The following is a 922,746-nucleotide window of genomic DNA, read 5'->3' on the forward strand; positions in this document are numbered from 1 at the left end:
TCGTCAGCCGATAAGGTACTTTGTAGTGCAAAGTACCTTCGCCGTCATAGGGTGTTATTATGCCTAGCAGTACTACTGTCTTCATAATAACGGTTCTATTGACCTAATAACGGCTCTATATAACAACGAACCTATTTAGCGACGGCTCTATAAAAACGACGAGGAGAGCAAAGACATATGTATGAATCCTTGAATTTATCGAAGGAACAGTCTTTGTCTCAACAGCACTCCCAGCCAGCGCCTTCACTGCCCCGCTCGAACGTGATGCCAACGGCATCCGTAAGCCATTCGGCGTCACCCGCTGAATCGGTATTTAGTTACGCCAACGAAGCGATCATTATTACTGATGCGGAAAATCGGGTGGTGGAGGTGAACCCCGCTTTTTGTGAATTAACGGGGATTACGCAGGGCGATGTACAGGGCAAAACACCAGAAGCGTTCAGCATTTTACCGCTGGACGATAGCCGCACCACGCGGTTGATGCGGGAAGAGCTGCAGTTGCGTGACCGTAGCAAAAGCCAGGTGAGCTACCGTAGTCACGATGGGCAGTTTTATCCCGGCATGATGTCGATCAATCGTGTGCGCAATGAGCACGGCGAGATCGATCACCATGTGATTGTGCTCGCAGATCTTTCGGCCATTCCGGCCCATGCCCGCCACCTTAATCGAGAAGTCTACTTTGATGCCCTCACGGGGCTACCCAACCTGCAACTGCTGACGCAGTTGATTCAAGAGTCCATGCAGCATGCAGAAGCCAAGCAGCTCCCCTTGGCGGTGTGTTCGCTGGATATCGACTTCTTCAAAAATATTAATGACCGGCTGGGTCCCTCCGTAGGCGATGCGCTGCTGTCTTTTTTTCACAGCGCATCAGCCATCTGCTGTTTGGCGATGACGTGCTGGCGCGGGTGGGTGGCGATGAGTTCGTGCTGTTACTGCACCACGGTGTCGACGATGACTTTTTCGAGAAGTTGCTGGGCTCCATTCGACAACCGATGATGATTGAGGGCCAGAGTGTTCATCTGACGGCGAGCCTGGGGGTTACGCTCTACCCTAATGACCACGTTCAGGGCGATGTGCTGCTGCGGCATGCCAATCAGGCCATGTATCGTGCCAAACAGCGTGGCCGCGACACGTTCCACCTGTTTGACCCTAACCATGACCGCTTGCTGCAGGTGCGCCATGAGCAGCGCCAGCGTTTTATTGATGCCCTCACTCACAATGAGCTGTGCCTTTACTATCAGCCCCAGGTCGATATGCGCAGTGGCAAAGTGGTCGGTCTAGAGGCGCTGATTCGTTGGCAGCACCCTGAAGATGGGCTGCTGGCACCTGGGCAGTTTTTACCCATCATCGATACCACGCCGTTGGAGGTGGATCTTGGCGAGTGGGTCATTGAACGAGCGCTGCGTCAGTTGAGTGAGTGGCAAGTTCAGGGCATCGCGCTGCCGATCAATGTGAATATAAGCCCTACGCATCTGTTAGTGAGTGATTTTAGCCAGCGGCTTGGCGAGTTATTGGCACGCTACCCTGATGTACCGCCCGTAATGCTCAAGCTCGAAGTGCTGGAGAGCGCCGCAATGCACGATATCCAGGCTGCGCTGCAAAATATGGCGCGCTGCCAGTCGCTGGGGGTGAGTTTTGCTATTGATGATTTTGGCACCGGGTTTTCGTCGTTAACCCATCTGCGGCAGTTGCCGGTCAGCCTGATCAAAATTGATCAGAGCTTTGTCCGCGATATGCTCACCGATCAGGATGATATGGCGATTGTGGAAAGCGTCATTTACATGGCTAATCGCTTTAAGCGGCCCATGCTGGCAGAGGGGGTAGAAACCTTAGACCATGCCAAAGCCTTGATGGCGCTAGGCTGCGATTTAGCCCAAGGCTATGGTATTGCGCGGCCTATGCCCGCCGAGGCATTACCTACCTGGTTGGCAAATTGGCCTAGCCGTGAAGAGTGGAGCTCTCTTGCGCTAGCGGACAATTAAGCGGCTTGTTCCTCTGAAGGTTGCTCGTTAGCGGCTGATTCATCAGCAGAAGAAGTTGCCTCGGCGCCGTTGCTGCGGGCTTGCTCCATTTCACTGCGCTGCATGGACGCTTCGAGCTTGGCTTCCAACAAGTACTGACGCGCTTGGGCAGCCACTTGATGATCTTTGGGAGAGGGATCTGCAGGCGCCATGGCTGCGGCGATCACGGTTTGCATTTTTTCGATAGTGGCTTGGGGGTCATTGGGTACCGGGCCATAATCGATCGGTACTTCTCCCGCGACCGCGTAGCGCTTGCCATCGGGGCCAACTTCATACTCGTAGCTGGCGCCGCCTGCATAGGCACCGCCCACGGTTTGGTGCGCCATCTCGTGCTGGCGAACTTCGCGGTCGTTCTGTTTAAGCTGGTCTAGTAGCCGAATCTCATCCGGCGCCATGGGCGTACCGTCAGCCCGTTTGGGGCCAGCCTCGGCACTGCTGCTCTCTTCACTAGCACTAGTCGTTTTTGGGTCGTCGGTAGACGCCGTATCTTCTGCTAGAGCACTGCCTTTAGCGGCTTGCTCAACGCGCGGGGACATTGTATTCGCTGAAGGGTACGTCCCGGCAGCGTGAGAAACAGTGCTAATGGAAGAAACGGCCATAGGTCATTACCGACTAAGTACGAGTTGGGATACCATGAAGTATTAGCGAGCAACGCCGACAGTGCAAGTTTGCGCTGTGCGATGCCAACACTTTTCTGACACGATGCCAGCCTATGCCAAGTCTATCCCTGCCCTATGCAAACCATTGATGTGGTCATTAATCTTAATTATGATGAATGTCTAGCCCATTACGAAGGGCGTATCGCCAACGTGCGAACCCGCAGCGTAGATGGCCGTTGGGTGATATTTCCCGCCGAAGCAATTCGGCGGGTGGTGGGCCGGGACGGTGTGCGCGGTATTTATCGATTAAGTTTTTCTGAGCAGGGCCGATTTATTAGCATTGACCCCTTAACCGGACGTTGAACCGCCTATGCACCGCCATGGAACACCGATCACTTTAAATGACCTCATTTATTCCATTATCCCTAATTTAAACAGTGCTGAAAAGTTAGTTTTCGCTACGTTAGAAAGCTTGATCGAAGCCGCTTCAAATCCTTTGGACATCCTTAAACGCACCGATCAACGCCAAGCGTTTGGTCTGGAAGTTCATCGTATACGCATCAACCTGGAGCACCTGCTCGACCGTTACCGCACCGAGTTAGAGGCTGTGCTGCGTAGCGAAGGTGAGTATACCGGCCCGGTAGTAGAGCCCGACGCCCAAGAGGCCGATGCCATTCGCAGCGCTGTGGATATCTATGTTCATGTATGCGCCTTTCAACGCGGCGAGCGCCCCCACCCTGTGCCTGGGCGCGAATCCATGTCGCGCCAACGGGTATAGCGCATCATTCATCACATGGCATCAACATTGCTTGTATAATGTGCCAATTGGACTTTCAGGGTTATCCCCTTGAAAGCAAACAGCCTGCCTACCCGGCGCTGGCTGTAGACACATTAGGAGATATACCATGTCTGCCTCACCCGTCACGTTGATGGTGGCTCGTCGCGTTGAGCACGGCCGCTACGCCGATTTTAATCGTTGGCTTAATGAAGGGCGCGAACTGGCGGCCGACTTCGCTGGCTACCTCGGTTCTGGCGTACTGTCGCCACCGGCTGATGACGATGAATACCAGATTATATTCCGCTTTAGCAGCAGCGAGACCTTAGCCGCTTGGGAGCACTCCGCTTCACGGCATGCGTGGTTGGCGCGTGGTAAAGGCTTATATGAGGCGCCCCATGAGCACCGGGCCACCGGGTTGGATGCGTGGTTTCAAACCGGCAGCAGTGCACCGCCGCGCTGGAAGCAGGCCGTGGCTGTCTGGCTGGCTTTCTTTCCTATCTCGCTGATCTTTCAGTTTGTGTTCGGCGGCGTATTGGCCGATTGGGCGTTGCTGCCGCGGGTGGTGGTGAGTACCCTAATGCTGACGCCAGTGATGGTATTTGTGTTTATTCCGCTCTCTATGCGTTTACTAGCGCCCTGGCTGCAAGGTAAGTGGTCACCGCTGGATCTGCTGGCGCGTTGGCGCCATGCGCACCGTTTATAACGCACCTAATTAATAAGCATTAATTTTGACGTTGCGTTGATACTAATGCTCCTATGATGATGGGCTTTATGGTACTAAGCTAAATGTGCCATTAGAAAAGGAATACGTGTCGCCAGTGCAATGCTGGCGCGCGACTCAGCCCCACGGAGTGTTTATGATCCACGTTCACCATCTGGAAAAGTCTCGTTCGCATCGCATCCTGTGGCTACTTGAAGCCCTTGAACTGGACTACGAGTTGGTGGTTTACCAACGCGATGGCAAAACCCAGCAAGCGCCAGATTCGCTGAAAAAAATTCACCCGCTGGGTAAATCTCCGGTGATTACCGACGGCGATTTTACCGTGGCCGAATCAGGCGCCATCATAGATTACCTTGTTCAACGCTATGGGCAGGGGCGCTGTCAGCCTCCCATCGGTGATATGAGTGCGTGGGTGGACTACCGCTACTGGTTGCACTATGCCGAAGGGTCATTAATGCCGCTGCTGGTGATGCAGCTTGTGTTTAGTCAAATTCCCAAACAGTCGCCCTGGCTGATTAAGCCACTGGCTAAGGGAATTAGCGATACGGTAAGCAAGCGCTTCTTAGCACCGCAGCTTAAACAGCACCTGAACTTCATAAACCAGCACTTGTTGGCGCAGGGTAATTTTGCCGGGCCGTGGCCCAGTGGTGCTGATATTCAAATGAGTTTCCCGTTACAGGCCATGGCCGCCGTGCAGTCGTTGGAAAAGTATCCTGCCATCGCTGCGTTTGTGTCACGTATTGAAAAAGACGCTGCCTGGCAGCGAGTGGTCGAGCGGGCGGGCCCGCTGACCATGCCTGGCCAGTGAACAGCCACTATGTACTATTTTGCCTCGTCTGCAGCTCTTCCGGCGGAGCTTCTGCGCAGCATTGACAGCTACTTGGGGCGATGGGGCATCGCCTTGCTGCTTGTGTTCCTTCTTTTGGCGCTGCTGGGCAACCTGTTGCTCAAGCGGCGCATGCAGCATAACCGGGCGTTACTGCAATCCAATAAAGAGATGCTGGCGACTATTCTGGATAGCGTCGATGCCTTTATCTATATCAAATCCCCAAGCTTGGAGTATCAATACGTTAATCGTCGCATGAGCGATCTATTTGGCCTGCCTGCCGACAAAATTATCGGTAAGCGCGATGCGGCGTTTTTTGATGCCGGGAGCGCTGCGGAAATCAACCAGGTTGATCGCAACGTATTAGATTCGGGGAAAAAAGTAACGGTAGAAGAGAGCAACGTTTTGCGGGGTGAAAGCCAGGTAAGAACGTTCTTATCGATTAAAATGCCGCTTTCCATGTCCCCAGGCGCACCTCCCTCCCTGTGCGGTATTTCGACCGAGCTGACTGACTACCTCGAAATGCAGTCACGCACCCACTACCTAGCCTTCTATGACTCGCTAACCGGGCTGCCCAATCGGCGGCTACTGATGGACTCCTTAACGGCTACCATTGATCATGATGAGTGGACTATATTTTTCAGTGCGGTACTGGTGATTGACCTGGATAATTTTCGCTTAGTGAATGATATTCAGGGCCATGAGAGTGGTGACCAGCTTTTGGTCAGCGTGGCTGAACAGCTACGCCAGCGGCTTGATGAAGAGGTAACGCTAGCCCGCTTCAGTAGCGATGAGTTTGTGGTGCTGATCAAGCACCTGGGCGAGGAACAAAAAGACGCCGCACTAAAAGCCGAGCGTGTGGGGCGGCAACTGCTGGAAGTCATTGCGCAATTAAGAAGCAGTCACTCGTTACCAATCAGTGCCAGCATTGGCATTTCGCTGTTTACGGGAGCTGGCGAGTACAGTATGGATAGCGTGCTGCAACAGGCAGATATGGCGTTGCAGCAGGCGAAAAGCGCGGGCGGCAATACGCTGCGCTTTTTTAACAGCGAAATGCAGACCAGCGTATTGGAACGGGCCAGTTTAGAAGCCGATTTGCATCAGGCGCTCAAGCGCAACGAGCTGGCGCTGCATTACCAAGTGCAGGTCGACCATCAGGGCGTGACTACCGGCGTTGAAGCGCTGCTGCGGTGGTATCATCCTCAGCGTGGCTGGGTATCCCCCGCAACGTTTATCCCGCTTGCGGAAGAGAATCGGTTGATTGTGCCGATCGGTTACTGGGTGCTGCGGTCAGCTTGCGAGCAGCTAGCGAAATGGTCTCATCAACCGGCCTATGCGCCGTTAAGTATTTCCGTCAACGTGAGTTCAGTGCAGTTTCAGCAGCCGGAGTTTGTACGTGATGTTGAAGAGCTATTAGCAGAAACCCTGGCGCCGCCGAACCGCTTGGTGCTTGAAGTCACCGAGAGCCTGTTGATGCACGAGCCGGTGAGGGTGCGTAGCACGATGTTGAAACTGCGTGCTAGGGGGATTCGCTTTGCGTTGGATGACTTTGGTACCGGTTACTCATCGCTGAGTTACCTGAAGCGCTTACCGCTGGATGAATTGAAAATTGACCAATCGTTTATTCGCGAGCTGCTGACCGATAAGACAGACGCAGCGATTGTCGATACCACGATTCTACTTGCGGTAAGTTTAGGCTTAACCGTGGTCGCGGAAGGAGTGGAGAAAAAAGAGCAGTTCGATTGGCTAAGAGGCCACGGCTGTTACCGCTATCAGGGCTATCTATTTGGCCGCCCGACACCCATTGAGTATCTTTTCGAAAGCTATTAAACGGCTATACCAAAACCCCTTTCCAGCACGCTGAAAAGGGGTAAAGAGATACAAGGAAAAGAAATAGTGCCATCTATTTCTCTTTTGATCGGGCTTAGCTGAAGAGCGTAAAGCTCTCAGCGTTGAGCCACATATGCACCAGAATACTGGCGATGTAGCCGAGCAGAATAACCGGCGACCAGCGCAAGTGGCCCATAAAAGTATAGGAACCCCTTGCCTGACCCATAACCGCCACACCGGCCGCGGAGCCTATCGATAGTAGGCTGCCCCCGACGCCAGCGGTTAAGGTAATCAGTAGCCACTGGCCATGGGACATATCAGGCTCCATGGTCAGCACCGCAAACATCACGGGGATGTTGTCCACCACAGCAGAAACAACGCCTAATACAATGTTGGCCGCGGTGGCGTTCCAGCCGGTATACAGCGCTTCTGAAAGCAAGCCGAGATAGCCCATAAAACCCAGCCCGCCAACGCACATAACGACGCCGTAGAAGAACAGCAATGTATCCCACTCGGCCCGCGCTACGCGGTTGAAGACGTCAAACGGCACCACGCTACCCAACTGCTCCAGCTTGCGGTTGTCCCCTTGCCGGCTATAACGCTCGCGCTTGCGCTCCAGCGAACGCGGCAGGCTGCGGCGCAGGTAGTAACCAAAGAACTGCAAGTAGCCCAGGCCGGTCATCATGCCCAACACCGGCGGTAGGTGGAGCACAACGTGACACAGTACGGCGGTCACGATCGTCAATAAAAACAGTAGCACAATGCGCCGGGCGCCACGCTTCATCCACACATCTTCATAAACACTTGCGGGCTTTTCATCCTTGATAAACAGGCTCATGATAGAGGCAGGAATCAGGAAGTTGACCAGGGCGGGGAAGAACAGAATAAAGAACTCCTGGAACTCCACCATGCCCGCTTGCCATACCATTAGAGTGGTGATATCGCCAAAGGGACTAAACGCACCCCCCGCGTTGGCGGCCACCACGATATTGATACAGGCCAGGTTGATATAGCGCTGGTTGCCTTCGGCCACCTTGGTCACCACCGCGCACATCAAGAGTGCGGTGGTAAGGTTGTCGGCAATGGGGGATAACACAAAGGCGAGACCGCCGGTCAGCCAAAAAAGGGTTCGGTAGTTAAAGCCTTTACGCAGCATCCAGGAACGCAATGCATCGAAGACCCGACGCTCTTCCATGGCATTGATATAGGTCATGGCCACCAGCAAGAACAGCATCAGCTCGGTGAACTCCAACAGCGTGACGCGGAAAGCGTACTCAGACGCGTCCGACATGCCGTTTTGGACATACACCCAGCCGATGAGGCTCCAGATGATACCGGCTGCCACCAACACCGGTTTAGACTTGCGCATATGGATCTTTTCTTCCGCCATGACTAATGCATACGCCAGGACGAAAATCGCAACAGCAAAAAAGCCAACGGTAGAGGTGGTTAGATCTAGTTCACCGGTCACTGCAAATGCACTGGGACTTACGCCTAATAGTAAGGCCGCTAACAAAAAAGCCAGCGACGATATAATCGAGGCTGGCAAGAGGGTTGGCACAACGTAGGCATGTGACGTTCTTCCTCATGGTTAAGTTGTCAGGAGTGGTATAAAAGCGGCCTCATTTTATCAGTCTATATTGCGCCGCAATACCTTATTAAAACGAACGGAAGTAGTTCTTCTTAAGGTAATAGCATCTTTTTTTAGGAAATTAATCTTTTAGGTAATGGTAAATCGTGCAGTAATAGTTTTATAAAAAAGTTAATAGCGGTTTAAGAATTATACTATTGACGCATAGCATTGTTGAAAAAGATTCAGAATTTATATCTTTTTAAGCTAATATTAGATGTCAATAAAACACCCTGGAGGGCATGGGGAGGGCGACCGCGGAGAGTGCCTGTCCGAGGGCAGTCGTGCTATTTTAATGCGCACCACGCTCTCAGCTTGGTCATATAACAACTGGGTAAGATAAAACGAGGCCGATTAGAAGTGGCCGCTGGATACGTTGAGGAATATAACGATGCGCAATCCCTTTCGCTCCCTACACCGCACGCTTTTCGTCTCGGCTACTACGTTAGTGCTGACAAGTGCCGCCTTCTCCGCCCACGCAGAAACGCGTGTGACCTATAAATCGGCTTCAGCGGGTACCGCTTATTATCAAATGGGCGTAGAACTCTCAGAAGCGATTCGCCAGGGAACCGATGACGCTATCATCCTTACCCTGGAAGAAAGCCAGGGTTCGGTACAGAACGTGATGGAAGTCATGGCTCGCCAGGGCAACTATGTATTTACCACGCCGCCCGCGTTAGTCGATCAGGCCATGGGTGGGGAGGGAGCCTTTGCCGAGCGTCAGAATCCGCGTTTTCAAGAGATCCGGGGGTTGTTCCCGATCCCCTCTATCACCATGCACTTTGTATTAGCGGGTGATGACGGTGTGACCGATATTTCCACGCTGGAAGGCAAGCACTTATTGATTGGTCGAGGCACCTTTGGCGCCCGTGAAGCGGCTCGTTACCTGGAACTGTTTGGCCTGGAAGAGAGCGTGAAAATTGCCGATGCAGCGATGGGCAGCGGCCCCGATGCACTTAAAAACGGCCAGATTGATGGCTTTGTGACCGCCAGTTCCTTTCCCTCACCCAATGTGATTGAGACAGCTGCCAGCATGCCGGTGACCTTGGTTAGCCTGACAGACCAACAAATCGAGCAAACGGGAGCGCCACGCCAAACGATCCCCGGCGGCACTTATCCCGGCGTGGATAAAGACGTTGAAACCACATCGCTACCGGTGATCGCCTACACCACAACGTATATGGACGATGACACCGCCTACACGCTGACCAAAACGTTTTGGGAGCGCCGCGACGCCATGGCCGAAGAGGCGGCGTGGTGGAGCAGTATTAGCCCTGATATGTTGGAAAACATGACTGGCACGCTTCACCCAGGCGCGCTGCGTTACTACGAGGAAGCGGGTATCGAGGTACCTGACGCGCTGCGCTAGTCGTTTTCTTCCATTATCCATCTTCTTGCTGCCACGGTGCTTGCGCTGTGGCAGTCCTGTATTGATGCAGTATTGATAGGCAGTGTGGCATGCGTATTTTTACCTCTTCACAGGCGTCGAGCCCTGAGGATGATCGCTCAGTAGCGCCTGGCTGGATGGCGTTAGGCGCGGTCAGTGTAATATTCCATCTTGGCTTGATTTTTTATGGCTTAACGCCTGCACTGGTCAGCCGGCCGCTGCATATGGCGCTGCTGTTGCCATGGGTACTGATTTATATGGCCAATACACCAGCGCAGCGAGTCAGCGGCTGGCTGCTGACGGTATTGGGTGTTGCTGCCTGTGGCTATATTGCGTTTAACGAAGCTGCGCTAGCCAACCAGTACGGCTTTATTGATACCCACCTACAGATGGGGATTGGCCTGTTTTTGATTGCTCTAGCGCTTGAAGCGGCGCGCCGAGCCATCGGTTGGCCTCTGCCGCTGGTTGCCTTGTTGGCGTTGATGTATGGCGCCTTCGGTCAATATATTCCAGGCGCTTTTGGTCACCCTGGGCTGCCGCTGGCCAGTATGGTGGGTACGCTCACGATTGCCGAAGGCGGATTATGGGGTTCGCTGACGGGGGTAAGCGTCAGTGTGGTGGCGATTTTTGTGATTTTCGGCGCGGTGCTCAATGCGGGAGAGGCGGGCCAGGGCTTTATGAACCTAGCCAGTGCGGTGGCGGGGCGGCTCACCGGTGGGGCCGCTAAAGTGGCGGTGATTTCGTCGGCGCTGATGGGCTCTATCTCCGGCTCGGCGTCTGCCAACGTCGCTTCCACTGGGGCAATTACCATTCCCTCCATGGTGCGCCTGCGTTACCCGCGTTCGCTGGCGGGTGCGGTGGAAGCCGTTGCCTCCTCCGGCGGGCAAATTATGCCGCCGCTGATGGGCGCCGGGGCATTCGTGATGGTGGAACTGACGGGCACGCCCTATACCCAGATCATGGCCGCGGCGATGCTTCCAGCGGTGCTGTACTTTTTGACGGTCTGGGTGGGTATTAATGCCTATGCGACCCGGCATGATCTAAAGCCCGTGGCCGAAAGCGAGCGACCCAACGCGAAAGAGGTGCTGATTACCTCGCTGTTTTTTGCCATCCCCTTCGTGCTGCTGTTAGAGCGCATCTTTAATGGCGGTTTTACCCCTCAGTACGCCGCCAGTGTTGCGATTTTCGCGGGCATTGCGCTGCTCTTCTTTAACGTGACGCTGCGCTTTTCGCTCCCCGGCTTTGCCACCCGTTTATCCGACGCAGTGGTCACCGCTGGGCGTCAGATTGCCGTCATTGGTTCCATTATTCTATGTGCCTCGCTGGTGGTCGGCGTGCTGTCGTTGACAGGGTTGGGCGTCAAGATCACCTCGGGCATTCTATCGCTCTCCAACGACATGCTCTGGCCAGCCTTGCTACTAACGGCGCTCGCCTGCTTGATTTTAGGCATGGAGGTGCCCACCACCGCCGCCTATGTGATTTGTGTCTCTGTCGCCGGGCCTGCCCTGACCTCGCTAGGTTTGGAACCGCTTCTGGCGCACCTTTTTGTCTTTTGGTACGCGCTGCTCTCGACGATCACGCCGCCGGTGTGTGGCGGCGTGTTCATTGCTGCGGGCATGGTGGGGGAGAACTGGCTAAAAGTCGCATTCAAAGCCATGGCGTTAGGAATAGGGCTGTATATTATTCCTCTAGCCATGGTGGCCAACCCAGAGATGATCCAACTGGCCTTCAATCCTTCCGGCGCCTTGTTGTATGCGCTAAAAGTGGCGATTGGTTTAGGGGCGATCTCTTACGGGGTGATTGCACGAAAAGCACTTTGGCAGCGGAGCGCGTTGGCCGTGGGAGGGATTATCCTGATCTTTGTGGTTTAGCCCGGTTGTTTAAACGTCAGCGTCTAACCGTAGCGGCGAAGAGGCTGCTAGTGGAGTGGTGGCAAACATTACCCAGGTATCCAGCGCAGGCCCCAGTGATTGCACCAAACGCAGTTGATCGGGGGCTTGGCCTAGCACCTCTTCAGCGCAAATGCCCGCCTCAAAACGTCCCGCAAGAAGCCCTTCTGCCACTGCCACTGTGGTGGGGGCATCTATGATCTCTGTATAGGCCGTTAAGTCGGTGTAGTAGCGGGTCGCTGATTGTAGCGCTACTTGGGTGGGGCGAACAGAGTCGCGCTGGGCAATCAGCGCCAGCGGCTTGCTGCCCGCTATAAAGGTGTCTACGGGATAGGCTCGATGCATATAGCGGCCCACGCAGTCGCTATGCGTTGCATGGGCGGTGCACTGTAGAACGTGGCTCACATGACCCGCGAGGAGCGCCTGAAAGGCCGCTTCAAACTGGCTAAACAGAGTCACGCTGCCTTCGCCTGAGCAACGCATTCTGAGATAGCGCTTGGCAATCAGTTCATGGTTATTGCCACTAGGCCCCAAGGTTGCAATGTGCACGGTGACGTTTCTCCACGATAAACAATCAAGTCATTGAGCCAAAAACGATGGGTTTTTGGCTCGGCGCAATCAACGACTAGGCCATCTCAAAAGATCGTAAAGCTTAACGCTATATAAGCGGCATAGCCTGCAAGCAGTGCGGCTCCCTCCCAGCGCGACAGGCGCATACCGGTATACAAAAACAGCACCAGTATGCCAGCGGCTCCCAGCATTACCCATTGGTCAAACAGGGCCACGCGTGGCGCAAGGGGTAGCGGCTGTAAAAACGCGGAGATACCCAGGATGCCTAACAGGTTGAAAATATTGCTACCCAGAATATTCCCGATGGCAACATCCGCATGACGTCGTAACGCAGCAACCACCGACACGGCCATCTCCGGCAGTGAGGTACCAACGGCGACGATGGTTAAACCGATGACTGCTTCGGAAATGCCCATGGCCTGGGCCAACCCAATGGCGCCATATAAGAGTAGCTGTGACCCGCCAATCAGCATGCCCAAGCCAATCACTAACGCTACGACGATCATCCAGCCTGTAGTGGGTAGTTTGGTCATCTCCTCCGCTTCTGAAGCGTGCATTTCCGCCGCGGGAATGTGCTGACGGCTTTCACTTAAGTAGGCCCAAACAAGATAGCCGACCAGGCCCGCTATAAAAATTGCTGCATCGATGCGACCCAGTGCGCCGCCGAAGGAGAGCCCAATAAACAGCAGGCTGGCCAACACCACGACCAGCCCATCCCGGCGCAGTGCTAAAGGCTGAACCACCATTGGGCAAATAACCGCGCATAGGCCTAGAATCAATAAGATATTGCCGATATTGCTGCCCACGATGTTGCCAACCGCAATGTCAGGCTGCTGGTTAATCGCGGCATCAATCGAGACGACAAGTTCAGGGGCCGAGGTGCCAAAACCAACCACCACCAACCCTGTTAACAGTGGCGAGACGCCGACTCTTCGCGCACCCGCCACCGCGCCGCGGATAAGCGACTCCCCTCCTAGTGTCAAAAGGGCGATACCCGCCAATAAACTAAGTCCGTATAGCATGTTGAAACCTCTTCCAGAATGCTCACCAGGCCGCGAATGAAGCGGGTTTTAGCGAGCAAGCAAAGCGCGCCAGGCGGTCGGATTAGTAGTGCCTGGCTCATTGGCAAGATTAAGGCTATTTTTGCGAATTTGCGCGGTTTTTAAACGGCTATAAGAGGCAGAACAACAAATTAAAAAGCACAAAGGCTTTGACCTGCGACTGCCCACGTGGCAGGATGTCGGCAGTTAGTAAGTTAGCAAGCAAGCATGGTTCCAGAAACATTCGAATTCTTTCGGTAGTCTGTAATTGTATTCCTTGTTCTACTCACTATTTATCTGGGTAATACCAGGATTTCTACAATTCGCGACTTGCGAAAAGGATTTAATATCATGGCAACTGGCACAGTTAAGTGGTTCAACGATTCTAAAGGTTTCGGTTTCATTGCTCCTTCTGACGGCAGCGATGACGTTTTTGCTCATTTTTCTGAAATTCAGTCTGATGGCTTCAAAACTCTGCCTGAAGGCGCTAACGTCTCTTTTGACGTTACCCAAGGTCAGAAAGGCCTTCAAGCTTCAAACATTAAGCTGCTTTCTTAATCCTAGCGATTATTTAAGTTCTCGAATCGTTTAGATTCGATGATCGGGCCCCGCTTAGGCGGGGCCCGATGCGTTTGTGCCTGCCAAAAAATATTTTCCATTAAGCACAGCTGCGCCTGTTATTAGATCAGCAAAAGCTCTGCGATCAATCCCTTAGCTTTATAGGTGTTTATTCACGTAATGTAAAAAACGAGCTTGATTGATTGGTATGTTATATTGTATCTTTTTTGGCGACTTGTTTCACGAGCAGCCAAAGGAAAACCGAATATGACACCATTGCCACTTAAGGCCGCCAGCGCGCTTGTATTGAGTGCACTGATACTAACGGGCGTTCAAGGCGTTAGCGCCAGCGATCATGACCATGAGCATGATCACGACCATACTCATAACGACCACGACCACGACCACGACCACGACCACGACCACGACCACGACCACGATAGCGATATCTATTCAGGCTATTTTGATGATGAGCAGGTAGAGGATCGTGCGCTATCTGACTGGGAGGGTGATTGGCAGTCCGTTTATCCCTACCTACAAGATGGCACCCTTGACGAAGTGTTTGCGCATAAAGCAGAAAATGGCGACAAGACGGCCGAAGAGTACAAAGCGTATTACGATACCGGTTACCAAACGGATGTAGAGCGTATCGTTATTGATGGAAGCGACGTCACTTTCTTTGAAAATGGCCAAGAGCGCACGGGTGAATACCAATACGACGGCTATGAAATTTTAACTTACCAAGCCGGTAACCGGGGTGTGCGGTTCATCTACGCGCTTGAAGAAGCATCCGATGATCTACCCCAATACATCCAATTTAGTGACCACAGTATTTACCCCACCGATGCACATCACTTCCATCTCTATTGGGGCGATGACCGTGAGGCGCTGTTAGAAGAAGTTACCAACTGGCCGACTTATTACCCATACGAGTTGAGCGGTGAAGAGATTGTCGAAGAAATGATTGCGCACTAGCGGTTACCGCCTAAGCGAAAAACATCTTTTGATGTGTACCTAGAAAGCGCTGGCCGAGATGCCAGCGCTTTGCTTTATTAGTACAGGGTAAATACAGCTTCGTGGACATGTTCTAACTTTTTCCGGTTCGGATTTAACCAGCATCAAGAGGTGTCACTATGCGCTTATCGTCTCTCTTTCTGAGTGTCGGGTTTTTGCTATCAAATAGCTTTGCTACCGCGGATGATTCGTGTGCTAGCGCCAATACGCAAACCGAGCTAAACCAGTGCACGGCGCAGGCCTATCAAGCGGCGGATGACGAGCTCAACGCGGTTTACCAAACCGTCGTTAGCCGTCTGGAGGACAATTCAGCGTCACTCGAAAAGCTCAGAGCGGCGCAGCGGGCGTGGATCGGCTTTCGTGATGCTGAGTGCGCGTTTGAAAGTAGTGCTGTGGAAGGCGGTAGCGCCCAACCCATGGTGCGTAACGGCTGTCTGGAAACGCTGACAGCGGAACGTACCGAGCAACTGCGTGAGCATGCTAGTTGTGAAGAGGGCGATCTCAGCTGCTCTCGGTAAACGGCGGTCAAGCGCTAGAATGCAAACCGTTGCCCCGAGGTAAAGGTGTCATCCGTGCTCGGTCAGCCGAGCGAACAGCGGCATAAGCAGCGCGAACAGCTCCGCCTGGGAGGAGATGCAGCACTTGGCGTAGAGTTGGCGGCGGAAGACCTTAACTGTCTGAAGGCTGACGCCCAGGTGTAGGCTGATCGATAGGGATGAGTGGCCTCTTAGAATAAACAGCGCCACCTCTGCCTGGCGCGGGCTTAGCCGGATGCTGTGTTGCTGATTCAGCGTCTCTCTCAGGCGTTCCTCTAAAGGGGCTGGTGCCGCTTTCATCACATCGTCAGAGCGGTAATCTTGCCAGTGTTTTTTCAGCAACGAGCTGAGGGTTAACTCGTACTGTTGCAGAACCTCAAGCTCACGCCTGTTAAAGGGCTTACCACTGGAACGATCCCTACCGAAACAAGCGGTTATCGTATCACTCTCAGTGATATTAGCGAAAACCGCTACTTCATCCAGTAGTGTGGTCTGCTGGTAGTAATTCTTATAGTAATGCGTGCGTCGAAAGTGATCGGGCGCTATATCCCTCAATCGGCGTATACCCTGAACACCGCCTCTGAGGTGCTCGCGGTAAAACGGATCCAGCAGGTAATCTCCCCCTAGATATTGGCTATCCATCGGTAGATAAACGACAGGGTCGGTGTATTCCCGATAGAGCACCGCTGGCCGGTGTTCGCCGTGATAAGCGATGATGATCAAGTTATCGAATGCCGCTAGACGTTTCACCAATGTGGAGAAGTGTTGAGGCAACGCAGGGGTCGCCAACGCCATGAGGGTATTGGCCAGTACTTCGTCAATTTCGCTATGAGTCACCAATTCCACATCCGCAGGCCCATACCACGCTGGGGTTATATACGATCCGATGAGCTGCCAATACCGTTCTAGATAGGTTGGCTACTAAGCATCTCAGTCTAGCTGGACAGCTGCAACGCCAGCAACTGAGGGTTATTAGCCGATCATTAACGGTAGCAAGCTGGTCTAGCCTCGGCGGCTGGCTTGATAAACCACCTCTTCGTTTTGTGCCGACTCAGCGATTGCCCGCTGTCGGTTCCAACGTTTCCTGGAGATGGATCATGACGGATAACAATATAAAACTGGAAAGAACCCTATCCCTAAAAGCCGTGGTGTTGTTTGGCCTTGCCTACATGACGCCATTGATCGTGCTGGGCACTTTCGGTGTGATTGCCAGCACTAGCAATGGCGCAGTACCCACTGCTTACCTCATCACTACCGTTGCCATGCTATTCACGGCATACAGCTACGGCATTATGGCGCGTACTTATCCGGTAGCCGGGTCTGCCTATACTTACGCACGCAGAGCCATCGACTCGCGTGTTGGCTTTATGGTGGGGTGGAGCGTGCTGCTGGACTATTTCTTCCTGCCGATGGTGATTTGGTTGATCGGCGCTGCTTATTTGAACGCGCGTTTTCCTGAAGTGCCGAGCTGGATATTCCTGCTCGGCTTCATCGGTATCACCACCTTCTTGAATATCTACGGCATCAAGCTTGCTTCCAAAGTGAATTCGTTGCTGATGGTCTTCCAAATACTGGTGATCGCGTTCTTCGTACTGCTTTCAATTCGTCACGTATTTGCGACCGGTGGCACTGATTCGCTTTTTAGCCTGGGGCCGTTCTTGGGTGAAGAGGCTGGTTTTACCGCGATTGCTGCGGGCGCCGCGGTGGCCGCTTACTCTTTTCTTGGCTTCGATGCCGTCACCACGCTGACCGAGGAGACCATCGAGCCAAAGCGTAATATTCCCAGAGCCATCATGCTGACTGCACTGATCGGGGGCGGTATCTACGTGCTGGTAGGTTACACAACTCAACTGGTTCACCCAGGTGGCAGTTTCGTAAACGCTGACTCCGCTGCCTTCGAGATTGCTACAACCATCGGTGCGGATCTCTTCGGAGCTATCTTTCTGGCCGGTATGGTGCTTGCCCAATTCACGTCTGGCCTGGCCGCCCAAGCGAGTGCCTCTCGGCTGCTGTTTGCCATGGGGCGGGACGCGGTACTGCCGCCGAAGCTGTTCGGTGCGCTGCACTCGCGTTTCCATACGCCAGTGTTCAACATCGTCCTCACGGGTGCTATCGGCATCATTGCCTTGTTCCTTGATGTGTTATCTGCCGCCTCGTTTATCAACTTCGGTGCCTTTATCGCCTTCACGATGGTGAACCTGTCAGTGATATTTCTGGTCAGCAAAGACGCCGATGCAAAGCGCCAGTATGGTGTGATTAGAGGGATGCTGGTGCCGCTCATCGGTGCCCTGGTTAACCTTTGGCTGATGAGTAAACTGGATATCAACGCCTTTATTCTTGGCCTGATCTGGCTTTCCATCGGTCTCGCCCAGCTGGCCTACCTGACCCGATTCTTCCGTCGCGAACCGCCGGAAGTGGCCTTTGATGAATCCGAGCCCGAGACAGCGCCCACCTCAGTAAAAGCGACCCTTTAAACGGAGATCCACTATGTCCAGAAATTTGCCTGTCCTTGTTGTGCAGGAAGCCTCGCGGCAGCACGGCATTGACTCCGAACTGCTGGACTTCGAGGCCGAGCTGGCGGTACATCTGAGCGATTTCGGTGCTGATTTTGAACAGCCAAGGATGGTGGTTTATCCAGAGCTCCATTTATGCGGTGCCACGGGTACGCCTCAGCAGCGCAGGGAGCAACTGGAAGCCGCGGCTGAACCGATCGATGGCCCTCGCCATCAGCACTTATCACGTATCGCCCGGAACCTGGGGGTATGGCTGCTGCCTGGCACAGTATGCGAGCGGGGAGAGGACGGGCACCTGTACAACACCGCGCCGGTGTATTCGCCCGAAGGTGAGCGAGTGGTCGCCTACCGTAAGTGTTTCCCCTGGCGGCCTTACGAGCCCTATCAGCCGGGAGATCGCTTTGAGGTGTTCGAAGTGCCGGGCATAGGCCGGGTCGGCCTGGCCATCTGCTACGACATCTGGTTTCCTGAGATGGTGCGTCAGCTAGCGTGGCTGGGGGCGGAGGTGATCATCAACCAAGTGGCCACCACCACCTGCGACCGCGCTCAGGAGCAAATCCTTGTGCAGGCCAATGCTATTTTCAACCAGGTGTATATGGTGAGCGCCAATTCAGCAGCGCCTGCGGGGGAAGGTCAGAGTTTGATTGTCGATCCCGAAGGCCGCATCCGCGCGAGGATGTCCGGCGCTACCCCGGGCATTCTTACCGATGTACTCAACCTGGAGGAGGTTGAGCGGGTGCGTACCTTCGGCACTGCAGGCTTGAACCGCATGTGGTCTCAGTTCCGAGACGATGACCCAGTGCTGGAATTACCCATGTATGAAGGCCGCATTGATCCACGTAAGTGGAGGGGAAAGCGGTAAGCAGCCGACCACCAATCTCTCCAACCCCGCGTTATCCCCATCCCGTGCAACTATGCCATCACCCAGGTGATGGCTATTGCCTGCAATCAGTTAATTGCTGAGATAGCTGAGCAGCTAACCCGCCCAGCGTTAACGTTACTTCTTCCCGCATCTGCGTCTGAATATCCCAACCCGTTTGCGTCCTCGCAAGGGCAACGAATGGGCGCGGATATCGCGTTTACTGAGAGCTTTTTTTATCCCTAGCAGCTCCTGCTTACCTGACAGCGTCGGCGTTGAAAGCCGAAACTTAAGATCATCAGCTGTCCTAAGCACACTGTGCTAATCTGGATTGGGTAGGTGGATCAGTTAAAGCAGTAAGACAGGTAACCGCCCAAGGCGGAGGTGCGGAGGTGCCTGGCAATGCAGCAGGCGTGCGAATTTTGGATATTCGGCCTAATGAAAATTAGCAATCATGTCTATCAATGACTTAGAGTGGATTTTGTAGGCTGCATTTGTCGGATAAACGTGCCGGCACGTTTATCCAATCATAGGGTGGGCAGTCTAATATCTGTTAGAGCGAGTTGAGTTCAACCTTTTGGAGCCAGAATGATAGTAAAACGCATAGTCTCCAATATCGCGGCAGCTAGCCCATCAGAAGCAGAGAGGTTCTATGCGGACATCTTTGGGCTCAAGGTTGTGATGGATCATGGGTGGATAAGGACCTATAGCTCGGGCGAGGAAATGACCACTCAGGTAAGCGTGGCGTCGGAAGGTGGCTCTGGCACGCCAGTCCCTGATCTCTCTATAGAAGTCGATAACTTGGAGGTTGCTTTGGAGAGAGTGACAGGCGGAAATATTGCAATAGAGTACGGACCAGTAAGTGAGCCATGGGGTGTCCGCCGGTTTTATGTACGAGATCCATTCGGGAAGCTCATTAATGTCTTACAGCACGAGTAATCCTCAAGGATTCTCTAACAATGCACATCACTTGGATGCCCTTGTCTCCGCTTCGCTGCGCCAAGGCCACCGGTGCGCTCTGCGTTATGTGATTCAAGAGTATCATGCTTGAGCTGATAGCTTATAACATACGGATTCATAGGCTTCTTAAACGCTTAGCAAAGCAACGCGTAGGAATGGTTTTGCAGCCTGGTAATGTGTGGGTTATAGAGTGTGCAGTTGAAGACAATGAAGAGACGGACGCGCTTCTTAAAACTTGCTACATGCGCGGCTGGGTTGAGCCTCTTCAGAATTCCGTGCCAAAGGGAAAGTTGGGGAATGATGGCTCATTACCGGATGGCCCTATGTTTAGTTCCTCTGGGCCAATTTGGAAGCTAACCGATTCCGGTTGGGGGGCAATCCAGCGCCGCCATCAACTTAGTATTTTGGCGCTGCTCGCAACTATTCTTGGGGGCTTCATTGCAGTCATCACATAACAATGCCAAGCACGGCGACGGCTTTTTCATCCCGGCTTCGCCTCCATTACAAAGCCGCGAGTGTTGGCGGCATTATGTGTAAGGGAAACCAAAATTAAAGGGGTCAGATCGATTTTATTTTGATCCATGTAAATGGGGCAGGTTGATTTGTTTTTAACCAAGCTGACTGATTTAAAATCTATCTGACCCCTTTTGGTTCATTGCCTCCCGTTCTTCGCCTAGCCCCTAAACCTGCGCGTAGCCCCCGTCAACGAACACCTCGCTCCCCGTCATAAAGCTGCTATCGTCGGACGCCAGGAACGCGACCGCGCCTGCGGTTTCTTTGGGATCGCCCAGACGCTCAAGCGGTACGGTCCGTTTCATCTCGCTCAGGGCTTCGGATGGGAGCAGTTCCGTCAGCTTGTCTGTTTTGGTCGGGCCAGGAGACATGACGTTCACGCGAATGCCGGTGCCCCTGAGATCATGGGCCCAACTGCGCACCAGGTTTCGGACGGCCGCCTTGGAGGCGCTGTAGATGCTCATCGCGGGGGTGCCCATGCTGCCGACCGTGGAACCGGTGAGGATGATGGAGCCGCCGTTCGTCATCAGGGGAAGGGCCTTCTGGACGGTGAAGAGGGTGCCTTTGACGTTGATGTCGAAGATGTAGTCGTAGTGCTCCTCGGTGATCTGTCCCAGGCTGGCGAATTCGCCGACGCCCGCGTTGGCTACCAGTACGTCCAGGTGTCCTTTTTCTTTCTGGATCGTTTCGAAGACGCGGTCGAGATCCTCTGGCTTTGTCACATCCGCCTGGACGCCCTGGGCGCTGGATCCCAGTGCCTCAGCCGCGTTGTCGAGGACGTCCTGGCGCCGTCCGGCGATAAAGACGAAGGCGCCTTCGTCGATGAGGCGTTGGGCCGAGGCCAGGCCGATGCCGCTGGCTCCGCCTGTGATCAGTGCGATTTTACCGTTTAGCCGGCTCATGGTTGGGTCTCCGTGTGTATTGACTCGGTTCGCTTTTACGGTATATACCCACTTACAAATGTTCAAGTATGCACCTTTTGGTAAGTATCCGTTATGGCGAAAGAAAACTCAGAAAACCCACGTTTCATTTGCGGCCTGCATGCGACGCTGCACGTGATCTCCGGGAAGTGGAAGCCTTTGATTCTGTTCTTTTTAAACAAGGGCCCGACGCGTTACGGCGAGCTCAAGCGAAGCGTCCGAGGCGTGAGCGACAAAATGTTGATCCAGCAGTTGAAGGAGCTGGAGTCCGACGGCATCGTCCAGCGAACCGACTATGGGGAGATCCCGCTGCGCGTCGACTACTCGCTGACGCCCTTCGGGGCAAGTCTGGTGCGGGCCATGGAGCCGCTTTGCGGCTGGGGCGAGGAGAACGAAGAGAGCATCGCCGCAGCGATGGAGCGCCGGAAAACTAGCCGGTAGGAAGCGAAGCCGGTTGGTGGACAGGCACCCAATCATGCCATCCGGCGAGTCCTCCGGGTAAACCTGCACATTCAGTGTTCTGGTTCGTAGCGCCATGGGTTCTGTTGGTGCAAAGTATCAAGGAGTCGGCATCCGGTATCGGGTGCCAAAACAATGGGTGAACGGGCCCATAACCAGGCGGTCAACCGGACACCATATCCCTTGCGGGCCCGGTTGACCACCGCGCGCGAGGCGTTGATGCTTGCTTCCTTCGACCTGGTCTTGCTAGACCGCACCCTGCCGGACGGGGCTGTCCCTCGTTCCTGCGATACGTGCGAGCAGTCCTGGTCTTCCATCTGGCTACGCTGATGGTCTCGTTCGCCATCCTTCTTGCTGTGACAATCCGCATCCACAGTGGTGGCCCGTACGTCGATGAGCAGATCACTCCGGTCATTGCCCGCGCCATAATACGCCAAGACGATGGCCAACTTGCCGTCCGCATGACGCCGGAGCTGGCAGAATTGCGCGAGACGACAGACGACTTATAGTTCGTTTTCGAGGATGACGCTGGTAGAAGTGTCACATTTGGGCAGGGCGAGTGGCCGCCTACCGAAAGTGCTTCCCCTGGCGGCATTACGAGCCTTATCAACCAAGAGATCGCTTTGAAGTATTCTAGGTGCCGGGGTGGATGTGATGATTATTAAGTCGTAGAAAGGCCAACGTGCGGGAGATAAGGCGGAATGAAAACGAGGCTCACGAATAAAGGGTGAAGGTTCTTGAGTCAGACCAGATTTTTTCTGTTTTCACACGGCCAGGACCCAAAGCGGCCATTCGTTACTTTAACTCTGTAAAGAAAAGTTAATTAAGGCTCAAAATTATTATGTCAGCTGCTTGATAGGCCTTAAAATTTTTACCGTGCAGTTCGTCAGTTTGGGTTGTCCATGATGTCATGACAAACAACCCATTTGAGGAAAATGTTGAGATCAAAATGTTCGGGTTAGTGCACTGTGGATAATATCCACAGTGCACGCCTGCGCGATTTATCTCCGATTTAGTCACTTAGATATTTTACTTAATAACTATCATCCTAAGTCGCAAAGCATTGCCGATAACGCTTACTGAAGAGAGTGACATCGCTGCTGCAGCAATTATTGGCGATAACAGAATGCCGGTGAAGGGGTACAAGATTCCAGCAGCAATGGGAATACCCGCCGCATTGTAGGCAAAAGCAAAAAACAGATTTTGGCGGATATTGCGCATGGTGGCTTTTGAAAGCTGGTTTGCCGTGGCAATACCGGTAAGATCCCCACGCAGTAGGGTAATTCCAGCACTTTCTATCGCCACATCGGTGCCGGTTCCCATAGCAATGCCGACATCTGCTGTTGCCAGCGCGGGGGCATCATTCACGCCGTCGCCGGCCATGACAACAATGCGCCCTTCATCGCGGAGACGCTGAATCACCCGGCCCTTGTCTTCTGGAAGTACTTCAGCTTCGACCTCATCAATGCCTAGCCGACGCGCCACAGCTTCTGCGGAGGTACGATTATCGCCTGTCAGCATCACCACTCGAATACCGTCAGCCTGTAGTGAGCGGATGGCTTCTTCGGTGGTTTCCTTGACCGGATCGGCAATGGCGAGAAGACCAGCCAAATTCCCGTCGATGCTCGCAAAGATGACTGTAGCACCGTCACTGCGCAATTGATCGGCATGTGTGTCTTGAGACTGGGTGTTAACGCCTTCGCTTTCCATCAAGAGCCGATTGCCCAGGGCAATACGCTTGCCATCTATCTGGCCTATAACGCCCATGCCGTTGGGAGCCTCGAAGTCTAATGCTTCTGTTAATTTTACCTCTGCCTCTTTAGCCTTTTCGACTATCGCATGGGCCAAGGGATGCTCGCTGCCTCGCTCAAGACTAGCTGCCAAGCGCAAAAGCTCCGATTCAGCAATGCCCTCAGTGAGAATCAACTCGGTCACTCGAGGTTTGCCTTCGGTAAGCGTGCCGGTTTTGTCGACGACGACGGTGTCGACCTTCTCTAGACGTTCAAGAGCTTCGGCGTCGCGGATCAACACACCTAACTGGGCACCGCGCCCTACACCCACCATAATCGACATGGGGGTAGCGAGGCCTAGCGCGCACGGGCAGGCAATGATCAGAACACTAACCGCCGCAATCAGGCCAAACGCCATCGGCGGGGTAGGGCCCCACAATGACCAGGCGATGAAAGCCACAACGGCAATGAGAATAACGACGGGTACAAAGATGCTGGCGACTTTGTCGGCAAGCCCTTGAATGGGTGCGCGGCTGCGCTGGGCGCTGGCGACCATTTGCACAATCTGCGACAGCATGGTGTCCTGGCCCACCTTGTCAGCGCGCATGACAAAGGATCCTTGACCATTGATACTGCCGCCAATGACGCCATCGCCGACTTCCTTTTTCACCGCTAGTGGTTCGCCGGTAACCATGGATTCGTCAACGTTGGAGCGACCTTCCATCACTTCGCCATCTAATGGCACCTTATCGCCGGGGCGCACCCGGAGACGGTCCCCTACCTGAACCTGGTCAAGGGAGATATCTTCCTCATTGCCCTGATCATCAAGGCGTCGAGCGGTAGCGGGCGCTAGGTCGAGCAGAGCGCGAATAGCGCCAGAGGTTTTTTCACGAGCGCGTAGCTCTAATACTTGTCCTAGTAAAACTAAAACGACAATCACTGCTGCCGCTTCAAAATAAACGGCCACTGAGCCATCGGCTTGACGAAAGGCATCGGGAAAGATGCCCGGTGTGAGGGTGGCCAGCAAACTGTAGATCAACGCGGTGCCGGTACCGATCGCGATTAGCGTGAACATATTAAGGCTGCGATGCACTAACGAACGCCATCCGCGTATAAAGAATGGCCAACCTGCCCAGACGACTACCGGCGTTGCCAGCAGCAGTTGAACCCAGTTAGAGGTTTGCTGGGAAATAAAATGCATAAGGCCAAACACGTGGCCACCCATTTCTAGGGCAAACACGGGCAGGGTCAGTACGAGGCCGATCCAGAAACGCCGGGTCATGTCCTTGAGTTCGTCCGAAGGGCCGGTGTCGGCAGACACAGTCTCAGGTTCCAACGCCATGCCGCAGATTGGGCAGTCGCCTGGGCCTTCTCGTCGAACTTCTGGGTGCATCGGGCAAGTATAAATAGATCCCGAGGGTGCTGACGCTTGTGACTGTTTGCTTGGCTCAAGATACGCATCAGGCTTGGCAACAAACTTTTCCTGACACTTTTCTGAGCAGAAGTACCAGGTCTTACCCGCGTGATTGGCACGGTGGTGAGTAGCATGGGGATCAACGTCCATGCCACAAACAGGGTCTTTCACCTTCGTTTCGGCATGGTCTTCAGACATCGTTCATTCTCCCCGTTTGGCGAACAAGGCGCATGGCTTCGTGCTCCTCAAGTTCCAAAAGGGAATCTAAGAGCTCTTTAGCCTCAGGAATTTCCGCTTTGCCAACGAGGGTTCGATAAAGGTTTATCGTTTGTTCATGGAAATCAAAAACCTCTCGGCAAATGTCGTCAACACTTAGCGTAGAGTAGGGAGCATCGCAAGTACGATGCGTACGGATAGGTTTATGCTCCAAATAGTCATAAGCGTAGGTTTTTAATGCTTTTGCGTCAGCAGTCTGTTCAAAGCGCGCTACAACGCGCTGCATTTCCGCTTCCTGTGCAGCTAAGTAATTGAGCAAAATGCGAGCGCGTTCTTCTTGGTGTTGATCGGCGCAATGAGCAAGACAAGCTGCAAGATGTTCATGCAGTTGACGCGTCCAATCAATCAATTCGCCAAACGTTCTAACTTCCATGGGGTAGCTCCTATAGCACGTTTAATATTAATGAGAGTGGTGCGAAGGTTCGTTTTTATCTGAGGTGTCGCGTTTGGATAGGAAAAGCCACTCTCCGAGTAAAAGACTAGCCATTACTACGCTGGCAACGATGAGCACTAACGGATCAGAGGTGGCTTTTACCCAAACAAAGCCGATTAACACGACGGCATCCAGCAGTATGGCAATACTAGGAACAACAGGATTTGCCCCACACTATCCTTGAGGTGGCGAAGCACGCCCCAGTGAATGGCCATATCCATGATCAGGTAGAAAATGATGCCTAATGCTGCGATGCGGCTCAGGTCAAAAAAGCGGTGAGCACTAAGCCAAACACGATTGTGTACACTAGTGTGTGCTTTTGCACACTGCCCGGCATATGAAAATGGCGGTGGGGAACCAACTTCATTTCTGTCAGCATGGCGAGCATGCGTGAAACGGCAAAAACACTGGCGATGATACCGCCCGCCGTTGCCAACATGGCGAGAATGACGGTAAACGCAACTGCCGCTTCACCCAGTGCGGGCCGGGCAGCGGCTGCTAGGGAATAATCCTGTGTTTCGATAATTTCAGCCAATGACAGGTTACTGGCAACGGCAAAACCGACAAGGGCATAGATCACCACGCATAGCGCAATCGAGATTGTGATAGCTTTGCCAAGATTCCTCTTAGGGTCTTTAAGCTCCGAACCACTATTGGTAATCGTCGTGAAGCCTTTAAATGCCAGTATGCCGAGCGCCGTAGCACCTAAAAAACCCGTTATCGTAGGCGTTGGTGCATCATTGCCAGAGCCCATTTCGATGGAGTCGGCGATAAACACGCCGACAATGCCAAATACGATAATGCCGCCTATTTTGATAAATCCGAGCACCGAGGCGACACCTTCGATCAAGCGGTTGGCGGATAAATTAATCAAAAAGGCTGTAAGCAGTAAGCCAACCCCGAGTAGGGGCACAAATAGCGAACGATCCCCCAGGTCAAACAGCTCAAGCGTATAAGAGCCAAACGTTCTCGCTAGAAAACTCTGTGCGATTACCATGGAAAAATACATCAGGAGTGCGTGAAAAGCGGTGGGAAGCGTCGGGCCGTACGCTTTCTGTAAATACATGCCAATCCCACCTGCCGAAGGGAAGGTATTGGACATTTTAACGTAAGAGTAAGCGCTGAAAGAGACAATGACGGCAGCGGCCAGAAAGGCCAGAGGGAATAGCCGGCCAGTCATTTCGGCCATTTGGCCGGTTAGCGCAAAGATACCGGCCCCAATCATCACGCCAGTGCCTAATGCAACGGCACCGATCAACGAAAGACTGTTTTCTTTGTATTGTGGCGTTCTATCCTGATCAGCCATGAAAACGATTCCTTATATTAATGGCAACGACAGCAGCCTTGGCTGCCAAAGACTCCTGCGCAATATTTTTTGATGTTATAGATATTAAAGATAGAACCTATGTGCAGCCACATGGCAAATGGCTCACGGAAGGGCTGATTTTGCGGGGCCACAGGCAAGTAGCTTTTACTTTAAACCAGCCAGTCTTGTTGCTGTAAAAACGCCACCTTCCGGTGGCGCGAGTTATAAAGTGCTTAACGATTTAAAACATTAACCTGACACCCGCAACCACACCGGTGTCTTCGCTACTATCTCCACTAGCACGAGAAAGGTCGGCGGTATCGCCATACTCTTTTACCCAGTAAGCGCCCACGTACGGAGCGAAGCGGCGGGTGACCTCGTAGCCGAGACGCATCCCCACACGCACTGAGTTGAGCCCCTCGCCCACACCAAACTCCTCGACTTCACTGGCAGCAACGGCAATTTCAGTACGTGGTTGAAGATAAAGGCGTTGCGTCAGGCGCAAGTCGTATTCGCCCTCAAAGCTGGCGGCTAGATCGCCGTCATCGCTCAGCTGTAGGGCGACATCGGTTTCGATGCCGTAGGGCATCACCCCTTGCAGGCCCACCACGCCATAGGTGCGCTCGGCGTGGTCATCGGAAAAGACGCCACCCTGATAACCCACGCCGCCCTGTAACTCCCAAAAGTCGGCAACCAGGGGCTGTAGAGCAGTTCAAGGGATTCGAACTCGGCATCCTCGCCGTCGCCCTGGACGTTCTCGCCTTCCGACTTAAGGTATACACGATTAATATCACCGCCGTACCAGCCTTGAAAGTCCCACACAACGGCCTCTTCGCCGTTGTCGGGTACGCTATATTCAAGGCGATCAAAGAGCGCCATCCCCATATTGTGTTCCATCATCGGGGCTGGCCAATCATTCGGCGCGTCGTAACCATCTTCCGCCTGGGCAGCGGTGGTCATGGCAAACGCTAAGCTAATGCCAGTGAAGTAGAACTTGGCTTTCATACTGCCTCCTTAAGAAACCTGAACAACGCGGAACATGCCAGCATCCATGTGATAAAGCAGATGGCAATGGAAGGCCCAACTGCCTTCGGCATCTGCCGTGATCAGCGCCGAAACCCGCTCGCCGGGCTTAACATTCAGGGTGTTTACGCGGAATCAGCTCACCCTGACCGTTTTCCAGCTCCATCCACATGCCGTGTAGGTGAATGGGGTGTTCCATCATGGTGTCGTTGATCAGTATTAAGCGCAGCCGCTCGTCTTTCTCGAAGTGAATTGGCCCAGTTACTTCGCTAAACTTCTTGCCGTCGAACGACCACATGTAGCGTTCCATGTTGCCGGTGAGGTGCAGTTCAAGCTCGCGTCTGGGCTCGCGGCGGTCGGGCCATGGCGTGAAGGCCTTCAAGTCTCGGTAAACCAGAACACGACGCTCATCGGGGTCAATGCCTATGCCCACTTGACCATAGCGTGAGCCCGGCTGGGCGTCGCCAGCTGCCAACATACCGCTTGCGAGCATGTTGCGCTGCTCTCCGGCCATGCCATTGGAGTGATCCATGTTGTTCATACCCGACATATCCGAATGGTCTATTCCTTCCATGTTGGAATGATCCATACCCTCCATATTTGACATAGCCGAGTGATCCATTTCTTCCATGCTGGCGTGGTCCATCCCCTGCATGTTCGACATGCCCGAATGGTCCATTCCTTCCATAGTGGAATGATCCATGCTGGTCATGCCGTGGGCACCCATGGCTTCCATACCGCGGTCAGCAATTTGGCGACGGTCCGGAATCTCCGCCTGCATGCCTTCGCGCGGGGCTAAAGTGGCGCGAGCGTAGCCGCTGCGATCCATGGATTCGGCGAAGATGGTGTAGGCCTGATCGTCTTCGGGTGACACCAAAACGTCGTAGGTTTCGGCAACGCCGATTCGGAACTCATCGACAGGTACGGGCTGAACCGGTTGGCCGTCGGCGGCCACTACGGTCATTTTGAGGCCGGGTATACGTACATCAAAGTAGGACATTGCCGAGCCGTTGATCACTCGCAGTCGTACACGTTCGCCCGGCTTGAACAGCGCGCTCCAGTTTTCCTCAGGGGAATGGCCGTTGAGTAGGTAGGTGTAGGTGCTGCCAGTGACATCCGCGATGTCCCGCGAACTCATACGCATTTTGGCCCACATGCCGCGCATCTCGGCGGTGGGGGCCAAGCCGTTTTGCCGTACATCGGCGAAGAAATCGGCAACCGTGCGTTCCTGGAAGTTGTAGTAGCCCTCCATGGTTTTCAGGTTGCGAAACACCGACATGGGGTCTTCAAAGGTCCAGTCGGTGAGCAGTATCACGTGCTCGCGGTCATAGCGGAAGGTTTCGCGCTCGGCGGCGTCGATAATCAGCGGCCCCACGTGGCCTAGCTGCTCCTGCATGCCGGAGTGGCTGTGATACCAGTAGGTGCCATTCTGGCGCACAGGGAAACGGTAGGTGAAGGTTTCACCGGGCGCAATGCCAGCAAAGCTTACCCTTGGTACCCCATCCATTTCCGGGGGCAGAATTAAGCCGTGCCAGTGAATGGAGGTGGACTCATCGAGCAGATTGGTGACGCGCAGCACTGCGTCCTGGCCTTCCTTCAGGCGAATCAACGGGCCGGGGCTGGTGCCGTTGATACTAAAAGTGCTCGCTTCCTGGCCATCAATCGGAATGGATTCACGCCGGATGGCCAGCGATACCACCGGGCCTTCTTCCACGCCTTTGGAATAGACGTTTGTACGCCCCCAGGGGTTGGCCCAGACGGGGCTTAAGCCCATTGCTGCGGCGGAACCTAACCCTAGCGCCGCGCCGCCTTTCAACACCTGGCGACGTGAGAGTGGGTGGGTGATGATGTTCGAACGCGTCATATAAAGCTCCCATCGCTGATGAATATCATCATCTTGGGGGAGCAAGCTGAATCAACGCTGAAAAACAGTTAAGCGGATGTCACTGCCGTTAATGGGAGCGTGGTGATAACCCGCAGACCACCCAGTGGGCTGCGCTCAAACTGGCAGTGACCGTGATAGCGTTCTACCAGCTGCGTCAAAATAGCAAGCCCCAGGCCGTAACCGGGATGGCGTTCATCCAGCCGAGTGCCACGCTCACCTAAACGAGGTATGTCGCTTTCCGCGACGCCGGGACCGTCATCATCAACAGTTAGCATGAGCGTTTGTGGCGTAACGTTGATATGGCAACAAATCTCTTGTTTGGCCCATTTGCCAGCGTTATCCAGCACAATGCCCAATATTTCGGAGTAATCGTGGGCATCAATAGGGACCTGGTCACGCTGATTAATTGCCTGCGTTAGTTCGAACGCCTGCTGAGGGTAGAGACTACGGAACATGCTCATTAGGCGTTGACTGTCGCGGATGAGGTGGGTCAAACGCCCCGCATGAGGGCCTGCGATACGCGCACGGCGAAGCTCGGCATCCAATTGTACGTTGATATCTTCTAGCCGCATCAGAAGCTTATGGCGGCGGCTGTCGTCAATTGGCCGGCTGCCCCTGAGCACTTGGGTGATCGCCGCCAACGGTGTTTTAAGCGCATGAGAAAGGTTGGCAACTGACTCCCGTGAGCGTTGCAAACGTAGGTCGATGTCATCCATAAAGCGATTGAGCTGCGCGACCAAGCCATCTAGCTCGGCGGGCGCGTTCAGAGAGAGTCGCTGACGCTCGCCTGCTTGCAGGGCTTCAAGCTGATCACGCAACTGCCACAGGGGCTGCAAACCACGGTTAACGGCCAACATGTTGAGCGCGACCAGAACCGAAAGTAAGCCTGCAGCAATACCGCCTACCCACCAGTGCAACGTGGCTAGCCCATTTTCTACCTGAGAAAAATCCTCACCAATCAGCAATACGCCGGTGCTGTCCTGCCACTCGAAATGCTGGCGATACACCAGCAAATGGCGCTTGCCACGCTTGACCTCGATGAGCGCATTACCTTCTTCGTTCAGTAACATTGCGAGCTGTCTCTGCCACTCTGGGTCTGAGGCGCTGGTCTCACCATTGAGACGTAGTACGTAAAGGTGATGAAATACTTGGTAAGTTTTGCTAGTCGAGACGAGCGATATGGGCATTGCCAACCGGTCATTTTCTAACTGTGATACAGCATGTACGGCTTCACGCTTGAGGCGTTCACCAAGAAAATCCTTAGCAAGCTTTTGCAGAAACACGCCGTGCAGCAACCATGTCAAGCCAACAACCAGCAACGCGACGCCGCCCAGCCAAGCTAGTAGACGAAACCGTAAGCTGCGTTTATCAACGTGAAACAAAAATATACCCCTGGCCGCGGCGCGTCTGGATGATCGACTTGCCAAGGTAACGGCGCAGACGCGCCACGTATACCTCAACAAGGTTAGGTGCGGCGGCGTCTTGCTCCAACGCGTAAAGCTGTTCTAGCAGTCGCTCCTTGGAGTGAATGCGATCGGGGTGAAGCATCAGGTAACGCAGTAGCCGAAACTCGGTGGCAGTAAGCGAACGCCATGCTGATTCTTCGCTGCAAACACGTTGGCTCGCTTCATCCAAGGAGACACCGTTGAGAGTGATGACTTGGGATAGCTGGCCAGACCGCCTGCGCAGTAGTGCCTTTAGGCGTGCCATCAGTTCGGCTTCGTGAAAGGGTTTAGTGAGGTAGTCGTCGGCCCCGGTTTCCAAGCCAACTACCTTGTCTTCCCACGTATCGCGCGCGGTGAGTATCAAAACAGGAGTAGTACGTTTTTGTTTACGCCACTGGGTGATAGTTCAAGCCCCGAGCCATCGGGTAACCCAATATCTAGGATGACAAGCTCGTACTCTTCGGTTGCCATAAACGACGCAGCCGCCTTGACAGAGGCGGCTACATCGACGAGGTAACCGTTGTCTTTCAGACTTTCAGCTAGGCTCTCGGCTAACAGGTCATCATCTTCCAGAAGCAACAGTTTCATAAGCTGATATCGCGTTAAAAGTTAATATCACCATACATTCCTGATTCATAATGACCAGGGATATTGCAGGCGTACTCCAGACTGTCAACATCTGAGGAAGCCGTCCATACCAGCGTTTTGGTTTCACCTCCCCCGATGGTGATAGACGGCATTTGCCCGCCATGCGCACCTTCCGCCATGTCGTGTCCGCCATGACCTTCACCATGACCACCACTCATTTCTTGCATCATCTTACGGTGCTCTTCCTGGGCGGCTTTATCACCTATCACGAACTCATGCTCAAGATTACCGGTGTTGGAAATTTCAAATTTAATGGTCTCACCGGCGGTAACTTGGATGTCTTCAGGATCAAACCACATATCGCCTGCTTCAAAGCTAATAGTGCGATCAACATCGGCAGAGCTCGCGTCATTGAGAGAACCATCATGTTCGCCCGCTGCCCAAGAGGTGGACCCCATAACACAGAGTGATATTGTCAGTAGACTGTAGGTCAGGTAGGTCTTGCGCATCATGTTTACCTCTTAGTGGTGTACCTAAGCGTTATAGCGTACCAACCTGAAATGAGCCTGAACCTCATGTCATTGAGTGTTAGTTGCCTTAGGACACCTTCACTACAGCGGTGAGCTCGCTGCGGATTAGTGTCACGTCCATCGCCTCAATGACCTGTCGTGCATCGCTTGCAGCGCGCGGATGGTATCGGCCTTGCCTTCCGGAGAGCGTTGCTTATAGCTATTAAGCTGGACGCTTAACTAACCAGGGGGATGTCCTTTCCTTAACCATTCGGTGATGTGACCCTTGTCAGCACCGCAGTGATCAGCAGTATAACTGCGACCAGTACCATCTCCAGAGCAATACTGCGCTGTAAACGTCGTGGGGCTGTAGCGTCGCCGCTCTCAAAGGCCGGTACAAGTCGGCACTTGTTCGCGGCAGCAAATAACAGTAGCACCGCGACAATCAATACCTTGCCGATCAAGAGCTGTCCATATGCCGTGGTGAGCAGCGGCGTGAGACCGCCCGTAAGCAGCGTGGCCAAAGTGACGCCCGTCAGCACCAACAAGCCAACCCCGCCCATGGCGATTTGCCCGAAACGAGTCAGAATGCGGGCGCTATTGCCCTGGTTGTGACGTCGCCCCACTAAGTGGAACAGCGGCCACAGTGAGGCCACCCAGAATGCCGCTGCCATCAAGTGAAAGATCAGCAAACCAGACAGGACGAGGCGTGGGGTGTTCACTGTATGTCCCACCTGCACGAACGCTAACATCACCAGTAACACGCCTACTAGGCTCAAGCTATTGGCTGTTTTCGAGAGTAGTAAGTTATTGAGCTGAATCGCCTGGACCAGCAGCAAGCCAGTAACGGCCAGTATCAGCCGCGTCCCGGGCGCACCCTCGAACACGATCCCGAGCAGCATCGGGTTGGTTGCAGCAGCCACATTGCCGCCCCCAAGGTATCCGGCTTGCAAAGGCCACTGGAACAGAACCAGGGTAACCCCCGACCAAGCAGCGAAGACACCCATGCGGACAACGCGCCTCCGGTCGTGATCAGGGAGTTGCGGAAACGCTAGGCGAAACAGCACGGCTCCCGTTGCGACTAGGGCGCTAAGATAAACCCCGGCCGCCACGAGGGTCATCGTGACGATCCAGACGTCGAGGCTATTTACGGAGAGCCACCAGGCCACGGGTCAGGGCTCGATCGAGAAGTTAAAACCGTCGGACATCATGTGCCCGTCATCCGATAGGCCTCGCCAACGCACCTGATAGTTCCCAGCCGAAAGAACTTCACCGGGCTTTACGAAGTAGCGTTCGACCTGTTCACTACCTGGCTGACCATCAAGGGGAACTGAGCCATTCGGGCCTGTCACCTCAAACTGGGTGATGCGCATCACGTCACCAAACTCAATGCCAATTTTCGCAGGGGAGTCCTGAACGGTGTCACCATCCTTAGGCGAAGTGCTTGTGCGGCCTTCATGGGCGAGTGCCGGGATTGCTAGCGAAATCAACAGTGTTGCTAAGGTAGCGTGAACGATCGGGAGAGATCTCGTCTTCTTTTGCATGCCGATTCCTTATATGTTTTTTCAGGGTTGAATGGATGCCGTTTCTTCATCGCGGAGGCGCTAAAACTGATTCGGTTGAGCCTTCAGAGGCCGTTCATTCGTCCTGTTTGGCGAACAAGGCACATAGCTTCGTGCCCTTTGGGAGCTAAGAGAGCGTCCAGGAACACTTTGGCTTCAGGGGTTTCCGCCTCTTGGGCGGTGAGGTATTTGAGCAGGCATTTGGACGCGCTCTTCTTCATGGAAGTGGCTCAGTTTTATAACGTGCCAACCTGAAACAGGGCTGAAAACGGCGGGAAAAATGACTTGTGACAACATTTAGGTATTGGGATTGGTTTCCCCTTTACCTTTGGGCTACCTATAGGTTGTAGGCTTATAACGTAAGCTAACTCCGCCTTCTTCTGTAGGAAAAGGCGATGTCTCGACCAGCAACATGAGAGGAAATATCATGGTTAAGCACAAGGTGATTTTTGCCCTTGGTCTGGCTGCAAGCCTCAGTGTCACAAGCAGCGTCATCTTCGCTCAAGGTATGAACCAAGGCGCCCAAGGTCAAGGCAATATGATGGGCGGCCAAGGCGGTATGGGTTCGGGCATGATGATGGGCAGTCAAGAAGGCATGTACCCAGGAATGATGATGGGAGGGCAAAGTGGGATGATGCCTTGTCCAATGATGGGAGGCATGGGGACTATGTCCGGCATGGTCGGTATGCTCGACGAGCAGCAGATGAGTACCATGCGTGAGATGCGTCAGGAACACCGCGCGGCCCAGTTTGAGCGGATGGGCGAAATGATGAACCTTCGCGACGACATGGTGCAAATCATGCAGGCTGAGCGACCAGAGCCAGAGGAAGTAAAGGCGCTGCATGCCCAAATGGCCAACCTTCATGGCGATATGATGGCTGATAATGTGCGCATGCATAATCAGATGCAGGACTTACTAACCGATGAGCAGCGTGAACAGATGAGGGGAAGCATGCGCAGCTACCATGGCCCGCAATAAGCCTTGGTGATGAAGTGAACTTCACCTCACGCCGGGTGAGGGCACCGAGTACAAACTGACAATGGAAGAAGGCGCTGTCGCGACATTCGCTTGGGCCTCCGTTGGTGGGCCACTTAATTTCGACACCCACTGTGACGGAAATGGCAACTCGATCAGCGATGAGAAAGGGCGTGGTTTGCCCAAAGACGAAGGCGCACGTGAAGCTGACTTCACCGGTAACCAAGGTTGGTTCTTTCATAATCGCAATGATAACGACGTGACCGTGGTGTTGCGTGTTAGAGGGGACTATGGGGAGCTGAATAAGGTTTTCTAAAGCAGTGGCCTCTAGCGCTCTCCTGAGGGCTAGAGGTTTTCCTCCCATCAGCGTTGTTAAAATGATGGGTAAGCGTTTACAAAATTAGGTGAGACAGTAATTAATGGGTTATCTGATTTAATAATATTTAGGCTTATATGCGAAAAAACTGAAAGTCTTCTTTTGGCCGAAGCGGGTGCAGCCAGGGCTTAAGCGAATTGGCTTTGGCAGTCTTCCTTCCGAGGACCAACGCCAAACAGTGGGTCGTGACACCCCGTAACGCTACGCATCCGTATTTTTCGTACTGAGATAATAGGAATCCAGCAGGAAGGCACCGGTTTTACTTTGGATGGTATTTGGGATGGGAAAACAAAAAAAGCACCCGTAGGTGCTTGATTTGTATAGTAAGGTGGTGGAGGCGGCGGGAATTGAACCCGCGTCCGCCAGCACGCGCCTATTGGCTCTACATGCTTAGATTTCGTCATTTGATTTAACGCAACTGACTCCGACGATCAGGATTCAGCCACGCGAGTCTTCTAAAGTTTAGCGCTTGGCGAGAAGACACCACCAAACGCGATCCTATCAGCTTTAGCTCGTATCCCCTCAGCGATGAATAGGCACATCACCTTGGGGCCAGACAAGAAGCTAACAGTGTTTAAGCTGCTAGCGCGCCTTGAGCGTAGTTTTCGTCATTTGCGACTATTTTTCGTGATGTGGGATTTACGAGATACATCACGCTCTCGGCATGCACCGCAAGGGTTGTCACCGGCGTCGAAACCATGTCGCCCCCTTATTTCAGTTGAGCATTCTAACGTGCTCACACCTGATTGACCAGTTATGCCTTGTTATGTTCCCGCATAATTCGACCTTTTTGGCGGCTCCAGTCGCGATCTTTTTCTGTTGCGCGTTTGTCATGCAGCTGTTTACCGGTCACTAGCGCCAGCTCGCACTTCACTTTATTGCGTTTCCAGTAAAGCTTGAGGGGCACACAGGTGTGGCCTTTGTCCTGGGTGATCGAAAAGATTTTGGCGATCTCTTTGCGATGCAGCAGCAGTTTGCGGGTGCGCGTCGGGTCAGCAATCTCGTGTGTGCTCGCAGTATTCAGCGGCATGATATGACTACCCAGCAGAAACGCTTCGCCGTTACGAACCAAAATATAGGTATCGGTGAGCTGAGCCTTACCGGCGCGCAAGCTCTTCACTTCCCAGCCAGCGAGCGATAGCCCCGCCTCGAAGGTCTCATCGATATGGTACTCAAACCGTGCCTTCTTGTTTTGGGCAATAACGCTGCTACCGGGGCCCTTACTGTTACCTTTCTTAGTGGCCATGGAACCTCATAATTAATCTGTCAGTGGCTTCCCCTTCGTTATTTGGGGAGGCGTGATACCATTTAGGGTCTGAAAAATGTTTCCCATGATACGCTTTGGGCACTGTGAAGTCAGCGGAGAGGTCAATGCCAACCGTCAATCGTTCCGCCTTAGTGCGGCACACCCCCCAGAAAATGTTCGATCTGGTTAACGACTTCGAACGCTACCCGGAGTTTTTGCCAGGCTGCCGCCAGGCGCGTTTGCTCGAACATGATGATGTGCATCTGATCGGCGAAATGACCCTGGGTCGTGCCGGTGTTGAGCAAACCATCACCACGCGCAACGAACTTTTTGCGCCCGAGCGTATTGAGCTGTCGCTGGTAAAAGGGCCGTTCAAGCGGCTTAAAGGTCGCTGGCTGTTTATCCCCATGGGGGAGGATGCCTGCAAGGTGAGCCTTGAGATGGAGTTTGAGTTCGCCAACCGGCTGCTCAGTATGGCGTTCGGCAAACTCTTTCAGCAAATCGCTGGCCAGCTAGTCGATGCCTTTACCAAGCGCGCAAACGAGCTGTATGGGCGCTGAAGCGCTTGCGGTTGAGGTAGCCTTCGCGTTGCCTTCCAAACAGCGCATAGTGGCTCTGCGCGTGCCTGAGGGCACTACGGCACGTCAGGCCGTTGCCTTGGCCGATTTGCCCACGCTCTTTCCTGATGTGCCCGGCGAAACCTTTGCTCAGGCGCCGCTGGGCATTTTCGGTAAAGCGCTACGCGAACCCGATACCCATCTATTACGCGACGGGGATCGGGTCGAAGTTTACCGGCCGTTGGCGATCGACCCCAAGGCCGCTCGCCTAGAGCGCGCCAAGCGTCAAGCGAGCGACCCGAAGCGTTAACCGCTTTTAAGGCTGTTGAACAGGCTGTGTGCCCTCAGGTGGCCGCGTCTGGGTGCTCTCTGTAGGGAGGGCATCCATTGGATCAACGCCTTCCGTTGCAGGCCTCATGCTGCTATCGCCTTCAAGCGGTAGCTCTTTGGATAGATCCCCTTCTTGCTCAATGTTCACCAGGCGGCCCTGGGGATCGAAGGTGAGCGTTACGCGACGCTGCTCTACATCGCCATACGCTTTATCTAAACGAAACACATAATCCCACTGGCTGGCGTCAAAGGGCGCTTCCAGCAATGGCCTGCCCATTACGTAAGTCACCTGCTCTTGGGTCATGCCTGGCTGAAGCTGGCTGACCATTTCCTGAGTGACCAGGTTGCCTTGGGGAATATCGCGCTTGTACACGCCTACGTAGCTGCAGCCGCTAATGACAGTAAGGGCAACGGAGAGCGTGATGATTTGAGTCAATTTTTGCATTTGGGCCTATTCTTCACTATCGTGGTTTCGGTTGATCATACCCGACCTAACCAGTTACTGCGAAGAGCGACCATGGCCGATCAGAACCATGAATTGCGCAAAGCCGGTCTAAAAGTGACCCTGCCGCGCGTCAAGATACTTCAAATTCTCGAAAATGTTTCGGGTCAGCACCACCTTAGCGCGGAAGAAGTGTACAAAACACTGATTGATGCGGGCGAAGATGTTGGCTTGGCAACCGTATACCGCGTATTGACTCAGTTCGAGTCAGCGGGCTTGGTAATTCGTCATAATTTCGACGGAGGCCATGCGGTATTCGAGATGACCCAAGAGGATCACCATGACCACATGGTGTGCCTTGAAAGCGGCGAAATCATTGAGTTCGTTGATGAAATCATTGAACGCCGTCAGCAAGAAATCGCTGAAGAGCACGGCTACGAACTAGTGGATCATGCTCTGGTGCTCTATGTACGTCCGCGCGGTTCCGACGTGACGCGCCAGGACAGCGGGCCGACGAACAAGAAATAGTGTTCGTAGGTCGCTGTTAGTCGCAGACCGTTAATCGCGGTTCGAAATATAAGCGCCCCTGAGCCATTTGGCCGAATTCCTGGTTAACTGAATTCGCCAAGTGGATCAGGGGCGTTTGTTTTGCTGTGTGCAGATGTGCTGTATAGCTGTGCGCTATAGAAATGCACAGAAACGGCGCAGGGCGCCCGCTCAATCAGTGCGGCGGGCGTTGGCTGGCGTGCAGCATCTCCCGAGCGTGGGCCAGGGTTTGGTCAGAAAGCGTGACACCGCCCAGCATGCGCGCCAGTTCGCTGATGCGGCCCTGTTCGTCGAGTAGCGCCATCTGGGTCAGCGTTGTATCGCGCTTCGCCTGTTTCTCGATATGCAGGTGCTGGTGCGCCTGTGCTGCCACCTGGGGTAGGTGGGTCACGGTCATGACCTGGCCGTTTTCGCCCAGTTTGCGCAGTAGTTGGCCAACGATCTCTGCGGTGGCCCCCGAGATACCCACATCCACTTCGTCAAACACCAGGCTGGGAACCGTTGAGTGCGTCGCCGCGACCACTTGAATCGCCAAGCTAATCCGCGATAACTCACCGCCGGAGGCGACTTTGGTCAATGGGCGAGCGGGCTGGCCGGGGTTGGCGCTAATCAAAAACTGTACACGATCAAGGCCTTCAGGGGAGGGCGCGTCTTTAGCGGTGACCTCCACTTCAAAACGAGCTTTGCCCATGGCCAAAAAGCCCAGCTGCTGCTGCACCTCTATACTCAAGCGAAGCGCGGCTTTTTGACGGCTCTCGCTGAGTTTTTTTGCCGCTTGGCGGTAGCTCTCGCGTAGCTCGACAACCCGTGCACTGAGTGCCTCCAGGTCATTGCCACCCTCTTCTAGCTGAGAGACTTCCCGCTGTAGCTCAGCATGCAGGGCGCATAGCTCTTCAGGAGCAACGTGGTGCTTGCGGGCAATTCGATGGACGTCGGTCATTCGTTCTTCAACCCAGGCGAGCCGCTCAGGGTCTAATTCGGTGGTGCTGGCGAGGCGGTTAAGCTCGCTGGAGGCCTCTTCCACTTGAATGCGCGCATCGCTCAGCATGGCAAGCGTGTTCGCCAGGGTGCCTTTGTCGCTACCTGGCAGTGCGCTTAAGTGGGTAAACGCTTGGTTGAGTAAGGAGAGCGCGCCGCCCTCGTCACTGGCGCAGCAGTCGGCGGCAAACTGGGTTTCGCGCAGGGTCTCTTCCGCGTGAGCCAGGGTGTGCTGCTCTTCCTCTAACGTGGCTAATTCACCTTCCGCTAAACCGAGCTGATCCAGCTCTTCTACTTGGTAACGCAGCAACTGCCGTTTGGCCTCAACTTCACTGCCTTCTTCGCTTAGCTTCTTCAGCTGCCGACGCGCACTGCGCCACTCGCGGAACGTTTCAGCTAATTGAGTGGTGGCATCGTTTAGGCCTGCGTAATCGTCCAGCAGGGCAAGGTGGGTCTCTTCGCGCATCAGCGCATGGTGAGCATGCTGTCCATGAATTTGAATCAGCTGCTCGCCGAGGGATTTTAGATCCGAGATAGTCGCGGGTTGGCCGTTAATCCAGGCTTTGGAACGGCCGTTGGCGGTGACCACACGGCGCAGCAAGCATTCCTCAGCGGGGAGCTCCCGCGCCGTTAGCCACTCGATGGCGGCGGGCAGGTGTTGAATGTCGAAGCGTGCGGAGAGGTCCGTACGCTCGCGGCCGTGACGCACGCTTCCGGCGTCGGCACGCTCGCCCAGGCAGAGCCCAAGGGCGCCTAACAGGATCGATTTGCCCGCGCCGGTTTCCCCGGTAATCGCGGTCATACCGCCGGTCAAGTCGAGTTCTAAGTGATCGACAATGGCGAAATCTTGAATAGCTAGCTGAGTAAGCATGGCGCCTCCTGAGGCGGTACAGCATAGAAGCTGGATACTTATCCAATAGTTGTTGATTTATACAGTAGTTAATAACTCACTTCAATGCACCTCTTGAGATGGAATTTATGGCCCCCATATAGCGTGCATGATCAGTCAAAGCTAGTGACTTAAAGCTTACTTCTTTGCGCGCCGCCCGCGTGGCCGCGCTCTACTTTTTAGGAGCACAACATGGCGAAAGAACCGCAAACACCAATGGACGATGAGCTGGCCCGCCACGAGCAAGACGCCGATGGCGCCGAGCAAGCAGCTGAGAAGGTTGCTGAAGAGCGCTTGATGGAGGGCGAACTGGAAGGATTGATCAATGACGAAGAGGCGCTAGAAGACAGCGTCGACAACCCGGAAGCGGAAATGCTGGCAGCCCAAGTAGGTGAGTTAGAGCAGAGCTTGGCCGAAGCCAAGGATCAAGCCCTTCGCGCCGCCGCTGAAGCGCAAAACGTGCGCCGTCGTGCGGAGCAGGAAGCGGAAAAAGCCCGCAAGTTTGCCCTGGAGAAGTTCGTTAAAGAGCTGCTGCCAGTGGTAGATAGCCTGGAAAAAGCGCTTGAGACCATGGAAGAGGGTGCATCGGAAGTTCATCGTGAAGGTGTTTCCATGACCTTGAAAATGCAGCTGGATGTGCTCAACAAGTTCGGCGTTGAAAGCATTGAACCCCATGGTGAACCCTTCGACCCGCAAGTGCACGAAGCCATGACCATGGTGCCTAACCCGGATCTCGAACCGAACACCGTGATGGACGTTATGCAGAAAGGCTATTTACTCAATGGACGCTTGGTGCGCCCAGCGATGGTTGTAGTGAGTAAAAAAGCCGATTAAGCCACTGGCGGCACAGAGTTTGAAAAAAGTGTGTGAAAAAAAGCCCTTGAAATGTCAGCGGCGGCCCCCAAATAAAGGGCAACCCCGCGGGGAAACCCGCAGACAAGCTTTAAAAACTAAATTTTCAGTTTTGTAACAACCGAATTCGAGGTATTGCTATGGGACGTATAATTGGTATCGACCTGGGCACCACTAACTCTTGTGTGGCCGTGCTCGATGGTGACAGCGCTAAAGTTATCGAAAACGCCGAAGGCGGTCGTACGACGCCTTCTATCATCGCCTACACCGATGATGGTGAAACGCTGGTAGGTCAGGCGGCTAAACGTCAGGCCGTTACTAACCCAGAAAACACCCTGTACGCCATCAAGCGTCTCATTGGCCGTCGCTTTAAAGACGACGTCGTCCAGAAAGACATTAAGATGGTGCCGTACAAAATCAGCGAAGCTGATAACGGTGACGCTTGGGTTGAAGTAAAAGGCAAAAAAATGGCACCGCCGCAGGTAAGCGCGGAAGTGCTGAAGAAAATGAAGAAGACTGCCGAAGACTACCTGGGCGAAGCAGTCACCGAAGCGGTCATTACCGTACCGGCCTACTTCAACGACAGCCAGCGTCAGGCGACCAAAGACGCCGGCCGCATTGCCGGTCTGGACGTTAAGCGCATTATTAACGAGCCGACCGCTGCCGCACTGGCCTACGGTATGGACAAATCCCGCGGCGACAAAACCATCGCGGTCTACGACCTGGGTGGTGGCACCTTCGATATCTCGATCATCGAAATTGCCGATGTCGACGGCGAAACCCAATTTGAAGTGTTGGCCACCAACGGTGACACCTTCCTGGGCGGCGAAGACTTTGACTTGGCGCTGATCAACTACCTGGTAGACCAGTTCAAGTCTGACAGCGGCATTGATCTGTCTGGCGATAACCTGGCCATGCAGCGTCTGAAAGAAGCTGCCGAAAAAGCCAAAATTGAGCTGTCTAGCGCTCAGCAGACCGATGTGAACCTGCCTTACATCACCGCCGACAACACTGGCCCGAAACACCTTAACGTTAAGGTGACTCGTGCCAAGCTGGAGTCACTGGTCGAAGAGCTGGTTCAGCGCTCGCTCGAGCCGTGCAAAATGGCCCTGAAAGATGCAGGCCTGTCTGCCTCTGAAATCGACGAAGTGATCCTGGTCGGTGGCCAGACACGTATGCCGATGGTGCAGAAGAAAGCCGCTGACTTCTTCGGCAAAGAAGCACGTAAAGACGTTAACCCGGACGAAGCGGTTGCCGTTGGTGCAGCGATTCAGGGCGGCGTACTCGGTGGCGACGTTAAAGACGTTTGCTGCTCGACGTTACCCCGCTTACCCTGGGTATCGAAACCCTGGGTGGCGTAATGACGCCGCTGATCGAAAAGAACACCACCATCCCGACCAAGAAGACACAAACCTTCTCAACGGCGGATGACAACCAAACGGCGGTGACCATTCACGCCGTGCAGGGTGAGCGCAAGCAAGTGTCGCAGAATAAGTCGCTGGGTCGTTTTGATCTTGCTGACATTCCGCCTGCACCGCGCGGTGTGCCGCAGATCGAAGTCGCCTTTGACTTGGATGCCAACGGTATTCTGAACGTATCGGCAAAAGACAAGGCCACTGGCAAAGAGCAGTCGATTGTCATCAAGGCGTCTAGCGGTCTGTCCGAGGAAGAAGTCGAGCAAATGGTACGTGATGCCGAAGCTCACGCCGAAGAGGACAAAAAGTTCGAAGAGCTGGTGCAGCTGCGTAACCAAGCTGACGGTATGATTCACGCTACGCGCAAAACGTTGGAAGAAGCTGGCGACAAAGCGACTGACGACGAGAAGCAGGCGATTGAAACGGCCATCAGCGAGCTGGAAGAAGCGGTTAAAGGTGACGACGTCGATAACATTCAGAAGAAACTGGATGCACTGACCGAAGCCTCTGGCCAGCTCGCCCAGAAGATGTACGCCGAGCAGGCAGAAGCAGCGCAGCAAGAGGGCGGCGAAGGTGCTGAAAGCACTTCCAAGCCGGAAGAAGACGTGGTTGACGCCGAGTACGAAGAAGTCAACGACGATCAGAAAAAGCAGTAACATCCTCTTTCTGCCAAGGAAAGCGGTGACGCGGGAGCTTACTCCCGCGTTGCTGTTTCCGAGACCAAGACGCACGTAGTTAGATATATAGCTAGGTATGTAGCTAAATGTGTATCGCCTAAATGTGCAGTTGAGTGCGTAGCTAACCAGGAGGCGTAGGGCCTATGTCCAAACGCGATTATTACGAAGTCCTGGGTGTCGAAAAAGGGGCCGATCAGAAAGAGATCAAGAAGGCCTATCGCCGTCTGGCGCAAAAATTCCACCCTGATCGAAACCCGGACGATAAAACCTCAGCGGAAAAATTCCGTGAAGTGTCCGAAGCGTATGAAGTGCTCAGCGACGGCGAAAAGCGCGCTGCCTATGACCAGTTCGGCCATGCGGGCGTTGATGGCCAAGGTGGCGGCGGTGGTTTCGGCGGCGCAGGTGCCGGCGATTTCAGCGACATTTTCGGCGATGTGTTTGGCGATATTTTTGGCGGAGGCGGTGGTCGTCGCCGTGGGCCCAATGCCCCGGCACGCGGCTCCGACCTGCGCTATAACCTAGAGCTGGATCTAGAGAACGCCGTTGCAGGAACCACAGTCGATATCCGTGTGCCGCGGCATATCGAGTGTGATCGCTGCGATGGCGGTGGCGCCGAGCCAGGCTCCTCGAAAGAGACCTGCCCGACCTGTCACGGTCACGGTCAAGTGCGTATGCAGCAGGGCTTTTTCGCCGTGCAGCAAACGTGCCCAACCTGTCATGGCTCTGGCCAGCACATTAAAGTGCCGTGCCATAAGTGTAATGGCGAAGGGCGCGTACGCGAGACGCGCACGCTGTCCGTCAAGATTCCGCCCGGCGTGGATACCGGCGATCGCATTCGCTTGAATGGTGAAGGCGAAAGCGGTGTGAACGGTGGCCCGCCTGGGGATCTGTACGTTCAGGTGGCGATCAAGCCGCACCATATCTTCCAGCGTGACGGTAAGCACCTGCAGTGCGATGTGCCGATCAACTTCGTCGATGCAGCGCTAGGTGGCGAGCTTGAAGTGCCCACGCTAGATGGCCGCGTGAAGCTGAAGATTCCGCCGGAAACCCAAACCGGCAAGCTGTTCCGCCTGCGCGGTAAAGGCGTCAAGCCCGTGCGCGGTGGCATGCCCGGCGACCTGCTGTGCAAGGTAGTGGTGGAAACCCCCGTCAAGCTCAACGACGAGCAGCGCGACCTACTGCGCCAGCTGCAACAGAGCTTCGACGACAGCAACAGCCACAACCACTCGCCGAAGAAAACCGGCTTCTTCGACAGCGTGAAGAGCTTCTTTGAAGATATGAAGCCGTAAACCTGTAATAATAGTAAGCAGTTAGTTGTTTGGTTCAAAAACCCTCGGTTCGCCGGGGGTTTTTGCTGTTTGGGGATGCTGCGCGCAATGGATAACCTTCAGGAAAGGCCCACAAAGGGCATCTTGCTCAGGGTGCTCTCAGGCGCTCTGTTCACTGGCATGCTGGTGTGCATTAAAGCCGTGAGCGACGCAGTGCCGGTGGGGCAGTCGGTGTTTTTTCGCTCATTGTTTGCGCTGCTGCCTATCGTGATTTTTCTGTTGCTGCGGCGGGAGTTTCCCCAGGGGTTGGCTACGCGGCGCCCCTTGGGGCATGCGTTGCGTTCGGGGATGGGGGCGGCGGCGATGTTTGCCTCCTTTGCGGCGGTGGCGCTGCTACCCATTGCCGAGGCGACACTATTAGCCCAGCTAACACCGGTGTTTATGGCGATAGGTGGCATATTGCTGTTGGGGGAGCGTTTCTCGCTCTACCGCGCTGGCGGCATAATATTGGCGATTGCTGGAGTGGCAGTGCTGATCTTGCCTGGGCTCAATGCCAGTTCCAGCAATGGGCAAATAACCGGGTACGCGTTAGGAGCGCTGGGTGCGCTGTTAACCGCGGGGGCGCTACTGACCGTGAGACGTATTTCGCGCACCGAGAGTGCTGCCTCCATCGCCTTCTACTTTATTGTGGTGGCAGCACTGGCTGGGCTTGCCACGCTCCCACTGGGTTGGGCCGCGCTCACACAGGCGGAGTTTGCCCTGTTGGTGCTCTCGGGCCTGTTTGGCGGCGCCGCCCACATCGCGATGACATTAGCGCTGCGCTACGCCGAGGCGTCGCGGTTGGCGCCTTTTGAATATATTGCCCTGGTGTGGCCTGTGCTCGCCGACTGGGTGTTGTTTGGCATACCGGTCTCCAGTGGTTTCCTGCTAGCGCTACCGCTGATGTTAAGCGGGGTAGCGCTAGCGGCGATGGAAGGGCGACGGCTTAGGTTAACGGCTAAATGGCTGCTTCGACGATAAGCTGCGGCTGGCCTTTCGAGCACGGCTCAATTCGGGCCGTGACTTTATATACTTGCTGCAACAGTGCTGGCGTAATCACTTCAGCGGTGGGGCCGCAGGCAATCAGGCGGCCATTTTCCAGCAGCATGGCGGCGTCGGCGAAGCGTAGCGCATGCCCCAAGTCGTGGAGTGCCACCAGAATCAGCATCTGGCGCTGGTCGGCTAACCGGCGCAGCACCGTCAACAGACTAATTTGCCGGTTAAGGTCGAGCGCCGAAGTGGGCTCATCCAGCATCAGAATCTCCGGCTCTTGCACCAGGGCCTGGGCAGCGCTTACCAACTGGCGCTGGCCGCCGCTAAGGTCACCAATATCGCGCTCGCCAAGGGCCGTGATCGCCAGCTCGTCCAACGCCCGATCCACTTGGGCTAAATCCTCAGGCTGCACTTTTAATCCACGCCCCTGCATGCGCGCCAAAAGCACCGATTCATACACCGTGAGCACCGCTTTGGCGCCGGTGTCCTGGGGCATATAGCCCACTGGGCGCTCGGCGCTGGTGCCGCTGATGATCACCTCGCCTTCGCCTTTCAATAGTCCTAACACGCGCCTAAAAAGCGTCGACTTACCCGCCGCATTAGGGCCCAGCAGCGCGACGACTTGCCCGCCTTGAAAGCAGGGCGTGGTGATCTCATGCAGAATAGGGCGCCGCCCATAGCGGGCGGATACGCGGTTCAGTTGTAGCGTTACCATGAGGCCTTCTTGTGGTTAAGCACTAGAAATAGAAAGAAGGGAATGCCCACCAGCGAAGTGATGATGCCAATGGGGATGATAGTGCCGGGGATAATGATCTTGGAGATAACTGAGCCAACGGAGAGGATGAGCGCGCCGCACAGCGCCGAACCGGGCAGGAAGAAGCGCTGATCTTCACCCAGCAAAATGCGCGCAATATGCGGCCCCACCAAGCCAATAAACCCAATGGTGCCTACAAACGCTACCGCGATAGCAGCGAGTAGCGACACCAGTACCAGCACTTCCAAGCGCAGCGCGCGGGGATTGACGCCCATGCTCTCGGCTTTGGCATCGCCCAGGCGCATAGCAGTCAGCGCCCAGCCGTGCCGGGCAAGCAGCGGCATGGACAAAGCGAGAATGCTGAGGGCGATCCAGAACTTGGGCCAGGTCGCTTTGGTCAAGCTGCCCATGGTCCAGAAGACTACCGCGGATACCGCCTCTTGGCTGGCAAAGAACTGAATCAGCGCCATTAGCGAGTTGAAGATAAACACCATGGCGATGCCGAGCAGCACAATGGTCTCTACCGTGACGCCGCGCTTTAGGCTTAAGGCATGAATTAAAAACGCGGTGAACATGGCCATTACAAAGGCGTTGATGGGTACCACAAACTCAATGGCGGCAGGCACCAGCGCCACCCCGAAGGCGAGACCCAAAGCGGCGCCAAAACTGGCCCCGGCGGAAATCCCCAAGGTAAACGGGCTGGCTAGCGGGTTGCTCAGAATGGTCTGCATCTGTGCCCCGGCCACCGACAGGCTGGCGCCCACTACGAGCGCCATCAGCGCCACCGGCATGCGGATTTCCCAGACAATCACCCGCGCCTGCTGGCTAACACTGCCTGGCGTGAATAGCGCCGCGATGACTTCGCCCAGGCTGTAGCGGGCGGGGCCGAGGGCCAGATCAACGCAGAGGCTAAAAAACAGCGCTAACACCAGTGCCGCCAATATCAGTTGGCGGCGGAACACCTGGCTATGGTAGAAGGCGCGACCCTGTGAAAGGCGCTCTGTGACCTCCGTTTCCGTTATCCTCGTATCAGTCGTCATGGAGCGATATCCAGTAGCCGGGCTCATAGTCGATGGGCAGGAAGCGTTCGTGCAGTTCTTCCATGGTGGCTTCCGGGTCTAGGTCGGCAAAGAGCTCAGGGTGTAGCCACTTGGCTAACTGCTGCACGGCCACGAAGTAGTAGGGGCTGTTGTAAAACTGGTGCCAAATGGCGTGGAAATTGCCAGATTCAACGGCCTTAATGCCGGTCATCGCGGTGCGCTCGGTCAGCGCTTCCAGCTTGGCGTGAGCGCTTTGCATATCTGAACCAGGCCCTACGCCCACCCAGTCGCCGCCAGGTACGTAGGCATCCCAGTTGCCGCCGGTAACAACCACATGGTCGGGGTTGGCGGCAATAATCTGCTCAGGGTTCAGGTTGCCGAAGCTGTTAGGAATAATCCCCTCAGCAATATTGTGGCCGCCGGCCAGGGTGACATAATCGCCAAAGTTGGCAGGGCCAAAGCTCATGCAGCACTCGTCGGAGTAGCCGCCTGCCCGTCAATAAACACGCTGGGGCGCTCTGGATTGGCCTCGGCGATGACGTCGGTTACCCGTGCCAGCTGTGCCTCGGCAAACTCGATAAACGCTTCGGCCGCGGCTTCATCGTCCATGATCTGGCCGATGATGCGCATGGAGGGAATGGTGTGTTCAAGCGGATCTTCACGAAAATCCACATAGATGATCGGAATGCCGAGCTGCGCCAACTTGTCGTCGTAGGCGGCGTCTTCTGTGGCGGCTTTAGCTTCGATGTTCATCAGCACCACATCAGGGTTAAGCGCGGCGGCCTGCTCTACATCGAAGGTGCCGTCTTTAAAGCCGCCAAAGGTGGGGATCGCTTCAATCTCTGGGAAGCGCTCTAGATAGCGGGCATAGTTATCAGGGTCCGCTTGAGAAAAGTCTTCGCGCCAACCGACCACATGGGCAAAAGGGTCTTCCGGTTCGAGTAGCCCAAGCAGATAAATTTGCCGCCCTTCACCTAAAATAACCCGCTCGGCAGGGGCGTCCAGAGAGATTTCGCGGCCAGCGACATCGGTAATAGTGATAGCGTCAGCCATAGCAGTGGCGCCGCAAGCAAAGCTGATAAGCGTACCAAACAGGATTTTTAAGCGCGGAGAACTGAGCATTTTTTAAACTCGTTGGTCAATATTGATTAACAGGTCTGGCATCACTGATGCGCAGTAACGCTTTGATAGCACAGAGATGCAATTGCTATTGTAACTGATTAGCGTTTAGGCGGCATCACTGGGGTGCCGCGCTGAATGGTTCACATGCTACGCTTTGTTTTTGCCATTTATTCTTCGGCGACGGCTTCGCGTATTGGGCTCTAAACGGCAATTGTGTTGTTGTAGCTTTTTTTAGTTAGCAAGTACTTACATTTATGGAGAGGCCGCTATGCCTTTATCTCGTGTTGAAATCGCCACGCCTTCCGCCGAGCGTTTAATCAATCGACTGTGCAAACACTGGGCGCATAAGTTGGAGGTCGAGCAGAGTGATCAGCAAGCTACCATTACCTTTGCCACCGGCACCTGCTTAATGGTCGCTGAATCGGATAAATTGGTAGTAGCCCTGGAAACCCTCGAAGAGGAGCATCTGGATGAATTGGAGGGGGTGGTCGAGCGCCACCTAATGCGTATGGCCGGTGATGAAGAGCTGGCGATTGTTTGGGAAAACTAGACCACGACGGGTCTGCTATAATCGCGCTGATTTTGAAAACATAAATCTTATGCACCGAAACGCAGAGCGCAGGAGTTCGCATGACCCGAATTGCCATTGTAGGCGTGGCTGGCCGCATGGGCCGGACGTTGGTAAATGCTGTAGAGCAAGAGGCTGAGGCGACGCTAGCCGGTGGAATTGTGGAGCCAGGCAGCTCCTTATCGGCGCTGACATTGGCGAACTTGCCGGGGTGGGTAAGCGCGGCGTTGTCGCAGTAGATTCCCTGGCGTCGATTGTCGATGACTTTGATGTGTTGATCGACTTTACGGCTCCCCAGGTAACGCTGGGTAATCTGGCGTTCTGCGCCGAGCACGGTAAGCGTATTGTGATTGGCACCACCGGTATGAGCGATGATGAGCTGGCCCAGCTTGATAGCTACCGCGATAAGGTGGCCATGGTGTTCGCGCCCAATATGAGCGTCGGGGTTAATTTAACCCTGAAGCTGCTTGAAACCGCTGCCAAAGCGCTGGGCGATGAAGGCTACGATATTGAAGTGATCGAGTCTCACCACCGCCATAAGGTTGATGCGCCTTCCGGCACCGCGATCAAAATGGGCGAAGTAATTGCCGACAGCCTGGGGCGTAACCTTAAAGAGCACGGCGTGTTTGAGCGAGTCGGGCAGTGCGGCCCACGCACCGACAAAGAGATCGGCTTTGCCACCGTGCGCGCGGGCGATATCGTGGGTGAGCACACGGTAATGTTTGCCACCGAAGGTGAGCGCATTGAAATCACTCACAAGGCCTCCAGCCGGATGACATTTGCCAAAGGTGCGGTTCGCGCGGCGCGCTGGGTCGCTGGCAAAGAGAGCGGCCGTTACGACATGCAGGATGTATTGGGGCTAGAGTAAGGGATTGCCTGTCACTGCTTGAGCAGGGCGCTAGAACAGTCCTGCCATCAAGGGGTAGTCTTCGATCAAGAATTCCTGTAACATTTCAAAAATTTTGGCCGGGTGGCCTGGAAATCTTAAACGGCGCGCTTGTTGCGTTGGTCAACCCAAAGCCTGCCTCCTCAGGGTTTGCTGCTATAAAGCGGTGCTGCTGTTAAGCGTAACGCTAGAGGCTAAGCGAATCAGAAAGGCATCGAACAACAAGCGGGATGAAACCGATTCTTTTTATCGGCTTCGTCCCGCTTTTTTACGACCCCAGTTTTACTAGTGATAGTTTTTATTAGCGATAGTGTTACGTCGCGGATAATCAAGAAATTGCTGAGCCTGCGCCCCACAGGCTCCCACCAGCATGGGAGGATCTTGTTTTGAATAACCCCGCATTGAGCAAACCCGCAATATTGGCCCTGGAAGATGGCAGCGTGTTCCACGGCATTGCCATTGGCGCGGACGGATTAACAAGCGGTGAGGTGGTGTTCAATACGGCCATGACCGGCTATCAAGAAATCCTCACCGACCCTTCCTACACCCGCCAAATCGTTACCCTCACCTATCCCCATATCGGCAATACAGGCATTAACGCTGAAGACATTGAGTCAGCTTCTATTGCCGCAGCAGGTTTGGTGATTCGCGATTTACCGCTAATGGCCAGCAGCTTCCGCTCTGAGCAGTCGCTGTCGGACTACCTGAAAAGCCAGAACGTGCTGGGTATTGCCGATATCGATACCCGCCGTCTAACGCGCATTTTGCGAGATAAAGGTGCGCAGAACGGGGCGATTTTGGCAGGCGTTGATGCGGAAGGCGACGGGGCGGTCACACGGGCGCTGGAAGCCGCCAAGGCTTTCCCAGGCCTGAAGGGGATGGATCTGGCCAAAGAGGTGTCGTGTAAACAAGCCTACGAGTGGTCGGAAGGTGAGTGGACGCTGGGTGAAGGCTACGCTGATGCTTCCAAAAGCGAGCGCCCCTACCATGTGGTGGCGTACGACTACGGTGTGAAATTCAACATCCTGCGCATGCTGGCCGCTCGCGGCTGCCGCCTGACAGTCGTGCCCGCGCAAACGCCTGCTGCTGAGGTGCTGGCGATGAATCCGGATGGCGTGTTTTTAGCCAACGGCCCTGGTGACCCGGAGCCCTGCGATTACGCCATCAAGGCAATTCAGGACGTGCTGGAAACCAATATTCCGGTGTTTGGTATCTGCCTGGGCCACCAACTGCTGGCGCTCGCCGCCGGGGCGAAGACGGTCAAAATGAGCCACGGCCACCACGGTGCCAACCACCCGGTGCAGGATCTGGATAGTGGTACGGTAATGATCACCAGCCAGAATCACGGCTTTGCGGCGGATGAAGCGACCCTGCCCGCTAACGTGCGCGCCACGCACCGTTCGCTGTTCGACGGCACCTTGCAGGGAATCGAGCTTACCGACCGACCGGCGTTCAGCTTTCAAGGCCACCCGGAAGCGAGTCCCGGCCCGCGTGATGTGGCGCCGCTGTTTGATCGCTTCGTGGCTATGATGCAGGCACGCCGTTAACGCGTCCCTAGCATCACCGTATCGCCGTCTTTTGTCGCTCATCGTCACCATTTTTTGCGGGAACCGTTATGCCTAAGCGTACCGACATCAACAGTATCTTGATCATTGGCGCTGGCCCGATTGTGATCGGCCAGGCCTGCGAATTCGACTACTCCGGCGCCCAGGCGTGTAAAGCGCTGCGCGAGGAAGGTTACCGGGTTATTTTGGTTAACTCCAACCCCGCCACCATCATGACTGACCCGGCCATGGCCGATGCCACCTACATCGAGCCGATTACCTGGCAGGCGGTGGAGAAGATCATCGAAGCCGAGCGCCCTGATGCCATTCTGCCGACCATGGGTGGTCAGACGGCGCTGAACTGCGCCCTCGAGCTTGAAAAGCATGGCGTGCTGGAGAAGTTCGGCGTCGAGATGATCGGTGCCAACGCCGATGCGATTAACATGGCCGAAGACCGTGATCTGTTCGATCAGGCCATGAAGCGCATTGGCTTGGAGTGCCCGAAAGCGAAAGTCGCCCACACCATGGATGAAGCCTGGGAGATTCAGGCTGAACTGGGTTTCCCGACCATTATTCGCCCTTCCTACACCATGGGCGGCTCCGGCGGCGGCGTGGCGTACAACAAGGAAGAGTTCGAAGAAATCTGTACCCGTGGTTTTGAGCTTTCCAATAACCACGAGCTGCTCATCGATGAGTCGCTGCTGGGGTGGAAAGAGTACGAGATGGAAGTTGTGCGTGATAAAAACGACAACTGCATCATCGTCTGCGCGATTGAGAACTTCGACCCCATGGGCGTGCACACCGGCGACTCCATCACCGTGGCGCCGGCGCAAACGCTGACCGATAAAGAGTATCAGATCATGCGTGACGCCAGCCTCGCGGTACTGCGCGAGATTGGCGTAGAGACCGGTGGCTCTAACGTCCAGTTCGGTATGGATCCCAAAACCGGCCGTTTGGTAGTTATCGAGATGAACCCGCGGGTGTCACGCTCTTCAGCGCTGGCCTCAAAGGCGACCGGTTTCCCGATTGCTAAAATCGCCGCGAAATTGGCGATTGGCTATACCCTGGACGAGCTGCAGAACGATATTACCGGTGGTCAAACGCCGGCATCGTTCGAGCCGTCTATCGATTACGTGGTCACCAAAATTCCGCGCTTCACCTTCGAGAAATTCCCCCAGGCCAACGATCGCCTAACGACGCAGATGAAGTCGGTGGGTGAGGTGATGGCGATTGGCCGCACCTTCCAAGAGTCGCTGCAGAAAGCCCTGCGTGGCCTGGAAACCGGTAACGATGGTCTTGATCCGATCATTACCGATTTCACGCCGGACAACATGGCGATTATCCAGGGCGAACTGCAGGCCGCCGGTGCCGAGCGTATTTTCTACGTGGCGGACGCCATGCGTTCCGGCATGAGCGTCGATGACGTCTTTGCCCTGACCAATATCGACCCTTGGTTCCTGGTGCAGCTGGAAGATTTGGTGCTGACTGAAAACGCCGTTGCCAAGCGCTCGCTGGCTGACTTCTCGGCTCGTGAGCTCTATCAGCTCAAGCGCAAAGGCTTCGGCGATGCGCGCCTGGCCAAGCTACTGAATGTCAGCGAAAAAGAGTTCCGTCAAACCCGCCAGGCCGCCGGCATTCGCCCGGTTTATAAGCGTGTCGATACCTGTGCCGCGGAGTTTGCCTCTGATACCGCCTATATGTACTCCACTTACGAAGAGGAGTGCGAGGCGGATGTTTCTGACCGTCAGAAGATCATGGTATTGGGCGGTGGCCCTAACCGGATCGGCCAGGGCATCGAGTTTGACTACTGCTGCGTTCACGCCGCCTTCGCCATGCGCGATGATGGTTATGAAACCATCATGGTCAACTGCAACCCAGAAACCGTCTCGACCGATTACGATACCTCTGATCGTCTCTACTTCGAGCCGGTAACGCTGGAAGACGTGCTGGAGATCGCCGACAAAGAGAAGCCGGTGGGTGTGATCGTTCAGTTCGGTGGTCAAACGCCGCTGAAACTGGCCCGTGAGCTAGAAGCTGCCGGTGTGCCGATCATTGGTACCACGCCGGATGCTATCGACCGCGCAGAAGACCGTGAACGCTTCCAGGTGATGATCGATAAGCTGGGCCTGAAGCAGCCGCCCAATGCCACGGCTCGCAGCTTTGCGGAAGCCTTCGATAAAGCCGAAGCGATTGGCTACCCGCTGGTAGTGCGCCCCAGCTACGTGCTGGGTGGTCGGGCCATGGAGATCGTCTACGACGCCTCCGAACTTGAAAATTACATGACCCATGCGGTGAAAGTCTCCAACGACTCACCGGTGCTGCTGGATCACTTTTTGAGTGCCGCGATCGAGATCGATATCGATGCGGTGTCGGATGGTCAACAGGTGGTGATCGGCGGCATCATGCAGCACGTAGAGCAAGCGGGCGTTCACTCCGGTGACTCCGCCTGCGCGCTGCCGCCTTACTCGCTGCCTGCGGATGTGCAGGACGAGATGCGCCATCAGGTGAAGCAGATGGCGGTTGAGCTGGGCGTTAAAGGCTTAATGAACGTGCAGCTGGCCTGGCAGGATGGTGAGATCTATGTGATCGAGGTGAATCCCCGCGCTTCGCGTACGGTGCCCTTTGTGTCCAAGTGCATTGGCACCTCGCTGGCGCAGATCGCAGCGCGCTGCATGGCCGGTAAAACCCTGGCTGAGCAGGGCTTTGAGCAGGAAATCGTACCGCACTTCTATAGTGTTAAAGAGGCGGTCTTCCCGTTCAATAAATTCCCCGGTGTCGACCCGATTCTGTCGCCGGAAATGAAGTCCACCGGCGAAGTGATGGGCTCTGGCGACACCTTTGCAGAAGCCTTCTTCAAGGCGCAACTGGGGGCAGGTGAGGCCATTCCTGGGCTTGCCGGTGAGCGCAAGGCATTCCTTTCCGTGCGCGAACCGGACAAGGCGGGGATTATCGAAGTGGGGCGTTCTCTGTTAGCATTAGGCTTTACGCTATGTGCTACACGGGGAACAGCGGCTGCTTTGGAAGCTGCCGGGCTTGCCGTGGAACACGTCAATAAAGTCTACGAAGGCCGTCCCCATATCGTCGATCTGCTTAAGAACGACGAAATCGCCTACATTGTGAACACTACTGAAGGTCGTCAGGCTATTAACGACTCTTCGGTCATTCGCCGTACTGCTCTCTCGCGCAAGGTGCCCTATGCGACCACCTTGGCGGGCGCTAATGCTGTTTGCATGGCGCTTGAGTACGGTAGGGAGATTACGGTGCGGCGCCTTCAGGATCTGCATGCAGGAGCAAGTCAATGAACAAGGTCCCGATGACAGTTGCGGGAGAAAGAAGCCTTCGTGAAGAGCTCGACCACCTTAAAAGCGAAGCTCGTCCGCAGGTGATCGCGGCCATCGCCGAAGCGCGTGAACACGGTGATCTTAAAGAGAACGCCGAGTATCACGCCGCTCGCGAGCAGCAGGGGTTTATCGAAGGGCGAATTCAGGAGATCGAAAGTAAGCTCTCTGTCGCTCAAGTGATTGACGTCACCAAGCTGCCGAAAACTGGCAAAGTGATTTTCGGCGTAACCGTATCGCTAATGAATCTGGATACTGATGCGGAAGTCACTTACCGTATCGTCGGCGAAGATGAGGCGGATATTAAGTCTGGCCGTATCTCGGTTACCTCACCGATTGCCCGTGCCCTGATCGGCAAAGAAGAGGGTGATGTCGTGGTGGTCAAAACACCCGGCGGTGACGTGGAGTACGAAGTAGGTAGCGTCGAACACGTATGACAAAAAACGCCCCTTCGATTGACTCTGGAGTCAGTTGAAGGGGCGCTTTCGTACGGCGACTCTCTATTGCACGCGTTGAATTTAACGCTTAATGGCGGCCGTGGTGGTTCTCAAAGCGGGTAACGTTAGAAAGCTTCGGGTTCACCTGCGGATTTCTACGATAGAGCAGCGCCATTTTGCCAATGGTTTGCACCAAGTCGGCACGGCTGTTGGCGATCAGTTCGGCTATCATGGCAGCACGATCATCCCGCTCAGGAAGGGCAAGTTTCACTTTGATCAGTTCGTGATCAGTGAGTGCGCGGTTGAGTTCTGCGAGCAAATTTTCGGAGACGCCGTTCTCAGAAACGGTGACCACTGGGTTAAGATGGTGGCCAATGCTACGAAATGCTTTCTTTTGTGCCTGTGACAAGCTCATGGTATCTTGCGGTATCCCGGTTAGCGCTTAACGCTCCATCTTACGGTGAAACGTCACCGAGTGAAAGCGATCGCGTGAATGCGCCCATCTCTTATTCCAGTGTTAGACTCCCACATGCAGCAAAAGCCCCCGAACCGAAAACATTCCGTTAGCAAGACCAGCAATAACTGGAAGAAGGAGCATTTTGACGACCAGTACGTGAAGCAGAGCTGGCAAGATGGCTACCGTTCCCGTGCCAGCTATAAGCTGATTGAGTTGGATGAAAAAGATAAACTGCTGCGTCCCGGTATGACGGTGATTGATCTGGGCGCCGCCCCGGCGGGTGGAGTCAAATTGCAGCGGAAAGGGTAGGGCCTGAAGGTGTGGTGATTGCCTCTGATATTCTGGAGATGGATGCACTGGCCGGGGTGGATTTTATCCAAGGTGATTTCACTGAAGAGGCGGTGCTGGAGGCGATACTAAAATGCCTGGATAATCGCCGTGTAGACCTTGTGATGTCGGATATGGCCCCCAATATGAGTGGTATGGCGGCGATTGATCAGCCCCAGGCGATGTATTTAGTGGAGCTAGCGTTAGAACTTGCCCGCGAAACGTTGTCACCTGGTGGCCGGTTTTTAGCTAAAGTATTCCAGGGGGAAGGGTTTGACGCCTATTTGAAAGAATTGCGCGGCAGCTTTAACAAGGTAGTAACCCGTAAGCCAGACGCCTCCCGGGCGCGTTCCCGTGAAGTCTATTTTCTGGCCGAAGGGTTTCGCGGGTGACTCTCCTTAACATGAGAGGCTGCCCGTGTGGTTCATAGCCAAGATTTATCAGCGCGATTGCCAGACAGGCAAGCGCAACGTGTGTCACATTAGTCGCCATAAGTGCGCGTGACACAGATGGCCCGAGGCATAAGACGCTTTGGCAATGGTTGAACGCTTGATGCTGATGTAATGTCGTATTACTAAGCTTATTGGTAAAAGACTTTATGAGGCACCAGGGTTTAACTGACGGATTCTTGTAATGAGGGTAGCCCCTTGAATGATATGGCGAAGAACCTGATTCTGTGGTTGGTCATCGCGGCCGTCCTACTGACAGTGTTCAACAATTTCAGTACGGAAAGCGCACCGCAAAACACAAACTATTCCCAGTTTGTGCAGCAGGTGCAAAATCAGCAGGTACGTAGCGTAACGATTGATGGTTACACCATCAGCGGTGAGCGCACGGACGGCACTCAGTTCCAGACCATCCGCCCAGCGGCGGAAGATCCGAAGCTGATGGACGACCTGTTGAGCAACAATGTGACGGTGGTGGGCAAAGAGCCAGAGCAGCAAAGTATCTGGACGCGGCTACTGATCGCCAGCTTCCCGATTCTGTTGATTTTGGGCATCTTTATGTTCTTCATGCGCCAAATGCAGGGCGGAGCCGGTGGTGGTAAAGGCGGCCCGATGAGCTTTGGTAAATCGAAGGCCAAGCTGCTCTCACAAGATCAGATCAAGACAACCTTTGCCGACGTGGCGGGTTGTGATGAAGCCAAGGAAGAAGTAGAAGAGCTGGTCGATTTCCTGCGTGACCCAACCAAATTCCAGCGCCTGGGCGGCACGATTCCCCGCGGCGTATTGATGGTAGGCCCTCCGGTACCGGTAAAACGCTGCTGGCAAAGTCCATTGCGGGCGAAGCCAAAGTGCCGTTCTTCTCTATTTCGGGTTCTGACTTCGTTGAAATGTTTGTTGGTGTCGGTGCATCCCGTGTGCGTGACATGTTCGAGCAGGCCAAGAAGCAAGCGCCGTGCATTATCTTTATCGACGAAATCGATGCGGTAGGCCGTTCACGTGGCACCGGTATGGGTGGCGGTAACGACGAGCGCGAGCAGACGTTGAACCAACTGCTAGTTGAAATGGATGGCTTTGAAGCCAACGAAGGCGTCATTGTTATCGCCGCGACCAACCGTCCTGACGTACTTGACCCTGCGTTAATGCGCCCAGGCCGCTTTGACCGTCAGGTAACGGTCGGCTTGCCGGATATCCGTGGCCGTGAGCACATTCTGGGTGTTCATCTACGTAAAGTGCCGCTGGGTGATGACGTAAAACCGCAGCTGATCGCACGTGGTACGCCTGGTTTCTCTGGTGCGGATTTGGCCAACCTGGTCAACGAAGCCGCTCTGTTTGCCGCGCGCCGCAATAAGCGCCTGGTCAGCATGGAAGAGCTTGAGCTCGCGAAGGATAAGATCATGATGGGCGCTGAGCGCAAATCGATGGTCATGACCGACAAAGAGAAGCTCAATACCGCTTACCATGAGTCGGGTCACGCCATTATCGGTCTGGTCGTGCCTTCCCATGATCCGGTCTATAAGGTAACGATTATTCCCCGTGGCCGTGCGCTGGGTGTCACCATGTTCCTGCCGGAAGAGGATCGCTACAGCCTCTCCCGTCAGCAAATTCTGGGGCAGATCTGCTCGCTGTTTGGTGGCCGTATTGCCGAAGAGATGACGTTAGGCCCGAATGGTGTAACGACCGGCGCCTCAAACGACATCAAGCGTGCTACTGAGCTGGCCCATAACATGGTTGCCAAGTGGGGCTTGTCGGACGAAATGGGCCCGATCATGTACGACGAGGATGAGTCGCATCAGTTCCTCGGTGGCCCGGGTCAGGGTGGTGGCAAGATGAAGTCTGGTGACACCACCACGCGCCTTGATAAGGAAGTCCGCAAAATCATCGACGGTTGCTACGAGCAGGCACGCCAAATCCTGACCGATAATCGCGATAAGCTGGACGCCATGGCCGAGGCCTTGATGAAGTACGAGACCATTGATGCCACGCAGTTGAAGGACATCATGGAAGGTCGTGAGCCGCGCCCGCCGGAAGGTTGGGATGACGGTGACTCATCCGGTGGCGGTACGCCTGTCAACGATGACAAGCCGCAAGCGAAGGCTGAAGACGATGCTTCTTCAAACGCTTCTGGAGGCGATGCGTCCGGTGGTGACAGCGAAGAAGATGACGACGGGCCGCGTCGCCGTCCCTCAGACCCGCTAGGTGGCCCTGCAGGCTCATAAGCCAGCACTGCCGTATGAGCCAAAGGCGCCCCGTCATGGGGCGCCTTTTTTGATATGCTGTATACATAACAGCAATGTTTCATTTCTTGATCAGGCTGCAGCATGAAATCAATTCTGGACACGTCCTCTTCACGAAACGCAGAAAATGCTCTCCAACTGCGTTGCGGGCGCCATCTGTTGGATCTCTCCTTTCCCAGGGTAATGGGTATTCTTAATGTGACCCCGGACTCTTTTTCTGACGGTGGCCAGCACGTGGCATTGGATGACGCTTTGCGCCACGCTGAGCGGATGCTGGCCGAAGGGGCGGCGATGATAGATGTGGGCGGCGAATCGACCCGCCCTGGGGCTATCCCTGTCAGCCCCCAGGAAGAGCTAGACCGGGTGGCGCCGGTGGTGGAGGTCCTGGTGCGCGAGCTGGATGCGTTGGTGTCGGTGGATACCAGTTGCCCGACGGTTATACGCGAGGCGAGCGAGCTGGGCGCTGGTATGATTAATGATGTGCGCGCCTTAGAGCGAGAAGGCGCCCTGCTGGCTGCGGTGGGTAGCGGGTTGCCCGTCTGCCTGATGCATCGCCAGGGCGAGCCGCAGGATATGCAGCAGTCGCCCGCGTATCAGCGCCCGGTCGAGGAAGAGGTGGCGGATTATTTGGCCCGTCGGATTGCTGAATGCGAGGCTGCAGGGCTACGCCGCAACCGTCTACTGATCGACCCTGGTTTTGGCTTCGGCAAAACCGTCGAACACAATCTACGCTTACTCAAATACATGGAGTCTCTGCAATCGCTGGAGCTTCCAGTGCTGGTGGGTATGTCGCGCAAGAGCATGATTGGTAAAGTGTTGGGTCGACCAGTGGAGGAGCGTCTCTCCGGTGGTTTGGCGCTCGCTGCCATGGCGGTTGAGCGTGGGGCAAATATTTTGCGCGTGCATGACGTGGCTGCAACGGTCGATGCAGTCAATATGGCGTGGGCGGTACTACAAGAAGGCTGCGAGCCGCCGCTAAATAAGGAGTTTGACGCATGACAAGGCGCTATTTTGGGACGGATGGTATTCGCGGCACGGTGGGTAAATCACCGATTACCGCTGATTTTATGCTTAAGTTGGGCTGGGCGGCGGGTCAGGTGCTGCGCCGTGATAAAGGTCGAACGCGGGTACTGATCGGCAAAGATACCCGGATCTCTGGCTATATGTTCGAATCCGCCCTAGAGGCGGGGCTCTCGGCAGCGGGTGTGGATGTCTCGCTGCTGGGGCCAATGCCCACGCCGGGTATTGCCTATTTAACGCGCACATTTCGTGCCGATGCAGGCATCGTCATTTCGGCATCGCATAATCCTTTTGATGATAACGGCATCAAGTTCTTCTCCGCTGAGGGTAAGAAACTTCCCGATGACACGGAAGATCGTATCGAAGCGATGCTGGAAGCGCCGCTGACCACGGCCGAGGCCGCGCAGTTGGGTAAGGCAACACGCATCGACGACGCTGCAGGCCGTTATATCGAGTTTTGTAAATCGACCTTGCCTGACCGGCTTAGCCTGCACGGCCTTAAAATCGTCTTGGATTGTGCTCACGGTGCCACATACCATATCGCGCCCAATGTGTTCCGCGAGCTGGGGGCTGATGTCACCACCATTGGCTCTGCGCCTGACGGGTTAAACATTAATCAGCAGTGGGCTCAACGCATCCCGCGGCTCTGCGTGCTTCCGTGATTCAGCAAAATGCTGATTTGGGGATCGCCTTTGATGGCGATGGCGACCGCGTGCTGCTGGTAGATGGCGACGGGCGGGAAGTCGACGGCGACGATATTCTCTATCTGATTGCCCGAGATCGCCACGAGCGTGGCTTGCTTCAAGGCGGCGTGGTGGGCACCCTGATGTCAAACTTTGGCCTGTCGATGGCGCTGGATAAGCTGGGAATCCCCTTTGAGCGCGCAAAGGTGGGTGACCGCTTTGTGATGGAGCGTATGGCCGCCAATGGTTGGGAGCTGGGCGGTGAGTCGTCGGGGCATATTGTGTGCGCCCACGTGCAGACCACCGGCGACGGCATTGTCTCCGCGTTGCAGGTATTGGCGCTGATGATGCGCGAGCAAAAAAGCCTCCCGACACTGTTAAAAGAGTTGGAGAAAGTGCCCCAGGCGCTGGTTAATGTACGTTTGCCCGCTCATGCCAGCGCCAAAGAGGTGATGGCATCTGCGCCGCTTCAGCAGGCAGTGGCTGCGTTAGAGCATGAGTTAGGTGATGAAGGGCGAGTGTTGCTACGTCCCTCAGGTACTGAGCCGCTTATTCGAGTAATGGTGGAAGGACGCGCCCATTTAGACGTCGATCAATTGGCGCATAGCTTGGCCGATCAGGTTCAGGCGCTACTTAATTAAATGTGTTCAGCTAACCGGTTCAGTAAACTGGTTTGGTAAACCCAGCTTGTGGCTATAACAGCGGTTGTCTTGACAAGGCCGCTCCTATACCATTTCGCTCCACCTTGAGTGAGGAGAGTCGATGCGTACGCCTTTAATCGCCGGTAACTGGAAAATGAACGGTTCCGTGGCGTTGATCAATGAATTCGGCCAGGCCTTCTCCGCCGCCGTATCGCCAACGAGCGTGGATGTCGTTATCATTCCGCCGTTCCCCTATTTGGATGCGGCGCGCCACGCGTTTGAAGGTACGGTGCTTTCATTGGGCGCGCAAACGTTGAACCCTATTCACTCTGGGGCGCATACCGGCGAAGTAAGTGGCCGCATGCTAAAAGAGTTTGCGGTCTCTTACGTATTGGTGGGGCACTCTGAACGACGTCAGCTCTACAAAGAGAGCGATGAACAGATCTTTGCACGCCTGCTAGCAGCATTGAGCGTGGATATCACGCCGATCCTCTGTGTGGGTGAGTCCCTGGAGGAGCGCGACGCAGGGCGCACGATGGATGTGGTGCTTCGTCAAGTGGGCTATGTAATGTCCCGCTTAGAGCCCGACCAGCGTAAGCAGGTCGTGATTGCCTATGAGCCTGTTTGGGCCATTGGCACTGGGCGCACGGCAACGCCTGAGCAAGCCCAGGACGTTATGGCAGGCATCCGTGCCTACCAGGCGGGTTTCGATAAGGGCCTCGCCGAGCAACTGCGTTTGCTTTACGGCGGCAGTATGAACGCAAGCAATGCGGCTGAGCTGCTTGCTCAGCCAGATATCGACGGCGGTCTAGTGGGCGGAGCCTCACTCAAGATCGATGATTTTTATGCCATTTGTCAGTCAGCAGGATAACGCCATGCAAGTTGCAATTCTTATGATTCATGTGGTGATTGCGGTCGCCCTGGTGGTACTCATTCTGCTTCAGCAGGGTAAAGGTGCCGAAGCCGGGGCAGCTTTCGGGGGCGGTGCATCACAAACGGTATTCGGTTCGCGGGGTAGTGGTAACTTCCTGTCGCGCACAACGGCTATTTTGGCGGCGGGTTTCTTCGTCACCTCAATGGCGCTAGCTTACTTTGCCACCCAGGCGGGCCAGGCACCGGAAGCAGGTATTCCCGATTCGCGCTTGATCGAGCAGCAGCAAAGCGTCCCGACGCTTGACGACAGGCCTGCGGACGTGGATAATACCGCGCCAGTGCTAGAGGAAAGCAGCGAGTAAGCAGCTGCTGTTTTTTAGCCTCCCCTGATGCCGAAGTGGTGGAATTGGTAGACACGCTATCTTGAGGGGGTAGTGACCGTATGGTCGTGCGGGTTCAAGTCCCGCCTTCGGCACCATCTGTTTTGCTGGCACGCCAGCTTCCCAGAACGTTTCTTTTGTTACCAGAATGCCCATTGGCACCTGAGGCGAAAAAGACAGCTTTAAGTAAGTGGTTCTTGAAGCAAGTAGTTCTTGACGTAAGTGGCTTTAGTGTCTATTATCGTCGACCTAGATTGATGCGGGGTGGAGCAGTCTGGTAGCTCGTCGGGCTCATAACCCGAAGGTCATCGGTTCAAATCCGGTCCCCGCTACCATTTTCTAGTAGCATGTTCTAGATTGTTATTTTTAAGACGTATTGGAAATAACGGTCATTTCAGGTACAGCCTGTTACATGTTGCTAAGACGGTACTGGAAGTAGTACTTAAGAAATGGTACACAAGGTTTCTTTCAAAAAGCCCCTTCCAGTGAAGGGGCTTTTTGTTAGCAGCTTTTGGCTAGCAAGCGCGCCTGGTCGCTGTTTTATTGGCGCCCCCCGCTTTGTTAGCCAGAATATCGTTAGCACGAATATCTTAATAGCGGATGTCGTCCGGAAAACCGGAGACACATTCCCGAGTAACGCCAATCAGCCACCTAGCTTTTCTAATAACTCCTGGCCAGGTGCCTGATGCAACGGCTATAGGAGCTTTGTCTGTGGCCACTAAACACGCTGCGCTTCATGCGCTGATCGAACCTGTTGTTGCTGCCATGGGCTTTGAGCTATGGGGCATCGACCATCTTTCCCAGGGCAAAAATTCGCGGCTGGTGATCTATATCGAGCGCGAGAGTGGTGTCAGCGTGGAAGACTGCGCAGATATTAGCCGCCAAGTCAGTGCCGTTATGGATGTAGAAGACCCCATTCCCGGTGAGTACCGGTTGGAAGTCTCCTCGCCAGGCATGGCACGTCCCTTGTATTCCCTGGATCAGTTTACCCGCTTTCAAGGTCATCACGTCGCGCTGAAATTGCGCACTGCCTTTGACGGGCGGCGCAAGTATCAAGGGCTTTTGGTCGGTGTTGAGGGGGATGAAGTACTGCTACAACTGGATGGCGAAGAGTACTGCTTTCCAATTGAGAGTATTGATTCTGCTCACATTGTACCGCAGTTCGACGATTGACCGGGTGGCGGCGCTGCCGGCAGGCTGCCGGGGTGATGCACATAAGGATAGGTTTTCTGGCGAGGCATACGCATGAGTAAAGAAATTTTAATGGTCGTTGACGCGATCTCCAATGAGAAGGGCGTCCCACGTGATGTCATCTTCGAGGCGGTAGAAGCCGCTCTTGCGAGTGCGTCACGCAAGCGTTTTGAAAGAGAAGAAGCCAATGTGCGCGTGCATATTGACCGCCGCACTGGTGAATACGAAACCTTCCGCACCTGGACCGTTGTGGAAGATGACGAATTCGAAACGCCAGATTATGAAATTAAAGAGAGCATCGCCGAGCAGCGCGATCCGCCGCTGAAATTAGGCGATGTGGTCGAAAAAAGCATCGAAAATGCGTCGTTTGGCCGTATTGCTGCACAAACCGCCAAACAGGTGATCGTACAGAAAGTACGCGAAGCCGAGCGGGCTGAAGTCGTGCGCCAATATGCCGATCGCGAAGGTGAACTGGTTGCGGGCATCGTTAAAAAGACCACACGTGATGGCCTGATCATTGATTTGGGCGAAAACGCTGAGGCGTTTTTGCCGCGCAATGAAATGATTCACGGCGAGCGTTACCGCATGAACGAGCGGGTGCGCGCCCTGTTGGTCAAAGTGGATCCCGATGCACGCGGTGCCCAGCTTCAGCTATCGCGGACGTGTCCCGAGCTGATCATCGAGCTGTTCAAAATTGAAGTGCCAGAGATCGCAGAGCAGTTGATTGAGATCAAAGGTGCTGCGCGTGACCCCGGTTCACGGGCCAAAATTGCGGTAAAAACCAATGATCGCCGCATCGACCCGGTCGGTGCCTGTGTGGGTATGCGCGGTTCGCGCGTTCAGGCGGTCTCTTCGGAGCTGCAAAACGAACGCGTTGATATCGTGCTGTGGGATGACAATCCCGCCCAATTGGTGATTAACGCCATGGCACCTGCCGATGTTGGGTCTATCCTTGTGGACGAGGACGCCCACGCAATGGACGTGGCCGTGGCGCAGGATAACCTTGCTCAGGCGATTGGCCGGAGCGGTCAGAACGTGCGTTTGGCTTCTGAACTTACCGGCTGGCGCATTAATGTCATGACCGAAGAGGAAGCGGAGTCTAAGCGCGATCAAGAGATTGATAGCCTGGTGGACTCTTTTATCCAGCACCTCGATGTGGATGAAGATGTCGCTCGCCTGTTGGTGGATGAGGGGTTCACTACCCTGGAAGAAGTCGCCTACGTGCCGATGGAAGAGATGCTCGAAATCGAAGAGTTCGATGAAGATTTAGTCGAAGCGCTTCGTGCACGTGCGAAAGACGAGCTGCTGACGATGGCAATTGCCACGGAAGAAGCGCTAGACGGTGCCCAGCCTGCAGCAGATCTGCTGGAGATGGATGGCATGGAGCGCCACCTGGCCTTCATTCTGGCCAGTCGCGGCATCGTTACCATGGAAGATCTCGCCGAGCAGTCTGTCGACGATCTGGTCGATATCGAGGAGTTGGACGAAGCGCGCGCAGCGGCACTGATCATGACTGCCCGTGCGCCCTGGTTTGAAGTCGATGACGCATCGGATTCGAACACACAGTAAACAGGTCACGGGCTGAGGAGGGTCAATATGTCAGATATGACAGTTAAAGATTTCGCAGGAAAGGTGGGCCGTGATGTGCCTCGCCTACTAGAGCAAATGAAAGAAGCGGGTTTAAAGCACGCTTCTGAAAGCGATGCTGTGTCTGAAGAAGACAAGCAGAAGCTACTGAGTTTCTTGAAGAAGAGCCACGGCGGTAGCGACACCCCTGAAGCGGGCAAAAACCGCATCACGCTGACACGCAAAACCCGTAGCCGTATCAATACCGGCGAGCGCGGCAAAACCATTGAAGTGCAGGTACGTAAGAAAAAGACCTACGTCAAAAGCGCTGAAGATGAGAAGCCGAAAGCGCCGGAGCCTAGCTATACCGGCCCGCGCCAGCTAGTGGGCGATATGGCGGAAGCCGAAGCTGAGCGCAAAGTGTCTGATGCGCGTGAAGCCGAAGAAAAAGCCGCTGCTAAGAAAGCCCGCGCTGCACAGGTAGCGGAAGCCACCGCGCGTAGCAATAAAGAGGCTGAAGCGACGGCGCAAAGTAACACGGCGCGTAGCAATAAAGAGACTGAAGCCAAGCCGAAAGCGTCTGCAGCAGCCAAAGCACCGGCTACGCCAGACATTCCTGTGCCGAATCTTGAAATCGACGATACGCCGTCCGGTGAGGATATGCCGCCAGCGCCACCAAAAGAGGGCCGCACTGACCGTCGTACCGCTCCGCCCAAGAAGACGGCGGCGAAGAACAAAGGTCGCCGTGACGATGAAGATCGTGGTGATCGCGAAGAGCGCAAGCGCGGTGGCGGCGGTAAGAAGGTAAAACGTGCCGAACAGCGTCGTGGTGGTCGCCGTGGTGGCAACCAGACCGGCAATGGCAAGCACGCTTTCCAGAAGCCGACTCAGCCGATCGTGCGTGAAGTATCGATCCCTGAATCGATCAGCGTGGCGGAATTGGCCGACAAGATGTCGATCAAGGCCAATGAAGTGATCAAGGCCATGTTTAACATGGGCGCGGCGGTTACCATCAACCAAACCATCGATCAGGATACGGCTGCGATCGTGGTGGAAGAGATGGGCCATACACCGAAGCTGGTTAAAGATGACGCGCTGGAAACGGAAATGCTAGAAGGCATCTCCTATGAAGGCGAAGAGATCACGCGTTCACCCGTTGTTACGGTGATGGGCCACGTTGACCACGGTAAAACCTCGCTGCTGGATTACATCCGTAAAGCGAAAGTGGCGACCGGTGAAGCCGGTGGTATTACCCAGCATATCGGTGCCTACCACGTGGAAGATAACCACGGTGGCGTGACCTTCCTGGATACCCCAGGCCACGCGGCGTTTACCGCCATGCGTGCCCGTGGTGCCAAGGCGACAGATGTGGTTATTCTGGTTGTGGCTGCCGACGATGGCGTGATGCCTCAGACGATTGAGGCGATTGAACATTCCAAAGCCGCTGAAGTGCCCATGGTGGTAGCGGTCAACAAGATCGATAAAGATGGTATCGATCTTGATCGCATCAAGAATGAGCTTTCGCAGCACGGCGTGATCTCCGAAGAATGGGGCGGTGATACTCAGTTTGTTCACGTTTCCGCCAAGACCGGTGAAGGTATTGAAGAACTGTTGGAAGCAATCCAACTGGTCTCTGAAGTGCTTGAGCTTAAAGCCGTTCCTTCTGCGCCGGGTAAAGGCGTGGTGGTTGAATCGCGCCTTGATAAAGGTCGTGGTCCAGTCGCTACCGTACTGGTTCAGAACGGTACGCTGAAAAAGGGCGATATCGTCCTGGCTGGTCTGCACTACGGTCGTGTACGTGCGCTGACCAACGAACTTGCCCAGCAAGTCGATGCGGTTGGCCCGGCCATGCCGGTAGAGATTCAAGGCTTGGGCGGCACGCCGGATGCCGGTGATGACTTTATGGTCGTTGCAGACGAGAAGAAAGCCCGCGAAGTGGCTAACTTCCGTCAAGGCAAATACCGCGAAGTGCGCCTGGCGCGTCAGCAGAAGGCCAAGCTGGAGAACATGTTCAGCCAGATGGGCCAAGACGAAGTGGCCAAGGTCAACATCGTCCTCAAAGCCGACGTTCAAGGTTCTCTGGAAGCGATCAAAGGCGCCCTGGAAGAGCTCTCCACCGGTGAAGTTGAAGTCGCCGTGGTCTCTTCGGGTGTCGGTGGTATCACCGGTACCGATGCCAACCTGGCGCTTGCGTCGGAAGCCATCGTAGTCGGCTTTAACGTCCGTGCTGACGCCGCTGCCCGCGAGATCGTTGAGCGCGAAGGCCTGGATCTGCGTTACTACAGCGTTATTTACCAGCTGATCGACGAGGTCAAACAGGCGATGAGCGGTATGCTCGCACCTGAGTGGAAAGAAGAAATCGTCGGTATTGCCGAAGTGCGCGATGTCTTCCGTGCGCCGAAGATTGGTGCCATCGCCGGCTGTATGGTGGTTGAAGGCAGCGTGCATCGTAATAAGAAGATCCGCGTGTTGCGTGATGACGTGGTGATCTACGAAGGTGAGCTCGAATCGCTGCGCCGCTTCAAAGACGATGTGCAGGAAGTGCGCAACGGCATGGAGTGTGGCATCGGCGTGAAGAACTACAACGATGTCCAAGTCGGCGATAAGATCGAAGTCTTCGACCAAGTGAAGGTCGAGCGTAGCCTGTAAGGCTGCGAGGAGCTAAACATGCGCGAATTTAAGCGTACCGACCGGGTAGCCGACCAGCTCCAAAAGGAGCTGGCGGTGCTGATCCAACGAGAAGTGAAAGACCCGCGTTTGGGCATGGTCACGGTTAGCGGTGTCACCGTTAGCCGTGACCTTGGCTACTCCGACGTCTACGTCACTCTGTTGGGTGAGCAAGAGCCCGAGCGTATTAAAGAGAATCTGCAGGTGCTTAAGCGTGCTGCTGGTTTTCTAAGAAGCCAGATTGCCAAGCGCATCAAGCTACGTCACGTACCGGAGCTGCGTTTTCATTTCGATGAGAGCGTGGTGCGCGGTCAGCAGCTTTCTTCATTGATTGATGAAGCGGTGACGACGGATCGTGCACGCTATCAAAACGATGATGACGATTATCAAGACGCTGGCCAAGACAGTGACCCAGACGGCGACGCCCAGCAAAGTGAGGAAACTCGCTAGTGGCGCGTCAACGTCGCGGTTTACCGGTTAATGGCGTACTGCTGCTGGATAAGCCCAAGGGCGTTTCCAGCAACCATGCGCTGCAGCGTGTACGTCGGCTGTTCCAGGCTCAAAAAGCCGGGCACACCGGCACGCTAGACCCGATGGCAACCGGCTTATTGCCGATTTGCCTAGGCGAAGCGACCAAGTTTTCATCGCACTTGCTGGAAGCCGACAAGGTGTATCGCACCCGGGTAGAGCTAGGGGTGATCACCGATACCGGCGATGCGGAAGGTACGATTATTGAGCAGCATGAGGTTCCCAGCCTAAGCGTCGATGACGTGGAAGCTGTGCTCACCCGTTTTCGCGGTGAGATCGACCAAGTGCCGCCGATGTATTCGGCCCTCAAGCATCAGGGCAAAAAACTTTACGAGTTGGCCCGTGAAGGTAAGCAGGTAGAGCGTGCAGCCCGGCGCGTAAGCGTGTATGATGCGCGCCTGCTATCGTTTGAAGGCACTGCTTTCGAGCTGGAAGTAAGCTGCAGTAAAGGCACTTACATCCGCACGTTAGCCGAAGATATTGGCCAAGCGCTTGGCTGTGGTGCACACATCAGTCAACTAAGAAGACTCAAAACGGGGCCTTTTTTAGCCGACGCGATGTGGACGCTAGAGGCCTTGGAAGCATTGGCCGACCAAGCGGCACTGGAAGCTGAGCTGATGCCCGTGGATGTGTTGGTGGATCATTTACCGTTACTGACGGTAGACGACACCGCCCATTCTCGTTTGGCCCATGGCCAGCCCGCTGCTCTCGAAACCGGCGCATTAGCCCCGGACGAAGTAGCCCGACTTTATTACGCCGAGACGTTTATCGGCCTTGGCGTAGTGAAAGGTGCTCAGGAAGTGGCGCCTAAGCGACTGTTAAGTACTGTCGCTATTTCGTGAGATACGTTGCAAGGAAGCGACCATCTACGTGAAAATAGTAGCTTGAGACTGCAAATATGCGTGGTCTCACCCATTCATTTTTAGGCATATTGCTTACTGGAGAGACAGATGGCTTTAACCGCTGAGAAGAAGGCCGAGATCGTCACTGAATACGGCCGCGGCGACAACGATACCGGTTCCCCTGAAGTGCAGGTTGCACTGCTGAGCGCCAACATCAATGGCCTGCAGGATCACTTCAAGACCAACAAACAGGATCACCACTCTCGTCGTGGTCTGATCCGCATGGTTAACCAGCGTCGTAAGCTGCTGGACTACCTAAAGCGTAAAGATTTCGAACGCTATCAGTCCCTGATTCAGCGTCTGGGTCTGCGTCGTTAAGCGTTAACGGCAACGATTAGAAACGGGCAGCTCCTTGTGAGCTGCCCGTTTTTTTATGTTTCGTGTTTACGGCAAGTAGGGAACTGGTAGCCCTATCGCGCTCCAGCGCCTAGAATGGTAACGAGTCAAAACGACCTAAACGAATAGACAAGTAGATATTGATAATGCTGAAGGAAGTCGCTGTGAATCCGGTAAAGAAAACGTTCCAGTACGGTCGTAGCACCGTCACGCTCGAAACCGGGCGTATTGCTCGCCAAGCTACCGGCGCTGTCATGGTTACCATGGATGACACCGTCGTGCTGTGTACCGTTGTCGCTCGTAAAGAGGCAAACCCGAGCCAACCCTTTTTCCCTCTCTCGGTACACTACCAAGAGAAGACCTACGCAGTGGGCAAGATTCCTGGCGGCTTCTTCAAGCGCGAAGGGCGTCCCACTGAAAAAGAGACGCTGACCTCGCGTCTGATTGATCGCCCAATCCGTCCGCTGTTCCCTAAAGGCTTTATGAACGAAGTGCAGGTCGTCTGTACCGTTCTCTCCACCGACCGTAACCACGATCCGGATATCGCCGCACTGCTTGGCACCTCCGCGGCGCTGAGTATCTCTGGCGTGCCGTTTAGTGGCCCGATTGGCGCAGCCCGGGTTGGTTTTAACGAAGAGAAAGGCTACTTCCTCAACCCAACGGTTGAAGAACTGGCCACCTCTGAGCTCGACATGGTCGTCGCCGGTACTGAAAAAGCCGTGCTGATGGTTGAGTCTGAAGCCAAAGAGCTGCTCGAAGACGAAATGCTGGGAGCCGTTCTGTTCGGTCACCAGGAAATGCAGGTCGCGATCAGTGCCATTAACGAACTGGTTGCTGAAGCGGGCAAGCCGCGCTGGGAGTGGCAGGCCGCCGAAGAGAACCAGGCGCTCAAAGCCGCCATGGCCGATGCGTTTGAAGCTAAAGTGGGCGATGCTTACCGCATCACCGACAAAATGCAGCGCCAGGATGCACTGGCTGAGTTGAAAGACCAGGCGATTGAACAACTGGCAGCCGATGAAGGCGAACCGGTTAACGACAAGTTCAGTAAAGATGACGTCAAAGGTGCCTTTGCTAGCCTGGAAAAACGCGTTGTGCGTTCACGGGTGGTAAAAGGTGAGCCGCGTATTGACGGTCGTGACAATCAAACCGTTCGTCCGCTGGCTATCGAAGTCGGTGTGCTGCCGAAGGCTCACGGTTCTGCCATCTTTACGCGTGGTGAGACCCAGGCGATTGCCGTAGCAACGCTGGGCACGCTGCGTGATTCACAGCTAATCGAATCACTGGAAGGTGAGCGTAAAGACCGCTTTATGCTGCACTACAACTTCCCTCCCTACTCAGTGGGTGAAGCGGGCTTTATGGGTGGCCCGAAGCGTCGCGAAATCGGCCATGGCCGCTTAGCGCGTCGTGGTGTGCAGGCAATGCTGCCGTCAGAAGACGTCTTCCCCTACACCATTCGTGTGGTGTCTGAAATTACCGAGTCTAACGGTTCCAGTTCCATGGCCTCTGTGTGTGGCTCTTCGCTGGCCCTGATGGACGCAGGCGTGCCGTTGAAAGCACCGGTCGCCGGTATTGCCATGGGCTTGGTAAAAGACCCGGACGGTTTTGCGGTATTGACCGATATCCTGGGTGACGAAGATCACCTCGGCGATATGGACTTTAAAGTTGCCGGTTCCGAAGAGGGCGTCACCGCCCTGCAGATGGACATCAAGATCGAAGGAATCAACGAAGAGATTATGGAGCTCGCGCTGCAGCAAGCACTGACCGCGCGACTGAGTATTCTCGAGCAAATGAATGTCGTGATCAGCCAGAGCCGTAGCGATGTCTCCGACAACGCGCCGTCCATGGCAACGATCAAAATCGATCCGGACAAGATCCGTGACGTTATCGGTAAAGGTGGCGCAACCATTCGCAAAATCTGCGAAGACACCGGCGCCTCTATTGATCTCGACGACGATGGCACCGTGCGTATTTACGCGGAAGATAAAGCCGCCGCCAAGCGCGCCATCGACACCGTACTGGCGATTACCGCTGAAGCGGAAATCGGCAAGCTGTATCACGGCAAGGTCGTGCGTATTGCTGACTTCGGTGCGTTCGTTAACATCATGCCCGGTACCGATGGCCTGGTTCACATCTCGCAAATCGTTGCCGAGCGGGTTAACAACGTGCGCGACTTCTTGAACGAAGGCGATGACGTGGTCGTTAAGGTGCTGGATATCGACAACCGCAACCGCGTGAAGCTGTCGATGAAAGAGATCACCGAAGAAGAGAAAGCCGCTTTTACCGCGGAAGCAGCGGAAACTGAAGCGGCGATTTAAATCGCTAGCTAGGTTTCTGAGACCGCCCTCGTAGCCTCTGGCTACGGGGGCGTTGTTTTTGCTAGGTACTGTTTTTGCTAGGTACTGTTTTTGCTAAGTACTTTTTGGCTAGATAGGGTTTTGTGGTTAGGTATCGCTTTGTTCGCCGGGATTTAGACAGTCAGGGAGCAGCAGATGGAGCAGCAACAAACGCCGCGCTGGTGGGCGGTGGTGGCCGTGATGATCGGCATTTTTTTACTGGTGACCGCAGAGCAGCTGCCGATTGGGTTGCTTTCCCAGGTGGCATCTAGCATGGGCGTTACCCCCGGCATGGCGGGCTTAATGGTCACCGTGCCCGGCGTGGTCGCTGCCTTTTCAGCCCCGCTGCTGCCGGTAGCGGTGGGGCGCTTGGACAGGCGCATTATGCTCACGGCATTGATGGCCGTAATGGTGGCCGGGAGTGTGCTATCGGCATTGGCCAGCAGCTTTATCCTGTTGCTTGCCGCCCGCGTGCTTGTGGGGCTTAGTATTGGTGGCTTTTGGGCGGTGGCGGGCAGCATTGCCCCACGCCTAGTGCCAGAGGCTCAGGTGCCAAAAGCGATGACGATGATTTTTGGTGGTGTCGCGGCGGCCTCGGTGCTGGGTGTGCCACTGGGCACGCTGCTGGGGATCTCAGCAACTGGCGGGTCGCCTTTGGGGCGCTGGGAGGGCTAAGCCTGTTAACGGCAGCTGCGCTGTGGTTTTGGCTACCGCCGCTACCACCGCGAGAACCTGTGCGTTTGCGGGTATTGGCGCAGCAGTTTAGCAATCGCGGTGTGCGAGTCGCGGTGTTAACCACCGCCTTTGTAGTGGTTGGCCACTTTGCCGCCTACACCTTTATTAGCCCCATCCTGCAAGAGATCAGCGGTATTTCCCAGCGCCATGTGAGCAGTCTGCTGCTGCTTTACGGGGCGGCAGGCATTGTGGGCAATATTGCGGCAGGCATGTTTGCCGGGCGCCACCCCTACCGCGCTGTGCTGGCGATTCCCAGCCTGTTGCTTATCGTCGTCGCCGTGTTCCCGCTGCTGGGTGTTCAGCCGAGCAGCGGTGTCATGTTGCTCATGATGTGGGGCGCGGTGTTTGGCAGCGTATCAGTCAGCATTCAAACCTGGATTATACGCACAGCACCCAACACCGAAGCCGCCACAGCGTTGATGGCGTTTACCTTCAATATGTCGATTGGTTTGGGTGCCATGTTGGGTGGGCGTATCGTCGATGGCACTAGCCTTCCCATTGCCATGTGGGCCGCATCCGGATTATTCCTGTTGGGGGCGCTGTTGGTCTGGCGAACACCGTCACGCATCGTGGGGGAGAAGCGTCGTTAAGTAAGCGATAAATAATGCGCAAGTATCTGGCTATGTTGGCTGCTCGCGCAGCCAACTACGCAAATTATCCAAACGGCGATCCTCGCGCAGTGCATCTGGGTAGACTAACCAGAAACCAACGTCTGCGTTGACTGGATGTTCGAATACCGACGTTAGCCGCCCCAATCGCACGGCGCTATCGGCCAGCTCGCAGACCACTATCGATACACCCACCCCATCGGCGGCGGCCTGCAGGGTTAATCCTCCGGAATCCACCTGCGTGACCACAGCGGGTTTGAAGGGGCCGTCGGGAAGGCTCTCCATCCAGCGTTGCCATGTCAGGCAGTGGCGGGAGACAAACAGATTGGCCTGGCTGACACGGTCAAGGCGATCGCGATGGGAGCCGGTAGCAAAGCCTGGACGGGCATAAAGGTCGATGGTTGCTTCAAAGAGGAGGCCCTGTAATTCCGGCCAATTCCCGTTGCCGTACCAGATGCCCACATCGGCCACCCCCGCGGCAAGGTCTACCTCATCCTGCGTAGTGGATATCTCAAGCGAGAATCCACGCCGCTCGAAGGGATACAGGCTTAACCGTGGCGACAGCCAGTTGGTTGCAAAAGTAGGCAACATGTTGAGACGTAGCGGCCCGTCACGGCGTTTTTGGCGAAGTGAGTCAACCCCCTTGGCAATCTGCGTAAAGCCTTGTTGCAGGTAAGGTGTTAGCTTGTGTCCCGCGTCGGTAAGCTCAAGACGCGTTCCTGTTCGGCGCAGAAGCACGACGCCAAACAACTCCTCCAGTATGCAGCGCAGTTGGTGACTGACGGCCGAAGGAGTGACCGAAAGCTCCATGGCCGCTTCCTTGATTGAAAGATGCCGCGCCGTCGCCTCAAAAGCGCGTAGAGCATTTAATGGCACAGGAATCCGCATAATCGCTACCCCCACCCTCGAAGGTTGATAAACAGATCATACAAGAAGCCGCGCTGACCACGCTGTAAAAATCGCTGAGCAAAACTCAGCCCAGTTTGAGATTTACTCACTCGTTTTTAAAACATACAGAGGACAGACTGACGATATCGATAATCTGCTACTGGGTGGGTGCCATGCTAAACGCTCTTGATGACCGAGATGGGTTGATCTGGCTCGATGGTGAGCTGCTTCCTTGGCGTGAGGCGCGCCTGCACGTGCTTAGTCATGCGTTACACATGGGGGGAGCGGTATTCGAAGGCATGCGTGCCTACGGGCGGCGTGTTTTTCTGGGTGACGCGCATTTGGAGCGTTTAGAGCGTTCCGCCGCACTACTGGACTATCGGCTGCCCTGGTCGCACCGCGAGCTCAGCCAAGCGATTGACGCGGTGCTATGGGCCAATCAGCTAACCGATGCGTATATCCGCCCTATCGCCTGGCGTGGCGCGGATAGTGTGTCTATCGCGGCGCCTCAAGCACGTGTCCATGTGGCGATTGCCGCTTGGGATTGGCCTACGGCGGCGTCCCAGGGGCGGGCAGAGGTAGGTATTCGGCTGCAGTTGGCCAACTGGCGACGCCCGCCCCCTAATACGGCGCCTACTGCCTCTAAGTGTTCTGGACTGTATATGATCGGCACGCTAGCCCGCCATGCGGCCTTGGCAGTAGGCTGTGATGATGCGTTACTGCTCGATAGCGACGGCTTAGTCGCTGAAACGACAGCCACTAATCTGCTTTTGGTCAGTGATGGCGTACTGGTAACCCCACTGCCGACCTGTTTTCTTGATGGCATCACCAAGCGCCATGTGTTGGGTTTGGCACGTCAGAGAGGCCTGCCGGTAGAGGAGCGAGCGGTTACACTCGAGGAACTGCGTGCTGCAACCGAAGTGTTGACTGCCGGCACCTCGGTCGAGCTTCAGCCGGTTGTGGCATTGGTGGAAGATAAGGCGAAGACCGAATGGCCCGTGGGCCCTGTCACCCAGCAACTGATTGCGGACTTTCATGCTACGGTCACTGGGGCTAAGAACGGTATAGCTGCAAGGCGACAGAACATTGATGCCTGAGCCCGTCTATATCAGCGCGGCGGATAGTTATGCGCTGCGCGGGTGGGTATGGCGCCGACCTTGTGTTTCGTCGTCTCACCCTGGCCCCGTGGTGATCATTAACACCGCCACCTCGGTGCGCTGCCGCTATTACATGCCCTTTGCTGATTATTTGTATCAGCAAGGGTGGGACGTAGTGACCTACGACTACCGGGGAATCGGCGATTCGCGCCACCATTCGCTGCGCAAACTCAAGGCCGACTGGATCGACTGGGGGCAGCATGATTTTGAAGGCGTTCTACGCTACGTCGCCAGACGTTTTCCTGGTCAGCCTGTCGATGTGGTGGGTCACTCTGCGGGCGGTTTCGTGATTGGCTTTGCCCAGTCCGCCCATCGCGTGCGTCGCATCTTCACCATGGGCGCACAGTATGCCTACTGGCGGGACTACGCACCCGAGGCTCGGCGATCTATGTTCTTGCGTTGGCATCTAGCGATGCCACTGTTGGCACTTTTGGTCGGCTACGTACCCGCCAAGCGTCTGGGGTGGATGGAAGATACACCCAAAGGCGTAGCACTGGATTGGGCGCGAATGGGGCCGCGCTTTGAGCACAACGTGCGGCGTAAACGTGAAACACCTGAGGGTGAGCCCGAAGCTGAGATGCTGGTGCGGGGCTTCACGCGTGTGCAGGCACCGATTTTGGCGCTGGGCATCGATGATGACCCTTTCGGCACTCGTCCCGCGCTTGATCGCCTTCTAGAGTATTACAGTAGTAGCGAACGCTATCACCTGCGGCTAGCGCCAACTGCGGTGGGCCAGCCAAGCATCGGTCATTTCGCTTTTTTCCATAAGCGCTTTCGCGACGTGCTCTGGCCACTTGCCATGGAGTGGCTGCGCACCGGTAATCCGCCCACGACTTTTTCTGGCGAGCTGCGCTATCGACCGCGTAAGGAGACCTGCAATGACAACTAACAAGCCAGCGACCCAGCTGCTATTTCTGCCCGGTCTCGGCAATTCTGATGCCGACCACTGGCAGTCACTATGGGGGCTAAAGCGGCCTAATAGCCTCCGTTTTCAGCCTGGCTCCTGGGATGAGCCGAATCTCAACGATTGGCTGCAGGCATTGGATACCGCCATTGATGAAGCTGAGGCACCGGTGTTGCTCGTTGCTCACAGTCTTGCGTGCCTGCTGGTGGCGCACTGGGTACAGGAGGCCAATAGCAGCGATGAAAGAGCTCATCGATTGGCGCAGGTAAGCGGCGCGTTGCTGGTGGCAGTACCTGACCCTGGCGCAAAGGCTTTCCCACCCGAAGCGAGCGATTTCCGCAACGCTCCTGCTCGGCCTCTGCCATTTCCAGCGCTGGTTGTAGCCAGCAGTGACGACCCCTATGCGACGACGGACTATGCCCGGCAGCAGGCTGCGACATGGCAAGCCGACTTTGTTGACGTGGGCGCCTGCGGGCATATCAACGCCGCAAGTCAGTTGGGGGAGTGGCCTCAGGGGTGGGCGTTGTTGGAGGCATTAGCATGAGTTTTCATACGATGACAGCACGCGATGCACTGACTGCGCTCTGGTCACTGGGTGGTTTGCCGGCGGAGGCTTTGGACAAGATCACGTTGACCGGCCATGATCCCGTTTTCCCATCCTCGTTTGCCGTTGGCGCCGCCGCGCAAACGACGATCGCTGCCGCGGCGCTTGCCGCCTGCGAGTTGGGGCATTCACGCGGGGCTTCCCGCCAGCCAGTCGCGGTGGAGATGGCGCACGCTGCCGCTGAGTGCTTGGGGTGGTTCAGCCTGGATGGCCAGGAACCCAACCTCTGGGATCCGTTCTCCGGCTTATATCGCTGCGCCGACGGGCACGTTCGTGTACACACCAACTTTCGTCACCATCGCGATGGCGCGCTCCGATTACTGGGCTTGGATAAGAGATCAGCGACACGCGAAGATGCCGCGCAAGCACTGTTGCGCTGGCAGGCGCTGGCGTTCGAGCAGGCGAGCGCTGAGCGTGGCCTAGTGGCCACGGCGCTGCGTCGCTTCGATGAGTGGGATGTAACGCCCCAGGGCCAGGCCATCGCATCGCAGCCCCTGATGACGATCACCCGCATCGGCGATGCGCCGCCTCGCGCGCTGCCAACTCTGGCAAATAACGCCCGTCCGCTCACAGGAGTGCGGGTGCTCGACCTCACTCGCATCCTGGCTGGGCCGGTGGGAGGGCGGGCGTTAGCTTCATTGGGTGCGGATGTGATGCTGGTGAACTCACCTAACCTTCCCAATATCGCTGCCATCGCCGAGACCAGCCGGGGCAAACGCTCGGCGCATATCGATTTACGCACCGCTGCCGGGCGAAAGTTACTATGGCGGCTCATTGAGGATGCCCAGGTATTCTCTCAGGGCTATCGCCCTGGCGGGCTGGCCGCACTCGGTTTTTCTCCTGAGGCCCTGGCTGCTCGTAGGCCCGGCATTGTCAGCGTGTCGCTCACCGCCTACGGTACTCAGGGCCCCTGGGCCAACCGCCGCGGTTTTGACTCGCTGGTGCAGACGGCGATGGGATTCAATCATGCTGAGGGTGAAGCGGCCGATGACGGCAAGCCACGCGCGTTGCCGATGCAGATTCTCGACCAGGCCAGTGGCTTCCTGATGGCCTTCGGGGTAGCTGCCGCCCTGTGGCATCAGCAGCACGAAGGGGGGAGCTGGCATGTGCAGGTTTCGTTGGCGCAGACTGGTCACTGGCTGCGCGGGTTGGGGCGCGTCGAGGGAGGTCTTGACTCTGCTAGGCCCGACTTTGCGCCCTGGCTGACAAGTGATATTTCTGGCTTCGGCCTGTTACGCGCGGTGCGTCCCAGCGCGCAACTGCTGCGCACGCCAGCAGGCTACGCACGGCCCTCGATGCCACCTGGCACGGATGCGCCGAACTGGACGATGCAGTCATGACCCGAGTGGCACCGCAAGCGGCCTTGATCGTTCCTGTTCGCGAAGCCGAACCCGTGGTTGGCGAGCTTCGTCAGCGCTATGATGCCACAGCGGCTATAGGCGTGCCCGCGCACATAACGCTACTTTATCCCTTTGTATCACCTAACGAGATTGTCGAGAAAGATCTTCGCAAGCTTAAAGCGATTGCTAAACAAACCACGGCTTTTGAGTTTTGGCTATCGGGTGTGGGACGATTCACGGACACGGTGTATCTTCAGCCATGCCCTAGCGCTCCTTTTATCTCGCTGATTAAAGCATTCGTCGATGCCTTCCCAGACTACCCACCCTACGGTGGTCTCCATACGGGCAGCATACCTCACCTCACCGTCGCCAGAGAGAGTGGGCCAGAGGCACTCGAACGAATAGAAGATGAGGTGCGTTTGTTGATGGCGAAACAGAGGGCGATTCAGTGTTACTGCAAAAATTTTGCGTTGATCGTGAATACTGAGGGGAGATGGGTGACTCAACAACGATTTTCTCTTGTCGCGTCAGAGGCCAATGGCGACTAGTGCCATTTAGCTCGGTAATGATGATGTTAGTAGAACAAGATAAAGAGGTTTGTGCATCCCGAACGGAAAAAGCCCTCATCAATTGACAAGGGCTTATATTAGTTCTTAGCTAAGCGAGCGAAGGGTAGGTTTTTAAGGCCGCTCGATAGCCAAGGCTACGCCCTGACCGCCGCCGATACACAGCGTCGCGAGGCCTTTCTTGGCGTCGCGGGCGATCATTTCGTGAAGCAGCGTGACCAGTACGCGGCAGCCGGAGGCACCGATGGGGTGGCCTAGGGCAATCGCACCACCGTTGACGTTCACTTTAGACGTATCCCAGCCGAGCTCTTTGTTGACGGATAGCGCCTGGGCGGCAAACGCTTCGTTGGCTTCGACCAAGTCCAGGTCGTCCAGGCTCCAGCCGGCTTTTTCCAAGCAGCGGCGAGTGGCCGGTGCGGGGCCGATACCCATAATGGCAGGGTCAACGCCTGCGTTGGAGTAAGCCGCTATGCGTGCCAGTGGCTCTAGCCCCAACTGCTTAGCTTTTTCGGCGGAGCAGAGCATAACCACCGCCGCGCCGTCGTTAAGCGCCGAGGCGTTACCGGCGGTAACGGTGCCGTCTTTCTTAAACGCAGGGCGCATGCCGCCAAGCTTCTCCGCGGTCACTTCCCGTGGATTCTCGTCGGTATCAAACACCACCGGGTCGCCTTTGCGCTGGGGAATTTCCACCGGCACGATTTGGCCTTTGAACTTACCTTCTTTGATGGCGGCAGCTGCTTTCTGCTGCGAGGCTGCGGCGAACTCATCCATCGCTTCGCGAGTGATGCCGTACTTCTCGGCTAAATTCTCGGCGGTAATGCCCATATGGTAGTTGTTGAACGCATCCCACAGGCCGTCGTGCACCATGGAATCAATTGCCTTCCAATCGCCCATGCGCTGGCCGTTGCGAGAATTGGGCAGTACATGGGGGGAAGCGGACATATTCTCCTGGCCGCCGGCCAGAATCAGCTCGGCATCGCCGCAGCGAATGGCCTGCGTAGCGAGATGCAGTGCCTTAAGGCCTGAGCCACACACTTTGTTGATGGTCATGGCCGGTACCGAGTCCGGTAGGCCGCCTTTGATAGCCGCTTGGCGCGCCGGGTTTTGACCAACGCCCGCGGTGAGCACCTGGCCCAGCAGTACTTCGTCAACCTGATCGGGAAACGCCGGTTGAGGCAAGGATATCCTTGATCACCAAAGCGCCTAGGTCGCTCGCTGGAATACCTGCGAGGGAGCCGCCGAAAGCGCCCACAGCGGTGCGGCGTGCCGCAACAATGACTACTTCTTGCATAAGATGACTCCTGGAGTAATTAACAGACAGTCTGATACCAGATGCCCGATAGGCGTGCTCTGTCAGCCGTACTCTTTTATTCGTACTCTGTCAGCCGTCTCTTCAGCATAGGGGAAGGTGGTGCGTTGCGGCAATAAACCTTTATGGGCAAATAAAAACGGGCCAACATGTGGCCCGTCAGAAGAAAGCATTAGAGGCGCTAAGATTAGGCCAGTTGTGATCAGGCCAACTGTACCGGGATAATATTGCTGGTGTGGCTGACGTGGTTGCCTTCCTGGAGATACACCAGAGCAGGCTGGTGGTTTTCCAGTTCGGCTTCGGAGTAGTGGGCATAGCTGCAGATAATGATCCGGTGGCCAGGGGCGGCGAGGTGGGCCGCAGCGCCGTTGATCGAAATGAGCTTGGAGCCTTCCTCACCGCGAATGGCGTAAGTGGTAAAGCGTTCGCCATTCTCGACGTTGTAAATCTGGATCTGCTCATTTTCACGAATACCCGCCATATCCAGCAGGTCGCCGTCGATGGCGCAGGAGCCTTCGTAGTTAAGCACCGCGTGAGTGACGCGAGCCATGTGCAGCTTGGCTTTGAGCATAATAGTATGCATGTGAGTTCCTATTTTTACCCGTTGTTTGTTTATTCTCTGCCAGTAGTGGCAGCGCTGGCCGGGAGTTGAACAGTGAGGTTGTCGATTAATCGCGCCGGGCCCAGCTTGGCGGCGGCCAGCAGTACCGCATGGCGGGTCGCTAGGTTAATGGGGCCTAGCGTGACATCGCGCAGTTCCAAATAGTCCAGCGTAAAGCCCGCATCATACAGCGCGGTGTTGCCCTGGTGTAGTACCTTTTCGATAGGTTCTCCGCGCTCTAGCGCATCGCGAAGCGTACACAGCGTGCGGTAAAGCGCAGGGGCGATTGCACGCTCCTCGCTACTTAAATAGCCATTGCGTGATGACAGTGCCAGGCCATCTTCTGCGCGCACGATGGGCACGCCGATAATCTCGATCGGCATGTGCAGATCGCACACCAGCTTACGAATCACCGCAAGCTGTTGGTAATCCTTCTCCCCAAAGCAGGCGACGTCGGGCTGCACCAAATTAAACAGCATGCTAACCACGGTGGAGACACCGTCAAAATGGCCGGGGCGTGAGCCACCACACAGACCCTCACCCACCACGGGCACATGCACGCGGGTCTGGGCGTCCAAGCCGTTGGGGTAGAGCGAGCTCACCGCCGGGGCGAACAGCACGTCGCAGCCAGCCTCGATAAGCTGCGCTTGGTCGGCATCAAAGGTACGCGGGTAACCGTCTAAATCTTCGCCTGGGCCAAACTGCATCGGATTGACAAACAGGCTTGCGACCACGATATCGGCGTGCTGGCGCGCGCAGGCGACCAGCGCTAGGTGCCCGGCATGTAGGTTGCCCATGGTGGGTACCAGGGCAATACGCTGGCCGCGTTGGCGGTAATCTCGCAGCGTGCTGCGTAGCTGATCAATGTCTCGCAAAGTGCGCATAGTCGTTTCGTATTAGTGACAAAAGGTGGTCGATAGACTAGATGTCTTAACCGTCATCTTTAAAAGCAGTGCTCTTGGGCTGGGAAAGTGCGTGTTTTGACCGCTTCATGGTAGCGCTGAAACGCAGTTTGAATACTGTCCGCCTCAACCATAAAGTTTTTCACAAAGCGCGGTGTGCATCCGTGGGTGACGCCCAGCACATCGTGCATCACCAGAATCTGGCCATCGGTATCCGCCCCTGCGCCAATGCCAATCACCGGTACATCCAGCGCTTCGGTGACCGCTTTGCCCAGGCTGGCAGGGACGCACTCAAGCAGAATCACCGAGGCGCCCGCCTCGACAAGCACTTTTGCGTCATTAATGATGCGCTCAGCGTGAGCGGCGTCGCGCCCTTGAACTTTATAGCCACCTAGCTGATGCACGGTTTGTGGGGTTAAGCCCAGGTGGGCACATACCGGTACGCCGCGGCGGGTGAGTTCACGAATGCCATCGGCCATCCACGCTTCGCCTTCCAGCTTGACCAGTTCCGCTCCCGCGCGCATCACGGCACCGGCATCTTCCAACAGGCGCTCGGTGGTGGCGTTGCTCATAAAGGGTAGATCCACCATCAGCAGGCTATGGCCTTTACCACGTGCCGCGCAGCGGGTGTGGTAAACGATGTCTTCAATAGTGACGGGCAGAGTGCTGTTATGGCCCTGTAGCACCATGCCCAGCGAATCACCGACGAGCAGGACATCAATGCCTGCCTGGCTTGCCGCATGGGCAAAGGAGGCGTCGTAAGCGGTTAGGCAACTGAATGTCTCGCCAGCCTGCTTATAGGCCTGCAGCGTGCTTAGGGTGACGGTTTTCATGGCGTGCTCTCATGTTTTACGTGAGGCCGCTGCGACATAGGCAGCCGACCATTATTGATGCTGCATCCCTGCATACGCGAAGTGGCGTAACCGGCAATTGTTACCTGAATGGGGTGTCGGTGTCGAGATTTGTGTCAAATGGTAGCGTTAGCCGCACACTCGGTGTCTGGGGAGGGTATTTTAGTCTGTCGTCAAATGACAGCGAATGCTGGCCACGAGCTAGAGAGTGTAAACTCTGCCAGCGATGCCAGCATAGTAGAGGTGATGCACGGTTATCTGTGGGTGAAGATTTTTATCTCTCAACGGTAGCTGTTAAGAATGCGAGCTAGTGAATCCGAAAAGCTATAAGAGTTTGGCTGCGTAGTGTCAGAACTTGCCTTTGTGGCGTAATTTATCTCACCACCTAGCTTTTTTGCTATTTCCTCGGCACGTTCCTGAGCAAATGACAAACCCCCGCCATCCATATTTAGCTGTAGGTCTCTGGGCGTTTGCGCCAATCCGGTATCCCATACTTTGGCTACCACCTTGCCGTGAACCGTTATTTCAGCAAATAAATTCTCTGGCGAATTGTCGGGACGCCCAGCTTGTTGAGCAGCGTGTTCATGTATAGAAGGAAGATTCTTCATCTCCGCCATCTCAGATTCCGTCATTTTTCTTGCGTGGGGTGTCATCTCCTTGAATGAATTAACGTTTCCAGTTACCGCGTATGACAGTTGGCTGTTAATGCCTGATACACTCATTTCTTGATGCCTCATGAATTGATTTGTTCTGGAAAATCAAGTAGCTAATGAGTTAGTGAGCATGAGGTGTTTAAGCAAGCTCTAGAGCCCGCTAAATTAATCACAGCTACTTTAAGTAAGCTTAGCCTGCGATGAACCTAAGGGCAAAGGTTCTATAAGCCTAAACATAGAGCTGAAAACGTGCCTTTTCGCACTTTAGTTGCACTTCTACAGTCATGAGTTTGAAACGCTGGCTAGGTATTGAAAGCAGTAACCTCAAGCCCAAGTTCTAAGTGTCAGATGGGATAAGCGCACTAAACCCTGAGCAAGTCTTGTGACTCAACACGTTCAAGCCATGCAGATAGCGGCTGTTGGAGAAGGTCTAGAGAGGGGGCGATCTCTGCGAGGGGGAGCAGTACAAAGGCCCGGGCAGTTATTTGCGGGTGCGGCACGCGTAGGCGTGGCGTATCGATAGTGTCATTAGCGTAGAGCAGCAGGTCAAGATCGAGCGTTCGGGGCCCCCAGCGGCGCTGGCGGCGGCGGCGATGCTGCTGCTCTAACGCCTGAAGCTGGTCGAGTAGCGCCAGCGGCGAGAGCCGTGTCTCCAGCGCGGCCACCGCGTTGATAAAGTCCGGCTGATCCTGCGGCCCCACCGGGCGGCTGGCGTAAAGCGATGATGCTGCCACCAATCGGCTTAGCGGTAGCATTGCCAGCTCGTTGAGGGCCTCGCGAACCTGCTCGATAGGCGACTCTAGATTACTACCCAAGCCAATATAGGCGAGCTGGGGAGGAGTACCCACTACTCTGGCGCGCTCGGCTTTCGGCGCCGTTTACGACGACGGTCGCCCTGGCTGGCGGGGTCGCCGCCAACTTTTTGCAGTAAGCGGCGCTGTTCGTGCTCATCGCCGCGCTGAAACGCCGTCCACCATTCGCCTAAACCACTCGGTATCTCGCCCGCCTGTTCGCGCAGCAGCAGCAGGTCATAGCCCGCTCTGAAACGCGAATGTTCGCGGGTTTGAAAGGCTTTTCTACCGCGCCGCTGGGGTAGGCGCTGCTGTAATTCCCAAATTTCCCGCATCGGGATGCCAAAGCGCTTGGGAATCGATGTGAACTCTAACTGACGGGAGACCACCTGTTGGGCGGCTGCTTGAAGCGCGGGAATAGGCGGCATGCCTTCTTGCTCCAGAGCTTCCTGACGATGTTTGACTGGTGCCCATAAAAACGCTGCCAGCAGAAAGGCCGGGGTGACGGGGCGCTCTTCGGCGATACGTTTATCGGTATTGGTCAGCGCCTGCTCAATCAGCTCTTCGGCCCAGGCGGCATCGGCCATGGCTTCTTCGGCCTCGGGGAACAGCATACCGAACAGGCCGTAGTGGCTGAGCAGCCGGAAGGTAACCAAGCCGTGGCCCGACATAAACAGCTTGAGCACTTCATCGAATAGCCGCGCTGGGGGAATCTGCAGCAGCAGCGGCGCCTGATCGTACATCGGCGCTTCAGTGGCGGGGTCTAGCGTGAAATCCAGCTTAGCCGCAAAACGCACCGCCCGCAGCATACGTACCGGGTCTTCGCGGTAGCGTGTCGCCGGGTCGCCAATCAGGCGCAGGGTGCGGGTCTTAATGTCCTCGGCACCATTGGCAAAATCGGTGATGCTGAAGTCGGCGATATTGTAGTAGAGCGCATTAACGGTAAAGTCGCGGCGCAGCGCGTCTTCTTCGATATTGCCCCATACATTGTCGCGTAGCAGTAACCCTTCATCGGACTGATGGGCAATGTGGTCGCCATGCTCGTCTTGGGGTTTGCCACGGAAGGTGGTGACCTCAATGACCTCGCGGCCAAAGCGAACATGGACAATCCGAAAACGGCGGCCGATCAGGCGCGAGTTACGAAATAGATCGCGAACCTGCTCTGGCGTGGCGTTGGTGGCGACATCAAAATCTTTGGGCATCTTGCCCAGCAGCGCATCACGAATGCAGCCGCCCACCAAATAGGCGTCGAAACCCGCGCCGCTAAGGCGATAAAGCACTTTTAACGCGGCATCGCTAATATGCTGGCGAGAAACAGGGTGCTCTGACCGAGGGATGTTGCGCGGAGTGAGGGCGCTGGTGGTGCTCTCTTGGGGATCAAGCAAGGTTTTCAATTGCTCCCCCGGGCTGTGTAGGAAACGGGTAAATCCTTTAAACATGCGACGATTTCAACTCGCAGGTACGAAAAAATGGTCGTAAAAATAGTCGTTAGAAAACACGTCAAACGAGTACTGAACATAAACCACGAGTGGCTGAGTGTAGCCGACCCTTCATGGCTTGCAAAGAGCGGCTTGCAAAGTAGCGGCTTGCAAAGCACTTGACGCTGGCGGGGGCTAACACAGGTTTTAAACCCAGGCTCCAAACACGGAAAGGGGAGGCTAAAAGAGCCTCCCCTATCAAGCAATTAATCAGCGTCCGTGCTGCTATTTTTCTTCATGATGGCACATCGCCCTGAATACGCACCGCAGTCGGTAGGCGTAAGGATCACGATGGTTCCGACCGCCTCGTATTCAAAACAATAATCCAACCGCGAACTTTTCTCCCCCAGGGTATTATTATTGGCGCCGGGTGTACACACTGACAGCTATTGTTGTTGTTAGGATGCCAAGTCACATTGTACGTCGCGTCCTTTCGGGCCACTTGCTAACTTTTGTTGTTGTTCGCTGCGCCTGTGTTGCCTGCGCAAGCAAGTAATGAGATTCAAGCCTGTTGTTCTTGTTAGTACCGTTATCTCTACCTGGCCCTGTTGTTTTTGTTGTGGCTCAGGTTGTGGCGAGGTCATGTTGTTTTTGTTGGTGACCTGGCGCTATGCCCAGTTTGTTTTTCTTACCCAGTAATACTGCAGGCCCTGTGCCACCTATTTAATAAATTATAAATTTCAGAAGGTTGGAGTTTTTTAAGTCGCTGAGGAACTTTACGGCGCGAGAAGTGTTACCCCTTTCGCGGCCGTTTGTGCGCGGCGTTGTGTGGGAAGGTAACAGTACCTGGGTAGCGAAAGGCAGAATATTTCTTATTTAAATCAGTATATTAGACGATGGTCGTAGGGGTGGTGTGGAGGCGCGAGTGGATAGCAATGCCCAGGTGCTTAACCTGGGCGCCGGGCGGTTTTTTTGCGCGGTATGCCAAGCCGCTGGCGTCGTTCCCAAAGGTTTTTACGGCTAATGCCCAGTTTTTGTGCCAATTCGGTTTCACTCATTTGGTCTTGGTGTTCGAGGACAAAGTGCTGAAAATAATCTTCTAAAGAGAGATCATCTTCATTCTCTTCAGCACTTTTATCACCGCCACCACTGGCAGCAGGTGTGCTGGACGAGCCAGAGGACGGATGGGGGCGTGGGGTGGTCGGCGCTAGACCCAGGTCATCCGGATGGATCAGATGCCCCTCGGCAAGAATCACTCCGCGCTCAAGGGCATTCTCCAGCTCGCGAACGTTACCCGGCCAAGGGTAGTCGCGCAGATCCTGGCGGGCTGCGCGGGACAAACGCAGGCCCGTGCGTTCGTGGCGCTTACACGCCTTGTCGAGCAGAATGTCGGCGATCTCAAGCACGTCATCCTCGCGCTCGCGCAGCGGCGGCAGCTCGATCTGCATCACGTTCAGTCGGTAGTAAAGATCAAGGCGGAACTCGCCGGTTTTTGACAGTGCTCGCAGGTCACGATGGGTGGCTGCAATCAGGCGGACATTGACGTGGCGGGTTTCCACCGAGCCAATTTTACGGATTTCACCCTCTTGAAGAACGCGCAGCAGACGCGCCTGGGCATCCAGCGGTAGTTCACCAATCTCATCCAAAAATAGCGTACCGCCATCAGCGGCTTCGACTAACCCGGTGCGCGCAGCGCTGGCGCCGGTAAAAGCGCCTTTCTCATGGCCAAACAGCTCTGATTCGATCAGCGTTTCAGGAATCGCCGCGCAGTTGACGCAGATCAATGGTGCCTTGGCGCGCTTGCTCTGCTGGTGAATGGCGCGTGCCACCAGCTCCTTGCCGGTACCTGACTCGCCAAGAATCAATACGGTGACATCGGCCGGGGCGGTTTTACTAATGCGGGTGTAGACCTGCTGCATGGCAACGCAGTTGCCGATCATGGTTTGCCGGCTGCCGCCTGCATCGGTGATATCCGGGGGCGGACTCTGCTGCATCGACTGCTTGTGCAGGATCCGCTCAACGGTCTCCAATAGCTCCGCGTGGTCAAAGGGCTTGGCAACGTAGTCCACGGCCCCCTGTTTGAGCGCTTCCACCGCAGAGCGCATGCTGGCGTAGCTGGTCATGATCAATACCGGCACGGGGGCTGCGGCGGTGATCAGCGAGGTGCCCGGTTCGCCCGGCAGACGCAGGTCGCTGATGATGAGGTCGAACCCTGCGAGCTCAAGCTGGCTGGCCTCCTCAGCGCTGCCTGCTTCGCTGACCGTATAGTCGTGGCGTTCCAGAAGGCGCTTTAGCGCGCTGCGAATAATCGCTTCATCTTCAACAATCAGAATCCTGGGCATGGGTTGGCTGATCATCCTGTTGGTAAAGCGGCAGCCATAACGTAATGGCCGTGCCGCGAGGCTGTCCGGGGGGTGGCGAAGCCACGTCTATTTTACCCTGGTGCTCATTGATAATCTGGTAGGCCAATGAAAGGCCCAGACCGGTGCCCTCGCCGGCGGGTTTGGTGGTGGTAAAGGGCTCGAATAGGTGCTCGCGCACTCGTGGGTCGATGCCCTGACCGTTATCGGTTATCCGCCACCATGCAAGCTGCTCGTGGCGCCCTGCGGTCATGTGAACTTCTCCCCTTGGCCGCAGGCATCCCGGGCATTGCTCAGCAGGTTGACCATCACTTGCGTTAATCGCTGGGCATCGCCGCGCACCACCACGTCGTCAGGCGTTTCATTGGTTAAGGTAACATCCTCTCCCGAGCGGGCGAGGTGGATCAAGTGCAGTGCATCTTCGCTAATGGATGCAAGTGCCACAGGTGAGGCAGGGAGCGGTACCGATTGGCGTCCCCCATGGGCAAAACCAACCAGTGAGTTAACGATTTTGGTGACCCGCTGGGTTAGCTGCTGGATTTGGTCGGCGGTCTCCAGCAGGGCGGGATCGTTGGTGTCGTAGCGGAGGTTTTGCGCCAGCGACGAGATGCCGGTAATCGGGTTGCCAATTTCGTGGGCGACCCCAGCGGCTAACTGGCCGATGGAGGCAAGGCGTGCTGCATGCACCAACTCATCTTCTAACCACTTCATTTCGGTATGGTCTTCAATCAGAATAACGCTGCCGCCACGGCTGTCACTACCGCTGAGAATCGCTTTGTGCAGGGTCAAAAAATAGTCTTTACCGTGCAGCGTGACCGCCTGTTTGTAGAGCGGTGTTGACGTGGTTTCCAGCACGCCACCGAGTAGGCCGGGCCAGGGGGCAGGTAGGCTGTCGCGGCGTGAACCGATCACGCTTTCACCGCTAATACCCGAGAGTTGAGAGAGCGCCTGATTCCACATTAGCAGCTCATCATCATCGCCCAGAACACACAGCCCCACCGGTAAATACGCCAGGGTTTGGCGATGATGGCGGCGCAAGCCGTCGAGTTCACGGGCTAACCCTGTCAGGCGTGACCGGTAGGCTTCCAAGCGGCTTTCGACAAAGTGAATATCGTCGGTTTCAGGGGTGTCGTCGTGGCGGTAGGGTAGATAGCGATCAACAATATCCCGTGCCACCGATGGGCCCATTAGGCCCGAGAGATTGGCCTGAATACGGTCACGCAAGCGACGCAGCGCGTAGGGACGGCGCTCCTGGGGCGTTAAGTTGAGTGCTTGCAATGCCCGATTCACTTCACGGCTAGCCGCCTCATCGCCGAGGGCGTGGGCTAAGTGAGTCGAAAAATCGCTCGCTGTGGCGGCTTCCAGTGGAAAGCGCTTGGAGCGGATAACGGCATCGACGGAGCACGCTTCCGCGGCGGACTGCTCACCTTCAGAAATACGCGTAAACAGCGATATCACAATCAACAGCAGGATATTGACCGCTAACGAGAGCAGCGTGACGTTGTACCAAACCGGCGCACCAGTGTCGGTAAGCGGGGTAAAGGGCAGCGTCGGTACGGGTAGCGAGAACATGAGCGGCAGCCATAGCCCCCATAGCCATACGCCGACGCCTGCGATGAGGCCAATAATCATGCCTTTACGGTTAGCGCCCGGCCAGTAGAGCAGCGCCAGCATGCCAGGCAGGCACTGGGCCATGCCGACAAACGCGGCTAATCCCAAACCGATAAGCCCATGATGGCGACCTACCCACTGGTAAAACACCCAGCCGCTGATAATCACAGCGACCACTAGCCCACGGCGCAGCCACAGCAGCCAGCCGTAGAGATCACTGCGCGCTTCCGGGGGCCTCGCTACCAGTACAATATGATTAAGCACCATGCCGGAAAGCGCCAGCGCAATCATAATCATGGTGCCGCTGGCGGCGGCTAGCCCGCCGATAAACGCCAGCGCCCCTACCCACCAGTGTTCGGTCATTAGGTAGGCGGCATAGGCGGCGATGGGTATGTCGGGATTGACCGATTGCGCGGCCCACCAAATCAACGGTACGGGTAGCGCCATTAATAGCAGGAAAAGCGGCAGCGCCCAGCTCGCTTGTAGCAGGGTATGCCGGGATAGACTTTCTGAAAAACTGATATGAAACAGATGCGGCATCATAAACGCCGCCGCAAAAAACAGCAGCAGGAGAGTTCGCCACTGGGCCGGGTCAAGTTTGGGTGTCTGTTGTTGGAGGAGAGCGCCAGGGCCCTCCAGCCACAGCTGCAGGTCGCCTGGGCCGTCAAACACCATCCATAGCGCCACCACGCCGAGCCCCAGCATGGCCAGCAGTTTAACAATGGATTCAAACGCAATGGCGCTAAGCAGAGTGTCGTGGCGGCCGTGAGACTGGCTGTGGCGGGCACCGAAAATAACCGCAAAGGCGGCAATTACGGCGCAAAAAAGTAGCGCAACGCTACCTCCCGCTTGGCTGGCGGTGATGATATTGATGGCTTCGCCCAGGGTTTGGACTTGAATGCCGAGCAGTGGCAGCACCGCCAGTAGACTGACGATGGTGACCAGCGTACCCGCCCAACGAGAGCGAAAGCGAAAGGCAAACAGATCCGCCAATGACGTTAGTTGATAGGTGCGGGTGATGCGCTGGATGGGCACCAGTAGCACAGGGGCGAGCAAGAAGGCGCCCGCTGCGCCCAGGTAGTAGGCGAGGAAGCCAAACCCCGCGTGGGCAGCCATTTCCACGCTGCCGTAAATCGCCCAGGCGCTGGCATAAACACCCAGGGCAAGGGTGTAAACAATCGGGTGGCGGGTAATACGCACCGGCACCCAGCCGCGCTCTACCGCAAAACCGCAGCCAAACAGCAGTGCCAGGTAACCCAGCCCAAGCAGTAGGACGCCGACTATCTCAACGTGCATCTCAACGTTCATCAAGCTTTCTCTTCTGCTCCAGCCAGAGGGTTAACGCAATCAACCCACCCCAAATCGCAAACGGCCGGTACCAGGCGGCCTCAGGGTCGCTCCAGCCATTCATCAGCAGCGGAGAGAGCAGGTAGCCGCCAAACACCAAAAACAGCATGATGCGATAGACATACATATCAATCTCCTACTGGAGGTGAAGAGGGATTTAAACGGTGTGCCGTTGGGTTTAAACGTGCCAACGACCAGTTCGCTACCGCCCAGTGTAGCTGAGTCGCGGGGGGCTCTGAGGCCAGTTCTTGTGGCGGCGCTTGATCAAGCGCTTCCAGCGCCTGAAAGAGCTGCTGGCGCACTTTCTGCTCGTCTTCTGCCAGGGCAGGGGCCAGGTTTTGCTTGGAGAGCTTTTGCCCTTCAGCGGTCACAATGAGTGGCAGATGCAGGTAACGCGGCTGCGGTAGCTGAAGTGCGCTCTGCAATTGGCGCTGCCAAGGGGTGTTATCGAGCAAATCGAGCCCGCGTACCACATCGGTAATCTGCTGCTCGGCGTCATCCACTACCACGGCGAGCTGATACGCCCATAGGTCATCTTTGCGCTTTAATACCACATCGCCTAGTTCAGCCGGGTCAAACTGCTGCTCGCCGAACAGCCGGTCTTGCCAGCGGATAGGGCGCTCGCCACGGTCGCTGCGCAGCCGCCAGGCCACCGGTTTACTCGCATCGCAAACGCCATCGCGGCACCAGCCGGGGTAGATATCAAACGCCTGCCACTGCTTGCGCGAACAGCTGCAGGGATAGGCCAGGCCGAGTTGGACAAGCTGGTCAAGCGCCTGTTGGTAAGCATCGCCGCGAGTGTGCTGCCACATTACCGCTTCGTCCCACTCCAGCCCGAAGGTTTCCAGCTGGCGAAGGATAGTGCTCGCCGCACCTTCAGGGCAGCGCGGTGGGTCGATATCTTCAATGCGCACCAGCCACTGCCCATCGGCCGCGCGGGCATCTAAATAGCTGCCTAAGGCGGCGACCAAAGAGCCAAAGTGCAGCGGGCCTGAGGGCGTAGGAGCAAAGCGACCACGGTAGCGAGCAAAATCATTCATAGTAGCGTCGTTGTTGAAAGGGGCTGATTGTTCACAAAAAGCCATTCACAAAAACGGGCACCCTAAGGTGCCCGCGTTCGAGTAGCACGGTCTTTTAGTGCTCAGCCGCCTAGCTGTTTCTCTTTGAGTTCCGCCAGGGTTTTGCAATCCACACAAAGGGTGGCGGTGGGGCGAGCTTCTAAACGACGAATGCCGATTTCAACGCCGCAGGCTTCGCAGAAGCCATAATCATCATCATCGATGTTATCTAGCGTCTCGTTAATTTTCTTGAGCAGCTTACGCTCGCGATCCCGGGTACGCAGTTCCAGGCTAAAGCCCTCTTCCTGGGTAGCACGGTCGGCGGGGTCGGCGTAGTTGTTCGCATCTTCCTGCAGGTGGCGTACGGTACGATCCACCTCTTCCATGAGATCCTGTTTCCAATCCAGCAGCAGCTGACGGAAGTGCGCTAGCTGCTGCTCGTTCATATACTCTTCACCCGGCGCTGGCTCATACGGAGTGAAGGACTTGGACGCTTCCGGTTTCTTTTCTGCTACTGGCATGGGACTGCCCCTTACATATGTGACTACTGATCGACCATGAGCGATTGTCACGATCTCACGCCAAAGGGATGCTTGTTTAGCTGAAAAATGACTGGGTTGCAAGCATAATGGTGAGCTTTCGATGAATGTTTGGCCTTGAATATGACTAGCGCCATGTTTTAGTTAGTTTTTCAATATTTGTCCAGTTTCAAAAATGATTAGATGAAGGAGCCGTTATGGCCTGGAATTCGCGTGTCGATCACGTTGCCCCTTTTCGGGTCATGCATTTGCTGGAAATGGCCCAGGCGCGGGAAGCCGCCGGCCACGATGTGATTCACCTGGAAGTAGGCGAGCCGGATTTTGCTACCCCCGAGCCAATTATCGCTGCCGGGCAGCAGGCGTTGGCCAGTGGCCATACCCGCTACACCCCAGCGGCTGGGCTGCCCGCACTGCGCGAGGCGATCGCCGGACATTACGCCGAGCACTTTAACGCTACGGTGGATCCTGCGCGTATTTTGGTAACGCCCGGGGCGTCGGGGGCGCTGCTGCTGGCCAGCCAGTTATTAGTCGAAACCGGCTCGCGGGTGCTGATGGCTGACCCTAACTACCCCTGCAATCGTCACTTTATGGCGCTAGCTGGCGCTGAGATTGATGCGGTATCCGTGGGGCGAGATAGCGGCTGGCAGATGGACGCTGCCCTGGTCGCCCAGCATTGGCGTGAGGACACAAGCCTAGCGATGTTGGCGTCGCCCTCTAACCCTACCGGCCACACGTTGAGCGCGCAACAGCTCTCTGCAGTGCTGGCAGCGGTCGCTGAGCGCGAAGGCGAGGTCATCGTCGATGAGATCTACCAGGGCCTCAACTACGACGATGCACCGCTCTCAGCGACCTCGCTCTCCGCCAACGCCTTTGTGGTCAACAGCTTCTCCAAATATTTTGGTATGACCGGCTGGCGCCTGGGCTGGCTGGTGGCGCAGAGCATGCAGTGGAGCCATTAACGCGGCTGGCGCAGAACATGTTTCTGGCCGCGCCGACGCCTTCGCAGCATGCCGCCCTGGCGGCGTTTACGCCCGAGTGTCGTGGTGTTCTTGAACAGCGCCGTGAAACCCTGAAAGAGCGCCGCCAAGTGCTGCTGGAGGGCCTTGCAGGCTTGGGGTTGGCACCGGATCTCCCGCCCCAGGGGGCGTTTTATTTGTGGCTGGATATCTCCCGCTACAGCCGCGATAGCCAGGCCTTCTGCGAGCGCTTATTGCAGGAGGAGAGCGTGGCGATTACCCCGGGTATTGATTTTGCCGTACGTGGCGGCGAACACCATGTGCGCATTGCGTTCACCAATGATGTGGCTCGGCTGGAAGAGGCGGTGGCGCGGATTACACGCTTTGTGGGCAGGCTGTGATGCTGACTTATCCGGCGCTGGTGCCGGGCACGCTGATCAAGCGTTATAAGCGCTTTCTCGCCGATGTGCGTTTGGATGATGGTCGCGAAGTCGTCGCCCACTGCCCCAATACCGGCTCGATGAAGGCGGTGAACGTGCCAGGGTGCCGAGTGTGGTTGTCACCCAGCGATAACCCCAAGCGCAAGCTTGCCTGGACGTGGGAGTTTATCGAGCTGCCCCAAGCGGATGGGCAGGTGGCGCTCGCCTCGGTGCATACCGGCCGCGCTAACCGCATCGTGGAAGCGGCGCTGGAGGCGGGGGCTTTGGCACCGTTGGCAGGCTACGCCACTCTGCGCCGGGAGGTGAAAGTGGCCGACGCCCGCCTCGATTTTAGGCTGGATGACCCAGAGCGGGGGCGGGCGTATATCGAGGTGAAGCAGGTCACCCTCAAAGAGCAGGACGGCCACGGCTACTTTCCGGACTCGGTGAGCGTGCGCGGTACCAAGCATCTGCATTCGCTGCGAGTGTTGACAGAGCAGGGCGAACGGGCGGTGCTGCTGTTTTGTGTCGCCCATGAAGGCATAGCTGACGTGGCCGCCGCAGCCCATATTGACGCGACTTACGCGGCAGCCCTAGCGGAGGCCTCGGCCAGCGGGGTGGAAGTGCTGGCCTATGGTATTGAGGTGGTGCGGGAGCAAGAGCGCCCCATTGGAGTGCGGTTAACCCGCAGCCTGCCTGTACGGTTTAACGATCAATATAAAAACGCTGAATAAAGTTAACCGGCTCGGGGGCGGCGTTGCGGTCGTAGCGCACGCTTAGCTCAAAGCGCATGTTCTCATCGTCGAGTAGGGTAAAAGGCGCCAGGTGGTAGGTCGCATCGCCGTCATGCACGGTGCGAAAGCTGAGTGACTCCTGAGCGCCCGTCAAGCCGCTAACGTGGCCCTGCACGCTGGCGTTAACGGGGCGGGTACTGCCATCCTCCTGGCGCTCGCGAACGCTTACATTAACCAGACCGCGGTTGGCGCTGCGCTGGAGGTTGTTCGCTTGGGCCACTTCCGGAGTCAAAAAGCTGCTGTTCACCGCGCTGTAGTGAATCTCGTAATCGCCCACGCTGACGAACTGCTCAGCGTGGGCCCCAGCGGCGGCGAAGAGCATGCCGATAAGGGCGGCACTCATCATTAATCTGCGTAACATGGCGTGGCTCCTTGGGTTACGTTTAAGCGCGATGAATATCTAGCGGCGACGAACGCGGAAAATGGCAATTTCACCAAATAGATTGGGCCATAGCCGCGATTTCCAGTGACCTTGATGATCCCCCACGCCCACCGCGCGATCAACAATCATCAAGCCTTTCTCGCGGCACAGGTGCTCAAAGTCGTTGAACGTTGAGAGATGGATGTTGGGCGTGTCGTACCAGGCGTGGGGCAGCGATTTGGATACCGGCATATAGCCGCGCAGACCCAAATGAACACGGTGACGCCAGTAGGCGAAGTTGGGGAAAGTGATGATGCCCTCTTCGGCGACACGCAGCATTTCATCGAGCATCTTGTCCGGACGGCGCAGCGCCTGAAGCGCCTGGGTCATGATTACCTGGTCATAACTGTTATCGCAGAAGCTGCTTAAACCGTCATCCAGGTTGTGCTCAATCACGCTGACGCCCCGGGCGACGCAGGCATTAATGCCGTCATGGTCGATCTCTAAGCCATAGCCAGTCACGCCTTTATTGTTCGCCAGGGTCTCAAGCAGCTCGCCGTCGCCACAGGCGAGGTCGAGCACGTGCGCCCCTTCGGGCACCCAGTCATAAATCAGTTCAAGATCGGCGCGCATCATGGCGTCTCCTCTGAGCTCGTTGCATCTTCGCTTGCTTCATCTTTACCCACTTCGGCGAGGTTAAGCTCGCCGGCAGCGCGGTTCATAAAAGCGCTGAAGATGGCGTCGTAGCGCGGCTCTGAGAGTAAGAAAGCATCGTGCCCATGGGGCGAGTCGATGTTGGCGTAGCTAACCGCTTTGCCCGCACGAATGAGTGCATCGACCAGCTCGCGGGAGCGCGAGGGCGGAAAGCGCCAGTCGGTGGTAAAGCTAACAATCAAAAACGGGCACTGCGCTGGGGCCAGGGCTTTGGCTAAGTCGCCCCCTTGGGTCGCGGACGGGTCAAAGTAGTCCAGCGCTTTGGTCATCAGCAGGTAAGTATTGGCATCAAAGGCGGTGGAGAAAGTGTCGCCCTGATAGCGCAAGTAGGACTCCACCTGAAACTCAACGTCAAAGCCGAAGTTAAGGTCGTCGCTACGCAAATCGCGGCCAAACTTGCTGCCCATGGCGTCTTCTGACAGGTAGGTGATATGGCCTACCATACGGGCCAGCTTTAGCCCGCGTTTGGGCACGGTGTCGTGCTCGGCATACCAACCGTCAAAAAACTCCGGATCAGAGCGAATTGCCTGACGGGCTACTTCGTTAAAAGCGATATTTTGCGCCGAGAGTCGAGGCGTGGCGGCAATCACCACCGCGTTAGCCACCCGTTCCGGGTAGGTCATTGTCCACTGCATCACCTGCATACCGCCCAAGCTGCCGCCCACCGCGGCGGCCCAGCGCTCAATCCCCAGGTGGTCGGCAAGCCGCGCCTGGCTGGCCACCCAATCGCTCACCGTGACCATGGGGAACTCAGGCCCCCATTGGCGGCCGGTGTCGGGGTTATGACTGACCGGCCCGGTGCTGCCATGGCAGCCCCCCAGGTTATTAAGCGACACAACAAAAAAGCGGTTGGTGTCGATCGCTTTACCGGGGCCAATATGTGCATCCCACCAGCCGGGCTTGCGGTCTTCTTCGCTGTGGTAGCCCGCGGCGTGGTGGTGACCCGAGAGCGCGTGGCAAATCAGCACCGCGTTACTGCGATCGGCATTCAATGTGCCGTAGGTTTCGTAAATCAGCTCGTAGGCAGGCAGCACTTTGCCGCAGGCGAGAGCTAGCGGCGTGTCGAAGCGTGCCACGTGCGGGGTGACCACGCCGACGGAGCCCGCCGGTCGGTCTGCAAATGCAAGCGTGTCTGAGTCAGGCATTGAAGGCGCTAGTCCTGCTGAAAGAGGGCGACTGAAGTAGATCCTGTAAACCTCTGCTTAACTATTGCGCTTGCCCATGCGGCGTTAAAAATCGCCTCAAAATGCTCATTTACAACCCGTAAATTCCGCTTTTTCGTTGATTTTTGCCTTGTCTGGCCTGCGCTCATTACGTTAATCAGAGGCTTCCTTGCTAAGAATACGGAGATGGCAGTTGCCATCATAGCCCGACCAGCGCGCCGGAAATGCCCGCCGCACGAATCAGGGCGCCGACCACCAAACCATCGATCAGGTTAATGGCGATAAACACCACGATAGGCGATAGGTCAATCATGCCCAGCGGAGGAATCACTTTGCGTACCGGGGCCATAATCGGCTCTACCAACTGCATAACCAGCAGCGCACCTGGATGGCTGGCGTTGGGCGCTACCCAGCTCAAAATAATCATCACAATCAGGGCGAAGAAGTAGATTTTTAAAATTGCATTCGCCAAGGCGGCCGCACCGGCAATCAGCAGTCCAGCAATGGGCGGCATGCCAACGCCAATCACCATAAAAATGGCGATGATGCTAGCCACTTTCAATACAAAGCCTGCTGCTAAGGTGGCGAGGTCGAAGCGGCCAGCCACAGGGCCTAAAAAGCCTTGAAATAGCCCCACTACCGGCTGGGTGATTTTGACCACCGATTGGCTCAACGGGTTGTAGTAATCCGCCCGCGACGCCTGCAGCAGGAAGCGCAGCATGAGTAAAAAGAGGTAAATATTGATGAGGGTATTTACCAGCATTAACCCTGCACTGCCCAATTCATTGCCCATTATTATGTCTCCTTGATGATCCGGTAGCTTAGGCTGTGTTAGCCGAATGGCTGCATTAGCTGCCGCTTAGTTCCTTGGCCATTGCCTGGGCGCGGTCGGCGCAGGCCTGCATGGCGTCGGCAATCGTGGTGCGCAATTGTGCCTCTTCCATATGTTGAATGGCACGTTCGGTGGTGCCGCCCGGCGACATGACGTTCTGTTTCAGCGTGGCGGGGTCTTTATCGCTCTGCTGTGCCATGGTGGCGGCACCCAGCGCGGTTTGAATAGCCAGGCGGCGCGCGGTGGCGGCAGGTAGACCGAGTTTAACTGCGGCTTCTTCCATGGCTTCGAACATCAGAAAGAAGTAGGCCGGGGCACTGCCCGAAACAGCGGTGACTGCGTCTAACAGGGCTTCTTCTTCCACCCACTCCACAATGCCGACCGCTTCCATTAACTGGGTGGCCACGTCACGCTGGGCATCGCTGACGTTGGCATTGGCGTAGAGGCCGCTGGCGCCATAACCGACCAGCGAGGGCGTATTGGGCATGCAGCGTACCATGGCATTCTGGCCGCCTAGCCACTGGTCGATCGTGCCGGCATCCAGGCCGGCAGCAATCGAGATAACCAACGGCTGCTGGCGCTGAACGCTGTCGCGCAACACTTCGCATACGTTGCGCATGATTTGCGGCTTCACCGCGAGTACCACCACATCGGCCTCAGCCACCGCCGCATTGTTGTCGGTGTCTGTATTGATGCCTAAGCGTTGTTTAATCGATGTCAGTTCGCTGTCATTCGGCGCGGTGGCGGTAATCGTGGAAGGCGCAACGCCGCTGTCGATTAGGCCGCCGATAATGGCGCTGGCCATATTGCCGGCCCCAATGAAGGTAATCTTATTCGCCATGGTAGGTGTCCCTTAAGTAAAAGTGTTCTACGTAAAAAAGTGGGCTACTTTTCGTCTAAGCCGATGGGCGAGCGCCGAAAATTGCAGTGCCCAAACGCACCAGCGTGGCGCCTTCCAGCACCGCCGCTTCTAAATCGTCGCTCATGCCCATCGAGAGCGTATCAAGGGGCGCGTCTGGCAAGCTGCTTTGTAAGGCGGTAAAAGCTTCGCGTAGTGCTGCCAAAGGCTGGCGCTGAGCACTTATATCCTCTGTTGGAGCGGGGATCGCCATTAAACCGCGCAGGCGCAGATTAGGCAGTGTGGCGACTTCCCTAGCCAATTCCTCTAACTCCTCGGGCAGCACACCAGCTTTGCTCTCTTCTCGGCTGATATTAATCTGCAGGCAGATATTGAGCGGCGCAAGGTGCGTTGGGCGCTGCTCGTTAAGGCGTTTGGCAATTTTTAGCCGATCGACGCTGTGTACCCAGTCAAAGTGCTCGGCCACAGAGCGGGTTTTGTTGGACTGCAGGGGGCCAATGAAATGCCATACAATGCCGTCAAGATCAGTAAGTTCGGCCTGCTTTTCCAGCGCTTCTTGCAAATAGTTTTCACCAAATTCACGCTGACCCAACTGCCAAACCTGACGAATCATCGCCGCAGGCTTGGTTTTGCTGACGGCCAGTAGCTTGGCTGCACCCTGGGCGCGCCCCGCGTTTTCTAGTGCATTATGCAGGCGTTCAAGCGCCTGAGCGTATGAATGGCCGAGTGACTCGTTAAGCGCGATGTCTGTCATACTCAAGCACCTTACCGCAGCTGGGAAGAGAGATGGATATTACCGAACTGCTAGCATTCTCGGCAAAGCAGAATGCCTCTGACTTGCACCTTTCGGCCGGTTTACCGCCCATGATACGTGTTGATGGCGATATTCGTCGGCTCAATGTGCCCGCTATCGATAATAACGATGTGCGCAGATTGATCTACGCCATCATGAATGATCGTCAGCGGCGCGACTACGAAGAGCACCTGGAAATTGATTTTTCCTTTGAAGTGCTGGGGATCGCCCGCTTTCGTGTTAACGCCTTTACTCAAGCTCGCGGGGCGGGGGCGGTGTTTCGCACCATTCCCAATCAAGTACTTTCCATACAAACCCTTGGGCTCGGTGAGGTGTTCGAGCGCCTGGCGATGTTACCGCGGGGCCTGGTGCTGGTGACTGGGCCAACGGGGTCGGGCAAAAGCACCACGCTGGCCGCCATGATCGATTACATTAACGATCATCGTTACGAGCACATTCTCACCATTGAAGACCCCGTCGAGTTTGTCCACGTTAGCAAGCGCTGTTTGATTAACCAACGCGAAGTGCATCGCGACACCCATAGCTTTGCCGATGCGTTGCGTAGCGCGCTGCGTGAAGACCCGGATGTGATTCTGGTCGGCGAGCTGCGTGATCTGGAGACTATCCGCTTAGCACTGACCGCTGCTGAAACCGGTCATCTGGTGCTGGGAACGCTGCATACCACCTCTGCCGTCAAGACAATCGACCGGATCATCGATGTTTTTCCCAGCGAAGAGAAAGCCATGGTGCGCTCCATGCTTTCGGAATCGCTCCAGGCAGTGGTGTCGCAATCGCTGCTTAAACGTCAGGGCGGCGGGCGCGTAGCGGCCCACGAAATCCTCATGGCCACTTCTGCAGTGCGCAACTTGATCCGCGAAGACAAAGTGGCACAGATGTACTCAGCCATTCAAACCGGTGGTAGCCTGGGTATGCAAACGCTGGATGCCGCGCTGTCTCGGTTAGTCAATGAGGGCGTTGTAAGCATAGAGGAAGCCCAGGCTCAGGCTAAAGGCACTCTCGCCGCAAAAGATGAATAATTTAGGCTTTGTACGAAAACTGCCTGCGCTCGGCCATGCTGTGTTAAATAACGGCTCGTGCGCGAGTCCGATCAAAATGCTCATTTACACTCCGTAAACTCCGCTTTTTCGCCGTTTTTTTGCCTTGCCTGACCTTCGCTCGCCGACTTTTCGTATAAAAGCCTAAGCCTTGTGACGTACCCACTGCTTTTCTTTGAGGTCTAGGGGCGTATTCAAACAATGAGTATTAGGGGGCATAGATTCCGCCCAATACCCGGGGGCCCTGCGCGCCGGTGACTGAGGGCAAGTTGCCTGGCAGGTGGTGCAGACGCTGGTGCGCCAACCAGGCAAAGGCGCCCGCTTCAATCCAGTCTTCAGGCCAGCCGTACGCCGCTGGCGAAGTGAGCGTGGCGCGAGGGAGATGATAGGCAAGGCGCTGCATCAAATAGGCGTTGTGGGCGCCGCCGCCAGCGGTGATCAGCGTCAGCGGGCCACTACCGATCCGCAGTTGTTCAATGCCGTGAGCGACACTGACGGCGGTGAGTTCAGCCAGCGTCGCCTGAACATCGGCGGCGGCTTCCTGGCCGCTAAGATGTTTTCGTAGCCAATCCAGATGAAACAGCTCACGCCCTGTGCTTCTCGGCGGTGGTTGCTGGAAAAACGGTTCTGATAACAACCGAGCTAACAGCGCTTCATCTATCTTTCCACTAGCGGCCCAGTCGCCGTCCTGGTCAAAGCGGCCGCCCTGGTGCAAGGCAAACCAGCCATCCAGTAAAACATTCGCGGGGCCGGTATCAAATCCGATCACTGGATCGGTCGGCTGGCTAGAAAGCCAGGTGAGGTTGGCAAAGCCGCCTAAATTAAGTACCAGCTGATGCGCGTCTGCTCGCCCAAATAGTGCCTGATGAAAGGCCGGTGCCAGCGGTGCCGCTTGACCGCCTGCGGCTAAGTCTCTGCGACGAAAATCGGCGACCACCGTGCAGCCGGTGAGTTCTGCCAGCAAGCTTGGATTATCCAACTGCAGTGTATACGCCGGGCCGTCGCTGTGGCCTGCGGGGGCATGCTCAATGGTTTGGCCGTGACTGCCGATAGCACTGATCTGTTCTATACCCACTGAAAGGGGTGCTAATAAGTGCTGCACGGCTTGGGCCTGGCATTGGCAGAACGCGTGTTCCGCTGCTGCGAGCTGCGCAAAACTGACCTGCTCTGCATGGCACAGCTTAAACAGTAGGCGATGAAGCTCGTCCGGCATCGGTTCGGCATGGGTTGCCAACAGGTGCGGCGGCGAATCACCTTCGATGGCGATAAGTGCTGCATCGATACCGTCCAGACTAGTGCCGGACATCAGGCCAATATAGTAAAGCGGCGTAGCGGTAGGCGTTTTCATAAGCGAACTCGTACAAAGCTGGGCTGAGACTAAACCAGGGTGAGAGCGAAACCAAGGCTCAACCAAGGCGAGCGAGCATGGTAACATCGTCGGCTATTTATCACCTGAGCCCGGTAAGGGCGGTTCTTTATAGTGGAGAGAGGCAATGAGTGAGGTGGATCAGGCTTTAGCGCTGCTGTCGCGGGGTACGCATGAAATCCTGGTAGAGGATGAGCTAAAACAGAAGCTGGCTTCAGGCCGCAAACTGCGTATCAAAGCGGGTTTTGATCCCACGGCCCCTGACTTACACCTGGGGCACAGCGTATTGCTGACCAAAATGCGCCAGTTTCAGGATTTGGGGCACACGGTTATCTTTTTGATCGGTGACTTTACCGGGCGTATTGGTGACCCTACCGGTAAGAACGTGACGCGCAAACCGCTCACTGAAGAGGATGTGAAAGCCAACGCCGAAACCTATAAAGAGCAAGTGTTTAAAATCCTCGACCCTGAAAAGACCGAGGTACGTTTTAACGCCGAATGGTTTGGCGAGCTCTCCGCTGCCAAAATGATTGAGCTGGCTGCCCAAAGCACCGTCGCCCGTATGCTGGAACGGGATGACTTTGAAAAGCGCTATAAAGCCAATCAGTCCATTGCCATTCACGAATTTCTCTACCCGCTGGTACAGGGCTACGACTCGGTAGCGCTTGAGGCGGACGTGGAGCTGGGCGGCACTGACCAGAAGTTCAACCTGCTGATGGGGCGCGAAATTCAAAAACACTTCGGCCAGGAGCCCCAGGTGGTCATTACCATGCCGCTGTTGGAAGGGTTAGACGGCGTGCAGAAGATGTCGAAGTCCCTGGGCAACTACATTGGTGTCGATGAAGCGCCGGGCTCCATGTTCAATAAACTGGTCTCCATGCCGGATAGCTTGATGTGGCGCTATTTTGAGCTGCTCTCTTTGAAATCGAACGAAGAGATTGACGCGCTCAAGCAGAGCGTTGAGCAGGGCGCGAACCCGCGGGATATCAAAATGGAGCTGGCCCGTGAGCTAATTGCCCGCTACCACGGCGATGAAGCAGCCGCCAGTGCGCACAAGTCAGCGGGTAATCAACTGGCTGATGGCGAGCTGCCAGAAGATCTGCCGGAAGTCACGGTCGATTTTGAGGGCAGTGAGCAAGCACCTATTGCAGCAGTGCTTAATAGAGCTGAGCTTGCGAATAACAGTGCCCAAGCCAAAGACATGCTGGGTAATGGCCGAGTTAAAGTCGACGGCGACGTCGTTGCCAAAGACACTATGCTGGCGACAGGTAAGAGCTATGTTATTCAAGCTGGTAAGAAACGTTACGCTCGTGTGACGCTTATTTGAACTTTCTGTCAAAAAGCCCTTGCCAACCCGTCAGCGAATCCGTAAAGTACGCATCCGCTGCCGGGGACGCCAAGCGTTACCAGCGGTGAATAAGTGTAAAAGCTTGGTTTGTCAGGAGGTTAGAGCAGGTTGTGTGGTCAGTCATCGAAAAACGCCTTGACAACACCAGGAAATGCGTAGAATACGCCTTCCTCGCTGAGGCAAGCCAGTTCAACGGCAAGCCGTGTGGCCCAGTTGGTTTATTAGCTAGCCACCGCAGCGAAACAGCTCTTTAACAATTTGATCAGGTAATTCATGTGGGCGCTTGCTGATGTTGGTGACAAATCACCAATATCAAGGCAAGCGGTCAAGAATAAGTTTTAAAGGATTGTTTTGATCTAATGAATTCGTTTGAACCTTGAGCCAAGTTTGGTTCGCTTTGTCACTTTCGGGTGGCGTAAGAACATAGATCTTAAACTGAAGAGTTTGATCATGGCTCAGATTGAACGCTGGCGGCAGGCCTAACACATGCAAGTCGAGCGGTAACAGGGTAGCTTGCTACCCGCTGACGAGCGGCGGACGGGTGAGTAATGCATAGGAATCTGCCCGATAGTGGGGGATAACCTGGGGAAACCCAGGCTAATACCGCATACGTCCTACGGGAGAAAGGGGGCTTCGGCTCCCGCTATTGGATGAGCCTATGTCGGATTAGCTAGTTGGTAAGGTAATGGCTTACCAAGGCAACGATCCGTAGCTGGTCTGAGAGGATGATCAGCCACATCGGGACTGAGACACGGCCCGAACTCCTACGGGAGGCAGCAGTGGGGAATATTGGACAATGGGGGCAACCCTGATCCAGCCATGCCGCGTGTGTGAAGAAGGCCCTCGGGTTGTAAAGCACTTTCAGCGAGGAAGAACGCCTATCGGTTAATACCCGGTAGGAAAGACATCACTCGCAGAAGAAGCACCGGCTAACTCCGTGCCAGCAGCCGCGGTAATACGGAGGGTGCAAGCGTTAATCGGAATTACTGGGCGTAAAGCGCGCGTAGGTGGCTTGATAAGCCGGTTGTGAAAGCCCCGGGCTCAACCTGGGAACGGCATCCGGAACTGTCAGGCTAGAGTGCAGGAGAGGAAGGTAGAATTCCCGGTGTAGCGGTGAAATGCGTAGAGATCGGGAGGAATACCAGTGGCGAAGGCGGCCTTCTGGACTGACACTGACACTGAGGTGCGAAAGCGTGGGTAGCAAACAGGATTAGATACCCTGGTAGTCCACGCCGTAAACGATGTCGACCAGCCGTTGGGTGCCTAGAGCACTTTGTGGCGAAGTTAACGCGATAAGTCGACCGCCTGGGGAGTACGGCCGCAAGGTTAAAACTCAAATGAATTGACGGGGGCCCGCACAAGCGGTGGAGCATGTGGTTTAATTCGATGCAACGCGAAGAACCTTACCTACCCTTGACATCTACAGAAGCCGGAAGAGATTCTGGTGTGCCTTCGGGAACTGTAAGACAGGTGCTGCATGGCTGTCGTCAGCTCGTGTTGTGAAATGTTGGGTTAAGTCCCGTAACGAGCGCAACCCTTGTCCTTATTTGCCAGCGAGTAATGTCGGGAACTCTAAGGAGACTGCCGGTGACAAACCGGAGGAAGGTGGGGACGACGTCAAGTCATCATGGCCCTTACGGGTAGGGCTACACACGTGCTACAATGGCCGGTACAAAGGGCTGCGAGCTCGCGAGAGTCAGCGAATCCCTTAAAGCCGGTCTCAGTCCGGATCGGAGTCTGCAACTCGACTCCGTGAAGTCGGAATCGCTAGTAATCGTGAATCAGAATGTCACGGTGAATACGTTCCCGGGCCTTGTACACACCGCCCGTCACACCATGGGAGTGGACTGCACCAGAAGTGGTTAGCCTAACGCAAGAGGGCGATCACCACGGTGTGGTTCATGACTGGGGTGAAGTCGTAACAAGGTAGCCGTAGGGGAACCTGCGGCTGGATCACCTCCTTAAACGATGCGTCACAGTCAGTAAGCGTCCACAATGAATTACCTGATCAGAATACTGTTGATACGCAGTGATAAGTGGCTCTGTTTTTTTCACGTTAAAAAGAAAAAATAGCTTTTAAGGTCTTAAAGGTCTTTTTCTTTTTAATATGAAAGAACGCTTATCACTGCTTATAGCAGTCGCTCTTTAACAATGTATATCATGCTGACAAGAACACTTCGCAAGAAGGGTCTTAAATTGTGATACGTCTCAAGCGTATCCGGCAAAATGAAACGTGATCATTGCGACATCCAGACTCCTTCGGGTTATAGGGTCAAGCAATGAAGCGCACACGGTGGATGCCTAGGCAGCCAGAGGCGATGAAAGACGTGGTAGCCTGCGATAAGGTTCGGTGAGGTGGCAACAACCTGTGACCCGGACATCTCTGAATGGGGAAACCCACTCATCATAAGATGAGTATCGTGCACTGAATACATAGGTGTACGAGGCGAACCAGGGGAACTGAAACATCTAAGTACCCTGAGGAAAAGAAATCAACCGAGATTCCCCTAGTAGCGGCGAGCGAACGGGGACCAGCCCTTAAGCATGAGACTGATTAGGCGAACACGCTGGGAAGCGTGGCCGTAGCGGGTGATAGCCCCGTAGTCGAAAATCTGATCATGTGAAATCGAGTAGGTCGGGGCACGAGAAACCTTGACTGAAGACGGGGGGACCATCCTCCAAGGCTAAATACTCCTGGCTGACCGATAGTGAACCAGTACCGTGAGGGAAAGGCGAAAAGAACCCCGGAGAGGGGAGTGAAATAGATCCTGAAACCGTGTGCGTACAAGCAGTAGGAGCAGACTTGTTCTGTGACTGCGTACCTTTTGTATAATGGGTCAGCGACTTATATTCAGTGGCGAGGTTAACCGTATAGGGGAGCCGTAGGGAAACCGAGTCTTAACTGGGCGACACAGTCGCTGGATATAGACCCGAAACCGAGCGATCTATCCATGAGCAGGGTGAAGATTGAGTAACATCAATTGGAGGCCCGAACCAGGATCTGTTGAAAAAGATTTGGATGACTTGTGGATCGGAGTGAAAGGCTAATCAAGCTCGGAGATAGCTGGTTCTCCTCGAAAGCTATTTAGGTAGCGCCTCACGTAGTACCGCCGGGGGTAGAGCACTGTTTCGGCTAGGGGGTCATCCCGACTTACCAACCCGAGGCAAACTCCGAATACCGGTGAGTAGAGCGTGGGAGACACACGGCGGGTGCTAACGTCCGTCGTGAAAAGGGAAACAACCCAGACCGTCAGCTAAGGTCCCGAAATCCTGGTTAAGTGGGAAACGATGTGGGAAGGCTCAGACAGCTAGGAGGTTGGCTTAGAAGCAGCCATCCTTTAAAGAAAGCGTAATAGCTCACTAGTCGAGTCGGCCTGCGCGGAAGATGTAACGGGGCTAAACCAGGTACCGAAGCTACGGGTTCATTCTTAGGAATGAGCGGTAGAGGAGCGTCGTGTAAGCCAATGAAGGTGAATTGAGAAGTTCGCTGGAGGTATCACGAGTGCGAATGCTGACATGAGTAACGATAAAGGGAGTGAAAAACTCCCTCGCCGGAAGACCAAGGGTTTCTGTTCGACGCTAATCGGAGCAGAGTGAGTCGGCCCCTAAGGCGAGGCCGAAAGGCGTAGTCGATGGGAAACGGGTCAATATTCCCGTACCGGACATGGTTGCGATGGGGGGACGAAGAAGGCTAGGTGAGCCAGGCGTTGGTAGTCCTGGTGAAAGTGAGTAGGCCGAGACCTTAGGTAAATCCGGGGTCTTAAAGCCGAGACACGAGACGAACTGACCACGGTCAGGAAGTCACTGATGCCACGCTTCCAGGAAAAGCCTCTAAGCTTCAGATCATGTGCGACCGTACCCCAAACCGACACAGGTGGTCAGGGTGAGAATCCCAAGGCGCTTGAGAGAACTCGGGTGAAGGAACTAGGCAAAATGGTGCCGTAACTTCGGGAGAAGGCACGCCGGCATAGGGTGAAGAGACTTGCTCTCCTAGCCCGAACCGGTCGAAGATACCAGGTGGCTGCAACTGTTTATTAAAAACACAGCACTCTGCTAACGCGCAAGCGGACGTATAGGGTGTGACGCCTGCCCGGTGCCGGAAGGTTAAATGATGGTGTTAGCCGCAAGGCGAAGCTCTTGATTGAAGCCCCGGTAAACGGCGGCCGTAACTATAACGGTCCTAAGGTAGCGAAATTCCTTGTCGGGTAAGTTCCGACCTGCACGAATGGCGTAATGATGGCCACGCTGTCTCCACCCGAGACTCAGTGAAATTGAAATCGCCGTGAAGATGCGGTGTACCCGCGGCTAGACGGAAAGACCCCGTGAACCTTTACTATAGCTTCACACTGGACGCTGATGTTGCCTGTGTAGGATAGCTGGGAGGCTTTGAACTCTGGACGCCAGTTCGGAGGGAGCCAACCTTGAAATACCAGCCTGGCATCATTGGCGTTCTCACTCAGGTCCGTTATCCGGATCGAGGACAGTGTGTGGTGGGTAGTTTGACTGGGGCGGTCTCCTCCTAAAGAGTAACGGAGGAGCACGAAGGTACCCTCAGCACGGTCGGACATCGTGCATTGAGTGCAAGAGCATAAGGGTGCTTGACTGCGAGACAGACACGTCGAGCAGGTGCGAAAGCAGGTTCTAGTGATCCGGTGGTTCTGTATGGAAGGGCCATCGCTCAACGGATAAAAGGTACTCCGGGGATAACAGGCTGATACCGCCCAAGAGTTCACATCGACGGCGGTGTTTGGCACCTCGATGTCGGCTCATCACATCCTGGGGCTGAAGTCGGTCCCAAGGGTATGGCTGTTCGCCATTTAAAGTGGTACGCGAGCTGGGTTTAGAACGTCGTGAGACAGTTCGGTCCCTATCTGCCGTGGGCGTTGGATGTTTGAGAAGGGCTGCTCCTAGTACGAGAGGACCGGAGTGGACGACCCTCTGGTGTTCCGGTTGTCACGCCAGTGGCATTGCCGGGTAGCTATGGTCGGACGGGATAACCGCTGAAAGCATCTAAGCGGGAAGCCCCCTTCAAGATGAGACATCCCTGAGGCCTAGAGCCTCCTGAAGGGCCCAGCGAGACCAGCTGGTTGATAGGCACGGTGTGGAAGCGCTGCAAGGCGTTGAGCTAACGTGTACTAATGGCCCGTGAGGCTTGACCCTATAACACCCAAGGGGTCTGGTCGATGATGACGACATTAAACCGGATACGCAGCGTGTGGCCCAAGCGACATAACGCCAGGGCGACAGGCGATGAGACGCACACAATTGAGCAAGCAACGCTAAAAGCCTGCTCGTCAGCATGATGTACATTACTGTTACGCCTGACGACCATAGCACGCGTGAACCACCTGATCCCTTGCCGAACTCAGAAGTGAAACCGCTTAGCGCCGATGGTAGTGTGGGGTCTCCCCATGCGAGAGTAGGTCATCGTCAGGCACTTATTTGAAAAATCCCCCAGGGCTGATGCCTTGGGGGATTTTTTTTTGTGGCAGGGTGAAGGGTAAGTTGTGAATAGTGAATAGAAACCTCACACTGACCAACCACTCACCACTCACCACTCACCACTCACCACTCACCACTCACCACTCACCACTCACACTCACCACTCACCACTCACCACTCACCACTCACCACTCACCACTCACCACTCACCACTCACCACTCACCACTCACCACTCACCACTCACCACTCACCACTCACCACTCACTCACCACTCACCATAACGTGCGGTTTTCTGGCGTTTTATGTCATATATAACAATAGCTTGTGCATTTAACATGGTATTGTTGCCACGCAGCATCTAGTATTATGTTGCACGTACCCAGAAGTAAAATCTCAGGAGGAGAAACGGTATGACGACGCAAGTAGCCAAGAAGTTAGCAATTGCTCTATTTATGGCTTTGATGGCAGGCGGACTGATCGCTTGTGATGATCAAGGGCCTGCTGAAGAAGCGGGTGAAAGCATTGATGACGCCGCAGAAGATGCCGGGGAGAGCATGGAAGAGCTCGGCGAAGATATGGAAGAAGCGGCCGAGAACTAGGCCGAGCATTTGTTTGATGAGTTAACCGAAGCAGTCGCTGAAAAGCGGCTGCTTTATTGTTTGTATCGCGTCTATTATGGTTAGCCTGAATAACGATAAAAATGAGGTGGCAACGTGCTACTACAACGCGATAAAAGCCTGTTGTTAATGGTCGATTTCCAGGCGGGTCTGCTGCCTGTAATCGATGGTGGTCAAGAAGCCATGAATGAAGCGGCTTGGCTAGGCGAAATGGCGTGCTTGCTTGAGGTGCCTGTATGGTTAACCGAGCAGTCTCCAGAAAAACTGGGAGGATCCACGGCATCACTGCTCGCCTGCCTGAATGACTATCGGCTCTGGCAGAAACAGCATTTTGGGGCCATGGCGGAAACTGAATTTCGTGAAGCGCTAAACGCAACGGGTAAAACACAGATTGTACTGTGTGGAACAGAAGCGCACATCTGCGTGCTGCAAACGGGTTTAGGGCTATTAGAGGCAGGCTACGAGTTGTACTGGCTGAGTGACGCCTCTGCCAGTCGACGCCCGCAAGAGGCTGCGTTTGCCCGTGAGCGCGCCTGCGCGAGCGGTGCTGTGGCGGTGACGGCAGATATGGTGGCTTATGAGTGGCTTCACCGCTGCGATACAGCGCTGTTCAAAGAGGCGCACCAGCGCTTTTTAAAGCCGCGCGCGTCACGCCCCGTACGTTTCTATTAGGCCATTCGCTTTAGCGATCGGCTTCTTTACGAGTGAAAACGAAGGTATCCCCTTGGGATGCCGATGCATCGAAACGATAACCTGCCACATTGAACGCCTTGAGTTCATCTGGATCGTTGACCTGTTCCTGGATAAGCCAAGCGCTCATCAGTCCACGCGCTTTTTGGCGTAGAAGCTGATGATTTTAAAGGTGCCGTTTTTCTCATCTTTAAACACCGGCGTAATGATCCGGGCATTAAGCTGCTTGGTATCTACCGCTTTGAAGTACTCATTCGAGGCGAGATTAACCAGCACGTTGGAGCCGCTTTCTGCAATGGCTTCATTAAGTGCAGGTGCCAGGATGGGCTTCCAATAGGCATACAGATCCTTACCGGCACTGTTAGGCAGCTTGGTGCCCATTTCCAGGCGGTAGGCCTGAATCAAATCCAGCGGCCGCAGCAGGCCATATAGGCCAGAAAGTATGCGCAGATGCGACTGTGCGTAACGGTTCTCCGCTTCGCTGAAGTTTTCTGCTTGCAGGCCGGTATAAACGTCGCCCTGAAAAGCCTGTGCAGCAGGTTTGGCATTGCTCAGAGTGAAAGGAGGGTGCCACTCCTCAAAACGCGCCGCATTCAGGCCCGCCAATTTATCGCTGATACCCATGAGTTCGCTGATTTGCTGCGGCGAGTAATCACGCAAAATAGTGATAAGCGCTTGGCTGTGTTTCAGAAAGTCGGGTTGTGACACTTGCTCTGTGGTCGGTGGGGTTTCAAAGTCCAGCGTTTTGGCGGGAGAGATAACGCTCAGCATCGCATGCTCCTGGTCGTGCCCTGATAAATAAAAGCCTGATATAAGTGGGCTCAGTATACCAAGCCTCGGCAAAGGCCGAGGCTATAGCGGTGATAGCCTTATGAGAGTCGGCTGTTTTTAAGGACTGTTTGTTTTAAGGACAGGGATTGGGCATACGGCGGTGAATATCTTCGATTGCCTCTAGCACTTCGTTGTCCAGCTTGAGGCTCTCGCTGGCAAGATTGCTTTCCAACTGCTCCATGGTGGTCGCACCAATGATATTGCTGGTCAAGAAGCTGCGAGAGTTAACAAACGCCAGCGCCATTTGCGCAGGGTCTAGCTCGTGCTTTTCAGCAAGCGCAACGTAAGCCTGGGTGGCCGCCTCGGCTTCGGGCGAGGTGTAACGCTTGAAGCGCTCATACAGCGTCAAACGACCTTTGGGTGGTTGCGCGCCATTCAGGTATTTACCTGAGAGTACCCCAAACCTAGCGGTGAATAAGCAAGTAGACCGACATCTTCACGGTGGGCAATTTCAGCCAAACCAACTTCAAAAGAGCGATTTAGAAGGTTGTAGGGGTTTTGAATAGACGCCACACGCGGTAAATCTAGCTTATCGGCAAGCTGCAGTGAGCGCATCACACCCCAGGGCGTGTCATTAGAGAGCCCAATAGCCCGTACTTTGCCTGCATCAACCAGCTCTTTCAGCGCATCAAGCGTCTCTTCTAGCGGCGTCACATCTTCGTCTTCGCTATGAACGTAGCCTAGCTTGCCAAAGAAATTGGTTTGACGGTCGGGCCAGTGCAGTTGGTAAAGGTCAACGTAATCGGTGTTCAAGCGCTCCAGGCTTGTATCGATGGCCTGATGAATATGCTCACGGGTTAAACGCGGGCCACCCCGTATATGGTCAAGCCCTGGGCCTGCGGCCTTGGTGGCTATGATCAGATCGTCCCTGGCGCCACGCTGCTTAAGCCAACTGCCAATATAGCGCTCAGTTAAGCCCTGGGTCTGGGCCATGGGCGGAACGGGGTACATTTCTGCGGTATCAATAAAATTGATGCCAAACGCCACGGCTCTATCAAGCTGTTCGTGGGCTTCAGCTTCGCTGTTTTGCTCGCCAAACGTCATCGTGCCTAAACAGAGTCGACTTACCTCCATGCCGGTTCTGCCAAGTGGGCGCGTTTGCATTTTTATCTCCTTACTAAGGCGGAATTGCCACAAGATAAGCCGCCATTACCAGGCTGGTAAACGGCGTATGAATGGCATGTTAGCGAGGCTCATTGCAAGCAGCAAATTAATGGGGTTGAGTCGTCGCAAAGGCAGGCGTATGCTTGCCAGCCCATCGACCGGCTAAAGGCCGGTTTCTCGTGTGGTTGGCAGCTATTTTTGTGACTGCTAGCCCAAGGTTCCAACAGACGACAGGCAGGGTGGTTTGCCATGCTGCAGGCATCAACGTTGTTTACTCGGCTAGAATTTCGCCTAGCTGAACGGCTGTTTCATAATCACTGGCTGTTGCCGCGTTCACCGCGGACCCAGCGTTTAACGATGCGCTTGTTTAAGCGCTGTGCGGAAGCGGGTCACCCAGACGCGCTCTCCGTATACGGCCATATGCTGTTTCATCGCAGTCAGACGCCCCAGGACAAAGCGCGCGGAGCGCGGTACGTTCTGGAAGCTGCGCATGCCGGGGATGTAAAGTCACAGTACCAGGTGGCACAAATCCACGAACATGGCTGTGCCCAGTACCCGCGCCGTGAAGATTACGCGGTGACCTGGTACGCACGCGCCGCCAGTCTGGCACTATCTCGCCGCAGAGCGGCTTGCTCGCGCTTATCGCCTGGGTGAATTAGGCTTGGCGGTAGATGGTGAGCGTGCGGCTTACTGGCAGCGACAGGCGGATCAGCTGGCACTAAATAGCGTGGCCGCCGCATGAAGCGTTACCGCGTTTTGATTGAGTGAGGAAGGTTGTGTCCGAGACGCTACCCACAGTGCTAGATATTGAAGCGTCCGGATTTGGGCGCGGCAGCTACCCCATTGAAGTAGGCATCGCCCGTGCCGATGGAAGCTGCTGTGCTTTTCTCATTCAACCGCTGGAAGAGTGGACGCACTGGGATCCCAAGGCTGAACTGCTGCATGGCATCTCCCGTGATCGCCTTATTCAGGAGGGCTACCCGGTACGCCAGGTCGCCCACTGGCTGAACGATGAACTACGCGAGCGGGTAAGGCGTACAGCGATAGTTGGGGGTACGACAATACCTGGCTGTCGCTGCTCTTCCATCATGCGGGTATGCTGCCGCGTTTTCGCCTTGAGGCGCTAAGAATTCTGCTTAGCGAAGAGCAGCAGAGTGTGGAGCGACACCAAAGAAGCGCTGATCGCCGAACAGGGTATTCACCGCCACCGGGCAGGTGAAGATGCCCGTTTACTGCAGCTTACCTATCAGCATACCCGCAAGCTCACCGAGCACCCGGACGTTAGTAACTCTTCCCTCACCAGTTTTATAGCTGGGCCTCCAGCGCCTCAAGCAACTCATTGGGGGACGGTGCATCGAGCAGCATTTCGCGGGTGGGAGACGCCAAAAAGCCATGACTAACCGTGCTGTCTAAAAAGGTCAGTAGCGGCGAATAGAACTCGTCGATGTTCAGCAACCCCATCGGTTTTTCATGCAGGCCTAGATAGCCCACGTCCATATTTCAAACAGCTCTTCCAAGGTGCCAATCCCGCCGGGTAAGGCAATAAAAGCATCGGCGTTGGCCGCCATGGTGGCTTTGCGTTCGTGCATGTTGCGCACCCGAATCAGCTCGCTCAAGCCAAAGTGGGCCTGTTCGCGCTCTACCAGGTGGTCGGGCATCACACCAACAAAAACTTCACCACCGGCCTCAAGTGCTGCGTTAGCCAGCTCGCCCATCAGGCCAACGCGTGCCCCACCATAAACCAACGTGTGGCCGCGTTCAGCGAGGGTGCGCCCCAGTTGATTGGTGGCCTGGCGGAAGGCAGGGCTGTTACCTTCACGGGAGCCAAGATAAACGCAAATTCGAGCCATTCGTTTATTTCCTGTCGTTAAAAAATGAACGTGACTAAAACCGTAGCCAAAAAGAAAACGAGATTACTACGAGGCTTAGGTTAAAAGGGGCTTAGGGTAAACAGCGGTCTACCTGATGATGCTCATCCATCCACTGCCCAATCACATTATCACCGCACAGGTGGTGGGCGTACTGGGTGTGCAGGCAGCGTATCTGATGCCAGTTGCTAATGCCGCCAATGCCGCGTTCGGTCATCACGTTGGTGTAACCCAGCTTAGCGACTTCTTCACGCTGAGCATTACTCATATAGTCCCAGCGAGCGGTCACATAGTCGCGATGGCTCTGTTGGTAAGCCTCAAGAAATTCAGGCTCTTCCTGTAGGCGTTGTTCGAGCGCTTTGATAACCCCAACGGCTTCGATGCGGGAAATCTCAACTTTCAGAACATCGGAACAGAGCCAATACAGGGTGGGGAAGGGTTTACCATCGACAATCGGCGCCATACGCAGTACTAGCGGTGTACCTTCACCGTCGGTGGCGGCTACCGCTTCGATACCACGCGGTGCGCGGCCAAGCTGCTGGGCAATAATGGCGAGCTGACGTTCGTCAGGCGCTTGGTTGGTGCGTATCACCATTGGGTTGGTCTCTCACGAACGGTCGTCTTGAACAAATTTAGTCGAGCGGCCAACGGCACGGAAAAAGCAGCGATTGAGCTGTTCAGGCGACGCGACATAGCACCACGTCCGCTCACAGTATTCAGCGGCTCGTGCCATTAGCACGTCATAAAGGCGATTGAAGGGGGCATCATAATCGTAGGGATCGGCACCAAACAAGCGGATATGCGGATAGTCGGCAAAGCGCTCAATAAAATAGCGCTCAAGGTCTGTCTCCACGGCGCGATGCTGGGCGACGTTGTCAGGGTCTATCCAGAGGTTGTAGCGGATTGCCATTATAAGGCTCCTGTTGCCCCGGTAGTGCAGGGCAGCGTCGATCAGGCGGGCTCAGGCGCGTCTTGAAGGTGCGACATTAGCGCCTCGCGCAGGTCACCCTCAATAGGCATGGCGCACTTGGCCTGGTGGTCATACTGCACCATAACCGTATGGCCCAGGTTAGTGAGCTTGCCGTGCTGCCGCGCCTCTTGGGTGACTGTAAACGAGCTATTGCCTAATCGCGTTAAGTAAGTACGTATTTCGATATCGTGACCGTAAAACAGTTCAGCCCGGTAGTCGACTTCCATGCGCGCCATAATCAAGCGCCACTGCTTGGGTTTAAATCAGGGGTAAAGAGTTTGAACAAGTCATTTCGGGCAAGCTCAAACCACGCTGGCAGGCGGGTGTTGTTAATGTGCCCTAAGGCGTCAGTATCGTAAAAGGCGGGCTCAATGGTACGGGTAAACATGGCTTGTCCTTGTTATTAAAAAAACAGGTTATTAGTAGGGGTAATCGCAACGGCAACGTTTAGGATTAACCCAAGCAAGCGCTTGGTCAAGCGGTGCGGCGTTGATACCACGCAATGAGTTGCATCCACCCCAACAGCCATAGCGTGGCAGCAGCGAAGCCGACCAATGTGCCCCATAGCAACCCTAGTGTGCTGTAAGTATAGGAAACACATAGCGTGTAACTCAGTAGCGAGCCAAGTCCCATCGGGTAGTGCTTGATCACCGTCGCCACCGGCGCTGCCCCATGGTTCAGGTGTAGGATCAGCAAAAAAGGCAGCATCGTGACGGGAAAGGCGGCCAATGTTCCCGCCCAGGCGGGCGGCAGCCAGTGGGCCAGGCTGGTAATGGTAAATATGATCACCGTGGCAAGTGCCGCGCGGGCGGCAAGCGCCGGTAACGAAAACGTTCTGCTGGCGGGTATCCTGACATCAGTAATGCTGCGAAATAAGCCGCTGAACAGAGCAATGGCGCATAGCGTCACCAGCGTGCCGCTCAAACGCGTGAAGTTAAACTGAGCGAGCAGCGTGCTAACGGCGAGCCAGGCAACCAAGCCGCCCGCCACGCCGCCAATGACACCTTTAACGCCGGCTGTCGTCCTGCCATCCAATAACCGGCCCCTAGCGCCATTGTGGCCGTACAGCCCGCCAGGGTATGCACCGCACTTTGGGTCGCAAACTGAGGGGAAATTTCCAAGCCGATAAAAAATAGCGCCAAGGCCGTGCCTAACGGATAGCCCGCCAGCAGGCCCGCCATGCGCGGGCTAGCACGCACAGCAATCGCGCCTAGCCCCAGCACCATGCTGATCGAGAGCCCTAATTTCGCTAGCTGCCAAGTGAGAGGGACTTCAATCATGCGGCGTCATCCTTGCTGTTTTTGTTTGGGTGCTGTCAGCGCGCGCTTTTAATTAAACCAAGCGCAGGCCTTGCTGGTCGCGCCATGCGGCCTCAAGGGCATCTTTTAGGGGCGCTTTCAAGTGCGCGGGGAGCGCCTCCTGCGCCGCTTGGAGTGAATCAAACGAACGGTTGCGCAGCCAGCAGTAAGCCCAGGCGCAGGCTTCGGCGTCGCTATCGGGGGTCGGGCGAGCGGGCATTTGATTGAGCAGAAAGACCGCAGTGCGCGGCGCCCATAGCGGCATTTCACCTAGCTCATCCTGGCTCCACTGCTCCAGGGTGGCGCCGCTGGGCGTGGCGTCGGGTGTACCTAATTTAGCTACCCGTGCTGTTTCAGCCAAAATGAGCGCTAGCTGATCCGTATTCGCTTGCCCAAGCGAGCGCCATTGCCGCAACAGCGCCGATAGCCCCGCCCGCATCTTGGTATAAAAGTCATCTTGCGGCATGCTTGGCACAACCCCTATTGAATGAGTGAGATTTTTCATGGCCTACGATTTTGCCACGCCTGTGGAGCGACGCCACCCTGAAGGTGGCTGGGCATCGCAAAAATGGCACCGCTACGGCGACGACGTACTGCCCCTTTGGGTCGCCGATATGGATTTTCGCTCCCGCCTGAGGTGATTGATGCACTGCAGGCGCGCGTGGCCCACGGTGTATATGGCTATGGCGAAGTGCCTGCTACGTTAACAGAAACCCTGTGCCAGTGGAGCGCCCACCACTACGACTGGCCCATTCAGCTGGAGTGGCAGCAGTGGCTGCCGGGCGTCGTGCCAGCTTTGCACCTGGCCGCGTTAACGCTGACCGAGCCAGGCGACGGTGTATTGACGGTAGCGCCGATCTACCCGCCATTTTTAGAGGTTGCAAAGCGCACCGGGCGACTACCCCAGCAGGCGATGCTGGCAGCGCCGCCTTGGCAGCTCGATATTGATGCCTTGGAGGCCGCTATTACGCCACGTACGCGCTTGCTGCTGTGGTGCCAGCCCCACAACCCTACGGGGCGAGTGTGGCGCCATGAGGAGCTTGCAGCGCTGGCTGAGCTAGTGGAGCGCCACGACCTTTGGGTGGTCTCCGATGAGCTGCACTGCGACCTGTTATTGGACGAAGGCGCCCAGCACCGCCCGTTAGCCGCGGCATTTCCTGAATTAGCGAAGCGCACCATTACGCTATGGGCACCGTCGAAAACCTTTAACCTAGCGGGCTTAACCAGCGCCTGCGCGGTGATTCCCGACCCCGCACTGCGTGAGCGCTTTGCGGCGGCTACCAAGGGGTTACTTCCCGATGGCAACGTGCTCGGCTTGGTCGCGGCGGAAGCAGCGTATCGACATGGCGAGCCGTGGCGCCAGGAGCTGTTAAGCGTGTTACGTGAGCATCGTGGGACGCTGCAGGCACGCGTAGCGGCTTGGCCGGGCGTGCGCTGGAGTGCGCCGGAGTCGACCTATCTGGCTTGGCTGGATATGCGCGAGGCAGGGTTAGGTGAGGCGCCCTACAAGACGTTGCTGAAAGAGGCGGGAGTAGCGCTTTCGGACGGGGCGGCCTTTGGCTGCCCCGGCTTTGTGCGGCTTAACTTTGGTACCACCGCTTCCCAGCTGGAAGCGGCGCTGTCTCGTATGGATTCCCTGCTGAAGCAGGATTGAGAGCCTTCAGAAGACCTTAGTACAGCATCGCAAAGAGCTTACGGCGGTAAGCAACGGTCAGCGGGTGGTCGGCGCCCAGGGCGTCGAATACCTGCAGCAGCGTTTTACGCGCGGCGTCATCATTATAGGCGCGATCCTGCTTCATCAGTGCCAGCAGCGCCTCCAGCCCTTCATCATAATGACCGTCGGCCACTTGGCGCAGGGCGCGCTGGTACTGCGCTTCGCTATCGGTACGATCGCCCAGGGCCGCAATCTCTTCGGCTGAGAGTGCCTGCTCGCTAAACTCGATGCTGGCGCGTACGCCACGCGCAGGTGCCGCGTCGCGCTCTTCCGGGGGCAGGTTATCGAGTACTTCACGGGCCTCACTGCCGCGCCCTTCGGCCACCAATACCCGTGCGAAGGCTACCTGGTAGGCATAGTGCTCTGGGTACTGGCCCATTAGGGTTTGATAAATCTCGCGGGCAGCGGCGGTGTCACCGGCTTTAAGCGCTTCTTCCGCCTGCTCTTCAGGGGTAGGCGGCGCTTCGCCGGGGGCTGGGAAGTAGCGATTGAGCCACTCGCGCACTTCTTTCTCCGGCAGAGCGCCCTGGAAACCATCCACCAAGCCGCCCTGGCTAATCAGCTTCACATCGGGCACAGAACGCACGCCCAGTTGGCCGCCGATTTCGGGGTTTGCTTCAATATCGAGCTTGCCGAGCAGGAAAGCGCCCGCGTACTCAACCACCAGCTTCTCCAGCACCGCGAGCAGGGTGCTGCTGCTTGCGTTGGACGGCGAGTAGCAGCCCATTAGCACCGGCACCTGCATGGACGCTTCAAGCACCTGCTGAATATTGCCAGCATTGAGCTCGATAATGACATCTTCAGGGCGCACCGCCGCTTGTTCAGCGTTAGGCGCGGTAGCGTCAGCACTTCCGGTATCCGCCGTAAGCGGCTTACCTGAGCGGGGATCGATAATTTGCATGGGTAGACTCGGCATCAAAAATGAACAATAGTTCCCCATGATATGCAGGCATTTGCCGGTGGATTCAAGGAAGAGGAGGGAAATAAAACTCACTGCTAGTGGGTATCAAGCTACGTGAACCTGATAAAGCAGAAACAGGGCGCGGTTAGGCGCCCTGGATGAGCTACTATTTTTGGCATTGTTTCTGAAATTGTTTCTGAAATTGCTTCTGAAATTACTTAAGGAATGATGCGCTCCGCGCGTAGGCGAGCGAACAGATCGAAAAACGCCGCGCGTGTTTCACGGAAGTGATCAAAGCCGAAATCTCGCGACTTGGTGACATCGTTGACGCACTCAAGCTCGCGCCCCAGGTCGGCATCGGTGTGCCACCAGGAGGCTAACTTGCTGACATCGGCTTCGACTAGCTCGTTCTTTTCGACAATCTCGGCCCAGGTAGGCGCAATGTCGGCCATCTGGGTTTTGAGCGGTTGTGGCGTTTCCGGGCAGTCGGCTACTTCAAGCTCGAAGAATTCGCCAATTTCATGCCACAGTCGACGCCAGCGGAACACATCGCCATTGACCGTATTAAAGGCCTCATTGTGGGCACCGGGCGTGGTCGCCGCCCACTCCATCTGCCGCGCCAACACCAGCGAATCGGTTAGATCGGTCAAGGCGTTCCACTGCACCTGCGAGCCAGGGAATGTGAACGGCTTGCCCGTTGCTTTGCAGATAGAGGCGTAAACCGCCAGCGTCACGCCCATGTTCATGGCGTTACCGCGGGCATAGCCGATGACCGTGTGCGGACGGTGCACGTTCCAGCTAAAGCCGTCCCGACCCGCCTTCGCGAACATGATGTCTTCGAGGGTGTAGTAAAAGTTCTCGCCAGGTACGCGGGGCGCTGATTCACGAAACGGCGTCTCGGTTTTACCGCTACCGTAGTTCTCGAAGGCACCCAGGTACTGCTTGGTGCCGGTCACCAGCGAGACATGCGCTAAGCTTGCGCCCTGCAGAGCGTCGAGCAAGTTGTGCATCATTGCGCCGTTGGCCTCGACGTTAGCCTTTTCATTTTCGCGCCGCACCCAAGTGCAATAAAACACGTGGGTGATGGGTAGCCCCGCCAGTGCTTCCGCCGTAGCCTCGCGATCTAACAGATCGGCAGCGACGGGAATTACCCCTGCTTGATCAGAGGGGCGACGAGATAATCCATAGACACTCCACCCGCTAGCGGTGAGGTAGCTGGCTAAGTTGCCACCAGTGATGCCGGTCGCGCCGACGACTAATGCGGTGCCTTTGCGCATCGTTAACTCCTTTTGTAGACAAAATTTTCGGAACGGGCAGTGGAAATGTGCTTTGTGTCCGATGAAAAGCAGTCTGGTCGCCAAGAATCATTGCTACAATTGGAAAAATCGCAAATCTTTATTGCGCTAGGAGCAACTCGATGGATCTCAATGCGCTACGCATCTTGAGCGCGTCGCCGCGACAGGAAGTTTTACCGCCACCGCACGCCACTTTCATCGCGCCGTGTCGTCGGTTTCGCGTCAGATTGCCTCTTTAGAGGAGGCGCTTGGTCAGCAACTGTTCTATCGCCACACCCGCGCCGTGACGCTGACCGAGGCAGGTTTGCGCTACTATCAGGAAGTTCGCGAGATACTTGAACGACTCGACCTGGCGACGGAAGCGCTAACGGCCCCCAATACAGCGCCTAGCGGCGTGCTGCGCCTCAATGCTCCCGTGGCTTTCGGCCAGCGCCAAATCGTGCCGATTCTGCATCACTTTCAACGCCGCTACCCGGCGATCAAAGCCGAACTGATGTTAACCGATCAACTGACCGACCCGGTGCGCGAGGGCATCGATATCACCTTTCGTGTTGGTGAGCTGGCCGATTCAACGCTGGTCGCGCGCCGCCTAGCGTCAATGAACTATGTTGTGGCTGCCGCCCCTACCTATTTGCAGCGTTGCGGTAGGCCCAATACCCCAAATGACCTTGAACACCACGACTGCCTGCTCTACCAAGGTGAAATGGGTCGTCAGCGCTGGTACTTCCATCATGCCGAGCAGCCGCAAGCCTTTGCTTACAAAGTCGACGGCAGCCTGTATAGCAACGATGCCGAGAGCCTGGTGCGTGCCGCGCTAATGGGGCAGGGACTGGTGATGTTTCCCACCTGGCTGATCGCTGATGAGCTGGCCTCGGGCAAACTGCTGCCTCTGCTCGAAGCGTGGCGATGTGAAGTCGTGCCAGGCAGGCGCGATATCCACGTGCTCTACGCCCAGCGTCGGCTGCACACCCGCAAGGTAAGCGCTTTTTTGGATCATCTGTTTGAGATGGTTGGATCTACACCAGAATGGGATCGCTGGCGTGAGCAGCTGGCGGTGTAAGGGTTCAGACACAAAAAAGCCGCTGTCTTTCGATAACGGCTTTCTCTGTTGTATTGGATAGCGAGATTCGCTGGCTTTGGCTTTAAAATAAAAGCGAACCGATGGCCTTCAGGGGGGATGAGACGCTGAACCCGAGAGCTTTTCTGACTACTCTCACCGAACTCTAGGCAATAAAAAAAGGCAGACCAGTAAGTAACTGATCTGCCTTTAAAAATATTGGTAGCGGGGACCGGATTTGAACCGATGACCTTCGGGTTATGAGCCCGACGAGCTACCAGACTGCTCCACCCCGCATCAACGTGTGGCGTATTCTACAGAAGTTTTAGGTGAAGTCAATAGGGTGATTAACACGTTTGGCTTATAGCCGTTGATTATGACCTGCGGCAACATGGGGTAAGTGCAGCTATGCTTTATATAGCCATAACAAAAAGCTTACGTTGGTGCATTGTTCAAGAAAATTATGCACTAGGGTAATACAGGCGCAGTCGCGCTTATTCACAATGGCTTGCGGCGCGATGTGCGTGCTTTGAGATCCAAGCCATTTGTCATTTCAGGGAGGTAGTCAATGGCCAATCAAGCCCCCGTCGCCTGGGTAACTGGTGGAACTGGTGGTATCGGTACGGCAATTTGTCGTTCGTTGGCAGATGCGGGATATCTGGTCGTGGCGGGTTATCGCAACCCCGACAAGGCTAAGACCTGGCTAGAAACGCAGCACGCCGACGGCTATCGCAATATCGAATTGTCGGGTATCGACCTTTCTGACCACAACGCCTGCCTGGAAGGAGCCCGCCAAATCCACGACAAGTATGGCCCTATTAGTGTGTTGGTGAACTGTGCGGGGATCACCCGTGATGGCACCATGAAAAAAATGTCTTACGAGCAGTGGTACGAAGTGCTCGATACCAATCTCAACAGCGTTTTTAACACCTGCCGAAGTGTCATTGAGATGATGCTTGAGAATGGCTATGGTCGAATTATTAATATTTCATCCATCAACGGTCGTAAAGGTCAGTTTGGCCAGGTGAACTACGCGGCGGCGAAAGCTGGCATGCATGGCTTGACCATGTCGCTGGCACAGGAAACAGCGACCAAAGGGATTACCGTCAATACCGTATCGCCTGGCTATATCGCCACCGATATGATCATGAATATTCCAGAAAAAGTGCGCGAAGCAATCGGGAAACAATCCCGGTGAAGCGCTACGGCACGCCAGAGGAGATTGGTCGACTGGTTACCTTCTTAGCCGATAAGGAGTCAGGATTTATCACCGGTGCGAACATCGATATCAACGGTGGTCAGTTTATGGGCTAGTGATTAGCCCAAGAGGAGAGCGCAAACGGGAGGCTATAAGCCTCCCGTTTTCTTGGGTTATGGTTAGGCGGGGTCATGGTTAGAGCAGTATGCCAAGCTAACGCTAAGGTAGCGGGACTCGCGCTAGTCGGCTAAGCAGGTTATCCAGCTCTTCTACTTCAGTGTCCCATAGCGTGGCTGGCATTGGCCCTAGCGCCAATAGCGCGACCAAGATGTTGATCACTTCTTGATCACGGCTGCGCTCTTGATTGAAGCCTTCATTCAAACGCTCTACCTGAATCGCCAAGCGCAGCGGCTCATCGCTCTGCCGCACGCTACCCACGGCCAGCATCGAGAGGTGCACTCTCAGTCTGGCGAGGGAGTCGGCGATGCGAGTGTGATCAGCGTCTGATAGCGGTACCGCTACGCTATGGCGCTGTTGATTGCGTGCGTTATGCGCCTCATTAAAGGCGGTAGGCAGTGAAGTGCCGAGAGCCGCTTGTGCGTCCACGTTGCTTGGGATCCCTTCGTCGAGGTAGCGCTGGTCGGCAGTCAAGTGAGCGCTCACTAATGGCATGATCGCATGCCACTGTTGAACTGTATCGGCAACCGCCAGACGGTTTAAGCGTTCTCGGCGCGCACGCACGATGCCACTCATCCGCCGCTGCATGCCTTCGCTGCGCCGATTGCGTGGCAACGGCTCAAGTTGATTGGCTTGTTCGATAAAGCGCTCCAACGTGGCCGACTCACTCGCCTCAATCGGCTGCCAGCTATCCATTTCGTCGATGAGGGCTTGCATCTCATCAAGCTGCTGTTGCTGGCGCGCTGCCTGCTCAGTTTTATGCGCATCGCGCTGGGCAAAGAGTTGATCACATTCGTGGCGGAAGGTTTTCCACAGCGTTTGCTCTTCGCCTTTGGGTGCCCGGCCCAGGGCCCGCCACTGCTGCTGCAGCTGTTTGGTCAAGTGAATGCGCTGTGCAAGAGGTTGGCTTTCGTCGCTGCGCAGCGCGCTCACCTGGCTGATCAGATCCCGTTTTTGCGCGGCGATAGTTTCAGCGCGCTGATCGATCAACGCCTGTAGCTGATGGCGAATGACACCAAAGCGCCGCCCAACGGACTCGGAGCGTTCACGGGGAACGGGGCTGTAGTGTCGCCACTGGTGGCGCGCTTTGTCGCGGATTTGCCGTAGCACATCGGGGTCGGCGTCTTCGGCGGGCTGAGCCAGCAGGTTTTCCAGCTGATCGCACAGCGCTTCGCGGGCTTGAAGGTTTGCCTCACGCTCTTCGCTGAGCTGGTCTCGCCAAGGGGCGAGACGTTCGTGGATGCGATCCGAGGCGCTGCGAAAACGAGCAGACTGTTCGCGGTTAGCCGCCGCATCTCCCAGTGATTTCCACTCTTTGACCAGTTGGCGATGGTGGCGGTCAAGTGCTTCTTCTGCCATATGGCGGTCATTCGCGAGGGTTTCGATGCTGTCACATAGCTGCTCGCGCTTTGGCCCGGCGACAAACCCCCGCCAATCGCGTAATTCCGCGAGCCGGGCGGCTAAGTGCTTTAAGCGCGTTTTGAGCGGTTGAGCGGCTGGGCTTTCCAGCGCTTCAATGCGCGGCTTTAGCCGCTGATGCAGACGGCTGGCACTTTTAAAGGCGCCGCGCTCTAACAAGTGCTCAAAGGTGTCGAGTTCTGCGCCATGTGCTTTTAGGGAGGCGTTGTCTTCTGTCGGCTGCGAGGGCGTAGTGTTTTCAGCGTTGAGGGCCGCTTGGGCACGGCCGAGCAGCGCGGGCGGCGTTAAGGCATCCGGCCATTGGCATTCGCTCATCAGCGTGGCGAGGGTAGCGTGGTCGCCGTTGGCCAATGCGGTTTCGATGGGGGCGCTTGCCGCGCACCAGCGCTGCCATGCCTCTAAGCACTGGTCGTAGTGATGAATCGCCAACGTGTAGCGCTGGCGCATGGTCTCACTGGGCGGATGGATATCAGAAAGCGCCTGCCAGCGTTGGCCTAATAGTTGGCGCTGGGCGCGCAGGCTGTCGATATCCTGCACGGTCATGGCTGAGGCGTGGCGCAGGCCATCAAGGGTTTCTTCGATGCCTTCAAGCAGCTGTTCGCGGGTGTTTTCGGCTTCTTCACGGCGCTCGTCGCTCTGCTGGCGCGCTGCCTGGGTTTCGTGGTCGTGAAGCGTCTTGCGGCAATTGAGCACCGCTTGATGAAAGCGCTGCTCTTGCTCCACGCTTGGCGGCTGGTTCAACTGTTCCCACTGCCGTTCAAGGTGGCGAAAGCGGCCGCCATAGAGGGGTTCCCAAGGCGCACGGGCGTGCTGCTCTAATTGATTCAGGAGCGTTTCGCGTTGCTGCGCTTCTGCTTCTAGCCACTGGGCGTCGCTACGCAAGCGGTTGAGGCGTTCCCGTGCCAGACGCACCACTTGGCGGTCGCGGCGGGCCTCTTTTAACAACCGTTTTAGCCCCTCTTCGCCCTCAATGCGTTCGGCAGCCTGATGGCGAACGGCGGCCACGCCGTTGTGGCAAGCTTGATGAATCAGATCATTTTCATCGCCCAGCTTGCTCAGTGCGGTCAAGCGTAGATTCAGGTTGTCACCCTGCAGGGCCACCGCGCTCAGTACCCGCGGCTCTTCGATCTGTTCCACCAAGGATTGGCGTTGGTGCAAGTCGGTATGGCCTTCACGCCCGCTGAGCCGTTGGCAAATAGCATTGAACCAGGCCTCATCCTGCTGGTGGTGCGAGTAAGCGTCGACCAGGCCTGCGCAGTCATCCAGGGCTAGCAGCGCGGCTAGGCGAATCTGGCTGTCGCTATCTTGAGTGAGCGACTGCAGCGCTTGGCGCTGCTCTGCTTGCTCAGGGTTCAATCGCTGGAGGGCCTGACGGCGCACCTCGGGGTCAGGGTGCTGCCACCGAGGTGCGAACAGTCGTCTTAACAGTCCGTGCATGAATCATCCTGCTAGTATGAAATGCGTAGCATGAAAAAAGCGGCTCAGTGGTTGCAGTCACCGGCGCTGTCGCTTAGCTTGGCCTTACTATGGTGTGATAAACGTCTATTTTCTAGGCCACACTGCTTCTAGACCACACTGTTTTTAGACTACAGTGTTTCTAGACGACGAAATGCGTGATAGTACGCTACCTTTATCTTATCTGAACATGACGGGGAGTTCGGCCATGAGCCTTAACGTGGATAGTGCCGTAGTGGCCTTTACCTTCAAAGGGGGCATGTTGCCGATGACCGTCATGGAGCTAAGTAGTGCTGATCCGGAGCAAATCCGGCAGCAGTTGGCTGGCAAATTCTCCCAGTCTCCTGCTTTCTTTCAGCATACACCGGTTGTGCTCAGCGTGGAAAAACTCGATGAACCCCACTTAGCCCTTGAACGCATTTGTGCTGTGTGCCGTGACCACAAGCTGTTGCCGGTGGCCGTACGCGGTGGCACCGAGCCGGTGCGCCAATCGTCCTGGGCGCTGGGGTTGGGGTGGTTTCCACCAGTGGCAGAGGGCCGTGCCCGGGGGCTTGAAAGTGTCAGTAATTCGCCAGTGCAAGAAGTCTCCCGTGAGGAGGCAGTAAGTGAGGCGGAAGCGCCAACGCTCGCTACGCGGCTTTATCGCGGTACCGTGCGGTCGGGGCAGCAAGTAAGCGCCTCTGATGGAGATTTAGTGGTGATTGGGGCGGTGAATGCCGGTGCAGAAGTGCTGGCCGCTGGCAGTATTCATGTTTATGGCGCGCTGCGTGGCCGTGCGTTGGCGGTATTCATGGCAATATCCAAGCGGGTATTTACTGCCGCGAATTGGAGGCTGAACTGCTTTCAGTGGCAGGTAATTACAAACGCTCTGAAGATATTGATGCGCAGCTTCTGGGGCGGCCCGCAGAAGTTCACTTTACAAAAGAACAGCTTGAAATTAAGCCACTGGGCTAAGGTATTTGTATGAGGCTGCGTTGGTGCTTCATGCCTAGCGACGCCGAAGACGCTATCCGTTACAGTATGGCATGTTGATGACATTGACGTTCCCGTTATGCGCAGAGCGCCAGCTGTCTCGCGCTCGCGACGAACGACTTCAAGAAGGAAGTGACTCTTGGCCAAGATAATTGTAGTGACCTCTGGTAAAGGAGGGGTCGGTAAAACCACTAGCGCGGCAGCCATCTCTACGGGGCTTGCGCTGCGCGGTAAAAAAACAGTCGTAATTGATTTTGATGTGGGCCTGCGGAATCTCGACCTGATCATGGGCTGCGAACGACGCGTGGTGTATGATTTAGTCAACGTGATTCAAGGCGAAGCGGGCTTAACCAGGCGCTGATTCGTGATAAGCGCGTCGAGAATCTGTTTATTTTGCCAGCTTCTCAAACCCGTGATAAAGACGCCTTGACCCAAGAGGGGGTCGCGGAGATTCTGGAGAAATTGAAAGAAGATTTCGATTTCATTCTTTGCGATTCACCTGCCGGTATTGAGCGTGGTGCACAGTTGGCCATGTACTTTGCCGACGAGGCGATTGTGGTCACCAACCGGAAGTGTCGTCAGTGCGCGACTCTGACCGTATTTTGGGGCTGCTGGCCTCTAAAACCCGACGTGCCGAACAGGGCGAAGACCCTATCAAAGAGCACCTGTTGGTGACTCGCTATAATCCCGAGCGTGTGACCTCAGGCGATATGCTGACGCTCGATGATATCCGCGAAATTTTGGCGATTAACCTGCTGGGCTTGATTCCTGAGTCTGAGGCCGTGCTGCGTGCCTCTAATCAGGGCGTGCCCGTTACCCACGATATCTCCAGCGATGCGGGCCAAGCGTACAGCGATACGGTATCGCGCCTGCTCGGCGAAGACATGCCGCTGCGTTTCCATGAAATGCAACGCAAAGGCCTGCTGAGCCGTATGTTCGGGGGAGGTCGTCGATGAAACTGCTTGAGTTCTTGAAGCGTGAGCGCAGAAAATCCGCCTCGGTAGCCAAAGAACGTTTGCAAATTATTGTGGCGCATCAGCGTAGCCAGCGCGGGCAGCCCGACTATATGCCGATGCTTGAGCGCGAGCTACTTGAGGTGATCCGTCGCTATGTCCATGTGGATGACGACGCCATTCAAATCTCCTTGGACAGCGAAGACAACTGCTCAGTGCTTGAACTGAACGTTACTCTCCCCAAAAGCTAACCCTAAGCGCTGAAGACGCGGCGAAAGGGGCGGCGGGTGTGCTAGGCTTGGGCTTTTAACTGCCCAGCGGAGTGATTGTTCATGGCGCCACCCAATGCTGCCCCTGCCAGTTTTCTATGGCATGACTATGAAACCTTCGGGGCGGATCCGCGTCGCGATCGGCCCGCACAGTTCGCAGCCCTGCGCACTGATGCTGACCTGAACGAGATCGGCGAGCCGATCGAGCTCTACTGCAAGCCCGCCGATGATTACCTGCCTCATCCTGCCGCCTGTTTGATTACCGGTATTACGCCTCAAAAAGCCCAACGCCATGGTTTGCCCGAAGCAGAATTCGCGGGCGAGATTCAGCGCCATATGAGTGAGCCGGGCACCTGCGTGGTGGGTTACAACAGCCTGCGTTTTGATGACGAAGTCTCCCGCCATCTGTTTTACCGCAATTTGCTCGACCCTTATTCCCGTGAGTGGCAAAACGGCAATTCCCGTTGGGATTTAATCGATGTTGTGCGCGCCTTTTATGCGCTGCGTCCTGATGGCATTGAGTGGCCGCTGCGCGAAGACGGCGCACCCAGCTTCAAGCTTGAGCACTTAACTGCAGCTAACGGCATTGCCCATGAGGGTGCCCACGATGCGGTAGCTGATGTACGGGCCACGATCGCGTTGGCCCGCTTGCTCAAGGCGCGCAATGCGAAGCTGTTCGACTATTTGCTCGGTCTGCGTGGTAAGCGCGCGGTGGCTAAGCAGTTGGACCTGCCCAACGCCAAACCGCTGCTGCATATCTCCCGTCGTTATCCCGCCAGCCGGGGCTGTAGTGCGTTAGTCATGCCGCTGGCCGAACACCCGACAAATCCTAATGGGGTGATCGTTTACGATTTGAGCGTTGATCCCAGCGATATGCTGAGTATGTCGGCGGAGCAGATTCGTGAGCGCGTGTTTGTCAGTCAGCAGGATTTATCCGAAGGCGAGGCGCGTATTCCGCTGAAGGTGATTCATATCAACCGTTGCCCGGTGGTGTTTCCCGCCAGTGCTTTGAAAGATGTTGAGGGGCCTCAGCAGGGTGAATATGGCACCATCGTTGCGCGCTTAGGCTTGGATGTGGCGGCTTGTCGGCAGCACTGGAAAGCCCTGCGTGATGCCAGCGGTGTTGCCGCTAAGATCGCAGAGGTGTTTAGTGCAGGCTACGACGATGCGCCACAAGACCCTGATCTAATGCTCTACTCAGGCAGTTTCTTCTCGGCTGCTGACCGTCAGCAGATGGAGCGGGTGCGAGAGATGGAGCCGTGGGATTTGGTAGGGCAGCGCTTTGCGTTTCAGGATCCGCGCTTGGAAGAGATGTTGTTTCGCTTTCGTGCACGCAGTTACCCCGACACGTTGGAAGGCGAAGAGCGCGAGCAGTGGGAAGCGTTTCGTTGGATGCGGATCAATGATCCGGCCCTGGCGGGCTTTACCCTCAAGGCGTTTGCGCGGGAAATCGCTCAGTACAATCAGCAAACCCTTACTGATCGCGAGCGGCAGATTTTGGAAGAGCTGGTGATGTTCGTGGAAGCCATGATGCCGGCTCAAGCATTTGACGCCTGAGCCGGTACCCGTTTAGGTCACTCCTGTAGGGAGTTCTCTTTACGCATTGTCATCACGCACTTTGGGCAGGGGTGAGCGCTCTTCACGATAATCGCTGACATCGCTGGGTTCGTCGCCCGGATTAAAGCGAATATCCAGGGTGTGCTCGCGCAACGATGGCCATAGGGCCTTAATATCCTCAAGGCTAACGTTCAGCACTAGTTCGGCCAGTTGGTCGCGGCGATCAAAGCGCACATCTTCCAACGCGGTGGCTTGCCAATAGCGGTTGGCCATGCCCGCAAGGCTGGTATCGCGTTGGCGTAACTGGTCGTGAACAGCCTGGCGATAAGGCGCTAAGTCAGCGTCGCTGAGTTGTTCAAGGCGCTGGTTAGCCTCATCAAGAAACACATCCATGCGTTCGGCGATGGTGCCGCTGTCTACGTCGGGTGATTGCACCATAAGGGCAACCCCTGGCGCTTCGAGCAGCGGCGAATAGCCGGCATTCACGATGTAGCCGAGCTGCTGCTCGGTGCGCAGTTGCTGGTAGAACGGTGTTTCCAGCCACTGGGCGATCACCGCGGTGGTGGCTTGTTCCTCTGGCGTCTGATCGCGGCCTTGCAGATAGCGCAGAACCAAGGACTCATCCCGAGAGCTGTGAGGGTGCAGCACGCTGTGCTCATCACTTGCTGCAAGTGGGGTGAGGTTAGCAATATCGTCGCGGTTTAACCGCGGTTTTAGCCTGGCACGCATCAGCTGTGTTTGTTCACGCGCCAGGTCAGCGTCCAGGTTGCCCACCGCCATGGCATCGACGTACAGGTTATCTAGAAAGCGCTGGCGAAAATCTTCCAGGTGACCACTGTCAAAGCGCTCGCTGGCGGCGAGAAGTTCAGCGGTAGACCATTGTGGTGTGAGTAGGGCTTCGCCCAGCGTGCGGCTAGCTTGACCGTAGAGCGATGCTTGGGGCGCATTGCGCCACTCGCGCTGCAGCTGATAACGCACCCGCTCGAAAGCGCTGTCGGTAATTTCTGCGTGCGCTAATTGCTCAAGCGCTTGTTCAATCAGCGGGGTTTGGCCATCACGCCAGCCTGAGAACGATAGTGTCATGCCCCTGGCGTGGGGATAAGCGCTAAACGACTGCCCTGCCAACCACGCTGGGTAGAGGGATTCATTCAAACTGTCGTTAAGCCAGCTGGCGAGTAGCCGAGTGAGCACTGCTTCATGGGCGGAGTAGCTGGCGGTGGGGCTTTGCAGACTGACCCGCCACTCAACTGTGGGAGTATTAAAGCGCTCATCCTGCATGTGCCAAGCGGTAAACGATGGTGTTTCGACCAGCAGGCTGGGGCGCTCATCCTGGCCTTCCAACAGCGTCAGGTCACTGGCGATAAATGGGTTGGGCCCCGGGAGTGCCAAACCGCTCAGGGGTTGGCCCGGCTGTTCGGGTACTTGCTCGTCCCATTGGGTATTGAACCAAGGGGAGACAGTGTCGCTTTCGATATCCGGTGCTGAGTAGAAGCGCAGCATGTTATCCGGCGTTAGCGCGTCAAGATAAACCTGCTGGCGCTCTGCGTCGGGGCCATCCATACGGTAGGCCGCGTACTGCACGTCCTCTACCGGGTAGCGAGATAGGCTCATTGAAAGGCGAGTGGCTTCCTGCTGTGGGGCGCCATACTGCTGAAAGCGGAAGGCCTGCTCATTGAGTTTTGCCTGCTCTTCGTAGCGCCATTCGGCGAGGGCATCATTACGCAGTTGATCAATGGCGGCAAACAGGGTGGCTTCAATATCGTCCAAGCGTTCGGCGCCTGCGGGCGTCAGACTGATGGAAATAGTGAATAGTGCTTCGTTGCCATCGCCGCGCCCCACACCGGCGGAAAGCCCATCGGCCAGTCCTGCATCGCGCAGTACCGCTAACAGGCTACCTTCACCTTCATCGCCAAGCAGGTGGGCGATTACCTGGGTCGGCTTTGTACGGTAGTCCTCAGTGGGGTCGGGTACTGGGAAGTAGAAGCGTAATTGACGACGATCCTGCAGCGACTGGCGCTCGATATAGCGGGGTAGCGTGTCTGAATCAACCAGCGGCGCGTCAATCGTCGGCACGCTTAAGTCGTTGTCGGGAATATCGGCAAAGCGCTCGGCTACCCACTCCTCCAACTGATCCAACGGCTGTGGTGCCACAATCGCTAGGTTCATTACATTGGCGTCGTAATGCTGGTGATAGAAATCGATCACCCGCTCGCGTAGCGTTGCCTCGCCTTCAGGCGGGCTGGCTAAGGTTTCCCGGCTACCCACGGCAAATCCGGTGGTGGGGTTGTCAGGGTTGAGCAGTTGGTTGAGCACATCGTTTTCGCGACGGGACTCATCACGAATACGCGCCATGTACTCCGAGTGAACGATATTGCGTTCGCTCTCCAGGTGGTCGGCGTTAAACAGCGGCGAGAGGAAAAATTCGCTGAAACGGTCAAGCGCGCCCGGCAGCGCCGATGGCTCAATATCAAAGAAGTAATTGGTATCCTGCTGCGCGGTGAAGGCGTTGTGAGAGCCCGCGTTATTGGAAATATAGCGCTGGTAGGCATCAGATTCCGGGTAGGGCTCGGTGCCTAAAAACAGCATATGCTCTAGAAAGTGTGCTAACCCCTTAAGGTCATCAGGATCTTGGGCGCTGCCTACTCGCACATTCATCGACGCTGCCGCCTTGTCTGCCTCCGGGTCGCTGACCAGCAGCACATTGAGGCCGTTCTCGAGCGTCAAAACCCGGTAGTCGCGGCTGTCATAGGGGCTAATGATCGGGGTGACTGTGTCAGCAATGGCGTCGGCAACGGCGTCATCGGTGGCCGCGAAGGCCAGTGGTGTTAACGCGATGCTGGCGATAACGCCAATCACTGCGCACTGTGGGAAAACACGCCAGCGGGTTATGCAAGTGGATCGCAACATTACAGCTCCTGTGACACAGCCCAACGCAGCATCGACCCGGTAGGATGGGCACAGGCCGGTGACTGGTAGGCGGGATTATTGACATGTTTAGATACCGGAAAAGCGCCCAACAGTTCCAATGGTGCGGGTGCTAGCAGTGAATTAAGCGTTTCGGTATCGGTGTCTGGGTTGAGCCAGGCGGATAACGCATGGCTGGGTATAGTGACCGGCAGGCGGTCGGTTAACGGCGATAACAGCAGGTTGGCGGGTACGGTGATCAGTGCGGCAGAGTCGGTAAACGCCGTTAACGTGGTGTGGTAGCGGCACCATAGTGCGCCCAATAGCAACGGCGCCCGGGATACCTGGGTCACTAAATAGGGTTGCTTGCTGCGGGGCTGGGTTTTCCATACATAGAAACCGCTCACCGGGATAACGCAGCGGCGCGCGCTAAAGGCATCGCGAAACATCGCCCGTGATTCAAGGGTTTCTGCCCGTGCGCAGTGGGGGGCGTGATCCAGCACCTCCAGCCAGGGCGGCGTCAGGCCCCAGAAAAGCGACGAGAGCCGGTACTGCCCCTGCTCTATGCGAATAGCGGAAATTGGCCTACGAGGCGCTAGGTTAGGCGACTCAATCAACGGTTCAGGAGTGGCTAGCGTTGGCAATAAGCGGGTCAGCGGTAAATTTTGCACATGCAATCGCCCCGTCATTAGCTATCTCCTTAAGCAGAATCGTCGTGGAAGTGTACCTGGATGGCGGGGGACTGCGCGCAATAAAGCACGAAATGTAGCGTTTTAGTGTCGAAAACAGTGTTCGATGTAAGGTATCCTATCTTATCCCTTGCTCCCGCTAAAGCGCAGTGAGGCTTCCTTCTTGTTTGCCGTTGACCTTAAGAGATTGCCATGGCCCGTCCTAGACAGCATGCGCCCGATGCCCTCCATGCGCAGGTCATGCACGCTTGTGATGAGTGGTTGGCTGAGCAGCCAGTCCATGGTCTCTCACTGCGTGCCCTGGCCAGAGAGGTCGGCTGTGCCCCCAGCACCCTATTGAAGCTATATGGCAGCTTCAATAATTTATTGCAGCACGTCAATGTGGAAACGTTGGCGCGTTTACAGCACACCATTACCAGCCTGATCGACGATGACCCTGAGCCATGGCTACGTTCGCTGGCGCGTGCCTACTGGCGGTTCGCCGAGCAGGATTGTTACCGCTGGCAACTGCTGTTTGATTACCCGCTGGCCCAAGAAGGCGAGCTTGATCAGCGTCAGAGCGATTTGATCGAAGCGCTGTTTACCCAAGTAGAAGCGTCGCTTAAATCCTACCAGCCAGCGCTGGATGATCTCGAAGCCCGCCGTTTGGGGCGCACGCTGTGGGGCAGCGTGCATGGTTTAGTTCAGCTAGGGCTTAATGAGCGATTGGGCTATTGGCAGGGTCAGCAATTAAAAGTAGATGAGCTGCTGGATCAACTGATGAGCACCATTCTGGCGGGCCTACGCCATCGTGAGGCGGCGACGTGAGTGGGTGGGTCAATGCGGCTCGTCAGGCGCTGCGCTGGCTGATCTTTGTCTCAATGCGCCTCTGCTACCGGCTGCAGGTGCATGGGCGTGAGCATATCCCTAAGCAGGGGGCCGCGCTGGTGGTGTGTAACCACGTCAGTTTTATGGATGCCTTGGTGTTAGGTGGTGCTAGCCCCCGACCGCTGCGCTTTGTGATGGATCAACCGATTTTTGACTCGCCTTGGCTTAAATGGTGGTTTCAGCTGGTTGGCGCAATCCCTATTGAGTCTGAACGACGCAGCCCCGGCGCCCTGAGGCGCGCTCTGGATGACGTGAGCTCAGCGCTGCGCCAGGGGCAGGTTGTGATGGTCTTTCCTGAAGGGCGATTGACCCCTGATGGCGAAATTCACGCCTTTCGGCGTGGCCTAGAGGCTATTCTCGCCAGGGACGATGTGCCGGTGGTTCCGGCAGGGTTAGCAGGCTTGTGGGGGTCGTGGACATCTCACCATGATGGCAAGGCGCTAAAGAAGTGCCCTAAGCGTTTTCGGGCGCCGGTGAGCCTGCACTTTGGGCCCCCGCTCAACCGTCTGGACGCCGATGACATAGCGCTGCGGCGGTTTCTCGAAGCGCGGGTTAGAGCACTAAAGGCAGCGGCTGACCAGGATCTGGCCAACCGCCATTAACTCGCTTATCATTGATTAGCGGCGTGGCGCCCGCAGCTTTTGCCAGCAGCGTGCTGAGGTAATGAGATTATCGCGGATCTCCAGAATCTCCATGCGCATATTGCCGATCTGTAGGCATGCTGGGCCTTCTGGGAAAGCTTCAAGGTGCTCAAGAATTAACCCGTTGAGCGTTTTGGGGCCATCGGTCGGTAGGCAGCTGCCAGCCGAGCATCTTGTTAATCTCACGAATATTGGCGGTGCCTTCAATCACATGGCTGCCGTCGTCCTGCTGGTGAATCTCTTCATCTTCAGAGACATCGGTGGTGAACTCGCCCACGATCTCTTCCAGAATATCTTCCAGGGTGACCAAGCCCTCTACGTCGCCGTACTCATCCACCACAATGCCGATGCGCCGTTTCTGCTTTTGAAAGTTGAGCAGTTGGGTATGGAGCGGTGTGGACTCGGGAATAAAGTAGGGCTCCCGTGCCTCTTGAACAATCGATGCCTTGGTAACTTCGTCCCGGGAGAGAAAGCGTGCCGCGTTGCGCAGATGCAGCATGCCGATAATATTATTGATATCACCTTTATAAACCGGTAGCCGGGTATGCTGGCTGGTGCGAATCTGGGTCAAAATATCTTCGAGCGAATCATCCAGGTCGATACCCAGCACTTCGTGGCGTGGCACCATGATGTCGTTCACGGTGACGTTCTCAAGATCGAGAATAGATAGCAGCATTGCCCGGTGGCGGTAGGGGATCAGCGTGCCCGCTTCGTGAACCACCGTGCGCAGCTCATCACGGGTCAGGCTATCGCCCCCGTTATCAACGCTTTTAACGCCCACCAACCGGAGCAGGCCGTTAGACATCACGTTAACCAGCCATACGAGCGGGTAAAGCAGCTTTAGCAGCGGCTCAAGGGCGTAGGAGGTCGGGTAGGCGATCCGCTCGGGTTTAATCGCGGCGTAGGTCTTCGGCGTTACTTCGGCAAAAATAAGAATCGTGATGGTCAACAGAGTAGTAGAGATTGCAGGCCCAGATACGTCGCCGAAGAAGTGAATGGCGATAATGGTCGCAATTGAGGCCGCTAGGTTGTTGACGAAGTTGTTGCCGATCAGGATAACGCCAATCAGGCGGTCTGGGCGGGTGAGCAGGCGCATGACCCGTTTGGCTCTGCGGTCACCGCTGTTGGCTTGATGGCTCAAGCGGTAGCGGTTAATCGACATCATGCCGGTTTCAGAGCTGGAGAAAAACGCAGAAAGCAGTATCAGTAAGGCTAGCAGGCCGAACAGTAACCCCAGGGGGAAGTCGTCGCTCAAGTCGAAAAGTCCTTTGTGGCGGATTAGGCTCGATTTGTAGAAGGTAGCGAGTAGTGTGTCAAGACAACCAAAGGCGTGGTAACGCTCGCGGTAGCGGTTGAGCCGCTATCGATTGAGTACAACCTCAAGTACGAACTTACTGCCAAAGTAGGCCAGCACCAGCAGGCCGCAACCGCCCAGTGTCCAGCGCACGGCACGCATGCCGCGCCAACCAAAGCGATAACGACCAACCAACAGGGTCGTGAAGATTATCCAGGCCAGTAGCGAGAGTACGGTTTTGTGTGCCAAGTGCTGGGCAAAGAAATTGTCCAGGAAAATAAGCCCGCTAGCGATGGAGAGCGTCAGTAGGATAATGCCCGCCCACACCAGCTCGAACAGCACCCGTTCCATCGTGGTCAGCGGTGGCAGCGACTGCACAATGCCGCGAATATGATGGTGGCGCAGCGCCTGGTTCTGTAGGCCGACCAGCACCGCTTGGACGGCGGCAATCGCCAGCACGGCAAACGCCAGCGCTGAACTTATCGCATGCAATAAAATGCCCGGTGTAAGCCCGGTATGGCCGCCCTGATTCGGCAGCCACGTGGCGGCGAGTAGTGCAATACCCGCCAGCGGGAAGAGTGCAATCCCGGCGTTAAGCACCGGTTTAAACAGGCTGGCAACTAGCACGACGTTGACCGCAACCGCCATCAGCAATGTGGCGCTGGTGGTAAAGCCGGGCAGTAGGCCAGGGGATTGGCCGACTAATTTGACCACCACAGGAATGTGCAGCAGTAAGCCCAGCACAGCGAGCAGGCGCACCATGCCCTGGCGAGGCGGCACACGCCGGAACAGCGTCATGCCTTGCCAAATGGCAGCGGCAACATAAAGAACAAAAGCAATCGTGGCGAAAGGTAGCGCCTGCATGATGCTATCCGTGCGCCTTGCAGCGCGTTGCGGTGAATAAATAAACGAATTAAGTGTGATTACGACGAGAATCTATCCAACTACTATAACTAATCCAAGCGGCGTCGCCCAGCGGGGTAAACGCATGAAAATAGTTAAAGACTCGGAGTAAGTATGCAGGAATGCCAGGGAAAGCTGTAAGCAAGGGTCTTTCGCCATGGATGGCGAAAGTAGCGCCCATGGATGGGTTAACAGCGCCCTTGCGTCAGCTTGCCCAGGCAGGATCGCTGGCACTCGCCCATGGAGACTCAAAGCATGAGCGCGTATAATCTTTTTACTAATGAGTCCAGGGCGTGCGCGCCGACGGCAGTGACGGAGGCAGAGAGGCCCCATGTTCCAGAATCTAAGTGAGCGTCTTTCCCAGACGTTAAAGTCGATCAAGGGTCAGGCTCGCCTGACCGACGACAATATTAAAGATACCCTGCGCGAAGTACGCCGCGCACTGCTTGAGGCCGACGTAGCACTGCCGGTCATCAAGGAGTTTATTGAGCGCGTGCGCGAGCGGGCGGTCGGGCAGGAAGTATCCAAAAGCCTGTCGCCAGGCCAGCAGTTCGTCAAAATCGTCCAGCAAGAGCTGGAAGCGATTATGGGCGAAGCCAACGACGGCTTTGTGCTTAAGGGTTCCCCCGCCGTTGTATTGATGGCCGGCCTACAGGGTGCGGGTAAAACCACCTCGGTGGCCAAACTGGCCCGCTACCTGCGCGAACGCGAGAAGAAGAAAGTCTTGGTAGTGTCTGCCGACGTTTATCGCCCGGCAGCCATCGACCAGCTCGAAACCCTGGCCAAAGAAGTCGAAGTGGATTTCTTCCCCTCGCGCTCTGACCAGCAGCCGGTGGCGATTGCCGAAGCGGCCATCAAGCACGCCAAGATCCAGTTTCACGATGTGGTGCTGATTGATACCGCCGGTCGACTGGCGATTGATGAAGCCATGATGGCGGAGATCCAGGCACTGCATAAAGCGGTCTCGCCTCAGGAAACGCTGTTTGTCGTCGACGCCATGACCGGCCAGGATGCTGCCAATACCGCCAAGGCGTTCAGCGAAGCGCTGCCGCTAACCGGTGTGATTCTGACCAAAGCGGACGGTGATGCTCGTGGCGGTGCGGCGCTGTCTGTGCGTCACATTACCGGTAAACCGATCAAATTTATGGGTGTCGGTGAAAAAGTCGACGCCCTGGAGCCGTTCCACCCAGACCGAGTCGCCTCGCGCATCCTGGGGATGGGCGACATGCTGTCGCTGATCGAGGAAGCCGAGCGCACCGTCGATAAGTCCAAAGCCGAGAAGTTGGCCAAAAAGGTCAAGAAGGGTGATGGCTTTGACCTGGAAGATTTTCGCGATCAGCTCCAGCAGCTCAAGAAGATGGGCGGTATGGGTGGCCTAATGGGCAAGTTGCCGGGTATGGGGCAGATGGCTGAGATGGCTCAAGGCCCTGGTCCCGAGAAAGAGCTGGGCAAGTTGGAAGCACTAATTAATTCCATGACGCCTAAAGAGCGCCGCAAGCCCGACATTATCAATGGCTCGCGCAAGCGCCGCATTGCCTCGGGGGCCGGTCTGCAAGTGCCTGACCTCAATCGCCTGCTTAAGCAGCATAAGCAGATGCAGAAAATGATGAAGAAAGCAGGCCAGAAGGGCGGCATGCAGAAAATGATGCGTGGCATGTCCGGCATGATGGGTGGCGGCGGCCCAGGTGGGCCCGGTGGAATGGGCGGCCCCGGTGGATTGCCGCGGCGCTAAGACGCCAATAGTAACGTACTGATGCGCTTGGTGAGGTTGACGACCTATCAGTTTTCTGGCTGTCAGGCTTTCCAAGCCGGGCGCATTTGCGTAGAATGCGGCCTCTTCATGCGTGGGTGCTGCCCAAATACGTCAAAACGTAGCAGTAGCAGCGCTCAATGAAGGCCTTAATGGTGTTAAAAAAGGTCATGCAAGCCGCTTTATGTGGTCGTGTGCCAGTTTAGCGCCAAGAAAACAGCACGACGAGTGTTCCGATAGCGGTTAGCGCTATAAACACACTCTCGTAACCTCAACCGAAGGATAGTTATCGTATGGTTACCATTCGTTTGGCCCGTGGTGGCGCCAAGAAGCGTCCCTTTTACCACCTGACCGTTACCGACTCGCGTAACGCTCGCGACGGTCGTTTCATCGAGCGTATCGGCTTCTTCAACCCGGTTGCCCGTGGTCAGGAAGAGCGTCTGCGCGTTGACCTAGACCGCGTTGTTCACTGGCAGAGCCAAGGCGCCCAGCTGTCTGGTCGTGTTGCTGAGCTGGTAAAAGAAGCACGCAAACAGGCCTAAGCCTGATTTTGAGTCTTGTTGTCTGAGACTTATTGTGTGAGAAAGTGAGTGCTGGGTAGCTGAGGTCGTCGATGACGCGTTTTGAAATAAGCCAAACTGACGACACGCATGTGGTGCTAGGCAAGCTGACTAGCCCTTATGGGGTGAAAGGTTGGCTCAAGGTGTACTCCTACACTAGCCCAATGGACAGCATTCTTGAATACCCGGAATGGTGGGTGCGCCAAGGTGAAACCCTGAAGCGCATAAGCATTGTTCAAGGGCGTCGGCAGGGCAAAGGACTTGTGGTGCAGCTTAAAGGGGTCGATGACCGTAGTGCGGCGGAAGCATTAGCCCAAACGGATATCTTGATGCCCAAAGAGGCGCTGCCTGAGCTTTCCGACGATGAGTATTATTGGCATGAGCTTGAAGGCATGGCGGTCTTCACTCAGGCCGGCGAACGGCTAGGACGGGTAAGCTACCTGTTTGAAACCGGCGCCAACGATGTCATGGTGGTTCGCGGCGATTCAGAGTCAATCGACAAGCGCGAGCGACTGCTGCCATTTTTGCCAGACGACGTCATTATCGAAATCAGTTCCCAAGAGGGCCGTATGGTCGTCGATTGGGATCCTGAGTTTTGACCAAACTTATGAACAGTTTGAGCAATGATGCATCTACCGACTCAACCGAGTTGGATAGTGGCAACGCGCCGGAAACGGCGAGCGAAGCAGCAGTGCCTGCAATGTGGATTGGTGTAGTGTCGTTGTTTCCTGAGATGTTCGACGCGCTCACGCAACAGGGTGTGGTCGGCAGAGCGGTAGAAAAACAGCGTATTGCACTGGAGTTTTGGAACCCGCGGGATTATGCCACTGACCGCCACCGCAGCGTCGATGACCGCCCCTATGGTGGTGGTCCAGGCATGTTGATGAAAGTCGACACCCTGCGCGCAGCGATCTTTGCCGCCCGGGAACGGGCGCAGAAAGCCACCGGTTTAGTGCCGACGGTGATCTACCTATCGCCCCAGGGGCGTAAGCTGGATCAGCAGGGCGTTCAAGCACTGGCTTCCGCCGGGCCTTTAGTGGTCGTGGCAGGGCGCTATGAAGGCATTGATGAACGCGTGGTGGAGAGTGACATCGATGAAGAGTGGTCGATTGGCGACTATGTGTTGAGCGGCGGTGAGCTGCCAGCGATGGTGCTGATTGATGCAGCGGCAAGGCTGATTCCCGGTGTACTGGGTCATCAGGATTCCGCTATCGAAGACTCGTTTAATGACGGTCTGTTAGACTGCCCGCACTATACCCGTCCAGAAGTCATCGACGGGCGCCAAGTGCCGGATGTGCTGTTAAGCGGTAATCATGCAGCCATCAAGCGCTGGCGGTTAAAGCAGTCACTCGGGCGTACATGGCAGCGTCGTCCAGACCTGTTGGAAGGGCGGCCGTTAGATGCCGAACAGCGTAAGCTGTTGAACGAGTTTATCGAAGAACACGCTCTGTCAGCTAAAACTGAGTAGGCCAGAGCGGCGGTGCAGGGCGTATGCGCACCTGTGTCACCCATAACGACTCCCGCGTAGCTCGTTTCGAGCGCCGGGATCACGGCTTCCGCCACCCATGATTGAGCGGTCAAGCCAACACGTTATTCAGGAGTATGATGATGAGCAGTAAAAGCAAAGTGATCCAGGCGATCGAATCTGAGCAAATGGGCAAAGAAATTCCTCCCTTTGCCCCCGGCGACACCATTGTCGTTCAGGTAAAAGTAAAAGAAGGTACTCGCGAGCGTCTGCAGGCGTTTGAAGGTGTAGTTATCGGTAAGCGTAACCGTGGCCTGAACTCCGCTTTCACCGTGCGTAAAATTTCTCACGGCGTTGGCGTTGAGCGTACCTTCCAGACCTACAGCCCGCTGGTTGACTCTATCGAAGTCAAGCGTCGCGGTGACGTGCGTCAAGCCAAGCTTTACTACCTGCGCGAGCGCAGTGGTCGTTCTGCACGTATCAAGGAAAAGCTGGCTTAAACGCCACTGCTCCTCGGGCGCACGCTGTTCTCGAACAGGCGTCGCGCCCGGATACCAAGACCCCGTCACCGCTTTGCGGGGCGGGGTTTTGTTTATCCGCTCAACAAAAGCGGCTTGAGGTGACTAACGTATGAGCGTTATCGATGCATTTTTAGATGCTCTCTGGCTTGAGCAGGGCGCCAGCGATCATACGTTAGCCGCCTATCGGCGTGATTTAACCGCCTGGCAGAGCCACCTGGAGAGCCACGGTGAAGCCCTTCTGGCGCCGCCGCCGGAGCGCCTCAGTGAGTGGCTGGCCAGTCGCCGGGAGGAGGGGTATCAACTGCGCAGTAATGCCCGGCTGCTGTCGACGCTGCGCAGCTTCTACCGTTGGGGGCGTTTAAACAACAAGTGGAAAGTGACCCACTGACTGATATCAAACTACCGCGGGTCATACCGGCTTGCCTAATACCTTGGAAGAGGACGAGGTTGAGCGCCTACTCTTGGCGCCGGATACGGAGACTCCTTTGGGGGTTCGTGACCGTGCCATGCTGGAGCTGCTGTACGCCTGTGGCTTGCGGGTATCAGAGCTGGTAGGGCTCACTGGTGATGCGGTCAATCTGCGCCAAAACGTGGTTAGGGTGCGTGGTAAAGGCGATAAAGACCGCTTGGTTCCCATGGGCGAAGAGGCCGCAGATTGGCTGGCGCACTATATGCAGACTGCACGGTTGGCGCTGATGAGCGACCCAACACGCCCCGCGCTGTTTCCTGGGCGGGGTGACAAAGCGATGACCCGGCAAACGTTTTGGCACCGGATTAAGGTGCATGCCATAACGGCAGGGATTACCCGCCCACTGTCGCCCCATACGCTTCGCCATGCATTTGCCACCCATTTATTGAATCATGGGGCCAATTTGCGGGTCGTACAGCTGCTGCTGGGTCATAGCGATCTGTCGACGACCCAAATTTATACCCATGTAGCCCAGGCGCGCTTGGAAAGCCTACATGCTGAACATCACCCACGAGGTTGAATTGATGATGCGTCAACGCCGTTTTGTAACACTACCTTTACTGACACCTTCCTCGATGCTGGCGTGTTTGCTAACTGCCAGCCTGCTACCTTCCGCTGCACAGGCTGACGACGTGGCAGATAGTTTGGCTGAATCACTTAGCGTCAATGGCCAGTCGATGCCCGTGGAAGTGGTCACCGAAACGCCTATGGATGGCGTTTATCACGTGCGGTTGGAGAACGGCGAATCTTTCTACTCCAATGCAGACGGTAGCCACTTCCTGGTCGGTGACCTATATGAAAATGCACCCGACGGGTTGGTCAACTTAACCGAGCAAGAGCAGAATCAAGAGCGTGCAGATGCGCTAGCGGCAGTACCTGAGAGTGAGCTAGTGATCTTCCGCGGTGCCGAAGAACCGAAAGCAACAGTGACGGTATTTACCGATCCTACTTGCCCCTATTGCGCGCGGTTACACGACACCATTCCGGAGTTGAATGAGCGTGGTATCGCCATTCACTATATGGCCTTTCCCCGTGCGGGTATGGGTAGCCAGGCTGCCACCATGCTGCAGCAGGTGTGGTGCTCGGATAATCGCAGTGAAGCGATGACTCAAGCCAAAGAGGGCGAGACTATTTCCAGCGCAGCAGACTGCGACAATCCTGTGGCGGGGCAGTATGATCTGGGTAAGGCGCTGGGTGTACAGGGCACGCCAGCAATTATTTTGCCCAATGGGCAACTGGTGCCGGGCTTTGTGCCCCCGAGCGGCTCTTTGCCATGTTAGGCTTAGATGACGAATGACGTCACATTGAAAGATAATACAAAGCGCTGAGGCACGGTCTTTAAGATCGAATTCAAAACCGTAATTAAGGCCAGCACCACCAGGTGCACAACACGAAAGGGGAAGTATTTTGAAACCGGTAAGAGTAGGTATTTGTGGTCTAGGTACTGTCGGTGGCGGCACCTTTAACGTATTGACTCGCAACGCTGATGATATTGCGCGTCGTGCTGGCCGCCCTATTGTGATTGAGCAGGTTGCTCACCGCAGTATTCATCCTGACTGCGATATTACCGGCATCAATGCCACCTCCGATGTGTTTGAAGTCGCGACCAACCCCAATGTGGATGTCCTGGTGGAGCTCGTTGGCGGTTACGATATCGCCCGCGAGCTGGTGCTCACCGCCATTGAAAACGGCAAGCACGTGGTCACCGCCAACAAGGCGCTGATTGCGGTGCACGGCAACGAAATCTTCAAAGCCGCTCACGAAAAGGGCGTCATCGTAGCATTCGAAGCTGCAGTCGCAGGCGGCATCCCGGTGATCAAATCGCTGCGCGAAGGCTTGGGTGCCAACCGCATTGAATGGGTAGCGGGGATTATCAACGGCACCGGCAACTATATTCTTACCCATATGCGCGATGAAGGCCGCGCCTTTGAGGACGTGCTCGCGGAAGCTCAAGCGCTAGGCTACGCCGAATCTGACCCCACCTTTGACGTGGAAGGTATCGATGCGGCACACAAACTGACGATTTTGGCCTCGATTGCCTACGGCGTGCCGCTGCAGTTCGAGAAAGCCTTCACCGAAGGCATTTCACGGATTACTGCGGAAGACGTCGAGCAAGCCGACAACCTTGGCTACGTGATCAAGCACCTGGGTATCTCCAAGCGTACCGATCAAGGCCTGGAACTGCGGGTTCACCCCACGCTGATTCCTAAAGAGCGCCTGCTGGCCAATGTTCACGGCGTCAAAAATGCCATCGCGGTAATGGGCGACGCGGTAGGGCCGACGCTCTACTACGGCGCTGGCGCCGGCGCGCGAGCCGACTGCATCAGCGGTGGTGGCCGATTTACTCGACGTGGCGCGGGATATCTCCACCGAGCACCGCTACCGGGTGCCGTACCTGGCGTTTAGCGGCATCGACGAAGATGTCAGCCAACTGCCCATCATGCCGATGGAAGATATCATCACGGCCTACTACCTGCGCCTGCTGGCGGTGGATCGCCCCGGCGTGTTGGCGCGGGTGGCCACGATTCTATCTGAGCAGGGCATCTCGATCGAGGCACTGATTCAGAAAGAGGCGACCGAAGGCGAGCTGGTGCCGATCATTCTGCTCACACACCGTACTAAAGAGAAGCAGATGAACGCAGCGATTCGCGAAATCGAATCCATGGCCGATATTGCGGGCCCCGTCACGCGTATTCGCGTGGAAAGCTTGAGTGAAGGGGAGTAAGCCTAGATGCGCTATATCAGCACGCGCGGGCAGGCGCCCGCGCTCTCCTTTGAAGAAGTGGTGCTCACCGGTATGGCCAGCGACGGCGGCCTCTATGTGCCGGAAACAATTCCTGAGTTCTCCCGGGGAGAGCTGGCCGACATGGCCGGGCTCTCCTATGCGGAAATCGCCTTTAGGGTGATGAAGCCGTTTGTGAACGGTGAGATCGACGACGAGACCTTCCGCAACATCGTGACCGAGGCCTACGCGACCTTTAATCACGACGCCGTGCTGCCGCTCAAACAGCTGGATGCCAATCACTTCCTGCTTGAGCAGTTCCACGGCCCGACCCTGGCATTTAAAGACGTAGCGCTACAGCTGCTCGGCCGCCTGCTCGACCACTTCCTGAAAAAGCGTGGCGAGCGTGCGGTGATCATGGGTGCGACCTCTGGCGATACCGGCTCGGCGGCGATTGAAGGCTGTCGCCACTGCGACAACCTGGATATCTTTATCCTGCACCCGCACAACCGGGTCTCGGAAGTACAGCGCCGACAAATGACCTCGGTGCTGGCCAATAACGTCTTCAATATTGCCATCGAAGGCAATTTCGATGACGCCCAGGCGATGGTCAAGGCCAGCTTTGCCGATCAGTCGTTCCTCAACGGTACTCGCTTGGTCGCGGTGAACTCGATCAACTGGGCGCGCATTATGGCGCAGATCGTTTACTACATCGCCTCCGGCGTTGCGCTGGGTGCGCCGCACCGTGAAGTGAGCTTCTGCGTGCCGTCGGCTAACTTCGGCAACGTGTTTGCCGGTTATATGGCCTACAAAATGGGCCTGCCGGTGAAGCAGTTCATCATCGCCACCAACGCCAACGACATTCTGCACCGCACGCTGGCCGCCAACGACTTCTCCAAAAAAGAGCTAGCGGCTACTTTAGCGCCCTCCATGGATATCGTTGTGTCATCTAACTTTGAGCGCCTGTTGTTTGACGCCTACGACCGCGATGGCTTGGCCGTGGCGGCGCTGCTTGAGCGCTTCCAGCAGGAACCCACGGCGCTGGCCGATGCGCCGCTGGCCAAGCTGCGCGAGAAGTTCTCCAGCTACAGCGTGGACGATGCGACGATTCTGGAAGTGATCCGCGACGCCCATAAACGCACTGGTGAAATGCTCGACCCGCACACCGCCACCGGCTATCGTGCTGCCGAGCGTGCCCGGGCAGATCAGTCAACGCCAATGATTACCCTCGCCACTGCGCACCCGGCTAAATTCGCCGAGGCCGTTGTGAAGGCGGGCTTCCTGGGCGTGCCACTGCCGCCGCATATGGAAGACCTGATTGAGCGCGAAGAGCGGTACACAGTGCTCCCTGCGGAACTTGCCGCCGTGCAGCAGTACGTTGCGGAAAACCGGCGTTGACGTATTAATGGCCTCAGTGACTGATTTACCCCATCGCACGCTGTCGTCTAGCAAGGCCGGGCCGCGCTTAGAGCCTCGTCCAGTGGATGAGGCGCTTTATGCCCGCGCTCAGGCGGAAGGCCTAAGCGAACTGCAGGCGCGTTTGCTGGCCTCGCGCTTGCCGGGCTACAGCGGTGAGTTGCTACCGTTAATAGCACCTAGCCTGCGTTATTTGGCCCACCCGGAGAAACTGGCCGACGGTCGCCGCGCCGCCGAACGTATCGCTCAGGCGGTGGCAGAGGGTGAGGCCATCGGCATTCTCACCGACTACGACGTGGATGGCATTACCTCCCACGTGGTGATTAGGCGCACGCTGGTGGAGCTGTTTGGGGTGCCAGAGGGCAAGCTACATAGCCTGATTGGCCACCGTATTCACGACGGCTATGGGATTAGCCTACCGCTGGTAGAGCGCACCTTGGCTCAAAAGCCGTTTCCCACCCTGGTGATTACCGCCGATTGTGGTAGCTCTGATGAGCCGCGTATCGCGCGATTAAAAGCGGCAGGTATCGACGTGGTAGTCAGCGACCACCACGCCCTGCCCAGTGAGGGGCCGCCAAGCTCGGCATTCGCCTGTGTTAACCCTACCCGTGATGACTGTGAGTATCCCGACAAAACCATCGCTGGCTGTATGGTGGCGTGGCTGTTGATGTCACTCGCCCGCGGCGTGCTGATTGAGTGGGGGGCGCTATCAGAGTCGACGCCCAAGCTGTCGCCCTGGCTCTCCTACGTAGCTTTGGGCACCGTGGCTGACTGTGTCTCCCTAGGCGGTAGCCCCGCCAACCGCGCGGTGGTCAATCAAGGGTTAAAACTGATCAATCGTATGGATGCGGCGTGCTGGCGCGCTATGGCCACGCGCTTAGGCGCTGACAGTGTGCCGTTTAACGCCGAGACGTTAGCGTTTCAGATGGGGCCGCGTATCAATGCCCGCTCGCGGCTGGACGACCCCTACGCGGCGCTGCACTTTATGCTGGCCGAGAACGATGGGGTCGCCAATCGCCAGCTCGACGTGCTGGATCAGGATAACCAGTCCCGCAAAGCGATTGAGGCCGATATGGCCGCCGAGGCGCGCACTCTTGCCACAGCAGCTCTGGACGCCGATGAGCCCGCCGTGGTGGTGCTGCTTGAAGACGGGCACCCCGGCGTACAGGGTATCGTCGCCTCGCGATTGGTGCAGGCCTACGGGCGCCCGGCGCTGGTGCTAACACAAGCCTCGGCACCTGGCATGCTAACCGGCTCCGGCCGCTCGATTGATGGACTGCACCTGCGCGATGCCCTACAGCGTACCTTTGAGCTTGCTCCCCAGGCGCTGCCACGCTTTGGCGGTCATAGTGGTGCGGCAGGGGTGGGCGTGCCACGGGATCAGCTTGACGTCTTTAAAGCGGCTTTCTTGAGGGCCGTAGGCGAACAGCTGGAGGGACGAACGCTCTATCCGCGCCTATGGACGGATGGCGAGCTCTCCACGGCACAGCTTTCGCTGACCACCTTGCAAGAGATAGAAACCCTTGGGCCCTACGGGCGGGAGTTTGATCCGCCGCTGTTTGAAGGCCGCTTTATTGTCGAGGCGCTGCGCCCGGTGGGTGCTGACGGCGCGCACCTGATGCTGGAACTCTCCTCTGGCCCGGTGACCTGCAAAGCCATCTGGTTTCGTGCCTTAACGCCAGGGGAACTGCCTGGGTTTAACGTGGGGGATACACTGCACTGTGCTTATAAGCTTAACCGTAACCGCTGGCGCGGCCGCGAGACGCTGCAGTTGATGGTCGAGCACGCCAGCCCAATTTAAGCTGTACATCGCATCACCTACTGGCAACTTAAGTAAGGACGCCCCATGCGCGTGGAAGATTTACCCAAGGATCAGCATCGCCCCTATGAAGATATGATGGCGATGCTGCTGGGCACGTTCTTTGTTGCGCTGGGGGTAACCTTTTACACCCATGCGGTGCTATTGACCGGTAGTACGGCAGGCTTGGCGCTGCTGTTGAGCTACATCACCAGCAGCATTACCGGCTGGGGTTTTGGAGTGTACTTTTTTGCCATTAACCTGCCGTTTTACTACTTGGCGGTGAAGCGGATGGGGTGGAGTTTTACCCTACGCACCTTTGCCGCCATCGGCTTAGTATCGCTGTTTTCTGAGTTAACCCAAGGCTGGGTGCAATTTGCCAACGTGCCCTCGATCTACGCCGCCTTGATGGGCGGCGCGCTGATGGGCATTGGTATGCTGATGCTGTTTCGCCACCGTACCAGCCTGGGCGGTATCAATATCCTTGCGCTCTACTTACAGGAAAACACGGCCTGCGCGCAGGCTACGTTCAACTCGCCATCGATGGCGTTATTCTGTTGATTGCGTTAACGCAGCTACCGCTGGATCGTGTGGGTTATTCAGTGCTGGGAGCATTGACGCTAAACCTGATTATCGCCCTGAACCATAAGCCAGGGCGCTATATTGGGGTGAGCTAAAAACGTTTAGCCAAGCCAGAACCACCACACTATCAGTGCGATAAGCCCCAGGCCTGCCAAGTTGATCAATAAGCTCATGAGGCGTCCTCCTGACTGGCTTTCCATAGCCGCAAGCGATTGGCGTTACTCACCACGGTGATGGAAGAGAGTGACATGGCAGCGCCCGCTATCATCGGTGAGAGCAGCATGCCGGTGAGTGGGTAGAGCACCCCGCCGCGATGGGAATACACAGCAGGTTGTAGCCAAAGGCACCCACCAGGTTCTGTTGATATTGCGCAGCGTGGCGCGGCTGATCTCAATTGCTGACGCTACCCCGTGCAGCGAGCCGCGCATGAGCGTGATGCCCGCGCTCTCAATCGCCACATCGGTGCCTTGGCCAATCGCAAAGCCCACGTTCGCTCGGGCCAGCGCCGGGGCATCATTGATGCCATCGCCCACCATGCCAACGATTTCTCCCGCCTTCTGACGACGCTCTATCTCGGCGTGCTTGTCCTCGGGTAACAGCCCTGCCCGAAACTTATCAATGCCTACTTCCTGGGCAATGGCCCTGGCGGTGTGCTCGTTATCGCCGGTTAACATAACGATGGTTAAGCCGTCTTTTTGCAGGCGCTTGATTGCGGCCACGGTGTCGTGGCGAAGCGGGTCGCTGATGCCAAACAGGGCGGCCAATTTGCCATCTACCGCCAAGTACACCAGCGTGCGGGCCTGCTCCTCCAGAGCGCGGGCTTGCTCTTCACCTGCCTTGAGATCCACACCGGCTTCACTTAACAGACGCGCATTGCCCAGCAGCAGCGCTTTGCCGTCGGCGGTTTGGGCTTTTACCCCGCCACCAGTCACGCTGTCGAAACCATTAATCTCGGCAGGGTTAGCCTCGTGTTCATCCGCGTAGGTCATTAACGCCGCCGCCAATGGGTGCTCGGAGCTGCGTTCCAGCGCGTGCACCAACGCCAGCGCGGTGGATTGCTCTACGCCAAACATCTGCGCATCGGTGACGCTGGGCTTGCCCTGGGTGAGCGTGCCGGTTTTATCGACGACTAGCGTGGTCAGCTTGCTAGCGGTTTGCAGCGCCTCGCCGCTGCGTACCAGCACCCCATGCTCTGCCGCTTTACCGACGCCGATCATGGTCGAGATTGGCGTCGCCAGACCCAGCGCGCAGGGGCAGGCAATAATCAGTACGGTAGTCGCCGTCACCAACATATGGATCACCTGGGGAGCGGGCCCTAGGTTGAACCACACCAGGGTCGTCAATACGGCAATGATCATTACCGCAGGTACAAAAACGCTGGAAACTTGGTCGGCTAGCTCGCCAATCGGTGGGCGCGAGTTTTGGGCGCTCGCTACCTGTTCGGTAATCTGCCCCAGGCGCGTGTCGGTGCCCACCCGCGTGGCGCGATAGATCAAGCCACCTTTGCCATTCACCGTGCCAGCGCTGACTTCATCCCCCGCGCTTTTGGTGATGGGGAGTGGCTCGCCGGTAAGCATCGACTCATCGATATGGCTTTGGCCTTCAACGACGTCTCCATCCACCGGTAAACGCTCGCCGGGGCGTACTCGTACGTGGTCGCCAGCGCGCACCGCATCAATATCAATCTCCTGCTCGTGACCGTCGCGAATCACCCGCGCTGTTCGGCTCTGTAGGTCAAGCAGGCGCTTTAGCGCATTGCTGGTGCGGCCCGGGCACGTAGCTCCATGGCATTGCCGAGTAGAATCAGCCCGATCACCATGGCTGAGGCTTCAAAATAGATCCCCTGAGCGACTTCTGGCAGCCATGGCGCAAACAGCACCACGGCCATGGAGTAGAGCCAGGCGGTGCCGGTGCCCATGGCCACCAGGGTATCCATATTGGCTTGGCGATGCTTAAACTGCTTCCAGGCGTTGACGAAAAAGTGGCGTCCTGGGAAGGCCAAAATACCCAAGGTTAACAAGCCGATCACCAGCCAGTAGAGACGCCCCATGCCCATCGGGTGGGGATGGAAAAAAAGCATGCTGAGCATCAGCGGAATCGCCAGTGCCAGCGAGATCGCGCTGCCGCGCAGCCGTTTTGGTAAGTCTTGGCATCCTGCTCTGCACGAGTGCGTTCTGCTTCCCGCATATCCACAATCGGTTCGGCGCCATAGCCGGCTGACTCAACGGCGGCGATTAACGCTTGGGTCTCGGCACTGCCAAACACCTGGGCGGAGTGGGTGCCAAAATTGACGCTGGCGGTGTCGACTCCCTCAGTTCGCTCTAGTGCTTTCTGCACGCTGTTGACGCAGCTGGCGCAGGTCATCCCACTAATCGCCAAGCGCTGTTTCTTGCCTTGCCCTTGAGACTGGGAGTGAGCACCTGCGGTTTTTTCAGCTTCGGCATCAGCGGGTGCCGCGGTTTCTGGCTGATTATCAACATCGTCTGGGGCTGCTTCCTCCAGAGCTGCTTCGCCTGGCGGGTAGCCCGCCGCGGTCAAGCGTTGATCAAGCTCGGCGTCGGTTAGAGTCGAAACAACCTCGAGGCGTTTTTCGCTAGGAATGCCGGTGACGTCTGCTTCAGGGTCACCACTTTGAATCGCCTCGCGCATACGCTTGACGCAGCCCTGGCAATTCATGCCGGGGATGGTTCGCGTGGTGGCTCCATTGGCAGGGCTTACGCTTGAGGCGGCTTCGGTAGAGGCGTCGCTCATGGGGTCTCCTTAATAGACGGGGCGTCAGGAAAGCTCTCAATCAGGCGACACACGCTGTGGCCGTCGGGGGAGCCGTCGGGCATTTGCTGCCAGCTCTCCATGGCCTGTTCCATTCGTTCGGCTAGCGCTTCCAACTCGGCAATACGTGCTCGAATTTGCGGCAAGCGGCTGGCGAGTAAGTCGCGTACCAAGGGGCAGGGAGAGTCGCCTTGGTCGGCGTGGGTCAGAATGTCGCGAATCTCAGCCACGCTAAAACCTAATTTGCGCGCCCGCTGAATAAACCGCAGACGTTCTAGGTCGGTATCTGAAAATAGCTGATAGCCGTTATCTGGATGGCGCTGGGGGGCAAGTAGCTGCTCACGAGCGTAGTGGCGCACGGTCTCAGCGGTAACGCCGCCCCGTTTGGCAAGCTCGTTAACTTTCATGGCCTGTTCTCCCGACCGGTTAAATAGTGGTTATTTAGTGTAGAACCTATGGGTAACCCATAGGTCAAGGCCTCTTGGCTCAGTAAGCTGAAATGACTAAAACACTGATTTAAAACGACCGTGCGACTAATGTATAAGCCAAAAATAAAATAAAACGAACGTTTGCCCTTGAACCTTTGGCTCAGTTGCGAGAAAACAGTCATGTAAAAATAAAGAGGGTGGATCGTCGGTATCCACTGGATCATCGGGAAGAGAGGCCCACTATGAATAATAAATTTAATAAGCTCACCCTGGCTGCTGCCATTACGGCCGCTTTTGCCAGCCAAGCCCACGCGGGCGGGTATCAAATTAACGAGCAGAGCGTGAGTGGGCAGGGCTATGGCCATGCCGGGCGAAGCTCTAACATCCATGATGCAACCATTGTGTACGGTAACCCAGCGGGTATGTCGTTTTTAGACCGTGCCCAGGTGACCGTTGGTGGCACGTATCTAAACGTGAATACTGACATCTCTAATGTCGAAGCTTCTCGCTATATCGACTCCGGGGTCGCGCTTGGTGGCGCGCCAAATGGCAATCAGATCCCCGTCGGTAGCATTCCCGGAGGGAATGATGGCGATATGGTGCCAGGTACGCCGATCCCCTTTGCTTTCTATGCGCACCCAGTGACCGATCAACTGGCGTTCGGGTTTGGGGTGTATGCACCCTTTGGCTCAAAACCGATTATGAAGATGATTTTCAAGGGCGCTATTTGGCGACTACACCGAAGTCAAAGTGGTCAGTGCGCAGCCGACGGTTTCTTACCGTTTTAATGATCAGTGGTCAGTAGGCGCGGGGATTACTTACAACCGTGTGGAAGGCGAACTACGCCGACAAGTACCCAGTGAGGCCACCTTTAACCCAGATGCCGACATCGACTCGCGGGTTGATGGTGACGACGAAGCGTGGGGCTATAACTTAGGCGTAATCTATCGTCCAGTACCTGAAACCACCCTGGGGCTGACTTACCGCTCGAAAGTAGACTACACCTTGGAAGGTGATTTTAGCGCTACTGATCCTCTGGGTAATGTCGTTCGCTCAGATACTGCTAGCCTGGATTTGACCACCCCTGAGACGGTTAACTTCTCGCTTACCCAGCAGATGACTGACCGTCTCAAGCTGATGTTCGGTGCATCCTGGGTGCGTTGGAGCCACTTTGATCAAATCTTGGTTACCGGCAGCCAAGGCGATACGATTACCCAAGAGTTTCAGAACTATTCAAACGCCTGGGCGTTTGCCACTGGCGGCGAGTACCAGTTAACCAAGACATTGGCGCTTCGTGCTGGGGTTACGTTAGACATGACGCCGACCAATGATGAGGATCGTAGCGTACGTATTCCTTCCGATGATCGGCGTATTTTCTCGCTGGGGGCAGGATGGAGCCCAACGCCTGACCTGACTGTCGATGTGGCTTACTCCTATCTGTCAGAGCGCGGCACCTTTGTTGAGCAGGATCGTAGCGACCTGCTGGCCAGTCAGGCCACGGGCGGCCAGCCGGTTGGCGGGGCCTCCTACTCAGCCGACTACAAAAACGAAGCTCACGGTTTTGGTGCTCAGTTAACCTATCGCTTTTAAACCCTAAAGAGCCAACCCCACTGAAACCCGGCGCATGCCGGGTTTTTTATTAGCTGCGATAACGCCATTCGTCATCACAGCGAAGGCATAAAGGCCTATATCGCTAGGCTATCCAGAAAAGCGGCCTGCATTAGCTCACGGGTATAGGGTTGGCGTGGGGCATTGAAGAGAGATTGAGTGTCGCTTTGCTCAACGATTTCTCCTTGGCGCATTACGATCACCTCATCGGCCAGTGCGCGCACCACGGCGAGGTCATGGCTAATAAACAGGTAGGTCAGTTGATGCCGCTGTTGTAAGTCGCGTAATAGCTCAATGATGGTCATTTGTACCGAGCGATCCAGCGCAGACGTTGGCTCGTCGAGCAGAAGAAACTCCGGTTTGACGACCAATGCACGAGCAATCGCAATGCGTTGCCGCTGGCCGCCGGAAAACTCATGGGGGTAGCGGTGTCGGTGGCTTGGGTCTAAGGCAACTTCCTCAAGGGCTTGAATAACCTCGGTATCACGCTGGGCTCGGGTCAGAAGAGGCTGATGGACACACAAGCCTTCGCCAATAATCTCACCCACGGTCATGCGCGGCGAAAGCGAACCGAAGGGGTCTTGAAAGACCACCTGGACACGGGAGCGCAACGGCCGCATGCCCGCTCGATCAAGTTGGGCCACGTCGATATCATCGTAGTGTATCTCGCCGCGGCTTTTCACCAGCCGAAGCAGCGCGCGGCCAAGGGTGGTTTTTCCTGAGCCTGATTCGCCTACCACGCCTAAGGTTTGCCCTTGTCGCAAGGTAAGGTCGATATTTTTGACTGCTTCAAAATAGCGGTTGGGGCCAAATAGCTGCTTTTTAATCGCAAATCGCACGTTAAGGTTATGGGCGGTGAGCAAAACTGGGGCCGTGTCGGGAACGGGCGCCTTTTGGCCGCTTGGATTGGCGGCGATAAGCATCTGCGTATAAGGATGCTGCGGTGATTGGAAAAGTGTGTTGGTTGCTCCTGATTCAACAATTTCACCGTATTGCATCACACACACACTATCGGCTAAATGCCGAACGACTCCCAGGTCATGGGTGATAAATAGAATGGCCATACCGTAGCGAGTCTGCAGGTCTTTCAGCAGGGCGAGTATCTGAGCCTGCACGGTGACATCAAGGGCAGTGGTCGGTTCATCGGCAATCAGCAGCTTGGGTTCGCAGGCCAATGCCATGGCAATCATCACCCGCTGGCGCTGACCACCGGAAAGCTCGTGCGGATAGCTATCAACGCGGCGCTCGGGCTCTGGAATACCCACTTGATCTAACAGCTCGAGCACGCGTTGGTGGGAGTCGCGACCGCGCAAGGGCGTGTGCTTATGCAGAACTTCCCGAATCTGCTTACCAATGCGGTGCAGTGGGTTGAGCGAGGTCATGGGCTCCTGAAAGATCATCGAGATTTCATTGCCCGGATGGCCCGCAGGCGCTGACGGCTGACCGTGAGCAAGTCTTCATCACCTGCGCCGCCATGCCAGCGAATGCGGCCCGTGGAGCGCGCTAGCTCGGGAAGTAGCCCCATCACAGCGGTCGAGGTAATCGACTTGCCCGAGCCCGACTCGCCGACAAGCGCCAGGGTCTCGCCTTGATGAAGCGTAAAGCTAACGTCTTTGACCGCGGCCACAACACCGTCGGGAAGGTCAAAATCGACGCGCAGGTGATCAAATTCCAGCAGTGGTGATGGCATAGTGCCTCCTTGCCTTTATTAGCGCGTCTTTTGTTAACGTGTTTTGGGATCAAGGGCGTCGCGCAGACCGTCGCCCAGGAAGTTTAAGCACAGCAGCGTGGTGGCGAGAAATATAGAGGGAATAATCAGCATCCAGGACGCTGTTTCCATCATGTCTTTGCCTTCGCTGATCAGTACTCCCCAACTGGTCAACGGCTCTTGAACGCCGAGACCCAGGAAGGACAGAAAGCTTTCCAGCAAAATCACCTTGGGGACGGTGAGGTGACGTAGATAATTACCGGTCCGATGGCATTAGGGATCAGGTGGCGTGTGACTATTTTAAAGCTGCTCACTCCAAGCGCATGGGCGGCTTCGACGAACTCACGGCGTTTTAATGCCAGTACCTGCCCGCGCACAATACGCGACATGTCGAGCCATTCGACGGCACCAATGGCAGCGTAAATCAGTAGGATATTACGCCCGAATACCACCATCAGCAGGATGACCATAAACATAAACGGGAGCGAATACATGATGTCGACAAAGCGCATCATCAGATTGTCGATGCGGCCGCCGAAATAGCCTGCCACCGCGCCATACAGCACGCCAATAACAAGAGAAACGAGGGTGGCGACAATCGCCACTGAAAGCGATATTTGCCCACCGTAAAATACTCGTGTCAGCAGGTCACGACCGTTGGCATCGGTGCCCGCTAAGTGGCCGCTTTCAATGCTTGGCGGTGCCAAAAAGGCGTTCCAGTCCACCTCGTCGAGTGCCCACGGCGTTAGCCAGGGGCCGGCCAAGCAAACAAGGGTAATCACCGCGAGCAGTATGAGGCTGGCCAAAGCCGCTTTGTTTGGCGTAGGCGTCGCCAAGCTTCGCGGCCCAGGCTGTTGCCAGCGACAGGCGGGGACGACAGCGTCGTTGAGGGTAACGATTTAGTCATTATCATAGCGAATCTGCGGATCCAGTGCCGAGTAGAGTAAATCGACCAATAGGTTGAGTAGAACGATCAGAGCGCCATAAACACCACTGTGCCATAACCAGGGTGTAGTCGCGATTAAGCGCAGCTTGGACAAAATAACGGCCAATCCCGGGGATGCCGAAGATCTGTTCGATCACCACGGAACCGGTGATAATGCCGGCAATAGCGGGCCCTAAGTAGGAGATAACCGGCAGCATGATGGTCGCAGGGCATGACGCAGAATCACTTCGCTCTCGCTTAGCCCTTTGGCTCGGGCGGTGCGGATGAAGTGACTGCCCAGTACTTCAATCATGCTGGCGCGCATCATGCGGGCGATATAGGCAATCTGTTGGATCGAAAGGGCCACCACGGGGAGCACCATATTGCTCCAGTGACCGTTGTTCCAGCCGCCTACCGGCAGCCAGGCCAGAAAAACGCCGAACACCAGGGCCAGCAGTGGGGCAATCACAAAGTTAGGAATAGCCACGCCAGCCAGTGCGGTTCCCATCACCAGGTAGTCAACGCTGGAGTTGCGTTTAAGGGCGGCTATCACTCCCATCGGTATGCCGACCAGCAGTGCCAAACCAATCGCCCACAGGCCAAGTTCAAGGCTGACCGGAAAGCCTTGCACCACAAGCTCGGTGACCGAAAAGTCTTTGTACTTAAAAGAAGGCCCAAGGTTGCCCTGGAGTAGATTGCCCATGTAGGTGAGGTACTGCTCCCAGACAGGTTTATCCAGTCCGTAAGCTGCCATCATGTTCGCTTCTATTTCGGCGGGGAGTTGGCGTTCGCCATCGAAAGGGCCGCCGGGTGCCAGGTGCATTAAAAAGAACGACAGGGTAATAACGATCCACAGCGTCGGGATCGCTTGTAGTAAGCGTTTTAGAGTGTAGATGAGCATGATGGAGTAGCCTCGATCCCCGAGTCTAAGGCCCGAGGAAGTAACGACGTACTAATGAGTCAAAAACAACGGAGAGAAGTGAGTTAGCGATCAAAGCTAATCCAGCGTGAACGATGGATGTCCTCAATATTGGTTTCCCAGCCGACGAGGTCAGGGCTGACCAAATGCGCGATACATAGTAATAAATGGGCAGCGTAGCGCTATTTTCTAAAGCGATAGTTTCCGCTTCGGCCATCAGCTCTGCGCGTTCATTAAGGTCTTGGGTGTTCGCCGCTTCGCTCATCAATGCATCAAATTCGGGCGAGCTATAGGCGCCGTAGTTATTCGATACGTTGCTTTCTAATAGGCTCAAAAAGTTTGCGCGTCGTTGTAGTCACCGATCCAGCCTGCGCGGGCAACGTCAAAATCGCCTTGACGGATATCGGCGTAATGAACGGCAACCTCGGCGTTATAAAGCTCAACTTCAACGCCAAGAGGTTTCCACATGGCGGCCACTGCAATAGCGACTTTGCGGTGATCTTCGCTGGTGTTATAGCGCAGCATGAGTTCTAACGGGTTATCTGGGCCGTAGCCTGCCTCTTGTAACAGTTCCTGGGCGCGCTCCAATCGCTCGTCTTGCGATAAGTCGGCGAAACTAACATTAGGAGCCGTATAGTGACTGACGTTGGGTGGGACGAAGCTGTAAGCAGGTACTTCGCCCGTGCCGAGTATCTGGTCGGTAATGACTTCTCGGCGCACTGCTAAGCTAAGTGCTTCACGAACACGCGGATCAGTGGTCGCATGGCCATCTCGGCATTAAACACGTAGTAGTAGATACCTAGATAGGGCGCTACTTGAACCGCTTCCGGCAGGTTCTCCTGCAGCCATTTATACTGCTGGGTGGGGAACTCGCGGGCGATATCAATCTCTCCCGCGCGAAAACGGTTGAGCGCCGTGTTGCGCTCTTCGATAGGGAAATAGACAACTTCGTCCAGCGCGACCGCGTCAGCATCGTGAAAGTTGGGATTGCGCGTTGCCGTGATACGCGTCTGCGACTGCCAGTCTTCTAACTGGAAAGCGCCGTTGGAGACCATGTTGCCTGGTCGCGACCACTCATTGCCGTGCTCTTCTACCACGTGGCGTGGCAGCGGGTAGGCGGTGTAGTGAGAAAGTTGATCTAAAAAGTAAGGTGTTGAGCGCTCGAGGGTGATCTGTAGCGTGGTCGCGTCGATAGCTTTTACACCGAGCGCGCTTGTATCTACTTCGCCAGCATAGACAGCTTCGGCATTCTTAATCGGATAAAGCAGGTAAGCGTAATTGGCCGCCGTGGCAGGATCCAAAATACGCTGAAACGCAAACACAAAGTCATCGGCGGTCACTGGCTCTCCATCTGACCATTTAGCGTCGCTTCTTAATGTGAAAGTATATTCGGTACCGTCATTTGATATTTCCCATGATTCGGCAGCTCCGGGAATCCGCGTGCCGTCGATCGCTTCCGTGATGAGCCCTTCAAAAAGATCGCCGACGACATCGTTTTCCCACTTGCCGCTAATTTTATGCGGATCAAGCGATGCGGGTTCGCCCATAATCGCTAGACGAAGGGTATCTGCCTGGAGAGGGCCACAAGGCTAAGGTCAGCGCCATCGATCCAAAGAGAGTGCGAGTTTTTGTCATGTTAAATCCGCCATGTCCGCTGTTGTGAGTGATTTGGAGACAAGTGTTTAACGTTAATTACCAAAGTCTTTGTGCTTAGTGGGGATATAAATGGCAATTAGCAAATAAAACTTTATTTAAGTCTTACCATCGTAAAAAAGTCTATGTCTATGAGAAATTGCGCATATGGGTATAGAGCTTTTCAATAGATATGGTGTAGATGGCTGTTAGCCGCTAATTTCGCTACAATAGACCGCCTTTCCACCGCATCTTTAGCCGAGACAATTCATGTTGGAAACCAATCCGATTCACAACCAGCTCAAGGACCTGTCTGAGCGGACAGACGTTCTTAGGGGGTATCTTTGACTATGCCGAGAAGAAAGATCGGCTAGAAGAGGTCACCCGCGAACTGGAAGACCCCAATGTCTGGAACGATCCAGACTACGCGCAGAAGTTAGGCAAAGAGCGCGCCTCCCTCGAAGCCATAGTGGCCCCATTGATGAACTTGAGCAGGGCCTTGGCGATAGCCGGGATCTGCTAGAGCTGGCTGAAATGGAAGAGGATGAAGGCACCGTCGAAGAAGTGTGCAAAGAGCTGGACAGCATGCAGGCGGCGTTAGAAAAGCTTGAGTTTCGGCGCATGTTCTCCGGTGAAATGGATCAGAACAACGCCTACCTGGAAATTCAGTCCGGCTCTGGTGGCACCGAAGCCCAGGATTGGGCCAATATTTTATTGCGCATGTACCTGCGCTGGGCAGAGAGCCACGGCTTCAAAGCCGATATCACTGAAATCTCTGCTGGCGAAGTGGCGGGCATTAAGTCGGCCACGGTGCATATCCAAGGCGATTACGCTTTCGGCTGGCTGCGTACTGAAACCGGCGTGCACCGCCTAGTGCGTAAAAGCCCGTTTGATTCCGGTGGTCGTCGGCATACCTCGTTTGCCTCGGTATTCCTGTCCCGGAAATTGACGACAGTTTCGAGGTAGAGATTAATCCCTCGGACTTGCGCGTCGATACCTACCGCTCCAGCGGCGCGGGCGGTCAGCACGTAAACACCACCGATTCGGCCGTGCGGATTACCCACGAGCCGACCGGTATCGTGGTGGCCTGCCAGGGGCAACGCAGCCAGCACCAACCGCGATTTTGCCATGAAGCAGTTGAAAGCGCGGTTGTGGGAACACGAGATGCAAAAGCGCAACGCCGCCAAGCAGGAGGCCGAGGACTCCAAGGCTGACATCGGCTGGGGCAGCCAGATTCGCTCTTACGTGCTGGATGATCAGCGCATCAAGGATTTGCGCACCAGCGTACAGTCCAGCAGCTGCGATAAAGTGCTCGACGGGGATATTGATCAATTTATCGTCGCCAGCTTGAAGCAAGGCTTGTAATTTTTTAGCGTTTGAACATGAACAGGGTGCCCCATGGCTAACCAAGACGCGTCTCCTGCAGACAACGAAACCACCTGATCGCCGAGCGCCGTGCCAAGTTGACTGCTCGCCGCGAGCGCGCCGCTGAGCAGGGAAAGAGTGCGTTCCCCAATGATTTTCGCCGCGACAGCTTAACCGTCGAGCTGCAAAATGCCTTCGGCGATAAAGACAAGGCGAGCTTGAAGCGCTGGATCACCACGCCGCTGTGGCGGGTCGTGTGATGCGTCAACGTGGCCCCTTCATCGTCATTCAGGATGTGGCCGGGCAAATCCAGCTCTACGTGGATAAAAAGGGCCTGCCGCCGACGTGCTGGAAGACGTTAAAAGCTGGGATATCGGTGACATCGTCGCTGCCCACGGGCCGGTGCATAAATCCGGCAAGGGCGATCTGTACGTGATGATGAAGAGGCGCAGCTGCTCACCAAGAGCCTGCGCCCGCTGCCGGACAAGTTTCACGGCCTCACCGATATGGAAGCCCGCTATCGCCAGCGCTATGTGGATCTGATCATGAATCCGCAGTCGCGCAAGGTGTTTGAAACCCGCGCAGCGGTCATCAGCTCCATGCGCCGCTTCTTTGAAGCCCGTGGTTTTATGGAAGTAGAGACGCCGATGCTCCAGCCGATCCCCGGCGGAGCGGCGGCTCGGCCGTTCATTACCCACCACAATGCGCTGGATATCGACATGTATCTGCGTATTGCGCCAGAGCTTTACCTCAAGCGTCTGGTGGTGGGCGGTTTGAGAAAGTGTTCGAGATTAACCGCAACTTCCGCAACGAAGGGTTATCAACGCGCCACAACCAGAATTCACCATGGTGGAGTTCTACTGGGCCTATGCGGATTACCGCGACCTGCTCGATATGACCGAAGCGATGCTGCGCACCGCCGCTGAAGAAGTGCTCGGTAACTCAGTGATTGAGTATCAGGCGCGAGCTACGATTTCGGCAAACCTTTTGCCCGCTTAACGCTACGTCAGGCGATTCTTGATCATGGAGACGGCATTGCCGACAGCGATTTGGATTCGCTGGAAGCGGCGCGGGCAACCGCCGAGAAACTGGGCATCAAGGTCAAAGAGAGCTGGGGCCTGGGCAAGGTGCAAACGGAGATATTCGAAGAGGTTGCCGAGCATAAGCTCGACCAGCCGACCTTTATCACCGAATACCCGGCTGAAGTGAGTCCGCTTGCCCGGCGTAATGACGCCAATCCCTTCGTCACTGACCGCTTTGAGTTCTTTGTCGGTGGTCGCGAAATCGCCAATGGTTTCTCGGAGCTTAACGACGCAGAAGATCAGGCGGAGCGCTTCCGTGCCCAGTCCGCGGAAAAAGATGCCGGTGACCTGGAAGCAATGTACTACGATGCAGATTACGTGCGTGCTTTGGAGTACGGCATGCCGCCCACCGCGGGCGAAGGCATCGGTATTGACCGCTTGGTGATGCTGTTCACCGACAGCGCATCGATTCGCGATGTGTTGCTGTTCCGGCGATGCGCCCTGAAGTGGACTAACACGCTACGATAACGGATGAAAAGTTGGTAAGGGCGCGTTATAGCGCCCATAATGGTCAACGTTTCGACGGCGAGGAGAATCCCATGAAACTGCTTAACCGCTCCGCACTGAGCGTCAGGCCGACCCAGCCCTTTGTGGACTGGATCAACGCGCTGGAACCCACCATGGGAGACGACGACCTGACCCTGGACGACGTCGAACGTGAAAGTACCATTTACCTGATTCCAGAGATGGATACCCGGAAGCGCTGGAAACTTTTGTGCGCGACCGCTACGTGGAAATTCTCGAGACTGAGCTGCGCGCTTGGGAAGAGGACGAACGGCAGTGGCCGGATAAACTCGACTGGGCATTGTTCCAGGAGTTTGTGCGCGTCGAGCACAGCTACCTGGCCATTGATCTAGACGACGAAACGGCGCTGGAAATCTCAGAAGTCGATGATGCGTTACTGCTCGATAGTGAGCAGGACTAGCCGTTAGCGTGCTAGTATTTAGGCAAGCCTAGTATTACGTAAGCCCAGTGTTTGCCTGCGCGTTTGGCTGGTAACAGCCGCTAGTGCACTGTGAAATGACACACTGTTAATTAGCGCACTTCGAAACCGGCTTAGGCGGTTTCATCGTTTTTAACGCTGTGTCTTTAGACGCAGTGTCTTTAATCGTTTCGCGTTGGCCGTTTCGTTTAAGATCTCTCCTGCCTAGGAACGCTTGCATGCGACTGTTTGAAACCCGCCCCGGCGACGATGGCCTGCCTGGGCCTGAACGCGCCTTGCTGTGCTGGCGCTGGTAACCGGTACCTTGATGGCGGTGGTCGATACCACCATGATCAACCTGGCGCTGCCCACTATTGCCGCCGACTTGAATGTGTCGGCATCCCGAGCGGTATGGATTACCAACCTGTTTCAGGTTGTTTGTGCGGCTTTTTGCTCGTGTTTGCGGGCATTAGTGAATTGATCACACGTCGCAGGCTCTACCTGTTTGGACTGGCCACCTTTGTCGCTGCCGCGCTAGGGGCGGCACTATCGCGCAACTTAGAAACGTTGCTGGTGTTCCGTGCCTTTCAGGGGCTAGGTGCCGCCGCCACGCTGTCGATTGGGCCGTCGCTCTATCGGGCGATTTTCCCCTCGCGGCTGTTGGCAGCGCCCTGGGCTTGAGTGCATTGGTCGTGGCCGGCGGCTACGCGCAGGGCCCACGCCTCAGCGGCGTGATCCTGTCGTTTGCCGATTGGCCCTGGCTGTTTGCGCTCAATGTGCCGCTGGGTCTCTGCTCGCTGTGGCTCGCCAAGCGTGCGTTGCCCCGAGAAGAGCCACGCAAAGGCAGTTTTGATGTGGCTGGGGCGCTGCTCTCGATCGTTATGCTGGCCAGCTTCTTTATTACCATGGACGCCGTGAGCCACGCCGCGCCGATTTGGCAAAGCGGTGGCTGGGCGCTGTTGGCGGTACTCGCCGGTGCTGGATTTATTGCGCGCCAGCGTCGTGCGCCGTATCCATTGCTGCCGCTTAGCGTATTTGCCGAGCTGCGCTTTACACTCGCGGTATCGGCCTCTGGGCTTGCCTTTATAGGTCAGGGCCTTACGTTTGTAGCCCTGTCGTTTTCTACCAGGAGCAGATGGGTTTTTCGCCACTGGAAACCGCTTGGCTGTTCACTCCTTGGCCACTGGCTATCATGTTCGTTGGCCCTGTAGCGGGGCGCTTAGCCGACCGTATTAATCCCAGTATTCTCTCCAGCGCGGGGCTTGGCCTACTTATCATTGGCCTGATTGCGCTGGCGCTGGTCGATGAGTCGACCGGCGTGGCGGGAAGTCTATGGCGCACTGCGCTATGCGGTATTGGTTTTGGCCTGTTCCAGCCACCCAACAATCGCGAAATGATGGGTAGTCTGCCACCGGAGCGCAGTTCCAACGTCTCTGGCGTCATGAGCACCACGCGTACCGTCGGGCAGTCGTTTGGCGTGGCCTTAGTCGGTGCTGCATTGGCGCTAGGCTGGCCGGTACAGGTAACGCTCTGGCTGGGGGCGGCGACCACGCTGCTGGCGCTCTTGGCAAGCGTGGCGCGTATGCCGCTGGCAAGGCGTGCGTTACACGCTCGACGGGCATCGTCTGCGGGCCAGTAAGCGCGTACAATAAAATGGTTTGTGATCTCTCAAGGAGAACCTTATGACGCTGCAGACACAGATTGAGCAGAAGTTAACGGCACTTGCGCCGGACGTGCTGCAGGTTGAAAACGAAAGCCACATGCACAACGTGCCCGCGAACTCTGAAACCCACTTCAAAGTGACGCTAGTGAGTGACTCCTTCGACGGCATGATGCCGGTGAAGCGTCACCAGCAAATTTATGCGCTGTTGGCCGATGAGCTTTCCGGACCGGTGCACGCCTTAGCGCTGCATCTTTATACCCCAGCGAGTGGCAGGCACGTGGCGGTGAACGCCCGAACTCACCCAACTGTCGCGACGGCGGGAAGTGAATCAAGAAGTTACTCGGCGCCACTACCTGGACGCCATGGGTATTACCGCCTGGGCCGCGAAGTACCAGTTGCCTAATGCGCTGCCCACCGAGGCCTGCGAGTGGGAGGATTCGACGCCTGCCCCTACGCCACCTCGGGAGCGGCTACAGGCATTGCTGGACGACGCCCCTGCGCCCAAGCGGCAAACGTCCAAACCTCAACCGCGAACTTCAATCTTCCGACCCCCAGGCCTCAGGCGAAGCCATTGCCTCACCCTCGGCGGTGCGGGCACTGCTGGGTCAAGACCGTGCGGACAAGCCGGGCCAAAATAAGCCGGCGATTGCCAACCCGGAGACGGCGACTTCCAGCGCGGAAACCGTGCCAGCCAAACCGCTTAAGTTCGCGCTCTCCTGCGTTTGTCTTGAGGGCCGCTGGATGGTGCTGCAGGCGGGGGAAATGAGTCCGCTTGAGCAGCAGCTACTGGTTAACCTGTTGCAGGCCGCGGGCATTCAGCGTGGAGCGTTGCCGGAAAGTGAGCCACTTCACCTGGCCGCAAATGGCCAACGCCTTGCGGTGGAGGATCCCCTGGACGAAGCCCGCGAGGGCTTGGCGGCGTTTATCGCCGGAAGCGCGAGCCGACAGGGGTGGCGGTTAGAGCGATTACTCTGGTGGGGTGAGTTGGAAGCCGAGCCTGATACCGAATCTGGAGCTGAACAAGCGCCGCTGGAGCGCATACTGAACGTGGCTGAAGGTCACAGCCAAAACGCTTTCGCTGCCCTTATGGCAGGGCCCCTCACTTGGGGCGCTCCTCGACGGTAGCCATAGTAAGCGCGACCTCTGGCCAGCGCTGCAGGCGTTAGGCCAGCAGTGGGAAGCCGATAAGGCGACTGGCGCTCAGGCAGTGGGCACTCAGTTAGAAAGTGCTCAGCAGGCAACGGATGATCACTGAACTCAACGTTGAGCACCTAGCCCTACTGATTGCGCTTGAGCACCGGGCGCAGAGCGGTACTTCTGAGACGCAAATGCTGGCAGCGTTGGGCAGCCAGGATACCTGTGTACTGGGCTGGTGCAGGATGAGCAGTTGTTAGGGTACGCCATTGTGGCGCGACTGCCGTTTGAGGCGGAACTACAAGCCATTGGGGTACACCCAGAGCAGCGACGCAGTGGAGCAGGTCGGGCGTTGATGGAGGTCGTGCTGTCCACCGCACGCGGCTGGCTGAGCGAGCGGCTGCTGCTAGAGGTGCGGGTGAGTAATCTTAGCGCTATCCGCTCTACCAGCGCTGCGGGTTTAGCGAAGACGGACGGCGCAAAGGCTACTACCCACCGCTATCGTCGCAAGCCGCCGCCGGCGTGAGGATGCGCTGCTGATGTCCCTGGTGCTTTAGGGCAGCAGCGCACTTATCCTGAGCCTAAGGCGTGCTGGAGGTTTCGAGGCTGTCGAACTTGCTGAGCAGGCTGTTGAGGCGACGCTCCACTCTTCGCGCTCCTCTTTCAGCTTGGCGTTTTCGCCGCGCAGCTCTTCATTTTCCAGTTTCATCATCTCCAGTGCATCAACAGTGTCGGTGACTTTCTGCTCAAGTTGATTAAATAGCTCCAGACTCATGTATCTCTCCCTAGCGTAAAAACGAAAACCCAAAATAGGTCATAAAAAGGCACCCAAATAAACAAGCACACAGCTTGTCAGTAGGGGCGAATGAGGCGAGCGTAACGCCACCGCCGCGTGGCGGCAAGCGCTGTTTACGGTGCTTGACGTTGATAGAGCCGCGCAGTGCTTTCGCCCGCCTGGGTTTCGCGGTGCAATAGCCAGTTGGCGGGCACCTTGGGAGCCAGCGATGTCTCGGTTTCCAGGTAAATCATTGCCTCGTTATCCAGCCAGCCACTAGTTTCCAATGTCGAACAGCAGGGCGCGGCCAGCTGCTGATGGAAAGGCGGGTCAAGAAAGACCAGCGTATAGGGCTTGGCTGGGCGCGTCAGATAAGTCTGAACATCGTTAACATGCACCGCGCTTGCGGTAATATTGAGCGATGCCAGATTGGTCGACAGCTGCGCCGCTACCCGCGGGTCGCGCTCGACAAAATCGACCCAGGAGGCGCCGCGAGACACCGCTTCAATGCCTAGCGCACCGGTACCTGCGAACAGGTCGAGTACCTGCTGGCCGTAAAGCTGTTGGCCGAGCCAATTGAACAGCGTTTCACGCACGCGGTCTGGGGTTGGACGCAAGCCTGGGCTATCCAGCACCGGCAACTGACGGCGGCGGAACTCACCGCCGATGATGCGTAACTTACCAAGTGGCTTACCAACGGGTTTGCCAAGTTGTTGACCACCCCGCTGAGCAGGTGTGCGGCGGGATGTAGAGGATCGAGGGGGGCGTTGTCGTGTCATAAAGCGGATTGTAGCGGGCTGTTTATCCAAAGTCTTGGGTTACGGTGTTAGCATAACCTTAATGTCCACTATTTATGTCGGGTAACACTCATGTTTGGTTTTTTTAAACGCAAGAATAAGCAAGATCCGCAACAGGCGCCTCAAGACAAGCAGGCGCAGGAGGAGCAGTTAAAGGAGCAGCCTCAAGAGCAAGCCGATGAGATGGACATTGCAACGCCCGAGACTTCCACTGACGTTGTTGAAGAGACCTCAGAAGCGCCGGAAACTTTGCCAGAGCCAGAGCCAGAGCCAGAGCCAGAGCCAGAGCCAGAGCCAGAGCCAGAGCCAGAGCCAGAGCCAGAGCCAGAGCCAGAGCCAGAGCCAGAGCTGACGCCCGCGCCCGCCTTGCAAGAGAAACCGGTGGCTGACAAAAGCGACCAGAAAGGCTGGTTTGCGCGTATCAAGTCAGGCCTGGGGAAAACCCGTGCCAATTTAACCGATGGCATCGCCGATCTGTTTTTAGGTAAAAAACAGATCGATGACGAACTGCTGGAAGATCTGGAAACGCAACTGTTAATGGCCGACGTGGGCATTGATGCGACGACCGAGATTATTGGTCGCCTGGAAGCGCGGGTCTCGCGCAAAGAGTTGAACAACCCAGAAGCCCTCTACCGTGGCCTGCAAGAAGAGTTGTCCGCCATGCTGGCGCCGGTCGCCAAACCGCTTGTACTGGAAAAGGCGGGCAAGGGGCCGTTTGTTATTTTAGTGGTGGGTGTTAATGGCGTGGGTAAAACCACCACCATTGGTAAGCTCACCCAGCGTTTTCAGCGCGAAGGCAAAAGCGTTATGTTGGCGGCCGGTGACACTTTCCGTGCCGCCGCTGTCGAACAGCTCAAAGTCTGGGGCGAGCGCAACAAGGTGCCGGTCATCGCCCAACACACCGGCGCGGACAGCGCCTCGGTGATTTATGACGCGGTAGCGGCCGCCACTGCGCGAGGTGTTGATGTACTGATCGCCGATACCGCCGGACGGCTACATAACAAAAGCCACCTGATGGAAGAGCTGAAAAAAGTCCACCGGGTGATGCAGAAGCTAGATGACACCGCGCCTCATGAAGTGATGCTAGTACTGGATGCGGGCACCGGGCAAAACGCGATTTCCCAGGCCAGCACCTTTAACGACGCCGCCGTGCCGTCAGCGGGATCACGCTAACCAAACTGGACGGCACCGCCAAAGGCGGGATTATTTTCGCGCTGGCTAAACAGCTGGAAACGCCGATTCGTTTTATTGGTGTGGGGGAGGGTATCGACGATCTGCGCCCCTTCGAGGCCAATGATTTTGTCCAAGCGCTATTTGACCGCCAAGGGGACGATGCCAGCGCATGATCGCCTTTGAGCATGTGGGAAAACGCTACGGTGGACGCTTTGAAGCGCTGGCACATCTTAACTTTCGGGTTGCCCGGGGCGAAATGGTGTTTCTTACCGGCCACTCCGGGGCGGGGAAAAGCTCGCTACTACGCTTAATCATGCGCCTTGAGAAACCTAGCCGTGGGCGCGTCGTCGTAGCGGGGCACGACATTGCCCAGCTGCATGCTAGCCAAGTGCCGTTCTATCGGCGCCAAATTGGCGTGGTTTTCCAGGATCATCAGCTGCTCTTTGATCGCAGCATTTTTCACAATGTTTCTCTACCGTTGGAGATTCAAGGGGTTGAACCTCGGGAAGCCGCCCGCCGTGTGCGTGCCGCGTTAGATAAAGTGGGGCTGCTGCATCGTGAAAAGGCGTTGCCCATAGAGCTCTCCGGCGGCGAGCAGCAGCGGGTCGGCATTGCCCGGGCGGTGGTTAATAAGCCCGCGCTACTGCTTGCCGATGAACCGACGGGCAATCTGGATCCCCAGCTTTCGGCGGATATCATGGCGCTATTTGAGGACTTTAATCGGATTGGTACCACCGTGATGATCGCCAGCCACGATTTGGCCCTAATTGCCCGACTGCGCCACCGCATCCTGCGCTTAAGCGACGGCAGGTTGGTAGCCGATGAGGGGCGGTATGAGGTCATCCGCGACACCCAAGCGTCGTCAGGGAGCAGCATTAAAAACGCCGCGCAAAGCCGCTGTTAAACCAGCGGTTGAGAAAGCCCAAGCGCCACAGCGGGGCGCCAGGTCGCAGCAAACGCGCTTTTCCAGCCGCCTGCGGGCATGGGGGCGCCATCACCGCAGTATGGGGTGGGATAGCTTTCAGCGCTTGATACGCTATCCGCTGGGTAATCTCCTGACCATGCTGGCGATCGCTATTGCACTGGTACTGCCTGCGGCGCTGTGGCTAACCCTGGATAGTGCCCGTCTGCTGGATGCAGAGCTTGATGAGAGCGCCACCCTAACGGTCTACCTGGAGTTGAGTGCTGATGATGCCCAGTCGCTGCGTATCGAGGAGGCGGTCAACGCGGAACCGGACGTGCTCGAAACCCAGCTGATCAGCGCCGAGCAGGGTATGGCGGAGTTCCAGCAGTCGCTGGGGCTCGATGATGCCTTGGCAGGGCTGGAGAGTAACCCGCTGCCTATCAGCATGGTGGTGCGCCCAGAAAGCGTTGACCCGGTTGCCATGCAGCAGTTGGCCGCCCGTCTTGAAGCGCTCGCTGGGGTGGATGAGGTGCGTCTTGACCTGGCCTGGGTAGAGCGGCTGAGAAACCTAGCCGAGCTAGGTCGCCGTGTAGCGCTGGCGCTAGGGGTGCTGTTTGGTTTAGGCGTGCTGCTGGTGGTCGGTAATACCATTCGTCTCTCGGTGGAGAGTCGTCGCCGGGAAATTGAAGTCGTGATGCTCATTGGCGCCACGCATGCCTTTGTGCGACGGCCTTTCCTGTACAGCGGTGCTTGGTACGGCTTAGGCGGGGGGCTGTTGGCACTAGGTTTGTTAGGTCTGGGCAATCACTGGCTTTCCCTGCCGGTATCCGCTCTGGCGGCAAGTTACGGGGCGAGTTTTTCTTTACCCCAACTCGACGTGACAGGCTCTACAATTCTGCTATCTTGCAGTACACTACTAGGTTGGTTGGGTGCCTGGTTGGCGGTGACTCGTCACCTTTCGAGTATTCGGCCAAGATAATTGATGAATTCTAAGCAGCTAATGCGATACTGCTGGTAATGCTTAACCTGCGAACTTTATGCTTGCGTTAAGGTCTCAGTATCGCAGACATTCGTATGACTGAATGTGTATGACTGAATTAGTATCACGGTTTTGTAATAGGTTATTGATAACGTGCTACGTCAACCACGATGGGTTACAGGGGAGACCACCTGCACATGAGCACTAGTCTTCTACCGGTGGGGCAGCTTTCGCCCGGCGGCGATCTGGGCGGTTACATCCGCGCAGTCAATGGAATTTCGGTATTAACGGCCGATGAAGAGCGTGAGCTCGCTTATCGCCTCTATGATGAAGGCGATCTGGAAGCCGCTCGTCGTCTGGTACTGTCGCATTTGCGCTTTGTGGTGCATATCGCGCGTAGCTATTCGGGCTATGGGTTGCCCCAAGCGGATTTGATTCAAGAAGGTAACGTTGGCTTGATGAAAGCCGTCAAGCGCTTCGATCCGAACCAGGGCGTTCGTCTGGTTTCGTTTGCCGTGCACTGGATTAAAGCAGAAATTCACGAATTTGTGCTGCGCAACTGGCGGATCGTTAAGATTGCCACGACCAAAGCCCAGCGCAAGCTGTTCTTTAACCTGCGCGGTGCGAAGAAGCGTTTGGCGTGGTTGAACAACGACGAAGTGGACGCCATCGCCAAAGATCTCGACGTTAAGCCCGAGATCGTGCGCGATATGGAAGGGCGCTTGTCGTCTTACGATGCAGGCTATGATGCTCCGGCAGGCGATGATGAAGAGAGCACCTATCAAGCGCCGGTGCACTTCCTGGATGATTCCGCTTCCGACCCTGCCACGCAGTTGGAAGATAGCAACTTCGAGGAAGACTCGACGCGCCGTTTGCAGCTTGCCCTCGAAGGGCTTGATGAGCGCTCGCGGGATATTCTCCAGCGCCGCTGGTTAGCCGATAGCAAAGAGACGCTGCATGATCTGGCCGACGTCTACGGCGTCAGCGCGGAGGTATTCGCCAGCTCGAAAAAAATGCCATGAAAAAGCTGCGTCAGAAAATGGGTGAGGAAATGGTCGCCTAAGACCACGCTGAATGCACAATTTGTGGCTTTTCAGCATTAAAAAAACCGGCTCCCGTTAAAGGAGCCGGCTTTTTGTGCAGCCAGCACGCGAGCCTAAGCAGGCTGTGCCGTGGCGCGCAGTAAGTGGGCCGACAGCAGCGACCACTGATCTTCCCAATGTTCGGTGGGCAAGCGCTTAAAGTCGCTGCGCACATACTGTGAAATTCGCCCCTCCGCCTGGGCCGCTAACAAATTGGCAGCGGCAGAGGCCGGAATCGTGGGGCGTAGGCCTTCACGCAGTTCGGCTTCGCGCAGAATCTGCTTAAGCTGCATTTCCAGGCGTTCAAACAGCTGGTTGACCCGCTGGCGTAGCCGTGCGGTTTCGCCGGTGAGTACGTCGCCGCCCATCACTCGTGCCAGGCCAGGATTTTTCTCAGCAAAGCCCAGCAGCAGCGCGAGTATGGTGCCGCAGCGGGAGGTAGCGTCGGGAACGTCTTCTAAAATACGCGTGATGCGGGCAAAAATACTCTCTTCGATAAAGTCAATCAGCCCCTCAAACATACGCGCTTTGCTGGGAAAGTGGCGGTAGAGCGCCGCTTCTGAAACGCCTACCTGGCGGGCGAGGGCGGCTGTGGTAATGCGCTTGCCGCTATCTTCCTCGAGCATCAATGCCAGGGCTTGGAGAATTTGCTCGCGGCGGCGAGGTTTTTGATCTTCGCTCATAATGTGACCTCCGTCGCGGTTAGCTCGCGTCCTTGATTTGAGTACCTACCCCAGCATTGGTGAAAATTTCCAGTAACACCGCGTGGGGGACACGGCCATCAATAATGTGCGAGCTGTTCACGCCGCCCTTCACTGCATCCAGCGCGCAGCGGATTTTGGGCAGCATGCCGCCATAAATCGTGCCATCGGCGATCAGGTCATCCACCTGAGCGGTGCTTAAACGGTGAGCACTTCACCTTCGGTGTTCATTAACCCGGCGACATTGGTGAGTAGCATCAGCTTTTCTGCATTGAGCGCTTCGGCGATCTTTCCCGCTACCAGGTCAGCGTTGATATTGTAGCTGTGGCCTGCGGCGTCGACGCCAATCGGTGCAATCACCGGAATAAAATCACGCGCTGCCAGCATCTCGATAAGCTCGGTTGAGATCGACTCCACTTCGCCCACATGGCCAATATCGATGATCTCGGGCGCCGTCATTTCGGGACTTTGGTGCTCAACTTTGAGCTGGCGGGCACGAATTTGTGAGCCATCTTTACCGGTCAAGCCAATCGCTTTACCGCCGCTTTGATTGATCAGGTTGACGATGCTTTTGTTGACCAAGCCGCCCAGTACCATCTCGACCACGTCCATGGTTTGCGAGTCGGTAACGCGCATGCCGTTGACGAAGCGAGATTCAATGTTGAGCTTTTTGAGTAGGTCTCCGATCTGCGGCCCGCCGCCATGCACCACCACCGGGTTGATGCCGACTTCCTTCATTAACACGATATCGCGGGCAAAGGAGTCGATCAGGGTGCTTTCGGTCATGGCGTTACCGCCATATTTGACCACCACGGTTTTGCCGGAGAACTGCTGAATATACGGGAGGGCTTCGGAAAGCACCTCCACAACGACCTGGGGATCGCGACTGGCTGAACTCATGAGGTTGTCCCTTGCGAACGTTTATTATGCTGCTAACGTTTTATGCTGATTGAGTGGTGAGGGTCGCGCTTTCTAGGTGGTCGCGATCCCTTCAGCGCCTAACTATTTGAAGAGCTATCTGTCTACTGGGGTAGCTCAATGTCTGGCGCGACGCGCCGAAGCGCGTCGTTAAAAACTGCTTTGATGCGTGCTAGCGCGGCCTCGTCTTTCCCTTCAAAGCGCATGACCAGTGCAGGCGTGGTGTTCGAGGGGCGGCACAGCCCCCAGCCATCCTGGTAGTCAACGCGAATGCCGTCCAAAGTTGTTTTTATACCTTCGCCGAAGTCGCCCTCGCGAGCAAGCTTATCCACCAGAGAAAATTTGTTATCGTCGGTAACCGCTATATTAATTTCCGGTGTGGCAACGTCTTGAGGGAAGTTGGCAAAAAAAGTATCGGCGTCGTCGGCTTGATTGGCGAGAATCTCTACCAGCCGAGCGGCGGCGTAGAGGCCATCGTCAAAACCATACCAGCGCTCTTGGAAAAAAATATGCCCACTCATCTCGCCACCAAGCTGAGCGCCGGTTTCCTGCATACGCGCCTTGATCATCGAGTGCCCGGTACGCCACATTTCCGGTTCGCCGCCGGCCTCGCTGATCACTTTGACCAGGTTGCCGGTGCACTTAATATCGAAAATAACCTTGGCCCCAGGTTGGCGCGCGAGCATATCGGTGGCAAACACCATCAGCAGGTGGTCGGGATAAATCAGCTTGCCAGTGGGTGTGACAACGCCCAGACGGTCGCCATCACCATCGAAAGCAAGGCCAATGTCGGCCCCGGTTTCGTGCACTTTGCGGATCAGATCCTGGACATTTTCCGGCTTGCCCGGATCAGGGTGGTGATTGGGGAAATGGCCGTCAATTTCCGCAAACAGCGGGATGGTCTCAATACCTAACCGTGCCAGCAGCTGCGGACCGAGTTCCCCGGCAACGCCGTTGCCGCAGTCGACCACGGCTTTTATCGGTCGGTTGATCTTAACGTCGCCTAGAATGCGCGTTAAATAGCGTTCACGAACATCCTGCTGGGTGATACTGCCTTGAGCATTGTCTAAGCTACTGTCTAGGTTGCCGGACTGGATACGTTCAAACAGGGCTGTAATCGCATCACCAGAGAGCGTTTCGCCGCTCAGCACAATTTTAAAGCCGTTATAGTCAGGCGGATTGTGGCTACCGGTGACCATTACGCCTGATTGGGTGCCTTCCAGTATGTGAGTGGCGAAGTAGAGCACCGGGGTGGGCACCATGCCGATATCGATCACATCGCGCCCTGCGGCGTTCAGGCCACGCATCAGCGCTGCTTGCAGCCGAGCGCCTGAAAGGCGACCGTCGCGGGCGACTACCACGCTGGATTCGCCCCGCGCGGCGGCCTCAGAGCCGACAGCACGCCCGATCATTTCTACCGTCTCTTCAGTGAGCGTGTCGTCAACGATACCGCGAATATCGTAGGCGCGAAAAATCGAAGCGGGTACAGACTGTGCGTTCATAGGCTTCCCAGCTAAATAGACGTTTCCTTAAAAGGGTTCCTAAACAGGCGCGACCACTCGTTACTGACTGCCCGTACTGCCAAACCCGGCGCCGCCCCTTGAGGAGTCTTCAAACGCGTCCACCAAGGAGTTCGGCCTGTACCACAGGCACAAGCACGTACTGTGCCAGCCGATCGAAGGGGGTTAGCGTAAACGAGCTCTGACCACGGTTCCAGACCGAAATCATTAGTTCGCCCTGGTAATCTGAGTCGATTAAACCCACTAAATTGCCTAGCACGATGCCATGTTTATGCCCCAAACCGGAGCGCGGTAGGATCATGCCTGCCAAACCCGGATCTTCAATATAGATGGCAATGCCGGTGCGTACGAGCTGGCAATCGCCGGGCGCTAATATTAACGGCTCATCCAGCAGGGCGCGCAGATCCATTCCCGCCGAGCCAGCTGTCGCGTAGGCAGGGAGGTAGTCGTGCAAACGCTCATCTAATACTTTGCACTGCAGGCGGGGCGGGCACTCATGGGATTCTCCAGATGTTTTCGTAGCGGCTGTTGTGGGTAGTAGGGCGAGCGCTTGACGGATGATGGTGGTGGCCAGCTGTGTCTTCGGCTGTGCAGCTTCTGAGCGGCTCTCGACGCCTTGAGGGGTGCGCCAGAGTATCCAGGCGGCGTTCTGGTCGCTGCCAAAGCCCAGGCCAGCCTGGGAGACATCGTTGGCGACGATCATATCCAGCCCTTTGCGCTGTAATTTATCCCGTGCGTAACGCTCAACCTCCTGGGTTTTCGGCGGCAAAGCCGATCACCAGCGGGCGCTGTTTGGCGGGCAGTGCCGCGACGCCGGCGATGATATCGGGATTTTTAACCAGGGTCAGGGTGAGTGTGTCGCTATCATCCTGCTTTTTGAGCTTATGCTCGGCAGGGGCTGCCGCGCGATAGTCGGCGACAGCCGCGCAGCCGATAAACAGCGCCGCTTGAGGCGCTAGCCGCTGAGCTTCAGCGTGCATCTGCTCGGCTGACTCAACGTCAATTCGCGTCACGCCCTGGGGAGTGGGTAGGTCAACCGGCCCACTGATCAGCGTCACCTTGGCCCCTTCAGCTACCGCGGCTGCGGCCAGGGAAAAGCCCATTTTCCCCGAGCTGTGATTGGAGATGTAGCGCACGGGATCCAGTGGCTCACGGGTAGGGCCAGCGGTGATCACAATATGGGGTGCATGTGAGTGAGGCGCTGTGGTGATAGGGGCAGCAAACAGCGCCGTAACCGCGCTAAAAATCTCTTCAGGCTCGCTCATGCGGCCTGGCCCCACATCGCCACAGGCCTGGTCACCGGCGGCGGGGCCTATGAGCTGCCAACCGTCATGCTCAAGCTGCGCTACGTTACGCTGGGTGGCGGGGTGGCGCCACATAGCCTGGTTCATCGCCGGGGCAATCAGTTTGGGCGCTTCTGAGGCCAGGCAGAGCGTAGTGAGCAGGTCGTCGGCCATACCGTGCACCAAACGAGCGATAAGGTCGGCAGTCGCCGGAGCGATCAGCACTATATCCGCCCAGCGGGCCAGCTCAATATGGCCCATGCCCGCCTCGGCTTCGGGGTCGAGTAAAGAGGTGCGCACAGGCTCGCCGGAGAGCGCCTGCAGCGTGAGCGGGGTAATAAAGGCCTGGGCCCCGTCGGTCATCACCACGCGCACCTCGCAGCCCACCTGCTTGAGCAGGCGCACAAGCAACGCGCTTTTGTAGGCAGCGATACCCGCACTAACGCCGAGCAGTACGCGTTTGCCGGCGAGCGTCGACGCGCTTGTCGAGTTAACAGCAGAGGCCATGGTCAGTGATCCATATCCGCGTTCGTAAGGAGGCTTACCATACCATTGGCACCAACAATTTGGCATATTGAGCACAAACAAGGTTAAGCTAGGTTTAATGAGGCTTATGGCTGTAAAGCTATGCGTGTTGAGGCTGGCTTCGATCGACAAAGATGGGCAGCGCGGTGAGGTGCGATGGGAATTAATCACTGGCCGGAAGGTGAGCGGCCCCGGGAAAAGCTATTAAATACTGGCGCCCAGGCGCTCTCAGATGCCGAGTTGCTGGCAATTTTTTTGCGTGTTGGCGTACAGGGTCGTTCGGCGGTCGATTTAGCGCGGGATTTACTCAGCAGTTTCGGTGGTTTGCGCCAACTGCTAGAGGCCGATCAGGAAAGCTTCTGTGCTGCCCGTGGGTTAGGTAGCGCCAAGTACGCTCAGCTCCAGGCGACGCTTGAGCTGTCGCGGCGCCATTTAGCCAGCCAGTTGGCGCGGGGCAATGCGCTGACATCACCTGCCTTGGTGCGCCACTACCTGAGTTCGCAGCTACGCCATTTAGGGCATGAGGAGTTTGCGGTGCTTTTTTTGGATACTCAGCACCGAATTATTCGCTATGAATCGCTGTTTCGCGGTACCCTAGACAGCGCATCCGTTTACCCCCGCGAAGTTGCCAAGCGCGCATTAGAGCTGAGCGCTGGCGCCGTTATCCTGGCGCATAACCACCCTTCTGGTGTGGCAGAGCCAAGCGATGCTGATCGACGTATCACGGAACGCCTCAAAGAGGCGCTGGTACTTTTTGACGTGCGCGTGCTGGATCATTTCGTGGTGGGGGATGGAGAAGTGATCTCTTTTGCCGAGCGCGGCTGGCTATAAGCAGTATAAGAATGCACTGTTCTATGCCGTTTTGATTAAGTAAAATGAGCAAAAAGTGCTTTTCCAGCCTTTTTTGTGGGTTTTGCTTGCTGTAAGTCGGGTGCTCTGGTATAAAGTGCCACCTTTAAACTTGGGTTGAATAACGGATTTGGATAAAGCTTGGCGGTTAACGGCGTCGACACCTTCCCTGCTCCGGTTTGCCCGACAGTTTTGAACACTCAGGTTATTATATCCTGGCCAAGCAGTTGGAGGCTCTAATGTCCAAAGTATGTCAGGTTACCGGCAAGCGTCCGGTAACTGGAAATAACGTTTCACACTCCCAGCGTAAGACACGTCGTCGTTTCTTGCCGAACCTGCACACCCATCGTTTTTGGGTTGAGTCTGAGAACCGCTTCGTCAAGCTGCGCGTTTCCACTAAAGGAATGCGCATCATCGACAAGAAAGGTATCGACACAGTTTTGGTTGCTATTCGTAAGCGTGGCGACGCTATCTAAGCCAGCTTTATTATACAAAGCCCTTTGGCCAGGTATTTTGGGCCAAGCATTTTGGGAGAGTTAAACCATGCGCGATAAAATCAAGTTGGTGTCCAGTGCCGGTACAGGCCACTTCTACACCACTGATAAGAACAAGCGGAACACTCCGGATAAATTCGAATTCAAGAAATTCGACCCGGTCATCCGTAAGCACGTGATCTACAAGGAAGCGAAGATCAAGTAATCGCTTTTGCGATGTTGATCGGCTTCCACTGCAGGCGAGCGCCTGTTCAAAACCCGGCCTCAAGCCGGGTTTTTGCATGCATGTCTTTCGTGTGTCGCATGCTTCGCTAAACCACCTTCATTAGGCTGTCACTACAGGCAGGTACGATGTCTAAATATGCCCGAACTTCCTGAAGTTGAAACCACCCGACGCGGGATTGCTCCCTATATTGAAGGCCAGGAAGTCACCGAAGTGCTGGTGCGTCAGCCGCGGCTGCGTGTGCCTGTGCCCGATGATCTGGCCGAGCGGTTGGTAGGTGCGCGCATTGGGGGGTTGATGCGGCGGGCAAAATACCTGCAGATTCCTATCCAGGCTGGCGGCGCGCTTGAAGGTGACGCTAGCGCGACGCTGCTCTGGCACTTGGGTATGTCGGGCAGTCTGCGGATTGCCCGGGTGGGGGATTTGCCTAAAAAGCATGACCACGTGGACGTGGTGACTGCCAGCGGCTATGTGCTGCGCTATCACGATCCCCGTCGGTTTGGCTTTGTGGATTGGCAGGCCGCAGACGCAGCGCAGGATAAACGGCTTGCTCACTTGGGCCCTGAGCCGCTGTCTGATGCGTTTAACGGCAAATGGCTCTACACGCTCTCGCGCAACAAGCGCGTGGCAGTAAAACCGTTTCTGATGGATAACCAGGTGGTTGTTGGTGCCGGGAATATCTACGCGGCAGAGGCGCTATTTATGGCCGGCATTGATCCCCGCCGTGCGGCGGGGAGAGTTTCCCGTGCTCGCTATGACGCCTTGGCCCTGGCCGTGAAAGACGTGCTGGCGGCGGCAATTACCCAAGGTGGCACCACGCTGCGGGACTTTGTCAGTGGCCAGGGTGAGCCCGGCTACTTTGCCCAACGCCTTAATGTTTATGGCCGCCACGGCCAGCCCTGTTTGCGCTGTGGCGCTGAGCTTCGGCGCATTACGCTTGGCCAGCGTGCTAGTGTGTTCTGCCCCGGCTGCCAGCGCTAATGCCTATCTAGTAAGTGCTACTGTTTTATTTAAGTATTGCTTTGCCTCATCTTTTGCCTTGCCTAAGTTTTAAGACGCAGGTTTTTAAGGCAAGGTTTTAAAGACAAAATTTTTGGAGATTGCTGTGACCCAACGCCTGCGCCTGAATAAAAATGCCGACCGCCGTCTTAAAGCGGGCCATCTTTGGATCTACTCCAATGAGGTGGATATCAAAGAGACGCCGCTGAAAAACTTTGCGGCAGGCGAAACCGCACTGGTAGAAGCCTCCAATGGCAAAGTAATGGCCGTCGCGTATGTAAACCCTCATTCGTTAATTGCTGCCCGGATAATGTCTCGTGACCCCGAGATGCGCTTGGATCGTTCGCTGTTTGTACACCGCTTTAATCAAGCGTTGGCACTGCGTCAGCGCCTTTATGCGCAGCCGTTCTACCGCTTGATCCACGGCGAAGGCGACCTGTTGCCAGGTTTGGTGATCGATCGTTTTGGTGATGTCCTCGTCGTGCAGCTCAATACCGCGGGTATGCAGGCGCTGGCGGATGAAATTGTCGACGCGCTGGAAAAAGTCATCAAACCGGAGGTGATCGTCTTCCGTAACGATACTGGCGGCCGTCGTCAGGAAGGTCTTGAGGCCCACGTTGACGTCATCAAAGGTACGCTGCCTGACGAAGTGGTGCTCGAAGAGAACGGCGCTCGCTTTGTGGTGCCGGTGCTGAACGGTCAGAAGACCGGCTGGTTCTTTGATCACCGGGTTAATCGCGAGTGGATCAATCGCAATGTGGAAGGTAAGCGCGTGCTGGACGTATTCAGCTACGTAGGCGGTTGGGGCGTGCAGGCGGCTGTTCATGGCGCGAGAGAGGTGATGTGCCTGGACTCTTCAGGCCCGGCGCTGGCTCAAGTGGCGCGCAACGCCGAGCTGAATGGCGTGCAGGAGAAGGTAGCGGTTAGTGAGGGAGATGCATTTGAAGCGTTAGCAGCGTTGAAAGGCAGAGGGCGAGGAGTTTGACGTGGTCATTCTTGACCCGCCAGCGTTTATCAAAAAGCGCAAGGACATTCCCAACGGTGAACGCGCCTACGCCCGCTTGAACCGCGAGGCCATGCGCCTGCTGGGTCGCGATGGACTGTTAATGTCAGCCTCCTGCTCCATGCACTTGGCGCCCGAGCGTTTAATGGACGTAGTGCGTGGTGCGGTTCGCCATCAGGATCGTCACGGTCAGGTGATTTTCCAAGGTCACCAAGGGCCTGATCACCCGGTACATCCGGCTATCCCTGAAACGTCTTACCTGAAGGCGCTGGGTGTGCGTGTGTTCCGTGACTAGTTCAGGCGGCTAGGATTCAGCGAAGCCCGAGTACAGGAGAGTCAAGGTATACAGGAGCTAGGCGATGGAGTGGGCGCTGCCCGATCCCTTTGTGATCGATATCCGCGTGGCCGATGAGGCGATCGATGCTTATCAGCACGTCAACAACAGTGAATACCTGCGCTGGGTTGAGCAGATTAGCTGGGCGCACTCGGTCGCGCTCGGCCTCTCTCTTGAGCGTTACCGAGAGCTTGATCGGGCCATGGTGGTTCACCGCCACGAGCTGGATTACCTGGCGCCTGCCTTTGCAGGTGATGAGCTACAGCTGGCTACCTGGATTGTCGATTGTGACGAGCGCTTTAGTTTGACCCGCCGTTTTCAGCTGGTGCGAGTCAAAGACGCTAAAACGTTGCTTTACGCCCGTACACGCTTTGCCTGCGTGGCGCTTTCAACAGGGCGGCCCAAGCGCCTGCCCGAGGAGTATCGGCGTATCTACGGCGGCGCAGTTATTGTGGAGTGACGTAGAACGAAGTGGATTTTTTCGTGTAGAACCGGCAATCGCTAGATTTTTCTCCTAAAAAACGCCTTAACCGGCGTTTTTTTTGTTTTTTGTTTCTGGGGTGGTGGTCAACGTTAGCTGTGCTGTAATTTGCTTAACAACATGACTGACCTTTAAAAGCACAGGAAAAATCCAATGAAAATTGCTGTCCCCAAAGAGATCAAAAATCACGAGTATCGCGTGGCCTTAACCCCTACCGGCGCACGGGAATTAGCCGGGCGCGGCCATCAGGTGAGCATTCAGGCCGGAGCCGGTGAAGGTGCAGGCTTTAGCGATGCTGATTTCCAAGCCGCCGGTGCGCACATAGAAGCAGATGTGGACACTTTGTGGCGCAACGCTGAGTTAATCCTCAAGGTGAAAGAGCCGCAGCCGGACGAGGTAGCGCGACTCGCCCCACAGCATACACTGTTCACCTATCTGCACCTGGCCGCCGAAGAGCCCCTTACCCGTGGACTGATGGAGAGCGGTGCCACCTGTATCGCCTACGAAACCATTACCGATGCCCGCGGTGGCCTACCGCTGCTGGCGCCTATGAGCACCGTAGCGGGACGAATGGCGGTGCAGGCTGGGGCCCATAGCCTGGAGAAGGCCCAGGGCGGTGCGGGCGTACTGCTGCCCGGTGTGCCGGGTGTGGCGCCAGGTAAGGTAACCGTGATTGGGGGTGGCGTGGTAGGCGAAAACGCTGCGCGCATGGCGTTAGGGTTAGGCGCGGAAGTTACCATTCTGGATAAGTCGTTAGCGCGGCTTGAAGTGCTGGATGACCGTTACCAGGGGCGCATTAAAACCGTTTACTCCACCGCAGACGCGCTGGAAACGGCCACCCGTGAGTCTGACATGATCATTGGCGCGGTGCTGGTGCCCGGCGCCGCTGCGCCAAAACTAATCACTCGCAGTATGCTGGCTGATATGAAGCCTGGCAGTGTACTGGTCGATGTTGCCATCGATCAGGGCGGCTGTTTTGAAACCAGCAAGCCCACCACTCATGCCGAACCGACCTATATCGTCGATGGGGTGGTGCACTACTGTGTGGCCAATATGCCCGGCGCGGTAGCACGTACGTCCACCCAGGGGCTGACCAACGCCACGCTGCCCTTTGTACTCGCCCTGGCAGATAAGGGCTGGCAGCAGGCGCTGTATGACGACCCACACTTTCTCCCGGGCCTTAACGTGCACGCGGGGCAAGTCACCTACCAGGCCGTAGCGGATGCCTTTGGGCTGGAAAGTATCGACCCTGCGAGCGTTGTTGGCAGCTAAACTGTTGAAAGCTAGCTGTCGGCGGCTAATTAATTAGTCGCATCCGGGGCTGGCGTTAGTTCAGTAGTGGGGCGGAAGTTCATCCTCGGGGCGCTGGCGCCCTGGGGTTCGCTTGCCTGGAGTGCCTGGTGCTGCTCACGCAGGCGTTCGCGCATTAGGCCGCTGAGTTGCTCCAGTTTCTCCAGGCGGCGCTCCTGTTGTACCACCGCTTGATCCAGGGTATCCAGCCAGTGCTCTTGATGGGCTATGCGACTCTCTAAAGATTCAAGACGTTGAGCCAGGTCAACAGGCGATAATTCATGTGTCATGATAACATTGCAGCCTTATGTAGTAGTATGCCGGTGCTATTGGGAATGGGCCTGATAGTGCGGGTATTGTCCTTCGTCTGTTACCCATACAACAAGAGAGCTTTTTTTTTCTATGAACCCAAAAGTTGTGTTTCGCTGTTTCTTAATCAGTGTATTACTTGCCGCCCCCACGCCACTTTTGCTGGCGGGGATTGTTCATTTAACCGATAGTGCCCTCGCCGAGCTGTGGATGGCCGAGTTGGCAATCAGTGGAGTTAGCGGTGTCTATATTGCCGTTGCGATAGGTAGTTTTATTGTTCTGTGTATTGGCACATTAGCGTCTGCCGCTTTTGCGCCCTCGATCGTGGTGGCGTCCGATGCTGTGGTTCGTCCCAAGCCAGCAACGCGCCAACCCCAAGCGGCTGCACCGTTGGACGATGATGAGGAGGAAGACATCATCGATCCTAACGATGGCCGCGAAGAGGGTGAAGTAAAGTGGTTCAATACCAACAAAGGCTACGGTTTTATTACCCGCGATAATGGCGAAGATGTGTTTGTACACTTCCGTGCCATTCGTGGTCGTGGCCCGCGTATGTTGGCAGAAGGCCAAATCGTGCGTTATCACGTGATTAAAAATGAGCGTGGTTTGCAGGCCGACGATGTCAGTATTATTGAGTGAGCCCAACGGCTAGTTAAATTGATCGTTGGATAGTAACGACCCCGCTTCGGCGGGGTCGTTTACGTTTAAAGCGCTCGATTAACGCCCTGAATCGGGCCACTCTATTGCCCCTTCTTTGCCACCGGGCAACACTTGCCAGAAGCGGTCAGGGTCATCACCGGGGTGCCAGCCACCCAGTGAGCAACGTATTTCGGTTTGCAACGCTTCCGCGGCCTGTTGGGCACACTCTTGGTCGGTCATCCACGGCGTGTGGTTGCTATCAAACCATAGGCTGGCAAAGCCATCAGCGGCTTTGTCTACCAGCAATACCGGCACGCAGTCACCCTGGTATTGGCCGCGGGTTTGCCATTTACCTTTGCCTGCGGGGCTCAGCGGTGGCGCGATTAGTGCGCTTTTCAACCACTCATTGAGCGCATCAAGCGACACGCTGGCTAGGTAAATCTCTATATCGGGGTAACGCTCCATCATAGGTTTACCTCACCGGAGGAGAGTAGCGCTTGCAGCGTCGCTTCGTAAATCCGGCTTAAGTCGTCCAGATCGCTGGCGCGAACGCGCTCATTGACCTTGTGGATGGTGTCGTTGAGCGGGCCTAGCTCGACCACTTGAGCGCCAAGGGTGGCGATAAAGCGGCCATCCGAGGTGCCGCCGCTGGTAGAGAGCGCCGGGCGCTCGCCGGTCACCGCTTCAACGCCTTTAATGGCGGCGTCAACCAGCGCGCCTTCCGCGGTTAAAAACGGCTCGCCGTTGAGCGTCCAGTCTATCTGATATTCCAATCCATGCTGGTCGAGAATGGTTTCCGTGCGCGCTTTGAGCTCATCAGAGGTCACCTCGGTGGAGAAGCGAAAGTTAAACACCACTTCCACGTCGCCAGGGATCACGTTGGTCGCCCCGGTGCCTGCGCGCAGATTGGAAATCTGAAAGCTGGTGGCGGGAAAAAAGTCGTTGCCCGCGTCCCAGTGCTCGTTGACCAGCGCATCCAGCGCTGGCATGGCCTGGTGGATGGGATTGCGCGCTAAATGCGGATAGGCCACGTGACCCTGCACGCCTTTAATGTGCAGCGTGGCGCCCAGTGAGCCGCGACGACCGTTTTTGATCACATCGCCCAGGCGCGTGGTCGAGGATGGTTCGCCGACAATGCAGTAGTCGAGCCGTTCATTACGCTCGCGCAGGTGCTCGACCACCGCGCGGGTGCCGTCGACTGCCGGGCCTTCTTCATCGGAGGTGATCAGAAAAGCAATACGGCCATCGTGATTCGGGTGGTTGGCCACAAAGCGCTCAACGGCGGTCAGCATTGAGGCTAAGCTGCCTTTCATATCCGCCGCGCCACGTCCGCACAGCATGCCCTCATCATCAATGCAGGGCTCAAACGGTGGGTACTGCCAGTTGGTATAGGGGCCGCTGAGCACCACGTCGGTGTGGCCGGCAAAGGCCACCACCGGGCCGTGATGGCCGCGAACCGCCCAGAAATTCTTTACGTCGCCAAACGGTAGCCGCTCAATATGAAAACCGAGCGCTGCTAAGCGCTCGATCATGAGTTCCTGGCAGCCCTCGTCGTCCGGCGTTACCGAGGCCCGGCTGAGCAGCTCAAAGGCGAGCGTGAGCGTCGGCGACAGTCCTTCAGGTTCAGTTGTGGGCATGCAGCGCCTCGTTCAGGGCGATAGCACTTTTATTGGTCAAGCACTCAATGCGGCCATTCTGGGAGTTGCGGCGCCATAGCTGATCGTCTTGCCCGGCCAGCTCGCGGGCGGCAACGGTGTTCACTTCCTGGCCCTGATCATCCAGTAAGGTCACTTTGGAGCCAGCGGTGATATACAGCCCTGCTTCTACCGTGCAGCGGTCACCCAGGGGAATGCCGATGCCTGCGTTGGCGCCGATCAAGCAGCCTTCCCCGACCTTAATGACGATATTGCCACCGCCAGAGAGAGTGCCCATGGTGGAGCAGCCGCCGCCCAAGTCGGAGCCTTTGCCGACCATCACGCCGGCTGAGATGCGGCCTTCGATCATGCCGGGGCCTTCGGCGCCCGCATTGAAGTTGACAAAGCCTTCGTGCATGACGGTAGTGCCTTCGCCCAGGTAAGCACCCAGACGTACGCGGGCGGTGTCGGCAATGCGGATACCGGTAGGCACCACGTAGTCAGTCATTTTGGGGAATTTATCGACACAGTCGACGGACAGCGCGCGGCCCGCCATACGTGCCTTCAAGCGGCGCGTAGGCAGCTCTTCAATGTCGATGGCGCCTTCGTTGGTCCAGGCAATATTGCGCAGAAGGCCAAACATGCCGGTGAGATCGAGACCGTGAGGTTTGACCAAGCGGTGGGACAGCAGATGCAGCTTTAAATACACCTCTGGCGCGGTTTGTGGCGCTTCGTCGCTCTCCAGGAACATCGCGACCAGGGGGCGCTGGCTGACAGAGAGCGCTTCGGCAAGCTCTGCCTGGGCGGAGTGCCCCGCGGCTTCTAACGCTTTAGCCAGGCGTGTGCAGTCTTCGGGCAAAAAGCTGATGGCGGCGTTGCCTTGGGGGGCGTCCAGAGCTTGTTTGGCGGCTTCCACCAGGCTGGCGGGTGGGTTGAGCAGCGGCGCCGGGTAGTAGATTTCCAGCCAGTCGCCCTGGGTGTTTTGGGTGCCGATTCCAAGCGCAAAGCTCAGCATAAGAAGGTGTCCTGTAGTGATAAATAGTGAAGAAAAGCAGGCAAAGCCAAGGTGCCTAGTTGCTTAAGTGATTAGTTTCTCAAGTATCTAGTTGCTGAAGCACTTAGCCACTTGAGTACTTAGCCGAGCTTGTCGTAATCGCCCTCGCGGTAGCCGACTAAGATAGTGGAGTCGTCTACTTCGAGCAGCGGCCGCTTCAGCAGTGTGGGGTATTTCATCAGTAGCTGGCGGGCCGAGTTGGCGTCGTAATCTTTTTCCTCATCGGAAAGTTCGCGCCAGGTTTTGCTACGTTTGTTAATGACTTCCACAAGCGGCACGCGATGTAAAATGTGTTCTAGTAGCGCAGCAGATAGACCATCTTTGCGCAGATCGTGGGTTTTATACAGCAGCGCTTTCTCATCCAACGCTTTACGCGCTTTGCGGCAGGTATCGCAGTTATCGATGATATACAGCGTCAGCATACGACCTCCTGAGAATGTTGAACCAGAGAATGTGGAATAAGTTAACCGCGCTCGATGAGATGGCGAATTCGTTGGGCGGCTTCAAGGGTGGGCGCTAGCTCAGCCACCAGCGCTAGGCGCAAACGCCCTGAGCCGGGGTTAACGCCACTTTCACCCCTGCGTCCCATTAGGCTGCCGGGCAGTACGCTAACGTGCTGTTCGGCAAACAGCCTCTGCGTGAAGGCGATATCGTCGCCACCGGGCACCGCAGGCCATAGGTAAAAGCTAGCTTGTGGCGCGGGAAAATCCATGACTGGGGCAAGCACCTGGGTGACCGCGCTAAATTTTTCGCGGTAGGCGTCGCGGTTGGCGCGTACGTGCTGCTCGTCCTGCCAGGCGGCGATAGAGGCGTGCTGCAACGGCAGCGACATGGCACAGCCATGGTAAGTGCGGTAGCGCTTAAACGGTGTGAGCAGTGCCGCATCCCCCGCCACAAAGCCCGAGCGCAGGCCCGGCAAGTTGGAGCGCTTGGAGAGCGAGTGAAACACCACGCAGCGCCGGTAATCATCACGACCCAGCTCGGCGCAGGCTTGCAGCAACCCGGTGGTGGGGCTGTTTCGTCAAGGTAGAGCTCCGAGTAACACTCGTCCGAGGCGATAATAAAGTCGTGTTCGTCGGCGAGGGCAATCAGCTGCTTAAATTCATCAAGGGACGTGACTGCACCGGTGGGGTTGCCCGGCGAGCAGATAAAAACGATTTGCACGTCGCGCCACGTCGCGGCGGGCACGGCGTTAACGTCAGGTCGAAAATTGTTCTCAGCGGTACAGTCTAAATAGAGCGGCTCACCGCCTGCCAGCAGCGTCGCACCTTCGTAGATTTGATAAAACGGATTGGGCACCGCGACTTTCGCCGGGCGGGTGCGATCCAGCGCCGCCTGCACAAAGGCAAAAATGGCTTCCCGAGTGCCGTTAACGGGCACCACGTGCCGTTCGCTGTCGAGTTCGCGCAGTTGAAAGCGTTGGCTTGCCCAGTTGGCGATGGTTTGGCGGAGCGCTGGCAGGCCATTGGTCGCGGGATAACGGGCCATTTCCAGCTGGTGCGCCACCAGCGCTTCAAGCGCCGCAGGAAAGGGCGCGTGCTGGGGTTCGCCAATGGTCAGCGGAATATGCGCCAAGTCAGCTGGGGGCGTTAATGCGGCCTTCAGCGCGGCCAGCTTTTCAAACGGGTAAGGATGCAGGGCGTCGAGGTCGGCGTTCATGATGTGTCCGTTGATGGCTGGCGGCGTAAACCGTCGATTATAGGCAAGGCCCGGTGCAGGCTCAAACCTAACGAGGGTGTGATTTTGCAATGAATACTTTTACAGACACTCGATAGACGGGAGCGAGGGTAGGTTGGAGCGAGGGTCTTTCGCCATGGCCGGAAAAAATTCCTGACAATTCCGGCATTTCCGCCATCCCTGGCGGTCAGATGGCGAAAGTAGCGCCCCTGGAGGGGTTCACAGCGCCCTCGCGGAAACCTACCCTCGCCCCCAGGCTTGGCACTACAATCTCTGCATCAGCCTCGGGGTTCGGTGAATTATCTTTTAAACGCCCAACACTTCAATCAGACGTTCGCGCAGCTGCTGCTGGCGCTCGGGGTCAGTCAGCGGTTCGCCTGCTTTGGTGGTAATAAAAAAGACGTCTTCTACCCGCTCGCCGAGGGTGGCGATTTTTGCCGCGGACAGCGAGATGTCCTGCTCCATAAAGATACGTCCCACCCGGGCCAGCAGGCCGGGGCGGTCGGGAGCCGTTAGCTCCAGCAGCGTGCGCTCATTGGCCGGATCCTGCTCAATCAGCACCTCCGTGGGTACCTTGAAATGCTTGAGCTGGCGCGGCGTGTGGCGGGTGACGATATCCGGGTAGTCGTCAGGGTCATCGAGCTCTTCCACCAGGTGCCGGCGCATCTCTTCGATGTGGCCTGGGTCACGTATGGGCTGACCATGGCTGTCGAGCACAATAAAGGTGTTTAGCGTCCAATCGTTGTGGGAGGTCGCAATGCGCGCATCGTGAATCGACAGGCCCAACTGCTCCATGGCAGCGGCGGTAGCAGCGAAAAGGTCGTCCACCGAACGGGTGTGGATAAACACTTTGGTGCCGCCTTCGGACATGTCCGCAGTAGGTGCGCTGATCAACACCAACGGCAGCGGCGACTGGTTGTGATTGAGAATGCCCTGGGTCTGCCAAACGATTTCGCTGGGGGCGTACTGCAGGAAGTAGTCTTCCCCTAGCGATTCCCAAAGATGATCGATTTGCTCACGATTAACGCCGATGGTTTGCAGCAAAGAGCGTGCTTCGGTGCGCGTTTCCCGCACCCAGTCGTCGCGGTCGGGCGGATTATTCAGGCCGCGGCGCAGGGCACGCTTGGTTTCGGCGTACAGCTGGCGCAGCAGCGACGCCCGCCAACCGTTCCACAGCGTGGGGTTAGTGGCATTGATGTCGGCCACGGTGAGCACGTAAAGGTAGTCCAGGCGCGTTTCGTTACGCACGATCAAGGCAAAATCACGAATCACATCGGGGTCGCTGATATCGCGCTTTTGCGCGGTCATCGACATCAATAGATGGTGTTCAACCAGCCAGCTGACCAGGTTAGTGTCGTGGGGCGAGACGTGGTGGCGCTGGCAAAAATGCTCAACGTCCCGGGCGCCAATTTCCGAGTGGTCGCCGCCGCGGCCCTTGCCAATGTCGTGAAACAGCCCGGCGATCCACAGCAGGTCGAGCTTGGGCAACTGCTGCATCAATGCCACCGCCACAGGAAAGTCACCCTTCGCTTCCGGTTTGCGGAAATTGTGCAGAAATTTGAGCAGCAGCAGGGTGTGGGCATCAACTGTGTAAATGTGGAAAAGGTCGTGCTGCATCAGCCCTATAGCGCGGCCAAATTCGGGCAGGTATTTGCCCAGAATCCCGTAGCGGTTCATGCGCCGCAACTGGCGGGGTACATTGCCGGGGGCGCGCAGAATAGCCATAAAGAGCCGCTGGTGGCGCGGGTCTTCCCGGTAGTGGTCGTCAATCTGGTGGCGATGATCGCGAATTAGTCGGATGGTATCGGCACGCACTCCTTCGATTTCGGGGTGCTTGGCCATCAGCAGGAATAGCTCCAGCATCGCCGCAGGGCGTTCACGGAAAAGTGTCCGCGAGCGCACCTGGATATAGCCGCCTTTGGTCTCGAAGCGCTCGTTGAGCTTGACGGTTTCCAGCGCTTCTTTGCCGCGCAGGATGACCTCGTCAAAGTGCTGCAGCAGCATATCGTTGAGACCTGCCAGCGCGGTGACGTGCCGGTAGTAGCGCTTCATAAACTGCTCAACCGCCAGACGTTCGGGCGTATCGCGAAAGCCGAACATTTCGGCGATGGTGCGCTGGTGGTCAAACAGCAGGCGATCTTCGGCGCGGTCGGTAAGCATATGCAGGGCATAGCGCACCTGCCACAAGAACGCCTGCCCCTGGCTTAAAATGCGCAGTTCGGCATCGTTCATAAAGCCGTTGGCGACGATATCGGTGTACTGCTCGGTACCGAAGTGGCGCTTGGCTACCCAGCCAATCATCTGGATGTCGCGCAGCCCGCCGGGGGAGCTTTTGAGGTTCGGCTCTAAGTGGTACTCGGAGTTGTTGTAGCGGTAGTGACGGGAAATCTGCTCCTGCCACTTGGCTTCAAAAAAGCGGTCGGCGGGCCAAATATGTTCGGCGCTGAGGCGTTCGCGCATCGCTTCGCGCAGGCTTTCTGGTCCCGCAATCAGGCGAGATTCGAGCAGGTTGGTAATCACCGTGACATCCGCTTCGGCTTCCCGCTCGCAGTCGCTAAGCGAGCGAACGCTATGACCAATTTCCAGGCCAATATCCCACAAGAAGGTGATAAAAGCGGTCAGCGGTTCGCGATAGGCGGTGTCGTCGTCCTGCTCCAATAGCAGCAGCAGATCGATATCCGAGTGGGGGTGTAGCTCACCACGGCCATAACCGCCTACCGCCACCAGCGCAATTCCATCATCGGGCCACTCATGTTGCGCCCAGGCAATCGCCAGCAGCTGATCCAGGTACCAGGCGCGGCCGCGCACAAGGTCGCGAATGTCTGCACCGGCGCGAAACTGGTCGTCCAGGCGCGCTTGTAGCTCGCGCAGCGCGGCCTTGAAGGGCGCCACCGGCGAGCGAGATCCGGCAAGCTCAGTGCGGAAAAGATCCAGGTCGTAAAGCGTGGTGTCCGGCTCAAACCGGTGGTGGTGTAGTAGCATCAGTTGGGTAGAAAACTGAAGTCTTCATCGCCACGCGCGGTCAGTACTTCTACACCGCCCTCGGTCACCAGCAGCGTATGTTCCCACTGCGCTGAAAGGCTGCGATCTTTGGTAACGGCGGTCCAGCCATCGCGTAGCACCTTGGTTTTATACCCGCCGACGTTAATCATCGGCTCGATGGTAAAGCACATGCCTGCGGCGAGCTTAATGTCGGCATCCGGTGCATAACCATCATAGTGAAGGAACTGGGGCTCTTCGTGGAACTCGGCGCCGATGCCGTGGCCGCAGAAGTCGCGCACGACGGAGTAGCCGTTGCTTTCGGCATGTTTTTGAATCACGCGGGCAAGCTCCGAGAGGCGCACGCCAGGCTTCACTCGCTCGATGCTTTTATACAGGCATTCCTGAGTAATGCGACACAGCCGTTCGCCCTGAATCGTCTCACCCACTACGAACATCACGCTGGAGTCGCCGTGATAGCCGTCGGTGGTCTTAACGGTGATATCCAGGTTCATGATATCGCCATTTTTAAGCTTCTTGGCGTCGTCGGGGATGCCGTGGCACACCACATGGTTGATCGACGTGCAGGTCGCCTTGGGAAAACCATGGTAGTTCAGCGGTGCAGGGGTCGAGCCCAGCTCGTTAACAATATACTCATGACAGAGACGGTCAATTTCCCCCGTGCTAATGCCTGCCTGGATGTGGGGGGTGATCATTTCAATCACGCTAGCCGCTTGGCGCCCGGCTTCGCGCATGTGTTCGATTTCAGAAGGCGTCTTGATAGGAACGTTCATGAATGCTCGATATGAATGCAGAATGGAAAATTGAATGGCGCAATTTAAGACCGTCAAACGGGGTGCGACTTCATCTTGGCAATGATCTATGGTATAAAGCCGCGCGCTTTCCTGCAATCGTGATTCCGAGCTTCTTGGCTGGGAAGTACGCAGTAGGGCAGGGCGATGAATCCGCAGCGTGCTCGACTTACGGGCGCGATGCTTACTATCAAGCCTTAAAAACACACATGCACCGGCACATGGTCCCGGGTGCCGCTGGCAGCGTCTAACGTGGTCAACGGTCGGATCCATGGGGTGCGTGGAGGCCTAACCCGAGTTTTAGGAGTTCTACCATGTCTCACGTTAATATGCGTGACCTGCTTAAAGCAGGTGCTCACTTCGGCCACCAGACCAAGTACTGGAACCCGAAGATGAGCAAATTTATCTTCGGCGCGCGCAACAAGATTCACATCATCAACCTTGAGCACACCCTTCCGGCGCTGAACGAAGCGATCGATGTGGTCGAGAAGATGGCGGCATCCAACAACAAAATTTTGTTTGTTGGCACCAAGCGCAGCGCTAGCAAGGTAATTAAAGAAGAAGCTAACCGTGCTGGTCAGCCTTTCGTCAACCATCGCTGGTTGGGCGGCATGTTGACTAACTTCAAGACCATCCGTCAGTCCATTAAGCGTCTGCGTGATCTTGAAACCATGCGCGAAGACGGCACGTTCGAGAAGCTGACCAAGAAAGAAGTCTTGATGGCGACTCGCGAGCAGGACAAACTTGAGCGTTCTATCGGCGGTATCAAGAACATGGGCGGCCTACCGGACGCACTGTTCGTGATCGACGTTGACCACGAGCGCATCGCGATCAACGAAGCCAACAAGCTGGGCATCCCGGTTATCGGCGTGGTGGATACTAACTCCAACCCCGATGGCGTTGACTACGTAATTCCCGGCAACGATGACTCTATCCGCGCTATCCAGATCTACGTAAAAGCGATTGCGGATGCGTGTGGCCGTGCCAAAGAAGCCAACGCTCAAGAGTTTGTTGAAGTGACCGAAGAGGCCGCTGCAGCTGAAGACAACACTGCCGCTGAGTAATCGCAGCAGTGGGTGCGGTGAGCAGGTGTGCCGCATCAAGATAAAGGGGGCTTTGCCCCTTTTTCCCGCTACAGATGAACTGTCTGAGCGGACGAATTTGCCGGCACTCAATACCGGCCCCGTAATACAGAGAGACATAGGGCAGCGTGATACATGATGGTCATTTATCATGCCTATACTCTGTGTTGCGTCTAACTCTCATAGAACCATTTCAGAGGTGAATTCTCATGGCAGCTATCAGCGCCTCTCAGGTCAAGGAACTTCGCGAACGTACCGGTCTCGGCATGATGGAGTGTAAAAAAGCACTCACCGAAGCCGACGGTGATATCGAAGTTGCGATTGAAAACCTGCGCAAAAGCTCCGGCCTAAAAGCAGCGAAGAAAGCCGATCGTATCGCCGCAGAAGGTGTAGTGGTTACGCGTGTAGCGGAAGACGGCAGCTACGGCGTAATGGTTGAAATCAACTCCGAGACCGACTTTGTTGCTCGTGATGACAACTTCATCGCGTTTGCTGACAAAATCGCCGGTGCTTTCTTCACCGCGAAAAGCGAAGATGTTGCCGCCGTTATGGCTGGCGAACTGGAAACTGCCCGCGAGCAGTTGGTTCAGAAAATCGGTGAGAATATCGGTGTGCGTCGTGCCATCGTAGTGAACGCTGTTGACGGTGGTCTGGTAGGCGAGTACGTCCACGGTGGCCGCATTGGCGTTCTGACCGTGCTAACAGGCGGCAATTCGCAAGTCGCGAAAGACGTTGCAATGCACGTGGCGGCGATCAACCCTGCGGTTGCGCATCCTGCCGATATGCCCCAAGAGCAGTTGGATCAGGAAAAAGCGATTATTCTGGCGCAGCCGGATATGGCCGGTAAGCCGGAGCAGATCGCAGAGAAAATGGTTCAGGGCCGCTTGAAAAAGTACTTGGCAGAAAACAGCCTGACCGAGCAGCCGTTTGTTAAAGACCCGAACCAGACTGTGGCTGAGTACGTGAAAGCCGCAGGCGGCGAAGTGGTAAGCTTCACACGCTTTGAAGTTGGTGAAGGTATCGAGAAAGAAGAAGTCGACTTCGCTAAAGAAGTTATGGAACAGGCTGGCCGTCGCTGAGGTCAGAGGTTTCAGAAAAAAGATGGCGTGCGCGTGAGCGCACGCCTTCGCGTATCCGGCCCCTGTATAACCGGTGTTAGTTAGCCGACCCTGATAACGGGTTTATACAGCGGGGCTGCCCCGCCTGCCTGTTTACAGGTCTGCCTCAGGAGAGATGCCATGTCGCGTGATGTTCAAGAACCTACCCCCCATGTAGCACCCAGCAAGGCTGAGGGCTCGAAGTCAAAATACAAACGTATTTTGCTCAAGCTTTCTGGCGAAGCGCTGATGGGTGAACACGATTTTGGTATTGACCCTAAAGTGCTTGACCGGATGGCGTTGGAGATCGGCCAGCTCGTCGGTATTGGGGTACAGGTAGGCATCGTGATTGGCGGTGGTAACTTGTTTCGCGGTGCGGCGCTCAATGAGGCTGGCATGGATCGCGTCACCGGTGACCATATGGGCATGCTGGCGACCGTAATGAATGCGCTGGCAATGCGTGATGCGCTAGAGCGCTCCAATATCCGCTCGCGCGTGATGTCGGCTATCCCAATGAGCGGCGTTGTAGAGCACTACGACCGTCGCACGGCCATTCGCTACTTAACCTCCGGGACGTAGTGCTGTTCTCTGCAGGCACAGGCAACCCCTTCTTCACCACCGATTCTGCAGCTTGTTTGCGCGGCATTGAGGTGGACGCCGACGTAGTGATCAAGGCGACCAAAGTCGATGGCGTCTACAATAAAGACCCGGTAAAACATCCGGATGCGGTGAAGTACGACCAGCTCTCTTACGACGACGCCCTGGATCAAAAATTGGGCGTTATGGATTTGACCGCTATCTGCCTGGTACGTGACCATAATATGCCGGTGCGGGTATTTGATATGAATAAGCCTGGCGCCCTACTGAATATGGTCGTAGGGGGCAAGGAAGGCACGCTGATATACAGAGGGTAATGACGTGATCAACGATATTAAGAAAGATGCCGATTCGCGCATGCAAAAAAGCGTTGAGGCGCTGCATAGCAACTTCAATAAAATTCGTACCGGTCGTGCTCACCCGAGCATTTTAGACGCCGTTACCGTGGACTATTACGGCAGCCAGGTACCGCTTAGCCAAGTGGCATCGGTCAACGTTGAGGACGCTCGCACGCTGACGATTGCGCCGTGGGAGCAGGGCATGGTGCAGAAGATCGAAAAGGCCATCATGACCTCTGATCTTGGCTTGAACCCGGCCAGTGCAGGCAACGTGATCCGTGTGCCAATGCCGATGCTCACCGAAGAGACCCGCAAAGGTTATATCAAGCAGGCGCGTAGCGAAGCTGAAAACGCTCGCGTTGCCGTGCGTAACGTACGTCGTGATGCTAACGGTGATTTCAAGTCGTTGTTAAAAGATAAAGAGATTACCGAAGACGATCAGCGTGAAGGCGAAGATGCGATTCAAAAGCTGACCGACAAGTATATTGCTGAGATCGATAAAGCGCTGACTGCAAAAGAGCAGGATCTCATGCAGGTATAAACCTGTGCTTATTCAGCCGCGGGCAGCTTTGGCTGCCCGTTTTGCCACACTCTGGCTGGTTTTTTTATGACTGACCTTTGGTGCGAGAATCCATGACGTCACCGCAGCTTCCTGAAAAACAGCCGGACGACGCCAGCGCGTCTTCTCTGGCCGGGGAGGCCCCGCCGTCTCACGTTGCCATCATTATGGATGGCAATAACCGCTGGGCGCGTGCGCGCGGGCTTTCGGGGGTGCGTGGGCACCGGGCTGGGGTGGAAACCGTTCGTGCGGTGATTCAGCGAGCCGCCGAGCGCGAGGTGCAAACCCTCAGCCTGTTTGCTTTCTCCAGCGAAAACTGGAAGCGTCCGGCCGCAGAGGTCAACGCCTTGATGGAGCTGTTTTTGATGGCGCTTAAGCGTGAAGTCAAAAAGCTCAATGAGCGTAATGTGCGCCTCTCGATCATTGGCGAACAGCGGGGTTTTTCCCACGCCATCCAAAAGCATATTCAGCGTGCTGAAGCGTTAACCGCGGACAATACAGGGATGCATCTGGTGATTGCCGCCAACTATGGGGGGCAGTGGGATATCGCACGGGCGGCGCGCACCTTAGCCGAGCAGGTGGCGGCTGGGGAGTTATCGCCTGAGCAAATCGATGAAGCGTGCTTCGACACTGCAATGGGGACTGATGACGTGCCGCCGGTGGATCTGTGTATACGTACCAGTGGTGAGCAGCGGCTATCCAACTTTATGCTTTGGCAGTTGGCCTATGCTGAGCTGCACTTTTCCCCGCTGCTATGGCCCGATTTCGGTGCGGATGCGTTTGATGCGGCATTAAACGACTTCTGCCAGCGCCGTCGTCGCTTTGGCATGACGGACGAACAAATAGAGGCGCAGGGTGCTTAAACAGCGGATTATCACCGCAGCCTGGCTAGCACCCCTGGTGCTGGCTGGCCTGTTTGGTTTAGACGGCGGCGCTTTTGCGCTATTTACGGCGTTGATGGTGCTACTCGCCACTTGGGAGTGGGCCAATCTGGCGGGCGTTACCCGTACCGCACAGCGTGCTCAGCTAGTGGCCGTGATGGCGGTGTTGATGCTGGTCATGTGGCTGGCCGGAGTCGCCACATCAATATGGCCGCTTTGGTTCTCTGCTGCCGGTTGGCTGGTGAATCTCTACTGGGTAACCCGCTACCCTGCGGCGGGTGAGCAGTGGCAGTCCACCGTGCGGCGCCTGGCGATGGGCCTGTGGGTGCTATTGCCCTGCTGGGTGGGCTTTAACGTTCTGCGTGACATCGGTATGGCTTGGCTGCTGTTTGTGCTGCTGCTGGTTTGGTGCGCGGATATCGGCGCCTACTTTGTGGGCGACACTGGGGCAAGCGCAAATTGGCTCCCCACGTGAGCCCTGGAAAATCATGGGAAGGCGTATACGGCGGCTTAGCGGCGACCACTATTCTGGCTATTCTCTTTGCGCTGTGGTTGCCGCTGGGCCTGGTGGGTGGAATTACCCTGATACTCATCACCGCCGTGGTCACTTTGGCCTCTGTGCTGGGGGATCTACTGGAAAGCATGCTCAAGCGCCATCGTAATATCAAAGATTCGAGCCAGTTGCTGCCCGGCCATGGCGGTGTGCTGGATCGCATTGATAGCCTCACCGCGGCGATACCGCTGTTTGCACTGTTCTATGTGGAAGTACTGGTTGAGGTGTTTGCTCGGGTGCCGCCGCTATGAGCCAACTCGCTAATAGGCAACGTGTGACCGTGCTCGGCTCGACAGGTTCTGTGGGCACTAGCACGCTGGATGTGATTAGTCGCCACCCAGACCGCTATTGCGTGCATGCCCTGACCGCGCACACCTCAAAAGAGGCTCTGCTAGCGCAGTGCTTGGCGCATCGCCCTGCGGTCGCCGTGTTGGATAATGAAGCCGATGCCGCTTGGCTGCGCCAAGAACTTAAGCGGCGGGCTGGGCAGTCAACTGACGTGAGCGCAGGCCCAGAGGCGCTGTGCGATGTTGCCCGGGACGCCAGCGTCGACTGCGTAATGGCGGCCATTGTCGGCTCGGCGGGCTTACTGCCTGCCCTAGCCGCTGCGGAAGCAGGCAAGCGCGTGTTACTGGCCAATAAGGAGGCGCTGGTGATGAGCGGCGCGCTGTTTATGGAGGCCGTTTCCCGCTCTGGCGCAACATTACTACCGATTGATTCCGAACATAATGCCATTTACCAGTGTCTACCTGCGGAGCACCGCGGCGGACTTGCCAAGCACGGCGTTCGTCAACTGCTGCTAACGGCCTCTGGCGGGCCGTTTCGTACCTGGAGCCAGGCGGAAATCAATAATGTCACTCCCGAACAGGCCTGCGCTCACCCGAACTGGTCAATGGGACGTAAAATATCGGTGGATAGCGCCACACTGATGAATAAAGGGCTAGAGCTTATTGAAGCCTGCTGGCTGTTTGATGCCACGCCCGAACAAATCCAGGTGGTGGTGCACCCTCAAAGCGTGATTCACTCCATGGCGGCGTATCAAGATGGTTCGGTGATTGCACAGTTGGGTAATCCTGATATGCGCATCCCCATCGCCTACGGGCTAGCGTGGCCGGAGCGCATTGATTCCGGGGTTGAGACACTGGATCTTTTTCAGGTGGCGCGGCTTGATTTTGAAGCCCCCGATGAAACTCGCTTCCCCTGTTTAGGGCTTGCCCGTGAAGCGATGCGGCAAGGTGGCATGGCACCCGTTGTGCTCAACGCTGCCAATGAGGTTGCAGTTGAAGCATTCCTACAGCGTCGAATCGGCTTTACAGCCATTGGGCAACTGGTCGCCGACGTCTTGTCGCGCCCCTATCAAGGCCGTGTTGATAGCCTTGATAGCGTATTAGCAACGGATCAGTGGGCGCGACAGCAGGCGCTGGAACTGGTAACAAAATGATACGCTTAAGCATTCGCTGGGCTGGTCGTTAGAGCGGGGCATTAAGGAGTTCAGTGTGGGCCTTATACAGAATATTTTAGCGGTCATTGTGGTGTTGGGCCTGTTAGTGACCTTCCACGAGTTTGGCCATTTTTGGGTGGCGAGGCGCTGTGGGGTCAAAGTGCTACGGTTTTCTGTAGGCTTTGGTAAGCCGCTATGGTCGCGGGTTGACCGCCACGGCACCGAGTTCGCGATAGCCGCCATTCCGCTGGGTGGCTATGTCAAAATGCTCGATGAGCGTGAGGCGCCGGTTCCGGAAGAGCAGCTTGATCAGGCATTTAACCGCAAAACCGTGTGGCAGCGCATTGCGATTGTGGCGGCAGGGCCAATCGCCAACTTCTTGTTAGCGATTGTGGCTTACTGGGCACTGTTCGTGGCGGGTACCACGGTGGTGTCGCCAATGGTAGGTAGCGTTGCGCCTGACTCGCCCGCCGCCGAAGCCGGACTTGCCAATGGCGATGAAATTGTCGCCATTCAGGGCGATGAGATGCGCTCTTGGGAAGATGTTAACCTCAAACTGGTATCGATTATTGGTTTCAGCGGTGAGCTGGATATAGACGCCCGCCCCGAAGGCGCGAGCGACCCTCAACGTTTTGGCTTATCGGTGACTGATTATTTGGTTCGCCAAGATCCGCCACAGCCGCTGCAATCGCTGGGTATTACTCCTTGGCAGCCGGAATTTCCGGCCGTTTTAGGCCAAGTAGTGAGCGGAGAGGCCGCCGAGCAAGCAGGCCTTGAGGCGGGCGATAGGATGGTGGCGATTAATGGCGAACCAGTGGATGATTGGATGCACTTCGTTAATATGGTGCGAGGTAATCCAGGTGAAACGCTGCAGCTCACCTATGAACGTAATGGCGAGCAGTCGAGTGTTGATTTAACCCCCGGGCGTAACCGCTTGGACACTGGGGTTGAAATTGGTTATATCGGTGCAGGCGCCGAGCAGGTCGAGTGGCCAGCAGCGTTTCAGCGTGAAATCCGTTACGGCCCTATCGAAGCGGTAGGCCAGGCTGTTTCGCGCACTGGAGAGATGACGCTCTTAACCTTAGATGCCATACGCAAAATGTTTGTCGGGCTTATCTCGCCTTCCAATTTGTCCGGGCCAATCACCATTGCACAGATCTCTGGTGATTCGGCCCGTGCAGGGATGGAAGCGTTTATTGGCTTTCTAGCGTATCTTTCTATCAGCCTTGGGGTACTAAACTTACTACCTATCCCGGTGCTCGATGGTGGCCACTTGCTCTATTATTTTATGGAGGTCGTGCGTGGACGGCCAGTATCCGAAAGAACCCAAGCCGTAGGACTGCGCATTGGGCTTGCCATGGTCGGCACCCTGATGTTGATGGCCCTCTATTTTGATCTGATGCGCCTGTGGTAATGACGCGTGTAGCGCGCAGGATGCCTTGTCATCTGCCTGCACAAATGTATATGGTGCCTTTCTGGAATGATAGGCAGACCAACGCGAGCGAATTGACTGCATGAAAATCAAGACCCTTGGAATGGCGGCACTCTTGCTGGCAGGCGCCAGCGGCGCCCAAGCACAATCCTTTGATGTTTCAGACATTCGAGTGGAAGGACTGCAGCGGGTATCCGCCGCCTCGGTCTTCAATGCATTTCCGGTGAGTGCCAATGAGCGCGTCAGCGAAGAGCAATTAGCTGCTGCTGCCCGTGACTTATTTGCCACAGGGCTATTTGACGATGTCTCCCTGGCACGCGAAGGCGATGTACTGGTTATTCAGGTCGTCGAGCGTCCGACTATTGCGCGGCTACAGATCAGCGGCAACGATCAGATCTCCGAAGAGGACTTGCGCAATGGTTTGCGTGAATCGGGGCTCTCGGAAGGTCAGGTACTGGAGCTCTCTACGCTGGAAGAGATACAGCGCGAGCTGGAAGGCGTCTACCAGTCTCAAGGTCGCTACAGCGCCAGCATCGATACCGAAGTGGAAGAGGTTGATGAGGGCCGGGTACAGGTCAATATCAATATCAACGAAGGCGAAGTGGCCAAGATTCGCCAAATCAATATCGTTGGTAACGAAGCCTTTGATGATGAAACGCTGCGTGGCGTGTTTGAGTTAAATGATCGGCCAGGACGCTTTTTCGGGCTGGTTCTCTAGCGACGAGTACTCCCGTGAAGCGCTTTCCGGTGATATTGAGCGGCTGCGCTCGTTCTACCTAGATCGTGGCTACGTCAACTTCGATGTCACCTCGACTCAGGTGTCGATTGGTCCGGAAAAATCCGAAATCTTTATTACACTAAACGTCGATGAAGGCGCCCAGTACCGGGTAGGTGATATTCGTTTCGCGGGTGATCTACAGATCAGCGAAAACGAAGCTCGCCAGTTACTCACCGTTAAAGAGGGAGAGATTTTCTCCCGCGGCGATGTTAATGCCTCCACCGAAGCCCTGCGCCAGCGTTTGGGTGCCGAAGGCTTCGCCTTTGCTGATATTCAAGGCGTGCCTGAAATGGCAGGGGACGGTGAAACGGTCGATCTGGTGATTGCCGTCAATCCCGGTGAACGCGCCTACGTGCGTCGTATCGAGTTCTACGGTAATACGACTACTCAGGATGAAGTACTGCGGCGTGAAATGATTCAGTTGGAGGGCGCACCCGCTTCCACCGAAGCCATTACACAATCGCGTCAGCGCCTTGAACGCCTGGGCTTTTTTAGCCAAGTAGAAGTGGATACCCAGCCTGTACCTGGTGAGCCGGATTTACTCGACGTTACTTATAATGTCGAAGAGCAGCCCTCGGGGTCGGTCTCTGCCAGCGTTGGTTTCTCCCAGAGTGCCGGGGTTATTTACGGTGTCGGCTTGTCACAAAATAACTTCTTGGGTACGGGTAACCGGGTCAATGTAGGGGCTCAGCGCAGCGACACCTTTACCAGTGTGAACTTTGGCTTCACTGATCCCTACTGGACGTTGGATGGCATTTCTCGCGGCTACAATGTTTTTTACCGCGAAACAGATTACGCCGATTCGGATATTTCGACGTTCTCGACGGATGCCTATGGTGCCGGTATCAACTTTGGTTACCCCGTAAGCGAACTGTCGCGTCTTAACTTCGGTGCCAGCGTTGAAGACCTAACGGTGAAAACCTACTTCGACACGGCCTCAGAAATTCGTCGCTATGTGGAAGATCAGGGCGAAGATGCGCAAAGCCTGAAGCTGACCGCTAGTTGGACACGCAACAATCTCAACCGCGGTATTATGCCGACCGATGGCAACTATCAGCGACTGTCGCTGGAAACCGGCGTGCCGGGCAGTGATTCGGAGTACTACAAGCTGCGCGCCCGTGCTCAACAGCTCTTCCCGATTAACGATGACGAGTCCTGGGCGTTCAAATTTACCGGCAATGTCGGCTATGCCGATACGCTGGGCGGCAACGATCCCTTCCCCTTCTATGAAAACTTCTACGCGGGTGGTCTTGGCTCGGTGCGTGGCTTCACGTCGAATACGCTTGGGCAGCGCACCACGCCAGCAACCGAAGGCGGCCGTGACCGCACGCTGGGCGGTAACGTTTCAGTAGAAGGTAGCGCCGAGATCATTTTCCCGCTGCCCTTTGTTGAAGATCAGCGCGCGCTGCAAACATCGCTATTCTTGGATGGCGGTAATACCTTCCTGACCTCTTGCTACGATGTGCTTGCAGAAGACGCAGGGCGTCAGCAGTGTAACTCCGGCGTTGATCTAGGCGATTTGCGCTACAGCGCCGGTATTGGCCTCTCTTGGCTGACACCGGTAGGCCCGCTGACCTTTAGCATTGCTGAGCCATTGAACGATAAGAGCGGTGACGACACTCAGTTCTTCCAGTTCTCATTAGGACAAACGTTCTAAAGGGCAAACGTTCTAATTTTGCTAGACCGCGTGCCATGGTGGCGCGTGCTAGCGTGACCTAAGGAGATAACATGATGCGTAAACTGACAGCGGTGGTATGCCTGTTGGGCGCGATGATTTTGCCCGCTCACGCTGCAGAAGTAGCAGTGTTGGATTGGCGAGCAGCATTGATGAATACCCAGTCCGCACAGGCGTCAATGAGTACTCTGGAAGGGCAAATTGGCAATCAGCAGCGTGAAGCGCAAAACCTGGGTAATGAGTTGCAGCAGCTTCAGCAGCGTTTGCAGAACGAAGGCGAAACGATGGCTCAGTCCCAGCGGGAGTCGCTGATTAGCGAGCTTCAGCAGAAAGGCAGCCGTTTTGAACAGCTTCGCCAGGAAGTAATGCAGGCACAGCAGCGTTCCGAGCAGCAGTTTTTAGAAGGCGCCGAGCCTAAGCTGGAACAAGCGGTAGCAGAAGTGCTGGAACGCCATGGTATTGATGTGCTGGTTGAACCCCAGGGCGTACTGCACTCAGGTGTGGATCTGCCCAATGTGACCGATGAAGTCACCCAGATTTTTGATACCTTGAACTAAATTTAAACGCTAATTGGTGTGGTCAGGCCACACCAACGCTTCCCTGGGCTCCCATGACGCACGCTTCTCATCACTTTACCCTCGCAGACATTGCGCGCCAATTGGGCATTGCCGTCAGCGGTAATGCCCAGCAGCCGATACGCGGCTTGGCGACGCTAAAAGAAGCGCAGCCGGATCAAGTGGCTTTTCTGGCCAATCGTGCCTACCTGAAAGATTTGGCGACGACCAAGGCGGCCGCGGTATTGCTGCACCCTGAGCATGGCAAGCACTGCCCGGTAGCGCGTCTGGAAATCGATAACCCTTACTTGGGCTATGCCAAGCTATCGCAGTTGTTTGACCCACTGCCTGCCCGCGATATCGTCGGTATTCACCCCACCGCCGTCGTGGCGGAAGATGCTCAGCTAGGCGCCGATGTCTGCATTCAAGCTCATGCAGTGATTGAATCAGGCGTGGTGCTGGGCGACCGTGTGGTCATTGGGGCGGGCAGCGTGGTGGGAGCCGATACAATTATCGGCGAAGCAACGCGTCTGCACGCCAATGTCACCCTCTGCCATGGCGTGGTTATCGGTAAACGGGGCGTCTTGCAAAGCGGCTGTGTGATTGGCGGCGACGGCTTCGGGTTTGCCCACGATGGCGCTGGCTGGCATAAAATCGCCCAATTGGGGGGCGTAGTGCTTGGCGACGACGTTGAAGTAGGCAGTTGCTCCAGCATCGATCGTGGCGCTTTGGGAGATACGGTGATTGGTGATGACGTCAAAATTGATAGTCAGGTACAAATCGCCCATAACGTCATTATCGGTGACCACAGCGCCTTAGCAGGCTGTGTGGGCATTGCTGGTTCGACCAAGGTCGGTAAGCACTGCATGCTGGGTGGTGGGGTCGGTTTATCCGGTCACCTAACCATTTGCGACGGCGTTCAGGTGACAGGTATGAGCCTTGTCACGAACTCAATCCATGAACCGGGGGTCTACTCATCCGGTACTGGCGCCATGGCTAATGCCCAGTGGCGTAAAAACGCGGTGCGTTTTAAACAGCTTGATGACATCGCTAAGCGCCTGGCTCGATTGGAAAAAAAGCAACGTGAATAGTAACGGCTGCATGACTTTTACCCGCTGCTGGTTTGAGACTAGATAACAGCGGGGTATAATCCACAGCCTTTTAACCAGTGCACGTGCTGGTATTTGCCTGACACTCTTCAGGAGCTGCAGGTTTTTGTTATTTTAGAGGTCGCTACGATGGTTATGGATATCAATGAAATTCGCGAGTACTTGCCCCACCGTTACCCCTTTTTGCTGGTGGATCGAGTAACGCAATTAACCACCGGCGAATCCATCGTTGCGTACAAAAATGTCAGCATTAATGAGCCATTTTTTAACGGCCACTTTCCGCATCACCCGATTATGCCCGGCGTACTGGTGATTGAAGCCCTGGCCCAGGTATGCGGCATTCTCGGTTTTAAAACGGTCAATAAACTGCCTGCCGATGGTTATGTGTACTATCTCGTGGGCAGCGATAAAGTGCGCTTTAAACGCCCGGTAATGCCGGGCGACAAGCTCACCTTAGAGGCCGACGTGATTAGAGGTAAACGGGGTATCTGGAAATTTGCATGCCGTGCCACGGTTGACGGTGAGCTGGCCTGCGAAGCAGAAATTATTTGTGCCGAGAGGAAGGTGGCTTGATACATCCGACTGCACTGGTCGACCCGGCGGCGCGCCTTGCCGACGACGTTGAGGTTGGCCCCTTTAGCATCATTGGCCCCGACGTCACGATCGGCGGGCTCCGTGATAGGCCCTCATGTGGTGGTTAAAGGCCCCACCTCGCTAGGCGAACGTACGCGTATCTTTCAGTTTGCCTCGGTAGGTGAAGACTGTCAGGACAAAAAATACGCAGGCGAACCCACGCGGTTAGTGATGGGCGACGATAATGTGGTCCGTGAAGGCGCCACGATTCATCGAGGCACCGTTCAGGATCGCAGCGAAACCACCATTGGTTCGCGCAACCTGTTTATGGCCTACGTGCATGTCGGCCATGACTGCGTGATTGGTAACGACTGCATTTTAGCCAATCAGGTTACCTTGGCGGGCCATGTCACCGTCGGTGATCATGCCATTCTGGGTGGGTTGGCGGCAGTGCATCAGTTCTGTCACTTTGGCGATCACGCCATGGCCGGTGGTGGCTCGATTATCACCAAGGACACACCCGCCTATATCATGATTAATGGCAACCCTGCCGAAGCGCGTGGACTCAACCTAGTGGGCTTAAAGCGCCGCGGCTTTAGCCGCGAAGCAGTTAGCGCCTTAACCACCGCCTATAAAATGGTTTATCGCCAGGGGCTGACTACAGAGCAGGCGCTTGTCGAAATGCGTAGCCGCTTTGATTTGCCCGAGATCGAGCATTTCGCCGCCTCCATTGAGCGTTCTACCCGCGGCATCACCCGTTAACCCATGCTAATCATTTTATGACCCTGCAACGTGTCTATCTCGTGGCTGGGGAACTCTCCGGCGATATCCTCGGCGCTGGGCTGATGCGCGAGCTTAAAGCACGCTACCCTGGCGTCGAGTTTCGTGGCATCGGCGGGCCGCGCATGCAGGCGGAGGGCATGGAGAGCCGCTTCCCTTTAGAGACCCTCGCGGTAATGGGGCTGGTTGAAGTGCTTAAGCATCTCCCCGAACTGATCCGTGTGCGGCGCACCCTTAAAGCCGAAGCGCTGGCCTGGCAGCCGGATATTATGCTCGGCATCGATGCGCCTGACTTCAATTTAGGCCTGGAACGTCAGCTCCGCGAAGCGGGTATTACTACTGCCCATTACGTAAGCCCTTCCGTATGGGCGTGGCGCCAGGGGCGGGTAAAAGGCATCGCTAAATCGGTAGATGGCATGCTGACACTGCTGCCTTTTGAAGCCGCCTTCTATCGCGAACACCGTGTTCCCGTCGCCTTTGTGGGTCACCCTCTGGCCGACGAAATGCCGCTGGAAAATGACCGTATCGCCACCCGTCAGGCGCTGAAGCTGGCACCGGATAGCCAGGTGTTAGCGCTGCTGCCCGGCTCCCGGGCCAATGAAATTCGCTTTTTGGGTGACACCTTTCTTAACGCTGCCGAACAGCTCTGCCAGCGCCACCCCACGCTGCAAGTGGTGATTCCTGCGGCCACCGCTGATCGCCGCCGGGAAATCAGCGCACTGCTGGCTAGTTACCCGCTGTTGGTGGAGCGTACTGCGCTTTTGGATGGTCAGGCCCGCGAAGCCATGGTGGCGAGCGATGTGGTGCTGCTGGCCTCGGGGACCGCCGCGCTGGAAGCCATGCTGTGTCACCGCACCATGCTAGTGGCCTACAAAATGGCCCCAGCCACCCACTGGCTGGCTAAACGAATGGTGAAAACCCAGTGGGTATCGCTGCCCAATTTGATTGCCCAGGAGACGCTGGTACCCGAGCTGATTCAAGACGCCGCCTCTCCAGAGGCGATTGCCGACCAGCTCAGCGCTATGTTGGCCGACGAGGCAAGTCGACATGCCTTGGAAACACGCTTTGCCGAGATGCACGCTACGCTCCAGCGTAACGCCAGCCGTCGCGCCGCCGAGGCGATTAACCTGTTGGCCGCGGGTCAGCCTCTGGAGACTGTTGATGGCCATTGAGCACTGGTTGATCGAGCACAAGGATTTCCCAACGCTAGAAATTGCCTACAGCGGCGAGCGGCTGGCGGGGGTCGATGAAGTAGGCCGAGGGCCGCTGATCGGCAGCGTGGTGGCCGCGGCGGTGATTCTCGACCCCGCTCAGCCGATTGACGGTCTTACCGACTCTAAAAAGTTGACGGCGCGCAGGCGTGAAGCGCTGGATACACAAATTCGCGAGCGGGCGCTGGCCTTTGCCGTGGCAGAAGCCAGCGCTGCTGAAGTGGATGCGCTTAATATTTACCACGCCACCCACTTGGCCATGCGTCGAGCCATTGATGCGCTGGCACCGGCGGCGGAATATCTACTCGTGGATGGCAACAAATTACCTGGCCATCTGTTGCCCGGCCAGGCCGTGGTAAAGGGTGATTCACGCCACTGTGCCATTGCCGCGGCGTCGATTTTGGCCAAGGTCGCTCGCGATGCGCAGATGGTCGCCTTGGATGAGTGCTATCCTGAGTATGGTTTTGCGCGCCATAAAGGCTACCCGACCAAAGAGCACCTGACGGCGCTTGCAGCTCACGGGCCACTGGCCGAACATCGTCGTAGCTTCGCGCCTGTGCAGCGTCAGTTGGCGCTGCTTTAACGTATTTTTCTTCACCTAGCGTTTTGCTGAGAGTCTCATGACGGTTCCGTTCGTTCATTTACGTTTGCACAGTGAATATTCCCTGGTCGATGGCTTAGTGAAGCTAAAGTCGCTGGTTAGCACCACGGCTGAACGGGCGATGCCAGCGCTGGCCTTGACCGATGAAACCAACCTGTTCGGCCTGGTGAAGTTCTACAAAGCCGCCCAGGGGGCGGGGTTGAAGCCGATTATTGGCAGCGACTTATGGCTCCATAATCCCCATGACGAGTCCCACCCTTACCGGCTAACGCTGCTGGCGATGAACGATGTGGGCTATCGCAACCTGACCGAGTTGATCTCGAAAGGTTGGACGCATGGTCAACGTCAGGGGCGCGCCATTCTCGATAAACAGTGGGTGCTGGAACAGAGCGAAGGCTTGATTGCGCTCTCCGGCGCGCGGGAGGGTGAGATTGGCCGCCACCTGCTATCTGATCACGAACAGGATGCACGGGTGCTACTCGAAGAGTGGCAGGCGGCCTTTCCCGAGCGCTTTTATCTAGAGCTGGTTCGCACCGGGCGCCCGCTGGAAGAGGCCTGTGTTCACGCCAGCGTCAAGCTGGCCATTGAAACAGGCACTCCAGTGGTGGCGACCAATGACGTGCGCTTTCTTGAGCGCGAAGATTATTGGGCCCACGAGACCCGCGTCGCCATCGGTGAAGGTAAAGCGCTGGACGACCCGCGCCGCGAACGCCGCTACACCGAAGAGCAGTACTTAAAAAGCCCCGACGAGATGGCGGCGCTGTTTGCCGATATCCCCGAAGCGCTGGAAAACAGCGTGATGATCGCCGAGCGCTGCAGCGTGGATGTGCGCCTGGGCGAGATTTTCCTGCCCGAGTTCGGCATTCCCGAAGGGATGACCCAGGATGAGTTCTTCCGCAAAGTATCCCATGACGGTTTAACCGAGCGATTGGATTTTTTGTTTCCCGCTGAACGGTACCCCCGCGACAGCGAAGAGTACCAGGCGATCGACCAGCGCTACCGCGACCGGCTGGAGTTCGAGCTCAACGTTATTATCCAGATGGGGTTCCCTGGCTACTTCCTGATCGTGATGGACTTCATCCAGTGGGCCAAGGACAACCGCGTACCGGTAGGCCCGGGGCGTGGTTCCGGTGCTGGTTCGCTAGTGGCCTACGCGCAAAAGATCACTGACTTAGACCCGATTGGCTACGACCTGCTGTTCGAGCGCTTTCTTAACCCCGAACGTGTCTCCATGCCCGACTTTGACGTCGACTTCTGCATGGAAAAACGCGACAAGGTGATCGAGTACGTAGCCGAGCGCTACGGGCGCAATGCGGTCTCCCAGATTGTCACCTTTGGCACCATGGCGGCGAAGGCCGTAGTGCGTGATGTGGCCCGTGCCCAAGGCCGTCCGTACTCGCTGGGGGATAAGCTCTCCAAGCTGATTCCCTTTGAAGTAGGCATGACCCTGGCCAAGGCGATTGAGCAGGAACCCGCGCTCAAAGAGTTTATCGGCAACGATGAAGAGGCCGAAGAGATCTGGGAAATGGCGCTCAAGCTTGAGGGCACCACCCGGGGCACCGGCAAACACGCCGGTGGCGTGGTCATCGCCCCCACCAAACTGACCGATTTCTCACCGCTGCTCTGCGATGAAGATGGCTCCGGCTTGGTGGTACAGTTCGATAAAAACGATATTGAAGAGGCGGGGCTGGTCAAGTTCGACTTCCTGGGCCTGCGGACGCTGACGATTATCGACTGGGCACTAGAGATGGTCGACAAGGTGCGCAGCGTTAACGGCCAGGATCCGCTCAACATCGACAGCATCCCGCTGGACGACGCGCCAACCTTCGAGATGCTCAAGCGCGCCGAAACCACGGCGGTCTTCCAGCTCGAATCCCGCGGCATGAAGGAACTGATCAAGCGCCTGCTGCCTGACTCCCTGGACGATATGATCGCCCTGGTGGCACTGTTCCGCCCCGGCCCACTGCAGTCGGGCATGGTCGACGACTTTATCAACCGTAAGCACGGCCGGGCCGAAGTCTCTTATCCACACCCGGATTACCAGCACGAGCTGTTGAAACCTGTCTTGGCGCCCACCTACGGCATCATCCTCTACCAAGAGCAGGTCATGCAGATCGCTCAGGTAATGGCAGGCTACAGCCTCGGCCAGGCCGATATGCTGCGCCGTGCCATGGGTAAGAAAAAGCCTGAAGAGATGGCCAAGCAGCGTGACGGCTTTATGGAGGGTTGTGCCGCCAACGGTATTGATAAAGACCTGGCCGGTAACATCTTTGACCTGGTAGAGAAATTCGCCGGTTACGGCTTTAACAAGTCTCACTCGGCTGCCTACGCGCTGGTGTCTTACCAAACCGCGTGGCTGAAAGCCCACTATCCGGGGCCCTTTATGGCCGCCGTTATGTCCACGGAAATGGACAACCTGGATAAAGTGGTGCCGCTGATCGAGGAGTGTCGGAACCTCAAGCTCACCGTAACGCCGCCGAACGTCAACGTCGGTGGTTACAAGTTCACCGTCGATACCGATGCGCGTGTGGTCTATGGGCTAGGCGCCATTCGCGGCGTGGGTGAAGGGCCCATTGGCGCCATTGTCGAAGCCCGCGAGGCAGATGGCCCTTTCAAAGATATCTTTGATTTCTGCCGCCGCATTGATCCCAAGCGGATGAATAAGCGCACCCTGGAGGCGCTGATTCGCTCCGGCGCGCTGGATACTTTAGGCCCCAATCGTGCGGTGCTGTTTGCAGCGATGGAGGACGCGCTAAAAGCCGCTGCCCAAAACCACGCCAATCAGAACCTGGGCATGCTGGATATGTTTGGTGATGCGTTCGCCGCGGCCGATGAAAGTGACGATGACAGCAACGTTTACGCCGAATACATCAACGCCCGTGAGTGGACCGATCGCGAACGGCTCTCAGGGGAGAAAGATACCCTGGGGCTTTACCTGACAGGGCACCCGATCGACGAGTACGAGCGGGAGCTAAAACGTTTTGTCTCCACGCGGATCAGCGATTTAAAACCTTCTCGTGACCCCCAGCGCGTTGCTGGGCTAGTGGTCGGCGTGCGCACTATGAAGTCCAAGCGTGGTGATACCATGGCGTTTATCACCCTGGATGACCGCACCGGGCGTATTGAAGCTTCGCTGTTTGGGGAGCTATTCGAGCAACTACGCGGTCAGATTGAGGCTGATCAGGTACTCATCGTTGAGGGCGAAGTCTCCAGCGACGAATACTCTGGTGGCCTGCGCCTACGCGGTAAAGACGTTACACCAATGGTGACGGCGCGCATTCGCTACGGCCAAGCTGTGGAACTGGCATTGGACGCGGGGCAGATCAATGGCCGCTTAATTGAAACCCTGCGCGACAGCCTGACGCCGTATCGCGATCAAGAGGGGTTGCCGGTGCGCCTGCAGTACCGCCACCCAGCGGCAGTGGCTTGGCTGGAACTTGCCGATGAGTGGAAAGTCGCACCGAGCGACGACTTACTGCTGGCGCTGCAGGATGTCCAGGGTCAGACAGGCGTACAGCTACGCTATCGATAGCTGACGATACGTCACTAAACTATCGGAAGAGGGCAGGTTGAAGCGAGGGTCTTTCGGCCAGGGCCGGAAAATGTTCCTGACAATTCCGGCATTTCCGCCATCCATGGCGGTCAGATGGCGAAAGTAGCGCCCAAGGATGGGTTCACAGCGCCCTCGCGGAGACCTGCCCTCGTGAGATTGCACTCTGTGCATAAGTGAGCCCACCTTGCGTGGCAGGGTCAGGGTGCGATAATACTTATTTTGATCAGGCTTGTTTTTGACAGGCAGCTTACAGGCAGAGCCGATGAATCCTAATTATCTCGATTTTGAACAGCCGATTGCCGAACTTCAGGCAAAAATTGAGGAGCTGCGTCTAGTCAGCTCCGATAGCCAAGTCAACCTTTCCGACGAGATCGCTCGGCTGGAAGAGAAGAGCCGCAAGCTGACGGAATCGATCTTCAAGGATTTGACTCCCTGGCAGGTTTCTCAGCTATCACGGCACCCTCAGCGTCCCTACACGTTGGACTACCTCGAACACATCTTCACCGACTTTGACGAGCTGCACGGTGATCGCAACTTCGCCGATGATGCCGCGCTGGTAGGTGGCATTGCGCGGTTGAATGATGCACCAGTGATGGTGATTGGCCATCAAAAAGGCCGCGATGTAAAAGAGAAAGTGCGCCGCAACTTCGGTATGCCGCGCCCAGAAGGCTACCGCAAAGCGTGCCGTCTGATGGAGATGGCCGAGCGCTTTAAAATGCCGATCCTGACCTTTATCGATACCCCCGGTGCCTATCCCGGTATCGACGCCGAAGAGCGCGGTCAGTCAGAGGCTATCGCCTATAATTTGGCCGTTATGTCGCGACTGAAAACACCGATTATCTCCACCGTGGTGGGCGAGGGCGGCTCCGGCGGCGCGCTGGCAATTGGCGTCTGCGACGAACTGCAAATGCTGCAGTATTCGACCTACTCGGTGATCTCACCGGAAGGCTGCGCATCGATCTTATGGAAAAGCGCTGAAAAAGCCTCTGACGCCGCTCAGGCTATGGGCATTACCGCCGAGCGACTGAAAGAGCTGGGCTTCGTCGATTCGCTGATCAAAGAGCCGCTCGGTGGTTCCCACCGTCACCCGCTAACCACTGCTGAGCGGGTCAAAGAGGCGCTTACCGCGAGCTTGGGGCGTCTGCAGTCAATGGACACTGACGCGCTGCTGGAGCGTCGCTACAAGCGTTTAATGAGCTATGGCGCCCCAGCCGCTTAATACGCTGCAACGCTTGCTCAACGACGCCCTGGCGGAAACCCCGCCGGGGCGCTCTATTTGGGTGGCACTCTCAGGTGGTTTAGACTCCTGCCTGCTGCTCGCGTTAGCCGCACGGTCCTGCGAACAAGCAGGCCGCCATTTGCGGGCTATCCACATTAACCATGGTCTACAGGCAGCAGCGCAGGCATTCGAGGCGCACTGCCGGGATATGTGTGTGCGTTTGAACGTGCCGCTATCAGTGGTCAATGTGACGGTAGATGCACAAGGTGAAGGCATCGAAGGCGCCGCTCGCAACGCCCGCTATGAGGCTTTTTTGGCCACCATTCCCACTGGCGATACGCTCTGGCTGGCCCAGCACCAGGATGATCAGGCGGAAACCTTTCTGCTCGCCGCTCTGCGTGGCAGCGGGCTACGCGGCCTGGCCGGTATGCCCTATCGCCGGGAGGTCCAAAGTACCACCTTGGTGCGCCCCTGGCTCTCCGTGCGCCGAGCTGAACTTGAAGCTGCGGCTGGGCTGCTTCAGTTGCGCTGGTGCGAAGATCCCACCAATCAAGATATTCGCTTTGATCGCAACCGCCTGCGCCACCGAATATTGCCTGCATTGCGCGAGCGCTGGCCCACAGCCGTCGCTGCTTTAGCCAATAGCGCAACCAACGCCGGTGACGCAGATGCGGTGCTTAGCGAGTATTTAGCAGCCGAGCTAAACGAGCTCGTCACCGGAGAAGGGCAGATAGATGCGAGCGCACTTAGTCAGCGCTCCCGTCCCCGCCAGCGGCTGCTGGTGCGTACTCTTTGCCAACAGCAAGGCTTGCCAACACCGCCCCAGAAGCGTTTAGAGAGCCTGCTGGATCAATTGCATGCCAAGGCGGGTGCCGCGGTGTGCGTTGAGTGGCCGGGTGCTCAGGCGCGCCTATGGCGCCAGCGGCTCTATCTGATGGTGCCTTTTGAAGCGTTATCGTCGTGGGAGGTTAGCTGGGATGGTCAAACGCCACTGGAAACGCCTATCGGGCCGCTAGGGTGGCAGGTGGCTTCATTACAAGAGCCGTCTCAACCGTTGAGAGCGACCTGGCGACAAGGTGGGGAGGTTATTCAACTGCCTAAACGAGGGCGGCGCGACCTAAAGCGGTTGCTACAAGAGGCGGATATGCCGCCCTGGGAGCGCCAGCGGCTGGTGGTTATCATGCAGGGTGAGGCGTGTATCGGGGTGGTTTGTCCCCCTGCTCAGCTGTTATGGCAGGCAGAGGGCGTTTGCTTTACCCGTCTGACTTCGCCTGCTTAACGATCAGCTTAAAACCGGCGGCTTCCATAAACGCCTGCTCCTGTTCCAGGTCGGTACTCAGCAGGGTGGGTTCATCGCTGGCAGGCAGCGTGATCGTCAAGCTATCGCTGTCAGCGCTTATTTCCGGTAGCGAGGGCGCGGTTTCCGGGCGGGAATGGTTGAGCAAAACGGCTAAACGCAGCAGTCGGGCGAGCTTCTGGGTCGTCTCCTGTTGCGCTTCCGGCAGGGCCTGCCACTCCTTGAGCGGAAATTTACGCCGGTGCGCGCGCACTAAAAACGCCAGTTGGCGCTGTTCAGGGCGTGAAAAACCCGCGAGATCCGAATGCTCCAGCAGGTAGGCGCCGTGGCGATGAAACTGGCTGTGAGAGATCGCCAGGCCGATTTCATGCACGTGGCTAGCCCACTGCAAATAGCGCCCTTGGTCAAGGTTCAGCGACCATGCATGGCGTACCTGCTGAAACAGTCGCTCGGCAGTGTCGGCGACGTTAAGCCCTTGACGGGTATCAACATCGTAAGTGCGCTGTAGCGACTCCAGGCTTTTCGAGCGCGAGTCTTCGGCGGTATTGCGCCCGGCCATATCGTAGAGCACGCCTTCGCGCAGCGCCCCATCGGCAAAACGCATTTGGGTTAAATCAAAGGCCTCAAAAATCGCCCCGAGAATAGCAATCCCCGCCGGGAAAACTTTGGCACGGTCAGCCTTGAGGCCCTCCAGCGCGACTTTATCCAGTTGCTTGCACTTCAGCAGCCGTTCGCGCAGCTTCTTTAAACCGGCGCGAGTGATAACACCCTCGTGGGGCGTATCGCCATAGGCATGCAACACGCTGGCGGCGGCCTTGATCGTGCCGCTGGAGCCGACTGGGTCGTCCCAGCCCAGGCGTTGATAGGGGCGCTGAATGTTGGCGAGCTCTGAAAGAGCGGCTAGCTCGGCGCGGCGCATACGTTTTTCGTTCAACTCGCCGTCGGAGAAGAAGCGTCGGGAAAATGTCACGCAGCCCATGCGCAGGCTCTCCAGCGCTTTGGGCTCAAAAGCTTCACCAATAATGAATTCGGTCGAGCCGCCGCCAATATCGACGATTAATCGGCGGCCATTTTCGGCCAGCGCGTGGGCGGCGCCTAAATAAATCAGCCGAGCCTCTTCGCGGCCGGCGATAATTTCGATGGCGTGGCCTAACTGTGCTTCGGCGCGCTCGATAAATGTTTGGCTATTATCGGCATCGCGTAGCGCGTTAGTGCCGACAATGCGCAAATTGGCGTTGGTGATATCGCTTAAAAACGGCGCGAAGCGGCCCAGGCAATCTAGTGCGCGCTGCATTGCCTCTTCGCTGAGCAGGCCATCATCGTCTAGTCCCGCAGCGAGCTGCACCTTTTCGCCCAATCGGGCCACCACCTGGAGGCGTTCATGCTGGTAATTGGCCACCAGTAGATGAAAGCTGTTGGAACCCAGGTCTATAGCGGCGAAGCGCTGCGGCGCACCGCTGTCTACCTCAGCGGAAGCGGTGGCAATGGGGAGCGAAATGTCCTTGGGCATGAGCTTTCCTTCGTGTTGGCTGTGCCAAGGTTGCGGCGACCTTTATCTATTGTCAATTGCTAGACACCTAAAGGCTTGCGTTTGTCGCGGCGCTTGACTACCATCGAGCTACTGGCCTGATCTGACCTGGTTAGTTAGCGTGTCCACAAGTACTTCGCTGCTGAGATGAGTCGCTGTTTAGATAAATCATCTTGCATGCGTCGTGCAAGTACGGCACCTTGGTCGCCCCAGACGTTATTCACTGTTTATCCCGTTAGCGTCAGCCAGAATTCCAAGTCGTCAGATAGCCCACTGGTTCAACCACTTTCCTGGGGTAGCCAGATTAAACAAGTGTTAGCACCCTCGAGTTGAGTCTTAATAACAACAAGCAGCAGCGTTGTTAGTTAAGTCCAACGCCGTTCCTTTCATCTTCGAGCGCGTGCCTTTACCGGGGTCTGAACGCATCACACGGCGTCACTTTCACGCCTCCTGTCTTATTCCCGGCGCCTGGCGCCCAGCTTCCATGAGCAACTTTCTAACACACCGATGAATCTCACTGAACTCAAGCAAAAAACCGTTCCCGAGCTCCTCGATATCGCCCGTGAAATGGGTATTGATAACTTGGCCCGTTCGCGCAAGCAGGACATCATTTTCGCCATCCTCAAGAAACACGCCAAAAGTGGCGAGGATATCTATGGCGACGGTGTGCTGGAAATTCTTCAGGATGGCTTCGGCTTCCTGCGTAGCGCTGACAGCTCCTATCTCGCCGGTCCCGACGATATTTATATATCGCCTTCGCAGATCCGTCGCTTCAATCTGCGCAAGGGTGACTCCATTTCCGGTAAAATCCGTCCGCCGAAGGAGGGTGAACGCTACTTCGCCCTGCTGAAGGTCAGTCAAATCAACTTTGACCGTCCGGAAAATGCCAAGCACAAGATCCTGTTTGAGAACTTAACGCCGCTGTTCCCAGACGATCGCATGCGTATGGAGATCGGTAACGGCTCCACGGAAGACCTTACCGCGCGAATCATCGATCTAACCGCGCCGATCGGTAAAGGCCAACGTGGTTTGCTGGTATCGCCGCCGAAGGCGGGTAAAACGCTGATGTTGCAAAACATCGCGACCTCCATCACGCGCAACAACCCAGAGTGTCATCTGATCGTACTGCTGATCGATGAGCGCCCTGAGGAAGTCACCGAAATGTCGCGCACCGTGCGTGGCGAAGTCGTGGCGTCAACCTTCGATGAGCCGCCTGCGCGTCACGTGCAAGTGGCTGAAATGGTTATCGAGAAAGCCAAGCGCTTAGTTGAGCACAAGAAAGACGTGGTCATTCTGCTCGACTCGATTACCCGTTTAGCGCGTGCATACAACACCGTGGTGCCCAGCTCTGGCAAAGTGCTCACCGGTGGTGTCGATGCCCACGCCCTTGAGAAGCCAAAACGCTTCTTTGGTGCGGCGCGTAATATCGAAGAGGGCGGCAGCCTGACGATTATCGCCACGGCGCTGGTCGATACTGGCTCCAAAATGGACGAAGTCATCTTCGAAGAGTTCAAGGGTACCGGTAACATGGAAGCCCACCTGGATCGCAAGCTGGCTGAGCGTCGTGTATTCCCGGCGATCAATATCCGTCGCAGTGGCACCCGTCGTGAAGACCTGCTGGCTTCTGAGGATGAAATGCAGCGCATGTGGATTTTGCGCAAGCTGCTCAATCCGATGGAAGACACCGCCGCCACTGAATTCCTGATTGACCGTCTGAAAGATACCAAGACCAATCTTGAGTTCTTTGAAGCGATGAAGCGCCGCTAGCTTGTGGTGTAAAAAAGAGCGCCGCTAACGCGGCGCATTCGCCAGCCAGGGAGCGTGCCTTGAAGTACAAAGACTTGCGTGAGTTCATCGCGGCGCTTGAAGCCCAGGGTGAACTCAAGCGTATTCATGTCGAAGTCGATCCTTACCTGGAAATCACCGAAATTTGCGACCGCACGCTGCGTGCCGGTGGCCCGGCGTTGCTGTTTGAAAACGTCAAAGGCCACGACATGCCGCTGTTGGGCAACCTGTTTGGCACCCCTAAACGGGTTGCGCTAGGCATGGGCCAAGAATCGGTAGAAGCGCTCAGAGAAGTGGGTAAGCTGTTGGCGTTTCTCAAAGAGCCTGATCCACCGAAAGGCTTGAAAGACGCCTGGGACAAGCTGCCGATCTTCAAGCAAGTACTCAGCATGGGGCCGAAAAACGTCAAGCATGCGCCGGTACAGGAAGTGGTCTATGAAGACGACGAGGTCGATCTCGGCCTGCTGCCGATTCAGCACTGCTGGCCTGGCGATGCGGGGCCACTGGTCACCTGGCCACTGGTGATTACTAAAGGGCCGCACAAGAAGCGCCAGAACCTAGGGATTTACCGTCAGCAGAAGATTGGCAAGAACCGCCTGATCATGCGCTGGCTCTCCCATCGTGGCGGCGCGCTGGATTTTCTGGAGTTCCAGAAAGCCCACCCAGGCGAGCCTTTCCCGGTTGCGGTGGCGCTTGGCGCTGACCCGGCGACGATTTTGGGCGCCGTCACCCCCGTGCCGGATTCGCTTTCAGAATACGCCTTTGCGGGCCTACTGCGCGGTTCGCGTACCGAGCTGGTGAAGTGCGGTCATGCGGATCTTGATGTGCCCGCGTCCAGCGAGATTATCCTCGAAGGCTTTATCTATCCCGATGATATGGCGGCGGAAGGCCCCTTTGGTGACCACACCGGTTACTACAATGAGGTCGACCACTTCCCGGTGTTTACCATCACGCGGATGACCATGCGCCGTGATGCGATCTATCACTCGACCTATACGGGACGTCCGCCGGATGAGCCGGCGATTCTCGGTGTGGCGCTGAATGAAGTCTTTGTGCCCATTCTGTGTAAGCAGTTTCCCGAAATCGTCGACTTCTACCTGCCACCGGAAGGCTGCTCTTACCGTATGGCAGTGGTCACCATGAAGAAGCAGTACCCCGGCCACGCCAAGCGCGTGATGATGGGGGTATGGAGCTTTCTGCGTCAGTTTATGTACACCAAGTTTGTGATTGTGCTGGATGACGACGTGGACGCACGCAATTGGGAAGATGTTATCTGGGCGATCACCACCCGGATGGATCCCGCGCGGGATACTGTAATGGTCGAAAATACCCCCATTGATTATCTCGATTTCGCTTCGCCGGTCTCAGGTCTTGGCTCGAAAATGGGGCTTGATGCCACCAATAAGTGGCCAGGAGAAACTGACCGTGAATGGGGCACCCCGATTGTGATGGACGATGCCGTTAAAGCGCGCGTGGATGAACGCTGGGAAGCGCTGGGGATTGGTCTTGAATTGCCGCCCTCTCGCCGCTGAATGCGATGTATCGCTGACCAAATTTGTAAAAAGAGGCTTTCATGAGTGCAAGGACGTTGACTTGCCAAGTCACCGAGGTTGAGAACTTAAGCCCCGATGTGTTTGGCGTGACGCTAACTGGGCGCGCCGAAGCCATGCAGCATGCGCCGGGGCAATATTTAGAGCTTAAGCTGGATGACACCACCTGGGTGCCGTTTTCGATCGCCAGTGCCGATCGCAGCGATGGTGTTATCGAGCTGCATATTCAACACTGGCCGGAGCGGGATAACTCAGCGCGGCTGCGGGAACTGCTGCAGGTAGCCAATCAGCTCACGCTGCGTTTGCCCGGCGGTGAGTGCGTGCTTGATCGTGAGAGCGAAAGACCGCTGCTGCTGATTGCAGCAGGAACCGGTTTCTCCCAGATGAAAGCCATTGTCGAAGCGGTACTGCATGAACAGCCCGAACGAGAAATTTCGCTGTGGTGGGCCGCCCGCGAACACCGCGACCTCTATTTAGAGCAACTGGCCAGCCAGTGGGCGCAAACCCACGCCAATGTCTGCTTTCATGCGGTAACCGAATCGCCCTTGGAAGAGCCGTTAGCAGCGGGCGAGCGGATTGCCCATCACCTGGGTCGTATTGATCAGGTGTTGAAAACCGCAGATATCACGCCAGAAACCCATGATGTTTATATCTCGGGTTCGCCCAACATGGTCTACGCCTGCCTGGATGTGCTCGACACAAAAGGCATAAAGCTTGAGCGGGTGTTTTCGGATGTGTTTGCCTACGCACCCCGTTCTACTTAATATGACCGCAGCGTTGTAACGCTCCCCCTGATATAGCGTTGTCAAAAAAGGAGGCTAACATGGCCCAACACGACGAAAACTTTAAAGACGATTCTGGTTTCCTGTCCATCTTTCTAGGCTTGGTGGTGCTGGTTAGCATGAGCGCGCTGCCCGCTACCATTGGTTGGGTACAAGCTTTTAGCGGTTGAGTGTTGCCATTTGCAGCGCTTGCAGGCAGGATAAAACGACAACGCCATGGCGGCAGCCCTGTCAAACGATTCACTGGGGCTAGTTATTGCCAGCGTAACTAACAGAATCTAGCGGAATATGGGCATGCAACGACTAACCACACCACATACAGTGAACCCACAACCAGAATTGGTTGGTGGTTTTGCGTTTTATGGGTATTGGTTTAGCTACGGTGTGCCCCTGGCCGACGCCTAACGTCGCGCCACCAGGCACACCACTCGGTTGCCTGCCGCAAGCACAGAAGCCCCGGTCGGTAACCCCGTCGGGGCTTCTGGCGTTTTGGGGCCCCAGCGATTTATAGACTGAGCGATTTTCGGCAATAGTTATTCACCATTATTTCATCAAGGAGCAGCATCATGATTTATCGCGCACTGACTAACGCTTTCGCTACCAGCTTTGTGGGTTATGGCTATAGCTGGCGATTTAGCGACGCGCGGTCGGTGCTAGCTGCCACCTCCGACCGTGTTCACTTGGGTGGTCACACAACCATACGATGTCACACGATTGCGGAGAATTAATCATGAATGCGCCTGTCAGCCCTGTTATTAATAAAACCGTTGTATCCACTGCCCATGCTACTTCCCGGCTAACGCCTTCAGCGCCTGAGCCCAGTGCAAAGCGGCTGCCTACCCCCGCCGAACTCAGACAACGTATCTCGTTAAGCGCCCCGCTAAGTGAGCAAATTGCCCGCCAGCGACACGCCGTACAGCAAATTTTGAGTGGTCACGATGACCGCCTGCTCGTTGTCGTTGGCCCTTGCTCCGTTCACGACCCAGATGCAGCGCTGGAATACGCCGACCGCCTGGCTGCATTAAGCGAAGAGATCAGCGAACGTATTTTGCCGGTCATGCGCGTCTACGTTGAAAAGCCGCGCACCACTGTGGGCTGGAAAGGGCTGGCCTACGACCCAGGCTTGGATGGCAGCGGTGATATGCCGCGCGGTTTGGCGCTTTCTCGTGAACTGATGCATGCCGTAGCCGCTCGCGGCTTGCCGGTGGCTACCGAGCTTTTACAACCGATGCTGGCACACTACGTAGACGATTTACTAAGCTGGGTAGCGATTGGCGCACGCACCACCGAGTCGCAGTTGCACCGTGAGCTGGCCAGTGATTTGTCAGCGGCGGTGGGGTTCAAAAATGCCACCAGTGGCGATGTACAAGTGGCTATCGATGCCATGAGTGCGGCGGCCCACCCGCACCAGCGTTTCGCGGTAGACCCGCAAGGCTACCCGATCGTCCAGCAAACTGCAGGCAACCCGCACACCCACGTGGTGCTGCGTGGCGGGCACGGCGAGCCGAACTATCAGGCGCAACATGTACGCGCGGCAACCACCGCGCTGCGTAATGCCGGGCAAAACCCACGGCTAATGGTGGATTGCAGCCATGCCAATGCGCGTAAAGACCATCGCCGCCAGAGTGAAGTGATGCTGGATGTATTGGCGCAGCGTCAGGCAGGCGAAGCCAACCTGGTCGCGCTGATGCTGGAAAGTCACCTGTTCGAAGGCAAGCAGCCGCTCAAGCCTGGCGCCATGCGCTACGGCGTATCGGTCACCGACGCCTGCGTGGGCTGGGAAACGACCGAACACTTACTTAAAACGGCTGCAGAGCGTTTGGCGTAATTGCATTTGTAAACGCTATTACTTGTTTGCCCTGGCCAGCCCCGTATCATAGGACGTTTGCAGCGATAATGAGGCTGGCCATGGTATTTACCCTAGAACATCACGACCCCGAGACCTACCGCCGCAAAGCCCGCATGATTAGCTTTGCCATGGCGGGGCAACTGATTATTTTTGGCCTCCTGTTCTCAATGCTCCTTACCTCCACTTTTGGCAGCAGCCTATGGCTCAATGCCCTAGGTGTGCTACTTGGGCTATTGGCCACCAGCGCGCTATTTGCCGTGTTGCGTGAGCGCCCATGGATGACGGAGGTGCGCTATGTCTGGCAACTCAAACATCATTTGTCGCAAGTCAGTGGCTATCTTTCGCAACTGCGCAAAGCGGTGGAAGAGAGCAACCGCACGGCGCTGGATCTGCTCACTTTCTATCACCAGGGCATGGCGCAGTTGGCGGAGCTTAATGGGCGCACTACCGATGACGACGCCGAACGGCTAGCGGAAAAAATGCAGGTTAAAATCAAACGCGAAGAGCTGGGGTTGCCCCCGCAGGTGGAAAGTATCGATACGCATGATCTGCAGGCGTTCAAACGTGGGTAAGAAGTTCAGCAAGCAATAGAATTAGTTATATAGGGAGCATGACATATGAATACGTTAAAAGCATGGGGTGGGGCCATCGCCGCAGTCGGTATGATGGTGGTACTCGGGGGGTGTGCAGCCACGCCCTCCACAGAAACTAAAGCCGCTAACCAAGCAACGCTGGATAACCGGGCACCCTTTCTGCCCTCGGCGCTTTTTCCCGGCTCTGCCCAGCGTTTTGATGCGTGGCACTGCGAACCCGCTCAGCAGCACTTAGTGGCTGCCACCAATGCCAACGATTTGCGCCTATGGTCGCTGCACGGCGCATGGCGGTTGCCCCAAGCCGTCGTGGCCAGCGGCGCCCGCTACCAAGATGGTGAGATCAGCTTCTGGAACCGGGGTGACGAGGCGCTAGTGGAAACGCCACGAGGGCAGTTGCAGTGCTCGCTGGCCGAGCAGCGTGACGCCTTAACCCGAGCTGAAAAGCCCGGCGTGATGTTCTTTGGTCAGGGTAACGAACCGGGCTGGACGGTTGCGTTAGCAAATGACACGCCGACACTGACGATGGAAACGAACTACGGGGAAGAGCGTCTCCAGCTACCTTATATGGTTAGTGTGATGGACAATGAAGCTGGTCGAGTCGTGATTGAAAACGCTGACGTGGAGCCCTTTTTCCGCGTGCGTATCGATGCTGGGGCCTGTTTCGATAACATGAGCGGCAAGCCTTTCCCCGCTCGCGTTACGCTGACCTATGGTGGGGAGCAATATAGCGGCTGTGGTCAAGGTATTGCTCCCTAAGGAATCTAATAAAGCGCTAGCTCAGCAGCGATAAACCACACGCTCGGCCCGCCACTCATGCGCCTCGAAATCGCTGGCGCACAGGGCCGAGGTGTTACCTGCGGCACGAGCGGCGAGGCGCGATAGCGTTTGCATCTGAATACCGCGGGTACTCTCCAACTGTTCGCTTACCGCAAGCGGTACCCAGTGTTCTTCCTCTAACGTTGCCAGGGTAAAGCTAAACGGATGGAAGCCTGGGAAGCCGAGCCGAATATCGGTGGCGATCAGCGTCTCTTTTCCTTCTAGCAGCCGCGTTTCATAGCGTAAAAAAGAACCCGCAAACCACATTAAACGCTCTCCCTGTTGGCTGGCCAGGGCGAACGTCTCTAGCCCAGCGTTACGAATTAATGGTTCGAAACGCGGTTGACGGTCGCCGTCAAACACACTAATCAGGCTTTCATGGTAGCGCTCCCGTCGATCACCGTGGCGCGCCATAGCACAATATTAAACGGCGTTGGCTGTATCAGTAGCGGAGCCTCTTCAAGACCCTGTTCTGCCAGGGCAGGGGCAAGACGTTGCTCTACCACTAATTTCGCACCCGCTGCCATCATTAGGTAAACACTCGTGATGGCCAGTCCCCATGTGCAGGCTTTGCGTACCCGCTGAGAGACCAAGGCAACGCCCAAGGTAAATAGCAGCGGCAGTGTATAGAGCGGATCGATAATAAAAATAATCGGCCACGCGGTGGGAGCAAGATCAAGAGGCCAAAGCAACTGGGTGCCGTAAGTGGTTAGCGCATCAAGCAAAGGATGGGTAATCAGAATAAGAGCAAAAAAGCACCACCAGCGGGGTAGGCTAATATCTTTTGCAGGAGCAAATCGTGTGCATAGCAGCGCCAACAGGGTGGCTAACCCTGTTAGTACAAAAAGCGAATGGCTAAAACCGCGATGCTCGGTGACATTGGCGACGGCGTCGCCATAATCCAGCGCTACATCAAAATCGGGCAGGGTGCCGAGTACGGCACCGATAAGGATGGCCTTACGGCCAAGGCGGCGGCCCAGTACGGCCCCGCCAATGGCTGCGCCAAGCGCGGCTTGAGTGACTGAATCCACAGGTTTCTCCGACGGGTAAACCCAGCTAAGATAAACGTTATAATTTAATTATACAGCGTTGCAGCGATTTATTTCTGTTGTCACGTTTTTGTAAAGTATGACCAAGGCCGTTTTTAACAGGAGTCGATATGCAATATCTACATACCATGGTGCGTGTCAGTGACCTGGATGCTTCGCTGCATTTTTACTGCGATCAGCTGGGTCTTAAAGAAGTTCGCCGAAAAGAGAACGAGAAAGGACGCTTCACGCTGGTGTTTCTGGCCGCACCAGAAGATGAGCCACGCTCAGAGCGGCTGACGGCTCCGGAGCTTGAGCTGACGTATAACTGGGATCCCGAAGAGTACACCGGTGGGCGTAATTTCGGCCACCTAGCCTATCGGGTGGATGACATTTATGCGCTCTGCCAACACCTTCAGGACAACGGCGTGACGATTAACCGCCCACCTCGTGATGGCCATATGGCGTTTGTTAAATCACCGGACGGAATCTCTGTGGAGCTGCTGCAAAAAGGCGATGCCCTGGCACCACAAGAGCCATGGGCTTCTATGGAAAACACCGGTAGCTGGTAACAATGACAAAAGGAACGATCACCATGAAAGGTTGGCGCTTATTACCACTGTTGGCTTCCGCTGCGCTACTGTTAAGTGCTTGTAGCAGTTCGCCGGGGCCAAGTTCTACACCACAACGGGGCGCCAACGATGCCTCGCTTGAGGGCGCCATTGTTGAACAGCGTTGGAACCTACTGTTGGTGGGCACCGATGAGCGGCTCTCCATGCCGGAAACGCCTTTTTTCCAGATTTCAAAAGAGGGCAAAGTTAGCGGCCACGACGGCTGTAACCGCTTTACTGGCGAAGTAACACTCGGTGAAAACCAGCGCATTGAGTTTAGCCCGTTAGCCACCACCCGCATGGCGTGCCCGCAAATGGGCGATGCCAAGCGGGTCACGGATATGCTGGAGACCGCCTATCGGTATTTGATTGACCATGATCGGTTGGTCTTCTTTGGCCCGGATAGCCGGGTGCTAGGCGGCTGGCGCGAAGGTAACTGATTCAGCCAGTTAACCTTCAAAAGGCGGATTGAAGCGGGCGATAAAGCGCGCATCAATCCGCTTTTTCCATTGCCATACCCACTTGCCGGATACCCCAAAGCCTCCGCGGCTGGCAATCGCGTGGCCGTCGCCAGTGCCAATGAGTGCCAACACCCGTTTGGGTGGCTGCCAGGGGAGCAATGGTTCGCCGTGGCAGGCACGGCGAAGATTATCCGCTAAGTGTGGCCCCATGCGCACCGCATAAACCCCTGCGTTGGGCAGCGCTGGGGTAAACGCTGCACAGTCGCCAGCGGCAAACATATTCGGCTGGTCGCTAACCTTCAGTGAATGGTCAACGCGGATAAAACCGTGTTGATCCAACGGCAGCCCAGTCCCTGCCAGCCATGGGTGGCCGACAGCCCCCGTTGCCCACAGGACGATGTCCGCATCGATGCGTTTACCGTTCTGGGTGGTTACTCCGCCTTCAATAAGCATTTCGCCGCGTTGTTCAACGTGAACGGTAATCCCTGCCTGTGACAGCGCGCGTCGCATTAGCCAGCGTGGCACGCGCCCGGCATCGGGCAAGAGTGCGTTAGAGGCGCTGAGCAAATGCCCCTGCCAATCAATATCCGGACGCTGTTTGCGCAACTGGGCCAGCACGCTCATTAGTGTTTCACAGCCCGCAGCGCCACCGCCAACGCCCACCACCCGTTGGGCACCGTCGCTGGGTAAGTGGCTAATGTCATTTTGCAGTGCCTGCCAGCGCTGGTGCAGACTACTCAATGGGCGCATGGCGAGTAGCTTGGGGAGGTTCTCCCCATGCTGCTGAGGAGACGTCAGGGTCGAACCGATGTTGACGGAGGCCACGTCAAAGTTAACGCGCTCGCCATTTGCCAGCACTACGTAACGCTCCTGGGTGTTGATCGTGTTCGCTGGTGAAAGAATTAGCCGAGCATTGGCTCTTTGGCACAATGCCTCCACGTCGATCTGTGTCTCGCGCAGCGTACACTCTCCCGCTAGCCATGCGGGTACGCTGCCGGAGTAAGCTGCTAAAGGACTATCACTCACCACGGTAATCGCGATGCCTGGTTCAGGCTGTTTGGCAAAGGATTCGAGTACAAAGGCGTGGGCATGGCCCGCACCCATGAGTAATAATTGCTGCATGGACATCGCCTATAGAAGAAGCAAGGTGCTGTTGGGGATTAACAGACAAAGACTTGGTTTTTACCCGCCAATTTAGCCAGATACATGCCTTGATCCGCCCGCTCAAATAGCTGGCGAGGCCGGTCGCCGGGCTGGGCGAGGGTCAGGCCGATACTGATTGTTAATTGGCCAGCGATGTCGAAGATGTGTTGCTCCACGTTGCGGCAGAGCCGGTTAGCCAGCTTTAGACTAGCGTCTTGGTCAAGCCCCTTGGATATAATGACGAACTCTTCACCTCCCCAACGCCCAAAGTGATCCTCATGTCTCAACGTTTCCTGCACTAACTGAGCCATATTACGCAAGATATCATCGCCGGTTGCATGCCCATAGGTATCGTTAATATTTTTAAAATCATCAATATCAAACATCAACATGGCAAAACTGACTGACGAATTGATCAAATCCTCAATCACCAGCTCTGTATAGTAGCGGTTCCAGCATTTTGTTAAGGGGTCGGTGTGGGCCAAGCCCTCAAGGCGTTGATTGGTTTTGGTTAACTGGCGGTTGAGATGAACGACCTCCTGGGCCGTTATGGCCACGGCTAAATCGTCGGCCAGCTCAATCATCATGGAGGCTTCCTGCGGCATCCAATAACTCAAGACGTCTTGAAGCATCGTATCAGCAACCAGAGCGGGGAGTAGCGGCTGTTGGCGAAATAGTAGTAACCAACCCAAGGAAGCATTGGCGACGCTTAGCGGGGCCGCTAAACCTCCTTGGCAGCTGCCATTCAGCTCGGCGATTTCGTCATGGGGATTGTGTTGATTCAACTGCTGTAAATGATGAAATAACTGGTGCTTCGAGGGACACTCGCCAAAGCAGTGAAGATCGCCCTGATAAGCCAGCGCAATGCCTTCGGCCTGAAAAATATCGCACCAGCTAGCGCCATGATGCTGCAAAATATCATCAATGGAAGTCAGTTTTTTAATATCTCTGGACAGCAATCTGCGGCGAGACTTTAAACCTGATTGGCGAGTGACCATACGCTCTGCTTTTAACAAGCGTAAGCGTTGGGATGCAAGATCGACGAGTAGCTGGATCCACTTGCCAGGCCCAGCGTGAACCGCAGGTGGATGCCCAATATACCCCCACACTTCATGCTCGCCCTTTAGTTCATACAGTTGCAGCTCTGAGGCGGCTAGATCGTCGTAACAATGAATAGCGAGCAGCGCGTGGTGAGAGGCGAGGGTACTTTCCAACGGATAGTAGTACGCCAAACGAAGGTTTCCTGTGCTTAAGCGGCGATAAAGTGCCACTGGTTGACCCTGGGTAAGCGCATGCAGCGTTTTGGTCAGCAGTTCAAAAAGCTCGAGAGGGGTTGCCGAGCGGCATAGTAGCGCCAGCTTATGACACAGGTCGTCGAGATTTTGCACCGATGGAGATAGTGTGCCACTCATTCTGAATGACTCCTCAAGCGCCGCATTTCAGCGCTTAGCATAGCAACTCGCCTAATACTGCTAAGCGAAAACTCGAAATTGAATTAATGATTCAATCAAAAGGTGAACCGTTATTCAACTGTTATTGAACAATCGCTTCACATTGGCGGCATGAATGAAAAAATCATGTTCGCCGAGCGTCTAAAAGCGGCACTGGAAGCAGCGGGTTACGAAGCGCGGCCGTCAGTGCTTGAGCGGGAATTTAATCTGCGCTATTGGGGAAAGCCGATCACGTTTCAGGCCGTTAGGCGCTGGCTGCGTGGTGATTCGATCCCCAGTCAGGATAAGCTCCAGGTTTTGGCTCGCTGGCTGTTAGTCGATCCACACCACTTGCGCTACGGCGCTAGCACCGCTTATACGGTCAGCGAACCTTCCGCAAGTTGGGACGTTTCATCCACCAGTGAAGAGCGCCAATTGCTGGCACTCTACCGGGAGCTTCCCGCTGCCCAGCGTAAAGTAGTGCGCGAAATTATTGAAACATTCGCTAAAGTGCACCCGCCTGCTAACGGGCGTAACGATTAGGTCGACTTATTTTTTCTAATTATCTTTCAATTCGATGTGCTAGGTGTCAATTTTCTTAGCTGAACTGTCACCGCGTCGCCAATTGAAGTAGTGCTTCAATAGTGCCAGCACTCGTTCGGGCTTGTGGGCGTTTTTCCACACCCCGGCAGTGGCCTTTGCCGCCTCGCCCAGCGTGGGGTAGGGGTGGATGGTACCCAGTAGTTTGTTGAGGCCCAGACCGTGCTTCATGGCGAGGGTAAATTCACCCAGCCATTCACCGGCGTTTTCCGCCACGATGGTTGCACCGAGAATCTTGTCTCTGCCGGGCACGGTAAGCACTTTGATAAAGCCTTGAGTGGCACCTTCGGCGATGGCGCGGTCGCTTTCGCCCATGGCGTAGCGGGTAACTTCAAAGGCAATGCTCTGTGCGTTAGCCTCTTTTTCGTTTAATCCCACCCTTGCCACTTCCGGCTGTACATAGGTGACGGCGGGCATATAGCGGTAATCCACCGCAAAGCTTTTCAGCTCGCCGAACAGCGCATTGACGGCCGCATGCCACGCCTGGTGAGCAGCAGCGTGGGTAAGCTGATAAGGCCCTGCCAAATCACCGCAGGCCCAGATATTGGGTAGGTGGGTTTGCAGGCGCTCGTTCAGTTCAAGGGGGCCCGCTTGGGTGGTCGTGATGCCCAGCGCTTCGAGCCCTAAGCCTTCCACATTGGCCTGGCGACCGGCACTCACCAAAAGGTAGTCCAACGGTAGTATTTTGCGGTCGCCATCATGCTCCACCACTAGCTGATAGCCTGTCTCCTCGTTGAGAACTTCCAACGCCCTGGCATCGGTCATCACCGACACGCCTTCGCCTTCCAGGGTGCTTTCGACTAGCTCACCGACCTCTGGATCTTCACGGCCCAGCAGTTGGGAAACGCCTTCCACCAGGGTGACCTGGCTACCCAGGCGAGCGAAGCTCTGACTTAGCTCGCAGCCAATGGCACCGCCGCCCAGCACCACTAAACGTTTGGGCAACTCAGTGAGCGACCAGAGGTTCTCGGACGTTAAAACGGGGGCGCTCTCAATACCCGGTAGCGACGGCACCCGGGGACGTGCGCCGGTGGCCAGCACGATATGCCGTGCGGTGAGGATTTTATCGCCGACCTGTATTTCCCAGGGCGAGATCAGCCTGGCGTGCTCTTGGTACACCTCAACACCCAAGCCGTTATAGCGCTCTATACTGTCGTGGGGTTCGATATCGCTAATCGCCTGATGCACATGGCCCATCACCTTGGCAAAGTCGACTTGCGGCTCGCTGGCAGTCACTCCGAACCGGTGTGCAGTGCGAATCTCATGTGCGGCGCGGGCGGTACGAATTAATGCTTTAGACGGAACGCAGCCGGTATTCAGGCAATCGCCGCCCATCTTGTGTTTTTCCACCAACGCCACTTTGGCGTTCACGGCGCTGGCGATATAGCTGGTAACCAGCCCGGCTGAGCCGCCGCCGATCACCACAATGTCGTAGTCAAAGCCCGCTGGCCGGGTAAAACCTTTATAAGCTTTGCGCTTCTGCACCAGTTGTACAATGCGTCGAGCTATCCAGGGGAAGATGGCCAGCAGTAAAAACGAGGCGATAAGCGTCGGTGAAAGAATACCCCCCAGGCTCTCTAGCTCGCCCAACTGCCCACCCGCATTCACATAGATGGCGGTGCCGGGCAGCATCGCGAGCTGGCTTACCCCGTAAAAAGTGACGGTTTTTATGCGCGTTAGACCCATGACCAGGTTGATCATAAAGAACGGAAATACCGGCACTAAACGCAGGGTAAATAGATAAAGAGCGCCATCGCGCTCCACGCCGCGATTCACCGAGGCAAACTGGCGCGGAAAGCGCTTTTCGATAGGGCCACGGAAAAGAAACCGTGAAAGTAGAAAGGCCAGCGTGGCCCCCATGGTGCTAGCGAAGGAGACAATCAGTAGCCCCCAGCCGAGCCCAAATAGCGCACCGCCAAGTAAGGTCATCAGCGTGGCGCCCGGCAGTGAGAGCGCCGTTATCACCACATAAACAGCAAAAAAGATCCCCGCTACCTGCCAAGGATTTTGAGTAAATGCCGTTTGGAAGTCGCTTTGGTATGCTTTGATGGTTTCCAGGGTGAACCATTGATGGGCACCGCTAATGAAAAACACGCCAATGGCTGTGATCAGTAGCGCTGCAATAATCAAACGTTGTCGGGTCACAATAAAAACTCCAGCGCTAATAAGGGAAGTATCGGTTGTCACTGAGTGAGGAGAGTGCCCGTTTCCTTACACTGAAACGGCTAATTAGAGATTCTCTAGCTCCTTCCAGCGCTGCCAGTCTTCAGGGCGATCCACGTCCCAAATAGTCGCGGGGTAGGCGACCTGGAGGCCTAATGCTTCAATGCGCTGCTGCGTGGTGGTCAGCACGCGTTGGGTACCCCAGGGGATATCTTCAAACAACGCAGGGTAGTCTTGCCGGGTACCCACAAAGCCGTAGCCGCCATCTTCGGCGGGTAACATCACCACCTCAAAGCTGGCTAGCTGCTGTGCGCAGGTGGTGATTAGCGCGCTGGTGATGCTTGGGCAATCACTGCCCATTAGCATGGCGGGCCCTGGAGTACTGTTCAGGGCATGGCGAACCCTTGCGCCTAAGTCACCCTCTGGCTGGGCGCTTAGCGTCACACCAAATGCCTCGCGAAGCTCGATAAACAGCGGGTGGGCGTGATCAAGCGCTGTCCATAGTGTGACATTGGCGGCAGGCAGCGCTTTGCAGGCATTTGCGACGCAGTGGCGTACCAGCTCCGCGTGGGCGTTGGCAGCACCTTCCAAACCGAGTAGGGGCGACAGGCGCGTTTTAGCTTGCCCCGCCAGCGGCGCTTTGGCTAGCAGGTGCAGGTGGGGCGTTTCAGCGGGCATCGCGATACTCCTTGGCGAGTTGGGTTGCGCTAACGCCGCGCCAGTAGCGGTAGCGCAGCCGCCACATCAGGCGGATCGTTTTCCACGCGCCGACCTCATCCCAGCGCCTGCCCGAGCTTACCACTTTCGCCTGCAAACAGGCGGGCCGAGACACCCGTTTGAGCCGTTTAGACAGCTCAATGTCTTCCATCAGTGGCTGTTCGGGAAAACCACCGACTGCTTTGAAAGTGCTCGCACGCATAAACATGCCCTGGTCGCCAGTGGCGATGCCGGTGAGCCGTGAGCGTTGGTTCATCATCCAGCTCACCACGGGCAGCCAGCCGCTGCGGCCTGCAAGCTCAATATCAAAGCGCCCCCAGGCGTGGCCGTTAAGCGCTTGGGTGATCTGCTCAACGGCGTTCTTGGGCAATTGAGTATCCGCGTGCAGGAACAGCAGTGCGGGCGCAGTGGCATGCTGAGCGCCCAGGTTCATTTGCAATGCTCGTCCGGCTGGGCTACTGAGCACTCGATCTGCTAGTGGTTTGGCAATGTGAGCGCTGGCATCACTGCTCCCGCCATCCACGACAATGATCTCAACGGGTATCGCAATGCGCTGGTCGCGCAGTGCTTGCAGCGGCGTCAGTGACGCCTCAATTCCCGTGGCCTCGTTAAGCACCGGTATCACGATGCTCAACCGAGGTGGTTGGTCAGCCGAGCTCAATAACCGGCCCTCCTGCTGCATTGGCGTCCTCGTGGTCATGGGTGACCAGGAGCGTAGGCAGGCCTGCTTCGCGTAGTTGGCTAAACACCAGTGTGCGCATCTCCTGGCGCAGCGCCGTATCCAGCTTGGAAAACGGCTCGTCCAGCAGCACCGTTCGCGGCTTGGAGAGTAGCAGGCGCATCAACGCCACGCGTGATTGCTGGCCGCCGGAAAGGGTGGCAGGGTCGCGGGACTCAAAGCCTGCTAGCCCAACCTGTTCAAGTGCCTGAGTAACCTGCTGGCGCTTGTCTTTTAGATGGCGAGGCAGTCCGAAGCGCAAGTTGCCGCCCACGCTTAAGTGCGGAAATAGCAGCGGATCCTGAAACAGAAGCCCGATGTTGCGCTGTTCGGCGGGAAGGCTGAGCAAATTGCGCTCGCCCATCCATACGCCGCCGCTAGCGGTGAATTCGCGATCAAGAAAGCCTGCAATATACGCCAATAAGGTGGATTTTCCCGACCCCGAAGGTCCCATGACCGTGAGTACTTCACCGGAGCTAATAGTGGCATCCACTGCCAGTAACTCACGGCCTGCCAGGGCGATGCTAACTTGCTCAAGGCGTAGCGGCGCGCAAAAAGAAGCTGTCACATTGTCCCTCTTAAGTAGCTAAATCACGGCGGTGGGTACCCAATAAACGGGGCAGCCCTAAGGCAAGCATAAAGCCAATCAACGGTAACCCAGCCTGCACTAATGCCCAGACGCCGATTAAACGTCGATTACTGCCAGAGGCAAGCGCGACTGCCTCGGTCGTCACGGTGGTCACGCGGCCCGCACCGAGTAACTGGGTGGGTAAGTATTGGCCAATACTCACTGCCAAGCCTACGGCAAACGCTGTTAACAGCGGCGCGAGCAACAGCGGCAGGCGAACCCGCCAAAAAGCGGAGCTGCGTGACACCCCCAGTGAACGCGCTACCTTTAACCAGCGTGGATCCAATTGGCGATAGGTTTCGGCCAAGGAGAGGTATACATAAGGCAGTACAAACAGCAGGTGACCAGCGATAACCAGACCAAGTTGAGGGCGAATGCCCAGGCTTTCAGCGGCCACGATTAGCCCAAATAGAAACGCAATTTGCGGCACTAACAGGGGCAAATAGAGTAACCATAACGCGCGCTTGGGTTGAATGTGCTGACGGTGTTCATTTTCCAGCGTTGCTAGCACTAGCGCCGTAGCCAAGGCGGTAGAAACAAGTCCAATCAATGCCGTATTAATGAGCGGTGTAGCCAGCATAGGGCCGCTGCGTTGCCAGTGATCCAGCGTTAGCATCTGTGGCAACACTTCTGGAAAGCGCCAAAAACCGGCCAGTGAAAATAGCCCCAACCCAACTAAGGCTGCCAGCGCTGTGATACTCGAAAACAGTAATGCCGAGCGGCCAACGAGGCGCAGGATGATTTCGCCACGCTGGCGGCTGCCATTGATCAGCCAGTACCGCGTCAGGCTGCGGATCAGCTGTTCTAACAACCACCAACACAGCAGTGCAGCGACAGTGACGCCCAGTTGCAGTACCGCCGCCGCCGAGGCCATAAAACGCTGGCTGATATCCGGGTCGTTGAACCAACCCAAGATAGATACGCTCAGTGTGGGGGGCAGCTTCGGGCCAAGAATCAGTGCCATATCGACGACCGAAGTGGCATAGGCGATCACTGCATAAACCGGCAGGCGAATCAGTGGGTAGAGCGAGGGAAGCACCGTTTTTAACCAGCCGATGGTAGGCGAGTAACCTAGCGACCTTGCCAGCATCAAGCGCTTCTCCGGCGCTAACTGCGGCAGTGCCGCCAGGCTCATCAGCAGCAAAAACGGTACTTCTTTTAGTACCAACCCCGCCATTAGGGAGAATCCCCAGGGATCGTTGATGATCAGCATGTCCAGGGGGCGCTCCCATCCTGTTAGCGACGGCGATATCAGCCGCGCCACCAAACCCGAAGGGGCAATCAAAAAGGCAAACCCAAAGGCGATAGCGGCGTGAGGGATGGCGAGCAGCGGTGATACCAACCGTCGTATGCCGCGATCTAACCAAGTGCCCCGACTGGCGGCCAAAAACAGCACCACAATTACCAGCGCTACGGCTGTGCTGACTAACCCGCTGGCAAAGCTAACCATCACTGAACGTCCTAGCCCCGGCTGGTCGAACAGCATTTGCCAGGGGGCTAAACTAGCGCCATGGCCGCCTAGCGTTGGTAAGTAGCCAAACGCAGGCAGCAGCACCATCATCAGACCCGCCCCAACGGGGAGTACTAGCAGGGCAATGATGAGTGCTGGGGCCAGTCGCAGCATCGTTAGTTAACGCCGTAACGCTCAAGCCAGGCATTTTGCAGGGCGGTCATCCAACTGGGGTGTGGTTCGGGTAGGGTGTTGGACAGCGCGTCCGCCGGTAGCTCGGAAGGATGGCGATCACCCTGCTCGAACAGCGCCTGATTCTCGGCGTCTAGCTGATCGATATCCAGTACGCTGCGGTCTCCCCACATCGCTAGCGACTGCTTTTGCGCCTGAGCTTCCGGTGAAAGCAGGAAATTGGCGAGCACCATGGCCCCGGCTTTATGCGGCGAGTTATAGGGGATCGCCACAAAGTGAACGTTACCCAAAGTGCCGCCTTCCAGCACGTAGCTGCGCACGCTTTCGGGCAGCTCATACTCCATGACTGCCACGGCGGCATCGGTGGGGTAGAACGAAAAAGCCAAACTTAGCTCGCCGTCGCTCATCAACGTGCGCAGGTTGGGGCCGGAGTCGGGAAAGGTACGACCACTGCGCCACAGGTGCGGGTGCAGCGCATCTAAATAGGCCCACAGAGGTTTGGTGACAGCCTCAAAATCGCTTTCTGAAACTGGCTGGTAAAGCGCCTCCTCCTGATCGGTGAGCTCGATCAGCGCCTGCTTTAAAAAGGTGCTGCCGGTGAAGTCGGGAATACGCGGATAGCTGAACTGGCCGGGATTGGCTTTGGCCCAGGCGAGTAGTGCCTGCATATTCTGGGGTGGTGTCTCGGTTTGAGCGCTATCGTAAAAAAAGGTGATCTGCGCTTTACCCCAGGGCGATTCATAGCCTTCTGTAGGTAACGTGAAGTCGGTCACCACCTCAGGGTTATCGGCGGCATTGGTGAGCGCAAAATGGGGCAGCGACTCAGCGAAGGGGCCAAACAGCAGGTCGCTTTCGCGCATCGCAGCGAAGTTCTCGCCGTTGATCCAAATCAGGTCGATACTGCCCTCGGTGTGGTTGCCCGCCTGCTTTTCTGCCAGTACCCGAGCTACCGCGCTGCCGGTATCGTCCAGCTTTACGTGTTCCACATCGACGCCGTACTGTGCCTGCATTTGCTCCGCCACCCAGTCGATGTAGCGATTGGTGCGCGTATCACCGCCCCAGGCATTCCAGTAAACGGTTTGGCCTTCGGCCTGTGCCACGACACTTTGCCAATCACTAGGGTCGGGGTTGGCTGATGCCGGAACCGTGAAGGCAAGCATCGTGGTGACAATAGCGAGGCGAAGAGGGTGGCGAGTAGGCATCGAATATCCCTTTTGTTAGAAGCGTAAGCACAGCTAAGAAATATTAGTAAAATTAGATGTTATAGGGAAACCTGCAAACACTGTAGCTCGCTGTGCACGTGATCAATAATGTTTAACGATAAGTAGTGCTCAACGCGGTCGCGCACGTGGTCGATCACGGCGGGATCCGTGAGTTCAGCGGACCAGTCTTCCCCGCGCTGCTGGGCATCTACGGCGTTTAAGTGCTGGGCGCGCCACTTGGCACACAGGTTAACGACCAGAGCCAGGTAGCGCGGCGACAGGCAATGAGGGTGTCGATGTCCGGCGTTTCACCCATGGTGGCTTGCCAGCGGCGATAAAAGCTAATCACGTCACTTAGCGATAGCACCGCTTGGCTGTTTACGTCCCAGGTGGTCGAGGTGTAGAGGCTGGTGTGGGCGAGGTCGATACCCGGCAGGCCGTAGCGGCACTTCTCTAAATCCACCAACATCGCGCGGCCATCGTCGTGGATTAAGAAGTTGCCAGGGTGGGTGTCAAAGCTAATCAGTGTCGGCGCGGCATCGCTTAAGTGAGGTGGCAGTAAGTCCAGCTCCTGCTTAATGCGCTGGGTGACCTTGCTCGAAAGTTGCGCGTCGCTCAACCAGTTAGCCTGCTGACGCACTTCATCTATCATCGCTTGCCACGGGTCTTCGGGGGCAAGCAGTGGTGCCTGCTCTGCGACACTGGGCAGCGGTTGGCTATGCAAGCTGGCTAGAGCATCCGCGATGGCAGGCAGGTCTTCCGGCAACTTGGCCAAGCGGCCACGGATAGCCTCAACCAGTAGCCCACCCCGGGGCAGTGCCTCGCTCGGCGGCAGAGTGCCGTAAAGTGCTGGCGTGTGTCCGCCAGGACTAGAGCGCTGGTAGCAGGCAGTCTGATAGGCAAGGTTCTCTTCAGGCGGCAGATTCATCTGACTCTGCTTCGGCAGTCGCGCCACCCAGTCATCGCCCACGCTGCGATGGATCCACACATGATCATGGGCCAGCCCGGTATCCGCCATCGGCGTAAGCTCATGGTATGCAATCCCGGCCCGCTTTAATTCGCTTGCCAGAGCCTGTAAACGCGCTTCGGTTGGTGTCGGCATAGAGCAGTCCGTGTCGTTGCTGAATCAGCGATGCCACTTAGTGGCCGTTCTTGTACCAACCTTACACGTTTCGTAAGAAAATGTGGTTAAAGTGAGTGGTAAGGGGACCATATGTCATGCGCTAGCGCTGCATAGATATTATGAGTCATAACTAATAAGTTAATTATCTTCGGAGTATTTTCTGCTAGCGTTGTGGTTAAGTAGATTTTGTGGGATTAGAGCGGGCGTTGTCGGGATTGCTTACCGTTAACAGCCATCGCCATTTACGCGCGAGCAATAGCTGGTGCCTGGTTCATTATTATTGAGACGGCAGTTTTTGTATCGGGGGAATTATGATTCGCACCACCGAAGAGCTATACCAGCTATATCCTGAGCCAAAGGAGAGAGCGCTGAAGAAGCAGCTATCGCGACTTGACCGGCACTGTCAGCGATTTATCGAGCTTTCTCCCTTTGTGGTCATCGCCACTGGAAACGCGTCGGCTTTGATGCGTCGCCACGTGGAGGAGAGCCAGGTTTTATCAAGGTGGTTGATGACCTTACTTTGGTAATTCCAGATTCTCCAGGTAATAACCGATTGGATTCACTTAAAAATATTGTCGAGAGCGGTCAGGCTGGATTGCTGTTTTTAATCCCAGGGGTCGATGAGACGCTACGCATAAATGGCGCGGCGCATGTCTCGGTGGATGAAGAAAAGCTGCAGCTTTTTGCATCAGAGAAGCGAGCACCAAAAGTGGTTATTGAGGTGACGGTTGAGGAGGCTTACCTTCACTGCGCTAAAGCCTTTATGCGCTCCAAACTATGGGCAGATGAGAGCCGTCGCGAGCGTTCCGTATTGCCGACGATGGGGCAGATGATTCACGAGCAAATAGGTCGTAGCGGCTCCCCCGAGTCACAGGAAGAGATGCTTGCGCGTTACGCACAAGATATTTAGCACCTCAGGGCCCCTCATCATCATGCAGGAAGATCTCGATCATGAGTGACGTAAAGAGCAGAGTATTAACCCCGCAAGATTGGCAGCTTTATAAGTTGGCGCGGTTGAACTCTCTTGAGGATGCGCCTGACTCTTTTGGCTCAACTTACGAGCAGGAAGTAACGCTCTCAGACACTGAATGGCAGACACGCTTGGATCTGAAATGGCGAGGCCTGGACGCTCTGCCCTTAATTGCTGAGTTGGAGGGCCAAGCGGTTGGCCTAGCCTGGGGGTAATACATGAGCCCGATACGAAAATGGCGCATATCTACCAAATGTGGGTATCACCTGCACTGCGTGGAAAGGGGGTCGCCAAGTCTCTTCTATATGAAATTAGTACCTGGGCTGTAAATAAAGGGTGTGAGTGTATAAAGCTCGCAGTAACAACAAGCAACGAAGCTGCAGTTGGTTTTTATACCTCGTCTGGATATCTTCCAACGGGGCCGCTTGAAGAGCTGGGGGTTGGTTCCGCGCTTATGGTGCAGCCAATGGTTAAACGGTTGGGTAATACGCAATAACACTCAGTCTGAGTGAACCGAAATAGTAGACGACAGCTTCAAATTCAAAAATATCGAATTTAATTTAAAAGAGCATTTCTGTTAGCCCAATGCTCTCAGTACCGCCTTTGGTTCCTTGGCAACGATATGCAGTAATGCCAGCGCTGGACCATGGGAAGTGCGATCACCTCGTTCCCAATGTCGTAGTACGGTTATCAGCATTGCCACGTTAACTGTAACCGCCCATTTTTTGAAACCGCACTGCGCATTCATTCTTGTGTCGTCAGGGCTTCACGAAACAGGGTCTCGCGAAAGAGGGCCTCAATGCGTTCCTGGGTACGGGCATACCAAGTCTCGTCCTTGGTCACCGCACCCTGGGCGTTGATGGGGTGGGTGGGAATATGCAGGCGCATGTCCAGGCCACTGTCGCGGTGGGTGGTAACCTGCATAGCAGCAGAGCGTCGCGTTGGGCCATAGGGGATATGCCGGGCTAGTTCCACTTGGCGCTCGCTGGTGGTGGCGAAACGGATAAACGTTTGGGCTGCCTCGGGGTTCGGGGCACCGCGGGGGATCGCCCAGGTCTCATGTTCCTGGAGCTGGCCGTCCCAGAGGATCTCGATGGGCAGGTCGCGTTCCACCATGGCGGCGAAGAAACGCCCGTTGTAGCCGGAAGCCATCACTACCCGGCCCTCCTCTAGCAGGTGCACCGGGGTTTCGCCAGACTCCCACCAGTGGATATTGTCGATGCTTTGCAGTCGGGCGAAGGCCAAGTCCAGGCCGCGACGGGTACTGAGCAGGCGGTAGAGCTCTTCCCGGGGAACCCGGTAGGAGAGTAGCGCCCACTCCAGATTAGCCGCGGGGGTGCGCTGTAAGGCTCGGGGGCCAGGGAAACGCTGTTGATCGAAGAGATCGGCGATGCGAGTGGGGCGCTCCCCGGGGAAAGCATCACGGCGATAGGCCACGACGGTGGCAAAGATCGAATGGCTGATAAAACAGCGACCCAGGGCGCCAGGAAGGAAATCTTGGGATGCCGGAGTGCCGTCCGGCGCTGAGGCGGTTAGCTCGGGGGGGAGCGGTTTCAGCAGCCCTTCTTCGCAGGCTGCCATGGCCTCGCTGCGGGTCATATCGAGTAACGTCCCAGGGGACATCGTTCTCCGCCACGGCCTGGCGGAGTTCCGTCAGGCCGCCGTTATAGCTGTCCACTGCCACCGGTACATCATGGGCCTCGGTGAAGGGTGTGAAGAGGGCACGGCGCTGGGCGTGCTCGTAGGCACCGCCCCAGCTCAATACCGTCAGAGAGTCGGCAGCGTCGGGCACTTCCGCCCTGATGGGTGTTGCCAGGACGAGCAGCCCGGCCAGAAGTCCTGGGATCAATCGTCTAGCCAGCACCGTGTTCCTCCCGTCGTAGGGCGTCGCTGTGATGCAAGAAGGCTCGAGCAATGCTCGACTCATAGGCCACCCCCAAGAAGCGCCGTTCGTCATCCACGACGGCGATGGCCTCGCCGGTGACCTTTTGTAGCTGCTGCATTGCCTCCCAAAGTGAGGCGTGCGGATCTAGCACTGGGCGGGGCGTTTCGGGACAGTCGGCCAGGGTTGTGGCCTCGCTGCCTTCGCGGAAGGTCTCCAGGCTCGCCAGGGTCACGCAGCCTTGGTAGCGCCCTCGGCCGTCCACCAGATAAGCTTCGCCATGGCCCGCTTGACTAAGGCGCGAGATGGCCGCTTTCAGTGGGGTCGCGGGGGCCAGGGTGACGGCATCATGACTAATCAACTCGGTCAACCGCGCCTCCTGGAGCACGGCGCGGCTGCGGCCAGCGGAGAGATCCAAACCACGGCGGGCTAATTGAATATCGAATAGCGAGCGGCCGAACAGTTGGGCGGCCAGAGGATTGGCTAGCGTGACGCTGGCCAGGGCGGCGGTGGTCAACGCATAACTGCCGGTAAGTTCGAAGACGATCAGCAGGGTGGTAAGAGGCGCGCCGAGAACCGGTGCGGTGACCGCGACCATGCCGCACACCGCATAGAAGATAAACGTCTCCTGGCCACCGCCCAGCTCCGCTACCAGGGTGCCGGCTAGGGCACCGAAGAGGGTGCCGATCACCAGCGCTGGGCTGAAGACACCACCAGCGAAGCCCAGCCCCAGGCACAAAGCGGTCGCGGCCAGCTTTAGTAGCAGTACCATCAGCAGCTCGCCGCCGCTATAGGCCCCGGGCAAGGTGGCGAAGCGCAGGGTTTCTTGGCCCATGCCGAGAATATCGGGTACCCAAAGAGCCGTTAGGCCGAGCAAAGCCCCGGCTAGTGCGGGATGAAGGCTGGTGGGCAGCGGTAGCCGCTTGGCCAGCTGGCCCATGGCAAGAATGGCATGCATATAGCCTCCAGCCACCAAGGCGCCTAGGCCACCCAAGGCTAGGAAAAGGGCGAATTCCCAAGGTTGAGGCACGCCAGGCTCAGTGATATGGAACAGCGTCCCCTGAGCAAGCAACTGAGTGGCCAGCACATAGCCGACGATGGCGGCGGCAGCCACTGGCGCGAAGGCGCGCAGGGCATAGTGGCGTAGCACGACTTCGTGGGCGAAGACAATGCCCGCCAGTGGCGCATTGAAGGCCGCAGCGATGGCTGCCGCTACCCCGCAAGCGATAGTGATATTGTCCTCTGAGCGCCCCAGGCGCAGCAAGCGTGTGATTAGGGAGCCGAGAGTCGCGCCGAGATGTACGAGGGGGCCGTACTGACCCACCGAGGCGCCTGCGCCTAACGACACCAAACCGCTTAACGCTGAGAGAGCACCAGCCTTGGCGGGTAGGCGACCTCGGCGGGTCTGGACGGCAGCGATGGCGTCGGCAGGGTATGGGGGCGGCCCCAGGCAGGCCGCGGTGCAGTTGACCAACGAGCAGCCCCCCAAGGGTTGGCACCAGCAGGGTAGCCAGTATCACCAGAGAGGTGTCTGCAGCCATCATCTGGCCTCGGGGGGAGATCAACAGCAGGTCGTTGAGCCATACCACCGCATTGACGAAGCCAACGGCTACAAGAGCCGCCACTCCGCCGACGACACTGCCCAAGAGTACCAAGCCAAGGAAACGCAAGACTGCCAGGGGGTGTCGGGGCGAAACGCTGTCTGTGCTGGGGAGTCCATTTACCCGTTATAGGCGCTATCCGATCAGCGGGCAAGCGCGCCGGCGCCATGCCGTCAGAGTTGCCTGGCGCCGGGGGAGGACTTACAGCGCTGAGATTTTAGCGCGCTGTTCTTCCAGCAACTGCTTGGTGGCTTGGAATTCGGCCAGCTTGCCGCGCTCTTTATCCACCACAGCTACCGGGGCTTTGGCGATAAAGCCGTCGTTGCTAAGCTTCTTCTCGATGCCGCCGATCAGCTTGTCCTGCTTCTCAATCTCTTTGCTTAAGCGGGCGATTTCGGCGTCTTTGTCGATCAGATCCGCCATCGGTACCAGCACTTCCATATCGCCCACCAACTGCGTGGCTGAGAGCGGGGCATCGTCTGGGTTTTCAAGCCAGGTAACGCTTTCCAGCTTGGCGAGTTTGGAAAGGAAGCGACGGTTGCTCTCCAGGCGCTCGGCGTCTTCGGGCTTGCCTTTGGTGAGCAGCACGTCAAGCGGTTTGCCGGGGGCGATGTTCATTTCGGCGCGGATGTTACGCACGGCGATGATGACGCCTTTCAACCACTCGATATCCAGGCTGGCCTGGTCGTCGATTTTGCTTTCGTCGGCTTCTGGCCAGGCTTGCAGCATGATCGACGCATCGTCACCCATATACACGCCTGCCAGCGGCGACACGCGCTGCCAGATCTCTTCGGTAATATAAGGCATCATCGGGTGAGCAAGGCGCAGAATCGCTTCGAGTACACGTACCAGCGTGCGGCGGGTACCGCGCTTGGCTTCTGCCGTGGCATTTTCATCCCACAAAACAGGCTTGGAAAGCTCCAGGTACCAGTCGCAGTACTCGTTCCAGACGAACTCATACAGCGCCTGGGAGGCGTGGTCGAAACGGTACTCGTCCATCGCCTTGGTGACCTGGGCTTCGGTTTTCTGCAACTGCGAGATAATCCAGCGGTCGGCCAGTGAAAGCTCAACCTCTTCACCACCAGTGCCGCAATCTTCGCCTTCGGCATTCATCAGCACGTAGCGCGAGGCGTTCCACAGCTTGTTGCAGAAGTTGCGGTAGCCGTCCAGGCGGCTCATATCAAACTTGATATCACGCCCGGTGGTGGCTTGGGAGAGGAACGTAAAGCGCAGCGCATCGGTGCCGTGGGCTTCAATACCGTCTTTGAACTCGTCCTTGGTCGCTTTGGCAATCGCCTTGGCCTGTTTCGGCTGCATCATATTGCCGGTGCGCTTTTCGAGCAGTTCATCCAGCGTGATGCCGTCGATCAGGTCGATGGGTCGAGTACGTTGCCCTTGGATTTGGACATCTTCTGCCCTTGGCCGTCGCGCACCAAACCGTGTACGTAAACCGTCTTGAACGGTACCTGTTTGGTGAACTTCAGGGTCATCATGATCATCCGGGCAACCCAGAAGAAGATGATGTCAAAGCCGGTGACCAGCACGCTGCTGGGGTGGAATGTCTCCAGCTCCGGCGTCTCTTCCGGCCAGCCGAGGGTGCCGAACGTCCACAGGCCCGAGCTGAACCAGGTATCGAGTACGTCTTCATCTTGCGTCAAGGTGACATCGGGGCCGAGTTTATGCTTCTCGCGAGCCTCGGCTTCGCTACGAGCAACATAGACATTGCCTTCCTCGTCGTACCAGGCCGGGATGCGGTGACCCCACCACAGCTGACGGGAGATACACCAATCCTGCAGGTCGCGCATCCAGGCAAAGTACATGTTCTCGTAGTTCTTGGGCACGAACTGGATATCGCCGTTCTCCACCGCTTCAATAGCGGGCTTGGCGAGGGACTCCACGGCTACAAACCACTGGTCGGTGAGCAGCGGCTCAATGACATCGCCCGAACGGTCACCATAAGGCAGGGTGTTGTTAACGGCTTCGACTTGCTCTAGCAGGCCCAGGGCATCCATGTCGGCAACGATCTGCTTGCGCGCTTCAAAGCGGTCGAGACCTGCGTACTTGGCAGGCAGAGTGGCGTCTACATCGGGCTGGGGCTGTCCTTTCAGGTCGAAGATCTCGGCCTGTTCAAGGATCGCCGCGTCTTTGGAGAAGACGTTTATCAGCAGGTGGTTCTGGCGCTTGCCGACTTCGTAGTCGTTGAAGTCGTGGGCGGGGGTGATCTTGACGCAGCCCGAGCCTTTCTCCATATCGGCGTGCTCGTCAGCAACCACCGGAATTCGGCGACCGACCAACGGTAGCTCAATGAACTTGCCGACCAGAGAGGCGTAGCGCTCATCGTCTGGATTCACCGCCACACCGGTATCGCCCAGCAGGGTCTCCGGGCGGTGGTGGCGACTACGAGGTAATCCTTGCCATCGTCGGTTTTGACGCCGTCCGCCAGCGGGTAGCGGAAATGCCAGAAGCTGCCCTGCTGCTCTTTGTTCTCCACTTCCAGGTCAGAAATGGCGGTGTGCAGTGTCGGATCCCAGTTGACCAAGCGCTTGCCACGATAGATCAACTTCTCTTCGTGCAGGCGCACAAACACTTCTTGTACCGCTTTGTAGAAGCCGTCGTCCATGGTGAAGCGTTCACGAGACCAGTCGACGCTAGCGCCCATGCGGCGCAACTGGCGGGTAATATGGCCGCCGGATTCGTGTTTCCACTCCCACACCTTGTCGATAAACGCATCGCGGCCAAGGTCGTGGCGGGTCTTGCCCTCTTCAGCTGCAATCTTGCGCTCCACCAGCATCTGCGTGGCGATACCGGCGTGGTCGGTGCCTACCTGCCACAGGGTGTTGTTCCCCTGCATCCGTTTCCAGCGCGTCAGGGTATCCATGATGGTGTCCTGGAACGCGTGGCCCATGTGCAGGCTGCCAGTCACATTGGGCGGTGGAATCATGATCGAAAAAGGCGTGCCCTGGCCGGAGGGAGCAAAACGGTTGTCAGCTTCCCAGCGCTCGTACCAGCGGGTTTCGATCTGTTCGGGTTGGTAGGTCTTTTCCATGGAGAGTTGGCTCACGGCTGGCGAGAAATGTGTATAAGTGCATAGATGAATGGGCGTGAGTATACCGCGTAAGGGCCGTGGTCGTCAGGGGCTACTCACGCTCTATTGTGGGTGCACAGTACGTATGTGATGTGTTTATGAGAGCTGTTTATGGGCAGAAAATCCGCGCATGGCGATTAGCCCGAGGATGGGGCCCGGCAATAGCCACCAAATGACAGCCAGCGACTGGCTCGACCACAGCGCTGTGACCAGTGCAATGGAAGGAATGGTCAGCCCAAAGCCGATAGCGTTCATCATCGCCAGCGCTGCGCCTAGCCGCTCGGGTGGAGCCGTGGCGCTGGCCAGCGCAGAGAACTGCGCGGAGTCGGCAATAACGCTAACGCCCCATACGCCGAGTAGCATCAGCAGCAGCCAGGGCGAGGCGCCGCCCAACAGGGGATAAACTAAACAGAGCGTACCGGAGGTTGCCAATGCCACGCAGGCCACTCGATCACTGCCAATCTGGCGGCTCCATTTGCCTGCAAGCACGCAGCCCGGTAAGCCCAACGCGATCACAGCAAAACTTAGCCACGGTTGAGCGCTGTTTGAAGCGCCCCAGCGTTCCAGCTCCCGGGCGACCAGAAACGGCACCAGCGCCCACAGCGCATACAGTTCCCAGCAGTGGCCGAAATAACCCAGTGCGGCGGCACGAAAACGAGGCTGTTTGAAAGCGGCCAGACCTGCCCAGGGGCGTCCGCTTTTGGCGGTGGCCGGGAGGTGGGGGCCAACGCCCAGTTTGAAAATCATTAGCGCGGCGACCAGCGCCAGCAGTGAGGCCAGCAGCAATGGCCACTGCCAGGGTAAACTCAGCGTTAAACCGCGTAGCAGATGCGGGGAGGCAATACCCAAGGTGAGCATGCCCACCAGCCAGCCCAGTGCCGCCCCGGCATGGCTGGGTGTCCAACTCACCACCAGCTTCATACCCAGCGGGTAGATACCCGCCAGACAGAGCCCGGTCGCAAAGCGCGCAACAGCGGCGAGCGTTACGCTCTCGGCCACGCCAATAAAGGCGGCGTTGATCAGTGCGCCGAGAACGGCAGAAATCGCAAACAGGTGGCTGGCGCGAATGCGGTCGGCAAGGCCGGTGGTGGCAATCAATAGCGTGCCGCTAATAAACCCGGCCTGAACGGCGATGGTGAGCAGACCCAAATCGCTTTCGCTAAGGCCTACCGCATCCTGAAGCGCCAAGCCAACGCCATTGACGCTAAACCACAGTGAGGTGCCAAACAGTTGGGCGATGACAATCGTAACAAGCGGGTAGCGCGTGAACACGTTTACGTCTCCATGAGGGCAAAGGGCGCAGCCAGAGCCCGCTAATGGTAATCAACAATTTATCGTTACGACGAATTTTTTAAAAACAGCAGTGTCGGACCACGAGGCCCGTCAGGATTCGTCGGGCAGGAAGTACAAATTTGTTCGCAATTGGAGTTTTTATGCACGTAGCCAAGCTTTTCCTTCCAGCAGTTGCAGCACTGGCATTCAGTGTTCCCGCCATGGCCCAGCAAATGGCTGGTGGCACCCCCAGTGTCGATGACCAAGTTGATCAACTTGACGAAATGGTCGATCTGGATGAAGGCCAGAAAGAAGAGATGAGCAACCTCTTGACCCAGATGCAAGATAAAATCAGTGGCAAGGAGCAGGAAGCCCGGCAGTTGCAACAGCAACTCGGCGAGCAGGTTCAGCCCGATTACGATGAAGCTGCCATTCGTGCGGACGCGGAGCGTCTTGGCGACCTAACGGCCGAGATGACCGCTGATAGCATCATCTTACAGTCTCAGATCGAAGGCGTATTCACTCAAGAACAGCGCGAACAACTTGACGAAGCCATGGCTCAACGGCAGGAGCAAATGCAACAACAGATGCAGGAGCAGATGCAGCAACAGGGTGGCTAAGGCGAAGACGCCTTGGAGTGATGGAGAGCAGTGATGGAAAACAGGTCATGCAAACTGCCTGGCCGCACTGACAACGATTGCCTAACTCTGTTGACGGCCCCGCCAAGTGCGGGGTCACGTGTTTATGGCCGTGCCATTCGGCGTAGACGATACCGACGAGGAAGTGGCGGTTAACCGAAATTAGGTATCCATAGGCGCGAATAGTTGGGCTAAGTCATCTTCATCGATAGATGTGCCAAGATAGATCTGTGTTTATGTAATATTAGCGGGAGGAGGGCTAGTTTCTTTTTTGCTGATACTTCGGAAAAGAAAATAAAAATTGCGTCAAGAATGTTGAGATAAAGTAAGTTGAGGATGCCCATTATTAATAATTGAGTAGTTTTTCTTTTACAATTGCATAATGTTTCCAGCAAGCTGAAGCGAGAAATAAAAATAATAATAAAACATATACTGCAACAGGAACATCATCCGCTGGTTCTTTTATTAGATCGCTTGCTCCAACCCATAATATTGCTATAGTAAACAACCAGATTATGATGAGGTAAGTCTTTCTACCCAATCCCAGGCTAGAAAAATTAAAGGGCTTTTTTGCCGCCAAGAATTTGTTTCTACTTTCTTCCTTCATATCATCTGTTCCTGTGTAGTGGTTTTTCTGGTAGTTGATTCAATTTATATTGAATGACTATTTAAAATTAACCGTGTGATTGGTTTTAAATAGTCCTTAGCCGCCTTTAATTTCTAAGCTCAAAAATAAAGTCTAAAATACAATGTCATCTGCAGTGATGGTGCCAATTTAATTCCTTTTCGCCATCGAATGATAGGCTGTGAGTTTAAGTAATATTAATCATTTTTTGACCTGTGAAAGTATTAGTGATGAGGCTTAGAGATTATCTCATATAGCAACTTCTCGTTCAGCGGGGTCGCGCCGGTAAAGCGAGTAACCTATCACCCGCCACCGTTCGCTTGTCCGGGTGAAAACCAACTCGCTTGAATTGCGCATCTCCTTGAAAAAATCGCAAATAATGAGTGGTTAGAATAGCCGGGTATTAGTGAAGCGCAACCCCTAGAGGCCACGAAGCGTTGATCTCTTACGCATGTAAGAAATAGCTTACAAATTTTTAAGCGTTGGCTTACATGAAGGGGCTTGTATGCGCAACAGAAATGGTATGAGTATGAATTTTTTTGAGTCAGCGTCATATGTTACTCAGGGTTGTCTACCCCAACTTATGCGGCACAACCTCATGACCCATCTCTTTATAACGCTGCCAGCAGGCGCGTTTGGCGATCAGCACTTGTTGGTGCTGATTGATGATCTCGGCAATTCGTGCGTAGCGCTCTACGCCTTCGGGTATTTCCGGGTGCAGATTAAGCAGCGCGGTTTCTTCTGTCGGAACCGGCAACTGCTGCCAGCCTAGCGTGATTGGTACGCTGGCGGCCATCTCGCTATCTTCCAGGGCATGGGGTAAATAGGCGTCTGGGCGGAAATTCCACAGCGCGCTATCGGCCTGCTCGGCGAGGGCTTTGTCTTCGCAGTGCAGGTGCAGGCGGTAGCCTTTGCGCCAGATGGTCTCGGCCAGTTTGCAGGCAAACTGCAAGCGCGCTTCCAGGGTGGTATCGGGCAGGATATAGAAATCAATACGCGCCATAGCGGTTCCAGGTAAGCGGTTTCAGATACGTCGATGGCAAACAGCACCGCCGCAAGAGTGCGGCGGTGCTGAAAGGATAAGCGTTGGCTTTAAAACCGCTTAAACCAGCTGGGTAAGCCAGCCATGCTTATCTTCACTGCGGCCGTACTGCAGGTCGAGCAGCTTGGTACGCAGTCGCATGGCGATCTCGTTGTTGCCACCCGCCGTGAGCTTGATACGCTCGTTTTCAGTGACCAGTTCACCTACCGGAGTGATGACCGCGGCGGTACCGCAGGCAAAGATCTCGGTGATCTCGCCAGACGCCGCGCCTTCGCGCCATTCGTCAATGCTAATCGGGCGCTCTTCCGGCGTTAGGCCTTCATCTTTCGCCAGGGTTAGTACCGAGTTGCGGGTCACGCCTTCCAAAATCGTGTCGGTCAGGCGCGGGGTCACCAAGCGGCCGTCTTTGAAGACGAAGAACAGGTTCATGCCGCCGAGTTCTTCCACCCACTTGTTTTCAGCGGCATCGAGGAAAGCGACCTGACCACACTGGTGGGCTTCGGCTTCTTTCTGCGCGGCCAATGAGGCGGCGTAGTTACCGCCACACTTGGCGAAGCCGGTGCCGCCGGGGGCTGCGCGCTTGTAGTTAGACGAGAGCCAGATTGATACCGGGGCAATGCCGCCTTTAAAGTACGCCGCCGCGGGGGAGGCGATCACGTAGTAGTCCACCTCATGGGCGGGGCGTACGCCCAAGAAGGCTTCTGAGGCGATCATAAACGGACGCAGGTAGAGGCTGCACTCGTCAGATGCGCTGGCAGGCGTGGGCACCCAGGCGTGATCTTGCGCTAATAGCGCTTTCAGCGAGCCGATAAAGTCTTCGTCGGACAGCTCCGGCAGCGCCAAACGACGGGCACTGCGGCGAAAACGTTCGGCGTTTTTCTCTGGGCGGAATGTCCAGATAGAGCCGTCGGCGTGGCGATAAGCTTTGATGCCCTCAAAAATCTCCTGGCCGTAATGCAGCACAGAGGCAGCGGGATCCAGCGTTAGCGGGCCGTAAGGGCGCACTTGGTGGCCGTGCCAGTCGGCGTCAACCGTCCAGCGCACATGGGCCATGTGATCGGTAAAGTGTTTGCCAAAGCCGGGGTTTTTGAGAATGTTGTCACGGATCTCATCGGCTATCGGCTGGTTGGATGGCAAAATCTCAAAGTTAGTGGGCACGGCATGTTCTCTCTACTTGATCCAAGCCCTGAAGGGCAAATATAGGCGTCGTAATATAAGCGTTAAAGTGGGCGTAGCGTGTGCCTTGAGATAAGGCACACGCTAATGGGTTTAGGTGTAACGGTTGCGTCAAATAAAGGCAACCGTTGATTGCCTGATTGTGTTGTTAGACGTCGCTATTTTCTACTTGGGCGTCTGCTTCACGGTCAAGCAGGTACTGAGTTAACAGCCCAACGGGCCGACCGGTGGCGCCTTTCTGCTTGCCAGAGTGCCAGGCGGTGCCGGCGATATCCAGGTGCGCCCAGGGGAAGTGGTCGGCAAAGCGTGACAAGAAGCACGCAGCGGTAATCGTGCCCGCGGGGCGGCCACCAATATTGGCCAGGTCGGCAAAGTTGGACTCGAGCTGCTCTTGATACTCATCCCACAGCGGCAAGTGCCAGGCGCGATCCCAGGCGGCTTCGCCCGCATCCAGCAGATCCAGTGCCAAGTCATCGTCGTTGGAGAGCAGGCCGGTGGCGTGGTGGCCCAGGCCAATAATCACGGCGCCGGTGAGAGTGGCGATATCCACTACACTGGCGGGAGTAAAGCGCTCGGCGTAGGTGAGTGCATCGCACAGCACCAGGCGGCCTTCCGCGTCGGTGTTAAGCACTTCGACGGTCAAACCTTTGAGGGTTTTGATGATGTCGCCGGGCTTGGTGGCATTGCCATCTGGCATGTTTTCCGCGGCGGCAACAATAAATACCAGGTTGAGCTTGGGTTTAATCGCCAATACCGCTTTGACGGTGCCGAACACGCTGGCGGCGCCGCACATATCGAACTTCATTTCGTCCATGCTTTCGCCGGGCTTGAGCGAAATGCCGCCGGTATCAAAAGTAATGCCTTTGCCTACCAATACATGGGGTGCTTCTTCGCTTTCTTCGGCGCCTTGGTACTTCATCACGATCAGGCGTGTGGGTTCTTTGCTGCCGCGGCCTACGGATAGCAGCGAGCCTGCGCCCAGGGCTTCCAGCGCTTCTTCATCGAGAATCTCGACCTCGAGCGCGCCTTGTGAATCGCGACCCAACTGCTCTGCCTGCTCGGCTAAATAGCTGGGCGTACACACGTTACCGGGCAGGTTGCCCAGCGTGCGGGTGTAGTTGATGCCTTGGCCAATAGCGTTGCCCACTAACGCACCCTGCTTAACCTGCGGGACAGCGTCGGCATCGGTGATAATTAACGTCAGCTTGGCAAGGCTGGGGGCTGGCGCGGGCGAGGATTTGAACTGGTCAAAGCGATAGATAGCACGCTCCGCAGCTTCCATTACCTTGCGCGCTTTCCAGGCCGCATCGCGATCAGCCAACGGAACATCGCCAAATACTACGCTGGCTTCGTCGATAGGCAGTTTCACTAGCGCTGTCATGGCCGCATCCAGCGCCTTGATGAAGGCCGCTTCCTGGCATTTTTCGCGCTCTCCCAAGCCCACCAGCAAAATGCGTTCGGCCCCCAGGCCTGGCGCAAAGGGTACCAGTTGCACGTTGCCCAGTGCTGCGTCAAAGTCGCCGCGTTCGAGCAATTGGCCAATCAGGCGCTCGCTGGCGTCGTCCAGTTTGGCAACGGTGGGCAGGAAGTCACCACCTTTATAAACCGGCACCAAAAGGCAGGGTGTTTCAGCTTTGGCTGGGTTCGCGGTCTGAACGGAAAATTCCATGACGTCTCCAACAAGACAAGCATCGAGGGATTCGGGATAATGCCCCGTTGCTTTTGATTTTGAAAAGGGACTGAAAATAGTTTGATTAGTGTACCCAAGCCATACGCTTATTGCATGGCATCCTGCACGACTAGCCGGAGAGCGCGTTGATTTTATTTCGATATCTAACTCGCGAAGTGTTACTCACCATGTCGGCAGTCGCTGGCATTCTACTGCTGGTGATTATGGGCAGCCGCTTTATCCGCTATTTTTCGGACGCGGCGGAGGGCGATATTCCCGTCACCATGCTAGGTAGCCTGATGATGTTTCACCTGCCTGGCTTTATGGAACTGATTCTACCGCTGTCGTTTTTTCTAGGCATCCTGCTCGCCTACGGGCAGCTCTATATGAACAGCGAAATCACCGTGATGGTCGCCTGTGGGATGAGTCCCACGCGATTGTTGAAAGTGACTTTGCTGCCCGCCAGCGTCGTCGCGGTACTGGTCGGTGTCTGCAGCCTGTGGCTAACGCCTTTTGGGGCGCTGCAAACCGAGACCGCGCTGGAAGAACAGCGCAGTCGCCTGGATGTTTCCGTGTTGGCGCCGGGGCGCTTTCAAGAGTTCGGCGGTGGCCGTACCGCTTACATCGGCAGCTTCTCAAGCGACGGAACGGAAATGCAGGATGTGCTGGTGCACGAGCAGAACCAACAAGGCGACGAAGGTACTCACGACTACGTTACCCGGGCGGCATCGGGCTATCAGGAAACCCGCCTCGAAACGGGTAGCCGTTTTCTGGTGTTGGATGACGGTGAGCGCTACGGGGTGACGCCGGGCGATAAGAGCGCCGAGCGGCTAACGTTTGAGCGTTATACATTGCGACTAGGGCTGAATCGCGACCGGCAGGAACTGGATTCACTGGAGTACGCCACTACGCCTGCGCTATGGAGTAATCCAAGCCCCCGTGCCCAAGCCCAGTGGCAGTGGCGGGCAGGGCTCCCGCTTATGGTGTTTGTGCTGGCCTTGATGGCGCAGCCGCTTTCCCGGGTTAATCCCCGCCAGGGGCGCTTTGGCAAACTGCTGCCCGCGGTATTTTTATACGTCGCCTATCTTAGTCTGCTACTCGCGGTTGTCGATGCGATTGGCAGTGGCACTTGGTCCACCACGCTGGGCGTGTGGCCAGTCCATGGGCTGTTTTTAGGGCTGGGCCTATTATTGCTATGGCGCTCGCAACGCAAGGGGATGCGCTAATGGTGCTTGACCGTCTTGATCGTTATATCGCCCGCAACGTGCTGGCGGCCATTATCGTCGTTCAGTTCGTGCTGCTGGGGTTGGATATTACCATCGCTTATATCGATGATTTAGGCGATGTGCAGGCGGGCTATACCGCCTTCGATGCGCTGCTTTACCTGCTAATGCGCACGCCTTGGCGATTCTATCAGTACGCCCCGGTAGCCGTATTAATTGGCGCGCTGATTGGTTTAGGCAGCATGGCTTCCAGCAATGAGCTTACCGTTATGCGCGCCGCTGGGCGTTCTCTGGCGCGCATTGTGTGGGGGGTGATGAAACCCGTGCTGGTGGTCGTGGTTGTGGTGCTGTTAGTTGCCGAATACGTTAGCCCACGCACCGAGCAGTATGCCGAGGCGTGGCGGCTGGAAAAACTCCAGGGTGAAGGCGCCGTGTTGACCAGTCGCAGCGGCTGGCAGATAGAGGGCGACAGCGTCTACCGTTTTGGGGCGATTCGCGCGGATAACGTCGTGCTCGATTTAACCCGCTATCGCTTTGATGACCGCCAACTGGTCGAAGCCACTTACGCTCAGCGCGCACACTGGGAAAACGATGCCTGGCGTTTGGAAAACGTCGCCACCACGCGTATTTTTGACGATCACACTGAGTCTGAGCAGACGGCAAGCATGGGCTGGGACACCTCGTTCACCCCCACCCAGCTAGAGAGACTGCTGCGCGATATTGAGAGTCAGGCGCCCAGCGAGCTTTGGGCCTATGCCCAGTTCCTTGAAGAGCAGAACCTGCAGAATGATCAGGCACTGCTCTATTTTTGGCAGAAGATGCTGATGCCGCTCACCATGGGGTCGCTGGTGCTGATTGCCGCCTCCTTTGTATTTGGCCCACTGCGCACCGTGGCCGCTGGTACTCGGGTGTTTTATGGCGTTGTCACTGGGCTGAGCTTTAAGTACGTTCAGGATCTACTGGCGCCCGCCTCGACGATATTTGGCTTTTCACCCGTCTGGGCCGTACTGGTGCCGACTCTGGCCTGCGCCGGGGTCGGGATCTATTTTCTACGTCGCAATGGTTAATGGCCGCAATAGTTAGCCATCACAGCCTCGTATCGTCCAGAAACAGCCAGCAACCACGAAGAGAACTATGCAAACACGACGCTTTACTCAGTTGGACAGCGTATGGCCAGCCGGCCTTGGTCGACGACTGGGCGCCATGCTGTATGACGGCTTTTTGGTCACCGCGATTTGGATTGCGGTGACCGTCGTGCATATGCTGTTTTTCCGCTATGTGCTTGGTCAACAGCCCGAAGAGATTGGCACGACGGCCAGCGATGTTTTGAGTTTGCAGCTCTTGCTGGTGTTTTTTGTCACGCTGTTTTTTGTTTTCTCCTGGTCGCGCGGTGGTATGACCTTGGGTATGCAGGCGTGGCGTTTACGGGTGCAAACGGTAGACGGGTATTCACTGAACTTGAAGCAGTGCCTGATTCGCTGCGCGGTGGCGTGGCTCTCGCTACTGGCGTTTGGTTTGGGCTACTTATGGGTGCTGTTCGATAAACAGCGGCGTAGCTGGCCGGATATTGCTTCCAACACGCAAACGGTGGTTTTGCCGAAAAAATAATTTTACCGGGCATCGGCCATTTTTTTGGAAAAAGCGTCGCTTCGACAGTATCTTATCGCGCTCTTCATATTTACTAAGACGAATGGCTAGCAAAGAGCAGTAATTTCTACTTGATAAGATGTATGCGAATCATTTACATTCATCTCATGATTTCTATGAGGTGTCGCCATGTACGTTTGCGTGTGCAAGGGAGTAACCGACCATCAGATTCGCCAGCACGTTAGCGACGGAGCGCGCAGTTGGCGAGAAGTACGCGAGGCAACCGGCTGCGCAACGCAGTGCGGTAAGTGCGCGTGCTACGCTAAATCAATTACCCGCGATGCCGTTCAGGAAGCACGTCAAGAAGCCGATATGGGCCTTGCCTACGCCGTGTGACGCGAATCACTATTGTTAGGGTTATCTTTAGCAAATAACTGATTTGCTTGAACTTTTAGTCATCTTATCTATACTCTCAGAAACGCTGGGGGTATAGCTATTTGCGCCTATACTCTTCTCCAAACGTAACTGCTTGATCGTATTGTCTAAACTAGATTAAACATCAGCATTACAGTAGAAAGGTGACGTCATGAAAGGTGATACGAAAGTTATTGAGCATCTCAATAAGGCGCTCGGCAACGAACTGGTTGCGATCAATCAGTACTTTTTGCACGCCAAAATGTATAAAGATTGGGGTCTGAAAGCCCTCGCCAAATGGGAATACGATGAGTCCATCGAAGAGATGCAGCACGCTGACAAGATCATCGAGCGTATCCTATTCCTGGAAGGCATTCCCAACCTGCAAGACCTGGGCAAGCTGCACATTGGCGAAAACGTCAAAGAAATGCTCGAAAGCGATCTAAAAATTGAGCACGATGGCCGCAACGACTACATCGAAGCCATCACCTATTGTGAAAGCGTTAAAGATTACGTTACCCGCGACATGCTCCGCGATCTGCTCGCCGACGAAGAAGACCATATCGATCACATCGAAACGGAACTTGGTTTGATCGACAAGGTGGGTATTCAGAATTACATGCAACGCCAAATGCAGATGGCAGGCGACGAGTAAAACGCTATCGCGCGTATGTATAGAAGCTAGCAACCAAAACTAGCTAAAAAGCAGCCAGTCAGGGTTAACTGACTGGCTGCTTTCGTTCTAAGGTCTCCTTTAACCTATCGATTTTCCTGCTTCCCTTTTCCCCTATGCGTTCCTTCACTACTTACCCATCTAACATTTTTGCGGCAACCTGGATTTCGCGCTGAGGTGTGCCGATAGCCAACGGCGCTAACTTAGCCAATGAGTGTCATAAGCCTGACATCGTTATGATGTTGGATGGTTAATCGGACATAGCAAGTTTAATAACTTAATCAGTCGTTTCTTAAGCTTAGGCAAGGGATTAACTCCATCATGATACTCAAACGCAGACCAACCCTGTTGGCGCTGGCTGCTGTGCTGGCCGCCACGCAAGCGGCAGGCGCGGCAGATAAGCATTTCAACCGCATCGCCAGCTTCGCGGTTCCCGATAACATGGCCGAGGGCGAAGATCGTACACGCGAGACCGCGCCTGAAATCATTGCTGCCTCCGGTGATGGCATGATGCTGGTGTATACCGATAGCCCGCTGGGCGTGATCGGGCGCATCGATATCAGCGACCCGGCTAATCCGCAACCGCTGGGTAATATCGTTATGGACGGTGAGCCTACGGCCGTATCGGTGCTCGGCAATATGGCCTATGTCGGAGTGAATACATCGGCTTCCTACAGCGAACCTTCCGGGGAACTGCGTACGGTCGATTTAGCCAGTGGCGAGATACTCGCCTCCTGCCCGCTGGACGGACAGCCCGATAGTGTGGCTTCCGCTGCGGCCCCCGATGGGCGCTTTGTCGCTGTCGCCATTGAGAATGAACGCGACGAAGAGGCGGGTGATGGACGTGTACCGCAGATGCCCGGCGGTTCCGTGGCACTGGTGGAGATCAATGCGGAAGGGCTGGTTAACTGCGACAGCCTGCTCTACGCCGACGTAACCGGGCTCGCCGAGATCGCCCCCGAGGATCCCGAGCCGGAGTTTGTCGATATCAATACCCTGGGTGAGACCGTCGTCACCGTGCAGGAGAACAACCACCTGGTGGTGCTCGACTACGCCGGAAAGGTGGTGGCGGATTTCAGTGCCGGGACTGTCGACCTGGACGGCATTGACGCCAGCGATGACGGTGCGCTGATTTTCAACGAGCAGCAAGCCGAGCGCCTGCGTGAGCCGGACGCTTTGCAGTGGATCGACAACGACCACTTCGCTATTGCCAACGAAGGCGATATGGATGGCGGCGCGCGCGGCTGGACGATCTTCAACAAGCGTGGCGAGGTGGTATACGAGTCAGGTACTTCATTCGAGCGCGCGGTGATTGAAGCGGGTCACTACCCCGATAAGCGTTCGGATGCCAAAGGCAGCGAGCCGGAGGGGATGGAGTTTGCGGTGTTCGAAGGTACGCCCTATGTCTTCCTGCTTTCCGAGCGCGGCTCGCTGGTGGGCGTTTATGACGTTAGCAACCTGGCCGAACCGCAGCTCACCCAGCTACTGCCCTCGGGCCTGTCTCCGAAGGCGCCGTGGCGATTCCCAGCCGTGGCCTGTTAGCCACCGCCAATGAAGGGGATCTGGGCGAAGACGGCGGCCCCCGCGCCCATGTCATGATTTATCAATACCAGGATGTGCGCCAGCGGTCTATCCCACCCTGACCTCGGCGGGCGCTGATGAACTGATCGGCTGGGGCGCACTTTCCGGTTTGGTCGCCGCTGATGACATGCTCTACGCGGTCAACGACAGCTTCTACAGCGCCCAGCCGCGCATCTTTACCATCGACCCCTCAGCCTCCCCGGCGCGGATTACGGCAGCACTGGACGTGACCCGCAACGGTGAGCCTGCGCTAGGGCTGGATATGGAAGGCATTACCACCGATGGTGAAGGTGGCTTCTGGGTCGCTTCCGAAGGTAACGACAAAGGCCTTGCCAACACCCTTTATCATGTGGGTTCCGACGGCGAGATTATCCAAGGAATTGCACTGCCCGAGGCGCTCGCTCAACAGGCATTGAAGTGGGGATTAGAAGGCGTCACGCGCATTGATGATCAACTGTGGCTGGCGGTGCAGCGCCCTTGGCAGGATGACCCCGAGGGCATGGTCAAGCTGCTGCGTTTTGATATCGACAGTGGTGAGTGGGGCGTTGTTCATTACCCGTTGGATAACGTGGAACAGGGTTGGATTGGCCTCTCCGAAATCACCGCCCATGGCGATTGGCTTTATTTGATCGAGCGCGACAACCAGATCGGCGCCGAGGCGAAGGTTAAGCAAGTGACCCGCGTTGCCCTGGACGGCCTGGAACCCGCCCCGCTGGGCGGTGAGCTGCCGGTGGTCGAGAAACAGCTAGTGCGCGACCTGATTCCCGACCTGGCCAGCTACAACGGCTTTGTGGTGGACAAGATTGAAGGAATGGCGATCAACGATAATGGCAACGCCTGGCTGGTCAGCGACAACGACGGTGTGGACGATAGTTCCGGCGAGACCTACTTCTGGTCAATACCCCTAGAGTAGGCCCTGCCTGTATTCGTCTATACCGCAGTAGCATGGAAGCGATAAACATGAGGAGTAGGGGAGAAAAGGTAGGATAAAAGAGATAGTAGAAAAAGCGAGGGCACGCATCAAACACGGTTATGTGGCTGATGTGTGCCCTTTTTTGTGGCGTGACTCTTGTGTGAAGAGCGTCCTGTGAAGAGAGTGTGGCGGTAACGTTATGGAGCGCCTAACTATTTAGCGGCAATCGCCTCACCGCTGTCCACAAACTGGCTTGGTACCGCCGGCTCATCAACAGCAAAAGTTGCCCGGCTTAGGCGACGGACACGCTTCATAAACAGCGCAATGCAAAGGAGTGTGCCTAACGCGGCCACCACATAGCTTAGCTGCAGCGGTAGACCAAAACCGATCGGCGCGTAGGCTAAGTAGGTAAACGTGGCCATGGTCATAAAGGTGGCTGGGATCGAGGTAATCCAGTGAGGCTTACGCGACAGCACCAGGTACATGGTGCCTACCCACAGCGCGATCACGGCGGTGGTTTGGTTCGCCCAGGAGAAGTAGCGCCACAGCAGTGTGAAGTCCATGTGCGTTAACGCGTAAGACACCACAAACAGCGGTAGAGCGACCATGACGCGCTTCATAATCGGCTTTTGATCGATCTTAATGTAGTCGGCGATGATCATCCGCGCGCTGCGGAAAGCGGTATCGCCCGAGGTGATCGGCAGCACAATAACGCCGAGTACCGCCAGGGTGCCGCCTATAGCGCCGAGCATGGTGGTAGACACTTCGCTTACCACCGCAGCAGGGCCACCGGCCGCCAGCACATCGGAAAGCGACTGGTCGCCATAGAACAGGCTCATGGCGGCGGCCGCCCAGACCATCGCGATAATGCCTTCGGTGATCATCATGCCGTAGAAAATTTTGCGACCATTGGTTTCGTTTTGGGTGGTGCGCGAAATAATCGGCGTTTGGGTGGCATGAAAACCTGAAAGCGCGCCGCAGGAGATGGTTAAAAACAGCAGCGGGAAAATCGGTGCGGCGTCAGGGTGCATGTTCTGGAACGAGAGCTCAGGAATCGGAGCGCCCGTGATGATCAAGCCGATACCGATACCCGCCGCGCTGAACAGCAGCAGGGCGCCAAAATAGGGGTAGATACGGCCAATGACCTTATCAATCGGCAGCAGGGTGGCAATCAAGTAATAAATAAAGATAGCGACGATGATCAGCGTTAACGACAGCGAGGTCATATTGGCCAGCAGCGCCGCAGGCGAGGTGACGAATACCGTACCGACTAAAAGCAGCAGCAGAATCGCGAAACCATTGACCACATGCTTCATCGCTTTACCCAGGAACTTGCCGGCCAGTTGCGGCAGGTGAGCGCCGTGGTTGCGGATCGAGATCATGCCGGTCAGGTAATCGTGAACAGCACCGGCAAAGATACAGCCAATCACAATCCACACAAACGCCACTGGCCCATACAGAGCGCCGAGAATCGGGCCAAAAATAGGGCCGACACCGGCAATGTTTAATAACTGAATGAGTGAATTGCGCGTAGTGTTCATCGGCACATAGTCGATGTTGTCGCGCATGCTGAAAGCGGGCGTTTGACGCTTGCGGTCAGTGACAAACACACGCTCAACGAATTTCCCATAGGTAAAGTAGCCCGCTATCAGCAGCAGGATCGATACGATAAAGGTGATCATCTAAGGTACCTAGAGCAGTGAGGGGGATGGGCGAGCATGTCGGTGAGCATGCAAGCAGGCACTTCTTTAGCAGAGCTAAATGTACAGATAACCACTATAAAATCACAGCTAGACTTTAGTGGGCCGTAAGCAAAAAAAAGGACAGCCGAGAGGCTGCCCATTTTGTCGATTAACAACAACGGTAAAGCTTAAGACTCTACGACGCCGCAAGCCATTCGGGTGCCACCGCCGCCCAGGTGGGGTTCATCTTTGTAGGTGTCGCCGCCTTCGTGAATCATCAAGCTGCGGCCAGGCATATCTTCCATGCTCAAGCGCGGCGCCAAGACGGGGAGATTGGCTTCGCCATCTTCATTAACCGTTAGCACCGGTAGATCGCCTAAATGACCTTCTCCATAGGGGCCTTGGTGAGTGCCGGTTTCCTCAGGGTCATAGTGTCCGCCAGCCGACAGTGCCGCGGTCATCTCGCCACTGTCATTCTCGGCGGGATCACAGCTGGCATTCTGGTGAACGTGAAAACCGTAAACACCGGGCTCAAGATCCGTCAGCGAAGGTGTCAGCAGTAAGCCATGATCCGTATGCTCAAGGGATACGGTACCGATTGACTCTTCATTACCCTCGGTGCTGACTTTATGCATCTCGACATCAAGCGTTTCATTGGCTTGTGCCGCTGAGGTGGCGAGCAGCAGCGAGGCGGCAATAGCGGTAAGCGGTGTTGAGAAACGTATAGTTGAATAGCGCATGTTGATCTCCTTCCGAATCCATGGAAACGCTGTAGCAGCGTTGCTTACTCAAGGTAGTTGGCTAGCAGTTACATTGCCAATTTAACGTGCCGAAGCAAAGGATACATCTTGCAAATTCAATAACGTAGAAGCGAGTGCCTGAGTGCGCGGCACCAGTGTGTCCAGCAAACAGTACTCTTCGTCAGTGTGCATTTTTGCGCCGACAGGGCCAAGACCGCACAGAGTGGGAATGCCCAGGCTGGCCGTCCAGCCCGCATCAGAACAGCCGCCAGTGAATTCGCCGTCAACAGCAAACCCGATCGCCTTAGCCTGAACCTGATAAAGCTCAAACAGCGCGCTGCTCATACGCGCTTCGAGAGGATAAAATTCAGAGGTTTGTTCTATGGTCGCAAGAGTGGAATGTCGGGTTCCGCGATAATCGCCTCAATGGCTTTATACAGCTGATCACGCTGGGCGGTGGTAACAAAACGAGTGTCCAACTGTGCCGACGCGAAAGGCGCGACGGTATTGCGTGACACGCCTCCGGTGATGGTGCCCACATTGGTGGTGATGCCTGCCTCATAGTCGGTTATCGCATGCAGCTTGATGATTTTTCGAGCGAGTGATTCTATCGCGCTGGCGCCATCGGCATGGCTAACCCCCGAGTGAGCGGCCTTGCCGGTGACTTCGATTAAGAAACCAGCGCCCCCTTTGCGGCCCGTCACCACATTGCCACTGACCCGCCCTGGCTCGACATTTAAGGCGACGCGTGCCCCCTGGGCGGCCGCTTCGATAAATGCCCGCCCATCCGGCGAGCCAATTTCCTCATCGGCAGTAAACAGGGCGCGAACGGGTAGGGGGCAGGTGGGCAGGCGGCTTAGCGCACGCATAACAAAGCAGTTCATCACCAGGCCGCTTTTCATATCGGCAACGCCTGGGCCAAAGCCGATATTGTCTTGCTGGGTATAGCCTCGGCCCGCCACCGTACCGGTGGGGAAAACCGTATCCCGGTGGCCCATGAGTAAGACATGGCCTTGACCCGTTCCCCCCAGATGCGCTTCCAAAATATCGCCTGAGTCAGGGCGCTGGTGGCGTATAACCGTGATGCCATCCTGCTCAAGCCACTGAGTGATCAGGTCGGCGACCGCATCGGTACCCTCTTTGTCATAGCTGTTGGAGTCGATATTGACCAACGCCTCAAGGCAATCTTGCATCGCCTGCTGCTGGCCTTCCAGCCACGCGCAAACCTGTTGGGTTAGTTCGTCTTGCATAAGGCTTTCTCTCTCATGATGTCTGATCCTTGGTCACTCAAATCCCAGAATAGCCCCGCCATTAAGATCAGTGCCTCTGAAGCGATGCTCCCCAATAGGTGTTCGTCAGGCGCGTGCTGGGAGCAGGAGGGGTAGGAGTGTGGAACCCATAGCGTGGGTAAGCCCAGGGTTTCGGCAAACACATCGTTGGGTAACGAGCCACCTAAGTTGGGTAGCAGCGTCGGCGTTTTATGGGTGGAGCGTTGCATAGAGGCCAACGCCCAGCCTACCCAGGGGTCTTCAGGATCGAGTCGTGTCGCCGCCATTTGCGACATGCGCGCAGCGCTTACCTCAATATCGTGATAGCCGTGTTGATCCAGGTGATGGCGTAAATGGACTAGAAAATTGTCCTGGTCGCTGCCCACCACATAACGCAGTTGGCAGTGGGCATAGGCCGTTGGCGGAATAGCATTGGCCGGGGCATCCGGGTTGCCCGCCTTCATGGCGAGTACTTCTAAGGTGTTCCAGCCAAACAGTCGTTCAGCGGGCGATAGTCCTGGCTCACCCCAGTCAGTGTCGATAGTGGGGGCATTGTCGCCGACGCCGACTTCCAATGCGGCGAGCGCTTTACGCACGGCTTCGGGTATTGGGTCAGGCCGTAGGCCTTGGATTTGAATAACACCGTTGGCATCCACCAGTGTGGCGAGTGCATTGGCCAGACGCACCGCAGGGTTTTTTAATACGCCACCCCAGTTGCCCGAGTGGTGAGCGCCTTCACGGGCCTGGAGTTTAAGGTCGAAATTGAAGGAACCCCGTGAACCTAAAAACAGCGTGGGAGCGTCGGCATTCAAACGCGGCCCATCTGAGCCAATAAACACATCGGCGGCGAGGCGGTCACGGTAGCGGTGGCAGATCTCTTTTAAGCCAGGGGAGCCCGTCTCCTCGCCCATTTCCAGCACCAGCTTAACGTTATAGCCCAGGCGCCCATTGCTTGCTTTCAGCACGCAGCCCAGCGCGGCTAAATTGATGGTGTGCTGGCCTTTGTTATCCGCCGTGCCACGTCCGTACCAGCGATCCCCTTGCTGGGTGATTTTCCAGGGCGAAAGCCCTTCAGCCCATTGGTCGTCATAGCCGCGGATGACATCGCCATGACCGTAAGTTAATACGCTGAACGAGGCTTCTGGCTCAAGGCGTTCAGCAAGCAGAAACGGCCCAAACCCTTCAGCCGGGTTATCAACAATGTCCCAGCTAAAACCGAGCTGCTCAATATCCGGAATGATCTGCTCAGTAAGGTAGCGGTGAAGCTCTTCCTGTCTATTCGATTCCTGGCTTTCGCTGCGGATGGCAATGCGCGGGGCAAGCTGGTCATAAAAATCGCCGCTGTCAAAGTAAGCTTTGGCATGATCTAAGGCGTGTTGGCGTGTCATAGGCACTCCTTTTAACGTTAAATATTGATTAAATATGTTTAGGCAAGGTGGCAGGCGACACGCGCCTGGCTGCCCTTGCCAAAAGCTTGACCGGAAGCATGCGTAATAGCGCTCAGCTTGGGTGTCTGCTCTGAGCATTGCGGTTGAGCGATTGGGCAGCGGGGGTGAAAAGCGCAGCCTGAAGGTGGCTGAGTGGGGTCGGGCTGGCCTGCCCCCAGGCCTATGTCGGGCACGCCTAGACCTGGCTCCGGGGTCAACGCGGAAGCGAGTAGCGCTTGGGTATATGGGTGGCGTGGTGAGGTGAAGATTTGCTCACGGGTACCCTCTTCGACAATCTGGCCTAGATACATGACCGCGAGCCGGTCCGCGAGATGTTCGACCACGGCGAGGTCGTGGCTAATAAACAGGTAGGTAAGGCCAAACTCATCTTTAAGGTCGAGCAGTAGATTGAGGATCTGCGCCTGGATCGATACATCCAGCGCGGAAGTGGGTTCGTCACAAATCACCAGATCTGGGCGCATAATCAGCGCTCTGGCAATTGCCACCCGCTGGCGCTGCCCCCCTGACATTTGCCCGGGGTATTGCTGGGCGGCGCGTTTGGGTAGGCCGACCAGGTCAAGCATCTGATCGACCTTCGCTGCCTGTTCACGGGGCGTGCCTAGCGCGTGAATACGTAGCGGTAAACCAACGATCTGAGCAATCCGCTGGCGTGGGTTAAGCGACGAATAAGGGTCTTGGAAGATCGGCTGTATATGCCGGGCCAGTGCCTTTTGGTTAGCGTTAACAATCGCTTTGCCATTGATCAGCACATCGCCTGAACTAGGGGGTGTCAGCCCAGCAGCATCTTGGCCAAGGTGCTCTTGCCACAGCCTGATTCGCCCACCAGCCCCATCACCTGGCCGCGCGGAACGCGTAGCGATACCTCATTGACTGCTTTTAGGGTTTGAGGCTTATGTAGCATGCCACCGCCCAGTTTGAACGTTTTAGACAGCGCGCAGAGTTCGAGGGCAAGAGGATCCATACTGTCTGCAGGAGAGGTGGTGCTTGTCATGACGTTACCTCCTGATCGTTTAGTGGCGCTGGGCTGGCTAGCTGATGGGCAAAGTGGCAGCGTGAAAAGTGCTCGCCTGCCACAGCCTGTAAGGGGGGCGTGGTTCGGCACCGCTCATCCGCTTGATCGCAGCGATTGCAAAAGGCGCAGCCCTCGATCTTGCCTACCAAGCTGGGCACTACGCCTGGGATCGCCTGCAAACGGCTGCCTGGCAGTGTCTTGCCGGGCGTCGGTATGCAGCGCAATAAACCTTGGGTATAGGGATGGCTGGGGGCTTTAAAGAGCGCCTGTGCAGAGGCGGTTTCAATCACTTCGCCGGCATACATCACGGCGACCCGGTCGGCGATACGCGCAACGACACCCAAGTCGTGGGTGATGAAAATGATCGCCGTGCCAAACTCCTGCTGTAAGTCGCGTAGCAGGTGCAGAATTTGCGCCTGAATCGTCACATCTAATGCAGTGGTGGGTTCATCGGCGATGATCAAATCGGGTTCACACATTAGTGCCATGGCGATCATCACCCTCTGGCGCAACCCGCCCGAAAGCTGGTGGGGATATTGGCGCATACGCTCTTCGGCGGCGCTGATGCCTACTCGTTTAAGCAAATAGAGGGCGCGATCGTGGGCCGCTTGACGCGATACCCGCTGGTGGCGGCGCAGGGCTTCGCAGAGCTGATTGCCCAGGGTGTAGGCGGGGTTGAGGGCGGTCATGGGCTCTTGAAAAATCATCGCCATGCGTGCACCGCGAAGATTGCTGCGCTCGCGTTCAGGCACCGTAAGGAGATCAACGCCGTCAAAGTTGAGGCAGTCGGCGTTTACCTGCGCCTTGCGCGGCAGTAGGCCCATTAATGCCAGCGAGGTCATGGATTTACCACAGCCTGATTCACCTACCAGGCAGAGCATTTCACCGCGCTCAACGTGAAAGTCGATGCCCCGCACGGCGTGTAGCGTGCCCTTGGCTACGGGTAAATCAACCCGTAGCTGCTTAACGCTGAGAAGCGGTGAGGCTGGCGCTGTTGAGCGCTCAGTTGAAGATAGATTATTCATTGCGGCCTCCCGGTGCGCTGAGGTCGCGTAGTCCGTCACCCAGCAAGTTAATCGCCAGCACCAGAACAAACAGCGCGCTGCCGGGAATCGTAATCACCCAGGGCTGAAAGAACATATAGGTTTTGCCTTCGGCGATCATTAGCCCCCAGGAGGGCGAGGGTGGCTGCACACCCATGCCTAGAAATGACAGCGTTGCTTCGAGCAAAATGGCGTTGGCGACCTCAAGGGTGGCGACGACAATCAACGCGCCTGCAATGTTAGGAAGCACTTCGCGTAGCAGAATGTAGGGCAGAGGGCAGCCCAACGCCTGGGCGGCTTGCACATACTCGGCATCGCGCAGCTGCTGGGTGGCCGAGCGGGCGACGACCGCGAAACGATCCCATAGCAGCAGCCCTAGCAGCAGCGTTACGGTCAGCATTGATCCGCCGATCAGCGAGGCCATAGCCAGCGCCACTAACACCACGGGCATGGCCAGGCGGGTGGTCAGCAGGTAACTCACCACCGCATCAACGCGACCACCAAAGTAGCCCGCCAAGACCCCCAGGGTGGTACCAATCAGTCCGGAAATCAGCGCGACCACCAGCCCAATAAACAGCGAAATTCGCGCGCCAAAGATAAGGCGGCTCAGGTAGTCGCGGCCAAGGCGGTCGGTACCTAAGGGGTGCGTCCAGCTACCGGTTTCGTGCCAAAAAGGCGGCACCATGCGATTAGCGGTGTCCTGTAAGTAGGGATCATGGGGAGCCAGCCACGGTGCTAGAAGCGCCACAATCCCCAACGAGGCAATGATTAAGAGGCCGATGGCCAAGCTGCGATTATTGAGCGTGCTGCGCCATAGGCGCGTCTGCCAAGCAGGAGTTAATTGGCTTTGTAGCGCGGTAGCCGATGGGGTAAGAGAGTCTGTCATGGTGTTCTCCGTTAGCGCGCGCGCAGGCGTGGGTCGAGGGCTGCGTTGAGAATGTCGGCCAGCAGCGTCAACACGATATAGAACAGCGCAATGATCAGTACGATGGCCTGAACGACTGGATAGTCATTGCGTGAAATAGCGTTCCACGCCAACTGCCCCAGCCCGCGTAGTGAAAACACGGTTTCGATAACCACTGACCCGCCGAGCATAAACCCGAGCTCCACGGCGGCCAGCGCGACCACTGGGATCACCGCATTGCGCAAGGCGTGTTTGAAAATCACCGTGCCGGTGCGCAGCCCTTTGGCCCGTGCGGTGCGAATGTAATCGGCCTCTAGCACCTCCAGCATGCCGCTGCGGGTCAGGCGCATCATGGCGGGGTAGCGTAATAGCCCAGCGCAATAGCGGGCAGTACAAAGCCTTGCCAGCTATCGCTGCCCGCGGCCGGAAACCATTGCAGCTTGACGGCAAATACGATGATTAGCGTTAAGCCAAACCAGAAGTTCGGCATTGCCTGACCGGTAACCGCAATCGCCATGGCCATACGGTCTATCCAGCTGCCACGTTTGAGCGCGGCGACCACACCGAGGGGAATAGACACGCCCAGCGCAATCGCCAAGGCCAATATTCCTAGGGTCATCGTCACCGGTAGTCGCTCAACGACTAGATCCATTACCTCGCTTTGGTAGTAATATGAACGCCCAAAGTCGAGCTGCACGGCTCCCCACAGCCAAGTGGTAAATTGCTGAATCACCGGGCGGTCCAGGCCGTAATCAACGCGGATTTGTTCTACCTGCTCGGCGGTGGCCTCGGGGCCACCAATGGAGAGCGCCAAGTCACCCGAGAGCTGCAGCAGACTAAAGCAGAGAACCGAAATAGTCAGAGCGACGCTAAGCGCTATTAGCGTGCGCTTGAAAACAAATGCCCACATAAAGCATCACCCCTTCGCTATAGAAGGCTAGCCGTGGGAAGAGCCACGGCTGCCGATAGTTCAAATATCACGCCGTTACTTCCAGCTTGCCTCGTAAAAGCGCGGTAGTTCGTCGGGGTAAGCAGTGAACTCAAGATCAGCGGTGTGGGCGTAATAGGTGGAGTAGGAGAATAGCGGTGCCCAGTACGCTTGCTCGGAAATGCGGGCGAACGCTTTTTGGTAGTGCTCTAAGCGCACATCAGGATCTACCGAGGTATCGGCGACTTGTAACCACTCCTGCACCTGAGTGTCCTGCCAGAGATCGTCAATGCCGCCTGTGAAATAGACGCTGACGAACGCCGAGACATCGTTAATAGAGAAGGAGCCCCAGGCTTTGAACGACATATCGGTTTGACCGTTGCGCTGAAGCTCCAGCAACGCGGGGGAGGTCATAAAGCGCAGGTTGGCATTAATGCCTACTGCACGCAGGTCGCCAATCATCGCTTCGGCGTAGTCACGTTCACGGTAGGCATGAAGGTCAATGTCGAAGCCGTCGGCGTAACCGGCCTCGGCGAGTAGTTCGCGGGCTTTGTCAGGGTCGTACTCATACTCAATAACGTCTTGTGTTTCACAGCCAAACTGAGTCGGGAAGCAGGGGGCGTAGAGGGGCTGGCTGCCGCCGCGTACTAGGTCGTTAGCGAGCCCTTCCCGGTTCATCGCATGATTGATGGCTTGGCGTACGCGAAGGTCATTTAGCGGTGAATCTTCCCGTGTTGCGGCATCCAGCCCGATATAACCCACCCGCATGGTTTCGCCGCCAAGCACGCTAAGCTGAGGCATACCGCTTAACGACTCAGCTTGATCAGCAGGTACACGCCAGATCCAATCGACTTGCCCTGACATTAATTGCGCCATACGTGAGTCCGCATCGGCAATGGCCTTGAACTCGATATTGGCGATCTCCGGCTGACCAATGGGACTGTCGGCAAAGTAGTCATCAAAGCGAGTTAGGCTAACGCCATCCCCGGGGCGGACGTTGGTAATCCGGTAAGGGCCGGTACCTACGGGTTCACGACTGAAGCCTTCAATACCCACTTCCTGGAAATACTCATCGGGGTAAATTGGCATTGGGCCGGAAAGGTACTCAAGGGCTGCGGGGAAAGGCTCTTTGAGGTGGATGCGCACCTGATAGTCATCCAGTTTCTCGACGCTTTCAATCCAATCAACATTTTGGCGTGTCACCACCCGTGACTCGGGTGATACCGCATAGTTGAAGGTGAAGACCACATCGTCGGCGTCGAAGGCCTCGCCGTTATGAAAGGTTACGCCTTCACGAAGAACCAGATCTAAGGTCGAGTCATCGGCCCATTCCCACTCTGTCGCCAAGCGTGGCTCGTACTCATTGGTTTGCGGGTTGCGGTAAATCAGCGTGTCCCACGCTAGGTGGGCGAGGATAACGCCTTCACGCAGATTGTTATGGTAGGGGCTAACGTTCTCGGGTTCGCTGTCAGACGCATAGACCAGCGTATCGTTGGCCTTGCCAGCTAATGCGGGTGTCGCGATGCTGAGTAAAGCAAGTGACGTAATGCAGTAGAGAGTTCTCGATGTTTGCATGCCATACCTCGTTTTTTAATAAGGGAAGGTTATGAGCGTTTGGCGTACTGGCGAGGCTTGTTGTTTTTTAGATGAGCCGCCGCCTTGAATTAAAACTAATCTATTGCTTAGGAGTGCCACAAGTGCAATGTTTAGAACTTATCATTGCCGTTTTGGCAATGTTTATAGTGAGGGGGAGCCACTATGAATCCACGCGTGTTACAAGAAACGGCGTTACGTTACTTTCTCGAGGTGGTTCGCTGTGGCTCTATTAGTGAAGCCTCAGGGAAGCTAAATGTGGCGCCCTCCGCCATTAGCCGTCAGATTGCCCGGCTGGAAAGCGAGCTGGATACGCTGTTGTTTGAGCGTCGTGCGCGCGGTATGGTGCCCAGCGCGGCAGGGGAGTTGCTGGCGATGCATGCCCGCCATATGCAGCTTGAGGCAGACCGTATTGGCAGCGAAATAATGGCCTTGCGTGGGTTACAGCGGGGCAAGGTACGTTTGGCTAGTTCGGAAGGCTTTGCCGTGGATTTTTTACCCGCGGCAATCGCGGCTTTTCGCAAGCGTTACAGCGGTATTCATTTCCACCTGATGGTGGGGGCGCCCGCCCAAGCGACTCGGTATGTCAGGGAAGGCGATGCAGATATCGGCATTACTTTTAGCCTCAAGCCTGAGGCGGATATTAACGTTGCCCTTAGGCAGCCCGCGCCCATTATGGCGCTGGTTTCTCCGCACCATGAGCTTGCCGTTAAAAAACATATTTCGCTGGCGCAGCTTCAGCACTATCCGCTGGCGTTACCCTCGCCAGACACGACCCTGCGCCAGCTGTTTGATATCTGCTGTAGCCGTCAAAACCTGGCGTTTGAATCCATTTTTAGCAGCGATTACACCGAGGCTTTGATTAACTTCGCCATGCTCGGGGGCGGTGTGGCGCTGGCAGGGGAAATATCGGTGCGCTACCGCATTCAGCAACAGCGCTTAGTGGCGATTCCTATTCGAGACCAGGGCATGGATTCCCGCTTTATTGAAGTCCAGACCCTTGCCAAGCGCACATTGCCGACGGCGACGCAGGCATTTTTAGCGTTTCTAAAAGAGCATATCCCGCCTGGGCAACTGCCGCTCTTTCCTACTCCACCAACAATTAACTGCTGATCACCTGCCTTCTTAGCAAGCGCTGGCGTGAATAGCGTATTGCGCGGATGACATCTCACGGCCTAGCCGCGACAATGGCGCCCTGTTTAGATTGTTAGCTTTAACCGGGGAGCGTTATGACGCCACTCAACATCCTCTATCAGGATGAGTATCTCGTCGCGGTGCATAAGCCGTCAGGGCTTTTGGTGCATCGCTCGGCGTTGGCGCGTGGTGAAACCGAATTTCTGCTTCAACGCTTACGCGACCAGCTTGGCAAGCGGGTTTACCCCGTTCACCGGCTGGATCGGCCGACCTCTGGGTAATGATATTTGCTCTCTCGTCGGCAGTGGCTGGCCTGCTCAGCGATGCGTTTAGCGAGCGCCAGGTGGAAAAGCGCTACCTGGCAGTGGTGCGCGGTAAAGCACCGGAAAATGAACGTTTGGATTACCCGCTAAGGGAAGAAGACGGTACGCGCCCCAAGGCGGAAATGCCCGCTATGCCCGCGATGACCGATATTCGCCGCCTGGATAGCGTCGAGCTGCCCGTGCAGGTCGACCGCTACCCGGTGGCGCGCTACTCCCTGGTAGAGGCGCGGCCGATGACCGGTCGCCGCCATCAAATTCGCCGCCATCTTTCCCGGCGTGGCTACCCGATTATTGGCGATGCCAAGCACGGTAAAAGTGTCCACAACCGCTTTTTTGCCGAGCAGATGAAGGCTCCGCGCTTACTGCTCGCCGCGACCTATTTGGCCTTTGACCATCCGCTGTTAGACAAGCGTGTACAATTGAGCTGTGCCTTGGATGACACCATGATCGCGCTGTTTAACCAGCTTGGCTGGGCGGGGCATTTACCGCTGGATAGCGTGCGCACGCCGCCCCACACCACGCCTTCCGCCCTTCAAGCGTTATGAGTGAGTTTGTGATGTCCTCAGCTACTACATCGAGCATGCCGTCCGCCTCGCCTGTGCCTACGGCTAACGTGAAACCTCCTTCTGCAGATTATGATTTTCGCTTTGGCGGCATTCGCCGTCTTTATGGCCAGCGTGCAGCCGAGGCATTTCGTCATGCCCACGTGGTGGTGGTGGGTGTCGGCGGGGTAGGCAGTTGGACGGTAGAGGCGCTGGCACGCTCGGGCATTGGCAAGCTGACGTTGATCGACCTGGACGACGTCTGCGTTTCCAACGTCAACCGCCAGCTCCACGCGCTGGATGGTACTATCGGTCAGCCCAAGGTTGATGTGCTGGCCGAGCGCTGCCGCTTGATTGCCCCGGAAATTGAGATTGTGGCGGATACTGCCTTCGTGACACCCACCAACCTGGCCCAGCGGATTCCCGATGACGCCGATCACGTGGTGGATGCCATCGACAGCGTGATTGCCAAGGCCGCCCTGATCGCCTGGTGCAAGCGACGCAAAATTCCCATCACGGTGACCGGTGCGGCTGGTGGGCAAACCGATCCCACGCGTGTTCAGGTCGCGGATCTCACCCGCACCGAGCACGACCCGCTGTTATCCAAAGTGCGCTCGCGGCTGCGTCGGGATTACGGCTTCTCCCGCAACCCCAAACGGCGCTTCTCGGTAGAGTGCGTCTACTCCGACGAGCAGTTGGTGTATCCCGGCGCCGACGGTGAAGTGTGCCTGCAAAAGCCTGGCAGTGGTGATGCCACGCGCTTGGACTGCGCTTCCGGTTTTGGTGCTGCGACTTTTTTAACCGGCACCTTTGGTTTTGTCGCCGCGTCAAAAGTGCTCGAACGCCTTGCCAAAAAAGCCAACCAGCCAAGTGCCACAAACGCCACTCAAGAGGAGAGCCAATGACCGCCCCCGTTCCCGGTATTTATCGCCACTATAAAGGCAGCCTCTACGAAGTGCTTGGCACCGCCCAGCACAGCGAAAACGAAGAGCCGCTGGTGGTGTATCGTGCCCTTTACGGTGACTACGGCCTCTGGGTGCGCCCGCTTGAGATGTTTACGGAAACAGTGACGAAAGAGGGCCACACCCAGCCGCGCTTTGCGCTGGAGAAGTCGTTTTAAGGCGGAATTTCGTTATCAAGGAGTGCTCATGCCCCCCTCATCACCCCAGCAGACGCTGAAAGAAGTATTCGGTTTCGATGACTTTCGCGGCGGCCAACAGGCGGTGGTGTCAAGAGTGCTGGAAAGGCACTCCACGGCGGCGATTTTTGCCACCGGCGCGGGGAAGTCGCTTTGCTATCAACTCCCGGCGCTGCATTTGCCGCACTTAACCCTGGTGGTATCGCCGCTGCTGGCGCTGATGCAGGATCAACTGGCGTTTCTGGCCCGCCACGGCGTGGCAGCGGCAAGCATTGATTCCACCCAAGACCGTGATGCTACCCGGGAGGTGATGGAGCGCGCTAAAAGCGGCGAGCTGAAAATCCTTATGATCTCGGTGGAGCGGCTCAAGAATGAGCGCTTTCGCCACTTTCTGCGCCAAGTGCATATTTCACTCATGGTGGTCGATGAAGCCCACTGCCTCTCTGAGTGGGGGCATAACTTCCGCCCTGACTACCTCAAACTGCCGGACTACCAGCGCGATTTTGCTATCCCTCAGGTGCTGCTGCTCACCGCCACGGCGACCCCAGCGGTGATAGCCGATATGGGTGAGAAGTTTGCCATTGCGCCGGAGAACGTGATTACTACCGGCTTTTACCGTTCCAATCTTGAGCTGCTGGTATCTCCGGCCATGGAAGGTCGCCAGCAGCAGCTGATCAACTGGCTAAAGCCGCAGATGCAGCCGGGTAGCGAAGCGCCAACGATTATTTACGTCACCCTGCAACAAACTGCCGAGCGAGTCGCTAAGGTGCTGGCGGCCCAGGGTATCGCTGCCCAGGCCTACCATGCAGGGCTAGATTCCCAGCGACGGGATGAGATTCAGCGGCAATTTATGAGCGGCGAGTCGCCCTGCATCGTGGCCACTATCGCCTTTGGCATGGGCATCGATAAGGGCGATATTCGCAACGTGGTGCATTATGACCTGCCTAAATCCATCGAGAACTATAGCCAGGAGATTGGCCGGGCGGGACGCGACGGCCTGCCTTCTACCTGCCTGACCCTGGCCGGGCGGGATGGCTTGCGGGTGCTGGAAAACTTCGTTTACGGCGATACCCCTGAATATGCTGGTATCTATCGCCTGCTGGAAGAGATCGCTGCGGCAGGCCAAGCGCCGGATCGTCAGTGGGAGGTGCTGCTCAATACGCTTTCCCGCGATACCAATATCCGCCCGTTGCCGCTGAAAACGCTGCTGGTGCGGTTGGAAATGCACGGCATTATCGCCCCGCGCTTCGCATTTCTAGCCGAGTACCGGCTGCGCTATCACATTGAGCCTAGTGAATTAGTTAGCCGCTTTGAAGGCGAGCGGGCGGCCTTTGTTCGGCTTTTAGTCGATAATATTCCTATCGCCCGCACCTGGGGAACGGTGGATTTTGACCGCCTACATCAGGCGGGGCAGGCGCAGCAGATTGACGCTTCCCGTGCTCGCGTCATTACCGCCCTTGAGTACTTTCAAGATAAGGGCTGGCTAACCCTGGAAGGCAAGCGGATGACCGATGTCTACGAGATCTGCCAGCCGAACTTTACCATTGAGGCGCTGGCGAGCCAGCTGTTTGAGGATTGCCTGAATCGGGAGCGAATCGAGATTGAGCGGCTACAGGCAATGCTAGCGCTGTTTGAGTCGGGGAGCTGTCTGACTCGGCGGCTAGCCATGCACTTTGGTGATAGTACCTTTGGTGACAGCACCTTTGATACACCATCCAATACTGAGCAGGGACGCTGCGGGCATTGCTCTGTGTGTTATGGCCACCCGATAAAACTACCGGATGCGCTGCCCGAGCCACCGCTAACGACGGCCGATTTTCAGCGCTACGCCACACCGCTGATTGAGCGCCACACCGAACAGTTCGGACAGCCGCCCAATGCCCAGCGGCTGGCGCACTTTCTGTGTGGCTTGACCATGCCGGTGTTTACCCCGCTCAAAGCCCGCAGCCTGAACGGCTTCGCGGTTTTTGAGCAGCGCGCCTACCCAGAAGTGCGTGAGTGGGCGGAGGCGATGCTGGGACAATAAAGGCCGATCAAAGTCCGAACGGTAACCCCAGCCAGTACCAAATAAAGAACAGGCTGCTCCAGCCGGTTAACACGGCGAGGGAGTAGGGCATGGCGATGGTCAGTAGATGGCCGAGGGTAAATGACTTGTTGTAAAGGTGAATGACCGCCAGCACTAACGGTAGATAGGGGTTAATGGGTGAAATCACGTTCGTCGATGAGTCGGCTACCCTGTACGCCGCTTGGATGGCTTCTGGCTCAAGGCCCAACAGCATCAGCATGGGTAGAAAAATCGGCGCCATCAACGCCCTGCGCAGAGCCACTGTAAAGAAATAGGTTCACGACGGCGGCCAGTAAAATAAAGCACACTAAAGCCAGCGCCGTAGGCATATTAATTTGCAGCAGTAGATCTGCGCCATTCACTGCGCTGACAATCGCCAAGTTTGACCAGTTAAAGATGGCAATAAACTGCGCCACCATAAAGACGATGACAATAAACCCACACATATCGCGCATCGCCGCTTCCATTAAGCGCGGCACATCGCTGGATTGTTTGATCTTACCTACCGAAACGCCGTACACAATGCCGCACAGGCTAAAGAACAGCACGATGATGGGCACCAAACCACTCATAAAGGGCGAAGGTAACAGACCCCCTTCAGCGCTGCGTAAGCCGGAACCCGCTGGCAGAATCAGCAGCAGGATAACCGCGATATAGGCCAGTGCCGCTATACCGGTGTAGCGCAGCGCACGCCGTTCTGTGTCGGTTAACTGTACGCCGTGGCTTTTGTTCTCATCATCACTCTGATCCTGAAAGCGCGCCAGCATGGGCTCGACATACTTGTCGTTCATGACGGTGATAATCAGGGTAATTAACGGCACCGAGACACACATAAAGAACCAGTTGGACACCACGCTGACTTCGTAGCCGGGGCGAACGCTCTGAACGACTTCCGTCGAGATGCCGGATAGCAGCAGATCTGTGCCCGCAATAAAGAAATTGGCGCTAAAACCGGCAAAAACGGCGATAAAGGCCACCATAATGCCGGCAATCGGGTTCCGGCCAACAGTTTTAAACATGATGGCGGCCAAAGGGGGAATCAGGAAAACCGCCGCATCCGAAACCAGATTGCCGATGATCGAAGTGATGACCACCGCCGGGTAATAAAGCGCGGCGCCACATTACTCAACATGCGTCGGATGGTGGCATCGGCGAGGCCAGTTTTCTGAATCAGCCCCAGCGCTAATACCATCACCAGTACCAGCCCTAGCGGGCGGAAACTAGTGAAGTTAGTGACTGCCCCGGTCACCATAAATCTTATCCCATCCCAGCTAAGCAGCGAACGAACCTGAACGAGCTCGTCGGTGGCAGGGTGGCGCACAGGCTCGACCCACAGCTCATCACAACCGACAGGCCTAGCGTGACGACAAAAAGTATAAAAAACATAATAAAAGGATGGGGCAGGGCATCGGCTATTCGCGCAATCCGGTGCATTAATCCGGTGTTGCCACCGGACGTTGAGAGTTTGTTCGCTTCCATGTTGTTCTCCGCTTTATATCTGGAAGTGCTGCTTCTTGAAGTGTGCTTTCTTGAACTGCGCTTTCTTGAAATGCTTAGCGAGAGGGGAGTTCACGCTGTATTAGCTGAACAAAATAAGAGGCGCCCACCGGGATAATGTTGTCGTTAAAGTCATAGCTGGGGTTGTGAACACTTACACCACCGGTTTCGCCTTCAACACCATTGCCCAGAAACACATAGCAACCCGGAACGGCTTGCAGCATGAAGGAGAAGTCTTCGCTGCCAGAAATCGGTAAGCAGTCAGGGTTGACCTTTGCATCGCCGACTACTGCGTGGGCAACATCGGTGGCGAGTTGGGTGGCTTGCGGGTCGTTGACCGTGGCCGGGTAGCTACCGGGGTGAATGGTGAGCGTTGCGGTGGCGCCGTAGGCTTTAGCAGTACTGGCAACCAGTTGTTCCAGTCGTTGAATTGCATGCTCCCGTACTGCGTCGTTAAAAGAGCGAATGCAGCCCTGCATGGTGGCGGTATCGGGAATGACGTTGAAGGTGCCCGAGCCGGCATGCAGGTCGGTAAAGGACAGCACGGCGGAATCGAGCGGGGCAGTATTGCGGCTAACGATAGACTGCGCGCCGCTGATAATCGCGCTCACGATCAGCATCGGATCAACGGTGTGCTGCGGCATTGCCGCATGGCCGCCTTTGCCGTGAACGTCAATGGTGAAACGGTCTGAGCTGGCCAGCAGGGGTCCTTCGCGAAACCAGAATTCGCCTTGGGGAATGCCCGGCATATTGTGGATACCGTAAACGCGGTCACAGGGGAAGCGCTCAAACAAACCATCATCCATCATTGCCTTAGCGCCGGCTAAGCCCTCTTCAGCGGGCTGGAAAATAAAGTGTACGGTGCCGGAAAAGTCGCGATGTTTAGCCAGATACCATGCGGCGGCTAACAGCATGGTGGTGTGACCGTCGTGGCCGCAGCCGTGCATTTTGCCCTGGTTAAGAGACGCATGAGCGAACTGATTGTTTTCCGTCATGGCGAGGGCATCCATATCGGCGCGCAGCCCGATGGTACGAGCGGCGAGCGTTTTGCCGCGCAGTACGCCGACGACCCCGGTTTTAGCGATGCCGGTATGAACCTCGTCAAATCCCCACTCTGTGAGCTTGTCCGCCACTAACTTGGCGGTGCGCTGCTCCTCAAAGCCCAGCTCCGGGTGCTGATGAATATCCTGTCGCCAAGCAGTGAACTGTGCGTTGTTACCCGCAATTTCATCGATCATAGGTAGCCCTTTAGGTTTATTGAAACGATAGCACTTAAGCTATAGCTAAATATTATGCTTTGAGTTTTGGGACGAAGTCTTTTAGCTACCTTTAACTGTATACTGGCTTTTTTAGTCAGATATATTGATTTTTGCTTATTGAAGGATGACGAAATGTTATGGCTTATCGAGGATTTACGGACAGCCAGATAGAAGCCTTCATGTGGATTATGAAAACCAGTAGCGCTACGGAAGCCGCCAGTAAGATGCTGATTTCACAACCGGCGATTAGCCGTTTGATAAAACAGTTGGAGGCGCGGCTTGGGTTTGATCTGTTCGAACGCCACAATAATCGCCTGCTCCCGACCCGGCGTGGCACGCTGTTTTATGACGAGGTGGAGCGGGTTTATATTGGTTTACACCATTTGCGACAGTTTGCCGAACGACTGAAAGAGAGAGTGGCAGGCCAGTTAAGAGTGGTCAGCATGCCTTCTTTTGCGGTGAGTCTGGTGCCAGATGCCGCTACGCTGCTTGCCGAGCAGTTCCCTGACCTTGAAATTAGTCTCTACTCCTACCGATCCAGCCAGATAGCGGAGGAAGTGGTGGCCCAGCGCTTCGATTTTGGCATTACCACCGATCCTCGAATCGATCCGCGCTACCAGAGCTTTCAGTACTCTCTACCTGGCATGTGCCTTATTCCGCCAGGGCATCCGCTGGAAGCTAAAGCGCTTATCGACATTGAAGATTTCGCCAATGAAACGCTGATTTGTGGTGAGCCCAATGAGCAAAGCCGTAATCGGATTACTCAGCGACTGAGGAAACATGCCGTTTCGCCCAAAAAAATATGGACAGTCTCGCTGGGGGAGATGGCGATCCGACTAGTAGCGAACGGTGCCGGTCTTGCGGTGTTAAACGCCGTATCGGCCTGTTATGCAAAGCGAGCGGGCGTGGTGGTTCGCCCGCTCGCGTTTGATATTCGTTATGACTTTCAAATTATTTTGCCGCTGGAAAAAGATCTTGAACCCGCTATCAACAACATCAATGCTGAGCTGATCGCGTTAGTCGAGCAGAAAATTTTCGAAAGCCTCAAAATGTTTGGCTAAAAATCGCCTGGCTGTAGGATAAAGGCAACGGGATTGACCTATTACTCCCTTTACTCCCAGGCAGGGAAGGGATCGGGCAGCTGTTTCCACGCCTCTATGCCTTCCACAAGCTCGTCTTCGCTCAAAAGGCAGGCGTCCAACGCTGCGCGCATCCGCGGTTGATCCAGGTTCTGGCCGATAAAGACCAGTTCCTGGCGCATATCCCCGAACGGCTCCTGCCACTTCTCCATAATAAACTGACGCGTTTCAGGATCCGTTGGCCAGTGTTCTTCGGGAATTGCCTTCCAGAACACGCCTGCCGGGCCGTGGTGGGCGATGCCGCCTGCCTGACTCCACTGACCGGCGGCTTGAGGGCGAGTGGCGAGCCAGAAAAAGCCTTTTGAGCGCAGCAGACCCTTACCAAACCACTCCTGGTTCAGCAGATCGTGGAATTTCTGCGGATGGAAGGGGCGACGGGCATGATAAGCAAAGCTGGCAATCCCGTACTCTTCGGTTTCTGGTACATGCTCGCCGCGCATCTCTTTTAGCCAGCCTGGCGCCTGCTGGGCGCGCTCAAAGTTGAACTTGCCGGTATCCAGCACTTTGTCTAGCGGCACGCCGCCTTGGGTGATCGGTACCAGCTCCGCGTCGGGGTTCAGCGAGCGCAAAATTGCTTTTAGAGAATCCAGCTCTTTTTCGCTAATCAAGTCGGTCTTACTAATCAGCAGCACATCGCAAAACTCAATCTGATCGACCAGCAGGTCGGCGACATTGCGCTCGTCGTCTTCGCCTAAACTTTCGCCCGCTTCAGCGAGGCTTTGCGCTTCGCGGTACTGTTCAAGAAAGTTGGCGCCATCCACTACGGTCACGAGCGTATCCAACCGAGCGACGTGGGAGAGACTCTGGCCGCGTTCATCTTCAAAGGTGAAGGTTTCTGCCACGGGCAGCGGCTCGGAAATCCCGGTGGACTCAATGACCAGGTAATCGAACTTGCCCTCTCGAGCCAACTGGCTGACTTCACTAGCAAGTCTTCGCGCAGGGTGCAGCAGATGCAGCCATTGCTCATCTCTACCAAGCGCTCTTCTGATCGGTTCAATGCAACATCGCCATCCAGCGTCGACTCACCAGGGCCACCCCGCACCAGCGCACCGTCGATATTCACCTCGCTCATATCGTTAACGATGACCGCCACCCGGCGGCCCTCACGGTTGGCGAGAATATGATTAAGGACGGTGGTTTTACCGGCACCTAAAAAGCCCGACAGTACGGTGACGGGCAGGGGAGAAAACGCAGTCATTGCTAGCACACCTCTAAATGGTTTTATGTTATGTGATAATATAACAATATAAGTGCTTAGAGGAAGGTTTGTTTCAGAGGAGGTCGGGTCAGATTCGTATCTGCTAGTGGATCTCAGCGCTTATATTGCGTTGGGCAATATCCACGTAGAACATCCGGCTCGCTCATGCCAAACAGCGTTTCGATCGCTTCAAACGGTGTGCGGCCTTCCCAGGCCATTTCGATAACACGTGACTGTTCGTCATCAGGTAAGCGGCGAAAGCGCTTAATGGGGGCTTTTGGCATCGTCCACCTCATTGGTGGGCATCAAGGCTGCGGGCAGTGTAGTGCTTTTTAATAGACCAGCGCAGCGCATCGATCACGATGAAACATGCCAAGCTTACACCCAGTACGGGCAGTGCTACGCCAAGCGTGATAGCGACGAACAGCACGCCGAGTTGGGTCGTAAGCGGAAGCATTAGCCAGGGTTCAGTCACCGTTGGGAAGCGCTGACCACTCGCCGTGCGTAGCCGCCGCCACGCCATTACGTAACCCCACACCATCAGCGTCACAAGCCCCGCGGCGATCAACGCCAGCACTATTTGATTAGCGATACCAAACAGTACGCCCATATGCAGATCAATCCCCCAGCGGGTGAGCTTGGCGGCTAGTGGGAAGGTGGTAAAGTCGGTTTGATCGGTCACAGCCATGCTTTGCGGATGCAGCGCCACCTGGTCTACCTGCGTAGGCCACTGGCGATCAATTTCCGCTACCCGCCATGCCTCCTGGGAACTGCTCGGAGGCGTTAGTTGGATGCGCGCTGCGCTAAGCCCCGCCTTACGAGCAGCGCTCAGCGCCCGGTCAAAGTCCTCTAACGTGATAGACGTGGCCACCATTGCCATATGGCCGTGATGCTCAGCATGTTCATCGGCTACCTGGCTATCGGTATCGATCAGTGCCGTTGAGGCACTTGGCGTGCCCCAGCCCCAGGCATGACGAAGTTCCGCAATATTGCTCCCTGCCCACTGTGACCAAGTGAGCCCTGTTGCCGAAAAGAACAGCAACCCGAGGGAAAGCACTACGCCTAGTGTTGCGTGGCGCTGGCGTGTGTGTGGGCGCCTGACAGTGCTTTCAGTGCGCGGCGTTGGCGAATCCACAGCGTTATGCCACCCAGCGCGGCAAGCCAAAGCCATGAGGCAGCCAGCTCACTATAGAGACGCCCCATCTCGCCCATTAACAGCTGGCGGTGAAAATGATCGATCGCGGTGCGCAGCGGTAAAATACCGCTGGTACCATAAACCGTCGTATCACCGGTGACTTTCAGGGTAATGGGGTCGACAAACAGCGCCCGATGTTCAGAAGGCCCCAGCCCTGGCTCGCTAAACATGAGTCGGGTGGTGTCGCCTAACGCCGGTGCAGGGCGCACCGCGCTGGGCAGGGTTGGTTCGCCCAGGTATTGCTGGGCCGTAGTGATCTGTTCGGCAAGTGAATGAGGCTCGCCCTGAGTAGCGCCATATAGGGTGTCATGGTAGAGCCACTCTTCAAGTGGTGGGCTAAGCAAGTAAGCGATACCAGACAGTGCCGCGATAAGAATAAAAGGGCCGACGAAGAGGCCAATATATAGGTGTAAGCGGCTAAGCAGAGCAAAAAGCAGCTTGCCGGTGCGGTTAGAGGAGTGGACTGTCATTGGCTTGAATCCGAGTGGTATCGGTAAATTAGCCAGACAGCTTAGATAGTTTAATTAGCAATCGCTAGCCTGTGCATAGCGGTAAAAAGTCACACGCTTAGCGGCTAGACGGAGCGGGCTTGACGGCCAGGAGTGCACGGAATAGACCATTCATTAGCACCGGTTCGTCGTGGTGAATCTGAAACCCAGCTTCACTGAGCAGTGGCTGTGCTTGGCGTGTAATGTCGGTGGCAAGTGCCGATGTGACTCCATTCAGAAGACGTCGGCCCGCACCCACAGATTGACCGTCTGGCTGGAACTTATCCATTACGCACAGCTGCCCACCGGGTTTTAACACGCGGTACGCTTCGGCAAGCCCTCGCTGTGGATCAGGCATTACCGCAATAATCAGATGCATGATGACGGCCTCAAAGTGCTCATCGGGGTAGTTGAGCGCCTCGGCATCCATCACACTACACTCCACATCGTGGCGAAGCTCCTCGGCTCTTTTTGGTGCGCTTCACCATGGCCGGAGCGATATCGGTGGCGTGCAATTCGATGTCATGAGGCAGAAAAGGCAGGTCTAACCCTGTGCCAGCCCCTACCAGCAGCACCCGCATACCAGGCTCCCAATCTACTTGTCCAAGCGCAATACGCCGTGGCCTACGAAACGCACGGGCGGCGACCGCATCGTAGAAAGGTGCGTAAACGGTGTAGCGAAGGCGATTCCACGCGGTGGTGTTGAACATAACGCCCCTTTGCAGCTCAACGCTGCGATTGCTGAATGCCGGGTGGACTATTTACATAAGACTACCTATAGCATGAAAGCAATCATTCAACCAATAAAGCGTGCTCATGTTGGATGATTTATTTTATATGGCTAATATTATCACCCTATCAAATTTATTGTGTGGGATTTATGAAATAGCAAACGTTATAGTGATCCTTTGGTTGATTGTTTGTAGTAATTTTTGATTGGTCTTAAAGTTGTAGAGATAAGATTTTGTCATTGTGTTTGATTACCCTTTTTGTAGGCGTGTAGTTAAGCTTTCAACAATATCGATAACTAGCTGTCGATCATTTTGATTTAAAGGCTCTAAAAGCTGTTTCATTCTGCTTGACTGATCATCGATATGAAAACTGGCTTGCCCAAATAACTCAGCTGCCTCGCAGTTGAAAATTTCAGCAAGCTCTATTAAGCGCACAATGTTGGGGATCACCCGCCCGCGCTCGATGCGCGAAACGGCTTCGTTACCAACACCTAGGCGCTCAGCAACTTCCTCTTGGGTCAATTGACTGCGAACCCGCTGTTTGGCAATTGCCCGGCCGATACTGCCTGCAAGCCGTTTCTGTTCTGTTTTATTCACAATGTCCTCCATTAGACCTAGATGGTTGAGGAACGACCTATTGACATGAAGGACTGTTTAGGTTGAATATCATCTTCTAAGGTTGATTTGGATGCCTGTAGTTACTTTTTGTTTCGTTTGGTTACGCCGTGAAATGTGTAATTAAGGGGTAATGATTTAATTGGGTAGCCAAAAAAAAATAAAAAGCATAGGTGTGATAGGTGGAAATGCCCGAAGCTATAAAGCATATAACTGAGGGCAGCTTTAGTAGTGTAAGTTATCAATATGTTTTCAGTGTTAATGTTCAAGTTGCTTTGGTTGGTTGGTTGGTTGGTTGGTTGGTTGTTTGAAGGTTGTTTAAAAGCTTATGAAAGAAGATTGTGAGGTGTTGAATGTTGGGTGGTTTTTCTTTTGTAAGCTTTAGGCGTTTATAAACTTTAGTCGTTGATCGGTTACCGAGTGGCGTTTATGCGGCGGATCGGTGCGTTTTTTTAAATACTGTTCAGCAAGAGCGGGAGAGAAGCTTGATGTGTAAATCCGAAGGCGCTTAATAACATGCTCCCTACTTCTGCACCAGAGATTTTTCGACAGTTGGCGGATAAGTTGACCTGCGTCAGTGAAGAGGGCTTTTTTCAACACCTTGTGCGATCCCTGACGGGTATCCTTGGCGTTGATCATGCCGTTGTTGAATATGTCGATAGCCGCCAGGGCACTGTGAGCACATTGGCAGCGTGGTCTCAGGGTGAGTTCATTGAGACAGCTCCGTATTCAATACAAAGCACGCCATGCCAACAGGTCGCGGAACACTCACGGCTGTTTATATCTTCTCATACTCGTCAGCAGTTTCCAGAGGATCAGCGGCTGGCTGCCCTGAGAGTTGAGGGGTATTTGGGTATCTCCATCGCAGCGCCTGGTGGCGGCTTTTTGGGGGCTATTGCGCTAATGCACTCATCCGTCCTGGAGCTTCCTTCTTATGCCGATGAAGTGTTACGTATCTCTGCGGCGTTGGCTGGCGCAGAGTTGGCGCGTCAGTTAGCAGAAAGCCAAACGCGCGAACGTCTGTTATATAAACAGCAGGCGTTGCAGCGCATTGGTCGACACAACACCGCCCTGATCAACACCATTAATGAGCAGCAACGCTTTCAACACGCCGTTGTTAGCTTGGCAACTGCGGTCTCAGCTGAGAATGGCGAAGCGTTTCTGCGCCGGCTAACCGCCCATATGGCCGAAGCGTTATCCGCTGAAGTGGGGTTTATAGCGCTACTGGACGAGCAGGATTCCGATATCGCGCATACCTTAACGCTGTATGTAAATGGTCAGTGCCAGGATAATTTTGCTTATTATCTTCCCGGCGTTCCTTGCCATAAGGTAATGGTGGAGCAAGAGTGTATCGTTCACGAGGGCGCCGCCATTATGCTGCCTGCTGAAACCAACGGGGCACTTTCGTGGGTAAACGGCTATGTTGGGCGCCGGCTGGATGATAGCCATGGTCAGCCAATGGGGCTTATTGGCGTAATGTTTAAAAGCCGCTGGACGATGTGGATGTTGTGCGCAATGTCTTGCAGATATTTGCTGCGCGGGCCGCTTCAGAGCTTGAACGCCAACAAGACGAAGTACGCATTCGCCAATTGGCTTTTTCTGATTCGGGGACTCAATTGCCCAACCGTGCTGCCTTTATGCGCCACTTAGAGCGAGTGGTCGCCGATACGCAGACCACTGAATTGGCGCTATTGCTACTGGATCTTAATCATTTCAAAGAGATCAATGATACCGCTGGGCATGACCTGGGCGATTTAGTCCTAAAGGCCGTGGCCGAGCGCTTTGCAGCTTCGTTGACGGAGGGACAGTATTTAGCACGCTTAGCTGGTGATGAGTTTGTGGTGGTTTGCCCTGGTGTTGAGGCAAGCAGCGCGTTAGCCACAGCTCAGCAATTGTGCGACAGCATCGCGCAACCGTTTATTGTTGAGCAACACTCCTTTGAGCTTTCTGTGGGAATCGGTCTGGCGCTATATCCTCAGCATGCGGCAACGCCATTAGAGCTGTTGAAACACGCCGACATTGCCATGCATCAAGCCAAGCGGCAAAAGCTTCCCGTATGTGTATTTGAACCCTGGATGGGGCGCGTTGTGGCTGAACAGTTGCATATCGCCAAACGCCTGGCGTCCGCCATTGCCGAAAAACAGCTGAGCCTGCACTTTCAGCCCCAGGTAGATTTGCACACCGGCCAGTTAATTGGCGCTGAGGCGCTGTGTCGGTGGCACGATGAGGAGCTGGGTGACGTTTCACCGGGTAAATTTATTCCTATTGCCGAGGAGCGCGGCATGATCGTCGCGCTCGGCAGTTGGGTGATAGAGGAAGCCTGCAGGCAACTTGCCGCATGGCGAGAGCAGGGGCGCTCTATGCCTGGCCAGTTAGCGATTAATATTGCCGCCCAGCAGTTTGAAGAGGATGATTTGGTGACTGGCCTGCTCGGTTGCTGTGTTGACTTTGGCGTTGAGGCGTCACAACTTAGCCTGGAAATTACCGAAAGCGGTATCATGGAGAATCCTGAAAAAGCGATTGCTATGACCGAAGTGTTAAAGAGCAAAGGGTTAGGGCTTTCCATTGATGACTTTGGCACCGGGTATTCGTCGCTTGCCTACCTAAAGCGCTTCGCCGCCGATAAAATTAAAATCGATATCTCCTTCGTCCGCGATATGCTCACCAGCGACAACGACCGTGTCATTGTGGCAACGATCATTGCCATGGCAAACACGCTGGGCCTTGAAACCATTGCGGAAGGGATTGAGAACCAAAACCAGATTAACGCATTGCTTGCAATGGGCTGTGCCCAGGGCCAAGGCTACTACTTTGATCGGCCATTGGCAGCTAAAGAGTTTGCCCAGCGCTGGCTGCGCTAGGTGAGTAGGTCGTTTTTGCATTGAGCGTTTTTGAAGGGCGCCCACCAAACTGCTATCTATAATAGACAATAAGCTTAAGGTAGCGCCTGTTCTCCCGGTTCAACGAATCGAGCCCATTCTAATTTTAGCCTCAACCCTTTCAAAAAGCCCGGTTAGTCGGGGTGCCAAGTAGTCTAGACTCATGCTATACCTAAAACGTAACCTCATCTTCACATACGCTCGAGGTGCGCGCTTTAGGATGGTGAGAAAATCAAAAGGACGCATTTAGCTGATCGAATGGACTCTTTCGTATGTCGATTCGGCAAGTAAGCGAATTTGAATTTAGTCAAAGGATTGTACAGGAGCATGACGCTAAATGAGTGGATCGACCCGGTTAAGTAAATTTTCAAGCTGCAAAGGTTTTTTTTCAGTCGCCGTTCTGGGTGGCCTGCTGGTTGGAAGCATCCCTCTTGAGGCTTTTGCATTTGGCTTCGATGATGTCGCTAGAAAAGCAGAGGAACTAGCCCAGCAGGGCTACCGAGCCCCGGAAACATCTCTGCCTGATGAGCTGCGCGAACTCAGCTATATGGAGTATTCGCAAATACAGTTCAAGCGAGATCGCGATGTGTGGAGCGGTAAAGGCGCACCGTTCACCCTGAGCTTTATCCATGAGGGTATGCATTATGACAGTGCCATCCAATTAAACAGCGTTGATCAGGAGGGGGGGGTACATGGCTTTGCCTATAATCCGGATGATTTTACCTACGGTGATTTAGGCATCTCCGACGAAGTGAAGAATAGCGATGGCATTGGTATTGCCGGGGTCAGGATCAACCATGCACTCAATGAAGGTGATCGCAAAGATGAGGTGATGGTCTTTCTGGGGGCTAGCTATTTTCGCGCTATTGGCGAAGGGCAGGTTTATGGGCTTTCCGGGCGAGGACTTGCCGTTGATACAGGGCTACCTTCGGGCGAGGAGTTCCCTCGCTTCAAGGAAATATGGATCGTCGAACCTGGCCCGGAAAGCCAGTACTTGACTATTTTCGCACTGCTTGACTCACCTAGCGTGACCGGTGCATACCGCTTCGTGCTGCGTCCCGGAGAAGACACTATAGTCGACGTACAGTCGCGGCTATATTTGCGTCGGGCTGTCGAGAAACTAGGGATAGCTCCACTCACCAGCATGTATCTTTACGGCCCAGAGCAGCCCTCTTCGACACACACTATATCCCGGCAATCCATGATTCTAATGGCCTTTTGATCAATGATGCGCAGAATGGCTGGCTGTGGCGCCCGCTAGCCAATCCGGCCAGATTGATGATGAATAGGCATGCAACACCTCAGTTACGCGGTTATGGCTTGATGCAGCGTGGCCACAATTTTAGCGATTATCAGGATATTGCCGCACGTTATGATCTGCGCCCAAGCGCCTGGGTCGAGCCACAAAACGAATGGGGAGCGGGTAGCGTTGAGCTGATTCAGATTCCGACTGACAACGAGACCAACGATAATATCGTCTCGATGTGGCTGTCTGATGAACCCCATGAGCCGGGAACACCGCTGGCATTCGATTACCGTATTACGTTCACAACCAATGAAAGCCGCCACCTTGATCCTCAGCTTGCCTGGGTTGAAGAAACACGTCGCTCACGGGGAGAGGTGATGCGCGATAACCTAGTGCGCGAGCCCGACGGGACACTCGCTTTTGTCCTCGATTTTATCGGGCCCTCGCTTTCCGGTATCGGCAGCGATGCAAATATGACCGTTGAGGCAAGCGTGGGCGATAATGGAGAATTGGCGACTAGCCGCGTTGTTCATAACCCAGCGACCAACGGTTGGCGTGTATTTGTCAATGTGAAGCGGAATAATGGCAGCCAGCCCTTGGATATCAGGGCCAAGCTAATGCTCGATGGCAAGCAAATGTCCGAAACCTGGTACTACAGGCTGCCTGCTAATGGCTGAAATGATGTCTTCATCGCAGGCAACGCCAACGGATATTTATTTAGAGCGCTTGGCGTTGGAGACCCAGAATCGTAAGGAGCGCTACAAGTTACTGGTCGGTGATCTTGATAAGCACGACATGGCGTCGCTACACGCTGCGTTGAGCGAGGATAGTGATGGGGATGGTAATTGGCAGAGAGGTGACAATAGTGATCCTGCAGCGCTGTCAGTAGGTCGGCGCCTGGCGCTTGCCTATGCAGAGCCGCCGCTAGCGCCGCCAGACGTGCTGTCTACGGACACCTCCGGTATTACCCGCCTGCAAACTGCGCCACCGATGAAGCGAACGCCGTTGGCGCCCCAGCAGTGGTCGACCAATCCTTTCGTGAATATTGGTCGCCGCTTCAAGCGCTGGGCAAATGGTGATTTTCGTCGGCGCAGAAGAGAGTCACCCTCCGCGTCCTGGAAGTGGGTCGCCACTAGGCGACGCTGGGTTTTGCTAGTGCTGATTTTCGGTCAAAGCATCATCGCTGCCAATCAGATGCGTACTGTCCTCCCCGGCCAGGGCCTGCAGTGGCTTGAGATAGCTATCCTGTCGTTATTTGTATTGCTATTCGCCTGGGTATCCGCCGGGTTTTGGACTGCCTTGATGGGGTTTTTCCAGCTATTACGAAGCCATGACCGCTACGCCATTGACAACGAGGTGGGCGACGAGCCGATTGATGATGAGGCACGCACAGCGCTATTGGTGCCAATCTGTAACGAGGATGTTGCCAGGGTCTTTGCCGGGGTGCGCGCCACCCTGGAATCCCTGCGCAGTACGGGTAATGACCGGCATTTCGACATCTTTGTTCTGAGCGATACGTCCGATCCCGATATTGCCATTCAAGAAACCTATGCCTGGCTGGTGTTGTGTCGTGATCTGGATGCTTTCGGTCAGGTTTTCTATCGCCGCCGACAGCGTCGAGTCAAACGCAAGAGCGGTAATCTTGACGATTTTTGCCGCCGCTGGGGAGCGCTCTATCGTTATATGGTGGTGCTGGATGCCGATAGTGTCATGAGCGGCAAATGCCTTACCCGGCTGGTGCAAATGATGGAGGTGCACTCCAGGGTCGGCATTATCCAAACAGCGCCACGCGCTTCGGGGCGCCTCAACCTGTACGCTCGGATGCAGCAGTTTGCGACACGGGTATACGGACCGCTGTTTACCGCTGGGCTTCATTTTTGGCAACTGGGCGAGTCGCACTACTGGGGCCATAACGCGATCATTCGGCTCGCTCCGTTTATGCAGCACTGCATCCTGGCGCCACTGCCCGGTAAAGGCTCGATGTCGGGGGAGATATTATCCCATGACTTTGTCGAGGCGGCGCTGATGCGGCGCGCCGGTTGGGGGGTATGGATTGCCTACAAATTGGAAGGCAGCTTTGAAGAAATGCCACCTAACCTGCTCGATGAACTCAATCGCGACAGACGCTGGTGCCACGGAAATTTGATGAACTTCCGGCTGTTTTTCTCACAAGGCATCCACCCCGTCCACCGTGCCGTTTTCCTGACCGGTTTAATGTCTTATCTTTCAGCGCCGCTATGGTGTCTTTTTTTAGTTCTTTCTACCGCACTTCTAGCAGTGCATACCTTTAGCACTCCCGACTACTTTCCTGAGCCGGGAATGTTGTTTCCTGTTTGGCCACAATGGAATCCAACCTTAGCGGTGGGGTTGTTCGGTGTTACAGCGTTACTCCTTTTCTTGCCTAAGCTGCTCAGCGTGTTGCTGGTGTGGATACAGGGGAGTCGGCAATTTGGCGGGCCTCTCAAGGTATTGGAAAGTATGATTCTCGAGTCGCTATTCTCGATGCTATTAGCGCCGGTAAGGATGCTGTTTCACACCCGCTTTGTACTGACGTCATTGATGGGGTGGGCGGTTCAATGGCGCTCACCATCACGTGAAAATAGCGACACGACGTGGGGGGATGCGTTCCGCGCACATTGGAGTCAAACCCTAATAGGGGCGGTTTGGGCAGCGGGTGTTTACGTTATGGAGCCTACATTTCTGTGGTGGCTCTCGCCCATCGTCGTCGCTTTGATGCTGTCTATCCCGGTATCGGCACTGTCGAGCCGTGTCTCGTTAGGGTGGTTCTGCTTTCAAAAGCGGCTTTTCCGGATCCCCGAAGAAACACAGCCGCCCCGTGTGCTGCGGCGCATGGTGAGGTTGCTTTCCCACATGAATACCGGAATGGCGGCGCCGTCTTTTGCCCAAATGGTGGTAGATCCTGTGCCGAATGCGTTGGCTACTGCTTTAGGCACATCACGGCATACCGATGCCGAGCCAATACGCCAACGTCGGGCCGAGCGGGTTGCACGCGGAGTCAGGATGGGGCCTGCGGCAATGAGTAAGCTGGAGCGTTTGGATTTTCTAGATGACCCGGTGATGATGTCGCAACTGCACTACCACGTTTGGGAAGACAGCAAGGCACATCACAGTTGGTTTGACTGTGGTCTGCCAGGCCGTGAATCCAAGCACCTCCCAACCTTCAACTAGAGCCCTAAGCTGACGGTCTTTTTTAGTTACTCTCGCATTTAATCAGGCCGGCTGAGAGGCTGGCTTGTATTGCCGCTATCACTGACTCGCTTATAACGTTTTCGCACTGAGCGTTTGCGATGGGCTCTCTCCGAACTGCTGCTTGTAGTCGTGGGCGAACTGTCCCAAGTGCCAAAAACCCCAGTAGGTGGCTATTTCCGTGACCGATTGTTGCGGAGATGCTGCCCGCAGCGCCCGGCGCACGCGGTTCAGCCGGGTCAGGCGTAAGAACTGCAGCGGGCTGATACCCAGGATGGTGGTGAAGCTGTACTGCAGTGTGCGGCGGCTAACGTGGGTAAGCTGACAAAGCTCCTCCATCGTCACGGGGCCTTCCAGATGCTCATCCACGTAGCGCTTGACGCGATCAACCACTTCCTTGCGATGGGCATAGCTGGGTGGCAGCTCAGCACTGGGCTGCTTGACCTGCAATAACTCCAGTAGCGCCATCAGCAGAATGTCTTGATGGATATGGCTGGCGATGGACAGCGTCTGACTGGTGAGTAGACGTTCAATGAGGAACGACACGGCGCGCAGGGTGTCACCGCCGCTTGGCGACGGGGCATGGCGTGCCAGTGTGTATCCAGGCTGACCCCCTGCCGCTTGGCTGCCGCCGTCAAGGCGGGCAACTGGATCACCAGCCCATAGATGTCGAATCCTTCCGGCGTCACCAGTTCAAAATCACGTCCACCCGGGCGGCACATTACCTCGCCCGCACTGAGCGCTTGTCCATTGATGCGCGAGCCTTGATGGGTAGTGGGAATACCGATCCACAGCGACTCAGGCCATACCCGGCAGTCCTGACGTAGCGCTTGCCCGGTATGCTCCTTGAAGACCTGCATGGTTTCCAGTGCCACCTCATCCAGCCGCCCGTAGAAACTCCCTGGGCTGAGCTGATCGTACTCCTGTTGCCATCGCGTCAGGTTCTGCGCGTGCTCATCGGCATCAAAGGCCTCTTGAATGCACCTTGTTGGTGCAAATGAGCTGTCGAGCGTGGTCATGAAGCGCTCCTCGCAGTGATAAGTTGGCTAATCATAATTTATGTAACGCCTTAACTTTTTGTATTTACTTGAGTAAAGCGAAAGTTAGTGAGTTTGCCAAAACTTGATACTCCCTCTCTATTGATAACGCTATGGTGGAAACAAGCAAGTTTTGTACTTCAGCGCGATGTCAACGCGATCAACAACAGCCATCGTAATAAAAAAGGATAGCCCCATGGCGCAGACCTATCACACGACGGTGGGGAGTCGCAGCTATCGCTTTGCATGCCTGGCAGAGCTGATGGCTAAAGCCACGCCGCCCCGTTCAGGCGACCGTTTGGCCGGAGTAATGGCGGAGAGTGCCGAAGAGAGGGTGGTCGCCCAGATGGTACTCGCCGAGCTCCCGCTTACCACTTTTTTGAATGAAGCCCTGATTCCATACGAAGAGGATGAAATCACTCGGCTGATTATCGATGACCATGACTCCGACGCTTTCGCCCCCATCCGTCACCTCACCGTCGGCGATTTTCGTAACTGGTTGCTCTCCGACCACGCTACCAGTGAGGTGTTAGCAGAAGTAAAACGGGGATTACCCCCGAAATGGCCGCTGCCGTCAGCAAGCTGATGCGCAATCAGGATTTGATTCTGGTGGCCAAGAAGTGCCGGGTCACCACCGCTTTTCGCAACACAATTGGCCTGCCGGGGCGGCTTTCCACTCGGCTTCAGCCCAATCACCCCACCGATGATGTGACCGGCATTGCGGCCAGCATTCTGGACGGCCTGCTCTACGGCAGTGGCGACGCGGTGATTGGCATCAACCCAGCGACGGATAACGTTGCCCAGAGCGTCAAGCTGATGCGCTTGATGGATGAAGTGATCCAGAAGTATCAAATCCCCACCCAGTCCTGCGTGCTTACCCACGTAACGAATACGCTGGAAGCCATAGAGCAGGGTGCCCCGGTCGATCTGGTCTTCCAGTCGATCGGCGGCACTGAGGCCACCAACCGCAGCTTTGGCTTCGACTTGAGCACCCTGGCCGAAGCCGAAGCGGCGGCGCAGTCGCTCAATCGCGGTACGGTGGGGCGCAACGTGATGTATTTCGAAACCGGCCAGGGCAGCTCGCTTTCTGCCGACGCTCACCACGGCTCGACCAGCAAACCTGTGAAGCCCGCGCCTACGCCGTTGCACGCAAGTTCAAGCCCTTGCTGGTGAATACCGTGGTGGGTTTTATTGGCCCAGAGTACCTGTTCGATGGCAAGGAGATCACCCGTGCAGGCCTTGAAGACCACTTCTGCGGCAAGCTATTGGGCGTACCCATGGGCTGCGATGTCTGCTACACCAATCACGCCGAAGCCGACCAGAATGATATGGATAACCTGCTCACGCTGCTCGGCGTGGCGGGCTGCAACTTCATTATGGGTATCCCAGGCTCTGACGACATCATGCTCAACTACCAGACGACTTCGTTTCACGACGCGCTCTATGCACGGCGGGTACTGGGGCTGAAGGCCGCGCCGGAGTTTGAGCGCTGGCTCGAAGAGATGCAGATTTTCCAGGATGTTAGCACCCACCGGCTCAATGACCAGCTGCCCGCCGCCTTTGCCAACAGCCTGCGCCACCTGCCCAAGGAGCCTCGCCATGGCACATGATCCATCATCACCCATCGTGGTGGAGAACCCCTGGGAGCGGCTGAATGCCTTTACCGATGCGCGAATTGGACTGGGGCGCGCTGGGGTCAGCCTGCCGACCAGCAAATTGCTGGCGTTTCAGTTGGCTCACGCCCAAGCACAGGATGCGGTTCATTGTCCGCTGGATGTGGAAGCGCTATCCACCGAGCTGACCCAAGCTTTGGATTTGTCTGAGGCACCGCTGCGCCTGCACAGCCATGCTCAGGATCGTGCCATGTACCTGCAGCGGCCCGACTATGGCCGTCGCCTTAACGACGAGACCCGTGAGCACCTGCAGAAAGCTGCCGCGTCCCAGCAGCGCTATGACCTTGCAATCGTCGTGGTCGATGGGCTTTCTGCGTTGGCTGTACAGCAGAACAGTGCTCCGTTTCTTGGCGCGCTTTATCAGATGCTGAGCAGCGATGCTGCTGATTGGCAGCTAGCACCACTGACGCTTGTCGAGCAGGGGCGGGTGGCGATTGGCGACGAAATTGGCGCACTGCTCAATGCCGACGCCGTGCTCGTCATGATCGGCGAACGACCGGGGCTGAGTTCGCCGGATAGCTTGGGGTTGTATATGACCTGGGCGCCCGAGCCGGGGCTCAAGGACGATCGACGCAACTGCATTTCCAATGTGCGTCCGGCAGGTTTGCAGGTGGAAGAGGCCGCCAGACGCTTCTTTCTGCTGTTAAAAGAGGCCCGTCAGCGCAAATTGTCGGGCGTTAAGTTGAAAGACCGCAGTGAAGACGATGTGCTGGAAGGTGACTCAGCATCAGGCTCGACGCGTAACTTCCTGGTGGCGGATTAACGTCACCCAAAAAGCGACAACCTATAACAACGATCACACAACAAAACGGAACAACGTTGGTAAACCACAGCACGCCGCTGACGACGATTTCGTTCCACACTGAAAGGGCAAAACGATGACACAACCAACGATAGATCAAGCGTACCTGGCAAAACGCCAACTGCGCAAAGGCACCGCTGGCTGGATGCTGCTGGCGGGCCTCGGGGTTTCCTACGTAATTTCCGGTGATTTCGCCGGGTGGAACTTTGGTATTGCTGAAGCTGGCTGGGGTGGCTTTGCGATAGCCGCGTGTCTGATGGCGTTAATGTATCTGGCGCTGGTGCTGTCACTTGCCGAAATGTCGGCGGCGATACCCGCGGCTGGGGGCGGCTACAGCTTTGCCCGCCAGGCAATGGGGCCTGCTGGCGGCTATCTGACCGGGCTGGCCGTATTGATCGAGTATGCCCTGGCGCCAGCGGCCATTGTGATCTTCATTGGCGCCGCCGTAGAGTCGTTGCTGGGTATCAATGGCCCGCTGGTCTACCTCATTTTCTACGCGCTGTTCATAGGCATTCACCTGGCGGGTGTGGGGGAAGCGCTAAAAGTCATGATGGTCATCAGTGGCTTGGCAGTGTTTGCCATCCTGGCCACTGCCGTCGCACTGATCGGTGATTTTGATGCCGCCAACCTGTTTGATATTGCCCCTACCGATGCGGCGGGTGCGAGTACCTTCATGCCCTTTGGCTGGTACGGCGTCTGGGCGGCACTACCCTTTGGTATGTGGCTGTTCCTGGCGGTGGAAGGCGTACCGCTTGCTGCCGAAGAGGCTAAGGATCCTGCCCGGGACATGCCCAAAGGCATTATCGGCGCGATGTTGTTCCTGCTGTTCACGGCGCTGTTGGTCGTGGTGCTGCTGGCCGGTGCGGCGGGCGCCGAGATGATCGGTCAAAGCGGCGTGCCGCTGGTGGATGCGTTGAACGCAGCAGGTAATCCGACCCTGGCAACCGTGGTGAACGTGCTGGGCCTGGCGGGGCTGATTGCCTCCTTCTTCTCGATCATCTACGGCTACAGCCGGTTGGTGTTTGCGCTCTCACGGGCAGGGTACCTCCCCAAGGCACTGTCGCTGACCAGTGGCCGTAAAGTGCCTTATCTTGCCCTGATCGTGCCCGGCGTGTTTGGCTTTCTGGTGTCGTTGAGCGGCGAAGGCGACCTGATGCTGGGAATGGCCGTGGTCGGTGCGACGATCTCTTATGCACTGATGGCACTCAGCCATATTCTACTGCGGGTAAAACAACCCGACCTGCCGCGCCCGTATAAAACGCCTGGCGGTGTCGTCACCTCAGGGATTGCACTGGTGCTGTCTCTGGTTGCGCTCACCGGGGTATACGCCTTCGACCCACGCGCCTTTAACTACACCATCGTGCTGTTCATTGTTGGCGCAGCCTACTTCTTCCTCTACAGCAAGAATCACCTCGTAGCGAAAACCGCCGAGGAGGAGTTTGCGTTGGTGGTCGCGTCACCTGAAGATCTGGATGATATTGATTCAGATCCTGTGGTCACGACAGCGAAGCTGTAATTCACAAAACTAATCGCCTAGGCTGAACAAGCCTCTTTGCCCTGCGGCAAAGAGGCTTTTTTGGCTAATGATAAGGAGTCGTCATGGCGTTGACATTTGATAGTCCCAGCGAGCAGCAGCGCTGGTACTCCGTTGATGATGGCGTGATGGGTGGCGTTTCAAAGAGTGGTTTTTGCGTTACCGATGGCGTAGGCCGCTTTCAGGGCGAGGTGTCGCTTGAAAACGGTGGTGGCTTTGCCTCCGTTCGCCGCGAGCCCAATGGGTTCGAGCCAACGCTAGCGGATGCCCAGGGCATAGAGCTGACCGTGCGGGGCGACGGACGTACCTATCAACTGCGCTTGAAAAGCACCTCCCTTGGCAATGCCTCAGCGTACCGAGTGAAATTTACGCCTTCTCAAGATGCCTGGGAGACGCTGTACTTCTCATGGGATGCTTTTGAAGCGGTGAGGCGGGGAACGCTATTGAGTGACGCCCGGCAGTAACGCCAAGCGAGATTCACCAACTTGGCTTTTTAATCGCTGACCGCACCGCGGGGCCTTTTTGCTTACGGCTCAAACGTATTGCGGCAGTGCGCTAAACTGGGGCTACCCAACCAAGGTCGTCTCGCATGTAGTTTGCCGTTAGGCAACGCTAGCGCAAATCAACAGGAGCCCAGCCCGTGAAGCACTCGCCTGCGTACCGCTTAGCGACGACGATTTTGCATGGCTTTGATGAGTACCGTGCACGTTTTAAGGAGATTACCGCCGATGCCAGCCGTCGTTTCCGTGACGCGGCGTGGCGCGAAACGCAGCAGGCATCCGCCGAGCGTATCAATCTCTATAAGGAAAAGATTGATGACACTCTGGGGCGCTTAAAGCGTACCTTTGATCCCGAGGTGGTGTCTCACTGCGAGTGCTGGCGCGAGGCGCGCAACCACTACGCTGAGTTGATCAGCCACCGACTCGATTATGAGCTCGCTGAAACCTTCTTTAACTCACTGTTCTGCGCTATTTTCCATCATCGCCATATCCGCAACGACTGGATGTTTGTGTATAGCTCCCGGGAAGATGCCGCCCACCGCTCGGGAATTGACCTATGCCGTCGCAAACAGGTTAATGGCGACTGGCAGGCTGCCCTCAAATGGGCACTTATCGATGCCCCCTTCGAAAATCGCTTTGCGGAAATAGATCAGGATACTCATCTCGGCGCCACCTTCTTACAGCAGCACTTACCCTCGGCGATTTTGAATGCCAGTGATGCTGAAATCGAGCTACTGAATAGCGTCTTTTATCGCAATAAAGGCGCCTATTTGGTGGGCGAATCCTGGGCAGCGGCGAGCAGGTGCCGCTGGTGCTGCCGGTACTCCACGGCGAGGGTTTTGGAGAGCAGCAGGGGGGCGATCCCAGCCTACACCTGGATACGGTACTGATCGAAACCGATGAGGTGTCGATTATTTTCTCCTTCACCCGCGCCTACTTCCAGGTTGAAGTAGCGGTGCCCAGGGAGTTTGTCGATTACCTTCAGCAGCTGATGCCGCACAAACCGGAAGGCGAACTCTACGCTGCCATCGGCTTCTTCAAACATGGTAAAACCGAGTTTTTCCGGGCACTGAATCGTCAGGTCGCTAAGCGCGAGGATCAGTTTATTATCGCCCCAGGCGTGCGCGGCATGGTGATGGCGGTGTTTGTACTGCCCAGCTTTCGCACCGTCTTTAAGATCATAAAAGATAAATTCGACCCGGCCAAAGACGTAACTCACGCCGTAGTGCGCGAAAAGTATCGGCTAGTAAAGCGCCATGACCGGGTAGGGCGCATGGCCGATACTCAAGAATTCTCCAATTTTATTGTCCGCCAGGATCATTTTGCGCCGGAGTGCCTGGAGCACTTACTGGAAGTGGCTCCCTCAACCGTTGTGTTGAAAGACGATAAGGTGATTATCAAACACTGCTATACCGAGCGGATGATGACGCCGCTGAACATCTACCTGGAACAGTGCAGCGACCAAGAGAAGGAGACGGTGCTTAAGGATTACGGCAATGCCATTAAGCAAATGGCCGCGGCGAACATCTTTCCTGGCGATATGCTGCTGAAAAATTTTGGCGTGACACGCCATGGAAGGGTGATCTTCTACGACTACGATGAAGTTTGCTACCTCACCGAGTGCCGTTTTCGGCATATACCCAAATCCCAGGGCAATGACTTCCAGGGGGTGATACGTTATCTATCGGCCCTAACGATATTTTTCCTGAGGAGTTTGGGCCTTTTATGTTCGCTAATAAGATCCTACGCGACATGTTCATGGCGCAGCACCCCGAGCTATTTGACCCGGATTACTGGCTGGAACTGCAGCAGGCATCGATGGCCGTGTCATCGACGTTTATTCCTTACCGCAATAAGCAGCGTTTTGCGGGCAGTATTGGCCAGCTAGTATATTAGTGTCTTACTTAAGAAACAGTGAAACATAAACAACGAGGTCATCATGGCAGCAAGCCCGCATTTGGTGGTGTTTACCGGCTCGGGGATTAGTGCTGAGAGTGGTATCAAGACCTTCCGTGCCAGCGACGGCCTATGGGAAAACCATCCTGTCGAGGATGTTGCCACTCCCGAGGCGTGGCAACGTGACCCGCAGCAAGTGCTGGATTTTTACAATCAACGACGTGATCAGATCCGTCGTGCCAAGCCCAACGCGGCGCACAAGGCGCTAGCTGCCCTGGAGCAAGAGGGGTTTAACGTCAGCATTATTACTCAGAATATTGATGACCTTCATGAGCGTGCAGGCTCCCGCCATGTATTACATCTACACGGCGAGATTTTAAAAGCACGTTCGTCAATCGATGAGCGCATGCGCTACCCGCTGCCGAAAGGCGGCATCGAACTAGGCAATGTGTGCGACAAGGGCAGCCAACTGCGACCCGACGTGGTCTGGTTTGGCGAGTCGGTGCCGCTGTTTGCGGAGGCCTGTGAACTTGTCAGTCAGGCTGACTTTCTACTGGTCGTCGGCACATCGCTGGCAGTTATGCCCGCCGCTTCGCTGCTCTCGTACATTGACTACGACACGCCCTGCGCACTGGTCGACCCGGAGGCGGATATGCTCAGCCCGCCAGGCGTATTGGCAATTAACACCACCGCTGGAGAAGGCGTTCCAGCGTTGGTAAACCGCTGGAAGCAGCAGGGTAATCTACTGTTGTCTTGAAAATTCGAGACTGGATCGGCACAGCCTTCTGCGGGGGCGCTGTAAACCCGTCCATGGGCGCTACTTTTGTCATCTGACCGCCATGGATGGCGGAAATGCCGGAATTGTTGGGAACATTTTCCGGTCATGACAAAAGACCCCCGCTACAGGCTGATCCCGATCTCGTGTTTAGTAATCATTGTGGCTTTATTGAGGCCTTAAGAACCACGCCTTCATTACATCGGTAATCTGGCTAATTTCCGCTTCAGAAGTAATGTAGGCGGGCATGGTATACAGCCAGCGGCCAATGGGGCGCAGCCAAACGCCGCGCTCCCGGGCGAAATCGCCTACCCCCTTTAGCGCCTCGGCGGAGTGCGCTTCGATAACGGCGGTGGCGCCAAGGACTCGAACGTCAGCCACGGCCGGGTGCGCGTTCAGCGCCTGGTCTTCGAGTAGCTCACGCTGCAGCTGCTGGCTGAGCTTGGCAATCTTGTTCAGGTAATTCTCTTCCTCGAAGACGCGCAGGCTTTCCAGCGCCACCCTGCAGGCCAACGGGTTGCCCATAAAGGTAGGCCCGTGCATAAAGGCGTGCTGGGGTGTATCGCCGATAAAGGCGTCGTGGACACGATCCGTGGCGAGCGTTGCGGCGTGACCCAAATAGCCGCCGGTCAAGCCTTTGGAGAGCACCATAATATCCGGCGTGACGCCTGCGTGGTCAGCGGCAAACAGCTTACCGGCGCGGCCAAAGCCGGTGGCGACTTCGTCAAAAATTAGCAGCACCCCAAACTCATCGCACAGTTCCCTGGCGCCAGTAACATAGTCCGGCGAGGTCATATTGAGCCCGCCAGCTGCTTGTAAAAGTGGTTCCATCAACAGCGCGGCGATCTCTTCATGGTGGCGCTCAAGTACGCTGCGCAGGGCGCTAAGGTCGTGCTCGACCTGTTCAGCGGTGGCATCAAAAGGGGCCGTGGGCGCCGGGGCGAAATGGTGCTGGGGGAGCAGACTGGCGAACAGGCTATGCATGCCTTCTTCAGGGTCGCACACTGCCATGCAGCCGGTGGTGTCACCGTGGTAGGCCTTCATCAACGAGAGCATCTTTCGCTTGCCGGGGTGGCCGGTGAGTACCTGGTATTGAAGGGCCATTTTCATCGCCACTTCCATGCCCACCGAACCACTGTCTGAATAGAAAACGTGGTTCAGCCCGGCGGGGGTAATGCGCACCAGTTCACGAGCTAATTGATCGGCGGGCTCATGCGTCAAGCCGCCAAGCATCACGTGGCACAGCTCGCCTGCCTGTTCGCGAATGGCCGCCACCAAACGGGGGTGGCCATAGCCGTGAATCATGCACCACCAGGAGCAGGTGGCATCCAGCAGGCGTTCACCGCTCTCAAGCATAAAGTGAGCGCCCTCACCGCCAACCACCTTAGGTGCGGGTGTCTGGGTTTTTAGGTGAGCATAAGGGTGCCAAACTGGCGTTTTCATAACGGCTCCAGGGAAAGACAGGGGGCGGCATTCGCGGCGTTGGGGGCATCTAGATGGGGAATAATGCCTAAACAGGGAGCCGCCAGCTTGGCGTTTAGATGGGCAATATTGGCCTCAAAGCGGGCTGTGTCAGCCGCAAAAGCGGGGTCTACCACGCTGCCTGCCCAGCCGGCTAATACCAAGCCGTCGGCGCGAATGGCTTCTGCGGTTAAGCGGGCATGATTCAAGCAGCCCAGCTTTAGGCCAACCACCAGAATCACCGGTAGCTCAAGCGCCATCGCCAGGTCGGCAAAATCTTCCTGTTCGTTTAACGGTACGCGCCAGCCGCCGGCGCCTTCAATCAGAGTGATGTCTCTGGGTGTTTGGCTAAGCGTTTCGCGCAGCAAGCTAACGATGGTGCTAATCTCAAGCGGCTGACCCGCCTCTAACGCAGCGAGGTGAGGCGCAATGGCGGGGGCAAAGGCGATGGGATTCACCGTGGCGTAGTCGACCGGCGGCACGCTTTGATGCTGAAGGGCGAGAGCATCACTATTTTGCAGGCCTTCAGGCGTCGCTTGGCTGCCGGAGGCGATAGGTTTCAAGCCCAGCGTGCTCAACTGCTGTTGGCGGGCGGTATATAGCAATCCGCTGGTCACCAATGTTTTACCCGCATCGGTATCGGTGCCAGTCACAAACCAGACGTTCATAGCGATTTTTCCAATTGCAGCGTTAAGCAGTGGTAACTCACGGGTAGGCCTTCCGGTTGGCGGAGTTGTTCAAAGCGCGCTTGTGCGGCGGCGATGTCATTTCGACTAAGGCTGGCTTGTGGCCGGGCAATCTGGGCGCCGACACCTTTGATGGACGCCATTACCGCCTTCAAGTCAGGGTAATAGAAGCGCTCAACGGTGGCCGTCTGCCGGGTGATGGTTAAGCCGCTTTCGCCGATGGCTCTCTCGACGCTGGCGCGATCAGGCGTTTGCAGCAGCGCTTCGGGTCTCTGCCAGGCATGGCCAACTTCTTTTAACGTTCCTGGCAGCAGCGTCGTAATATGCGCCAATCCCCCGGGCGTGAGGACCCGGTAAAGCTGCTCCATCACCGCGCCAATGTCGGGGCACCACTGCACCGCCAGGTTGGAAAACACCAGATCAAATGCATGCTTACCAAACGGCAGTGCCGCGGCGTCTCCCGATTGCCAATGAATGCTTTCACCGTGGTGCTGGCGGGCCTGTTCCAGCATGCCGGGGGCTAAATCTAACCCCGTTATACGAGCATTCGGGTAACGTTCAGCCAACCGCTGTGTCCAGTAGCCGGTACCACACCCCATATCCAACACGTTAAAAGCGTGTGGAGGTAACGAACCCCAAAGCTTCTCGCCTATGTGGCGCTGGGCAGTGGCGAGCACATCATAGCGGGGAGCAGCCCGGGAAAAGGCGTGGGCGACCCGTGCCTGCCAGTTAACCTCAGCCTTCAGCGTTAGATCGTTCATAAAACCGCCGTACTGACGTCAGTCATCTGTCTGGCATGATGGCCAATCGTTGCTGCGAGTGCCTGGGGCTGCGAGAGCATCGGGCAGTGGCCGACATCGCTTAGGGGCTTGCTTACGCGGCGCTGGGCGGGGCTGATGAATGGATCATGGTCGCCGATGAGACGTACCACTGGGCAAGGGGGCGCCGCTAGGCGTGGGCGATTATCAATGGTTGCCAGCCAGTGTAGGCCGGTAGCCAAGGTGGGGCTGTCGGCAGGCGGTGTATCGCCCAATAAATCACGCAGTTGCCGGTGAACTTGCCGGGGGCCGGGCTCACCTTGTGTCTGCCAGCGCAAAAAGTGTTGCCAGGTCGCGGTGGGGTCGCGCTGAAAGGCGCGTTGGAAGGCACTCAGCTCGGCGCTAGTGACGCCACCTTTGGCGCTGACCTCGCCTTTGACACAGAACGTCTCCCCCGCACCGAGCAGAATCAGGCCCCGAGGTGGGGGAAGATATGCCAGTAGCGCCGTAGCAAGTAGCCCACCCAATGACCAGCCGACCCAGACCGCATCGCTGGCTAACGGCTCGGCCATAGTGTCGGCCAGCTCTTGCAGCGCCGCGTTAGCCTCAAGCGGCGGCGTATCGCCATAGCCAGGCCAATCCACCGCCTGGGCAGCTAGGCAGGCGGGCCAGTGCGCCTCAAGCGGCTGCCAAATACGCTGGCCGATTCCCCAGCCGGAGAGCAGGATTAAGCGCAGGGGCTGCATAACGCCTCTTGGTGCTGGCAGTGGTGGAGCGCGGCTAACAGTTGATCAATATCGTCGTGCTGATGGCGCGCGCTTAAAGTTACACGCAGACGGGATTCCCCCTTGGGCACCGTTGGCGGTCTAATCGCCCCCACTTGGATCCCCTTTTGCTGGAGCTGTACTGCCCAACTTAGGGTGCGCGCTTCCTCCCCCAGGATCAGCGGCTGAATGGGGTGGCCGAATCGCTGAGAGGTAGCCCCAGGTGCAGCGCCTCATGGCGAAAGTAAGCGATATTGGCGTTTAGCTGGGCGCGGCGTTCCGGTTCTCCCTGAACGATCTCCAACGCTTTTAAAGTTGCGGCGGCGATGGCCGGCGGCTGGGCGGTGGTATAGACATAGCTGCGTGAAAACTGGATCAGGTGATCGATTAACTCGGTATCACCAGCAACAAACGCCCCGGCGGTGCCTAATGCTTTTCCTAACGTGCCGACAAGAATCGGCACGTCCGTACTATTCCAGGTGCTGCCCACGCAGCCGCTGGCATTGTCGCCTAGCACGCCTACGCCGTGGGCATCATCGATCATCAGCCAGGCGCTGTGCTGCTGACTGACTTCGACAAGCGTGGCAATGTCGGCGATATCGCCATCCATACTGAAAACGCCATCGCTGACCACGAGCTTGTGCGCGCACTCACTGCGCGCCAGCAGGTTTTCCAGATCAATGGCATCGCGGTGATGAAAGCGCCGCGAGCGGGCACCGCTTAACGCGGCGCCATCAATTAGCGATGCGTGGTTGAGGCGATCCTGGAAAATAGCGGTATGGCGATCTGCCAGCGCTTGCAGCACGCCGAGATTGGCCATATAACCGGTAGAAAACAGCAGCGCACGTTCGCGGCCTGTCCAGCGTGCTAACGCTTCTTCCAGAGCGTCGTGAATCTCTAGATGACCGCTGACCAAGTGCGAAGCACCTGCACCCGCGCCAAACTGGCGCGCGCCTTCCGCCTGGGCTTCACACACGCGAGGGTCTAGGGTGAGGCCCAGGTAGTCGTTACCTGCAAAGTCGAGGGTATTGTTTTTGGCTACCTGACGAGTTCGCCAGCGCTCCGTCTGTTGACGATGAGCGCGGGCGTCGGCCAGACGCTGTTGCCACGCTTCAGACACTGGCGTCTACCGCCAGCTCGGCAACCCTTTCGGCGTGCACCTGCTGCTGTGTTGGGCAAGGCGTGCTGCTTGAGTATCTTCGCTTTCGCAGGTCTCGCGCTTCTCAGGGTGCAGGCCCAGCTTGGCAAACAGGGCACGGTCACGATCCACTTGGGGGTTGCCGGTGGTCAGCAGTTTATCGCCGTAGAAGATCGAGTTGGCGCCTGCCAAGAACGCCAGCGCCTGGGTCGATTCGTTCATCTGCTCGCGGCCAGCGGAGAGCCGCACATGGCTTTGCGGCATCATAATGCGGGCGACCGCAATGGCGCGTATGAACTCGATGGGGTCTAAATCTTCAACATTTTCCAGCGGCGTGCCGGGCACTTTCACCAGCATATTGATCGGCACGGATTCAGGGTGCGGTGAGAGCTTGGCCAGCTGTTGCAACAGGGCGCTACGGTCTTTGGCATCTTCACCCATGCCGAGAATCCCGCCAGAGCAGACCTTCATGCCCGCATCGCGCACGTTGGAGAGCGTTTCCAGCCGGTCGCTGTAGGTGCGGGTGGTAATGATCTCACCGTAGAACTCCGGCGAGGTATCCAGGTTGTGGTTGTAGTAATCGAGCCCTGCCGTGGCCAATCGACTGGCCTGTTCGCCGTCGACCATCCCCAGCGTCATGCAGGTTTCAAGGCCCACGGCTTTCACCTGACGAACCATCTCTTCGACCAGCAGTAGATCTTTATCCCGCGGGCTTCGCCAGGCGGCGCCCATGCAAAAACGGCTGGCACCTGCCTCTTTCGCTGCCTTGGCTTGTTCGACGACCTTTTCAATTTCCAGCAGCTTCTTTTTTCCAGCTGAGTGTTGTAGTGGCCGGATTGGGGACAGTATTTGCAGTCTTCGGGGCAGGCGCCGGTCTTGATCGACAGCAGGGTAGAGACCTGCACCGCGTTAGCATCGAAGTGGGCACGGTGAACCTGCTGGGCTTGAAACAGCAGGTCATTGAACGGCAGCGCGAAAAGCGCGTTGATCTCATCCAGCGTCCAGTCGTGGCGCTGCGCATGAAGAAGCTGTTCGTGATGCACGGTCATGGTGTAAACCTTTTTAACTTTAATAGTTGACGAGACTTTAGCGGCGTTGCGCTTTGGGTGTCAACGTTGGAGGTTTTTTAGGTTTACGGTGGTGGTGGAAACATTCGTCAAATGACGGCGTGCTCATTTATACTCGGCGCCCTTTTTCCACATTCTGGAGCGCGGATGTCTGATTTTGATAGCTCTGTTGTAGAGGGTTTAGTTAATCATGATTCAGTCGCCGAGCATCCGCGTCCGCCGCGGCGCGAGTTCAAGGCGCGAGGCAGTTTTGTCACCCGCTGCGATCACTGCCAGCTACCCATACTGAATTGCCTGTGCCCCTATCAGGTGAAGGCGGAGAGCCATGCCCAGGTGTGGTTGTTGACTCACCCGCTGGAGCACTTTAAGCCGACCAATACCGGGCGCTTGATTCGCGATGTGATCACAACGACACAGGTATTTAGCTGGTACCGCATGGCGCCGGATGCTCAGTTAGCTGAGTTGCTAAAAGACCCGCGTTACGCGCCCTTTGTGATCTTTCCGGATGATCAGCCCGATTACGCGGATCGGGTGGTGGGTATCGAAGCGGTTCACTCGGCGAAAGAGCAGGCGCGCATTCCGGTGTTTATCATTCTGGATGGCACCTGGCGTCAGGCGCGGCGTATGTTCCGTAAAAGCGCCTATCTGGATGCGTTGCCTGTGCTGCCATTGCGAACCGAGCGCGAGACGCGCTACCGGCTGCGCAAACCTGCGTCAAAAGCACACCTTTGTACTGCGGAAGTGGCTATCGAGCTGCTGCGCCAGGGCGGGGATACGGTTGCTGCGGACGTGCTGGATGACTACTTTGAGGTGTTTAACGATAGTTACGCGGCGAGCCGATTGCATCATAAAATCGACCCGCCTACTGCAGCGATGCGGCGCCTAGCCGCCAAACAGAGCGCCGGCAATTCGGAATCCGGCCACCCAAGTGCCCACCGCGGAGCCTAGCGTGGCGAGAATAAACACCAGCAGAGTGCGCGATACGCGGTTTTGCCACCAGCCTTTCAACTGCGTGACATCGTGGCGTAGCGATGAAAAATCGCGCACTTTGGGTTTGCGCATAAAGAGCTCAACCCCAGCGGCCACAAAGCCAGCGCCGATGGTGGGGTTCAGCGAGGTGAGCGGCGCGGCAAAGAAGGTGGCAATCACGGTCACCGGGTGCGCCATGGCGATAATCGTCGCACCGCCAGAGAGAATGCCGTTAATCAAGAACCACTCAAGCACCAGTTGCCAGCCAAGGTCGGTGTTGCGTGAAAAGCCAATCGCAAAGCCGGTAAGCACCAACGCGGTAATCAGCCACGGCAGCGCTTTCCAAAGCTTGGACGGTGGTGGGGTGGCTTCCAGCGATTCGCGCTCTACTTTTGGCTCCGCGGGCAGCGGGGCTTCAAGATGTTCGCCGGTACCTTTAAGGTGGCCTGCGCCGAGCACCACTAACACGTGCTGGTAGCGCCCCGGCGGCGCGTCTTCGGCCAAACGCAGTGCCATATAGCGGTCGCGCTCGCGAATCAGCGGTGTATAGAGCGCTTCCGACTCAGCGGCAAACTCGCTGAAGGTGGCCTCCAGCATATCGCCCTCTTTGAGTTTTTCGATGTCCTCTTTGGAGACATCTTGACGCGATAACACGCTGCCAAGCAGGCCTGAAAACAGCGAGAAGCGCTGCCACCAGGGCACATTGCTGTAAATGCGTTTCAGCGTTACGCCGACATCGCGGTCAACCAGCAACAGCGGCAGTTTCAGTCGGTTAGCTTCCTCAACTGCCGCACGCATTTCGGCCCCCGGCTGAATGCCGGATTGGTCGGCAATCCGTTGCTGAAAGGCGCCCAGCGCCAGGCTTGCGGCCACCATGCCCGCTTTACCTTGTTTAAAGACTTGGAACAGATCCTGCTCGCCCATGGCATCCGGGTTGGACATGCTGTGGTGGCGGGCGTCACATAACTCAATGGCCACTGCATCAAAGGCGCCGCTTGCCAATAGCGCATGCACGTCGTCGGCACTTTCCGCCGACACATGGGCCGTGCCCAGCAGCGTGTAGCGGGTTTCACCGACAGTGATTGTTTTTAACGGCCCGCTGGTGGCTGGCAGCGAAGTCGGTGTTTCAGCCAGCGACTCCGCTTCTGCGTTGGGCGTTTCGTCGTGAGATGTATCTTCGTGGTTCATTAACAGCTCTCAAATCGATCAATAAGGGGGGCAGGCGTGAAGCGCTTAACGCCGCCAGAAAGCGGGGGTAAACAGCACCAGTACCGTAAAAATTTCCAGGCGACCGAGCAGCATGGCCATCACCAGTATCCATTTCGCCAAGCTGGGTAAGTCGCCATAGTGGGTGCTGGCTTCGCCTAGGGCGGGGCCAAGGTTGTTGAGCGCAGACCCCACCGTCGACCAGGCGGTTACCTGATCAACCCCGGTTGCCATGACGCCCACTAGCATTAAAAAGAACAGCATCACGTAGACTGAAAAGAACCCCCATACCGCTTGAGCAATGCTGTCGGGGACACTGACTTTACCTACTTTGACCGCAATCACCGCATTGGGGTGGATCAATCGCATGATTTCACGCATGCCCTGCTTGAGGATCAGAATGATCCTTATCACCTTCATGCCGCCACCGGTAGAGCCGGAGCAGCCGCCAACAAAGGCTGCCACAAACAGTAAAAAGGGCAGGGCGCCGGGCCACATGGAAAAGTCGGCAACGCTGAAGCCTGCTGTGGTGGCCACCGACACGACTTGGAAAACCCCATGTCTCAGACCGCGCGCGGTGTCGTAGGTGTCGGTTAACCACAGAGAGAGCACGGTGACCACGGACAGCGCGAGTAGAAATAGCATCAAAAAGCGCGCTTCGGGGTCGTGAAAGTAGTGCATCAGGCTTTTTTCACGCCAAGCGATAAAGTGTAGGCTAAAGCTGAACGCCGAAATCAACATAAAACCCACGCATATCATCTCGATGGTAGCGCTATCGAAATAGCCGATGCTGGCGTCGTGAGTGGAGAAGCCACCAATGGCGACGGTGGAAAAGCTATGGCTCAAGGCATCGAACCAGCTCATGCCCGCTAACATATAGGCGATCATGCAGGCCAGGGTGAGCGTGGCGTAGATATACCACAGCGCCTTGGCGGTTTCGGTGATGCGTGGTGTGAGCTTGGAGTCTTTCAACGGCCCAGGAATCTCGGTGCGATACAGCGCCATACCGCCCACGCCTAGAGTGGGCAAAATGGCGACGGCCAAAACGACGATCCCCATGCCGCCCAGCCACTGGAGCTGCTGGCGATAGTAGAGAATCGACTCGGGTAGAAAATCGATGCCGGTAATCACCGTGGCGCCGGTAGTGGTTAAACCGGAGAACGACTCAAATACCGCATCGGTGACGCCGAGAGAGCCTTCGCCGAATAGCATCAGCGGCAGCGAGCCGAACAGCGCCAGCACCGTCCAAAACATTGCGGCGATAATAAAACCGTCGCGGATACGCAGCTCTTTTTGCGAGTGTCGATTGGGAAGGTAAAGCAGTAATCCCGTCGCCACCGAAATCGCAATACCGCTAATAAAGGCACTCCACACGCCGTCACGAAACCAGAGTGAAATCAGCGTTGGGGGGAGCATGGTAAGGCTGAAGAGCATCAGCAGCAGCCCCAAAATGCGCAAAATAACCCGCAGACTCATGGTTGTCGCATGCTCCTGTTATTAGCAGCCAGTGGCCGTGGTTCGAGGGTTATCAAAAGAACGTCAAGCCGACCTGGAACAGGCGCTCCACATCGCGAATGCGGCGCTTGTCGATCACAAATAGAATCACGTGGTCACCGCTCTCAACCATCACGTCGCCGTGGGCGATAATGACTTCCTTGCCGCGCACAATCGCACCGATGGTGGTGCCCTCGGGCAGGTCGATCTCGCGGATGGTACGCCCGACCACCTTGGAGGACTGCTTATCGCCGTGGGCGATGGCTTCAATGGCCTCGGCGGCGCCCGGCGCAGCGAGTGAACGTTGACGATATCACCCCGACGCACGTGGGTGAGCAAGCTGCCGATGGTCGCCTGCTGGGGAGAAATAGCGATATCGATCTCGCCCCCCTGCACCAAATCCACGTAAGCGGCGTTGTTAATCAGCGTCAGCACCTTCTTCGCCCCCAAACGCTTGGCGAGCAGCGACGACATGATATTGACTTCGTCGTCGTTGGTCAGCGCGCAGAAGATATCGCACTCTTCGATATTCTCCTCTTCCAGCAGACGCTTGCTGGTGGCACTGCCATGGAGCACCACGGTGCGATCCAGCCGCTCAGAGAGGGTAGTGCAGCGCTCCAGGCTGTGCTCGATGATCTTGACCTGGTGGCTATGCTCCAGGTGTTCGCCAGCCGCTCGCCGATATTGCCACCCCCGGCGATCACTACCCGGCGGAAGTCCCGCTCGACCCGGCGTAGCTCGCTCATTACCGCGCGAATATCCCGGCGGGCGGCAAGGAAGAACACCTCGTCGTCAGCCTCGATGACCGTATCGCCACGGGGGATAATTGGTCGGTTACGACGGTAAATGGCGGCTACGCGGGTATCCACGTTGGGCATATGGCGGCGCAAAAAGGCCAAGTCCTGACCCACCAGCGGGCCACCGTAGAACGCCTTCACCGCCACCAGCTGTACCAGGCCACCGGCAAACTCCAGCACCTGCAGGGCACCGGGATGCTCAATCAGGCGACGTACATGATCGGTGACCACCTGCTCGGGGCTGATCAGTACATCAATGGGGATCGCTTCATGGGCAAAAAGGCCTTTACGGGTCAAATACGCGGTGGCGCGCACCCGGGCAATTTTGGTCGGGGTGCGAAACAGCGTATGGGCGACCTGGCAGGCGATCATATTGATCTCGTCGCTATTGGTGACAGCGATCAACATATCGGCGTCTTCGCAGCCAGCCTGACGCAACACAATCGGGTAGGAACCTGCCCCAGTGACGGTGCGGATATCGATTTTGGTGTGCAGCTCGCGCAGTTTTTTGGCGTCGGTGTCAACGACGGTGATGTCGTTCTCCTCGCGGGCGAGGTGTTCAGCCAGTGTGCCGCCGACCTGGCCGGCGCCGAGAATGATGATTTTCATTGCTGAGCATCGGTTCCATTAAAAGCGCCAGCGCGCGATGTCGTTAAGGCCTTGTTTTTAAGAACATGCCGACAAGGTCAGGCAACGGTCTATCATGCGTTGCAATAAAGACGGCGGCCAGTGTAAACCAGCCGCCGTCGAAAAGCAGGTGAGGATTACTCTAGCGTAAAGCCGACTTTAACCGTGACCTGCCAGTGGGCCACTTGGCCATCTTCAATATGGCCACGGGTATCGACTACTTCCAGCCAGCGCATGTGCTTAATCGTTTCTGACGCCTTGGCCAGTGCATTCTGAACCGCTTCCTCAATGCCCTTCTCGGAAGAGCCGGTCAGTTCCACGTGCTTGTAAGTATGATGACTCATAGTACCTCCTTCCTTGTCATGAAATCACTGCCCCCGGCATCAGTGAACGCCTAGGCAGTGCGCTTCTCTAGTCTGGCATAAAAAAAGCCATCGTGACTGTTCTGGGCTGGAAACAGCTGGCGACCCGCGCCGCTGGAAATGCCCCAGGCAACATCGTTAGGCGTGGTGACATGGGCGTCAGGGGTGCGGGCGAGAAATGCCTCAATCTGCTCACTGTTCTCTTCCGGAAGCACCGAGCAGGTGGCGTAGAGCAGGGTGCCGCCTTCGCGCAGCATCGGCCAAAGGTTGTCTAACAGCTGACGTTGAAGCTTGGCCAGCGGCCGGATATCGTCTTTGCGCCGCAGCTTCTTGATATCCGGGTGACGGCGGATAACACCGGTGCCAGAGCAAGGGGCGTCGAGCAGGATGGCATCAAACGGCGTGCCGCTCCACCAGTCGCGCTCGGTCGCATCGGCGTGTTGGAGAACGGCCTCTACGCCTAGTCGGCTAAGGGTATCTTCCACCCGTGCCAGGCGCTGATTATCGCTATCGATAGCGGTAAGATTGATGTCGAACAGTTCGAGCAAATGGGCCGTTTTGCCGCCGGGGGCGCAGCAAGCATCCAGAACATGTGCACCTGGCCGTGGCGCAAGCACGGGCCCCAGCAGTACTGCCGAGAGTTGGGCGGCCTCGTCCTGAACGCTAATATGTCCCGCTTCGAAGCCAGGCAGCGCCGTGACATCGCAGGGTGTTTCCAGCGTGATGGCGTCTGGGGCGTGGGGGCACAGGTGACCACTCAACCCCTGCTCGGTCAACTGCGACAGGTAGGCTTCACGATCATTGTGGTGCTGATTCACTCTCAACGTCATCGGGCCTGACTGGTTGTTGGCTTCGACAATCGCCCGCCACTGCTCTGGCCATGCCTGACGCAAGACGTTAAGTAGCCAGGGTGGATGTTCTAACGCGACGCTCTCATCCCGGTCTACTTGGGCCTGGAGCGCCTCGGATTCGCGCTGCAATCGCCGCAAACAGCCATTTAACACGCGGGTGGCCCACTCCTTATTCAGCAAGCGCGCAGCGCCCGCGGTTTCACCTACTGCCGCGTGGGCTGGAATGCGCATGTACAACAACTGGTAAATACCCAGCAGCAGCAGCGCCTGAACATCGCTGTCGCGCTTTTTAAACGGTTGCTTAAGTAATGTGCCCGCTAAGGCTTCCAGACGCGGTAAGCGGCGGCAGGTGCCAAAGCAGAGCTCTTTGAGCAGCCCGCGGTCGCGAGCCACCACGCTGTGCTCATCCAGCCCCGCCAGTGAGCCTTGGTCGCTGAGCACCGGGGCCAGCGCGCGAGCCGCCGCGGCGCGGACTTCCTGACCACTGCCGCCTTGGGGGGAGCGCTTTTGGCTCATGGTGTTTCTCCTTCGCTGGCCTGAGCCGCTGGTTTACCAAGACGAGTACCGGTAGCAAGGCGCGCGTGGCGGGCATTGAGTAAGTCACGCACGTCCATGGCTTTACCGCCGGGCAACTGTGCGCTGCTCACGCATAGTACCTCGCGGCCATCGATACCACAGGCAATGCGCAGATGATCGACACCATGCTCAAGTAGCGTGCCTGGGGCGCTTGGTGGTTGCTCGCCTTCTTCTACGTTCGCCATCAGCAAACGTAGGCGATCATCGCCCAGTGCGCACCAAGCCACCGGCCAGGGGTTGAAAGCGCGAATTTTGCTGGCTAACTGCTGGGCGGGCTGGGCAAAGTCGAGCTCGGCTTCCGCTTTGCTCAGCTTGGCGGCATAGGTGACGCCTTCCTCGGGCTGAGGCGTGGCATGCGCGGTGCCGGTGGCCAGGGCATCCAGCGTGTTGATCAACGCATTGGCGCCTTGAATCGCGAGACGGTCGTGCAAATCGCCGCCGGTGGTGCGGTTCGTAATGGGCGTGCGCACTTCCGTGAGCATCGCCCCGGTATCCAGGCCAGCATCCATCTGCATGATAGTTACACCCGATACGCTATCACCCGCCTCGATCGCCCGCTGTATGGGGGCAGCGCCGCGCCAGCGGGGCAGCAGCGAAGCGTGAACGTTAACGCAGCGAGACGCGGTATGTCCAACACGGCCTGAGGAAGCAGCAGTCCATAGGCCACAACGACCATAATGTCGGCATTGAGCGCGGCCAGCTCGGCTTGAGCCTCGGGTTGCTTTAACGTCTGAGGCTGATAGACAGGCAGGCTGTGTTCCAGAGCCAGCTGTTTGACCGGGCTGGGCGTTAGCTTACGGCCGCGGCCAGCGGGGCGGTCGGGTTGGGTATACACCGCCACCACCTCATGCTGGCTTTCCAGCAGCGCGGCAAGGCTAGAGGCGAATTCAGGCGTGCCAGCAAAAATAACGCGCAATCGTGACATATAAAGAGGGCTACCTGGCGTGAATGAGAGAAGTGTTAGGCGTCCTGCATCTGCTTGTGGCGTTTCTGCATTTTCTTGCGGATACGGTCGCGCTTTAGCGGCGACAAGTAGTCAACAAACAGCACACCCTCAAGGTGGTCGTACTCGTGCTGAATACAGTGTGCCAGCAGACCCTCTGCCTCTAACTCATAGGCCTCGCCATTACGATCCAGCGCGTTGAGCTGCACCTTAAGATAGCGCGGCACTTCGGCGTAGTGCTCGGGAATCGACAGGCAGCCTTCCGAAAGTGGCTCTTTCTCGTCGCCAATGGGTGTATAGCGCGGGTTGATGAGCACCAGCGGCTGGGAGTTATCGTCGCTGACATCCATGACGACAATACGGCGATGGACATCGATCTGGGTCGCGGCTAGACCGATACCACGGGCGTCATACATGGTCTCCAGCATATCGTCGACGAGCTGGCGTACCTCATCGTCGACGGTTTCCACCGCAGCGGCCTTGGTGCGCAGGCGCTCATCGGGGAATTCAAGAATAGGAAGTTTGGCCATGGCGTTACAATCACCGTTATGCTGAGTCTAAATTAAGTCAAGCTAGGTAGTGACGAGCGTCTTCTAACCTAGGTACTTTATGATGGGTCACTATATCATGCTGTCAACGTTTCTGGGCATGGGCGCCCGATACGCACTGGGTCTCAGCAGCAACAGAATGACTGCGCTTATGCAGCGCTTCGACATGGAACTAAGAGTGATGCATTTTCTTGGGAGAACTGGATGGCGGCAAAACAACACGCCTACCGGAGGGCTTTGAGTGGTTTGCTGCTGAGCGCAGTGGTGCTGGTGAGTATTGATGCCACCGCTTGGGAGCGTGATCAGACAGTGATTAAACTCTCGCCTCAGGTGCGTACCTTGCCCCATCGTGAAGCGATCGAGCCCATCGCCTTGGAGGAAGCACGAGCCTTTCTGCGCGAACACCGCGTCGTCGATGATACCGAGGCGTTGCAGGAACTGGCTTACGTAGTGGCGGGAGATGATCGCCGCTTGATCAGTGGTGCGGGAGATAGGTTATACGTGCGTGGCGTTGTGCCACACCATGGTCAGGTGGGTATCTATCGGCAGTCGGAGCCCTACCTGGCAATGGATGGCACGCCGCTGGGCTTAGAACTGATCAACGTTGGCATCGCTCGCCACGTCAGCAGTGAAGGCGATATTGCGCAGCTTGAAGTCGTTAGTTCCCATCAGGAAGTGCGGGTTAACGATATTGTGTTGCCCTTGGAGGAGCGCGAGCTGAGCCGTGAGTTTATGCCCCGCGCGCCGCCCAATGCGGTGGAGGGTCATGTTATTGCCGTGCCAGGTGGCGTGCGTTTTATTGGCCGTTTTCAGATCGTTGCGCTGGATCTTGGCACCCTGGATGGTTTGCAGGCGGGGCATGTGCTGCGAGTCAATCAGCAGGGTGAGCTGATCAACGACCCACGTACCCAGGAGCTGGTGCAACTGCCCAGCACAGAGGCGGGCAGTGTGATGGTCTTCAAGCCCTATGATCGCGTCAGCTATGCCTTGGTGATGCAGGCGTCCCGGATACTGGAAGTGGGCGATGGGGTTGGGTCAGCGACGAACTAACAGGCGGCACACAAAGACGTTTAAAAGGAGGAAGTATGGACGCCCAGGCGTGGCTGGTGGTCAATGCGTTGCCGGGTATGGGGGCGCTGCGTATCGCGCAATTATTAGCCCGTCAGCCGCAGTGGCCAGAAGGCTGGCTGGCAGCACTGCCCAGCCGTGCTGCCAGCGAGTTGCGCCTGTGGCTTGAACATCCCACGCGCAGCCCGTTGCAAAATGTGGTTGATGAAACCCTGGCGTGGCAGCGAAGCGGCCCAAGTCGCCATGTGCTGCATCGAGATCACCCCGCTTGGCCTGCGCTGTTAAATGAATTGCCCGACCCGCCTGTGGTGCTCTGGGCCCAGGGGGATCTTAGCGCCCTGGAGGGCCCCAAACTTGCCATGGTAGGCACTCGTCGCCCCACCGGCGAAGGTACCCATAACGCCCAAACCTTCGCTCGCGATCTAGCCCGCCGCGGCTGGTGCGTGGTCAGCGGTATGGCCTTGGGAGTTGACGGTGTTGCCCAGCGCGCAGCGCTAAATGCCGGTGGGCGCACGATCGCTGTACTCGGCTGCGGCGTAGATGTGATCTATCCCGCCTCTCACCGTGATCTTCACGAACAGCTTAGCTCTCTACCCGGTGGCCTGGTGGTGTCAGAACATCCGCCAGGTACGCTAGCCCGCCCGGCGTTTTTCCCGCGGCGCAACCGAATCGTTACCGGCCTCTCGCTCGGTACCCTAGTGGTCGAAGCCACCGAAAAAAGCGGTTCGCTGGTCAGTGCACGGCTTACTCTAGAGCAAAATCGCGAACTGTTTGTGCTGCCCGGTTCGCTACACAATGTACAGGCCCGCGGCTGCTTGACACTACTGCGTCAAGGCAGTGCGCACCTGGCCTGTAGCGTCGACGATATCATCGCTGATCTTGGCCACTGGGCGGAGGCGTTTATCCCGCCTGAGACGGAAGAACAGCCATCTGAGCAAGAACCGCTACCCGATAGTTTGTCCGACGATAGCTTGCCCGATTCCTTATTAGCGTCATTATCGGCCACGCCGACGCCTATTGATCTCTTGGTGCACGCCACTGGCGTGACGGTCAGCGACTGCCAGCAGCGCCTACTGATGCTGGAGTTAGAAGGCTGGGTTGCACAGCAGGCGGGAGGCTGGGTGCGGTTGCCGCGGCCATGATAGGATAAAGTCATTAAAGGCCTGTTAGCCGTGAGGAGAGAGCATGAGTTTGGCGACCGATCTAGCCCCTGCGATTAGCGCGCTGCGTAGTGGGGGAGTGATTGCCTGTCCCACTGAAGCGGTTTGGGGGTTCAGCTGTGACCCCGAAAACGACGCAGCCTTAGCCCATCTAATGCGCATGAAAGAGCGCGACCCTGCCAAGGGCGTCATCCTTGTTGCTGCCAATATTGGCCAGTTCCACCCCTGGTTGAGCCAGCTTCCCCTCGCGATGCATGCTCCTCTTGCGGCAAGCTGGCCGGGGCCCAATACCTGGCTAGTGCCTGATTATGGCCGCAGCCATGGGCTGGTGCGTGGCGCCCACGAGCGCGTAGCGCTGCGGGTGACCGACCACCCGGTGATGAAAGCCCTGTGCGAAGCTTTCGGTGGTCCGTTGGTATCAACCTCGGCCAACCGTTCGGGGGAACCGCCCGCGATGAGCGCCGCCGAGATTACTGACATCTTTGCTGATGAAGTGGCCTATATAGTGCAAGGCGAGCTGGGTGGCAATGCCAAACCCAGCACCATTAGAGACCTAGCCACCGGTAAAATCATGCGTTCTTAAACCGGCTCTCCAACTATTCACCACTCACCCATTACGACTCACCAATGCCCCCAGGAGTTACCGTGGCCCACGAGCACCTTGATGACGTTAAACGCTACCTTCTTGATCTGCAGGATCGGCTCTGCGCTGGATTGGCAAAAGCCGATGGCGCTGCCCAGTTCCAAGAAGATAGCTGGGAGCGTGCAGAGGGCGGTGGTGGTCGATCACGGGTGATGACCCATGGCGGCGTATTTGAAAAAGGCGGCGTCAACTTCTCCCATGTCTATGGCACCCAGCTGCCGCCTTCGGCCACCGCCGCGCGCCCTGAACTTGCTGGTCGCAGCTTCCACGCGGTGGGCGTTTCCTGGGTGCTGCACCCGGAAAACCCCCATGTGCCTACCAGCCATGGCAACGTGCGCTTCTTTATTGCCGAGAAAGCCGGCGAGCCGCCGGTGTGGTGGTTTGGCGGCGGTTTTGACTTAACGCCGTTTTATCCCGTGATGGAAGACGTGGTGCACTGGCACCGGGTGGCAAAAGCCGCCTGCGACCCCTTTGGCGATGATGTTTATGCGCGCTATAAGGCCTGGTGCGACGAGTACTTTTACCTTAAGCACCGCGATGAAACCCGCGGCGTCGGTGGGCTGTTTTTCGATGACCTGAACGAAGGTGAGTTTGCCGATTGTTTTGCCGTTCAGCGCGCGGTGGGCGACAGTTTCTTAGCGGCTTATTTGCCCATCGTTGAGCGCCGTAAAAATGACGCCTGGGGCGAGCGGGAGCGCGACTTCCAGCTTTACCGCCGTGGCCGCTACGTGGAGTTCAACCTGGTGTGGGATCGTGGCACGCTATTTGGCTTGCAGAGCGGCGGGCGCACGGAGTCAATTTTGATGTCAATGCCGCCAATGGCGCGCTGGGAGTACGCCTTTGAGCCAGAGTCCGGCAGTCCCGAAGCGCGCTTGCAGGATTTCTTACACCCGCGGGACTGGCTCGGCGAATTCGCTGAGGATGCATCAAGGAAAAAGCGGAGAGCTCTCATGACCGATCGCTACTGCGTGTTTGGCAACCCGGTCAAACACTCCAAATCCCCGCAGATCCACGCTGAGTTTGCCCATCAAACGCAACAAACCCTTGAGTACACCGCTGAAGAAGCACCGGTGGATGGCTTTGCCGGTGCGTGGCGGGCGTTTATCGACGCGGGCGGGCGTGGCGCCAACGTTACCGTGCCGTTCAAGGGAGATGCCTTTGCGCTGTGCGACACCTTGAGCCATCGCGCCCGTCGTGCAGGGGCGGTGAATACGCTGATCCTGGGTGGCAATGGCCGTACCTACGGCGATACTACCGATGGCATTGGCCTAGTGCGCGATTTGGCCTATCACCGCGTGGCGTTAGCAGACAAGCGCATTTTGGTGGTAGGCGCAGGCGGCGCCGTGCGCGGCATTCTGGAGCCCCTGCTTGCCGAGGAGCCCAGTGAAATCGTCGTGGTCAACCGCACCGCCGCCAAGGCCGAGCAGCTGGCCAGCGATTTTGCTGATCTAGGGCCTATCCATGGCGGCGGTTTTGATACCGTTAACGGCACTTTTGATGTAGTGATTAACGGCACCAGTGCCAGCCTATCAGGCGATTTACCGCCGTTGCCTGATACGTTGTTCAATACCAATGCCTGGGCCTACGACATGATGTATGGGGCCGAGCCGACGGTATTTTTACAGTGGGCAGGCCCGCGCGGCGCGAAGTTGCTTGACGGCTTAGGCATGCTGGTCGTAGCAGGCCGCTGAGTCGTTTTTTCTATGGCGCAATGTTCGTCCTGAAACGCGCCTGTGCGAGAAATGCTGCGCCAATCACTTAAACTATTCATAGCCGCATCCAACTAACGCTGCTAAAAAGCGGGGGCGGATACTGTATCCGCCCCACTTTTATTGATGCCGCTAATAACGTTTCACTTAGCGCGCTTAACGTACAAGCCAAGCGTGCACATCACCAGCCCCACCACGAGAGCAGCATGCCGCCATTGACTAACAGCGGCGAACGCTCCAGCCAGGAGACAAACGGTTGCGGGGTGTCTCTACAGGCACTCTCGATATAGTCCCAATGGCCGCCATCAAAGCTGGCACGCGCGTACGTCGTTTAGCTCCCAGAAATACACGCCCATCAGCACAAACAGCGGCAGTACAGTAGCAGTAATCCAGCTTAATCATTTAAACCTCAAGATCCGTAAGGACGCGGGCAGTTGGGTGTACGACCATTGCTGCGAGCCTGCTCGTACAAGGCAAGTGCTTGATCCATATTACCCTGCAGCCCTTGAATGCGCTGGCCTTGGCCAGGGTGAGTCGACATCCACTCGGGGGGCGCACCGCCACCTGTGGCCGCCTGCATATTTTCCCAAAGGGTCACGCTCTCACGGGGATTGAAACCGGCTTGAGCCATGAGATCCAAACCAATCACATCGGCCTCACTCTCATGGGCCCGGGAGAAGGGAAGTACGATGCCGTACTGTGCGCCCATGCCGAGCACGCCCATGAGTTGCTGGCCACCGGCAGACTGCATGCCAGAGGTGCTGGAAATCACCGACAGGCCTAATGAGGTGGCGCTCTCGGTGGAGGCGCGCTCATTGGCATGGTTGGCCAGTACGTGACCAATTTCGTGACCGATAACGGAAGCAAGCTGATCCTGGGTCGTGGCAATATCCAGCATGCCGGTATTCACGCCCATATAGCCGCCGGGAAGCGCGAACGCGTTGGGCTGTTCGGACTCAAATACGCGAATTTGCCAGTCTAGCTGCCGCTGTTCGGCGGGGAGTTCCGCCACGATGGCATCGGCAATACACTGCACATAGCGGTGGCTGGCCTGGCCCGCCGTGGGCAGCTCCTGCTGATATTGAGTGAACGCTTGGCGCCCCATCTCATTCAATTCGCTATCAGAGAGCAACAGCAGTTGCGAGCGTCCGGTGGGCGAGGTGGTACAAGCGGCGATAGACGCACATAGTGCGGTAACAGCGAGAGGGCGAAGCCAGCGCATGAGTCGGTTTCCTTATAGACGAAAGAGTTTCTTGCACACAAGATAACCGCTGATAGCAGTAAATCAATCCCCCATCATAACCCACCTAGTGGTTGAGTATGGATGCTGAATTGAGTCCCCTCTGAACCAAGGCTAGGCCGCAGACGATTGGCTGCAAGCTCCTAGACATAAACCCTTAGCGCTGGGGTACTAGCTGCCCATCGGCACCTACGTTTAAGCGAATTGTCGGCGTTAATAATCCTGACGGTAGTTTCATACCCAACCCGCGCAGATCCCCAGGCGTGATGGCCAGTTGACTGCCAGGCGGTAGCTCGCCTTGAGACGCCAACTGGCTGGCAAGCTCCAGCATGGGGGCCAGGCGTTGGGTGTCGGTGGCGAGTACATCAAAGGCAACCGGTAGGCGTAAATGAGCATCATCGCCAGAGGTCAGCGTGACGTCCTGTTCATAGTTACCTTCCACAGGATCAACGCCCGGCATATCCAGCGCCCAGCGAAAGCCTGACATCTCCACCGGTGGCATGCCCGCAGGTAAGCCCAGCCCCATGGCAATGGTGGCCTGAACGGGCAGGCTACCGGCACCAAGGCTAGACGCAATCAGGCTGGTTAAATCGCTGGTGTCTAGCCCCGCATTAATGCTGTAAGGGCCAATGCGAACATCCTCAACCCCTAGAGAGGTCACCGCCAAACGAAACGCAAACAAACCGGTTTGGGGCAGGGCGAGACAACCCGTGAGTAGGCTGGCAACGCCAAACAAGGTCAGCCAGCGCCAGTAGCGAGCAATATAAAGCATAAGATAAGAGTCCCCTTAAGTAGGACGTAAGCAGTGGGGTAACGACGCTAAGTGTAAAGTGCTGATGCAAGCTTGTTAGCTTCGGGCTAATAAGCGCGGCTATTTGAGGGCTGAAGTCATTTTCTGTCAACAGAATTTACGTGTTCAAGCGCCTATTTAAGGCTAGAACCAAAACGCCCGCTTGATGATACAAGCGGGCGAATTCAAAAGGCAGCTAATAAGGCGTTTAACGACGGCTTTTACGCGCCTCTTTGGTGCGATTAAGCTCGCGCTTTTTAGCTTTCTCTTTGTCGCTGGCGCCCGCCATGTCATCGAACGGGTTACTGCCCGAGCGGAACTCAAAGCGAATTGGCGTGCCGCGTACCTTGAGCACCTTGCGGAAGGTGTTGGTCAAATAGCGACGATAGGCTTCTGGCAACGCCTCGGTTTGGTTGCCGTGGACGACGATAATCGGCGGGTTGCTGCCACCCTGGTGAGCCATCCGCAGTTTAATGCGTCGACCGTGCACCATCGGCGGTGGGTTTTGGCTTACCGCGTCCTGTAGCAGGGTAGTGAGGCGGTTGGTCGACCAGTGGGCGTTAGCGGCGTCAAAGGCGCGATCAATCGAGGGGTAGAGATCCCCCACTGCCGTGCCATGTAGAGCAGAGATGAAGTGCAGCTCGGCATAATCCGCAAAGCCCAGGCGGCGCTTCACTTCAGTGCGCATTTTATCCTTGGCTTCGGTCTCCAGGCCGTCCCACTTGTTGACTGCCAGCACCAGGGCGCGCCCGGTGGTCAACACATAGTCGAGCAGGTGCAAATCCTGCTCCACCAGGCCGCTGGAGCCATCCAGAACCATGATCACTACATGGGACTCTTTGATCGCATCCAGGGTCTTGATGATGGAGAATTTCTCGGCGATTTCACGCACGTTCTTGCGCCGCCGGATACCCGCGGTATCAATCAGTACATAGGGCTTGCCACGGCGCTCGAAGGGGATCTCGATGGCATCGCGGGTAGTGCCTGCCTCATCAAACACGACGACCCGATCTTCACCGAGAAGGCGATTGACCAGGGTTGATTTGCCCACGTTCGGGCGGCCAATCACGCCGATGCGAATACCTTTGCTACCGGTGTCCGCGGGAATGCTGGCATCGCGCTCCGGAAACGGTTCGAGTACCACATCGATCAGGGTGGAAACGTTGCGCCCGTGGGCGGCAGCAATTGGCCAGGGGTCGCCTAGGCCGAGCGACCAAAAGTCGCCCATTGCCGAATGCTCTTCTAACCCATCGGTTTTATTCACCACCAGCCAGGTTTTTTTCTGGTTAACCCGCAGGTGGTTGGCAATCGCCTGGTCAGCGGCGATAAGGCCGGCGCGAGCGTCGACCATAAACAGCACGATATCGGCTTCATCAATGGCGGCGAGTGACTGCTCTGCCATAGCGGCATCGATGCCTTCTTCGTCACCGCTGATACCGCCGGTATCAATCACGGTATAGACCTTATCGCCCAGCATGCCATTGCCGTACTTACGGTCGCGGGTGAGGCCAGGAAAGTCGGCCACCAGTGCATCACGCGAGCGCGTTAGGCGGTTAAACAGCGTCGATTTGCCCACATTGGGGCGACCGACTAAAGCAATGACGGGTGTCATGGAGTTACTTCCAGGGTTTCCAGGCGACCATTGTTGGCCTGGACATGAATGGTGCTGCCTTCAGTGACCGGGCGTACGCTGATGCCCGAGCTGTGCACGCGAGTGCGACCCACGATATCGCCTTCGCGAGCGTCGATCAGGTGAACATAACCTTCGAAATCGCCGAACACTAAACGGCCATCGGCGAAGGCGGGGGCGGTCAACCAACGATCTTCTAAATCGTCGTTGCGCCAAATTTCGCGGCCGTTGTTAGCGTCGAGGGCGACGACTTGGCTGTCATCGGTGACCACAAACAGGAAGTCGCCGACCAGAATCGGGGTATGGCGACTGGAGAGATCCGCTTCCCAAAGTACGTCGCCTTGAGTTGCTTCCAGCGCCACCACGCGGCCGTTATAGCTGGTCACGAACAGGCGGCCATCGGGGCTGATGATCGGCTGGCCGGAAAGATCGACCAGGCGTTCCACTTCACTACGCCCTTGGGGGGTGGCAATCTGCATTTCCCATAGCGGCTGGCCGCTGCGGTTATCCAGCGTGGCCAGGCGGCCATTGGCCAGGCCAACAAAGCTGACTGGATCAATGACCATCGGTGTACCGGTACCGCGCAGGGTGAGTGACGGCTGCGAACTGGTGTATACCCAGCGCTCTTCACCAGTGGCGCGATCCAAGGCAGTCACACGGCCATCGACACTTTGCACGACCAGCAGTTGCTGGTTGGCCTGGGGCGCGGCAAGCACTTCGCTGGATACCCGTGAGCGCCATTCTTCGCTGCCGTCACGTTGATCCAACGCGATCACTTCGCCGTTACCGGTGGCCAGATAAACCTGACCGGCAATTGCCGTTAGTGCGCTGGAAATAGGGGTATCAAGGTCGATTTCCCACTCGACGTCGCCGCTGTTGGCATCCATCGCCATCACCACGCCCTCGACATCGGCCGCAAACACGGTGTCGCCTTCACGGGAAGGCGCGATGGGGTAACGGGCATGGCCCAGGCCATCGCCCACATTGCGCCGCCACTGAGTTTCCAGCGAGGAGGTCTCGTCGAAACTACGCAGCTCTTTGGGAGTATAGGCAGGCTCGCCTTTACTCGCGCAACCGACCAGCAGTGCCAGCGACAGCGCGCCTAAGCTAGCGCGTACTAGCTGTTTTTGGGATACCAAAAGTCATTGTGTCGCCTCCTCAGCGCCGAGATCGTCAAGCTTGAACTGCACGCCGTAAAGCGGCTGGTCTTTGGTTTGAGACACTTCTAGAGCGGTTTCCCAGGCATCGCGGGCCGCCTCGGTGTCGCCTTGGGCGGCGAACGCATCGCCGCGCACGTTAGCTTTTTGGGCCGCTAGCGCATCACTAATCGGCTCGTCTAACAGCGCATGCGCCTGTTTAGGGTTACCGTCGGCAAGCTCGATACGGGCTAAACGTAGCCACGCCAAGCTTTGCACATAGCGGCGCGAGGAATCGGCTGCGCTTTCCAGTGCGGTGCGTGCTGCTTCCAAGTCGCCTTGCTGAACAGCCAAGCGGGCGTCGAGCAGCAGGGCGAGTTCGGCGTAGAGCGTATCGCCATGCTCGTCGGTCAGTTCGCTAACCATTTCCCGCGCGCTTGCTAGTTGCTCCTCGTCAAGCTCGTTGCCAGCGGTCATATTGACTAACTGCTGATAGCGCATGGAGGCCGCTTCAGCCTGGCCTTGCTGATAGTTCTGCCAGGCATTCCAGCCGAACACCCCGGCCGCCGCCAGGACAGCGCCTGCAATCAACGACATGCCGTTCTCTTTCCACCAGCGCTTGACGGCGTCTAGCTGTTCTTCTTCGCTTCTCAGCTCCACCACGGGCGGGCTCCTTTCTTCTAAAGTCGTATGTTTAGACCGTCGCATGCAAGCAGGCAGCCTGCAGGGCTTATGCGTTAGCCGTTAAAAGCTCGCCCAGCGTGCGGCCTAATGCGGCTTGAGGAACGCTTTGCTGTTCGCGGTCATCGCGCAGAAACTTGACCGTTGCCGACTGCGTCGCGATTTCATCTTCACCGATCAGTATGGCTATCGTAGCAGCGCTCTTGTCGGCTTTTTTGATTCGGCTTTTAAAGCTGCCGCCGCCGCAATGAAGCTGTAGACGCAGTTCAGGCAGCTCGCCACGCAGTTGCTCGGCCAGGGTGATCGCTGCCGTGGTGGCGGTATCATCCATGGGCAGCAAATAGACATCGCAGCCGCCAAGGGCGTTCTCAGGAATCAGTTCCAGGGTGTCGAGTAGCAGAATCAGCCGCTCAATGCCCATGGCAAAGCCTACCGCTGGGGTAGGCTTGCCGCCCAGCTGTTCGACCAGGCCGTCGTAGCGTCCGCCTGCACACACGGTGCCCTGGCTGCCCAGCGCAGTCGTGGTCCACTCGAACACGGTGCGGCAGTAGTAGTCGAGCCCGCGCACTAAGCGTGGGTTGATCACATAGTCAATGCCTGCTGCTTCAAGCATCTTCGTGAGCTGCTCAAAGTGTTCCTGGGATTCGGCATCCAGGTGATCCATCAACTGCGGCGCGCCGTCGAGCATCTCCGCCATGGCCGGATTTTTGGAGTCGAGAATACGCAGCGGGTTGCTGGTCAAGCGGCGTTTGGAGTCTTCATCGAGAGCGTCTAGGTGCTGCTCAAAGTAGGCCACCAGCGTATCTCGGTAGGCTGCCCGCGCCTCTGATGAACCTAGCGAGTTTAGCTCCAGGGTAACGTGCTCCATCAAGCCGAGTTCCTGCCACAGGCGCGCTGAAAGCAAGATCACCTCGGCGTCGATATCCGGGCCATCAAAACCGAAGGTCTCGACGCCGATCTGGTGGAATTGGCGGTAACGGCCTTTTTGCGGGCGCTCATAGCGAAACATCGGCCCCTGGTACCACAACCGCTGAGTTTGGTTATACAGCAGGCCGTGCTCCATGGCCGCGCGCACGCAGCTGGCAGTGCCTTCGGGACGCAGGGTCAAACTCTCGCTGTTGCGATCGTCGAAGGTGTACATCTCTTTTTCGACGATATCGGTAACTTCACCGATAGAGCGTGCAAACAGTGCGGTTTGCTCAACGATAGGCGTGCGGATTTCATTAAAGCCGTAACGCAGCATTAGCTGGCGTACTTTGGCTTCAAAAAATTGCCAGCGTGGGCTATCGCTGGGCAGTAGGTCGTTCATACCACGAATGGCTTGAATTTTTTTAACGGCGGACTTGCTCAAAGAAAACTCCTTATTCTGCCATCAGGCGTGGCTCACCCAGGCTGGCAGCCAGCCCCAGCTAAACGCTGCGGGCAATCATATCGTCTTGCTGCTGCTGTTTTTCACGCACTTTTTCGCGAATCAGCTGCTCGAGATCATCTACTAAGTGGTCGTTGCGCAGCTTGCTGGCGGGCTTGCCGTCGATATACACCAGGTTGGCGGGGCTGCCCCGGTCAGGCCGATATCGGTCTCTTTGGCTTCGCCGGGGCCATTGACCACGCAGCCGATCACCGAGACGTTGAGCGGTGTCATTACGTCTTCCAGCCGCTCTTCGAGCTGGTTCATGGTGCTAATAACGTCAAAGTTTTGGCGCGAGCAGCTGGGGCAGGCAATAAAGTTGATGCCTTTCGAGCGCAGCTTGAGGCTGCGGAGCATATCAAAGCCGACCTTGATCTCTTCCACCGGGTCTGCTGCCAGCGAGACGCGGATCGTGTCGCCGATTCCGTCCATCAGCAGCATGCCCAGACCAATCGATGACTTGACCGTGCCCGAGCGCAGACCTCCCGCTTCGGTAATCCCTAAGTGCAGCGGCTGCTCGATGCGTGCGGCAAGGTCGCGATAGGCGGCCACGGCCATAAATACATCCGAGGCTTTGACGCTGACTTTGAAGTCGGGGAAGTCCAGGCGATCCAGGTAGTCAATATGGCGCATGGCAGACTCCACCAGCGCTGCTGGCGTGGGTTCGCCATATTTCTTCTGCAGATCTTTTTCCAACGACCCTGCGTTGACGCCAATCCGGATCGGAATGCCATGATCGCGGGCCGCGCTAACCACCGCGCGTACGCGGTCTTCACGGCCGATGTTGCCTGGGTTGATGCGCAGGCAGTCGACGCCGAGTTCGGCGACGCGTAGGGCAATTTTGTAATCAAAATGGATATCGGCAACGAGCGGTACATTGACGAGTTTTTTGATCTGACCAAAGGTTTCGGCGGCGTCCATATCAGGTACTGAAACGCGTACGATATCCGCACCGGCTTTTTCCAACTGTTGGATCTGGGCCACGGTCGCGGCGACATCCAACGTGTTGGTATTGGTCATGCTTTGAACGGCAATGGGGGCATCACCGCCCACCGCGACGTTTCCAACCTGAATCTGGCGGGAATGGCGGCGTTTTATCGGAGAAGGGGCGTGCATAAGACGGGTCACTCTCCCAAGGTGAATCGGGGCAACATTGTTGGCGCCTGCGCGGGCGGGAAGATCAACTTCCTCGCCTTGGTAGCGCAGCTCAACGCCGGTGGCATTACCTACGGTTAAGCGAAACGGAGGCTCACCCTCGACGGTTGTCGAGGTGCCGGGCGTTTGTAGGCCCACGAAGACGCGCTGGTTGGTGGCATCAAAAATTTCCGTCCACGACTGCTCGTTAAACGTCAGTTCGAGGACGTTGGCATTGGCGGTTTGCTCGGCGGCAGCGTTTTGTTCGCTATCAGTATCGCTCTCTTCAACACTGCTTTGCTCAGGCCTGCTAGGCTCATTGCTATCGTCGGCGGTGCTGGCCGTATCGGTGGTGCTATCTAGTGCGGATTCGTCGAGGCCAGTCACTGCGTCAACATCAGCTTGATCGCTGGGCGCTTGTTCTTGCGCAGCCGTCGGTGAAGGCGTGACGTTGGTGGCATTACTGGGCAGCGTCGCACTTTCATCGCCACTGGTGAAACTTGAATCCGTACTCTCTGCTGTTTCAGCGGGTTCACTGGTCGGCTCTGCCGGGGCGGTAGCGGTCTCTTCCGGGGAGGTTGAGCCAAAGCCCGGCGGCTCATTGCCACCCCGGCTTTGCCACCACATCACGGTCACCGCGATAAGACCCACAATTACCAGCAAAGTCACCAACTTGAACAGCCAGGCGCCAATACGGGAGGGTGGCCTCGCCGTGGAGACCGGGGTAACTTGGCGTTCGGTGTCGCTACCGCCGCTGCGAGCTTGATAAGCTTCAAGCACCAGCCGGTCATCCATGCCCAGGTATTTAGCGTAAGAGCGCAGGTAGCCGCGTCGATAAGCGGCGACAGGGATCTCTTGGTAGTCATCCTGCTCAAGCCCTCCCACCACGGCGGGGCGCAGGTTGAGCGCCCGGGCCGCATCGGCGAGCGGAATACCAAGCTGCTCGCGCTGGCGAGCAAGAAGTTCGCCAGGAGAGGCGCTAGTGTTAGGGCTATCAATGACGTTTTCTTGTGACTGTGTATCGCTCATGGCTGAGCATCCTTCATTAAATAAGCGGTGATCAGGGCGTCAATCAGTCAGTCGTTGCCAAGCAGGCGCTGGTATTCGGCGGCGACGCTATGCTCGCCGCGTGAATGAGCGATATCAACCGCCATTCTTAGCGCTGCTTGGTTGGGCTCGGCGAGCTGTAAATAGGTTTGCAGCGGTGCCCAGGCCTGAGAGTAATTGCCCTGCGAATATTCGAGTTCAGCTAACATTAAATAGCCGCGTGAATTACGCGGATCAATACTTTGCGCGCGCTCCAATCGAGCGCGCGCCTTATCAAATTCTTCCAGCGCCAGATAACACTGCCCTAAATTAGTAAATAGCTGGGCACGGTTGGCGTACTGGGCATCCTGTGATGCGGTTTCTAACTGCTCACAGGCGGCGTTTAACTGGCCCTGACTGAACAAGAACGCCGCATAGTTGTTGCGGGCGCGGGTGAAGTCAGGCTCGGCATTCACCGCCTGTTGAAAATAGTCGTTGGCAAGTGCACTTTCGCCCTGGCGTTGATAAACCAGTGCCAGTGCTTGCAGCGCTTCTGCATGGTGTGGGGCAATTTCAAGTGCCCGATCCAGTGCGTTGAGAGCGCGGGGAAGATTATCGCGCTCTAAATAGGCGACGCCAAGCTGGGTGTAGGCTTCTGCCGCCGCGGGGGTAGCTTGTGGTGAAAGGTTGTTGGACGAGGCACAGCCGGCTAGCCACAAGCTACCGATAAGCACGGTGAGCATGGGCACCCGCGATGGGTGTTGGCGCCTGCGGTGAGCGATCATGTAAATCCTCTTGTGGTGAACGTCCAACTGCGAGTAAGGCAATACATACAAACAGCAGTGCTAATCTAAATAAAAACCGTGACCATCAAAGCGCCGTGCCAAGCGGAAGTCAAGATAAGCCCGGTTTTCGACACTCCACCCCCTAGTCCGCGTCGAGCTGTACTGACTGGATATAGCGCGCGCTGCGTTTGGTGCGGTCTTTCACGCGACCAACGAGCTGGCCACAGGCAGCATCAATATCTTCACCTCGGGTTGTTCTAACCGTGGCGTTGTAGCCTAAATCATACAACCACTGCTGGAAGCGCATAACCTGATTACGCGACGGTTTTTCGTACCCAGAGTTTGGGAACGGGTTAAACGGGATCAGGTTGATCTTACACGGCAGCTCTTTAAGCAATGCAGCAAGCTGCTCGGCGTGTTCCTGCTGATCGTTGACGTCCTTGATCAGCGTGTACTCAATGGTGACCTGACGATTGTCCGGGCATTTGGAAAGGTAGCGGTGGCAAGCATCCAGCAACGCGCGAATATTGTACTTACGGTTGATGGGCACCAGCTCATTGCGCAACTCGTCCGTAGACGCATGCAGCGAAATCGCCAAGCTAACGTCCATTTCATCGCCAAGCTTGTCGATCATCGGCACCACGCCAGAGGTCGACAGCGTCACGCGGCGCTTGGACAGGCCATAGCCGTTGTCGTCGAGCATCAGCTTCATGGCAGGTACAACGTTATCGAAGTTGAGCAACGGTTCGCCCATGCCCATCATCACTACGTTGGTCACCGGACGGTTCGCCGTATCACGCCGCGGGCCAACGCTGCGCTGAGCGACCCATACCTGGCCGATAATTTCAGCAGCGGTTAAGTTGCGCTGAAACCCCTGCTTGCCGGTGGAGCAGAAGCTGCAGTCCAGCGAGCAGCCGACCTGGGAGGAAACGCATAGCGTGCGGCGCTTACCGTTCTCCGCCGGGATCAGTACCGTTTCTACATAACTGCCGTCTTCCACTTCCAGCACCCACTTACGGGTGCCGTCGCTGGAAGTACCCTCATAAATCACCCCTGGGCCACGAATTTCTGCCAGCCGGGCCAGTTTTTCACGCAGTGCTTTGGAAAGGTTCGTCATGGCAGCAAAGTCATCGCTGCCTTCCTGGTGAATCCACTTCATTAGCTGCGCGGCACGGAACTTCTTTTCGCCGATCGACAAAAAGAAGGCTTCCATCTGCTCGCGGGACATGCCAAGCAGGTTTTGACGCTCAGGCGTCGCTTTTGCAGCAGGCTTGCTGGCGGCGTCAGTATGTGGGGCGGGCGTGTGTTGGGCTACAGTGGTGGTCATGGCGGTCAGCGTTATAGAAAGGGGCGGGGGACTAGCCCCCGCAAAATGGCCGGCAACGAAAGTTGATTCGGCGGCGCTACCTTAAAGGCTTAGCGCGGGCAGATTTCGTCGTTGCCAAAGAAGTAGCTAATTTCGCGCTCAGCGCTTTCCGGAGAATCAGAACCATGGACAGCATTGGCGTCAATTGTTTCCGCAAAATCGGCGCGAATAGTGCCGGGTGCCGCTTCTTTCGGGTTGGTCGCACCCATCAGGTCACGGTTTTTAGCGATGGCGCCTTCACCTTCAAGCACTTGTACAACCACCGGCCCAGAGGTCATGAAGCCAACCAGGTCTTTAAAGAACGGACGCTCTTTGTGTTCTGCGTAGAAGCCGCCAGCCTTCTCTTCAGAGAGATGAACCATTTTGGCTGCGACGACTTTTAGACCCGCTTTTTCGAAGCGAGCAATGATGTCACCGATAGCATTCTTGGCAACGGCATCAGGCTTGATAATAGAAAGAGTGCGTTCAGTAGCCATGTAAATGGTCTCCTTAAAAAGGCTTAAGCAAAAAGTGCCGCCCTAGAAGGCCAGGGCGGCCCAGAAAATGATTCAGTTAATAGCGCTTCGGCAGCTAGCGTTTTTAAACGCTAATGTGTCAAAAAAGCATGCGGGCGTAACCCGGCTGCCTGCGCTTGTGTATCCAGGGGCGTGATTATAGCGCTTAAGCCGGGGGATGAATACCGGCGATGAAGCTGACCAAGCAATGCTTAGACGGTAAAGCTCTCACCGCAGCCACACTCATCTTTGACGTTAGGGTTGTTGAAGCGGAAAAAGCGGTTCAGCCCTTCGCTGACGTAATCCACTTCGCTGCCGTTAAGCATCTCTACCGCATCGGGGGTGACATAGACGCTGGCACCGTGGGCTTCAAAATGGACTTCTTCGTCACTGACGGTGTCGGCAAAATCCAGCACGTAGCTATAGCCAGAGCAGCCGCTTGGCTTGACCGAAACGCGCAGGCCGAGGCCTTGGCCGCGCTCGTCGAGCACGTGGCGAATCTGTTGTGCGGCAGCCGGGGTAATATTGAGTGTTGCCATGAGGCGTCCTCCTTAAAAATAGTCAGCTAGTCAGCCGCTTGACGGGGCGGTGTACGTAAACCGCGCACCGCTAGGTGTATGAGCGTTAGCGCATGATCAATGTCGGCTTCGGTGGTAAAGCGCCCGAAGCTAAAACGCAGCGATGAGAGCGCCAGCGAGCGTGGTGTGCCGATGCCGAGCAGCACATAGGACGGGTCGACGCTGGCCGAGTTGCACGCCGATCCGGTGGAGACCGCTACATCGCGCAACGCCATCAGCAGTGACTCGCCGTCGACACCTTCGAATGCCAGATTGAGAATGTTGGGTACTGCTCGCTTTTCAGTGTCATTCAGCGGCGTGTTCGAGAACACACCATCAAGCCCCTCCAGGCCACGCAGAAAGCGCTGCTGCAAGCCCATAATATGGGCGTTGTCTTCGTCGTACTGCTGCTGCATCAGTGCAAAGGCTTCACCCATGCCAGCAATTTGGTGTGTCGGTAGGGTGCCTGAACGCATACCGCGCTCATGGCCACCGCCATGTATCAGCGCCTCAACGCGGATGTCCGGGTGGCGCTTCACATAAAGCGCCCCGACGCCTTTAGGGCCGTAAGTTTTATGGCCGGATAACGACATCAGGTCGATCTGCTGAGCCACTACGTCTAAGGGAATACGCCCCACCGCCTGGGCAGCATCCGTATGAAACGCCGCGCCAAACTCATGGGCAACGGCCGCTAGAGCCGAGATATCGTTGATACTGCCCAGTTCGTTGTTAACCGCCATCAATGAAACCAGCGCGGTGTCATCGCGCATCGCTGCGCGCAGCTGTTCGGGGTCAATACGGCCATCCTGGCCCGGCGTTAGCCAGGTAACCTCAAAGCCCTCTTTCTCCAGCGCATGGGCAGTGTCAACGATGGCTTTATGCTCAATCGTCGAGGTCACCAAGTGTAGGCCACGCTCGCGGTTGGCGCGCATAAAACCAATCAGCGCTAGGTTGTCAGCTTCTGTGGCGCCGCTGGTCCAGACGATCTCTCTCGGGTCGGCGCCAATGGCATCGGCCACCTGGCGGCGCGCCTGCTCAATCACCTGCTCTGCCTGCCAGCCCAGCATATGGCTGCGCGAAGCCGGGTTGGCAAATAGCTGGTCAACCGTCAGGTAGCGTTGCATAACCTCAACCACGCGGGCATCCGCCGGCGCGGTGGCGGCGTAATCCAGGTAAATGGGCAGCGTGGGTGTGGTCATCGTTACGTTCCAGCGGTTGATCGATCAAGGTAATCGGGTTTGTGTCGTGGGGTCAGGGTGAAGAGGCGAGAATGCCTGCCTCGGCACGCTGTTTCTGTCGCGACGCAATACGTATGACATCAGGACGCAGCATCAGTTGTGCCAGGGTCATATCGTCAAGAAAATGGCGTATCTGCACGGAGAGCTCGCACCACAAATGGTGGGTCAAGCAGGTGTCACCCTGTTGGCAGTCAGAGAGCCCCTGGCAACGGGTGGCATCAACGCTTTCATTTACTGCGTCAATCACCTTTGAAACGCTAATCGCGTCCGCAGGCTGCGAAAGCAGATAGCCGCCGCCTGGGCCGCGCACGCTGTTGACCAAGCCTGCACGGCGCAGGCGAGCAAAAAGCTGCTCTAAATAGGAGAGCGATATCTCTTGACGCTGGGAGATATCGCTTAGGCTGGTCGGGCCGTTGTGGGCATGCAAGGCTAAATCGAGCATGGCGGTAACGGCGTAACGGCCTTTAGTGGTCAAGCGCATGGCAAGCCCCTCGACGCTGAAAGCTCAGCGCACTAACGGCAAATGTGCTGCCATTATGGGAAAACCTGAGTGCTTTGGTCAACCATTACGCGGCGGCAGCGTTTCTTGCTCGGCTGATGGTGGAGTGGCCGAGTGCTTGCCAACGCCGGTGCAGCCGGTATCGTTCTCGTCCAGAATATCGGCAAAATCTTCATCGCGCAGCGCCGGTAACTGGCCGTCACGGTAGTTGTCATCTAGCTTACGCAGGGTAGAGCACATGCGCTCAATGCGCTCATCCACGGCGTGCATATGGTCGAGCATTGCCTGCATCGAACGGGCTACGGGGTCGGGCATGTCCTGGCTGACGCCGTAGGCGTCAAAGCCAAATTTTTGGCAGATGGCTTCGCGTCGGGCGGGGTCGACATCCAGTGCTTCTTCCACATCGGGGTCGGCGCGTTTAACGATTTTACCGGGAATACCTACCACCGTGGCGCCCGGCGGTACTTCTTTGGTGACCACGGCATTAGAGCCAATTTTCGCTCCAGCGCCGACCGTAAAGGGCCCCAGTATTTTGGCGCCCGCACCGACAATCACGCCATCCCCCAAGGTGGGATGGCGCTTGCCTTTGTTCCAGCTGGTGCCGCCCAGGGTGACACCTTGATAGAGCGTTACGTTATCGCCCACCAGCGCCGTTTCACCAATCACCACACCCATGCCGTGATCAATAAAAAACCGCCGACCAATCGTGGCGCCAGGGTGAATTTCAATGCCGGTGAGCCAGCGTGAAAACGTCGATAGCGTCCGCGCTATCCACTTGAGGTTTTTTTTCCACAGCCAGTGGCCGCAGCGATGCAGCAGCAGGGCGTGCAGGCCAGGGTAGTTGGTCAGCACCTCAAGAAAGTTACGTGCGGCCGGGTCGCGGTCAAATACGCTGTTGATGTCTTCACGTAGACGTTGAAACATGAGGTGTTCCTTGGCGTTATATAAGGCGGCGTCTAGCTATTGAACTATTAGAACGGATTTTTGAAATATCGCCGGTTCTTGGAATATCAATAGAGAAATCACGTTAGCAGAATAGCGAAGTTGGGGCACGCAGCATCAACTTCAAGCTTAGCGTTTCCAGCCTAAGTTAGTTACGGTTTGGGCGGCTTGGTGTTCGCAGCCTTTTCGGTAGCCGACAGAATTCCACGCAAAATATTCATTTCCATGCGTTCTGGGCGAGCGCGCAGGTACAAGCGGCGCAGTCTCGCCATTAGCTGTCGTGGCTGATCAGGGTCGTGAAAATCAATGCCAATCAGCGTGCGTTCCAAGTGCTCGAAGTAGCGCTCTAGTTCGGCGTGGGTGGCCAGATCATCGTCATCACTCGGCGCAGTTGACGGTGCATCCGCTTGGCCATCTGCTTGGTTTAGCCACGCCATGCGACACTCATAGGCGAGCACCTGCACCGCCGCGGCCAAATTGAGCGAGCTAAAGTCGGCATTGGTAGGAATATGCACATGTGCGTGGCAGCGCTGTAATTCAGCATTGGTAAGGCCGCTGTCCTCGCGCCCGAATACCAGCGCCACGCGGGACTCAGCAGCCTGGCACTCGGCGGGCAGCCGGTCAGCTAACTCCCGCGGTGAGAGCATCGGCCAGGGCAGAGTGCGTGAGCGCGCACTGGCGCCCACGGCCAGAGTGCAATCAGCTACCGCCTCTTCCAGTGAGGCATGCACACTGGCTTGATGAAGGAGGTGGTCAGCGCCGGAGGCACGGGAAATGCTGTCCTGGGTAATCACTTCACAGCGGGGGGCAACGAGGGCTAAATCTGCTAGGCCCATATTGTGCATGGCGCGTGCCACGCCGCCGATATTGCCGGGATGGCTGGTGCCGATAAGAACAATGCGAATGCGCTCAAGCATGATAAGGCTCGGTGAATAAAGAGGGTGATTATTATCGCGTAAAGCGCGCAGTCTAGCATGAGTCGATGGCATGCCCGAGAGTGGTCTGCTAGAATTGCGCGCCAAAGGCGGCACCTGCGCCTACTTATGCTCTATGATTAGCATCACGTTCTTTAACATCACTGTCACAAGGCCCAACCATGAATCCGATGGTCCAATTTACGCTGCGCGCTGCGCGTAGCGCTGTTGAACACTTCCTGCGCGTGCGCGAACGCATTGAGAACGCGCACGATGAATTTAACCTTGACCGCCTGCTCGATGAGACAGCGCGCAAGGCCGAAGCGACGATTGTTCAGCAGTTGGAACGCGGTTATCCCCAGCACGGAGTTACCGGCCGCTTTACCCCGCACCGCGCGGGTGAAGGCGAAGGCGCGGATATCGTCTGGAAAATTGAACCGATGCACGGCTACTCCAATTTAGCCGTTGCCGGTAAGGGCTTTGCACTCTCAGTGGTGTGTCTTATCAAAGGTCGTCCCGAACACGCAGTGATTATCTGCCCGTTCGCCGACGACGAATATATCGCCAGCCGCGGCCGTGGCGCCCAGCACAACGACAAGCGTATGCGCGTTAGCAAGCCTACCGCTATTAGCGGTACGCGTATGGCCATGAGCCTGCCGGAAGTCTGGCTACGCCCGCGCAATTTACCTGCTTATTTAACCGTTTCACAGCAACTTGCTCCGCAGATAGAAAATCTGCTGGCCACGGGCTGTGGGCTGCTGGATTTGTGTGAGTTGGCCACCGGGCGAGTGGATAGCGCTTTTGTACTCGGCTTGGAAGAGCAGGATATGCTGGTAGGCACGCTGTTCCTGAAGGAGGCGGGCGCCTTGATGGGTACGCCGGACGGCCAGCCCACGGTGAAAGTGGAAGGGCAGCTAATGGCAGCCGGGCCGCGTCTCTATAAAGCGCTGATCAAGCAGCTCACGCCGCACTTTTAAGTAGCAATGCTAAGCTTTTAAAGATTAAAGCTTTAAAGACGACCGTTTTTAAAGACAAAAAAAGCCCCTGCTGGATTCCCAGCAGGGGCTTTTTTGTAGGCTAAATAAGAGGAGTATAGAGATGCGCCGTTAAGGCAGCTCTTCCTCTTCTTCGTCGAACTCTTTCTTGGTGGGAATCAAATCTTCTCGCGACAGCTTCAGTGGTAGCAGTAGCGCCGCAGCAATATAGATAGACGAGAACGTACCCACAACGATGCCGACCAGCAGCGCAATGGCGAAATTCTCAATCATATCCCCGCCCAATAGCAGCAGAGCGAGCAGTACCAGAATGGTGGTGCCCGAAGTTGCCAAGGTGCGCGAGAGCGTGGCGTTAATCGCTTCGTTGAAGATCTGCGGCATATCGTCGATACGCGAAGTGCGGATGGCTTCGCGGACGCGATCATAAACCACGATGGTATCGTTCAACGAGTAGCCGATAACTGCCAGGATGGCTGCCAATACGGTAAGGTCGAAATCGAGCTGAAACAGAGCGAACACGCCCACTACGATAATCACATCGTGCAGCAGTGCCAGCAGTGCGCCAATCGCAAACTTGTACTGAAAGCGGAAGGCCACATAGAGCATGACCACGCCGAGCGCTACCAGCAGACCCAAGCCACTCTGGTCACGCAGTTGGTCACCTACCTGGGAACCAACAAACTCAGAGCGAACAAGGTCAACGCTATTACCACTCGCGCGTAGCAGGTTTACTACCTCGCCGCCTACATCAGCGTCAAACGCCTGCTGGAGGCGAATCAATACTTCGGTTGATGCCCCAAAGGTTTGCACCGAGACATCTTGAAAGCCGCTCTCTTCGAGCAGCACACGAATAGCGTCCAGGGAGGGCGCAGCGCCGTAGCGCACCTCAATCAGCGTACCGCCAGTAAAGTCCAGCCCTAGGTTGAGCTGCTGGAACAGGATGGCGCCAATCGACACGATCAGTAACACAGCGGAGACGGCAAACGCGATGTTGCGCCGTCCCATAAAGTCGATTCGCAGGTGTGATAGGGGTTTCATTACCACCTCTTCAGTTCTGGGCTAAGCACGTGGTTTAAATTCATGCTTTTCAAATCCATGCTCTTTAAATCCACAGCTTTTTGACGGGTTTGCTGCCATAGGCCAAGTTGACCATGGCGCGAGTCACCATCAGAGCGGTGAACAGCGACGTCAAAATGCCGATAGAGAGCGTGACGGCGAACCCTTTCACCGGGCCGGAGCCAATCGAGAACAGGATAACGGCCACCAGCAGTGTGGTGATGTTAGCGTCGACGATGGAGGTGAAGGCGCGCTCATAGCCGGCTTGAATCGCTTGCTGAACCGACATGCCGTTACGCAGCTCTTCACGTATTCGTTCGAAAATCAGCACGTTGGCATCTACCGCCATGCCCAGTGTCAGTACGATACCGGCAATACCTGGCAGCGTCAGCGTGGCGCCCAGCATCGACATCACTGCGACCAACAGCGTTAAGTTCAGCGCCAGGGCAATATTGGCAAACACGCCAAACACCTTATAGCGCACCAGCATAAACAGCACGACCAGCAGCAAGCCAATCTGTACCGAGAGCAGGCCCCGCTCAATGTTTTCAGCGCCCAGGCTTGGCCCAATGGTGCGTTCTTGGACGAAGTAGATGGGAGCCGCAAGGGAGCCCGAACGCAGCAGCAACGCCAGCTCAGCGGCTTCTGTCGGCGAATCCAAACCGGTGATCCGGAAGCTGTTGCCAAGCGCACTCTGAATAGTGGCCAAACTGATCAGGCCGCGCTCAACGTAAGGCTCCCGCTCAATGGTCTCTTCGCCCGTTTCCGGGTCGACCACCACGGTGTCTTCACTCTTATGCTCGATGAACAGCACCGCCATATTGCGGCCGATATTGGTGCGTGTGGCGCGGTTCATTAGCGTGCCGCCGGTGCCGTCTAGATCAATATTGACCTGCGGGCGACCATTCTCATCAAAGCTGTTGCTGGCACTGGAGACGCTATCGCCGGTAATGATCACGTCGCGCATTAGCTCGGCAGAGCGCGAAGGCTCATTTCGGAAGGTGAGGGTTTCCGTTTCGTTATCCGGCGTATCGTTGCGCGCTTCCAGGCGGAATTCCAGGTTCGCCGTTGCGCCGACAATACGCTTGGCCGCCACGGTGTCCTGGATGCCCGGCAGCTCCACCACGATCTGGTTGGGGCCTTGGCGCTGCACCATGGGCTCCGCGACACCCAGTTCGTTGACCCGGTTGCGTAGGGTGGTCAAGTTCTGGTTGATCGCGTAATCCTGAATTTCGTTTACCGATTGATCGCTAAGCGTCATTACCAGCGTTGAAGCACGGCCATCGCCTTCACTGCTGTATTCAAACTCAGGAAAGTCACGGCTGATCAGGCTGCGGGCTGTATCGCGGTCTTCGGCGCTGGCAAAATCGATCGACAGCGTGCGCTCCTCGATATCGGTATTACGATAGCGAATCCGCTCGTCGCGTAGCAGCTCACGCATGGCGCTGGCGTTGACTTCCAGGCGCTGGGTAAGCGCGGCTTCCATATCCACTTCGAGCAGGAAGTGCACGCCACCGCGCAAATCAAGGCCCAGCGTCATGGGGGAAGCAGAGAATGCCTGTAGCCATTCTGGCGTTGCTTCGGCGAGGTTTAGCGCTACCGTCGCATCATCGCCTAAAAGGTCAGCGGCAATGTCGCGAGCAGGAAGTTGATCGTCATCGTGGCGTAAACGAATAAGCCACTGCCCGTTCTCTTCTTCGAGGGCTTTGATCTCAATATCGTGTTCGCTGAGCGCGGTTTCAACACGGTCTATCTGACGCGCATCCAGCGAGTCGCCTTGGGCGCTGCTAATTTGGATGGCGGGATCTTCGGGGAATAGATTGGGAAGCGAGTAGATAAGGCCAACCACCAGGACGACCAGTATCAGCAGATACTTCCACAGGGGGTAACGGTTGAGCATGCAAGCCCTGCCTTCAATTACAAACGGAATGCTGTGCACGGACACGCCGCGCACAGCAAAGTTCACCATCATTCATACCATGTCACCCCTGCCGGGGTGGCTGGCACTGGCTCGGCAGGGGTATTACAAGGTTTAGATGGACTTGATGGTGCCTTTAGGCAATACGGCGGCAACGGCGTTCTTCTGCACGTTAACTTCGGTGCCTTCAGAGATCTCGATGGTCAGGAATTCGTCGCTCACCTTAGTGATACGACCTACCAAACCGCCGCCAATAACGATCTCATCGCCTTTGTCCAAGTTGGTGACCAGCTGCTTGTGCTGCTTGGCGCGCTTGGCTTGCGGGCGCCACAACAGGAAGTAGAAAATCAGCACGAAACCGACCAGCATGACGATTTGCGCAATACCACCGCCAGCAGCGGCTTCTTGGGCATGGGCTGGTGAGATGAAGAAATCCAGCATTGCAGAGAACTCCTGAGTTAGAAAAGCTTAGGTTTTTAGATGCTTGGTTTTTGAAAGCTTGGTTTTGAAAACATGGTTTTTAAAGCATAGTTTTTAAAACATAGCCAAACAGTTTAAACCACGCGCCAAGGCGCGTGGCGATTAATTCGTCAGGGCTGGCTTAGCGGAGGCACTGGCAAGCCACGCCGTGCATAGAAGCCTTCCACAAAGGTCGTCAATGTACCCGCTTCAATTGCCGCGCGCAAATCGGCCATCACACGCTGGTAGTAACGTAAGTTGTGGATGGTGTTGAGCATCGAGCCGAGCATTTCATTGCAGCGATCCAAATGGTGCAAGTAGCCCCGTGAGAAATTCTGGCAAGTATGGCAATCGCACTCTTCATCGAGCGGGCGGGTATCAAAACGGTGCTTGGCGTTACGAATTTTGACCGTGCCTTCCGAGGTGAACAGGTGGCCGTTACGCGCGTTGCGGGTGGGCATTACGCAATCGAACATATCCACACCCCGGCGCACGCCTTCCACCAGGTCTTCGGGTTTGCCGACGCCCATTAGGTAGCGAGGCATCTCATCCGGCATCCAGGTGGGCAGGTAGTCGAGCACCTTGATCATCTCTTCTTTCGGTTCGCCGACGGAAAGCCCGCCAATCGCCAAACCATCAAAGCCGATTTCCAGCAGCCCTTTGAGCGAGCGTTCGCGCAGCTCTGGGTGCATGCCGCCCTGGATAATGCCGAACAGCGCGGAAGGTGAATCGCCGTGGGCATCCCGCGAGCGTTTGGCCCAGCGCAGCGACAGCTCCATGGATTTCTCGGCTTCGTCAAACGTGGCCGGGTAGGGCGTGCACTCGTCAAAGATCATCACCACATCGGAGCCCAGCGAACGCTGAACCGCCATGGACTCTTCCGGGCCCATAAAGACTTTGCTGCCATCCACCGGCGAGCGGAAGTGCACGCCCTGCTCGGTGATCTTGCGCGTCTCACCGAGGGAGAAGACCTGAAAACCGCCGGAGTCGGTCAGAATCGGTTTGTCCCACTGGGCGAAGTCATGCAGGTCGCCGTGAGCTTCAATCACCTCGGTGCCAGGGCGCAGCCACAGGTGAAAGGTGTTGCCGAGGATGATTTCGGCGCCGATCTCTTTGACGGAATCGGGCGTCATGCCTTTCACCGTGCCGTAGGTGCCTACTGGCATAAACGCCGGGGTCTCCACTGTGCCACGGGGGAAGTGGAGGCGGCCACGGCGCGCACGGCCATCGTCGGCCAGGCGCTCAAAGCGCATAAAGCATTCGTTTCGCATATAAAGTAACTCGTTAATCTCGTTCGTTTGGCGCGACGGGTGCAGGGCAAGCGGGTCAACAATCAGCAGCAATACCTAGCGGGTCAACAGCATGGCGTCGCCATAGCTAAAAAACGCATAGCGCTCGGCCACTGCCCGTTGATAGGCGTGCATGATGGTGTCATAGCCCACGAAGGAGGACACCAGCATTAGCAGCGTCGATTCCGGTAGGTGGAAATTGGTAATTAAAGCATCCACGCAGCGCCACTGGTAACCGGGTGTAGATGAAAATGTCGGTTATCGCCACTATAAGGCGCGATCTGTCCGTCGCTACTTTTCATGCAGGCGCTTTCCAGGCAGCGCACGCTGGTGGTGCCCACTGCCACCACCCGCTTGCCTGCTGCCAGGGTCTCGCGCACTTGCTGGCAGGTAGCTTCCGTGACCTCAATCCACTCGCTGTGCATATGGTGTTCAAGGATGTTGTCGACGCGCACCGGCTGAAAAGTGCCCGCGCCCACATGCAGCGTCACAAAGGCACGGTTAATGCCTTTATCTGCAAGGGCGTCCAGCAGTGGCTGATCAAAATGCAGCCCGGCGGTCGGCGCCGCTACTGCACCATCACGCCGGGCATAGACGGTTTGGTAACGCTCACGGTCGCTGAGTTCGTCTTCCCGGGTAATATACGGTGGCAGTGGCATATGGCCGTGCTTTCAAGCAGCGCGATCATCGGCGTATCGCCTAAAAAGCGCAGCTCGAACAGGGCATCACGGCGGCCTTCTACGATGGCGTGAATATCGCCCTCGAAAATTAGCTCGGTGCCGGGCTTCGGCGACTTACTCGAACGAATATGCGCCAAGCCACGGTGAGTATCCAGCGGGCGCTCCAGTAACATCTCCACTTTGCCGCGCTGGCCTTATGGCCGTGCAGGCGCGCCGGAATCACCCGGGTGTCGTTAAACACCAACAGGTCGCCGGGCTCCAGAAGCTCAAGCAAATCGGGAAAGCGGCGGTGTTCCAGCGCGCCGCTCTGGCCATCCACGCACAGCAAACGGCAGTCGCTACGCTGTTCAGAAGGGTAGCGAGCAATTAATTCGTCGGGTAGTTCGTAATGAAAATCCGCGCGCTGCATGGCGTATAACTCTTAACGTTGATCAAACAGGCGGCATAGGATAGCGCTTTGGCTGCATAAAGTCAGTCAATGTGATTGACCTACCTCGACATTTACGTATAATGCGCAGCCATTGCCGGTGTGGCGGAATTGGTAGACGCAGCGGATTCAAAATCCGCCGCCTTTACGGGTGTGCCAGTTCGAGTCTGGCCACCGGCACCAACTTTAAAATCAGGCACTTAGGTGCCTTTTTTTGTGTCTGCAATTTGAGTTTTTCCCTCCTAAGTGCCCGAATGTGTCAACAAAGTGTCAGCGGAGAGTTCGGCGCTTACTTTCTCTCACTAGCCAAACGCTCAGCCGCGATCTGATGATAAAGACTCGCGAGTTCCGCACTTTTGGCATCTTCGTGCCAGCTAGCGGCGTAGGCTTGGGCGCGTTCGGCGAGCTGTTGGCGCAGGGTGTCATCGCTTAGCAGACGGTTGACCTTGGTGGCGAAGTTGTCGTGGTTATCCTCGGCGATTAGGCAGCCTTCTCCTTCTTTTAATACATCCAGCGTGCCCATCATGGCGGTGGAGACCACTGGCGTGCCTAGTGCCATCGCTTCCAGCAGTACCAGCCCCTGGGTTTCCGTGCGTGACGCAAATACAAAAACGTCGGCGGCGCGGTAGGCGGCTTGCAGCGGGCCGCTGCGGTTGAGATAGCCGAGGAACAGCACCGATTCTGCCACGCCAACTTCCTGGGCGCGCCGGACAAGCGAGTCATGGGCCGGGCCTTCGCCGGTAATGATAAGCCGGGTGTTGGGGTGTTCGGCTAATACCTTGGGCAGCATATCGATCAGAAAATCGATGTTCTTCTCAAAGGCGGCGCGGCCTACATAGAGCAGCAGGCGCGCATCTGTAGGCAGATCGTAATGAGCACGAAAGTCGCTATCATCCTGGGTTCCTGAGAGTGGCAGAACGACTCCAGCGACAAACCGGTGGGAATGACCGTGGAGGGCGTGGTCACTCCATAGCGGGTAAGGGCTTCCTGCATTGCCCGTGAAGGAGCAACCAAAGCGTCGATCTGCTGGCACTGGTGCACTGAAAGCCGACGCGCGGCAAGTCGTAGCCAGCGTCGTGGAAGCCAACGGATATAGTGGTGAACATACTCCTCAAACAGGGTGTGGTAGGTCGCTACCACTGGAAGCCCAAGCCGACGCCCCAGCGCTACACCGGCATAGTGGGCGGTAAAGGGGGTGTGGACATGAATAAGGTCAAAGGCTTCAGCGGCAAGCTGCGGTGCCAGGGCGATCAAGTCCCGGTAGCGCATCATGCGATCCTCCGGGTCGCCGGGTACCTGGCGCGAGCGGATGCGCAATACGCCCGGTTCGTCCACTTGGCCCACAGGATAATCGGGGCAGATCAGCATGACCGAGTGGCCCAAACGCTCAAGGGCGCTGCGAAAACTGGCGATGGAGGTGGAAACACCATTAACGCGGGGGAAGTAGACATCCGAAATCATCAGTATCTTCATACCGCTCAACGGTGTCTCGGTCGTTGACGCCGCTGAGTGCAGCGTTAAAGTTGACGCTAGTCGTGCTTCGCGTTCAGCTTTACGCTGTAGGTGTAGGGCATTGCCGTTGGCTAATTGAGTTAGGGCCGCGACTTCCTGGTCACTGAGAGGAGAGTTGAGAGAGGGGCGTCGGCGCTGTGGCATGTTGTTTTGACTCTTGTGGCAGCTTACGAATAAGCTATCTTGAGTCCATGACTGGCGGATGACAGCCAGCGCGCTTAGATAAATACCGTGCACTTACGGGAAGAGCGTTAGCCCACAGTTGGCTTCACTCTCGCTTTTTGTTACTTAGCCGTTTTATAGTGCTGGAATAGCATTCGATGTACAGACGGTACCCCACCATGGCCCATTTTGAGCTGCATAGCCGCAATTTAGCCCAAGAGCAGGTGGCCCATACCCACGACTTCCATCAACTTATTCTAGCTACCTGTGGTGTTACAGAGCTTTCGATGGAAGGTCAGGGGGAGCGGGTTACCGCCCGCCGCGGTTGTCTGATTCCGTCGTCGCGCCATCACGAGTACCAGGGTGATGGCAGCAACCGTACCTTAGTTCTGGATATACCCGTTGCCCAGTTAGCTTCGCTTGAGAAAGGCAGCGAGATTGAGCGCCTCTTCGATAAACCGCGTTTTTTCAGCGTCCCCCCCGCGTTAAACCAGCTTACCCACGCCCTGGCGAACCAGCTTGAACAGTGCCCCGCGCTACAGAATGAAATTGCGATTCTGCTGTTACGCGCGCTGACCATGTATTTGCATGACACCTCTTCCACAGCTGTTGGGCAGTTGGGCCAACACTGTATTAGCGAACGCCTGGATCTTGCGCGTCTGGATGCCTGGTTGGATCAGCATCTTGCCGATGAGATCCGTGTGGAGCAGTTAGCTGCTTTGTGTGCCTTGAGCCCAGGCCACTTTCACAGCTGCTTTCGCGAGCTGACTGGCGTAACGCCGCTGGCCTATGTACAGCGCAGGCGCTTAGAGCATGCCCGCACCTTGGTTCGCCATAGCACACTCAGCCTGGGGCATATCGCCATGCTGGTTGGCTTTCGCGATCAAGGCAGTTTTTCCCGCGCCTATCGGCGTTATTTCGAGCTTTCCCCTTCTTCAGATCGTTAGGCCCTCATCTGACCGCTAGCCCCTCGCCGAACCGTTAGTGATAAAATTTTCTTGCCTGCATGACTTGCGGGCAAATCTATCTCAGCTTCGGGCAAGTAATTTGCCTGCTAGCGCTTTAGTCTTTGACTAATCCCTTATATCAAGACCCTTTTTATCAGCAGCACCGCTTTCAAGGAGCAACACCATGGGCGTTACCTATCAAGACAGCAATGCACGTATGAGCCAAGTGGCGATTCACAACGGCACCGTTTACCTCGCAGGCCAGGTTCCTCCTGATGCCACGGCGGATATGCGCGGCCAAACCGAGCAGGTGCTTGCGCGTATCGATCAACTGCTAGCCCAAGCGGGCACCTCGAAAGAGCATTTGATTTCGGCGCAAATATGGGTCACCAGCATGGCGGAGTTCGACCAAATGAACGCTGCTTGGGACGCCTGGGTCGTGCCCGGTCGCCCACCTGTGCGTGCAGCGCTTGAAGCCCAGCTCGCCAAGCCCGAGTGGAAAGTGGAGATCATGGTGGTAGCCGCGCTGCCGGAGGCCTGATATGCGGGTTGTTTCTGCCGAAGAGGTCACTCGCCACCTAACGTGGGATGGCTTGATCAAGCGGCTACATACAACGTTCGTGAATGGCGTGGAGTCTCCTCCCCGCCATCACCATGCGATGCACCGGCCAGATGGCGAAGCCACCATGCTGCTAATGCCCGCCTGGGAAGCGGCGGGTTACATCGGCGTGAAAATGGTCAACGTGTTTCCGCAAAACGCCGACCACGGTATCCCGGCAATCTCTGGGCTCTACTTGCTTAGCGAGGGCAAGCACGGCCAGCCGCTGGCCTGTATCGATGGCAGTGAGCTAACCCGGCGTCGTACGGCGGCGGCCTCCGCGCTGGCCGCTCAAGCCTTGGCGAATGAGAATGCAGAAACGCTGCTGGTGGTGGGCACGGGCAAGCTGGCGCCTATGGTGATTGAAGCCCACGCCAGCATACGCCCCATCAAACGCGTGCTGATCTGGGGCCGCAATCCCAGTAAAGCGGCGGCGATTGCCGACGAGTACGCCGAACGCTTCGAAACCCATGTGGTGGAGGAATTAGCGGATGCTGTCGCTGAGGCGGACATCATTAGCTGCGTAACGCTCTCCAATCAGCCGCTGATTAAAGGTGAGTGGCTAACGCCCGGCACTCACCTGGATCTGATCGGCGCGTTTCGACCACAGATGCGCGAAACCGATGCGCTGTGTCTGCGCCGTTCAGAAGTATTTGTGGACTCCTACGCCGGTGCCAAAGGCGAGGCGGGCGACATCCTGCAAGCCATTGAAGAGGGCGAATTCCAGTTCGACCAGATTCAGGCGGAGCTTGCTGAGGTGCTAGCAGGGACTAAATCGGGGCGCTCCACACCGGATGCCATCACGCTATTCAAATCGGTAGGGGCTTCGCTGGAAGACCTGGCCGCTGCCATTGAAGTGTGGGAGTCGCTTCCCGAATAACCATAGCTTTTTCAGGAGACATAGTTTTTTCAACAGATATGGTTTTTACAACAAAAATAGTAATCACCACATCGTCACCGATCAGGTGGCAACGCCAGTCATAACGAAGACCGACTAATAAACAAAATGAGGTGTGTTATGAACGCAAAAAAATCAGTATTTTTCGCCGCCCTGGCGGCGCTCCCGTTGGCTATTGCCAGCGCCAATGCCCAAGCGCAATCCTATGAAATGGTGATCGCCACGCAGTTGCCAGAGGATATGAGCAATAACGAAATCTATCCGGCGCTGGTGCATTTCAAGAACCTAGTGGAGGCGCGAACCGACGGGGATCTTGAGGTCACGATCTTCGGCGGCGGCCAGCTAGGCTCCGAGGTGGAAAACGGCTCGGAAGTGCAGGGGGGGCGAACGCTACAGTCGACGATTATGTCTGCCGGGGCGATGTCATCCTTCTACGAAGACTACCAAGTAGTCACGGCGCCTTTCCTGTTTACCAACTGGCGTCAGGCGTGGAGTTTCTTTGATAGTGAATGGTTCGCCGACTTTATGTCCGGCACCGTCGAAGCCGCTGATATGCGTTATTTGGGCACCTTCGACGATGGCGGTGGCTTCGTCGCCTTCACTAACAACGTGCGCTTGATTGAGACCGTCGAAGATTTAGAAGGCCTCAATATTCGTACCGAAGAGAACCCCGCCCACGTGGCGATTATGCGCTCGCTAGGCGCTTCGGCCACACCGCTGCCCTGGGGCGAGTTAATCACCGCGCTGGAAACCGGACTTGCCGATGGCCAGTTCAATGCGCCGGTGCTCAACACCACCTTCAACTTCGATGCGGTGACTGACTACACCACGCTCACCGGGCATGTGTATAACAGCGCCCCCTGGGTGGTTAGTGAGTCCTGGTACCAATCGCTGCCCGAAGAGCATCAGCAAGCGGTGATCAGCTCCGCCCGGGAAGCGATTCAACTGAGCCACGGCATGTCTGGCGCACTGGCTACCGCAAGTTGGGTGGAGTCCTGTGAACGCTTTGAAGAGTGCTACCTGATGCCCGACGCTGAGCGTGAGCGGATGGCGGAAATTGCCCGTCCCGCTTGGCAGGAGTGGATCGTCGATGACTTCGGCATGGACGAAGCCCGCGTCCAGGGGCTGCTTGACGAAGTTGAACGCGTCGGCCAGCAGTTGGCAGAAGACGACTACCGCATTTATGGCCAATAAAACCTAGGCCAATAAAGCTGGGTCAAAAAAACAAGGCCAATAACGGTTAGCGAACGATATACGCTGGGGCAATGTGAGGCCCCAGCGTGAGGAAAAACCATGGGCGTTTTAACTCCTTTGCGCCGCTTGAGCGATCTCGTCAATCAGGTGGCCATCGTGGTGTGTGTGGGCTGTATCCTGGCGATGCTGGGCATATCGTTCACTGCGTTTCTCTACAAGCTGATCACTGGCAGCACGCTTAGCTGGACCTACTCGCTGGCGCGGCTGTTTCTGCCCTGGATCGGCTTTCTCTCCATGACGATTTCGCTGCGCTATGGCGAGCACGTCGCCATGACCCTGCTGGTTCGCAGCTTGCCCAGAGTAATGGTGCAAGTGGCTGCCGGGCTCTGCCTGGCGGTGATTGGCCTGTTTGCACTGATGCTGACGTGGTACGGCTGGGATTACTTCGCCAGTGCCACCCAGGTTTACATGGTCTCTGATCAAATTCGTATTCCCAGCAAGGTGACCGCTATCGTGGTGCCTCTCAGTGGCGTCCTCATGCTGCTGCATCTGGTGCATGGCTTTGCCCTGCTGGAGCACTTCATTGATGAGCAGGACGTGATTAGCGAACTCATCGACACCTCTGACGGGAGCACCGCTCATGACTCCTGCAATTATTGCGTTTGTCGTGCTGCTGTTTATCGGAGCACCGGTAGCGGTGGTGATGGCCATGTCGGGGCTAGCGGGTGGCTTTGCCATCGGCGGCGAGCGCATGCTCGGTATCATTGCCGACCGCATGTTCTCCGGCGTCTCCGGCTTTCTGCTGATTGCCGTGCCCTACTTTATTTTCACCGCTGAGCTGATGAACCAGGGCGGGCTGACTCACAAGCTGATCGCCTTCAACAATGCGCTGTTCGGCCGGGTGCGCGGGTCACTCTCCCATGTGAATATCTCGGTCTCGGTGTTCTTTGCGGGTCTCACCGGCGCGGCGGTCACCGATACCGTCGCCATCGGCAAAATCATGATTCCTGAGATGAAAAAGCAGGGCTACGATGCCGAATACGCCGCTGCGGTTACCGCCTGTTCTTCCATCATCGGGCCGATTATTCCGCCAAGCGTGGTGATGGTGGTGTACGCCACGCTGCTGCGGGATATTTCGGTGATTGACCTGTTTGCCGGTGGGATTATTCCTGGCCTGTTGATGGCGCTGGCACTGCTGGGCGTCAGCTTCTTCCTGGCCTGGAAGCGCAATTACCCGAAACAGGCACCTACACCCTTTAAGGCGGCCATCATTGCACTGTTAGTCGCGCTGCCTGCCATGGTGGTACCGCTGATTATTCTTGGCGGAATTCTCTCCGGGCTCACCACGATTACCGAAGCCTCGGGTTTTGCGGCGGTTTACGCCATCGTGATTGGGGTGGTCTTCTACCGTAATCTTACCTGGCGCAAAATTTGGGATGCGCTGGTGACCACGGTGCGCTTCTCCGGCGTGGTTTTTTTCCTGTTAGCAACCTCGGCGGTATTGGGCTGGTTCGTCACCCGCTCGGGCATAGCCAGAGATGCGGCCAGCATGATCACCACCTTTAGCGATGCAGCCTTTGTGCAGCTGATGCTGGTGTGTCTGCTACTCTTGGTGATTGGCACGGTGATGGATGTGCTGCCGGCGCTGGTGGTCATTGCGCCGGTGTTGGTGCCAGCGATGATCCAGCTGGGCTTTGACCCGCTGCACTTCGCCATCTTGATGATCGTGGTACTGAATATTTCCAATGTAACCCCGCCGGTAGGGATGACCTTAATGACCGCCGCACGAATAGCCGAGGTGCCCTATGAACGGGCGATTATTGCCTCGCTGCCGTTTTATGTGTCGTTTTTGGTGGTGATTGTGCTGCTGGCTGCCTTTCCAGCGCTTTCTACCTGGATTCCTTCTTTACTCTAGCGGGCTGCCAAGGATTGCGAATTTAAATATGAAATGCTTCTACCATTCCGATCAGGAATACCACGCGCCGCCGACCTTTCTGCTGCGCGGCCAGCCTGCGCCTTCACCGGAAGGCCCGCTGCGCGCCGAGCTACTTACCCAAGGCTTGGCGAGCGCAGGGCTGACTCTGACTGCACCTAAAGAGGCGGATTCGCCTACGCTGCGTAAGCGCTTAGAGCAGATCCATACGCCGCGCTATCTAACGTTTCTGGACACTATTTACGCCCGCTGGCAGGCTCTGCCCAATGCGGCAGAGGTAGTTGCGCCTAATATTCACCCTTGTGGTGGCGGCTACCACTACCCGCGCCACCCGATTGGCCAGGCGGGCTGGCACCTTCACGATATGGCCTGCCCGCTAAGTGCGACCAGCTTTCAAGGCGCGCTGGCGTCGGCTGCCAGTGCCGAAGCGGCGGCTGAAGAGGTGCTTAATGGTGCGCCAGCCGCCTACGCGCTGTGCCGCCCGCCGGGTCACCATGCTGGGCCTGAACGCGCCGGGGGCTTTTGCCTGCTGAATAACTCGGCGCTGGCCGCTACGGTGCTGCGTGAACGCTTTGCCAAGGTGGCGATCATTGACGTGGACTTGCACCACGGCAACGGCACCCAGGATATTTTCTATCACCGCAGTGATGTTTGGACAGGTTCGCTGCACGCCGACCCAAGCGACTTCTACCCGTTCTTTTGGGGCGGCGCTGATGAAGAGGGTGGCGAGGAGGGCGTAGGCGCTAACGTTAATCTGCCCTTGCCGGTAGGCAGCGACGGGGAGGTTTATCTTGATGCACTGGCGGTATTAATTGACCACCTACAGCGCTACCAGCCGGATGCCGTGGTAGTGGCGCTAGGCTTAGACGCCCATAAAGATGACCCGCTAGCGGGGCTTACAGTGGAAACCGAGGCGTTTATCGAGGTAGGAAAACGTTTGGCAGCGCTCTCGCTACCCACAGTGATTATTCAAGAGGGCGGTTACCCCACCGAGCATCTAAGTGCCAACTTAGCCGCCTTTATGCAGGGTTACCAGCAGAGGCCCCATGAGTAAAAAAACGACCGGTTTTTACTGGCACGAACGCTGCTTTTGGCATGAGTTGGGCGCCATTGGCGTGTTTTCTGCGCCCGGTGAGTTTTTACAGCCCCAGGCCGCTTCGGAAAGCCCCGAGAGCAAGCGGCGGCTGAAAAATATCCTTGAAGTAAGCGGCCTGATTGATGAGCTTCGCGTGATGAAACCACCCGCTGCCGCGCAGGAAGACCTGCTGCGCTTTCATACCCTTCGCTATTTAGACGAGCTGCAGGCAGGCGATAAAGCGCGGGGCGGCAATGGCGGTGACTGCGCGCCTTATATGCCGGGCAGTTGGGCGGCGGCCACTCATTCAGCGGGGCTAGCCGTGGCGGCTGTTGAAGCCGTGGCGCAGGGCGAGGTGAGCAACGCCTACGCCCTATGCCGCCCGCCCGGCCACCATGCGGAAGCTGACCAGGGTCGTGGCTTCTGCCTGCTGGGTAATATCCCCGTGGCGGTGATGCGCGCCCGCGCTTTGGGGCAGGTTAAGCGCGTGGCGATACTCGATTGGGATGTCCACCACGGCAACGGCCAGCAAGCGGCGTTTTATGGTGAGCCCGATGTGTTGACCGTTTCACTCCATCAGGCGGCCAACTACCCGCTGGAAACCGGCAGCTTTGACGAGCAGGGCGAAGGTGCTGGGGTGGGCGCCAACCTTAACCTGCCGCTGCCGCCGGGCTGTGGCCTGGGCGCTTACGCATACGCTATGGAAACGCTGGTGCTGCCTGCGTTGGAAGCCTTTAACCCCGAGATGATTGTGGTGGCCTGTGGTTACGATGCCTGTGCCAAAGACCCATTAGGCAAAATGTTGCTCAACAGTCAGGCGTTCGCCACCATGACCGCGCAGCTTAAAGTACTGGCCGAGCGCTGCTGCGATGGCAAGCTGGTGTTTATCCACGAAGGTGGTTATTCAGAAGGCTATGTGCCGCTCTGCGGCCACGCGGTGATCCAAACCTTGGCGGGTAGCGCCATTGCCGTGCCCGATCCGCAAAACGATGAAATTGCCGCTTGGGGCTACCAGGCCCTGCAACCGCACCAGCAACTGTTAATCGACGACTGGTGCCAACAGTGGGAGCAAGCAAACCGATGACACCGCTTTATGACCGCGATGGCTGGATCTGGCACGATGGTGAATGGCTGGAGTGGCGCGAGGCCAAGGTGCATGTTTTCACCCATACGCTGCACTACGGCATGGGCTGTTTTGAGGGCGTACGCGCTTACGCTGGCCCCAGCGGCACGCATTTATTTCGTGCTGCTGAACATACCCGCCGCTTGGCAGAAAGTGCCCATTCGCTGGATATGCCGCTGCCGTTTAGTGAAGCGGAATTGATCGATGCCCAACGCGAGTGCCTGGCCAAAAACGGCCTGAGCAATGCCTACCTGAAACCTACCGTGTTTTTTGGTGCGGAAGGTTTAGGACTACGCGCCCAGGGTCTAACGACCCATGTGATGGTGGCTGCATGGGATCTAGGCCCCTACATTTCACCCCAGGCTGCCACCCACGGTTTGCGCGCGCTGACGTCATCCTGGGCGCGCCACCATGTCAATATCAGCCTCTGCCGGGCGAAAACCAACGGCCACTACGTCAACTCGATACTGGCGCTGAATACGGCGATCAAGGCTGGGTTCGATGAAACCATCATGCTCGACCCGGAGGGCTATGTGGCTGAAGCCTCGGCGGCTAACGTCTTCTTACTCCGCGATGGCGTGCTGCACACCCCGGAAGTAACGTCGTGTTTGCAAGGCATCACCCGGGATAGCGTGATTCAGCTGGCGCAAAAAGTGCTGGGTATTGAAGTGCGCGAGCGGCGGATCACTCGTGATGAGCTCTACACTGCCGATGAGGCGTTCTTAACCGGCACCGCTGCCGAAATACTTCCGCTTCGCGAGCTGGATGGGCGTCGCATTGGTGGACGTGTTGGCGCACCACCCGTCAATGAACCCATCAGCCCCGACAGCGTGACGGCGCAACTGCAGGGCTTATATAGTCAGGCGGTAAGCGGTGAGTTGGATGATTTCCAACACTGGTTAACCCCGGCTTAAGCGCTAATCGCTTTCTCTAACGCCGCTAATCTTCCCGGCTCCAGCGCTGCTTGCACCGCCGTAATTCGAATCACATTGGCCAGCTCAGGATGCGTCAAACGAGCGACCAAAACGCCTTCGGCGAGTAGTTGCTGATGTACCTCAGCGGCGAGGTCGGCGCTGGGCAGGCGAATGCCGATAAAGTTGGTGGCGCTGGGGAGTACGTCGGCACCAAGTGCGCGAAAGTGCTCAGCCAACTGCTCACGCCGGGCTTTTACATCAGCGACGTGTTGGTGAACTTCGTCAGGGTGATCAAGCACCACTTCCGCAGCGGCCAGGGTCAATGACGATACTGCGTAGTGAATACGCACCTTCATCATCATCGCCAGCACGTCAGGGTCGGCGATGGCGTAGCCAATGCGCAGGCCCGCCAAGCCGTGAGCCTTGGAAAGCGTGCGTAGGCGAATCACTCCCGGTATTGCTTTGGCAGCGAACTCGCTGCCCGCGTCATCACGAAAATCCCCATAGGCTTCATCCAGCAGCAGCCAGCAGGTGTCGGGCAGCTCCTCGCGCAGTTTGAGAATGGCGCTGTCGCTGTGTAAGTGGCCGCTGGGGTTATCCGGGTTGGCCAGATACACCAGTCGTGCGTTTTCCTGATGGGCAGCGGCGGCCAGAGCTTCCAGGTCGGGGCCAGCACGCCGGGCGCTTCATAATAGCTGGGCTCTACCAGGTTACAGCCCTGGCCTTTGGCAAAATAACCCAAGGTGGGGTAAGTGCCTGCGGTGCTCACCACGGTTTCACCCGGTTCGCAGGTGGTGCGCAGGGCCAGGGCAATCAAACTATCGGCACCGGCATCTACCAGCAGGGTTTCAAGCGCCATACCCTGTTGTTTGCTAATACGTTTGCGAACACCCAGCGCCTCGGCGTCGCCGTAGCAGTAAACGTGTTCGGCCAGGGCATCGCCAAAGTGATCGCGCAGGGCGCGGTGAGGCATATCCAGGCCTTCGTTAGAGCCCAGCCGATGGGGGATTACCTTGCCAAGTCGGCGTTCTAGCACCTTAATGCCCGGAAATGGATTAGCAGGGCCTTCACTCAGTAAGTGGTTGGGGTAGCGGGGCATGTTGATATCCTAAAAACAATTATTAACTCAATATTTTACCGCGATTGAGAAGGCGATGTGGGTCTAGCGCCTGCTTGAGCGTATGCATCAATTCAATCTCGGCGCTGGAGCGGCAAGTGGCGAGCCAGGGGCGTTTCTCCAGGCCAATGCCGTGTTCTGCGGAGACTGAACCGCCCAGTGTGGCCAGCGGCTGGTAAACCATGGCTTCAACCTCTCGCCGAACTTCGATCTCAGCGCTCCCCACGCTAACGGAAATATGAAGGTTGCCATCGCCCAGATGGCCAAAGACCACCAAACGCGCCTCCGGCCAGCGCTGGGTTAGCTGTGTTTCCAAGGCATTGGTGTAGCGCTGCATATCGGCAATCGGCAGGCTGACATCGAAGGTAAGCACCGGCGCCAAGCCTTTGACCAGCCCCTCAATATCCTCACGAATCGCCCATAGCCCATCGCGCTGGGTAGTCGACTGTGCAATCACCGCATCGACAATCAGCTCGCTCTCTAACGCGCTTTCTAATGCTTCGCTGAACTGAGTGGCATTGCGCTCGGCGTCGCTGCCCAGTGAATCAATGATCACATAAAACGGGTGCTCGGTGGCAATCGGCGGGGTGTGGCGGCCCAGGGTTTCAGTGAGCAGCCGGTAGTGGTTTTGCCACATCACCTCAAAAGCACCCAGGCTGCCGCCAAGCGCTTTGCCCATATGGCTGAGCAGACCAGTGAGCGACTCAAACGAAGGGCAGGCAACCATCGCCGTTTGCTCGCTGGGGGTGGGTGGCTGTAGCCGCAGCACAGCCCGAGTCACAATGCCCAGAGTGCCTTCGCTGCCGATAAACAGCTGCTTTAAATCGAAACCGGCGTTATTTTTCAGCATGCGGTTCATGGAACTGACCACCCGGCCATCCGCCATCACTGCTTCCAGGCCGAGCACCTGCTGGCGCATCATGCCGTAGCGAATGACCCGGACACCCCCGGCGTTGGTGGCGATATTGCCGCCAATGGTGCAACTGCCCCGGGCGCCAAGATCCAGCGGGAACTGCAGGCCGACCTCTTTCGCGGCTTCTTGAACCCGCTGCAGCGGTGCCCCGCCTGCACGGTGAGGGTGCCGCCCACTTGATCAATCTCTTCAATCGCGCTCATACGTTCCAGAGAAATCACCAGCTCATCCGGGCTAGCCTCTGCACCGTGCACCAACCCGGTTAATCCGCCGTGGGTGACCACCGGCTGCTGCAACTCATAGCAGGCGCGCATCACTGTGGAAAGCTGCTCGGTATCCGCCGGGCGAACAATCGCCCCAGCCTGGCAGGGCGCACCGGTCATCCAATCCACGCGGCGGCTGTGCACATCGTCGCCGGTCAATACATGGCCAGGGCCAACAATGGCGCGCAGCGCCTCCAGGGTTATTTGCATGTGTTTTCCTTAGCTTGTCTTTCCTATCCGATAAATTACGCTGTCGCTGCCACGGGCGCTTCGCGGCCGGGAATTGCCTTGAGCAGCGCCTGGGTATACGCCTCTTTTGGGGCGAGGAAGATCTGCTCGGCGCTGCCTTGCTCGACGATGCGGCCGTGCTGCATCACCACTATACGGTCGCAGATATGCGCGGCGACGCGCAGGTCGTGGGTAATAAACAGCAGCGAAAGCGACAGCCGCTGCTTCAACTCTTCCAGCAGTTCCAGTACCTGGGCTTGAATCGAAACATCCAACGCCGAGACGGCTTCGTCCGCCACGATCAGCTCGGGGTTGAGCGCCAGCGCTCGGGCAATGCCGATACGCTGACGCTGGCCGCCGGAAAACTCGTGGGGGAAACGTTCCACGGCGCTGGCGCCTAAGCCCACCATGTCGAGCAGCTCGCCCGCCTGCTTGAGCGCCGCGGCTTTGGGCGTGCCGTTGGCAATCGGCCCCTGGGCTATCGCCATGCCCACTTTGGTGCGTGGGTTGAGCGAGGCGTAAGGGTCTTGGAAGATCATCTGCACCCGGTGGCGTTCACGGCGTAGCGCATCGCCTTTGAGTTGGGAAAGATTCACGCCATCCAGCAGCAGCTCGCCGCTGTCGGGGTGCTCCAAACGTACCACGCAGCGCCCAAGGGTGGACTTGCCCGAACCGGATTCGCCTACAATCCCCACCGTTTCTCCCCGTGCTAGAGTGAGCGAGACATCCTCAAGGGCACGCACTTCGCGGGAAGGTTTAAGGAATCCGCCCCGGGAGCGAAAGATCTTATTGAGCTGCTTGATCTCCAGCAGCGGAGCGACTTGGCTGGTTTCACGGTGGGGCGGCACCGCATTGCTGGGAATCGCTGCAATCAGCGCTTGAGTGTAGGCGTCTTGAGGATTTTCAAGCACCGACTTGGCGTCACCCAGCTCGACGATCTTGCCGTGGCGCATGACGCAGACGCGGTTGGCGATTTCGGCCACCACGCCAAAGTCGTGGGTGATAAACATCACCGACATCCCGCGCCGCTGCTGCAGGTCGCGAATCAGCTCCAGAATCTGCGCCTGGGTGGTGACATCCAGCGCGGTGGTGGGCTCGTCGGCAATCAGCAGAATGGGTTCCAGCGCCAGCGCCATAGCGATCATGACCCGCTGGCGCTGGCCGCCGGAAAGCTCAAACGGATAGGCGCGAATGGCCTTCTCCGGCTGGGGAATACCCACTTCGATCAACAGCTCCAGCGCGCGGGCCTGGCGCTCTTTGGGGTTGAACTGGCCGTGGGCTTCGAACACTTCGGCAATTTGCGCGCCTACCCGCATCAGTGGGTTAAGGGCGGTCATCGGCTCCTGGAAGATCATGCCAATTTTTAGCCCGCGCAGGGCGCGGTGCTGCTTTTCCGTCAGGGCAAGTAAATCCTGCCCTTCAAAGAGTATCTCGCCCTGAGTGGCGTTCACGCCCTTGGGCAGCAGCCCCATCACGGCGTTGGCGGCCATCGATTTACCGGAGCCGGACTCACCCACCACGCACATGATTTCGCCGCGCTTCACCTCGTAGCTAACGTCTTCCACCGCCAGGGCGCGATCCGCCCCTTTTGGGAGCGCAATGTTGAGGTCGCGAATGCTGAGGACGGTGTCAGCCGATTGATTCTCTGTAATAGGCATATAAAGTCCTTAGCGCTCGCGTGATAGTTTGGGGTTCAGTGCGTCGTCTAAACCTTCACCCACCAGGTTTAACGCCAGTACCGTCAGCAAAATCGCCACGCCAGGGAAGAAACTCAGCCACCACGCCTGGCGAATCACCGTGCGCGCAGCGCCTATCATATAGCCCCAGGACATCACGTTCGGGTCGCCCAGGCCGAGAAAAGACAGCGCCGACTCCAGCAAAATCGCGGTGGCCACCATTAGCGAGGCCAGCACGATAATCGGCGACAGCGTATTGGGCAGAATCTGACGCAGAATGATCGTGCTATTGGACTGGCCGACCAAGCGCGCGGCTTCGACATACTCGCGGTTACGCAGCGACATAAACTCGGCGCGCACCAAACGGGCCACCGGCGGCCAGCTGACAATCGCAATCGCCAGCACGATCGAGGTGATGCTGGGCTGCATGATGGCTACCAGCACAATCGCCAGGGCGAAGTTGGGGATGGTCTGGAAGAACTCGGTAAAGCGCATCAATATGTCGTCAATGAGGCCGCCGTAGTAGCCTGCAATGGCCCCCAAGGGAACGCCAATCAGCAGCGCCACGCTGGTGGATACCAGCCCGATCAACAGCGATACCCAGGCGCCATGCATTAAGCCTGAGGCCACGTTGCGGCCCATGGTGTCGGTGCCTAGGGGAAAGCCATCTTGCGAGAGCGGCGGCAAAAAGGGCCGCTGCACCATGCGCCAGGGCGATTCAGGAAACAGTAGCGGCGCCAGTATGGCCATGGCGATAATCAGCAGCAGGATGATCAGGCCGACGAGGGCGCCACGGTTTTGCGCGAAGCGTGCGAAAAAGCTCATGCGGCCCCCTTCTTGATGCGTGGATCAGCCAGGCTGTAGACCAAATCGGTGATGATATTGAAGACGATGACCAAGGCCGCCGAGAAGAAGAAAATGCCCAGCAGCAGGTTGTAGTCGCGCTGCTGTAGCGCTTCGAACATCAGCCGCCCGATGCCGGGCCAGGCAAACACCGTTTCGGTCAGGATCGCCCCGCCGACCATCTGCCCCGCCTGCAGGCCCGCTAATGTGATGATCGGCAGCAGGGCGTTACGCAACACATGGCGGCGCTGGATAATGCTGGGCTTCAAACCTTTGGCGCGGGCGGTTTTGACGTAATCCTGCTGCGCGGCATCCAGCATCGACGTGCGCGTCATGCGGGTGTAAATCGCCATAAAAAACAGCGCTAAGGTGGTCGCGGGTAGCACCAGATGCTTGGCAACGTCGAGCACCAGCGCAAACCCGGTATGGCCTGCCCCCACGGTGTAGAGGCCGTAGGCGGGCAGCCAACCCAGGTAGACGGAGAACACCACCACTGACATCAGCGCGACCCAGAACAGCGGCGTGGCGTAGAACACCAGCGCCAGGGCCATAATCAGTGAGCCAGAGGGTTTCTTGACCCGTGCCGCGGCCATGGAACCCGCCACGATGCCCAGTACCAGCGAAAGCACAAAGGCGGTGCCGGTGAGCAGCAGGGTGGCGGGCAGGCGCGCCATAATAAGGTCAAAGACAGGGACGCCCAACCGGTAGGAGTAGCCGAAATCGAGCATGGCAATGCCCGACACATAACGCCACAGCTGCACATACATCGGCTGGTCGAGCCCAAAGCGCTCGCGCAACTGGTTGAGAAACTCCTGATCCGCGGCACCTGCTTCGCCGGCCAGAATGGCGGCCGGGTCACCGGGGGCCAGCTGAATCAGCAGAAAGTTAAAAATAACGATTAAAAACAGCACAATCACGGCTTTAAACAGCCGCATCAGAATGAGGCGCGCGTAAACCATAAGTCGTTTCCTGACGTATACCTTCAAGACATAGCTAAAAAAACCAGGTAGCTCGCGCTACCTGGGTGGCTTGGGTTTAGCGATCTAGCCAAGCATCTTTAAAGCCGTCGTTAACACCCACGCCGGAGGTGACGAGGTTCTGCACATCACAGCGGTACAGGGTCGGGAAGCCCAGTTCCATCAGCCAGCCAACGGGCACGTCTTCATGGAGGATTTCCTGTACTTCGCGGTAAAGTTTTTCGCGCTCTTCGTCGGGGAAAGCCGTGGCGGCCTCGTTAAACAGCTCGTCCACACGCTCGTTTTCGTAGCCTTCCACGTTATTCCAGGGCGAGCCCTTGGCGATGTTGTCGGAAAGGTAGGTGCGTGAAATACCCAGTGCAGGGTCGCCGTACTGGTAGAGATAGGTAAAGGCGAGATCGTAATCCCAATCGCCCAGGCGCTGGTTCCAGCCGCCCACGTCGGTGGCCTGGGTTTCAACGTTAATACCCACTTCACGCAGGTTCTGCTGCACGGCTTCGGCCCAACGCGTCCAGGTTTCCCCATAGGGCAGCGGCAGAATGGTGATCTCTTCGCCGTCGTAGCCCATTTCATCCAGTAGCTCACGGGCGCGTTCGGGGTTGTGATCGTAGGGTTCCAGGTCGTCGTTCTGGAACCGCGCATTGGAGCCGAAGGCGGAGAGCGGCACATTGCCCAGGCCGTTCCACAGTACGTCTTTGGCGAACTCGCGATCCATGGCGTACATCACCGCCTGACGGAAACGTTTATCCGCCGTGGGGCCTTCGCGGTTGTTCATCCACAGCATGGCAAAGGGGCTGAAGTATTCGTGGCCCTCTTCGGTCATGCAGACGTTATCCATCTCGGCCAGGCGGGGAATATCGAAGTTCTCGACGGTACCGCTGGGCAGCACGTCGATGGTTTCATTTTCAAAGGCCACAGCACGGGAAGCGCCATCGGGAATGATGTGCCAGTTAACGCCATCCAGGTAGGGTAGGCCCTCTTCATAATAGTCGTCGTTTTTAACCAGTTCGATCACCGTGCCGCGTTCCCAGTTGGAGAACTTAAACGGGCCGGTACCGATGGGGTGGTCGTTGTGCTCGTTATCGCGGAAGTCGGTGCCCGCGTAGAGGTGCTCGGGCACCATGGTGAAAGTGCCCGCCTCGAAGGAGAGCAGGAAAGGGCCGAAGGGTTGGGTCAGGGTAAATACGACGGTGTGGTCGTCGGTGGCTTCGATGCTCTCCACGTGCTGTAGCACGGCGCGGGCGCTGGGGTTCAACTCGCGGTGGAAGACATCGGCGGAGAACACCACGTCATCGGCGGTAAAGGCTTCACCATCGTGCCAGGTAACGCCTTCACGCAGGTGGAAAGTGTAGGTGCGACCATCCTCGCTGACCTCCCATGACTCCGCCAGTTGCGGCATGGGCTCTAGGTCGGTGGTATAGCGCAACAACCCTTCGTAGATATTGCCTGCCACGGTGCGGGTAGGGGCGTTTTGAATCATGCCCAGCACCAAGCCTGGCGGCTCGGGCTGAATAATGGTGTTAACGACGCCCCCTTCTTTAGGGTCGTCTGCCATAGCGGCGGAAGTAAAAGCGAGTGCTGCAGCGGAAATAGCTAAAGCTAAAGGTTTTTTCATGTTTCCTGCTCCTCGGTTATTAGCACGTAATGAGGTTACGTAGTCGTTAGGCGAGCGAGGCGTGTCAGACCCTGTTGTGATGTTTGTTAGGGATCTGTTTTGACCATAGCAGCACTTGGTAAAACTGTCGACAGTCGGCAATCGTTCGTCGACAAGTGGCTTTTTTTCGTCATACTGGGAAGAACACGTCATATCCCATGAGTGAATGCGATGGCCTCACCAACGGCGGCTCCCAGGGCCTTTATCCAGCAGCAGAACCTGGTCGAGCAAGTAGCTGACTATTTAACCCAAGCGATTATTCAGCAACACTTTTTACCCGGCGAACGGCTCTCGGAAGTGCAGCTCTCCCGCGACCTGGGTGTTAGCCGCGCACCGGTTCGCGAGGCCGCTCGTTTGCTGGAAAGCCGTGGTTTATTGATCTCGAAACCGCGCCGAGGCTTCTTTGTTCGCGCGTTGAATGCCGTTGAACTCGAAGATGTGTTTGATTTGCGGCTCTGCCTTGAGCGCCACGCGATCGAACGCCTGGCAGAACGCTATACCGCCGATGCCCAGCGCGCGCTCAAGCAGCAAGTAGAGGTGCTATGTGAAGCGGCAGCCGGGAACGATGGCACCCGCCGCATCGAGGAGGATTTGCAGTTTCATCGACTGATGCTGCATTACGCAGGTAACGAGCGTCTGCTGCGCGCCTTTGACGACCTGTCCCATGAGCTGCGCCTGTGCATCACCCTAATTACCAAAACCCATGAAGCCCCCGACACCATTGCCACCAGCCACTTTAAGTTGCTCGACGCGCTGGATAGTGGCAGCCCTGCTGCCTGCCGTGAGGCGATTGACTACCATATCGGCGTTGCCCGCGATTTCGTAGTCAAGGGTGTGGGCGAAACCGGAGATAGTTCTGATGAAGATAGTGCCGATGAAGACGTTCTTCCACGCTGACCAACTGCTTCATCAGCCGCAAACCTACTTCTCCCGGGGCAAAATGCGCACACCCCAGGAAGTGCCCGAGCGTGCCACGCACCTGCTGGCAGCCGCCAAGCAGCTAGGGTTTGATATTCAAGCACCCGCGGATCATGGCGTGGCGCCGTTAAGGGCGGTGCATTCGCTGGCCTATTTGCGCTTTCTCGAAAGTGCCCATCGGCGCTGGCATGCCCTCGGCGAGGATTGGGGTGAAGAAGTTATTTCCAATATTTTTGTGCGTTCGCCCAATGCTCTGCGCGGCATCTTGGCGGAAGCCGGGCGTTACTTGGCTGACGGTAGCGCTCCCGTGGGCCAGCACACTTGGCAGTCGGCTTATTGGTCGGCGCAGAGTGCGGTCGCCGGGGCTGAGGCTTTATTAGCCGGGGAGCGATTTGCCTATGCGTTATCGCGCCCGCCGGGCCACCACGCTGGCATCGATTCCGCCGGTGGCTTCTGCTTTCTCAATAATGCCGCCATTGCCGCGCAGCACCTCACCTCGCGCTACCCCCGCATCGTCGTGTTAGACCCGGATATGCACCATGGGCAGGGCATTCAGGAAATTTTCTACCAGCGCGACGATGTGCTGTATATCTCGATCCACGGCGATACCACCAACTTCTACCCAGCAGTGACTGGTTTTGAAGACGAGCGCGGGCAGGGGGGCGGGCTGGGATATAACCTCAACCTGCCGATGCCCCATGGATCAGAGGAGTCGGTGTTCTTTGACCGCGTGGAGCAAGCCTGCCAAGCCATCCGCCTGTTCGAACCGGACGCCATCGTGCTGGCGCTGGGGTTCGATATCTACGAACTTGACCCCCAAGCCAAGGTCGCCGTTTCTACCGCGGGTTTTGCTGAGCTTGGCCGCAGGGTAGCGGGCCTGAACGTACCCACGCTGGTGGTGCAGGAAGGCGGTTACTATCTGGAAGGACTGGAAGCCAACGCGGTGAGTTTCTTCGAGGGGCTGCTTGGCAACAAAACGCCCTGACGATTAAGCCAGTATTTCCAAGCCTTATGAAGAGGGCTAGGTAATGTATGGAACACGGCGTATTCAAAAGAAACTGGCCGGTGCTAGCATGTCGTTTCACGCGACGCGTCATCTCTCAAGAGACTCTCCCATGCTGGATATCAAGTATTACGTATTGATAGACGCCATTGCCACTCACGGCACGGTGCACGGTGCTGCTGCCGCTATCGGCATTACTCAGCCCGCGGCTACGCATCGCATTCGTGAAATGGAACGCCGCCTGGGTGTGGCGCTTTTTCACCGTGAAGGACGCCGACTGACGCTTTCCGCCTCAGGAGAGCGACTGCTTGAGACTGCACATGACGTGCTCCCTCGACTGCGCAGCGCCGAGCTCGAGGCGTGGCAACTGGCACGCCGGACCGAACCCGCTTTGCGACTGGGCATCGGCCCTTACGACACCTTCTCGAGGGCGCTTCCGCATCTCTACGACCAGCATGAGCGTGATATCGACCTGGTACGCCTGTCCATGGCAGACATGACCACGGCGTTACTCACCAGTCGCGTCGACATGATCTGCATGATTGAGGTGCCCTCGCAGCGTGGCATTGCCCACCAGTTATTGTTCGAGGAGCCACTGGTGGCCGTTTTGCCGCCCGAGCACCCCTATGAGCAAAGCGACGCGGTGCCCGCCGAGGTATTCGATCAGGGGCGGCACTTTACCTACAGCATCACCCCCGAGTCCGGCCATGAGTTCGAGCATTTCTTCCAGCCAGCCGGCGTCTACCCGTCGCATATGGTTCAGATTGAGTCGGTCGCCCTGATCCTTGAGCTCGTCGCTGCTGGCAAGGGTGTGAGCATCCTATCGCGCTGGGCCGTTCAGGATGCACATCACGCCGGTCGCGTCGTCATGCGGCCATTGGCGGGTAACTTACTGCGCATTCCTTGGTATTTGGCCTATGCGCAAACGCCACGTATCACCGCCGTCGCCGAGCCGCTGGCGGCCACGCTCCGCCATCTCTACCGCACCGACGTGTGAGATAAGGCTGCATCCATCTCTGAGCGAGTTAGAACGATAAGAATCTCGTCGCAGATGGTCGGACATTCTCATTAGTATCTCCGTCCCCACACTTTTACTGTATTGCCACTTCCTAGCAACGATCTGTTAGCAAAACTGATCATTAACGAACTATCAGGAGAGGCAATATATGTCACAAGCTACGCTCGGAACCCAACCGGCCTCGCAAGACGCCACCGATGACCGCCATCCATTAGCGCGTTTTATCGATCTTGAACGCTACCCGATCCTGCAGCGCGATAGCGACGCCTACCAATCGGCGGTCGAGCGCGTTCGTCAACAATTGCGTACCGACGGCTGTGCTCTGCTATCGAGTTTCATCCGCAAAGATCTTATCGAGCCACTGCGCGAGGAAAGCGAGGCCCTGGCGCCAAAGGCGTTCTACTCGGACAACAACGTTAACCCTTACGTCACGCCGGACGATCCGTCTCTGCCCGAGGATCACCCTGCACGCTTCTTCCAGCACTACACCAATGGCTTCGTGGCGCGTGACCTGATCCCCGAGGACGCCATTGTCCAGCAGCTTTATCGCGCCCCTGACTTCCAGCGCTTCGTCGCCGACTGCCTCGAAGAGCCGGTGATTTACGAGTTCGCCGATCCTATCGCGGGGCTGGTGATCAACGTGATGCCCGACGACACCGAGCTGCCCTGGCACTTCGACACCAACGAATTCATCGTCAGCCTTATGACGCGGCGTCCTAATGAAGGCGGCGAATTCCAGTACGTGCCCAATATTCGCCGCCCCGGCGAGGAAAACTTCGCTGCCGTGCAACGCGTACTTGAGGGTGACCACACCGACGTCGAATCGTTGACGCTCAAAACCGGCGACCTGCAGCTCTTCAAAGGGCGTTATTCCATGCACCGCGTCGCCGCCGCCAAGGGCCAGCGCCTCTGCACGTTACTGGGGTACGCCAAGACGCCCGACATGATGGGTAGCCTGGAGCACACCAAGCGGATTTACGGCCGCGTTACGCAGCAACACATCGACGCCGATAACCAGCGCCGTCACGACGCGCTCATGGGCTAGGTGCTACTGAACGCGACCCTTATTTATCCACTTCACACAAGGATGCCTTGCCATGGGCAATATCGTGTCACTCGCCGGATCAGTTCCCACGGGCGGCCCCTATGCCGGCGGGAGCTTCCGCCATGCCACGCTCGACGCCGCGCTGCTGTCGCGCGTCGAGCGCTACCGGCTGCAACGCCTGCGCCAGCAGATGAAGCATCACCAACTGGATGCGGTGATCCTGTTCGATCCCATCAACATTCGCTATGCCTGCGGCGTGCGCAACATGCAGGTCTACTCGCAGCGTAACCCTGCGCGCTATCTCTACGTGGCGGCGGATGGCCCAGTGGTGCTGTATGAGTTCAGCGCCTGCCTGCACCTGGCAGCCAACGCCGAGCTACTCGACGAGGTGCATCCCGCCCGGGCGGTGATGCCGCAGTACAGCGGTCCTCGCTGCGCGGCACATACCCAGGCCTTCGTCGATGACATCCGCAGCCTGTTCGAGCGTTCGCATACCCAGGGGCAGCGTCTAGGCATCGAGTCCGCACCTACTGGCGCCATCGAGGCGCTGGGCCAGGCTGGCTTCCAGTTGACCGACGCCGCCATCGTGGTCGAGGGCGCCAAGTCGATCAAGAGCCTCGACGAGCTGGCCCTCATTCACCGCTCGGTGACCCTGACTGAAGCCGCCATGACACGTATGGAAGCCGCCATTCGCCCCGGCATGAACGAAAACGAGCTATGGTCGATCTTCAACCAGCACGTGCTGGCCACCGGCGGTGAATACGCCGAAACTCGACTTCTAACCTCCGGTGCACGCACCAATCCGTGGTTCCAGGAATGCTCGGACAAAGTCATCGCTCCAGGCGAGCTGGTGGCCTTCGATACTGACATCGTGGGTTGCTTCGGCTACTACACCGATTTCTCGCGAACCTTCCATGTGTCCGGCGCAGGCGCGCCCAGCGCCGAGCAAAAAGCGCTCTATCGCATGGCCGCCGACCAGCTCGAGCGCAACATTGCCCTGCTGCGCCCGGGCATGAGCTTTCGCGACTACTCGCAACAAGCGTGGCCGATACCCGATGGTTATCGCGAAAACCGTTACCTGGATATTGTTCACGGCTGCGGTATGACCGGCGAGTGGCCGCTGATCGCCCACGACATGGATTGGGACGACGTCGGCTACGACGGCACCATCGAACCCGGCATGACGCTCTGCGTCGAGGCCTATATCGGCCACCGAGACGGCACCGAAGGCGTCAAGCTGGAAGAGCAGGTGCTGATCACCGAAGATGGCATCGAACGCCTTTCGACCTACGGCTATTCCGACATACTGATGGAAGAATGACGACGTAGCGCATCACTCTTTCTCATCCCTTTCGATTAACGAACATAAAAAGGACGCGTATGAAACCGTTGACACCCCTTTTTATCGCCTGCGGCCTGGCCGGTCTCTCGATAACCGCCTCGGCCAACGACACGCTGACCATCGGTACCAACAATTGGGCGGAAAACATTGCTGTATCGCACATGTGGCAGCAACTGCTTGAAGAGCAGGGCTACGACGTCGAGCTGACCACCACCGGCAAGAGTGTGCTCTTCAGCGGGCTCGCAAACGGCGATCTGGATATCTCGCTGGAAGTCTGGCTCCCGCATGGCGATGCCCAGTACATCGAGCCCTACAAGGACCGCGTCGATGTTCACGATGCTTGGTTCGACGGCGCCCAGGACGAACTGGTGGTGCCCGCTTACATGGAAGACATCAATAGCATCAGTGACCTCAAAGACAACGCCGGGCGCTTCGACTATCAGGGCGAGCCGACCATCCTTGGCATCGAATCGGGCTCGGCTATCTCCGGCGAGACCGAAAACGCCATCAAGAGTTACAACCTTCCGTTTCGCCAGTTGAACAGCTCCGGCCCCGCCATGCTCGCAGCCCTTGAGGAAGCCTATGCCAATGAAGCGCCCATCGCCGTCACACTCTGGCAGCCCCACTGGGCCTACGCGCAGTACGACCTGAAGGCGCTAGAAGATCCCAAGAAGAGTTATGGGGGTGGTGACGATATCATGTGGATGTCGCCCAAAGGGTTTGGCGAGGAGCATCCAGAGGTCACCCAAATGCTTGACACCTGGCACATGAGCCACGACCAGTTGGCCGATCTCATGCTGACCATCGAAAACCTCGGCGACCCCACGCAAGGCGCCAAGCAGTGGATCGAGGAACATCGCGATCTCATCGACGGCTGGCTCGCCGAGGGCTGATCCCACCCCGGGCCGGCTGTCAGGGCCGGTCCATCTCCATATCTTGCCGCTTTTTCTACTGTCCCCCTCTGATCGAGCCAACACGCCATCGGTAGTAGGGTTGGCTATCGCGAGCGCCTTAGCGCTTGGCCGGTCAATATGTGAGCCGCCGGAAAATCGTGAAAGGCCAGCCATTAGCCCGGGTCGTTCTGAAGGTTTGTCATTGGGGTACTGGAATTGATGTTTGGGACTCAACGGATGCCACCTTGGTCTGTGTCTGGCACTATAGCCACTTTCAGCGATCAGCAAAACGATCCGGATAGTCATTGAGACAGCCATTGAAATAGTCATCGAAAGGACACGGCATGGCCCACCTGCTACGCATCGTGATGATTCACGGCCACCTGGAAGGCGTGGTCGAACTGAGTGTGGACGGTCACACCAATATTTGCGGCACCAACGCCTCCGGTAAAACCACGCTACAGCGCCTGGTGCCGGTATTTTACGGCGAGTACCCAACAAGGTCGTGCCCAAGACGCGCATGAAGTTCGACGCGTTCTACCTGCCCCACCGCAACAGCTACCTGGTGTACGAATACCGCCGCGAAGCGGGCAACATCTGCCAGGCGGTGCTGACCCGCAAGGCCGAGGGCGGGGTGGAATACCGCTTTGTCGGCGCGCCCTACCAGCCGGAAGACTATCTGGTGGAGAGCGACGCGGGCGTGGCGGCGCTGGACTACACCCAGTGGGCCAGCGGCCTGCGGCGCAACGGCACGCCGGTGTCGCCCAAGCTGGGCGCTACCTCTGAATTCCGCTCGGTGATCCAGAACGACTTTACCCAACTGCACGGCAACAGCCGCGATGGCCTCAAGCTGCGCCAGATCGCGTCGCAGTTCAGCCTGGTGAAACCCGAGCGGCGCATCCGCCATATCGAAAAGCTGGTCTCGGCAGTACACGCCAAAGAGGGCAAGATGGACACCCTCAAAACCATGCTGGCGGCGATTTTCGAAGAGGATGGCGTCGAGCTGCCGGTGACCCGGATTCGCAATACCAAGGCGCGGGAGTGGGATCGCCCAGATGCGCCAATCCATGCGCCTGGAACCGCTGCAGGCCTCCCTCGCCCGGCTCGCCGGTATCGATCGTGAACTTGCCGACCTGGAGGCCACGCTGTGGCAACTGAAACCCCAGCTAGAGGATGACCGCCAGCAAGCAGAGCGCCGCATGGCCGATGTGGATGCTGAGCTTGCCCGCCACCAGCGCGAATTCCAGCAGCGTGAGAGCGACTACGCAGAAGCGCGGGATAAGCTGAACGACCGCCACAGCGAAGTGGTCAGCGATTTGCAGCAGACCCAGCGCCGCCTCAACGACCTGCAAACCCAGTACGAGCAATACGCCGATGCGGACATGCCCGCCCTGGAGCGCGACATCAACGCGCTGCCCCAGTGGCGGGAGCAGCGCGACCAACTGCGCACCCACCTGAACGTGATGCAGGACGCGGTAAAAGAGAGCCAGGCGCGCCTGGACGGGCGGCTGCGCGAGCTTTCCGAAGCACTGGCCCGCCAGACCCGTGAATCCCAGGAGCTGATCGACGCCCTGGTCGAAGAGAAAGCCTTGCGCCGGGAGCAGCAGTGGGAGTCCGAACAGCAGCTCAACGAACGCTACCAGCAGGAGCGCCAACGCCTGGAGGGCGAGTACCAGGCGCAGCTGGAGCTCGGCGTCGAACAGCTAGCTGAACTAAAAGCGCAGCTCTCGCTATCGACCCAGACCGCCGAAGAGGCATCCGAAGCGGAGCTTGCTCAGGCGCGCCTGGATCAGGCCCAGCAGGAGCGCAACGCATCGGCTGCTACCCTGGATGGCCTGCGCCGGGAGTTTGAAAGCCGCAAACGCGAACGTGACAGTGCCGAACAGCAGTTGGTGCAACTTCGCCAGCAGTTGGAGCGCGCCGAGCAGCGCTGCTTTGCGCTCTATCAGCAGCGCGACCCGGAGCAGGGCAGCCTGCGCCATTTCCTGCGCTATCACCGCCCCGGTTGGGAGCAGCAGTTAGGCAAGGTGATTGCGCCAGAGCTGCTAGAGCGGCGTGACCTCGCCCCGCAGTTGGCAGAAGGCGCAAGCGATGACCTGTTCGGGCTGGCTCTGGATCTTTCCGCCATTGTCCTGCCGGATTACGCCCAGGATGAAGCCAGCCTGCTGGCCGCCATCGAAGAAGCCGATAGTGCCAAACGCCGAGTGCAAACCGAGAGCCAGGCCGCCGAGAAAGCGCTCAAACAGCATAACGAGCGGGTACAGCAGGCCGATGAAGCTCAGGATCAAGGCCGCATGGCCCACAAGCGCGCCGAGCAGGAAGTCGAGTTTGCGATAGAGGCCCGCCGCCAGCAGCAAGAGCGCCATACCAAGCGCCAGCAGGAGCGTCGCGCAGCGCATCAGACCGCGTTAGCCAGCCAGGAGCAGGCGCAAAAGGAGCTGCGCGAAGAGAAGCAGCAGGCGCTCGCCGCCCTTAGCGAGACCCATCAAAGCCAACTGCTGGAGCTCAAGGCCGACGGCCAGAGCCAGGTGGATAGCCTGGATGCCCAACTGCGCCAGTATAAGCAGCAGTTGAGCGACGCCAATGCCGAACACAAACGCCAGCGTGCGGAACTGGAAGAGGCCTTTAGCCAGGAACTGGCCGAGCAGGGCGTTGACCCCGCCAAGCTAAAAGATACCAAGGAGCGGCTGGCAAGCCAGGATGAACGCATCCGCGTCACCGCCGCCCGTCAGGACGAGCTCACCGAGTACACCCGCTTTATGCGCGTTGAGTGGGGGCAGCATAAACCGCAGCTCGTCGCTCAAGAGGCAGAGCTGGAGCAAGCAGAGCAAAAGCTGCAGCGTGATAAAGAGCACCTGAAAAACGACTTCCAGGCCGCGCGCAAAACTCACCAAAGCACAGTCAGCACGCTGAAAACCCAGCGGGAGAGCGAATACGCCTGCCTGGAAGCATTGAAGCCGCTACTCACCCAACTGGAAAGCTTGTCCATCGAGCCCGACAGCCAAGCGCCCGGCACGCCACTGGGCGATGTGGACGAGCGTATCGAGCGCGCCCGCCAGGCGCTGGGCAGTCGCCACCAGCTCATTGAGCAGCTGCGCCGTGGTTGCCTGGAGGTCGAAAGCCAACTGATCAAGGACGCCAGCAGCGGCTTCGCCGAAGCGCTGGAGAGCGAGCGCAGCAAGCTGCAAAGCGACAACCCACGCCTACAGCTGCCGCTACTGCGCGACATGCTTAAACTGCTCGAAGACCAACAGCAGCAGTTGATTCAGGAAGGCCGCAACCTGAGCGACGACCTGGATAAGTTTTTCACCGTGTTCCGCGACCTGAACCGACGCATCAGCGCCCAGAGCCGCCGGCTTTCTGAAGAGGTTGCCGATGACCTGCGCCTGGAAGGCATCACCAAGGCCGAAGTGCGCATCCAGTCCACCATCGACGAACTGGGCTTCTGGGAGCCGCTAAAGCTGTTCGCCCAGCGCTACAAAGAGTGGCGGGAATCCGGCCAGACGCTACCCAGCGATGACTACCTCAACGCCCTGGCGGACGTGGTCGATTTGCTGCGCAGCGACCAGCAGTACAGCTTTGAAAGCCTGCTGCGCCTGGAGCTGCACCTGAATGAAGGCGGCACCGATCTGGTGATCAAAAACGACCGTCAACTGCTGGAGTCCTCCAGCCACGGCATGGCGTATCTCATTCTGTGCAAGTTCCTGCTCGCCTTTACCCGCCTGCTGCGCGGCGATGCGGAAATCGCCATTCACTGGCCCATCGATGAGATCGGCACCCTGGCGTACCACAACGTCGAAAAACTGTTCGACGCCTGCGACAGCAACCGCATTCATATCGTCGGCGCCTTTCCTAACCCCGAGTCCGATGTGTTGCTACTGTTCGCCAACCGCTACCTGATCGATCGCGATGAGGCCAACCCCAACAAGCGAGTGTTAAAACGCATCGAGCCACGGCTAAGCCGCCTGGCCGAACGGCTCCAGGAACGCCAGCAGGAGGTGACGGTATGATCGAACATGGCCCACTGCTAGAGCGCCTGCTGGCCGGTGAGTTTGTCTGCCCAATCAGCGATGAGAGCGGCTATCGCCATCTCACCAATGAAGAGACCCGGGAGGAGATCGATACCTACCTGCGGCCGCTTAACCGGCGGCTGGCCAGCAATGAAGACGGCAGCGTCTACTTTCTGGCCTGGCGTCAGCTCAATGACAACGCTCGAGATCAGCTGTCCCGCCAGCTCGGCGATACCCTCAATAGCCTGCTGCCGCTGCTGGAGTGGCTGCAACTGGTTCAAGAGGCCCTGGGCCGCGATACCCTGGCTGCCCCCGGCGATGTGCTTAAACCGGCCGAGTTCAGCGCCAAGTGCGAAGACAACCAAAGCCTGCGCGAACGTCTGGAGCGCTTGGCCACCGACAGCTTTTTTGGCTCGCAAAGTGACCAGCTTGATGCCCAGGTAAAGCAAGTCTTCAAGCGCCTGAAAGAGCACGGCTACCTGCTCCAGCCCCATTCAGAGCGGCAGGTGTTCGTGGTCACCGGCAAGATCGACTACCTGGTGGATCTGGTGCGCTTTATTCGCGATGAAGAGAACCTGCCCATCGAAGAGGGCAGCGAGGAGGGCTCCGGTTCCCAGGAGGCCCTGTTGTGAACTCAAACAGCGAACACGCCCTGGAAAGCCGCCTGCTAAAAACCGGTAGCGAACGGCTGGCGCTGCTCGGCAAGCACGCCGATGTACTGATGCAGGCCTACACCCGCGATGAAGTGCCGCTGGAATCGCTTAGCGATAGCGCGCTGCGCAAGCTTCTGGCGGCGCGCATTCTATGGCGACCCGACGAGCAGAGCGGCGTCAAGCTGGCGCCCAAGGTGCGTGAGCTGATCGCCGAGATGCTCGCCGACGAGACCCGCCGCCATGTGAACGCCGATGTAGCGGAAACCCTGGAGCTGATTCGTGCGCTGGTACACAGCTACCGGGAGGCGCGCAGCCGTGGCGAGCACTGGCGGCTGGAACAGCAGTTGATGCGCCTGCGCCAGGAAGTCGATGACCTGAACGGGCGCTTCGCCGATGCCATCGACAGCTTATGGCAGCGGCTAAATAGCGATTTTGGTTTCGTCAGCCAGCTCAACGACAAAATCCGCGAGAACGACCGCGCCCAGAAGCAGATCGCGAGGCTGCTGGATGGCCTGGCGCTGATCGACTTCGACGAGCTGATCGAACTGGTGGGCAGCGATGGCAGCCTGCGCAAGCTATTGATCAGCCAGCTACAGCAGCAGTTAAGTCACCACTACACCGGCCTGCGCGAAGTGCAGCGGCGCTTGATCGAGCTGATGGCGCGCTTTCGTAAACAGCAGGCGCGCAGCCGCCTGATCAGCGGCATGGCCGCCTTTATGCGCGAAACCCCGGCTTTGTGCCAGGCAACTATGCAAGGCGCAGCGAGGTACCAGGGCTGGTCAATCAGGCTGCACCGCTCAGCGCGGCTGCCGCCCCGGCGCTGGATCGCAACCTGGATAGCCGGTTGCTCGCCGAGCTGCTGCACCAGCTACCCCAACCGCGCCACACCACGCAAACGGTTGAAGCCGCGGCCCCGGCCCAAGCCCAGGAAAGCAGCTTAGCCGCCGCCCGCCAGCAGGCGCTCAAGCAGGATGTGGAACACTTCTATTTAAGCGTGATCGACCAACCCCAGGCGGAGCCGGTCAGCGCCCTTGAGTACCTGCGTGACAGCCCGCTGGAATGGCCGGATGAGATTTGGCTCTTCCAGGTAATTTCCGAGTACCAGGGCCTGCCGCGTAGCGATCAGAAGGCGTTTCGGCTCAAACAGCAGGAGAGCCAGGCCAGCCAGTTCAATCACCTGCGCCTGATCCACGACGTTGAGCTGCAGCTGGCCGTATGAACCTACCCAGCCGCGCACGCAATGGCCTTAACGGTGTGGCCCGTGAACTTCTTCGCCAGCCCGCGGTGGAGAAGCCGCGCCGCCAGTGGGTCGACGACGTAGTGGCTTGGTGCCACCAGCACGACATCGACCTAGCCACGCGAATTAACAGTAAAGCGCTGCGCTTTGATGCCGCCTTGCTGGCGCAGATCAATGACGTACTCGAAAGCGCCCGCCTAGCACCGCTAGGCCGCTCACTCAGCGGCCTGACAAGCAGCGCCCAGGCGAAAGAGGGCGTAGTAGAAGAAGACAAAGCAACCCGCGAAAGCCCCCGTGCGCGGCGGGTACTCGTCAGCTTTCCGCCCCAGCCAATAGCAGGGCTTGCCAGTGAGCCCCGCGCTATTCGCGATGTGGATGTAATGGGGCTAAAACTGAGCTCGTTTAGCGCCCTAATTCAGGTCGAAAACCTGGATAGCTTCTATGAGTTTTCGCCGGATATTTCAGCGCTAAACGGCTACGTTAATCCGCTGGTCGTCTACCGCGGCGACAGCCACTACGGCGGCGGCTTTGCCTTACTGGCTGATGCTTGGCACAAAACCCGCCGAACACACATCTACGCCGGTGACTTCGATATAAAAGGCGTCACGCTAGCGCTCGATAGCAACGCCACCCACTTGCTCCTGCCCGATATCGAATGGCTCATCCAAAACGCCACGCCGTTACACGTGCCCGCTGAACAGTTTCCTTACCAACGCAGGCTTCGTAAGCATCTCGCAGCGCTGCCATCAGTTCACCCATTGCGTGAGTATCTAACGTTGTTGTTGGAGAAGCAGCGGGGGCTTAAGCAGCAGTGGTTTGAGGGGGAGATGGTGTGCGTGGCGCTTAGCTAGAAACAATCTTATGTGGACTGCCTCTCACAACCCCGCTACTTCCTGCTTGGCCTTGGTTGGGTTCATCAGCGTTATCGGCCTAATTCCTATAGCGTAGTAGTGCTTTACTAGGCTATATGATTAGGCAGAGCAAAACGAGCCAGAACGCGACTTTGGGATATGCCGCCTATTTTTTCTTTGCCTCCTGGCGAATCAGTGGGTAAAGTCAAATGATCTGGCTACATAACCTCAATGAATGAGCGGGCATGTTTATTGAGGTTATGCAGCTTTCAGTATAATCACTGTTATGTGTCATTCCAAAAAATGGATGTATCGCAATGTTGTTGAAAAAGTACATAAGCTTTTTGAATCAGATAGAACAAGGAATTCACCCTCTGAAGAAATACAAGGATGGAGAATTTGAGGAACAAGAGCGCAAGGCATATGAAAATGATACTGCCTTAATAAAACTTCTGGAAACAGAAGAGTTAATTAAATCTGAGGGAAAAGCATACAGCTCTGAAGATAAACTTTTTGTTACACCTAAAGGTGCGGTTGCGTTGTTCGAGTGGGAAAATAATGTCAAAGAAAAAACTTTTATGTATAAATTTAAGTCATCCTTTGTTCATCTTTTCTGGCTAATTGTTGGTGCGGCTTTGACATTCGTTGTGAGAGCAAACACATAATCAACCAATCAAGTGCTCTCACTTCGGTCGCCGAACCTCGTTTCACTTGGCCGCTTATTAGGGGCGTTATCTTCTTTGGAGCTTGTAGCTCATGGCATGGATATTTCAGGGGAACCCAAACCGTTTTGATATTGACGATTATCTGTCACGCTATCCGCAACTTATCTATTGGCGCACTAACCGATACGTAAAAGACATTGTGGTTGGCGATCCGGTCTTCGTCTGGCGTGCAGGCAATGAGGCTGGCGCTGTTGCGGTTGGCAAGGTGGTTGAAGAACCGACGCCAGCTCATGCTGTCAAGCACCCTGAAGCTCTCGGCGACGACCTATGGGTAGCAAGTGAGGCGAGCTCCAGCGAATTCAAAACTGGTATTCAGCTCTCCGAGATCCGACTTTCCGCCGATGACGACATGGTTTCGAGGGCTACTGCAAAGGATGACACTGTTCTAGCTGCATCAACCATTATTACGGTTCCAACCGGTACAGTATTTCGCTTTTCAGACAACGAGCTATCGGCGCTGGAACGTCTTTGGGGTACGCCTGTAGCTGCCGTCCAAACCGATGGCGCTAATGAAGGTAAGCGGCAGCTACGCGCTCACTACGCACGTGAGCGTTCATCGCGGCTGCGCCGCGATAAATTGTCTGCGTTCCGAAAAGAGCATGGACGCTTGTGTTGCGAGATATGTGATTTTTCTGCATCCGCTCATCACCCAGACCCCTTCACCGAACGCGCATATGAGGTTCATCACAAGAATCCACTTTCGGCTGCAGCGGCGCCAGTGCGAACTACACTGCAAGATCTGGCGGTCTTGTGCGCCAACTGTCATAGGGCCGTCCACGCGAATTCACATGTCACCGAAAATTACGAGGAGCTTGCCAAGCTTTATGCATGCAGAAAATAACGAGTGCAGGCAAGGAATGCTCCTGATATCGCGCCCCTGCTACAGGCGTTAGGATTGAGCGCATTTCAATAAATGGAGAATGGTTTTGTCGCGAAGGTTTAATTTTGACCTCTACAGATTGAATGTCGTTGATTTCGAGGATTTGTTCCTAGAGGACGCTGATCAATCGAGAATAAGACTCGATGACGAGCTTAAACAAGTGCTCGACGCAGCGTGCGATTCGAAACGTGACCAAACCCAAGAGACTCGGACAGCGGAATTTCTTTGGAGCGCCAGAGAGTTATATTGTTACCCGTTAATTCATGGGCGTGCTTTGTGCTCGCTGATTTTGGCTAGGAGCACCATAAGCAAAGATGGCCTAATTGTGACTGAAGAAGGCCTATCGGCAGGAAAGTCCGCTGCGACCCCTCCCTTGGCCTCTGCGGCGACGGTTTTCTTTGATTTATCCAGACATTTGGTGGCCGTTGAACATACAGGCGAGCTGAGTCAGACAGCTTGGAAAGATTTTTTCGAGCGGATAGTATCTGAAACGGCGCTGTCTTTAGGGTTTACTTCTTCTTTTGAGTTAGAGCCTGTACCCGAAAAGTATGGAATTATCGGCCTCTTCAAATCTTTTGATAAACTTACGCGAATGAAGGTCACTTTACGGATACCAAACCCCGAACTAACACGTTATACAAAATCATTATATGATGATTTAGCAAAAAGTGGGGTTCGTGAATATACTCAAGATATGAAGAGTCCGAATGGGCTATCAAAATCCGAAGATGCGCGTCCATATGCATCTGCTTACCTTGCAGAGCAAGGTTATAAAAAAGGAGATGTTCAGTTCACTGGCATTCGAGACGACGGTGAAGAAACGGTGCGTTCAGGCTCAGTCTCGGCCAGGGGCTCAATAAAGCAAGTACGTGATTTTGTAAGAGGAATGCACACTACTGCTAAGACAAAAGAAGCCCAGGCGGCATTATCTGCGATCATAAACGAAATTGATAAGCTCCACCCGAAGGGCGAGATGGATGAGTAAAAAATTACTCGTTTTCTGGGCTTATATCGTCGAAATTATTTCGTCAACGTTTGTAGTCATTTTGGCATTCTCTATCTTTGATTTTTCAGAAGTAATCAAGTTTGTCCGCGCATCCTCAAATGATGTCGCAAGCAACTTTGCAGTAGTTATGTTGGCGGCTTCATTAGGGCTGTTTTGGACTTTCTATTCTAAATCTGACTCTCCTTTTGTGCAGTGGCTTCATGAAAAAGAGGCGTTTGAAGTTTATGCGCACTCATTCTTTTTTTCTGTCGGGGTCTACGTGATTCTGGTTGTATCATTGATATTGGTAATGAATACTTCGAGTAATTTAATAGCAATTTTATCACTGTGGCTATCCGTGTTAGGATTGATCAATGTTTACAGTTTGATAAAAAATACATATGACTTGATGAAATTAAATGCCTTGTTTAATCGCAATAACAAGGAGCCCTAACAATCGGCTGCACAGCGACTGATTTTACGCCGCTTCGCGACTCCAAACCGGCGTGTGAGCCGGGCGTTATGAACTAGGAGCGGATGATTTAACCCCAAGTAGCGACAGTTAAGCTTGGCGGATGTAGGTAGCTCTCAACTGTATAAATGCACGCATAAACATGATCGTAAAAGCACTAATCCTTAAACTTAGCTGACTGGCAGTTCATAGCCTTGGTCTTAAAGTGAGATCACGAATAAAATATGAATTTACTGTTCCTCGGCACATCCGCCGGTGTACCCACCAAGCAAAGAAACGTCTCCGGCGTCGCTTTGCGTGAAAGCAAAGGGAAGGGCTGGTACCTAATCGATTGTGGTGAGGGCACCCAGCATCAGGTTTTGCACACGAAACTGTCGTTCCATTCGCTGAAAGCCATCTTTATTACCCACGTACACGGCGACCACTGCTATGGGCTGCCTGGCATACTGGCGAGTGCGGGAATGGGCGGACGGAAAGCGCCGCTGACCATTGTGGCGCCCGCAGGTATCAAAGCGTGGTTGGAGGCCACCTGTGAGACTACGCAGTTAGGCTTGCCCTTCGCTCTGGAGTTTATCGACTCTGATGAGTTGCCCCGCGTTAATTTTGAAAGCATCGCGGTGACCACGTTCAGGCTTTCACATCGGGCGCCGTCCTATGCTTATGGATTTACGGAGACAAAGGTCGACGCTGCCTTGAATGTGGATAAGCTAGCGCAAAAAGGGATTCCGAGAGGGCCTTTGTGGGGGCAGTTGAAGCAAGGGTTTGATGTTGAGTTTGAGGGTGAGCTTTTAAAAAGCCATGACTACCTGATCTTCAAGCACAAGCCGAGAAAAGTCGTGATCGCTGGGGACAATGACCAGCCTGACTTGTTGTTTGATGCGTGTTCGGGCGCTCAGGTGATGGTGCATGAAGCCACCTACACCGAAGAGATGGCCCAGAAGGCCGGTGATGTAGGGCATAGCTACGCCAAGCTTGTCGCCGCGTTTGCCGAATCGGTACAGCTTCCCAACCTGGTGCTGACGCACTTTAGCCCCCGTTACCAGCTCAATCCCCTTGCCTCGCCTTCCATTGAGGAGATCCGCCAAGAGGCTCTGCGTGTCTACTCGGGCTCACTTTATTTGGCGCGGGATTTTGACGAATACACCCTGGATAAAGCGGGCCACTTTACTAAAGTGGCGGGCGAGTAGTCTTTAACCTAATTGTGTTATCTACGGTAGGCACATAGCACGTTTATCGACTCTTTTTGATTTGCATCATGTTTTTGACACCTGATACGTTGCAGGGTACATTTTATAGATGATCCGAAGCTTCAAACACAAAGGCTTGGCAAAATTCTTCAAATCCGGCAGCACTGCAGGGATTCAGGCTGCGCATGCAAAGAGGCTTCGGCTTATTCTTGGTCGACTTAATGCAGCGTCAGATGCCAAAGATATGGACTTACCAGGCCTTCGGTTGCACGAACTCTCAGGTAAGCGCTCTGGAATCTGGTCAGTCACGGTTAGTGGTAACTGGCGCGTGACGTTCCGGTTCGAGGACGGAGATGCCGAGATAGTGAATTACGAAGATTACCACTGAGGTAACGCCAATGTTGATGCACAATCCCCCCCACCCTGGTGAAGTATTACGCGAGCTTTGCTTGGAGCCCCTAGGCCTTACTGTTACAGCCGCTGCAGAAGCGCTGGGTGTAAGCCGAAAAACGCTCAGTGCTGTGCTGAACGGCAAGGCCGGTATTAGCCCTGAAATGGCGGTGCGGCTTTCTATCGCGTTTGATACCTCTGCGGAAAGCTGGCTGAACCAGCAGTCCCAATACGAACTCTGGCACGCCGAACAGCATCGCAAAGAGCTTAAGGTAAAGAGGCTGGTTGCCGCTTAAAGCAGCGGTGGTTTAAGTACACCCTGGATAAAGCTGGCCACTTTTCTGAAGTGGCGGGCGAATAGACGGTTTCATTTCACCGCTCCTTGAGTGCTTGCCGCGAATGTCAGTCGCGGCAATAGCCTTCGCCTGTTTTCACTACCAGGCAGTCTTCCTTTTCCAATAGCCACTTCATGCCGGTGGCTTCGCCGTCGCCTGCACTAAGCAACTGTGGGCCGTCCCCGCGGTTGAAGCGAATGCCCTCGGCGGTGGCCTGCCCTTCGAAGGTGCCGATTTGGTCGTCATCCAGGCCGTAGCGCATGTGAAGGAGATAATGGCCCGGGCCTGCAGGCTCGTCCTTGCTGATTTCGAGGAATAACCCTTCTACGCCACTCCATCGGCCGACCCATTGGTCGGTCACTTGGTGGTGGGGCTGGTTTTGCTCGCTTGCAGTATCTGAAGCGTGCGCGTTTGATGCGGTGGTGTTGCTGTTGCTACACCCGCTTATCAGCATCGTAGCGATTAGCGCTAATAATGCTTTTTTCATAGCTGGCTCCTTATCATTACTGGGTGTTGCTCAGTATAGGACGAAATGTACTTTCATCAGTTTGAACGTATTTTGGTATATGTCGATGGGCTATATGCTGCTGAGGTGTTTTAAAAAGTTACACACCGGCTTGCTGATTATGAACAGGAGTACGCCCGGTGGTTGCTTCAACAACTGCTGAATTTATTTTTGCTCGTGAGGAAATCAATGGGGTAGAGTTAAATTAATTTATGCAATCACTGTTAACTAGATATCTTCATGATTTCCCATGTCTTCAGACCCCTGGCTTCAACGTTGGTTACCTCTTATCACTGATCGAGCTGACTGCGGGCCAGTCCTTGAGCTTGGTTGTGGTGCTGACCCATATCGTGAAGAGCTCAACGTGAAGAAGCTTGTTATGGTCTGGAATAGCACATAGCCAGATCGTTCTCCAAGTGACATTTCCTTCGAGTCGCAGCGGTTTTGCCACTGGTGATGGCAGGCGCTATCAGTTTCTATAGCGCCTGTAATGACAGACTGCAGATGATTTCCTAAAAATAGAAAAAATTAAATCTTACTTAATGTTCCAAGTAAGTCTCGGTTAAACTGCTGGTTAGTGACGATGCCCTGCTCTAAGTCAAAATTTTCGAAAAAGCTGGGTAAGGAAAGCGCGCCTATAACGGTTGCTGAAAAATAAGGAGCTGACGCTTGTGCGGAAGCTAAGACACTTTGCGCTCCACCTTGACCAGGCGAGGTAGATAGCATAAGAACGGGTTTATTTTGAAATACTTTCATATCTATTCGTGATGTCCAGTCAAATAGATTTTTATAGGCTGACGTATAAGTCCCATTGTGTTCCGCGAATGACATTACAATGACATCTGCTTCACCGATAGCGTTGTAAAAAGCATGCGCCAATTCAGGGATGCCAGATTCCTTTTCTCTGTCTTCGCTAAATATTGGCATTTCAAAGTCGTTAAGATCGATTAACGAAATATCTGCATCGCTGATTTGTTGTGCTGCATAAGAAGCCAGCTTTTTGTTAATGGAGCTTTTGCTGTTGCTAGCGCCGAAGGCAAGTACTTTCATTTTAAAATCCTCTGAGTTGATTTTTTCAAGGGGTGGTTTGGTTTTAGTTACACGTTTTTAATAAAAATGTTATCTGAAGCGATAAGATTGAGTTGGCTTTGACGTAGGGCTATTCTGAAACCTCAACTAAGGTTGAGGTCAAGAGGGGCGAAAAATAAACTTATAGGCATTTTATTTGAGCTTGAAGAGCTTCCGAATCATACCCGTGTCACTCTTGTTGATTGGGACAAATTGGGCTCTAGGTGGCGAGGCGAGCTAAACAGGAAGATAACGTAGTTAATTGAACTGAGAGATATGATGACAGACTGCATCGGGTGTGGTTGCCTTTCTCTTGATAAGGTGCAAGCTACATTCTTGAAAGCCATGACTCCTTAATCTTCAAACACAAACCAGGGAAAGTCGTGATCGCCGCGTTTGACAAATCAACAGAGCTGCCCACCTGGTGCTGACGAACTTTAGTCCTCGTTACCAGTTCAACCCCCAGCGTCGGAGCCAGTAAGATGCTAAGCCGTGAGTAAGAGGCTTTTGCTTACCAACGCCGTCAATGGGTTGGAAAAAGTGCACAACCGACTAGGCGGGTTGCGCTTAGGTGTTGCTTGATAAAAGCCAAGGCTTAGCGCAGTTTGTGCGCTGATGACCGAACCCAACGAGGAGATCCATCATGCAGAAGTTGAGAATTGACCTAGTGTCCGATGTAGCCTGCCCATGGTGCGCGATCGGCTATCGGCGCTTGGAACAAGCGCTAGAAACCCTTGATGGTGAGATCGACGTTGAGCTCTTCTGGCAGCCCTTTGAACTCAACCCTGACATGCCGCCTGAGGGCGAGCCGATCCTGGAGCACTTGTGCCGCAAATACGGCAAGGATGCTGCCAGCATGGCGCAGTCCCAGCGTGAGATTATGGCGGTGGCCGAAGAGCTTGGGTTAAATTTTCGTGGTGCCCAGGAGCGTCGAGCGAACAATACGTTCGATGCCCACCGCGTGCTTGCGTGGGCTGCAACGCAGAACCTAGAGACGCCCCTGCAATTGGCACTGTTTGATGCCTACTTTGGTGAGGCGAAAAACCCTTCAGACCCAGAGGTTCTACGCGAGAAGGCCATTGAGGTCGGGCTTGACGGTGATATTGCCGAGTCCATCGCCCGGTCTGATCAGTACGCAGACGAAGTTCGAGCGGCAGAACAGCGATTCATGGAAGCAGGGGTTACCGCCGTGCCGGGATTCATCCTCGACGGGCGCTACCTGATTTCGGGCGCCCAGCCAGCTGAAGTGCTGGTTGATTCGCTTCGTCAGGTGGCCGAAGAGAACGCCAACCGCTAATGTTTTAGAGGCTCTGGCCTGAGATGCGGTTGGTAAGGCTGGCTCATATTGCAACTTCTTAAGCGCTGGGTTTAAGACTCAAAGTCAGCGCTACCCCCCTTACTGCAAAAACGCCCGCAACGTATCACTTGCTTGATTGATGGAAACAACGCCATCCAAGTGGCCTCGATCGCCTTCCAGGGTTTCAAGCGTCACCTCAGTGCCATCTGCCTCAATTAGCTCGGCGGTTCGACGCACACCTTCAGGCGCGAAGACGAGGTCGTTTTCGCTATACAGCATCAGTGTCGGTGCTTCGATGGCGGCAAGTCCTTCCTCTAGCGAGTCGCCGTGGCCCGCCATAAAGGTTTGGTTGGCGCGCACCAGGTAGAGTAGGTGGTTGGCATCGGAGGTGGCAGCACGGGCGGCGGCGATATCATCCAGCGTTTGTTCGATCGCATAGCGGGCGTTGATATCCTGGGCAGGATCGCGCTCTTCGTCGGCCCAATCGCGGTTAAAGGTTTCGTTAGCCCACTGCCAGTGGTTGGCGTTGAGTGTGACCAGTTTCAGCGCTTCTTTTAGCCCGTCGGTAGGTGGTTCGCCGTTGTAGTAGTTACCCTCGTTCCAGTTGGCGTCTAAACGAATCGGCGCTGCCCAGGCGCTTAGCGTGGCCAGTAGCCAAGGGTCGGCAACGCCGCCGCCAATCACTGAGATTAAGCGTTCAACTCGGTCAGGGTAGGCGCTGGCCCACTCGATAGCTTGTAGCGCGCCCATCGAGGCACCCATCACCGCATGCAGCGATTCAATGCCTTGGCTTTCGAGTAGCTCGCGCTGTACCTCGACAAAGTCGCGGATGGTGACGACCGGGAAGTCCATGCCCCAGGGCTCGCCGGTGTCAGGGTTGATGGAGGCGGGCCCGGTGGTGGTGACGTTGGGGTCATTGGCATTCAGGTTAACCAGCGTATCCGAGGAGATGATGTAGTACTCATCGGTATCGAGTGGCTTGCCGGGGCCAATGATGGCATCCCAGTAGCCGGTCGGCTGCCCATCTACCTCATAGCGGCCTGCCGCATGGCTGGTGCCAGAGAAGAAGTGGGTGATCAGAATGACGTTATCGCGGGCGTCATTGAGCTCGCCGTAGGCTTCCCAACCCACCGTGACGTTGGGGATCGTCTCGCCGCCATGGGTAGTGAAGCTGTCCATTTCGAAGGTCTGTTTCTCGACGACCCCATCCCAGGCCCACAGGGGAGAAGCCAGAAGGAGGCCAAGGCCGGAACAGAGCGTTGCCGTGAACAGCGCGTATCGTGTAGATGCCATAGGGTTGCCTTTAACGAGGGTTATTGTGATTGTTATGGGCCACCGGCAGTGACCGCCCTCTCAGCGTAGTAGACCCTAGCGCATTTTAAACGGATTCAGCCCATTAGCTTGCTGCATCATCATGCGTTTGGCGAACGGGAAGCGCTCGGCTATTTGCAGGCTTAGATCGCCTAGTTGGCGCAGCGGCTTGGCGCCGGTAAACAGGTGGTGAAAGCTGTCGGTGGCGGCGATCATCGCTTGGTTGGCCGCGCGGCGCTGGCACTCAAAGCGCAGTAGGTTGAGGTAGTCGGGGTCGCGGCCCTGGATAATGATCTCGGCAAGGGTGTCGGCGTCGTGCAGGCCGATATTTAACCCCTGGCCTGCCAGCGGGTGCACCACATGGGCCGCGTCGCCAATGAGTGCCAGGCGCTTGCCGATATAGCGGTGGGCATGTTGGCGCTTGATGGGGAAGCTGGCCCGGGCGACGATGCGGATGAGGTTGCCCAGGCGTTTAGGGAAGGCCATTTCGATGGCTGCTTTAAGTGCCTCATCGTCCAGCTGTTCGCGGGCTTGGGTGGTGTTATCTGTGTCGTACCACACCAAGGAAGCGCGATGGCCGGGCAATGGCAGCATGGCGATGGGGCCCGTGGGGGTGAAAACCTGCCAACTGACATCCTGCTGGGGCAGCTCGGTTTCCACGTTAATGATCATCGCCCGCTGATGGTAGTCGTGGCTACTAACGTTGATCCCCGCTAGCTCACGTAGGGTCGATTGCGCGCCGTCGGCGCCGACGATCAAACGGGCGCTTAGGGTTTTGCCATTATCCAGCTCCAGCAGGCGGCCAGTGCTTGAGGTGATCGTACTTAACGGCGCGCATTGGGTGTAGCAGGTTACGCTGGGCAGCTGTTCTAACCGTTGCCATAACGCGTACTGCAACGTGCGGTTTTCGATAAAGATGCCGAAGTCATCCATGCCGCTATCCTGAGCGGAAAACAGCGAGTGGCCGGTACCGTCCTGGTTGGAAACATCAATATGCCGAAAAGGGCAGCAACGCTCCTCGGGTAACGTCGTGCCGCTGGCCTTAACAAAGGCTAGCGAGCGCGCATTCAGCGATGAAATACGCAGGTCATAGTCACCGCTAGGGGGAGTAGGGGCATCGCCTTGCTCCACCAGCCCAACGGAGAAACCCGCATGACCCACGCGAGCCGCCAGAGCGGCGCCCACCATGCCGCCACCGACAATAATAATGTCATGATCGTGCTGCATAAGAGTATCTCCTGGGTGCACAATAACCGTTAGAGGGCGCATTGCATGGCCCGCTGTTGCTATACAGTATCGTTGAGTTTGAGCCACATTGCCTAGAGGTGAACGATTGACGCAGGCCGTGGAAATTGCAGAAAGCGTTGCCCAGGCGGGCGAGGAACTGGCTGATTTTATTCAGCGGCACCCAAGACTGTGGGTGATTACCGGTGCCGGTGTGAGTACCGACAGTGGCATTCCGGACTATCGTGACGCGGATGGCCAGTGGAAGCGGCCACCCCCAGTGCAGCATGGCGATTTTATGAGTTCTCATCACGTTCGCCAGCGCTACTGGGCCCGCGCGCTGATCGGTTTTAGCGCCATGCGCGAAGCCCAAGCCAGCGGCGCACACCGTGCGTTGGCCGCGCTGGAGTCACAGGGTTATATCCAGCAGTTGGTGACTCAAAACGTTGACCGCTTACATCAGCGCGCCGGTTCCCGCCGGGTGATCGACCTCCATGGCCGGGCGGACATGGTGAAGTGCATGGTGTGCGACTACCAAATGATGCGCCACGCCATGCATGCCGAAATGGCGCGCATGAATCCGAGCTTTACTGGTTTGCAGGCGGGGCACGCTCCGGATGGCGACGCCGACCTGGAAACTGACTTCAGCACTTTTCGTATTTTCGACTGCCCGCGCTGTAGCGGCATCCTGAAGCCCGATGTGGTGTTCTACGGCGATGTGGTACCCGCCGAACGGCGGCTGGCAGCGCAGGTAGCGCTGGCCGAGTCGAATGCGGTGCTGGCTGTGGGCACCTCGTTGATGGTGTTTTCCGGCTACCGTTTTTGCCGCGCCGCCCATGAGCGGGGCATCCCGCTAGCATCGCTATCGCTCGGCGTCACCCGGGCAGATGCGCTATTGACCCACCAGTGGCGGGCGCCGTTGACGCCGGTGCTCGAGCAGGCTGTGAGCTGTTTAAAGGACGTTTAGCCAGCGCTAGCTTTTGAAAACTTCGGTGAGGTGAACATCACCCATGGCGATAGGCGCTGGGCGTAACGCCCACCTCACGACGAAACACCTGAGAGAAATGGCTAGGGCTCGAATAGCCGACTTCCATGCCGATGTCGATGATGCTTCGTTCCGTCTCAAGCAGAAGGTGACGAGCACGTGATATACGCATGCGAATGAAGTATTGCGAAGGCGAAAGGCCGGTGGCCTGTTTGAACATTCGGCTGAAATGGTAGTCGCTCAGTTCTGCAACAGTGGCCAATTGCCCGAGACTGAACTCTTTGGCGAGACTCTCGTGCATGGCTTGGATAACACGCTTTAACTTATACATCTGAAGTGCATTGATGCGCCTAGCAGCATTGTGTGAGTCGAGGTAGTTGCGAACCAAGTGCACAGCAAGAGCCTGCGCCAGACTTCGTAGGAACAGTAGGCTAGGCGGATACTCGTTGATTAGCTCAATGCGTAACTGATCCATCATGAACTTTATACGTTCATCCTGACCGCCTGATATTTCCAGAAAAGTCACTGCCTCGCCGTTTACGCCAAGTACATCGTTTGCAGCCTGATCGATCAATGGTAGGCCGAGATACAAATGCATCACCTGGAAGGTATCGCCATTATGCGTATGCCAGCGCATCTCGTAGGGGGCGCTAGTGTTGGTGAGGAAGAAATTGCCGGCCTTGATATCGTGGGCTTCCCATTCACCATCAAGTGAGCGTTCCTCAATAGTCGCAGCGCCAGCTAGAACTAATACCAGCAGCGGCTCAACCACGGCGGGAATCAGTATTGGCTCGAACATGGTGTGATGGCTGAAAAACTGTACCACTACGTCCTGCATCTGCGGGAGTGGCGGCAAGGTTTGCCGCTCTCCAGGAAGATAATGCAACATTGCTTCAGCGGTAATGCGAGGGGCATCACTGACGAGTCGTTCATTCGTTTCGGTCGGGTGCATGGAATGCTCCTAGGCAAAGCCTTACAACGCTATTCGAGGCCATCTGTTAACTATAATGTTGCGATCTCACCTTTGCGCAAAACCCCAACAGTCAAAGCAAGCCTCCAAAAGCCTAGCACTCCCCATTGCGACACAGTGAGCTTGTCGCAAAGGACAGTGCCCACAGGCACAGGGTTGACGAATGTCTCGTCTGCTCGCATTGGAGAAAACCATCATGACTGATTGCAAAAACAGCACTCCCCAGGAAGTTGAAGGTAAAGTCGCGCTGATCACCGGTGCTGCCAGCGGCATCGGAAAAGCCATTGCACTGTTGCTGCATGCGCGTGGCGCGCAGGTCATTGCTGAAGACCTTAACCCAGCTGTCGAGGAGCTTGCTCGACCTGGGCTAGTACCGCTAGTTGCTGATATTACCCAAGACGATGCCGCCGAGCGTGCGGTTGGGCTCGCCATAGAGCAGTTCGGCCGATTGGATATCCTGATCAATAATGCAGGCATAATCATTAATAAGCTGGTCATCGACATGACGCGTGAAGACTGGGAGCACATTCAGGCGGTCAATGCCACGGCAGCCTTTCTGCATTCACGCGAGGCGGTTAAGGCCATGATGCCCAACAAGGCTGGGGCGATTGTTAATATCGCCTCTTACGCTTCCTATTTCGCTTTCCCGACTATTGCAGCGTATACCGCCTCGAAGGGCGCCCTGGTGCAACTGACTCGCACGCTGGCCATAGAAGCCATTGAGCATGGCATTCGTGTCAATGCCATTGGTGTCGGAGATGTGATCACCAACATTTTAAACAACGTGGTTGACGATGGCCCAGGCTTCCTGGCTCAGCACGGCGAAGGTGCGCCCATTGGTCGTGCCGCCCAGCCGGAAGAGATCGCTGAAGTGGCCGCTTTTCTCGCCTCAGATCGCGCCAGTTTCATGGTCGGCTCGGTCGTTATGGCCGATGGCGGCATGACCGTCACGGCGGGCTGAACAATCTTTCATCTACACAGGAAAACTGTTATGAACCTGATAAACAATATGGCCTTTTTAATGTATATCAGCCGGTCTCTCCCTAGCAGCTTGATATGGCCGGGTAGCCACCTCAATACGGGGTGGCCTCATGCCGTTATAAGGTCAGGCTTGGCGTAATCAATACCCACGCGTGGCCAGCAGGCCCGGACATCGCCTCGGCGTTTAGTTGAGTAGAATGCTAGGGTATTAGATAGTTATTGCCACTAAAAGCGGAGCCTATCGTGCTGCCATTCGAACATCTCTATTCCACCTTGCCTGAACCCCTCTGGGTCGCCACCCAAGCAACGCCTGTGGCTCAACCCGAACTGATTGCGTTCAATGCGCCGCTTGCCCATGAACTGGGGGCCAAAGAGATACCTGACTCAACAACGCTTGCCGATTGGTTTAGCGGCAACCAGCCCATGCCGGATGCCAAGCCGGGCGCCTTAGGTTACGCCGGGCATCAGTTCGGCAACTTTGTGCCGCAACTGGGCGATGGCCGTGCGCTGCTGCTGGGCGAAGTGATCGATCAGAATGGCGTTCGCCGCGATGTGCAGCTAAAAGGCAGCGGCCGCACACCGTTTTCCCGTGGTGGCGATGGTCGTTCGCCGTTAGGGCCGGTGCTGCGTGAGTACCTGGTCAGCGAGTTCATGGCCGCCATGGGGATTCCCACACCCGTGCCCTTGCGGCCGTGGCGAGCGGCGAGCGAGTGGTACGGCAAATGGCTGAGCCCGGCGCCGTCTTTACCCGCGTGGCGAGCAGCCATATTCGCGTGGGCACCTTTCAGTTTGCCGCTGCACAGCGGGATGAAGCATTGCTCAAAGCCCTGGCGGATCATGTGATTTCGCGCCACTACCCGGATGCCGCCAACGCAGAAGATCCCTATATGGCGCTGTTGGAAGCGGTGGTCGCTCGTCAGGCGGTGCTGATTGCCCGCTGGATCAGCGTCGGCTTTATTCACGGCGTGATGAATACCGATAACTGCAGCATCGCCGGCGAAACCATCGATTACGGCCCCTGCGCCTTTATGGAGCAGTTCGATCCGCAGAAGGTGTACAGTTCCATCGATCAAGGCCGACGCTACGCCTTTGCCAACCAGCCAGCGATTGCTCAGTGGAATCTGGCCCGCTTTGCCGAAACGCTGCTGCCGTTGATGCGGGAAGAGGGCGACGCGGTCGTGGAGCAGGCCACTGACGCCATCCGGCGCTTTGAATCACTGTTCAGCGCCGAGCAAGTCCGCCTGCATGCCGATAAGCTCGGTTTAGCGGCGGAAAGCCCCCAAGCCGAAGCGCTAATGGAAGGTCTCGAAAGCCAGATGCACCAGGGGCGGATGGACATGACCGCCACCTTTGACGCGCTCACGCAATACACTGCCTCGCCGAGTGATGAGAGCCGTGAGGCACTGCTGGCGCTGACGACTCAGCCTGGCGAGTTGACTGCGTGGCTGGATACCTGGCAGCAAGCGCAGATAGCCAGCCAAGATAGTGAGCGTTTTGCGGCCATGCGAAGCGCCAACCCGGTCATTATTCCCCGTAACCACCGGGTTCAAGAGGTCATTGATGCCGCTTACGACGGTGATTTTGCGCCTTTCCACACCTTATTGGCAGTGGTGACTAAGCCGTTCGATGAATCTGTTGAAGCGCGCCGTTTAGCGGCGCCCGCCACGGAAAATGAGCAGGTGCTAAGAACCTTCTGTGGCACATAACGCCTATGCTAGACTGTGTTTTTTTACAGTTGGAAGGCTAGCCGGTGCGCAAAATCATTCACTGCGACTGTGACTGCTTTTATGCAGCAGTGGAAATGCGCGATAATCCCGCGCTGCGGGATATACCGATTGCCATTGGCGGCAGCGTCGAGCAGCGCGGGGTGGTCGCCACCTGCAACTATCCCGCCCGCGAATTTGGCATTCACTCGGCCATGCCGATGGCTCAGGCACTCAAGCGCTGCCCGCATCTCACCGTGATCCGCGGTGAGATGGCCAAATACAAAGAAGTTGCCCGCCAGGTCTTCGCCATTTATCGCGATGTGACTGAACTGATCGAACCGCTCTCCCTGGATGAGGCCTTTCTGGATGTCTCGGAGGTCACCAGCATCACGGCAGCGCGACGCTAATGGCTGAAGCGATCCGTGAACGGGTCAGCCGCGAAGTGGGGATCACCGTTTCGGCGGGCGTAGCGCCCAACAAGTTTCTGGCCAAAATTGCCAGCGACTGGAACAAACCCGACGGCCTGTGCGTGATTACGCCGGATAAGGTCGATAGCTTCGTACAACAGTTGCCGGTCAAGAAAAAATCCACGGGGTAGGACCGCGCACGGCCGAGAAACTGGCGGGGCTGGATATTCACACCTGCGCTGACCTGCGTACCCGCACGCTAACCGACCTGGTCGAGCACTTTGGCCGTTTTGGACGGCGGCTGTATGAGCTGAGCTGGGGGCGGGACGAGCGCCCGGTGAAAACCCACCGGGAGCGCAAATCGGTCAGCACCGAACAGACCTACGCCCAGGATTTACCCAACCTCGATGCCTGCCACCGAGAGCTCCCCGCGCTGATCGAAGATTTAGAGCGCCGCTATGCCCGGCTAGACCCACCCCTGGCAGTGCGCGGGCTAATCGTAAAAGTGAAGTTCAACGACTTTACCCAAACCACCGTCGAACACGCCGACCCCGCGCCTAACCTTGAACAGTTTGAAACCCTGCTTAACGTTGGCTGGGCTAGGGGCGAGCGTCCCGTGCGCCTGCTTGGCGTGGGGTATCGGTTGGCGGACAACAGCCAGGAGCATCAGCTGTCGCTGTTTTAATTAGCCTGTTAATACTTTTGTCGATTGACGCTCATGCAGGAGCGCGTTAAAACAGATGTATGATAGGCGGCGTAAATAATCATGTTTCACATTAGCCGTCTTCCTGCCTTTTTAACGCGCGAGCCTTGCCATGTCTGCTAATGCTGCCCAACGTCCCCGTTTAGTGTTTGCTCATGCCAATGGTTTTCCGGGCTTAAGCTATCGCAGCCTGCTGAACCCACTGGCAGAGACCTTTGATCTGCACCCTCTGGATCGCTTGGGTCACCACCCTGACTACCCGTTAATCATAACTGGGGCAACTTGGTGGATGAGCTGCTGAGCTACCTACCCGAGACGGATACGCCGCTTCTGGGCGTGGGGCACTCTTTGGGTGGCACGCTAATGGCCATGGCCGCGGATAAACAGCCCGAGCGCTTCTGCGGGGTGATTATGCTTGATCCCCCTTTGATGCTGGGGAAGGACGCCTGGGCAATGAAAGCCGCCAAGCGGTTTGGCTTTGTGGATCGAGTTACCCCTGCTGGAAAAACCTTGGGTCGGCGCACCGTGTGGCCGAGTCGCGAAGCGATGGCAAGTTCGCTGGGTCGCCGGGGGCTGTTTCGTCGCTTTACCCCAGAGGCGCTCAACGACTACATTGAAGCAGGGACGCGCTTGCTAAACGATGGCAGTGCAGAACTGACCTTTGATCCTGGTATTGAGGTGGAAATTTTCCGCCACCTGCCGGATCACCTCTCGCGCCTGCCGCAGCGTTTGGGCGTGCCGTTAGAACTGGTGGCGGGCAAAGAGTCCCACCTATTGACCGCTTCACGTATAAAACGCTTGAAGCGTAGAGGGCTATCGGTGAGTGAAGTCCCCGGTACGCATATGTTCCCGATGGAGCATCCGGACGAGACCCGTGCCGCTATTTTGGCTGCCTGGCAGCGTTTATCCAGCGTCCGTCAGCCCCAAAACACAGCGTAAGGAGGCGTTATGTATCTTTCCGTACAGCTTAGCTATTACCCGTTGGCCGATGACTTCAAGCCGGTGGTCAAAGAGGTGGTGAAACGCCTTGAGGCGACAGGATTGGAAGTACACCCGAATCGCATGAGCACCCAGGTATTTGGCGAGTTCGATGCGGTCATGGCGGGACTGAGCGAGGTGATGAAGTGGTCGTTCGAAACCCACGGCAAAGCGGTCTTCACGGCCAACTTCCTCGAAGGCGATCGTCGGCCACGCTAATCGCGCAGCATAGGCAACGCCGCCCACTGGGCGGCGTGTCGTTGTCTGGTCCGTTCGCGTCGCTATGGGACATAAATGGTTCCCAAATGACTGTAGTTTAATCCCTATACCAATCAAAAATAGGGGTTAAAAGAATGTTCCATCCTGCTGATTTAAATAACAAATTCCATCATTCAGGTAAAAAACTTTCGATAGCGCTAGGGGCACTACTCGTCAGTGGCTATGCGCATTCCCAGTCGGTCAGTATGGACTTCTCCAATGAGTATAATGCGTCCTCCATTCATGCTCAGGGCGATGCCTATTTTATTGATAAGCTTGCCGAATTAACCGATGGCGATATTGATATCACGCTGCATACGGGTGGCTCGCTCGGCTTTAATTCCGGTGATCATTTTTATGGCGTGGCCGATGGCGCCGTCGAGATAGCTGATACCCTCTCGGGCACCATGAGCGGCATCGATTCGCTATTTCTACTCTCTTCGCTCCCCTTTATTGTCGACGACGTTGCCGATGCGCGGCGACTTTATGACATAGCGAAACCCTATTACGAAGAGGTGTTCGCCGATAATAACCAGGTGCTGCTGTATGCCTCGCCCTGGCCGCCGAGCGGCATCTGGTCGGAAGACGAGGTCGCGAGCCAGGACGATCTTGAGAACCTGAAGATTCGCACCTTTGACCGTAACGGTACCGAGACATTTAGAAATGTAGGTGCCTCACCGGTCAGCCTGTCCTGGGCCGATGTGGTACCCCAACTGGCCACCGGCGGTATCGAGGCGGTGTTAACGTCCGCCGAAGCGGGGGCCAATGCGAGCTTTTGGGAGCACCAGAATTACTTTGCCGGGGTTCAGTACGCCATTCCTCTTAACATGGTGCACATGAATCGCGATGCGTTCGAATCGCTTACCGACGCTCAACAGGATGCGGTCATGGAAGCGGCCAGCCTGACTGACCAACACAACTGGGAAGCGGTTGAAACGCGTACCGAAGAAAACTACCAGACGCTTAGTGAGCACGACGTCGTGATCAGTGATCCCGTCTCGGACGAGTTGCTAACGCCTCTCAAGGAAGCCGCCAGTGGCGTGGTCGAGAGCTGGCTGGAGAATACTGGTGATGACGGCGAGTCGATCTTGAGCGAGTTCCGAGGCGCTGAATGAGGGCGCTCAACATCCTTGAGCGTATCTCTCAACTGCTCAATAGGGTCGGTGCTGTCATTGCCGTGCTGCTCATTATTTATATGCTCGGCCATATCCTGTTAGAGATAGCGCTGAGGCTGTTTGGCCACTCGACGTTTATCCTCGATGAGTATATCGGTTATGCCGTGGCTACGATGTCATTTTTAGGCCTGCCTTATGTGCTGGAGAAGGGCGGGCTGATCCGTGTCTCTCTGCTTCTGGAACGCTTTCCTGAAACCAGGCGCTGGCCGCTGGAGCTATTCAGCAGCTTGGTAACGGCAGGCTGCTTTGTGTGGCTCTCGACCTTCTGGTTTCAGAATGTTCTGCGTAGCTACAGCCGCGGCACCGTCAGTGAAACCATGGCAGAGACGCCTATTTGGCTGCCGGAGAGCGCCATCCTCGTGGGCATGTGGTTAATTTCCATCACGCTGTTAGTCAGAGCCCTAAAAATAATGGCTCTGCGTTCAGGCTACTCGTCTAGCGTCAATTGAAGCAGCGACTAATAGGAAAGGCGTTATGGATATTTTTTGGTCGGCCGTCGGGGTCGGCGTACTGCTGTTGTTCTTTTTGTCGATGGGCACCTGGATTTTTGCATCCATGCTGGCCGTGTCCATTGGCTCGCTTTGGCTGTTTGGCGACTTCGGTGCTGATCGTATCGGTCTGATTTTCTCGCGAATTCTCTACCGTGCCAGTAATAGCTGGGAGTTATCGGCCATCCCGCTGTTTATATTGATGGGCGAGCTGATTTTTCGCTCCAACATTTCCGAGCGGCTTTTCAAAGGGCTGGTGCCGATCACCCGCCATTTGCCGGGCGGTATTCTCCACACCAACGTGCTTGGCTGTACGCTGTTTGCGGCGGTGAGCGGCTCCAGCGCGGCGACGACCGCGACGATTGGCAAAATCACCACCCAGGAGCTGAAAACGAGGGGGTACGATCGCAACCTATCGATCGGTTCGCTGGCGGGCGCCGGTAGCCTGGGGCTGTTGATTCCGCCTTCGATCGTGATGATCGTCTATGGCGTTCAGGCGGAAGTCTCTATTAGCCAGCTGTTCATGGCGGGGGTAGTGCCGGGCCTGTTAATTGCGCTGCTGTATAGCGTGTATATCGGCGCGAGGACCTATTTGTCGCCGTCGTTGGCACCCAAACAGGCGGCGACTGACCAGAGCGTAGGGCAATCCATTCTGCTTCTGCTGCCCGTGCTGGTGTTGATCAGCATCGTGATTGGCTCTATCTATAGCGGTATTGCCACGCCCTCGGAAGCGGCGGCGGTGGGCGTGGCCGCAACGCTGGTGCTGCTTGGCGTCGAGCGCCAGCTTTCGGCGCGGCTGTTTATCGAGGCGTTCAGAGGCACGTTAATCACCAGTATCATGGTGTGCAGCCTGTTGATTACCGCCACGTTGCTCTCCACGGCGATGGGCTACCTGCACCTGCCCCGGGAGCTTGCGGAGTGGATCGCCGCGCAAAACTTTACCCCGATGTCGTTGTTGCTGGCGCTGGCGGTTTTCTATGTGGTGCTGGGGCTTTTCCTGGACGGTATTTCGATCACCGTGATGAGCCTGCCGATTACGCTGCCGATCGTACTGCTGGCGGGGTTCGATCCCATCTGGTTTGGCATCTTCCTGATCATCATGATCGAGCTTGGCCAGATAACGCCGCCGGTCGGATTCAACCTGTTTGTGCTGCAAAGCCTGACGGGGGAAAGCATCAGCCGGGTGGCCCTGGCAGCGCTACCTTTCTTCCTGCTGATGTGCGTGGCGGCCTTGATCATCAGCTTATGGCCGGATATTGCCTTGTGGCTGCCTCGCTTTATGGCGGAATAAGCAGGTTAGGTATCCACACAAGTAAAACCGCCGCCCCAAATTTGGGCGGCGGTTTAGTTCTTGCTGACTAACGCTTAATTACACCAGTGAATCCAGGCAGGACTCAATAATATCCAACCCTTCATTGAGCACGTCATCTTGAATGGTGACAGGCATCAAGAAGCGGATGGTGTTGCCGTACATGCCGCAGGAAAGCAGGATCAAGCCCTCTTCGCGGGCTTTCTTGCACAGCGCGGCAGCCAGTTCAGGGTTAGGCGTGTGATCGGCTTTATTCGACACCAGCTCAAAGGCAAGAGCATGGCGCCCATGTTGTTGCGCACGTTGTTGTCGATGCCAATCAAAACTTATCTGCCCAAACGTTGAAGCGCTTGGCCAACTTGTCGCCCAAAGCCTGGCTCTTCTCCAGAATGTTCTCTTCTTCAAACACTTCCATAACCGCCAACGCGGCCGCACAGGCGGGGGGCTGCCGGTGTAGGTGCCGCCCAATGAGTTAGGGCCTGAAGCATCCATCACTTTGTCGGTGCCTACGATGGCGGAAATCGGCATACCGTCGGCCATACTCTTGGCCATGGTCATAATGTCCGGCTCAACACCGCTATGCTCGATGGCAAACATTTTGCCGGTACGGCCAAAGCCTGACTGCACTTCATCGACTATCATCAGCATGCCGTGCTCATCGCAGATTTCGCGAACCTTGGTCAGGAAGCTGGTAGAGGCCGGGTAGAAACCGCCTTCGCCAAGCACCGGTTCGAGCACGATGGCCGCGGTATCTTTGGGGTTGGCATCGGTTTTCAGCGTCATTTTCAGGCCGCGAATGGCTTCGTCTTCGCTAACGCCGTGGTAAGGCACCGGGTAGGGCGCACGGAAAACGGTGCCCGGCATGGGGCCGAAGTCGCTCTGGTAAGGCGCCACCTTGCCGTTCATGGCCATGGTGAAGAAGGTACGGCCGTGGTAGCCGCCATCGAAGCAGATAACGTTAGAACGGCCAGTGGCGGCGCGGGCGATCTTGACCGCATTTTCCAGCGCTTCCGCACCCGAGTTGGCCAGCATGACTTTGGCATGGCCACGAACGGGCACGATGTGACTGAGTTTTTCCGCGACTTTCACGTAGCCTTCATAAGGCATGACCGTTTGGCAGGTATGCATCAGCTTATCGAGCTGGGCTTTTACCGCTGCGACCACTTTGGGTGACGGTGACCTACGTTGAGTACGCCAATGCCGCCTGCGAAGTCGATAAAGCGGTTGCCGTCCGCGTCCCAGATTTCAGCGTTTTCAGCGTGGTCGGCGAATGCCGTTGCGGGGCTTGCAGCGCCAGCAGCGACGTATTTATGTTTTAGCTCGTTTAGTTCGGCATTGCTGCTCATGGCTTACTTCCTAATTGATGAGGATTGATCTTTTAGCATAGTGCTTAATAGGGGTGCCTGATAGGGGCCTGATTGTGAAGTTTAAAAGCGTTGCTTACATGAATGACGAGGCAATGACAACACGATTACGCCCCGTCTGTTTAGCTTGGTACATAGCTTTATCAGCACGATCAAGTAACCGTGTGCCTGAGGCTTCAACGTAGCTGGTAATCCCCGATGAGAGCGTCATCGTTAATTGGTGCTTAGTAAACGTTTGTTGCGCGACGCTTTCACGAATGCGTTCCATGCCTTGGTAGGCTTCTTCAGAATTTACGCCTGGCATAATGATTAAAAACTCTTCACCGCCCAATCGTATGTGCAAATCGGTATCGCGCAGTACAGCACTCACTAAGGAGGTGATCTGTTGTAAAACGCTATCGCCCGCGCTGTGCCCATAGGTATCGTTGATCGCTTTGAAGTCATCCAGGTCATAGATCGCGATGCTGAAAGGTGTTCCATACCGCTCGCAGCGCTTGATCTCTTCATCCAGGCGCTGCAAACCGGCACGACGGTTGAGCAGCTCCGTTAGCTCATCGTGGTGAGCCAAATGATCCAAGCGCTCATTAGCCTGCTTGAGCCGCTCTTCTAGCTGTTTGCGCTGGGTAATGTCGATTATGAAAGTGACTTTACGCGGCTCTCCATCGTCAGCCTCAATACGCGCAGCTTCGGCGATGATGGTGCGTCTTCCGCCGTTTTTGAGAACCACATCCCACTCTTGGCGCAGCTCTTGATCCTCGTTGCCCTGCATAAACTCAGCATGCAGCGCTGATAAAATCGCATGGTTCTCTTCGGCACTACGTGGGTAAGGTGCTGGCCTAAAAGCTCTTCCTGCCGGTAGCCATAAAATTCACAGTAAGCTGGATTGACCATTTCAAAGTGACCGAAGGGGTTGTAATACAGATTCCAATCGGTGCCGCTTTGATACGTTTTCGGTATTGCGCTTTGAGCGGTTAAATAACTGGTAGAGTCTGTCGAGACTAATCTCTTTCATACACCGCTCCTGAGCTGCTATCTACTTCATTTTTTAACCCCACTAATAGCGGAACAATATTGGTGCACAAAAGTGTTAATCGCCGGTTTTGCGTAGTAGAAACCCTGCTGATGAACAATCCCCGCGCGGGCGAGCCATAAGGCTTCGGCACGAGTCTCGACACCTTCGGCGATAAGAGTCATATCGAGCTCTTGGGCAAGCAGGATAATCGCGTTTAACAACGCTTGGCGGCGAAGATCATTATCGCAATTCATCACCAGCTCACGGTCGATTTTGAGCTTGTCAGGTGTCAAATCGGTCAATAAGTCCAAATTGGCGTACCCATTACCAAAATCATCCAGCGCCGTTTTAAAGCCCATGGAGCGGTAAGCATCGATGATATTGCACAGGTGCTGCCGGTCGCGGACGCGCTCGGTTTCGGTGATTTCAAAAATTAGCCGATGAGTTGGCCAACCCACCCGTTTTGATACCGCTAACGTTGCCTGGATGCAGGCTTCGGGCTCATAAACGGCGTTGGGCAGAAAGTTGATCGAAAGGTCGGTTTGCATATCCAGTGCGCTGGCCATTTCGATTGCTTTTACCCGGCAGGCCTGATCAAAACGGTAGAGGAGCTCATCAGTCACTTGCGAAATGACGCTCCAAGCGGATTCACCGCACGGCCCACGAACCAGTGCTTCATAGGTGACGATTTGGGCCAGCGATAGATCCACGATTGGCTGAAAGGCCATGGTGAACTCAAAGGGCAAGTCGCCTTCACAGCGTTTGCAACTGCCATTGACGCGTGCGCACTGGCTCATAGCTGCTCCTGAGGGATGGGTGTTGGATGGCGCTGTTAATGCCATAACATTAGATAGATTAATGCCTATAGCCTATGTTGAAGCATTCAACGCTCTTAACTTTAGGTCTTAATATACGTTTTGTATAGCTTTTGTACAACAATGGGTTGCGAAGCATTAGCCAGATGCCTGCTTCTTGGCTTGCAATATTGGTCGGTTCTTTTGGCTTAAAAAAAGGCGCCAAGTAGGCGCCTATAAGAGGGAAGTGCATAAACCATTAGTGCTATTAAATGATGCCTGCTGCGCGAAGCGCAGTGCGCTGCTCCAAGCTAATACCAAGTTCTTCCAGCACGCTTTCCGTATGTTGGCCTAAGTGGGGCGGCGCCGTAGTGGCGCTCATTTGGGCACCGTTAAAACGGATAGGGTTAGCGACCAGATCCACCTGACCTGCTTGGTCGTGGGGCAGGGTCTGCTTAAGTCCGCGGGCTTTCACATGGGGGTCGTCGAACACCCGATCCAGCGTATTGATCGGCCCGCAGGGAACGCCTACGGCTTCAAAAGCGGCTAGCCATTCATCAGTGCTGCGCTGGGCCAACGCCGTTTCCAGCTGCGGAACGAGCAGAGCACGATTGTTTACCCTGGCTCCATTGGTGGCAAAGCGTGGATCTTCCGCCAAAGCCGGTAGTGACAGCACCGCGCAAAAACGCTTGAACTGCTCGTCGTTGCCGACAGCCATAATCATATGGCCATCCTGGGTGGCAAACGCCTGATAAGGCACGATGTTGGGGTGAGCGTTACCCAATCGCTGGGGCACATTGCCCGAGGTGAGGTAATTCAGTGCCTGATTGGCGAGCACGCCTACCTGCACATCCATTAATGCCATATCGATATGGCAGCCCTCGCCGCTATCACGGCGCTGATAAAGCGCCGCTAAAATTGCATTAGCGGCATATAACCCGGTGAATATATCGGTAAAGGCGACGCCACTTTTTACCGGGCCACCGCCGGGTTCACTGTCGGGCTTGCCAGTTAGGCTCATGATCCCGCCCATGGCTTGGATCATAAAGTCATAACCGGCGCGGTGAGCGTAAGGGCTCTCCTGGCCGAAACCGGTAATCGAACAGTAGATCAACCTAGGGTTGAGCGCCTTTAAGCTGGCGTAATCCAGCCCGTAGCGTTTCAGGCCGCCAACTTTAAAGTTCTCTATCAGCACGTCAGAGTTAGCGACTAGCTGCTTGATCACTGCCTGGCCTTCGGGCTTGGCCATATCGACGGTCAGAGAGCGTTTACCTCGGTTAGCGCACAGGTAGTACGCCGACTCTTCGCTGCCCGCCAGCCAAGGAGGGCCCCAGTGGCGGGTGTCATCGCCGCTACCGGGGCGCTCTACCTTAATCACATCTGCCCCCATATCCGCGAGCATTTGTCCGCACCACGGCCCGGCCAGTACGCGGGAAATATCGAGTACTTTTATACCGGCCAGTGGTTTGGTTAGCTCGTTCATAGAGGCTCCGTTAATAAGTGACAAGTGATCAAGGTGCGGTGATTAAAAGAACGACTGAATGCCTGTCTGGGCGCGACCCAGAATCAGAGCGTGTACATCGTGGGTGCCTTCGTAGGTGTTTACCGACTCCAGATTGACCATATGGCGAATAACACCGTATTCGTCGGAGACGCCGTTACCGCCGTGCATATCGCGAGACTGGCGGGCGATATCCAGCGCTTTGCCGCAGTTGTTGCGCTTGATCAGCGAGACCATTTCCGGTGCCCAGTTGCCGCTATCCATTAGCCGGCCCACCTGCAGGGCTGCCTGCAAGCCAAGGGTGATCTCGGTCTGCATATCGGCGAGCTTTTTCTGGATCAGTTGGTTGGCGGCCAGCGGGCGGCCAAACTGCTTGCGGTCGAGGGTGTATTGGCGCGCTGCGTGCCAGCAGAACTCTGCCGTGCCCATCACACCCCAGGCGATGCCGTAGCGGGCTTTGTTGAGGCAGCCGAAGGGGCCTTTCAGGCCACTGACGTTGGGCAGCAGGTTCTCTTCGGGAACAAAGGCGTTATCCAGCACGATCTCACCGGTAATCGATGCGCGCAAAGAGACTTTGCCTTCGATTTTGGGCGTGGTGAAACCTTCGGTGCCGCGCTCGACAATAAAGCCTTTAATCTGATTGTCGTGAGCCGCTGATTTCGCCCATACCACCGCGATATCGGCAATTGGGCTATTGGTGATCCACATTTTTGCGCCAGTCAAGCGGTAGCCGCCGTCGACTTTTTCCGCGCGGGTAATCATGCCACCCGGATCAGAGCCGTGGTCGGGTTCGGTCAAGCCAAAACAGCCAACCATTTCACCGCTGGCAAGCTTAGGCAGGTACTTGTGCTTCTGCTCTTCAGAGCCATAGGTCTCGATGGGGTACATTACCAACGATGACTGCACACTCATGGCCGAACGGTAGCCGGAGTCTACGCGCTCCACTTCGCGGGCAATCAAACCGTAGGCTACATGGTTAACGCCTGCGCCGCCGTACTCGGGGGAAACGGTGGCGCCCAGCAGGCCAAGCTCACCCATTTCGGTCATGATCTCGCGGTCAAAGCGCTCTTCACGGAAGGCGGTTAGCACGCGGGGCTGAAGGTTTTCCTGGCAGTAGTCGTAGGCCGCATCGCGGATCTGGCGCTCTTCATCGGTGAGCTGTTGTTCCAGAAGTAGCGGGTCGTCCCAGTTGAAATGCGTCATGGCGTAGATTCCTCGGATAGTGGGAAGGAATAGATGCAAAATAGCTTGCAGCCAATGTATCGCCGTTTTTTTAAAATATCTACATTTTTTTAAAACGTAGAACTTTGGTCTGGGACGAAGAGCCAAAGCGAAAAGCTCAGCCGATGCCGCGCTCTTGAAGGACGCGGGTAATGATCGGTACGGGGGTCATCAGGTGATCGCGCATCAGGGTGTCGGCTTCGGCGGTATCGCGCGCCAGAATGACATCGACCAGCGCAGCGTGCTCCTGGCGCTTAAGCTCCAGCGCCTGGGACGACATCACGGTTTCCTGCAACCACAGGTGGCGGTAGCGCTCTACCTGGTCAAACAGGGTGTTGCGCATTTGCAGTAGGTGAGGGGAGTTGCAGCCGCTGGCAATGGCGGTATGGAAGGCTTTGTGGCGCTGATCCCAGATGTCGAGCAGGTCGTTGGGGGTGTTGATGTCGGTGACCTTGGCCAGCCGATGTGCGGTAGCCAGCACCGTGGCTTCCCAATCGTCGTCGCCGCGCTCTATAGCCAAGCGCAGGATCAGCCCTTCAAGCTGAGCCCGGGCGTCGTAAATATCGTTGAGTTCGGCCAGCGACATAGGTGCTACCCGGTAGCCGCGCTGGCTTATCGCGACCACAAGGCGGTCAGAGACTAACTGCGATAGCGCTTCCCGTAGCGGCCCGGTGCTGGCGCCGTACTGCTCTTTGAGCCTGCTCATCAGCAGCTTCTGCTCAGGCGCATAGCGGCCACGAATAATGTCGTGCTTGAGTTGGCGGTAAGCACTAATGGCGAGGTTCTGCCGCGGCGCGCCTTTATCCCGACTATTGTCCTCTTTAAAACCGGGCTCCATAGCAGTGTGGCTCCTATCCTGAATCAATAATAACGGTGGGGTGGGCGAAATTGACGGCCATTATCAATAAATAATAACAATTCGGCATAAAATAAGACATTTATGCGGGATTTCAGGATTTTAATAGCTGGCTATTCGATCCAGCTGCTGGGCGGTTACACCTTCTGAGGCACTCATGGCTGTATGAGGTAAAGGCACTGCTGCGCTGATAACGCCCTATTAGCATCCAACGCATAAGCCGTGCTAACTTCACCTCCACCGCTTCCGGTTCGTCGTGACGGCAGCCAGAAGCTGGGGCTTCAACACCTCCTTTTTATCGTCAACCATACCTATAAGTCCAAGCAGGACGGAGGAAATGCTCATGAAAACTCTACGCTCTCTATAGCCACAGCCGCTGCCGCTTCTATGCTCGCGGTTGCACTTCCAGCAAGCGCTCAACAACTCTCAATCGCGACTGGCGGTACTGGTGGCGTTTACTACCCTATCGGCGGTGGTTTTGCCGAAATGATCAACAACCATATCGAAGGCGCTCAGGCGACTGCTGAAGTGACCGGTGCCTCGGTTGAAAATATGGGCCTGATCATGCGCGGTGACGCGGATCTCGCCCTGGCTCTGGCCGATACGGTCTATCAAGCCTATACCGGCACGGATGATTTTGAAGGTCGCCAGATTGAAAATACTCGCGCACTGGCGTCGGTTTATCCCAACGCGGTACAGCTGGTGACCCTGGCCGAGTCGGATATCGAATCGATTGCTGATCTAGCGGGTAAGCGCGTTTCCGTCGGTGCACCGGGTAGCGGCACCGAGCTGAACGCCCGTGCATTGCTTGAAGCCAATGGCATTAGCTATGAAGACTTCACTCCCCAGCGCCTTAACTTCAACGAAACCGCTGATGCCATTCGCGACGGTGATATCGACGCCGGCTTCTGGAGCGTTGGGCCACCCACCAGCTCGATTCTCAACCTGGCAGCCACCCGCGATATTCGCCTGATTGGCTTGTCTGATGAAGAGGTAGCCAATGCCCAGGAAGAAGAAGCGGTATTTGCTCCCTACCAGCTTGCTGCGGGTATGTACGACGGTATGGACGAAGCCGTTCAGACCATCGGTATCCCCAACGTGCTGGTCGTTAATGCCGATATGGACGAAGAGCTGGCTTATCAACTCACCCAACTGTTGTTTGAAAACACCGATGAGCTGATTGCGGTTCACCCGGCGGCTAACGACACCACCGTTGAGTTCACTATGGAGTCGACCCCCGTGCCGCTGCACCCGGGCGCACTGCGCTATTTCGAAGAAGTCGGTGCTGAAATCCCGGATCGTCTGCGTCCTTAATCGTGTAATGATATTTTCATAATCAGATTGCCATAAGGACATTGCCATGCAGTGGCAGCGACGACTGATGGCGCTACTGATTGCATGTTGTCCGTTCGCCGAAGTGGGGGCTTCCCCCGCTTCGGCGTTTATGCGCCTAGCCGTGGTGACCGAACAAGGCGACACGCTAGTGGATGAAGCGGTGCCGGCTGACGGTCGCTGGTGTATTAAGTGGCAGCACTCCGTGAACATTTCACGGTGCTGGACTGCTATCGTAATGTAGCGGGCGTCATGCAATTAGAGCGTAGCCATCAACCCGATTTCGCCGCAGGGCTTGGGCATATTTTTGGCCGCGGCGAGCAGGTATCAGACGGTGAGGGCGGTTACTGGATTAATGCCATTAACGAACCTGTAGCCAATAACCGTTATGTGTTGAGGGTAGGTTCACCGGCTGTTAATCATCGTGTGGTGTGGCCTGGCGGTGAGCATGCGCCAGTGAGCCTCAGTGAGCACGCCGCTGGACAACGCGTGACCATTCAGTTGATAGACCCTCACGCATCCCCGCGTGAATAAAAACGACATTAGTTAACGCTTCCGAGGACTTCATGAGCGAATCCAATCAGCCGTCGAGCGTGGTGCCTGGCGGTAATGTGATTCAACCCCGCATGGTGCTGTGGTCGATCACCATTGTGGCGGTGGGTCTTTCCCTGTTTCAGCTCTACTCTGCCGGTATTCAGCCCTTAGGGCTTTTTTATCAGCGCAGTATTCACCTGGCACTGATTATGGTGCTGGCATTTCTAATGTTTCCAGCCTTTGGGCCCACTCGCAAACGTGGTGTATTGGGCTGGGGGCTTGATCTAGTGTTTTTTGCCGGGGCGATTCTCACCGGTGGTTACTTGGTACTCAACCTGGATGAGATTTTTAGCCGTGCGGGTTTTTGGAACAGTACCGATATTCTGGTTGCCTGTATTGCTACGGTGACGGTACTGGAAGCCAGCCGTCGCGCGGTAGGTTTTGGTATGACCGTGATTGGCCTCTTGGCGATTGTGTATGCCTTTGCGGGGCCGCGGGGCGAGCTGCCGTGGCTTGGCGAGTGGATGCCGGGCATTCTTGAGCACCGCGGATACACCATTGATCGAGTTGCCGGTCAACTCTACTTGGGGCAAGAGGGTATTTTCGGCCTGCCGCTAGGCGTTGCGGCGACCTATATCTTTTTTTTGTCCTCTTTGGTGCTTTTTTGGAGTGCACCGGGCGGGTAAATTCTTTATCGATATGGCCTATGCGGCGACCGGCCGCCAGCGTGGCGGGCCAGCCAAGGCGGCGGTATTGGCGTCGGCGGGCATGGGCTCGATTTCTGGCAGCGCGATTGCCAACGTGGTCACCACCGGTGCTTTTACCATTCCATTGATGAAGCGGCTGGGCTACAAAGCCAAGCAGGCAGGTGGTATCGAAGCGGCGGCCTCGACCGGCGGGCAAATCATGCCGCCGTTAATGGGGGCCGGGGCGTTCCTGATTGCTGAGTACACCAATACGCCGTACCTGGACATCGTCAAGGTCAGTATCCTGCCAGCGATCATGTATTTCGCGACGGTGTACCTGTTTGTGCATATCATCGCTCTCAAGCAGGGCATGCAGGGGCTACCCAAGGATGAACTGCCGCAGATGCGCCAGGTCATGAAGGATGGCTGGCACTTCCTGCTGCCGTTGGCGGTGCTGGTCTGGCTGCTGGCGATGAGTATGTCGCCCATGCGGTAGGCTACTACGCAGTGATCACCATTTTGGCGGTAGCGGTATTGCGCTATGTGCTGTGGTTCTTCTTTGTGGCGCCCAGGCAGGGCCAGCCAGTGACCGCAACGGCCGTTAAAGACGTGGTACGTACAGGCTTTGCCAAGCTGATCGAGGGCTTGGAACTAGGTGCTCGCAATGCGGTAGCGGTTTCCATGGCCTGTGCAGTCGCCGGGATTATCGTTGGGGTAGTGGGTTTAACCGGCTTGGGACTGAAATTCTCCTCCATGATGCTGGCTTTCTCCGGCGGCAACCTGGTATTGGCGCTGGTGATGGTACTGTTGGCAAGCTTAGTACTGGGGATGGGGCTGCCCGTTACCGCCAGCTATATCGTGCTCATCGTCCTCGTCGGCCCTGCACTGACAGCCGAGTTTGGTGTGCCGCTGCTGGTCGCCCACCTGGTCGTGTTCTGGTACTCCCAGGATTCCAACGTGACGCCTCCCATCGCCTTGGCAGGCTTTGCCGGGCGGCGATTGCGGGCAGTAAGCCGATGGAAACCAGCTTCCAGGCGTGGAAGTTTGCCAAAGGGCTCTACCTGATCCCACTGTTTATGGTCTTCAACCCTGAGATTATCATTGGTGGCCCGGTGCCGGTGGTGATCTGGAATGGAGTGATTGCCATTCTGGCATTAGGTGCCTTTGCCGCGGCGCTGGAAGGCTATCTGTTTACCAAAATGTCGTGGCTACCGCGCATCGCGATTACCGCCGCGATCTTTGGGGTGTTCTATCCCAATCTGATGACCGAAATTGCTGGTGTCGCGGTCATGATCGTCGCCATTGGCGCTAACTGGTTGGCCAGTAAGCGCGAAGTACCTGCGACCCCCGTTAGTGGTTAAACGTTAGGCGACCCTATATACAGACCCAAAGGTAGCCAGTAACAGAAAAGGCCCGGAGAGATAATCTCCGGGCCTTTTGTTTGGTGTGCTACAGGATTGACTGGTTTAGAAGATCGAGTTAGAAGATCGACTCAGCGGTGCCTGAACCCTCAGAACCACTGGCTTCTTCCAGCTCGCGGCTGATACGGCGCTGCTGGTAATCCGGCAAGTGATCCTTATGGAACAGTTCAGTGATACCTCCAGACTGGCCGTCAGATAAACGTTGGCCTGTCGTTGGGTCTACGCGCGCAGTGACAATCGTCGCGGGGCGCTCGGGCACGGCGTTTGGCGTACCTTCCAGGGCATCCCCCATAAACTCTACCCAAATGGGTAGCGCGGCCTGAGAACCATACTCAGAAATGGTCTCGTTGCTGTCCTTACCGACCCATACCGTAGTGACTAGATCGCTGTTAAAGCCCGCAAACCAGGCGTCACGCTGGCTGTTGGTGGTACCAGTCTTGCCGACGATATCCTCACGGTTAAGGCTCAGTGCGCCGCGGCCAGTGCCCGAGGTGATAACGTCACGTAGCATATCGCGTAGAATGTAGACAGCGGCTGGGTCGGCTACCCGTTTGGCGATCGGGTATTCGCGGCCATCAATTTCCACCGTCTCCTGGTCTTCGGCACAGCTGGGGCAGGCAACCTGCGGCGTGGCTTCATCAATCAGCTCATTGTCGTCGTCACGGGTAACCCGCTCAATAAACCAGGGCGACACCTGGAAACCACCGTTGGCGAGCACCGCGTAAGCGTTGGTCATTTCCATCGGCGTTAAGCTCGCGCTGCCTAGCGCTAATGATAAGCCACGAGGGAGCTGGGCGGGAGAGAAGCCGAAGCCCTCCAAAAAGTTAATCGTGTAATCCAGCCCCATGGTTTGTAGAACGCGAATAGTGACCAGGTTGCGCGAACGGGCAAGGGCTGGACGTAAGCGCATAGGGCCTTGGAAGTCACGGCTGGAGTTGACCGGCCGCCACAATGAGTTACTGCCATCGTCGAGCACCACGGGCGAATCATTAACGACGCTGGCGGCGTTCATCTCTCCATCCTCAAGGGCCGCTAAGTAAATAAACGGCTTGAAGATAGAGCCTGATTGGCGTCGTGCCTGTACAGCACGATTGAACTTGCTGGCGTTAAAGTCGAAACCGCCCTGGAGTGCCAGGATAGCACCCGTTTGAGGGTCTTGAGCGACCAGCGAGCCTTCGGTATCCGGCTGTTGAGAGAGGCGTAGCGAACCGTCTTCATTCTCAATGACGCGCACCATATCACCCCGTACAGCAATCTCCTCAGCCGAGCTGGGTGCAGCTCCGCGGCTCCGCGGGCTCAGGTAAGGGCGTGCCCAGTTCAAACCTTCCCAGCCGATCGTCTGTAGACCATCGTTGCGAGTTAGCACCTGCATTTCGCGGCCGCTACTTTCTACCACGATGGCGGGCTGAAGCAGGCCATAATTGGGCGTGCGCTCAAGCACCTGAACCCAGTTGCTGACGTCGCCCTCGATCCCTTCGACTTCCGTTTGGCTGCGCTGGGCGGCTTGGCGTGCGGTTTGGCGAATTTCGGGAGACTCAGAAAGCTCCTCCTCCAGGCCTTGGGTCGCGGTTTGCTCCTGGGCCTCGACAAGGCTTGCGCGATCTCACGCTGCTCCGGCCCGCGCCAGCCATGGCGAAGGTCATAGGCCGTCAGGCCGTTGGCCAGCGCTTGGCGGGCAAAGGGCTGCAGCTCGCTATCAATCGTAGTGTAAATACGATAGCCACCGGTGTAAGCGTCATCGCCAAAGCGTTCCACGGCATACTGACGTGCCATTTCGGAGACATAGGCGGCATCGACTTCAGCTTGGGTATAGTGGCGGCGGGCCGTTACAGGATCCTGAACCGCTGTCTGATAGGTGGCATCATCGATGTAGCCGAGTTCGCGCATACGGAACAGAATCCAGTTGCGACGAATCAGCGAACGCTCGGAGTTAGCCAGCGGGTTAAAGGCAGAAGGTGCCTTGGGCAACCCCGCAATCATGGCCGTTTGCGCTAGGCTAAGCTCGGCGAGGGGTTTGTCGTAATAGGTTTCAGCGGCGGCAGCGATACCGTAGGCGCGATTGCCCAGGAAAATCTTGTTCACGTAAAGTTCGAAGATTTCCTCTTTATCGAGTATCTGCTCCATTTGTAGTGCCAGCAGGATTTCACGAATTTTACGCGTAAACGTCTGATCGAGTGTCAGCATATAGTTACGCGCGACCTGCATGGTGATCGTCGAGCCGCCCGATTGGATATCGCCACTCATCGCAAGTTGAACCACCGCCCGCGCCAAGCCCCGCGGTCGACACCTGCGTGGTCAAAATAGCTGGCATCTTCGGCGGCGATCAAGGCATTGATCATATCCTGCGGAATTTCATCAAAATTGATCGCCATGCGGCGCTCTTCGCCGAACTCGCCAATCAATTTACCGTCTTGGGTGAAAATACGTAGCGGTGTGTGCAGTTCGAAGTCCTGCAGTTGGCGGACGTCGGGCAGCCCTGGGGCAAAGTAAATGGCGGCCCCCACCACGGCTAAGGCAGTGGCGCCCACCAACGAGACGATGAGGAAAAACAGCGACACAATAAGGGTTCGAAGAAACGTCATGTACGAAGAGCACCTGGGAAGAATGAAAAGATCGGCATCTAAACGGCCGTATCATGCAATGGCAGCCATTATAGGAACCTGAAGCGGCGGCCACCAGTGTTGATATGCGCTAAGTGGGTTCGCGTGTGACGGAACTAAAAATCATGTAACCTCAAATCACATGTGAAAACGGGCGACAAGCAGGTGGAGCCAGACCCAATATGCGCTTTCTAAAACCTGGTAAAGGGTTGATTGGCGTCGATATTACCTCGGCGACCGTCAACTGCTTGAGCTAAAACAATGCCACGATAATTACCAGGTGAAAGCTATGCCGTGCGGCCACTTCGCGAAGGGGCGGTTGTGGAGCGTCGAATTCGCGATATCGATGACGTTGCCAGTGTGCTTAGCCGTGCCGTGGAGCACGCTAAACCCTCTACCCGTAAAGCCGCAGTGGCTGTTCCCGCTAGCGCCGCGATTACCAAAACGCTGAGCTTCCCTATCGGGCTAAGCGATGAGAGATCGAAGAGCGCATCGTGGCCGAATCCGACCGCCATATTCCATTTCCGTTCAATGAAGTGGCATTTGATTTTGAGTGCCTTGGCCCCGCACCCTTTGACGATGAGCACCAGCAGGTAGTGTTGGTCGCCTGTCGGCAGCAGGATGTGACGCAGCTTACCGACACGCTAGAACAGGCAGGTTTAGAGCCCGCGGCAGTGGACGTGGAGACCTTCGCCATGGAGCGTTCACTTGCCGAGCTGCGCCCAGCTTAAGGTGGAGAGTGACCCTACCGCCTGTGTTGGTCTGGTGGACATTGGTGCCAATATGAATGCTTTCCACGTCGTCCGCGGTGGGCATATCGTTTATACCCGCGATACGGTGTTTGGTGGTCGTCAGCTCACCGATGCGATTCGCGACCGCTACGGTTTTAAGCATGGAGGAAGCGGTTTCGCCAAAGAGCGCGGCGGGCTACCCGATGATTACCATGAGCGTGTGCTCAACCCTTTTTTGGAAACCGTGGTGCAGCAGGTGGGGCGTTCCCTGCAGCTCTATTACCCGCCGGGCGTCAGCAAGAAGTGCAACACATCGTATTAGCGGGCGGTTCGATGTGATTCCAGGGCTTGCCGAGCGCATTGCTGAAGATAGCGTTATGTCGGTGACCATTGCCAACCCTTCCAGAGCATGCGGGTGAACAAGCGCTTGAACCTTCAGGCGTTGACTAGCGATGCCCCAGCGATGCTTACCGCGGGTGGCTTGGCCATGAGGGTAAGTCAATGAGAGTTAACCAATGAGCATGACGATTAATCTTCTGCCCTGGCGGGAAGCGCAGCGTGAACGGCGAACCCGCAAATTCTACGTCGTGGTGGCGGGCATGCTGGTGGTGGGTGTAGTACTGGGCCTGCTGGTCGCGCATTTTTACCAGCTCAAGCTAGCAGCCCAGCAGCAACGTAATGCTTACATTAGTAACCACATTGAGCGTCTTAATGCCGATATCGAGAGCGTCTCACGCTACTCCAGCGAAGCCGAGCGTTTAGGCGAGCAGATCGCGGTGTTTCAGGCGCTGCAGACCGAACGAATGGATGCTGTGCAGCTGTTTAATGATGTGGCAGAGAGCGTGGCCAATGGCGTCATTTATCAACGCTTATCAAAGAGCGGTAATAACGTCAGTGTTACTGCGGTGGCAGGCAGTGATCGCCAGGTTTCCGAGCAACTGCGCCGCATTGCCGCTCTACCGGGGTTAGCTGTGCCCTCGCTATTGGCGGTAGAGAGTGAGCAAAACGGTTCAGGACGGGTATTTCGTTTTGATGTGGAACAGGCCACCGCAGCGCTGTCGCAAGGTGCTGAGGAGGCGCTTCCATGACGCTTAACCGCGAGCAGTGGGCTATTGAGTGGCAGCGCCTGTGGGATGTCGACTGGCGGGATCTAGACGTTAAAGAGGCCGGCGGCTGGCCGTGGCTATTAAAAGTGCTGTGCTGCTGCTTGGCGCTGCTGGCAGCATTGAGCGTCATGCTGTGGCTAGTGGTGAGTGAACAGCGCGAGGCCTTGATGGTCGCCCAGCGCCAAGAAGCCAGGCTGCTGAGCGAATACCGCAGCAAAGCCTCGCAAGCGGCCTTCCTGCCGGAAATGCGCGATCAGTTGGCGACCCTGGAAGGGCAGGTGGGGCGCTTGCGTACCATGCTCCCTACCGATGCAGAAATCCCCTCGCTGCTGGATAGCATTAGCGATGCCGCCGCCGATAACCGCCTGACCATTGAAACGATTCGGCTGCGCCCAGCGCAAGCCCAGGCCCATTATGTCGAGCAGCCGCTGGATATACAGGTGCGTGGCGGCTATCACCAGTTAGCGCGCTTTAGTGCCGATATCGCCTCGCTACCCCGCATGGTGACCCAGCACGATTTTAACCTGGAACCCGCCGATGGCCGCGGCGAAGCGCTGCGTCTTTCGCTCTTGGCCCGCACCTACCGCTATGTGGAGGAGAGCGACCAAACCTCCACAGAGGGGGCGCAGGCGCCATGAGAGCTGAACAACTGCTTTTTGTAGCAACAAGAAGGGCAACCTCGGCCGTCACCTTGACGGTCTCCGCGGTGGTGCTCACCGGCTGTGCAGACGCCGACTTGGCTCAGCTTGAAGGCACGCTGGCCGATATTCGTCAGTCCCCTGGCGGGCAACCGCCGGTTATGGCTGTCGCGCTGCCCGAAAACCAAGATTTATCCTACTTGTATAGCGACGGGCGTAGCCCTTTTTTGCCTCCCGACGAGATTGCTCAGGATAGCGCTGATCGAGGCGAAGCTGCGCTCGCTCCTGACCAGCAGCGCACGCCAGAGCCGCTGGAGCGCTTCTCACTGCAAGAGCTGCGTTTGGTCGGTACCATGCGTATGGGAGAGCGACAAGTGGCGTTGATTGCATCGCCGGATGGCAACGTGACCAGCGTTAAAGAGGGTAACTATATGGGCACCGACTATGGGCGTATCGCTCAGATCAACGCCCAAGAAATACGCGTTACCGAACGGGTGTTCACTCAGTCTGAAGGGTGGCAGGAGCGGCAAGTGTCACTAGTCATCAACGAAAACAGCGAGTAAGCGGATACAGCTCATGGCAGTTACAGCTTGGCGAATCACTCTCTACATGGCCATGGCCGCACTATGCTTACTGTTGCCCTCATTGGCAGCTGCCTCGGTGCTGACCGGTATTGAGGTTCAACCCGCTAAGAACGGTGGAACCCATCTTGACCTGCGTTTTACCGGTGATATGCCTGAACTACGCAGCTACCGCTTAGACTCTCCTCCCCGAGTGACGCTAGATTTGGCAGCAACCCAAAGTGGTCTCACTGATCGGCGCATCAACGTTAATCGTAACGGTATCGAACAGATTACCGCGCTGGAGGGCAATGGCCGCACGCGTTTGGTGGTCAATCTGAGCGAGTCGCAGGCGTTCACATCACGGGTAATGGATGATCGCCTACGCATTACCTTTGCTTCAGGTGCCAGCCGCTTGCCTAGCCCTTCGCCCAGCATCGCTTCAGCGGGGCTTGAAACCGATGAAGGGCCGCAGGTTGAGAATATTGACTTTCGTCGCGGCACCGATGGTGCCGGACGGTTGATAGTCACCTTTGATCGCGAAGGCGTCGAGGCGAACGTGCGGGAAGGCGGTCCTGATCAAGTGATGGTGGATCTGCGCGATGTGGCGATGCCAGACTCGCTTAACCAAATCTACGATGTCACCGATTTCGCCACTCCCATAACACGGATTACGCCCCGCACCAGCCAGGACGCCACCCAGTTAGCGATCGCCACGCAGGGCGCTTATGCGATGATCTCCACGCAAAATGGCCGCACGCTGACTGTGGAAGTCCAGCCCGCCAGTCAGAAGGAGCAACTCTCCCAGACGACAGGTGAACGCTTCACCGGCGAACGGTTGAGTCTTAATTTTCAGGATATAGAAGTACGCTCGGTGCTAGCGAAACTGGCCGAATTTACCGGGCTAAATTTAGTCGCCAGCGATAGCGTATCGGGGCGTGTAACGCTCAATTTAAATGATGTGCCCTGGGATCAGGCGCTCGAACTGATTCTGCAAAGTAAGAGGCTATCGAGCCGTGAGCAGGGCAATGTGATCGTGGTAGCGCCCGCTAGTGAATTGGCCGATTTGGAACGCCAGGAACTAGAGGCGCGCAATCAGCGTGAAACGCTCTCGCCGTTGGTCACCGAGTTTATCGAGATCAAGTATGCACGGGCCAAAGATTTAGCTCAGTTGCTACGCGGAGGTGGCGATGACGGCTTTGGTTTGCTCACCGAGCGGGGGCGCGTCAGCATTGATAACCGCACCAATACGCTGCTGGTGCAAGATACCGCTGATCAAGTGCGCGATATCGCCCGCACCATTGACCGCCTGGATGTGGCTGTTCGGCAGGTACAGATTGAGGCACGCATTGTCATTGCAAGGGACACTGCTTCCCGTGAACTGGGAGTTAACTGGGGTATGTCGAGTACCCGCGGCTTTCAGGAGGCGGAAGACGGCACCTTCAGCCGACGCGATATCAACCCCGATGGCATCAACCGGGCACAGGGCGGCCTGGCTGTGGATTTAGGTGCTGCCACTGGGCCGGGCACCGGTTTTAGCTTTGGCTACTTATCTGGTGATATCCTGTTGGATTTGGAGCTGCGCGCACTGGAAAGCGAAGGGAAAAGCCAGACTATTTCTCAGCCCAGAATTATTACCGCCAATCAACGTACCGCCAAAATTAGCCAGGGTGAAGAGCGTGCCTTCCAGAGTGTGGATGGCAACGACAATCCGGATACCGAATTCAAAGAAGCCGAGCTTTCATTGGAAGTCACCCCGCAGATTACCCCGGATAACCGCATTATTATGGATCTGGTGATTAAAAATGACAGTTTTCGTGAATCGGAGTTTGGCGGTGAACCGCCGATTGATACCAACCAGATTGAGACCCAAGTGCTGGTAGATAACGGCCAAACGGTGGTGTTAGGCGGAATTTTGACCACCGAAGAGCTGCGCCAAATCGCCAAAACACCGCTTTTGGGTGATATTCCTTTGCTCGGTAGACTGTTTCGCTATACCGAAGAGAGCAATGAAAAGGTAGAGTTGTTAGTCTTTATTACTCCACGACTCCTAGACGATGGCTTAACGGTTCGCTGATGCAGGATTTACCCAATTTATTTCTCATAGGCCCCATGGGGCTGGCAAAAGCACCATTGGTCGCCTATTGGCGGCCGAGCTTGCGCGCCCGTTTTACGACAGTGACCACGCCATCCAAGACCGCTGCGGGGCAGATATCCCGTGGATTTTTGATGTCGAGGGCGAGCAGGGCTTTCGCCTGCGGGAAATTCATATGATTGATGAGCTAACCCGGCTCTCTCCAGTCGTCGTCGCCACTGGCGGCGGCGCGGTGCTGCGCGAAGAGAATCGCCGCGCACTTCGCGAGCGTGGCACGGTGGTTTATCTGCTGACCACCGTCGACCAGCAGCTCAAACGGACAGCGAAAGATCGCAACCGGCCACTGCTGCAGTGCGCCAACCGCGAGCAGGTGCTCAACGATATGTTTGCCCAGCGCGACCCGCTCTATCGCGCCACCTCGGATATTGCCGTGCGCACCGACCGGCGCAGCCCGCGAGCGGTGGTCAATGAAATTCTGCGCCGGGTGCATCGGCTGGTGGATCCACTCGAGCCCTCATCATCGTCGGCTAAAACGCTTAACCATAAGGTATCACCATGAACTCGACAGCCAGCGCGCAACGCACCCTTCATGTTGCTTTAGACGAGCGCAGCTATCCGATTCATATTGGCACCGAGCTGATAGGGCGTGCCGATATGCTAACGCCCTATCTGGCCGGCCAGCAGGTGATGGTCGTCACTAACGAGACTATCGCGCCGCTCTATCTGGACACGCTTTGCGCTAGCCTGCCGGATCATCTGGAAGTGCGCACGGTCATACTCCCCGATGGCGAGCAATACAAAACCATCGAACAGGTCAGCCGTATTTGGGATGCGCTGCTAGAGGCTGGTTTTAACCGCCGCTGCACGCTAATTGCTTTAGGCGGTGGAGTGATCGGCGATATGGTCGGCTACGCCGCCGCTTCCTATCAGCGAGGTGTAGCGTTTATCCAAGTGCCCACCACGCTGCTTTCCCAGGTGGATTCGTCGGTGGGGGGCAAGACCGGCGTTAACCATCCGCTGGGGAAAAACATGATTGGCGCCTTCTGGCAGCCCAAAGCGGTGCTGGTGGATATTGATACGCTCAAGAGTCTGCCCCGTCGCGAACTCTCCGCCGGGCTGGCCGAGGTTATCAAGTACGGCCTGATCCGCGACGAAGCGTTTTTAAGCTGGCTGGAAGCCAACATGCCCGCACTACTTGATGTGGAGCCTGAGGTCGTCGCAGACGCCATTGCACGAAGTTGCCAAATCAAAGCAGACATTGTTGCCGAAGATGAGACGGAACAGGGCGTCCGCGCGCTGCTCAACCTGGGCCACACCTTTGGTCATGCCATTGAGGCGCATCAGGGCTACGGCAACTGGCTACACGGCGAAGCCGTGGGCGCTGGCATGGCCATGGCGGCAACGCTTTCCCGACGCTTGGGCTGGCTCACCGATGCGGCGCTAGCACGCAGCCTGGCGGTGATCGAGAGCGCCGAGCTACCGTTGGCGGCACCGGCGAATATGACCAGCGATGACTTTTTAACCCGCATGCGGCTGGATAAGAAAAATATCGATACGCGGCTGCGCTTGGTGCTGCTTAACGCCCTGGGCGATGCTTGTGTTAGCGATGCCACGCCCGTTGATGTCCTTCGCACGCTGCTCGATGATTACCCGCGCTGCCCAGTGGAAAAGTAATCCTTTCACCAGCTAGTCATTTTCAAAACTTATTCATTCCAAAAACTGGTCATTTCAAAACCTGGCCAGCTATATCCTACCCGCCCAATGGATCGCTCCTTACGTAGAGTGGTTTTCATTGGGCGGTTTTTTATTCGCTTGGCTGCATCATGAGCCCATTTGTCGAACGCTGTTTTATATAATCCGTATGCCTTATGCGCTATCGGCATGGGTTTGTGGGCGCTATTTAGACTAAAGTTTAATGGAAAATAAAAAGCGTTAAAATAGCGTTTTACCTTGTTACAAGTGGTTGAAGTATATGTATTTTTTCCTTGAATGAGGATGCAAATACAGGATTTGAAAAGAGTTTCTCTAACGATGTGGGCGCCAAGAGATTGCGCAAAGTGGCTAGCAATCGCTATGCTGACCGGCCATTTTGTTGCGGCAGCGAACTTGGGAAGTACCCCATTCTGGGCAGGTTATAAGCACTATAAAAAAAGCGAAACCGTCCTTTATACCATAAGCACGCTGCTAAAAAAATACGCTGACTAGTAGAGGCACGCCCATGAATAGAGGTCTTCACCAGCCTGGCGAGTTTCGCGATAACTGTGGTTTTGGCCTGATTGCCCATATGGAAGGCCAGGCTAGCCACGATTTGCTGAAAACTGCCATTGAATCCCTGACCTGCATGACCCACCGGGCGGCATTGCTGCCGACGGCAAAACCGGCGACGGCTGTGGTTTGCTGTTGAAAATGCCCACCCCGTTTATGCAGGCGCTGGCCAAAGAGGCATTCGATGCCGAGCTGGGCGAACGCTTTGCTGTGGGTGGTGTGGTTTCTACCCAACGATGATGCCCGTGAAGCGCGTGCTCGCGACACTCTGACGGGTGAGCTGGAAGCGCGTGGTCTTAACGTGTTGGGCTGGCGCGATGTGCCCACTGATTCCAGCGTTTGTGGCCCCATGGCGCTGGACTGCCTGCCACGTATTCGTCAGCTGTTTGTGCAGCCAGGCCAGGGTGAACACTTCGATGTTGACCTGTTTATGGCCCGCCGCCGTGCCGAGCAGGCGTTACGCGGTGAAGAGGACTTCTACATCGCCTCGCTCTCGTCAGAAGTGGTCTCCTATAAAGGCTTGGTGATGCCGGAAGACCTACCGGCGTTTTATCAGGACTTGAATGACCCGCGTCTGGAAACCGCCATTTGCGTTTTCCACCAGCGCTTCTCGACCAATACCGCGCGCGCTGGCCGTTGGCACAGCCGTTCCGTCTATTGGCCCATAACGGCGAGATCAACACCATTGAGGCCAACCGCGGCTGGGCGAACTCGCGTAAAGCCAATTTCGTTAACGAGCGTCTGCCGGATATCACCGAGCTGGACGAGATCGTTAACACCACCGGCTCCGACTCCTCCAGTATGGACAACATGCTGGAAGTGTTGCTGACCGGCGGTATGGAGCTGCATCGCGCGGTACGTATGATGGTGCCGCCCGCCTGGCAGAACGTAGAGACCATGGACGCCGAGCTGCGCGCCTTCTACGAATACAACTCCATGCACATGGAGCCGTGGGACGGCCCGGCGGGCGTAGTGATGACCGACGGCCGCCAAGCGGTATGTATGCTTGACCGTAACGGCCTGCGTCCGGCGCGCTGGGTAATGACCAAGAATGGCTACATTACCCTGGCCTCTGAAATCGGCACCTACGACTATAAGCCGGAAGACGTGGTCGCTAAAGGCCGCGTTGGCCCTGGTCAAATGCTCGCCGTGGATACCGAAACCGGCGAAGTGCTGCATACCACCGATATCGATGAGCGGCTGAAATCCGCCTACCCCTATAAGCGTTGGCTTAAGCAGGAGGCGAACTATTTAGAGTCGGCACTGACCGAGCTTGCGCGTTTCCAAACCATGGATGCCGATTCGCTCAACGTTCAGCAGAAGTTGTTCCAGGTTAGCTTCGAAGAGCGTGACCAGGTGCTGCGCCCGCTGGCAGAGAGTGGCCAGGAAGCCGTTGGCTCCATGGGCGATGATACGCCCATGGCGGTGCTGTCGAGTCGTCCGCGCCTGCTGACTGACTTCTTCCGTCAGAAGTTTGCCCAGGTTACCAACCCGCCCATCGACCCGCTGCGTGAAGCGATCGTGATGTCGCTGGAAACCTGCTGTGGCGCTGAGCTTAACGTCTTTAAAGCGACGCCTGAGCACGCGCATCGCTTGATTTTGACCACACCGGTACTGTCCCCACGCAAGTTTACCGCCCTGGTTAGCCAGGACGATCCAGCGTTTGCCAGCTATACACTGTCGTTGGGTTACGACCCCGATCAGCAGAGCTTGCATCAAGCGCTTAAAGCTTTATGTGAGGAGGCAGAAGCTCAAGTCCGCGCCGGGAAAGTCATTCTGGTACTCACCGATGCGGAGCTGACGAAAGGGCTGATTCCCATTCAGGCCGCCCTGGCCGTGGGTGCCGTGCACTCTCACTTAGGCCGGTTGGCGCTGCGCCCCAACGCCAACATCGTGGTGGAAACCGGTTATGCCCGTGATGCACACCAAATGGCGGTGCTGTTTGGCGTGGGCGCTACGGCGGTTTATCCGTGGCTCGCTTATCAGGTCATGGCGGATATGCACCGCACGGGCGAGCTGACCGGCAACCCGGCTGACGGTCGTGAGAACTACCGTAAAGGGCTGCAGAAAGGCCTGTTCAAGATCCTGTCTAAAATGGGTATCTCGACGCTGGCTTCCTACCGCGGCTCGATGCTGTTTGAAGCCGTGGGCTTGGCAGATGAAGTAATGGATCTCTGCTTTGTCGGTATGGCGTCGCGCATTCAGGGCGCCGGTTTTGCCGAGCTTCAGATGCAGCAAGCGCTGCTGGCGAAAGATGCCTGGATTCCCCGTAAAGGAATCTCCCAAGGCGGCATGTTCAAGTATGTCCACGGCCACGAATATCACGCCTACAATCCCGATGTGGTGATGTCACTACAGGCGGCGGTTCAGGAAGGCAGCTATACCAAGTGGAAAAAGTTTGCTCAATTGGTGAACGAGCGGCCTGTGGCCACTATTCGTGACTTGCTCAAGCTCAAGCCTGCGGAAACACCGATTGCGCTGGAAGACGTAGAGCCGGTTGAAGATTTACTGCCGCGCTTTGATAGCGCCGGTATGTCACTGGGTGCGCTATCGCCGGAAGCCCACGAAGCGCTGGCCCAGGCCATGAACGAAGCCGGCGGGCGTTCCAACTCCGGTGAGGGCGGTGAAGACCCGGCCCGCTACGGCACCATTCGCAGCTCCAAGATCAAGCAAATTGCCTCTGGCCGCTTTGGTGTAACTCCGGCGTATCTGGTCAATGCAGAAGTACTGCAGATCAAAGTCGCTCAAGGCGCCAAGCCCGGAGAGGGTGGTCAGCTACCCGGCGGTAAGGTAAACCAACTGATTGCTCGGCTGCGCTACGCAGTCCCCGGCGTCACGCTGATTTCGCCGCCGCCGCACCACGATATTTACTCTATCGAGGATTTGGCCCAGCTGATTTTTGACCTCAAGCAGGTCAATCCTGAGGCTCAGGTGTCGGTGAAACTGGTTTCCGAGCCGGGGATCGGCACGATCGCCACCGGTGTGGCCAAGGCCTACGCGGATTTGATTACCGTATCAGGCTACGATGGCGGTACAGCGGCAAGCCCGCTGACCTCGATCAAACACGCCGGTTCACCCTGGGAGCTGGGGCTGCCGGAAGTGCACCAGGCGCTGCGTATCAACGGACTGCGCGACAAGATTCGCCTGCAGACCGATGGCGGCCTGAAAACCGGCCTGGATGTGGTGAAAGCGGCGATTCTGGGCGCCGAGAGCTTCGGTTTCGGCACCGCGCCCATGGTGGCGTTGGGCTGTAAATATCTGCGTATCTGTCACCTCAACAACTGTGCCACTGGGGTCGCAACTCAGGATGACTTCCTGCGCGGCGAGCACTTCCGCGGCACCGTGGATATGGTCAAGAACTACTTCCGCTTTATCGCCGAAGAAGTACGTGAGCTGATGGCTATGCTCGGTGTGTGCAAGCTCACTGATTTGATCGGGCGTACCGACCTTCTGGAAGTGCTTGAGGGTGATACGGCTTCCCAGCGTAAGCTCGATCTAACGCCGCTGCTGGCCAATGATTTTGTACCCAAAGATGCGCCGCAGTTCTGCAGGGTTAGCCGTAACGTGCCCCACGATCCGGGCGCTAAAAACCAGGAAGTGCTGGCGGCGCTGAAAGATGCTATCGAAAGCCAGTCGGGCGGTGAATTCCACTTCACCATCACCAACTGTGACCGCAGCGTGGGCGCACTCACCTCTGGTGCCATTGCCAAACGCTATGGTGAAGAGGGGCTAGAAGCGGCGCCGGTCACGGCCAATTTCGTTGGCGTGGCGGGGCAGAGCTTCGGGGTGTGGAATGCTCGGGGGCTGAATCTCTTCCTGGAAGGCGACGCCAACGACTACGTCGGCAAGGGTATGAATGGCGGCAGTATCGTGATTGTGCCGCCCAAAGTCAGCCAGTTTGAGAGTCATAAAACGGCCATTATCGGCAACACCTGCCTTTACGGTGCCACCGGCGGAACGCTATTCGCCGCCGGTACCGCGGGCGAGCGCTTTGCAGTGCGTAACTCTGGTGCCTCAGCGGTGATCGAGGGCGCAGGCGACCACTGCTGCGAATATATGACCGGCGGTTTGGTCTGCGTGCTGGGTGAGACCGGGGTCAACTTCGGTGCGGGCATGACCGGTGGGTTTGCCTATGTGTTGGATGAAGAGCGCACCTTCGTGGACAAGTACAACCACGAACTGGTCGAGATTCACCGCGTTAACACAGAGGCCATGGAGGCGTATCGTCGTCACCTGCGTGAAATGATCGAAGCCTATGTGGCCGCGACGGGTTCCGCGCGTGGGGCGGCTATTTTGGAAGACTTCAGCGACTATGCGCGCCACTTCTGGCTGGTTAAGCCAAAAGCGGCCAGCTTGGGTAGTTTGCTGGATCAGTCTCGGCGTCAGCCGCAATAACCCGCTTATGCCCCTCACGCTGACAGGAGAGAGATCATGGCTAACCGTTTAAATAACGATTTTCAGTTTGTCGATGTGGGTCGTAAAGACCCAGAAAAGAAAGACGCCCGCGCCCGTGCCAAAGAGTTTGCGGAAATTTACGAACCGTACAAACCCACCGATGCGGCCAGTCAAGCGCATCGCTGCCTGCACTGCGGTAACCCGTACTGCGAGTGGAAGTGCCCGGTGCACAACTACATTCCCAACTGGCTACAGCTGGTGGTGGAAGGCAACATCATTGAAGCCGCTGAGCTGTCGCACAAAACCAACTCGCTGCCTGAAGTGTGTGGTCGCGTGTGCCCGCAGGATCGCTTGTGTGAAGGCGACTGCACGCTAAATGACGGCTTTGGTGCGGTGACCATTGGTTCGGTAGAGAAGTACATCACCGATACGGCGTTTGCCATGGGCTGGCGCCCGGATATGTCCCACGTCACCTGGACGGATAAAAAAGTCGCCATCATTGGCGCGGGCCCTGCGGGCCTGGGCTGTGCGGATATTTTGGCCCGTAACGGCGTTAAGCCGGTGGTGTTCGACAAGTATCCGGAAATCGGTGGCCTGCTGACCTTTGGTATTCCCGAGTTCAAGTTGGAAAAGAGCGTGATGGAGCGCCGTCGAGCGGTCTTTGAGGAGATGGGCGTCGAGTTCCGCCTGAATACCGAGATTGGCACCGATATCGAGTTTGAGACCTTGATGCAGGAGTACGACGCGGTTTTCCTGGGTATGGGGACTTATAAATACATGGAAGGCGGCTTCCCTGGCGAAGATCTGCCGGGCGTGTACAAGGCCCTCGATTTCCTGATTGCCAACGTCAACCGCTGCCTGGGCTTTGAAAAAGATCCCAACGACTATATCTCTATGGAAGGCAAGCGTGTGGTAGTGCTGGGCGGCGGTGATACGGCGATGGACTGTAACCGTACCTCGATTCGTCAAAACGCCACCAGCGTGACCTGCGCGTACCGTCGTGACGAAGGCAACATGCCGGGGTCGCGCCGTGAAGTCTCCAATGCTCGTGAAGAGGGCGTTGAGTTTCTGTTCAACCGTCAGCCGGTGGCGGTCGTCGGTGAAGAGAAGGTCGAAGGCGTGAAAGTTGTGCGCACACGCTTGGGTGAGCCGGATGAAAACGGCCGTCAGCGCCCTGAAGTGGTGCCCGGTTCTGAAGAGATCATTGCGGCGGATGCCGTGGTTATCGCCTTCGGCTTCCAGGCAAGCCCTGCGCCGTGGTTCGATAGCTCTAATATCCAAGTGGACGAGCGCGACCGCGTCACCGCCCCGGAGCACGGCCAGTACGCCTTCCAAACCAGCAACGAAAAAATCTTTGCCGGTGGCGATATGGTGCGCGGCTCTGACTTGGTGGTCACGGCGATTTACGAAGGCCGCCAGGCGGCGGAAGGTATTCTGGATTACCTGGGCGTGTAAAAGAAGTGCCTTTACAGGCTTAATGTCATCGCGAGCGAAGCGTGGCGATCTGGGTTAGATTGCCGCGTCGCTGCGCTCCTCGCAATGACAGGGCGCGATGCTTCACAATTACAGCGCATATTTAGCATAATGTCATCGCGAGCGAAGCGTGGCGATCTGGGTTAGATTGCCGCGTCGCTGCGCTCCTCGCAATGACAAGATGCGATGCTTCAGAATGACAGCGCGTACTTTAAGCAGTGCAGTTCAAATTGAGCCTTAGGTCGTAATCTGCTAGTCTGTCGACCCATCCTGGCGTGGCTTTCTGCCGTGCCTTCTGATCACGTTTCGACAGGTTATCCATGACACGATATATCTTCGTGACCGGCGGCGTTGTGTCCTCTCTTGGCAAGGGCATCGCCTCCGCCTCGCTTGCGGCGATTTTAGAGGCCCGCGGCCTTAAGGTCACCATGCTCAAGCTCGACCCGTACATCAACGTGGATCCGGGCACCATGAGCCCCTTCCAGCACGGTGAGGTGTTCGTCACAGAAGATGGCGCCGAAACCGATCTTGATCTCGGGCATTACGAGCGCTTTATTCGCACCAAAATGACCCAGCGCAACAACTTTACGACCGGTCGTGTCTACGAGCACGTGCTGCGTAAAGAGCGTCGGGGCGACTATCTCGGTGGCACCGTCCAGGTCATTCCGCATATCACCGACGAGATTAAAGAGCGCGTTTACGCGGGCGGTGAAGGTTTTGATGTGGCGCTGGTAGAGATCGGCGGCACGGTTGGTGATATCGAATCACTGCCTTTCCTGGAGTCGATCCGCCAAATTCGTAGTGAGCAGGGCGCCAACCGCGCGCTGTTTATGCACCTGACCCTGGTGCCCTACATCAAAACGGCGGGTGAGACCAAAACCAAGCCGACCCAGCACAGCGTTAAAGAGCTGCGCTCTATCGGTATCCAGCCGGATATTCTGATTTGCCGCAGCGAAGTTGAGCTGGAAGAGAGCGAGCGCCGCAAAATCGCTCTGTTCACCAACGTCGAAGAGCGTGCCGTGGTACCGCTGCAGGATGCCGATACGATCTATCGCATTCCGCTGATGCTCCATGAACACGGTCTGGACGAGATCGTTTGCGATAAGCTGCGCCTGGAAGCCCCGGAAGCAGATTTATCCGAGTGGGTGAAGGTACTTGATGCCAAGCTCAACCCGCTCAAATCCGTCAGTATTGCCATGGTCGGTAAATACATGGAGCTGCTGGATGCCTACAAGTCGCTCAACGAAGCGCTGATTCATGCCGGTATCCAGGGTCGTATCAAGGTCAATGTCGACTATATTGACTCCGAAGACATTGAGCGTCATGGCACCGAGCGCTTGGCGGGTAAAGACGCTATTCTGGTGCCCGGCGGCTTTGGCGAACGTGGCGTAGAAGGCAAGATTATGACCGCTCAATTCGCCCGCGAAAACAACGTGCCATATCTGGGTATTTGCCTGGGTATGCAGGTGGCGGTGATTGAGTTTGCCCGTAATGTGGCAGGCTGGAACGACGCCAACTCTACCGAGTTCACCCACGACACCCAGCACCCGGTAGTAGGTTTGATCACCGAATGGCTAAGCCCAGAAGGCAAAGTCGAGCTGCGTGATGCAGCGTCTGATTTAGGTGGCACCATGCGCTTAGGTGGCCAGGTATGCCATTTGGCATCGGGAACCAAAGCACGCGAAGCCTACGGCTCGGATGAGATTGTCGAGCGCCACCGTCACCGCTTCGAGGTCAATAACCAGTTTATCGATGAGCTTGAAAAGGCGGGCTTGGTTATCTCAGGCAAGAGCGTCGACCAATCGCTGGTTGAAGTCATCGAGCTGGCTGACCACCCTTGGTACGTAGCCTGCCAGTTCCACCCGGAGTTCACTTCTACTCCCCGTGATGGTCACCCGCTGTTCTCTGGCTTTGTGAACGCCGCCTTGGATTACAAAACAGCGCGCAGTCGCGCCCACGCGAACTCGCAGGAATAAGAGGGCAGAAGCATGGCTTCTCAAGACCGATCTCAAGAGCGTCATATTAACGTTGCCGGCTTAACCGCCGGTAACTCCTTGCCGCTTATGCTGCTGGGTGGCATGAACGTACTGGAGTCGGCCGATCTTGCCGACGAAGTCGCTCAAGCCTACGTCACGGTGACCCAGAAGCTGGGTATGCCCTACGTTTTTAAGGCCAGCTTTGACAAAGCCAATCGCAGTTCGATTCACTCCTACCGCGGCCCGGGTATCGAGAAAGGGCTGCAGATACTGGCCGATATCAAAGCTCGCCACAACGTGCCGATCATCACTGACGTTCACGAGCCTTGGCAGGCGCAAGCAGCCGCTGAAGTCGCTGACATTATCCAACTGCCGGCCTTTTTGGCTCGCCAAACTGATTTGGTGGTCGCCATGGCCAAAACCGGCGCGGTTATCAATATCAAAAAGCCGCAGTTTTTGGCGCCCCATGAAATGCGTCATATCCTCAGCAAGTTCCAGGAAGCGGGTAACGACCAGTTGATGCTCTGCGAGCGCGGCTCAAGCTTTGGTTACAACAATCTGATTGTTGATATGCTGGGCTTTGGTGATATGAAGCAAACCGGCTACCCGGTATTTTTCGATGTGACCCACGCGCTGCAGCGCCCCGGTGGGCGTGCCGATAGTGCTGATGGGCGCCGTGCCCAGGTGGCTGAGTTAGCGCGTGCAGGCGTGGCTGTCGGCCTTGCCGGGCTGTTTTTGGAAGCCCACCCTGACCCAGACAACGCCAAATGCGATGGTCCCTGTGCATTGCCGCTGGATCAATTAGAGCCGTTCTTGACTCAGCTTGCCCAGTTGGATGCGCTGGTTAAAGGTTTTGAGCCGCTAACGATTCGCTAATAGGTCGTTATATTAATAATTTTATCTGACTAACAGGAAAGGATACTGCCATGACCAAAATTGTTGCTATCAGTGCGTTGGAAGTGCTGGATTCCCGTGGTAACCCGACCGTGCAGGCGCACGTACGCCTTGCCAGTGGTGCTGTCGGTGAAGCCTGTGCCCCCAGTGGTGCTTCAACCGGCTCCCGGGAAGCGTTAGAGCTGCGCGACGGCGATAAGTCGCGCTACCTGGGCAAAGGCGTGCTGAAAGCAGTCGATGCGGTCAATGGCAAAATTCGTGATGCGCTGATGGGCATGGATGCGCGTGATCAGCGCGGCTTGGACGATGCCATGTTGGCGCTGGACGGCACTGAAAACAAAGCGAATCTGGGGGCGAATGCCATCCTAGCCGTTTCGCTGGCGGCGGCTAAAGCAGCTGCTAACGCCAAAGGCGTACCGCTCTACGCCCACATTGCCGAGCTCTACGGTCAACCTGGCCAGTACAGCATGCCGGTGCCGATGATGAACATCATCAACGGCGGCGAGCACGCGGATAACAACGTCGATATCCAGGAATTTATGGTGCAGCCAGTGGGCGCGCCTAACTTCCGCGAAGGGCTGCGCATGGGCGCGGAAATTTTCCACGCGCTGAAGAAAGTGCTCTCCGCGAAAGGGCTCTCTACATCCGTCGGTGACGAGGGCGGCTTTGCGCCTAACCTGGCGTCTAACGCTGATGCGCTAGCGGTGGAAACAAGCCGTTGCCGATGCTGGCTATGAGCTGGGTAAAGACGTCACGCTGGCGCTGGATTGTGCTTCGTCTGAGTTTTACAAAGACGGTCAGTACAACCTTTCCGGTGAAGGCAAAAAGCTACGACGCCCAAGGCTTTACCGATTACCTGGCAGGCCTGTGTGCCGATTACCCGATTGTGTCTATCGAAGACGGCATGGATGAATCGGATTGGGCGGGTTGGAAAGCGCTGACCGATAAGCTGGGCGATAAAGTGCAGCTGGTGGGCGATGACCTATTCGTGACCAATACCAAGATTCTCAAGCGCGGTATCGATGAGCAGATCGGTAACTCTATCCTGATCAAGTTCAACCAGATCGGCTCGCTCTCCGAGACGCTGGACGCGATTAAGATGGGCAGGATGCTGGCTTTACGGCGGTTATTTCTCACCGCTCCGGTGAAACCGAAGATACCACCATTGCCGATTTGGCGGTGGGTACCTGTGCCGGTCAGATCAAAACGGGCTCACTTTGCCGCTTGATCGGGTTGCCAAGTACAACCGTTTGCTGGTGATTGAAGCAGAGCTGGGTGATGTGACCTACCCAGGTTTGAAAGCCATTAAAGGGCAGTAAAATGCCAATATCGAGCGAATTTTTAGAGGTGCTTGTAAGAGATGTCTCAAAATTTTGTAAGAGATATTACAAATACCGACGAGAATCGCTCGGTTTAGGGTAAGAAATAGCTTACTTTGCCACTAAGTAAAGTTTAAGATATTTTTAATAAGTAGTTTTTTAAAAAGGGCGAGTCGCAGCGACTCGCCCTTTTGCATTTTGGCTTTGTTGAGAAGCGGCCATGATCTGACACAATATACACAGGACAAGGGGAGGCAAGGACGCTTCAGTCAGGATGCAGCGGGATGTAGGTCAGATGCGCCGGGTGATACAGTGAGGTGAGCCCTGGCAAGGACGTCATCTGAGGAGGTTGATCCAGGGAGTGGTCAGAGGAAGTGCTTGGAGCGGGCGGCCTACGGGTCGCCTTTTTTTGCCCGCAATTTGGCAGCACATTTTGACGATACACTTTTGAAAACACAAAAAAACCAGCGCTGTTTTTAACAACCAGCGCTGGTTTAAAGAGAATTTTTAAAGAGAGCCTTTAAAAAGAGCTATGTGCTGATTTTTAAACCGTCACAGCGTTAGCGCTCTAGTTTCTCAAGCTTGCCGGGCTTGCCATCCCACTTCGGCGTCCGGCAGCGGGTCTTTTCTTTCGGCGATGTTGGGCCATACTTCGGCCATCTCAGCGTTAATCTCGATAAAGGCCTCCTGTCCATCCGGCAGCTCATCCTCGGAGAATATCGCCTCGGCGGGGCACTCGGGCTCACACAGCGCGCAGTCGATACACTCGTCAGGATGAATGACCAGGAAGTTCGGGCCCTCGTAAAAACAGTCGACCGGGCAGACTTCCACACAGTCGGTGTATTTGCACTGGATGCAGTTCTCGGTAACGACAAACGTCATCTTGCTATCCCTCTTGCAGGGCCGGGTAACTCCCAGCCATGGTCAATCGTGAATGGTTATAAATCAGCCGTTTTTTATAAGCTAAAAGTTTGAACGACATTCTAGAGGTGCGCATACCTGGCGGCAAGCGCCATATGATCCCAGTTGGTAGCAATGCCAGTACAGGTTTCCGCGAGGGCGCTGTGAACCCGTCCTTGGGCGCTACTTTCGACATCCCTGTCGAAAGACCCTCGCTTCAACCTGCCCTGGCACCTGAATCTAACTTATCGCCTTTCATGCTATAAGCACCATTAGATCAGGTCTCGCCACTGATACAATAGTGATAGCGCTTCCCGCGGTGTTAAACCATCCATATCGACGTTTTCCAACGCCTCGACCACCGGATGCGGTGCAGCGGCGAACAGATCGTTTTGCTGCGGTGCGGTTCGCGGCGCCTGCGCCGTGTTATCCACATCGCGCTGCTCCAAACTTATCAGCTTCTCGCGGGCACGTTTAATCACATGGTTGGGCACACCCGCTAATTGCGCCACCTGTAAACCATAGCTCTGGCTGGCCGGGCCCGCTTCGATGCGGTGCATAAACACAATGCTGTCGCCATGCTCGGTCGCCGTTAGGTGGATATTGGCCACCCCTTCCATATGCTCAGGCAGCGCCGTCATTTCAAAGTAGTGGGTCGCAAACAGCGTTAGCGCGCGTCCTTTTGCCAAATGTTCAGCGCTTGCCCAGGCGAGCGACAGACCGTCAAAGGTACTGGTGCCGCGGCCAATTTCATCCATCAGGATCAAGCTTTGCTGGGTGGCATTGTGGAGAATTTGGCGGTTTCAGTCATCTCGACCATAAAGGTAGAGCGCCCGCCGGCCAAGTCATCCGATGAGCCAATGCGGGTGAATATTCGATCCAGCGGGCCGATCTCGGCGGCATCGGCGGGCACAAAACTGCCGCAGTGAGCGAGAAGGGCGATGAGCGCCGTCTGACGCATATAGGTCGATTTACCGCCCATGTTAGGGCCGGTAATAATCAGCATGTGCTGGTCAGGATTGAGCGTCACGTCGTTGGGCACAAAGGGTGTCTCGCTCACCTGCTCGACCACCGGATGTCGTCCCGCGTCAATTTGAATCCCGGTGGTTTCGCTGAGTGTTGGACGCACCCAGTTCAGCGCCTCGGCGCGCTCGGCAAAGGCGCACAGTACGTCCAGTTCCGCCAAGGCTTGCGAGGTGCTCTGCAGCGCGTGAAGGCTTGCGTTGAGATCGCCAAGCAGGCGATCGTAGAGCCATTTTTCACGCGTCAACGCGCGAGATTTAGCGGAGAGTGCCTTATCTTCAAACTCTTTGAGCTCGGGGATAATGAACCGCTCGGCATTTTTAAGTGTCTGGCGGCGAATATAGTCGGCGGGCGCCTGCTGGGCTTGTGAACGCGGTAGCTCAATAAAGTAGCCGTGCACCCGGTTGTAGCCCACTTTGAGATTGGCTAGCCCCGTGCGCTCGCGCTCGCGAAGCTCGAGCTGAATAAGATAGTCGCCCGCGTTTTCGGCCATGCCACGGTGCTCATCGAGCTCTGAATCAAAGCCATCGGCAATCACCCCGCCATCGCGGATCACCACCGGCGGATTTTCTACCAGCGCCCGGCTGAGCATATCGGCCATTTCTGGGTAGGGGCGAATATGCGGGCGCAGGTTATCCAGCGCACTGCCGCTCTCAACCTCGCTAAGCTGTTGCTCCAGTTCCGGAAGCGTTACCAGTGCATCCCGCAGCCGTGCCAAATCGCGCGGGCGGGCGCTATACAGCGCCACCCGGGCCAGAATGCGCTCCACGTCGCCCACCGCGCTCAACGTCTCGCGCAGCGGCATATAGGCGGCATCCAGGCTTAGCAGCGCCACACCCGCATGACGGGCCTGGACAATCTCGCGTTGACGCAGTGGCCGATTAAGCCAGCGTTTGAGTAGCCGTGAACCCATGGCGGTGGTACAGGTATCCAGCACGCTGGCCAGGGTGTTGTCGCTGCTGCCGCCCAGGTTGATATCAATTTCCAGATTACGGCGGCTGGCAGCGTCGATCACCACCGCGTCGTCGCGGTTCTCAACGCTGATGGCGGTCACGTGGGGCAGGCGCGAGCGCTGAGTGTCCCGGGCATAATCGATCAATACCCCGGCAGCAATTAGCGCAGAGGTTAAGTGCGCACAGCCAAAACCACGTAAATCCTGCACTTCGAACTGGTCGCAGAGGCTACGGGTAGCGCTTTCCAAATCAAACAGCCACTCGCCCTGGCGGCGCAGGCTGCGTTTCTGCGACCAGGCCTCGGGTAGCGTTAAGCTTTCGGGTACCAGCAGCTCGGCCGGGGAGAGACGCGTCAGCTCGGCGAGCATTTCGGCTTCGCTGTCTACTTCCAGTACGTTGAAGCGACCACTGGAGAGCTCCAGCCAGGCAAGGCCCCAGCTCTCTTTTCCGGGAGAAACGGACACCAGGACGTTGTCGCGGCGGGCATCGAGCAGCGCTTCATCGTGGAGTGTGCCAGGGGTGACGATACGCACCACTTGGCGCTCAACGGGCCCTTTGCTGGTCGCGGGGTCGCCAATTTGCTCACAAATAGCGACCGACTCGCCGCCAGCGACGAGGCGGGCCAGATAGCCCTCAGCGCTGTGATAGGGGACGCCCGCCATCGGGATAGGCTTGCCGCCTGACTGCCCACGCTGGGTAAGGGTAATATCCAGCAGTGCGGCGGCGCGCTTGGCGTCGTCGAAAAACAGTTCATAAAAATCCCCCATGCGGTAGAACAGCAGTACCTCGGGGTGCTCGCGCTTGATCTTTAAATATTGCGTGATCATGGGCGTGTTAGGGGGAATGGCCTGTGACATGGGCGTCCTGATTGAGCAATTTCTTTGAGAAAGCTAAACGCAGTATTCTACGCTGAATAGACGACTCACTTGAAGGAGCGACCATAGTGCCCAGCGAAACTAGCCTGAAAAATCTTGATTTAACCCTGTTAGCTCAGCGGCTGGGGCGGCTGTGTAAGCAGTTGAATGTAGAAGTGACCGCCGCTGAGTCATGTACGGGGGGCGGCATTGCCAGCGCCATTACCGAGGTGGCGGGTAGCTCTGCTTACTTTACGACGGGCTATGTGACCTATGCGAATGCTGCTAAAACGCGCTTATTGGGGGTGCCTGAGACCACGCTGGCCGAGCACGGTGCTGTCAGCAAGGAGGTCGTCAAAGCCATGGTGCTGGGTGCCTGTAATGAAAGTGGCGCGGGCTTAGCTGTTGCCGTTAGCGGTGTTGCAGGCCCAGAGGGGGGGAGCGCTGAAAAGCCGGTGGGTACGGTTTGGTTGGCCTGGGGAGATGCTGCTGCCCAGGAAGCTGAATGCTTTCACTTTCCAGGTGACCGTCAGTCGGTGCGAGAGCAGGCCGTGCGTCAGGCCTTGGTTGGGCTGGTGGCGCGCCTGAATGAGCGCGAGAAGGCGAGCAAGACGAACCAGCCGTAAGAAAAAGGCGCATATGCAAAAAGGCTGTTGATAAAATAGATGAGAGAAAGCGCGATCAAGGATTTGTTTACGGCGCAATCTTTGGCATACTACTGGCTAATTATACAGCTTGTTATGAGGAATCTCTGAATGGCTCAGGATGACAACCGCACTAAAGCGCTAAACGCTGCACTCACCCAAATCGACCGTCAGTTCGGCAAGGGCACCGTCATGCGTCTAGGCGACGCACCGCGTGTCGTCATGCCGTCGGTTTCCACCGGTTCATTGGGTCTGGATATCGCCCTCGGCATCGGCGGGCTGCCGTTTGGCCGCGTGGCTGAAATTTTTGGTCCAGAGTCCTCGGGTAAAACGACACTGACCCTTTCGGTGATTGCGCAAGCGCAAAAGCAAGGCAAAGTGTGTGCCTTCGTCGATGCCGAGCATGCGCTTGACCCCAGCTACGCAGAAAAGCTAGGCGTCAACCTGGATGATCTACTGATTTCCCAGCCGGACACCGGTGAGCAGGCGCTGGAAATTACCGACATGCTGGTACGCTCTGGCGGTGTTGACGTGATTGTTATCGACTCGGTCGCTGCGTTGACCCCGCGCGCTGAAATCGAAGGCGAAATGGGTGATTCCCACGTTGGCCTACAGGCGCGTTTGATGTCTCAGGCACTGCGTAAAATCACCGGTAATATCAAAAACGCCAACTGCTTGGTGATCTTCATCAACCAGATCCGCATGAAGATCGGCGTCATGTTTGGTAGCCCCGAAACCACCACTGGTGGTAACGCGCTGAAGTTCTATGCCAGCGTGCGTCTGGATATTCGTCGTACCGGCTCGGTGAAAGTGGGTGATGAAGTCACCGGTAACGAAACCCGCGTGAAAGTAGTCAAAAACAAGGTAGCACCGCCATTCCGTCAGGCTGAATTCCAGATTCTTTACGGCAAGGGTATCTACCACGCCGGTGAGGTCATCGACCTGGGCGTGCAGTGCAACCTAGTCGACAAAGCCGGTGCCTGGTACAGCTATAAAGGTAAGAAAATCGGTCAAGGTAAAGCCAATTCAGCGCTGTATCTGGAAGAGCACCCGGAAATTATGCTCGAAATCGAAACGCAGATTCGTGAGCAGCTCTTGGCCAAGCCCGATCCTAAAAAGGAGAAGGAAGATGCACCTGCCGAAGCAGCGGCAGAATTGGATGCGGGTGATGACGATCTGCTTTAAGACGACTCTCGCTAAGATAAGCTGATGGCATTCACCTCCCAGCGTGATGCTACGCCCCGTGATATCGCCATTGGTTTACTGGCTCGGCGCGAATACTCCCGCGCCGAGCTTGCTCAGCGTCTGAAGAAAAAGTCTTTCGACGATGCCGCTATTGATGAGTGCCTGGACGCCTTGGTTGAACAAGGGCTGCAGTCTGACGCGCGCTTTGCGGCCAGTTTCGTGCGCTCGCGCATACTGCGTGGCCAAGGCGTGATTCGTATTAAAGGCGAGTTGCGCCAGCGCGGCATAGACCAGGAAACCCTTGCCACCGCTTTTGAAGAAGTGGAGGGGGGCGAGCAGGTCGACTGGTTTGAGCTAGCCCGGGAAACCCTGGCGCGGCGTTTTGATAGCCCTGGTGAGACCCCAAAGAGCGCGCTAGGCGTGAACGTTTTCTCGCCAGTCGCGGCTTCGATTTTGAACAAATTCGCTACGCGCTCTCCTGTCTGTAATACGTTTTCCCCAGCCTATACAATACCCCCTCTTACATTTCTAGTAGCGCTCTAATACGCTTGTTCATCCAGTTGTTTACGTGGCTGTTTGCCTTTCTGCCACTAAGTGCGGCTTTAGTCGTTTGACAACTGCGCTATAATGGCTGCTTTGCGACCCCTGAGGGTAGCGGCAACAGCGCCCTGGGACATCACGCTTTCTTGTTACGGATACCCTATGAAAAGCGCAGAGATTAGACAGGCCTTTCTCACCTTCTTCGAAGAGCAGGGGCATACGATTGTACCCACCAGCTCATTAGTGCCGGGCAACGACCCGACGCTGCTGTTTACCAATGCCGGCATGGTGCCGTTTAAAGATGTGTTTCTAGGCCGCGATCCGCGCCCTTACGTGCGCGCCACCTCTGCGCAGCGCTGCGTTCGCGCGGGCGGTAAGCATAATGATTTAGACAACGTCGGCTATACCGCACGCCACCACACCTTCTTTGAGATGCTGGGTAACTTCAGCTTTGGCGACTACTTCAAGCGCGACGCCATTCGCTTTGCCTGGGTGTTTTTAACCGAAACGCTGGGACTCCCCAAAGACAAGCTGTGGGTAACGGTACACATCAGCGATGACGAAGCTGAGCGCATCTGGAAAGATGAGATTGGCATCGACCCTGAGCGCTTCTCCAAGCTGGATGAAGATAACTTCTGGCAGATGGGCGACACCGGCCCCTGCGGCCCCAGTTCGGAAATCTTCTTTGATCACGGCCCTGAGGTTTGGGGTGGCCCGCCGGGCAGCCCGGAAGAGGATGGCGATCGCTATATCGAAATCTGGAACCTGGTGTTCATGCAGTTTGAGCGCGATGCCCAGGGCACGCTCAACCCGCTGCCCAAGCCCTCCATCGATACCGGTATGGGGCTGGAGCGTGTCGCCGCTGTCATGCAGGGCGTCCACTCCAACTATGAGATCGACCTGTTCCAGAACCTGCTGCAAGCCGCTGCGAAAGCGACCGGGCACCCTGATACTGCTACGCCTTCGTTGCGCGTAATTGCCGACCATATCCGTTCCTGTGCCTTCCTGATTGCCGATGGCGTGCTGCCTTCCAACGAAGGGCGCGGCTATGTCCTGCGTCGGATCATTCGCCGTGCAATTCGTCACGGCCACAAGCTGGGCGCGGTTGAGCCGTTCTTCCACAAGCTGGTGGAGGCGCTGGATGCGGAGATGGGCGATGCCTATCCGGAACTGCGTGAAGCGAGCGATCAAATTGCCCGTGTACTGCTGAAAGAAGAAGAGCAGTTCGCACGCACCCTGGATCACGGTATGGGGCTCTTGAATGCGGCACTGGCCGAGTTGGATGGCAAGGTACTGCCGGGTGAGACGGTGTTTAAGCTTTATGACACCTACGGCTTTCCCTTCGACCTTACCGCCGACGTCTGTCGTGAGCGTGGCGTTAGCCTGGACGAAGATGGCTTTCAGCAGGCGTTAGAGGCCCAGCGTGAACGCGCACGGGCGGCCAGCCAATTTGGCGCCGACTACAGCGCCTCCATCGAGTTGGAGGGCGAAACTGCCTTTACCGGCTACGACCGCTTGGAAGATCAGGCCAAGGTAACCGCGCTGGTCGACAGCGAGGGCAATCCACTGGCAGCGCTGGAAGCGGGGCAGAAGGGTGTCGTGGTACTAGACCGCACGCCGTTTTACGGCGAGTCAGGCGGCCAGGTGGGCGATACCGGCTACCTGTATGTCGACGGTGGCCGTTTCCAGGTCACTGATACCCAAAAGCAGAGCGGTCATCATCTTCACCAGGGCATGATGGTAGAAGGCTCGCTAAGCGTTGGCGCAAGCGTGCGTGGTGAAGTGGATGCCAGCCTGCGCACAGCCACCATTCGCAATCACTCAGCCACCCACCTGCTGCATAAAGCGCTGCGCATGGTGCTGGGTGATCACGTACAGCAGAAAGGCTCGCTGGTGAACGCCGAGCGCCTGCGCTTCGACTTTAGCCACTTCGAGCCGGTGACCGCCGAGCAACTGGCGGAAGTCGAACGGCTGGTCAATGAGCAGATTCTGGCTAATGCGCCGACCAAGATCGAGAAGATGAGCCTGGACCAAGCCAAGGCCAAGGGCGCAGCAGCGCTGTTTGAGGCCAAATACGCCGAGAACGTGCGCGTGCTGACCATTGGTGCCGACGATTTCTCGATCGAGTTATGCGGTGGTACCCACGTGGCACGCAGCGGTGATATTGGCTGCTGCCATGTGATGAGCGAAGTGGGCATTGCTTCTGGTGTGCGCCGCATCGAAGCGATCACCGGCGAAAATGCGCTGGCTCACTTCCGCGAGCAGGAAGCCCGCCTCGAGCGATTGGGTGAGCGCTTGAAGACCAAGCCTGAACAGGTCGAAGCGCGGGTAGAATCACTGGTTGAGCGCAACCGTAGCCTGGAAAAAGAGCTTGAGCAGCTCAAGGCCAAACTAGCCAGTGCAGCGGGTAGCGATATGCTCAGCCAGGTGCAGGAGGTCAATGGCGTGAAGCTGCTGGCGACGCAGCTGGATGGTGTGTCAGGCAAAGATTTACGCGGCATCCTTGACCAGCTTAAGAACAAGCTAAGCTCTGGAGTGATTATCCTCGGCGTTGCCGACCAGGCGGCGGCAAAGTGAGTCTGATCGCTGGGGTCACCCAGGATCTGAGCGGCCGAGTGAAAGCCGGTGAGCTGGTGAACCATGTTGCCTCCCAGGTAGGAGGGAAGGGCGGTGGCCGCCCCGACATGGCCCAAGCGGGAGGTAGTCAACCCGACGCCCTGCCGGATGCGTTGAAGAGCGTACCAGCATGGTTGGAAAACGTTCTTAGCTAAACCTCTGGGCCGGTGGCATTATTGTCACCGGCCTTATTATTTATTTAAAACTTGTGACACTTTCACCCTCCATTCCCGAACGCATAGGAAAAACGGCATATGGCACTATACGTACAGAAGTTCGGCGGCACTTCGGTGGGCTCTGTCGAGCGTATCAAGGCCGTAGCGGAAAAGGTTAAGGGCTTCCGCGATCAAGGCCATCAGGTAGTGGTCGTGGTCTCCGCCATGAGCGGCGAAACCAACCGCCTGACGGACATGGCACAGGCGCTTAACGACGATCCCGCACCGCGCGAGATGGATATGCTGCTATCGACCGGCGAGCAGGTAACTATTTCACTGCTCGCCATGGCGCTTCAGCAAATCGGTGTGCCAGCCACTTCGCACACAGGCGCCCAGGTAGGCATTCATACCGATAGTGCCTATACCAAGGCGCGTATCCAGCGCATTGAAACCGAAGACCTCAAGGCCGATCTGGACGCTGGTCAGGTAGTTGTTGTGGCCGGGTTCCAAGGGGTCGATGAAGACGGCAATATCACCACCCTGGGCCGTGGTGGTTCTGACACCACAGGGGTGGCGCTAGCCGCTGCGCTAGGTGCCGATGAGTGCCAGATTTACACCGATGTTGACGGGGTATACACCACCGACCCTCGCGTCTGCTCCAAAGCCCAGCGCTTAACGAGCATTACCGTGGAAGAGATGCTGGAACTGGCCAGTCTCGGCTCTAAAGTGCTGCAGATCCGCGCGGTAGAGTTTGCCGGAAAGTACAACGTACCCCTGCGGGTGCTGTCGAGCTTTGAAGACGGCCCCGGTACCCTAATTGTTGCAGAAGCCGACCAAGACGAGGACGCTATGGAAGAACCACTGATCTCCGGTATCGCTTTCACCAAAAATGAAGCAAAATTAACCCTGCTGAATACGCCGGACGTGCCGGGTGTGGCATCACGCATTCTAGGGCCCATTGCCGATGCCAATATCGAAGTGGACATGATCGTGCAGAACGTGGCGCCGGCCGGAGACTATACCGACTTTACCTTTACGGTTGCTAAGGGCGATTACAAAGCCACTAAAAAGCTGCTTGAAGAGACGGTGATTCCTGATTTGGGCGGCGGTGAGCTGCGTGGCGACGACAATATTGCTAAGGTCTCTTTAGTGGGTGTCGGTATGCGTTCTCACGCCGGTGTGGCGTCGAAAATGTTCCGTGTGCTAGCTGACGAAAACGTAAATATCCGTATGGTCTCCACCTCTGAGATTAAAATCTCGGTCGTGATTGATGAGAAGCATATGGAGCTTGCTGTTAATGCATTACACAAAGCTTTTGGTTTAGATAAGGCAGATATCGAATCTGAATAACATTAATACCTTAAACCTTCTACGCTGAAGGGGTACTTACTGCCGTGTGGTGGTGAGCTTTCTTTCAACGGGAGGTATAAGGTGTCATGGAGCCGGAGTCATTGGTGACAGGGAACACTATGTCGCATAATGGCATGGTGTTGCCTCCGGCTGACATATCCCGTTGCATAAAACGTCTGAAAAGGAGATCAGCCATGCTCATCCTAACTCGCCGTGTTGGCGAAACGCTGATGATCGGTGATGAAATCACCGTCACCGTGCTAGGTGTGAAAGGCAATCAAGTACGTATCGGCGTAAATGCGCCTAAAGATGTGGCAGTTCATCGTGAAGAGATTTACCAGCGTATTCAGCGTGAACGAAACAGTGAAAATGAAGTGGAATAAGCCTTGCGAGCTCGCATGATGAAACGATGCTTAAAGCGTAAGCTTATATGTAAGATATGGCCGGTGCGAAAAAAATCCGTAGAAGACTAGACACAAGAAGACTAAATCGGTAATATTCGCGCCGTGCCGTTGAGGAGAGGTGGCCGAGTGGCTGAAGGCGCTCCCCTGCTAAGGGAGTATAGGGTTTATAGCCCTATCGAGGGTTCGAATCCCTCTCTCTCCGCCAATCGCATGGCCAGTAAGTGCTTTTACTTTGTTAAAAAAGTGCATGGTCACAAGGTATGCGCCCGTAGCTCAGCTGGATAGAGTACCTGACTACGAATCAGGGGGTCGGAGGTTCGAATCCTCCCGGGCGCGCCACCTTTTTATGCTGACTGCATTTATGGTTAATCGTATTTGAGATTAGCTGTATTTAAAGTTAGTTGTACCAGAGGCTAATTGCATTAATCAGTATTTGTAATAGTCTTGGTCGTAGTAAAAGTAAACATTAGTAAAACGTTACGCGCCCGTAGCTCAGCTGGATAGAGTACCTGACTACGAATCAGGGGGTCGGAGGTTCGAATCCTCCCGGGCGCGCCAGATTCCAAAACCCGCTCTCTTATTGAGAGCGGGTTTTCTGTTTCCAGTCTGACCGCCAGTTTCTAGCCTGACCGGAAGTCGCTCGCGCCCCGGTCTTGCGATCGTTTGTAGCGCCCCCGCTTTGCGGTAGGGCGCTTTTTTTTGCCTGTTAAAGGGGTGGTGCGAAAGAAGGGCTAAGCCATTGCAGCTTGCTGTTCGTCGACAACAAGGCTGTCGAGCAGTTGGTCTAACTCGGTGATGCGCTTTACGCGCTGAAAATTCTGTTCAGCTTCACTGCTGCCTTGACGCATTTGGGCAAGCCACTGCTTTACCAGAGAGACCACGACGCGGTCGGGTAGCTTTTGACGCTGTAGAGCGGCGTATTCTTTGAGCACGTTGGCGCGCATCGCCCAGCTACTCTCAGGTAGCCGCTCGCCGGTTTGCAGCCAGTGGCGAATGCGTGGCGCCAGCCAAGGATCGGCCAGGGCGCTCCGTCCCAGCATCACGTCGCGACACCCTGACAGGGTGCGGGCTTTCCAGTAATCTTCCAGTGTCCAGATATCGCCGTTGGCGACCACGGGGATGCTCACTTGGCGGCGAATTTTGCCGATCCACTCCCAGTGTGCCGGTGGGCGGTAGCCCTCGTCTCGGGTGCGTGCATGAACGACCAGCTGTGCTGCTCCGCCCGCTTCGGTGGCTTGGGCGCAGGCCACCGCTAAACGGCGATTAGCGAAGCCCAGGCGAATCTTGGCGGTCACCGGGATTTCCCCCTCTAAAGCGTCGTGAACGGCTTTAACCGCCTTATAGACGCGATCAGGCTGGCGTAACAGCGAGGCGCCGCCATCGTGCCGGTTAACCAGTTTGGCAGGGCAGCCGAAATTAAGATCGACGCTCACCGCGCCCAGGCTAAGCGCCTGGCGCGCGTTAGCCGCCAGGGCGACTGGGTCAGAGCCCAGTAACTGTAAATGCACGGGAATGCCGCTTGGTGTGGCCACAGGCGGTTGCGCAAGCTCGGGGCAGTGTTTATAAAACACTCTTGGCGGCAGGCGCGCATCGACCACACGTACAAACTCGGTGACTGTCCAGTCGAACCCGGCATGCCGGGTCAGCAGATCACGAGTCAGGGCGTCGATTACCCCTTCCATCGGGGCTAGGCCGATTCTGCCGTTTTGTAGTAAATTAACAACCATGACTTCCACTATCGCGCCATTGCATTCTATTCTGGGTGTGGCAGGTTAGTGCATTCCCCTTACTGCGCCAAGCGCCTTTCACCGTATTGGCGTCATGATGTGCGTAAAAATGGTACTTGAGCTGTGCTTCAAGACACCGGGCTTCAAGGAGATCGCTTTATGCAGGATCTAGAACTATTGCAAGAAGGGCTGGCGTTGATGGCGCTCGGTATGGGCGTAGTGTTTGTTTTTCTTACTGTTTTGGTCATTAGCGTTACGCTGATGTCGAAGCTTGTTGGGCGTTTTCAGCCCGCCCTGTGGCTGTTAATACGGGCAATAAATCGTCGCCATCTTCGGGTTCCTCTGCGCAAAATGACGAGGTCATGGCGGTGATCAGTGCTGCAGTGCATCGTTATCGCTCAAGCCGGCGTCGTTAACTTTCTCGATTTTTTTCATTTTGGCCCTCTTGTGGCTATTTTTTTGTTATTTTTACTACAAACTTACAACTCTCTACTGTGAGCCATGACAATGAACGAAATAAAACGCCCTCTAGGCATTACTGATGTCGTGCTGCGCGATGCCCATCAATCGCTATTCGCTACACGTATGCGGCTGGACGATATGCTGCCGATCGCCGAAAAACTGGATCGCGTTGGCTATTGGTCGCTGGAAACCTGGGGTGGGGCCACTTATGACGCCTGTATCCGCTATTTGGGCGAAGATCCGTGGGAGCGCATTCGTGCATTAAAAGAGGCTATGCCCAATACGCCTCAGGCCATGTTGCTACGTGGTCAGAACCTGCTGGGCTACCGCCACTACGCCGATGACGTTGTCGATAAGTTTGTCGAGCGGGCGAAAACCAACGGTGTTGACGTTTTTCGCGTCTTTGATGCCATGAATGACCCGCGCAATCTCGAGCGCGCCATTCAGGCAGTGCGTAACGTGGAAGGCCATGCACAGGGCACGATCTCTTACACCGTGAGCCCGGTACATACCCTGGATAGCTGGGTTGATCTCGCCAAAACCATTGCTGGCTTAGGCGCAGATTCATTGGCTATCAAGGATATGGCGGGGCTACTGACGCCCTATACGGCATTCGATCTGGTCACCCGGCTCAAGAAAGAGCTATCGATTCCGGTGCACCTGCACTGCCACGCCACCACCGGCCTCTCTACCTCAACCATTTTGAAGGCAGTGGAAGCAGGCATTGATAACGTCGATACCTCGATTTCGTCCATGTCGATGACCTACGGTCACAGCCCCACCGAGTCAGTGGTGGCAATGCTGAAAGACACCGGCCGCGATACCGGTCTGGATCTTGAGCTGCTGGAAGATATTGCCGGTTACTTCCGCGAAGTACGTAAGAAGTACGCCGCCTTTGAGGGTTCGCTGCGTGGTATTGATTCGCGCATCCTGATTGCTCAGGTGCCCGGCGGCATGCTGACCAACATGGAAGGCCAGCTGAAAGAGCAGGGCGCGGGCGATAAGCTGGACGACGTGCTCAGCGAGATTCCCCGCGTGCGCGAAGATCTGGGCTTTATTCCGCTGGTGACGCCCACCTCGCAAATCGTCGGCACCCAGGCGGTCATGAACGTGATGATGGGCGAGCGCTACAAGTCGATCTCCAAGGAAGTTCAGGCGCTGCTCAAAGGTGAATATGGTGCTGCCCCAGCACCCTTCAACGCCGAATTGCAAAAGCGCGTCTTGGAAGGCGGCGAGCCGATTACCTGTCGCCCGGCGGATAACCTCTCACCGGAAATGGATAGGCTGGCTGCCGAACTGAAAGAGAAGGCTAGCGCTGAAGGTATTCGCTTGGCCGAAGGCAAGCGCGAAGTAGATGATGTTCTGACCTACGCGCTGTTCCCGCAGATCGGCTTGAAGTTCCTTAAAAACCGCGACAATCCCGACGCCTTTGAACCTGCCCCCCAGGCAACTGACGCAAGTGCTGAAAAGACACCCGCCAAGGTGGAAAGCAAAGCGCCGGTGGCTAGCAGTGGCCCGGAAACCTATACCGTTAAGCTCAACGGTAAAGCCTTCGTGGTGGAAGTGTCTGAAGGTGGTGAACTGGGCGAAGTGCAGGAGCAAACGGCGGCCAGCACTGGCGCCCCCAAAGAGGAAGTGTCTGCACCCACTGGTGAGAGCATTGATGCGCCGCTGGCCGGCAATATCTTCAAGGTTAATGTCCGCCCTGGCGATAAAGTCGCTGAAGGGGATGTGGTGATCATTCTTGAAGCGATGAAAATGGAAACCGAAGTGCGTGCCAGTATCGCAGGCACTGTGTCTAAGGTTAACGTCAGCGAGGGCGACAGCGTAGCCGTAGGCGATGCGCTGATCGAGCTCTAAGGGCCCAGTAATGGATAAATTAGTAACGTTATGGGAAGGCTCTGGGCTATATAACCTTGAGCTTGGCCAAGCCGTCATGATCATGGTGGGGCTACTGCTGCTTTACCTGGCCATTTATAAGAAGTTTGAGCCGCTGCTGCTGGTGCCGATTGGCTTTGGCGGCATTCTGGCCAATATTCCCGAAGCAGGGTTGGCGATTTCAGCGCTAGACCAAGCGATCGAGGTGGCGAAACCCGCAGTGCTACAGCAGATAGCGGCAGCGCTGGGCGCGACGCTGGATCCGTTAGCGAATGCGGAAGCCTGGCGTGAATCGTTAAAAGTGATAGCCCACGATGGCGTCGCACCGGATCAGGTGCGTGCCGCACATGATATCGCCGTGGGCGTCGGCTATAGCGATGGCATGCTTTACAACTTCTATAAAGTAGCAATTGGTTCAGGTATCGCCCCGCTGATTATCTTTATGGGTGTGGGCGCCATGACCGACTTCGGTCCGCTGCTGGCCAATCCGCGCACGCTGTTTTTAGGTGCGGCCGCTCAGTTTGGTATTTTTGCCACTTTGTTTGGTGCCGTGGCGCTCACCTCGATGGGCATCATGGATTTCTCGCTCAATCAGGCCGCCGCCATTGGTATTATTGGCGGGGCCGATGGGCCGACCTCCATCTACGTCTCCAGCGTGCTGGCGCCGGAGCTGCTGGGTGCTATCGCGGTGGCTGCCTACGCCTATATGGCGTTGGTGCCGCTGATACAGCCGCCCATCATGCGTCTGCTGACCACCGATAAAGAGCGTCAAATCAAGATGACCCAGTTGCGGCCGGTCTCCAAGCTGGAAAAAATCATCTTCCCGCTGATGCTGCTGATTCTGGTCGCGCTGTTTCTGCCCGATGCGGCACCGCTACTCGGTATGTTCTGCTTCGGTAATCTGATGCGTGAGTGTGGCGTAGTCGAGCGCTTGTCGGATACCGCGCAAAACGCCTTGATCAATATCGTCACGATTATCCTGGGACTGTCGGTAGGCTCCAAACTGATGGCCGAGAGTTTCCTGGCATTTGAGACGCTGGGGATATTAGGTCTGGGTATTGTCGCCTTTGGTATCGGCACGGCCGCTGGGGTATTGATGGCCAAGCTGATGAACCTGGTGAGCAAAATGCCCATCAACCCATTGATCGGTGCCGCGGGCGTTTCCGCCGTGCCTATGGCAGCGCGGGTGGCGAATAAGGTGGGGCTGGAGTCCAACCCACATAACTTCCTGCTGATGCATGCCATGGGCCCCAACGTGGCGGGTGTTATTGGGTCGGCAGTCGCGGCCGGGGTAATGATTAAATACCTGGGTTAACTAGTCCTCTGCCATCAACGACATAGGGGTGTCATTGCGAACGCAGTGAAGCAATCTGGGGTTGGTTCTCAGGGTAGGCTTGAGATTGCTTCGTCGCAGGCTCCTCGCAATGGCCGGTGAGTGTCATCGCGAGCGAAGCGCGGCGATCTCGGTTTGTTTGCCACCGCAGAACGAGATTGCCGCGTCGCAAGCTCCTCGCAATGACATATGGGGCCCTTTCATCTGCTGCGTTATGCCTTTGGTGCAGAGAGAACCTCAATAGCACTCTTCAAGCGGTTTTCTAGCGGGGCAAGGTCAAGCGGGCAGTCCCGTGGCCAGCCAATGGTCAGGCGAACGCCATCACCATCGTAGTCGGCTTGCTCAATAGGGATGTCGTGCTCTTCGCACCAGGCGCGGGCAATCGCTTCATTGGCAAAAGTAAGGCGCAGGGTGTAGGTGTCGCGCTCAACCACTTCCCGGGTAGCGAGTGTCTCAAGGGCATGGCTAACCGCCTGAGTGTAGGCGCGGGCTAAGCCACCGGTGCCGAGCTTTGTACCGCCAAAATAACGAATGACCACACAGCCAATCTGGCCCAGTTGGCTCCCCTGGAGAACCTGATACATGGGGCGGCCAGCGGTGCCGCCAGGCTCGCCATCATCGGAAAAGCCAATCAGATTTTGCTCGCCGGGTGGCCCGGCAATGTAGGCAGTGCAGTGGTGGCTGGCATTAGGATGCGCGGTTTTCGCCGCATTCAGCAGAGTAGTGAATGCGTTGATATCGGGAGCGTGGCAGATCCAGGTGATAAATTGGCTCTTTTCTACTTCAATGTCAGCCGTGTGCCATGACCCTGTGGGTAACTCGGGAACCCGATAGCGCATTAATGCTCCGTAAAGGTAGTCTCACTTTTCACACCCATTACCATGCCGAGTACCTGAATATCCCGGTTGTGCAAAAATAGCGCTGGCTGCAAAGTATCTTCTGGCCATAGCTCTACGCCAAAGCGGCTGATAGAGAGCTGCCTCAAGGCGATCGTTTGCTGGTTTATTTCGGCAACGGCAGTTTCTGTCTGGGTATCGTGTTGATAGCGCCGGATAATAATGACATCGCCATCGAACAAGTTGCAATCACACAGTGCATTGCCACGCACTTTGAGTGCATAGGTATTGCGTCGGGTAATGCTAGGCGCCATTGCGTAAGGGCGCGGTGCCGGTTGTCTACGGCCAAACGTAACGGTAGGTGCTGCCATCGATAGGGTCATCAAAGAATCTCCATTGCATGTTCTTTCATACAGTGGTTTTCATTGTAGACCTGTTTTTGCATACAGTGCCAGAGATAATTGCTCTCACGACATATTGATGAAGATCACGCTGCGACCCAGCGCCGCATTGTGTGAGTGGCGAGAAAGGGGCTTTACGTGTAGAGTTCGACGCGAAATCAATATGCCAGGAGAGACGCTTGAGCCTGTGTCTACAAGCCCGCCAGCTTGCCTGTGAACGCGATGACCGCTGGCTGTTTCAAGGGTTAGATCTGGAGGTTCGCAGCGGCGAGATAGTGCGAATTGAAGGGCCCAATGGTAGTGGTAAAACCAGCCTTCTGAAAATTCTCTCCGGCCAGCTCAGTGACTACCAGGGCGAACTGTTCTGGAATGGCGCTGCGATGAACGAAGCACGTGAACATTTTCTCGCGAATTTGCTCTATTTAGGACATGCACCGGGCATTAAGTCAGGGCTTTCCCCGTTAGAAAATTTAGCCTGGTATCAGGCGTTAAGTGGGGAAAGTGGTAATGAAGATCAGCGCCTGGAAGCTCTTGAACGGGTTGGGTTGGCAGGCTTTGAAGATGTGCCCGCAGGGCAACTCTCAGCAGGGCAACAGCGCCGTGTTGCCCTGGCGCGCTTAACGTTAACGCCGCGCGCCCTATGGGTACTGGATGAGCCTTTCACCGCGATTGATCGCCACGGCGTCGCTGATCTAGAAAGACAGCTAGTTGCCCACGCTCAGGCGGGGGGCTGTGTGTTAGTAACGACACACCACGAGTTAACCGCTTCACCGTTGCTCAGACGGATATCTCTAGGGTAGAAAGCAGGACTATCTCAGTTGGATATAGCGGCTTAAATAACTCTCGACAACGTGGTGTCAGGGGAGGTTGAAGCGAGGGTCTTTTGTCATGGACGGAAAGTGTTCCCGACAATTCCGTCATTTCCGCCATCCATGGCGGTCAGACTACAAAAATAGCGCCCAGGGAAAGGGTTACAGCGCCCTCGCGGAAACCTCCACTGGGCACCGATGCTTGTATGGTAGAGGAGAAAGGGTTGCACAGCTCTTTACATGGCGCTTCAAATAGCTCTTCACACGGCTCTTCACAAAGCTCGGAGACCGCTCAACAGGTTTCAGCAGTGCCACTGCGTGAGCATAGTGGTGGGTTAATGACCGCAGTGAAGGCCACGCTAGTGCGTGACTTAACGCTATTGCTGAGACGCCGTGGCGAAGTGCTCAACCCACTGGTGTTTTTTGCCCTGGTGATCACGCTGTTCCCGATCGCTATTTCGCCCGACCCTGAGCTGTTAGCGGTGATTGCTCCAGGTTTGCTGTGGGTCGCAGCTTTGTTAGCCGCGCTGCTTTCATTAGACAGCCTGTTTCGCAGCGATTATGACGACGGTAGTCTGGAGCAACTGCTATTGGCGCCGCAGCCGTTAGTCGCGCTAAGTTTGGCCAAAGTGGCCGTACACTGGCTGCTGACAGGCCTACCGTTGGCGCTGATGGCGCCGATATTGGGTATTATGCTGGCGCTGCCGGCGGGTAGCTACGCCGTGCTGGCGCTGTCGCTTGCATTGGGTACGGCAAGCTTGAGTTTGATTGGCGCCATCGGTGCGGCGTTAACCGTTGGCTTGGCACGGGGCGGAGTGCTGCTCTCGCTACTGGTGCTGCCGTTGTATATCCCGGTACTCATTTTTGGCGCAGGCGCGGTGCAGGCGGCCATTTTTGGAGAGGGTGTCTCCGCACACCTGGCTATCCTGGGCGCGCTGCTCGCCGCCTCACTCATGTTGGCGCCGTGGGCGATTGCCGCATCGCTGCGTATCAGTATTAACGGTTAAGGACGGGACACGCTATGTGGGCCTTTATACACAAGCTGGGATCACCCAAGTGGTTCTACGGCATTAGTGCCAAATTACAGCCCTGGTTTTGGGCCGCGGCGGCGCTGTTGATCGTCACTGGCTCGCTGTGGGGGTTGGCGTTTGCGCCAGCGGATTACCAGCAGGGTAATAGCTTCCGAATTATTTACGTCCATGTGCCGGCGGCCTTTTTGGCTCAGTCTATCTTCATTGCCATGGCGGTTTCCGGCCTAGTGTTTATGGTCTGGAAAATTAAAGTCGCCGATATGGCGGCGGCGGTGATGGCGCCTCTTGGCGCAGCTATGACCTTTGTCGCGCTGTTTTCCGGTGCCGTATGGGGTGTGCCTACTTGGGGAACCTGGTGGATGTGGGATGCACGGCTAACGTCAATGCTGATCTTGCTGTTTTTGTACTTGGGCGTAATTGCTCTGCGTGGGGCTTTTACCAGCCGCGATAGCGCCTCACGGGCAGCCTCGGTGCTGGCCATGGTGGGGGTGATCAATATTCCCATCATCAAATACTCGGTGGACTGGTGGTACACCCTGCACCAGCCCGCTTCATTTACGCTGACCTCGCGCCCGGCCATGCCTACTGAAATGTGGCTGCCTCTGGTCATTATGGTGCTGGGTTTCTACTGCTTTTTCATTGCCTTAACGCTGATGCGCACACGCAGTGAAATTTTGCGCCGCGAAGCTAACAAACGCTGGGTACAGGAATTGGTGACCGGCCAAGTGGTGAAAGTACCGGCAGAGGAGGCTCGCTAATGGCGTTTGACTCATTTTCCGAATTTCTCGCCATGGGTGGTCACGCGCCTTATGTGTGGTCTGCCTGGGGCGTGACAGCGCTACTGCTGCTCGCCACCGTATGGCATGCGCGTGCTGAACAGCGCCAATTGATCAAAGGCTTGAAACGCCGTGCAAGACGCGCAAACAGCGCAAGGGGAAACGCCCAATGACGCCTAAACGTAAACAGAAACTCTTTATTATCCTGGGCCTTGTGTCGCTGGCCGCGATTGCCGTGGGGCTGACCCTGTACGCGCTGCGCGCTAACATCAATCTGTTTTTCAGCCCGGTACAGATCGCCCAGGGCGACGCGCCCATGGAGCGGCAGATTCGCGCCGGTGGCATGGTGAAAGAGGGTTCAGTATCCCGTGACCCCGAGAGCCTGGACGTCGAGTTTGTCGTCACCGATTACGTTGATGACCTGGAGGTCTACTACAGCGGCATCCTGCCCGACTTGTTCCGCGAAGGCCAAGGCGTGGTAGTGATCGGAGAGCTTCAGTCCGATGGTCGTTTGTACGCCGATAAAGTGCTTGCGCGCCACGATGAGAACTATATGCCTCCTGAAGTCGCCCAGGCACTTGAAGAGGCGGGCTATTCGCCAGCCGACTACCAGGCCAAAGCCGCGGAAGTGGGTAAACGCCTGGACGAAGAAGGCGTACCCCAAGCAAGCGAATACTAAGACCCACAGTTTAACCGCCTTGCCTTACCGCCAGTGCTGGTTCGGAGCGCACATGTTTATCAAAATGATTCCTGAAATTGGCCACTTTGCCCTCATTATCGCGCTGCTGATGGCGGCGGTGCAGGCCGTGATGCCGCTGGCCGGTGCGGCCACCCGGCGCCCGCTGTGGATGGCCTATGGTCAGCCCATGGCGGTGGGGCAGTTTGTGTTTATTGCCATTGCCTACGCCTGTTTGACCGCCAGCTATATGCTGGACGATTTTAGCGTGGCGAACGTGGCCAACAACTCCAACTCGCTGCTGCCCTGGTACTACAAGTTCAGCGCGGTGTGGGGCAACCATGAAGGGTCGGTGCTGCTGTGGAGCTTTATGCTCGCGGGCTGGGGTGTGCGGCCAGCCTGTTTACCGGCAACCTGCCGCGGGATATGGTCGCGCGAGTAATGGGCGTGATGGGTATGGTTTGCGTCGGCTTCTTACTGTTTATTCTGATGACATCGAACCCCTTCGAGCGGCTACTGCCCGGTATGCCCCAGGATGGCGCCGACCTTAACCCGCTGTTGCAAGACTTCGGGCTAGTAGTGCATCCGCCGATGCTCTACATGGGCTATGTGGGCTTTTCCGTGGTCTTTGCATTTGCCATTGCAGCGCTGATGGGCGGGCGTTTAGACGCGGCCTGGACCCGCTGGGCAAGGCCCTGGACGAATCTGGCCTGGGCATTCCTGACCGTGGGTATCGCGTTAGGCAGTTGGTGGGCCTATTACGAGCTTGGCTGGGGTGGCTGGTGGTTCTGGGATCCGGTCGAAAACGCTTCACTGCTGCCCTGGCTGACGGGAACCGCACTGGTTCACTCACTCGCGGTCACCGAGAAGCGCGGCTCGTTTAAAAGCTGGACCGTGCTGCTGGCGATCTCGACCTTCTCGCTGTCGCTAATGGGCACTTTTCTGGTGCGCTCTGGGGTGCTGACCTCGGTGCATGCGTTCGCCAACGACCCGGCCCGCGGTTTCTTTATCCTGATGCTGCTGGCCATTACGGTAACGCTGTCGCTGCTGGTGTTTGCCCTGCGCGCTCCGCGGGTAAGTCATAAGGTGGGGTTTAACTGGCTCTCCCGGGATGCGCTGCTGCTGGTTAATAATATCTTTCTGGTGATTATGACCGTCACCGTGCTACTGGGTACCGTCTATCCGCTGATTCTGGATTCTGTGGGGCTGGGGAAAATCAGCGTGGGCCCGCCTTACTTTAATACCCTGTTTGTGCCGCTTACCGTGTTGATGTGTATCTTTATGGGGCTTGGCTCGGTAACGCGCTGGAAGAGCATGGCGGCACGGGATCTGATTCGTAAACTGTGGTTAGCCGGTGTGGCCGCATTGGTGATCGGCATATTAATGCCGCTGCTGTACCGTGGCGAGTGGAACCTGTTTGTCTCCCTGGGCATTGTCTCTGCACTCTGGATTGTGCTGCCGATGGTGCGCGATGTATTTGATAAAACCCGCCACGCCAGTTCGTTTTTGGCCGGTGTTCGTAAGCTCTCCCTGGCTTATTGGGGCATGGTGCTGGGGCACGTAGGTGTTGCGGTCACTATCGTCGGCGTGACGGTAGTGTCCAACTACAACATTGAGCGCAACGTGCGCATGTCGCCGGGCACCACGGTCGAAGTCGCGGGCTATCAGTTCACCATGACCGAGTTAACCGAGCGTCGTGGCGCTAACTTCCTGGCGGACACCTCGATTCTACAAGTGCAGCGCGGCGACTCAGGCAGCAGCTTTACCATGCGGCCCGAAAAGCGTCTCTACCTGGCCACCGGTATGCCGATGACGCAAGTGGCCCTGCGCCCAGGGCTGTTCCGCGACCTCTATGTCGCCATGGGTGAGAACCTGGGCGATGGCAGTTGGGCAATGCGGGTGCAGTATAAGCCGTTCGTCCGTTGGCTCTGGCTGGGCGCACTGCTAATGGCGTTTGGCGGTGTATTGGCGGTGCTCGACAAGCGCTACCGCCGTACCGCATCCACCCGTGAAGCGCCCAAAGTGGCTAGCCAGGATGATAGTACTCAGAAACAGTACTCAAAATGGCGCACGGGAGGCCACGGCATGAAGCGACGGCTACTGCTATTACTGTTGCCGGTGTGTTTTTTAGCCCTGGCGCTGTTCTTTTACCAAGGCCTCTCGCTAGACCCCTCCCAGCGGGATTCAGCGCTGATGGCGCGGGAGTTCCCGATCTTTGAAGCCAGCACGCTGCGTGATGAGAATCGCCGCGTTGACCAAACGCTGTTAAAGGGTGAGGTGACGTTGGTGAATGTGTGGGGCGAGTGGTGTCCGGCCTGTAAGCAGGAGATGCCGCAACTGCTGGAACTGGCTGATAACGACATTCGCATGGTCGGGGTCAACTACCGCGATACCCGCGAGAAAGGCATGCAGTTTCTCAGCGAATTTGGCGATCCGTTTGAAGTTAATATTTTTGATCCGGAAGGCGAGCTAGGGTTTGATCTTGGCGTCTACGGCGCCCCGGAGACATTCCTGGTCGATGCCGACGGGGTCATTCGCTATCACCATAAAGGCTACGTATCACCGCAAGACGTGCGCGAGCGAATTCTTCCGGAGGTGGAAAAATGGCGCTAATGCGAACCATGGCAGCGCTACTACTGCTGGTCATAGCGTTTGGTGCAGCGGCAGGTGGTATCGAACTGCGCGAATTTGACGACCCGGTCATGGAGAAGCGCTATCACGATTTAACCGCCTCCATGCGCTGCCCACTGTGTGAAAACCAAGCCATAAACGATTCCGATGCACCCATTTCGGCAGATATGCGTGAGCGGGTTTATCAACTGTTGCAAGACGGGCAGTCGGATATCGAAATTATCAACCATATGGTGCAGCGGTTTGGTGAATATATTCTCTACAACCCGCGTTTAGAGAGCCGTACCTACCTGCTTTGGGGCTTGCCCATCGCCCTGGTGTTGCTAGGTGCGATGGTGGTTGTGCTGATGATTCGCGCCCGCCGTAACGCCTCTGCTAAAGCGTTGAGCGCCGAAGAACGCCAGCGCATAGACGCGCTGACTAACCGTAAGGGGTCTTCATGCCGCTGCTCTGGATAGCCATTGCCATTCTACTGCTCCCCGCGCTGTGGCTGCTGGTTTCGCCGCTAAGAAACGCGCGTGCCCTGCATGACCAGCAGCGCGATTTTGAAGCCAACGACACCTCCGCCGAGCAGAACGTGGCGATTTTCAAGCGCCGCTTGGCGTCACTGGAAGCGGCTCTTGAACGCGGCGACATAGATGCCGCACGCTTTGAGGAAGACCGGCTGGAACTCGAGCGCAGCCTGCTGGAAGACACTGCTTTTCGCGAGCGTCGGCCGCTAAAGGCTGCCAGCGCCGGCCGTATTGTCGTGCCTGTGGTGATGCTCGCTGTGGTCGCTGTTAGCGTTATTTGGTATCAGCAAAAGGGCGCTGAGGGCGACCTGGTGCTACTGGCCGTGCAGCAAGAAGTGCAGAACGACCCTGATGGATCGCTTGCCATGTATATCGAGCGCATGGAGGAGCAGGCCGAACGCCAGCCGGATAACCCTAATGTGTGGAGCGAGCTGTTTCCGCTCTACCGTGAAACCGGACAAATGCCCAAGGCCGTGGACGCCCTGGAGCGCCTGATCGAGATTGAAGGGCGCATTCCACCGCTGCTTGCGCAGTTGGCGCAAATTCGTTTCTTTATGGCTGAGCGCGAGCTTACCGACGAAGTACAAGCGTTGGTCGACGAGACGTTGGAGCAGGATCCCCGCCAGCCCACCGTGCTGGGCTTGCTGGGCATTAATGCCTTCGACAACGGCGATTACGAGCAGGCTATTGACCACTGGCGCCGGGCGATTGCCAATATCGAGGATCCCAACACTGTGTCCTCGCTACGCGACGGCATTCGCGTGGCTCAGGAGCGATTGGGTATTGAACCCGAAGAAGCCGTCACCGAGGGCACCGGCATTCGTGTGCGTGTCTCGCTGGATGAGGAGCTCGTCGGGCGCGTAGATGGCGATGCCAGCGTCTTTATTACCGCCCGCGATATTGAGGGCGAGTTACCGCCCCTGGCCGTGGTGCGGGCACAGGTATCCGAGCTGCCTATGACCGTGACGCTAGATAACAGTGTCGCGATGTCTCCCCAGGCGCAAATATCCCAGGTACAGGAAGCCCGTTTAGTGGTGCGTGTTTCTCCTTCTGGCCAAGCAGCGCCCCAGCCCGGGGATCTGTTTGGTGACCTTGAGAGCGTCAGCATCGGGCCAATTGAAGACGACGAAGCGGCCGAAGTGGTGATTAACCGTGTCTTTGAATAATCGCAACAGGAACGCCGCTTCGGTATGCGCTTAACGTCGATTCGCTTAGTCGGGTTTAAGTCCTTTGTGGATCCCGTCACGGTGCCCTTTGATGGCAATATGACCGCCATCGTAGGCCCCAACGGCTGCGGTAAATCCAATATTATCGACGCCGTGCGCTGGGTAATGGGGGAGTCATCCGCCAAAACCCTGCGCGGCGAATCCATGGCCGACGTTATCTTTAACGGCTCCACCGCCGTAAACCAATCAGCCAGGCGTCCATAGAACTCAAGTTCGACAACCGTGATGGCGGCATGGGCGGCGTTTACGCCCAGTACGCGGAAATTGCCGTTAAGCGCTTGGTCACCCGCGACGGACAATCCAACTACTTCTTTAACGGCCAGAAATGCCGTCGGCGCGATATCGCCGACCTGTTTATGGGTACCGGTCTGGGGCCGCGCTCCTACGCGATTATCGGCCAGGGGATGATCTCGCGGCTGATCGAAGCCCGCCCCGACGATCTGCGCTCAACGCTTGAAGAGGCCGCGGGTATCTCCAAGTACAAAGAGCGCCGCCGGGAAACCGAAAACCGCATGCGGCGAACCCAGGAGAACCTGGAGCGACTGGACGATATTCGCGAAGAGCTGGATAAGCAGCTAGAGCGCCTCAAGCGTCAGGCCGAAGCCGCCAAACGCTATCAGGATCTCAAGGATCAGGAGTATCGGCTCAAGGGCGAGCTGGCGCTGCTGCGCGGGCGCGCCCTGCGTGCCGAGCAATCGCATCAAGAGAGCCGCGTTCGCGAATTGGAAATAGCGGTAGAAAAAGATGTCTTTGGTGTCCGCCAGTGCGAAACCCGCCTGGAGCAGGCCCGGGAGCAGCACGACGAACTTTCTGAGGTGCTCGATCGCCATCAGCAGCAGTTCTTTGAAACCACTACGCGCATCGCCCGTTTAGAACAGGATCAGGCCCACCGGCGTAGCCGTGAAACCCAACTGGCCAGCGACATCGCCACGGCTCGGCGCGAATTGGACGAGCAGCGCCGCGTTAGCGAAGGCGATCAGGAGCGTTTAGCCGCCATTGACGAGCGCTTTGAGGATCTGCTCCCCGAACACGAAGCGCTGGAGGAGCAGCTCGAAAGCCTGGAGCAGGCGTTGGCCGACGCATCTCCCGCACTGGAAGCCGCCGAGCAGCAGTGGGCCGATGCCGAAACCCGCTGGCGGGATGCTAGCCGCGATGCGGATCGCAGCCAGGATCAGTTGCGCGACCTTGAGCAGCGTATTCAGCGTTTACAAGCGGAAAATCAGCGCCGCCGTCAGCAGCGCAGCGAGGTAGCCGATCTCACCGCGCTGCGTGAAGAGCACGCTGTGTGCCAGGCGCAGTTGACCGAGGCCGAGGAGCAGTCGGAAGGTTTTCAAACCCAGCGGGATCAATGGCAGCAGCGCTACGGAGATGCCAAAACAGCCTACCAGCAGGCCACTCAGACGCGGGACAATCAGCGCGCTGAACTCAGTCAGCGCCAGGGGGAGTTAGCCTCACTTCAAGCGTTGATTGATGCCGCCCTGGTGGATCACGATCCTGCTATTGGCACGACCTTGGAAGCGTATGGTTTAGCGGATGCCCCTCAACTGGGCGAAGCACTGCAGGTTGAGCCCGGCTGGGAAACGCTGGTGTCCTGGCTGCTCGCGCCCTGGCTCAATGCCCGCTTGGTGAACCGCCACCAACTGGCCGCTTTACCTGAAGCCTTAGCCACGGAGTGGCGGCTGATTGATCAAACACCACCCGCCGCCTCAACCTCTGGCCAGCGATTAGACAGCTTGGTCAAAGGCGCCGGTGCGTTGGGTGAATGGTTAGCGAGCATTCACTATACGCAAACGGCAGAACAAGCGGAGGCGCTGGTAGCGCACCTCGCACCTGGCGAAAGCGTGGTAAGCCAGGATGGCGTTTGGCTGGGTCGCGGCTGGCTGAACCAGCAGGCCAACGGCGAAGGTATCGACGGGCTGCTATTAACGCGCCGCCGCTACGCCGAACTGACCGCCCAGCGCGAAAGCGAAGAAGAGGCGCTGGCGCTGGCAGAAGCGCAGTGTGAAGCGGCCAGTGACACCATTGAAACCCTGGAACAGGCCCGTGAACAGCAGGCCGAACAGGAGCGCGCCCACGCCGCCACCCTGCAACAGCTGGCGGTAAAAGAGCGCAGCCTGGCCCAGCGCTTGGAACATCTGGAGAGTCGCGCCACTGAGCTCGATGAAGAGCTTGCCCAGCTGCAAGAGGATGAAGCGGAGTTAGCGCTTACCATCGACGAGCAGCGTGCCCGCTGGCATGTGGCGATGGAACAGTTGGAAAGCGCGGCGCAAGCGCGGGAAACCAGCGCAGAACAGCGCAACCGGCAGCGTGAAGTGCGTGACCAGTTGACCCAGCAGCACACCCCGCTCAAAGCGCAGCAGCAGGCGCTGGCGCTGGAGCGTGAACGCTTGAGTGCCGAGCGCGATAGTCTGCGCTCACAGCAGGCGCGTTCAAGTGACTCTGAAGAGCGGCTCTCGCTGCGGATTGCCGAGCTGGAAGAGTCACGGGAAATGCTGATCGAACCCGACGAGCTGGCCGGTGAAGAGCTTGAAGAGCTGCTTCATCAGCGCGAGCAGCAGGAAGGGCGCTTAAACGCCACTCGTCAGCAGGCTCAGGCACTGGCAGAACAGCTGCGTAACGATGAACTTGCCCGCCAGCAGCACGAGCGCAACCTGGAACAGAGCCGCGAGCAGCTCCAGCAGCGGCGCATGGACGTGCAGGCGCTGGCGCTTAAAGCCACCACCCAGGATGAGCAGCTAGCTGAGCTTGGTCATAACGTCGAGACTCTTGCCGAACAGTTACCCCAGGAAGCGACGGAAACCCGTTGGCAGGAACGCCTGGAAAGCACCACGGATAAAATTCGCCGCTTGGGGGCGATCAACCTCGCTGCCATTGAGGAGTACGACCAGCAGGCCGAGCGGCGAAATTATCTGGAAGCGCAGCATGCTGAGCTGACCGAAGCGCTGGAAACCCTCGAAAGGGCGATTAAGCGTATCGATCAAGAAACCCGTGTGCGTTTCCGCGAAACCTTTGATCAGGTGAACACTGGGCTACAAACCCTTTTCCCTCGCGTATTCGGCGGCGGTGCTGCATGGCTAACGCTAACCGGCGATGATCTGTTGGAAACCGGCGTGGCGATTATGGCCCGCCCGCCGGGTAAGAAGAACAGCACCATTCATCTGCTCTCGGGCGGCGAGAAGGCGCTGACTGCGCTGTCGCTGGTATTTGCGATCTTTCAGCTTAACCCCGCGCCGTTCTGTATGCTGGATGAAGTCGATGCCCCTTGGATGACGCCAACGTGGGCCGTTACGCCAGGCTGGTGAAAGAGATGTCTGAAAACGTTCAGTTTATCTACATCACCCACAACAAGATTGCCATGGAAGCCGCCGAGCGCTTGATGGGTGTCACCATGCAAGAGCCCGGCGTATCGCGGTTAGTCTCGGTGGGTATTGAAGAAGCGGCGGCGCTGGTCGATTAAACTAACTCCCTATCCTACCAAGCAGCAGTGAAAGCATTCTGATTGAGACCTGGGAGAACGAAGACTAAGCAGCAGAGTTCTTGGAAGAGCACTTCTGTTGAGAGCGTTTTTCCAAGGAGGCTATTGTCGAAAGCAGAGTTAGCGAAAGCACTATTGGCGATAGTAGAGTGAGCAAAGCTGAAGCGGCAAACGCCAAGTAGATAAACTTTTGTTGGAAAAATGCGTAAAAAAATGTCCTAAAGCGTTCTTCTTAACTATATTAACCCTACTAATAGCGCGCTTGAGATGGTTAAACGGCTTATAGAGGCAATACGCAATGGCGGGTGTGTCGGTTGTCAAAACGGCTTTTCTTGCTTCTCGGATTCCTTTATAAAGCTATTTATAGATGTTAGATCTAATGATTGCGGCACTTTTGTTTGAAGTTAAGGTCAGATTTCTCTGGCCTAAAGAGAGGCAGAATTCTGCCATGGCGTGAAAATCGCGTTAAATGCAGCAAAAATTGGCCCTTTTGGTAGTAATCGCGCTATGCTTGGCTTTATTGATAGCAGGTAATTATTCAATAGCCGTTACCTATATTCAGGCATGACATTTTAGACACCGTGCCTTAGCAACCGGCAAGACGACCATGGAACGTTCGACATGGAACTAAGAGAGTGGCTAATCATTTTAGGGCTGGCGTTGGTATCGCTCATCGTTATTGACGGTGTGCGAAGACTTCAACGGCAGCGTCGTGTACCCCGTCTGGATCAGGCGGAGAAAGACCTATCCGGGAGTTCGCTAGATGATCCCGAGGAGGCTGCTAAAGCTGCGGAGATCAATTGGGAACTTCCAAATGGCGGTGCTCGAGTTGTTAAACCCGCAGACTATAGTGGCTTAGGTAATAAACCAAAGTTAGAACGTCAAGAGCATCCTGGGCCTTCTAGAGTGCTTTCAGAGTTTAGACGTTCCGCCTCTGCTAAAGCCGCCAAGCGCAAAGCTGATAAGGCAGATAAACTCGATAAAGCAGCATCAGTTGCTAAGCCAGCACCAAGCGTAGCCGTTAAGACAGAGCCGCCAGTCACTTCTGCGGCGACGTCTTCTGCTAGTTATGCTGCCCACAATGCGCCCACTGAACATGAGCGCCGCGAGCCCAGTATCTCAATGACTGACTCTGCACAAACTGGTTCTCCTCAAACTGGCTCTCCTCAAACTGAGAGGCCGCAGGTCAAGGCGACAGTACCTTCGCAGCCGGAACCACAAAGCGAGCAGCCTGCGTATTCTGCTGCAACGCCTAGCTCTCCGGTGGTAGAAGAGAACGTTGAAGCGTCTCAACCTGCTGCTTCAGATGCTATCTCGTTCACCGCCAGTGACGCAGCTGCCACTGAAACAGACAGCGAAATGGCGGCACAGCCTCGCACTCAGCAGGAACCAGAGCACACCCAGGAGCCTGTGCTGCGGGCTGAGCCAGAAGATGCCGTATTTGCTAAACACGCCAATGAGCATTCGCCGAAACGGCGTCAGTTGCGTTCTGATACAGCGGGCGAATACGACGAGTTGGATGATGACGAAGTTGATGAGTATCGCCTGGTCGACTTTGAAGGCATGGGGCGCTCGCTGAAGCGTCGTTTGATTGCGCGGCGTAAAGAGAAGCAGCGCAAAAAAGCTGAGAAAGCGGTGCGTGATCAAGCCTTGGCCCAACAGAAGGCCGAGCGCAAAGCGCTGGAAGCAGAGCAGAAGCGTGAAGCCAAAGAAGCCGCTGACGCAGAGCGTGCCCGCCTTGCTCAAGAGCAGGCCCAAGCTCGTGAAGAAGCGGCTGCCGCCGAAAGGCTAGCCGCCCAGCAGCATGCTGCCGATGAAGAGGCGCGTCGCTACGCAAGCCATGAGTATGCAGCCCACGAAGAAGGTTTTGAAGAAAGCTTCGAGGCAGACGCTTATGATGGCCAAACGGCCGGCGAGCGTGGGATGAACGAGCGAGTCCGCGTACACCCAACGTTAGAAAAAGCTCTGCGCCATGATGTGAACGGTGAACACGCTAAAGAGACGCTGTCCAATGCCGAAGAAGTCGTGGTGATTAGCGTTCTGTCCCGTGATCCAGAAGGCTTCGATGGCACCAAACTACTTGAGCTGATGATGGTGTGCGGTTTGCGCTACAGCAGTGAAATGGGTGTTTTCCACCGCTTTGAAACCGAGAGCGATGCTAGTGAGCTTCAGTTCTCGATGGTGAATGTGGTTAAACCGGGTACTTTCCCCATTGAAGAGATGGGTGAGTTTATGACGCCCGGTATCACGCTGTTGATGCCGCTACCTGGCGCCATCGATAGTGCCGCTGCCTTTGAGGCGATGGTAGAAACCGCCATGGTGGTGGTTCGCCATATGGGCGGCGAGCTAAAAGACGAAAACCGCAGCGTGATGACCGCACAAACGATCGAATTTGCCCGCCAGCGGGTGCGTGAGTTTGAGCGCCGCCATCGCCTGCATCGTCAACTGCAAGCCCGCTAATCGTCGCCTACTAACCGACGAAGCAGCACTTGCTGTGGAACACCCGCCTTCTTGCCAGAAGGCGGGTGTTTCTGTTCAATACGCTGTTGTTTTGTCATTTTTTATGTTTTTGAAATTTAGCTTTTGCGTTTTCGCTGCCGATTTTAGCTAGTACTGGAACCCACCCCAATGAGTCAGTCTGATTCTCAATCTCTGGAAGAGATTACCCAACTGCGGGCCGCCCTGGACGAGGCCAACTACCGTTACTATGTGCTGGATGAACCGACGCTGACGGATGCCGACTATGATCGTAAATTTCAGCGTTTACAGCAGTTGGAGGCTGAGCATCCGGAGTTGGTCACTCCCGATTCACCCACCCAGCGTGTGGGCGCTGCCCCTGCGGATGGCTTTCCATCGGTGGCCCACGCTATCCCCATGCTGTCGCTGGATAACGCCTTTAGCCGTGACGATATCCTCGCTTTTGCTGAACGGGTGGCCGAACGCCTCGAATGCACGGCAGACGACCTTGAATTTACCTGCGAGCCAAAGTTGGACGGCGCGGCCGTCTCGTTAGTTTATGAGCAGGGCATGCTGGTGAGCGGTGCGACTCGAGGTGATGGTCGCACCGGCGAAGGCATTACCTCTAACCTGCGCACGCTGCGCTCGGTACCGCTCAAGCTAATGGGCAAAAACGTGCCCGCTGCTAGAAGTACGTGGCGAGGTAATTATGCGCCATGCGGGCTTTGAGGCGCTGAACGAGCGCGCCCGGGAAGAGGGCAGCAAGGTCTTTGCCAACCCCCGCAACGCGGCGGCAGGCAGCCTGCGCCAGCTGGATCCACGCATCACGGCAAAGCGCCCGCTAGAGTTTCATGCTTATCAGGCTGCGCGCTTGGAGCCAGACTTAGGGGATACTGCGCACAGCGAACTAATGCAGCGTTTGTCCACGTTAGGCTTTCGCGCCAGTTCAGAATTGAAGGTGGTCAAAGGCCCGCAGGCCGTTGCCGATTACTGTGACCAGTTAGGCGAAAGGCGAGACGATTTAGGTTTCGATATCGACGGCGTGGTGATCAAGGTGAACGACCTGCGCTACCAGCGTGAACTTGGCTTTGTTGCCCGCGCGCCGCGCTGGGCGGTGGCGTTCAAGTATCCGGCTCAGGAAGAGGTCACCACGCTTAACGATGTGGAGTTCCAGGTCGGCCGAACCGGGGCGATTACGCCCGTGGCGCGCCTGGAACCAGTCACCGTGGCCGGTGTGACGGTTTCTAACGCGACGCTGCACAACGCCGATGAAATCAAACGCTTGGATGTCATGATCGGCGATACGGTGTCGATTCGCCGGGCCGGTGATGTGATTCCTCAAGTCGTGAGCGTGCATACCGAGCTGCGACCAGCGGATGCAAGGGAGATCATTTTTCCCGAACATTGCCCGGTGTGCGGTTCGGATATCGAGCGCCTTGAAGGCGAAGCGGTGGCGCGCTGTTCCGGCGGTCTTTATTGCGCGGCGCAGCGCAAAGAGGCGCTAAAGCACTTCGCCAGCCGTAAAGCGCTGGATATTGACGGCCTGGGCGAAAAGTTGATCGTGCAGTTGGTCGATTTGGACTGGGTGGAAACCCCCGCGGCGCTGTTCCACTTAACCGTCGAGCAGTTGCAAAGCCTGCCGCGTATGGGCGAGAAGTCCGCCACTAACTTGGTCAACGCGCTTGAAACCGCTAAGTCGACCACCTTGGCGCGGTTTATTTATGCGTTAGGAATTCGTGAAGTAGGCGAGGCCACAGCGGCCAACCTGGCCAATCACTTTGGTACCCTAGACGCCATTCAAGCCGCTGAGTTGGAAGCACTGGAAGCGGTTAACGATGTCGGCCCGATTGTGGCCGCCCATGTGCATACCTTCTTTCGTCAGCCCCACAATCAGCAAACCATTGCCGCGCTGATTGACGCAGGCATTACCTGGCAAGAAGCGGAAGTCACTCAAGGTCCAACGCCACTGGAAGGCCAGACCTGGGTGCTCACCGGCTCATTGGAGAGTATGACCCGCGATGAGGGCAAAGCACGCTTGCAGGCGTTGGGTGCTAAGGTGGCGGGTAGTGTATCGAAGAAGACTACCTGCCTGGTCGCAGGCGAAGCGGCGGGCAGTAAACTTACCAAAGCTGAACAGATGGGCGTGGAAGTCGTGGACGAAGCCACCTTTATCGAACGTTTGGCTGAGTGGGAGCAGCGTTAATGAGCCGTTTTATTGAAGTACCCGCCCGAATGCTGCCACAGGACACCCTCAATGCTCTGCTGGAGGCGTTTGTGACCCGCCAGGGCTACGACACCACTGATACCACGGGCGAGGGCATGCACGGCTGGGTAGCCGAACTGAAAAAGCAGCTTGAGCGCAATGAGCTGATTATCGCCCACGACCTTGAATTAGAGATGACCGAAGTGATGACCCTGGCTCAGTGGCGCTCGTTTGGGCGCGATGTCGCCGACGACGAAGAAGAGGGCGATATTTAGCCTCATCTTGCGAAAAGCCTCCCAATATGTCGTTGCGAGGAGCGCAGCGACGCGGCAATCTCAGCCTGTCGGGGCACCCACCTCAGATTGCTTCACTTCGTTCGCAATGACGTCTATGTGTCATTGCGAGGAGTGAAGCGACGAAGCAATCTTTGCTGGCATTGGCAGGCAAACCCGAGATCGCCGCGCTTCGCTCGCGATGACAAAAGAATGTTGTAGCCAGGCGCCCAGCCAATGTGTCATGGCGAGAGTGAAACGACGAAGCAATCTTTGCTGGCATTGGCAGGCAAACCCGAGATCGCCGCGCTTCGCTCGCGATGACAAAAGAATGTTGTAGCCAGGCGCCCAGCCAATGTGTCATGGCGAGAGTGAAACGACGAAGCAATCTCAACCTGTCGGGGCACCCACCCCAGATTGCTTCACTGCGTTCGCAATGACGCCTATGTGTCATTGCGAGGAGTGAAACGACGAAGCAATCTCAACCTGTCGGGGCCCCCACCCCAGTTTGCTTCACTGCGTTTGCAATGGCACCCCATATAATGAGGCGGAGTACTTCGCAGTGACAAAAAAGAGCTGTTACCCGGTTTTCTATTAAGCATTCTCGCCGCGAATAATCGCACTAATAATCCGCCGCCCCGGATGCAGGTGATCGACCAGCGGCGCTTCCAGTGGCATTGGTTCATCGCAGATTCGTGAGGCGATTACCTCGGCACAGAGCGGCGCGCTGGCGAGCCCCCTTGAGCCGTGGGCGGTGGATATCCACAGGCCTGGATGGTGCCTGCCAGGTATCTCCGCCACGCGGGTGGCATCCTTGCTCAGCAGCGAATAATCCGTTCTCCATGCTTCTGCCACCGGCACCGGCCCAGCGTAAGGGGTTTTGTCGGGGCTTGCTGCACGCACGGCGGCACGACCCTTAAGGTTCTCAGGGCTCAGCTCAATGCCTGCCTGTTCCAACGCCTTTACCAACGCGGGCAGCGTCTGGCGCAGCTCATCGATATTGCGCTGATGGTCGTCGTCCGTCACATCAGTTGTCGCATTGTTGGGTATAAAGCTAGCCCCGAAGGTCAGCACACCCTCTAAAGCGGGCGCCACATAGCCGCCAGCACAGACGACGCGTTTAGGGCCCGCTACCTCATCGGGTAGCGTTAGTTCGCTAATCTGGCCGCGCACCGACTGTAGCGGTAACTCCGCCGTTTGCGCAAAGCGATTAGCCAAATGCGCGCTGGCAATCACCACCTGATCCGCCCCCAACGTACTGCCATCGGCCAAGTTGAGCTGCCAGCCGTTTTCTAGTTGGGTAAGGGAGCGAACGTTGCCTTGCTGCAAGCTAATGCCTGGTTGGCTAAGCAAGTGCTCACACAGCGCCTTAGGCCTTACCCAGCCTGCCTGTGGATAATAAAGCCCGTGAGGTGCACTGACGGTGATTGCCGCCGTTTCGGTTAACGCCGGGTTCTCCATGCCCGTGACGACTTCAGGTGGCAGCGGGTGTTGCTCGATAAAACGCTGCTGGCGGCGTGCCTCCTTATCGCTGCTTGCCAACTGCACCACGCCGCAGGGCTGCCATAAGCTTTGGGGGGAATGTTGCTGAGTTAACCAACGCTGGCTGTACAACAGCCCAGCAAGATAAACCCGGCTTTGGTGATTGGTCTCGGCGGCAAGCTTTACATATAGAGCGCCCTGGCGATTACCCGAACCGCCCGCACCGGGTGCTTCGCGCTCCACCACTGTCACCTTAATGCCCCGCCGTGCCAGCGCTGCCGCTACGCTGCTTCCCGCCAACCCGGCGCCGACTATCACAACGTGCTTGGCCGGTGTCGCAGGCGGTGGGATAAACCAGGGAGTGGCCTGGCGGCGGTGATCCGCTGGTGGAGCTTCGATACTGCCCGCTAGCATTTCCCGCTTGCGGCCATAGCCCGGCACTTTCTTCCAGTTAAAGCCCGCCGCTTTCAGGCCCCGCTTAACGATGCCTGCGCAGGTAAAAGTGGCGAAAGTCGCGCCGGGGCGTGAACGGGCGGCCATGGCGTTAAACAATTCAGGCTGCCACATATCGGGGTTTTTAGACGGCGCAAAGCCGTCTAAAAACCAGGCGTCGACCTGACCATCCAACTGCTCCAGGCGCTCAGTGGTATCGCCGAAATGCAGATCAAGGGTGACGCGATCGGTTAAGTGCAGGCGGTGAATACCGCTAACCGCGGCGGGCCACTGGGCACAGAGCGCCTGTGTATAAGTCGCCAGCGAGGGCCAGCTAGCTAATGCTTGTTCAAGGGCAACTAGCTCAAGGGGAAACTTCTCTGTGGATAACAGGTGCAGTCGTGCAGAAGAAGGGGCATGTTGTTCAAAACAGGCCCAGGCGCAGAGCATATTGAGCCCGGTGCCAAAGCCGGTTTCGCCAATCACAAAGGGCCGCGCGGCTTCCCAGGCGGCAAAGCGTTCGGGGAGGTGGTTGGCACCCAGAAATACATGTTCGGTCTCTGCGCGCCCATCGCCACGGGTGAAATAGATGTCATCAAACGCTGTTGCGTGGGGGGCTCCCTCGTTCCAGGTAAGGGTTGGCGTCGTTAATGCCGCAAGCGGTGGCAAAGCGTTTGAACGTTGGGTCACGCAGGTATCCGTATTGATGAACAGGTGGTTAAAAAATGATCAATTTGTTAGCGCTGGCGTTATCTCTGGCTTAGCGCAAAGCGTCCGCCGGGTTTGCACAGAGTTTTCCACAGGCTCTGTGAAAAAGCCGACGAACCCTCCATACTTGCCTATTGGCGTCAAGGCATAACTTTCTTGAACGGCTTAACAATTACCTTGGCATACACCCCTGCAATAATGTATGGGTCAGCGTCGGCCCACGCCTTGGCGTCTTCCAGGCTGTCGAATTCCGCTACCACCAAGCTGCCGGAAAAGCCTGCATCGCCAGGATTTTCAGCGTCGATGGCAGGGTGAGGGCCAGCCAGTACCAGGCGGCCTTCATCGCGCAGCGCTTCCAGGCGTGCCAAGTGGTCTGGCCGGGCCGCTAAGCGGCGCTCTAAGCTATTGGGTACATCTTCACTCATAATGGCATACAGCATTTGGGTATAACTCCTTGATAAGACGAGGATGCAAAGTGACCGTTAATTGACCGCACTGGCATAAGCGCGCACCATATCTTACCCATTGCGAAGGGTTCATTCACAGCTGAAAAGCGCATTCTGACAAACTGGCCACACGGCGTCATGCTTATGCCTCGACTTCCCACTACCTTTGATGCCGATCAGCGCTACCCAGTTGATTTGCACATGCACTCAACCGCTTCTGATGGCGCGTTAACGCCCACCGAGCTGGTAACCCTGTGTGCCGAACGCGGGCTGACGCACATGTCGCTCACCGATCACGATACCATGGACGGCATTGAAGAAGCGGGCCGCGCGGCGGAGCAAGCAGGGCTGTGTCTTATCCCCGGCTGTGAGTTATCCACACGCTGGCAGGGCGTCAATATCCATGTGGTGGCGTTGATGCCCGGTGGCATACAGGGGCCAATGGTAGAAGGCCTGATTCAGCAGCGTGAAGCGCGGATACAGCGTGCAGCAGTGATCGCCGAAAGGCTGGAAAAAGTCGGTTTATCCAACGCGCTGGAAAAAGCACGCCTGCACGCCGGCAGCGACCGCCCGCTAGGCCGCCCGGACTTTGCCCGCGCGCTGGTAGCGGAAGGCGTGGTGCCGGACTGGGCCAGCGCCTTCAAGCGCTATTTGGGCAGCGGCAAAAAGGGTGATGTTAAAGCCCACTGGCCGGAAATCAGCGAAGCCGTGAGCTGGATTGTCGATTCCGGCGGTGTGGCCGTGATTGCCCATCCACTGCGCCACGGCTTAACCCGGCGCAAGCGAGGCCTGTTGATGGATACCTTCCAAGCGGCGGGCGGCCAAGCGGTTGAACTGGTCAGCGGCCAGCAGAACCCGGATAGCACCCGCGACCTGGCGCGTCAGCTAGTGGAGCGCGACCTTTACGCTTCTATGGGCAGCGATTTTCACTTCCCCGGCAGTCATGCGGCCCCCGGCAGCATGAGCCTGGTGCCGCGCACGGCGGCGCCCCCCATATGGCAGCATCCCCGGCTGCTGCACCTGCGCGATGCGTCACCCGGCCTGCTGGCGGTCGGTTAAATCACAGCCGGGTCATTGCAAAGCCCGGTCAGTTAAAAGCCAAGTCGGCTATGCTGTATAGGCAGTGCCTACGGACAGGAGTTACCAATGAGCCAATATTTTCAGATTCACCCGGAAAACCCTCAGAAACGCCTCATTGATCAGTCGATTGCGATCATTCGTAAAGGCGGTGTGGTGGCTTACCCACTGATTCGGGCTATGCCCTTGGCTGCCATCTGGGTGAGAAGAAAGCCATTGAGAAGATAAAATGGCTACGTTCACTGGACGATAAACACAACTTCACCCTGGTGTGTTCCGATCTCTCGGAAATTGGCACCTACGCCAAGGTGGATAACGATGTATTTCGGTTGCTGAAAGCCCATACCCCAGGCCCTTATACTTATATTCTGGATGCCACTTCAGAAGTGCCGCGCCTGCTACTGCATCCCAAGCGGCGCTCCATTGGCGTGCGCGTACCGGATCACCGCATTACCCACGCGTTACTGGCCGCATTAGGCGAACCGTTGATGAGCGTAACGTTGATTCCGGTGGGCGATGACCTGCCCATGAACGACCCGGAAGAGATCCGCGAGCGTTTTGGCGCCCACCTGGATGCCATTATCGACGGCGGCGCCTGCCATTTAGACCCCACCAGCGTCATCGACCTGCGCGAACTGCCGCCGAAAATCATCCGTGAAGGGCGCGGCGATATTTCTCCTTTCGTCGTCTAAAAACACTTTTCAGAGCAAATCCCTGCTTTTAGCTCTAATGAGCAGGGAATTTGTCTATTTTTCATTATTTGAATGTTCAATGAAAATAAAATATGATCCTAACGGTTCTTTTCGATAATAAATTGTGATCCTTTAAGGCGAGGAATCGCCTCGTCTTTTTGAGATCGCCTAGCCCAGGAGATCATTCAATGACGAAGCCATTCCCTTCTCGCCTCTGCACCCTTGCTGCTCTAGCCAGCCTCACCGCTTTACCGCTGACCAGCCATGCAAATAGTGATGACGCAGAAATATGTGCCCAGGAAGCTTATGCAATGGGCCTGCGCTATCAACAGCAGTCTGCTGAAGCCGCTGCTCTGCAGCGTCAGGGTTTTGCCCTCGCCACCTACCGGCTTGAGGATCAGATTGAGGCGCATGGTGGCAGCGACGACTTGGCGATCATTACCGACCTGGATGAAACGGTGCTGGATAATAGCGCGCTGTTGGTTCGCGACATGCAGGCGTGCCACGACTACACCACCTGGGACACATGGAAGCATTGGGAGCGTGAAGGCGAACCGCGTTTGATGCCGGGTGCCAAAGCGTTCCTGGATTACGCGGATGAGCAGGGCGTGGCCATTTTTTACGTCTCTGATCGCTACCAGGAGAACGAGGCCGACACTATCGCCACCTTGGAAGCGCTAGAGCTACCCCAAGTCTCTGAACAGAGCGTGATGTTGCTGGGGCCTGCCAAGGCAGAACGCCGCGCGGAAGTGGTGGATAACCACACGCTGGTGATGCAGCTGGGTGATTCCCTTCACGATTTCGCGGGTGACTTCGCGGGCGCCGACCTTGACCAGCAGCATGCGCTTGTTGAAGAGAATGCCGAGCGTTTTGGCAACGATTGGATCGTGTTCCCCAACGCTACCTACGGTGCCTGGAGCGAGGCTGAGTTAGACGCCTGGGAAGCCCCGCATGAAGTGGAGTGATCGGTTAGATAACCACTCCATCCCGCATTAAATAAACGCTGCGCGCCTCGGTTTGGCTATCTGGTTTAGCTGTCATGGGGCGCGTTTTTGTCTGCGTCTTTTTTTCGTGGGTCTTCGCTGTCCTCGTCGAGCCAGGTGCCGCAGCGCAGGCAGTAACGGGCCCGCTTCTCATGGTGGTCGTGACCGCAGCCGGGGCAGGCTTCCTCCGAGTAACGATCCTCGCGTATCGAGCGAATTACCTGAGCGGAGAATACCCCTGTGGGCACGGCGATGATTGAGTAGCCAAGTAGCATCAGAATCATCGTGATTGCTTTGCCTACCGATGTAGCGGGGACAATATCGCCGTAGCCGACCGTTGTCATGCTAACGATAGCCCAGTACATCGACATGGGAATGCTGGTGAAGCCCGCTTCAGGTGATTCAATCGTGTACATCAGGGCCGCGAACAGCGTGATCACCATAAAAATGGCGCTAAAAAACAGCAGTATTTGCCGCATGCTGCGTTTGAGAGCGTCTATGAGCAGGCTAGCTTCGCCGACAAACTCCATCAGGCGCAAAATACGGAAAATGCGCAGCACCCGCAGCAAACGAACAATGACCAACCCATGGGCGCCGGGCACGAGCAGTATTAACCAGGTAGGCAACACGGCAAGCAAGTCGACGATCCCATAAAAACTCTTTAAATAGAGCAAAGGACGTTCCAAGCAGTAGATGCGCAAGGCCAGCTCAAGGGTGAAAAGAAGTGTGAATGTCCACTCAGCTAAGAAAAAAATGTGCCCGTAGTGCGCGGCATAGCTCTCAACGCTACCTAGCAGAATAACCGCGACGCTTAACAAAATCGCTATAATCAAGGCGATATCAAACGCCTTGGCCCCTGGCGTGTCTGACTCGAAAATGACATGAAACAGCCGTGTGCGTAGGCCATCCCCGCCCGGTGTTAAGTGTAAATTCATCGCATCATCCTGAAGTGAGCCTCAATGCCGTTCTAAAAAAGAGTGTTAAACGCTAGCGTAGCGCGGTTTGGTACGCCAAGCGATGGGCGAGCGCTAACGCCGCTTTACCGTAGGCCGCATTGGGCTGGCCGTCCGTATTGAGCGCGCCAGGCAGCGCCTGGGCATAAGCGCGTGCGGTGGCATCCAGTTCGGGGTGTTCGGCGAGGGTGGCCAACGCCTGCTGGGCATCGTTTAGAAAGCTGGCTTGTTGGCTGTCGTGGTAGGCGTCCAGCGCCAGCGTGGCACGGTGCAGCCACTCTGCCGGGGAGTGCGCTTCGGGGAGCGGCCAGTGTTGGGTACTAAGCGCATTGCCACGGGCCGCCTTGCTACTGTCCGAGGGCCGCAGCGCTACCTGTTCAGCAAGGGTTAATGCCAGTGCCCACAGAGCTTCAGGCTCGCCGCCTTTTAATTCGAGCTCTGCTTCGCGAATCGGCGTGCGGTAGCCACCGCTAATAATTTCGCCTTCATCCAATACCAGCTCGACATGACTCTCCTGACCTTGTCCGCCCTCTTTTAGCTGCCAGCTACGCCGTGTGAAGTCGGTGCTGAGTTGGGGGCGAGGGCATCTAGCACACCGCTAAGTTCGCCTTGAAAAGGGGGGAGCTTGGCAATTGAAGCGAGATCCAACTGCGGGCCAGCCACTTGCCACTCCCACTCTTCGCGCTGGGAAAGCCCGCCACCACCTTGGCCAGCGGTTTTCACCGTTTGCAGCACCTGACCATCCACCTGGCGAAGTCGCAGCGCAATATGTGCTTTCGCCAGATCACCCTGAGGGGTATCAAAGTAGGTATTGGTCAGCGATTGTTTACGCACGGCGTGTGAAGCGAGATACGGGTGTTGAGTCAGCGCCGCAGGCCCTGTCGGGGCAAGGGCCAGTTTAAGTTCCACTTCCATGGGGTTTGGGCCTTTCATGACGTTAGCTACCTCGTTATCGTGACATTTAAATGAATATTTGATTACATTTGTGAACTTTTCATGACGGCGGCGGGCGCACTCTTTATACTGGCGCCGCCATTTCCAGGCTCCCCGAAAACAGGCTAAAAGGCATTATGGTTACCTCCAATCCTTTTTCTTCGATGTTTGGCCGCTCGCCATTCCAGCCGTTATTGGCCCATATCGTCAAGACGAATGAGTGTGCCGATCAGCTGTTGCCGTTTTTTGAAGCAACCCTGGTTGATGACTGGGACAAAGCGGCTGAGCTGCGCGAAAACGTCACCCGCCTAGAGCATGACGCCGATACGCTGAAAACAGAACTACGGTTGAACCTGCCCAACACCATGTTTCTTCCGGTGTCGCGCTCCGATCTGCTTGATCTGATCAGCGTGCAGGACAAGATCGCCAACAAGGTGCGTGACATTACCGGCATTATGCTGGGGCGTAAAATGCGCGTGCCGGATGAGCTGGCCGCGCCGATGCGCGACTACATTCGAACCAGCGTTGCCTGCGTGGCGCAAGCGCGTCAAGCGCTAGAAGAGCTCAAGGATCTGCTCGAGTCCGGCTTTGGCAAAAATGTCTCGGATGTGATGCAGAAGATGATCCGTGAGCTGCACACCCTCGAACACCAAGCCGACGACCAACAGATCACCATTCGCCGCCAGCTGTTCAAGCTTGAGAGCCAGCTACCACCAGTGGACGTGATCTTTCTCTACAAGATCATTGAATGGGTTGGCGAACTATCCGACCGCGCCGAGCGCGTGGGTAGCCGTCTGCAGATCCTGACTGCCCGCTAAGGGGACTTTCATGCTGATTATTGCCCAGCACGGTGAAATTTTTATCATCCTGGCCTGTTTGTTTGGCTTTTTCATGGCTTGGGGCGTTGGCGCCAACGACGTGGCCAATGCCATGGGAACCTCGGTGGGGTCGAAAGCGATCACCATCAAACAGGCTATCCTGATTGCGGTCATTTTTGAATTCCTGGGTGCCTGGCTAGCCGGTGGCGAAGTTACCAATACGATCCGTAAAGGTATTATCGACCCCGAACTGCTACAGGACGACCCACAATTGCTGGTCTACGGCATGCTGGCAGCCCTGCTGGCGGCGGGAACATGGCTGCTGGTGGCCTCCATGAAAGGCTGGCCGGTTTCCACGACGCACTCGATTGTCGGCGCGATCGTAGGCTTTGCGGTTGCAGGGCTAGGCCCTGCCACGGTGGACTGGGGTGCGGTAGGCAAGATTGCCGCCAGTTGGGTGGTCTCCCCCTTGTTGGCAGGTACCATCGGTTTCGTGCTGTTTAAATCGGTACACCACCTGATTTTCGAGGACGCCAACCCGTTCACGGCCGCCAAACGCTACGTACCCGGTTATGTGTTTCTGGTGGGCTTCATCGTTTCGATGGTCACGCTGACCAAAGGGTTATCTCATGTGGGGTTGGATCTAACCTTCAATCAGAGCCTGTTGCTGTCGATCCTGCTGGGCCTGGTGATTATGGGCATTGGCCTGATCATGCAGCGGCGTATCAAGTTTGAGCACAATACCAACGACCACTTCGGCTATGCCAACGTTGAGCGTGTGTTCGGCGTGCTGATGATCTTCACCGCCTGTGCCATGGCCTTTGCCCACGGTTCTAACGATGTGGCGAATGCGGTTGGCCCACTGGCGGCAGTCATCAGCGTGGTGCAAACCGGCGGTGAAATTGGCGGCTCTGCACTGGTGCCCTGGTGGGTGCTGGTACTTGGCGGCAGCGGCATCGTGGTGGGTTTGGTCACCTACGGTCATAAAGTCATCGCTACCGTGGGTACCGGGATTACGGAACTGACCCCCAGCCGTGGCTTTGCCGCTACCCTGGCGGCAGCCACGACGGTGGTGCTGGCCTCGGGCACTGGCCTGCCGATTTCCACCACCCACACCCTGGTCGGCGCGATTCTTGGGGTGGGGCTGGCACGCGGCATGGCGGCTTTGAACCTGCGGGTCATCGGCACGATTGCCATGTCGTGGCTGATCACACTACCAGCAGGCGCTGGCCTGGCGATTCTGTTCTTCTTCATGTTTAAAGGTATGTTTGGCTAACGAGAGCAGGCTATTAAATACTTAGTACGCCAACGCTCGAACGTGTTTAAAAGCAGCCAAGTAGTAAAATCACAGCGGCATCTTCATGTTTATCTGCATTAGATCGAGCAGATTTGCATTTGAAGGTGCCGCTGTTTTTCGTGCTCTGGTAAAGTAACTGGAGATTGTTTTTGAGATTGTTTCTTTCACCTGCTGCCGGAGAGCGGCCCTTGGATACGCGCTTCCCCTTTGTTGATTGGTTTCGTAACGCTTCCCCCTACATCAATGCCCACCGGGGGCGAACCTTTGTCATCTTAATTGAAGGCGAAGCCATGGCGTCTGGCCGAGGGGAGCAACTGATTCAGGATTTGGCGCTGCTGCATACCCTGGGTGTGCGACTGGTCGTCGTGTTCGGCATTCGCCCCCAGGTGCACGAGTCGCTAACCGCCGCCGGCGTAGAACCCACGCGCATCGATGGCCGCTGGGTCGCGGATCGCGCGGTGATGGCTCACGTTGAGCAGGTAGCTGCCACCAGCGGCTATGGCTTGAAGCGCGGCTCTCCCTTGGCCTGCCCAGCACGCCGCTGCACGGTGTGGAATTGAGCGTGATCTCCGGCAACCTGGTGACCGCCAAGCCATTAGGCGTGCGCGAAGGGGTGGATTTCGACCACAGCGGCGAAGTGCGTCGGGTGCGTGCCAGCGCCATTGAAGGCCTGCTGGAAAAAGGCTCGCTGGTGCTGCTGCCGCCGCTAGGGTTCTCCAGTACCGGTGAAGTTTTTGATTTAGACGCCTCTGAAGTCGCTCAACACGCCGCCGTGGCGCTGAAAGCCGACAAGCTGATTTTGCTGGGGGAATCCGAAGGCTTGGAAGATGAGCAGGGCGCACTGCTGCGCCAGCTTTCGCCAGCGGAGGCCGAGCCGCGTTTAAGCGCCGCAGTGCCAGGCAGCGAGCTAGCCCGCCACTTACAGGCCGCCTGCACCGCCGCACGGGGGGCGTGGCGCGCACGCACTTGCTCTCCTGGCGCAACCACGATGCCCTGCTGGGTGAGCTGTTCACCCGGGACGGCGTGGGCACCATGATTACCCAGCACCGCTATGAACAGCTGCGCCCAGCCACGCTCAACGATGTAGCGGTCTGCTGGAACTTCTGGAACCGCTAGAGCGCCGGGGCATGCTGGTAGCGCGCTCCCGTGAACGCCTGGAGCACGAAATCGATGACTACATGGTGATCGAGCGTGACGGTATGGTGATTGGCTGCGCCGCGCTGCATGTATTTACGGATACCAGCATTGCCGAACTCGCCTGCGTGGCAGTGCACGACAGCTACCGCGGTGGCGAGCGGGGCGAGCGCCTGGTGGAGGCCATGCGCGCGCGCCCGCCAGCGCGGCTTAACTGAAATCTTCGTGCTGACGACCCACACCGCCCACTGGTTTGTGGAACACGGCTTCCGCGCCGCCAGCCTGGAAGACCTACCCCCGCTGAAACGCGAAACCTACAATCACGCCCGTAAATCGAAGGTGTTGGTTAAGCAATTAGCGTAATTCGCTTATTGAAAATTGGGTGGCTAATTAGCAGCCCTGGTTGAACGTGGCATTAGCGAAAACAGCTCCGGCTGCTTTTGCGCTTCTTGTTGAATAGTGTCGTCAATCGGTGTGTCGTAGGTTTTGAGCAGGTAACCGAGCACCGAGTAGTAAAAACCCACCATGGCGATCAGGTCGATCACTGCTTTGCGTCCGATCGCCTCGGCAAGTTCTGCTTCCTGCTCCTTGGCCAGCATGCGCTCATCGAATAACGCATCCACGGCGTTGACGATAAGACCATCAACGCCTTCGGGAGTACCGCGAATAGCAGTGATCCGGTGTTCGGAGAATCCCAGGGCGAGTGCACGACTAACATGATGGGCCCACTCGTAGGCTGAGCCCATACGTAAACCCGCGCGTAAAATCACCACTTCGGTCAGTTCCGGCCCTAACGCATTCTCCTTAACAACGTGTTGGCGCAAGGGCGCCCACGCTCTAAGCAAGGCCGGGTGATGGGCCATGGTGCGATAAACGTTGAGTGCGCCAGCAAAGCCCTCGCGTAAATCAGGGATCTCCTCAGGCCAGTCGGCATCGGAAATAGGCGGGCAGGGAGAAGAGGGCATGGGTGGGTCTCCTTTCAGATGTTGTTGATTGTGTCATCACTCTGCGATGGCGGCGGTTATGGCCTCGGCAATACGCTCAATGATCAGGTCTACTTCGTCAGGCGCAATGATATAGGGCGGAGCCAGCAAGATATGATCACCGTTAATGCCATCAATAGTGCCGCCCATCGGGTAGCTGATCAGGCCACGCGCCATGGCCTGTCGCTTGATCTTGGCGTAAATCTTTCTAGCCGGATCGAAAGGTGTTTTGTTTTCCCTGTCCGCGACAATCTCGATACCGCGAAACAAGCCCTGCCGCGAATATCGCCCACATGGGGGGATGCGCCGAGCGCCGCTTCAAGGCCGCTCTGTAACCTCGTGCCCATGGCATTGACGTTCGCCAGCGTCTCCGGCCGTGCAATGATCTCAACCACTTTGTTAGCGGCCGCGGCGGCCACAGGGTGGCCAAGATAGGTATGACCATGCTGAAACAGCCCAGACCCATTGGCGAAACTGGCGTAGATGTTGGCCGATAGCATCACCGCGCCGATAGGCTGGTAGCCGCCGCCCAAACCTTTGGCGATCGTGACGATATCCGGGACTACCCCATCTTGTTCGCAGGCGAAGACGGTGCCAGTTCTTCCCATGCCGCACATTACTTCATCGAGGATCAGCAGTACGCCGTATTTATCGCAAATGGCACGCACGCGTTTGAAGTAATCCGCCTCAGAGGCGACCGCCCCTAAGGTGGCACCGACGACGGGTTCGGCAACGAAGGCCATGACTTCTTCAGGGCCAAGTTCCAGAATCTTTGCCTCAAGCTCCTCTGCAAGCCGTGCAGCGTAGGCCTCGGGCGTCTCGTCGGTGCCCTTGTCGCGATACGCATAGCAGGGCGATACATGGTGGGTTTCTGGCAGGATGGGCTGAAACTGCTGGCGCCGCATGGCATTGCCACCGGTTGCCAACGCGCCGATGGTATTGCCGTGGTAGCTCTGGCGTCTGGCAATGATATGCCGTCGCTGGGGCTGATTAATCTCTACAAAGTACTGCCGGGCCATTTTCAGCGCCGCTTCGACGGCTTCTGACCCACCCGACACCAAGTAGACGTAATCCAGCCCTGCGGGGGCTAAATCCACGAGCTTTTCGGCAAGTGCTTCGGCGGCATCGGTAGTGAAAAATGAGGTGTGGGCGTAACAGAGGCTATCGATCTGTGAGCGCATGGCGGCCAGCACTTCCGGGTGGGCGTGTCCTACGCTGGTGACCGCAGCGCCTCCCGAGCCATCCAGATAGCGGCGCCCCGTGGTGTCCGTGATATAGACGCCTTGTGCCGACGCAGCATGAGGCAGTTTCCCGCCGATACCGCGGTGAAGAATACGCGTCATAGCCTCTTTCCCTCATTATCAAACGGTGAGTAATTCATATGACAATGAGATTGGCACACTCACAAAGATGTTTGCAACAAATAAATCATTTAAATATAGTGTGAAACATGTAGATCATTTCTTTGCAGAGCCAACCCTTATTTCTTCACAGAGCCAACTACTATGCAGCCGAGCGATTCGCTGAGAGAGCAGATTATTGCCCAGTACGATGCCATGTCTGCGCAGCTGCAACAGGCCGCTCGCTACGTGCTTGAGCATCCGGAGGAAGTGGCGCTGGTGTCCATGCGCGAGGTGGCGCGCCTAGCGGGTGTGCAACCCGCCACCATGACACGGCTTGCCAAATTCCTGGGGTTATCAGGGTACGACGAACTTCGGGCGCAGCATGCGGCGGCGTTGCGTCAGGGAGGCGATGGCTTTGCGGCCAAGGTTCGCCAGCGGGTAAATGAAGGCAGTGAAAGGGGAGCCAGCGATACCGCTTCGCATATGCTTCAAGGGCTGAGTGCCCAGCTTGCTAAGCTCTGCGAGCCCGATTCACTACGGCAGCTGGAAGCCACCGCCACTAGGCTGAGATCAGCGAGAAAGGTATACGTGCTGGGGTTACGTTCCTGCCATGCCGTTGCCTGGCATTTCCATTACGTGATGACCCTACTGGGCGAGCGCTCGGTGCATCTGGATGGGCCTGGGGGAACCGGCGGAGATGGACTAATTCGTGCCACATCTGAGGATGTATTGCTCGTTATCTCCATCAAACCTTATGCAACAGGGACGCTGGAACTGGCCCAACTGGCAAAAGATAAGGGGGTGGGGATTGTTTCCATCACCGATAGTGAAGTGTCGCCGCTGGTGGGGATGTCAGCGCAGACGATTCTATGCCCCACGGAAACCGATAGCTTTTTTCACACGCTAACCCCGGCATTAGCCGTCTCCGAAGTGCTGTGCAGTTTATTGGCGGAATTCGATAGGCCTAAGACGCTAGACGCTTTGCAGCAAGCGGATGAACACCTCTCGCATCTCAATACGTATGCGACGGCTATCCCCAGGCGGCAGTGAGAAGCGAGGCTTATTGCCCCAACATTACTGTCAGATAAATCCTTCGATAATTACCGAGCGGTAATTATCAGTCGTCTCGTCGGGTTATTAGGATTAAATATTCCCGAGCGGGAATATTTTGGCGTTGCCGTGATTGTATGAACAGTGTTCTAACAAAAGGGTGGCTCAAAGCCACCCCGGGAATGCGCGCTATATCTTATATAAGAAACGCTTAGGTATTTAAGATAACGCCGCCATTCAGGTGCATGGTCTGGCCACTCATGTAGGAGGATTCCTCACTGGCCAAATAGACATAGGCAGGGCCCATTTCGCTGGGCTGCCCGGCGCGCTTCATGGGTACCTGGCCGCCAAATGACGCTACCTTCTCATCTTCAAAGCTGGCGGGAATCAGCGGGGTCCATACCGGCCCTGGCGCTACGGCGTTCACGCGAATGCCACGATCCATCAGCGACATCGCCAACGAACGCACCAGCCCCTGAATAGCGCCCTTGGTGGCGGTGTAATCGATCAGCGTATCGTTGCCCTTAAAGGCATTGATCGACGAGGTGGCAATAATGGTGTCGCCTTCGCTGAGATGCGGCAGGGCAGATTTGCTCAGATAGAAGTGGCTGAAGATATTGGTCTGGAAGGTGCGCAGCAGTTGATCATCGGGGATCTCGGTAATGTCATCCCAGTCGTACTGCTCGGCGGCGTTGTTGATGACGATATTGATTTTGCCGAAGTGGTCGAGGGTGCGCTTAACGATCTCACGGCAAAACGCTGGCGCTGCCACATCGCCTTTCAAAACTAAACAGCGGCGACCTTCGGCCTCCACCAGCCGTTTGGTCTCTTCCGCATCTTTGGTTTCTTTAAGGTGCACGATCACGCTGTCGGCACCTTCGCGGGCATAGTGAACGGCGACTGAACGCCCTATGCCGCTGTCGCCACCGGTAATAATCGCGACCTTGTCCAGTAACTTATCGGCGCCCCGGTAGCTTTCACGGATGTATTCGGGCTCCGGGCGCATGGCGTATTCATCACCAGGCTGTTTATCCTGGTGCTGGGGTGGTTGGTGTTGATCACTCATGTGCGGTCACTCCATTGTTGGCACAATTTGGTTTGCACATACGGTTAGTCATCGTAAAACATCACTTACTAACCACTGTTCAGGCCCTCGTATCCTCGAGTACCTTACACGCTGTAAACGTAGACCAAGGTAGTAACAACGGCAAACCAGGAAGCGAACGCTGAGCAATAAAACGGTTGGTCATGCAGAGAAATGATAGTGGCAGGTTATTGATGCTATCAATATTGCTAATGTAGCTGCTATAAAGCTATTTACTTGTTTTAAGTGTTTGTTTTAAATATTGTTTAATTGCAGTTATGTCGTGGGTGCTTATGAGGGTGAATTGCAAGTTGAAGGGGAAGGGCTACAGTTAAGTCAGCCAGGGATAGGAGGCACCACGAACGCCTCCCACTCTTTCGCTCACCCACTACGGTAAGGAAGAAGCGATGACTCAAGTTCCCGATAAAGACCAGAAGGCCCCTAAAGATCGTGACGATCACCATGATGAGGCCAATCCGATGCCGGATACTCATCATGTAAACCCGGAGTCCGATGACGATAAAAAGTCAGGCAGGGATACCAAGAAATAATCTATGCAACATTGTTTAGGCCAACGCAAAACAACAAAGGCGCTACTTCCGGTAGCGCCTTTTCTATTAGCGCTAAACCTCTATGTTAATAGAGGACGTTGATACGGCAACGTCACCTAGCGAGGTAGGCAGCAACTGACCCAATGAGGAGTAGAGGGCTTCAGAAGTGGATGCTGCAACCGCTCGATCCGTCTTTTCCATGGCTTCTTCAGCTTTCTTTAGCTCACGACGAGCTTCTTTATCTTCTTCATTCAGCCGAACCTTAAGTTCGTTAACCGCTTCGCGCAGCGCTTTCTGAGCGTCAGTCAGTACGCCGCGGAGTGCGTGTTCACTAGCGCTGGGGCCATTGGATTTCGAGCGGTTGTCTTCATTCTGAATGAGGTTAGGTAGGCTTGGTAATACGCCGAGCTCGGTGGATTCATCGCTTTCAGGCTCGCCCGCTGCCTTCTCGGCCTCTTGCTCAGCAGCCTTTTCAGCATCATCTTCGGCTGTTTGCGCACTGGCTTCGGCTTGCTGCGCGTCACTGGAAACCGTTGCCTGAGCGCTCTCATCGCCACCCGCCGGGGCCCCGCTGATTCGGCTCCGCTGGTTTGAGCCACGGCCGGTTGAGCTGCTGTCGTGGGAACTGCTGGCGTTGCAACCACGGACGGGATAGCGGTCATGCCAGAACCTCCGCCACCTTGGTTGTTCAACAGCTTAGCCGCACCGGCAAGCTCACGGGCGATGCTCTTGAGCTCCTTGGCCATGTTTTTAAGCTGTTCAGGAGAGGCGAAGGCCATCATGGCTTTCAGCATTTCAATCCGCTGGCGCAGGAAGCCCACTTTATCGGTGGCCTGCTGCTGGGAGGCTTCCTTTGGAGTAGGCAGCGACGCCAAGCTTTCCAGCGCTTCCTGCTGCTTTTTAAGACGCTTTGTGAACGGGTCGTCTTCAGCAGGATCGCTCTTTTGGGGGGCGACGCGGGTAGGCGTTAAAAACTGCGGCTTATCTTGGCGCTGATTAATTAGTGTAAAAGACGAAAATCCAATCTTCATGGCGGTATCCTCTCCTCATTGTTAGAAGATATCGGCCATTTAACTTAGGTCTTTAACCCCCGGACTTTAAACGTCGCTTAACTTCCACGCTTAGCCTGCCTTCACCTAGCTTCAGTTTCAGCTTCTGGCCGGGCTGGGTATCTTCCGCGCGGCGAATGACCTGGCCCTGCTCATCCTGGGCAATTGCATAGCCACGCCCCAGCACCGCTAGCGGGCTGACCGCGTTTAACTCCCGTGCGGCGGCTTTCAAGCGTGCCTGTCGGCTCTCCAACTGGCGCTGCATCGCACTCCCCAAACGGCGCTGTAACTGGCTCACACGCTCGCTTTCTGCACGGTGCAACCGCGCCATATCCTGGCTGGCCAAGCGCCTGCTCAGCTGTGTCACCTGGGCTTTCTGCTGGCCGAGCGTTAACTGCATGGCGCGATTCAAGCGCTGATTAAGGGCGGTTAAGTGCTGGCGCTGACGGTTGAGCTGTTCGCCGGGGTGGCGCAGCTTGGCGCGCAGGGTATCCAGCCGCTGGCTGTCGCGCTCTAAACGCGCTTGCATGGCCCGCTGCAAACGGCTGTGTTGATGCTCCAGCTGGTGCTTAAGGGTGTTTTGATCCGGTACCAAGCGCTCGGCGGCGGCCGATGGGGTAGGCGCGCGCATATCCGCGGCAAAATCCGCCAGGGTGATATCCACCTCGTGACCCACCGCCGACATCACCGGCAGCCGGGAGTGAAAAATCGCCCGCGCCAGGTGTTCGTTATTAAACGCCCAGAGGTCTTCCAGGCTACCGCCACCGCGAGTGATCAGAATCACGTCCCGCTCAGGGTCTAGCCGCGCCTGACGGTTAAGCAGCGCCAGTGCTGAAATCATCGCCGGGGCAGCTTCGGCACCTTGAACGGGCACCGGAATCAACGTCACGTCCGCCAGTGGCCAGCGTGCTTCCAGCACCGCCAGCACATCGCGAATGGCCGCCCCGGTGGCGGAGCTCAAAATCAGCAGCTTGCGGGGCGGGAAGGGCAGCGGCCGGGCGTTGGCAAACACACCTTCGCCCTCTAGCTGCGCTTTCAAACGCTCAAAGGCTGCCAGCAGTTCCCCCAGGCCCGCCGCCTGCACAGCATCGGCAATTAGTTGGTAGTCGCCGCGGGGCTCGAACAGCGACACCCGCCCGCGCAGCTTGACTTGATCACCATCGCGCATCGGCGCCGAGACAAACCGCGCCCGCTGACGAAACAGCGCACAGCGAATCTGCGCCCGGTCATCCTTCAACGTGAAATAAACATGCCCGGAAGCGGGGCGAGAAACGTTAGAGAGCTCGCCCTCCACCCACACCTCGCCCACATCGCGCTCAAGGGTTTGCTTGGCGCGCTGGTTGAGTTGGCTGACGGAGAGTGTTTGGGAGGGTGTTTGGGTCATGGCGGATATCTGAATACAGGGCACTGTAGCCTAGCATCAAATACTAGCTCTCATCGAATAGAGCGGGGCAAATTCGTTGCCCCGCAAGCGCTAGCGATGCTGAGAACGTCGACGAATCCATTCGCCGGGAAGGGTTAGCAACAAGCAGCAACACATCATTAGCAGCGCAAGAAGAGCAACAGAAGCCATATCAGACCCTGCGTCGGAAATATTGCTGTAAAGCAGGAGCGGTAGCAGGTTGATCTGTGAACCGGTAAGCGCCAGGGCCGTACCATAGGCGCCAAAAGCCACTGCAGCACAAAGGCTCCAGGAGGAGATCAACGCAGGCAGTAACGGCGGTAGGTACACGTCACGAATTTGCTGCCACCGAGAGGCACCAAAGCTTTCGGCCATCACCAGTTGGCGGCGGTCAAGCCCTTGAACCACAGGCAGCATCAGTAACACCACGCGGGGTACCAAGAAGTAGGCATACACCAACACCAATCCCTGTGGGGTATACACAAAGCGGCCAAACCATGCCGGGTCTACGCCCAGGGATGCCAGGGACAGTGTGATAAAGCCTGCCCGCCCCAACAAGAGGATAAAACCATATGCCACAATCAAGCCGCTGAAAATCAGCGGGAGAGAGATCAGCCAGAGAAGAAAAAAGCGTCGCCGTTCCGGCTGATGATAGAGAAACTCAGCAATCACGACACCAACGATGACCGACAAGAGCGCAGTGCTAATGGATAAAGCAACGCTGGTTATTAAGCTTTTAAACACCAGCCCTTCGTCAAGAAGACGAGCACCCGTGACCAAAGGTGACTCAAGCGCTGCAATGATCAGCAGTGTCAGCGGCACCATAAAAAACAGCGTGTAAATAATGCCGCTGGGTAGAACCAGCGGCAAAACGCTAAAAAAGCGCAGGCGAGGCATGGCGTGGCCTTATTGATTAAGGACGTGCTGAGTCCACTGGTGGCTGAGGTCAGCGCTAATGCTCGACGCTTTTTGCACATCCAGCGGGCGAATCTGCGGCGCCTCTACCAGCGTGTCGGGCAGCTCGATATCTCCGTTGACAGGGCGAACAAATCCTTCTGCAAAGGTACGTTGACCCTCGTCCGACATGACATAGTTGAGCCATAGGCGTCCGGCATTCGGGTTTGGCCCGTTTTTGACCAGTGAAATAGCGTACGGCGCTGCGACCGACGCCTCTTCGGGGATCACCACCGCAGCGTTGTCGCCCATGCCATCGGTAATGCTGGCTTTTAGACCGTCGTTTTCATAGCCAATCCAGATGGGAATTTCACCGCGTACGAACTGCGCGTAGGGCGTGGTACCGACCACACGGGCAACATTGCCGATGCGGCTCAATTCCGCAAGATAATCGATGCCCGGCGTTAAATTATCGAGATCGCCTCCCATTGCATAGTTGGCCGCCAGGGTGAGGACTTGGCCTTGCCCGGTCGAGCGCGGGTCAAGGTACACAATGCTGTTACGGTACTGCTCATCGAGCAGGTCTTCCCAGCTTTGCGGCACTTCATCGACTAACTGGGTATTAACGATAAAGGCCACGTTCAAGGAGTGGATCGTGAACCACTCACCCGCGTCTGCTTTGAAGACATCGGGAATGCTGTCGAAATTGATGGGGTAAAGGGGCTTAACAGCTCTTTTTCATAAGCATTAATGGCGGAAGAGGCGTAGTAGTAGGCGGTATCGGCCTGGGGGCGGTTGCGGGCCTGCTCCAAAGCGACCACGGTGGCACCCGAGCCTAGGTCGTTAAAAACAATTTGAACACCCGGGTAGCGTTCCGTGAAACGGTTGAACTGGCTTTGCCAATTGGCCCAGGTGGGGCCGGTATCAAACGATACAACCAGCCCTTCTTCCTGGGCGGCATCGTAGAGGGCTTGCTCGCCGTCGTAGAGCTCAGCGTCAAGCGTGTTAGCCGCATACGCTGATAAAGGCAGCAGACTAAGGGCGGAGAGTAGGCAGTAAGCAAAAGAGCGTTGCATGGTAGTACCTCAGCGATTGAACAGGTGGATATGAGTGGGAGGAAGCGCCACGTGAGTGATGTGATCCGGCATTGAAGCCGACTCAAGCGACAACGTGGTAGTGCCGCAGAGAAGGTACTGACGTTGCTGGGCGCCCAGAAACTGCCTCTCTATCACCGTGGCAGGCGCCTGGTTAGCGATATCGCTAGCTGGGTTGGCAATAATGGCTTCGGGACGAATCATGGCGCGTACGGTCTGCCCCGTCGTGAAGGCGTGTGGTGCCACTTCTAAGATGCCTAGGTCGGCGGTTTCAATCCGCTGCGAATCGAGCACCTGGGCGTCGATAAAGTTGGTACGGCCAATGAAACGTGCAACGGCCTCATTCACTGGTTGCGTATAAAGCTGGTGCGGAGAACTATGCTGAAGGAGCTTGCCCTGCTCAAGAATGGCGACGTGATCGCCTAGCATCAGCGCCTCTTCTTGATCATGGGTGATCATTAGCGTGGTGACGCCGAATTGACGCTGTATATGCTTGAGCTCCTGGCGCATCGACTCCCGCCGGGAAGCGTCGAGCGCCGAAAACGGTTCGTCGAGCAGAAGTGCACGGGGCTCGAATACCAGCGCACGGGCAATGGCTACTCGCTGTTGCTGGCCACCGGAAAGTTGGGAAGGATAGTAATGTTCCAACGCCTCAAGGCCTACATCATGGAGGATCTTGCGGGCGCGTCGGTGGCGCTCTCCCTGGCGAACACCTTTAACCTTAAGCGGGTAGGCGACGTTGCCAAGCACTGTCATATGGTTGAAAAGCACATAATCCTGCAGCACGATTCCCAGCCCGCGCTCGCCGCATGAGAGCTGGGTAACATCCTGATGATCAAGTAGAACGCGCCCTTGAAGCGGGGTGAGGAAGCCCGCGATAAGCTGTAAAAGCGTACTTTTTCCCGATCCGCTGGCACCCACCACCACAAGAAATTCGCCCGTTTCTACCTGCAGGTTGATGTCGTGAACACCCACGCTGCTATGGGGGTAGTGGAACTGGATGTTTTCTAGCGCAATCATTGCGGTAACTCCCGGGAAGAGGGTCGGCCCAGCCGCCACTGCACCAGGGTGGAAAACAGCGAGAACAGCAGTGCGAGTGAAAGCAGGAAAAGCGTTGCGGCGCAGGCGAAGCCCGTCGTGCGGTAAAACGCTTGGATCAACACCACTGGGTAGGGCTGGGTCATAAAACCTGAAATCAGGTTGCTCAGCTCAAACTCGCCAATCGACAGCGCTGCAACCGTTAAGCTGCCGGTGAATACCGAGCGATATACCAGTGGCAAATAGAGGTGCACAAAACGTTGCCACTCGGCTGCCCCAAGGGACTGGGCCATGCGTTCATACGCCTTGAGGGGAGAGGCCTCGATATCGGCATATACGGTGTAGAAAAGGTAGGGGAAGGTAACCACCACATGGCCTGCTACCAGCAGCCAGGGGCTACCCAGCCAGGGCAGCATGGCGGTACTAAAGGCCAAAATAAAAGCAAAGCCTATGACCAATTGGGGAACGGCTACTGGCAGCATGACCAGAAGACGCGTGATGCTCTGCGCCACGGCAGGGAACTTGAGCGTGACGCCATACACCAGTGGTACGACGAGTAATATATTGATCAGGCAGGTGGTCAAGGCCAGCTTGAAGGTCGTTACCATCGCATTTCGATAGGTGGCGTCTTCCCATACCGTGATAAACCAACGCCAGGTTAGCCCCTCAGGTAGCAGCGTGTTGCTCCAATGGTCACCGAAAGCGCCTATAAGCAGGAGTACGATAGGGGCCAACAAGTAAACCAAGTAACCATAAGTGATCAATCGCATGTCTGACCCCTAACCACGATTAAATATAAATGACCATAATGTAAGATTTTGATCGTTTGTTGATATATTCATGACGGTTGTGTGACTCCCCATAGGTGGGCAGCCGTGAGGCGCAGGGCTTCCTCTACACTGCTGACAGGTGTAATGCCTTCAGCAGTGGGGGCGTCCGGGAAGGTGAGTACAGGCTTGTCAAAATGGCGGCCAAAGGCCACCTCGGTGTGGGTGCCCAAGCTTCCGCCAACGGCGATCAGCAGCACACTGGCTCGGGCGATAAGCACGTTGCGTGCCTCGCCCAAGCCGCTGGCAATAGGTAGGGTAACCCAAGGATTGGCAGCCTCTGCGTGGGTATCGGGAAGCAGGCCGATGACCTCGCCTCCTTGAAGTGCGGCTCCCTTGCTGGCCGCTTCCATAACGCCGCCCCGGCCACCGCATAACAGCGGAATGCCCAGCTCGGCCAGCCCCGAGCCTAAGGCATAGGCTATTTCAAGCTGGCGCTGGGTGGCCTCGCGAGGCCCAATCACGCCCACCGGAGGCCGCTGCATCGGCGTGTTACTGCGCTTTAATGCAATCAGCGCTTCGCGGGGCTGGCAGGGGGATTGCAGTACGGCTGGCCAGTCGGCCTCGCCAAGCGGACGCATTTTGGGCAATAGCGGCTCACCTGCTTGGGTCGTGATACGCTGGCGTTTATCAAGATAAATTTGTAATGTCTGAGTCATGTTTTGATCAAAATGTAAGAATTTGATCGTTATGGTCGCGCCCCGCTGTGTCAATTTGATGACGGACGGTCGCAAGGCCGGATTTTTTATCAGGGGATTGTTTGTTACCGATGACTGACCTAGCGCATTTGAACCCACGCCATCGCGAGTTAATTGCTTTGGTTGAATTGCATGGGCATGCCTCGATCGAATTTCTTGCCCAGCGGCTCAACTGTTCCGCTCAAACCGTGCGGCGCGACATTCGTAAACTGTGTGACGCCAACGTACTCCAGCGTTTTCGGGGCGGGGCTCGGATCGAAAAACCCCAGGTGAGGCTTGGCTACGCCACCAAACAGGATTCGCAGCAGGTAGAGAAGGGGCGTATGGCGACCCTGGCGGTATCGCAGTTGCAGGAAGGTGAAGCGCTGTTTCTGGATACGGGCACAACCTGCGATCATGTTGCACGCGAGCTGTTGAACTACCGTAAAAGGCTGCACGTGGTCACTCATAACCTAACGGCCGCGCTGACGCTCGCTGCCCAGCATCAGTTGTTCGATATTCATGTGGTGGGCGGAAAGGTGGCGGGACGGGATGGCGCGCTGACTGGGTCGCGCACCATCAAAGAGCTGGCCAGCTATCGGCTGGATGTGGCGATGATTGCTGTTTCGGGCATAGATGCTGAGGGCTATCTGCTCGATTTCGACAGTGAAAAATAGAAGTAAAACAAACCATGATGCGCCACGCTGGCCGTAAAGTTCTGCTGATGGGGTCAGCGAAATTATGCCAGCGCGGTATCCAGCGTGTTGCTCATCTTGATGAGTTTGATCAAGTGATTTGTGATGCGCCTGTGCCGGAAGAAATTCAGGCGCTCATGACCTACCCTGAGCGTTGGCAAGAAGCTTTATAGGCTCGCTGGTTGAGTTGGCTGACGGAGAGTGTAGCGGGCGTTGGTGCGTTCATTGCTGTCCCTTGCTTTAGGGAATCCGGGAATCTTTACGGCTAGTCGAGTAAAGTGGTGTCGTTACTTCAAAGTATCATTGTATTACCGAGGGAATCACGAGGAAATGCTATGAGCCACCAGCTTACATCGCTGATCGCTTTTTACCGTGGCGAGGCACCGGATCATAAAGGGCGCTATATCAATACCATTTGGGCCTTGTCGCACTTCTGGCTGGAGCACACCCATGATTATATTCAGTGGCTTTTTCCCATTCCCGAGGCTGGCCGTTTTAACGGTTTTGCTCCGCGACTGACTGATGTCGAGCGTGACATATTTCAAGACGATAGTGCGTTACGTGAGCAACAGCGAGTCTCGCTGGATGTCATGCTGAGTTTTTTGGGTTTAACTCGGGATGGGCTCACCATTACTGCCCAGCCGAGCCTTAATATCCGCGAGCATATTTGGCTCAAAGCAGGTGGGCATAATCACCTGCGTATTTCGCGGATGATTCGTTCGTTGGCACTTTGTCACCAGTACGATCTGGCGCTGGCTTTACAGGAAGCGGTGATACGTATTGGTACCGAGCAGGGCATCGTTTCGGATGCCTCGATCCAGTATTGGAGCGAGGCGCATAAAGAGTAGCCTGTATTATTCGGATGTTGTTACTGGCATGCCGCAATAATAGAAAAGCCGTAAAGCCTAACGTCTGGCGTTCCCTCTACGAGGCAGCCTCTTCGGCGTGATGTGGTCACCGGGTCTGTGAGTGGCTGGAAATAGCTGAAGTGGTGGCTCGCTGGGTCATCGTTATTCACATCGGTATTTAACTGAGATACGATCCTTTCGTGTGTTGCAGCGCTGAGCGCTTCCCATTGATCTGTATTGCCCTTCTGTCTGTTATCCACATGCAGGTAGAGGGCGATAGGGAGCTTGATAACCTTCTTCTTTAGTGCTTTTCCCAGGCTTGTTTCATCAAGCTCGATGAGCTGATTGACGGCTTTCTGCCACGGGCGAACGAGTCGCTGTGTCGTTGTTGTGTATTCTTCACCAAGTTGACGACCATTCACAGAAGCACGAATGACTTTTAGTTCGACGAGAAAGCTGGTGCTGCGATAGTCGAAAATGATATCCACTCGGCCTTTGCCGCTGGCTTCATCTGTCTGACGAGATACCTGTACTTCAGTGGCAATGTGGCCAATCTGGCTATTAAAGCCATCACTGAGCAGCGCCTTGATAAAGGTACCGTAGAGTTCCCGCTCATTGGGAATACGTGTATTGCGAATGAAATGACGCGTATCTGGATCGTCAAGCGCTTCCCCCAAAGCACTGCATAACGTCACCATCATATCGCGCGAAACACGAGCCCCCGTGATGTTATCCGGATTGCTGTAGTAGAGCTGCCTAGGTTGGTCTGCCATCCTTGTTCCCTTTTATTAATAATAAACAGCATGATACACCTCTTAGCCATACTATTCGCTTAAGGGGTTGCTTGGCGCGCTGGTTGACGGAGAGTGCCTAGGGAGTGGGGGAGGCCATAAAATTACCCGCATTCGATCAGAAAACGTTTAAGGGCACCGGGGCAGGGCGCAGTTCAAAGGGCCGCCAGCGGATTTCCACATCTAAACCCTGGGTTGCCTGGGTAATCGCCTCTTCCGCCAGCAGGCAGAAGGGGCAAACGTAATCGGTGTAGATAATAATTTGTTGAGACAAAAAGCCCCCTTGAACAGTAAAAATGGCCAGCTATCAGCCTAACAGCATACGTCATTAGCATTTGGTATAAGCACAACAGCGTGACTGCATTGCTGGAAAGGCTCTCAAAACGCTATAATAAGCGATTAACCTTTCACGCCCCACTTCCTCTCAATCAGGGTGTTGCCGCTATGCTACGTATGGCCCAAGAAGCACTAACGTTCGATGACGTTCTCCTCGTTCCCGGCTTCTCCGATGTCCTCCCCAAGGATGTCAGCCTCAAAACCCGCCTGACCCGCAATCTTTCGCTCAATATTCCGCTCCTCTCTGCCGCGATGGACACCGTTACCGAAGCGCGTCTAGCGATTGCGATGGCCCAGGAAGGCGGCATCGGCATCATCCATAAGAGCATGGCCATGACCCAGCAAGCCGCTGAGGTGCGCAAGGTCAAAAAGCACGAAAGCGTGATTGTGAAAGACCCGGTCACCGTTAGCCCTAAAGCCAAGCTCGAAGACCTGCTCGCCATGGCCCGTGAATACGGCTTCTCCGGTTTCCCTGTGGTAGAAGGCGAAACCCTGGTGGGTATCGTGACCGAACGCGACATGCGCAGCCTAAACCACGGCGACAGCGTTGAAGCGATCATGACGCCGCGCGACCGGCTGGTTACCGTCAAAGAAGGTACCGACCTCGAAACCAGCAAAGCCAAAATGCGCGAACACCGCATCGAAAAAATGCTGATCGTTGATGACGAGTTCCACCTGCGCGGCCTGGTCACCTTCCAGGATATCGAAAAAGCCCGCACCTACCCAATGGCTGCCAAAGACAGCGATGGCCGTTTGTTAGTCGGCGCGGCAGTCGGCACCGGCCCGGAAACCCCGGATCGCGTAGCCGCCCTGGCCGAAGCAGGCGTGGACGTGATCATTGTCGATACCGCCCACGGCCACTCCCAAGGCGTTCTTGACCGCGTTCGCTGGATCAAAGAGCACTTCCCGCAGATTCAGGTGATTGGCGGCAACATCGCCACCGCCGGTGCAGCCCGGGCGCTGGCCGAAGCAGGCGCGGATGCCGTTAAAGTCGGTATCGGCCCTGGCTCAATCTGCACCACGCGCATTGTAGCTGGCGTTGGCGTACCGCAAATTACCGCGGTTTCCAACGTGGCCGAAGCGCTCAAAGAGTACGACATTCCGCTGATTGCCGATGGCGGCGTGCGCTACTCCGGTGATTTGGCCAAGGCGATTGCCGCTGGCGCCAGCGCCGTAATGGTAGGTGGCCTGCTGGCCGGTACCGAAGAAGCCCCCGGCGAAGTCGAGCTTTACCAGGGCCGTACCTACAAAGCCTACCGTGGCATGGGCTCCATGGGTGCCATGTCGCAGAGCCAGGGCAGCGCCGACCGCTACTTCCAGGATAAGAGCGAAGGCGCCGAGAAGCTGGTGCCGGAAGGCATTGAAGGCCGCGTTCCCTATAAAGGCATGATGAGCGCCATCGTTCACCAGCTGATGGGCGGGCTACGCGCTTCCATGGGCTACACCGGCTGCCGCGATATTCAGGAAATGCGCACCAAGCCGGAGTTCGTACAAATTACCGGCGCTGGCTTTAACGAATCCCACGTCCACAACGTGCAGATCACCAAAGAAGCCCCTAACTACCGGGTGAGCTAACCAGCGTATTTAGTTAAAACGGCGGCGGGCACAACAGCTCGCCGCTTGCTTTTTGGCCTTACCAGCGGCACCCACACCGCTTAACCGAGACCCCGCCATGAGTGACATTCACGCCCATAAGATTTTGATTCTCGACTTCGGCTCGCAATACACCCAACTGATCGCCCGCCGCGTACGCGAGATCGGCGTATATTCCGAAGTCCGCGCGTTTGATATCACCGAAGAAGAGATCCGCGAGTACAACCCCAACGGCATTATCATGGCCGGTGGCCCGGAATCCGTGACGGAACTGGACTCCCCGCGTGCGCCCCAGTGCGTGTTTGAAATGGGCCTGCCGGTGCTGGGTATCTGCTACGGCATGCAGACCATGGCCGAGCAGCTCGGCGGCAGTGTTGCTGGTTCCAACCAGAGCGAGTTCGGCTACGCGCAGATTCAAATCGACGAAAATAACGCGCTGTTCAAAGACATTAAAGACCATGTAGACGCTAAAAGCGGCAAAGCCCTGCTGGACGTATGGATGAGCCACGGCGACAAGGTCGCCGAAGCGCCCGCCGAGTTCACCGTGACCGCCTCCGCCGACGCCGAGCTGCCCGATTGCCGCCATGGCCTGGGAAGAGAAGCAGTTTTACGGCGTACAGTTCCACCCGGAAGTGACCCACACCCTGCAGGGCCAGCGTATTCTCGAGCACTTCGTGCTGGATATCTGTAAAGCCGAAAAACTCTGGACGCCTGCACAAATCATCGAAGACCAAGTACAGCGCGTGCGCGAGCAAGTGGGCGACCGCCACGTACTGCTCGGCCTCTCCGGCGGTGTGGATTCCTCTGTGGTTGCCGCGCTGCTGCACAAAGCCATTGGCACCCAGCTGACCTGCGTATTTGTCGATAACGGCCTGCTGCGTAAAGCGGAAGGCGACCAGGTCATGGAGACCTTCGCCAAGCACATGGGCGTGAAGGTGATCCGCGTAGACGCCGAAGACCTGTTCCTCGGCAAGCTAAAGGGCGAGAAAGACCCGGAAGCCAAGCGCAAGATCATCGGTAACACCTTCATCGACGTATTCGATGAAGAAGCCAGCAAGATCGACGGCGTCGACTTCCTGGCCCAGGGCACCATCTACCCTGACGTGATCGAATCCGCCGCATCTAAAACCGGCAAAGCGCACGTGATCAAATCCCACCACAACGTGGGTGGCCTGCCGGAAACAATGAAGCTCAAGCTGGTCGAGCCGCTGCGAGAATTGTTTAAAGACGAAGTGCGCAAACTCGGCCTGGAACTCGGCCTGCCCTACGATATGGTTTACCGCCACCCGTTCCCTGGCCCCGGCCTGGGCGTGCGTATTCTGGGTGAAGTGAAGAAAGAGTACGCCGATATCCTCCGCGACGCCGACACCATCTTTATCGAAGAGCTACGCGCCTCTGGCTGGTACGAAAAAACCAGCCAAGCCTTCGCCGTGTTCCTGCCGGTGAAATCGGTAGGCGTAGTAGGCGACGGCCGCCGCTACGAATGGGTCATCGCGCTACGCGCGGTAGAAACCATCGACTTCATGACCGCCCGCTGGGCGCACCTGCCCTACGAGCTGCTGGAAAAGGTTTCCAATCGCATTATCAATGAATTGGAAGGGGTTTCTCGGGTGACTTATGATGTGAGCAGCAAGCCGCCTGCTACTATTGAGTGGGAGTGAGTGTTGACTAGCTAGTTGCACAAGAAAATCCGCCGAAAGGCGGATTTTTATTAGTCGAATGCTTCTAAATAAATGTTTTAGTGATAGTTGAGTAGCCACCCCTCAGAGTAGGTCTTGTTCGCCGAGTAATCAGCCGTCAATACGTTTGCAATACAGTATTATTAAGTTGAGGTTGGTTGAGTGATACCGGAAGCATTTTAATAGGTGTTAAGTATTTTTTAAAAGTAATTCAGTAGATAAAACACTATTAATTTGGGATGGCGTCTGAGCTACTTGGCTGAGATTGAGAAAAGGCATGGCATAGTCGAAAAATCCAGAGTAAGGCGCCCTGTTTTCCTTCCATTTGCGAGGATTTGATGGCGGATTATCTCGGCGCTCACTGGTGGGCAACAGAAACTGATAAGTTACTGGAGTGTGGCTAGCAATGAGCAAAGATGTAGCTTACTTTGGGGAACTGATCGCCTGGAGAATATGCTATGAGAGTTTTTAATGGTTTTTAAAGGTGGTTTTACCAGCGACACAATAGATGCTTGGTCGGCATCGCGCTCGGGGGCATGGGCTGGGCGTGGTTTCCACTATCAGCACTTCGTTTCCACTTTGATACTTATTCGTCAGTGGGCCGGCTATACCCCTTCCGGCTATGTTATCCCTGAAGGACTAGAAGATAGTGTTATTGAGGCAGGGGGGCAGGAATTTTGGCTGCAAATCAAATCACGTAAGGATGGAACATTTTCCAGAAATAAAGTGGAGAGTGTTCTTGCTGAAGTTGAGGCTAAAGCTGTCGCAAGCAAGTCCCAAACAGCTATACGCTGCGCGGTGGTGTTGGAGCAATCATGTGCTGGTATGGCCGAAGTAGACATCGGTCAGCTATCCGAGGAATCATCCTACCAAGTGTTCGTTTGCTCGTTCCCCGGCGAAGAGAGTGTCGCCCTGATTACAGACAAGCTTGGTGTCGCAAAAATCATCGCCGAAGGACTTGTTAGTGACCTGTACCGTCTCGTGGCTGAAGCATCTCAGGCGAATGCATCCTTGCCTTTCGAGCGTCGACGGAAAATTTCTACCACGGAGGTAGAACGACGTATTTTTGAACGACTGGAGGCTGAAGATCCATCCGCCATTGAGCGCGCCTTAGCTGAAGGCATGCTTGAACCAGTTGATTTCACTGATTCGCTTAGCGAGCCTGCATTTTATCAGGGGGTAAAAGCTAAGCCGGGTCATGTTGCTGCAGGGCTGGTGATCCAAAGGCCTGGTGATACTCAGGTTGTGGTCGATGCTCTCAAAAAAAACAGACAGATCCTTCTTTCCGGTCCGTCTGGTGCCGGAAAATCCGCACTACTCTGGCTATCGGTCAATTCACTCGCCGGTGAAATTTGTTGGTACCAAGTCACATATCGAGCCGGTGTGGCCGATGCCGCCGCGATCATCAGTTTTGTACGGGCAAGGCGACCTTCCGAGAAATTGCCACTGGGACTAGTAATGGACGAACTCGGGACGGCCAACAGCGACCTTTGGGATGTACTTACCCGTGAACTTAAGGGCTACCCCTTTGTTTATTTTATTGGTTCGATTCGTCAGGAAGATGTTGTGCTTGTCACCAACCAAGTGGATACCGAAATCATTTCGGTAAACCTAGATGAGAATCTTGCTGAAGGGGTGTGGCGCAAACTCCGCTCTGATAACGAGACTAGCTGGGAGCACTGGAGAGAGCCTTTCGAGCAGGCCGAGGGCCTGATGCTTGAATATGTACATTTGCTGACTCAAGGTAAACGTCTATCCGCTGTTGTTGAAGAACAAGTCCGGCTTCGGCGACTAGCGAAAAGAGATGATGAGTTGGCCATTATAAGAGGCGCCTCGTTGCTTTTTACGTATGGCGCAGAGGTGAGAACTAAAGAGTTGTGCACAGTGCTTCATATTGATCCGGCCGATGCAAGTCGGGCACTGGCCCGGCTTATCGACGAACACTTGATAAGGGAAAGTCGGCCTGGGGTACTGGGTGGATTGCACGCTTTGCGCTCACATGCGCTTAGCAAGGCGTCCCATGATGAGGCCGTTTATCTGGCAGATGATTCCTTGTGGAAAGGTCTGGCAGCGGTGACTCACGAAACCATGCCAGGAGTTATCCAGTCGCTTCTCCGAGCCTGCTCTGCTGAGCAGGAGGCAACTGTGTTGCAAAAGCTTGCGGGTATACTGGCGGATAATCTGGATGTTGATGACTGGGTATCGATTCTGACGGGGCTTGGGCTGGCTACCCTTGAGCGCTATGTTGTCATTTTCATTGAAATCCTGGGGCAGCATGGTGTCCAGCGCGGGCAATGGTCACTGGCATCAATGTTTGGCTGTGATGCGCAAATCGATATTCCTGACCTGTCAGAGTTTGAGCATTGGCAAACACTGCGTAACGCCATCTTGGCATTCCGTGCATTATCGAAACCGGATTTACGGAATGCCTGCATGGATTACCTGCCTGAGAGTAGTGCCATTCCGGCTAGCCAAAACCTGGAACAGGCCAACCGACTATTTTCTTGTCTTGTTCCGATCTGTGGCGGTGAGCCGATACAAGTTAAGGTGACTCCAGATGTCGTGGATGATGAAGAGCATGACATACGTCAGGTTGCGTCGCTGTTATCAACGGCTTACTTGATTGAGCCGACTTTGGCTGAACAGCTTGCGCAGGCGTTGGGCGGTGAACAAGTCCTGTACGATTGGTTCCGGGCTCAAACCCCGTGGGTGGAAAGCCCCGTTGTTGATTCTGAAGGAGAGCATGGTCGAACCGTTCGTTCCGACTGGTATCACGTGGCCGAACAAGAGCAATCTGAGCCTCATGAGACAGTGTGCAGTATCTGCGAAACATTGATTGCTCTCTCCCCAGGGGCGGATGCCGCAGCAGCGGATGCGCTCAATCCGCTAGGACAGCCCATTGTTGTTTGTGGCTATAGACCCTGGTCCAAGAATATGCCAAGACAGAATATTGCCGCCAAGACCCGTGTGGCCTGGAACGTTGCCTTCCGTCAGATTATGTTTGCAAGATCGGTATCGATTAGTCTTACAGAGTATACGCAGCAGATGGCCGGTCTGGTAACGCGGACTGAAAAAACACTACGCTCCTTCACTGAAAAATGGATTCGTGGGAAAAGGATTGGGAATGCAGATGCCTTGGCAGTAGAGATCAATAACATCAACCATCAAGTGAACGCACTTACGTATGCAATACCTACCAAGCCTGCGCCAGTTATGGTCTTGCCCGCAAAAGGTGGAGATGGAGACGATTCTCTTGGCGCGTTACTTACCGGCATCCTGGGTAACCTAGTGAGACGATTGGGAAAAATTCCAAGTGACGAGAACGCCAAGGGGGCAGCAATGTTTGCGGGAAGCTTGGCAGCGCAGGCACATGGTCAGCGGCAGTCTGACATATGGCGAACGCACCCAGCACCACCCTTACGAGAGCTCAAGACGATTGAGGAACGTCTGAATGATCTTGCTTGTATCTTACACGAGATGGCATACGACAGTGGAAATACAAGCATCGAGGGAATCGTTAAGAGTGCACGAAAAGGAGCACCGGGCAAGGCGATTACTGCGGCTGCTAGGCGTTGTAGTATATTGGCCGAGCAGCGTCTTAACAGGCACTTTCAAACGCTGGAGAGAAAATTAAAGAGCAAGGGCTGGAATGCAAAGTGCTGGGTTCGCTCGTTGGATGAACCTGACAGTGTCCATTGGCCTGCAAAGGACGTTGCCATTACAGTGGAAATAGAGGATTTGGAAACAGATGCTACTTACATAGAGGATTCACTGGATCTTGGTCAGCAGTACTTTGGTGACGCTTGGCGCTTCAGGGTTGTGCCGGTTATCAATGGGATCGTGCTCGCACCTCTGGCATTGGCACCTTCTTTACCTGTGCCGCTACCTGACCTGAGTTTTTCCGATGAGTGGAAAAAGAGTATTACTCATCCTTTTTTTAATTCCGAAACGGTTGCAGCCTTTGATGATGCTCTGGCTGCATGTATACAGCTTTCGGGAATCATGGCTTGCCGTGATCTTGATAATTTGCACCCCGATGAAAACAGGGTTTTTTCTAAAGCTATAGAGGTCTTCAAGAGTAGCAGGGTCGTTGTTACTAATGTTGCTGAAGAAGTTGATTCCGAGTATGTGGAATGGGCCTGTGACCGTCTTGATCAGGCATGGAATCAGATTGTTGAGGAGTTCGATGAGCGAAAGGCAGGAAGGATAGTCAAGGAGCCGCTGTGTATGGGGCCTTACCTGGCAATTGCTGGGGAAGCAAATGACCAATCAATCGAAATTGGATTGATGCGTATGTTGATGCTACAGGATGAGTGCGTGCGTGCCGCAAACAACTAACCAAAACAAAGTGCGCCTTTCCTGACCAATTTACTTTACCTCAATTACGGCAAAATATCTGCTAACTGTCTGTCGCCCCTAACAGATGTGGTCGAATACTAGCTAACGAGGATGCTGTGGAAAGCTCCTAACAAGTCCTGAGAAGTACCATAACTTTAAAATCACTTTTTGTCCTAGGTGGCCGTGACGGTATTTTTTGCAACTGCAAATTCTGATTGAGCGGTGCTGAGTGAAGCTATTTAATTCACTTGAATTTAAGCACTCGCACACCCATTTCCAACTCTGATAATATGCAACGTGGTTGATTACGGTGTGAAAAATGCCGCTGCCAGAAAAATCGCTGCATCACCCGCGGAAACAAAGAGCTGGCGACTCTGACGGTAAACCCGACGGTAAAACTCTTAACCAACTTTTTTGTAAATCTTTTATCTTCAAAGAGTTATAATTATCGGTGGTGATTGAATGAGAGAGGTCGCTCGTTAAGTAATAGCTAATAAGAGATAAAAAAGCCCATTTTATGATGGGCTCTTTTTATATAAGCTTGAGTTAACTATTCCAACTACTCAGAGCAGTTATTTCAGTAAACAATAATTTTTATATCGGCTGGATTGTAAGGTTACCTCTGAGTATAAGGGGAAGATATTCTACTGGGGGCAGTCATGGCAATCTTTGACATTGAGAAAGACGAATTACTCCGGTTGTCCGATACTCAGCTAGAAGAGTTGATTGCTCGCCTCGCTGAGGCCGAAGTATCAGCTCATGGACATAGTCCGGCGTGCGTAAGCTGGTCAGGTTCAATCAATGCTCCTGACGGCGGAATTGATATCCACGTTCAAGTTCCTACCGATCAATTGAGTACAGGATTTCTTGAAAGGCCTAATACGATTCTTCAGGCCAAGAAGCACTCAATGTCGAAGGGTTCGATCGCGAAGGAAATGTCCTCTAAGGGTGAGCTTTCTGAGATGATTTCAGAGCAGGCTTCGAGTGGGGGCGGCTACATTATCGTCAGTTTGGAAGATGATTGCTCTCCTCTCATGAAGAGGGAGCGTCTCAAAGCGATGTTGGATGCCGTGAATGGCGATCCCAACAGCGGTAAAATTCACCTGGATTTCTACGACCGCTCTAAGTTGGTTCAGTGGGTGCGTCAGCATCCTTCAGTTATGCTGTGGGTCAAAGGAAAGCTCGGACAAGGTTATTCCGGTTGGCAACCATACGGGCCTTGGAGTAATCCACCTCAAGGCTCAAGCGATACGTTAATTTCGGCCCCTGGCGTTATGGTCACGCTACCATCGGGCCTGGGGCAGAAACTGAGCATAGAATATGCCATTGATCCAATGCGGAACCTCATACGTTCTACTACGAAGGCCATCCGGATTACGGGATTATCTGGAGTCGGGAAGACCAGGATAGTACAGGCACTATTTGACGAAACAGTTGGCACAAATGCTCTCGATCGAACCGTAGCCGTATATGTGGATACGGGGGCAGACCCAGACCCTTCGGCAACAGCGATGTTAGAGAGGCTTATCACTGAAGGCCGACGTGCCGTTATGATCCTCGATAATTGCCCATCAGAACTTCACTCTGCTCTTGCCAGCAAAGTATCAGCTGTGGGAAACGAGGTAAGACTCATCACCGTCGAGTACGATATTAAGGACGACAAACCGCAGACAACTGAGGTAATCCATATTGAAGCGGTTGGGCCGGAAGTGGCCGAGCAACTTCTGATTCGGCGCTTTCCTCACATTGGTAGAAACAACGCCCGCCGAATCGCAGAATTCGCCGATGGTAATGCAAGGGTGTCCTTGGCAATTGCCGAGAGGGTCGAGGAAGACGAGAGTTTAGCTCAGCTTTCTGATGCTCAATTGTTTGACCGCTTGTTTGAGCAGCGCAAACGTCCTGACGACGATTTGCGGCAACAGGCTGAAACCTTGTCTCTTGTATATTCCTTTTCGGTCTCAAACATGGAGAGTGGTAACAGCGAACTGGAAGTACTGGGCTCGATATTCGGATATTCCCATACCCAGCTGTTTCGATCCGTCAAGAAGTTGGTGGATCGACATGTTGTACAGAAGAGGGCTCATTGGCGGGCTATCTTACCTCATGCCATAGCAAACAAATTGGCTGCATCGGCGCTTGATAGTATCCCGGTTGATCGTCTCAATACGGCCTTTGAGGTTTCTGGTCATCAACGCTTGTTAATGTCGTTCGCGCATAGGCTGGGACTGCTGCATGAACATCCCGTCGCGAAAGAGATAGTTGAAGCTTGGCTCCAGCCTGACGGGCTGCTAGGTCGCATATCAACTTTGGAAGATACGGCAGTACGAATGCTGAACTATGTTGCCCCGGTCGCGCCTGAAGCCTTACTCGATAGAATCGAAACAGAGCTTACCGTGTCTGATTTTGAGGGTATGGGATCGCCTTACAATACACGCCGGAGGACAATTCTTAATCTTCTACAGTCGTTGGCATACGAAAAAAGCGCCTTTAAACGTTGTGTCAGACTCTTAATCCGTGTGGCGGATCTTGAAGACGAGAGCAATAACTATGATGCGGTTCGGAATAAGATCACAAGATTTTTCCAGGCATACCTGTCTGGCACACATGCTTCTCTAGATCAGCGCATAGCGATCATGGATGAATGCCTTTCATCAGGCGTAGCTGAGCGCAGGTCGCTAGGCTTCAGGATGCTTTCGACTGCTTTGAATGGGCCGCCATGGACAGGGTTCGGGGCGACTGAGTTTGGTGCTCGCCCAAGAGATTTTGGATTTCAACCTAACCACGATGAACTTGTTGAGTGGCGTACTGCCTTTATCAATGTTGCGGTGCGATTGGGAACCTCCGGCGATTCTGATCTTGAAGATCCCGCACGCCTGATCCTAGCGAACGCGTTTCGAGGGATATGGCGCCAAAAAGCCATGAGGGAAAAGCTCATTGATGCGGCTCGCAGGCTACATGCTCACCAAACTTGGAACGAAGGTTGGAAAGCCGTACGTTCAACGATCAATTTCGATTACACCAGACGTAAAGACGAAGATGGTTCCAAGCCGCTGCCGGGCAACCTGGCCGCGCTGGATAGGGAGTTGGAACCCCATGAATTGATCCCGAAAATCATGGCCAATGTGCTGAGCGCGGGGCACGATTGTTGGGCGCTAGACGACGATTTTAATCATGACGACACCAACAAGTATCGCAACGCTGAAGAGCGACTGGCAGCCAAGGCACTTCGATTGGGTGAGGACTTTGCAGCATCAAACTATGCACTCAACAAGTTGGGTTCTAACCTGTTCTCCAACAATAGAATGCCCTACCGAGCCGCATTCGGGAGAGGGTTAGCAAAGGGGACACATAATCTGCGAGTTGGTTGGAAGCAACTAGTCGTTCAACTGGAGCAGCAGCCCGAAGCCAACAGGGATTTTGCGGTTTTTGGCGGTTTCATCGAAGAAGCTGACTCTGTCGAGCCAGAGCTGACACAGGAGCTACTCGACCAATGCGCACAGCATCCTGAACTTCGAAACGTATTGGTCGGATTACATCCCCGGCGTGAGTTCACAGAAGCCGACTTAGATCGCTGCATGGCGCTTCTGGATGATCCTGACACTCGCACGGGGATGTATGGGCCGATCCTGTGGCGGGAAGAGTATGCTAATTTACCCGGAGATCGTGTTCTCAATCTTGCTCAGCGGCTCTTGAGTAAACCGAACGGCGATGACGTGATTCTGGATGCTCTTAGCATGAGATTACATGACACAGATTTAGCGGTGGACACTCTTGGTTCGGATCTTCGACTTGTCGGTCTGAGAGCAGCAATCCAGAGGCTGCAAAGAGATCACAGCGATCCTGGAGGGATCGTCGAGCATAACATGGAGTGCGTTGTTAGTGCCGCGCTGAGATTCGGTGGTAACAAAGCCGAAAAAATGAAGTGGCTGAACACGATCTTTACTGTTGTTGATAAGCACTATGGCCATATTTATGCATTCGAAAGTGCCATCGAAACAACTGTCGCGTTGATGCCAGACACGTTTCTCAATCGCGTTTTTGATGGCACTAAAGAAGAACAAGATCGACAGTTGTTCTTTATTCGCCATGGAGGCCTGTTGAGTTCTCCCCTCGCCAAAGTTGATGTGGACATTTTGATTGAGTGGTGTCGTTCCAGAAATGATAACAGCGTATGGGAGGCTATCGCAGCGGGTATCAATCTTTGGTCAGGGAACGAAGATCAGAGGGTAGTTGTGATGTCGGCGTCAGCAATCAAGCTGTTGGAAGCCTCTCCTGAGCCAGAAGAAGTTTTGGAGGTGTTCGCCGAGCGCATTATACTTTCATCTTGGTCTGGGAGCCGAGCGAACATGGTGCAATCTAGAGCGGATGCCATTGCCGAATTAGCTGAACACAAGAGCGTACAGATCGCTAAGGCTTCTAAATCGGTGTCTGCAAAACTGGTTGAGTGGATCGAGCGCGAGAAAGTGCGTGAACAGCAGGAAGATGAGAAGCGCGAGCAGCGGTTTGAATGAAGCCAGCTCTGACCGGGCTTCTGCAGATTCAATTTAAAAATGCTGCAGCTTGTATGTATTTCAGCAGCGGAAGGCTGCGTTGCAGCATCAACTGGCCCTTAAGTCGTCAATAAGGGCTGAACGCGTAGTTTACTCCTCTGACCAAGTTTCGGCACTGCAGCGCTCACCTCCTGCGTCTCATCGCTTAAAACGTGATCTATTAGTAGCCTTCGCTTAATAGAATGCGCAACTTAATGCCGCTTGTTGAACGGTAATCCCCCCATTAAGTGATCTCCATTCTTGGAGCATTCCCCTTATATCAGCCCCATCGATGTGGCCTTAAACAATGCGTGCTTAACGGTATAGACATTCATCTTTTCAACTATATTATTGGTATGAAATCTAACTGTTCGCTCAGATAAGTCCAGTATGATGCTGATTTCGTTGTATGTTTTTCCAAACTTAAGAAGGTTGGCGACTTCTAGTTCTCGTAGAGTCAGCTCTTTATAGTCAGGTGTCTCTTGGTTCTTCTCAAAAATACTAAAAGGTTATATAAATGCAGCTTCGCCATATCATCAAAATTTTTATTGAATTGAGATTCGGAGTTGTTAGTATAGACAGTTAAAATAGTCTTGGAGTTCCAGGTGTTTATAGAGAAAGATATTCCGAGAGATATGTTATATGTTTTTGTAAGATAGGTAATGTCTGAGTCGTAGTACTCTTCTGGTGACCACTTGAAAGGCGTTATGTGTTGCTTCGCTTCTTTAACTATGTCGCTTTTAATATACATTTTCCTATTTAGAAATTCAGTCTTCCACTCTTCTGGAAGGCTGGTTTCTAAATCAATTTCCATCCCGTTTCGGATAGTTAATAGCGAGTATCGATCCTCACCAAAATTCATTAAATACGACTTGAGCATGAGCCTAGCCTGCTGCAACTATCTACCATGAGGTTTCACCATGGATATCTTAGCTGATTTAATGGTACCGACCATATCTTTTAATATAAGCCTAACATAAATTAATATACCGGTAACCTAGGTGTTTTTCAAGGAAGCCTAGCTACATTCTAAATTCAAGAGCGCGAGGTGAGTGATATTGCGTTCATCGAGTGCCTAAATCGTCATATCTTCGGTAATACGGGCATCAAGCCGCACGCCGACACGGCAGATGCTGGAAGCGGTAGGCCATCGAGTGTGCTTAACTCTACTGTTTGTTCCTTCAGGTAGATCTATCGGGGTTGTTCGACAGAACCGTTGAATAGCTTTGTAGAAGCACGGGTGCTTTCACCCATAGTGGATGGCTGCTTGAAATTATGATTTTGCAGAAATGTATCGATTATAAAAGAGGTTACCATCCACCTTTTTAAAGCCTACCTTATAAGTCAGTTGGGTTTAATATTCGGCATACTTTTTCCTTTCAATAATTACCATCAGTAGAAATAGCCCTAAGCACATTGTCAAAACGCCATTCCAACTGCTAGTTGTGTATACAATCGACGAGGTGAATCCACCTACGGCACCGCCCAACATGAAAAAGGTCATATAGTTACTAGCTGCTTGTGCCTCCTTTCCATTGCTTCTAGAATATAATTTCTTTTGGTTTGATACATGAATGAGCTGTATTAATGCATCAAACAGTGCAGTGAATACTCCTAGCCAAATTAAATTGTTTGGCAGTGCTATCGCGCATGCCAATAGTGCAATTCCAGTCATGAAAAGTCGGAGGCTTGTCTTGAATATCGATCCAGTTATAACAGGCGCGTAAATGGCAACAAGTGCTCCTAATACCCCAGAAGAGAGAATAAGGCGATTTCTGTTGTAGAGAAGTCGAGTGACTGATCAAGGTAAGTCGCAATATTAGTCCAGAAGGCTGTAAATGAAAACATCGTTGCAAAGCCATAGAAACAATATAGTCGGACGCTTCTATCTTCTAAAGTTGCCATAATATTGCTGCGTATCACATTCAAGTAACTAATGTTCTTTTCTTTATTCTCACTATTAGGATTCATGTTTTTAAGGACAAAGCTTGCCCCCAAAAGCATAAGAAAAAAAGAAACTATATAAATGCCACGCCAACCTAAGAAATTTGATAAAATTCCCGATGCGAATCTAGATCCAATAATACCAAGAGAACACCTCCCATAATATATCCAATGATATTCTCATGTTTTTTCTCTTTGTTATAAAAAGCAATTATCAAAGGACAGAGGATGCGCCCACTCCTATGAGCGCATATCCTCCAAGGAGTATGTTGAAATTAGTCGAGAAATAGACCAAAAACAAGCCTGTACAGAGACATAGATAGAGGGTACCAATGATTTTTCTTCTATCTATTACATCAGCAACAGAATAAATAAATTAATGATAGAACATTTCCTATCAGTTGTGCTGTGAATAGATTGGTGCTTTGTACATAGGTAATTCCTAGAGATTCAGATATCATTAAAAAATAAAGGCTGAATGTAACCTGAATCCTGAGAGGACCGGCCCCCGGAAGCACTTCTAACCACTGAGCTGCATGGCGAATATACCATTACGCCATTCACCCAGACAGTGCCATGCCCAACATAAAGTTCCGCGCCAGTCGCCGCACCCTCACCAGCCATGCCGGGCTGTCCATCATCGGGCAGTGCTTCGAGATCGCCGGCGTCGACAGCATCGACGGCCGCTTCCCCATCACGCTGGGTATGCGCACCAGCGACGTGGTCAAGAGCTACCTGGGTCTGCTGTGTCTGGGCATGAGCGACTATGATGCCATCGAAAACTTCCGCCGCGACAAACCCTTCCAGCAACTGCTGACCCTGCAGAAGGTGCCGAGCACGGCGACGCTGCGACAGCGGCTGGAGAAACTTGCCGCCAATGACCTGCAGGCGCGCACCGCCAGCTGGTCGACGACCCTGCTGTCACTGATCGAAGCACCGATCACCGCCGAGACGACGCACGTCTGCCTGGACATCGACACCTTCGTCATGGACAACAGCAACTCGAAGAAGGAAGGCGTCTCGCGGACCTACCAGAAGGTCGATGGCTACACCCCGATCGCCGCCTATCTGAGCAACGAAGGGTGGTGCCTGGGTCTGGAACTGCGGCCTGGCAAGCAGCACACCATGAAGGAGAGCAACGCCTTCCTGGAGCGGGTACTGCCTCGCGCCCAAGGCCTGACCAAGCAACCGATCCTGTTACGCGAGGACAGCGGCTTCGACAGCCAGGCGCACCTGGCGCTTCTCGAACAGCAGCGCCAGGTCTTTGCCGACGAGGGGCGCCGGCTCGACTATGTCGTCAAATGGAACCCGCGCAGCTCGGCCACGGCTGATCGAGATACCTGGCTGGCGGTGGCGGCGGACTACTGGGAAGAGCTGCGTCCTGGCAAGCGCCAGGCGCTGTGGCCGCAGACCGTCTCGATCCACGACGACAACAAGACCGAATACGTCGTCCAACGCGTGATGCGCCTGGTAGAGCGCACCGCCGATCGCGATGGCCAGTTGCTGCTCGAACCGGACTATGAGTTGGAAGGCTGGTGGACCAGCCTGGACGAGGCGCCGGAGGCGGTGATCAAGCGCTACCAGGCGCATGCCACCCATGAGCAGTTTCACAGCGAGATCAAGACCGATCTCGACCTGGAGCGCTTGCCGTCCGGCAAGTTCGCCACCAACGATCTGATCCTGCATCTCGCCCAGTTGGCCTACAACATCCTGCGCCTGATGGGACAGCTGGGCATGACCGGCGAGCTGAGCCCGGTTCGCCACCCGGCCAAGCGGCGCCGGCTGCGCACCGTGCTACAAGAGCTGGTGCACCGTGCGGCTCTCGTGATTCACAAGGCACGGCAGATCATCCTCGACTTCGGGCGGGATATCGGGCGCATGACGGTGCTCAAGACGCTGCGGAGCCGACTGCGTTATCCACGAGGAACGCCATGCTGACCGTCAATCGGCGACACTCTATCCACAAGCAGTTCCAAGCGACACGCGATCGCCAGATATGTCGTGCCTGGCGGGTGGAAAGGCATGACAAAACGGGCCGTCAGCACCGATCAGCACGGTGGGTTTTGGCAATAACGGGCTTGCGAAAGCCAACTTGCACGGGGCGAATGATCAAAAAGTGCTCGCTGGCGGTGATAGGGAAAGTGTCGGCGCCGGCTTCACGGATTCAGGTGTAATACATATTTGCGGCCGTGAGGCCACAAATAATGGGAATTGCAATAATAGTTAACTTGTCTTTTGTCATGACCAAAGCGTACCTCCAGTTAACATCTTATCGATGGAAAAGATATGGCCTTCATCTATATCTGAAAAATATTTGACCATATGCTTGACGCCAGTGCGTTGCATCTCCATAAGTTGAAAGTTATGATTCATTGATGCAGGTACACCGATAAATCCAGAACCAATAGATTTACAAGTTTCTGCAACACGATTAATGTCATCAATGAAAATAACCTCACTTGGATTGCAACAAAGGACTTCTTCTATAATTTGTAACATGCCAGGTCGTTTAGCATTAATATCAATATAGGGGGTTTCTGAGTCGAAGAGATTTTTATATTTTGATAAAAATCGATCAAAACTATATTCGCGATTCCTCCCACCATACGATATGACTTTTATGCCAAGTTTGTTAAATACCTTTAAAGGAATTTCTATTTTAGGCATAATCTCAACTGGGTGCTCTTCTAGATACTCTTCACGAAGCTTAAAGAAATCACTAATTACCTTTTCACCTGGGTGTGGTAACTTACATGCTAATGAAAGGTTGTGCCCAGCAGTGATCTGAGGAGAACCCCAGACAGAACGTTCGATCGAAGAGGTATATTCTACTCCATATTTTTCTACAAACTTCTTTATGACAGGGCTATATGTGTCGTTTAATAATACGCCATCTGTATCGATCGCAATATATTTTATATTCTTAAGCATGACCTATTCCTCTTATCCAAATATAAGTACTGCATTTTGTCCACCAAAACCAATTGATGAACTCATTACTGGGAATGAGTTGGAAAATTTAGTAGTTTCTCTATTAATGTTTATCTTTATATCATCGTCAATCATATGGAGACCGGCTGTGCCAGGAATCGTATCTGTCTTTAGTGCTTGAATCGATGCTATTGCTTCAATTGCTCCTGAAGCGGCGAGTGGATGTCCTGTTACACCTTTTGTGGAGGCAACAGGAGCTGTTAACCCAAATATGTTTTCATATACTGTACTTTCTAAACGATCATTCAGACTGGTAGCTGTTCCATGAGCATTAATATATCCAATCTCAGTTGGCTCTATATTTGCGTCGGAAAGTGCCTTTTCTACTGCTTGTGTAAGACCTTTACCGCTGGGTGTAGGTGTGGTCATGTGATAAGCATCAGACGAGGAACCATAACCGAGTAATCTTGCATGTATATTTGCTTTTCTTTTCTGAGCTTGGCTTTCGCGTTCTAAAACAAGGAATCCAGCTCCTTCAGATATAACAAAGCCATTCCTTTCTTTGTCAAATGGTCTTATACTTCCTTCTCCTATGTTATTGCGAGAAAGAGCTCCCAACTTGGCGAATGCAGTCACTACGTTCTTTGTAATGGGTGCCTCCGATCCTCCTACGATTACAGTGTCGCATTCGCCGCTTTCTATCATTCTTTTACCACGACCTATCGCATCCGCGCCGGAGGCACACGCTGTGCTTAAAAAATATGAAGGACCAGTGATATCTAAGTGAACGGAGATGTTAGCGCTTGCCATGTTTGTCATTGTTGACAGAATGTATGATGCGCTAACACTTGCCGGGCCTACTTCTGCTTCATTGTTAATAATCTTCTCTAATGTGCTGATTCCAGCAAGCGAATTTCCGACGATAATTCCAATCCTATTTGAAGGAAAATTATAGCCTGGTTGAATATTCGCATCGTCTAAGGCCTCTTGGGCAGCATAAACAGCGTATTGTATAAATGGATCGACCCGTGTAAAGGCTGCTTGTTTAAATCTGGGTTTTGGATTCCAATTACTTAAGGGACAGGAATATTTAACTGGTGCGTTCTCTAATCTATGATCATATTGCGTCAAGACTTTCTTTTGTACAATATTATCCCAAAACTGACTAACAGTTGCCCCTGCAGAGCACAATACTCCCATTCCCGTTACCACAACTTTATTTGTCATTTTTTAGCCTCTCTATAGAATTTTCAATATCCTCTAATGTCATTTCTGACATCAAAGATAACGACTCGCTTGGAAGTCCTAGAGTTGCTTCTAGCCCTGACTGTAACTCCACGATAGAAATGGAATCTAAACCTAATTCCTCCAAAGTTTTATTTTCTGAAATGGAGTCTTATTCCATTTCAAACATATTGATCAAAATTGATTTTATCTCATTCATTGCATTCAACCTCATTGATATAGATAAAGAAAAGGGATAGCCTTATGCCTTCTTGTAATATCTCTATAATGCAGCGTGTAGTATCATTGCTAGAGTCTTTCCGAATCAGTCTGACTAGTAGTTCTTGGTTGTTTTCTGCATATTTGTAAAATTTTGCAAAAATTCTTTTGATGTAAAGATTTTCTATTTTTTCCTTTGATTCTTTGATAGTGCAATAGAAACAGAATTGTTTAGCTGACTCCGTAAGATTATATCCAGTTATATGATCTTGTTTGTGGTCATTGAGTATGCGGTTTTGGGATGGTATTACTATATTTGCCACTCTTGTGTGACCTGTTTTTCTTATGTTTCTGATGCAAACGTCTTTTGGATATTTACATCCTACTTCGTATGGTTCCACCTGAGGCAGGCCAGATGCTGTGTGCAACTCAAGTCCGCTATATTTAACTGATTTTGAAATATTTTCCCCTCTTATTGTTTCATATGCTCTGGCACTTATGTGGCATACAATGATGCTAACCTTACCTATTGTTCTTTCGCTAGATCTAAAATTTATAATAAATTTTTTTGTATGTGAGAGGTGTGTGTCTAATATCCTTAAGCTTGCAATAAGGGTATGGTCTTGAGGATTTTCTTGATAAAGCTCTAGTCGCCATGACTTTAATATGAATCGTGTATTGCTATTTATTTTTAATATCTTGTGCGAAGCAAGTGTTTCTAATTGTCTCGCACACTCAATAAGATACATGGGGTTGATGTATTTTTTGCTGCTACATATTTCTGAAAAATGTTCTTGGTCGTTCAGGGGAGATATCAAGGCAGAAATGCTTGACGCTGTTGTTGATTCAATTTTATTGATGTAAACAGCTTGCGGATTAGCCTTGTGGGTCATTGATATCACTGTCGTGTTATCAGTTTCCATATTGCCTCCTGGCCTGAAGCTGGCTTTATCTGTATATCTGAATGCTTGATTTGAGGATAATTTATTAACTTCTATACGTAACCTGTCAGAAGTGACAGTGCGGTGCTTTGATATGCTAAGTGTCTCTACATAAGTTTCTTATGCTTAAAGACATTTAAAACTAGGCAATTACAATATTTTTTTGCGTGTTTTTTTATTTATAATCATGTGCTTAAGTATTGTGAGCGTGTTTGGCAGCACTGAGACCAAATCTCGTGCCAGCGTTGTTACGCCAGTGCAGCAGTATTATGGCCAATCACTTGTTTATCGCCTTGACGGATCGATACGCAAAATGCGTAGTTGCGCCGCCTGTTGTTGGATGGGGTAGAGTTAGGCGTGGTAAACGCATTTAATTTTTAACCTAAACGAGCAGAAACTGAAGGCACCGGCGGCTGAGAGGTTGCCGATGGCTTTGAAGTATTAAGAGGTTCCCTGGCCCGCGCTGGAGAGGCACTCTATACGCGACTACATGAGCGAACAGCCCCAACTTCTCAAAGAGTGAGGCGTGCTCTCGACGCTAGATGGAAAACTGGTATTCACTCAGGACTTTCTTTTTTTATCCCCCACAACAGCAACTGGCATATTGGTAGGCGGCAGCGCCAATGGTCGGCTGGCTTGGAAAGGTGTTAGCGGTAAAACCTTGAAAGCCATTCAGGATGAGAGCTTGGCGAGTATTTAATATGTGCTTACCGTGCTTCCCTCAGGCTCAATACAACCCTCCACCTGATGCCGCTTTTGAGCATACTCAGCGGGTGACAGTTAATTGAGAGGGAGACTGAAACAACACTGTACTTGCGGCAAAAGAGGCGATGCGCCCAAGTCGCTGTGTGCTTTACTATCTGCACTTGTTATTCACGGAGGAAACATCCATGGCCATAGGCGGCTTGATAGGATTACTGGACGACATTGCCGCATTGGCGAAGTTGACCGCAGCATCACTGGACGATGTGAGTGCCGCCGCAGGGCGTGCGACGGCGAAGGCGGCCGGGGTGGTGGTGGATGATACGGCCGTGACGCCGCAATACTTGCAGGGGGTGACAGCGGAGCGAGAACTGGCGATTGTGAAGCAGATCGCGCTGGGGTCGATCCGCAACAAGTTGATTTTTATCCTGCCGGTGGCGCTGCTGCTGAATCACTTTTTGCCCGCGCTATTGCCGATCATCCTGATGGTGGGCGGCACCTACCTAGCCTTTGAGGGCGCGGAGAAGGTCTGGCACAAGCTTTCCGGCAAGCATGACGACGACAAGCCAGCGGTAGAGAAGGGGCCGGAAGCCGAGAAAAAGATCGTGAGTGGTGCCATTCGCACCGACCTGATTCTGTCTGCTGAAATCATGGTGATTGCGCTTGCCACGGTCTCCCATCAAGGATTCTGGTCACAGCTGGCGAGTCTGGTGGTGGTCGCGTTTGTCATCACTATTCTGGTGTATGGCGTGGTGGCGCTGTTGATCAGGATGGATGATATCGGCCTGAAACTCGCCCAGCGGGAGAGTTCGGGAATGAAGGCAATGGGTCGTGGGCTGGTGACTGCCATGCCCAAGGTGCTAGCGACCATCTCAGTCGTGGGTACCGTCGCCATGCTCTGGGTAGGTGGGCATATCCTGATGGTCAACCTGGGTGCCGATGGCACGGGTTGGTTCAACGCACCCTATGAGTGGGTACACCATATTGAGCTAGGCATTAGCGAGACAACTGGTGCCTTGGGCGGCACGCTGGGCTGGAGCTTCAATACGCTGTGCTCTGCGGTAATTGGCTTTTTGGTGGGCTCGGTGGTGGGGGGCGCTGCACCTCATTCCCACCAAGAAGGCGCATGCCGAGTAGGTGTGGGCAGCGAAGTAAGTAGCAGGCATCTAAATGCCCGCCATCAAGGCGGGCATTTTTGTGGGATTAGGGGAGGGTATTTCCCGTGACCTTACTCTGTCAGTGCCGGTATTGGTCGTTTTTTGCCTGAAAACCTAGCTTCATATTAGCAACAATCCGCGCAGCATCTTTCGCCGGAGGCCGGCCAAAAGTGCGGGCATATTCCCGGCCAAACTGCGTGGAGCTTTCGTATCCCACTTCGTGAGCTGCTTCCGTGACACTGTAACCAGTGGAAATCAGTAGTGTCCGCGCCTTAAGTAGCCGCACCTGCTTCTGATACTGCAAGGGGCTGAGCGCCGTTACGGCTTTGAAATGGCGGTGGAACGCAGAGACGCTCATGGCCGCTTCCTTGGCCAGTGCCTCCATTCGTAAGGGCTGTGCATAGTCGTTACGAAGTCGCTGAATGACCTGGTGTACCCGTGCCAAAGCGGTGTCTGGCGTGGCGATGTCGCGCAGCATCCAGCCCATTGGCCCCTGAAGCACGCGGTAAAGAATCTCGCGCTCGTAGGCAGGTGCCAGTGCCGGAATGTTGGCAGGCTGCTTCATCAAGCGCAACATGCGCACCCAGGCATCGAGCAGTTCCGGTGTCACCGCTGCTACGGAAAACCCCGTTGCGTGCCCTGCGCTGCTGCCAGCATTAGGCAGTTCCGATAGCAGGCCTGCCAATAGGGGGGCGTCCAGCGTTAGGCTTACCGCAAGATAGGGTTCTCCCGAGTTGCTACTACGTACAACCCCCGCTGCAGGCAGATCAACTGACATCACAAAATAGGTCGCGGAGTTGTAGTGCAGGGTACGCCCGCCCACGGTCATGGATTTGCTGCCCTGCAGGATCAGGTTGACCATGGGGTCGTACACGGCGGCAAGCTCGTGTTCTGGAATGGCGCCTTGCACCATCGCCACCCGGGGAATACCAGTCTCGGTACGGCGGTTTTGCGCATGGGCAGCCAGTCGGCGGAGTTCGTTGAGTTGTTCTTCCATGTCGCTATTGAATGCCAGACCAGGATCAGGGGCAAGCGAAAAGCAGAAATAGGCAGGATTGCGGTAGGAACAGGCGGGGCGCTAGGTGAGCAGGTGCCTATGATGGGGAGACTAAATCTCACTGGAGCGACACATGAATACTATCGTCATTACCGGAGGTAGTCGGGGTACAGGTGCAAGTACTGCACTGTGCTTGCCGGTGGCTATGCCATCTAAAGGAGTATTCCATGCTTGATCATGTTTTCCTCACGGTGAGCGATACCGAGCGTTCCATTGCTTTTTACGAGCGAGTGCTACCCCTTTTGGGAATTACTAACCGCCACGATTTTGACGGCCATGATGGCCCGCCTGGCCACCCTGATCTGAAGGGGTTCGGTGCCAAGGGGCGTGTTTTTTTCTGGCTAAGGCAGGGAGAGGCGGTGCCCGGTGCGGTGCATGTGGGCTTCGTGGCAGCGTCCGAAGAGGAGGTCAATGCCGCCTATGCCGAAGCCATGGCGGCGGGCGCCACCGAGATTCATCCGCCTGGGCCTCAGCTCCACTATGACCCCCGCTATTACGCCGCACAGGTCAGGGATCTTGACGGCTACACCCTAGAGTTTGTCTACAAAAGCTGGCAGCACTGACCATGAAAACATTGATGATCTATGGCGCCGCCGGTTACACCGGTGGCATGGCGGCAGAGCACGCTGCATCCGCGGGTATTCACCTGGTTGTCGCAGGGCGTGTGAAGGATCGTGAGTCGCTGGACATATTGGCAGGGCGTTTAGGCGCTGATATTCGGCTCTTTTCGCTCGATGACCCAGAGGCAATCGCAAGGGGGCTTGAAGGCATCTCTGTTCTGCTCAACGCCGCCGGGCCTTTTATGAACACGGCCAAGCCGCTGATGTCGGCCGCCATTCGTGCTGGCGTGCACTATCTCGATTTCTCAGCGGAACTCGACTCCTACCGGCAAGCGTTGGCGCTCGACGGGCAGGCGCGTGCTGCGGGTGTCATGCTGCTGCCGGGAAGCGGTGGTAGCGTCGCGATGCTGGGAAGCTTGGCGGGGCATGCCGTGGCGCGGGTCCCCCATCCCCGCACGATCAGTATCGCCTTGCAGGTGGCGGGGGGAATGTCGAGAGGGTCGGTGACCAGCGCGAGTCAGAGCATCACGGCGCAGACGCTTCATCTGGTCGGCGGCGAACTCGTTGCACGCAGCCCAGAGGAGGTGCGCGATTTCGATTTTGGCGAGGGCCCGCTATCGTCATTCCCTGTCACGCTGCCCGACCTCGTGACACTCCACCAGGCGACAGGCGTGCGTGATATCGAAACCTTCGTACATGTGGCGGCGGGTGCGTTCCCCGATGGAGACGCCAACGAACTCCCAGCGGGCCCCAGTTCCGATGAGCGGGCGGCGAACCGCTACCATGCGGTTGTCGAAGTGACCGATATGGACGGTTCGGTGGCGCGCTCGGTGCTGGATACGGTGAACGGTTACACCTTCACGGCCATGGCGGCGGCAGAGGCAGCCCGGCGAGTACTTGCCGGTGAGGTGAGGCCCGGCTTCCAAACCCCTGCGGGCCTGTTCGGCCACGGCTTTGCCGAGAGCATCGCCGATACGCGAATCACTGATATTCCCATCAGTTGACCTGCTGACAGACTACTTCCACGTTGACGCCGTCCGGGTCTAGCACATAGGCGGCGTAGTAGTTGTCGTGATAGTGGGTGCGAATGCCTGGTGCGCCGTTATCCTCCCCACCCGTTGCCAGCGCGGCGCGATAAAACTCATCGACAATGGCTCGTTTTGCTGCGGCGAAGGCGATATGAACGCCTTCGCCCGGCTGCTCGTTGTCGTGTATCCATAGCCGTGGGTAGCCCTCCATCCCAAAGCCATGCCGTGTGCCGCCGCTGCGCGTGCGGTCTGGCCCTACGGTGATAATTCGGCTGAAGCCCAGCGGGGCTAGCGCCTGTTCGTAGAAGCATCGCGATATTTCCGCATCGCGTACGGCGAACTCGACATGGTCAAGAATACTCATGCGCCTTTGCTCTCATCGGGTGTATGAAGAAAGGTTGCGAAGGCCTGGCCAGCCAGTTCGGCCACGGCAAGCAGGCGAGCCCTTGAGCGGCCAGCGCGCGCGCCTGCTGAAAGGCCTTGCAGTGTCGTCACGACGTAATCGGCGAGTTTTCGTGCCTGGTGCGGCTGACTTCTCTTGATGTAGCCCTCGATAAAGTCTGCCGCCGCGTCGCCATAGGCGTTGGCCAGTTGCCGGGCTTGAGGATCATCGGCGCGCATGCCTTCAGCCACCATGCAACCACGCTTGGCTTTTGACTTGGTGTAGAGCCGCACGGCTTGTCGCAGTAAATCATCGATTGCTTCTGACAAGGGCCGGTCGGGCGTCAGGATCTTGTCTGCCGGCAGGTTGGCTTCTGCCACGTAGATCGCCAGGCAGCGTTCGTACAGGCCCGCCTTGTTGCCATAGGCGGCGTAGAGGCTAGGCGGATTGATGCCCAGTGCACGTGTGAGCTCGGCAACCCCTACCGCGTCGTAGCCGCGTTCGTGAAATAGATCTTTTGCAACGGCAACGCCCGCCTCTCTGTCGAAGGGGCGCCGAGATGAGCGTTCTGCAATACCTTCACCAGTGCCTGTTTTGGATGGTTTGCTTTTCATGTTGACGATACCGATTGACTCTTTGGTTTGTAGTGGTCACTATAGCATTTCTTTAGTGACCACTACAAACTGAAAAGGTGATACTGTGAAACAAGACATGAACCGTAACGTTGCTGTTGTGACCGGCGGTAGCAGTGGCATCGGGTTTGCCATCGCCAAGCGCTTGATCGATGACGGAGCCGATGTCGTGATAACGGGGAGGCGGCAGACGGTATTGGATGAAGCTGTGCAACGGTTGGGTAGCAGCGCTACAGGGATAGTGGCTGATGTCGCCAGTGCTGCGAGCTTGGCGTCTTTCTATGAGTCCGTGAAAAACCGCTTTGGGCGTATCGATATTCTGGTGGCCAATGCCGGTGGCGGCAGCCACGCACCGCTTGGGCAGATCACTGAGGAACAGATCGACCAGCAGCTCTCGACCAACGTTAAAGGCGTGGTGCTGACCGTTCAGGGGGCGCTGGGATTGATGGGCTCTGGTGCCAGCATTGTGATCGTTGGTTCCTCGTCCTCAATAGACCCAGGGCCGACCATGAGCATCTATGGTGGCACCAAGGCGGCCGTGCGCAACATGGTGCGCAGTTGGGTGGCGGAACTGAAGGGAACGGGTATTCGCATCAATATCCTGAGCCCTGGGCCCACCAACACGGCTTCATTGCGCGAGGCATTCGGCGAGCACGCCGAGGAAGGCATGGCGTTCCTGACAGAGAAAAGCCCATTGGGGCGCATCGGTGAACCCGAGGAGATTGCCTCGGTCGCGGCCTTTCTGGCCAGTGATGCCGCCAGCTATGTCAACGGGGTGGAGTTGTTTGCTGATGGTGGCGCCTCCCAGACATAGGGGGAACGGGCACCGTCGGATAGAGCCATACAATTCCTGGCTATCCTCATCTGCCATTGGCTGAGCTAATGGAAAAAGGCTGCCTTTACAAGTACAAGTTACCCGGCGGTGGGCACAGCACGCGCTATTTGGTGCTGCTTGGGCTAACAGTGAATGGCATGCTGTAGTGGCGATCTTTCTATTAAAGGCCGAATCGCCACTGAAAAAGCATCGAGTTAACTACCTCTGCTGTTTATGCCGCGTTAGCCCTATAAGCGCAGCCAACGTAATCGTTGCCAGGCCACCTGTATAGGCGATGAGTGGCCAAGCAGTGCCACCATCCAGAGCTATCACTACACCCGTGCCTATAACACCGACGATGAGGCTCTGAACGCAGAAGTGCAGGGCGACAGCAGTACCTGCCATCTCGCTGAATTCCTGAAGTGCACCATTGGTTGCTGATGATGGCTAGCTGTTCTTCTCGTGATAGTGCATACAGCGTAAGCCCCTCCCAAAAGCCCAGAAGAGTTAGTAATTGCCGAGCTATTAATGTAAGTGGTCACTATCGTCAGGAGCTTGATACGAGGACATCAGATATTAACCAGCGAGTCGCACGGTGCTGTAATTAGGTGGCTGCTAAACTCAAGCACTAACAGGCTCGACAACGGCTTGGCTGTCAACGATAAAAAGGGAGGAAAGTGAATGCCTGGACATGACGAAATTGAACTTGGCGGTAAGCGTTTCAAGCATGCCATGGTAGAGGCTGGAGATGTCCGTTTGCACACTGTATCAGGTGGCAAAGGCTTTCCCGTTTTGCTGATGGCAGGCTTCCCGCAAAGCTGGTACGCGTGGCGTCGCATTATGCGATACTTGCTGACCATTTTTACGTCGTCGCAATAGATTTACCTGGGCAAGGTGATTCCGACAAACCGGTAGATGGCTATGATACACAAACGGCTGGCGATCGTGTCCATGCGCTAGTTAAGGAACTTGGTTTCGAGCGCTATCACATTGGTGCGCATGATATTGGTTCGTGGGTCGCTTACCCCTTTGTGGCGCGATTCGCCGATGAAGTAGGTCGGCTAGTCTTGCTTGACGCTAATATCCCAGGCGTAACGCTTAAGCCAACAGTTGAGGTGGGGCCAAACATCTGGAAGTCATGGCACTTCTTTTTTCACCAAGTACCGGATGTCCCTGAGTTTTTAATCACTGATCGGGAGAGAAGTTATATCGAGTGGTTCTTTCAGCGGAAAACTTTTAATCCCGCCGGTACTTTCTCAACAGCTGATATAGATGAATATGAGCGCGTCTATAAGCAACCCGGAAACCTACGCGGGGCACTGGCTTATTATCGTGCAGTGCTTGATGACGCCGAGCAGAACGCGTCATTAGCGGCCAAAAAAATTGAGACGCCAATCTTGGCTTTAGGCGGTGATTTCGGCATGTCACCTGATATTTATGACGCTATAAAACCATTAGCGACCCATGTGGAAGGTGGGGTCATTCAGAATTGCGGTCATTACATGCCTGAAGAGCAACCGGACGAAATCGCCGCTAAAATGATCAAATTTTTTAATGGCTGAATAGTATGTCTACTGTGCGCCTATCGAGTTCTGTGTGGATGCAATGGCCGACTGACGATGCCATTCTTTTTGCAGGTTTAAATACGCTGTTGCCGTAACACCATCACCCCCGCGATTAAGATCATGCCCATACCCAGCCAGGTCTTGGCATCAGGCACTTCGCTGAATAGCAGGTAGCCCCAAAGGCTGGCAAAGATGAGGTAGGCGTAATCAAAGGTGCCGATCAACGCCGAAGGGGCTATTTGATAGGCCCTTGCCACCCCGGTATTCACAATGATCAGCAGTAGCGCGTAGGCGCTCACGATCAATAACGCTGTGGCGTCTAGCGGTTGCCAACCGGCGAACAGGAATGGCGCGTGTTCAGCGAGCGATGCTGTGCTGTTGATTGCCACCAGCACACTGAAGAGACTGCCTGCTGCGAGGAAGGCTAGATTTAATCCCAGGGTGAGAAGTAAGGGGTGCTCTCTTTGGCAGTGGTGGCGAGTGACCAGCATGGCTAGCGCATAAAAGAGGGCGGCAAGCACGGGTAGCAGTGTGGCGGGTGTGAAGGTGTCGCCGCCAGGGCGCAACACCACCACCACGCCCAGGAATCCGCAGAAGATGCCTAGCCACGCCTGGCGTGAAAGATGCTCGCCTGCCCCAAAAGCAGCCAGCACGGCAATAAACAGCGGCGTGGTGTAAATAGCGACCGCTGCCACCGAGAGCGGAATCAGCGGTAGTGCTGCGTAGTAGGCTATCCACATCAGCAACAGAAGCAGGCTTCTTATCGCCACCCAGCGGCGTGATTTTACTTTGGGGCGGGGGCCTGAATGGCCAATGATCAACCCTAACAGTATCGGCAGCGATAGTGTTGAGGCGATGACATAGAGTTGCCATAGCGACATACTGGCACTTAGATACTTAACCAGGGCGTCGGTCAACGCCAGCAGAAAGACAGCCCCACGATAAGGCTTATGCCCTGTAGGATATTATCTTGTGGTTCAGCGGTGGCCTTCATTGCAGCATTCCAGGTATGAATTCCGCTCTAGAATGCCGCTGCCTCTAGCAGTGCTTCAAACGACTTCTGCGTCACAATGCATGAGCTCAGATTATGGATAACTTCATTAAGTCTCTTCCGCCGCTGGCGACGCTGCGCCCCTTTGAGGCTGCCGCCAGGCTTGAAAGCTTTTCGCGCGCGGCCGATGAGCTCCACCTGACCCAGGCGGCTATCAGCCGACAGATCCGTGCGCTAGAGGAAGACCTTGGCGTGATGCTTTTCGAACGCCGTCATCGCCGTGTGTTTCTTACCCGTGAAGGGCGCGAATTTGGCCGTACGGTCTCCCAGGCGCTGGAAAGTGTCGCCACGGGGGCTCAGGAGCTGCGCGGCGACCCAAATGATAAGCGCGTCGTATTGTTCTGCCAGTTATGCGAAGCGTTCTATTGGCTGATGCCACAGCTGGCTGACTTTAATCGTCGCTATCCTGAAATTGAGATACAACTGGCGACGTCGACAAGGCCGATTACCGAATTTAGTGGCAGCTTCGACATTGCGCTGCAAACCAACGGTAGGCCTAGCGGGAGCCATCGATTGGTGTTTACCGCCGAGGACGAGATATTTCCGGTCTGCAGCCCAGCGTACCTGAAAGGGGCCACTACCCCGTTGAACCTCAACGCTTTGCTGAACCAGCGGCTACTGCACCACCACGCTGACCCGGCGGATTGGCTGGAGTGGGATGGCTGGTTTCGTGCCATGGGGCACTTTGATATCGCAGCAGCGGAGAGTGCTGTTTTCGATAGTTATCCACTGCTACTACAAGCGGCTGTCGCAGGGCACGGTATCGCCTTGGGTTGGCGGCGTACAACGCAACGATTAATAGAAAATGGCGAACTGATCCGCCCAGTGGCAGAGAGCTTGCCCCAGCACGATGCCATCGCCCTATACACACGCCAGGGCGCACCTCAACGGGCAGGCAGCGAAGCGTTATTGGGTTGGCTGCGTGAGGTGTTGGGTGAAGAGTGATGCTAAGGTTTGTACGAGCTCACAAAGAGCGTATCGACAAGATTATTACCCGCTGGCTTAAACGCCACTTGCAGCGGCTCGGGGCTGAGGTCGACTTCACTCAGCTCAACAGTTTGGTGGAGGATAAAGACATGTTGGCAGAAAATTTGGAAAACTGGGCTCAGCAAGAACGCGAGGAAGGTGAAAAGCTAGGTATTGAGAAAATGGCCCGTAATCTGCTCAAGCTGGGAGTGCTGAGTGATGAGCAGATTGCTGAAGCGACAGGCTTGGCGTTAGATGATGTGGTTAAGCTGCGCATGGAGAGTAAGCGCTGATCGATTGCCTTCTAACCTAAGCAGCAGTCCTTGAACCTGCTCAATCTTGCCGGTTTCGTTCGTATCGCTCCACGTTTGGAAATTGTGGTAGCCAATGTTCGCGGCGAATGTTCCAAAGCTCATACGTCGCTTTCAGTTGATTGGGTGAATCAAGGGTGCCAAGGTGTATTTCGGTTTCTTCCTCGCTTACCGAAAAAACCGACGAACCGTATGCTGAACAGAAGTAGCACCCCTGATAACTGTGCGGTTCGCCTTCGATAATGACAGCTTGCTTGGGATAATCGGCAGCGGCATAGAAAAGCGCTCCGTGAGGAGGGGCATGGGTTTGGGCGCAATCACTTTACTGCTTAAAAGATCGTGAACAGGTTCTAAGGGGTCATTCAGAGACGCCCTCGCAGTTGTCGTGATACAGCGGGGCATCGGTGCCCAACACTAGGCGCTTGGTGGCGTGATTGTAGTAGAAGCGACCGGACTCGGCGCGTGAAAGCTCATAGTTGCCGCACACTCCATAGCCCTTGTTGACTTGCGTCAAGTGGGAGATCTCGGCCGGTGCCTGGTTGTCGAGGCGTTCAGATATAGTCGCGGCGATGTGGGCATCACGCTGGGCCTCAGAATAGGCCTGGCTACCGAATACCAGGCCAGCAACGACGAAAATGGCGACGACGGGAATCCATAGGTTATGCATAGAGTGTCCAGTTAAAGGATATAAAAGTGCATGAATTCGGGAGAAAGATTATTTAGCTGGATAATAACTTTTTGCCCATCCAATTTCATTGGTTGGCGAGTAGTTGGTTTACACAAGGATCCGCGCCAACCTTACGACACTAAACTGCTCTACGAGAATGAAGGTCTTGCGGAGGATCTGTTCAGCACCTTTCTAACCTACGTCACCAGCTCGCCGTGTCCTGCGCATGAGCTGTTAAATCCAAACTTGACCGGTCCTACAAAAAAGAGTTTTAGAGCATGGCCCGGACAGCCGTCTGTAGTGATTCACTGATTCCGGACACCAATCGCCCCAGCACGATGCCATCGCCCTATACACACGCTCAACGCCCAGTCAGCGAGGCGTTATTGGGTTGGCTGCGTGAGGTGCTTAGTGATGAGCAGGTTGCTGAAGCGACAGGCTTGGCGCTAGGTGCAGTGGCTGAGCTGCGTGTTGAAGGTAAGCGCTGATCTGGCTTTTATTACGTATCTGGTTTCGTGCATAGCGCATCGAAAGAAAGGGCAGTCCAATTGGCTGCCCTTTCTGTATTTGGTTGCTGAGGATGGCAGACATTCCCCATGCCATGAAAGACCCCAGCGTCAGGTTAAGTGTTGCACCTACTGATATTCTTTCTTAAATTTTTATTAGGGAGTTAAAAGAGACACTTGGGTCTATCTATTTAGATGAACGTCGGCAAGCATATGAATTGCTGCTTCAATGGTTGTCAATTGACAACCATTGAAGGGGGCTTCATACTCAGAGGCAAATAATGACTCGTCCATCACATCCGAAAAAAGAGATTGAAACTGCCCTCAAACATGCGGAAGCGGAGGGCTGGCGAGTTGAAGTCGGCGGTAGTCACGCCTGGGGCAAGATTTACTGTCCCTATAATGATGATGAATGCCGCTGCGGTGAGTTTTGTATCGCGAGCGTGTGGAGTACACCGAAAAATCCCGGCAGCCACGCCCGGGCAATTCGGAGAGTGGTGGACAAGTGCTCGACCCACAAGCGTCGAGACGAAGCGGAGCCGGAGGATTGAAGAATGGAATATATTTTTACGCTGAAATACCAACTGGCTGATAGTGACTCCGACCTAGATGCGCTAGTGGAGCGTTTGGGCGCTGCCGGTTGCGATGATGCTCTGGTGGGCGTGGGCAGCCGGGCCGCTTGGCGCTGGAATTCTCTCGTGAAGCGGGCAGCGCCGCGGAAGCGGTTCACAGTGCCCTGGTTGACGTAAAAAAAGCGATCCCTTCCGCGCGGCTGATTGAGGCTTCGCCGGATCTTGTTGGCCTGACGGATGTAGCAGACGTTGTGGGCGTTTCGCGACAGGCAATGCGAAAGCTGATGCTCACCCACCGAGCGACGTTCCTGTACCGGTTCACGAAGGCAGTGCCTCAATCTGGCACCTGGCGGAGGTGCTTGACTGGTTGATGACCCGAGGGGGTTACCAAATTGATGTTGGCGTGCTGGATATTGCGAAAGTAGCATTAGAAGTGAATATAGCCAAAGAGGCGATCCGCCATCCGGTTAGTAGCCGCGAGGAAATGGAGTTGCTGACCGCGTAGCCAACAGTTCAATAGTTTGTTGGAGAATAAAGACATGTTGGCAGAAAATTTGGAAAACTGGGCTCAGCAAGAGCGCCAGGAAGGCGAAAAGCTGGGCATTGAGAAAACGGCCCGTAATCTGCTCAAGCTGGGAGTGCTGAGTGTTGAGCAGATTGCTGAAGCGACAGGCTTGGTGCTAAAGGATGTGGTTAAGCTGCGCACTGAAGGTAAGCGCTGATCGATTACCTTCTGACCTAATCGGCAGCCCTTGAACCTGCTCAATCTTGCCGATCTCGTTCGTATTGCTCCACGTTTGGAAATGGCGGCAGCCAATGTTCACGGCGAATGTTCCAAAGCTCATACGTCGGTTTCAGTTGATTGGGTGAATCAAGGGCGCCCAGGTGTATTTCGATTTCTTCCTCGCTTACCGAAAAAACCGACGAACCGCATGCGGAACAGAAGTAGCGCCCCTGATAACTGTGTGGTTCGCCTTCGATCATAACAGCTTGCTTGGGGTAATCCGCCGCCGCGTAGAACAGTGCCCCATGATGTTTGCGACAATCCATACAGTGGCAAATACCTACCCGAAGCGGCTCGCCATTGGCCACGATTCGGATCTTACCGCAGAGACAGCCACCCGTTAGTTGAACCATTGTAATCTCCAGAAGATTCATACATTCAAAGTAGGTGGCACTTTTTGTTTTGTCTTGCTGCCGTCTCGTTGGTATTTGATGCCCGCAAATCGACTTAAATCTAGCTGTTGCAGGAGGCGGGTTTGCCTTAGAGCCCGGAATTAGTTTGTATCTTGGTTACAAGCAGGCGCGGATATTAAGCTGGTAAATCGCCTCCCCATGAATCTTTAAAAGATAGGTGCTTTGTGAACTAAAAGTACACAAAATTTGACGATATTAAAGAGTCTTCTGGAAGATTCTTTAGTTAACCAACGCCGAAGACACGCTGCCATGGGACTGGACGCTCAAGATGTCGGCACTCGGAAGGGCAATTATGGAAGCTATGGACGAGCTGCCCGACCATGAGAGTTTTCACAATCTCGATATGCTATTTGAGAGTCGGACAACGCTGCGCCCTAAACTACTGTCAGCTCTGCTGCAGAGTTGTAAGTAGATCAAGGTAAAGCGGCTATTCTTTGTCTTTGCCGATCGCCACGATCACCCCTGGCGCAAGCGCCTCGACCCAGCAGAGTTTAATCTCGGCAGCGGCGACAGGGCGCTGGTAAAGGGGGCAAGATACGTCCGCGCTATCGGATTATGGCGCCTGAAGCGTTTGTAAGGACGGAGACCAACGATGGCACGTGAAACCTATGAAGCACAGGTCGCACTTCTTGTGCGTATTCTCCCGCATGTCGCTAAGGAAGATGTATTCGCGCTGAAGGGCGGCACGGCGATAAACCTGTTCTATCTGACGACTTCCAAAATGTCCCTTGAGCCGAATACAGCGCTTATTCGGCTCAATTTGTGATCCAAATAGATTGTGAACACAGTCTCTCCTCTTTTATAAGCCCTACCTCGACAGAGTTATCAGTGTTTCTTATGAATTCGTGTTGACATGGTTGCCAAAAGCAATTAATTATGTGCTTAAGGCAACTAATTGGAGGCCTCTTCATGGCCGCAGAACAACGCTTGCATGAGCGAGCCGGAACGGTGCGAAGCTTTAACCGTTTCTACACGCGTCAGATCGGTGTGCTGCACGAGCATCTGCTGGAAAGCCCATTCTCGCTAACGGAGGTTCGCATTCTGTATGAGCTGGCGCACCGGCCGATGCTTACCAGCTCGGATATTTGCCGGGAGCTGGGGCTCAATGCCGGTTACGTGAGCCGGGTGCTGAAAGGCTTCGAGAAGAAGGGGCTCATCACAAGGATTCCCTTGCCCTCTGATCGCCGGGCAGCGCAACTGCAATTAACTGATCATGGGCGGGAAACTTACCTGCCGTTGAGTGATGCGTCGCAGCGCGAAGTTGTTGCCATGCTCAAGCGGCTTTCGGAGCCTGAGCAAAACCAATTGATCGAGGCAATGCATCAAATCGAGAGCCTGCTTGGCGATACTGATTCGAACTACATACTGCGCGATCCTCAGCCGGGCGATATGGGATGGATCGTCCATCGGCAGGCGGTTCTATATGCCCAGGAGTACGGCTGGAACAGTGAATATGAAGCACTGACAGCAGACATCGTCGCCAAGTATCTGCGTGATTATGAGCCGCAATGGGAACGGTGCTGGGTCGTCGAGAAGCAGGGAAGCATCGTTGGCTCTGTGTTCGTCGTTAGGGAGGACGAAGCGACCGCAAAGCTGCGGTTACTCTATGTCGATCCCTGCGCCCGGGGTCTTGGAATAGGTGGCCGTCTCGTCGATGAATGCCTAAGGTTCGCCCGTCAAGCTGGCTATAAAAAAATCATCTTGTGGACCAACAGCGTTCTTATTGGTGCGCGAAAAATCTATGAAAGGGCGGGTTTCGAACTGGTTGAGGAAACGCCCCATCACAGCTTCGGTAAGGATCTTGTCGGTCAGGTGTGGAGCCGTGAGCTGTAGTACCCGCGTTGCGAAGCATCGCTCTGCCTAGGCAAAGGCCGTATACCGGATTCTTCGGTGGATCGCACCATGCCGGAACCGCCGGGTCTCCTACAGATCTACCAGCCACGCATGCGTTATTACCTAGTCGATGAAGGGCACTATACTGATGAACAGTTAGGCTTGGTGCAGTCGCCGTTAAGTGGGGTTTCAGTATCGAGAAGGCGTCCACAAATCGCCAGAGGCTTCAGCAAGCCGTGGATCGAATTGTGGCGATTATTCAGGCCGCTCCTCATAAAGAGCGTATCGACAAGATTATTACCCGCTGGCTTAAACGCCACCTGCAGCGGCTAGGGGCTGAAGTCGACCTCAATCAGCTCAACAGTTTGGTGGAGGATAAAGACATGTTGGCAGAAAATTTGGAAAACTGGGCTCAGCAAGAACGCCAGGAAGGCGAAAAGCTGGGCATCGAGAAAACAGCCCGTAATCTGCTCAAGCTGGAGTGCTGAGTGACGAGCAGATTGTTGAAGCGACCGGCTTGGCGCTAGATGAAGTGGCTAAGTTGCGCCTTGAAGGTAAGCGCTGATCCTTGCTTTCATTTATGCATTCCCGCTTCACACATAAAACGAAAGGGCAGTCCAAGTGACTGCCTTTTCTGTATTTGGCTGCTGAGGATGGCAGACATTCCCCATGCCATGAAAGAACCTGATGTCATAGTTCATACTCAGTAATACATAGCCGCTTGGCGTGAATCAGTAGTGCCCGTTTAGCAAAGAAGCTGGTGTGACTAATGAAGTGGTTATAGTTTCCCGGACACACAGACGCAGATAAAATTATCTGCTTACCAAGGTGAGTGCTGTGATTCAACTCCATGCAACACATAAACTATACGAGCGCTTACCGCTAAATAGTGACGGTCAGTTTAATGTAACGCCACGAACGAAATGGATTTACAAGCAACCGCTGCTAGATATCAACCCGTTAAGCCATTGGCATGGGAATTTAGTAACGTTGCAGCGGCGCAATTGCGTACTACTGGTACACGATGAAACTCGCTTCCCATTGGTATTACCTGCGCTTACAAAACCTGATTTCGTGGAGCTAAATGACCGTTTTGATGATGCACTGATGAACACTTTGCTCAAATGTGGTGCGGAGGAGAGTCATATGGAGACTGCCCACCGTTATTTACGTCCTTTACAGGTGGATACCCAGTGCAGCCGCTCTGTACAAGGCACGCTTAACCGAATGAAGGAGGAGTTTGACCACCTCTTGCATTATGACCAACTGAATGTGGCTGAAATAACAGGCTATAACGCGAGTGCTTGGCTGGCAGAGTCGCCGCGCACGGTAAAAGGCCGAGGGTATCTATGGCCACGTAAAGAGATGATGGACTTACTGTCGAGATTGGCGAGTCGTGAGTAAATAGCAACTGCTAAGAATTTCTTGGTAGTTCGCCAACCAAGAGGCACAGCTAGAGAGGGAGGAAACTATCCGGAAATTCCGGTTCATTTTCCAAGCGAGTAAACGTCAGGTTCAGGGTGAAACTCAGCATTACAGCTTGTATTCCATTGTTTCAGTTGGTTCCCGATTAAAGTCCCATCGCGCCGTGCAGTTCCGCAAGCGGGCTACTCAGGTGCTACACCCTAAACCAGCGGCGCTTAACCGAGCGTGGTATAGAGTTCGAGCAGGCGGTGAGTTTGCTCAGCCGAACCTTAACTAATCAAGGCTTGGTATCATCGTGAACAGGTTTAGCGCCGTCCCCGAAGTGATATCTGAAGTGAGAAAAGGCTATCTGTAATGAACATTGATCTTTACCAAGTGGATGCGTTTGCCTCTAAGCCCTTTGAAGGCAATCCTGCGGCGGTTTGCCCGCTGGAAGCGTGGCTGGATGATGCGCTGTTACAGGCCATTGCCGCGGAGAATAACCTGTCTGAAACGGCCTTTTTTGTGTCGACTGAATCCGGCTATCACCTGCGCTGGTTTACCCCTTCGGTAGAAGTGGATCTGTGCGGTCACGCCACCTTAGCTGCGGCGTGGGTAATTTTTAATGCCCTAGGCGATAGCTCAGAAACTCTGCAATTTCAGACCCGCAGTGGGCAGTTATTGGTAAAGCGTGAGGGTGACGAGCTGGCGATGGATTTTCCCGCGAAAACGCTAGAACCCTTGGCAATGCACGCTGAGGTAGCGGCGGCGTTCGGCGGTATCGACATTGAGGAACTGCTGATCTCTGACGATATCGTGGTGGTGGTTAATGATGCGCGATTGATTGAGTCGTTAGCGCCGGATATGCAGCAGCTTAAACAGCTGCCGGGGCGGGGTGTGGTAGTCACCGCTAAAGGCGATGAGGTAGACATTGTTTCCCGCTGGTTTGGCCCCAAGTGGGCGTGGAAGAAGATCCGGTGACAGGCTCGGCCCATACGTCGCTTGCACCTTACTGGTCTAAGCGGTTAGGCAAGCAAACGCTAACCGCACGCCAGGGCGGTGCCCGAAAAGGCGCGCTTAGCTGCATCGTGGAAGGCGAGCGCGTGATTATCAAAGGCCGCGTGGCCCCTTATCTGAAAGGGGTTATCACCTTGCCGAAGAGTAACTGAAAAAGCTAGGTATGTTGAGGCAGTTACTCCTTTTGGCGGCGAGCCGCTTGGACGAAAGCCGTTGGAGATTGGCCGAGCACCTTGCGAAACATGCTAGAGAAAGCGGCCGGGCTATCGTAGCCGAGTTCCAGTGAGGTGCGGGTAACGGAACTGCCAGACAGCAGCCTGGGAATTGCCGCCATCAGGCAGGCCTGTTGGCGCCATCGCCCAAAGGAGAGTCCGGTCTGTTGACGGAACAGGCGATTGAAGGTGCGCTGACTGCAATGCAACTGATGGGCCCACTCCTCGGGAAGCGTGTGAATGTTTGGCTGGCCGAGGAACTCTCTGCACAGGCGGGCGAGCGGAAGGTCATGGGGCAGGGGGGCAAACAGTGGCAGGGCCTGAGCCTGTTCCAGTTCGTATAGGAGTAGTTGCGCCAGTGCACCGTCGCGGCCGCTTTCGTTATAGAGCGCGGGGATGTGGGCGGAAGCCAGCAACAGGTGATGCAGGAGAGGCGTCACGACTAGCACCTCACAGCTGCGCGAAGTGCGTGGCGCGACGTGGGGTTCGATATACAGGCTTCGAGTGCTTACCCCGTTCATGCGCACTTGGTGGCGCTTGCCCGCAGGTAACCAGACGCCGCTATAGGGCGGCACCTTCCAGGTACCGTCATCCGTATTGACTTCCATCACGCCGGTCATGCCATAGAGAAACTGGGCACGGCGATGGGTATGAAAGTCGAGGAGGGTGCCGGGGCGGTAGTCAGTGCCGATGGCCACCACGGGCCTTGCTACATGATCCACATCTGAAAGAGGCGTATTGAGCATTAGCGTTAACCTGGCTGAAACGCGTTGATGGTGTTTGCTGCTTCCCTGTCCACATGGCGCCACCACCAACGGCAGACCGTGCAATGGCACGGTGGGCTCATGGCTCGGGATCCGCTTGGCGTTGCGATGGATCGGGCGCATTCTTGATCGCATTCATACTAGGGCGTACCTGTTACTGCTGACGGTAGTGCTGGTGGTGATAGTTGTCATGCGCGATTTCAAGTAATCTCAGCTCACATGTGTACAAGAACCTTGCCTATAACGTTGGACGATTCCAATGCCTCGTGAGCTTCGACTATGTTCCGAAGAGGCATGTTTAAACCGATTTTTGGCGAGTAGTATCCGGCCTCAAGGCACGAGTTGATATCCGCTATAGCAATTTGTTTCAACTCATCGGGTACATTGTAGATATACACGAAACGGAAGACGCAACCATGCATCATGGCCTTCAATAATGGAATGGAAAGCTCATCCGTCGCATTGGCGGTTGCGTAGGCGCTTATAACCCCACCTTGGGACAAACAGGCCAAGTTGATGTCAAGATTGGGCTTCAAAGCGACATCGACAATATGGTCAACGCCGAGTCCTTCTGTTGCTTCCAAAACAATACTCGCAACATCTTCCGACTTTCGGTCGATCACTAGATCAGCGCCATTTTTTCGGCTACGGTGGCTTGTTCAGAGCTCATCACCGTTGTTGAAACCCATGCGCCGGCCCACTTTGCCAATAGAATTGCTGCTGTTCCGACCACTCCGGCTCCGCCATGAATCAGCACTCGCCGACCTTTTAGGCTGCCATCAGAAAACAGGCAGCGGTGAGCTGTTAGCGCCGGAATCCCAAGCGAAGCACCTACTTCAAATGAGGTCGTATCCGGCAAGTGAACCGCCTGACGTGCAGGAACCACAACGAACTCTGCTGCCGTGCCTGTCGCTCGACCGTATTGCGCTTCGTATACCCAAACCCGCTCGCCAAGCCTATCCGGTGGCACGTTCGCGCCAACGGCATCAATAACCCCTGCGCCATCTTGATGGGGAATGATGCGCGGATAAGGCATTTCTGCAGAGAAACCAGTTCGCGCCTTGACATCGGTTGGGTTGAGTCCGGAAACATGGATGCGGACGCGCACCTCGTCTGACCCTGGTTCTGGTGTCGGTAATTCACCGACTTTCAGCACATCTCGAGCGCTGCCTTGGGCTTCATAGTAAGCTGCTTTCATCAGGGTGCTCCATCAAGATTTTCAGGTAAAAGAGCGCAGCACAGGACTAGCTGCTGCGGGAGAGATATTCTAGATACTAGGGGTTGAATTGAAAAGTAGGCACTGATTTGATATATAGGGATATATTTTATACTAATGGCGGGTGTATAACGGATGAAGAAGCAAGAAGCTCATGAGTATCGGTGCACTGTTGAAGCGACCGTTGCTGTTGCTGGCGGAAAATGGAAACCGCTGATCATTTACTATCTACTCAGCGGAACCAAACGATTTGGAGAGCTTCGCAAGCTTATCGGTGGCGTCACGCAACGGTCGTTGACATTGCAACTTCGAGAGCTTGAATCGCACGGTATTATCTCTCGAGAAGTGTTTGCCGAAGTTCCCCCACGTGTCGAATATTCGCTTACCGAGCTTGGGCTGACTCTGGCCCCCGTGCTCAACGCCATGAAAGAGTGGGGAGATAGCTATCTATCTTGGCAAGACACCAACGGCAATAATGCTCATATTAACTAACAGCCTCTTTTAAGCTTGGTAATTGATATGGCCAATCTGCGCTCCTTAATCAGTGCCGATGGCCACCATGGGCCGTGCTACATGATCCACATCTGAAAGAGGTGTATTGAGCATTAGCGTTAACCTGGCTGAAACGCGTTGATGGTTGTCCGAATGACGAATGTCGGCCAATCCTCGCCAGCATATAGTGCCTGCTGTTTCGTTTCATCAGGAGAGTGCCGGTGTATAGCGTATTGCTACTTTGTGGCGGGGTGGCGGGAGTGACCACCGTATTGTTCGGTTTCGGTGGCGGGTTTGTGGTGGTTCCCTTGCTGTATACCCTGCTGATTTCCGTCCATGGGCCGGATAGTGGTATCGGTCAGGCGGCCATGCATATCGCGGTGGCCACCTCGACGGCGTTGATGGTCTTTGCTGCTTCCCTGTCCACATGGCGCCACCATCTACGGCAGACCGTGCAGTGGCACCTGGTGCGTCCGCTGGTGGGCTATATCGCCGTGGGCGCCGTGCTTGGCGCGGCGGCTGCCGTGTCGTTGAGCGGGGAGTGGGTGCGCTGGGCGTTCATCGGCTATCTGGGCATCACGATTGCGGATGCCGCTCTGCGGCCCGGTTTTCTGCATCAGGCGGGGAGTGATGTGCGTCCTATGGGCGTGGGGTAACGGCGATGACGGGGACATTGATTGGTGCGGTGGCCGCCTTGCTGGGCGTTGGCGGCAGCGTGATGACCGTACCGCTCATGCGCCGTAGAGGCGCGAGTATGACGGCAGCTACTGCCATGGCCAATCCGTTGTCGTTGCCCATGGCGGTGAGTGGCACCGCGACGTATGTGTTGCTGTCGGCAAATCACCCAGCGTTGGGGGACTGGTATGCCGGTTATGTGGATCTGCGCGCCTTGTTGGTATTGGCAGTGGGCTCATGGCTCGGTATCCGCTTGGCGTCGACCTGGATCGGACGCTTTCCTGACCGTCTTCATGCCAGGGTGTACTTGCTATTGTTGACCATGGTGCTGGTGGTGATGGTTTTTGTTCATTGAGTGTTGCTTGCGTGGGAGATGCCTGTTTGGGAGATGTGTGGCGCTTGATATTCAGGGCGTCGCGCAGTCGAGAGAGCTTCATTTATTTTGTCAGTAGTTTCTTATGAGATCTTGTTGACATGGTTGCCAAAAGCAATTAATTATGTGCTTAAGGCAACTAATTGGAGGCCTCTTCCATGGCCGCAGAACAACGCTTGCATGAGCGAGCTGGAACGGTGCGAAGCTTTAACCGTTTCTACACGCGTCAGATCGGTGTGCTGCACGAGCATTTGCTGGAAAGCCCATTCTCGCTAACGGAGGTTCGCATTCTTTATGAGCTGGCGCATCGGCCGATGCTTACCAGCTCGGATATTTGCCGGGAGCTGGGGCTCAATGCCGGTTACGTGAGCCGGGTGCTGAAAGGCTTCGAGAAGAAGGGGCTCATCACCAGGATCCCCTTGCCCTCCGATCGCCGGGCGGCGCAACTGCAATTGACTGATCATGGGCGGGAAACTTACCTGCCGTTGAGTGATGCGTCGCAGCGCGAAGTTGTTGCCATGCTCAAGCGGCTTTCGGAGCCTGAGCAACACCAGTTGATCGAGGCTATGCATCAAATTGAGAGCCTGCTTGGCGATACCGATTCGAACTACCTGCTGCGCGACCCGCAGCCGGGCGATATGGGATGGATCGTCCATCGGCAGGCAGTTCTGTATGCCCAGGAGTACGGCTGGAACAGTGAATATGAAGCACTGACAGCAGACATCGTCGCCAAGTATCTGCGTGATTATGACCCGCAATGGGAACGGTGCTGGGTCGTCGAGAAGCAAGGAAGTGTCGTTGGTTCCGTGTTCGTCGTTAGGGAGGACGAAGCGACCGCAAAGCTGCGGTTACTCTATGTCGATCCCTGCGCCCGAGGTCTTGGAATAGGTGGCCGTCTTGTCGATGAATGCCTAAGATTCGCCCGCCAAGCTGGCTATAAAAAAATCATCTTGTGGACCAACAGCGTTCTTATTGGTGCGCGAAAAATCTATGAAAGGGCGGGTTTCGAACTGGTTGAGGAAACGCCCCATCACAGCTTCGGCAAGGATCTTGTCGGTCAGGTGTGGAGCCGTGAGCTGTAGTACCCACGTTGCGAAGCATCGCTTTGCCTAGGTAAAGGCCGTATGCCGGACAGCAGGGGGGCGAGCGCAAACCTTTAAATGATGTTGCTAATTTGCCACCGTGGCTCGGCAAGTTGTATGCGTTCAATGACCCAATCCACGAATGCCCGCACGTCAGCATATGTAAAATCTGCACGTAAAGAACGTAAATCATCTTATGCGATACGCCGATTTCCTGGACTGGCCTGGAAGGCCCCTGAATAACCAGGATTACCTCCAGAATGGACAGCACCAGTGGGAGCCAGCCGAGAAGATAAATCGTGTAGTAACGGCCTTCAGTACCATCAAAATCATAGGCAATAACAAACGGGGTGAGTCTTTTGGCTATCTAATTGCCTCTTTAATGTTGGTTTTAACGCTACGCATGACCGTCAGCCATAGCTGCATCAAGCTTTTTCTGCTACTGATTCTATTCTACCAAATTCCAATTAGTATCTGGCTATATTATGAGCCGAATATAAACCATAATCGGCTCATCCTGTGAGCTGAATGGGCGAGGTGGTAGGTCTATGTATTTCTGCTCATCTTCCTCAAAACTAGTGCCGCTTGCTCTGCACTAGCTCGTAATCTGCTAGGCTTAGTTCCATCTAATACTAAAAAACCATAGGTTTGCACAAAAGCTAGCCAGTCTTTGCACGCAGATTTTTCATGTAAAGCGTGATGCAGTGCCATGGTCGACATTTCCCGCGTGTTAGAGAAAGGAAGGCAATCATGATCGCTCCCCAAGATGGGCGTTTGCGGCTGGATCGCCAGCGCTTGAAGCAGCACCGCAAACGGCTGGGCTTGAGTCAGGAGGCGCTGGCCGAGCACTGCTTCGACCAGCGCCTATGCGTTTCTATTGCTTCCATTAAACGGGCCGAGAGTGGGCGGGCGGTGCTTTATCGCACCGCTCGCCACTTGGCTGAGATCTACGGCGTCGAGGTTGAGGCGCTGTCAGCGAATGCGGAAGAGGCCGCCGCTGTGTCTGCCGCTGATAGCGAGGAGATGGAAAGCGCGCGTGTCTTGATCCAATTGCATGCTGTGGCGGCTGACCAGCCAACCCTGGCGACCTGGGTTCAGCATTTCGGCGGCAGCCTAGCGGAAGAAGGGACGGCCCTATTTGGGCTGCCCCGGGCTTACCGTAGCGATGCTCAGCGAGGCCTGTTGTGCGCTGCGACCCTGGTGGAGCAGGGTGTGGCCAAGGGCGTATATCTCCAGGCTGGCCAATGGCCGTCCGCTACGCCCCCTTCGATAGCGGAGGAGCGGAGCGGTGTCTGGGTTGAGCGCGGGGTGGCGGTGCAGTTGGCGGAACGCTTTATCTTCGATGATGAAGGCGAGGATTGGCTGCGCTACCGCCATCCCCGAGACGAATCTCAGGAGGCCCGCTTCGAACTGGTGGGGCGCCGGGTGCAGTTGGGGCAGCTGCAGGCCATTTTAGAGAGTACCTGTGACTATCAGGCTGGCCATCTGATCTATATTCGCGGTGTGGCGGGCATCGGCAAGACGCGTCTCAGCGCCGAGTTTGCCGAGATGGCGGCGGCGCATGCCGATCATCATCAGGCCGAGGTGTTGGACTTCGGCACGCGTGCCGATGAAGGCCCGTTGATGCAGCTGACTCGTTCGCTGCTTCAAACGTCCGATGAGACGAAAGGTGAAATGATAGACGAAGCGAGCCTGCTCGCTCGCCTTTCGGCGCTGCGTTTGCCCGTGGATCATGCCATGCTGCTGCGCCCGTTGCTGGGGCTGGCTCAGCCAGAGGATGCGCAGCGTCTCTATGCGGCCATGACCCCGGAGACCCGCAGCCAGCGTTTGGTTTTGGCACTGCGCGACACTCTCCTGGCGCGGTCTATTCATCGCCCCCAATTGCTGGTGGTGGAAGACCTTCACTGGGCCGATGAGGCGCTGCTGGGAACCCTGACTGGGCTACTCCAGGAGACCCTGGAAGCGCCGGTGATCTGGCTGTTTACCTCACGCTTAGAGCAGGATCCGCTGGAGATCCGTTTGAGGCCACAGTTGCCTGAGTCGCCGCTAACCTTGATCGAACTTCCTCCATTGCGCCCCCAAGAGGCCGAGGTCCTTGTGGCCAGCTTCGGAGCGGTTCCCGCTGAGCATGCCACCCGCCTTGTCACTCAGGCCCAGGGCAATCCGCTGTTTCTGACTCAATTGTTGCTGTTTCATCCCCACTGCAGCTTGCCAGCCAGCCTCGCTAATCTGGTACAGACCAAGCTGGATCAGCTCACCGTCCTGGATCGTCGGGCCATGTGCGTCGCCGCCGTTATGGGGCAGCGCTTCTCGCTAGCGTTGCTGCAGGAAGTGGTGGGGCAGGCCGATTATCGACCTGAGCTCCCCCAGCGCTACAGTTTGGTACGCCCGCTGGGAGAGGGGAGTTATCGATTTGTGCATGACCTGATTCTACAGGGCATCTACGAGGGAATTCCCAAAATACAGCGCGACCGCCTGCATCTCCGGCTGGCCGAGCTCTATGGTGAAACGGAACCGGGGCTACGTGCGCGCCATCTTCACCGTGCACGTTCCCTGGAGGCACCGAACGCGTTCCTGGAGGCGGTGGCAGCGGAAATGCTGCGTTATCGGCATGAGGAAGCCATGGCGCTGCTGAGACAATGCCGAGCCATTGATTATGCGCCGAAGGATGAGTACCGGTTGGTTCTGCTGCAAGGCCAGGTGGCGATGGCGACCGGGCGCATCCAGGCGGCTCGCGAGCACTTTGAGGCGGCGCGCACGTTCGCCCGAGAGGAGTGTCAGCGTATTACCGCCGACCTTTGGTTAGCCCGGGTGCTGAACATGCTCGATGCCCTAGAGGCAGAAGAAGCGATACTCGATGGGCTGTTGCCCCTGGCCGAGACACTGAAGGATCCTTTGCCTTTGGCCGAAGTGCTCTACCTCAAGGGCAACCTCTATTTCCCCCGGGGCGATTTTGCCACCAGCAGGGCTTATCACACTCGGGCACTGGAGCAGGCCCGATTGGGTGGCGATGCGCATACCGAAATCCAGGCCCTGAGTGGGCTGGGCGATGCGCACTATGCCGAGGGGCAGATGCGCAGCACCTACGAGCTTTTTGACCACTGTGTGGCACTCTGCCGAACCCATGGTCACGCGGATCTAGAGGCCTCTAATCTGTTTATGCTGGGTACGGCTCGTCTTTATGCTAACGAGACCGAGGCGGCGTTGGCCGACTGTTTCGATGCTGCTGAGCTGGGCAAGCGAGTTGGCAATCGGCGTGCTGAAGTGGTGGCTCGGCTAACGGCGTCCTGGGTTCTGATTTCCCAGGGCAATCCCGATGCGGCCGACGAGCAGGTTACACAGGCGCTGGCAGTGGCTCGCGGCCTGGGGTCAGGGCGCTTCGAGGCCTTTCTGTTGGAGAGCCGTGCCCGTATCGAGCTGATCACCGGACGACAGGCTGAGGCGCGAGCCAGTATCGAGCGTGCCTGGCAGTTGGTGGAACAGCACCGTCTGACGGCCTTTATTGGCCCTTGGGTGCTCGGCACTCGGGCGCTGTTGGAAGAGGATCCCGAGGCTCGCTTGGAGACGCTGCAACAGGGTGAAGCGCTGCTGGATGCTGGCTGCGTGGGGCACAACGGCTACCGTTTTTTGGTCACGGCGGCAGAGGTTAGCTTGCTTGACCATCGCCCTTCCGCAGCCCGCCACTATGCCCAGCGCTTGACCCAGCTGATGGCGGCGGAGCCCTGTGCCTGGGGCGAGCATCACCGAGCGCTGATTGAGGCTCACGCTGTTTGGTTGGAGAGCTGCGAAGAGAACGGCGAGTCTAGCGCTCTGGAAGCTTTACGGGATTGCTGGCGCCAGGGCGAAGCGGCTGGTCTGCTGATGACGATGCCTTGTCTGGCTGCCAGCCGTTACTAGTCGTCGCGCGTTATCTTTACGTTGATCCGGTATCCCCCAGCAGCAGGGCGATGAGATGCTCTGACTGCTCCAGGCACTGCTCCTGAAGGCCCGCGCCGCGCGTCCAACCGCCAGCGAACAGCAGCGGGCATACGTTCTGGTTTCCCTCGAAGCGTCCTTGGGCGGTGGTTAGGTTATAGCGCTCGATTTCCGCTTGAGCTTCCAGGCAGTTGGCATCCAGTACATTGTGCTTGAACAGGGTCCAGGCTTTGGCTTCCAGAGCGCTGCCCAGTGGCGGCAAGCGGTCTCGGTAGCCAGCTTCGTTTGGATCGGTGGCTATGGAGTCGTTCAGGGGCGAAGGGCGCCGCTCGAGCATCTCGCGGTGGGGAATCTTGTTGAGATCATCCACCAGAGAGACGAAGTACTGCGGTAGGCCTGCCTGATTGTAATCACTGTTCTCTGCATCGTTCTGGTGGCGGTTGGCTACATAGTCGATACGGTAGGGGAAGAAGGTGTCTTCAGGGTTCCGTACTTCGATATTGTAGGTACGCCATAGGTTGCGATTGGGTGGTAGGCGGGCTGCAGCGGTGTGACAGACGCTGAAGCTGCGGGTGTAGCGCACCTTGCCAAGAATATGCTGAAGGCCTTGCTGGATCTCAGTCAGGCCGTCGCCAAAGGTCAGTATCGGCAGGGCATCTTCAGCATGGGTGGCCATGATTAGAATATCTGCCTGCCAGCGGCGTTCACCTGAAGCGGTACGCTCGGCTAGCGTTGCGCCTTGGGGCGAGAGCCTTGCCTCTACGTCGATGCCGCGCAGGATTTTGACTCTTGGGCCCTGAGTCTCGGGGTTGGCGATATAAGCGGCCAAGGCCTCAAGCCAGTGCTGGGAGCCATGCTCGAAGTAGCGGCGGTCCGGGGGCGAGCCACCTTCCTGAATGCGGTAATACTCGAAGGGAGCTTGGAGTGGCATACCGCCCGGGCCGCGATCGTCGGCGAAGTACATGGCCGATATGCGTGGATAGTAGATGGTGTGGCGGATGCGTTCCAGCCGAGCTGGCAGCGCCGGGTCCTGCCAGTCGATGGTGATTTTCAAATGATCCGCTGCGGCTGCCAGCATCTCGACGGGCGTGGCGACACAGCTGTCGAAGAAGTCATCTACCGTATAGCGGGGCGTAATGCGTCCACTCTCCACTAGGTCGATGGCGCTTTGATGCACCACGGTGATCAACGGCGCTAGCTTGCCCCCTTCGGCCTGATTTAGCTCGTGGGCGGGGTCGCTGACACCGCGGGCCAGGTCGCTATCATCGGTCAGGGCTATCGCTCCGTCACGGCTGAAGTAGCTCTCGGTATTCTCTAGCGGCTTCATGCGCTCTAGCTCGCCGATCTCGCTAAGCACCGTGCGCAGGCGATGATAGGTGGCCAAGTTCACATCATTGACCCCCAGGTCGGCCCAGCGCCGATAGGGCGACTCGGGCTTGCCCGGTTGCCGCCGATTGCCGAGGTCGACCCACACCGTTTCGGCGTTGCCGCCAAGCGTGGCTTTGCGCTCGAATAGGGTGATTTCTATCTGCTGGGCTGCTTTGCCACCGAGCTTCTGAAGGTAGTAGGCCAGTGACAGGCCAGAGACGCCGCCGCCGATAATGGCAACCCGAAGCGTTGAAGTGTCCATCGTTATTCTCCTTATGCAGTCGTTTGCTCCAGGATCTTCCAAGAGTTCGTTGCTGCCAAGGGCGCAAGAGAAGCTGATACCGAAGTGATCCGTTGTACTTCGTGTGGCTATTGTTAGCAATATTGGTGATGCCGAGCTGATGCTGTGACTGCGCAGTATCTAAGCTGAAATGCTTAGGGCAGGTAAGCCGCGGTCGATGGACCGGCCGCCGATTTCACAACATCCGCATGAGGTATCTAACCATGAATGCTCCTCAAAGCAATGTTCCTCAAAACAATGCTCCTCAAACCATTGATAAAAAACTGATCGCCCACGACTTTCGTGTTGCCATGCATGAAAAACTCGAGCCTGAGCAGATCGATGACGTTGCCGACGCTTTGATGGCTTCCGAGAAGGCCTATCCTGCTACCGGCAGCGTAGCCAGCCTGATCTTCTATCTTAGGTTTCAGGTTAACATCACCGATGGCAAGTCCTTCGATGGCAATGCTGGCGGCATCTCCTCAGCGGGCGGCGGCGCTCTCTTTGGGGATGTCTATACCAAAGATCTCGAACGGCTCTATCGTGATACGGTAAGTTTCGAATTTCAGGGTACGCCAGTCTATCTGAGCATCCTGTTCTTCGACGGCGACAGTAATCTATTGGGCCACTTCCAGTCGGGTGCCGTCTCCACCGTTACCGGCGCTGGCGGTGGCACAGGCAGCTGGAGTTGAGTCTTAGCCGTATGCTGATTCTAAACCTGGGGGTGCCCTCGGCGTTCCCAGGTAATCGCGAGCAAGAACGTCAGCATGCTCTCAATCCATTCTTCACAATCCACTCCTCCCCTGATTTCCCTCCACCTATACTTCTCCATCCCAGTTAGCTTTCTGACTAACCTATGAGCCGAATATGAACTCTATTCGGCTCGTGTATCTCTGGGAGCAGCGCCAATTGCGCGAGCAGGCAACCACTAAGGATTTTTTCTTAGTAGTTCGCCAAGAGGGTAAACGCGCTATGTCATCACGTACTATGTCATCACGCGCTATGTCATCACCCCCTATGTGATTGAGAAGGCCAGCGCAACTCGAAACAAGAGCCACCCTCATCAGAGGGGTAGCATTTAGCCTCGCCACCATGGGCTCTTGCAATCGCCGCGACTACCGCCAATCCTAGCCCGCTTCCTCGCTTGTCTCCTGGCATACCACTGTCAGCGTCCCGCGCATGGCGGAATGCCGTGAAAATCTGAGAGGCATATTCCTGAGGAATACCTGGGCCGGTATCTATAACACGCAAAACACACCACCCGTCATTCTGGCGCGTTTGGATGATGAGTGTCCCTGGGGATGCATGCTGGCGAGCGTTTTCCAGCAACGCAAGCAATGCCTGACGAATACGGACAGGATCGCAATACGCGGCGCCAGATTGCAGATCAAGGGTTGGATAATGATTTGATGCATCTAGGGCATGTCTACAAAATTCAACGACTGATTCAATTTCAGTAGAAAGATCGCATTTCTTGATCTCAAGGTTCAGATGGCCGCTTTCGGCCAAGCTTACGGCGCGAAGGTCTTCAATCAGTTGTGCCATACCGTCGATTTGGGTAAGGAGGCTTTGAAACTGGGGTTTTTCGGGGGGGAATACGCCTTCAGCCAAGCCTTGCAGGCGGCCGCGCAAGATAGTAACGGGCGTGCGCAGCTCATGGGCAATAGCCGCATTCCAGAACGTCATTTCCTTGGACATTCGCTGTAATTGGTCTGCCAAGGCATTGAAGTCGTTTGCCAAAACGGCGGCCTCGCCTAACGAGCGATCACCCGTCGTGGCGCGTGCGTCCAGGTCGCCTTGCGCGACGCGACGCATGCTTTCTGTGACGGAGTTTAGCGGCACCAGAATGCGACGTGCCAAGTGAATACCCACTATCACGGCGAACGCCAGCCCAACCAACGTAGTGCCAACGAGCCAAGCCCACTCTAGCCCCGACGGGAACATGTTGGGTTCGTTAATCGACCCCTGCCAAAAATGGAAGGTAATGAAATAGAACACATAAGAGGTCACCACGACTAACAGTGTGATCCCAAACGCCATCGCTGCCATTGTCAACGCGATTGTCCGGCTCAATCCAATGAGTTTCATTCTGTTCCCCACAGCCGGTACCCAACGCCGCGTATGCCAACGGGTATGCCTCTCACATCGACGTCTTCCAGTTTTTTACGCAGCTTGCTGATATGGCTGTCGACAGTGCGCTCAAGCGCCTCACCCTCGGGGAGGCAGGCGGCCAATAACTCTGCGCGGGTGCAAACTTTTTTGGGCGCGCGTGCAAGGTGCGTCAACAATCTGAATTCGGTGAGCGTCAACGCAAGGCTATGCGAGTCTCCTCCCACCTGAACAAAGGCTTCGTGTTGTTCCAGGTCGATCTCAAAGGGCGGCACCCGGAGGACACGGGGTTGATGGCTAGCATCAGCCATGGTGCGCCTTAACACTGCCTGAGTGCGTGCGACGACCTCAGCAGGGTTAAACGGCTTGACGACGTAGTCGTCGGCACCAAAACGCAAGCCCATGAGTTTATCGATGTCCTGATCCATCGCGGTCAACATGATGACGGGCGTCTCACCACGATGGCGAACCTCCGACAGCACCTGCCAACCATCCATTTTAGGCATCTTTACATCAAGTAAGACGAGATCGGGTTTCATCGACAAATGCATTTCCAATGCCTTGCGTCCATCTTCTGCGTGGATGGTTCGAAGGCCCTCACGTCTCAGATATGCTTGCAGAATATCAGCGATCTCAGGCTCGTCTTCGGCGATGAGAACCAGTGCTTGCAGGCCAGAAGAAGAATTTGGCGACTGTTGAGTCGTGGACATAAAAGTGCCTAATGAAACATTAATTGTGTTCTCCATCATATCTACACATACCGTCGACGTTAATACCACGCTATAGCGATATAGTCCCCTTCAATTTTATTGCTAGGCAAATGTTTACCTATTTCTCAATGAGCTAGGTCTGAAAGAACGATGCCTGAAGGGAAGATGCATGACGATCCGACATATTTACCGCAATGGTGGCCTCTGTGCCTTGCTGCTAACCGTGCTAACCGCCTGCGGGCCAGTTGAGCAAGAAGTAACGCCGTCTCCTGCCCGAGTGTCTGTCGTTACCTTGGAACCCGTTAGATTGGAGCTGACCGAAGACTTACCGGCCCGGGTCGCTCCTTTTCAAGTGGCGGAAATTCGTCCGCAGGTCAGCGGAATTGTCCAACGTCGACTTTTCGAACAGGGAACCGACGTGAGTGCGGGGCAGCCATTATTCGAAATCAACCCAGCGCCGTTTCGAGCTGAAGTGGAAACGGCAGAAGCCGCTTTGCAGAAAGCCGAAGCCGAGCTTGCGAATGCCCGTGCGCAGTCCGCTCGGTTGGAGTCGCTGGTCAGGGGGCAGTCGGTGAGCCGCCAGGCCTATGACGACGCCGTATCCAAAAGTCAGCAGGCCGCTGCTGAGGTGGCTCAAGCGCGTGCCACGCTGTCACGTCGCCGCCTTGACTTAGAGTTTTCCACGGTGGCGTCTCCCATTGCTGGCCGAATTGATCAAGAGTTGGTAACGGTGGGAGCGCTTGTCGGCAGCAGCGATAGCACGCCCATGGCCCGTGTTCAGCAGATCGATAAAGTTTATGTCGATGTTCAGCGTTCGGCTTCCTCACTTGAATCGCTTCAAGATGCGATGGCGGCGCAACCTTCGCTAGATAATGGCTTACCGGTCACCATCCTCGGCAGCAACGGTACACCCTACGATGTCACCGGACGCATTCTTTTTTCGGGCATCAATGTGGATGCCAGCACGGGTGACCTTTTACTGCGTGTACTCGTGGACAATCCCAATCGACGCCTGCTGCCCGGTATGTTTGTGCGCGCCCGCGTGCCCTACGCACGCTATGACAACGCGTTGACGGTGCCGCAACAGTCCGTGGTGCGCATCGGCGGTAAGCCCTACGTGTGGTTGATTGGTGACAGCGACAAGGCGGTGATGGTCTCAGTGGAGCTTGGTGAATTGGCGAACGGTAATTATCGGATTCAAACGGGGGTGACAGAGGGGCAGAAGGTTGTCGTCGAGGGTATAGAGCGACTTTCTGATGGTGTCGAAGTCAGCGCGACTGATTGGCATAGGTCATCGCCTCTTGAGGCTTCAGTGGCATCTTCTTAATTAAGCTTCAGGAGTCTCCGCAATGCCTCAGTTCTTCATCCAGCGCCCAGTCTTTGCGTGGGTGGTCGCGCTGTTTATCATCCTGCTGGGCGTGATCGCCATTCCTAAGCTGCCGGTCGCTCACTACCCCTCGGTAGCGCCCCCTTCGGTGACCATCACTGCGACTTACCCCGGCCCACACCGCAGACCATGAACGATGCCGTGCTCAGTCTCATCGAACGAGAACTGTCCAGCGTCAAGAATCTGCTGTACTTCGAATCGTCGGCGGACTCTTCAGGGTCGGCCTCTGTCACCGCCACCTTCAAGCCAGGGACAAATCCGGAACTGGCCCAAGTGGATGTACAGAATAGACTCAAGGCAGTCGAGCCTCGGTTACCCCAGGCGGTTCGTCAGGATGGGCTGAGCGTAGAGTCAGCGTCATCCAGTTTTCTGATGATCGTAGGTCTGAATTCCGATGATGGGCGCTTTGATGAGATTGCCCTGAACGATTATATGGCCCGCAATATCGTCGAGGAGCTGCGCCGCATTGATGGTGTCGGTCGTGTGCAGCTGTTCGGTGCTGAGCAGGCAATGCGAATCTGGATAGAGCCGGAGAAGCTGATTGCTTTCGGCTTGTCGGTGAATGATCTCTCGACCGCGATCACGGAGCAGAACGCACCGATTGTGCCGGGCAGCATCGGCGCGTCTCCGGCCTTACCCGGCCAAAAGGTGTCCTCGCTGTTGACCGCACAGGGGCAATTGAGCACGCCGGAAGAGTTCGCCGCTATCGTACTTCGCGCTAATGTCGACGGCTCCAAAGTGGTGTTGGGCGATGTGGCGCGAGTCGAGTTGGGCGCCCAATCCTACGGCTTCTCCAATCGTGAGAATGGCCAGCCAGCGACGGCGGCAGCCATACAGCTGGCACCCGGTGCCAATGCTGTCCGCACGTCGGAAAGTGTGCAAGCGCGTTTGGCTGAGTTAAACCAGGCGCTACCCGCGGGTATGAGCTCATCGGTCCCCTTTAATACGGCCCCGTTCGTTAAGGTTTCTATCGAGAAGGTCATCCATACCCTTATCGAGGCGATGGTATTGGTGTTCCTGGTGATGCTGCTGTTTCTACAGAACATCCGTTACACGCTGATTCCCGCACTGGTCGCGCCGATTGCGTTGTTGGGGACCTTCACGGTGATGCTGCTGGCAGGTTTCTCAATCAACGTGCTGACGATGTTTGGCATGGTGTTGGCGATTGGCATCATCGTCGATGACGCTATCGTGGTGGTCGAGAACGTTGAGCGCATCATGGCCAAAGAGGGATTGTCGCCAAAGGACGCCACCATCAAGGCGATGAAGGAAATTACTGGTGCGGTGGTGGGCATCACCCTGGTATTGACGGTGGTGTTTATCCCGATGGCCTTCTCGAGTGGCTCGGTCGGTGTGATCTACCAGCAATTCGCGCTGGCGATGGTGGTCTCGATTCTGTTCTCGGCGTTTCTGGCGTTGACGCTGACACCGGCGCTATGCGCAACCCTTCTCAAGCCCATTAAACCGGGGCACCACGACAAAGGCGGTTTCTTCGGCTGGTTCAACCGGTCGCTTAAACGTATGACCGCCCGTTACGAATCGCGTGTGGGGAGACTGGTCGCCCGCAGCGGTCGGGTCATGCTGGTGTTTGTGGTCATCGCAGGCGTGCTGGTGTTCGCCTTCCGCCAGTTGCCTTCGGCTTTTCTACCGGAAGAGGATCAAGGCTATTTCATGACCAGTATCCAGCTACCTGCCAATGCGACAACCGAGCGTACCTTGGATGTCGTCAAGGCGTATGAGGAGTACGTCATGGCGCGCCCTGCAGTGGACGGCAATATGTCTATTTTGGGCTTCGGGTTCTCTGGGTCTGGCGCGAATACAGCGCTGACGTTCACCACGCTAAAGGAGTGGGGGAAGCGCGACGGTGCCACGGCGGCGAGTGAAGCGGAAGGAGCTCAGGCAGCCATGAGTCAATTGAACGAAGGGACGGTGATGAGTATGTTGCCGCCGGCCATTGATGAATTGGGCACCAAGTCCGGCTTTACGATGTTCTTGCAGGATCGACGCAACCAGGGGCCGGCGGCCCTTAAGGCTGCCGAGACAACGCTGCTGGAACTGGCGGCGCAGAGCAAGGTAGTTAGTGACGTCTATTCCGACGGCCTTCCGGAAGGGGCGAGCATTCGTCTTGACATCGATCGCCAGAAAGCCGAAGCGCTCGGCGTGTCGTTCGCCAACATTAGCGAAATCCTGTCTACCGCGATGGGGTCGTCCTACATCAACGATTTCCCGAATGAGGGCCGGATGCAGCAGGTGATTATGCAAGCGGATGCGTCGGCACGCATGCAGGTCGACGACGTGCTCAAGCTGCATGTGCGAAATAGCAGGGGGGGCATGGTTTCCCTGTCAGAGGTGGTGACTCCGGTGTGGGACGAAACACCGCTACAAATGGTGCGCTACCTGGGCTATCCCGCCACCAGCATTTCCGGCAGTGCGGCGAAGGGGGCTTCCACTGGTGATGCCATGGCTGAAATGGAGCGTCTGGCGCAGCAACTTCCGCCCGGTTTCGCAGTGGCCTGGACGGGGCAGTCCTTCAGGAACGCCAGTCCGCTGCCCAGGCACCCATGCTGGTTGCGCTATCCATCCTGGCGGTGTTTCTGGTGTTAGCCGCTCTCTACGAGAGCTGGTCCATTCCGCTGTCGGTCATCCTGGTTGTGCCGCTGGGGTTGCTGGGGGCGGTGGCGGCCATGTTGCTGCGTGACCTGCCTAACGATGTTTTCTTCAAAGTCGGTATGGTCACCGTGATCGGGTTGTCGGCGAAAAACGCGATCCTGATCGTTGAGTTCGCAAAACAGTTGCGTGAGCAAGGTAAGGGGCTGATGGAGGCCGCGGTGGAAGCCGCCAGTCTGCGCCTGCGTCCGATTCTTATGACCTCACTCGCTTTCGGCTTGGGAGTGGTGCCGTTGATGGTTGCGTTTGGCGCCAGTGCCAAAACCCAGCATGCGATAGGCACGGGCGTTTTCGGCGGCATGGTTAGCGGAACGCTTCTGGTGATTCTCTTCGTCCCGGTATTCTTCGTTTTCGTGATAGGTCTTCAGGAGCGCGTTAGTGGCAGGCGTACGGCTCGTCGCCTTTCATCATTACAACTCGATAACGATATAGAGCATTAATGCCATGCGCCGACTGATTCCGCCTATCGTGCTAACGCTGTCGGCGTCCCCTGTGTCAGACACCTTTTCAGTGGCAGCGTTGGAAGTGACATCATTATCTAGGAGTTAAGTGGCTAATGCTTTCTGCTATCCCACAACGTTGGCTAGTTCTGTTTGCTGTAATGCTGGCGTTCCTGCCCGTTGTCATCGACATGACGATCCTGCACGTCGCTATACCTGTACTGACGCCGGCGCTAGGTGCCACTGGCACCGAAGTGCTGTGGATCATCGATATTTATCCGCTGCTGATGGCGGGCCTGCTGGTGCCGATGGGCACGCTGGCTGACCGAATCGGTACGCGTCGTGTGCTGCTGACCGGACTCTTGGTGTTCGGGGTGGCGTCACTACTGGCGGCATTCTCGACGACACCCGTCATGTTGATCGGTGCTCGAGTGCTGCTCGCCATTGGCGGGTCGATGATCATGCCCTGTGTTCTGGGTGTCATCCGCAAAACCTTCGAGGACGAGCGCGAGCGTGCGATGGCGCTTGGCCTATGGGGAACGGTTGGGGCCGCAGGCGCGGCAGTTGGCCCATTGATTGGTGGTGTCTTGTTGGAACATTACTGGTGGGGCTCGGTATTCCTCATCAATGTTCCCATCATGCTAGTGGTGGCGCCGGTCGCCTATGCGCTGCTGCCCCGCCGCGAGGCGACGACGCCAGGTAAATGGGCTTTCGGTCAGGCCTTGATTTTGCTTGTTGGTATCATCTCGGTGGTTTACGGCGTCAAGTCTGGGGTGGGAGCGGGGCAGCCGCTGTGGCGTGCAGGGTTGGTGCTCTTCCTGGGGCTAGCGATGCTGACCTGGTTTGCACGTATCCAGTTGCGTTCGGTGGAGCCGATGCTGGACTTATCGCTATTTCGCCATCCGGCCATTGTCGCTGGCATGGTGATGGCGCTAGTGGCTTCCGGTGCACTGGCAGGTGTCGAGCTGACGCTGGCGCAAGAGCTGCAATATGTGCTGGACAAGACGCCGCTGCAGGCCGGCCTTGTTATGGTGCCGATCATGGCGGCCGCTGCAGTTGGTGGCCCCGTTGCAGGCTACCTGTCCAACCGGTTCGGCTTACGGTTGGTTGCCAGCATGTCGATGGCGATTGCGGCAGCCGCTTTGGCCTATCTGGCGCATGCTGACTTCCACGCGCCTGACTGGACAGTGCCAACAGCCTTGGCCGTGCTGGGGCTCACCCTAAGCATCGGCCTGACCGCTTCCTCAATTGCCATTATGGGGGCAGTGGACGCCAGTAAAGGAGGGGCTGCAGGCTCTTTGGAAGCCACCGGCTACGAATTGGGCAGTGGGCTCGGCATCACCCTGTTTGGGGTTTTCATGGCGAGCGTCTATACCAGCACTATTGTACTGCCGCCACACTTGGAGCCAGCCCTCGGTGCACAGGCAGCGCGCTCAATGAGCGACAGCATCGTTGTGGCACAAGGGCTGGCTGCAGATCAGGCGGATGCACTCATCATGGCCGCGAAGGCAGCATTCTCCACCACGCATTCGATCTTGCTAACAGCTGCTGCGATTCTCATCGCCTTGCTGTCGGTGGTGGTTTTTCTGATGCTGGGTAGCCACCCAGAAAAGGTGGGGGCGCACGAGTGATGCTGGTCGTGCACTGGCACATCCATGCGGTTTTAGCCCCGGTGTTAGCTGTTAAGGTAAGCGTGGCGGGTTGCCTTGGCTGCCTCATATGGGGGCATTACTGGACGCGAATTACTCCCCAACTTTAACGAGTAAAAGCGCTACCTGATTTAAGCTCAGCGCTTCCCGGCAGACTGTGATTGCATTGAGCTCGCGAGTACTTTCCATAGGTGTTCAGCGGCAGGAGTGAACCTTCTTCCTTGGCTACGGATGAGATGGCAGGTAGCGGTATGCGATAAAGAGTGCTCGACAGGGATCGCAACGATATCACCACGATCCACCAATGGGCGGGCAGACTGCCGCGTCATGAAGGCAATACCTAGCCCTGATATTGCGAGCGCAATAGCCGTTGAAAAATGATTGCACTGGTAAGCGGGCAGAGGGGCTAGGTGTTGGCTGCTGAACATTTCATTGATGTACTGTTGGATGCCGAATTGTTCTGCCATAAAGATCAACCGCTGGGAGGCCAGGGTTTCAAGCGTAATGGCTTCAAGGCCTGCCAAAGCGTGATGTGGCGGCACTATGGCGCAAATGGGGCCGCGGTTAAAACTGCGAACCATGACCGGAGGATCGCCTAATGGACCAAAGCTGATCGCCATGTCCACTTTGCCCCGCAGCATCATGTTGATTGTTTCACTCATGTTGCCAGAGTGAATATCGACAAACACATCAGGGTAATCTGCACTGAACTGTTGGAGAGGCCCTTCCACAAATTCACTGATCATACCCTGCCCGACTCGTAGGCTAACACTGCCTCGACGCAAGTGGCGCATATCCTGCAGTGTCTCGGCTAACTGACGCCGCCGATACAGCATTTCCCGGTGGTGCTCGATCAGTAGCTTTCCCGCCTGGGTCACCGTGACGTTCCTTCCCTGTTTTTCGAGCAAGGGAATTTGCAGATGGCGCTCAAGCAGTGCTATTTGCCGGCTAATGGCCGAAGGGTTAACGCCGACTGACTCGGCAGCCGCTCTAACACCTCCTTGCATGGCAACCTCGTAAAGGTAAGCCAGTCGATGTTCGGTAATTCCCTGGTCTATGCGTTGTTGCACCATTCTCTCTATCCTTCACCGGCTTCTTAACCGTTGCTTTGAACGCAACGATTCGGCTGCGTGCTTCTTATTCTTTCCTTGTTACGCCCCTCACATACTGACCGTGCGCCTAATAGCACAACGCTGTTCTGAGTTGCTGCTGTTTAGAGGCTGTCATTCTTACTCGAGAGGCTATATGAATACCCTTCACACTTATCTGCAAGAGCATCAGCGTTCTATTCTCGATGATATTGAAGCGTTGGTACGTGCTGAATCGCCATCCAATGATAAAGCCGCAGTGGACGCCTGTGGTCAAATGTTGCGCCAGTTATTTCAAGACCGGCTCCAATGTCAGGCGGAAACGTTTCCACAAACTGAAAAAGGCGATCATCTTGGCTTCACGCTAGGAGAGGGGGATCGTCAGATTCTTATTTTGGGGCATTTCGACACGGTTTGGGATATCGGCCGGCTCGCTATCCGCCGTGAGACGGACAAGTTTTACGGTCCCGGCATTTTGGATATGAAAGCAGGTATTGTTCAAGCCATTTGGGCTGTCAAAGCACTCGTTGAACTCGATGCGCTTCCCAATGCCCGTATTCGTTTTCTATGTACCAGTGATGAGGAGTTAGGTAGCCCTACTTCGCGACAACGAATTGAGGAGGAGTCGGTTGCGAGCGATGTGGTGCTGGTTGTTGAACCTGCCACGGCTAATGGCAGCGCTTTGAAAACGGCACGTAAAGGCTCTGGACGCTTTTACATGCATATAACGGGTAAAGCAGCTCATGCGGGCAATAACCCTGAAGAAGGGGTGAGTGCGATTGAGGAGTTGTCCCACCAGATTCAGTACTTACATAGCCTGGCCGACCCCGGCCTGGGAACCACAGTGAATGTTGGGATGGTACGTGGCGGTGGCCCACTTAATGTCGTGCCGGAGGAAGCTGAGTTAGGTATTGATGTTCGGGTAACGACGCTGGAAGAAGCCGGGCGGCTCTACAATGCCATTTATCAAAGTACCCCATTTCATCCCAGCGTAATGCTAACCGTTAGCGGTGACATGACGCGCCCGCCGATGGAGCGAACACATGCTACGGCTCGTCTGTTTGAACTTGCCCAGCACGCTGCCGGTGCATTCGGCATTGAGCTTACGGAAGCCTCGGTAGGTGGAGGAAGCGACGGCAATTTCGCTGCAGCCAAAGGTATTCCCACCCTTGATGGGCTGGGTGCAACCGGCGCTGCCCCCCATGCGGAATATGAGCACATTGAAATAGCCTCAATTGTACCGCGTGCGGCGATCCTGGCGGCGTTGATACGGCAGGCCTGATACGCCATTCAGCCGTTTGTCAGTGCGTTAAATAAATAACTATATGAAAAAATATTCAGGAAATTTCAACGTGAAAACTAGATCAATACAAAGAATGGCCATGCCCGATGCCTTTGTGATTCTGTTTGGGTTATTACTGGTGGCTTGGTTATTGAGTTTCTTTATTCCCTCGGGCCAGTTTGAGCGAACCACAGAGGGGCGTCCTACGGTTATTCCCGGCAGTTTTCATCTGGTGGAGTCTAGCGGCCTTAATTTTTTCGATATTTTTCTTTCTATTCAAAACGGTTTTATCAGCTCAGCAAACCTCATTGCTTTAGTTCTGGTAATGGGCGGTGCGATTGCAGTGGTGGAGTCTACTGGTGCGATCAATGCAGGTATCAAAAGCCTGGTTGATAAAGCCCGGGGGCGTAAATATCTGCTCGCGATTGTGGTGTCTTTTGTATTTGGCGTGGTATCTGCCATTGGCGTTGGGTCGAATGCCGTTATTGCCTTTATTCCGTTGGGTATCGTGTTGGCACGAGCGCTTAAGTTAGATGCGATCGCGGGGATCGCCATTGTCTATTTGGGCTATTTTTCGGGCTCAGCGGCTGCTGTTTTCGATCCTATTACGCTGGGGATTGCGCAATCCATAGCAGGGCTGCCGCTATTTTCTGGCGCGCCGCTTAGGGTGGCGCTATTTTTCGTGCTATTGGCAGTGACAATTGCTTATGTGTGTCGGTATATCAAACGCATTAGCGACGATCCCGCCCGTAGTTTGATGGGGAATCAGCCCTTTAGCACTGAAGCCATTGGGTCCGATGATGAGAACTTAACGTTTACGCGTCGGCATCTGGTCATTTTAAGCTTCTTTGTTGCCTGCCTTGCGGTGTTTATTTATGGCTCTTTAGGGTTGGGGTGGGGCGTTAATGAGCTTTCTGCCATCTTTATGATCAATGGGATAGGAAGCGCTGCACTCGCTCGTTTCTCGCCTAATGAGTTTGTGCAGATGTTCATGAAGGGGGCCAAAGGTATGCTATATGGTGCCTTTATTATTGGCATTGCCAAAGGCATTACGGTGCTAATGGCCGAGGGGATGATTCTCGATACGGTAGTGAATTCAATTTTTGTGCCCTTGAGTACGCTTCCCTCCATGTTGGGTGCGCTCGCTGTTTTTGTATTCAACCTCTTTTTCAACTTCCTGGTGCCTTCTGGTAGCGGTCAGGCAGCTGTAGTGATGCCGATTTTGACGCCGCTTGCGGATATGCTTGATATCACTCGGCAAACGGCGGTGATGGCATTCAAGCTTGGTGATGGGATCACCAATATTATTACGCCGACATCGGGTGTGTTGATGTCTGTGCTCGCCGTGGGCGGAGTGCCATGGAGTAACTGGGTACGTTTCGCGTTTCCGTTGGTATGCCTCTGGACGCTAGTGGGCATCGCCTTTGTAGTGACCGCTGTGTTGATTAACTACGGGCCTTTCTAATCAAGCGTAATAATACGCTCGGTCAGTATTGCAATTCATTGGAAATAAACAGCCAAACCGCTCAAGTTGAGCGGTTTGGTTCTCCATTAATGATATTTATAAGATATCGAATGACATTTATATAGTATTTTACCCTCACGTGAGGGCACTGGTAGCTTCATGAGTTAGTTAACTCAGGAGCTAGCAACATGATTTTAGAAATTTTTATTTCAGAAATTCTGAATTTATGAAAGGCAACAGAACTAACTGTCCCATTTAGTCGAAAAGCCAATCAATCGACGAGCTTGCCAGTGGCCTTCCCGCCACAGCCCAGCTAATGAACCACCTACCGGGGAATCCTCGGGTAAGGCAACGGCAGCCACTCGTTCTTGTGCTGCTGCAAGCTGTGCGGGGGCGCCGCGCGGCCCTTGGCCTGGTGGGTAGGCGCCTACCATGCAGAAATCCTCGTCTGCTTCTAAGCTGGCATGACCAACCCCCGCAGGTAATACCAGCACATCGCCAGCATAAAGCATCAGTTCGCTACCGTTAGGGCCACCCAGGCGTGCCTTGGCCTGCCCACGGAAAATGCCTAGTGCTTCGTGGGCAGTGGAGTGAAAGTGGTCAAAGTCATATAGGTGGTAGCGCCACGCTGGTGGTCAGCCGTGGCGTTTGAACATGGCTTCGAACGACTCGGCCCGCGCTTCAGACCAGCATGCCGATCATCCAGATGCTGATGAACACTTACCTGCTAATAGAATGTGCTACACGACAGTTCTGCTACTTTTAGCAGCATCGGCAAAGGGTGGCCTTGCTTCAGTTCAAGGACTACCCGCACTTTTGCTGCGCGGCTTGCTCTTTGGCCTGACGCAGGGCTCTCAACTTTTTTAGGTAGGCCACCTCAGCACGCAAGTATTCGTTCTCTTGGAGCAGTTGCTCCAGAGAGCTCTTTTCAGTCACTGGAAGTGGCGGCTTGGGTGGCTCTGCTGTGGGCATCTTCGTCGGGCGACCTCGGGTTTAGGCTCCAACGCCTGGAAGGCTCCTTCATGATACTGTCTTTCCCATTCCCGTACGACACCCACTCTACCTCGGATGTCGAACAGGGCAATCGCTTGTCGGGCTGAGAGATACTCTTGTCTCATCCTTTGCAACACCGACAATTTGAACTCGGCGCTTTAGCGGCTGAAATTCTTCTGCAAGCCGCTCAGGCCATGATGTTCATAGCTTTTAACCCAACGCCTGACGGTGGCGTGATCAAGACCGTACTGTTTGACCAGCCTCCTATAACCCTCTTGTCCTTCTGTGTAGCGTTGTACTACTAATAGCTTGAACGCTTCATTATATTTCGCCATGAAAAACACCCCAATCGTTGGATGAGTGTCCAACTTTTGGGGTGCAGTTCATTTTTTAGTCGGGGTTTTTGCGCTTTACGCTTCTTGAACACCGTCAACGATAAAGACGCGGTAGTCGGAGCCCTGGAAGCGGTGCTTGCGAGCCTCCTGGTAGGCGGGGCTTTCTACCAGGCGCGGGCAGCGGCCATATCGGGGAAGCGCAGAATCAACGCGCCTTCCATGTCGCTGCCTTCCAGTACTTCAAAATCGCCGTAGAAGGCGAGCGGCTGTGGGTCGTGGCCTTCGCGGGTCAGTACGACATAAGCGGGTATTGGATCTCCTCGTTGGTATAAAGTGGGTGTTTCGAGATCATACCTTCTATAGGCAGGGTTCTGCCCTCTTTATGATGCTTGCTTCCACAAGGTTTTCAGTGAGCCACCGATGGGGTCGGCTTCATCGCCGTGGGCGCTGTGCTTGGCGCGGCGGCTGCCGTGTCGTTGAACGGAGAGTGGTGTGCGTCCTATGGAGCGTGGGGTAACGGCGATGACGGGTACATTGATTGTCGTTGCCCATGGCAGTGAGTGGCACCGTGACGTATGTGTTACTGTCGGCAAATCACCCGGTGTTGGTGCTTGCTTGGGAGATGTGTGGTGCTTGATGCAAACCTAGGCAACATTCATGATGATCAGCAAATACAGATATTCACCAGCTAAGATTGACAAGCACACTTTGAGGTGATGCTGGAGACAAGAGACTGTCTGGCTAAGCCAAGCGCAGATGACAAAAAGGCCAAGTAGACCGACTGATTGGGCAGGTGGGGCATCTAATGTTTAGCGCGTGATGTTGTAATCATCTCACCTTCCTAACCACAGAGCCCCCACCGACAAAACCAACATGGTGGCAAAGATGATATTTGTTGCTCGTCCGATAACCGGATCTCTTAGAAACTTCGCAAATGCTGCACCAAAGGTAAGCCAGATAATACTGAATATAAGTATCACCAAGGACAGCAACAACAGTTTCCAGCCTGTATCAGCCGCCAGATTATCAATTACAATCGTATGACTCGAATAGACGGCGCCAATGGCGGCGAAAGCCTTTGGATTGATCACTGCAAGTGTAAAACCAGGCAAAAACGCTGGCGCACTGCCAAAGCACTTCGCATCCTTAACGACGGGCGCCGTGGCTATTCGGAAAGCTAGGTACAGAATATAGATCCCAGCCAAACTCGACAGAGTCACGAGCAACAATGGCTTGGTGAGAACCACAGCCGTGATACCGGCAGCAATCATGAGCAAGACCACTACCGTCCCCAGAACAATTCCAGACATGTAGCGCAGCCCCTCCTAAAACCATACGCAGAGCCAATGCCTGCAAGACTCAGGGTTGCAGGGCCTGGGCTACCCATCAGGGGGAATGCAGCCATCAAAAGTAATAAGATGTTATCCATCATAGGCCAAACCTTTTGGAGGTGCTGGTCGTTCCTGTACGAGAAGATGGGCAATGGCCGAAGCACACCCAGAATAATTGAGAGGTACCAAACCTGGTCGTAACTGGCATAGCGATCAAACAGGGCGCCGCCCAGCCAGACTCCAAAAAAGCCTCCAAGTTGGTGACTTAGGAATACCAAACCAAACAAAGTCCCCATCGCACGAGAACCAAACATGGTAAGCACTAGCGCACTGGTCAATGGAACCGTGGAAAGCCATAGTCCTCCCATGACCAATGCAAAAATCATCACCGATGCTGGTGTGACAGGCTGCGAGATAAATATGAGGATGACCAAAGCCCTAAGGACGTAGATCGCCGATAGAACATAGGGTTTGGGAAACAGCATGCCAAGCTGCGAAGCGAGCAACGTGCCAAAGATGTTTGCCAACCCAGCCAGAGCCAGGGCCTGAAGACCCAAGGCACGCAATTCATCCGGAGAAGCAGAGGAAACACAGAAGTGCTGTACATAGTTAGGCAGGTGCGCTGTGATAAACGCGAGATGAAAGCCACATACGAAAAATCCCATGTTGAGCAACAAATAGCTCGGGTGGCCAAATGCAGATCGAACCGTTTGAGTGACTGGAGCATACTCAGCGCTACTGGACAACGGTGATTCATTCACACGAAGAAAAGGAATACACATAGCAATGGGTAGAAGTGCGCCGGTAATGACAATAATCATCAACCGCCAGTCGAGCCATTCCGTCAACCACGACGCCATTAATGGCATAACGACTTGACCGGCGGAGCCCATGGCCGATGTTATACCAAGATAATAGCTGCGTTTGTCCTCTGGCGCGGCTCTGCCAACCACGGCTAAAACGATGCCGAATGCAGTACCGGAGACCCCCATACCGACAAGCACTCCAGCGCCAAAGTGTTGAACCAAGGGTGTCGTACCCAGGGCGCAAACCATCATCCCAAGCACATAGCACATGAACCCAGCCATAGTGCGCGCCGATCACCAAACTGTCGGCGACCATTCCGAAGCTCGGTTGTGCGAGCCCCCACACCAAATTCTGAATGGCGATGGAAAGCGAGAATACCCCGATACTGCCACCGAACAATTCATCCGAGAGTGGCTCAACCACACCACCAAAGATAGCTCGAACTCCAAATGACAGTGCCAGCACAACGCCACCTGCAAGCACGATTGGCATTATCCCCTGATTCGATACTGGGAAACCGGTTGTTTGAAGCCTCATAGCTATCTCACTCTCTTTCCTTGAACCTTCAAGGAGGGCTGATTGGCAATAAGGTGTACAGCACACCAGAATTGACGCAAATGCTAGCACTGGCATAAACTTTTGAATAACGAATATATTTGAATTTATAATTTAGGGTTTTTGAAGTGAATATAGCCTTTGATATTGATGCGTTACGCGCCATCGTTGCTGGAACCGATCTGCGCAGCTTCGCACGTGCGGCCGCACAACTTGGTCGCTCACAGTCAGCAGTCAGCATGCAACTGAAGAAGCTGGAGCAGCAGGCAGGTACTCAACTGTTCGTCCGCAAAGGTAGAACTCTGGTTGCCACTGATGCAGGCGAAGCACTGGTTGCCTATGCCCGCCGCATCATCGCTCTCAATGATGAAGCCGCGCTCGCGCTTGGCGCGACAGCAACCACGGCAACGGTTCGGCTGGGCCTGCCTCAGGATTTCTTTGAGGATGTGATGCCGGCAACCTTGTCTGAATACTCCCGCCTGCATCCAGGGGTTCATGTCGAGGTGCAGGCTGGTCCCAATCACGTTCTAGCCGAGGAAGTTAGAGCTGGACGGCTGGACGCTGCGATTGCATTCTGCCCAGAAAGCTCATCTGGAAGTGGGGGCGAGCTGATCGGCAAACTGCCTATGCGTTGGATGGCGCACAAAAGCTTGGTATTCGATTCTCGAATTGACCGGATACCATTGGTGCTGTTCGACCATCCCTGCCTCTTTCGGCAGTCGGCTCTAAGTGCACTTGAAAAAGCAGGTAAACGTTGGCGTGTGGCGGTTACCACACCTAGTCTGCCGGGTATTTGGGCCGCACTTCGCTCAAACCTTGGGCTTGCCGTGCGAACTGAACATGGCATGCCCGAAGGAGTTCAGTGTTCTGGCGAGAAATTTGGTCTTCCCAAACTTCCAGCGATTTCGCTGAAGTTGCTTCGCTCTTCGAATGCTTCACCCGCTGCTCAGGATCTATGCAACCTTCTGGAACATGAAACGATCAGGCTGGTCGCTCCCGGCTGAATGAGGCTACGTCAAATAGAAGGCTCTCTCTGAGAATTCCCATAAGGATCGCCATTTACTGTCTGCCAAGGAGTAGTCTGGCTTATCAAAGTCGTGTGTCGGTGGCACGGCAATAGTCTTGATTCCTGCTGCCTTTGCTGCCTTAACTCCTGATGCAGAGTCTTCAAAAGCAATGCAATGCTCCGGATGAACCTCTAGCTTTTGCAACGTAGAGATATAGACAGCGGGGTCAGGCTTTCCGCGTTCCACATGCTCCGATGACGAAATTCCGTGGAAATACTGGGCAATATCGAGCTTCTTCAGAACGGTATTGATCAATAGGTAGGGGGAGTTTGTCGATAAACCGATCTTGAAGTTTCTACTGTAAAAATAGCTCACTATCTGTTGGGCGCCTGGCATAGGCTCACCATGCTTTCTTATCAATTCGTCTACGCAGTCAATGACATCGTTTTCGACATCTTTGATGGATCTGTGCTGCCATGGAAAACGTCGATACCAGAATTCAGTAACCTCTCGAGTCGTCATCGCTGCGGTTTCTCGACATAATGAGTCCGACAGTTCAACACCCACGGATGAAAACACCATTCTCTCTGCTTTCGTCCAGAAGGGCTCGGAATCGATCAAAAGACCGTCCATATCAAAAATCACAGCCGGTGAGGTCACTTTATCCAGCTCCTATGATAGAAAACGGGTCAACGGTAATCCCCATTTTTAGAGGGCTCCAAAAGTATCGCTTAGGCCACTGAGGCCAGGATCTGAGTATCTAGCAGGCAGTTTTGCACATCATGCTCTTCTTCAATGTGTTAACAAGTCGTAGTCGATGCTCAATATAATAAAAAGACTCTGGTCACTCGGCGTTTAAGGGAGTTCGGTCAGAGCGCATCGGCAGATACAGCTGTGCAATTAGATCGCGCAATTGCCTCCGAACAAGCTAACAGTAGAGTAATGCCAAAAGCCGCTGCTGAAAAACCGGTGGTGCTCTTCGCGATAGGTATTTCTCCCATTATATTGGTGCCTGCCTTTCATCTTCTAAGAGCTTACCCCCATAGCCCTGTCAGTGGCCCACCTGCCGGGGAATCCTCGGGTAAGGCCACGGCAGCGACTCGCGCCTGGGCCGCCGCAAGCTGGGCGGGGTCGCCGCGCTCTATTTCCGGCTTTTGGCCTGGTGGGTAGGCGCCTACCATGCAGAAATCATCGTCCGCCTCTAGGCTGGCATGTCCAACCCCGGCGGGCAGAACCAGCACATCGCCTGGGTAAAGCATCAACTCCTGGCCGTTAGGGCCACCTAGCCGTGCCCGGGCCTGCCCGCGGAAGATGCCCAGTGCTTCATGGGCGGTGGAGTGAAAGTGGTCAAAGTCATATAGGTGGTAGCGCCACGCAGGCGGCCAACCGTGGCGTTTGAACATACTTTCAAAGGCATCGGCCCGTTCCTCTGCATTGCTGATATCGAGAACCTGGCGATAAACCAGCACTGGTAGAGGGGAGTTGGGGTAGCCGGTCGCTGCATCGCTGTCGAGATGGAGTCGTTCTGGCTGAGGGGTAGACATCCTGGTCTCCTCGTTGGGGGTGTGTTTATAAAATAGCTTTGAGCACACTCTTTTGCATAGCCGCGCTAACCGATAACAAACTGGCTGTGTGTTTTGTCAATTACCGCTCGGCAGCGTATCCCTCATCTTCTGTTCGATTGCCTTGATAGCATCAGTCGGTATCATATCGTTGACGTTGTCCATCATTACGCCCTTTTACCGCGAGCTTCTATGACCCAATCTAAAACGCCCTTCATTGTGGTGCTGAGCCTGGCAATGACCATGATGCTGGGCCCGTTTTCCATGGATACGTACCTGCCGGCTTTTCCGGTCATCGGCGAATCGCTGGGGATTTCTCAGCAGGCGGTATCGCTGAGTGTTTCAGTGTATGTACTCGCGTTGGCGCTTGGCCAGTTAATCGGCGGTGCGCTTTCAGACCGCTTCGGGCGCCAGCGGGTGCTGATGAGCGGGCTGGCGATTTTTGCGCTCTCAAGCATCGTCATTGGTATGGCGGATTCTTTGCACACGCTGCTCGGCGGGCGGGCAGTTCAGGCCCTGGGCGCCGGTTTTACCCTAGTATCTGTACCGGCGCTGGTGCGCGACCGGGTGGCGGGCCGCGACGCCGCGAAACTGTTCTCGATGATGGGTTTTATCATGGTGCTGGCGCCTGGGATCGCTCCGAGCGTAGGCAGCGCGATTCTGGCGCTGGGTTCCTGGCACTATATCTTTTTCGCCTTGGCGGTATACGCGTTACTGCTGGTGCCGTTGCTGGTGCGGGTGATCTTTACCGGCACGGGCAAGGTGTCCCGCGCGAAAAGCCCTAAGATGAGCCTGCTGGCGCGTTACAAGCTGGTACTGTCGACAAAACCGGCCTTGCCGTTCATCGTTTGGCAGGCTGCCTCTTTTTCTACCCTGATGATGTTCATCACCTATGCGTCATTTATCTATCAGGGGCATTTCGGCCAGTCGCCTTCAAGCTTTTCGATGTTGTTTGCGGCGAATATCGTCGCGATGCTTATCTTCAACATTCTCAATCGAGTGTTGCTTTCCAGGCTACCGTCACTGCGTATCCTGCAGTTGGCAACGGGCTGTCAGGCGGTCGGCATACTCTTGCTGGTAATGGCTGCCTTTATGGATTGGCCGATGTACGCCTTCCTGCCTGCCATGATGCTGACCATCGGCTCGATAGGGGCGATCTCGCCGAATATTCAGGCGTGCTTTTTGGAGTTCTTTCCCACCAGTGGCGGGACGGCCGCAGCGCTTCTGGGCGCAGCACAGTTCGGTGTCGCCGGGCTGCTGAGCGCATTGTCCGCCATGTTGCCGCATACGCTTGAAGCGGTCATTCTGGCCATGGCCGCCTGTGGCTCGGTGGCGTATCTGATGCTTGCCCGCTCTATCATCAAAGGGCGTGCCGCTGTCGAGGCACACTGAGCCAGGGGCCACACTCCTTTGTCAAAAGCCCCGTGTTTTGGATAACACGGGGCTTTTTTTATTTGTTGATCAGATGCCGCTAGTACACGAGCGCTGCAGATATAGGACGGGTAGTCGGTTGGTGCATGACCTCATACGTGTATTGCAATCATGAACTAAAGTTCAAAATAAATGATTATGATTGGCATTAGCACTATTGACTCTACGCTACCCCCTTTGGATACTCTTCCGGCCTTTTAAAAGAAAACCATAAGGCGAGCAGGGCAGGTTTATTCATTTCAAGGGGTCTTCAACATGACTGATAGCAGTAGCACAGTCCGGCGCAATGCAAGTTGGTTACGGTGGCAGCAGACCACTACCGCCATTCTGTGCGGCACCACGCTGGTGACTATTCCCATGATCGGGAACGCCCAGGAAACCGGCGAGAGCAGTGAAGGTAATGAGGGCTATCGCCTTGCTCCCATTATCGTCAATGCTCAGGCTTACGCTGATGATGATGCCAACTCGATAGTGGCCCAAGAGCTATGGGTCGGCGGTAAGGTGGCTACCAGTATCCTTGATACCCCCGCTTCCGTGTCGGTCGTCACTGAGAAGGAAATTGAGCAGCGCAACGCCTCTACCACCGAGGAAGTGCTGCAATATACGCCAGGCGTCCTCACTGATTATTACGGCACCGATGACCGTAACGACTATTTTAAAATTCGCGGATTCGAGGCCACCACCTACCGTGACGGGCTTACGCTAGGCTCAATGCGCGGTGTACGCGAAGAGCCTTACGCCTACGAACGCGTTGAAGTGTTGCGTGGGGCCAACTCCACCCTGTTTGGCCCGGCGGATCCAGGTGGTTCGGTCAACTTCGTGAGCAAGCGGCCACGCTTTGAGCGTTTTGGAGAGGGGTATCTCTCCTACGGTTCATTTGACGCAAAAGAAGCCGGTGTTGATGTGGGTGACACGCTGAACGCTGACGAGACAGTGGCCTACCGCTTTACCGGCACCATCCGAGACAGCGACCGCGAATACGATCACTCCAAAGACAACAATGGCTTCCTGATGGGTGGCCTGACCTGGGAGCCGACGGCGTACACCTCCGCAAGCGTTATCTTCGATTACCTGAAACGTGACGACACCCCCAATAGCGGTGGTTATCCGCTCGACCGGGAGTACGACCGCAGCGAGTTCTTTGGTGAGCCTGGTTTTAATTATCACGATGTTGAGCGTACCAGCCTTACCGGACAGCTCACCCATGATTTCAACAACGGGCTGACGCTGCGGGGTAATCTGCGCTATAGCGACCTGACTGATGACTTCGGCTACGTTTATATCACTGACTCCGCGGCGCGAGTTGGCAGCGTGGTGGATCGCGACTATTTTGGAACGGACAACGAAGCCCAGGAGTTGATCGGCAACGCTATCCTGCAATACGACGCCCGCTTTGATCAGGTCGACAGCAGCACGCTCGTGGGTGTCGAGTATCGCGATGCTTCCACCGAAGACCGTTCGTTTTACGGGGAGGCGACCTCCATTGATATCGCAAACCCCGTCTTTAGCGGTGCCCCGAGTAGCCTGAACGTCTATAGCCGCAACAAGCAGGACTTTACCACCGAGTCGGTTTTCCTGACCCAGAATTTGTCCTTCTATGACCGATTCATCGTGACAGCGGGTGCGCGCAACGACTCGATGGATGTCTCAAGCACCAACATGGCGGGCGTTACCGATTCCGATGACTTCTCTGAGACCTCACTTCGCGGTGCGCTGACCTATCGGGTCACCGACGAAATTTCCACCTATGTCAGCATGGTGGAGTCGGTCGCACCACCCACGATTGGTGTCGATCCCGAACGGGGCGAGCAGTACGAAATTGGTGCGAAATATTCTCCCTTTGGTACGAATGCGCTGTTTTCGGCGGCCATCTATGACCTAACCAGGGACGACGTCACCATCTCGGTTGTACAGGACAATGGCGTTATCGAGCGGGAAACCGTGGGTGAGTCCCGCGTACGGGGTCTTGATCTGGAAGCGAAGGCTGAGTTGACCGATAGCCTAAGTGTGGCCGGTGGTTACTCCTATATGGAGTCGGAAGTGGTACGCGACAGCAACGCAGCCAGAGAGGGTAAGGAGTTCACCGCAGCACCCAAACATACGGCGTCGCTGTGGGGCTACTATACCTTGCCAAGCCAGGATATGAGTGTAGGCCTCGGCGCCCGTTACATTGGCTCCTACTACTTTGATGTCGCCAATACGTCAAAGAGCAGTGCGGCAACGCTGTTTGACGCGGCCTTCAGCTACCAGCTCACTAAAGACGCCGACCTAGCCGTCAACGTCAGCAACTTGCTCGACGAGCAGCACGTGGTCGGTTCAAGCACGGCCGATTACTATAATCCGGGTCGCGAAATCAGCGCGAAAGTGAGCTATCGCTGGTGATGTAATTCCGCCTATATCCCAGAGGTAAAGCAACGGCAAAACGCCCCGACTTGAACATTAAAGGCGGGGCGTTTTGGTATTTAGGCTTCTGTTAGACCATCAACGATAAACACGCGGTAGTCGGCACCCTGGAAGCGGTGCTTGCGGGCTTCCTGGTAGGCGGGGCTTTGGTACCAGGCGCGGGCGGCAGCCATATCCGGGAAGCGCAGAATCACCGCACCTTCCATAGCGCTACCTTCGAGCACTTCAAAACCACCATAAAAAGCGAGTGGTTGCGGATCGTGGCCTGCGCGAGCGGCTTTTGCCTTCTCGCTGTAGCGCTCCACTTCCTGGGCGTCGTGGGTATGTTCGCGGGTCATTACGATATAAGCGGGCATTAAATTCTCCTTACTTGTTTATCAGGAACGTTATTAAAAGCTGTTCGTTTAGGGAATGGGCAGGGTGTCACTGATGATACCCCGCTCGGTGTACAGACTGCACTGCCGGGTATGGCTGGTGACGGGGGCATAGGATTAGCTTACGATTAATTAGCTAACATCGCTTGGTGTCCACAGCGCTGCACGTTATCGTTTTTGCTTTCTTTATTTAATAACAAGCCGAGTCATACCATGAAACTCGATCTCTACCAGTTGGATGCCTTTGCATCCAAGCCTTTTGAAGGCAACCCTGCGGCGGTTTGCCCACTAGATGCGTGGCTTGACGATGAGTTGTTGCAGGCTATCGCCACGGAGAACAATCTCTCTGAAACGGCCTTTTTTGTACCTGCCGAAACGGGCTACCATCTGCGCTGGTTTACCCCTTCTGTTGAAGTCGATTTATGTGGCCACGCCACGCTTGCAACGGCGTGGGTGATTTTTAATGCGCTGGGCGATACCGCCCAAACACTGCATTTTGAGACGCGTAGCGGTCAGCTTTTAGTGCAGCGTGAAAACGACGAACTTGCCATGAATTTTCCCGCGAAGGCGCTGGAGTCGTTGGCGATGAAAGTCGAGGTAATGGCAGCGCTTGGGCTTAGCGAGATCAATGAACTGCTGATATCCGACGATATTGTGGTGGTGATCAACGATGCGCAGTTGATCGAATCGCTAACGCCGGATATGCAGCAATTGAAGCGCCTTCCAGGGCGCGGCATTGTCGTTACTGCGAAAGGCAGCGATGTAGACTTTGTCTCCCGTTGGTTCGGCCCCAAAGTAGGCGTGGAAGAAGACCCCGTTACCGGCTCGGCGCACACCTCGCTTGCACCTTATTGGGCGAAACGGCTGGGCAAATGTGAGCTAACGGCGCGCCAGGGTGGTGCCCGAAAAGGTGAACTTCGCTGCGTAGTGGCAGGAGAGCGGGTAGTGATTAAAGGCCGTGTGGCGCCTTACATGAAAGGGGTAATCACTCTGCCAAGTAATTCGTTAGCATGATCCGGCTCCTCACCACTCAAAAACTGAAGGAAAGGTTCTTCAATACTGGCGAGCCGTGATCCAGGGTTAATAGAGTAGCTTCAGCACTTTGGACTGCTCTGTAGAAGCAAATGAGCTAGCGCCGTTATCGGTTTTGATTGTTGGTAGTTTCATCCAACCCGTATACGAGCCAGCTGTAATACGTAACACACATACTCAACTAATTGTTCAATGCCCTATATCCACTTATAAAACTGAAAGACAATGTGTTGGGCGGTTTTTTGGCTGTGCCTCACGGCATGGCCCAAGCGATATATCACAGCTTGGCAGCATTGCCGGGCAGCGAAACTCTTTACTGCTTTGGAATCTGTTGGTAAATGCTGTGCTGAGCTTTTGCCTGCTCTTGAGCTACTTGCCCGTTTTGCCATGTCGATATGCCGCGCTCGGCAGTCTGTCCCGCGATATAACCACCGACGCCAAGCGTCATCAGGTTCCAGAGTGCTTCGGGCAATGGCAGCGTCAGGCCCACGCCAAACATGGCGGATAGGTAAGGCGCGATCAGATAGTTATTAGCGACGATCGCTACGATAGTAAGCATTAAGATGGGACGCCAGTTGCGTTGCAGCCAGCTTTCGCCTTCAGCCTCAACAAGCACGACTTGCATCTGGCTTTTGAGAGCGCTGTTTTCCGCATCGATCAATTGAGTTTGTATCTCGTGCTTAAGCCGCGCCGCTTCATCTTTGTCGGTCAACGTCTTGTCGATCACGCTAAACAGCGGGCCAGTGATAACAGATAACGCTTTAGTCGCTATGTTCATCGCAAGCCCTCCAGCGCTGACACTCGGCTATTTAGGTTATTGATACGCCCCTCGATATTATCAAGCTCACGGCGCGCATCCACTGTGCGGTAGTACGTATCGCCCCAGCTTTTCAGCTCATGGCGCATTTCCTGAAGCATCAAGTCCTGCATAGTCAGGCGCTCTTCTAATACTACCGACTGCTGGCCGAGTTTCACCAGTTCAGAGCCAGCCCAAATGATCAGCGTTACTAACAGCACCTGGATTCCTGTCTGCATATGGCGCTCAAATATTGAAGGTTTCACATTGCGTTCCTGAGTCATTACGCCACTCTCCGAAGCTTGATGCGCTCGTACCAAGTTTGGTCGTTAGTGCACAGCTCACCGTGGGCGCGTTTGAACTCCAGCAGCAGGCGCTCAAGCGAATACTCATGCTGGCCGTACCCAGCCCCTGGCAGCGACGCCCAAATATTCCTGCAGCGGTGAATGGCCTCGGCGATCTCGCCCGCCTGAATTAAGCGCAAGGCGTGCTGTTCACGGATTTGCTGAATTGCACAACGGTCTTGGCTAATTGGCCCGAAGTCGGGCAAGTTAAGCTTGATGCGGTAGTGAGGCCAAAAGCGGCTCAACTGCTGGTATCGGCCAGCAGCTGTAGAATACAGCCCTTTACGCACTTTCACGCTTTGGCGAGGGTGGTCGGTGTAGTGATCCATTAGGATCAACTTGCTTGGGATAGAGCCGACAATCACTCGGTAGCCGTTATCAGTGCGGGGGTCTTGAAGCATGGGCTTGCCTATCTCAGCAAACGCCAGCACGTCGAGAAATGCGCATACATTCTTGCCGTCAGTGGCTTGGGGAGTAATTCGGGGCATGTAGGTCTCCAACGCCTCACGATGTGAAATTATGAGTTGTTTCATCATAGGTCGAACCTATCTCATTAATACGCAATGCTAAGGTTTTTGCTTCATCTGAATATTTCTATCTCAAACATCACGTCCACTTTGGGTTAGCACCCGGGTAACTGAGTGTTCCAAAAAAAATACTAGGGCGATGATCGGGCGAGGTTGCGGCGCCAGTACACGTAGAAATGTCCACCTGAACGTAGGCAGGAGGAATATTTCCTGACTCGCGCTACTGCTGAGAAACACCGCAATCCCCGGTCAAGGTCGTGGTTGCCTGTTCGAGTGCCTTTTCGGCATCTCAGCTCAGTGCACAAGTATTTCCTGTAATCAGAGTAAGCCTGTAATTTTTTAATTACAAGTATATCTTGTTTAGCTTGTCACAAGCTTGCCTTGTACACTGCTGAAAATTTATATCATTCAGTCAAAAGCGCTTTGAGCAAACCAATGGAATTTTCAGAACGACTTAAAATAGCCCGTGAAAGACGTGGTCTTACCCAGACCCAGCTTGGCGAGATGCTTGGCGTTTCTGCGCAGTCGGTTCAACAGTGGGAATCAGGTGGTACGATGCCCCGCCACAAGCGCATAGACTCATTGGCGAAGCAGTTAAATGTGAGACCGCAGTGGCTTATCCTGGAGCAAGGCCCCATGGTAGAGGGTGTGCAAGATGAGGTGGTTCTACACAAGACGGAGCTATACGAAGAAGAGGGTGAAATACCGCCCGATGAGATTGAGGTGCCTTTTTTTCGTGAGGTTGAAATGGCAGCAGGAAGCGGAAGAACCCAGGTAATAGAAAATCACGGTCACACAATGCGATTTAGCCTTCAACGTTTGGCCAGGGCAAATGTCCAGCCTTGTAACGCTGGTTGCGCCACGGTTACCGGTAATTCTATGGAGCCTATAATTATAGATGGCTCGCCTATCGGTATCGATAAAGGCTGCCGCCACATAATTGATGGGAAGATATACGCGCTAGACCATGACGGCATGCTTCGGGTCAAAAAGCTCTACCGATTACCACTTAACCGCATGCGCGTAGTCAGCGAAAATCACGAGGAATTTCCGGAGGAAGTGTATTCGATTGGCGATCCAGAAGCACCGAAGATAATTGGGCGTGTATTCTGGTGGGAAACTTTTTCGTAACAAGTCTTTTTTGTAAGAAAACCGCCTTTTTGAGGCGGTTTTTTTTCGCCTGCAATTCAGTTGGTTACATCTATTTCTTGTAATAATACCTGATAAAACTTGTTTTGTGCTTGCTATTACAACTTTATCTTGTATATTTGGATTCATTGCAAGCAGCATTACCCGCACCACCGGGAAACGTGGATGCTCTTTAACAATTCGATAATCCTAGCCGCCCGTAGGGGATTGCATCTCACAAGAGGTTGCTAGGAATACGCCGCCCAGGGCTGTCGAAATGCTGGGAATGCTTGAAAGGCCGCGCTGACTGCGCAGTGGGGCATATGTCCGCCCACTCGGCAGAGAATAGCGCGGACTGTCGACCGCAATAGGGACAGACTTGGCAAACCAGCCCAGTTAGCAGTCAACGCTAAACCAGCCTCCACTGCAGGGGCTGCCGAATCAACAGCAGTAAGTCACGCCTGATCCGCAGCAATATAACGATCTTGAAGAAGAAATTCCTATTTAACCTATCTGCTCACCATACAGTTTCTCTCAAAACAGCATCTTACGATGACAAATCAAACCGAGCCAAGATAAGGAGGTGATAGCCCCCTGAGCCTAGCCCACGCATGTAATCAATTGAATAAAGACTACTATTCGATTCCGCGTTTATTTTAAACCGGGGAATGCATAAACACTGAATCTATCTATACCTAAGTAATACTAAACCTAAGCAATAGGAGAATTTTATGAGCGTAGTTCGTATTAACGAAACCCAGCCTCTTTCCGGCGCCATTACAGACCTGCCTGACAACATTTACGGCAATTACAACAGCCCGCTGTATCAGCTGATACAGGGAGGGCTACGTAATCAGCCAACCACTGACCCTAACCCCATTTTATTTCTTCAGAAGTACTCGTCTGCTAACCGCAACCAGAATTCATCGGAATGGGAACAAGGTGGGCTGTACTCACAGTTAACTAAGGTCACCGGTAACGCATACGGCGCAGCAATCACTGGAAATGCCCGAGCCACTGGTGGATCCGGAGACTCCATCGGGATTCATGCTCGCTGTTCTCGGGTAACCCCAGGTGGTCGCGGGTATGCTCTTTGGGGTTATTTTTCCGGCCAAGTGCAGAGTAGTGAAGCTAGCCATGCAGCTGAGCTTAATGCCAATGTAACCTATGATCCTGGATATGGCTCTAACCACCAGCTTGTCCGGGTATGCATGGCTGATCGATCAGCTGACACTAACCGATTCGGTAGCGCCCTAACTGTAGGCCGAAATACTAAAGGTGGAGATAACAACGGATTTCATACCGGGCTCCGATTTGAAGCTGGTTCCATCGTACGCAACACTGGAAATGATGGAGAGGCCATCCGTGTAGATGCGCCAATTAGTTCCTCTGGAAGCATTGGTGGCCTTCGCTTCGCCCGAGCTCATACCTCGCACGGTGGTGTATTCAAGTATGCCTTCAAAACAGACGAAGCGGTTTTCGCTGACAATGAAGTCGGGCGTCTTGGCGTCACACAGCGTCTTTCCTGGTACTCCAACGGAGCCCGTCGAGTTAGCTTGGTGGGGGGCAATACTACCCTCAGCATTACCGGCGGAGCCCTTAATATTGCCAATCCGGTAAGTGACACGGGATTACAAATAGCCGGTACTAAAGTACTGGGCCAACGCAAAGGAGGCTGGGGAGGTGTAAGCGGTACCACTAGTCGAGCGCAATTTAATACATCGAATGTCACAACCTCTCAATTGGCTGAGCGAGTTAAGGCCCTAATTGAAGACCTGACAGGTCATGGTTTAATTGGAGCTTAATATGAACGAGGTAGAGAAGATACGCTCAGCAAGTGAGTTCCTGATGCGCTGTGATTTGAAGGGACACGAAGTACCTTACTTCAACGAAGTCATGCAGTACCTGAACGAACTGTCTGAAAAAAATCAGCAATGAATGAAGAGTAAGACGTATAAGTAAGGACGTCTTGAGGTGGCTTTTGTTAGCTGCTGAGGCTAACTAGAAGATATAAAAGAATATAGGCCATATGGCCTATGGGATAAAGCAGCTTACATGATTGGCTATGACTTTAATTCTGTGTAATTTAAGTACACCGTAAGTTTATGTTTTAGCCAGTTTGTTGAGACTTTTTATAATGCTGCTGTCTTTTTTAGTCGAAAAACTATCATTATTAACATAATACATGAAGGAGAAACGATGAATAATAGCAAGTTTCGCGATAATGCGCCTGAAACATTGAATGGCGCCACGACTAGAGGTGTTAGCAACTTGGCGGATAGTATTAGCTCTGCAGAAGTTACTACGTCTACTGGTACTCAAACAGTTCTTGAAGCATTAGATGCCCGGTGGAATGTGCTAGTTAAAGGAGGTGAATTCCCCCGCCCACTTGATGAGCAATTAGCTGAAGCTATGTACGTAGAAAACTTCGGTGCAGTAGGTGACAACGTTACTGACGATACTGCTAGCTTGCAACTTGCGTTAGATAGTGGTGAAGATGTATACCTTTCTTCCGGTAAAACGTATCTTATTTCTGACACTCTGAGCATGATAACGCCTAACCAGCGTTTCGGTGGCAATGGTATTATTAATTTTAAAATTGCCAATAACGAACCCTCACGACCAGCTGTTTACTTAGCCAAGGGCGCTGATAAGGCTATTTTATGTGTACGTGCAGTTAATCACAATGGTCAGAATCATGGCCCTATTAACGACCGTGGTGGACACCTAATTTGGGCTTCTGCTATCTTCATGGAGGCTGATGAGTGCGAAGCTCGTAACGTTACTGTTCTTAACGGTGCGGATAATGGTATCGCAGTTTGCCGTATTGAAAATGATACTATTATTGCTGGCGCGCCGCGTATGGTGCGAGTTACTGGTTGTCGCGGTTCTAACTGCGGCTGCGCAACTGGCTTGAAAGAGCTCATTGATGGTGTGCCAACGCCTCGTGGTCGCCTTGGCGCGGCGGTCGATATTGGTTCAGGCAATAACTGCATCGTTTCTGACTGCTTAGATGAAGGCTCTTATATTGGTTTCATTCTAGATTTAGGTGCTGGCGCCCAAGCAGTATTCAGTAACTGTATTGCCTATGCTACTAAGCGTGACTATGACTGGATCGGTACAACTGAGTCAGGTACAGGTTTTTACATTGGAGGATCAGATAGCCACATAGTCAATTGCCAAGCTTTCTTCTGTGAGAATGATGGCTTTTGGTTCGATGCAATTGCTTCTTACACTTCCGGCACTAACTTGATGTCTTATGGCTGTAAGCGTCACGGTTACCGTATTGACAATGACTTTGCCACTTTCACATCCTGCGTTGCAAAAGCTAATAGTCAAGACCCTGAAGCTTTCGGTGTTGGTTATCTAATTGGTGGCCCGAGAAACAAGGCATTTGTTACATTTCTTGGTTGTATGGCTTTCCAGAATCACAAAGTGGGTTTTTACATTCCTTCGGGTGTAACTAAGGCGACACCGACGCTGATTGGTGGTCGTTATGAAGGCTTGATCGCTAACGTCCTTAATGATGGCGCCAATTCTAAGATTGGTTCGCTTATGTCCAACAATGGCAATATGGGGTCTGGCACTACAGAACCAGAAGCTTCTGGCTTTCATGTTGCTGGAAAGAAAATGGCTGGTAAGTTAGGTGATACTGGAAACGCTGGCCAATTTGCTATTAGCCCAGAGAGTTCCAATTCAAAACGTCTTTCTTTTGAGTATGACGATACTGCCAATATGGCACGCATTCAAGCTATAGAAGCAGGCATTTCACACCGTATCTTACAGGTTAATCCCTACGGCGGTCATGTTACGGTTGGTAAAGGTACGTTCGACAGCACTCTGGTGCTGAATAATCACTACCTATGGGTAGACGCCAGCAGTCGATTACGTATTAGCTATGGGCCTCCGGCTTCAGCCAATGCTGGTGTAGTAGTCGGCTCACAAGCCTAAATGGGCTTCTAGTTAGTAGTTTTAAAGCAACTGACTGGAAATTAAATATTCGTACTATCAAGTTTTATAACCCTGCTAACTCAACTATAGATCCGATGCGGAGATTGCTTCACTGATAAGCTCTAGCTGTAGTAGTTGTTCTTGTTGGCAGGGTTGTAAATTTAGATTTATATAAAGGAGAGAGCTATGATGTCGATGAGAAAGAGTGATGCAGAATGTGTTGATTAAATGGTAAGTTGTAGGGGAGTGTTTAAAAAGTTTATGGTATTTTTGAAATAAAACATACTGGGTTGAAAATAAGTGTGTGTAAGAATGCAACAGCTGCCGAGGGTTAACCGGCAGTTTATCACAAGTATAAATATTGTTTACTAAGCGTTGTTTGTAGAGTCGTCGGGTATGTTGTGGGTGCCTTTCTTAGCGATTTCAGGCTCGGGCTCAATGACTACCTCGGTTTCCAGCCAATGTTTTTCCAGTGCCGCCAAGGCTATTTCATAACAATCGTCGATATGGCTGTTACCCATGTATTTCATGGCGGCGAAGCTAATGCTGCCTGCCACAGCGCTACCTACGAAGGGGACGAACTTAGCAACGCCTTTGGAAGCAACCTTGACACCCATTCTGCTGAGCAGCGTCATAATAAGTGCTTTTGTAATGTATTTTCCCGCCATCTTGCTGCCGGTATTTGAAATGACCGTCATCACAAAAAGCTTGGATTCTGTATCCAGGCTGTCGATCTGTTCAGGCGTTAACCCAAATTTTTCATTAATTTTGGGAATTAACCGCATCAATATGGCGACGTCTGAGCCAATATCTAAGCCTGGTATGGGTATAACCGCAGTGCCAGCTGACAGGCTTGAACTCTTCGTTACCATCGAACGGCATGACTGTTTAATGGCTTCGAGCTCTTCTAGTGACTCGATCATATAAGATCCTTTATTCACGAACGGCAAGCTCCTTATGCGGCCCAACTCATTGATTTACCTAGGCAGGCTGAACAAACCAGTCAAGGGAACGACATCATGTACGTTAGGGCGGAGTATAGTTGACCCTCCGTATCTTGCCCTAAGCGCCGCTACCGGACTAAGCGACGTTATCGGCAGGCGGTTATCCAACGCGAATAGGCAATGCGATGATAAATCGCTGTCGTTTCTTTAGGGACGGTTTTGACGCAATACCATCAAACCCGCCATTAATACCATAGCCATACCTAGCCAAGTTATAGCGCCTGCCAATCCTGTTGAGAAGGGGGGCTTTGTTGGGGTAGGGCATTCAGCGGCTCTTTCTCTTCTTCGTCCACACTCAATGCTCTCTTCCCAAGGACTATGCGACGACCCTCCATTTCTCTTGACCTCAAGTTAACCTGAGGTTTTAAAGTAAGCGCCGATTCTTATTTTAGCAATGGCCGATAAAGGGTGGGCAGTGGGTATGTGCAATGGCAATTCGAGATCAATACCGTTGGTAAGAACGATCCTTCTGATCATTCTGATTGGGCTCAACCTGAGGCCATCCATGGCGGCTATTGGCCCGCTGGTTGAGGCAATCCGGTATGATGTGAGTCTTTCATTTACACAGCTGTCGCTTTTAACCACGTTACCGGTACTAGCGATGGGGTTAGGGTGTTTTGTTAGCGCATTGCTTGCAAAGCGGATCGGCTTTAATAGCGTGATTACCCTGGCGCTTGCGTCGATTGCTTTATCGGACGCGTTACACTGGTTTGGCTTCGGGTATACAGGCTTATGGGCAGCCGCGCTGGGCGCCGGCATTGGCATAGCCTTTATCCAGGCGGCACTTCCTGCGGTGATAAAACAGGCGGCAGGCGAGAAAACCCCGATGGTGATGGGGTTCTACATTGCCTCCATCATGGGGGGCGCGGCTCTCGCTTCTGCCATTACACCTGTGGTGAGTGATTATATTGGCTGGCAGAGCGCCTTGGCGTTATGGGGACTTTTAGCACTTGCAGGGCTCGTTTGCTGGGTGATGCGCAGGCGAGTACTGCCAGCCCCTAGTCAAAACAACAGTGTTAGCATCGCTTTTTCAGCGATGGCTCGGCAGCCTCGGTTTTGGTCGTTGGCGATTTTCTTTGGTTTAGGTACGGCGGGTTATACCTGCCTTCTGGCTTGGATTCCGCCCACCTTTATCAATTTAGGCTGGTCTCAAACGCAAGCGGGGCTGGCGCTTAGTTGGCTAACTGCCATTGAGGTGATGGCTGGCCTAACGTTTCCCATACTGGCTCAACAGATGAAAGACCGTCGCCCGGTGTTATTGCTGGTGCTTCTGTTATCGGTGGCGGGCTTTTTGCTTCTTGGGCTAATGCCTAAAACAATGGCTTGGTTGGCAACCGCGCTGCTGGGGTTAGGAATTGGAGGCCTTTTTCCCTTAAGCTTGATCATCACTATGGATCACTCAGACGACCCCGTGCTAGCGGGCCAGCTTGCTGCTTGGGTACAAGGGATCGGCTATATCATCGCCTCTTTAGCACCTATCGCGGCGGGGTTGATAAAAGACTTACTGGGAGGGTTTGAGCAGGCATGGCTTATGCTTGGGGTGGTTTTTATAGGGCTGATAGTGATGAGCCTACGTTTTGATCAATCTAAAGCACCCCAACAGCTACACTTTAGTTAGCGAAAAGGGCTTCTCGGCAATCTAAACGGAAAAGACGAAACGCTAGTGCCCTCGGTTCGTTAGCGTTCTGTTTAATCCGCCCACTGCCAGGGCGGCTCGTCCAGCCATCCCTGACCCAAGATAACCGTCTCGCCAAACTCTTTATCCAGCGCGATAGAGTTACAGGCCTGATCTTGCTCCAGTGTCGCCACTAGGCGCGGCGCGTGGGAGACCACCCACACCTGGGTTTCCCGCGATGCACGGATAATCAGGCGCCCCAGGGCGGGCAGCAAATCCGGGTGTAGGCTGGTTTCCGGCTCATTTAGCACTAGCAAGGAAGGCGGCCTGGGTGTGAGCAGTGCCGCCACCAGCAATAGGTAGCGAAGTGTGCCGTCTGATAGTTCCGACTGATTTAAGGGGCGCAACAGGCCTTTCTGTCGAAACTGTAGTACAAAGCGGTTACCCGCATCGGCCCCAAAATCAATCGTTGCGCCGGGGAAGGCGTCTTCAATTGCCTCATACAAGGCCTTTCGGTCGCCAATCTCGTGTATGGTGCGCAATGCGGCCACTAGGCTGTGGCCATCGTGATCCAGCACCGGGGTGCGGGTACCGATTTGCGGTGTGCGGATGAGGGAGTGTGGGTCGGTTCGGAACTGATCGTAGAAGCGCCAATGACGAATGGCTTGCCGAACAGCATGGACTTCAGGCACGGCGACCGGATCACTGATTTCGTTCAGAATGCTTTCGTAGCTATTAAGGTGGGCATCGTAAACCTGCCATTTACGACCTGCACGCACTTTGACCACAGACCCAACTCGGTCGATCAAACAGCTGCTGGGTCGGCAAACATTGCCTGCCCAAATGCATTCACGTTTTATTTCGGGGTCGAACTGGAACATGGACGGGTCTTGGTAGCCCGCAAAGCCCTGAGGTGCGGGCATCCCCAATGAAATGGCGTAGCCGAAATCTTCACCCACAAAACCCAGCCTAAGCCGAGAACTGTTTCTCTTGGCAGTGCCCTCGATGGGATTGGAGCCGTCTCTCATGCCTCTGGTGAGTTTTTCTGGACCTGCCCAGAAGGTGTAATCAAGCCCACCTTCTTGAGCAATCGAGGAGATAAGATTGCCTTTGGTGGTCTCCGCCAGTAACCGCAGCGCCTTGTATAAATTGGATTTGCCGCACCCGTTGGGCCCAGTCACTACATTGAGACTCGACAAGGGAGAGACAACGTTTTTCAGGCTGCGGTAGTTGGATACGGCAAAGGTGCTGATCATAGCGTTGGGGACTGGCTGCTCTTGGCATCGTGAAAATACCAGTTTAGCCCCAAGTGCCCCCTCACTAGAAGACATCGATAGCTGGAGATTTTAAGTGTCGATTGAGGGGCAGGATGCTCATGTCCGCGATTACGGCGAGGGTTTTGGTCGGCAGTTGCCTTTATTCTGTACGAGCTGTCTGGCGAGAGTGTCAGGCGGGCATCACTTCTTCTCAATATTAAAATATCCTCGGAAATATATAGAAAGACCGGATCAGGCAAGAAACAAAGAGTATTTGGCATTCTGATCCGTTCATTTTGAATCTATCATTCATGTGCTGATAAAGAGACTAGAAAACCAAGCCTCCTTCTCTAAAGAAGATGATTAAATCACAGGTGGGAAATGAGAGAGGAAGCGATCCATGAAGTTCTTTTTCAGCTCGGTAGGTTGAATAGATAGTTAACGTAAGGAGTAAATCATGAAACTTTTAAATGCGGCCTTAATCATTGCATTAATGCTTTCTTCAGGCGTAGCGCTTGCGGAAAAAGGCTCGGATGAAGATAACAGGATTGTTTATTCTGATTCGACGTCTACAGATAGCGGTACTCAGAATATTCCAGCCTCCCAGGTGCTTGCTGACAACCCTTGAACAGAGCTAAGTAGGTCAGTTGTAGGTAGTGTGTTTTGAAGTAACGTAAAGTCATTAAAACTGCTCGGTGGCATGTAGATTTTAAATTAATCACATGTCACAGGGTTGGTCGAGTGATGGCTAGTTATTTAAGGGTAAGGAGTAAATTATGAAGATTTTACATGCAGCCTAAATGATTGTATTAGTACTTTTATCAGGTGAAACATCCGTTGAGAGAGGTTCCGATAAAGATAGAGAGATTGCTTATATCGAGTCAATGTCTTCGCAGCAAGCGAAAGAAGTTTGTTATTATCTGACACGCTGGTTATAAACCTTAAAGCGAATTATTAATTTTGATGTAGGCAATAATGCCGGGCGGGCCTAGTCATTTTAGGCCCGCCCGTTTATTTTCAGGCTTCCATTTGATTCAGTAAGGTTGAGATTTTACGCTACCTCCTAGGGCTGCAGTCTCAATAGCCAAGCACAACATTTACCCCATTAGGTGAAGTGTTGCTTTGTCCAGCCCCGCGCCTTTCATGGTGTTGAGCGTTGAGCCCTACGCAATGATACCCACCCGGCAATACGCTGTTGCCCGCTCATGGCGGCTACCATCAAACTGGGCAGGAAAGTCAGCGTGATGAGCGTGGAGAACGCGATGCCAAACATCACGATGGCGCCCAGGCCACGGTAGAGTTCGGTGCCCGCCCCAGGGATCAGTACCAGAGGGGCGAGACCGAAGATGGTGGTCAGGCTGGACATCAGGATCGCGCGCAGACGGATATTGACCGCATCATCAACTGCCGCGACGATGGATTCCGCGCCTTCTTCCAGCCGCTTGTAGGCTTCCTGAACGATCAGGATCGGGTTGTTGACGACGGAGCCGAGCAATACCAGAAAGCCGAGAGTAGCGTGATCATATCGAAAGGCTGGTGGATGCCAAACGGAGCGCCGAGGCCGTTGAGTATCGCCAGGCCAAGAATCCCGCCCGCGAGCCCCAAAGGAATCGTGGCCATGACGAATAACGGCCGCCCCCAGTGGCGGAAAATCGCCACGAGCATCAGATAGCACAACAGCACCGCGATCATGAAATTACCCGAGACTGCTTCGCGGGTGGCTTGCAACTGGTCGCTGGCACCGGTGATATCTATCGAGACGCCGTGCGGGATCTCACCGTCACTGCGCATGGCCCCGATCAGCTCGTTTTGCACGCGTTCGACGCCCGTTTCCAGCGCCACCGAGCGCGGCGGCACGATATTCAGCGTCACCGTGCGGCGCCCGTCCAGCCGTCGAATGCTGTCCGTATCGACGGACTCGTTCAAATCGGCCAATGCAGAAAGTGGCAGCACGTCGCCAGAAGGTGTGGCAATGGGCAGGTCACCCAGGCGCTCTGCCCGCTGATCGCTACCCGCGCTGCTGAATAGGTAGATGTCGACCCGACGGTCATCCAGGATCATTTGGTCGGCAAACGCACCATCGCTTAGCGCCGCCACGGAATAGCCAAAGCGCTCAGCGTCGAGCCCGACTTCCACCAGACGCTCCCACCGAGGCTGGATCTCCAGCAATAACTGATCCAGGCTGAGTGAGCTGGGTTCGGAACCAATCTGCGCGTCGTCGAACAGTGCTCCTGCGCGGGCATAGGCAAGGCTCGCAACCTGATAGATCTCGGCAAGATCAGAGCCGGAAATGTCCATGTTGATACTGCGCGTACCGCCATCGTTGGTGGAGATGATGGAGCCCCGTGAGGCGAATGCGCGCATGCCCGGCCAGGCCGTAAAGCGTGCCTCGAGGGCGCCCATTAATGCTTCCAGATCGGTTGGATCTTTCGGATCGGTAATGACACGAATGCCCTGGGCATCGACGAACATGGCGAAGAAGCGCAGTGCGGGCATATTCGTTTCGCCACGGTGGAAGCGTGCCGGTTCGTCATCAAGACGCTGCTGCAGCTCCGGGATTAGCTCCTGCGCGATGGATTCCATCTCCGTCAGGTTGTAGCCCGGCGGTGCGATCATGTTAGAGAAGATGCGCGCCTCTTCGCCTTCCGGCAAGTACTCCGCCGGAGGGGTTAGCCACACCACGACCCATGCCGACAAGCCAAGCGTGCCGAGTAGAATCATCACGCGCCGTATCGGATGGCGATAGGCGCGGGTGATCCAGCGGCCGATGCGGTCAAAGGCGCCGTCCTCGACGGTAACTCCTGGCTGGATTGCCGGTAGCAGTCGTGCCGCCATCGCCGGTAGCACGGTCACCGCAACGGCCATCGACGCAAGAATAGAAGAGGAAATCGCAATCGCGATATCCGAATAGAGCTGTCCGGCTTCCTCCTGAATGAACAGCGTGGGGGCAAATACCAGGACTGACGTAAGCGTGCTCGCCATGACCGCCGTCCAGACCCGGCGCACACCCGCCACTGCGGCATCGAAGGGTTTCAGGCCGCGTCGTCGTGCTTGATCGATGCTTTCGAGGACAACGATGGTGTTATCCAGTGTCATGCCAATGGCAAACGCCACGCCGGCCAATGAGATAACGTTCAGCGTTCGGCCTGCGAGTAGCAGGCCGATAAAGGCGGCGATCGTACAGACCGGGATTGCGATCACCCCGACAAAGGTGCTGCGCGCCGAACGCAGGAAGGCAAACATTATCAGTGTTGCCAGCAGTGTCCCGAGTAAAAGGTTATTCCAGACGTTGGCGACCGAGTCTTCAACGTAGCGCGCATCTTCGTTGATCAGCGTCATTTCAAGACCCAACGGCGCCAGAAGCTCGTCGCTGATCGTCTCGACTTCCGGCAGTACAGCATACTTGGTCTGGACGACATTCGATCCCGTTTCGCGGCGCACCGCCAGGATCAGTGAAGGCAGGCCGTTATAGAATGCCTGGGTACGCATTTCATGGTGACTGAGCCGGATATTGGCCAGTTCGGAGAGCCGCATCAAGGCGCCCTGGCGCTCGGCAATAATCAACTCACCCATATCGCTGGGCTCACGGAAGCGGCCGATCGTGCGTGCCATCACACTGCGCTTTCCACTGTCCAGGTCGCCCGCTGAACTGTCGACGTTACGGGTCTGCAGTGCATTGCGCACATCGGTCATGTCGAGCCCGCGTTCGGCCAAACGGTACGGATCGATTTCTACGCGCACCTGCCGTGCTTCCGCGCCCCATATTTCCACGAGCGAAACACCATTGACGCGCTCCAGGCGGGGCGCACCTCATCCTCCAGAAAGTTACGCATCATCTCCAGATCGAGGTTTTCTCCACTTTCCGCACGTGGCCCGATGCGGAAATACATGAAGGGTTCGTCCGAGGAAGAGACTGTCGTCAGGGCGGGGGCATCGACATTTTCAGGGTAGCTGGATACTTGGCTAAGCGCGTTGTTGGTGCGTATCAGCGCTTCATTAATGTCGACGCCGAAGGGAAACTCCAGCTCAATACTGGCTTGGCCGATGCTGGCGGTGGAAACCATTCGTTGGAGATTGGGCAAGGTGCGGAGGTATTGTTCCTGCTCGATAAGAATCTCTTGCTCCACGTCACGGGGAGACGCCCCAGGCCAGCTTGTCTCCACGCTGATGGTGCGTACTTCCAGGTCGGGGATCATCTGAACCGGTACCCGCAGTGCAGCAGTGATCCCCAGTAAGCAAAGGATCAGAACTGCGACGGCAATCAGGGTGCTGTGGTGAATAACGCGTCCGAAATCCATGTGTTAGCGCTCCACCACTTCCACGGGCTGACCGTCGGTCAGGGCCTCGTTGCCTCGGGTGACGACCTGATCGCCCTGGCGCAGGGTGTCACCCGCGACGGCGACCTGACCGCCCTGTTCATACAGAATTTGCACCTGGCGCCGGCGGGCGATGCGTTCATTGTTTGTGTTATCGACGATGTAGACGCTGTGGCTACCATCCGGTTGGCGCAGCAACGCATCGCGACTAATGGCCAATGTATCGGTTGCTTGCGGGGGTAAAGAAATTTCTGCCCGGGCGGAGGTGCCAGGAAGTAATCGACCCTGTGGATCGTTTACCAGTAGGCGAAGTAGAAAGGTTCTCGCCTCGGGGTCGGTGACGGGAACCCGTGCAATGATCTGCGCGGGCAATGGGGTGTCATCCAGCGTATCGGCATATACTTGCGCTTGTGCCTGCTCATCTAGCTGCCCAAATCGCTCTTGGGGCACTTGCACATCCAGACGTATACGATCAATCGTGACTAACGATAACACCGGCGTTCCCCGTTGCACCCATTCGCCAACTTCGGTGAGTTTTTCGGCGACGACGCCTGGGAAGGGGGCTGGCAAACTGTGCCGTTCAACCAGTTCTTCCTGCTCTCGTGTGGCTGCTTGAGCGGAGGCTGCCGATGCCCGTGCTAGATTTAGCGCGGCAACACGCGATGCGACCTCTGTTGCGGGGATGGCCTGACGTTCAGCAAGCCGCTGTGCCTCATTTACCAAGCGTTCAGCCTCTCGCACCGAGGCGTTTGCCTCTTCCTCCTGAGCGCGAGCACGCATGAGCGCCTGTTGTGCAAGGGCCGGGTCGAGTTCGAGCAGTAACTGTCCGGTCTTAACATGATCACCCGCTTCAACATGCACGTGTGCCACGAGCCCGTCCGCGCGAGGGGAGAGGCGTGTCTGGCGCTCAGCGGTTAGGGTACCCGTAAGTGACAACTGCTCGCCTAACGTCGCCAGTTCCGCTGGTACCGCTGAGACAGGTACGGCAGCACGCTCATTGTCACTTATATTATCGTCAGCAGGGGTGCCACAGGCGGTCAGAAGAAAACAGGCGAATCCAGAAAGCCAGAATTTGATGGTCATAGTCATCCTCTCCGGCCATCCTCTGCTAGGAGAAAAGCCATCAGTGGGTTTCGATTACTGTGAATGGAGTAGTGCAGATGACACTCCGTCATCACACGCCGATGCGCTCACCGCTAGCGGCAGGACGAGGCTTACGTCGGACGATGCGGTAGACGGTGGCGGGAGGGACATTTACGAGTATGCGACCAATACGCGTTGCCTTAAGCCCAAGGCGGTCGAGCAGCGCTCGGGGTATAGGGCAGCTCGGGCCATAAGTGAACTGATAAAAAGATCCTTCGGGCCGCATTTTGGCAAAAGCGCCGTCCAGAATGGCGATCATCTTACGTGGAGACATTGACAGCATGGGCAACCCACTGACGACAGCACCAGCATGCGCCCCGTCGAAAAACTTAACTTCGTGTAGCCTTGAAGCATCAATACAAAACGTGTGCGCATGCCCGAAGCGATGCTGTAGCCGGGTAACGAATGCCGCGTCATTCTCGATTAATGCTATGTTTTTCTGGTCGATACCACGCTCAATGAGTGCGTGTGTAAAGACCCCCGTCCCCGGCCCAAGCTCGATGATCAGACCCGTATCCGTAGATATTTCCGAGGTAATAAGGTTGGCCAGCGCTCGACCGGAAGGCATGAGCGCACCAATACTCAGTGGGTTAAAGAGCCAAGCCTTGAAGAATAAGAGTGTGTCGGACAGGTTTCTAAGTTCCATAGCTTTTCTAAACTCTTCCAAAGGATCGAAGACGGCAGCATCTGCGAAGGCTATCGATTGTTACCAAGACCCTGCCTACTATTAATACTTCGCTAATCTCTATATGTGATTATCTCTGCTTACCGAGCTGGGCTATCAAAGCTGTCTGCTGGGAATAAAAAAGTAGGCCATGGTTGTGCCCACGGTGTGTCAAAGATTGGTTATTTTGTAGCAAGGTGCACCAAGACAACTAAAGCGCGGTAGAGGTGGATATGGTTCGTGCTCAGCGGTATCCGGAACATCATGACTGCAACCATAGGTGCTTGGGGCTGTCTGATCTATGCGCTAAAGTCCAGTCTATCTTCGCCATCGTCCAGGAGAATGCATGGATCCACTTTCAGACGTACTCTCGCTGCTGAAGCCACGCAGCTACGTATCCGCCGGAGTAGATGCCGGTGGCGAATGGTCAATCCAGTATCCGGATCAGAATAAACTGATTAAATGCTACGCAGTGGTGTCGGGCGAATGCTGGCTGGCGGTCGAGGGGGTTCCTGAGGCGGCTCACTTGAAGAAGGGAGATTGCTTTGTCTTGCCGAGTGGACGTCCTTTCCGTCTTGCGAGCGATATGGCGCTGCCGACTGTTCCTTCCAGCACGTATTTTCCGCCCCCGCATCCGGGAACTGTCGTCACCATTAACGATGGGGGCGGTTGCTTTCTTGTCGGAAGTCGTTTTGGCGTCAGCGGTGGGCATGCCGATATACTGATGGGCATGCTGCCGCCCATCGTGCACATTCACAACGAGTCGGAACAGGCTGCGCTGCGCTGGTCGGTGGAAAGGATGATGCAGGAACTACGCGAACCGCAGGCCGGTAGCGCCCTCGTTGCCCAGCACCTCGCGCATATGATGCTGGTTCAGGCACTCAGGTTGCATGTGACAGAAGCGACGCAAGCGAAGGAGGCGGGATGGCTTTTTGGTGTAGCAGACAAGCAGTTGGGGCCAGCTATTAATGCAATCCATGCTGAGCCTGCATATCGCTGGACACTACAGTCACTGGCCGAGCGCGCCTGCATGTCCCGTTCGGCCTTTGCCCAAAAATTCAAAGAGACAATTGGTTCGTCACCCATGGAATACGTGACGCGATGGCGTATGCTTCTTGCGGTGGATAGGTTAGAGAATTCCAGTGATCCTGTTTCCGTTATATCATTCTCCCTCGGCTACGAGTCCGAAAGCGCGTTCAGCACCGCTTTCAAACGTGTCATGGGAGCTTCGCCACGGCAGTATCGTGGCACGCTCTTCAATTCTGAGCACGGTTTAGTGAGTGGAAGAACTGCTTAGCAGATTTTTTGGAAGTGGCTCTCAGATTCTGCGCCTAAGTCGTTATAAACGTTCAGTTAACTATCTGGCCTTCAAAACGATAATTGAGCAATAGATCAGGCCAAAAAATATATAATGACTAGTGTTCCTGCACCTGCCATCCCTATTGTATTGGTGAACTCTAGTATCTCATCCTCAATATCATTCAGTAGCCAAGCTGTAGTGCTTTTTGATTTTATTTTGGAAAAGATTAAGGCTGCAGTGCTAGCTTCAACGCTGAAGACGGCAATGGTGTTTTCAATTGATCCTGCATCAAGAAGTATCATGGGTAACGCTAAAAAGGCAGTTAAAGTTATTGTAATGCGTAAAGCAAAGCACTGTGAATGACTTAAAGTTCCAGGAGTTTCTGATAGCCAAGCATTTGAGAATAACGTTTTCTCTTCCATGCATAGCGTTACAAGAAAACACTTGGATAGTGAAAATATAGATATAACCATCTTATTGCACCTATTCTCCATGAGTCCCGAAAAGCTCAGTCGGGGAGGGACGTCGATTAGTCTCCTGTTACCTCGCGAATACCATCGAGGAGGTCGTCAAAATAGGGATTCCAAGTCAGGCGAGCGTGGTATTTTTCCGCGTCGCTCTGACCCCATGCGCCGAACCACAGGGCATCCGGGTCGTCGGGCGGCGCGAGGCCGTCCTGGCCGTTTTCCAGCATGAGGTAGCTACCCGCTTGACCGTAATAGGTATTCTCGGGTGCAAACAGCACATTCATGTGGGAAAAGTTGCTGATTCGCCGGTCGGGAAGGTGGCTGGTCAGGGCGGTGACGCGGGGATCGTCACGGTGCTGTGGTGGATCGCCGTACCAGACGAAACGCGATTGTAGATTGGGAAAGCGGTTTTGAAAGGCAGTGAGCGTCGCGTCGGGGTCAAGGACGCTGTCGTGCTGGCTCATGGTCATCAGCACGGGTTTATCGAAGCGCTCGGCTGCGAGGTTTTTTTGCACGGCACTGACCGAGCGATAATAGAGCGAGGCCCCGCGTACAGGAAGTGATTGGTAAGTGACAATATTGTCTTCATCATCGATATCGAGCCAGTCCCAAAAATAGGAAATGGCCGGGGCGAGAAATAGATAGTGGGTATCGGGGTAAAATCCAGGGGAAAAAAGCAGCAGGCCATCGACATTGTCGTCTGTGAACGCATGAGAGGTGACTAGATTACCTCCGGTTGAGAAACCGCCAAGCCAAAGTTCATCGACCTCGGCTGCAAGCAGTTTGGCGTGATGGGCAATGATGTTTTCCCAATCATCATTATCAGGCAGCATCAGATCGGCTGGACGTGTACCGTGGCCGGGCAGGAGGATGGAGCGAACCAGCCAGCCGTCATTCGCCATAGCGTTGGCGATATCGATGAAATACCACGGGCTTGTGCCCAGTCCATGCACTAACAGAATACCGCGTTTCGCCGGTTTATCAGGGCGGATTTCAAACGGCGTATTGAGCTGTATTTCAAGGTCGCGGTTCTCACTGATGAAAGCGCGATTATCAGCAATCCATGCACGTGTTTCGCGCACATATTGATCGAAACTCTCCTGATCATAGCGAGGCAGGTTTTCTGAGGGTTGAAAACCCGGCGAATCCGGTGGCATGGTGCAGGAAGCCAGCAAGAAAAGTGTGAAAAGTAGAACGTTCAGGCGGCTAATCATGAAACCCTCTCTGTAGATGCTTGCCTCTAACAGAGAGCCACAAATGTGCTCCCCCTTATTTAGAATGATCGTGCAGGCGGGCTGTGTAGTGTTTAACGAGCAGCGTGATTATTTTGACTGTTACGGTTATTTAGCTGTTTAAGGCAAACCCCGGCAGCACTGCCTCGGCCTCGATAGCGATTAACCATTCCGGTTCGGCAAGGCCGTACACAATCAACCAAGTAGCAGCCGGCGGGGCGATGGGGAAACGATGCTTCAGCGCCTCCATTACCACTTGCTGGTCGTAGCGAGCGGATTCGGCTAAGTAGATTCTCAACATCACCACACGCAAGAGATCGCCGCCGAGGCTTGATAGCAATCGTTCGATATTGTTCAGCGCTGCTTCGGTCTGCTCGGGAAGTTCGGGGCCCGCTAAATGGCCTTCGGTATCGACCCCTACCTGGCTGGACATCAGCACCCGGGAGCCCCCTGAACTAATACGGCTTGGCTGTGACCTTCGATCAAGGTATCGGGCAGGTTGGGCGGATTTAGGGGCTTGCGTCTTAAAATTTGCATGACCACCTCGTTGATAAGTGATGTAGGGCGCTGTTTGCAGGGATTAACCCTAGGCTTCTTTGCATAGCTTCATGATCAACCCGGGATGGGCGTTGTGAGCCGAAAGCACCCAGCCGTGTGCCATGGCGATTTCCTGGCAGATGGCCAGCCCCAAACCAGCACCATGGTCGCGCCGATGTGCACCACGCCAGAAACGAGAGAACAGCAGAGACAGCTGTTCAGGCTCGACGCCAGGCCCCCGGTCACGCACGGTTATCATATTGCTCTGGATCTCCATGCTGACGACGGTCTGCTCGGGGGCATGCTGGATGGCGTTCTCCAGCAAGTTCTTGAGCAGGGTGAAGCATGCCCCGTGATCAGCCTTCCATGTCACCCCTTGATCCGCGGCAAGCACCGTTAAATGCACATCCGCGGACTCCGCCATGCGCTGCAAGTAGGTAGAAGCTTCGTGGGCGATGTCGTGCATTCGAACAACGCTAAACTGGTAGTTATGCGCCTCGCTTGCTTCTGCCAGAAGCAACAGCTGTTGCACCTGGCGGGTCATATACTCGACATCGCTCAATAGCGCTTCGCGGTCATTTCGCCCTTCCTCAAGCAACTCAACCTGCCCGCGGATCAGCGCCAGTGGCGTTTTCAATTCGTGGGCCGCGTGGCCGAGAAACTCCTGCTGAAGGCGATAACCCCGCTCAAGGCGCTCCAGGGCGTGATTGAAGCTATCCACCAGTGGCGCAATCTCCACGGGAACCGCTTCCGTATTTAGTCGGGCGTCAATGGAGCGCGGTGAAATAGCCGCTGCGGAATCTGATACATCGCGCAGCGGTTTAAGGGTGTAGCGCAAGGTGACGAAGGCACATAGACCAAAGGCGATAAACAAGACGAAGCCGAACAGCAGCACGCCAGCGACCACCTGTGGGAAGGCAACTTTATGAAGAATGTCCACGAACCTTGCGCTGGCCACGAACTGCAAATACCACGTTCTCCCATTGTGCTCCAGGGGCTGCGTAGCGCCATAAAAGGTCTTGCCATTGTGCTCGAAGGTAAAGTTACCGCGGGCTAATTGATGGGTGGCGCCGTTGGCTGGCCAGAATTCTTCGCTGCTACTCGAAAAGGCCGCCACGTTCCCAGTGTTATCTAGAATTCGGTACGCTGTCTCGCTCTGTGGCCCTTCGTATAACCAGGCGCGGTCATCCATGCCTGAGTCGAAACCTATAGGTACTCCACTACTATCGAAAACGATGTTATCGGCTAGCCCCTCGGCGGCGTCGGCTAGATCCATGCGAGCTAGTAAATCGCTCTGAAGCAACACTGTCGCCGCGATCACCAGCAGCATGATACTCAGCACCATCCCTGCCACATAGGCCAACAGCACTTTCAGCCTCAGGCTATTTAGCGTCATCCGCTTGACGAAGCGCATACCCCATTCCTCTGATGTTGACGATCCGATGGCGCGATCCGATGGCAAGCAGCTTGCGGCGTAAACGGTACAGGGCGACATCCAAAGCGTTCGGTGTTACAGCCTCGCTTAGGCCCCAGGCCGCCGCTTCTAGCGCGCTGCGGCGAACTACCTCATCGTGCTTGTATAACAGCAACTGCATAATGTGTAGCTCCGCCGGGGCAAGGGTAATGCTCTCGTTCCCGCTGAACAGAACGCCGCTTTCAGTATGCAGTCTCAGGTCGCCATGACTGGGATCGATAGGGTGGAACTCCACAGGGCGGCGCAGCAAGGCCCTAACCCGTGCCACCATTTCGTCCATGGCAAATGGCTTGGGCAGGTAGTCATCGGCACCGGCTTCTAGGCCTTCTAGCCGGTCATGTAGCGCATCGCGCGCCGTCAACACCAGGCAGGGAACGCTAAGGCCCGCGTTGCGAAGCTTCTTCAGCAATAGCAGCCCATCCCCATCCGGCAAGCCGCGATCAAGCACCAGTGCCTGATAGGGCAACTGCTGGACGGCAGCCCATGCCGCATCAATGCGTCCGACCACATCAACGCCGATACCGGCGTTCACCAGCCCTTTGCACATCAAATGGGCTAGCCGGTCGTGATCTTCGATCAGCAGTATGCGGCTCATCAGAAAGTGTAAAGATAGCCAACGAACACGGCATTTTGGGTCGAACGATCCACCAGCGGACTATCTTTGATTTCGTCCGCCAGGCTCGTGACCTCAACACCCATCAGCACAGAGTGATGTTGATCAAACTGATACACGCCGCGCACCCCCGCCTTGATATTGATAGCCGATTCCCCTGAATAGGCAGGGCGATCGAAGCGAATCTCGCTATCGCGAACACCGAAATAGTAATCGACGTTCTTGTCGTCCTGCCAGGATGCCCCTACGCGTGGGGTTAGCAGTACATGTTCGCCGATTTGCCACGTTCTCTCCAGGCCAAGATTGAAGCGCTGCCCGTCGCTGTTGCCGGAGACGTCGGTGAGCCATTCGGCGTCGACATCAACGAGGTTGCTGTTCCACTCCATTTTGGCCCCCGCCCAAAAGCCGCCCTCGCGCTCACCCATGCCGTTGAGAATGGGGGCGTCGTTTTCTTCGTAGCCGCTACCATCGTACTGGCCGACGATACCGAAATTGAGTTGTTGCGAGTCGCTGATATTAATACTCGGCAGTTTAAATTCGATTCCCGGACCGAAGACACGAAAGTACCGGTTCTCGACCTGGAGTAAGGGCAGTGCGCTGTTATCCCGATCGATACCGGCATAGGGTTCCTGCTTGCTTATTGCGCCTATCCCTAATCCCCAAGTGGTTTTATTTGCGCTTGCGTCGTCGGCAAATGCCAACGGAGAAACAATAACAAAACCGCTTATGAGCGCGGCGGTCGCCAACCCTCTGGTGGTGAGCTGAACGGTCTGAGAGAGCGACTGATGAGACCCCATGGTGGCACTCCTATCATGGTGTGAAAGTGAGCATGATTTGAAAGTGCCATCATCAGGTGCGCTATCTTACGCGTTTCTTACTGGTGCCCGATTTATTTAAAACGTTACGTCAGTAAGAAATGAGAAAGGAAGGCAGGCCGATAGTGGATCAACTGAAATTCTTGAATTTTCTTTTTCATCAATGAATTGAACCCTTGGAAGCAGGCCTGGACGATGTCACCTCCAATACGAAAACGTTATTTCGGCATGTTAATTGCTGTGGTTGCTGGCGCCACCGCGCTAGTGTGCATACAGGTGGTGTCGTCTGAAAGTGATGCGGCTGAGGCGCCTACGAGGCAGCCATCCCTCTCGGTCAACGTGACCACGCTGGAACCTCGGGTGCTTACGAACACGCTGTCGGCCAATGGGGATATCGCCGCGTGGCAGGAGATCAGTATCGGCACCGAAATCGGTGGCCTGCGGCTGGTCGACGTCAAAGTAGAGGTGGGTGACGAGGTCACGGAAGGGCAGGTGTTGGCCGTTTATAATGACACGACAGTGCGCGCAGAGCTGGCTAGGAGCCGCGCCGCCGTGGCGGAAGCCGAAGCAACGCTTGCGGAAGCGAACGCCAATGCCCAGCGTGCCCGAAGTTTGAAAACCACGGGATCGCTTTCAGAGCAGCAGATTCAGCAATACGAAACTGCCGAACTCACCGCCAGGGCGCGGCTAGGCGTTGCGCAAGCACAGAATGAAGCCCAAGCGCTGCGTTTGGCTCAGACGCAGGTAGTCGCCCCGGACGACGGTTTGATTACCTCCCGCACGGCCACTGTTGGCGCTGTTACAGGCGCCGATCAGGAACTGTTCCGATTGACGCGCCACGGTCGGCTGGAGTGGCGGGCCGAGGTCGCCGCTTCTGATCTGGAGAAGCTGCGATCCGGTCAGACTGCCAGGATTACCCTAGCGGGCGGATACGAACTCGAAGGGCGTTTGCGCACCATCGCGCCGCTAGTGAATCCCTCTACCCGCAATGGCCTGGTCTATGTCGACCTCCCGGAAAGTGGCGTGGCTCGGGCGGGAATGTTTGCGCGGGGCGAATTTGAACTGGGCACACGTCCAGTGATGACGCTACCCCGCGCCGCTGTGCAGCTACGCGATGGCTTTGGCTACGTCCATCGCGTCAGCGATGAAGGCCAAATAACGGAGCTGAAAGTTGCCTTGGGCCAGCACACGGAGGATCGAATCGAAATTCGCGCCGGGCTTGAACCCGATGCCCGAGTGGTCGCCTCGGGCGGTGCTTTTCTTGGCAACGGTGATCAGGTGCGGGTGATTGAGGGAGAGCCAGTTCATTCACCCCAAACGAACGATACCGACGCCGAGGAGGGGGTATGACGCTCAATACCTCATCCTGGGCGATTCGCAATCCTATTCCGGTTGTTCTGCTCTTCATCCTATTGACCTTGGGGGCTCATCTCCTTCAGAGGCTTGTTTATTCAGGATTTGCCGGATGTGCAATTACCCCGCGTGGAGGTCTCCGCCTCGTTGCCGGGGGCGGCCCCGCTCTAATGGAGAACGAGGTCGCCCGCAAGATCGAGGACGCCATCGCCACCGTCTCCGGCGTCAAACATATCACCACAACGCTGACGGATGGCAACGCCGACATTGCTATCGAATTCAGGCTGGAAAAGTCCTTGCAAGAGGCTGTTGAGGACGTGCGTGACGCTGTTTCCCGCATCCGCTCGGATCTACCCGCCGACCTACGTGATCCAGTGATTCGGAAGAGTGAGTTTTCCAGTGAGCCGATTGTACGCTACGCGGTGACCTCCTCCGTTCTAGACGATGAGGCACTCTCCTGGTTCGTCGATGACAAAATGACCAAGGCCGTCTTGGTGGTGCCGGGCGTTGGTTCGGTTCGGCGTATCGGCGGGGTCGATCGCGAAGTCCGCGTGGCATTGGATCCGGATCGTCTGCTGGCGATGAACACGACAGCGCTGGATATCTCACGCCAGCTGCGTCAGGCGCAGTTGGAGGCGCCCGGCGGCCGTGTGGATGTCGGCGGGGTCGAACAGGCAGTGCGCATCATCGCCAACGCTGAATCCGCAGCCGAGCTGGCGAAGATGGAGCTGGCACTCAGCGATGGCCGCCGTATTCGCCTTGATGAGGTGGCGACGGTTACCGATACCGTGGCCGAGCGGCGCTCGATGGCATTGCTTAATGGCGTGCCCGTCGTTGGCTTCGAGATGACCCGTGCCGAGGGATACGGCGAGGTGGATGTGGCCGAGGGCGTGCAGTCTGCGCTCGCGGCGTTGCAGGTGCAATATCCCCATGTCGAGGTCGAAGAAGCCTTCAATTTTGTTGGGCCGGTGCAAGAGAACTATCAGGGCTCCATGCACATCCTGTTCGAGGGCATGGCACTGGCTGTGTTGGTGGTGTTCTGCTTCCTGCGCAATTGGCGGGCGACACTGATTGCGGCGGTTACGCTTCCGCTGTCGATCATCCCCACCTTCGCTTTTATGCACCTGATGGGCTTCTCGCTCAATACCGTGACGTTGCTGGCGCTCTCGCTGGTGATCGGGGTGTTGGTGGACGATGCCATTGTCGAGATCGAAAATATCGAACGGCATCTGCTAATGGGCAAGCCCCCGCGCCAGGCCGCCATGGATGCGGCGGCAGAAATCGGCTTGGCTGTGGTCGCCACCACCTTTACGTTGATTGCCGTTTTTCTGCCCACGGCATTTATGAGCGGCACCGTCGGGCAATTCTTCGTTCAGTTCGGTTGGACTGCCTCGGTGGCGGTGTTGTTTTCGCTGCTGGTGGCGCGTCTGCTAACGCCCATGCTGGCTGCGTATCTGCTGCGCAAACCCCATCAACACCCTCGCGATCCAGCGTGGATCAGCTACTATCTGGTTGTTGCACGTTGGTGCCTGCGGCACCGCAAGACAACGCTCTTCGCGGCGGCAGCCTGCTTTGCGGGAGGAGCCTGGCTGGCATCAACCCTGCCGGGCTCCTTCATCCCTCCCGATGATAACTCCCTGACGCAGGCGACGCTCACCTTGCCGCCCGGCAGCACGTTGTCTGAAGCGGCGGTACTTGCCGAGCAGTCACGCTCAAGACTTGCGACGCAACGCCATGTCGTCAGCGTCTTTGCGGCTGTCGGTGAGGGCTCCGGCAGCAGTGATGGAGCGGTGACCTCGGTGGTGCTGACCGTGAGTTTGGCAGACCGTGCGACTCGCGCAGGTGTCAAACAGCAGGAGATTGAGCAGCAGTTGCGCGTTGCGCTTGCGACGCTTCCCGGCGTGCGAAGCCGAGTAGGCACCGAGGGAGACACCTATGAGCTTGTGCTCGCTGGCGGGACAGCCGGGTGCTGGAGCTGCATGCCCGCCAGGTCGATCGGGAACTGCGTGCCATTCCCGGCCTCGGTGCGGTGAGTTCGACGGCCAGCTTGGCTAGGCCTGAACTCATCGTACGGCTTGATTTTGCTCGCGCTGCTGACCTTGGGGTCTCGGCCCAAGCCATTGCCGATACAGTGCGCATCGCGACCGTGGGCGACAGCGCAGAGGATCTCCCTAAGTTGAACTTCAGCTCGCGCCAGGTGCCGGTGATGGTGCGGCTGGCGGATGCCGCTCGGGAGGATATGGCGACCATAAAACGACTGCCTGTCCCTGGTGCTAATGGGATGGTGCCACTCGAAAGTGTGACCTCCTTCGAGTGGAGCAGCGGCCCTTCGGAAATCACCCGACACGACCGTCTACGCAACGTCAATTTCGAGGTGAGCCTGCAGGGCGGCCTTTGGGGGAGATCGAGCAGTTCGTGCAGACATTGCCCAGCTTGCGTGAGTTGCCGCGCGGCGTTTACCAGACTACGGCGGGTGATGCAGAGGAAATGGCTGAACTTGCCACAAGCTTCGGGATTGCCATGCTGACCGGCGTGCTGTGTATCTACATGGTACTGGTGCTGCTGCTCAAGGATTTCATGCAGCCGGTCACTATTCTGGTGGCACTGGTACTCTCCATCCCCGGGGCTTTCCTGGCGTTGTTCCTGACCCAATCGCCTGTATCGCTGCCGGCCATGATCGGATTGATCATGCTAATGGGGATTGCGACGAAGAATTCGATCCTACTAGTCGACTACATCATCATCGCCCGTCAGGCGCATGGAATAGAACGCGCAGACGCCATCCTCGATGCCTGCAAGAAGCGTGTCCGGCCGATTGTAATGACCACCATTGCCATGGGAGCAGGCATGGTGCCCATTGCTTTGGGGTGGGCAGGCGATCCCAGTTTCCGGGCCCCCATGGCCTTCGTGGTCATTGGTGGGCTGATCACGTCGACGCTTTTAAGCCTGTTGGTTATTCCGGTGGTGTATAGCTACGTGGACGACGGAGTGCATGCGCTTAAATACCGAAACCTCCGGCAACGTTGATGGTTTTTCCGTTGATGTAGCCTGCGGAAGGCCCGGCGCTGTCGAAGGCTTTACGTGCGTTCTCGCCAAGGAGTTTGGGATGCACGGTATTACGGTGAACGCCGTTGCGCCTGGACCCGTCGAGACAGAGCTGTTCCTGGGCGGCAAGAGCTAAGCCGATGTTCAGCGTATGGCCTCGCTGGCGCCCGCCGGACGTTTGGGTCACCCCAACGATATCGCAGAGGTCATCGTCTTCCTCGTGTGCCGGAGGCGGGCTGGATCAACGGTCAAGTTATACGTGCGAATGGTGGCATCGCTTAAGCAAGTTCAGACACTAAATACCTCAATAACCCGTTCACGGAACCAGCGCTGTGCAGGGTGAGTATCGTTGCGGCGATGCCAGGATAGCGTGAAAGGAACCGGGTCGAGTTCGATAGGTGGGCTTCCCACATAGAGACGTTCCGTTTGACCAGAAGCTTCCACCACCCCTTCGAGAATCGTCGCGATCATATCCGACGAGGCGACAAGAGCCGGAGCGGCGTAGAGCTGCGGAAGGGTCAAAGCGAGTTGCCGCTTCAGCCCCTGCTTTGCCAAGGCTGTATCCACAACGCCGAAACGGTCGTTCTCTGGAGATACGAGAAGATGCGTCAGGGACAGGAATGTTTCGAGGTTCAGACCCTGACGAATGGCCGGGTGATCTTTACGCAGGATGCAGACAAAGCGCTCTTCAAACAGGGGAGCGCTAAGAATGCGGCCAGTTGATGTGGGCGGGACGCCGATAGTCATTTCCACTTCCCCGGCATCAAGCATTGAGATGGCATCATCCCGACTGGTGAAATTCCGTACAGCTAGCGTTATGCCCGGAGCTGCCTCGCGCAGCTTCGCCACCAGCCGCGGCAAAAACCTGAACGCCGGGTGGTCGGACAGGCCGATAGAAAGAGCGACGGTGGATGAAGAAGGATCGAACTCTTGTGTGAAATTCAGCGTGCGCTGGATTTCCGCCAGCGCATGGCTAATCGGTTCGGCCAATTCGAGTGCCCGTGGGGTCGGCTGTAGACCGTTGGTTCCGCGTACGAACAACTCATCCCGGAGCAGAGCACGAAGCCTTGAGAGCGCAGCGCTCATTGCGGGCTGCGTGCGTCCGATCCGTATCCCTGCTCGCGTGACGCTTCGCTCCACCATTAAGGCATCGAAAGCGACGAGCAGGTTGAGATCTATGCCGTGTAGATTCATGAGATGGATGTTAATGCATATCAAAAATCGATTTCAAGTATGTTCTTTGCAGCCCTAAGCTATGAAAACCCTCACAACGAGAACCTTCAAAGCGAGAACCTTCCATGATTGATTCAACCACTCAACACAAGGCCAAAGTAGCGAGCCTACCCGCTGAAGAACTCAAGGCTATCGAAACATTCTATCGCGCCTTTGAAGAAAAGCCGGAACTGCTCGACGATGCTGTCGCGGCCGATTGGCAGGATATACCGCTCGCTCCTGGTCAAATAGCAGGTCGAGACGGAATGAAACCGCTCATTGCCGACTTCAGAGCTGCGTTTCCCGATGCGAAGGTTACTATCCACGAGATCATCAGCGCTCCTGGCCGGGCCGCCGTGCGAGCCGTGATCTCAGGCACACATGAAGGCGAGTGGTTTGGCATTGCACCGACCGGCAAGACCTGCCAGCTCGCGATTCACGAATTCCACCATATCGCTAACGGCAGGTTGACCCATACCTGGCACCTTGAAGACTGGTTTGGATGGCTCAATCAGGTCGGCGCCTGGCCTGCGATTCAGCAGGAGAACACACGATGAAAGTCATCCGTATCACCGGCTATGAGGCCGAGCCGCACCTTGATGACGTCTCCAAGCCAGTGCCGGCTAGCGGTCAGGTATTGGTTCGAGTCCGGGCCGCTAGTCTCAACCCACTCGACGTCAAGCTGCAACGTGGCTACATGGAACAGTTCTTTCCCCTGACCTTTCCCTACACGCTAGGACCGATCTCGCCGGTGTCATTGAGCAGTTGGGGACGGATGTCGAAGGGTGGGCTCTCGGCGACCAGGTGGTCGCCAGAACCAACCCGACCGCCGGAGGTGCTTTTGCAGAATACGCCCTGGTGCCGAAGGAGTTCCTTGCGAAGGCGCCTAGTACTCTACCGTTCAATGAAGCAGCCGGCATTCCGACAGCTGCCGGAACGGCCTGGCAAGCCTTGTTCGAGTCCTTCGAGCTTACTGAGGGACAGAAAGTATTGATCCATGCCGGCACGGGTGGCGTCGGAAGCTTTGCCATTCAGCTCGCTCATCGTGTCGCAGCAAAGGTCATCGCAACGGCCTCGGGCAGCGGTCTAGATATCATCCGTCTACTTGGCGCTGACATGGGCATTGATTACCGCCGCGAGGACTTCACTCGGCAGCTATCCGACATTGACGTCGTCCTCGATACGTTGGGCGGCGAAACCCAGCAACGCTCTTTCGACGTGCTGCGGACGGGAGGGCATTTGTTGTCGACCGTCATGCCACCTGATGACACTTTGGCAGCCGCTCATAACGTCACTGCAGGTTTCGTATTCCATGCTTCCGACGGCCAGCGCTTGGCGCGAGTATCGAAAGCTATCGACCAGTACGGACTACGGATCCTTGTGGATCGAACGGTACCGTTTACAGAGTTCATTCCAGCATTCCGACATCAGGCCTCAGGACGTGCACAGGGCAAAATCATCATCATATTCGATTGAGCTTGACCGCAGCCGCCAGCCCCAGCTTCGAGATTCCGGCATTATTGACGAGAGCGTCAAGATGGGAGCATTCCGCGTGAACCGCATCAGCGAGTCTATACACGTCGCCAAGAGAGGCGAAGTCCGCCTCGAAGAACCGGGCGGTTCCTCCGGCCTGTTCGACGGCATGGACAACGGCCGCTCCGCGTAACGTATCACGTCCGTGCACATGGATGGGCCCCTTACCTCGGGGGCGCTTGCGGTATTACCCGTGTTGCTTCCACTCAAGCTTCGCTGGCAATGCGATTGAGATTGTTGATTGATTCTTCCGGCAAAACCAACTGTGCGGCAGCCAAATTTTCCTGTAGATGTACTATGGATGATGTTCCAGGGATTAACAGGATGTTTGGGGATCTCTGTAACAGCCAGGCAAGAGCAACCTGCAAAGGCGATGCCTGCAACGTTTCTGCTTCTTGTTGCAGAATTGTAGACTGCAGCGGTGTAAAGCCTCCTAAGGGGAAGAAAGGGACATAGGCAATTCCATCCTGTGCAAGCTGCTCGATGAGAGCATCGTCATGTCTGTGGGCAAGGTTGTAATGGTTCTGCACACAGACGATAGGCGCAATGGCGCGGGCCTCTTCGATTTGCTTTTCGGTAACATTGCTGACACCCAAATGGCGAATAAGCCCTTCTTGCTGTAGTTCTGCAAGTACTGAAAAGGGTTCAGAGATGGAACCTTCAGCCGGACCGTGCGCAGAAAACATTGCCCGCAAGTTCACCACCTCTATCTGCTCCAAGCCTAGATTAATCAGGTTGTCGTGGACTGCCTGGGTAAGCTCAGCCTTAGAGAAGGCCGGAAGCCAGTCACCTTTGTCGTCACGCCGGGCGCCGATTTTTGTGACAAGCGTTAACTCCTTGGGATAGGGATGCAAGGCCTCCCGAATGATTCGGTTGGTGATGTGGGGGCCATAGAAGTCGGACGTATCAATATGATCCACACCGTATTCCACGGCTGCTCTAAGTAGGGCAATGGCGCTCTCTTTGTCCTTCGGCGGGCCAAATACGCCGGGGCCGGCCAGTTGCATTGCGCCATATCCCATGCGCTTGATCTGCCGATCACCTAATTTAAAGGTGCCTACCTGTTCGATGTCGTTCATGAAAGTCTCCTGTTTTTGATTTCCGTCACAAGGGCATAAACACGGCACTGCCTTCAGCTTTCTCCTTGCTCACCACGCACAATGGCCGCCCGCTCCTGGGGATTACGCCGTCGCAGGGATGTCTGGGCGATCGCCAGCGGGACATAGGCCGCTCCCTCCAGCGGCGCCACATCAACGCCCGGTGGGACTATCTCGTCGATCCGGTCGAGGATTTCATCGCTCAAATGCACCTCCGCGCCGGCGAGCAGGTCGTCGAGTTGCTTGGGCGTGCGGGGGCCGATGAGAGCGGATGTAATCGCCGGATGCGTCACGACGAAAGCCAGTGCCATGTGGGTCAACGACAGGCCTGCATTTTCGGCCAGCGGGATGAGCTGCTCGACAGCGTTGAGGCTGGCTTCGTCGGACATCGCCTTGGGGAAATATTTCGTGCGCAGCGAGTCCGGTTGCTCTCCACCCTTGCGGTATTTGCCTGTGAGCATACCCTTAGCCAGCGGGCTCCAAGCCATCGCTCCCATGCCATAACGCTGGCAGATGGGCAGCACCTCCCGCTCGATCGAACGGTTGAGAATAGAATAGGGCGGCTGCTCAGTGCGGAAACGTGCCAGCCCGCGTCGCTCGGCGACCCATTGCGCCTCCACGATGGCGGAAGCAGGAACGGTCGAGGCACCGATGGCTCGCACCTTACCCTCGCGCATCAGGTCGGTGAGAACCGACAGCGTTTCCTCGATGTCGGTATCCGGCGCCAGCCGATGAATCTGATAAAGGTCGATATGGTCGGTCTGCAGGCGGCGCAGCGAGTCTTCGACCGCGCGGGTCAGCCAACGCCGCGAGCCACCCCGGCGGTTGGGGTCGTCCCCCATCGGGAGAGACGCCTTGGTGGCAAGGACGACATCGTCTCGCCGCCCCTTCAGTGCCTTGCCGACGATTTCCTCGGACTCGCCCTGGTGATAAGCATCGGCGGTGTCGATAAAATTGATGCCGAAATCGAGTGCCTTGTGGATCATGCCGACGCATTCATCGTGATCGGCATTGGCGATTCCCCCGAACATCATCGTGCCCAGGCAGTAGGGGCTGACCTGGATGCCGGTACGGCCAAGTTGACGATATTGCATGGTGTTCTCCTCGTATGATGGCAACGGTGCAGGTGAATCATGTTCACAACAGTCGCGGGAGAGATCCCCGCTGCAGAGCGCCTCTGGCATCTGCCATGAGTCGAGTATGGCAAGCCGAAACAGGATGCACTACAATAAATCGTCCGTATTTAGTTTGCAGGTGTCCTGTGTTGCTCGATCCGCTTGCCCAGGTAGTCACGCTCCTTCAACCCGCTACCCCGTTTTCGAAACGGGGTAGCGGCGCCGGTCGTTGGAGAGTTCTCCGCACAGAGGTCGGGCGCCCTTTCTATTGCGCCATTCTTGAGGGAGCATGCCGTCTCAAAGCCGACGGGCACGACGAGATCGCCCTCGAAGAGGGGGATTTCGTGCTCCTCCCCTCCGCCTATAACTTTTCAATGTCGAGCCACTCGCCCACGACCCCCGAAGACATCGTTCATACCTCCATCGTGTTACCCGATGGCGAACACAGGGTCGGCAACCCAAACGACTCTCCCGATGTCCGCTTTCTGGTGGGTTACTGTGTCTTTCGCTCCCCGGATGCGGCTCTGCTTTCGTCGCTGCTCCCCAAGCTTGTACACGTTCGGGGAGTGGATCGGCTGGCCACTCTCATGCAACTCGTCGGCGATGAAGCGCGTGCGCAACGGCCGGCGCGGGAGGTGTGGTTCTGGAACGCCTGCTGGAAGTCCTGCTCATCGAGGCCCTTCGCTCTGACGGTAAGACGGACACCTCGCCTGGGCTACTGCGCGGCCTTACCGACGAGCGGATTGCGATTGCAATCCGCCGGATACATGAGAGTCCCGACCGCCCCTGGACGGTTGCACAGCTTGCAAACGAAGCGACACTCTCCCGCTCCGCGTTTTACGAACGGTTTGGTCGTGCGGTGGGCATGGCGCCAATGGAGTACCTGCTCGCCTGGCGCATGGCGTTAGCCAAGGATTTGCTGCGCAGAGAAAAAGCCAGTATCGCTGACGTCGCCGAACGGGTTGGCTACAGCTCCGCCAGCACCTTTAGTGTCGCCTTCGGCCGTCATGTTGGGCTTCCGCCTGCCCGCTATGCTCGGGACACTTCGTTTGACAGGCTGCTACAGGCCGAAGCCGCTAGCTCAACGGAGACCGGATCCATCGCTTGAGCCGAAACTCTTAGGCAAGCAATCGCGGGCGGTCGGCCGAGCTTTCACCTTTAGGCTCCCAATCCACCATCGACTCGAGTTGCTTCGACTAAATGATCCAATTCAGCTTGTGCTAGCGAAGTTGGCAGGTGGCAGATGGGTTCCCCCTCCAATGGACATGACCGCGGAGCGCTCAGGCGTTAGTGCATGACGAAGATTGAAGAAGGTGCGTGTCTGGAACGTTCGGCATATCGGCCAGCAGAGCAAGCGCGGTCGAGCTTAAGGGGGATCGCACCTTGCGTTGATAGGCTTCTACGATCTCGGCGAGTACGGACACGGCAAGCGATGAAGCGTCGCGCATGGAAGGTATCAATCCGACGGGCCCGCGGATGCGGTGAGTCTCTCTCTCGGTAAAACCGATTGACTGAAGCCTCTCACAGCGCCGCGCATGGGTAGCTTGGCTGCCAATGGCGCCGATATAGAAGGCGGGGCCTTTAAGCACCTGGGCGAGGAGCGTTTCCTCCCAGTCTACGTCATGGAAGGCGAGCAGAAACGCCGTCCATGGATCATCGTCCAGCTTGGGAAGCGCTGATGGAACCGTCAATAGCGTGACATGGCCGATGCCTAATCGATGGGCATCCTGGGCTTCGGCAGCGTCGCGGAGTTGCAGCTCGGTGTGGATGCCGCTTGCCGTCGCCAGCCGGGACAGCGCCAGACTATCGGCGCCGCGCCCGGCGATACGCAGGCGGAGCTTGGGCATGTACTGAAAAGACAGAGCGCCTGGGGTGGGCAGATGTCCCAATCCGAGCGAGCCAGAGTCAGAAAGCGTGATCGTTACCGGCTGGCGCGAGGCGAGCTGATCATGGCAGGCACGCAGAACACTGGCCTGGGCGTTGGGAAGTACGCAAACGTCAATGGCACCACCGCAGGGTAGCGGCAAATCGATGAACGGTGAGCCCTTGCCGTACCTCAGGCGTTTGATCCGCCCCGTGCTAAGTGCTTGCCGCGCATGATGGGCCACATCCGCGTCGATGCACCCGCCTGAAATGTAGCCGCAACGATCACCAGAGGCAGACACGGCCATCAGGGCGCCCGGCATGCGCACGGCGCCACCTGCCGTCGCGGTTACGATGACCAGTGCCGCCTTGCTTTTGCTGCGCCAGTCGAGCCACTGTCCAAGGACATCCTGCGCGTGTTCCAGATACATGGTAGACCTCGTCAATCTGTGGTCGGCTGTGCTAACCCTGAACATGATCGGACAACGGCAGGTGGCGGATTCGTTGCTGCGTAGCGGCAAACAGCGCATTGGCCAGCGCTGGGGCGAGCGGGGGAATACCCGGCTCACCAACGCCGCCTAGCGGCGAGCCGATATCAACGATGCTCACCGCTACCTCTGGCGCTTCCCCGATGCGGAGCAAGGGATAGTCGTGAAAGTTCGACTGCTCGGCGTGGCCGTCACGGATCGTCACCTTCTGCCTCATGGCGGCTCCGAGCGCATCGATGACGGCGCCCTGTAGTTGCGCTTCCACTTGGCCGGGATTGATCGCGCGTCCGCAGTCGATAGCGGCATGGACACGTTCCACCTGAATACCTTCATCGTCAGCCCGAGCCTCGACTACCTGGGCAACATAGGAGCCGTAGCTTTCTACCACGGCCAAGCCGCGCGAGATGCCCTCTGCCGCAGGCTCGTGCCAGTGTGATATCTCGGCGACCCGGTCAAGGACGGCGAGCATCCTCGCCTGATCGGTGCAGTGGCTTCTGCGAAACTCCAGCGGATCGCGGCCCGCTGCTGTAGCGCATTCGTCCATGAAGCTTTCGAAAAAGAAGCCGTTGAAGGAGTGGGCGATCGAACGCCAGGGGCAAAGCGGGATTGGCAGGTCGACCACGGCGTGATCCACGACAAAATTGGGGATGACGTAGCGCATGTCCGACAGGCCGCCGAGCGAGAAGGGGTCGAAGTTGGCGAGATTGCCCGTCGACTGCGCCCGCTGCTCCGGATCGATACCGTATTCGCGGCCCATTTGCGGCCCGGCGACGCGAATGCGCATGCCGGTGATCTGGCCGGCCTCGTTCAGAACCGCCCGGAAGCGACACATCATCGTCTGTCGATACTGGCCCTGCTGAACGTCATCCTCGCGCGCCCATAGCACCTTGACCGGTCGACCAGCGACGGCGCGGCTGGCAAGCGCTGTCTGAAGGGCGATCTCGCCGTGAGTCTTGCGCCCGAAGCCACCACCCAAATAGGTGGTATTGATGAAAAACCGGTCAGCCGGTATCTGCATCGCATTCTCGAGCGTCATACGTACGACGTCCTGGCCCTGCGTGCCGATCCATAGTTCTGTTCGCTCCTCGGTGGACTCGGCCGTGCAGTTGATCGGTTCCATGCTGGCATGAGTCAGAAACGGCACCGAGTATTCGGCCTCGACGATCTGACCGTCGTCCGACAGGGTTGCCTCGGCCTCGCCCCGCAGCGTGGTCATGGGGACATCGGTTCGATCCAGTCCCTGGCGAAGCATTGCATTTATCTCATCGGTGGACAGCGTATCCGCCGGTGTTCGTGTGAAGGTGATATCCAGGGCATTGGCGGCCTTCTTGGCCTGCCACCAGGAGTCAGCAACCACCACCACGCCGCGTGGCACGCGAACCACGGCGACAACGCCCGGCATCCCGGAGACGCTGCTCTCATCGAATGACTCGACGTCGGCGGAAAAGACCGGGGCGAGTCGGGCGGCGCCATATAGCATGCCTTCGCGCTCGACGTCTATCCCGTATACGGCTTTGCCTGTCACCTTTGCCGGGGTATCGAGACGCGCTACCTTGCGCCCGGTCAGCGTGCGTTCGCTATCGGGTCGCAGGGTCGGCTCCTCGGGCATCGGCAGCGCCATGGCGTCTTCCACCAGGTCACCGAAGGGAATCCTTCGGCCGCTGTCGGCGTGAACAATGAAGCCGTTCTCGGCGTGCAAGGCCGTCGCTGCTACGTCTAGGCGCTCGGCCGCCGCCTGGGTCAGCATTTCCCGTGCCTGGGCGGCCGCGCGGCGCAGCGGGTCGTGCCAGAAACGGATGCCGAACGAGCCCACAGAGCGCATCTGGCCGATGAACGGAATCCTGTAGTCGTCGGAGAGCTGATTCGGCATACCGACAGTAATACTCGACCAATCGGCGCCCAACTCCTCGGCGAGAATCTGGGCCTGGCCCGTGTGGGTGCCCTGGCCCATTTCGCTCGTGGGTAGCAGGAAGGTCACCTGACCGCTCGTGTCGATGCGGATATAAGCATGCGAAAGGAGTGTATCTTCTTCCTCTCGTGACCAGGCCGTGGGTAGACGAAGGGGAATGATGAGCGCGGCGCCTGCCACTAAGGTACCGCCTAGAAAGGCGCGACGGCTAAAGGATAAATGATGTGTTTTCATTGTTGACCTGTCCTTTCCATAAGCCTTGAGGGAACACGGCGCCGGTTAGCTTTCGGTGACACGGTGTATGGCCGCCCGGATGCGCACATAGGTGCCGCAACGGCAAAGATTGCCGCTCATTGCGTCATCGATCTGCGCATCGGTAGGGCGCGGATTACGCGCCAGAAGCGCAGCGGCGCTCATGATCTGACCCGACTGGCAGTAGCCGCATTGCGGGACGTCAAGCTCCACCCAGGCCTGCTGGACGGGGTGTGAGCCATCTTCGGACAACCCTTCGATCGTGGTGATGGATCTGCCTTCGGCGCCAGATAACGGGAAAACACAGGCACGCACCGGCTCACCATCCACATGCAGCATGCACGCACCGCATTGCGCGACGCCGCAACCGAACTTGGTGCCGGTGAGTTTTAGTTGCTCCCGGATCACCCAGAGAAGCGGTGTATCCGGCTCGGCGGTAACGTCTACCGCGCGTCCGTTGATCGTGAATGCTGTCATGACTGCTTCTCCTTGGCCTCATTTCGGGTCGTAACATGGCAGGGTCGTTGGCTCTTCTCGATTGCCTTAGAGGCAGCAGTTGGCTTCGACCATGGCTGCGTTATCTTTTTAACAACTTGCTGGAGACAAGGCTTGCCAGTGCCTGCGCAAACCTTGCCTTTTCCTGCAGCGTTCGTGAAAAGCCTTTTTCGTCATGCTGAGTTCAGGCCGAAGGGTAGACCAAATGAGGGGTATTCACCCCACAGGTTCGAGAATCACAAAACGCAAACCCGCTCACTGAAAGCTTTCCCACTTAGAAGTCGAACGTGACGACGCCTGTTCCAAGCGTCATGGGGAGGGCGTTGGCATGGGTCTGGTGATCCATCAGGGGCGTTTCGGCACGTGCTACTGTCGCCCGTGCATTGGGCGCAAGCGGAACAGACAGGATTTGTCCGCCCGGTTTGCCACGTTGTCCATTCGTCAGGAACCACAGGTTACCGTCGCTGCCCTCGAACACATGGCGAATACGGCCGTACTCGCCGGTGTAGTGCGCGGTGGCTACGGGATTACCCTCGGCATCGTTGATCACCGACCACAACCGCTGGCCAGTCAGCCCGGCAATGAAAAAGGTGCCGTCAATGTAGGTAAGTCCACTCGGGCCCATTTCCTGCGTACGCCATTGGACGACTGGGTCGATGTATGCCAGCTGTTCCCCTCGGCCCTCGACGAACGGCCAACCGTAGTTTCCACCCGGCTCAATTCGATTGAGCTCATCCCAGGCATCATCCCCGAATTCGGTTGCCCATAGCTGCCCGTTTTCATCCCACGCCAGCCCCTGAGGATTGCGGTGTCCAAGTGAATAGACATGGGAGCCTTCGATTGGATTGTCGGTCGGGATACTGCCGGTCGGCGTCATACGCAGGATCTTGCCGCCGAGCGAGTTGGGATTCTGGGGGAGATTGGGATTGCGTGTATCGCCCACTGTGGCATAGAGCATTCCATCCGGTCCAAACGCGATTCGTCCACCGTTGTGGCTGCGTCCGCCGGGCAATCCATCAAGGACGATCTGGTTATCAGCGAGTACTCCCGCGGCATACCGCATCCGCACGATGCGATTGCCTGAGGCCGTACTATGGTAAGCGTAAACCCATACGTCTGCGCCTTCTTTGAGCACTGCGAGCCCCAGCATTCCGCCATCCCCTCTGGCTACTACGTTGGGCACGATACCGGCAGATCGCAGCGCCCCGTCTGGCTGCAAAGCGACAATCTCCCCATCGTCACGCTGGCTGATGAGTACCTCGTGGCCCACGGGTACGGCGGACCAGGGCATATTGAGCCCCGAGGCAATCTCGAGAGGCGTACCCACAGGCAATACACCTGTTACCGGAGAACCGGTCGAGTTCGGCGCTTGGGCATGAGCGCTGAACGAGGCCACGAACGCTATGGCAGCGAGTAGGATGAACATCAGAACGATCATGGAAAAGCGAACTGCAGTTGCCACTAGCGTGCTTCTACCGAACATTTCATACCGCATGGAAGCAGCAATGCTTCTATTGTCGAAATATTGAAACTTCATAGTCGACACTCCCGTCTCGGTGCGAATTGGTCGCACTTTACCGCGGCTTTGTCTTACTGGTGTGTCGTACCCGTATCAGTTCGTCGCAACGTGTGGCGCCCTGTGATATTTCGCTCGCAACGTCAGCTACCGCGGAGAAAGCCTTGTGACAATTTGCTACCAACGCGGCACACTTACGCGACAAATCTATCGTATTAATAGTGCCCCGCATCGCGTCTCACTCGGAACTCTCCAGGCTGGCCTTGATCGTCGTGCTCCCGCTACAGCATGCCGTGGCTGACCCGACGGCAAGGTGAGGCGACGATGGGCCCATCAACGTCCAAGTTGACGCCGGGGTAAGCGAAGACCAATCTACGAGAATGACTCCTGATGTGGCTTCGCAACGCTACGATGAGCTAGCCAAGAGGACAGGCCAGAGTGTCGACTGAGGTAAGATTCAGCCTTTTCGGCGGAGGGTAGGGGAATGCAAGACGCCACACATGTAGTCGTCGTTGACGATCATAATGATATACGGGATCTGGTGCGGGAGTATCTTGAGTATCAAGGTTACAAGGTCAGCGTAGCGGAAGGGGGGGCGACCCTACGGCGAATCCTCGCGCGACAGACGGTCGACCTGATCATTCTCGATGTCATGATGCCCGGTGAGGACGGTATCTCGCTATGCCGGGAGGTTCGGGCATCCGGAGATATTCCTATCATATTTCTGACTGCGATGGCCGAAGATACAGATCGTATCGTCGGTCTTGAGCTTGGCGCGGACGATTACTTGGTTAAGCCATTCAATCCGCGTGAGCTTCTTGCTCGAATTAGAGCCGTCCTCCGTCGTGCCACCAGCTCTACGCCGACGGGTACTATTTTCAATCGTAGGATAGTGCGCATCGGACATTGGAAACTCGATTTAGGGCGCCAGGAGATCTTCGGTGACGATGGTGTTGGCGTTCCTCTCAGTACAGCAGAATTTCGTCTTCTCAAGGTTTTCATTGAGCGACCTGGGTTAATACTCAGCCGAGAGCAGCTTCTTGATCTGACGGTTGGGAGGACAGCCGACATCTTTGACCGCAGCATTGATAACCAAGTTAGCCGTCTGCGGAAGAAGATTGAGGAGAATGCCAAGAATCCGTCGATCATCAAAACCCATTGGGGCGGTGGCTACAGCCTGTGTACTGAGGTCGTGTTCGAATGATTCGTCTTTGGCGTAAAAGCTTGGCTATACAAATCATCGGGCTAACGCTAGCGGCGTTAATCGTCTCCCAGGCGTTTACCTTCCTTATTTCCATGGATGAGTACACCAAAAAGTTCGATGCAGGGGTAAAAGCTGAATTTATCAGCCGAGCGTCATCCGTGACCCGCTTGGTGGAATCGCTATCGCCGCCATTGAGAGAGCAGGCTCTGCGCGCAAGTGAAGGCAGTTATTTAAGATACTGGTTGACCGACAGCGACCCTGCGGATCCTAATGCCTGGAGATTGGTGGCCCTCTCCCAGCTTTCCCGGCCTTTGGATAGCGCCGTCGATCCAAACGGAACATTAGGATGGGCTGGGTCTCCCCATCCGAAATTACCAAACGTCGACGAAGTGGTCACTGCAAACGCCGATGACCCATGGTGGACTCCAACGCCCTATTTGTGGATGCTGTCGCAGCCAACCAAGGTGCTCCAGTTTTCAGGCAGTCTTGGGTATGGGTACAAGGCGCAACTGGGTGACGGGCGTTGGTTGAATGCGGCCTTTTACCAGCACGATAAAGGTAGTTTGTGGACATCCAAGCCTCTGATTTCGCTTGGGCTTACTGCTATCATGCTCGCTTTGATCAGCATTTTTATAGCAAGCCGTATCGCCCAACCACTACGAAATCTGGCCACAGCCGCTGAAGCTTTAGGTCGAGGGCAAAACCTGCCGCCATTGTTGGAAGAGGGGCCAGAAGAGATCAGGCGCACAGCTCAATCCTTCAATAAGATGCAAAGCCGTCTACATCGTTTCGTAGAGGATCGGACGAAGATGCTTGCAGCGATTGGCCATGATTTACGGACGCCGCTGACCTCGCTTCGGTTAAGAGCCGAATTCGTCAACGACGAAGATATCCAGCGCAAAATGATAGTGACGATTGACGAGCTACAGTCGATGACGGAAGCCGCGATTTCGTTTGCGCGTGGAGAGTCGATTAAAGAGGAAACGCGCACCATTGATCTGGAAGCGCTTGGGGGAGTATTTGTGACGACCACGCTGATCTGGGACATCCGGTCACCCATGTCGAGAGCGTTAAGATGAAGTACCGTTGTCGACCAGATAGCCTTCGCCGCGCGTTAAGAAATCTGGTCGAGAACGCGGTGCGTTATGGGGGGGAGGCAAAAGTGTCTCTTCGGGAGACTCCTTCCACGGTTGATATCGTCGTTGAAGACCGTGGGCCGGGGATTCCGGACGACATGAAAGAGAAGGTTTTCGCACCTTTTGTCCGGCTTGAAACGTCGCGAAACAGACAGACCGGAGGCATCGGTCTCGGCCTCTCGATAGTGCGCGCAGTCGCGCGGCAGCACGGGGGAGATATCTCGTTTTTCAATGGCGAAGCCGGTATGCAAGCCATCATCTCGCTTCCCAGGGAAGGCAGTGTAGACGCAGCGCCAGTGCGAAAAGAGCGTATCTGGCGACTCAAAAAAACTTCACGATCCGTGCAAAGTGCTCACTCACCGAAATAGCCTGTTTCTTGCCCTGACACTCCAGTAACCCATGCCCAATATGGCAAGGCAAACTCATCACATTGTTTATTGTGATTTAGCGTTAGTGGCACAGTTTGCTACAAAATAACCAAAACTACGGCATATCATGGACACAACCATCACCTACCATCCTCGTTGTCGCTGCAGAGCTTAGTTAGCTCGGCACCGTAATCTCTAGCATAGAGCGAGGACAACATGCCGACACTACCAATGCACCGCTTGAGCAAATTGGCTCCGTACTTTCTCAGCGTTCTGCGAATCTTTGCCGCTGGGTCTTTCCTGACACATGGGACGATGAAGCTTTTCAGCTGGCCTGCTCCTTTCGAGTATCCCCTTAACCCCATGCTTTATACCGCAGGCATCCTGGAGGTAGTGGGCGGGTTGTTGCTATTAATGGGTCTGTTCTCGCGACCAACGGCCTTCTTACTTTCTGGTTTAATGGCATTTGCCTACTTTATCGCGCACAGCTCGAACAGCTTCTTTCCTGTTCTCAACCACGGTGAAGCGGCCATGCTTTATTGCTTCATCTTTCTCTATATTAGTGCCGCAGGCCCAGGCGTTTGGAGCTTTGATGCTTCGCGAGCGCAAAGTCGGGTGGGGTGAGACCGCTGTTTGAAACCATCCCCTCATGCCATCCCTTCATGATAAGTTCCAGCTGAAATGCGGGAGGAATCCTATGAACTCGCTCAAACAGGCTGTCCGGGCTTATACCAGCCGCTACGCCGACAACCGTGGTATGGCGCTAACCCCGGTGCCGGGGTTACGAATGATGTGCCTCAAGGCGCCATCTGGCGACCTGCATTCGGTTTACAGGCCGCTGATATGCCTGGTTCTGCAGGGTGCGAAGCGCTTGATAGTGGGGAATGAGGAACGGGTTTTTTCTAGCGGGCAGTCCGTCCTCGTTAGTGCTGACATGCCGGTCATCGGACGGGTCGTGCAAGCAAGCCAGAGCGAGCCCTATCTGGCGATCGCAGTCGAACTGGAGGTAGCGCTCTTGCGCGAACTCACGGCCCATATCGATACCCCCCGCCCGCAGCGCTCTTCAGAGATGCCTACGCTATTCGCCGTCGACACCGAAGCCGCACTGCTCGATTGCGCATCACGGCTGATGCACCTGTTGGATCGCCCCGAAGCGGCGCCGCTCTTGAGCCCAGGAATCATGCGGGAGCTGCACTATTGGCTCCTGTCTGGGCCTCACAGTAATGCTTTGCGGACGCTGGCAGACCCGGACAGCCACGCGAGCCGTCTCGCCGACGCCATATCGATCCTCAGGGCCGAGTACCGCTCGCGCTTATCCGTGGAGCGGCTGGCGGCGGAAGCTAGCATGAGCCTCTCGTCATTTCACAAGCACTTCAAATACATGACCTCGCTGACGCCCGGACAATACCAGAAGCGGCTGCGCCTGGTCGAAGCGCGCCGCCTGATGCTAGAGGAAGGTTCCTCAGCCAGCAAAGCCGCCTTCGAAGTGGGCTACGAGAGTGCCTCGCAGTTCACCCGCGACTACGGCCACCTGTTCCAAGTGCCGCCGAAGCGCGACGTGCTGCGCGGCCGAAGCGCTACGGAACGTCAAGTCCCAACGGTGTGATCTACGGTCTTCTCCCAACGCGACTGGTGCCACCACCTCCGTCACTCTTTCAAAGCACGTCTTCGATGCGGATGGGCAGTTTCCGTATGCGCTTGCCGGTTGCGTGGTAAATCGCGTTGGCGATCGCGGGTGCCGTTCCGAGCATGACGAGTTCGCCCATTCCCTTGACGCCGACCGAGTTGACCAGCGTATCGGGCTTGTCGATCAGACCGACATCGATCTCGCCGATGTCGGCATTCACCGCCATGACGTAATCAGCAAGGTCGTCATTGAGATATCCGGCATAACGCGGATCGATCTCGCTCTGCTCCCGGAGGGCAGTACTGAAGCCCCAGACCACGCCGCCATGCATCTGACCTTTCGCGGTCCTGGGGCTGACGACCCGTCCGACGTCGGCGATGCTTACGGCGCGTGGCATACGCAGATGCCGCGTTCGCGGGTCGATATGGATCTCGACGAACTGCGCGATATAGCTCATAGAGGTGAAGCCGGGATATTCCGAACCCGCCCCCGCTCGGTTGCCGGTTCTGAAGGCTTCGAGGGCGGAGGCGTCCTGCCCAGGGGCGAGCTGCGATGCGGTCACCTCGATGTATGGGCGTTTCAGACGCGACAGCTGCTCGTGCAGATTACCCGCCGGGGGGGCGATCCCGCCAGTAACTTCTCGAAGCGGACCCGCAGGGCCTCTACAGCCTTTATCGTCGCCGGGGTAATGCTGGCTGTGCCGCGCTCTCCGACCGTGGCCATCTGCGGCCCCACCGATGTATCTCCCATCAGGATCTCGATCCTATCCGGGTTGACGTCAAGCCCTTGGAGGATCGTATTCGCGACGGCGGTGCGAATCCCTTGCCCCATTTCATGGCCCGAACTGGTGATCCGAGTCGTGCCATCCGCCCGGACCCTGAGTGTTGTCTCTGCAGCGGATCCTGATGCTCCGAAGATACCGCAGGCGACACCGAATCCCACCAGAGTGCCATCTTCCAGCCGCATCGAGCCGGGTTTTGGGGTGCGCCGGCTCCAGTCGAAGCGGCGCGCGCCCTCCCTGAGACAGTCGTTCAGAAAATGCGGCGCGAGCGGCTGCCCGGCGATAATGTCAGTCGTGGCCTCATGGTCGAGACGCAGCTGTACCGGATCCACGCCCAGTCTGTAGGCCATTTCATCGATCGCGCTTTCCAAGGCGAACCCGGCCGAAAATGGGTGTGTTCCCCGGGTATGACGTGGCATGTTACGGTCGATATGGACATCCCCAGCCGTCGCGCGAAGGTTTTCGATGGCGTAGAGTCGGGCGATATCCTCATGATAGCCGCTCGACCGGAAGCCGCCGTCGGGCCAGTTCTCCTGCACCACATCGTAGTTAAGCGCGGTGAGGCGCCCTTCGCTGTTGGCGGCAAGTCGGATGTGGTGGATGCTGCGTGGCCGGAAGGTGGCGATATGAAAAAGCTGCCCGCGTGGCGTAACGAGCTTGACCGGACGCCTGGTTAACCTTGCGGCTTCGGCGACCAGAGCCGTCTGCAGTTTAGGCGGGGACTTCTGCCCAAAGCCACCGCCGACATAGTCGGATCTGATGGTGATGGCCTCACTGGAGATTCCCAAGGCTTCCGCGAGGGCATTTCTGGCGCTCGCGGAATTCTGGCAACCCTCGTAAATCGTCAGCCGTCCCCCGGACCACCGCGCGACAGTGCCGAACAATTCCATGGCATTGTGGTGCTGGACCGGCGTTTCGAAGGTGCCCTCGACGATCTCGACGGCGTGCCGGAATTCGGTATCGACATCGCCCGTTTCAAAACCCTCGGAGGAAACGACCGAGGCGTTAGGGCTATCCATCAGCGGAACGAAAGACGCGGCCTCATAGGTTGCGGTGACGGCCTCTGCTCCCTCGATGGCAGCCTCGAGCGTCTCGGCAATCACCATCGCGATGGGTTGGCCCAGATAATTGATTTGGGGAGAAAGCGTTGGAAAATCCCCCAGGGATAGGATCTGTACCACCCCGCTGATTTCAGCCGCCGGCGTGATATCGATATGGCTTACCGTCCCTTTGGCAATCGTGGCTGGGACGAGCATGGCGTGGAGGATGTCGGGGAAAATCATATCGGCCCCGAACGGCGTCTGACCAAGCACCTTGCCTCTGGCATCGGTCCGGGCGATGTCGGAAAATACTTTTGCAGGCATTACGCACTCCTTTCCGCAGCAGTGATGAGCGCATCGGCGACGACTCTGGCACCGAGGTCCATCTTGAAGGCATTGTGTCGGCCGGGGCTGGCCTCGGCGAAGGCGGCACGCCCGGCCTCGAGTGCCCGTTCGGGGGTCAGGGACGCACCGCTCACAATTCGCTCCGCGGCGCTGGCCCGCCATGGCGTGGTGGCGACACCGCCCAAGGCAATGCGAGCGCTGCGGGCGGTGTTTCCCTCCATCTCGACCGCGACAGCGGCGGAAACCAGTGCAAAGGCATAGCTCTCGCGGTCACGAATCTTGTGGTAGGTGGATGCGCGCCCCGCCGGGGTTTTATGCACGGTGATGGCTGTTACCAACTCGCCCGGCTCGAGATTGAATTCCCTGTGAGGCGTCTCCCCAGGCAGCCGATAGAAGCCTGCGATCGGGATGTTGCGCGTACCATCTGGCCCGAAAACCTCTATCACGGCGTCCAGTGCGGTCAGCGCCACCGGCCAGTCCCCGGGCGCCACTGCGGTACATGCCCGGCTGGTGCCGAGTACGGCTTGGGTACGGTCGAGCCCCTCGATAGCGGCACAGCCGGATCCGGGTTCTCGCTTGTTGCAAGGATAGACACCCACCATGGAAGATGACCCCGCGCCATTGCGGAAATACATGCAGCGGGTGCGCTGCAGCAGATTGCCGCCCACCGTGGCCATGTTGCGCAATTGCTGCGAGGCGGCCTTGAGCAGGCTTTCGGCCAGGACCGGATACTCATCGCGCACCACCGGCGTACGCGCCACATCCGACATCAGAGCGCCGCCACCGAATCGCAGGACATCGCCATCCGTTTCAATCGCGTCCAGCCCTTCGATGCGGCTCACATCGATCAGGTGCGCCGGGTGCTCGATACCCAGCTTCATGAGGTCGTAGATATTGGTGCCGCCCGCAATATAGCGGGCGGCACCGTCAGCCTGGACGAACTGCGCGACTGCTGCATCCGCCGACTCAGCGATGGTGTAATTCAATTCCCGCACGGTCAGCCCTCCATCGTTTCGGCGGCTTGCGCGACGGCTGCGAGAATGCCGACATAAGCGCCGCAACGGCAGATGTTCCCGCTCATGAATTCGCGGATCGCGTCGGGGTCGGTTGCCTCCCCCTGGGTGACACAGGCGACAGCCGACATGATCTGCCCGGGAGTGCAGTACCCGCATTGAAGCGCATCGTGGTCGATGAAAGCCTGTTGAATAGGGTGCAGTTCCTCACCTCTCACAAGCCCTTCGATCGTGGTGACCTGCCGTCCATCGATTTTGGCCGCCATGGTGAGGCAGGAGGCAACGGGACGCCCGTCCAGATGAACGGTGCAGGTGCCACATTGGCCGTGGTCGCAGCCCTTTTTGGTTCCGGTCAACGCCAAGCGATCACGCAGAAGGTCCAGTAGTGACGCTCGCGCATCTATCTCCATGGCGATCGGCTCGCTATTTACCTGAAATGCGATGTGGGTTGTCATACCGTTTTCGGGGCTTGGAACGGGAAGTCGCTTCTGAGCTTCAGCCTGAAGAGGGACCAGGCCGGTCGCTCGAAGAGGTGCCAGGCTGGCAGCCGTTACGCCAGCGCCAACACCGAGTACCGTGCGGCGACTCACCTGGGTAGGGTATCGCTGTTGGCATTCGGGCCCTTAACTGAATCCGCCACTGTCATCTCTCCTTTATTGCAATAGAAGCGTTAACAATGAGTTTTTAACAATTCAGCCGCGAAAGAGCTTGCCATCCAGTCTGTAAAACTTGCCTGTTCCTGCGCTATTTACTGTTTTTGGGGTGGGCAATGGGAGGGATCACTGTTCATTCGTGAATATGCACGGTTGCCGTCGTTAAAACGCGACGCTCTGGGATTAACAGACGATCAGGAGAGATATAAGGTTGCGGCTTGAAACCGAGGCCTGCAAATGTGGACGTGCAATAAGCTTAGCGTTAGGCAAGAAGTGTTGCCTGCATCGCCTTTAATGGCCAGGGCGCCTGGAGTCAGTGCCCTACGCAGCTCTCCTGCTGGGTGTCTTCGTAGATCGGCGTCGTGGGTGTGCGATCCAGTCCTTCAGAAAAGTGGGTGGCAGGAAGGTTACCAGGCCGCTTGTGTCAATGCGGATATAAGCGTGCGAAAGGTCCTCTCGTGCCCAGGCCGTGGGTAGACGAAGGGGAATGATGAGCGCGGCGCCCGCCACTAAAGTGCCGCCTAGAAAGGCGTGACGGCTAAAGGATAAATGATGTGTTTTCATTGTTGACCTGTCCTTTCCATAAGCCTTGAGGGAACATGGCGCCGGTTAGCTTTCGGCGACACGGTGTATGTGCGCATCGGTAGGGCGCGGATTGCGCACCACCGCAACCGAACTTGGTACCGGTGAGTTTCAATTGCTCCCGGATTACCCAGAGAAGCGGTGTGCCAGGCTCGGCGGGCGCGTCCGTTGATCGTGAATGCTGTCATGACTGCTTCTCCTTGGCCTCATTTCGGGTCGTAACATGGCAGGGTCGTTGGCTCTTCTCGATTGCCTTAGAGGCAGCAGTTTGCGTTATCTTTTTTAATAAGTTGATGGAAACAATACTTGCCAGCACCTGCGCAAACCTTGCCTTTTCCTGCAGTGTGCGTGAAAAGCCTTTTTCGTCATGCTGAGTTCAGGCCGAAGGCAGGAGTGATGCAGATGAGCTCGCTTAAACAGGCGGGCGAAGCTCATGTCCCACGCTAGTGTTTATAGTGCGACTCGCGGCGGAAGCAGAAGTGATCTTCTACTCGTTTTACAAACACGTTAAGCCCACGGCTGCGTGGACGCTGGTGGCAATAACTGAAATGACTTCGCCTAATCGAAGCACCGTTAGCCTGGATTCATAGCCGCAAATATTTCTTCGTAGCGATCGTCACGCTCGGCCCAGCGGCGAGCCTGGTCGCGCTCAAGAAGAATTTCACCACGAGGGTGATCACCGCGCTCTAGCAACTGTATTACTTCTTTGATATATGCTTCGAGTGACATAGCACGCGGGTCGAAAGCCTGCTCCGCCCTAGTGAGGTCTGTCTGCACGTACGGTGGTGAAAGCTCGAGTACCTCCACTGGGACTGTGCGCAACTGATGCCGCAGAGAGGTAAGCCAGGAGTGGAGAAACGCTTTGCCGGCGCAGTAGGTCGGGAAATTAGCCAGTGGTACAAAGGCCAAGGCAGAACTGGTCACCAGAATGGTCGCTTCGGATTGGCTTTTTAGGATCGGCAGGAATGCTGCCGTCGCGTGCAGTACGCCCATGATGTTGGTATTTATGATCGACTGCGCTATAGAAACGTCCCAATCCTCAGACGTCATGTTCTCCGGTCGTGAAATCCCTGCATTAGCGATCAGTACATTGAGCTCAGGGAACTGTGCCCGTACGTTATCGGCGAGGCTGGCTAACGAATCAGGATCGTTGATATCGAGCGATATCCCAACCAGCCCTGGTCGGGAGGCTGTGACTTCATTGTCGCCGCCCCGTAACTATGACGCGGTTACCGCGGTCATGGAAGGCTTCAGCAAGCGCGCGGCCGATGCCACTGGTGGCGCCGGTGATCAGGGTTGTATTGCCAATTAGTTTCATGAACATTCGATCTCAGTTTCGGCCACCGTTGACCTTGATGACCTGACCATTAATCCAGTCGCTTTCCACGCTGGCCAAAAATGAAACGACATGGGCTATGTCATCCGGCTCACCCAGACGCCCGAGGGGAGTTTCATTTACTAAACGCTGAATAATGTCTGCGGACCTGCCAGCGTAAAACAGGTCGGTTGCAACCGGGCCGGGCGCGACCGCATTAACGGTGACACATCGGCCGCCGAGTTCCTTCGCGAGTACATGTGTCATTCCTTCAACTGCCGCTTTGGTAGCTACATAGATGGAATGGTTGGGGAGGTAGGTGCCGACCAGTCCTGACGACACGTTGATAATGTGTCCACCGTCGCGAATGCGTCGCGCTCCCTCGCGCATGCCATTAAACGTGCCGGTGAGGTTGACGGCGATAAGACGCTGGAAGTCCTCGTCCGTGACTTGTGCTAGCGGCGATAGCGCGATGATTCCTGCATTATTCACTAATACATCAACCGGCCCATATTCGGCTTCCGCCTGATCGAATAGCGCACGAACCTCCGTGGGGTCGGCAATGTCGGCCTGGATTGCCTTCGCCCGCCCGCCTGCTGATGTGATTGCAGCTACAACATTATCCGCATTGGCATGGCTTGATGCGTAGTTGACGATTACCTGAAATCCGTCAGCAGCAAGTCGTCTAGCAAGTGCCGCGCCTATGCCCCGCGATGCTCCGGTTACGATTGCAGTTCTAATATTGTTTGATTTCATGTGTCATGTTCTCTTTAACCACAATAGATATTAAGGCCGAAGCCCACCGTAATCCGTGACCTTGTCGCGCCAGACCGAGTGAGGGTGCGGATCAGAAAAGTTGTAGCCATGGTTCAAAGACAGCTCGATCCACACGGATGGCCCGTCGATCCGAACATAGTCTCCTGCCCGCGATAGCGATGTTGTACCCGAGTATCCAACGCGTGTCGTCGCCAGCTCTCTTTCGTATTTCGCCATGTAGGCGGCGGCGTTCGCGTCGTCGACATCACCCACGTAGGTGGCGATCACCGCTAGTAGAAGGGTGCGTTGGCGGTCGTCCAATGATGCAGCAGGTATCCCTGCCGCCTGTGTCGGAAAGCTCCAGTCCCTGCCTGGGCCCATTACCACGTCTCGAAATTGGCTTGAAAGCTTTGCGGCCGACAGTTGGAGCTCGTCGAACGAAGCCAGGAGTTCGCGGAATGCGCCCATCTCTTGAAGCTGGGGTGCGTTCGTTACACCGTTGTAATCGAAAGGCCCGGCCGGTTCCATGCCCCGGAAAGAAGGCGTGGCTCCGATCAGAATTCCATCTCGATAGGTGTTAGACAGCGCAAAATGGTGCCCTCCGAACTGCAACTGCCAGAGGTTTCCAGGTGAAGGTCTGCCGAGAAATGCGACGTAGAACTCACCTCTTCCGTAAGCATCACCCTTACCGATCTGCCGCAGATAATCCTCGGCGTTCAGGTGTTGTCGGATTTCGTCGCTACCTTCATTCGGGCTACTGCCGCTCGCAGCCGCAAGCAATGCTTCCAGTCGACGCCATTGCTCTGATGAGAGCGTTTCCAAGGGCAGCCCAATGCGGTGCCCAGAATACATATCAGCCTGCGGATATGTGTGCCAGCGTGATGCATTGGAGAACGAGTACGCCTGAAAGAGGTTTTCGCGTTGAGTTTCCGAAAGTGCTCCGGCGAACGCCAGAGCGCGCTCCAGGACAAGGTTTCCGTTGGCTGTGATCGCTTCATTATTTTTATTCCACTCCGATGACGCTTCAGTCGACGCATATCCCGTCAGCGTCGAGCTGAGAAGCACAGCTCCACCGAAGTGGAGAATGTGCGATGGGCGAGCAGCATACTTCATAAAAAATCCTCCGAATTCGGTAGTCTGGTCGGCGAGAAGCGCAACCTGACTTGGCGCTCATAAACCAAGCGAAACCGGTCGGGCTACTTGCGCGCTTTTCAGCCTGTGTAGTAACTAGGCTGTTTGAGGTCGCTCAAGAGATCCGGGCCAGTAGGCCTCCAATCGAGCAATTCACGCGTCCGCTCACTCGAAACTGTCATGTTCGCGCCGACCATGGTGGCAAACCAGCCAAAGTGCTCTTCTGTCCGCGACACTATGGGTAGCCCCAAATGGGTGCCGATGACTTCGGCGATCCGTTTGAAGGGAACGCTTTCGTCGGCCACTGCGTGATAGACGGACTCAGTGACGCCGCTCTCAAGCACCAGTCGGTACAGGCGCGCGGCGTCGAGTCGGTGTACGCCTGACCAAAGATTCAAACCCTCGCCGATAAAGGCCGATACGCCGGTCTCGCGCGCCTTGCGGATAACGAGCGGGATGAAGCCATGATCACCAGAGCCGTGCACTGAAGGCGCTAGTCGTACCGTTGCAACGCGCACACCACGTTCGGCCAAGGATTGAGCCGCTACTTCCGACTTTCTCGGCACTGCCGGATGGGGAGAGTCCGTTTCTACTCCGCCACAAGGTATTCCGGAAAGGCCGGACGTCACGACCAGAGGACGGTCGGATCCCTCCAGTGAACTCCCTAATGCTTCGATCACGCGCTGATCCTGTGCGGCGCTTTCCTGGAATTTCGAGAAGTCATGGTTGAACGCGGTATGTATCACCGCATCGACGGTGCGTGCGGCCTCATAAATTATATCGAGATCATCCAAAGTGCCTCGTACCACCCCGGCGCTTTTCGTAGCAAGAATCGTGGCCTTATCACCGTCGCGGACAAGGCCCTTCACCTGGTGTCCCGCAGCTATCAAGTCATCCACCACGGCTGAGCCAACCCAGCCCGTGGCCCCAGTCACGAATACGCGCATGTGCTGATCCCTCATTGTCGTTGCATGATTGACGCTAGGCTCACGGTCGCCATTGCAGGCGTGACCAGCCCCGCGCCGACTACAAGAACTTTAGGGGTCTATGCCTGTCCCATCTATGCGATAAAGTCCTGTTTACTTTTGCAATCGTCCAGGAGATATTGTGGATCCGTTCTCAGACTTGCTTTCGCCCTAAAGCCTCTTATCTGCCTTACATCATGGGGCCGTTGAAAAGATAAAAGATAGGGGGTTGCCTCGTTGGCAGCCGCAGCGCGCGATGTTTTCAACATCAAGTAGAACATGCAGGGGCGCAACCGGTTGGCGGTTCAGCGATGTTTATTCGCATCGTAACGTTCTAGTATTGGTGTCTATGTCATTCATCAGCCTGTGTAAATTCACTCTCTGAAAGAATGGAAAGGTACGCACAAAGCATATCGGCCATGGCCTCCGAGTAGGCATTGATTTCTTCGGCCGTTCGTGGCTCTTGCGAGAATTCTGCGCCGCCAGCGCTCAGTGTGGTGGTAAACAAATCCGTTGCCAGAGCACGCTGTTCTTCTGTTACCTTGGGTAGTGCTTCCGCCATGAATGTTTCGAACATGCGCTTGCCCGCTGCTTTCCCTTCACTTGCTTCTTTCGACTTGCTGTAGAGTGGCACAGCAGCAACCAGCGCCAGACGAATCTCGGCCTCCTCGCACTCCGATTGAATGAAGGCATGAACCAGCCGCCTCAGCCGGGCCGGTGGCGGTCTTGATTCATCCTCAAGCAATCCACGCAACAGCGTTATCGTTAGTCCCCACTCCCGACGTTGAAGCTGGAACAGAATTGATGCCTTGTTGGGAAAATACTGATACAGCGAGCCAATACTGACGCCTGCTCGCTCCGCCACCCGAGCCGTTGTAAATCTTGCGACCCCTTCTGATGTCAAAACCTGAATAGCCGCTTCCAGTATAGCTTCCATCGACTCCGTAGATCGGGCTTGTGTGGGGTTTTTTCTCAATGAAATCTGGTGGTTAAGAATTTCTGGCATGAGCGTCTCACAATGCGAATAGAAAATGCGATGAATTCGTTACATCCTAATCTGGTGCTTCAGCCGACGCACTTAAGTCGATAAACACGCTTTTGTGAAAACAGCTTTCAAGCAAGGAACGATACATGAACACTTTAATGTCGGCCCCGGTGGGCCCTCTGTTGGATCGACTGTTTGCTCAGGCCGATCAGGCGATTAGTCCTGTGCTGGATGAAATCTCCGAAGAAGATCGAATGCGTTTGTTACAAAGCAAGACTGGCTATCTCCAGTTCTATGGACAACTCAAAGATCTCTGGCTGCCTGTTTCGCGGGAGACCGGCAAGTTGCTCTATCTGCTGGCGCGTAGCAGTAACGCCAAATCGATTGTTGAGTTCGGCACTTCCTTTGGGCTCTCGACCATACATCTTGCTGCCGCACTGAAAGATAATGGTGGTGGTCGGCTGATCACCACTGAATTCGAACCTTCCAAAGTTGCTCGTGCTCGCGATCACATCGAAGAAAGTGGTTTGAGCGATCTCGTCGAGATTCGAGAAGGTGACGCTCTTCAGACGCTGAAGAGCGATCTCCCTAACACCATAGATTTGTTGTTGCTCGACGGTGCCAAGGGGCTCTATCAGGAGATTCTGGCACTGCTCGAAGACCGGCTTCGCCCTGGCTCGCTTATTCTCGCCGATGACGCTGACATGAGCCCCGACTATCTTTTGCATATAAAGTCGCCAGCTTCAGGCTACCTATCAATACCTGTTGGCGAGGATGTTGAGCTATCCATGCGGTTGGGATAAAAAAGCAACCAAGTCTTCTAGCCAAACGTTACGACAATGTCTTACGCGTTGGCATGCATATTATTGTCGACGCAGAAATAAGTACCACTACGTTTGGACGTGTGGTGCCGAAATAAGCTTGTTGATATCCATGGCTAAAGAGTCTGGCGACCATAATGTGCCACCAATTGTAACTTATGCGTGGTAGTCGTCGAGGATACTCACATCTTGCTGAGAATCTCGACCGCTTGATCGAAGTGCCCGTCACGCTCTGCCCAGCGCTGAAACATTACTTTCTCCACCAAGATTTCCTTGGGTGTAGGTTGCTCTTGAAACAGCGTCATGACCTCTTCAATGTAGTCATTGAGCGGCATAAAACCACTGCGGGTCGATTGGCCTGGTGTCAGTTCCGTCTGAACCGCAGGAGGTGCCAGCTCAATGAGTTCGACCTTGCCTTTGAGCTGTTCGCGCATGGATATCGTATAGGAGTGGATGGCTGCCTTGGTGGCGCTATAGGTGGGTGTGCCGCTTTTCGGAACGAATGCAAGGCCGGAGGAGACGTTCACAATCGCCGCGTCTGGCTGGTTTACTAGATGGTCGATCAGTGCATTAGTCAGCCGGATTGGCCCGAGTAGATTGGTGACGACCGTCTGTTCGGCGTCAATCAGGCTACTGGTGCTGGATAAATCTTCGCTTCGCATGATACCTGCATTGTTAATCAGCACGTTGAGGTTGGGATGCTCGGCGATGACCCGCTCAGCGAAAGCCTGGATGGCCGTTGGGTCCTCGACGTCAAGGATCATCGCGTGCATGTCGCGATGACCCGCAATGGTTTCTTTCAGCGTTTCCATGCGCCGCCCGGCGACGATCACGGTGTTGCCAAGCGCATTGAAGCGTAAGGCAAGTTCACGGCCAATCCCGGAGCCACCGCCGGTTATTAGTATGGTATTACCTGACATGTTCATGGTTTAACTCTCCGTCTATTTTTAGTGGCGAATGCCACTAACTTTTTAACAATTCGGTGGCAGCGGGGCTTGCCAGCACCTGCGCAAAACTTGCCTGATCCTGCAGGCATGGAGAAACGCCTTTTCGGTCATGCTAAATTTGAGTCGAAATGCTGGAGAAAAAGCAGATGAACTCACTTAAACAGGCTGTCGAGACTTACGCCAAGCGCCACGTCAACAGCGATGGCTTGGCGTTCACACCCGTGCCGGGCCTACACATGATGTGCGTCGAGGCACCGGCTGGTGACCTGCATTCGGTCTATAAACCGTTGGTTTGCCTGGTTCTTCAGGGCGCAAAGCGTATTCTTGTGGGTAACCAGCAGAGAGTATTATCCGCCGGTCAGTCGGCCATCGTGAGCGCTGATATGCCGGTGGTTGGTCGGATCGTGCAGGCAAGAGTGGGCGAGCCTTATCTAGCGGTCGCCGTCGAACTGGACATGGTTATCTTGCGCGAGTTGGCCGCTCACATGGGGAGTGCCTGCGCCCAGCGCTCATCCGAGACGCAGACACTATTTGCCGAAGACACCGAGGCTGAGTTGATTGACTGCGTATTACGGCTGATGAAACTGCTGGATCGCCCCGAATCAGCGCCGCTCCTACGCCCAGGTATCATGCAGGAGCTGCATTATTGGCTGCTATCAGGCCCTCATGGCACCGCCTTGCGGAATATTGCAGATCCGGATAGCTACGCGAGCCGCCTCGCCGACGCCATCGCGATCCTCAGAGCTGAGTATCAGTCGCGTGTGCCCGTTGAGCGACTCGCGGCAGAAGCGGGAATGAGTGGCACCTCGTTTCACAAGCATTTTAAGCACATGACATCGCTCACACCGGGGCAGTACCAAAAGCGACTTCGTCTGATTGAGGCGCGCCGCTTGATGCTTGACGAAGGGTGTTCCGCGAGCAATGCTGCCTTCGAGGTGGGGTACGAAAGCGTTTCTCAGTTCACTCGCGAATATGGGCGGCTGTTCCAGAAGCCACCGAAGCAGGACGCTCTGCGAGCTCGAAGATCTATTGAACATAGAGTATCGCCGTTAACGGTTACCACAGCGTGATCTTTGCGCCCCATTGAATACGTAAGCGTGTTGGTCAGTATGCCTTTTGCTAAATTTTGGCGCGTCGCAAACAGAAAAATTGAATTCACTCTAACTAGCTATGGACGGTCATGATGGTCACTTCAAGAACGATCTCTCTTGCTTCCCAGCGTGTCATGTTGTGTGCCATTCTCCTGGTGGCACTGGTGCTCGGTGTTGGGTATCAGGCCCGTGCCGCCGAGCCTTCCAATGACGCCAGACAGACGGTGGATCAACTGCTCCGGTTGGTTCATGAGCGGCTTGCTATTGCACCCGATGTTGCAAAGGCTAAATGGAACTCTGGTGATCCTATTGATGCTCCCGCACGAGAAGCGCAAATTCTAGAGAGGGTCGTGGCTGAAGCCACGCGGGCGGGTATCGATGAAGCCTTTGCCCAGACGTTTTTCAAACATCAGTTTGAGGCAAGCAAGGTTATCCAGCATCGGCTCCATGAACAATGGAGGCAAACAGAGCAGCCTCCCTTTGAATCCCCGCCGGACCTTGCCGAAGATATTCGCCCCCAACTTGACCAATTGACACCACAACTGATGGCTTCACTTCGCGACTTTCAGCGTGTTGCTGAAAGCGAAGGAGTTAGACAATATCTTGAAAATAATGCCGAAACCTTGGTGAATGACGGTGTAGGAGGTGTAGCCCGGGAAGAGGCATTACGCCCACTTTACGAAGCCACCGACACTGCAAATGTGGACGTGCAATAAGCTCAGCGTTAGGCAAGAAAGGGGCGAGTATCTACTTTGGATTCGGCTTGGCTGGATCCTACGGTATCTGCGCCTATCAACTTGCTTCATCTGTGTCCGCAGATAGCGCCACCTCCTTGTATGCTTCGAGCGACTCAAGCCGCTCTTTTAGCGCATGGCTAATGGAGTCATAGGCCGTGCTGCCTAACGTAATACGGAGTGGTGGGTTCGGCATGTCCGTTATTTTAATGATGGCATCAACGGTATTGCCTGCATCGCCTTTAATGGCCAAGTCACCTGACGCCAGGGCCCTACGCAGCTCTCCCGCTGGGGTGTCTTCATAGGTCGGCGTCGAGGGTGTGCGATCCAGCCCCTCAGCAAAGTGCGTAGCAGTGGGGCCCGGCTCAGCGATAATGAAATCAATACCAAAAGGTGCGACTTCCTTCGCTACTGATTCGACGAACCCCTCAACCCCCCACTTTGTGGCATGGTAGAGGCTGAAGCTTGGATAGGCGATCTGGCCGCCCTCTGACGATACTTGAACAATCCGACCACCCCCTTGCTCGCGTAAATGGGGCAGTACGGCACGCAGGAACTGGATAGAGCCTGTGAGATTGGTCGCTATTTGCCGCTCAATCTGTTCGTCGCTGGCTTCTTCGGCAGCGCCAAAGAGCCCATACCCCGCATTGCTGACCACCACATCGATTCGACCGAGTTTTGCGAACGCTTGCGAAACGGCATCTCTCATCGTCTGTGTATCCGTCACGTCGAAGGTCAGTATCTGCAAGCGTTCACCATGCAAGGCGAGCAAGTCGTCTAGCGAACCCTTGCGGCGTAGCGTTGCTATAACGCGGTCGCCGCGTTCAAGCAGCCGTTCAGTGAGTAGTCGGCCAAGGCCGGTGGATGTCCCTGTGATAAGCCAGGTTTTAGCCATGAGATATCTCCTAAGTCATTCATCAAGTGTTGCAAGACAAAGGCTAGGGCAGTAACACTGGTAAGAGAATACTCATCAATTGGCATGAGGAGGTGAAAGTATTTCACCAATGAGTAAGCCAACCTTAACCGACCTCAAGGCGTTTCAGGCCGTGGCGGAACATCGCAGCTTTCGCCGAGCAGCTGACCTGATGGGAGTGAGCCGCTCTTCACTCAGCCATACTGTGCGCACGCTTGAGCAACGGATGGGTACAAGGCTGCTGCACCGAACCACACGTAGCGTCTCGCTGACCGAGAGCGGCGAGCGGCTGTTATCGCGGCTGAGCCCGCTATTGCGCGACTTGGAGTCGATTCTGGAGGATGCTTCCAGCGCCGAAGGAAAGATCACGGGGCGGCTGCGTATCAATGGCAGTGAAGGGGCCGTGCGGCTGTTACTGCAAACCGTAGTACCGCGTTTTCTCGCCCTTCATGATGGCGTTGAGCTTGATCTCGTGGCAGAGGGGCGACTTGTCGATATTGTCGGGCAGGGATTTGATGCAGGCGTAAGGCTTAGAGAGGCAGTTCCTCAGGATATGATCGCCATCCCAGTGGGGCACGATATGCGCTTTCTTGCCGTAGCCTCCCCTGACTACCTGCGCGGCCGAACGGCACCAAAGACGCCGGACGATCTTTTCTCACACCAGTGCATCAGGCAAAGGCTGCCGAGTGGCAAACTCTACCGCTGGGAATTTCAGCAGCACGGCCAGGACATGGCAGTTGATGTGCCAGGTGCGCTGACCTTGGACAGTAGCCAACTAATGGTGGAGGCCGCAGCGGATGGGTTGGGTATTGCCTACGTGCCAGAGTCATATGCCCAAGTCTATCTGAGGGATGGAAGGCTGGTCACCGTGCTAGAAGAATGGTGCCCAAACATTCCTGGGCTGTTTCTTTACTACCCCAATAACCGGCATGTACCGCCCAGCCTGCGGGCTTTTATCGACCTGCTGCGAGAGTTGCGGGGTTAGGCTGTATTAGCGCAACCCGCCCTGAATAAGCGCAGCGAACGTCTGGGCCGCTTCAGCTTCGCTGCAGTTGCCGCGTACCATGGCGGAAGAAAGGGCCTCGCCCGCGCCGATCAGCCCAATGCAGCGTTGTTTTAACGTTTCTAGCGGTAAAGCACTGTGTGGCTTAAGTATGGCAGCGAATAGTTGAACATACCCGTCGAGCAGTTCCTGGTATACGGCTTCCTTTTCCTCACTACCTGCCAATGCGGCACCCACTGCGTGCCATTCACCGCTGGTGTCGGCATAGCAATGGATGTAGGTGCTTGCCAGAACGTCAGCCGTTTCTGCAAAGCTTCGCTCACCGGTAGTCAACGCTGCGCGGAGCGCGTTTGCCTGCTCTGCGTCGATTGATCTGTAGAGTTCGATCAAAAGCGTCGACCGCGTACCGAAATGCTCGTAAGCGACGGGCTTGGAGATGTCGGCTCGCTTGGCCAAATGTCCCAGCGTCAAGCTATCAGCGCCTTCTTCACGAACAATCGTGATTGCCGTGTCGAGCAACTGGTGCCGACGCTCTGCTTTGGAAAGCCTACGTGTTTTTGTTTCACCTGATTTGCCTTGCATGACGCGGTTCTCTGTATCGATTTTTAGTTGAAGACTACCGTTGGTAGGTATAACCTACTATTGGTAGGTTTAGGTTAGGGAGTGTATCCATGCTACAGGATTCTATTTTGCTTATAGGCGGTTATGGCATTGTCGGTCGGTGGACGTCGCAATTCCTGCGCTCTGCTTACCCTGATGTACCGTTACTGATTGGCGGACGCAACCTTGCTAAGGCCCAGGAATGGGCGGCCGAATTGGGCAATGCGCAGGGCTTGAAAGTTGATTTGTCCACTTCTGATCTTGGGCTGGGGATCGCAGCATCAGTGCTGTTGCTACGCTTTTTATGGATGACCGGGTCGCCGCACTTCGTTTCGCCCAGTCACGCTGTGTGCCGCATATTAGCATTTCACCGGGTATCTTTGAGTTAGGCCCCGAAGTCGCCGCCTATATGCACAACCCAAGCACTGCTCCTGTGGTTCTCGGTACCGAGTGGCTGGTGGGTGCTACCACCGTGCCTACGCTCGAATTTGCCAAGAGGTTCCGCCGTGTCCATAACGTCGTTATTGGCGCACTGCTTGATGAGCGAGATGATTTTGGTCCGGCCGCAGAAGTTGATCTGGAGCGGCAAACGAAAGCGATGCCCGTCGCGCTTGCCCGTCGTGACGGCGTCTTTTACTGGCGCAGAGATGCTGATGCCATGGCCCGTTTCCGTGCTGTGGATGGCACAGAAATGGAAGCGTCTGCGCTATCGCCGAATGATGTTGTCGGCTTGGCGACTGTACTCGATACACCCAATGTGCAATTCAACCTCGCGATTGGAGAGAGCTCCAGTCGCCGTTGCGGCGAGCCGATATCGACCGAGATTATTATCGAACTTGAGGGTGAGGATCATAACGGTCAAGCGCTGTGTACTCGCCATGCCATCGTTCATCCGCAAGGGCAGATGCCTCTGACAGGGCTCGGTGTGGCCCTGGTTCTTGAGAGGCTTACCGGATTGGATGGTAACCCGGCGACGCCACCTGGCCTCTACTTTCCCTACCAACTGCTAGAAACTTCCACCTATTTTGACCGCTTGAAGCAAGCCGGTGGAAGCGTCATGACGCTGGAGGGCTAGCATCGTGGCTCAGAGGGGTTGTCGAGTAGTCGGCAACGACAACGAGTTCTTGGTCATTTTCCAGCGTTGCCAGGGCAATCTGGTAGCAGTCTTCGATATGACGGTTGCCCATCATCTTCATGGCGGTGTAGCTGATACCGCCTGCCACGGCAATGCCTGGTGCCGCTCCTGTATCGTTTTGGCTGCTTCAACGTGTTGTGTCAGGAGCGTTAACACTGCCTCGTTATTGTCAATGTATGGCCAGTAACCCGCTATTAGGTGACTGACCTCTTGTGCTGACTAGGTGGCTTTTGGGGCGGGCTTGGGTATGGCGCTGCCGGCCCTTGCCAGCCCGCGGTAAAGGCAAGGCATGCGAAGACCAGCACAGCGTAGTCGGGGGTCAGCCGATCCATCAAAAAACCAAAGAGTGGGGCGCCAGCCGTCTGGCCGATCGCGATGGTCAGGAAGCCAATCATCAGACCTGTGGCAGGCCGGTCGGGCAATGCCGTGACGCCCCATACCAGATAGACACCTGTCACCATGATGTAAGCAGCACCGAATAGCATGCCGCCGACGATTGCCAGTAGGGGAGTGGTGGCGCTGGTACCAACCAAAAGAATGCCTGCTGCCAATGCCCCCAGAAAAAGCCAATGTACCCGGTCGATCCCGAAGCGTGCCACTAACGTGCCTGCGCCTGCGCCCACAATACCGGCAGCGCCGATAGCGATCCAAAGCAGCCCTGCGCCAGTATTGCCCCAGCCAAGTTGCAGCGCGACGAGTTTGCCGCCGAAAGACCAAATAGCAGTGCTGGACGCGCCCATCAGAAAAGCAGCCGCGATCAAGTGCATAACAACGCTGTTAAAGGGTGGTAAGCCTCCCGAGGTCTGGGTCGCTTTGGTGCCGCTGGGTACGCTGAGCGCGGCGACTACTGCCATCACAAAAGCCGCCACTGCAAAACACGCGAACGCTAACCGCCATTGACCTCCCATCAGTAACGCGACCGGCCCGGAAAGCACCACACCGGCACTCGTTCCGGCATTAATGATCGTGTTGGTGGCACTTTGCCGTCCAGGGCGGACGGCGACGGCCACCGCTGCTGCCATGGGCGGCGATGCTAGCCCCGTACTGGAGCCTGCCAGCATGACCGCACTGGCGAGCAATATGGGGGAGGGGGCCATGGCGATGCTTGCCATGCCGACGGTCGCGACCAGCGCCGCCCCGATGGCAACGGCGCGGGCGCCGATCCGTTCGGTCAGGTACGCCGATAAAATGATGGCGACACAGTAGCCCAGAAAAGACCCACCTGAGATAAAGCCACTCAAGGTGTGCGTAAGAGTAAGGTCAGTGTCGATCTGGGGCAGAAAGAGCCCGAAGGCGAAGCGTGCAAAACCATAGCACACCGCAATCAGGCCAAACCCCGCCGCACCGAGGTACACGCTGGGGCTCATGATCGTGCCCGCTTGAGCAGTGCTAATGCGGCTTTGTGTGCCGAGGCTATCGCCTCCGAGCCACGGTAAATCGCGGCCGCGGTGGCGCCTTCGTACAGAATAAGGATCTGCTCGGCGAGTTCTGGCATCTCCTGGCCATCGGTTTCTATCGCGACAATGTCCTGGATCTTCTCATAAAGCCTTGCCTTGTGAGCCAGCACGGCCTCAGTGATTGCCGGCGTGTCGCCGCCGGTTTCGCCGTAAGCGCGCAGAAAAAGGCATCCTCTTGCGCTCTCGCTCCTTATCCATTCTTCCAGCGCGTCGAAGAGCGCATCAACGCTGTCTACTTCGATGAGCGGCAGGAATCGTCGATGGCGCTCTTTGAGCACATCCGTTATTAGCGCCGTTTTACTACCCGCATGCTTGTAGAGCGTTCGGCTCGACATGCCAGCCGCCTTGGTTAGCTTGTCCATCCCGGTGGCGGTAAAGCCGTGCCGGTCGAATAGCTGCTCTGCTGCTGAAATAAGCTTTGTTTTAGTATCCATGTGAGTAGTGTAAAACGATCATTTTACATGCTCAACTCTCACTGAGCTCAAGGGAGGAGGGTGATCCAGCTTCTGGGCACCCTGGCCGTCGCGGTCATTGGTGGGCTGGTCACGTTGATGTTTTTGAGTCTGTTGGTGATTCCCATTGTCTACAGTGGTGTCGATGATATCTTGAACTGGCTGCACCGCTTGATTCCGAACCGGAGCGAGACAATACCGGTTGGGAGTGATTAACATAGAGTTCTAGCAAGGAAGGCGAATAATGCGATCGGAAAAAGACAAGATGCTAGCAGGAGAGCTCTATAACCCTGCTGATCCGGTATTGCGAAAAGAGCATGAGGAAACAAAGCGCAAGGTTTGGCAATACAATCAAGTGTTGGAAACCGATGCTCAGCGCTTGAAAGTGTTAAAAGATTTATTTGGCTCTACGGGGAAGTGCCTTCATGTAGAGCCAAATATTCGACTGGATTATGGATATAATATCCATGTCGGTGAAAACTTCTTTGCCAACTTCGATTGCACCCTGCTGGATGTTTGTGAAATACGATTTGGTGATAACTGCATGCTTGGGCCGAATGTGCAGATTTATACGGCCACGCATCCCTTGGATCCGCGTGAGCGTAATTCGGGCAAAGAGTACGCAAAGCCGATTACGTTTGGAAATAACGTCTGGATTGGTGGCGGCGCCATCATTAACCCAGGAGTAACAGTCGGCAATAATGTTGTCATTGCATCTGGGGCTGTCATTACTAAAGATGTGCCAAATAGTGTTGTAGTAGCCGGCAACCCCGCCAGGATAATCAAAAAAATAGACGTTGATGAGGATTAATTCGCCGATTGCGAGCACTGCTATGCCAGTGGTTGAACCGTGCAGAAAAGTACTGCTGTTTACTCGGGTAGTCTGGCAATGACCTTGATTTCAAAGTCGAATCCCGCCAGCCATGTCACGCCGGCCGCCGTCCAGTTAGGGTAGGGCTTTTCCGGGAATGCGCGTGCCTTGGCTTCCATGATGGTGGTGAATTGGGCTTCGGGATCAGTATGGAAGGTCGTCACGTCGACGATATCTTCGAAGCTTGCGCCCGCTGCTTCCAAGACACTCTTCAGATTGTCGAAAGCGAGCTGTACCTGGGCAGCGAAGTCCGGCTCGGGCGAGCCGTCTTCACGGCTGCCGACCTGGCCCGACACGAACAGGAGGTCGCCAGAGCGAATGGCAGCGGAGTAGGCGTTCTGTTCATAAAGCGCCTGACGGCCTGGGGGGGAAACAACGTCACGTTGAGTCATGTGAATCTCCATCAATAGGTCGAAGCCGACCCTTTATCTACGATGGCGTCACTTTAAGCCGTCAGTAGAGGTGGATAAACGGCGAATTCTGTTCAACATTGTTTGTATATTTCAAACAATCAAAGGTGTTTGGCGCCCTCATGGATCGTTTTAACGCAATGCAGGCTTTTGCTCGGGTCGTGGAGACGGGCAGCTTTACCAAGGCAGCTGAAACACTTCACATGAGCAAAACCAGCGTGACGCAACTCGTGCAACAACTAGAGGCACGGCTACGGGTAAAGCTGCTCAACCGCACCACGCGCAAGGTGAACGTAACGGCTGACGGCGCCGCCTATTACGAGCGCGTTATAAAGCTATTAGCCGATATGGATGATGCTGAAACCAGCCTGTCCAACGCTTCGGTGTTGCCTCGCGGTCGACTAAGGGTGGACGTGCCCAGCCCTTTCGCGCGCATGATCTTGATACCAGCTTTGCCTGCTTTCCACGCTCAATACCCCGATATTCAAATTGATATGGGGGCGAGTGACCGCATGGTGGATCTGATCTGGTGAAAGCGTGGACTGTGTGGTGCGCGGCGGAGAACTCACGGATTTATCGTTAGTGGCGCGCCGCGTAGGCGACCTGAAGATCGGTATTTACGCCGCGCCGAGCTATCTGGAAAGCGCTGGTTTGCCTTTGCACCCGCAAGAACTCTCAGCTCCCCCTCACTACATTGTAGGGTTCCGATGGGCCCGTGCCGGGGCGTCTTCTCCCTACGCCATGTACCGCAACGGAGAGCGCGTTACCGTACAAGGGCGCTATGTGATTTCGGTCGATGACGGTAATGCCGGTCTTGCGGCAGGCATAGCGGGGCTCGGCGTAGTGTGGCTTCCTGACTACATGGTCAGTGAGCACGTATCTCGCGGGGAGCTGGTTCGCCTATTTGATGGCTGGCATCTCGACCCAATGCCGATGTACGTCGCTTTTCCACCGAATCGGCACGTAAGCGCCAAGCTGCGCGTGTTTATCGATTGGGTTGTGGAGTTGATGGCTCAGCATGCGCCCATGGTTGATCGACGGGGCAGTAGCGATACAAGTAGCTAGTTCACTAGCGCTTTACTCTGGTAATTCCATGAACGGACACTTATTTTTTTAGCACGGGAGCGTTCGGGGCTTTATGCATAGACTTAATCTGTGGCCGCTCCGCCATGATGCGCCCCAGACGCTCTAGAGCCAGTTCGAGCCGCTCAACCAAGCCTTCCAACAGTACACGGCGGTCAGCGGGCACGTCACCGTAAGCCTCTATTGCCTCTTCCAACTGCTGGCCTGCTTCGCGAATTCCTTGTGGCTGGCGCCCGTTGGCGCTCTCTTCAAACCCGCCAGCTAGCGTGCCTAGTAGGTGGCGATGCGCCTCGCGAACTCGCGGGTGCGGTGCATCATCAAGCCGATCACGCAGGCGCAGCGTAGCGGTGCCAACATCCAACCCGGTCAAACCAAGAATAAACAGGTGGCGTTGGTCTTCGGGTAGCATGTCGTCATGCTGCGCCAGTTGCAGAAGCCGATCCGCCATGTGGCCGCTGAAGCGGGTTTCGGCGTCGCGAATCGAGCGCTGGCTTAGCTCATGGATATCGGTGGAAATCGCATTGATTAAACGTCGCCGCCGAAGTCGGGTGCCCAGCCCCGGCAGTAGACGAAAGCCCATTACCACGCAGCTTAGCCCAATCACTACGGCCACCACCGGTTGGCAAAACTGTCGAACGAGAAATCCATGCCGTTGCCGGGCATGGTTAGCAGAATATTGAAGATAGTGAAGGCTAGGCAGTAGCCCATGGTGGCTAGGTTAGTGGCACCTAATAGTCCTAAGAACAGCGGTGTACCAAACAGCATTGCTAGCATCGGAAAACCGTTGGCCTGGGAGAGCAATACATGGCCGAACAGAAAAGCGCTAGGAATCGCCGCCAGCATACCTTTATAAAACATCATGGTGATGGCGAGGGGATTGTCACGGCTGGCGAAAAAGGCGGAAAACAGTGTGCCCAGCATCATCGCGATCATGGCGCTCTGCCAGGCGGTGACGATCCAGAAAGTCGCCAGTAGCGAAAATACTAGCCCTGAGCGAATGGCGTTAATACCGGCGGCGAGGTGATCGCGGTGCCAGGCCAGTGGCGATGAGCGCAGTTTATGGCTCTCCGGCGAGGCAATCGCCTCCCGGGCATCGAGCATGATCATGGCGTGGCCGATCGATTCACGTAGCCCCAACCGCAGACGTCGATCGAGGGGAGCTAAGCTGGCCTCTTCCTCGCTTTCATGAACCCGGTGGCGTAGCGACTGGAGAGCTTTTCTGGCCTCAATGACCCCTTTGACGTGTTCAGCATCGCGAAAGCCTTTTGCGACCTCGCCCGCGAGTTCGATACTTTGCGGAGCGAGTCGGTCAGCGTGGTCGTGCATCAGTTGGTGCAGCGCCTGCAGGTTGGCGAAAAAGCGCAGCGTGCGGCGGGTTAGTACATGGGCTGCCCGAACTCGGCCGGGGCCTACCGGGCCTTCAAAGCGGGCGGCCTGGCTATCGGTTTCCAGCAGGGTTAACGGCACGAGGCTGCTGCGCAGGGCTTTCTGCATCGCCGGGATATCGTCGCTGGCTTCCAAACGCAGGGCGGCATGCTCGAAGGCTTCGTTGATCACGCTGTCGGCCTGGGTGGCAAGGTGGGCGCCCACATGGGACGGCCAGAGCAGCGAGCTGACCAGCATGGCGCAGATGGCGCCCAGCCCCAGTTCGGTAAGGCGCGCCACGGCGATATCGAAGATCCCAGCGGGCGTGCTACCGCTGGAGATGACCACGATCAGCATGGCCGTTACGGAGGCCATCAGACAGCCGTAGGTGTAGTTATTACGCCACAGCGAGCCCACGTAAGTGCATAGCATAATCCAAGCGGTAAGCACGATAAGCGCAGGTACGCGGGCCTGGGCGAATAGGGCCATGATCGTGATGCCCGCCACGGCGCCAATCAAGGTGCCGCCAAGCTGGCAGATGCCTTTCTCAACCACCATGCCACTCATAGGGCGAATCTGCAGAAATGCCGCCGAGATCAGCGCCCAGTAGGGGCGCTCCAAGTCGAACATAAGCGCGATATAGAGCGCGAGCATCATCGCCAGGGTGGTCTTGATCGCAAACTTGACCGCCGTAGCGTTGGGTGTCAGGTAGGTGCTAACAAACGGCGACATGGCTTACTCAGGCTGCTCGGCAGCGTTTTTAGCAGGGCGGACACGCACGGTTGCGGTCATGCCGACGCTCAGCAGGGTGTCATCAGGAACGTCTTCTAGTGCAATGCGCACCGGAATACGCTGAGCCAGGCGCACCCAGCTAAAGGTGGGCTCCACTTGCGGTAGCAACTGCTGGTTAAGGGTTGTGTTGCTATCGGCAATGCCTCGGCCAATACCCACCACTCGGCCCTCCAGATGGGTGTCGCCGTTCATCAGAATCACATCCACCGGATCGCCCATGTCGATCGACGTCATTTTGGTCTCTTCGAAATAACCCACGACATAGAAGGAATTATCTGCGATTAGCGCCATTACCGGCGTGCCGCGATTAGCGTAAGTGCCAGCGGTAAGGTGGACATTGAGGATATGGCCGCTTACCGGCGCGGTTATTTGGGTGCGCGCTAAATCAAGCTGGGCACTGGCCAGCTCCGCCTGAGCCTGCTGTAAATCGGCGGCGGCAATGCGCGAGTTGATCTGGGCAATCTGCTGGTTTTCTGCGCTAATCGCACGATTGTTGCTCAACTGGTTACGTCGACTCTCCTCGGCGCGGCTTAGCTCCAGGGTTGCCTGGCGATGGTCAACCGTGGCCTGGGCGCTGTCCACCGCCGCTTGGTAACGCGTGTTATCGATCTCAAACAGCGTATCGCCTTGGGCAACATGGTCGGTGTCCACGACTTCAAGTGTGCGTACCCAGCCAGAGACATCGGGGGCAATCGTCACCACTTCCGCATGAACCCGAGCGTCACGAGTCCAGGGGGTATAGAGGTAGTAGTGCCATAGCCATGCACCGGCGGCAACGGCAATGGCGACAATAACGAGGGTGAGCAAAATACGGAGCGAAGGGCGCATCGGCGATTCTCTCAAGGGCTGTCTTAAGGGCTTTGAAGCAAAACAGTAAAAATGAACGTGGTGGCAGCGGTGAGGATGACAAATAATGAAATGTCGAACCACGCCTCGTACCAGAGCGCGTACTCGCCGACCACCCAGTGCAGTAGTGAACGAATGGTCAGCGTAGCCACAAAGCCGATCAGCGCGTAGATCAACAGAGGGCTTAAGTAGATGCCACCGACAGCGATTTCGTGAAGACCCATAACATCCTTAAGTGGCCTGGAAGTAACGACAATGGGAGGCGCTAAATGGGGCTAATGACGTGCCAGACATTTATCCCCTGCCAGTGAAAGTGATTCAGCACCAGTATAGAGAGCGAGAGCATAGTTTGCCTTATAACGGCGAACGAGGTGTAGGTTCGTGTGCGGTGGCCCTGGTTGGGTTCATTCCCAGCCCCGCTCGCGGGTGTGCTAAAGTGCAGCTTCGTTGTTTTCCTTTGTTTATCCTCTGAATAGTTGACTGTTGCCCGTGAGAACAGATAGCCGCCTCTCTCGTATGCTGCATGTGCTGCTGCACATCGCGCGGGAATCCCAACCGATTACTTCAGAGCAGATTGGCGCCATGCTGGGCACCAATGCTGCCGTGGTGCGGCGCACTATGGCGGGCCTTCGTAAGGCGGGCTATGTAAAGTCTGAAAAGGGGCACAACGGCGGCTGGCGCATCGCCTGTGATTTGCACAGCGTAACGCTGCTGGATATACACAACGCCGTAGGCGGACCGCGCATTTTCGCCATCGGCACCGACCGTGATAACCCGGACTGCGCGGTAGAGCAGGTGGTTAATGCGGCGCTTTTTGATGCCATGCGCGAAGCAGAAGCGCTACTGATCGACCGCTTGGGAGCGGTCACGCTGGCGGAACTAGCCACTCAGTTTGACGATATTGCGACGCGCAAAGGCTACCAGCTGCCGACGCCTTAATCTTCACCACCAACCCGATTAGCGTTAATCGGCATTCTCAACATTGCCATTGACCTCTGTACGCTTTTTAATGTATCAATAAAAGATACATGAAATGAGTTTATTCACCATGGGCTTAAAAGACTGGGTGTACACGGAGGAAGGGCAATGAGTTTTGATGCAGTGATTATCGGTGGCAGCTACGCAGGCATGGCGGCAGGGCTACAGCTAGCCCGAGCAAGGCGGAAAATATTACTGATAGATGCGGGACAACCCCGTAACCGTTTTGCTTCTCACTCCCATGGTTTTTTAACCCAGGATGGTGCACCACCCGCAGAGATAGCAGCAGAGGCCCGTAGCCAACTGATGGAGTACCCAACGGTTGAGTGGCGCACGGGGCGGGTGGAGGCAGTAACGGGGACGGCTGATAATTTCTTGGTGGCGCTGGCCGATGGCAGCACCTATCAGGCACGGCGCATTATTCTGGCCGCGGGTGTTACCGATGAGCTTCCAGGCTTACCGGGGCTCGCCGAGCAGTGGGGAAAATGCGTTTTCCACTGCCCGTACTGCCACGGCTATGAGCTGGGCAAAGAGGGTATCGGTGTGCTGGCAACCTCAGAACTCGCGATGCACCATGGTTTGATGCTGCCCGACTGGGGCGCAACCACGCTGTTTGTTAACGATGCCTTTGAACCCACTGCTGAGCAACTGGCTCAGCTTAAGGCGCGCGGTACTCATATACGAATATGGCGCCGGCACGCTAGTCTCCCAAACAGAGATTGGCGTTGAGCTGGTAATGCAGGATGGTCGGGTGTTTCCATTGGTGGGCTTATTTGTCGCGCCGCGCATTCACCTTAGCCCGTTAGCAGCTCAATTGGGATGCGAGCTAGAGGAGTCTCCCATGGGCTGCATTGTTAAAACCGATGCAATGCAGGCCACTTCAATCCCCGGTGTTTTCGCCTGCGGTGATGTAGCCCGCGCCGCAGGGTCGGTCACCTTTGCCGTGGCTGATGGCGCCATGGCCGGGCTTTCTACACACCGGTCGCTGATGTTTGGGTGTTAAGCGAAAGACTGATCTATGTAGAGCCAAGGGGCATGAAGAGTGCCACTTGGCGTGCACTAACTGATCTAGCGCTTCATGCGCATGACGATGATTAGCTGTGTTGCTGCACCTGCAGCGGCAATAACCCCCGCGCCAATGGCTAATGTCGAAACGGGAAGGTGGAAAGCCAGCAAAACGCCCCCGAACGCCGCGCCTATCGCACTGCCTAAATAGAGCGCTGATTCATTGAGTGCGACCGCCAGGTTACCGTCGCCGTGGGCTTGGCGTGCACGAACGAGTTCATTGTTTTGTGGCACTTGAAGCGCCAGCCCACAGCACCCCAAAGCGCAATTGGAAGTAACGTCAGCAGTGGGTGAACCGACGCCGTGAAAGGTAGAGCAATGAGCGCCAAAAAGAGCAGCAACATAATCGCCAGGGTAATCACAGGGCCGATAAACCTGTCCACCAGAGGCCCAATCAGAAAACTGCCCACGACGCCGCCAATCCCCCACACCCATAAATAGCCGGTAATTGACTGAACAGCACCTGACTCGGTGGCCGCCATAAACGGGGCAATAAAGGTATACATCCCCAAACTGGCCACAGCGCCCAATAAGGAAACCGCCAGAATGGCCATGGCATGAGGGCTTCGCAAAATAGCGAGCTTGCGAACAAGTGAAAGCGTTGGTGCGGATGGAAGAGCAGGTAGTTTTACCTGTAGCCCCGCGTAGGCGATTAACCCAAGTGCTGAAATAAGCCACATCGCTGACTCCCAACCTAAACGCTCTGCTAGCAACAGGCTGATAGGCACCCCCAGTACCGTGCCGCTCGCCATACCGCCCATAATGATGGCAATCGCTTTACCGCGGTGGGCCTCAGCCGTTATGGCGGCTGAGGCGGCAATGCCCATGGCAAGGTAAACCCCTGCGCCAACGCCAGCGACCGCCCGCCATATCGAGAGTGATATAAAACTGTTGGCTAGTGCGCTGGCGATATTTGCCACAATAAAAACGGCTAACGCTAGTAGTAAACCCAGGCGTTGGTGCTTGCCAGGTAGTAGCGCAACGACGACAGGCGAGCCTAAGCCATAGGCTAAGGTGAATGCCGTGACTAACTGAGCAGCCGTGGCCGCAGAGACACTAAAGGCGTCTTCGATGAGGGGAATTAGCCCCGCAGTCACATAAGAGGCCATCCCAAGTGCAAACGCACCCAGTGCCACGAGATATACCGATAGACGAGATTGGTCAGCCATAACGCACTCCAGGCATAAGCATTAGAAAAGAATCCGCCAGCGCTGTTTTGCCAGCGAAGGGCTATTCTGGAGAGGCTTTAAAGGGGGTACAATTTAACTATTTATGCTATTACTAAAAGTGATAAGTTATTCAAGGTAATAAAATGACCGCTCCACGGACGCTGACTCGAACGCGGGAAGACCTAGCTGAGTTCCTACGCATGCACCGAGAGAAAATCGCACCAGAAGAGGTGGGACTTCCTCGTGGCCGCCGAAGGCGTACGCCGGGGTTAAGGCGTGAAGAAGTCGCCGCTTTAGCAGGCGTGGGGCTGACTTGGTATACTTGGTTGGAGCAGGGTCGCGATATCAGCGTATCGGCCACTTTTCTGGACAATCTATCCAAAGCGCTCAAGCTGGATGCGGCTGAGCGCCGACATCTATTCTTGCTTACCCATCAGCGCTTACCCTCTGAGCTAGGCAAAACCTGGTGCAGCGTGCCGCCGCTGGTTCAAAGGTTGATGGACGACCTGCCTACGCGACCTGCGTATATCCTGAACTTGCGCTGGGATGTGCTGGCGTGGAACAGCGCGGCCAATAAGCTGTTCAACTTCTCTTGCCATGCACCAGAGCGTCGCAACATGCTGTGGTTGTTATTTACCGACCCTGCCATGCGTCAGCGCTTGTCACCCTGGGAAACGCAGGTCAGCCAAATGCTATCCAGTTTTCGCCGCGACTTTGCCCGAGCGGCGCAAGACCCCACCATTGATGAGCTTGTCGAAGAGTTAACCAAGGTCTCGCCTGAGTTTAAGCAGTTGTGGAAAACCCAGGAGGTCAACGCCCCTTGCCAGGAGTACGTCATCTTCACCTTGAGGAGTTAGGCGAGGTAGCGTTCGAGCACACGACGTTAACCGTTGATGAAGAGCGCCACCTACGGTTGGTTTATTATGCCGTAAAGGAGGCGGATCCTCAGGTCGCTGCTTTTACCCGCTGGGTGAGTGACGACAAAGGCGCGAGGTAACGGTGGAAGTTAAGCGAACGTGGCCACAACGTCGTCTATGAAATGACGTAGTTTCGGCGTCATGCGTTGATCGGCGGCGTAGAGCAGGTGCATTGGTCTTGATGGCCCAGCATAGTCTGGCAAGATGCGCACCAGCCGCCCAGTGGATAACGCCTCCGTCAATGCAGCTTCGTAGCCCAATGTAATGCCGAATCCTTCCAATGCTGCGCGAAGCAGCCCCTTCCAGTCGTTGATTTGTAGCCGCCCGTTCACGGAAGCGTCGAAATTGCAGTTGTCGCGACTGAAGCGCCACTGCCTGCCCAAGGTACCGAACCAATAGGCGAACCCCAGACACTCATGCTCAACCAGATCCGCAGGCGTCTCCGGCTCTCCATGCTTCGCTAAGTAGGCAGGCGAGGCGCAGGCGATGAGCTGGTAGGGGGCAAGCGGACGTGCCACCAATGTGGTGCTGTCGCTGATGGGCCCGAGGCGAATGACAGCTTCGTAACCTTCCTCGATAGGATCGACCAGACGATCCGACAAGGTGAGGTCGACCTCCACCTCTGGGTACTTACGAAGGTAGCGGGTGACAAGAGGCACCAGGCTTTGACTGCCAAATGTGACGGGCGCGTTGATTCTGAGGCGACCCCGTGGAACGGCCCGGGCCTGTTCCGTCAGCGCTTCGGCCGCCTCGACTTCCGCAAGGATAGCCTGACATCGTTCGTGATAGAGATGCCCGATCTCGGTCAGGCTCTGTTTGCGCGTGGTGCGGTGCAATAGCCGCGACCCAAGCCGCTGCTCCAGGGCCATGATGTGTTTGGAAACCATCTGCGTCGATAGGCCGAATTCTGCGGCGGCGGCCGTGAAAGAGCCAAGATCGGCAACCCTCACAAAAATAGCCATGCTCGTTAACCGATCCAGCATTATCAACTCTCAGTGGATTATTAAGTCAATAAAGACCTGTTTATCACGTTTGAGTAACGCAATAAAGTACTGCTTATCTTAAAACGGTCGGGAGAAAGACATGCGGATTGGAGTTATTGGTGCGGGCTTTATCGGACAAGCCTTTGCACGCCAGGCGATTGCGGCAGGCCATGACGTCATGATCAGTAACTCGCGGGGGCCGCAGACACTCAGCAGCATTCCGCCGAAAATTGGAGCACAAATTGGCACCCTGCATGAAGCCATAGGTTTCGGCGAAATTATACTGATCGCCATTCCTTTTCATCAATATGCCACTCTTCCGGTTGAGTCGCTACGCGACAAGATAGTGCTGGACGCCAATAACTACTATCCAGATCGAGATGGATCGATCCCCGAACTGGATGAGCGCAGGGCGACGACGAGTGGACTGCTGTCGCAGCATTTGACAGGCTCCCGTCTCGTGAAGGCATTCAACGCGATTCTGGCCTCCGATCTGGAGAAGGGCGGGCAGACGCTGCCTTCGGGAAACCGGCGCGCCCTACCGATAGCGGGAGATGACGATGCGGCTAAGGAGAGCGTCGCAAGGTTGGTGCGACAGTTCGGCTTCGACGTTGTCGATGCTGGGTCGCTGGCGGAAAGCTGGCGTTTTGAGCGCGCCAAACCAGCTTACTGTATACCGTTTGATCGGGAGGGGTTACGTCAGGCGCTTGATGAGGCTCAACGCGATATTGATATGCCGGAAGGATCATGGCGTCGGTGAAAGGCAAATAATGAGAAAATTGGCTTTGTATTGAAATCCAAAGGCTGGAGGTGAAAGCAGGCGGCTGATCTGGCTCAGGACACCTTCCTTTAGCAAACTTCATGAGCCGCGTAGCTTTCTGACCACCATTGACCGCCGGGCGTGGGTGGACTATAGCAGGAGAGATGATTCTGAGGTTTAAGAGGGAAGAATTGGCCTACTCAAAAGCGCCAAGTAGCACCTAGCAAAGGCCCGCTCATCGATATATCGATGCGTGTACCCGATTCGTCTCTATTCACTGCCAAATGGCGATAGCCTGCTGATAGGTGGAACGCCTTGTCGATTTGGTAATTAGCGGTAGCCACTACCTGCCAGGTGCTATCAGCACCAATTCCAAAGCCACCAATATCGGCATGCACTAATGTTGACCACTTTGGGGCCCAGGTGGAACGCAGCCGTGCGGCTAAAATCGGGTCGACCCAACGTTCGATCTCGCTTGCATCAACTCCTAGCGCGGGCACATTCACTTCTGCCTCGATCCGCCAAGCGCGAGCGCCCGCCAGTAAATCTAAGTATTGGCTCGGAGTATTGACCACTTGATAACCTGCTGCTGCAGTTAAAGAGCGTTGGCGCAGTTTGCCTTCTATAGCAACGCCAGGAAGCAGCGTGCTCTCGTGGCTAAGCGATGCCCAGGTAATGTCACCAAACAGAACTAGGCGGTCGCGGCGTGCGCTGCCAGCCATGAAAAAGGCACCATCAAGATCATCAAGTACATTGTTAAATGAGCGCGATGTACTGATGGTAGGAGCAGTCGCCAGAGGGCGCACATCGCCAGCTAAACCCGTCATCCAGACATAAGGGGTAAACTGGAAACGCCAAGCATCCTCTTGGGCATTGGCATTCGTTGCAAAGCCTATCGCTAAGATGCTGAAGGCAGTGATAAACGGGCGTAATTTGGCTATCACAGAAATCCTTATACATTTTCTTTATAGATGCGTCCGCCCTTCATGATCAGTCGCAGATTGCGTTCAGGGTCATGAAGGAAATCAAGGTTCTTACTAGGGTCACCGTCTACTAAAAGTAGATCGGCCATCGCGCCCGGCTCTATTTTACCGAGCGTGCCAGGGTAGGGGTTGCGTGATCCGGAGAGTGAAAGAAGCTCACCATTGCGGCCAGTCGCCATGGCCAACACGGTAAGTGGGTCATAAAAGCGTGTCAGCTTGACTAATTGACGCAGCTGGTTGGGGGGTTTTGCGGGGTAAATAAAATATCAGTACCCCAGGCTGTCTTGATATCAAAACGTTGGGCTAGCTCGTAGGCCTGCACGGTGCCTTCGGCTACTTGTTGTTGTGCTTCGCGGCGAGCGGCATCGGGATAAACATTTGCATCTTCATCTTGCAGGAAAGGCTGAAGGCTCCACCATGCGCCTTCCCCTGCCATCATCCTTACGGTCTCTTCATCGGCGAGCTGCCCGTGTTCGATGGATTTAGCGCCTGCCCTCAATGCACGCTGAATACCTCGGGAGGTATAAACATGCACCATGACATAGGTACCCCAGTCTTCTGCTGCATCCACCGCTGCGTGCAGCTCGCGCTCTCTGAATTGGGTGCTATCCAATGGGTCATAGGTAGACGCCACGCCGCCACCCGCCATCAATTTGATCTGTGAAGCTCCTAGCATGAGTTGTTCACGGGTACGTCGTAATACTTCTGCTTCCCCATCGGCAATGACAGCTACGCCTTGGCGTTCCTGTTCACTAAGCGGTGCGTTGTTGGCCCGTGGGACTTCGTAGCGCATTCGAAAATCACCATGGCCGGAGGTTTGGGAGATCATGGCTCCTGCCGGAAATATGCGCGGTCCAGCCACAATTCCTTCATCAATAGCACGCTTCAGTGCAAAGGATGGCCCGCCCGCATCTCGCACTGAAGTAACGCCACGCATCAGCGTTCTCTCTGCTTCCTGAGCCGCCACTAGATGGATATAGCCTAGATCGGCGGTCATGGCGTCTACTTGGCTAATAGCCGCCAACGTTGTGTGCCAATGGGCATCAATCAAGCCTGGCATTAATACGCTACCACCACAGTCGATGATTTCTGCGCCTTCAGGTGCGGAATCACCAGGCAAAATAGCCTGGATACGCTGCTCTTCAATACGTACTGAAACGTTGTCGCGTAACGCCGCGCCGCTGCCGTCGAATAGCCTTAGATTGGTCAATAATAGTGGGCCATCAGCCCGTTTAGGTTGAGCACTTATGGCAGTGGGGGCGCGCAGACCAGAGAAAAGTGCCATTACTGCAGTGGCTCCTCCCATGAATTGGCGGCGGGTAATATCTGCCATCACACGCTCATGAAACCGTTGTAGTAACGGTGAACCGCAACAGCAAGCCCCGTGTGAGTGATTTAGTGGCGACTGCAATAAAGAGTGGGCGGCGGCGGGAGGCATGGGCGGCACCTTATCTCAGTAGCGAAGTGAGAAGTGACATCTGGAGCGACGTCGAATAGCCTTGCATATAAGTAAATTAGAATGAGGGAGTAAATCGCGCAAGCTGTAATCAGTGATTGGATAGGCTTCCATGCAGTTGCCCCTGTAACTGCTCTGCTAAAAACTCCATAAACAGTCGGGTGCGCTGTGAAAGCGTGGTTTGGCGGTAGTACACGGCGTTCACAGCTTGGGTCTGCATTTCTGTGCAGTCGGGTAGTACATCCACCAGTGTGCCGTTGTGACGAGGAGTGATGGTCATAAAGTCGGCAAGGCAAACGATGCCTTCTCCTGCAATGGCCAGCTCTATTAGCGTACTTCCGCTGGAGGCCGCCAGCGTTGGGGTAATATGTAAGGGCTGGCCATCGGCGCGGCGCAGTGGCCAGCGGTTGAGATGATCGAGCTGGCTGAAGCCTAGCAAGCTGTGATCTTGAAGGTCGTCGATGCTTTCCGGCGTGCCGTGGCGTTCAAGGTAGGCGGGGCTGGCCAGAAGGCGCAGCGGGCTGTAGCCAAGGAGGCGGGCGTGCAGCGATGAATCTTCAAGCTTGCCAATGCGGATGGCCAAATCAACCCGCTGTTCCAACAGGTCGACAAAGCGGTCGTGAGTGTCGAGTTCCAGCGTAATACCAGGGTAGCGTGCGCGGAACTCGCCAATCACACCGGCACAATCACGAACTGCATAAAGCTGGGAGCGGCGTTGATCCGTAACCTGCCTTGAGGCTGATTGTGGCGATCCAGCATCGCCTCTTCGGCTTCTTCCACGGCGGCGAGAATACGGCGGCAATGGTTTAGGAATGTTTCTCCCTCCTCGGTCAGCTCCAGGCGACGCGTGGTTCTACGTAGCAGGGTAGCGCCGAGTTTTTGCTCCAGGCGGTTGAGCGCACGGCTAACCCCAGAAACGGTAATGCCAAGCCGTTCGGCGGCACCGGTGATTGAGCCGCTATCGACGACCGTCACAAAGGACTGCTGTTCTTCAAGGGTGCTTTTCATAGAGTGCTGTTCATAACGTTATCGGTTACCTTAATGGCGAATACCACATTTGTTGATTTTAAATCAAAAGTGTCTTGCTGAAGCGTTGCTATTTTTTCGCATGCTTTGAATCCACAATACCGCTCATTAAACGCCATGCCAAAGTATATAGGCATGGGTATGCTAGCTATTATGGGAGGTTTTATTGATGAAAGTTCTGTTGATTAACGGCGGCAAGGCATTTGCCCACTCTGGCGGTGAACTCAATAATACGTTGCACGGTGTGGCGGTGAGTACATTGCAGGAAATGGGCTATGAAGTGCGCGAGACGGTGATTGATCAGGGCTATGATCTTGATACCGAGGTGCAGAACTACCTATGGGCGGACACCATTGTGTATCAGATGCCTGGCTGGTGGATGGGCGCGCCATGGATCGTCAAACGTTACATTGATGAGGTGTTTACAGAAGGCCACGGTTCGCTTTACGCCAGCGATGGCCGCAGCCGCCAAGACCCGACCAAGCAGTACGGCAGTGGTGGCCTGCTGCAGGGCCGTCGCTATATGCTATCACTGACCTGGAACGCGCCTTTGGAAGCGTTCGATGAGCCTGACAACTTCTTCGAAGGGCGCGGTGTGGATGGTGTCTACTTCCCGTTCCACAAATCTCAGGAATTTATCGGCTTAGAAGCGCTGCCGACCTTTATCGCCAACGATGTAATGAAGATGCCGGATGTCGATCGCGATAAAGCGGCTTATCGTAAGCATCTGCGCTGCGTACTTGGCTAGGCTTCGTCGGTTGATATCTCTTACAAGCCCTAAGTACGACTCAATCGATGGCGTAGTTTAGGCAGAGTACGGGCAACTGGGGACAGGCGAGTGGACATGATGAGCGCCGCAATGGCGGCATACATGGCCCACTCCTGCATATCCGCGCGCACCACCCAGAAGAAGTGCAGCAGTACCAGCCCTAAAATGGCGTAGGAAAATTTGTGCAGCGGTTTCCAGCGTTTGCCCAGGCGCTTCATTGCCCAGCGGTTGGACGTGGCACCCAGCACAGCAAGGCCGATCAGCGCGATCATGCCGACGATGATGTAGGGGCGTTTGATGATCTCGCTGCCAAGCAGTGCCCAGTTAAGCCCCAGAATAAACAGCGCGTAGCTGAGCATATGCAGGGTGGCGTAGGCGAGTGTCCATAGGCCCAGTTGGCGCCGGATCAGTGCAAAGCCTTTCCAACGGGTGAGCTTGGTAAGTGGGGTAAGGCTGAGCGTGAGCAGCAGCATCCACAGCCCGCCGATGCCGATATTCAGCAGCAGGTAGCGCCCCGGTTCGGGGCCTGCGGCGTTATTTGCCACCTGCCAGCTCCAAAACAGCAGCGGTGCTAGCGCGGCCAGAAACACGCCCACGCGCCATGCTAACCATATACGTGGGCTGGCCATTAATAATTTTCCTTTAAATCCATACCCGCATAGAGCTCGGCGACTTCATCGGCGTAACCGTTAAACATCAGGGTATCAATGGTGTTGGGGTTGAACAGGCTGTTGGGCAGCCGGCGCTCGGTGGCTGGGCTGGCCAGCGGGGGTGGTCGACGTTGGGATTCACGTTGGCGTAAAAGCCGTACTCGTCGGCGGCGATCTTCTGCCAGGAATTCACCGGCTGTTCTTCCGTCAGCGATATCCGCACAATCGACTTGATGCTCTTGAAGCCGTATTTCCACGGCACGACCAGCCTCAGAGGGGCGCCGTTTTGATTGGGCAATTCCCGGCCGTACATACCCATGGCCAGTATCGTCAGCGGGTGCATGGCTTCGTCCAGGCGTAGGCCTTCCACGTAGGGCCAATCAATGATCGAAAACGAGGAGCGCTGCCCGCGCATTTGCTCTGGATCCACCAGGGTTTCAAAACGTACGTATTTGGCTTTGCTGGTGGGGGCGGCGCGTTTGATGATATCGGCCAGCGGAATACCCAGCCAGGGAATGACCATCGACCATGCCTCAACGCAGCGCAGGCGGTAAATGCGCTCTTCAAACTGCGAGGGCTTGGCGAAGCCCTCCAGGGCAAAGCGCCCGCCGTTATTGACCTCACCATCGACCACCACGCTCCAGGGCTGGGTTTCCAGGCTGCCCGCATGGCGGGCAGGATCACCCTTGTCGGTGCCGAATTCGAAAAAGTTGTTGTAGCCACTGGCGTCATCAAAGGGGGCAATTTTATCTTTGTCAGGATCGCTAGGGGTGACGGCTCGCCACTGGGTTTCGCTGATTTTCTCCTTTAACCACGCTGGTGAATCGCCTTCGGGTACATCGGAGTAGTTGTCGTTAGCGCGGACGTGGCCGGATAGGGCGAGCCCTGCACCTAGGCCTGCGATACCGCCCATAAAGCGCCGCCGGGAGAGGTAGATAGATTCCGGCGTGACATCGGATTCGTGTAAATCACTCGGTTTGGCAATCTTTATTAGCATTGGGTGTCTCCACTAAGGCCTTTGTGGGTAGCATACGAGGTGAGTGCAGCATTCGATATTAATGGGTGTAGTAAGTTCGCCAAAACTTACACAAAACCCTTACGATTTAAATTGAGCCTGTCGGGGTAGCTGGTCGCCCCTGTGGTGAACTGTTGATAAGGAGTTCGTGTTCAGATGATCGAAGCCCGGGGATTGACCCGTATTCCTCTGCGTAATGCCGTCTTTGTTGCCTGCCTGATTCTGCTGTTGGTTTCGCTGGTGGGGGTGGTGTTTTCTTTAGCATGGCTTTGGGGCGTGGCGATTTTTGGCATGCTCGCTGGGCTGGGGCTTTATGATCTACGCCAAACGCGGCGAACGGTGAGCCGTAACTATCCTGTTCTGGCCCATTTTCGCTATGTTCTAGAGTCTATTGGGCCGGAAATACGTCAGTATTTTATCCAGTCCGATCTTGACGAACGACCATTTTCCCGCGAGCAGCGCGCTGTGGTCTATCAGCGTTCTAAAAATGAGAGTGATAAAAAGCCTTTTGGCTCCCTGCTGGATATGTATCAGCCGGGGCATGAGTGGATCAACCACTCGCTACTTCCCCGGGCTATCGAAAACAGTGACTTCAGGATTCGGGTGGGCGGTAGCCGCTGCAGCCAACCCTACCTGGCGAGTGTTTTCAATATTTCGGCAATGAGTTTCGGTTCGCTTTCGGGCAACGCTATCGAGGCGCTGAATGCGGGCGCTGGTAAAGGCGGTTTCTATCACGATACTGGTGAAGGCTCTATTTCCGGCTATCACCGCAAGCATGGAGGTGATCTCGTCTGGGAAATAGGCTCTGGTTACTTTGGCTGCCGCAACGACGATGGCTCGTTTAATGCGGAGCGCTTTGCAGCTAACGCCAGTGTCGATCAGGTGAAAATGATCGAAATCAAGCTTTCCCAGGGCGCCAAACCGGGACATGGTGGCATATTGCCAGCGGCTAAGGTAACTGCCGAGATTGCCGAAGCGCGAGAAGTCCCCATGGGCCAGGACGTGATTTCACCCGCTGCCCATTCAGCTTTCTCGACGCCGCTGGAACTGATGGCATTCATTGCCCGCCTGCGTTCGCTTTCTGGGGGTAAACCGATCGGCTTCAAGCTGGCGATTGGCCACCCCTGGGAGTGGTTTGCGATCGTTAAGGCGATGCTAGAAACCGGCGAGCGGCCTGACTTTATAGTGGTGGACGGTGGCGAAGGAGGAACCGGTGCGGCACCGCTGGAGTTTATCAATCGTATAGGTGTGCCTTTAACAGAAGCCGTTACGCTGGTGCACAATACCCTGGTGGGGGCCGGGCTGCGCGAGGAGATTCGTATCGGCGCGGCGGGTAAGATTATGTCCGGTTTTCACATTGCCCGAACCATGGCACTAGGGGCTGATTGGTGCAATTCGGCCAGGGGCTTTATGTTTTCATTAGGGTGTATTCAGGCGCTTAACTGCCATTCCGACAAATGCCCCAGCGGCGTGGCTACTCAAGACCCTAACCGCAGCCGCCATTTGGACATTGCCGATAAAACAGCGCGGGTCTACCACTTCCACCGCAATACCTTAAAAGCGCTGGCGGAAATGCTGGGGGCCGCAGGGCTTAGCCACCCTAGTGAGCTGGGGCCCGAGCACATTATCCGGCGTGTCTCGGAAAACGAGATTCAGTCCTACGATCAGATATTCACTTTCTTAAAACCCAATGAACTGCTCAATGCAAAGTGCGAGCACACGGTATTCAAGCACTATTGGGAAAATGCCCGAGCCGACTCCTTCCAGCCGCCTGCGCAGGTTGCTCGGTTGCGCTTTACTAAGTTGGAGTGATCGTGGCGCTTAGCCTAGATTCCTGTGTTTCCACTGCGCCGTTTAGAAGGGAGCCCCCATGGCATCTACCCGCCGTGAACTGATACCACTGATTGAGCAGGGCGTGATACCGCCTGAACAGGTGACGCGCGCAGTGCAAGCTTCTGGGCTGCACCCTTCGCCTCGCGCTTGGGCTCTGTTTATTGATCGCTTACTGCTGTGGCTAGGCGGACTGGCGCTGGCCTTCGCGGTGCTGTTTTTCATCGCTTATAACTGGGCTGAGATGGGCCGTTGGCTGCGCTTTGGCGTGGTGCAGGCAGCGATGGTGCTGGCGGTAGTTGTCGCCATTTGGCCCAAGTACAGCCCGATGGTTCAGCGTGTGGCGCTAACCTCGGCCACATTATTGTTGGGGGTGCTGTTAGCGCTGTTCGGGCAGGTGTACCAGACCGGTGCCGATCCGTGGCAACTGTTTTTTACTTGGGCGGTGCTCACGTTGCCCTGGGTCTGGGTGGCGCGTTTTGAGCTGCTCTGGGTGTTGTGGCTGGGGTTACTTAATTTGGCCGTCGGGCTCTATTTTCGTACCTGGGGCGGGCCGTTTGGCGTTTTGGTCAGTAGCGATGCCGCGCTTTGGGGGCTGTTTGGGCTCAATACCCTTGCCTTGGCGACATGGGAATGGGGGGCTCGTTGCCGGAACTGGTCACGGCAGTGGGCACTACGCTTGCTGGCGGTGGGTAGCGGGGTGCCTATGACGCTGTTAACGATGAGGTTGATAGTCGATGCAGGCCTCGTATGGTCGCCAATGCTGGTGATTTACTCACTCTGGCTGGCGGTGCTGTATGGCGTTTATCGCTATTGGCGGCCTGACCTGTTTATGATCGCGGGCGGCTGTGTCTCGGCGTTAACGGTGACCACACTGCTGCTTGCCAGGCTGTTGCTCTGGGAAGGCGATTGGCAGGAGGGAAGTCTGCTGCTGATCACCATCGCGGTACTGGCGATGGGCGCTGGGGCCGTGGTATGGCTAAAGCGTCTACATCGGGAGATTTCCCAGTGACGAACAACGTTAATGATTTAAGCGTTAGGCTGAGCCAAGCGGGTATTCCGTTAAACGAGCCTACCTCCCCAGCGCAGTTGCAAACGCCTTGGTTTGTACGTGCGCTGCAGGCCTTTTCAGGCTGGTTAGCGGCGCTATTTCTGCTCGGCTTTATCGCCATGGGCGTGGTGTTCGTGGTGGAGAGCCCCGCCGCGTCGTTGGGCCTGGGGCTTGTGATGATCGGTGCGGCTTATGGGCTGTTTTGCAAAGCTCGCGGTGATGTGCTCGAGCACTTGGCGCTTGCGGTTAGCTTAGCCGGGCAACTGCTAATAGCGTGGGCGCTGGTCGAGTTCTGGAATGTGTCCACTTATTTGTGGTGGTCGCTGCTGGCCTTACAGTGCGCACTGGCGCTGGTAATGCCAAGCCAGGTACATCGCACCTTTTCAGCCTTTGCCGCCAGCTTGGCGCTCTATATGGCTTTGGCAGTGAACGCTATGGCGCCAGCAGCGGGTGGATTGGTGCTGTTGGCATTGGCGCTGCTCTGGCTGAATGAGTTTCGCTGTCCTGGCCGTATTCAAGATGTGCAAGCATGGGGCTACGGCCTGTTGATAGGCCTCTTGGTGATGCAGGGATTAGCGCATAGCGGCCACTCCTTTGCCTTCTGGTTTGACGCACAGAGCACTAACGCTTTTGCATGGTCAGCACCCTGGTTGAACGCCGTGTTCGTGGCACTCTCTCTGGCGTTGCTGCTCTATACCATCCCTCATTCCAAAACCCATTGGGGGTTGTATCTCAGTCCTTTAGCGCTGCTGTTGGTCTCATTTTATGCACCGAGTGTGGGCCAAGGTTTGGTCGTCGTACTGTTAGGGTTCGCGATCGGGCATCGCCTAGTGCTGGGGCTTGGAGTGCTTTCTCTGCTGATGGGCATTGGCAGCTATTACTACTGGCTGGACGCAACACTGTTAACCAAGGCTCTAACGTTGCTGGTGTTGGGGGGAGGGCTGCTGGCGCTACGTTGGACGCTGCTCAAGTGGTTGAGCGTAGCGGAAAATAGTCCGTCGACCTCTGTGGAAGGACATGGGAAATGATGCTGAAAGCCAAGCGAAATCGCTGGATCATAGTGTTAACCACCGTCGTTGTGTTGGTGACGGTGAACTGGGCCGTTTGGCAGAAAGAGCGTCATTTATCCGAGGGAGAAATTGTTTACCTGGAGCTGGCGCCCGTCGACCCGCGCTCATTGATGCAGGGCGACTATATGGCGCTAAACTTTGCGCTGGGTAACCAAATTCAAAGCGCGCTTTATCAGAGTGAGCGTGATGAAGACTCGCTGAAAGCTCTTAACGGCTATGTAGTGGTGCGTTTGGATGAACAGCGTATCGCTCACTTTCAGCGCTTGGATGAAGGTACTTCTTTACGCGACGACGAACGGCGCCTTCGCTACCGGCTGCGCAATGGTCAGGTACGCTTTGCCACCGATGCGTTCTTCTTTCAGGAGGGGCACGGCGAGCGCTATGAGCCAGCGCGTTATGGTCAGTTTAGGGTGAATACCAAGGGCGAGCCCTTGCTGGTGGCTTTATACAATGCAGAATTAACTAAGTTAGGCGAAAGCGTTAAGTAAAATTTACTTTATCTGGCGAGCTGTTCTCATCCCACTTTTCACTATTGCATTCTGTCTTGCTTCATTCAGTAAGGTAGGCTGTACTTTGTTCCTCCACTGACATGGATAGTCCAGTAATGACGCTGGACTGGCTCGATAGGGCCGGTCGGTGGGTAGTCAAACTGACCCACTTCAATGAATAAGGCATTTATGAAAGCAAACAGCTCGTGGCTCGCATGGGTTTTGTTGGTGATGGCACTGACCTTTTCCAACCTATGCGCGGCACAAACTCAAGGAGGAGAGAGCGAAAGTGAGCGGTGGTTTACCATCGATGCGTTAAATACGGGGCTTGGTGAACCTCCCGAAGAGGCAAACCGAGTAACACCGCGAGAATCGATCAGGAGTTTTCTGAAGCTAACGGATCAGGAGGAGTATGAGGCCGCTGCCCATATGCTCAACCTTTCCGAGTTCTCAGAGGATGAACAACGCGAGCAGGGGAGTGAACTCGCCCGGCAACTGGCAGAGGTTTTTCAACGCGGCGATTGGTTGAGCGTTTCCGATCTGCCCGGTCGCGAAGACGCGGTGATTGAAGATCCCGCAGGCCAAAACCCCCGTGTTGGCGAGACACGTCGCAACGTTGAGGTCTCCTCTTTAAAAGCCGACGGGGAAACCTACGATATTCGCTTGGGTCGCTACCGCGTGGGGAGCAGGAACCAGTCTGGCTGATCATGCCTATCAGTGTGTCTTATATTCCGGCGCTTTATGAGCAGTACGGCCCTCAGCGTTGGAAGGCTATATTCCCGAACGCTTCCAGGCCTCGTTTGGCATCCTGAGAATTTGGGAATGGATCGCGATTCCCTTGTTTGTGCTATTCATCGGGCTCGTAGGGTGGGGAGTTCACCGTCTGATCGGCTTGATGTCGAAATGGTTACCTTCAGGGGTGTCGAGCATTTTTGCCAGCCAAATCGGTATGCCTGGAGCGCTGATTGCGATGTCGCTGGTTACCCAGATGGTACTGGATTATGTAGTGTCGTTTTCAGCGGTTGCCACGACGACCTTCCGAGTTTTACTCATCAGTATTTTGGCCTGGGGAGTCGGCACGGTTGCGTTGCGCTTAGTGGATACCATTATGCTGCGTTTAACGCGGCGTATTGTGGGGGAAATCGATGATACCAAGCCCAGAGACGAACGCAGACTGCTAACGTCGCTCTACGCGTTGCGCCGGGTCATTATTCTGATCACCGTTACTGGCGTATCCATCTACATACTGGGTCAGGTTCAGCTTTTCGAAACTCTTGGCTTATCGATTCTGGCGTCTGCCAGTGTATTGGCCGTATTAGTGGGTGTGGCGGGCCAAACGGTACTTGGCAATATCCTCGCTTCATTTCAGTTATCGTTTGCTAAACCCATTCGCATTGGCGATTTGGTGATCTTTGAAGACGAGTGGTGCTATGTCGAAGGTATTTTTTATACCTTTATCCGGTTGAGGTCATGGGATGAGCGGCGTTTGATTGTGCCCGTTACCTATTTTACTTCTAAGCCATTCGACAATTTGTCGGTAAAAAGTACCAAGATGTACCGGTCATTGACGCTGACGCTTCACTTAAGCGCCGATATAGGACTGTTAAGAGAGAAATTTCTCGAGGTCGCCAAAGAAGAAGACAGCGTTATCGAACACCATAAGCTGCTCTGCTACGTAACGGCACAAACAGGAACGGCGCAAACCGTCACCTGTTACCTCATGACCTCAGACCCTTTGGCGGGTTGGACAGCGGAAATGAATGTGCGCGAGAAGCTGTTGGCGTTTATCCGCGATAACCATCCAGAGTGGTGGCCACGTGAAATTGTGGTTATCAGTCACAACGATATCGCCCGCGGGTCGCAAGGGAAAAGCTCGGGGGAAATGGATAGTGTTGAGGTGAAACCATCTGAATAAAGGGGGATTGTGCAGCGGAAGATAACGCTTTTGCGTATTTTATCCATAGAGTAGTCTTGTTATGACAAGGGTAAGTGGAAAAAGGAGTGACTATGCACGCACTCGTTGAGCAAGCGACGGAACACTGGGTTTATCTTGCCCCTCTTCTTAGCGATCCACATTCCGAAGCTGAATACGATGCCCGGGTCGAGGCGCTTGATGAAATTCTTGATCTTGTCGGTGACGATGAGACACACCCACTTGTCGGCCTGGCGAATCGCTTGGGTGATATCATTGAGTCCTATGATGAAGCACATCGCCCGATGCCTGAGGTGTCTGGAAGTGAGGTACTTCGCTACCTTATGCAAGAGCATGGGATAGCGCAGAGCGAGCTACCTGAAGTTGGCGCTCAATCAGTGGTGTCTGAAGTTCTCAGTGGGCGCCGCAAGCTGAACTGGCGCCAAATCTGCGAGCTTTCGGAACGGTTTGGCATCGCTACCGACTCGTTTAAAGAACCCAGGGAAAAACTACGCGTTTTGACCTGATAAAGCCTTATGGCGCTTAGACTACCTCTAGCGGTATATCGACGCCGAACTGCTGCAACATACGTCGGAATGTCTCAACATCATAGGCCTCGCTTTCTGTCACCAGACCTTGAATTTGGCCTGTGCCCGGCGTGCCATCGCCTAATCCAGCGACAATCGATTCGGCGGGGTCGAGGAATCGGCAACTGGGTCTCGCCGCTTCGAAGAAGGAGCGAAGCCATGGTAAATGCGTGCTGGAAAGTGTCAGCGTGTCGATATCGGGGTGCTGCCGGAAGACGCCGTCGATAAAAGCAGTGACCGCTTTCTGCGTCGCTTTTGGGTCGAATAGAAAGGCGCCATTCTCGACAAGCTCCACCATGGACGAAGCATTGATCAGGCTGACATTCTCCGGGTGGGGTGCATGGCGAGCTATGAACTGCTTGAGCGGCGAGCTTTCGATGAGTGAATGCACCCCCATGATGCCGATCTTGCCGCTCGCCGACATAGCGAGTGCTTCTTCGATGGGCGGGTAGACGCCGAACAATGGCACCAAGGTGCTTTGGCGAACGTCATCCAGCACCATGATAGACGGTGCGTTCGATGCGATGACGATGGCAGAGGGTGCATAGCCCTCAAGAAAACGCAGTGTGCGATGCATGACAGCGAGTAGCTCTTCACGCCCTTTGCTCCCATAAGGAAAGCTCGCCCGATCAGCGAAATAAACAATATCCTGTTTGGGAAGGCGCTTATGTATCTCGGCAACAATGGCATAGCTACCAATGCCAGCGTCGAAAACAGCGATTGGCTGGTGCATAGTAATATCCTGGGTGTCGGCTAAAGTCTAATGATCCATAATATTCTAATGCGATGGAAGCGTCATTTTTAGCTACTATGCTAGTTAAACTTTATACGGTGATGGGGCACGGCACTAAATGAAACCATTCGCCTGGCCACCTAGATAAATAGGAAAATTGTGCTCAGTGTGTGAATAAAGAACTTTTTTGCTATCATTGATGAAAATCCATCTCTCTGAGGTGCGCCATGCCAGCTCTTACTCAAACAAAGCCCACCCCGGAAATGGTGCTAGCTAAAGCAGTTTTGCGTGCTGCTGAGCAATTGGGTTTATCGCAGTCTGATTTGGCAGAGGTGCTAGGCGTACACCGCACGACTATTACCCAACTTAAAAAAAGCCTGAAGCTTGACCCGAACTCTAAGCAGGGTGAACTAGCTCTGCTGCTTATCCGCTTGGCTCGAGCATTATTCGCTCTTACCGGAGGCGACCAAACATGGATTCAGCATTTTATGCGAACATCCAATCGTGTTACTGGTGGCATCCCGGCCGAGCAGGTAACACGTTTGGAGGGGCTGTTTGCGGTACTGAGATTCGTGGATGGTATGCGGGGTAAAGTGTGAGTGTGTGGGAAGCCTGTGGCGGCGCGCGAAATATTAAACCTATTTCCGGAACCCTTTATCGACTGGTGGAAAGTCAGGAGCAAGTCGCAACGCTTAGCTATGTCGACACGTTAGAAGAGCAGGAGATGCTTGAAGCACTGCTTGAAACTGCTAAACCGCCTTACCCTGAACAGGAGCGAGACCTGCACTATCTTCTAAAAACCCCTTTTCGGTATCCCCCTCTCAAATGGGGGTCACGTTTTGGCCGTGTGTTTGAGCCAAGCATTTTCTACGGTGGTAAGGGCATTGCTACCACTCTCGCTGAATCTGCCTACTACCGACTGGTTTTCTGGTACTCCATGGAAGGTGATCCCGTTACCGCCTCGCTGCGCTCAGAGCACACACTCTTTTCTGTAGACTATGCCGCTAAACGGGGAGTGAGGCTATACGCAGGCTTCTTTGTCGACCACCTTGCGGTACTGAAACATCCAGTTGATTACGCCCCGTGTCAGCAATTGGGTAGCGCAATGCGTGGGGCAGGCGTTGAGGCGTTTGAGTATGCCTCCGCAAGAGATATTCAGGGTGGTGCGTGCGTGGGCTTGTTTACCCCTGATGCGCTTTCCCAGCATGAGCCAGCCGATATGCGCCCTTGGCTTTGCGTTACAAGTGCCGCTCAAGTGTCATTTAAACGCAAAGACGCATCAGGCGTTTATACCTACCACCTGGATGATTTTCTTCACCAAGGCGTGTTGCCTTTCCCTGCTTAGTGAACGGCTTTCCGAGCAGGGTTTGACAAAAAGTTAGTTTGGATGAATCAGAAAACAAGGAAGGAATGGTTGTCTAAATGCCTTTAAATATCGTGCAGCGTTTGCTACCCGGCTGGGGCGTTACTTATGGCCCGCCGGGCGATGGCTCTTTTCCAGCCGTCATGTTGTTGCATGGTTCTGAAGGCGCGTGGGCAGGGTGGAGCCATCGTGATGCGATGCTATTCGCCGCCCATGGCTTCTTGGCGTTCCCTTATGGCTATTCAAGCGGCGGTAATGCATGGAATGCGGGGCATATTATCGACCACCCACTGGATCGCAGCGTGGAGGCATTTAAAGCCCTACGAGAATTCCAGTTCGCTGATGAGCGAGTAGGGCTTTATGGTATTTCACGCGGCGCCGAGCATGCATTATTGCTCGGCTCACTGATGGCAAGAGATAAGATCGAAGGTATGCCTGATGCCATTGCCGCGCATAGCCCTCCAGATGTTGTATGCGGGGCCTTTGATGCACGTAGTTTTCGCGATGGAGGGGATCCAGGCTGGCAAGCCTGGGATGTCAGCAAACGCGCCTGGACATGGCGCGATAGTCACGAAGGCTTGCTACCGACCACGCCGATCGAAATCGAACGCTACCCAGGGCCGCTACTGCTTTCCCATGGCACCAAAGACCGAATGTGGTCGGTGGAAATGACCAAACGCCTGGAACAACGCCTGCGCGAGCATGGCCGCGCCCCGGAAGTGCACTACTACGAAGGTGAAGATCATATACCCAGTAGCTCTGGGCAGAATGCACACTGCCAACTACTGCTAGATTTTTTCTCAAAGCATTTGATAAAACCTTAAAAATAGAAGCGCGAACAGCCCCATAGTTGCTAGCGGTGCCATCACAAAACAGCCAAATACATTAATGTAGTCGGCTGTTTTGCTGTCCTGCTGTTTAAATTATGGCCTAACGGCGGTAACTTCGATCTCTACCAGCCAGCCGGGGTTGACCAGCGCATCGACGACCATGGCGGAGCGCACAGGGAGGTTAGGCTGCTCTTCGGTGCCAAAGAATTGTGTATATCCCGCCATGAAGCCTTTGAAATCGACGGTCTCACCCTCAGGGGCTACAAGAAACGCCTGCATTTTGACGATATCGCCGACACCTAAACCGAGACCTTCCAGGTTCGACTTAATGCGGTTCATAACCGTGACCGTTTGTTCTTCGGTTGTTCCAAACGCCTCCATACTATTTGGATCAGCATCTTCATTAATGATGCTAGGAACAGTGCCACTGAGATAAACCGTTGTACTATCGGAAGGGATTTCAACCGCCTGCAGTATAGGGAAATCTGAATTGGGAATGGGGTGGCGAATAATGTCTTCAGCAAGAGCCGAGCCCGCATAAGCAGAAAGAAGTGTTAGGCCAATAATCGTGCTTTTAAAACTCATCATATATTTCCTTTTGGGAGTAAGAACGCGTTTTGCGTTGCTTAAGGCTTAGCGAAAAGCCTTAGCGCATGTTCTTTACCAGTTCTGTACTGGCTTCGTTATCAGTGTAGTTATTACCAAAGTTGGTGCGGATAAAGTTCACCACCGAAGCAACTTGCTCGTCATCCAGTAAGCCGCCTAGCGGGGGCATGGCTTTATGTCCGTGAATAACAAGGCTGATAGGGTAAGCGGTCGCCATTAAGCTGGGATTGTTAGCAAGCGCTGGATATTCTCCTGCCCCTTTGGCGCCTTGCCCATTGGGCATGTGACAACCGGCGCAAACGCCCGCATAGATGGAAGCCCCGTCGGTTTGAGTTAACGTAGAAGGGTCATCGAACCAAGTGGTGGTATCAATGGAGGTCTCCTGGGCGATGGCCGGCATTGAGAGAAAGAGTGCTGCCATTGATGTGAATAGCATTTTCATAATCACAGACTCCTTAAATCTCAGTAATGGTGGTGTGTAGGCGTTCGACGGCATCCAGAGCGGAGAGTACGGCCCCTTCCATCCACGCAGGTAGATACGAAATATGCTCACCTGCCATTAGCGTTCGTCCATCCATTGCGGTGGCATCCTGGTAGTCCGCTTCACGGTCTTGCCACAGGCCATAGCAACCTAAGGTCCATGGAACACGATGCCATGCGACTGAAGCGCCGGTTTTGAACTCATCGTAATATTGAGGGTGAATCTGCGAACCGTATTCCATCACTTTGTCGATACGTTCTTCGGGGGAGAGGGCGTTAAATTGATAGGCGTAGGCTCCCCAAGGGTAAGCCGCTAAAAGGACTCCTGGGCCATCGCTAAACATGTTGTAGGGTGGGTAAGAAATTAACGTAATGGGAAGATTGGTATAGCTAATGCCGCCATAGATATGTTCGTCCTCTTCCCAGAAGCGCCGCTTAAACTCAATTCCAGCCTTGAAGGCTGATGCATAGGGCATTGAATCAATGATCTTGCTCATGCGAGGTGAAAAGTCATGGTCAATCTGGCTAAGCACGGAAAACGGAATGGTGCAGATACAGTAATCGGCCGTTTCTGTCTGCTCATTGCTACCACTATCGGCAGATATCCAAGAGGCGGTTACTTGGTCGCCTTCGTGGCGTATGCGAGTCACTTTCGCGTTGTAGGTAATCAGCTCGCCAACCTGTTCTTCAAACCCTTTTGCAATCATGTCCATTCCACCCACCGGCTGGAAAATGGTGGACTGCATGTGCAAATTATCGCCAGTGGTAAGGTTACGCCATAACGTTGAGTTTAGTATTTCTGAGAGTGAGTTGACCTGAGATGGCTCAGGCTTTCCATCAACACCGCCGCCTTCAGGGTGACTCCAACCTCGGAAAGTGGAGGACTCGCTGCCCGTTATATAATCTAAGTTGTCATTTAATGCGCCATAGCGTTTAAGTGCGGCAACGAGCTTTTCTGCATCTTCAACACTAACTGCCTCATCTAGCCCCTGTTGATCAACGACTTTGGCAAGTAGCTCTGCAACGTGACCTCTGAAATCGGTGGCCACTTCCTTGAAGCGTTGAGGCTGAGCATCAAAGGCTTCTGAGTCGTGTAAGTAAGCGTTGTAATTGACCTGAATAAAGGGTTCTAGTTTCACTCCAAAGCGTTTGCAGTAATCCAATACGGCGAAGTGATCCGAAGGGATTCGCCATGGGCCAGGATTTAAGTAGTTGCCTTCAGCAAAATCGATATGCTGGGTAAAACCGCCTAACTCGGTGTAGCTATCTCCACCGCGTAACGTCCAGCAGCGGCCACCTGCTTTATCGCGATACTCCAGCACTTTGACATTATAACCAGCGTTGCGCAGTTCAAAGGCTGCCGTCATACCGGCTAAGCCAGCCCCTAAGATTAATATATTGGTATTGTCAGGGGCTCCCTGTAGGTTTAAGCGCCCTCGCCAATTAGACTGAGATGCAAAGCCCATTGTGCTCATTGCGGAATACATGGCCGCAGCTCCCGCCACCGCGCCCACCATGCCTAAAAAAGATCGACGCGTTACACCTTCTGGATTGAATGACATTGCTACCTCACTATGAAGTCATAGGCAGGCAAGTAGAGTCCTTTCAGTAACGTGATGTCGTCCTACTGCAGCAGGCGCTGCGTTGAATTAATCTTCAGGGCTCTAATTATCCGGCCAATATACGTAATATCTGAACGTATGCAGGTGATGTGCCAAATTAAATTAACCCTTTGTTTTTATTATATAAGTAAAAGTTTATACATGATTTTAAGGAAACACGCACCGATAAAAACGTGCAACTTAGTGCGCGTTTCTAGGGGGGATCTCCTTTTTGGTGCGAAAGGGGGATTGTATTGGTAAGTGGATATCTGCTTTTGATTGCCCTTATATTCCGCATGATCTTCTAGAGATTTTCTCCCCACCAAAAAGCCCATCTCGGTAGCTAAGAGGTATGGCGGTGATGATGGCTGCTTGGGGCAGGTTGTCGATATGCGCTCTCGGTTGCAGCCAGGGCTGCTCATCACTGGGTGGCAACCACTCAATACGGTCGTTAAATAGCGCATCATCAATCTCTAACACCAACGGTGCTTCTGCATAGACGAAGTATTTGTTGGCGATAAAAAGAACAGCTTCTTCAACATTCAAATGAACGCAGTCGAGCTTATGATCGTTTCCGCAGCGGGGTACATAGCCAAGTTGCTGAGTTTGATCCCAAATAGTTTTACTAACGACTCTGAATAAGCGCATAAGAGCTCCAGTGGTTTTTTTCCGACTAAGGTAGCCTAAAACCTAAAGTTAACTTGAGGTCAAGTGGCGCTGAAGATGTAATATCAGGTATGAAGTCATGCTGCTGATTGAGCAATGGCTAAGCTAAGCGGCCTGCTGATTTTAGAACTGATTTATTAAGAAGAGCTCGATACTGCACAGCGCATATTGAGTTTGGGCTTTGCTGTACAGTATCTCACTCCAACACTAGCTTTTAATGCTTCAGTTCTTCCTCTATTAGTGCTTGGGCCAAACGTTTCGCCCCTGCAAAGTCCGCTTTTCCAGAGCCAAGGTGAGGGATGGTCTCTACCGTAAACCAATGGCTGGGGATCATCATGGGTGGCGTACCGTTAGCGAGCATAGTGGCCTTGACGGTTTTGGCGTCTAACGCTGTTTCTGAAAGCAGCACAATGCGCTCGCCCTTGCGGCTATCGGGAATATTCACCGCCATCAGCGATGTGTCTGTATCCTCCAGAGCCGCTTTAACTGCTGCCTCAACGGCGCTGAGACTGATCATTTCACCGCCTATTTTGGCAAAGCGAGCGTAGCGGTCAATCAGGGTTAAGAAGCCATCTTCATCGATAAAGCCTTTATCCCCCGTTATGTACCAGCGGTGGCCATCGATCACATGGAGCGCCTTGGCTGTGCGGTTGGGGTCATTGAGATAGCCCTGCATTATTTGCGGGCCGCTAATCAATATCATACCGGCCTCACCGGTCGGCAGCTCTTCAAAGCTGTCAGGGTCGACGATTTTGAAGCTGGTGCCGGGTAACGGCATACCGACGGTGCCTGCTTTGCTGCCCCGCTGCACCTGTTGATAGTGAACGCCCATGGCGTCGGGCAGATTCACTGAGGCGACTGGGGCGATTTCCGTGGCACCGTAGCCTTCATAAATAGGCTTGTGGAATTTCAGCGCAAAGCTATTACGCACGTTTTCGTCGAGCTTTTCAGCTCCGGCAACCACCACCCTCAAGCTTTCCAGCATTAACGGATGCACTTTTGAGCTGCGCACAAACAGCCTTAAAAAGCTGGAGGTGCCGAACATGATAGTGGCTTTGTGCTTGGCAATAGCGCCCGCAATGCCGGGGGCATCGGTGGGGTCGGCGTGGCACACCAACGGCAGCCCTTCAATCAGCGGTAGCAGCTGGGTGACCGTAAGGCCAAAGGCGTGGAACAGCGGCAGTGAGCCCATTACAACGTCGTTGCTCTGGGTGTTGAGCACGTCAGAGGTCTGCTTGATATTGGCCATCAGGTTGCGGTGGCTCAACATCACGCCCTTGGGTTCGCCTTCACTTCCGCTGGAGAACAGGATGGCGGCGGTGGCGTCGGCATCGTGGCCGTGGCAGAAGCAGCGCTGTAGCAGCCAAGTCGGCAGTATTCTCACCGCCAGCCAGGTACTCAAACGTTCGCCACGGCCAATCGTGGCCTGCAGGTCTTCTAAAAGAACCACCTGCTTCTCGCGAAGCAATTGGCTAACGTCGAGCCCGCGCTGCTCGAGCTTCTTCACAAAGCGCTGTGAGGTGAAGACGGTAGCGATTTCCGCCTGGGAAAGGGCAGAGGTCAGCGCCTCGTGGTCGGCGGTGTAATTAAGATTCACCACCGTTTTACCCGCTAGCAGCGTGGCCATATTGGCGATAACCCCGGCACTGCTGGTAGGTAGCAGTAAGCCAACGTTCTGCCCTGGGTTGAGCTTGCGAAGTCGTTTTGCCATCAGCAGGCTGGCAGTGAGCGCTTGGCTTGCGCTGAGTGAGCGGCCCAGCGTATCGGCCAGGGCAAGGTCGCTAGGGCGGCGCTTAACGCTTTGAATCCAGGCGTTAGGCAGGCTCGGGAGCTCGCCCATGGCCCGCTGCCAAGAGCGGGTAGCCTGCTCAAAAATACGTCGTTTGAGCACATCGGCGGGGGTGTCCTTGGGCAGCGGCTTGCCAAAGGCGACCACTACCGAGCGATGCAGAGGCGCATTACGCAGCTCTTTAAGCTTGCTGGAAGATCGGGAGAACTGGCTGCCCCACAGGCCTCGCAGGTAGAAGGGCACAATTTTGACGTCTGGATTCGCCATCTCACAGGCACGCTCGTAACCGCGGCGTAATTCGCCCAGTTGACCAGTGCGGCTGATCGCCCCTTCAGGAAACAGGCACACCACTTCGCCTGCGTTGAGCTGTTCAGCAACACCGGCTAGGGCCTTTTCGGCACCGCTGCCACGCTCGATGGGAATACAGCCCAAGGCTTTGAAGAACCAGCGCAGGTACCAACGCTGGTAAACCGATCTGAGCATCACGAAACGCACCGGTCGAGGGCTGGCGATCTGTACCATGGCCCAATCCACCCAGCTGATATGGTTGCCCAATAGCAGCACGCCGCCCTGGGCGGGCAGGTTCTGCAAGCCATGGACGTCTACGCGATAGCGGCGTGTCAGCAGGAAGCTCAACAGAAAGCGCACCAAGCTTTGGGGTAGCTTAACAATGGTGTAACCACCGCCCACCATGGCCACGGTAGCGATAAGTAGCAGCAGGTAGTGGCTATTCACTCCCGCCAACGCGAACAGCGCCGTGAGCACCAAAAAGCCCAGCATGGCGATGTTTTGAATCCAGTTGTTGGCGGCCAGTACGGTGCCTAGCTCGTTGTCGGCGGCGTGAAACTGAATCAGCGCATTGAGCGGCACGATGAACAGCCCACCCATGATGCCGATGAACACAAAGTTCAGCGCTTGGCCAACGGGTGTGGTCAACAGTGGCAAGCACCATAAACCCACGGCCACCCCAATAGCGCCTACGGGGATCAAGCCGGTTTCAATACGGTTGTGGGAAAGTTTGCTGGCGAATAGCGAGCCAAGCGCAATTCCGATGCCGCTAGCGGCGAGAATTCCCTGAAGCACTAAGGTGTTATCGATACTCAGGGCATCTTTGGCATAAGCAGGAAAGGCCGCCAGCAGCACTTGGCCCACTGACCAAAAGGTGGCAAGGCCGATAATGGAGAGCCTGATGACAGGCTGGCGAGCGATAATCCTCAGATTGTCTTTTAGGGCAGTGCCCTTGATGTAGCGCTGCCAGGTCAGCGGTATATCTGACCGAGTGGTGTTATCAAGCGGAAGGCGGTAAAGCGCCACCACCTGGATGGCGCTATTGAGCACCAGCAGCCAGCCCAGAGGGGCTATTTGGCGCAACAGCTGCGCTGGGGTTTGATCATCAGGGGTAATCCAGGTTTCAAACAGCGCGGTAAACGCCACGGTGCCCGCCAGAATGGCTCCAATCGTGACGGCCTGGATCAGCCCGTTGGCTTCCGCCAAGCGCGGCTTGCCGAATAGCCCTTTTACCAGGCCGTATTTGGCCGGTGAGTAAAAGGCTGATTGAATCGCCAGCAGCAGCGTCATGGAAAATGCCAGCCAGAACCAGCCCTGGTAGTAAGCGGCGGTGATGCCCAGCGAGACCACGACGGCGGCCCAGGCCGATGTGCGCAGAACACGTACCTTGGGATAGCTGTCAGCCACATGGCCCGCCGGGCTGAACAGTAAAATAAACGGCAGCAGGATAAGTCCGTTGACCAGTGCGGTGAGCACGATCTGTGCTTCGCCATCGTAACTTTTGAAGATCGTGTTCTGAATGACGATCTTGTGCCCAGATCCACAAAGGCATTGAGAAAAATAGCGATCAAATAGGGCAAAGCGCCCTTCAAGTGCAGTAGTCGATGCATCGTTGTTTAGCCTTCTTAATCCCTGGAAGTCGTAGCACTTTCTCTGTGAGGCTTACTGGTTGCAACTCATTTGCACAAAGTTGTGTTATGGGTGCTGGTTGGTATCGTTATTTGCTACTTTTATGTTGTCTGTTCTTTCATTTCACTGATGAGATTTCAATGTCCCAAGCCGATTCGCTGATTGAAACGCTAAAGCGCCAGCTCCGCGCTCAGGGTAAAACCTATGCCGATGTTGCTCAGTGGTTGGCACTGAGCGAGGCCTCCGTGAAGCGCCTGTTTGCTGAAAAACACTTTACGCTATCGCGGTTAGAGTGCATCTGCGACCAGCTAAATATCGAATTCGCTGAACTGGTGCAGACCATGCAAGCGGACGAGCAGCGTTTGCAGGAGCTAACCCATGGCCAAGAGCAGAGTATTGTGGATGACCGTGAGCTGTTTCTGGTGGCTGTCTGCGTCATCAATGGCTATAGCTTCGACGAAATTCATCACCAGTACCAGCTCAGTGAAGCAGAATGTATCCGGCAGTTACTGAAGCTTGAGCGGCTTAAGCTTGTAGAGCTACTTCCCGATAACCGGATCCGGCGGCGGGTCGCTGCTAATTTCCGCTGGCGGGCGGATGGGCCGATACAGCGTTTCTTTCAACAGCATATCGCCAACGAGTTTTTCCGTTCCCGTTTTGATAGTGACAGCGAAAAGCTCATTGTCCTCAATGGCCTATTATCTTCTGCGGGTAATGCTGAATGGCAGCAGACCATGCAGCGCCTGGCGAAAGAGTTTCATGCGCTATGCGAACGGGAGAGCGGGCTGCCGATCCATCAGCGGTTTGGCACGACCTCTGTGCTGGCGGTACGGCAGTGGCAGTATGGGCTGTTTCAGGATTACAAGCGGGGTGGCCAAATAGCTCCCAACGCTACGTAGATGTGTTCCGGAAGAGAGTGGCCTCTTGTTCTAGCCACTCGACGAAGCGTGCTACCGCTGGTGGCGTTTTTCCATCACTAGGCAGAATCAGTTCGTAGGCGAACGGAGAAGCGAGTGGATAGTGTTCCGCGAAGGGGCGTACCAAAACACCGCTCGCTAGCCGGTCAGCCACCAATGGGTAGCTGGCGAGTACCACGCCTTGCCCGGCAATGGCCTGATCGAGAGCCAAGCTGTAAAGCGAGTATTGCCGCTGGTTGGGCATCTTGTTTAGCGCTACCCCGGCGCTTTTAAACCAATCGCTCCAGCTTGGAATGGGGTGGCCTGCGTGGCTGCACCAATCCACGGTGAGCAGTGTCTGTGCCAGCAAATCGTCGGGGGTTTGCATGTTTGCCTGCGCTAATAGAGAGGGCGAACAAACCGGAAATAACGTGTCTTCAAACAGGCGCAGGCTGGTGACACCGGGCCAAGGGCCCTGGCCATAGCGCAATGATAAGCGTGCCCTGTTGGGCAACCACAGCGGTGGCGTTAAGCGCGCCTCGGCATCCAGAGAGATTTCTATTTGCCGTTCATTAGCTTCAAAGTGGGGTAAGCGGGGAGTAGCCAGAGTTGTAGAAAGGAGGGTGGTGCACTCAGTAGCAATCGAAAGGCCTCTTCTGAGCGCTCGGTGACGTTTTGTACGCCGCTGGCGATGCGCAAAAGGCCTGCCTGCACATCTTCAGCCAGTACCCGGCCTGCTTCGGTAACGCATACCCCATTGGCATGACGCTCAAACAGCACCACGCCTAAGTGATCTTCCAACTGTTTGACCTGTCGGCTAACGGCGCCAGGCGTCACCCCAAGGCGATAAGCGGCGGCTTTGAAGCTATTTTCTCGCACGGCTTCGGCAAACGCGCGCAATGCATTCAGCGGTAGCCTTTCTATTCTCATAGCGTGAGTTTCCTAAGCCTAGGGCCGATAAGTAATCGTTTGTATGCAATGACGCTTACTGCTGCAATGGGCACCTATATGTTATAGGAGCCCGCAATGAGTAATCAAAGAATAGCCGCCACCAACCACACTGTCTGCATGGTTGGTCGAACGCAGCGAAAATCAGTGGACGCAACGGCAGCATCGTTGATGCTGCTATTTTGCCTGGTGTTGGGTTTTCAGCAGGTAGCGATCAAGGGTGTGGCTGAGGATATCTCACCCGTGGTGCAGATGGCTCTGCGCTCAGCCTTGGCGGTGTGTCTGGTCGGCGGGCTGGCTTATTGGCGCGGTATTCGCTGGGCGGATGTGGGTCATCATTGGGGCCCTGGGTTGCTGGTGGGCCTGGGGTTTGCGGCTGAGTTCGCTTTTATCGCCTGGGGATTAACCTATACCTTGGCGTCCCACATGTCGGTCTTTCTGTATACTGCGCCCATCTTCGCTGCCCTGGGTTTGCATCTTTGGGTACCTGGCGAGCAACTCTCCATTCGCCAGTGGTGGGGCGTTGGCTTGGCATTTCTGGGAATGGTGATTGCCATGGCGCCAAGCGGTGCTTACAGCATCGAGATTCTTATTGGGGATACGCTGGGCTTGCTCGCTGGCCTCTCATGGGCGGCCACGACCGTCGTGATCCGCAAGACTTCGCTTTCTGAGGCGCCAGCAGAGCTCACTCTGAGCTATCAATTGAGCGTGACGGCGTTGTTGCTCCTGCCGTTGGCGGCTATATCCGGGCAGCTAATGAGCGCGCAGTTTACCCCAATGGCGTTAGCCAGCCTTGGCTTTCAGACGCTGATCATTTCGTTTGCTGCGCTGCTGTTATGGTTTACCTTGCTGCGCCGCTACCGCGCTTCGCAGTTAGGCGTGTTTTCTTTCTTGGCGCCGCTTTTCGGTATTCTGTTTGGTACACTGCTGCTCAATGAGCCGCTGAGTATTAATTTTATAATCGGCGGTGGCGTTATTTTAGTTGGCATCATTCTGGTGACTCGCTAAACGCATGCACCCATCTACCTTTGCGAAGACACCGATATGAGCATCACCCCTTTTCAAGCACTGGCGTGCCCGCTAGACGGAAAACCACTCAGTTGGTCGGCTAGTGTTTGGCGATGCTCTGATGGCCACAGCTTTGATATTGCTAAGCAGGGCTACGTTAATTTACTGCCTGTGCAGCAAAAGCGTTCCCACGATCCGGGGGATAGCAAGGCGATGGTAGCTGCTCGCCAGCGTTTTCTTAACGCGGGGTACTATCAACCCATTGCGGAGGCAGTCAGTCATGCTGTGTTGGGCCATGCCGAGGTTCAAAAGGCAGACAGACTGCCTTTTAGCTGCCTGGATGCGGGCTGCGGTGAAGGTTATTACCTTCGCCAATTAGCTGACGCGGCGACTAACGCGCAGCCACTTTCACTGATGGGGCTGGATATCTCTAAATGGGCGGTATTGGCCGCAGCAAAACAGGATGCTAAGCAGGCACCGCTAAGCAGCTGGGTCGGGGGAGTAATGCACACTTGCCGGTGCAGACGGGAACGTTGGATAGCGTGCTGTGTATGTTTGGCTTTCCAGTGGTAAGCGAGTTTGCTCGTGTGTTGAAAACCGGTGGCGTACTACTGCAGGTTGAAGCGGGGCCTAATCACTTGAGGGAGCTGCGGGAGATTATCTACCCCACGTTAAAAGCTGAACGTGCGAGTGAGACGGTAGTGCCCGATGGCTTTATTCACCATGGCAGCGAGAGGGTAAGCTACTCAATTGCACTAAATGGAAGTGAGGAAATTGTCGATCTGTTGGCGATGACGCCGCATCTTTACCGAGCCAGCCCTGAGGGGCGTGATCGCGCAGCGGCACTAGAGGTGCTGGTGGTGACGGTGGATGTGCGAATAGTGATGTACATGCGAATATAGAAGGGTAGTGCAAACGCAGCTTCCCTTTAGTCTGCTCTAAACGCGCAGTTTTAATATGCCCAAACGCAACAAGGCCCGCATAAGCGGGCCTTGTTATCCGAACCTTAGAAGGTTCGAGCAAATTCTTAAGCGCTAGGGCTTAAGAAATTTGCTTGATGTTTGAAGCTTGAAGGCCTTTCTTACCCTGGGTAACGTCAAAAGAAACGTTAGCGCCTTCTTGCAGGGTTTTGAAGCCGTCTGCTTGAATTTCAGAGAAATGGGCAAACAGGTCATCGCCGCCGTCAGAAGGAGCAATAAAAACCGAAGCCTTTAGTATCGTTGAACCACTTAACTGTGCCAGTAGACATAGTAAAAATCCTTTCGCGCAAAGCGCTTTGTAAAGTTCCTGGTATCACCCAGATTAATAGCGGATAAAACAAGGAATACAATTACAGTCTTGCCGAAAGATTTTGTACACGTCTATCTCGTACATTTCTAAATCTTTTTCGTACACTTCTGAAACCATGCTTGCTTGCTAACCAACTGGCGCTACATTGTCATGAATTGTAGCGCGTGTCAAAGCCTTTCTGGATTGTCTTGCCTATGGGGCGCAGTGAGAGCCTCTATTAGAGGTGGTCGCTGGAAAGTAGTGATAATGCCAGCGACCATCAGGGCACGTTTCCAGTAAATGGGAAGCTTGTTTTCTTACATGAATATCGCTCGTGCTAATGTTTACGTTTGGCCAAAAGCTCGGACAGCACCTGGCGCGCAGTTAGTGACTCGCTGTAGGCCGTACGACGATATCGCTGGTATCTACGTCATCGGGCTGGTTGATGGCATGCGCAATGGCGGAGGCGATCGCTTCGGGCTTGAGGGCAATTTGGCGGAAAAGGTCGATTGCCTTTGCGGTTTCAGAGTCGGTGATGGTATTGGCCAGCTCTGATTCCACTACCCGGGGTAGACACAGGTCACGCGTATCTTGTCGGTTTCCTGGCGTAGCCCATCGGAAATAGCGCGCACCGCATATTTAGTGGCGCAGTAGACTGCTGCGGTGGGCATAACAGTGAGGCCACCGATGGAGGAGATGTTGATCACCTGGCCACTTTCCTGGGCCTGCATAGTAGGCAGAACAGCGGCGATACCATTGAGTACGCCGCGAATGTTGACATCGATCATGCGGTTCCACTCATCTACTTTGAGCGCTGCCAAAGGCGATAGGGGCATGACGCCCGCGTTGTTGACGATGACATCTATGCGGCCGTGGGTTTTGATCGCGAAATCCGCAAACGCCTGCATGTCTTTAAGGTCGGTGACATCCAGCGCCTGGAAATCCACGCTGCCGCCCTCTTCGCGAAGGGAGTGGGTCAATGCTTCCAACCGATCAGTTCGGCATGCGCCAATAATCAAACGGTGCCCTTGACCTGCAAGCCAGCGAGCAGTGGCTTCACCGATGCCGCTGCTGGCACCGGTCAGTAAAACGACTTTGGAAGATGGGGTTGTTAAAGCAGTCATTGGATAATCCTCAGGGTGGTGGGTACCCAGAGAAGATTAAGCTGCTGCGGCTGGCATCTGTATAGGCGATCCTATTGCATGCTTGCCTAATCCTATTTGTTTGTTAAAGGTGGGCGGCGAGGCAAGCAACACAGCATGTATATTGCTCTTATGGTGTTATTGGCTCTTAGGGTTGGTTCAGGTGCGGCACGCATGACCAAGGTGGTTAACATGACACTGAAGAGCGATTCTGTGGTTTACAGCAATATCGTCGAATGCTTATACCAACTCGCACCACACGAGGGATATACCCAGTCGTTACTGGATGGCGTACGCTTTATGCGTTCTAACCGCCCGCTTAAAAACACCTCTGTGCTCTACGAGCCGAGTATCGTCATCATCTGCCAAGGCCGAAAGCGTGGCTATTTGGGAGATGAGGTGTATATCTACGATGCGCAGCGCTATTTGGTGCTATCAGTACCCTTGCCGTTTACTTCGGAAACAGAAGCCAGCCCTGACGAGCCAATGCTGGGTATTGCTATCCGCCTGGATGCGGTGGTAATCGCCGAATTGGTGACGATGTTGGAGGCGTCAGGCGAGTATGGGTTTGAGGCGCCGCGCGGCATGCTTTCAAGCCCGCTGGAAGAGCCGCTGGCAGATGCGACATTACGTTTATTGAATGCGCTTACCTCACCAACGGATGCGCATATTCTTGCCCCTTTTATTGTCAGGGAGATCTGCTATCGGGTATTGACGGGAGAGCAGGGCGGCAGTGTTCGAACAGCGCTCTCCCATTATGGGCAATTTGGTAAAATTGCTAAGGCGCTCAATCGTATTCATGCTAACTATGCCGATGCGCTGGAAGTAGCAAGCCTGGCGAATGAAGCTGGCATGAGTGCGCCAGCCTTTCACGTACACTTCAAGGCGGTCACCCAGACCTCACCTATCCAGTACATTAAATCCACCCGCTTGCACCATGCTCGGCTGTTAATGATACGTGATGGGTTGACGGCTGCCGCGGCCGCTAGCCGAGTGGGCTATGAAAGCCCCTCCCAGTTTAGTCGTGAATTCAAGCGCTTCTTTGGCCGCCCACCAGCGGAGGAGGTGCGTACCATGAAGGCAAGCCTTGATTTATTGCCGCCTACTCACCTGGTAGATATCGCTGTGCCACACTAATAGAGTGTGATGTACGCTTATCAAATTAGACCTACCAACTTCTTCAAATCTGTAGGGACGCAAATGACTCGTATATGGAAGGCCTATGCTCAGGCATCGTTGATTTTACGCGTCACTGTTGCGCTTGTTCTGGGCGTTGTCGTTGGGCTTATTGGTGGTGAGGCAGTGGCTGCCTGGCTAGCGCCGCTGGGTGACCTGCTGCTACGGCTGCTTACTTTTCTGATTGTCCCCATTGTACTGTTTACGCTGATGGTGGGGGTGAATCAGTCCCGGGAGGGAAGAGCTGGCCGCGTGGGCGGCAAGGTGTTTGGTTATTACCTTACCTCTTCAGCGCTGGCGATCATGGTGGGCTTAGCGGTTGCCACGTTGTTTAGTCCCGGCAGCGGTATGACGTTGGATGAGAGTGCCAGTTTCTCGGTGCCCGAGAATCCAGGCGTTGTCGATACGCTGCTGAATATAGTGCCGGATAATATTATTGGTGCGTTTGCCGAACTCAACATGTTGGGCATTATTTTTACGGCGCTGGTGTTTGGCATCGCATTGCTAAAAATGCGCCAGTCGGAGCGCCAGCATGCCATGGGTGAACGCCTTTATGGGGTGATTGAAGCGCTAAACGAGGTCACTCTAAAAGTAATGTCGGGGGTATTGCACTACGTGCCCATCGGCGTGTTTGCGATTGTCGCCGAAACGGTGAGTCAGCAGGGTTTGGCAACGCTGCTCTCATTGGGCGATATGGTGGTTGTGCTTTATATCGCCCTGGCAACCCAACTGCTGATTTATTGCGGCATCATGCGGCTGTTTGGCGTGAAGCTGCGCACCTTTTTTCGCGAAGCCCGTACGCCCATGGCCACGGCGTTTGCTACCCAGAGTAGCTCGGGTACGTTACCGCTAACGGTTAATGCTGCCCACCGCTTAGGAATTCCCAAAAGCATCTATGGTTTTAGTCTGCCGTTAGGGGCTACTTTAAATATGGATGGAGCGGCGATTCGTATCGCCATCTCGGCGGTGTTTGCCGCCAACGTGATTGGTGCACCGCTGGATTTCATCAGCATGGTGCAAATAGTGTTGATCGGCACGCTAGTGTCGGTGGGCACGGCAGGGGTGCCGGGGGCCGGTATCATAATGATTGCCACGGTGTTTGCTCAGGTGGGCCTGCCAATTGAAACCGTCGCGTTGCTCACCGCTATCGATGCACTGGTGGGAATGGGGTGTACTGCGCTGAACGTGACAGGCGACTTGGTCGGCACCTCCGTGATAGCCCGTAGTGAAGGCGAGGAGTTGCAAGAGGAGCCCGTCGAAGACGCGGGCTTGGCAGTAAGAGGGTAGTGCGTTTATCTCCCCCCTGAGAACGACTTAGGGGGGAGATCGCGTTAACCAATCATAAAGCCGCGACCCACGGGGTCTCTCTCATCATCAGCCATTTGGCATAACCGATCAGTTCAGCGGTACCTTGCACGCTTGGACGAATGGCAGAATAACCACCAATTTCGGTTTTACCCAATATTTTGCCCGTGAAACGGCCGCTTCCCAGCAGGCCTTCCGAGTAGATTTCCTTGTTCTCTTCCAGTTCATTTCGTGCGTGAAACATGGCCATCATGGCGCTGGTTCCAGTGCCACCAGGCGAGCGATCCAGCTTGCCGCCTGAGAACACATGGACGTTGCGGTAAAGTGAATCTGGCTGCGTTCCCTCATGCCAGAACGTAACGAAATTTAGACCATTGATGTGAGCATGTACGGGGTGACGAATCGTCATGCGTTTATTCAATTCTGCCTTGACCGCCTCTCCCGCCATCGAAAAATAACTGCCATTTTCGGGGCAGATGGGTTGCTTGTCAGATGGAATGCGAATGATAGCGAAGAAGTTGCCACCAAATACCAGGTCAGCCTTTAGTGTACCCAGCCCCGGAACGTCAACAGGAATGTCCTGCTCCATCACGAAGGCGGGCACATTTTCAAAGCGAGTCCAATGCACTTTGTCGGCATCGGCTTTGACCTCCGAGACGACGGTGCCAGCGGTAGTTTCAAAACGGATGCGTGTCATGCCGTCTTCTTGTGCTGGTGGCGCCAAGCGGTGAGAAACCATCGCCATGGAAAGGGCTATGGTGCCGTGACCACACATGTCGACGAACTGTTCGCCATCCATCCATAGCATGCCAGCGTCATGATGCTCATCGGAAGGTGGGGTTAGAAAAACACCAAACATGTGCTGGTGGCCGCGGGGCTCACGCATCAGGCTAGTGCGGACATGGTCGTGATGCTCTTTCAAATAAGCGCGTTTGGATAGAATGTTGCTGCCATACGGGTAGGGAATGCCAGCATGCACGATGCAGGTTGGCTCGCCTTCCGTATGGGTATAGATAACGTCAAGGAACTGTTGGTTTTTCATGGTTGCTTCTTCCTGTGGGCTGTGCGGTTGGGTTATTAGTCTTGGGTTAAAGACCAAACCAGCGGGGTACGCTCATGACCATGCCAGCAGGCCAGACAATCACGGCGAGCAGCACTGCCAACATCACGGCAATGAACGGTAGGTTGGCGTAGGTAATGCGGATGATATCGACACGTGAAATCACGCTCGTAATAAACAAGGCGGCCCCGACCGGTGGCGTCTGCTGGCCAATACCCCAGCAAAGAATGACCACCATGGCGAACTGGAGAGGGTCTATGCCTAGCAATTGAACACTGGGCAGGAACAGTGGCACCACTATGAACATCATCGCGATGCCATCGAGGAAGGTACCGGCAATAATCAAGACGATGCTCAAAATCAGTAGAAAGCCGATGGGGCCCATATCCAGAGCTGCGATCGGCCCGAGAACTAGCTGCCCGAGACTTTGGTAAGTGAAGGTGTAGCCGAGTGTATGTGCCGCTGCCGTCACAAACATGACCGCACCGGTCAACACGGCACTCTCAACCAGGGCACGATAAAGCGCACGTAGTGAAAGCGAACGATAAAGCACCATGCCAGCGAAGATGCCATAAGCGACTGCCACGGCGGAGGCTTCGGTCGGTGTGAAAATGCCGCCGAGGATACCGCCGAGGATGATGACTGGCATTAGCAGGGCCGGGAATGCACTGACCAAGCTACTGCCCAGTTGCCTGATCGAAAATGCAGCTTCGATAGGATATTGGCGTTTCACCGATATCCACCACGCCATAAGCATGAGTCCTATGGCAATGAGTAGCCCTGAGACTAGACCGGCAGCAAATAACGCCCCTGTCGAAAGTCCCATATAGGCACTCAATAACACCATGGGCACGCTGGGAGGAATGATGATGCCAATAGTGGAGGAGGAGGCAGTCACGGCGGCAGTAAAGGGGGCGGAGTAACCCCGTTTGACCATCTGGGGGATCATCACACCGCCCACGGCGGCCGTATCTGACATGGAGGTGCCGCTCATGCCTGCAAAGAACATGGAGGTCAAGATATTGACCGCCGCCAGCCCACCCCGTATGGCCCCCACCATGGAACGAGCCAGATCGACAAGCCGTGCTGAAATACCGCTGTGGTTCATTATCTGGCCCGCTAGAATGAACAGCGGAACAGCCAATAGCGGAAAGGACTCGGTACCTCGGTATAGGCGCTGTACCAGCACGAGCATATCGACACCGAAAAAGCGAGTACGCCGATAGAAACAAGTGTCAAAGCGAAGGCGATTGGCATGGCCAGCCCAATCAGAGCCAGAAGTGCAAGTAGTATGACGAGTAGAATCATAGCTCTGACTCCTCCAGAGCGGCTCTTCGAGCAGCTTCATAGGGCGGTATCTTTGCCTTGGCGGCAACGACACACTGGCGAACCAATTCCAGCAACATGCCCGCGCCGGAGATAGGCACGGCGGAGTAGAAAAGCCACTGAGGTGCACCTAGCATAAGCGTTGTACGGTTGGAAAAGGTGAGTGTTTGTTCCAAGCCCCACACGATCATGATGACGCAGACCAGCCCTATCAGTGCCTGGTTGATAAAGAACAATACCCATTGACCGCGATAGGGAAGTAAGGCAGCGATAACATCAATACGTAGATGAGCGCCTTGCCTGAGTGCCAGATAACCGCAGAAAAAGGTAATGTAGACCAGCAGACCCACTAAGACTTCGGCGCTCCACGATAGCGAGGCATTCAGGATGTAGCGCGCAGCCACTGCCGCTATTGCCAGGAGAGTAATGGCAGCCAACAGCAGTGCCGCGACCGCTTCAAAAAAACGATCAAGCATGGTAGTACTCCCGGAGTAGCGACGGGCAGGAAGTGCCCGCCGGGAAGTGTGCTCTGTCGTTAGGGGAGGTCGGCGATGCGTTGCACCATGTCACGTGCCTCTTGTGACAGTCCTTCGGTAAAGGAGTCCCATAGAGGTTGAGAGGCTGCTATGAAGGTGTCAGTGTCTACCTCGTTCACTTCCATGCCGTTCTCTTTTACAAGCTCCACGACGCTCTGATCCGCTTGTTCTCCAAAGTTAACCGTTGCCTCGAAGGCCTGTTCGCCACCCTCGAGTAGAGCTTGCTGAACGCTGGCATCAAGATCCTGGAAACGTGACTCGTTCATCAGCAGGAAGCCGACGGTGTAAACATGCCCAGAGAGTGAGAGGTAATCCTGTACTTCGTAAAAGCGGCTGGCCTCTACTTCGACGAGAGGATTTTCTTGGCCATCGAAGACACCGGTCTGAAGGGCGGAGTAAAGTTCTGGATAAGGCAGCGGGGAAGCGTTAGCGCCATAGGCATTAAACATCTCGACACGCTGGCGGCTGCCAGGGGTACGGATTCTTAACCCGTCAAGATCCTCAGGTTTTTCAATGGCATGACTATTGTTGGTAATATGACGGAAACCTCCTTCATAAAAACCGATAACACGGTAGCCTTGCTTTTGAAGCTTGTCTTTTAATTCTTGACCGATTTCACCGCTCAGGACATTGCTCACATGCTCCCTGTCTCGAAATAGATAGGGAAGTGAAAGAATACCCATATCTTCATCAATGGTAGTAATCGGCGTTTCAATAGTGGCGATATCTAACAAGCGTGTATCTATTGCTTCTATATTGCTGACTTGATCGCCAAGTGAACCAGAATGAAAAAGTTTTATGTCGGCACTGTTATTGGTCGCTTCTGCCACGTGTGCGGCTAGGGCATTCAACCCCGCCATCTGGATGCCTTGCTGGCTTCCAATGGTCGCCGCTCGAAGCTCTAGCTCGGCGGCAGCTACCTGGCCTGCCAAACCGAGCCCTAGGGCGAAGGAAGCAATATATCGTACGGAGGAAAGTGCTTTCATGGTGACGCTCCGGAGGTTGTTTTTGCGGGAGTCATGTCACGGACCTTTACGATCACGTGTCTCTAGAGTAGGTCTGCGCCACCATGATTTATAGAATAAAAGAGACAGAAAATTGAATTTTTTGGACGGATTGCGCACGTAGTAACTGTTTGAAAATCATGACAGCAGGCGGCTAACGAAGAGCTACAAACGTTTTTCCTGACGGCGTGACTGGCCTGGGCTACAAGCGAAATGCGTATGAAAGTCTCGGGCGAGATGAGCGGCATCGGAGAAACCGCAGTCAGCGGCAATATCGGCAATTGAGCTGTCGGTATGGTGGAGTAGCCAGTCTGCATAGCGCAGGCGCATGATTTTGAAGTAGCGCATAGGTGTGATTCCCAGTTCTTGACGAAAGAGTCGATCAAGCTGTCGGGGGCTTAAATTGATCCGCTTGGCCAGGTCACAAGCACTTAGACGGGTATTCAGCGATTGCTCCATGGTGAGTACGGCTACCCGGACTCGCTCATCGCGAATTTCATGGATGGCTTCAAAAAAGTGTGTTTGTGGAGAGTTGGACGTACGCATGCCGTTTAAGATCATGTGACGAACCGCCTGCTGGGCCTTCTCGGGGCCACATGTGCGATGAATCAGGTGCAGGGCCATATCCGTTGCACCTGACGAGCCTGCACAAGTGATTACCCTGGCGGATTCCAGAAATATTCGATCGGGAGTGGCGTCGATTTTGGGAAACTGTTGGCGAAAATCATTGATTACGTTCCAGTGCACACATACCCGTTGGCCTCTCAGCAGGCCTGCACGGGCAATAGCAAACGTGCCAGTACATACACCGACAAGTTTCACTCCTTTGCTATGCGCTTCCTTGAGATATTGACTCAGTGCCTGATCTTCGTGGGGATTGAGATAATTATTACCACCACAAACGGCAATATGAGTGAATTCACTCGGTTCACGATATGGTGTTTGTGGGTGGGCCTCCAAGCCGCAGCTGGAGGTGATTGGACCGGGGCCCATGATCTGCCAGCTACAGTGGATTTGTCGGCTTCGGCCACCCTTGTCGGCAGCCAAGCGCAATGAATCGATGAACCCTGCAAAGGCATTCATGGTAAATAGCGGGAGTAGGATAAATCCGACGCGCAGAGGCGGTTGATGGCCCAATGGCATAGGGGGGAGGCTCTTGATGGTGGGTAGGCACGACTCCTTAGAGTATGCCCTGAGCCAGCCTAAGGTGCCATGGCCGGACTTTACGCATATCCATACGCATATTAGTCATCGATAACGATCCCATTTGAACCCAAACAGGCGCCCCTAAAGAGAGGCGCCTGTTTAGTTAAAGCTATCTACTGCTCTCGGGTATCAGTGCTTCAATATCACATAAAACGCATGAATGATGCCCGGTATGAAGCCAAATAGCGTTAGAATAATATTCAGCCAGAAATGCCCTTTAAAACCGACCTCAAAAAATACGCCGAGCGGGGGAAGTATTACGGCAAAAATCATTTTGATTGGATCAGTCGCTGTAAACGCCATGAAGCCTCCTTTGCTTTCATTGGTGTAACTTGTACAAGTGTAGGCACGATCAACCTACTTTATCCATGCCTTGGCTAATTCCCTGTGACTAGCCGAGTAGGCAATCGTTCAATTCCGCCATTTATTTCCGCTCTACGCTGTTTGGGAGGGACTCCGTGTTCATCAAAGTGCCATTAAAGTAACTACCACGTCTTTTTGTTTATTAAGCTGTCTTGGCGCTGGCCAGAGTTGGGCTCAAGAGAGTTCGGTGAGTGATAACACATTGGCTACGCTGGAAGTGACAGCGCCACGTTTATCGCGAGAGCTTTACGCCACGCCCGCTGCGGTTTCAACGCTCGACCGTGAGGCGATTGCTCAAGGGCAGCAGCGCACACGGCTGGATGAGGCGTTAGTGCGAGTGCCTGGCATGTTTTTGCAAAACCGCGATAATTTTGCCCAAGGCCAGCGAATCTCCATTCGCGGCTTCGGCGCTCGGGCGCCGTTTGGCGTTCGCGGTATTACCGTGATGGTGGATGGCATTCCGTATACGTTACCCGATGGCCAGGCGCAGTTAGATGCCATTGATCTGGACAGCGCTGAGCGCATCGAAGTTATCCGCGGGCCCTCTTCGGTACTTTACGGCAACGCGGCGGGTGGGGTAATTGATGTGACCACCGCCGATGGTCGCGATAACCCTGGCTCAAGCGTGCGCACCGAGGTGGGCAGTGATGGCTACCGTAAGGCAGTCGTACAAACCGGTGGAGCCCGGGTGATTGGTCGCACCACGTCAGCTTCTCGGCACTCAATGTGGATGGTTATCGGGAGCAGAGCTCTACGGAGAAATACCTGCTGAATGCCAAACTGCGCCGAGAGTTAGGCAGTGATCGGCGTTAACCGCGATTATCAACCTGCTGGACAACCCCCGTTCCGAAGATCCTGGCGCGCTGAACGCGCGTGAAGTGGCCAATGGCCGTGATCAAGCAGCGCCGAACTCATTGGCGTTGGATGCAGGACAGAACGTAGATCAGCAGCTTCTTGGCTTACAGTACGAAGATTTATCCGCTGGCCCTGGTGAGTTCTATTTAAAAGGCTTTGTTGCGCAGCGCGATTTTGAGCAGCAACTGCCCTATGTGGGCGATAGCCGTATCGGCTACCAGCGTGATTATCTGGGCGCGAGTGCTGAGTATCACCATGAAGTCAGCTTGGGCAGCCTGCCGCTGAGCTATATCACCGGTGTCGATGTGGCGCGTCAAGACGACGAGCGCTTTAGGAACGATGTAAATGGCCAAGGCGTGGTCGGCGAGCAACTGGCGGAAGAGACCCAAACGGCGACCTCCGCTGGGGTATTTGCCCAGGGCGATTTAGCGCTGACCGAGCAGGTAACGCTCTCGCTTGGCGCACGCTTTGACCGAGTGGAGCTAGAAGTAGATGATCGCTATCAGGACGATGGCGATCAAAGCGGTGACCAGACCTTCAATGAGTGGAGCGGTTCGGCGGGGTTAAGTTACCGTTATCGTCCGCAGCATCAAGCCTATATCAATACCGGTACGGCGTTTGAAACGCCTACGTTCTCCGAGTTTGCCAATCCGGCGGGCGGTGGTTTTAACCCGTCGGTGTCGCCGCAAAAAGCCTGGAATCGTGAAGTGGGCTGCGGGGCTACGTTGAACCGCTGGCCATGGATTACGATCTGGCGCTATTTTCGGTGCGCGTGCGTGACGAGCTCGTGCCGTATGATGACGGCGGCCGCACCTTCTACCAAAACGCAGGCGACACCGACCGCGACGGCATTGAGCTGGCGCTAGGCTGGCAGCTCGCCGACCAATGGCGGTTGGATAGCGCTCTTACGCTGGCGAGCTATGAGTTTGATCGATTTACTACACCGTCAGAGAGTTTTGGCGGTAACCGCATACCTGGCTTACCCGAGCAAACCTGGGTCAATCAGCTAACTTGGCAGGGGCTGGATGAGCGCTTTGCCACGCTGGAAACCGAGTACGTAGGCGATATGGTGGCGGACAACGCCAATGAGACAGAAGTCGATAGCTACTGGCTAGTGAACCTGCGGGTGGGTGATGGTTGGCAGTTGGGAAGCGATACACGGCTAAATGCGTATGTGGGCGTGCGCAATCTCTTAGATGAAGAGCACTACGCCAACGTGCGCTTGAACGGCACCTTTGGTCGCTTCTATGAACCTGCTCCGGGGCGCAGTGTGTATGGCGGTTTAGAAGTACGCTTTTAAGTCGAAATACTGCAAGTAAATAAAAACGGGCGGCGCTCATTCATTATTGCTGAGGCCGCCCGTTCTCGTGGGTGATAACGCTAAGTTAGCCGTTTACTCAGGCAGAGCGTAACCAATCACGTAATCGCCCATCTTGGTGCCAAAGGTGCCGTGTCCACCCGCCGTGACGACCACATACTGACGGCCATCCTGGCCGGTGTAGGTCATCGGCGTGGCTTGGCCACCTGCTGGCAGGCGCGCTTTATACAGCTCTTCGCCAGTAGTGATGTCGTAGCCGCGCAGGTACTGATCCAGCGTGCCGCTTAAGAACGACACCCCGCCAGCCGTCGTCAGCGGGCCGCCTAGTGCAGGAACGCCGACGTTCAAGCCAATCGGTAGATCAAACGGCATGCTGTCGCGTGTGGTGCCATTGCGGTGCTTCCACACCACCTCGTTACTTTGCAGATCGATACCGGCTACATCGCCCCAGGAGGGCGCTTGGCAGGGCAGGCCGAGCACTGAAAGCAGCGGGCCAAGCTCAACGGCATAAGGTGCGCCTTCATTGGCTTGTAAACCCTGTTCGCTGGCAGAGCCTTGGCCTTCTTCTACCTCTTCACGAGGAATTAACGTAGACACAAACGCCAGGTATTTAGCACCAGTGAAGAGCGCTTGGCGCTCGGGATCAACGGCCACACCACCCCAGTTCATTACACCGACATTACCTGGATAAACAATACTGCCTTCCAGCGAAGGTGGCGTGTATTGGCCCTCGTAGCGCAAAGAGTTGAACTGAATGCGGCACATCATTTGATCAAACGGTGAAGCGCCCCACATGTCGCGCTCGGTGAGCGGCGGTGGCAGCAGGTTAAGCGCTGAACGCGGCTGAGTCTCGGCGGTCCAGTCGCCTTCCACGGCGCCCTGAGGTGCAGGAACCTCTTCAATGGGCACAATCGGTTCACCGGTTTCACGGTTCAATACATATAGGCTGCCCTGCTTGGTCGGCTGAATAACCGCGGGCTGGGTGCCATCACTAGTGGCTAGGTCAATCAGTACCGGTTGCGCAGGTGAGTCCATATCCCATAGGTCGTGGTGTACGAACTGGTAAACCCACTCAACCTGACCATCTTCCAGGTTGAGCGCCACTAGACCCGCGCTGTAGGTTTCATCGTTCTCGGTGCGGTCAGCGCCATACTGGTCAGGCGTGGCGTTACCCATTGGCAGGTAAACCAGGCCTAGCTCTTCGTCAACGCTGATCGGTGCCCATACGTTGGGGGAGCCGCGGGTGTAGGTTTCGCCTTCTGGTAGCGGGTCGGTGTCGTCGGGATTACCGCTATCCCAGTTCCATACCAGCTCGCCGGTATGCACATCAAAGGCACGAATAACGCCTGAGGGCTCGTCAATGGAACTGTTGTCGGTGACGTGGCCACCCAGAATAACCAGATTTTCGGTTACCGTTGCAGGGGAGGTGGAGTAGTAACCGCCTGGTGAGAAATCGCCAATATTGTTGGTGAGATCAATTTCACCGTTATTGCCAAAGCTGGCGCACCGCTCACCCGTGTCGGCGTTCAGCGCAATCAAGCGTGCATCCGCCGTGGGCAGGTAGAGCCTGCGTGGGCACATGACGTCGGTCTCGCTGAGCATGGGTTGCTGCGGGGCGCCGTTTTCTTCTTCAACACCAAACAGCAGTGACAAGAAGGAGAGATTCAGACTGAAAATATCGCTGTCATCGAAGATATCAAAAGAGAGTGCCGTTGCACTGTTCGGGGCAGCGTCACTGTTCGTCACTTCTGTGCTATCGGTTGCAGAGTCATTAGTGTCAGTAGAATAGTTTGCGGCGTCATAGTAGGCGAGGCCGCGGCAGGTCATATGTGCCCAGCCAGAAAAGTCATCCGCCCCCATGGTGCTGATCTCGGGGTCAAATGCCCAGAGGGTTTCACCGGTCTCGGGTGACAGCGCCATTGCCCGGCTGTGAGAGGTACAGATATACAGGCTGTCATTCACTTTCAGCGGGGTATTTTGATTGGTGATCTCCGGGGGCGCATTGGGGCCCGCTTTGTCACCGGTTTGAATCCGCCATACCTCTTCAAGCTCGCCGATGTTTTCCGGCGTAATTTGATCAAGGGAAGAGTAGTGGGTGCCTGCATTGGTGCCGCCATAGGCGGGCCAATCATCGCCCGCCACTTGGGCAGGGTTTACGCTATCGGTCGTTGATTGGTTGTTAGCGGCTAGCGACCCTTCGATAGTACCGGGATCGTTAAACTGGCTGGCAATGGCCACGATAACAGCGGCAGTAATGCTGCCAACAAGCGCCAGACTGCCGCCTTTTGAGTGTAGTGGCTTACGCCACCAGGGCAGGAGCAGCAGAATACCTATTAAACAGAGAATGGCAACGCGAGGCACTAACTGCCACCAGTCGAGACCAACCTCCCACAGAGCCCACACTAATGTGGCAAAAAGAATCAGCGCGTAGAGCCACAGAGCGGCGCCTTTGCGCAGGGCAAATAGAATGCCGCAAGCAATAATGCTAAGCCCGGCAATTAAGTAGTAGGCGCTGCCGCCTACGCTGACGAGCTTGCTGCCGCCAAAAGCAAGCACCAAGCCGATAATAAATAGTAGCAGGCCAACTATAATAGCTGGCCATTTACTGTGAGCGCGCGTGCTTTCTTCCATGAGATTTCCCCTAGTGAAACGTACTGAATACGTTAATGCATGCCGCTTAAACCCTAAATTCAAGCAATAAGTGCCAAGCGGCGAACCCGCAACGCGCTTTAACCCATCGGCGGCGCCGATGGGTTAAAACACACCGCTATGGTGGATGATTTTAATAATCAATTCGCTATTGGTCTAACGATTTGATGTTTTTTTCTAAGGCGGGTGCCCTACCGCCAGGGTAGTTAATGTCGCGGTAGGGGTAGCCAGAAGGCGTGAGGTTTATAGCTTGACCAGCATTTTACCGGTATTGCCGCCGTCAAACAGGGCCAGGAATGCATCGGGGTGTTCTCCAGGCCTTCTTTCACTGTCTCTTTATATACCAGCTTACCTTCCGCTACTTGGGGGGCTACTTCGTTCAGGAAATAGGGGTAGCTAGCCCAATGGTCAGCCACAATAAAGCCCTGCATTTTGGCCTTGCGCACTACCAACTGAGAGAGATTGCTCGGGCCGGGGGTAGGCTCTTTTGCATTGTAGCTGTCGATCATGCCGCATACGGCAATCCGCGCACCTTCATTTAGCTGGTTCAATGCTGCTTCTAGGCAGATACCGCCGACGTTTTCGAAATACACATCAATGCCGTTGGGGCTGGCGAGCTTAATGGCGTCGCTTAACTCCTGTGCGGTACGGTCACGATAGCTAACCGGTTCAACGCCCAATGATTCAAGCCAGGCCAGCTTATTCGCAGCCCCGGCAATACCGACCACATGACAACCTTTGGCTTTGGCCAACTGCACTGCCAGGGAGCCTACGGCACCGCTAGCCGCGCTAACCAACACATTGTCACTCGGCTTGCATTCGGCAATCAGGTTGAGGCCAGTCCAGGCGGTCATGCCAGGCATACCGAGTACGCCCAGATAGGCTTGTTCGGGAACATCGATATCGGGTAGCGGCGTGACGCCCTGCGCAGGCAGTTGGGCAATATCCCGCCAACCGCCCATATGGCTCACTTTGTCGCCCACTTTTAAGCTTGAATCATTGGTCTCGATGACTTCGCCAATGGCGCCGCCTTCCATCGGTTTGCCGAGTTCAAACGGCTCCACATAGGTGCGAATGCCGCTCATGCGCCCCCTCATATAAGGGTCGACGGAAAGCCAGCGGTTGCGAATACGCACTTCGCCTTCGGCTAGGTCGGGTAGGGTTTGTGTTTCTAGCTTGAAGAGCGTGCGATCGGGCAGGCCTTTGGGATAATCGGTAAGCGTGTAAAATTGTGACTGCATGGATGTATCTCCTGCAAATACTTGGCGTGTATCGAACTCCTTGCAGCATAGAGACCATTAGCCTGCTTGCAAGTTCGTTAATGTATCGGAAAGTAGCCACATAAAGAAACAGGGTGACCATTGCTGGTCACCCTGTCTGTTGACTACTTTAAGATAACGATGCTTCGTGTGCTGTCGCATTGATTAGGCTAATGGGTATCACACAACAACCAAGGATGTGTTATCCGTTAATCCAACAGCGTTACCATCACTGGAGCTGTACCGCGGCGAATCATGCCAAGCTTCGCTGCCGCGCGTTTAGATAAATCAATAATGCGTCCTTGAATGAAAGGGCCACGATCATTGATCAGTACTTCTACCTCTTGCCCGTGTCCGGGCGTGTCACCAATACCTTGGTGCCAAACGGCAAACTCGGGTGGGCGGCGGTCAACGCCTGCTGGTCAAAGGGCTCTCCACTGGCAGTGGTCGCTCCTTGAAAGCGGTCACTGTAAAAGGAGGCGACGCCTTCCTGCGTTTCTGTTTCATGTGCAAAAGCACTATTAGCAGCGCTACTTACCACTATCGCTGCCAAACAAATCGTTCGGATCAGTCGTTTTTCGGCTCCCATGGGAGTACCTCGGTTTTGCTTGTTGCGAATCCCGCACTCTTGATGAGGTGCCTGAATAGGCTTTTCGATACTACCCTTGTCGCAACGAGTCAGCAAGCTTTGAGAAGATCGATGCAAATAGGTTCAATTTCAAGATTTTTAAATCTCTACTTATGTAGCCTTGGGTTTCAGTGACTTATCAACCCAGGTATGAAATGAATAGAGAAAGCACTTTGTGCAAAGCAGCATTCTTCATGAAACGCTCACTTTAATTGAGTAAGCATCTTATAATCACTGACACTTATCTAATTAATGATTGTCATTGCGACTCAACAAGGAACCGCTCATGGCTAGATCTTCTTCGTTTACGTTTATATGGGTGGCGATCGGTGGCGCAGCCGTTGGTTTTCTCGCTGCTCAAATTATTCCCTTACCGGGGCAAACCGCCGATGAAGCGCCTGCCGAAACTGCTGAGACAACTGATCAGCCGTCCGTTGCCGAGGCTATTGTTGGCCTTGAAAAGCTCACGCTTGATGAGCGCATGCGTGGCGAAATAACCTCGGCCAGCGAGCTGAACGGTAACGATGGCAGCCGCTTCATGCGCTACGCCATCGCACTGGAAGAGGATGAGATTGTTGAGATTTCTCTCAACGGAGCCTTGCAAGGTGTTGTGGCGCTTTATGATGATCAGCTACAGCTGCTCGATAATGCCCCTATCGTTCGTCACCGTATAGAAGAGAGCGGCGACTATGTAGTGGTGGTTAGCGGTGCCGATGCCCACAGTTATGGCCCGTTTACCGTTGTCAGCCGAACCGTTGAGCTGACGGATGCTGACACAGTGGCAGTGGGCGAGCCCATCGATAGTTGGCTGCAAGGGGATGCCCGTGAAATCACCTTGAACATAGAAGAGGCAGGCCTCTACCAACTGGAAATGCGCTCTGACGACTTCGACGCTTACCTGGAGATTGAAGGGCCGAACGGTTACGCCCGCGAAGACGACGACAGCGCCGGTGATTTAGACGCGCGCATCGCTGATTTCCTTGAACCCGGTGAATATACGCTGACGGCACGTAGCGCCTACGATGATGGCAATGGCGTTTATACGCTTTCAGTAGAGCCTCACGAGTTACCGGGTGATGGTGAGCTGCGTAATGATGGAGCGCTCACTCCCGATGACTCTCTCAACGGCTGGTTTAGTGGCCAGGGGCTTAGTTACCAAGTAGAAGTAGAAGAAGCAGGCATGTACCAAATTGAGATGCGCTCCAGCGATATCGATTCCTACCTAGTGCTTGAAGGGCCTAACGGTTACTACCGCGAAGATGATGACAGTGCCGGCAATCTGGATGCTAGCATCGCTGATTTTCTTGCTCCCGGTGAGTATCAGCTAACGGCACGTACTGCCTATGGCGAGAGCAGTGGCATGTTTACGCTCTCCATGGCTCCGCGTGATATGCCAGATGTTAATCTGCGTAATGAAGGCACGCTTACCCTGGTGAAGCGCTTAACGGTTGGTATAGCGGTGAACCGCTGACGTATCAGTTGGAAGTAGAAGAGAGCTCTTTAGTGACGTTGGAAATGCGCTCTGACGATTTTGATACCTTTATTGAGATCAGTGGTCAGGGTTTTGTCGCCAGCGATGACGACGGCGCGGGAGGTACCGACTCACGGCTTCAAGAGCAGTTGCTGCCCGGCACTTACACGGTAAGCGCACGCGGGTTTAGCGCTACCGGTAGCGGCTTATTTGAACTAAGCCTCGACATGGAGCCGACGGACATTCCCCCAGAGCTTTAATTGTTAGCGTTAATCGATAATACCCAGCGCCCCTGTTGCTTATCGTGATAGGGCGTTGGTTTATTGGTCGATGGTGAGGAGTAAATGGTGAGGCGTAAATAGTTAGGCGTGAGGAGGTTAACGGCCAGCTTTGAGGCAGCCTACCACTACCAGCACGGTCGCGGCGGGTAGGCGCCAGTCGAGCACGCTCATGCCTGCTAGCACCAGCAGTAGGGCGGCTAGAATCGGCACGCCATACGCCAAGCTGCCCACAAGGCTCGCGTGCCCCCAGCGCAATGCTTTATCCCAGGCCACCATGGCTACTCCGTAAGGCCCTAAACCCAGTGCGATGCCCGCGAGTAACGCTTCACCGCTGGGGAGGGCGAGGGTGCCTTCCAGTATTAAGCTGGCAGCCACGGCAATAGCGCAGGCAATCAGCAGTAGCCGCGGCAGCAGGGGTGTTAAGGCCACTGGTGCAGCTTGGCTTAACCATGAATAGATCGCCCAGCAGCAGGCGGCCAGCAGTGCTAGCGCGTAGCCCGTGGTGGCACCACCGAGCCCTCCACTGATGGCTTGAGGAACCAGCAGTAGCGCAGCGCCTGAAAACGCAATCAGAGCGCCGACCACCCTGCGATGCGCAGGCGGCCAAACGACTCCATTGGCTGAGTAGCACAAACAGCACGGGCCAAGTGTAGGTAATTAACGCTGCTTCGGCGGCGGGGGCTAGCCGCATACCAATAAAGTAGGTGCTGACGGCGCCAAAGATGAGCAGTGGGATACCCATCCAAACGCTGAGTTGCCAACCCGCGCCGCAGGCAGCGACATTAATGCGGCGGCTTAATGGTAGCGTCGCCAATGATCCCGCTAACAGGGTAACGGCAGTTAACTGCAAGGGCGGTGTCGCTTTGGCAAACTCAGCCAGCAGCGGTGCCGAACTCCAAAGCATCACGGCCACCAGCGCCGCACCAACACTGTACCAACGTGGGAATAACGCAGGGGAGTGAACGGGATGCATAAGAGTTCTCCTTGATTTGAGCATGTACCGAGCAGCATACTCATCATCAATGCATCACAATATCGATCTTTTGTGATCGTTTTCATCAAGCTTGGTGATATATGCGTGCCCCCACGTTAGACCTAACCCTGCTACGCACCCTGGTGGCGATTGCGGACACTGGAGTGTGACCGCAGCTGCTAAACGGTTGGCGTATACCCAGTCCACTGTGAGCATGCAGCTCCAGCGGTTAGAAGCGCAGCTCTCGCTCACGCTGCACGAGCGGGAAGGGCGGCGAATACGCTTTACCTCAGAAGGTGAACGCTTGCTTAACCACGCCCGACGGCTATTAGCACTTAACGATGACGCGTGGAGCGATATGCAGGCGCGCCAGGTGACAGGCGATCTTACCCTCGGCATTCCTGAAGATTACGCTTCGTTGCTGCCTTCGGTGTTTGCCTACTTTCATCAGCTCTACCCCGCCGTGGGGTTAAAGGTGATCTGCGGCACTAGCGCGCATCTCGTTGAGCAGGTTAAAGCTAAAGAGCTGGATCTCGCTCTGGTGACCCGGCAGCGCAACTCGCCGGGCGGCGATGTGATTCGCCGGGAACCGCTGTTGTGGGCAGTCGGTATGAACCAGCAGCCGCTGCTAAGCGACCCGTTGCCGTTGGCGCTCTACTCACCGGGAGCTGACGTATTCCGTGAAGTGGCCGAGCAGGCGCTGCAATCGGCGGAGCGCAGCTGGCGCGTGGCCTATACCAGCCAATCCATGGCAGGGCTGGCGCCAATTGTGACCGCTGGGCTGGCCATCGTGGTGGTGACTCGCAGCATGCTAACCCCTGCACTGAGACCGCTGGATGAGAGCAGTGGGCTGCCTGCGCTGCCGACGATTGAGTTGGCGCTGCACCGGGCGCCGCACCGACCTTCGGAGCCTGCGCGCCGTTTGGCAGAGTTAATACGCGATCAGCTGGCAGTGCCCGAACAAGCGTTATAAAGTGGCTTTTGAGACCAAGTAGAGCCTAGGTAATGCTTAGCGTTGATGGCCGTGTAGTGCTTTAATCAGCGTAAGGGAGCGTTACTGACTAGAATGAAGAGCAAATGAATTGGCTGTTAGGAGCACTGCATGCACGAACTGGATCACTATATCTACCCGCATCGGGTGTTGCACTGGCTGGTGGCTGGCGCGGTGCTGCTCTCCTTGGCCAGCGGTTTAACGTTAGGCTTTTTGGGCTATGAACGCACCCTCGCTCTAGTCGGCAATATGTTGACGAACTTGCTGTATACCAGCCATAAGACGCTGGGTGTGCTGATCCTGTTGCTAATGACGCTACGTATTATTACCCGCCTGGCCTTTGTGGTGCCTGACCATGAACCGCCTCTAAATGCCTTCGAGAGGGTGGTGAGTACCAGCGTTCACCATTTGCTCTACTTGGCGTTGGTCGTTATGCCTTTATTGGGCTGGGCGGCTACCGCAAGCGGCGGCTTTCCCGTGGAGTTTTTCCACTGGCATTTACCCGGTCTGATTGCGCGAGCGCGAGCAACTATCTGAACAACTCTTTATGTGGCATGGGCGCCTGGGGTGGGCCATTTTAGGTTTGGTGGTACTGCACGTTGCCGGTGCCATGTTCCATTGGAAAATCAAACGCGATAACGTTATGAAACGTATGAGCCTGTTTGATTAATGACCAAGGTTAATACCTAACTCGCCGAGCCGTAGCGATAGAACTCTACCGCTTGGCGTGATTGACAGCGTACATATGGCTATCGGCTTCACGCAGTAAACTCTCAAGAGTGGCGCCCTCTGTTCCCTGGCAAGTGCTTACCCCAATGCTCACGCTAACACTAACTCGCTCGCCGCAGGGGAGTTTTATGGGTGAGCGAATGGCTTCGTCGATACGTGCCTGTATATTCTCAAGCGTATCGTGAGGTTCGATGTTCTCCATGATAATAATAAACTCATCACACCAAAGCGTGCACAGTGGTCACCGGTACGCGCCATATGGGCAATACGTTTGGCAATTTGTTGTAAGACAAAATCACCTGCCTCATGGCCGTAGCAGTCGTTAATGGGTTTGAAAAACGATCAGATCAAGCATCAGGAGCGCCAAGCGATGGCCGTTTTGACGATTACGCTCCAGAGCTTCTGCGGCGCAGCGCGCCAGGCATGGCGATTTAATAAACCGGTCAGCATATCGCCGTTGGCTAAATGCTCTAGCGCTTTAGTTCGGGCGGCGACTTTTTGTTCCAGCACGGCTTCCTGCTTTTTTAGCGCAGCTAGCATAGCGGCTTGAGCGCGCTCTTTTTGCCGTTTAAGTTTGTTAAAGCGTGATGCCAGTGCAAACGAAAGCATGTAACATTTCTAGCGCCGAGCCATTTGAATGCCGTGTAGGTAATAAATTAGCCGGCAGTATGCCCAGGTTGCGGAGTGTAAAGACACCTGCCCCAGCAGAATATCGACCACGCAAACACGAAGAGTCTAGCGCTGGGTATGCGTCGAAAGCTGCAGTAGCTGCCGCATATCAGAGCAGTAAGGCGGCCATAAAACCCCGTCACATCCATTAGGTGGAGGCCGCAGGAATGGGCAGCAGCAGCGAGGCATGACGGCGAGCCAACAGTAGCTGCGAAAGGTGTTTAATACCTGGTGCCAGCGTGGGCAATATGTCTCTGTGTTTAGGAAGCTCTGCGCAACAGTGTGGCCATGGTAGAGGCAAAGGTGAAACCGAGCGCCACCAAGCGAGACGTGTTCTCACCCAGAAAACTCCAAAACATGAGTGTGCCAATGCCGTTAAACGCCAGAATGGCAAGTCCAAAGCCTGCGACAAATAGCGAGTAGTGAAGAAATATGCGCTCTTTAAGCCGAAAAATAGCAGTAAGTTATATAACCCATCGCCAGCAGCATGCCAAAGTAGGTCGCCAGCCAAAAATTATGACGATCATTTGGGTATAAAACACTTCTGGCGTTAATAAGTTGTAGCTCAGCATCTTGCTGCCTGAGGCAGCCCATGGTATACAGCGTGACGGTTTCAAGGCGGCCAGCTCCAATGGAAAAACTGCCTGACGGTGGGCAAGCGCACGCTGTTCAACGGGAACCGCGCTGCCGCTTCGTTGCACACTGCTTAGCTGTTGGCGAAGCGTATAAAGGGTAACGTAATCCAAACGGGTATTCAAACTCCACCATCCAACGCTGGGGTTCCGACGAATCATTGCGCACCTGAGTGCGCAGCCACACATCACCACGGGTATAGCCGAAATTTAAATCTTGGGCTTGGTGCGTGGGTGTAAAAGTACGCGATTGGGCGAGCAAATCGTTTAAGCGTTACAGACTGTTCGTCGGCGTGCCAGAACTCGTTATAAGGGGCAAGTGAATAGCTCGCCTGGCTTGGCGATGCGGATAGGAGAGTATTTGCCTGCGCCCAGGCATAAACAAACCGCAAGCAGCAGCAATAAGCCGGTGTAAACACCCGCTGTTAAACGTTGTGCATGCATAGGGTATCGCTTTTTTCGTTTTTTTACCCCGTTCGCTGTTCCCTGGTTCCCTTACCCGCCGGGGGCCGCTAATTCGTCGGCATAGCGCTCAGATGCGGTTTGCATGCCACCCCGCTCAAAAGCAGCTCAAATTTCCTTGTGCCGTACGATAAGCTCTTTGAGTGTAGTTGGCTTGGTGAAAGAAACGTTGAAAACTCTCATGCTTAAGTCATAGCACGACTTAAATGTTGCGTAAGTCGTTGAATGAGTTTGCCCGCTGTGGCGCCAAAAATGCCAGTACAAGGGCACTGCTAAAAAATGACCGGAGCAACACTGGCTAGTTGGCCACTGGCCATTAATTCGCCGACCTGCAACTGAGGCATCATGCCGTAACCGACCCCGGCTGTGGCTAAGCGCACAAACCTTCTGAAGATGGGCAGAGGTGATAAGGAAAGTGGCCGTGGTAGCCGCACTGAGCAAGAAAGCGATGCTGCAACTGATCGTGAGGGCCGAAGACGATGGCAGGCGCGGATTGAAAGCTCTCTTTGCAAGGGCCTTCTGGAAAGTAGCGTTCGATATAAGCCGGTGTCGCCAAAGGGTGGTAGCGCATTTCTCCCAGCGCAACACTGCGTGCACCGGCTATCGGTTGTGGTGTGGCGCACAGGCAGGCCGCTACATCGCCATCGCGCAAGCGCTTGAGCCCGACATCCTGGTCTTCAATCACCAAATCCAGCATAAACCCTCCTCTTGGCAGATCGTGGCAACGGCCTCGGCCACCAAGTGACCAAGCTATCCGCATTGATAGCAATCCGCAGACGCGGCGCCTGGTCATCCAGCGTGGGTAGGGAGCCGCGGAGATCGCGCTCTAATAGCTGTACTTGCTGGTAATGGGTCAACAGCCGCTGACCCGCAGGGGTGGGAGCTAAATGGAGGAGAGCGTATAAGCACCGCTGCCCAAGGCGAACCTCCAGTGCCTTAATGCGCTGGGAGACAGCTGACTGCGAAAGCCCAGTACATCGCCTGCGCGCTCAAAACCGTCGCACTCCACCACGATTGCCAAGGCATGAAGCAGTTTATAATCCAGCATGTCGGTTTTCCCAAGGCAGCAAAAAGTGGCACAGAGCAAAAATGGTGATGAAACGGCGTAGTGCTCTCTATTTAAGATCAAATAGGATTGAATCTCATAGGCCAATGAATTACATTTCAGGCAGGGCTAGAGCACCAAAACCCTCTCGGGTTGCCTAGCACTTTATGTGAGTAGTTTCTGTAATGCCACAGCCTAAAGGACACTGTAATGCCCGCCATCATGCTCCGTCGCCCTCTTGCTGGCATCGTTGCGCTTAGCGCGCTGATGCCTTTTGCCCCAGTTGCTGTCGACACTGCTGCTGCTGCTGCTGACGGCACCGTTAGCGCTGACGCCGTGGTTAAACACTACGCCGATCTGGCTCATGCCAATTACGCCGATGCACTGAATGCTGCCCAAGCATTGAACGAGCGTATCGACGAATTGCTCGCCAATCCCACGGCCGAAACCCTGAGCGCAGCCAAGCAAGCCTGGCTGCAGGCGCGGGTGCCTTATCAGCAGAGCGAAGTGTTTCGTTTCGGTAATGCGGTGGTGGACGACTGGGAAGGGCAGCTAAACGCCTGGCCCCTTGATGAGGGCATGATCGATTATGTCGAGGCGATGACTACCAATATGAGCTGGGCAACGAAGGTGCCACTGCCAATATCATTGCCAACGAGCAAATTACTGTCGGCGGCGAAACTCTGGACGTTAGCGATATTACCCCAGAATTACTCGCCGACCTGAATGAAATCGGCGGCTCGGAGGCTAACGTCGCTAGCGGCTATCACGCCATCGAATTTCTGCTTTGGGGCAGGATCTCAATGGTTTTTGAGGCAGGCAGTGGCGAGCGGCCAGTGAGCGATTTCCAAACCGGCGACGACTGCACCCATGGTCACTGTGACCGTCGTCGTACCTACCTGGACGCGGTCTCAGACCTGTTAGTCGATGACCTTGAGTGGATGGTGAATCAGTGGGCGCCGGAAACTGAAGGCAACTATCGCCAGGAACTGCTGGCGGAGAGCGATCAGGAAGGCCTGCGCCGCATGCTGTTCGGCATGGGCTCGCTCTCCCTGGGTGAGCTGGCAGGTGAGCGCTTAAAGGTCGCCCTTGAAGCCAACTCTTTTGAGGATGAGCACGACTGCTTCAGCGACAATACCCACAACTCCCACTACTACAACGGCCAGGGTGTTCAGAATATCTACACCGGCAGCTATCAGCGTCTTGATGGCAGTGTGGTAGAAGGGCCTTCGCTACAAGACTTACTGTCTCAGGCAGATAGCGAGCTAGCCGACACCCTTGGTGATCAGCTTGAAGCCACCATGGCGCGGCTTGATGCTATCAAGCAGGCGGCTGAAGCGGAAAGCTCCCCGATGGCATTCGATATGATGATTGCGCCGGGTAACGAGCAGGGCAGTGAATTGATCAACGAGGCGATTCTCACCCTGGTGGCGCAAACAGGGTCTATCGAACAGGCCGCAGGTGAGCTGGGCGTGACCTCCCTACAGCCTGATGATGCCGGTCACCGGTTCTAGAGCGGACTAGCGTCTACCATGAGCCGCCGATAGTGTTGCTATCGCGCGGCTCTGTTGGTTTTGTCAGTATCTTCCTTCTCAAGGTATCACCATGTACCGCTTACCCCGGTTTATCGTCCTAGCCAAGTGGGTGCCCAGCACATTAACCCACAGCAGTTTCTTACTGTTCTTGTTGGCCGTGCCCTTGCAGGCAGCCGAATCACCTATACAAAATGCGCCACCTAGCCAAGATTATCCCATTCAAACGACGCCCATGAGTGGTGGCGATGGCTCGGTGGAGCAGTTTGACCATAACGCCTATTCGCTGCCGTTGGGTAATATGTCGATGACCAAGCGGCTGGATTTCAGCGTGGGTAATAGCTTCTTCCGTAACCCTTGGGTGGCGGCTCCCGCCAGCACCGATGCCCGCGACGGCCTGGGCCCGTTATTCAACACCAATAGCTGCCAAGGGTGTCACCTCAAGATGGTCGCGGCCACCCACCAGCCGGTGATGAAAACCCCATCGCGCTATTCCTGCGCCTTTCGCTACCTTCTCAGCAAGCGGAGCCCGAGATTCTGGAACAGCGCGGCGCGCTTCCGGTGCCCAACTACGGCCTGCAGCTACAAACCGCGGCGATTTCCGGCGCGCAGCCAGAGGCAAAATGTTGATCGAGTATCGCCCTCGGGAGGTGACTTTTGCCGATGGCACTAGCGTTACCCTGCAGGCGCCGTTTTACTCGATTGCCGAGCCCGCCTACGGTGAGTTGCCCGAGGATCTGCAGACCTCGCCGCGGCTGGCTCCGCCGATGATTGGCCTGGGCTGCTGGCGGCAATTCCTGAAGCCGACCTGCTGGCGGCCGCCGACCCTGACGACGCGGATGACGACGGCATTTCCGGGCGCGCCAATCGGGTTTGGGATCTGCGTACCGGCAGCACCGTTATGGGGCGTTTCGGCTGGAAAGCCGGAGAGCCCAGCATTGAGCAGCAGGGCCTGCATGCCTTCGCCGGGGATATGGGGCTGACCTCCAGTCTGGTGCCACAAACCGACTGCATGGAGAGCCAGGGGTGCGATGATTTTCCTAACGGTGGCACGCCTGAGGTCAGCGATGACGTGGCCGACTTCGTGACCTTCTACGCCTCCAGCTTGGCGGTACCGATGCGACGCAATATGGATGACTCAGCGGTGAAACAGGGCGCTGAGAGATTTAACGCGCTCGGCTGCGCGAGCTGCCATACGCCGCGCCATCGCACCGCTGCGGATACTGCCCGTCCGGCGCTAGCCAATCAGGAAATATGGCCCTATAGCGACCTACTGCTCCACGATCTGGCGATGCCCTGGCTGATCATCGCAGCGAGTTCCAGGCCGATGGCCGAGAATGGCGCACCCCGCCGCTGTGGGGCATCGGCTTGGCGCAAACGGTTAACCCCCGGGCTGGTTTTCTCCACGATGGTCGCGCCCGCACTCTGGAAGAGGCGATACTCTGGCACGGTGGTGAGGCAGAAAGCGCTACCCAGGGCTATCGCGCATTGCCCGCTGACCAGCGAGCGGAACTTATACGTTTCCTTGAATCCCTGTAAGTCATTACTGTTAAGGAGTTAACGTGATCGCATCTCTTCGCCGCCTGAGTTTGCTGGCTTGCGCGCTACTCGCGACGCCGCTCTCTTTTGCTACGGACACCCCTACGCCGCGGAAATGTGGCACGGCGCGGTGGAACTTCAGTATGCTGAGCTGAGCGCCGCTCCGAGCGCCTGGAAGCTAGCGCCGCACGCTTTTGCCAGAGCCCAGACGAAGCGCTCAGACAGCGGCTGGAAAATGACTGGCTGAGCGCCTATCAAGCTTGGCAGGCGGTGCGTTTTATTCAGTTCGGCCCGGTCGAGCAGAATAGCCGAGGCTGGCAACTGCAATTCTGGCCAGACCGTAAAAACCTGGTGGGCAGCAAGGTGCGCGGCTGGCTGAAGGCAGCCGAAGCCCCGGATGCCCAAGATATCGCCAGTGACAGCGTGGCGATTCAAGGCTTTCCCGCCCTTGAATACTTGCTTTATGACGACGCCATGGACGAACAGGCCCTGAGCGACCCTGGAGCCTGCTCGCTGATGCAGGCCATCACCACGCATCTTGCTGATACCACAAGCGCGCTGCATCGCGACTGGCAGGCCTTTGGCGAGCACTATCTTGAGACTCCTGACTACACGGAGACCACGCTGGCGAGCGCCATCCAGGCTCTCGAAATACTCGAAGATAAACGGCTCGGTGAGCCCATGGGCCTTAAAGGCGCACCCGCCAACGGCTACTTGGCGGAAGCGTGGCGAAGCGGACAAACGGTTCGATTGGTAGAGAGCAGCCTGGAGGGTCTGCGTACCGGCTTCTTGCCGGGGCTCACCGCGCTGTTGCGCGAGGCCGATGCGCTGCCGCTCGCCGAGGCGTTTCGTGATCAGTTGGATAAGACACTCGTTCAGGCCAGCGAACTGCCACCGGGCTTGGTGCCTTCCCTTGAAGACGAAGAGGCGTTTCGCGGTCTGCAGTCGCTCTACCTCGACATCAGCCAGCTACGCCATCTACTGGGTAACGAGATCGCTGGTGAACTGGGGCTGGTACGAGGCTTTAACTCCAGCGATGGGGATTGAACCATGCAGCGACGCCAAGTACTCAAAGTAGGGTTGGGCAGCGTCGCCATGGCGCTGACCCCGCTGAGTTGGGCGCTGCCCGCGCGGGAGGAAGCCGCTTGGCTGTTCAGCGCGGTAGACGACCCCAGAGGAGGGCATTACATCGCCGGGGTGGCATTGGATGGTCAGACCCGCTTTATGATCGAAGTACCCGAGCGCTGCCATGGAGGCTGTCTGCGGCCCGACTCTCGCCAGGCGGTATTGTTTGCTCGCCGCCCTGGCACACGGATGCATGTGATCGATGGGACAGCCGCCAATTAGCCCACACCATTGCGGCCGGGGAGGGCTACCACTTCTACGGGCATGGCGTTTTCGACCTGAGCGGGCGCTATCTGTATGTCACCGCCAATCGTTTGGAGGACAGCGCCGGGCTAGTGCGCGTTTACGACGCTGCCAACGACTACGCCCATGTGCGCGATATGCCGCTGGGTGGTATCGGGCCTCATGAGCTTAGGCTGATGCCGGATGGTGACACACTGGTGATTGGTTTGGGGGGGATCAAGACTCATCCTGACTATGGCCGGGTTAAACTCAATCTTGATACCATGGCACCAGCGCTGATGCTGCTGGATCGCCACAGCGGTGAGATTCTGGCCCGTCACGAACCTTCGCACCACCAGCTCAGCTGTCGTCATCTGGATGTAGCGGCGGACGGTACCGTGATCGCTGGCTACCAGTTTGAAGGGCCCGAGTGGGAGACCCATCCGCTGATCTGTCGTCTGGCTGCCGACGGGCACTTCTCTGAGCTGGCGCTGCCCGAGGACGTCACTGCCAGCTTGAACCAATACACCGCCAGCGTGGCGTTTAGCCGTATCTCTAACACTGTGCTAGTCACCGCACCCCGCGGCAACCGGGTACTGCTGCTGGATACCGCGCAAGGCAAGCTTATTGCCAGCCTGGCGCTGCCCGACGCCGCCGGCGCCCGCTGCGACGGCAACGGCGGCTTTCTGGTCTCCTCCGGCCAGGGCGGGCTTTACCGAGTAACACCTGGCTCGGCAACACCCCAACTGGTCGCCAGTCTGGAACTCCGCTGGGATAACCATCTGACATAGCCCTTCGGAATCGCCCTTAGGAATAGCTCTTAGGAATAGCTCTTAGGAATAGCGTTCCGGTTCAGACTACTCTTTGTCAGGCCTCTGTCGCTGCTCGTTTGCCACCCAATATGAATGACGTCTTCTTGGTGAGAGGCGCTGCTGTTAGACTTCAGCGCTCTTTACAGGAAGGCAAGGAGCCCCATGGAACTGCTGCGCTTAGTATTTCATCACTACCGCTGGCCCTTTTTAGGCGCCATTGCTTTGAGCCTATTGAGCGCTGGCTTAGGGGTCGGGGTAATTGCCTTTATCAACCAGCGGCTTATCGAAGTAGGCAGTATGGCGGCGCTGCCGCAATTTCTCGGCCTGCTGGCGGTGCTCCTGGCGGTCACACTCAGTACGCAATTAGCGCTGACCGTGTTGGGGCACCACTTTGTGTTTGACCTACGCTCGCGGCTGGTGAAGCGGATTCTCGACACCGATATTGAGCGCTTGGAGCAGTTGGGCAACGCCACCTTGCTGGCCAGTCTGTCCAGCGATGTGCGCAACATCACCATTGGCTTTGTGCGTCTGCCGGAGCTGATTCAGGGCGTGGTGCTAACGCTTGCCTCGGTGGCCTATTTGGCATGGCTTTCGCCGCAAATGGTGGTGATCACCGTGCTGTGGATCGCGTTCACCATGGGTGGGTTGGGTGCTGGTGTCGCGGGTGTATCGCCATTTTCGCCTCGTGCGTGAAAGCGAAGACAGTCTGTATAAAGATTTCCAGGCGGCCATTGAAGGGCGCAAAGAGCTGGCGCTCAACCGCGACCGTGCCCGGCGCTTTTATGACGAGCGCTATACCGCCAATGCCCGTGACTACCGTCACCACATTATCCGCGCCGATACCTACCATTTAAGCGCTAACAACTGGTCTAACATTATGATGTTGGGCGCCATCGGGGTGGTGTTTTTCCTCTCTAATGGATTGGGGTGGGCGAGTACCACGGTGGCTTCCACCTTTGCATTGACGCTGCTATTCCTGCGTACGCCGCTGATTCAGGCGGTGGGCGCTTGGCCAACGCTGATCAGTGCCCAGGTCGCTTTTGATAAATTGAGCAGCCTGGAGCTAGCCGAGTACCAATCAAGCTTTGCCGTCGACGATACGCTGGCTGATTGGCAGCGTCTGGAGCTGGAGGAAGTCACTTATCATTACCCGGACACTGCCCAGGGCGAGGGCTTCCAGGTGGGGCCACTCAATATGGCTCTAGAGCGCGGTGAGCAGGTGTTTCTGATCGGCGGCAACGGCAGCGGTAAGTCGACCCTGGCAAGGCTACTCTCGGGGTTATACCGCCCCCAAAGCGGCACCATTAAGATTGATGGCGAGGTTGTTACTGCTGCTCAGTGGGAAGCGTTCCGTGCTCGCTTTGCCAGCGTGTTTACCGATTTCCACCAGTTTGATCAGACCATGGGCCCTGAAGGCCTACCTGCTGACCAGAAGGTCGTTGATACCTGGCTTGAGCGACTGCAGATGCAGCATAAATTGCAGTGGGAGGGTGATCGCGTCATCAACACTCAGCTCTCACAAGGTCAGCGTAAACGCCTGGCGTTGCTGCTGGCGATTGCCGAAAAGCGCGATATCTTGCTGCTCGACGAGTGGGCGGCGGATCAAGACCCGCAGTTCCGGCGGCTGTTCTACCGCGAGCTGTTACCGCACTTGAAAGCAATGGGTAAAACCGTGTTTGCTATCAGCCATGACGACAGCTACTTCGTCCACGCTGATCGGTTGCTGGAGATGTCGAAGGGGCAGCTTAGCGAGCTGAAAGGCGAGCAGCGTGCGCGGGCAAGCGAAGATGCAGTTGCGCAAATTAATATCTAAACCGTGTTAAAAATACTAACGTGTTAACGGACGACCTGTTTGGCGCGCTTTCGCGCTTCCAGGTCGCAGCCCTCTAGCGGGCAGGTGCCGCAGGTATCAAACTCATCCAGTAAATAGCGCAGGCAGCAAAGCTTGCGCACCCGCTTAACTTCCTCACTCCCCTTGGGCGTAAAGTAACGCACCGGCTGAAACAGCGGGTTGCGCTTGCCGTTGGGCAGGTTGCGCGCTTCCAGCAGCGCCTTGGCGGCCTCAAACGCCTGCCTATTGGCAAGCGGGTGCTCGCCCAGCGCGTTGACGTAAAAGTCCAGATAGCCACCGGCATTGCTCCAGAACACCCGCTGTGCAGCGCCGGAGATAGCCGCTAATTGCTCAATCAACGGTGCCCAGTGCTGCTCAATCAGGGTAGCAAAACGCTCAAACGGGTCGTGAGTGGTTATCGACGTGCCTTCGTGGGGCAACCACAGCCGCGAGGTGGCGCCCTTGTCGTTAAAGATAACCTGCATGTCGTCCAGCCCACCGGCAGGTCACGGTTAAGCAGCAGGTTGGCAGTCAGTGTGGGAACGGTTAGCGCACTTAAGTGCCATTTCGACCAGATCGATACCACTGCCCGCTGGTCTCCGCTGGGTACTGTTCAGTGAAACGGGAGAGATCCTCTTTGAGCCAATCGGCATTCCGCCAACGGGCTGTTTTGAACGCTTCCAGCGGTGGCGTTCCACCTATTAACGGCGGCGTAAAGTTCGCCAACGGCCCGGTGTAGCAGGACGCTAACGAAGGCTCGAACAGTTGCGGCTGACGCAGAGCAGAGGGCATCGCGAGGCTCCATCACAGGGATTTAGCGCAGGGTTTTACACAGCACACAGGGGAAATATGGCATCCAGCTTAATCGATAATGCGTATCAGTTGAAGCGTTTGGTTGCGAATGAGTGCTTTTAAATGTCTTTGGCCTCGGAGAATAACGTTATTGAGCCACGGCGATATTGTGCTCTCCGTTGGGGTGCTTCATGACCTGCATCGGTAGGCCATAAATCGCTTCTAAGGTGCTGCAGCTCATCAAATCACCCGGGCTGCCATGGGCCAGCAAGCGACCGCTGTGCAGTGCCATCAGCTCGTCGCAGTAGCGCGAGGCCATGTTGATATCGTGCAGTACAATAATCACCCCAAGATTTAGCTCATCGCACAGCTTACGGATCAGCGCCAGCACTTCGATTTGGTGAGCGATATCCAGCGCCGCTAGCGGCTCATCCAACAGCAGGAATCGGCTGCCCTGGGCGAGTAGCATCGCCAACCAGACCCTTTGACGTTCACCACCAGAGAGCGTGTCGACCAAGCGGTCGGCAAAGGCCTCTGTGTGGGTCAGGGCAATGGCGCGATCAATGGCATCTTTGTCTTTCTGGGTGTGGCGGCCCAGCAGCCCGTGCCATGGGTAGCGGCCAAAGGCGACTAGCTCGCGTCCGGTAAGACTTTCTGCACTTGGTAAATGCTGGGGCAGGTAAGCCACCTGACGGGCGAACTCACGATTTCCCCAGTCACTCAGCGGGCGTTGATCAAAGTGAACCTCCCCCTGGCTTACCGGCTGCTGCTGGGCCATGAGCTTGATCAGCGTCGACTTGCCCGAGCCGTTATGGCCAATCAGGCCGTAAACCTTGCCCTCATGAAAACTGTGGTCAATGGGATTTAAAATCTGCTTACCATTGATTTCAAAGGTGGCGCCTTTGACCTCGAACATGAATGACTCCTGGAGATAGGGTTGATGATAATGCCTCCATTCTAGTGCTAATGGTTCTCATTTTAACAAAAAAATGAAAAGATTTACGTGATAGATGGCAAACGCCGCTTGGGGAAAGCAGGCAAGGGGTAGGTCTCAGGTGGTTAGAGATGACGTTGGTCGTTTATCAGCAAGACGCTAAACACGCTAGCAGTTGTCCATGCCTCTCGGGGTGCGCCGCAAGTAAACTGTTCCATTGAGAGGGATTCGGCTCGCCAGTGAGATCCGTGACGGTGTAGCCAGCTTCTCTGGCAATCACAATACCGGCGGCGATATCCCAAAAGTCGAGCTTAGCGCCTTGAGACCAAAAAGCATCAAACCGGCCCAGGCTGGTGTAGGCGATCTCCAGCGCCGCCGATCCTGGGCTGCGGATACCGGCCACCTGGGGCATTAGAGCAGCGAGTTGATCTAGGGCCGTCGTACAGTCGCCTTTAGCGTGGTAGGGCAGGCAGGTGCTTATAAGCATCTCGTTCAGTGGGCGAGGTTCAGGCGTAGTGAGCGGCGTGTCGTTGAGGAAGACGCCGGTGCCAAGGCTGGCCCAAAGCATTTCATCAAGCAGCGGTTGATAGACAACGCCGATGATCAGCTCATCGCCCTTAGTAACCGCGATGGAGACTGAGAAGTGAGGCACCCCATGCAAAAAGTTGCTGGTGCCATCGAGAGGGTCAATGATGACGGTATAGTCACTATCGGTGGGTGTAAGCCCGCTCTCTTCACCTAGGAAAGCGATATCGGGAAAGGCGCTATTGATACAGTCGATAATGATGTTCTCGGCGGCCGTATCGTAGTAGCTGACAAAGTCTGACGCCCCCTTTTGCTCAAAGGCGATTCTGCCCTTTAGCGAATATCCCTCGCGTAACAGCGCACCTGCCTCGTACGCCGCCTGCTTCACCGTTTCGAGTAGGTCGTTACTGCTATCGAGCATTGTATTTCCCCTGGGCATTCATCGTGCCTTAGTGAATGGCAAAAACTGTATGCATTCAATGTAACCAGCCATTCATGACGCGGAGATGACAGTGGCGGATAGATTGGTAGCTAAGCCAAGGTCTCCACCTCAAACGCCACAATTTGGCGCTCAACGCTGGAAAACTCCACGCCGATCAGGTGATGGGCTTGCCCGAAGCGCGGTGCTTATCGGCATAGCCTTTATGTTTGATCTGCTCCAGCGCTTTACCTTCCGGCAGTTGTTCCACCACTTTGAACTCAAACAGGTAGATATGCCCACCAAAGTCCACGCTCATATCCACCTTGCCGTGGTGGCTGGCGTCTTCCACGGTTACATCCAGCCCCAAGGCCGCAAAGTGGCTGTAAAAGACACTGGCATAATGCCCTTCGTATTTGGCGATGGGGTTGTTGCGGTACCAGTCATGGGGGTCCGGCGTAGAGCGCCTTTAAGTGAGCTTCCAACGCAGCAAGGTCATGGCGCTGAAAAGTGTCAAATAACGCCAGTTGGTAGGTTTGCGCATCGCTTGTGTTAATACCCAATACTGGCAGCAATAAATCGTTAAGGCTGCTTTCTACCTCCCTGTTCGGAAAGCCCAGCGTATAGAGGATAACCCAGCATGGGTTCCTGCACGTCTTTAATGGTGATGTAGCCGGTTTGGACAGCAGCCCTTCGGTGGTGATATCGTCGACATCAAAGCGGCCGAGCAACTGTGCTTTTGCTTGCAAGGTCTCCAATCGAGGGGTAAACACCCCGCGTTGTTTGAGAATATCGACCAAAAACGTTGGCGTCGCGGACTCAAACCAGTACGGGCCGAATTCTTGCTCTTGGAACAGCAATAGTACATCGAAGGGATTGTAGACAGAGGTAACCTCACGACCACCCCAGCGATAGCCGTTATACCACTGTTTGATTTCCTGACGGTCTAACCCAGAAAGTTCAGGTTCAAATACGGTATCGATATCGTCATCGGTATAACCACACAAGGTTGCATAGTCGGGCGAAAGGGTAATATCGCGGAGATTGTTCAAGCCCGAAAACAGGCTGACCTTGCTGAATTTGGAAACGCCGGTAAGCAGCACGAAGTGTAGGTGCGGGTCGGCGTCTTTCAGCACGCTGTAAAGGTTCTTCAAACCCTCGCGCAGTTCCCGGGCACGCTCCGGCGCCAGGATGTTATCCAGAATCGGCTTGTCGTACTCGTCAATCAGGATGACCACCCGCTGACCACTCTGCTGGTGGGCGGCACGAATGAGGGCGGAAAATTCACCCGGTATATCGGTTTTTATGGTGGTGGGTAATGCCGAGTCGCTCTCGTTGAACGCGTAGCTGCTCACGAATACGCTCATCCAGCCCTTCACGGCCCTGCATCACGCCATCGGCAAAGCTAATACGAATCACCGGGTAGCGCTGCTGCCAGTCCCACCTGTCGTGGAGATACAGCCCTTCGAACAGCGCCTGGCGACCTTCAAACAGGCAGCGCAGGGTGTCCAGCAAGAGACTTTTGCCGAAGCGGCGTGGCCGCGAGAGGAAGTAGTATTTGTTCTGGTTAACCAAACGCTCAATGTGCGGTGTCTTATCGACGTAGTAATAGTTCCCTTCGCGGATATCCGAGAACGTCTGAATCCCGATGGGTAGCTTACGGCGGTGGGCATCCGGCATAGTGGGTCTCCAGAGCAAAGCAGCGATACGAGCAGCAGTTTAGCATGCTCACAGATGGGTGTTACGACCTACTCAAGAGTCTCCACCTCAAACGCCACAATCTGGCGCTCAACGCTGGAAAACTCCACGCCGATCAGGTGGATGGGCTTGCCCGAAGCGCGGTGCTTATCGGCATAGTCTTTATGTTTGATCTGCTCCAGCGCTTTACCTTCCGGCAGTTGTTCCACCACTTTGAACTCAAACAGGTAGATATGCCCACCAAAGTCCACGCTCATATCCACCTTGCCATGGTGGCTGGCGTCTTCCACGGTTACATCCAGCCCCAAGGCCGCAAAGTGGCTGTAAAAGACGCTGGCATAATGCCCTTCGTATTTGGCGATGGGATTGTTGCGGTACCAGTCGTGGGGCAGACCTGCGTAGAGCGCTTTGAGGTGCGTTTCCAATCCGGCCAGGTCGTGCTGGCTTAAATGACGAAACAGTGTTCTGCGCTCGCGTGGGGCGTTCTCGACCCCCAGTGACGGCAGCAGCGCATGGTTGAGGCTGGTTTCGACTTCGCGGTTAGGGAAGCCAAGGGTGTACTGGCGGTAGCCCCGCAGAGGCTCTTCTACTTGCTGAATGGTGAGGTAGCCGGTTTGAAACAGCAGACCTTCAGTGCTGATCTGGTCAACATCAAACTGGCTGAGCAATTCATACTCGGTTTCCCAATGATCCAATGAGGGAGTAAACACACCGCGTTGTTTGAGAATGTCGACCAGGAATGTTGGTGTGGCAGACTCAAACCAGTACGGGCCGAACTCGCGCTTCTGAAACAGCAACAGCACATCGAAAGGGTTGTAGACAGTCGTTACCTCACCGCCACCCCAACGATAGCCGTTATACCACTGGCGGATCGCCTCGCGATCAAGGCCGGGTAGTTCAGGGCGAAGACCGTGTCGATGTCCTCGTCGGTATAGCCGCAAATCGTGCTGAAGGGGGCATCCAGGGTGATATCATTGAGGTTATTCAATCCTGAGAAAAGGCTGACCTTACTGAATTTGGAAACGCCGGTGAGCAACACAAAGTGCAAGTATGGGTCGGCGTCTTTAATAACGCTGTAAAGGTTCTTCAAACCCTCACGCAATTCCCGGGCGCGCTCCGGTACCAGGATATTGTCCAGAATCGGCTTGTCGTACTCATCAATCAGAATGACCACCCGTTGACCACTCTGCTGGTGGGCGGCACGAATGAGGGCAGAAAATTCACCCGGTATATCGGTTTTATGGTGGTGGGTAATGCCGAGTTGCTCACGCTGGACGCGTAGCTGCTCACGAATACGCTCATCCAGCCCTTCACGGCCCTGCATCACGCCATCGGCAAAGCTAATACGAATCACCGGGTAGCGCTGCTGCCAATCCCACCTGTCGTGGAGATACAGCCCTTCGAACAGCGCCTGGCGACCTTCAAACAGGCAACGCAGGGTGTCCAGCAAGAGACTTTTGCCGAAGCGGCGTGGCCGCGAGAGGAAGTAGTATTTGTTCTGGTTAACCAAACGCTCAATGTGCGGTGTCTTATCGACGTAGTAATAGTTCCCTTCGCGGATATCCGAGAACGTCTGAATCCCGATGGGTAGCTTACGGCGGTGGGCATCCGTCACGGTGGGTCTCCAGAGCAAAAAAACAACGTTACGACCAATAGTCTAGCATGCTCACCGATTGCATTTCGCAGTGACGAGCTTGTTAGTGGAAGGCGTATGTGGTTTCACTGCGTGAGGTAGCAAGATGAGTAGCAGAGAAAGCTGGATATCTATAGGAACGAGAGAATTTTCGTATGGTTAGCTTGTAATGAGGGAGCGAAGAAAGTGAGGTGTGAGGAATTCTTTATTAAATGTAAATGATAATTATGTAGATTTGTTTTATATTTAATTCTCACACACTTTTAAAAAGGGAACGGTTGCATGTTTAAGGGAAAATACGCTCTGTCCTGTCAGAGCGGGGTGTTGGTGGCCACATTGGTTGCGGTGCCAGTTTATTCAGCAGCTCAGGAAGAAGAACCGGTCTCCGAATTGGAGAGCTTAACGGTAACAGCAGAGCGAGTGGGGGCGCAGGGGCCAGATGTGGGCTATCAGGCAGAGCGCAGTCTAACGGCAACCAAACGGATACCCCTCTGTCTGAAACACCACGCGCCATTTCGGTGGTAACGAGGAATCAGATTGAGGATCAGGGAGCACAAACACTGGGTAACATTTTAGATTATGTGCCAGGTGTTAACAGTGCCAACTATCCTGGCGGCGATGCGCTGGCTGGTGATATTTTCTATATCCGCGGTATGAACCAGCGTGATTACGGATACGGTACCTATCGAGATGGTTTACGCGTGCAGTCTAATGCCTACGCCACTTCGGCCGAGCCATATGGCTTAGAGAGGGTTGAAGTGCTCAAGGGGCCGACATCGATTTTATACGGTGAAAACGTGCCCGGTGGAATGGTGAATTTGGTTAGCAAGCGCCCTACGTATGAACGACAGGGAGAGGTCAATCTTAGCTATGGAACCCATGACCGACGGCAGTTCTCCTCTGATGTATCGGGTGCACTGAATGAAGATGGCAGCATCCGTGGTCGAATGGTGTCCCTGGTTCGCGAGGCTGATACGCAAATCAATAGCATGAGGATGATCGAATTTACTTTGCCCCGTCATTGGCCATCGATCTTGGCGACAGGGATACCCTGACCCTGCTGGTCAATATCAAAAGGACAGCACCGAGATGCAACTGGGGCTGCCGGCATCGGGCACGCTACTCGACAATCCAGGCGGTAAACTGGGTACTGATACCAACCTGGGGCATCCAGACTGGGATGGTTTTGATCGGGAATTCTGGACATTGGGTTATGAATACGAGCACCGTTTTGATAGCGACTGGACGTTTCGTCAAAATGGACGTTACACACGTTCCTTAATAGATCGGCAGGAAACTTGGTTGCAGTTCGTCGATGCCGGGTACGGTTCTAACATTGGAGCCTATAATCTTGACCGGGCCAATGAGTCCAGGATCTACACCATCGATAACCAAGTGGTCGGCAACCTGACAAAAGGAGCGCTCGAAAGCACTCTGCTGTTCGGTGCCAGCTTCGATAGGACATCACTCGAACAAAGCCAGTATGCCAGTGACATCGCCATGGGTGAGTTCTACCTTGTCGATATTTTTGATCCTCAGTACAGCAGCGAGCCACAAACTTCTCGTTTGGTTAGTGATGGCGACCTAAAGCAGGATTTGTTTGGAACCTATGCCCAGTGGCAAGGTAAGGTAGGCGGTTTAATTGCCCTGGTGGGTGGTCGTTATGACTGGGCTGATAGTGAATACGATGACTATACAGCAGCCAATGATGATATTCAGCGTACCGACGAGGCGTTCAGCTGGCAAACCGGATTGATGTATCAGTTTGCCAACGGCATCTCTCCTTATGTGAGCTACTCTACTACTTTCGTACCGGTTCAACTTAGCACTGAAGACAACTTTAAACCCATCACCGGCGACCAGATAGAAGTAGGGTGAAGTACGCACCTGAGGACTGGAATACCCAAGTGACGGTGTCTGCTTACGATATCACCAAGCAAGATGACGTTAGCTATGACGGAGGCACCGGCGACTATCGACAAATTGGTGAGACACAATCCCAGGGTTTAGAAGTTGAGGTCAAAAGTGATGTTAACGAAAGCCTGAGCCTGACCGCTGCTTATAGTTATATCGATGCCAGGGTCATCGAAGATGCTGGTTCGCGCTTGGAAGATGGGCAAATTACGGGGATTCCGCGTCATCAGGCCTCTGTCTGGGCCAATTATATCTTCCGTCAGGGGGCATTGAACGGCTTGCAGACGGGCCTCGGAGTTCGTTACCTGGGCAAATCCTACGCTTATCCACCAGAAAGTCTTGATTACGGCACACTTGAAATAGGTAGCGAGACGCTAATCGATGCGGCCATTGGTTACGATTTCGGCAATAACTGGAGTGCTAAACTCAACGCCAACAATCTTTTTGATCGTGAATATGTTGCTCGCTGTAACAACGGAGGGCGCTGCTATTGGGGGGCCGGTCGCACCGTGCTGGGAACTGTGTCCTACGATTGGTAGTACATAAGCAGTGAGGAAGTAATCGTTCGTGTCGCATCGCCTACCTGAGTGGCGGTGCGGCGCTTTCAATAAGTTGGCTGACAAGACTGTCGGCAAAATGCAGTGCCGCAGGTAGACCTCCCCAAGACCAGTAGTTGGTAGGGATAATAAAATAGTTGTCTTCTTTCACAGTTGGTAAGTGCCGCCACTGGCCATCAGACAGTAGTTGACTCTGCCCTCCTGGAGGATCATAGGGGCTTTCAAGGAATATCATTTTAGCGTTGATGCTAAACAGAGACGTTGCGCTGACTGTCGTCATTCCCCACTGGCCTAAGTCGCCCTGCCAGGCGTTCTGAAGTCCAAGGCGATTTAGCACCATGCCTTCAACGCTTCCTTTGCCATAAACGCGGGCATGGCGCTCATCCACTAGACGTACCATTAAAAAAGGTTCGTTGATGCTATCAAGCTGGCTTTTTAAATTGTCAAAGTCGCTGTTGGTTTGCTCAATATACTGCTCCGATGCAGCAGTGTCATTGACGAGGGTACCAAGCTGGCGAGTCAACGCCTCCACCGCTTCCCAGTGGCTCTGTTCGTTATTAATGCCGGAAAAGTTGTACAGCGGATACTCCCTAACATCCGCAATTTTTCTGAGCCGTGGGAGTAAGCTGGCATGAGCAGGCGGTGAAATTAGAATATGTTGTGGGGGATCGCTTGCCAGTAGCTCAAGGTTAGGGAGGTGGCGATAACCCAGGTTAGTCGTATCGGGAATAATGCCATCTTGACGGGAGTAGGTTTCATACCCTTCAAGGCCCGACAGAAACCTAGGCGGATGACCCATTGCATTGAGGGTCTCCGCGATGGCGAAGTCAAACGTCGCTAGTGGCACCTCGTTGTTTTTATCGCTGGCTGTCGATACATTGCTCATCAATGAACCTATGAGCAATGCGGTCAATAAAGCCATGCTTTTAGGGTGTAGAGCTGGATAAAGTATCCCTTTTTGATATGTCACGATCATGCCTGTGTTTTGCGAATAAAGAAGTGCCTTCATCACCACTGATAGGACGCCGTGCCTACAACACTGCGAGGCTCTCCGTAATAACATGCGTAGGTGCAGGACTCGATATAGGTTTCATCAGTCAGGTTGGTCGCATTCAAGGAAAGTAGCCATGGGCCCGTCTCATAGCTGACCATGGCATCAACCAGGGTAAAATCAGGCACTTCGCCATCAAGGGGGCGTTAGGAAGCGTTGATCCAACATAGCGTACCCCTGCCCCCAGTTTTAGCCCCGGCAGACCGAAATCACTGAGGCGATAGTCACCCCATAGTGAGAACTGGTTGTAGGGTGCCTGACCGGTTCGTTCCCCGGCTTTTTCGGGGGTCGCCGGGCTGCTTTTTGTTGTCCGAGCATCAGTGTAGGCATACGCTGCGACTAGATTGGCATTGAGACCGATCTCCGTCTTGGCCTCCAGCTCGACACCCCGAGAGCGCACTTCGCCTATTTGTGTCTGGAAGTTAGTGTTGACCGGGTCGGCGACCAGCACGTTATCTTGAGTCAATTCGTAAGCGGTGGCGGTGAGCATGGTATCGAACCCCTTGGGCTGATAGCGGATGCCTACCTCGTACTGCTCGCCTTGGGTGGGCTCGAACTGATTGCCGTTGCGATCGGTGCCAGTCGCTACCTCAAAGGATTGACTGAAGCTGGCGAAGGGTGCCAAGCCATTATCGGCCAGGTAAACGAATCCAACACGACCGGTGAAAGCATCATCATCCTGCTGTTGTTCTTGAGAGGGATCGAAGTACCGAGCAGCTTCGGTATCCGTCCAATCTTGACGCCCGCCCAGCATGACCACCCATTTATCGGCAATCTTCATCTGGTTCTGAACATACAGTCCCACCTGCTGCTTACGGCTCAGATTGGAATAGTTATTAGGGGTGCTTTCACTCAATTGCCCACTCCCATAGGCAGGGTTATAGAGATCCAGAGCAGGGATGCTCTGCTGGTAGCGTTCTGTTTCGTGGCGCTGGCGGACATAGTCAAGGCCGACCAGAGAGGTATTGGTTGTCGTTCCGGCCTCCCAGTCATACTGCAAGGACGTATCGGAGGAGATTGCCCTGGAAGCATCACGCCGATCATGGGCGGTTCTGGAAAAAAGTCGCCCAGCGGAGCTTTGAGGCTGCTGAGAAATGCCGACGTTGTCGAAGTTTCTATCCGAGTGGAAGCTGCGCAAATTGTGGCGCAGCTTCAGGCGATTGGAAAAATCGTGCTCGAACAGATAACCAAGTGAGTAGCTTTCGTTATCGTAGTCATCGAAGCCGGGTTCACCAACGAACCGATCCCGCGGTATATCGCCATTGGGATTGGCAAGAATAGTGCCGCTGGCAGGCAGCCCATAGATATAAGTCGTCTCGTCCCGCTGATACTCACTGAGTAGGGTGAGGGAGGTATTCTCATTCGGCTGCCACTTTAAGGCAGGTGCGATGTAGGTGCGATCATCTGGCACATGGTCGACAAAGGTGTTGCTATCGCGGCGAAGCATGGTTAAACGGTAGGAAAACTCACCATCTTCATCCAGGGAGTCAGAGAAGTCCGCAGAGACCTGGCGTCGATCAAAACTGCCTACCTGGAAATTAACTTCTCGCAGGGGGGCGCTGGTAGGGCGCTTACTGACCGCATTGATCAAGCCCCGGGAGACGCCACACCATAGAGAATTGACGATGGCCCCTTGAGTACCTCCAGTCTCTCCAGGCCATAGAGCTCCTGCTGGGCATCGAATATGTTGACCTGATACTTGCTGCCATCCCGGTAACTGTTATACACACTGAAACCGCGAATCATCATGCTGTCGTGGGTTGTATCAGCACCTCCTCCGCCATAAGCGCTTGATACGCCCGCTGTGTAGCCCAGCGCCTGGTTGACGTTCCGTGCGCCATAGTTGCGAAACTCCTGGCTACCAATGACGGAAATCGATTGCGGTGTTTCAATGATAGGCGTATCGGTTTTGGTGCCGGTTGCGCTGCGGGTGGCGGCAATACCCAGCACAGGCCCTGTAGCTTCTTCATAAAGACGACTTTCCGTGACTTGCAGTGTGGGTAGCGCGGTGGAGGTTTCACTACCTGAAGATGCCCTCTGTTCGGCCTGCTGAGCAAACACAGCCCGTGTGTTGCAGACAGCCACTGCAACGGCAGCCGTTAGCCACCGCTTGCGGAAAGTAGGTTGGTTCAAGAATATTCTCCTTGCATAGAGTTCGTTTTAATTCTTAATGTTAATCATTATTGTTTATATTATGAATGTCTTTTATGCAGTGTCAACGCTGCTTAATGAACTTGGGCAAGTCTGCCCAAGCAGGTGAAGGTTGTGGCTTCTAAAAATAACGTCAACAAGCATATCGTTATAAAAAGTGAGTTAGCTCTCACCAGTTGACTTGTCAGGCTCTAACGCAAATAATAATTATTGCCATTTATTCCGTGGTGTTAATCAAGGCAGGAGGCCGAGCTGTGGATACCCAGACCTGGAGCGCTGAGTTAGAAGATATCTTCGTTAATCAGCGGCCCCGGCTCTGCTGTGTCGCCGCAAGAGTATTGGGCAATGCTGATCAAGCCGATGATGTCGTGCAGGACGCCTATCTAAAAATTTCGGAAGCAACCACGCTTTTTGAGGTGAAGCAGCCTATATCTTACGTGTCACGTGTGTGCGCAACCTCGCCATTGACCGCTGCCGCCGTTCGGCGTTTGAGTCAACTTTGTTTGCAAAAGAAGAGGAGGGGGATACCACCTCTTACGCGTCACACTCTCCAGAGGTGATCGCGATTGACCGCCAGGCCTTGGCACAGGTGGTGGACGCGTTGGACGAGCTGCCCGAGCGTACGCGGCGCGCTTTTGAGCTCTATCGTTCGGGAAGTCATACGCAGCGGGAAGTGGCCCACTTGTTAGGTATTTCCACCACGTTAGTTAATTTTATGATTCGCGATGCATTGACTCATTGCCGCCAGTCGCTACAAGGCCAGATGTTGCCAGATCGGTAAGCCCACGTTCCGTCCCTTCTTTGTTGTCGCTTTGTTACACTGTCAGCAAATAGCGTTGATAATATTACACGCTTCCCGAGACAGTGTTCAGCAGGCAGCAGTAGCGAGGTTTGACAGTAACGATGGATAACGACAGCGGCGATGATGCCGTTTGGCAAACGGCGCTAGACTGGCTGATGCGCGAGCATGAAAAGACGTTGAGCGACGCTGATCGCGAGGCGCTTCATGCGTGGTTAGCGGCTTCTTCTCAGCACCGCCGTGTATTTCGTGAAGCCGAACAGCTATGGCTGCTAACGGGGATGATTCCAAGTGGTGATGAGCGCAACTGATCAGTCACTGTTTTTTTTACTCTCCTCCTTCGGTTGTCAGGCTAACTAAATGGTCGCGAGCTAAAGCTGCCTCCTACTGGTGCAATTCTTAGTCTGGCAAAGGTAATTCTATGCCTACGCCCTAGCGGCCCCTCCCCTTATTTTTTCTATTTTCCTACCCCAACATTAAATTTTCTGACGCCTCACTCGTCATTGAGTAATGAGAAGTAATTGCGTTTTATTTTCTCATTCCTTTGGCAACGATGAGGTTAGTCCCATGACAAGCTGTTTTGATCGTGAAGATGGTGTCTTCCGCGTATTAGTCAACCACGAAGAGCAGTACTCCCTCTGGCCAGAATGGAAAGCGATTCCCGCTGGCTGGACCGATACCGGCGTACTCGGCGATAAGCCAACCTGCCTCGACTACGTCGAAAAGACCTGGACTGATATGCGGCCATTGTCGCTGCGCCAGTGGATGGATGAGCAGGCTAACGCTGAGGCGGAGCAGGTGGATGCAGGTTAAGCGTTTAAGGCTGCTCTGCCTGCCCTGTGCCGGGGCTAGCGCCACTATGTATTTGCGCTGGAAGCGTCAGTTGCCCGCCTGGATCGAGGTATATCCCGTCGAGCTGCCTGGGCGTGGTGAACGCCTGGGTGAGTCGCTCATCGATGACTTCGAGACCCAGGTCGTGCGCCTGTGCGAAGAGCAAGCAACGCGGATGCGTGGAGACTTTGTCCTGTTCGGTCACAGCATGGGGGCGTTGTTGGCCTACGGCATGGCAGCTCGCTTGCGCGATGTAGGGCGACCTCAGCCGCGGATGCTGTTCGCCTCAGGCAGCGCGGCGCCCTCAATGCGCGACTCAGACCGCTTGGCGGGCCTTGATAACGACAAAGCCCTGATTGCGGATCTTCGCCAACAGGGCGGCACCCCAGAGGAAGTGTTCGAAAGCCCGGAACTGCTGCGCCTTACCCTCGATATCTTGATGGCGGACTATAGCCTCTGCCGCAGTTTCCGCTATCGCGGCGGGTCGCCGCTTGGTTATCCCTTACAGGTACTCGCAGGGCGCGATGACGATATCGAAAGAGAGCGTTTAGAAGCGTGGCAGCGAGAAGCGGGCGGGGCATTCTCGTTGGACTGGTTCGAAGGAGGGCACTTCTTTATTCGCCAGCAGCAAGCACAAGTGCTGGAGACTATCGAACGGGCGCTAACTCGACGGCTTGAGGAGGTGCCCCATGCAGCGCCTGCAGTTAGCTGAAGGGGCTCCTGAGGGGCTTGAAGTCTGGCGCTTATCGCTCGACCTGAACGCCCCGGTGGCTGACGAAGATGATCGGTTGCTGAGTCGAGCCGAGTGGCAGCGCGCCCAGCGGCTTCGCCATCACGCTGATGTCGTACGCGCTGTGGCGACACGCGCTGCCCTACGGCGACTGCTATCAGCGCGCACCGGCGTGGCGCCTGAAAAGTTGGTGTTCACTCAGAACGCTTACGGCAAACCAGCGTTGGAAAACGCTGATGGGCCTGCTTTCAATGTCTCCCACTCTGGCCATGTCGCCCTGATCGCGCTTGCTCCCGGCGGCGCGGTGGGGGTCGATATTGAGCGCTGCCGACCCGAGGCCGAGCTGGCGCCGCTGCAAGGGCTGGTGCTATCGCCAAGTGAGCAGCTCGCCACGCACGCGACGGCTTCGCACTGCCCTTTATGGAGCGCTGGGTGGTTAAAGAGGCGGTGCTCAAAGCCTTGGGCCTGGGCATCGCTGATCATTTGCAGGCGCTCTCGATCACTTCCTCTTTAGGGCCGCCAGGCACCTATCACCTTGAGCACTCGCTTCCCGTTTCATCACCTTTGCAAGCATGGCCGCTGCCAGCGCCGAGTGGCTATGCCGCTGCCCTGAGTTATGTCGAATCAAGCTATGTCGATTCAGGCTATTCACACACAAACGCCCAGGGTAAACGCTACTCAACGAATTTTCAGGAGTTCAATAATGGACAGCCAAAGCGCAACACCAACGCAACAAACCAACACCATATCCAAACGTCAGGGGCCTGCTGATTCGGAGCTGCCCATTATGATTTCCCCCACCTATCCAGGGCAGCCGCTGCTGGAAGCCTTTGGCGAGTTGCGTGCTGATATTGAGACGCTGGTGGCCAGAGTCGGTGGGGTGTTGCTAAGAGGCTTCGATGTTCCCTCCGTGGACGATTTTCAGCAGTTTGCTGCCGCCTTTGGTCATCCTCTGCTGAGTTATGAGTTCGCCTCAACACCGCGTTCAGCGGTTTCGTCGGGCATTTATACCTCGACCGAGTACCCCGCTCATCAACATATTCCCCTCCACAATGAGCAGGCCTACACCCGCGAGTGGCCGATGAAAATCTGGTTCCACTGTGTCACCGCTTCCCCCGAAGGGGGAGAGACGCCGATAGCCGATAGCCGCGCTATTTACCGCCGTATGCCTGCAGAGATCCGCGAGCGCTTTGCCCCCGGCATTCTCTACGTACGCAACTACGGCGATTTCGACATGCCTTGGCAAAAGGTGTTTAACACCGAAGACCGTGCCGAGGTGGAGGCATTCTGCCAGCGCGCGGGGATTCGTTGTGAGTGGAAGCCTGATGGCGACCTGCGTACTACCCAGTTATGCCAAAGCATAGAGACTCACCCTGTCACCGGTGAGCAGGTGTGGTTTAACCAGGGCCATCTTTTCCATGTCTCCAACCTGCAGCCAGAGGTGCGAGAGTCGCTGGAAGAGCTGCTCGACCCCGAAGACATGCCGCGTAACGTCTTCTTTGCCGATGGTAGCCCCATTGACGATGCCATCTTCGATGAGATCCGCGGCGTACTGGCCGACGAAACGGTGATGTTCCCCTGGCAGGCAGGCGATGTGCTGATGCTCGACAACATGCTGGTCGCCCATGCGCGCACGCCGTTCAAAGGGCCGCGCAAAGTCGTCGTCGCCATGGCGGAAGGTCACGGCAACCTCTCCAACGACTAAACATAACGCCTCATCTAACGGCCAGGAGTTCCAGCAGGTACGCATATGAATATTAGGCACGCTCAGACAATGAACAGCCACCCGTCCCATAACGTTGTTAACCACAGCTTCGTTGAGCATTTAAGTCGCCTGGCCCAGGAAAGGCCCAGCGACAGGGCGCTGATTGTAGTGAACGCACAAGGTGAGACCACCCTTGACTACGCCACCCTGGAACGGCGTTCCCGCGCCCTGGCCAGCGAGCTCCAACAGCGGTTCCCGGCTGGTGAGCGTGCCTTGATCCTGCTGGATAACGATGAACACTATGTGGTGGCGTTCTTCGCCTGCCTATATGCCGGGGTGATTGCCGTGCCGGTCTTCCCTCCAGAGTCGGCCAAGCAGCAACATCTGGCACGTCTGCTCGCCATTGCCGCCGACTCCCAGGCCGCCTGTGTGCTCACCTCTACAACGATTATCGATGTGGTCGCATCTGCAAGCGAAGGCTTCGGCAGCGCCGAACTGATCCCCGTGGATGCCGTAGATGAGAGCCGCGCTGAACACTGGATTGAGCATCGCCCAAAGCGTGGTGATCTCGCCTTTTTACAGTACACCTCAGGTTCCACGGCCACTCCCAAAGGGGTGATGGTTAGCCATGGGAACCTGATGGCGAACGAGCGTGCTATTGAGACGGGCTTCTCGATTGGTGCCGACGATGTTTTCGTCAGTTGGCTGCCGCTTTACCACGACATGGGGCTGATCGGTGGCCTGCTGCAGCCCATCTATCGCGGTATCCCTGCGGTATTGATGAGCCCCACTTTCTTTTTACAGCGGCCGGTACGCTGGCTGGAAGCGATCTCCCGCCACCGGGGCACCATTAGTGGTGGCCCCGATTTCGCCTATCGACTGTGTCTTGAGCGTATCCGTGACGAGCAGCTTGAGGCGCTCGACTTATCTAGCTGGCGGGTCGCGTTCTCAGGCGCCGAGCCGGTACGCCACGATACCCTCACGGGCTTTATCGAACGCTTCCGCCCAGCGGGCTTTGCCGCTGATACCGCAGCACCCTGTTATGGCTTGGCCGAAGCAACGCTATTGGTTAGCTGTAATTCGCGCGGTACGGGCGTGGTGGGTACTGCTTTTTCTCAACAATCGCTGGCCGAGGGAAAGGCTGCCTCAGCGGTTGAAGGCAACACCCTGGTGGGCTGCGGTACACCGGAACCCGGTCACGCTATCGATATTGTCGACCCTGAGGGGCTTCACTCGCTGCCCAGTGGTGAAGTCGGCGAGATCTGGGTCAATGGGCCCAGCGTGGCGCACGGGTATTGGCAGAACCCAGAAGCAACAGCGCAAGCCTTTGTTACCCGCGATGGGGTCAGTTGGCAGCGCACCGATGATACTGATGCACAGAACCACGACGTCCGCGATGATCGCTGGCTGCGCACCGGCGATCTAGGCTTTCTGCACGAAGGGCAGTTGTATATCGCTGGGCGTATTAAGGATCTGATCATTCTGCGCGGTCATAACGTCTACCCTCAGGATATCGAGAGCGCTGTTGAGGCGGAAGTAGAAGCAGTGCGCAAAGGGCGCGTGGCGGCCTTTGCCGTGACCACGCCGGAAGGCGCCGAAGGGATCGGCGTTGCGGCAGAAGTCTCCCGTGGTATGCAGAAACTAGTGCCTGCCGAGAAGTTGGTTGAAGCGCTAAGCGAGACAGTGGGGAGCACTTGCCATGAGCCGCTTTCGGTAGTGCTACTGCTCAACCCAGGTGGCCTTCCCAAAACCTCCAGCGGTAAATTGCAGCGCAGCACCTGCCGCCAAGGCTGGGAGGCGGGTAGCCTGGATGCCTACGCCATTCACGCCTTTGGGCGTTTTGTCAGTGATGGTGACGCTGAGGGCGGAGGAAAGTCATCGCCATCGCCTGCGGAAGCTGGGAGCGAAACGGAGCAGGCGTTGGCGAAGCTCTGGCACCAGGTGCTGGGGGACGGCAAGGAAAAGCCGTTGGGAAAAGATGCCCACTTCTTTGCTAGCGGGGGTAATTCTCTGGCGGCGGTGCAGTTAGCTTCACGCATTAGCGATCATTGGGCAATTGATTTCCCGACCAGATCGGTCATGGAAAAGCCGCGCTTTAGTGATGTGGTTGATGAAGTAGAGCGCCGGTTAGCGAAGCCTTCGGCTTTTCGTCAGGGAGCTATCCAGAATCCACTGATGCCGATTTCCCGGTCTTCGGAACTACCTTTGGCACCTGTCCAGCGCCGGCTCTGGCTGGTTGATCGCTTGGCAAGTCAGGCGGGCGACCGTGAGCGTGCCGCCTACAACCTTCCAGCGCTGTTTTCCCTGAAAGGGGAGTTGAATATAGAGGTTCTAGAAAGAACCGTTAATGCCATCGTTGCGCGGCATGAAGCATTGCGTACCCACTACCCTGAAAGCGAGAGTGATGAACCCATCGCGGTTATCGAGGATCAGCGAAACATCGAACTTCCTGTTTTGGATTGCAGTGACCTTCCTGAACGGGAGCAACAGCGATATCTGCAAGATACCTTCACCGAGTATGCGAACACACCATTTGATCTTGTCACGGGCCCTTTAATCAAGGCGGGCTTACTGCGTTTTGGCGCACAAGAACATGCCCTGGTCCTGGTCATTCACCACATTGTCTTCGACGGCTGGTCCACGAGCGTATTCGTCCGGGAATTTGCCTCTCTGTACGGGGAATTGTTGGAAGGGAAGGAGTCTGGGTTACCCGAGCTTGGTATTCAGTACGTGGACTATGCCGCTTGGCATGAGAAAGCACTGTCGGGAGAGGCCTTCGAGCAAAGCGCAACCTTCTGGCGCCGCTATCTAAGTGATGCTCCTCCGCTCTCAACACTACCGGGGGATTTCGCTAGGCCTAGCCAAGTATCGCATGCCGGTAGTGCCCTGAGCATGACATTTAGTCCAGACCAATCACAAGCGTTGAACAAGCTTGCCGCACAGCGTGGCACCACGCTATTTACGCTTCTATTGGCGAGTTTTCAGCTGTTGATGCATCGCCAGACCCGTCAACACGACCTGATTGTGGGAACCGATGTCGCTGGCCGTAGCCATCCCGACGTTGAGCCGTTGATTGGCTTTTTTGTCAATGTAATCCCGCTGCGGTCTCGTTTGTCTGATGGCCAGATTGATTTCGGCCACTGGCTCGAGCAAGTACAGACCAGCGTGCTGGATGCCTTCGATCATCAAAATGTTCCCTTCGACAAAATTGTCGAGCTTTCGGGGATTGGTCGTGAGCGCGACCGTTCCCCCCTGATACAAACCCTCTTCGTACTACAAAACACGCCAACCGAGCGGTTCTCAATTCCGGGCTTGGAAGTGGAGGTAATGCCTCAGCCTCGGCAAGAGTCGAAGTTCGATATGGCGATATTCGTCAATGAGAGTGATACCGGACTATCAGTCGAGTGGGTCTACGCCACCGCATTGTACCGACGCGAAACCATTGAGCACTTAACCGGTGCCTGGCAGTCGCTACTAGCGCAGATCGTGGAAGCTCCCAACATGCCCGTCGAGGAGTTTCGTTTACCCTAATGGAGAAACACGCTATGCAAAACAAGCTTTCAAAAGGTTCCAAACTCAACAAGCTTGGCAGCCTGAAATCCCAGCCAGGTGCGCGCCCCTCGACCAATAGTGATTCACCGATACGAACGGCGCTGCTCGATGAAAAAAGAGTCTTTCCTCTCGTGATCGAAGCGGCGGACGCTGACCTTGATGCGGTGGCGTGGGCAACTTCCCAGCGTGACTTCATCGAGCAAAACTTACGCAAGCATGCAGGCATTCTGTTCCGTAACTTTGGGCTGACCACACCGCAAGAGTTTGAAGCCTTTGCCGAGGCTATCCAGCCGGGCCTTTACGGCAACTATGGTGACCTGCCCAAGAAAGAAGGGGGCGCAATACCTACCGTTCAACCCCCTATCCTGAACGCCAGATGATTCTCTATCACAACGAAAGCTCGCATTTGGAGCGCTGGCCGCGCAAGCAACTGTTCTTCTGCGAATTCCCTTCTCCGTGGGGGGCGCCACCCCGATCGTTGACTGCAGGGAGATGCTACGCCAACTGCCCGCCGATGTGGTGGAGGAGTTCGAGCGCAAAGGGCTGCTTTATGTGCGCACCTTCACCCGCAACCTGGACGTGAGCTGGCGAGACTTTTTCAAAACCGATAGCAAGGAGAGGTTGAAGCGCGGCTCAAAGAAGGGGGAATTGAGTGGCAGTGGTTGGGTGATGACGAACTGCAGACGCGTACGCGCTGCCCAGCGGTAGTCACCCATCCCGTGACCGGTGACCGAGTGTTCTTCAATCAGGTGCAACTCCACCACGTCAGTTGCCTTGAGCCTGATGTGAAAGAAGACCTGCTTGGCATGGTTGGTCAGGAGCGCCTGCCACGCAATGTCTATTTCGGTGATGGCTCCGTAATTAGCGACGAGATGATGAAGGTTGTCGGCGATGCCTACGAAGCCTGCGCGGTGCGCTTCGACTGGCGCCGGGGCGATGTGGTGATGGTCGACAACATGTTAGCAGCCCATGCCCGGGATCCCTACGAGGGGCCACGCAAGATCGTGGTAGCGATGGGAGACATCTATGAGCGTTCGGCGCTGGAAGAGGCTCAAGGAGCAAGTGCCGATGCCGAGTTGGTCGGTCAATGAAGTCACGGGTATTGGGAGTCAATAAATGAATGCGATAACGGAACAGCAGAGCCTTGCCCATTGGCCGCTTAGCCCTGAACAGCGTGCAGTGTTGGTGGCGGCGGAAGTGAATGAAAGTGACACACAGCAGGCAGCATTAGCGCAGGTCGAGGTCATGGTGGTCGATATTCAGGGTGCGCTTGATAGCTCGCGGCTGGAGCAAGCACTGAGCGACCTTAGGCAACAGCATGAAGCCCTATCGACGGCTCTGAAGAGTGTGGCGGGGTATCGTGGGCTGCGCCACCAAGCGCTTGAAGACCTGCCTGCCATTGAGTGGCGGCATGAGGACTTACGCGGCAGCGGTGACAAGAAAGCGCTGCTCAACGACTTTCTTAATAACTATCGCGAGTCACTAAAGCGCCGGCCCATTGCCCTAGAATCCGGTGAGCTGCTGCGTCCAGCGCTGCTGCAAACGGGTGAAACAACCTGGGTATTAGTACTGGCTGTTTCGGCGTTGGTGGCGGATCGTGGCAGTCTGCTGTCGCTGTTCTCGGCGTTGGTGGATGCTTATGAGCCGCGTGGCGGAACCGACGATGAGTCTGCGCTGCAATATTCCCAATTCATCGAGTGGCGCGCTTCTCTTGAAAACGACGATGACGCCGAAGAGGGCCGAGAGTATTGGCAAAACCACCAGCAGCATGCCGAGCAGGCAGGCGTATGCCGTTTACCTACAATGCAGGCAAATCGCCATGACGTGCGGGTAGAGCATGAATATGTGGCCTGTCCGCTCGAACCAGACCTAGTAGCGCGTATCGATAGCCTGGCAGATGAGCTTCAAGTATCCGCAGAGGTAGTATTGCAGGCGGCCTGGTGGGCGCTACTCGCCAGGATTAGCAGCAACGAGTGTGTGCTGGGCGGCTGGCAACACGACTGCCGCCAGGATTACGAGGTGATGCAAGGGGCATTCGGGCTCTTCGATAAGGTGCTGCCGGTGCTGGTTGAAGGTGTCGCTGATAGTGACTTCTCTAGCTGGATTACCCGTTTAGCAGAGCAGCTAGAGGCGCATACCCAGGCTCAAGAGTATTGGTCGATTGATGCGCTGCCCGATAAGCGCCACCTAGTCGCGGGGTTCGCATTTTCGGAGGGAGTGAGTGAGTTAAATACGGCAGGTTTGCAGTGGCACTTGCGAGCATTGCCTGGGCCATCAGCAGAATTTGAACTTGCCTTGCATATTGACCGCAGTGAGAGCGGCGCAGTGGCGATGCTCTACACCGACCCATCATGCTATAGCCGCGCGGCGTCCGAATGTCTGCTGGGTCAGTACCAGACACTGCTACAGGCTGGCCTCGCCGATCCCGCGCAAAAACTATTTTCGGTGCCGCTTATTTCCCCTGAGCAACAGCTGGCGTTGCAGTCGATTGAGGACAGTGTGCTCGACGTGGGTGAGCGTAGCGTAGCGGCCCATATCGCTGACTGGGCGGCTTCGACGCCGGATGCCATTGCCATTGAGGAGCAGGGTCGTACGCTGAGTTACGCCCAACTGGAAGCCCGCATTAATGATATCGCTCGGTGGCTGGATGGTCAGGGCGTCAAGCGTGGAGATTACGTAGCGCTTAATTTGCCCCGTTCCACCGATTTGGTCGTGCTGCTACTGGCAGTATGGCGTGTAGGTGCCGCCTATCTGCCGCTCGACCCTGAGTGGCCCGTAGCCCGTAAACGTCGGGTGCTTGAGGATGCCCAGCCCGCGCTAGTAGTAAGCGCTGAAAACACCGAGGCGGAGCCCCTAGCCCTTCCCGGCATCCGCAGTGTGGGTTCGCCAAGAGAAGTCGAAGAGTCGGGTGGTAGCGCATTGTCGTTTCCAGAGCTGGACCTCGGCGACGTGGCCTACCTTCTCTATACCTCTGGCTCCACGGGGGCTCCAAAAGGCGTGGTAATCGAGCATGGTCAACTTCTCAATTACGTAGCCAGTGCCACAAAGGCCATGGGGCTATCGGTATGCCAGCGCTGGGCATTGACCGGCTCGCTGGCCACCGATCTGGGCAATACTGCACTGTTCGGTGCTTTGTTCAATGGTGCCCGTATCGTGATCGCCGCACCTGACGATATGCAGGATGGTGACCACTTTGCGCACTTTATGTCGGCGGCCGATATCGATGCGCTCAAGATAGTGCCTTCCCACCTGGAGGCCCTGCTGGAGTGCGAAGCTCCCCGGTTACCGAAAACGCTGATTTTAGGCGGTGAGGTAACTTCATCTGCCTTACTTTCGAGCATTGCGCGGATTTCGCCCGAGTGCCAACTATACAACCACTATGGCCCCACAGAAGCCACGGTGGGCGTTATGGTGCACTCGGTATCGCTGGCGCAAGACGTTGAGGGCCCGCTGCCGCTAACCCAGTTGCTGCCGAATTGCCGCTATCGAGTACTTGACGATAATTTGCACGCGACCCCCACCGGTGCCGTAGGTGAGCTGTATTTGGGCGGCGCCCAACTGGCGCGGGGTTATCTCAATAGCGATGCTTCCGCGTTTGTCGAAGATCCCTTCATTCCCAGTGAGCGTCTCTATCGCACCGGCGACCTAGCGTGCGTGCTGCCCGAGGGTGGCGTACGCCTTATTGGGCGAGCCGACGATCAGATCAAGCTGCGTGGTTTCCGAATCGAACCGGCGGAAATAGAAAGCGTGTTGCAAGCACAACCAGGGATTAAGCAGAGCCTGGTTCGCCTGATGGGTCGGGGCGGTGATACCCAGGAACTCGTAGCGTTCCTGATTGCTGACTCCGAGGTAACGTCCGTTGAGGGCCAAGCCCAGCTTCGCGAGCAGCTGGTTGTGCTACTGCCTGAGCCCATGCGTCCTTCTCGTTTTATCCCTGTTGAGTATTTCCCTCGCCTAGGTAACGGCAAGGTAGACACCCCCGCGCTGGAAGCCTTGGCCCAAAAAACAACGGAAAGAAAAACCTTGGTGAAGCCCCAGGATGCCGTGGAAGTCAACCTGTGTCAGGCCATGGCTGAGCTGCTTGGTCGTGATGAGATCGGTATTGATGACGATTTCTTCGAGCTGGGTGGGCACTCCTTGCTGGTGATCAAGCTGGTGGCACGCATTCGTAAGCAGTTCGGGATCGAGATAGCCCCCGGTGTGGTGTTCGATCATCCTACCGTCGCCGAGTTGGGTGCTGCTCTACGCGAGAGTTGTGCTGAGGCCAGCACGAGCGGTCTAGCCGAGCTTGATAGCAACTGAGTAGACAAACTTGCCTAGTAACATCATTTGTAACGCGATACAGGAAGAGGATTTAGCGATGAAGGAATTGGCTCATCCACAAGATGTGGCAGCACCTAGTGATGGCAGGGAAGGGCAAGAAGGAGTGTCTGAAGCAGTTCGTGAAGATGATGTATTGCCATTGTCATACTCCCAGCAGCAGCTTTGGTTCCTGTATCGTTATTCGCCGGATCTTACCGCCTACAACCAGCCGCGTGCTTACCGGCTTACCGGAAACGTGGATGCAGGGGCGCTAGAAAGCGCCTTTCAAGCACTGATTCAACGCCATAGTGTACTGAGAACGCGATTCTTTGAGCGCAACGGCGTACCGCAGCAGTCCGTGTTCTCCAGCATCCCTTTTTCTATTCGTAGAGAAGATCTCTCTGCGCTGGCTGCACCAGAGCAGGACGAAAGGCTGGAGCGGTCGATCAAGAAAGTCGCGCAGCATGTCTTCGATCTTGGTGAGCCACCGTTGCTAGTGGCTCGGTTGATAAAGATGGAAGAGCGCCGACACGTTCTGGTTGTCTGCCTTCACCACATCATTTCAGATGCTTGGTCTAACCGCATCATCGAATCCGATCTGAGTGAAGCCTATCGTCAGGCGTTGGGCCAAAACGAAGATGCGCAGCTTCCAAGCTTGCCCGTGCAATATGGCGACTACGTTCGACAACAACAGAAGAGAGTGGCGTCGGGCGATATTGACAAGGAACTTAAGTATTGGAATGAGCATCTGGGGGATGATGTCCCACCGTTAGAAATCACTACTGACCATGTCTATCCCAAACAGCAAGAGTTTCGGGGTGCCACAAAGCGTTTCGTGTTGGATAGCAGCCTCGCCAGTTCCCTGCAAGCCTTTTGCCAACAACAGCGCTTTACTCCTTTTGTGCCACTTTTCGCCGCCTGGCAAGTAGTCCTGGCCCGCTATTGTGGGCAGCAAGACTTTGCCATTGGCGTTCCTTCGTCAGGTCGCCAGCAAGAGGAGTTTCAGGAGGTCGTTGGCTTTTTCATCACGACACTGCCTTTTCGAGTACGAGTGAATCCAGCCATGACGCTGCGTGACGTATGTCAGCAGGTTAAAAAGGATGCAGTGGGATCCCTCAATTATGCTGATATGCCATTGGAGGTCTTGCTCGAACAACAGAAAGTAAAGCGGGATCCCGTTCGACAGCCGCTGTTTCAGGTTATGTTTGGTCTCCAGTTTAGGTCTGATGAGGAGCAGCTTCAGTTAGATGATGTGTCTGTCGAACTGATCGATATTTCGCAGACGAGTGCAAAGTTTGAGTTATCTCTGGATATTTTCATCGAGCAGGAGCAAGTGGTTGGCGCTCTAGAGTTCAATTCCGATCTATTCGATGAAAAAACCATCCACCGATTGATTGGTTATTACCAGGAAGTACTAGGAGTCTTATTAGAGAAGCCAGAAACACAACTCTGCTCCATAGAGCTCCCTGACAATGCCGAAAAAGCACTGTTACGCGATTGGGGAAGCCGCGAAGCAACCGATAGTCCGGTCGAACCCATCCATCACGTGATAGAGCGCCAAGCTGCGGCAACCCCAGAGGCTACGGCACTAGTATTCGAAGATCAGTCGCTCAACTACACCGAACTCAATACCCGCGCCAACCAGTTGGCCCACTACCTGATCGGTCTAGGCGTAAAACCTGAGACCCGGGTGGGCATCGCCCTGGAACGCTCCATCGAGATGGTGGTGGGGCTGTTGGGTATTCTCAAGGCGGGTGGCGCTTATGTGCCACTAGATCCAGATTATCCGAGTGATCGGTTGGCCTATATGGTCAAAGACAGCAGCATTGAGCTGCTGCTTACCCAACAGCACCTGCACGACATCTTACCGTGGTAGGGAGCCTGAACGTTATTGAGCTGGATCAGTTGGATGTGACGCATCATGCGCCAACCAACCCAGAGGTGGCACTGCACGGTGAACATCTCGCCTATGTGATTTACACCTCGGGCTCCACCGGGCGTCCCAAGGGCGCAGCCAACCGTCATGGTTCGTTGGCCAATCGCCTGCAGTGGATGCAGGAGGCCTATGGGTTAACGGCCGATGATGCGGTGCTACAGAAAACCCCGTTCAGCTTTGACGTCTCGGTATGGGAGTTCTTCTGGCCGCTGATGCAGGGTGCCCAACTGGTGATGGCGCCACAGGTGTTCACCGCGAGCCAGTCCAACTGGTCGAGCTAATCCGTACCCACAATATAACCACGCTGCACTTCGTACCTTCAATGCTGCAGGCCTTCCTGGCCCATGGCGAGGTAGAAGCCTGCACCAGCCTGACACGCTTGGTATGCAGCGGTGAAGCGCTGCCTGCGGAGCTGCAGAATCAGGTATTTGCCCGCCTGCCTCACACGGCACTCTACAACCTCTACGGCCCCACTGAAGCGGCCATTGATGTTACCCACTGGACTTGCCAAGACGACGGGCGCAACCACGTAGCTATCGGCCAACCGATCGCTGGTATCCATACCTTCGTATTGGATGGCGATCTTAACTTGGCGCCGCCCGGGGTCGCGGGTGAACTTTATCTCGGAGGCATTGGGTTGGCACGGGGCTACCTGCACCGCCCTGACCTTACCGCAGAACGTTTTGTCGCCGATCCATTTGCGCAGGGCGAACGCCTCTACCGCACCGGCGATCTGGTGCGCTGGCGGGAGGACGGCCAGCTCGAGTACCTGGGGCGGCTTGATCATCAAGTGAAAATCCGTGGCTTGCGGATCGAGCTAGGTGAGATCGAAGCCGAACTACTCGCTCAGCCGGCGGTTCGCGAGGCGGTGGTGGTCGCCGAGGAAGGTTCCGGCGGTTCGAGGCTGGTGGCTTATGTGGTTCCCCAAGTCGACAGTGAACTCAATACCGCTGTACTACGTGAAGCGCTGAGTCAAAAACTACCGGATTATATGGTGCCGGGAGCTGTGGTCACCCTCGATGCGCTGCCGCTGAATGCCAACGGCAAGGTAGACCGCAAGGCGCTGCCCGACCCGGAGTTTGCCAGTGGCTCGCAGTATGAGCCGCCTCAAGGTGAGGTGGAAGAAGCACTGGCGGAAATTTGGTCTGAGGTGTTGGGCGTCGAAAGGGTGGGTCGACTCGACAACTTCTTCGAGCTGGGTGGCCATTCATTATTGGCTCTGAAGGTGTTGGAGCAAATGCGGCATCAAGGACTGACGGCGCAGGTACGCACGCTGTTCCAATGCCCGGAACTGGCGGCCTTTGCCCGGGCATTGACGCAGGCATCAGAGCAGCCGGAAATTATCACCCCGCCTAACCGCATTCCAGATGGCTGCTCGGCAATCCAGCCCGAGATGCTGACTTTGATCGAACTCAATGCCGAAGAGATCAGCGCCATCGAAGCGGCAGTGCCGGGTGGAGCCAGCAATATCCAGGATATTTACCCGCTGGCACCATTGCAGGAGGGCATCCTCTTTCACCACCGTTTACAGGAAGAGGGCGATGCCTATGTCACCCGCGTCTGCTTGGCTTCGACAGCCGAGGACGGCTGGAAGCCTTTATTGTCGGTTTTAACCAGCTCATTGCCCGCCACGATATTTTACGTACGGCGGTACTTTGGGAGGGAGTTCGTGAACCGGTACAAGTGGTTTACCGACATGCCGAACTAGCCCTCGAATGGCTAGACTTGGAGGGAGATGGTTCTCACTGCGTCGCTCAACGTCTGAATGCCGAGGTGAACCCTGAACACCATCGTATCGATGTGCGTCGAGCCCCCATGCTACGGGCAGTTGCTGCATATGATGCCGAGCAAAATCGCTGGCTGCTGCAGCTACCTAGCCACCACTTAGTCATGGATCACACCACCCTCGAGCTCTTGGTGGAAGAAATTTCCCTGATCCAGCAAGGCCGCGAGGACGAGTTGCTCAAACCGCTGCCCTTCCGAAACTTTGTGGCGCAGACCCGGCTAGGGGGAAGCCTGGAAGAGCACGGAGCCTTTTTCCGCGAGCAGTTGGGCGATATTGAAGAACCGACCGCGCCCTTCGGGCTACTAGACGTTCGCGGCGATGGCAGCGAGATAGAGGAAGTTCGCGTTCCTCTGGATACAGAGCTGGCCCGGCAGGTGCGGCAACAGGCCCAGAGCTATGGTGTGAGCACGGCTAGCCTGTTCCATCTGGCCTGGGCCTTGGTATTGAGCAAAACCACTGGGCGGGACGATGTGGTGTTCGGCACCGTGCTGTTCGGCCGCATGCAGGGCACCGAGGGCGCCGAGCGAGCGCTGGGGATGTTTATCAATACGCTCCCTGTGCGTATCAAAATGGGCACTCAAGGTGTCGATAAGTGCCTGCGTCACACCCACGATACTCTGTCTGAGATAATGCACCACGAACATGCCAGCCTTGGACTAGCGCAGCGCTGCAGCGGATTGCCTGGCGGAACGCCGCTCTTTACTAGTCTGCTGAACTATCGTTACAGCGCACCTCAGCAAGAGGGAAGCATCGCGCATACCTGGGAAGGTATGGAGGTACTGAGCGGTCAGGAGCGCACCAACTACCCGATCACGATGTCGGTGGACGATTTAGGTAACGGCTTTCAGTTGGTAGGGCAGGTTAGCCGAACGATAGGTGCACAGCGGTTGTGTGACTATCTGAGCGCGGCCATTGCAGGCATCGTAGAAAATCTGCAAGCGGCGTCTCAACAACCATTAAGTGAGATCAGTCTGCTCAGAACAGACGAACAGCAGCTGTTGAGCGAATGGGGAGAGAATACCCAACAGTATTCAGGCACTTCTCCAGTCCATCATCTAATTGAGCGTCAGGCAGCGGCAACCCCAGAGGCCACTGCGCTAGTATTCCAAGATCAGTCACTCAGCTATGCTGAACTCAATGCCCGTGCCAACCGGTTGGCTCATTATCTGATCGGTCTAGGCGTAAAACCCGACACCCGGGTGGGCATCGCCATGGAACGCTCCATCGAGATGGTGGTGGGGCTACTAGCGATACTCAAGGCGGGCGGTGCCTATGTGCCGCTGGATCCGGATTATCCTGCCGAGCGGTTGGCCTATATGGTCGAAGATAGTGGCATTGAGCTGCTGCTTACCCAGCAACATCTGAGTGATACCTTGCCAGTGACCGATGGGCTAAACGTTATTGAACTGGATCGCTTGGGTGTGACGCATCATGCGTCAACCAACCCGGAGGTGGCACTGCACCGTGAACATCTCGCCTATGTCATTTACACCTCGGGCTCCACCGGACGGCCCAAGGGCGTGATGGTGCGCCATCATGCGCTTAGCCATTTCTTATTAAGCATGCAGGAAACCCCTGGCCTAAGCCCAGACGATATCCTGGTGGCGGTGACCTCACTATCGTTCGATATTGCCGCCCTGGAGCTGTATCTGCCATTGATCAGCGGAGCAAGGGTAGTGCTGGCGAGCCGTGAGACGACTCGAGATGGCAAGGCCTTGGGAGAATTACTCAATCAGGAAAAAGCGACGGTTCTGCAGGCGACACCCTCCGGCTGGCGGCTGCTGCGCTCGTCAGGCTGGCCATGGACGACGGCCCCGTTAATGGAAGGCTTTAAGGGGCTATGCGGTGGTGAGGCTTTGCCACTTGATTTGGCTGAGGAACTGCAAACTCAGGGGATCGAATTGTGGAACATGTATGGCCCCACTGAGACCACGATTTGGTCAGCGACGGATCGAGTGAGTGGCGGCCAAGCTTTTCTGGGAAGTGCTATTGCGGCGACACAGCTGTACGTTCTGGATGGTGCGCTCAACTTGTCACCCCTAGGAGTGGCGGGGGAGTTGTACCTAGGTGGTGTGGGCTTAGCACGGGGCTACCTGAGCCGTGCTGAACTGACGACAGAGCGTTTTGTGGCCGACCCCTTTACTGCGGGCGAACGCCTCTACCGTACGGGTGATCTAGTGCGTTGGCGGGAGGATGGTCAGCTTGAATACTTGGGACGGATTGACCATCAGATCAAAGTACGCGGCTTCCGTATTGAGCTAGGCGAGATTGAAGCTCAATTGCTTGCCCTGTCGGAGATACGCGAAGCAGTGGTGGTTGCCCAAGAGTGGCCAGGTGGATCTAGGTTGGTGGCTTATGTAGTGCCACAGGCCGACATCGAGCTCGACACTAGCACACTCCGCGAACGACTCGGTCAAAAGCTACCGGACTATATGGTGCCTGGGGTGATAGTCACTCTGGAAGCGCTGCCGCTAACCCCGAACGGTAAGGTAGACCGTAAGGCACTGCCCGAGTCGGGATTGGACATTGGCTCGCAGTACGAGCCTCCTCAAGGTGAGGTGGAAGAAGCATTGGCGATGGTCTGGGCTGAAGCCCTTGGCGCCGAACGAGTGGGGCGTCATGACAACTTCTTCGATCATGGTGGGCATTCGCTGCTGGCTGTGCAGATGGTGGCTCGCGTTCAAGCTGATATGCAAGTTGAACTCCAACTATCCGAGGTGTTTAGGAAACCCCTGCTGCGCGATCTAGCAGAGTGTATCGCCACGCTAAGCAGCGGGCACTCCTTAGACCAGTCGCTCTCTGACATTGATTCCTTCATCGACAGCATGGATACCGTTCAATGAGTAACATCGATACCCATCGTATTGCGGAACGCTTTTCCGGATTGTCGGCCGAGCAGCGCCGTGTGGTTTACGACAAAATTCGTACTCAAGGGCTGGGAATTGGCCAGTTCCCAATTCTTTCTCGCCCTTTATCAAAACAGAAAACTTGCTTGCCCTCTTATGCCCAGCTTCGCCAGTGGTTTCTCTGGCGCATGGATCCTCAGAGCCGCGCTTACCATATCACTGGCGCTCTAACCCTTAAGGGTACGCTCGACCCTGAAGTATTGCGGGGTAACTTTTCCGCTTTGGTAACTCGTCATGAGGCATTGCGCACGGTCTTCCGTGACGATGGCGAGGGCGGGGTGATACAAGTGGTGCAAGACGAGAGCAACTTCGCATGGCACGAAGTTGAACTAGGCCAGATGCAGAAGGATGAGCGCGAAGCGTCAATAGAGAGTCAAGTTACACAGCTCTGCGATGTTCCCTTTGACCTGGAGCAGGGCCCGCTGCTGAGGGTGGGGCTATTGCGATTAGCTAAAGAGGAGCATCTATTGGTGGTGGTTATGCACCACATCATCTCCGATGGTTGGTCGATGCAGTTGATCATCGATGAGTTTTCTGCCGATTACCGCGCTCGGGTGAGAGGGGAGGTTTGGCAGCCACCATCCTTACCGATTCAGTACGCCGATTATTCAGTATGGCAGCGCCAATGGATGGAGGCGGGCGAGAAGGAACGCCAGCTCGCCTATTGGCAGGCGGAACTAGGTGACGAACATCCGGTACTGCAACTGCCAACCGATTGTCCGCGCCGCAACGATGGACATTATCACACTGCGCGTCACCAAATGGTGCTCTCGGAATCACTGATTAGCGGGCTCCGCCAGCTAACCCAGGCACAGGGTGCCACCCTGTTCATTACGTTGCTGACAGGTTTCCAAGCGCTGCTGTATCGCTATACCGGGCAGGAAGATATTCGGGTCGGTGTACCGATCGCCAACCGTCACCGGACGGAAACTCAAGGGGTAGTTGGGTTCTTCGTTAATACTCAGGTACTGCGTAACCAGTTGAATGGACGCCTGAACTTGGCCGAGGCGCTGCAACAGAGCAAACGAGCGGCGTTGGGTGCACAAGAGCATCAGGATCTCCCTTTTGAGCAGTTAGTAGAAACGCTGCAGCCGGAACGCAGTATGAGCCAGACGCCGCTATTCCAGGTGATGTTCAACCACCAGCGGCAGGATCATGGCGCGTTGCAGACACTACCAGGACTAGAACTGAGCAGTTGGCCACTAGATAAGGGCGAGGCGCAGTGCGAGCTGACGCTAAATGTTGTGGAGCGCACAGATGGCTGCTTAGAAACAAACTTTGTTTATGCAGAAGAGCTGTTCGACTCAACTACAACTGAACACCTAGCGCAGCACTATGTCGCCGTTCTAGAGGCTCTGGTAGATAGGCCGGAGCGAGCACTAGGCGATATTGATCTGCTTGATAAAGGCGATCATCTTCAATTACAGACATGGGGAGTAAACACTCAGCATTACTCCGATGCTCCGCCAATTCATCATCTGACTGAGAGCCAAGCGGCAGCAACCCCAGAGGCCGCGGCACTCATTTTCGATAATCAGCGCCTCAGCTACGATGAGCTTAATACTCGTGCCAATCGCCTAGCTCACTATCTGATTGATCTAGGCGTAAAACCCGAGACTCGAGTAGGCATCGCTGTTGAGCGCTCCATCGAGATGGTGGTGGGGCTGTTGGGCATACTCAAAGCGGGCGGCGCCTATGTGCCACTGGATCCGGATTACCCCGCCGACCGGCTGGCCTATATGGTCGAAGACAGCGGCATCGAACTGTTACTCACTCAGCGACATCTGGTTGATGCTCTGCCTCTGGCCGATGGCTTAAGTGTTATCGAGCTGGATCAGTTGGACGTCACGCATCATGCGTCAACCAACCCACAGGTGGCACTGCACGGTGAACATCTCGCCTATGTGATTTACACCTCGGGTTCCACCGGGCGACCCAAGGGCGCAGCCAACCGTCATGGTTCGTTGGCCAATCGCCTGCAGTGGATGCAGGAGGCCTATGGGTTAACGGCCGATGATGCGGTGCTACAGAAAACCCCGTTCAGCTTTGACGTCTCGGTATGGGAGTTCTTCTGGCCGCTGATGCAGGGTGCCCAACTGGTGATGGCGCCACCAGGTGTTCACCGCGAGCCAGTCCAACTGGTCGAGCTAATCCGTACCCACAATATAACCACGCTGCACTTCGTACCTTCAATGCTGCAGGCCTTCCTGGCCCATGGCGAGGTAGAAGCCTGCACCAGCCTGACACGCTTGGTATGCAGCGGTGAAGCGCTGCCTGCGGAGCTGCAGAATCAGGTATTTGCCCGCCTGCCTCACACGGCACTCTACAACCTCTACGGCCCCACTGAAGCGGCCATTGATGTTACCCACTGGACTTGCCAAGACGACGGGCGCAACCACGTAGCTATCGGCCAACCGATCGCTGGTATCCATACCTTCGTATTGGATGGCGATCTTAACTTGGCGCCGCCCGGGGTCGCGGGTGAACTTTATCTCGGAGGCATTGGGTTGGCACGGGGCTACCTGCACCGCCCTGACCTTACCGCAGAACGTTTTGTCGCCGATCCATTTGCGCAGGGCGAACGCCTCTACCGCACCGGCGATCTGGTGCGCTGGCGGGAGGACGGCCAGCTCGAGTACCTGGGGCGGCTTGATCATCAAGTGAAAATCCGTGGCTTGCGGATCGAGCTAGGTGAGATCGAAGCCGAACTACTCGCTCAGCCGGCGGTTCGCGAGGCGGTGGTGGTCGCCGAGGAAGGTTCCGGCGGTTCGAGGCTGGTGGCTTATGTGGTTCCCCAAGTCGACAGTGAACTCAATACCGCTGTACTACGTGAAGCGCTGAGTCAAAAACTACCGGATTATATGGTGCCGGGAGCTGTGGTCACCCTCGATGCGCTGCCGCTGAATGCCAACGGCAAGGTAGACCGCAAGGCGCTGCCCGACCCGGAGTTTGCCAGTGGCTCGCAGTATGAGCCGCCTCAAGGTGAGGTGGAAGAAGCACTGGCGGAAATTTGGTCTGAGGTGTTGGGCGTCGAAAGGGTGGGTCGACTCGACAACTTCTTCGAGCTGGGTGGCCATTCATTATTGGCTCTGAAGGTGTTGGAGCAAATGCGGCATCAAGGACTGACGGCGCAGGTACGCACGCTGTTCCAATGCCCGGAACTGGCGGCCTTTGCCCGGGCATTGACGCAGGCATCAGAGCAGCCGGAAATTATCACCCCGCCTAACCGCATTCCAGATGGCTGCTCGGCAATCCAGCCCGAGATGCTGACTTTGATCGAACTCAATGCCGAAGAGATCAGCGCCATCGAAGCGGCAGTGCCGGGTGGAGCCAGCAATATCCAGGATATTTACCCGCTGGCACCACTGCAGGAGGGCATTCTCTTCCATCACCAACTGCAGGAAGAGGGCGATGCCTACATAACACAACAGCAGCTTGGCTTTGATAGTAGAGAGCGACTGGAAGCATTTATTACTGGTCTTAACCAGCTTATTGTCCGCCACGATATTCTGCGTACTGCTGTGCTGTGGGAGAACCTGAATGAACCGGTTCAGGTGGTTTACCGGTATGCCGAGTTAGCTCTCGAATGGCTGAACGTGGATGGCGCCTCATCACAAAGCGTTGCCGAACAACTGAATGCCGAGGTGGACCCTGAGCACCATCGCCTCAATGTGCGTCGAGCCCCTATGCTACGGGCAGTTGCTGCATATGATGCCGAGCAAAATCGCTGGCTGCTGCAGCTACCTAGCCACCACCTCGTCATGGATCACACTACCCTTGAGCTATTGGTGGAAGAAATTTCCCTGATCCAGCAAGGCCGCGAGGACGAGTTGCTCAAACCGCTGCCCTTCCGAAACTTTGTGGCGCAGACCCGGCTAGGGGGAAGCCTGGAAGAGCACGGAGCCTTTTTCCGCGAGCAGTTGGGCGATATTGAAGAACCGACCGCGCCCTTCGGGCTACTAGACGTTCGCGGCGATGGCAGCGAGATAGAGGAAGTTCGCGTTCCTCTGGATACAGAGCTGGCCCGGCAGGTGCGGCAACAGGCCCAGAGCTATGGTGTGAGCACGGCTAGCCTGTTCCATCTGGCCTGGGCCTTGGTATTGAGCAAAACCACTGGGCGGGACGATGTGGTGTTCGGCACCGTGCTGTTCGGCCGCATGCAGGGCACCGAGGGCGCCGAGCGAGCGCTGGGGATGTTTATCAATACGCTGCCGGTTCGTATCAAAATGGGCTCTCAAGGTGTCGATCAGTCCTTGCGACAAACCCACGAGGCTCTATCTGCTCTGTTGTATCACGAGCATGCCAGCCTTGGCCTTGCGCAGCGCTGCAGCGGGTTGCTTGGCGGAACGCCGCTCTTCACTAGTCTGCTGAACTATCGTTACAGCGCACCTCAACAAGCGAAAAGTCTCGTTCATACCTGGGAAGGCATGGAAGTACTGGGCGGTCAGGAGCGTACCAACTACCCGATCACGATGTCGGTGGACGATTTAGGTAACGGCTTCCAGTTGGTAGGGCAGGTGAGGTGAGCCGTATCATCGGTGCTCAGCGATTGTGTGACTACCTGAGGACCGCCATTGCAGGTATCGTAGAAAAGCTGCAAGCGAAGCCCAAGCAATCATTAAGTGAGATCAGTCTGCTTAGAGCAGACGAAAAGCAGTTGTTGAGCGAGTGGGGGGAGAATACGCAACAGTATTCCGCAACTGCACCAATCCATCAGTTAATTGAGCGCCAGGCTGCGGTAACGCCAGAGACTACTGCGCTAGTATTCCAAGATCAGTCACTCAGCTATGCTGAATTCAATGCCCGTGCCAACCAGTTGGCTCATTATCTGATCTGTCTAGGCGTAAAACCCGAAGCTCGAGTGGGCATCGCCATGGAGCGTTCCATTGAGATGGTGGTGGGGCTGCTGGCTATTCTCAAAGCGGGGGGCGCCTATGTGCCGCTGGATCCGGATTACCCCGCCGAGCGGCTGGCCTATATGGTCGAAGACAGCGGCATCGAGTTGCTGCTCACCCAGCAGCATCTTCGCGATACGTTGCCGATAGCTGAGAGTCTGAGCGTTATCGAGCTGGATTGTCTAGAAGTAGCGCACCATGCCTCGAATAATCCCGGAGTAGCCCTGCATGGTGAGCACCTCGCCTATGTGATTTACACCTCGGGTTCCACCGGGCGACCCAAAGGAGCGGCCAACCGTCACCATGCACTGATTAATCGCTTACAGTGGATGCAGGATGCCTATGGCCTAACGGCTGACGATGCGGTGCTGCAGAAAACGCCATTCAGTTTCGATGTTTCCGTGTGGGAGTTCTTCTGGCCGCTGATGCAGGGGGCGCGGCTGGTGATGGCGCCGCCGGGAGCCCATCGCGAACCGGCACAATTGGTCGAGCTAATCCGTAGCCATAACATCACTACACTGCACTTTGTACCGTCAATGCTTCAGGCCTTCTTGGCTCATGGCAAGGTTGAAAACTGCACCAGTCTGACACGCTTGGTATGCAGCGGTGAGGCGCTGCCGGCCGAACTGCAGAATCAGGTACTCACTCGTTTGCCTCACGCGGGGCTCTACAACCTCTATGGCCCCACCGAAGCAGCTATCGACGTTACCCACTGGACTTGCCAAGACGATGGGCTCAACCAGGTAGCGATCGGCCAACCGATCGCCGGTATCCGCACTTACGTACTGGACGGCGATCTTAACTTGTCGCCGTCAGGCGTTGCGGGGGAACTCTATCTTGGTGGCGCTGGGTTGGCACGGGGCTATTTGAATCGCCGAAGCTTAACGGCGGAGCGCTTTGTCGCTGATCCGTTCACAGAGGGAGAACGCCTCTACCGCACCGGCGACCTGGTGCGATGGCGCGACGACGGTCAGCTTGAGTACCTGGGCCGCCTGGATCACCAGGTGAAGATCCGCGGCCTACGTATCGAATTGGGCGAAGTTGAAGCTGAGTTACTGACGCAGCCAGAGGTTCGCGAGGCGGTGGTGGTCGCCCAAGAAGGCCCCGGTGGTTCGAGACTGGTGGCTTATGTGGTACCCCAAGTCGCCATTGAGCTCGACACCAGTAAATTACGCGAGCGACTGGGTCAACAGTTGCCAGATTATATGGTGCCGGGAGTGGTGGTCACGCTCGATGCACTGCCGCTGAATGCCAACGGCAAGGTGGATCGCAAGGCCCTGCCCGAGCCGGGTTTTGCCAGTGGCACGCAGTATGAGCCGCCTCAAGGAGAGGTGGAAGAAGCCTTAGCGGAGATCTGGTCGGAGATACTTGGCTTCGAACGGGTGGGCCGATACGACAACTTCTTCGAGTTGGGAGGCCACTCGCTTTTAGCAACTCAGATATCGGCTCGTTTCACGCAGCGCTTTGGAGAGGTGTTGCCAGTAAGACTTATTTTTGAACACCCGACGCTGGCGAAAATGGCAACACGAGTCGCGTTACAACAGGTTAATGCCGATGGTGGTCGCGCGAAGCGGCTCTCCACTATGGATCAACTGCTCAACGAATTGGAGGAGTAAGGCATGGAATTGGACGAAAGAAAGATTGCTCAACGTTTTGCAGAATTACAGGTTGATGCGCAGCGAAGTTTTCTGAATAAGCTGAGAAGTAGTGGCATTGATTTTCGTGAGCTTCCTATCGTGCCCGTTAACCGAGCTGAGCAACTTCCGTTGTCATATTCGCAGCGTAGCTTATGGTTGACATGGCAGCTTGATCCGGCAAGCCCGGCTTACAACATGCCAGGTGTGTTTTATTTGCAAGGCCCACTGGATGTTGCTGCATTCGAGTCGAGTGTGAATGACCTTGTGACGCGCCATGAAGTACTCCGCACGATATACCCTCAGAGCAGTGAGGGAGAACCTCTCCAGGAGGTTCTCAATGACTGGCGTGTTCCCGTATTACACGATGATTTACAGCAATATACCGAGTTAGAGAAGGAAAAAGAGCTACAGCGCCTCATTGGCGAGTTCTCTCAGCGCCCGTTTGCGATTGATGTTGAGCCGTCATTCCGCATGGCAATCTACCAGTTAGATACTAACCATCATGCAGTTGCCATTGTATTGCACCATATCGCTTGTGACGGTTGGTCGATTCAGTTGCTCATCAATGAGTTGTTCGAGTTTTACGAAGCCCGAATCCAACAGCGCAATGCTGCATTACCTTCGTTACCCATTCAGTTTGGTGATTATGCTGTTTGGCAACGAAGTTGGTTCGAGGCTGGCGAAATGGAGCGGCAGCTAAACCATTGGCGCCAGCGCCTGGGGGGCTCGCACACGCCTATCGAGCTTCCTTTGGATCGTCCAAGAGGCTCACAGGCGACATCGAAAGTCGGTCAGTGTCATGTTCAATTATCTCAAGAGGTGAGCCATGGTATTCATCAGCTAGCCCGTGAGCATGGCGCTTCACTGTATATGGTGATGCTGTCACTTTTAAAGCTGACGCTACATCGTTTCAGTGGACAAAGCGACATACGTATAGGCTCTCCCAGTGCTAATCGGAACAAAGCTGAAACACATGGTTTGATTGGTTACCTGCTCAATATTCAAGTGCTGAGAACCTTATTAGAGCCTACCAAGGGGTTTACCAGCTTATTAGGCGCCGTTAAAGAAACCGTGCTTGATGCACAGGACTACCAGGATATTCCTTTCGATACTCTGGTAGAAGCGTTACAGCCTGAGCGCCAACCTGGAGTACATCCGCTATTTCAGGTCAAGTGCACCCAACAGAAAGAGCTGGAGAGGGAAAAGGCAGTAGGTGACTTAAAGGTATATCTTGAAGGACTAAGCGGCGGTGATGCGCACTTCGATCTGAGCTTTGACTTTACCGATACCACTGATGGTATTCGCTGTGTATTCGCCTATGCGGCGGCACTGTTCGACGAAACAACAGTCAAGAGATTCGCCGAAGCACTACAAAGCCTGGCTGAGCAAGTGCTGAAAACGCCGAGTACGCCATTGGCATTGCTCGAAATCCCCGCCCCCACTTCGGTGCTTGAAGGAAATACAACTACATTCACTTCTGGGAGCGTTATAGAGCTTTGGGATCGAGCCGTCGAGCACTCCCAACAACTTGCGATGCAAGATGAACCGGATAATGCAGCCACCTATGCCAGCTTGGATGCCCAGGCCCAACGGTTAGCGGCAGAGTTAATGGCACAGGGAGTCGGCCCTGAAGTACGCGTTGCCATTCACGCTGAGCGTTCGTGCGAGTACGTGCTCGGCATTCTCGCCGTACTCAAAGCGGGCGGGGCGTTTGTACCGCTGGATCCGCAACTACCTACGGAACGTTTGGCCTATCAACTGACTGACAGTGGCGCTCGCTTAATGCTGAGCAGCATGGCTTGCGACTGGAGCGGTGACGTTCCGGTAATGGAACTGGCGTTTGCCGATGATATTCCGTCTGCAGTAGAACACAAACTGCCCGACATCCATCCCCAGCAGACTGCCTATGTGATCTATACCTCTGGCTCCACGGGCAAGCCCAAGGGGGTGGCGGTGAGTCACGGTGCTCTGGCCAATTATGTGCAGGGCGTTCTGGAGGCGCTGGCGCTACCAGAGGACGCCCGCAACATGGCGATGGTGTCGACGGTGGCGGCGGATCTGGGGCATACGATGCTGTTTGGTGCCTTGTGCTCGGGGCGCACTTTGCATCTTATTTCACCGGAATGTGCCTTCGACCCGGATGCCTTTGCGGCTTATATGCGGGAACAGCAGGTGGACATACTTAAGATTGTGCCTAGCCACCTCCGTGCCTTGTTGAATGCTGCAGATCCGGCAGATGTACTTCCGCAAGAGCGCTTGATTCTCGGTGGTGAAGCTACCGACTGGGCGCTACTGGAGCGTATCGTCAAGCTCAAACCAGCCTGTCGGGTGCTTAATCACTACGGCCCTACGGAAACCACGGTAGGTATTCTCACCCAGCAAGCCGAAATGGCCGATCGAGCTGCCAGCACACTGCCGATCGGCACACCGCTGACCAATGCTCAGGCCTATGTGCTCGACCCCTGGCTTAATTCAGTGCCGAAGGGCGTTGCCGGTGAGCTCTACTTGGGTGGCCCAGGGCTGGCTCAAGGCTACCTACAGCGCCTGGGGCAAACGGCGGAACGTTTCGTCGCCAGCCCCTTCCAAGCAGGGGAACGGCTCTATCGCAGCGGTGACCGGGTGCGCCAACTGGCCGACGGTAGCCTGGAGTTCCTTGGCCGTGTGGATGATCAGGTAAAGATTCGCGGTTATCGGGTGGAACCGAACGAGATCGCTGCCCTGCTGCGCGATCAACCGAGTATTGCCGAGGCTGAGGTGATCGCGCAGGAAAACGAGGAAGGGCGTGCGCAACTGTATGCCTACGTGGTTATGGCAGCCGGGAGCGACGTCAATGACGCCGCGTTACTTGCGCAGCTTGGCGAGCGCGTGCCGGACTATATGGTGCCCAGTGCCATAGTGCGGCTGGATACCTTGCCGCTGACCGCCAATGGCAAGCTGGATCGCAAGGCGTTACCGGAACTGAGGACATCTAGTCGAGACATGTACGCTGCACCCGAAGGCGATATCGAAACTGCGCTAGCTGAGATATGGGCCGACGTGATCGGCTGCGAGCGAGTGGGGCGCAACGACAACTTCTTCGAGTTGGGTGGTGATTCGATTTTGAGTTTGAAGGTGGTGGCTAGGGCAAGAAAGCGTGGCTTGCGGATATTGCCTAAACAGTTACTTGAGAAGCAAACTCTCGCTGAACTTGCACATGCGTTGCAGGGTGAGGGAGAGGATAAGAAGCAAGAGCCAACCATACCTGTATTATCAAACACTGATCGAACGAAGTCATTGCCTTTATCTTATGCTCAAACACGTCAGTGGTTTCTATGGCAATTAGAGCCTAAAAGCACAGCTTACCATATCTCAGGGGCGCTAAATCTGAAGGGTAAGTTAGACATTGAAGCTTTGCAGAGTTGTTTCACGGCCTTGGTGGAGCGCCATGAGTCGTTACGGACAGTGTTCGCGTCTAATAATGATGGCCTGGCGAAGCAGGTAGTCTTAGATAAAAACGCATATGATTTTCGCCATTCCGACTTAAGCAATATTGCGCCTGAAAAATGTGAAATTCTTGCCGATACTGCGATTCGAGAAATTTGCGACACGCCTTTTGATCTCTCAATTGGGCCGCTTCTACGAGTGGGGGTGATTCAGCGTGCTGAAGATGATCATCTGCTGGTAGTGGTGATGCACCACATTGTCTCTGATGGCTGGTCTATGCAGTTGATCATTGATGAGTTTGCTGTCGACTACCGTGCTCGTGTGATAGGTGAAGCCTGGCAGCCGCCAGCCTTGCCGATTCAGTACGCTGACTATTCAGTATGGCAGCGTCAATGGATGGATGCGGGTGAAAAGGAACGCCAGCTTGTCTACTGGAAGCAGGAACTGGGTAGAGAGCACCCAGTACTGCAATTACCAACCGATTTCCCGCGTCGCAATGATGGTCGTTATCGCGCTGCGTACCACCAGATGATGTTACCAGAATCGTTGGTTAGCGAGTTGCGTCAGCGGAGTAAGGTCGAGGGGGCCACTCTGTTTATGACGCTGCTGACGGGATTCCAAGCGCTGCTATATCGCTATACCGGACAGGAAGATATCCGGATCGGTGTGCCAATCGCTAACCGTCACCGGGCTGAAACCCAGGGAGTTGTGGGCTTCTTCGTTAATACTCAGGTGCTTCGCAACCAGATGAATGACCGCTTGAGTCTGGCCGAGGCATTAGAGGAAAGCATGCGTGCAGCACGTGGGGCGCAGGAGCACCAAGATCTGCCCTTCGAGCAGCTTGTTGAAGCGCTGCAGCCGGAGCGTAGTCTGAGCCATACACCACTATTTCAGGTGGTATTCAACCATCAGAGAAAAGATTCTCAATCATTGTTAAAACTGCCGGATCTATCCTTCGAGAATTACTCTTTGGGGCAGCAGGCTGCGCAATTTGAACTGACACTGAACACAGTCGAAGGTGCTGATGGTACGCTTCGAGCAACGTTTGCTTATGCTGCCGAGCTTTTTAAATCGGAAACTATCGAGCGCCTTGCTGCCCATTATCAATCATTACTCCAGGCGCTAGCTACGTCTCCTGACCAGTCCATCAACAATGTTGATCTGCTGAGTGAGTTTGAAAAGAGGAAGTTGTCCGAGTGGAGTACTAGTGCTCAACGCTACCCTGTTGCTAGGGCGATCCATCATCTAATTGAGCGCCAAGCTGCGGCAACCCCAGAGGCCACGGCGCTAGTATTTGAGAATCAGTTACTCAGCTACGCCGAACTCAATACCCGTGCCAATCGCTTGGCGCACTACCTAATTGGCCTAGGCGTAAAACCCGAGACCCGAGTGGGCATTGCTGTGGAACGCTCTGTTGAAATGGTGGTGGGGCTGCTGGGGATTCTTAAGGCGGGCGGTGCTTATGTACCGCTAGATCCAGATTATCCGAGTGATCGGTTGGCCTATATGGTCGAGGACAGTGGCATCGAGCTGCTGCTTACCCAGCAATATCTTCGCGAGTCGTTACCAGTAGCTGAAAGCCTGAATGTCATCGAACTGGATCAGTTGGATGTGACGCATCATGCGTCGACCAATCCAAACGTGGCGCTGCACGGCGAAAATCTTGCTTACGTGATCTACACCTCGGGCTCCACAGGGCAACCTAAAGGGGCGCAGCTATGCCATGCGAACGTGACGCGATTACTTGATACCACGGCACCTTGGTTCAATTTTGACGAGCAGGATGCCTGGACAATGTTCCACTCCTACGCCTTCGATTTCTCAGTGTGGGAGGTATTTGGTGCGCTGTGCACGGGCGGAAAACTTGTCGTGGTGCCCTACTGGGTTAGCCGTTCGCCGGAGGATTTCCTTGAGTTGCTATGCCGGGAACAAGTGACAGTCCTGAACCAGACGCCTTCTGCCTTCCGGCAGTTGATGGCCACCCCCGACCTCTATAACACGGAAGACTTGGCTTTGCGTGTGGTGATCTTCGGTGGTGAAGCATTGGAACCGGAAAGCCTACGCCCTTGGATTGAGCATTTCGGTGATGATCATCCCCGTCTGATCAACATGTATGGCATTACTGAAACCACGGTGCATGTCACTTATCGACGTGTGACAGCTGATGATCTGACAGGTCAACGTAGTCCTATAGGGATCACTCTCCCGGATCTCGGCGCACATATATTAGATAACCAGCTTAATCGTGTCCCCATCGGGATTCCTGGAGAGCTTTACGTATCAGGAGCAGGCTTGGCACGAGGCTATTTGAACCGCTGTAGTCTGACAGCAATTCGCTTCGTGGCTGACCCATTCGGCTCGGGGAGCGGCTCTATCGCACTGGTGACCTAGTGCGCTGGCATGAAGACGGCCAACTCGAGTACCTGGGGCGTATTGACCATCAGGTGAAAGTACGCGGCTTCCGTATCGAGCTGGGGGAGATTGAAGCGCAACTGCTATCTCAGCCGGAGGTACGCGAGGGGGTGGTGGTTGCACAAGACGGCCTCGGAGGCTCTAGACTAGTAGCTTATGTGGTTCCCCAAGCCAACATCGAGCTCGATATCAGCGCTCTCCGCGAGCGACTAGGCCAGTATCTACCTGACTATATGGTGCCGGGGGCTGTAGTTATCCTCGATGCAATACCGCTGACCTCCAACGGGAAGGTGGATCGCAAGGCGCTGCCTGAGCCTGACCTAGCGAGTAGCTCGCAGTATGTGCCACCTCAAGGAGAGGTGGAAGCAGCCTTGGCGAAGGTCTGGAGCGAGGTGTTGGGGGTGGAGCAGGTAGGGCGTCACGATAATTTCTTTGAGTTGGGTGGGCATTCGCTGCTGGCGCTGAAGGTGCTTGAGAAAATGCGGAATTGTGGCCTGACAGCGCAGGTGCGTACTCTTTTCCAATATCCGGAACTGGTAGCCTTTGCTCAGGCTATAGTCCAGAAGCCATTGCGAGATGAAATCATCATCCCGCCAAATCAAGTCCCTCTCGATTGCCAAGCTCTTCAGCCTGATATGCTGACGCTAATCGAGCTTAATGCCGAAGAGATCCATGCGATCGAAGCGGCAGTGCCTGGTGGTGCTAACAATATTCAGGATATCTACCCGTTGGCACCGCTGCAGGAGGGCATCCTTTTCCATCACCGGCTGCAGCAAGAAGGAGATGCCTATGTAACCCAACATTTGCTCGGCTTTGATTGCCAGGAGCGGTTGGAAGCATTCATTTCCTGTTTTAATAAACTGATTGACCGCCACGATATTCTGCGTACCGCGGTACTGTGGGGTGGGCTCCGCGAGCCTGTACAGGTAGTTTACCGGTATGCCGAATTAGCCCTCGAATGGCTAGACTTGGAGCGAGATGGTTCTCGCTGCGTCGCTGAACGGCTGAATGCCGAGGTGGATCCTGAACACCATCGTGTCGATGTGCGTCGAGCTCCCATGCTGCGCGCAGTTGCTGCATATGATGCCGAGCAAAATCGCTGGCTGCTGCAGCTACCTAGCCACCACTTGGTCATGGATCACACCACCCTTGAGCTACTGGTGGAAGAAATTGCCCTGATCCAGCAAGGTCGTGAAGATGAGTTGCCCAAGCCGCTACCTTTCCGCAACTTCGTGGCACAGGCCCGGCTAGGGGTAAGCCTGGAAGATCACGAGGCTTTCTTCCGTGAGCAGTTGGGCGATATTAAAGAACCGACAGCGCCCTTTGGGCTGCTAGACATTCGCAGCAATGGCAGCGATATCGAAGAAGTACGCGTTCCTTTGTCGGTGGAGTTAGCCCAGCAGGTGCGGCAACAGGCTCAGCGCCATGGTGTTAGCACGGCTAGCCTGTTCCATCTAGCCTGGGCATTGGTGCTCAGCAAAACGACTGGGCATGACGATGTGGTATTTGGCACTGTGCTGTTCGGGCGTATGCAGGGTGCTGAAGGGGCCGAACGGGCACTGGGGATGTTTATTAATACGCTACCAGTACGTATTAAAATGGGAGCTCAAGGTGCCGATAAATGCCTGCGCCAAACCCACGACGCCCTATCTGAGCTAATGCACCATGAACATGCCAGCCTTGGCCTCGCACAGCGCTGCAGCGGGCTACCTGGCGGGACGCCGCTATTCACCAGTTTGCTAAACTATCGTTACAGCGCACCTCAGCAAGAGGGGAACATCGCTCATACCTGGGAAGGTATGGAAGTGCTGGGTGGTCAGGAGCGTACCAACTACCCGATCACGATGTCGGTGGACGATCTGGGGAACGGCTTCCAGTTGGTAGGGCAGGTGAGCCGTCTAATCGGTGCTCAGCGGTTATGTGACTATCTGAGCACAGCCATTGCAGGGATCGTAGGAAATCTGCAAGCGGCGCCTCAACAACCATTAAGTGAGATCAACCTGCTCAGAGCAGACGAACAGCAGCTGTTGAGCGAATGGGGAGAGAATACGCAAGAGTATTTAGGCACTTCTCCAGTCCATCACCTAATTGAGCGCCAAGCTGCGGTAACATCCACGGCCACTGCGCTAGTATTCGAAGATCAGTCACTCAGCTACTCCGAGCTCAATGCTCGTGCCAATCGCTTGGCTCACTATCTGATCGGAATGGGAGTGCGTCCCGAAACCCGCGTGGGCATCGCTGTTGAGCGCTCAGTAGAAATGGTGGTAGGACTGCTGGGCATCCTCAAAGCAGGGGGCGCCTATGTGCCGCTGGATCCGGATTACCCCACCGAGCGGCTGGTCTATATGGTCGAAGACAGCGGCATCGAGCTGCTGCTCACCCAGCAGCATCTTCGCAATACGCTGCCGGTGTCTGAGAGCCTTGGCGTTATCGAGCTGGATCAATTGGACGTGGCACATCATGCGTCAACCAACCCGGAGGTGGCACTGCACAGTGAACATCTCGCCTATGTCATTTACACCTCGGGTTCTACCGGGCGTCCCAAAGGCGCCGCCAACCGTCACCATGCACTGACTAATCGCCTACAGTGGATGCAGGAGGCCTATGGGTTAACGGCCGACGATGCGGTGCTACAGAAGACGCCATTCAGCTTTGATGTCTCGGTATGGGAGTTTTTCTGGCCGCTGATGCAGGGGGCGCGGCTGGTGATGGCGCCGCCAGGTGCTCATCGCGAACCAGCACAGCTAGTTGAACTGATCCGAGCCCACAAGATCACCACGCTGCACTTCGTACCTTCCATGCTCCAAGCCTTCATGGCGCATAGCGATGTGGAAGGTTGTACCAGTCTGACACGCTTAGTGTGCAGCGGTGAGGCGCTACCGGCGGAACTGCAAAATCAGGTATTTGCCCGTTTGCCTCATGCGGCGCTCTACAACCTCTATGGCCCCACCGAAGCGGCCATTGATGTCACCCACTGGATCTGTCAAGACGATGGGCGCAACCACGTAGCCATCGGCCAATCCATCGCAGGTATTCGTACCTATGTGCTGGATGGCAATCTTAACTTGGCGCCGTCTGGGGTCACTGGCGAACTCTATCTCGGCGGGGCTGGTTTGGCGCGGGGCTACTTGCACCGCCCTGACCTTACCTCAGAACGTTTTGTCGCCGATCCTTTTGTGCAGGGCGAGCGCCTCTACCGCACCGGTGACCTGGTGCGCTGGCGGGAAGATGGTCAGCTTGAATACCTGGGCCGTCTTGACCACCAAGTGAAGATCCGCGGCCTGCGTATCGAACTTGGCGAGATCGAAGCCGAACTACTCTCTCAGCCGGAGGTTCGCGAGGCGGTGGTGGTCGCTCAAGAAGGCCCCGGTGGTTCTAGGCTGGTGGCCTATGTGGTTCCCCAAGTCGACTGTGAACTCTATACCGCCGTACTACGTGAAGCACTGGGTCAAAAGCTACCGGACTATATGGTGCCGGGTGTTCTGGTCTCGCTTGATGCACTGCCGCTGAATGCCAACGGAAAAGTAGATCGCAAGGCCTTGCCCGAGCCGGATTTGGCCAGTGGCTTGCAGTACGAGCCACCTCAGGGCGAGGTGGAAGAAGCGCTTGCAAAAATCTGGTCAGAGATACTTGGCGTCGAGCAGGTGGGCCGACACGATAACTTCTTTGAGCTAGGTGGTGATTCGATTCTCAGTCTACAGATCGTCTCCCGGTTGCAACGGGCTGGTTGGATGGTTACTCCTCGGCAAGTCTTTGAGCACCAGAGCATAGCCGAGTTGGCGCTGAATGCGTCCGGTGCGCTGGAGGAGGCGCAAAAACGTAAAGTCGAGCTAAATGGATTGGCGGATTATCTGAGCAGTGAGCAGATCGAAGCCCTAGGATTAGACCAAGACAATATCGAAGATGTTTACCCCCTGTCGCCCACGCAAGAGGGGATGTTCTTCCACTCTCTTGAAGCGGAAGAGCCGGGGCTCTACGTCAATCAATTGAACGTAGACGTCAGTGGACTGGATGCCAATAGGCTAGTAAGGGCTTGGCAAGCTATGGTCGAACGCCACGCCACGCTAAGAACGGGGTTCTTATGGCAGGCGGGTATGGCGCGTCCACTACAACTCGTCTTGGCACAAGTAGAGCCTGAGATCGTACAGTTGGATTGGCGCAATAGGAAAGATGGGCTTGAAGAGTCTCTCGCCACCTATGCTGAGCAAGTAATTAAGCGCCAAATTGACTGGCTGACACCACCCTTAGCCTGGTTGCATTTGATTCGACTCGATGATGACCGCTATCAACTGATATGGACTCGGCACCATATCTTGTCCGATGGCTGGTCAGAAGCCCGTCTAATTAACGAGTGGCTGGCCAGCTATGCGGAAGAGCCCTTGGCGGCTGTTGGGCGACCCTACGGTGACTACATTCGCTGGTTGCAGCGCCAGGATGCCGCTTCGACTCAAGCCTTCTGGACATCGGAACTGGTGGGGCTGGAAGGGCCGACACTGTTGGCAGAGTCGACCCGTCAAGAAAGTGAAGCCCAGGGCTTCGCCAAACGCTATACCCGTCTAGAACGACAAGATACTGCGCTACTAAAAGCTGCTGCCCAGCGGCAACGCGTGACTCTAAACACTTTGATACAGGCAGCCTGGGGGGTGTTATTGCAGCGCTACTGTCATCAGGAACGGGTGGTGTTTGGCGCGACGGTATCCGGCCGCCCACCGAGCCTGCAAGGCGCTGAGGAGATGGTAGGCCTGTTTATCAACACCATCCCCGTGGCATTGGAGGCGCGGCCTGAGCAGAGTGTTGGTGCTTACTTACAGAGTGTGCAGGCGACCAATTTGGGCATTCGCGAGTATGAGCATGCCGCGCTAGCAGATATCCAACGCTGGTCTGAGTCATCGGGCCGCGCTCTGTTCGACAGTATTATTGTATTTGAGAACTTCCCCGTCGATAGAACAATGCGTGATCAGCAGCGGCATGGTCTACGCTTTGGTGAGGTTGCCGGGGAAGGCATAACTGGCTATGCGATGGATCTGCAGGTGGTGATCGACGATGAGCTGGAGATTGAGTACTGCTATAGCCGAAGGGACTTCCCTGAACCGTTCATTGATGAACTGAAATGCGCTATGGAACTGCTCATTCGTCAGATGGCGGAGTCGCCTGATCGGCCTGTGGGTGAGTTGGAATGGATTGAATCAGCTCGATGGGATGCACTAAGTGAATTGAGCCAGAGTGGCCGCAACGGGTTCTCACGCATGCCAGTGCATCGCCGCATCGCCGCGCATGCTGTTACTCGGCCAGATTATATTGCGCTTCGAATGGGTGACCAAGCTTTAAGCCATGCGCAGTTGAATGCTCAGGCTAATCGCCTTGCCCATTATCTGCGCGAGCAAGGTGTGGGGCCTGATGTGCGGGTTGGCGTGGCGCTCGAACGCTCGCCTCAGGTCATTGTGACCTTGCTGGCTGTGCTCAAGGCGGGCGGTGCCTATGTACCTCTCGACCCAGCCTACCCACCCGAGCGCTTAAGTTTTATGATTAAAGATAGCGGTATGGCCATGCTGCTAACGCAGCGTAATGTACTGCCGCGTTTAGCAAAAGTGGACGGTATACCTTATGTCGATTGCGAAGCGCTCGATTTAATCCGTTATGACGACACTGACCCCGGCCTGGTAGTGCACGAAGAATCACTGGCTTACGTGATCTATACTTCGGGCTCCACCGGCACACCGAAAGGTGTCACGGTGGCTCATGGCCCGCTGGCGATGCATTGCCAGGCGATCAGCGAGCTCTATGATATGGAACCAGACTCCTGCGAGTTACATTTCATGTCATTCTCCTTCGATGGTGCCCATGAGCGCTGGCTGACAGCCCTGTGCTCGGGGATGAGCCTAGCAATTCGGGAAGAAGAGCTATGGACAGCGGAACAGGCCTACACGGCCCTGCAACACTATCAAGCAGCAAACGTGGCCTTCCCGCCGGCCTATTTGAATCAAGTCGCTGACTGGGCAGAAGGTCGTGATGATACGCCACCGGTGGAGTTATACGTTTTCGGTGGTGAAGCGATGCCCAAGACAGCCTATGACAAGGCGCGCCGCACGTTGCGGCCGCGCTGGTTCATTAATGGCTATGGGCCCACCGAAACGGTGGTGACACCACTGCTGTGGAAGACACCCGCCGAGGAGACTTTTGACTGTGCCTATGCACCGATTGGTCGCCCCGTTGGCGAGCGGTCGCTCTACGTGTTGGATGACAACCTACAGCCGGTACCCAAGGGCGTTGTGGGCGAGTTGTATATCGGTGGTTATGGTTTGGCGCGAGGGTATCTTGGGCGTACCGGCTTAACAGCCGAGCGCTTTGTGGCCGATCCCTTCGACACCTTGGGTGGGCGCCTCTACCGCACTGGAGATCTGGTGCGCTGGCGGGAAGATAGCAATATGGAGTATATGGGCCGTGCAGATCACCAAGTGAAGGTGCGTGGCTTCCGTATTGAACTGGGTGAGATAGAGGCACGTGCCCGCGAGATACCTGGCGTGAGTGACGTCGCCATCGTTACCCATGAAGTCTCGAATGGACATCAATTGGTTGCTTATCTGGTAGCTGATGAGGCGGATGACTCTCGATTAGTGCGCCGTGCACGCCGACACTTCGAAGCGCATCTGCCCGACTACATGGTGCCAGCCCATATGATGGTGCTAACAGCCCTGCCACGTATGGTCAATGGCAAACTGGATCAGTCGGCGTTACCCGAGCCACGGCTGGATGAAAATCGCGAGCACGTGGCCCCCTCTACACCGGAAGCTCGTCAGCTCGCTGAGATTTGGCAGGAAGTATTGGGTATTGAGCGGGTCGGAGAAACCGACAACTTCTTTGAGTTGGGTGGAGACTCTCTACTAAGTCTGAAGGTGTTGAGCCGAGTGCGTGCCCTAAAGGAGACTACGCTTGATTTTAAACTGCGTGATCTGATGCAGAAACCCACCATTGCCGGTTTGTTAGGGCTGGGTGAATCTTCGGATGCTTTGCTGGATGGCGTGGTTATGCTCAATGGCGAGAGTCAGGGGCAGTCACCGCTGTTCTGTGTTCATGCTGGTATGGGCACCCTTTACGACTACCAGCCGCTGGCACGGAGTCTACAGGGAGTATGTACGGTATATGGATTGCCGTGCCGGATGCTAACCGACCCGCAACATTGTGATACGTCGCTGGAAGCAATGGCTGATGACTATGCATCAACTATCCGCAGTATTCAGCCTCAGGGGCCCTACCGGTTATTGGGGTGGTCACTAGGTGGCACCTTGGGAGCGATGATCGCGGCACGGCTTGAAGTGCAAGGTCAAGAGGTGAGCCTGTTAGCACTGGTGGATCCCTATATCCCGAGTAGCGACCAGAGGCGCGAAGATGATTGGCGGAAGGACTTCGCAGCTTTTGTGTCAGTGATCTTACCGGGCATCTCGGCTGAGGCAGAAGCCAGTAGTAATAGTGACGCGCCCCATGAGGAGCCGAGCGAAACTAAGCTAGCCGACAGGTTGGATAGGCTACTGGCGCCGGATGAGGCACACGGACGGGAAGGTTATGCCGCTCTGGGCGGTGAGGAACTCGCTCGGATCTTCTGTGTGGCACGCCATTTGAAGAGGCTCTCTCTGCAGACCGATACCTTACCGACGCTGAGCTGTGAAGCGGATTGTTGGTGGTCTGAGGGGCGTCCACACGAGGAGCGGCAAGCGCTAACGAATCAAGTGGGGCAAGCGCCACGTCGTGCTATTGAGGCTTCTGAGGGTCACTTTTCGATTGTCTCCAGTGATTCGCTGTTGCTACAGGTGGTGGAAAAACTGCAAGAGGTAGCTCACCTGGAGGTAATTGTAGACGAACAAGAACTGGTTTGATTGCTGGTTTTTAAAAGAAAGCTCTCTTCTTGGCCGCGCTGGGAAGAGAGCAAATCATTAATGCATAAACCTGCAGTACCTCACTGATTTGGTTGATCGTATAGCCTTGATCACTCAACAGGATAGCATTCGCACGGCGACGTAGGGCACGCTTCTCTCCATGGTGATAGGCAGAGGACAGTCGGTGTCTAATGTTCAGAGTCAGTAAGGGGAGCAACGAAACGCCTTAACATAGTTTCATCCGTAAGAGAGATCCGATGCCACAATGCATAAAAATTTAAGATCAAGCACTTACATAGTCACATAATTAGCCCTTTGGAAGGTATGAGGTAGCACGACTTTCTTCTATGGCATCAATCAGGACATCTGCAAAATGTCTAGCAGAGGGAAGAGCGCCGAAATGGTTAAAGGTTGCCGGTAGGATGATGGCATCACCACGTTGTATGATAGGCAAATGTTGCCAGATACCACTTATGTAGAATTGTTCACGATTGGGATTGGTGGCATATGGGCTTTCCAATATCACTAGGCGAGCATTGATATCAATTAAAGAGTCGATACTAACCGTGGTGATTCCATAGTGATTTTGTGCGCCTTCCCAAGCATTTGACAGTCCTAGCTGATCTAGGGAGCTTTGAAACAAACTGTTGTTCCCGAATACCCTGGCATGTTTATGATCCATCAAGCGAACGATCAATAAGGGAGGGATTTGATCATCAGCTATCCTCTTTCTCAGTGATTGGAAATGTGCTTCAGCTTCCTGAATTACATCCTCCGCGAGATCCGCAGCATCTACGGCCTCTCCGACCTCTCTTGTGAAAGACGTCATCCGCTGCCAGCTATTTGCTTCAAATTCTGGGCTATAGAGAGTTAGGCTTTTCACTGTGGCAATGCCTGACAGACGAGGAGTCATATGTTTGAATTCTGGTGATGTGAGAACGAGCTCGGGTGAGATTTGACTGAGAAGCTCAAGATTTGGTTGGATGATCGTTCCTAGGTTGCTTGCTTTGACTGCCCCTCTTAGCGTGAAGTATGGAGTGTTTGAATCGATAACCGCTGTAGGTACTATACCCAGCGAAAGCAAGGTTTCGGTACTGCGATAATCAAGAGAAGCAACAGATGGAATTTCATGGTGTGTAATTGCCGAGCCTGGAGCAGCGCATGCTAGGTCAGCAATTGCAACGATGGCTATCAGGCCGCGAAATAGAAGCATACTGATGATAGAGGATCGAGGCATGGCATTCCTAGTTTGATCTTAGTGCAGCGAATGAAATACTTGTATTGCTAAGGGTAGGCTTTTAACACGGCATTATAAAGGAAGTGGCACTTTTTGTTGTAGTATTAGTAACTATTTTTTATTAATAGAAACTCCCCCCGCCGACCTTAGGAGTCAGCAGGGGGTAGAACTAAAACTCCATAGTTGCAGACAAGATTACGCTTCTTGGTTCACTTAGGCGAAGTCGGCCACCGCTACCGTTAGCAGATTCCCAGTAGTCTTTGTCTAAGAGATTATTTATGTTAGCCCTGACTGTTATAGGGTGATTTTCAAACTGGTAACCTGCTCCAACATCCCAGCGTGTCCACCCTGGGATTTCTTGAGTGTTGCTAGCATCAATATATTGAGAGCTACTTCTGACAACACGTGAATTTAGCGTCAACCCAGAGATCGGAGTATCCCACTCAACACTGACATTACCTAGCCATCTTGACGTGCCCGGTGCTTGGTTCCCGTCGTTAACTCCATCTTGTGTTTCAGTTAGAGTCGGCTGTAGATAAGCTATACCACCTAAAAGCTTTAAGGTTGATGTGGGTTGGCCAAAGACATTTATTTCGACGCCACGGTTGCGCTGCTCACCATCTTGAGTCGATATAAATGCTCCATCAGTAGAGCCTGGAAGAGTGATTGTGCTCGGCTGCCGAATCTCGAAGGCACTTACTGATCCCCCAAAATCACCGTGGTCTAGCTTTATACCTGCCTCTATTTGTTGTGTTTTAGACGGAGAAAACGTTTCTCCAGCATTTTCCGCCGTTGCTGGAGCTGTATACCCAAGATCCAGCCCTTCAATATAGTTACCATAGATAGAAATATTATCAGAGGGTTTTACGGTTATTCCGATAGCTGGTGCAATAGCACTTTCATCATACAGAGAAGTTCTATTTCCACTTTCAGTGTCAAAGTTTTCAATCCTGACATTCTGATGACGCGCACCTAAAGTGACAAGTAGTTGATCGTCAAGCAACCCTATGACGTTTGCTGCTGCTATGGATGTTAGCTCTCTTTCAAAGGATTTTGGGATATCTCTAGATAGCTCGAATTGGTCAGGAAAGCCAATTGCACCAACATTGTGAAGGTTGGAGAGACTTATATCGCTGCTCTCATAAAGATATCCGCCTTCCTCCGTTAGTTTAGAGAAATTTATATTTAAATTATGGGTGATATTGCCTGTTGTTACAAGCCCGCGAATTCCTGAAGTTGCACTTCGAGTGTCAGAGTAGTCAGGATAGTAGACGGGGAATGAGGCTAGAGAGTTTGATGTGTCTATTAGTGCATGATTGGTTCTAAGATTATAGCGAGTATTGTTACGTCCTCCTAGCCCACCGTAGAGAGTCCAGTTGGGGGATAGGTCGTATTCACCTTGCAAAGCTGCATAAGTGTCTTCATTCTCTATTTCTTCCCACGATTGCGCTGTTTGCTTGTTTGCATTGGGGGCCGAGGGGACTTCCGCTCCTTGGCGAATCTGGAGCCCTGAGCCAAAGCCACTTCCGGCATTGGTTTTATCTTTCTGATAGCCTAGGTCGGCGGACAATCGATAATTATCTTCCTGATAATCGAAGCCGAGACTGGCAGCGCCTAATGTCGAGGATTGACCATCGACCGCCGTATTGCCGTCTCTGAAAACACCATTAAAACGTATACCAAGTTGATTGGATTCTCCGAATCTGCGTCCAGCATCTATATGAGTACCTAGCAGTGAGTCACTTTGATAAACAGCAGAGATTTCCGTGAGAGGGGTATCGCTTGCACGCTTCGGTATAACATTTATTGTGCCACCAACTCGGCCACCAGGTGATACACCATTTAATAGAGTGTTTGGTCCTTTAATTATTTCTACTCGTTCTACGGTTTCCATGGATATGGTGTTAGTGGGCATAACACCATAGAGTCCGTTAAGGGCGATGTCACTATTGAAAAGAGTGAAGCCACGAATTTGAAAGGTATCGCCTCCAGTGTTAGTTCCCCTCCCTCGTGTGCTTGTCTGCACGGATGGGTCATTGTCGAGAATATCGGCAATGCTTCTTGATTGCTGGCTTTTGATGAGATTTGATGTGTAGCTGGTGATGTTGAAAGGGGCGTCCATGATGTCCATGTTGCCAAGCAAACCAAGGCGTCCGCCTGTTGCTACTTGTCCTCCAGCATAAGGTACTGGAAGAGAATCGTAGAGTCGACTTTCGGTCACCTGAAGCGTAGGTAACTCTGTTGTAGACTCCCCGCTTTCTTCTGTTTGGGTTGAGGTGAGGTCTTGAGCGAGTGCAGCTGGTGCCACGAATAGCGTCGCAGCGCAGGCATTAGCAATGGCCACGGAGAGCAGTTTCCTGCGCAGGCCGGTACGAAATGGATGCATAGTAATCCCCTTGAATGATATTTATGCGTTAATGGTAATTATTATTATTAGCATTATGTTCTGAATTTGTACGTTCTTGCAACACTCCGTTGCCCAAAATGGTACCTGTGGCAAGAGGCGCCACAGGTACCAATCATGCTGTGCCCCATGGGAGGCAATTAAACATCAACTGAGCTTGGGTGCTTACTAAGATGGTGCTGAAGCGCTTTGGCGATATCCGCGCGTACCTGACCGGTGGCATCGGGCGTGATGCTGCCCAGGCGTGCAAAGTCATGCACCATGCCGGGGTATATAGTCAGTTGGGTATCCACGTGCGCTTCCTGTAAACGATTCACGTAGGCGATGCCTTCGTCGACTAGGGGGTCGTGTTCGGCCAGGGCGATGAAGGCAAGTGGTAGGTTTTTGAGTTCCGCAGCCTCCAACGGCGCAAAACGCCAGTCGTGGCGTTCCTCATCGCTATTTAGGTAGTGGCCAAACATCCACTGCAGGGTGTCTGCTTCCAGCAGATAGCCTTGTGCGTATCGGCGATGAGACTCGCTGTCCTGCCAGGCACTGGTGCAGGGGTAGAGCAGGATCTGGCAGCGTGGAGGGTGCCAACCATTATCACGCGCTGACATACAAAGAGCCGTGGCAAGGGTGCCTCCTACACTGTCACCACCAACGGCGATACGTGAGGTATTGAGACCCATCTCTTCGCCATGCTTTAGCAGCCAGCAATAGGCATCTTCAGCATCGTGAAAAGCTGTCGGAAACTTGTGCTCGGGGGCCAAACGGTAGTCGACGGCCAGCACTGTGTAGCCAGTTGCTTGAGAGATGCTTTGGCAGAGCGAGTCGTGTGAATCCAGGCTGCCCAGTAGGTAGCCGCCGCCATGGAAGTAGAGCAGGGTGGGAGAGATAGACTCCTTACCTTGATAGCGGCGTAGCTCAAGTTGGTGACCATCTCGGCACGTAATGCTCAGCGTTGTGGCATCGTGCGATGCTGGCTCATCAAGCATCTGCGATGATGCCTCGTAAGCAGCGCGTGCCTGTTGTGGTGAGAGCGAGTGAAAAGGCGGATTGCCGCTTTCGGCGACCAGATCTAAGAAAGCGGCGATATCAGGATGTAGGGACATGATGGTCGTGAATCTCGGTATTAGGGGCCGCTCTGAGAGAGCGGCCATGCGTTAATAGTGCTTGGTTAGTCCGCGCCTACTAGTGAGGGAGTTGATACTCCTGAATAGGATGTTGGCAGTGCCTCATTAAGCACTTCACAGATCTCACTTGTCCTGGCTGCCAAAATCGACAGCAGGGTATCGCTTAAACCATGGGTGGGCTCGCAGCTGCCTTGCAAGAAAATAGCCGGTTTGAACGCAGGTTTGGTGTAGAGCTGATAGTGGCGGTTAACGGCAAAGTCAGGCAGGTAGTCCGCGACGGGGGCCAATAGCTGTTTATGGGTGTCGCGTATATAGCCTGTTGCTAATACCACTGCGTCGTAGCGAGTGGACTCCGTATGACCACTCTCTAAATCGCGAACATTTAGCTCAATACCTTCGGGGCCTGCTTGACTACCAATAACTTCATGGCGGCGGCGGAAGCGGTGGCGGGCCTGGCCGGTTACTTTTTGCTGATAGAACACATCGTAAATCTCCTGAATCAGCGCCAAGTCAGGGGCTGAGTAGTTGGTGCTTTTGTACTCCTGCAGCAGTGCTTCCCGCTGGCCGGTGGGGTTGTTGAACACGTAGTCGGTGTATTCGGGATTGAAAATCTCGTTGACGAAAGGGCTATCGTCCGAGGGTTTAAAGGCCCATGCCCGGCTAATAAGATCCACCTGAATGCCTTCACGGCCGTGTAGATCAAGGAATATCTCAGCGGCGCTCTGGCCCGCACCGATCACCGCGATGCGTTTGGGGGCGTCTTGCTTCGCCAACTCCCGGAGGTAGTGGCTGGAGTGGAAGACCCGTGGGTCGTCTTTTAGCCCGGCGAAGCATTCAGGCACATTGGGCGCGCCCCCCACGCTAATTACCAATGAACGGGTGAGCCTTTCCTGCACCGCGCCACTCTCATCCCGTGAACGCACGCGAAGGTAGGCGACCTCGTCGTTATCAGTTTCGGGCAGCACTTCAAACACATCCTCTCCATAGGTGCACTGGTGTTCAAAGTGGCTGGCAGTCCAGCTTAGGTAATCATTGAACTCATGGCGGCTGGGGAAGAAGGTCTGCAGATTGATAAAGTCCTGCAAGCGGCCTTTGCTGTGAAGATAATTGAGGAAGCTGAAACGGCTCTCAGGGTTACGCGGCGTGACCAGATCTTTGAGGAAAGAAATCTGCATATGGGCATTTTCCAGCAACATATGCGGGTGCCAGGCAAAGTAGGGCTGACGCTCAATAAACAAGGCATCCTTCGCTTGCCCTGCCTGGCGCTGTTCGTCGAGCGCAATGGCCAGGGCAATATTGGAGGGGCCGAAGCCGATGCCGATCAAATCGTGAATATGCATAAGAGTCCTCGTGGCTGATGTGTCTATGGGGTGAGGCGTGGATCGGGTCGTGGGGCTGACCCAGGGTGCGAGGGCAGCGGAACCCAGCAGCGCTCGTTAAAAAAGTGTTCGCGTAGCTGCATGCCGAGCATGGCCCGCTTGTGAGGAAAGTCGAACGCCTTAACATGGGCGTAACCGCACTGGGCAAGGTTGCGCAGCATCTTGGCGTTATCTACTCGGGGTTCAATTACCAGGCGCTGGGTGCGGCAGTCGTCCAGGAACAGGTAGTGAGAGATAGAGGGCAGCCAAGCGGCGACATAAGGCCGCCCGCGAAAAGCGGCTTCGCCGATCAGCACGTGCCAGCCGCGGTCAAAGTCACCGACATCGTAATAAGCGCCGATGCGATCCTCCTTGGCCCAGTAGGTCTCGAAATAACCGAAGGGCTCTCCGTTGATACAGCCGATCAGCGGTACAACGCTGGGGTTCTGGAGCGTGCTCTCCAGCCGCTCGCGATGCTGTTCCAAATCACCCTGCTCTTCCCAGAAATGGGCGACGACTGGGTCGTTCATCCACCGGTTGAAGCGCTCCAGATCAAGTTCCAGGTCAAGCACTCGAAAGCTTAATGTGGCATCCAGCCAGGCAATATGACGCTGATAGACCGTGCCACTGGGGCGCGGCGGGCGGCGTGGGTGTCGTTTTCCATTCTCCAATATGGACTGCTGCGGGTAAGGGCGCGTGGGTGGCGAGTTAAGCCAAAGCGTGGGTAACTGCCAAAAGAGCTCTGCATAGGCCCAGAGCTCCCCATGGTTTTCTTGAACCGCGATGCCAGCGGCACACAGGTTGGCGTACAAAACACTAGGTAGCTGAAGGCGTAGCGCAACACTGGCCGGGTAAAAGGCAAAAGCCCCTTCGATAGCGGCAAGCAATGCCGGGAAAGGTGGTGCTGAACGCTGTGACCACTGCAGCATCAAGGTGCTGTTATCGTCTACTAGCAACCACTCAAGGCGCTCTTGATGTCCTTCCACATAAAGTGTCTGCGTGGTTACCTCATAGGAAACTTGATAGGTGCACCCCTCTGGGCGTGAGAGCAGCGAGGCCACCGCGTAGCTTTCAGAGGGTACCTGTGTTTGTGCCTGGACAGAACTGGACACCGCTAAGCTCCTATCGAAAAAACGAATCAAAGAAAAGAATAAAAAAATCACCCCCACCGAAAGGCGGCGTACTGACTTCTTTATCTAAAGACGAATGAGAATGAGGTATGTTTACAAGAAAGGTGTTTAACTTTTTGCAGCGGTGGTTCGTCTGTATGGGTAGGTACTGCTTTCCAGTCGCTTTTTCTAATTGCTTTCCAATGAGGTGAATGTGCTTCCCTATCTGATTCGTCGAACCCGCGGGTTGATGACCGCTGCTGCGCTGGCCAGTATTCTCTCGGGGCTTTTCAGCGTGCTGCTGATTGCCCAAATCAATGCGGCGTTAAACAGCGATGCCGCCAGTCGTGCCAATACGGCCTGGGCTTTCGCGGGGATCGCCGTGGCCCTAATGGTCTGTCGGATGGTGTCGACGGCGCTGTTTGAGCGGTTGGGGCAGCGTGCTCTGGCCGAGTTGCGCAGTTTTGTCGCCCAGTGCGTGGCCGAGACCCCCTTTGCTCGGTTCGAGCGTGTGGGCAGTGCACGGATCCAGTCGGCGCTCACCGAGCACAGCAACAACGTGGCGGTACTGTTCGTTAGCTTGCCGGTGATTTTGACCAATACGGTCATCGTGGTGGGGTGCTTGGGCTACCTGGCAATGCTCTCATGGCAGGTGTTTTTATTTGCACTGGGGGTGATTGGGCTGGGCGCTGTCGGCTATCACCTTGTGCACTTACGCGCTATTCACTACCTCCAGGATGCCTCGTCAGAGCAGGATCGCCTGTTTGGACATTTCCGCGCGCTGACCGATGGTGCAAAAGAGTTGCGGCTACACCAACGCAAGAGCCGGGTCTTTATGGATCAGATATTGGGGGAGTCGGTTGAAGGCGTGCGGCGGCTGCGTACTTATGGCATGTCGCTGTTCGTGATCTCGACCAGTTGGGGGCAGTTCCTGATGTACGCCTTTATCGGTCTGGTATTGTTTGTATTGGCGGGCGATGGGCCTAACCAAACCCAGGTAATGACCGGTTTTGCGCTGGTGTTTGTGTTTATGGTGACGCCCCTTGAAGGCTTGCTGATCAATATCCCGCGGATCAATATGGCGCGGGTAGCTGCTAGTCGAATTGATGACATTACACGAGAGATGCCCCAGGGGCAGGAGAGGCAGGCGTCACCTCAGGTGCCTGCTTTGCAGCGTCTTGAGTTGCACGACGTCACCCATCAGTACTACCACGAGCAGAGCGATGACTTCTTTGAGTTGGGGCCGATTAATCTGAGCTTTACGCCGGGGGAAGTGGTGTTTCTGGTGGGGGGCAACGGTAGCGGTAAGACCACGCTGGCCAAAGTAGTGGTGGGGCTTTACCCGCCGGAAGGTGGCGAGGTATTGCTCAATGGAGAGCGGGTCGAAGCGGATGGCTGGGATGCCTACCGGCAGCTCTTCTCGGTGGTGTTCTCAGACTTCCATCTCTTTGAGCGCCTGTTAGAGGCACCACGTGATGACCTGGACGAGGAGGGTGATCGCCTGCTGGCCAAGTTGCACCTGCAGCACAAAGTGCGGGTTGAAAACGGTGCGTTCACCACCCAAGCACTCTCCCAGGGCCAGCGTAAGCGTCTGGCGCTGGTGGTTGCCTACCTTGAGGATCGGCCCTTCTTGGTGTTTGACGAGTGGGCGGCGGATCAGGATCCGTTATTCAAAGAGGTGTTTTACTGCGAGGTGTTGCCCGAGCTAAAACGCATGGGCAAAGCGGTGCTGGTCATCACCCACGATGACCGCTATTTCCACCTCGCAGATCGATTGGTGCGGCTAGAGAGTGGCAAGCTGTTGACTGCTGAGTCTGAGACTGCCGAAGAGCCGCTAGCGGAACCCTCATCGGCCACTTGACCCCACCATACGCGCCAGTACTCGGTCTTTAAGCCAGAAGCGGTGAGTCAGCGCCATCATGATGTGGCCGATGACTAATCCACATAGCAGCCACGAGAGCGGGCCGTGAAGGAGCTCGGCGGGGGCGACCATCCAGGTGATCTCGCGTTCCGCTTCGGGCAGCAGCTCCATGCCATAAAAGAGTAGCGCCCCGCCGCGGCCGTACTGGCGCAAAATAGCGAAAGCGGGCAACCACATTAGTAGCCCATAAAAGGTGATATGGACAAAGCGCGTCAAGCGCCCACCTAGCCCTGGCGTGTGGGGCGGGCGTTGTTTGCGATTTATCCATGCCCAGCCAAGGCGAGCCAGCGTCACGATCAGAATCATAAATCCTAATGAGCCGTGAGGCCCGATGCTCGCCAAGAACAGCGTGATAGCGTTTTCGCCCATTCCTCTCCAGGCCAACAACACGGAAAATTGCAGCGTGACCAGCGCGGCGGTCAACCAGTGCAGTACACGGCTGACCCGCCCATAGCAGTTGGGGCTGTCTCGCCAGCCAATAGGCGTTTGAGCTTGCTTGCTTGTGATATCACTGTTTAACGCCGTGTTGTTTGCCGTTCCTTTAACCATTGGCCTTGCCCTGGCGCCAGTAGCCCATGCTGGTGACGTACTGCTTGGGTAGCCCGCACTCGTTGACCAAATAGCGACGCAGCTTCATGGCGACCTTGGTTTCAGCGGCGATCCAGGCGTAGAAGGGCGCACTGTCATCCAGGGTGGCGGGTTCCCAGAGAGGGCCGTCCTCATCGTCGCTTTCGTCGTTGGTCGTGGCTCTGGTAGTGACGTTAGTAGGCGTGCCGCCTAGCGCTTGAATTTCCCTATGTAAATCGATATCACGTAGCGCTCTCATTAGCAGCTCACCGTGTTGGCAGGCGGGCTCAGCGTCGCGGGCCAGCCAGCGCAGTTTGGTGGCCTGGGGCAGAGGCTGAACGTCGTCGCCACGAGGCACTTCGAATAGCGCTTCGACCTTGGGTTTGAGCGGTAGGTCATCAAGGGTTTCCAGAATGCCGGCGGCAGCGGGGAGGGCGGTTTCATCGGCGATGATCAGAATACGGCGTACGCCTTGGGGCGGCTTCCACTCGTAGCCCAACTTTGGGCCTTCCGCGTTAGCGTCGGGGGCTGTCATGGCTAGCCGGTCACCCGGGCGGGCGTGCATTGCCCAGCGCGATGCGGGGCCATTGTCGCCGTGGAGTACAAATTCAACGTCCACCTCAGCCTGCTCCGGGCGGAGGGCGCGAATAGTGTAGGTGCGCGCTGAGGGCCTTTGGGCATCCGGCAGTGCGCGGTAGGCGCCGTACCAGTCGTGTTCTTCCAGCTTGGCAATTTCAAACAGCGGGTCGAGACTGCCACCGCCTTCGGGAAAGAATAGCTTGACGCGCTGATCCGGTGCGTAGGTCGCCATTTGGCTGACTTCCGGGCCAGTAAAGGTGAACCTGACTAATGAGGCGCTGACTTGGGTACGCCGGGCTAGGGTGATATCGAAAAGCTGGTAGCTCGGTTTGGCTGCCATAGTGATGCCTCCTTTATATATAAGGAGTCAATTGTAGTGCTAATTATTATCATTTAGAATCGTTGTTAGTTATTCAATCGCTAATTTCCATAAACTCGTTTGCATAAATAGTAAGGCTAAGAAAATGACGCTGCTGCCTATCACGTCTCTTTTGGCGAACTGTCCGGTTATCACAAAAGGGTGCTCGCTATGCTAGGCGCTGCGCAATTTACCCAAAGAATGGGGGGAATGTCGCCTGCTAAAGCCTGCCTATTACTTAGCCTGCCCATGGTGGTGCTGTTTTGGGTGGGCCTAGAGGGCCAAGGCGGTTTCGCGCTGGGCCTGCAGGCATTAGTGGCCCCTTCTTTTGAGAACGTTGACGAGCTGCTGCTTTACTACGCTTGGTGGCCGCGCCTCTCTATCGCCCTGCTCGCCGGGGGCGGCCTGGGGTTGGCAGGCGTGCTTATGCAGCAGGTGCTGCGCAACCCGTTGGCTTCGCCCACCACCCTAGGGGTGGCATCGGGCGCTAACCTGGCGTTGATGACCGCCACCTTGCTGGCGCCGGGGCTGCTTGTCGCCGGGCGCGAATGGGTCGCCTTATTGGGCGGTGCGCTAGCGGTTGGATTAGTGTTTCTGCTCTCCTGGCGGCGCGGGCTGGCGCCGATCGTGGTGGTGCTGGCGGGCCTAGTAGTCAATCTGTACTTGGGGGCGCTGTCTACGGCGCTGCTGCTGTTCAACCACGAGGCGCTCTCCGGGCTGCTGATCTGGGGGGCGGGCTCGCTGGCGCAAAACGGTTGGGACGGCGTTACAATCCTCTGGCCTCGGCTAGCGATTAGCTGCGTGGCCGCGTGGTTTTTGCTACGGCCCTTGGCGGTGCTGGAGCTGGACGATGCCAGTGCCAAGAGCCTGGGAGTCTCGCTGACCTATCTACGCTTTGCGGGGATGGGGTTGGCAGTATTTATTACCGGCAGCATTGTCAGCGTGGTGGGCATCATCGGTTTTATCGGCTTGGCAGCGCCGAATATCGTGCGCATGGCCGGTGCGCGCCGCTTAGGGCCGCGGCTAATCTGGTCGACGCTATTAGGGGCCGTGCTGCTGGCTACCACGGATCTGCTGCTGCAGCAGTTCGGTGGCATGGTGGCAGCTTTTATTCCTACCGGGGCGATTACCGGTGCCCTGGGGGCACCGCTGTTAATGTGGCTGATTCCGCGCCTGAAACTGCAGGGCGACCAGCCGCCGAAAGGGGCGGGGATTTTCGCCCGTCGTCACCCAGCGCCTTCACGTTTAGCCACTGGTTTAATCCTCGCGTTACTGGGGGCAACGGTTCTCGGCTTGCTGTTTGGCCAGGGTGTAGATGGCTGGTACTGGCTGGCGCCCAATAACTGGAATGTCATGCAGTGGCGCATGCCCCGGGTGATGGCGGCAGCCGCCAGCGGGTTAATGCTGGCGATTGCCGGGACTATTCTCCAGCGCCTTTCCGCCAACCCCATGGCCAGCCCCGAAGTACTGGGTATCAGTGGTGGCTGTGCCATTGCGCTGATTTTGGGGATTTTCCTGCTGCCTGCGCCCACCAATATGATGCTGATTGGCGTGGGTACCCTGGGTGCTTTCGCGACGCTGCTGGTGTTGGTGGGTATCAACCGCAAGAGCGGTTATCTCCCCGAGCGTTTACTGCTCACCGGGGTGGCGGTCAGCGCGCTGTTTGATGCAGTGCGCAGCGTGATGCTGGCGGGCGGCGACCCTCGTGGCCAGCAGGTGATTGCCTGGCTGGCGGGCTCCACCTACTACGTGGATATCACCAATGCGGTGGTGGTTGGGGGCATTGCCGCTGTATTGGCGCTGATCACGCTGCCCTTCACCCGCTGGTTGGATATCTTGCCCTTAGGCGCGCCGACGGCCAAGGCGCTTGGGGTAACCCTCAATCGAGCCCGTTTGGCGTTGCTGCTGTTGGTGGCCTTGTTAACCGCCTGCGCCACCCTGGTGGTGGGGCCGCTTTCGTTTATTGGCCTGCTGGCGCCGCATATGGCGCGCTTGGTCGGCTTCTCCCGGGCGGGTCAGCATCTGCTGGGAGCAGCGTTGATCGGCATGTTATTGATGGTGCTGGCTGACTGGGTGGGGCGCCAGATTATTTTCCCCTATGAGATACCAGCGGGCTTGGTCGCCTCCCTGATTGGCGGCGCTTACTTTATGTGGGGGCTGCGGCGGCTATGAGTAACGTGGCGATCAAAACGAGGGAGCTTTTAGCAACGGTGGATCCAGCGGAGGCGCTGTTGGCGCTTTACCGCCAGCCGCCGCTGGATAACGCCAAGGCTCCCTGTTTTGGTCAGCCTGATGTGCCGACGCTAGCGGCCTCTGAGCTGCTGAACCATGAGGTGCTTAACGCCCAGCTGACGCGTTACCGGCGATACCACGGTGACGATGCCGATTTTCTGGCCGTCGCTTCGATATGGTCGAAATTTCATTTCAGCAGCGTCTCGATCCCGACGCTGGTGGCCAACCTGCTATTGGGCTACGACCTGCCGGTGGGTGGGGATGAACTGAGACTGGCGTTTGGTGATCACGGCCAGACGGCTCGTATCTGGTTGCCGCATGGTGGTGTGCCGCTGGCCTCTAAAGCGCTCCAGGCACGCTTCAGCAGTCTATTCGATGACCACTGTGCCCCACTGATCGAGGCGTTGGCCGCTGTCTCTGGGCTTTCTGCCAAGGTGTTCTGGAGCAATCTTGGTCACTACGTGGAGTTCGTGGGCAAGACCTGCTCGCGGCATCCAACCTTTACAGGGGCGGGTGAGCCGCTGCTGGATTATCTCGCCACCAAGACGCTTCCCGATGGGCGTCGTAATCCGCTCTATCAGCCGGTGCGTTATCTGGAGCTGGGCGGTGAAACGCCTGCTCGTGTGCGACGGCTATGCTGTATCAAATACCGGCTACCCGGTGAGCCGCTGTGCGGTGGATGCCCGCTAAAACCCGAAAATAAACCGGCCAAGAAACGCCGTTAGGGTAGTACGGCACGCCGCAGCGCTTCCTTTAGCGTTCAACTCTTGCAAGGAGTCAAAGTTAATGGAACTGTTCAGAATCGTATGGCGTGATTATCGTTGGCCGTTTGTGGCCGTAGTACTGCTTAGCCTGACAAGCGCTGGCTTGGGCATTGGTGTCATTGCCTTTATCAATCAACGGCTGCTGGGTACCTTCACTGACCCCTGGCGTATCCTGCCCGAATTCCTGGGGCTGATAGCGCTGCTGCTGGTCATTACCCTTGCATCACAGTTGGCGCTGACCACGCTGGGTCACCATTTCGTTTACCGGCTGCGTGGGCAGTTGATCAAGCGAATTCTGGATACCGATATCGAACGCACCGAGCAGATTGGCAGTGCGCGTTTGCTGGCGAGCTTGTCCAGCGACGTGAGTTCAGTGACCGTTGCTTTTATACGCTTGCCGGAGCTGGTGCAGGGTGGGGTGCTGACGATAGGCGCTACGCTCTACTTGGCGTGGCTTTCGCCTGCCATGCTGGGCGTCACCGCGTTCTGGGTGATCGTGACGGTGTTGATTGGCATGCGTTTGGTGGCGCGGGTCTATGGGCATATGGCCAAACTGCGCGAAATACAGGATCGTCTCTACGCGGATTACCAATCGGTGATCGAGGGGCGCAAGGAGCTGGCGCTCAACCGTGACCGCGCCGAATGGCTGTATCGCGATGTTTATACGCCTAACGCAAAGGATTGCCGACGCCATTTTATTCTTGGTGATACCTACCATCTCAGCGCAGTGAACTGGTTCAACATCATGATGCTGGGGGCCATAGGTGTGGCGTTCTTTTTGGCCAACGGCCTGGGCTGGGCATCGGTGCAGGTAGCCACGACCTTCTCACTCACACTGCTGTTTTTGCGTGCGCCGTTGATGCAGGCCATTGGCGCCTTTCCGACGCTGATTAACGCACGAGTAGCGTTTGAAAAAATCAGCAGTTTAGACCTGACCGAGCACCGCGAGGCGTTCGGCCACTCTGCGCTGCGCCACGACTGGCAAGAGCTAACCCTGGAGCAGGTCAGCTATCGCTAGCCGGATGAGGAATCTCGATCAGGCTTTGCCATCGGCCCTATCGACCTGACCTTGAAGCGTGGCGAGGTGGTGTTTCTGATCGGCGGAAACGGCAGTGGCAAATCGACTTTGGCGAGGCTGCTAACCGGGCTTTACCAGCCCCAAAGTGGCTGTGTACGGGTCGATGGCAGGCCGCTGCGGGAAGAAGACTGGACACGCTATCGCCAGCACTTCTCGGCCATTTACACCGATCTGCACCTGTTTGATCGTTTGATGGGCCCAGCGGGCGAGTCACCCGACCCGGCGCTGGTGGAGGAGTGGCTTGCCGCGCTGGGCATGCATAGCAAGCTTGACTTCGACGGCGATCGCATCACCAACGTCAACCTCTCCCAGGGCCAGCGCAAGCGCTTGGCGATGCTATTAGCGGTCGCTGAACAGCGCGACCTATTGCTGCTAGACGAGTGGGCCGCCGACCAAGACCCCCAGTTCCGCCGGGTCTTTTACCGTGAGCTCTTGCCGCAGTTGCGAGCGCTGGGCAAGACGCTGGTGGTGATCAGCCACGACGACCACTACTTCGACCAGGCCGATCGGCTGCTGGAAATGCGCCAGGGGCAGTTGGTAGAGCTCACCGGCGAACAGCGAGAAGCCGCCAGCCGCGATGCGGTGGCCCGGGTGGGTAGTCATTGATGTGAGTCGCTTAGAATAATTAGTTATAGTGAGTGATATCGCTTAGCTAAGCTGCGCCCTGGTTATGGCGAAGCTGAAATAGGTCATAATTGGTTTGCATGGATAGCCAGAACTCGGCGCTTCCGGCGCCCAATTTTTCCAGAGCCAGTGCCATTTCAGGTGTGACGGAGGCGCTGCCATTAATTACCCGGTTCAGGGTGTTACGGTGGCAGCCGAGCTGTTCAGCGACCGATGCCACGCTGCCAATCTTGTGGCCGTCTTCATCCTCAATCAGACGTTGCCGGATAATGCGACCCGGATGTGAGGGGTTACACATGGCCATTGTTTCTTCTCCCATCAGTGATAATCGTCATGGTTCAGAAGGTAAATAGTCCAGCAGGTAAACATTACCGTCTCGGAACTCGATGAACAGTCGCCAGTTACCCGACACCTTGATGGCATACTGGCCGTCCAGTTTTCCAGTTTTCCAGTTTTCCAGTTTTCCAGTTTTCCAGTTTTCCAGTTAGAGGGTGAAGATCCCAGTTGCCAGCCGCTATATCGTCGAGACTTGTGGCTGCGTCCAGTACGGTCAGGCGATCACGGAGACGGTCGACATGATCGGCACGGACGCCCTTGGTGCTGCCTTTTTCAAAAAGCAGTTTTAGTCCCTTATGCTTGATGCTTTTAATCATCTATCGTACCGGCTTATGCCTAACTGGCTTTTATTTATTGTAGTGTGTCGCGCGACAGTGTGCAGTTCCGCCGGAACTCGCTCGGACAGCTGCATCAGTACTCGCAATACTTGTTATCAACTTTTGCGCTGTTTGATGGCTTTAGGGGCATAACCGAAGAAGCGCGTGAAGGCAGCGCTGAAGTTACTTGGGTGCCGATAGCCCGTGGCGTAGGCGGCTTGAGCGGCCTGTTGACCGCTCTCCAGCAGCGTATGGGCGCGGCGCATGCGCTGTTGATGAAGAAAGTGCTGAGGCGTCGTGCCAAACATGCAACGAAATCCCTGCTTAAGCTTCTGCTCTCCTAATCCCACCCGTGCTCCCAGATAGGCCAGGGTCAAGGGGCGATCCAGTTCGCTGAGAAGTATCTCACGGGCCTGGACGATGCGCTCGCTGCGTCTGCGCTGGCGATGTTCCGTGTAGGGCTGGGTTCCGGCAGCAGCGTCTCGAGTTGTTCCCCCAATAAGCTCAAGGCGTGAATGTGTTGCTGGAGCCGAGCGCTGCCTGTTTGGAGGCATACCTGGAGCGCCTGCAGATGTGCCCGGCTGACCGGCGACGTAGGCTGAAAAGCCAGCGGTCGAATACCCCCAGAGGCAGGGAGTGCTGCTTGATATCGCTCGCCCAGGTAGCGCGCTAGCCAGCCAGTACTGGCGACAAGGCGTAACTGAAGCACTGTTTCCCCTTCCGGTATATGGCGCTCCCCCTGGCTGTGGTCAAAGGTGGTTACCGTGGTGTGACCGTGACCGAAATCGATGCGCGGCCCCCAGCGCTCTCGGTAATCAGAGTGGCCTTGTAGACCAAAGGTCACAATCACGCCTGCGCCCGTATGGGGTGTGCGGCTCTCTTCGACGAGCGCTTGTTTAGCACGGTAGCGGGTTAACACTACCGAGAGGCCATCATCCAGCACGCAGCATTGAGAACCTTGCAGAGAGTCGCCAATGGGGCGTGATGCATCGCTACGCATAAGAAGTGAATTGGTTTGCATATGAATGAGTATGATAATTGCTATCGTTTATAGCTAGCCTACTCCCTTGAATGTTCCCGCGCTAGTCGGGAGCCAGAAACAGCGCTAAGGGGGTGGGCGATGCAGAGCAATGGGTTGAAAAGAAAGGCAGTGGTGGTGCTTCTGCTGGGGGGATGCGGCGTGGGCAGCATCGCTCAAGGGGAAGCACTACCCGTGGTGAAGGTAACGGCTAACAAGGTCGCGCAGACTGAGCAAGAGGTACCGGCGAGCTTAGCGGTAATATCCGGCGAGACGCTGGCGGATGCCGGTGCTGCCAATATTGGCGACTTGGCGCGCTACGCACCTGGGTTGAGTTTTCAGCCCTTTGGCCAGTCGGGTACCGCGCTGCCGGTAATGCGGGGGCTAACCTCAGGTGCTACCGCTTTCTCCTCATCAGTACTCATGCTGGTGGATGGGGTGCCAGTCGTGGCCGGCCAGGGGTTCGATCACAACCTGCAGGGCGTGGAACGGGTTGAGGTGCTGCGCGGGCCCCAGTCGACGCTCTATGGTCGCAACGCCGAGGCAGGCGTGGTCAGCCTGCATACTCGTCAGCCGGATGCAGGCCCTTATGCCGAACTGGCGACGACGTTGGGTAGCCGCGACCTGAACGCGCTACGCCTCGATGCCGCTCAGGCACTCGTGCCCGAGCAGCTCTATTTGGGGGGCAGTGGGGAGTGGCGCCAGCAGGATGGTTTCGTGGATAACCTGGCGCGCGCGGGTGAGGCAGATGACCGCGAGCGCAAGAACGGTCGGCTACGTCTGCTCTGGATGCCGACAGCGGAGACGGACGTTACCCTGCGCTATGGGCAGTTACACTACCGCGACGGTGCGGCTCCCTGGGGGCCTGTCGGGTCAAACGGTCACGATACGCGTCGCATTGACTCCCCCAGTCCCGGCAGTAACCGTTCCAGCGGGCGGGATATTTCCCTGGATGCGCGTCATGCCTTAGCGCCTGATTTGACCCTGCGATCCATCACGGCGCGGCGGGAGATCCGTGATCGCGTCACCCAGGATACCGATTTAACGCCAGCTCAGCGCTTTGCTGTCGGGCGCGACCAGCGTTTGACCACCTTGTCTCAGGAGCTTCGCTTGGAGCGCCAGGGCGATGAAGGGCGGAGCAGTTGGGTGCTGGGCCTGTACGGTGACCGTGATGATCATCAACTGCAGTTCGAGCAACGCAACCCGATGGGCACCCAGCGCAGTGAGGCGACGCTGGAGGCTGAGAACCTCGCGCTGTTCGGGCAGTGGACGTTGCCGCTGGGCGAGCGTTGGCGCCTAACACCAGGCCTGCGCTTAGAGCAGAGCCGGGTGGCGTTGACGCCCCGGGGAGCCGTCCAGCGCAGCGAGCGCTGGGGTGATGTTACCTCGCAGTTGGCTCTGCAGTACCGATGGGGCGACGACGACTGGTTGTATGCCCGTTATGCCGAAGGGTTTCGCGCCGGTGGTTTCAACGCCTTCTCTGCTCAGAGTGACTATCCCGGCTACGAACCTGAACAGGTGGCTTCCTACGAGCTGGGTATCAAGGGAACAGCGCTTTCGCAACGGTTGCGCTATGGGCTAGCCAGCTACTGGATGACCATTGACGACATGCAAGTCCAGCAAGTTATTCAGCCCGGTAGTGTGCAAATCACCAATGCTGCCGCGGCGCGTTCCCAGGGCGTAGAACTGGATATTGACTACCTGCTGGGCGGACATTGGACGCTCCAGGCGGGCCTGGCGCTCAATCGTACCCGGTTTCGCGAGTTCAACGACCTGAGCGGTGACCACGCCGGCCACCACAACCCCTTTGCGCCCGATATCAGTGGTCGGTTGGGGCTGCGCTACGACTCACCCCAGGGCTGGTATGCCCAGGCCAACCTGAGTGGCATGAGTAAGACCTACCTGGATGCGGCCAACCGCTTTAGCCGCCCCGGTCATGCCCTGCTCGATCTGGCTGGCGGCTATCAACAAGGGCCATGGCAACTGGGGGTCTATGTGAACAACGCCACTGACCGACAATACGATGCGGTGGGCCTGCTCAACGGCACGATGCGGGAGTATAGCCCACCCCGTGAGATTGGCTTGCGTGTGGGGGTATCGTTATGAGCCGGCCCGCGGATGCGCTTCCCCATGCGCTGCAGCCCTATTGGGATCTATCGCTGGCCGCTGTACAGGCCGAGGCCCTACAGCTTGCCTTAGCAGAGGATCTATTTGAGACGCTAGCGTCACCCTGCACCCCTGAGGCACTGGCACAAATGCATGCATGGCAGCCCGAAGCCACGCGCCACTGGCTGACGCTGTTATGGAGCATGCAACTGCTCGACCGAAGCCGCGATGCCGCGGGTGAGTGGCACTACACCAGCAGCGAGGTGGCGCGGCGCTATCTGGCGTCTTCCTCAGCGTTAGACTGTGGTGATGCTTGGCGCTTTCGACTTGCTTCCCTGCGCGATTTCGGTGCCGGGCTAGCCGATGGCTTGCGCGGACAAAGCCGGCCAGCACCGCTGGCCAACGGTGAGCGCTGGGCCGTGGCAGCGCGCGGCCATCTGGCACGCGAGCAGGCGGCGGTAACGGCACCTGCCGCCTGTGAATTGGTGGCACAGCGGAGGATGCCTAAAGCAGCTTGGCGGCTGCTGGATCTAGGCGGTGGCCCGGGGCTGGTCGCCGTCGCCCTGGCGAAGGCGTTTCCACATATGCACGGCGTGGTCTTTGAACTGCCCGAAGCCGCCGATGTGGCGGCGCAACATATTGCCGAAGCCGGCCTGGCATCGCGTCTTGAGGCTCGGGGTGGCGATCTGGTGAGGGATGACATTGGCACAGGGTACGACCTGATCTGGTGCTCTTCGGTACTGCATTTTGTGCCCGAGCTTTCGGCCAGCCTAGCCAAATTGCATGCCGCACTAAAGCCCGGCGGCGAGTTGATCTGCGTGCACGCTGAAATTCCCGAAGAACCCGAGGCGGCCCGCCGCATGCTGTCCTATTACCTGCCGCTGCTGTGGCAGGGGCGCCGGGTGACTCAGGCCGGTGATCTGCGTCAGGCACTGCTGGCGCAGGGTTTCGAGGTGTGTGAAGCGCAGCCGATTGCGCTTCCCATGGCGCCTGCCACGGCTCTGGTGGCGCGCAGGAGGACGAAATGATGCGCGGCCTGACCGCCCGGCAACTGGCATTTGGCTGGCTCCACTTTGCTCTGGCGCTGCCCAGCATCTATCTGCTGTTGGGAATGCCGCTGGTACTGCGCGAGCAGGGCTGGAGCGGTACCCAGATTGGCCTACTGCAACTGGCGGGCCTGCCAGCGGTGCTCAAACTGGTGATGGCGGTTCCCGTTGAGCGCTGCCGCCTGGGGGGCGGAGGCTATCGTGCCTGGGCTGGTCTGCTCGGATTGCTGTTGGGCTTGGCGTTGCTAGGGTTAGCGTACGACTTCCCACTAGCGCAGCCGCCGCGTTTCTATGCCTGGGTGCTGCTGATCAGTTGGTTGGCGACTTGGGCTGATGTGCCCGTGAACGCGCTGGCGATTCGCTGCCTGCCCGCCGAAGAGCGACTACGCGCCGGGGGAATTCGTTCGGCGGCGCTGTTTCTGGCTGCGGTGGTGGGCGGTGGCCTATTGCTGGTCGTGCACGAGCGTGCAGGGGGAGCAGTGCCCTTCGTACTGATGGCGTTGCTATTGGCCGTGGGAGGAATCCTATTACGCTGGATATCGTTACCGCCAGAGACCGGCAGGCAATGGTATGTCTCGGCAGCGGAAGCGGTTCAACCTGTGAGCCATAAGGGGGCAATGGGCTTTGTCCGTCAGCCAGCCGCAGGCCTTTGGGTCTCCCTGCTGATGTTACTCTTTCCCTTCGTTGGCGCTGGTTGGGTCTATCTAAAACCGCTGTTGCTCGACCTGGGGATGCCAGCGGAGCAAGTCGCCTGGTGGGGGGTTGGTGGTGGCATAGCGGGCGCCCTGGCGAGTCTGGCGGGGCAACGCCTGGCACGGAGTATTGGGCTTGGCCGAGCCCTGCCGCTGTTAGCCGCTTTGGCAACGCTGGCCCTGGCGACTCTGGGGGGAGTGGGTTACATGGCTGCAGGGCATGCCCTGTGGCTGGTGGGCGCAGGACTGTTGGCTTGTGCCATGGGCGCGCTTTCGGGCGTAATGTTCGGCCTGATGATGCACTTCGCCCGGTCAGGGTATCAGGCGCTGGATTACGGTCTACAGGCCAGTCTGTTCACCCTGTCGCGTTTGGCTGTGCCTGTGCTCGCTGGTATTTTGCTAGACCGGCTGGGCTACCCGGCTATGTTTACGGCGCTGGCGCTAGGCATGGCGGCGGTGACAGTGATGGCGCTGTTGGGGGGTAGGGTTTTGCAGGGTGTCATATCAAAAAGTGGAAAGGTTCGTTGAGCACTGTGCATTGACACTGCTTGTGAATTGAAAAAGAATAAGAATCATTTTCGTAGAAGTGGGGCACTTTTTATATGGGCGGCACCCCGATCAGCCGAGCCTGCGGCTTACCATACCGGCTGTCGAGACTCCCTCGGTGAGCTGTATCACCACCATCAGCCTTGGTTGCAGCAGTTGCTCAGCCAGCGGTTGGGGTGCAGTGAGTCGGCGGCGGATCTGGCGCAGGATGCGTTTGTGCGATTGATGAAAACGCCCCGCCACCTGGATAGTTTCGAAGGTGCCCGAGCCTATCTCAGCCGTATGGCCAAAGGGTTGTGCGTGGATCATTGGCGCCGCCAGGATATCGAGCGCGCCTGGCAGCAAGCCCTGGCGGCCAGCGCCGAGGCGCATTTGCCCTCCGCCGAACACCAGCAGATCGTCATCGAAACGCTGTGCGAAATCGACCGCATGCTGGCGCGGCTACCCGAGAAAGTCGCTAGCGCCTTTTTGGCCTCCCAGCTACACGGTAAACCCTACCGTCAGATTGCTGAGGAGTGGGGTTTCCGAACGCATGGTCAAAAAATATATGGCCCAGGCCATGCTGCAGTGCGCGTTGATCGAAGCAGGCTTCGAGGCGGGCCTCTAAATGGTTTCTGCGGCTAACGCCGATGAAGCCGCCAAGCGTCGTGCGTTGGCGGAGGCCGCCGAATGGTTTGCTGAGTGGCAAGCGGGGGTTGTCGGCAACAGAGCGTCAACGCTGGCAGGCATGGCGGGATGCTAACGACATCCATCGCTGGGCTTGGCATCAAGTGGAAGGCGTAGCCGCCGCTTCACCGAGCATCTAGGCGAAGATGAACGCCAAACCGCTGACAGCGTGATTAACCTAGCGCGCCAACGGCGGCGAGGGCGTCGCCACCTTTTGGGTGGTCTGGCAAGCCTTGCGCTGGTCTCTGTACTCACCGCAGCGCTCTGGCAAAGCACACCACTGCCACGACTAGTACAGCAGTGGGGCGCTGATTATCACACCGCCACCGGCGAAATCACTCACATCGTGCTGGAGGATGGCACTCAGGTTTGGCTGAGCAGCGCCTCGGCGCTGAATGTCGATTACGACCAAGAGCAGCGCCGTTTGGCGTTGGTGACCGGCGAGATACTGATAGAGACCGGCAAAGACACCGAAAGACCGTTTTACCTGGATACCCGCAGTGCGCGACTCACGCCCTTGGGCACGCGTTTTAGCGTGGGTGAACAGCCCTCAGGCGAACTGCTGGCGGTGTTTTGACGGCGCCGTGGCTATCCAGACCCTGGGCGATGCTCAGCATGCGGGTCAGCGACAGGTGGTCAATGCCGGTCAGCAGCCCGCTACACCGCTGACCGCATCGGTGAACTCACCCCCGCCGAAAGCCGCAGGGAAGCCTGGGCCAACGGCATTCTGCTGGCCGAGAACATGTCGCTTAAGAATTTCGCCGCGGCGCTTAGCCGCCATCACCGTGGCCGCCTTGAGGTCGACCCGGCGGTGGCGGATCTCACGCTGCTCGGCGCTTTCCCGCTCGATGACCTAGAGCGCACCCTGAACATGGTAGAGACCACGCTGCCGGTGAAGGTACGCCGGGTAATGCCCTGGTGGATCAAAATCGAGGCAGGCAAAGCAAGCTCCAGCGAGGAATAAAAAAGAGCAAATTGGTTTTTCTGGTTCCCCTTTTTCGCGCTGGTTCGATTCCCCTTTATAAGCACTTAAAACGTATCTGCAAGGGGAACCGACATGCTCCAACAGCGCACTGCACTTCAACCGCTTACTGCCAAGCACCAACCGAGGCTCAACCGCCGCGCCTTGGCGCTGGCGGTTCATTTTGCCTCCGCCGGCTATTGACCGTGCCGCTGCTATCGCAGCCCGCCATAGCTCAAGTCACCCAGCAGCAAGCGCGCGACTATGACATTGCCAGCGGCCCGGTAAGCAGCGTCATCAACCGCTTCGCGCCGAAGCGGGAGTTTTTATCAGCGCGCTGGCGAGCTGGGGAAAGGGCGCCAAAGCCCCGGCCTGCAAGGCCAGTATCGAGTCGATGAAGGGCTGGAGCGGCTATTGGATGGAACGGGTTTAACGGCAGCCCGGCAGGGTGATGGTAGTTATCGGGTGGAAGAGCGGGTGGCGGATGTGGCGTTGACGACGATGCAGGTGCAAGCTGATAGGACACATGAATCGGCTTGGGGCCCTGTGGAAGGGTATATTGCCTCACGAAGTGCCGCTGCCACAAAGACCGACTCCCCGCTGATGGAGACAGCGCAATCTGTGTCTGTGGTCACGCGTGAGCAGATCGAAGATCAAAGCGCAAAGTCGGTGCAGCAAGCACTACGTTATATACCTGGGGTGTTCACTGGTACCCGCAACGGCATTGGAGATCGTGTTGATTTTATTAATATGCGCGGCTTTGGTGGCGTAGGTAGTATCGACAACGTCTATTTTGACGGCCTCAAAATGGCCAGCGATGTTTCCGGCTATAATTCACTGCAAATTGATCCTTACTTTCTTGAGCGGATTGATGTTTTCAAGGGGCCAACATCCGTTTTATATGGGCAAAGCTATCCTGGCGGCCTCGTCGGGTTGACCAGTAAACAACCTCTGTTCACGCCAAGCTATGGGCTCCAATTAGAAACGGGCACTCATAATAAACGTACGGCACGATTTGACTTCAGCGGCCCCATAGGGAAAAGCCAACAAGTTGCGTATCGACTAGTGGGATTAGCTAGCAGTTCAGACAGCCAGTTCGATCATGTAGAGAACGAACGCTATACTATTGCCCCCTCTTTGACGTTTTTGCCAACCGATGCGACATCATTGACTGTAATGGCCTATCTGCAGCACGAGCCAAATCGTGGTTACTATGGTTGGACACCAGCCGACGGTACGGTGCGAGATTATAATGGTAGACGGATCGATAATAACTTTTTTGATGGCGAGCCAGACGTCAATGGGTTCGAGCGTTATCAACGACTAATAGGTTACCAACTAGAACATCAGTTCAACGATCAGTGGCAAGCTCGACAGAATCTCCGCTTCACCTCTTCGGGTATTGATTATGACTCCATTTATTCCAGTAGTTACGTAGGCGATAGTAATCTTCTAGATCGGCGCGCAGCGCGAGCCGATGAATCCATGCACGCCTATCATGTGGATAATCAGCTACAGGGGATGTTACGACTGGGTCTCTGGAACATACGTTGCTAGTGGGTCTGGACTATCAGTACCAACGCAACTCAGGAGAATGGCAGTTCGGGGCGGCGTCTCCCCTGGATGCTTTCAACCCACAGTATGGAAACACACAAATCACATACTCAACGCCCACTAACTTCATCAACAAGGTGGAGCAAACTGGGTTTACTTGCAGGATCAGATCAGCTTCAATCGCTGGCGTTTAAACCTGTCAGGGCGTCAGGATTGGGCTGACACCAGTACCGCCTATACCAACTTAGGTATGTCTTCTGAAAGCGACAATGAGAAATTCACTAGTCGTGCCAGCTTACTGTATGCCTTTGATAATGGTATTTCCCCTTACGTCAGTTATTCGGAATCATTTAAGGCGGCATCTGCCACAAGGACTGATCCCTCCGGCAACACATTAGATCCCAGTGAGGCCTCTCAGTACGAGACAGGGATCAAGTATCAACCGCCCGGCAGCAATGATCAATACACAGCTGCTGTATATCATCTTGAACAAGAGAATGTTTCTGAAGCCATTCCTAACACGTCGTTCTATGAATCTATCGGCAAAGTGCGTTCACGCGGCTTAGAACTCTCTGCCACATTACGTCCCACTGAGCAGCTTTCGTTGCTAGCCAACTATACGTATACCGATATGGAGTACGTTGAAACCAATAATGAGACACAAGGCAATACGCCCTATGCCGTACCCCGTCATATGGCCTCGGCCTGGGGAAAATATGAGTTCACTAATGGTGCCTTAAACGGCCTGGGGATTGGCGCAGGTGTCCGCTACAACGACTCTACCTGGGGCGATGAGGCCAATACGTTCCAAGTAAGTGGCTATACTCTGGTCGATGCGATGTTGGAATACGATCTAAGCATGCTGTCAAGCGACCTTAATGGCATGAACTTACAGGTCAATGCCAACAATCTTCTTGATAAAGAGTACGCGTCCTCTTGCTCTAGTTTCAGGATTTGTCACTTTGGCGAAGAGCGCAATGTGACAGCCACTGTAAGCTATCATTGGTAGGTTCCCTGCATTCTATCAATGTGTTAGGGCAACAAATAGTGGGCTAATTAAAATAGTACGCGTGGGTGCCTTTTTTAATGAAAGGTACCTCGTTTTATTTTTTCATATAACTTTATTTTAAATAATGTGGTGTTTAGAGGAGTTTCGTTAAAGATTTTTATTTATAATATTTTTAGAGTAAATAAAGGTGGTTTTGTAGTGATAAAATACATAAATATTATTATTCGACTTATGTTGTCGATCTGGCTTGTGCTATTTTTTGTAATACCTGTGAAAGCCGATAGTCGACATAATATTGTCACTTTTGACTATGCGATGGCGGACACTCTCGATGCTTTGCAACACCCTCCAATCGCGCTGGGTGGCTTAGCCCAATATAGACAGCTATACCAAGAAAAATTGCTTCCAGAAACCCATGACCTTGGTCTCAGTTTCAGCCTAATTTTGAGTATCTGTCACTATTTGAACCTAATGCTATTTTGATATCGCCGCCAGCACATTTGAATATAGAGAACAAGTTGTTAAGTATTGCCCGTGTGGCAAAGATACAGCTGCTTTGGAGTGAATTTAACGTATGGCCGAGCCTGGAGCATCTAACAAGAGAAATAGGAAAAGTGATAGATGACGAACAACAAGCCCAAATATTTATCGATACTGTTGAAGTTAGTCTGTCAGACATAGCCGCAAAGATTGAGAGGCCTGCAGAGCCTTTGTTGATCGTTGAAATTCGGGATGGTCGCCATGTCCGGGTCTATGGGCCTGGAAGCCTAGAAGATGCGGTCTTGACGAGACTCGGATTGGAGAATGCCTGGCAAGGTTCCACTAACGGCTGGGGGTTTAGTACATTATCAATCCCGGAAGCGTTTAGATTAGAAGGCCAGAAGGTTGTTCTTCATCCGTTTTATACGCAAGAGCAAGACTCAACTTCAACATTGCCGACATCGGGGCTTTGGCAACATTGGTTGGATGATACATCGTTAAGTATCAACAGAAATTATTGGCCATGGGGAGGGTTCCCCTCAGCCCTCCGTTTCGCCGAGTCGCTTGTTGAAGCCTTGGAGGCGCAAGCGCCCCCTAACGCTGCTGGCTAATCGCACTACTAAATCATCATGTATCATTCAATGAACCAGCGGCGGGCGTTGTGGTAACAGATATCCGCAATGATCTCATCAAGCAGCTTGTGATCATTCGGTGCCAGCCCCTCAGAAACCCAACGGCCGACGATACGGCAAAGCAACCTTCGGAAGTATTCATGCCGAGGAAAGGACAAGAAGGAGCGACTGTCCGTTAGCATGCCGGTGAAGGTAGACAACAGGCCCATTTGCGCCAGATGGTTCATCTGGTTTTCCATGCCGTCAAGTTGGTCATTGAACCACCATGCAGTCCCCCCTGTACCTTGCCTGCTATACCACCACTTTGGAAGTTACCCGCCGTGGTGACGATGATGGGGTTTTTACTGGGATCCAGCGCATAAAGAATGGTGCGCGGCAGCTCATTGGTGCTATCCATGCGATCCAGCAATTTGTTTAACGGCTCGGCGATGGGCTTATCTTGAATGGAATCAGCACCTGAGTCGCTACCAGCCGCCGTGAATATTTGCGTACTGTTATTACGCAGTGGCCCTATGTGAAGTTGCATCACCAAATCAGCCCGCGCGTACCCACGGCCAAGTGCTACCAATACGGCCATACGGAAGCTCTCTGCTTCCTTTGGCGCTAAGGCTTTGCCTTGGCGGCCTTTTTCCAGAATGGCATCAAGCTGGCTAGCACTTAGCTCATCGGCCTGTCTAGCTGCCCAATACCGTGGTCGGCGGCACGGCAGCCGTTGGCAATGAAGTACTCCAGGCGATCCGTGAGTGCGCTTACCAGATGCTCGAAGGTGCTGATGGGTTGTCGGTCAGGTCTCCAGTTTTTCAAGGTAGTTATTGAAACCTGCGCCTTCGATTGCCAGCGCGCGATCCGGGCGAAAGGTAGGCACCATGGAAAGCCCACCTTTGTGTGGCGAGGCAGCAAATGCTTGGTGGTGCTCAAGGCTGTCGAGCGGGTCATCGGTGGTGCCAATGAGTTCGACCTTCATCTTTTTTAGCAAGCCCTGGGCGCGGAACTCAGGCTGGCTCAGCATTGCTTGCGTGCTTTGCCAAATCTCCTCTGCGGTATCGCCGTTGATCAACTTGCCTTCATCACCAAAGTAGCGCCACAGTTCTAGGTGACTCCAGTGGTGCATGGGGTTGCCAATTGCCTTAGGCAGAATCTGGGCAAACGCCAGAAACTTCTCTTTATCTGTTGCGCTGCCGGTAATGTGAGATTCAGGGACGCCCGCCCAGCGCATGACACGCCACTTGTAATGGTCATGGCTCAGCCATAGATCGCCCAGGTTGTCCCAGCTGCGATTGTGAGCCACTTTCTCGGGCGGAAGATGGTTGTGGTAGTCAATAATCGGCAAGTCCGCAGCTACATCATGGTAGAGGCGGCGTGCTGTTTCTGTATCCAGCAAGAAATCAGTGTGTAGGTAATTATTCATAGAAAGCCTTCTGGTTTACCATTTCAGCGATAGCGGCTCGTGCAAAAGCGCCAAAGTAATGTGTTATCGCTGCTCACGACGCTTCTCCCACGGTGATTAGCCCGCCATGCTCTATGACGCGACCACCGTAGTGCAAGGGGCGATTTTCACCTGCTGGTAGCACTATATTGAGCTGTTTAAATGGAAAAGGCATATCCCCAGCCTGGCTGATTTGCAGTTCCAAACTATGCTCATCGCCGGTAAGCAGCAGAGTGGTGATGCAGTGCGGGCCATCTTTGGACTCGCCGTCATCATCGTAAATCAGTGAGGTGCAGGAAAACGATCCAGGCTGTGGAAACAGTGCCAACGTTCGGCCAACTTGCGCCTCCGGCGTTGCTTTTATGGCCTCATTAGCAAGCGGCAGTATTGATCCAGCCTTAACAAACAGCGGCATATCCGCCAATGAAACCGGCTTCTCAAACCATGTTCCCGGGGCATGCAATTGGCCTGTCCAGTAGTCCCACCACCCTGCATGGTTGTCGGGCAGATAGATGCGCCGCTTATCTGCGCCTTGCTCAACTACAGACGCTACGAGTAGGTCTCGACCTAGAAGGAAATCGTCGGTGTCTGCATAGGTCTGTGCGTCATTCTCGTGATCGAGAAAAGTGGGCCGTAGCATGGGTTCATGGTTTGTTGACCGCCTGCCAAAGGCAGGTATAAAAAATATGGCAACAAGCGGTAACGGAATTGGATAGCGGCACGGATGCCTTCGGTAACGCTGGGGTGCGTCCAAGGCTCGGTCACAGAGCCATCGTTGTTCCAACTGTGAATGGAGAACCGGGATGAAAGATGCCGTTCTGAACCCAACGGAGTAAAAGCTCGGGGCCAGGTTGGGGGCCAGCAAACCCACCGACATCATGCCCAATGTTGTAGATTCCCGAAAGCGACAGGCCCAGCCCCATGCGGATATTCCAACGCAGGCTCTCCCAACTGGTTTTGTTGTCTCCCGTCCAGGTCTGGGCAAACTGTTGTAGGCCAGCACAGCCTGAGCGGTCACCACGTATGGGCGATGTTGGGGCGCATGTTGTGACTGCGCCTCCCATGAAGCATGAACCATCAACAGCGAATGCAAGGGCCGTATCAGCCCCACCTCGACCTCTTCACCAAAAGCCAACGCAGCGAGCGCCATGATCCACACTTCAAATTCGTTGTTATCATTCCAAGTGGAAGTGATGCCGAGGTTCAGCAGTTGTTGAGTGACGTTCTTCTTTCCACCAACTGAGAGTATCGGGATTGGTGAAGTCGAGGATGAGAGCCTTCATCGTCCCAGAAGCTGAAAGCTCGGTGTGTCAGATTCACTGTCTTGGATAAATATTTATTGTTTGCCACTTCTGCGTAGCGCGGGTGGTTCCTTAACAAGCAGGGCTTGATGTTGGCGATCAATCGCACCCGGAATCATTAAAGGCTTTCGTCAACGTGGTTGGATTGGGCACCTTGTCGTTATTCCAATGAAACACATAACGCTTATCTTCAATGGAGTGTAACCCGAAGAAAGATGAAAGCTGTCGCAGGGGATGGCCTCGTTCTCCAGCTTTCGCAAAAAGCCGATGAGCTGATCCTGAGCGTCGGGTGCATCGGTATAGGCCATGGTTGACCCGGAATAGCCCAGTGACCAGCGCGGCGGAAATGCCCATCCCACCGGTTAACGCCAACTGGCTCTTCACCAGGTCTAGAAGCTGTGGAGACCAGCGGAAGTAGTAATCCAGGTCGCCATCATCGGCCGTAAAGGAGCGATAAGGGGCGTGGGTATTATCAAGCTCTTGCCCTATGTTCAATACACAGGTGTTCAAGGTTCGTAGAAGATACTAAAACTACCGGTGGACGCGGTTTGGGTAAGGGTGAACGGCAGGTGTTTATACAGCGGGTCGGTGCGCTCTGCGTCATACCCCATAGCGTCTAAACTGCGCATTTCGAAACGCCGCCCCGTCCGCTCCAACAGCCCGGCTTTTTCGCCCAAGCCATAAACCCGCTCATCGGGGTGCCGACGTAAATAGTGGGCGTGGGCATGGTTCTTAACGCCCAGCATATAAGCGCCGGTGGGTCTGTCTTCAGTTAAATACTTCCAGCCCTCATCCACGAAGGCTTCCCACTTAAAATGCAGCGGCTGAGAGACGATGAGCCGTAAGGCATCGGTCTCGATCTGCAACTGCCCATCCGACCACCCAAGCTTGTACTGGGGACAACTGAACCCCGTCACCGAATCACGTGAGCGGCCCTTTGGTAAGGTGTTGCCATCCGGGTTTACCGTCCATGAGCGGTTAAGGCGCCATGCACCATCTTTTAGCAGCCGCACTCGGAACAATTGGTTGTCGAGAATGTTGATGGAGATTAAATGTCTATCGTGCACTCTCAGTTGCACTGTCGTGTCGTCGTGGTGCTCCAGGCGCCAGTTTTTTAAGGTTTTCATTGTTTATCCTTTGATTCCTGAATTCAGGATTTAACGATGGTCATCACCTGGAACCGACTCGTTAATAACCTAAAATAAGCTGGGGCAAAAATAAGCTGATTTGTGGAACGAAGGTCACCAGTAGAACAATGGCTATCAAGACTAAATAAAATGGCAGGATGGGTTTCATCACTTGACCAATACTCACGCCACTGATGGAGCAGCCGACAAACAGTGCTGAGCCCACTGGCGGGGTACAGATACCGACGCAGAGATTGATCGTCATGATGATGCCGAAGTGAACCGGGTCTATACCGATATCCTGCATCACTGGCATAAGGATAGGGGTGAAGATAAGCAGTGCTGGTGTCATATCCATAAAAGTACCAATCACCAGCAGTACGGCGGTAATGCACAGTAGAATGATGATCGGATTATCAGATATACCGATCATAAAAGAAGAGATCGTTAAAGGTATGTCGCCGAACGCCATGGCGCGGGACATGGCAATGGAGCAGCCGATTAAAAATAATACGATAGACGTTGTGACGACCGAGTCGATAAAGATCTTGGGAAGATCCGTTACCCCTATTTCTCTGTACCAACATAAAGACAGGAAAAGTGAATAAGCAACAGCGATCGCTGAGGCTTCGGTCGCCGTAAATACGCCACTAATAATCCCGCCAATCACCACAATAATAAGGCCTAAAGGTAATATCGCCCGGCGTATTGCTGATTTAACTTCCGCAAGGGAGGGTTTCTCCGCGACGGGGTAGCCCTTTCTTTTAGATATGATCCCTGCCACCACCATCAGGGATAAGCCCATGATGATACCGGGGATATAACCCGCCAAAAAAAGCGCGGCTATCGACGTGCCGCCAGTAATCAGCGAGTAAACAATGAGTGTTGTGCTCGGAGGAATCAACAGACCCGTAGGACAAGAGGTGACGTTAACGGCTGTCGAAAAAGCAGGATCATAACCCTCCCGCTTCTGGATAGGAGCCATTACGCCTCCAACGGCCGCCGCTGACGCAACGGCTGAGCCGGATAAAGCGCCGAACAGCATATTTGAAATGATATTGACGTGGGCAAGCGAGCCGGGAAGTCTTCCGGCAAGCACTTTCGCTAAATCGATAAGGCGAAGTGCGATGCCGCCTCGATTCATGATGTTGCCAGCCAAAATGAAGAAGGGGATGGCTATTAACGTAAAGCTATCAAGCCCCGACGCAATTTGTTGGGCAACAATGCTGAGGGATTGGTCGACGCTCATGAATAACAGGAAGGTGAGTGTCGCAGATACGCCAATTGCGAACGCAATGGGTATGCCTAAGACCATTAAAAGCGCGAACGACCCAAAAAGCACCAGGACGGTTATATTCATATTAATCTCTCTCTTGTGGAGCAGGTGCTTGTTGCGGATCGATAGTGAAGCCGCCCTCCGACTTAGGGTTGAGCCAAACCCGCCCTAAAAAGATAAAACAGTAAAAAATGATGATCAGTCCCGAGATCGGAATGGGGCCATATACATAGCCCATGGGGAGTCTCAACGTGGGGGTGATTTGGCCCGATGCCAGCGTTCGGGAGACCATTTGCCAACCGCCCCAAACCATTACAAAGAAGGCAAAGCCAGCCACGATTAACAATATGAGTGTATTTAGTAACTGACGTGAGCGCCCGTTTAAGGCAAGGGGCAATATATCGATGGCGAGATGCCGAGCTTGGCCAAAGGTGTAAGCACCTCCAAGTAGCGCTAACCACATGAACAACAAGCGAGCGATTTCACTTGTCGCTGTGCTTGGGGTGCCTAGTACGTACCGGGATAATACTTGCCACGTCACACTGACGACGATGATCAACAGTATTAAAAACACTGCCGTGCCAAGCACATAGTCCATTGCGCGCTTCATACGTAAGACCTCTGGTTTTATTTTTGTGTATTGGTGACTAGCTCCTTACTTCCTAGTCATGATGCAGAGAGTCGCTTCTGCTCTAAAAGATGTCAACCAATTTGTTTTATTGGTTGACATGATATGGTCGGTAAGCCATCTTGCATCTGTAACCTAGAAAGTGAGTGCCTCGATGACAGTCGGCTTTCACGACAACAATCACAACAACAAGCATAACAAGCAGGAGAAATAGCTGATGACAACAAAAGCCTTGCGACATACGGCTCTAATCAGTGCGGCGCTGTTCATGTCAGCGACCTCAGCTCAAGCCCAGACACTTCGGCTGAACCACAATAATCCTGAAGACCATCCTACTCATGTCAGCATGCAGTACATGAGTGAACGTCTTTCAGAGCTCACCGATGGTGAACTGGATATCCGCATTTATGCCAACGCACAGCTTGGCTCGCAGCGTGAATCCATGGAGTTAGTACAAAACTGTACATTGGATATGGCGCGCAGCAATACGGCCGAACTGGAAGCGTTCGAGCCAATGTACAGCGCCATGAATTTACCTTTCATTTTTGAAAGCGAAGAGCATTTTGAACGGGTCATTAACGGAGATATTGGCCAAGATATTCTTAACGCGTCACGAGATAAAGGATTCATAGGGGTTGCCTTTTTAACCGAGGGGCTCGCTCCTTTTATGGTGACCGGGCCATTCAATCGCCAGCAGACCTAGAGGGCCTGAATGTAAGAGTACAACCAAGCCCATCAGCGGTGAGAATGGTTGAGCTGTTGGGAGGTAATCCGACACCTATTGATTGGGGCGAGCTTTACAGTGCGCTGCAGCAAGGGGTGGTCGAGATGGCAGAAAATAACCCAACGGCCCTGACGAACGCGCGTCATGGCGAGGTAGCAAGCCATTTTTCGCTTGATGAACATACCATCATCCCATCCGTGGTCGTCATCTCCAGCTGCGCCTGGGATCGTATGTCGGAGATCAGCAAGCGGCGATGAGACAGGCGGCATCAGAAGCTCAGGCATTCCATTCCGATTCCTGGAATAAAGCGGCAATGGCAGCATTGGAAACCGCAGAGACTGAGATGGGGGTTGAGATTAATAAAGTAGATAAAGCGCCCTTTATTGAAGCGGTCATGCCTATGCACGATGAAGTGGCCAACCAATCTGCTGAATTGGCCGACCTAATCAGCCGAATCAAGGCAGAGGCTAACTAAAACCGCTGCAGGGGAGGTGGGAGATGCTAGAGCGATCATCCTTGGCTGAGAATGCCCTAACGTCGTTACATGACGAAGAGTACGACGTGCCGTTGAATCTGCAAAATCTGAACCACTCCACCATGGTGTTCACGAAAGGCCGCACGTCAACGTCGCTTAACGGCAGTTGGAATTTTTGTGTGGATTTGCTTGATACAGGTCTGCGTCAAAAATGGTATGAAATGCAGCCGGCCAACCCTGTCGATCGAGTTGAACCCTGGGACTACGACCCATTTATGGGTGAGTCCATCCCGGTGCCCTCAAACTGGGCCATGTTAAAGGAAAAATGGTACTTCTTTGAGGGCAGTGCGTGGTACACCAAAAAACTGGTCAAAAAAAAGGGTAGCGCCGCTGAATCAGACCAACGCTACATCCTTAGGGTCGGTGCGGCTCAGTACGACTGTAAAGTATTTCTTAACGGAAAATTCCTGGGCAATCACTATGGCGGCTCGACTCCCTTCTACGTTGAGCTGACGGATGACCTTGCCGAAGAAACCAATTGGCTGATGCTCTGTGTCAATAATACCCGTACGCTGGATCGCGTACCGATGCGCAATACAGACTGGTTTAATTACGGTGGCGTTTACCGCGAGGTCGAGCTCTTTAGCTTACCCAGAGAATTCATTCGCGATATGTTCATTCGCCTTTCTCAGGATGGAAGGGCGATAGAGGTTGATGTAGTTGTTGATAGCGCTGTTGATGGCCCCAGCATTCATCATGCTCACCTTGAGATACCTGAATTAGGAATTGCTCAAAAGATTAACATTGAACATGGCAAAGGTACTTGCCGAATAGCAGCAGAGCCAGAGCGATGGTCGCCTGAAAACCCACGCCTATATAAAGTGGTGCTGACGGCTGGTGAGGACCGTATCACTGACAATGTCGGATTCCGCTCCATCGTTCGCCAAGGGGTAGATATTCTCCTAAACGGCGAGCCTATCTGGCTACGCGGCATTTCTGTCCATGAAGACGACGACATCCTAGGGAAAGTGACGTCCGACGAAGACATTCGCAGACGGCTCGCTCATGCGAAAGAGCTTGGGTGCAATTTTCTTCGCCTCGCGCACTACCCCCATCATGAACGCGCAGCTGAACTAGCCGATGAGATGGGCTTTTTACTGTGGCAAGAAATTCCCGTTTACTGGGCCATTGACTTTGATAATCACAACACGCTTAAAGACGCTAAAAACCAACTCATTGAATTAATAAAGCGTGATCGCAATAGGGCTAGCGTCATTATTTGGTCGATTGGTAACGAGAATCCAGATACGGATAGTCGTCTCTCTTTTATGCGAGACCTGGCTGAAACTGCACGCTTGTATGACCCCACGCGCTTAGTCGCCGCAGCGTGCCTAATTAATCATGCAAAATTGAAAATTGAGGATCGGTTAGTCGACCATTTAGACGTTATAGGCATTAATGAGTACTACGGTTGGTACGATGAAAACTTCGACGACCTGTACGCCATCGGAAAAAATTCCGATCCTGATCGCCCCGTCATCATTTCTGAAACGGGGGCGGATGGCGATAACTCGTCTCAAGGCCCATCTGAAGGCCTGTTCAGCGAAAAGTATATGGCGGATGTTTACCGGCGGCAGATCGATACGCTGCAAAAATTAGCGTATATCAAAGGTATGTCGCCTTGGATTTTATACGATTTTAGAGTTGAGCGAAGACAAAATATCTTCCAGAGAGGATTCAATCGAAAAGGGTTAATTGCTGCTGATAAATCTACAAAAAAAGAAGCATTTAATGTTCTAGCTTCTTTTTACCACTCTATAAAAGATTAAAAATGGAAATGAAATCTAATGCATAAAGGTTTACGGCGTTACCAGGAGCTGGCTCGCGACTTGAAGATTTTGATTCAGCAGAAAGGGTATAAAGTCGGCGATCGTATTATGACTGAGCGTCAGATTTCAGAGGCTTTAAACGTGGGCAGATCCGCAGCGCGCGAAGCCATACTCATGCTTGAAATTGAAGAGCTGGTTGAAGTGAGAAAAGGGTCTGGCATCTATTTGCTTTCCGACAGTCGCTCGGTAGCACAGCCTGTTGTGGATGATATAGGACCGTTTGAACTGTTACAGGCAAGGCAGCTTTTGGAAAGCAGCATCGCCGGCTTTGCCGCGGTGTCAGTCACCAAAAACGATATTGTACGTATGCGGGAAGCGCTTGATATGGAGCGCAAGGGCATTGAAGAAAAGAATAACGACTACTCCAGTGATGAGCTATTCCATCGCCTGATAGCGGAGGCGACGCAAAACAGTGTATTGGTCGATATGGTCTCTGAACTGTGGGCCAAAAGAGACCAGAGCTTGATGTGGGCCAGACTACATGAGCGGATATTTGATACCAACTACCGAGAAAATGGCTAAAGGATCATCAGGATATTCTCTCTGCACTGCAGCTAAAAGATGCCGAAGGGGCGCGTAAGGCGATGTGGGTTCATTTAGATAACGTCCGAGACACCCTAATGGAGCTTTCCGACGTTGAAGACCCGAATTTTGACGGTTATCTGTTTAACAAGAGCACGATTTAATAAGAGCATTATTTAACACTAATAATACGGGGGAGAAGGTTGATGAAACATACATGGCGCTGGTTTGGGCCGGACGATCCAATCAGCTTGTCGGATGTACGACAAGCTGGCTCGACTGGTGTTGTGACGGCTCTGCATCACTTACCGAACGGTTGTGTGTGGCCCTTGAATGAAATCATGGAGCGTAAAGCTATTATCGAAGCTGCTGGGCTTGAGTGGACAGTGGCAGAAAGCATTCCGATACATGAGGATATAAAGACTCACGCCCATGGTTGGGAAACACTGGCTGATGCCTGGGCAGAAAGTGCCATTAATCTTGCCGAGGCTGGCATAAAAACCATCTGTTACAACTTTATGCCGGTTCTTGATTGGACCAGGACGTCCTTGCGCCATGAGTTACCTGATGGGGCCTTATGCTTAAGGTATGACGCGCTTAGCGTCGTCGTTTTTGATTTGCTTATACTGCAGCGCCCCGGCGCAGCGTCAGATTATGACGAGAAAACGCAGGAATCAGCCCGGGCTCGCCTATCTGAAATGAACGCAGATCAGGTTGAGGAATTAACGAATACTATTATTGCTGGCCTACCAGGTGCTGAAGAAAGCTACAGTCTCGATAGCTTCAGCGAGCGGCTCGCTGCCTACAAAGACATTACCGCCGAGGTTTTGAGAGAAAACCTCGCTTCGTTTCTCTCAAGAGTCATTCCAAAGATAGCGCATACAGGCGTTCGATTAGCGATTCATCCAGACGATCCACCGTATTCTCTGTTCGGGCTGCCGAGAGTGGTCTCAACCGCCCAGGACTTAAGAGATATTGCGAATATGGTCGATTCGCCGGTAAATGGTTTCACGCTCTGCTCTGGATCACTGGGCGTACGAGCTGATAACGATGTGCCTGCAATATTGCAAGAACAGGCGGATAGAGTGCACTTTTTGCACTTACGAAATACTACCTTGGAAGCAGATGGGGCCAGTTTCCACGAAGATGCCCATTTAGAGGGTGATACCGATATGGTTCGCCTGGTCGATATCATTCTGGACATTGAAGCAAAAAGGGCGAACAACTTCCCTTCCGTCCAGACCATGGTCATGCGATGTTGAGTGATTTGCGCAGCGACTTTAAACCTGGCTACCCGGCAATCGGGCGTTTGCGCGGCATGGCGGAAATTCGTGGTGTTGAGCGTGCGCTTCAGTTCAAACGTTCCAACAAACCATAGCCTTGGAATCAAAATAGATAGGCTGTGTGTAAGAGGGTGAGTATAAGAAAAACTAATACCCCATTAGCAGGATGATTTTTAGCAATCAGCATTCCCGGTTACTTTATTGCCAGATTAATTAACGCGACGCTAATTCCGGCAATGGGGGCAGGGCAATGTGGGAAAGTTATATCACCGGGCTAGTGGTGTGCGGCGGGATTATCATGGCGATTGGGGCGCAAAACGCCTATATCCTAGGGCTGGCTATTCGTCGTGAGTACCACTGGTGGTCGGCAGGGTTGTGCATCAGCGCGGATATTATCCTGCTCACGGCGGGCATGTTTGGGGTGAGTGCTTTTCTGCTGACGATGCCCAACGCATTGGAGGCAATGCGCTGGGTGGGCGTAGTGTTTTTAAGCTGGCTGGCGGCTCAGGCGCTGTTTAGAGCCTTTAGCGGGCGGCAAGGGTTAAGTGCCGAAGCGGGCAAAGCGCGCAGCTTAACCAAAGTGATTTTCGCCACCCTTGCCGTCACCGTGCTTAACCCTCAGGTGTATCTGGATACGCTGCTGCTGATACCCGCCATTGGCGCCCAGCAGGAGAGCGCCGGTGTTTTTGTGGCGGGAGCCTCGACTGCCTCCATCCTCTGGTTCAGCCTGCTGGCCTGGGGCGGCGCTGCGCTTTCGCCTTGGCTTTCAAAACCCATCGCATGGCGCATTATCGATGGCCTGATTGGCTTGATGATGGCGGGCATCGCCGTGCATCTTGCTTTAGGGGCGTCATCTCTTAGCTAAGCTATTTACTGGTTAATGACGACTCGTTTTTAATGGCGACTAAAATAGGCCTCCATCACCGCGATGACTTTGTCGATATCTGCGTCATCAAGATCACGATGGGTAACGAAACGCGTGGCGTAAAGCAGCTCAATCAAAATGCCGTGTTCTTTTAGCCAGGCGGAGAGTGGCTTTACATGCTCGTCGGGAAAATGCGCGAATACCATATTGGTTGCCTGAGCGCTGATCTCGACTCCTGGCAGCTTTGCTAAGCCCGCTGCAAGGCGCTCTGCACGGCGGTGATCGTCGGCTAAGTCTGCCACGTGGTGATCTAACGCATACTGGCAGGCGGCGGCGATAATACCTGATTGGCGCATGCCACCACCCACCACTTTACGCCAGCGCCGAGCGTGGTCGATCAATGCTTGTGAGCCCACCAGCGCCGACCCTATTGGCGTACCCAGGCCTTTTGAGAAGCACAGCGACACGCTATCGAACGGTAGGCAGAGCTGCTTGAGCGAGGTGTCGGTTGCGACAGCGGCATTGAATAAGCGCGCCCCGTCTAAATGCGTTGCCAGGCCACGCTCGCGAGCAAGCTCTGTGGCTTTTAATACGTAGTCTACGGGCAGCACTTTGCCGCCAATGGTGTTTTCTAATGCCAGCAGCTTAGTACGCGCAAAGTGAAAATCGTCGGCTTTAATCGCGGCACTGATTTTTTCCAGTGGCAGCGTGCCATCGGCGTCGTTCTCGATGGGTTGTGGCTGGATACTGCCTAACACCGCTGCGCCACCGCCTTCATAACGATAAGTGTGGGCTGACTGCCCAACAATGTACTCATCGCCGCGCTCGCAGTGGGCCATTAGCGCCACCAGGTTGCTTTGAGTCCCGCTAGGAAACAGCAGCGCCGCTTCTTTACCTGCCTGCTCGGCCAGGTTGGCTTGAAACGCGTTGACCGTTGGGTCATCGCCCCACACATCATCGCCAACCGGGGCGGCCATCATGGCGTCTTTCATGGCAGAGGTCGGACGGGTCACCGTATCACTGCGTAAATCAATCATGCGCATCTCCTTTATTGTGTGGAGCAATCACTCGGAAGCGTTTTCTCAAGCAAGTTCTGGGGAACCATCTATGGTTAACAGCATACTGCAAGTCTCTCAAGCAAAGGCAAACAGATGGATCTGAAAAGTGGTTATCCCTTTTGGGCAGTCAAAAATGGCCTGTTGAAAACCTTTCCTCAATTGACTCGCGATCACCAATGCGAGGTTGTTGTGATTGGTGGCGGTATTACGGGGGCGTTGATTGCTGATGAGCTAAGCCGCAGTGGCCACTATGTGGTGGTGCTTGAACGCCGGGATGTTGGGTGGGGCAGTTCAGCCGCCAGTACGGCTTTGCTGCAGTACGAAATTGACACCCATATGACAGAACTAGCCGAGCGCTATGGCGAAGCCGATGCAGTGCGTGCTTACCGCGCCTGTGCAGAGGCCATTGGCGAGCTTGAGTCCCTGGCGGCAGGGCTGGGCGATGTGGACTTTGAGCGTCAGCAAAGCCTTTACTATGCCAGTAGCGAAGAGGATGTCGCATCGCTTCAGGAGGAATTGGCGCTGCGCCAAAAACACGGTTTTGAAGCCGAGTGGCTTGAGCGCAAGGCTATTTTGGCGGAGTACGGCTTTGAGGCACCCGGCGCTATTCTTACTCAGCTAGCCGCCACTATTGATCCTTATCGCATGGCATATCAGCTGTTTTCCAGAGTGGTCGCGCGTGGGGGAGAAGTATATGACCGCACACAGATGGAGACGATGACGCCGGATGATCAAGGCGTCACGCTCACTCTGGCCAATGGCGCCAAGCTGCGTTGCCAGTACGTAGTGATGGCCGCAGGGTATGAGTCTCAAGCCTGGCTGCCAGAAAAGGTGGCCGTCAATCGCAGTAGCTATGCGCTGATTACCGACCCACTACCGCCAGAGGCATTGGGCAAACTGCGCCACACCATGATGTGGGAATCATCGCGCCCCTACCTGTATATGCGCACTACCTGCGATGGACGACTTCTCGTAGGGGGAGACGACGACGATGAAGATATTCCCAAGCGCCGCGATGCGAGGGTAGAAGAAAAGGCCGAAGGGCTAACAGCTAAAATAGCAACGCTATGGCCTAAGCTCGATATCAACCCAACATTCTCTTGGGGTGGCACCTTTGCTGAAACCGACGACGGTCTACCTTTTTTCGGCCCACATGACGCCCTAGGCCCACGCGTTCATTTTGCCATGGCCTACGGCGGCAACGGCATTAGCTATAGCATGATAGGCGCCAAACTGCTGCGAGCGCTTATAGAGGGTAGAGAACACCCTTTGGCGGAGCTGTTTTCATTTAGACGCCTGGCCAAAATGGCCTAACCTAAAGGCAAGAACCGAGTGGCGGGCAAGTTTAAAACGAGTATTCTTAACGGATATTCATAAGGAAAGCGGGCAATGGGCCATACACTTTATTTGCGTGCACTGGAGCGCAACGACCTGCGCTTTGTTCATGAGCTAAATAATAACCAGAGCATTATGTCGTACTGGTTTGAAGAGCCTTACGAGTCATTTGATGAGCTGGAGGAGCTGTATAACAAGCATATCCATGACAACGCCGAACGGCGCTTTGTCGCTGAAGATAGCCATGGAAATGCCATCGGTCTGGTAGAACTGATCGAGATCGACTACATCCATCGCAGCGGCGAGTTTCAAATCATTATTACCCCGGAGCATCAGGGCAAAGGGTTTGCGCGCACGTTAATTCGCCAAGCGCTGCATTACTCGTTCACCATTCTAAACCTGCACAAGGTATATCTCATTGTGGCGGTGGATAATGTCAAAGCGATTCATCTTTACGAGGAGAGTGGCTTTATAGAAGAGGGCCACTTGGTGCAGGAGTTCTTTATCAATGGCAAATACCGCGATGTAAAGCGGATGTATATCTTGCAGGGCACTTACCTGACGCAACTGTCCGAACAGCAAGAAGAGGGTGGCGAGTGGGCTTAGTGGGGGTAAGAAAAATCGGTAAACCTAAGCAACCGATACTCCTGCCATCGATACTCCTGCCATTCATTATCAAGACTAACTTGGCAGGAGTACCAGTACCAGTGTCTGAGCTTTACTGGAACGAAGCTTCTAGGCGCTCTGCACGATCACCCGCTGCTGGGTGGCTTGAGAAGACGCTGCTGTTGTTGCCGTATTTGGCTTCCATTTTGCGTAGAGCTGCAACTGAAGCCTCTGCATTCATGTCGTGGCGCTGCATTAGCTCAATGGCATAGTCATCAGCTGCACTCTCTTGGCTTTGAGAGAACTGAGCATTGATCAGTTTTTCGCCCAGGTCACCAAGCTCAGAGCTTGATAGTGCGGCGGCGGTAGTGCTGCCGCTGGCCGCAGCTGCTTCACGTGCAGCGGAAGCAGCATAGGCAACCTGGAAAGCACGCTTGGAGTGTCCTAACGAGACGTGGCCGATCTCGTGGGCGATAACGTAACGCACTTCATCGTCGGTCATCTCATCCATCAGCCCGCTATGCAGTCGAATGGATCCGTTGGGTACCGCAAAAGCATTCATTTCTTCTATTCGATAAACGTTATAGTCAAGCGTATGGCCGTCGACTGTTTCCCAGCCTTGGGTTAACTCGGCCAAGCGTTTTGCATACTGGCTATCGTCTGCAACAAGGTGGTTCTGGGAGTCAAGCTGGGCGATGGTTTGATCGCCTAGTTGTTGCATTTGCTGATCTGACATCGTGGCAGCGCCGGCTAAGCTGGAGCCCGCAGACATTAAGCCTCCGAGATCAGCGCCTGATTGACAGCCGCTAAGGGCGAGTGTCGCCACTAAACCTAAAGCATAAGATGTTTTGCGAACCAAAAAAGGTGTTTGCATCGTCCGTTCCTTCGTCAATGTGCGTGCATAACAAGAAGAGTCTGCACGTTGAGTATTGCGCCTTTATCAGCCGAATTAATATTAGACTATTTCTTTATATAACTCCATACCCAGCCGTGAAGTAAATGATTTGGGGGGACTATGTATACTGAAGCGTCGAGGTGGTTATCATTAATCCACTAGGTATTGCAATACTATTTGTTTTTTAAAGAGGTGACAAATATAATTAAGCCTAATGGTAGCGAGCATTAAAGCGGTTCATCTGGTAAGGGGTGCGGGTAAGCAGAAGAGCGTTATCTTATACAGGCGTCTTGTGTCAAGAGACTATGTTGCAGGGTAATGCATGGCTGCGTAAAGCATAGTTATAGCCTGGAGGTCGTATATTTAGACCTGATAGTGATGCTTGTCCATTTAACTAGGTAAAAAAACGCCTCGCTGAAACGAGGCGTTGAGCGGCGTTGAACCAATATGACGTTTGGGGACTTAGCGCAGGTAAGCTTTAATAGCGTCAAGTGCCGCACGTTGTTGGCGGGCACGCTGTGCCCATACTTCCATAACATCTACTTCCAACGCTTGTGTTGGGGTGACTAAGTGTTGCATGGCGTTCACTCCTCTTTCAGGGGACAGGGAATGCGATGAGACCTTGTTGTAAAACTTATGTTGTAAAGCCTTCAAGTTGTAGAAAGCTTATGTTGTACACAGCCTGTGTTGTGCATAGCAGCAATTTAGCTGTGGTCGGATACTAAGAGCTTTTTTTGGGAAGGGCTAGTCCTAACGATGTAGGTGTTTTGCCATTTTTCGTAAGCCATGGCTTACAAATGCTGAAATGACGATATTAGGTCTTTGAATGGAAAAGGTTTTCATAGTCATAAAAAAGCCGGAAAATATTCCGGCTTCGGTGATTAGCTTTTGGTCTAAAGGGCGCAAAAGCACCTGAATTAGCCTAAATAGGCTTTCAGCGCTTCAACTGCGGCACGATGCCATTGAGCATTCAAGCTCCAGAACTCTAGAACTTCATTATCGCGTGCAGGGGGGGTTATTAAAAAAGTCATTGTGCGGTCCTCCTATTGGGACTACATCGTTATTATAGCCTATTTTTGCTGCAATGCAGCATGACTTGACGTGACACCGATGCCCTGCGACAACGTGTCCTAGGCCGGGTAAGATCGTTTAAATAGGTATTTGTTACGAGGAGCCCTATGCGTCTGCGTATTTTGTCTGACCTGCACCTGGAGTTTTTTGACGGGAACCGCGAGCTGCCTGAGGTGGAGGCAGATGTAGTGATTCTGGCGGGGGATATTCACCGTAAGTGCGAAGGCCTTGCCTGGGCGCGCCACCAGTTTCCAGACACGCCGATTATCTATGTACCAGGCAACCATGAGTTCTACGGTACCTGCATGCCGCTGCTGCGTGATGAGCTGGCGCTCGAAGCCGAGCGGCTCGACATTGAGCTTCTGGATAATCGTGCTGTCACCTTCAATGGCGTACGCTTTTACGGTACAACGCTATGGACTGACTTTGCGTTGTACGCCGGTGACCCAACGCAAAACCCCGCCGATACTGAGTCTAAGGCGTTGCGCTACATGCCCGACTTTAAAATCGTTCAAACCTCGCCAGGGGAGACATTCACACCTCAGGCAAGCCAGCAGGCATGCTGAAGCGCTTGCTTGGCTCGAAAAAGAGCTGTCCCAGCCGTTTGATGGCCCTAAGGTGGTGGTTAGCCATCATGCCCCGCTACACGACTGTATCCCAGGCCAATATCTGGGCGACGCGTTATCCCCCGCGTTTGCCTCCAATTTGCCTCATTTAATGGGCAATATGGATGTATGGGTGCACGGACATGTTCACGAACCCGTGGATATTCTGCGTAACGGCACGCGTATCATTGCCAACCCTGGTGGATACCCTGATGAGTTTACTCCAGCGATATTTAAGCCAGGCTGGGTGGTTGAAGTATAAAAATAAATAAAATCAGTTATTTAATGTCTTTTTTAGGTTGTTAATCACTTGCTGGCAGTCATGCCAGCCAGTGCTACTTTGGTTTAATTTTCACTACTGCTGCTTGCGTCTGAAAGTCATGCTACTTATCTTCTTATTTGTATGATGTATGACATATTGATCCGGATAATTAGATCGCCTATGCCAAGCAGCGAAGAGTGGGTTTGAGTTTAAAAGTCTTTGATTGACCAACAAGGGCTGCGTTTGTCCGCCTTCGTTATTTTAATGCGGCAATGAGCGGGATGCTGATCTGCGCGCTAACACCGCCTAATGGAGAATTGTTTATGTCGAGTCACGACACTCCCACGATAACCGATATGCAGGTCATTCCCGTGGCAGGGCGCGATAGCATGTTACTCAATATCGGTGGAGCGCACTCGCCGTATTTTACCCGCAACCTGATTATTCTCAAAGATAGCCACGGTAATGTAGGGGTAGGGGAAGCCCCCGGTGGCGAGACGATTCAAACGTCTCTTGAGCAGTCACGAGAGATGGTGGTCGGTCAGTCGATCGGGAAAATGCGCTCCATGATTGCGTCGTTACACAATATCGGACGGAGTGCCGATTTTGAAGATTTCGGCAAAGGCTCCTGGACATTCGAACTGCGCATCAATGCAGTTGCCGCGCTTGAAGCGGCGTTACTTGATTTGATGGGGAAATTTCTGGGAGTGCCGGTGGCAGAGCTCCTAGGCAACGGCAAGCAGCGTGACAGCGTTGACGTGCTGGGATACTTATTCTTTATCGGTGATGGGCACGCTACGCCGTTGGATTTCCGCCGTGGCACTGGGGGCTTGGATCACGACTGGTACCGTTTACGCGATGAGGCGGCTATGACCCCTCAACACATTGTTGAGCTAGCTCAGGCGGCGCATGATCGATACGGCTTTAAAGACTTTAAGTTAAAAGGCGGGGCTCTGGCTGGCGAGCAAGAAATAGCGGCCGTCACGGCGCTGCACAATGCGTTTTCGGATGCGCGCACGACCATTGACCCTAACGGTGCTTGGTCGCTAGAAGAAGCGATCCGGCTGTGCAAGGATCTCCACGGTGTGATTGCCTACGCAGAGGATCCATGCGGGGCGGAACAAGGCTTCTCCGGTCGCGAGATTTTAGCTGAGTTTCGCCATGCCACCGGATTGCCTGTCGCCACCAACATGGTAGCCACCAACTGGCGGGAAATGGCCCACGCGCTGATGCTGCGCTCAGTCGATATTCCATTAGCCGACCCGCACTTCTGGACACTTTCCGGTGCTGTACGTGTCTCCCAGCTCTGCCAGGATCATGGTATGACCTGGGGCTCGCACTCCAACAACCATTTCGATATTTCGCTTGCCATGTTCGCCCAGGTGGGGGCCGCCGCCGTGGGGTGCACAACCGCGCTTGATACCCACTGGATATGGCAGGAGGGCGATGCTCGCCTGACTCGCAATCCGCCGGAGATTGTGGGTGGCAAAGTGGCCGTAACCGATGCGCCGGGGCTTGGGGTCGACATCGATATGAAGGCCATAGAGGAGGCTAATAAGCTCTATCGTTCACTGCCTGCTGGTGCTCGGGATGATGCGATGGTAATGCAATATTTGATAGATGATTGGAAGTTTGATCCGAAAAAGCCAGCGTTAGTGCGCTGAGTGAATACTCTAAACATGACAAAGAAGGACATTACAATGAAAAAGTTAGCGCTAAGCTTATCTGTGGCAACAGCAATGATGGCCAGTGCTGGTGCATTTGCTGAATATCCTGAGCAAAACATCGATATGATCGTGCCCTTCTCAGCCGGTGGCGGCAACGACACCTTCGTCCGCGCACTACAGCCGCTTCTGGAAGAAAAACTCGATACCAACTTGGTCATTCGCAATATCTCGGGCGGCGGCGGAGCCGTGGGGCTGACGCGTGCTCAGGCATCAGATTCAGATGGCTATACCTTAGCTGCCGCCAGCAATGCACTGCTGACCTTGGAGGCGTTGGGTAATGTTGACTTTACCTACGAAGATTTTGATTTTGTCGCCAAGATTCTTGAAGAGCCCTACGTCATCGCTGTTGGTGAAGACAGTGAATACGCCGACTTGGACGCTATGGTCGAGGCTGCGAAGGAAGGCACCTCGGTGCAAGTTGGGGTTTCGGGGGTAGGGTCATCAGCTCACATCGCGGCGGTGGCCTTTGCTGATACCGCTGAAGTCGATTTTAACTTCATTCCCTACCCCGGTGGTTCTGAGACTATCTCCGCTGCTATGGGAGGGCACGTGGATGCCGTGGTGCTAGGTGGGGCGGAACTTCGCTCGGCGCTAGAGTCCGGTCGTCTGAAAGCCTTGGGTATGTCCTACGCAGAGCGTAGCGAGTCGCTGCCCGATGTCCCTACTTTCCAGGAGGAAGGATACAACCTGTCTCTGACAGTATGGCGCGGCATCGCGGGCCCTGATGGCCTACCGGAAGAGGCTAAGGAAGCGTGGGTCAACGCCATTAAAGAAATTGTAGAAGAAGGATCCTTCGAAGAGACTGCCTCGAATCTGGGCTTGGATATTGTGCCGCTGTATGGGGATGAACTAGAGGCGTTTATCGCTGAATCTGCTGAAGTGATGAAAGAAAGTGCTGGCGACTTAGCTGCTAAATAAAATAAGGAGTTAGTGACTGATGGCAAAGGATATAGGTAAACCGATCTTTGATCTGTTTCTTGTGGTGGCATCGGCAATTGGGTTTTATATGGCCACTACGCTGCCAGCAGTCAGCATGGCGGGGGGGCTTTCCCCCGCTTCTTTTCCAAAGTTGATTTCTGGCTTGATTTTTGTGTGTGCCGTGCCCTGCTTAATCCGTGATTCTTACGAATGGCTTGTTGCAAGGCGAATGCGGGAAGACGCAACAGCCCTTAATGCCACTGCTCCGAAGAAAGGCATTTTGCAATGGCTGACCATCGTGGCTTTGATTGTTATTTATATCAACTCTTTCGAGCGGCTGGGGTATATCGCAAGCACAGCGATATTTTGCTTTTTAAATGTCGTTTGTCTTGTCATCACTAGCGGTGAATTTCAAAAATTAAGCAATAGCCGAAAACTTCGAAACCTAGCAGCGTATACAGTTTTTGCGTTCGCTTTATCATTGGTTATCTATTATGTATTTACCGAACTATTCAATATCCCACTGCCGGATTGAAGAAGGAGAAGTGAGATGCTAACGGGTTATATTGATGGTTTGGGGCTGGTCTTCCAGTTGGGTACATTATTGGCGATTGCCGGTGGGACTTTCCTAGGCATTATCATGGGGGTATTGCCAGGCTTAACATCGGCCATGGCGATAGCCCTATTATTGCCGGTAACCTTTGGAATGCCGCCTGTGATGGGTATTGGTATGCTGCTGGGTACCCTGTGTGGTGCTGGTGCCAGTGGCTCGATACCCGCCATATTGTTGAATATTCCAGGAACGCCATCCTCGGTCGCGACTACGTTCGATGGCTTTCCAATGGCTCAAAAGGGGGAAGCGGGGAGAGCCCTGGGGCTGGCAATTGTTGCCTCTTTCTTTGGCGGTGTAGCTAGTATGGTGGTGTTAAGTCTTCTCGCACCACCTATCGCTGAGTTTGCATTGCGATTTGGTGCTGCGGAGTATTTTTCGCTGAGCATTTTCGGGCTAGTCATTATTGCTTCTGTTGCGGGCAAGTCCCTCCTGAAAGGTTTGATTGCAGGCCTGATAGGTTTCTTTTGCTCTACCATCGGTACAGATCCTATTGCGGGGGTTGACCGTTTTACGTTTGGACAGCTGTCTTTATTGACCGGGATTAACCTTTTACCGGCGCTGATTGGGTTATTCGCTGTGTCACAAGTGCTGAAAGATGCCTTCGAATATGACCCCTCCAATAAACTTCAGAATAGCCCCCATAAGGTCGATATTGCACGCCCGCGGTTTATTGAAACGCTGCGCAATTGGCGCGCCCTTCTCGTCGGTATAGTGTCTGGTTCTGTCGTGGGCCCAGTGCCTGGCGCTGGGGGCAGTATCGCCTCACTGGTGGCCTATGACCAAGCACGTCGTTTTTCTAAAACACCTGAAAAGTTTGGTAAGGGACATGGTGCTGGCATTGTCTCCGTTGAGAGCGCGAACAATGCTTTATTAGGTGGGGCGTTAATTCCTACGCTTGCGCTGGGCATCCCCGGCGAGGCCGCGACGGCTGTTCTATTGGGTGGTTTAATGATTCAAGGCGTTACGCCGGGACCGATGCTATTTGAAAGCCAGAGTGGCATCATTTACGGGATATTTTTAGCGTACTTAGTCGCTAACTTCTTCATGCTTGTCATCATGTGTTTAGGTATCAAGCTGTTTGTTCGTGTACTGCTAGTGCCAAGAAAACAGTTGATATCGGCTATCATTGTTTTCTGTTTTATCGGTGTTTACGGAGTTGATGGGGATGTGTTTAACCTCTACATAATGCTGGCTTTTGGATTGCTCGGCTATTTTCTCAACCGATATGGCTTTGGAACCGCCCCGGTAATACTGGGTTTAATTCTGGGGCCTATAGCGGAATCTAACTTGAGACGGGGGCTGCAGACCTTCGGTGGTGATTGGACACCATTTTTCACCCGCCCCATCAGCGTTACCTTTTTAGTCATCGCCTTAGGGTTGCTGGCGCTGACACTGTGGCAGAACTACCGTACTCGACAGCAAGACGCGGCGTCTGGCGCTGCTTGAAGTCCATGGCCGCCATTCGAGGCGGCTGGGGTGTTGAAGCCCACTCGCGGAGTGGGCTTTTTTAATGGTGGGGGGGAAGTGATGGCTAACATCGATTTTGAGACGTTGCGCAGTACGATTGAGAAATCACTATTGAAGGCGGGGCTAAAGCCCGCTGATGCTGAGACCTGCGCGCAAATCCATGCTGAAAGTACCCGCGACGGCGTACATTCGCATGGTATCGGGCGGGTTCCGCGTTTCATTGAGTACGTCGGGAAAGGCTGGGTCGATATCGACGCTAAGCCAAGCCTTGTCCAGCGATTGGGCGCGATTGAGGTGCTTGATGGAGGCTTTGGAATAGGTGTGGTCAATGCACTTCATGCCACAGAGCGTGCCATGGCGTTGGCGCGTGAGCATGGTATGGGGCTGGTGGCGTTACGCGATACAACCCACTGGATGCGGGGCGGAAGCTATGGTTGGCATGCGGTTGAGCAAGGGTTCGCTACGATTATGTGGACCAATACCGAGTCGTGCATGCCTGCCTGGGGTGGTGCTTCCCAATCGATTGGCAATAACCCGTTGGTGATGGCCGTACCGCATAGCACCGGGCCTCTGGTGCTTGATATGGCGATGTCTCAGTTTTCCTATGGGAAGCTACAGACGACTCAGCTGAAGGGCGAGCATTTGCCCGTTGACGGCGGTTTTGATGAGCGTGGAGTGTTGAGCCGTGATCCCGCAGCGATCGCTGCGACGCGTCGCTTGTTGCCGACCGGGTACTGGAAAGGCTCTGGGTTGTCGATCCTACTGGATGCGTTAGCAGCACTGCTCGCTCAAGGGCGTCCTAGCCATGCCATTGATAAGGTTCAGCGCGGCAGTGGTGGTGGTTGCAGTCAGGTGTTTATGGTATTTGACCCGGTACAACTCGGCGGTCGCGAAGCTTGCGATAGCATTGTCGAAGGCATTCAGTCTCATCTGGCCGCCACCACGCCTGCCGAGCCGGGGCGCGCAGTGCGCTGGCCAGGCGAGTCGACCGCTGAACAGCGATATGGAGAGAGGTCGATTGTTATCGATGACATGCTATGGCGCTCTGTTTGTGAGCTTGCTGGTGATTAGTTACAGGCGTTTTAATCCTCAACAGGTTTACAGGGCATGGCTGCTACTTTGGTTTAAATTTCGGTAGTTCTGCTTGCACCCTGCTAGCAGGATACTTATCTTCTAGGTTGTATGATGTATGACATAAGGTTGTTGGCTAGCTAATGATGTCTGCTCATTCAGTGGTCAACACATTTTAAAGAGGGCGCAAAGTGACGTTTTCAAGACAAGAAGTAACAAAAGCCATCGGCGATGGTCTGCTATCGTTCCCGATTACCGATTTCGATAGTCAAGGTCGTTTCGATGAGGCGAGCTACCGCAAGCGGCTTGAGTGGTTCATCAGCCACGAGATCTCGGCGGTCTTCGTCGCAGGTGGCACGGGGGAGTTTTTTAACCTGTCACTTGATGAGTATCGCGAGATTGTTCGCGTCGCTGTCGAAGTAATCGACGGTCGCTTGCCCGTCATTGCTAGCGCGGGCTTAAGCGTTGAAGCCGGCAAGGCCTTTGCAAAAGCGGCCGAAGAAGCGGGCGCTGACGGCATTCTACTGATGCCGCCATACCTTACCGAGTGCCCGCAGGATGGCTTGGTGGAGTATGCCCGCCAGATTTGTGATGCCACGTCAGTCAACGTGATTTATTACAACCGCGGTAATGGCATCCTGAATGCTCATTCTGTTCAGCAGCTTGCCGACCATTGCCCTAACTTGGTGGGGCTAAAAGATGGCAAAGGCGATATTCAGGCGCTTAACAAAATCGTCAAAACTGTGGGTGACCGTTTGGTGTATATCGGCGGCGTTCCCACGGCTGAAATTTTTGCCGAGGCCTATGTCTCCATTGGCGTAAATACCTACTCATCGGCTGTTTTCAACTTCGTGCCGGAGATGGCAGTGAAGTTCTACAAGGAGTTGCGCAAAGGTAATAAAGACGTTGTGAAACAGATCACTAACGACTTTTTTATTCCTTTCGTAGACCTCCGGGATCGAAAAGCGGGCTATGCCGTTAGCCTGATCAAAGCAGGCGCAGACATTGTTGGCCGTCCCGCCGGCAGTGTTCGCGCGCCGCTGACAATGCCAACCCAGGCGGAGTGTCAGGAGCTTAAAAAGTTGATCGATCGCGTTAAATAGTAATAAAGCGCCAGCTCACTAAGCCATTAAACCACTGAGCTATAACAATTTAACAACGAGCGAAAGAGGTGAAAGTATGCGCATTTCCAATAGATTAATGACAAGTGTCGGTTCAGCAGCGCTGATGGCAGCATTGAGCGTCAGCGCTGGCGTAGCCATGGCCCAAGATGGCCCATTGCGGGGCAATATTCGTGTGGTTATCGGTTCAACGTCCACCGGCGGGGATACGTATCAAAACTCTACTATTGTGGTGGATCAGCTAGCTGAAAGGCTGGATCTCAACATGAAGGTGGATGCCGTTGGTGCAAGCTCTGCTTTTCGCACACTTGACCGGGACTCTCGTGGCAATACGCTGATGATCTTCCACGATCAGTCCTATCTTGGCCATCTGTATGGGGTTGAGGGCTACGACGATATTTTTGAGAAATATACCGTCGGGCCGACGCTTGCAATCAACCCAGGCAATGCCTACCTGGTGCCTAAAGACTCACCTTACCAAACCCTTGACGACATCATTGCTGCAGTAGGCAATGGTGAGACTGTGCGGGTCGCTATCCAGCCGGGTGGCGTATCGGAGATTGGTTTCAGTGCCCTGAAAAATGCCATCGCTATTGAGCATCCTGGTCAGGAAGACAACCTGGTCGCTGTCAATACCGGTTCTCAATCCGACAAAAACCAGCAGCTTTTTGACGGCCAAGCCGATGTAATTAATGGCACTGTGCAGGCTAACGAGCAGTACACGCGGTTACCTGAAGACGACCAGAAAGCGATGCGTTTTGTCTGGTTGACGGCCCGGCAAGATACCATTGAACAGGCCCCGGAAGAGGGGCTTGGCCAAACGTCTCGTGAGCAACTGCTGGAGTATGTAGAGCCAAACGTGCACGTCACAATGGGCGATGACGAGAGTTTTACATTCGATAAGGAGTTCTTCTTCCTCTACAACAAAGACATGGATCCAGCGATTGTTGAGCAAATCGATGAAGCGCTAACGGATATCTATGCGGAAGGTGAAATACAGGAGACTCAGAAGAACGCCTTCTTTATCCCCAACTTCAAGCCTTCTGATGAAGCCTCTGAGTATCTCGCCGATAAAATGGCTCGCTACGAAGAAATCATCAGCAACATCAAGTAAAGGTATGGCGCCCGCTGCGTGAGCGGCGGCTGCCTCTCCTATGCATGAGCCGCTATAGAACAATAGTAAGCAGGGTATCTGCTGCTAATGCCCGGAGCTGTTATGGAATCAGGTCTTTCAAGTCTGCTTAGTGTCTCCATCGATTTCGAGACCTCCCACCTGTTTTTCCCGAGGATTATTCACTGGATCATGGCGGGACTCTTTGTCTTGATTTTAATGACAAAGGTAGCTCCCTTCATGGCATCAGTGAAACGAGGAGAGCGCACACTGCCCATTGTGGGTGAGGCTCGAGATAATTTCCGTTTTATTGGCACTCTCGTCTTGATCGCGGCGTATTTTTACTTCATGGCCGTGGTGGGCGATATGTTCCCCTACACAGGCTATGGCTTCCTGCTGGTATCGATGGTTTTCGTTCTCCTGATGTCACTGCTCTATCTGCATGACTGGACGAAAAAGGCGCTTACCATCGTCGTGGTCAATGCCATCGTCGCCCCTAGTCTGGCCTGGTTCGTTCTCGCCAAGCTGTTCACTATCACCTTACCGTGACCGGAGCGAGTGCCACCATGGAATTCCTCTCACTTCTCGATATAACCTTCTTTTTACTCGCCGGGTTCGGTGCTCTGGTCGGCATCATCTTCGGCGCGATCCCCGGCATGACCGCCACCATGGCAGTCGCTGTTTGCTTACCGCTCACCTATGCCCTTGGGCTACACCACGGTCTGGCGCTGCTACTGGGGCTGTACGTGGGGGGTATCTCGGGCGGTATGGTGCCCGCCGTTCTGCTCAATATTCCCGGCACTCCCTCTTCCATTACCACCACCTTTGATGGCTACCCGATGGCTCAAAAGGGTGAGGGTGAGAAAGCGCTGAAGATCTGTGTCATCGCTTCAGTCGTCGGCGGGCTTATTAGCGCCGCTATACTGTTCTTGTTTGCGCCTCTGCTGGCCGATTTCTCGATCAAGTTCTCTTATGTAGAGAAGTTTTTGATCATTTTATTAGCGCTGAGTGTCATTGCTTCGCTGTCCAGCAGCATGCTGATTGGCATCTTTAGTGGCGTTATCGGCATCTGGTTGAGCCTGATTGGCGACTACAGCATATCTGATGGCGGAAATGGCAAGACCCGGCTGATGTTCGATTTTATGGAACCCTACTTATTTGAAGGGTTTTCCCTGCTGCCGGTGCTGATCGGTGTCTTTGGTATTTCCACGATTCTGCTTGAGGCGGAAAAGGGGGCAAAGAGCGGGCTAGTCAACGAACGCATAAAGATCAGCAAAGGAGGCGGCTTTTCGCTTTCAATCTTTAATGGACGCCTGACCAATCTGGTGCGTTCGTCGTTTATTGGCACCTTCGTTGGCATGTTGCCAGGGGTCGGTGGCAGCGCTGCCTCCGTGCTGGCGTATACCCAAGAGAAAAACTTAACCCGTGATTCATCGCAAATGGGTAAAGGGGCGCCTCAGGGGCTTATTGCCTCGGAGTCCGCTAATAATGCGTTGACCGGTGGGGCTTTGATTCCACTGCTATCGCTAGGTATTCCTGGCGACTCGACGACGGCGGTACTGATTGGTGCGTTCACCCTGCAGGGCATCCAGGTAGGGCCGCTATTTATTCCTGAGAATACCGAGACCTGGTACGTCATGATGACGGCTTTGGTGTTCGCCAATATCGTGATGTTCTTCTTAATGTTCTATGCCATTAAGTACATCGCCAAAGTGGTGATGGTGCCAAAGCATATTCTCTTCCCCATCATTGTGATGATGTGTGTAGTGGGGGCCTATGCCATCAACTACGGCATTATGTTTGACGTCTGGACGCTGCTTATTTTCGGCATTTTAGGCTACCTGGTGCAGAAAATTGGTTTGGAAGTGGCCCCGCTAATTATTGGCTTTATCTTGGGCAGCCAAGCCGAGGTCTACTTCGTCAAGAGCCTGGAGTCGTTCGGCACTTTCTCGATCTTTTTCACCAAGAGTCCCATCGCCATGGTGCTGTGGGGGTTGATTGTCGCCTCGGTAATGTTCGCCATCGTCATGGGCTTCAAATCCCGCGCCAGGCAAAAAATGGAGCTGACCCAGGTAACTGGCAGTACACGCACAGCCTCAGGAAAGGGTCATGAAACAGACAACGACTAATACGCGCGTGATTCGCATACACCCCAACGATAATGTCGCCATCGTGGTTGAACCGGGCGGTCTTGCTGAGGGTGCCGTCATTGAGGGAGGAGTTACCACCACAATGGCTGTCCCGCAGGGGCATAAGGTGGCCCTTGTCGATCTGGCGGAGGGTGAGCGCATCATTCGCTACGGTGAAGTGATCGGTACGGCAGCTACGCCTATTCCCCAAGGCGGCCACGTCAGTGAGACCAACTTGCACATGCCGACACCACCGCCGCTTGCGGATCTACCGCTGGCGACTCGGCCAGCACCGAAAACCGACCCGCTTGAAGGTTATACCTTCGAGGGCTTTCGTAACCCTGACGGTAGCGTGGGCACCAAAAATGTACTGGGTATCACCACTAGCGTGCAGTGTGTCGCCGGCACCGTCGACTTCGTCGTGCAGCGGATCAAACGCGAGCTGCTGCCGCGATTTCCTAACGTGGATGATGTGGTGGGGCTTAATCACTCTTATGGCTGTGGGGTCGCCATTAATGCGCCTGCGGCTATTGTGCCCATTCGAACGCTTAAAAATATCGCCCTGAATCCCAACTTCGGCAACGAAATAATGATCATCGGTTTGGGGTGCGAGAAGCTGCAACCCTCGACACTGCTTTCCGATCGACCGGTGAAAATTTATGAAAACACCGAGGCGGCCGACCCGGAAGCCAACGTGTTGAGCCTTCAGGATGACTCTTTTCAGGGCTTCGGCGAGATGGTTGAGGGTATTTTGGCCATGGCCGAACGACACCTTGAGCGACTCAATCGACGCCAGCGTGAAACCTGCCCGGCGTCCGAGCTCGTCGTCGGCATGCAGTGTGGCGGCAGCGATGCCTTTTCGGGGGTGACAGCTAACCCCGCAGTGGGCTTTGCGACCGATTTGATCGTGCGAGCGGGTGGCAGTGTGATGTTCTCAGAGGTTACCGAGGTGCGCGATGCCATACATCTGTTAACCCCGCGGGCTATTGACGAAGACGTGGGTAGGGCACTGATTGAGCAGATGGCGTGGTACGACAACTATTTGGCTCAAGGCCAGGCTGATCGTAGCGCCAACACCTCACCGGGCAACAAGAAGGGGGGGCTTTCCAATATCGTTGAGAAGGCGCTGGGCTCGGTGATCAAGTCGGGCAACTCGCCGATTGTCGATGTCATCGGCCCTGGTGAAAGGCTACGCAGTAAGGGGCTGACCTTCGCCGCGACCCCGGCCAGCGATTTCATCTGTGGCACGCTTCAGTTAGCCGCAGGCATGAATCTGCAGGTATTCACCACAGGTCGGGGTACACCATATGGTCTAGCCATGGTGCCGGTGTTGAAAGTTTCCACCAACTCAGCTCTGGGAAAACGGTGGCACGACATTATCGATCTCGATGCGGGGCGCATTGCCACCGGTGATGCCAGTATCGAAGAGGTGGGCTGGGAGCTTTTCCACCTCATCCTGGACGTGGCCAGCGGCCGCCAACAGGCCGCTGCCGACCGACTGGGAATTCATAACGATTTGGTGTTGTTTAATCCTGCGCCAGTGACTTGATCACCTGAATAAAGTTTCAACTTGGGTCAATAATAAGTAGAGGTTTACGAGATATGTTTCCAAAAATTAAATCAATGAAAGTGGTACCTGTCGCTGGTTACGATGGTTTCTTATTAAATCTCAGTGGTGGTCATGCCCCCTGGTTTATCCGCTGTGTGGTCATTCTTGAGGATAATGCAGGTAATCAAGGCGTGGGTGAGATCCCTTCCAGTGGCGGCATTCTTAAGGGGCTGGAGCAGTGCCGTGAGTTGGTGGAAGGCTCGCAAATCAATAACATCAAGCACACCCTCAATCAGGTTCGCCTGCGATTGGCTCAGAACGGACGCGAAGAGCGGGGGCGTCAGACGTTTGATTTGCGCGTAGCGGTACACGTGATCACCGGAATTGAGTCGGCGCTGTTAGACCTCTATGGGCAGGCACTACAGCTACCCGTCGCCGACCTGCTGGGGCAGTACGGCCGTCAGCGTGATGAAGTCGAGGCATTGGGCTACCTGTTTTTACTGGGTGACCCGGGCAAGACAGACCTGCCATACCCTAACGCGTATAACCCACAAGATAGCTGGGATGAAATACGCTACAAAGAAGCGCTAACACCCGAGGCCGTGGCTAAGTTGGCCAAAGCCGCTTATGAGCGCTATGGGTTTAAAGACTTCAAGCTAAAGGGCGGTGTATTACGTGGGGAAGAGGAGGCCGATTGCATTCGAGCGCTCCATGATGCATTTCCCGATGCTCGATTGACGCTTGACCCCAACGGTGCCTGGAAACTGGATGAAGCGGTGCGCGTGTTGGAGCCTATCAAGCATCTGCTCAGCTATGCTGAAGACCCCTGTGGCCAGGAAGAGAGCTATTCAGGGCGCGAGACTATGGCCGAGTTTAAGAAGCGAACCGGCCTACCCACCGCTACCAATATGATTGCGACCGATTTTAAACAGCTGCAGTACGCCGTTCAGCTCAATTCGGTGGATATACCTTTGGCAGACTGTCATTTCTGGACCATGCAAGGTGCGGTAAAAGTGGGTGAGCTTTGCAACGAGTGGGGCATGACCTGGGGCTCTCACAGTAATAACCACTTCGATATTTCGCTCGCCATGATGACCCACGTCGCAGCGGCTTGCCCGGGTGAGATTACCGCGATTGATACCCATTGGATTTGGCAAGACGGGCAGCGAATCACTAAAGACCCATTGCTCATTCGCAATGGCAAACTCAAGGTGCCCACCACCCCAGGGCTGGGGGTTGAGCTTGATGAAGAGAAGCTTATGGAGGCGCATAGTCTTTATAAATCGTTGGATACCACACAGCGAAATGATGCCATGGCGATGCAGTTTTTGATTCCTGGGTGGGAGTTTGATCCTAAGCGTCCCGCACTCGTTCGTTAAAGTACTTTCTCGATGATGATGGATTTAGCCAGACGTATTACCGATAGAGAGATGTGGTCAGTTAGGTAAGCGCTCGACTTTGGTCTAGTTTTTACATCTCTCTATTGTAGCGCTAACAAGAACACACTAAGTTTCAGGTTGTATGATGTATGACTTGATCGTAAGAAATAGTTTGCTGATAGGTTTTAAACCAAGGAGTACACAATGTACAAAAACAACAAAGCCCTGCTAACACTGTCCGCTGCCGTCGCTTTATCCTCACTAACTGGCGTGGCGCTTGCTGACTACCCCGAGCGCGATATTCGCGTGATTGTGCCTTGGGGGGCCGGAGGGGGTACCGATGGAATCGTTCGAAAACTGACCACCATCGCTGAAGAAAATCTTGATGTTTCCATGTATGCAGAAAACATCGAGGGTGGCGTGAGTGCCACTGGTATTGGCCAGCTTATGAGCGCCCGGCCCGACGGCTATACCATTGGCGCGTTAACCTACGACAGCCTGGTGACCGTGCCTTGGCAAGCCATGCTGCCCAGTTACGATATTGATAAGTTGAAGCTGATTGCACGAGTAACAAGCGAGCCCGACGCTATCGTTGTTGACGCCGATTCCGACTATCAAACGATTCATGACCTTATTGAAGCGGCTAAGGCAAATCCTGGTGAGATTCGCGTAGCCATTCAGAATCTTGGCGGGCGTATCCATCTAGCGATTCTACAGCTTCAAGAGCGACCGGTACGGAGTTCCGAATCGTCTCTTATCCTGGCGGAGCTGCTCCTCAGAAAGAGGCCATTCTGTCCGATGAGGTCGATGTTGCACTTACCAGCCTGGGCGATTTTTCCAATCTCCTGGAAGATGGCACCGTACGCGGTCTCGTTGAGTTCTCCGATACGCAAAACCCGACGTATCCCGATGTGCCTACCACCGCTGACGAGGGGATCGACCTCCAGATTGGCAGCTTTATTGTGTTCGCCGCACCAGCAGACACCCCGGAAGAAGCCATTAACGTACTGGAAAGCGCTTACAAAACGGCTTACGACAGTGATGAGTTTCAAGAGTGGGTTGCCAACGTCGGTGTTACGCCGAACTGGCTGGGTACCGATGAGGTGACTGCCTGGGCTGATGAAACGGCCGAGTCACTGTTCAGCGAAATGGATGCGCTGGTAGAAGCAGGCGTGATGTCCAAGTAACTCGCTACTCAAAGAGCGTGGCGCCGGTTACCGGTGCCACAGCTATCTCAAGCAGAGGATTTTGAGTCAATGAACAACGTCGAACGCTTTAGAAGGTCGGCAGTACTTTTTCCTGCCTTCTTGCTGATATTGACCACGATCTACCTGGCGGAAGCCTTGAGCATACGCTCTCAGTTTGGTGGTGACACCATTGTGGGGCCGCGCTTCATGCCTATCCTGATGGCGTTCATCATGTATGCAGCGCTGATAGTCGTAATCGTAGGAGAGTGGCGCAAAGAAGCAGAGGCGGCTGCTGGTGGCTCTCTGCTAAGGCCATTGCTGATTGTGGTGGCGACAGGCATCTACATCGCCTTGTTTCGTCCCTTGGGTTACGTGCCCGCTACGCTGGGTTTCGTGGTAGCCCTCTTCCTTATCTTTGACTTCGAAAAACATCGGCCCGCCTTCTTTATATTTTATGTGATCGCCGTTACAGCGCTCTTTTATGGGTTGTTCGCCGGTATTTTCGGGGTGCGGTTACCTCCCCTGTTAGGAGGGTTCTGATGGAGACCTTTGTCAGTTTTCTGGGCGGTTTCGAAGCGCTGTTGAGTTGGGAAGTACTTGGTTTCATGATTGCCGGCTTCTTGATTGGTACATTTTTCGGTGCGATGCCAGGCCTTACCTCTGTACTGGCAATAGCCCTGCTATTGCCGATTACTTACACTATTGACGTTGTGCCAGCGCTGGTCATGTGTGCCTCGATCTTTATGGCGGGGATGTACTCCGGCAGCATAACAGCCACGACCATCAATATTCCCGGTGCGCCGTCGTCAATGATGACCGCCGTGGAAGGCAACGCCTTGATGTTAAAAGGGCAGGGCGCCAATGCGCTGGGTCACGCGGCGCTGGGCTCGATGATCGGTGGGGCAATCGGCGCGTTACTGCTCATGGCGTTTATGCCCATTGCAGGTGAGCTAGCGCTGTTGATCCGCACCCCGGGGAAATTCTCCCTTGTGCTTTTCGCACTGGTGGTGATTATCCTTGTCGATAAGGGCGCTATCGCCAAGGGAATTGTCGCCACCACGCTGGGTATCATGCTGGCCACCGTAGGCATCGATGTACTTCAGCCGATTCCTCGCTTTGAGTTCGGCACCGAACTGCTGGTCGAAGGTATCGGTTTAATGCCGGTGGTGATCGGTGCGTTTGCGGTCAGTGAGCTGCTGGTACAGGCGCAGAACTGGAACCTCTCTCTGGAAGGCTCCCTGAATAGGGCGAAGGGCTTAAAAATACGTCGGCGCGATTTTATCCCCCCCTGGTCTGAAATCCGCGAAGTGGGCTTCTTTACCTATATTAAGAGCGCCTTCATTGGCTATGCGATTGGCATCCTTCCCGGCGCGGGTGGCTCGATGGCCGCTTTTGTGGCTTATGCTGATGCCAAACGCGGTTCGAAGAAGCCTGAGGAGTATGGCAACGGCAGTCGAGAAGGTATTGCCGCGGCTGAATCGGCGAACAACTCCATGTGTGGCGGTGCTTTTGTGCCAATGCTAATGTTCGGGATTCCGGGCGACCCTACCACAGCTATTGTACTTGGCGTTTTGGTTATCAATGGTTTACAGCCAGGGCCACGTCTCATTGAACAGCAGGCTGATCTAATAGCTCCCATGTTTGCCTCTTTGTTTGTGAGCGCCTTGATCCTCATCCGCTGACGCTGTTCCTGTTCGGGCCGTACTTTATTCGTATCGTCTCAATCTCCCGTGGTCTGCTCTACAGCGCCATCGCCGTGGTAGCGCTCGTCGGAAGTTATGTGGCGACCTACTCAATTTTTCAGATGTTTTTAGCCCTATTGTTTGGTGTGTTGGCTTTCTTCCTGCGCAAACATAACTACTCGGTTGTGGCCATGTTGCTAGGCTTCATCTTGGGGCCGGATCTGGAGCAGTATTTGCGACGCTCCTTATCGTTCAATGACGGTAACCCGATAGTCTTTCTGACGAGTTTAGACAGCCTTGCTTTCCTGGCATTAACCGTCGTTTTCGCCTATCTGATTCTGCGCAAGAAGCCGAAGCTTGATGCCATTCCGTGATCTTAATAAACATTTGTACACAACAAGATTGGTTTCTGTTACTCGCTATGCGCCTCCTGTATTGATCATCACGAACGGCTGGGGGCGCTCTTCTCTGCCATTAGGATGCCAACATGACAACAAAAACTCGCCCACTACCGCGTACCGGGGGAAAAGTACTGGTTGACCAACTCCTGATCCACGGGGCTGATAGTGGCTACTGTGTGCCCGGAGAGAGCTACCTGGAAGTGCTTGATGCGCTTTATGATCAGCGTGAACACTTCACCCTCTACAATGCGCGGCACGAGGCCGGAGCGGCGAATATGGCCGAGGCTTATGGCAAGCTGACGGGGCGCCCTGGAATTTGCCTGGTGACACGCGGGCCTGGCGCTTGCCATGCCGCTATTGGCGTTCATATTGCCCAGCAGGATTCGACGCCAATGATCCTGCTGATCGGCCAAGTCGACCGTGGCTCGATGGATCGGGAAGCGTTTCAGGAAATTGACTATCGGGTGATGTTCGGCGGTATGGCTAAGTGGGTGGCACAGATTGAGGATGCTCGCCGAATTCCCGAATACATGGCGCGCGCCTTCCGGGTGGCGACATCAGGCCGGCCTGGCCCGGTGGTGCTGGCGCTACCTGAGGATATGCTAACCGATATCGTCGAAGTCGAAGACGCTGTTCCCTACACGCCGTCAAGGCCGGGCGTTGCCGTGGAGGAAATCGAGAAAATCGCTGCCCTGGTCTCCCGTGCCGAACGTCCGATGATTTTGGTTGGTGGATCGGGCTGGACAGATGAGTCCTGCGGGCAGATACGCACCTTCGCTGAAACTAACGGTATTCCCGTAGCCTGCTCCTTTCGCCGTCAGGATATTCTCGATAATGCCTCGGAATGCTATGTCGGTGATTTCGGTACTGCCGTGGTGCCGTCACTGATTAAGCGCCTAGCCGAGGCAGACCTGCTGTTGGTCGTCGGAGCCCGGTTAGGCGAGATGACCACCCGAACCTACACCACGCTGACTTCACCAAACCCCAGCCAGACGCTGATACACGTGCATATTGACCCGGATGAGATAGGCCGTGTGTTTAGTCCGGCGCTGGGCGTTGTTTCGGCCCCTGATAAGCTGGCTGCAGCGTTAGCCGCTCACGACTGGGGGCAGCGCAGCCGTTGGAGTGAGTGGTGCAAAACGTTGCGAGATGAGTATCTTGCCGATATTTTGCCTCCGTCACACGATTACCCGCTCGATATGGGAGCGGCGATGCATGCGTTGCGCGACAGTCTACCGAAGGAGTGTATCGTCACTCTGGACGCCGGAAACCATACCGGTTGGGCGCAGCGCTTTCTGGCTTACCAGCGTCCTGGTCGGATTATTGGCTCAACCTGCGGGGCAATGGGGTATTCCGTACCTGCCGCTGTGGCAGCTTCTTTACGCGAGCCCGATAAGTGTGTGCTGGCGTTTGTCGGCGATGGTGGTTTTATGATGAGCGGTATTGAGATTGCCACCGCCGTACAGCATGGCGGGCGGCCCATCGTACTGCTGTTCAATAACGGTACTTACGGTACGATTCGTATGCACCAGGAGCGTGAACATCCCAACCGCGTCTCGGGAACCGACCTGGTGAATCCCGATTTCGGCCAATTGGCAGCAGGGCTTGGCGCGCATTTCGAACGTGTTATCGATACGGCCGCTTTCAAGCCCGCTCTGGAGCGGGCCATGGCCTCGGGTCGCCCTGCCGTGATCGAGCTTGTGACTGACCCGGAACGTATTTCAACACGCACTACCGTCACAGCACTGCGTTCAGCTAAAGCTCGTTCATAAAGGAACCACTTCATGAAGAGACCCGCTAATCAAGAAATCAGTCTTTAAAGAAGGGGGCGGGGACAACAATCTTGTTTTCCTGGCTAATTAGATAACCCGCCTCGGCACTTTTCTTGAGATAGGCGGCCCACTCTGGGTCACTCTGCATGGCGGCGCGCCGCTGGCTACGGTCAGCGGCATCTTTAAACACCCAGATATGCACATAGGAATTCACATTGCCTGTTTCTACCGGTCCATATAGCAGAGGTTCGCCAAGGTGACGTTTTTGGATAGCCCAGCCATGCTTTTCGTAGAGCGCCATCTGTTTCTTCAACGTGCCAGGTGTGCAGGTATAGGTACGGTGATCATACAGCATGGTGATACTCCTTGATGATTACTCTATTAAGGGCTGCGGGTTATCCACCCAAGGTGGCGCTATGCAAGTAAAGAACCTTGTGTGATCTCGCCGGTATGAGGGTTGCGTTAAGTCTTATCGCCTTTGGATTCCTCTATGAACCACATGTTGTATTACATCATACAAGGCTGCAACAAAAAGCATGCACCGATTGCGCCATAAGCAAGGGGGGGTAAGGTATGTGGGACCGTAATGTTGATGAGCTGATTTTATCAAAGTGCTACTGTAACTTTGGTTTAGATTTCGTTAGTTATGCTTGCTTGGCACAATAACCAGACCTACCTTTTTTCTTGTATGATGTGTTATATCTGGTATGAAAAAATATTTGTTATTACTCGTGATGGCATTAAAAATAGAAAACAGGCTGCCTGGGGTCATTCAGAAGCCGTTTATTGGCACTTCCAAGACCTAGGTTGTACGATATAATACAACTTGGATATTAATGAAGGATAGCTTCCATGGTCAAAACCAGCGCAGCGGCATCTGCCCTAAAACCGCTTCAAATAAGTAAAGTGACACAGCAGGGAAGCTTGTCCGTGCACGTGGCCGACCAGTTGGAAGCGTTGATCACCCAGGGGAAAGTAGGTGTGGGAGAAAAACTGCCCACTGAGAACAGTCTTTGTGACTCCTTTGGCGTTAGCCGCACAGTCATACGTGAGGCCATCACACACCTTAAATCCCTGGGGCTTGTTGAGACCCGACGTGGTGTAGGCACTTCGGTGCTGCGCTCTTCTACGGTAGAGGCGCGGCCTGCAGAGCGCATAAACCCGACCACCGTGGAAGATATCTTGCACCTGCTGGAACTGCGGCTAACCTTAGAGCCAGCGGCAGCTGAACTGGCTGCCTTACGCCATGATGATGAAGATCGTCAACGGCTCGAAGCGCAGCACCTTGCTTTTAGCAATGCGTATGCTGCAAAAACCCAAGCTCGAGAAGAGGATTATTTGTTTCACTTTGCGATTGCCACGGCGACCAAAAATCCTTTCTTTCAATCTTTCTACAAGCAGTGGAGTCAGAGCGTGATTCCCCGCGCCAAGCTGCTGAGTATTGATATTAACCCGATCTCCTCAGAGCGCTATTTAGAGCGAGTTCAGGAAGAGCACGCCTACATTCTCGAAGCTATTCTTTCTCGTGATGCTCAAGCAGCTCGCGAAACCATGTACCAGCACCTTAATCGGGCGCGCAATACATACGCCCAGTATCGCGACCAGTGATACCACTGACCCATATAAGGAGCAACATATGACGATTCGAGGCGAAATGCTGATCGGTCAACAATCAGTGACCGGCACTCAAGCCAATATTCAAGCTGTTAACCCAGCCACCGGTGAAAAACTAGAGCCTATCTATACTGGCGGCAGTCGAGCCCATGTTGAGCAAGCCTGCGAGCTAGCTGAAACGGCCTATGCCATCTACCGCGAAACGTCTCTCGAAGAGCGCGCTACGTTTTTAGAAACCATCGCCAGTGAAATAGAAGCGATCGGTAGTGAGCTGATTGAGCGCGCCATGGCTGAAACGGGCCTGCCCCAGGCACGCATTGAAGGCGAGCGAGGCAGAACCTGCGGGCAGCTGCGACTGTTCGCTTCAGTAGTGCGTGCCGGTGAATGGCTTGATGTACGCATCGACCCGGCCATGCCGGATCGCCAACCGCTGCCGCGTGCTGACCTGCGTCAGCGTCATATCGCCCTGGGGCCTGTCGCTGTCTTCGGTGCCAGCAATTTTCCGCTAGCATTTTCGGTTGCGGGTGGTGATACCGCTTCGGCCCTAGCGGCTGGCTGCCCGGTGGTGGTGAAAGGTCATTCTGCGCACCCAGGCACCTCTGAGCTGGTGGGCCAGGCGATTCAAAAAGCCGTAAAAGCCTGCAATTTACCGGAAGGCGTTTTCTCGCTGCTGTTTGGTGCCGGTAACGAAATTGGCCAGGCGCTGGTAGATGATCCGCGTATTCAAGCGGTTGGTTTCACCGGCTCGCGCAGTGGCGGTATGGCGTTGATGAAAACGGCGCAAGCACGCCCTCAGCCGATCCCGGTCTACGCTGAGATGAGCAGCATTAACCCTGTTTTCTTGCTACCGGCGGCACTTAAAGCGCGCGGTAAAGCGCTGGGCGAAGCCTTTGTTGGCTCACTCAATATGGGCGCGGGCCAGTTCTGCACCAATCCTGGCCTGGTCATTGCGGAAAAAGGTCCTGAGTTGGATGCCTTCATTGAGGCAGCGCGAGGCGCCGTGGAAGCCAGCGTCGCGCAGACAATGCTGACGCCGGGTATCCACCGCGCCTATCAAGAGGGCGTGACCAGCCTGAGCGGCGCAGCCAAAGTGCGCGAAATCGCCCGTGGTCAAACCGGCAGCGACTACCAGTGCCAGACAGGCCTGTTTGCTGCCTCAGCGAGCGATTTCCTCGCATCTGAAGCGCTGCAGGCGGAAGTGTTCGGTGCCAGCTCGTTGATTGTTGAGTGCGAAGACGCGTCGGAAGTAAAACGTGTTGCTGAACAGCTGGAAGGCCAGCTCACCGCCACACTGCATATGGACGACGCCGATTTGGATGCCGCTAAAGCGCTGCTGCCTACGCTTGAGCGCAAGGCTGGGCGTATTCTCGCCAATGGTTGGCCCACCGGTGTCGAGGTGTGCCATGCCATGGTGCACGGCGGCCCGTTCCCGGCCACCTCTGATTCGCGCTCGACCTCCGTCGGTTCGGCGGCCATTCACCGCTTCTTACGGCCGGTTTGTTACCAGTCCCTGCCTGAAGGCCTGTTGCCCGACGCCCTTAAAGAGGGCAACCCGCTGAAGGTGTCGCGGTTAGTCGACGGCAAACGCGAGCTGTAATTAACGGGGGGTTACCAGCCCCCTTCAGCGATATCAGAAGGGTCGCTTTAATCCTAGCTTGCCGCCTCAATAAACCCTTTGGCTCTGGGATCTTGTATATAGGCTACATTAAGCCGGAGCCAGGGCGTTGGCTGGTGATCGGCGAAAAACAGATGCCCCGGCGATAGCGTGATTTCCCACCGGTTAGCCAGTTCACTCAGGGTTTCAGGGGCGATGGCTACCGGTTTTTGCCCACACAAACATCCCACCAGCCGGTTGGGTATACACCTCCCAGCCGGCATTTTTCAGCATCGTTAGTGCCATTGCCATTTGATTGGCGAGCTTGATGCGCAGCCGTTCGGTAAGCTTCCGGTAGCTGCCGTTTTGCAGCAGGGTGGTGACCACTTGCTCGGCAAACCGCGAAGCGGAGATGCTGGTCAACATCTTGATATCCACAAGGCGCTGCACCCAAGCCACGGGGGCGGCGACAAAGCCTACTCGCAGTGAAGAGGAAAGGCTTTTCGAAAAGCTGCCCAGGTAGAACACCCGGCTCAAACCGTCTAGCGCTGCCAAGCGGGTGGTGGGGGTGTGCTGAAAATCCGCGTAGATATCGTCTTCAATAATCTGAAAATCGTGTTGCTCGGCGAGCTGTAACACTCGGTGCGCCACCGCCGGGGTGAGCGTGCTGCCCGTGGGGTTGTGAAAAACGCTGTTAATGTAGAACAGCTTTGGGCGGTGCTTGGCCAACAACACCTCCAAGCGCTCGATATCAGGCCCATCGGCTAATCGCGGCACGCCAATTACGCGGATTCGCTGTAAGTGCAGCAGGCCGAACAGATTGTAATAGCCCGGTGATTCCACGAAGACCACATCGCCAGGCTCAAGCAGCATCCGCACCAGTAGGTCCAGCGAATGGCTACCGCCACCGGTCATCACGATCTGTTGGGCGTCCGCAGTAATCGCCAGTGGGCGCAGGCGTTCCTGGATTAAACCGCGTAAATCCTGCGGCCCTTGAGGGGTACTGTACTCGAAAATTCCCGAACGGCTTTTACGTGCCACTTGGCGAATGGCGTGAGTTAGGTCATCACCTTCGCGCCAATTGCTGGGCAGCCAGCCGCAGCCCAGCTTGAGCGTGTGCTCATTGGCACTGAAAAGCCCCCATAGCCCGTTGGTGACCTCTTCCAACCCGCTCGTAGCTGCGGGTTGTGATACCAGTGCTGCCGCGCTATCCGCCACATAAAAACCTGAACCGGGTCGTGAACGCACTAAGCCAGAAGCGACAAGCCGTTCGTAGGCTTCAATCACCGCATTACGGCTGATGTGGTGGGTGGCGGCTAAGCGGCGAATAGAGGGTAAACGACGGCCACCACCGGCACCGTGAGTTGCAATCCAAGCGCGAATACCCGCTTCGAGCTGCTGGGCGATGGGCGTTGTGGCGTGCCGATTAACCTCTAGTTTCATAACGTGCCCTATGGCTTTCAACTGTTCGCTAAAAGGGCGGAACAGTGTTTGGAAAGTGGGGGTTAAGTGTACCTTACCGCCGCGAGGTAAGCGTGGGAGGGTAGCGGTTCAATGACGTACTTATTTAGGACTTAGCCATGAGCCGCACTGTCAATCGCACGATCAATAAAAGGAGCGCAGCCTGCCTGGCGTTTGCGCTATGTACGATTACCACGGCGGTTAATTTACAGGCCCCTCTTTACGATGCGCTGGCGGCGCGGGATGGTTTGGGCGTTGGCGCCACCAGCATCGCCTTTGCCTGCTATGTGGTGGGTATTATACCGGTGCTGCTGGGGTTAAATGGCTTGGCCGATCGGGTAGGGCGCAAGCCACTAATTATGACTGCGCTGTTGTTATGTCTCTTGGCGACCGGGATCACCCTGATAGCGCCCGGTTTGCTGGCGCTGGGTGTTGCACGCTTTCTGCTGGGTATCAGTACGGGGCTAACGTCTGCGGTAGCTCCCGCTTATATGCAGATGCTGTTGGGTGGTGAGGACAACCGTGTGGCGACTAACTATGTAACGGCCAGTACCGCTCTCGGGTTTGGGCTAGGGGCCGCGGTGACTAGCCTGTTTGTTTTCCACACCCCAAGCGTATCGCCACCCAGCCTGTGGATTTATTTGGCTACCGCTTCGTTGGCGCTGGTGGTGGTCACCACGCTTAAGGATCGTGCACCGAGCACCACTAAAAGTCCTATGCTGCGTTTGCCCAGCTATCCCCAAGGGGCTATCTCCTATGGGTTGGCGATTTTGTTGGCCTGGGCGTTGGTGGGGCTAGTGATTGCGATTCTGCCTTCGGCATTAAGCCAACACGGTTTATCCGCCTGGAGTGGCTTCGCCACCTTCGGTATCTGCAGCTGCGGGGTGCTGTTTCAGCCCTGGGCGAGAAGACTTGCGCAGCGCAGCGCTACCCAACTGGGGCTGGTGATTTTGCCGATTGCCTATGGGTTGATCGCCTGGGGTGCTGTTCACGGAAATCTTGTGGCGGTGCTGCTGGGCACGGTAGCTGCAAGCAGCGCCTGCTATGGGTTTATCTACCTGGGGGATTAAGCGGCGTGTTGGCGATTGCGGATGCCTCGGCTAGCCAACAAGCCACCCAAGCCAGCGCGGGCTATTTTCTGATGGCCTATCTGGGCTTCAGTATCCCGGTGATCACTACTGGGGTACTCATTGATGCTGTAGGGCATACCTTGGCGTTAACGCTATTTGGCCTTGCGCTGCTGGTGGGCGTGATCGCCACGCTAGTTCTATTGCGCAAGGCTCGGTAACTTGGACAGCTGATCTATGGTTGCTTCTCTACCAATAGACCACAGGAGGGCGCTGCCCAGCGGGTGTTGGCAGTAAACACCACGTCACACACCACGGGAGAGTAATAACGGCGCACCTCGTCATCGACGCGTGCCCTGAGTAAATCCTGGGTGGAGACCGAAACATCGGATGCGTCGGGTAGTACCACATGCACTATCACATATAGCAGGCGCCCAGGACGGACCATGCGCACCCGCACCTCTTGGGTGTCGGTATCCGCCAAGGCACTCGCCACGGCTTGGCGAACGGGCACCGCGATAGCCTCTTCCGGGGTTCTGTTGAGCAACTCCTTCAAGGCTTGGGAGGCCATCCGCACCGGCACGCCTAAACACAGCACCACCACCGCAATGACCAACACCGAATCCACGTAGGGCAGAATTGTCTGCCAGCCTAGGCGCTCAAACAGCATCACCAGGCAGAAAGCGGCTAGCACGGCGGCAGAGATAACGCTGTTGACTAGCCAGTTGAGTTTGTCTGCCGCCACCAGTGGGCTGCATACGTGGCGCTGGCTGCGGTGCATCACCCAAGCGGTAAGTGAACAAGCCGCGGTGGCGAATAGCGCGTACAGCACCGCCAAGCCTGCCGCGATCTCACGGCCGCCGGTGAGTAGGGCGGCAATGGCATCGACCAAGGCAAAAATAGACACGCCTAAAATAAGCAGCCCTTTGCACAGATTTACTAGCGACTCAAAGTAGCTATAGCCGAACGGGTAGGATTCGCTATCGGGGCGGCTGGCTAACTTGCTCACCTTGATCGTCACCAGGGCAACACTGAAATAGATCAGATTAAACAGCCCATCCAGTAGGATCGCCTGGGAGTTGGTGGCGAGTGTGGCCACGATGCCTGCACAACCAATTAACAGCGCCATAAAAGCGGAGAACGCTAGAGTGCTTGATTCTGTCTTCACGAAGGTTTCTTCCAGTGTACATAGTCAAAATAGCCAATAAGCATAGCAACTTTGTTGGTCACAACGTCAGTGGCTTATTGAATGCTGGCTGCCTGTTTGATGAGTCTTCGGCCCTATTTTGTAAGAGATCTCTTACAAGCGTGTAAGACATTGACGCTTCGTGCCCTCAAGGGGTTGCCCTCTGCCCCTGGCTCGCTATCCTGACTGCCTCTCATTAGCAGTTGATGATCCAAGGAGCGGAGCGATGGCGGATAACACCGGCCTGCAATTTACCCTGACCCTACCCGGGGCCGATGACACCGCCGTGGTGCGCTTTACCCACCGTGAGGCCTGTCGGAGCCGTTTGCGCTCTCGGTTGAGTTTGCCAGCCGCACCCACGACCTGTCGCCCAGCGACTGTTTGGATCAAAACGCCACCTGACCATTTGGCAGGACGGCGAGCCACGCGCCGCGTGCATGGGATGATTTCAGAGCTGCACCGCGGCGATAGGGGACACCGGCGCAGCTTCTATCGGGTGGAGATTCGCCCGCACTGTGGCGGTTATCGCTGCGCCATAATTCGCGTATCTTTCAGGACACCTCGCCGTTTGATGCCTACCACCCTCGCTAATGAGCGCAGCCTCACCGATATCGGCTTTGCCACCACCCGCACGCCCCTTGATCGGGAGTTTCTGGTTCAGTACCGCGAGACCGATCTGGCCTTTATCGAGCGTTTAGCCGCCGAAGAGGGCTGCTTCTATTTCCATGAGTTTGAGAACCGAGGGCGGCAAACACCAGTTGGTATTTGCCGATGCCACCGTGGTGCTGCCCAGCGTGGGCGAGCGCACCTACCACGGTCGCGCCGGGGGCACACCGCCCCGACGCCACCTGCGTAAATTGCGTCAGGCCAACCGCGTGCGCCCCGCCTCGGCGATGCTCAAGGACTACACCTTTAAGAACCCGCCCTACGCGCAGATCCACGACATCGTCGCCGGGCTGGGCGAACACGCCCAGCGGGAGGATTACGACACTTCGACTACCCCGGCCGCTATAAGAAGGACGCTTCCGGCAAGCCGTTTACCCGCCACCGCTTAGAGTCCCTGCGCGCCGACGCCACCACCGCCGAGGCCGAGAGTGACCTGCCCGAGCTCGCCCCGGCATCTGCTTTACCCTCACCGACCACGATATCGATAGCCTTAACCGTGCTGGCAGGTGGTCTCGGTGCACCACGGCGAGCAGCCCCAGGCGTTGGAAGAGGACGGTATGGCCCGGGGCGGTAATGGAAGTGGAGCCAGTCGCGCAAGCAGGCGAGCTGATGACCCGCTACAACGACTGGTGATCATGCCAAGGATCAGACCTTCCGCCCGGTGCCCAACCCCAAGCCGCGGGTCGATGGCCCCCAGGTGGCCTTTGTGGTCGGCCGGAAGGCGAAGAGATCTACTGCGACGAACACGGCGGGTCAAGGTGCAGTTCCCCTGGGATCGTTATGCCGACCCAACGAGACGCCAGTTGCTGGGTGCGGGTGGCCAGGGCTGGGCAGGCGGTGGCTACGGCAGCATGGCGATCCCCGATCGGCCATGAGGTCATTGTCTCGTTTTTAGAGGGCGACCCCGATCAACCGCTGGTCACCGGCGCACCTACCACGCGGTGAATACCCCGCCCTACCCGCTGCCGGCCAACAAGACCCGCACGGTGATCCGCACCCAGAGCCATAAGTCGGAAGGCTTTAACGAACTGCGCTTTGAGGACGCCACCGGCGAAGAGCAGATCTGGTTTCACGCCCAAAAAGATCTGGAGCTGCTGACGCTTAATGACCGCACCGAGAGATCAAACGCGATAGCCATCTCAAAGTGCACAACGACCGTATCAGCGAGATCGACAACGACGAGCACCACACGGAAGCGCCACCGCTTTGAGCACACCGAAGGTGCCCAACATTTAAATGTTGAAGGCACTATGCATATGCGCGCCGGTGAGGCTTGGCTAAGTGAAAGCGGTCGGGAACTGCATATCAAGTCGGGCCAAAAAGCGGTGCTCGAAGCCGGTAGCGAAATCACCCTCAAGTGGGCGGCAGCTTTATCAAGCTGGACGCCAGCGGCATCACCATCGTTGGCCCCCAGGTCAAGATCAACGCCGGCGGCAGCCCCGGTAACGGCACCGGGCAAGCGGCTGAACCGCCCAAACTGCCACCGGTGTTAGAAGGTAAAGATCATGACCGGGCAGAAGCGATAGGGCACTCGCCGTTGTTGAGCCCTCCGATCAATCAGGCCGCACAGCTTAAAGCCTTGCTCAGAGCGCCTGCCTACTGCGACATTTGTGAAGAGTCGAATCAGGGGGAAAGCTAAATGCCGCCTATATCATCCGCGACCCATGCACTGGTAGATGGTGTCTGCTATCCCGATGCATGGAAGCGCTTATATCGACACGATAGTGTTGAGGAAGTTGAGCCACTTTACTTGTCAACCCGGTGGAGTGCGGTGGCCGAGCATGGGCCCATGCTGGTCACGCTAAAAGGAGCTGGCTTGATCAGTCAGGCCAGCCAAAGTGAACACACTTCGCTGTATCGCTCGCTTTCACTGTTCAGTAGCCAAGCAAGCACTCAATCACTAAGCAAGCATCTCCGCCGGTTCATCACCTTCAACGGCGAGGCAGGGCAAGAACAGTTATTGCGCTTCGCTGACCCCCTGGTGACACGTCACTGGTTAAGGAGCTATGGCGACGAGTTACCGGCTACCCTCATGGGCCCCATCAATACTTGGTGGGTCGCCGATTGGACGCCTAACTGGGCTGGTCAGCGTGCTCTGAAATGGCAAGCCTTTCAAACCAGCCACCACCCCGAATCAACCCCTGCGGCACAAGCGCCCGATTTTCCGCCAATGGGGCATCATCAGTATGCAGCGCTCAAAGCCGTGGCGCGCTGGCAGCTTAAAGAGCGGTTAACGGACTACTTTAAACAGCATGCGCCTAATGCGTGGCAACAACTTGAGGGCGGTCACGGCCGATGGCTTGACGAACGCTTGGACGATGCCATTGCATGGGGGCCAGTACCGAACGTCAGCTCGCCATCTGGGTAGATCTCAGTTTGCACTGGGGCAAAGCATTTATGACGGCTGATGATGGGTTATATGCCCAGTGGGCAAGACACTCATCTGACCAAGTGTGTCTCCCCCGGCAGGAGCAGCTATATGCCCTGGACGCCTGGAGCCGGACATCGGCTTCTAGCGCCTCGCAGCACAACCAACCTCACGGATCCCCTTCTCAAGCACCACTATCAGTAGACGAGGCAGCCAATGGCTAACACGGATGTTCAGGCGCAGGCACGCGACGCCGCCTTTGATGAAACCCCCATTGGTGGCGGGGTTTGCCCGCTGTTTATCGATATCGATATTTTCCCTGTGCGCTACGCCATTGACGAAGCGCCTGCCGAGGCCGGTGCCCCAGCGCCACACCCAATTGATGAGGAGTGGCAGGGGCCGGGCTACCCCACTATCGAAACGCGCGACTACACGCTTCGGCAACTGCGTGATGGCTGGCTATATGTCTGGGTGAGTGAGGCGGGCAAGGAGCCGCGCATTGACGAGTACTGCATAGAAGGCGCCACGTTCAATGGTGCTTCTCACCTAACGTACCCCACCTACGCCTCCATCGCGTTAGCTTACTCCTCTGTCCAATGGACTGAACGTATTCGTGAGTATGTGCTGGAGAACGCGGATTTTCGTCAACGCATCATGCGTTCTGTCAGTTTGATAGCGGCGATCAATGCAACGGGCGACTGCGCGTCATTTTCTTCCCATGCTGCCCCTATCACGCAGCTCGGCGAGCACGTGGCGGACATTACGCCCGATGGCGCGGTTGATGGTTTTACCAGCACGACCGTTTCGACCGTAGAGAGAGAGACGGCACCGGAAAACGACAACAGTAGCGATAGCGACAACCGTGTAGATACAAATGGGGAGAGTGAAAACGAGAGTAAAGAGGCAAGCGTTTATCGGCATTATGAGGTCAAGCCGGAGATAACCCAGGCCAGCGTTCTCGCCAATATCGATAATCACGATGAAGCGATCTTTGTCGCGCTCGATGACGATTTAGGGATTGTTAACGATCTACATATGGCGCTGGTTGGCCGCGAATTGGAGTTAGAAGCGTTTCTGGATGAACACGGTCATAAGCTCGAGACCGCGCAGGTCGTCAAAGCCCTGTGCCTGATCGATATTGATGACATGATCAGTGATGAAGCGCGCCAAGATCCCGAGCGTTATCGAGCGCTGACCGATAAGACTTACGAGCTTTTCGATGCCATGAGCAATGTGCTTAGCGGACCGGATCAGAGCATAGCCAATAGAGAGGATGATGTTGAAGAGATTCGCGAAGAGCTAGTCGAGCTTGGCATGCCAAATCCCCCCACCTACAGCAGTCCACGATACCAAGAGTGGCTCGGGAAAGAACATCCACGCCTGGATGTCAGACTGGATGAGGTCATCGCTTTTCTGACCGAAAAAGTGCCACAGCTAGAGCGACTGCAGGCGCATATCGAAAACAGTCTGGCGGATCTGATTATTTGGCTGGAACGTCTGCCGCTGTCCGCTCAAGAGCTCTGTTTTGATACCTGCAATGTCAAGCAGAACCAGGGCATTCATGAATTTGGCTGCATGGTGGTTGAAGCCCTTGGCGCTACGCAGACCGGCCGTGCTTGGTTGAATGACACCTATCAAGCGAGCGACTCATTGATGGGTTTTGCGATGAGTAACTTTGATCCCGCTTTAGCTGACGTCTTAGAGACGATTGCACAACACTTCATCGAACAGGGTACCGAAGATGGAGAGCCCGCGGATAATGGTATTGGCGCGGCGAGCGTGGCTTCGCGGATCAGTGCATTTCGCGGTATCCTCAAGTACGAAAAGGTGCAGAGTCATCCCGCCTATAAAGCCCTGGCACCGCATGTAAAAGAGGCGTTTGATACTCTGCGCGGTATGCTAAGTGGGCCCCCTCTTAAGGTGTGGGAAAGCATTGCTTACCACTTTCTACCTTCTTTAAGTGCCAGAGGCCAAGTGTCTGTGGCAAAAGCAACTAAAGCACTGTTGCATCCCCTTATGGTCGTGCTTGTCCATCCAGATGTTGCCTCATCACAACTGGTGCTAGACCTTGAGTACGAGGCCAAGCACCGCGAATGGCGGGAAAAGTCCTGGAAGCTGACCAGAGACATTCGTACCGCCAAGCGGCAAAGAAATGTCGATGAGGTGAAACGGTTGGAACAACAACGCTACGAACATGCCTATGATGAACCCAGGCGCGTCAGCGGTGCGGACGATACCCTTGATCACAGCAGTCCGGGCAATCAGGCGCGTGCGAATAATCTTGCCTCCGTCGGTTTTTACGAACAGTACGAAATACACCGCTCTAAAATCATGGGCGGCGTGAGAGCGGCTCGTCGACATCTAACGGGGTTCGTCGAGCGAATGGGTGGCGGTTTGCCACTCTTAATTGCAGGGCTGAATATCTATAACTTCCAGGCAGCGGTACGCACCGCTAACCAAGAAGGCATTGATGGAGAGGAAGCGCGAAACTTGGCGACGACCGCCAGTTTTGCCGCTGGCGCAACAATGAGCCTATGGGTCATGCCCTTTTGGAACAAGCACGCTACGCAAAAGTTCATGCTGTCACGAACTATGACAGAAGTAGCAAAGGCTGGTATTAGCGAATGGTCAGGCCAAAGCTCGCCGCAAACAGCAAGATTAGCGGCCAAATTAGCCACCCGAGTGGCGGGTTTGTCGGCTATTGGGGCAATCTCTGCAGGGCTCGATACGTGGAATAGCTTAAGTGACTATGGGGAGGCGACAAGTGAAGAAGAGCGTTTGGCCTTAGCAGTTAAAAGCCTTGCTGGTATAACCATGAGCGTTACAGCAGCAGCCCAGTTAGGCGGCGCTATTTTTGGTCGCTGGTTTGCTTTTTCCTGGATACTTGGCGGTTGGGTCTCGGGTATTCTGTTTGCGGCGGGGGTTATTCACCTTATCGCCTCACATTTTGCTGCCCGCTATAACCGTGAAGGGGTGCGCGGCTGGCTATATACCAGCATCTGGGGCAAGGGGGAGTATCAGTGGGATGCGACTGACGAAGGCGAAAAAAACGAGTGGCAGGCGTTGATGGAAATTCTGCTACAGCCTTCTGTTAGGTTAACTGCCGTGAAGGGGGACGTCGACTTTGGAGCATCCCATAGCACCTCGGTTGGGGTGAAAATTAACTATGCGCATGAAGGTTTCTGGGTGCAGATTGCGTTTCCTGCTTCCTTAGCGGGGGACACCGTCAGAATCTCCGAGATCGCCGGAGGCGGCTTCTGGGCACCGGGCAACAGCTTTGCGCAGAGCCTTTCTCAACAAGCGGAGCGAGGGGCAGTGTTACCCGCCGACGCAGAATACAACTCAGACGATGTGCGAATCTGGCAGGCCTGGATACCGGCCAGCGAACAAGCAAAAAATGCCTCTTTTATCCTAACAGTGGACTATGCCGAAACGTTGCTCTCAAGCGACAACCACTTAAGTTTCACCTTTTACAAGCCCAACGCTGCCGCAGGCAAAAAAGAGATCGAACCCAATAGTGAGGAGAGCCAGGGCCTCAGCGCGCCTGCCCGTTTTGCACTTGCGATCCCCATAACCCCAGAAGAGTAAGGATACAGGTATGTGGTTTATTCAACCCAAGCAGGATTATATTGCCGAAATACCCTGGAAGCATGGCGATAAGCCAGCGATCTTGGCTTGGCAAGTTCGAGCGCGAAATTATAATACTCATGTGGCAAACATTGGATTTTTTATACTTGCGTTCCTTTTTTTAGGTGCGGCTTATGTATCTTCACTTTTGACAGGAACATTGCTTTTCTCTTTTTGTTGGGAGGGGGTATGTATGTTTTTTTTCTTATAATTGCCATGAGTATAACTCACAGTACCACCATTATTGTCTACCGTTTTACTGAAACGTTGGCTGAGGAGTACTCATGGAAGCCGCAAGAGGCTGCCGCTGCTGCTTTCCTGAAGTGGTCTGCGATTATTTTGTTGCCCATCGTGGGTGTGCTGATTTTAATGGATCCTTCGCTAGTGATTGCGGGTATCGGGCCCTTGGGGATGGGGCTGATGGCAGGGATGATGGGGTCGCAACAGGCGAAGCATAATAAAAGTCAACATAAAGAAATAGAATGGATGGAAGCCGAGGAAATTGTCGCTTGGCGTAAGCGGAATTTAATTGGTTTACGTTTTACTGATATTCACGAAGATGGAATAGAGACTTTTTTTTATAGCACCATTTATTGTCAGCCGCATAATTTTGACGAAAATATCCAATGCCTGAGAAAGGCATTGCCAAACGTTCCGTATCACGAGCGAGAGCTTAAGGTGTTTAGTAACTATGCCTTATAGGGAGATCCGAACCGGGGTGTCAGCGCGCTTATTTTACTTGCGGTCCCATAACCCCAGAAGAGTAAGGATTTATATATGTGGTTTATTCAACCCAAACAGGACTATATTCCTGAAATACCCTGGAAGCATGCGATGAGCCTGCCGTAATGAGCTGGCAAATTAGGGCGCGTAATTATGATACTTCTGGGTCTAATTTTTCTTTAATTGTAATAGCGCTCATTAGTCTTGGTGGAGCCTATTTCGGATTCTATGTTGGTTCCCTTGCTGAGGGAACACTTCTTGTTTCAATATTAATGGGGGCAGGGATTGCCTTGTTATTTATATTGCTTTTCATGAGTATAACCCATAGCACCACCATTATTGTCTACCGTTTTACCGAAACGTTGGCTGAGGAGTATTCATGGAAGCCACAAGAGGCTGCTGCTGCTTCTTTCCTAAAGTGGGCTGCGATTATTTTGTTGCCTATCGTGGGTGTGCTGATTTTAATGGATCCTTCCCTCGTGATTGCGGGTATTGGGCCATTAGGGATGGGGCTGATGGCAGGGATGATGGGGGCTAAGAAAAATGAGAATGAACACCATCCCCTTGATTGGCGCAAGACCGATAAAATCTACCTTTATCCAGGAAGAGAAATTATTGGTTTAAATATACCTTGGTATAGCCCCGATTTAGATAAGATGATGCCTAGAGGTGTTAGACAAATTTATTGCAAGAAGGGTGAGCGAGAAGAGGTTTTAAATTTCTTTACGACCAGGCTGCCAGAAATTGATGTTGTGGAAGAAAAGTTTTTTTTATGAATACGTTTTGTGCCTGAATATTCCAATACTCGCAACGCTTATAAGGACTGATTTGTGAAGAGCGCCAGCGGGCCAGTTCGCCTATTCGTTTTGAGCTTATAGTTCTCATGATAAAATAAGGTTGCATGTATGTGGTTTATTCAACCCAAGCAGGACTATATTCCTGAAATACCCTGGAAGCATGCTGAACAGCCAGCGGTCATGGCTTGGCAAGTTCGAGCGCGAAATTATAATACTCATGTTGCAAACATTGGATTTTTTATACTTGCGTTCCTTTTTTTAGGTGCGGCTTATGTATCTTCACTTTGACAGAAACATTGCTTTTCTCTTTTTGTTGGGAGGGGGTATGTATGTTTTTTTTCTTATAATTGCCATGAGTATAACTCACAGTACCACCATTATTGCCTACCGTTTTACTGAAACGTTGGCTGAGGAGTATTCATGGAAGCCGCAAGAGGCTGCCGCTGCTTCTTTCCTAAAGTGGTCTGCGATTATTTTGCTGCCCATCGTGGGTGTGCTGATTTTAATGGATCCTTCCCTCGTGATTGCGGGGATTGGGCCATTAGGAATGGGGCTGATGGCAGGGATGATGGGGTCGCAACAGGCGAAGCAGAGTAATAGTCGACATGAAGAGTGGACGTGGGAGAAAACCGAGCATATCAAGGTATGGCGTAAACGCAGCATTATTGCGCTGACCTACCAATGGAAGCCTTTTAGCAAAAACTCCTACTATAGGCCACGCACCCACTTTATTTTCTGCCGCACAGACGAATTGGATGAGCGCATTCAGTTCTTCAAAGAGCATTTTCCTGATGCGGAGTATGAAGAAAGGAAAGTTAATGTTCTATGAAAGGCTAGATTTAATGAGTGTTTAGAGCATGTCTGTTTTGCTAAGGGGTGTGATTGCGCTTGTAGATTAAAGCCTCTCTCCTGGCATCAGGCTTATAAAGCATTTTTTGTACGTCGCTATAATAAAAGCGGCTAATCAAAATTTAGCAATTTATTCAGAAACCAAGCCGAAAATAAAATTTGCCAAGAAGAGAGCATTAAAAGATAAAGGTGAAAATACGCCTTTTTCTTGATTTTGCTTTCAATTAAACCCTCGTATTAAGGAGAGTGTGCGTGCTTCCATTAAGTTTTAAAACGTCTTTTGATATTGAGTTTATTAAATCGCTGTATGACCGGCTTGTGTGCCATGATGACTCTCTAAAGCTGATACTCAGGACAAAGAATGGGCGCAAGACCGATGACCCCGAGGAGGCCGGTATTGGAGAAATTCGCAATGCCAGCAACAAGCAGCTGTTCGGGATGAGCCCGAAGGAAGGAATCGTTCACACGGAGCATGCGGGACCGCTTCAAGAGCCTTTGTTTGCCTTTCTGAAGGAGCGGGATATTCACCAGCAGGAGGTTACGCCTGATATCGGCGTCGCTTGTCTTCTTCTTTATGTCGTTCTGGTCGCCGGCGGTGGGTTGCTGTATACCACTCACAACAATGTTGCGTTTCTCTACCCCTATGCCTTGGCCTGTGTAATCTTTGTCCTCTCTGGACTGGCATTGAGGGCTTATGCTTATAAGCTTGGCCAAGAGAAGTGGTCTATCCCATCTATGGTACTCCTCGCGATCGGCGCTTTACCCACTGCCCCATCGAGCCTGCTGGCCTTACCGATGATCAATTACTTGGGGCGTGCCAAGCTACAGAGGAGACTTAACCAGGGCGCGGAAGACGCCGAGGCCATCAATACCTAGCGCCATATGTGCAGCACCCGATGTCGCCCTACCGGTGGCAGGGGCTCAAAGCATGATTATGTCAACGCGACAAGGATGTCAGTTATGAACCAGAAGATACCGGACTCGCCGCGCCCTGATATGCTCCAGCCCCACCGGGCTGGTGATGTTGAGTCATTTCCAGGTGGCAAGGTTATTTACCTGTCGCCAGTCCCCTTGCCTACGGGTGTAGCCCCCTTGGATTTCAATCAGGCGATTGGGGAAGTAAACGATGCCTACTTGGATTTCGGCGGCAGCCTTCCCACGCCATTTACTTGGCAGTTTACGTTAGGCATACCTTTTATAGGTTTTTTAATGTTGGTTTTTATTATTCCAATGTTGGGGGGGGGCTAATGTGGATAATAGGAAAGGATATCGCACTATTTTACGTAGGGATTGCTGGGCTCTTTAATGAGGTATTTGCTCAGGCCGTTGTGTTCTCGATATTGATATTACTATTAGCCTTAGTGATTAAAGCCCACTTCCACTTCAAGTTCCGTGAGGCTGTGCCTACGCGTTTTCATCGCCAGCGCCGTGAGGTGGCCTTTGCGCCGGGTGGCGGAAAACCGCCCATCATCGTGCCCTGGGAAAACGTGGCAGCCTGGGTGACCCAGGCGCAAGGGGTAACGCAATACGGTGTGCAGCGTCAGTATGGCTTGGGGATAGGCTTTATCGAGCCTGAAACCGGGCAGCAGCACTTCCTGGAATTATCACAGCCCGGCATGCCCTTGGCGCTGGGGCTTTGGGAAGCGGTGCGGGCTTATATGGAGTACGAGGTCAATACTCGCGAAGAACTCCAAGACCCCCACGGCCTACATCGCCCCGGTGATCCGCCCTACGAGGGCGTGCACACCTTCCACAATGCCCGGCGCCGGTTGCATCGCCGCTACCGCGAGGGCGAAATAGGCCTGTTCGCGGTCACCATGTGGTACCTGTGGCACATTCTCGACCTATGGACGATACCTTTTCATCTTGCCGAATTGGAGATAAACATCATCCAAAAAGCCGGTCAGAAGACCCTGCCTGCGAGCCTTGATGAGTGGTCGCACCCCTTGCCCGAAGAACAGTGGGCCAAGCCCAGCGAAGAGCTCACGCGCCTATCAAAAGAAGTCAAGCAGCGCCATGCGCAACAGCCAAACCGGCCGATCACGGCTATCTTCGCCGAGATTTATGGCGAAGAGACGCCAATGTCAGCCTGATGAAGTGGGCAGCATATCGACCCCCTTCTTTATTAATTGATTTAAGGCACCCCTATGTCGGCCAAGCAACACCCAACGCCGCGGCCTGATATCCTCCAGCCCCACCGGGCTGGTGATGTTGAGCCCTTTCTAGGTGGCAAAGTTATTTACCTAGCGCCGACTCCCTTGCCAACAGCGTCGGCGCCCTTAGATTTCAACCAGGCGATTGGGGAAGTAAACGATGCCTATTTGGATTTCGGAGGAAGCCTTCCTACGCCTTTTACCTGGCAATTCACATTAGGAATACCTTTTATTGGTTTTTTAATAATGGCTTTGATATTTCCGACATTCTCTGCGTCCATAACGTCGAATTCAGAATATTTATTCTTAAGTGAGTTTAAGATTTTTTTTGATGTGGGATTCGAAATAGGGGCGTGGGGGGGAGGGTTGACCCTTGCATTGGGGTTGTTTATTAAAGTCCACTACCACTATAGATTTCGCGAGGCTGTCCCCACTCGTTTTCACCGCCAGCGCCGCGAGGTCGCTTTTGTGCCGGGTGACGGTAAGCCGCCCATCATTGTGCCCTGGGAAAGCGTGGCGGCCTGGGTGACTCAAGCGCAGGGTATGACGCAATACGGTGTGCAGCGTCAGTATGGCTTGGGGATAGGCTTTATCGAGCCTGAGACAGGGCAGCAGCACTTCCTGGAATTATCACAGCCCGGCATGCCCTTGGCATTGGGGCTTTGGGAAGCGGTGCGGGCCTATATGGAGTACGAGGTCAATACTCGCGAAGAAATTCAAGATCCCCATGGCCTGCATCGCCCCGGAGATCCGCCCTACGAGGGCGTGCACACCTTCCATAATGCCCGGCGCCGGTTGCATCGCCGCTACCGCGAGGGCGAAATAGGCCTGTTCGCGGTCACCATGTGGTACTTGTGGCACATTCTCGACCTATGGACGATACCTTTTCATCTTGCCGAATGGGAGATAAACATCATCCAAAAAGCCGGTCAGAAGACCCTGCCTGCGAGCCTTGATGAGTGGTCGCAACCCTTGCCCGAAGAACAGTGGGCCAAACCCAGTGAAGAGCTCACGCGTCTATCAAAAGAAGTCAAACAGCGCCATGCGCAACAGCCAAGCCGGCCGATCACGGCTATCTTCGCCGAGGTTTATGCAGAGGAAACGCTACTCTCAGCCTGAAGAACCGAGAGTGGGTGCGCAACCAGGTCGCTTAGCGATAGTGTATCAATAACCCAGTATTGGAGAGTACAGCATTGAGTGAAAAAGAAGCCTGCACAAAAGAAGAGAAAGCCTTAGTTGAAAACATTGATTTCGAGTGTCCCTCATGCAGCTCTTGTTTCTGCGAAGATTCACCATGGATTGCCGACCTTTTGAAAGCCAATAAGGCTACTTGCCCAAATTGTGAAGGTGAGTTGCTGATTGGGACTGAAGACAAGGATCGCCTAGCGAGTGTTATGAAGAAAAGAGAGCGATTCGGGAAGGCGATGGTTGTCTTTATGCTGCTCTACACCCTCGGGGGGCTAATCGTGTCTCTCTACTTTGGCGGACTTGGGTTTATTCTTTATATGCCCGTCGGATTGGGGGTTTTTGGTTTACTGAAGGCGCTCGTTGATAACCAGACTGATTTGACAATTGGTCTGAATAAAGCCTGATGATGGTGATGTTGTCTATTTGGTAGAGGGTTGATCAGGATGTTAGAAGTGCGGCTGAGTTTTGGAGTCAGTTTCTTAACCTATGCCACATTTTAAAAAGAAGTGGTTGTATTTAAGGACTTGCTGTTGATTAGTTGTTGTTTTTATATTTTCTGATGTTAATGTTTTCTCTCTTTTAATTTAGGACGTACTATGAATGGCCGTATGCAGGCGCAAGTCAGCGCTCTTCGAGAAATGAAAATTTCCTCATTTTCATTAAATGACAATCTTTTTTGCCTTTTAAACTATTCGCCCAGTAATAGCCATACGGATTTAAAGCATCGGCTGCGGCATAACGTTCAGCAATCCTGCTTAAATGCCGAAGAGGCCAACATGATCGAGTCTGCTCTAGTGGACTCTGCTATGCGTTTGAAAGCAGAGGTGGCGTGGTTGCCAGGTGTTGGTTTTACCCAAGCCCTCCAAGCGGTTGAGGGGCAGCTTGATGAGGATTCGCTGAGCCCACCATTTGCTAGGTTTAACTTGTCGGTTCACAATTTAACAGCCGAAAGTATGTTAAAGCCTGATACGGTTAACAATGTATTATACGAGTGGCAGCAACTTAATAAATCTACCTTATTAGATAGTATTAACCAGCAGCGGCGTGCCGGGCACTTCAGTGAAGTGTCAATGATAGAGCTTGAATACGCCCTGGAATGGCATGCAAAGCGCATTACTCATGCTGTAGTGAACGCCTTTGAACAGCACGGTGCTTCTGTGCTGGGCAGTGTCTTAATGGCAATAAGTAAAAATGAAAAAATTGATATTGCTAACAATAAGTTAGCCGTTTTTTTATATGATACGTATCATGAAAATGTTGCTGGTTTGCTAGCAGAGTTAGAAGAAGGTCTTGAGTCTATATCTACTGAAATTTATCAAGCGGTTAGTTCAGAGCAAAGATTGTCCTATGAGGACACAATGTCGAATGAGCTAAGTGAGTCTGAAAAAGAGCTTTTTGAGTATGTTGCTACCGCTGAAAATAAAGCCCGTAACTGGGTGTCTATTGCTCAGCCATTAGTAGCATTTCATAACCGAGCGGGCAGTCGTTTTGTACCCATGAGCATTTAATGTGGCTTGTTTCAGAGTGTTCTGCAAACCTTAGTTCATCAATCTGCACTTGTTTCAAAGAACTGAACGAGCGCTTGGTTAACCTGGCGTTAGAAGTCGCTCTGGATGCGCCTGATGCGTTGGATCGCGCACGTTTGATACAAGAACTCTATGTGTATATGACTGCACCATTGACTAGCGATGAATATGAACCTAGCTCTATGCAAAGAGGGGGAGGGCGACAAGATTTCCTAAACGATATTAGACAACATGATGCTCGCCTTGAAAAAGCAGGCAGCCCCATGGCGCTTAGTAATAATTTCTTTAGTGAATTTATCGAATACCTGAAACAGAGCCCCTCCGAACAAGACCAATTGCAAGCGTGGCATACGCTTTTTATTATGGTAAACAGTCTTTTATTGGATCATGCAGAGTATGATCATGCTGCCTCTCAGCTGCTGTTGGTTGAACAGGCCTTTCCCTTAACCAGTGAGCCTGGGCGCCGCCTGAAGCAGTGGTGGTTAGCGTTTATTGAGGATGAAGTTATCAGCCTTCCGCCAGAGCAGGGTGGGCAGCCAATGCCTAAAACTTGCGCGGTTATTCAAGGTGAAACGTTGCTATGTCATCCTGACACTACTCAGCACTCTTCAACAACGACGCTACTCTCACGTTTTTCTTTTAAGAAAATATTAAAATGGTGCGGTATGGTAATCCCTTCAAAAAAATAACGATCGTCAAAAGTAGAGCTTCCGTCACCTAAGCGTAAGGAGATTCTGCATCAGGCAATCAGGTTTTCGATAGCCAGATGCAGTCGATTCTAAAGCAAGCTGAGATTGAGGTGTGTTTCAATAATGTTAAGAGCGGTTCTGGCCGTCCTTAACAGTGTTAAGCAGCGTTATCACCCCTCAACCCACACCTCATCACCTTTAAATTCAACCTTCCAGGTACGTAGCTTAACGTCCTCATCCTCTAAACACTGGCCGTCTTCAAGACGGAAGTGCTGCTTGTAGATAGGCGAGGCGACGACCGCCGCACCTTTAAGGTCGCCAACGATGCCACGAGCGATCACGTTGGCGTTTGAGAAGGGGTCATGGTGGTCGAGAGCATAGAGTTCATCGCCCTTTCCTCGTAGCCCGGGCAAGTAGAAAATAGCTACCTGGGCGGGGCCTTCGGCGGTTTCCAGCCAGGCGGCGATGCCAGAGAACGCTACCAGATCATCTTTGGTACAAACTTTTTGCCACGCCGTGTTGTTTTCAGAAGCGTGGTTTTCAAAAGCCTCGCTATTGTGCACATCCGCCATATCCATCTCTTTTTTCAGTGCCGTTGCGGTCATGGGTTGCCTCGTTTTTATTCAGAATCAGTGTCGTTGTCAGTGTCAGGGCCCAGCGTCGCTTAAGCGGGGCGCAGCTGGCCGCGCTCGGAGGTCATAATGATTGACGGATCCGGGCGGTCGTCGTTGACGAAGCTGCGGAAGCGCTTGAGCTTCTCCGGGTCGCTGATAGCGTCGGCCCATTCACACTGGTAGGTATCCACCACGGTTTGCATCTGGCGCTCTAGCTCGTCGTTGATGCCTAAGCTGTCTTCCAGAATCACCTCTTTGAGGTACTCCAGGCCGCCGTCGAGGTTTTCGCGCCACACCGAAGTGCGTTGCAAACGGTCGGCAGTGCGCACGTAAAACATCAAGAAGCGGTCAATGGTGCGGTAGAGCTGCTCGTCGTCCAGGTCGGTGGCAAACAGTTCGGCGTGGCGCGGGCGCATGCCGCCGTTACCGCAAACGTAGAGGTTCCAGCCGTTTTCGGTAGCGATAATACCGATGTCTTTGCTCTGGGCTTCGGCGCACTCGCGGGTGCAGCCGGAAACGCCAAACTTGATCTTGTGGGGTGAGCGCAGGCCCTTGTAGCGGTTCTCTAACTGAATCGCCATGCCGACGCTATCCTGCACGCCGTAGCGGCACCAGGTGCTGCCTACGCAGGATTTCACCGTGCGCAGCGATTTACCGTAGGCGTGTCCGGTCTCGAAGCCTGCGGCAATCAGCTCGCCCCAGATATCCGGCAGGTCTTCCAGGCGGGCGCCGAACAGATCGATACGCTGGCCGCCGGTGACCTTGGAGTAGAGGCTGTATTTTTTGGCCACTTCACCCAGCACGATGAGTTTGTCCGGGGTAATCTCGCCACCGGCAACACGCGGCACTACTGAGTAGGTGCCGTTTTTCTGCATGTTGGCCATAAAGGTGTCGTTGGTGTCCTGCAGGGGAATATGCGCCGCGTCGGTGATCGGCTCGTTAAAGCAGGAGGCCAGAATTGATGCCACGGCGGGTTTGCAGATATCGCAGCCCAGGCGGTGGGTGTCGGCGTTGCCGTGTTTTTCAATCAAGTCAGTGAAGGTTTTAATACCTTCAACGCGCACAATATCGTAAAGCTCCTGGCGGGTATGGGCGAAGTGTTCGCAAATCGATTTATCGACTTCGACGCCGCGAGCTTCCAACTCGTGATCAACCACGCTTTTGAGCAGCGCTGTGCAGCCGCCACAGCCGGTACTGGCTTTGGTGGCCGCTTTGACACCGCCTAGATCTACTGCGCCAGCGTCAATAGTGGCGCAAATATCACCTTTAGTGACGTTGTGACAAGAGCAGATGGAGGCGGTTTCCGGCAGCGCACCGGGGCCGAGAGTGGGCGTGGCGCCGCTGCTTTGGGGCAGAATCAATGAGGCGGGCTCGTCGGGCAACTCAATGCCGTTGGAGTAGTACTGCAGCAGCGTGTCGTAAACGCTGTTATTGCCCACCAGCATGGCGCCGAGCAGCTTTTTACCGTCGCTGGAGACCACCAGTTTGCGGTACTCCTGCTTGATGGGGTCTAGGTAGCGGAACATGCGAGCGCTGGGGTTTTGGTTGCCGTGGGCATCACCAATCGAGCCCACATCCACGCCCAGCAGTTTGAGCTTGGTGCTCATATCCGCACCGCCAAACTGGGTGTCGCCTTCAGTTAGCGTCGAAAACGCCGCCTTGGCCATTTGATAACCGGGGGCGACCAAGCCAAAAATGCTCTGATTCCACAGCGCCACTTCACCAATTGCGAGAATGGCCGGGTCGCTGGTGAGGCACTGGTTATCCACCACCACGCCGCCGCGTTCACCAATCTCCAGGCCGCAGTCACGGGCCAACTGGTCGCGGGGGCGGATGCCTGCTGAGAACACAATCAGGTCGGTTTCCAGCACTTTGTCGTCTTGGAAGACCATGCGGTGGCGGCTTGCCTCGCCATCTTCAATACGCTGTGTGGCCCGTTCAAGAAGCACCTGTACGCCCAGCGCTTCGATTTTTTCCCGCAGTAGCTCGCCGCCTTCGTTATCCACCTGCATCGGCATTAGGCGTGAGGCGAACTCCACCACGGCGGTATCCAGGTTCAACCCGCGCAGGGCATTTGCTGCTTCCAAACCAAGCAGACCGCCACCCACGACCACGCCGGTGGTGGCGTTTTCGGCGGCCGCCTGGATGACGTCTAAATCGTCCAGGGTGCGGTAAACCAAGCAACCATCGCGGTCATTACCGGGAATCGGCGGCACAAAGGGGAAGGAGCCGGTAGCCAGCACCAGGCGGTCGTAAGGGTAACGGCCTTGTTCGGTGACCACCTCTTGTGAGTTGCGGTCGATCTCAATGACGGCTTCGCTTGTGCGCAGCTCCACGCCGCTGGTGGCGTAGTAATCCGCTTCGCAAAGCGCTAGTGAATCGGCATTGCGGCCGCTGAAGTATTCAGACAGATGCACCCGGTCGTAGGCGCGGTGGCGCTCTTCGCCAAACACGGTGACCTGATAGCGCTCAAGGGCGCCGTTATCGACTAACTGTTCGACCAGGTGGTGGCCGACCATGCCGTTACCAATAATAATAAGCTGCTGTTGGGTAGACATTTAAGCCGCCTCCGACGTTGTATGAGAAGAGTGTTTTGAAGAAGATTGTTTTGAAGAGAGCTCAGAAGCATCAGGGCTGTGTTGAGATGCTTCGCGGAGCACCTCGACATCAGCACCACCAAACAACAAGGCTTGGCGGTAAGCGTTGAGATCGGTACCCGCGAGCGCCTGTTCGAAGTACCAGGGGCCTTGGCTGGTGTCGCCGTAAAGCACCGCGCCTTCAATCTGGCCGTCGCGTAGCAGCAGGCGGCGGTAGTCGCCGCGTTCAAGATCGTGGTAATTCAGTACGTCATGCTCGGCGCTGGCCTCGGTGGGGCCAAAGGCGTAGAGCGCTACACCGCTAATTTTGAGTTTGGTAGCGCTGGGAGCATCCGCGTAGCCTTGGGTATGCGTGCCGCACAGCGTCGCGGCGAGCACTTCTACCTGACGCCAGATCGGCTCCACTAAGCCGTAGGTGGTGCCATCGAACTGGCAGCACTCGCCCAGTGCTGAGATCGCCGGGTCGCTGGTGGTGAGCCATTCGTCCACCACAATAGCTCGATCCGTGCGCAGACCTGCCTGGCGGCCAAGTTCCGCATTAGGGGTAATGCCCGCGGCAACGATCACACTGGAGACGTTCAACTGGCGGCCATCGGCAAGCTGCACCTTGGCGACCCGACCCTGGGCGTCACTCTCTAGCCTCGCTAACTGCGCGCCGGTGATGATCTGTAGACCGCGTTGAGTGAGGGTGTCTTTAAGCAGGTGGGCGGCGGTGGTATCCAACTGACGGTTCATCAACCGCTCGCTGCGCTGGAGCACGCTTACGTTGATGTCGCTGCCGCGTTTACGTAACCCCTCAGCCGCTTCAAGACCCAGCAGGCCGCCGCCAATCACGACAGCGTCACCGCCACGCTGGGCAATGGCTTCTAGTGATTCGGCATCTTGCAGGTTGCGAAAGCCATGTACGCCCTCAAGCTCTATCCCAGGAACATCGGGCAGCGCTGGGCGCGAGCCGGTGGCGATGACCAAATGATCGTAATCAAGCGCTCGGCCGCTATCGGTGGTCAATGTTTGGCGTGTGCGATCAAGCATCTCGACCTTTTCACCCAGTATCAGCGTAACGCCCTGTTCGGCGTACCACTGGGTATCGTGCAGGGTAAGCGCCTCCTGCTGCATCTCACCGGCCAGCAGTGGCGAAAGCAGAATACGGTTGTAGGCAGGGCTTGGCTCTGCGCCAATCACCGTGATGCGCTGGGGGCGTGTGGGCTGTTTTACCAATGCCTCAATTAGGCGGTGGCTTGCCATACCATTGCCAATGACCACCAGATGGTCGTTGGATGAGCACCGGGAAGTAGTTTCCATGGGTGGCTCCTCTGTGTCTTTGCGGCTGCTTGAGCACCAAACAAAAAAACGCCCCTGTCGCGCACCTCTTTGCAAAGAATCGCAAAAGCGTGCGTAACAGGGGCGTCGTTGCCCGATAGCGTCGTTTTAAATACGCGACAACCGCCATTGGCTGTCAGCTGATTAAAAACCTTACCCTGTAACAAGCAAGGAGCTAGCCAACTGGCCGTATAGCATATTTTTTTAAATAACTTCAGTTGCTTATGTTTAGGTGGTGGGTGAGCGGTGGCCAGGCTCTTCGGATAGACTGCACGGTGATGGTGCGAAAAGAGAGGTGGCCTGCACTCTCAAGCACCATTTAGCATGTGCACAGGGCGAAAAAGAGCGTTGCGTGATGATTTTTTATTTTTTAACTACATGTTTTTAAATGATTAAATTTTATATATCCGATTGTCGGCTTGGCTCTTGCAGTTCCCTAGGCAATAAGTAAGTTAACAAGGGATAAGCGCTCATTGTTTGGCGATGGCAACGAACAATTCCAAAGCCGTTAGAAAAATAAGTAGCCGTTAGAAAATGTGTAGCTGTTAGTAAATCTTCATTTGTTTGAAGAGACTATTGTAAAGAGTAATGCACCGATGAAGGTGCGCTGTGGCAACGACGTCCAGCCCTCTTCTCTTAATGCGTTTATATAGCGCATTAGAGAATGGGACTGGGCGTTTTTTTATGCCCGGCATTTATATACGTATATACGGCGTTCAGGTTCGACCCGAGGAGGTGTTATGCGAGGGGCAAAAGCAGGGCAGCAGTCCACAACGACGCAGCAAGCCAAAACCACCTGCCCCTATTGCGGCGTTGGCTGTGGTGTAACGGCAACCGTTGACGCGGGCACGCTGAGCGCTGTAGAAGGCGACCGCGAGCATCCGGCGAACTTCGGGCGGCTGTGTGTCAAAGGTTCTGCGCTACATGAAACTTTGGGACAACAGGGGCGGCTGACTCACCCTCGCGTTGATGGTGTTGAGGTCTCCTGGGACACCGCCCTAAGCACTACTACCGAACGCTTAAACACCCTACGGGCCGAGTATGGCAACCACAGTGTGGCAGCGTACCTATCCGGTCAGCTGCTTACCGAAGACTATTATGTCGCCAATAAGCTGTTTAAAGGCTTTTTGGGCACGCCCCATTTAGATACTAATTCGCGGCTGTGCATGGCCTCAGCGGTGGTTGGCTACAAGCGCGCCTTCGGTGCCGATGCGGTGCCGTGTAACTACGAGGATTTGGAAGAGGCGGAACTGATCGTGTTGGTGGGTTCCAACTTGGCTTGGAATCACCCGGTACTTTACCAGCGCATTAAAGTGGCCAAAGAGCGCAATCCATTGATGCGTTTGGTGGTGATCGACCCCCGCGTCACCGACAGCTGCGAAATCGCCGACCTTTACTTGGGGATTAAGCCAGGCAGCGATGCTTACCTGTTTAACGGCCTGCTAGCGTGGATGGCGAAGCGCCGCAAGCTCGATACCCTCTACCTTGAGCGCCACACTGAAGGGTTTGACGATACCCTGGCGGTGGCCCAGCAAACCGCGAACTCGGTGGCAGAGGTAGCGGTGGCCTGTGATGTCGACCCCGAGCGCCTGGAAACCTTCTACTACTGGTTCGCTAGTCAACTGCATGTGGTTACCCTCTACTCTCAGGGCGTTAATCAATCCGCCAGTGGTACCGATAAGTGCAACGCGATTATTAACTGTCACTTGGCTGGCGGCAAAATCGGTTTGCCAGGGGCAGGGCCGTTCTCGATTACCGGCCAGCCCAACGCCATGGGTGGGCGCGAAGTAGGCGGGCTGGCCAACCAGCTAGCCGCGCATATGGATTACCACACCCCAGGCGCCCTCGATCTAGTCAGCCGCTTCTGGGCCACCGATAGCCTGACGCCGACCCTGCCGGAAGGGCCCGGTTATAAAGCAGTAGAGCTATTTGAAGCCATTGAGCGTGGCGAAATAAAAGCGCTGTGGGTGATGGCCACCAATCCCGCGATTAGCCTTCCCGATGCTGCGCGGGTGCGTGCTGGGCTGGAAAAATGTCCGCTGGTGATTGTTTCCGAGTGCGCTGCCCATACCGACCTACTGCCTTATGCCGACATTGTGCTGCCCGCCTCGGGGTGGTCGGAAAAAGATGGCACCGTGACTAACTCCGAGCGACGTATTTCTCGCCAGCGGGGCATGCTGCCGCCCCCAGGTGAGGCCCGCCACGACTGGTGGATAATCTGCGAAGTGGCGAAACGGTTGGGGTTTGCCGAGGCGTTTAACTACGCGCACCCCTGGGAGATTTTCGACGAGCACGCCAAGCTCTCTGGGTTTGAAAACGGTGTTGATAACAGCACGGTGCCCGGCAACCCGCAGCGGTTGTTTGATATATCGGGTTTGGTGGGCCTGGGCCGGGATGGCTACGACGCCTTAGCCCCCATTCAATGGCCGGTCACAAAGGCCGCACCCCATGGCACTGCTCGGCTGTTTGAGGATGGCGAGTTTGCCACCGCCAATGGTCGCGCCAAGCTGCTGGCGATCCATCCCAAAGGGCCTGAACAGGCGCTGAGTGCCGCCTACCCACTGCGTCTGAACACCGGCCGGATTCGTGATCAGTGGCACACCATGACCCGCACCGCTCGCTCACCGCGGTTAATGAATCACCGCGCCGAACCTTTTATGGATGTTCACCCAGAGGATGCCCACACCGCTGGTGTAACCGATCAAGGGCTGGCGGTGTTAACCGCCGAGAAAGGCGAATTTCGCGCTCGGGTGCGGGTCTCCAATGCTCAACGCCGTGGTGAGGTCTTCGTGCCCATCCACTGGACTGACTGCTTCACCCAGCAGGCCAGAAGCAGCGCGTTGATCGACAGCATTACCGATCCGCTCTCTGGGCAGCCTGAATCGAAGCACGGCGCCGTGGCGCTGGCGCCGCTTGCTACTGATTGGCAGGCCACTCTACTGATCGCCGAAGGGGCAACGGAATCAACACCTTGGTGCACCAGTGCCTACTGGACACGTATTCCCATGCGCGGCTGCCAACGCTGGCAGCTTGCCAATACGCAGTCGGTTAATGACTGGTTGGCGCAACTGAAAACGTGGCTGCCCGGCGACGTATCGGTTATCAGCCAAGACCCTACTAACGGACGTCTGCGCGCCGCCTGCGTGGAAAGCGGTCAATTGCGCTGGTGGCTGATGGTTGGCCCGCCCAAAGAGTTGCCAGGGTTGGCGTGGCTGGAAGCGCGTTTTAACGAGGCGGCGCTGAGCGATACCCACCGCCGGCGCCTATTGGCGGGCTGCGACGACGGTGCTGCGGATACCGGGCCGGTGGTGTGTAGTTGCCACCAAGTGGGCCAAACCACCATCGTCAGCGCTATCCGAGAGGGCGACACCAGCGTAGAAGCGTTGGGCGCCAGGCTCGCCTGCGGCACCCAGTGCGGTAGCTGTATTCCCGAATTGAAATCACTTATTGAAGAGGAGCGGCCCAATGCCCGCACTAAGCAACCCCTTGCTACAGAAGTGGTTTAACGCCTTTATGCGGTTATCGCACCGCGCGCTAACGCCGTGGGTTCAGCAGGCTGTAGACATACGTTTGCCACTGCGTGGCGAGTGCCGCGCCGGGCAGGTTTACCTGGTTGGCGCAGGCAGCGGCGATGCGGAGCTGTTAACCCTCAAGGCCGCACGCTTACTTATGCAGGCGGACGCCGTGGTATATGACCGCTTGGTGGGCGATGACGTTCTGGCGCTGATTCCTAGCGGCAGCGAACGCTACTACGTTGGCAAAGCCCGCGGCCACCACAGTGTACCCCAAACGGAGATCGGCGAGCTGATGGTAAAACTCGCCCGGGAAGGTAAATCGGTGGTGCGCTTGAAAGGCGGCGACCCGGCGGTGTTTGCGCGGATGGGCGAAGAGCTGGATGCCCTGGCCACTGCCGAGATCCCCGCTGCCATTGTGCCGGGGATCACCGCTGCTTCAGCCGCCGCTGCCTGCATGGGCATTCCGCTCACCGATCGCGGTCATGCGCAGCAACTGCGCTTTGTGACTGCCCAGCTATGCCGCGAAGACGGTACGCCGGATTGGGCATCGCTGGCGCGCAAGGATGAAACCCTGGTGTTTTATATGGGGCTTTCAAAAGTGAGTGCAATTTGCCACGGCCTACGCCAAGCAGGCCTGCCGGATGAGTGGCCGGTCATGCTGGTGGCTAACGCCAGCCAGAGTGATCAGCAGTCGCTGGTGGGCTCGCTGGCGGATATGCCCGAAAAACTCGCCGCAACTCCCTTACCGTCACCCTGTTTTGATTGTGGTGGGCAGTGTGGTGCAAAGAGTCGCCACGACGCCCGCTGCCCTAGCCTCCAATTTCTGTTCTGCACCGCAAACCGCGCCTTAGCGGCAGGGTTTGCGGTGCGCGTTTTACTCTTCTGACCTAGAAACCCACAACAAAGGAAACGCTCTCTATGTCCTACTTATTGCCTGCCGAATTTGCTACCAAGATGGTCGATGCTGGTGAAGCCAAGCTGCATATGTCTACCCTGATGCACTGATTCGCGCTTTTATGGCGGGGGCTATATTGGCCATCGCGGCGGTGTTTGCGGTGACCGTAGCGGTGCAAACCGGCTACCCGATTATCGGCGCCATCCTGTTTCCGGTCGGCTTCTCGATACTCTATCTAATGGGCTTTGATCTGTTGACCGGGTATTTGTTAACGCCGCTGGCGTGGCTGGTATAAACGGCCTGGGGTAACGATTAATCGTATTCTCAAGCACTGGGGCATTGTTTATCGGTAATTTTGGTGGGCATTAACGGTTGCCTTTCTAATGGCAATTGTCTTTACCTACGGCTTTAGCACCGAACCCAGCGAAGTGGGGCGGGTCATTGGTGAAGTAGGTGAAGGGCGCACCGTGGGTTACAAAGAGTATGGCGCAGGCGGCATGGCGACGATTTTTATTCGCGGCATATTGTGTAACTGGATGGTATCGCTGGGAGTAGTGGGGGCAATGATCTCAACCATGGTGAGCGGTAAGGTGATTGCCATGTGGATGCCGATTATGCTGTTCTTCGGTATGGGCTTTGAGCACTCGGTGGTCAACATGTTTCTGTTTCCATCCGGCCTGATGATGGGCGGTAACTTCTCGATTATGGATTACCTGATCTGGAACGAAATTCCGGTAGTGCTGGGTAACTTGATTGGAGGTTTGGCGTTGACGGGGCTTACGCTCTACACCACTCACGTGCGTACCGCGCCGCAAAAAGCCCTATGATCTGATAGGTAGCCGTTTGTCATTAACCAAGCCTTCGCTCCGGCGGAGGCTTTTTTTAGGGGAAGCATAATGGCAGCGCTGACCATTTCGCTCGGCCAGCACTCTGATAAAGGGCGCAAGCCCAGCAATCAGGATTTTTATGGCGCTTATCTACCCAGCGACCCCCAGCGCGCCACCAAAGGCATTGCGATCGCGTTAGCGGATGGGATCAGCAGCAGCGAAGTGAGCCGGGAAGCGAGCGAGGCAGCAGTAGGCGGGTTTTTAACAGACTACTATGCCACCCCGGCCACCTGGGCGGTTAAAACCTCCGCCCAGCGGGTACTGCAGGCCACCAATGCGTGGCTTTACGCCCAAACCCGGCAAAGCCAGTACCGCTACAACCTGGATCGTGGCTATGTGTGTACCCTGAGCTCGATGGTGATTAAATCCACCACTGCGCACCTGTTTCACGTTGGCGATAGCCGTATCTATCAGCTCGTCGGCAATACGCTGGAGCCTCTGACCGAGGATCATCGCTTCTGGGCATCCCGGAAGTTAGTCATTTAAGCCGCGCCATGGGGGCCAGCCAGCACCTGGAGCTGGATTATTGCGCCGTATCGCTGAGTGTGGGCGATGTGTTTGTACTCACTACCGACGGTGTTTATGAGTGGCTAACCGGCGCTGAAATGGCCGCGCTGATTCACGCCCATTGGGGCGATCTCGATGCGGCGGCTGAGGCGCTAATCGCGGCTGCAATCGATCATGGCAGCGATGACAACCTCACCGTGCAAATTGTGCGCATTGATTCGCTGCCTGAGCGCCACGCTAATGAACTCTACGCGGCGCTTAGCACCCTGCCGTCACCGTCTGAATTGCGTGCAGGAAGCGAGCTGGAGGCTACGCGTTGTGCGTCAACTGCATGCCAGCAGTCGTAGCCATGTCTACCTGGCGGAAGATGTTGCCAGTGGCGAGAAGGTGGCACTAAAAACCCTCTCAACCGAGCTAAGCCAAGACCCGGCGAGTATCGAGCGGTTTGTGCGCGAAGAGTGGATTGCCCGACGCATCGATAATCAGCACGTGCTTAAAGCCCCCGCCCAAGAGCGCCCTCGCCGCTACCTTTACACCGTGCTGGCGTATATCGAAGGGCAAACCCTGACCCAGTGGATGCGTGACCACCCCAACGCCGAATTAGCCAGCGTTCGTCCCATCGTCGAGCAGATTGCCAAGGGGCTACGCGCCTTTCATCGCCTGGAAATGCTGCATCAGGATTTACGCCCCGATAACGTCATGATCGATAGCCACGGAACGGTGAAGCTGATCGACTTTGGTGCTGCCAAGGTGTCGGGTATCGCCGAAGAGGTCAGTGAGGCTAGCGAAGATATTCTAGGCACCGCTCAGTACAGCGCTCCGGAGTATTTTCTGGGTGAAGGCGGCACGCCCCGTTCGGATCAGTACTCACTGGCAGTGATTACCTATCAGATGCTAACCGGCACGCTGCCCTATGGCACCGAGGTGGCCAAAACCCGCACTCGGGCAGCGCAGCATAAGCTTGCCTACCAATCGGCGCTTAGCGAGAACCGTGAACTGCCCGCCTGGGTAGATGAGGTGCTCAAAAAGGCACTACATCCCAATCCCCACAAACGTTTTTCGGCACTTTCGGAGTTTATTTTCGAGCTACGCTCGCCAAGCCAAGAAGTGCTGAAACGTGCCCAATTACCGCTGCTAGAGCGCGACCCGGTGCTGTTCTGGAAGGGGGTGTCGCTAGTGTTGGCGGTAGTGGTTATCGCTCTTTTATTGCGTTGATGGCACTACTGTTGATCAGGGAACAATAAACAACGGGGTTGAAGTGGGGCGGTCTCCACCCCATATTAGTTAACACGCTATCAATAGAAAAGGACGTTAATGATGCAGACTGTGATACCCAACCCCGGTTTTGGTACTTTTCGCCTGGAAGGCGATACGCTCAAGCAGAGTATCCACACAGCGCTTGAGGCCGGGTATCGGCACATCGACACGGCACAGTTTTATGGCAATGAAAAAGGGGTAGGGGAGGCGATTCGCGCCAGCAGCGTGCCACGCAGCGATATTTTCCTAACCACCAAGGTGTGGTTCGATAATCTTGAGCCCGTAACACTTAAAGAGAGCGTGGACGAAAGCCTGCAGAAATTAGGCACCGATTACGTTGACCTGCTGCTGATCCACTGGCCGTCCCCAGAGGATGAAGTGCCGATGGTCGATTACCTGACGGCGCTAAAAGAGGTCAAAGCCGAGGGTAAAGCGCGCAATATCGGCATTTCCAACTTTACCATCGCCCAGGTGGACGAAGCGGTTAGCATTCTGGGTAAAGGTGAAATTCTCACCAATCAGATCGAGGTTCATCCTTTCTTACAGAACCGTAAACTGGTCGATCACTGCGAGCAGCATGGCATTCAAATTACTGCCTTTATGCCCCTGGCCGTGGGTAAAGTCATGGATGACCCAACCCTTAAGCAGATCGCCGACGCGCATAACGCCACGCCCGCGCAAATTGCCCTTGCTTGGGTAAAACAGCGCAATATGATTACGATTCCTTCATCGACCAAGGCGCGAAATATTCAAAGCAACATTGCCGCCTTTGACTTAGTCTTGAGCGACAGCGAGATGACGGAAATCGCCAAGTTGGATCGTAACGAGCGTATCGCCAACCCTGAAATAGCGCCGCTCTGGGATGAGTAAGAGGAATGAATAACCAGGAATTGAAACGCTAAACGATGAACTTCAGTTAATAGTATGTGTCGTAGTGGGTGCCTGCCCAGGCAGGCATCTTTAAAAGAATGGAGAAAACGATGAAACAGCGCAAGATAAAAGACAACGCTTTAAAAGCGCAGCTGCGAACGCCGATGTTTAAAATGCAGCAGCAAACCCCGAAAAAAGGTAAAGGGAGCTACTCCCGGAAAGGACGCAATTCTCTGGGAGGGCATCGCCAAGCCGCCTAACCCGGCGTTTTGGCGATGCCTTCCCCAGGCATCTCTGCACAGTATTCCCCATGCTGTGCAATATCCCATCAGCTTGGCCGATCCAATGGATCGGCTTTTTTATTGCGCGCCAGGCGTGGCACGCCACTGAAAACGCCCCGGCCACTTCCTGCGACCGGGGCGTTGGCTATGCCAACCTACTCCCACAGTGTGGACATTTTTCGTAGGCATCGCGGGTTTCAGCCTGATGGCGTTGGTTGCGCTGACTTGGTTCCTCTACACCATGAATGGATACCAGATGGCCCTGCTCCCAGCGTAAACCGATATCTTTTAACAGGTGCGGGTCATGAAAGCGCGGGTCTTCGTAAAAGCGCCGCTGGGTACGATAGTGGGTGAAAGCGCTGAGTAGTTTGCGGGTAATGGTTGCGATTGCCATGGGGTCGGTCTCCTGGGTTAGGAGGCCGGGCAACATCGCGATCAGGGAGTCTCAAAGGTAACGATAAAACAACATGGCCGCGACACTTGCCGCGGCCAATTTCCTCTTTACATCTCTGGCGCGCGACAATAATAAGCTGATACCGCATTATTAATAATGCGATGCAGCTTATTCATTCGTGTCGCGGGGATTTGCCAGCGCATGAGAAGGTCTCTGAAAAAGTTTCGTTAATAAAAAAGACTGCCCCTTAAAGGGGAGCTCTTATGTTTTAACCGATGCTTATATGAGCGTCAATCTATTTAGCGACTTGTTCAAGGTGGGGGGGCTGGCAAGTTTCCATGCGATACCCCGATTGGTAAACGCTACGTAGACGCAGGCCATGCCGACCATCCAGTTCCAGCTTGCGGCGTAGGCGGCTTACGTGGGTGTCAACGGTACGCGTCGAAATATCTCCTTTAATGCCCCACCAGCTCTAGTAAGTGCGCACGGGTAATTAGCTCACCCATTTTAGAGAAAAACAGCGTGGCTAACCGGTATTCACGTTCGGTTAAATCAATGGCGTCGCCCGCCACGCTGATGTAGTGCTCATCGGTATGCAGGGTAAATATCTCGGGACAGGCCGGTGCAGGGCGCGATGTGGCATAGCCAGAGCGTCTACCTAACGCACTCACTCTGGCAATCAGCTCACTGGGGCGAAGGGGCTTGGCGAGAAAATCATCGGCGCCTCGCTCCAGGGCTTTAACAACATCGTCTTCGCCCTGGCTGGCGGTAATAAACAGGATTGGCCCATGCCAGCTGTCGTGCTGGCGAAGATGAGCAACCACATCCATGCCGTCGCTGTCGGGCAGGCGCCAATCGATAATGAGCAGGTCAAAGGTGTGCTGCTGCGTCGCCCGGCGAAGCTCGCTAGAGCGACTAAACAGCGAGACTTGGTGTTCTGCCGTTAGTAGGCACTGCTCAATAAAGGCCTGTTGGTCGAGGTCATCTTCAAGTACGCCAATATGCATGCTAATTTCCCTTATTGTCGTCTTATAAATGTCACCCGTGTAGAGGCGGCAAGCTCACGCGTTAAGTTTAGTGGATGATGATGCGTTGACACAAAGGTTCACAGTTAGCCCGCCAACGGCCGATATACAATTTCTGCACTTTCAACGGTCAGCACCGAGGTGCAGCATGATACGTCGCCCTATGGTTGTTAAATTCGTGGTTTTCATCGTCGCGGTAGGACTTGCCTTGCTGTCGACCCACACTATCGCCCTGGAAGTACCTGAAGGCCCGGTGATATTGGTGGTGAGTGGAAAGGTGGGGCAGACGAATGTGGGTGACGAAGCCCATTTTGATAAAGCGATGCTAGAAGGCTTGGCGCAGCACGAAACGATTACCCGCACGCCCTGGCACGACGGCGTGATGCGCTTCTCTGGCCCATTGGGGCGAGCTATCCTGGAAGCCGTCGGTGCCGAGGGGGAGAATATTCGTGTGGTAGCGTTGAATGAGTACGCCGCGACGGTGCCTATCAGCGATTTTGAGAATTACGATGTCATTCTGGCTATGCAGGCAAACGGCAAAGCGCTGCGAATTCGTGATCAGGGGCCGCTATTTGTCATTTACCCCTTTGACCAGCACCCCGAACTGCTAGATGAAGAGATATTTTCGCGCTCTGTGTGGCAGGTGACACGAATCGACGTTGAGTAATATAACCGAGTAGCAATCATGCTGGCTTTTTTTAAGTTCTATTTTTCCCGCCGTACCAGGGTCGCTACATTCTCGGCGATCCTTTTTTTTCTTTCAGCGCTAACCACCGGTGGGGTTATTTATAACCGTCAGCATGCGCAGGAGGAGCGGTTGCTCGAAAATGTGTTATGGGCCGGGTATCAGTTTGATCGAGAGGTGCGCGAATTGCGCTTGTCGCTATTCGAAACGAGTGCTGGGAAGGCTACGGTTGATGATGTGTTGCTGCGTTTTGAGATTCTCTTCAGCCGACAATCACTTTTTTTTCAAGGTGAAATAGGAAAAGTCGTGGCGAAACTCGAGGATATTGAGGCGGTCATTCAACAAGCTCACATCCGCATTCTAGAGATGGAAACCCTACTCGAAACGGTATGGGACAACCCTACCCAGTTAAATAGCGAGTTAACGGCTATCCTCCTGCAGCAAACGGCTGAGCTACAGCAACTCAGCGGTAACATTTTGATCGAAACCAACGCCCATGTTTCCCATATGCATAGTGAGGAACACCGCGCATTGACAAGTCTCAACGGATTGGTGCTGTTGCTTATTGTCCTGTTAATGCTTTCAGGTGGCATGTTGGTTCGCGCGCTGATTCTAGAAGGGCGCTCCAGTCATCGTAAGGCTCAGGCGTTAGAAACCAAGAGCCAAGAGCTAAATGAGGCAGCTAGGCAAGCAGAGAAAGCGAGTCTGGCAAAATCTGAGTTTATGGCGGTGATGAGTCATGAAATTCGAACCCCGTTAAATGGTGTCGTGGGTATGGCGGATTTGTTAAGCGAGGAGGTTAAAACAACAAGTGCAGAGACTTATTTAGCCGCTCTTAAGCGCAGTGCGGAGAGCCTACGCGCGGTGATCAACGATATTCTCGACTACACCAAATTGAGTCGGGGCGCCTCGATCTGGATATCCAGCCGTTTGATCTTCACCAATGCATCGACCAGCTTTGTGAAAGCTATACCCTCCGCGAACCAAAGGCGAAGGTCTCCTTTAGTTACGCTATCGACCCGGCGCTGCCCCGTTATGTGCTGGGAGACATCGCGCGGCTGCGCCAAGTCATGATGAACTTAATCAATAATGCCTTGAAGTTCACGGAAGAGGGGTTCGTCAAATGCCAGATAAAACCTCTTGGAGACGATAATATTCTTATGGAGGTACACGATACTGGCTGTGGTATCGCGGAAGCGGATCAAGCACAGCTGTTCTCGGCGTTCTCGCAAGTGGATACCTCAATGGCGCGTCGTCACGAAGGCACGGGGCTTGGGCTCGCAATCTGTAAGCGGTTGGTCGATGCCATGCAGGGCGAGATAGGTGTTAACAGCCAGCAGGGGCTCGGCAGTCGATTCTGGTTCACCGTCAGCCTGCCGGAAACCGAACCTTTGGCCATTTACCAAAGCGGTGAACACCTGCCAGCAATGCCCTCCCATCACCATATCTTGGTGGTAGAGGATAACCCGCTAAATCAAACGGTGGCACGCGTCATGCTTGAGCGCCTTGGCCAGCAGGTATCGGTTGCAGAGAACGGCCAGGAAGCGCTCGATCAGTTGAAAGCAGACCATGGTCGATTTGATTTGGTGTTAATGGATATGCAGATGCCTAAGCTGGATGGCACGGAAACCACCCAACGCTGGCGCGATTATGAAGCTGTGCATCAACTGCCTAAGTTGCCCATAGTGGCGATGACCGCCAATGTGATGCCTGAGCACCGAGAGCGCTGCATTCAAAGCGGCATGGACGATATGATTCACAAGCCTTTTACGCGCGATGAGTTGCATCAGGTGATTGGCCGCTATCTGTTAAATGATGAAAGCGTTGAATCTGTCAGTATTCACGCTACCGTTCCTATTAAAAGCCCCGAATCGCTGGGTGATAGCGCTGGGGCAGTTCAAGTACTCGATAAGCGTCTTTGCGAAGAGCTGCAAAGTACCTTTGAACCCAAGGCACTGGATGCGCTGCTGACCACGTTTTTAACACGGCTTGGTGAACGTATCGCTCGCTTGAATGCCTACTGGCAGTCAGAGGATCGACAAGCCTTGTGCCTAGAAGCCCATTCACTAAAGGGTGCCGCTTCCTCTCTAGGCTGTGCTGCGATTGCTGAGCAAGCAAGCCAATTGGAGCAAGCAGCGCTAGAAGCCCCATTAAGCGAATTGATGATCTATCTGGAGCGTTTAGTTGCTCTTGAGGCCACTACTAAGCTGGCTTTGGAGCAAGAAAGCATGTTCGTTTGATGCGTTATTAGGGGGCGGACGGTGAGTACTCGCGTAACCAGGTGTTGAAAGCGTCGGCGGTTAACGGGTGTGCAATACCGTAGCCTTGTCCAACAGTGCACCCGGCTTCAACAAGCCGAGTGAACTGTGCCGACGTTTCGATACCTTCGGCGACAACAGTCAGTCCCAGGCGTTTGCCTAAGTCGACAATCGACTCTGTTATCACCAGTGCTTCTTTGTCCTGATCGATCAGTGAGACAAAGCTACGGTCAATTTTGAGCTCGCTGAAAGGCAACCGATAGAGCTGTGTCAGCGAAGAGTGGCCGGTACCAAAGTCATCTAACGCCAGTTTGCAGCCCCGTTGTCGCAACGCTTTGAGCACGTAGCTAGCGTAGCCCAAGCACTCAACCCCGCTGTTTCGGTGAGTTCCAGGGTGATCTTGCTAAGCACAGCATGATGCGCTTGGGTGAGTTGATCAAACGCGTCTAGTACGCCTTCTGCTTGAATAAAGGCCGCCGGTATATTTATCGAGACGTCTAAGTCCCACCCTTGTGACAACCATTGGGCTTGCTGCTTCATGGCAAGCTCAATAACGTACCAAGTGAGTGGAAGCATCAGGTCGTTTTGCTCTGCTAGAGGTATAAAACTGTCGGGGTATAGCACGCCGCGTTGAGGGTCTTGCCAGCGTACCAGCGCTTCAACGCCAATAACCTGCCCTTGTTGAGTGCCTTGTTGCAGGCTTATTTGGGGTTGAAAAGCTAGAAAAAGCTGTTGTTCACGAATGGCCTTCGCCAATTCAACGCTTGTAGGCGCTTTGGGCGCTTTTTTAATGGCCCCAGAAATGTCGTTAGACCGGTGAGTAGCTTGGATTTAGATAGGAAACCTAACATTTTCAAGCCTTTTGCTTCACCTGCTGCAAGCGCATGCGCGGCAGTTTCTTCCGTATAATTGCTAATTAATAAAATTGAAGCGTTTAAGCGTAAATCATAAAGATATTCCAGAATATCAAGGCTCGTAAATTCACCTAGCCCGAGATCAAGCAAGATCAGCTCGACATTGAGTAGGTCGGGTTGGCGCACCAGCTCGCCAAAACTGCTTGCCGTCACCACCTGATAACCGTGCTGGCGTAGTAGCATTCTGCCCAATAGTTGGACACTACAATCATCATCAATAATTAAAGCACCAGACAGCATACATATACCTTTGATGACTACGATGAGCGGCTGCGGCTAGACGAAGAGCTTGCTGAAATGGATGAGCATATAAGCCGGTAACGAAACTTCCTTGGACTCAGTATGAGTCCAAGGATACTTAGAAAACTAAGGGAGATTGCTTAAAACGACTCCCATTCAGGCTGCTGTGAGCTCGCTAAACGACGCGGGACATTAGGCGTAGGTGAGGGCTTATTAGCTGTAGGGGCAAGCGCTGCTTTGCCAAGAGCTGGTTGCGCGTTAGCATTGCTGAGCTTGAAGCCTCCCACTAGCACGCCCAGTCGGTCGGCTTGTTCTCTTAGTTCCGCCGCCGCAGCGCTGGACTTCTACCATGGAGGCATTGGCTGGGTCATGCTATCCAGCTCGTTGACTGCGTCATTTACTTGACCGATACCTACACTCTGTTCTTTAGCACAGCACTGATCTCAGCAACACGTCCGCACACGCTCTCGATTTTACCATCTCCTGCATGTGACCGGGTTTGTTTCACTTGGTCAACGCCCACCTTTGTGCGGTTTTAACGACGTATGATCAGAGTGGCAATGTTTTTGGATGCATCACTTGAGCGGCTGGCCAATATACGTACCTCTTGGGCAACTACCGCAAAGCCTCGGCCATGCTCGCCTGCGCGGGCGGCCTCTACAGACGCATTCAGCGCCAGGATATTGGTTTGAAAAGCGATGCTATCAATAAGGTTGACGATGCTGCTGATTTCAGAGGAAGAGTCGTTAATCGTATCCATTGTCTGCTCAACACTGTGCATGGAGTGCAAACCCTGTTGAGCGAGATCCCGGGTTGAAAGCGCCAACTGGTCAGCCTGCTGGGCAGAATCAGAGGCGTTGTTGACCACTGCTGCGATTTGCTCCATCGAAGCAGAGGTTTGCTGTAAATTCGCAGCAGCTTGCTCAGTACGTGCCGCAAGCTCCTGACTGCCTTTGGCAATTTCAGTAGATGCATGCTGCAGGCTAACGGTACTGCTGCTAACTGACTGAAGCGTATCGTCAATGCGTTTAATAAAGGCATTGAACTGTTGTGCCAATTCACCAATTTCATCACGGCGTTGACTCTCAATCCGCGCGGTTAAATCGCCATCGCCTTCGGTAATCTCTTTAATACGTCCACTAATTTGACGGATAGCCCGAGACATCATTAGCGGCCCCAGTAGCGCAATAAGCGTTGCAGCAATAAAGATGATTAAAGCAACAATAATAGTGGATGTTTGCTGCACTTGGATTCTATCAACCACCGCTGCTTCTGCTTGATAAGTGGCTGTCTCAATATTTATTCCCGATACATCATATATATCACGCAGTGCATTAAAGTCGTCTAATGATGAACCGGATAGCATCGTTAATGCTGCTGCGGTATTACCGCTTTGGTGCAGCTCAAAAACACGTGTTGCCTCTTGTTTCCAATCGCTATACAGCGTTTCAAAGTTAGCTAGTTGCTTGGTTAGCTCTGGGTAGTTCTGCATTAGTTCGGCGTAGAGCCCCATGCGGTCATAAGCCTGCTGAGCATTCTCTTCAAACTCGGCGATTAACGCTGTTGCTCGCTCGGAGCTGGGGTCAGATAACAGATACTCAATCTCAGCAACGCGTGCTTGATAAAGGTCTCGGTCGCCGTTGAGTGTGGCTGAAGTCGCCGGAATATAGTTGGTGATAAACGTATCTAAACGGCTTTTTACCATATTAACCAGCAGTGCATCGGCTACCACAATAACCAGTAGTGCTAACGCAACGCTGATAAAGGCAAGAGCATACTTAACTCTTATCTGATGAAGACGGTTCATATGTGCCACTCCTGTAGTGTCAAACCATGAGAGCACATTACCTTTAAAGCGTTAGAACGGTCGACAGATTTGTAACGCTTGTGACGTTTGTTCACGTTCGAGATTTTAATTAGCGTGGTAAGAGTTTAAACATAATTATAATAAGAATTATTAATATTTTAGTGGCTATTTATAACCCGCTGCCTGGAGTTGAAATAGTTTCGCATAGCGGCCTGCAGTGGCCAGGAGTTCTTCATGGGTGCCGCGTTCAACGATATGCCCTTGATCAATAACCAGAATGAGATCAGCGCTGCGTACTGTGGAAAAACGGTGAGAGATCAATATCGCCATTTTATTGCGGCTGTGCTCGCGAAAGCGGGCAAATATTTCGGCTTCTGCGGCAGCATCCATGGCAGCGGTAGGTTCATCCAGTACCAAAATGTCCGCGTTTTCGCGCATATACGCTCGGGAGAGGGCAATTTTCTGCCACTGGCCACCAGAGAGCTCTTGGCCATTTTTAAACCAGCGGCCAAGCTGGGTTTTGTAGCCGTTGGCCATGCGAGTAATAAACTCATCCGCCATACCGTGACGAGCGGCGTTCTGCCACCTTTCTTGGTCGTTAAAGGCATGAGTATCGCCGACACCAAGGTTTTCGCCCACCTGCAACTGATAGCGCACGAAGTCCTGAAAAATCACCCCGGTGCGTTCACGTAGTGCTTGGGTACTCCAATCCCGCAGGTCGCTACCATCTAACAGAATTCGGCCTTGGGTTGGGTGGTAGAGCCGCGTGAGCAGCTTGATAAGGGTCGTCTTACCCGAGCCGTTTTCGCCTACCAAAGCCAGGCTCTGCCCAGGGCAGAGGTGCAGTGAGATATCGTGAAGAACCGGATCTTGGAGAACAGAGTCGCCGCCAGGGTAGGAGAAGCTAACGTGCTCAAAGCGCAGCCCGTCACCGGGCAGTGCCCCCTGAGTGAGTGTACCGCTCTCTCCCTCCACTGGCTGCTCAAGATACTCATAAAGATTGGAGAGGTAGAGGTTATCCTCGTACATGCCGCTGATCGCGGTGAGGCTTGCGGAGAGCGCGGCCTGACCCTGCTTGAAGACCATCAGGTACATGGTCATCTGGCCCAGGGTAAGCGCCCCGGCAATCGTTTCAATCACCACCCAGGCGTAGGCGGCGTAAAAGGTTAAGGTGCCAAGCAGGCCGAGCAGAAACCCCCAGCTTTCACGACGCAAAGTTAGGCGGCGATCCTCAGCAAACAATTTGGTAAAAATGTCGCGATAGCGCTTGAGAAACAGCCCTTCAAGGCCAAACAGTTTGACCTCTTTAATGCTGTCTTCCCTTGCAAGCACCGTCTCTAAATAGATCTGCATACGGGTTTGCGGCGAGCGCCAGCGAAACAGCCTGAAAGCATCGCCCGAGAATTTGGCCTCTGAGATAAATACCGGTAGGGCGCCTGCCACCAAAATCAGCAGCGCCCAAGGGGAGAACTGCACCAGTAGCACGCCGAAGCTACCCAGCGAGATAGCGTTTTGCAGCAGCCCAAAGGTTTTATTCACCAGTGCAAGCGGGCGCGTAGATGCTTCACGGCGCGCTCGCGTGAGCTGGTCGTAAAGCTCTGAATCTTCAAACTGGCTAAGTGACAGTTGTCCCGCTTTCTCCAGAATCATCACATTGACCTTCTGCCCCAGCAGCGCACGCAGCAGTGACTGTTGGGCTGAGAGGCCGCGCTGGGCCAGGGCAATGAGCGCAATAATCACGGCTTCGATCCCCACCAGCGTTAGCACCGGTGTGATGGACGCTAGCAGATTGGGATCAGTGGCTGCTTGATGGGCTTCCATGGCACTCACCACCCCATCCACAATCAACTGACCCACCCAGGCCGCCACGGCAGGCAGAACCCCTGCGACCAGCGTGCACAGCGCCAGCCCAAGCATCATCCAGCGAGAGGTTTCCCAGACTAAGCCAAGTGCACGTCGGCTATAGCGAAATACGCCAAAAAAGCCGCTTAGTGGTGAGGAAGTCGATTCAGAAGGTGGTGGAGACATAGTTAGGCTGGCAAAAAGTACCGACGAAAAAAAGAGTGCCATGATGCGGTGGTTGAGCGTGGATAGCCAGCTCAGCCGCCGGTTGCCTTCAACGGCAACACGGCGGAGACCCAGTTTAGTGGTGAGATATTACCAGGGGAGCACAGCCCCATCGGTGCGTGGCTCGGTGCCACCTTGGAGTACGCCGGTGTCAGGATCGCGCAGAATGATTTGGCCACGGCCAAAGCTGATTGAATCGGCGACTTTAACGATGTCGTGGCCGCGGCGTGCCAGGGCAAGCGCTAAGTGATTGGGGAAGTCGGCTTCAACTTCGATGGTTTTGCCTTTGGTCCATTTCCAACGCGGCATATCGAGCGCCGCCTGAGGATTCAGTTGATCCTCAAGCATCGCCGTTACCACCTGCACATGGCCCTGGGGCTGCATATAGCCACCCATCACACCGAACGGCCCAACGGCTTGGTTATCTTTGGTGATAAAGCCTGGGATGATGGTGTGGTAGGTGCGCTTGCCGGGGGCTAGTGCATTAGGGTGCTGCGGGTCGAGGGAGAACGACCAGCCACGGTTTTGCAGGCTAATGCCGGTGCCCGGTACTACGATGCCAGAGCCAAAGCCTTCAAAGTTGCTTTGAATGAATGACACCATATTACCTTCATCATCAGCGGTTGCCAGGTAAACGGTGCCCCCCTTAATGGATTGCCATGAATGGGGTCAATGGCGTCTTGGCCAATAAGCTCTGCGCGTTGCGAAAGGTACTCATTCGATAGCATCTGCTCAACGCTCGGCTGCATAGATGAGCGTTCAGTAATGTAGTTTAAGCCGTCTACGTAACCAAGTTTTGTAGCCTCTATCCGGCGGTGGATAGTGTCTATCTGATCATTTGACTGTTCGCCTAAAGATTCAAGAATACCCAAGGCTTGAAGCACAATTAATCCGCTGCCGTTGGGAGGAATTTCCCAAATATCATGGCCGCGATATCGGACACTTATGGGTTTGACCCATTCTGGTTTGAAAGCTTGTAAATCTTCTTTGCGTAAGAAGCCGCCATGCTGACGTGAAAAGGCATCCATCGCATCCGCTAGGCTGCCTTGATAAAACGCATCCGCATGGCTATTGGCAATTTCACGCAGCGTTTTTGCCATATCAGGAGAGCGCCAAATGTCACCTGCTTTGGGAGCCTGCCCATTGGGAGTGAAGTGCGTAAACCAGGAGGCAAATTCATCTGTCCCGTATTTTCCATAACGCTCTTCTGCACTTTTCCAGAGTTGGCTGGCTACTGCTGATACAGCAAAACCTTCGTCAGCTAATTCTATTGCTGGCGCTAACAGCTGCTCAAAAGGCAGTTTACCAAAACGCTCTGAAAGCGCAGCCCAGGCGCCTGGCGCACCGGGTACTGTGATTGGCACTAATCCATGGGCGGGCATTTCCTCATGACCCAGGGCCTTGACGGCATCACATGAAATACTCTTTGGCGCAGGGCCGCTAGCATTGAGGCCATGTAGCTCACCTTTTACCCACACAAGAGCAAAAGCATCGCTACCAATACCATTAGAGGTTGGCTCAACGACGGTTAAAGCAGCAGCTGTAGCAATGGCAGCATCAATGGCATTGCCACCTTTTCGTAACATATCTATGCCGACTTGTGCAGCAAGCGACTGAGACGTAGCGACCATTCCACGTTTTCCAAACGTGACCATACGACGTGAGGCGGAAGGGTAATAGTGTGGGTCAGTATGCATTGTGATTCCTATTTAGATGTGGCATCTAGACGGCGAGCCATTAGGCGGCGCTGTTTCATATAGCTATAAATACTGTAAATCACAGAAACAACCGCCAGTGTAAGCAGCAGCGCTGATATTGGCCGAGTGAAGAAGAGCGTCCAGTCAGTGCTTGTCTGGAAGGCCCGTCTTAAGTTGGTTTCTGCTATAGGGCCCAATACAACGCCAAGTACAAGAGGTGCTAGCGGATAATCCAGTTTTTTAAGCAGATATCCCACTGCACCAATGCAGGCAAGTAGATAAAGGTCGGATAAGCGGTTGTTCAGGGTGTAAGTACCAATTGCACAGCAAGCTAATACAACGGGAACAACAATATACTTAGGTACATTTAGTAGGCGTAAAAAAGCCCTCATTAAAATAACGCCTATTAACAGCATGAAGACAGAAGCTATCGCCATGGCAATAAACATGCTGTAAACCAAGTCGGGATGATCAAGTATTAAGCGCGGGCCAATGCTGATGCCGTGTACCATGATGGCTGCCATGAGAACTGCATCGGCGGGAGACCCTGGTATGCCTAACGCTATCAATGGTATTAAGCTGCCGCCTACCGTTGATGAGTTGCCTGACTCAGAAGCAACAACGCCCTGTGGTTCACCCTTACCAAAAGTTTCTGGGTGCTTAGACGCTCGTTTAGCTTGGTCGTAAGCTAATAGATTAGAAATTGAGCTACCTGCACCGGGTACTGCACCAATAAACACACCGAGCAATGATGAGCGTATAACATTGGCGGGCTTCAATAAGATGTCTTTTATGGTTTGCCAAAGGTGAGGGCGCATGTCTCCACTGATTAATGCGCCAGAAGAGGGCTGTTTGTCTCCGGCGGCAGGCTCTAATTCGGAGAGTAGCTGGCTCATGGCGTACATGCCTATTAATACAACCAGGAACGGTATGCCCGCGGTCAGGATTTCATAGCCAAAGGTAAAACGCTCGCGCCCCATGAGTGGGTCAGGCCCAATAGTGGCGATGCCGATCCCGATTAGACCCGCGATTAGCCCCCTGATAAGAGAGTCACCCACTAGGCTTGCTATGACAGTCAAAGCAAAAATAATAAGCGCAAAATATTCCCAGGGTCCTAACTTAACCGCTAGAAGTGCGAGTGGAGGCGCGGCCACGATCAGCACAGCAATAGAAATAATAGAGCCCACGAATGAAGCAAATAATCCCAAGGATAGTGCTTTCCCAGGATGACCTTGTCGAGCCATAGGGAAGGCATCAAAGGTGGTTGCAACTGATGAGGGCGTGCCTGGGATGCCCAGCAGAGCGGCACTAAATAAGCCACCGCTTAGTCCACCTACGTAGACAGATAGCATGACCGCAATGCCCTGCATGGGGGGCATGGCAAATGTAAGAGGCAACGTAAGGACTATGGCCATGGTAATCGTAAAGCCGGGTATTGCGGCGGCAACAATACCTGCAAAAGTCGCTACTGCCATGAGTAATAGCGTATAGGGCTCGGTCACGCCCCCTAGCGCTACGAGGAAAGCATCAGTCATAGGTTACGTTACCATTGAGCACGAGGAAGATAGATGTTGAAGGCCTCAGAAAATAAATAGTAAGGCCCAGCAGAAAAGAGAATGGCGACGAAGATGGCAATCGCTACGGTAGTAGCCTTCCTGGGGGCTAGGTAAAGCTGTGTAGTAAGCAGATATACAAAAGTGCTGATAATAAATCCCGCAATAGGCATTGCTATCATATACACAGTAAATAGCACCAGGTTGATGATGACGGCTTTAAGTGCGGTTAGTCTTCTCCAGGCAATGCAAAAGGTTGTACGCGGTAAGCCGTGTTTGGAGAGTTCAAAGATAACTGCCATGCCGCATAAAATTGCAATACTGAAAAAGATAATTTGTGGGAAAGTACCTGCACTCATGGGTTCCCAACGAGAGGCCGGCAATGAGCCGGCCTTGAAGGCCATGAATAAAGCACCGAGGGCGATGATAAGGTAAGACAGCACTTGTAACGCCGGGATTAGAGCTGTCTCTGCGCTTCTGCGCTCCATAAAAACCTCCTAAAGCACAACGTTACCTTAATTAAGGAGGTGGGCGTTGTTTTCAATGAACTCGTTATTACGCTCTAAATAAGCGGTATAGTCTTCTCTGTTAAGGTAACGCACTGTGCCGCCTACATTCTCAATGTCGGTTTTAAACCCTTCACTATTAGCGACATTTTTAAGCGCACTTTCCAGTGTTGAAACGACCGACTCGGGTGTTCCTTTGGGCACAACAACCCCACGAGTAACTAAAAACTCAAGATCATGCCCCAGTTCTTTAAGTGTGGGTGTATCAGGTAGTTCTTCAATGCGTTCAGAAGTAGCCGCTGCTAACACGTTCAAATCGCCATTTTCTACGAAGGCGCGTGCTGAGTAATAGTCCTCTATAGCCACTGTGATATGCCCACCCGCGAGCGCACGTAACCTTTCTCCAGTCCCTTCATACCCCACATAGCCAAACTGAGTGCCTGTGGATTCTTCAAATTGCACTGCCCATAAGTGTGGAATACCACCTAATGTAACGCCCATCCGATACTCACCTGGGTTTGAGGTGACATCTTCGAGCATGTCTTCGAGTGTTTCCCAACCAGTATCGGCATTTACTACGATGACCGAGTTATCGCTGGTCATCATGGAAACGACATCAAAATCGTCCCAGTTGAGGTCTGTCACCCCCGAATGGTGCGCGATCAGCAAACCTTCATGTATTTGCGAAATAGTGTATCCATCGCTATCTCGGCGTGAGGCTTCACGCAGTCCTACCGTTCCACTTGCTCCAGGCATATTAATCACAGGCACCGCTTGGCCTAACTCTGTTTCAAGATGTTTGCTTACCAAACGCATTAGCAAGTCGCTGCCGCCACCTGGCCCCCAGGGCACAATAAATTCGATTGGCTTTTCAGGATAATTATCAGCAGCTGTTGCAAAGGCGGGTATAGAAAGTGCTGCTGCTAAGGCGGTGGTAGTGAATAGCGATTTAAGTGTCATTGTTTACCCCATTGATCCATGAATTGTTGTGAGTTTTGGCGTGTTGAGTGGTGTTACTTATAAGTTTTTGTAAAGTTTGAGTTATCTTTACGGAATAATAAGCCCTCCATAAACCAGGGCGCCCATAACCACAAAGGCGGGGTGCGTGTTAAAACGAATCAGTGCTATAGCGGCGACTATGCCAATGATCAGGGTATGAATCGCCCCGCTGGTATTAAGGCTTTCGAGCAGAAACCCCAAGGTCAGCCAGGCCATCATCATGGCGATGACTGGGCGCACCCATTGGCTCATGCGCTTAACCCGGGGGGAATCACGATGACGGTAGAGCAACCCTAACGCGCCTAACATGAGTAGCAGCGTAGGGATCACTGTGGCAGCTACGGCAATGAAGGCACCGCCAATACCCGCTACTTCATAGCCCACATAGCCGGCCATTTTGGTCGCGATAGGGCTAGGTAATGCGTTGCCGAGGGCTAATGTTTCCGCGAAGGTTTGTGCGGTCATCCAGCCATAACGGCCAACCACTTCGGCTTCGATCAGTGGAATAATGGCCGGGCCGCCGCCATAGCCGATAATGTTTGGGATAAAAAAGGCTAGGAAGAGATCCCAATAAATCATGCCGCTCCCTCCGCTTTTTTCTTACCGGCAGGGCGCAGGAGGGCGGCAAGTAGAATGGCGCCAATCACCCAGCCTGGGTGAATGCCAAGCCAGTAGATCAGCCCGGCGGCAATGATGGCCATGGCAATGCTGACCAGCCAGCCAAGAGCGGCCTGGGATTTATCAAAAAAGTCCCATGTGAGCTGCGCCATCATCACCATGACCACCGGCACCACGGCTTGGCCCATGCCGCGAATCCAAGCCACATCACGGTAACGGCTGAAAATGCCTAACATGACAATCATCGCCACAATCATCGGGACGATAATAGCAATGACGGCCGCAATACAGCCGACGACTCCACCTACACGATAGCCAATATAGCCGGGCATCTTGGTGGCAATGGGGCCGGGTAAGGTATTACCAATCGCCAGTACATCGGCAAACTCTTCATCGGTTAACCAATGGTGACGGGTGACGACCTCGGCGCGCACTAATGGGATCATGGCGGGGCCGCCACCGAAACCAAAGATGCCGATGCGGAAAAAGGCCCAGAAAAGTTGCCAGGAGGTGGCGGGTGGTGTCATTGATGCATATCCCGCGAAGCCAAAGAGGAGATCAGAAGCATACCTAGACCTTATTTATCGTTTGTAGGTTAAAAAATCGATTATCTTGTCTAAAATAGAATATAGGTAGTGCCCGACCCAACGTCAACAGTCAAAACAGAATGGACAGCGGGAACTGAGATAAACAAAGGACATCGTGATGAATAATTCTCTACCTACGTCAGCCAAGTCAGTAGGGCCAGTGGGGCCAGCGGGTACCGCATCAAGTCGCGTGTTTGATCATTTACGCAAGGATTTGGTGGGTGGGCGTTTTGTGGCCGGTGAAAAGCTCGCTATCAATGCGCTCAAAGAGCGCTATCAAGTCGGTTTGAGCCCTGCGAGAAGCGCTCAATAGATTGGCGGCTTATGGGTTGCTGGTGCAGGAGAATCAGCGCGGCTTTCGGGTGCCGAAGCTATCGCGGGATGAACTGGACGATATTGCCCAAATGCGCCTGGAAATGGAGGGGATGGCGCTAGAGCGAGCTATTGCTAACGGTGACTCGCTTTGGGAGGCCGATTTGCTTGCCGCCGCACATCGCCTGAAACGGGCCGATATAACCCTGGATAAAGGCGAAGAGTGGGAGCATCTGCATACACAGTTTCACCGCACCCTGGTGGCGCCGTGTGGGTCAGTCTGGTTATTGCGTTTTATTGAGCAGTTACACGACCAGTTCGATCGCTACCGACGTTTGGGGCCAAAAATGCCGACGATACGTCAAGAGCTGGACGAGCAGCATCATCAGCTGGTGGAGCTGGCGCTACAGCGGGATGCTAAAGCAGCGCGTGAATTAATGGACGACCATATCCATAAATCCTATGAAGTCGCCCTGAAGCGCTACCAAGAGCACGTGTAGTTGGTCATGAACAGTTGGTAAACTGCTGCGCATAAAGCGTCGGCCATCGCCGACCTAACCATGATCATGAGGGTGCTATGCACACAGATAACCAACACGCAGATGACCAAGTAGCCGCGCAAACGCTGAACTGGGTGCGCACCTTCATTGTCGCCCACGATATTTGCCCGTTCGCTCAGCGGGAGCTAGCGCGTGAAGCCATCCGCGTTGAGGTTGTGCGCTCTAAAAAAATTGAAGTGGCGCTTGAAGAGCTGATGGTCGAGGTAGCGTGGCTGGACGAACACCCTGAAACTGAAACGACGTTGCTGGTATTTCCTACGCTTTTTAAAAGCTTTGATCACTACCTGGATTTTGTTGAGCTGGCCGAAAGTATCTTGGTCGATCAGGGATATGAAGGGGTCTATCAGCTCGCTACTTTTCATCCCGATTACTGCTTCGACGGGGCTGAGCCCGATGACGCTGCCCTATACCAATCGCTCTCCCTATGCCATGGTGCATCTGCTACGTGAAGAGAGTGTTGAAAAGGCGATCGAGTTTTACGCGATACCGACGCGATTCCTGAGCGCAATATCGCTAAGTTAACGGCGATGGGCAGCGACGTCGCTGAGCAGCAGTTGCAGCACTGTTTTGACGTGAGCGACTAAGGTTTGTGAATCGCTTGCTGATGCTTGCCTTTGCTTTTAGCGGCATACAGGGCGCCATCCGCAAATGTATTATGTCGATATTCGCATTTAACGAGCCGCTAATTTTTATGACCTGAAGCGGAAGACCAATGGAAAAAGGGCCAGTCAAGCTGGCCAAAACGAATTAAAAACTTCCCAATCAGGTGTGGCATTGGGCAGTTTTCTAGTTGAGTAAGCGTTAGACGCTGCAAGTGCCTGCGGTGATGAAGAGGCGGTGGGGGATTCCGAGCCACCGTGCGTTACGCGCTTAAGTTTGAAGGTCGTGACTAACTCGGCCAAACGAGTAGCTTCATCCTGGAGTGAGGCTGACGCGGTGCTGGTCTCTTCAACCAGCGATACATTTTCCTGGGTCGCCGAGTCCATCTGGGATACCGCTGTGCTGACTTGGCTAATGCCCGACTCCTGCTCCTTTGCGGCGAGAGCAAGCTCTTGCATCATTTCCGTCACTTTACGAATAGCTTCGTTGATCTCCGCCATATCATGGCCATTTTTCGCTGCTTGTTCCGCACCGACAACAATACGCTGTGAGATATCTTCAATCATGGTGCGTATTTCTTTCGATGAGGTGGAGGTCTTGGTGGCTAAGGAGCGAACTTCGCTGGCCACCACCGCAAAGCCTCTACCGTGCTCGCCAGCCCGGGCAGCTTCTACCGATGCATTCAACGCCAGGATATTGGTTTGAAAGGCGATTGAGTCAATCACCTGAATAATGTCATGGACTTTGTGCGAGGTCTCTTCTAATTCCCGCATCAGTAGGCTGGTGCGTTCAGATGCCTGCTTACCACTATTCGCCTGTTGCGCGGCGTCCTGGGTCAATTGCTGTGCTTGACCGGCAGTATCTGCGTTTTGCTGCACAATCGATGAAATTTCATCCATACTCGCGGCGGTTTGCTGCAAAGCTGCGGCTTGTTGCTCTGTACGCGAAGCGAGATCCTGGCTGCCGCTGGCAATTTGCGTAGAGCTGGAGGCGACGGCTTCGCTACTTTGATTGAGCGTACCGATTATCTCTTCCAGGCGCTCCTGCATATCCTCCATGGCACTATAAAGGCGGCCAATCTCGTTACGCCCTAGGGCATCGATATGGCTGGTCAAATCCCCCTTTGCAATGTTTTCGCAAATGCTGACTGCCCGCTGTAGGGGACTGATGACGAGCCGATTAATCATTATTTGTACCACAATATAGAGTACAATCGCGGTTAAAATGAGAACGCCTACGGTGATACCAAAAATGACGCTGTCGCGCTGCGCTTCCGAGTGAACTTGGTTGCCTCTGCTCAATGCATAATCATTGAAATTACTGATCGCAGTGCTAAAGCCAGAGAACTTCTGATTAATGGGATCACGGTATTCGTCCAGTGTCTCATAGCGCTCGTTGGCTAAATCACTTCTTAAGGTGTCAGTGACAATAAGGTGGTAACTATCGACAATTGCATCGATTAGTGGGCGACGCTCGGAATCAATCGGGAGTTCAAGGCGAGTGAGTTCTGCAATACGCTGGTCAGATTTCTCCAGGCTCACCAGCGCTTCTCCCAGCGCCCGCTCAGCGTAACTTTCGTTGCCATTGCGGTAGTGCTGTGACATGCGCTCTAGCCTGACCCGCACTTCCATTAGATTGGTTTCTGCACGGTTAGCAGCACTCGCTTGTTGAGCACTGATTTCATTAATTTCTGCCAGCAGCTGTGCACCTTCGCGTTCTGCCATGACACCCATGCTACCCAAAATGATAAGCATGGCTAAAAGCACAATCAGTGCGCCAGCAATCACTCTCTTAACTGATATGTTTTGCATTGATACTTCTCCTAATACTCCCCGCACCTGAATTGGTGCATGAGGAGTTTTAAAAGGTATCAATTTTCCGTTAAAATAATAATTTGATTAAGTTGGTGTTAGTTTTCTATATTGTTAAATGCTAAATCATAATAAAGCCGTATAATTAAATGTTTTTTTAAACTTGTTTGAGAGTTGTTTGAAAAATAATTGTTTGATAAAGAGTTGCTTAGTAAATAGTCGTCTGGTAAAGAACCCTTTGGTAAATGGATGATTGTTAAAGCGTCTTATGCATCACATGCGTATCGACAAAACCGAAGCGCGCATGGCGGTAGGCGTTAGGAACGGTACCCACAATACTAAACCCAAGCTTCTGCCATAACGCGACAGCCACCTCATTGGTGGCCACCACGGCGTTGTACTGCATGGCCAGAAACCCTAGTTCCCGGGCCTGTTGCTGGGAGTGCTCACACATGGCTCGCGCTACGCCTTTGCCCCGTGCGGCGGGGGGCACCATATAACCACAGTTACATATATGATCGCCGGGGCCAGCCGCGTTGGTTTTTAAGTAGTAAGCGCCCAGCACTTGTCCGTTTTCATCTTTGGCAACCACACTGGCGTTAGGCGTTTTACACCATAACTGACGGGCAGCTTCAAAACTGATATCGGGATCAAACGCATAGGTCTCTTGCGCTGCAACAATGGCTTGGAAGGTGGGCCAGAAAGCAGCAAAATCGTCATCCGTTATTGGAGAGAAAGCGAGTGTGGTCATAACTATCCTGTGCAGCTAAGTGCTTATCGGGCGACCTCAGCCACAATTTCGTAGCTGCGTAGACGGTCGGCGTGGTTGTAAAAATCGCTATTAATCATTAGTTCATCGGCACCAGTGCGTGTTTGGAATTCCTCAAGCTCGGCTTTAACTGTCTCGGGCCCACCAATAATCGCCGCGCCTAAAAATTGGCTGACTTGGGCCTGTTCCATCGGCGACCAATCCAACTGCTCAACCGGCGGTTGTGACTGAGTCGGCTTGCCGCGAATAAGGTTTAAAAACTTCTGCTGCGCTGTCGTGGCCAGGTAGTGAGCCATCGCGTCACTCTCTGCGGCCATCACGGGAAGGCCGACCATCGCATGGGGCTTATCCAGGTGCTCCGAAGGGCGGAAGTTATCACGGTACAAACGCAGCGCTTCAAATAAATAGCCCGGCGCGAACTGAGCCGCAAACGCGAAGGTAAGCCCAGTTTGGCTGCCAGCTGCGCGCTGTAACCGCTGGAACCCAGCAACCAAATAGGCACATGGGTACCTTGGCCAGGCACCGCTTTCACTCGCTGCTGGGGCTCTGCATCGGCTAAGTAGCTGCGCAGCTCATTCAGCAGTTGTGGAAAATCATCGACCCCGGCGTGGGCGTTGCGGCGCATAGCCTGCATGGTGGCACCATCCGAGCCAGGCGCACGGCCTAATCCCAGATCAATACGGCCAGGGTAGAGCGTTTCCAGTGTGCCGAACTGCTCGGCAATCACCAGCGGTGGATGGTTAGGCAGCATAATGCCGCCGCTACCCACGCGGATGGTGGACGTTTGCCCGGCTATATGACCAATCAACACGGCGGTTGCGGCACTGGCGATACCGGCAATATTGTGGTGCTCGGCAAGCCAGTAACGGGTATAGCCTAGCCGCTCGGTTAATTGCGCCAGGGCAACACTATCGCGAAAGGTCTCTGCGGCACTGCCGCCCTGGCGAATAGGTGCCAGATCAAGAACGGAAAGTGCCGTGGAAGCGAGTTGGCTCATGGATCACCTGCAAATTAATTCGTGGGCGCGTCGGGTGAAAAATTACTTAGCGCGCTTGGTAATTACACGTTATGCGGCCATTGCAGATGAATTGCAAGGTGTCGACTATCCAGGTGGCGGATATACAGGTTCGTTGGCTCCTCACTCCTCACTTAAAGGTGGAGTGGGGCGAATAAGAATTTCATTCACATCTACATGGGCAGGTTGCGCTAGTGCGTAAATTACCGCATTGGCGATATCGCGATCTTCTAAGGCATGAGTTGGCGGCTCATCAAAAAAGGGGGTGTCGACCATTCCAGGTTCAATTAGCGTCACACGCATGCCGGTGCCACGTAACTCTTCACGTAAGTTGTAGCCAATTCCGGTGACCGCCCACTTGGTCGCGCTATACATCGAGCCTGGAATAGTCGTGCGGCCTGCCGCTGAGCCGGTGAGCAATACATGGCCTTTGCTGCGTTTAAGGGCGGGCAAACAGGCTTGAATAGTGAGGCCCACTCCATAGATATTGGTGAGAATCATCTCACGCCATGCGTCGTGGTCGGCTTCACTAAAGCCGCCGGGTGAACCGCCACGGCCAGCGTTGGCAAAGACGCCATCCAGGCGGCCAAAGGTTTCCAGCGCCTGCTCAACCATGGCCTGCTGCTGTTCCATGTTAGTCACGTCCAGCTCACAGGTCAGTACGTTTTCCGGCCCCAGCTCTTGCGCCAGTGCGGTGAGCTTGTCGCTAGAACGTGCAGCGAGTACTAACTTATAGCCTTCACGTGCAGCTGCGCGAGCGGTGGCCGCACCGATGCCGCTAGATGCGCCGGTAATTAATAGCACGCGGTGTTGCATGGGGTGCGCTCCTTGCTTGGTCAGTCAAGTGAGCTTTTAGCATGGCTAAGGTGACAGCATCCTGCAAATATAGGCTTAAGCAGCTTGGTATTGTGCTGCTAACTGACTGCTAACGAGGAGCCCATCTACTTTATGTTTTAGCATCGTTGCGTTTTAGCATCGCTGAGAGATCCAGTATCGCTTGAGCCATATCTGCCATGCTTTTGCTTTGATCCATTGAGGTTTTCCGCAGAAAGCGGTAGGCCTCCTCTTCGTTCATCTCCTGGTGGGCCATGATGAGACCTTTGGCGCGTTCAATCAGTTTGCGTTCTCGTAGCGCTTTGCGGGTATTTTCAAGCTCATCGCTGAGCCCTTGTAAGCGGCTGGCCTGGGCTTGGGTGAGCTCGATCAGCGAGCGGCCCAGGGGGGAGGTGAGAGCGTTGGCGGTCAGGTCACCTAATGGTTGCGCTCCATTCAGCGCCAGCAGCTGCTCGCAGGGGGCGGGTGTAGGGTGGCAGGGCTGTGCCTTGGCTTTTTCTAAAGCCTCCTCAGCCTGGCCGATTTTGCGGTGGCAGAGCATGCTCAGTTGTTCAATCAGCGCATCTTCAACCGTTTTCATTGAGTCGATGCGCAGCGTGGTGAGTTCATACCAGGTTTCCCAGCTTATCGGGTGTCTCTTTGGGTGGTGATTGTTTTGCCGACGAGCGCTGGCAGGCGATATCGCGCAGATGGCAAATACCCGACAGCGTGCGCGGTGAAAGCTCCTTCTGCCATGCCTGCTGCGCTTCGGGTGTCGCAAACTCTACAAAGGTGTCGAAGCAGCGCTGTTGATCTGCCATGAGTTGATTGAGCAGCGCGCGATGGGGCTCGTCGAAGTGGCCATGGGTAAAGCCAAAGGCGCCGCAGGCGCGCTCCTGGCCCGCCAGCTCTTTGCCTTGCATTAAGTGGAAAATCGCTACTAGCGTGCGGGTAATATCGGGATCGATAGAGGTATCTGCGGCCTCAAACACAATGGCTAGTAGGCCACTGGTCAACTGGTTAAACGCCTGGGTCGCTGCATCGGGGGTGATAGCAAAGGTATCAATGGCCTGACGAAGCGCGCCAAGTTCGTCAAGCGCGTACCAGACGGCGGCAATCCGGCGCAGTAAGCGCGCGGCGGCCTGGGGCGGGCCTCCTCACTGAGCGCTTCCAGCCGTTGGCGCATTAGTGTTTCGGCCTGCTGACTGTGTTGCCGGTAGGTGTCGCGGCGGGTTTTGAAGCGCTGCCCCTGGGAAACAAGGTAAATCGTCGATGCGCCCCGTTCACGCTGGAGCATATGAATAAAGCGGCTGATGTCGCCGACAATATCGGCGGTGGTGGCAAGGTGGGTAAGGTTGTCGATATCGCAACGGATGGCGGTTAAGAGCAGTTGCTGCGCTGAAGACATAGAAATTTCCTTGGTGACTCGCCGCCTAAATGTGAACACTCCCATACCGTTATTCTCCCATACCATGCCGAAGCGTATGGGAGTGAACAGGAACGTTATGGAAGTATGAGTGTACTGGAAAGCGCTTAGCGTAACGACAGAGCGCCCGCGCCTACATCATCACCTACTGCGTCGCTATACGCTTTGGCCTCTTCTGCTTCGGTAGCATCGCTAAAGCGTACCACCAACACACATGAAGCCAGGATCAGTACAGTGAGGCCTAAATAGAACAGACCTTGCTGATAGGTCAGGCTTTCGCTGCGGAACAGAAAGGCAGCGCCTACCGCGCCCACATTACCGCCAGCGCCGACTATGCCCGCCACGGCACCCAGCGCCTTTTTGTTGATAAACGGCACCACGCCAAAAGTAGCGCCTTCCGCCATCTGCACAAACAGGCTGAACACCAGCATGATACCTATCGCTAGGCTTAATACGTGCATCTGCGAAAACGCTACCAACGCAATACCTTCGCAAACCAAGGCAATAAACAGCCAGCGAACGCGTCCTTTCAAGCCCCCTTGCTTAGCGAAAAGATCCGAGAAGACGCCGCCTAAAGTACGCGCAAAAATATTCATTAAACCAAACAGACCGGCAATCAGACCCGCGGTGGCCAGGGTAAGATCAAACTTATCAAAGAAGTAGATGGCGGCAATATTGTTGATCGTCAGTTCCACGCCAAAGCAGAGGCCATAGACAACGAACAGCGCCCAAACACGAATATCCTTGGCGGCGGCTAGAAAGCTTTGCGCGGCACCATTTTCTCCTGAAGCTTCAGGCAATTCGCCGCGTGCGCGCAGGTCGCTGAAGTTGCCGTTGGGGGCATCCTGGGTAAAGAACCAGTAGCCAATGCCGGTAAAGAACATCACTACACCAGGCACCATCATCGCTAAACGCCAGCCAAAGGCTTCGTTAACGCCCAGCATCAGCATGCCCGAGAAGATTAGTGGCATCAGTATCTGCGTGGTGCCACCACCCAGGTTTCCCCAACCTGCGCTAGTAGCGTTGGCAGTGCCGACCACATTGGGGCGAACATCATCGAGGTGTGGTACTGGGTAATCACGAAGGAGGCACCAATGGCCCCAATGGCTAAGCGCGCCAATAGAAAGGTTTCAAAGCTATCGGCCAAGCCAATGCCCATCACCGGAATAGCGCCTAATATCAGTAGCCCGGTATAGGTTTTACGCGGGCCGATGCGGTCACACAGTACGCCAATTGCAAGGCGCACAATTACCGTAATCGCTACCGAAGCGATAATCGTATTGCCGATTTGTGTTTGAGTCAGTGAAAGGTCTTCTCGAACAATCGCCATAAGAGGGGCGATGCCGAACCAGCCGAAGAAAACAGATATGAAACGCGAACCATGAAAAGTGGAAAGCGCGCATCTGAGGAGTCGAGAAGTTAAGCAGCCGAATGCGGTTGGCTTTGTTGCGTATGTCCATGGGATGGCCTCACGGGGCATAAAACGAGTTAGTCGCTACGCAACGCAAACAAGTTAGCGCGTTACGCAAACAATTGACGAGAACATGCCTTCACCGTTGAAGGTCAGGTTCGACGCACTCGTACCCGACTGGGCCTGGTCCACGCCTACCACCACTGGTAGGAGTTATGCAGGTAGTTTGCCAGTTGAATATTTATTGCTAAAAATCAATATCTTAATTTATTTTTTGTTGTGCGTGTTAGAGATGAGTGATCAAGTCTATGCTGCATGATTGGGCATGCAACGCCGATTTTGCGGCATCTTGGTGCTAGAAGGGTGCAATGGGCGGACTGAACGTGCAGCCATTATTCATGTAAATAGACGGCATCAATATCCAGTGTGGAGTGGCTACCAATCGCTTCAAAGTGTTCGCTTAACCAACGTTCAGCGGCAGCTTGTCCCTGCTCGAAAAGATGGCATAGAAAAGGCCACTCAGAATTGGATTTGCTGGAGACAGAGAGGCCCTCAAGTGCCTGCTCGCCGCTAATGCGGTGGAACAACGCCTGCTGGTAGCAGTTTTCAATGCCTTGCTCATCGAGGGTATGCTTAAGCAGCGCAATCATACGGATCTCTTTAATCAGTGCTGAGTTAAAGGTGATCTCGTTGAGGCGATTCATAATGGCCGATGCCGAGGTGGGGACTTCGTTACGGCTGATTGGGTTGATTTGTATCAGCAGAATATCCCGTGCGCTGCACTCCTCCATGAGAGGAAACAGGGCGGGGTTACCCATGTAGCCACCATCCCAATACGCTTCGCCGTCGATCTCCACTGCTTGGAATATAAAGGGCAAGCAAGCGGAGGCCATCACCGCGTCAACGCTCATCTCTTCACGGCGGAACACCCGCTGTTTACCCGTGCGTACGTTAGTGGCCGCGACAAACAGCTTAAGCTGTTGGCATTGCCTAACCCGCTCGAAATCAATATGTTCGGCCACGATATCGCGCAGCGGATTTATATTGAGTGGGTTGAGTTGGTAGGGGGAGGCCACACGGCTTAATAGGTCCATCGCAATAAAACCGGGCGAGTGATCCAGGCTCCAGTTGCCGGTCAATATGTCCAAGGGAGAGCGGCGGATGGGGCTGGCCATACCCGCGCGACTCACCGCTTGCCAAAAGTCGTGCAGTGCTTGCCGAGCGGTCTCTTTATCGCCTCTTGTGAGCGCATCGGCCATTACCACGCCATTCATTGCCCCGGCGCTGGTGCCGCTGATGCCCTCAATCTCAATGCGGTCATCTGCCAGTAGGCGATCAATGACACCCCAGGTATAAGCCCCGTGGGCGCCACCGCCTTGTAACGCGAGATCTAGCTTTTTGACCTGTGCCATATGCTTTTTCCCATTGCTGCTGGTGAGGAAAGTGGTTTTATTGCAACCAGCATGGCATAGGCGGCTAGATAAGACGAAAGGCTATTTAGCGTACAACGGCTATTTAAGGTGCGCCGCAAGCGGTGAGTGATGATTGGTTGAATAGGGCGCCTCATACATGGCGTGCTCCATGAGGTTGTCCAACTGCAGGGCGAGCTGCTGGCTGGCTTCTTCCATGACTCCCAAGGCGGCCAGTTGACCATTGCGGTCGCCCAGGCGGGCAAACTTAAGTGCTTCCGCGCCACTGTCATGCATACGGCGATGGGGTGCCGCCAGCGCTCGATAGGCCTCAGTGCGGGCGTAACGTTGGTGACCTTCTCCATGTTGATGCCAGCGCCCTAAACGGCATTGGTGATGGTCTTCTAGGGGAGTGTCTGTGTTGGCAGAGAGGAGCTGCTTATAAAGCCGACACTTCCACACCGCATGATCAAGCTTCGCGGAGTGTAAAAACGCAGCGGTGGCATTGTGATGAATCACCTTGTGCATATGCTGAGCTTGGTCAGCAAGCTGATGCACTGCCTGCTTGGCTGCTTGCGCGGAATGGGTAATCTCCTCGTCGGCCAGACATTTTTTCACTACGGCCTGCGAGTGTTCTCTTACCTGGCTATTAATTTGCTCCATCAGTAGGCTGAGCTGATGGCTCAAGCTGTGCATAGTCAACGCTAAGCGGTGGACATCGTCTGCAATGGCTGCCAATCCTGGAGATTGCTGGCTAGCGGCATCGGTGCTGCCAAGCAGACCTTGGCTATGGGCCGTTTCAAGGGCCGTACTTACCGCTAACGCCTGGGCGTGGCCTGCACTACGGGCGAGAGCGACCTGTAGCTGGCTTAAGGCGTGCAGAGTTTTAGCTAACACTAATGGGGGTAACGCTTCGGTACGTTCAGTGTCGTGGCAACGTTGGTCAAGGCTACTGACCGCCTGTTCAGCGGTGGCAATTAAATTAACCGTTTCCGTTAGGGTGGCCCGCTCGCCGGCAAGCTGATCCGCGTACTCCTGTATGCCACTATTGAGAGAAGCCAGCATATCCGCGCCTCTCGCCTGCAGCATGCCGATGGATTGTGCCGGTTTCATCAGGCTCAATAATCGGCAACTGGGGGAGGGGGTAGCAGCGTCAAGCTGAGTGCGTAACTCGGCAACTTCCTGTTCCAGGCGGCGAATTTTTTGGTACGGGTGCATAAAGGTGAACATGGCAGAGACACCTACGGCAGATAGCAATATTTTGTGTTAATTTGTCACAAAGTATTGCAGAGGGTTCCCCTGTGCGCCTGATTTAGCGGCCGAAAATGATAAAATTCAGCTACTGATTGCCTGTAAGGCTGAGGTTGTTAACGTTCCCTCATTAAGATTCTGGGTAACATTAGCGCCGGGCTAGCTGTGCGGCGGTGGCCGTGCAGCCTAAAAACGCGGAGGTGGCCAGCCACTCGGCATCGGGATAATAAGCGAACACATACTGATCCTCTTTTAGACTGTCGATCAGCGGGTAAGTGACGTCTTCGCGTACCGCCGGGCAGCCATGGCTGCGACCGAGCCGCCCCGTTTGGGTGATAAAGGCGTCGCTTACATAGTCCGCGCCGTGGATCACAATAGCGCGCTCAAACGCCAAGTCATTGACGTTGGGTTCCAGACCCTCCAGGCGCAGTGAATAGCCGTTGCGCCCATAGTAGCTGTTCATAGTGCGAAATAGGCCAATGCTGGATTGATGGCTATCGGGGGTATTGGAAAACGTCTCTGCTTGGGCGTCGCCAGACCCCTGGCCGTGGGAGACCAGCTCTTCGAAGAGTAGCTTATGCTGGCGCAAATCAAATACCCACAAGCGCGGCTCGGTAGATGGCAGCGAGTAATCGATCACTGCCAAGCGCTCGGCATTAGGCTCGGCGCAGTTAAGCGCTTGGGCGGCTAAACGCAGCGCATCGGGCGAGGCCTGGGGGGCGAGCTGCAGCAACTGATGGTGTAAAGGCAGTATGCCGCGAGGTGGCGTTGAATCAACTTGGGCGAAGAAACTGGCAGCGTGGAGCGGTAATGTAAATAATGTAAAAGGGAGAGAAATAATAACGTGGCAACATTTAAACGAAGAGCCATAAAAGTCGATCCTACGAGCAATATAAGTCATTATAAAGATTAGCCGACTAATATAAAAAACAGGGTCGGCGATGTGGAAGACTATAGTAACGCAAGGAGAGGGCGATGAACGAGATACAGCCACTAAGACAATGGGCGATAGGGGTCGCTCTTTGTCTCACGCTTACCCACAGCCCTTTAGGCATTAGCTATGCGAATGCGGATTCAGCGCCGTTACAACAGGCGTTAGCCCAGCAATTAAGCGCGGTGGAGGTGCAGCGGCTACCCGTTGCTGAGTTTTATCAACTGCGCGATGGGCAGCCCGCCTGGCAGGCAGCCGTGGCGGTTGAGTCACTGGTGGCTGCGTTGAATAGCTTGGAAACCGATGGTCTAACACCCGAGGATTACCACGCTGATACACTGATTGATGAGTTCCAGCGCAGTCAGGCAAGCAGTCAAGCCGCTCAGGCGTCGTTTGATATTAAAGCAACTCGAGCGTTGCTGCTGGCGCTGGATCATTTAGAGCGCGGTAAGGTGAACCCGCGCGATGTCGAACCCAGTGGGATGCGCCGCGCCCTGAACGTCGCTACTCACTGCTGCGTGTGGTGCATGCCGTCGATGACCGCTCGCTTGATAACGCGATCGCGCTGGCTCGGCCCTCGTCTGCTGAATATCAGCAACTGCGCGATGCCTTGAAGCAGCATTATCAGCTGGCTAACCTGGGCAGCGTGCCCTACTTGGCTGCGCGGGAAGAGTCGTTGCGGCCAGGCGATGAAGCCGACGATGTGAGCGTGCTGCGCCAGCGCCTGGCACTATGGGAGAGGCTGAGTTACAGGTGGCGGATAGCAGCGCCTATCCATTAATCGGTGTACAAGCCGGGTCGAATCGGCGTGCCTTTGATGCACCGCTGGAAGCCGCGGTGAGGCGTTTCCAGCGCCGTCATTTGCTGCAGGAAGATGGTGTAGTGGGCGAACAAACTCGCTTGGCGTTGAACACCTCAGTGGCGTCGCGAATCGACCAACTGCGGGTCAATTTAGAGCGCGCGCGGTGGATCCGTCCGATGCAATCTGCTGAGCCACGAGTATGGGTTGATATTGCAGGCTACCGGATGCACTACGTGCGCCCTAACGGCCAGCACTGGGACGCTCGTGTGGTGGTAGGAACCCCGCGGCGCGAGACGCCGATTATCCACTCTACGATCAGCCATTTAACCATTAATCCTTCCTGGACAATCCGCCGACGATCATGCGCGAGGATGTGTTGCCCCAGGTGCGTGCCGATATCGACTACTTGGCGCGTAAAAACATCCAGGTGATTAGCCCCATGGGCGAACCGCTTGCTGCGGAGGAGATCGACTGGCAGCGTCCTGGCGGCGTTATGTTGCGTCAGGTAGCGGGTACAGGTAACCCGCTAGGTCGCGTCGTGGTACGGTTTCCCAACGATGAAATGATCTATTTGCACGATACCCCGCGCGTGGATTGTTCCGGCGTGATCAGCGTGCACTTAGTTCAGGCTGTATTCGGGTTGAAGGTGTGACTGAGCTGGCGCAAATGCTGCTGCAAGACACCGGCAGTCGTTATCAAATGAGTACGCTGTTAAAAGGAGGGAGTGATCGCAATGTGAGCTTATCTCAGCGTATTCCCATTGCGCTGCATTATTTGACCGCGTGGCCAAATGCCGAAGGCGAGGTGGAGTTTAGACCTGATATCTACCGCCGGGATGCAACGCTACTGGCCGCGCTGCAGCGGTCAGTCTAGACAGTTGAAAATACGTAAGCCAACGCAAAACACCGCCCAGTGGCGGTGTTTTGCGTTTGAGTACACGGTAGCTATATAGCGGTCGCTAGTCGTCGCTCTCCTGCCGATAATTAGCCACGCTAACCGGGCCTGTTTCGCCGCTTTCCAGCGCCGCCAATATGGGTGCTGCCTGATTCTGGAACGCAATAAGCGTATCGCCGCTCAAGCTGGTGTTTTCGGGTAGGGGAACCGTCATCGCATTGACCGGTGAGTTGTTGACGATGACTTCGTAGTGCAGGTGAGGGCCGGTGCTGCGGCCTGTATTGCCTGATAGCGCGATACGCTCGCCCATTGTTACACGTTCACCTTGCTTCACCAGCGGCCGGGAGAGGTGCAGGTAGCGCGTCCGGTAGCCATTGTCATGACGGATGACGACATAGCGTCCTGCGGCGCGATGGTTGCTCACTCGTTCCACAACACCGTTAGCGGGAGCCGTTACCGGCGTGCCAATCGGCATAGCAAAATCGGTACCGTTATGCGGGCTAGTGCGGCCGGTTACTGGATGCTTACGGCGCGGATTGAAGCTGGAGCTTAAACGGTAGTTGCCTTCAAACGGGTGGCGCGCAAAGGCAGGATCCAGGCTACCACCCTCAGGTGTATAGAAGTTATCGTCGCTGGCATTACGCACAACGGTTAAGTCCATGCGTTCGCCGTTGTAATGAACAGCCAATACACGGGAATCTAAAGTTTCACCATCGATCATGTCTGACTCGACCAGTACCTGGAAACGATCGCCGCGGCGGCTGTCACGCCGAAAATCGAGTTTCTTTTCGAGTAGTTTCGTCAGTTCTGTTACCGAGCCGCTGTTCAAACCTGTCGCCTGGGCGGAGCGCGCAAAGCTACCGCTGACGCTACCGGCATAGAGGCGCTGAACAGGTTCTCCTTGGCGTTCAATCGTGGTGATGGCGAAGTGGTCTGCGTCCTTCTCCAGCAGTATGCCGTCACGGGTGTTTTTCATCATGCGTAGCGACAATAAACGCCCATCTTCATCCAGCTGATAATCAAAGCTGTGCCCGGCGCGCCAATTGGTTAGCATGCGCGGGTCAGGTAAATCCTCCAGCAGAGCCATCACTTCGCTATAGCCTAGGCCTAATTCGTTTTGTGCCAGTACGGCAAAAGTTTCGCCGGATTCAACAATGTGGGTTTCCCACTCAGGTACAAAGGGCTCTTCAGCTGCCAGCTCTAAATCCAGAAAGGAGATATCATCGAATAGCTCAACGCCATAATCCTCATAAGAGGTAGCGTCGGCAATTTCGACGGAAGAGCTGTTGTCTACATTATTATCCAGCATGCCGCTAGCCAATGTGCCTAGCACAATTGCCATATGCAGCGCACCGTCATCGAGACCACCGCTTTCCAGTGCTGCGGTATTCGGTACCGTGACGTCGCCGCCCAAAGCCGGCTGGTTCGCCATGTCGGCCTCTGCGCTGGCAATGACGTCAAGATCAACGATCTCGGTTGCGGTGAGTTCACTGAGGGGGATATTTTCGCGGGTCGCGTCGAGGGCGCGCGAGGCGCGATCGATCGCATCTGCTACCGGGTGCGTTCTTGATGCAGGGAAGGGACACCCGGAGTAGAGTCGCTTGGGAGCGGTACTAGCACGCTTTCAAGCGGTGTGTTTAGTTGAGTTAAATCTTGGTATGTCGTCAATAACTTTTGTGTGCCCAGCACGGTGACCATTGTGGCCACGGGTAACAGTAATAATTTGTGCGTACGGGGCAGCGAATGGAGGATTCGCAACATGGGTAAATGGACCGCCGAGTTCGTGATTAAAAGTAACTATTAAGCGAATAAACCCGGAAACCATACCCCATGAAGGCAGGGGTGCATAGACTGTATATCTATACATAAAGCGTAATTAAATACAAAAATAGCACTAACAGACAGAGATTACTATTTATAAACAGCGTTTGCTAACAAATGTAACCAGTGAAGCGTGCTAACTAAATAATCTGTGTCAAATATTTTCCCGCTGGATAGAAATAACGTGCTTTTTTACCTGCGACCAGCAGTTAATCTCAAGCATTTTGTAAGCATGGGCGGAAAGTGTTAGCTGTTTCCTGGCATTCTAGCCATGTTTTTTCGAACATTAAGCGCATTGTTTCGCTGTATTGCGTTGAGGAAATCGAAATGTCCCGGGTAACACTTTCACAATGGCAAATGTTGGCCGCCGTGGTTGACCACGGTGGATTTGCGCGTGCGGCAGAGGCGGTACATAAAAGCCCCTCCACGCTGAACCATGCCGTTCATAAATTAGAAGAGCAGCTAGGCGTGCAGGTGCTGGAGCCTATTGGCCGACAAGTACGGTTAACCGAAGCGGGCGAGCTGCTGCTTCGGCGCGCGCGTCAATTAATAGAGAGCGCAGCGTCACTTGAAGATGTCGCCACCCGGCTAGCCGCTGGTTTAGAAGCGGAAGTGGTAGTGGCAATCGATCAGGTGTTTCCCGCTGCTGCTCAAGCTAAAGCGCTAGAGCGATTCTCTGAAACGTACCCGCAGGTGCGCGTTCAGTTGCACGAGAGTGTTCTCAATGGCGGCATTGAGATGCTCTATGATGGCCGCGCAGACTTGGTAGTCTCCGGCATTGAGGCGCAGGGCTTCTTGGGCGAGCCGTTGGTCACGGTGCGCTTTGTTGCCGTGGCGCATCCCCAGCATGCGCTACATCAATTGGGCCGCTCGTTGGATCTACGCGATCTAGCCCAGTATCGGCAGTTGGTGGTGCGTGATTCAGCGCTGCGCCAATCAACCAATGCTGGCTGGTTGAAAGCCGAGCAGCGTTGGACCGTCAGCCACCTCAATACCTCACTGGATATGCTAAGGCGTGGCTTGGGGTTTGCCTGGATGCCGGAAACACGAATTGCGGAGGAGTTAAACAGCGGGCAATTAAAGCCGCTGCCACTACCCGCGGGCGGTATTCGTGAAGTGCCGATTCAGATGATTTTTCGCGACCGAGACCGGGCAGGGCCAGCGGCTCATGCGATGGCCGCCGCACTGAAACAGGCCGTGGTGAGCGAATGCGCGCTGAATGATTCGACTGACTCGAATGAAAGGCCGTAAAACATCCGCTTGAGCGTTCCTGAAGCGGGCGTATGCTGAAGAAAAGAACGTAATTGTTAGCACCTCTAATGACTTTCAGGAGACGCCCAATGGGATTACTGGTAAATGGCAAGTGGCAAGACCAGTGGTATGACACTAAAAAACACGGCGGCGAATTTGTTCGTGAGTCCGCTCAGCTTCGCGACTGGGTGGGCAGCCATCCGGAGACTGACGGTGACTGCTACCCAGCGGAAAAAGAGCGTTATCATTTATATGTCTCGCTAGCCTGCCCCTGGGCGCATCGCACGCTGATTATGCGTAAGTTGAAAGGGCTAGAGCCGTTGATCGGCACGTCCCATGTTAGCCCCTTGATGCTCGACCAAGGCTGGACGTACCGTCAGGACGAAGGTGCCAGTGTCGACCCCGTTAACGGCGTCGACTACCATCACCAGCTGTATACCATGACCGACCCCCACTATACCGGGCGTGTCACCGTGCCCGTGCTATGGGACAAACAGCGCAGCGCCATCGTTAATAATGAGTCTGCAGACTTGCTACGTATTTTTAACCGTGCGTTCGATGAATTGACCGGCAACGACCTGGATTTTTACCCAGAAGATCTGCGCGGTGTCATTGATGACGTAAACGCCGATGTTTACGACCACATCAATAACGGCGTTTATAAATCAGGCTTTGCCACCGAACAGGCGGTTTATGAGAAGCACGTGAAGGCGTTGTTTGACGGTCTAGAGCGTATGGAAGCACGCTTGGCCGAGCATCGTTACTTGGCGGGGGAGTGGTTAACCGAGGCGGATATTCGTCTCTTTACCACGCTGATCCGGTTTGACGCGGTTTACTATGGCCACTTCAAATGCAATTTTAAGCGCATTGAAGATTATCCCAATCTTTCCAATTACGTGAGGGAAATCTATCAGTGGCCGGGAGTGGCGGAGACCGTCAATATGGATCACATCAAACGCCACTACTATTATAGTCACGACATGATTAACCCAACGCGAATCGTACCTGCTGGGCCACTACTCGACCTTGAACGGTCTCACGACCGGGAGCGTTTACCGGGGCAGGGCGTGCGGCGTAAATAGATGCGTATCGCTAACTAGCAAAAAGGGCCGCCCAGTTGGGCAGCCCTTTTTCTAATGCTGAGATTCTACTGCTAGCGTTTCGTTGCTATTAAAAACGTTGCTATTAAAAACAATGGGGAAGCGTTAGCCATTATCATCGATATCTAACGCTTCACGGGTACGCTGCCAAGCGCTTTCAGCGCCCTCTTGGGTAGTTTGCCAGGCATCGCGAGCGTTGGCTTTAGTCTGCTCCCACCACTCGTTATTGTAAGCCGGGAAGGCTTCGACTTCTTCCTGGCTGGCTTCGACCATAATGCGATGTTCTGTATCACCATCGGCGTCCGTTTCGGTTTCGAGGGTGAAGTAGTCGGTATCAACAACGATCTCGCGGCCGCCGAGGCCCAGTACTGAACCGCTTTCGATCACAATCGCGGTAATGCGCATCTCTTCATCAACAGGATGTCATCGACGTCACCAATCTCTTCACCGGAACCGCCGGCAAAATAGACCTCTGCATCAAGAATGTCGTCGGCAGAATACATGCCCTGGGGCTCATCCTGCGCGTGAGCATTCATGGCAACGCTGCCCATAAGGGCGGTACCGATAAGGGTTGTGAGGATTGTCTTACGCATAGCATCTCTCATGTGGCTACGATAGATAATAGATCGGTGTGCTTGTAGGTGTATTGGGGGATAACGTAACTAGAACCACCAACACATAGTGTTGCTAAAAAAAACCGACCTACCAAAACGGAAATGGTGTAATTAAAGGGGGGCTTATAATGCTATTACTGCTTATCAGCCCAGTCATCGGCTTGACGCTCTGCTTCTTCGCGCTCTAGGCCGTACTTCTGCTGAAGCTTGCCTACCAATTGATCCTTTTTACCACCGATCTGATCCAACTCATCGTCGGTGAGCTCGCCCCAGCTTGAGCGTGCCTTACCCTTCATCTCTTTCCATTTGCCTTCAATTTGATCCCAGTTCATTGCATCGCTCCTTGAGAATAGTGAACTTGATTAGGCACTTTTTCAGGTTAGACCATATGTGCATGAGCGCAAGTCCTTGTTTCAATGTGGTGTAAGTTAAAAGTACTGGTCAGACGCCAAATGCAATGGTAGGATGCGCGCTCCTCGCATGTGTTGACCCCTCCATCACGACGGTAAGCGTTTAACTGCATAGTTATTAATGGGTAGATGTTAATAGTTATTTGTAGTGTCGCTTGCGGGAACATCTCGCCAATTGCTAGATGTTCATTGCTGTGTAGATGGCGCGCCTCCAGTATTTCACCAAACGGGTGAAATCGGCGCAGAAGGTCGCCACAACGGTTGGCCCGCTAATGCGTTGTTTGCCAACCGGATGCTAGGTGCGACCGGCGTCTCCGACTCCACTGATGGCTTTGACCGCTACGGCGGTGCCTGTTATCGATAATGACCATTCTTCATGTCGTTGTGCGATGACTGAGTCAGAGACGCTTATGATGTTTTTTGCCGGTACTTGCCGGCCTACCAAGGTGTGATTAATGACCTCGACTTCTGTCGCCTCGCCGAGCTTCGGCGATCTGGCTCTTTTGCCTGCCGTTCTGTCTGCTGTTGAATCACAGGGCTACCTCGTTCCCTCGCCGATTCAGGCACAAACTATTCCTGCGTTGCTTGAAGGCCGCGATATGCTGGGCCAGGCCCAGACGGGTACCGGCAAAACCGCAGCGTTTGCATTACCGTTACTGTCACGTTTAGAGCTGACTCGCCGTGAGCCCCAAGTGTTGGTTATGGCGCCAACCCGCGAATTGGCTCAGCAAGTAGCTGCCTCGTTTAGTAAATATGGCCAAAACCTGAAAGGTCTCGAAGTTGCGACCCTATGTGGTGGCCAAGAGTACCGTGAACAGCTGGGCGCCCTTAAGCGTGGCGCGCAAGTGGTTGTCGGTACCCCCGGCCGGATTATCGACCACCTGGACCGCGGTAGCCTGAAGCTTGATGGCCTCTCCGCCCTAGTGCTGGACGAAGCTGATGAAATGTTGCGCATGGGCTTTATCGACGACGTAAAACGCGTGGTTGCCGATACCCCGAAAGATGCTCAGCGTGTGTTCTTCTCAGCGACACTGCCCACTGAAATCGAACGCATCGTTAACCGTTACTTGGTTAACCCAGTGAAAGTCGCGATTGAGTCGGGCACCACGACCGGCGAAAACATCGAACAGCGCATTGTGCGTGTTGATGGTGGCGCTAAGCTTGAAGCTCTTTCGCGTATTCTTGAAGTCGAGCCGGTCGATGGGGCCATCGTCTTTGTGCGTACCCGTGCTGCGTGTACCACGCTGGTTGAGCAACTGACTGCACGTGGCGTTAACGCCGCAGGCTTGTCGGGTGATCTCGATCAGAGCCTGCGTGAGCGTACTATTACGCGCTTGAAGCGTGGCAAAGTCGACGTACTGATCGCTACCGATGTAGCTGCCCGTGGTCTTGACGTGTCGCGTATCACTCACGTTATCAACTACGATCTGCCTCAAGATGCAGAGGCTTATACGCACCGTATTGGCCGTACCGGTCGTGCGGGCCGTAGCGGTATCGCGATTACCTTTGCTGGCTTCCGTGAAGGCCGCAAAGTGGGCTGGATGGAGCAGGCAACCGGTCAGAAAATGACCGAAATGCCGCTACCTGATGAAGCCGCTATTCGTGCCCATCGCGATGACGTCTTCTATCAGCGTGTTATCGCCTCCTTAACGAAGGGCGCCGAAGAGCAGCGTGCGCTGATTGAGCGTCTGATCGAAGAAGGCCATGACCCGGTCGAGCTGACTTGTGCGTTTGCCGCTATGGCGCGTGCTGAGGAAGCGCCGATCGGTCGCCTGCAGGCGCCGCGCAAAGAGAAGCCCTCGCGTGATGGAGCGTCTGGCGGTAAGCCGGGTGCACGCCGCGAACGCACTGGTGCGCCAACTGAAGGTATGACGCGCTACCGCGTATCGGTTGGTCATAAAGATGGCGTCAAGCCTGGCCAACTAGTCGGTGCCCTCGCCAATGAAGGCGGCATTGAAGGCGCGCGTATCGGTCGTATCGATATTCGCAACGCTTTCTCTGTGGTCGAACTGCCGAGCGGCTTGCCCTCGACGATTCTGACCAAGATGGCCCGTGCCCGTGTGGCCGGTCGTCCGTTGGAAATCAGCGAAGACAGCGCACCGGCTGAGCGCGCTCCCGCCGTCGTCGTGACGAAGGCGATGCGCCGGTTCGTCGTCGCGAACGCGCCTAAGTCTTCACCACTGTAAGGATTAATCAGCTGCCGCCAAGCGGCAACTGAGAAGATCTCGACGCCCTCGTACCGTTACTGGTGCGAGGGCGGTTTTTTTGCTACCTTATTCACCATTAACCGTTTCAAGGAGGAAACCATGTCCGCACCACTACACGAATGGAATCTGGCACCCAAGGAAGCGATGGCGCTGCAGTTGCAGTTGGCGAGGCGATTGGAACTTACTGATCGCCTAGCGCCGATAACGCATATCGCCGGGGTGGATATTGGGTTCGAAGAGGGCGGCGAAATCACTCGGGCAGCGGTGGTGGTATTGAAATGGGATCCTGCCACCGCACCCGATTTAAGCGTGGTGGAACAGGTAGTTCATCGCGAGCCCACCCGCATGCCGTACATCCCCGGCTTGCTTTCGTTTCGAGAAATCCCTGCCGCGCTAGGCGCGTTTGAAAAACTCAGCGTGATGCCTGAGCTGGTGATGGTCGACGGCCAGGGGATTGCACACCCACGCCGGTTAGGCGTGGCGGCTCACCTAGGGCTATGGCTCGATCTACCTACCATCGGTATTGCCAAGTCACGCCTATATGGCCAACACGCCGAGGTGGGCGAGCAGCGCGGCGACTGGGTGCCGCTCTACGCGGGGCAAGAGACCATTGGTGCCGTTTTGCGTTCCCGCACCAAGGTCAAACCCGTGTATGTGTCGCCCGGGCACCGTATCACTCTTGAAACCTCACTGACCTGGGTGTTGCGCTGCTTAGGGCGTACCAAGCTACCTGAGCCAACGCGTCTGGCGGATCGGCTGGCCTCACGGCGTGATCAGCGCAAGTAGCCATTGATTGCCAATGGCTAAGGGCTATACAAACGCCAAAAAACGTCGCAGTAGGCTGGAGGCCTCTTGGCAGTCAGTAATGTTCGCCAGCAGGGTGTCGGGCTCTTCGCCTTGGTCGCGTAGGGCGGCGCGTTGGCGTTCAAGGTAGGCGCGCATCACCGGTGCCGTAAATTCCGGGTGAAACTGCACGCTCCACTGGCGCGGGCCGTAGCGCAGCGCCTGGTGGGCGTCGTGGCTGTTATGGGCCAGCACCGTGCAACCTTGGGGCGCCTGCATCACCGACTGGGCATGGGTCAGGTGGGCAGCAAAGCTCTCCGGTAGTTGGCTAAACAGGGGGTCTTGTTGGCCTGCTTGAGTGAGCCGCACGGTGCGTGTGCCGGATTCGCGGCCTGCCGGATGGTAGTCACTCACGCCACCAAAAGCGGCGGCCATTAACTGGTGGCCATAGCAAACGCCTAGCATGGGAATGTCGTTTGCCAGCGCCTCCTTCAGCCACGGCTTCAGTGCTTCGCTCCAGGGTTCGGCCTCGCTGACCATACTGTGCGAGCCTGTAATCACAATACCCGCGAGTGTATTAAGTTCAGGAGCACTGGGTTGGCGGGTTGCATCCCACACCTGTAGTTCTAAATGCGCGGACAGCGCGGTGCTAAGCTGCTTTATAAATAGCGTTTCAAAATCACCGTGCTGGTCGACGACTTCCGGAAAAGCGTCGCCGGTTTTAACGATCAATACACAGGCCATATCACTCCCTCAGTATGATGAAACGCAAACATTGAACAAAGGCCTTTCAGGAAGAGCGCAAAGGCGTGAAGATAGCCTACCATGGCTGCTTAAATGGTAAGAACGCATTAATTATGAACATCATAAGGAGACAATAATGCAACAGGTTACCCGCGCAGGCGAACCACTGGATGTGGCTGGCACATTGCCAGCAAAAGGGCAGGCGGCACCGGCGATGACGCTGACCAACACCGATCTGCAAGACGTTACGCTCGATACGTACGCAGGAAAGCGTAAAGTGCTCAATATCATCCCCAGTGTGGATACGCCCACTTGTGCCATGTCCACGCGTCACTTTAACGAGCTGGCGTCTAACCTTGCCGACACCGTGGTATTGGTCGTCTCAGCGGATTTACCCTTTGCAGCCAAACGCTTTTGTGGCGCGGAAGGATTGGATAACGTCGAAACGCTGTCTACTTTCCGCCACCCCGAGTTTCGCGAAGCCTGGGGCGTAGCACTGTGCAACAACTCCATGGAAGGCCTTTGCGCCCGTGCAGTCGTCGTACTGGATACCGATAACCGAGTGCTGCACAGCGAGCTGGTGAGCGAGTTGAAGAACGAGCCTGATTATGATGCTGCCTTGGCGGTGCTGAGCTAGCTCGTATGCCGTGTAGCATGCCGCTCTGACGCCCTCACCAGCGCGCGAATCAAGCGCTGCTGGGGGCGATTGAAAATCAGCCACTCCGGGTGCCACTGCACGCCAATCAAAAAGTCGTGCTCCGGTGACTCAATGCCCTGCACCAAGCCATCCCGGTCGCGTGCAACGATTTCAATTCCTCTGCCTGCCTGGTAGACGGCTTGATGATGCAGGCTGTTAACCCGACACCAGGTAACCCCTAGCAGGCGGTGCAACTTACTTGCCCCCACGATATCAACGGTTTTGCGCGGCAGAACGGTGCGTCGTCGTTTTAGCCCTTCGTGGGTGGTGTAGATATCAGGATCCAGTGTGCCACCAAGATGCACGTTGATTAATTGTGCCCCTCGGCAAATACCCAGCACCGGTGTATGCAGCGGAATAAAACGTTCAAGCAGGGCTAGCTCCAGTTCATCCCTTGCAGGGTCTAACGAACATCTAATTGTACTTCTCCGCCGTAGAGGTGGGCCTGAATATCGTCGCCGCCACCAATGATCAAGCCGTCCAGGCTTTCCGGCTGCGGGCGTGAAGGCGATAACCGCAATGGTTTGCCGCCATGCCGCCAGACGGCGAACCAATCAAACCACCACGCTAAGTGGCTTTTTTGGTCAGAGGTAGTAATTCCGATAAGCGGCCGAGTCATGTGGATAGTTACTCACTGTGACAGGAAATAAAGAATGCTAAACGGGTTTTATATAGCTGGGCTCTACAACACAATCAGTGTTCGCGGCGAAGCAAACGAACTAGTTTTTCTTTTATGCGGGTCAGCATCGGTCGGTTATGGTCGGCGATATACTCAGCGCAGCGAGCGAGAACACCTCAGAATTAGCGGCAAGTTTCTCAACTTCCACCCAGCGATTCCACTCGGTCACTGAGCCCCACCCCGGCTGGGAAAGCTGAGCGTTGGGTAAGCGGTAGTGAAAGGTGGGGCGCGGCTTGGTAAGCTGCGTATGCAGCAATTCATGAGAGTGATCGGGGCGTAGGTAGGCAAATAGCGGCAGCATATCCAGCTCGCGATTGCGCGTGGATTATGGTGCAAGTAGTCGTCAATCAGCGTGTCGAGATCAGGCGAATAGCGGCTATCCAGTATTTTTAACGCATAGGCTTTGTGAAATGGATTCGCGTGGGGCAGCATCTCACGGGTAATATCGACTTTAATTTCGTCGCGCAGCCAGCCAGCCAGCAGCAGGTACGCACGCAGCATGGCTAGCAAGTAGTCAACGTCGAAACGCTCCGCTTCAGGGTTTAGGTGTAAGCCAAACCCATACAGCAGGCTGGCATCGGTGCCTTTAGCGCCATGTGCTCGTAGTGCCTCGAACAGCGCGTCTAAATCTTCCAGCTCATTCCAAGGTATCGGTGGGCAAACGATTTCGGTAGGCACCAGGCCTGTGACCATGTCGCCAATCAGCTCGCGGGTTTTGTGATGGAACTCGACCCGGCGTTGATGCTGATGGCGCGCCACTCGCTATCTTCTGGGTGAGGGTCGTCGGCCAGCGATTTGTCGGGATGCGCGTATTGGGTGTCGAGCTCGATACCAAATTCGCCCCAGCGGGTATCCTCAACGAGTAGCCGATGGGGGCTTACCACGTTAAGCTCCCCGCCAAACAGTTCACGTACGATCATCGCCGTGTCTCGGGGCGGCAGGCCAGCGAACTCGATTTCAATGCCAACGTGCCGGATTTTCCCCTGGCTGTTTAAGCGATTAGGTGGAGCTTGTAGCGTCATCTCGGCGTCCTTGAGGTGAACGTTTAAGTCTTCAGCCTATCATAGTCACGCGTTGAGACTGAGCGTATGACGGGCCATAGCGGCGGCAAATGATAAGCAGGACGCCATCTAAGCTAATTTTCAGGAGTAAGGCGTGCGACAGCACTGGTTAATCAATTCGTTAATAGGTTTTGTCTTGTTTGTATTGGCAAGCCTAGCAATGACGAGCATGGCAATCACTCAGGCCCAGGCGCAAACGGTGTCGCTGCCCGGCCTGAGCAGCGGTTCCGAAGAGGAAAGCGCTGACGTTAGCGGTGAAGAATTTCAGAAGTCGCTCACTGACGTCATCACCATGCTTGAAAACGAAGAGCGGCGCACAGAGTTGCTTAAATCGCTACGCGAATTGCAAGTAACCGCAGACGCTGCCAGCGCAGATGAGGGCGTAGTACGCCAAGGATTACTGGGTGCTCTCGCCGATACCTTAAGTGACCTGGGTGATCAGGCCCAGGCGGGGGATTCGCCAGTTGATCAGTGGTCACGCCAGCTGGTTCAGGGCGTAGATGATTTGCGCGCGCTTAACGATGATGCCGACCAGGGGAGGCGATTCGAGCGATTGCCGAAGGGGCGGTGCTGGCCTTGGTTTGGGGCGTACTGTTGGTGCTGATGATTGCCTTTGGGCGCATGATCGCTACCCGGCGTGAGTGGCCGTTGGATCTGCCTCGGGATCCCAAGGGCTGGCTGATGGCAGTGCACTTTTTGCGTCGCATGCTGCCCTGGGCACTGTCGTTTGCCATTACCTTGGGGATTGGCCAGGTGCTGCCCGATAGCCCTGGGCGTACGCTAGTATTGGTAGTGGCCTATATCTGCCTGTGTGGCAGGGCGCTATCGGTGGTGTTTGAAACAGTCATCGCGTTCTTTAGCCGTGGCCATCGTTTTACTGCGGTTCAACTGCTTCAACAGCGTGCGCTGCGCGGGCTGTTTGTGATTGGTGCTTTGATTGCGCTTGGCGACGCGGTCAACTCCACTCGTCTCGTTGAAATGCTGGGTAGCGAGCTGTCGAGCCTAGCCTCTGTGCTTTCCAATATGCTCGCGGCGTTGCTTGCAGCGCGGTTTATTCTCAAGTTTAAGCGCCCCGTGCGCCACCTGATTTGCAACCGGCCCTTCAAGCAGCGGCGTGACGCCAGCACCGCGGTCGAAATGATTCGCTCCCTGGGGGGCTATGGCACATACCCGCGCTGCTGCTGGTGAGTGGTTCGCTGCTGGCGATTTTTATCACCGTGGGCGATGTGGGCACTGCTCTGGCGCGCTCGATTATTTCCGCCAGCCTGCTGGTACTGACACTGGTAGTCACCGGGTTGCTGCGCCGCCAAGCGGAACGGATGGGTAAGCGTCGCCACCGCCGCCGTTATAGCCAGTATCGTAAACGTTTAGAGCGCTTCGGCTTCGTGTTGGCGCACATCTGCTCGTGGATGGTGTTTGCCGAACTCTCAATGCAGGTGTGGGGCAGTTCGTTCTTCGGTTTGGGCCAACAAGCCGTGGCCAGCGCGCGGATTGGCCAAGCGCTGGTTAGCTTGGGGGCCACGGTGTTGCTTGCATGGCTGGTATGGATATTTGCCGATACCGCCATTCAGCGAGCGCTAACATCGTCAGCCCGTTCACGTGGGCGGCGGGTCAATCAGGCCCGGGCGCAAACCATCACGCCGATGATCCGCAACGTCATCTTTGTAACCATTCTGATTATTGCCGTTATCGCCGGGTTGGCTAATTTGGGTGTCAACGTCACACCGCTGCTGGCGGGTGCTGGTGTGATCGGTCTGGCGATCGGTTTTGGTGCGCAAACGTTAGTGCAGGATTTGATTACCGGTATTTTTATCTTGATCGAAGATTCGTTAGCGGTCGATGACTTCGTGCAGATCAATAACCATATGGGCACGGTCGAGGGCTGACGCTGCGCACTGTGCGGCTACGCGATTTGGATGGCATTGTGCACATCATCACCTTTAGCCGCATTGAGTCGATTCATAACATGTCCCGCCAGTTCGGCATCGCGCTGATGCGAATACGCATTCCGTTTGATATGAAAATCGACGATGCGATTACGCTGATGCAGGAGACTGCCCAGGAGCTGCGCCGTGATCCGATGATGCGCCACTACATCTGGTCGCCGCTGGAGATGCAGGGCGTTCAGGGCTTTGAAGATGGCTGCCCCATTTTACGCATGCGCTTTCGCACCGCGCCGGAGATGCAGTGGGATGTCTCGCGGGCGTTTAACCTGTTGCTGAAGCAGCGTATGGAAGCTCAAGAGATTGACCTGGGCGTGCCGCGTCTTAGTGTCAGTATGGAAGCACGCGCTGAAGACCGCATGGAGGCGACCGCGGGTACTTCATTCTCTTTAGAAGAGGGCTCGCAAGAACAAGCCGGGCAAGAAAACACTTCGCCTGAGAGTGAACAAGGCAAGCATAGCGCGACGCAAGCAAGTGACTTCAACCCACAGGAGCATAAGAAACCAACACCTCCGAAGCCCGCGCCGCGTCCGACAAAAGCTGAGATTCGCCAGGATGAACAGGCACGCAGGCACGATAATACGAATAATCGTGCTGCGTCACATCGGCAAAAGCCCCAGGCACAGGGCAAGCCCCAGAGCGATTCCTATGCCAGCCCCGGTGGCGAACACGGCGATGAGTAGCCACGGGCCCCGCCAGCGGCGCCAACGGTTGTACAACGAGACCGCGTGGCTAACGCGGTCGACCAGTTCGTCGTGACGGGAAATGGCGTGATCCGGCGGCAGCGAAAAGTCGTTGGCGACATCGCCCTGCCAGTGGGCGCCGTGGCTGAGCCCCAGGCGCGCTCGTAGCTTTCCGATATCGCTGACGGTGTCGTGCAGCGTATCGTAGGTTTCGCGGCGTTCGGCAACCGCGAACACCGCCTCGGCATCCTGGCGTAGCGCGCTATGCTGGCAGCTAGCCACGGCTTGGCTGATTTCTTGTTCGTTGGCCTCGGGGGAAACCGCGAGGCGCTGGTACAAATCGCGCATAGGGTCAATTTATTCTCATGGGCCAGTGCATCCTGCGAAACGTCTAGCGTTACATGGTCTTAGTAAGTTTGCATCAAATAATCATAGGCGTTTTTAATACGCTGAAACCGCGCTGAGGCCAAGGCGACCTGTTGTTCACTTTCCGAATAGAAGCGGTCTGGATGGTGGAGCTGCGCCATCCGCCGATAGGCGTGGCGAACCTCTACCCGGGTGGCACCTGGGGTAAGTCCCAGCACCGAAAGCGCCCGCGTGGTGCGATCGGGCGGCGGTGAGGCGCGCTGCTGGCGATGCTCTTGTTGGCGATGCTGGTGACGAGAATCTTGCTGGCGAGAGCGGCGCCGTTCGCGCTCGGCCTGTTCGCGCTGCTGTTGTTGCCGTTGCCGTTCCTGCTCCTGTTGGCGCGTCTGTTCACGCTGGCGCTGCTGTTCCTGTTCGCGGGCTTGGCGAGCCTGCTCCTGGCGTTGCTGTTTCTCCTGCTGTTTTTGTTGCTTTTGCTGGTGGCGTCGCTCTTTCTGTTGTTGCTGCTGTTCGGCCCGAGCATTGGCCTGTTTGGTACTGCTCAGCGGCCTCGGCTTCGCGTGCTTTTCGGGCATGATAATCTGGGTCGTGTGCCTGCCAGTAAGCATCACGGCTGGGGTCTTCGGGTGTGGCAAGGGGTGTGCCGGTGAGCTCTTTAAACAGAGTATTCAAGGTCATTGGTGCGATACTTAGCAGGTCGGCCAAAAAACGCAAAATATAGTGGTTGGCCAGGGACAGCTCGCCGTCGTCAGTGGCGACGGTAATCGCTTGATGAATAACGCTCAGGCTGCGTTCTGTGCCGCATTCTTTGCGAACCACCTCGGCAGCTAGTTGGATCGCTTGCAAGTCTTGGCTACGGGCAATACTCATTACTGGCCCCAGCTCATGCCCGTGGCGAAACTGTGCGGTCACCTGAGCCAGGCGGCGGCGCCGCTGCCCCTCTGAAACATGTTGACGGTGCACCAGCACCCAGGCCAACAGCAGCAGGGTTGCCGTATCCACTTGGCTGCGGCTCTTTAATAGCAGCAGCTCAAAGGGTGAAAAACGGGCAATGGACATTTCCTAGCTCCATAGGTGAAGAGGTGAGCAGAGGGGTGGCTTTAGGTAGCGCCATGATCAAGTTAGCCATGGTATATCATCGCGTTAGGCAAAGGAGTAGGAGATTGATGAGTTGATCAACGTTGAGCGTAAAAACAGCTTTCAGCTGCGTCTTACCCGGCGGCTCAAGGAAGAGACATCGCATAACCTCGACGTCTATCTTTTTGTGCCTGGCGATTTGGGATTAAGCACCCAGCTTATCTCAGAAGAAGCCTTTTATCATGCCGCTATCAATGTCTCGCGCACCTACTACAGTGACGAGTATCTCTTACCGCTGGTGCACAGTCGGCTGGCCAGCCGTAATCGGCTCGGCAGCGACTCGTATCGGTTGAGCTTGAGTCTCTACGCCTATCAATACGTGGAAGCGATGGAGCGCACTACTCGAGCAATGTTGGTGAATGCCAATAAGCTGCGCCATGCTCGCCAAGAGGAGCGCGAAGAGAACAGTGAGGTGCAAGAGAGTGCCGTTGCCCTACGTGACCAACTGCATGAGATGATCGACTTGAGCGATGGTATTCTCAAGCGGCTGCGTCGCCACCAGCCTGATGACGAAAGTCTATATAAGTACTTTGCCAATATCGATAACTACCTCTCCTGGTTTACCGAACAACAGCTGCTGGCGCTGGTGGCACACATGCCCCGCGGCGGAGAGTTTACCGATATTCGCCGACGTTTTATTAGCGTGTGTCACCGGGAGGGCGAGTATCGCCGCGAACAGCAGTACAACGCCGAGCGCGTGATGGCTGATCCCACGCGGATGTCGAATAAAATGCGCTTGTTGCGGCGCCTGATTGAGCACCCGATTACCCTGAAACAAGAGGCATTGGAGCTGGGTGGCGGCGAGCAAAAAGCGGTCAAAGCGCTTGCCACCGCCGTGGTAATGGCCTTTGTATCGTTAGGCGTGCTGCAGTTGCGTAATGCTCTGGGAGATATCACCGCGCTGTTCGTATTAGCCATGGCGCTGCTCTACGCCCTGCGCGAAGTGTTTAAGGATGATTTGCGCAATACCCTGTGGCGCTGGCTGCGTAAAGGCCGTCCCAAGTGGCGGCGCCAGTATTTAGACCCCACGCGCAACGCCGTGGTGGGCCGCCAGTTGGAGTGGTTTGACTACAAGCGCTACGCATCGCTGGGCGATGATATCAAGCAGATGCGCCGCCGTACGGTAGCCCAGCGTGAAGAAGTGGTGCTGCACTATCGTTCAAGCTCACGTATGTCGCCTACGCGCTTTTTGAGCGGCTACGAGCATACCCGCGAAACGCTCAATCTGGATATCTCCATGCTTACGCGACTAATGAGTAAGGGCAAGCATCACATCTACCGTTTAAAAGATGGCCAAGCAGTTCGCGAGGGCGTCGAGCGCCGTCATCTGTTTAACTTAGTGGTTCGGGAGACGGGCAGTGAGGATAGCCCTTACTTGGCCCGCTGGAAGGTTGTCGTTAGCCGCTCGGGCATTGTCGATGTCGAGAAAGTCGAAGAGAGCAGCGTGGTGAAGGAAAGCGAATAACAAAAGTGCCAATAAACTGCGCCAGGTCAACGCAGCCTCAATGCGTTCTTTGAGATCGCTAGCCAGCATGGGCAAATCTTCAGCAGCGAGCTAGGCTCAAAGAACAAGCAGGATAATCTGCATCTGCGGCTCAGTCTTTAAAGGTTGAGCTCAAGGAGGAGTACAATGCAAGCTATCGATATTATGACGCCCAAAGTGGTGAGTGTGGGGCCTGACGCCGAAGTACGTGAAATTGCGCAACTGCTGCTCAAGCACCGTATTAGTGCGGTGCCTGTCGTAGATAGTGAGCGGCGGGTGATTGGCATTGTCAGCGAAGGTGATTTAATGCGCCGGGTAAAAAGTGACAGTGATCATGGACACTCCTGGTGGTTATCGCTGTTTACCGGCGGCAAGGATGCTGGCGACTATGTTAAGTCCCATGGTCGTAAAGCCCACGAGGTCATGACCCCGAATCCAATGACCGTGGAAGAGAACACGCCGCTGCATACCATTGCGCGAATGCTGGAAAAATCATATCAAGCGGGTGCCTGTGCTACGTGATGGCAAGTTAGTGGGTATTGTTAGCCGTGCTAACTTGCTCCAGGGTATCGCCAATGCCGCAGTGGCGCCAACCCAGTCGCCCACGGATGATCGCCAAATTCGTGAGGCTATTCTCAAAGAAGTTGAGAATAATACCGGCGTACAAGTTGAAGGTATTAGCGTGATTGTGGATGGCGGCGCTGTGGAGGTATGGGGGCTGGTCGAATCCCTTGAACAGAAGCAGGCGGTAACCGTTGCTGCGGAAAACGTGCCAGGGGTTACCCAAGTCGAAAATCATCTGGGCATGATGCCGCGGGGCGTGGGCTATATGTGACCTAAAGCCCGCTATTAAAATAGCGGGCTCTGCTTTCTTTACCTTACACCACTGCTTTAATCGCCTGCTCTAAGCTGTTCACGCTGCGCTCTGTGTGGTGCAGCTTATCGAGGCCAAATAGACCGATGCGGAAGGTTTGGAAGTTATCACCTTCATCGCACATTAGCGGTACGCCGCCCGCCACTTGCACGCCCGCCTGGGCAAGTTTGCCCACTAAGCCACTATCGTCGCTATAGCACACCACTACGCCTGGGGCTTCAAAACCTTCCGCAGCAACGCTCACAAAACCGTGGCGTTTAAGCATGGCGCGGACTTCCCGGCCAATCGCCTGCTGCTCCTCTTTTACCTTGGCAAAGCCGTAAGCGCGGGTTTCCTGCATAATGTCCCGTAATTGCCGCAGTGCATCGGTAGGCATGGTGGCGTGGTAGGCGTGCCCGCCATTTTCATAGGCCTGCATAATGCTGTGCCACTTGCCCAAATCGCAGGCAAAGCTGTTGCTCTGGGTCTCACTCAAGCGTTGCGTGGCACGTTCTGAGAGCATTACCATGGCGCAGCAGGGCGAACCGCTCCCCCTTTTGCGGCGCGCTTACCACCACATCAATGCCGAGTGCCTGCATATCCACCCACAGAGTGCCCGCGGCAATGGCATCCAGTACAAACAGGCCACCTACCTCGTGAGTGGCTTCGGCGAGCGCTTGAATATAGTCATCTGGAAGTAGCAAGCCCGCAGAGGTTTCGACTTGCGGGGCGAACACGACGGCAGGTTTTTCGCTACGAATCTGCGCGACGGCCTCCTCAATGGGCACTGGCTGAAAAGGCGAGCGAAGCTCATCGGCCTTTAGACGCCGTGCTTTAAGCACCGTGTGCTGATCGGTTAAGCGACCCATCTCAATAATTTGCGTCCAGCGGTAGCTGAACCAGCCGTTACGAATAACCAAGGTTTTCTGGTCAACGGCAAACTGGCGCGCCACCGCTTCCATGCCAAAGGTGCCGCTACCGGGCACGATAACGGCCGCTTGGGCGTTGTACACCTCTTTCAGCGTGGCTGAAATATCCCGCATCACACCTTGAAACTGCTGTGACATGTGATTCAGCGAACGGTCTGTGTAGACCACCGAGTATTCAAGCAAGCCGTCGGGGTCGACGTTGGGTAGTAAACCAGCCATGGCGTTCTCCTGTTTTTAGAAACAGCCTGTTGTTAGAAGCAAATCATTAAACACGCATCGTGAGTCACGCTAAAGCGCGAGGTTGCGTTTCAGAATACGGATAACTTCGTCGCGATGCCAATGATGATGGTCTAGGCACTATAAACGGGATAGCGACTAAAGTTGCACGCGAGTAAACGTTTACGTCGACGGGGTAAACGTTTACTTTGTGGGTTATGCAGCACTTTTAAGCTGCTTTTGTGCTGTTAACCAGCTACGGCTAAGGAGAATAGATGACCATTAACGTTACCGTTTGGGGTGAAAACGTCCACGAACAAACCAATGAAGTCGTGGCGCGAATTTATCCAGAAGGTATGCATAACTGCATCGCCAAAGGGTTAAACGAAGCTGAAGGGCTCGATGCCCGTGCGGTCACTCTGCAAGACACTGAACAGGGGCTAAGTGAAGAGATCCTAGAAAATACCGACGTGCTGCTGTGGTGGGGCCACGCTGCCCATGGCGATGTGTTGGAGGAAACTGTCGACCGCGTGCAGGCCGCGTGTTGCAGGGGATGGGGCTAATTGTGCTGCATTCTGGGCACTACGCAAAAATCTTCAAACGCCTGATGGGCACGACCTGCTCACTTAAGTGGCGGGAAGCGGGAGAGCGCGAGCGGCTGTGGGTCGTTAACCCTGGTCACCCTATCGTTCAGGGCCTGGGCGACTATATCGAACTGCCGCATACTGAAATGTACGGTGAGCCATTTGCGGTGCCAAACCCCGATGAAGTGATTTTTATCAGCGCCTTTGAGGGTGGTGAGGTATTCCGTTCAGGGCTGACCTACAAGCGCGGCAACGGCAAGATTTTCTACTTCCGCCCAGGTCACGAAACCTATCCGATCTATTACAACGAACAGGTAAAAACCGTGCTGAAGAACGCTGTGAAATGGGCGCGCCCGGAAGGCTCCCGCTGGATCGATAGCTGCCCCAATGTTCCTGCCGACCAGGCCCCCAACCCGGTGGAAATCAAAGGCGAAGGGCTGCATAAACCTGGCGAGGAGGGCTTCAAATGATCCGTTTAGCGATAATTGGCGCTGGCAGTATGGCGGGGGAACACGCCAAGCACTTTAGCCGGATCGAGGGGGTGGAAGTAGTGGCGGTGTGCGATATGGAGCTGGCCAAGGCCCGCGACTTTGCTGGCCGTTTTGGTATCGCCGATGCGTATGACGACCTGGAAGCTATGCTGGCGCGGGAGGATATCCAAGCCGTTAGCAACGTCACGCCGGATGGTGTTCATAAGCGCACGTCACTGGCCGCGATCACCGCAGGTAAGCACATTCTGTGCGAAAAGCCGCTGGCGACGAATGCGGATGATGCGCATGAAATGGCCCAAGCGGCGCAGGCCGCCAAGGTCATCAATATGGTCAATTTTAGCTATCGCGATGCCCCGGCCATTCAGCATGCTCGTGCGCTGATTACCGCTGGGGCGATTGGTCAAGTTCGCCACGTAGATGCCAGCTACCGGCAAAGTTGGCTGGTCAGCAATGAGTGGGGGCGCTGGGATCAGGAGAGCCAGTGGCTATGGCGGCTCTCGGAAGCCCATGGCAGCAAAGGTGTACTGGGCGATGTGGGCGTTCACATTGTTGATTTTGCCAGCTTTCCGGTCGGCGATATTACTCGCGTTAACTGCGAACTGACCTGTTTTGAAAAAGCTCCAGACAACCGGATTGGTGACTATTTGTTGGATGCCAACGACACCGCGCTAATGCGAGTGACGTTTGCCAATGGGGCCAAGGGCACCATTCAAGCCACCCGCTGGGCGACCGGGCATCACAACTCGTTAACCCTGAGTGTACACGGCGATAAAGGTGCTATTCGCGTCGATTTAGACGCCTCAAAAGACGACGTGCAGGTGTGTTTGGACGATGACGTTCACCCGGCGCGCTGGAGCACAGTGAAGGCACCGCCAACACCCAGTATCTATCAGCGTTTTGTTGAAAGCATCCGCAGTGGTCAAAACGACCAGCCGGACTTTGCCCGCGGGGCGGCGATCCAAACCGTTCTTGATGCCTGCGTTATCTCCAGTCAGGAAGATCGCAGCCTGGAAGTTGCAGTGTAATCAGCGTCGCAACGCCGGGTGTTTTTCGGCACACTGGAGGCATTCCAGGTGAAAAATAGGGCGGGAAATAGCCGGTGAGAGATTCGGTGATAAAGAGCAAGCAAAGCGCCCAAACGGCCACCATCCGAGAAATTGCCCGGCGGGCCGAGGTATCGATTGCCTCGGTGAGCCGGGCCCTGAACGGCAAGCCAGGGCTCAGTGATGCCCTGCGTGAGAAAATTTTGGCGATTAGCCAAGAAGTGGCCTACCAACCCAGCGCCGCGGCTCGTCAGCTAATAAGCGGTAAAACGGCGGTGGTAGGCATCTCTCTCGGCCGTCAGGATATCGAGCTGCGCCCTTACTATATCTTGCTCTACCAGCACCTTACCGTGGCCCTTCATCAGCAGGGTATAGTGCCGGTGTTCTTTAATCACCAACAAACCGCTGAATTACCCGAACGCGCGGGGCAGCTATTTTGCTTGGTGAAGCCCCAGGCGATGAGCGCCCAGCGCTGCTTAAGGCCGCTGCGATTCCTTTTGTGCGCATAGGTGATGCCGGGGAAGGCTTTTCCGTCGCCCCGGACGATCGGCAGGGGCTGTATGAGATGACCCACCACCTCATTACCCAGGGTCGCAGGCGGCTGGCGTTTATGGGCGGCGAGCTAGAGGTGCCGCGTCCCCATAGCCGTTTGGAGGGCTACCGGCGGGCGTTGGCAGAGGCTGGGTTTGCTGAACGCTTGATCAGCCTACCGCACCGCTTCGCGTCAGACTCCCTTAACAGCTATCGCTATCTAAATCGCTATTTAGACGAAGAGGGCACTCAATCATTGCCTTTTGATGCGCTGGTATGCGCCACCGACGAACTAGCGTTGGGCTGTGTGGCCGCGCTTGAAGACCGCGGGATTGAAGTGCCTTTTCAGGTCGCGGTGACAGGCTTTGATGACCTGCCCACCCTCGCTACTGGGCTCACCACCGTACGGCAGGATATTGCCGAGATAGCCGAGACGAGCATGGCACTACTGGCAGAAGCAAGGGCGGGAGAAGCGCCCCGGCACGTATCGTTGCCGGTGGCGCTGGTGCTACGGGAAACGAGTTAGCACGGCGGCAACTGCTCCGGCCTAAAGGCGTCGGGGAGCAGTGCTTGCATATGCAAGCTTGGGTGGCTGCAGGTTCGATCTGTGACGACCTATATGCTGGATACCTGCATCTGTTCATTCATTATGTGCGAACAAGGAGCATCGGTTATCAGTCGCCTAGCCACTGAGGTTGGGCAGGGGAATCGAATAGTGGGATCGACGCTGACTTATGCCGAAATTCGCTATGCAGAAATGCGCTATGGTCAAATCGGTAAGAAAGCATCTGCTAAGCACAAGTCTCTTGTTGATGAATTCGTGAAGCGATTGGATGCCGTATTGCCCTGGGATAAGCAAACCGTGGATGCAACCGTTGAGATAACGCGGGTGTTAGCTAAAGCAGGCACGCCTATTGGCTCAAACGACTCGGCCATTGCAGGGCATGCAATCGCCTCGACTTGCACCCTGGTTACCAACAACGTGCGTGAATTTAGCCATGTACCAGGGCTGGTTTATGAAGACTGGATTCATTAACACTGGCTATTTTTACGTGAACAGTCAGTTTTATGGAGACAACACAGTGAATCTATATTTTCGAATGATCTGGCTACTACTGACGACGAAGCGTCGACGCGGTTGGATGCGCCTGAATGCCCTTGAAAATACCCTTGAGGGAATTGTTTTACTCAATGATATCGATGTGAATGGCCACATGAACAATGGCCGGTTCATGACGGTCTGCGATCTTAACCGCATTGACTTGTTCATTCGCACAGGCTTGGCTCGAATCATGCTTCGGCGAAAATGGATGCCCATCATCTCTTACCATGACATGAGCTACTATAAGTCACTCAAGCTTGGTCAGCGTTATCGTTGCAATATGAGTATGGAGCATTGGGACGAGAAGTACTTTTACATGCGGCACAGGTTTACCAACCCCAGCGGTGCCACGGTTGCTGAAGGTGTTTCGCGTGCGGTTATTCGTGGTAAAGACGGCGTCATTCCACCCGAAGAAGTGGTGGCTGCTGTGGAAGCGTATCAACAGTTGTCCACGGAAAAGCCGTCAGCTGAATAAAGCGAAACGGCTTCTTTGGCGTAGAAATATTAACGCGGTGGCAACTGCTCCGGCCCGAAGGCGTCGGGGAGCAGTGCTTCCATGGTGTAGGTTTTGAGCAGCTCTCCGCTGCCGGATAGCACCTTGATCTGAGTCTCTGGCGTGGCGAACTCGCGAATGCGCTGACGACAATCGCCGCAGGGCGTACAGAGGTGATCAGCGGGGCCCATGACGTAGACGGTCGCCAGCTGGCGTTGGCCTGCGGTCACCATGGCGGAAATGGCCGAGGCTTCAGCACACAAGCCTTTGTAGTGCGCCACCTCCACGTTGGTGCCGGCAAACTGCTGACCATCGGGAGTCACCATCACCGACGCCACCGGATGCGCGGAGTAGGGCACATAAGCGTTAGCCCGCGCGTTTAACAACTTTTGAACGATCTCTTCCAATACTTGATCCATCACTTTTCCTTTTGGCCGCTTCAACGCCCTAAGCGCGGGCAGCGTCGTCGCGAAGTACTGTGTCCAGTGCAATCAGCATCATATCGTCGAAGGTGGTTTGACGGTCGGCGCTGGAGAGCGAGTCGCCTTTCAGGATGTGATCCGACACGGTGCAGATGGTCATGGCGCGGGCGCCAAACTCAGCGGCGACGCCGTAAAGACCTGCGGCTTCCATCTCGACGCCGACAATGCCGTAGCGCTTGAGCATTTCAGCCATTTCGGTTTGCGGGTTGTAGAACAAGTCTGCAGAGAAGATGTTGCCCACTTTGACCGGCACGTTTTTGGCCTTGGCGGCGGCCACTGCGTGCTGGGTGAGTTCAAAATCCGCAAGCGCGGCGAAGTCGTGGTCATTGAAGCGCATGCGATTGACTTTGGAGTCGGTGCTGGCGCCCATGCCGATCACCACATCGCGGACGTTGACGTCGTCGCGTACCGCGCCGCAGGAGCCCACGCGAATTAGCGATTTTACGCCGTAGTCGGTGATCAGCTCTTTGGCATAGATGGAGACCGACGGAATGCCCATGCCGTGGCCCATCACGGAAATCTCGCGGCCTTTATAGGTGCCGGTATAACCAAACATGTTGCGCACGTCGTTGACCTGACGCACATTCTCCAGGTAAGTATCGGCGATGTATTTGGCGCGCAGCGGGTCGCCGGGCATCAGTACGGTATCGGCAAAATCACCGGGAGCAGCGTTAATATGTGGGGTTGCCATCAAAGGTCTCCTTTAAGCGGCGCTAGTCGTTAAGCGGCGTCGGGTAGAAAGCTTTTGCCATCGGCCATGGCCGGTAGCAGGAAAAAGTCGGCCAGGGTTTGGCCAATATCGGCAAAGGTGCCGCGCTCGCCCAGCGGGCCGGGGGTAAAGCCGGGGCCATGTACCAGAATGGGGATGTACTCGCGGGTGTGCTCGGTGCCGTGCCAACTGGGGTCGCAGCCGTGATCGGCGGTGAGAATCAGCAGATCATCTTCGCTTAGCGCAGCCAGTAGATTAGGCAGCTTTGCATCGAAATCTTCCAGCGCGGCGGCATAGCCCGGCACGTCCCGGCGGTGGCCATAGACCGAGTCAAAATCGACAAAGTTGGTCATGATCATGGCGCGCTCGCCTTCGTCGCGTTGGTTGGTGCGCTCGATCTCTCTGAGGGTGGCGTCCATGAGTGCGTCATGGCCGCTGGCTTTTACCTTGTGGGTAATGCCGCAGTGGGCGTAGATATCGGCGATTTTACCAATCGAGACCACTTCGCCACCGGCATCGGCGAGCTTTTGCAGTACGGTGGGCGAGGGCGGCTCAACGCTGTAGTCGCGGCGGTTGCCGGTGCGGGCGAAAGTGGTGCTGTCTTCGCCAATAAACGGACGCGCAATGACGCGGCCAATGTTATAAGGCTCCAGCAGCTCGCGGACGGTTTCGCACAGCTTATAAAGCCGCTCAAGGCCGAAATGCTCTTCGTGAGCGGCGATCTGAAAGACCGAATCCGCCGAGGTGTAAACAATTGGCTTGCCGGTGGCGACGTGCTCTTCACCCAGGCGGGCGATGATCTCGGTACCGGAGGCGTGGCAGTTGCCAATCACGCCGGTGAGATTAGCTTCTTGCACGATGGCGTCGAGCAACTCAAGGGGGAAACTGTCGGTTTTATCTAGAAAGTAACCCCACTCGAAGCGTACCGGGACTCCGGCAATTTCCCAATGGCCGGAAGGGGTATCTTTGCCGCTGGAAATTTCTTTGGCGTGGGCGTAAGCACCTTCCAGACTATCCGGCAGCGTGACACCTTCGGCAACGCTGCCCGTGGCATCGCGGTGGGCATGAAATAGTCCCAGCTTGGCCATGTTGGGCAGCTTGAGTGGCCCAGAACGGTTGGCGTTATCCGCCTCACCACGGGCGCAAGCGGCGGCTATATGACCCAAGGTGTCGGAGCCTTCATCACCGAAGGTCGCGGCATCCGGGGCGGCGCCAATCCCAAAGGAGTCAAGTACCAGTACAATCGCGCGGCTCATAAGGCTTCTCCACGGAAAGTGTCTTGTAGCAGGGTGTCGGCGCTGGCCGTACCTTCGCCAATTGTAAACGCTGCACGCAGCTGTTCGGCGGCGCGCTCGGCGGCGGCGTCACTGCGGGCGTGCACCATGGCAATGGGGCGCTGGCTATCCACGCTCTCACCGATTTCGACGATGTCGGTGAAACCGACGCTGTGATCGACGCTGGCATCGTTACGCAGGCGGCCACCACCCAGTTCCACCACGCTCATGCCCACCGCACGGGTATCGATGCGTTGCACGATACCCGATTGCTCGGCATATACCGGCTTGATTACCTCGGCCTTGGCTAGGTAGTGTTCGGAGCGTTTCATAAAGTCGCTGGGGCCACCGAGTTCGTGCACCATGCGGGCGAATACTTCAGCAGCTGCGCCAGAGGTTAGCGCCTTCTCAAGCTGAGTAAGCGCTTCTTCACGTGAGCCTGCGAGCCTGCCGGCGATCAGCATTTCCACGGCCAGTTCACGGGTGACTTGCATCACGCGGCTGTTGGGGCGGTCGCCACGCAGCAGGGCCAGAGTCTCAACGATCTCTACGGCGTTACCGGCGCAGGGCGCCAGCGGCTGACTCATATCGGTGAGCAGGGCGGTGGTGGGCGTGCCTGCCTGGGTGGCCACATTGGCGATGCTTTTGGCCAGTTCGCGGGATTTTTCCGGCGTAGGCATAAAAGCGCCGCTGCCGACTTTAACGTCCATTACCAGCGCATCCAGTCCGGAGGCCAGCTTCTTGCCCAAGATAGAGGCGGTAATCAGCGGAATCGATTCCACGGTGGCGGTCACATCGCGCACGCCGTAGATGCGCTTGTCGGCGGGGGCGAGATCACCCGTTTGGCCAATAATCGCTACGCCGGTGGTTTTCACCACCTCGCGGAAGCGCTCAGGGGCAGGGTAGGGGTCGTAGCCGGGGATCGATTCGAGCTTATCCAGGGTGCCACCGGTGTGGCCCAGGCCGCGACCGGAGATCATCGGTACAAAGGCGCCGCAGGCGGCGACCCAGGGGCCGAGCACCAACGAAACCAAATCGCCCACGCCGCCGGTGGAGTGCTTGTCGACGATCGGGCCGGGCAGGTTTAGATCGCTCCACTGCATCACGTGGCCAGAGTCGCGGGTGGCGGTGGTCAGCGCAACGACTTCTTCACGGCTCATGCCGTTGAGAAACACGGCCATGGTGAAGGCGCCAATTTGGGCGTCGCTGATGCGATCATCGGCAATGCCCTGCACAAAGGCTTTAATCTCTTCCGCGGGCAGCGGCTGGTTATCACGCTTTAGGCGAATCAGCTCCTGGGGAAGAAGGGTGTGTTTAGTCGCGTTGGCAGACATTAGTAACCTCCGTCAGTGGTGGCCGCGTTGGTGTTGCCGGTCAACGTAGCCAGCAGATTACCCAGCAGGCTAGAGGCACCAAAGCGGAAGTGAGCGGGCGTCGCCCAGCCTGAGCCCATAATATCGTTAGCAAGAGCCAAATATTCTGCTGCGTCTTCGGCGGTTTTGACGCCACCTGCTGCTTTAAAACCAACGTCTTGGCCACTGGCCTTGATGGCTTTGAGCATAATTTCTGCGGCTTCCAGTGTAGCGTTAACAGCTACTTTGCCGGTCGAGGTTTTAATGAAATCCGCACCGCCTTCAATGGCCAGTTCGCTGGCGCGTTTGATCAGCGCAGGTTCTTTGAGCTCGCCGGACTCAATGATCACTTTGAGCAGTGCTTGACCAGCGCAGGCGGCTTTGCACATTTCTACCAGCTCAAGGCCGGTCTCTTCGTCGCCTGCCATCAACGCGCGGTAGGGAAATACCACATCAACTTCATGGGCGCCGGAGGCAACCGCATCGCGGGTTTCACGGGCGGCGGCCATAATGTCGTCGTCGCCATTAGGGAAATTGGTGACCGTGGCGATCTTCACCTGCTCGTTTAGCTTGTGAGCCGTAAGGGCACGCTGGGCGGTGACAATAAACTGTGGGTATACGCAGACCGCGGCAGGGGTGCCAAAGGGCGTTTTTACCTGCTGGCAGAGCGCTTCAATGGTGCTGTCCGTGTCGTTGTCGTTCAGGCTCGTCAGATCCATGAGGGTGAGTGCTTGGCGGGCGGCTTGGACGATATGGGGAGAGGCGGTCGCAGTCATGGAATTCTCACAAATCAGTAAAAGATAAAAACGGGCACTGCGGATAAAGCCGCAGTGCCCGCCACCTTCAGTAAAACCCGCTGCGTTAAGCAGTGACGTTACTTAGGGCGATAAAGAAGCCAGCAATCGAGGCCGACATCAAGTTGGACAGTGTACCGGCCAATACGGCTTTGACGCCAAAACGAGCAATCTCTTTGCGGCGGGTAGGGGCAATGCTACCCAGGCCACCCAGCAGAATCGCAATGGAGGAGAGGTTCGCAAAGCCACACAGCGCAAAAGAGAGGATCGCCATGGTGTGCGGTGTCATCATCTGACCCGTCGCAGCTACCACCTGTTCCCCATCAATGTAAGGCGCTAGGTTGATGTAGGCGACAAACTCGTTGACCACTAATTTTTGGCCAATGAATGAGCCAGCCAGCGTCGCCTCTTCCCAGGGTACACCCAACAGGAAGGCCAGCGGGGCAAACAGCCAGCCCAGGATCAGCTCCAGGCTCAGCGAGTCAAAGCCCACCCAGCCGCCAATGCCACCCAGGATGCCGTTGATCAGGGCAATCAGGGCGATAAATGCCAGCAGCATCGCGCCCACGTTGGCGGCCAGCATTAAACCCGAGGTAGCGCCCGATGCAGCAGCATCCAGGACGTTGGCAGGTTTATCTTCCAGGGCTTCAATCTCTTCTTCCACCTTGGTAACGCTGTCGCTGTCGGTAACGTCTTGGGTTTCCGGCATGATCAGCTTGGCGAACAGCAACCCGCCCGGCGCCGCCATAAAGGAGGCCGCTACCAAGTACTCCATGGGAATACCCAGCGCGGCGTAGCCCGCCAATACTGAACCGGCGACCGACGCCAGACCACCACACATAACGGCAAACAGCTGCGAAGGCGTCATGCGGGCGATAAACGGGCGCACCACCAGCGGCGCTTCGGTCTGGCCGACGAAAATATTTGCCGTTGCAGAAAGCGACTCCGTGCGAGAGGTGCCCAGGGCTTTTTGCAGGGCACCACCGAGGATGCGAATCACCCACTGCATAATGCCGATGTAGTAGAGCACGGCGATCAGCGAGGAGAAGAAGATAATGACGGGGAGTACTTTGATCGCAAATACAAAGCCGACATTATCCACATCGGCTAAGCCGCCGAACAGAAAGCCGATACCATCGTTGGCATACACCAAAATTTGGCTAACGCCGGAGGAGATGGCCTGTAGTACCGCTTGGCCAAACGGCACATAAAGTACAAAGGCACCAATCCCCGCTTGTATAGCAAAGGCGCCCAGCACGGTACGTAGCCGGATCGATTTACGGTCGTAGGAGAAGATCAGGGCAATGGCCACCAGAGTGACCATACCCACCAAGCTCATAAGGAGTGTCATAAGGAGATCCTTCGAGTCCGCGAGTAAGAAGCGCGTTTATAGTAAGTTGAGCTTGACGGAGTAGATCATCGCATTCTGATAATTGTTGGGGGTGCCCAACTTATTGTCAGAGTAGCGATACTGAATGCCAGTGGTGATCAAATCACTCGGATGCCACCATAGGCTCAGTGCACCGTTGGTGCCTACACTGCCCGCTGTATCGCCCACGTAGTTCTGCTCCAGATACTCATCGTCGCGACCAAAGGTCTGTTCGTGCCAGTTGGTGACGCTGAAGTCCTGGTTGAGTGCAGTGAAATCATAACCCGCGACCCAGCCTGCCATATAGCCGTTCATGCCGGTATAGCTGTTACTTTGTACCCGCGCAGCACCGATAAAGGGCTTGAACCACAGGCCATTGTCGAAGGTAGTGCGGTAACCCAAACCAAGAATCTGATCCTGCTCGCGGCTGTCATAACCGTAATCACGGAAGTCATACAGGTGGGCGTAAATCGACAGCGAGCTGTCACCCAGGTAAATGTGTGAGGTCACTTTACCCGCGGTGCGGAAGTTGTCTTTACCACCGCTGGACTCATCGAACTGGTCGTTGGTGGGGTTCTCGAAATCAAAGAAGCCGTAGAACTCGCCCCAGCTAAAGCCAGCGCCGCCTTCGATTTCGAGAAACATAAAGTCGCTTTTCGCCGCGTTGGAAGCGGTGCGCGCCTCGGTGCCGTTTGACCAGTCCAGGTAGTTAACCGAAACGTTGGCGAATGACCACAGTCGATCTAGAGGATGCGACTGAGCAGCCTCGTCTGCCATTAGCGGCGTAGTGAGTATGGCCCCTAATACGCCAGCGCCAAGCGCGATCTTAGACGAAGGGGGGCGAGAGTGTGTACGAGCAGTCATGAGAGCCTCAACATTGGTTGTCGCGGAGCCACTTGGGTGTGGCTATCCGAGTTTGTAGTCGTGCGGGCTGGCGTTAATGTTAAAATTATAACATTTAGTGTTATTTTTCTAACGTTGATTTGCAAGAGTTGTCACATCAACGCTATTTAAATGTCATATGGCTCTCATTGTGGCACTAATAGCACCAATAGCCGTCGTAGCAGTGGAAATTACGCCGCCGCTCGCTCAGCATAGAAATGAAAATGGACGCAACACCGATGCTCTCGTTGCGAAAATCACAACAAGAGGGGTTTGCCAGGAGATGCCCACCATGAATGGCCGTAGTGCGCTGCGCCTTGCCAAGCTTCAGGAAGCGCTTGCCAGTGGCGGTACTCTTCATCTGCGCGATGCCGCAGAGCTATGCGATGTTTCCGAAATGACCATCCGTCGCGATCTGACGACTCAGGATACTGCCATTAGCCTGCTGGGTGGGCGCCTAGTGATGGCAAACTACCCTGGCGTAACGCCTATTTATGACTTGACCGAACAGCAGGCTAGCCACTACCAGGCCAAGTATCGGCTTTGTCAGCGGGCGTTAGCTTACATAGAAGAGGGCGATACGCTGTTTATCGACTGCGGCTCAACGCTAATGCCGCTGCTGAGCCAGTTAAGTCATTTCCGAGAGCTGACGGTAGTGACCTATGCGCTTAATGTTGCCAATGCCGTTGCCGCCCTGCCCAACGTGCGCTTGGTGCTACTAGGCGGGCTGTTTTATGCCACCTCGCAGTCATTCGGTAGCGACAATATGACTGCTGCTATCGAGCGGTTAGGCATTAATAAGGCGCTGATCTCCGCTGCAGGGGTGGATTTAGAGCGTGGTGTTAGCTGCTTTCACTTTCACGAAGTGGCGCCTAAACAGGCTGCCATTGCCACCGCTATGCAGCGCCTGTTGGTGGTAGATGCCAGTAAGTTCAGCGTAGTTCGCCCGGCCTATTTCGCTGCTCTGGACGATTTTGATGTGGTGGTTACCGACGAAGAGGGCGCCCCGCAGTTGCTTAAAAAAAATGGCCGCGTTGTACCTGAGATAGTGGTTCCCACCGTCACAGTGGCGTAAGCGATTTCCCCCTTGCTCATCCCAGTCAATACCTTGGGTGCGGCAATGCGCCACTTCTTTCATGATCTCGATCAATAGAAAATACTTTAGTCTTAACTGCTTAAGCCTTTAGTGCTTAGGCCAGCGAGGCTCGTCGCCAATTCCCATCCGGCGACGCATATTTTTCCCGGAGCAATGGCGCCCAGCGTCACGTGTGCACTGTCCTTGAGAGCGTTTTCCTAGCACGTTTTCAAGAGCGCCATGCAGAGCATGTTTTGGGAAGAGTATGGGGTGGTAGTTAGCCTGCTATGTAGAAGGGCGACATGGCTAGCTAGTGTTTTAAACAACCTCTGACGAGATCACACCATGCAACGACGCTCACTTTGGCGCAGGCGAGGCACTCTAGTGCTCCTTGCGCTGTGTCTGTTTCTAGCAGGCTGTAGTTCAGCGCTGCTAGACCCAAAAGGCCAGATTGGCGCTGAGCAGCGCACACTGATTCTGACCGCCTTTGGCCTAATGTTGATTGTAGTTATTCCTGTGATTGTCATGACGCTGCTGTTTGGCTGGCGTTACCGGCGTAGTAATAGCCTGGCTAAATACACGCCTGATTGGGCGCACTCCAACGTGATTGAAGCGGTGGTGTGGATCGTGCCCTGTGCGATTATCGCGGTGCTCGCCCTGTTGACCTGGAAGACCTCCCATAGCCTTGATCCCCACAAACCGCTGGAAAGCGATGTGGCGCCGATCGAAATACAGGCGGTGGCGCTTGATTGGAAGTGGCTGTTTATCTACCCCGAGCAGGGTATTGCCAGTGTTAACGAAGTGGCCTTTCCGGTAGATACACCGGTGCGCTTTCGGGTCAGCTCAGGCTCAGTGATGAACGCTTTCTTTATCCCCCATCTTGGTAGCCAGATTTATGCCATGGCGGGCATGGATAACGATGTCCATCTCATCGCCGATGAGATTGGTAGCTACCCTGGTCGTTCCACCAACTACAGTGGCGCGGGCTTCTCTGGCATGACCTTTGAAGCCAAGGTGACCAACCCTGAGGATTTTGACGCCTGGGTGGAAACGGTACGCGCTGCTCCACAAACGCTGACCTACCCAGAAGGTTATGAAGCGTTGGCGGAACCTAGCGAATCGAATCCGGTTGAGTACTTCTCAGCCATCTCACCATCGCTGTATGAAAGCATCTTACGAAGCTTCCATACCGGCGGCGAGCATCAGATGGGCGGCGATCATGCTGACTCCTACGATGGTGAAAATGAGAAGACTGCCGATCACGCGGCCGAATCAGGTCATGTCACTAACAACCATGCTAGTCAGGATAATGCCATGCGCAGCCACTCCTCTAGCGTAGAAGTGGGAGGTTAAGCCGTGTTTGGAAAACTCACGTTAGAGTCAATTCCCTACCACGAGCCGATCATCATGGTCGTCGCGGCCTTTATGGCCATTGGTGGGATCGCACTGTTTGGTTTAATCACCTATTACCGTAAGTGGGGCTGGCTGTGGAACGAGTGGTTTACCTCCGTTGACCATAAAAAGCTCGGCATTATGTATTTCATCGTCGCTCTGGTGATGCTGCTGCGCGGCTTCTCGGATGCGATAATGATGCGCACCCAGCTGGCGATGGCCGCCGGGGATGCAGCGGGCTATTTACCCCCCGAACACTACGACCAGATCTTTACCGCCCACGGCGTGATTATGATCTTCTTTGTCGCCATGCCCATGGTCATCGGCTTGATGAACCTGGTGGTGCCGCTGCAAATTGGTGCCCGCGACGTTGCTTTCCCTTTCCTGAATAACTTAAGCTTTTGGCTGTTTGCGGTCTCCGCGATACTGGTCAATATCTCGCTGGTGGTGGGCGAATTCGCCAAAACCGGCTGGCTCGCTTACGCGCCGTTATCGGGGATCGAGTTTAGTCCCGGGGTGGGGGTCGACTACTGGATATGGGCGTTGCAGATATCCGGTATAGGCACCACGCTGACCGGTATTAACTTTTTCGTGACCATCATTAAAATGCGCACCAAAGGCATGACGATGTTCCGCATGCCGATCTTCACCTGGACCTCGCTGTGCGCCAACGTGCTGATCATTGCTTCCTTCCCAATTTTGACCGCGACCATCGCGCTGCTAACGCTGGATCGCTATTTGGGTATGCACTTCTTTACCAATGATTTTGGCGGCAACATGATGATGTACGTCAATCTCATCTGGGCCTGGGGCCACCCGGAAGTTTATATCCTGATTCTGCCAGCCTTCGGCGTGTTCTCTGAAGTGATTGCGACCTTTGCCCGTAAGCGGCTGTTCGGCTACGCCACCATGGTGTGGGCGACCATTTCGATCACCTTGCTCTCGTTTGTGGTTTGGTTGCACCACTTTTTCACCATGGGGGCGGGCGCCAACGTCAACGCCTTCTTCGGCATTATGACAATGATCATCGCCATTCCTACCGGGGTGAAAGTGTTCAACTGGCTGTTCACCATGTTCCGCGGCAGCCTGGAACTCACTTCGCCGGTGCTATGGACGCTGGGCTTTATTATCACCTTTACCCTAGGCGGTATGACCGGCGTTATGCTGGCGGTGCCCGCGGCTAACTTTGTGTTGCATAACAGCCTGTTCGTTATTGCGCACTTCCACAACGTTATTATCGGCGGCGTGGTGTTCGGCATGATGGCGGGGCTTACCTATTGGTTCCCCAAAGCGTTCGGTTTCACTTTGAACGAAAAGTGGGGCAAGCGTTCGTTCTGGTGCTGGTTTATCGGCTTCTACGTCGCCTTTATGCCGCTTTACGTACTGGCCTTCTTTGGTGCCGTGCGCCGCATGCAGTCCTACGCCAACCCCGAATGGCAGCCGTGGATGATTCTGGCTTGGGTAGGCGCGGTAATCATTATGCTGGGCATTGTCTGCACCATCATCCAGTTCTGGGTGAGTATTCGTGACCGCAAACAGAACGCTGATGTCACCGGCGACCCCTGGAATGGCCGCACCTTGGAGTGGTCAACCTCTTCTCCAGCGCCGTTCTACAACTTTGCACGTCTGCCGGAAGTGGGCGATATCGACAGCTTCTGGTCGCAAAAGCAGCGTAGCGAAGAGCAGCTTGAAGAAGCCCCCTATACCGATATTCATATGCCTCGTAATACCGTGGCCGGGCCAGTTATCAGCTTCTTTGCGCTGGTCATCGGCTTTGCGCTGGTGTGGCATATCTGGTGGTTAGCCGGCGTCGGCGCCGTGGGTGTATTCATCAGCTTTATGGCACGGGTATTTAACGACGATATCGACTACTACGTTCCCGCTGCTGAAGTTGAGCGAATCGAACGTGAGCATCAACAACGCGTGGAGGCGCAAGCGTAATGTCGACTGATACGCTAAATCATAGCTCGCACCACCCGGTAGAGCACGAAGAAGAGCATCACGATGCCTCGGGCACGAAATTGTTTGGTTTCTGGGTCTACTTAATGAGCGATTTGGTGATCTTCGGGTCACTGTTCGCCACTTATGCCGTGCTGATGAAGGGCACGGCGGGTGGGCCAACTGGCGCTGATATCTTTGAATTACCTTTGATCCTTTTCGGAACCTTTGCACTGCTGATCAGTAGTTTCACCTTTGGTATGGGCGTTTTGGCAATGCATGCCAACCGTGTTGGCCAAGTGAAAGTGTGGCTGATTATTACCTTTCTACTGGGCTTGTGCTTCCTGGGGATGGAAGTCTATGAATTCCAGCATCTAATCCATGAAGGGTACGGTCCGGACCGTAGCGGCTTTTTATCGGCCTTCTTTACCCTAGTCGGTACTCACGGGTTGCACGTTACGTTTGGCATGATCTGGATTTTGGTGATGTTGGTACAGCTTTACACCAAAGGGTTGAACGATATGACCCGGCCGAGGATTTTGTGCCTAAGCCTGTTCTGGCACTTCCTCGATATTGTCTGGATCTGTGTCTTCTCATTCGTCTATCTGATGGGAGTGTTGTGAGATGAGTGCAAGTTCAACCAATGCCCATGGCAGCGTTAAGTCGTATGTGACAGGACTGGTATTGTCGCTGATACTGACCATTATCCCTTTTGCGGTGGTGATGAGTGGCGCTTTTAGCGTGTTGGCTACCGTGATTGTGATAGCCGTGACCGCAGTGTTGCAGATACTGGTGCAACTGGTCATGTTTATGCATATGAGTACCAAAGCCGACGAAGGCTGGAATCTGATGTCCTTCGTCTTCACACTGACGATTCTCGTCCTAGTGGTAGGAGGCTCGCTGTGGATCATGCAGCATCTGCATCTCAACATGATGATCGGCTAATCTCAGCGCCCAGCCGCTGGCGGGATCTGCTCGAGCTGACCAAGCCGGGCATTATCGGCGGCAACCTGATTGCCACCCTGGGGGGCTATTTTCTCGCCGCCCAAGGGCAGTTCGAGTGGCTCAGCTTTGTGTCGGTCATGGTGGGGATTGCATTAATCATCGCGTCAGGCTGTGCGTGTAACAACGTTATTGACCGCGATATTGATGCATTGATGGCGCGTACGCGCCATCGCCCCCTGGTAAGAGGCAGCATCTCTATTACCCAGGCACTGGGCGTTTCGGCGCTGCTGGGTGTATCGGGGGTGGTGTGCCTGGCGCTGGGCACCAACGGGCTAACCGTTGCCTTGGCGGTGATTGGCTGGGGCGTGTATGTGGGGCTTTATAGCCTCTATATGAAGCGCCGCTCGGAGTACGGCACCTTGGTAGGCAGCCTCTCCGGCGCCATGCCGCCGGTGGTAGGCTACTGCGCCGTGACCGGTCAGTTCGACAGCGGTGCCATTATGCTGCTGGTGATTTTCTGCCTGTGGCAGATGCCGCACTCCTATGCGATTGCGATCTTCCGCTACGCCGATTATCAACGGGCATCGATTCCGGTACTGCCGGTGGTGCGCGGGGTGAAAATGGCCAAACACCATATCCTTGGCTACATTGTGGCGTTTATTCCCGCCTCGCTGGCGCTAGGGCTGGCCAGCCAAGCGGGCGCGGGATATCTGTGCGTGGCGCTGACCATGGGCGGCTACTGGCTCTACTTGGCACTGCGCGGCTACCGTTTAGATGACGATGTGCGCTGGGCCAAAAAGGTGTTTGGCGTCTCTATCCTTACCATCACCGCGATGAGTTTAGTCATGGTGCTGGAATCGATGGTGCCGATGTGGGTTTAGCCCTCACATACCGTTAAGCCGTTAATAAAACGCCCCAAGCAGTTATCTGCTTGGGGCGTTTTTATTGGCTAGGGAAAGTTTCTGTAACTCAGCTTTCCCGCTGACTGGCCTGAATGGCGGTTAGTGCAATGGTGTAAACGATATCGTCGACCAGTGCGCCGCGGGAAAGGTCATTCACTGGCTTGTTCAACCCTTGCAGCATGGGGCCAACGCTCACGACGCGGGCACTTCGCTGCACTGCTTTGTAGGTGGTATTGCCGGTGTTGAGGTCGGGGAACACAAACACGGTGGCTTTACCTGCCACTGGCGAGTCGGGGGCTTTCTGTTTGCCCACGCTCTCGATAGCGGCGGCGTCGTACTGTAGCGGGCCGTCGATGGCCAGGTGCGGCGCGCGTTCTTTAGCAATCCGGGTGGCTTCGCGGACTTTATCCACATCCGCGCCGGTGCCGGAGTCGCCGGTGGAGTAGCTGATCATGGCGACACGTGGCTCGATACCGAAGGCTTCAGCGGAGCGGGCACTTTGTAGGGCGATTTCGGCCAGGGTTTCAGCGTCTGGGTCGGGATTCACCGCGCAGTCGCCGTAGACCACCACCTGCTCGGGCAGCAGCATAAAGAATCGACGAGACTTGATTATACTCCGGCGCGGTTTTAATCAACTGGAAGGCGGGCCGCACGGTGTTGGCGGTGGTGTGTACGGCGCCGGAAACCAGTCCGTCGACTTCATCTAACTGCAGCATCATGGTGCCGAGCACCACGTTATCTTGCAACTGCGCTTCGGCGGTTAGCTCGTTGAGTTTGCCACGACGACGCTCGACCATCGGGCCAATATAGTTCGCACGGGTGCTTTCAGGGTCAACAATCGTCAGCGATTCTGGCAGTGTCAGACCGCGGTTGCGCGCTACATTTTCGATATCGTCGCGCTTACCCAGCAGTACGCAGTCGGCAATGCCGCGGCGCTGGCAGATTATTGCCGCTTCTACGGTGCGCGGTTCATCCCCCTCCGGCAGCACTACGCGCTTTTTAGCCAACTGGGCAAGTTTAACCAACTGGTGGCGAAACGCTGAAGGTGAAAGGCGGCGGGTATAACCGCTGCTCAGGTGGGCTTTTAACCACTCAAGATCCATATGGGCTGCGACGTAACGGGCCACCTGTTCGGCGCGTTCGAAGTCGTCCATAGGGATTTCGCTGCTTAGCTGGCTGAGGTGCTGTGCCGTGGTCAGGCTGTCGGTTTCTACTGCCAAGACCGGTAGACCCGTTTTGAGCGCGGGGCGGCACATCTCGATCATGCTGTCGTTGGGCATAAAGCCGTTGGTCAACAGTACGCCCGCTAGCTGAATACCGTTCATGGTCGCCAGCGCTGAGGCCAGCACCACATCATCACGGTCACCGGAAGCCACTACCAGGCTACCAGGGGTGAAAATATGCAGTGCGTTGGCAGCACTGCGGGCGCAGAGGCTGGTGGAGAGTACCCGACGGCTGGCCGCCTCGCCTTCGTTCAACAACTTGGCATTAAGCGCCCGGGCCACATCCAGGGTGCGCGGGGCGCTAAGCGTTTTGCTGTAAGGCACCACACCAATCAGGTGGAATTTATCGGTCGCCAGGGCGGGGGAGTACTGGCGCAGCTCAGCGAGCACTGACTCTTCCAACTGCGGTTTGAAGGTGCCCGGTGCTGCAGAAAGATCATCTTCCTGCGCGTAGGGCAGATTTTTCATGCGCATCAAAATGCCGCCCAGCGTGCGGCTGGAGCTAACCCCGCCAAAGCTGCGGGCGTGCATATCAAGCTGCTCGGCCAGCGCCTGGGGCTCGTTTAAATCACCGGATCCGACAAGAATAATTCGCGCATTAAGCGCGTTGGCGAGCTGGGCGTTGGTTTGGGTGGCGTAGGTGGTGTGCTGAGTGGGCACTACGCCCTCTACCACGACTAGGTCTAGGGTGCTGCCATCGCGGTGGGCCTGTTGAACAACCTGTTCATAGAGCTCGACGGCATTTTCCATCAGCTCATCGATTTGGTCGTCGCGCAGCAAGCGCTCAAGGCGAGCCTGGGAAATCGGCGAAGGCGGGCGCTGATTGAGTGCCCGGGAAACCAATGCGGTGGATCGATCCAGGCCTGGGCCGTTCAGCTCGTTCTGCATAAACGGCTTTAAAAACCCGGCTTTCAGACCGATGGTATCCAGCGCTTGAATTAACCCCAGACAGGCGGAGGTAAGCCCGACGCCCTGGCTGGTAGGCACTAACAGAATCGCTTGTGGCTGGTCGGGATGAGTCATACACGTGTCTCTAGGCAGTGGCGGGTTTCCATGGCAATGCGGCCTTCTTCATCGGTAGGGATCACCCACACCTGGGGGCCTTCATGGCTGGCGCTATCCAGCTTGCCCTCTTTGCCGCGGATAGTCGCTTCGTTAGCGTCGTTATCCAGCGCAAAGCCGAAGTGGGGCAATAGGGCGAGCACACGGCGACGTACAATCGGCGAGTTTTCGCCGATACCGCCGGTGAAAATAACCCCATCAAGCTGGGGCAGGGCGCAGGAGAGCCCCGCCAGAGATTTAGCGATCCGGTAGCAGAATACCTCTACCGCCAGCTGTGCGGTGGCGTGCCCTTGTTCAGCAGCCTCCTCAATTTCGCGCATGTCGTTGGTTAAGCCTGAAAGGCCCAGTAGGCCGCTCTCTTTATTGAGCACGTCGTCGATTTTGTCTAGCGACCAGCCCAGTTGGCGGTGCAGGTGGGCGTGCAGGCCAGGGTCAACGTCGCCACTGCGGGTGCCCATCACCAAGCCTTCCAGTGGGGTAAGGCCCATGCTGGTATCCTGGCTTTGATTGTTCCACACCGCGCTGGTGGAGCAGCCATTGCCCAGGTGGGCAGTCAGCCAGCCGCCTGTGCCACGGCTACTCAGTTCGCCCGCCCGCTGGCTAACATAAGCGTGGCTGGTGCCATGAAAGCCGTAGCGGCGAATGCCATGCTCAGCATAGAGGCTTTCTGGCAGTGCGTACCGGTAAGCACGCGGCGGCATGGTTTGGTGGAAAGCGGTATCGAACACTGCCACTTGGGGCAGGTCTGGAAAGACGTTCTGGGTCGCCGCAATACCCGCTAAATTTGCTGGGTTATGAAGGGGGGCAAGTGCTGCGGTGGTTTGGATAGCCGCAATGACACTAGCGTCGATGAGTGCGGCCTGGGTGAAGTGCTCGCCGCCATGCACGATGCGATGGCCCACCGCCGCTGGTAATCGGCCCTCCATACGCTCAAGGATCGCGTTAAGTGCTTGGTGTGGTCGGCGCCAGGAAGTGGTTGGCTGAAACGATCACCGGCGCTGTTTTTGCCCTTGAGGCGTGCATCCTCGCTACCCAAGCGTTCCGCTATGCCCTCAAGTCGCGGTGCCTGAGGGTCGGAATCAATCAACGCGTATTTAATAGAGGAGGAACCGCAGTTAATGACCAGCACCGGTGCGTTCATAAAAACCTTTTCGCTAGGAGGTTATTGAGCAAAGGGGTAGACTTTAGTTTAACATGTTGCAGCGCGCAAAAGCAGCGTCAGGCTTTCGTTAGCCTTCTAGGCAAAAGCTTGGCATGCTGGGATCTTTGCCTACCTGGCTACTCGCCATCTTACACCTTCACCCCTATAACGAGCCGTACCGTTCTTATGTCAGCGTCCTCTTTGCCGAAACTACTGCCGCGCCATTTGGCCATTCTGTTAATGATGACCGTGGCCACCATGTTCGCCGCCAATCACGTTTCAGCTCGGCTGGCGTTTGATAATGGCACCGGTCTGTTACTGGCGGTATTAACCCGCTCGGGGGTTGCCTGCCTGATTTTAGTGGCGCTAGTCATCGTGCAGAAAAAGCGCTTGTGGCTGCCCGCGGGATCTTGGCCGTGGCAACTGACCGTGGGGCTACTGATTGCGATCCAAAGCGTTAGCCTCTACTCGGCGGTGGCCAGGCTGCCTGTGGTGATCGCACTGCTATTGGTCAATACCTTTCCTATTCAGCTGGCGCTGCTCAGTTGGGCGTTGGGCGGCCCGCGTCCTACTCTGCGTAGCTGTCTGATCATGGGCACGATTTTAATCGGCTTACTGGTGGTGCTGGATATTCCCTCATGGATTGCCAGCGCCGATGGCATGGGGCCGGGGTGGATAGCAGGCATTGGTTTTGGATTAATGGCGGCCTTCGTATTTGCCTGCGCGCTGTGGGTTACCGAGCACCGCCTTGCAGGAGTGGGCAGCACCCTGCGCAGCCTGTTGACCATGCAGACCGTGTTTATTGTCATGATCATTGGCGGCATCGCCGGTGTAGTGCCAGGGGGTATGAGCCTGCCGGATAACAGTACCGGCTGGCTAGGGCTAACGCTGCTTGGTCTGCTGTATGGTTCGGCGTTTTCGACGCTGTTTATTTTTGTGCCGCGACTCGATATGGCACGCAACGCACCGGTGATGAATATCGAGCCGGTTGCCTCCCTGGTGCTGGGTTACTTTGTGTTGGGGCAAATGCTTAGCCCCGGCCAGTTGGTAGGTGGGGCAGTCGTCGTTGGCGGTATTGTCGTGCTGAGCTTATCCAAGGGGCGGTAAATGTTTGCGTTCTTCATAGTTATGAATCACAATACAAATGTGTAAGGAAACACTGTTTTTTAACTGAGGTGCAAGCTATGAAGATGTCCATGTTGTCACTTACATCGGCGGTACTCCTGGTGGGTGCAGGCGCATTTGCAACCACTGCTCAAGCACAACAGTCTACCGGTTATCCGCAAGCTTACCTGGGCGCTGATGCCATGTTCTGGAGTCTGGATCCAGACAGAGGCTCGTCCCGTGATGACGTAGGCTTACGCCTGCGCGGCGGTGCCCAGTTCAATGACTACTTTGGCATTGAAGGTCATTTAGGTACGGGCGGTTCCGACGGTGGTGCCGAATTAGACTATGTAGCGGGTGCTTATGCTAAAGGGATTATTCCCATAGCACCTGAAGTACGTCTTTATGGCCTGGCGGGTTTTACGGAAGTAGAGTTTGACCGCGGCGACAGCGAAAGCGACTTTTCCTACGGCGCAGGCGCTGAGATGGATGTGGCCAGAAACCTCTCCCTCAGCGCGGACTATATGCGCTACCTGGATAAATCAGCTTACTCCTTTGATGCTGCAAGCGTAGGTTTACGCTACCGGTTCTAAATCCTTAGCGTAACAGCGTAGCGAATGACTAAACCCCATGGCCTTTATGCCATGGGGTTTTTTGTTTTATAAGCTTGTAGAGAGCGTTTATGTAGCAGTAGATAGACATAGGTATATTGTTAGCGCGCTAATTGATTGTTAGACTAAAGTCCCCTATGCGATTCCCTACACGATGCGCGCCCGTTGAGAGGCGCTGGCCAGGTGGTTTCCTGGTGGCTAACAAGTGAGCTCTGCATGACCCCGATCAAATATTTGCCCGATGGGTGAGGGTAGCCCTTGCTACCTTTGTACTGCTTTTTATCTATTTTCTGGTGGCCGATAGCTTTATGCCCATGACGCCCGAGGCGAGGGTGATGCGGCCGGTCACGCGAATAGCGCCCGAACTCAGCGGCCCAGTGAGTGAGGTGCTGGTCAGTAATCACCAGCATGTAGCAAAAGGCGATGTGCTGTTTCAGATCGACCCTGCGCCGTTTCGATTAGCCGTTGAGCAGGCGCAGCTTAATCGCGAACAGGCCAAGCGGGAGAATGCCCGGTTGGAAGCAGAGCTTACCTCTGCCCAAGCGGAGCTGGCGTCCGCTGAGGCAACGGCTGCCGAGCGTCGGGGAGAACTTCAGCGTGCTGAAACCCTTGTGGCGCAGCAGAGCGTATCGCGCCAACAGTACGAACAGCAGGTGGCTGCTGAGCGTACCGCACAGGCCAGTGTGGCGGCAGCCAGGGCTAAAATCGTCAGCCTGGAAGTGCAACTGGGCGAGGCCGGTGAGACGAATCTGCGTTTGCGCCAAGCAGACAATGCGCTTTCCAAGGCGCAGTTGGATCTTGCTCATACCCAGGTGCGCGCCGCGCAAGCCGGAAGTGTTTCCAACCTGCAGCTAGATGTAGGCGACTACGTTCAGGCGGGGCAGCCAGCGGTAGCAGTAGTGGCGGATGCGATAGATGTCATTGCCGATTTTCGCGAAAAGAGCCTGCGCCATGCGGCACCTGGTGACGCAGCGCAAGTAGTGTTTGATGCTTGGCCAGGCCAGGTATTTGATGCGCAAGTGCTCGCCATGGATGCCGGTGTTCGTGAAGGACAGTTGTCTGCCGATGGTCAACTGGCTGATATTCCCACCACCGATCGCTGGATACGCGATGCCCAGCGGATGCGTGTACACCTGGTGCTAACTCAGCCAATCGCGAATTTATTACCCAGCGGCGCCCGCGCCACGGTGCAGCTTCAGCCAGGAGATGCTGCTTTGGCCAAACCATTTGTGTGGTTACAGGCACATCTGATCAGCTGGTTGCACTATGTTTATTAAGAGCCCGTATATTAAGCGCCTGTTGTTGACCCCGTTTAAAGGTTGGTGGGGGAAGCGTGACTGGGCTAATGCCAAGGGAACTGCTCGCCCGGTGTTAACCCAAAACGGCCTGCGTCAGTGCTTGCGGGTGGCCGGTGGTGGCACGCTGGGGTTTGTGGTCAGCCAGCTAATGGGCTGGAACTACGGGGTGTTTTTTACTGTTTTCCCGATGTTCTTGCTGGGCATGGTGCCGATTCTGAATGGCCATATTATTCGCCAGTTTTTAGCCAACGTATCGCTTAACGTGCTTGAAGTCAGCCTGGTGGTGGGGTTACTCAAACATATACCGGTGGTGATGACCCTGGTGGTGATGGGCATTTTTCTGTTTCGCTTTAACCTGATGGCGAAAGGGCCGCTGTTTCTGTTTGGCGCCAACGGTGTGCTGACGCTCAGCATTCTGCTTCACTTCGCCAGCTACCCCAATGTGGACTTGAGCGATTTACTGGCCTGTAATCTCGTCGCCAGTGGTTTGGCGGTGTTTATTGCCATGCTGATGCATACGCTGTTTCCCGACGTGGAAGCCCGCAAACCGCCGCCCAGGGTTACCAAAACACCCTCGCAAATTCGCCATGAAACTTTAATCGGTGGATTAACCGCCACGCTCTCATTTGTAGTGTTTCAGATGTTCGACTTGCAAGGGTCGCTCTCTGCGCAGATGGCGACCATCCTGGTGCTGTTTACGCTGGGGTACTCTGGAGCGAAAGTATCAGCCGGTAAGCGAGCCATAGGAACCCTACTAGGGTGCAACTTGGCTCTATTAATGCAGTTATTCTTATATACTCAGAGCCACCATTTCCTGCTGGTGGTGTTGCTCTACTGGCTGGGGTTAATGCTTTTCGCTCGAGAGCATATCCATGAAGGGGGCGGTTCAGGGATTGGCTTTGGTGGACTGACCACTCTGGGGATTCTGTTTGGTCAGTCGTTAGGCCCGCATCAGGATCTGGTGTATAGCGCGCTCTATCGCTTCTCTTCCATGAGTGTGGCACTGGTTCTTACGCTTCTGGCTATGGCTTCCCTGCACTTCGTGTTGAACCGCTGGGCACCAACGCGGTTACCCGCCAACAACCCGGCCTAAATTAATTAGCGCAACTTTTTTAATAAAGGCTACTCTGATGAATGTGTCGACGTGTGATTAGCCGTGCTACTCGCACCTTTCACACACGGCGTTTTCCCTACTAACGGATTAGAGGTGTTCGTCATGGCAACTGGTAAAGAAGATAAAGCGAAAGGAACGGCCAACAAAGCAGCGGGAAAAGTGAAAGAAGCCACGGGCAAGGCAACAGGAAGCGCTAAAACTGAAGCCAAAGGTAAGGCCCAGCAGGCTAAAGGCGAACTGCAAAAAGGCAAAGGCGACGCCAAGGAGAGCCAGAAAAAACAGCGCTAGTTATGTAACACTGATACCAACAGGGGGCTTCGGCCCCCTGTTGGCGTTTAAGTGGTTTTAAACAGTTGTCTTGCTCAAACGAAAAAACCGCTAACCCACTAGCAGGTTTTTCGCATTATTGAAGCGGCCTGATCTTAGTTTAATTCCAGCGATAAACTCATTTCCACGCCAGCGTCATCTACTCTGAACCAGTACTCCATGTTTTTGTAGATGTCACCATATTGCTTGAGCATATCAATATCGGACGCTGACAAATCATCTGATGGTATCTGTTCCACAAAGTCGGCCAGTGAATGGTAGAACTCGCCTGTTATGTGTCCATGAACAAGCAGATTGCGCTCTGAGGCAGGGGCTTCCAGCTCTTTCTGCAGTGTCGCCGAATCACTGATACCAGCGCCCAGTACAATAGCCGTGTCAGACATGGCGGCGTAGAGTTCCGGTGCCTCAGGGGGCAGCATCATGCTCTCGACTTGCTTGGCTTCCCCACCGGGTTCAAGCCCTAGAGTCCCTAACTCCGGCGCGAAAGAGCTTGCGGCAGAAAGCAGGGAAAGAGGATTTTGTGAAGCAAGCGTCAGGAGCCCCGTCATGGTAGGTTCGCCGTCTGTCATTGTCAGACTGTTGATACGAGCTCTGAAGCCAGATAGTGACTGACCAATCATCATGGTGATCGGGTTATTAATCGCCATGTTGATCTCATTCCAGGAGCTGTTCAGATCTTGTAGTTCATCACAGCTGAAGGGGTTCTGGCGCACTTCCTGAGCATATTTCTGAACGGTCTGAACCAACAGCGGCATGTTCAGACCTAAGCCATAGCTGGCCATACCTTCTGTGCTACCTAGGCCCGGCACCTGAGTCGTCAGAGTGCGCAGGTCGCTGACAATATCCTCATCGGTTTCTAGAATCAGGTTCATTTCCATGCGGTCAAGATCGTTCTCGCGCGAGCCCATTACAAGGCCAGGGAAGCGGTTCGTGATACGGTCGATATCTGCCTGGCAGGCGGATAAATCCAATTGCTCGGCATCAACCGCTTCCATCAGTGCCTGAGTACCTGAGTGAGTGGGGGTGCTCAGCTCATTAAGTAGGCGTGAGGAGTCGATTTTCCCCGCGCCGTAAGGTGTAAAGCCATGGCGCTTTTCAAGCTCTGCCAGTGCATCGGTATCACCGATGCTGCTGTCGGGCAGGGTGTTGCCCAGCACTTGTGCTAGCAGCTCGTCACTAGCATTCTGTGGTACCACAGACACCAGCAGTTGCTGGTCGTCAATGGCTAGAATCGCCTTGACGGGCCCCTCAGGCGTCAGCACCCAGTATTCAGTGCCGTTGGTGGTGGCCGTGCTCAGGTTAATGTCTGCTTTGGTCAAATGCGTTGCAGCGTTTCGCGGAAGGCATCTTCATCCTGCAGTTGCATACGTAAAACAGGCAAGACACCCAACCCATAGAGGGCGGCCTGAGGGTTCATTTTCAGGCCTAGCGCATGGACATCGTCCAGTGTTTCAACATCGACCAGTTCTTCACTCATGGCGATCAATACCGTCATCAACGAATACATCACTTCATCGTCTATCTCGGGCAGTGTCTCGCGTAGCTCATCCAAACTAGACTCAATGCTAGCCTTGGGTTGCATGCGTTGATAACGATCAAAAGCATCTTGTTCAGGCATTGCTTCACGTGTTGCCATGAAGTAGGGAGAGTCAGCCGGAATATATTTCAGCATGGGAGCTGCATTATTTTTCGGCGCTTCCTCCTGTGTGGCTGCTGACGTTGATTCGTTATCATCGCTGCAGCCGGTTAACATGCCTGCGCTGAGCAGAGCCGCGGTTACCGCCAAGGAAAGTTTGGTTTTCATCTGGAATCGGTTCTTTGAATGGTGTTGGTTTTAAATAAAACGCTATGAACAGAGCGCTGCGCAAATGAGAATCATACACGAGCAATGTATAATTAATCTACTTGGACGGTAATTACTTTTAATATTGTTAGAACAAATTCAGTGGCTGGCCTGTGGCGATTGGATATTAATGTGACCCTTGAGTTTTGCTAAGACTCAAGGGCCACATATAGTCACAATGCTGTTCAGTAAGTCGCTATTTTAAACTTCCTGATACAGCTCACTGCCTTTGTTGCGGAACTTCTCTGCCTGCTCTTCCATGCCTTTCATCACCGCTTCCTGATCGCCGTTTAGGCCATGTTCGTTGGCGTAATCGCGCACCTCCTGGCTGATCTTCATGGAGCAGAACTTTGGTCCGCACATGGAGCAGAAGTGCGCCACCTTGGCGGAGTCTTTGGGCAGGGTTTCGTCGTGGTACTCCCGAGCAGTATCCGGGTCTAGCCCCAGGTTGAACTGGTCTTCCCAGCGGAACTCGAAGCGCGCCTTAGAGAGTGCATTATCCCGCCGCTGTGCTGCAGGGTGGCCCTTGGCGAGATCCGCCGCGTGGGCAGCAATCTTGTAGGTAATGATGCCGGTTTTGACGTCGTCTTTATTGGGCAGGCCCAGGTGCTCTTTGGGGGTGACGTAGCAGAGCATGGCGCAGCCAAACCAGCCGATCATCGCCGCCCCAATGCCCGAGGTAATGTGGTCGTAGCCGGGGCTATATCGGTTACCAGCGGGCCTAAGGTATAGAAGGGCGCTTCGTCGCAGTATTCCAACTGCTTATCCATGTTCTCTTTCACCAGGTGCATGGGCACGTGGCCGGGGCCTTCGATCATCACCTGCACATCGTGCTTCCAGGCAATATGGGTCAGCTCGCCCAAGGTTTTTAGCTCCGCCATCTGTGCTTCGTCATTGGCATCGGCCACTGAGCCAGGACGCAGGCCATCACCGAGGGAGAACGCCACATCGTACTGCTTGCAGATCTCGCAGATCTCCTCGAAGTGGGTGTACAAGAAGCTCTCCTGGTGATGGTACAAACACCATTTGGCCATGATCGAGCCGCCGCGGCTGACAATGCCGGTGACCCGCTTGGCGGTGAGCGGCACATAGCGCAGCAGTACGCCCGCGTGAATGGTGAAGTAGTCCACGCCCTGTTCGGCCTGCTCGATCAGCGTATCGCGGAAGACTTCCCAGGTGAGGTCTTCGGCCACGCCTTTGACCTTTTCCAGCGCCTGATAGATAGGCACTGTGCCAATCGGCACCGGCGAGTTGCGCAAAATCCACTCGCGGGTTTCGTGGATGTTCTGCCCAGTGGAGAGATCCATAATGGTGTCCGCGCCCCAGCGGATGCCCCAGGTCATCTTATCTACCTCTTCTTCGATAGAAGAAGTCACCGCTGAGTTACCCAGATTACCGTTAATTTTGACCAGGAAATTACGGCCAATAATCATCGGCTCGCTTTCTGGGTGGTTGATGTTATTGGGAATAATCGCCCGCCCTCTGGCGACTTCATCACGCACAAACTCAGGGGTGATTTCTTCCGGCAGGCTGGCGCCAAAGCTCTGGCCTTTGTGCTGATGGCCCAGAATGCGCTCTACTTCAGCGGTACCTAGCGCTTGACGGCGCTGGTTTTCGCGCAAGGCGATAAACTCCATTTCCGGGGTGATAATGCCCTGGCGGGCGTAGTGCAGCTGGGTCACGTTCTTGCCCGGTTTTGCTCGGCGTGGTGTGCGGGTTAGATCAAAGCGCAGCTGGGCAAGCGTCGGGTCGTTGGCGCGGCGGTTGCCGTAATCAGACGTGGGGCCTGATAGAAATTCGGTATCGTCACGCTCTTCAATCCAGGCTCGGCGTAGTTCCGGCAGACCGCGGCGCAGGTCATTGTTAGCATCCGGATCGCTATAGGGGCCTGAAGTGTCGTACACCAGCAGTGGCGGGTTCTCTTCATCAATGCCGGTGGTTTTGGTCGGCGACAGTGAAATTTCCCGGAACGGCACACGGATATCCGGGCGCGAACCTTCGATATATACCTTACGTGAGCCGGGCAGCGGCGCAATGGCGGCGGCATCGACCTGGGCGGTTTCGGCTAAAAAGTGGCTGGTTTTGCTTGTTACGGTCTTAGTCATTACGGTTGTTTCCTTGTGTTGTTTTGCTGAATTAGTGGGTGAGGTCTTGGTCTATCAGCTCTAGGCCCATCTGCCAGAAGTCGATTTCCAGGCGGGTGGCGTCGCGGAAGATCTTGCTCAGTTCGGCAAAGCGGGCGGGGGTAATGTCGGCAAGGCGGATATTCAGCCATTCAAGCTCCGCCTGCATGGCGGCCTGAAACTCCTCGCCTTCGTACATGGCTATCCAGGCGTCGTAAGGGTTTTGCGCGCCGCGCAGGGTGGAAGGCTGGGCGTTTAGCCAGTTGGCGATTTCGCCGTAGCCCACCAGGCAGGGGGCCAACGCCACGTGCAAATCCAGCAGGTCGCCGCGGTTGCCGGTATCTAACACATAGCGGGTGTAGGCAAGCGTCGCTCTGGCTTCGGGAAGCTCCTCCAGTTCTTGCTCGGAAATCCCCCACTCCTGACAAAAGCCCACGTGCAGGCCCAGCTCCACATCCACAATGGCTTTCAAGCCTTCATGGGCTTGGCGAAGATCGGCGAGGGTGGGGCTTTTGTAGGCAGCCAGCGCATAGGCGCGGGCGAAGTGAATCAAAAACAGGTAGTCCTGCTTTAAATAGTGGCGAAACGACGCCCCGGGCAGCGTGGCGGTGCCTAGCTGGCGCACAAAATCGTGCTCAATATAGGCGCGCCAATCTTTCTGGCAAGCGGTAGTGAGATCAGTAAAGCGGTAGCCCATGACTCCTCCGGTGGTAATGATCCGGAGGGCGGGCGAAAAAGATCGAGGGAGTGGCGCAGAAGGGCGGCGTGCGATCGTGAGAGAGCAGCCGTGGCCATCGCTTGATCCCTACGCCGGTACCCTCGCTGCGAACTTGTGTAAGTAGCAGCGCATTAGCCGGATCAGGTTCTGCGGGATCAGCGCTCGGCAGCATTAATTGCTACGCCCTGCGCCATCTCAGCCGGATTTCACCGGCACCCCGTCAAGCTGTTCGTTGGTGGAGTGTAGGAGGCGGGTGAGGGAGATGCAAGGGTGTATGACATGGAAAGTTATCGGGAAACAATTTATTAGCATCATTACAGCGATGAGAGTTTAGGTGCTGTAATGGCGTTTCATGGCATCGGTACGTGAATTATTATACAGTTGAGTAACAAGTGGCTGTTTTACAGCCACTGCTATTTCGAATGTGAACCGTAGGAAGTTGCATGACCAACACGAACTCGATTTTAGGCGTCTATCTCAGTGATTCGCTCGACCTTGATGCCATTTATGGTAACGCCTTGCGCGATGAAGCGAGTGATGTCGTCCTGCGCCATCCCCATGAGATCGATAACCCCGAAGATGTGCGTTTTGCGATCTGCTGGTTGCCCAATGACAAGGCTTTCGAGAGCTATCCTAATCTTGAGCTGGCGATGTCTATCGGTGCCGGTGTTGATGCCCTGCTGGCGCATCCTGGCCTGAGCGATGAAGTACATATCGCCCGGGTGCGGGATCCACATCAGGCCGACTTGATGGCGGGTTTTGCCGCGCATGAGGTGCTCCATCGTGAGCGTGAGTTCACCACCCTGGAGCAAAATGCTGCCAAGGCGCATTGGGCGCCATTGACGATGCGCGCGCCAGCATCAAGAAAGGTGGCGGTGCTGGGACACGGCACCATGGGGCGCGCCGTGGTGAAAGCGGTGGCCGCGCTTGGCTTTTCTGTACACGTAGCCTGCCGCAGCGAGCCACAAGCCCCGGTTGAAGGCGTGACCTATCTGACAGGTGACGGGGCTGTCATGGCGGCAGCGGATGGCGCCGATTATCTGATCAATGTGCTGCCACTGACGGCTACCACTGAAAACGTGCTTAACAAGGCGCTGTTCGCGAAGCTCGCCAAAGACGCTTGGTTGGTGCAGATCGGTCGGGGTGAGCACTTGGTCGAGGACGATCTTCTCCTAGCGCTCGAACACGGCCATTTGGGTGGGGCGAGCCTGGATGTGTTCCGTGCAGAGCCGCTGCCTGCGGATCATCCCTTCTGGCAGCATGAGTGCCTACGCATCACGCCACACATTGCTAGTGATTCGTTGCCAGAGGTGGTCGCAGGGCAGGTTGTCGACACCGCCCGCGCCCTTCGCGATGGGCAGCCGCTTGCCATGGGCGTTGATCGGGCGCGCGGTTACTGACGTAAACGCTAAACACGTTGCATGACAATCACTTTGCTGCAAAGGAACACCTGATGAGTCTCGATAAGTCTCAACGCACCACGACGAGCAACGCCGAACAAGAAACCCGCATCGCGCTGGCAGCCTGCTATCGTCTGGCCGCCTACTATCGCATGACGGATCTGATCTACACTCATATTACCGCGCGGGTGCCTGGTGAGAAGGGACGTTTCCTGATCAACCCTTACGGTTGGCGTTGGGAGGAGATTACGGCTTCTTCGCTGGTGAAGATTGACGTTGATGGCCATAAGATTGATAACAGCCCAGAACAAGTGAATCCGGCTGGTTTCACCATCCATTCCGCGATTCATACTGCTAGCCACCATGCGGCCTGGGTGATGCATACCCACAGCGCGCTGGCGTGGCGGTGTCGTCGCTGGAGTCGGGCCTTGAAACACGGCTTAACCAGATTGCGCTGCAGTTTCACGAACGGGTGTCTTACCACGATTATGAAGGCATTGCCCTGGATCTGGCTGAGCGTGAGCGAATAGTGGCAAGCCTTGGCGACAACCCGGCGCTGGTGTTGCGTAACCATGGCCTGCTGACGACCGGTGCGTCGGCTGCAGAGATGTTCAACAATATGTTTTATCTTGAGCGTGCCTGTGAGCTACAGGTGGCGGCGCAGTCTACTGGCCAGCCCTTACGGCTGGTGCCAGAAGAGGTGGCGCGGCACGTGGCGCGCCAATACGACCAGACTATTCATGAAGACGGCGATCTTGAACTCGAATGGGCCGCGCACCTGCGCACGCTTGAGGCGCTGGATCCAAGCTACAAAGACTAAATTGGCGCGGTTGCCAGCACGGCAAGCAAGCCAGTATCAGAACTATACGAATATCTACACAAGCAAAAGGGGGCCACTGGACGGCCCCTTTTTGGTTGTGCCACGTCCTGAATTAGCGTTAATAAACGTGATGCTCGCACAGGCCCGTGACCATTAGTGTTGTGGTACGCGGTTTTCCAGCCAGCGCAGCCCAACGATCAAGACGCCGCTCAGGCAGAGGTAGACGGCGACCAGGAAGAGTAACGGTTCGTAAGTCAGGTAAGTGGTCTGGCGTACCTGGGTGATGACGGCATACAAGTCCATCACGGTGATGGTGGCAACCAGCGGTGTGGATTTCAGTTGCAGGATGATCTCGCCCGTCAGCGTTGGTAGAGCACGATGAACAGCACGCGGAAACCAGACACGGCTAAAAACCTTGCGACGCGACATGCCGAAAGCCTTGGCGGCTTCCAGCTCGCCATGCGGTACACCGGCAAAGGCACCGCGCATAACCTCACCCTGATAGGCGGCAAATGACACCGTGAGGGCAATGAAACCATAGGGCCAGGCCTGGCGCAGGTAGTCCCAGGCCCAGGAGTCGCGAATTTCCGGGAACTGGCCGAACAGCGCTCCTAGCCCGAAATAGAACAGCCATAGCTGCAGTAGCAGTGGCGTGCCACGGATGACGGTGCAGAAGCCGGTGGCTAGCCATCGCAGCGGCCACGCTCCTTTGACTTGCGCAAGCCCTAAAGGCAAAGCAATCAGAAAGCCCACCACCACGCTGGATACCAGCATGATCAAAGTCATCTGCAGGCCTTCCCAGAGCTTGGGCAAGTAGCGGGGTAGCCAGCTCCAGTCCATCAGTTGAATCGCGGCCACCAGACCGACGATGAATATCAAAAGCAGGATAATACGGTGAGGCTCAAGTAGGCCCGGCAGTTTGGTTAACATGGGCGTTCGCGACGGTCGGGTAAGCGACGCCAGAGTTTGAGGGTCAGACACAGGCATTCCTTGAGTTCAGCGTGTAGAGACAAGACCACGCCGTGCGTAGCGTTCGAAGCGGCGCAAGGCCACGTTTGATATCAGCGTTAGCGCCAGATACAGCACGCCCGCGGCCAGAAAGAACATAATGTAATGCTGCGTAGCGCCAGCGGCCTGCCGGGTGACCAGTGTGAGCTCGCTGAAGCCGATGACGGCAAGCAGGGCGGTGTCTTTAGTGGCAATCATCCACAGGTTGGCCATGCCGGGCAGAGCATGTGGCGTCATTGCTGGCAGCGTGACCCGACGCAGCACCTGGGCGGGCGACATGCCAAAGGCGTGGGCCGCCTCGGTCTGTCCGCGGGGGACGGCGAGAATAGCCCCGCGAAAGACTTCGGTCGCATAGCCGCCCTGTACCAGGCCTATTACCAGAATCCCGGCGGTCAGGCCGTCGATATCGACGCTGCCAAACCCATGGCGGTTGAAGCACGGCTTAAAAGATCGGTGCCAACATAGTAGAACAGCAGCATCAGCACCAATTCGGGCACGGCACGAATGACCACAGTGTAGATTTCAAACAGGTCGCGAACGACCTTGTTGCCGTACAGTTTGCCAGCGGCACCTGCGATGCCGATCAGGATACCCAGCAAATAGCCACCCGCCGCCAGCTGAATCGAGCGCATGAACCCGACGAGCAGCACCTTGCCCCAGCCGGGAGGCTCATAGGCCAACAAGCTTAAATCGAAGACAGTCGTCATAGTGGCTTGTCCTTGTAAAATTGGAAAGCAAAGGCCGCCTGGGTGGGCGGCCTTTGCTGGTGGGGATTAGCTGCCGTAGATATCAAAGTCGAAGTAAGGGGCGCTAATTTCTTCATAGGTGCTGTCGGCGCGCATCGCGTCGATGGCTGAATTGACCCGTTCTCGAAGTTCGGTATCACTCTGGCGCAGGCCTACTCCCATGCCTTCGCTCATGAGTTCAGGGTCGCTGGCCACCTCGCCGCGGTATTCGCAGCAGGATTGGCCGGTCTCAGAGTTGATAAAGGTCTGTACCGCCAGGGTGTCGGCGACGATGGCATCAAGACGGCCAGCGACCAGATCCTGTAGCTCTTCGTTGAGGGTTTGATAGACATTAAGGGTGGCGCTATCCGCGAAATGCTTGCGTGCATACTGCTCTTGGTTGGTGCCCGACTGAATGCCCAGGTAGGCGCCTTCCAGGCCTTCGGGAGTAGGCTCTATGTCAGTGGACTTGCGCGCCAGGATGCCGGTGGGGCTGGAGTAATACTTATTCGAGAAGGCGATTTGTTCGGCACGTTCAGGGGTGATCGACATTGAACCGATGATCATGTCAATCTTGCCGGTTTTCAGGGCCGGAATGATGCCTTCCCAGGCCACTGGCTTGATCTCGCACTTGGCATCCAGGCGGTCACACAGCTCCTCGATGAAATCGATTTCCCAGCCCGACCAGTTGCCGCTGGCATCTGTGCATAAAAGGGAGGATAAGGCTCTGCGGATAGCCCGATCTTGTAGCTATCTGCCAACACAGGGGCAGCGAAAATGCTCAGGCCGATAAGGCCGGCGGTAGCAGTGAATGTCTTGAACATGGGATTACCTCTGTTGTTTTCGGGGTTGTCTTCCAGATTGTTTGCAGGAGTGGTGGGATATCGGTGGCGGTCAGGCCACCGAACTGATGAACTGCTTCAAATGCGGTGAGCGAGGGTCACCAAAAATCTGATCAGGAGGGCCCTGTTCTTCGATTATGCCCTCTCGCAGGAACACCACATGTGTGGCCACATCACGCGCAAACGCCATCTCGTGAGTCACCAGCAGCATGGTGCGATGCTCGGCTGCTAGGTCACGAATCACGGTTAGCACTTCGCCGACCAGCTCCGGGTCGAGTGCTGATGTGGGCTCATCGAACAGCATGGCCAGCGGGTCGACGGCCAACACGCGAGCAATCGCTGCGCGCTGCTGTTGCCCGCCGGACATGACGGCCGGATATATGTCTTTCTTGCTGCCAAGTCCCACTCGGTTGAGTAGTTCCTCAGCGCGATGAATGGCCTCGTCGCGCTTCATGCCCAACACATGAATAGGCACCTCGATCACGTTTTCCAGAACCGTACGGTGTGGCCACAGGTTGAAGTTCTGGAAAACCATGCCGAGGTGAGCGCGAATACGCTGAACCTGGCGACGGTCTGCGATTTCAAGACCGCCATGGCGGGCGTCCTTCATGCGATAGGGTTCACCCTGGATAGCTATCTCGCCCGAGGTCGGGCGCTCCAGCAGATTAATGCAGCGAAGTAGTGTGGACTTTCCCGAGCCTGATCCACCAATGATGGCGACGATATCGCCTTGGCGTGCGGTCAGGGAGATACCCTTGAGGACCTTGAGAGAGCCAAATTGTTTGTGAAGATCACGGATCTCTATTGCAGGTACGTTTGCCATTGATTGTCTCGTCTCTGGGGGCGCCCATCTGCCTCCCGGAGGGGAAACATCTTCATCATTTAGCAGGCGCTTGCAATTAGTTCCTTGTTATACGACAGTATAACTGTAAGCCAAGTACGGTCAGATTCAAAGCATCAATGTTCAACGAAAGGTGAGTCGGTTGCTGTTGGTGATCGACTGTTGAGGCAGGTTTTGTATTGATCTCACAAGGTTATTCAGTTGCTTAACTTATGTGCTGGAAACAATGCGAAGTAGATCCTGTGAAGTAATTTACGTGGCATTAAATGCCTAGGCGGATGTTTCTTAGCGGAAACGAAGGGAATTATGAGTAGGAAATCATTTCAGCGCTGGTCTATGGATGCACGGCGGCGCAGCTTACTCGAAGCCACGCTGCACTGTATTGCTGAGCACGGAATGAATGGTGCCAGCGCGCGTCGTGTGGCCGAACGTGCAGGGGTAACGGCTGGGCTGATTAGGCATTACTTCGGCTCTAAAGATGCCATGGTGAGTGCTGCTTATGCCTACCTGATTGGCCAACTGACGGGTGAAGCCGAGGAATCTTCTGAGCAAGCGGGCGAAGTGCCAGAGCGGCGCTTGGCACGCTTTATCGTCGCTAACGTAACCTCGCCGAACCTGTCGTCTCGAAAGGTCGCACTGTGGGCAACCTTCATTGGTCGCGTGCGAACCGAGCCGGAATATTCCGATATCCACCGCGAAAGCTATCGAGAATTCCTGGCTTTGCTGGAAACATTGATCCATCCGGTACTTTTAGCGCTGGAGCGTCCGGCAGACCCCGTTACCTGTAAACACTACGCTATTGCGCTGAATGCGCTGATTGATGGCCTGTGGCTTGAAGGGGGGCTGGGTCACGGCCTATATGACACAGCGTTGCTACCTAAGATCGCGTTGAGCGCCGCCGAAGGCATTCTAGCGCTGCCCAATAACACACTGATGCAGTATGTCGCTGTCGACAAATCGTCTTCTCAACCCGCAACACAATAGGGATTTATTCATGCGCTACGCAGCGATTACCGACCGTCTTTATGAACTTGGCGGTGACAAATGGGCGGTGCACAATGCCGCCAGAGCGCATCAAGCCAAAGGCAAAGAGGTCATTGAGCTGAGCATCGGTGAGCCGGATATCACCACAGATCCGGCTCTTGTCGAACACTGCATCAATGCTTTGCGGGCGGGGCGAACGCGCTATTCTAACGGGCGTGGTGAACCGGGATTGGTCGATGCGCTTATCGACACCTATGCACCACGCCTTCCTTCTATCAGCGAAGAGAACGTGCTGTGTTTTCCCGGCACCCAAACTGCATTGTTCGCTGTCATTCTGGCACTGGTCGGTGAAGGCGATGGTGTGTTGAGTGGCGACCCGTACTATGCCACCTATGAAGGGGTTATTCGCGCGGCAGGTGCGCATTTACAACCGGTACCTCTGCGTATGGCGAATAGTTTTATCATGCAGCCCGATGATCTGGCCGACGCTATTACTCCGGAAAGTCGGGTGCTAATGCTCAATACTCCGCACAATCCTACCGGCGCGGTGTTGGATCGTAAGACCTTGGTGCAGCTGGGCGAGCTGTGTATCAAGCACGATTTGTGGATTCTCTGTGATGAGGTTTATGAAGCGTTGATTTTCGACGGTGATTTTGTCTCACCACTGGAAATCGACAGCCTAAGAGAGCGAACCGTGGTGGTGTCATCGATCTCCAAGAGCCATGCGGCAACTGGTTTCCGTAGTGGTTGGTCAATTGGGCCGGTGGAGTTCTCGCGCCGCTTGCTGCCCATCTCTGAAACCATGTTGTTTGGCAACCAGCCATTTATCGCTGACATGACCGAGGTAGCCCTGCGCCAGAATTTCGATACCGCCGAGCGTCTGCGCGAAGCGCTGGGACGTCGCGCCAAACTACTGCACAAAGCTATCAGCCAAATCCCCATGCTGTCTTCAAGCCTGCCCCAGGGCGGCATGTTCCTGATGATCGATATCTCCAAAACAGGTATGGACGGCGAGGCCTTCGCTTGGCGCCTTCTCGAAGAGCAGGGTGTGGCGGTGATGCCGGGCGCTTCCTTTGGCGAGAGTGCTACATCTCTAATTCGACTGGCGCTGACAGTGCCGGATGAGGTGTTGATGCAGGCGGTCGACAGGTTGGCAGCGCTTTGTCGAAGCCTGGAAGGGCATCACCTTGAGGCGTAACAGACAAGATATAAGAATGCGTTGACTGTGATATTTAACCCCCTACTCCGGTGCTTGCACAGGCAGTGCATTAGCCGGATCAGGTTTAGCGGGATCAGCGCTTGGCAGCAAAATGCTCACCTTGCGCGATCCCAGCCTGATATCACTGGCACCCCGTCAAGCTTTTTGTTGGTGGAGTGCAGGAGGCGGGGGGGAAATGCAAGGGGAAGGTTGATACTGCCGAATTAGGCTTTGCTTGGTTGTGAAAGAGTGGAGTAGAGTCAAGATATAGTTGATAGAACTTCAATGGAAGAGCCGTCAGGTTGAATAAGGTTGCTCAGGGTGCCTCATTTAAACCTATATATATCTTTGATTTTATTAGGAGATCTATATGCCAATCGTAACCGTTCAGCAGTCTCCAGGCAGGACTAAAGAGCAACGTGAGCTCTTAGTTAAGCGTATAACCGAAGCATTTTCAGAAGCATATGGAACCAGCCCTGAGGCAGTAACAATCTTCCTTCAAAATTTTGATGATGAGCATTGGGCCAAAGGTGGGAAGCTACATTCTGATCGTTCCTGAGTAGCTTCCCCCGATATGGACAATGGTGATCAGTGGGGCAGGTCGAGATATTGAATCCGTATAGCGTTTGACTCTGAGGGTAGCCTTCACCCGCTCCATCAGTTTCATAGGGGCCGCTCCCTACAAAATGTGTGCTTATATACAGCGTTGTCGAGTTAACCAAAACGCGCAAGCACCCGAATCTTGGGTGTACTGCCGAAATTTTCTTTGCCACCTGAAGAATCAATGGGGTAGAGTTAATTTTGATGGCTACATAAGCTCAATTATGTCTCAAAAGTAGGTAAGTGCACATGGCAATGATTACTGATTTGGTAGTGTTATTGGTAGCTTTGCTCCACGGATATTTCTTGATATTGGAGATGTTTCTTTGGGATAAGCCGATGGGCCTTAAAGTCTTTGGTCATTCCAAAGAGCAAGCCGCAACGACAAAAGTTTTGGCATCGAATCAAGGTCTTTATAACGGTTTTATTGCAGTCGGTCTTTTGGTTGGTATCTTTCAAGGTGCGGCAGGATACGATTTCAAGTTATATTTTTTGGCGTGCGTTGTTGTGGCCGGAATCTACGGTGCAGCAACAGCAAACCGGAAAATTCTATTTGTGCAGGCATTGCCAGGCGCAATTGGCTTGCTTTTAGTTCTTTTCGCTAATCATTAAGTGCAGGTTCGCCATAACAATTCGCATCAGTACGCGGCCTGCGACCGCCGGATACCCTTTACATGGCTCCTTCGTCACCATTCCAAGGTCGCCGCTGTGCTCGGAGTTAGGAGGAGTACGTGACCAAAAAAGTCACTCAGATATCGGAATTTTTACTTCAGTTTGATGCGTTAAAATCGGTAAACCGCAAAACCTACATCAACGGTGGAGAGCGAGTTGAGAACTCAGCAGAACATTCGTGGCACCTAGCGATGGCTTGCTGGGCTTTTGCGGAGCAGTCACAGGAAGACTTTGACCTCTTAAAATTACTCAAACTGGCCCTGGTGCATGATCTTGGTGAGATTGGTGCAGGAGATACATTTCTCTATAGCGCAAACCGCAATGATGCCCACATTGAAGAGCGTAAATATATCGAGAAACTGGCTTCTCATCCCGGTAACCCAATCGGAGCTCTTCCAGAGCTCTGGGAAGAGCAAGAGACTGGGGAAACTAAGGAAGCAAGGCTTCTGAAAGTCATCGACCGTCTATTACCCTTTCTGCACAATGTAACGAGCGAGGGTCGTGCCTGGAGAGACCATGGCATACGGAAGAGCCAAGTGCTGAAAATGCATGGGTTCATAGAGCAGGAAAACCCAGAAATATACGACTGGTTTATTTCAAAGGTTGAGTACGCAGTGGATCAAGGCTGGCTAAAGAACTCCTAACCAGGTCAGTCACGGCGACGCCTTCATTTCGTAGCCGCGCGTGCTGAACGGCGTTAGATCTACAACCAAGCACTAAAATGGAGCTCCTAATGAAAGTTGCATACAGGATGGCAACACCTGACGATGCGGCCGAATGCATTGCCTTGAGAGGAAAGACGAGAGAAAACGCTTTCTCTGTCGAACAATTGGAAGAACTCGGTATTACTTTAGAGAGCTGGAAAGCAGGAATTAGCGATGGCTCCTTACCTGGTTACGTTGGTGTTAGTGAAGGAAAGATTATTGGCTATTGCTTCGGTGATAGCGAAACCGGAGAAATTGTTGTTTTGGCACTATTGCCAGAATATGAAAGTAAAGGTGTTGGCAAAGCACTATTGAATAAAATGATTGAGTCTTTCAACTCTTTCGGGTTTGAACGACTTTTCCTCGGGTGTTCATCCGATGCGAAAGCTCGTTCATATGGCTTTTATCGACACCTAGGCTGGCGTTCAACTGGTCTATTTGATGATGCGGAAGATGAGATACTTGAATACTTCCCTAATAAATAGTGAGGCCATATTGGCACCATCCAACAAGTGGTTCAAACCGTTCGCTGTGCTCGCTGGGACGGGCTAAAGCCCACCCCTTAACAAAACGTTATGGCACACGATTAAATTAACTGACTCAAAGCTCAGCGTCATAACAAAGCGTTTAAGAGTGAATCGCAACGCTTGGCATTTTCAGCTCAAGGCTGGGTGTCGTTTTTACGGCACAATGTTTTAGGTTAGGTGGCAGCGTTGCTTACACCTTAATGCTGCGTTAAATCAGTAGTGATATCGGAGTTGGGCAATTAGCAAAGCGTCATCCGTGACTTTGTAAACCATTCGGTGTTCTTCGTTGATTCGCCGAGACCAATAACCGGCGAGACTGTGTTTGAGAGGCTCTGGTTTGCCGACCCCTTCAAATGGCTCTCGTTTGGTCTCTTTGATTAACTTGTTAATTCGGTTAAGAATCTTCTTGTCGGTTTTCTGCCAGTACAGATAGTCTTCCCAGGCGCTCTCGGAGAAGATTAGTTTCATTCAAGAAGTTCCTTCTCCTGACCACCACCTTGTTCCAATTCGGCAACGGATTCCAGCAAACGGCGGGCGTTCTTAGGTGCGCGCAGAAGATAGGCTGTCTCTTGCAGCGCCTCATAGTCTTCGAGAGAGATCATTACCACGGATTGCGCCTTGCTTCGGGTGATGATCATAGGTGAATGGTCTTCACAGACCTGCTCCATGGTTTTTGCTAGATTGGTTCTAGCGGCTGTGTAGCTGATAGCATCCATAAGGTTGCTCCCGTACAGGATGTTGTTAATGTACAGGATATAGTACGTAGTGAGGTTTGACAATCAACTGCACAGCGCTCGGTTTTCCGCCGCTTTGCGGATTCGAATCCATTGGAAAGTTACGCGTGTTGGCAGCTTGTTTGCTAATGCGTTGTCTCAACGCAGACGCCATAGCTTTTCGATACGTCGTACCATCGCCTGGATTACCTGTCGTCGAGCTTCTTGCTGATCCAGCCGCACACGCTCAAGATCAACGCCTCCCCGCCCATCGCGGTATCTGGAAGGGATGCTTCCCTTGAGCAAATTGCCGGCACTTCCTTCTGGCACGGCATCGTTATCGCAGCGGGCTAACGAGCCGTGGTGGTGAAAGTTCTGCACTTTTGTTGTGTTCATCATGCGCCTGACCTCCATCATATCGTCCCTGTTCCCGGGGCGATTGGGTTATCTCATGGGTTCAGGTGCATGCTAATCTTGTTCTAAGCTGCAAGGTATTCCATGAAAGTGAGAATTAACTTTGCAAAAACGAACAGGTAAAAATCTCAGGCAACCTTCTGCCATGACACAGAAAACCAGGAGTCACCTAGCGTGGAACGACTTTGAGGTCGTCCTGGCAATCGCAACTGCAGGTTCGCTGTCGGGTGCCTCACGCGTCTTGGGCGTCAGTCACGCTACGATTTTCCGACGGCTGGGTGATATCGAACAGCGCCTTGGTGTTGCTCTTTTTGAAAGAAGCCGAACCGGTTACCGGCCAACGCTTGCTGGAGAAGAGCTCGCTGAAACCGCTAGAATCATGGATGAAGTAGCCTTGGCCGCCGAACGTAAAGTCGCTGGGCGCGACTTGGAGCCGAGAGGGGAAATCTGGCTCACCACAACGGACTCTTTGTTGATGGGGCTGCTCTCTCCTCTGTTCACGCAGTTTCAGCATAAATATCCAGGCATCGTGTTGGACGTCGCCGTATCCAACCAGCTATTCAATCTGACACGCAGAGAAGCTGACGTCGCCATCCGCCCGTCCAATGCTCCTCCTGAAAATCTGATTGGGCGACCGCTGACGGCCATAGGGCAGGCGGTCTACGGACATCGAAGCCTCAATCTGTCACCAGGAGCTTCCATCAAGGCCCTTGCTAGCCAGCCCTGGATTTGTGCTGGTCCGCGATTGCAGGACTCAGCACTGGATCAGTGGAAGGACAACAACGCGCTGAAAGCGGCCTGTGTCTACCGTGTCGATACTCTGGTCAATATACTCAGCGCTGTTAGCTCCGGTATGGGGCTGGGTGTTCTGCCCTGTTATTTGGCGGACGAAGATCCGGACATTATCCAGCTCACTGATCCCATCCCGGAGCTGGAATACGGTTTGTGGTTTCTGATGCACCCGGATCTACGAGGCGTAGTGAGGATTCATGCCTTGATGGATTTTCTGACAGAAGTGGTTCGCGCTCAGAAACAACGCTTGGCCGGTTACTGTTTAACGACAAGCACGACCTTACCTTGAACGCCGCCTTGCATAGCTCTCTGATGCGCAGCCGATGCTTCTGCCAACGAATAGGTACTGTCGATCACGATCCGAATGGTACGGTCGTCGAGCAAGCGACTGGCCTGCGCCAGCAGCATTCCGTTTGAGTGCACCTGTAGTGAGGAAACCGTAACCCCTAGCCTGTCGGCTTCATCCCTGGCAGAAAAGCCCAAGGGGTTGACCAGAAAGAGCGAACCGCCTGGTTTAATAATGCTGAGGAAGCGCTCCATGTTCGGGCCACCCACAGCGTCAAGCACCAGATCCACATCATGTGCGATCGTTTCGGCGGCTGCCTTGGTGTAATCAATGAAGTCATCAGCACCCAGCTCGCGAAGAAGCTCTTCATGCTTACCTGAAGCAACCGCGATTACACGCGCCCCTTTCCATTTGGCGACTTGAACCGCTAGATGCCCCACGCCACCGCCAGCTCCATTGATCAAGACGGTCTTGCCTTCGAGCGGTACAGGCACATGCCGAAATGCCTGGAATGGATTGGGTAGGTCATTACCAGGATCAACCAGAAACTGCCAGACAGTAAGCAGTGACATTGGGGCACCTGCTGCCTCGACATGAGAAATGCCCTTTGGCTTCAACGCTAGGTGGCTTTCAGGAACGCTGACATATTCGGCATAGGTGCTGCTGCCCGTCATCAGGTCTTCGGGAAAACGCACCATTGCAAAGACGTGGTCACCTACGCTGACTTTGGAAACCTCGTCGCCAATGGCAGCAACGACCCCTGACACATCAGTGCCCAATATCAACGGGAAATGTGGGCTAGGCTGCCATTCTGGAGGTAGCGCCCGATAGCCGTCGCGCAGGTAAAGGTCTGGTGGGTTAAGACTTGCCGCATTAACTTGGATAAGCACTTCACCGGTTTGTACTTCGGGTCGGGGCGTATCTTCGTAAAGCAAGACCTCTGGGCCACCGAAACTATGCAGCTGCACTGCTTTCATCATGTCGTTCATCACAACCTCACTCAAGAATAGTCACATGGCAAATAGTAAGGAAGTTCCTTGTCATTGATAATGGTGCGTAGATTCGTTTTAATAATTCCATGAAGGAACAAATCGGATTGGAACGCCTCACGGGGCTTATCGCATTTGCACGCGCCGGCTCCTTAGGCAGCTACACCGCTGCGGCGCGCTCGCTGTCTGTTTCGCCCTCTGCGATAAGCAAAAGCATCCAGCGGTTGGAGCGTCACTTCGGCGTCTCTCTTTTCACTCGTACGACACGCTCGCTGTCTTTCACGGCCGAGGGCCGCGACTTGCATGGACGTGTGCTAGAGCTGTTGCGCCAGGCAGAAGAGATAGAGCAGGTAGTGAAGTCTGCTCGTTCCGAGCCCGCAGGCACGTTACGAATTGCGGCATCACTCCCATTGGGTCTGCATCTGATTGCTCCTGCTATTACGGATTTTCGAACGCGCTACCCGAAGGTAACGATCGACCTGCGGCTGAGCGACCACATCGTCGGTATGGTTGAAGAGAGCATTGATCTTGCAGTGCGGATCGGTGACCTTGCGGATTCGTCACTGTTGTCCAGGCGACTCTCGCCTTACAGGCTCTCTTGCTACGCTTCGCCAGACTACCTGGCTAGGTATGGTGCTCCCGAGCATCCAGATGAACTGGTGGGGCACGAAACGATCAATTTGCGCTACCAAAGTACGGGGCAAATGTTTCGCTGGCCGTTCCGGATCGGCGAGAAGGAGATCGAAATAGTGCCATCTTCCCCTGTTATCGTTGATTCAAGCGAAGCCGTCATAGCTGCTATGGCCACGGGTGCAGGTATCGGGATGGTTGCAAGTTTCATGGCTGCCCAGCGGGTTAGGCGAGAGGAACTGGTACCAATCCTGCCCGACTTCGATGTAGAGCGGCATAATATCATTGCGCTATGGCCACAGAGTCGTAGCACCAACCCCGCTGTACGCGCCTTTATCGATATGTTGATCGAACGACTTTGAACAGCTTTGTGTCGTTTCGGTGAGCGCCATTTTGACGGCGGCTGCTGGCCGAAAGCTCACCAGGATTGTCGTTCTCCGTTCCTTTGCGTCAGCGATCCGAGCCACGCACAGCTACCCTGGGAATTTGCCGCTACAGTGCCAATAGTCCTGCGGTCTGGTGCAAAACCAAATTCCAGTTCGAGCGGATGGATACCTGCTAGTCTCCATCCATAGTAGGGAAAAACTTTCTGACCAAGGGAATCTATAAATACTCTGAAACAGTGGGGCTGATTCACGCCAAGCAAAACTGTCGTTGCAATGCCTATTGCAACTTTGGCTACAGCTCAAGAAACGGCAGCATTACTAAAACTGAGTGCCATCCCAATCAACACTACGCCGCCAATGAGTTTTGCCCAATGGCCCAACATATTTACCGAGTTTGTGGTCTAGTAGCGCTCCTATGGAGGCCATCACTGTGATGGCTAAGCCAATGGTGAGGCTGACGGTGATGATGTTCACATCAATGAATACGAGGCTGGTGTCTATGTTCACGGCGTCTAGGCCAGTGATGGAATGCAGGGCAATACACGTTATGGTAGGAAAGCTCGTTTGATTAAACTAGGTGCGTAAAATAACTTACTTAAGTGTAAGGTTAGGATGCTGAGTAGCGCTGGATTCTATCAAGTTCTTCTCTGATGATAAGCAGTTAATGAAAAAGTAAATATTTTTATAAATGTAGGGCGTATACTATTTGCTAATGAGTATCTAGTGAATAGCCCTCTGCCATAATTTAGATTAGCATTAGGAGGGCTCTCAGAGTAATAGCTTAATACTGCGTACTCATGATTTTTTATATATGTCGGACTGATGATGATCTTGGGATCAAACTAGGCATAGCCACTCTATTGATCGGCGAGCCAGAGTGTTTATCGCTTAGCAGTAAGTCGACAGCCTGTTGTGCAATATAGTCAAAAGGTATGTATACAGACGTGAGCGGCACAGGTAGACGACTGGCAAGAGGGATATCGTTATATCCGACTAATGAAAGCGTTTTGCCCACCTCAATGCCAAGTCTATGTGCAGCAGCCATCACGCCAATAGCGAGGTTATCGTTGACTGCAAAAATGGCTGTTGGTTTCTCATTCTGTGAGAGCAGAGCCAGCCCTGCTTCCTCGCCAGCTTCGATTCCATAGCCTGACTCGATAATCCATGGCTCACGCACAGGAATCCCTGATTCGCTCATGGCTTTGCGAAAGCCTTTTTGTCGGTCGCGAGCGCTAGAGGTAAAGCTAGGGCCTGCAACAAGGCCAATGTCACGGTGCCCCAGGTCGATGAGGTGCCGAGTAGCAAGGTATCCACCTTGAATATCGTCACCCAAGGCAGAAGGACTTTTACCATCGGTACGAAGCACCAATGAGTGCGGAACTCCCCGGTCACGCAGTTGAGATGGTAATTGGTCATCAAGTCGGCTGGTAGCCAAAATTAGGCCGTCCACACGTCGATTGAGAAGCAATTCAACCGCTTGACGCTCGCTTTCAGGATCGTCACCACTGGTTGCTACGATAGCGAAATAGTGACGTTCTTGAGCAACTTTAGAGATCGCTTCGTAGATAAGAGCCATGACGGTATCGCTCAGTCGGGGCACCAGTACACCGATAGTGCCTGTACCACCTCGCCTCAAGCTGGAGGCAAGAATGTCACGCTTATAGCCGAGTTCTTCCGCCGTTTTTTTAACCCGTTGAGCGGCTGGGCTATTGGAAGGCGGAAGGCGCTCATCAAGAACGCGAGAGACTGTAGACGTGCTGACGCCCGCGGCTTTGGCAACGTCTTGCATAGTTATAGGCTTACCGTGCATGAATATATTATTCCATGACGTGAGGTGGATTACTGAACCTCTGTGTTGGCTCGCATAAACAGGCATTTAGGCGAACCATTCTATCGGTTTTACAGCGATCTTATAAGCGATATGACGCTAACCCCACTGATTTACTATTAGTTTGCTTTCCGTATCCACACATCATTTGTGAGTCGTAGACTAACGTCTAATTTTCGATGTGGTGTATTTGGTGAAACGATTGCAATCGTTCCCAGGAACGATAACACAATCATATAAGAGGAATCATCATGTCTCTCGATCTCCGAGGTTTAACCCCCGCGCCGGTTACTCCTTTCACTCGCGATGGCGAGGTTGATTTTGCTGCAATCAAGAAGCTTGGCTCTTGGTTGGGCGGCATCGACGGCGTTAAAGGTCTCGTTGTTCTTGGCCACGCTGGTGAAGGTACATTCATGACCTCTGATGAGCAGAGGCGTGTTATTGAGGCATTTGTTGAATCGGTAAAAGGTGAGATCCCAATTATTGCGGGCATCACTCGCGAAGGCGACCATGTTGCAGCCGAAGAAGCAAAACGGGCTGTCGAGGCGGGCGCATCTGCTGGTCTAGTCTACCCATCTCATGGCTGGCTAAGGTTTGGTTATCAGGAAGGAGCGCCTCAAGAGCGCTATCGCCGCATTCATGAGGAAAGTGGGCTACCGCTGATTCTTTTCCAATATCCGGACAACACGAAAGCCACTTACAACCTCCAGACGCAGATTGATATTGCGGCTCAACCTGGTGTGTTTGCGATGAAAAATGGTGTCCGCAATATGAAGCGCTGGGATACTGAAATTCCTGTCATTCGCGCTGAGCACCCGGATCTACAAATTCTGACTTGTCATGATGAGTACCTGCTTCACACCATGTTTGATGTCGATGGTGCGTTAGTTGGCTATGGCAGTATTGCACCGGAGCCTCTGATCGAACTGATCAAAGCAGGAAAAGCCAAGGATTATGCCAAGGCGCGCGAATTGCATGATCGCCTCCTTCCAGTCACCAAGAATGTCTATCACCGTGGTTCGCATATGGAAGGGACTGTGGCTCTAAAATGGGCCCTGGTAGCCCGGGGTATTCTTGATCACGCTACTGTGCGCTCTCCGCTTCGTCCGCTTGCCGAAGGCGCAGATCGTGAAATTGCTGCTGCTATGAAACAAGCCGGTTTAGCCTAACCGGGATTGACGAATCCTTAGACGCTGGGCGTCCCCGAACGGTGATGCCAATGAGGCATCACCGTAATGCATCCTAAATAACAAATTTAATAGGAGCGTAGGATGAGTATGAATACCAAACATGATTCAGGGCCATTTCCCCCTGCGACAAACCACCATCGATCTCGGTTTTCTCTGACGTTGCCACAAATGCTTGCGTTAATGGGGCCTGCATTTGTCGCTGGCGCTTGGCGTTTCGGACCCGGTGCGCTGACATCCGCTGTGCAGGCAGGCAGCCAATATGGCTACATGCTGCTTTGGGTAATCCTTGTGTCTGCAGTGCTAATGTTTGTGTTTAATGATATGGCTGTTCGGTTGGGCCTTGCATCTGGTGACTCTGTGGTCAAAGTCACCAAGCAAAAACTTGGTCGGCCAATTGGTGTCATGGCTGGCTTCGGTGTTTTCTCTATCACTTTGATGTTTGCTGTAGGCAATGCCGTTGGCTCTGGTTTAGCGCTAAGCCTGCTTTTAGGAGGTTCGGTAGTAGGCTGGACGCTCGCTAGTACAGTAGCGGTCGGCTTATTAATAGCCATGCGGAATACTTATAAGGCGATGGAGCGCTTGTTGGTCGCTTTGATTGGGCTTATGTCCGTAGGTTTTTTAGCATCAACCATACTGAGTGACCCAGATTGGGCGGCTGCTGCGCAAGGTCTTATTCCCAAATTTCCTGCTGAGGCCAGCGTTCTTTTAATTGCTTTGATCGGTACAAATTTCTCCATTAACTCAGCTTTTTATACTGGCTATGCCATCCATGAAAGAAAGCTGAATAGGCAGCAGTACCGAGCTATTACGTTAATGGATACTCTTCCGGGGAATGTGGCTACCGCATTTATGGCGATGCTCATCATCATTGTAGCCTCAGCGGTACTTCACTCCACTGGTACTGTAGCAACGACTTTTCCACAGCTGGCTAGTGTATTGGAGCCGCTGGCAGGAAAGGTAGGGGCGGTACTGTTCAGCCTTGGGTTCTTTGCAGCAGCCTTTTCATCAATGGCGGCAAATGCTTCTGCGGGAGGAACGCTATTAGCGGATGCGTTGGGCTGGAACAGCAGTTTATCCGGATGGAGAGTCAAGCTGCTTGTATATGGGGTGTTGGCTTGGGGGGCTACGGTTGCTGTAGTGGCGAAGGGTTCTCCCATTGAGCTAATTATTATCGCTCAAGCCTTAACCGTCCTAGTAGCACCTTTTTTGGGAATTATTCTCTTTCTTTTGACAAGACGTGAAGATGTGATGGGGGATCTAAAAAATGGCCCTCTACAAACCACGCTTGCTCTAGTGGGGTTGGTGACCATTTTCGCAATGTCTTCTCAGCTTGTCTTTAGGCTCCTGGGTTAAGTTGCAAATAAAAGTATTACAAATATAGAGATAAAGATATGAATAAGTTTTTGTTGTGGCGCAGAGTGTTTCCTTTCTTAGGCTATTCTTTTCTATTCGTTACTCCTTCTGTATTTGCAATTGATTATGATGTGAATGGAACTAACGTTTCTTTATACGGTTACGCTAAGCTTGATGTGATGTATGACATTGGCGACGTTAAGACCGGGAATAGTAGTGGCATGGGCGATAGTGTGAACTTCTCTAAAATTGCTGTGGATGGCCAACCAAGTACAAGTGGGCAGTCGAATCTGCATGCTAATGAGTCACGCCTGGGCATCCGGACTACAACGCCGACAGAGAAAGGTGACTTGATTACCAATATCGAGGGCGATTTTTTCTTCGGTAATCTCCGGCTGCGTCAGGCCTATGGCTCATGGAACGGTATTACGGCAGGACAAACGTGGAGCAATTTTCACACCTTTATAAGCACTACTCCTACTCTTGATTTTACTGGCCCCGCAGGTCGCGATGCATTCCTTCGACAAGCACAACTACGGTATTCAGTAGGCAATTTTCATGTTGCTATTGAGGATCCGAGTGGTGCTATGTCTGGCAACTCTTTTGACGGAGGATACGATGCAGTAACCGGTGGTAGATCCATTGCTGGTACTGATGTTGATCGTAAAGATGGCTTGCCAGACATTACGCTTCGGTACGAGTCATTGGCTGGTGCATTACGCTGGGCATCAGCTGCCATGATTCGAGAAGTGGCCTTTGACGATGGTGCAGCAAAGGACTCAAAGATCGGTGGGGAGCTTTTGTCGCGGCTAATTACGCTCTTACGCCAAATACGACGTTGCGTGGTCAAATAACCGGCGGTGAGGGGATTGGGGCTTACATGAAAGTAAACCCGGCACCCTCAGCTTATCGAGCAGGCAGCGAGCTAGAGACCATCTTTGCATGGGGGGAACGATTGGCATTAGCCATGATATAGGCCCCGGTGCTTTCAACGTTTCATACTCACTTGTTAATGCAGATTGGGATGATGCCGAGCGCGATGGCGTGTCTCTTGTTAATACTGGTAGTTCAAATGAGTTCATAAGCGCTTATGATGAAGAGCGTGAACTTGTGCATATTAATTACCAATGGAGCCCTGGTCATAACATAACCTACGGAATTGAGTTGGCTCATGCTGCACGGCATACTGTGGATGGCCGTAGTGGAAGTGTCGATCGCCTACAAGGGAGTGTTATCTATCGGTTTTAACCTGCGGCTTCGGCCTGAATAAAAAGTTGTAATTGATTATATGTCTATGGCTAGTTGTGCGGATAGTGATCTGAACCTTGCTTCATCGTAAGGTTGTTTTAAGCGTTAGCATTTTTGCTAACGCTTTTTTTAGTTAAGTGGGCTAGAAAAGTCTTTAAAAAGGAGCACTGCGTTGATATAAATATCTAACATCTATGCCAACAGAGTACACCTATGAAACATGGTGTCTTGTGCGAATGGGCGAGCAGCTAGATGAGATCATGGGGGAGCCTGAGCTTTTATTGTGTTGGGGAGACAGCATCTCACTCAATAGCGTTTTCCTTGTCTGCTGTAGGGCGTTAATAATATGAACCATCGATTCGTACTCACCGGCGGCCCCGGTGGTGGCAAAACCACGCTCCTTGATGCCATAGAGAAACGGGGCTATCGCGTCATACCGGAGTCTGCCCGAAGCATCATCAAGGAACGGTTGGCGGCGGAGCTATCACCTCGGCCAGACCCGGTCGCTTTCGCTCAGGATATTCTGAAATCCGATATTGAAAAGTACCGGCGTGTCGCTGTTGGCGAGCAGGCCACGTTCTTTGATCGTGGG

Annotated in this window: 748 protein-coding genes, 7 tRNA genes, 3 rRNA genes, 1 other RNA gene, 154 pseudogenes and 1 riboswitch (1 of these 914 running past the window's edge); of the genes and pseudogenes, 502 read left to right on the top strand and 411 right to left on the bottom strand. The window is 55.3% G+C overall.

All coding sequences use genetic code 11. The features are described from left to right. Window positions 1-363: 363 nt before the first annotated feature. Window positions 364-1,979 (top strand): annotated as a pseudogene (locus FDY98_RS29220) (GGDEF domain-containing protein); the annotation flags it as partial. Here FDY98_RS29220 and FDY98_RS01615 read toward each other — a convergent pair. Then, on the bottom strand, window positions 1,979-2,620 hold the full coding sequence (locus FDY98_RS01615) for a putative metalloprotease CJM1_0395 family protein (protein WP_027958205.1): 642 nt from the start codon (window positions 2,618-2,620) through the stop codon (window positions 1,979-1,981). The pseudogene FDY98_RS29220 and the gene FDY98_RS01615 sit on opposite strands and share 1 nt — an antisense overlap. Window positions 2,621-2,755: 135 nt before the next feature. Here FDY98_RS01615 and FDY98_RS01620 point away from each other — a divergent pair, with 135 nt between their 5' ends. The 5 genes from FDY98_RS01620 (at window position 2,756) to FDY98_RS01640 (ending at window position 6,775) form a co-directional block, all read left to right on the top strand. Continuing rightward, window positions 2,756-2,983, top strand: a complete 228-nt coding sequence (locus FDY98_RS01620; RefSeq protein WP_022520746.1) for a DUF2835 family protein — start codon at window positions 2,756-2,758, stop codon at window positions 2,981-2,983. Between the two features lie 109 nt (window positions 2,984-3,092). Further along, window positions 3,093-3,398 carry a hypothetical protein gene (locus FDY98_RS01625; protein WP_340146638.1) on the top strand — a complete coding sequence of 102 codons (306 nt, stop codon included), beginning with the start codon at window positions 3,093-3,095 and terminating at the stop codon, window positions 3,396-3,398. A gap of 127 nt (window positions 3,399-3,525) precedes the next feature. Next, on the top strand, window positions 3,526-4,101 hold the full coding sequence (locus tag FDY98_RS01630) for an antibiotic biosynthesis monooxygenase (protein ID WP_009287898.1): 576 nt from the start codon (window positions 3,526-3,528) through the stop codon (window positions 4,099-4,101). A 154-nt stretch (window positions 4,102-4,255) separates the two neighbouring features. Continuing rightward, window positions 4,256-4,927 (top strand): glutathione S-transferase, encoded by a 672-nt coding sequence (locus FDY98_RS01635; RefSeq protein ID WP_027958206.1) that lies wholly within the window; start codon window positions 4,256-4,258, stop codon window positions 4,925-4,927. A gap of 9 nt (window positions 4,928-4,936) precedes the next feature. Next, a complete protein-coding gene (locus FDY98_RS01640; protein WP_027958207.1) occupies window positions 4,937-6,775 on the top strand; it encodes a putative bifunctional diguanylate cyclase/phosphodiesterase in 1,839 nt (612 codons plus the stop codon). A 94-nt stretch (window positions 6,776-6,869) separates the two neighbouring features. Here the strand turns inward: FDY98_RS01640 and nhaD are convergent. Next, window positions 6,870-8,347: pseudogene (gene nhaD / locus FDY98_RS01645) on the bottom strand (sodium:proton antiporter NhaD). A 449-nt stretch (window positions 8,348-8,796) separates the two neighbouring features. Here nhaD and FDY98_RS01650 point away from each other — a divergent pair. Further along, window positions 8,797-9,774: a TAXI family TRAP transporter solute-binding subunit gene (locus FDY98_RS01650; RefSeq protein WP_027958208.1), complete on the top strand. Its 978-nt coding sequence runs from the start codon at window positions 8,797-8,799 to the stop codon at window positions 9,772-9,774. 89 nt (window positions 9,775-9,863) lie between these two features. Next, window positions 9,864-11,663, top strand: coding sequence for a TRAP transporter permease (locus FDY98_RS01655; RefSeq protein WP_027958209.1), 1,800 nt, complete (start codon window positions 9,864-9,866; stop codon window positions 11,661-11,663). A gap of 9 nt (window positions 11,664-11,672) precedes the next feature. On the opposite strand, the gene FDY98_RS01660 is transcribed toward FDY98_RS01655, so the two are convergent. Beyond that, a complete protein-coding gene (locus FDY98_RS01660; RefSeq protein ID WP_027958210.1) occupies window positions 11,673-12,230 on the bottom strand; it encodes a hypothetical protein in 558 nt (185 codons plus the stop codon). An 86-nt stretch (window positions 12,231-12,316) separates the two neighbouring features. Next, on the bottom strand, window positions 12,317-13,273 hold the full coding sequence (locus FDY98_RS01665) for a calcium/sodium antiporter (protein ID WP_009287904.1): 957 nt from the start codon (window positions 13,271-13,273) through the stop codon (window positions 12,317-12,319). Window positions 13,274-13,642: 369 nt separating this feature from the next. Between FDY98_RS01665 and FDY98_RS01670 the strand changes: the two genes are divergently transcribed. From FDY98_RS01670 to FDY98_RS01680, 3 genes are all read left to right on the top strand, one after another. Next, the gene (locus FDY98_RS01670; protein WP_007111857.1) at window positions 13,643-13,849 is read left to right on the top strand and encodes a cold-shock protein; all 207 of its coding nucleotides are present in this window, start codon (window positions 13,643-13,645) and stop codon (window positions 13,847-13,849) included. 267 nt (window positions 13,850-14,116) lie between these two features. Continuing rightward, window positions 14,117-14,824, top strand: a complete 708-nt coding sequence (locus tag FDY98_RS01675; protein ID WP_027958211.1) for a metal-binding protein ZinT — start codon at window positions 14,117-14,119, stop codon at window positions 14,822-14,824. 158 nt (window positions 14,825-14,982) lie between these two features. Continuing rightward, window positions 14,983-15,381: a lysozyme inhibitor LprI family protein gene (locus tag FDY98_RS01680; RefSeq protein WP_027958212.1), complete on the top strand. Its 399-nt coding sequence runs from the start codon at window positions 14,983-14,985 to the stop codon at window positions 15,379-15,381. 48 nt (window positions 15,382-15,429) lie between these two features. Here the strand turns inward: FDY98_RS01680 and FDY98_RS01685 are convergent, their stop codons facing one another. Next, the gene (locus FDY98_RS01685) at window positions 15,430-16,236 is read right to left on the bottom strand and encodes a LuxR family transcriptional regulator (protein WP_223828037.1); all 807 of its coding nucleotides are present in this window, start codon (window positions 16,234-16,236) and stop codon (window positions 15,430-15,432) included. A gap of 260 nt (window positions 16,237-16,496) precedes the next feature. Here FDY98_RS01685 and FDY98_RS01690 point away from each other — a divergent pair, with 260 nt between their 5' ends. The 4 genes from FDY98_RS01690 (at window position 16,497) to FDY98_RS01705 (ending at window position 20,186) form a co-directional block, all read left to right on the top strand. Beyond that, window positions 16,497-17,873, top strand: a complete 1,377-nt coding sequence (locus FDY98_RS01690; RefSeq protein ID WP_027958214.1) for an APC family permease — start codon at window positions 16,497-16,499, stop codon at window positions 17,871-17,873. A gap of 13 nt (window positions 17,874-17,886) precedes the next feature. Next, window positions 17,887-18,774: a carbon-nitrogen hydrolase family protein gene (locus tag FDY98_RS01695; RefSeq protein WP_027958215.1), complete on the top strand. Its 888-nt coding sequence runs from the start codon at window positions 17,887-17,889 to the stop codon at window positions 18,772-18,774. 585 nt (window positions 18,775-19,359) lie between these two features. Further along, on the top strand, window positions 19,360-19,710 hold the full coding sequence (locus FDY98_RS01700; RefSeq protein ID WP_027958216.1) for a VOC family protein: 351 nt from the start codon (window positions 19,360-19,362) through the stop codon (window positions 19,708-19,710). 104 nt (window positions 19,711-19,814) lie between these two features. Next, window positions 19,815-20,186: a hypothetical protein gene (locus FDY98_RS01705; RefSeq protein ID WP_027958217.1), complete on the top strand. Its 372-nt coding sequence runs from the start codon at window positions 19,815-19,817 to the stop codon at window positions 20,184-20,186. Window positions 20,187-20,411: 225 nt separating this feature from the next. Here the strand turns inward: FDY98_RS01705 and FDY98_RS01710 are convergent, their stop codons facing one another. Then, window positions 20,412-21,146, bottom strand: coding sequence for an SDR family NAD(P)-dependent oxidoreductase (locus tag FDY98_RS01710; RefSeq protein WP_027958218.1), 735 nt, complete (start codon window positions 21,144-21,146; stop codon window positions 20,412-20,414). A 93-nt stretch (window positions 21,147-21,239) separates the two neighbouring features. On the opposite strand from FDY98_RS01710, the gene FDY98_RS01715 reads away from it, so the two are divergent. Both FDY98_RS01715 and FDY98_RS01720 read left to right on the top strand, forming a co-directional pair. Then, window positions 21,240-21,605, top strand: a complete 366-nt coding sequence (locus FDY98_RS01715; RefSeq protein WP_027958219.1) for a winged helix-turn-helix transcriptional regulator — start codon at window positions 21,240-21,242, stop codon at window positions 21,603-21,605. Window positions 21,606-21,979: 374 nt separating this feature from the next. Then, the gene (locus FDY98_RS01720; RefSeq protein WP_155705665.1) at window positions 21,980-22,132 is read left to right on the top strand and encodes a hypothetical protein; all 153 of its coding nucleotides are present in this window, start codon (window positions 21,980-21,982) and stop codon (window positions 22,130-22,132) included. Window positions 22,133-22,652: 520 nt separating this feature from the next. Here FDY98_RS01720 and FDY98_RS01725 read toward each other — a convergent pair. From FDY98_RS01725 to FDY98_RS01770, 11 genes and pseudogenes are all read right to left on the bottom strand, one after another. Then, on the bottom strand, window positions 22,653-24,965 hold the full coding sequence (locus FDY98_RS01725; protein WP_027958222.1) for a heavy metal translocating P-type ATPase: 2,313 nt from the start codon (window positions 24,963-24,965) through the stop codon (window positions 22,653-22,655). Beyond that, entirely contained in the window at window positions 24,958-25,416 is a 459-nt protein-coding gene (locus FDY98_RS01730) for a hypothetical protein (RefSeq protein ID WP_027958223.1), read from the bottom strand. The genes FDY98_RS01725 and FDY98_RS01730 overlap by 8 nt, the downstream gene beginning before the upstream one ends. Before the next feature lie 319 nt (window positions 25,417-25,735). After that, window positions 25,736-26,782 carry an APC family permease gene (locus FDY98_RS01735; protein WP_340146639.1) on the bottom strand — a complete coding sequence of 349 codons (1,047 nt, stop codon included), beginning with the start codon at window positions 26,780-26,782 and terminating at the stop codon, window positions 25,736-25,738. Window positions 26,783-27,023: 241 nt separating this feature from the next. Then, window positions 27,024-27,787, bottom strand: a pseudogene (locus tag FDY98_RS01740) (copper resistance protein B). Between the two features lie 9 nt (window positions 27,788-27,796). Next, window positions 27,797-29,669: pseudogene (locus FDY98_RS01745) on the bottom strand (copper resistance system multicopper oxidase). A 68-nt stretch (window positions 29,670-29,737) separates the two neighbouring features. Beyond that, a complete protein-coding gene (locus FDY98_RS01750) occupies window positions 29,738-31,072 on the bottom strand; it encodes an ATP-binding protein (RefSeq protein WP_027958227.1) in 1,335 nt (444 codons plus the stop codon). Further along, window positions 31,059-31,499: a winged helix-turn-helix domain-containing protein gene (locus FDY98_RS01755; protein WP_442907939.1), complete on the bottom strand. Its 441-nt coding sequence runs from the start codon at window positions 31,497-31,499 to the stop codon at window positions 31,059-31,061. Before FDY98_RS01755 ends, FDY98_RS01750 begins: the two co-directional genes overlap by 14 nt. Next, the gene (locus FDY98_RS29225; RefSeq protein WP_442907940.1) at window positions 31,496-31,723 is read right to left on the bottom strand and encodes a response regulator; all 228 of its coding nucleotides are present in this window, start codon (window positions 31,721-31,723) and stop codon (window positions 31,496-31,498) included. Before FDY98_RS29225 ends, FDY98_RS01755 begins: the two co-directional genes overlap by 4 nt. A 14-nt stretch (window positions 31,724-31,737) precedes the next feature. Further along, entirely contained in the window at window positions 31,738-32,235 is a 498-nt protein-coding gene (locus FDY98_RS01760; protein WP_027958229.1) for a cupredoxin domain-containing protein, read from the bottom strand. Window positions 32,236-32,495: 260 nt separating this feature from the next. Beyond that, entirely contained in the window at window positions 32,496-33,353 is an 858-nt protein-coding gene (locus FDY98_RS01765; protein ID WP_202606323.1) for a copper resistance D family protein, read from the bottom strand. A gap of 51 nt (window positions 33,354-33,404) precedes the next feature. Then, window positions 33,405-33,776 (bottom strand): copper resistance CopC family protein, encoded by a 372-nt coding sequence (locus tag FDY98_RS01770; RefSeq protein WP_035539357.1) that lies wholly within the window; start codon window positions 33,774-33,776, stop codon window positions 33,405-33,407. A gap of 445 nt (window positions 33,777-34,221) precedes the next feature. Here FDY98_RS01770 and FDY98_RS01775 point away from each other — a divergent pair, with 445 nt between their 5' ends. Next, entirely contained in the window at window positions 34,222-34,773 is a 552-nt protein-coding gene (locus FDY98_RS01775) for a Spy/CpxP family protein refolding chaperone (protein WP_051430633.1), read from the top strand. A gap of 61 nt (window positions 34,774-34,834) precedes the next feature. Continuing rightward, on the top strand, window positions 34,835-35,086 hold the full coding sequence (locus FDY98_RS01780; RefSeq protein ID WP_051430632.1) for a hypothetical protein: 252 nt from the start codon (window positions 34,835-34,837) through the stop codon (window positions 35,084-35,086). 389 nt (window positions 35,087-35,475) lie between these two features. Here FDY98_RS01780 and ssrA read toward each other — a convergent pair. Both ssrA and smpB read right to left on the bottom strand, forming a co-directional pair. Beyond that, window positions 35,476-35,855, bottom strand: a transfer-messenger RNA (tmRNA) gene (ssrA, locus tag FDY98_RS01785). A gap of 45 nt (window positions 35,856-35,900) precedes the next feature. Continuing rightward, window positions 35,901-36,392, bottom strand: a complete 492-nt coding sequence (gene smpB / locus FDY98_RS01790) for an SsrA-binding protein SmpB (RefSeq protein WP_008958772.1) — start codon at window positions 36,390-36,392, stop codon at window positions 35,901-35,903. A gap of 125 nt (window positions 36,393-36,517) precedes the next feature. On the opposite strand from smpB, the gene FDY98_RS01795 reads away from it, so the two are divergent. Both FDY98_RS01795 and FDY98_RS01800 read left to right on the top strand, forming a co-directional pair. Beyond that, a complete protein-coding gene (locus FDY98_RS01795; protein ID WP_022520728.1) occupies window positions 36,518-36,952 on the top strand; it encodes a type II toxin-antitoxin system RatA family toxin in 435 nt (144 codons plus the stop codon). Beyond that, complete coding sequence (locus FDY98_RS01800; RefSeq protein ID WP_022520727.1) at window positions 36,942-37,259, top strand: RnfH family protein; 318 nt, start codon at window positions 36,942-36,944, stop codon at window positions 37,257-37,259. Before FDY98_RS01795 ends, FDY98_RS01800 begins: the two co-directional genes overlap by 11 nt. 6 nt (window positions 37,260-37,265) lie before the next feature. On the opposite strand, the gene bamE is transcribed toward FDY98_RS01800, so the two are convergent. Beyond that, window positions 37,266-37,724 (bottom strand): outer membrane protein assembly factor BamE, encoded by a 459-nt coding sequence (gene bamE, locus FDY98_RS01805; protein ID WP_155705666.1) that lies wholly within the window; start codon window positions 37,722-37,724, stop codon window positions 37,266-37,268. A gap of 72 nt (window positions 37,725-37,796) precedes the next feature. On the opposite strand from bamE, the gene fur reads away from it, so the two are divergent. Further along, a complete protein-coding gene (gene fur / locus FDY98_RS01810; RefSeq protein ID WP_007111850.1) occupies window positions 37,797-38,249 on the top strand; it encodes a ferric iron uptake transcriptional regulator in 453 nt (150 codons plus the stop codon). A 193-nt stretch (window positions 38,250-38,442) separates the two neighbouring features. Here the strand turns inward: fur and recN are convergent, their stop codons facing one another. Next, window positions 38,443-40,116: a DNA repair protein RecN gene (recN, locus tag FDY98_RS01815; RefSeq protein ID WP_155705667.1), complete on the bottom strand. Its 1,674-nt coding sequence runs from the start codon at window positions 40,114-40,116 to the stop codon at window positions 38,443-38,445. A gap of 210 nt (window positions 40,117-40,326) precedes the next feature. Here recN and grpE point away from each other — a divergent pair, with 210 nt between their 5' ends. The 4 genes and pseudogenes from grpE (at window position 40,327) to FDY98_RS01835 (ending at window position 45,366) form a co-directional block, all read left to right on the top strand. Next, entirely contained in the window at window positions 40,327-40,968 is a 642-nt protein-coding gene (grpE, locus tag FDY98_RS01820; RefSeq protein WP_027958234.1) for a nucleotide exchange factor GrpE, read from the top strand. 158 nt (window positions 40,969-41,126) lie between these two features. Further along, window positions 41,127-43,057, top strand: a pseudogene (dnaK, locus tag FDY98_RS01825) (molecular chaperone DnaK). Between the two features lie 164 nt (window positions 43,058-43,221). Further along, on the top strand, window positions 43,222-44,367 hold the full coding sequence (dnaJ, locus tag FDY98_RS01830) for a molecular chaperone DnaJ (RefSeq protein ID WP_027958236.1): 1,146 nt from the start codon (window positions 43,222-43,224) through the stop codon (window positions 44,365-44,367). A gap of 87 nt (window positions 44,368-44,454) precedes the next feature. Continuing rightward, a complete protein-coding gene (locus FDY98_RS01835; RefSeq protein ID WP_035539354.1) occupies window positions 44,455-45,366 on the top strand; it encodes a DMT family transporter in 912 nt (303 codons plus the stop codon). Here the strand turns inward: FDY98_RS01835 and FDY98_RS01840 are convergent. Genes FDY98_RS01840 through FDY98_RS26525 form a run of 4 tightly spaced genes read right to left on the bottom strand, consistent with a single transcriptional unit; the run spans window position 45,344 to window position 48,294 of the window. After that, window positions 45,344-46,093, bottom strand: a complete 750-nt coding sequence (locus tag FDY98_RS01840) for an ABC transporter ATP-binding protein (RefSeq protein ID WP_027958238.1) — start codon at window positions 46,091-46,093, stop codon at window positions 45,344-45,346. The genes FDY98_RS01835 and FDY98_RS01840 overlap by 23 nt on opposite strands. Continuing rightward, complete coding sequence (locus tag FDY98_RS01845; protein ID WP_035539352.1) at window positions 46,087-47,172, bottom strand: FecCD family ABC transporter permease; 1,086 nt, start codon at window positions 47,170-47,172, stop codon at window positions 46,087-46,089. The genes FDY98_RS01840 and FDY98_RS01845 overlap by 7 nt, the downstream gene beginning before the upstream one ends. Continuing rightward, window positions 47,162-47,638 (bottom strand): hypothetical protein, encoded by a 477-nt coding sequence (locus tag FDY98_RS26520; protein ID WP_340146640.1) that lies wholly within the window; start codon window positions 47,636-47,638, stop codon window positions 47,162-47,164. The genes FDY98_RS01845 and FDY98_RS26520 overlap by 11 nt, the downstream gene beginning before the upstream one ends. Continuing rightward, window positions 47,635-48,294, bottom strand: a complete 660-nt coding sequence (locus FDY98_RS26525) for an ABC transporter substrate-binding protein (protein ID WP_340146641.1) — start codon at window positions 48,292-48,294, stop codon at window positions 47,635-47,637. Before FDY98_RS26525 ends, FDY98_RS26520 begins: the two co-directional genes overlap by 4 nt. A 268-nt stretch (window positions 48,295-48,562) precedes the next feature. Here FDY98_RS26525 and FDY98_RS01855 point away from each other — a divergent pair, with 268 nt between their 5' ends. The 5 genes and pseudogenes from FDY98_RS01855 (at window position 48,563) to greA (ending at window position 55,067) form a co-directional block, all read left to right on the top strand. Further along, window positions 48,563-48,844: a DUF2218 domain-containing protein gene (locus tag FDY98_RS01855; RefSeq protein WP_027958241.1), complete on the top strand. Its 282-nt coding sequence runs from the start codon at window positions 48,563-48,565 to the stop codon at window positions 48,842-48,844. Window positions 48,845-48,924: 80 nt separating this feature from the next. Continuing rightward, window positions 48,925-49,730, top strand: a pseudogene (gene dapB, locus FDY98_RS01860) (4-hydroxy-tetrahydrodipicolinate reductase). Between the two features lie 419 nt (window positions 49,731-50,149). Then, window positions 50,150-51,295, top strand: coding sequence for a glutamine-hydrolyzing carbamoyl-phosphate synthase small subunit (gene carA / locus FDY98_RS01865; RefSeq protein ID WP_027958243.1), 1,146 nt, complete (start codon window positions 50,150-50,152; stop codon window positions 51,293-51,295). 68 nt (window positions 51,296-51,363) lie between these two features. After that, complete coding sequence (gene carB / locus FDY98_RS01870; RefSeq protein WP_027958244.1) at window positions 51,364-54,594, top strand: carbamoyl-phosphate synthase large subunit; 3,231 nt, start codon at window positions 51,364-51,366, stop codon at window positions 54,592-54,594. After that, the gene (greA, locus tag FDY98_RS01875; protein ID WP_009287920.1) at window positions 54,591-55,067 is read left to right on the top strand and encodes a transcription elongation factor GreA; all 477 of its coding nucleotides are present in this window, start codon (window positions 54,591-54,593) and stop codon (window positions 55,065-55,067) included. The genes carB and greA overlap by 4 nt, the downstream gene beginning before the upstream one ends. 88 nt (window positions 55,068-55,155) lie before the next feature. Here the strand turns inward: greA and yhbY are convergent, their stop codons facing one another. Further along, window positions 55,156-55,482 (bottom strand): ribosome assembly RNA-binding protein YhbY, encoded by a 327-nt coding sequence (gene yhbY / locus FDY98_RS01880; RefSeq protein ID WP_022520713.1) that lies wholly within the window; start codon window positions 55,480-55,482, stop codon window positions 55,156-55,158. Window positions 55,483-55,596: 114 nt separating this feature from the next. Between yhbY and rlmE the strand changes: the two are divergent. The 16 genes and pseudogenes from rlmE to FDY98_RS01960 all read left to right on the top strand — a co-directional run bounded on the left by rlmE (window position 55,597) and on the right by FDY98_RS01960 (window position 72,976). Then, window positions 55,597-56,243, top strand: a pseudogene (gene rlmE, locus FDY98_RS01885) (23S rRNA (uridine(2552)-2'-O)-methyltransferase RlmE). 255 nt (window positions 56,244-56,498) lie between these two features. Then, a pseudogene (ftsH, locus tag FDY98_RS01890) lies at window positions 56,499-58,513 on the top strand (ATP-dependent zinc metalloprotease FtsH). 102 nt (window positions 58,514-58,615) lie between these two features. Then, window positions 58,616-59,530, top strand: coding sequence for a dihydropteroate synthase (gene folP / locus FDY98_RS01895; protein WP_009287923.1), 915 nt, complete (start codon window positions 58,616-58,618; stop codon window positions 59,528-59,530). Beyond that, window positions 59,527-60,875, top strand: a pseudogene (gene glmM, locus FDY98_RS01900) (phosphoglucosamine mutase). The gene folP and the pseudogene glmM overlap by 4 nt, the downstream one beginning before the upstream one ends. A 121-nt stretch (window positions 60,876-60,996) precedes the next feature. Beyond that, a complete protein-coding gene (tpiA, locus tag FDY98_RS01905; protein ID WP_009287925.1) occupies window positions 60,997-61,746 on the top strand; it encodes a triose-phosphate isomerase in 750 nt (249 codons plus the stop codon). A 4-nt stretch (window positions 61,747-61,750) separates the two neighbouring features. Beyond that, on the top strand, window positions 61,751-62,110 hold the full coding sequence (secG, locus tag FDY98_RS01910) for a preprotein translocase subunit SecG (RefSeq protein ID WP_022520708.1): 360 nt from the start codon (window positions 61,751-61,753) through the stop codon (window positions 62,108-62,110). A gap of 29 nt (window positions 62,111-62,139) precedes the next feature. Then, window positions 62,140-62,226, top strand: a tRNA-Leu gene (locus FDY98_RS01915). A 160-nt stretch (window positions 62,227-62,386) separates the two neighbouring features. Then, window positions 62,387-62,463 (top strand) — tRNA-Met (locus tag FDY98_RS01920). 376 nt (window positions 62,464-62,839) lie between these two features. Continuing rightward, window positions 62,840-63,301 carry a ribosome maturation factor RimP gene (gene rimP, locus FDY98_RS01925; protein WP_022520707.1) on the top strand — a complete coding sequence of 154 codons (462 nt, stop codon included), beginning with the start codon at window positions 62,840-62,842 and terminating at the stop codon, window positions 63,299-63,301. Between the two features lie 72 nt (window positions 63,302-63,373). Continuing rightward, complete coding sequence (gene nusA / locus FDY98_RS01930; RefSeq protein ID WP_009287927.1) at window positions 63,374-64,888, top strand: transcription termination factor NusA; 1,515 nt, start codon at window positions 63,374-63,376, stop codon at window positions 64,886-64,888. A gap of 27 nt (window positions 64,889-64,915) precedes the next feature. Then, entirely contained in the window at window positions 64,916-67,534 is a 2,619-nt protein-coding gene (gene infB / locus FDY98_RS01935) for a translation initiation factor IF-2 (protein WP_027958246.1), read from the top strand. Between the two features lie 18 nt (window positions 67,535-67,552). Next, a complete protein-coding gene (rbfA, locus tag FDY98_RS01940; RefSeq protein WP_027958247.1) occupies window positions 67,553-68,002 on the top strand; it encodes a 30S ribosome-binding factor RbfA in 450 nt (149 codons plus the stop codon). After that, window positions 68,002-68,922, top strand: a complete 921-nt coding sequence (truB, locus tag FDY98_RS01945) for a tRNA pseudouridine(55) synthase TruB (RefSeq protein ID WP_027958248.1) — start codon at window positions 68,002-68,004, stop codon at window positions 68,920-68,922. The genes rbfA and truB overlap by 1 nt, the downstream gene beginning before the upstream one ends. Window positions 68,923-69,030: 108 nt before the next feature. Continuing rightward, window positions 69,031-69,300, top strand: a complete 270-nt coding sequence (gene rpsO / locus FDY98_RS01950) for a 30S ribosomal protein S15 (RefSeq protein WP_007111823.1) — start codon at window positions 69,031-69,033, stop codon at window positions 69,298-69,300. A gap of 164 nt (window positions 69,301-69,464) precedes the next feature. Further along, window positions 69,465-71,633, top strand: coding sequence for a polyribonucleotide nucleotidyltransferase (pnp, locus tag FDY98_RS01955; RefSeq protein WP_035539345.1), 2,169 nt, complete (start codon window positions 69,465-69,467; stop codon window positions 71,631-71,633). Between the two features lie 219 nt (window positions 71,634-71,852). Then, window positions 71,853-72,976, top strand: a pseudogene (locus tag FDY98_RS01960) (MFS transporter). 30 nt (window positions 72,977-73,006) lie between these two features. Here the strand turns inward: FDY98_RS01960 and FDY98_RS01965 are convergent. After that, window positions 73,007-73,804 carry a LysR substrate-binding domain-containing protein gene (locus FDY98_RS01965; protein ID WP_340146642.1) on the bottom strand — a complete coding sequence of 266 codons (798 nt, stop codon included), beginning with the start codon at window positions 73,802-73,804 and terminating at the stop codon, window positions 73,007-73,009. A gap of 251 nt (window positions 73,805-74,055) precedes the next feature. Between FDY98_RS01965 and FDY98_RS01970 the strand changes: the two genes are divergently transcribed. Genes FDY98_RS01970 through FDY98_RS01990 form a run of 5 tightly spaced genes read left to right on the top strand, consistent with a single transcriptional unit; the run spans window position 74,056 to window position 78,435 of the window. Beyond that, a complete protein-coding gene (locus tag FDY98_RS01970) occupies window positions 74,056-74,979 on the top strand; it encodes an aminotransferase class IV (RefSeq protein WP_027958252.1) in 924 nt (307 codons plus the stop codon). Further along, window positions 74,972-75,928, top strand: a complete 957-nt coding sequence (locus FDY98_RS01975) for an alpha/beta hydrolase family protein (RefSeq protein ID WP_027965513.1) — start codon at window positions 74,972-74,974, stop codon at window positions 75,926-75,928. Before FDY98_RS01970 ends, FDY98_RS01975 begins: the two co-directional genes overlap by 8 nt. After that, a complete protein-coding gene (locus tag FDY98_RS01980; protein ID WP_027958253.1) occupies window positions 75,918-76,487 on the top strand; it encodes an RBBP9/YdeN family alpha/beta hydrolase in 570 nt (189 codons plus the stop codon). The genes FDY98_RS01975 and FDY98_RS01980 overlap by 11 nt, the downstream gene beginning before the upstream one ends. Beyond that, complete coding sequence (locus FDY98_RS01985; RefSeq protein WP_035539342.1) at window positions 76,484-77,887, top strand: CoA transferase; 1,404 nt, start codon at window positions 76,484-76,486, stop codon at window positions 77,885-77,887. Before FDY98_RS01980 ends, FDY98_RS01985 begins: the two co-directional genes overlap by 4 nt. Then, entirely contained in the window at window positions 77,884-78,435 is a 552-nt protein-coding gene (locus tag FDY98_RS01990) for a 2'-5' RNA ligase family protein (protein ID WP_035539340.1), read from the top strand. The genes FDY98_RS01985 and FDY98_RS01990 overlap by 4 nt, the downstream gene beginning before the upstream one ends. A 132-nt stretch (window positions 78,436-78,567) precedes the next feature. Here the strand turns inward: FDY98_RS01990 and FDY98_RS01995 are convergent. The 12 genes and pseudogenes from FDY98_RS01995 to dksA all read right to left on the bottom strand — a co-directional run bounded on the left by FDY98_RS01995 (window position 78,568) and on the right by dksA (window position 91,875). Next, window positions 78,568-79,744: pseudogene (locus tag FDY98_RS01995) on the bottom strand (acetyl-CoA C-acetyltransferase). A gap of 220 nt (window positions 79,745-79,964) precedes the next feature. Continuing rightward, entirely contained in the window at window positions 79,965-80,345 is a 381-nt protein-coding gene (panD, locus tag FDY98_RS02000; RefSeq protein WP_007111819.1) for an aspartate 1-decarboxylase, read from the bottom strand. 29 nt (window positions 80,346-80,374) lie between these two features. Then, a complete protein-coding gene (gene panC, locus FDY98_RS02005) occupies window positions 80,375-81,247 on the bottom strand; it encodes a pantoate--beta-alanine ligase (RefSeq protein WP_027958255.1) in 873 nt (290 codons plus the stop codon). Between the two features lie 59 nt (window positions 81,248-81,306). Continuing rightward, complete coding sequence (gene panB / locus FDY98_RS02010) at window positions 81,307-82,098, bottom strand: 3-methyl-2-oxobutanoate hydroxymethyltransferase (protein WP_155705669.1); 792 nt, start codon at window positions 82,096-82,098, stop codon at window positions 81,307-81,309. A 299-nt stretch (window positions 82,099-82,397) separates the two neighbouring features. Continuing rightward, the gene (locus FDY98_RS02015; protein ID WP_155705670.1) at window positions 82,398-82,838 is read right to left on the bottom strand and encodes a hypothetical protein; all 441 of its coding nucleotides are present in this window, start codon (window positions 82,836-82,838) and stop codon (window positions 82,398-82,400) included. A gap of 293 nt (window positions 82,839-83,131) precedes the next feature. Continuing rightward, complete coding sequence (gene folK, locus FDY98_RS02020) at window positions 83,132-83,617, bottom strand: 2-amino-4-hydroxy-6-hydroxymethyldihydropteridine diphosphokinase (protein ID WP_027958258.1); 486 nt, start codon at window positions 83,615-83,617, stop codon at window positions 83,132-83,134. Continuing rightward, complete coding sequence (gene pcnB, locus FDY98_RS02025; protein ID WP_027958259.1) at window positions 83,617-84,999, bottom strand: polynucleotide adenylyltransferase PcnB; 1,383 nt, start codon at window positions 84,997-84,999, stop codon at window positions 83,617-83,619. Before pcnB ends, folK begins: the two co-directional genes overlap by 1 nt. 926 nt (window positions 85,000-85,925) lie before the next feature. Continuing rightward, on the bottom strand, window positions 85,926-87,320 hold the full coding sequence (locus FDY98_RS02030) for a sigma-54-dependent transcriptional regulator (protein ID WP_027958260.1): 1,395 nt from the start codon (window positions 87,318-87,320) through the stop codon (window positions 85,926-85,928). After that, window positions 87,298-90,245 (bottom strand): annotated as a pseudogene (locus FDY98_RS02035) (ATP-binding protein). The gene FDY98_RS02030 and the pseudogene FDY98_RS02035 overlap by 23 nt, the downstream one beginning before the upstream one ends. A gap of 1 nt (window position 90,246) precedes the next feature. Then, on the bottom strand, window positions 90,247-90,423 hold the full coding sequence (locus tag FDY98_RS25855; RefSeq protein WP_007111811.1) for a hypothetical protein: 177 nt from the start codon (window positions 90,421-90,423) through the stop codon (window positions 90,247-90,249). A 1-nt stretch (window position 90,424) separates the two neighbouring features. Continuing rightward, complete coding sequence (gene gluQRS / locus FDY98_RS02040; protein ID WP_027958262.1) at window positions 90,425-91,336, bottom strand: tRNA glutamyl-Q(34) synthetase GluQRS; 912 nt, start codon at window positions 91,334-91,336, stop codon at window positions 90,425-90,427. Between the two features lie 101 nt (window positions 91,337-91,437). Next, entirely contained in the window at window positions 91,438-91,875 is a 438-nt protein-coding gene (gene dksA, locus FDY98_RS02045) for an RNA polymerase-binding protein DksA (protein ID WP_007111809.1), read from the bottom strand. A 215-nt stretch (window positions 91,876-92,090) separates the two neighbouring features. On the opposite strand from dksA, the pseudogene FDY98_RS02050 reads away from it, so the two are divergent. Then, a pseudogene (locus FDY98_RS02050) lies at window positions 92,091-93,250 on the top strand (aminotransferase class I/II-fold pyridoxal phosphate-dependent enzyme). Further along, window positions 93,250-94,002 (top strand): DNA/RNA nuclease SfsA, encoded by a 753-nt coding sequence (sfsA, locus tag FDY98_RS02055; RefSeq protein WP_196518082.1) that lies wholly within the window; start codon window positions 93,250-93,252, stop codon window positions 94,000-94,002. The pseudogene FDY98_RS02050 and the gene sfsA overlap by 1 nt, the downstream one beginning before the upstream one ends. On the opposite strand, the gene FDY98_RS02060 is transcribed toward sfsA, so the two are convergent. The 6 genes from FDY98_RS02060 to FDY98_RS02085 all read right to left on the bottom strand — a co-directional run bounded on the left by FDY98_RS02060 (window position 93,974) and on the right by FDY98_RS02085 (window position 98,745). Continuing rightward, on the bottom strand, window positions 93,974-94,423 hold the full coding sequence (locus tag FDY98_RS02060; RefSeq protein ID WP_027958265.1) for a DUF4426 domain-containing protein: 450 nt from the start codon (window positions 94,421-94,423) through the stop codon (window positions 93,974-93,976). The two genes, sfsA and FDY98_RS02060, sit on opposite strands and share 29 nt — an antisense overlap. Window positions 94,424-94,462: 39 nt before the next feature. Then, window positions 94,463-95,056, bottom strand: a complete 594-nt coding sequence (metW, locus tag FDY98_RS02065; RefSeq protein WP_027958266.1) for a methionine biosynthesis protein MetW — start codon at window positions 95,054-95,056, stop codon at window positions 94,463-94,465. After that, window positions 95,056-96,282 carry a homoserine O-succinyltransferase MetX gene (gene metX / locus FDY98_RS02070; RefSeq protein ID WP_009287944.1) on the bottom strand — a complete coding sequence of 409 codons (1,227 nt, stop codon included), beginning with the start codon at window positions 96,280-96,282 and terminating at the stop codon, window positions 95,056-95,058. Before metX ends, metW begins: the two co-directional genes overlap by 1 nt. 217 nt (window positions 96,283-96,499) lie before the next feature. Next, window positions 96,500-97,093 carry a YggT family protein gene (locus tag FDY98_RS02075; protein ID WP_009287945.1) on the bottom strand — a complete coding sequence of 198 codons (594 nt, stop codon included), beginning with the start codon at window positions 97,091-97,093 and terminating at the stop codon, window positions 96,500-96,502. A 55-nt stretch (window positions 97,094-97,148) separates the two neighbouring features. Further along, window positions 97,149-97,973 (bottom strand): pyrroline-5-carboxylate reductase, encoded by an 825-nt coding sequence (gene proC, locus FDY98_RS02080; RefSeq protein ID WP_027958268.1) that lies wholly within the window; start codon window positions 97,971-97,973, stop codon window positions 97,149-97,151. 55 nt (window positions 97,974-98,028) lie between these two features. After that, window positions 98,029-98,745 (bottom strand): YggS family pyridoxal phosphate-dependent enzyme, encoded by a 717-nt coding sequence (locus FDY98_RS02085; protein ID WP_027958269.1) that lies wholly within the window; start codon window positions 98,743-98,745, stop codon window positions 98,029-98,031. Between the two features lie 32 nt (window positions 98,746-98,777). On the opposite strand from FDY98_RS02085, the gene FDY98_RS02090 reads away from it, so the two are divergent. Then, window positions 98,778-99,821 (top strand): type IV pilus twitching motility protein PilT, encoded by a 1,044-nt coding sequence (locus FDY98_RS02090; protein WP_027958270.1) that lies wholly within the window; start codon window positions 98,778-98,780, stop codon window positions 99,819-99,821. A 226-nt stretch (window positions 99,822-100,047) separates the two neighbouring features. Here the strand turns inward: FDY98_RS02090 and FDY98_RS02095 are convergent, their stop codons facing one another. Continuing rightward, entirely contained in the window at window positions 100,048-101,187 is a 1,140-nt protein-coding gene (locus tag FDY98_RS02095) for an anhydro-N-acetylmuramic acid kinase (RefSeq protein ID WP_027958271.1), read from the bottom strand. A gap of 145 nt (window positions 101,188-101,332) precedes the next feature. On the opposite strand from FDY98_RS02095, the gene tyrS reads away from it, so the two are divergent. From tyrS to FDY98_RS02125, 6 genes are all read left to right on the top strand, one after another. After that, a complete protein-coding gene (gene tyrS, locus FDY98_RS02100; protein ID WP_009287950.1) occupies window positions 101,333-102,532 on the top strand; it encodes a tyrosine--tRNA ligase in 1,200 nt (399 codons plus the stop codon). A 453-nt stretch (window positions 102,533-102,985) separates the two neighbouring features. Then, a 16S ribosomal RNA gene (locus FDY98_RS02105) occupies window positions 102,986-104,517 on the top strand. A gap of 306 nt (window positions 104,518-104,823) precedes the next feature. Then, window positions 104,824-107,713: ribosomal RNA gene (locus FDY98_RS02110) — 23S ribosomal RNA — on the top strand. A gap of 160 nt (window positions 107,714-107,873) precedes the next feature. Further along, window positions 107,874-107,989 (top strand): 5S ribosomal RNA (gene rrf / locus FDY98_RS02115). The 16S, 23S and 5S rRNA genes sit together here, the layout of an rRNA operon. 417 nt (window positions 107,990-108,406) lie before the next feature. Continuing rightward, the gene (locus tag FDY98_RS02120) at window positions 108,407-108,595 is read left to right on the top strand and encodes a hypothetical protein (RefSeq protein WP_022520373.1); all 189 of its coding nucleotides are present in this window, start codon (window positions 108,407-108,409) and stop codon (window positions 108,593-108,595) included. A 114-nt stretch (window positions 108,596-108,709) separates the two neighbouring features. Continuing rightward, on the top strand, window positions 108,710-109,285 hold the full coding sequence (locus FDY98_RS02125) for an isochorismatase family protein (protein ID WP_027957656.1): 576 nt from the start codon (window positions 108,710-108,712) through the stop codon (window positions 109,283-109,285). Window positions 109,286-109,295: 10 nt separating this feature from the next. Here FDY98_RS02125 and yaaA read toward each other — a convergent pair. Further along, window positions 109,296-110,074, bottom strand: a pseudogene (gene yaaA, locus FDY98_RS02130) (peroxide stress protein YaaA). 133 nt (window positions 110,075-110,207) lie between these two features. After that, window positions 110,208-111,238 (bottom strand): annotated as a pseudogene (locus tag FDY98_RS02135) (NADP(H)-dependent aldo-keto reductase). A gap of 249 nt (window positions 111,239-111,487) precedes the next feature. Here FDY98_RS02135 and FDY98_RS02140 point away from each other — a divergent pair. Together FDY98_RS02140 and FDY98_RS02145 are read left to right on the top strand one after the other, a co-directional pair. Further along, window positions 111,488-111,980 (top strand): annotated as a pseudogene (locus FDY98_RS02140) (tetratricopeptide repeat protein). 34 nt (window positions 111,981-112,014) lie between these two features. After that, window positions 112,015-112,509: pseudogene (locus tag FDY98_RS02145) on the top strand (hypothetical protein); the annotation flags it as partial. Window positions 112,510-112,543: 34 nt separating this feature from the next. Here the strand turns inward: FDY98_RS02145 and FDY98_RS02150 are convergent. The 6 genes and pseudogenes from FDY98_RS02150 to FDY98_RS02175 form a co-directional block, all read right to left on the bottom strand. Further along, window positions 112,544-113,088: pseudogene (locus FDY98_RS02150) on the bottom strand (TIGR00730 family Rossman fold protein). A gap of 91 nt (window positions 113,089-113,179) precedes the next feature. Beyond that, window positions 113,180-113,701: a DUF501 domain-containing protein gene (locus FDY98_RS02155; RefSeq protein WP_009288547.1), complete on the bottom strand. Its 522-nt coding sequence runs from the start codon at window positions 113,699-113,701 to the stop codon at window positions 113,180-113,182. Between the two features lie 12 nt (window positions 113,702-113,713). Then, window positions 113,714-114,016: a hypothetical protein gene (locus tag FDY98_RS02160; RefSeq protein ID WP_027957661.1), complete on the bottom strand. Its 303-nt coding sequence runs from the start codon at window positions 114,014-114,016 to the stop codon at window positions 113,714-113,716. Window positions 114,017-114,057: 41 nt separating this feature from the next. Further along, window positions 114,058-114,464: pseudogene (locus FDY98_RS02165) on the bottom strand (acyl-CoA thioesterase). A gap of 86 nt (window positions 114,465-114,550) precedes the next feature. Beyond that, window positions 114,551-115,356, bottom strand: a pseudogene (locus FDY98_RS02170) (hypothetical protein). Between the two features lie 52 nt (window positions 115,357-115,408). Further along, the gene (locus FDY98_RS02175; protein WP_022520367.1) at window positions 115,409-115,840 is read right to left on the bottom strand and encodes a hypothetical protein; all 432 of its coding nucleotides are present in this window, start codon (window positions 115,838-115,840) and stop codon (window positions 115,409-115,411) included. A gap of 37 nt (window positions 115,841-115,877) precedes the next feature. On the opposite strand from FDY98_RS02175, the pseudogene FDY98_RS02180 reads away from it, so the two are divergent. Continuing rightward, window positions 115,878-117,028: pseudogene (locus FDY98_RS02180) on the top strand (MalY/PatB family protein). A gap of 16 nt (window positions 117,029-117,044) precedes the next feature. On the opposite strand, the gene FDY98_RS02185 reads toward FDY98_RS02180, so the two are convergent. Continuing rightward, on the bottom strand, window positions 117,045-117,989 hold the full coding sequence (locus tag FDY98_RS02185; protein ID WP_027957665.1) for a co-chaperone YbbN: 945 nt from the start codon (window positions 117,987-117,989) through the stop codon (window positions 117,045-117,047). A 218-nt stretch (window positions 117,990-118,207) separates the two neighbouring features. Next, on the bottom strand, window positions 118,208-119,266 hold the full coding sequence (locus FDY98_RS02190; protein ID WP_027957666.1) for an SDR family oxidoreductase: 1,059 nt from the start codon (window positions 119,264-119,266) through the stop codon (window positions 118,208-118,210). 223 nt (window positions 119,267-119,489) lie between these two features. Between FDY98_RS02190 and FDY98_RS02195 the strand changes: the two genes are divergently transcribed. After that, the gene (locus FDY98_RS02195) at window positions 119,490-120,344 is read left to right on the top strand and encodes a LysR family transcriptional regulator (protein WP_340146643.1); all 855 of its coding nucleotides are present in this window, start codon (window positions 119,490-119,492) and stop codon (window positions 120,342-120,344) included. Window positions 120,345-120,561: 217 nt separating this feature from the next. Here FDY98_RS02195 and FDY98_RS02200 read toward each other — a convergent pair. Next, window positions 120,562-120,638: transfer RNA gene (locus tag FDY98_RS02200), tRNA-Met, on the bottom strand. Window positions 120,639-120,909: 271 nt separating this feature from the next. Between FDY98_RS02200 and phbB the strand changes: the two are divergent. After that, window positions 120,910-121,655 (top strand): annotated as a pseudogene (gene phbB / locus FDY98_RS02205) (acetoacetyl-CoA reductase). A 103-nt stretch (window positions 121,656-121,758) separates the two neighbouring features. Here the strand turns inward: phbB and FDY98_RS02210 are convergent. Next, complete coding sequence (locus FDY98_RS02210) at window positions 121,759-124,572, bottom strand: DUF349 domain-containing protein (RefSeq protein ID WP_155705671.1); 2,814 nt, start codon at window positions 124,570-124,572, stop codon at window positions 121,759-121,761. A gap of 226 nt (window positions 124,573-124,798) precedes the next feature. On the opposite strand from FDY98_RS02210, the gene minC reads away from it, so the two are divergent. The 4 genes and pseudogenes from minC (at window position 124,799) to sbcB (ending at window position 128,341) form a co-directional block, all read left to right on the top strand. Then, a complete protein-coding gene (gene minC / locus FDY98_RS02215) occupies window positions 124,799-125,557 on the top strand; it encodes a septum site-determining protein MinC (protein ID WP_340146644.1) in 759 nt (252 codons plus the stop codon). A 144-nt stretch (window positions 125,558-125,701) separates the two neighbouring features. Then, window positions 125,702-126,518: pseudogene (gene minD, locus FDY98_RS02220) on the top strand (septum site-determining protein MinD). After that, window positions 126,515-126,766 carry a cell division topological specificity factor MinE gene (gene minE / locus FDY98_RS02225; protein ID WP_007111776.1) on the top strand — a complete coding sequence of 84 codons (252 nt, stop codon included), beginning with the start codon at window positions 126,515-126,517 and terminating at the stop codon, window positions 126,764-126,766. Before minD ends, minE begins: the two are co-directional and overlap by 4 nt. An 81-nt stretch (window positions 126,767-126,847) precedes the next feature. Beyond that, a complete protein-coding gene (sbcB, locus tag FDY98_RS02230; RefSeq protein ID WP_027957731.1) occupies window positions 126,848-128,341 on the top strand; it encodes an exodeoxyribonuclease I in 1,494 nt (497 codons plus the stop codon). A gap of 39 nt (window positions 128,342-128,380) precedes the next feature. Here sbcB and FDY98_RS02235 read toward each other — a convergent pair whose 3' ends face one another. Continuing rightward, window positions 128,381-131,248, bottom strand: a complete 2,868-nt coding sequence (locus FDY98_RS02235) for an insulinase family protein (RefSeq protein ID WP_027965460.1) — start codon at window positions 131,246-131,248, stop codon at window positions 128,381-128,383. Next, complete coding sequence (locus FDY98_RS02240; protein ID WP_009288261.1) at window positions 131,248-131,934, bottom strand: SOS response-associated peptidase; 687 nt, start codon at window positions 131,932-131,934, stop codon at window positions 131,248-131,250. The genes FDY98_RS02235 and FDY98_RS02240 overlap by 1 nt, the downstream gene beginning before the upstream one ends. Window positions 131,935-132,126: 192 nt before the next feature. Here FDY98_RS02240 and FDY98_RS02245 point away from each other — a divergent pair, with 192 nt between their 5' ends. Both FDY98_RS02245 and FDY98_RS02250 read left to right on the top strand, forming a co-directional pair. Continuing rightward, window positions 132,127-132,741 (top strand): TetR/AcrR family transcriptional regulator, encoded by a 615-nt coding sequence (locus tag FDY98_RS02245; RefSeq protein ID WP_027957733.1) that lies wholly within the window; start codon window positions 132,127-132,129, stop codon window positions 132,739-132,741. A 53-nt stretch (window positions 132,742-132,794) separates the two neighbouring features. Then, the gene (locus FDY98_RS02250; RefSeq protein ID WP_217920682.1) at window positions 132,795-133,403 is read left to right on the top strand and encodes a 1-acyl-sn-glycerol-3-phosphate acyltransferase; all 609 of its coding nucleotides are present in this window, start codon (window positions 132,795-132,797) and stop codon (window positions 133,401-133,403) included. A gap of 15 nt (window positions 133,404-133,418) precedes the next feature. On the opposite strand, the pseudogene FDY98_RS02255 reads toward FDY98_RS02250, so the two are convergent. Both FDY98_RS02255 and FDY98_RS02260 read right to left on the bottom strand, forming a co-directional pair. Next, window positions 133,419-134,697 (bottom strand): annotated as a pseudogene (locus FDY98_RS02255) (HlyC/CorC family transporter). A gap of 105 nt (window positions 134,698-134,802) precedes the next feature. Beyond that, the gene (locus FDY98_RS02260) at window positions 134,803-135,600 is read right to left on the bottom strand and encodes a cytochrome C assembly family protein (protein ID WP_009288264.1); all 798 of its coding nucleotides are present in this window, start codon (window positions 135,598-135,600) and stop codon (window positions 134,803-134,805) included. 370 nt (window positions 135,601-135,970) lie between these two features. Here FDY98_RS02260 and ffh point away from each other — a divergent pair, with 370 nt between their 5' ends. The 11 genes and pseudogenes from ffh (at window position 135,971) to FDY98_RS02315 (ending at window position 147,017) form a co-directional block, all read left to right on the top strand. Then, the gene (gene ffh, locus FDY98_RS02265) at window positions 135,971-137,371 is read left to right on the top strand and encodes a signal recognition particle protein (RefSeq protein ID WP_027957735.1); all 1,401 of its coding nucleotides are present in this window, start codon (window positions 135,971-135,973) and stop codon (window positions 137,369-137,371) included. 311 nt (window positions 137,372-137,682) lie between these two features. Further along, complete coding sequence (gene rpsP, locus FDY98_RS02270; protein WP_007111767.1) at window positions 137,683-137,931, top strand: 30S ribosomal protein S16; 249 nt, start codon at window positions 137,683-137,685, stop codon at window positions 137,929-137,931. 71 nt (window positions 137,932-138,002) lie between these two features. After that, a complete protein-coding gene (rimM, locus tag FDY98_RS02275) occupies window positions 138,003-138,548 on the top strand; it encodes a ribosome maturation factor RimM (protein ID WP_027957736.1) in 546 nt (181 codons plus the stop codon). Window positions 138,549-138,649: 101 nt separating this feature from the next. After that, window positions 138,650-139,417 (top strand): tRNA (guanosine(37)-N1)-methyltransferase TrmD, encoded by a 768-nt coding sequence (gene trmD / locus FDY98_RS02280; RefSeq protein ID WP_027957737.1) that lies wholly within the window; start codon window positions 138,650-138,652, stop codon window positions 139,415-139,417. Window positions 139,418-139,557: 140 nt separating this feature from the next. Continuing rightward, complete coding sequence (rplS, locus tag FDY98_RS02285; RefSeq protein WP_027957738.1) at window positions 139,558-139,914, top strand: 50S ribosomal protein L19; 357 nt, start codon at window positions 139,558-139,560, stop codon at window positions 139,912-139,914. A 130-nt stretch (window positions 139,915-140,044) separates the two neighbouring features. Beyond that, window positions 140,045-140,924, top strand: a pseudogene (gene xerD, locus FDY98_RS02290) (site-specific tyrosine recombinase XerD). After that, a pseudogene (locus tag FDY98_RS02295) lies at window positions 140,899-141,701 on the top strand (DsbC family protein). Before xerD ends, FDY98_RS02295 begins: the two co-directional pseudogenes overlap by 26 nt. A gap of 110 nt (window positions 141,702-141,811) precedes the next feature. Beyond that, window positions 141,812-143,129, top strand: a pseudogene (locus tag FDY98_RS02300) (homoserine dehydrogenase). A gap of 6 nt (window positions 143,130-143,135) precedes the next feature. Further along, window positions 143,136-144,524, top strand: coding sequence for a threonine synthase (gene thrC, locus FDY98_RS02305; RefSeq protein WP_027957740.1), 1,389 nt, complete (start codon window positions 143,136-143,138; stop codon window positions 144,522-144,524). A gap of 7 nt (window positions 144,525-144,531) precedes the next feature. After that, a complete protein-coding gene (locus FDY98_RS02310) occupies window positions 144,532-146,343 on the top strand; it encodes a single-stranded-DNA-specific exonuclease RecJ (RefSeq protein ID WP_027957741.1) in 1,812 nt (603 codons plus the stop codon). A 45-nt stretch (window positions 146,344-146,388) separates the two neighbouring features. Continuing rightward, window positions 146,389-147,017, top strand: a pseudogene (locus FDY98_RS02315) (YitT family protein). Window positions 147,018-147,140: 123 nt separating this feature from the next. On the opposite strand, the gene FDY98_RS26530 reads toward FDY98_RS02315, so the two are convergent. The 4 genes from FDY98_RS26530 to FDY98_RS02325 are packed head-to-tail and all read right to left on the bottom strand — an operon-like array spanning window position 147,141 to window position 150,098. Beyond that, on the bottom strand, window positions 147,141-148,634 hold the full coding sequence (locus FDY98_RS26530; RefSeq protein WP_340146645.1) for a heavy metal translocating P-type ATPase: 1,494 nt from the start codon (window positions 148,632-148,634) through the stop codon (window positions 147,141-147,143). Between the two features lie 35 nt (window positions 148,635-148,669). Continuing rightward, on the bottom strand, window positions 148,670-149,011 hold the full coding sequence (locus tag FDY98_RS26535) for a hypothetical protein (protein WP_340146646.1): 342 nt from the start codon (window positions 149,009-149,011) through the stop codon (window positions 148,670-148,672). Further along, the gene (locus FDY98_RS26540) at window positions 149,011-149,673 is read right to left on the bottom strand and encodes a cation transporter (RefSeq protein ID WP_340146647.1); all 663 of its coding nucleotides are present in this window, start codon (window positions 149,671-149,673) and stop codon (window positions 149,011-149,013) included. The genes FDY98_RS26535 and FDY98_RS26540 overlap by 1 nt, the downstream gene beginning before the upstream one ends. Next, the gene (locus tag FDY98_RS02325; RefSeq protein ID WP_009288270.1) at window positions 149,670-150,098 is read right to left on the bottom strand and encodes a MerR family transcriptional regulator; all 429 of its coding nucleotides are present in this window, start codon (window positions 150,096-150,098) and stop codon (window positions 149,670-149,672) included. Before FDY98_RS02325 ends, FDY98_RS26540 begins: the two co-directional genes overlap by 4 nt. A 263-nt stretch (window positions 150,099-150,361) precedes the next feature. Between FDY98_RS02325 and FDY98_RS02330 the strand changes: the two are divergent. Then, a pseudogene (locus FDY98_RS02330) lies at window positions 150,362-151,709 on the top strand (OmpP1/FadL family transporter). Window positions 151,710-151,804: 95 nt separating this feature from the next. Here the strand turns inward: FDY98_RS02330 and FDY98_RS02335 are convergent. From FDY98_RS02335 to FDY98_RS26560, 6 genes and pseudogenes are all read right to left on the bottom strand, one after another. Further along, window positions 151,805-153,417, bottom strand: a pseudogene (locus FDY98_RS02335) (ABC transporter ATP-binding protein). 33 nt (window positions 153,418-153,450) lie between these two features. After that, window positions 153,451-154,348, bottom strand: a pseudogene (locus tag FDY98_RS02340) (ABC transporter permease). After that, window positions 154,335-155,261, bottom strand: a pseudogene (gene oppB / locus FDY98_RS02345) (oligopeptide ABC transporter permease OppB). Before oppB ends, FDY98_RS02340 begins: the two co-directional pseudogenes overlap by 14 nt. A 25-nt stretch (window positions 155,262-155,286) precedes the next feature. After that, on the bottom strand, window positions 155,287-155,613 hold the full coding sequence (locus tag FDY98_RS26550; RefSeq protein ID WP_340146650.1) for a hypothetical protein: 327 nt from the start codon (window positions 155,611-155,613) through the stop codon (window positions 155,287-155,289). Next, window positions 155,610-155,999 carry an ABC transporter substrate-binding protein gene (locus tag FDY98_RS26555; RefSeq protein ID WP_340146651.1) on the bottom strand — a complete coding sequence of 130 codons (390 nt, stop codon included), beginning with the start codon at window positions 155,997-155,999 and terminating at the stop codon, window positions 155,610-155,612. Before FDY98_RS26555 ends, FDY98_RS26550 begins: the two co-directional genes overlap by 4 nt. A 2-nt stretch (window positions 156,000-156,001) precedes the next feature. After that, entirely contained in the window at window positions 156,002-156,826 is an 825-nt protein-coding gene (locus FDY98_RS26560; RefSeq protein ID WP_340146652.1) for a peptide ABC transporter substrate-binding protein, read from the bottom strand. Window positions 156,827-157,302: 476 nt separating this feature from the next. On the opposite strand from FDY98_RS26560, the pseudogene FDY98_RS26565 reads away from it, so the two are divergent. The 9 genes and pseudogenes from FDY98_RS26565 (at window position 157,303) to FDY98_RS26580 (ending at window position 163,603) form a co-directional block, all read left to right on the top strand. After that, window positions 157,303-157,877, top strand: a pseudogene (locus FDY98_RS26565) (PCRF domain-containing protein). A gap of 17 nt (window positions 157,878-157,894) precedes the next feature. Next, window positions 157,895-158,276: pseudogene (locus FDY98_RS26570) on the top strand (peptide chain release factor-like protein). 33 nt (window positions 158,277-158,309) lie between these two features. Beyond that, a pseudogene (gene lysS, locus FDY98_RS02360) lies at window positions 158,310-159,813 on the top strand (lysine--tRNA ligase). 84 nt (window positions 159,814-159,897) lie between these two features. Then, window positions 159,898-160,283 (top strand): annotated as a pseudogene (locus tag FDY98_RS02365) (hypothetical protein). A gap of 236 nt (window positions 160,284-160,519) precedes the next feature. Then, window positions 160,520-161,919 (top strand): annotated as a pseudogene (locus tag FDY98_RS02370) (MFS transporter). A 43-nt stretch (window positions 161,920-161,962) separates the two neighbouring features. Beyond that, window positions 161,963-162,270: pseudogene (locus FDY98_RS02375) on the top strand (BolA family protein). A gap of 75 nt (window positions 162,271-162,345) precedes the next feature. Then, complete coding sequence (locus FDY98_RS02380; protein WP_340146653.1) at window positions 162,346-163,068, top strand: hypothetical protein; 723 nt, start codon at window positions 162,346-162,348, stop codon at window positions 163,066-163,068. A 119-nt stretch (window positions 163,069-163,187) separates the two neighbouring features. After that, a complete protein-coding gene (locus FDY98_RS26575) occupies window positions 163,188-163,337 on the top strand; it encodes a hypothetical protein (RefSeq protein WP_340146654.1) in 150 nt (49 codons plus the stop codon). Next, the gene (locus FDY98_RS26580) at window positions 163,331-163,603 is read left to right on the top strand and encodes a GNAT family N-acetyltransferase (RefSeq protein ID WP_340146655.1); all 273 of its coding nucleotides are present in this window, start codon (window positions 163,331-163,333) and stop codon (window positions 163,601-163,603) included. The genes FDY98_RS26575 and FDY98_RS26580 overlap by 7 nt, the downstream gene beginning before the upstream one ends. A 27-nt stretch (window positions 163,604-163,630) precedes the next feature. Here the strand turns inward: FDY98_RS26580 and FDY98_RS02390 are convergent, their stop codons facing one another. Together FDY98_RS02390 and rsmD are read right to left on the bottom strand one after the other, a co-directional pair. Continuing rightward, window positions 163,631-163,852 (bottom strand): cell division protein ZapB, encoded by a 222-nt coding sequence (locus FDY98_RS02390; protein ID WP_155705672.1) that lies wholly within the window; start codon window positions 163,850-163,852, stop codon window positions 163,631-163,633. 134 nt (window positions 163,853-163,986) lie between these two features. Then, a complete protein-coding gene (gene rsmD / locus FDY98_RS02395; protein ID WP_022520214.1) occupies window positions 163,987-164,631 on the bottom strand; it encodes a 16S rRNA (guanine(966)-N(2))-methyltransferase RsmD in 645 nt (214 codons plus the stop codon). Between the two features lie 90 nt (window positions 164,632-164,721). Between rsmD and ftsY the strand changes: the two are divergent. The 4 genes and pseudogenes from ftsY (at window position 164,722) to rpoH (ending at window position 168,768) form a co-directional block, all read left to right on the top strand. Then, window positions 164,722-165,995, top strand: a pseudogene (ftsY, locus tag FDY98_RS02400) (signal recognition particle-docking protein FtsY). Further along, window positions 165,992-166,726 (top strand): cell division ATP-binding protein FtsE, encoded by a 735-nt coding sequence (gene ftsE, locus FDY98_RS02405; protein ID WP_340146656.1) that lies wholly within the window; start codon window positions 165,992-165,994, stop codon window positions 166,724-166,726. The pseudogene ftsY and the gene ftsE overlap by 4 nt, the downstream one beginning before the upstream one ends. Beyond that, window positions 166,656-167,705: a permease-like cell division protein FtsX gene (ftsX, locus tag FDY98_RS02410; protein ID WP_027957754.1), complete on the top strand. Its 1,050-nt coding sequence runs from the start codon at window positions 166,656-166,658 to the stop codon at window positions 167,703-167,705. Before ftsE ends, ftsX begins: the two co-directional genes overlap by 71 nt. 197 nt (window positions 167,706-167,902) lie before the next feature. Then, window positions 167,903-168,768: pseudogene (gene rpoH / locus FDY98_RS02415) on the top strand (RNA polymerase sigma factor RpoH). A 93-nt stretch (window positions 168,769-168,861) separates the two neighbouring features. Here rpoH and slmA read toward each other — a convergent pair. The 5 genes and pseudogenes from slmA to coaBC all read right to left on the bottom strand — a co-directional run. Next, complete coding sequence (gene slmA / locus FDY98_RS02420) at window positions 168,862-169,470, bottom strand: nucleoid occlusion factor SlmA (protein ID WP_022520209.1); 609 nt, start codon at window positions 169,468-169,470, stop codon at window positions 168,862-168,864. Window positions 169,471-169,489: 19 nt separating this feature from the next. After that, window positions 169,490-170,388 (bottom strand): annotated as a pseudogene (gene argB / locus FDY98_RS02425) (acetylglutamate kinase). Between the two features lie 122 nt (window positions 170,389-170,510). Then, window positions 170,511-171,908, bottom strand: a complete 1,398-nt coding sequence (locus tag FDY98_RS02430) for a phosphomannomutase/phosphoglucomutase (protein WP_027957755.1) — start codon at window positions 171,906-171,908, stop codon at window positions 170,511-170,513. A gap of 60 nt (window positions 171,909-171,968) precedes the next feature. Next, window positions 171,969-172,407 (bottom strand): annotated as a pseudogene (dut, locus tag FDY98_RS02435) (dUTP diphosphatase). Between the two features lie 42 nt (window positions 172,408-172,449). Then, window positions 172,450-173,716, bottom strand: a pseudogene (coaBC, locus tag FDY98_RS02440) (bifunctional phosphopantothenoylcysteine decarboxylase/phosphopantothenate--cysteine ligase CoaBC); the annotation flags it as partial. Between the two features lie 174 nt (window positions 173,717-173,890). On the opposite strand from coaBC, the gene radC reads away from it, so the two are divergent. The 7 genes and pseudogenes from radC (at window position 173,891) to ald (ending at window position 179,389) form a co-directional block, all read left to right on the top strand. Next, window positions 173,891-174,565 (top strand): RadC family protein, encoded by a 675-nt coding sequence (radC, locus tag FDY98_RS02445; protein WP_009288617.1) that lies wholly within the window; start codon window positions 173,891-173,893, stop codon window positions 174,563-174,565. Window positions 174,566-174,822: 257 nt separating this feature from the next. Further along, window positions 174,823-175,059, top strand: coding sequence for a 50S ribosomal protein L28 (rpmB, locus tag FDY98_RS02450; protein ID WP_022520205.1), 237 nt, complete (start codon window positions 174,823-174,825; stop codon window positions 175,057-175,059). A gap of 67 nt (window positions 175,060-175,126) precedes the next feature. Continuing rightward, a complete protein-coding gene (gene rpmG, locus FDY98_RS02455) occupies window positions 175,127-175,282 on the top strand; it encodes a 50S ribosomal protein L33 (RefSeq protein WP_022520204.1) in 156 nt (51 codons plus the stop codon). A gap of 156 nt (window positions 175,283-175,438) precedes the next feature. Then, window positions 175,439-176,281 carry a bifunctional DNA-formamidopyrimidine glycosylase/DNA-(apurinic or apyrimidinic site) lyase gene (gene mutM / locus FDY98_RS02460; protein WP_022520203.1) on the top strand — a complete coding sequence of 281 codons (843 nt, stop codon included), beginning with the start codon at window positions 175,439-175,441 and terminating at the stop codon, window positions 176,279-176,281. Between the two features lie 124 nt (window positions 176,282-176,405). After that, window positions 176,406-177,597, top strand: a pseudogene (locus FDY98_RS02465) (class I SAM-dependent rRNA methyltransferase). A 64-nt stretch (window positions 177,598-177,661) separates the two neighbouring features. Then, the gene (locus FDY98_RS02470) at window positions 177,662-178,096 is read left to right on the top strand and encodes an acyl-CoA thioesterase (protein ID WP_009288620.1); all 435 of its coding nucleotides are present in this window, start codon (window positions 177,662-177,664) and stop codon (window positions 178,094-178,096) included. 174 nt (window positions 178,097-178,270) lie between these two features. Beyond that, a complete protein-coding gene (gene ald / locus FDY98_RS02475) occupies window positions 178,271-179,389 on the top strand; it encodes an alanine dehydrogenase (RefSeq protein ID WP_027957758.1) in 1,119 nt (372 codons plus the stop codon). A gap of 60 nt (window positions 179,390-179,449) precedes the next feature. On the opposite strand, the pseudogene FDY98_RS02480 reads toward ald, so the two are convergent. After that, a pseudogene (locus tag FDY98_RS02480) lies at window positions 179,450-179,697 on the bottom strand (SlyX family protein). Between the two features lie 112 nt (window positions 179,698-179,809). Between FDY98_RS02480 and FDY98_RS26585 the strand changes: the two are divergent. Beyond that, on the top strand, window positions 179,810-180,355 hold the full coding sequence (locus FDY98_RS26585) for a cold-shock protein (RefSeq protein WP_022520199.1): 546 nt from the start codon (window positions 179,810-179,812) through the stop codon (window positions 180,353-180,355). 78 nt (window positions 180,356-180,433) lie between these two features. On the opposite strand, the gene FDY98_RS02490 is transcribed toward FDY98_RS26585, so the two are convergent. From FDY98_RS02490 to map, 7 genes and pseudogenes are all read right to left on the bottom strand, one after another. Further along, entirely contained in the window at window positions 180,434-180,823 is a 390-nt protein-coding gene (locus FDY98_RS02490) for a hypothetical protein (RefSeq protein WP_009288622.1), read from the bottom strand. Beyond that, complete coding sequence (dapE, locus tag FDY98_RS02495; RefSeq protein WP_027957760.1) at window positions 180,820-181,992, bottom strand: succinyl-diaminopimelate desuccinylase; 1,173 nt, start codon at window positions 181,990-181,992, stop codon at window positions 180,820-180,822. The genes FDY98_RS02490 and dapE overlap by 4 nt, the downstream gene beginning before the upstream one ends. Next, on the bottom strand, window positions 181,979-183,004 hold the full coding sequence (gene dapD / locus FDY98_RS02500; RefSeq protein ID WP_027957761.1) for a 2,3,4,5-tetrahydropyridine-2,6-dicarboxylate N-succinyltransferase: 1,026 nt from the start codon (window positions 183,002-183,004) through the stop codon (window positions 181,979-181,981). Before dapD ends, dapE begins: the two co-directional genes overlap by 14 nt. A gap of 119 nt (window positions 183,005-183,123) precedes the next feature. Then, a complete protein-coding gene (locus FDY98_RS02505; protein ID WP_022520197.1) occupies window positions 183,124-183,465 on the bottom strand; it encodes a Spx/MgsR family RNA polymerase-binding regulatory protein in 342 nt (113 codons plus the stop codon). 41 nt (window positions 183,466-183,506) lie between these two features. After that, window positions 183,507-184,702, bottom strand: a pseudogene (dapC, locus tag FDY98_RS02510) (succinyldiaminopimelate transaminase). A gap of 324 nt (window positions 184,703-185,026) precedes the next feature. Further along, window positions 185,027-187,702, bottom strand: coding sequence for a [protein-PII] uridylyltransferase (locus FDY98_RS02515; RefSeq protein WP_022520195.1), 2,676 nt, complete (start codon window positions 187,700-187,702; stop codon window positions 185,027-185,029). Continuing rightward, window positions 187,702-188,493 (bottom strand): type I methionyl aminopeptidase, encoded by a 792-nt coding sequence (map, locus tag FDY98_RS02520; protein ID WP_027957763.1) that lies wholly within the window; start codon window positions 188,491-188,493, stop codon window positions 187,702-187,704. The genes FDY98_RS02515 and map overlap by 1 nt, the downstream gene beginning before the upstream one ends. A 2-nt stretch (window positions 188,494-188,495) precedes the next feature. On the opposite strand from map, the gene FDY98_RS02525 reads away from it, so the two are divergent. The 19 genes and pseudogenes from FDY98_RS02525 to tilS all read left to right on the top strand — a co-directional run bounded on the left by FDY98_RS02525 (window position 188,496) and on the right by tilS (window position 209,823). Then, window positions 188,496-188,762 (top strand): hypothetical protein, encoded by a 267-nt coding sequence (locus FDY98_RS02525; protein ID WP_027957764.1) that lies wholly within the window; start codon window positions 188,496-188,498, stop codon window positions 188,760-188,762. 63 nt (window positions 188,763-188,825) lie between these two features. Continuing rightward, window positions 188,826-189,575, top strand: a complete 750-nt coding sequence (rpsB, locus tag FDY98_RS02530) for a 30S ribosomal protein S2 (RefSeq protein WP_009288627.1) — start codon at window positions 188,826-188,828, stop codon at window positions 189,573-189,575. A gap of 227 nt (window positions 189,576-189,802) precedes the next feature. Continuing rightward, window positions 189,803-190,672 carry a translation elongation factor Ts gene (tsf, locus tag FDY98_RS02535; RefSeq protein WP_009288628.1) on the top strand — a complete coding sequence of 290 codons (870 nt, stop codon included), beginning with the start codon at window positions 189,803-189,805 and terminating at the stop codon, window positions 190,670-190,672. A gap of 267 nt (window positions 190,673-190,939) precedes the next feature. Further along, window positions 190,940-191,604: pseudogene (pyrH, locus tag FDY98_RS02540) on the top strand (UMP kinase). 4 nt (window positions 191,605-191,608) lie between these two features. After that, window positions 191,609-192,166: a ribosome recycling factor gene (gene frr, locus FDY98_RS02545; protein ID WP_009288629.1), complete on the top strand. Its 558-nt coding sequence runs from the start codon at window positions 191,609-191,611 to the stop codon at window positions 192,164-192,166. 92 nt (window positions 192,167-192,258) lie between these two features. Next, window positions 192,259-193,047: a polyprenyl diphosphate synthase gene (uppS, locus tag FDY98_RS02550; protein WP_022520193.1), complete on the top strand. Its 789-nt coding sequence runs from the start codon at window positions 192,259-192,261 to the stop codon at window positions 193,045-193,047. After that, window positions 193,040-193,869: pseudogene (locus FDY98_RS02555) on the top strand (phosphatidate cytidylyltransferase). Before uppS ends, FDY98_RS02555 begins: the two are co-directional and overlap by 8 nt. Beyond that, window positions 193,866-195,059, top strand: coding sequence for a 1-deoxy-D-xylulose-5-phosphate reductoisomerase (ispC, locus tag FDY98_RS02560; protein ID WP_027957766.1), 1,194 nt, complete (start codon window positions 193,866-193,868; stop codon window positions 195,057-195,059). The pseudogene FDY98_RS02555 and the gene ispC overlap by 4 nt, the downstream one beginning before the upstream one ends. A 55-nt stretch (window positions 195,060-195,114) precedes the next feature. Beyond that, window positions 195,115-196,473, top strand: coding sequence for an RIP metalloprotease RseP (gene rseP, locus FDY98_RS02565; protein WP_022520191.1), 1,359 nt, complete (start codon window positions 195,115-195,117; stop codon window positions 196,471-196,473). Between the two features lie 100 nt (window positions 196,474-196,573). Next, window positions 196,574-198,926: pseudogene (gene bamA / locus FDY98_RS02570) on the top strand (outer membrane protein assembly factor BamA). 74 nt (window positions 198,927-199,000) lie between these two features. Then, window positions 199,001-199,501, top strand: a complete 501-nt coding sequence (locus FDY98_RS02575) for an OmpH family outer membrane protein (protein WP_027957768.1) — start codon at window positions 199,001-199,003, stop codon at window positions 199,499-199,501. A 53-nt stretch (window positions 199,502-199,554) separates the two neighbouring features. Then, entirely contained in the window at window positions 199,555-200,589 is a 1,035-nt protein-coding gene (gene lpxD, locus FDY98_RS02580) for a UDP-3-O-(3-hydroxymyristoyl)glucosamine N-acyltransferase (RefSeq protein WP_027957769.1), read from the top strand. Between the two features lie 147 nt (window positions 200,590-200,736). Then, on the top strand, window positions 200,737-201,180 hold the full coding sequence (gene fabZ / locus FDY98_RS02585; protein WP_022520189.1) for a 3-hydroxyacyl-ACP dehydratase FabZ: 444 nt from the start codon (window positions 200,737-200,739) through the stop codon (window positions 201,178-201,180). Then, window positions 201,177-201,942: pseudogene (lpxA, locus tag FDY98_RS02590) on the top strand (acyl-ACP--UDP-N-acetylglucosamine O-acyltransferase). Before fabZ ends, lpxA begins: the two are co-directional and overlap by 4 nt. A gap of 17 nt (window positions 201,943-201,959) precedes the next feature. Beyond that, on the top strand, window positions 201,960-203,132 hold the full coding sequence (gene lpxB / locus FDY98_RS02595) for a lipid-A-disaccharide synthase (protein ID WP_027957770.1): 1,173 nt from the start codon (window positions 201,960-201,962) through the stop codon (window positions 203,130-203,132). Continuing rightward, window positions 203,122-203,754, top strand: a complete 633-nt coding sequence (gene rnhB, locus FDY98_RS02600) for a ribonuclease HII (protein ID WP_027957771.1) — start codon at window positions 203,122-203,124, stop codon at window positions 203,752-203,754. The genes lpxB and rnhB overlap by 11 nt, the downstream gene beginning before the upstream one ends. Window positions 203,755-203,791: 37 nt before the next feature. Next, the gene (gene dnaE, locus FDY98_RS02605) at window positions 203,792-207,304 is read left to right on the top strand and encodes a DNA polymerase III subunit alpha (protein WP_027957772.1); all 3,513 of its coding nucleotides are present in this window, start codon (window positions 203,792-203,794) and stop codon (window positions 207,302-207,304) included. 283 nt (window positions 207,305-207,587) lie between these two features. Next, window positions 207,588-208,544: an acetyl-CoA carboxylase carboxyl transferase subunit alpha gene (gene accA, locus FDY98_RS02610; protein ID WP_022520184.1), complete on the top strand. Its 957-nt coding sequence runs from the start codon at window positions 207,588-207,590 to the stop codon at window positions 208,542-208,544. Next, window positions 208,525-209,823: a tRNA lysidine(34) synthetase TilS gene (gene tilS, locus FDY98_RS02615; protein ID WP_027957773.1), complete on the top strand. Its 1,299-nt coding sequence runs from the start codon at window positions 208,525-208,527 to the stop codon at window positions 209,821-209,823. Before accA ends, tilS begins: the two co-directional genes overlap by 20 nt. On the opposite strand, the gene ppx is transcribed toward tilS, so the two are convergent. Next, the gene (gene ppx / locus FDY98_RS02620) at window positions 209,798-211,351 is read right to left on the bottom strand and encodes an exopolyphosphatase (RefSeq protein WP_027957774.1); all 1,554 of its coding nucleotides are present in this window, start codon (window positions 211,349-211,351) and stop codon (window positions 209,798-209,800) included. The genes tilS and ppx overlap by 26 nt on opposite strands. Before the next feature lie 525 nt (window positions 211,352-211,876). Between ppx and rho the strand changes: the two genes are divergently transcribed. From rho to FDY98_RS02650, 7 genes are all read left to right on the top strand, one after another. After that, window positions 211,877-213,136 (top strand): transcription termination factor Rho, encoded by a 1,260-nt coding sequence (gene rho, locus FDY98_RS02625; RefSeq protein ID WP_007111700.1) that lies wholly within the window; start codon window positions 211,877-211,879, stop codon window positions 213,134-213,136. A gap of 59 nt (window positions 213,137-213,195) precedes the next feature. Further along, complete coding sequence (gene ubiD, locus FDY98_RS02630; RefSeq protein ID WP_009288495.1) at window positions 213,196-214,686, top strand: 4-hydroxy-3-polyprenylbenzoate decarboxylase; 1,491 nt, start codon at window positions 213,196-213,198, stop codon at window positions 214,684-214,686. 41 nt (window positions 214,687-214,727) lie between these two features. Then, on the top strand, window positions 214,728-215,468 hold the full coding sequence (locus FDY98_RS02635) for an FAD-binding oxidoreductase (RefSeq protein WP_027957775.1): 741 nt from the start codon (window positions 214,728-214,730) through the stop codon (window positions 215,466-215,468). A gap of 59 nt (window positions 215,469-215,527) precedes the next feature. Next, entirely contained in the window at window positions 215,528-215,656 is a 129-nt protein-coding gene (locus FDY98_RS26590; protein ID WP_261377686.1) for a hypothetical protein, read from the top strand. A gap of 560 nt (window positions 215,657-216,216) precedes the next feature. Beyond that, entirely contained in the window at window positions 216,217-217,314 is a 1,098-nt protein-coding gene (locus FDY98_RS02640; RefSeq protein WP_027957776.1) for a 3-deoxy-7-phosphoheptulonate synthase, read from the top strand. Window positions 217,315-217,394: 80 nt separating this feature from the next. Next, entirely contained in the window at window positions 217,395-217,907 is a 513-nt protein-coding gene (locus FDY98_RS02645; protein WP_022520177.1) for a DUF3087 family protein, read from the top strand. 45 nt (window positions 217,908-217,952) lie between these two features. Beyond that, window positions 217,953-218,684 carry an MliC family protein gene (locus FDY98_RS02650; protein ID WP_009288499.1) on the top strand — a complete coding sequence of 244 codons (732 nt, stop codon included), beginning with the start codon at window positions 217,953-217,955 and terminating at the stop codon, window positions 218,682-218,684. Window positions 218,685-218,705: 21 nt separating this feature from the next. On the opposite strand, the pseudogene FDY98_RS02655 reads toward FDY98_RS02650, so the two are convergent. Next, window positions 218,706-219,775, bottom strand: a pseudogene (locus FDY98_RS02655) (metal-dependent hydrolase). 128 nt (window positions 219,776-219,903) lie between these two features. On the opposite strand from FDY98_RS02655, the gene gloA reads away from it, so the two are divergent. Together gloA and FDY98_RS02665 are read left to right on the top strand one after the other, a co-directional pair. Continuing rightward, entirely contained in the window at window positions 219,904-220,344 is a 441-nt protein-coding gene (gene gloA, locus FDY98_RS02660; RefSeq protein WP_027957778.1) for a lactoylglutathione lyase, read from the top strand. A gap of 23 nt (window positions 220,345-220,367) precedes the next feature. Beyond that, window positions 220,368-220,823, top strand: a complete 456-nt coding sequence (locus tag FDY98_RS02665) for an META domain-containing protein (RefSeq protein WP_035537745.1) — start codon at window positions 220,368-220,370, stop codon at window positions 220,821-220,823. Window positions 220,824-220,832: 9 nt separating this feature from the next. On the opposite strand, the gene FDY98_RS02670 is transcribed toward FDY98_RS02665, so the two are convergent. Then, entirely contained in the window at window positions 220,833-221,972 is a 1,140-nt protein-coding gene (locus FDY98_RS02670) for an FAD-dependent oxidoreductase (protein ID WP_027957780.1), read from the bottom strand. A gap of 32 nt (window positions 221,973-222,004) precedes the next feature. Further along, window positions 222,005-223,399 carry a GGDEF domain-containing protein gene (locus FDY98_RS02675; RefSeq protein WP_009288503.1) on the bottom strand — a complete coding sequence of 465 codons (1,395 nt, stop codon included), beginning with the start codon at window positions 223,397-223,399 and terminating at the stop codon, window positions 222,005-222,007. A gap of 165 nt (window positions 223,400-223,564) precedes the next feature. Here FDY98_RS02675 and FDY98_RS02680 point away from each other — a divergent pair, with 165 nt between their 5' ends. Further along, window positions 223,565-223,960, top strand: coding sequence for a transcriptional regulator (locus FDY98_RS02680; RefSeq protein ID WP_276316028.1), 396 nt, complete (start codon window positions 223,565-223,567; stop codon window positions 223,958-223,960). A gap of 39 nt (window positions 223,961-223,999) precedes the next feature. Here the strand turns inward: FDY98_RS02680 and FDY98_RS02685 are convergent, their stop codons facing one another. From FDY98_RS02685 to FDY98_RS02715, 7 genes and pseudogenes are all read right to left on the bottom strand, one after another. Continuing rightward, window positions 224,000-226,162 (bottom strand): FAD-dependent oxidoreductase, encoded by a 2,163-nt coding sequence (locus FDY98_RS02685; protein WP_035537743.1) that lies wholly within the window; start codon window positions 226,160-226,162, stop codon window positions 224,000-224,002. Window positions 226,163-226,246: 84 nt separating this feature from the next. Further along, a complete protein-coding gene (locus FDY98_RS02690) occupies window positions 226,247-226,858 on the bottom strand; it encodes a TIGR04282 family arsenosugar biosynthesis glycosyltransferase (RefSeq protein WP_027957783.1) in 612 nt (203 codons plus the stop codon). Then, the gene (locus tag FDY98_RS02695) at window positions 226,848-227,558 is read right to left on the bottom strand and encodes a TIGR04283 family arsenosugar biosynthesis glycosyltransferase (protein ID WP_027957784.1); all 711 of its coding nucleotides are present in this window, start codon (window positions 227,556-227,558) and stop codon (window positions 226,848-226,850) included. The genes FDY98_RS02690 and FDY98_RS02695 overlap by 11 nt, the downstream gene beginning before the upstream one ends. Further along, window positions 227,545-228,183, bottom strand: a complete 639-nt coding sequence (locus FDY98_RS02700) for an ATP-binding cassette domain-containing protein (protein ID WP_027957785.1) — start codon at window positions 228,181-228,183, stop codon at window positions 227,545-227,547. The genes FDY98_RS02695 and FDY98_RS02700 overlap by 14 nt, the downstream gene beginning before the upstream one ends. A 10-nt stretch (window positions 228,184-228,193) precedes the next feature. Then, window positions 228,194-229,867, bottom strand: a complete 1,674-nt coding sequence (locus tag FDY98_RS02705) for an ABC transporter permease (RefSeq protein ID WP_027957786.1) — start codon at window positions 229,865-229,867, stop codon at window positions 228,194-228,196. A 2-nt stretch (window positions 229,868-229,869) separates the two neighbouring features. Beyond that, a complete protein-coding gene (locus FDY98_RS02710) occupies window positions 229,870-231,087 on the bottom strand; it encodes an ABC transporter substrate-binding protein (RefSeq protein WP_027957787.1) in 1,218 nt (405 codons plus the stop codon). A gap of 59 nt (window positions 231,088-231,146) precedes the next feature. Continuing rightward, window positions 231,147-232,189 (bottom strand): annotated as a pseudogene (locus FDY98_RS02715) (aminoglycoside phosphotransferase family protein). Window positions 232,190-232,712: 523 nt separating this feature from the next. Between FDY98_RS02715 and FDY98_RS02720 the strand changes: the two are divergent. The 3 genes from FDY98_RS02720 to FDY98_RS29230 are packed head-to-tail and all read left to right on the top strand — an operon-like array spanning window position 232,713 to window position 233,676. After that, window positions 232,713-233,120: an MSMEG_1061 family FMN-dependent PPOX-type flavoprotein gene (locus tag FDY98_RS02720; RefSeq protein WP_340146657.1), complete on the top strand. Its 408-nt coding sequence runs from the start codon at window positions 232,713-232,715 to the stop codon at window positions 233,118-233,120. A gap of 41 nt (window positions 233,121-233,161) precedes the next feature. After that, window positions 233,162-233,395, top strand: coding sequence for a hypothetical protein (locus tag FDY98_RS02725; protein WP_155705673.1), 234 nt, complete (start codon window positions 233,162-233,164; stop codon window positions 233,393-233,395). Window positions 233,396-233,433: 38 nt separating this feature from the next. Next, entirely contained in the window at window positions 233,434-233,676 is a 243-nt protein-coding gene (locus FDY98_RS29230; RefSeq protein WP_442907954.1) for a GNAT family N-acetyltransferase, read from the top strand. A 248-nt stretch (window positions 233,677-233,924) separates the two neighbouring features. Here the strand turns inward: FDY98_RS29230 and FDY98_RS02735 are convergent, their stop codons facing one another. Together FDY98_RS02735 and FDY98_RS02740 are read right to left on the bottom strand one after the other, a co-directional pair. After that, the gene (locus FDY98_RS02735; RefSeq protein WP_340146658.1) at window positions 233,925-234,803 is read right to left on the bottom strand and encodes an extracellular solute-binding protein; all 879 of its coding nucleotides are present in this window, start codon (window positions 234,801-234,803) and stop codon (window positions 233,925-233,927) included. Window positions 234,804-235,033: 230 nt separating this feature from the next. Further along, window positions 235,034-236,536 carry a chloride channel protein gene (locus FDY98_RS02740; RefSeq protein WP_340146659.1) on the bottom strand — a complete coding sequence of 501 codons (1,503 nt, stop codon included), beginning with the start codon at window positions 236,534-236,536 and terminating at the stop codon, window positions 235,034-235,036. Here FDY98_RS02740 and FDY98_RS26595 point away from each other — a divergent pair. Beyond that, window positions 236,523-236,795 carry a hypothetical protein gene (locus FDY98_RS26595; RefSeq protein ID WP_340146660.1) on the top strand — a complete coding sequence of 91 codons (273 nt, stop codon included), beginning with the start codon at window positions 236,523-236,525 and terminating at the stop codon, window positions 236,793-236,795. The two genes, FDY98_RS02740 and FDY98_RS26595, sit on opposite strands and share 14 nt — an antisense overlap. Before the next feature lie 69 nt (window positions 236,796-236,864). Here FDY98_RS26595 and FDY98_RS02745 read toward each other — a convergent pair. Then, window positions 236,865-239,709, bottom strand: a pseudogene (locus FDY98_RS02745) (valine--tRNA ligase). A 135-nt stretch (window positions 239,710-239,844) separates the two neighbouring features. Beyond that, entirely contained in the window at window positions 239,845-241,020 is a 1,176-nt protein-coding gene (locus FDY98_RS02750; protein ID WP_027957793.1) for an MFS transporter, read from the bottom strand. 161 nt (window positions 241,021-241,181) lie between these two features. Here FDY98_RS02750 and FDY98_RS02755 point away from each other — a divergent pair, with 161 nt between their 5' ends. Further along, window positions 241,182-241,640, top strand: coding sequence for a Spy/CpxP family protein refolding chaperone (locus FDY98_RS02755; RefSeq protein WP_027957794.1), 459 nt, complete (start codon window positions 241,182-241,184; stop codon window positions 241,638-241,640). Between the two features lie 364 nt (window positions 241,641-242,004). On the opposite strand, the gene FDY98_RS02760 is transcribed toward FDY98_RS02755, so the two are convergent. The 4 genes from FDY98_RS02760 to FDY98_RS02775 all read right to left on the bottom strand — a co-directional run bounded on the left by FDY98_RS02760 (window position 242,005) and on the right by FDY98_RS02775 (window position 246,170). Continuing rightward, on the bottom strand, window positions 242,005-242,265 hold the full coding sequence (locus FDY98_RS02760; protein ID WP_155705675.1) for a hypothetical protein: 261 nt from the start codon (window positions 242,263-242,265) through the stop codon (window positions 242,005-242,007). Window positions 242,266-242,854: 589 nt separating this feature from the next. Further along, complete coding sequence (locus tag FDY98_RS02765) at window positions 242,855-243,286, bottom strand: DNA polymerase III subunit chi (protein ID WP_027957796.1); 432 nt, start codon at window positions 243,284-243,286, stop codon at window positions 242,855-242,857. A 99-nt stretch (window positions 243,287-243,385) separates the two neighbouring features. Next, on the bottom strand, window positions 243,386-244,483 hold the full coding sequence (locus FDY98_RS02770; protein WP_027957797.1) for a branched-chain amino acid aminotransferase: 1,098 nt from the start codon (window positions 244,481-244,483) through the stop codon (window positions 243,386-243,388). Window positions 244,484-244,649: 166 nt separating this feature from the next. After that, window positions 244,650-246,170: a leucyl aminopeptidase gene (locus FDY98_RS02775; protein WP_027957798.1), complete on the bottom strand. Its 1,521-nt coding sequence runs from the start codon at window positions 246,168-246,170 to the stop codon at window positions 244,650-244,652. A gap of 146 nt (window positions 246,171-246,316) precedes the next feature. Here FDY98_RS02775 and lptF point away from each other — a divergent pair, with 146 nt between their 5' ends. The 8 genes from lptF to FDY98_RS26610 all read left to right on the top strand — a co-directional run bounded on the left by lptF (window position 246,317) and on the right by FDY98_RS26610 (window position 252,561). After that, entirely contained in the window at window positions 246,317-247,396 is a 1,080-nt protein-coding gene (gene lptF / locus FDY98_RS02780; protein ID WP_027957799.1) for an LPS export ABC transporter permease LptF, read from the top strand. Then, the gene (gene lptG, locus FDY98_RS02785; RefSeq protein WP_027957800.1) at window positions 247,396-248,460 is read left to right on the top strand and encodes an LPS export ABC transporter permease LptG; all 1,065 of its coding nucleotides are present in this window, start codon (window positions 247,396-247,398) and stop codon (window positions 248,458-248,460) included. Before lptF ends, lptG begins: the two co-directional genes overlap by 1 nt. Before the next feature lie 67 nt (window positions 248,461-248,527). Next, window positions 248,528-249,001 carry an RDD family protein gene (locus FDY98_RS02790; RefSeq protein ID WP_022520149.1) on the top strand — a complete coding sequence of 158 codons (474 nt, stop codon included), beginning with the start codon at window positions 248,528-248,530 and terminating at the stop codon, window positions 248,999-249,001. A gap of 168 nt (window positions 249,002-249,169) precedes the next feature. Then, entirely contained in the window at window positions 249,170-249,376 is a 207-nt protein-coding gene (locus FDY98_RS02795) for a (2Fe-2S)-binding protein (RefSeq protein WP_008959830.1), read from the top strand. A gap of 190 nt (window positions 249,377-249,566) precedes the next feature. After that, complete coding sequence (gene bfr, locus FDY98_RS02800) at window positions 249,567-250,049, top strand: bacterioferritin (RefSeq protein WP_009288515.1); 483 nt, start codon at window positions 249,567-249,569, stop codon at window positions 250,047-250,049. A 339-nt stretch (window positions 250,050-250,388) separates the two neighbouring features. Beyond that, a complete protein-coding gene (locus tag FDY98_RS26600; RefSeq protein ID WP_340146661.1) occupies window positions 250,389-251,609 on the top strand; it encodes a hypothetical protein in 1,221 nt (406 codons plus the stop codon). Beyond that, complete coding sequence (locus tag FDY98_RS26605; protein WP_340146662.1) at window positions 251,582-251,710, top strand: hypothetical protein; 129 nt, start codon at window positions 251,582-251,584, stop codon at window positions 251,708-251,710. The genes FDY98_RS26600 and FDY98_RS26605 overlap by 28 nt, the downstream gene beginning before the upstream one ends. A 47-nt stretch (window positions 251,711-251,757) precedes the next feature. Further along, window positions 251,758-252,561 (top strand): esterase-like activity of phytase family protein, encoded by an 804-nt coding sequence (locus FDY98_RS26610; protein WP_340146663.1) that lies wholly within the window; start codon window positions 251,758-251,760, stop codon window positions 252,559-252,561. Window positions 252,562-252,773: 212 nt separating this feature from the next. Here the strand turns inward: FDY98_RS26610 and FDY98_RS02810 are convergent, their stop codons facing one another. The 11 genes and pseudogenes from FDY98_RS02810 to FDY98_RS02850 form a co-directional block, all read right to left on the bottom strand. Next, window positions 252,774-254,243: a carbon starvation CstA family protein gene (locus FDY98_RS02810; RefSeq protein WP_027957802.1), complete on the bottom strand. Its 1,470-nt coding sequence runs from the start codon at window positions 254,241-254,243 to the stop codon at window positions 252,774-252,776. A gap of 188 nt (window positions 254,244-254,431) precedes the next feature. Then, entirely contained in the window at window positions 254,432-254,983 is a 552-nt protein-coding gene (gene sodC, locus FDY98_RS02815) for a superoxide dismutase family protein (protein WP_027957803.1), read from the bottom strand. 81 nt (window positions 254,984-255,064) lie between these two features. Continuing rightward, a complete protein-coding gene (locus tag FDY98_RS26615) occupies window positions 255,065-255,328 on the bottom strand; it encodes a M20/M25/M40 family metallo-hydrolase (protein ID WP_340146664.1) in 264 nt (87 codons plus the stop codon). A gap of 35 nt (window positions 255,329-255,363) precedes the next feature. Continuing rightward, window positions 255,364-256,233, bottom strand: a complete 870-nt coding sequence (locus FDY98_RS02820) for a M20/M25/M40 family metallo-hydrolase (RefSeq protein ID WP_340146665.1) — start codon at window positions 256,231-256,233, stop codon at window positions 255,364-255,366. Continuing rightward, on the bottom strand, window positions 256,218-257,639 hold the full coding sequence (locus FDY98_RS02825) for a M20 family metallopeptidase (protein WP_022520145.1): 1,422 nt from the start codon (window positions 257,637-257,639) through the stop codon (window positions 256,218-256,220). Before FDY98_RS02825 ends, FDY98_RS02820 begins: the two co-directional genes overlap by 16 nt. Window positions 257,640-257,677: 38 nt before the next feature. Further along, window positions 257,678-258,208 (bottom strand): oligopeptide/dipeptide ABC transporter ATP-binding protein, encoded by a 531-nt coding sequence (locus FDY98_RS02830; protein ID WP_442907955.1) that lies wholly within the window; start codon window positions 258,206-258,208, stop codon window positions 257,678-257,680. Next, a pseudogene (locus tag FDY98_RS29235) lies at window positions 258,182-258,690 on the bottom strand (ATP-binding cassette domain-containing protein); the annotation flags it as partial. The pseudogene FDY98_RS29235 and the gene FDY98_RS02830, both read right to left, overlap by 27 nt. Continuing rightward, entirely contained in the window at window positions 258,687-259,736 is a 1,050-nt protein-coding gene (locus tag FDY98_RS02835) for an ABC transporter ATP-binding protein (protein ID WP_051430469.1), read from the bottom strand. The gene FDY98_RS02835 and the pseudogene FDY98_RS29235, both read right to left, overlap by 4 nt. Then, on the bottom strand, window positions 259,729-260,640 hold the full coding sequence (locus FDY98_RS02840; protein ID WP_027957805.1) for an ABC transporter permease: 912 nt from the start codon (window positions 260,638-260,640) through the stop codon (window positions 259,729-259,731). The genes FDY98_RS02835 and FDY98_RS02840 overlap by 8 nt, the downstream gene beginning before the upstream one ends. An 11-nt stretch (window positions 260,641-260,651) precedes the next feature. Further along, window positions 260,652-261,568: pseudogene (locus FDY98_RS29240) on the bottom strand (ABC transporter permease). 75 nt (window positions 261,569-261,643) lie between these two features. Then, window positions 261,644-263,161 carry an ABC transporter substrate-binding protein gene (locus FDY98_RS02850; RefSeq protein ID WP_027957807.1) on the bottom strand — a complete coding sequence of 506 codons (1,518 nt, stop codon included), beginning with the start codon at window positions 263,159-263,161 and terminating at the stop codon, window positions 261,644-261,646. 183 nt (window positions 263,162-263,344) lie between these two features. Here FDY98_RS02850 and FDY98_RS02855 point away from each other — a divergent pair, with 183 nt between their 5' ends. The 5 genes and pseudogenes from FDY98_RS02855 to FDY98_RS02875 all read left to right on the top strand — a co-directional run bounded on the left by FDY98_RS02855 (window position 263,345) and on the right by FDY98_RS02875 (window position 268,342). Continuing rightward, on the top strand, window positions 263,345-264,292 hold the full coding sequence (locus tag FDY98_RS02855) for a LysR family transcriptional regulator (protein WP_009288367.1): 948 nt from the start codon (window positions 263,345-263,347) through the stop codon (window positions 264,290-264,292). Between the two features lie 116 nt (window positions 264,293-264,408). Further along, window positions 264,409-265,181: pseudogene (locus FDY98_RS02860) on the top strand (pseudouridine synthase). A 35-nt stretch (window positions 265,182-265,216) separates the two neighbouring features. Continuing rightward, window positions 265,217-266,083 (top strand): tRNA cyclic N6-threonylcarbamoyladenosine(37) synthase TcdA, encoded by an 867-nt coding sequence (gene tcdA / locus FDY98_RS02865; RefSeq protein WP_035537732.1) that lies wholly within the window; start codon window positions 265,217-265,219, stop codon window positions 266,081-266,083. Continuing rightward, a complete protein-coding gene (locus FDY98_RS02870) occupies window positions 266,080-266,298 on the top strand; it encodes a DUF1653 domain-containing protein (protein ID WP_027957810.1) in 219 nt (72 codons plus the stop codon). The genes tcdA and FDY98_RS02870 overlap by 4 nt, the downstream gene beginning before the upstream one ends. 28 nt (window positions 266,299-266,326) lie before the next feature. Beyond that, the gene (locus tag FDY98_RS02875) at window positions 266,327-268,342 is read left to right on the top strand and encodes a RecQ family ATP-dependent DNA helicase (protein ID WP_027957811.1); all 2,016 of its coding nucleotides are present in this window, start codon (window positions 266,327-266,329) and stop codon (window positions 268,340-268,342) included. 7 nt (window positions 268,343-268,349) lie between these two features. Here FDY98_RS02875 and FDY98_RS26635 read toward each other — a convergent pair whose 3' ends face one another. The 3 genes and pseudogenes from FDY98_RS26635 to FDY98_RS02885 form a co-directional block, all read right to left on the bottom strand. Further along, on the bottom strand, window positions 268,350-268,622 hold the full coding sequence (locus FDY98_RS26635) for an AbgT family transporter (RefSeq protein WP_340146670.1): 273 nt from the start codon (window positions 268,620-268,622) through the stop codon (window positions 268,350-268,352). Beyond that, window positions 268,579-269,702 (bottom strand): annotated as a pseudogene (locus tag FDY98_RS26640) (AbgT family transporter). Before FDY98_RS26640 ends, FDY98_RS26635 begins: the two are co-directional and overlap by 44 nt. Before the next feature lie 232 nt (window positions 269,703-269,934). After that, window positions 269,935-271,116 (bottom strand): M20 aminoacylase family protein, encoded by a 1,182-nt coding sequence (locus FDY98_RS02885; RefSeq protein ID WP_009288372.1) that lies wholly within the window; start codon window positions 271,114-271,116, stop codon window positions 269,935-269,937. A gap of 200 nt (window positions 271,117-271,316) precedes the next feature. On the opposite strand from FDY98_RS02885, the gene FDY98_RS02890 reads away from it, so the two are divergent. Then, on the top strand, window positions 271,317-272,198 hold the full coding sequence (locus tag FDY98_RS02890; RefSeq protein ID WP_101148343.1) for a LysR substrate-binding domain-containing protein: 882 nt from the start codon (window positions 271,317-271,319) through the stop codon (window positions 272,196-272,198). A 50-nt stretch (window positions 272,199-272,248) separates the two neighbouring features. On the opposite strand, the gene FDY98_RS29245 is transcribed toward FDY98_RS02890, so the two are convergent. From FDY98_RS29245 to FDY98_RS02915, 6 genes and pseudogenes are all read right to left on the bottom strand, one after another. After that, on the bottom strand, window positions 272,249-272,716 hold the full coding sequence (locus FDY98_RS29245) for a GTP-binding protein (protein WP_442907956.1): 468 nt from the start codon (window positions 272,714-272,716) through the stop codon (window positions 272,249-272,251). 156 nt (window positions 272,717-272,872) lie between these two features. Further along, window positions 272,873-273,474, bottom strand: a pseudogene (locus FDY98_RS29250) (GTP-binding protein); the annotation flags it as partial. 113 nt (window positions 273,475-273,587) lie between these two features. Continuing rightward, a complete protein-coding gene (locus FDY98_RS02900) occupies window positions 273,588-273,758 on the bottom strand; it encodes a DUF2805 domain-containing protein (RefSeq protein WP_022520117.1) in 171 nt (56 codons plus the stop codon). 8 nt (window positions 273,759-273,766) lie between these two features. Then, a pseudogene (locus FDY98_RS02905) lies at window positions 273,767-275,139 on the bottom strand (PepSY-associated TM helix domain-containing protein). Between the two features lie 97 nt (window positions 275,140-275,236). Next, window positions 275,237-275,867 (bottom strand): annotated as a pseudogene (locus FDY98_RS02910) (class I SAM-dependent methyltransferase). Window positions 275,868-276,137: 270 nt separating this feature from the next. Beyond that, a complete protein-coding gene (locus FDY98_RS02915) occupies window positions 276,138-276,497 on the bottom strand; it encodes a helix-turn-helix domain-containing protein (protein WP_081742548.1) in 360 nt (119 codons plus the stop codon). A gap of 522 nt (window positions 276,498-277,019) precedes the next feature. On the opposite strand from FDY98_RS02915, the gene FDY98_RS26650 reads away from it, so the two are divergent. From FDY98_RS26650 to mdoH, 4 genes and pseudogenes are all read left to right on the top strand, one after another. Further along, window positions 277,020-278,153 (top strand): GAF domain-containing protein, encoded by a 1,134-nt coding sequence (locus tag FDY98_RS26650; RefSeq protein WP_340146673.1) that lies wholly within the window; start codon window positions 277,020-277,022, stop codon window positions 278,151-278,153. Further along, on the top strand, window positions 278,141-279,364 hold the full coding sequence (locus tag FDY98_RS26655; RefSeq protein ID WP_340146841.1) for a putative bifunctional diguanylate cyclase/phosphodiesterase: 1,224 nt from the start codon (window positions 278,141-278,143) through the stop codon (window positions 279,362-279,364). The genes FDY98_RS26650 and FDY98_RS26655 overlap by 13 nt, the downstream gene beginning before the upstream one ends. A 355-nt stretch (window positions 279,365-279,719) precedes the next feature. Further along, a pseudogene (locus tag FDY98_RS02925) lies at window positions 279,720-281,305 on the top strand (glucan biosynthesis protein G). Continuing rightward, complete coding sequence (mdoH, locus tag FDY98_RS02930; protein ID WP_027957817.1) at window positions 281,298-283,817, top strand: glucans biosynthesis glucosyltransferase MdoH; 2,520 nt, start codon at window positions 281,298-281,300, stop codon at window positions 283,815-283,817. Before FDY98_RS02925 ends, mdoH begins: the two are co-directional and overlap by 8 nt. 90 nt (window positions 283,818-283,907) lie before the next feature. Here mdoH and FDY98_RS29255 read toward each other — a convergent pair. Then, window positions 283,908-284,854: pseudogene (locus tag FDY98_RS29255) on the bottom strand (helix-turn-helix domain-containing protein). A gap of 214 nt (window positions 284,855-285,068) precedes the next feature. Between FDY98_RS29255 and FDY98_RS02940 the strand changes: the two are divergent. The 6 genes and pseudogenes from FDY98_RS02940 to FDY98_RS02965 all read left to right on the top strand — a co-directional run bounded on the left by FDY98_RS02940 (window position 285,069) and on the right by FDY98_RS02965 (window position 292,034). Further along, window positions 285,069-286,482, top strand: a pseudogene (locus FDY98_RS02940) (ethanolamine ammonia-lyase subunit EutB). Beyond that, complete coding sequence (gene eutC, locus FDY98_RS02945; RefSeq protein ID WP_022520109.1) at window positions 286,472-287,308, top strand: ethanolamine ammonia-lyase subunit EutC; 837 nt, start codon at window positions 286,472-286,474, stop codon at window positions 287,306-287,308. The pseudogene FDY98_RS02940 and the gene eutC overlap by 11 nt, the downstream one beginning before the upstream one ends. 115 nt (window positions 287,309-287,423) lie before the next feature. Next, window positions 287,424-288,863, top strand: a complete 1,440-nt coding sequence (eat, locus tag FDY98_RS02950) for an ethanolamine permease (RefSeq protein ID WP_027957819.1) — start codon at window positions 287,424-287,426, stop codon at window positions 288,861-288,863. Between the two features lie 83 nt (window positions 288,864-288,946). Next, window positions 288,947-289,345: a CIA30 family protein gene (locus tag FDY98_RS02955; protein WP_340146676.1), complete on the top strand. Its 399-nt coding sequence runs from the start codon at window positions 288,947-288,949 to the stop codon at window positions 289,343-289,345. A 176-nt stretch (window positions 289,346-289,521) separates the two neighbouring features. Next, window positions 289,522-291,277, top strand: a pseudogene (gene aceK / locus FDY98_RS02960) (bifunctional isocitrate dehydrogenase kinase/phosphatase). Window positions 291,278-291,320: 43 nt separating this feature from the next. After that, complete coding sequence (locus FDY98_RS02965; RefSeq protein ID WP_027957821.1) at window positions 291,321-292,034, top strand: SIR2 family NAD-dependent protein deacylase; 714 nt, start codon at window positions 291,321-291,323, stop codon at window positions 292,032-292,034. A 186-nt stretch (window positions 292,035-292,220) separates the two neighbouring features. Here the strand turns inward: FDY98_RS02965 and bioA are convergent, their stop codons facing one another. The 6 genes and pseudogenes from bioA to bioB all read right to left on the bottom strand — a co-directional run bounded on the left by bioA (window position 292,221) and on the right by bioB (window position 297,908). Next, on the bottom strand, window positions 292,221-293,495 hold the full coding sequence (bioA, locus tag FDY98_RS02970) for an adenosylmethionine--8-amino-7-oxononanoate transaminase (RefSeq protein WP_027957822.1): 1,275 nt from the start codon (window positions 293,493-293,495) through the stop codon (window positions 292,221-292,223). After that, window positions 293,492-294,181, bottom strand: coding sequence for a dethiobiotin synthase (gene bioD, locus FDY98_RS02975; RefSeq protein WP_027957823.1), 690 nt, complete (start codon window positions 294,179-294,181; stop codon window positions 293,492-293,494). Before bioD ends, bioA begins: the two co-directional genes overlap by 4 nt. Next, entirely contained in the window at window positions 294,178-294,960 is a 783-nt protein-coding gene (gene bioC / locus FDY98_RS02980) for a malonyl-ACP O-methyltransferase BioC (RefSeq protein WP_027957824.1), read from the bottom strand. Before bioC ends, bioD begins: the two co-directional genes overlap by 4 nt. Beyond that, window positions 294,957-295,703 (bottom strand): alpha/beta fold hydrolase, encoded by a 747-nt coding sequence (locus FDY98_RS02985; RefSeq protein ID WP_027957825.1) that lies wholly within the window; start codon window positions 295,701-295,703, stop codon window positions 294,957-294,959. Before FDY98_RS02985 ends, bioC begins: the two co-directional genes overlap by 4 nt. Continuing rightward, window positions 295,685-296,841 (bottom strand): annotated as a pseudogene (bioF, locus tag FDY98_RS02990) (8-amino-7-oxononanoate synthase). The gene FDY98_RS02985 and the pseudogene bioF overlap by 19 nt, the downstream one beginning before the upstream one ends. Further along, window positions 296,834-297,908 (bottom strand): annotated as a pseudogene (bioB, locus tag FDY98_RS02995) (biotin synthase BioB). Before bioB ends, bioF begins: the two co-directional pseudogenes overlap by 8 nt. Before the next feature lie 165 nt (window positions 297,909-298,073). On the opposite strand from bioB, the gene FDY98_RS03000 reads away from it, so the two are divergent. Then, the gene (locus FDY98_RS03000; protein WP_051430468.1) at window positions 298,074-298,874 is read left to right on the top strand and encodes a tRNA-uridine aminocarboxypropyltransferase; all 801 of its coding nucleotides are present in this window, start codon (window positions 298,074-298,076) and stop codon (window positions 298,872-298,874) included. Here the strand turns inward: FDY98_RS03000 and FDY98_RS03005 are convergent. The 7 genes and pseudogenes from FDY98_RS03005 to def all read right to left on the bottom strand — a co-directional run bounded on the left by FDY98_RS03005 (window position 298,809) and on the right by def (window position 306,281). Further along, window positions 298,809-300,083, bottom strand: coding sequence for a TraB/GumN family protein (locus tag FDY98_RS03005; RefSeq protein ID WP_027957828.1), 1,275 nt, complete (start codon window positions 300,081-300,083; stop codon window positions 298,809-298,811). The two genes, FDY98_RS03000 and FDY98_RS03005, sit on opposite strands and share 66 nt — an antisense overlap. A gap of 45 nt (window positions 300,084-300,128) precedes the next feature. Then, window positions 300,129-301,577: a TrkH family potassium uptake protein gene (locus FDY98_RS03010; RefSeq protein WP_027957829.1), complete on the bottom strand. Its 1,449-nt coding sequence runs from the start codon at window positions 301,575-301,577 to the stop codon at window positions 300,129-300,131. 52 nt (window positions 301,578-301,629) lie between these two features. After that, window positions 301,630-303,001, bottom strand: a pseudogene (gene trkA, locus FDY98_RS03015) (Trk system potassium transporter TrkA). Between the two features lie 155 nt (window positions 303,002-303,156). Further along, a complete protein-coding gene (locus FDY98_RS03020; RefSeq protein WP_008959783.1) occupies window positions 303,157-303,363 on the bottom strand; it encodes a dodecin in 207 nt (68 codons plus the stop codon). A gap of 50 nt (window positions 303,364-303,413) precedes the next feature. Next, entirely contained in the window at window positions 303,414-304,748 is a 1,335-nt protein-coding gene (gene rsmB / locus FDY98_RS03025) for a 16S rRNA (cytosine(967)-C(5))-methyltransferase RsmB (RefSeq protein ID WP_027957436.1), read from the bottom strand. After that, a pseudogene (gene fmt, locus FDY98_RS03030) lies at window positions 304,745-305,733 on the bottom strand (methionyl-tRNA formyltransferase). Before fmt ends, rsmB begins: the two are co-directional and overlap by 4 nt. A 35-nt stretch (window positions 305,734-305,768) precedes the next feature. Continuing rightward, a complete protein-coding gene (def, locus tag FDY98_RS03035) occupies window positions 305,769-306,281 on the bottom strand; it encodes a peptide deformylase (RefSeq protein WP_009288390.1) in 513 nt (170 codons plus the stop codon). A gap of 222 nt (window positions 306,282-306,503) precedes the next feature. Between def and FDY98_RS03040 the strand changes: the two genes are divergently transcribed. The 5 genes and pseudogenes from FDY98_RS03040 (at window position 306,504) to aroE (ending at window position 310,957) form a co-directional block, all read left to right on the top strand. Continuing rightward, the gene (locus FDY98_RS03040) at window positions 306,504-307,349 is read left to right on the top strand and encodes a hypothetical protein (protein WP_027957434.1); all 846 of its coding nucleotides are present in this window, start codon (window positions 306,504-306,506) and stop codon (window positions 307,347-307,349) included. A 35-nt stretch (window positions 307,350-307,384) separates the two neighbouring features. Continuing rightward, complete coding sequence (gene dprA, locus FDY98_RS03045) at window positions 307,385-308,509, top strand: DNA-processing protein DprA (RefSeq protein ID WP_009288392.1); 1,125 nt, start codon at window positions 307,385-307,387, stop codon at window positions 308,507-308,509. A gap of 43 nt (window positions 308,510-308,552) precedes the next feature. Continuing rightward, on the top strand, window positions 308,553-309,110 hold the full coding sequence (locus FDY98_RS03050) for an L-threonylcarbamoyladenylate synthase (RefSeq protein WP_027957433.1): 558 nt from the start codon (window positions 308,553-308,555) through the stop codon (window positions 309,108-309,110). Window positions 309,111-309,172: 62 nt separating this feature from the next. Continuing rightward, window positions 309,173-310,081 (top strand): annotated as a pseudogene (gene hemF / locus FDY98_RS03055) (oxygen-dependent coproporphyrinogen oxidase); the annotation flags it as partial. A gap of 39 nt (window positions 310,082-310,120) precedes the next feature. Then, window positions 310,121-310,957: pseudogene (aroE, locus tag FDY98_RS03060) on the top strand (shikimate dehydrogenase). 331 nt (window positions 310,958-311,288) lie between these two features. Here the strand turns inward: aroE and FDY98_RS03070 are convergent. The 16 genes and pseudogenes from FDY98_RS03070 to FDY98_RS03145 all read right to left on the bottom strand — a co-directional run bounded on the left by FDY98_RS03070 (window position 311,289) and on the right by FDY98_RS03145 (window position 326,722). Next, on the bottom strand, window positions 311,289-312,101 hold the full coding sequence (locus tag FDY98_RS03070) for a M48 family metallopeptidase (RefSeq protein ID WP_155705676.1): 813 nt from the start codon (window positions 312,099-312,101) through the stop codon (window positions 311,289-311,291). 175 nt (window positions 312,102-312,276) lie between these two features. Then, the gene (locus tag FDY98_RS03075; RefSeq protein ID WP_027957431.1) at window positions 312,277-312,891 is read right to left on the bottom strand and encodes a hypothetical protein; all 615 of its coding nucleotides are present in this window, start codon (window positions 312,889-312,891) and stop codon (window positions 312,277-312,279) included. A gap of 226 nt (window positions 312,892-313,117) precedes the next feature. Continuing rightward, a complete protein-coding gene (gene der, locus FDY98_RS03080; RefSeq protein WP_027957430.1) occupies window positions 313,118-314,521 on the bottom strand; it encodes a ribosome biogenesis GTPase Der in 1,404 nt (467 codons plus the stop codon). Next, window positions 314,518-315,678: an outer membrane protein assembly factor BamB gene (gene bamB, locus FDY98_RS03085; protein ID WP_155705677.1), complete on the bottom strand. Its 1,161-nt coding sequence runs from the start codon at window positions 315,676-315,678 to the stop codon at window positions 314,518-314,520. Before bamB ends, der begins: the two co-directional genes overlap by 4 nt. A gap of 3 nt (window positions 315,679-315,681) precedes the next feature. Next, window positions 315,682-316,338, bottom strand: a complete 657-nt coding sequence (locus FDY98_RS03090; protein WP_027957429.1) for a YfgM family protein — start codon at window positions 316,336-316,338, stop codon at window positions 315,682-315,684. Window positions 316,339-316,405: 67 nt separating this feature from the next. Continuing rightward, window positions 316,406-317,707, bottom strand: a complete 1,302-nt coding sequence (gene hisS, locus FDY98_RS03095; RefSeq protein ID WP_022520080.1) for a histidine--tRNA ligase — start codon at window positions 317,705-317,707, stop codon at window positions 316,406-316,408. Window positions 317,708-317,765: 58 nt separating this feature from the next. Next, window positions 317,766-318,880, bottom strand: a pseudogene (ispG, locus tag FDY98_RS03100) (flavodoxin-dependent (E)-4-hydroxy-3-methylbut-2-enyl-diphosphate synthase). An 8-nt stretch (window positions 318,881-318,888) separates the two neighbouring features. Further along, window positions 318,889-319,927: pseudogene (locus tag FDY98_RS03105) on the bottom strand (RodZ domain-containing protein). Between the two features lie 47 nt (window positions 319,928-319,974). After that, window positions 319,975-320,709: a type IV pilus biogenesis/stability protein PilW gene (gene pilW / locus FDY98_RS03110; RefSeq protein WP_022520078.1), complete on the bottom strand. Its 735-nt coding sequence runs from the start codon at window positions 320,707-320,709 to the stop codon at window positions 319,975-319,977. A 142-nt stretch (window positions 320,710-320,851) separates the two neighbouring features. Beyond that, window positions 320,852-322,036: a 23S rRNA (adenine(2503)-C(2))-methyltransferase RlmN gene (rlmN, locus tag FDY98_RS03115; protein ID WP_009288408.1), complete on the bottom strand. Its 1,185-nt coding sequence runs from the start codon at window positions 322,034-322,036 to the stop codon at window positions 320,852-320,854. An 89-nt stretch (window positions 322,037-322,125) separates the two neighbouring features. Further along, window positions 322,126-322,551: a nucleoside-diphosphate kinase gene (ndk, locus tag FDY98_RS03120; RefSeq protein ID WP_022520077.1), complete on the bottom strand. Its 426-nt coding sequence runs from the start codon at window positions 322,549-322,551 to the stop codon at window positions 322,126-322,128. A gap of 230 nt (window positions 322,552-322,781) precedes the next feature. Further along, entirely contained in the window at window positions 322,782-323,108 is a 327-nt protein-coding gene (locus FDY98_RS03125; protein ID WP_027957427.1) for a HesB/IscA family protein, read from the bottom strand. A gap of 26 nt (window positions 323,109-323,134) precedes the next feature. Continuing rightward, entirely contained in the window at window positions 323,135-324,325 is a 1,191-nt protein-coding gene (locus FDY98_RS03130) for an aminotransferase class V-fold PLP-dependent enzyme (protein ID WP_027957426.1), read from the bottom strand. Window positions 324,326-324,377: 52 nt separating this feature from the next. Then, entirely contained in the window at window positions 324,378-324,845 is a 468-nt protein-coding gene (iscR, locus tag FDY98_RS03135; RefSeq protein ID WP_022520074.1) for a Fe-S cluster assembly transcriptional regulator IscR, read from the bottom strand. A gap of 78 nt (window positions 324,846-324,923) precedes the next feature. Then, complete coding sequence (gene cysE, locus FDY98_RS03140) at window positions 324,924-325,787, bottom strand: serine O-acetyltransferase (protein WP_027957425.1); 864 nt, start codon at window positions 325,785-325,787, stop codon at window positions 324,924-324,926. Window positions 325,788-325,957: 170 nt separating this feature from the next. After that, on the bottom strand, window positions 325,958-326,722 hold the full coding sequence (locus FDY98_RS03145; protein WP_027957424.1) for an RNA methyltransferase: 765 nt from the start codon (window positions 326,720-326,722) through the stop codon (window positions 325,958-325,960). Between the two features lie 179 nt (window positions 326,723-326,901). Between FDY98_RS03145 and FDY98_RS03150 the strand changes: the two genes are divergently transcribed. Further along, on the top strand, window positions 326,902-327,696 hold the full coding sequence (locus FDY98_RS03150; protein WP_027957423.1) for an inositol monophosphatase family protein: 795 nt from the start codon (window positions 326,902-326,904) through the stop codon (window positions 327,694-327,696). A gap of 129 nt (window positions 327,697-327,825) precedes the next feature. Here FDY98_RS03150 and secF read toward each other — a convergent pair whose 3' ends face one another. The 7 genes from secF to FDY98_RS26690 form a co-directional block, all read right to left on the bottom strand. Beyond that, a complete protein-coding gene (gene secF / locus FDY98_RS03155; protein ID WP_022520069.1) occupies window positions 327,826-328,752 on the bottom strand; it encodes a protein translocase subunit SecF in 927 nt (308 codons plus the stop codon). 64 nt (window positions 328,753-328,816) lie between these two features. After that, on the bottom strand, window positions 328,817-330,670 hold the full coding sequence (gene secD / locus FDY98_RS03160; protein WP_027957422.1) for a protein translocase subunit SecD: 1,854 nt from the start codon (window positions 330,668-330,670) through the stop codon (window positions 328,817-328,819). 132 nt (window positions 330,671-330,802) lie between these two features. Beyond that, window positions 330,803-331,129, bottom strand: coding sequence for a preprotein translocase subunit YajC (yajC, locus tag FDY98_RS03165; protein WP_007111584.1), 327 nt, complete (start codon window positions 331,127-331,129; stop codon window positions 330,803-330,805). Between the two features lie 149 nt (window positions 331,130-331,278). Beyond that, entirely contained in the window at window positions 331,279-332,400 is a 1,122-nt protein-coding gene (gene tgt, locus FDY98_RS03170) for a tRNA guanosine(34) transglycosylase Tgt (protein ID WP_027957421.1), read from the bottom strand. A 93-nt stretch (window positions 332,401-332,493) separates the two neighbouring features. Next, entirely contained in the window at window positions 332,494-332,655 is a 162-nt protein-coding gene (locus FDY98_RS26680) for an S-adenosylmethionine:tRNA ribosyltransferase-isomerase (RefSeq protein WP_340146678.1), read from the bottom strand. Further along, the gene (locus FDY98_RS26685) at window positions 332,643-333,095 is read right to left on the bottom strand and encodes an S-adenosylmethionine:tRNA ribosyltransferase-isomerase (protein WP_340146679.1); all 453 of its coding nucleotides are present in this window, start codon (window positions 333,093-333,095) and stop codon (window positions 332,643-332,645) included. The genes FDY98_RS26680 and FDY98_RS26685 overlap by 13 nt, the downstream gene beginning before the upstream one ends. 109 nt (window positions 333,096-333,204) lie before the next feature. After that, window positions 333,205-333,525, bottom strand: coding sequence for an S-adenosylmethionine:tRNA ribosyltransferase-isomerase (locus FDY98_RS26690; protein ID WP_340146680.1), 321 nt, complete (start codon window positions 333,523-333,525; stop codon window positions 333,205-333,207). Between the two features lie 114 nt (window positions 333,526-333,639). Here FDY98_RS26690 and FDY98_RS03180 point away from each other — a divergent pair. Beyond that, window positions 333,640-333,726, top strand: a tRNA-Leu gene (locus FDY98_RS03180). A gap of 106 nt (window positions 333,727-333,832) precedes the next feature. Here the strand turns inward: FDY98_RS03180 and FDY98_RS26695 are convergent. After that, on the bottom strand, window positions 333,833-334,459 hold the full coding sequence (locus FDY98_RS26695) for a glycosyltransferase (RefSeq protein WP_340146842.1): 627 nt from the start codon (window positions 334,457-334,459) through the stop codon (window positions 333,833-333,835). Continuing rightward, on the bottom strand, window positions 334,375-335,199 hold the full coding sequence (locus FDY98_RS26700; RefSeq protein ID WP_340146681.1) for a glycosyltransferase: 825 nt from the start codon (window positions 335,197-335,199) through the stop codon (window positions 334,375-334,377). The genes FDY98_RS26695 and FDY98_RS26700 overlap by 85 nt, the downstream gene beginning before the upstream one ends. Window positions 335,200-335,396: 197 nt before the next feature. On the opposite strand from FDY98_RS26700, the gene FDY98_RS03190 reads away from it, so the two are divergent. From FDY98_RS03190 to FDY98_RS03230, 9 genes and pseudogenes are all read left to right on the top strand, one after another. Continuing rightward, window positions 335,397-336,164, top strand: coding sequence for a helix-turn-helix transcriptional regulator (locus FDY98_RS03190; protein WP_027957418.1), 768 nt, complete (start codon window positions 335,397-335,399; stop codon window positions 336,162-336,164). A gap of 184 nt (window positions 336,165-336,348) precedes the next feature. Then, entirely contained in the window at window positions 336,349-336,705 is a 357-nt protein-coding gene (locus FDY98_RS03195; protein ID WP_008959745.1) for a RidA family protein, read from the top strand. 1 nt (window position 336,706) lies between these two features. Then, the gene (locus FDY98_RS03200) at window positions 336,707-337,642 is read left to right on the top strand and encodes an ornithine cyclodeaminase family protein (protein WP_027957417.1); all 936 of its coding nucleotides are present in this window, start codon (window positions 336,707-336,709) and stop codon (window positions 337,640-337,642) included. A 138-nt stretch (window positions 337,643-337,780) separates the two neighbouring features. Then, the gene (gene dctP, locus FDY98_RS03205; protein ID WP_027957416.1) at window positions 337,781-338,854 is read left to right on the top strand and encodes a TRAP transporter substrate-binding protein DctP; all 1,074 of its coding nucleotides are present in this window, start codon (window positions 337,781-337,783) and stop codon (window positions 338,852-338,854) included. Window positions 338,855-338,953: 99 nt separating this feature from the next. After that, window positions 338,954-339,484, top strand: a pseudogene (locus FDY98_RS03210) (TRAP transporter small permease); the annotation flags it as partial. 10 nt (window positions 339,485-339,494) lie between these two features. After that, complete coding sequence (locus FDY98_RS03215) at window positions 339,495-340,769, top strand: TRAP transporter large permease (RefSeq protein WP_027957414.1); 1,275 nt, start codon at window positions 339,495-339,497, stop codon at window positions 340,767-340,769. Between the two features lie 28 nt (window positions 340,770-340,797). Continuing rightward, window positions 340,798-341,841, top strand: a complete 1,044-nt coding sequence (locus tag FDY98_RS03220; RefSeq protein WP_027957413.1) for a histone deacetylase family protein — start codon at window positions 340,798-340,800, stop codon at window positions 341,839-341,841. Continuing rightward, window positions 341,834-342,946 (top strand): class II histone deacetylase, encoded by a 1,113-nt coding sequence (locus FDY98_RS03225; protein WP_027957412.1) that lies wholly within the window; start codon window positions 341,834-341,836, stop codon window positions 342,944-342,946. Before FDY98_RS03220 ends, FDY98_RS03225 begins: the two co-directional genes overlap by 8 nt. Next, the gene (locus FDY98_RS03230) at window positions 342,943-343,899 is read left to right on the top strand and encodes a branched-chain amino acid transaminase (RefSeq protein WP_027957411.1); all 957 of its coding nucleotides are present in this window, start codon (window positions 342,943-342,945) and stop codon (window positions 343,897-343,899) included. The genes FDY98_RS03225 and FDY98_RS03230 overlap by 4 nt, the downstream gene beginning before the upstream one ends. Here the strand turns inward: FDY98_RS03230 and FDY98_RS03235 are convergent. The 6 genes and pseudogenes from FDY98_RS03235 to FDY98_RS03260 form a co-directional block, all read right to left on the bottom strand. Further along, window positions 343,896-344,998, bottom strand: a pseudogene (locus tag FDY98_RS03235) (pyridoxal phosphate-dependent aminotransferase). The gene FDY98_RS03230 and the pseudogene FDY98_RS03235 sit on opposite strands and share 4 nt — an antisense overlap. Before the next feature lie 22 nt (window positions 344,999-345,020). Further along, a pseudogene (locus FDY98_RS03240) lies at window positions 345,021-346,402 on the bottom strand (FAD-binding oxidoreductase). Between the two features lie 35 nt (window positions 346,403-346,437). Next, a complete protein-coding gene (locus tag FDY98_RS03245; protein WP_027957408.1) occupies window positions 346,438-348,078 on the bottom strand; it encodes an ABC transporter ATP-binding protein in 1,641 nt (546 codons plus the stop codon). Between the two features lie 9 nt (window positions 348,079-348,087). After that, window positions 348,088-348,921, bottom strand: a complete 834-nt coding sequence (locus FDY98_RS03250; RefSeq protein ID WP_027957407.1) for an ABC transporter permease — start codon at window positions 348,919-348,921, stop codon at window positions 348,088-348,090. Next, entirely contained in the window at window positions 348,918-349,898 is a 981-nt protein-coding gene (locus FDY98_RS03255; RefSeq protein WP_027957406.1) for an ABC transporter permease, read from the bottom strand. Before FDY98_RS03255 ends, FDY98_RS03250 begins: the two co-directional genes overlap by 4 nt. A gap of 76 nt (window positions 349,899-349,974) precedes the next feature. After that, window positions 349,975-351,531 carry an ABC transporter substrate-binding protein gene (locus tag FDY98_RS03260; protein WP_027957405.1) on the bottom strand — a complete coding sequence of 519 codons (1,557 nt, stop codon included), beginning with the start codon at window positions 351,529-351,531 and terminating at the stop codon, window positions 349,975-349,977. A gap of 210 nt (window positions 351,532-351,741) precedes the next feature. Between FDY98_RS03260 and FDY98_RS03265 the strand changes: the two genes are divergently transcribed. The 17 genes and pseudogenes from FDY98_RS03265 to FDY98_RS03345 all read left to right on the top strand — a co-directional run bounded on the left by FDY98_RS03265 (window position 351,742) and on the right by FDY98_RS03345 (window position 369,475). Then, entirely contained in the window at window positions 351,742-352,467 is a 726-nt protein-coding gene (locus FDY98_RS03265; RefSeq protein ID WP_022520051.1) for a GntR family transcriptional regulator, read from the top strand. Further along, complete coding sequence (locus FDY98_RS03270; RefSeq protein WP_027957404.1) at window positions 352,445-353,473, top strand: histone deacetylase family protein; 1,029 nt, start codon at window positions 352,445-352,447, stop codon at window positions 353,471-353,473. The genes FDY98_RS03265 and FDY98_RS03270 overlap by 23 nt, the downstream gene beginning before the upstream one ends. Before the next feature lie 43 nt (window positions 353,474-353,516). Continuing rightward, window positions 353,517-354,488: a LysR family transcriptional regulator gene (locus tag FDY98_RS03275; RefSeq protein ID WP_231500610.1), complete on the top strand. Its 972-nt coding sequence runs from the start codon at window positions 353,517-353,519 to the stop codon at window positions 354,486-354,488. A 169-nt stretch (window positions 354,489-354,657) separates the two neighbouring features. Further along, entirely contained in the window at window positions 354,658-355,554 is an 897-nt protein-coding gene (locus FDY98_RS03280) for a HalD/BesD family halogenase (RefSeq protein WP_027957402.1), read from the top strand. A gap of 52 nt (window positions 355,555-355,606) precedes the next feature. Continuing rightward, the gene (locus FDY98_RS03285; RefSeq protein ID WP_027957401.1) at window positions 355,607-356,875 is read left to right on the top strand and encodes a M24 family metallopeptidase; all 1,269 of its coding nucleotides are present in this window, start codon (window positions 355,607-355,609) and stop codon (window positions 356,873-356,875) included. A gap of 59 nt (window positions 356,876-356,934) precedes the next feature. Beyond that, complete coding sequence (locus FDY98_RS03290; protein WP_027957400.1) at window positions 356,935-357,789, top strand: glycine betaine ABC transporter substrate-binding protein; 855 nt, start codon at window positions 356,935-356,937, stop codon at window positions 357,787-357,789. Window positions 357,790-358,133: 344 nt separating this feature from the next. Continuing rightward, window positions 358,134-361,799, top strand: a pseudogene (locus FDY98_RS03295) (ATP-binding protein). Continuing rightward, window positions 361,796-362,431, top strand: a complete 636-nt coding sequence (locus FDY98_RS03300) for a condensin complex protein MksE (protein WP_022520046.1) — start codon at window positions 361,796-361,798, stop codon at window positions 362,429-362,431. Before FDY98_RS03295 ends, FDY98_RS03300 begins: the two are co-directional and overlap by 4 nt. Next, window positions 362,428-363,671 (top strand): annotated as a pseudogene (locus FDY98_RS03305) (hypothetical protein). Before FDY98_RS03300 ends, FDY98_RS03305 begins: the two are co-directional and overlap by 4 nt. Next, the gene (locus tag FDY98_RS03310) at window positions 363,668-364,540 is read left to right on the top strand and encodes a DUF7281 domain-containing protein (RefSeq protein WP_155705678.1); all 873 of its coding nucleotides are present in this window, start codon (window positions 363,668-363,670) and stop codon (window positions 364,538-364,540) included. The pseudogene FDY98_RS03305 and the gene FDY98_RS03310 overlap by 4 nt, the downstream one beginning before the upstream one ends. Before the next feature lie 317 nt (window positions 364,541-364,857). Then, a complete protein-coding gene (locus FDY98_RS03315) occupies window positions 364,858-365,205 on the top strand; it encodes a hypothetical protein (RefSeq protein WP_027957396.1) in 348 nt (115 codons plus the stop codon). Between the two features lie 91 nt (window positions 365,206-365,296). Beyond that, window positions 365,297-366,106 (top strand): EVE domain-containing protein, encoded by an 810-nt coding sequence (locus FDY98_RS03320; protein ID WP_027957395.1) that lies wholly within the window; start codon window positions 365,297-365,299, stop codon window positions 366,104-366,106. Between the two features lie 364 nt (window positions 366,107-366,470). Further along, a complete protein-coding gene (locus tag FDY98_RS03325; protein ID WP_155705679.1) occupies window positions 366,471-367,130 on the top strand; it encodes a hypothetical protein in 660 nt (219 codons plus the stop codon). Continuing rightward, on the top strand, window positions 367,123-367,584 hold the full coding sequence (locus FDY98_RS03330; protein WP_027957393.1) for a hypothetical protein: 462 nt from the start codon (window positions 367,123-367,125) through the stop codon (window positions 367,582-367,584). The genes FDY98_RS03325 and FDY98_RS03330 overlap by 8 nt, the downstream gene beginning before the upstream one ends. A gap of 242 nt (window positions 367,585-367,826) precedes the next feature. Further along, window positions 367,827-368,789, top strand: a complete 963-nt coding sequence (locus FDY98_RS03335) for a ribonuclease Z (protein ID WP_027957392.1) — start codon at window positions 367,827-367,829, stop codon at window positions 368,787-368,789. A gap of 109 nt (window positions 368,790-368,898) precedes the next feature. After that, on the top strand, window positions 368,899-369,177 hold the full coding sequence (locus FDY98_RS03340) for a type II toxin-antitoxin system RelE/ParE family toxin (RefSeq protein WP_027957391.1): 279 nt from the start codon (window positions 368,899-368,901) through the stop codon (window positions 369,175-369,177). Window positions 369,178-369,187: 10 nt separating this feature from the next. Then, window positions 369,188-369,475 (top strand): HigA family addiction module antitoxin, encoded by a 288-nt coding sequence (locus FDY98_RS03345; RefSeq protein ID WP_022520034.1) that lies wholly within the window; start codon window positions 369,188-369,190, stop codon window positions 369,473-369,475. Between the two features lie 106 nt (window positions 369,476-369,581). Here FDY98_RS03345 and FDY98_RS03350 read toward each other — a convergent pair whose 3' ends face one another. Continuing rightward, entirely contained in the window at window positions 369,582-370,001 is a 420-nt protein-coding gene (locus FDY98_RS03350) for a hypothetical protein (protein WP_027957390.1), read from the bottom strand. Window positions 370,002-370,547: 546 nt separating this feature from the next. Next, window positions 370,548-371,069 (bottom strand): NADPH-dependent FMN reductase, encoded by a 522-nt coding sequence (locus tag FDY98_RS03355; RefSeq protein ID WP_027957389.1) that lies wholly within the window; start codon window positions 371,067-371,069, stop codon window positions 370,548-370,550. Between the two features lie 661 nt (window positions 371,070-371,730). Here FDY98_RS03355 and FDY98_RS03360 point away from each other — a divergent pair. Further along, on the top strand, window positions 371,731-372,384 hold the full coding sequence (locus tag FDY98_RS03360; protein WP_027957388.1) for a DsbA family oxidoreductase: 654 nt from the start codon (window positions 371,731-371,733) through the stop codon (window positions 372,382-372,384). A gap of 99 nt (window positions 372,385-372,483) precedes the next feature. On the opposite strand, the gene FDY98_RS03365 is transcribed toward FDY98_RS03360, so the two are convergent. Together FDY98_RS03365 and FDY98_RS03370 are read right to left on the bottom strand one after the other, a co-directional pair. Next, entirely contained in the window at window positions 372,484-373,677 is a 1,194-nt protein-coding gene (locus tag FDY98_RS03365) for an E22 family MetX-like putative esterase (RefSeq protein ID WP_027957387.1), read from the bottom strand. 75 nt (window positions 373,678-373,752) lie between these two features. Then, window positions 373,753-374,922 carry a UbiH/UbiF/VisC/COQ6 family ubiquinone biosynthesis hydroxylase gene (locus FDY98_RS03370; protein WP_155705680.1) on the bottom strand — a complete coding sequence of 390 codons (1,170 nt, stop codon included), beginning with the start codon at window positions 374,920-374,922 and terminating at the stop codon, window positions 373,753-373,755. A 106-nt stretch (window positions 374,923-375,028) separates the two neighbouring features. Here FDY98_RS03370 and FDY98_RS03375 point away from each other — a divergent pair, with 106 nt between their 5' ends. Further along, the gene (locus FDY98_RS03375; RefSeq protein ID WP_027957385.1) at window positions 375,029-375,886 is read left to right on the top strand and encodes an NAD-dependent protein deacetylase; all 858 of its coding nucleotides are present in this window, start codon (window positions 375,029-375,031) and stop codon (window positions 375,884-375,886) included. A 37-nt stretch (window positions 375,887-375,923) separates the two neighbouring features. Here the strand turns inward: FDY98_RS03375 and FDY98_RS03380 are convergent, their stop codons facing one another. After that, window positions 375,924-376,856 (bottom strand): helix-turn-helix domain-containing protein, encoded by a 933-nt coding sequence (locus FDY98_RS03380; protein WP_035539004.1) that lies wholly within the window; start codon window positions 376,854-376,856, stop codon window positions 375,924-375,926. A gap of 214 nt (window positions 376,857-377,070) precedes the next feature. Here FDY98_RS03380 and FDY98_RS03385 point away from each other — a divergent pair, with 214 nt between their 5' ends. The 8 genes and pseudogenes from FDY98_RS03385 to FDY98_RS03420 all read left to right on the top strand — a co-directional run bounded on the left by FDY98_RS03385 (window position 377,071) and on the right by FDY98_RS03420 (window position 384,861). Then, window positions 377,071-377,835, top strand: coding sequence for an SDR family NAD(P)-dependent oxidoreductase (locus tag FDY98_RS03385; RefSeq protein WP_027957383.1), 765 nt, complete (start codon window positions 377,071-377,073; stop codon window positions 377,833-377,835). Between the two features lie 239 nt (window positions 377,836-378,074). After that, a pseudogene (locus FDY98_RS03390) lies at window positions 378,075-379,561 on the top strand (protein adenylyltransferase SelO). A gap of 44 nt (window positions 379,562-379,605) precedes the next feature. Next, window positions 379,606-380,653, top strand: a pseudogene (dinB, locus tag FDY98_RS03395) (DNA polymerase IV). A gap of 130 nt (window positions 380,654-380,783) precedes the next feature. Next, window positions 380,784-381,610: pseudogene (locus FDY98_RS03400) on the top strand (alpha/beta fold hydrolase). 9 nt (window positions 381,611-381,619) lie between these two features. After that, complete coding sequence (locus FDY98_RS03405) at window positions 381,620-381,868, top strand: YkoF family thiamine/hydroxymethylpyrimidine-binding protein (protein WP_027957380.1); 249 nt, start codon at window positions 381,620-381,622, stop codon at window positions 381,866-381,868. 134 nt (window positions 381,869-382,002) lie between these two features. Then, window positions 382,003-383,022, top strand: coding sequence for a TRAP transporter substrate-binding protein (locus FDY98_RS03410; protein WP_027957379.1), 1,020 nt, complete (start codon window positions 382,003-382,005; stop codon window positions 383,020-383,022). Further along, window positions 383,019-383,531, top strand: a complete 513-nt coding sequence (locus FDY98_RS03415; protein ID WP_027957378.1) for a TRAP transporter small permease — start codon at window positions 383,019-383,021, stop codon at window positions 383,529-383,531. The genes FDY98_RS03410 and FDY98_RS03415 overlap by 4 nt, the downstream gene beginning before the upstream one ends. 25 nt (window positions 383,532-383,556) lie before the next feature. Then, a complete protein-coding gene (locus FDY98_RS03420) occupies window positions 383,557-384,861 on the top strand; it encodes a TRAP transporter large permease (RefSeq protein WP_022520018.1) in 1,305 nt (434 codons plus the stop codon). Between the two features lie 78 nt (window positions 384,862-384,939). Here FDY98_RS03420 and FDY98_RS03425 read toward each other — a convergent pair. From FDY98_RS03425 to csiR, 7 genes and pseudogenes are all read right to left on the bottom strand, one after another. Continuing rightward, window positions 384,940-386,225, bottom strand: a pseudogene (locus FDY98_RS03425) (aspartate aminotransferase family protein). Window positions 386,226-386,319: 94 nt separating this feature from the next. Continuing rightward, the gene (locus FDY98_RS03430) at window positions 386,320-387,012 is read right to left on the bottom strand and encodes a GGDEF domain-containing protein (RefSeq protein WP_340146684.1); all 693 of its coding nucleotides are present in this window, start codon (window positions 387,010-387,012) and stop codon (window positions 386,320-386,322) included. Between the two features lie 68 nt (window positions 387,013-387,080). After that, a pseudogene (locus tag FDY98_RS26710) lies at window positions 387,081-387,134 on the bottom strand (hypothetical protein); the annotation flags it as partial. A 147-nt stretch (window positions 387,135-387,281) separates the two neighbouring features. Continuing rightward, entirely contained in the window at window positions 387,282-388,052 is a 771-nt protein-coding gene (locus FDY98_RS03435) for an EAL domain-containing protein (RefSeq protein ID WP_155705681.1), read from the bottom strand. A gap of 265 nt (window positions 388,053-388,317) precedes the next feature. After that, window positions 388,318-389,532 carry a CaiB/BaiF CoA transferase family protein gene (locus FDY98_RS03440; RefSeq protein WP_027957374.1) on the bottom strand — a complete coding sequence of 405 codons (1,215 nt, stop codon included), beginning with the start codon at window positions 389,530-389,532 and terminating at the stop codon, window positions 388,318-388,320. A gap of 42 nt (window positions 389,533-389,574) precedes the next feature. Beyond that, window positions 389,575-390,753 carry an acyl-CoA dehydrogenase gene (locus tag FDY98_RS03445; protein ID WP_022520013.1) on the bottom strand — a complete coding sequence of 393 codons (1,179 nt, stop codon included), beginning with the start codon at window positions 390,751-390,753 and terminating at the stop codon, window positions 389,575-389,577. Window positions 390,754-390,889: 136 nt separating this feature from the next. Beyond that, window positions 390,890-391,609 carry a DNA-binding transcriptional regulator CsiR gene (gene csiR, locus FDY98_RS03450; protein WP_022520012.1) on the bottom strand — a complete coding sequence of 240 codons (720 nt, stop codon included), beginning with the start codon at window positions 391,607-391,609 and terminating at the stop codon, window positions 390,890-390,892. 405 nt (window positions 391,610-392,014) lie between these two features. Here csiR and FDY98_RS03455 point away from each other — a divergent pair, with 405 nt between their 5' ends. From FDY98_RS03455 to FDY98_RS03465, 3 genes and pseudogenes are all read left to right on the top strand, one after another. Beyond that, complete coding sequence (locus FDY98_RS03455; protein WP_155705970.1) at window positions 392,015-392,941, top strand: TAXI family TRAP transporter solute-binding subunit; 927 nt, start codon at window positions 392,015-392,017, stop codon at window positions 392,939-392,941. Window positions 392,942-392,987: 46 nt separating this feature from the next. Beyond that, window positions 392,988-393,493: pseudogene (locus FDY98_RS03460) on the top strand (DUF1850 domain-containing protein). A gap of 32 nt (window positions 393,494-393,525) precedes the next feature. Continuing rightward, a pseudogene (locus tag FDY98_RS03465) lies at window positions 393,526-395,540 on the top strand (TRAP transporter permease). A 118-nt stretch (window positions 395,541-395,658) separates the two neighbouring features. Here FDY98_RS03465 and FDY98_RS03470 read toward each other — a convergent pair. Further along, window positions 395,659-398,182 (bottom strand): annotated as a pseudogene (locus FDY98_RS03470) (penicillin-binding protein 1A). Window positions 398,183-398,382: 200 nt separating this feature from the next. Between FDY98_RS03470 and pilM the strand changes: the two are divergent. The 12 genes and pseudogenes from pilM (at window position 398,383) to eno (ending at window position 415,652) form a co-directional block, all read left to right on the top strand. Continuing rightward, a pseudogene (gene pilM, locus FDY98_RS29260) lies at window positions 398,383-399,436 on the top strand (type IV pilus assembly protein PilM). 10 nt (window positions 399,437-399,446) lie between these two features. Next, complete coding sequence (locus FDY98_RS03480) at window positions 399,447-400,019, top strand: PilN domain-containing protein (protein WP_027957367.1); 573 nt, start codon at window positions 399,447-399,449, stop codon at window positions 400,017-400,019. Continuing rightward, window positions 400,016-400,675 (top strand): type 4a pilus biogenesis protein PilO, encoded by a 660-nt coding sequence (locus FDY98_RS03485; RefSeq protein ID WP_027957366.1) that lies wholly within the window; start codon window positions 400,016-400,018, stop codon window positions 400,673-400,675. The genes FDY98_RS03480 and FDY98_RS03485 overlap by 4 nt, the downstream gene beginning before the upstream one ends. Next, complete coding sequence (locus FDY98_RS03490; protein WP_027957365.1) at window positions 400,672-401,238, top strand: pilus assembly protein PilP; 567 nt, start codon at window positions 400,672-400,674, stop codon at window positions 401,236-401,238. Before FDY98_RS03485 ends, FDY98_RS03490 begins: the two co-directional genes overlap by 4 nt. Window positions 401,239-401,251: 13 nt before the next feature. Continuing rightward, complete coding sequence (gene pilQ / locus FDY98_RS03495) at window positions 401,252-403,312, top strand: type IV pilus secretin PilQ (protein ID WP_027957364.1); 2,061 nt, start codon at window positions 401,252-401,254, stop codon at window positions 403,310-403,312. Then, window positions 403,312-403,889 (top strand): annotated as a pseudogene (gene aroK, locus FDY98_RS03500) (shikimate kinase AroK). Before pilQ ends, aroK begins: the two are co-directional and overlap by 1 nt. Further along, window positions 403,886-405,004, top strand: coding sequence for a 3-dehydroquinate synthase (gene aroB, locus FDY98_RS03505; RefSeq protein WP_027957363.1), 1,119 nt, complete (start codon window positions 403,886-403,888; stop codon window positions 405,002-405,004). The pseudogene aroK and the gene aroB overlap by 4 nt, the downstream one beginning before the upstream one ends. A gap of 544 nt (window positions 405,005-405,548) precedes the next feature. Continuing rightward, a pseudogene (gene gltB / locus FDY98_RS03510) lies at window positions 405,549-409,990 on the top strand (glutamate synthase large subunit). 36 nt (window positions 409,991-410,026) lie between these two features. Further along, window positions 410,027-411,445 (top strand): FAD-dependent oxidoreductase, encoded by a 1,419-nt coding sequence (locus FDY98_RS03515; protein WP_027957361.1) that lies wholly within the window; start codon window positions 410,027-410,029, stop codon window positions 411,443-411,445. Window positions 411,446-411,783: 338 nt separating this feature from the next. Continuing rightward, window positions 411,784-413,439 carry a CTP synthase gene (locus FDY98_RS03520; protein ID WP_022519971.1) on the top strand — a complete coding sequence of 552 codons (1,656 nt, stop codon included), beginning with the start codon at window positions 411,784-411,786 and terminating at the stop codon, window positions 413,437-413,439. A gap of 12 nt (window positions 413,440-413,451) precedes the next feature. Continuing rightward, window positions 413,452-414,315 (top strand): 3-deoxy-8-phosphooctulonate synthase, encoded by an 864-nt coding sequence (gene kdsA, locus FDY98_RS03525; RefSeq protein ID WP_022519970.1) that lies wholly within the window; start codon window positions 413,452-413,454, stop codon window positions 414,313-414,315. A gap of 50 nt (window positions 414,316-414,365) precedes the next feature. Continuing rightward, window positions 414,366-415,652, top strand: a pseudogene (gene eno, locus FDY98_RS03530) (phosphopyruvate hydratase). Between the two features lie 560 nt (window positions 415,653-416,212). On the opposite strand, the pseudogene fdxA reads toward eno, so the two are convergent. Both fdxA and mutS read right to left on the bottom strand, forming a co-directional pair. Continuing rightward, window positions 416,213-416,534, bottom strand: a pseudogene (gene fdxA, locus FDY98_RS03535) (ferredoxin FdxA). Between the two features lie 290 nt (window positions 416,535-416,824). After that, window positions 416,825-419,385, bottom strand: a pseudogene (gene mutS, locus FDY98_RS03540) (DNA mismatch repair protein MutS). Window positions 419,386-419,468: 83 nt separating this feature from the next. On the opposite strand from mutS, the gene FDY98_RS03545 reads away from it, so the two are divergent. The 9 genes and pseudogenes from FDY98_RS03545 (at window position 419,469) to FDY98_RS03585 (ending at window position 426,834) form a co-directional block, all read left to right on the top strand. After that, window positions 419,469-420,008 carry a CinA family protein gene (locus FDY98_RS03545; protein ID WP_035538996.1) on the top strand — a complete coding sequence of 180 codons (540 nt, stop codon included), beginning with the start codon at window positions 419,469-419,471 and terminating at the stop codon, window positions 420,006-420,008. 129 nt (window positions 420,009-420,137) lie between these two features. Then, window positions 420,138-421,211 (top strand): recombinase RecA, encoded by a 1,074-nt coding sequence (recA, locus tag FDY98_RS03550; protein ID WP_027957359.1) that lies wholly within the window; start codon window positions 420,138-420,140, stop codon window positions 421,209-421,211. A 24-nt stretch (window positions 421,212-421,235) separates the two neighbouring features. Further along, window positions 421,236-421,699, top strand: a pseudogene (locus tag FDY98_RS03555) (regulatory protein RecX). A gap of 214 nt (window positions 421,700-421,913) precedes the next feature. Further along, window positions 421,914-424,522 (top strand): annotated as a pseudogene (alaS, locus tag FDY98_RS03560) (alanine--tRNA ligase). Between the two features lie 99 nt (window positions 424,523-424,621). Then, window positions 424,622-425,872, top strand: a complete 1,251-nt coding sequence (locus FDY98_RS03565) for an aspartate kinase (protein WP_009286781.1) — start codon at window positions 424,622-424,624, stop codon at window positions 425,870-425,872. Between the two features lie 194 nt (window positions 425,873-426,066). Then, window positions 426,067-426,255: a carbon storage regulator CsrA gene (gene csrA, locus FDY98_RS03570; RefSeq protein ID WP_007111501.1), complete on the top strand. Its 189-nt coding sequence runs from the start codon at window positions 426,067-426,069 to the stop codon at window positions 426,253-426,255. Window positions 426,256-426,388: 133 nt separating this feature from the next. Next, a tRNA-Ser gene (locus FDY98_RS03575) sits at window positions 426,389-426,481 on the top strand. A gap of 57 nt (window positions 426,482-426,538) precedes the next feature. Beyond that, window positions 426,539-426,615, top strand: a tRNA-Arg gene (locus tag FDY98_RS03580). Between the two features lie 142 nt (window positions 426,616-426,757). Beyond that, a tRNA-Arg gene (locus FDY98_RS03585) sits at window positions 426,758-426,834 on the top strand. Between the two features lie 173 nt (window positions 426,835-427,007). Here FDY98_RS03585 and FDY98_RS03590 read toward each other — a convergent pair. After that, the gene (locus FDY98_RS03590) at window positions 427,008-428,003 is read right to left on the bottom strand and encodes a tRNA dihydrouridine synthase (protein WP_223828023.1); all 996 of its coding nucleotides are present in this window, start codon (window positions 428,001-428,003) and stop codon (window positions 427,008-427,010) included. A gap of 159 nt (window positions 428,004-428,162) precedes the next feature. Between FDY98_RS03590 and FDY98_RS03595 the strand changes: the two are divergent. From FDY98_RS03595 to FDY98_RS03605, 3 genes and pseudogenes are all read left to right on the top strand, one after another. Next, window positions 428,163-428,419: pseudogene (locus FDY98_RS03595) on the top strand (OadG family protein). A 91-nt stretch (window positions 428,420-428,510) separates the two neighbouring features. Next, a complete protein-coding gene (oadA, locus tag FDY98_RS03600) occupies window positions 428,511-430,325 on the top strand; it encodes a sodium-extruding oxaloacetate decarboxylase subunit alpha (protein WP_022519962.1) in 1,815 nt (604 codons plus the stop codon). Between the two features lie 10 nt (window positions 430,326-430,335). Next, a complete protein-coding gene (locus tag FDY98_RS03605; RefSeq protein WP_027957356.1) occupies window positions 430,336-431,658 on the top strand; it encodes a sodium ion-translocating decarboxylase subunit beta in 1,323 nt (440 codons plus the stop codon). A 230-nt stretch (window positions 431,659-431,888) separates the two neighbouring features. Here FDY98_RS03605 and FDY98_RS03610 read toward each other — a convergent pair whose 3' ends face one another. After that, entirely contained in the window at window positions 431,889-432,515 is a 627-nt protein-coding gene (locus FDY98_RS03610; RefSeq protein WP_027957355.1) for an IMPACT family protein, read from the bottom strand. Then, window positions 432,515-432,895, bottom strand: a complete 381-nt coding sequence (locus tag FDY98_RS03615) for a LexA family protein (RefSeq protein ID WP_027957354.1) — start codon at window positions 432,893-432,895, stop codon at window positions 432,515-432,517. The genes FDY98_RS03610 and FDY98_RS03615 overlap by 1 nt, the downstream gene beginning before the upstream one ends. 197 nt (window positions 432,896-433,092) lie before the next feature. On the opposite strand from FDY98_RS03615, the gene ccmA reads away from it, so the two are divergent. From ccmA to FDY98_RS03680, 13 genes and pseudogenes are all read left to right on the top strand, one after another. Next, window positions 433,093-433,713 (top strand): cytochrome c biogenesis heme-transporting ATPase CcmA, encoded by a 621-nt coding sequence (ccmA, locus tag FDY98_RS03620; protein ID WP_027957353.1) that lies wholly within the window; start codon window positions 433,093-433,095, stop codon window positions 433,711-433,713. 347 nt (window positions 433,714-434,060) lie between these two features. Further along, window positions 434,061-434,729: a heme exporter protein CcmB gene (gene ccmB / locus FDY98_RS03625; RefSeq protein WP_223828158.1), complete on the top strand. Its 669-nt coding sequence runs from the start codon at window positions 434,061-434,063 to the stop codon at window positions 434,727-434,729. Between the two features lie 14 nt (window positions 434,730-434,743). After that, window positions 434,744-435,511 (top strand): heme ABC transporter permease, encoded by a 768-nt coding sequence (locus FDY98_RS03630; protein ID WP_009286787.1) that lies wholly within the window; start codon window positions 434,744-434,746, stop codon window positions 435,509-435,511. Next, complete coding sequence (ccmD, locus tag FDY98_RS03635; protein ID WP_022519956.1) at window positions 435,511-435,702, top strand: heme exporter protein CcmD; 192 nt, start codon at window positions 435,511-435,513, stop codon at window positions 435,700-435,702. The genes FDY98_RS03630 and ccmD overlap by 1 nt, the downstream gene beginning before the upstream one ends. Beyond that, window positions 435,699-436,208 (top strand): cytochrome c maturation protein CcmE, encoded by a 510-nt coding sequence (gene ccmE, locus FDY98_RS03640; RefSeq protein ID WP_027957351.1) that lies wholly within the window; start codon window positions 435,699-435,701, stop codon window positions 436,206-436,208. Before ccmD ends, ccmE begins: the two co-directional genes overlap by 4 nt. A gap of 52 nt (window positions 436,209-436,260) precedes the next feature. Then, a pseudogene (locus FDY98_RS03645) lies at window positions 436,261-438,233 on the top strand (heme lyase CcmF/NrfE family subunit); the annotation flags it as partial. A gap of 57 nt (window positions 438,234-438,290) precedes the next feature. Next, complete coding sequence (locus tag FDY98_RS03650) at window positions 438,291-438,818, top strand: DsbE family thiol:disulfide interchange protein (RefSeq protein ID WP_027957349.1); 528 nt, start codon at window positions 438,291-438,293, stop codon at window positions 438,816-438,818. Continuing rightward, window positions 438,809-439,294 carry a cytochrome c-type biogenesis protein gene (locus FDY98_RS03655; RefSeq protein ID WP_027957348.1) on the top strand — a complete coding sequence of 162 codons (486 nt, stop codon included), beginning with the start codon at window positions 438,809-438,811 and terminating at the stop codon, window positions 439,292-439,294. The genes FDY98_RS03650 and FDY98_RS03655 overlap by 10 nt, the downstream gene beginning before the upstream one ends. Next, the gene (ccmI, locus tag FDY98_RS03660; RefSeq protein WP_027957347.1) at window positions 439,276-440,514 is read left to right on the top strand and encodes a c-type cytochrome biogenesis protein CcmI; all 1,239 of its coding nucleotides are present in this window, start codon (window positions 439,276-439,278) and stop codon (window positions 440,512-440,514) included. Before FDY98_RS03655 ends, ccmI begins: the two co-directional genes overlap by 19 nt. 24 nt (window positions 440,515-440,538) lie before the next feature. Next, a pseudogene (gene smc / locus FDY98_RS03665) lies at window positions 440,539-444,031 on the top strand (chromosome segregation protein SMC). Window positions 444,032-444,670: 639 nt separating this feature from the next. Continuing rightward, window positions 444,671-446,509 carry a cell division protein ZipA gene (gene zipA, locus FDY98_RS03670; protein ID WP_027957345.1) on the top strand — a complete coding sequence of 613 codons (1,839 nt, stop codon included), beginning with the start codon at window positions 444,671-444,673 and terminating at the stop codon, window positions 446,507-446,509. Window positions 446,510-446,677: 168 nt separating this feature from the next. Next, a pseudogene (gene ligA / locus FDY98_RS03675) lies at window positions 446,678-448,709 on the top strand (NAD-dependent DNA ligase LigA). Beyond that, the gene (locus FDY98_RS03680; protein WP_027957343.1) at window positions 448,709-448,984 is read left to right on the top strand and encodes a YheU family protein; all 276 of its coding nucleotides are present in this window, start codon (window positions 448,709-448,711) and stop codon (window positions 448,982-448,984) included. Before ligA ends, FDY98_RS03680 begins: the two are co-directional and overlap by 1 nt. Window positions 448,985-449,575: 591 nt before the next feature. On the opposite strand, the gene mnmC is transcribed toward FDY98_RS03680, so the two are convergent. Together mnmC and FDY98_RS03690 are read right to left on the bottom strand one after the other, a co-directional pair. Continuing rightward, window positions 449,576-451,585 (bottom strand): bifunctional tRNA (5-methylaminomethyl-2-thiouridine)(34)-methyltransferase MnmD/FAD-dependent 5-carboxymethylaminomethyl-2-thiouridine(34) oxidoreductase MnmC, encoded by a 2,010-nt coding sequence (gene mnmC / locus FDY98_RS03685; protein ID WP_027957342.1) that lies wholly within the window; start codon window positions 451,583-451,585, stop codon window positions 449,576-449,578. A gap of 158 nt (window positions 451,586-451,743) precedes the next feature. Next, window positions 451,744-452,043, bottom strand: a complete 300-nt coding sequence (locus FDY98_RS03690; RefSeq protein ID WP_022519945.1) for a YciI family protein — start codon at window positions 452,041-452,043, stop codon at window positions 451,744-451,746. Between the two features lie 144 nt (window positions 452,044-452,187). On the opposite strand from FDY98_RS03690, the gene FDY98_RS03695 reads away from it, so the two are divergent. From FDY98_RS03695 to FDY98_RS03705, 3 genes and pseudogenes are all read left to right on the top strand, one after another. Beyond that, on the top strand, window positions 452,188-453,108 hold the full coding sequence (locus FDY98_RS03695) for a PHP domain-containing protein (protein WP_035538993.1): 921 nt from the start codon (window positions 452,188-452,190) through the stop codon (window positions 453,106-453,108). An 87-nt stretch (window positions 453,109-453,195) separates the two neighbouring features. Next, window positions 453,196-453,818, top strand: a pseudogene (locus FDY98_RS03700) (L-threonylcarbamoyladenylate synthase). Between the two features lie 188 nt (window positions 453,819-454,006). Then, complete coding sequence (locus FDY98_RS03705; RefSeq protein WP_022519942.1) at window positions 454,007-454,783, top strand: 5'-nucleotidase, lipoprotein e(P4) family; 777 nt, start codon at window positions 454,007-454,009, stop codon at window positions 454,781-454,783. A 65-nt stretch (window positions 454,784-454,848) separates the two neighbouring features. On the opposite strand, the gene FDY98_RS03710 is transcribed toward FDY98_RS03705, so the two are convergent. Together FDY98_RS03710 and FDY98_RS29265 are read right to left on the bottom strand one after the other, a co-directional pair. Beyond that, window positions 454,849-455,736 carry an ion transporter gene (locus tag FDY98_RS03710; RefSeq protein ID WP_027957340.1) on the bottom strand — a complete coding sequence of 296 codons (888 nt, stop codon included), beginning with the start codon at window positions 455,734-455,736 and terminating at the stop codon, window positions 454,849-454,851. 52 nt (window positions 455,737-455,788) lie between these two features. Further along, window positions 455,789-456,687 (bottom strand): annotated as a pseudogene (locus FDY98_RS29265) (CYTH domain-containing protein). Window positions 456,688-456,824: 137 nt separating this feature from the next. Between FDY98_RS29265 and FDY98_RS03720 the strand changes: the two are divergent. The 3 genes and pseudogenes from FDY98_RS03720 (at window position 456,825) to argA (ending at window position 460,299) form a co-directional block, all read left to right on the top strand. Next, a complete protein-coding gene (locus FDY98_RS03720; protein ID WP_009286796.1) occupies window positions 456,825-457,505 on the top strand; it encodes a TIGR00153 family protein in 681 nt (226 codons plus the stop codon). Between the two features lie 10 nt (window positions 457,506-457,515). After that, window positions 457,516-458,781 carry an inorganic phosphate transporter gene (locus FDY98_RS03725; protein WP_027957338.1) on the top strand — a complete coding sequence of 422 codons (1,266 nt, stop codon included), beginning with the start codon at window positions 457,516-457,518 and terminating at the stop codon, window positions 458,779-458,781. A 209-nt stretch (window positions 458,782-458,990) separates the two neighbouring features. Continuing rightward, window positions 458,991-460,299 (top strand): annotated as a pseudogene (gene argA, locus FDY98_RS03730) (amino-acid N-acetyltransferase). A gap of 23 nt (window positions 460,300-460,322) precedes the next feature. Here the strand turns inward: argA and FDY98_RS03735 are convergent. Together FDY98_RS03735 and FDY98_RS03740 are read right to left on the bottom strand one after the other, a co-directional pair. Then, the gene (locus FDY98_RS03735; protein ID WP_155705682.1) at window positions 460,323-460,901 is read right to left on the bottom strand and encodes a carboxymuconolactone decarboxylase family protein; all 579 of its coding nucleotides are present in this window, start codon (window positions 460,899-460,901) and stop codon (window positions 460,323-460,325) included. 36 nt (window positions 460,902-460,937) lie between these two features. Continuing rightward, a pseudogene (locus tag FDY98_RS03740) lies at window positions 460,938-462,262 on the bottom strand (aspartate aminotransferase family protein). Between the two features lie 162 nt (window positions 462,263-462,424). On the opposite strand from FDY98_RS03740, the gene FDY98_RS03745 reads away from it, so the two are divergent. Beyond that, entirely contained in the window at window positions 462,425-463,312 is an 888-nt protein-coding gene (locus FDY98_RS03745; protein ID WP_027957335.1) for a MurR/RpiR family transcriptional regulator, read from the top strand. A 211-nt stretch (window positions 463,313-463,523) separates the two neighbouring features. Here FDY98_RS03745 and FDY98_RS03750 read toward each other — a convergent pair whose 3' ends face one another. Then, a complete protein-coding gene (locus tag FDY98_RS03750) occupies window positions 463,524-464,378 on the bottom strand; it encodes an SDR family oxidoreductase (protein WP_027957334.1) in 855 nt (284 codons plus the stop codon). A 425-nt stretch (window positions 464,379-464,803) separates the two neighbouring features. Here FDY98_RS03750 and FDY98_RS25865 point away from each other — a divergent pair, with 425 nt between their 5' ends. Next, entirely contained in the window at window positions 464,804-464,947 is a 144-nt protein-coding gene (locus FDY98_RS25865) for a hypothetical protein (protein ID WP_196518084.1), read from the top strand. A 305-nt stretch (window positions 464,948-465,252) separates the two neighbouring features. Here the strand turns inward: FDY98_RS25865 and FDY98_RS03755 are convergent, their stop codons facing one another. The 8 genes from FDY98_RS03755 to FDY98_RS03785 form a co-directional block, all read right to left on the bottom strand. Further along, entirely contained in the window at window positions 465,253-465,978 is a 726-nt protein-coding gene (locus FDY98_RS03755; protein ID WP_340146687.1) for a hypothetical protein, read from the bottom strand. A 52-nt stretch (window positions 465,979-466,030) separates the two neighbouring features. Beyond that, window positions 466,031-467,380 (bottom strand): exodeoxyribonuclease VII large subunit, encoded by a 1,350-nt coding sequence (xseA, locus tag FDY98_RS03760; protein WP_027957332.1) that lies wholly within the window; start codon window positions 467,378-467,380, stop codon window positions 466,031-466,033. Between the two features lie 90 nt (window positions 467,381-467,470). After that, window positions 467,471-468,295: an ABC transporter permease gene (locus FDY98_RS03765; protein ID WP_009286803.1), complete on the bottom strand. Its 825-nt coding sequence runs from the start codon at window positions 468,293-468,295 to the stop codon at window positions 467,471-467,473. A 9-nt stretch (window positions 468,296-468,304) separates the two neighbouring features. Beyond that, on the bottom strand, window positions 468,305-469,003 hold the full coding sequence (locus FDY98_RS03770; protein WP_196518205.1) for an extracellular solute-binding protein: 699 nt from the start codon (window positions 469,001-469,003) through the stop codon (window positions 468,305-468,307). After that, window positions 468,934-469,368, bottom strand: coding sequence for a hypothetical protein (locus FDY98_RS25870; protein ID WP_196518086.1), 435 nt, complete (start codon window positions 469,366-469,368; stop codon window positions 468,934-468,936). The genes FDY98_RS03770 and FDY98_RS25870 overlap by 70 nt, the downstream gene beginning before the upstream one ends. Before the next feature lie 9 nt (window positions 469,369-469,377). After that, the gene (locus tag FDY98_RS03775; protein WP_027957329.1) at window positions 469,378-470,406 is read right to left on the bottom strand and encodes an ABC transporter ATP-binding protein; all 1,029 of its coding nucleotides are present in this window, start codon (window positions 470,404-470,406) and stop codon (window positions 469,378-469,380) included. After that, entirely contained in the window at window positions 470,403-471,194 is a 792-nt protein-coding gene (locus tag FDY98_RS03780) for an ABC transporter permease (protein ID WP_027957328.1), read from the bottom strand. Before FDY98_RS03780 ends, FDY98_RS03775 begins: the two co-directional genes overlap by 4 nt. 68 nt (window positions 471,195-471,262) lie before the next feature. Then, the gene (locus FDY98_RS03785; RefSeq protein ID WP_101148381.1) at window positions 471,263-471,910 is read right to left on the bottom strand and encodes a DNA-processing protein DprA; all 648 of its coding nucleotides are present in this window, start codon (window positions 471,908-471,910) and stop codon (window positions 471,263-471,265) included. A 110-nt stretch (window positions 471,911-472,020) separates the two neighbouring features. Here FDY98_RS03785 and FDY98_RS03790 point away from each other — a divergent pair, with 110 nt between their 5' ends. The 3 genes from FDY98_RS03790 to FDY98_RS03800 all read left to right on the top strand — a co-directional run bounded on the left by FDY98_RS03790 (window position 472,021) and on the right by FDY98_RS03800 (window position 473,471). Beyond that, window positions 472,021-472,605: a DeoR/GlpR family DNA-binding transcription regulator gene (locus FDY98_RS03790; protein WP_155705683.1), complete on the top strand. Its 585-nt coding sequence runs from the start codon at window positions 472,021-472,023 to the stop codon at window positions 472,603-472,605. A 14-nt stretch (window positions 472,606-472,619) separates the two neighbouring features. Then, window positions 472,620-472,796, top strand: a complete 177-nt coding sequence (locus FDY98_RS03795) for a hypothetical protein (protein WP_155705684.1) — start codon at window positions 472,620-472,622, stop codon at window positions 472,794-472,796. Window positions 472,797-472,958: 162 nt separating this feature from the next. Beyond that, on the top strand, window positions 472,959-473,471 hold the full coding sequence (locus FDY98_RS03800; protein ID WP_027957326.1) for an opioid growth factor receptor-related protein: 513 nt from the start codon (window positions 472,959-472,961) through the stop codon (window positions 473,469-473,471). Window positions 473,472-473,491: 20 nt separating this feature from the next. Here FDY98_RS03800 and FDY98_RS03805 read toward each other — a convergent pair whose 3' ends face one another. Both FDY98_RS03805 and FDY98_RS03810 read right to left on the bottom strand, forming a co-directional pair. Beyond that, window positions 473,492-474,244: a hypothetical protein gene (locus FDY98_RS03805; protein WP_022519928.1), complete on the bottom strand. Its 753-nt coding sequence runs from the start codon at window positions 474,242-474,244 to the stop codon at window positions 473,492-473,494. A gap of 136 nt (window positions 474,245-474,380) precedes the next feature. Further along, window positions 474,381-474,536, bottom strand: coding sequence for a DsbA family protein (locus FDY98_RS03810; RefSeq protein ID WP_231500609.1), 156 nt, complete (start codon window positions 474,534-474,536; stop codon window positions 474,381-474,383). Between the two features lie 170 nt (window positions 474,537-474,706). Between FDY98_RS03810 and guaB the strand changes: the two genes are divergently transcribed. The 4 genes and pseudogenes from guaB to FDY98_RS03830 all read left to right on the top strand — a co-directional run bounded on the left by guaB (window position 474,707) and on the right by FDY98_RS03830 (window position 486,719). After that, window positions 474,707-476,173: an IMP dehydrogenase gene (gene guaB, locus FDY98_RS03815; protein ID WP_155705685.1), complete on the top strand. Its 1,467-nt coding sequence runs from the start codon at window positions 474,707-474,709 to the stop codon at window positions 476,171-476,173. A gap of 97 nt (window positions 476,174-476,270) precedes the next feature. After that, a pseudogene (guaA, locus tag FDY98_RS03820) lies at window positions 476,271-477,852 on the top strand (glutamine-hydrolyzing GMP synthase). Window positions 477,853-478,341: 489 nt separating this feature from the next. Next, window positions 478,342-482,208: a hypothetical protein gene (locus FDY98_RS03825; protein ID WP_027957324.1), complete on the top strand. Its 3,867-nt coding sequence runs from the start codon at window positions 478,342-478,344 to the stop codon at window positions 482,206-482,208. 659 nt (window positions 482,209-482,867) lie between these two features. After that, on the top strand, window positions 482,868-486,719 hold the full coding sequence (locus FDY98_RS03830) for a hypothetical protein (RefSeq protein WP_027957323.1): 3,852 nt from the start codon (window positions 482,868-482,870) through the stop codon (window positions 486,717-486,719). A gap of 293 nt (window positions 486,720-487,012) precedes the next feature. Here FDY98_RS03830 and FDY98_RS29270 read toward each other — a convergent pair whose 3' ends face one another. The 3 genes from FDY98_RS29270 to FDY98_RS29280 form a co-directional block, all read right to left on the bottom strand. Next, window positions 487,013-487,237 carry a helix-turn-helix transcriptional regulator gene (locus tag FDY98_RS29270; RefSeq protein WP_155705972.1) on the bottom strand — a complete coding sequence of 75 codons (225 nt, stop codon included), beginning with the start codon at window positions 487,235-487,237 and terminating at the stop codon, window positions 487,013-487,015. Next, on the bottom strand, window positions 487,195-487,617 hold the full coding sequence (locus FDY98_RS29275) for an autoinducer binding domain-containing protein (RefSeq protein WP_155705686.1): 423 nt from the start codon (window positions 487,615-487,617) through the stop codon (window positions 487,195-487,197). Before FDY98_RS29275 ends, FDY98_RS29270 begins: the two co-directional genes overlap by 43 nt. 863 nt (window positions 487,618-488,480) lie before the next feature. Then, entirely contained in the window at window positions 488,481-488,849 is a 369-nt protein-coding gene (locus FDY98_RS29280; protein WP_155705974.1) for an MFS transporter, read from the bottom strand. Between the two features lie 408 nt (window positions 488,850-489,257). Here FDY98_RS29280 and FDY98_RS03850 point away from each other — a divergent pair, with 408 nt between their 5' ends. Next, window positions 489,258-490,619 (top strand): IS1380 family transposase, encoded by a 1,362-nt coding sequence (locus tag FDY98_RS03850; protein WP_155705687.1) that lies wholly within the window; start codon window positions 489,258-489,260, stop codon window positions 490,617-490,619. A 300-nt stretch (window positions 490,620-490,919) separates the two neighbouring features. Here FDY98_RS03850 and FDY98_RS03855 read toward each other — a convergent pair whose 3' ends face one another. The 4 genes from FDY98_RS03855 to FDY98_RS03870 form a co-directional block, all read right to left on the bottom strand. Continuing rightward, window positions 490,920-491,612: an HAD family hydrolase gene (locus FDY98_RS03855; protein WP_027957320.1), complete on the bottom strand. Its 693-nt coding sequence runs from the start codon at window positions 491,610-491,612 to the stop codon at window positions 490,920-490,922. A 12-nt stretch (window positions 491,613-491,624) separates the two neighbouring features. Beyond that, a complete protein-coding gene (locus FDY98_RS03860) occupies window positions 491,625-492,839 on the bottom strand; it encodes a beta-ketoacyl-[acyl-carrier-protein] synthase family protein (protein WP_027957319.1) in 1,215 nt (404 codons plus the stop codon). Continuing rightward, window positions 492,829-492,951, bottom strand: a complete 123-nt coding sequence (locus tag FDY98_RS29285; protein WP_442907957.1) for a hypothetical protein — start codon at window positions 492,949-492,951, stop codon at window positions 492,829-492,831. Before FDY98_RS29285 ends, FDY98_RS03860 begins: the two co-directional genes overlap by 11 nt. A 97-nt stretch (window positions 492,952-493,048) precedes the next feature. Next, the gene (locus FDY98_RS03870) at window positions 493,049-493,978 is read right to left on the bottom strand and encodes an AfsA-related hotdog domain-containing protein (RefSeq protein ID WP_027957318.1); all 930 of its coding nucleotides are present in this window, start codon (window positions 493,976-493,978) and stop codon (window positions 493,049-493,051) included. Between the two features lie 544 nt (window positions 493,979-494,522). On the opposite strand from FDY98_RS03870, the gene FDY98_RS03875 reads away from it, so the two are divergent. Further along, window positions 494,523-494,696, top strand: a complete 174-nt coding sequence (locus tag FDY98_RS03875; protein ID WP_081742662.1) for a DUF4357 domain-containing protein — start codon at window positions 494,523-494,525, stop codon at window positions 494,694-494,696. A 190-nt stretch (window positions 494,697-494,886) separates the two neighbouring features. Beyond that, entirely contained in the window at window positions 494,887-495,924 is a 1,038-nt protein-coding gene (locus FDY98_RS03880; protein WP_340146688.1) for a DUF808 domain-containing protein, read from the top strand. A 10-nt stretch (window positions 495,925-495,934) separates the two neighbouring features. Here the strand turns inward: FDY98_RS03880 and FDY98_RS03885 are convergent, their stop codons facing one another. Then, window positions 495,935-496,852: an AraC family transcriptional regulator gene (locus FDY98_RS03885; protein WP_035538988.1), complete on the bottom strand. Its 918-nt coding sequence runs from the start codon at window positions 496,850-496,852 to the stop codon at window positions 495,935-495,937. 227 nt (window positions 496,853-497,079) lie between these two features. On the opposite strand from FDY98_RS03885, the gene FDY98_RS03890 reads away from it, so the two are divergent. Together FDY98_RS03890 and FDY98_RS03895 are read left to right on the top strand one after the other, a co-directional pair. After that, entirely contained in the window at window positions 497,080-497,475 is a 396-nt protein-coding gene (locus FDY98_RS03890; protein WP_027957316.1) for a VOC family protein, read from the top strand. A gap of 2 nt (window positions 497,476-497,477) precedes the next feature. Continuing rightward, window positions 497,478-498,476, top strand: coding sequence for a saccharopine dehydrogenase NADP-binding domain-containing protein (locus FDY98_RS03895; protein ID WP_027957315.1), 999 nt, complete (start codon window positions 497,478-497,480; stop codon window positions 498,474-498,476). On the opposite strand, the gene FDY98_RS03900 is transcribed toward FDY98_RS03895, so the two are convergent. Next, on the bottom strand, window positions 498,469-498,864 hold the full coding sequence (locus tag FDY98_RS03900) for a VOC family protein (protein ID WP_027957314.1): 396 nt from the start codon (window positions 498,862-498,864) through the stop codon (window positions 498,469-498,471). The genes FDY98_RS03895 and FDY98_RS03900 overlap by 8 nt on opposite strands. Next, the gene (locus tag FDY98_RS03905; protein ID WP_027957313.1) at window positions 498,861-499,496 is read right to left on the bottom strand and encodes a TetR/AcrR family transcriptional regulator; all 636 of its coding nucleotides are present in this window, start codon (window positions 499,494-499,496) and stop codon (window positions 498,861-498,863) included. Before FDY98_RS03905 ends, FDY98_RS03900 begins: the two co-directional genes overlap by 4 nt. An 85-nt stretch (window positions 499,497-499,581) precedes the next feature. Between FDY98_RS03905 and FDY98_RS03910 the strand changes: the two genes are divergently transcribed. Next, complete coding sequence (locus FDY98_RS03910) at window positions 499,582-500,328, top strand: SDR family NAD(P)-dependent oxidoreductase (protein ID WP_027957312.1); 747 nt, start codon at window positions 499,582-499,584, stop codon at window positions 500,326-500,328. Between the two features lie 219 nt (window positions 500,329-500,547). Here the strand turns inward: FDY98_RS03910 and FDY98_RS03915 are convergent, their stop codons facing one another. Next, a complete protein-coding gene (locus tag FDY98_RS03915; protein WP_027957311.1) occupies window positions 500,548-500,733 on the bottom strand; it encodes a hypothetical protein in 186 nt (61 codons plus the stop codon). Window positions 500,734-501,009: 276 nt separating this feature from the next. On the opposite strand from FDY98_RS03915, the gene FDY98_RS25875 reads away from it, so the two are divergent. Both FDY98_RS25875 and FDY98_RS03920 read left to right on the top strand, forming a co-directional pair. Next, window positions 501,010-501,207, top strand: coding sequence for a hypothetical protein (locus tag FDY98_RS25875; RefSeq protein ID WP_196518090.1), 198 nt, complete (start codon window positions 501,010-501,012; stop codon window positions 501,205-501,207). Then, a complete protein-coding gene (locus FDY98_RS03920; RefSeq protein ID WP_196518092.1) occupies window positions 501,156-501,890 on the top strand; it encodes an alpha/beta fold hydrolase in 735 nt (244 codons plus the stop codon). Before FDY98_RS25875 ends, FDY98_RS03920 begins: the two co-directional genes overlap by 52 nt. Window positions 501,891-501,967: 77 nt before the next feature. Here the strand turns inward: FDY98_RS03920 and FDY98_RS03925 are convergent, their stop codons facing one another. Next, window positions 501,968-502,774 carry a DMT family transporter gene (locus tag FDY98_RS03925; protein WP_155705688.1) on the bottom strand — a complete coding sequence of 269 codons (807 nt, stop codon included), beginning with the start codon at window positions 502,772-502,774 and terminating at the stop codon, window positions 501,968-501,970. 206 nt (window positions 502,775-502,980) lie between these two features. Between FDY98_RS03925 and FDY98_RS03930 the strand changes: the two genes are divergently transcribed. Continuing rightward, on the top strand, window positions 502,981-503,889 hold the full coding sequence (locus FDY98_RS03930) for a LysR substrate-binding domain-containing protein (protein ID WP_027957308.1): 909 nt from the start codon (window positions 502,981-502,983) through the stop codon (window positions 503,887-503,889). Further along, a complete protein-coding gene (locus FDY98_RS26735) occupies window positions 503,889-504,203 on the top strand; it encodes a hypothetical protein (protein WP_035538985.1) in 315 nt (104 codons plus the stop codon). The genes FDY98_RS03930 and FDY98_RS26735 overlap by 1 nt, the downstream gene beginning before the upstream one ends. A gap of 376 nt (window positions 504,204-504,579) precedes the next feature. On the opposite strand, the gene FDY98_RS03945 is transcribed toward FDY98_RS26735, so the two are convergent. Further along, entirely contained in the window at window positions 504,580-504,888 is a 309-nt protein-coding gene (locus FDY98_RS03945) for a hypothetical protein (RefSeq protein ID WP_027957305.1), read from the bottom strand. A gap of 278 nt (window positions 504,889-505,166) precedes the next feature. Between FDY98_RS03945 and FDY98_RS03955 the strand changes: the two genes are divergently transcribed. The 4 genes from FDY98_RS03955 (at window position 505,167) to FDY98_RS03970 (ending at window position 506,688) form a co-directional block, all read left to right on the top strand. After that, window positions 505,167-505,376, top strand: a complete 210-nt coding sequence (locus FDY98_RS03955; RefSeq protein ID WP_027957304.1) for a hypothetical protein — start codon at window positions 505,167-505,169, stop codon at window positions 505,374-505,376. A 572-nt stretch (window positions 505,377-505,948) separates the two neighbouring features. Next, window positions 505,949-506,143: a hypothetical protein gene (locus tag FDY98_RS26740; RefSeq protein WP_340146689.1), complete on the top strand. Its 195-nt coding sequence runs from the start codon at window positions 505,949-505,951 to the stop codon at window positions 506,141-506,143. A gap of 193 nt (window positions 506,144-506,336) precedes the next feature. After that, window positions 506,337-506,471, top strand: coding sequence for a hypothetical protein (locus FDY98_RS26745; RefSeq protein WP_340146690.1), 135 nt, complete (start codon window positions 506,337-506,339; stop codon window positions 506,469-506,471). Window positions 506,472-506,505: 34 nt separating this feature from the next. After that, complete coding sequence (locus tag FDY98_RS03970) at window positions 506,506-506,688, top strand: hypothetical protein (RefSeq protein ID WP_022519892.1); 183 nt, start codon at window positions 506,506-506,508, stop codon at window positions 506,686-506,688. A gap of 40 nt (window positions 506,689-506,728) precedes the next feature. Here the strand turns inward: FDY98_RS03970 and FDY98_RS03975 are convergent, their stop codons facing one another. Next, complete coding sequence (locus FDY98_RS03975) at window positions 506,729-507,103, bottom strand: GFA family protein (RefSeq protein ID WP_022519891.1); 375 nt, start codon at window positions 507,101-507,103, stop codon at window positions 506,729-506,731. 361 nt (window positions 507,104-507,464) lie between these two features. Between FDY98_RS03975 and FDY98_RS03980 the strand changes: the two are divergent. The 7 genes and pseudogenes from FDY98_RS03980 to FDY98_RS04010 all read left to right on the top strand — a co-directional run bounded on the left by FDY98_RS03980 (window position 507,465) and on the right by FDY98_RS04010 (window position 511,569). Further along, window positions 507,465-507,740 (top strand): annotated as a pseudogene (locus FDY98_RS03980) (type IV toxin-antitoxin system AbiEi family antitoxin domain-containing protein). Window positions 507,741-507,755: 15 nt separating this feature from the next. Then, window positions 507,756-507,929 (top strand): nucleotidyl transferase AbiEii/AbiGii toxin family protein, encoded by a 174-nt coding sequence (locus FDY98_RS03985; RefSeq protein ID WP_231500608.1) that lies wholly within the window; start codon window positions 507,756-507,758, stop codon window positions 507,927-507,929. Between the two features lie 143 nt (window positions 507,930-508,072). After that, the gene (locus FDY98_RS03990) at window positions 508,073-508,996 is read left to right on the top strand and encodes a bifunctional helix-turn-helix transcriptional regulator/GNAT family N-acetyltransferase (RefSeq protein ID WP_027957303.1); all 924 of its coding nucleotides are present in this window, start codon (window positions 508,073-508,075) and stop codon (window positions 508,994-508,996) included. Window positions 508,997-509,244: 248 nt separating this feature from the next. Continuing rightward, on the top strand, window positions 509,245-509,484 hold the full coding sequence (locus tag FDY98_RS25885; protein WP_196518096.1) for a hypothetical protein: 240 nt from the start codon (window positions 509,245-509,247) through the stop codon (window positions 509,482-509,484). 349 nt (window positions 509,485-509,833) lie between these two features. Next, a complete protein-coding gene (locus tag FDY98_RS04000; protein WP_035538980.1) occupies window positions 509,834-510,400 on the top strand; it encodes a DUF6933 domain-containing protein in 567 nt (188 codons plus the stop codon). Window positions 510,401-510,485: 85 nt separating this feature from the next. Beyond that, window positions 510,486-510,698: a RhuM family protein gene (gene rhuM, locus FDY98_RS29290; RefSeq protein WP_414128658.1), complete on the top strand. Its 213-nt coding sequence runs from the start codon at window positions 510,486-510,488 to the stop codon at window positions 510,696-510,698. A gap of 77 nt (window positions 510,699-510,775) precedes the next feature. Next, window positions 510,776-511,569: pseudogene (locus FDY98_RS04010) on the top strand (PhzF family phenazine biosynthesis protein). Between the two features lie 23 nt (window positions 511,570-511,592). Here FDY98_RS04010 and FDY98_RS04015 read toward each other — a convergent pair. From FDY98_RS04015 to FDY98_RS25895, 3 genes are all read right to left on the bottom strand, one after another. Then, entirely contained in the window at window positions 511,593-512,516 is a 924-nt protein-coding gene (locus FDY98_RS04015; RefSeq protein WP_231500606.1) for an AraC family transcriptional regulator, read from the bottom strand. 92 nt (window positions 512,517-512,608) lie between these two features. Next, window positions 512,609-513,016, bottom strand: coding sequence for a zinc-binding dehydrogenase (locus FDY98_RS25890; protein ID WP_196518098.1), 408 nt, complete (start codon window positions 513,014-513,016; stop codon window positions 512,609-512,611). After that, window positions 513,016-513,591 carry an alcohol dehydrogenase catalytic domain-containing protein gene (locus FDY98_RS25895; protein WP_196518099.1) on the bottom strand — a complete coding sequence of 192 codons (576 nt, stop codon included), beginning with the start codon at window positions 513,589-513,591 and terminating at the stop codon, window positions 513,016-513,018. The genes FDY98_RS25890 and FDY98_RS25895 overlap by 1 nt, the downstream gene beginning before the upstream one ends. A 153-nt stretch (window positions 513,592-513,744) precedes the next feature. On the opposite strand from FDY98_RS25895, the gene FDY98_RS04025 reads away from it, so the two are divergent. The 5 genes from FDY98_RS04025 (at window position 513,745) to FDY98_RS04040 (ending at window position 520,128) form a co-directional block, all read left to right on the top strand. After that, on the top strand, window positions 513,745-514,101 hold the full coding sequence (locus FDY98_RS04025) for a winged helix-turn-helix transcriptional regulator (protein WP_027957297.1): 357 nt from the start codon (window positions 513,745-513,747) through the stop codon (window positions 514,099-514,101). 221 nt (window positions 514,102-514,322) lie between these two features. Next, window positions 514,323-514,757 carry a TSUP family transporter gene (locus FDY98_RS26750; protein ID WP_340146691.1) on the top strand — a complete coding sequence of 145 codons (435 nt, stop codon included), beginning with the start codon at window positions 514,323-514,325 and terminating at the stop codon, window positions 514,755-514,757. 5 nt (window positions 514,758-514,762) lie between these two features. Beyond that, window positions 514,763-515,131: a TSUP family transporter gene (locus FDY98_RS26755; RefSeq protein ID WP_340146692.1), complete on the top strand. Its 369-nt coding sequence runs from the start codon at window positions 514,763-514,765 to the stop codon at window positions 515,129-515,131. Window positions 515,132-515,307: 176 nt separating this feature from the next. After that, window positions 515,308-516,231, top strand: coding sequence for a bifunctional helix-turn-helix transcriptional regulator/GNAT family N-acetyltransferase (locus FDY98_RS04035; RefSeq protein WP_022519737.1), 924 nt, complete (start codon window positions 515,308-515,310; stop codon window positions 516,229-516,231). Between the two features lie 750 nt (window positions 516,232-516,981). After that, window positions 516,982-520,128: an ATP-binding protein gene (locus tag FDY98_RS04040; protein WP_051430607.1), complete on the top strand. Its 3,147-nt coding sequence runs from the start codon at window positions 516,982-516,984 to the stop codon at window positions 520,126-520,128. Between the two features lie 16 nt (window positions 520,129-520,144). Here the strand turns inward: FDY98_RS04040 and FDY98_RS04045 are convergent, their stop codons facing one another. Then, on the bottom strand, window positions 520,145-521,776 hold the full coding sequence (locus tag FDY98_RS04045; protein WP_231500605.1) for an FAD-dependent oxidoreductase: 1,632 nt from the start codon (window positions 521,774-521,776) through the stop codon (window positions 520,145-520,147). A gap of 242 nt (window positions 521,777-522,018) precedes the next feature. Here FDY98_RS04045 and FDY98_RS04050 point away from each other — a divergent pair, with 242 nt between their 5' ends. Beyond that, window positions 522,019-522,486 carry a VapA/VapB family virulence-associated protein gene (locus FDY98_RS04050; protein WP_101148383.1) on the top strand — a complete coding sequence of 156 codons (468 nt, stop codon included), beginning with the start codon at window positions 522,019-522,021 and terminating at the stop codon, window positions 522,484-522,486. A 316-nt stretch (window positions 522,487-522,802) separates the two neighbouring features. Here the strand turns inward: FDY98_RS04050 and FDY98_RS04055 are convergent, their stop codons facing one another. Then, window positions 522,803-523,843, bottom strand: a complete 1,041-nt coding sequence (locus tag FDY98_RS04055; RefSeq protein WP_340146693.1) for an ATP-binding protein — start codon at window positions 523,841-523,843, stop codon at window positions 522,803-522,805. A gap of 35 nt (window positions 523,844-523,878) precedes the next feature. Then, window positions 523,879-524,652 (bottom strand): response regulator, encoded by a 774-nt coding sequence (locus tag FDY98_RS04060; protein WP_231500604.1) that lies wholly within the window; start codon window positions 524,650-524,652, stop codon window positions 523,879-523,881. 130 nt (window positions 524,653-524,782) lie between these two features. On the opposite strand from FDY98_RS04060, the gene FDY98_RS04065 reads away from it, so the two are divergent. From FDY98_RS04065 to FDY98_RS04075, 3 genes and pseudogenes are all read left to right on the top strand, one after another. After that, complete coding sequence (locus FDY98_RS04065; protein WP_027957291.1) at window positions 524,783-525,940, top strand: efflux RND transporter periplasmic adaptor subunit; 1,158 nt, start codon at window positions 524,783-524,785, stop codon at window positions 525,938-525,940. A 22-nt stretch (window positions 525,941-525,962) separates the two neighbouring features. After that, window positions 525,963-529,107 (top strand): annotated as a pseudogene (locus tag FDY98_RS04070) (multidrug efflux RND transporter permease subunit). A gap of 116 nt (window positions 529,108-529,223) precedes the next feature. Continuing rightward, window positions 529,224-530,738, top strand: coding sequence for an MFS transporter (locus FDY98_RS04075; RefSeq protein WP_027957289.1), 1,515 nt, complete (start codon window positions 529,224-529,226; stop codon window positions 530,736-530,738). A gap of 155 nt (window positions 530,739-530,893) precedes the next feature. Here FDY98_RS04075 and FDY98_RS04080 read toward each other — a convergent pair whose 3' ends face one another. Beyond that, window positions 530,894-531,829 carry a LysR family transcriptional regulator gene (locus FDY98_RS04080; protein WP_035538973.1) on the bottom strand — a complete coding sequence of 312 codons (936 nt, stop codon included), beginning with the start codon at window positions 531,827-531,829 and terminating at the stop codon, window positions 530,894-530,896. A gap of 172 nt (window positions 531,830-532,001) precedes the next feature. Here FDY98_RS04080 and FDY98_RS04085 point away from each other — a divergent pair, with 172 nt between their 5' ends. After that, window positions 532,002-533,126 (top strand): M20 family metallopeptidase, encoded by a 1,125-nt coding sequence (locus FDY98_RS04085; RefSeq protein WP_027957287.1) that lies wholly within the window; start codon window positions 532,002-532,004, stop codon window positions 533,124-533,126. A gap of 100 nt (window positions 533,127-533,226) precedes the next feature. Beyond that, window positions 533,227-534,591 (top strand): YfcC family protein, encoded by a 1,365-nt coding sequence (locus FDY98_RS04090; protein ID WP_051430609.1) that lies wholly within the window; start codon window positions 533,227-533,229, stop codon window positions 534,589-534,591. Between the two features lie 242 nt (window positions 534,592-534,833). Here the strand turns inward: FDY98_RS04090 and FDY98_RS26760 are convergent, their stop codons facing one another. The 3 genes from FDY98_RS26760 to FDY98_RS26765 all read right to left on the bottom strand — a co-directional run bounded on the left by FDY98_RS26760 (window position 534,834) and on the right by FDY98_RS26765 (window position 536,230). Continuing rightward, a complete protein-coding gene (locus FDY98_RS26760) occupies window positions 534,834-535,103 on the bottom strand; it encodes a hypothetical protein (RefSeq protein WP_231500603.1) in 270 nt (89 codons plus the stop codon). 639 nt (window positions 535,104-535,742) lie between these two features. Continuing rightward, on the bottom strand, window positions 535,743-535,919 hold the full coding sequence (locus FDY98_RS04100; protein WP_101148385.1) for a helix-turn-helix domain-containing protein: 177 nt from the start codon (window positions 535,917-535,919) through the stop codon (window positions 535,743-535,745). Window positions 535,920-536,083: 164 nt separating this feature from the next. Beyond that, the gene (locus FDY98_RS26765) at window positions 536,084-536,230 is read right to left on the bottom strand and encodes a DUF1330 domain-containing protein (protein WP_332870697.1); all 147 of its coding nucleotides are present in this window, start codon (window positions 536,228-536,230) and stop codon (window positions 536,084-536,086) included. 181 nt (window positions 536,231-536,411) lie between these two features. On the opposite strand from FDY98_RS26765, the gene FDY98_RS26770 reads away from it, so the two are divergent. Further along, a complete protein-coding gene (locus FDY98_RS26770) occupies window positions 536,412-536,567 on the top strand; it encodes a hypothetical protein (RefSeq protein ID WP_231500602.1) in 156 nt (51 codons plus the stop codon). A 185-nt stretch (window positions 536,568-536,752) separates the two neighbouring features. Here the strand turns inward: FDY98_RS26770 and FDY98_RS04115 are convergent, their stop codons facing one another. Next, entirely contained in the window at window positions 536,753-537,229 is a 477-nt protein-coding gene (locus FDY98_RS04115) for a LysE family transporter (protein ID WP_196518101.1), read from the bottom strand. Next, the gene (locus FDY98_RS25900) at window positions 537,202-538,338 is read right to left on the bottom strand and encodes an MFS transporter (protein ID WP_196518103.1); all 1,137 of its coding nucleotides are present in this window, start codon (window positions 538,336-538,338) and stop codon (window positions 537,202-537,204) included. Before FDY98_RS25900 ends, FDY98_RS04115 begins: the two co-directional genes overlap by 28 nt. A 402-nt stretch (window positions 538,339-538,740) precedes the next feature. On the opposite strand from FDY98_RS25900, the gene FDY98_RS04125 reads away from it, so the two are divergent. Continuing rightward, window positions 538,741-539,616, top strand: a complete 876-nt coding sequence (locus FDY98_RS04125) for a LysR substrate-binding domain-containing protein (protein WP_035538968.1) — start codon at window positions 538,741-538,743, stop codon at window positions 539,614-539,616. A gap of 6 nt (window positions 539,617-539,622) precedes the next feature. On the opposite strand, the gene hxpB is transcribed toward FDY98_RS04125, so the two are convergent. Next, on the bottom strand, window positions 539,623-540,279 hold the full coding sequence (gene hxpB, locus FDY98_RS04130) for a hexitol phosphatase HxpB (protein WP_231500601.1): 657 nt from the start codon (window positions 540,277-540,279) through the stop codon (window positions 539,623-539,625). Window positions 540,280-540,653: 374 nt separating this feature from the next. After that, a complete protein-coding gene (locus FDY98_RS04135; protein WP_027957282.1) occupies window positions 540,654-541,163 on the bottom strand; it encodes a cupin domain-containing protein in 510 nt (169 codons plus the stop codon). A gap of 210 nt (window positions 541,164-541,373) precedes the next feature. On the opposite strand from FDY98_RS04135, the gene FDY98_RS04140 reads away from it, so the two are divergent. Both FDY98_RS04140 and FDY98_RS04145 read left to right on the top strand, forming a co-directional pair. After that, a complete protein-coding gene (locus FDY98_RS04140) occupies window positions 541,374-542,573 on the top strand; it encodes a multidrug effflux MFS transporter (RefSeq protein ID WP_027957281.1) in 1,200 nt (399 codons plus the stop codon). A gap of 294 nt (window positions 542,574-542,867) precedes the next feature. Continuing rightward, the gene (locus tag FDY98_RS04145) at window positions 542,868-544,994 is read left to right on the top strand and encodes a TonB-dependent siderophore receptor (RefSeq protein WP_027957280.1); all 2,127 of its coding nucleotides are present in this window, start codon (window positions 542,868-542,870) and stop codon (window positions 544,992-544,994) included. A gap of 80 nt (window positions 544,995-545,074) precedes the next feature. Here FDY98_RS04145 and FDY98_RS04150 read toward each other — a convergent pair whose 3' ends face one another. After that, on the bottom strand, window positions 545,075-545,371 hold the full coding sequence (locus tag FDY98_RS04150; protein ID WP_027957279.1) for a DUF1330 domain-containing protein: 297 nt from the start codon (window positions 545,369-545,371) through the stop codon (window positions 545,075-545,077). 231 nt (window positions 545,372-545,602) lie between these two features. Here FDY98_RS04150 and FDY98_RS04155 point away from each other — a divergent pair, with 231 nt between their 5' ends. Further along, window positions 545,603-546,403 carry a PhzF family phenazine biosynthesis protein gene (locus tag FDY98_RS04155; protein WP_027957278.1) on the top strand — a complete coding sequence of 267 codons (801 nt, stop codon included), beginning with the start codon at window positions 545,603-545,605 and terminating at the stop codon, window positions 546,401-546,403. Between the two features lie 331 nt (window positions 546,404-546,734). Here the strand turns inward: FDY98_RS04155 and FDY98_RS04160 are convergent, their stop codons facing one another. The 3 genes from FDY98_RS04160 to FDY98_RS04170 are packed head-to-tail and all read right to left on the bottom strand — an operon-like array spanning window position 546,735 to window position 548,049. Then, window positions 546,735-547,199: a 3TM-type holin gene (locus tag FDY98_RS04160; RefSeq protein ID WP_051430604.1), complete on the bottom strand. Its 465-nt coding sequence runs from the start codon at window positions 547,197-547,199 to the stop codon at window positions 546,735-546,737. Beyond that, window positions 547,196-547,483 carry a hypothetical protein gene (locus FDY98_RS04165; RefSeq protein WP_138801304.1) on the bottom strand — a complete coding sequence of 96 codons (288 nt, stop codon included), beginning with the start codon at window positions 547,481-547,483 and terminating at the stop codon, window positions 547,196-547,198. Before FDY98_RS04165 ends, FDY98_RS04160 begins: the two co-directional genes overlap by 4 nt. 17 nt (window positions 547,484-547,500) lie before the next feature. After that, window positions 547,501-548,049 carry a glycoside hydrolase family 24 protein gene (locus FDY98_RS04170; RefSeq protein ID WP_035538965.1) on the bottom strand — a complete coding sequence of 183 codons (549 nt, stop codon included), beginning with the start codon at window positions 548,047-548,049 and terminating at the stop codon, window positions 547,501-547,503. Window positions 548,050-548,523: 474 nt separating this feature from the next. Between FDY98_RS04170 and FDY98_RS04175 the strand changes: the two genes are divergently transcribed. The 4 genes from FDY98_RS04175 to FDY98_RS04185 all read left to right on the top strand — a co-directional run bounded on the left by FDY98_RS04175 (window position 548,524) and on the right by FDY98_RS04185 (window position 553,167). After that, window positions 548,524-549,219, top strand: a complete 696-nt coding sequence (locus FDY98_RS04175; RefSeq protein WP_027957275.1) for an XRE family transcriptional regulator — start codon at window positions 548,524-548,526, stop codon at window positions 549,217-549,219. 728 nt (window positions 549,220-549,947) lie between these two features. Next, the gene (locus FDY98_RS04180) at window positions 549,948-551,021 is read left to right on the top strand and encodes a hypothetical protein (RefSeq protein WP_027957274.1); all 1,074 of its coding nucleotides are present in this window, start codon (window positions 549,948-549,950) and stop codon (window positions 551,019-551,021) included. Window position 551,022: 1 nt separating this feature from the next. Next, window positions 551,023-551,154: a hypothetical protein gene (locus FDY98_RS26775; protein WP_340146694.1), complete on the top strand. Its 132-nt coding sequence runs from the start codon at window positions 551,023-551,025 to the stop codon at window positions 551,152-551,154. A 261-nt stretch (window positions 551,155-551,415) separates the two neighbouring features. After that, on the top strand, window positions 551,416-553,167 hold the full coding sequence (locus tag FDY98_RS04185) for a glycosyl hydrolase family 28-related protein (RefSeq protein ID WP_027957273.1): 1,752 nt from the start codon (window positions 551,416-551,418) through the stop codon (window positions 553,165-553,167). 368 nt (window positions 553,168-553,535) lie between these two features. On the opposite strand, the gene FDY98_RS04190 is transcribed toward FDY98_RS04185, so the two are convergent. Next, window positions 553,536-554,090 carry a hypothetical protein gene (locus tag FDY98_RS04190; protein WP_051430603.1) on the bottom strand — a complete coding sequence of 185 codons (555 nt, stop codon included), beginning with the start codon at window positions 554,088-554,090 and terminating at the stop codon, window positions 553,536-553,538. A gap of 586 nt (window positions 554,091-554,676) precedes the next feature. On the opposite strand from FDY98_RS04190, the gene FDY98_RS04195 reads away from it, so the two are divergent. Next, window positions 554,677-555,789, top strand: a complete 1,113-nt coding sequence (locus FDY98_RS04195; RefSeq protein WP_231500600.1) for an MFS transporter — start codon at window positions 554,677-554,679, stop codon at window positions 555,787-555,789. Window positions 555,790-555,860: 71 nt separating this feature from the next. On the opposite strand, the gene FDY98_RS04200 is transcribed toward FDY98_RS04195, so the two are convergent. After that, window positions 555,861-557,042, bottom strand: a complete 1,182-nt coding sequence (locus FDY98_RS04200) for an AAA family ATPase (protein WP_027957272.1) — start codon at window positions 557,040-557,042, stop codon at window positions 555,861-555,863. A 457-nt stretch (window positions 557,043-557,499) separates the two neighbouring features. Here FDY98_RS04200 and FDY98_RS25905 point away from each other — a divergent pair, with 457 nt between their 5' ends. Next, a complete protein-coding gene (locus FDY98_RS25905; protein WP_162836259.1) occupies window positions 557,500-557,670 on the top strand; it encodes a hypothetical protein in 171 nt (56 codons plus the stop codon). A gap of 513 nt (window positions 557,671-558,183) precedes the next feature. On the opposite strand, the gene FDY98_RS26780 is transcribed toward FDY98_RS25905, so the two are convergent. The 4 genes and pseudogenes from FDY98_RS26780 to FDY98_RS04215 form a co-directional block, all read right to left on the bottom strand. Beyond that, on the bottom strand, window positions 558,184-558,537 hold the full coding sequence (locus FDY98_RS26780) for an efflux RND transporter permease subunit (RefSeq protein WP_340146695.1): 354 nt from the start codon (window positions 558,535-558,537) through the stop codon (window positions 558,184-558,186). Further along, window positions 558,504-561,340: pseudogene (locus tag FDY98_RS04205) on the bottom strand (efflux RND transporter permease subunit). The gene FDY98_RS26780 and the pseudogene FDY98_RS04205 overlap by 34 nt, the downstream one beginning before the upstream one ends. 3 nt (window positions 561,341-561,343) lie before the next feature. After that, a complete protein-coding gene (locus FDY98_RS04210; protein WP_231500599.1) occupies window positions 561,344-562,441 on the bottom strand; it encodes an efflux RND transporter periplasmic adaptor subunit in 1,098 nt (365 codons plus the stop codon). 91 nt (window positions 562,442-562,532) lie between these two features. Then, window positions 562,533-563,069, bottom strand: a complete 537-nt coding sequence (locus FDY98_RS04215; protein ID WP_231500598.1) for a class I SAM-dependent methyltransferase — start codon at window positions 563,067-563,069, stop codon at window positions 562,533-562,535. Between the two features lie 442 nt (window positions 563,070-563,511). Here FDY98_RS04215 and FDY98_RS04220 point away from each other — a divergent pair, with 442 nt between their 5' ends. Next, entirely contained in the window at window positions 563,512-564,462 is a 951-nt protein-coding gene (locus FDY98_RS04220; RefSeq protein WP_035538961.1) for an AraC family transcriptional regulator, read from the top strand. Between the two features lie 95 nt (window positions 564,463-564,557). Here FDY98_RS04220 and FDY98_RS04225 read toward each other — a convergent pair whose 3' ends face one another. From FDY98_RS04225 to FDY98_RS04250, 6 genes are all read right to left on the bottom strand, one after another. After that, entirely contained in the window at window positions 564,558-564,887 is a 330-nt protein-coding gene (locus tag FDY98_RS04225) for a hypothetical protein (RefSeq protein WP_155705689.1), read from the bottom strand. A 107-nt stretch (window positions 564,888-564,994) separates the two neighbouring features. Then, window positions 564,995-566,146: an alpha/beta hydrolase gene (locus tag FDY98_RS04230; protein ID WP_051430601.1), complete on the bottom strand. Its 1,152-nt coding sequence runs from the start codon at window positions 566,144-566,146 to the stop codon at window positions 564,995-564,997. Window positions 566,147-566,276: 130 nt separating this feature from the next. Further along, window positions 566,277-566,597, bottom strand: a complete 321-nt coding sequence (locus tag FDY98_RS04235) for a Rid family hydrolase (protein ID WP_340146843.1) — start codon at window positions 566,595-566,597, stop codon at window positions 566,277-566,279. Between the two features lie 153 nt (window positions 566,598-566,750). Beyond that, complete coding sequence (locus tag FDY98_RS04240) at window positions 566,751-568,115, bottom strand: sensor histidine kinase (protein ID WP_027957266.1); 1,365 nt, start codon at window positions 568,113-568,115, stop codon at window positions 566,751-566,753. Then, the gene (locus tag FDY98_RS04245) at window positions 568,084-568,770 is read right to left on the bottom strand and encodes a response regulator transcription factor (RefSeq protein WP_027957265.1); all 687 of its coding nucleotides are present in this window, start codon (window positions 568,768-568,770) and stop codon (window positions 568,084-568,086) included. Before FDY98_RS04245 ends, FDY98_RS04240 begins: the two co-directional genes overlap by 32 nt. Next, window positions 568,770-569,585: a MipA/OmpV family protein gene (locus FDY98_RS04250; protein ID WP_027957264.1), complete on the bottom strand. Its 816-nt coding sequence runs from the start codon at window positions 569,583-569,585 to the stop codon at window positions 568,770-568,772. Before FDY98_RS04250 ends, FDY98_RS04245 begins: the two co-directional genes overlap by 1 nt. Window positions 569,586-569,798: 213 nt before the next feature. Between FDY98_RS04250 and FDY98_RS04255 the strand changes: the two genes are divergently transcribed. The 4 genes and pseudogenes from FDY98_RS04255 (at window position 569,799) to FDY98_RS29295 (ending at window position 574,137) form a co-directional block, all read left to right on the top strand. Beyond that, window positions 569,799-570,953: an efflux RND transporter periplasmic adaptor subunit gene (locus FDY98_RS04255; protein WP_035538958.1), complete on the top strand. Its 1,155-nt coding sequence runs from the start codon at window positions 569,799-569,801 to the stop codon at window positions 570,951-570,953. After that, window positions 570,950-572,989 (top strand): efflux RND transporter permease subunit, encoded by a 2,040-nt coding sequence (locus FDY98_RS04260; protein WP_340146698.1) that lies wholly within the window; start codon window positions 570,950-570,952, stop codon window positions 572,987-572,989. Before FDY98_RS04255 ends, FDY98_RS04260 begins: the two co-directional genes overlap by 4 nt. Further along, window positions 572,923-573,983: pseudogene (locus tag FDY98_RS26790) on the top strand (efflux RND transporter permease subunit). Before FDY98_RS04260 ends, FDY98_RS26790 begins: the two are co-directional and overlap by 67 nt. A gap of 79 nt (window positions 573,984-574,062) precedes the next feature. Then, on the top strand, window positions 574,063-574,137 hold the full coding sequence (locus tag FDY98_RS29295) for a hypothetical protein (RefSeq protein WP_411906209.1): 75 nt from the start codon (window positions 574,063-574,065) through the stop codon (window positions 574,135-574,137). 152 nt (window positions 574,138-574,289) lie between these two features. On the opposite strand, the gene FDY98_RS04270 is transcribed toward FDY98_RS29295, so the two are convergent. After that, entirely contained in the window at window positions 574,290-575,195 is a 906-nt protein-coding gene (locus FDY98_RS04270) for a LysR family transcriptional regulator (RefSeq protein WP_027957261.1), read from the bottom strand. Between the two features lie 104 nt (window positions 575,196-575,299). Here FDY98_RS04270 and FDY98_RS04275 point away from each other — a divergent pair, with 104 nt between their 5' ends. Both FDY98_RS04275 and FDY98_RS04280 read left to right on the top strand, forming a co-directional pair. Further along, a complete protein-coding gene (locus tag FDY98_RS04275) occupies window positions 575,300-575,770 on the top strand; it encodes an ester cyclase (RefSeq protein WP_035538954.1) in 471 nt (156 codons plus the stop codon). Window positions 575,771-575,978: 208 nt separating this feature from the next. Continuing rightward, on the top strand, window positions 575,979-576,689 hold the full coding sequence (locus FDY98_RS04280) for a zinc-binding dehydrogenase (RefSeq protein WP_196518106.1): 711 nt from the start codon (window positions 575,979-575,981) through the stop codon (window positions 576,687-576,689). Here FDY98_RS04280 and FDY98_RS29300 read toward each other — a convergent pair. The 3 genes from FDY98_RS29300 to FDY98_RS04295 are packed head-to-tail and all read right to left on the bottom strand — an operon-like array spanning window position 576,676 to window position 578,937. Continuing rightward, a complete protein-coding gene (locus FDY98_RS29300; protein WP_027957258.1) occupies window positions 576,676-576,897 on the bottom strand; it encodes an SDR family NAD(P)-dependent oxidoreductase in 222 nt (73 codons plus the stop codon). The genes FDY98_RS04280 and FDY98_RS29300 overlap by 14 nt on opposite strands. A 55-nt stretch (window positions 576,898-576,952) precedes the next feature. After that, window positions 576,953-577,825 carry an aldo/keto reductase family oxidoreductase gene (locus tag FDY98_RS04290; RefSeq protein ID WP_027957257.1) on the bottom strand — a complete coding sequence of 291 codons (873 nt, stop codon included), beginning with the start codon at window positions 577,823-577,825 and terminating at the stop codon, window positions 576,953-576,955. A gap of 53 nt (window positions 577,826-577,878) precedes the next feature. Beyond that, window positions 577,879-578,937 (bottom strand): aldo/keto reductase, encoded by a 1,059-nt coding sequence (locus tag FDY98_RS04295; RefSeq protein WP_027957256.1) that lies wholly within the window; start codon window positions 578,935-578,937, stop codon window positions 577,879-577,881. A gap of 95 nt (window positions 578,938-579,032) precedes the next feature. Here FDY98_RS04295 and FDY98_RS26800 point away from each other — a divergent pair. Then, window positions 579,033-579,536: pseudogene (locus tag FDY98_RS26800) on the top strand (cupin domain-containing protein); the annotation flags it as partial. Window positions 579,537-579,595: 59 nt separating this feature from the next. Continuing rightward, entirely contained in the window at window positions 579,596-580,066 is a 471-nt protein-coding gene (locus FDY98_RS26805) for a helix-turn-helix transcriptional regulator (RefSeq protein ID WP_340146699.1), read from the top strand. Between the two features lie 172 nt (window positions 580,067-580,238). Here the strand turns inward: FDY98_RS26805 and FDY98_RS04305 are convergent, their stop codons facing one another. From FDY98_RS04305 to FDY98_RS04320, 4 genes are all read right to left on the bottom strand, one after another. Beyond that, window positions 580,239-581,252, bottom strand: a complete 1,014-nt coding sequence (locus tag FDY98_RS04305; protein WP_051430600.1) for an XdhC family protein — start codon at window positions 581,250-581,252, stop codon at window positions 580,239-580,241. Window positions 581,253-581,283: 31 nt separating this feature from the next. After that, on the bottom strand, window positions 581,284-583,452 hold the full coding sequence (locus FDY98_RS04310) for a xanthine dehydrogenase family protein molybdopterin-binding subunit (RefSeq protein ID WP_051430599.1): 2,169 nt from the start codon (window positions 583,450-583,452) through the stop codon (window positions 581,284-581,286). A 45-nt stretch (window positions 583,453-583,497) separates the two neighbouring features. Beyond that, window positions 583,498-583,947, bottom strand: a complete 450-nt coding sequence (locus FDY98_RS04315) for a (2Fe-2S)-binding protein (protein WP_027957254.1) — start codon at window positions 583,945-583,947, stop codon at window positions 583,498-583,500. A gap of 292 nt (window positions 583,948-584,239) precedes the next feature. Next, window positions 584,240-585,448 (bottom strand): PQQ-dependent sugar dehydrogenase, encoded by a 1,209-nt coding sequence (locus FDY98_RS04320; RefSeq protein WP_081742666.1) that lies wholly within the window; start codon window positions 585,446-585,448, stop codon window positions 584,240-584,242. 517 nt (window positions 585,449-585,965) lie between these two features. Between FDY98_RS04320 and FDY98_RS04325 the strand changes: the two genes are divergently transcribed. The 5 genes from FDY98_RS04325 (at window position 585,966) to FDY98_RS04340 (ending at window position 589,795) form a co-directional block, all read left to right on the top strand. Continuing rightward, on the top strand, window positions 585,966-586,685 hold the full coding sequence (locus tag FDY98_RS04325) for a response regulator (protein ID WP_027957253.1): 720 nt from the start codon (window positions 585,966-585,968) through the stop codon (window positions 586,683-586,685). 20 nt (window positions 586,686-586,705) lie between these two features. Next, complete coding sequence (locus FDY98_RS04330; RefSeq protein WP_340146700.1) at window positions 586,706-587,764, top strand: HAMP domain-containing protein; 1,059 nt, start codon at window positions 586,706-586,708, stop codon at window positions 587,762-587,764. Next, window positions 587,761-588,189: a sensor histidine kinase gene (locus FDY98_RS26810; protein ID WP_340146701.1), complete on the top strand. Its 429-nt coding sequence runs from the start codon at window positions 587,761-587,763 to the stop codon at window positions 588,187-588,189. Before FDY98_RS04330 ends, FDY98_RS26810 begins: the two co-directional genes overlap by 4 nt. Window positions 588,190-588,405: 216 nt before the next feature. Continuing rightward, a complete protein-coding gene (locus FDY98_RS04335) occupies window positions 588,406-588,813 on the top strand; it encodes a DoxX family protein (RefSeq protein ID WP_022519649.1) in 408 nt (135 codons plus the stop codon). A gap of 73 nt (window positions 588,814-588,886) precedes the next feature. Continuing rightward, window positions 588,887-589,795, top strand: coding sequence for an AraC family transcriptional regulator (locus FDY98_RS04340; RefSeq protein ID WP_027957250.1), 909 nt, complete (start codon window positions 588,887-588,889; stop codon window positions 589,793-589,795). Window positions 589,796-589,844: 49 nt separating this feature from the next. Here FDY98_RS04340 and FDY98_RS25915 read toward each other — a convergent pair whose 3' ends face one another. The 10 genes from FDY98_RS25915 to FDY98_RS04385 all read right to left on the bottom strand — a co-directional run bounded on the left by FDY98_RS25915 (window position 589,845) and on the right by FDY98_RS04385 (window position 599,403). After that, entirely contained in the window at window positions 589,845-590,378 is a 534-nt protein-coding gene (locus tag FDY98_RS25915; protein WP_196518108.1) for a molybdopterin cofactor-binding domain-containing protein, read from the bottom strand. A 17-nt stretch (window positions 590,379-590,395) separates the two neighbouring features. Then, the gene (locus tag FDY98_RS04345; RefSeq protein ID WP_196518110.1) at window positions 590,396-591,961 is read right to left on the bottom strand and encodes a molybdopterin cofactor-binding domain-containing protein; all 1,566 of its coding nucleotides are present in this window, start codon (window positions 591,959-591,961) and stop codon (window positions 590,396-590,398) included. Continuing rightward, window positions 591,961-592,977, bottom strand: coding sequence for an FAD binding domain-containing protein (locus FDY98_RS04350; RefSeq protein WP_027957248.1), 1,017 nt, complete (start codon window positions 592,975-592,977; stop codon window positions 591,961-591,963). Before FDY98_RS04350 ends, FDY98_RS04345 begins: the two co-directional genes overlap by 1 nt. A 2-nt stretch (window positions 592,978-592,979) precedes the next feature. Next, complete coding sequence (locus FDY98_RS04355; RefSeq protein ID WP_196518111.1) at window positions 592,980-593,450, bottom strand: 2Fe-2S iron-sulfur cluster-binding protein; 471 nt, start codon at window positions 593,448-593,450, stop codon at window positions 592,980-592,982. A 1,353-nt stretch (window positions 593,451-594,803) separates the two neighbouring features. Then, entirely contained in the window at window positions 594,804-595,406 is a 603-nt protein-coding gene (locus FDY98_RS04365) for an SDR family oxidoreductase (RefSeq protein ID WP_196518208.1), read from the bottom strand. A 22-nt stretch (window positions 595,407-595,428) separates the two neighbouring features. Further along, complete coding sequence (locus FDY98_RS25920) at window positions 595,429-595,554, bottom strand: SDR family NAD(P)-dependent oxidoreductase (RefSeq protein WP_268747782.1); 126 nt, start codon at window positions 595,552-595,554, stop codon at window positions 595,429-595,431. A gap of 6 nt (window positions 595,555-595,560) precedes the next feature. Further along, window positions 595,561-596,301 (bottom strand): SDR family oxidoreductase, encoded by a 741-nt coding sequence (locus tag FDY98_RS04370; RefSeq protein WP_027957246.1) that lies wholly within the window; start codon window positions 596,299-596,301, stop codon window positions 595,561-595,563. Between the two features lie 30 nt (window positions 596,302-596,331). Then, window positions 596,332-597,414, bottom strand: a complete 1,083-nt coding sequence (locus FDY98_RS04375) for a DUF3500 domain-containing protein (protein WP_101148386.1) — start codon at window positions 597,412-597,414, stop codon at window positions 596,332-596,334. A 98-nt stretch (window positions 597,415-597,512) separates the two neighbouring features. Continuing rightward, the gene (locus FDY98_RS04380) at window positions 597,513-598,367 is read right to left on the bottom strand and encodes an NAD-dependent epimerase/dehydratase family protein (RefSeq protein WP_196518113.1); all 855 of its coding nucleotides are present in this window, start codon (window positions 598,365-598,367) and stop codon (window positions 597,513-597,515) included. A gap of 382 nt (window positions 598,368-598,749) precedes the next feature. Continuing rightward, a complete protein-coding gene (locus FDY98_RS04385) occupies window positions 598,750-599,403 on the bottom strand; it encodes a TetR family transcriptional regulator (RefSeq protein WP_027957244.1) in 654 nt (217 codons plus the stop codon). Between the two features lie 125 nt (window positions 599,404-599,528). Here FDY98_RS04385 and FDY98_RS04390 point away from each other — a divergent pair, with 125 nt between their 5' ends. Beyond that, window positions 599,529-600,185 (top strand): O-methyltransferase, encoded by a 657-nt coding sequence (locus tag FDY98_RS04390; RefSeq protein ID WP_027957243.1) that lies wholly within the window; start codon window positions 599,529-599,531, stop codon window positions 600,183-600,185. A gap of 200 nt (window positions 600,186-600,385) precedes the next feature. On the opposite strand, the gene FDY98_RS04395 is transcribed toward FDY98_RS04390, so the two are convergent. Next, complete coding sequence (locus FDY98_RS04395) at window positions 600,386-601,129, bottom strand: SDR family oxidoreductase (protein ID WP_027957242.1); 744 nt, start codon at window positions 601,127-601,129, stop codon at window positions 600,386-600,388. A gap of 167 nt (window positions 601,130-601,296) precedes the next feature. Between FDY98_RS04395 and FDY98_RS04400 the strand changes: the two genes are divergently transcribed. Both FDY98_RS04400 and aroQ read left to right on the top strand, forming a co-directional pair. Further along, window positions 601,297-602,220 carry an AraC family transcriptional regulator gene (locus FDY98_RS04400; RefSeq protein ID WP_027957241.1) on the top strand — a complete coding sequence of 308 codons (924 nt, stop codon included), beginning with the start codon at window positions 601,297-601,299 and terminating at the stop codon, window positions 602,218-602,220. Window positions 602,221-602,333: 113 nt separating this feature from the next. After that, entirely contained in the window at window positions 602,334-602,957 is a 624-nt protein-coding gene (gene aroQ / locus FDY98_RS04405) for a gamma subclass chorismate mutase AroQ (RefSeq protein WP_231500594.1), read from the top strand. Between the two features lie 76 nt (window positions 602,958-603,033). Here aroQ and FDY98_RS04410 read toward each other — a convergent pair whose 3' ends face one another. Further along, a complete protein-coding gene (locus FDY98_RS04410; RefSeq protein ID WP_027957239.1) occupies window positions 603,034-603,870 on the bottom strand; it encodes an SDR family oxidoreductase in 837 nt (278 codons plus the stop codon). 109 nt (window positions 603,871-603,979) lie between these two features. Between FDY98_RS04410 and FDY98_RS04415 the strand changes: the two genes are divergently transcribed. Continuing rightward, window positions 603,980-604,873 (top strand): LysR family transcriptional regulator, encoded by an 894-nt coding sequence (locus tag FDY98_RS04415; protein ID WP_035538949.1) that lies wholly within the window; start codon window positions 603,980-603,982, stop codon window positions 604,871-604,873. Between the two features lie 6 nt (window positions 604,874-604,879). Here FDY98_RS04415 and FDY98_RS04420 read toward each other — a convergent pair whose 3' ends face one another. Then, window positions 604,880-605,473: a TetR/AcrR family transcriptional regulator gene (locus FDY98_RS04420; protein ID WP_027957237.1), complete on the bottom strand. Its 594-nt coding sequence runs from the start codon at window positions 605,471-605,473 to the stop codon at window positions 604,880-604,882. A 322-nt stretch (window positions 605,474-605,795) separates the two neighbouring features. Between FDY98_RS04420 and FDY98_RS04425 the strand changes: the two genes are divergently transcribed. Further along, complete coding sequence (locus tag FDY98_RS04425) at window positions 605,796-606,566, top strand: NAD(P)-dependent oxidoreductase (RefSeq protein WP_196518115.1); 771 nt, start codon at window positions 605,796-605,798, stop codon at window positions 606,564-606,566. On the opposite strand, the gene FDY98_RS04430 is transcribed toward FDY98_RS04425, so the two are convergent. The 3 genes from FDY98_RS04430 to FDY98_RS04440 form a co-directional block, all read right to left on the bottom strand. Then, complete coding sequence (locus FDY98_RS04430) at window positions 606,547-606,714, bottom strand: hypothetical protein (RefSeq protein ID WP_155705692.1); 168 nt, start codon at window positions 606,712-606,714, stop codon at window positions 606,547-606,549. The genes FDY98_RS04425 and FDY98_RS04430 overlap by 20 nt on opposite strands. Window positions 606,715-606,820: 106 nt before the next feature. Continuing rightward, window positions 606,821-607,993, bottom strand: a complete 1,173-nt coding sequence (locus FDY98_RS04435; protein ID WP_155705693.1) for an MFS transporter — start codon at window positions 607,991-607,993, stop codon at window positions 606,821-606,823. Continuing rightward, window positions 607,990-608,517 (bottom strand): TetR/AcrR family transcriptional regulator, encoded by a 528-nt coding sequence (locus tag FDY98_RS04440; protein ID WP_027957234.1) that lies wholly within the window; start codon window positions 608,515-608,517, stop codon window positions 607,990-607,992. Before FDY98_RS04440 ends, FDY98_RS04435 begins: the two co-directional genes overlap by 4 nt. Window positions 608,518-608,577: 60 nt before the next feature. On the opposite strand from FDY98_RS04440, the gene FDY98_RS04445 reads away from it, so the two are divergent. After that, on the top strand, window positions 608,578-608,751 hold the full coding sequence (locus tag FDY98_RS04445; protein WP_155705694.1) for a hypothetical protein: 174 nt from the start codon (window positions 608,578-608,580) through the stop codon (window positions 608,749-608,751). Between the two features lie 28 nt (window positions 608,752-608,779). Further along, entirely contained in the window at window positions 608,780-609,346 is a 567-nt protein-coding gene (locus tag FDY98_RS04450; RefSeq protein ID WP_027957233.1) for a sugar O-acetyltransferase, read from the top strand. A 59-nt stretch (window positions 609,347-609,405) separates the two neighbouring features. Here FDY98_RS04450 and FDY98_RS04455 read toward each other — a convergent pair whose 3' ends face one another. After that, window positions 609,406-609,798 (bottom strand): RidA family protein, encoded by a 393-nt coding sequence (locus FDY98_RS04455; RefSeq protein ID WP_027957232.1) that lies wholly within the window; start codon window positions 609,796-609,798, stop codon window positions 609,406-609,408. 140 nt (window positions 609,799-609,938) lie between these two features. Here FDY98_RS04455 and FDY98_RS26820 point away from each other — a divergent pair, with 140 nt between their 5' ends. Next, the gene (locus FDY98_RS26820) at window positions 609,939-610,349 is read left to right on the top strand and encodes a LysR family transcriptional regulator (protein ID WP_340146702.1); all 411 of its coding nucleotides are present in this window, start codon (window positions 609,939-609,941) and stop codon (window positions 610,347-610,349) included. A 4-nt stretch (window positions 610,350-610,353) separates the two neighbouring features. After that, a complete protein-coding gene (locus tag FDY98_RS26825) occupies window positions 610,354-610,881 on the top strand; it encodes a LysR substrate-binding domain-containing protein (RefSeq protein ID WP_340146703.1) in 528 nt (175 codons plus the stop codon). A 40-nt stretch (window positions 610,882-610,921) separates the two neighbouring features. On the opposite strand, the pseudogene FDY98_RS04465 reads toward FDY98_RS26825, so the two are convergent. The 3 genes and pseudogenes from FDY98_RS04465 to FDY98_RS04475 all read right to left on the bottom strand — a co-directional run bounded on the left by FDY98_RS04465 (window position 610,922) and on the right by FDY98_RS04475 (window position 614,126). Then, window positions 610,922-612,996 (bottom strand): annotated as a pseudogene (locus tag FDY98_RS04465) (FUSC family protein). Window positions 612,997-612,999: 3 nt separating this feature from the next. Next, entirely contained in the window at window positions 613,000-613,884 is an 885-nt protein-coding gene (locus tag FDY98_RS04470) for an efflux RND transporter periplasmic adaptor subunit (RefSeq protein ID WP_027957230.1), read from the bottom strand. A gap of 23 nt (window positions 613,885-613,907) precedes the next feature. Further along, window positions 613,908-614,126, bottom strand: coding sequence for a DUF1656 domain-containing protein (locus tag FDY98_RS04475; protein WP_022519635.1), 219 nt, complete (start codon window positions 614,124-614,126; stop codon window positions 613,908-613,910). Window positions 614,127-614,391: 265 nt separating this feature from the next. Between FDY98_RS04475 and FDY98_RS04480 the strand changes: the two genes are divergently transcribed. From FDY98_RS04480 to FDY98_RS26835, 3 genes are all read left to right on the top strand, one after another. After that, complete coding sequence (locus FDY98_RS04480) at window positions 614,392-614,841, top strand: Rrf2 family transcriptional regulator (protein WP_027957229.1); 450 nt, start codon at window positions 614,392-614,394, stop codon at window positions 614,839-614,841. 147 nt (window positions 614,842-614,988) lie between these two features. Next, the gene (locus FDY98_RS04485) at window positions 614,989-615,609 is read left to right on the top strand and encodes an NAD(P)/FAD-dependent oxidoreductase (protein ID WP_340146706.1); all 621 of its coding nucleotides are present in this window, start codon (window positions 614,989-614,991) and stop codon (window positions 615,607-615,609) included. Window positions 615,610-615,616: 7 nt separating this feature from the next. After that, window positions 615,617-615,883, top strand: coding sequence for an FAD-dependent oxidoreductase (locus FDY98_RS26835; RefSeq protein ID WP_340146707.1), 267 nt, complete (start codon window positions 615,617-615,619; stop codon window positions 615,881-615,883). Window positions 615,884-616,088: 205 nt separating this feature from the next. Here FDY98_RS26835 and FDY98_RS04490 read toward each other — a convergent pair whose 3' ends face one another. Then, complete coding sequence (locus FDY98_RS04490; RefSeq protein WP_340146708.1) at window positions 616,089-617,114, bottom strand: MFS transporter; 1,026 nt, start codon at window positions 617,112-617,114, stop codon at window positions 616,089-616,091. A 143-nt stretch (window positions 617,115-617,257) separates the two neighbouring features. Between FDY98_RS04490 and FDY98_RS04495 the strand changes: the two genes are divergently transcribed. Both FDY98_RS04495 and FDY98_RS29305 read left to right on the top strand, forming a co-directional pair. Next, window positions 617,258-617,971, top strand: a complete 714-nt coding sequence (locus FDY98_RS04495; protein ID WP_442907941.1) for a helix-turn-helix transcriptional regulator — start codon at window positions 617,258-617,260, stop codon at window positions 617,969-617,971. Then, on the top strand, window positions 617,935-618,111 hold the full coding sequence (locus FDY98_RS29305) for a hypothetical protein (protein WP_442907942.1): 177 nt from the start codon (window positions 617,935-617,937) through the stop codon (window positions 618,109-618,111). The genes FDY98_RS04495 and FDY98_RS29305 overlap by 37 nt, the downstream gene beginning before the upstream one ends. Window positions 618,112-618,120: 9 nt before the next feature. Here the strand turns inward: FDY98_RS29305 and FDY98_RS04500 are convergent, their stop codons facing one another. After that, window positions 618,121-619,014, bottom strand: a complete 894-nt coding sequence (locus FDY98_RS04500; protein ID WP_081742655.1) for a LysR family transcriptional regulator — start codon at window positions 619,012-619,014, stop codon at window positions 618,121-618,123. Between the two features lie 100 nt (window positions 619,015-619,114). Between FDY98_RS04500 and FDY98_RS04505 the strand changes: the two genes are divergently transcribed. Then, a complete protein-coding gene (locus FDY98_RS04505; RefSeq protein ID WP_027957226.1) occupies window positions 619,115-619,774 on the top strand; it encodes an NADPH-dependent F420 reductase in 660 nt (219 codons plus the stop codon). A 200-nt stretch (window positions 619,775-619,974) separates the two neighbouring features. On the opposite strand, the gene FDY98_RS04510 is transcribed toward FDY98_RS04505, so the two are convergent. The 5 genes from FDY98_RS04510 to FDY98_RS26850 form a co-directional block, all read right to left on the bottom strand. Further along, the gene (locus tag FDY98_RS04510) at window positions 619,975-620,718 is read right to left on the bottom strand and encodes a hypothetical protein (protein ID WP_027957225.1); all 744 of its coding nucleotides are present in this window, start codon (window positions 620,716-620,718) and stop codon (window positions 619,975-619,977) included. An 8-nt stretch (window positions 620,719-620,726) separates the two neighbouring features. Next, window positions 620,727-620,936 carry a hypothetical protein gene (locus FDY98_RS26840; protein ID WP_340146709.1) on the bottom strand — a complete coding sequence of 70 codons (210 nt, stop codon included), beginning with the start codon at window positions 620,934-620,936 and terminating at the stop codon, window positions 620,727-620,729. A 41-nt stretch (window positions 620,937-620,977) separates the two neighbouring features. Next, window positions 620,978-622,090, bottom strand: a complete 1,113-nt coding sequence (locus FDY98_RS04515; protein WP_340146710.1) for a metal-dependent hydrolase family protein — start codon at window positions 622,088-622,090, stop codon at window positions 620,978-620,980. Between the two features lie 214 nt (window positions 622,091-622,304). Next, window positions 622,305-622,889: a LysR substrate-binding domain-containing protein gene (locus FDY98_RS26845; protein ID WP_340146711.1), complete on the bottom strand. Its 585-nt coding sequence runs from the start codon at window positions 622,887-622,889 to the stop codon at window positions 622,305-622,307. Then, window positions 622,886-623,221, bottom strand: a complete 336-nt coding sequence (locus FDY98_RS26850) for a LysR family transcriptional regulator (RefSeq protein WP_340146712.1) — start codon at window positions 623,219-623,221, stop codon at window positions 622,886-622,888. The genes FDY98_RS26845 and FDY98_RS26850 overlap by 4 nt, the downstream gene beginning before the upstream one ends. Window positions 623,222-623,408: 187 nt before the next feature. On the opposite strand from FDY98_RS26850, the gene FDY98_RS04525 reads away from it, so the two are divergent. Next, on the top strand, window positions 623,409-623,987 hold the full coding sequence (locus tag FDY98_RS04525) for an NAD(P)H-dependent oxidoreductase (protein ID WP_027957222.1): 579 nt from the start codon (window positions 623,409-623,411) through the stop codon (window positions 623,985-623,987). Window positions 623,988-624,016: 29 nt separating this feature from the next. On the opposite strand, the gene msrQ is transcribed toward FDY98_RS04525, so the two are convergent. Beyond that, window positions 624,017-624,637: a protein-methionine-sulfoxide reductase heme-binding subunit MsrQ gene (gene msrQ, locus FDY98_RS04530; protein ID WP_027957221.1), complete on the bottom strand. Its 621-nt coding sequence runs from the start codon at window positions 624,635-624,637 to the stop codon at window positions 624,017-624,019. Beyond that, window positions 624,637-625,655, bottom strand: a pseudogene (msrP, locus tag FDY98_RS04535) (protein-methionine-sulfoxide reductase catalytic subunit MsrP). Before msrP ends, msrQ begins: the two are co-directional and overlap by 1 nt. 174 nt (window positions 625,656-625,829) lie before the next feature. On the opposite strand from msrP, the gene FDY98_RS04540 reads away from it, so the two are divergent. From FDY98_RS04540 to FDY98_RS04565, 6 genes and pseudogenes are all read left to right on the top strand, one after another. After that, the gene (locus FDY98_RS04540) at window positions 625,830-627,485 is read left to right on the top strand and encodes an FMN-binding glutamate synthase family protein (RefSeq protein ID WP_027957219.1); all 1,656 of its coding nucleotides are present in this window, start codon (window positions 625,830-625,832) and stop codon (window positions 627,483-627,485) included. Between the two features lie 58 nt (window positions 627,486-627,543). Beyond that, window positions 627,544-628,515 carry a DUF2157 domain-containing protein gene (locus FDY98_RS04545; RefSeq protein ID WP_027957218.1) on the top strand — a complete coding sequence of 324 codons (972 nt, stop codon included), beginning with the start codon at window positions 627,544-627,546 and terminating at the stop codon, window positions 628,513-628,515. Next, window positions 628,512-629,582: a DUF4401 domain-containing protein gene (locus FDY98_RS04550; protein WP_051430596.1), complete on the top strand. Its 1,071-nt coding sequence runs from the start codon at window positions 628,512-628,514 to the stop codon at window positions 629,580-629,582. Before FDY98_RS04545 ends, FDY98_RS04550 begins: the two co-directional genes overlap by 4 nt. Next, window positions 629,579-630,112: a GDYXXLXY domain-containing protein gene (locus tag FDY98_RS04555; RefSeq protein ID WP_035538943.1), complete on the top strand. Its 534-nt coding sequence runs from the start codon at window positions 629,579-629,581 to the stop codon at window positions 630,110-630,112. Before FDY98_RS04550 ends, FDY98_RS04555 begins: the two co-directional genes overlap by 4 nt. A gap of 189 nt (window positions 630,113-630,301) precedes the next feature. Next, window positions 630,302-632,027 (top strand): annotated as a pseudogene (locus FDY98_RS04560) (mechanosensitive ion channel family protein). 92 nt (window positions 632,028-632,119) lie between these two features. Then, entirely contained in the window at window positions 632,120-632,551 is a 432-nt protein-coding gene (locus FDY98_RS04565; RefSeq protein ID WP_022519612.1) for a helix-turn-helix domain-containing protein, read from the top strand. Between the two features lie 16 nt (window positions 632,552-632,567). Here the strand turns inward: FDY98_RS04565 and FDY98_RS04570 are convergent, their stop codons facing one another. Continuing rightward, window positions 632,568-633,344, bottom strand: a complete 777-nt coding sequence (locus tag FDY98_RS04570) for a glutamate racemase (RefSeq protein WP_027957215.1) — start codon at window positions 633,342-633,344, stop codon at window positions 632,568-632,570. A 227-nt stretch (window positions 633,345-633,571) separates the two neighbouring features. Here FDY98_RS04570 and FDY98_RS04575 point away from each other — a divergent pair, with 227 nt between their 5' ends. The 3 genes from FDY98_RS04575 to FDY98_RS04585 all read left to right on the top strand — a co-directional run bounded on the left by FDY98_RS04575 (window position 633,572) and on the right by FDY98_RS04585 (window position 635,531). Next, complete coding sequence (locus FDY98_RS04575; protein WP_022519610.1) at window positions 633,572-633,943, top strand: antitoxin Xre-like helix-turn-helix domain-containing protein; 372 nt, start codon at window positions 633,572-633,574, stop codon at window positions 633,941-633,943. Further along, window positions 633,940-634,689 (top strand): RES family NAD+ phosphorylase, encoded by a 750-nt coding sequence (locus FDY98_RS04580; RefSeq protein WP_027957214.1) that lies wholly within the window; start codon window positions 633,940-633,942, stop codon window positions 634,687-634,689. The genes FDY98_RS04575 and FDY98_RS04580 overlap by 4 nt, the downstream gene beginning before the upstream one ends. A 77-nt stretch (window positions 634,690-634,766) precedes the next feature. Next, complete coding sequence (locus FDY98_RS04585) at window positions 634,767-635,531, top strand: alpha/beta hydrolase family protein (RefSeq protein WP_022519608.1); 765 nt, start codon at window positions 634,767-634,769, stop codon at window positions 635,529-635,531. 99 nt (window positions 635,532-635,630) lie between these two features. Here FDY98_RS04585 and FDY98_RS04590 read toward each other — a convergent pair whose 3' ends face one another. The 5 genes and pseudogenes from FDY98_RS04590 to FDY98_RS04610 form a co-directional block, all read right to left on the bottom strand. Beyond that, window positions 635,631-636,122 (bottom strand): RidA family protein, encoded by a 492-nt coding sequence (locus tag FDY98_RS04590; protein WP_035538940.1) that lies wholly within the window; start codon window positions 636,120-636,122, stop codon window positions 635,631-635,633. A 61-nt stretch (window positions 636,123-636,183) separates the two neighbouring features. Continuing rightward, window positions 636,184-636,585, bottom strand: coding sequence for a c-type cytochrome (locus tag FDY98_RS04595; RefSeq protein ID WP_022519606.1), 402 nt, complete (start codon window positions 636,583-636,585; stop codon window positions 636,184-636,186). Between the two features lie 13 nt (window positions 636,586-636,598). Next, window positions 636,599-638,185 (bottom strand): flavin monoamine oxidase family protein, encoded by a 1,587-nt coding sequence (locus FDY98_RS04600; RefSeq protein ID WP_022519605.1) that lies wholly within the window; start codon window positions 638,183-638,185, stop codon window positions 636,599-636,601. Between the two features lie 324 nt (window positions 638,186-638,509). Beyond that, window positions 638,510-638,872, bottom strand: a complete 363-nt coding sequence (locus tag FDY98_RS04605; RefSeq protein ID WP_035538936.1) for a DUF952 domain-containing protein — start codon at window positions 638,870-638,872, stop codon at window positions 638,510-638,512. A gap of 232 nt (window positions 638,873-639,104) precedes the next feature. After that, a pseudogene (locus tag FDY98_RS04610) lies at window positions 639,105-642,577 on the bottom strand (acyl-[ACP]--phospholipid O-acyltransferase). A 159-nt stretch (window positions 642,578-642,736) separates the two neighbouring features. Here FDY98_RS04610 and FDY98_RS04615 point away from each other — a divergent pair. Further along, on the top strand, window positions 642,737-643,495 hold the full coding sequence (locus tag FDY98_RS04615) for a helix-turn-helix domain-containing protein (protein ID WP_027957211.1): 759 nt from the start codon (window positions 642,737-642,739) through the stop codon (window positions 643,493-643,495). Here FDY98_RS04615 and FDY98_RS04620 read toward each other — a convergent pair. Together FDY98_RS04620 and FDY98_RS26855 are read right to left on the bottom strand one after the other, a co-directional pair. Further along, on the bottom strand, window positions 643,488-644,135 hold the full coding sequence (locus FDY98_RS04620) for a LysR substrate-binding domain-containing protein (RefSeq protein WP_340146844.1): 648 nt from the start codon (window positions 644,133-644,135) through the stop codon (window positions 643,488-643,490). The two genes, FDY98_RS04615 and FDY98_RS04620, sit on opposite strands and share 8 nt — an antisense overlap. Further along, the gene (locus tag FDY98_RS26855) at window positions 644,051-644,422 is read right to left on the bottom strand and encodes a LysR family transcriptional regulator (protein ID WP_340146713.1); all 372 of its coding nucleotides are present in this window, start codon (window positions 644,420-644,422) and stop codon (window positions 644,051-644,053) included. Before FDY98_RS26855 ends, FDY98_RS04620 begins: the two co-directional genes overlap by 85 nt. Window positions 644,423-644,518: 96 nt before the next feature. On the opposite strand from FDY98_RS26855, the gene FDY98_RS04625 reads away from it, so the two are divergent. Then, the gene (locus FDY98_RS04625; RefSeq protein WP_027957209.1) at window positions 644,519-645,448 is read left to right on the top strand and encodes a DMT family transporter; all 930 of its coding nucleotides are present in this window, start codon (window positions 644,519-644,521) and stop codon (window positions 645,446-645,448) included. A gap of 36 nt (window positions 645,449-645,484) precedes the next feature. Further along, window positions 645,485-646,350 (top strand): annotated as a pseudogene (locus tag FDY98_RS04630) (putative RNA methyltransferase). 139 nt (window positions 646,351-646,489) lie between these two features. On the opposite strand, the pseudogene FDY98_RS04635 reads toward FDY98_RS04630, so the two are convergent. From FDY98_RS04635 to FDY98_RS04640, 3 genes and pseudogenes are all read right to left on the bottom strand, one after another. Then, window positions 646,490-646,697 (bottom strand): annotated as a pseudogene (locus tag FDY98_RS04635) (cold-shock protein). Between the two features lie 404 nt (window positions 646,698-647,101). Next, complete coding sequence (locus FDY98_RS29310; RefSeq protein WP_442907943.1) at window positions 647,102-647,278, bottom strand: hypothetical protein; 177 nt, start codon at window positions 647,276-647,278, stop codon at window positions 647,102-647,104. After that, window positions 647,278-647,841 (bottom strand): SDR family oxidoreductase, encoded by a 564-nt coding sequence (locus FDY98_RS04640; protein WP_442907944.1) that lies wholly within the window; start codon window positions 647,839-647,841, stop codon window positions 647,278-647,280. Before FDY98_RS04640 ends, FDY98_RS29310 begins: the two co-directional genes overlap by 1 nt. Before the next feature lie 210 nt (window positions 647,842-648,051). Here FDY98_RS04640 and FDY98_RS04645 point away from each other — a divergent pair, with 210 nt between their 5' ends. Together FDY98_RS04645 and FDY98_RS04650 are read left to right on the top strand one after the other, a co-directional pair. Continuing rightward, complete coding sequence (locus FDY98_RS04645; protein ID WP_027957206.1) at window positions 648,052-648,996, top strand: AraC family transcriptional regulator; 945 nt, start codon at window positions 648,052-648,054, stop codon at window positions 648,994-648,996. Between the two features lie 63 nt (window positions 648,997-649,059). Next, window positions 649,060-650,322 carry a dicarboxylate/amino acid:cation symporter gene (locus FDY98_RS04650; protein ID WP_035538931.1) on the top strand — a complete coding sequence of 421 codons (1,263 nt, stop codon included), beginning with the start codon at window positions 649,060-649,062 and terminating at the stop codon, window positions 650,320-650,322. A gap of 52 nt (window positions 650,323-650,374) precedes the next feature. On the opposite strand, the gene FDY98_RS04655 is transcribed toward FDY98_RS04650, so the two are convergent. From FDY98_RS04655 to FDY98_RS04680, 6 genes are all read right to left on the bottom strand, one after another. Continuing rightward, entirely contained in the window at window positions 650,375-651,382 is a 1,008-nt protein-coding gene (locus FDY98_RS04655) for a proline racemase family protein (protein ID WP_340146714.1), read from the bottom strand. Window positions 651,383-651,428: 46 nt separating this feature from the next. After that, a complete protein-coding gene (locus tag FDY98_RS04660; RefSeq protein ID WP_340146715.1) occupies window positions 651,429-652,748 on the bottom strand; it encodes a TRAP transporter large permease in 1,320 nt (439 codons plus the stop codon). Beyond that, the gene (locus FDY98_RS04665) at window positions 652,705-653,202 is read right to left on the bottom strand and encodes a TRAP transporter small permease (RefSeq protein ID WP_027957203.1); all 498 of its coding nucleotides are present in this window, start codon (window positions 653,200-653,202) and stop codon (window positions 652,705-652,707) included. The genes FDY98_RS04660 and FDY98_RS04665 overlap by 44 nt, the downstream gene beginning before the upstream one ends. Before the next feature lie 59 nt (window positions 653,203-653,261). Next, window positions 653,262-654,248, bottom strand: coding sequence for a TRAP transporter substrate-binding protein (locus FDY98_RS04670; protein WP_027957202.1), 987 nt, complete (start codon window positions 654,246-654,248; stop codon window positions 653,262-653,264). A gap of 183 nt (window positions 654,249-654,431) precedes the next feature. After that, on the bottom strand, window positions 654,432-655,409 hold the full coding sequence (locus FDY98_RS04675) for a GlxA family transcriptional regulator (RefSeq protein WP_035538928.1): 978 nt from the start codon (window positions 655,407-655,409) through the stop codon (window positions 654,432-654,434). A 192-nt stretch (window positions 655,410-655,601) separates the two neighbouring features. Beyond that, window positions 655,602-655,775 carry a YqaE/Pmp3 family membrane protein gene (locus tag FDY98_RS04680; RefSeq protein WP_035538925.1) on the bottom strand — a complete coding sequence of 58 codons (174 nt, stop codon included), beginning with the start codon at window positions 655,773-655,775 and terminating at the stop codon, window positions 655,602-655,604. A 172-nt stretch (window positions 655,776-655,947) separates the two neighbouring features. On the opposite strand from FDY98_RS04680, the pseudogene FDY98_RS04685 reads away from it, so the two are divergent. Further along, window positions 655,948-657,990, top strand: a pseudogene (locus tag FDY98_RS04685) (TonB-dependent receptor family protein). A 93-nt stretch (window positions 657,991-658,083) separates the two neighbouring features. On the opposite strand, the gene FDY98_RS04690 reads toward FDY98_RS04685, so the two are convergent. From FDY98_RS04690 to FDY98_RS04700, 3 genes and pseudogenes are all read right to left on the bottom strand, one after another. Next, the gene (locus FDY98_RS04690; protein ID WP_027957200.1) at window positions 658,084-660,639 is read right to left on the bottom strand and encodes a glucose/quinate/shikimate family membrane-bound PQQ-dependent dehydrogenase; all 2,556 of its coding nucleotides are present in this window, start codon (window positions 660,637-660,639) and stop codon (window positions 658,084-658,086) included. A gap of 261 nt (window positions 660,640-660,900) precedes the next feature. Continuing rightward, window positions 660,901-661,898: pseudogene (locus FDY98_RS04695) on the bottom strand (NADP-dependent oxidoreductase). A gap of 227 nt (window positions 661,899-662,125) precedes the next feature. Beyond that, window positions 662,126-662,505 (bottom strand): annotated as a pseudogene (locus FDY98_RS04700) (septal ring lytic transglycosylase RlpA family protein). 325 nt (window positions 662,506-662,830) lie between these two features. Between FDY98_RS04700 and FDY98_RS04705 the strand changes: the two are divergent. After that, entirely contained in the window at window positions 662,831-664,015 is a 1,185-nt protein-coding gene (locus tag FDY98_RS04705; RefSeq protein ID WP_340146716.1) for a hypothetical protein, read from the top strand. A gap of 32 nt (window positions 664,016-664,047) precedes the next feature. Further along, the gene (locus FDY98_RS26860) at window positions 664,048-664,275 is read left to right on the top strand and encodes a hypothetical protein (RefSeq protein ID WP_340146717.1); all 228 of its coding nucleotides are present in this window, start codon (window positions 664,048-664,050) and stop codon (window positions 664,273-664,275) included. A 117-nt stretch (window positions 664,276-664,392) separates the two neighbouring features. On the opposite strand, the pseudogene FDY98_RS29315 reads toward FDY98_RS26860, so the two are convergent. Further along, a pseudogene (locus tag FDY98_RS29315) lies at window positions 664,393-665,269 on the bottom strand (DMT family transporter). A gap of 101 nt (window positions 665,270-665,370) precedes the next feature. On the opposite strand from FDY98_RS29315, the pseudogene FDY98_RS04715 reads away from it, so the two are divergent. The 3 genes and pseudogenes from FDY98_RS04715 to FDY98_RS26875 all read left to right on the top strand — a co-directional run bounded on the left by FDY98_RS04715 (window position 665,371) and on the right by FDY98_RS26875 (window position 666,930). After that, a pseudogene (locus FDY98_RS04715) lies at window positions 665,371-666,242 on the top strand (LysR substrate-binding domain-containing protein). 129 nt (window positions 666,243-666,371) lie between these two features. Then, the gene (locus FDY98_RS04720) at window positions 666,372-666,797 is read left to right on the top strand and encodes a cytochrome b (RefSeq protein WP_340146719.1); all 426 of its coding nucleotides are present in this window, start codon (window positions 666,372-666,374) and stop codon (window positions 666,795-666,797) included. A 10-nt stretch (window positions 666,798-666,807) separates the two neighbouring features. Continuing rightward, a complete protein-coding gene (locus tag FDY98_RS26875) occupies window positions 666,808-666,930 on the top strand; it encodes a cytochrome b/b6 domain-containing protein (RefSeq protein ID WP_340146720.1) in 123 nt (40 codons plus the stop codon). Between the two features lie 45 nt (window positions 666,931-666,975). Here FDY98_RS26875 and FDY98_RS26880 read toward each other — a convergent pair whose 3' ends face one another. The 5 genes and pseudogenes from FDY98_RS26880 to FDY98_RS29325 form a co-directional block, all read right to left on the bottom strand. Then, on the bottom strand, window positions 666,976-667,191 hold the full coding sequence (locus FDY98_RS26880) for a diguanylate cyclase domain-containing protein (RefSeq protein ID WP_340146721.1): 216 nt from the start codon (window positions 667,189-667,191) through the stop codon (window positions 666,976-666,978). Next, window positions 667,116-667,316: a diguanylate cyclase gene (locus FDY98_RS26885; protein ID WP_340146845.1), complete on the bottom strand. Its 201-nt coding sequence runs from the start codon at window positions 667,314-667,316 to the stop codon at window positions 667,116-667,118. Before FDY98_RS26885 ends, FDY98_RS26880 begins: the two co-directional genes overlap by 76 nt. A gap of 27 nt (window positions 667,317-667,343) precedes the next feature. Next, entirely contained in the window at window positions 667,344-667,598 is a 255-nt protein-coding gene (locus FDY98_RS26890) for a hypothetical protein (protein WP_340146722.1), read from the bottom strand. Window positions 667,599-668,122: 524 nt separating this feature from the next. Next, window positions 668,123-668,552: pseudogene (locus FDY98_RS29320) on the bottom strand (7TMR-DISMED2 domain-containing protein). A gap of 385 nt (window positions 668,553-668,937) precedes the next feature. Next, window positions 668,938-669,800, bottom strand: a pseudogene (locus FDY98_RS29325) (LysR family transcriptional regulator ArgP). A 207-nt stretch (window positions 669,801-670,007) separates the two neighbouring features. Between FDY98_RS29325 and FDY98_RS26920 the strand changes: the two are divergent. The 8 genes and pseudogenes from FDY98_RS26920 (at window position 670,008) to FDY98_RS04755 (ending at window position 676,840) form a co-directional block, all read left to right on the top strand. Continuing rightward, complete coding sequence (locus FDY98_RS26920) at window positions 670,008-670,523, top strand: imelysin family protein (RefSeq protein WP_340146727.1); 516 nt, start codon at window positions 670,008-670,010, stop codon at window positions 670,521-670,523. Window positions 670,524-670,528: 5 nt separating this feature from the next. Then, on the top strand, window positions 670,529-671,311 hold the full coding sequence (locus FDY98_RS26925; protein ID WP_340146847.1) for an imelysin family protein: 783 nt from the start codon (window positions 670,529-670,531) through the stop codon (window positions 671,309-671,311). Between the two features lie 91 nt (window positions 671,312-671,402). Then, on the top strand, window positions 671,403-672,002 hold the full coding sequence (locus tag FDY98_RS26930; RefSeq protein WP_340146728.1) for a hypothetical protein: 600 nt from the start codon (window positions 671,403-671,405) through the stop codon (window positions 672,000-672,002). A 138-nt stretch (window positions 672,003-672,140) separates the two neighbouring features. Further along, the gene (locus tag FDY98_RS26935; RefSeq protein WP_442907958.1) at window positions 672,141-672,890 is read left to right on the top strand and encodes a di-heme oxidoredictase family protein; all 750 of its coding nucleotides are present in this window, start codon (window positions 672,141-672,143) and stop codon (window positions 672,888-672,890) included. Window position 672,891: 1 nt separating this feature from the next. Next, entirely contained in the window at window positions 672,892-673,023 is a 132-nt protein-coding gene (locus FDY98_RS26940; RefSeq protein ID WP_340146729.1) for a hypothetical protein, read from the top strand. A gap of 16 nt (window positions 673,024-673,039) precedes the next feature. After that, window positions 673,040-673,915: an imelysin family protein gene (locus FDY98_RS04745; protein ID WP_340146848.1), complete on the top strand. Its 876-nt coding sequence runs from the start codon at window positions 673,040-673,042 to the stop codon at window positions 673,913-673,915. A 177-nt stretch (window positions 673,916-674,092) separates the two neighbouring features. After that, window positions 674,093-675,006, top strand: a pseudogene (locus FDY98_RS04750) (DUF1513 domain-containing protein). A gap of 183 nt (window positions 675,007-675,189) precedes the next feature. Continuing rightward, a pseudogene (locus FDY98_RS04755) lies at window positions 675,190-676,840 on the top strand (multidrug ABC transporter permease/ATP-binding protein). Window positions 676,841-676,863: 23 nt separating this feature from the next. Here FDY98_RS04755 and fhuF (FDY98_RS26945) read toward each other — a convergent pair. The 7 genes and pseudogenes from fhuF (FDY98_RS26945) to FDY98_RS29330 all read right to left on the bottom strand — a co-directional run bounded on the left by fhuF (FDY98_RS26945) (window position 676,864) and on the right by FDY98_RS29330 (window position 682,840). Further along, window positions 676,864-677,343, bottom strand: a complete 480-nt coding sequence (gene fhuF, locus FDY98_RS26945) for a siderophore-iron reductase FhuF (protein WP_340146730.1) — start codon at window positions 677,341-677,343, stop codon at window positions 676,864-676,866. 70 nt (window positions 677,344-677,413) lie between these two features. Continuing rightward, a complete protein-coding gene (locus tag FDY98_RS26950; RefSeq protein WP_340146731.1) occupies window positions 677,414-677,650 on the bottom strand; it encodes a hypothetical protein in 237 nt (78 codons plus the stop codon). A 148-nt stretch (window positions 677,651-677,798) separates the two neighbouring features. Then, the gene (locus tag FDY98_RS04765) at window positions 677,799-678,566 is read right to left on the bottom strand and encodes an ABC transporter ATP-binding protein (RefSeq protein WP_027957190.1); all 768 of its coding nucleotides are present in this window, start codon (window positions 678,564-678,566) and stop codon (window positions 677,799-677,801) included. A 166-nt stretch (window positions 678,567-678,732) separates the two neighbouring features. Further along, window positions 678,733-679,530, bottom strand: a complete 798-nt coding sequence (locus FDY98_RS04770) for an inositol monophosphatase family protein (protein WP_035538915.1) — start codon at window positions 679,528-679,530, stop codon at window positions 678,733-678,735. 175 nt (window positions 679,531-679,705) lie between these two features. Beyond that, window positions 679,706-679,897, bottom strand: coding sequence for a PD-(D/E)XK nuclease domain-containing protein (locus FDY98_RS26955; RefSeq protein ID WP_340146732.1), 192 nt, complete (start codon window positions 679,895-679,897; stop codon window positions 679,706-679,708). A 73-nt stretch (window positions 679,898-679,970) separates the two neighbouring features. Further along, a pseudogene (locus tag FDY98_RS26960) lies at window positions 679,971-681,207 on the bottom strand (ATP-binding protein). Window positions 681,208-681,275: 68 nt separating this feature from the next. Continuing rightward, window positions 681,276-682,840 (bottom strand): annotated as a pseudogene (locus FDY98_RS29330) (ATP-binding protein). Between the two features lie 536 nt (window positions 682,841-683,376). On the opposite strand from FDY98_RS29330, the gene FDY98_RS25935 reads away from it, so the two are divergent. The 3 genes from FDY98_RS25935 to FDY98_RS25945 are packed head-to-tail and all read left to right on the top strand — an operon-like array spanning window position 683,377 to window position 685,311. Next, window positions 683,377-683,913, top strand: a complete 537-nt coding sequence (locus FDY98_RS25935; protein ID WP_196518120.1) for a TonB-dependent receptor plug domain-containing protein — start codon at window positions 683,377-683,379, stop codon at window positions 683,911-683,913. A gap of 34 nt (window positions 683,914-683,947) precedes the next feature. Beyond that, window positions 683,948-684,736, top strand: coding sequence for a TonB-dependent receptor domain-containing protein (locus FDY98_RS25940; protein WP_196518121.1), 789 nt, complete (start codon window positions 683,948-683,950; stop codon window positions 684,734-684,736). Beyond that, window positions 684,733-685,311, top strand: coding sequence for a TonB-dependent receptor domain-containing protein (locus FDY98_RS25945; RefSeq protein ID WP_196518122.1), 579 nt, complete (start codon window positions 684,733-684,735; stop codon window positions 685,309-685,311). Before FDY98_RS25940 ends, FDY98_RS25945 begins: the two co-directional genes overlap by 4 nt. A 40-nt stretch (window positions 685,312-685,351) precedes the next feature. Here the strand turns inward: FDY98_RS25945 and FDY98_RS04790 are convergent, their stop codons facing one another. The 3 genes from FDY98_RS04790 to FDY98_RS26970 form a co-directional block, all read right to left on the bottom strand. Further along, complete coding sequence (locus tag FDY98_RS04790) at window positions 685,352-686,338, bottom strand: ABC transporter substrate-binding protein (RefSeq protein ID WP_157831347.1); 987 nt, start codon at window positions 686,336-686,338, stop codon at window positions 685,352-685,354. Window positions 686,339-686,441: 103 nt separating this feature from the next. Continuing rightward, window positions 686,442-687,971 (bottom strand): TonB-dependent siderophore receptor, encoded by a 1,530-nt coding sequence (locus FDY98_RS04795; protein WP_340146736.1) that lies wholly within the window; start codon window positions 687,969-687,971, stop codon window positions 686,442-686,444. Then, window positions 687,968-688,513 carry a TonB-dependent receptor plug domain-containing protein gene (locus tag FDY98_RS26970; RefSeq protein WP_340146737.1) on the bottom strand — a complete coding sequence of 182 codons (546 nt, stop codon included), beginning with the start codon at window positions 688,511-688,513 and terminating at the stop codon, window positions 687,968-687,970. The genes FDY98_RS04795 and FDY98_RS26970 overlap by 4 nt, the downstream gene beginning before the upstream one ends. Before the next feature lie 466 nt (window positions 688,514-688,979). Here FDY98_RS26970 and FDY98_RS26975 point away from each other — a divergent pair, with 466 nt between their 5' ends. The 20 genes from FDY98_RS26975 (at window position 688,980) to FDY98_RS25990 (ending at window position 727,316) form a co-directional block, all read left to right on the top strand. After that, a complete protein-coding gene (locus FDY98_RS26975; RefSeq protein WP_340146738.1) occupies window positions 688,980-689,312 on the top strand; it encodes a sigma factor-like helix-turn-helix DNA-binding protein in 333 nt (110 codons plus the stop codon). A gap of 110 nt (window positions 689,313-689,422) precedes the next feature. Beyond that, complete coding sequence (locus FDY98_RS04805) at window positions 689,423-689,641, top strand: FecR/PupR family sigma factor regulator (RefSeq protein WP_231500591.1); 219 nt, start codon at window positions 689,423-689,425, stop codon at window positions 689,639-689,641. 256 nt (window positions 689,642-689,897) lie between these two features. Continuing rightward, window positions 689,898-690,143, top strand: coding sequence for an MbtH family protein (locus FDY98_RS04810; protein ID WP_022522944.1), 246 nt, complete (start codon window positions 689,898-689,900; stop codon window positions 690,141-690,143). After that, window positions 690,133-690,873 carry a thioesterase II family protein gene (locus FDY98_RS04815; RefSeq protein ID WP_027957182.1) on the top strand — a complete coding sequence of 247 codons (741 nt, stop codon included), beginning with the start codon at window positions 690,133-690,135 and terminating at the stop codon, window positions 690,871-690,873. Before FDY98_RS04810 ends, FDY98_RS04815 begins: the two co-directional genes overlap by 11 nt. Continuing rightward, window positions 690,851-691,405 (top strand): 4'-phosphopantetheinyl transferase family protein, encoded by a 555-nt coding sequence (locus FDY98_RS04820; protein WP_155705695.1) that lies wholly within the window; start codon window positions 690,851-690,853, stop codon window positions 691,403-691,405. Before FDY98_RS04815 ends, FDY98_RS04820 begins: the two co-directional genes overlap by 23 nt. Further along, a complete protein-coding gene (locus FDY98_RS29335; RefSeq protein WP_155705696.1) occupies window positions 691,312-691,662 on the top strand; it encodes a 4'-phosphopantetheinyl transferase family protein in 351 nt (116 codons plus the stop codon). The genes FDY98_RS04820 and FDY98_RS29335 overlap by 94 nt, the downstream gene beginning before the upstream one ends. Next, complete coding sequence (locus FDY98_RS04830; protein WP_051430594.1) at window positions 691,595-692,596, top strand: TauD/TfdA family dioxygenase; 1,002 nt, start codon at window positions 691,595-691,597, stop codon at window positions 692,594-692,596. Before FDY98_RS29335 ends, FDY98_RS04830 begins: the two co-directional genes overlap by 68 nt. A 69-nt stretch (window positions 692,597-692,665) precedes the next feature. Continuing rightward, a complete protein-coding gene (locus FDY98_RS04835; protein ID WP_340146739.1) occupies window positions 692,666-696,127 on the top strand; it encodes a condensation domain-containing protein in 3,462 nt (1,153 codons plus the stop codon). A 14-nt stretch (window positions 696,128-696,141) separates the two neighbouring features. Then, a complete protein-coding gene (locus FDY98_RS25950; RefSeq protein ID WP_196518124.1) occupies window positions 696,142-696,528 on the top strand; it encodes a TauD/TfdA family dioxygenase in 387 nt (128 codons plus the stop codon). Window positions 696,529-696,640: 112 nt separating this feature from the next. After that, window positions 696,641-696,856 (top strand): hypothetical protein, encoded by a 216-nt coding sequence (locus tag FDY98_RS25955; RefSeq protein WP_340146740.1) that lies wholly within the window; start codon window positions 696,641-696,643, stop codon window positions 696,854-696,856. Beyond that, complete coding sequence (locus FDY98_RS25960) at window positions 696,811-697,239, top strand: TauD/TfdA family dioxygenase (RefSeq protein ID WP_196518127.1); 429 nt, start codon at window positions 696,811-696,813, stop codon at window positions 697,237-697,239. The genes FDY98_RS25955 and FDY98_RS25960 overlap by 46 nt, the downstream gene beginning before the upstream one ends. 25 nt (window positions 697,240-697,264) lie before the next feature. Then, entirely contained in the window at window positions 697,265-700,450 is a 3,186-nt protein-coding gene (locus tag FDY98_RS04845) for a non-ribosomal peptide synthetase (RefSeq protein WP_027957179.1), read from the top strand. Window positions 700,451-700,508: 58 nt separating this feature from the next. Further along, on the top strand, window positions 700,509-702,326 hold the full coding sequence (locus FDY98_RS04850) for a condensation domain-containing protein (protein WP_155705698.1): 1,818 nt from the start codon (window positions 700,509-700,511) through the stop codon (window positions 702,324-702,326). Then, window positions 702,320-702,667: an AMP-binding protein gene (locus tag FDY98_RS25965; RefSeq protein WP_196518129.1), complete on the top strand. Its 348-nt coding sequence runs from the start codon at window positions 702,320-702,322 to the stop codon at window positions 702,665-702,667. Before FDY98_RS04850 ends, FDY98_RS25965 begins: the two co-directional genes overlap by 7 nt. Then, on the top strand, window positions 702,577-704,094 hold the full coding sequence (locus tag FDY98_RS25970) for an AMP-binding protein (protein ID WP_196518131.1): 1,518 nt from the start codon (window positions 702,577-702,579) through the stop codon (window positions 704,092-704,094). The genes FDY98_RS25965 and FDY98_RS25970 overlap by 91 nt, the downstream gene beginning before the upstream one ends. Next, window positions 704,022-707,015: a non-ribosomal peptide synthetase gene (locus tag FDY98_RS25975; RefSeq protein WP_340146849.1), complete on the top strand. Its 2,994-nt coding sequence runs from the start codon at window positions 704,022-704,024 to the stop codon at window positions 707,013-707,015. Before FDY98_RS25970 ends, FDY98_RS25975 begins: the two co-directional genes overlap by 73 nt. After that, on the top strand, window positions 707,012-711,604 hold the full coding sequence (locus FDY98_RS04860) for a non-ribosomal peptide synthetase (RefSeq protein ID WP_196518135.1): 4,593 nt from the start codon (window positions 707,012-707,014) through the stop codon (window positions 711,602-711,604). The genes FDY98_RS25975 and FDY98_RS04860 overlap by 4 nt, the downstream gene beginning before the upstream one ends. Continuing rightward, the gene (locus FDY98_RS25980) at window positions 711,601-713,589 is read left to right on the top strand and encodes an amino acid adenylation domain-containing protein (protein WP_196518137.1); all 1,989 of its coding nucleotides are present in this window, start codon (window positions 711,601-711,603) and stop codon (window positions 713,587-713,589) included. The genes FDY98_RS04860 and FDY98_RS25980 overlap by 4 nt, the downstream gene beginning before the upstream one ends. A 3-nt stretch (window positions 713,590-713,592) precedes the next feature. Next, window positions 713,593-719,424, top strand: a complete 5,832-nt coding sequence (locus tag FDY98_RS25985) for a non-ribosomal peptide synthetase (protein WP_196518139.1) — start codon at window positions 713,593-713,595, stop codon at window positions 719,422-719,424. Beyond that, window positions 719,424-727,316 (top strand): non-ribosomal peptide synthetase, encoded by a 7,893-nt coding sequence (locus FDY98_RS25990; RefSeq protein WP_196518141.1) that lies wholly within the window; start codon window positions 719,424-719,426, stop codon window positions 727,314-727,316. The genes FDY98_RS25985 and FDY98_RS25990 overlap by 1 nt, the downstream gene beginning before the upstream one ends. A gap of 67 nt (window positions 727,317-727,383) precedes the next feature. Here FDY98_RS25990 and FDY98_RS04870 read toward each other — a convergent pair. The 6 genes and pseudogenes from FDY98_RS04870 to FDY98_RS04895 all read right to left on the bottom strand — a co-directional run. Beyond that, window positions 727,384-727,549: pseudogene (locus tag FDY98_RS04870) on the bottom strand (IS630-like element ISHsp2 family transposase); the annotation flags it as partial. 74 nt (window positions 727,550-727,623) lie between these two features. Continuing rightward, window positions 727,624-728,553: an ABC transporter substrate-binding protein gene (locus FDY98_RS04875; protein WP_051430570.1), complete on the bottom strand. Its 930-nt coding sequence runs from the start codon at window positions 728,551-728,553 to the stop codon at window positions 727,624-727,626. Window positions 728,554-728,722: 169 nt separating this feature from the next. Further along, the gene (locus FDY98_RS04880) at window positions 728,723-730,939 is read right to left on the bottom strand and encodes a TonB-dependent receptor (protein ID WP_051430569.1); all 2,217 of its coding nucleotides are present in this window, start codon (window positions 730,937-730,939) and stop codon (window positions 728,723-728,725) included. Between the two features lie 158 nt (window positions 730,940-731,097). Continuing rightward, a complete protein-coding gene (locus tag FDY98_RS04885) occupies window positions 731,098-732,051 on the bottom strand; it encodes an alpha/beta hydrolase (protein WP_027959979.1) in 954 nt (317 codons plus the stop codon). A 65-nt stretch (window positions 732,052-732,116) separates the two neighbouring features. After that, window positions 732,117-733,412 carry a lysine N(6)-hydroxylase/L-ornithine N(5)-oxygenase family protein gene (locus FDY98_RS04890; protein ID WP_035538608.1) on the bottom strand — a complete coding sequence of 432 codons (1,296 nt, stop codon included), beginning with the start codon at window positions 733,410-733,412 and terminating at the stop codon, window positions 732,117-732,119. A 23-nt stretch (window positions 733,413-733,435) separates the two neighbouring features. Beyond that, window positions 733,436-734,542 (bottom strand): GNAT family N-acetyltransferase, encoded by a 1,107-nt coding sequence (locus FDY98_RS04895; protein WP_231500709.1) that lies wholly within the window; start codon window positions 734,540-734,542, stop codon window positions 733,436-733,438. A gap of 211 nt (window positions 734,543-734,753) precedes the next feature. Between FDY98_RS04895 and FDY98_RS04900 the strand changes: the two genes are divergently transcribed. Further along, on the top strand, window positions 734,754-736,400 hold the full coding sequence (locus tag FDY98_RS04900) for a cyclic peptide export ABC transporter (protein WP_027959977.1): 1,647 nt from the start codon (window positions 734,754-734,756) through the stop codon (window positions 736,398-736,400). Here the strand turns inward: FDY98_RS04900 and FDY98_RS04905 are convergent. Next, window positions 736,386-737,009 carry a cytochrome b gene (locus tag FDY98_RS04905; protein WP_027959976.1) on the bottom strand — a complete coding sequence of 208 codons (624 nt, stop codon included), beginning with the start codon at window positions 737,007-737,009 and terminating at the stop codon, window positions 736,386-736,388. The genes FDY98_RS04900 and FDY98_RS04905 overlap by 15 nt on opposite strands. Then, window positions 737,002-737,946 (bottom strand): siderophore-interacting protein, encoded by a 945-nt coding sequence (locus tag FDY98_RS04910; protein WP_035538606.1) that lies wholly within the window; start codon window positions 737,944-737,946, stop codon window positions 737,002-737,004. Before FDY98_RS04910 ends, FDY98_RS04905 begins: the two co-directional genes overlap by 8 nt. 189 nt (window positions 737,947-738,135) lie before the next feature. Here FDY98_RS04910 and fhuB point away from each other — a divergent pair, with 189 nt between their 5' ends. From fhuB to FDY98_RS04925, 3 genes and pseudogenes are all read left to right on the top strand, one after another. Then, the gene (fhuB, locus tag FDY98_RS04915; RefSeq protein ID WP_027959974.1) at window positions 738,136-740,136 is read left to right on the top strand and encodes a Fe(3+)-hydroxamate ABC transporter permease FhuB; all 2,001 of its coding nucleotides are present in this window, start codon (window positions 738,136-738,138) and stop codon (window positions 740,134-740,136) included. Beyond that, window positions 740,133-740,921: a siderophore-iron reductase FhuF gene (gene fhuF / locus FDY98_RS04920; protein WP_027959973.1), complete on the top strand. Its 789-nt coding sequence runs from the start codon at window positions 740,133-740,135 to the stop codon at window positions 740,919-740,921. The genes fhuB and fhuF (FDY98_RS04920) overlap by 4 nt, the downstream gene beginning before the upstream one ends. A gap of 61 nt (window positions 740,922-740,982) precedes the next feature. After that, window positions 740,983-742,644, top strand: a pseudogene (locus tag FDY98_RS04925) (multidrug ABC transporter permease/ATP-binding protein). Between the two features lie 46 nt (window positions 742,645-742,690). Here the strand turns inward: FDY98_RS04925 and FDY98_RS04930 are convergent. From FDY98_RS04930 to FDY98_RS26000, 4 genes are all read right to left on the bottom strand, one after another. Beyond that, on the bottom strand, window positions 742,691-742,981 hold the full coding sequence (locus FDY98_RS04930) for a HigA family addiction module antitoxin (protein WP_196518145.1): 291 nt from the start codon (window positions 742,979-742,981) through the stop codon (window positions 742,691-742,693). 82 nt (window positions 742,982-743,063) lie between these two features. Next, the gene (locus tag FDY98_RS04935; RefSeq protein WP_051430568.1) at window positions 743,064-743,315 is read right to left on the bottom strand and encodes a type II toxin-antitoxin system RelE/ParE family toxin; all 252 of its coding nucleotides are present in this window, start codon (window positions 743,313-743,315) and stop codon (window positions 743,064-743,066) included. Between the two features lie 116 nt (window positions 743,316-743,431). After that, window positions 743,432-743,692, bottom strand: coding sequence for a helix-turn-helix domain-containing protein (locus FDY98_RS25995; RefSeq protein WP_196518146.1), 261 nt, complete (start codon window positions 743,690-743,692; stop codon window positions 743,432-743,434). Continuing rightward, window positions 743,689-744,315 (bottom strand): hypothetical protein, encoded by a 627-nt coding sequence (locus FDY98_RS26000; RefSeq protein WP_196518148.1) that lies wholly within the window; start codon window positions 744,313-744,315, stop codon window positions 743,689-743,691. The genes FDY98_RS25995 and FDY98_RS26000 overlap by 4 nt, the downstream gene beginning before the upstream one ends. A gap of 120 nt (window positions 744,316-744,435) precedes the next feature. Here FDY98_RS26000 and FDY98_RS04945 point away from each other — a divergent pair, with 120 nt between their 5' ends. The 11 genes from FDY98_RS04945 (at window position 744,436) to FDY98_RS04980 (ending at window position 754,004) form a co-directional block, all read left to right on the top strand. After that, window positions 744,436-746,439 (top strand): TonB-dependent receptor, encoded by a 2,004-nt coding sequence (locus FDY98_RS04945; protein WP_027959970.1) that lies wholly within the window; start codon window positions 744,436-744,438, stop codon window positions 746,437-746,439. Continuing rightward, the gene (locus FDY98_RS04950; protein ID WP_027959969.1) at window positions 746,436-747,467 is read left to right on the top strand and encodes a methyltransferase; all 1,032 of its coding nucleotides are present in this window, start codon (window positions 746,436-746,438) and stop codon (window positions 747,465-747,467) included. The genes FDY98_RS04945 and FDY98_RS04950 overlap by 4 nt, the downstream gene beginning before the upstream one ends. Continuing rightward, window positions 747,464-748,705, top strand: a complete 1,242-nt coding sequence (locus tag FDY98_RS04955) for an MFS transporter (protein WP_155705700.1) — start codon at window positions 747,464-747,466, stop codon at window positions 748,703-748,705. The genes FDY98_RS04950 and FDY98_RS04955 overlap by 4 nt, the downstream gene beginning before the upstream one ends. 165 nt (window positions 748,706-748,870) lie before the next feature. After that, complete coding sequence (locus tag FDY98_RS04960) at window positions 748,871-749,347, top strand: sigma-70 family RNA polymerase sigma factor (RefSeq protein WP_340146741.1); 477 nt, start codon at window positions 748,871-748,873, stop codon at window positions 749,345-749,347. Then, complete coding sequence (locus FDY98_RS26980; RefSeq protein ID WP_340146907.1) at window positions 749,331-749,465, top strand: hypothetical protein; 135 nt, start codon at window positions 749,331-749,333, stop codon at window positions 749,463-749,465. The genes FDY98_RS04960 and FDY98_RS26980 overlap by 17 nt, the downstream gene beginning before the upstream one ends. Next, window positions 749,419-749,529, top strand: coding sequence for a DUF4880 domain-containing protein (locus tag FDY98_RS26985; protein ID WP_340146850.1), 111 nt, complete (start codon window positions 749,419-749,421; stop codon window positions 749,527-749,529). The genes FDY98_RS26980 and FDY98_RS26985 overlap by 47 nt, the downstream gene beginning before the upstream one ends. Next, entirely contained in the window at window positions 749,484-749,966 is a 483-nt protein-coding gene (locus FDY98_RS26990; RefSeq protein ID WP_340146742.1) for a FecR family protein, read from the top strand. Before FDY98_RS26985 ends, FDY98_RS26990 begins: the two co-directional genes overlap by 46 nt. Before the next feature lie 165 nt (window positions 749,967-750,131). Then, entirely contained in the window at window positions 750,132-750,353 is a 222-nt protein-coding gene (locus FDY98_RS26995) for a hypothetical protein (protein ID WP_340146743.1), read from the top strand. A gap of 411 nt (window positions 750,354-750,764) precedes the next feature. Further along, on the top strand, window positions 750,765-751,907 hold the full coding sequence (locus tag FDY98_RS04970; protein WP_155705701.1) for a TonB-dependent siderophore receptor: 1,143 nt from the start codon (window positions 750,765-750,767) through the stop codon (window positions 751,905-751,907). Window positions 751,908-752,061: 154 nt separating this feature from the next. After that, window positions 752,062-752,913 carry a TonB-dependent siderophore receptor gene (locus tag FDY98_RS04975; RefSeq protein ID WP_155705702.1) on the top strand — a complete coding sequence of 284 codons (852 nt, stop codon included), beginning with the start codon at window positions 752,062-752,064 and terminating at the stop codon, window positions 752,911-752,913. Between the two features lie 518 nt (window positions 752,914-753,431). Further along, window positions 753,432-754,004 (top strand): hypothetical protein, encoded by a 573-nt coding sequence (locus tag FDY98_RS04980; RefSeq protein ID WP_155705703.1) that lies wholly within the window; start codon window positions 753,432-753,434, stop codon window positions 754,002-754,004. A gap of 23 nt (window positions 754,005-754,027) precedes the next feature. On the opposite strand, the pseudogene FDY98_RS27005 reads toward FDY98_RS04980, so the two are convergent. The 9 genes and pseudogenes from FDY98_RS27005 to FDY98_RS05000 all read right to left on the bottom strand — a co-directional run bounded on the left by FDY98_RS27005 (window position 754,028) and on the right by FDY98_RS05000 (window position 759,765). Further along, a pseudogene (locus FDY98_RS27005) lies at window positions 754,028-754,734 on the bottom strand (glucuronate isomerase). Further along, window positions 754,683-754,904, bottom strand: coding sequence for a glucuronate isomerase (locus tag FDY98_RS27010; RefSeq protein WP_340146745.1), 222 nt, complete (start codon window positions 754,902-754,904; stop codon window positions 754,683-754,685). Before FDY98_RS27010 ends, FDY98_RS27005 begins: the two are co-directional and overlap by 52 nt. Next, a complete protein-coding gene (locus FDY98_RS27015) occupies window positions 754,810-755,433 on the bottom strand; it encodes a glucuronate isomerase (RefSeq protein WP_340146746.1) in 624 nt (207 codons plus the stop codon). The genes FDY98_RS27010 and FDY98_RS27015 overlap by 95 nt, the downstream gene beginning before the upstream one ends. Before the next feature lie 73 nt (window positions 755,434-755,506). Beyond that, window positions 755,507-756,091, bottom strand: a complete 585-nt coding sequence (locus FDY98_RS27020; RefSeq protein ID WP_340146747.1) for a DUF5110 domain-containing protein — start codon at window positions 756,089-756,091, stop codon at window positions 755,507-755,509. Beyond that, window positions 756,019-756,515: pseudogene (locus tag FDY98_RS29340) on the bottom strand (TIM-barrel domain-containing protein). Before FDY98_RS29340 ends, FDY98_RS27020 begins: the two are co-directional and overlap by 73 nt. Before the next feature lie 336 nt (window positions 756,516-756,851). Next, window positions 756,852-757,247 (bottom strand): hypothetical protein, encoded by a 396-nt coding sequence (locus FDY98_RS29345; RefSeq protein WP_442907945.1) that lies wholly within the window; start codon window positions 757,245-757,247, stop codon window positions 756,852-756,854. 11 nt (window positions 757,248-757,258) lie between these two features. Next, window positions 757,259-757,879, bottom strand: a complete 621-nt coding sequence (locus FDY98_RS27040; protein ID WP_340146751.1) for a hypothetical protein — start codon at window positions 757,877-757,879, stop codon at window positions 757,259-757,261. Window positions 757,880-757,940: 61 nt separating this feature from the next. Further along, complete coding sequence (locus FDY98_RS04995) at window positions 757,941-759,239, bottom strand: TRAP transporter large permease (protein ID WP_027959963.1); 1,299 nt, start codon at window positions 759,237-759,239, stop codon at window positions 757,941-757,943. A 1-nt stretch (window position 759,240) separates the two neighbouring features. Beyond that, window positions 759,241-759,765, bottom strand: a complete 525-nt coding sequence (locus FDY98_RS05000; RefSeq protein ID WP_027959962.1) for a TRAP transporter small permease — start codon at window positions 759,763-759,765, stop codon at window positions 759,241-759,243. 373 nt (window positions 759,766-760,138) lie between these two features. On the opposite strand from FDY98_RS05000, the pseudogene FDY98_RS27045 reads away from it, so the two are divergent. From FDY98_RS27045 to FDY98_RS05025, 7 genes and pseudogenes are all read left to right on the top strand, one after another. Beyond that, window positions 760,139-760,982 (top strand): annotated as a pseudogene (locus FDY98_RS27045) (TRAP transporter substrate-binding protein). A gap of 23 nt (window positions 760,983-761,005) precedes the next feature. Then, the gene (locus tag FDY98_RS05010) at window positions 761,006-762,811 is read left to right on the top strand and encodes a glycoside hydrolase family 2 protein (RefSeq protein WP_027959960.1); all 1,806 of its coding nucleotides are present in this window, start codon (window positions 761,006-761,008) and stop codon (window positions 762,809-762,811) included. Window positions 762,812-762,829: 18 nt separating this feature from the next. After that, on the top strand, window positions 762,830-763,393 hold the full coding sequence (locus FDY98_RS05015) for an FCD domain-containing protein (RefSeq protein ID WP_340146752.1): 564 nt from the start codon (window positions 762,830-762,832) through the stop codon (window positions 763,391-763,393). A 26-nt stretch (window positions 763,394-763,419) separates the two neighbouring features. Next, on the top strand, window positions 763,420-763,557 hold the full coding sequence (locus FDY98_RS29350; protein WP_442907959.1) for a hypothetical protein: 138 nt from the start codon (window positions 763,420-763,422) through the stop codon (window positions 763,555-763,557). 42 nt (window positions 763,558-763,599) lie between these two features. After that, window positions 763,600-764,655: a mannonate dehydratase gene (gene uxuA, locus FDY98_RS05020; RefSeq protein WP_340146753.1), complete on the top strand. Its 1,056-nt coding sequence runs from the start codon at window positions 763,600-763,602 to the stop codon at window positions 764,653-764,655. Continuing rightward, window positions 764,649-764,771, top strand: a complete 123-nt coding sequence (locus tag FDY98_RS27050; RefSeq protein WP_340146754.1) for a hypothetical protein — start codon at window positions 764,649-764,651, stop codon at window positions 764,769-764,771. The genes uxuA and FDY98_RS27050 overlap by 7 nt, the downstream gene beginning before the upstream one ends. Before the next feature lie 155 nt (window positions 764,772-764,926). After that, window positions 764,927-765,541 (top strand): LysE/ArgO family amino acid transporter, encoded by a 615-nt coding sequence (locus FDY98_RS05025; protein WP_022521792.1) that lies wholly within the window; start codon window positions 764,927-764,929, stop codon window positions 765,539-765,541. Window positions 765,542-765,570: 29 nt separating this feature from the next. On the opposite strand, the gene ltaE is transcribed toward FDY98_RS05025, so the two are convergent. Further along, window positions 765,571-766,578 carry a low-specificity L-threonine aldolase gene (gene ltaE / locus FDY98_RS05030; protein WP_022521791.1) on the bottom strand — a complete coding sequence of 336 codons (1,008 nt, stop codon included), beginning with the start codon at window positions 766,576-766,578 and terminating at the stop codon, window positions 765,571-765,573. Window positions 766,579-766,692: 114 nt separating this feature from the next. Between ltaE and FDY98_RS05035 the strand changes: the two genes are divergently transcribed. Together FDY98_RS05035 and speG are read left to right on the top strand one after the other, a co-directional pair. Next, on the top strand, window positions 766,693-767,913 hold the full coding sequence (locus tag FDY98_RS05035; protein WP_027959957.1) for an NAD(P)/FAD-dependent oxidoreductase: 1,221 nt from the start codon (window positions 766,693-766,695) through the stop codon (window positions 767,911-767,913). A 75-nt stretch (window positions 767,914-767,988) separates the two neighbouring features. Continuing rightward, a complete protein-coding gene (gene speG, locus FDY98_RS05040; RefSeq protein WP_009287135.1) occupies window positions 767,989-768,540 on the top strand; it encodes a spermidine N1-acetyltransferase in 552 nt (183 codons plus the stop codon). Window positions 768,541-768,652: 112 nt separating this feature from the next. On the opposite strand, the gene FDY98_RS05045 is transcribed toward speG, so the two are convergent. Then, on the bottom strand, window positions 768,653-769,312 hold the full coding sequence (locus FDY98_RS05045) for a M48 family metalloprotease (RefSeq protein WP_340146755.1): 660 nt from the start codon (window positions 769,310-769,312) through the stop codon (window positions 768,653-768,655). Between the two features lie 1,301 nt (window positions 769,313-770,613). On the opposite strand from FDY98_RS05045, the pseudogene FDY98_RS05050 reads away from it, so the two are divergent. From FDY98_RS05050 to FDY98_RS05125, 17 genes and pseudogenes are all read left to right on the top strand, one after another. Then, a pseudogene (locus FDY98_RS05050) lies at window positions 770,614-771,373 on the top strand (metallophosphoesterase). Window positions 771,374-771,696: 323 nt separating this feature from the next. Then, window positions 771,697-773,037 carry an enolase C-terminal domain-like protein gene (locus FDY98_RS05055; RefSeq protein ID WP_027959955.1) on the top strand — a complete coding sequence of 447 codons (1,341 nt, stop codon included), beginning with the start codon at window positions 771,697-771,699 and terminating at the stop codon, window positions 773,035-773,037. A 36-nt stretch (window positions 773,038-773,073) separates the two neighbouring features. Next, the gene (locus FDY98_RS05060) at window positions 773,074-774,018 is read left to right on the top strand and encodes a Bug family tripartite tricarboxylate transporter substrate binding protein (protein ID WP_051430564.1); all 945 of its coding nucleotides are present in this window, start codon (window positions 773,074-773,076) and stop codon (window positions 774,016-774,018) included. Between the two features lie 19 nt (window positions 774,019-774,037). After that, window positions 774,038-774,553, top strand: coding sequence for a tripartite tricarboxylate transporter TctB family protein (locus tag FDY98_RS05065; RefSeq protein WP_027959954.1), 516 nt, complete (start codon window positions 774,038-774,040; stop codon window positions 774,551-774,553). Window positions 774,554-774,568: 15 nt separating this feature from the next. Continuing rightward, complete coding sequence (locus FDY98_RS05070; RefSeq protein WP_027959953.1) at window positions 774,569-776,077, top strand: tripartite tricarboxylate transporter permease; 1,509 nt, start codon at window positions 774,569-774,571, stop codon at window positions 776,075-776,077. 81 nt (window positions 776,078-776,158) lie between these two features. Beyond that, the gene (yiaK, locus tag FDY98_RS05075) at window positions 776,159-777,169 is read left to right on the top strand and encodes a 3-dehydro-L-gulonate 2-dehydrogenase (protein WP_027959952.1); all 1,011 of its coding nucleotides are present in this window, start codon (window positions 776,159-776,161) and stop codon (window positions 777,167-777,169) included. A 191-nt stretch (window positions 777,170-777,360) separates the two neighbouring features. Continuing rightward, window positions 777,361-778,272, top strand: a complete 912-nt coding sequence (gene kdgD, locus FDY98_RS05080; RefSeq protein ID WP_027959951.1) for a 5-dehydro-4-deoxyglucarate dehydratase — start codon at window positions 777,361-777,363, stop codon at window positions 778,270-778,272. Between the two features lie 76 nt (window positions 778,273-778,348). Then, on the top strand, window positions 778,349-779,404 hold the full coding sequence (locus tag FDY98_RS05085) for an ABC transporter substrate-binding protein (protein WP_027959950.1): 1,056 nt from the start codon (window positions 778,349-778,351) through the stop codon (window positions 779,402-779,404). A gap of 102 nt (window positions 779,405-779,506) precedes the next feature. Continuing rightward, window positions 779,507-779,950 carry a hypothetical protein gene (locus FDY98_RS05090; RefSeq protein WP_022521782.1) on the top strand — a complete coding sequence of 148 codons (444 nt, stop codon included), beginning with the start codon at window positions 779,507-779,509 and terminating at the stop codon, window positions 779,948-779,950. A gap of 17 nt (window positions 779,951-779,967) precedes the next feature. Then, on the top strand, window positions 779,968-781,530 hold the full coding sequence (locus FDY98_RS05095; protein ID WP_051051997.1) for a tripartite tricarboxylate transporter permease: 1,563 nt from the start codon (window positions 779,968-779,970) through the stop codon (window positions 781,528-781,530). After that, window positions 781,511-783,079, top strand: coding sequence for a galactarate dehydratase (gene garD, locus FDY98_RS05100; protein ID WP_027959949.1), 1,569 nt, complete (start codon window positions 781,511-781,513; stop codon window positions 783,077-783,079). Before FDY98_RS05095 ends, garD begins: the two co-directional genes overlap by 20 nt. Before the next feature lie 53 nt (window positions 783,080-783,132). Continuing rightward, on the top strand, window positions 783,133-784,458 hold the full coding sequence (locus FDY98_RS05105; protein ID WP_027959948.1) for an enolase C-terminal domain-like protein: 1,326 nt from the start codon (window positions 783,133-783,135) through the stop codon (window positions 784,456-784,458). Between the two features lie 393 nt (window positions 784,459-784,851). Beyond that, window positions 784,852-785,645, top strand: a pseudogene (locus FDY98_RS05110) (Bug family tripartite tricarboxylate transporter substrate binding protein). A 69-nt stretch (window positions 785,646-785,714) separates the two neighbouring features. After that, entirely contained in the window at window positions 785,715-786,185 is a 471-nt protein-coding gene (locus FDY98_RS05115; RefSeq protein WP_027959946.1) for a tripartite tricarboxylate transporter TctB family protein, read from the top strand. After that, window positions 786,185-787,327 (top strand): tripartite tricarboxylate transporter permease, encoded by a 1,143-nt coding sequence (locus FDY98_RS05120; protein ID WP_340146756.1) that lies wholly within the window; start codon window positions 786,185-786,187, stop codon window positions 787,325-787,327. Before FDY98_RS05115 ends, FDY98_RS05120 begins: the two co-directional genes overlap by 1 nt. 53 nt (window positions 787,328-787,380) lie before the next feature. Beyond that, complete coding sequence (locus tag FDY98_RS27055; protein ID WP_340146852.1) at window positions 787,381-787,701, top strand: hypothetical protein; 321 nt, start codon at window positions 787,381-787,383, stop codon at window positions 787,699-787,701. A gap of 113 nt (window positions 787,702-787,814) precedes the next feature. Then, the gene (locus FDY98_RS05125) at window positions 787,815-789,500 is read left to right on the top strand and encodes a thiamine pyrophosphate-binding protein (protein WP_027959944.1); all 1,686 of its coding nucleotides are present in this window, start codon (window positions 787,815-787,817) and stop codon (window positions 789,498-789,500) included. A 37-nt stretch (window positions 789,501-789,537) separates the two neighbouring features. Here the strand turns inward: FDY98_RS05125 and FDY98_RS05130 are convergent, their stop codons facing one another. Beyond that, window positions 789,538-789,855 (bottom strand): NIPSNAP family protein, encoded by a 318-nt coding sequence (locus FDY98_RS05130; RefSeq protein WP_022521774.1) that lies wholly within the window; start codon window positions 789,853-789,855, stop codon window positions 789,538-789,540. Window positions 789,856-790,352: 497 nt separating this feature from the next. On the opposite strand from FDY98_RS05130, the gene FDY98_RS05135 reads away from it, so the two are divergent. Next, a complete protein-coding gene (locus FDY98_RS05135; RefSeq protein ID WP_022521772.1) occupies window positions 790,353-791,108 on the top strand; it encodes a FadR/GntR family transcriptional regulator in 756 nt (251 codons plus the stop codon). Window positions 791,109-791,136: 28 nt separating this feature from the next. Then, window positions 791,137-792,711 (top strand): aldehyde dehydrogenase (NADP(+)), encoded by a 1,575-nt coding sequence (locus tag FDY98_RS05140; protein ID WP_027959942.1) that lies wholly within the window; start codon window positions 791,137-791,139, stop codon window positions 792,709-792,711. A 53-nt stretch (window positions 792,712-792,764) separates the two neighbouring features. Here the strand turns inward: FDY98_RS05140 and FDY98_RS05145 are convergent. Then, a pseudogene (locus FDY98_RS05145) lies at window positions 792,765-794,151 on the bottom strand (aminotransferase-like domain-containing protein). Window positions 794,152-794,288: 137 nt separating this feature from the next. On the opposite strand from FDY98_RS05145, the pseudogene FDY98_RS05150 reads away from it, so the two are divergent. Further along, a pseudogene (locus FDY98_RS05150) lies at window positions 794,289-795,457 on the top strand (MFS transporter). 14 nt (window positions 795,458-795,471) lie between these two features. On the opposite strand, the gene FDY98_RS05155 reads toward FDY98_RS05150, so the two are convergent. Further along, complete coding sequence (locus FDY98_RS05155; protein ID WP_027959939.1) at window positions 795,472-796,404, bottom strand: cation diffusion facilitator family transporter; 933 nt, start codon at window positions 796,402-796,404, stop codon at window positions 795,472-795,474. Between the two features lie 244 nt (window positions 796,405-796,648). Here FDY98_RS05155 and FDY98_RS27060 point away from each other — a divergent pair, with 244 nt between their 5' ends. The 18 genes and pseudogenes from FDY98_RS27060 (at window position 796,649) to FDY98_RS05220 (ending at window position 811,008) form a co-directional block, all read left to right on the top strand. Then, window positions 796,649-797,278, top strand: coding sequence for a contractile injection system protein, VgrG/Pvc8 family (locus FDY98_RS27060; protein ID WP_340146757.1), 630 nt, complete (start codon window positions 796,649-796,651; stop codon window positions 797,276-797,278). Continuing rightward, entirely contained in the window at window positions 797,205-797,477 is a 273-nt protein-coding gene (locus FDY98_RS27065) for a hypothetical protein (RefSeq protein WP_340146853.1), read from the top strand. The genes FDY98_RS27060 and FDY98_RS27065 overlap by 74 nt, the downstream gene beginning before the upstream one ends. Further along, window positions 797,426-797,662, top strand: a pseudogene (locus FDY98_RS27070) (hypothetical protein); the annotation flags it as partial. The gene FDY98_RS27065 and the pseudogene FDY98_RS27070, both read left to right, overlap by 52 nt. Before the next feature lie 206 nt (window positions 797,663-797,868). Continuing rightward, entirely contained in the window at window positions 797,869-798,033 is a 165-nt protein-coding gene (locus FDY98_RS27075) for a phage baseplate assembly protein V (protein ID WP_340146758.1), read from the top strand. Then, window positions 798,030-798,581 carry a bacteriophage T4 gp5 trimerisation domain-containing protein gene (locus tag FDY98_RS27080; protein WP_340146759.1) on the top strand — a complete coding sequence of 184 codons (552 nt, stop codon included), beginning with the start codon at window positions 798,030-798,032 and terminating at the stop codon, window positions 798,579-798,581. The genes FDY98_RS27075 and FDY98_RS27080 overlap by 4 nt, the downstream gene beginning before the upstream one ends. Window positions 798,582-798,727: 146 nt before the next feature. Next, window positions 798,728-799,456: a DUF4123 domain-containing protein gene (locus tag FDY98_RS05165; RefSeq protein WP_340146760.1), complete on the top strand. Its 729-nt coding sequence runs from the start codon at window positions 798,728-798,730 to the stop codon at window positions 799,454-799,456. A 216-nt stretch (window positions 799,457-799,672) separates the two neighbouring features. After that, complete coding sequence (locus FDY98_RS05170) at window positions 799,673-803,044, top strand: T6SS effector BTH_I2691 family protein (RefSeq protein ID WP_027959936.1); 3,372 nt, start codon at window positions 799,673-799,675, stop codon at window positions 803,042-803,044. Window positions 803,045-803,054: 10 nt separating this feature from the next. Then, complete coding sequence (locus FDY98_RS27085) at window positions 803,055-803,294, top strand: hypothetical protein (RefSeq protein ID WP_340146761.1); 240 nt, start codon at window positions 803,055-803,057, stop codon at window positions 803,292-803,294. Further along, window positions 803,273-803,785, top strand: a complete 513-nt coding sequence (locus tag FDY98_RS05175; protein WP_051544681.1) for a hypothetical protein — start codon at window positions 803,273-803,275, stop codon at window positions 803,783-803,785. The genes FDY98_RS27085 and FDY98_RS05175 overlap by 22 nt, the downstream gene beginning before the upstream one ends. A 146-nt stretch (window positions 803,786-803,931) precedes the next feature. Further along, window positions 803,932-804,582 carry a hypothetical protein gene (locus FDY98_RS05180; RefSeq protein ID WP_340146762.1) on the top strand — a complete coding sequence of 217 codons (651 nt, stop codon included), beginning with the start codon at window positions 803,932-803,934 and terminating at the stop codon, window positions 804,580-804,582. Window positions 804,583-804,874: 292 nt separating this feature from the next. Beyond that, window positions 804,875-805,432, top strand: a complete 558-nt coding sequence (locus FDY98_RS05185; protein ID WP_155705704.1) for a hypothetical protein — start codon at window positions 804,875-804,877, stop codon at window positions 805,430-805,432. A 272-nt stretch (window positions 805,433-805,704) separates the two neighbouring features. Beyond that, window positions 805,705-806,328 carry a hypothetical protein gene (locus tag FDY98_RS05190; RefSeq protein WP_027959934.1) on the top strand — a complete coding sequence of 208 codons (624 nt, stop codon included), beginning with the start codon at window positions 805,705-805,707 and terminating at the stop codon, window positions 806,326-806,328. 84 nt (window positions 806,329-806,412) lie between these two features. Next, window positions 806,413-806,700, top strand: a complete 288-nt coding sequence (locus tag FDY98_RS05195) for a hypothetical protein (protein WP_155705705.1) — start codon at window positions 806,413-806,415, stop codon at window positions 806,698-806,700. After that, window positions 806,700-807,545 (top strand): hypothetical protein, encoded by an 846-nt coding sequence (locus FDY98_RS27090; RefSeq protein ID WP_340146763.1) that lies wholly within the window; start codon window positions 806,700-806,702, stop codon window positions 807,543-807,545. The genes FDY98_RS05195 and FDY98_RS27090 overlap by 1 nt, the downstream gene beginning before the upstream one ends. Window positions 807,546-807,971: 426 nt before the next feature. Beyond that, window positions 807,972-808,724: a hypothetical protein gene (locus FDY98_RS27095; RefSeq protein WP_231500706.1), complete on the top strand. Its 753-nt coding sequence runs from the start codon at window positions 807,972-807,974 to the stop codon at window positions 808,722-808,724. Window positions 808,725-808,798: 74 nt separating this feature from the next. Then, on the top strand, window positions 808,799-809,197 hold the full coding sequence (locus FDY98_RS05210) for a hypothetical protein (RefSeq protein WP_027959931.1): 399 nt from the start codon (window positions 808,799-808,801) through the stop codon (window positions 809,195-809,197). Window positions 809,198-809,389: 192 nt separating this feature from the next. Next, window positions 809,390-810,301, top strand: a complete 912-nt coding sequence (locus FDY98_RS05215; RefSeq protein ID WP_155705706.1) for a hypothetical protein — start codon at window positions 809,390-809,392, stop codon at window positions 810,299-810,301. Further along, a complete protein-coding gene (locus FDY98_RS05220) occupies window positions 810,301-811,008 on the top strand; it encodes a hypothetical protein (protein WP_155705707.1) in 708 nt (235 codons plus the stop codon). The genes FDY98_RS05215 and FDY98_RS05220 overlap by 1 nt, the downstream gene beginning before the upstream one ends. A gap of 170 nt (window positions 811,009-811,178) precedes the next feature. Here the strand turns inward: FDY98_RS05220 and nirD are convergent, their stop codons facing one another. The 3 genes from nirD to FDY98_RS05235 are packed head-to-tail and all read right to left on the bottom strand — an operon-like array spanning window position 811,179 to window position 815,521. Further along, window positions 811,179-811,613 (bottom strand): nitrite reductase small subunit NirD, encoded by a 435-nt coding sequence (nirD, locus tag FDY98_RS05225; RefSeq protein ID WP_027959929.1) that lies wholly within the window; start codon window positions 811,611-811,613, stop codon window positions 811,179-811,181. A 59-nt stretch (window positions 811,614-811,672) separates the two neighbouring features. Next, entirely contained in the window at window positions 811,673-814,180 is a 2,508-nt protein-coding gene (gene nirB / locus FDY98_RS05230) for a nitrite reductase large subunit NirB (RefSeq protein ID WP_027959928.1), read from the bottom strand. After that, on the bottom strand, window positions 814,181-815,521 hold the full coding sequence (locus tag FDY98_RS05235) for an NAD(P)/FAD-dependent oxidoreductase (protein WP_035538594.1): 1,341 nt from the start codon (window positions 815,519-815,521) through the stop codon (window positions 814,181-814,183). Window positions 815,522-816,279: 758 nt separating this feature from the next. Between FDY98_RS05235 and FDY98_RS05240 the strand changes: the two genes are divergently transcribed. From FDY98_RS05240 to arfA, 6 genes and pseudogenes are all read left to right on the top strand, one after another. Beyond that, window positions 816,280-819,045 (top strand): nitrate reductase, encoded by a 2,766-nt coding sequence (locus tag FDY98_RS05240; RefSeq protein WP_027959926.1) that lies wholly within the window; start codon window positions 816,280-816,282, stop codon window positions 819,043-819,045. Further along, a pseudogene (gene cobA, locus FDY98_RS05245) lies at window positions 819,005-819,905 on the top strand (uroporphyrinogen-III C-methyltransferase). The gene FDY98_RS05240 and the pseudogene cobA overlap by 41 nt, the downstream one beginning before the upstream one ends. A 67-nt stretch (window positions 819,906-819,972) precedes the next feature. Then, window positions 819,973-820,776 (top strand): annotated as a pseudogene (locus FDY98_RS05250) (formate/nitrite transporter family protein). Between the two features lie 69 nt (window positions 820,777-820,845). Then, window positions 820,846-822,558 (top strand): annotated as a pseudogene (locus FDY98_RS05255) (protein kinase domain-containing protein). A gap of 102 nt (window positions 822,559-822,660) precedes the next feature. Next, window positions 822,661-823,470 carry a 2,5-didehydrogluconate reductase DkgB gene (gene dkgB, locus FDY98_RS05260; RefSeq protein WP_101148313.1) on the top strand — a complete coding sequence of 270 codons (810 nt, stop codon included), beginning with the start codon at window positions 822,661-822,663 and terminating at the stop codon, window positions 823,468-823,470. A 110-nt stretch (window positions 823,471-823,580) separates the two neighbouring features. Beyond that, the gene (gene arfA / locus FDY98_RS05265) at window positions 823,581-823,730 is read left to right on the top strand and encodes an alternative ribosome rescue factor ArfA (protein ID WP_008957724.1); all 150 of its coding nucleotides are present in this window, start codon (window positions 823,581-823,583) and stop codon (window positions 823,728-823,730) included. A gap of 166 nt (window positions 823,731-823,896) precedes the next feature. Here arfA and FDY98_RS05270 read toward each other — a convergent pair whose 3' ends face one another. From FDY98_RS05270 to FDY98_RS05275, 3 genes are all read right to left on the bottom strand, one after another. Then, window positions 823,897-824,145 (bottom strand): hypothetical protein, encoded by a 249-nt coding sequence (locus FDY98_RS05270; protein ID WP_027959921.1) that lies wholly within the window; start codon window positions 824,143-824,145, stop codon window positions 823,897-823,899. Between the two features lie 295 nt (window positions 824,146-824,440). After that, window positions 824,441-824,605, bottom strand: coding sequence for a winged helix-turn-helix domain-containing protein (locus FDY98_RS27100; protein WP_340146854.1), 165 nt, complete (start codon window positions 824,603-824,605; stop codon window positions 824,441-824,443). Continuing rightward, window positions 824,601-825,152 (bottom strand): response regulator transcription factor, encoded by a 552-nt coding sequence (locus tag FDY98_RS05275; protein ID WP_340146764.1) that lies wholly within the window; start codon window positions 825,150-825,152, stop codon window positions 824,601-824,603. The genes FDY98_RS27100 and FDY98_RS05275 overlap by 5 nt, the downstream gene beginning before the upstream one ends. A 166-nt stretch (window positions 825,153-825,318) precedes the next feature. On the opposite strand from FDY98_RS05275, the gene FDY98_RS05280 reads away from it, so the two are divergent. The 3 genes from FDY98_RS05280 to FDY98_RS27110 are packed head-to-tail and all read left to right on the top strand — an operon-like array spanning window position 825,319 to window position 828,095. Continuing rightward, a complete protein-coding gene (locus FDY98_RS05280) occupies window positions 825,319-825,837 on the top strand; it encodes a molybdopterin-dependent oxidoreductase (RefSeq protein ID WP_223828005.1) in 519 nt (172 codons plus the stop codon). A gap of 18 nt (window positions 825,838-825,855) precedes the next feature. Continuing rightward, a complete protein-coding gene (locus FDY98_RS27105; RefSeq protein WP_340146765.1) occupies window positions 825,856-826,929 on the top strand; it encodes a histidine kinase dimerization/phospho-acceptor domain-containing protein in 1,074 nt (357 codons plus the stop codon). Continuing rightward, a complete protein-coding gene (locus FDY98_RS27110) occupies window positions 826,929-828,095 on the top strand; it encodes a response regulator (protein ID WP_340146855.1) in 1,167 nt (388 codons plus the stop codon). Before FDY98_RS27105 ends, FDY98_RS27110 begins: the two co-directional genes overlap by 1 nt. 7 nt (window positions 828,096-828,102) lie before the next feature. On the opposite strand, the gene FDY98_RS27115 is transcribed toward FDY98_RS27110, so the two are convergent. The 11 genes and pseudogenes from FDY98_RS27115 to FDY98_RS05330 all read right to left on the bottom strand — a co-directional run bounded on the left by FDY98_RS27115 (window position 828,103) and on the right by FDY98_RS05330 (window position 839,041). After that, window positions 828,103-828,444, bottom strand: coding sequence for an EAL domain-containing protein (locus FDY98_RS27115; protein ID WP_340146766.1), 342 nt, complete (start codon window positions 828,442-828,444; stop codon window positions 828,103-828,105). Next, complete coding sequence (locus FDY98_RS27120; RefSeq protein WP_340146767.1) at window positions 828,414-828,869, bottom strand: EAL domain-containing protein; 456 nt, start codon at window positions 828,867-828,869, stop codon at window positions 828,414-828,416. Before FDY98_RS27120 ends, FDY98_RS27115 begins: the two co-directional genes overlap by 31 nt. Next, window positions 828,833-829,267 (bottom strand): response regulator, encoded by a 435-nt coding sequence (locus FDY98_RS27125; protein WP_340146768.1) that lies wholly within the window; start codon window positions 829,265-829,267, stop codon window positions 828,833-828,835. Before FDY98_RS27125 ends, FDY98_RS27120 begins: the two co-directional genes overlap by 37 nt. 535 nt (window positions 829,268-829,802) lie before the next feature. Further along, complete coding sequence (locus FDY98_RS05295) at window positions 829,803-831,074, bottom strand: methyl-accepting chemotaxis protein (protein WP_340146769.1); 1,272 nt, start codon at window positions 831,072-831,074, stop codon at window positions 829,803-829,805. A 165-nt stretch (window positions 831,075-831,239) separates the two neighbouring features. Next, window positions 831,240-833,102 carry an ABC transporter ATP-binding protein gene (locus FDY98_RS05300; protein WP_027959917.1) on the bottom strand — a complete coding sequence of 621 codons (1,863 nt, stop codon included), beginning with the start codon at window positions 833,100-833,102 and terminating at the stop codon, window positions 831,240-831,242. A gap of 129 nt (window positions 833,103-833,231) precedes the next feature. Then, window positions 833,232-834,838 (bottom strand): annotated as a pseudogene (locus FDY98_RS05305) (gamma-glutamyltransferase family protein). Window positions 834,839-834,846: 8 nt separating this feature from the next. Beyond that, on the bottom strand, window positions 834,847-836,373 hold the full coding sequence (locus FDY98_RS05310) for a tripartite tricarboxylate transporter permease (protein WP_027959915.1): 1,527 nt from the start codon (window positions 836,371-836,373) through the stop codon (window positions 834,847-834,849). 8 nt (window positions 836,374-836,381) lie between these two features. After that, a complete protein-coding gene (locus FDY98_RS05315) occupies window positions 836,382-836,879 on the bottom strand; it encodes a tripartite tricarboxylate transporter TctB family protein (RefSeq protein WP_027959914.1) in 498 nt (165 codons plus the stop codon). Between the two features lie 27 nt (window positions 836,880-836,906). Continuing rightward, a complete protein-coding gene (locus FDY98_RS05320; RefSeq protein ID WP_027959913.1) occupies window positions 836,907-837,857 on the bottom strand; it encodes a Bug family tripartite tricarboxylate transporter substrate binding protein in 951 nt (316 codons plus the stop codon). Window positions 837,858-837,944: 87 nt separating this feature from the next. Next, window positions 837,945-838,475 (bottom strand): chromate transporter, encoded by a 531-nt coding sequence (locus FDY98_RS05325; RefSeq protein ID WP_027959912.1) that lies wholly within the window; start codon window positions 838,473-838,475, stop codon window positions 837,945-837,947. Beyond that, on the bottom strand, window positions 838,472-839,041 hold the full coding sequence (locus FDY98_RS05330; protein ID WP_009287174.1) for a chromate transporter: 570 nt from the start codon (window positions 839,039-839,041) through the stop codon (window positions 838,472-838,474). Before FDY98_RS05330 ends, FDY98_RS05325 begins: the two co-directional genes overlap by 4 nt. A 178-nt stretch (window positions 839,042-839,219) precedes the next feature. Here FDY98_RS05330 and FDY98_RS05335 point away from each other — a divergent pair. Continuing rightward, window positions 839,220-839,913 (top strand): annotated as a pseudogene (locus tag FDY98_RS05335) (GntR family transcriptional regulator). A 77-nt stretch (window positions 839,914-839,990) separates the two neighbouring features. Continuing rightward, window positions 839,991-840,557 (top strand): annotated as a pseudogene (locus FDY98_RS05340) (DUF1415 domain-containing protein). Between the two features lie 144 nt (window positions 840,558-840,701). On the opposite strand, the gene FDY98_RS05345 reads toward FDY98_RS05340, so the two are convergent. The 11 genes and pseudogenes from FDY98_RS05345 to FDY98_RS05385 all read right to left on the bottom strand — a co-directional run bounded on the left by FDY98_RS05345 (window position 840,702) and on the right by FDY98_RS05385 (window position 851,379). Next, window positions 840,702-842,384, bottom strand: coding sequence for a methyl-accepting chemotaxis protein (locus tag FDY98_RS05345; protein ID WP_155705708.1), 1,683 nt, complete (start codon window positions 842,382-842,384; stop codon window positions 840,702-840,704). 256 nt (window positions 842,385-842,640) lie between these two features. After that, the gene (locus FDY98_RS05350; RefSeq protein WP_027959908.1) at window positions 842,641-843,135 is read right to left on the bottom strand and encodes a GNAT family N-acetyltransferase; all 495 of its coding nucleotides are present in this window, start codon (window positions 843,133-843,135) and stop codon (window positions 842,641-842,643) included. A gap of 23 nt (window positions 843,136-843,158) precedes the next feature. Beyond that, a pseudogene (locus tag FDY98_RS05355) lies at window positions 843,159-844,150 on the bottom strand (LLM class flavin-dependent oxidoreductase). Window positions 844,151-844,291: 141 nt separating this feature from the next. After that, entirely contained in the window at window positions 844,292-844,984 is a 693-nt protein-coding gene (locus FDY98_RS05360; protein ID WP_027959906.1) for an SDR family oxidoreductase, read from the bottom strand. Between the two features lie 130 nt (window positions 844,985-845,114). Beyond that, entirely contained in the window at window positions 845,115-845,582 is a 468-nt protein-coding gene (locus tag FDY98_RS27130) for an ANTAR domain-containing response regulator (protein ID WP_340146770.1), read from the bottom strand. 25 nt (window positions 845,583-845,607) lie between these two features. Continuing rightward, complete coding sequence (locus tag FDY98_RS27135; RefSeq protein ID WP_340146856.1) at window positions 845,608-846,108, bottom strand: nitrate- and nitrite sensing domain-containing protein; 501 nt, start codon at window positions 846,106-846,108, stop codon at window positions 845,608-845,610. After that, the gene (locus FDY98_RS27140) at window positions 845,994-846,389 is read right to left on the bottom strand and encodes a nitrate- and nitrite sensing domain-containing protein (RefSeq protein ID WP_340146771.1); all 396 of its coding nucleotides are present in this window, start codon (window positions 846,387-846,389) and stop codon (window positions 845,994-845,996) included. Before FDY98_RS27140 ends, FDY98_RS27135 begins: the two co-directional genes overlap by 115 nt. Before the next feature lie 125 nt (window positions 846,390-846,514). Then, window positions 846,515-847,867 (bottom strand): annotated as a pseudogene (locus FDY98_RS05370) (NarK family nitrate/nitrite MFS transporter). Window positions 847,868-848,210: 343 nt separating this feature from the next. Beyond that, the gene (locus FDY98_RS05375) at window positions 848,211-849,230 is read right to left on the bottom strand and encodes a patatin-like phospholipase family protein (protein WP_009287178.1); all 1,020 of its coding nucleotides are present in this window, start codon (window positions 849,228-849,230) and stop codon (window positions 848,211-848,213) included. 99 nt (window positions 849,231-849,329) lie between these two features. Continuing rightward, on the bottom strand, window positions 849,330-850,457 hold the full coding sequence (locus FDY98_RS05380) for a CZB domain-containing protein (RefSeq protein ID WP_196518154.1): 1,128 nt from the start codon (window positions 850,455-850,457) through the stop codon (window positions 849,330-849,332). A gap of 169 nt (window positions 850,458-850,626) precedes the next feature. After that, complete coding sequence (locus FDY98_RS05385; protein WP_155705710.1) at window positions 850,627-851,379, bottom strand: murein L,D-transpeptidase catalytic domain family protein; 753 nt, start codon at window positions 851,377-851,379, stop codon at window positions 850,627-850,629. Window positions 851,380-851,453: 74 nt separating this feature from the next. Here FDY98_RS05385 and FDY98_RS05390 point away from each other — a divergent pair. Continuing rightward, window positions 851,454-853,084 (top strand): annotated as a pseudogene (locus FDY98_RS05390) (L,D-transpeptidase family protein). Window positions 853,085-853,169: 85 nt separating this feature from the next. Here the strand turns inward: FDY98_RS05390 and FDY98_RS05395 are convergent. After that, window positions 853,170-854,648, bottom strand: coding sequence for a peptidoglycan DD-metalloendopeptidase family protein (locus FDY98_RS05395; RefSeq protein WP_442907960.1), 1,479 nt, complete (start codon window positions 854,646-854,648; stop codon window positions 853,170-853,172). A 605-nt stretch (window positions 854,649-855,253) separates the two neighbouring features. Here FDY98_RS05395 and FDY98_RS05400 point away from each other — a divergent pair. Further along, window positions 855,254-856,177, top strand: a complete 924-nt coding sequence (locus tag FDY98_RS05400; protein WP_027959901.1) for a LysR family transcriptional regulator — start codon at window positions 855,254-855,256, stop codon at window positions 856,175-856,177. Between the two features lie 89 nt (window positions 856,178-856,266). Beyond that, window positions 856,267-857,259: a glutathione S-transferase family protein gene (locus FDY98_RS05405; protein ID WP_027959900.1), complete on the top strand. Its 993-nt coding sequence runs from the start codon at window positions 856,267-856,269 to the stop codon at window positions 857,257-857,259. A 123-nt stretch (window positions 857,260-857,382) separates the two neighbouring features. Here FDY98_RS05405 and FDY98_RS27145 read toward each other — a convergent pair whose 3' ends face one another. The 3 genes from FDY98_RS27145 to FDY98_RS05415 all read right to left on the bottom strand — a co-directional run bounded on the left by FDY98_RS27145 (window position 857,383) and on the right by FDY98_RS05415 (window position 858,223). Next, window positions 857,383-857,682, bottom strand: coding sequence for a hypothetical protein (locus tag FDY98_RS27145; protein WP_340146772.1), 300 nt, complete (start codon window positions 857,680-857,682; stop codon window positions 857,383-857,385). Beyond that, window positions 857,661-857,870, bottom strand: a complete 210-nt coding sequence (locus tag FDY98_RS27150; RefSeq protein WP_340146773.1) for a hypothetical protein — start codon at window positions 857,868-857,870, stop codon at window positions 857,661-857,663. Before FDY98_RS27150 ends, FDY98_RS27145 begins: the two co-directional genes overlap by 22 nt. A 155-nt stretch (window positions 857,871-858,025) precedes the next feature. Next, window positions 858,026-858,223, bottom strand: coding sequence for a CsbD family protein (locus tag FDY98_RS05415; RefSeq protein WP_027959898.1), 198 nt, complete (start codon window positions 858,221-858,223; stop codon window positions 858,026-858,028). A 253-nt stretch (window positions 858,224-858,476) separates the two neighbouring features. On the opposite strand from FDY98_RS05415, the gene FDY98_RS05420 reads away from it, so the two are divergent. From FDY98_RS05420 to nfi, 3 genes and pseudogenes are all read left to right on the top strand, one after another. Continuing rightward, entirely contained in the window at window positions 858,477-858,665 is a 189-nt protein-coding gene (locus FDY98_RS05420; protein ID WP_039859330.1) for a hypothetical protein, read from the top strand. Window positions 858,666-858,756: 91 nt separating this feature from the next. Beyond that, window positions 858,757-860,471: pseudogene (locus FDY98_RS05425) on the top strand (DEAD/DEAH box helicase). A 136-nt stretch (window positions 860,472-860,607) separates the two neighbouring features. Beyond that, window positions 860,608-861,294 (top strand): deoxyribonuclease V, encoded by a 687-nt coding sequence (gene nfi, locus FDY98_RS05430; RefSeq protein ID WP_027959896.1) that lies wholly within the window; start codon window positions 860,608-860,610, stop codon window positions 861,292-861,294. A 24-nt stretch (window positions 861,295-861,318) separates the two neighbouring features. Here nfi and FDY98_RS05435 read toward each other — a convergent pair whose 3' ends face one another. After that, window positions 861,319-862,035 (bottom strand): glutamine amidotransferase, encoded by a 717-nt coding sequence (locus FDY98_RS05435; RefSeq protein WP_027959895.1) that lies wholly within the window; start codon window positions 862,033-862,035, stop codon window positions 861,319-861,321. A 136-nt stretch (window positions 862,036-862,171) separates the two neighbouring features. Between FDY98_RS05435 and tpx the strand changes: the two genes are divergently transcribed. Further along, window positions 862,172-862,672 (top strand): thiol peroxidase, encoded by a 501-nt coding sequence (tpx, locus tag FDY98_RS05440; RefSeq protein WP_022520654.1) that lies wholly within the window; start codon window positions 862,172-862,174, stop codon window positions 862,670-862,672. Here tpx and FDY98_RS05445 read toward each other — a convergent pair. Then, window positions 862,669-863,351: pseudogene (locus FDY98_RS05445) on the bottom strand (gamma-glutamyl-gamma-aminobutyrate hydrolase family protein). The gene tpx and the pseudogene FDY98_RS05445 sit on opposite strands and share 4 nt — an antisense overlap. A 74-nt stretch (window positions 863,352-863,425) precedes the next feature. Continuing rightward, window positions 863,426-864,433 (bottom strand): annotated as a pseudogene (locus tag FDY98_RS05450) (amidoligase family protein). Window positions 864,434-864,566: 133 nt separating this feature from the next. Here FDY98_RS05450 and FDY98_RS05455 point away from each other — a divergent pair. Beyond that, window positions 864,567-867,098: pseudogene (locus FDY98_RS05455) on the top strand (mechanosensitive ion channel domain-containing protein). Here FDY98_RS05455 and FDY98_RS05460 read toward each other — a convergent pair. Both FDY98_RS05460 and FDY98_RS27155 read right to left on the bottom strand, forming a co-directional pair. Continuing rightward, window positions 867,015-867,446: a hypothetical protein gene (locus tag FDY98_RS05460; RefSeq protein WP_022520651.1), complete on the bottom strand. Its 432-nt coding sequence runs from the start codon at window positions 867,444-867,446 to the stop codon at window positions 867,015-867,017. The pseudogene FDY98_RS05455 and the gene FDY98_RS05460 sit on opposite strands and share 84 nt — an antisense overlap. Window positions 867,447-867,505: 59 nt before the next feature. Continuing rightward, window positions 867,506-868,039, bottom strand: coding sequence for a J domain-containing protein (locus FDY98_RS27155; protein WP_340146774.1), 534 nt, complete (start codon window positions 868,037-868,039; stop codon window positions 867,506-867,508). A gap of 596 nt (window positions 868,040-868,635) precedes the next feature. Between FDY98_RS27155 and FDY98_RS05470 the strand changes: the two genes are divergently transcribed. Beyond that, on the top strand, window positions 868,636-870,066 hold the full coding sequence (locus FDY98_RS05470; protein ID WP_027959890.1) for a hypothetical protein: 1,431 nt from the start codon (window positions 868,636-868,638) through the stop codon (window positions 870,064-870,066). A gap of 165 nt (window positions 870,067-870,231) precedes the next feature. Continuing rightward, window positions 870,232-870,919: pseudogene (locus tag FDY98_RS05475) on the top strand (CBS domain-containing protein). 43 nt (window positions 870,920-870,962) lie between these two features. Here the strand turns inward: FDY98_RS05475 and FDY98_RS05480 are convergent. Then, window positions 870,963-872,085: pseudogene (locus FDY98_RS05480) on the bottom strand (aminotransferase class V-fold PLP-dependent enzyme). Window positions 872,086-872,357: 272 nt separating this feature from the next. Here FDY98_RS05480 and FDY98_RS05485 point away from each other — a divergent pair. The 6 genes and pseudogenes from FDY98_RS05485 (at window position 872,358) to FDY98_RS05505 (ending at window position 876,308) form a co-directional block, all read left to right on the top strand. Then, window positions 872,358-873,136, top strand: a pseudogene (locus tag FDY98_RS05485) (ThuA domain-containing protein). Beyond that, window positions 873,133-874,182, top strand: a complete 1,050-nt coding sequence (locus FDY98_RS05490; protein WP_027959886.1) for a Gfo/Idh/MocA family protein — start codon at window positions 873,133-873,135, stop codon at window positions 874,180-874,182. Before FDY98_RS05485 ends, FDY98_RS05490 begins: the two are co-directional and overlap by 4 nt. A gap of 74 nt (window positions 874,183-874,256) precedes the next feature. Then, window positions 874,257-874,709 (top strand): LacI family DNA-binding transcriptional regulator, encoded by a 453-nt coding sequence (locus FDY98_RS27160; protein WP_340146775.1) that lies wholly within the window; start codon window positions 874,257-874,259, stop codon window positions 874,707-874,709. Continuing rightward, the gene (locus FDY98_RS27165) at window positions 874,637-875,257 is read left to right on the top strand and encodes a LacI family DNA-binding transcriptional regulator (RefSeq protein ID WP_340146776.1); all 621 of its coding nucleotides are present in this window, start codon (window positions 874,637-874,639) and stop codon (window positions 875,255-875,257) included. Before FDY98_RS27160 ends, FDY98_RS27165 begins: the two co-directional genes overlap by 73 nt. A gap of 123 nt (window positions 875,258-875,380) precedes the next feature. Then, a complete protein-coding gene (locus FDY98_RS05500; RefSeq protein ID WP_231500713.1) occupies window positions 875,381-875,767 on the top strand; it encodes a type II toxin-antitoxin system VapC family toxin in 387 nt (128 codons plus the stop codon). Window positions 875,768-875,873: 106 nt separating this feature from the next. Further along, on the top strand, window positions 875,874-876,308 hold the full coding sequence (locus tag FDY98_RS05505; RefSeq protein WP_035538692.1) for an acyl-CoA thioesterase: 435 nt from the start codon (window positions 875,874-875,876) through the stop codon (window positions 876,306-876,308). A 29-nt stretch (window positions 876,309-876,337) separates the two neighbouring features. On the opposite strand, the gene cdd is transcribed toward FDY98_RS05505, so the two are convergent. The 7 genes from cdd to FDY98_RS05540 all read right to left on the bottom strand — a co-directional run bounded on the left by cdd (window position 876,338) and on the right by FDY98_RS05540 (window position 883,170). Further along, on the bottom strand, window positions 876,338-876,745 hold the full coding sequence (gene cdd / locus FDY98_RS05510; RefSeq protein WP_027959882.1) for a cytidine deaminase: 408 nt from the start codon (window positions 876,743-876,745) through the stop codon (window positions 876,338-876,340). Between the two features lie 28 nt (window positions 876,746-876,773). Then, window positions 876,774-877,499: a purine-nucleoside phosphorylase gene (gene deoD / locus FDY98_RS05515; protein WP_027959881.1), complete on the bottom strand. Its 726-nt coding sequence runs from the start codon at window positions 877,497-877,499 to the stop codon at window positions 876,774-876,776. 29 nt (window positions 877,500-877,528) lie between these two features. After that, on the bottom strand, window positions 877,529-878,773 hold the full coding sequence (locus FDY98_RS05520) for a phosphopentomutase (protein ID WP_027959880.1): 1,245 nt from the start codon (window positions 878,771-878,773) through the stop codon (window positions 877,529-877,531). Next, window positions 878,770-880,125 (bottom strand): thymidine phosphorylase, encoded by a 1,356-nt coding sequence (gene deoA / locus FDY98_RS05525; protein ID WP_027959879.1) that lies wholly within the window; start codon window positions 880,123-880,125, stop codon window positions 878,770-878,772. The genes FDY98_RS05520 and deoA overlap by 4 nt, the downstream gene beginning before the upstream one ends. Next, entirely contained in the window at window positions 880,125-880,919 is a 795-nt protein-coding gene (deoC, locus tag FDY98_RS05530) for a deoxyribose-phosphate aldolase (RefSeq protein ID WP_009287197.1), read from the bottom strand. Before deoC ends, deoA begins: the two co-directional genes overlap by 1 nt. 85 nt (window positions 880,920-881,004) lie before the next feature. Next, entirely contained in the window at window positions 881,005-882,288 is a 1,284-nt protein-coding gene (locus FDY98_RS05535) for a NupC/NupG family nucleoside CNT transporter (RefSeq protein WP_009287198.1), read from the bottom strand. A 36-nt stretch (window positions 882,289-882,324) separates the two neighbouring features. Beyond that, the gene (locus FDY98_RS05540; protein WP_022520639.1) at window positions 882,325-883,170 is read right to left on the bottom strand and encodes an outer membrane protein OmpK; all 846 of its coding nucleotides are present in this window, start codon (window positions 883,168-883,170) and stop codon (window positions 882,325-882,327) included. Between the two features lie 310 nt (window positions 883,171-883,480). On the opposite strand from FDY98_RS05540, the gene FDY98_RS05545 reads away from it, so the two are divergent. From FDY98_RS05545 to cyoE, 6 genes are all read left to right on the top strand, one after another. Further along, window positions 883,481-884,263: a DeoR/GlpR family DNA-binding transcription regulator gene (locus FDY98_RS05545; protein ID WP_022520638.1), complete on the top strand. Its 783-nt coding sequence runs from the start codon at window positions 883,481-883,483 to the stop codon at window positions 884,261-884,263. 345 nt (window positions 884,264-884,608) lie between these two features. Next, window positions 884,609-885,616 (top strand): ubiquinol oxidase subunit II, encoded by a 1,008-nt coding sequence (gene cyoA, locus FDY98_RS05550; protein WP_027959877.1) that lies wholly within the window; start codon window positions 884,609-884,611, stop codon window positions 885,614-885,616. A gap of 3 nt (window positions 885,617-885,619) precedes the next feature. Then, entirely contained in the window at window positions 885,620-887,596 is a 1,977-nt protein-coding gene (gene cyoB, locus FDY98_RS05555; protein ID WP_009287202.1) for a cytochrome o ubiquinol oxidase subunit I, read from the top strand. Beyond that, window positions 887,596-888,216 (top strand): cytochrome o ubiquinol oxidase subunit III, encoded by a 621-nt coding sequence (gene cyoC / locus FDY98_RS05560; RefSeq protein WP_009287203.1) that lies wholly within the window; start codon window positions 887,596-887,598, stop codon window positions 888,214-888,216. Before cyoB ends, cyoC begins: the two co-directional genes overlap by 1 nt. Before the next feature lies 1 nt (window position 888,217). After that, window positions 888,218-888,538 (top strand): cytochrome o ubiquinol oxidase subunit IV, encoded by a 321-nt coding sequence (gene cyoD, locus FDY98_RS05565; RefSeq protein WP_022520636.1) that lies wholly within the window; start codon window positions 888,218-888,220, stop codon window positions 888,536-888,538. Further along, a complete protein-coding gene (cyoE, locus tag FDY98_RS05570; RefSeq protein WP_009287204.1) occupies window positions 888,496-889,419 on the top strand; it encodes a heme o synthase in 924 nt (307 codons plus the stop codon). Before cyoD ends, cyoE begins: the two co-directional genes overlap by 43 nt. Window positions 889,420-889,507: 88 nt before the next feature. On the opposite strand, the pseudogene pta reads toward cyoE, so the two are convergent. After that, a pseudogene (gene pta, locus FDY98_RS05575) lies at window positions 889,508-891,686 on the bottom strand (phosphate acetyltransferase). After that, a pseudogene (locus FDY98_RS05580) lies at window positions 891,683-892,866 on the bottom strand (acetate/propionate family kinase). Before FDY98_RS05580 ends, pta begins: the two co-directional pseudogenes overlap by 4 nt. A gap of 186 nt (window positions 892,867-893,052) precedes the next feature. Between FDY98_RS05580 and FDY98_RS05585 the strand changes: the two are divergent. The 5 genes from FDY98_RS05585 (at window position 893,053) to FDY98_RS05605 (ending at window position 897,281) form a co-directional block, all read left to right on the top strand. Continuing rightward, window positions 893,053-893,973, top strand: a complete 921-nt coding sequence (locus FDY98_RS05585) for an EamA family transporter (RefSeq protein WP_027959875.1) — start codon at window positions 893,053-893,055, stop codon at window positions 893,971-893,973. A 77-nt stretch (window positions 893,974-894,050) separates the two neighbouring features. Then, complete coding sequence (locus tag FDY98_RS05590; protein ID WP_027959874.1) at window positions 894,051-894,563, top strand: porin family protein; 513 nt, start codon at window positions 894,051-894,053, stop codon at window positions 894,561-894,563. Window positions 894,564-894,916: 353 nt separating this feature from the next. After that, window positions 894,917-895,858 carry an HlyD family secretion protein gene (locus FDY98_RS05595; RefSeq protein ID WP_340146777.1) on the top strand — a complete coding sequence of 314 codons (942 nt, stop codon included), beginning with the start codon at window positions 894,917-894,919 and terminating at the stop codon, window positions 895,856-895,858. Beyond that, window positions 895,848-896,972 (top strand): DUF2955 domain-containing protein, encoded by a 1,125-nt coding sequence (locus FDY98_RS05600; protein ID WP_027959872.1) that lies wholly within the window; start codon window positions 895,848-895,850, stop codon window positions 896,970-896,972. Before FDY98_RS05595 ends, FDY98_RS05600 begins: the two co-directional genes overlap by 11 nt. A gap of 123 nt (window positions 896,973-897,095) precedes the next feature. Beyond that, window positions 897,096-897,281 (top strand): CsbD family protein, encoded by a 186-nt coding sequence (locus tag FDY98_RS05605; protein ID WP_027959871.1) that lies wholly within the window; start codon window positions 897,096-897,098, stop codon window positions 897,279-897,281. 134 nt (window positions 897,282-897,415) lie between these two features. Here the strand turns inward: FDY98_RS05605 and FDY98_RS05610 are convergent, their stop codons facing one another. From FDY98_RS05610 to tenA, 4 genes and pseudogenes are all read right to left on the bottom strand, one after another. Continuing rightward, window positions 897,416-898,639 (bottom strand): hypothetical protein, encoded by a 1,224-nt coding sequence (locus tag FDY98_RS05610; protein WP_340146778.1) that lies wholly within the window; start codon window positions 898,637-898,639, stop codon window positions 897,416-897,418. Further along, entirely contained in the window at window positions 898,636-899,124 is a 489-nt protein-coding gene (locus tag FDY98_RS27170; protein ID WP_340146779.1) for a hypothetical protein, read from the bottom strand. The genes FDY98_RS05610 and FDY98_RS27170 overlap by 4 nt, the downstream gene beginning before the upstream one ends. A 240-nt stretch (window positions 899,125-899,364) precedes the next feature. Further along, window positions 899,365-901,268 (bottom strand): annotated as a pseudogene (gene thiC, locus FDY98_RS05615) (phosphomethylpyrimidine synthase ThiC). Window positions 901,269-901,299: 31 nt separating this feature from the next. Further along, window positions 901,300-901,983, bottom strand: coding sequence for a thiaminase II (tenA, locus tag FDY98_RS05620; protein ID WP_009287211.1), 684 nt, complete (start codon window positions 901,981-901,983; stop codon window positions 901,300-901,302). 88 nt (window positions 901,984-902,071) lie between these two features. After that, window positions 902,072-902,234: riboswitch (TPP riboswitch) on the bottom strand. 213 nt (window positions 902,235-902,447) lie between these two features. On the opposite strand from tenA, the gene FDY98_RS05625 reads away from it, so the two are divergent. The 3 genes from FDY98_RS05625 to FDY98_RS27180 are packed head-to-tail and all read left to right on the top strand — an operon-like array spanning window position 902,448 to window position 904,224. Then, window positions 902,448-903,404: an NAD(P)-dependent oxidoreductase gene (locus FDY98_RS05625; RefSeq protein WP_027959869.1), complete on the top strand. Its 957-nt coding sequence runs from the start codon at window positions 902,448-902,450 to the stop codon at window positions 903,402-903,404. Between the two features lie 53 nt (window positions 903,405-903,457). Further along, window positions 903,458-903,934, top strand: coding sequence for a class II aldolase/adducin family protein (locus tag FDY98_RS27175; protein ID WP_340146780.1), 477 nt, complete (start codon window positions 903,458-903,460; stop codon window positions 903,932-903,934). Beyond that, window positions 903,859-904,224, top strand: a complete 366-nt coding sequence (locus FDY98_RS27180) for a class II aldolase/adducin family protein (protein ID WP_340146857.1) — start codon at window positions 903,859-903,861, stop codon at window positions 904,222-904,224. Before FDY98_RS27175 ends, FDY98_RS27180 begins: the two co-directional genes overlap by 76 nt. Before the next feature lie 153 nt (window positions 904,225-904,377). On the opposite strand, the gene FDY98_RS05635 is transcribed toward FDY98_RS27180, so the two are convergent. The 5 genes from FDY98_RS05635 to FDY98_RS05650 form a co-directional block, all read right to left on the bottom strand. Next, the gene (locus FDY98_RS05635; RefSeq protein WP_009287212.1) at window positions 904,378-905,211 is read right to left on the bottom strand and encodes an ABC transporter permease; all 834 of its coding nucleotides are present in this window, start codon (window positions 905,209-905,211) and stop codon (window positions 904,378-904,380) included. Window positions 905,212-905,220: 9 nt separating this feature from the next. After that, window positions 905,221-905,721, bottom strand: coding sequence for an ABC transporter permease subunit (locus FDY98_RS05640; protein WP_340146858.1), 501 nt, complete (start codon window positions 905,719-905,721; stop codon window positions 905,221-905,223). Further along, window positions 905,625-905,939: an ABC transporter permease subunit gene (locus FDY98_RS27185; protein WP_340146781.1), complete on the bottom strand. Its 315-nt coding sequence runs from the start codon at window positions 905,937-905,939 to the stop codon at window positions 905,625-905,627. Before FDY98_RS27185 ends, FDY98_RS05640 begins: the two co-directional genes overlap by 97 nt. 66 nt (window positions 905,940-906,005) lie before the next feature. Continuing rightward, window positions 906,006-906,692 carry a transporter substrate-binding domain-containing protein gene (locus FDY98_RS05645; RefSeq protein WP_340146859.1) on the bottom strand — a complete coding sequence of 229 codons (687 nt, stop codon included), beginning with the start codon at window positions 906,690-906,692 and terminating at the stop codon, window positions 906,006-906,008. Window positions 906,693-906,851: 159 nt separating this feature from the next. Continuing rightward, window positions 906,852-907,622 carry an ABC transporter ATP-binding protein gene (locus FDY98_RS05650; RefSeq protein WP_027959865.1) on the bottom strand — a complete coding sequence of 257 codons (771 nt, stop codon included), beginning with the start codon at window positions 907,620-907,622 and terminating at the stop codon, window positions 906,852-906,854. Window positions 907,623-907,946: 324 nt separating this feature from the next. Here FDY98_RS05650 and FDY98_RS05655 point away from each other — a divergent pair, with 324 nt between their 5' ends. The 6 genes from FDY98_RS05655 to FDY98_RS05680 all read left to right on the top strand — a co-directional run bounded on the left by FDY98_RS05655 (window position 907,947) and on the right by FDY98_RS05680 (window position 912,283). Next, on the top strand, window positions 907,947-908,624 hold the full coding sequence (locus FDY98_RS05655) for a TetR family transcriptional regulator C-terminal domain-containing protein (RefSeq protein WP_022520621.1): 678 nt from the start codon (window positions 907,947-907,949) through the stop codon (window positions 908,622-908,624). A 10-nt stretch (window positions 908,625-908,634) separates the two neighbouring features. Then, a complete protein-coding gene (locus FDY98_RS05660) occupies window positions 908,635-909,822 on the top strand; it encodes a pyridoxal phosphate-dependent aminotransferase (protein WP_027959863.1) in 1,188 nt (395 codons plus the stop codon). A 370-nt stretch (window positions 909,823-910,192) separates the two neighbouring features. Beyond that, the gene (locus FDY98_RS05665) at window positions 910,193-910,381 is read left to right on the top strand and encodes a 2-hydroxymuconate tautomerase (protein ID WP_022520619.1); all 189 of its coding nucleotides are present in this window, start codon (window positions 910,193-910,195) and stop codon (window positions 910,379-910,381) included. A 290-nt stretch (window positions 910,382-910,671) separates the two neighbouring features. Beyond that, window positions 910,672-911,034 (top strand): DUF1304 domain-containing protein, encoded by a 363-nt coding sequence (locus tag FDY98_RS05670; protein WP_027959862.1) that lies wholly within the window; start codon window positions 910,672-910,674, stop codon window positions 911,032-911,034. A 119-nt stretch (window positions 911,035-911,153) separates the two neighbouring features. After that, window positions 911,154-911,738 (top strand): HD domain-containing protein, encoded by a 585-nt coding sequence (locus FDY98_RS05675; RefSeq protein WP_027959861.1) that lies wholly within the window; start codon window positions 911,154-911,156, stop codon window positions 911,736-911,738. A gap of 89 nt (window positions 911,739-911,827) precedes the next feature. Next, on the top strand, window positions 911,828-912,283 hold the full coding sequence (locus FDY98_RS05680) for a GNAT family N-acetyltransferase (protein ID WP_027959860.1): 456 nt from the start codon (window positions 911,828-911,830) through the stop codon (window positions 912,281-912,283). Between the two features lie 255 nt (window positions 912,284-912,538). Here FDY98_RS05680 and FDY98_RS05685 read toward each other — a convergent pair whose 3' ends face one another. The 3 genes from FDY98_RS05685 to FDY98_RS05695 form a co-directional block, all read right to left on the bottom strand. Beyond that, window positions 912,539-912,793: a Txe/YoeB family addiction module toxin gene (locus FDY98_RS05685; protein ID WP_022520614.1), complete on the bottom strand. Its 255-nt coding sequence runs from the start codon at window positions 912,791-912,793 to the stop codon at window positions 912,539-912,541. Then, complete coding sequence (locus FDY98_RS05690) at window positions 912,790-913,041, bottom strand: type II toxin-antitoxin system Phd/YefM family antitoxin (RefSeq protein ID WP_022520613.1); 252 nt, start codon at window positions 913,039-913,041, stop codon at window positions 912,790-912,792. Before FDY98_RS05690 ends, FDY98_RS05685 begins: the two co-directional genes overlap by 4 nt. 156 nt (window positions 913,042-913,197) lie before the next feature. Next, on the bottom strand, window positions 913,198-913,437 hold the full coding sequence (locus FDY98_RS05695; RefSeq protein WP_027959859.1) for a hypothetical protein: 240 nt from the start codon (window positions 913,435-913,437) through the stop codon (window positions 913,198-913,200). A gap of 160 nt (window positions 913,438-913,597) precedes the next feature. Between FDY98_RS05695 and FDY98_RS05700 the strand changes: the two genes are divergently transcribed. Beyond that, the gene (locus tag FDY98_RS05700) at window positions 913,598-914,533 is read left to right on the top strand and encodes a LysR family transcriptional regulator (RefSeq protein ID WP_035538578.1); all 936 of its coding nucleotides are present in this window, start codon (window positions 913,598-913,600) and stop codon (window positions 914,531-914,533) included. On the opposite strand, the gene FDY98_RS05705 is transcribed toward FDY98_RS05700, so the two are convergent. After that, on the bottom strand, window positions 914,500-915,519 hold the full coding sequence (locus tag FDY98_RS05705; protein ID WP_027959857.1) for an NADP-dependent oxidoreductase: 1,020 nt from the start codon (window positions 915,517-915,519) through the stop codon (window positions 914,500-914,502). The genes FDY98_RS05700 and FDY98_RS05705 overlap by 34 nt on opposite strands. Window positions 915,520-915,626: 107 nt before the next feature. Here FDY98_RS05705 and FDY98_RS05710 point away from each other — a divergent pair, with 107 nt between their 5' ends. After that, a complete protein-coding gene (locus tag FDY98_RS05710; protein ID WP_022520609.1) occupies window positions 915,627-916,511 on the top strand; it encodes a LysR family transcriptional regulator in 885 nt (294 codons plus the stop codon). A gap of 342 nt (window positions 916,512-916,853) precedes the next feature. On the opposite strand, the gene FDY98_RS05715 is transcribed toward FDY98_RS05710, so the two are convergent. Both FDY98_RS05715 and FDY98_RS05720 read right to left on the bottom strand, forming a co-directional pair. Continuing rightward, complete coding sequence (locus FDY98_RS05715) at window positions 916,854-917,042, bottom strand: hypothetical protein (protein WP_022520608.1); 189 nt, start codon at window positions 917,040-917,042, stop codon at window positions 916,854-916,856. Between the two features lie 298 nt (window positions 917,043-917,340). Beyond that, window positions 917,341-918,324, bottom strand: coding sequence for a LacI family DNA-binding transcriptional regulator (locus FDY98_RS05720; RefSeq protein WP_231500705.1), 984 nt, complete (start codon window positions 918,322-918,324; stop codon window positions 917,341-917,343). 290 nt (window positions 918,325-918,614) lie between these two features. Between FDY98_RS05720 and FDY98_RS05725 the strand changes: the two genes are divergently transcribed. The 5 genes from FDY98_RS05725 to FDY98_RS05745 all read left to right on the top strand — a co-directional run. Beyond that, a complete protein-coding gene (locus FDY98_RS05725; RefSeq protein ID WP_027959854.1) occupies window positions 918,615-919,532 on the top strand; it encodes a dihydrodipicolinate synthase family protein in 918 nt (305 codons plus the stop codon). Between the two features lie 102 nt (window positions 919,533-919,634). Continuing rightward, on the top strand, window positions 919,635-920,906 hold the full coding sequence (locus tag FDY98_RS05730) for an Nramp family divalent metal transporter (RefSeq protein ID WP_022520605.1): 1,272 nt from the start codon (window positions 919,635-919,637) through the stop codon (window positions 920,904-920,906). Window positions 920,907-920,944: 38 nt separating this feature from the next. Next, window positions 920,945-921,760, top strand: coding sequence for a DcaP family trimeric outer membrane transporter (locus FDY98_RS05735; RefSeq protein ID WP_155705711.1), 816 nt, complete (start codon window positions 920,945-920,947; stop codon window positions 921,758-921,760). Between the two features lie 88 nt (window positions 921,761-921,848). Beyond that, a complete protein-coding gene (locus FDY98_RS05740) occupies window positions 921,849-922,154 on the top strand; it encodes a hypothetical protein (protein WP_155705712.1) in 306 nt (101 codons plus the stop codon). 346 nt (window positions 922,155-922,500) lie between these two features. Then, window positions 922,501-922,746, top strand: partial view of an AAA family ATPase gene (locus tag FDY98_RS05745; RefSeq protein WP_027959852.1) — the 5' end (the start) only. 288 nt of this gene lie beyond the right edge of the window; 246 of the gene's 534 nt are visible here — the first part of the coding sequence; the start codon lies at window positions 922,501-922,503; its stop codon lies beyond the right edge, outside the window.

This window comes from Halomonas sp. PA16-9, from assembly GCF_009728585.1.
GTDB classification, from domain to species: Bacteria; Pseudomonadota; Gammaproteobacteria; order Pseudomonadales; family Halomonadaceae; genus Vreelandella; species Vreelandella titanicae.

What these genes read in the sequence shown, in the direction of transcription:
- FDY98_RS02190 (WP_027957666.1), bottom strand. Translation starts at nt 119,266, where the DNA reads ATGCGCAAAGGCACCGCATTAGTCGTCGGCGCGACCGGCATCACTGGT.
- FDY98_RS04650 (WP_035538931.1), top strand. Translation starts at nt 649,060, where the DNA reads ATGACTCGTATATGGAAGGCCTATGCTCAGGCATCGTTGATTTTACGC.
- FDY98_RS03650 (WP_027957349.1), top strand. Translation starts at nt 438,291, where the DNA reads ATGAAGCGACGGCTACTGCTATTACTGTTGCCGGTGTGTTTTTTAGCC.
- FDY98_RS03895 (WP_027957315.1), top strand. Translation starts at nt 497,478, where the DNA reads ATGAAAACATTGATGATCTATGGCGCCGCCGGTTACACCGGTGGCATG.
- FDY98_RS04525 (WP_027957222.1), top strand. Translation starts at nt 623,409, where the DNA reads ATGAAAGTTCTGTTGATTAACGGCGGCAAGGCATTTGCCCACTCTGGC.
- FDY98_RS26540 (WP_340146647.1), bottom strand. Translation starts at nt 149,673, where the DNA reads ATGAGCGACGCCTCTACCGAAGCCGCCTCAAGCGTAAGCCCTGCCAAT.
- FDY98_RS05065 (WP_027959954.1), top strand. Translation starts at nt 774,038, where the DNA reads ATGGCAAAGGATATAGGTAAACCGATCTTTGATCTGTTTCTTGTGGTG.
- FDY98_RS02710 (WP_027957787.1), bottom strand. Translation starts at nt 231,087, where the DNA reads ATGCCTACTCGCCACCCTCTTCGCCTCGCTATTGTCACCACGATGCTT.
- fhuF (WP_027959973.1), top strand. Translation starts at nt 740,133, where the DNA reads ATGAGTAACGTGGCGATCAAAACGAGGGAGCTTTTAGCAACGGTGGAT.
- carB (WP_027958244.1), top strand. Translation starts at nt 51,364, where the DNA reads ATGCCTAAGCGTACCGACATCAACAGTATCTTGATCATTGGCGCTGGC.
- FDY98_RS04050 (WP_101148383.1), top strand. Translation starts at nt 522,019, where the DNA reads ATGAATGCTCCTCAAAGCAATGTTCCTCAAAACAATGCTCCTCAAACC.
- FDY98_RS04555 (WP_035538943.1), top strand. Translation starts at nt 629,579, where the DNA reads ATGATGCTGAAAGCCAAGCGAAATCGCTGGATCATAGTGTTAACCACC.
- FDY98_RS04400 (WP_027957241.1), top strand. Translation starts at nt 601,297, where the DNA reads ATGAACTCACTTAAACAGGCTGTCGAGACTTACGCCAAGCGCCACGTC.
- FDY98_RS04200 (WP_027957272.1), bottom strand. Translation starts at nt 557,042, where the DNA reads ATGATCAGCACCTTTGCCGTATCCAACTACCGCAGCCTGAAAAACGTT.
- FDY98_RS02840 (WP_027957805.1), bottom strand. Translation starts at nt 260,640, where the DNA reads ATGACAGACTCTCTTACCCCATCGGCTACCGCGCTACAAAGCCAATTA.
- FDY98_RS04615 (WP_027957211.1), top strand. Translation starts at nt 642,737, where the DNA reads ATGTCCCAAGCCGATTCGCTGATTGAAACGCTAAAGCGCCAGCTCCGC.
- FDY98_RS27040 (WP_340146751.1), bottom strand. Translation starts at nt 757,879, where the DNA reads ATGAAAACCTTAAAAAACTGGCGCCTGGAGCACCACGACGACACGACA.
- FDY98_RS02640 (WP_027957776.1), top strand. Translation starts at nt 216,217, where the DNA reads ATGAATGCGCCTGTCAGCCCTGTTATTAATAAAACCGTTGTATCCACT.
- FDY98_RS05545 (WP_022520638.1), top strand. Translation starts at nt 883,481, where the DNA reads ATGAATGGCCGTAGTGCGCTGCGCCTTGCCAAGCTTCAGGAAGCGCTT.
- eat (WP_027957819.1), top strand. Translation starts at nt 287,424, where the DNA reads ATGACACAACCAACGATAGATCAAGCGTACCTGGCAAAACGCCAACTG.
- iscR (WP_022520074.1), bottom strand. Translation starts at nt 324,845, where the DNA reads ATGCGCTTGACCACTAAAGGCCGTTACGCCGTTACCGCCATGCTCGAT.
- FDY98_RS05125 (WP_027959944.1), top strand. Translation starts at nt 787,815, where the DNA reads ATGACAACAAAAACTCGCCCACTACCGCGTACCGGGGGAAAAGTACTG.
- FDY98_RS04880 (WP_051430569.1), bottom strand. Translation starts at nt 730,939, where the DNA reads ATGCATCCATTTCGTACCGGCCTGCGCAGGAAACTGCTCTCCGTGGCC.
- FDY98_RS02775 (WP_027957798.1), bottom strand. Translation starts at nt 246,170, where the DNA reads ATGGAATTTTCCGTTCAGACCGCGAACCCAGCCAAAGCTGAAACACCC.
- metW (WP_027958266.1), bottom strand. Translation starts at nt 95,056, where the DNA reads ATGCGCGCCGATCTTGAACTGATTTATGACTGGGTGCCCGAAGGGGCG.
- FDY98_RS01990 (WP_035539340.1), top strand. Translation starts at nt 77,884, where the DNA reads ATGACCCGAGTGGCACCGCAAGCGGCCTTGATCGTTCCTGTTCGCGAA.
- FDY98_RS05275 (WP_340146764.1), bottom strand. Translation starts at nt 825,152, where the DNA reads ATGCATATTGGCGTACTTGAAGATGACCTCGACCAACAGGCCTTTATT.
- FDY98_RS01615 (WP_027958205.1), bottom strand. Translation starts at nt 2,620, where the DNA reads ATGGCCGTTTCTTCCATTAGCACTGTTTCTCACGCTGCCGGGACGTAC.
- FDY98_RS04135 (WP_027957282.1), bottom strand. Translation starts at nt 541,163, where the DNA reads ATGTCTACCCCTCAGCCAGAACGACTCCATCTCGACAGCGATGCAGCG.
- FDY98_RS05720 (WP_231500705.1), bottom strand. Translation starts at nt 918,324, where the DNA reads ATGCAAGACGTTGCCAAAGCCGCGGGCGTCAGCACGTCTACAGTCTCT.
- FDY98_RS04035 (WP_022519737.1), top strand. Translation starts at nt 515,308, where the DNA reads ATGGCCGCAGAACAACGCTTGCATGAGCGAGCTGGAACGGTGCGAAGC.
- arfA (WP_008957724.1), top strand. Translation starts at nt 823,581, where the DNA reads ATGAAACAGCGCAAGATAAAAGACAACGCTTTAAAAGCGCAGCTGCGA.
- FDY98_RS04770 (WP_035538915.1), bottom strand. Translation starts at nt 679,530, where the DNA reads ATGCTCGATAGCAGTAACGACCTACTCGAAACGGTGAAGCAGGCGGCG.
- FDY98_RS03225 (WP_027957412.1), top strand. Translation starts at nt 341,834, where the DNA reads ATGAGTAAAAAAACGACCGGTTTTTACTGGCACGAACGCTGCTTTTGG.
- FDY98_RS04195 (WP_231500600.1), top strand. Translation starts at nt 554,677, where the DNA reads ATGGCGGCTATTGGCCCGCTGGTTGAGGCAATCCGGTATGATGTGAGT.
- FDY98_RS05520 (WP_027959880.1), bottom strand. Translation starts at nt 878,773, where the DNA reads ATGAGCCGCGCGATTGTACTGGTACTTGACTCCTTTGGGATTGGCGCC.
- FDY98_RS03260 (WP_027957405.1), bottom strand. Translation starts at nt 351,531, where the DNA reads ATGAAAAAACCTTTAGCTTTAGCTATTTCCGCTGCAGCACTCGCTTTT.
- FDY98_RS03490 (WP_027957365.1), top strand. Translation starts at nt 400,672, where the DNA reads ATGAGAGCTGAACAACTGCTTTTTGTAGCAACAAGAAGGGCAACCTCG.
- FDY98_RS03075 (WP_027957431.1), bottom strand. Translation starts at nt 312,891, where the DNA reads ATGCTTTATATTGCTCGCTACTGGCGCTGGCTGACCTTGTTTGGCGTT.
- ccmB (WP_223828158.1), top strand. Translation starts at nt 434,061, where the DNA reads ATGACCGCAGTGAAGGCCACGCTAGTGCGTGACTTAACGCTATTGCTG.
- FDY98_RS04490 (WP_340146708.1), bottom strand. Translation starts at nt 617,114, where the DNA reads ATGGCTGACCAATCTCGTCTATCGGTATATCTCGTGGCACTGGGTGCG.
- FDY98_RS27145 (WP_340146772.1), bottom strand. Translation starts at nt 857,682, where the DNA reads ATGCGCATTACCGCGATTGTGATCGAAAGCGGTTCAGTACTGGGCCTC.
- FDY98_RS03750 (WP_027957334.1), bottom strand. Translation starts at nt 464,378, where the DNA reads ATGAGTGATCAACACCAACCACCCCAGCACCAGGATAAACAGCCTGGT.
- FDY98_RS01985 (WP_035539342.1), top strand. Translation starts at nt 76,484, where the DNA reads ATGAGTTTTCATACGATGACAGCACGCGATGCACTGACTGCGCTCTGG.
- FDY98_RS26855 (WP_340146713.1), bottom strand. Translation starts at nt 644,422, where the DNA reads ATGAGAATAGAAAGGCTACCGCTGAATGCATTGCGCGCGTTTGCCGAA.
- FDY98_RS27110 (WP_340146855.1), top strand. Translation starts at nt 826,929, where the DNA reads ATGAACTTAATCAATAATGCCTTGAAGTTCACGGAAGAGGGGTTCGTC.
- FDY98_RS03360 (WP_027957388.1), top strand. Translation starts at nt 371,731, where the DNA reads ATGCAGAAGTTGAGAATTGACCTAGTGTCCGATGTAGCCTGCCCATGG.
- FDY98_RS26685 (WP_340146679.1), bottom strand. Translation starts at nt 333,095, where the DNA reads ATGCCACTGCCACCGTATATTACCCGGGAAGACGAACTCAGCGACCGT.
- FDY98_RS04420 (WP_027957237.1), bottom strand. Translation starts at nt 605,473, where the DNA reads ATGCAAGGCAAATCAGGTGAAACAAAAACACGTAGGCTTTCCAAAGCA.
- FDY98_RS03720 (WP_009286796.1), top strand. Translation starts at nt 456,825, where the DNA reads ATGGTTACCTCCAATCCTTTTTCTTCGATGTTTGGCCGCTCGCCATTC.
- FDY98_RS02735 (WP_340146658.1), bottom strand. Translation starts at nt 234,803, where the DNA reads ATGTCCCCTGGGACGTTACTCGATATGACCCGCAGCGAGGCCATGGCA.
- FDY98_RS05725 (WP_027959854.1), top strand. Translation starts at nt 918,615, where the DNA reads ATGTCTCTCGATCTCCGAGGTTTAACCCCCGCGCCGGTTACTCCTTTC.
- FDY98_RS05605 (WP_027959871.1), top strand. Translation starts at nt 897,096, where the DNA reads ATGGCAACTGGTAAAGAAGATAAAGCGAAAGGAACGGCCAACAAAGCA.
- FDY98_RS05315 (WP_027959914.1), bottom strand. Translation starts at nt 836,879, where the DNA reads ATGGAGCGCAGAAGCGCAGAGACAGCTCTAATCCCGGCGTTACAAGTG.
- secD (WP_027957422.1), bottom strand. Translation starts at nt 330,670, where the DNA reads ATGCTCAACCGTTACCCCCTGTGGAAGTATCTGCTGATACTGGTCGTC.
- FDY98_RS27150 (WP_340146773.1), bottom strand. Translation starts at nt 857,870, where the DNA reads ATGCGTAAGACAATCCTCACAACCCTTATCGGTACCGCCCTTATGGGC.
- tyrS (WP_009287950.1), top strand. Translation starts at nt 101,333, where the DNA reads ATGAGTGAGGTGGATCAGGCTTTAGCGCTGCTGTCGCGGGGTACGCAT.
- FDY98_RS03880 (WP_340146688.1), top strand. Translation starts at nt 494,887, where the DNA reads ATGGCCATAGGCGGCTTGATAGGATTACTGGACGACATTGCCGCATTG.
- FDY98_RS02645 (WP_022520177.1), top strand. Translation starts at nt 217,395, where the DNA reads ATGGTATTTACCCTAGAACATCACGACCCCGAGACCTACCGCCGCAAA.
- FDY98_RS05730 (WP_022520605.1), top strand. Translation starts at nt 919,635, where the DNA reads ATGAGTATGAATACCAAACATGATTCAGGGCCATTTCCCCCTGCGACA.
- FDY98_RS05595 (WP_340146777.1), top strand. Translation starts at nt 894,917, where the DNA reads ATGCGGCCGGTCACGCGAATAGCGCCCGAACTCAGCGGCCCAGTGAGT.
- FDY98_RS02310 (WP_027957741.1), top strand. Translation starts at nt 144,532, where the DNA reads ATGGCCTCAGTGACTGATTTACCCCATCGCACGCTGTCGTCTAGCAAG.
- FDY98_RS03270 (WP_027957404.1), top strand. Translation starts at nt 352,445, where the DNA reads ATGAAGACGTTCTTCCACGCTGACCAACTGCTTCATCAGCCGCAAACC.
- FDY98_RS04475 (WP_022519635.1), bottom strand. Translation starts at nt 614,126, where the DNA reads ATGGGTCTTCACGAAATCGCTGTCGGTGGCATCTACTTAAGCCCTCTG.
- FDY98_RS05085 (WP_027959950.1), top strand. Translation starts at nt 778,349, where the DNA reads ATGCGCATTTCCAATAGATTAATGACAAGTGTCGGTTCAGCAGCGCTG.
- FDY98_RS05235 (WP_035538594.1), bottom strand. Translation starts at nt 815,521, where the DNA reads ATGGAAACTACTTCCCGGTGCTCATCCAACGACCATCTGGTGGTCATT.
- FDY98_RS26600 (WP_340146661.1), top strand. Translation starts at nt 250,389, where the DNA reads ATGATACTCAAACGCAGACCAACCCTGTTGGCGCTGGCTGCTGTGCTG.
- FDY98_RS26760 (WP_231500603.1), bottom strand. Translation starts at nt 535,103, where the DNA reads ATGCTTTATGCTGGCGATGTGCTGGTATTACCTGCGGGGGTTGGTCAT.
- FDY98_RS05700 (WP_035538578.1), top strand. Translation starts at nt 913,598, where the DNA reads ATGACACAGAAAACCAGGAGTCACCTAGCGTGGAACGACTTTGAGGTC.
- FDY98_RS04640 (WP_442907944.1), bottom strand. Translation starts at nt 647,841, where the DNA reads ATGACTGCTTTAACAACCCCATCTTCCAAAGTCGTTTTACTGACCGGT.
- FDY98_RS04595 (WP_022519606.1), bottom strand. Translation starts at nt 636,585, where the DNA reads ATGAAAATGCTATTCACATCAATGGCAGCACTCTTTCTCTCAATGCCG.
- FDY98_RS04305 (WP_051430600.1), bottom strand. Translation starts at nt 581,252, where the DNA reads ATGTATCTGGAACACGCGCAGGATGTCCTTGGACAGTGGCTCGACTGG.
- FDY98_RS27175 (WP_340146780.1), top strand. Translation starts at nt 903,458, where the DNA reads ATGAGTCTCGATAAGTCTCAACGCACCACGACGAGCAACGCCGAACAA.
- dnaJ (WP_027958236.1), top strand. Translation starts at nt 43,222, where the DNA reads ATGTCCAAACGCGATTATTACGAAGTCCTGGGTGTCGAAAAAGGGGCC.
- FDY98_RS27155 (WP_340146774.1), bottom strand. Translation starts at nt 868,039, where the DNA reads ATGCCCGAAAAGCACGCGAAGCCGAGGCCGCTGAGCAGTACCAAACAG.
- FDY98_RS27015 (WP_340146746.1), bottom strand. Translation starts at nt 755,433, where the DNA reads ATGAATAATTACCTACACACTGATTTCTTGCTGGATACAGAAACAGCA.
- tgt (WP_027957421.1), bottom strand. Translation starts at nt 332,400, where the DNA reads ATGCGCTTTGAGCGCCTGGCCGACGATGGCCGTGCGCGCCGTGGCCGC.
- ccmD (WP_022519956.1), top strand. Translation starts at nt 435,511, where the DNA reads ATGGCGTTTGACTCATTTTCCGAATTTCTCGCCATGGGTGGTCACGCG.
- FDY98_RS03800 (WP_027957326.1), top strand. Translation starts at nt 472,959, where the DNA reads ATGAGCCACCAGCTTACATCGCTGATCGCTTTTTACCGTGGCGAGGCA.
- FDY98_RS03735 (WP_155705682.1), bottom strand. Translation starts at nt 460,901, where the DNA reads ATGCCCTCTTCTCCCTGCCCGCCTATTTCCGATGCCGACTGGCCTGAG.
- FDY98_RS03480 (WP_027957367.1), top strand. Translation starts at nt 399,447, where the DNA reads ATGAGCATGACGATTAATCTTCTGCCCTGGCGGGAAGCGCAGCGTGAA.
- FDY98_RS03275 (WP_231500610.1), top strand. Translation starts at nt 353,517, where the DNA reads ATGTATGGAACACGGCGTATTCAAAAGAAACTGGCCGGTGCTAGCATG.
- FDY98_RS02185 (WP_027957665.1), bottom strand. Translation starts at nt 117,989, where the DNA reads ATGCAAATTATCGATCCCCGCTCAGGTAAGCCGCTTACGGCGGATACC.
- FDY98_RS04235 (WP_340146843.1), bottom strand. Translation starts at nt 566,597, where the DNA reads ATGTCCAGCCAGGTAGGGGTCGATACCGAAGGCCATTTAGCGGGCCCC.
- FDY98_RS03405 (WP_027957380.1), top strand. Translation starts at nt 381,620, where the DNA reads ATGTATCTTTCCGTACAGCTTAGCTATTACCCGTTGGCCGATGACTTC.
- pnp (WP_035539345.1), top strand. Translation starts at nt 69,465, where the DNA reads ATGCTGAAGGAAGTCGCTGTGAATCCGGTAAAGAAAACGTTCCAGTAC.
- FDY98_RS03785 (WP_101148381.1), bottom strand. Translation starts at nt 471,910, where the DNA reads ATGACTCAGACATTACAAATTTATCTTGATAAACGCCAGCGTATCACG.
- FDY98_RS02090 (WP_027958270.1), top strand. Translation starts at nt 98,778, where the DNA reads ATGGATATTACCGAACTGCTAGCATTCTCGGCAAAGCAGAATGCCTCT.
- FDY98_RS03905 (WP_027957313.1), bottom strand. Translation starts at nt 499,496, where the DNA reads ATGAAAAGCAAACCATCCAAAACAGGCACTGGTGAAGGTATTGCAGAA.
- FDY98_RS04410 (WP_027957239.1), bottom strand. Translation starts at nt 603,870, where the DNA reads ATGGCTAAAACCTGGCTTATCACAGGGACATCCACCGGCCTTGGCCGA.
- FDY98_RS01735 (WP_340146639.1), bottom strand. Translation starts at nt 26,782, where the DNA reads ATGGCTGATCAGGATAGAACGCCACAATACAAAGAAAACAGTCTTTCG.
- FDY98_RS02095 (WP_027958271.1), bottom strand. Translation starts at nt 101,187, where the DNA reads ATGAAAACGCCTACCGCTACGCCGCTTTACTATATTGGCCTGATGTCC.
- FDY98_RS03945 (WP_027957305.1), bottom strand. Translation starts at nt 504,888, where the DNA reads ATGCATAACCTATGGATTCCCGTCGTCGCCATTTTCGTCGTTGCTGGC.
- FDY98_RS02670 (WP_027957780.1), bottom strand. Translation starts at nt 221,972, where the DNA reads ATGTCCATGCAGCAATTATTACTCATGGGTGCGGGCCATGCCCACGCC.
- tenA (WP_009287211.1), bottom strand. Translation starts at nt 901,983, where the DNA reads ATGGGCTACCGCTTTACTGATCTCACTACCGCTTGCCAGAAAGATTGG.
- FDY98_RS26745 (WP_340146690.1), top strand. Translation starts at nt 506,337, where the DNA reads ATGACCCGAGGGGGTTACCAAATTGATGTTGGCGTGCTGGATATTGCG.
- uxuA (WP_340146753.1), top strand. Translation starts at nt 763,600, where the DNA reads ATGAAACATACATGGCGCTGGTTTGGGCCGGACGATCCAATCAGCTTG.
- FDY98_RS26740 (WP_340146689.1), top strand. Translation starts at nt 505,949, where the DNA reads ATGGAATATATTTTTACGCTGAAATACCAACTGGCTGATAGTGACTCC.
- FDY98_RS27060 (WP_340146757.1), top strand. Translation starts at nt 796,649, where the DNA reads ATGGCGGATAACACCGGCCTGCAATTTACCCTGACCCTACCCGGGGCC.
- FDY98_RS04100 (WP_101148385.1), bottom strand. Translation starts at nt 535,919, where the DNA reads ATGGCGAAATATAATGAAGCGTTCAAGCTATTAGTAGTACAACGCTAC.
- bioD (WP_027957823.1), bottom strand. Translation starts at nt 294,181, where the DNA reads ATGAACGTCTGGTTTGTGACTGGCACCGATACCGATGCGGGTAAAACA.
- FDY98_RS04230 (WP_051430601.1), bottom strand. Translation starts at nt 566,146, where the DNA reads ATGATTAGCCGCCTGAACGTTCTACTTTTCACACTTTTCTTGCTGGCT.
- FDY98_RS04215 (WP_231500598.1), bottom strand. Translation starts at nt 563,069, where the DNA reads ATGCCTTCCGGTCGAGCGCTGGCCAACCTTATTACCTCGGAAATATCT.
- FDY98_RS03855 (WP_027957320.1), bottom strand. Translation starts at nt 491,612, where the DNA reads ATGCTTAAGAATATAAAATATATTGCGATCGATACAGATGGCGTATTA.
- FDY98_RS03265 (WP_022520051.1), top strand. Translation starts at nt 351,742, where the DNA reads ATGGCCTCACCAACGGCGGCTCCCAGGGCCTTTATCCAGCAGCAGAAC.
- FDY98_RS03520 (WP_022519971.1), top strand. Translation starts at nt 411,784, where the DNA reads ATGACACGATATATCTTCGTGACCGGCGGCGTTGTGTCCTCTCTTGGC.
- FDY98_RS05535 (WP_009287198.1), bottom strand. Translation starts at nt 882,288, where the DNA reads ATGACACTCCTTATGAGCTTGGTGGGTATGGTCACTCTGGTGGCCATT.
- bioC (WP_027957824.1), bottom strand. Translation starts at nt 294,960, where the DNA reads ATGAACGATCTAACGCTGAAGGCTGAGGTTAACTGGCAGGCACGGGTC.
- FDY98_RS05660 (WP_027959863.1), top strand. Translation starts at nt 908,635, where the DNA reads ATGCGCTACGCAGCGATTACCGACCGTCTTTATGAACTTGGCGGTGAC.
- FDY98_RS02810 (WP_027957802.1), bottom strand. Translation starts at nt 254,243, where the DNA reads ATGATCACCTTTATCGTATCGATCCTGCTGCTGATAGCGGGCTACTTT.
- FDY98_RS05585 (WP_027959875.1), top strand. Translation starts at nt 893,053, where the DNA reads ATGTCAGCGTCCTCTTTGCCGAAACTACTGCCGCGCCATTTGGCCATT.
- FDY98_RS04995 (WP_027959963.1), bottom strand. Translation starts at nt 759,239, where the DNA reads ATGAATATAACCGTCCTGGTGCTTTTTGGGTCGTTCGCGCTTTTAATG.
- yhbY (WP_022520713.1), bottom strand. Translation starts at nt 55,482, where the DNA reads ATGAGCTTGTCACAGGCACAAAAGAAAGCATTTCGTAGCATTGGCCAC.
- FDY98_RS03350 (WP_027957390.1), bottom strand. Translation starts at nt 370,001, where the DNA reads ATGAAAAAAGCATTATTAGCGCTAATCGCTACGATGCTGATAAGCGGG.
- FDY98_RS26635 (WP_340146670.1), bottom strand. Translation starts at nt 268,622, where the DNA reads ATGGCGCCGATTTTTCTACCCATGCTGATGCTGTTGGGCCTTGAGCCA.
- FDY98_RS04220 (WP_035538961.1), top strand. Translation starts at nt 563,512, where the DNA reads ATGGATCCACTTTCAGACGTACTCTCGCTGCTGAAGCCACGCAGCTAC.
- csiR (WP_022520012.1), bottom strand. Translation starts at nt 391,609, where the DNA reads ATGGAGCCCGGTTTTAAAGAGGACAATAGTCGGGATAAAGGCGCGCCG.
- FDY98_RS05650 (WP_027959865.1), bottom strand. Translation starts at nt 907,622, where the DNA reads ATGGCAAACGTACCTGCAATAGAGATCCGTGATCTTCACAAACAATTT.
- FDY98_RS02250 (WP_217920682.1), top strand. Translation starts at nt 132,795, where the DNA reads ATGCGCCTCTGCTACCGGCTGCAGGTGCATGGGCGTGAGCATATCCCT.
- FDY98_RS02575 (WP_027957768.1), top strand. Translation starts at nt 199,001, where the DNA reads ATGCGTAAACTGACAGCGGTGGTATGCCTGTTGGGCGCGATGATTTTG.
- FDY98_RS03195 (WP_008959745.1), top strand. Translation starts at nt 336,349, where the DNA reads ATGGGCGTTACCTATCAAGACAGCAATGCACGTATGAGCCAAGTGGCG.
- FDY98_RS03925 (WP_155705688.1), bottom strand. Translation starts at nt 502,774, where the DNA reads ATGTCGCTATGGCAACTCTATGTCATCGCCTCAACACTATCGCTGCCG.
- FDY98_RS05180 (WP_340146762.1), top strand. Translation starts at nt 803,932, where the DNA reads ATGAGCTGGCAAATTAGGGCGCGTAATTATGATACTTCTGGGTCTAAT.
- FDY98_RS03440 (WP_027957374.1), bottom strand. Translation starts at nt 389,532, where the DNA reads ATGAACGAGCTAACCAAACCACTGGCCGGTATAAAAGTACTCGATATT.
- FDY98_RS05325 (WP_027959912.1), bottom strand. Translation starts at nt 838,475, where the DNA reads ATGATTTATTGGGATCTCTTCCTAGCCTTTTTTATCCCAAACATTATC.
- FDY98_RS04860 (WP_196518135.1), top strand. Translation starts at nt 707,012, where the DNA reads ATGAGTAACATCGATACCCATCGTATTGCGGAACGCTTTTCCGGATTG.
- FDY98_RS04155 (WP_027957278.1), top strand. Translation starts at nt 545,603, where the DNA reads ATGAAACTCGATCTCTACCAGTTGGATGCCTTTGCATCCAAGCCTTTT.
- FDY98_RS27130 (WP_340146770.1), bottom strand. Translation starts at nt 845,582, where the DNA reads ATGAAAACGGTTGAAGATGCGCTGATTGAACAACTGAGCATGCTCTGC.
- nirB (WP_027959928.1), bottom strand. Translation starts at nt 814,180, where the DNA reads ATGTCTACCCAACAGCAGCTTATTATTATTGGTAACGGCATGGTCGGC.
- FDY98_RS05130 (WP_022521774.1), bottom strand. Translation starts at nt 789,855, where the DNA reads ATGCTGTATGATCACCGTACCTATACCTGCACACCTGGCACGTTGAAG.
- FDY98_RS03300 (WP_022520046.1), top strand. Translation starts at nt 361,796, where the DNA reads ATGATCGAACATGGCCCACTGCTAGAGCGCCTGCTGGCCGGTGAGTTT.
- FDY98_RS04090 (WP_051430609.1), top strand. Translation starts at nt 533,227, where the DNA reads ATGCCCGATGCCTTTGTGATTCTGTTTGGGTTATTACTGGTGGCTTGG.
- FDY98_RS04375 (WP_101148386.1), bottom strand. Translation starts at nt 597,414, where the DNA reads ATGAAGTATGCTGCTCGCCCATCGCACATTCTCCACTTCGGTGGAGCT.
- FDY98_RS01715 (WP_027958219.1), top strand. Translation starts at nt 21,240, where the DNA reads ATGGCGAAAGAAAACTCAGAAAACCCACGTTTCATTTGCGGCCTGCAT.
- FDY98_RS25920 (WP_268747782.1), bottom strand. Translation starts at nt 595,554, where the DNA reads ATGTTCATGAAACTAATTGGCAATACAACCCTGATCACCGGCGCCACC.
- FDY98_RS04810 (WP_022522944.1), top strand. Translation starts at nt 689,898, where the DNA reads ATGACAAGCTGTTTTGATCGTGAAGATGGTGTCTTCCGCGTATTAGTC.
- FDY98_RS05540 (WP_022520639.1), bottom strand. Translation starts at nt 883,170, where the DNA reads ATGACTGCTCGTACACACTCTCGCCCCCCTTCGTCTAAGATCGCGCTT.
- FDY98_RS05490 (WP_027959886.1), top strand. Translation starts at nt 873,133, where the DNA reads ATGATCCGTTTAGCGATAATTGGCGCTGGCAGTATGGCGGGGGAACAC.
- FDY98_RS05090 (WP_022521782.1), top strand. Translation starts at nt 779,507, where the DNA reads ATGGAATCAGGTCTTTCAAGTCTGCTTAGTGTCTCCATCGATTTCGAG.
- FDY98_RS26980 (WP_340146907.1), top strand. Translation starts at nt 749,331, where the DNA reads ATGGTTTCTGCGGCTAACGCCGATGAAGCCGCCAAGCGTCGTGCGTTG.
- pcnB (WP_027958259.1), bottom strand. Translation starts at nt 84,999, where the DNA reads ATGTTTAAAGGATTTACCCGTTTCCTACACAGCCCGGGGGAGCAATTG.
- FDY98_RS02690 (WP_027957783.1), bottom strand. Translation starts at nt 226,858, where the DNA reads ATGCCCGCTGAAACGCCCCACCTGCACCTGCTAGCCAAAGCGCCGCTG.
- FDY98_RS03420 (WP_022520018.1), top strand. Translation starts at nt 383,557, where the DNA reads ATGGATATTTTTTGGTCGGCCGTCGGGGTCGGCGTACTGCTGTTGTTC.
- FDY98_RS26950 (WP_340146731.1), bottom strand. Translation starts at nt 677,650, where the DNA reads ATGCCCTCTGCTCTGCGTCAGCCGCAACTGTTCGAGCCTTCGTTAGCG.
- rpmG (WP_022520204.1), top strand. Translation starts at nt 175,127, where the DNA reads ATGCGCGATAAAATCAAGTTGGTGTCCAGTGCCGGTACAGGCCACTTC.
- deoC (WP_009287197.1), bottom strand. Translation starts at nt 880,919, where the DNA reads ATGACTGCGACCGCCTCTCCCCATATCGTCCAAGCCGCCCGCCAAGCA.
- FDY98_RS27075 (WP_340146758.1), top strand. Translation starts at nt 797,869, where the DNA reads ATGCCGACCCAACGAGACGCCAGTTGCTGGGTGCGGGTGGCCAGGGCT.
- FDY98_RS03145 (WP_027957424.1), bottom strand. Translation starts at nt 326,722, where the DNA reads ATGCTTGAGCGCATTCGCATTGTTCTTATCGGCACCAGCCATCCCGGC.
- FDY98_RS04390 (WP_027957243.1), top strand. Translation starts at nt 599,529, where the DNA reads ATGAACACTTTAATGTCGGCCCCGGTGGGCCCTCTGTTGGATCGACTG.
- panD (WP_007111819.1), bottom strand. Translation starts at nt 80,345, where the DNA reads ATGCATACTATTATGCTCAAAGCCAAGCTGCACATGGCTCGCGTCACT.
- FDY98_RS04450 (WP_027957233.1), top strand. Translation starts at nt 608,780, where the DNA reads ATGCGATCGGAAAAAGACAAGATGCTAGCAGGAGAGCTCTATAACCCT.
- FDY98_RS04605 (WP_035538936.1), bottom strand. Translation starts at nt 638,872, where the DNA reads ATGCGCTTATTCAGAGTCGTTAGTAAAACTATTTGGGATCAAACTCAG.
- FDY98_RS04180 (WP_027957274.1), top strand. Translation starts at nt 549,948, where the DNA reads ATGAGCGTAGTTCGTATTAACGAAACCCAGCCTCTTTCCGGCGCCATT.
- FDY98_RS04515 (WP_340146710.1), bottom strand. Translation starts at nt 622,090, where the DNA reads ATGGCAGATATTACCCGCCGCCAATTCATGGGAGGAGCCACTGCAGTA.
- FDY98_RS02725 (WP_155705673.1), top strand. Translation starts at nt 233,162, where the DNA reads ATGAGTGACGTAAAGAGCAGAGTATTAACCCCGCAAGATTGGCAGCTT.
- FDY98_RS01680 (WP_027958212.1), top strand. Translation starts at nt 14,983, where the DNA reads ATGCGCTTATCGTCTCTCTTTCTGAGTGTCGGGTTTTTGCTATCAAAT.
- tpiA (WP_009287925.1), top strand. Translation starts at nt 60,997, where the DNA reads ATGCGTACGCCTTTAATCGCCGGTAACTGGAAAATGAACGGTTCCGTG.
- FDY98_RS04240 (WP_027957266.1), bottom strand. Translation starts at nt 568,115, where the DNA reads ATGCGCTTCGTCAAGCGGATGACGCTAAATAGCCTGAGGCTGAAAGTG.
- FDY98_RS25865 (WP_196518084.1), top strand. Translation starts at nt 464,804, where the DNA reads ATGACTCAAGTTCCCGATAAAGACCAGAAGGCCCCTAAAGATCGTGAC.
- FDY98_RS26585 (WP_022520199.1), top strand. Translation starts at nt 179,810, where the DNA reads ATGAACCCAAAAGTTGTGTTTCGCTGTTTCTTAATCAGTGTATTACTT.
- FDY98_RS26690 (WP_340146680.1), bottom strand. Translation starts at nt 333,525, where the DNA reads ATGCAGCGCGCGGATTTTCATTACGAACTACCCGACGAATTAATTGCT.
- panB (WP_155705669.1), bottom strand. Translation starts at nt 82,098, where the DNA reads ATGAAAACCGTCACCCTAAGCACGCTGCAGGCCTATAAGCAGGCTGGC.
- FDY98_RS01675 (WP_027958211.1), top strand. Translation starts at nt 14,117, where the DNA reads ATGACACCATTGCCACTTAAGGCCGCCAGCGCGCTTGTATTGAGTGCA.
- FDY98_RS01725 (WP_027958222.1), bottom strand. Translation starts at nt 24,965, where the DNA reads ATGTCTGAAGACCATGCCGAAACGAAGGTGAAAGACCCTGTTTGTGGC.
- FDY98_RS03125 (WP_027957427.1), bottom strand. Translation starts at nt 323,108, where the DNA reads ATGGCAACACTCAATATTACCCCGGCTGCCGCACAACAGATTCGCCAC.
- nusA (WP_009287927.1), top strand. Translation starts at nt 63,374, where the DNA reads ATGAGTAAAGAAATTTTAATGGTCGTTGACGCGATCTCCAATGAGAAG.
- FDY98_RS05690 (WP_022520613.1), bottom strand. Translation starts at nt 913,041, where the DNA reads ATGGATGCTATCAGCTACACAGCCGCTAGAACCAATCTAGCAAAAACC.
- FDY98_RS01855 (WP_027958241.1), top strand. Translation starts at nt 48,563, where the DNA reads ATGCCTTTATCTCGTGTTGAAATCGCCACGCCTTCCGCCGAGCGTTTA.
- FDY98_RS25955 (WP_340146740.1), top strand. Translation starts at nt 696,641, where the DNA reads ATGCTACGCCAACTGCCCGCCGATGTGGTGGAGGAGTTCGAGCGCAAA.
- FDY98_RS04370 (WP_027957246.1), bottom strand. Translation starts at nt 596,301, where the DNA reads ATGAAATCAAACAATATTAGAACTGCAATCGTAACCGGAGCATCGCGG.
- dapD (WP_027957761.1), bottom strand. Translation starts at nt 183,004, where the DNA reads ATGCTGAGCTTTGCGCTTGGAATCGGCACCCAAAACACCCAGGGCGAC.
- FDY98_RS26875 (WP_340146720.1), top strand. Translation starts at nt 666,808, where the DNA reads ATGTGGCATGGGCGCCTGGGGTGGGCCATTTTAGGTTTGGTGGTACTG.
- FDY98_RS04395 (WP_027957242.1), bottom strand. Translation starts at nt 601,129, where the DNA reads ATGAACATGTCAGGTAATACCATACTAATAACCGGCGGTGGCTCCGGG.
- FDY98_RS01840 (WP_027958238.1), bottom strand. Translation starts at nt 46,093, where the DNA reads ATGGTAACGCTACAACTGAACCGCGTATCCGCCCGCTATGGGCGGCGC.
- FDY98_RS02175 (WP_022520367.1), bottom strand. Translation starts at nt 115,840, where the DNA reads ATGCCGCAAGATGACTTTTATACCAAGATGCGGGCGGGGCTATCGGCG.
- FDY98_RS04680 (WP_035538925.1), bottom strand. Translation starts at nt 655,775, where the DNA reads ATGGCGTTTACAGCGACTGATCCAATCAAAATGATTTTTGCCGTAATA.
- FDY98_RS05375 (WP_009287178.1), bottom strand. Translation starts at nt 849,230, where the DNA reads ATGGCACAGGTCAAAAAGCTAGATCTCGCGTTACAAGGCGGTGGCGCC.
- FDY98_RS02755 (WP_027957794.1), top strand. Translation starts at nt 241,182, where the DNA reads ATGCACGTAGCCAAGCTTTTCCTTCCAGCAGTTGCAGCACTGGCATTC.
- FDY98_RS04690 (WP_027957200.1), bottom strand. Translation starts at nt 660,639, where the DNA reads ATGGAAGAAAGCACGCGCGCTCACAGTAAATGGCCAGCTATTATAGTT.
- FDY98_RS26840 (WP_340146709.1), bottom strand. Translation starts at nt 620,936, where the DNA reads ATGGCGACTGGCCGCAATGGTGAGCTTCTTTCACTCTCCGGATCACGC.
- FDY98_RS03335 (WP_027957392.1), top strand. Translation starts at nt 367,827, where the DNA reads ATGAATTTACTGTTCCTCGGCACATCCGCCGGTGTACCCACCAAGCAA.
- FDY98_RS05685 (WP_022520614.1), bottom strand. Translation starts at nt 912,793, where the DNA reads ATGAAACTAATCTTCTCCGAGAGCGCCTGGGAAGACTATCTGTACTGG.
- FDY98_RS04385 (WP_027957244.1), bottom strand. Translation starts at nt 599,403, where the DNA reads ATGCCAGAAATTCTTAACCACCAGATTTCATTGAGAAAAAACCCCACA.
- FDY98_RS02680 (WP_276316028.1), top strand. Translation starts at nt 223,565, where the DNA reads ATGTTCGCCGAGCGTCTAAAAGCGGCACTGGAAGCAGCGGGTTACGAA.
- FDY98_RS02650 (WP_009288499.1), top strand. Translation starts at nt 217,953, where the DNA reads ATGAATACGTTAAAAGCATGGGGTGGGGCCATCGCCGCAGTCGGTATG.
- FDY98_RS29230 (WP_442907954.1), top strand. Translation starts at nt 233,434, where the DNA reads ATGTGGGTATCACCTGCACTGCGTGGAAAGGGGGTCGCCAAGTCTCTT.
- FDY98_RS04495 (WP_442907941.1), top strand. Translation starts at nt 617,258, where the DNA reads ATGACCGCTCCACGGACGCTGACTCGAACGCGGGAAGACCTAGCTGAG.
- FDY98_RS04720 (WP_340146719.1), top strand. Translation starts at nt 666,372, where the DNA reads ATGCACGAACTGGATCACTATATCTACCCGCATCGGGTGTTGCACTGG.
- FDY98_RS01650 (WP_027958208.1), top strand. Translation starts at nt 8,797, where the DNA reads ATGCGCAATCCCTTTCGCTCCCTACACCGCACGCTTTTCGTCTCGGCT.
- FDY98_RS02515 (WP_022520195.1), bottom strand. Translation starts at nt 187,702, where the DNA reads ATGCTACTACACCACCACCGGTTTGAGCCGGACACCACGCTTTACGAC.
- FDY98_RS01765 (WP_202606323.1), bottom strand. Translation starts at nt 33,353, where the DNA reads ATGACCCTCGTGGCGGCCGGGGTTTATCTTAGCGCCCTAGTCGCAACG.
- FDY98_RS05740 (WP_155705712.1), top strand. Translation starts at nt 921,849, where the DNA reads ATGGGGGGAACGATTGGCATTAGCCATGATATAGGCCCCGGTGCTTTC.
- FDY98_RS26735 (WP_035538985.1), top strand. Translation starts at nt 503,889, where the DNA reads ATGCTAAGGTTTGTACGAGCTCACAAAGAGCGTATCGACAAGATTATT.
- ftsX (WP_027957754.1), top strand. Translation starts at nt 166,656, where the DNA reads ATGAGGTCATCCGCGACACCCAAGCGTCGTCAGGGAGCAGCATTAAAA.
- FDY98_RS03020 (WP_008959783.1), bottom strand. Translation starts at nt 303,363, where the DNA reads ATGAGTCATCATACTTACAAGCACGTGGAACTGACCGGCTCTTCCGAG.
- FDY98_RS29275 (WP_155705686.1), bottom strand. Translation starts at nt 487,617, where the DNA reads ATGCTCAAGTCGTATTTAATGAATTTTGGTGAGGATCGATACTCGCTA.
- FDY98_RS03040 (WP_027957434.1), top strand. Translation starts at nt 306,504, where the DNA reads ATGGCGGCAAAACAACACGCCTACCGGAGGGCTTTGAGTGGTTTGCTG.
- rplS (WP_027957738.1), top strand. Translation starts at nt 139,558, where the DNA reads ATGAGCAGTAAAAGCAAAGTGATCCAGGCGATCGAATCTGAGCAAATG.
- FDY98_RS02490 (WP_009288622.1), bottom strand. Translation starts at nt 180,823, where the DNA reads ATGATGGAGCGTTACCCCGATATAGAGATTTACCTAGCCAGCGTGTCG.
- FDY98_RS05095 (WP_051051997.1), top strand. Translation starts at nt 779,968, where the DNA reads ATGGAATTCCTCTCACTTCTCGATATAACCTTCTTTTTACTCGCCGGG.
- FDY98_RS25940 (WP_196518121.1), top strand. Translation starts at nt 683,948, where the DNA reads ATGCAACTGGGGCTGCCGGCATCGGGCACGCTACTCGACAATCCAGGC.
- FDY98_RS04190 (WP_051430603.1), bottom strand. Translation starts at nt 554,090, where the DNA reads ATGATCGAGTCACTAGAAGAGCTCGAAGCCATTAAACAGTCATGCCGT.
- FDY98_RS04655 (WP_340146714.1), bottom strand. Translation starts at nt 651,382, where the DNA reads ATGAAAAACCAACAGTTCCTTGACGTTATCTATACCCATACGGAAGGC.
- FDY98_RS03130 (WP_027957426.1), bottom strand. Translation starts at nt 324,325, where the DNA reads ATGACCACACCCACGCTGCCCATTTACCTGGATTACGCCGCCACCGCG.
- FDY98_RS05165 (WP_340146760.1), top strand. Translation starts at nt 798,728, where the DNA reads ATGCCGCCTATATCATCCGCGACCCATGCACTGGTAGATGGTGTCTGC.
- FDY98_RS26615 (WP_340146664.1), bottom strand. Translation starts at nt 255,328, where the DNA reads ATGAGCAGCGCGCTGTTTGAGCTTTATCAGGTTCAGGCTAAGGCGATC.
- FDY98_RS02825 (WP_022520145.1), bottom strand. Translation starts at nt 257,639, where the DNA reads ATGACACGCCAACACGCCTTAGATCATGCCAAAGCTTACTTTGACAGC.
- FDY98_RS04270 (WP_027957261.1), bottom strand. Translation starts at nt 575,195, where the DNA reads ATGAATCTACACGGCATAGATCTCAACCTGCTCGTCGCTTTCGATGCC.
- cyoA (WP_027959877.1), top strand. Translation starts at nt 884,609, where the DNA reads ATGCAACGACGCTCACTTTGGCGCAGGCGAGGCACTCTAGTGCTCCTT.
- cyoC (WP_009287203.1), top strand. Translation starts at nt 887,596, where the DNA reads ATGTCGACTGATACGCTAAATCATAGCTCGCACCACCCGGTAGAGCAC.
- FDY98_RS26700 (WP_340146681.1), bottom strand. Translation starts at nt 335,199, where the DNA reads ATGCCACAGCGCCGACGCCCCTCTCTCAACTCTCCTCTCAGTGACCAG.
- FDY98_RS05170 (WP_027959936.1), top strand. Translation starts at nt 799,673, where the DNA reads ATGGCTAACACGGATGTTCAGGCGCAGGCACGCGACGCCGCCTTTGAT.
- FDY98_RS03215 (WP_027957414.1), top strand. Translation starts at nt 339,495, where the DNA reads ATGACTCCTGCAATTATTGCGTTTGTCGTGCTGCTGTTTATCGGAGCA.
- FDY98_RS02075 (WP_009287945.1), bottom strand. Translation starts at nt 97,093, where the DNA reads ATGGGCAATGAATTGGGCAGTGCAGGGTTAATGCTGGTAAATACCCTC.
- FDY98_RS04185 (WP_027957273.1), top strand. Translation starts at nt 551,416, where the DNA reads ATGAATAATAGCAAGTTTCGCGATAATGCGCCTGAAACATTGAATGGC.
- FDY98_RS03680 (WP_027957343.1), top strand. Translation starts at nt 448,709, where the DNA reads ATGAGCCGTTTTATTGAAGTACCCGCCCGAATGCTGCCACAGGACACC.
- FDY98_RS03790 (WP_155705683.1), top strand. Translation starts at nt 472,021, where the DNA reads ATGACTGACCTAGCGCATTTGAACCCACGCCATCGCGAGTTAATTGCT.
- rsmB (WP_027957436.1), bottom strand. Translation starts at nt 304,748, where the DNA reads ATGAGCCAAAAGCGCTCCCCCCAAGGCGGCAGTGGTCAGGAAGTCCGC.
- ald (WP_027957758.1), top strand. Translation starts at nt 178,271, where the DNA reads ATGAAAATTGCTGTCCCCAAAGAGATCAAAAATCACGAGTATCGCGTG.
- infB (WP_027958246.1), top strand. Translation starts at nt 64,916, where the DNA reads ATGTCAGATATGACAGTTAAAGATTTCGCAGGAAAGGTGGGCCGTGAT.
- FDY98_RS05405 (WP_027959900.1), top strand. Translation starts at nt 856,267, where the DNA reads ATGGGATTACTGGTAAATGGCAAGTGGCAAGACCAGTGGTATGACACT.
- FDY98_RS26655 (WP_340146841.1), top strand. Translation starts at nt 278,141, where the DNA reads ATGCGCCACTTAGAGCGAGTGGTCGCCGATACGCAGACCACTGAATTG.
- FDY98_RS04065 (WP_027957291.1), top strand. Translation starts at nt 524,783, where the DNA reads ATGACGATCCGACATATTTACCGCAATGGTGGCCTCTGTGCCTTGCTG.
- FDY98_RS27090 (WP_340146763.1), top strand. Translation starts at nt 806,700, where the DNA reads ATGTGGATAATAGGAAAGGATATCGCACTATTTTACGTAGGGATTGCT.
- panC (WP_027958255.1), bottom strand. Translation starts at nt 81,247, where the DNA reads ATGCGCACTTTGCGAGACATTGATCAGCTACGCAGCACGCTGCGAGAT.
- FDY98_RS02985 (WP_027957825.1), bottom strand. Translation starts at nt 295,703, where the DNA reads ATGCAGCCCCTGCGCTTAATCCTGCTCTCCGGCTGGGGAATCGGCCAG.
- FDY98_RS05120 (WP_340146756.1), top strand. Translation starts at nt 786,185, where the DNA reads ATGGAGACCTTTGTCAGTTTTCTGGGCGGTTTCGAAGCGCTGTTGAGT.
- FDY98_RS02955 (WP_340146676.1), top strand. Translation starts at nt 288,947, where the DNA reads ATGGCGTTGACATTTGATAGTCCCAGCGAGCAGCAGCGCTGGTACTCC.
- FDY98_RS05350 (WP_027959908.1), bottom strand. Translation starts at nt 843,135, where the DNA reads ATGACCACACTCGCTTTCTCTCCAATAACGGATGACGATTTTGCTGCT.
- FDY98_RS03690 (WP_022519945.1), bottom strand. Translation starts at nt 452,043, where the DNA reads ATGCTGTATGCCATTATGAGTGAAGATGTACCCAATAGCTTAGAGCGC.
- FDY98_RS04665 (WP_027957203.1), bottom strand. Translation starts at nt 653,202, where the DNA reads ATGCTTGATCGTTTTTTTGAAGCGGTCGCGGCACTGCTGTTGGCTGCC.
- FDY98_RS04585 (WP_022519608.1), top strand. Translation starts at nt 634,767, where the DNA reads ATGCCTTTAAATATCGTGCAGCGTTTGCTACCCGGCTGGGGCGTTACT.
- FDY98_RS04260 (WP_340146698.1), top strand. Translation starts at nt 570,950, where the DNA reads ATGACGCTCAATACCTCATCCTGGGCGATTCGCAATCCTATTCCGGTT.
- FDY98_RS03615 (WP_027957354.1), bottom strand. Translation starts at nt 432,895, where the DNA reads ATGACCCTATCGATGGCAGCACCTACCGTTACGTTTGGCCGTAGACAA.
- nfi (WP_027959896.1), top strand. Translation starts at nt 860,608, where the DNA reads ATGTCCGCACCACTACACGAATGGAATCTGGCACCCAAGGAAGCGATG.
- FDY98_RS03070 (WP_155705676.1), bottom strand. Translation starts at nt 312,101, where the DNA reads ATGCGCTGGCTTCGCCCTCTCGCTGTTACCGCACTATGTGCGTCTATC.
- FDY98_RS01620 (WP_022520746.1), top strand. Translation starts at nt 2,756, where the DNA reads ATGCAAACCATTGATGTGGTCATTAATCTTAATTATGATGAATGTCTA.
- FDY98_RS05590 (WP_027959874.1), top strand. Translation starts at nt 894,051, where the DNA reads ATGAAGATGTCCATGTTGTCACTTACATCGGCGGTACTCCTGGTGGGT.
- FDY98_RS03775 (WP_027957329.1), bottom strand. Translation starts at nt 470,406, where the DNA reads ATGATTGCGCTAGAAAACATCCAGTTCCACTACCCCCATAGCAGCGTG.
- FDY98_RS02525 (WP_027957764.1), top strand. Translation starts at nt 188,496, where the DNA reads ATGCTCGATATGAATGCAGAATGGAAAATTGAATGGCGCAATTTAAGA.
- FDY98_RS04815 (WP_027957182.1), top strand. Translation starts at nt 690,133, where the DNA reads ATGCAGGTTAAGCGTTTAAGGCTGCTCTGCCTGCCCTGTGCCGGGGCT.
- fur (WP_007111850.1), top strand. Translation starts at nt 37,797, where the DNA reads ATGGCCGATCAGAACCATGAATTGCGCAAAGCCGGTCTAAAAGTGACC.
- FDY98_RS03485 (WP_027957366.1), top strand. Translation starts at nt 400,016, where the DNA reads ATGACGCTTAACCGCGAGCAGTGGGCTATTGAGTGGCAGCGCCTGTGG.
- FDY98_RS03005 (WP_027957828.1), bottom strand. Translation starts at nt 300,083, where the DNA reads ATGAACCACGAAGATACATCTCACGACGAAACGCCCAACGCAGAAGCG.
- FDY98_RS01970 (WP_027958252.1), top strand. Translation starts at nt 74,056, where the DNA reads ATGCTAAACGCTCTTGATGACCGAGATGGGTTGATCTGGCTCGATGGT.
- FDY98_RS01770 (WP_035539357.1), bottom strand. Translation starts at nt 33,776, where the DNA reads ATGCAAAAGAAGACGAGATCTCTCCCGATCGTTCACGCTACCTTAGCA.
- FDY98_RS03050 (WP_027957433.1), top strand. Translation starts at nt 308,553, where the DNA reads ATGAGTTTGGCGACCGATCTAGCCCCTGCGATTAGCGCGCTGCGTAGT.
- FDY98_RS04845 (WP_027957179.1), top strand. Translation starts at nt 697,265, where the DNA reads ATGAATGCGATAACGGAACAGCAGAGCCTTGCCCATTGGCCGCTTAGC.
- FDY98_RS04255 (WP_035538958.1), top strand. Translation starts at nt 569,799, where the DNA reads ATGTCACCTCCAATACGAAAACGTTATTTCGGCATGTTAATTGCTGTG.
- FDY98_RS04835 (WP_340146739.1), top strand. Translation starts at nt 692,666, where the DNA reads ATGAACAGCCACCCGTCCCATAACGTTGTTAACCACAGCTTCGTTGAG.
- FDY98_RS04145 (WP_027957280.1), top strand. Translation starts at nt 542,868, where the DNA reads ATGACTGATAGCAGTAGCACAGTCCGGCGCAATGCAAGTTGGTTACGG.
- FDY98_RS05070 (WP_027959953.1), top strand. Translation starts at nt 774,569, where the DNA reads ATGCTAACGGGTTATATTGATGGTTTGGGGCTGGTCTTCCAGTTGGGT.
- FDY98_RS04310 (WP_051430599.1), bottom strand. Translation starts at nt 583,452, where the DNA reads ATGAAAACACATCATTTATCCTTTAGCCGTCGCGCCTTTCTAGGCGGT.
- FDY98_RS04075 (WP_027957289.1), top strand. Translation starts at nt 529,224, where the DNA reads ATGCTTTCTGCTATCCCACAACGTTGGCTAGTTCTGTTTGCTGTAATG.
- FDY98_RS04320 (WP_081742666.1), bottom strand. Translation starts at nt 585,448, where the DNA reads ATGTTCGGTAGAAGCACGCTAGTGGCAACTGCAGTTCGCTTTTCCATG.
- FDY98_RS04600 (WP_022519605.1), bottom strand. Translation starts at nt 638,185, where the DNA reads ATGTCATTCAATCCAGAAGGTGTAACGCGTCGATCTTTTTTAGGCATG.
- FDY98_RS04625 (WP_027957209.1), top strand. Translation starts at nt 644,519, where the DNA reads ATGAGTAATCAAAGAATAGCCGCCACCAACCACACTGTCTGCATGGTT.
- rnhB (WP_027957771.1), top strand. Translation starts at nt 203,122, where the DNA reads ATGGCCATTGAGCACTGGTTGATCGAGCACAAGGATTTCCCAACGCTA.
- FDY98_RS04875 (WP_051430570.1), bottom strand. Translation starts at nt 728,553, where the DNA reads ATGCCTCGATCCTCTATCATCAGTATGCTTCTATTTCGCGGCCTGATA.
- FDY98_RS04790 (WP_157831347.1), bottom strand. Translation starts at nt 686,338, where the DNA reads ATGAAGGCACTTCTTTATTCGCAAAACACAGGCATGATCGTGACATAT.
- nirD (WP_027959929.1), bottom strand. Translation starts at nt 811,613, where the DNA reads ATGACCGCAACGGCACTGAAAAAAGAGATGGATATGGCGGATGTGCAC.
- FDY98_RS02505 (WP_022520197.1), bottom strand. Translation starts at nt 183,465, where the DNA reads ATGCTGACGCTGTATATCATCGATAACTGCGATACCTGCCGCAAAGCG.
- FDY98_RS04295 (WP_027957256.1), bottom strand. Translation starts at nt 578,937, where the DNA reads ATGCAATATCGTCAACTTGGCCGTACCGGCATCCAGGTCAGCCCCTAC.
- FDY98_RS02900 (WP_022520117.1), bottom strand. Translation starts at nt 273,758, where the DNA reads ATGCCAAAAGCCCCCATTAAGCGCTTTCGCCGCTTACCTGATGACGAA.
- FDY98_RS05195 (WP_155705705.1), top strand. Translation starts at nt 806,413, where the DNA reads ATGAACCAGAAGATACCGGACTCGCCGCGCCCTGATATGCTCCAGCCC.
- FDY98_RS27020 (WP_340146747.1), bottom strand. Translation starts at nt 756,091, where the DNA reads ATGCTACGGCCCACTTTTCTCGATCACGAGAATGACGCACAGACCTAT.
- FDY98_RS01705 (WP_027958217.1), top strand. Translation starts at nt 19,815, where the DNA reads ATGCTTGAGCTGATAGCTTATAACATACGGATTCATAGGCTTCTTAAA.
- FDY98_RS02760 (WP_155705675.1), bottom strand. Translation starts at nt 242,265, where the DNA reads ATGAAGGAAGAAAGTAGAAACAAATTCTTGGCGGCAAAAAAGCCCTTT.
- FDY98_RS03415 (WP_027957378.1), top strand. Translation starts at nt 383,019, where the DNA reads ATGAGGGCGCTCAACATCCTTGAGCGTATCTCTCAACTGCTCAATAGG.
- FDY98_RS29245 (WP_442907956.1), bottom strand. Translation starts at nt 272,716, where the DNA reads ATGCGCGGCGAGCATGTACCAGAAACCGAAGAGTACGGGATTGCCAGC.
- rbfA (WP_027958247.1), top strand. Translation starts at nt 67,553, where the DNA reads ATGCGCGAATTTAAGCGTACCGACCGGGTAGCCGACCAGCTCCAAAAG.
- bamE (WP_155705666.1), bottom strand. Translation starts at nt 37,724, where the DNA reads ATGCAAAAATTGACTCAAATCATCACGCTCTCCGTTGCCCTTACTGTC.
- FDY98_RS02160 (WP_027957661.1), bottom strand. Translation starts at nt 114,016, where the DNA reads ATGGCAATCCGCTACAACCTCTGGATAGACCCTGACAACGTCGCCCAG.
- metX (WP_009287944.1), bottom strand. Translation starts at nt 96,282, where the DNA reads ATGCCTGACTCAGACACGCTTGCATTTGCAGACCGACCGGCGGGCTCC.
- proC (WP_027958268.1), bottom strand. Translation starts at nt 97,973, where the DNA reads ATGGCGAATAAGATTACCTTCATTGGGGCCGGCAATATGGCCAGCGCC.
- FDY98_RS04225 (WP_155705689.1), bottom strand. Translation starts at nt 564,887, where the DNA reads ATGGAAGAGAAAACGTTATTCTCAAATGCTTGGCTATCAGAAACTCCT.
- secF (WP_022520069.1), bottom strand. Translation starts at nt 328,752, where the DNA reads ATGAAACCCCTATCACACCTGCGAATCGACTTTATGGGACGGCGCAAC.
- FDY98_RS03430 (WP_340146684.1), bottom strand. Translation starts at nt 387,012, where the DNA reads ATGCAGGGCAACGAGGATCAAGAGCTGCGCCAAGAGTGGGATGTGGTT.
- def (WP_009288390.1), bottom strand. Translation starts at nt 306,281, where the DNA reads ATGGCCAAACTTCCTATTCTTGAATTCCCCGATGAGCGCCTGCGCACC.
- FDY98_RS01710 (WP_027958218.1), bottom strand. Translation starts at nt 21,146, where the DNA reads ATGAGCCGGCTAAACGGTAAAATCGCACTGATCACAGGCGGAGCCAGC.
- FDY98_RS03365 (WP_027957387.1), bottom strand. Translation starts at nt 373,677, where the DNA reads ATGGCATCTACACGATACGCGCTGTTCACGGCAACGCTCTGTTCCGGC.
- tpx (WP_022520654.1), top strand. Translation starts at nt 862,172, where the DNA reads ATGCAACAGGTTACCCGCGCAGGCGAACCACTGGATGTGGCTGGCACA.
- FDY98_RS03780 (WP_027957328.1), bottom strand. Translation starts at nt 471,194, where the DNA reads ATGCGATTGATCACTTATGGTTACTTGGTTTACTTGTTGGCCCCTATC.
- der (WP_027957430.1), bottom strand. Translation starts at nt 314,521, where the DNA reads ATGACACCCGTCATTGCTTTAGTCGGTCGCCCCAATGTGGGCAAATCG.
- FDY98_RS01700 (WP_027958216.1), top strand. Translation starts at nt 19,360, where the DNA reads ATGATAGTAAAACGCATAGTCTCCAATATCGCGGCAGCTAGCCCATCA.
- ccmI (WP_027957347.1), top strand. Translation starts at nt 439,276, where the DNA reads ATGCCGCTGCTCTGGATAGCCATTGCCATTCTACTGCTCCCCGCGCTG.
- FDY98_RS05060 (WP_051430564.1), top strand. Translation starts at nt 773,074, where the DNA reads ATGAAAAAGTTAGCGCTAAGCTTATCTGTGGCAACAGCAATGATGGCC.
- FDY98_RS04275 (WP_035538954.1), top strand. Translation starts at nt 575,300, where the DNA reads ATGATTGATTCAACCACTCAACACAAGGCCAAAGTAGCGAGCCTACCC.
- FDY98_RS29225 (WP_442907940.1), bottom strand. Translation starts at nt 31,723, where the DNA reads ATGAAACTGTTGCTTCTGGAAGATGATGACCTGTTAGCCGAGAGCCTA.
- speG (WP_009287135.1), top strand. Translation starts at nt 767,989, where the DNA reads ATGGGCCATACACTTTATTTGCGTGCACTGGAGCGCAACGACCTGCGC.
- FDY98_RS01670 (WP_007111857.1), top strand. Translation starts at nt 13,643, where the DNA reads ATGGCAACTGGCACAGTTAAGTGGTTCAACGATTCTAAAGGTTTCGGT.
- FDY98_RS03710 (WP_027957340.1), bottom strand. Translation starts at nt 455,736, where the DNA reads ATGAATTTACACTTAACACCGGGCGGGGATGGCCTACGCACACGGCTG.
- FDY98_RS03850 (WP_155705687.1), top strand. Translation starts at nt 489,258, where the DNA reads ATGCCCAACATAAAGTTCCGCGCCAGTCGCCGCACCCTCACCAGCCAT.
- FDY98_RS02795 (WP_008959830.1), top strand. Translation starts at nt 249,170, where the DNA reads ATGTACGTTTGCGTGTGCAAGGGAGTAACCGACCATCAGATTCGCCAG.
- FDY98_RS04890 (WP_035538608.1), bottom strand. Translation starts at nt 733,412, where the DNA reads ATGCATATTCACGATTTGATCGGCATCGGCTTCGGCCCCTCCAATATT.
- FDY98_RS01690 (WP_027958214.1), top strand. Translation starts at nt 16,497, where the DNA reads ATGACGGATAACAATATAAAACTGGAAAGAACCCTATCCCTAAAAGCC.
- tsf (WP_009288628.1), top strand. Translation starts at nt 189,803, where the DNA reads ATGGCAGCTATCAGCGCCTCTCAGGTCAAGGAACTTCGCGAACGTACC.
- sbcB (WP_027957731.1), top strand. Translation starts at nt 126,848, where the DNA reads ATGGCGCCACCCAATGCTGCCCCTGCCAGTTTTCTATGGCATGACTAT.
- FDY98_RS26000 (WP_196518148.1), bottom strand. Translation starts at nt 744,315, where the DNA reads ATGCGTAGCGATGCATCACGCCCCATTGGCGACTCTCTGCAAGGTTCT.
- aroB (WP_027957363.1), top strand. Translation starts at nt 403,886, where the DNA reads ATGAACTCGACAGCCAGCGCGCAACGCACCCTTCATGTTGCTTTAGAC.
- FDY98_RS25895 (WP_196518099.1), bottom strand. Translation starts at nt 513,591, where the DNA reads ATGAAAGCAGCTTACTATGAAGCCCAAGGCAGCGCTCGAGATGTGCTG.
- FDY98_RS26520 (WP_340146640.1), bottom strand. Translation starts at nt 47,638, where the DNA reads ATGAGCTTTGGCCCTGCCAACTTTGGCGATTATGTCACCCTGGCCGGC.
- FDY98_RS04575 (WP_022519610.1), top strand. Translation starts at nt 633,572, where the DNA reads ATGCCAGCTCTTACTCAAACAAAGCCCACCCCGGAAATGGTGCTAGCT.
- FDY98_RS02015 (WP_155705670.1), bottom strand. Translation starts at nt 82,838, where the DNA reads ATGAGTGTATCAGGCATTAACAGCCAACTGTCATACGCGGTAACTGGA.
- FDY98_RS03955 (WP_027957304.1), top strand. Translation starts at nt 505,167, where the DNA reads ATGGCCCGGACAGCCGTCTGTAGTGATTCACTGATTCCGGACACCAAT.
- deoD (WP_027959881.1), bottom strand. Translation starts at nt 877,499, where the DNA reads ATGGCAACCCCACATATTAACGCTGCTCCCGGTGATTTTGCCGATACC.
- FDY98_RS05345 (WP_155705708.1), bottom strand. Translation starts at nt 842,384, where the DNA reads ATGCAAAACATATCAGTTAAGAGAGTGATTGCTGGCGCACTGATTGTG.
- FDY98_RS01845 (WP_035539352.1), bottom strand. Translation starts at nt 47,172, where the DNA reads ATGACGACTGATACGAGGATAACGGAAACGGAGGTCACAGAGCGCCTT.
- FDY98_RS03280 (WP_027957402.1), top strand. Translation starts at nt 354,658, where the DNA reads ATGTCACAAGCTACGCTCGGAACCCAACCGGCCTCGCAAGACGCCACC.
- FDY98_RS26820 (WP_340146702.1), top strand. Translation starts at nt 609,939, where the DNA reads ATGGATCGTTTTAACGCAATGCAGGCTTTTGCTCGGGTCGTGGAGACG.
- FDY98_RS04025 (WP_027957297.1), top strand. Translation starts at nt 513,745, where the DNA reads ATGAAGAAGCAAGAAGCTCATGAGTATCGGTGCACTGTTGAAGCGACC.
- FDY98_RS05600 (WP_027959872.1), top strand. Translation starts at nt 895,848, where the DNA reads ATGTTTATTAAGAGCCCGTATATTAAGCGCCTGTTGTTGACCCCGTTT.
- trmD (WP_027957737.1), top strand. Translation starts at nt 138,650, where the DNA reads ATGTGGATTGGTGTAGTGTCGTTGTTTCCTGAGATGTTCGACGCGCTC.
- FDY98_RS26995 (WP_340146743.1), top strand. Translation starts at nt 750,132, where the DNA reads ATGTCGCTTAAGAATTTCGCCGCGGCGCTTAGCCGCCATCACCGTGGC.
- gloA (WP_027957778.1), top strand. Translation starts at nt 219,904, where the DNA reads ATGCAATATCTACATACCATGGTGCGTGTCAGTGACCTGGATGCTTCG.
- FDY98_RS03755 (WP_340146687.1), bottom strand. Translation starts at nt 465,978, where the DNA reads ATGAAGATTGGATTTTCGTCTTTTACACTAATTAATCAGCGCCAAGAT.
- FDY98_RS01980 (WP_027958253.1), top strand. Translation starts at nt 75,918, where the DNA reads ATGACAACTAACAAGCCAGCGACCCAGCTGCTATTTCTGCCCGGTCTC.
- FDY98_RS04570 (WP_027957215.1), bottom strand. Translation starts at nt 633,344, where the DNA reads ATGCACCAGCCAATCGCTGTTTTCGACGCTGGCATTGGTAGCTATGCC.
- FDY98_RS02470 (WP_009288620.1), top strand. Translation starts at nt 177,662, where the DNA reads ATGGAGTGGGCGCTGCCCGATCCCTTTGTGATCGATATCCGCGTGGCC.
- tcdA (WP_035537732.1), top strand. Translation starts at nt 265,217, where the DNA reads ATGCCGTCCGCCTCGCCTGTGCCTACGGCTAACGTGAAACCTCCTTCT.
- FDY98_RS01800 (WP_022520727.1), top strand. Translation starts at nt 36,942, where the DNA reads ATGGGCGCTGAAGCGCTTGCGGTTGAGGTAGCCTTCGCGTTGCCTTCC.
- pilW (WP_022520078.1), bottom strand. Translation starts at nt 320,709, where the DNA reads ATGATCGCTCACCGCAGGCGCCAACACCCATCGCGGGTGCCCATGCTC.
- FDY98_RS05680 (WP_027959860.1), top strand. Translation starts at nt 911,828, where the DNA reads ATGAAAGTTGCATACAGGATGGCAACACCTGACGATGCGGCCGAATGC.
- FDY98_RS03000 (WP_051430468.1), top strand. Translation starts at nt 298,074, where the DNA reads ATGTCTGATTTTGATAGCTCTGTTGTAGAGGGTTTAGTTAATCATGAT.
- FDY98_RS02765 (WP_027957796.1), bottom strand. Translation starts at nt 243,286, where the DNA reads ATGGCGCGTATTGATTTCTATATCCTGCCCGATACCACCCTGGAAGCG.
- FDY98_RS27125 (WP_340146768.1), bottom strand. Translation starts at nt 829,267, where the DNA reads ATGCTGTCTGGTGCTTTAATTATTGATGATGATTGTAGTGTCCAACTA.
- map (WP_027957763.1), bottom strand. Translation starts at nt 188,493, where the DNA reads ATGAACGTTCCTATCAAGACGCCTTCTGAAATCGAACACATGCGCGAA.
- FDY98_RS04670 (WP_027957202.1), bottom strand. Translation starts at nt 654,248, where the DNA reads ATGAAAGCACTTTCCTCCGTACGATATATTGCTTCCTTCGCCCTAGGG.
- FDY98_RS05220 (WP_155705707.1), top strand. Translation starts at nt 810,301, where the DNA reads ATGTGGCTTGTTTCAGAGTGTTCTGCAAACCTTAGTTCATCAATCTGC.
- FDY98_RS02705 (WP_027957786.1), bottom strand. Translation starts at nt 229,867, where the DNA reads ATGCTGCGACTGGCCCCAGCACTCATCATTGCCCTGCTAGTACTCCCC.
- slmA (WP_022520209.1), bottom strand. Translation starts at nt 169,470, where the DNA reads ATGAGCGAAGATCAAAAACCTCGCCGCCGCGAGCAAATTCTCCAAGCC.
- FDY98_RS01975 (WP_027965513.1), top strand. Translation starts at nt 74,972, where the DNA reads ATGCCTGAGCCCGTCTATATCAGCGCGGCGGATAGTTATGCGCTGCGC.
- FDY98_RS03870 (WP_027957318.1), bottom strand. Translation starts at nt 493,978, where the DNA reads ATGGAAACTGATAACACGACAGTGATATCAATGACCCACAAGGCTAAT.
- FDY98_RS03610 (WP_027957355.1), bottom strand. Translation starts at nt 432,515, where the DNA reads ATGCGCTATCGGGTTCCCGAGTTACCCACAGGGTCATGGCACACGGCT.
- FDY98_RS05010 (WP_027959960.1), top strand. Translation starts at nt 761,006, where the DNA reads ATGCTAGAGCGATCATCCTTGGCTGAGAATGCCCTAACGTCGTTACAT.
- FDY98_RS05320 (WP_027959913.1), bottom strand. Translation starts at nt 837,857, where the DNA reads ATGACACTTAAATCGCTATTCACTACCACCGCCTTAGCAGCAGCACTT.
- tilS (WP_027957773.1), top strand. Translation starts at nt 208,525, where the DNA reads ATGGCGCCCCAGCCGCTTAATACGCTGCAACGCTTGCTCAACGACGCC.
- FDY98_RS26810 (WP_340146701.1), top strand. Translation starts at nt 587,761, where the DNA reads ATGAAGTACCGTTGTCGACCAGATAGCCTTCGCCGCGCGTTAAGAAAT.
- FDY98_RS03370 (WP_155705680.1), bottom strand. Translation starts at nt 374,922, where the DNA reads ATGCAGCACGATCATGACATTATTATTGTCGGTGGCGGCATGGTGGGC.
- FDY98_RS02060 (WP_027958265.1), bottom strand. Translation starts at nt 94,423, where the DNA reads ATGTTACGCAGATTAATGATGAGTGCCGCCCTTATCGGCATGCTCTTC.
- FDY98_RS27185 (WP_340146781.1), bottom strand. Translation starts at nt 905,939, where the DNA reads ATGACGACTGTCTTCGATTTAAGCTTGTTGGCCTATGAGCCTCCCGGC.
- FDY98_RS02635 (WP_027957775.1), top strand. Translation starts at nt 214,728, where the DNA reads ATGAGTGCAAGGACGTTGACTTGCCAAGTCACCGAGGTTGAGAACTTA.
- FDY98_RS04830 (WP_051430594.1), top strand. Translation starts at nt 691,595, where the DNA reads ATGGACAGCCAAAGCGCAACACCAACGCAACAAACCAACACCATATCC.
- FDY98_RS03200 (WP_027957417.1), top strand. Translation starts at nt 336,707, where the DNA reads ATGCGGGTTGTTTCTGCCGAAGAGGTCACTCGCCACCTAACGTGGGAT.
- FDY98_RS05000 (WP_027959962.1), bottom strand. Translation starts at nt 759,765, where the DNA reads ATGAAGCGCGCAATGGACTATGTGCTTGGCACGGCAGTGTTTTTAATA.
- FDY98_RS26590 (WP_261377686.1), top strand. Translation starts at nt 215,528, where the DNA reads ATGGCCCAACACGACGAAAACTTTAAAGACGATTCTGGTTTCCTGTCC.
- FDY98_RS26535 (WP_340146646.1), bottom strand. Translation starts at nt 149,011, where the DNA reads ATGCTCAGCATGCTTTTTTTCCATCCCCACCCGATGGGCATGGGGCGT.
- FDY98_RS04910 (WP_035538606.1), bottom strand. Translation starts at nt 737,946, where the DNA reads ATGGCAGCCAAACCGAGCTACCAGCTTTTCGATATCACCCTAGCCCGG.
- FDY98_RS01780 (WP_051430632.1), top strand. Translation starts at nt 34,835, where the DNA reads ATGGAAGAAGGCGCTGTCGCGACATTCGCTTGGGCCTCCGTTGGTGGG.
- minE (WP_007111776.1), top strand. Translation starts at nt 126,515, where the DNA reads ATGAAACTGCTTGAGTTCTTGAAGCGTGAGCGCAGAAAATCCGCCTCG.
- FDY98_RS27170 (WP_340146779.1), bottom strand. Translation starts at nt 899,124, where the DNA reads ATGAAAACCAAACTTTCCTTGGCGGTAACCGCGGCTCTGCTCAGCGCA.
- FDY98_RS05380 (WP_196518154.1), bottom strand. Translation starts at nt 850,457, where the DNA reads ATGTTCACCTTTATGCACCCGTACCAAAAAATTCGCCGCCTGGAACAG.
- FDY98_RS04150 (WP_027957279.1), bottom strand. Translation starts at nt 545,371, where the DNA reads ATGCCCGCTTATATCGTAATGACCCGCGAACATACCCACGACGCCCAG.
- greA (WP_009287920.1), top strand. Translation starts at nt 54,591, where the DNA reads ATGAACAAGGTCCCGATGACAGTTGCGGGAGAAAGAAGCCTTCGTGAA.
- FDY98_RS04290 (WP_027957257.1), bottom strand. Translation starts at nt 577,825, where the DNA reads ATGAACGACATCGAACAGGTAGGCACCTTTAAATTAGGTGATCGGCAG.
- FDY98_RS01965 (WP_340146642.1), bottom strand. Translation starts at nt 73,804, where the DNA reads ATGGAGCTTTCGGTCACTCCTTCGGCCGTCAGTCACCAACTGCGCTGC.
- kdsA (WP_022519970.1), top strand. Translation starts at nt 413,452, where the DNA reads ATGGCTTCTCAAGACCGATCTCAAGAGCGTCATATTAACGTTGCCGGC.
- FDY98_RS26850 (WP_340146712.1), bottom strand. Translation starts at nt 623,221, where the DNA reads ATGAAAAGCACCCTTGAAGAACAGCAGTCCTTTGTGACGGTCGTCGAT.
- FDY98_RS04885 (WP_027959979.1), bottom strand. Translation starts at nt 732,051, where the DNA reads ATGTCCCTACATCCTGATATCGCCGCTTTCTTAGATCTGGTCGCCGAA.
- rpsP (WP_007111767.1), top strand. Translation starts at nt 137,683, where the DNA reads ATGGTTACCATTCGTTTGGCCCGTGGTGGCGCCAAGAAGCGTCCCTTT.
- FDY98_RS01640 (WP_027958207.1), top strand. Translation starts at nt 4,937, where the DNA reads ATGTACTATTTTGCCTCGTCTGCAGCTCTTCCGGCGGAGCTTCTGCGC.
- FDY98_RS27140 (WP_340146771.1), bottom strand. Translation starts at nt 846,389, where the DNA reads ATGTCTTCAGCGCAGCAACTGCTCTTAACCGCCATCCGTTGCGATATC.
- yajC (WP_007111584.1), bottom strand. Translation starts at nt 331,129, where the DNA reads ATGCTGGATTTCTTCATCTCACCAGCCCATGCCCAAGAAGCCGCTGCT.
- dkgB (WP_101148313.1), top strand. Translation starts at nt 822,661, where the DNA reads ATGCAGACTGTGATACCCAACCCCGGTTTTGGTACTTTTCGCCTGGAA.
- FDY98_RS04435 (WP_155705693.1), bottom strand. Translation starts at nt 607,993, where the DNA reads ATGAGCCCCAGCGTGTACCTCGGTGCGGCGGGGTTTGGCCTGATTGCG.
- FDY98_RS04945 (WP_027959970.1), top strand. Translation starts at nt 744,436, where the DNA reads ATGCAGAGCAATGGGTTGAAAAGAAAGGCAGTGGTGGTGCTTCTGCTG.
- FDY98_RS03655 (WP_027957348.1), top strand. Translation starts at nt 438,809, where the DNA reads ATGGCGCTAATGCGAACCATGGCAGCGCTACTACTGCTGGTCATAGCG.
- FDY98_RS02210 (WP_155705671.1), bottom strand. Translation starts at nt 124,572, where the DNA reads ATGCACGGACTGTTAAGACGACTGTTCGCACCTCGGTGGCAGCACCCT.
- ndk (WP_022520077.1), bottom strand. Translation starts at nt 322,551, where the DNA reads ATGGCTACTGAACGCACTCTTTCTATTATCAAGCCTGATGCCGTTGCC.
- FDY98_RS26775 (WP_340146694.1), top strand. Translation starts at nt 551,023, where the DNA reads ATGAACGAGGTAGAGAAGATACGCTCAGCAAGTGAGTTCCTGATGCGC.
- FDY98_RS03805 (WP_022519928.1), bottom strand. Translation starts at nt 474,244, where the DNA reads ATGGCAGACCAACCTAGGCAGCTCTACTACAGCAATCCGGATAACATC.
- FDY98_RS25855 (WP_007111811.1), bottom strand. Translation starts at nt 90,423, where the DNA reads ATGTATGTCTATCGCATCATGCTGTTTTTGGTGTTTGGCGGCTACCTG.
- FDY98_RS25870 (WP_196518086.1), bottom strand. Translation starts at nt 469,368, where the DNA reads ATGCAACGCTCTTTTGCTTACTGCCTACTCTCCGCCCTTAGTCTGCTG.
- FDY98_RS03930 (WP_027957308.1), top strand. Translation starts at nt 502,981, where the DNA reads ATGGATAACTTCATTAAGTCTCTTCCGCCGCTGGCGACGCTGCGCCCC.
- minC (WP_340146644.1), top strand. Translation starts at nt 124,799, where the DNA reads ATGAGCCTTAACGTGGATAGTGCCGTAGTGGCCTTTACCTTCAAAGGG.
- FDY98_RS04935 (WP_051430568.1), bottom strand. Translation starts at nt 743,315, where the DNA reads ATGATTAAAAGCATCAAGCATAAGGGACTAAAACTGCTTTTTGAAAAA.
- FDY98_RS04470 (WP_027957230.1), bottom strand. Translation starts at nt 613,884, where the DNA reads ATGCGCCCTTCGCTCCGTATTTTGCTCACCCTCGTTATTGTCGCCATT.
- FDY98_RS26650 (WP_340146673.1), top strand. Translation starts at nt 277,020, where the DNA reads ATGCTCCCTACTTCTGCACCAGAGATTTTTCGACAGTTGGCGGATAAG.
- FDY98_RS02965 (WP_027957821.1), top strand. Translation starts at nt 291,321, where the DNA reads ATGGCAGCAAGCCCGCATTTGGTGGTGTTTACCGGCTCGGGGATTAGT.
- FDY98_RS02260 (WP_009288264.1), bottom strand. Translation starts at nt 135,600, where the DNA reads ATGCAGGCGCTACCTTTCGCCACGATTGCTTTTGTTCTTTATGTTGCC.
- FDY98_RS04505 (WP_027957226.1), top strand. Translation starts at nt 619,115, where the DNA reads ATGCGGATTGGAGTTATTGGTGCGGGCTTTATCGGACAAGCCTTTGCA.
- FDY98_RS04115 (WP_196518101.1), bottom strand. Translation starts at nt 537,229, where the DNA reads ATGTCTGGAATTGTTCTGGGGACGGTAGTGGTCTTGCTCATGATTGCT.
- FDY98_RS03455 (WP_155705970.1), top strand. Translation starts at nt 392,015, where the DNA reads ATGCTCGCGGTTGCACTTCCAGCAAGCGCTCAACAACTCTCAATCGCG.
- dprA (WP_009288392.1), top strand. Translation starts at nt 307,385, where the DNA reads ATGGACGCCCAGGCGTGGCTGGTGGTCAATGCGTTGCCGGGTATGGGG.
- FDY98_RS05460 (WP_022520651.1), bottom strand. Translation starts at nt 867,446, where the DNA reads ATGCGCGATTTGTACCAGCGCCTCGCGGTTTCCCCCGAGGCCAACGAA.
- FDY98_RS03310 (WP_155705678.1), top strand. Translation starts at nt 363,668, where the DNA reads ATGAACCTACCCAGCCGCGCACGCAATGGCCTTAACGGTGTGGCCCGT.
- cysE (WP_027957425.1), bottom strand. Translation starts at nt 325,787, where the DNA reads ATGTTTCAACGTCTACGTGAAGACATCAACAGCGTATTTGACCGCGAC.
- FDY98_RS03890 (WP_027957316.1), top strand. Translation starts at nt 497,080, where the DNA reads ATGCTTGATCATGTTTTCCTCACGGTGAGCGATACCGAGCGTTCCATT.
- FDY98_RS02885 (WP_009288372.1), bottom strand. Translation starts at nt 271,116, where the DNA reads ATGATCGATGAAATTGCGGGTAACAACGCACAGTTCACTGCTTGGCGA.
- FDY98_RS05310 (WP_027959915.1), bottom strand. Translation starts at nt 836,373, where the DNA reads ATGACTGATGCTTTCCTCGTAGCGCTAGGGGGCGTGACCGAGCCCTAT.
- FDY98_RS26920 (WP_340146727.1), top strand. Translation starts at nt 670,008, where the DNA reads ATGCCCGCCATCATGCTCCGTCGCCCTCTTGCTGGCATCGTTGCGCTT.
- FDY98_RS25905 (WP_162836259.1), top strand. Translation starts at nt 557,500, where the DNA reads ATGAAACTTTTAAATGCGGCCTTAATCATTGCATTAATGCTTTCTTCA.
- eutC (WP_022520109.1), top strand. Translation starts at nt 286,472, where the DNA reads ATGGCACATGATCCATCATCACCCATCGTGGTGGAGAACCCCTGGGAG.
- recN (WP_155705667.1), bottom strand. Translation starts at nt 40,116, where the DNA reads ATGCTTACTCAGCTAGCTATTCAAGATTTCGCCATTGTCGATCACTTA.
- FDY98_RS04355 (WP_196518111.1), bottom strand. Translation starts at nt 593,450, where the DNA reads ATGACAACCCACATCGCATTTCAGGTAAATAGCGAGCCGATCGCCATG.
- FDY98_RS02790 (WP_022520149.1), top strand. Translation starts at nt 248,528, where the DNA reads ATGCAAACACGACGCTTTACTCAGTTGGACAGCGTATGGCCAGCCGGC.
- FDY98_RS02325 (WP_009288270.1), bottom strand. Translation starts at nt 150,098, where the DNA reads ATGAAAGTTAACGAGCTTGCCAAACGGGGCGGCGTTACCGCTGAGACC.
- cdd (WP_027959882.1), bottom strand. Translation starts at nt 876,745, where the DNA reads ATGGATCAAGTATTGGAAGAGATCGTTCAAAAGTTGTTAAACGCGCGG.
- FDY98_RS05135 (WP_022521772.1), top strand. Translation starts at nt 790,353, where the DNA reads ATGGTCAAAACCAGCGCAGCGGCATCTGCCCTAAAACCGCTTCAAATA.
- FDY98_RS05045 (WP_340146755.1), bottom strand. Translation starts at nt 769,312, where the DNA reads ATGTCTGCGGGCTCCAGCTTAGCCGGCGCTGCCACGATGTCAGATCAG.
- FDY98_RS05215 (WP_155705706.1), top strand. Translation starts at nt 809,390, where the DNA reads ATGAATGGCCGTATGCAGGCGCAAGTCAGCGCTCTTCGAGAAATGAAA.
- FDY98_RS25970 (WP_196518131.1), top strand. Translation starts at nt 702,577, where the DNA reads ATGGGAGTTCTTCTGGCCGCTGATGCAGGGTGCCCAACTGGTGATGGC.
- FDY98_RS01730 (WP_027958223.1), bottom strand. Translation starts at nt 25,416, where the DNA reads ATGGAAGTTAGAACGTTTGGCGAATTGATTGATTGGACGCGTCAACTG.
- FDY98_RS26930 (WP_340146728.1), top strand. Translation starts at nt 671,403, where the DNA reads ATGTACCGCTTACCCCGGTTTATCGTCCTAGCCAAGTGGGTGCCCAGC.
- FDY98_RS01695 (WP_027958215.1), top strand. Translation starts at nt 17,887, where the DNA reads ATGTCCAGAAATTTGCCTGTCCTTGTTGTGCAGGAAGCCTCGCGGCAG.
- FDY98_RS02830 (WP_442907955.1), bottom strand. Translation starts at nt 258,208, where the DNA reads ATGTCAGGGGGGCAGCGCCAGCGGGTGGCAATTGCCAGAGCGCTGATT.
- FDY98_RS03795 (WP_155705684.1), top strand. Translation starts at nt 472,620, where the DNA reads ATGATGCGCCACGCTGGCCGTAAAGTTCTGCTGATGGGGTCAGCGAAA.
- ltaE (WP_022521791.1), bottom strand. Translation starts at nt 766,578, where the DNA reads ATGATTGATTTACGCAGTGATACGGTGACCCGTCCGACCTCTGCCATG.
- FDY98_RS04170 (WP_035538965.1), bottom strand. Translation starts at nt 548,049, where the DNA reads ATGCCCCGAATTACTCCCCAAGCCACTGACGGCAAGAATGTATGCGCA.
- rpsO (WP_007111823.1), top strand. Translation starts at nt 69,031, where the DNA reads ATGGCTTTAACCGCTGAGAAGAAGGCCGAGATCGTCACTGAATACGGC.
- FDY98_RS05400 (WP_027959901.1), top strand. Translation starts at nt 855,254, where the DNA reads ATGTCCCGGGTAACACTTTCACAATGGCAAATGTTGGCCGCCGTGGTT.
- FDY98_RS02245 (WP_027957733.1), top strand. Translation starts at nt 132,127, where the DNA reads ATGGCCCGTCCTAGACAGCATGCGCCCGATGCCCTCCATGCGCAGGTC.
- FDY98_RS04175 (WP_027957275.1), top strand. Translation starts at nt 548,524, where the DNA reads ATGGAATTTTCAGAACGACTTAAAATAGCCCGTGAAAGACGTGGTCTT.
- FDY98_RS02430 (WP_027957755.1), bottom strand. Translation starts at nt 171,908, where the DNA reads ATGAACGCACAGTCTGTACCCGCTTCGATTTTTCGCGCCTACGATATT.
- FDY98_RS04045 (WP_231500605.1), bottom strand. Translation starts at nt 521,776, where the DNA reads ATGGACACTTCAACGCTTCGGGTTGCCATTATCGGCGGCGGCGTCTCT.
- FDY98_RS02855 (WP_009288367.1), top strand. Translation starts at nt 263,345, where the DNA reads ATGAATCCACGCGTGTTACAAGAAACGGCGTTACGTTACTTTCTCGAG.
- FDY98_RS03315 (WP_027957396.1), top strand. Translation starts at nt 364,858, where the DNA reads ATGTTGTTGAAAAAGTACATAAGCTTTTTGAATCAGATAGAACAAGGA.
- radC (WP_009288617.1), top strand. Translation starts at nt 173,891, where the DNA reads ATGGGAATTAATCACTGGCCGGAAGGTGAGCGGCCCCGGGAAAAGCTA.
- accA (WP_022520184.1), top strand. Translation starts at nt 207,588, where the DNA reads ATGAATCCTAATTATCTCGATTTTGAACAGCCGATTGCCGAACTTCAG.
- FDY98_RS03385 (WP_027957383.1), top strand. Translation starts at nt 377,071, where the DNA reads ATGACTGATTGCAAAAACAGCACTCCCCAGGAAGTTGAAGGTAAAGTC.
- FDY98_RS27050 (WP_340146754.1), top strand. Translation starts at nt 764,649, where the DNA reads ATGTTGAGTGATTTGCGCAGCGACTTTAAACCTGGCTACCCGGCAATC.
- FDY98_RS03230 (WP_027957411.1), top strand. Translation starts at nt 342,943, where the DNA reads ATGACACCGCTTTATGACCGCGATGGCTGGATCTGGCACGATGGTGAA.
- FDY98_RS02030 (WP_027958260.1), bottom strand. Translation starts at nt 87,320, where the DNA reads ATGCCCAGGATTCTGATTGTTGAAGATGAAGCGATTATTCGCAGCGCG.
- FDY98_RS02850 (WP_027957807.1), bottom strand. Translation starts at nt 263,161, where the DNA reads ATGCAAACATCGAGAACTCTCTACTGCATTACGTCACTTGCTTTACTC.
- bfr (WP_009288515.1), top strand. Translation starts at nt 249,567, where the DNA reads ATGAAAGGTGATACGAAAGTTATTGAGCATCTCAATAAGGCGCTCGGC.
- FDY98_RS01665 (WP_009287904.1), bottom strand. Translation starts at nt 13,273, where the DNA reads ATGCTATACGGACTTAGTTTATTGGCGGGTATCGCCCTTTTGACACTA.
- FDY98_RS03340 (WP_027957391.1), top strand. Translation starts at nt 368,899, where the DNA reads ATGATCCGAAGCTTCAAACACAAAGGCTTGGCAAAATTCTTCAAATCC.
- ftsE (WP_340146656.1), top strand. Translation starts at nt 165,992, where the DNA reads ATGATCGCCTTTGAGCATGTGGGAAAACGCTACGGTGGACGCTTTGAA.
- grpE (WP_027958234.1), top strand. Translation starts at nt 40,327, where the DNA reads ATGGCGAAAGAACCGCAAACACCAATGGACGATGAGCTGGCCCGCCAC.
- FDY98_RS03290 (WP_027957400.1), top strand. Translation starts at nt 356,935, where the DNA reads ATGAAACCGTTGACACCCCTTTTTATCGCCTGCGGCCTGGCCGGTCTC.
- FDY98_RS03860 (WP_027957319.1), bottom strand. Translation starts at nt 492,839, where the DNA reads ATGACAAATAAAGTTGTGGTAACGGGAATGGGAGTATTGTGCTCTGCA.
- FDY98_RS26575 (WP_340146654.1), top strand. Translation starts at nt 163,188, where the DNA reads ATGATCACTGAACTCAACGTTGAGCACCTAGCCCTACTGATTGCGCTT.
- FDY98_RS04415 (WP_035538949.1), top strand. Translation starts at nt 603,980, where the DNA reads ATGAGTAAGCCAACCTTAACCGACCTCAAGGCGTTTCAGGCCGTGGCG.
- FDY98_RS03435 (WP_155705681.1), bottom strand. Translation starts at nt 388,052, where the DNA reads ATGAGCCAGTGCGCACGCGTCAATGGCAGTTGCAAACGCTGTGAAGGC.
- mutM (WP_022520203.1), top strand. Translation starts at nt 175,439, where the DNA reads ATGCCCGAACTTCCTGAAGTTGAAACCACCCGACGCGGGATTGCTCCC.
- lptG (WP_027957800.1), top strand. Translation starts at nt 247,396, where the DNA reads ATGGTGCTTGACCGTCTTGATCGTTATATCGCCCGCAACGTGCTGGCG.
- FDY98_RS02820 (WP_340146665.1), bottom strand. Translation starts at nt 256,233, where the DNA reads ATGCAAGACGAACTAACCCAACAGGTTTGCGCGTGGCTGGAAGGCCAG.
- FDY98_RS05625 (WP_027959869.1), top strand. Translation starts at nt 902,448, where the DNA reads ATGACCAACACGAACTCGATTTTAGGCGTCTATCTCAGTGATTCGCTC.
- FDY98_RS03825 (WP_027957324.1), top strand. Translation starts at nt 478,342, where the DNA reads ATGGTTTTTAAAGGTGGTTTTACCAGCGACACAATAGATGCTTGGTCG.
- FDY98_RS05385 (WP_155705710.1), bottom strand. Translation starts at nt 851,379, where the DNA reads ATGACTTATATTGCTCGTAGGATCGACTTTTATGGCTCTTCGTTTAAA.
- FDY98_RS02155 (WP_009288547.1), bottom strand. Translation starts at nt 113,701, where the DNA reads ATGGTGATACGCACCAACCAAGCGCCTGACGAACGTCAGCTCGCCATT.
- FDY98_RS03900 (WP_027957314.1), bottom strand. Translation starts at nt 498,864, where the DNA reads ATGAGTATTCTTGACCATGTCGAGTTCGCCGTACGCGATGCGGAAATA.
- dctP (WP_027957416.1), top strand. Translation starts at nt 337,781, where the DNA reads ATGAACGCAAAAAAATCAGTATTTTTCGCCGCCCTGGCGGCGCTCCCG.
- FDY98_RS04485 (WP_340146706.1), top strand. Translation starts at nt 614,989, where the DNA reads ATGAGTTTTGATGCAGTGATTATCGGTGGCAGCTACGCAGGCATGGCG.
- FDY98_RS05300 (WP_027959917.1), bottom strand. Translation starts at nt 833,102, where the DNA reads ATGTCTCCACCACCTTCTGAATCGACTTCCTCACCACTAAGCGGCTTT.
- secG (WP_022520708.1), top strand. Translation starts at nt 61,751, where the DNA reads ATGCAAGTTGCAATTCTTATGATTCATGTGGTGATTGCGGTCGCCCTG.
- FDY98_RS02915 (WP_081742548.1), bottom strand. Translation starts at nt 276,497, where the DNA reads ATGGAGGACATTGTGAATAAAACAGAACAGAAACGGCTTGCAGGCAGT.
- FDY98_RS27105 (WP_340146765.1), top strand. Translation starts at nt 825,856, where the DNA reads ATGCTGGCTTTTTTTAAGTTCTATTTTTCCCGCCGTACCAGGGTCGCT.
- FDY98_RS03725 (WP_027957338.1), top strand. Translation starts at nt 457,516, where the DNA reads ATGCTGATTATTGCCCAGCACGGTGAAATTTTTATCATCCTGGCCTGT.
- msrQ (WP_027957221.1), bottom strand. Translation starts at nt 624,637, where the DNA reads ATGGCCAGCCCACGTATATGGTTAGCATGGCGCGTGGGCGTGTTTCTG.
- lpxB (WP_027957770.1), top strand. Translation starts at nt 201,960, where the DNA reads ATGACCCTGCAACGTGTCTATCTCGTGGCTGGGGAACTCTCCGGCGAT.
- FDY98_RS03445 (WP_022520013.1), bottom strand. Translation starts at nt 390,753, where the DNA reads ATGACGCATTTCAACTGGGACGACCCGCTACTTCTGGAACAACAGCTC.
- FDY98_RS04440 (WP_027957234.1), bottom strand. Translation starts at nt 608,517, where the DNA reads ATGGATACTAAAACAAAGCTTATTTCAGCAGCAGAGCAGCTATTCGAC.
- ccmE (WP_027957351.1), top strand. Translation starts at nt 435,699, where the DNA reads ATGACGCCTAAACGTAAACAGAAACTCTTTATTATCCTGGGCCTTGTG.
- FDY98_RS04080 (WP_035538973.1), bottom strand. Translation starts at nt 531,829, where the DNA reads ATGGTGCAACAACGCATAGACCAGGGAATTACCGAACATCGACTGGCT.
- FDY98_RS04425 (WP_196518115.1), top strand. Translation starts at nt 605,796, where the DNA reads ATGGATGACCGGGTCGCCGCACTTCGTTTCGCCCAGTCACGCTGTGTG.
- FDY98_RS03915 (WP_027957311.1), bottom strand. Translation starts at nt 500,733, where the DNA reads ATGGCAGGTACTGCTGTCGCCCTGCACTTCTGCGTTCAGAGCCTCATC.
- FDY98_RS04245 (WP_027957265.1), bottom strand. Translation starts at nt 568,770, where the DNA reads ATGAGCCGCATACTGCTGATCGAAGATCACGACCGGCTAGCCCATTTG.
- zipA (WP_027957345.1), top strand. Translation starts at nt 444,671, where the DNA reads ATGGAACTAAGAGAGTGGCTAATCATTTTAGGGCTGGCGTTGGTATCG.
- FDY98_RS01635 (WP_027958206.1), top strand. Translation starts at nt 4,256, where the DNA reads ATGATCCACGTTCACCATCTGGAAAAGTCTCGTTCGCATCGCATCCTG.
- FDY98_RS04325 (WP_027957253.1), top strand. Translation starts at nt 585,966, where the DNA reads ATGCAAGACGCCACACATGTAGTCGTCGTTGACGATCATAATGATATA.
- garD (WP_027959949.1), top strand. Translation starts at nt 781,511, where the DNA reads ATGAAACAGACAACGACTAATACGCGCGTGATTCGCATACACCCCAAC.
- FDY98_RS02890 (WP_101148343.1), top strand. Translation starts at nt 271,317, where the DNA reads ATGTGGATTATGAAAACCAGTAGCGCTACGGAAGCCGCCAGTAAGATG.
- folP (WP_009287923.1), top strand. Translation starts at nt 58,616, where the DNA reads ATGAAATCAATTCTGGACACGTCCTCTTCACGAAACGCAGAAAATGCT.
- FDY98_RS04545 (WP_027957218.1), top strand. Translation starts at nt 627,544, where the DNA reads ATGGCATCTACCCGCCGTGAACTGATACCACTGATTGAGCAGGGCGTG.
- FDY98_RS05670 (WP_027959862.1), top strand. Translation starts at nt 910,672, where the DNA reads ATGGCAATGATTACTGATTTGGTAGTGTTATTGGTAGCTTTGCTCCAC.
- FDY98_RS03190 (WP_027957418.1), top strand. Translation starts at nt 335,397, where the DNA reads ATGGCCCATTTTGAGCTGCATAGCCGCAATTTAGCCCAAGAGCAGGTG.
- FDY98_RS01655 (WP_027958209.1), top strand. Translation starts at nt 9,864, where the DNA reads ATGCGTATTTTTACCTCTTCACAGGCGTCGAGCCCTGAGGATGATCGC.
- FDY98_RS05655 (WP_022520621.1), top strand. Translation starts at nt 907,947, where the DNA reads ATGAGTAGGAAATCATTTCAGCGCTGGTCTATGGATGCACGGCGGCGC.
- xseA (WP_027957332.1), bottom strand. Translation starts at nt 467,380, where the DNA reads ATGACCCAAACACCCTCCCAAACACTCTCCGTCAGCCAACTCAACCAG.
- dnaE (WP_027957772.1), top strand. Translation starts at nt 203,792, where the DNA reads ATGACGGTTCCGTTCGTTCATTTACGTTTGCACAGTGAATATTCCCTG.
- FDY98_RS04850 (WP_155705698.1), top strand. Translation starts at nt 700,509, where the DNA reads ATGAAGGAATTGGCTCATCCACAAGATGTGGCAGCACCTAGTGATGGC.
- FDY98_RS26525 (WP_340146641.1), bottom strand. Translation starts at nt 48,294, where the DNA reads ATGCTCAGTTCTCCGCGCTTAAAAATCCTGTTTGGTACGCTTATCAGC.
- FDY98_RS03975 (WP_022519891.1), bottom strand. Translation starts at nt 507,103, where the DNA reads ATGGTTCAACTAACGGGTGGCTGTCTCTGCGGTAAGATCCGAATCGTG.
- FDY98_RS02235 (WP_027965460.1), bottom strand. Translation starts at nt 131,248, where the DNA reads ATGTTGCGATCCACTTGCATAACCCGCTGGCGTGTTTTCCCACAGTGC.
- FDY98_RS26835 (WP_340146707.1), top strand. Translation starts at nt 615,617, where the DNA reads ATGCAGGATGGTCGGGTGTTTCCATTGGTGGGCTTATTTGTCGCGCCG.
- FDY98_RS04565 (WP_022519612.1), top strand. Translation starts at nt 632,120, where the DNA reads ATGCACGCACTCGTTGAGCAAGCGACGGAACACTGGGTTTATCTTGCC.
- FDY98_RS05705 (WP_027959857.1), bottom strand. Translation starts at nt 915,519, where the DNA reads ATGAACGACATGATGAAAGCAGTGCAGCTGCATAGTTTCGGTGGCCCA.
- FDY98_RS04500 (WP_081742655.1), bottom strand. Translation starts at nt 619,014, where the DNA reads ATGCTGGATCGGTTAACGAGCATGGCTATTTTTGTGAGGGTTGCCGAT.
- FDY98_RS04085 (WP_027957287.1), top strand. Translation starts at nt 532,002, where the DNA reads ATGAATACCCTTCACACTTATCTGCAAGAGCATCAGCGTTCTATTCTC.
- FDY98_RS03250 (WP_027957407.1), bottom strand. Translation starts at nt 348,921, where the DNA reads ATGAGCTTTTTCGCACGCTTCGCGCAAAACCGTGGCGCCCTCGTCGGC.
- uppS (WP_022520193.1), top strand. Translation starts at nt 192,259, where the DNA reads ATGACGTCACCGCAGCTTCCTGAAAAACAGCCGGACGACGCCAGCGCG.
- FDY98_RS03010 (WP_027957829.1), bottom strand. Translation starts at nt 301,577, where the DNA reads ATGAGTCTGCGGGTTATTTTGCGCATTTTGGGGCTGCTGCTGATGCTC.
- FDY98_RS03330 (WP_027957393.1), top strand. Translation starts at nt 367,123, where the DNA reads ATGAGTAAAAAATTACTCGTTTTCTGGGCTTATATCGTCGAAATTATT.
- FDY98_RS04950 (WP_027959969.1), top strand. Translation starts at nt 746,436, where the DNA reads ATGAGCCGGCCCGCGGATGCGCTTCCCCATGCGCTGCAGCCCTATTGG.
- FDY98_RS04660 (WP_340146715.1), bottom strand. Translation starts at nt 652,748, where the DNA reads ATGAAGCTGCTCGAAGAGCCGCTCTGGAGGAGTCAGAGCTATGATTCT.
- FDY98_RS04905 (WP_027959976.1), bottom strand. Translation starts at nt 737,009, where the DNA reads ATGGTTAAAGGAACGGCAAACAACACGGCGTTAAACAGTGATATCACA.
- FDY98_RS05665 (WP_022520619.1), top strand. Translation starts at nt 910,193, where the DNA reads ATGCCAATCGTAACCGTTCAGCAGTCTCCAGGCAGGACTAAAGAGCAA.
- FDY98_RS03970 (WP_022519892.1), top strand. Translation starts at nt 506,506, where the DNA reads ATGTTGGCAGAAAATTTGGAAAACTGGGCTCAGCAAGAGCGCCAGGAA.
- FDY98_RS05140 (WP_027959942.1), top strand. Translation starts at nt 791,137, where the DNA reads ATGACGATTCGAGGCGAAATGCTGATCGGTCAACAATCAGTGACCGGC.
- FDY98_RS03985 (WP_231500608.1), top strand. Translation starts at nt 507,756, where the DNA reads ATGGCACGTGAAACCTATGAAGCACAGGTCGCACTTCTTGTGCGTATT.
- sodC (WP_027957803.1), bottom strand. Translation starts at nt 254,983, where the DNA reads ATGCGCTATTCAACTATACGTTTCTCAACACCGCTTACCGCTATTGCC.
- FDY98_RS05115 (WP_027959946.1), top strand. Translation starts at nt 785,715, where the DNA reads ATGAACAACGTCGAACGCTTTAGAAGGTCGGCAGTACTTTTTCCTGCC.
- FDY98_RS05635 (WP_009287212.1), bottom strand. Translation starts at nt 905,211, where the DNA reads ATGCCTGTGTCTGACCCTCAAACTCTGGCGTCGCTTACCCGACCGTCG.
- dksA (WP_007111809.1), bottom strand. Translation starts at nt 91,875, where the DNA reads ATGCCAGTAGCAGAAAAGAAACCGGAAGCGTCCAAGTCCTTCACTCCG.
- csrA (WP_007111501.1), top strand. Translation starts at nt 426,067, where the DNA reads ATGCTCATCCTAACTCGCCGTGTTGGCGAAACGCTGATGATCGGTGAT.
- ppx (WP_027957774.1), bottom strand. Translation starts at nt 211,351, where the DNA reads ATGCCCAAGGACATTTCGCTCCCCATTGCCACCGCTTCCGCTGAGGTA.
- FDY98_RS02240 (WP_009288261.1), bottom strand. Translation starts at nt 131,934, where the DNA reads ATGACGGGGCGATTGCATGTGCAAAATTTACCGCTGACCCGCTTATTG.
- FDY98_RS03150 (WP_027957423.1), top strand. Translation starts at nt 326,902, where the DNA reads ATGAATCCGATGGTCCAATTTACGCTGCGCGCTGCGCGTAGCGCTGTT.
- FDY98_RS04160 (WP_051430604.1), bottom strand. Translation starts at nt 547,199, where the DNA reads ATGAACATAGCGACTAAAGCGTTATCTGTTATCACTGGCCCGCTGTTT.
- FDY98_RS03410 (WP_027957379.1), top strand. Translation starts at nt 382,003, where the DNA reads ATGTTCCATCCTGCTGATTTAAATAACAAATTCCATCATTCAGGTAAA.
- ispC (WP_027957766.1), top strand. Translation starts at nt 193,866, where the DNA reads ATGAGCCAACTCGCTAATAGGCAACGTGTGACCGTGCTCGGCTCGACA.
- bioA (WP_027957822.1), bottom strand. Translation starts at nt 293,495, where the DNA reads ATGAAAACGCCAGTTTGGCACCCTTATGCTCACCTAAAAACCCAGACA.
- FDY98_RS05240 (WP_027959926.1), top strand. Translation starts at nt 816,280, where the DNA reads ATGCGAGGGGCAAAAGCAGGGCAGCAGTCCACAACGACGCAGCAAGCC.
- FDY98_RS02870 (WP_027957810.1), top strand. Translation starts at nt 266,080, where the DNA reads ATGACCGCCCCCGTTCCCGGTATTTATCGCCACTATAAAGGCAGCCTC.
- FDY98_RS01630 (WP_009287898.1), top strand. Translation starts at nt 3,526, where the DNA reads ATGTCTGCCTCACCCGTCACGTTGATGGTGGCTCGTCGCGTTGAGCAC.
- FDY98_RS01775 (WP_051430633.1), top strand. Translation starts at nt 34,222, where the DNA reads ATGGTTAAGCACAAGGTGATTTTTGCCCTTGGTCTGGCTGCAAGCCTC.
- FDY98_RS04315 (WP_027957254.1), bottom strand. Translation starts at nt 583,947, where the DNA reads ATGACAGCATTCACGATCAACGGACGCGCGGTAGACGTTACCGCCGAG.
- FDY98_RS02120 (WP_022520373.1), top strand. Translation starts at nt 108,407, where the DNA reads ATGACGACGCAAGTAGCCAAGAAGTTAGCAATTGCTCTATTTATGGCT.
- FDY98_RS05295 (WP_340146769.1), bottom strand. Translation starts at nt 831,074, where the DNA reads ATGAACCGTCTTCATCAGATAAGAGTTAAGTATGCTCTTGCCTTTATC.
- FDY98_RS04060 (WP_231500604.1), bottom strand. Translation starts at nt 524,652, where the DNA reads ATGATGGAGAACACAATTAATGTTTCATTAGGCACTTTTATGTCCACG.
- FDY98_RS03630 (WP_009286787.1), top strand. Translation starts at nt 434,744, where the DNA reads ATGTGGGCCTTTATACACAAGCTGGGATCACCCAAGTGGTTCTACGGC.
- FDY98_RS04590 (WP_035538940.1), bottom strand. Translation starts at nt 636,122, where the DNA reads ATGAGTTTTAAAAGCACGATTATTGGCCTAACACTTCTTTCTGCTTAT.
- FDY98_RS03745 (WP_027957335.1), top strand. Translation starts at nt 462,425, where the DNA reads ATGCAGCCGAGCGATTCGCTGAGAGAGCAGATTATTGCCCAGTACGAT.
- FDY98_RS05025 (WP_022521792.1), top strand. Translation starts at nt 764,927, where the DNA reads ATGTGGGAAAGTTATATCACCGGGCTAGTGGTGTGCGGCGGGATTATC.
- gluQRS (WP_027958262.1), bottom strand. Translation starts at nt 91,336, where the DNA reads ATGAATGATTTTGCTCGCTACCGTGGTCGCTTTGCTCCTACGCCCTCA.
- recA (WP_027957359.1), top strand. Translation starts at nt 420,138, where the DNA reads ATGGCTCAGGATGACAACCGCACTAAAGCGCTAAACGCTGCACTCACC.
- FDY98_RS05105 (WP_027959948.1), top strand. Translation starts at nt 783,133, where the DNA reads ATGTTTCCAAAAATTAAATCAATGAAAGTGGTACCTGTCGCTGGTTAC.
- FDY98_RS03765 (WP_009286803.1), bottom strand. Translation starts at nt 468,295, where the DNA reads ATGCCTCGCCTGCGCTTTTTTAGCGTTTTGCCGCTGGTTCTACCCAGC.
- FDY98_RS05360 (WP_027959906.1), bottom strand. Translation starts at nt 844,984, where the DNA reads ATGCAACACCGCGTGCTATTAATTACCGGCGCATCTAGCGGCATCGGT.
- FDY98_RS04250 (WP_027957264.1), bottom strand. Translation starts at nt 569,585, where the DNA reads ATGGGGTCTCATCAGTCGCTCTCTCAGACCGTTCAGCTCACCACCAGA.
- FDY98_RS05280 (WP_223828005.1), top strand. Translation starts at nt 825,319, where the DNA reads ATGATACGTCGCCCTATGGTTGTTAAATTCGTGGTTTTCATCGTCGCG.
- FDY98_RS04340 (WP_027957250.1), top strand. Translation starts at nt 588,887, where the DNA reads ATGAACTCGCTCAAACAGGCTGTCCGGGCTTATACCAGCCGCTACGCC.
- FDY98_RS02390 (WP_155705672.1), bottom strand. Translation starts at nt 163,852, where the DNA reads ATGAGTCTGGAGCTATTTAATCAACTTGAGCAGAAAGTCACCGACACT.
- FDY98_RS04040 (WP_051430607.1), top strand. Translation starts at nt 516,982, where the DNA reads ATGATCGCTCCCCAAGATGGGCGTTTGCGGCTGGATCGCCAGCGCTTG.
- FDY98_RS02675 (WP_009288503.1), bottom strand. Translation starts at nt 223,399, where the DNA reads ATGAGTGGCACACTATCTCCATCGGTGCAAAATCTCGACGACCTGTGT.
- FDY98_RS02085 (WP_027958269.1), bottom strand. Translation starts at nt 98,745, where the DNA reads ATGACAGACATCGCGCTTAACGAGTCACTCGGCCATTCATACGCTCAG.
- mdoH (WP_027957817.1), top strand. Translation starts at nt 281,298, where the DNA reads ATGGCTGAAATGATGTCTTCATCGCAGGCAACGCCAACGGATATTTAT.
- FDY98_RS04820 (WP_155705695.1), top strand. Translation starts at nt 690,851, where the DNA reads ATGCAGCGCCTGCAGTTAGCTGAAGGGGCTCCTGAGGGGCTTGAAGTC.
- FDY98_RS04705 (WP_340146716.1), top strand. Translation starts at nt 662,831, where the DNA reads ATGGCTAGATCTTCTTCGTTTACGTTTATATGGGTGGCGATCGGTGGC.
- FDY98_RS03220 (WP_027957413.1), top strand. Translation starts at nt 340,798, where the DNA reads ATGAAATGCTTCTACCATTCCGATCAGGAATACCACGCGCCGCCGACC.
- FDY98_RS29335 (WP_155705696.1), top strand. Translation starts at nt 691,312, where the DNA reads ATGGAGCGCTGGGTGGTTAAAGAGGCGGTGCTCAAAGCCTTGGGCCTG.
- FDY98_RS04930 (WP_196518145.1), bottom strand. Translation starts at nt 742,981, where the DNA reads ATGGGAGAAGAAACAATGGCCATGTGTAACCCCTCACATCCGGGTCGC.
- FDY98_RS03885 (WP_035538988.1), bottom strand. Translation starts at nt 496,852, where the DNA reads ATGGAAGAACAACTCAACGAACTCCGCCGACTGGCTGCCCATGCGCAA.
- pilQ (WP_027957364.1), top strand. Translation starts at nt 401,252, where the DNA reads ATGGCAGTTACAGCTTGGCGAATCACTCTCTACATGGCCATGGCCGCA.
- ffh (WP_027957735.1), top strand. Translation starts at nt 135,971, where the DNA reads ATGTTCCAGAATCTAAGTGAGCGTCTTTCCCAGACGTTAAAGTCGATC.
- rimM (WP_027957736.1), top strand. Translation starts at nt 138,003, where the DNA reads ATGACGCGTTTTGAAATAAGCCAAACTGACGACACGCATGTGGTGCTA.
- FDY98_RS05055 (WP_027959955.1), top strand. Translation starts at nt 771,697, where the DNA reads ATGTCGAGTCACGACACTCCCACGATAACCGATATGCAGGTCATTCCC.
- FDY98_RS05035 (WP_027959957.1), top strand. Translation starts at nt 766,693, where the DNA reads ATGGATCTGAAAAGTGGTTATCCCTTTTGGGCAGTCAAAAATGGCCTG.
- cyoD (WP_022520636.1), top strand. Translation starts at nt 888,218, where the DNA reads ATGAGTGCAAGTTCAACCAATGCCCATGGCAGCGTTAAGTCGTATGTG.
- FDY98_RS01795 (WP_022520728.1), top strand. Translation starts at nt 36,518, where the DNA reads ATGCCAACCGTCAATCGTTCCGCCTTAGTGCGGCACACCCCCCAGAAA.
- FDY98_RS26890 (WP_340146722.1), bottom strand. Translation starts at nt 667,598, where the DNA reads ATGCTTTCGTTTGCACTGGCATCACGCTTTAACAAACTTAAACGGCAA.
- FDY98_RS03245 (WP_027957408.1), bottom strand. Translation starts at nt 348,078, where the DNA reads ATGCCTATTACAGAGAATCAATCGGCTGACACCGTCCTCAGCATTCGC.
- FDY98_RS01760 (WP_027958229.1), bottom strand. Translation starts at nt 32,235, where the DNA reads ATGATGCGCAAGACCTACCTGACCTACAGTCTACTGACAATATCACTC.
- rsmD (WP_022520214.1), bottom strand. Translation starts at nt 164,631, where the DNA reads ATGACACGACAACGCCCCCCTCGATCCTCTACATCCCGCCGCACACCT.
- FDY98_RS04345 (WP_196518110.1), bottom strand. Translation starts at nt 591,961, where the DNA reads ATGCCTGCAAAAGTATTTTCCGACATCGCCCGGACCGATGCCAGAGGC.
- dapE (WP_027957760.1), bottom strand. Translation starts at nt 181,992, where the DNA reads ATGCCCACAACTGAACCTGAAGGACTGTCGCCGACGCTCACGCTCGCC.
- rho (WP_007111700.1), top strand. Translation starts at nt 211,877, where the DNA reads ATGAATCTCACTGAACTCAAGCAAAAAACCGTTCCCGAGCTCCTCGAT.
- FDY98_RS25875 (WP_196518090.1), top strand. Translation starts at nt 501,010, where the DNA reads ATGCCTGGACATGACGAAATTGAACTTGGCGGTAAGCGTTTCAAGCAT.
- FDY98_RS25900 (WP_196518103.1), bottom strand. Translation starts at nt 538,338, where the DNA reads ATGGCTGGGTTCATGTGCTATGTGCTTGGGATGATGGTTTGCGCCCTG.
- FDY98_RS05500 (WP_231500713.1), top strand. Translation starts at nt 875,381, where the DNA reads ATGTGCGAACAAGGAGCATCGGTTATCAGTCGCCTAGCCACTGAGGTT.
- FDY98_RS03695 (WP_035538993.1), top strand. Translation starts at nt 452,188, where the DNA reads ATGCTTATGCCTCGACTTCCCACTACCTTTGATGCCGATCAGCGCTAC.
- deoA (WP_027959879.1), bottom strand. Translation starts at nt 880,125, where the DNA reads ATGTCTGCCAACGCGACTAAACACACCCTTCTTCCCCAGGAGCTGATT.
- FDY98_RS04645 (WP_027957206.1), top strand. Translation starts at nt 648,052, where the DNA reads ATGACACTGAAGAGCGATTCTGTGGTTTACAGCAATATCGTCGAATGC.
- FDY98_RS05415 (WP_027959898.1), bottom strand. Translation starts at nt 858,223, where the DNA reads ATGAACTGGGATCAAATTGAAGGCAAATGGAAAGAGATGAAGGGTAAG.
- FDY98_RS03590 (WP_223828023.1), bottom strand. Translation starts at nt 428,003, where the DNA reads ATGGTTGTTAATTTACTACAAAACGGCAGAATCGGCCTAGCCCCGATG.
- FDY98_RS25950 (WP_196518124.1), top strand. Translation starts at nt 696,142, where the DNA reads ATGCAAAACAAGCTTTCAAAAGGTTCCAAACTCAACAAGCTTGGCAGC.
- FDY98_RS03830 (WP_027957323.1), top strand. Translation starts at nt 482,868, where the DNA reads ATGGCAATCTTTGACATTGAGAAAGACGAATTACTCCGGTTGTCCGAT.
- FDY98_RS03285 (WP_027957401.1), top strand. Translation starts at nt 355,607, where the DNA reads ATGGGCAATATCGTGTCACTCGCCGGATCAGTTCCCACGGGCGGCCCC.
- FDY98_RS03380 (WP_035539004.1), bottom strand. Translation starts at nt 376,856, where the DNA reads ATGCACCCGACCGAAACGAATGAACGACTCGTCAGTGATGCCCCTCGC.
- FDY98_RS02665 (WP_035537745.1), top strand. Translation starts at nt 220,368, where the DNA reads ATGAAAGGTTGGCGCTTATTACCACTGTTGGCTTCCGCTGCGCTACTG.
- FDY98_RS03705 (WP_022519942.1), top strand. Translation starts at nt 454,007, where the DNA reads ATGACGAAGCCATTCCCTTCTCGCCTCTGCACCCTTGCTGCTCTAGCC.
- rpmB (WP_022520205.1), top strand. Translation starts at nt 174,823, where the DNA reads ATGTCCAAAGTATGTCAGGTTACCGGCAAGCGTCCGGTAACTGGAAAT.
- aroQ (WP_231500594.1), top strand. Translation starts at nt 602,334, where the DNA reads ATGGTCACTTCAAGAACGATCTCTCTTGCTTCCCAGCGTGTCATGTTG.
- FDY98_RS05435 (WP_027959895.1), bottom strand. Translation starts at nt 862,035, where the DNA reads ATGGCCTGTGTATTGATCGTTAAAACCGGCGACGCTTTTCCGGAAGTC.
- FDY98_RS26880 (WP_340146721.1), bottom strand. Translation starts at nt 667,191, where the DNA reads ATGGAGAACATCGAACCTCACGATACGCTTGAGAATATACAGGCACGT.
- sfsA (WP_196518082.1), top strand. Translation starts at nt 93,250, where the DNA reads ATGCTGACTTATCCGGCGCTGGTGCCGGGCACGCTGATCAAGCGTTAT.
- FDY98_RS02875 (WP_027957811.1), top strand. Translation starts at nt 266,327, where the DNA reads ATGCCCCCCTCATCACCCCAGCAGACGCTGAAAGAAGTATTCGGTTTC.
- FDY98_RS03255 (WP_027957406.1), bottom strand. Translation starts at nt 349,898, where the DNA reads ATGGTTTACGCGCGCCTCATTCTGATGCGGCTGTTTAAAGCCGTGATT.
- rlmN (WP_009288408.1), bottom strand. Translation starts at nt 322,036, where the DNA reads ATGACCACCACTGTAGCCCAACACACGCCCGCCCCACATACTGACGCC.
- FDY98_RS03565 (WP_009286781.1), top strand. Translation starts at nt 424,622, where the DNA reads ATGGCACTATACGTACAGAAGTTCGGCGGCACTTCGGTGGGCTCTGTC.
- FDY98_RS03355 (WP_027957389.1), bottom strand. Translation starts at nt 371,069, where the DNA reads ATGAAAGTACTTGCCTTCGGCGCTAGCAACAGCAAAAGCTCCATTAAC.
- FDY98_RS05695 (WP_027959859.1), bottom strand. Translation starts at nt 913,437, where the DNA reads ATGATGAACACAACAAAAGTGCAGAACTTTCACCACCACGGCTCGTTA.
- FDY98_RS04765 (WP_027957190.1), bottom strand. Translation starts at nt 678,566, where the DNA reads ATGTTCGAGGTCAAAGGCGCCACCTTTGAAATCAATGGTAAGCAGATT.
- FDY98_RS04055 (WP_340146693.1), bottom strand. Translation starts at nt 523,843, where the DNA reads ATGGCAGCGATGGCGTTTGGGATCACACTGTTAGTCGTGGTGACCTCT.
- FDY98_RS02835 (WP_051430469.1), bottom strand. Translation starts at nt 259,736, where the DNA reads ATGAATAATCTATCTTCAACTGAGCGCTCAACAGCGCCAGCCTCACCG.
- FDY98_RS26560 (WP_340146652.1), bottom strand. Translation starts at nt 156,826, where the DNA reads ATGGGCGAACCCGCATCGCTTGATCCGCATAAAATTAGCGGCAAGTGG.
- FDY98_RS03605 (WP_027957356.1), top strand. Translation starts at nt 430,336, where the DNA reads ATGGATAAATTAGTAACGTTATGGGAAGGCTCTGGGCTATATAACCTT.
- rpsB (WP_009288627.1), top strand. Translation starts at nt 188,826, where the DNA reads ATGTCTCACGTTAATATGCGTGACCTGCTTAAAGCAGGTGCTCACTTC.
- fhuB (WP_027959974.1), top strand. Translation starts at nt 738,136, where the DNA reads ATGCTAGGCGCTGCGCAATTTACCCAAAGAATGGGGGGAATGTCGCCT.
- fabZ (WP_022520189.1), top strand. Translation starts at nt 200,737, where the DNA reads ATGGTTATGGATATCAATGAAATTCGCGAGTACTTGCCCCACCGTTAC.
- guaB (WP_155705685.1), top strand. Translation starts at nt 474,707, where the DNA reads ATGCTACGTATGGCCCAAGAAGCACTAACGTTCGATGACGTTCTCCTC.
- fhuF (WP_340146730.1), bottom strand. Translation starts at nt 677,343, where the DNA reads ATGCAGGTTATCTTTAACGACAAGGGCGCCACCTCGCGGCTGTGGTTG.
- smpB (WP_008958772.1), bottom strand. Translation starts at nt 36,392, where the DNA reads ATGGCCACTAAGAAAGGTAACAGTAAGGGCCCCGGTAGCAGCGTTATT.
- FDY98_RS04955 (WP_155705700.1), top strand. Translation starts at nt 747,464, where the DNA reads ATGATGCGCGGCCTGACCGCCCGGCAACTGGCATTTGGCTGGCTCCAC.
- FDY98_RS05735 (WP_155705711.1), top strand. Translation starts at nt 920,945, where the DNA reads ATGAATAAGTTTTTGTTGTGGCGCAGAGTGTTTCCTTTCTTAGGCTAT.
- FDY98_RS04335 (WP_022519649.1), top strand. Translation starts at nt 588,406, where the DNA reads ATGCCGACACTACCAATGCACCGCTTGAGCAAATTGGCTCCGTACTTT.
- FDY98_RS05185 (WP_155705704.1), top strand. Translation starts at nt 804,875, where the DNA reads ATGTATCTTCACTTTGACAGAAACATTGCTTTTCTCTTTTTGTTGGGA.
- FDY98_RS04015 (WP_231500606.1), bottom strand. Translation starts at nt 512,516, where the DNA reads ATGCGCCCGATCCATCGCAACGCCAAGCGGATCCCGAGCCATGAGCCC.
- lpxD (WP_027957769.1), top strand. Translation starts at nt 199,555, where the DNA reads ATGACGCACGCTTCTCATCACTTTACCCTCGCAGACATTGCGCGCCAA.
- FDY98_RS05175 (WP_051544681.1), top strand. Translation starts at nt 803,273, where the DNA reads ATGTATGTTTTTTTTCTTATAATTGCCATGAGTATAACTCACAGTACC.
- FDY98_RS26755 (WP_340146692.1), top strand. Translation starts at nt 514,763, where the DNA reads ATGACGGGGACATTGATTGGTGCGGTGGCCGCCTTGCTGGGCGTTGGC.
- FDY98_RS03515 (WP_027957361.1), top strand. Translation starts at nt 410,027, where the DNA reads ATGGCTAACCGTTTAAATAACGATTTTCAGTTTGTCGATGTGGGTCGT.
- FDY98_RS05330 (WP_009287174.1), bottom strand. Translation starts at nt 839,041, where the DNA reads ATGACACCACCCGCCACCTCCTGGCAACTTTTCTGGGCCTTTTTCCGC.
- FDY98_RS05015 (WP_340146752.1), top strand. Translation starts at nt 762,830, where the DNA reads ATGCATAAAGGTTTACGGCGTTACCAGGAGCTGGCTCGCGACTTGAAG.
- FDY98_RS03345 (WP_022520034.1), top strand. Translation starts at nt 369,188, where the DNA reads ATGTTGATGCACAATCCCCCCCACCCTGGTGAAGTATTACGCGAGCTT.
- FDY98_RS01835 (WP_035539354.1), top strand. Translation starts at nt 44,455, where the DNA reads ATGGATAACCTTCAGGAAAGGCCCACAAAGGGCATCTTGCTCAGGGTG.
- FDY98_RS03990 (WP_027957303.1), top strand. Translation starts at nt 508,073, where the DNA reads ATGGCCGCAGAACAACGCTTGCATGAGCGAGCCGGAACGGTGCGAAGC.
- FDY98_RS05270 (WP_027959921.1), bottom strand. Translation starts at nt 824,145, where the DNA reads ATGGCAATCGCAACCATTACCCGCAAACTACTCAGCGCTTTCACCCAC.
- FDY98_RS27085 (WP_340146761.1), top strand. Translation starts at nt 803,055, where the DNA reads ATGTGGTTTATTCAACCCAAGCAGGATTATATTGCCGAAATACCCTGG.
- FDY98_RS04540 (WP_027957219.1), top strand. Translation starts at nt 625,830, where the DNA reads ATGATCGAAGCCCGGGGATTGACCCGTATTCCTCTGCGTAATGCCGTC.
- oadA (WP_022519962.1), top strand. Translation starts at nt 428,511, where the DNA reads ATGAACGAAATAAAACGCCCTCTAGGCATTACTGATGTCGTGCTGCGC.
- FDY98_RS03320 (WP_027957395.1), top strand. Translation starts at nt 365,297, where the DNA reads ATGGCATGGATATTTCAGGGGAACCCAAACCGTTTTGATATTGACGAT.
- yiaK (WP_027959952.1), top strand. Translation starts at nt 776,159, where the DNA reads ATGGCTAACATCGATTTTGAGACGTTGCGCAGTACGATTGAGAAATCA.
- FDY98_RS05505 (WP_035538692.1), top strand. Translation starts at nt 875,874, where the DNA reads ATGCGCCTGAATGCCCTTGAAAATACCCTTGAGGGAATTGTTTTACTC.
- FDY98_RS04455 (WP_027957232.1), bottom strand. Translation starts at nt 609,798, where the DNA reads ATGACTCAACGTGACGTTGTTTCCCCCCCAGGCCGTCAGGCGCTTTAT.
- FDY98_RS04675 (WP_035538928.1), bottom strand. Translation starts at nt 655,409, where the DNA reads ATGCCATTGGGCCATCAACCGCCTCTGCGCGTCGGATTTATCCTACTC.
- FDY98_RS04210 (WP_231500599.1), bottom strand. Translation starts at nt 562,441, where the DNA reads ATGACCATCAAATTCTGGCTTTCTGGATTCGCCTGTTTTCTTCTGACC.
- FDY98_RS25985 (WP_196518139.1), top strand. Translation starts at nt 713,593, where the DNA reads ATGGAATTGGACGAAAGAAAGATTGCTCAACGTTTTGCAGAATTACAG.
- FDY98_RS04140 (WP_027957281.1), top strand. Translation starts at nt 541,374, where the DNA reads ATGACCCAATCTAAAACGCCCTTCATTGTGGTGCTGAGCCTGGCAATG.
- thrC (WP_027957740.1), top strand. Translation starts at nt 143,136, where the DNA reads ATGCGCTATATCAGCACGCGCGGGCAGGCGCCCGCGCTCTCCTTTGAA.
- FDY98_RS02380 (WP_340146653.1), top strand. Translation starts at nt 162,346, where the DNA reads ATGCGCTGCCCACCGAGGCCTGCGAGTGGGAGGATTCGACGCCTGCCC.